The following is a 909273-nucleotide window of genomic DNA, read 5'->3' on the forward strand; positions in this document are numbered from 1 at the left end:
CCTCACCGCCGGACACGATCTGCTCGGCCTGCTCGGGCTCGACGATCAGGCCCACGGCACCGGTCGGCACCCCGGCGTCGCGGCGGATCCGGGCGGCCAGCGGCACCTGGTAGCCGGGTCCGACCGGGATGGACGCCCGGACCGCCGCGCCGCCGGAGGACGTGTCGACCAGGTCCACCCCGGCGGCGGCCAGCTCACCGGCGAGCACCACGCTGTCCTCGACGGTCCAGCCGCCGTCGGCCCAGTCGGTGGCGGAGATCCGGGTCAGCACCGGCACCGACTCGCCGACGGCGGCGCGTACCGCGCGGGCCACGTCGAGGGTGAGCCGCATCCGGGCGGCCCGGTCACCGCCCCAGCCGTCGGTGCGCCGGTTGGTCAGCGGGGACAGGAACTCGTGCAGCAGGTAGCCGTGCGCGGCGTGGATCTCCACGGCGGCGAACCCGGCGTCCAGCGCCCGCCCGGCGGCGGTCGCGAAGGCGTCCACCACCGCCGCGATGCCCGACTCGTCCAGCGCGGTCGGCGTGCGGTACTCCGGAACGAACGGCTGGTCACCGGGGCCGACCGGGGTCCAGCCGCCCTCGGCGTCCGGCACGCCGCCGCGCGCCGGCGCCCACGGCCGGTACGTGGACGCCTTGAACCCGGCGTGCGCGAGCTGCACGGCCGGCACCGCACCCTGACCGGCGACGAACGCGGTGATCGGCCGCCACGCGTCGACGTGCGCGCCGGACCACAGGCCGGTGTCCTGCGGGCTGATCCGGCCCTCGGGCACCACTGCCGTCGCCTCGGTGATGACGAGCCCGGCCCCGCCGACGGCGCGGGAACCGAGGTGGACGCGGTGCCAGTCGGTGGGCAGGCCGTCCGGTCCGGCGCTGTACTGGCACATGGGTGCCAGCGCGATCCGGTTGGGCACTGTGACGCCGCGCAGGGCGAGCGGGGTGAACAGGGCGCTCATTGGCGAGGATCCTCCGGTCATGACTTCGGGTGCGCCCCGTTGCGCGGGACGCACCCGAAGAGGTGTGGATCAGGCGGGTACGGGGTCGAGCCGCTCGGTCTCGACCGGCTCGATCAGGTCGCGCTTGCCGGCCGAGTCGTACGCGGCCCGGTCGAGCGTGCCCTCCCGGGCGGCCACGATGGTCGGCACCACGGCCTGCCCGGCCACGTTCGTGGCGGTACGGATCATGTCCAGGATCGGGTCGATGGCCAGCAGCAGACCGGCCCCGGCCAGCGGCAGGCCCAGCGTGCTCAGGGTCAGCGTGAGCATGACGATCGCACCGGTCAGGCCGGCGGTCGCGGCCGAACCGACCACCGAGACGAACGCGATGAGCAGGTAGTCGGTGACGCCCAGGTTCACGCCGAACACCTGCGCCACGAAGATCGCGGCGAGCGCCGGGTAGATGGCGGCGCAGCCGTCCATCTTCGTGGTGGCGCCGAACGGCACCGCGAAGGAGGCGTACTCGCGGGGGACGCCGAGGCGCTCCACCGAGCGCTGGGTCACCGGCATGGTGCCCACCGAGGAGCGGGAGACGAAGGCCAGCTCGATGGCAGGCCAGGCGCCGGCGAAGAAGCGCAGCGGATTGAGCCTGCCGGCCACGGCGAGCAGCACCGGGTAGACCACGAACAGCACCAGCGCGCAGCCGACGTAGACGGCCGTGGTGAACTTCGCGAGCGGGGCGAGCAGGTCCCAGCCGTACGAGGCGACGGCGTTGCCGATCAGGCCGAGCGTGCCGATCGGGGCGAGCCGGATGACCCACCAGAGCGCCTTCTGCACGATCGACAGCAGCGAGCGGTTGAGCGACACGAACGGCTCGGCGGCGTCGCCGACGAGCAGCGCGGCGGCGCCCACCACCAGGGCGAGGAAGACGATCTGCAGGACGTTGCCCTCGACGAACGCGCCGACCGGGTTGGTCGGGACGATGCCGGTGAGGAAGTCGATCCAGGAGCCGGTGGTCTTCGGTGCGGTGGCGCCGGCCGGGTCCAGGTCGACGCCCCGCCCGGGGTCGGTGAGCAGGCCGATGCCGATGCCGATGCTCACCGCGATGAGGGCGGTGACGGCGAACCAGAGCAGTGTCTTGACGGCGAGCCGGGCGGCGTTGGCGACGCCGCGCAGGCTCACCACGCTGACCACGATGGCGGTGAAGACAAGCGGCGGCACGGCGAGCTTGAGCAGCTGGACGAAGAGGCCGCCGACGGTGTCGAGCGTGCTGGTCAGCCAGGCGAGGTCGGCGGCGCGGGCGAGGAAACCGAGCGCCACGCCGAGCACGAGGCCGAGCAGGATCTGGACGGAGAAGGGAATTCTGCGCAGGGCGGAAGTCATGGGGACGGATCCAAGGTCTGGAGAGGGAAGGCGGGCGTCGGGGGCGTGGAGCTACGCCGGACAGACGCCGCTGGCCTGCCGTCGGAGATCGACGTACAGGCGCTCGGTGAGGCACCAGACATTGGTCATCGTCGCGACACGTTACTCCCGTCCCGGGTCGGAACGGAAGGACCGTCGCCGGTGAGGCTCCTTACAGCCAGGTAGCCGGAGGTGATCAGTCCCCAGGCGGCCACCACGACCAGCAGCACCCGTTCCGACACCCCGAGCAGCGCGCTGCGGCCGACCAGCAGCAGCGCCGCCGCGACCACGACGGCCACCGGCAGCGCCAGTGCCGCGCCGACCGCCGCGATCCGCCGCAGCCCCCGGTCCGCGGCCGGGGAGAACAGCACCACGAGCATGGCGAGCACCACAGCGGCCGTCGCCGCGATGCTGGCCCCGCCGTGCACCAGGTCGGCCACCGTGGGCGCCTCGAACGGCGGCAGCGGGCAGCCCTCGCTGCACGTGACAGCGCCGGAGAGCACAGTGGCGACCGCGCCGACGCCGAGCAGCCCGGCCGCCCCGCGCAACCCCGGCGGCAGCGCCCCGGCGAGCAGCAGCAGCGACGCGGCCACCGAGAAGATCCCGATCCGGTACGCCCCGGCATACCCGCTGTCGGTGATGCCCGCCTCACTCACGTACCCGGCGGGGCCCGGACCGGGACCGGCGACCACCGCAACGGTCACCGCGGCGACGCCTGCGGCCAGGCAGACGCCGGCGAACGCGGCGGCGATCCGGCGGGCCGTGTCCTCAGCCACGTCCGTGCGGGGTGGTCCAGCCGGACAGATCGGGGCCGAGCGGCACGATCCGGGTCGGGTTGATCATGTCGTGGGTGGCGTAGTAGTGCCGCTTGATGTGGTCGAAGTCCACCGTCTCGCCGAAGCCCGGCGTCTGGAACAGGTCCCGCGCGTACGCCCACAGCACCGGCATCTCGGTGAGCTTGCGCTCGTTGCACTTGAAGTGGCCGTGGTACGCCACGTCGAAGCGCACCAGCGTGGTGAACAGGCGCACGTCCGCCTCGGTGATCGCGTCGCCCATCAGGTAGCGCCGACCGGACAGCCGCTCGCTCAGCGCGTCCAGGCGGGCGAACAGCGCGGTGAACGCCTCGTCGTACGCCTCCTGGGAGGTGGCGAAGCCGCACCGGTAGACGCCGTTGTTGACGTCCCGGTGGATCTCCGCCATCAGCGCGTCCATCTCCGGGCGCAGCTCGACCGGGTAGAGATCGGGCGCGTCCGGCGCGTGGAACCGCCGCCACTCGGTCGAGAAGTCCAGCGTGAGCTGCGGATAGTCGTTCGTCACCACCCGCCCGGTGAGCGTGTCCACGAGCGCCGGCACGGTGACCCGGCCGGTGTAGTCCCTGTCGGTGGACAGGTACGCCTCGGACAGGAAACCGATGCCGAGCACCGGGTCGAAGCCGTCCGGGTCGAGCGCGAACCGCCAGCCCCGCTCGTCCCGGATCGGGTCGACGGTGCCCAGCGAGATCACCTCGTCCAGGCCGAGCAGGCCGCGCACGATCCGGGCCCGGTGCGCCCACGGGCAGGCCCGGCACCAGATCAGCCGGTAGCGGCCCGCCTCCAGCGGCCAGCGCCCCGCCTCGTCCGGCCCGCCGCCCTCGGGTGACGTGGAGTGCGGGGTGACCCGGCCGGTGAACCGGTTGGGCTGGCGGACGAACGCGCCGCCGCCGCTTGTCTCTGCGCTGAACTGGGCCCCGGACATGCGGCAAACCTATCCGCTCCGGTCACGGATATCCTGGCGCCGGGTACCCCCACCGACCCCTTCCCACCCCCGAAGGACGTACGCGCGATGACAGTGGCCTATCTCGTTGCCGGAGTCCGTACCCCGATCGGCCGGTACGCCGGCGCCCTGGCCGGGGTCCGCCCGGACGACCTGGCCGCGCACGTCGTCCGCGAGCTGGTGGCCCGCCACCCGTCTGTCGACTGGGCCCGCACCGACGACGTGATCCTGGGCTGCGCCAACCAGGCCGGTGAGGACAACCGCAACGTGGCCCGGATGGCGGCGCTGCTCGGCGGCCTGCCGGAGGAGGTGCCGGGCAGCACCGTCAACCGGCTCTGCGGCTCCGGCCTCGACGCGCTCGCCTCCGCCGCCCGCGCGATCGTCGCCGGGGAGGCCGACCTGGTGGTGGCCGGTGGCGTGGAGAGCATGAGCCGGGCGCCGTTCGTCATGCCGAAGGCGGCCACGCCGTTCGCCCGCACCGCCGAGGTGTACGACACCACGATCGGCTGGCGGCTGGTCAACCCGCTGATGCGCAAGGGCTGGGGCGTCGACTCGATGCCGGAGACGGCGGAGAACGTGGCGGCCGAGTTCGGCGTGGACCGGGCCGCGCAGGACGCCTTCGCGTACCGGTCGCAGCAGCGGGCCGCCAAGGCGCAGGCCGACGGCCGGCTGGCCGAGGAGATCGTCCCGGTGACGGTGCCCGCCGGCAAGCGGGAGTCGAAGCTGGTCGAGGCCGACGAGCACCCGCGCGAGACGACGCTTGCGAAGCTCGCCACGCTGCCCACCCCGTTCCGCGAGGGCGGCACCGTCACCGCAGGCAACTCCTCCGGCGTCAACGACGGCGCCGTCGCGCTGCTCGTCGCCTCCGCGGCCGCCGTCGAACGCTATGGCCTCACCCCGCTGGCCCGGGTACGCGGCGCCGCGTCCGCCGGCGTACCGCCGCGGATCATGGGCATCGGCCCGGTCCCGGCGACCCGCAAGCTGCTCGACCGGACGGGCCTGTCGCTCGTCGACGTGGACGTGATCGAGCTGAACGAGGCGTTCGCCGCGCAGTCCGTGGCGGTGCTGCGTGAGCTGGGCCTGCCGGAGGACGCCGAGCACGTCAACCCCGGCGGCGGTGCCATCGCGTTGGGTCACCCGCTCGGTGCCAGCGGCGCCCGGCTGGCGTTGACCGCCGCGCTGGAACTACGCCGGCGGGGCGGCCGGCGGGCGCTCGCCACCATGTGCATCGGCGTCGGCCAGGGCATCTCGCTGCTGCTGGAATCGGCCGGCTGAACCGGGCCGCCGGCATCGCCCGCTGTGGATCTCCCGAACCCCGCCGTACCGGCCTAGAGTGGTCTGGACCACATGATCCGCCATCGACGGCGGACGACGACCTGGGGGACCGAGCGATGCAGACGCCGGAGAGCCTGCCCACCGAGATCGACCTGAGCCGGCCGAGCGCCGCTCGGGTCTACGACTACTTCCTCGGTGGGGCGCACAACTTCGAGATCGACCGGCAGCTCGCCGAACAGATCGCGGCCATGACGCCGAACCTGGCCGCCACCATGCGCGCCGGGCGGGAGTTCCTGCGCCGGGCCGTACGGGTGCTGCTCGACGCCGGCATCGACCAGTTCCTCGACATCGGCTCCGGCATCCCCACCGTCGGCAACGTGCACGAGGTCGCCCAGGCCGCCAACGCGGACGCCCGGATCGTGTACGTCGACATCGACCCGGTCGCCGTGGCGCACAGCCACGAACTGCTCGCCGGCAACGACCGGGCCACCGCGGTCCTGGCCGACCTGCGCGAGCCGAAGCTGATCCTGGACCACGCCGCCGCCAGCGGCCTGATCGACTTCGACCGGCCGCTGGGCATCCTGCTCGCCGGCGTGGTGCACTTCGTACCCGACGCCGACCGCCCGGCCGACATCCTGGCCACCCTGCGCGCCGCCGCCGCGCCCGGCAGCTACCTGGTCATCTCCCACTCCACGTTCGAGGACCAGCCGCAGGAGATGCTGGACGCGCAGCGGCTGTCGGCGCGTACCGCCACCGAGATCACGCTGCGCTCGCGGGCCGAGATCACCGGCTTCTTCGGCGACTGGACGATCCTCGAACCGGGCGTGGTGCACATGCCGCTGTGGCGGCCCGACTCCCCGTCGGACGTGGACGAGCACCCGGAGCGGTTCGGGGCCTTCGGCGGCGTCGCCCGGCACGACCGCGCCGCCGGCTGAACCCCATGCGCGCCCCGGACAGCGACGGGGGAGACGTCAGCCGGCCCGGCGCCGCCGCGTACGCCGCCGAGTGGGCTCGCGCGGTGCGTCGCATCGGGTTCGTGCCGCTGAGCGCGGCCGAGACCGAGCGCCTGCTGGTGCCGCTCACCGAGCGGCTCGGCGAGGCCCTGCTCGCCCCCACCTTCTCCGCCGGCCCGGCGGAGGAGGTGGGGCGTGCCCTGGTCCAGGCGCACCTCACCGAGCCCGGCGTACTCGACTGGTCGGTGCAGGCGCTCGGTGACCGGTTCCTGCCCTGGGTGCTGCCGTCACGCACCGAGTCGCCGGAGCTGCGCGAGCGGGTGGCGCTGCTGCAGGGCGCGTTCGCTGCCGGGTTCGCCCGCGCGCTGCGCGACCGGGTCTTCAGCCAGCAGGAGCGGATCGCCCGGTCGGCGTGGCAGGCCCGGGACACCGTCGAGCAGGCGCTGCGCGACAGCGAGGCCCGCTTCCGGGCGGTCTTCACCGGCGCCGTCATCGGCATCGGCATCGCCGGGGTGGACGGGCAGATCATCGAGGTCAACCAGGCGTTCGCGGACATGCTCGGCTACACCGTCGCGGAGATGCGGCGGATGAACGTGTCGGCGCTGGCCTATGCCGACGACGCGGCCGGGATGTGGGAGCTGTACAAGGAGCTGATCGAGGGCAAGCGGGACAGCGCCCGGGTGGAGAAGCGCTACTACCGCAAGGACGGCAGCGTGGTCTGGACCGACCTCGCGGTCTCGCTGATCCGGCACGACGACGGCCGGCCCCGGTTCACCGTCGCGATGGTGGAGGACATCACCCAGCGGTACGAGCTGCAGCAGCGGCTGCGCTTCCAGGCGCTGCACGACCCGCTGACCGGCCTGCCCAACCGGACGCTGTTCTTCGAACAACTCGGCGAGGTCTTCGACGGCGCCGGCCCGGACCAGCGCGTCGGCCTCTGCTTCATCGACCTGGACGGCTTCAAGGCGGTGAACGACAGCCTCGGCCACGACCTGGGCGACCGGCTGCTCAAGGTGATCGCCCGCCGGCTCAGCGACTGCGTGGCCGGGCGCGGTCACCTGGTGGCCCGGATGGGCGGCGACGAGTTCGTCATCCTGGTCGACTCCGACGGCGGCATCGACGACGCGGTGGAGGTCGCCGAACTGGCCCTGGCCGCGGTGTCCGCGCCGGTGCACGTCGGCGACCAGCAGCTGGCCGTATCGGCGAGCATCGGCATCGTGGAGTGCCCGGCGGCGGAGACGAGCGTCGGTGACCTGATGAAGGCCGCCGACACCACGCTCTACTGGGCCAAGGCGGAGGGCCGGGGCCGCTGGGCGGTGTACGACCCGGAGCGCAGCGCCGCCGACATCGCCCGTTCCGCGCTGGCCGCGAACCTGCCCGCCGCGCTGGACCGGGGCGAGTTCGTGCTGCACTACCAGCCGATCGTGTCGCTGCTGGACGGCACGATGGTGGCGGTCGAGGCGCTGGTGCGCTGGCAGCACCCGGAGCTGGGACTGATCGGGCCGGACCGCTTCATCGGGCTGGCCGAGGAGACCGGCCTGATCGTCCGGCTCGGCGCCTGGGTGCTGCGTCAGGCGTGCCGCGACGCCGAGTCGTGGCGGCGTGCGTACCCGGACACCACGCCGGTGGTCAGCGTCAACCTGGCCGCCCGGCAGGCCGACGACCCGGCCATCGTGGAGACGGTGGCCGAGGCGTTGCAGCACACCGGCCTGCCGGCCGAGCTGTTGCAGCTGGAGCTGACCGAGAGCGCCGTCATGGGCAGCGCCGGTGAGCCGCTGCGGACGCTGCACCAGCTCGCCGGCCTCGGGCTGCGGCTGGCTATCGACGACTTCGGCACCGGCTACTCGAACCTGGCGTACCTGCGGCGGCTGCCGATCCACTGCGTGAAGCTGGCCGGCCCGTTCGTCGAGGGGATAAAGGGTGACGGCGGGGACGTGGCCGCCGACCACCGGGACGAGCGGATCGTGGACGCGCTGGTCCGGCTGGCGCACGCGCTGGAGCTGTCGGTGACGGCCGAGGCGGTGGAGACCGAGGTACAGGCCGAACGGCTGCGCGCGCTGCGCTGCGACACCGGGCAGGGCCGGCTGTTCGGCGCACCCGTGCCCGCCGACGGCATCCGCGCCCGCCTGGGCGGGTAGGAGAGAACTGTGAGCCTTACCGATTCGCAGGCCGTGGTGTCGGTGGTCGCCGCGCTGGCGATCGTCGCCGGCCTGGCCGGAGTGATCGTGCCGGGGCTGCCGGCTCTGCCGCTGTGCTGGGGCGGGGTGCTGGTGTGGACGCTGTTCGGCGACGCCGGGCCGGGCCGCTGGGCGGTGCTCGCCGCCGCCACCGCGATCGCCGCCGGCGGCACCGTGCTCAAGTACCTCTGGCCGGGGCGCAACCTGAAGCGGACCGGCGTGCCCACCACGTCGCTGCTGGCCGGCGGACTGCTCGGCGTGGTCGGGTTCTTCGTGATCCCGGTGATCGGGCTGCCGATCGGCTTCGTCGGCGGGATCTTCGGCGCGGAACGGCTGCGGCTGGGCGATACCCGCCTCGCCTGGCCGGCCACGGTGCAGGCACTCAAGGCGGCCGGGCTGTCGATGGTCCTGGAGTTCACCGCCGGCCTGATGATCGCCGCGCTGTGGGTCGCGGGGCTGCTGTTCGTCTAGAGGTGCGGCGGCGCGGGGCGTCCGGAGGGTACGGCAGTTCGCCGTACATCAGTGAGAGAGAGGTGGACGCCGCGCGCCGCCGCGGACCGGGCGTTGCCGAGCGCCCGGTGCCGGCCCGTCGGGTCGGGCCTGGTCACGCCCACAATGATGCCCCGGGTGGGATCGGGCGACAACGCAATTACCGGGGTACGTATTGACCACCTTGATCGGCCGGGAGCACACTGCGAGCACTCGCACGAGCATCGCCTCGAGGAGGTGTGCAGTGGCCACGACGCCCGCGCCGACCGCCGAGCAGCCGATGGACGACGACGCCCGACGACTCGCCGAACTCGGCTACAAACAGGAGCTGCGCCGCAAGTGGAGCGGCTTCTCCAACTTCGCGATCTCGTTCTCCATCATCTCGATCCTGGCCGGCTGCTTCACCACGTTCGGTCAGGCGTGGAACAACGGCGGCCCGGTGGCGATCTCCTGGGGCTGGCCGCTGATCTCGCTGTTCATCCTGATCATCGGCTTCTGCCTGGCCGAACTGGTGTCCGCGTACCCGACAGCGGGCGGGATCTACTGGTGGGCGGCGACGATGGGCCGGCCGGTGCACGGCTGGTTCACCGGCTGGCTCAACCTGATCGGGCTGGTCGCGGTGACCGCGTCGGTCGACTACGGCTGCGCCACGTTCCTCAACTTGACGCTGTCGGCGTTGTTCGACGGCTGGGCCGGCACCGGGCACCAGACGTTCGGGCTGTTCGTGGTGATCCTCGCGCTGCACGGGCTGATCAACATCTACGGGCACCGGATCATCGACGTACTCCAGAACGTCTCGGTCTGGTGGCACGTGGCCGGCGCGGCCGCCGTGGTGCTGATCCTGGTCCTGGTCCCGGACAACCACCAGAGCTTCCAGTTCGTGTTCACCGAGCGGTTCAACAACTCCGGCTTCGGGGACGGCGACACCGGCGGGCTGGCGTTCTGGTTCTACGTGCTGCCACTGGGTTTCCTGCTCACGCAGTACACGATCACCGGCTTCGACGCCTGCGCGCACGTCTCCGAGGAGACCCGGGGCGCGTCCAAGGCCGCCGCGCAGGGGCTGTGGCGGTCGATCTTCTACTCGGCGGTGGGTGGCTGGATCCTGCTGCTGGCGTTCCTGTTCGCGGCCACCGACGTGGACGCCATAAACGAGGCGGGCGGCTTCTCCGGGGCGATCTTCGAGAGCGCGCTGACGCCGTTCTTCTTCAAGGCCGTCATCATCATCTCCACCATCGGGCAGTTCTTCTGCGGCATGAGCTGCGTGACGTCGATGTCGCGGATGGCGTACGCGTTCAGCCGGGACCGCGCGGTGCCCGGCTGGAGACTCTGGTCGAAGGTGAACCGCAACGGCACGCCCGTCAACGCCATCATCGGCGCGACGCTGGCCGGGCTGGTGCTCACGCTGCCCGCGCTCTACCAGCGTGGCGGCATCCCGGTCGCGTTCTACGCGGTGGTGTCTGTCGCGGTGATCGGGCTGTACCTGTCCTTCATCATCCCGATCTTCCTGCGGCTGCGGATGGGCGACCGGTTCACCCCGGGCCCGTGGACGCTCGGCCGCCGCTACAAGCTGCTCGGCTGGATCGCGGTGGTCGAGATCGCGGTCATCTCGGTCTACTTCGTGCTGCCGATCGTCCCGGCGGGTGTACCAGGCAACCCCGACTTCAGCTGGACGGCGGTGAACTACGCGCCCATCGCCATCGGTGGCGTACTGCTCGGCGTCGCCATCTGGTGGTACGCCTCGGCCCGCAAGTGGTTCACCGGCCCGCGCCGCACCGTCGACCAGGCCGAACCCGAACCCGAGCCCGCCGAGCCGTCGTAGCTGTCGGTGGGTCCTGCCATCATCCGGTAATGGACTCGGAAGCGGTGGTACGCGCGTTGTGGGAGCGCATGCAGGCCCGGGACTGGGCCGGCGTCGGCGAGCTGCTGGCCGACGACGTGGTGGTGGAGTGGCCGGCCAGCGCCGAGCGGATCGTGGGCCGCGACAACTACGTGAAGATCAACGCCGAGTACCCGGAGGGCTGGTCGATCCGGGTACTGCGGGTGGTGGCGGCGGGCGAGACGGTCGTGTCCGAAGTGGAGGTGCCGCACGAGGGGATGGGCGTGCACCGGGTCGCGTCGTTCTGGACCGTGCGCGACGGGCGGATCGTCGACGGTCGGGAGTACTGGACGAGCCTCGGTGCGGACCCGTCCCCGCAGTGGCGGTCCGCCTGGGTCCGGCCGATGTGACGCGTCAGCGTCGGCACCTCGGATCGCGGCGAGTCAGTCGCGATCCGTGGAGGCGTTCGCGCGGGCTTCCAACCGCCGGAACTCCGGCGAGCTGACCGTACGCAACGTCACCGCGATCACCAGGGCACACAGCGCTGCCCCGCCCCAGAAGACCGCTCTGACGCCGATCAGTTCCGCGGTGAAGCCGGCGAGCAGAGCCCCGAGCGGCATCGATCCCCAGCTGGTCAGGCGACTCACCCCGCTGTAGCGCCCCATCATCGCATCGGGGACGACGAGCGCGCGCAGTGAGCTGTAGGTGACGTTCCAGGCGCCGCTGCCGGCGCCGCCCAGGAGGGTGGTCACGGCGATCAGCGGGGGTGACGAGGAGATCGCCGGTGCCGCCAGCAGCACGGCGAAACAGGCCATCGACGCGGTGAGGACGACCGGCCTTCCCAGCCGGCGGGTGAGCGCCGGCGCGACACCGGCGCCCAGCACGCCGCCCACTCCCAGGGCGCCGATCAGCAGTCCGTACTCCGAGCGGCTGAGGTCCAGCGGTCCGGGCGCGACCGCATAGACGACGATGACCGACATCCACGCCGCCCAGCAGCCACTCGCCGCGCCGGCTACCAGCAGCAGCGTCCGCAACACCCGCTCCCGCCACACGTACCGGACGCCCTCCCGGATGTCGGCACGAAGGCCGGACGCGCTCGGCGTCGAGCCGGGGTGGCGGTTGCTGCGATAGGGACCGGTCATGAGCGCCAAGGCGAGCAGCGCGCCGGCGTAGCCGACGCCTCCGGCGCCGAGCGCGACGGCCAGCCCGGCGGCAGCCAGCAGCCCGCCCAGAGGAGGCCCGATGAACTCGTTGGCGACGGTCTCGGTCGCGGTCAACTTGGCATACGCGGACTCCATGCGGTTCCGGGGGACGACCATCGGCACCACCGACATCCGGGTGGTGTCGGTGAACACCTCGGCGATGCCGAGTGCCAGTGCTCCCGCGTACAGGCCGGCCAGCGGCAGCGCGTCCGCGAGGAAGCCGGCGACGAGCACGGCCAGGATCAGGGCGCGCACGACGGTCGAGGCCATGATCAGGCGTCGGCGGTCGACCCGGTCGGCGAGGACGCCGGCGGGCAGCGAGAACAACAGCCAGGGCAGGGTGTTGGCCAGAGTGGTGCCGGCGACCAGTGCGGGGGAGTCCGTCATCGACACGGCCACCAGGGGCAGGGTCAGCTTGACGACGCCGTCGGCCAGGTTGGTGATCCCGACACCGGCCCACAACGCCCTGAAGTTCCGCCCGCCCACGGTCCGCGGTTCGGTCGACTGAATGACGCTCTGCATGGCCGGCAGCTTGAGGTATCGCGCGGTGCGACCCTAGAGTTTCGACTGGAGGCGAAACGTGGCGGTGTTCCTGGTCGACGCAGAAGTGATGGCGCAGGCACGTTTCGGCACGTCACAACTCACCGAGACGTTGGGGGCGCTCAACATCCTGCGCCGAGGTCAGCCGCTTCCGTGGCACCGGGCCTGGCGGGACCAGCACGCCGACGCATTCCGAGGTTTCCTCGACGGCGACCCCGTGACCGCGGCCATCGTGGCGCACGCCATGTCGCCCTCCTGGATGGCCGACTTCATGACGGTGCCTCCCGCCCGTCCGAACATGACGCTCGACGACGAGATCGTGGCGCTGGAATCGCTGCCGGACGAGCGGATCCGAGCGGATCTGGCCCGCGTACGCTCCCCGCTGCCCCCCGAGTTGCGCGGTCCAGGGTTGGCGGGCCGGGCTGCTGCTCTGCTGCGCTGGGTCTGGCACCACACGATCGAGGCGGACTGGCCGCGCCGGCAATCGGTACTGCGCGCCGACGTGGTGTCCCGGATCTCCCGCCTGGGCAGGGACGGATGGGCCGGGGTCATCGACGACATGCGGCCGGGCATGTGCTGGCTCGGCGACGGCCGGTTGCAGGTCGAGGAACGGCCCTACCCGCCGTTCGACGTACGGGGCGGGGAGCTGACCTTCTTCGCGGCCCACTGCCGGGGAGGCTGGGTCTCCTGGAGGTTGCCCGACCGGTTCGGGATCGTCTATCCGGTGACGGGGATCTTCGCCGGGGCGCCTCTCGGCACGCCGGATCCTCTGCGGCGTCTGCTCGGTGACGCACGGAGCCGGATCCTGGTGCAGGCGGCCGAACCGATCAGCACCACCGCATTGGTCGCCGCGACCGAACTGCCACTGGGCACTGTCGGGGGTCACCTGCGCGTGCTGACGGAGGCCGGCCTGCTTCAGAAGCGCCGGTCGGGCCGCGAGGTCTTCTACTGGTGGACCGACGCGGCCCGGGCGCTCGTGGCCGGTGCCTCATCGTTCTGACGTGACTGATCCCGGGCCGCGCTGTCCGCGTACCCCCGGGTCAGCTCGTGGGGCGACGGTGGGTGAGCGGTAAACGGAGGACGCGGTCGTCGGCCGCCGTCGTGCCGCGACCGTCGAGGTTGCTCGTCGCCACCCACAGCGGGCCGCCCTGCGGCGGCTGAGCTGGGCCCCGCCTACCGCAGAAATGGGCCCGACCCGCGTGCTCGCCGGTCGGGCTCTCGTTCACGGCACGCGGCTTGGTCCGGTCACAACCGGCCGCACAGCGCGTTCTGGATCAGCGTGTCGGCGCCGCGTTGCTGCCCGAGCATGTGGTCCAGCGAGTCGCCGAGCGAGGCGGACATGGACACGACGGCGCTGCGCCGGCCGTCGTCGCTGACGCCGGTGACGGTGATGTAGCCGCCGTCGCCGCCGTCGTGGCCCCAGTAGACGCCCCCGCAGGGCAGCGGGCGGCTGACCAGGCCGAGCCCGTAGCGGCCGCCCGGCCAGATCGCGCCGATGTCCTCGTTGATCTCGACCGTGCGTCTCATCTCGGCCAGTTGTGCGGGGCGCAACAGCCGGCCGCCCAGCAGGGCCCGGAAGAACCGGTCGAGGTCTCGGGTGCTGGAGACGATGGAGTCCGGGTCGACCAGAACCTGCTCGGTGACGTCCACCAGCTCACCGGTCTCGAACAGTTGGTATGCCCGGGCGTGCGGGCGGGGCAGGGACGGCGAGGTGCCGGGCCAGGTGGTGTCGTGCAGGCCGAGCGGACTGACGATCCGGTCGGTGGCCTCCTGTCGCAGCGACCGGCCGGTGACCCGCTCGATGATCATGCCAGCCAGGACGAAGCCGGTGTTGGAGTAGTTCCAGCTCGCTCCGGGTTCGAAGTCCGGCCGGTGGTTCATCGCCCGCGCCACGAGTTGCTCGCGTGTGTAGACGTCGTACCGCTGCTGGAGGTATTCCTCGGGTGTGGTGTAGCCGGGCAGGTCGTCGTGGATGCCGCTGGTGTTCTGCAGGAGGTGACGCACGGTGATCCGGTGGCCGTCGTTGCCGTTGCCGCGGACCACGCCCGGTAGCCACCGCTCGACTGTGTCGTCGAGGGACAGCCGGTGCTCCTCGACCAGTTGTAGGAGGACGGCGGCTTCGAACGCCTTGCGGGTACTCGCGATCCGGAAGCGCCCGGTCGGTGGCACCGGGCGTCCGGTGGCCCGGTCGGCGACGCCGCTGGTGGCGACGAGGTGCCGGCCGTCGGCGGTGGTCACCCGGGCTTGGACGCCGGTCACCCCGAGGGCGTGGATCGCGTCGGTGTCCCGTTGCAGCCGCCTGTCCGGGTGACCCGGACGGGTCGCCGATCCTTCCGCGGGGCCGAGCCCGGTGACCGCGACTCCGAGGGCGACAAGTCCGGCCGCCGCACCCGACGCGACTCGTCGTAGCGAGGGAATTCTGCTGTTCGATCTCATGCCGTCGACGCTAGGAGCGGCTTCGGCGCGGGCCGATACCTCGTACCACCGCATTTCAGGTACAGCTGCCTGTAGTGCCCCGGGCGGCAGTCGCCGGGCAGACTTGGCGCCGGGCCGGGACACCGCCCCGCCGGTACGCGGAAAGGCATGCTGTGACGTCAGGACGACGATGGGTGCAGGTGTGGCGTGCTGGCGTGTTCCTGCTGGCGGCACTGGCCACCGGAATCGCGACGTTGTGTGCGCTGCCGCTGCTGTGCCATCCGAGGCTCGCCCGGCGGTGGGCGAACTGGCACCGGAGCCGAGCCGGCCGCCTGCTCGGGACGCCCTTGGCGGCACGTCCCGCCCTGCCCGTGCCGGGCCGCCGGGCCTGGGCCGATCCGGCCACGCTCCGCGACCTGCTCTGGCTGCCGGTGAACGCCCTCACCGGGACGGTGTTCGGTCTGCTCACGCTGTTGTGCGTAGGCAACCTCGTGCCCGCCGCGGTCGCCACACCGCTGTGGTGGGCGTTCGCGCCGGAAGAACGGCCCCGGCTGTTCATCGACATCCCGGTTACCGGCTGGACGTCGGCTCTCACCCTCGGCCCCCTGCAGATGCTCCTGCTCGCGGCGCTGGCGTACCTGGCCCTGCCGCCGATCGCCCGCGCGCACGCCCGGATCTGTCTGGCGGTGCTGTCGCACTCCACGACCGAACAGCTCGCCGACCGGGTCGCCGTGCTGACCCGTACCCGGGCGGACGTGCTCGACGCGCACGGCGCGGAGCTGCGCCGGATCGAGCGCGACCTGCACGACGGCACCCAGGCCCGGCTGGTGGCCATCGCCATGCGGTTGGCCGTGGCCCGACGGGCGCTGTACGACAACCCCCGGAACGAGCAGCTCCTGGAGGATCTTCTCCGGGACGCCCACGAAGGAACCGAGGAGGCGATGACCGAACTCCGTGAGGTGATCCGCACCGTCTACCCGCCGATCCTCGCCGACCGCGGCCTGACCGGGGCGTTGACCGCGGTGACGGCCCGCTGCGGCGTGCCGACCCGGCTGGACGTCGGCGACCTCGACACCGTGCCGGCGGCGGTGGAGGCCGTCGTCTACTTCGCCGTCGCCGAGGCGCTCACCAACGTCACCAAGCACAGCCGGGCGACAGCGGCCGGCATCACGGTGACCCGCAGGGCCGACCGGTTGTCGGTGGCGATCACCGACAACGGCGTCGGCGGCGCCGACGATCGGGTCGGCACCGGCCTGGCTGGAATCCGTCGCCGCGTGCTCGCGCTCGACGGGGCCGTCGACGTCGACAGCCCGGCCGGCGGGCCGACGACGATCACCTTGGAGCTGCCGTGCAGGTTGTGATCGCCGAAGACAACGTGCTGCTGGCCACCGGGCTGAAACTGCTGCTCAACAGCGTCGGATTCGACACCGTCGCCATCGCGGGCGACGCGGCGGGCTTCCTCACCGCCGTGCGGGACCACCGGCCGGACATTGTCATTGTCGATGTCCGGTTGCCGCCGTCGTTCCGCGACGAGGGCATCCGGGCCGCACTGAAGGCCCGTCGACAGCATCCCGACCTGCCGGTCCTGGTGCTGTCGCAGTACGTCGAGCAGCAGTACGCCGCAGAACTCCTCGCCACCACCGGCGGCGGTGTCGGCTACCTCCTCAAGGATCGGGTCAGCCGGGTGGACGAGTTCGTCGACGCGCTGCGCCGGGTGGCCGCCGGTGGCACCGCCATGGACACCGAGGTCGTCGCCCAACTCCTGGCCCGCCGCCGGGACCCCATCTCCGTCCTCACGCCCCGCGAACGCGAGGTGCTCGCGCTGATGGCCCAGGGACACGACAACACCGCCATCGCCGACCGGCTCGTCATCACCGACAACGGCGTACACAAGCACATCGGCAACATCTTCACCAAGCTGGGCCTCGCCGTGACCGACAGCGGCCACCGCCGCGTCCTGGCCGTTCTCACCTACCTCAACGGGGCGGGCGGGCCTCCGCCCTCGACCGATCGCGTTTGCGACGGTGGCCGCAGGGGGCATTGACGGTGATCCGGTTCTGCCAGTAGACCTTGGTGATGGAGGCGCGTCGATGAGGAAAACTCCGTTCTCGCTGGAGCAGCTGCGGGTCGCCGTCGCCGAGGGTGAGATCGACACGGTGGTGCTCGCGCTCACCGACATGCAGGGGCGCTTGCAGGGCAAGCGGTTCCACGCGCCCTACTTCCTCGAACAGGTGGTCTCGCACGGCAGCGAGGGCTGCAACTACCTGCTCGCCGTGGACGTCGACATGAACACCGTCGACGGGTACGCGATGTCGAGCTGGGAACGCGGCTACGGCGACTTCGCCATGCGCCCCGACCTGGATACGCTGCGCCGGATGCCCTGGCAGCCCGGCTCCGCGCTGCTGCTGGCCGACCTGGAGTGGCTGGACGGCTCCGGCCCGGTGGTCGCCTCGCCCCGGCAGATCCTGCGCCGCCAGCTCGACCGGCTGGCCGCGCACGGGCTGACCGCGTACGCCGGCACCGAGCTGGAGTTCGTGCTCTACCGCGACTCGTACGAGGAGGCGTGGCGGCGCGGCTACCGCGACCTGACCCCGGCCAACCAGTACAACGTGGACTACTCGCTGCTCGGCACCGCCCGGGTCGAGCCGCTGCTGCGCCGCATCCGCACCGAGATGGCCGGCGCCGGGCTCACCCCGGAGAGCGCGAAGGGCGAGTGCAACCTCGGCCAGCACGAGATCGCCTTCCGGTACGACGAGGCGGTGCGCTGCGCCGACCACCACGTCATCTACAAGAACGGCGCGAAGGAGATCGCCGCCCAGGAGGGCATGGCGATCACGTTCATGGCCAAGCCGAACGAGCGGGAGGGCAACTCCTGCCACATCCACTTCTCGCTGCGCGACGCCTCCGGCTCGTCGGCGATGCTGGGGGACGGGCCGGCGCACCTGAGCGTCACCGGGCAGCGGGTGCTGGCCGGGTTGCTCGCCACCATGCGCGAGTTCAGCCTGTTCTTCGCGCCGAACATCAACTCCTACAAGCGCTACCAGCCCGGCTCGTTCGCGCCGACCGCGTTGCGCTGGGGCACCGACAACCGCACCTGTGCGTTGCGGCTGGTCGGGCACGGGCAGGGGATGCGGGTGGAGAACCGGGTGCCGGGGGCCGACGTCAACCCGTACCTGGCGATCGCCGCGCTGGTGGCCGGCGCGGTGCACGGGATCGAGAACGAGCTGGAACTGGGCGACGAGTGCACCGGGAACGCGTACGACGACCCGGACGCCGAGCGGGTGCCCACCACGTTGCGTGACGCGCTGGACCTGTGGCAGCGCTCCGAGGTGGCCCGGGAGGCGTTCGGCGACGAGGTGGCCGCCCACTACGCCAACCAGGCGAAGGTCGAGCTGACCGCCTTCGACGCTGCGGTGACGGACTGGGAGCTGACTCGTGGCTTCGAACGCCTCTGACCCGCCGTCGCGCCCCGCTGTCCACGTCGATCTTGCACTTGCGGCCCCCGGCCGGGGTGTTGTGCGGCTTTTGCCGGGGCAGCAACTGCAAGATCGGCGGGGAGAAGGGGAGGGGCGCGCGTGGGTGAGGTGATTTCGCCTGTCGACGGGGCGGGGATCGGGGTCGTTCCGGGGTGCTCCGTCGAGGACGTGGATGCGGCGGTCGCGCGGGCTTCCGCGGCGTTCGAGACGTGGCGTCGGGTGGCGCCGGGGGATCGGGGGCGGCTGCTGCGGCGGTTCGCCGCCCGGGTCGACGCGCATCTGGATGAGCTGGCGCTCCTGGAGGTGCGCAACGCCGGGCACACCATCGGCAACGCGCGCTGGGAGGCGGGCAACGTCCGCGACGTGCTCGACTACTACGCGGGCGCGCCGGAACGGCTGACCGGGCACCAGATCCCGGTGCCCGGCGGGCTCGACGTGACCTTCCACGAGCCGCTGGGCGTGGTCGGCGTGATCGTGCCGTGGAACTTCCCCATGCCGATCGCCGGCTGGGGGTTCGCCCCGGCACTGGCCGCCGGCAACACGGTGGTGCTGAAACCGGCCGAGCTGACCCCGCTCACCGCGCTGCGCCTGGCCGAACTGGCCCGCGACGCCGGCCTGCCCGACGGCGTGTTCACCGTGCTGCCCGGTCGGGGCAGTGTGGTCGGCGAGCGGTTCGTCACCCACCCGGCGGTCCGCAAGATCTGCTTCACCGGCTCGACCGAGGTCGGCACCCGGATCATGGCCGGCTGCGCGGCCCAGGTGAAGCGGGTGACGCTGGAGCTGGGTGGCAAGTCGGCGAACATCGTCTTCGCCGACGCGGACCTGGAGAAGGCGGCGGCGACAGCGCCGTACGCCGTCTTCGACAACGCGGGCCAGGACTGCTGCGCCCGCTCCCGGATCCTGGTCCAGCGCCGGGTGTACGACAGGTTCCTGGAACTGCTCGAACCGGCCGTACGGGCGGTGCGGGTGGAGGACCCGGCCCGGGACACGGCCGAGATGGGCCCGCTGATCTCCGCCGCGCACCGGGACCGGGTCGCCGGGTACGTCGACGGGGCGGACGTCGCATTCACCGGCTCGTGCCCCGACGGTCCCGGCTTCTGGTACGCCCCGACGGTGCTGCTCGCCGGCTCCCCGGCCGATCGGCACTGGCGGGAGGAGGTGTTCGGCCCGGTCGTCTCGGTGCTGCCGTTCGACGACGAGGCGGACGCGATCCGGCTCGCCAACGACACCGAGTACGGGCTCTCCGGCTCGATCTGGACCCGGGACGTCGGGCGGGCGGTGCGGGTGGCCCGCGCCGTCGAATCGGGCAACCTCAGCGTCAACTCGCACTCCTCGGTGCGCTACTGGACCCCGTTCGGCGGGATGAAGCGTTCCGGCCTGGGCCGGGAGCTGGGTCCGGACGCGCTGCACGCCTTCACCGACGTCAAGAACGTGTTCATCGGCACCGAGGAGTGATCACAGTGCAGGGACGGCTTTCCGACCGGGTGGCGGTCGTGACCGGCGCGGGCAGCGGCATCGGGCTGGCCACCGTACGGCGTTTCGCCGCCGAGGGCGCCCGGGTGGTGTGCGTGGACATCGACGCCGACGCCGGTACCCGGGCCGCCCAGGAGGTGGGCGGCGAGTTCGTCGCCGCCGACGTGGCCGACGAGACGGCCGTGCATGACCTGTTCGACGGGGTGGTGCAGCGGCACGGCCGGGTGGACGTGTCGTTCCACAACGCGGGCATCTCGCCGCCGGACGACGACTCGATCCTGGAGACCGGCCTGGACGCCTGGGAGCGGGTGCTGCGGGTCAACACCACGAGCGTCTACCTGTGCTGCAAGTACGTCATCCCGCACATGCGGCGGCAGGGCAAGGGCTCGATCATCAACACCGCGTCGTTCGTGGCGCTGATGGGCGCGGCCACCTCGCAGATCGCGTACACGGCGAGCAAGGGCGGGGTGCTGGCGATGACCCGGGAGCTGGGCGTGCAGTTCGCCCGCGAGGGCATCCGGGTCAACGCGCTGTGTCCCGGGCCGGTGGCGACGCCGCTGCTGCTGGAGTTGTTCGCCAAGGACCCGGAGCGGGCTGCCCGGCGGCTGGTGCACGTGCCGATGGGCCGGTTCGGCGACCCGACCGAGATCGCCGCCGCGGTGGCGTTCCTCGCCAGCGACGACGCCTCGTTCATGACCGCCGCGCAGTTCGTCGTCGACGGCGGCATCACCGGCGCGTACGTCACTCCGCTATGACGCGACCTGTCATCGGCATCACCGCATACGTCGAGCCGGCCGGCTGGGCGGTGTGGCGGGACGTGCCGGCGACGCTCGTGCCGCACGCGTACGTCCGGGCGGTCACCGCGGCGGGCGGCCGGGCCGTGGTGCTGCCCCCGGACGACGCCGACGCGGACGTGCTGGGGCTGCTGGACGGGCTGCTGCTGGCCGGCGGCGCGGACGTCGGCCCGGAGCGGTACGGCGAGCCGCCGGACCCGCGCACCGAGAGCCGGCCGGAGCGCGACGCGGGGGAGACGACGCTGTTGACCGCCGCGCTCGCCGCCGACCTGCCGGTGCTGGGCGTGTGCCGGGGGATGCAGCTGCTCGCGGTGGCGTACGGCGGTCTGCTGCACCAGCACCTGCCGGACGTGGTCGGGCACGACGGGCACCGGCCCGCGCCGGGCGTGTACGGGTCGCATCCGGTGCGCTTCGCCACCGGCAGCCGGGCCGCCGAGGTGATGACCGGGGTGGACCGGGTCAACTCGTACCACCATCAGGCGGTGGCCGACCCCGGCGGCCTGGCGGTGACCGGCTGGGCCGACGACGGGGTGGTCGAGGCGGTGGAGGATCCGGCGCGGCGCTTCGTGCTCGGGGTGCAGTGGCATCCGGAGAACGAGGCCGATCCGCGGCCGGTGGCCGCGCTGGTCCGGGCCGCGATGTCGGCCAGATCACACACCCGCGTTTCGTAGGTGGCGGACAGCCGAATCGGCGGTCCCGCCGACCCTGCGAGGTCGCCCGAGTCGCCCCGGAGCGTCGGTTACGCCAGGATGACACGGAGGTAAGCAGCGTCGAACGGTGCGGGTGCGTTACGTTGCTCGACCGTCGGGGTAGTAGGCGGGGACGGTCGGCGTGACAGCGCCGACCGTCGTGATCATGGCCGGAGCGGGAGGCTGCATGAGCTCGGCCCAGGGGGGCGGGGGCGACAGTCGTTCGTCCCCGGCGGCCGGCGAGGCGTCACTGTCGCCGCTGCTCGCCGCGGCGTTCGCGGCCGGCGGCGAGATGGGCGAGCGGCTGCGCGCCTTCGACTGGCGCGCCACCCCGCTCGGCAGCCCGGACCGCTGGCCCGCCGCGCTCAGCCACGCGATGAGCACCATGCTGTCGTCCCGCGCCCAGATGGTGGTGTTCTGGGGCGAGGAGCATCTCGCCTTCTACAACGACGCCTACCGGCCCACCATCGGCGACAAGCACCCCGCCGTGATCGGGCAGGCCGCGCACCGGCACTGGGCCGAGACCTGGGACGTGCTCGGCCCGCTGCTGGACGGGGTGCGCCGCACGGGCGTGCCCTACCGGGGTGAGAACCACCCCTTCGTGCTGAACCGGCACGGCTTCCTGGAGGACGTCTACTTCGACGTCTCGTACGACCCGATCCGCGACGTCGACGGCAGCGTCAGCGGGATCTTCTGCTTCGTCAACGAGACCACCGGGCGGGTGCTCGGCGAGCGCCGGCTGCGCGCCCTGGCCGAGCTGGGCAACGAGCTGGGCGACGTGCCGAGCATGCTCGAACTGGGCCGGGCCGTCACCCGTGTGCTCGACGCCCACCGCGCCGACGTGCCGTTCAGTGCGCTGTGGTTCCCCGACGAGCGCGGCACGCTCGTGCCGGGCGGCTGCTCCGGCGTGGATCCGGCCACCGTCGCCGATCCGCCGCCCGGCCTGCCCGAGGGCGAGCCGTTCACCGAGCCGCGCTGGATCGCCACCGCCGACCTGCCGGGCGCGATGCCGCCGGACGCCGCCGGCCAGGCGCTCCTGCTGCCGCTGACCGCGACGAACGAACCGGCCGGTGTGCTGCTGCTCGGGGTGTCCCGGCGGCTGCCGTTCACCGACGACTACCGGGACTTCGTCGACCTGGTCGCCGCGCAGGTGTCCCGGGCCGTGGGCAAGCAGCGGGCGTACGAGCAGGAACGCGCCCGCGCCGCCGAGCTGGCCGCGCTGGACCGCGCCAAGACCAGCTTCTTCGCCAACGTCAGCCACGAGTTCCGGACTCCGCTGACGCTGGTCCTCGGGCCGATGGAGGAGATGCTCGCCGACCGGGAGCTGCCCGAGCGGTACCTCGACCTGCTCACCGTCATGCACCGCAACGGGCTGCGTCTGCTCAAGCTGGTCAACACGGTGCTCGACTTCTCCCGGCTGGAGTCCGGCCGGTTGGCCGCCCGCTACCAGCCCACCGACCTGTCCGACTACACCTCCAGGCTGGCCAGCACGTTCCGCTCGGCCACCGAGCGGGCCGGGCTACGCCTGGTGGTGGACTGCCCGCCGCTGCCCGCGCCGGTCTACGTCGACCGGGACATGTGGGAGAAGATCGTCCTCAACCTGGTGTCGAACGCGGTCAAGTTCACCTTCGACGGCGAGATCCGGGTCCGGGTCCGTGCCACCGACGGCGCCGCCGTCCTGGAGGTGACAGACACCGGCGTCGGCATCGCCCCGGAGGAACTGCCGCAGGTCTTCGAGCGGTTCCACCGGGTGGCCGGTGCCCGCTCCCGTACCCACGAGGGCACCGGGATCGGGCTCGCCCTGGTCCGCGAGCTGGTCGAGATGCACGGCGGCACTGTCACCGCGCACAGCGTCGTCGACCGGGGCACCACCTTCACCGTGACCATGCCCTTCGGGTACGCGCACCTGCCCGCCGACCGGGTGGCCGCCCTGTCGCCGGTGCCGCTGAGCGAACCGGAGCAGGCCCGCCTGTACGTCGCCGAGACGGCGCTGTGGACCGACGAGGTGGCCCGCCCCACCGGGCTGCCGGAGCCGTCCGGCTCACCCGGCGGGTCCGGCCGAATCCTGTTCGCCGACGACAACCCCGACCTGCGCGAGCACGTCGTCCGGCTGCTCTCCCCGGCGTACGAGGTGGTGGCCGTGCCGGACGGCGTGGAGGCGCTGCGGCTGGCCGTGGAGACCCCGTTCGACCTGGTGCTGACCGACGTGATGATGCCCCGGCTGGACGGCTTCGGGCTGGTCGCCGCGCTGCGCGCCGAACCGGCGACCCGGCACGTGCCGATCGTGCTGCTCTCCGCGCGGGCCGGCGCCGCCGAGGAGGTCGCCGGCCTGTCCACCGGCGCGGACGACTACCTGACCAAGCCGTTCTCCAGCCAGGAGCTGGTGGCCCGGGTGCGGGCCAACGTCGAGCTGGGCCAGTTGCGCGGGCAGATCATCCGCCGCCTGCGGGCCCTCGCCGACGCCGCCGTGGAGATCAACACTGCCCGGTCCACCGCCGAGGTGGTGCGGGTGGCCGCCCGGCACGCGCTGCGCCTGGCCGAGGCCGGACGCGTCCGGGTCACCGCCACCGGGGCGCGCCACGAGGAGGACGCCGGCGGCGACCTGCCCGTCGAGCCGACAGTGGTGCTGCCGCTCACCGGCACCGCCGGCGAGCAACTCGGCGAGCTGCGGGTGTGGCGCCGCGAGGGCGGCGGCACCGAGGAGGCGGCGCTGGCCCAACTGGCCCGGCTGATCGGCGTACGGCTGGAGAACGCCCAGCTCTACGAGGCCGAGCACCACATCGCCACCACGCTCCAGCACAGCCTGCTGCCGCGTACGCTGCCGCAGTTGCCCGGCGCGGTGGTGGCCAGCCGCTACCTGCCCGGCAGCGCGGACGTGGAGGTCGGCGGCGACTGGTACGACGTGATGGCCACCGCCGACGACGACCTGGTGCTGGTCATCGGTGACGTGGTCGGCAAGGGCGTGCGGGCCGCCGCGGCGATGGGCCAGCTCCGCAACGCGCTGCGGGCGTACGTCCTGGAGGGCTACGACCCGGGTGAGGCGCTGACCCGGCTCAACCGGCTGGTCCACTCCGCCGGCAGCGGCTCCTTCGCCACTGTGGTCTGCCTCGGCTTCTCGCCGCGCACGGGCCGGATCCGGTACGCCAGCGCGGGTCATCCGTCACCCCTGCTGATCCGAGGAGACGACGTGGCGTTCCTGCACGATCGGGCCCTCGGACCGCCGATCGGGGCGATCCCCGGCGCCGTCTACCCGGCCGCCGAGGGCGAACTCGCACCGGGCAACCGGCTCCTGCTCTACACCGACGGCCTGATCGAGGACCGGTCCGCGGGCATCGACGCCGGGCTGGGCCAGTTGCGGGCCGACGCGACGGCGCGCGCCGGGCACGTGGCGGACCTGGTCGACGCCGTCATGGCCCGGGTGGCCGAGCGGTCCCGGCACGACGACGTGGCGGTGCTCGCGCTGGAGGCGGCCGAGCTGAACCGGTTCGCGCTGCGCCTGCCCGCCGACCCGACCCGGCTCAGCGTGCTCCGCAAGCGGCTGGAGGACTTCCTCGTCGCCCACCACGTCGGCGAGACCGACCTGTTCGACCTGACCGTGGCGGTCTCCGAGGCGGCGGCGAACGCGATCGAGCACCCGGTCGACCCGGTGGACCCGACGATCGAGGTCGAGGTGACTATCGCCGACCGCACGGTCACCGCGACCATCCGGGACAGCGGACGCTGGCGGGAGTCGAGCGGGTCGAGCTTCCGGGGACGCGGGCTGGCGCTGATCCAGGCGCTGGGGGAGATGGACGTGACGCGTACGGAGGCGGGCACCGAGTTGACGCTGCGCCGCCGGCTGACCGACCGGAACTGAGGGCTGTTGTCGCGTAAAGCGGATCAAATACGGCGAAGTCCCTAGGATCGCCTCATGGGGCGTGAGTCGTTCCGTCCTTCCCGCGGCAGCGGGGACGACCCGGTAGGTGCGGCGTGGACGGCGATTCGCCGCACCGGCCGGGCCACTGCGCGGGATCGGCTGCGGCGGGTGCGGTTGAGCCTGCTCGTGGCGGTGCAGTGCGGAGTGGCCGCCGCAGTCGCGTGGTGGGTCGCGAAGGATCTGATCCACAACCCGCAACCGCTGTTCGCGCCCGCCGTCGCGGTCGGCACCATCGCCAGCTCGGTGAGCCAGCGCTTCCGCCGTACGCTGCTGCTCATCGCCGGCGTGGCGGTGGGCATCGCGCTGGGCGACCTGCTGGTCTCCTGGATCGGGCAGGGATACGTCCAGATCGGCGTCATCGTCGCCGCCGCGATCCTCGTCGCCGTCCTGCTCAGCGACGAGGGGGCGTTCGTCACCCAGGTCGGCGGCAGCGCGATGGTGATCGCCGTGCTGTTCCCGGCCCGGACCGACATCGCGCTGCCCCGCTTCGTCGACGGCGTCGTCGGTGGGGCGGTCGGCATCCTGGTCGCGGTCGTGGTGCTGCCCCTGCACCCGATCCACCGGATCCGGCGGGCCGGCCGGCCCCTGCTCGACCAGATGGCCGCCGAGCTGGACCGTCTCGCCGACGCGGCCCTGGCCCGGGACGCCGAGCTGGCCCGTCAGGGTCTCGACAGGCTGCGCCGGCTCGACACCTCGGAGGTGGAGGCCGCAATGTCGGGCGCCGACGAGGTCGTCCGCATCTCGCCGTTACGGTGGCACAACCAGAGCGCGCTGCAGGGATGGCGGCACGGCGCCATCCTCATGATCCGCTCCCTGCTGCACAGCCGCGACGTCGCGCTCAACCTCGAACGCGCGATCCGTGACGACGAGCCCGTCCCGCCGTCGCTCGCCGAGGCCGCGCGGTGCCTGGCCGAGGCCGCGCGCACCGTCGGTGCGGGCTGGTCCCCGTCCGCCGGCCGGCCCTCCCGTTCCCAGCGGGCCGCGATGTCGGCCCTCCGCCTGGTTCAGGAGGCATTGCGCAGCGGCCTGCGCGTCAGCGGCATCAACGTGGCGAACGAACTCACCATCATCGCGGTGAACACGATCCGGGCGAGCGGGGTGCGCAAGCGCGACGCCGAGTCGCTGCGTCGTGATCTCGCCCCGGACACCGCGGGGGAGACGGGAGAGCGGCACCCCGCGTCGGATCGCGGGCGGCCGGAACCGGGGCCGGGCCTGTCGCCCGGGATGGGAGAGGCCTCCTAGCCGGAGGGCGCCCGAGTCGGTCAGGGCCGGGCGAGCCAGTCCTGGTCGCCGAGGCCGGAGATGTCCAGCACGCGCCGGACCTGCGGGGACGGCAGCACGGTGAGCGCGGCCGGGAACCGCTGGGCGAGCCGGACCACGGCGTGGATGGCGGCCGAATCGAAGAAGGTGACCGCCCGCAGGTCGAGCGTGAGCTGCTTGGCGGGCTCGCGGAGCGCGGTCTGGAACATGGTGTCGGCGGTCGCCATGTCGACCTCGCCGGTCACCTGGACGCGCAGTCGGTCGCCGTCGACCTGCGCCGTCACGGAGAACACGGGCGCCGCGCCCCCTTGATCCACGGAGCAACAATGGCACAGCGTTTGCGGCACGGCAACAACCTGCCCGGCGGGCCTGTGGCGGGGGGCACACCACCCCCGGCGATAGGCTTGGGCCATGACCGTCCGTGCGCCGCTGACCCCCGGCACGCTCTCCCCGTGGCGAGCGGTCCCCGCCCACATCCCGCGCCCGGAGTACGTGGGTAAGAAGCGTCCCCAGGAGTGGCGCGGATCGCACGTGCAGACGCCGGAGACCATCGAGAAGATGCGCGTGGCGGGGCGTCTCGCCGCCCAGGCCACCCAGCTCGCCGGTGAGCACTGCAAGCCCGGGGTGACCACCGACGAGATCGACAGGGTGGTGCACGAGTTCCTCTGCGACCACGGCGCCTACCCGTCGACGCTCGGCTACCGGGGCTTCCCCAAGTCGTGCTGCACGAGCCTCAACGAGGTCATCTGCCACGGCATCCCGGACACCACGGTGCTCCAGGACGGCGACATCATCAACGTCGACGTCACCGCCTTCCTGAACGGCGTGCACGGCGACACCGACGCCACGTTCTGCGTGGGCGAGGTGAGCGAGGAGGCCCGCCTGCTGGTCGAGCGGACCCACACGGCGATGATGCGCGGCATCAAGGCCATCGCGCCGGGCCGGCAGATCAACGTCATCGGCCGGGTGATCGAGTCGTACGCGAAGCGCTTCGGCTACGGCGTGGTCCGCGACTTCACCGGACACGGCATCGGCGAGGCGTTCCACAGTGGCCTCTACGTGCCGCACTACGACAGCCCGCGCCCCACCGACGTGATGGAGCCCGGCATGACGTTCACCGTCGAGCCGATGATCACGCTCGGCACCTACCAGTACGACATGTGGGACGACGGCTGGACCGTGGTCACCAAGGACCGCCGGTGGACGGCCCAGTTCGAGCACACCATCGTCGTCACCGACGACGGCTACGAGATCCTGACGCTGCCGTGACCGACACCCCTGCGGCACTGCGCGAGGCGCACCACGCGGACGTCTCCGGCGGCTGGCTGCGCCCGGCCGTCTTCGGCGCGATGGACGGACTGGTCACCAACATCGCGCTGATCGCCGGTGTGGGCGGCGGCGGGGTGTCGCCGCGCAGCGTGGTGCTCACCGGCACGGCCGGCCTGGTGGCCGGCGCCATCTCGATGGGTCTCGGCGAGTACACGAGCGTCCGGTCCGCGAACGAGCAGGTCGCCGCCGAGGTGGCCAAGGAGCGGCGCGAGCTGGAACGCCACCCGGAGGCCGAGGCCCGGGAACTCGCAGACGCCTGGGTCGCCCGTGGACTGCCCCGCGAGCTGGCGACGCAGGTCGCCGAGGCGGTACGCGCCAACCCGGAGGAGGCGCTGCGGGTACACGTACGGGAGGAGCTGGGCGTCGACCCCGACGACCAGCCGAGCCCGTGGGCCGCCGCGATCTCGTCGTTCATCTGTTTCTCGATCGGCGCGCTGGTGCCGCTGCTGCCGTACCTGCTCGGCTTCACCAGCCTCTGGCTGGCGCTCGCCGTCGGCGGCGTCGGCCTCTTCGTCGCCGGCGCGGTCGTGGCCCGGTTCACCAACCGCGCCTGGTGGCGCAGCGGTCTGCGGCAGTTGCTGCTCGGCGCGCTGGCGGCCGGCGCGACCTACCTGATCGGCGCGCTGATCGGCGTCGGCGGCGGCATCGGCTGACGGTCGGCCGTCCAGCCGGCCGTCAGCCGGACAGCAGGTCGTCGATGGTGCCGTCGACCGGCCGGCCCCGGGCGGCCAGTTCCTCGGCCTGGCGGGTCAGCGCCGCGCCCACCTCGGTCATGTCCGCACCGGCCAGCCCGGTACGCCGCACCGCGTCCCCCGGGTCGCGGAAGTAGGTGCGGCTGAACAGCCCCTGCACGGTTGCGGCAGCCAGCCGTGCCTCGCCGAGCATGAGCAGCGCCTGGTCCGTCTCGTACCACTCGGCCAGCCGCAACGCGCGGGCGTGCGCCGCGCTGCCCCGGTACCACGCCTGCCGCGCCGCGCTCGTGAACTCCGCCGGCCGGGCGCGTGCCAGGCGCGCCAGGTGCTCGTCGCGCAGCTTCCGCAGCCAGCCGGTCGGATCGTGCAGGGCGCGGGTGGTGACGTACCGGTCCGCGGCCAGCGGCCAGCGGGACGTGATCGTCGTCGCCCGGCGCAGGTAGTCGTCCGCCCCGGCCACCGTGAGGTCGACGAGTACGCCGTCCACCCGCCGGGTGGCGGGCGGCGGTCCGGCGCCGGGCCGGTAGGTGACGACCAGCAGGCCGACCTCGCGGTCCCCGCCGCCGTCGTCTTCGCCGTGCGCGAGCGGACCGTGTACGGCGACCGCCAGCACGTCGGCCGGGAACCGCCGCAGGACGGCGTCACCGACCCGCTCGGCCACCTGCCACCGTGGATCGTCCAGACGCCGCTCGGCGTCCACGTCGAGCGCCACGGTCCACCTCCGACAGATCGCCTGCGGCAACCCTAGCCAGATCGGGACCGGCAGCCCCGGTGGCACGGATGTCGGATTGTGCGCGTCTGCGGCGGGGCGCTCAGGCGTTCGGGGCCAGGCGGAACACGCGGATCTCGCGGCCACCGGCCCGCTCGACGTACGTGCGGTACGCGGGCCACTCCTGCACCAGCCGCTGGAACAGCCGTTCCCGTTCCTCGCCGGTGACCTGCTGGGCGGTGACCGGGATCCGGCGTCCCTTGACGTCCACCTCGGCGGCCGGGTTCGCCATCAGGTTGAACGTCCAGGACGGCTGGTGCTGCTGCCCCCAGTTCGAGCCGATCACCACGTAGGCGTCGCCGTCGGGGACGTACACCAGGGGGTTGCTGCGGGGCTTGCCGGAGCGGCGGCCGGTGGAGGTGAGCACCAGCGTGGGCACGAGCCCGAAGGCGACCACGCGGCCCTTCGTCATCCGGCCGACCAGCCGGTCGGCCGGGACGAGCAGGCGCATGGTGGCGCCGAACCAACGCTGGTGACCGAGACGGCGGGTGAGGGTTCCCAGGGCTGACATCCGACAAGTGTGCCGCCCACACCGCGCCCCGTCACCCCCTCGGACGGTCAGTCCGCCCCAAGGTCGACTCCATCTCCCCGAAGTGGTGGCATCCACCCCGCCGCGATGCCGCCACTCCGGCGGAATGGTGTGGATCATGCATGGGCGGCCGGCTCAGTCGAGCCGGCGTTCGATCGGCAGGCGGGACCGGGTGAGCAGCGCCGCGCCGCCCATCGCCACCAACGGCACCACGACCAGCACGGCGAGCGTCACGCCGGGCACCGTCACCGGGTACGGCGGCTGCACCGGCCATGATTCGGCGTACCGCTGGTTGAGCGAGGCCAGGACGACCACGGCGGAGCCGAGCCCGGCGACGATGCCCAGCGCCGAACCGAGCACCGCGATCACCCCGGCCTGGCAGAGCGACAGCAGGCGGCGTACCCGGGGATCGGCGCCGACCGCCGCGAGCGTGGACAGGTCCCGGCGGCCCTCGGCCGCGGCGAGGCCGGTGGCGACCGCGGCGGCGCCGAGCGTGATCACACCGGAGGCCACCGCGAGCAGGAGCAGCATCGGGCGCTGGTCCGACGGCGGGTCTGCGGTCGCCAGCTGCGCCGACATGGGCCCGATGTCGAACAGCTCGTCGGCCAGCATCTCCATCTGCCGGTCGGTGGGGGAGCCGGCGGTGTCCAGCAGGTAGCCCATCGGCACGGCGGTCAGGCCGAGCGCGTCCGCGGCGGCGGAAGAGAGCACCAGCCGGTCGACTGTGAGACCGCCGCGCAGCGCGTACGCGGGCAGGAGACGCCCGGTGGGCGGACCGCCGGAGTTGTCGTTCACCTCCACCCGGACCTGCCCGTCCACCACCCGCCGGGCATCGGTGACCACCACGCCACCGGAGGTGAGCGTCCGCCGCGCGGCGGCCAGTTCGTCGTCCGGCGCGCCGGTGAGCGCGGCCAGCGCGCCGCCGTCGTCCACGAGCGCCGGCAGGTAGACGTCGACCGGTTCCTGGAAGGGGCTCACGCAGCGCGGATCCCGCCGGGCCGCGTCGGGGACCGGGCCGGCGGCGTCGTACGGGCAGCGCTGCTCGGGCGGAACGAGCGCGTACGCGGTGCAGTCGTTCTTGTCCCGGACGTCGCCGACGCATCCGGGGGTCGCGACGGACACCACTGTGGCGTCGGGCAGGACCACGCGGGCCCGGCCGGCGACGACCTCGGCCGACGGCGGGTCCGCCGGGGTCTCACCGGAGTGGGTGAGCAGCACGTTCCCCGGCGGCAGGCCGGGTTGCCAGAGCTCTCGCGACCGCGTCTCGTCGCTGGCCACGTAGACGCCGAGCGCGACGCTTCCGGCCACCGCCGCCATCACCGCCGAGATGGCGGGCGCGGCCGAGGACCGGTTGCGGCTGGCGTCACGCAACGCGAGCCGGGGGGTCAGCGGCAGCAGCCGGCCGGCCCGGCCCAGCACGCCGACCAGCGACGGGGTGCAGAACACCAGCCCCAGCTCGCCCAGCGCGACACCGGCCAGCACTCCGGTCTGCGAGGTGCGGCCGGCGGCGAACGCGGCGATCGCGGTCCCGGCGACGGTGAGCGCCACCCCGACCAGCAGCCAGCGGCGGCGTGGCCGGGTCGCGTCGCGCCGGCCGGCCAGGCCGGTCGCCACGTCCTGCCGGGCCGCCGCCCAGGCCGGCGCCATCGCCGCGAGCACCCCGGCCAGCACCGCCGTCGCGGCGATCGCCACCAGCGCGGCCGGGAAGATCCGGTACGCCCCGAGGCGTTCCCCGAGCAGGTACTGCTCGACGATCGGCCGGCCCGCGAACGCCGCCCCGATGCCGAGCAGCATGCCCAGGGCGGCCCCGCCGGCACCGAGCACCACCCCGTCGGCGAGCACGATCCGGCGCAGGTGGGAGGCGTCGCCACCGGCCACCGCGACGAGTGCGAGGTCCCGCCGCCGGCGCCGGACGCTCACCGCGAAGGCCGGGCCGACAAGCAGCACCACCTCCAGCAGGCCCAGCCCGCCGACCACTCCGACGACGCCCGCCTCGTCGGCGTCCGGTACGGACATGCCGCGGCTGAACTCCTGCCGTCCCGGCAGCGGGCTGCGGACGACGACCTGGACGCCCTGCGCGTTCAGCCGGTCGGCGAGCCCCGGTTCCAGCGGGCCGGGCAGGTCCACCAACCAGGTGTCGCTGCCGGCCGTGCCGTCCGGAGTCACCCCGGGCAGCGTGATGACGTCCCGGAGGTTGTCCGGATACTCCACCACCCCGACCACCCGGTATGTGGTGCCGTCGATGGTGCGTACCGGGTCGCCGATGCGGGTCTCCAGCCGGCGCAGCGCCGTCGGGCTGACCGCGATCTCGTCGGGGCGTACCGGCGGCCGGCCGTCGCGTACCCGGGCCAGCGGCCGGGTGAGCGGGTCGGTCAGGTCGACGGCGCGCGCCTCGATCGACTCGACGTGCCGGTCCACCCGTGTCGAGAACGTCATCCACCAGCGGGTGCGAGCCAGCCGGCTGCCCTCGGGCAGCAGCGCGCGCACCTCCTCGGCGGTCGCCGGACGGGTCCGGCCGACCCACTCGCCCTCGACCGGCCAGGCCGACTCGCCCCAGGCGTCCTGCGTCACCGGCGTCAGGCTGTCCCAGCGCAGGGCGACGTCGGCGCCGCCGAGCTGGCGCTCGATGCGCTCGGCGCGGGTCAGATCACCCATGTCGTAGCTGACCGCGGCGAAGCTGAGGCCGAGAACCGGCAGCGCGATCATCACCAGCACCAGCAGCGTGCGCCGCCGGGACCGCCGGGCCTCCCGGCGGGCGATCCGCAACGCGGTCCGCCACGATCCGCGTACGGCGGCGAGGCGGCCGCCGGTCACCGGCTGCTGCCGCTGAGCAGGTGGTCGACGCCGATCAGCGGGGCGGTCGAGTCGACCATCACCCCGTCGCGCAGGAAGACCACCCGGTCCGCCCAGCCGGCGTGCCGGGCCTCGTGGGTGACGAGCACCCCGGCCGCGCCGGCGTCCACCCGGCGGCGCAGCAGGTGCAGCACCGCCTCGCCGGTCTGCGAGTCCAGCGCGCCGGTCGGCTCGTCGGCGAGGACCAGGCGGCGTTCGCCGACGAGGGCCCGGGCGATCGCCACCCGCTGCTGCTGGCCGCCGGACATCTGGTCCGGGAAGCGGTCGGCCAGGTCCTCCAGGTCGACCTCGCGCAGCGCGGCCAGCGCCGACTGGCGGGCCGCCCGTACGCCGGTGCCGTCCAGTTCCAGCGGGAGCGCCACGTTCTCCACGGCGGTCAGGCTGCCGAGCAGGTTCAGGTCCTGGAAGACGTAACCGATCCGGCGGCGCCGCAGCCGGGCCAGCTCGCGGGCGGACAGCCCGACCAGCGCCTCACCCTCGACCACCACCTCGCCGCCGGTGGGCCGGTCCAGGCCACCGGCGAGCGCCAGCAGCGTGGACTTGCCGGACCCGGAGGGGCCCATCACGGCCACGAGTTCGCCGGCCCGCACGGTCAGGCTCACGCCGCGCAGCGCGTGCACGGCGGCCTCACCGGCGCCGTGGGTCCGGCGGACGTCCCGCAGTTCCAGCACCCCGTCGATCGGGTCCATCAGCGCCTCCCGTGCCGGGTCACCGGCGGGCTTCGTCGCCGGCCCGGTCCACCGCCTCGGGGTGGTCGACCGCCCGGATCGGCGCCGGGCGGTGCCGGACCAGGCTCGTCTCGCAGTGGTCGAGCCACCGCACCTCGGCCTCGGTCTGGAAGATCATCGCGTCCAGCACCAGCCGCCAGGGTAGATCCTCCGGCTTGTCGCTCGTGTACTTCAACCGGGTGAACTCCTGGAGCGCGCGCATGGTGGCGGTGCGCTGGGTCTGCACCACCGACCGCACGTCGACGCCGGGGGTGGTCAGCGCCAGCGCCAGTTTGATGGACAGCTCGTCCCGGGGCCGGTCGGCGCGGCTGATCGGCGTGGCGAACCACAGCGCCAGGTCCGCCCGTCCGGCGTCGGTGATCTCGTACGGCCGCTGCCCGCTCTCGTTCTCCGGCAGCGGGCGGACCAGTCCGTCACGTTCCAGCCGGGCCAGCGTCGTGTAGACCTGTCCGATGTTCAGCGGCCACGTCGACCCGGTCGACTCCTCGAACGCGGCGCGCAGCTGGTAGCCGTACATCTGGCCGCGTTCGAGCAGGGCGAGCAGGCCGTGACGGATGGACATGACCGCGAGTATGCATACCTGGTATGCGCAACGCAACCGGAGGGTTCCGCCGGGTGACCGGCGCCGCGCTCAGGCCGGGCGGCCCGGGAACGGAACGGTGACCGGCGTCACTCCAGCCGTACGCCGCCAGCGGGTGGCGCGCAGCGCGCAGTCGGTGAGCGCGGCGAGCGCGGTGTTCCGGTCCGCGCCGGTGGTGTGCGGCAGCGCGGCCCGCCAGTGCCCGGCCGTCCGCTCCTCGATCTCCACCGCCAGGCGCAGCGCGCTCGCCCGGTCCGTCACCGGGTAGGGCAGCGCGTATCCGGCCCGGTCGGCGGGCACCTGCCCGGAGCCCTCGGCGAGCTGGAGCAGCAGCGCGTCGCGGCGGGACCGGTGGGCCGCCTCGGCGGCACGGGCCGCGGTGCGCGCCGCCTCGGTCAGGTGCACGCCGATCACCCCGTACGCCCAGATCGCCGCGTACTCGGCGGCGAGCGCGTCGGCGAGGGCCTGGGCGGGGCTGGGGCTCTTGGTCGGGTTCACTTGAGCGCCTCCACGTGTGTGGCCCGCGCGGCCGCGATCGACCCGAGCAGCGCGGCCCGCTCGGCCGGCGCTGCCGCGCAGGCCTTGGCCGCGTTCGTCCGGCCCTCCTGCTCGGCCCGGCGCAGCTCGGTGAGCACGGCGTCGGGCGCGCTCGCCGAGCCGGCGGCCGCCGGTGTGCCGGAGGGTGCGGGCCGCCCGATCACGCGGCGTAGCTCCTCGGCGTGCGCCCGGTGCGCGTCGGCGATCGGGGTGAGCCGGTCGGCCAGCGCCGGGTCGGCGGTGGCGGCGGCCCGGTGGCGGGCCTCCAGCGCGAGCGCCTCGGCCACCAGCGGCTCCAGCGCGTCCGGCTCCGGTGGTTCCTCGTCGCGGTCGAAAAGATCACAGCCGGTCAGCGGCGCGGTCGCGCCGCCGAGCACCACGAGCCCGCCGGCGCGCAGCAGCCAGCGCCGGGAATGCCCCGCTCTGACCTGGTCGGATGGTGTTCTGCCGATCCCCACCTGACAGAGTCAACACCATTCGCGCCGTCTCGTGGGTCAGGGTCTCGGTGCGCCGCCGGGTCCGTCGGCGGTCGTTAGCGTTACGCTCTGCGCAACCACCGGGCGCGGACGCCCCGGTGGCGCGCCGGTATGGCGGGCCGATCGCCCGCACCGGCCAGGGACAACACGGCCCGCGGGTCGTGGCAACAGCAGGAGAGGTGCGCGCAATGACGCAGCGTGGCCGTGCCACCCGGTCGACGGGGCCCGCCGGGCGGCCCCGCCGCTCCGACGGCCCCCGCGGCACGGACCGGAGCGGCGCACCCCGCGGCGATCTCGCCGCCCGCCGCAACCGGCTGCGCGAGGTGATCGAACCGGTCGTCACGGCGGCCGGTTACGACCTGGAGGATCTCTCCGTCTCCCGCGCCGGCCGCCGGCACGTGGTCCGGGTGATCGTGGACGCCGACGGCGGGATCAACCTGGACGCCGTGGCGGACGTCTCCCGCGCGGTCTCGGCGGCGCTGGACGCGGCCGAGGAGGCCGGCGGCGACATCGTGGCCGGCGAGTACCAGCTGGAGGTCAGCTCGCCCGGCGTGGACCGCCCGCTCACCCTGCCCCGGCACTGGCGGCGCAACGCCGGGCGGCTGGTCAAGGTCACCGTCCGCGGCGACGCGGGGGACCGCCAGCTCACCGGCCGGATCACTGCTGCCGACGACGAACGCGTGGTGCTGGAGACCGACGCCGGCCCCGCCGAACACCCGTACGCCGAACTCGGGCCCGGCCGGGTTCAGGTGGAGTTCAACCGCCTGGACGACCTGGCCGACGAGGACTTCGGTGACGACACCGACGACGACGAAGATCTGGAGGACGAGGAGAGGTGAACATCGACCTCGCGGCGCTGCGCGCCCTGGAGCGCGAGCGGGAGATCCCGTTCGACACGATCCTCGCGGCGATCGAGACCGCGCTGCTGACCGCCTACCGGCACACCGACGGCGCCGAGCCGCACGCCCGGGTGGAGATCGACCGTAAGAGCGGGGCCGCCTCGGTCTACGCGCAGGAACTGGACGCCGATGGCTCGGTGACCCGGGAGTGGGACGACACCCCGCACGACTTCGGGCGGATCGCCGCCATGACCGCCAAGCAGGTGATCCTCCAGCGGCTGCGGGAGGCCACCGACGAGGTGCACTTCGGCGAGTACGTCGGCCGCGACGGTGACCTGGTCACCGGTGTGGTGCAGGCGCACGAGACCCGCCGGGAGAAGGGCATCGTCAGCGTCGACCTGGGCAAGCTGGAGGGCGTCCTGCCGCAGTCCGAGCAGGTCCCCGGCGAGCGGTACGAGCACGGCGAGCGGATCCGCTGCGTGGTCGTGCACGTCGCCAAGGGAATGCGCGGCCCGCAGATCACGCTGTCCCGGTCGCACCCCGCGCTGGTGAAGAAGCTGTTCGCGCTGGAGGTGCCGGAGATCGCCGACGGCACCGTGGAGATCGGCGCGATCGCGCGTGAGGCAGGTCACCGTACGAAGATCGCCGTGCGCTCGACCACCTCCGGCGTCAACGCCAAGGGCGCCTGCATCGGCCCGATGGGCCAGCGGGTCCGGGCCGTGATGAGCGAGCTGCACGGCGAGAAGATCGACATCATCGACTGGTCGGACGACCCGGCCACCTTCGTCGGAAACGCGTTGTCGCCGGCCAAGGCGCTGCGGGTCGAGGTGGTCGACCTGGCCTCCCGTACCGCCCGGGTGACAGTGCCGGACTTCCAGCTCTCGCTCGCGATCGGCCGGGAGGGGCAGAACGCCCGCCTCGCGGCCCGCCTGACCGGTTGGCGCATCGACATCCGGTCCGACGCGGAGACCGCCGCCCCGCAGAGCCGGGGCGGAGCTGATCACGTACCGGAGCCGGGCGGCGCGATCTCGGGAAGCTAGGGGTAGACTTTCTCAGTGGTACGACGCGCGCTGCCGGAGCGCACCTGTGTGGGCTGCCGGAAGCGAGCGCCGGCCAGCGAGTTGTTGCGGGTCGTCGCGATCGGTGACGAGGCTGGTCACACCAGTCTCCGGCCCGATCCGGCCCGCAGACTGCCGGGTCGGGGAGCGAACATGCACCCTGATCCGGCCTGCTTCGCGCAGGCGTTGCGGCGTCGCGCCTTCGGGCGAGCACTGCGCCTCACCGGGGTCCCCGACCACGGTGCGCTTGCGGAGCACGTCGACGCGCAACCCCCGACGACCGGTCAAGCCCGACCGGTCGAGGGTCGCTAGCAAGGTAGGACGACCGACATGAGCACACGATGAAGTCCCTGAAATGACCAGGCTTCAAGTGCACGAGTGAGGTCGCTGCGGGTGCTGCCCGCACGACCTCGGAGTGAGGAGTGCAGTGGCAGGAAAGGCCCGCGTACACGAGCTCGCCAAGGAGCTCGGGGTCGAAAGCAAGACCGTTCTCGCCAAGCTCAAGGAAATGGGCGAGTTCGTGAAGTCCGCGTCCAGCACCGTCGAGGCGCCCGTCGCCCGGCGGCTGCGTAGCGCGTTCGTCGCCGGTTCGTCGGCGCCAGCCGGCCCGCCGGCTGCCGCGCCCAGTGGCCCGGCACCGACCCCGACGCCCACCCCGACCCCGGGTGCCCCCCGGGTCTCGGCCAAGCCGATGCCGCCCCGGCGTCCGGCCGCGCCGACCCCTGGACCGAAGCCCAAGGGCCCGGTCCCCGGCCCGCCGCAGCCGGCGACTCCGGTCGCCAAGCCGGCGAGCGCGCACGACATCGAAGTGGCGGCCGCCGAGGCGCGTGCCGCCGCGCTCAAGGCTGAGCAGGAGGCCGCGGTCAAGGCCGCCCAGGCCGCCCGCCAGCAGCAGCGCGAGACCGTACGCCGGGAGCCCCCGGCCGAGGGCGGTCCCCGCCCGGGTCCGCGTCCCGGCCCGAACGCCATGCCGCCGCGTCCGGGTTCCCCGGCCGCCGGTCGTCCCGGCGGTCCGGGTCAGGGTCAGGGCCCCGGTGCCCGGCCCGGCGGTCGTCCGCCGGCGCGCGGCGCCGGTAACAACCCGTTCGGCATCCAGGGCGGCCAGCAGCAGCGGCCCCCGGCCGCCGGTGCGGGCGGTCCCCGTCCCAGCCCGGCCGGCATGCCGCCGCGGCCCAGCCCGGCGTCGATGCCGCCGCGGCCGAGCCCGGCCTCGATGCCGAGCCAGCGTCCGACCACCGGCCGTCCCGGCGGCCCCGGTGGCGGTCGTGGCGGACCCGGCGGTGGCGCCGGTCGTCCCGGTGGCGGTGGCGGTGGCTACCGCGGTGGACCCGGTGGTGGCGGCGGTGGCGGTGGCTACCGTGGCGGTCCCGGTGGTGGCGGCGGTGGCGGTGGCTACCGTGGCGGTCCCGGTGGTGGCGGCGGTGCTCCCGGCGGTGGTTTCCGTCCGGGTGGTCCCGTCGGCGGCGGTGGCCGTCCCGGCGGCGGCGGCCGTGGTCGTGGCGGTGGCGCGGCGGGTGCCTTCGGGCGTCCCGGCGGCCGGCCGACCCGCGGTCGCAAGTCCAAGAAGCAGCGCAGACAGGAGTTCGACAACCTGTCGGCCCCGACCATGTCCTCGGGCGCGCCCCGCGGTCAGGGTCAGGTCGTCCGGTTGTCCCGTGGCGCCTCGCTGTCGGACTTCGCCGACAAGATCAACGCCAACCCGGGTTCGCTGGTCCAGGAGATGTTCAACCTGGGCGAGATGGTGACGGCGACCCAGTCGTGCTCCGACGAGACCCTGCAGCTGCTGGGTGAGCACCTCGGCTTCGACGTGCAGATCGTCAGCCCGGAGGACGAGGACCGCGAGCTGCTCGCGCAGTTCAACATCGACCTCGACGCCGAGGTCGCGGCGGACCGCCTGGTCAGCCGTGCGCCGGTCGTGACCGTCATGGGTCACGTCGACCACGGTAAGACCAAGCTGCTCGACGCGATCCGTAAGGCGAACGTGGTGGCCGGCGAGGCGGGTGGCATCACCCAGCACATCGGCGCCTACCAGGTCCACGTCCCGCACGAGGGCGAGGACCGCGCGGTGACGTTCATCGACACCCCGGGTCACGAGGCGTTCACCGCCATGCGTGCCCGTGGTGCCCAGGTCACGGACATCGTGATCCTGGTGGTCGCGGCCGACGACGGCGTCATGCCGCAGACCATCGAGGCGCTCAACCACGCCAAGGCGGCGGACGTGCCGATCGTGGTCGCGGTCAACAAGGTCGACAAGCCCGAGGCGAACCCGGACAAGGTCCGCCAGCAGCTGACCGAGTACGGCCTGGTCGCCGAGGAGTACGGCGGCGACACCATGTTCGTCAACGTGGCGGCCAAGCCCGGTATCGGCATCGAGGAACTGCTCGAGGCCGTGCTGCTGACCGCCGACGCGTCGCTGGAGCTGACCGCTCCGATCGACGGGCCGGCGCAGGGTGTCGCGATCGAGGCGCACCTGGACAAGGGCCGTGGCGCGGTGGCGACCGTGCTGGTGCAGAAGGGCACCCTGCGTGCCGGTGACTCGATCGTCGCCGGTGGGGCGCACGGCCGGGTCCGGGCCATGCTGGACGAGAACGGCAAGCCGGTCGACGAGGCCGGTCCGGCCCGTCCGGTCATGGTGCTGGGTCTGACCACGGTGCCGGGTGCGGGTGACACCTTCCTGGCCGCCGAGGACGACCGCACCGTGCGGCAGATCGCCGAGCAGCGGCAGGCACGGCGGCGGGCGGCGTCGTTCGCCAACTCCCGTGGCCGGGCCACTCTCGAGACGCTCATGGAGCAGCTCAAGGAGGGCGAGAAGACCTCGCTCAACCTGGTGCTCAAGGGCGATGTCTCCGGTTCCGTGGAGGCGCTCGAGGACGCGCTGTTCAACCTCGACATCCCGGAGGAGGTCCAGCTTCGGATCATCCACCGGGGCGTGGGCGCGATCACCGAGAGCGACGTCATGCTCGCGAGCGCCTCGTCCGAGGCGGTCACGATCATCGGCTTCAACGTGCGGGCCTCGAACAAGGTCCGCGAGATGGCCGACCGCGAGGGCGTGGAGATCCGGTACTACACCGTCATCTACCAGGCCATCGAGGAGATCGACGCCGCGCTCAAGGGTCTGCTCAAGCCGGAGTACGAGGAGGTCGAGCTGGGCACCGCGGAGATCCGCGACGTCTTCCGCTCGTCCAAGATCGGCAACATCTCCGGCTGTATCGTCCGGTCCGGCCTCATCCGCCGCAACGCCAAGGCGCGGCTGCTGCGGGACGGCGCGGTCGTGGCGGACAACCTCACGATCAGCTCCTTGAAGCGGTTCAAGGACGACGCGACCGAGGTCCGCGAGGGCTTCGAGTGTGGTCTGACGCTGGGCGGTTACAACAACGTCCAGGTCGGCGACGTCATCGAGACGTTCGAGATGCGCGAGAAGCCGCGCGCCTGACGACCACGCGTACGACCGGCCGGCGGCCGGGGCCTTCGGGCCCCGGCCGTCGCCGTTTCCCCAGGCTGCGACAATTTCCGGCGTGATCCGGTACGCACTGCTCCTCGCCCCCTCCGCCAACCGCGTCTACGCCGACGCGGCGGCCCGGCTGGCCCGCGCCGAACTGGCCGTGTTCGCCGGATCGGGCGTGCTGGACGCCGTACCGGCCGACGCGGAGGTGACGCGGATCGGCGGGGTGGAGTACCTGACGTTCACCGCCCCCGAGCCCGGGCTCGGCGAGCGGGACCTGGCCCACCTGGCGAACCTGTCGGCCGCGTACGCGCTGTTCGAGCGCGTCGGCGACGACCTGCTGCGGCCGGTGCCGCTGCGCCCGCTGGCCCGGTACGACTCCGACCTGATCACCATCCCCAAGTACGCCGGCAAGACCAACGAGCAGTTCACCCGGCTGCTGCTCAACGTCACGGTGCTCGCCTCCGCCTCCGCGCCGCGGATGCTGGACGGGCCGGTGGTGGTGCTGGACCCGCTCTGCGGCCGGGGCACCACGCTCAACCAGGCGCTGATGTACGGCTACGACGGCATCGGCATCGAGCGTGACAGTCAGGACGTGGAGGCGTACGCGGCGTTCCTGCGTACCTGGCTGCGCCGCAAGCGGCTCAAGCACACCGCCGAGTCGACGTCGGTGCGCCGGGACCGCAAGCTGGTCGCCCGCCGCTTCGAGGCCGTCGTCGCACCGTCGCGGGACGAGCACCGGGCCGGGGCCACCCAGCGGGTCACCGTGCTGAACACCGACACCACCCGGGCCCGGGAGGCGTTGCGCGTCCGCTGCGCGGACGTGATCGTCACCGACGCGCCGTACGGGGTGGCGCACGGCAGCCGTACCGGCCAGGGGTTGTCCCGCAGCCCGCTGGAGCTGCTCACCGCGGCCGTGCCGGTGTGGCGGGAGCTGCTGCGCCCCGGCGGCGCGATCGGGCTGTCCTGGAACACCCACGTGGCGCCGCGGGCGCAGGCGGAGGCGGTGCTGGCCGCCGCCGGGCTGCGGGTGCTCGACGGCCCCGGCTTCGGTGACTTCGCCCACCGGGTCGACCAGGCGATCGAGCGGGACGTGCTGGTGGCCGTCGCGCCTTAATCGCGTGCCGGGCCGGGCCGCCCGGCGTACCGTTGCTCGCCGTGTATACCGGAACCGCACTGTTCGACCTGTTGCTCCCGGGTGACTCCCGGTCCCTGAAGGCCAAGCGGTCCTACGTCCGGCCGATCGTCGCCGCGCTGCGCAAGTTCGAGGTCTCCGCCGCCGAGGTGGGGGCGCTGGACCTGCACGGCCGGGCCGAGATCGGGGTGGCGGTGGTGGCCGCCGAGCCGGCCCACGTCCGCGAGGTGCTCGACTCCTGTGAGCGGCTGGTCGCCGCCCGCCCGGAGACCGAGCTGCTGTCGGTGCGCCGTCGCCTGTACGGCGCGGACGACTGACGGCGCGTCGCGCCGCACTCCGGCCGTGCCGCGCGACGGCCGGCGGCGCGCGGGTAATGTTCTTCAGCGTTGGGCGGTCGGACCCGGCGGCGCCCACGCGCCCGCCGTCTCCGGCCGACGGCCCGGGTCACATGATGATCCGGCGTCGTCATGGGTACAGGTGATCCCGGAGGTGGGGGACATGACGGATCAGGCAAAGGTTCGCCGGCACGCGGAGCGCATCCGGGAACTCGTCGCGTCGGTGGTGCGCAGCCAGATCAAGGACCCCCGGCTCGGCATGATCACGATCACCGACGCCCGGATCACCGCCGACCTGCGCGACGCCACCGTCTTCTACACGGTGCTCGGCGACGCGGCGGCCCAGGCGAGCACCGCCGCCGCGCTGGAGAGCGCCAAGGGCATGCTGCGCAGCACCGTCGGCAAGGCACTCGGGCTGCGGCACTCGCCGACGCTGACCTTCGTCCTGGACGACGTGCAGGACCAGGTCAAGCACATCGACGACCTGCTGGCCGCGGCGCGTACCGCCGACGCCGAGGTGCAGCGGCTGGCCGCCAAGTCCGCGTACGCGGGCGACGCCCAGCCGTACCGGGTCGAGGACGACGAGGACGCCGACGACGCCTCGGCGGAGGACGAGGACGACGACGAGCCGCGCGCCGGCGAGCGCCGGTGACCGAGGCGGCCGGGCCCACCGAGACCGCGTGGGCGGCCGCCGTCGCGGCGGTACGCGACCTCCCCGCCGACGCGCGGGTGCTGCTGATCTGCCACGTGAACCCGGACGGGGACGCGCTGGGCAGCATGCTCGGCTTCGGGCTGGGCCTGCGCCGGCTCGGTGTCCGCGATCTCCAGGCCACCTTCCCCGGCCCGCCGGAGGTGCCCGAGCCGTTCCGGTGGATGCCCGGCATGGACCTGCTGGTGCCGCAGGACGACGCGTACCCGGCTCCGGACCTGGTTATCTGCTTCGACGCGGCGAGCGAGTCCCGGCTGGGCGAGCTGGCCGACCGGCTGGACACGGCGGGCGTCTCGCTGGTGCTCGACCACCACGCCTCGAACAGCGGCTTCGGCCGGATCAGCCTGGTCGACCCGCACGCCGCCGCCACCTCGGTGGTCGCGCTGGAGCTGCTGGACCGGCTCGGCATCACGCTGGACGCGGAGATCGCGACCGGGCTGTACGTCGCGCTCACCACCGACACCGGCTCGTTCCGGTTCGAGGCGACCACCCCTGCGGTGCACGAGACGGCGGCGCGCCTGATCGCGACCGGCATCCGGCCCGGCGACATCTCCCGGCGGATCTTCGACACCCGCCCGTTCGGCGCCGTCCGCCTCTTCGGCGAGGTGCTGGGCCGGGCCGCGCTGGAACCGGCGGCCGCCGCCGGGCACGGGCTCGTCTGGACGTACGCCACCCGCGAGGACCTGGTCCGCCACGACCAGCCCGCGTACGTGCTGGAGGCGCTGATCGACTCCGTGCGCTGCACCGCCGAGGCGGACGTGAGCTGTGTGGTCAAGCAGGCCGGCGAGGCCGAGTGGGCGGTGTCGCTGCGCAGCAAGGGCGCGGTGGACGTGAGCCGGGTGGCGGTGGCGCTCGGCGGCGGCGGGCACCGGTTCGCGGCCGGCTTCACCGGGCGGGGATCGCTCGACGAGGTGGTCGGCCGGATCCGTGCCGAACTCGCTGCCGCCCCTTAAGGACGGATTGTCCCTTAATCTCCGTGGTGCCGAGGCGTGGCGGCACACCGAGATGTGAGCTGATCGGCGGCTTTTCCGGGGATTACGAGGCGTGCCAGCCTTTCCGCCGTGCGTGACGCTGGGGACAATCGGGTGATGGATCATCCCCGTGAGCTCACCGTCGAGGCGCCCCGGGCCTGGGACCGGCCAGTCGTATCCGTGCCGGTGCTGATCTGCCTGTCCCTGGTCGGCGGCCAGCTGCCGTCCTTCTCGACCGCGGCGAATCTCTACATCCTCACCACCGGCGGCGGGTTGATCTGGGTCGGGCTGAGCAACCGGGTGCCTCGGCGACCGGCGCCGCGCCGGCTGCCGTCGGTCGCGCTCTGGTGGCTGGTCCCGGTGACCGTCTTCGGGGTCTTCGAGGGGGCGACGTTCGTGATGGCGGCGGGCGACGACTTCCCCACCTTCTCCCGGCTGGCCGATCCGCTGCTGGAGGACAATCTGGCCCGGTCGGCGGCCTGGTTCGCGTGGCTGTCCGCGTTCTGGGGACTGGTGCGCCGATGATGCGGGCACTGGCGATCGGCGGGTTCGGAGTCTCGATCGTGCTGTTCGCCGTGGTCGAGTGGGCCGCGCGCCGGGAGGGGTCGCGGATCCCGTCGCTGGCCGACGTCTGCGCGTTCGTGATGCGGTACGAGGTGGGCCCGGTGCCGGTCGGCCGGATCGGGCTGTTCGGTTTCTGGTGGTGGCTGGGCTGGCACTTCCTGGCGCGCTGACAGCGGCCGGCCGAGCGGGACGATGACGTTGATCTTTCCGCATTTCGGGAACTGTGGGCAGTATCCGGAAAGTGAACGTTAATTTGGGTGCGGGATCGGCGCTTCGCGGCGCTGGTCACGGGCGGTGGTGCCGCACCCGGCGCCGCCTCCCTCCAGGGTCGGACCGACCCCGGGCTCCCGCTGCCAGGCGAGCCGCTCCGGTGATCCCGGACCGCTGCCAGGCGCTCAGCCGCCGACGACTTCCGGTCGCGGCGCGATTCGCCGTCGCGCCGATCCGGAGCGCCGGGCGCCCGTAGGGCCGCCACGTCCCGGTGGTCCGCACCCTGGAAGGACCTCAGATGCCCAGCAAGCGCAAGCCGCAGACCGAGACCACCACCGACGAGGCGCGCGAGCAGATGCGCCGCGCGCTGCAGACCTCGATGGACACCCGTCAGTGACGGACGCCGTCCGGCGGTGACGCCGGCCGGGCCTGCGGTCCACACCCCGGCCCGACGCCGACGTCACCGCCGCTCGGGGCGCATCGCCGCCCCGCGCGCCGTTACCGTCGCCCGGTGAGACGCATCCTCGTGGTCGGCAGCTCCGGCGCCGGCAAGAGCACGCTCGCCGGTGAACTGGCCCGGCGACTCGACCTTCCCCTGATCCACCTCGACCGGCACTACTGGCGCCCCGGCTGGACCGCCTCCGCCCAGGCCGACTTCCGCGCCGAGGTAGCAGCGCTCGCCGCCCGCCCGGCCTGGGTGATGGACGGCAACTACGCGAGCACGCTCGACCTGCGGCTGCCCCGCGCCGACCTGCTGGTGCTCTGCGACACCTCCCGGCCGCGCTGCCTCGTCCGGATCGTCCGCCGCCGGTGGGCGCATCGCGCCGCGTCCCGCCCCGACCGGCCCGAGGGCTGCCCGGAGCGGCTCGATCTCGACTTCCTGCCCGACGTCTGGCGTTACCCCCGCGACTCCCGGCCCCGGGTGCTGGCCGCGCTGTCCGAGCACGCCCCCGGGCTGCCGGTGCGCCGTCTGCGCGGGCGCCGTGACACGGCCCGGTTCCTGGCCGACGTGAGTAAGTAGTCCGCCGCCTTGCGGACCTTACCGGGCGCGTGCCAGGATCGGCGGCGATGAGCACCACCGCCACCCCCGTCACCGCCTCACCGCGGCGGATCGCCGCGCTCGCGCTCCCAGCCCTCGTGGTGCTGGCCGCCGAGCCGCTCTACGTCCTCGTCGACACCGCTGTGGTCGGTCACCTGGGCCGGGTGCCGCTGGCCGCGCTCGCCGTCGGCGGCACCGTCATGACGCTCACCGCCTGGGTCGGCACCGTCGTCGCGTACGGCACCACCGGCCGCTCGGCCCGTCGGTTCGGAGCGGGGGACCGGGCCGCCGCGGTGGCCGAGGGCGTCCAGGCGTCCTGGCTCGCGCTGGCCACCGGAGTGCTGGTGGCGATCGCCATCGGCATCGGCGGCGGCGCGCTGGCGCGTACCCTCGTCGGCGGCCCCGGCGAGGTGGCCGACGCCGCCGCCGGATGGCTGCGGATCGCGGCCCTCGGCGCGCCCGGCCTGCTGCTCGCCGCCGCCGGCAACGGCTGGCTGCGCGGCATCCAGGACACCCGCCGCCCGCTGCTGTTCGTGCTCGGCCCGAACCTGCTCTCCGCGGTGCTCTGCCCGCTGCTGGTCTATCCGGCCGGGCTCGGCCTGGTCGGCTCGGCGGTGGCGAACGCGATCGCGCAGACGCTCTCCGGTGTCCTGTTCGCGGCGGCGCTCGTGCGCGAGCGGGTCTCGCTGCGCCCCCGGCCCCGGGTGATCGGTCAGCAGCTCGTGCTCAGCCGGGACCTGCTCGTGCGTGGTGTCGCGTTCCAGGCCAGCTTCCTGTCCGCCACCGCCGTCGCGGCCCGCTTCGGGGCTGCCGCGGTCGGCGCGCACCAGATCGCCCTGCAACTGTGGTTCTTCACCGTGCTGGTGCTCGACGCGCTGGCCATCGCCGCGCAGTCGCTGGTCGGCGCCGCGCTCGGCGGCGGCGACGCGGCGGCCGCGCGGTTCCTGGCCCGCCGCGTCGCGTTGCTCGGCGGGCTGTGCGGCGTGGCGTTCGCGGTGCTGATCGCCGCCGGCGCCGGCGTGGTGCCGTCGTGGTTCAGCTCCGATCCGCAGGTACGCGAGCAGGCCATGACCGCCTGGCCCTGGTTCGTCGCGCTCCAGCCGATCGGCGGCGTGGTGTTCGCGCTCGACGGGGTGCTGATCGGCGCGGGCGACGTGCGCTACCTGCGGAACCTCACCATCGTGTGCGCGTTCGGCGGGTTCCTGCCGGCGATCTGGCTGGCGTACGGGCTGGAGCTCGGGCTGGGCGGGATCTGGGCCGGGCTGATGCTGTTCGTGGTGCTGCGGCTGGCCGGCCTGCTGCTGCGGATGCGCTCGGGCGCGTGGGCGGTGGTCGGCGCGGTGCGCTGACGCCGCTCAGCAGGGCTGGAACGAACCGGGACCGCCCATCCACGGCTCGACCACGAAGAAGCCCGCACCCAGCCGCGCGCAGTCGACGTTGCTCGTGCTCGCCTGAGCCGAGACGAGCCAGAGGCCGCGCTTCGCCGCCGGCAGCCCGTCGGGGTGGGGGACCTCCCAGACGACCCGGTCGCGAATGGTGGCGATTCCGGCCCGGCCCGGCGTCGTCCGCGGCACGTCGAACGCGTACATCCAGACGTACTCGGTGGTGATCCGCAGGAGCGGCCGGCCGTCGTCGCCGGTGACGGCCCGGTAGCGCATCTCACCCCGGACCCGGATCTCGTCGGCGCGGTCCTGCGAGCCGATCCGGGTGGCGTAGTTGAGGAACGACGAGTCCTCGAAGTCGGTACGCATCTGCGCGCGCGAGGCAGGCGCCAGCAGCGCCAGGAACGGCTCCGTGTCGCCGAGGATCATGGACAGGTCGAGCCGGGCCTGGATCAGCGCGGCCCGGACCCGGCCGAGCGCCGTGGCCACCTGGCCGGCGGTGAACGGCGGTCGCGCCGTGGCCTGCGGCAGGACGATCCCTGCCTCGCCGATCGCGAAGTCCGCGCCGAGTGTTCCGGCGAAGAGGTCGCGCGGCTCGCCCACCCGGCTGAGCGGAACCGGAGACGGGCTGGCCGAGGCCGAGGCCGCGGCGGCGGTGCCGGACCGCACGCGATCGACGGTGACCCGGCCGATCACGGCCGTGCCGCCGATCAGCACCAGGGCGAGCACCACCACGAAGGCGACGTGGCGCTTGCCGCGCTGCCGGGACCAGACCATGCGGAAGCGTTCGGCGCGGGTCAGCGGGACGTGCGTGTCCGCGCCGGTCATCCAGCTCGGCAGCCGGATCTCCTCGCCCCGCGAGGCGACGGCGTAGGGATCCGGCTCGGGTGGGGTGGTCCCGTCTTCGGTACTCATGCGGCGTTCCAGAGGGGGTGCAGGGGCAGGGGGCGCATGATCATTGCACCCGGCCGCCGATCCGGCTGTCCCGTTCCGTGCCGGTCAGATCCGCCCCTGCCGGATCGCCCACGCGAGGTAGAGCGTGCCGACGACCAGCAGCGTCGCGGTCACCAGGACGAACACGAACGCCCCGATCGCGGCCATCGTGGGATGCCGCTCGCCGAACCGGGTCCGGCCCTGCCAGGCCCAGATCCGGCGGCGCGCCGCCGCCAGCGCCGGTACGCCGTCGACCAGGTCGGACAGGCGGCGGCCGAGGGTACGGCGGGGCGGCTCCGGATTGCGCATCCAGTCCGGCAGGTCGACCCGGGCACGGTGCGGTGGCGGGGGCGGGGCGTCGCTCATCGAAAGGCTCCTACCGTGGGGCGGCGTGGTGAGGCGGGGCGGGTCAGCAGGTGTCCGGCAGGTCGACTGTCTTGTCCGGGTCGAAGACGGCGTCCGGGTCCGGGTCGGCCGGCCCGCCGAACGACGGCTTGCCGAGCTTGAGCAAGCCCTTGTCGAACGCCGCGCAATCGATGTTGGAGGCGTACGAGTCGGCCTTGTCGATCCACAGCCCGGCCGAGCTGCGGTCCACGTCGTCCGGATGCGCGACGCTCCACACCACCGTGTCGTGGACCACCACGACGCCGTCGCCCGGCTCGGTGCTCGCGGTGGGGAACGCGTACGCCCAGACGAAGTTCGTCGTCACCTCCAGCAGCCGGATGCCCTGGGAGTCCTTCGTCGCGCGGTAGCTGATCCGCCCCTTGACCCGGGGCTGGTCGGCGGTGAGCTGGGCGCCGGGTGCCAGCCGCGTCGCGTAGGTGCCCGCCTCGCCGGTGGGGAAGTCGTCGCGCAGGTCGGCCCGCGCGTCCGGGGCGAACTGGCGGACCAGCCGCTCCGGGTTCTTCGCGGTGAAGAACGTGCGGTCCAGCCGGGCGGTCACCAGCGCCGTGCGTACCTTGGCCAGCGTGTCGGCCACCTGCTTCTCGCTGAACGCGCCGGTCTGCTTGGCCCGGGGCAGCGCGATCCCCGCCGCGCCCTCCGGGAAGGCGGCCGCCGGGGTGCCGTCGAACGGGCCGGCGGCCGGCGGCGGGGACGCCGACGAGGACGCCTGCTCACCGACCGGCAGGCTGACCGTGGGGTGTTCGGCGGCCGGTTCCCGCCAGCGCTGGAAACCCTGGTAGCCGAGGCCCCCGACGAGCCCGAAGAACGCGAGCAGCACCAGCACGACCACGCCGCCGAGCAGCTTGCCGGAGTGCCCGCCGAGCGCGATCCGCAGGCGGTCGCCGCGGCCCGGCTCGACCTCCGGCGCGGGCCGGCGCAGCCACTCGGGCACCCGTCCCAGCTCGTCCTCCGTCGGACGATCGGTGGCGTACGGATCGGAGGCGGAGCGGTGATCGGTCATCGGACTTCCCGGGCAGACGGGTCGGGGGCGCACGATCTTGACACCCCGCCGAAGCTGGGCGGTATCCCCCGCAGGGCCGATCACCGGCGTCTGGCAGGCTTGGCGGTCGTGAGCACAGACGGTCTGATCGTGGTCGACAAGCCCGGCGGCATGACGTCGCACGACGTGGTGGCCCGCATCCGGCGGCTGGCCCGTACCCGCCGCGTCGGTCACGGCGGCACGCTCGACCCGATGGCCACCGGCGTCCTCGTGATCGGTGTGGGCCGGGCGACCCGGCTGCTCACGTACGTGATCGGCGCCGGCAAGAGCTACGCCGCGACGATCCGGCTGGGGCAGGTCACCGTCACCGACGACGCCGAGGGCGAGGTGGTCGCGACCACACCGGCCGGTGCGGTCACCGACGACGGGGTACGCGCCGCGCTGGCCGCCCTCACCGGCGAGATCGACCAGGTGCCGAGCGCGGTGAGCGCCATCAAGATCGACGGTCAGCGGGCGTACAAGCGGGTCCGTGACGGCGAGGCGGTCGAGCTGCCCGCCCGCCGGGTCACCGTGTCGCGGCTGGACGTGCTGGCGATCCGCCGGGACGTCCCGGACGTGGTGGACGTGGACGTGGACGTGACCTGCTCGTCCGGGACGTACATCAGGGCGCTGGCCCGCGACGCGGGCGCGGCGCTCGGCGTCGGCGGCCACCTCACCGCGCTGCGCCGGACCGCTGTGGGCGGCTTCACGCTCGACGAGGCGGCCACGCTCGACCAGCTCGAGGAGCGCGCACCGGACGTGGTGAACCTGCCGCTGGACGCCGCCGCCGCGCGGTTCTTCCCGCGCCGGGACGCGACCGCCGACGAGACCCGGGTGCTCTCCCACGGCGGGCCGCTGGCGCCGGCCGGGATCACCGGGCCGTACGCCGTCTTCGACCCGGCGGGCGGGCTGATCGCTATCGTCAGCGAGCGGGACGGTCGGGCCCGCGCGGAGATCGTGCTGGCCCCGGCCTGAACGGCGCGCGGGCGGACAGGGGGAGGAACGGCATGCAGCGGTGGCGGGGGTACGAGGCGGCGCCCGGCGGCTGGGGACGCTCGGTGGTCACCATCGGCGTCTTCGACGGCGTGCACCGGGGGCACCAGGCCACCATCGGGCACGCCGTGGCACGCGCCCGGGAGCTGGGCGTCAAGTCGGTGGTGGTGACGTTCGACCCGCACCCGGCCGAGGTGGTGCGCCCCGGCTCGCACCCGGCCGTGCTCACCGAGCCGGCGCGCAAGGCCGAGCTGATCGAGGCGCTCGGCGTGGACGTGCTCTGCGTGGTGCCGTTCACCGTCGAGTTCTCCCGGCTGCCACCCGAGGCGTTCGTGCACGACGTCCTGGTGGCGCACCTGCACGCCGCGCTGGTGGTGGTCGGCGACAACTTCCGGTTCGGGCACCGGGCCGCCGGTGACGTGCCGCTGCTGGAGCGGCTGGGCCGTACCTTCGGGTTCGCCGTCGAGGGGGCGCCGCTGGTCGCCGAGGCGGGAACGGTCTTCTCCTCCACGTACATCAGGTCCTGCGTCGACGCGGGCGACGTGGGCGCGGCGGCGGCGGCGCTCGGCCGCCCGCACCGGGTCGAGGGCGTGGTGGTCCGCGGCGACCAGCGCGGACGTGAGCTGGGTTACCCCACCGCCAACCTGCTGACCCACAGGTACGCGGCGGTGCCCGCCGACGGCGTGTACGCGGCCCGCCTGGTGCGCCGCGACGGTGAACCGCTGGCCGCGGCGGTGTCGATCGGCACCAACCCGACGTTCTCCGGCCGGGAACGGCGGGTGGAGGCGTACGCGCTGGACTTCAGCGGCGACCTGTACGGCGAGCGGCTGGCCCTGGACTTCGTGGCGCACCTGCGTGAGCAGCGGACATACGACGCGATCGAACCGCTGGTGGCCCAGATCGCCGAGGACGTGGAACGCACCCGCCGGGCGGTGCTCTGACCGGCGCGGGGGCACCTTGACCGGCCGTCCGTCCCGAGGGCTGGTAGGCTGACGGAGACGTCGGCTGACCGACGGGGGCCTCGCGTGCCTGCACGACGCCGCGGGTGCGAGGAACCGGTCCGTTGCGCCGGTCACCACGACCGCTCCGGACCTCATCGAATGACCCACGAAACAGGGAGAACATGGCGCTCGACCAGGAAGCCAAGGCCAAGATCCGCCAGGAGTACGCCACCGCCGAGGGCGACACCGGCTCGCCCGAGGTGCAGGTCGCGGTCCTGACCAAGCGGATCGCGGAGCTCACCGAGCACCTGAAGGTGCACAAGCACGACCACCACAGCCGCCGTGGGCTGCTGCTGCTGGTCGGCCGGCGCCGCCGGCTGCTGAACTACGTCCAGAAGAAGGACATCAACCGCTACCGGTCGCTCATCGAGCGGCTCGGCCTGCGCCGATGACCTGACGGGGGAGTGGCCGCCTGGCTGCTCCCCCGTTCCGGTACCACCGAAGAACCCGGCCGCGCGACACCCGAAGAGGGAGCCGGTCAGCACCGGTCTCCGGTAGTGGCCCCCGGGAATCCCGGCACGACGCCGGCCGTCCCGGGCGCTTCGATCGAAGACCGGCCGCCTGAGCAGTTCCCGTGTCGTCGGCCGACGACGCGAAGGAGCACCACAGCACATGACCGAGACCAACCTCGGCACCGAATCCCGCACCGCGGTGATCGACAACGGGGCCTTCGGCACCCGTGAGATCACCTTCTCCACCGGCCGTCTGGCCCGCCAGGCCGCCGGCTCCGTCGTCGCCCAGCTCGGCGAGACGGTCGTCCTCTCCGCGACCACTGCCGGCAAGCAGCCGCGCGAGTCGTTCGACTTCTTCCCGCTGACCGTGGACGTCGAGGAGCGGATGTACGCCGCGGGCCGCATCCCCGGCTCGTTCTTCCGCCGCGAGGGCCGGCCCAGCGAGGACGCCATCCTCACCTGCCGGCTGATCGACCGGCCGCTGCGCCCGTCGTTCGTCAAGGGCCTGCGCAACGAGGTCCAGGTCGTCGAGACCGTGCTGGCACTCGACCCGCAGCACCCGTACGACGTAGTGGCGATCAACGCCGCCTCGATGTCGACCAAGCTGTCCGGCCTGCCGTTCTCCGGCCCGATCGGCGCGACCCGGGTCGCGCACGTCGACGGCCAGTGGGTCGCCTTCCCGACCCTGGAGGAGCTCGAGCGGGCCACCTTCGACATGGTCGTGGCCGGCCGCACCCTGGCGGACGGCGAGGTCGCGATCATGATGGTCGAGGCCGAGGCCACCCCGAACGCCGTGACCCTGATCTCGGGCGGCGCGACCGCGCCGACCGAGGAGATCGTGGCCAGCGGCCTGGAGGCCGCCAAGCCGGCCATCCGCGAGCTGTGCCGGGCGCAGAGCGAGCTGGCCGAGGTGGCCGCCAAGCCGGTCGCCGAGTTCCCGATCTTCCTGGACTATCAGGACGACGCGTACGACGCGGTGGCCGAGGTGGCCCGCGCCGAGGTCGCCGAGGCGCTGAAGATCGCCGGCAAGGCCGACCGCGAGGAGGCCCTGGACCGGATCAAGGCCAAGGTCGCCGACGAGCTGACCGGCCGGTTCGAGGGCCGCGAGAAGGAGCTCTCCGCCGCGTTCCGGTCGCTGACCAAGTCCGAGGTCCGCAACCGGGTGCTGCGCGAGCAGGTCCGCATCGACGGCCGCGGCCCGCGTGACATCCGTCCGCTGACCGCCGAGGTCGGCGTGCTGCCGCGGGTGCACGGCTCGGCGCTGTTCGAGCGCGGCGAGACCCAGATCCTGGGCGTCACCACGCTGAACATGCTGCGCATGGAGCAGATGGTGGACACGCTGTCGCCGGAGAACCGCAAGCGCTACATGCACAACTACAACTTCCCGCCGTACTCGACCGGTGAGACCGGCCGGGTCGGCTCGCCGAAGCGGCGCGAGATCGGCCACGGTGCGCTCGCCGAGCGGGCGCTGATCCCGGTGCTGCCCTCGCGCGAGGAGTTCCCGTACGCCATCCGGCAGGTCTCCGAGGCGCTCGGCTCCAACGGCTCCACCTCGATGGGTTCGGTCTGCGCCTCGACGCTGGGCCTGCTCTCGGCCGGTGTGCCGCTGAAGGCGCCGGTCGCCGGCATCGCCATGGGCCTCATCTCCGACGAGGTCGACGGCAAGACCCAGTACGTGACGCTGACCGACATCCTCGGTGCCGAGGACGCGTTCGGCGACATGGACTTCAAGGTCGCCGGCACCCGTGACTTCGTCACCGCGCTCCAGCTCGACACCAAGCTGGACGGCATCCCGTCGGACGTGCTGGCCGCCGCGCTCCAGCAGGCGCACGAGGCCCGGCAGACCATCCTCGACGTGATGCAGCGGGCCATCGAGGCGCCGGCCGAGATGTCGGACTACGCCCCGCGGGTGACCACCGTCAAGATCCCGGTCGACAAGATCGGCATGGTGATCGGCCCGAAGGGCCAGACCATCAACGCGATCCAGGACGAGACCGGCGCCGAGATCTCCATCGAGGACGACGGCACGATCTACGTCGGCGCCACGAACGGCCCGTCCGCCCAGGCCGCAGTCGACCGGATCAACGGGATCGCCAACCCGACGCTGCCCAAGGCCGGCGAGCGGTTCCTCGGCACCGTGGTGAAGACCGCCGCGTTCGGCGCCTTCATCTCGCTGCTGCCGGGCCGCGACGGCCTGCTGCACATCTCCAAGGTGGGCGACGGCAAGCGGGTCGAGAAGGTCGAGGACTACCTCAACGTCGGCGACAAGGTCGAGGTGGAGATCGCGGACATCGACGCCCGCGGCAAGATCTACCTGGACAAGGTCCGCCCGGAGGGCGCCGAGGCGCCGGCCGCCGCCGAGGGTGGCGACCGTCCGTCCGGCCGGGACCGTGGCGGCGACCGCGGCCCGCGTGACCGGGGTGACCGGGGTGACCGGGAGCGTCGTTCCGAGGGTGGCGAGCGCCGCTCCGAGGGTGGCGAGGGCGGCGGCGAGTCCCGTCCGCGTCGCCGGACCCGGCACAGCTGATCCACCGACCGGCCCGGGTGACGTCCGCGTCACCCGGGCCGGCCCACGGCTCCAGGTCGCCCGCGCGAGCTGGAGCCGTCGTACGTCCCGCCGTTCCTCGTCATCCGGAGAGCAGGTTCTCGTGAGTTCGTCAGGCGCCTCGACGGGACGGGGGGTGGCGCCGATCGGCTCGGCGGCCCGCGCGGTCACCCGTACGCTCAGCGACGACCCGCTCGGCGGCACCGTCCGCCGTACCGTGCTGCCCAGCGGGCTGCGGGTGCTCACCGAGGCGATCCCGGCGATGCGCAGCGTGTCGTTCGGCATCTGGGTGGCGGTCGGCTCCCGCGACGAGACCGGCACGCAGGCCGGTGCCGCGCACTTCCTGGAGCACCTGCTGTTCAAGGGCACCAACAAGCGCAGCGCGCTGGAGATCTCGGCGCAGATCGAGGCCGTGGGCGGCGAGACGAACGCCTTCACCACGAAGGAATACACCTGCTACTACGCGCGGGTGCTGGACGAGGACCTGCCGCTGGCCATCGACGTCATGTGCGACCTGGTCGCCGACTCGGTGCTCGCCCCCGCCGACGTGGAGACCGAACGCGGCGTCATCCTCGAAGAGATCGCCATGCACGACGACGAGCCCGGCGACGAGGTGCACGACCTGTTCGCCCGCGCCGTCTACGGCGACCACCCGCTGGGCCGGCTCATCTCCGGCACGGAGGAGACGGTCACGCCGATGACCCGGCGGCAGATCCAGAGCTTCTACCGCCGCCGCTACACCGCGCCGCAGATCGTGATCGCCGCCGCCGGCAACCTCGACCACGCCGCGGTGGTCAAGCTGGTCCGGCAGGCGCTGCGCGGCACCCCGCTGGACACCGACCCGGCGTCGCCCGCGCCGCACCGGTCGGCCACCCCGGCGGTACGCACCAAGCCGGCCACCACGCTCGTCGAGCCGAAGGAGACCGAGCAGGCGCACGTCATCCTCGGCTGCCCGGGGATCGACCGCACCGACGACCGGCGGTTCGCCCTCGGCGTGCTGAACAACGTGCTCGGCGGCGGCATGTCCAGCCGGCTGTTCCAGGAGATCCGGGAGCAGCGGGGCCTGGCGTACTCGGTCTACTCGTACGCCAGCCAGTACGCCGACAGCGGCGTGTTCGCCGTCTACGCCGGCTGCGCGCCGGGCAAGGTGGACGAGGTGCTGGACCTGACCCGTGCGGGCCTGGCGCGGGTGGCCGCCGAGGGGATCACCGAGGCGGAGCTGGCCCGGGGCAAGGGGATGAGCAAGGGCTCGTTCGTGCTCGGGCTGGAGGACACCGGCTCGCGGATGAGCCGGCTCGCCAAGGGCGAGCTGCTCTACGGCAACCTGATGCCGGTGGACGACCTGCTGTCCCGGGTGGACGCGGTGACGCTCGACGACGTGAACGCGCTCGCCGCCGACCTGCTCGGCCGGCCGATGTCCCTGGCGGTGGTCGGCCCGTTCGACTCCGGGAGCTTCGCGGTCACGAGCTGAGCGGCCCGCCGGTCCGCCGGACCCCGTGCCGGGCGCTGGGATAGGTTGTGGGCCGTGACTGAGCAGCAGAAGACGGCGGCCCGGGTCGGTGTGCTTGGTGCCCGGGGCCGGATGGGCATGGAGGTCTGCAAGGCGGTCGACTCCGCCGCCGACCTGGATCTGGTCGCTGCAGTCGACCAGGGCGACGACCTGGACGCGGTGGCCCGGGCGGGCGCCGGGGTGGTCGTCGACTTCACCACCCCCGACGCGGTCATGGACAACCTGCGCTGGTGCGTCGAGAACGGCGTGCACGCGGTGGTCGGCACCACCGGCTTCACCGAGCAGCGGCTCGCCGAGGTGCGCGGCTGGCTCGCCGACCGGCCCGGCGTGGGCGTGGTGATCGCCCCCAACTTCGGCATCGGCGCGGTGCTGATGATGCAGTTCGCGGCGCGCGCCGCCCGCTACTTCGAGTCGGTCGAGATCGTCGAGCAGCACCACCCGCGCAAGCTGGACGCGCCGAGCGGCACCGCCACCCACACGGCCCGGCTGATCGCCGCGGCCCGCGCCGAGGCCGGTCTGGGGCCCGCGCCGGACGCCACCCGCGACGAGGTGGCCGGCGCCCGCGGCGCCGACATCGACGGGGTACGCGTGCACGCGGTACGCGCCACCGGCCTGGTCGCCCACCAGGAGGTGCTGTTCGGCACCCTGGGTGAGACGCTCACCATCCGGCACGACTCGTACGACCGGGTGTCGTTCATGCCCGGCGTGCTGCTCGCGGTCCGCGAGGTGGGTCGCCGGCCCGGTCTGACGGTCGGCCTGGACGCCCTGCTCGACTGACCGGCAAAACGGTTTCCCCCGGCCCGCTGGGGGAAACCGTTTTGCCTGGTCGGGGGCGTCGACCTAGGCTACTTTCCATGATCGATTCCGGACACTCCGACCGCACCGGCCGCCGGGTGACGCTGCGCCCGGTGGACGACGACAACTGGCGGGCCGTGGCGGACGTCGCGCCGCACGACGACCAGCGCGCCTTCGTGGCCGCGCTCGCCGCCCGCTACCTGCTCCTCACGGAACGCTCGGACGTCTGGAACTCGCTGGCCGTCTACGCCGACGAGACTGTCGTCGGCCACGTCATGTGGGGCGTGGACGACGACGGGTCGCGCTGGATCGGCGGCATGGTGATCGACGCCGCCGAGCAGGGCCGGGGCCTGGGACGCGCGACGGTGCGGACGCTCGCGGACTGGCTCGCCGAGGCGGGCCGGCCGATCCGCCTCAGCTACCACCCCGACAACAAGCCCGCCGCCGCCCTCTACACGTCCCTGGGCTTCCACCCCACTGGCGTGATGGAGGACGACGAACTGGTAGCCGAACTCCTTCCCGCCTGACCCTCACCCCCGGGCTTGCCCCCGGTCGATCATGAGGTTGGCGGCCTTCTCGATCTCCCCGACTGCCGCCAACTTCATGATCGACCGGGTGAGGACGGGGGTGCGGCGGGTGGGGTGGCGGTCCTGCCCCGTGCCGGGACCGCCGGCCCACCCACGCGAGGGTGGACCGGCGAGACGAGCGGAACTCATCGCTGCGGCGGAAGATTTTCCTCCGGGACCGCCACGTGGAAGCGGAGCTGGGGGACGAGCATGTCGTCCACGTCCAGCGCCCGGGCCGCGCCGTCCGGCTCCCAGCCGGTCGAGCCGAGGAACTTGCGGGTCGCCGCGTCGGCGTCGAACGTCCACGCCACCGCCCGGGTCAGCCCGTCGGACCGCCAGTGGTCGACAGCCGCGGCGAGCAGCCGGCTGCCGTGCCCGCGCCGCCCCCACCGGGGCTCGACAAGCAGGTCCGTCACCGCCGCGACGCCCGAGCCGAGCGCCTCGGCCGGCTCGTCCGGGGCGAGCGCGTCGGCGTCGGCCGGACCGGAGGCGACGAACCCCACCAGATAGGATTGCGCCGCCTGTTCGACGGCGACCAGCACCCGGTGCGCGCCCGAGGGCGGCTCCTGCACCGCCGCACTCCACCGCCGCGCGAGGTACGCCTCGTCGAGGTTGTCGAGCACGTGCCGGGGCAGGATCCGGCGGTACGCGACCCGCCAGGTCGCGAGCTGGATGCGTGCGATCTCGCCGGCGTCCTCGGGACGCGCGGGCCGGACGTAGCCTGCAGCCATGACACGTGAGCCTACGCAGGGCGAGGAGGGTGACGGTGGCGCAGGGTGCCGGGCGGACGATCACGCAGGTCGTCGCCGTGGTGGCGCTCGCCGCGGCGGTCACCGTGTTCCTCTCCGTGGCGGCGGTGCGGCACGGCTTCTTCGACCTGCAGGTCTACTACGGCGCGCTGACGTACTGGGCGCGTGACGGCGGAGAGATCTACGACTTCCTGCGCCCCGGCACGCAGTACGGCTTCACCTACCCGCCGTTCGCCGCCCTGGTGATGCTGCCGATGGCCTACCTGCCGTGGAGCGCGGCGATCGTGGTGAGCGTGACCGCGACGGTGCTGGCGAGCGCCGTGGTGATCTGGCGGCTGCTCGACCCGGTGGCCCGCCGGTCCGGCTGGACGCGCTGGTTCGCGCTCGCTGTCGCGCTCTGCCTGGTCGCCGCGTACGAGCCGATGCGCGAGACGGTCAACTTCGGCCAGGTCAACATGCTGCTGCTCTTCCTGGTGGCGGTGGACCTGCTGTGGCTGCTGCCGGCGCGCAGCCGCTGGGCGGGCGTGGGCATCGGCCTGGCCACCGCGATCAAGCTGACGCCCGGCATCTTCATCGTCTACCTGCTGGTCACCGGCCGATGGCGGGCCGCGCTGACCACTGTCGGCACGGCTGCCGTCGCCACACTCGTGGCCGCCGGTCTCTTCCCCGACGCCTCCCGGGAGTTCTGGACCGAGGCGCTGTGGAACACCGACCGGGTCGGCGAGCTGGCGTTCGTCTCCAACCAGTCGCTGCGCGGGGTGGTGGCCCGGCTCGACCCGCAGCACCCGAGCACGATCGCCTGGCTGGCGCTCGTACTCCTGACGCTCGTGGTGTGGGCGTGGCGGTCGCGGGCGGCGGTGGCCGCCGGCGACGAGGCCACCGGCCTGGCCCTCACCGGCGCCGTGATGTGCCTGGTCAGCCCGGTGACCTGGGTGCACCACCTGGTCTGGCTGCTGCCCGGGCTGATCCTGCTCGTGGACAACGGCATGGCGGCGCCCGCGCGCAGCCGCCGGCGCCGTCTGCTGCTGGCCGCCGCCTTGATCGGGTACGCGCTGCTGTGCAGCCGGATCGTCTGGTCCTGGGAGAAGGACTTCACCGGCGTGGACGGGTTCCTCGGCAGCAACACGTACGTGTGGATCAGCCTGGCGCTGCTGCTCGGGCTACCGATCCGGCGCCGGCTCACGCCGGCCGGCGGTGGGCGTCCCGGCGACGGTGTCCCGGCCGGGTCAGCCTCCGGTGGTGTACCGCAGCTCGCGGAGCAGGATCGGGGTGCGCCCGCCGGAGAGCGGCACCGGATAGGTGGACTCCTCACCGTCCGGTAGGTGCCCGGCCCGTTCGTAGAAGCGGCGAGCCCGGGCGTTGTCGGCGAGCACCCAGAGCCGGTACCCGGTCCAGCCCCGCTCGGCCAGCCCGTCGCGAGCCGCCGCGAGCAGCGTCCGCGCGGCGCCCGAGCCCCAGTGCGCCGGCTCCAGGTAGATCGCCAGCAGCTCGCCGTGCGCCGGGTCGAGGTCGCCCCGGTCCTGGTTGTTCCGGTACGGCCCGAACGTGGTGAACCCGACGATCGTGCCGCCGTCCTCGGCGACGAGCGTGGTGAACGGGTGTTCCGGGTCGGCGGTGCCGAGGTCGCGGCGGCGCTGCGCCCAGGCGCGCGGGTTCAGCCGGGTCAGCACCTCCTCGGGCATGATCCCGGCGTACCCGGCCTGCCAGCCGTGGACGTGCACCCGGGCGATCGCCTCGGCGTCGTCCGGTTCCTCCCGGCGAATGGTGAGCACCTGTCCGTTCTATGCCCCGGCGGGCGATCGGTCCAGCCGCCGCTCCCGGTGTCGTACCGCTGGATTAGGGTCGCCGGCGATGGCCGTACCGGAATCGCTCTCCCTCGCCCAGGCCCGCCGGATCGCCCTGGCCGCCCAGGGCTTCGCCGACCCGGCGCCTTCAGGCGTGCCCACCCGCCGCCATCTGCGCCGGGTGCTCGACCGGGTCGGGCTGATCCAGATGGACTCGGTGAACGTGCTCCAGCGGGCGCACTACCTGCCGCTCTACAGCCGGCTCGGGCCCTACCCGACCGCGCTGCTGGACACCGCCGCCTACCGCCGCCCGCGTGAGCTGTTCGAATACTGGGCGCACGAGGCGTCGCTGGTGCCGGTGGGGCTGCATCCGGCGTTGCGCTGGCGGATGGCCAAGGCCCGCGACGAGGCGTGGGGCGGGATGCGCCGGATCGCCGAGGAGCAGCCCGAGCTGGTCGCCTGGGTCCGTGACGAGGTGGCCGCCCGGGGGCCGCTGACGGCGGCCGAGATCGAGCACGACGCCCCACGGGAGACCGGAAACTGGGGCTGGAACTGGTCGGCCGTGAAGCGGGCGCTGGAGTTCCTGTTCTGGGCCGGCGAGGTCACCGCCGCCGACCGCACCAACTCGTTCGCCCGCCGCTACGACCTGCCCGAGCGGGTGCTCCCGGCCGCCGTGCTGGATGCGCCCACCCCGACCGACGCCGAGGCGCACCGGTCGCTGGTGTCGATCGCAGCCCGCGCCCTCGGTGTCGCCGCCGAGCCGGAGCTGCGCGACTACTTCCGGCTGCCGGTCGCCGGGGCGCGGCGGGCGGTGGCCGAACTGGTCGAGGCCGGCGAGCTGACCCCGGTCACCGTGCAGGGCTGGCGGCACCCCGCCTACCTGCACGCCGACGCGCGGCTGCCCCGCTGGGTCCGCGGCAACACGCTGGTCAGCCCGTTCGACCCGCTGGTCTGGGAGCGGGCGCGCACCGAGCGGCTGTTCGGCCTCACCTACCGGATCGAGATCTACGTGCCGGCGCCCCAGCGGGTCTACGGCTACTACGTGCTGCCGTTCCGCCAGGGCGAGCGCTTCACCGCCCGGGTCGACCTGAAGGCCGACCGGAAGGCCGGGGCGCTGCTGGTGCCCGCCGCCTGGGTCGAGCCGGGCGCCGACCCGGGGGAGACCGCGGTGGCGCTCGCCGCCGAGCTGTACCGGCTCGCCGGCTGGCTCGGCCTGGACGCGGTCGCCCCGCCCGCCGCGGGCGACCTCGCGGGGCCGCTGGCCGCCGCGTTGGTGGGCGTGGCCGGTGTACGGTGAGCGCGTGACGAGCGTTGACCGGCCTGCCACCGCGCCCGACCCGCACACCGAGCCGCACCCGCACGGGCCCGCGCAGCCGGAGTCCGGGCCGCAGGGCGAGGCGCACGCTTACGCGTACGCCGGGCAGCCTTCGCACGCCGAGACGCACGCGCACGCCGGTCCGCACGCTCCACCCGGAGCACCCGGAGCACCCGGAGCACCCGGAGCACCCGGAGCACCCGGAGCACCCGGAGCACCCGGAGCGCCGTGGCCGGGTTACCCGGCGGCGTACCAGCCGGTCGAGAGCGACCGGCTCACCCGGCTGGTGATGCGCCTGCACGCCCGCGCCCCGCGCTGGGCGGTGCCGCTCGCAGCGCTCGGCTGCGTCGGCCTCGGCATCGCGTACGCGCTGGTCAGTGACCCGACCCGGAGCGACCCGGACGCCGCGCCGACCTGCCTGCTCAAGCTGACCACGGGGCTGGACTGCCCGGGCTGCGGCGGCACCCGCGCGCTCTGGTACGTGCTGCACGGCGACCTGCCCGCCGCAGCCCGGCACCATTTCCTGTTCGTCTTCGCGCTGCCGTTCCTGACCTGGCTCTTCGTGGCCTGGGCCGGCAACCGGGCGTTCGGCTGGAAGCTGCCCGAGGCCCAGTTCAGCCCCAAGGTCATCGGCGTGTTCCTGGCCGCCTGGGGGGTCTTCTCGGTGGTCCGCAACCTGCCGTGGGCCCCCTTCACCTCGCTCTACGTCTAGCCCGGAGCCCAGCCCTGGCGAGATCTTGGTACGAAACGGCCCCCAGAGGGGCGCTTTCCTACCAAGATCTTCTTCGGGGCCGATCGCCGAGCCGGCGGTGCGGCCGCGTGGCCGATTTCCACGGTGGGGGGTGGGGCCACTACAGTCGCAGGAATGCCGGAGATGGTTCAGCCCCAGGTCAAGTTGATCGCGTGGACCCAGTTCCAGGCACCCGAAGAGGTGCCCTGGTCCACCGACGCGGACGGTGGGCAGGCGCTCGCCGAGTTCGCCGGCCGGGCCTGCTACCAGAGCTGGAAGAAGCCGAATCCGGCCACCGCCACCAACGCCGGCTACCTGGCGCACATCCTGGAGGTCGGCCACCTGAGCGTGCTGGAGCACGGCTCGGTGAGCTTCTACTTCAGCGGCGTCTCCCGCTCGTTCACCCACGAGCTGATCCGGCACCGGCACTTCTCCTACTCGCAGCTCTCCCAGCGCTACGTGCCCGAGCGGGACGCCGCGATGGTCGAGCCGTCGGTGATCGCCGACGACCCGGAGCTGCACAAGAAGTTCGTCGAGGCCACCGACGCGGCGGTGCGGGCGTACACCGAGTTGCTGGAGGGGCTGGAGAGCCGCTTCACCGACGAGCCCAACCCGACGCTGCGCCGCAAGCAGGCCCGCCAGGCGGCCCGGGCGGTGCTGCCGAACGCCACCGAGACGCGGATCGTGGTGACCGGCAACTACCGGGCCTGGCGCCACTTCGTGAAGATGCGCGCCACCGAGCACGCCGACGTGGAGATCCGCGAGCTGGCGGTGGAGTGCCTGCGCCAGCTCAAGGGCGTCGCGCCGAACGTCTTCGCCGACTTCGAGATCTCCACCCTGCCCGACGGCACCGAGGTGGCAGCGTCGCCGCACGCCGAGTGACTCGTCGCCCTTCGCCGCCGGGCCACCGGCGGCCGTCCGCTAGGTTGTGAGCATGACGCACGACCACTCCGCCGCCCCGAGCCGGGGCGCGTCGCGCCCGTTCGGGCGAGTGATGACGGCCATGGTGACCCCGTTCACGCCGGACGGCGGCCTGGATCTCGACGGCGCCGCCCGGCTGGCCGAATACCTCGTCGACGAGCAGGGCAACGACGCGTTGGTCCTCAACGGCACCACCGGTGAGTCCCCGACCACCACGGAGGCGGAGAAGGAGTCGCTGATCCGCACCGTGGTCGAGGCGGTCGGCGACCGGGCCCGCATCGTCGCCGGGGTGGGCACCAACGACACCCGGCACACCGTCGAGCTGGCCACGCAGGCCGAGAAGGCCGGTGCACACGGCCTGCTGGTGGTCACGCCGTACTACAACAAGCCGCCGCAGGCCGGTCTGCTGCGTCACTTCACCACGGTCGCCGACTCGACCGGCCTGCCGGTCATGCTCTACGACATCCCGCACCGGTCCGGGGTCGCGATCGCCACCGAGACGCTGGTCAAGCTCGCCGAGCACGGCCGGATCGTCGCGGTGAAGGACGCCAAGAGCGATCTGCTCGCCACCGCGGAGGTGCTCGCCCGCACCGACCTGGCCTACTACAGCGGCGAGGACGCGCTCACCCTGCCGATGCTGTCGATCGGCGCGGTCGGCGTGGTCGGCACCTCCACCCACTTCACCGGCGCGCTGACCAAGCAGATGATCGAGGCGTTCGAGGCGGGCGACAACGCCCGGGCGCTCGCCCTGCACCGGCGGTTGCTGCCGCTCTACACCGGCATCTTCCGCACCCAGGGCACGATCCTGGTCAAGGCCGGCCTGGGGACGCAGGGTCGCCCGGCCGGTCCGGTGCGGCCGCCGCTCGTCGACGCCACCGGTGACGAACTGGCCCAGCTGCGCGCCGACTGCGCCGCGGCGGGCCTGCCCCTGCCCGAATGAATCAACGACACGACGGACGCCGCGCGACGGCGTCGCAGAATGAGGTGACGCGTGACCGAGGCGCACATCGAGGGTGAACTGCCCCCGCCGCTGCCCGAGGGCGGCCTGCGGATCATCCCGCTCGGCGGACTCGGCGCCATCGGCCGGAACATGACCGTCTTCGAGTACGACGGCAAGCTGCTGATCGTCGACTGCGGGGTGCTGTTCCCCGACGTCGAGCAGCCGGGCGTGGACCTGATCCTGCCCGACTTCGGCCCGATCCTGGATCGGCTGGCCGACGTGCAGGCGATCGTGCTCACGCACGGCCACGAGGACCACATCGGCGCGGTGCCGTACCTGCTCGCGCACAAGCCGGACATCCCGCTCGTCGGCTCGCAGTTCACGCTCGCGCTCGTCGAGGCGAAGCTGGCCGAGCGGCGGATCCAGCCGTACACGCTGACCGTGCGGGAGGGCGGCCGGGAACGGCTGGGCCCGTTCGAGTGCGAGTTCTTCGCGGTGAACCACTCGATCCCGGACGCGCTCGCGGTGGCCATCCGTACGCCGGCCGGCCTGGTGCTGCACACCGGCGACTTCAAGATGGACCAGCTACCGCTCGACGGGCGGATCACCGACCTGGCCGGGTTCGCCCGGCTCGGCGCCGAGGGCGTCGACCTGCTGCTGTCCGACTCGACGAACGCGGAGATCCCCGGGTTCGTCACGCCGGAGAAGGAGATCGGCCCGGTCCTCGACTCGATCTTCGCGAAGGCCAAGGGGCGGATCATCGTCGCCTCGTTCGCCTCACACGTGCACCGGGTGCAGCAGGTCTTCGACTCGGCCGTCGAGCACGGCCGCAAGGTGGCGCTGATCGGCCGGTCGATGGTCCGCAACATGGGCATCGCCCGCGACCTGGGCCTGCTCAACATCCCGGCCGGGCTGGTGGTCGGGATCGAGGAGGCCACGAACCTGCCGCCCGAGCAGATCGTGCTGATGTCCACCGGTTCGCAGGGCGAGCCGATGAGCGCGCTGGGCCGGATGGCCAGCGGCGACCACCGGCACATCACCATCGCGCCGGGCGACACCGTGGTGCTGGCGTCCTCGCTGGTGCCGGGCAACGAGACCTCGGTCTACCGCGTGATCAACCGGCTGGCCCGGGCCGGTGCCGTGGTGGTGCACAAGGACGTCGCGAAGGTGCACGTCTCCGGCCACGCCCCGGCCGGTGAGCTGCTCTATCTGCTCAACGTGGTCCGCCCGAGCAACCTGATGCCGGTGCACGGCGAGTGGCGGCACCTGCGGGCGCACGCCCGGCTCGGCATCGAGTCCGGCGTCGCGCCGGACCGGGTCGTGCTCTGCGAGGACGGCGACGTGGTCGACCTGGTCGAGGGCCGTGCCAGCCTGGTCGGGCGGGTCAAGAGCCGGTACGTCTACGTCGACGGTCTCGCCGTCGGTGACGTCAGCGAGTCGCTGCTCACCGAGCGCCGCATCCTCGGCGACGGCGGGTTCATCGCCGCGACGGTGGTGGTGGACTCGGTCACCGGCAAGGTGGTCGCCGGGCCGACCGTTTCGGCGAAGGGCTTCTCCGAGGACCCGGAGGCGTTCAACCCGGTGGTCCCGCTGGTCACCGAGGCGCTGAACCGGGCCGCCGCGGACGGCATCACCGACCCGCACCAGCTCCAGCAGATCGTCCGCCGCACGGTGGGCCGCTGGGTCAACGACGCGTACCGCCGTCGGCCCATGATCGTCCCGACCGTCGTCGAGGTCTGACCCGACCGCGCCGCGCGCCGGTCCACCGTCCGCGGTGGGCCGGCGTCGTCGCTTTCCGGTTACGCCCCGACACGGCGCGTCGAAACATGCCGCCGGTACTCATCCGATCGGCGTCCGTCTCCGTACCTCCCGACGGCCGGCGTGCCCCTGCGCCGGTCGGGAGGAGCGTGGCGGATGGACCGCAGACGGATGACAGTCATCGGCGTACTGGTGGCGGCGGCCGGGTTGACGGCGGCGGTGACCGTACCGTCGTTCGCCGGTGAGGAACCCCGGCGGGCCGCGCCGGCGGCCGACGGCGTCGCGCCGGAGGTCCTCGACGCGATGGGCCGCGACCTCGCGCTGACCCGCGACCAGGCGGCGAAGCGGCTGCGGACCGAGCGGTGGGCGGCCGGCACCGTCACCCGGCTGCGCGGCGAACTCGGCGCCGGCTACGGGGGCAGCTGGCTCAGCGCGGACGGCGCCACGCTCACCGTGGCGGTGGCCGACCCGGCCGGCGAGGCGCGGGTACGGGCGGCCGGCGCGGTCCCGAAGCGGGTCGCGCGGGGCGTCGCCGAGCTGGACGCGGTCAAGAGCCGGCTGGACGCGGCGGGCGCCGACGCCAGCCCGGACGTGGCCGGCTGGTACGTCGACGTGGCAGACAACGCCGTGGTCGTGATCGCCCGGCCGGGCGCGGAGGCCGACGGCCGCCGGCTCGCCGCCGCCGCCGGGTCGAAGGCCGGGATGGTCCGGGTGCGGACCGCCGACGAGGCCCCGCGTCCGCTGTTCGACGTGCGGGGCGGCGACGCCTACCTGATCAACAACGCGGGCCGCTGCTCGGTCGGTTTCTCCGTGGTCGGCGGGTTCGTCACCGCCGGGCACTGCGGCCGGCCGGGGGACCGCACCACCGGATCCAACCGGGTCGCCCAGGGCACGTTCGCCGCGTCCTCGTTCCCCGGTGACGACTGGGCGTTCGTGCGGGTGAACGCCGACTGGACGCCGCAGGGCGTGGTGACCGACTTCGCCGACGGCGGCACGGTGGCGGTGAACGGCTCCACCGAGGCTCCGGTGGGCGCGTCGATCTGCCGGTCCGGCTCCACCACCGGCACCCGCTGCGGCCTGATCCAGGCGAAGAACGCCACAGTCAACTACCCGGAGGGGACCGTCACCGGGCTGACCCGGACGAACGTCTGCGCCGAGCCGGGTGACTCCGGCGGCGCGTGGCTCTCCGGTGACCAGGCGCAGGGCGTCACGTCCGGCGGATCCGGCGACTGCACCCGGGGCGGCATCACGTTCTTCCAGCCGGTCAACGAGATCCTCCAGCGCAACGACCTGACGCTCGTCACCGCCGGCGACCAGCCCGCGCCCACGCAGCCGCCGGCGGGCGGCGGCGAGACCACGCCGCCGGCGACCGCCGAGCCCACCCCGCCGACGGGCGACACCGAGTGCTCCGGGCAGGTGAGCCGGACCGGCCGGATCGCCGCCGGACGAACCCAGATCCAGCCGGACGGGCGCTTCTACCGGGTGCCCGACGGCACGCAGGAGGCGTGCCTGTCCGCGCCGGGCGGCGCCCGCATGGTGCTGGAGCTGCAACGCTTCACCGGCGGCGCGTTCCGCACCGTGGCCCGCGCGGCCACCGCCGACGGCACGGCCCGGCTGACCGCCGAGACGTCGGCCGGCGCCTACCGGTACCGCGTCGTCGGGTTGTCCGGCTCCGGCGAGTACACGCTGGCGTTCTCCGCCCGCTGACCGCCGCACCCAGATCGCGGCCCCCGACCACCACCGCCCGGTGGTCTGGGGCCGCGCCGCGTCGGCGGCACGGTTCCTCCGGGAGCCACCACCGCCCGGTGGTCGGGGGCCGCGCCGCGTCCGGGTACTGCCACCTCGGTGGGGCTCAGGGCAGCGCGGCGACCGCTTCGGCGTACGCGGTGCCGGTGCGGATCGCGGCGGCCACCAGCACGGCGAGCTGTGCCGGGGCCACCCCGCAGGACAGGTCGGTGGAGACGCCCGCGGCCAGTACCAGCGTCCCGTCGCCGGGCTCGTGCACGTACGCGGCGGGCAGCAGCCGGTCGTGGTTCCAGGCGTTGCAGAACGCGTACGCCTCGGCGCGCCGCCCGGCCGGCAGCCGCCGCTGCGCCACCACCCGGGCGTGCAGCACGTCGCCGTCCCGGCCGAGCAGACGGAACTGGATCGTGGCCTCGCCCCACCGCCCGGCGAGCGTGCCGTCCGGCTCCACCGCGTACGGCTCGCCCCGGGCGTCGAGCGCGGCGGCGAGCAGCGCCGCGTCCAGCGGTGCCGGTTCCTCCGGCCCGGGCGGCAGGGGTTCGGCCGGATCATCGGCGTCCGGCTCCTCGTCGAACTCGCTCTCGGCAGCCAGCGACACCGGCGCGGCGAGCGGCCGCTCGGCCAGCCAGGAGGCGATCCGGCCGGACTGGTGCCCGGTGCCGTTGCGGGCGTCGAAGCTGCCGGCGAGCGCCGTCGCCAGTGCCTGCAACTGCGTACCGAGCGTCGCCACGTCCACCTCGGCCGCCGGCCGGGAACCGTGCCCCGGGCGGTGGATGCGCCGCCCGCCCAGCCCGGCCTCGGCGGCCAGTCCGCACAGCAGCGCGCCCGCCGCCGCGAACTCCATCGCGGACAGGTCGTCGGCCGGGCGGTCCAGCTCGGGCAGCTGTTCGGTGAGGATCTCCAGCCCACGATGCAGGTAGCCGCCCAGCGCGCAGAAGCGCAGGTGCGCGGCGAGCAGCGGGAACGCCGTCTTCTCGCCGCGGTGCCGGCGGTACGCGTACACGTGCGCCCGGGCGGCCCGCGTCACCGCGCCGGTACGCAGCCACGGCAGCAGCCCAACGGTGAGCGCCCGGTCCGGCTGGTCGGTGCAGGCCGTCGCGCCGGCCGCTGCCGCCTGCCGCTCGCCCCGCCGGGTCGGTGGCGCCTGCGGCTCGACCCAGCCGATCAGCGCCGGTGCCAGCGCCGCCAGTGCCGCGTCCGGCTCGCCCCAGCCGGCCAGCAGGTCGGCCCGTCGCGCCGGGGCGCACCCCGCACAGCCACCCACCGGGTCGTTCGCGTCCGCCGCCGACCAGCGCTCGTACGCCCGCCGGGCCGCCGGCTCGTCGCCGAGGTGGTCGGCGAGCCGGCAGCGCAGCTCCGCCACCGGCGCCGCGTCCTCGCCCAGCTCCCCGGCGAGCGCGTCCAACAGGGACCGGGCCTGGTCCAGGCCCACCCGGGGAGTGCCGAACGACGCCTCCACCGCCTGCCGCTGATGCCGGCGCAACCGGGTCAGCTCGTCCGGGCGGGCGTCCAGCAGTCCGGGGTGCCCGTCCAGCGTGGCCCGCATCCGCCGGACCGGCTCCACCGCCCGCCACCGTTCACCCCGGTGCAGGTACGCCTCGACCAGCGCGAACCGCGCCGACACCGCGGTACGTGGATCGCCGGTGGCGTCCGCCCGCGACGCGATCCGCTCCAGCTCGGCGCAGCGCTCCGCGCCGTCGGGCCGGTCCCGGGCGTCGGCGAGCGCGGCGGCCAGCCCCCTGTCGCGTGCCGTGGTCACCGGAGCGTCCCGCCGGCCAACTCGTCGACGGCGGCGGCGAGCTGGCACCCGGTGGTCACGCCACAGTCGACGAGCCGGTCGAGCTGGTGCGGCGTCACCCCGCGCTCCAGGTCGGTGGTGACCTCGCCGCACACCTGGGCGGACCCGTCGTCGGCGACGTGCACGTACGCCTTCGGCCAGAGCCGGTCGTGGTTCCACGTGTTGCAGAACGCGTGCAGCTCGGGCACACGCTCGATGCCGAAGTGGTGCGCGACGACGGTGCGCACCTGGAGCAGCTCACCGGCCGCGCCCCGGCGGTGGAACCAGATCAGGTTCCGCTCCCAGCGGCCCACCAGCGCGCCGTCGGGTTCCTCGGCCACCGCGTACCCCCGGTGGCCGAGCACGGCGGCGATCAGCTCACCGGTCAGCGGACGCAGTTCCTGCGGGTGTCCGGCCAGCGGACCGTCCGGACCGTCCTCGATCTCCGGCGACGCCATCGGGCATCCCTTCTGAGGCGAATAACACAAACGACGGTCCGACCCGTGCTGCGACGCGCGGACACGACCCGGAAAAGCGGCGATCCACCGGGTGCCGCCGTTACCGTGACTCTATGGCGGGCCGTACCTCTCAGGCGAGCCGGCGGCGCGGCGCGTCGCCGCGTGGCACCACGAACAACCGCGCCCGGCAACCGGCGAAGAAGGCGGCGGCGCGGAAGCCGGCGCGGCGGCGACCGGCTCCCGGGCCGAGCCCGGCCGCGTTCGTCGGCCGGGCGGTCGGCGCCGTCTGGATGGGACTGGCCCACACGGTCGGCTGGACGTTCCGGGCCGCCGGGCGGCAGGCCGCGTCCACGAGGGAGCTGGATCCGGAGCACCGCCGCGACGGCGCCGGGCTGCTGCTGTTCGGCCTGGCCATCCTCAGCGCGGTGGGCATCTGGGGCGGCGGCGCCGGGCCGGTGGGCCGGCACCTGGCCGACACCGTACGGCTGTTCATCGGTGCCATCTCGATAATCCTTCCGGTGCTGTTCATGGTCGGCGCGTGGCGGCTGATGCGGACCCCGGCCGATCCTGAGCACCGCGGTCGCGGCCTGGTCGGCTGGGGTTCGATGATGCTGGCGACCGCCGCGATGCTGCACATCGGGCAGAACCCGGTCGACGAGGTCCAGCGCGACTTCGCGGGCGGCCTGATCGGCGCGGGCGTGGGCGACCTGCTGAAGTCGGCGGTGACCGCCTGGGTGGCTATGCCGCTGCTGCTCCTGCTGCTGGTGTTCGGCCTGCTCGTGGTCACCGCGACGCCGATCAACAAGATCCCGGAGCGGCTCGGCCTGCGCGCCGACCCGGCCGGAGCGGACGTCGACGAGGAGTTCGCCGAGGACGAGGCGCCGGCGAAGCCGGCCCGCAAGCGGCCCGCGAAGCGGATGCCGCCGCCGTTGGAGCCGCTCGATCCGGACGACGAGCTGGCGGGCGTCGACCTCCAGGAGACCCTGGTCCTGCCGCGCAAGCCGCCCAAGGTGCCGGCGAACCGCAAGCCGGTCGAGCCGCCGGAGCACTCGCCGCTGCCCACCCGCGCCGAGCAGCTCGCGCTGACCGGGCTCGCCGGCGACTACACGCTGCCGCCGGCGAACCTGCTCGGCAGCGGCGCCAAGCCGAAGAGCCGCAGCAAGGCCAACGACGAGGTGATCGCGGCGCTCACCGGCGTCTTCGAGCAGTTCGACGTGGACGCCGCCGTCACCGGCTTCACCCGCGGCCCGACGGTCACCCGCTACGAGGTGGAGCTGGGTCCGGGCGTCAAGGTCGAGCGGATCACCCAGCTGTCCCGCAACATCGCGTACGCGGTGAAGTCGCCGGACGTGCGCATCCTCAGCCCGATCCCGGGCAAGAGCGCGGTCGGCGTGGAGATCCCGAACACCGACCCGGAGAACGTGTCGCTCGGCGACGTGCTGCGCTCCCGCGAGGCGACGAGCGACCACCATCCGATGGTGGTGGCGCTCGGCAAGGACATCGAGGGCGGCTACGTGGTGGCAAATCTCGCGAAGATGCCGCACATCCTGATCGCGGGCGCCACCGGCGCGGGCAAGTCGTCCTGCCTCAACTCGCTGCTGGTCTCCATCCTGACCCGGGCCACCCCGGACGAGGTGCGGCTGCTGCTGATCGACCCGAAGCGGGTCGAGATGACCGGCTACGAGGGCATCCCGCACCTGGTCACGCCGATCGTGACCAACCCGAAGAAGGCGGCCGACTCGCTGGAGTGGGTCGTCCGCGAGATGGACATGCGCTACGACGACCTCGCCGCCAACGGGGTCCGGCACATCGACGACTTCAACCGCAAGGTGCGCAACGGCGAGATCAAGGCGCCGCCGGGCAGCGAGCGGGAGATGCGGCCGTACCCGTACCTGCTGGTGATCGTGGACGAGTTGGCCGACCTGATGATGGTCGCGCCGCGCGACGTGGAGGACTCCATCGTCCGGATCACCCAGCTCGCCCGGGCCGCCGGCATCCACCTGGTGCTGGCGACCCAGCGGCCCTCGGTGGACGTGGTCACCGGTCTGATCAAGGCGAACGTGCCGTCCCGGCTCGCGTTCGCCACCTCCTCGCTCGCCGACTCCCGGGTCATCCTGGACCAGCCGGGCGCGGAGAAGCTGCTCGGCCGCGGCGACGGCCTGTTCCTGCCGATGGGCGCGTCGAAGCCGCAGCGCATCCAGGGCGCCTGGGTGACCGAGCGCGAGATCGCCGACGTGGTGAAGTTCTGCAAGGACCAGCGCGAGCCGGAGTTCCGCCCGGACGTGCTCGCCCCGGCGCAGGACAGCAAGAAGAAGATCGACGAGGACATCGGCGACGACCTGGACCTGCTCGTGCAGGCGGTCGAGTTGGTGGTCACCTCGCAGTTCGGGTCGACCTCGATGCTCCAGCGCAAGCTGCGGGTCGGCTTCGCCAAGGCGGGCCGGCTGATGGACCTGATGGAGACCCGGGGCGTGGTCGGCCCGTCCGAGGGCTCCAAGGCCCGCGACGTGCTGGTCAAGCCGGACGAGCTGGAGGAGGTCCTGGCCGGCCTGCGCGGCGGCGAGGACTGACGGCCCCGCAACGGACGACGGCGGCCCCACCCGAGGGTGGGGCCGCCGTCGGCGGTTCGCGGGTCAGTTGTTGAGCAGCGCGGCGACGAGCACGGCGCCGATGATCGCGCCGACCACGCTCGCGGCGGCGGCGTACCAGCCCAGCGGCTTGTCACCGAGGACGGCGCCGACGATGCCGAGGATCAGGCCGAGGACACCGAAGATCAGCGGGGACAGGAAGATCGCGAGGGCCGCGAAGACGAACGCGATGATCGTGCAGATCCGGGCGGCGTTGCTGCGCGGACGGGCGCTGGCGTGGATGTCGGCCATGGGGTCCTCCGTGATGATCGCTCTGTCGGTCAACGGGAGACCGGGTACCCCGGGCGGTGCATCGTCCAAACCGGATGCGTGCGATCAGCTGAACAGCTTCAGCCCGATCACGCCGGCCACCACCAGCAGCAGGCAGGCCACGCGCGGCAGGTTGACCGGCTCGCCGAGCGCGAGCATCCCGACGAGCGCGGTACCCACCGCACCGATGCCGACCCACACCGCGTAGCCGGTGCCGACCGGGATGTCGCGCAGCGCGTACGCCAGGCCGGCCATGCTGCCGACCAGGGTGACGGCGAAGACGGCGGAGGGGAGCGGACGGGTGAAACCGGCGCTGCGATCAAGGGCGATCGCCCACGCGGTCTCCAGGAGTCCGGAGATCACCAGCACGATCCAGGCCACGGGACATCACCTCTGACGGGCGGGCCCGGCGCGGAGCGGGCCGGGCGACGGTTGGGTCACACGGGGCGTCTTGGCCTGACCGGGTACGCCCACCACTCGTCCGGGACGGCCCGCGGGCCGTCGTGGCCGACGGTAGCACCGGGCGGGCCGGACCGGCGGCGGGGTGAGAAAGCCCACCATGAGTGGAGTTGACGTCAACTTCAGGTTGCACGATGGAACACATGACCCTGCTCTTCTCCGACGACGACGTCGCGGCCGCCGTGGACGCCCCGCTCACCGTCGCGGCCATGCGGGACGCGCTGCTGGCCGCGCACGCCGGGCGGCTCATCGCCCCGCCCCGGGCGTCCGCGCCGCTGGGCGGGGGCCGGATGGTGCTCACCGCCGGGCACCTCACCGGGCAGTGGTATGGCTTCCGCTCGTACGACACGTTCGGCCACCCGGAGAGCGGTCAGCTCGTCGTGCTGCACGACGCGAGCACCGGCGCGGTACGCGCCATCGCCGTCGGCGAGGAACTCGGCTCCCGGCGTACCGGAGGACTCGGTGGCGTGGCGGTGGACGCGCTGGCCCGCGCGGACGCCGCCACAGTCGGCGTGGTGGGGTCCGGCCGGCAGGCGTGGACCCAGGTCTGGGCCGCCGCGGCGGTGCGGCCGCTGCGCGAGGTGACCGTGTACAGCCGCTCGGCGGCCCGGCGGGACGCGTTCGCCGCGCGGGTCCGCGCCGAGCTGGGCGTGCCGGCCCGCGCCGTCGGCTCGGCCGCCGCCGCGGTACGCGACCGGGACGTCGTGGTGCTCGCCACCACCAGCACCGTCCCGGTGCTCGACGCCGCCGACCTGGCCCCCGGCACCCATGTCAACACGGTCGGCTTCAAGCAGGTCGACCGGCACGAGTTCGGCCCCGACCTGCTCGACGCCGCCGACCTGCTGGTCACCGACTCACCCGGGCAGGCCGCCGCGTACGTCCCGCCGATGCTCGCCGCCGTCGAGCCGTACGCCGGGCGGTTGCGCGACCTGGGCGCGGTGCTGGCCGGCGCGGTTCCCGGCCGGACCACCGCGGACCAGATCTCGGTCTTCTGCTCCACCGGCCTGGCCGGCACGGAGGTGTTCCTCCTCGATCGGCTGGCCCGGGTGGCCGTGTCCGCGCGCTGACCCTGGCCGGACGGGTGCGCGGCGCACCGGAACCGGCCCGGTACCCTCGGATGGTGTCTGCCTCCTCCTCCACCCCGCGATCCGACGGGCGCCGCGTCGCCCTGCTGACCCTCGGCTGTGCCCGCAACGAGGTCGACTCGGAGGAGCTGGCCGCCCGGCTGCACGCCGACGGATGGCAGGTCACCACCGACGGCGAGGGCGCCGACGTGGTGGTGGTGAACACCTGCGGGTTCGTCGAGAAGGCCAAGCAGGATTCGATCCAGACGCTGCTGGCCGCCGCCGACACCGGCGCGAAGGTCGTCGCCGCCGGGTGTATGGCCGAGCGGTACGGCCGTGAGCTGGCCGACAGTCTCCCCGAGGCGCAGGCCGTGCTCAGCTTCGACGACTACCCGGACATCGCCGCCCGCCTCGACTCGGTGCTCGCCGGCGAGGCGATCGGCGCGCACACCCCCCGCGACCGGCGGGAACTGCTGCCGCTGACCCCGGTGAAGCGCCGCGACGCGGCGGTGTCGCTGCCCGGGCACGGCACCCCGGCCCGGGTCGCACCGGAGACCGACGCGCACACCCCGGCCCACCTGCGGCAGGTGCTGCGGCACCGGCTCGACACCGGCCCGGTGGCCTCGCTGAAGCTCGCCAGCGGCTGCGACCGGCGGTGCGCGTTCTGCGCCATCCCGGCGTTCCGCGGCGCGTTCGTCTCGCGTACCCCGGACGAGCTGCTCGCCGAGGCCGAGTGGCTGGCCAAGACCGGCGTCCGCGAGTTGGTGCTGGTCAGTGAGAACTCCACCTCGTACGGCAAGGACCTGGGCGACCCGCGCGCGCTGGAGAAGCTGCTGCCGCAGCTCGCCGCGATCGACGGGATCGTGCGGGTCCGCGCCAGCTACCTCCAGCCCGCCGAGACCCGGCCCGGCCTGGTCGAGGTGATCGCCACCACGCCGGGCGTGGCCGCCTACTTCGACCTGTCGTTCCAGCACTCCAGCGAGCCGGTGCTGCGCCGGATGCGGCGCTTCGGCTCCACCGACCGGTTCCTGGAACTGCTCGCCTCCGCTCGCGCGCTGGCGCCGGACGCGGGCGCGCGCAGCAACTTCATCGTCGGCTTCCCCGGCGAGACGAAGCAGGACGTGGCCGAGCTGGTCCGGTTCCTGACCGAGGCGCGGCTGGACGCGATCGGCATGTTCGACTACAGCGACGAGGACGGCACCGAGGCCGCCGGACTCACCGGCAAGGTCTCCGCCGCCACGATCAAGCGGCGGTACGACAGGCTCAGCGCGCTGGCCGACGAACTCTGCTCGCAGCGCGCCGAGGAACGCCTCGGCGCGACGGTGGAGGTGCTCGTGGACTCGATCGCCGACGGCGCGGTGGAGGGGCGGGCCGCCCACCAGGCGCCCGAGGTCGACGGCTCGACCACGCTCGTCGCGCCGGTCGGCGGCGGCGTCGATCTGGCCGCGCTGCGCCCCGGTGACCTGGTCCGGGCCACGGTGACGGCGACCGAGGGCGTGGACCTGGTAGCCGTACCGGATGAGATGATCTCGGCGGCGCCCGGCGCGGTACGGTGACGGCGGGCCCTGATGGAGCGGGGAAGCCACGTGGGGCGATGCGGGACATGACGGGAGCGGAGTCGACGGCCGCTGCCCCCGTACCGCTGCTCAACGCGGCGAACGTGCTCACCGGCGCGCGCCTGATGCTGGTGCCGGTCTTCGTGGCCACCGTGATCGCCTCCGGCATGAGCCACGCGGGCTGGCGGATGACGGCCTGCCTGATCTTCGTGGTGGCCTCCGCGACCGACCTGGTCGACGGCTGGATCGCCCGCCGGTACGAACTGGTCACCTCGCTGGGCAAGGTCGCCGACCCGATCGCCGACAAGGCGCTCACCGGCGCCGCCCTGCTGCTGCTCTCCGTCTACGACCTGCTGCCCTGGTGGGTGACGGTGGTGATCCTGGCCCGCGAACTGGGCATCACCGGGCTGCGCTTCTGGGTGATCCGGCACGGAGTGATCGCGGCCAGCCGGGGCGGCAAGGTCAAGACGGCGCTGCAGATCCTGGCCATCACCTGGTACCTCTGGCCGATGCCGGAGGCGCTCGCCGCGGTCGGCCCGTGGATCATGGGCGCGGCCGTGGTGGTCACCGTGGTCACCGGGTTCGACTACATCGCCCAGGCGTTGCGGCTGCGCCGCCCGGCCCGTTGAGCCGGTCGGCGGGCCCGTCGGTCCGGGCGGCGGACGAGTAAGCCGGCGTGGGGCGGGAAATGGGGGCGGGCATGGACACCGACGCGAGTAACCAGCGGCCCGCCGGCAGCCCGGCGGCCGCCGTGGTGCACCGCCTGCACGAGTGCGGCGAGACGCTGGCCACCGTCGAGTCGCTGACCGGCGGCCTGCTCGCCGCCGCGATCGTGGAGATCGCCGGGGTCAGCTCGATCTACCGGGGCGGCATGGTGGTCTACGCCACCGAACTCAAGGCGACGCTCGCCGGCGTACCGGAGGACCTGCTCGCCGACCGCGGCCCGGTCGACCCGGACGTGGCGGCGGCACTGGCCGAGGGCGGACGGCAGCGCTGCGGCGCTGACTGGGGCCTGGCCACCACCGGCGTGGCCGGTCCGGAACCGCAGGACGACAAGCCGGTCGGCCTGGTCTACGTGGCGGTCGCCGGACCGGACGGCACCGAGGTGCGCCGGCTCGACCTCGAGGGCGGCCGCGACCACATCCGCTCGGCCGCGGTGATCGAGGCGCTGCGGCTGCTCGCCGACCGCATCCAGCTCCCCGCCGACGCCGCCACCGAGGCGGCGGGGGCCGGCCGCCGGTGAGCCCGCGCGGCGCCGACACGCCCGGCGGCGGGATCGCCGGACCTGTCGATCCGCCCGGATTTTCAGAGGCGGGGTGGGATGTCGTCGTGGCGACCAACGGGTACGGTTGCGGGAAGGCTCCGGCGGTCACCGTCGGCGCCGGAGCGGTCCACCGCGTCCGGCGCGACGCGTTCCGGCCGGAGATGGTGGTCCCGTTCAGGGGGAGGTGCGATGGTCCTGCTACGCCGGGTGATCGGTGACGCGCTGCGAGCACGCAGGCAAGGGCAGCACCGCACCCTCCGCGAGGTCTCCTCCGCCGCCAACGTCAGCCTCGGCTACCTCTCCGAGATCGAACGCGGCCAGAAGGAACCCTCCAGCGAACTGCTGGCCGCGATCTGCGACGCGCTCGGCGCCCGCCTGTCCGAGCTGCTCCGCGAGGTGAGCGACACCGTCGCCCTCGCCGAGCAGATGCCCGGCGTGCTGGTTCCGGTGGCCGACGAGCCGGCCCCGGTGACGCCGGCCGCCGTCCGCAAGGCGACAAACAGGAGTGTCCGGCAGGTCACCTCCGACGGCGGCGTCGCCGTCCAGGTCCGGCAGGACTCGCCCCTCAAGGCCACGCTGCGCAGCACCCGCGTACGCCCCGCCGAGCGGGATGTGGTCTGCGCCGCCTGACCCCGGCTGTCACGTCGTGGGCAGTGCTGGCGTTCGCGTCGTACTGTTGATCAGGAGCGTACGGGTGCCGGAGTGGCGTCCGGCTGGGACGATGTAGGCGCGACGCTACTGAGGGGACGAGGCGGAGATGGCTAACCCGTTCGTCAAGGGTTGGAAGTACCTGATGGCGCTCTTCGGCGCGAAGATCGACGAGCACGCCGATCCCAAGGTGCAGATCCAGCAGGCCGTCGAGGAGGCACAGCGCCAGCACCAGGCGCTGGTGCAGCAGGCGGCCGCGGTGATCGGCAACCAGCGCCAGCTGGAGATGAAGCTGTCCCGGCAGATGACCGAGGTGGAACAGCTCCAGGGCAACGCTCGGCAGGCGCTCGCAGTGGCCGACCAGGCCCGGGGCCGGGGCGACGAGACCGAGGCCGGGCGCTACGAGCAGACCGCCCAGATGCTTGCCACCCAGCTGGTCTCCGCCGAACAGGCGCTGGAGGACCTCAAGACCCTGCACGACCAGGCGCTCGGCGCGGCGGCGCAGGCCCGCAAGGCGGTCGAGAACAACTCGATGATCCTCCAGCAGAAGCTGGCCGAGCGCACCAAGCTGCTCAGCCAGCTGGAGCAGGCCAAGATGCAGGAGAGTGTGGCCCGCTCGCTGGAGTCGATGTCGTCGCTCACCGCGCCCGCAAACACCCCTTCGCTGGACGAGGTACGCGACCGGATCGAACGCCGCTACGCCACCGCCATGGGCCGCGCCGAGCTGGCCGGCAACTCGGTCGAGGGCCGGATGCTGGAGATCCAGAAGGCCACGCTCGACTCGGCCGGATCGGCGAGACTGGAACAGATCCGGTCGAGCATGGCCGGCGAGCAGCTCGGCAGCCGGTCCGAGACCCCCGCCGTGGGGCAGCCGGCCGACCCGGCCGCCGCCGCCCGGCTCGACGAGATCCGAGCCAGCATGAGCCGGGAGCGTGGCACCGGGGAGACCACTACCGGCTGACGGAGGGGCGGACACGATGGCGGACGAACGGGCCCGGCACTTCCGCAGGCTGCGCCGGCTACGCAACTCGGCGCGGCGGTGGAGCGTACTGGCGGGAGGGCTCGGCGGCGCCGCCGCGGTGCTGACTCCGTACGCCGGACTGGGTCTGGCGGATGCGGCCTGGGCCGGCGCCGCGGGCAGCGCGATCGCGGTGGCCGCCTGGCGCTGGGTCGACCACCGGGCGCTGGCCGCCGTGCCGCCACCGCCCGCCCTGGATCCGGCCGAGGCCGCGGCCCGCTCCCGCGCCCGGCTGGTCGCCGCCGTCGAACGGCTCCCAGTCGGGCCGGGCGTCGTGGCGGAGGTACGCCGGGTCCGCTCCCGCCTCGCGCTGCGCGGCACCGCCGCGGCCGAGCCGTGGGCCCGGCTGGACCGGGCCGCGCTCACCCTGGCCGGGCTGGCCGGACGGCTGACCGGGCTGGCCGAGCCGGCGGTCCGGGAGGCGGCCGAGGCCGACCGGTCCCTGCGTGAGCTGGCGAACCGGGTGGCGGGCGTGGAACGCGCGGCGAAGCTGACCCCGCAGAGCACGCTGAACGAGGTGCACGCCACGCTGGTGGCCCAGTTGGAGGACGGGGTGGCCGCGTACGAGCGGCTGGTGGTGGCCGCCGCCGGTTACGTGGCCGAGGACGCGCGCCCGAACACCGAGCACCCGTCCGCCGCGCGCCTGACCGAGGCCACCGACCTGCTGCACGGCGTAGCCTCCGCCCTGGCCGAACTGCGCACCCCGCTCCGCGCCCCCTGACAGTCCCTCCCCGCCCGGCGCGCCCGACCAGCGCGGTCGATCATGAGGTTGACGGCATTTTCGATCTCCATTTCGGCCGCCAACTTCATGATCAACCCTGCGGTGGCGCGGGGGAGAGGGGGCGGGGTCAGGTGGGGGTTGTGGTGCGTGTGGAGGGGGTCCAGGGGGATGTGCCTACGACGTTCGTCGCGCGTACCCGGTAGTGGTAGGTCACTCCTCGCGCGAGGCCGGTGTTGGTGAAGCCTCGGCCGGTCACGTGGAACGTCGCCGGTTCGCGGGTGAAGGCGGCGTCGGTGGCGCGCTGCACGACGAACCCGGCGCCCGGTCCGGCCGGCGTCGGCGCCGACCAGGTCACCGTCACGCTGGCGGTGTCCGGCCCGGACACGCTCGCGGTGACGCTCACAGCGGTCGGGGCGACCGGCCGGGCCGGTGTGGTCACCGTCGCCACAGTCGACCAGGGTGAGGCGGCACCCAGGTACGTCGTGCGTACCCGGTAGTAGTACGTGGTGTCCGGCGCGACCGCTGGGTCCACGTGGGACTCGCCCACGGCGATGGCCGTGGTGCCCGGACCGCTGGTGAACGTCGGGTTCGTGGCCCGCTGCACGTCCACCCCTGTCGCGAAGGAGTGGTTGGCCCAGCGCAGCGCCACCCGCAGCGGCCCGGTCGGCGGCAGCACCGCTGTCACCCGGGTCGGCGCGGACAGGTGCACCGCCGCCGGTACCGCGTTGGACCAGGACGAGCAGCTCACCGCGTTCTCGGCGCGGATCCGGTAGTGGTAGGTGACGCCGGGGGTGACTGTGGCGTCCGTGTACCGGGTGGCGGTGGCCGCCACCGTGATCTCGGTCAGGCCGGTGGTGAAGGTGCTGTCGGTGGCGCGTTGCAGCCGGTGGCTGGTGGGTACGGGCCGGCTGCCGTTGCCGGTCCAGGTCAGCGCGATGGCGGGGAGCGCGGTGGCGCTGCCCGGTGCCGGGGTGGCGGTGAGCCCGGTCGGCGCCTTCGGTGCCACGCGCACCACCAGCGGGCGGCTCATGCCCTGGTCGCGCAGTCCGGCCGAGCGGGTCTGCCAGCGGTACTCCCAGCCGAGGTTGACCAGCTGGTTGACCACGACAGCGGGGCGGCCGTCGACCGGGCTGACCGGGCCGGCGTCCAGCCGTGCGCCGGCCGGGCGGGTGGGGTCGAGCAGCCGTACGCTGTCGCCGATCTTGAACGGCAGGGCTGGTGGGACGGGACGCAGCGCCACCACGACGTCCTCCCGTGGGTTGACCCGGACGGTGTCCTTCCAGCCCAGCTCGCCCGGGTCGGGCGGGCGGACCGTGCCGTCCCAGCCGACCCGGTTGACGAGCTGTACGTCGCAGCCCTCGATGTGGACGGGATGGGTACGCGGGGCGTCGCCGACGATCCGCCAGAGCTGCGTGCCGTCGCCGGGCGCGCCGACCGCCACCGCCGGGTCGGTGGCGTGCAGCACCTCGGTGGCCGGGTCGGCCGGGCCCAGCGGCAGGGTCGCCGGGGCGAGTGGTCCGGCGACCGGGTGGCCGACGCCGAGCCGTCCCACCGCGCGGCCGTGCCGGGCCTCGAACACCTGCCCGACCGACTTCACCGCCAGCGGCAACGTGACCGGGGCGGTCGCGCCCGCCGGGGTGAACGTGACCGAGGTGGCCCGCGCGGCGACGAGCGTCGGGCGCGGGGTGGTGGTGCCGATAGCGGTGTCGTACGCGGGTTGCGGCACGATCGGCGGCGGCTGGCTGCGGGCGTACGCCCCGGGCAACCGGTCGGCCAGCCGCCGGGTGTCGTACGGCTGCGCGGGGGTGCCGGTGACCCGGATCTGGAGCAGCGTGCGGGTGTTCGGGCCGTACCCGGGTCGGGTGGGCGGCAGACCCCCGGCGGCGGTCCGGTCGGGCGCGCCGGTGTGGTGGTCGTAGCGCGGGTCGAACCGGGGCAGCGGCGCGGGGCAGTCGTTGTAGAGGATGAGCGTGCTGCCGGGCGGCACTGTGGAGAAGTCCACCACCACGTCGGCCCGTTCGCCGGGGGCGAGCAGCAGCGCGTGCCCGTCCACGTTGAGCACCGTGGGGTCCTGCCTGTCGTACCGGTAGTCCACCGGCCGGTTGGTCAGCACCACAGGCGCGGGGAGCAGGCCGCCCTCGTTGCCGATCTGGATCATCTCGGGTCCGGCGGCGGCCGGGTCGGGCACGCCGCCGTCGCGCCCGTCCGCCGGCCAGTACGCGGGCCGTCCGGGGGCGCGTACCGCCTCGACCATCGGCACCTCACCGGCGCCCGGGTCGGCCTGGCTGCCGTCCTCGTCCCACATCGGCGCGTCCGAGGCGGCCCGGTAGAGCTGGAGGTTGAGCGCGCGGTCCGCGCAGGCGTTGAGAATCCGGAACCGGTACGCCCGCGGCGCGACCTCCAGGTACGGGTAGGCCACGCCGTTGACGAGCGGGGTGTCCCCGTACGCGTCGGGGACCGCCGACGGGTGCGGCACGCCCGGTACCAGCGGCGGCTCGTCCGGGTCGGTGTCGGGGTCGTGGTGCGGGTTCGGCACCGGGGCGACCCACGGGCTGGCGCCGCCGTCCGGGTCGTGGGTCCACGGCCCGTAGTCCCAGCGGCCGGTCGGGTTGGTGCCGGTGAGCCGGTACGGGTTCTGCCGCGGCTGGTAGACGTGCGGGTGCCAGAGGCTGCCCTTGGCGCCCCAGCGGTCCCGGTCCCAGGTGGGGTCCTGGGCGGCGAGCTGCGCGTCGTCGGGGACGAACGTCTTGTCCTCGATCACCAGCGGGAGCTGGTCGGCGGGGAGCACGCCGTCGTCGACGAGCCGTTCCTCGGCCGGGTCGGTGAGCAGGTAGAGCGCGATCTGCCCGGAGTAGACGGTGAGCCGGGACAGGCCGAGCGTGTTGTCGTGCAGCCACATGAGCCGGCCGCTCTGGTCGTTCGGGAAGTACAGCGTGGTGGCGCCCGCGCCGGGCGGCGGCATGTCCGGCACCGGCGTCACACAGGCACCCGTCGGGTACGGGGTGATCTCGCCGGCCGGGGTGACCCACTGCCACGGGTTGCCGGCGCTTATCCACCCGGTCTGCGCGCCGGACAGGTGCGGCACGGCGCGGTTCTGCGGGTACGGCGCGGGGCCGTCGAGCGGCCCGGCCCCGGCGCCGTCGACAGTCTCGTCGACAGGCAGGAACAGCTCGCCGGCCCGTCCGGTGGGGAGCTGGTTGATGAACTTGATCCGGACCGGGCGGCCCCGCCGGGCCACGATCATCGGGCCGAGGTGCCAGGGACGGTCGGGTGGGTTGACCGTGTTGTGGCCGGAGGCGTCGGTGCCCAGATTGAGCTGCCGGTAGCCGCGCAGCCGGGTGGCCGGCAGGTCGCGGTGCAGGCGCTGCGCGTACTCCTGGAGGCCGATCTCGTAGTAGTCGCAGCCCGGCCAGGTGATGGTGTCCGGGACGGCGACCGGCAGGCGGGCGCCGAGCCCGGCGGTGGCCGGCTGCCCTGGTAGCGGCAGCGGGTCGACGAACTTGCGGATGCCGGTGCCGGGTACCGGGCGGCCGTCCGGGTCGAGCGTGGGCAGCGGGCTGGCGGCGGTGTTCGGCACCGGGCCGAACAGGCGCGGGACGGCGGTCGGGTCCAGGCTCGCAGGCGCCCGACCTTGCTCGTCGTCGCCGTCCCGGGCGGCCGGAACGGCGGGCGCGACGGAACCGGCCGGCGTCGGGTCACCGGTGGGCGCGGTCTCGACGGCGACGACGGCGGCGCGGTCCGGGCGTCCGGGCCGGCTGCGGCGGAACAGCACCATGGCTCTCCCCGGGGTCGGGGCGCGCCGGCCGACACCCCGGCGTGGCGGGCGTACGCGCTGCTGACGATCCGTGAGCGGTCCACCGCAGCATGCGACGTCACAGGGGTGAGGCGGAAGTACCCAATCGTCCCTATCTCGGCCGATCTTGGGCGTTTCGTGGAAGTTCCACGTCTGGCTGGCAGGCGGGGCACCAGTAGGTGACCCGTTCGCCCAGTTCCTCCTTGCGGACGGCGGTCCCGCAGCGGCGGCACGGCTGGGCCCGGCGGCCGTACACGTAGCTGGTGCCACCCCGGTGCAGCACGCCGGTGGTGCTCTGCGTCCAGCGGCCACGGTTGGCCGCGAGCAGCCGCTGGGCCAGTGCGACGGTGCCTGGTAGGTCCGGCACCGCGCCGACCGGCGTCCACGGCGACACGCCGCGCAGGAACAGCACCTCGCACTTGTAGAGGTTGCCCACCCCGGCCAGGTTGCGCTGGTCGAGCAGCGCCTCACCGATGGTGCGGTCCGGGTCGGCCGCGAGCCGGCGGACCGCCTCGTCGGTGTCCCAGTCCGGCCCGAGCAGGTCCGGGCCGAGGTGGCCGACGAGCGACTCCTCCTCGGCCGTCGGCACCAGCGCCAGCTCGTGCAGGTGGTAGCCGACGGCGACAGCGGCGGGAGAGTGCAGCACCACCCGGATCAGGTGTGCCGGCCGACCGCTCCAGCGCTCACCCGGGGCGTACGCCCGCCAGGCACCGTCCATCCGCAGGTGCGAGTGCAGCGTCCACGGCTCGGCGTCGATGCCGGTCAGGCGCAGCAGCAGGTGCTTGCCCCGGCTCGCCGACTCGCGCACGGTCCAGCCGGTCAGGTCGGTGGTGGCGAGCTGGGGCACGCGGAAGTCGGACCCGGTGAGCCGGGCCCCGGCCAGCGCGCGTTGCAGGACGCGCGCGGTGTTCCAGACGGTGTCGCCTTCGGGCACCCGGCCATTGTCCCCCGGCCGAGCAGAATTCGCATGTGTCGCTATTTGTACTGAGGTTCCACTTGATCTGCGGAAACGCAACGATCAGGGGGTTCTGAGGAGAATGCTGATGGCACATCTACGACGTCGTACCGTCGTCGCCCTGACCGCCCTGCTCACCGTGGCCGCCGGACTGCCCGGCACGCCCGCGCCGGCCGCGCTCCCACCTGCCGCCGTACCGTCCCGCACCACCGCGCCCGGCCCCGAACGCTGGTCCGTCGACCTCGCCGTCGCCGGCGGCGACGACGTCAACGTCGCCTGGCGGTCCGGCCGCCTGCGGCTGGCCGACCCACGGCCCACCGCCCGCACCCGCCCGGCCGCCGTCGCCGGACCGGTCGCCGAGGGCATCCTGCTCTCCGCGCCGCGCGCCCTGGACCGGCCCGCGACCCGGGTACGCGCACAGCTCGCCGCCCGCACCGGCGACGGGGGTACGGCGATGGCCCAGGTACGCGGCTGGCGTGCCCGCGGTTGGACCGAGTGGCGCGACGCCACCGAGGCGGTGTTCGACCAGCCGGTCAGCCGGGTCCAGGCGCGCCTGGTGCTGACCACCAGCGACTCCGCGTCGGAGGCCACCGTCACCGGGCTGACGCTCGCCGCCGACTCGGTCGCCACCACGGCGGTCCAGCCGGCCGCCGCGCTCAAGTACCGGGTGTACGCGACCCGGATCGGCCTGGTCGGCGGCATCACCGCCAACGGGCACACGGTGCGTACCCGGGACCACTTCGCGGCGCTGCCCACCCGGCGCGGCCTGTCCCCGCGAAACACCGGCGACTACACGGTCAAGGTCTGCACGACGAGCGGCAGCCGCTGCGAGTACGCCCCGGTCTGGGACGTCGGCCCGTGGAACACCCGCGACGACTGGTGGAACCCGGCGTCGGTCCGGGAGAACTGGAAGGACCTGCCGCGCGGGTTGCCGGAGGCGCAGGCGGCGTACCAGAACGGCTACAACGGCGGGCGCGACCAGTTCGGCCGTACCGTCCGCAACCCGGCCGGGCTGGACCTGGCCGACGGGACGTTCTGGGACGGGCTGCGGCTCACCGACAACGCGTGGGTGGACGTGACGCTGTTGTGGACCGGCGGCGGGGCTCGGGCCGTGGTCGGTTCCGGGCCGCTGAACCTGCGCGCCGGGGCGAGCACCTCGTACGCGAGCCGAGGGCTGGCCGCCACGTACGCCCACGTGCCGGTGCAGTGCTACGTGACCGGGCAGCGGATCGTCGGCACGTACCGCACGACGACGAGGTGGTACCGCCTGGTGGGCGGCAACTACGTCAGCCACGCGTACCTGTCCTCGATCTACGGCGGCACAGTCCCCCGCTGCTGACCCTCCCTCCCTCGCCTCTCCTCCGCGATCTTGCAGTTTCGGCCCTGCGCTGGGGGCATTTGTTCCTTATGCCGGGGCACCAACTGCAAGATCGCGGGGGCGGAGGCGGTCGGGGAGGGAGGAGAGCGGTCAGGGGTGGGTGATGGCTACCAGGGCGCCTGGGGTGGCGGTGAGGGTGTCGGCGGCTCGGCCGGTGTTGACCGCTACGGCCACCAGGCCGGCCGAGTCGACGTGGACCACCAGGGTGCCGGGTTCGGCGTCGCCGAAGGTGCGGCCGTGGACCGCCTCGTGGCCGTTAACCAGGACCCGGGACGGCAGGCCGTCGAGCAGCGTGCCCGGCGCGGCGAGCTGGACGTTGCCGAAGTGGTCGACTGTCAGCACCTCGGCGGTGAGGCCGCCGGGCTCGGCGCGTACCACCGGCTCCGGCAGCCGGACCAGCGTGCCCGGGTCCACCGCCGGTCCCGCCTCGGCCAGTGGTGCGCCGAGTGCCAGCCGGGCGGCCACCGGCGCGAACACGTCCCGCCCGTGGAACGTGCGGGAGACGACCGGGCCGAGCCAGTCCGGGTTGGTCAGCTCCACCGCCTCGGTCACCCCGCCGAGCGCCTCCGCGGCCGGGATCAGCAAGCCGTTGTCGGGCCCGACGAGCAGCCCGCCGGGCGCGGCGAGCGCGATCCCGCGCCGCGTCGTGCCGACACCCGGGTCGACCACCGCCACGTGCACGCCCCACGGCAGGTACGGCACCGTCTGCGCGAGTACCGCCGCGCCCCGGCGTACGTCGGCCGGCGGGATCAGGTGCGTCACGTCGATCACCCGGACGGTCGGGGCGAGCCGGGCCAGCACTCCGTGGCACGCCGCCACGAACCCGTCGAAGAGCCCGTAGTCGGTGGTCAGCGAGACACAGAGCGGACTGCCGGCCGCCGGCCGCGTGCCGTCCGGTGCCGCGCGGTCCTGGCCGGCGGCGGCCGGGGCGCGTTCGTCCGGGCCGCTCATCGCTGGTCCGCCACGGTCAGGTGCCGGCTCAGGCGCAGCTCGTCGTGCAGCGGGATCCCGTCCACACCGATCTGCGGGATGGTCGGCTTGACGGCGCGGGCCCGGTCCACCGCGCCCGCGTCCACCGCGACGATGCGCAGCCCTCGGCGCTGGTAGAAGCGCAGCGCACCCAGGTTGTCGTTGGTGGTGACCAGCCAGATCCGGTCCGCCCCGGCCGCCCGGGCCGCCTCGTCGGCGGCGGCCAGCAGGGCGGTGCCCGCGCCGTTGCCCGGTGCCGACGCGGCCAGGCTCACCACCTCCAGCCCATCGGCGTCGACCCGGTACGCCAGCGCCCCGGCGAACCCGCCGCTGTCGTCGACCGCCACCAGCGTGGGCAGGTCACTCAGGTCGTAGCGGGTGTCGTGGACCACCACGATCGGCCCGCCCCACTCCCGCTCGTGCAACGTCGCCAGCGCCGCGCGGTCCTCGTCGCGCGCCTTTCGTACCCGGATCGAGGCCACCGGCACACCCTACGTGCCCGCTCCCCGGAACTCCGGGCGGTCAGCCGCGCAGACGCAGCCCGCGCGGGGTGGCGCGGAAACCGGCGGCGGTCAGCGCGTCGCGCAGCGGGGACGCGTTCACGGCCTCGCCGTCGGCGCGTTCCACCGAGATCGCGCCGAGCGCACCGGAGTGCACCGCGTCGGCGAGCGCCTTGCCGGCCGCGCCGAGCGTGTCGGTGTCGTCGGTGAAGGACAGGATCGTCCGGCCGCCCCGCTCCACGTAGAGCACCAGGTCACCGCCGACGAGCACGACAAGCGCGCCCGCCTTGCGCCCGGCCCGGTGGCCGGTGGCCGGTGCCGCGCCGTCGCCGGAGTCGACAACGCGTTCCGGCCAGGGCAGTGCCGCGCCGTACGGGTTCGCCGGGTCGGTCGCGGCGAGCACCACTGTCGGCCCGCCCCGGCCCTGGGAGTCGTCGGCGAGCGCCCGGATGCGGTCCACCGCGCCGGGCACCGCGAACTGCGCCGCGCCGAGCCCTTCGACGAAGTAGCCGCGCCGGGCCGCCCCGCGTTCCTCCATCGCGGACAGCACCGGGTAGACCCCGGCGAAGCCGCCGGTGACCTGCTCGGCGACGACCGCGCCCCGGGTCACCACGCCGTGCCGTTCCAGCAGCAGATCGGCGAGGGCGGCGGCCCGGCGGGTGGGGTCGATGTCGCGTTCGGGCAGCCGGGACCAGCGACCGGCCATCGTGGGCGGACCGCCACGGCTGGGCAGCGCAACCCGGCCCGGCCGCCGGTAGCGGGTGCGCGGTGCCGACGGCCGGGAGCGGTGCGCCCCGCCCGCGCCGAGCGCGGCCCGCAGCGGGGCGAGCGTGTCGTTGGTGAGGTGACCGGCCCAGACCAGATCCCACACCGCGCCGGACAGGGCGGCGTCGTCGGTGGCGCCGACCCGGTCGGAGAGCGAGCGGAAGAACAGCGCCTGCCCGTCCGCGAGCGCGTCGAGCACCGACTCGTGCAGCGGGGTCAGCGTCAGCGCCTCGTCCGGCGGCGGAAGCAGCAGCGGCGCCACGTCGGCGTACGCGAGCGTCACCCACCCGTCGCCGCCGGAGATCGCACCCGCGCCGGCCCACACCACCTCGCCGCTGGCGCACAGCTCGTCGAGCTGGGCGGGGGAGTAGTCGGCGACCCGGGCGGGCAGCACCAGGCGTTCCAGCGCGGACGCCGGCACGCTCACGCCCTGCAACTGCTCGACCGTGGCGGCGACCGCCTCGACGCCCCGGGCCGACGAGCCGACCTGCTGCCAGCGGGGCAGGAACGCGGCGAGCGCGCGCGGCGGCACCGGCTCGATCTCCCGGCGCAGGGCGGCCAGCGAGCGGCGGCGCAGCAGGCGCAGCACCTCCGCGTCGCACCACTGGGTGCCCACACTGTCCGGCGCGAACTCGCCGGAGACCACCCGGCCGTTCGCGGCCAGCCGGCGCAGCGCCTGCTCCACCACGAACACGCCGAGCCCGAACCGGGCCGCGCAGGTGGCGGCCGCGAACGGACCGTGCGTACGGGCGTACCGGGCGACCAGGTCGGTGAGCGGATCGGCCACCGGCGCGAGGTACGCCTCGGCGACCCCGACGGGCAGCGCCACCCCGAGCGCGTCGCGCAGCCGGGCGGCGTCCTCGACGACCACCCAGCGGTCCTCGCCGGCGATGCGGACGCGCAGCACCCGCCGGGCCGCGGCCAGCTCCTCCGGCCAGGACTCCGGCACACCCCGCTCGGCCAGCTCGGCGCTGCTCAGGTCACCGACCACGCGCAGCAGCTCGACCACGTCCTCCGGGTCGCGGGGGCGTCGCTGCTCGGTGAGCCAGCGCAGCTGACGGGCGGTTTCGGCGAGCACGTCCGGGTCGAGCAGCTCCCGCAGGTCGACCCGGCCCAGCAGCTCGCCGAGCAGCCCGGAGTCGAGCGCCAGTGCGGCGGCCCGCCGCTCGGCCAGCGGGGCGTCGCCCTCGTAGAGGAACGCGCCCACGTACCCGAACAGCAGCGACCTGGCGAACGGCGACGGGCGTTCGGACTCCACCTCGACCAGGCGTACCTTGCGGGCGGCCAGGTCGCGCATCAGCTCGCCGAGGGCGGGCTGGTCGAAGACGTCCTGGAGGCACTCGCGGGCCGCTTCCAGCGTGACCGGGAAGTCGGCGTACTCGCGGGCCACGTCGAGCAGTTGCGCGGCACGCTGGCGTTGCTGCCACAGCGGCTGCCGCCGCCGGGGGTCACGCCGGGGCAGCAGCAGCGACCGGGCCGCGCACTCCCGGAACCGGGACGCGAACAGCGCCGACGTGCCCACCGACTCCTCGACGAGCTGGGCGATCTCGTCCGGCTCGAAGACGACCACGTCGGCACCGGGCGGCGTCTCGGCGGTGTCCGGCAGGCGCACCACGATGCCGTCGTCGGAGGGCATGACCTGGGCGTCCACGCCGTACCGCTCGGCCAGCCGGCGGCCGATGGCCAGCGCCCACGGCCCGTTGACCCGGGCGCCGAGCACCGAGTGCACGGCGAGCCGCCAGTCACCCAGCTCGTCGCGGAACCGCTCGACCACCACCGTCCGGTCGTCCGGCAGCGACCGGGTGGCCGCCTTCTGCTCGCGCAGGTAGCTCATCAGGTTGCCGGCGGCCCAGTCGTCGAGCCCGCCGGCCCGCAGCGCCGCGACCGCGTCGGCGTCGGACTGCCGCAGCAGCGCCCGGACCCGGGCGCCGATCGCCCGCCCCAGCTCCACCGGGCGGCCGAGCTGGTCGCCCTTCCAGAACGGCATCCGGGCCGCCTGCCCGGGTGCGGGGGAGACCAGCACCCGGTCGGGGGTGATCTCCTCGATCCGCCAGGACGACGAGCCGAGCAGGAACACGTCACCGACCCGGGACTCGTAGACCATCTCCTCGTCCAGCTCACCGACCCGCGCGGCCCGCTCGGCACCGGCCAGGAACACGCCGAACAGGCCCCGGTCGGGGATGGTGCCGCCGCTGGTCACGGCGAGCCGCTGCGCCCCGGGCCGGCCGGTCAGCACGTCGGTGGCGCGGTCCCAGACCAGGCGCGGCCGAAGCTCGGCGAACGCGGTGGACGGGTAGCGCCCGGAGAGCATGTCGAGCACCGCGTGCAGCGCCGAGTCGGGCAGCTCCGCGAACGGCGCCGCGCGCCGGACCAGCACCGCGAGGTCGCCGAGCCGCCACGGCTCCAGCGCCACCATCGCGACGATCTGCTGGGCCAGCACGTCGAGCGGATTGCGCGGGTAGTGCAACTCCTCGATCGCCCCGGCGCCCATCCGCTCGGCCACCACCGTGCAGGAGAGCAGGTCGCCCCGGTGCTTGGGGAAGACGACGCCGCGCGAGACCGCGCCGACCTGGTGCCCGGCCCGCCCGACCCGCTGCAGCCCGGCCGCCACGCTCGGCGGCGCCTCGATCTGCACCACCAGGTCGACGGCGCCCATGTCGATGCCCAGCTCGAGGCTGGACGTGGCGACCACGGCGGGCAGCCGGCCGGACTTGAGCGCCTCCTCGATCTGCTTGCGCTCTTCCCGGGACACGCTGCCGTGGTGCGCCCGCGCGATCACCGCCGGCGCCCCGGCCGCCGCGCCGGCCTGCGCCATCACCTCCGCCGGCTGCCGCGGCGCACGCACCGGCCCCACCGGCCCGCCGAACGCCTCCGCCCCGCGCCGGGCCCGGCTCCCGTCGTCCCGCCCGCCGCCGGACACCGGGCCGAGCCCGTCGGCGTCGTCGAGCCCGGCCTCGTCGCCGGCCGGCGGGCCGTCGGCGCCGGGCAACAGATCGGATACGCGCACCGGCTCCCCGCCCCGGGCCACGCGGCTGCCGTCCGGTGCGGACGCCGCCTCGACCTCCTCGGCGGCGAGCTCGTTGAGGCGGGCGCAGAGGCGCTCGGCGCTGCGCCGGGAGTTGGTGAACACGATCGTGGACCGGTGCGCGCGGATCAGCGCGAACACGCGTTCCTCGACCGCCGGCCAGATGGAGGGGCGGCGGGGCGCGAGGCCGCCCAGGTCGTCCTCGGGCGGCTCCTGCTCGTCGAGGCGGGTCATGTCCTCCACCGGGACCTGGACGCTGACCTCGATGGTCTTGTTCGACGGCGGCTGCACCACGTCGACCGGGCGCGCGCCGCCGAGGAAGCGGGCGCACACGTCGATCGGCCGGACGGTGGCGGACAGCCCGATCCGCTGCGCGGGCCGCTCCAGCAGCGCGTCCAGCCGTTCCAGGGACAGCGCCAGGTGGGCCCCGCGCTTGGTGCCGGCGACGGCGTGCACCTCGTCCACGATCACCGTGTCGACGCCGCGCAGCGAGTCGCGGGCGGCGGAGGTGAGCAGCAGGAACAGCGACTCGGGCGTGGTGATGAGGATGTCCGGCGGGGTGCGGGCGAAGGCCCGGCGCTCGTCGGCGGGGGTGTCGCCGGTACGCATCCCGACGGTGACGTCCGGCGGGACCAGTCCGAGCCGGGAGGCGGCCTGGCGGATGCCGGTGAGCGGGGCGCGCAGGTTGCGTTCCACGTCGACGGCGAGCGCCTTGAGCGGACTGACGTAGAGCACCCGGCAGCGGCGCCGGGGATCGGCCGGCGGCGGCTCCTTGGCGAGCCGGTCGAGCGACCAGAGGAACGCCGCGAGCGTCTTTCCGGAGCCGGTCGGCGCGACGACGAGCGCGTTGCGGGCGGCGGCGACCGAGCGCCAGGCGCCCTCCTGGGCCGGGGTGGGCGCGGCGAACGCCGCGGTGAACCACTCCCGGGTCGCCGCGCCGAACTCCGCCAGCACCCCGCCCGACCTGCCTGACCCGTCTGGCCTGCCTGACCCGTCTGGCCTGGTCACCTCGTCCGCCACGCACCCATCCTGCCGCGCGGGTGTGACAACCGGCCCGCCGCCGGACCGTTCCGTCCCGCGCGCGGCAGCCGAAAAATGGAATGGGCGATTGTTCCGTTAAGTCTTACTTAACTGCTTGCTTGTGGGCTGCAACATAAAGTAACTTCACTCGCGATGCGGCGTGGGGTGGAGGCATGGATGACCGTCGAGGACCGAGGTCTGGGCTCCGGAACCGACGTGCTCATCCGCAAGGTCGACAGTCGACTGGCCGCGCTCCGCGCCGCGCTGCACGGCCCCGATCTCGAGCTGGCCGAGGAACTGGCCGCGCGGCTGCGCGAGATGATCCTGGCGACCGCCCGGTCCAGCGCCGCCGACCGCGCCCGGGTCCGGGCCGCCGTGCACTACTTCGTCCAGCGCCGGGAGACCCGCGACGCCCGGCTGCCGCTGCGCTCCCTGGCCGCCGCCCAGCGCGCCGTCGACCGCGCCGCCCGCCAGCTGGCCACCCCCAACCCCACCCCCTGACCCCTCGCCGCACCCCGCCCTTCCGCCCTCCCGCCGCCCCGGTGATCAAGGAGTTCGTGTCCGGGAGCGCGCCCGATCCCGCCGCAAACTCCTTGATCACCGCCCGAGAGGCCGGGAAGGCCGGGAAGGCCGGGAAGGCCGGGTGGAGGTAAGGGTGGGTTTTGGGGAAAACCGCCCGGTTCGGTGCCTCTGTGGCGTGTGATCGGTTGTGACACCAGCGTGTTCGCGCGCTGTCACCTCGACCGGGAGTACGCGTGCTCGTCCTGCTGATCGTGCACCTGGTGGCGGCGCTGCTCGCCCCGCTGCTGGTCCGCCGGTGGGGTCCGCGCGCCTGCCTGCTGCTCGCGCTCGCCCCTGCCGCCACAGCGGTCTGGGCGGCGGCGCACACCGGAGCGGTACGCGACGGCGGCGAAGTGGTCGAGACGTACCAGTGGATCTCCCAGCTCCAGCTCGACGTGGCGCTGCGCGTCACGACGCTGTCCTGGCTGATGCTGCTGCTCGTCGGCGGCGTCGGCGCGTTCGTGCTGGTCTACTCCGCCCGCTACTTCCCGCCCGGGTCCCTCGGGCTGGCCCGGTTCGCCGCCGTCATGGTCGCCTTCGCCGGGGCGATGCTCGGCCTCGTCGTCTCCGACGACCTGCTGCTGCTCTACGTCTTCTGGGAACTGACCACAGTCTTCTCGTACCTGCTCATCGGGCACAGCACCGAGCGTCGGTCCAGCCGGTGGGCCGCCGCGCAGGCGTTGACAGTGACCACGCTGGGCGGGCTCGCCATGCTCGTCGGGTTCCTGCTGCTCGGCCACCACGCCGGCGGCTACCGGTGGTCGGCGGTGGCCTCGGCGCCGCTACCCGGCGGCGGGTACCTGGTCGTCGCGGTGCTGCTGATCCTCGCCGGGGCGCTGGCGAAGTCCGCGGTGTTCCCGTTCAACGCCTGGCTGCCGGTGGCGATGGCCGCGCCGACGCCGGTGAGCGCGTACCTGCACGCGGCGGCGATGGTGAAGGCCGGCATCTTCCTCATCGGACTGCTCGGCCCGGTGCTCGCCCCGGTCGACTGGTGGCGGCCGGTCACCGTGGTCGCCGGGCTGGTCACGCTCGTGATCGGCGGGTGGGCGGCGCTGCGGCAGACCGACCTGAAGCTGCTGCTGGCATACGGGACGGTCAGCCAGCTCGGCCTGCTCACCGTCGTGTTCGGCGCGGGCACCCCGAAGGCGGCGCTGGCCGGTGTGGCGATGCTGGCGGCGCACGCCCTGTTCAAGGCGGCGCTGTTCCTGGTCGTCGGCATCGTCGACCACGAGGCCGGCACCCGTGACCTGCGGGAGCTGTCCGGGGTCAGGCGGACCGCGCCGGTGCTGGCCGTCGTCGCCACGCTGGCCGCCGCCTCGATGGCCGGGGTGCCGCCGCTGCTCGGGTTCGTCGGGAAGGAGGCGGCGCTCGCCGCGTTCACCGGTGAGCCGCTGGTGCTGACCGTGCTGGTGGTGGGCAGCGCGCTCACCGTCGCGTACAGCATCCGGTTCCTCTGGGGCGCGTTCGGCACCCGGCCCGGCACGCCGGACACCGAGCTGGCCCGCCCGCCCGCCGCGATGCTCGTACCCCCGGCGCTGCTCGCCGTGGCCGGGCTCGCCGCCGGTCCGGCGGCCGGGTGGCTGAGCGGCCTGTTCGAGCCGTACGCCGAGCTGTTCGGGCCGGTCGAGGAGCACCTGGCGCTCTGGCACGGACCCACGGCGGCGCTCGGCCTGTCCGCCCTCGTGCTGGCCGGCGGTGTGGTGCTGCACCTGGTCCGCGGCCCGCTGGCGCCCGCGCTGGCCCGGCTGCGCTCGCCGGTGGGCGGCAACCAGGGGTACGAGTGGGTGACGCACGCCTTCGACCGGCTCGCCATCGAGGTCACCGGCGCCACCCAGCGCGGGTCCCTGCCGCAGTACCTCGGCACCGTGCTGCTCGTGCTGGTGTTCGTGCCGGGCGGGGCGATGATCGCGACCGCGCCGTGGCGGGTCGACCTGGCGACCTGGGACAACCCGGCCCAGCTCGTGGTCTGTGTGGTGATCGCGGTGGCCGCGCTGCTCGCGGTCGGCGCGCGCCGCCGGCTCACCGCGATGCTGCTCGTCGGCGTGACCGGCTACGGCACCGCGATGATGTTCGTCCTCTACGGCGCGCCGGACGTGGCACTGACCCAGTTCCTGGTGGAGACCGCGACGATCGCCGTGTTCGTGCTGGTGCTGCGTCGGCTGCCGGAGCGGTTCTCGGCCCGTCCGCTGCGCCGCAGCCGCTGGGTCCGCCGCGGCATCGGGATCGCCACCGGTGTGGTGATGGCCGGTCTGGCGCTGGCCGCGGCCGGGGCGCGGCGGGCGCCGTCGATCTCCGCCGACTTCCCGGACCTGGCCCTGATCGAGGGGTACGGCCGCAACGTCGTCAACGTGACGCTCGTCGACATCCGCGCCTGGGACACGATGGGGGAGATCTCGGTGCTCGTGGTCACCGCGACCGGCGTGGCCAGCCTGATCTACGAGCGGTCCCGCACCGGGCCGCGTCCCCGCCGTCCCCCACCGGCCGCACTGCGCGCCGGCGACCGGCGCACGGTGTGGCTGCGCGGTGGGCAGACGCTGCCGGAACGGCGGCGGTCGATCGTGTTCGAGGTGGTCACCCGGCTGATCTTCCACACCGTCCTGATCTTCTCGCTGTTCCTGCTCTTCTCCGGGCACAACGCCCCCGGCGGCGGCTTCGCCGGCGGGCTCGTGGCCGGCCTCGCGCTGGCCCTGCGGTACCTGGCCGGCGGCCGGTACGAGCTGGCCGAGGCGGCGCCGGTCGGGGCCGGCACGGTGCTCGGCGCGGGTCTGGGCATCTCGGTCGGCAGCGGCGTGCTCGGCCTGGCGCTCACCGGCGAGGTGCTCCAGAGCATCAAGGTCAACCTGTGGCTGCCGGTGGTCGGTGACTTCTACCTGGTCACGTCGCTGTTCTTCGACATCGGCGTCTACCTGGTGGTGGTCGGGCTGGTGCTGGACATCCTGCGCAGCCTGGGCGCCGAGGTGGACCGGCACGTGGAGGCGGCGGGCGAGGCGGGGCACGGCCTGGTCGTCCAGCGGGACGGCCCACCATGACGAGGGGTGCGGCCGGGCCGACGCTGGTGCTGGTGCTGGCGGTCGGGGTGCTCGTCGCCGCCGGTGTCACGCTGCTGCTGGAACGCAGCCTGACCCGGATCCTGCTCGGCATCATCCTGCTCGGCAACGGCGTGAACCTGCTCATCCTGCTGGGCGGGCGGTCCGGCGCCGCTCCGCTGGTCGGTACCGCCTCGCAGCGGGAGATGAGCGACGCGCTGCCGCAGGCCATGGTGCTCACCGCCGTGGTGATCACGTTCGGGCTGACCGCGTTCCTGCTCGCCGTCGCGTACCGGAGCTGGTACACCAGCGGCGACGACGAGGTGCAGGACGACCTGGAGGACCGGCAGATCGTCCGGCTCGCCGAGAGCAACGAGGTGTCCACCGCGGACCTCGGCGGCGAGGGCCCGGACGAAGATCCGGAACAGGTCGACCCGGAGCCGGCGCGCCGCCGGTTGCACCGAGACGGGGAGAACCCATGAGCGCCCTCGTCCCGCTGCCGGTGGTGGTGCCGCTGCTCGGCGCGGCGCTCACCCTCGTGCTGTCCGGCCGGCCCCGCCTGCAACGGTCGATCAGCGTGCTCTGCCTGTCCAGCGTCCTGGTGGTGGCGGCGGTGCTGCTGGTGCAGGCGTACCGGTTCGGACCGGTGGTGGTGCAGGTGGGCGGCTGGCCGGCGCCGGTGGGCATCGTGCTGGTGGCGGACCAGCTGGCGGCGCTGATGGTGCTCGTCTCCTCGGCGGTGACGCTGTGCGTCCTGCTCTACTCGATCGGCCAGGGCCGGGGGGAGACCGGGGAGACCGCGCCGGTGAACATCTACCACCCCACGTACCTGGTGCTCACCGCGGGCGTGACGAACGCCTTCCTGGCCGGGGACCTGTTCAACCTGTTCGTCGGCTTCGAGATCCTGCTGGCCGCGAGCTTCGTGCTGATCACGCTGGGCGGCACCGAGGTGCGGTTGCGGACCGGGTCGACGTACGTGGTGGTCAGCATCCTGTCGTCGCTGCTGTTCCTGTCCGCCGTCGGGCTGGTGTACGCGGCCACCGGCACGCTGAACATGGCGCAGCTCGCCGGCCGGCTGGACGCGCTGCCGTCGGGCGTACGCCTGACCCTGCAACTGACGCTGCTGCTCGCGTTCGGGATCAAGGCGGCGGTGTTCCCGCTGTCGGCGTGGTTGCCGGACAGCTACCCGACCGCGCCCGCGCCGGTGACGGCGGTCTTCGCCGGCCTGCTCACCAAGGTCGGCGTGTACGCGATCATCCGCACCGAGACGCTGCTGTTCCCCGGCGGCCAGGTCGCCACGCTGCTGATGGTGGTGGCCGGGCTGACGATGGTGGTCGGCATCCTCGGCGCGGTGGCCCAGTCGGACCTGAAGCGGCTGCTGTCCTTCACGCTGGTCAGCCACATCGGCTACATGATCTTCGGGGTGGCGCTGAGCAGCGTCGCCGGCCTGTCCGGGGCGATCTTCTACGTGGTGCACCACATCACCATCCAGACCACGTTGTTCCTTGTCGCCGGCCTGGTCGAGGAACGCGCCGGCAGCACCGACCTGCGCCGGATCGGTGGCCTGGCGCGGATCGCGCCGATGCTCGGCGTGCTCTTCTTCGTCCCCGCGATGAACCTCGCCGGCATCCCGCCGTTCTCCGGCTTCCTCGGCAAGCTCGGCCTGCTCCAGGCGGGCGTCGCAGCGGGCGGGACGCTGCCCGCCGTGCTGGTCGCGGCGGGCACCCTGACCAGCCTGCTCACGCTCTATGCGGCCTCCCGGGTGTGGAACATCGCATTCTGGCGGGAGCCCCGGCTCGCCACCACCACCCCGCCGGCCCGGCTGCCCGGGCTGATGGTCGGGGCGACCACCGCCCTGGTGGCGCTGGGCGTGCTGTTCACGCTGGTGGCCGGGCCGCTGTTCCAGGTCACCGCCGACGCGGCCACCGACCTGCGCGAGCGCACCCCGTACGTGCGGGCGGTCCTGCCCCGGGACGTGCCGTGACCGACGACCTGCCCCCGGGCGGGGGCGCGACCGGTGAGCCCGCCGGCGTGTCCCGTGCGACGCCCGCCCCGGACGCGCCGACGCCGACCGTCGGCCGGGGCGGGCGGCGGCGGGACCAGGCGGTCGCGCTCGGCTGGCTGGTCGTCGCCTGGATGCTGCTGTGGGGCGACGTGTCCTGGGGCAACCTGGCCTCCGGGCTGGTGGTCGGCGTGGCGGTGCTGCTGTTCTTCCCGCTGCCGCCGGTCACGTTCGGCGGCCGGGTACGCCCCCGCGCGCTGCTGGTGTTCGCGGCGACGTTCGTCGCGGAGCTGGTCAGCGCCAGCGTGCACGTGGCAGCCGTGGCGCTGCGCTTCGGCTACCGCCCGCGCGGCGCGATCATCGCCGTGCCGCTGCGCGTGCGCACCGACCTCAACCTGGCGCTCACCGCCGAGGTGATCTCGCTGGTGCCGGGCACGCTGATCCTCGACGTCGACCGGGCGGCGGGCGTGCTCTACGTGCACGTGCTCGACGTGCGCGGACCCGAGGACATCACCGGCAGCCGCGAGCGCGTGCTCGCCGTCGAACGGCGCATCGTCCGCGCCATCGGATCTCCCGACGAGGTACGCCGGCTCGACCTCGAACCCGCCGAACGGAGGAACCACCCGTGACAGTCCTGCTCGCCGTCGCGTTGACCGTGCTGCTCTCGGCCACCGCGCTGCTCGCCCTGGCCCGGATCTACCGGGGCCCGTCCCTGCTCGACCGGATCGTCGGCGCCGACCTGCTGCTGTCGGCGATGCTCGCCGCGGTGGGGGCGGAGGCCGCCGTGAACCGGCACGCCACCACGCTGCCCGTGCTGGTGGTGCTCTCGCTGCTCGGCTTCATCGGGTCGGTGTCGCTGGTGCGCTTCGCGGTCCGGGCCGAATCATGAGTGCCGGCGCGGTCGCGGACTGGGTGGGTGGGGTGCTGCTGCTGGCCGGTGCGGTGCTGGCCCTGGTCGCCGGCATCGGGCTGGTGCGCTTCCCGGACGTGCTGGACCGGATGCACGCGGCCACCAAGCCGCAGGTGCTGGGCGTCCTGCTGCTGCTGGCCGGGCTGGCGCTGCGTCTGCGTACCCCCTCGGACCTGGGCATGCTGGTCCTGGTGGCGATCTTCCAGCTCTCGACCGCGCCGGTGGCCGCGCAGATGATCGGCCGGGCCGCGTACCGCTCCGGGCGGGTCGACCGGACGCTGCTGGACGCCGACGAGCTGGCCGGACGCTGAACCGGACGTGCGGGAGGCTTCCCGGCACCCTCAGCGAACGTCCAGCGGGTACCGATAAAATGGGCCGCATGATCGACTCTCCTGCCCCGGAGGGCAGCAGTAGCCGGCCGGGTAATACCCGGCGAATTCCCTCCCCGACGACCCCGGGAGCCCTGAACCTCCCGTGTTGATCCTCGTCGGTCTCCTTCTCATCACCGTCCTCACCGCCGCCACCGGTTACTTCGTGGCCCAGGAGTTCGGTTACGTCGCCGTGGATCGGGGCAAGCTCAAGCAGCTCGCCGACGGTGGCGACCGTGCCGCGGCCCGGGCCCTGGAGGTGACCGCGCGGCTCTCCTTCATGCTGTCCGGCGCCCAGCTCGGCATCACCGTGACCGCCCTGCTCGTCGGTTACGTCGCCGAGCCGTTCCTCGGCGCCGGGCTGGCCGACCTGCTCGGCCTGGCCGGGCTGTCCAGCTCGGTCACGCTGCCGTTGTCGGTGGCCCTCGCCCTGGTCATCGCCACCGTGGTGCAGATGGTCCTGGGTGAGCTGGCCCCGAAGAACCTGGCCATCGCGCGGGCCGAACCGCTCGCCCGGGCGCTGTCCCGGTCCACCCTGATCTACCTGAAGATCGCCGGTCCGCTGATCACGCTGTTCGACCGGGCCGCCGTACGGCTGCTCCGCCGCATCGGCATCGAGCCGATCGAGGAGCTGCCCAGCGGCGCCACCCCGCAGGACCTGGAACAGATCATCGCCGAGTCCCGGGAGGAGGGGCACCTCGACGCCGAGATGTCCGACCTGCTGGACCGGGGTCTGGACTTCCGGGAGCTGACCGCCGGGGAGGCGATGGTGCCGCGCGTCGACGTGCACACCATCCGGGCCGACGAGCCGGTCAGCCGGATCGTCGAGCTGCTGGACACCGGCCACTCCCGGTTCCCGGTCAGCGGCGCCGAGGGCGTCGACGACCTGGTGGGCGTGGTCGGCATCGCCGACGTGCTCGGGGTGCCGCCGGCGCAGCGCGCGACCACCCGGGTCGACGCGGTGGCCGTACCCCCGTTGCTGGTGCCCGAGACGCTGCCGCTGCCGACGGTGCTGGACCGCCTGCGGTCCGGGCACCGGCAGCTCGCCTGCGTGGTCGACGAGTACGGCGGCTTCGCCGGCGTGATCACGCTGGAGGACCTGGCCGAGGAACTGGTCGGGCCGATCCGCGACGAGGACGACCCGCCGGACCGGGCCGCGGCCCGGCAGGAGGACGGCTCCTGGGTGGTCCCGGCGCGCTGGCGCATCGACGAGGTCGCCGACAGCACCGGCATCGAGCTGCCCGAGGCGCCCGAGTACGACACGCTCTCCGGCCTGGTGATGCGGGAGCTGGGCCGGGTGCCCGAGGTCGGTGACCGGCTGGAGATCCCGGTCGCCACGGACGGCGACGAGCCGGCCGGCGGCCCGCGGGTGCTGGTCGAGGTGCTGGCGGTTGACCGGCACGTGGCCGACTCGGTGCGGCTTCGGCCCGCCGCCTCGGTGTCCGGGGAGGGTTCCGCATGAGCCCCGGATTCGCGTTGTTCTTCTCCGTGGTGCTGCTGGCGCTCAACGGGTTCTTCGTGGCCGCCGAGTTCGCGCTCGTCGCGTCCAAGCGGTACCGGCTCGAACAGGCGGCCGCCGGTGGCGGCCGGGCGGCCCGCGCGGCGCTGGACGGCGTCCGCGAGCTGAGCCTGATGCTGGCCGGCGCGCAGCTCGGCATCACGCTGTGCACGCTGGGTCTGGGCGCGCTGGCCGAACCGGCCATCGAGCACCTGCTCAGCCCGCTGCTGCACGCGGTCGGCCTGCCCGAGGCGGTCAGTCATGTGGTGGCGCTGGTGTTCGCGCTGTCGCTCGTGACCTTCCTGCACCTGGTGGTCGGTGAGATGGCCCCGAAGTCGTGGGCGATCACCGACGCGGAGCGGTCGGCGATGCTGCTGGCGCTGCCGTTCCGGGCGTTCGCCCGGATCGCCCGGCCGGTGCTGTCCCTGCTCAACGGGCTCGCGAACGCGATGCTGCGCCTGTTCGGGGTGCAGCAGCAGGACCAGCTCGCCCAGGTGCACGGCCCGGACGAGCTGCGCATCCTGCTGGAGCAGTCCCGGGAGCACGGGCTGCTCGGCGCCGAGCAGCACCAGCTGCTGACCAGCATGCTGGAACTCCAGGGCACCACGGTCGCCCAGGTGATGGAGCCGTTCGACCGGATCGTCACGGTGGGCCGGAGCGAGACCGCCGAGCGGATCGAGCACGTCTCCCGCGACAGCGGCCGGTCCCGGCTCGCCGTGGTCGACAGCGGTGGTGAGGTGTGCGGCCTGGTACACGTACGCGAGGCGGTGCGCGCCGTCACCACCGGCCGCCCGGCGACCGCGGAGGAGCTGATGACCAGTGCCTTCACGCTGCCGGCCGAGGCGTCGGTGACCGAGGCGGTGGCCGCCATGCGGGCGCGGCAGGCGCAGCTCGCGCTGGTGAGCAACGGTGGCGGGCCGACCCGGCCGATCGGGTTCGTCGCGCTGGAGGACCTCCTGGAGGAGGTCATCGGCGAGTTCGACGACGAGACCGATCCGGTGCCGCGAGGCCGCCGGATGCGCTGACCGTCGTGATCCGTACCGGCCCGGCGAGGTGGGAGACCACTTCGCCGGGCCGGCGTGGTTCCGGCGGGGCATGGCCGGGCGGGCAGCGGGAAAGCTGCGGCATGCGGTTGACCGGCGTGTCGCGGGACTCCGCCTGGACCGGGCTCTCGGTGAGCACCACGCTGCCCAACCCGAGCACCCGGCCGGGCCTGCGCCTGCCGGGCCGGGTGACGCTCAGCGCCGGCGGGTCGGACGTGCCGGTCCGGCACATCCGGCTCGGCCTGGTCACCCAGGTCGAACCGGAGGACCCGGAGGCGCCGCGCCGCCTGGTGCAGTTCCGGACGTGGACGATCGCGGGACGGTTCGTGGTGCCGGCCGGACGGCGGCGGGCCGTCGAGTTCGCCGTGCCGCTGCCGTGGGAGTCGCCGGTGACCACGTACGGCGGGGTGCCGCTGCTGAGCCTGCGTACCGGGCTGCGTACCGAGGTGTCGGTGGACCCGGAGGTGGACCAGGGCGCGATGGTGCCGGTGCTGATCCACCCGCTGCCCTCCCAGGAGCACGTGCTCGCCGCGCTGGACACGCTCGGCTTCGCGATCCGGCAGGCCGGGCTGCGCGAGGGACGGCTGCCGGGGGTGGAGCAGACGTTGCCGTTCCAGCAGTGGTACGGCTTCTGGGCCGCCCCGCTCTACGCCGGCCCGATGACCGAACTCGAAATGATCATGCTGACCGACTCGGCCGGCATGGAGGTGCTGCTCTGGCTGGACCGGCGGCTCTCCCTGGCCGGGATCACCCACCAGAGCATCAGCCGGTTCCGGGTCTGGCACGCCGGTGCCGACAAGCGTGACTGGGTGGCCACTGTGGACGGCTGGCTGCGGCACGCCATCGACAGGCACGCGGCCGCCGCCGCGCACGCCGACTGGTCGGCCACGATCCGCGAGTCGGCGCACGTCAGCCGCCCGCCCGACCGTCCGGTCGCGCCGGGTTACGGGCTCGGGGGTACGGCCGGCGGCGCGGGCATCGGCGGTGGCGGCGGAGGCGGCGACGGCACCTGACCGGCGCCGCCGGTCAGCCGGCGGCGAGCTTCAGGCTGAAGCCGAGGAACAGCACCGCGACGGCAGTCGTGCCGCTCGCGGCGAGCCGCCGGCGCTGCCGGAACTGCGCCGCCAGGTACGTGCCGGTGAAGATCAGCACGGTCAGGTAGAGCGCGCTGGCGACCTGCGCGATCAGCCCGAGCAGCAGGAACGACAGCGCCGGCCACGCGTACCGGGGGTCGACGAACTGGATGAAGAACGAGACGAAGAACAGGATCGCCTTCGGGTTGAGCAGGCTGATCACCAGCGCCCGCCGGAACGGCTCCCGCTGTTCCGCCGGCTCCACCTCGTCGATCAGGCGCGGCGTGGCCGGGTCGTTGCGGTCGCGCCAGCGCCGCCACGCGCCGCGCAGCATGGCCAGCCCCAGATACCCGAGGTACGCCGCGCCGGCGTACTTGATCACCAGGTAGAGCGGGGGATACGCCTGGAGCAGCGAGGCCACCCCGGCGGCGGAGAGCACCATCAGCACCGCGTCGCCGACGAACACCCCGGCGGCGGCCCGGTAACCGGTGGCCACGCCCCGGCGGGCGGCGGTGGCCAGCACGAAGAGCGAGTTCGGGCCGGGCAGCAGCACGATCGCCACGGTTCCCAGCACGTACGTCCAGATGTCGGTGATCCCCAGCACGCCGGACATCATGACGCCGCGCCCGCCGTCGGGCGAAGCCTTTCCCGCAGGCTGACCTGTGCGTTCGGCCACTCATGCGCGAGCATCGAGTACTGCACGGTGTCCCGCCAGGAGCCGTCGGCGCGTTGCTTGTGCTGTCGCAGCACGCCTTCGCGGCTCGCGCCGAGCCGTTCGATGGCCCGCTGCGAGCGGTCGTTGCGGATGTCGGTGTGCCAGACCACGCGGACCGCGTCGAGGTCGTCGAAGGCCCGGCCAAGCAGGAGCAGCTTCGCCTCGGTGTTCACGCCGGTACGCCACCAGGGGCGGCCCAGCCAGGTGTAGCCGATCGCCAGCGACCGGCGGACCGGGTCGATCTCGTAGTAGGAGGTCGTGCCGATCACCGCGCCGGTGACGGCGCAGCGCTGGGTCCAGCACACCTGCTCGCCGCGCTCCTGCGCGTCCAGGTAGCCGGCGACCACCCGGCGCATCTCGGCGGCGTCGGCCGGCTGCGTACCGCCCAGGTGCCGCCACACCTCCGGGTCGGCGGTGGCGGCGTACAGCTCGTCGGCGTGGGCGAGGTCGAGCGGCTCCAGCACGACGTGCTCACCGCGCAGCACCGCCGGCTCGTGCCACGGCGAGCGGGCCGAGCGCAGGTACGCCGGCACCGGCGCGCTCACCCCGGGCGCGGGTTCGGGGTGGCCCGGCGTGAGCCGCAGCGGCACCACACCGGCCCAGTACGGCAGCGCCTCGTCGGCCGGTTCGTCGTTGACGCCGCCGCTGCGCATCCGTACCGACACCTCGCGCAGCGGCAGCGCCAGCACGGCGGTCTCGGCCAGCTCGCGCCGGTTCGGCGGGCGGCTGTCGGCGGACCGGCCGGCGGCGACCTTCTCCACCAACGCGGTCAGCACCGCCGCCTTCTCGCCGGCGTCGTCGACCAGGTGGCCGGTGCCGTGCGCCACCACCGACCGGTAGTTGGCGCTGTGGTGGAACTGGGAGCGGGCGTAGATCAGCCCGTCGAGGTGGGTGACGGCGACGCAGACCCTCAGCCCGGCCTCGCCCCGGGCGGCGAGCAGCGGCCGGCTGCCGGTGGACCCGTGCAGGTAGAGCATGTCGCCGATGCGCACGTGCAGGGTCGGCAGGATGCGCGGCTCACCGTTCACGGTGAACGACAGCGCGCAGTGGTACGCCTCGTCGAGCAGCGCGTGGGCGGTGGCCCGGTCGTAGTTCATCCGGTCGCGGGTGCGGGTGGCGGTGGTGCGTTCGGTCGGGGCATACACGTGACATCCCACCTTTGTTCTAGTACAATCTTCGAACTGTGGCAGCACAATATCAGGTCACCGGCTCGACCTCCGCCGCGATTTCGGCAAGCGTCGAATCCGGCATCCGCACCGGCGATCTCGCCCCCGGCGACGCCCTGCCCGCCGTCCGCGCGCTCGCCGCCGAGCTGGACGTCAGCCCGGCCACCGTCGCGAAGGCGTACCAGGAACTGCGGCAACGCGGCCTGGTCGCGACCGCCGGCCGGCACGGCACCCGGGTCCGCCCCCGCCCGCCGGTCGCCGGTCGCCGTGCCGCGTTGCTGCCCCCGCCGCTGCCCGGCGGCCGTGACCTCTCCGCCGGCCAGCCCGACCCCCGGCTGCTGCCGCCGCTCGGCCCGCACCTGGCAGCGCTCGCCGCCGAGATCGGACCCCCCGGCGGGTACGCGACCGACGCCGTGCTGCCCGACCTGGCCGCCCTGGCCCGGGACCGGCTCGCCGCCGACGGCGTGCCGGCCGGCGCGCTCACAGTCACCGGCGGCGCGCTCGACGGCATCGAACGGCTGCTCGCCGCCCACCTGCGCCCCGGCGACGCGGTGGCGGTGGAGGACCCGGGCTGGGCCAACCTGCTCGACCTGATCGCCGCGCTCGGGCTGCGTACCGTCGGGGTGCCGGTGGACGACGAGGGCCCCACCGTGGGCGGAGTACGGGCGGCGCTCGCCGCCGGGGTCCGGGCGCTGGTGGTGACCAGCCGGGCGCAGAACCCGACCGGGGCGGCCGTCTCCGCCGACCGGGCCGACGCGCTGCGGACGCTGCTCGCCGGCCGGGCCGACCTGCTGCTGATCGAGGACGACCACGCCGCCGAGCTGGCCCGCGTACCCCTGCACCCGCTCGCCGGGGCGACAGCGGCGTGGGCCTTCGTCCGGTCGGTGAGCAAGCCCTACGGGCCCGACCTGCGGCTCGCGGTGCTGACCGGCGACGAGGCCACGGTGGCCCGGGTGGCCGGGCGGGCCCGGGTCGGCGCCGGCTGGGTCTCCACGGTGCTGCAACGCCTGGTCGTGTCGCTCTGGCGCGACCCGGCCACCGCCGAGCTGGTCCGGCGCGCGGCGGACAGCTACGACAGGCGGCGCGACGGGCTGGTGGCCGCGCTCGCCGCGCGCGGGGTGGCGGCGCACGGGCGTACCGGGATCAACGTCTGGGTGCCGGTGCCCGACGAGACGGTGGCGATCACGACGCTGCGCGACGCCGGGTGGTCGCTCGCCCCCGGCGGCCTGTACCGGATCGCCGCCGCCCCCGCCGTGCGCGTCTCGGTGAGCGCGCTGGACGAGGCCGACATCCCCGCGCTCGCCGACGCCCTCACCGCGGGAGGGAAGGGCCCCCTCTTAACGCATTCGGTATAGGAAGGGCCCCTTCTCGACACCTGCGGACAGCGCGGCGGGCCGCTCGCGTGCGCGCCGCCCGACGGGGTAGAACGATCGGCATGGCCGAGACCGAGAGCGCACCCGGCGCACAGGAGTTCATCCCGCCGTCGGCGGACACCATCGACGAGCTGCGCGCCGCGGCGGGCGACTGCCGGGGCTGTGAGCTGTACCGGGACGCCACCCAGACCGTCTTCGGCCGCGGCGACGAGCACGCGCGGGTGGTCTTCGTCGGCGAGCAGCCGGGCGACATCGAGGATCAGAAGGGGCTGCCGTTCGTCGGGCCGGCCGGGCGGCTGTTGCGCAAGGCCGTCGACGACGCGGCACTCGACCCTGCCCAGATCTACCTGACGAACGCCGTGAAGCACTTCCGCTTCGAGCTGCGCGGCAAGCGGCGCATCCACCAGACCCCGGACCGCGTGCACGTCACCGCCTGCCGGCCGTGGCTGGTCGCCGAGTTCGCCCGGCTGCGCCCGGAGATCGTGGTGGTGCTCGGCGCCACCGCCGCCAAGGCGCTGCTCGGCCCGAGCTTCCGGGTGACGAAGCAGCGCGGGGAGCTGCTGCCCTGGCCCGCCGCCGCCCAGCACCCGGAGGACTTCGAGCGGGTGCCGGTCGACCGGACGGGCGCGGTCGCCGACGCCCCGGCGGCCCGGCTGCTCGCCACCATCCACCCGTCGGCGGTGCTGCGCGCCGACAACCAGGACGTCGCGTACGAGGGCCTGGTCGCCGACCTGAAGGTGGCCGCCAAGGCGCTGCGCTGAGTCAGGAGCGCTGCTGCCAGGTGCAGAGGCAGACCTGGTTGCCGTCCGGGTCGGCGAGCACCCAGAAGCTCGGCGCCTCCGCGTCGCTGACCAGCGTCCCGCCGGCCGCCAGCGCGGCGGCGATGCGCGCGTCCACCTCGGCCGGGTCGACCCACACGTCCGGATGCCACCGCTGCCGGGGCTCGTCCCGGCCGGAGCGCTGGAACCAGACGGTGGGCAGCACGCCGTCCGGGTCGCGTACCTCGTCGCCGTCCGGGCCGGGCGGCGCGCCAGGCGCCAGGACCGCCCGCCAGAACGGCAGGACCGCCGCGTGCTCGGGGGTGTCCAGCGCGAGCTCCAGACGGGACAGCCCGGCCGCCGACAGGGTCAGCCCGGAGTCCGCGGCCAGCCCCGAGATGAGCCGGGCCAGCCGCAGGTCACGCTGCGTCACCACGCCCGCGTCGTGCGACCACAGCCGCACGTCCACGTGGGTGTAGCGCAGGTCCAGATCCGGATGATGATCGACCCGCTCGGCCTCCGCGCCCACCGCGGCCACAAACGCCAGTCCGGCCGCGAAATCGGGGGTACGGATGCGCGTCTGCAACGCGCCCAGCAGGTACGTCCACCCGTCCAGCCCGGCCTCGGCGACCTGTCTCCCCGTGAGTGTGCTCATCCGGCCATCCTGGTCTGTCCGCCGCCCGTCCGCCACCGTCCACAGAGGGCTCACGGATCGACACGCAGGGATACCATCCGGGCATGGCCGACTCCCGACCTCGTGTGTCACTGCTCCGGTTCGGCGCTCCCGGCCCGTACGTGGCCTCCATGCTGTTCGCCGGTCTCCTCTGGCTGCCCATCCGGCTCTGGGAGGAGTGGGACGGGTCCGCGCAGGTCGCGGTGGTCCGTGCCGGTCTGGGCGCGGTGATCTGGGGGTTCGCGCTCTTCTTCACGCTGAGCCGGTTCGGGAAGCCGCGTCCCGCCGAGGCGGAGCGGGCCGCCGCCTGGGCGGTCACCGAGACCGCGCTGCGCCGGGGCGAGCCGCCCGCCGACGAGGCGGGGCGCGCGGCGGTGGCGGACAACCTTGCCGCGGTACGCCGGGGAGCGCTGTTCGGAGCGTTCGGCGGCGTGGTGCTGCTCGGCCCGCTGATCGTGCTCGCGATCCGCGCCGGGTGGGAGTTCGCCGCCGCCGGGTTCGGGATCATCCTGGTCGCGATCCTGGCCGAGGTCGTCCGTACCGGCCGCCGGGAGCGCCGGCTGCGAGCGGCGCTCACCCCTGTCCAGGGCGGGTGAGCGGTGCCAGACTTGCCGGCATGGAGCAGCATCTCTACGAGCCCGTCCACGACGAGTTCCGTGACCTGTGCCGCCGGTTCCTGACCCGGGAGGCGGTGCCGCACCACGAGCGCTGGGAGGCCGACGGGATCGTCGACCGGGAGGTCTGGCGGGCGGCCGGCGCGGCCGGGCTGCTCGGCCCGGACGTGGACCCCGAGTACGGCGGCGGCGGGCAGCGCGACTTCCGGTTCAACGCGGTGCTGGACGAGGAGATCGTCGCGGCCGGGTGCACCGGTCTGGGGTTCGGGCTGCACAACGACGTGGTCGCGCCGTACCTGACCGAGCTGACCACCGGCGACCAGCGCAAGCGGTGGCTGCCGGGCTTCTGCTCCGGCGATCTGGTCACCGCCATCGCGATGAGCGAGCCGGGCGCGGGCAGCGACCTGGCCGGCATCCGCACCAGCGCGGTCCGCGACGGCGACAGCCTGGTCCTCAACGGGCAGAAGACGTTCATCACCAACGGTGAGATGGCCGACCTGGTGGTCGTGGTGGCCAAGACCGCACCGGACCAGGGCGCGCACGGGGTGAGCCTGATCGTGGTGGAGAGCGGCACGCCGGGCTTCAGCCGGGGCCGCCGCCTGGCGAAGGTCGGCCTGAAGGCCAACGACACCGCCGAGCTGTTCTTCGACGACTGCCGGGTGCCGGCGGAGAACCTGATCGGCACCGAGAACCACGGCTTCTACCACCTGATGGCCAACCTGCCCCGGGAGCGGCTGAGCATCGCCGTCGCAGCGGTGGCGGCCTGCGAGAAGCTGCTCGCGCTCACCATCGAGTACGCCCGCTCCCGCGAGGCGTTCGGGCGGCCGATCGGCCGGTTCCAGCACAACCGGTTCCTGCTGGCCGAGCTGGACACCGAGGTCACCATCGCGCGCACGTTCGTCAACCACTGCGTCGCCGAGTTCAACGCGGGCCGCCTCTCGGTGACCGACGCGGCGAAGGCCAAGTGGTGGACCACCGAGTTGCAGACCAAGGTCGCCGACCGGTGCGTGCAGCTGCACGGCGGCTACGGCTTCATGGCGGAGTACCCGGTGGCGAAGGCGTGGCTCGACAGCCGGGTGCAGACCATCTACGGCGGCACCACCGAGATCATGAAGGAGATCATCGGCCGGGGCCTCGGCCTGTAGCGAAACGGGTGCCGGCCGGACGGGCCGGTGCGGGAGGATGGGGCACCCGTCCCCACCAGGAGCGCCGCATGTCCACCGACCTGACCGCGCCGGCCCCGCCCCGGCCCGACGTCGCCGGCATCCAGCGGCGTACCGTCCGGCTGCTCTTCCTCACCCAGATCATCGGCGGCATCGGCGTCACCATCGGCATCTCGGTCGGCGCGCTGCTCGCCGCCCGGGTCGCCGGCACGGCCCTGGCCGGGCTGGCGCAGAGCGCCGGGGTGGTCGGGGCCGCGCTGCTCGCCATCCCGGTCACCCGGCTGATGACCGCGCGGGGCCGGCGGCCGGGGCTGGTCCTCGCGTACGCGGTCGGCGCGGTCGGCGGCGTGCTGGTGGTGGTCGCCACCGTGACGCGCCTGGTGCCGTTGCTCTTCGTCGGCATGCTGCTGTTCGGCGGCGGCACGGCGGCCAACCTTCAGGCCCGCTACACGGCGGTGGACCTGGCCGAGCCGCAGCGCCGGGGACGGCAGCTCTCGCTGGTGGTGTGGGCCACCACCATCGGCGCGGTGGCCGCGCCGAACTTCGCCGCGCTCGCCGACGAGACCACCCGGGGCTGGGGCCTGCCGGCGCTGGCCGGCCCGTTCGCCTTCAGCGCCGTCGCGTTCACGCTCACCGCCGTCGTACTCCTGGTCCTGCTGCGGCCGGACCCGCTGCTCACCGCGCGCCGGCTGACGGCGGCCGAGCCGGCGCCGGGCGCCGCACCGGCTGTCGCCCGCCGCGGTGGCATGGCCGCCGCGTGGCGCACGGTACGCGGGCGGCCGGCCGCCCGCCTCGGCATCGCCGCTGTCGCGGTGGGGCACCTGGTGATGGTCGCGGTGATGTCGATGACCCCGGTGCACCTCGGCGAGTGGCACTCCGACGCGGACGTGCTACCAGTGGTCGGCCTGGTGCTGAGCCTGCACATCGCCGGCATGTACGCGCTGTCGCCGGTGGTGGGGTGGCTCACCGACCGGTTCGGCCGGCGGCCGGTGATCCTCGGCGGGGTGGCGCTGCTGCTGGCCGCGTGCGCGGTCTCCGGCACCTCGGGGCACAGCACACCGCTGCTGTCGGTGGGGCTGGCGCTGCTCGGGCTGGGCTGGTCGGGCACGATGGTGGCGGGCTCGACGTTGCTGTCGGAGTCGGTGCCCACCGCCGACCGGCCCGGCGTGCAGGGCCTGTCCGACCTGCTCATGGGGCTGGCCGGGGCGGGCGCGGCGGCGGCGAGCGGGTTCGTCATGCGAGCCGTGGGGTACCCGACGCTCACCCTGCTGTCGGCGATCGCCGTGGTGCCGCTGGTGGCGCTGGCACTGCGCCGTACCGGCACGGCACCACTCGACGAGGAGGACTGAACACGTGCGGCTGACCGACTTCTGGACGCGGCTGGAGGAGGCGTTCGGCCCGGGGTACGCGGCCAGCATCGCCAGCGACCAGGTGCTGTCCCAGCTCGGCGGGCGGACCATCGAGCAGGCCCTCGCCGCCGGTGAGGAAACGCACGTGGTGTGGCGCGCCGTGGTCGCCGCCTACCCGGACCGGGTGCCCGCCCGGCTACGCTGAGCAGCCTTTTCGTCGATCCCGCGTGTCGCTTGCCCAGTCGTACACCTGTTCGGCTATTGTCCACAGCGGGGTGCTCGTCCACAGCTCACGGCCCGTCGGCTGGTTTTCTGTCGGACCCAGCGCCTAGCGTGTCCCGCGTGACGCGAAGCTCAGGAAAGACGCCGGCGAAGGCAGGGGTGGCAACGATGGCAGCAGGGCCTGACCGGGAGAAGGCGCTCGACCTTGCTCTCGCTCAGATCGACAAGCAGTTCGGCAAGGGTTCGGTGATGCGGCTGGGGGAGCGGCCCGTCGTGCAGACGGCTGTCATCCCGACCGGCTCCATCGCGCTCGACGTGGCGCTCGGCGTGGGCGGTCTGCCCCGCGGCCGGGTGGTCGAGATCTACGGTCCGGAGTCCAGCGGTAAGACCACAGTCGCGCTGCACGCGGTGGCGAACGCCCAGCGGGCCGGCGGCATCGCCGCGTTCATCGACGCGGAGCACGCGCTCGACCCGGAGTACGCGCGGGCCCTCGGCGTCGACACCGACGCCCTGCTGGTCTCCCAGCCGGACACCGGCGAGCAGGCGCTGGAGATCGCCGACATGCTGGTGCGCTCCGGCGCGATCGACATCATCGTGATCGACTCGGTGGCGGCCCTGGTGCCGCGCGCCGAGATCGAGGGCGAGATGGGCGACAGCCACGTCGGTCTCCAGGCCCGGCTGATGAGCCAGGCGCTGCGGAAGATCACCGGCGTGCTCAACAACACCGGCACCACCGCGATCTTCATCAACCAGCTCCGCGAGAAGATCGGCGTGATGTTCGGCAGCCCGGAGACCACCACCGGTGGCCGGGCGCTGAAGTTCTACGCCTCGGTCCGGCTCGACGTGCGCCGCATCGAGAGCCTCAAGGACGGCACCGACGTGGTCGGTAACCGCACCCGGGTCAAGGTCGTGAAGAACAAGGTCGCCGCGCCGTTCAAGCAGGCCGAGTTCGACATCATGTACGGCAAGGGCATCTCCCGCGAGGGCTCGCTGATCGACGTCGGCGTGGAGCAGGCGATCATCCGCAAGTCCGGCGCCTGGTACACCTACGACGGTGACCAGCTCGGCCAGGGCAAGGAGAAGGCCCGCGAGTTCCTCCGCGAGAACCCGGACGTGGCGGCCGAGATCGAGAAGAAGATCCTGGAGAAGCTGGGCGTCGGCACCGGTGGTGCCGGTGACGCCGCCGGTGGCCCGGAACTGCCGCCGGTCGACTTCTGATCCGCTGACCCGTGGCAGGACGACGCGCCCGTACGGGCCGGGGCTGGGATGCCGGTCCACCCCGTACGGGCGACGCCACAGGTACGCCCCGGCCTCGCCGGGGGCGCCGTGACCGCGCGGCGGAGCCCGATGCAGGGGAGGCTCCGGCTCCGCCGCGCGACGAGGCCGAGGTGGCCCGGGAGATCTGCCTGCGGCAGCTCGCGGTGCGCCCGCGTACCCGGGCCGAGCTGGCCGGCGCGCTGGCCCGGCGCGGCATCTCCGAGGAGGTCGCCGAACAGGTCCTCGACCGGTACGACGAGGTCGGCATCGTCGACGACGCCGCCTTCGCGCGTGCCTGGGTGAGCAGCCGGCACAACGGTCGTGGGCTGGCCCGCCGGGCGCTCGCCAACGAGCTGCGCCAGCGCGGCGTCGACGGCGAGGTGGCCGGCGCGGCACTGGACGGGCTGGACGAGGAGACCGAGGCGCAGACCGCCCGCGCCCTGGTGGACCGCAAGCTGCGCACCGCCAGGGGCGAGCCGGACGCGGTGTTCCGGCGCCTGGTCGGCATGCTGGCGCGCAAGGGCTACCCGGCCGGGGTGGCGATCCGGGCGGTGAAGGACGCGCTCGCCGCGCAGAGCGCCGAGGCGGCCGAGTTCGCCGAGCACATCGACGCGGACGCGCTGGCCGACGCCGAGCACGACCTCGACTCCCGCCGGCTCGACTGACCGACCGGCGGCCGGTGTCGCGGCCGCCGTCCCGAGGGGAGGCGCACACCGTGCTGAAGGCGTGTCTCAACGGCACCCGACGGCGGGACGAGCACCCCGCCGTGCCGCTCACAGCGGCCGAACTGGCCGCCGACGCGGTGCGTTGCGCGGTCGCCGGGGTGGCGGCGGTGCACGTGCACCCGCGCGACGACGCCGGAGCCGAGTCGCTCGACCCGGCGGTGATCGCCGCTGCGGTGACTGCCATCCGGGCCGCCCGTCCCGGCCTGCCGGTCGGCGTGAGCACCGGCGCCTGGATCGTCCCCGACCCGGCCGCGCGGGTCGCCGCCGTCCGTGCCTGGACGGTGCTGCCCGACTTCGCCTCGGTCAACGCCCACGAACCCGGGGCGGCCGAGGTCGCCGCCGCCCTGCACGAGCGCGGCGTGATGGTCGAGGCCGGCCTGTGGACGCCGGCGGCGGTCGATGCCTGGCGCCGCTGGTCCACGCCCACCGGGCGGATCCTCGTCGAGTGCATGGCCGAGCAGGTCGAGACGGCTCTCGCCGACGCGGCGTCGATCCTCGCCGCCCTGCCCGACGGGCACCCGCCGGTGCTGCTGCACGGGGAGGGCCCGGCCACCTGGCCGGTGTACGCGGAGGCGGTCCGGCGGGGTCTGCACACCCGGATCGGCCTGGAGGACACGCTGCTGCTGCCCGACGGCACCCAGACCCCCGACAACGCCACCCTGGTAACCACAGCCCGCGCCACCGCCACTCCCTGACCGACCCCACCCGGCCCACCCTGCCCGGGCCCGCCCCCGCCCGCCCCCGCCCGCCCCCGCTCGCTCCAGCCCGGTCGATCATGAAGTTGACGGCACTTCCCGTCCGTTTTGTCCAGGCCAACTTCATGATCACGCCCGTCAACCTCATGATCGTCCGCGGGAGGGGGTTTGTGTCACCGGGGGGCCGTGGAGTGACGCCAACTCCTTGATCGTGTGGGCGAGTGGCGGGCGGCGTCGATGAGGGAGGGGGCCTGAGCAGGTCGGGAGTGCCGGGAAGTGGCGCCGGAGGGCGGGGTTTGTCCCGGCCTGTCCGGCATCTGATCACCACTGAGTGACGCCGTAACTTCTCTCCGTCCGGGTGGTTTGATCATGACTCCTTGACCGAACGGCCCCTCGCGACCTAGCCTCGCCATACAGGCTCACTTTGCCCGACCAGCGCAGGCTAAGCGCACAACATAGATCTCGTAACAGAACAGCATCACTTTGGCCAGCTACACCGGCCCTTGACGGAAGCTTCGGAACCTTTCGGAGCCTCCGACAACTGCAACCGGCCGCCAGCGGTGCCCCATGAGGGGGCACCGCCGACGGAAAGCTGCCCACAGCCAGCCGCTCCGGTCGGGCGTCCAGAGCCGCAGGCGCGTGTCCTTCGCGCGTGTCCTGCGGCGCCGACGTTCAGGGGGAGGCGGCCATGCCAGGGCGGCACAGGTTCACCGGCGGTCTGCCACACGGCCCCGACCCCGCATCGGCGGGCGACAGCCCGGCCACCGGGTATCGACAAGTCGGCGACGCCGGCCGGGCCGGCGGAGCGACTCGATGAGCGCCTTCGACATCGTCCTCCTCCTGGTCGTGCTGCTGCTGGTCGTGGTGGTGGTCGGCGCCGTGCTGTTCGGCGTGCGTACCCTCAAGCGGCTCAGCCTGGCGCCCGCGCCGGAGGATCCGGCCTTCATCGCGGAGAAGGACCGGCAGGAACAGTCCCTCGCGGCGTTGCGGACGGCCGCCGACGAGGTGAACAGCACCATCGACGTGGCGAAGTCCGCGGCCGCGGCGGCGCGGGCCGAGGCGGCCGCCGCCAAGGCGGAGGCGAAGGCGGCCCGGGCCGAGGCGCGGCGGGTGCTCGACGACGCCCGCGCCGAGGCCGACACGGTGCTGGAGCGGGCGCACAAGCAGGCCGAGGCGGATGCCGAGCAGTTGCGCGCCACCGCACGGCGCAGCGGCGAGCGGGAGGTGGCGGTGCTGGCCGCGACCACCCGGGAGCAGGCGGCCGAGGTGGAACGCCGCGCCGCCCGGATGGACGAGCGGGAGCGGCTGCACACCGAGGAGGTGGAGCGGCTGGCCGAGCGGGAACGGCAGCTCACCGCCGCCACCGCGGCGCTCGCCGCCCGGGAGGCCGCCCTGACCGAACGCGAGCGGACGCTGACCGAGGTGGAGGAGCAGCGTCGCCGGGAGCTGGAGCGGGTGGCCGGCCTGACCGCCGACGCGGCCCGCACCGAGCTTGTCGAGTCGATCGAGGGGCAGGCGAAGCGGGAGGCCGCGCTGCTGGTCCGGGAGATCGAGGCGGACGCCCGGGGCAGCGCCGAGCAGCGTGCCCGCAACATCGTCGTGGACGCCATCCAGCGGGTCGCGAGCGAGCAGACCGCGGAGAGCGTGGTCAGCGTGCTGCACCTGCCCGGCGACGAGATGAAGGGGCGCATCATCGGCCGCGAGGGGCGCAACATCCGCGCCTTCGAATCGGTCACCGGCGTCAACCTGATCATCGACGACACGCCCGAGGCGGTGCTGCTGTCCTGCTTCGACCCGGTACGCCGGGAGGTCGGCCGGGTCACGCTGGAGAAGCTGGTCCTGGACGGCCGGATCCACCCGCACCGGATCGAGGAGGTCTACGACCTGGCCCGGCAGGAGGTCGAGGAGCTGTGCCTCCGGGCCGCCGAGGACGCGCTGGTCGAGGTCGGCATCACCGAGATCCACCCGGAGCTGGTCACGCTGCTGGGCCGGTTGCGTTACCGGACGTCGTACGGGCAGAACGTGCTCAAGCACCTGGTGGAGACCGCGCACATCGCCGGGGTGATGGCCGCCGAGCTGCGGCTGGACGTGCCGACGATCAAGCGGTGCGCGTTCCTGCACGACATCGGCAAGGCGCTCACCCACGAGGTGGAGGGCAGCCATGCGATCATCGGCGCGGACGTGGCCCGCAAGTACGGCGAGAGCGAGGACGTGGTGCACGCCATCGAGGCGCACCACAACGAGGTGCCGCCGCAGACCATCGAGGCGGTGCTGACCCAGGCGTCTGATGCCTGCTCGGGCGGGCGGCCGGGCGCGCGGCGGGAGAGCCTCGAGGCGTACGTCAAGCGGCTGGAGCGGATCGAGGAGATCGCGGCCGGCAAGCTGGGCGTGGAGAAGGTCTTCGCCATGCAGGCGGGCCGGGAGATCCGGGTGATGGTCAAGCCGGACGACGTGGACGACATCGGCGCGGCGGTGCTGGCCCGGGACGTGGCCAAGCAGATCGAGGAGGAGCTGACCTACCCGGGTCAGATCCGGGTGACAGTGGTGCGCGAGTCGCGGGTCACCGAGATCGCCCGCTGAGCGGCGGGCGGACAACGGGGAACGGGCGGGTGGGGAGATCCCCACCCGCCCGTTCCGTGTCCGTCGGAGGACGTCAGCTCACAGCGGCGTGGCGCCGGTGCCACCGTCGGTCTGCGTGGCCGCCACCGGCTTGGCCGCGGTGCGCGGCAGCCGGGTCAGCCGCTTCTGCAACCACCAGGCCAGCACCGACAGCAGGCCGCAGATGCTGATGTAGATGGCCGCGACGATCAAATACGTCGGCACGTACGGCAGACCGAACGCCAGCCGGCCACCGATCTGCTTGCCCACGAAGAGCAGCTCCGGGTACGTGATGATGAAGCCGAGCGCGGTGTCCTTGAGCAGGACGACGAGCTGGCTCACGATCGCCGGGAGCATCGACCGGAACGCCTGCGGCAGCAGGATCAGCCGGAGCACCTGGTTCTTGCGCATGCCGATCGCGTACGCGCCCTCGGACTGCCCGTACGGCACGGCGTTGATGCCGGCACGGAAGATCTCCGCCAGCACCGAGCCGTTGTAGAGCGTCAACCCGATGACCAGTGCCCAGAACTTGTCGATCGGCCAGCCGTACTGCAACGGCACGTAGTAGCCGAAGAAGATCAGGATCAGCAGCGGGATGGCCCGGAACAGCTCCACCACGAACGTGGCGGGAGCGCGGAACAGCACCTTGTCGCTGAGCCGGGCGCTGGCGAAGAACGCGCCGAACAGCAGCGCCAGCACGGTGGCGACGGCGGCGACCTTCAGCGTGGCCCAGAGGCCGTTCAGCAGCTCCCGCTGCACGGCCGCGTACTGGAACTGCTCCCACTTGCGGGCCTCGAACTGACCGGTCTGGTTGAACTTGTAGACCACGAACGCGATCAGCGCGACGATCGCCGCGATCGAGACGACGCCGAGGATCCGGTTGCGCATCCGGGCCTTCGGGCCGGGGATGTCGTAGAGGACGCTGCTGCTGCTCATCGGGCCACCGCCCACTTGCGCTCGAGGATCCGCTGGAGCACCACCAGCGGGATGATCAGGATGAGGAAGCCGATCACGATCCAGGTGAGCACGATGAACTGCGGCTCACCCCGTTCCGACATGTACGCCGGGATGGCGCCGGCTTCCAGCACGGAGAAGCCGGCGGCGATCGTGGTGTTCTTCAGCATGGCGATGAGCACGCTCATCATGGGCGGGACCATGGCCCGCAGCGCCTGCGGCAGCACGATCAGCGTCAGCACCTGGGCGAACGTCATGCCCAGCGCGCGGGCCGCCTCGGCCTGGCCGGTGGCGACGGTGTTCACGCCCGAGCGGACCACCTCGCAGATGAACGCCGAGGTGTACGCGATCAGCGCGATGCAGGCGCTGTTGAAGTAGTCGATGTTGACGTCCAGCTTCGGCACCGCGAAGACGAGGAACGCGAACACCAGCGTCAGGGGAGTGTTGCGCACCAGGTTGACGTAGGTGGCGCCGAACGCCCGCAGCGCGGGGACCGGGGACACCCGCATCGCGCCGAGCAGCATGCCGAGGACGAGACTGCCGACGCCGGCGATCAGGAACAGCTTGACGGTGTTGAAGAACCCCTCGCGGAACAGGCTCGCGTTGTCCGTCAGGACGCGGAAGAACTCGCCCATACCTCGCTCTCACTCTCTCCAGACGGGACCGGGCGGGGAGGAGGACCTCCCCGCCCGGTCCGACGTCGGTGCGGACCGTCAGTACCGCTCGAGCTGCGGCGGGGTGGCCGGCGAGCCGGACTTGCCGAGCGTGCCGTCGTAGATCTTCTTCCAGGTGCCGTCGGTGAACGCCGCCTCGATCTGGTCGTTCACGTAGTCACGCAGCGCCTTGTCGTCCTTGGGCAGGCCGATGCCGTACTTCTCGGTGCTGAACGGCTGGCCGACGACCTTGAGCTCGTCCGGGTTCTGCGCGGCGTAGCCCTTGAGGATGGCGTCGTCGGTGGTCACCGCGTCGACCTTCTTGTCGAGCAGCTGCGAGACGCACTCGGAGTAGGTCTTGAACTCGACGATGTTCTCGCCCTCGGTCAGGCCCTCGTCGCGGATCTTCTGGATCGGCGTGGAGCCGGTGGCCGAGCAGACCTTCTTGCCCTTGAGCGTGTCCTTGCCGGTGATCGACGACTCGTCCTTGCGGACCAGCAGGTCCTGGCCGGCGACGAAGTACGGGCCGGCGAAGGAGACGTCGTTCTTGCGCTTGTCCGTGATCGAGTACGTGCCGACGTAGTAGTCGATCTCGCCACCCTTGATCGCGGTCTCCCGGTTGGCGGACGCGATCTCCTTGTACTCGATCTTCGCCGGGTCGACGCCGAGCGTGCTGGCGACGTACTGGGCGATCTCGATGTCGAAGCCGCAGCGCTTGCCCTGGGCGTCCTTGTAACCGAGGTTCGGCTGGTCGAACTTGACGCCGATGACGACCTTGCCGGCCGACTTGATCTTCTCGAAGGCCGGGCTGCCGGCGACGTTGGCGTCCGTCTTCGGGGTGAAGGTCACGCCTGAGCTGCTGCAGTTGTCGCCCTGTGCTCCACCGCTGGCGTTGCCGCCGCCGCTGGGAGCCGGGTTCCCCTCCTTGCCACAGGCAGCCGCGGAAAGGGCGAGCGAGGCCATCATGGCCACCGCCGCCACGCGCTTGTAACGCATACACATCTCCTTCTTCGACGGAGCCGACGGGACGACTCCACTACGGGCGCTCAGTGGGTGAGGATCTTGGAGAGGAAGTCCTTGGCCCGCTCGCTGCGCGGGTTCGCGAAGAACTCAGCCGGCGGCGCGTCCTCGACCAGCTTGCCGTCGGCCATGAAGATGACCCGGTTCGCCGCGTGCCGGGCGAAGCCCATCTCGTGGGTCACCACGACCATGGTCATGCCCTCGCTCGCCAGCGACGTCATCACGTCCAGCACCTCGCCGACCATCTCCGGGTCCAGCGCGCTGGTCGGCTCGTCGAACAGCATCGCTTTGGGCTGCATGGCCAGCGCGCGGGCGATGGCCGCCCGCTGCTGCTGACCGCCGGAGAGCTGCGCCGGGTACTTGTCCGCCTGGTTGGCGATGCCGACGCGGTCCAGCAGGGCCAGGCCGCGCTCGCGGGCGGCGGCGGGCTTCTCCTTGCGGACCTTGACCGGCCCCAGCGTCACGTTCTCCAGGATGGTCTTGTGCGCGAAGAGGTTGAACGACTGGAACACCATGCCGACCTCGCTGCGCAGCTTGGCCAGGGGCTTGCCCTCGGCCGGCAGCGGCTGCCCGTCGAACGTGATGGTGCCCTTGTCGATGGGCTCCAGCCGGTTGATGGTGCGGCACAGCGTCGACTTGCCGGAGCCGGACGGGCCGATCACGACGACCACCTCGCCCCGGCCGACGGAGAGGGACACGTCGTCGAGCACGTGCAGCGGCCCGAACCACTTGTTGACCCCGTCGAGCACGATCAGCGGGTCGCCCGTCGTCACGTCGTCCACCGTCCCTGTCGTCCATGGCGGAATTCGGGGGTCGGTCGACCCCCGGTTGGGCAACTGTAGGCGGGGTGATGTGGCAGAACGCAACTCAGATGGTCACGGAGCGGTAACACCGGTCACCGGCGTACCGGCCCGTCCGAATTTCGTCACCCACCGGGTGGGCCGAGTGGCGCCGTCGCCGCAGGCAGGAGATCATGAGGTGATGACCGACGCGATCCGGCTGACCGACTACGCCCGCGGTGGCGGCTGCGCCTGCAAGATCCCACCGGGCGAGCTGGAGGCGATGGTCGCGGGGCTCGGCGCCACCGGCGGCTCGGCCGACCTGCTGGTCGGCCTGGAGAACGGCGACGACGCCGCGGTGGTCCGGCTGGACGAGCGTACGGGCCTGGTCAGCACCGCCGACTTCTTCACCCCGGTGGTCGACGACGCCTACGACTGGGGGCGCATCGCCGCCGCCAACGCGCTCTCCGACGTGTACGCGATGGGCGGCACCCCGCTCGTCGCGCTCAACCTGCTCTGCTGGCCGCGCGGCGTACTGCCGCCGGAGATGGCCCGCGAGGTGCTGCGCGGCGGTCTGGACGTGGCCCGGGAGGCGAACTGCCACCTGGCCGGTGGGCACAGCGTGGACGACGACGGCCCGAAGTACGGCCTGGCCGTCACCGGTGTGGTCCGGCCGGAGGAGCTGATCACGCTCGACGCCGGGCAGGCCGGGCTGCCGCTGTCGCTGACCAAGCCGCTCGGCGTGGGCGTGCTCAACACCCGGCACAAGCAGACCGGGCAGCGCTTCCCCGAGGCCGTCGAGTCGATGGCCCGGCTCAACCGGGACGCGGCCCGCGCGGCGGTCGCGGCGGGCATCCGCTGCGGCACCGACGTGACCGGCTTCGGCCTGCTCGGGCACGCCTCGAAGCTGGCCCGGGCGAGCCGCCTGACGGTGGCGATCGACGCGGCGGCGGTGCCGTACCTGCCCGGCGCGCGGGAGGCGCTGCGCGACGGGTACGTCAGCGGCGGCACCCGGCGCAACCTGGAGTGGGTCACCCCGTGGACCGATTTCGGCGGGGCGGACGAGGGGGAGCGCCTGCTGCTCGCCGACGCGCAGACCTCTGGCGGCCTGCTGGTCGCCGGTGAGGTGCCGGGCGGCACGGTGATCGGGGAACTGCTGCCCGCGTCGGAGCACCTGATCCGGGTGCGCTGAGCCGCCGGATCCACGGCGCGGCCTGGCCGTCGCCGCGGCACCGTACCCGATAAACTGTCATCTTCCAGCTACTCTGGGCAACGTCGCCCGAGGGAATTTTGCCCGGAATGGTCACAGACCGGTAACTTGCGCCCGGCTGAGGTCAAATGCACCCCACCATCGTCATTAAGGCCCGATCCGGAGGCCGGTGGAACGAGCGCAGCGAGGAGGCGGCATGACCGAGCTGTGGAACTGGAGAATCGACGGCGGCGAGCCGGTGGAGGTCTACCCGGCACTGGCCGAGGCGCTCGGCCGGGTGGTGATGCCCATGGCCGTCGCCGACCCGATGCGGCTCCCCGCGTACGCGGTGGTCTGCGACGTGTGGGAGGCGCCCGGGCTGTACGGCACCGTGGTCGACTGTTACGGCGTACCCGAGAGCCTGACCGAGCTGCCCGCGATCGCGGCGCTGGCCCGGCTGCTGGGCCGCAACTGCCTGATGCGTGACGACACGCTCGACGCCGGCCGGCACCTGCTGGTCGCGCCCGACGGCACGATCCGGCCGGTGCACTTCGACGTGGCCGACACCGACGACGGCGAGGTGCTCAGCCACCACCGGCTCTGCACCGTCGCCGACGCGCGCTGCCGGGGCTGGTCGCAGTGCCACCGCTCCCGCTGGGCGCCGGACACGGTCGCCCCGGCGCTCGCCGCCGCCTGAGCGCGGGCGTCGGCGCGCGCCCGTGAGCGGTGCTCGCCGCCGTGCCCCCACCGGCGGCGAGCGGTGGCGGTCCCGGGCTCAGCCCCGGGCCGCCTGCTGCTGCCCCCGCACCACGAGCTGGTCGAGCAGCGTCGCGGTGGCGGCGGCCACGGCGTCCACCGCGGCGTCGAACGCGGCCGCGTTGTGCGCCGCCGGGGTACGGAATCCGGAGATCTTCCGGACGTACTGCAACGCGGCGGCGCGGATGTCCTCCTCGGTCACCACCGGGACGTACGGCTCACGCAGGGTCTTGATGCTCCGGCACACGGCTCCTCCTCGTTCGATCCGATCGGCTCCACCCGGATACGCTGTCCGGGTCATGACTACCGCAGCCGCGGGCAGCCCGCGCACCTACCAGGTGCGTACGTACGGCTGCCAGATGAACGTGCACGACTCCGAGCGCATCTCCGGCCTCCTCGAGGACGCCGGATACGTGCGTGCCGCGGAGGCCGACGAGCAGCCCGACGTGGTGGTGTTCAACACCTGCGCGGTCCGGGAGAACGCCGACAACCGGCTCTACGGCAACCTGGGTCATCTGCGCCCCGTGAAGGCGAAGCACCCCGGGATGCAGATCGCCGTCGGCGGCTGCCTGGCCCAGAAGGACCGCGGCGACATCGTCCGCAAGGCGCCCTGGGTGGACGTCGTCTTCGGCACGCACAACATCGGCTCGCTGCCGGCGCTGCTGGACCGGGCGCGGCACAACGCCGCGGCCGAGGTCGAGATCCTGGAGTCGCTGGAGGTCTTCCCCTCCACGCTGCCGACCCGGCGCGAGTCGACGTACGCCGGGTGGGTCTCGATCTCCGTCGGCTGCAACAACACCTGCACGTTCTGCATCGTGCCCTCCCTGCGCGGCAAGGAGAAGGACCGCCGCCCCGGAGACATCCTCGCCGAGGTCCGCGCGCTGGCCGACTCCGGCGTGCTGGAGGTGACGCTGCTCGGGCAGAACGTCAACTCGTACGGCGTCGAGTTCGGCGACCGGTACGCGTTCGGCAAGCTGCTGCGCGCCTGCGGCGACATCGACGGGCTGGAGCGGGTGCGGTTCACCAGCCCGCACCCGAAGGACTTCACCGACGACGTGATCGCCGCGATGGCCGAGACGCCGAACGTCTGCCACTCGCTGCACATGCCGTTGCAGTCCGGCTCGGACGACGTACTGCGGGCGATGCGCCGCTCGTACCGGTCGGAGAAGTACCTGGGGATCATCGAAAAGGTGCGGTCGGCCATGCCGGACGCGGCGATCACCACCGACATCATCGTCGGCTTCCCCGGCGAGACCGAGGCCGACTTCGCCCGCACGCTGGACGTGGTCCGGGAGGCGCGGTTCTCCTCGGCGTTCACGTTCCAGTACTCCAAGCGCCCCGGCACCCCGGCCGCCACGATGGACGGGCAGCTACCCAAGCAGGTCGTGCAGGAGCGCTACGAGCGGCTGATCGCCTGCGTCGAGGAGATCACCTGGGCGGAGAACAAGAAGCTCGTCGGCGAGACCGTCGAGGTGCTGGTGGCGGTCGGCGAGGGCCGCAAGGACGAGCGCACCGGCCGGATGTCCGGACGGGCCCGCGACGGCCGGCTCGTGCACTTCGCCACCGGTGAGCTGGCCGGGCGGATCCGCCCCGGCGACATCGTGCACACAGTCGTCACGTACGCCGCCCCGCACCACCTCAACGCCGACGGCGCGCCGCTGGCGCACCGGCGCACCCGGGCCGGGGACGCGGCCGAGGCGGGACAGGTTCCGCGTACCCCAGGGGTGCTGCTCGGCCTGCCGACGGTCGGCGCGCCGGCCGCGGCGCCCGCCCCGGTCGGCGGCTGCGCCGCGCACTGAGCCCAGCGTGACGGCGGGGGCCGAGCCGGGCCCCCGCCGTCACGGTCTCAGCAGGCGGTGCCGTTGAGCTTCACGCTGCCGGGGTTCGCGGCGGTGCCGTTGGCGGTGAAGCCGACGGTGACCGACGCGCCCGGCGCCAGCGACGACGCCCAGGCCGGCGCGGCCGCCGTCACAGTGGTCCCGGACTGCGTGACGGTGGCGTTCCAGCCGCTGGCCAGCGTCACCCCGGACGGCCAGGTCCAGGTGGCCGACCACGGGTTCACCGCGGCGGTGCCGGTGTTCTTGACGGTCAGCTCACCCTGGAAGCCACCCGCCCAGGAATTGATCTGCTTGTAGGTGGCGGTGCAGCCACCGGTCACCGGAGGCGGCGGGGTGGTCGGTGCCGGCGAGGTGTTCGGCGTGCCGGTCGGGGACGGGCTGGTGGTGCCGCCACCGCCGGTCGGCGGGATCAGGTACGGCGTGAGGATGTCCTGCTTCGGCTGGTTGATCGTGGTCCAGTCGTCGTTGGCGATGCCGCCGGTGTCACCGGAGTTCGGGTTCCACGACCAGTACGTGAAGGACATGCCGTTCACGCCGGTGCCGGTGTACGCCATCAGGTTCTGCAGCCAGATCTTGTCCTTGGGGTCCTGGAGCGTGGTGCCGAACTCGCCCATCATGATCGGCGCGATGTTCTGCTTGTAGAGGTAGCCCCAGTACTTGTCCCAGATGGCCGGCATGTTTGCCGGGTACGACGGGTCGTCGAACCAGGCCTGGCGGTAGACCGAGGTGGCGTACTCGTGCGGCGAGTAGACCAGCCGGTTGGCCACGTTCAGCCGCACCGGGAACTGCCCGGCCTTGGACAGGTTGCCGCCCCACCAGCCGCAGTCCTCGTCGTTGCTGGGGTCGTTGTCCCAGACGTTCGACAGGCCGCCGCTCGGACAGCTCACCCCCTCCACGAAGATCAGCCAGTTCGGCTGCACGCCGAGGATCGCGTTGCCGGCCCGCTCGGCGGCCAGCCGCCAGTCCCGGGCGGTGTCGCCGCAGCCCCAGCAGGCGCCGGTGGCGGCCGGGTTGGTGCCCTCGGCGTGCGGCTCGTTGTGCAGGTCCGCGCCGATCACCGTGGTGTTGCCGGCGTACCGCTGGGCCAGCATCTTCCAGTCGTTGATCCAGGTCGCCTCGGAGACCGTCGAGGTGTACCAGAGCGGCGACTGACCGGCCGACGTCGGCCGGTGCCGGTCCAGGATGACCCGCATCCCCTTGCTGCCCGCGTAGTCGATGACCTTGTCGAGGATCTGCAGCGGGGAGAGCCCGATCAGGTCCGGGTTGACGAAGTCGTTGATGCCGGTCGCGGTCGCGCCGGACTTGAGCGCGTCGTTCGAGTACGGGATGCGCAGCGTGTTGTAGCCCAGCCGGGCCATGGTGTCGAGCTGCGAGCGCCACGGGTTGCTCGACCACAGGCCGTGGAACGTCTTGTTGTCGGTCTCCATCCCGAACCAGTTGATGCCGGTCAGCCGGACCGTCGCGCCCGTACTGTCGACGATCTTGCTGCCGCTGGTGTGCAGGTAGCCGGTGCCGGTGCCACCGGCCGCCGCGGCGGCCGGTGCGGTGGAGACGGCGGCGGCGACGAGAACGCCGGCTGCCGCGGTGGCGAGCGCCGTCAGGGCGCCGCCGAGGGCGGTGCGTCGGTGCATGGAAGCTCCACTTCGGATGCCCGCGCCGCGCAGGCGCCGCGGGCGGCAGGACCAGGAGGCACGTCCCGCTCGTCATCGAGTACGCGCGCAGTGCGCGCCGGGCCGTGTCGTGTGGACGGCCAACCGCGAGATGTCGCACCGGCGACCGTCGACGGCGAGATCAGCCGTCGGTGCCCTCGTGCCGGTGCCTGAACCTGGCTCCGCCGCTCATTCTGATCAGCCTGCCTCGATGCGTCAACCCTGGTCCGGACGCAGGTGAACCCCCGGCCGACAGGGCCGGGGGCTCACCCGATGTGTCCGTCCGCCGGCCTGCCCGGCCGGGGTGCTTCCGTCAGCCGGCCTGCTCGGCGAGCTGGAGGAACTGCCGCTTCGAGGCGAGCGCCTGCTCGGCCTCCTTGATCCGTCGGGTGTCGCCGGCGGCCTGGGCCCGGGCCAGCCGGTCCTCGGCCTCGGCGACCTGGGCACGCATCTGCGCCAGCAGCGGGTTGTCCTCCTTGGAGGTGCGCCGCCACGCCGAGTCCATCACCTCGCGGACCTTGTCGTCCACGGCCCGCAGCCGGCGCTCCAGCCCGGCGGCGGCCTCGCGCGGCACCCGGCCGGCCTCGTGCCACTGCGCCTGGATGTCCCGCAGCTTCGCCTGCGCGCCCTTCGGGTCGCCGTCGACGTCCAGCGCCTCGGCCTCGGCCAGCAGCGCCTGCTTGCGCTCCAGGTTGGCGCGCTGCTCGTTGTCGCGGGCGGAGAAGACCTCGCTGCGGCGGGTGAAGAACTCGTCCTGCGCGGCGCGGAACCGTTCCCAGAGCTTCTGCTCGGCCTCCTTGGCGGCGCGTGGCGCGGCCTTCCACTGGGCCATCAGGTCCTTGAGCTGACCGGCGGTGACGCCCCAGTCGCTGGAGTCCTTGAGCTTCTCCGCCTCGGCGACCAGTTCCTCCTTGACCGTCTGCGCCTGCTTGCGCTGCTGGTCGAGGGAGGCGAAGTGGGCGCCCCGGCGGCGGGTGAAGCCGTCCCGCGCGGCGGCGAACCGCTTCCACAGCTCACCGTCGGTCTTCTTGTCGACGCCGCGGATGGTCTTCCACTCGTCGAGGATCTCCTTGAGCCGGTCACCGGCGGTCTTCCAGCCGGTCGACTCGGCGGCCAGCTTCTCGGCCTCCTCGACCAGGGCGGTCTTGCGCGCCAGCGCCTCGCCCCGGGCGGCCTCGCGGGCCGCCTTGGCCTCGCCGGCCTTCTCCTCGGCGACGGTGGCCAGCTTGTCCAGGCGGGCGGCGAGGGCGTCGATGTCACCGACGACGTGCGCCTCGGCCAGCGACCCACGGATCCGGCGGATCGTGGTCAGGGAGTGGCCGGCGTCAGCCGCGCCCGAGTTGAGCCGGGCCTCGGTCAGATCGACCTCGGTCACCAGGTCGGCGTAGCGCCGGGCGAAGTGGGCGAGCCCTTCCTCCGGTGCCCCTGCCTGCCAGGATCCGACCACCCGCTCGCCCTCGGCGGTCTTGACGTAGACGGTGCCGTCCTCGTCGACCCGTCCGAAGGCAGTCCAGTCGCTCATGTGCCCATCCTCGTTCTCCCGGCGCCGAGGGGACAGCCCCCTCGTTCGCCGCCACGGCGCAGCAAACTTTCTCCCGGCATTGTCACAGGTCCGCCCCCGTCCGTGTCGAGCGCCTGTCGCCGACCGTGACCATACGGTGTTGTACGCCCTCGATGACCGGATCGGCGCGGGGACGCACCGGGGGATCCCGATAGGTTTGGGGGCGTGCCACTGGTCGCCGCCGCCGTCTGCCCCCACCCGCCGCTGATCGTGCCCGAGCTGGCCGGCGCCGCCGCGCCCGAGCTGGACGGCCTGCGCGCCGCCGCCGACGCCGCTGTCGCCCGGCTGCTCGCCGCCGAGCCCGAGGCGATCCTGCTCGTCGGCGGCGGACCGGAGACCGTCCGGTTCAATTCCGCCGAGCACGGCTCGCTTCGCCCGTACGGGCTGGACCGGCGCGTGCGGCTCTGGAAGGTCAACTGCGCGGGCGGGGACCGCCTGCCGCTGAGCCTGACCGTCGGCGCCTGGCTGCTGAACCGCTCCGGCACCGAACTGCCCCGGCTGGCCCGCTCGGTGGCGCACGACGCCGCACCGGCGGAGTGCGCGGCGTTCGGCACGAGCCTGATCCTCGACGACGACCCGCGGGTCGCGCTGCTCGTGCTCGGTGACGGGTCCGCCTGCCGGGGCGTCAAGGCGCCTGGCTACGACGACCCGCGTGCCGAGGCGTACGACGAGGGGGTCGCCCTGGCCCTGGCCGGCGCGGACGCAGACGCCCTGCTCGGCCTGGACCCGGTGCTGTCGGCGGAGCTGCGGGTCGCCGGGCGGGCGCCGTGGCAGGTGCTGGCCGGCGCGGTCCGGGCGGCGGGCGGCGACTGGCGCGGCGACGTCAGCTACCAGGACGCGCCCTACGGCGTTTCCTACTTCGTGGCGAACTGGGAGCGGGCATGACCGTCGTGGCGGTGGTCGGGCCGACCGCGGCCGGGAAGTCGGCGCTGAGCATCGCGCTGGCGCACGCGCTGGGCGGCGAGGTGGTCAACGCCGACTCGATGCAGCTCTACCGGGGCATGGACGTCGGCACCGCGAAGCTGACCCCGGCCGAGCGCGAGGGCGTGCCGCACCACCTGCTGGACATCTGGCCGGTGACCGAGCCCGCCAGCGTCGCCGAATACCAGACGCTGGCCCGCGCGGCGGTCGACGACATCCTGGCCCGGGGACGGGTGCCGCTGCTCGTCGGCGGCTCCGGGCTGTACGTGCGGGCGGTGCTGGAACGGTTCGAGTTCCCCGGCACCGACCCGGCCCTGCGGGAGCGGCTGGAGGCGGAACTCGCGGCGGTGGGCCCGCTGCCGCTGCACGCGCGGCTGGCCGAGGCCGACCCGGGCGCGGCGGCGAGCATCCTGCCCACCAACGGGCGGCGGATCGTGCGGGCGCTGGAGGTGATCGAGCTGACCGGCGCGCCGTTCACCGCGTCGCTGCCGTCGCCCACGCCGTACTACCCGTCGGTGCAGCTCGGCGTGGACCTGGACACCGGGCTGCTGGACGAGCGGATCGCGCTGCGGGTGGACCGGATGTGGGCCGACGGCCTGGTCGACGAGGTACGGGCGCTGGTCGGCGAGGGGCTGCCCGAGGGGCGGACGGCCAGCCGGGCGCTCGGCTACCAGCAGGTGCTGCGGTTCCTGGCCGGGGAGCTGACCGAGGCGCAGGCGCACGAGGAGACGATCCGCGCCACCCGCCGTTTCGTCCGGCGGCAGCGCTCCTGGTTCCGGCGTGACCCGCGCGTCCACTGGCTGGACGCGGCGTCGCCCGCGTTTCTCGACACTGCCCTGCGGGTGGTCGCCGAGCATCGGCCATGATGGGGGCGTGGAGTTCACAAAGGGTCACGGCACCGGCAACGACTTCGTCATCCTGCCCGACCCGGACGGCACCCTCGACCTGACACCCGGCCTGGTCGCCGCGCTCTGCGACAGGCGGCGCGGGCTGGGCGGCGACGGCGTGCTGCGCGTCGTACGGGCCGCCAAGCACCCGGAGGGCGTCGCGCTCGCGGGCGAGGCCGAGTGGTTCATGGACTACTGGAACTCCGACGGCTCGTTCGCCGAGATGTGCGGCAACGGGGCCCGCGTGTTCGTCCGCTACCTGCTGGACCGTTCGCTGGCCGCCGCCCCGTCGGGCGGGACGCTGCCGATCGCGACCCGCGCCGGCCTGGTGCGGGCCCGGGTCGAGGGCGCCGACGTGGCGGTCGAGATGCGCCGCCCCCGGCTGTACGACACGGCGACCGCCACGCTCGGCGGGCTGACGCTGCCCGGCGCCGCGGTGGATGTCGGCAACCCGCACCTGGTGTGCGCGCTGCCCGCTGCTCTGGAGCTGACGGCGCTCGACCTCACCCGCGCGCCCGAGGTGGACGCCTCGACCTTCCCTTCCGGGGTGAACGTCGAGTTCACGACGCCGGGCGAGCCGGTCGACGGCACCGACGGGCACGTGCTGATGCGGGTGTACGAGCGCGGCTCTGCCGAGACGCTGTCCTGCGGCACCGGCGCGTGCGCGGTGGCGGCGGTGGCGTTGCGCGACGCCGGCCGGGACACCGGCACGATGACAGTCGATGTGCCGGGCGGGCGTCTGACGGTCACCGTGACAGCCGACTCGTGCTGGCTCTCCGGCCCGGCCGTCCTGGTGGCCACAGGCACCCTGACCCCCACAGCCCTGCACCCGTAGCCTCCCTCGGTCGACACGGGGCTGAGTGGTGGCCGCGGCCCGGCTGCCCGGCTGCCCGGCATGATCAACACCAGTTCGGCGAAGTGGTGCTGTAGCGGGGCCTCTGATGCCACCACCTCGCCGAACTGGTGTTGATCAAGGGTGCTGATACCGCTACTTCGGGGAAGCGGAGTCGATCAAAGTGCGACGATGGGACGTTCTGTCTGACTTGTCCGCCTCGGCTGAGGCGCTGCTGGGGATCTTGGAAGATTTGGGCCCCTCTGAGGGCCGTTTTCTTCCAAGATCTCGTGTGGACGCGCCGGGGACGCCTGACTGCGCCGGTGCGCTGACCCCGGCGCGGGCGGGCCCCGTGTGAGGAGGCAGGAGGTGCCCCGCGAGAGGGTGCTGGCCTGTGCGAAGGCGCCGCGAGAGGCAGGGGCGTGCCTGGTCAGGGGGTGGCGCTGGCGTTGGCGGCGATCTCGGGGAGGTCGGCCGGGCCCGGGTCGGCCGCGGGCGCCGGCGTGGCGGCCGGGTTCTGGGCGGCGGCCCGTACCGCGGCGGCCACCGCCGGGGCGACCCGGGAGTCGAAGACGCTCGGCACGATCACCGTCGGGTTGATCTTGTCCTCGCCGACCACGTCCGCGATGGCCCGGGCGGCGGCGAGCGCCATCTCCTCGGTGAACTCCTCGGCGTGCGCGTCGAGCATGCCGCGGAACACGCCGGGGAAGGCGAGCACGTTGTTGATCTGGTTCGGCTGGTCCGAGCGGCCGGTGGCGACCACGGCGGCGTACTTGCGGGCCTCCCGCGGGTCCACCTCCGGGTCGGGGTTGGCGAGCGCGAAGACGATCGAGTCCTTCGCCATCGCGGCGACGTCCTCGCCGGTGAGCAGGTTCGGCGCGCTCACACCGATGAACACGTCCGCGCCGCGTACCGCCCCGGCCAGGTCACCGGAGTAGTTCTCCTTGTTGGTGTTCTCGGCCAGCCACTGCCAGGCCGGGTTGAGGTCCGGCAGTCCGCGGTGCAGGGCGCCCTGGCGGTCGTACGCGATGATGTCGCCCACGCCTTGGCGGAGCAGCAGTTTCATGATCGCGGTGCCGGCCGCGCCGGCGCCGGAGACCACGACCCGGACGTCCGCGAGCTGCTTGCCCACGACGCGCAGCGCGTTCGTCAGCGCGGCCAGCACGCAGATCGCGGTGCCGTGCTGGTCGTCGTGGAAGACCGGGATGTCCAGGGCCTCACGCAGCCGGGCCTCGATCTCGAAGCAGCGCGGCGCGGCGATGTCCTCCAGGTTGATGCCGCCGTACGCGGGCGCGATCGCCTTGACGATCGCCACGATCTCGTCGGTGTCCTGGGTGTCAAGCACGACCGGCCAGGCGTCCACCCCGCCGAAGCGCTTGAACAGCGCCGCCTTGCCCTCCATCACCGGCAGCGACGCGGCCGGCCCGAGGTTGCCCAGGCCGAGCACCGCGGTGCCGTCGCTGACCACGGCGACGGTGTTGCGCTTGATGGTGAGCCGCCGGGCGTCGGCCGGGTTCTCCGCGATCGCCATGCAGACCCGGGCCACACCCGGGGTGTACGCGCGGGACAGCTCGTCGCGGGTGCGCAGCGCGACCTTCGGGGTGACCTCGATCTTGCCGCCGAGGTGCAACAGGAACGTGCGGTCGGAGACCTTGCGCACGTCCACCCCGTCGAGCGCGGTGAGCGCGTCGACCACCTGGTCGGCGTGGCCGGCGTCGGCGGTGTCGCAGGTGAGGTCGACGATCACGTGCGCGGGGTCGGAGTCGACCACGTCCAGCGCGGTGACGATGGCCCCGGCCTCGCCGGCGGCGGTGGTGAGGCGGCCGATGGAGGAGGCGTCGGCGGGTACCGCGATCCGGATGGTGATGGAGAATCCGGCACTCGGCAGTCGGGTGTTGGCCACGAGAAACTCCTCCGTCGGCGCTGAGCGGCTCGACTGGCATTTCTACTCGCCCGCCCAGGTCGCCCGGCATCCGCCCCCGCTACCCGTCGGTAGCGTCACGGGCATAACACAGGTGCGTCCGGCGTTGTCACATGTCAGGATTGCTGTCACGCGCCGAAAATTCTCGGCGTTGCCCAAAACGGACAGGAGACGCATTTGCGCGAGCAGGAGACCTTCCATCCCTACACCGACGACGAGTTCGACGCCACCACCGGCGAGTACGAGCTGTCGGAGCGGCAGGCGCTGCGGCGGGTCCCCGGCCTCTCCACCGAACTCACAGACATCACCGAGGTCGAATACCGCCAGCTCCGGCTGGAGCGGGTCGTCCTGGTGGGGGTCTGGACCGAGGGCACGCAGACCGACGCCGACAACAGCCTCACCGAGCTGGCGGCGCTGGCCGAGACGGCCGGCTCGCAGGTGCTCGAAGGGCTGATCCAGCGTCGCCAGCGGCCCGACCCGGCCACGTACATCGGCCGCGGCAAGGTCGACGACCTGGGCGCGGTGGCGCTGTCCACCGGCGCCGACACGATCATCTGCGACGGTGAGCTGTCGCCGTCGCAGCTGCGCAACCTGGAGCAGCGCACCAAGGTCAAGGTGGTCGACCGGACCGCCCTGATCCTCGACATCTTCGCCCAGCACGCCAAGAGCAAGGAGGGCAAGGCGCAGGTCGAGCTGGCCCAGCTCGAATACCTGCTGCCGCGCCTGCGCGGCTGGGGCGAGACGCTGTCCCGGCAGACCGGTGGTAGCGGCCGCGGGGGTGGCGCCGGCGGCGGCGTGGGTCTGCGTGGTCCCGGTGAGACCAAGCTGGAGACCGACCGGCGGCGCATCCGCCACCGCATCGCGCGGCTGCGCCGCGAGATCAAGAGCATGGCGACGGTACGCCAGACCAAGCGCGCCCGGCGTACCCGTAACGCGGTACCCGCGGTGGCCATCGCCGGCTACACCAACGCCGGCAAGTCCAGCCTGCTCAACCGCCTGACCGGTGCGGGCGTGCTGGTGGAGAACGCGCTGTTCGCCACGCTGGACCCGACCACCCGCCGGGCCACCACGTCCGACGGCCGGCTCTACACGCTGTCCGACACGGTCGGGTTCGTCCGGCACCTGCCGCACCAGATCGTCGAGGCGTTCCGCTCGACGCTGGAGGAGGTCGCCGACGCCGACCTGGTCGTGCACGTGGTCGACGGCACCCACCCGGACCCGGAGGAGCAGGTCCGGGCGGTACGCGAGGTGCTCGCCGAGGTGGGCGCGGACCGGTTGCCGGAACTACTGGTGGTGAACAAGACCGACGCCACCGACGAGGAGACGATGCTGCGGCTCAAGCGGCTCTGGCCGGACGCGGTCTTCGTCTCCGCCCACAGCGGGCGCGGAGTCGACGAACTGCGCGAGGCGGTCGAGCGGCGGCTGCCCCGGCCTGCCGTCGAGGTGCGCGCGGTGCTCCCGTACGACCGGGGTGACCTGGTCTCCCGGGTGCACCGGCAGGGTGAGGTGCTCAGCACCGCGCACCTGCCCGAGGGCACGCTGGTGCACGTGCGGGTCAGCGAGGGTCTGGCTGCGGAGCTCGCGCCGTACCGGGCGGGTGACCGGCTGACCAGTGACGAGCGGGTGGGCGCCGGGCGGTGAGCCGTCCGGCGTCACCCGCCGGAAACCCGCGCCGTGCGACACTGAGCGTCATGCGGCACGTTGTCTCCTCGGTCACGCTCGCGCTCGGCCTGGTCGGCGCGGTCGTGGCGCCGGCCGGGCCGGCCCCGGCGGCTCCCGCCGCGGCCCCCGTGCTGGCCGCGGCCCCCAAGAAGAAGTGCACCGTGGAGGACAGCCGCCTCCGCGAGCTGTCCGGCCTGGTGGCCACCAGCAACGGGTACGTCGTGATCAACGACGGCTCGGACGACCCCAGCCGCAAGCGGGTCTTCTACCTGGACACCAAGTGCAAGGTGGACAAGGAGGTCCGTTACTCCGGTGACGGGCCGCTCGACACCGAGGACCTCGCGCTCAGCCCGGACCGCAAGACCCTCTGGATCGCCGACACAGGCGACAACGTGGAGAAGAAGACGCGCCGGGAGCGGGTCGCGGTCTGGACGATGCCGCTGAGCGGCTCGAAGCAGCCGGTGCTGCACCGGCTCAGCTACCCGGGTAAGGAGCCGCACGACGCGGAGGCCCTGCTCGTCGGCGACGACAACATGCCGCTGGTGATCACCAAGGAGCTCTCCGGCAAGTCGGAGATCTTCACCCCGACGGTGAAGCTGAAGGCGAGCGGCGACACCGAGCCGATCCCGATGAAGAAGGCCGGCGAGTTCACGCTCCCGAAGACGAACACCGAGAACAAGCTCGGCTCGCCCGGCCGGGCGTTGGTCACCGGTGCTGCCCGCTCGCCCGACGGCAGCAAGGTCGTGCTGCGCACGTACGCCGACGCGTTCGAGTTCGACGTGGCCGGCGGCGACATCGTCAAGGCGATCACCACCGGCAAGCCCCGGGTCACCCCGCTGGTCGACCCGTTCGGCGAGGCGATCTCCTACACGCCGGACGGCAAGTTGTTCGTCACCGTCTCCGACGGCGGCACGCTCGACGAGTCGGACCCGATCGACATCCTCAGCTACACCCCGTCGACCACCGGTGCCGAGGCGCTGCCGAACGGCGGCAAGGCCGAGACCAAGGCGGCGGCCGAGAAGTCCTGGCTCGAAGGGCTCTCGCTCGACGAGATCACGTACCTGATCGCGGCGGTCGGGGTGCTCGGCGCGCTCCTGGTCGGCGCGGGCGTGTTCGGCATCCTGCGGGCGCGGCGCAAGCCGGCGCCCCGGGCGCCGGCCGACGAGCCCGAGCGCAGCGGCGAGTTCCCGGTGAACAACGGCTTCCCGTCCGCGGAACGGCCGGAGGCGCCGCGCGGCGGGGTCTACGGCGGCGGTCAGGGCGGCGTCTACGGCGGCGCGCCGAACGGTGACCGCCCGGCGTCCGGCGGTGTCTACGGCGGCGGCCGGCCGGGCGGCGGCGTGTACGGCGGCGGCCCTCAGGACGGCGGTCGCGGCCAGGGGGGTGGCCGTCCTCCGGGCGCGGGCCGTCCGCAGGGCGGCGGCGTCTACGGCGGGGGCGGTGCCCCGGCCGGCGGCGGAGGGCGCGGTGGCGGCGTCTACGGCGGCGGAGGCCAGGGCGGACCGGGCGCGGGCCAGGGCGGTCCCGGTCGAGGCGGCCCGGGTGGCGGTGGCCAGGGCAGTCCGGGCCGTGGCGGTCCGGGTGGCGGCTACGGCGGCGGCCCGGGTGGGGCCGGATATCGCGGGCAGCCGAACGGCGGCGGGCCGCGCGCCGAGGGCGGCCGGGCCGAGCCGCCGCGCCGCGGCCAGGAACCGCGTGGCGGGCGCCGCGACGGTTATGACGATCAGGGCCGGTACGGCCCGGTGTCCGGCGGCGGCCGGGAGTACCGCGGCGACCGCTACTGAGACGACACGACGAAGGGGTGACCGGCGACCGGTCACCCCTTCTCGTTTGCCGTCGTCAGATGCGGCGCAGGACCGCCACCACGCGGCCCATGATGGTGGCGTCGTCGCCGGGGATCGGGTCGAAGGCCGGGTTCTGCGGCATCAGCCAGACGTGCCCGTCGCGCCGCCGGTAGGTCTTCACCGTCGCCTCACCGTCGAGCATGGCGGCCACGATGTCGCCGACCTCGGCGTTCGGCTGCTGCCGGACGACCACCCAGTCGCCGTCGCAGATCGCCGCGTCGAGCATCGAGTCGCCCTTGACCTGGAGCATGAAGACCTCGCCCTCACCGACCAGCTCGCGGGGGAGGGGGAAGATGTCCTCCACCGCCTGCTCGGCCAGGATCGGCCCACCGGCGGCGATGCGGCCCAGCATCGGCACGTACGCCGGGGCGGGCCGCTGCGCGCGGGCCGCCTCGTCGTCCGCCTCGCCCGGCGCGCGGACGTCGACGGCGCGCGGCCGGTTCGGGTCGCGGCGCAGGAAGCCCTTCTTCTCCAGCTCCTTGAGCTGGTAGGCGACGCTGGACGGGGACACCAGCCCGACCGCCTCGCCGATCTCGCGGACGCTCGGCGGGTAGCCGTGGCGCTCGACCCAGTTGCGAATGAACTCCAGGATCCGCCGCTGCCGGGCGGTCAGGTCGACGGTCGCCGGGTCGGGGAAGCTGCTCACCACCGGGGTGACCGGACGCACCGCCGCGGGGGCAGTGCGGCTGCGGGCGGTGCGGGGGCGACGGGTCGCCGGAGGACCCGCCCCGTCGTTCGGCTGCGGGTTCTTCTGCCGGCTGGCCCGGTCCTCGGTCACGTCCGTCCCTCCCTGGTCGGCGCTGGGGTGCCTCGTCGGCTCGTGGTGCGTGTGGTCTGACCGTATAGGTGAGATCGGCCATTTTCAAACATCTGTACGACCTGCTGTCGGCGTGTCGCGTCGAATTCCTGGATTTCCGAACTGGTGTTCTGATAGAAGGGTACGCCGCTCGAACGGATGTTCCATCCCGGCCGCCCGTGACTAGCACGGGAGGCCGTCCGTTGGGCTCCTCGGCGGCGTCGCGCCGGGCGTGATCCTGACGACTCGCCGGACACGCCCGTCAACTTGACCTCGCTTGGGGTTCGGCATACGGTCGACCCCTAGATGTAGTAGTCACACGGGCGTAAGTTGCCTACAGGTTGGGTTCAACTACCGAACGCACTCCCGCACCGCGCACTCGGCGACGGTCATCGGACGATGGCCCCGCCGTGCCGACGCGTGCCCGGGAGCCGATAGGTGTGCCCGCGATCGACGGAGGAGGTCGGGCGAATGCGGTGTCCGTACTGCCGGCACGCCGACTCCCGGGTGGTCGACTCGCGGGAGGCCGACGACGGCCAGCTCATCCGGCGGCGACGGTCGTGCCCGGAGTGCGGCAAGCGGTTCACCACCGTCGAGGAGGCGGTGCTCGCGGTGGTCAAGCGCAGCGGGGTGACCGAGCCGTTCAGCCGTACGAAGATCATCGGTGGGGTGCGCAAGGCGTGCCAGGGGCGCCCGGTCGACGACGACTCGATCGCGCTGCTGGCACAGAAGGTCGAGGAGACCGTGCGGGCCAAGGGGGCGGCCGAGATCCCCAGCCACGAGGTGGGCCTGGCCATCCTCGGCCCGTTGCGTGACCTCGACGAGGTGGCCTACATGCGGTTCGCCAGCGTCTATCGCTCCTTCGACTCGCTCGCCGACTTCGAGCGCGAGATCGAGACGCTGCGGGCCGCCGCGCGCGCCCGGGAGGGCGCCGGTGCCGGTGCGGCGGACGCCGCCGGCGCGATCAGCTGACATTTTCGGGTTTCTGACAGGTACACGAGGCGCGGTGGGTGACCGTTGCCGACGAGGGGGGCGAGGGCGTGACGACCAGCAAGTCACGGAACAAGGCCGGGGCGGGGCTGAAGATCGAGCGCGTCTGGACGACCGAGGGGGTGCATCCCTACGACGAGGTCGCCTGGGAGCGCCGTGACGTCGTGATGACGAACTGGCGGGACGGCTCGATCAACTTCGAGCAGCGCGGGGTGGAGTTCCCCGAGTCCTGGTCGGTGAACGCGGCGAACATCGTGACCACCAAGTACTTCCGGGGCGCGGTGGGGACCCCGGAGCGGGAGTGGTCGCTGCGGCAGCTGATCGACCGGGTGGTCGAGACCTACCGCACCGCAGGTGAGGAGTACGGCTACTTCGCCACCCCGGCCGACGCCGAGGTGTTCGCGCACGAGCTGACCTGGATGCTGCTGCACCAGGTGTTCAGCTTCAACTCGCCGGTGTGGTTCAACGTCGGCACGCCGTCGCCGCAGCAGGTCAGCGCCTGCTTCATCCTCTCCGTCGACGACTCGATGGACTCCATCCTCGACTGGTACAAGGAGGAGGGGCGGATCTTCCAGGGCGGCTCCGGCGCCGGGGTCAACCTGTCCCGCATCCGTTCCTCGAAGGAGCTGCTCTCCTCCGGCGGCACCGCCTCCGGCCCGGTCAGCTTCATGCGCGGCGCGGACGCCTCCGCCGGCACCATCAAGTCCGGTGGCGCCACCCGGCGCGCCGCGAAGATGGTCATCCTCGACGTGGACCACCCGGACATCGAGGAGTTCGTGGCGACCAAGGCGCGCGAGGAGGACAAGATCCGCGCGCTGCGGGACGCCGGGTTCGACATGGACCTGGGCGGCGCCGACATCGTCAGCGTGCAGTATCAGAACGCCAACAACTCGGTCCGCGTCTCCGACGAGTTCATGACCGCGGTGGAGAACGGCGGCGGCTTCGACCTGCGCGGCCGGCTCGACGGGCAGACCATCGAGACGATCGACGCCAAGAAGCTGTTCCACACCATCTCCCAGGCCGCCTGGGAGTGCGCCGACCCGGGCCTGCAGTACGACGACACCATCAACGACTGGCACACCTGCCCGGAGACCGGGCGGATCACCGCGTCGAACCCGTGCTCGGAGTACCTGCACCTGGACAACTCCTCGTGCAACCTGGCCTCGCTGAACCTGATGAAGTTCCTCCGCGCCGACGGCGGCTTCGAGGTGGAGAAGTTCGTCAAGTCGGTCGAGTTCGTCATCACCGCGATGGACATCTCGATCTGCTTCGCCGACTTCCCGACCGAGAAGATCGGTGAGACCACCCGCGCCTACCGGCAGCTCGGCATCGGGTACGCCAACCTGGGCGCGCTGCTGATGGCCTCCGGCCTGCCGTACGACTCGGAGCAGGGCCGGGAGGTGTCCGCCGCGATCACCTCGCTGATGACCGGCACCGCCTACCGCCGTTCCGCCGAGCTGGCCGGCATCGTCGGCCCGTACGACGGCTACGCCCGCAACGCCGAGCCGCACAAGCGGGTCATGCGCAAGCACGCCGCCGCAAACGACGCGATCAAGGCGACCGGCACCGTGGCCACCGCCGTGCAGCGCGAGGCCACCAAGCAGTGGACGCTCGGCAACAAGCTCGGTGACAAGTTCGGTTGGCGCAACTCGCAGGCCAGCGTGCTCGCCCCGACCGGCACCATCGGCCTGATGATGGACTGCGACACCACGGGTGTCGAGCCGGACCTGGCACTGGTGAAGTTCAAGAAGCTGGTCGGCGGCGGCTCGATGCAGATCGTCAACCAGACCGTGCCGCGCGCCCTGCGCAGCCTCGGCTACCCCGAGGAGCAGGTCGAGGCGATCGTCGAGCACATCGCCGACCACGGCCACGTGGTGGACGCCCCGGGCCTCAAGCCGGAGCACTACCCGGTCTTCGACTGCGCGATGGGCGAGCGCTCGATCGCGCCGATGGGTCACGTGCGGATGATGGCGGCCGTCCAGCCGTTCATCTCCGGCGCCATCTCCAAGACGGTCAACATGCCGGAGCAGGCCACCGTCGAGGACGTCGAGAAGATCTACTTCGAGGGCTGGAAGCTCGGCCTCAAGGCGCTGGCGATCTACCGCGACAACTGCAAGGTCGGCCAGCCGCTGTCGGCTGCCAAGCCGAGCAAGGGCGCCGTCGAGGCCCAGGCCCCGGCCGCCACGCCGGAGAAGGTCGTGGAGAAGGTCGTCGAGTACCGCCCGGTGCGCAAGCGGCTGCCGAAGAAGCGCCCGTCGGAGACCATCTCGTTCTCGGTCGGCGGCGCGGAGGGCTACCTCACCGCCTCGTCCTACCCGGACGACGGCCTCGGCGAGGTCTTCCTCAAGATGTCGAAGCAGGGCTCGACCCTGGCCGGCGTGATGGACGCCTTCTCGGTGGCCATCTCCATCGGTCTCCAGTACGGCGTCCCGCTGGAGACGTACGTCAGCAAGTTCACAAACATGCGCTTCGAGCCGGCCGGCATGACCGACGACCCGGACGTGCGCATGGCCGCCTCGGTGATGGACTACATCTTCCGTCGCCTGGCGCTGGACTTCCTGCCGTACGACCGCCGCGCCGAGCTGGGCATCTTCACCGCCAAGGAGCGGGCCGCCCAGCTCGCGGCCGAGGCGGAGGCGGAGGCGAGCGGTGCGGACCTCACCGCGATGGCCGCCTCCGCCCCGGTCGAGGCGCCGGAGCCGAAGACCGGCCCGATCGCGCAGCCGGCGCAGGAGATGGCCGACGCCGCGGCCGTCAAGCCCGCGCCGTCTGTGGGTTCCAGCACCGAACTGCTGGAGGCCGTGATCGGCAAGGCCGCGGACGCGCCGCTCTGCTTCACCTGCGGCACGAAGATGCGGCCCGCCGGTAGCTGCTACGTCTGCGAGGGCTGCGGCTCCACCAGCGGCTGCAGCTGACATCGAGCTGAGTCGCATCTGCTGCGACAGCGACCGCCCGGTCCTCCAGGGGCCGGGCGGTCGCTGCGGCAGGGACGAGATGTCGTCGATCGTCAGACGGACGGGTCCCAGGCGATGAGCTGGTCGAAGATGCGGCGGTCGCCGTCCAGCTCCAGCTTCGGGGAATCCGGCGTGATGCGGCCGTAGAAGAACAGGACCAGGTCACTGGCAGTGCCCCGGGCGGAGACGAAGGCCGTGTCCCGGTCCGGGTCCTCACCGGCGGCCGGCTCGCCGAGCCGGCTGGCCTGTGCGCCGTCGCCGGACAGGCGAAGGCGCCACGAGCGGCCCTCGGTGGCGTGGTATTCGACGACGGCGGGTTCGTGCGGCCAGGCGACATCCGTCGAGCAGAGGGTGAACTGGCAGTCGTCGAAAGCGTCGAGGGCGACCTCGTCCGGCAGCGGCTCCGGGTTCCCCACGGCGAGCTGAGCGTCGTGGGTGTGCACAGCGATCTCGGCGACCTGGCGCCGAGCCCACGCGCCGGAGGTTTCCGGTGACTGCGAATCACCCCACCACGTCCAACACCGGCGGTCCGGGCCGGCCTCGCGCAGCGCGCTCGTCAGCCGCTCGACGGACTCGGTCCACCAGGCCAGGAGACCCTCGCGTTCCCGAGGCGCACCCGTGCCGTCGTCCCACACGGACTTGTCCGGGGGGCCGTCGGCCGGCCCTGCGGCGACGATGGCGGCCGACCTGCGGCGGCCCATGCCCAGGTGCTGTACGAGATCGAACAGCGTCCACTCCGGACAGCTCGGCACCGGCGTGTCGAGGCTGGGCGCCGCAGCGACCGCGGCGTGGAAAGCAGCCGACCGGTCGTCGATCAGCCGCAGGTGATCGGAAAACGTGAGAATCGTGTGCACCCGGGCTGTCTATCAGTGTTCTTCGACAGATGGACAGCGATATTCGCCGCGCACTCGGCGGGCGGTGCCGGCGGTCATACCTCACCGCGTACGCGAGCTGGCATGCTCGGGAGATGAGCACGATCGACATCTATCGGGTCTTCGCCGACCGTGAGACGCGCGGCGTGTCCCCGGCGTACGAGCGGTTGTCGCGGGCGGTCGCCGGTGACCCGGAGCTGCTCGCCCTGCTCGACACGCTGCCGCCGGCCAAGCGTCAGCCGAACCTGCTGTTCGGGGTGGTGCGGCTGCTCGGCGGGCCGGTGGACGACCCGGCGGCGTTCCGCGCGTACGTGATGGGGCACTGGCCGGACGTGGCGGCGCAGATGCGGGTGCGGGCGACGCAGACGAACGAGGCGGGACGCTGCGCGGCTCTGCTGCCGGTGCTCGCCGCGTTGCCGCAGCCGCTGGCGATGCTGGAGGTGGGCGCGTCCGCCGGGCTGTGCCTCTACCCGGACCGGTACGCCTACCGCTACGGCGACCGGCGGGTCGGCGACGGCGAGCCGATACTCGACTGTGACCTGACCGGCGCCGAGCCGCCGGAGCGGTTGCCGGAGGTGGTGTGGCGGGCCGGGCTGGACGTGAATCCGCTCGACGTCACCGACCCGGCCGACGTGGCCTGGCTGGAGGCGCTGATCTGGCCGGAACACCGGCACCGCCGGGAACGGCTGCGCGCCGCGGCGGCTGTTGCGGCGGCCGATCCGCCCCTACTGGTACGCGGTGATCTGGTCGACGACCTGCCGGCGCTGGCGGCGCAGGCCCCGGCCGGGGCGACGCTCGTGGTGTTCCACAGTTCGGTGCTCTACCAGGTGCCACCGCCGCGCCGGAACGCCTTCACCGAGCTGGTGCGGACCCTGCCCGGCCACTGGATCGCCAACGAGGACCCGTCGGTGCTGCCCCACGCCGACCTGCCCGAGCCGCCCGCCCAAGGCTTCCACAACGTCCTGGCCCTCGACGGCCGTCCCGTGGCCTGGACGACCGGCCACGGCCAGTCCCTCACCTGGTTCGGCTGACCCACCCACGCCCGCCCGGCCCGCCGTCTTCGTCGATCATGAAGTTGACGGCGCGACACGCCGGAGCGACGGCCGCCAACTTCATGATCGACGGAGGCTGGGCGGGCCGGGTGAGGGCGGGCAGGTGTTGGACTAGGGTCGGCGGGCGTGACCGAACCTGCCTGGCTGGTCGAGACGCGCGCCGCCTACGACGCCGCTGCCGAGGACTACGCGCGGCTGCTGCCCGACGTGGTGGAGCCACCGCTGGACCGGGCCCTGCTGGCCGCGTTCGCCGAGACGGTCGGGCCGGGGCGGCCCGTGCTGGAGGTGGGCTGCGGCACCGGCCGCGTCACCGCCCACCTGCACCGGCTCGGCCTCGAGATCAGCGGCGTCGATCTGTCGCCCGGCATGGTGGCGGTGGCCCGCCGCGCGTACCCGGACCTGCGCTTCGAGGTCGGCTCGCTGACCGAGCTGGCCGTGCCGGACGGATCGCTGGCCGGGCTGGTCTCCTGGTACTCGGTCATCCACCTGCCACCGGAGCTGCTGCCCGAGGTGTTCGCCGGTTTCCACCGGGTGCTCGTCCCGGGTGGTCACCTGCTGCTCGCGGTGAAGGCAGGCGACCGGCTCGACCGACGGGAGCAGGCATACGGCCACTCCGTCGCCTTCGACGTCTACTGGCTGTCGCCGGATCGGCTGGCCGCGCAGCTCACGGCGGCCGGGTTCGCGGTGTCGGCGACGACGGTCCGCGCGCCGGTCGGCGGGGAGCGGCAGCCCCAGGCGTTCCTGCTCGCGCAGCGTCCGGCCGACTGAACATCCCCACGGCCGACACCCGATCCGTACCGCACGTGAGAACGGGACAGCGCAGAGTGGCCGCTCTGGCTAGGGTTGACGATCTCGGCGGAGGGAGACGTCATGCGCACCCGGATGCTCCTCGCGTCGACGCTGCCGTTGCTCTGGGGCGCTGTCGTCGGCTGGTGGACCCCACGCGGACCCGGCACGGTGGGCGCGGCACTCGCCTCCGTCGCGGTGAGCCTCGCCGTCGGGCTGGCCGCCGGGTGGCTGAGCCGGTCCCGCTGGTTCATGCTCGTCGCGCCGGTGGCCTTCGCGGTGGCTGTCGAGCTGGTCCGGCTGCGGCTGCGCGGGCCCACCGTCGACCGTCCGCACCTGTCCGGCTTCGGCGTCGTGGCGCTGCTCGCCGGCCGGGGCGTCCACGGACTCCTGGCCTTGTTGCCGCTGCTGGTCGGCGCCGCCTACGGCGCCGGCCTGGCCCGTCGCCTCGGCGCGGTGCCGCCGCGCCGGCCGGTGCCGCGCTGGGCGGGCCGGGTCGGCGTCGGCCTGCTGGCTGCGCTGCTCGCGCTCGTCACCGTCGGCGCGGCCGTGCCGGGCCGCACCGACCCGATCCCCGGCGGCATCGCCCGCTTCGACACCGTCGACTCCTCCGGGCGCGAGCTGGGCCTGCTGATCCGGGGTACGGACCGCAGCGCTCCGGTGCTGCTCGTGGTGCCCGGTCCGCCCGGCGGCTCGGAGATCGGCGCGGTCCGTCGCCACCTGCCCGAGTTGGAGCGCCGATTCGTGGTGGCCGTCTGGGACCGCGCCGGCGGGCCACGCTCCTGGTCGGGGTTCCGTGCCCCGTCGGGCTGGCACCTGGACGACGAGGTGGACGACCTGGTCGCCGTGACCCGGCACCTGCGGGAACGGCTGGGCCGGGAGCGGATCCACCTGGTCGCGCACTCCGGCGGCACCATCGCCGGCCTGCTCGCCGTGCGGCAGCACCCGGAACTGTTCGCCGCGTACGTCGGCGTCGGGCAGGTGGTGAGCCTGCGCGAGGCCGACCGCAGCCAGTACGCCGACACCGTGGCCTGGGCCCGCCGCACCGGCCGGACGGCGCTCGCGGACCGGATGACCGCGCAGGGCCCGCCGCCCTACCGCGACGTCTGGGAGTACGAGCCGTTGCTGACAAACGAGGCCGGGGCCTTCCCGGTCGACCGGGAAGGCGCGAGCGAGGACGAGACCGGGACGGTCGGCAACCTGGGCGTGTCCGAGTACAGCCTGCTGGAGAAGGTGCACCTGTTCGGTTTCCTCGACGGCTGGGACGTGCTGTACCCCCGGTTGCAGGACATCGACTTCCGGCGGGACGTGCGGCAGCTCGCGGTGCCGGCGTACTTCGTGGACGGCGCGCAGGAGGTGCCGGGCCGGCTGCGCCTGTTCGACGAGTGGTACGCGCAGCTCCAGGCACCGCGCAAGGACCATCTGGTGATCCCGCGCGCCGGGCACCGTTCGATGTTCGAGCGGCCCGAGGCGTTCGTGCCGTACCTGGAACGCCTCCGGAGCGACGGCGGTCCGGGCGGAAACTAGGGCGGCCGTGGCGTCCGTAGACTTCAGCGGTGCGTGACGAGCTGGCGGACCGGCCCCTTACCGAACCGCACCCGTCGCGGCTGTCGCCGGACCACCCGGGGCGGGAACGCATCCTCGCCGCGCACGCCGCCGCCCTGGCCGCCGGGGAGGCGGGCTACCTGGACCCGGAGACCGGGCTGTTCGTGCTCAGCGCGGGATTCCTCGCCCGGCGCGGCACGTGCTGCGGGCGAGGCTGCCGGCACTGTCCGTACGTGGCCGATTAGGGGGCTTCCGTCCCCGCTGGGGCACGCCGTACGGTGTCCGACGGAACTCCGGCGGGTCGGACCCGCCGCCGACCGCGGAGGTCTCCCGTGCGTGCCCGATTCTGGCTGGCCGTTCCGGCCGTCCTGCTCGCCGCCGGCTGCGCCGACGAGGCGCCCACAGCGGCCGGGCCGCCGCCCCCGCCTCCGCCGGTCCCGGTCGCGGCGGCGTCCTCGGGCGGGGCGTGCCGGCTGCTCGACTTCGCGGTGATCGCCGAGCACACCGGCGGCACGTTCGACGTGGCGGCGGCCACCGAGCGGGGCGACACCCACACCTGCGTGGTCCGCGCCGCCGGGGCGGTGCTGCCGGAGCTGACGCTGTCGGTGACCGAGACGTCGATCGACGCCGCCACGTTCGCCCTGGACGTGCAGCCCAGCGGCGCGGCGAAGATCAGCAAGCTGGGCAAGGCCGCCTACCGGCGCACGCTGCCCAAGACCGCGAAGTCCGGGCCGGCCGCCGAGGTCGGCTGGCTGGCCACCGAGGGGCGGCTCGCCACGCTGCGCTGGACCGCCCCGACCGGCACCGCGAAAGCGGAGGCGGACAAGACGGCCGGCAAGCTGGTCACGCTGGCCAAGGTGATCGACACCCGGCAGCTCTGACCGGGAGCCGCGTCAGCGGGCCGCGACGAACACCCGGGACGCCACCTCGCGGGGCAGCCGGACACGGTCACCGGAGCGGTCGATGGAGACGGCGTCGCGTTCCTGCGCCACCGTCACCGTCGCGCCCGGGTCGACGCCGGCGGCGTGCAACTGCCGGAGCACGTCCGAGTCGGTCTGCACGCTCTCGCAGATCCGCCGCACCACGACAGTGCCGGACAGGCCGGGGAACGCCAGGTTGCGCTCACCCTCGACCGCGTCGGCGGGCACCTGGCCCGGGTCGCCCAGCTCCTCCAGGCCCGGGATCGGGTTGCCGTACGGCGAGCGGGTCGGGCGGTTGAGCAGGTCGAAGACCCGCTTCTCCACCGCGTCGCTCATCACGTGCTCCCACCGGCAGGCCTCCTCGTGGGCCTCCTCGTAGGGCATCCCGATCACGTTCACCAGCAGCAGCTCGGCCAGCCGGTGCTTGCGCATCACGGACACGGCGGTGTTGCGGCCCTGCGGCGTGAGGGTCAGGTGCCGGTCGCCCTCGACGGTGAGCAGGCCGTCGCGCTCCATGCGGGCGACGGTCTGGCTGACGGTCGGGCCACTCTGCTTCAGCCGCTCGGCGATGCGGGCACGAAGCGGCGGCACCCCCTCCTCCTCGAGTTCGAGGATGGTGCGCAGGTACATCTCGGTGGTGTCAACAAGGTCGTGCTTCACGTCTGCGGCCTCCTGGGCTCCGATGGTACCCGTTACCACCGACCATCGACGGAGGCGAAGCCGGAGGTGGCGCGCCGAATGGTGTTGACTGGACCGTATGTCCGCCACCGCAGACCTGCTGGTCGAGCCCGACCGGCTCGCCGCCGAACTCGATCACGCCGACCCGCCGACCCTGCTCGACGTCCGCTGGCGGCTGACCGGCCCGCCCGGGCGTGACGACTACGCCGCGGGTCACCTGCCCGGCGCCGTCTTCGTCGACCTGGACACCGAGCTGTGCGGGCCGCCCGGCGCCGCCGGGCGGCACCCGCTTCCGGACCCGGCGGCGTTGCAGGCCGCGCTGCGGGCGGCGGGCGTCCGCGCCGGTCATCCGGTGGTCGTGTACGACGGCGGCGACGGCATGTCCGCCGCCCGCGCCTGGTGGACGCTGCGCTGGGCCGGGCACCGGCAGGTGCGGGTGCTGCACGGCGGCTTCCCGGCCTGGACGGCCGCCGGGCTGCCGGTCGGCACCAGCGTGCCCGCCCCGGCGCCGGGTGACGTGACAGTGGCGCCCGGCGCGCTGCCGGTGCTGGACGCCGCGCAGGCCGCCCTGCTCGCCGCCGCCGAGCCCGGCGTGCTGATCGACGTCCGGGCCGCGCCGCGCTACCGGGGCGAGCACGAGCCGGTCGACCCGGTCGCCGGGCACGTGCCGGGCGCGGTCAACCTGCCCGCCCCGGAGTACGTCACGCAGGGCCGGTTCCCCGACGCCGGGGCGCTGCGGGAGCGGTTCGCCGCCGCCGGGGTGGACGCGGACGCGCCGGTCGGTGCGTACTGCGGCTCCGGGGTGACCGCCGCGCAGGCCGTGCTCGCGTTGCACCTGGCCGGTCGCCCGGACGCCGCGTTGTACGTCGGCTCGTGGAGCGAGTGGGTGGCCGACAGGGACCGTCCGGTCGCGACAGGTGGCACGTCCGGCCGGTGAGCGTACGACTGGTGGGCGCGCCCCGGACCACGTGCGACGATGGCCGCATGGCCGACGACACGGTGGTGGTGTGGGACGAGGCTCTCCTCGCCTACGACATGGGCGACCATCCCCTCGACCCGGTCCGGGTCGAGCTGACGATGGCGCTCGCCCGTGAACTGGGTGTGCTGGACCGGCCCGGCGTACGGCTGGTCAAGCCCGAGCCGGCCGACGACGCGCTGCTCACCCGCGTACACGATCCGGCCTACCTGGACGCGGTCCGGTCCGCACCGCGTGACCCGCTGTTCGCCGGCTTCGGTCTGGGCACCTCGGACAATCCGGTCTTCGACGGGATGCACGAGGCGAGTGCGCTGATCGCCGGCGCCACGACGGCCGCGGCCGAGGCGGTGTGGCGTGGCGAGGCCCGGCGCGCGGTGAGCGTCGCCGGCGGGCTGCACCACGCCATGCCCGCCCGGGCCGCCGGGTTCTGCGTCTACAACGACCCGGCCGTGGCCGTCGCGCGGCTGCTCGACCTCGGCGCGGAGCGGATCGCGTACGTGGACGTGGACGTGCACCACGGCGACGGCGTGCAGGAGATCTTCTACCGCGACCCGCGGGTGCTCACGATCAGCCTGCACGAGACGCCGCTCGCGCTGTTCCCCGGCACCGGGTTCCCGGACGAGACCGGCGGACCGGGCGCGGAGGGCACCGCCGTCAACGTGCCGCTGCCGCCGGGTGTGGGTGACGCGGGCTGGCAGCGGGCGTTCCACGCGATCGTGCCGTCGGTGCTGCGCGCGTTCCGGCCGCAGGTGCTCGTCACCCAGTGCGGCGCCGACGGGCACCGCAAGGATCCGCTGGCCGACCTGCACCTGTCGGTGGACGGGCAGCGGGCCACGTACCGCTCGCTGCGGGCGCTCGCCGACGAGCTGTGCGACGGCCGCTGGGTCGCCACCGGCGGCGGCGGGTACGCGCTGGTCGAGGTGGTGCCCCGGGCGTGGACGCACCTGCTCGCGATCGCCACCGGTGAGCCGGTCGACCCGGCGACGCTGACCCCGCCCGGCTGGCGGGAGCTGGCCGCGCGGCGGCTACCCGGGCACGACGTGCCGTTGCGGATGACCGACGACGTGGACCCGGCGTACCTGCCGTGGCAGCCCAGCGGCGAGCCGAACGCGGTGGACCGGGCCGTCGCAGCCACCCGCAAGGCCGTCTTCCCGCTGCTCGGGCTCGATCCGCACGATCCGCGCGACTGAGCCGGCGGCAGGGGAGGACCGACCGGTGACCACAGTCGAACAACCGCTGGACGTGCTGCTCAGCGACGGCACGACCGTCCAGCTGCGACAGATCCGTCCGGAGGACGCGCCCGAGATCGTGGCCATGCACGGCCGTTTCTCGGAGCGCACCCGATACCTGCGGTACTTCTCGCCGTACCCGCGTATCCCGGAACGCGACCTGAAGCGTTTCGTCAACGTCGACCACCGCGACCGGGAGGCGTTCGTGGTGCTGGCCGGCGAGCGGATCGTCGCGGTCGGCCGCTACGAGCGGCTCGGCCCCGCCTCGCCGGAGGCCGAGGTGGCGTTCGTGGTCGAGGACGCCTACCAGGGCCGGGGCATCGGCTCGGTGCTGCTGGAGCACCTGGCCGACGCGGCCGGGCGCCACGGGATCGTGCACTTCGTCGCCGAGGTGCTCCCGGCCAACGGGACGATGCTGCGGGTCTTCGCCGACTTCGGCTACCAGGTCCAGCGCCAGTACGCCGACGGCGTGGTGCACCTGAGCTTCCCGATCGCGCCCACCGAGGCGACTCTCGAGGTGCAACGCGGCCGGGAGCACCGCACGGAGGCGCGGTCGATCGCCCGGCTACTCGCGCCGCGCGGCATCGCCGTGTACGGCGCCAGCACCACCGGCCAGGGCGTCGGCGCGGCGCTGCTCGGGCACCTGCGCGACGGCGGCTTCGCCGGGGCGATCGTGCCGGTGCACCCGAGCGCGGCGACGGTGGCGGGGCTGCCCGCGTACCCGTCGGCGGCCGACGCCGGCCAGGACGTCGACCTCGCCGTGGTGGCGGTCCCGCCGGACGCGGTGACCGACGTGGTGCACGACGCCGCACGCGCCGGCGCGCACGGGCTGGTGGTGATCTCGGCCGGGTTCGCCGAGTCCGGCCCGGCCGGCGCGGCGGCGCAGCGCGCGCTGGTCCGCGCCGCGCACCTGGCCGGCATGCGGGTGGTCGGCCCGAACTGCCTCGGCGTCGCCAACACCGACCCGGCGGTACGCCTCAACGCCACGCTCGCCCCGGTGCTGCCGGCGGCGGGCCGGGTCGGCGTGTTCAGCCAGTCCGGCGCGTTCGGGGTGGCGCTGCTGGCCGAGGCGTCCCGCCGTGGGCTCGGCCTGTCCAGCTTCGTCTCGGCCGGCAACCGGGCCGACGTGTCCGGCAACGACCTGCTGCAGTACTGGCAGGACGACCCGGCCACCGACGTCATCACGCTCTACCTGGAGACGTTCGGCAACCCGCGCAAGTTCGCCCGGCTGGCTCGGCGCATCGGCCGCAGCAAGCCGGTGGTGGCACTCGCCTCGCTGGCCCGGCCGCCGGGCGTGGGGGAGGCACCCGCGCTGGACGCGGCGGCGGTGAGCGCGCTGTTCGCCCAGTCCGGGGTGATCCGGGTGGACACCGTGTCCGAGCTGCTCGACGTGGGCGTGCTGCTGGCCCACCAGCCGCTGCCGGCCGGGCGGCGGGTCGCCGTGGTGGGCAACTCGTCGGCGCTGACCGGGCTGGCCGCGACCGCCTGCGCCGCCCAGGGACTGGCAGTCGCCGACGGCTACCCGCAGGACGTGGGGCCGAGCGCCGGGGCCGCCGCGTACGCCGCCGCGCTCGGTGACGCGGTCGCCGACGAGCGGGTGGACGCCGTGGTGGCGGTGTTCGCGCCGCCGCTGCCGGGCCAGCTCGCCGACCCGGTGGCCGACTTCGCCTCGGCGCTGCCCGACGCGCGGGTCACCGGCAAGCCGGTGGTGGCGACGTTCCTGGCCGGGCTGGTGCCGGCCGGGGTGCCGGCGTACCCGAGCGTGGAGGAGGCGGTACGCGCGCTGGGCCGGGTGACCGCGTACGCGGACTGGCTGCGCCGGCCACCGGGCGTGCTCCCGGAACTGGCCGACGTGGACCGCGCGGCGGGGCACGCCGCGCTGCGCCCGGACGGGGCCGACTCGGCGGCGTTGCTGCGCGCGTACGGGATCGACGTGGTGGACTCGGTGCCGGCCCGCTCGGCCGAGGAAGCGGCGGCGGTGGGGGAGCGGCTCGGCTGGCCGGTGGCGCTCAAGGCCGCCGCCCCCGGGCTGCGGCACCGCCTCGACCTCGGCGCGGTACGTCTCGACCTGGCCGACGCCGCCGCGCTGCGCCGCGCGTACGCCGAGATGGCCCCGGTGTTCGGCGCGGAGGTGCTGGTCCAGCCGATGGTCGCGCCCGGCGTGGCGTGCGTGGTGGAACTGGTGGAGGATCCGGCGTTCGGGCCGGTGGTCGGGTTCGGGCTCGGCGGCGTGGCGACCGAGCTGCTCGGCGACCGGGCCTGGCGAGCGGTCCCGCTCACCGACCGGGACGCCGCCGAGCTGGTCGACGAACCCCGCGCGGCGCCGCTGCTGCGCGGGCACCGGGGTGCCGCGCCGGTGGACCGGGCGGCCCTTGTCGACCTGCTGGTGCGGGTCGGCCGGCTCGCCGACGAGCAGCCCCGGGTGCGGTCGCTCACGCTGAACCCGGTGCTGGCCCGGCCGGACGGCATCTCGGTGCTGCACGCCACCGTGCGCACCGGCGCCGAGGCCGCCCGCCCCGACACCGGCCCGCGAAGGTTGTAGACCTCAGCCGCGGTCGGAGATCTGCTGCACCGACCACTCGTTGCCGTCCGGGTCGCGGAGGAACAGGAAGCCGACGTTGTCCAGCGGGTGCGGCACCGGGTACGGGTTCTGGCCCATCACCTGGATCTCGCTCACCTCGACGCCCCGCTCGACCAGTTCGGTGCGCGCCCGCTCCAGGTCCGGTACGACCAGTTGCACGCCCTTGAGCGAGCCCGGCGGCATCTCCGGTACGACGCCCCGGCCGAGGACGATCGAGCAGCCGGAGCCCGGGGGAGTGAGCTGGACGATCCGCCCCGCGCCGCCCAGGTCCGTGTCGTGGTCGACGACGAAGCCGAGCCGTTGCGCGTAGAACTCCTTGGCCCGGTCCACGTCGGAGACCGGTACGACCACCACTTCCAGCGTCCAGTTCATGTCGTCGCTCCTGTCGTCGAATCGGTGTGCAGCACTGCCGCGAGCCGGTCGAACGCCTCGCTCAGGCCGCGGGTCATCGGATAGCGCAGGACGGTGTCGCGCCCCTGCGCGGTGGCGTACCGCAGATGGGTGACGACCGTGGTCCGGTCCGACGGGCCGGTGAAGTCGTGGCGGACGAGCGTCTCGCCCGGATAGGACTGGTCGTCGAAGAGTTCGGTGCAGACCAGCCGTGAGGGCGGGTCGACCTCCCGGTACGTGCCGCCCTGACCCATCAGGTCGCCGTCCGGCCCCCGGGAGACGAACCGCCAGCGCCCGCCCACCCGCAGGTCCACCTCGCACTCGACGAGGTGCCAGCCCCGGGCGCCCCACCAGCGGACCAGCAGCTCGGGGCGGGTGAAGGCGGCGAACACGAGGTGGCGCGGAGCGGCGAAGTCGCGGCTGAGCCGGATCTCCCGGTCGCCGGGCAGGCTGACGGTCAGGCCGGTCACCGCTGCTCCTCGGCGGTCAGTTCGGCGAGCACCTCGTCCAGCCGCGCGTAGCTCTCGGCCCAGTAGTCCCGGTAGTCCGCCAGCCACGCGACCGCCTCCCGCAGCGGCCGGGCGTCGAGCCGGCAGGGACGGCGTTGCGCGTCCCGGCCCCGGGTGACCAGGCCGGCGCGTTCGAGCACCTTGAGGTGCTTGGAGACGGCCGGCTGGCTCATCGCGAACGGCTCGGCCAGCTCGGTGACAGTCGCCTCCCCGGCGGCCAGCCGGGTGAGGATGGCGCGCCGGGTGGGGTCGGCGAGCGCGGCGAAGGTGGCGTCGAGCAGATCCGGGGGCACTTTCATAACCTCCTGGTTGTGTAACCAGTCGGTTCTATATCGTGGGAGCGCCCGGGTCAAGCACGACAGGCCCCGGCGAACCGCCGGGGCCTGTCGGGGCAGGGGTGGATCAGCAGGCGTAGGCCTCCAGCCGGTTCGCCCGCTCCGGGTCGCGCAGCTTGAGCAGCGTGACCTTCTCGATCTGCCGGATCCGCTCCCGGGACAGACCGAACTCGCGGCCGACCTCGTCCAGCGTGCGCTGCCGGCCGTCGTCCAGGCCGAAGCGCAGCCGGATCACCGCCTGCTCCCGCTGGGACAGCGTGGCCAGCACGATGCGGACCTCGTTGCGCAGCTCGCCGTTGGTGGCGGCGTCGCCCGGCTCGGTACGCGGGTCGACGGCGGCGACGAAGTCGCCGAGCGCGCTCTCGCCGTCCTCGCCGACGGCCTGGTCCAGGCTGACCGGCTCCCGGTCGTAGGAGATCAGCTCGATCACCTGGAACTCCGGGATCTCCAGCGCCACCGCCACCTCGCTCACCGTGGGCTCGCGGCCCAGCGTCACCGACAGCTCGCGGCGTACCCGGACCATCCGGTTGACCTGCTCGACCATGTGCACCGGGATGCGGATGGTGCGGGCCTGGTCGGCCATGGCGCGGGTGATGGCCTGGCGGATCCACCAGGTGGCGTAGGTGGAGAACTTGTAGCCCTTGGTGTAGTCGAACTTCTCGACGGCGCGGATGAGGCCGAGGTTGCCTTCCTGGATGAGGTCGAGGAAGGCCATGCCGCGACCGGTGTAGCGCTTGGCGATGCTCACCACCAGCCGCAGGTTGGCCTCCAGCAGGTGGTCCTTGGCGGCGCGGCCCTCGGCCGCGATCAGCGCCAGGTCCGCGCGCAGCTCGGCGGAGACGGGGGTGCAGGTGGCCAGCTTCTCCTCGGCGAAGAGGCCGGCCTCGATCCGCTTGCTCAGCTCGACCTCCTGCGCCGCGGTGAGCAGCTTGGTGCGGCCGATGCCGTTCAGGTACGCCCGGACCAGGTCGGTGGAGACGCCGCGCTCGTCGGTGGCGTCGAGGTCCGTGAGGGTGACGTCCATGTCCTGGTGCTCGATCATCTGCTGGGTCATCTCTGTTCTCCCCGTGTCCGACGTGCCTACCGGTCCCGTGCCGCCCACGCGGTGGTGGCCGATGACAAACAGCTTGGCGGTCGGGGCGTGAGACGGGAGTGAGGCGATCGGGGACCCGACAGGAATCCACGTGGGAATCCGGCATTCCCTTGCCCGGCGCGGTTACCGTGCCACCGACCGGCCGTCGGGGCCGGCCCGGCACTGATGATCGGAGAACGTGGTGGTCTTCAAGCGGCTCATGCAGGCGATGGGTGTGGGCGGACCGTCGGTGGAGACGGTGCTGGCCAACCCGAACTGCCGCCCGGGCGGCGTTCTGGAGGGCCGGATCCAGGTGGTCGGCGGTGACCACCCGGTGGACGTGAGCTACGTCGCACTCGGCCTGGTCACGCGGGTCGAGGTGGAGAGCTCCGACAGCGAGTACGACGTCAACCAGGAGTTCGGCCGGGCCCAGATGACCGGCCCGTTCCGGCTGGAGCCGGGGCAGCGTCACGACGTGCCGTTCCGCTTCCAGGTGCCCTGGGAGACCCCGCTGACCGACCTGTACGGCCAGCACCTGCACGGCATGACGATGGGTCTGCGTACCGAGCTGGAGGTGGCCCGGGCGGTGGACAAGGGTGACATGGACGCCGTGTCGGTGCACCCGCTGCCGGCCCACGAGCGGCTGCTGGAGGCGCTGCTGCGGCTGGGCTTCCGCTTCGCCCGTGCCGACGTCGAGCGCGGACACATCTACGGCCTGCACCAGCAGTTGCCGTTCTACCAGGAGATCGAGTTCTACCCGGCGCCGCAGTACGCGGGCGCGATGAACCAGCTGGAGGTCACCTTCGTGACCGATCCGCGCCAGGTCCACGTGGTGCTGGAGCTGGACAAGCGGGGCGGCCTGTTCACCGAGGGCCGGGACGCGTTCGGCCGGTTCACCGTGGACCACGCGACCGCGGACCACACGGACTGGGCCGCCCAGCTCGACGGCTGGCTGCGGCAGTCGCTGTCCCGCCGGGGCCTGTTCTTCTAGAGGTCGAGTACGAGGGTCCGGGGACCGACGTTGACGCTCTCCACCAGCATGTGGGCGCGGAAACGGCCGGTCTCCACCTTCGCGCCCCGGGACCGCAGCTGCTCGACCACGGCGTCCACCAGGGGTTCGGCCACCTCGGCGGGGGCGGCGGCGGTCCAGCTCGGCCGCCGGCCCTTGCGCGCGTCGCCGTAGAGCGTGAACTGGCTGACCACGAGCAGCGGCGCCCCGACGTCGGCGGCGCTGCGCTCGTCGTCGAGGATGCGCAGCTCGTGCAGCTTGCGGGCCATCGTGGCGGCCACCTGCGGGGTGTCGGTGTGGGTGACGCCGAGCAGCACCAGCAGCCCGTCGGAGATCTCGCCGGTCACCTCGTCGCCGACAGTCACCCGGGCCCGGCCGACGGTCTGCACCACCGCCCGCATCAGTCGGTCACCGGCTCGACGATGCCGCGCTCGACCAGGTGCGCCACGATCGGTCCGGCCGCCTCGGCCAGCTCGTCCGGTGCCACGTCGTGCGCGGCGGCGAGCAGGGCGAGCTGGTCGCGCAGCGGCAGCCGGCCGTCGGCGCCGCCGACCAGGGCGAGCACCAGCGGGTCGATCTCCTCCGACCAGCGCAGGCCGCGAGGCATGGCCAGGACCTGCCGGTCCACCGCCCAGCCGTCGTCGCCCATGGTGGCCTCCTGCCGGAGCTGGAGCCCTTCGGCGGCACGGTAGCGGGCGGCGAGCAGGCCCTCGGTGTCCCGGGCGCGCAGCCAGTTCTGCCTGGTGAACCACTCGCCGATCCGGTCGCCCAGCGGCGGCTCGACCCGCTGGCGCAGGTCCTCCACCCGCACGACCGGCTGGTCGTGGCCGGAGCGGCGCAGCGAGACGATGCCGAAGCCGATCGCCTCGACCTTGTGCGCGTCGAACCAGTCCAGCCAGGCCGCCATCCGCTGCGGGTCGGCGCTCTCGCCCACGTCGGTCAGCCACAGGTTCACGTACGCCATCGGGTCGGCCACCTCGCGCTGGATGACCCAGGCGTCCAGGCCGGTGCCGGCGAACCAGCCGGTGACCCGCTCGGCCCAGTCCTCGCCGGTGACGTGCACCCAGTTCGCCAGGTACTGCATGGTGCCGCCCTCGGTGAGCAGGTCCGGCGCGGCAGCGGCCAGTTCCGCGCCGATCGCGTCGCCGACCCGCCCGGAGTCCCGGTAGACGTGCGTGGTGGTGCCCGGGCCGACCACGAACGGCGGGTTGCTGACCACCAGGTCGAAGCGGCGCCCGGCCACCGGGGCGACCATGTCGCCGCGCAGCAGCTCCCAGTCCTGGCCGTTGAGCGCGGCGGTGGTGGCGGCGAACCGCAGCGCCCGCTCGGAGACGTCGGTGGCGGTGACCCGGCGGGCGTGGGTGCCCAGGTGCAGCGCCTGCACGCCGGAACCGGTACCCAGGTCGAGCGCGGTGTCCACGACCGGCCGCACGGCGGCCGAGATCAGCGTCTGGGTGGCGCCGCCGATGCCCAGTACGTGCTCGGAGTGCAGCGGGCGCCCGGGCCGGGCACTTGCGGGCACGTCGGCGAGCACCCACCAGTCGTCGCCGTACGGCTCCAGGTCGACCCCGGCGCGCAGGCCGTCGCCGTGCCGCTCCACGATGCCCCCGGCCAGCGCCTCGTCCAGCGCCAGCGGAGCCAGCGCGTCGGCGAGCGCCGCCTCCGGCTCGGTCTGGTCGCAGATGAAGACGCGGATCAGCGTGGCCAGCCGGTCCCGGTCCTCGGTGGCGCGCAGCGCGGCCCGGTAGTCGTTGCGGGCCACCGCGCCGGTGGTCTGCGGGCCCAGGCGGTCGGCGATCCCGTTGGCGGTGAAGCGGGCGAGCGTCAGCGCGGTGCGCAGCGCGTCGACCCCGGCGGGGGAGAGCAGCATGTCGTGACGGTCCACGTGCTCATCCTGCCTCGGGCGTCGTCCGGCGTGGCGAGCACCCGCCGATCCATAACGTGGACCGTATCTATCGGCAACTATCTCTTTCATGTTTGTCGATCTCTGGTTAGCATTCCTGCCAACATCCGTCGATGGGGTGATCCGGCCACAAACCGGGCTGCCCCGGTAGGGAGCCAGACGATGCCCGACGTGTCCCTTCCCCGGCGCCGCGCGCTGCGTGCGCTCGCCGTCACGGCCGCCGCCGCGGCCTTCGCCGCCGCCGCCTCCACGCCCGCTCTCGCCGCGCCCACCGGGGAGATCCGGTACGCCGGTGCCGCCGACGCCGTCAGCGGCAGCTACGTGGTCGTGCTCAAGGGCGACGCGGTCGGCACCGCGAACACCCTCGCCGCCCGTACCGCCGTGCCGGACCGGGCCGCCGGCCTGGCCAAGCGCTACGGTGGCAACGTCGGCACGGTGTGGAGCTCCGCTCTCACCGGCTACAGCGCGAAGATGACCCCCGCCCAGGCGCGCCGGCTCGCCGCCGACCCGTCCGTCGCGTACGTCGAGCAGGACCGCGTCATGACCACCCAGGGCACCCAGACCGGCGCCACCTGGGGCCTGGACCGGATCGACCAGCGCAACCTGCCGCTGAACAGCACCTTCACCTACCCGAACACCGCCAGCAACGTGCGCGCCTACATCATCGACACGGGCATCCGCACCACGCACAGCGACTTCGGCGGCCGGGCCACCTGGGGCACCAACACGGTCGACACCAACAACACCGACTGCAACGGCCACGGCACCCACGTCGCCGGCACTGTCGGCGGCACCAAGTACGGCGTGGCCAAGGGCGTGCGCCTGGTGGCCGTCAAGGTGCTCAACTGCTCCGGCAGCGGCACCACCGCCGGCGTGATCAGCGGCGTCAACTGGGTCACCTCGAACGCGGTGAAGCCCGCCGTGGCGAACATGAGCCTCGGCGGCGGCGCCAGCACCACGCTGGACAACGCGGTGGCCAACTCGATCAACTCCGGCATCACGTACGCGCTCGCGGCCGGCAACTCCAGCGCCAACGCGTGCAACTCGTCGCCGGCCCGGGTCGCCTCGGCGATCACGGTGGGCGCCACCACCAGCACCGACGCCCGTGCCTCCTACTCCAACTACGGCTCCTGCGTGGACATCTTCGCCCCGGGTTCGTCGATCACCTCGGCGTGGCGTACCAGCGACACCGCCACCAACACGATCAGCGGCACCTCGATGGCGTCCCCGCACGTGGCCGGCGCGGCGGCGCTCGTCCTGTCCGCCAACACCTCCTACACCCCGGCTCAGGTGGCCAGCTACCTGACCAGCAACGCCACCACCGGCAAGGTGACCAGCCCGGGCTCGGGCTCGCCGAACCGGCTGCTCTTCGTCGTCAACTGACGGCACCGGTGACCTGACCACACCGTGGGCCGCGGCCCGGTGGACCTCCCAGGGGTCCGCCGGGCCGCGTCACGTCGCCGGGGAGTCGCCGCCCCCGACCGGCGTACGGCGCGGCACTATGGTCCCCATGACGCTGTCACTGCCCATCGACCCGCAGGCGAGCGAGCTGCTGGCACGCAGCCCGCTGGCCCTGCTCCTCGGCATGGTGCTGGACCAGCAGGTGCCGATGGAGAAGGCGTTCTCCTCCCCGTACGTGCTGGCACAGCGGCTCGGCCACGAGCCCGACGCCGCGGAGCTGGCCGGGTACGACCCCGAGGCCCTGGTGGAGATCTTCGCCCGGCCGCCCGCGCTGCACCGCTTCCCCAAGGCGATGGCGGCCCGGGTGCAGGAGGTGTGCCGGGCGCTCGTCGAGCGCTACGACGGTGACCCGGCCCGGCTCTGGTCCGACGTGACCGACGGCCGGGAGCTGCTGCGCCGGGTGGGTGAGCTACCCGGGTTCGGCCGGCAGAAGGCACAGATCTTCGTCGCGCTGCTCGGCAAGCGGTTCGGGATCACCCCGGACGGCTGGCGCGAGGCGGCCGGCGACTACGGCGACGCGGACGCCCACCGGTCCGTGGCCGACGTGACCGATCCGGACTCGCTGCGCCGCGTACGCGAGTTCAAGCAGCGGATGAAGGCGGAGGCGAAGGCCGCGAAGGGCTGATCCGCCGCCCGCCGCCGCAACCGGCCCGCCGTCCCTGTCGTTTGTCGCCAGGACGGGGGACGGGGGCGGACGATGACCGAGCAGCGGGGCGGGGCGCTGCTGCGTACCGGGTCCAGCCCGGGGCGGGCCACGTTCCTGGAACTCTTCTTCGACCTGGTCTTCGTGTTCGCGCTGACCCGGGTCTCGCAGCGCCTGATCAACGGCATCGAGGGCTCCGCCGGGGCGGTCGCCGCCGAGGTGGGCAAGACCCTGCTGCTGTTCCTGGTGCTCTGGCAGGTCTGGACCCTCACCACCTGGGTGACCAGCCGGTACGAGCCGGAGCGCATGGTCATCCAGTTCGTGGTGGTCGGCACCATGTTCGGCAGCCTGGTGCTGGGGGTGACCCTGCCCCGGGCGCTTGAGGAGCGGGCGCTGCCGTTCGCGCTCGCGTACGTGGCGGTGATGGTCGGCCGGCCGCTGCTGATCGCGGCGGCGCTGCGGAGGCATCCGCGCCGGATGGTTCCGCTGCGGCTGGCCGCCTGGGCCGGATTCAGCGCCCCGCTCTGGATCGCCGGCGCGCTGTTGCCCGGCCCGCGCCTCGCGCTGTGGGTCTTCGCGCTCGCCGTGGACCAGGCGGGCACGTTGCTGGGCTGGCCGCTGCCCCGGCTCGGGGCGTCGCGGGTCCGCCGGTGGCAGGTCACCGGGGAGCACCTCGCCGAGCGCTACCAGCAGATCTTCCTCATCGCGCTCGGTGAGTCGATCCTGGTGATCGGCGTGACCTACAGCGGGAAGGAGTTCTCCGGCGAAGCGGCGGTGGCGTTCGCGATCTCGTTCGTGATCACGGCGTTGCTCTGGCGGATCTACTTCTACCGGGCCGGTCACCTGCTGGCGGAGGCGCTGCGGATGGCCGGCACGCCGGGGCGGCTGGCCGAGTCGGCGGCGCAGACCCACCTGTTCATGGTGCTCGGCGTGCTCAGTGCCGCGGTCGGCTACGAACTGGTCATCACCCACCCGTACGACACGGCCCGGCCGAACTGGCTGGTCTTCGTGGTGGGCGGCCCGGCGCTGTTCCTGGCCGCCCGCTCCCGGTTCGAGTACGAGATCTTCGGCCGGGTGTCCCGACCCCGGCTGGCCGGGCTGCTGGTCCTGGTGCTGCTCCTGCCCGCGCTGGCGACCGTGCCGGCGATGTTCGCGCTCGGCGCGGTGGCCCTCGTGCTGGCGCTCGTCGCGTTCGCCGACGCCCGCCGGGCCTGGCACCGGCCGCCGGAGCCCTCCGCCTCGCCGATCGGGCGGGAGGCGCTCGACGAGGCCGGCCCCGAGGCGTGAGCCGTCAGGCGGCGGTCGGGCGGGACAGCGACGCCAGCGCGCGGCGTACGTCGGCCAGCGAGACGGTGGCCGAGTCGTCCAGGTCGGCCAGGCCGGCCTCGATCCACTGCCGCATCAGCGTGGTCACGCCGATGCCGCGCGCGTCGGCGGCGGCACGGACCCGCTCGTACGTCTCCAGCGGGAGCCGGACCGACCGGCTGACCATCGGCACGTCGGTGTCCGGGGTGGGCAGCTGCGCCGGTGACGTGTCGTCGATCAGGTCGGCGAACGCGTCGCCTCCGGCGTGGAACCGCTTGGTCGCCTCGTCACGGTGCATCGTGACCGCCTCCTCGTCGGCGTGATCTCCGCACCACCTCGTCGTAGCGCTTGGCCTCGACGTCGCTCAGCTCGCGGGCGGAGAGGATGTCCCAGTCGTTGTCGGTGCTGTCGGCCTCGGCCAGCAGCACGGCGAGCCGCCGGCCCCGGTGGTCGGTGGCGTAGACCACCATCACGTCGTCACCGAGGTGCCGGATGACCCGGCGGTTGCTGTGCAGGGCCTCCCAGACTTCCCCGGGCGTGACGTCGTAGACCCGCAGGTTAGCCAGCGCCTCGTCGGTGAAGCTGAACCGGTTGGCCACGGGCGAAGCGTACCACGCACGTAACACGCGTCCGGCTGTCACGAATTTCGCCGATCATCCGTCCGGAGTGACAGGATGGGCCCTATCCCCTCGTAGGAGGTCCGTGGTGAAGCGTCAGGCGTACCAGCCGATACTGATCACCGACGCCCCGCGCAGCCAGGACGACCAGCTCAACAGCCGGCAGAAGCGATACGTGCTGATGATGGCCATCCGGGTCGCGTGTCTGGTGGCGGGCGCGATCCTGGTCGGCGCGAAGGCCCCGCTGCTCTGGCTCTGGCTGCCGCTGTGCGCGCTCGGCATGGTGCTCGTGCCCTGGCTCGCCGTGCTGCTCGCCAACGACCGGCCGCCCAAGGAGGAGCACCGGCTGGCGAACCGGTTCCAAAAGCGGCGCCGCGAGGAGCCCGCGCCCACTGCTCTGACCGCCGAGGAGAACCCGCACAAGATCATCGACGCCGAGCCCTGACCGGCCCGGGCGGAGCACCGCCCGGACCGGCCACCGCCGTCAGGGAGCCGGGCGGGCGCCCACCGTCGTCACGGCCAGCGCGCCCAGGTCACCGGCGCGGGCCAGCGCGGCCCGCGGGTCGGCCCCGGCCAGCCACGCGGTGAGCAGCCCGGCCGCGAACGCGTCCCCGGCCCCGGTCACGTCCACCACGTCCACGCCTGGCGCCGGCGCGAACTCCACCACGCCGCCGCGCTCCACCCACACCGCGCCCGCCGCGCCGCGCTTGACCACCACCCGGTGCGCCACAGCGGTCAGCGCCCGCGCCTGCGCCGCCGGGTCCAGCCCGCCGGCCAGCACCGTCGCCTCGTCCGTGTTGACCAGCAGCAGGTCGACGTCGCGTACCCAGGTCAGGAACGCCCCGCCGACGCGCCGCAGCGGCGCCGCGGACGCCGCGTCGACGCTGACGGTCAGCCCGCGCTCGCGGGCGGTGGCCAGCGCGCGCAGGCCGGCGCCGCGCGACCCGACGTCCAACAGGGCGTACGCGGACAGGTGCAGATGCCCGGCGTCGGGCGCGGCGGCCAGCGCCGCGTCCACGTGCGCGGCGGTCAGCCGCAGGTTCGCGCCCCGCTGGCTGATCATCGTGCGCTCCCCGTCGTGGGCGAGCACGATGACGGTGCCGGTCGGGTAGCCCTCGTGCCGCTCGACCGCGCAGTCGACACCGATGCGGGTCAGCTCGGCCACCCGCTCCCGGCCGGTCTCGTCGTCGCCGACGGCGGCGACAAGCGTCACCGCGGCGCCCTGCCCGGCGAGCCAGGCCGCGGTGTTCGCCGCCTGCCCGCCGCCGCTGAACCGGATCCCGGCCGGGGTGTCCGAGCCGGTGGCGAGCGGCCCGGACAGCACCGCGAGCACGTCGGTGATCACGTCGCCGACGACGACTATCCGCGGCGTGGCGCTCATGGGACGCGGCGGGTCGCCGCGGCGACCGCGATCCGGGCCGCGAGGTCGGCGTTGCGCAGGATGATCCGGACATTCACCGCCAGGCTGGCGCCCTCTGTCGCGGAGTGGAAGTGCGACAGCAGGAACGGGGTGACGGCCTTGCCGGTGATCCCCTCGCGGGCCAGCGCGGCCAGTCCCTCGGCGAGCGTGCGGTCGTGCAGCGCCGGGTCGAGCTGCTCGTCGGCGGGCAACGGGTTGGCCACCACCAGGCCGCCGTGGTGCACGCCGTGCGCCGCGCGGGCGGCCAGCACGTCCGCCACCTGCTCCGGCGACTCGACCGACCAGTCCAGGTCGAAGCCCGCGTCGGTGAGGTAGAAGCCGGGGAAGCGGCGGGTGCGGTAGCCGACCACGCCCACCCCGAGCGTCTCCAGCCGCTCCAGCGTGGCGCCCACGTCGAGGATCGACTTCACCCCGGCGCAGACCACGGCGATCGGCGTCCGGGCCAGCGTGACCAGGTCGGCCGACTCGTCGAAGGTCTGCGCCGCCTCCCGGTGCACGCCGCCGAGCCCACCGGTGGCGAACACGCCGATCCCGGCCGCCGCCGCGACAGCGCTCGTGGCCGCCACCGTGGTGGCGCCGTCGGCGCCGGTCGCCGCCGCCGGGGCCAGATCACGGACCGAGAGCTTGTTCACGCCGTCGACGGTGGCGAGCCGGGTGAGCTGGGCGTCGTCCAGCCCCACCCGCAGCTCGCCGGCGACCATGCCGATGGTGGCCGGCACCGCCCCCGCGTCCCGTACCGCCTGCTCGATCTCGCGCGCCACCCGCAGGTTGTCCGGGCGGGGCAGCCCGTGCGAGACGATCGTGCTCTCCAACGCCACGACCGGGCGGCCGTCCCGCAGGGCGTCGGCCACCTCACTACCGAGACTGATGTGAAAGTTGGTCACGTCGGTTACCGTACGGGCCGCTTCCGGCCGGGGCCCAGGTGGACCGGGGCGGACCGACCTGCAAAACTGGAACGCCGGAGGTGGAGTCGTGAGCACAGAGGTTCTCGAGCGTCCCGAGCTGAAGGACGCGGACACTGGTCCGGAGATGTTCCACTACGTCCGCAAGGAGAAGATCGCCGAGAGTGCCGTCATGGGCACCTACGTGGTCGCGCTCTGCGGCGAGACGTTCCCGGTCACCAAGGCGGCCAAGCCGGGCTCGCCCGTGTGCCCGAAGTGCAAGGAGATCTACGACTCGTACGCCGAGTGATCCCGGGCGGCTCCGCCGCCCCTGGACGTAACCTGCGGCGGTGACCACCTCCACCGCCCTGCTCCTCGCCGACCTGACCGGCGTGGCGGTCTTCGCCGCCTCCGGCGCCTCCGCGGCGGTGGCGAAACGGCTCGACCTGTTCGGGGTGGTATTCGTCGGCGTGGTCGCCGCGCTCGGCGGCGGCATCTTCCGCGACCTGGCCATCGACGAGGTGCCCCCACTGGCGTTCGCCGACTGGCGCTACGCCGCCACCGCGGCGGTCACCGCCACCGCCGTGTTCTGGCTGCACCCCCAGCTCGCCCGGCTGCGCACCACGGTGCTGGTGCTGGACGCGGCGGGCCTCGGCCTGTTCACCGTCACCGGCACGCTCAAGGCCCTCGACGCCGCCGTGCCGGCCGTGGGCGCCTGCATGATCGGCATGCTCACCGCGATCGGCGGCGGGCTCGGCCGGGACCTGCTCACCGGCGAGATCCCGGTGGTGCTGCGCCGCGAGATCTACGCCCTGGCCGCGCTCGCCGGTTCGATCGCGGTGGCGCTGCTGTCGGCGTGCGGACAGGCCACCGCCGTGCCGCTCACCGGCGCCGCGCTGTTCGTGTTCGGGCTGCGCCTGATCGCGCTGCGCCGGCGCTGGTCCGCCCCGGTGGCGACGATGCGGCCGCCACGCACCGGCACCCGGGGACCACTGACCTGACCCGCCTCCCGCCGGGGTGGGCGGATGTGACAGGCGTGGCGTCGAGTGGGGCGTACGGCCCGCGCTGGTTATGCTGAACCGGCCTTCGCGGCACCGGATGCGCGAGGGCGTTTTCATGGGCGGCGGCTCCCGTGGCCCCGGTCGGGCCCGCCGCCGTCCGCGGCGGAGAGGAGCTACGCGTGCCACCGCGGATGCCGGCGCTCGACACGTTCCCGCCCCTGCGCGCGTGGCAACGCAAGGCGCTCGTGGAATACCTGCGCCGCCGGACCGAGGACTTCACCGCGGTCGCCACGCCCGGCGCCGGTAAGACCACGTTCGCGCTGCGCATCGCCGCCGAGCTGCTCGCCGACGGCACCGTCGAGGCGGTCACCGTGGTCGCGCCGACCGAGCACCTGAAGACCCAGTGGGCGCAGGCCGCCGCCCGGGTCGGCATCCAGCTCGACGCCGCGTTCCGCAACGCCGACCTGCACTCCGCCGCCGACTTCCACGGCGCGGTGGTCACCTACGCCCAGGTGGGCATGGCGCCGCAGGTGCACCGCCGGCGCACCATGACCCGCCGCACGCTCGTCATCCTGGACGAGATCCACCACGCCGGCGACTCGCGTACCTGGGGCGACGGTGTGAAGGCGGCGTTCGAGCCCGCGGTACGCCGGCTGATGCTCACCGGTACGCCGTTCCGCTCCGACGACAACCCGATCCCGTTCGTCAGCTACGAGCGCGGCGGCGACGGGCTGCTGCGCTCCCGTGCCGACTCGGTCTACGGCTACTCCGACGCGCTGCGCGAGGGTGTGGTCCGGCCGGTGCTGTTCCTGGCGTACTCGGGGGAGACCCGCTGGCGCACGAACGCCGGTGAGGAACTGGCCGCCCGCCTCGGCGAGCCGATGACGCAGGACCTGATCGCCCAGGCGTGGCGTACCGCGCTGGACCCGGCCGGCGACTGGATGCCGCAGGTGCTGCGCGCCGCCGACGCCCGGCTGAGCGTGCTGCGCGCCAACGGCATGCCTGATGCGGGCGGCCTGGTCATCGCCAGCGACCAGCAGGTGGCCCGCTCGTACGCGAAGCTGCTGGAGCAGGTGACCGGTGAGAAGGCCGCCGTGGTGCTCTCGGACGACCAGGGCGCGTCCGCGCGGATCGCGACGTTCGCCGCCTCCCGGCAGCGGTGGCTGGTCGCGGTGCGGATGGTCTCCGAGGGCGTCGACATCCCCCGGCTCGCCGTCGGCGTGTACGCGACGAGTGCCAGCACCCCGCTGTACTTCGCGCAGGCGATCGGCCGGTTCGTCCGGGCCCGCCGTTCCGGCGAGACCGCGTCGGTCTTCCTGCCCAGCGTGCCGCACCTGCTCGGGCTCGCCAGCGAGATGGAGGCCGAGCGGGACCACGTGCTCGGCAAGCCGAAGGACCGCGAGGGTTTCGACGACGACCTGCTGGAGCGCGCCCAGCGCGACGACGGCGCCAGCGGGGAGCTGGAGAAGCGTTTCGCGGCGCTCTCCGCGACCGCCGAGCTGGACCAGGTGATCTTCGACGGCGCCTCGTTCGGCACCGCCGCCCAGGCCGGCACGCCCGAGGAGGAGGAATACCTCGGTCTGCCCGGTCTGCTCACCGCCGACCAGGTCTCGCTGCTGCTGACCAAGCGGCAGGCCGAGCAACTCGCCGCGCAGAAGCGCCGGGCCGCCCAGCGGACCGCTGAGCCGGCCGCTGCGGTCCCGGCGGCGGCGCCCCCACCGATGAGTGCCGCCCAGCGCCGGGTGGCGTTACGGCGGCAACTGAACGCCCTGGTGGCCGCGCGGCACCACCACACCGGCCAGCCGCACGGCAAGATCCACGCCGAGCTGCGCCGGATCTGCGGCGGCCCGCCCAGCGCGCAGGCCACGATCGAGCAGCTCGAGGAGCGCATCGCCACCGTGCAGACCCTCTGACGGGTCGGCCGGGACGACCGGGCACGAAAAACCGGCCGGAGGCTCCCCTTGCGGGTGCCTCCGGCCGGTCATGTCGGGTTGTGGACTTGTTGTCGGACCTCAGTTCGCCATCAGATCGGCGCCTCGCCAGCTGAACTCCGGGTCCGACGCGTAGCGCACGGTGATCTTGACGAGATCCTCCGCGTACTTGTTCGCGTGGTGCCCACAGAACACCAGCTCGCTCCCACCCGCCAGAGTGATGCGGAGCTTGCCGGCAGCATTGCAGCGGTCGCACCGTTCATCGGCGGCCGGGGGGCTCACCGTCTCGGGCGGCGGCGTGAGGGTCGGGGTCATCGCCTTCCTCCTCTGGTCGTCACCGATGAACACTCTCTTCGGTTGCTCACCTATCGTGCAACACCCATCTCGGGCCCTGCCTTCCCTGTGTGCCCGCGGGGGACCGAGGTCACACCTGGCGTGGAGGACAGTGTGCCGTGCACCAAGGGTGCCACGTCAACGATCACAAACAGGCAACCGAACGATCACCAAAGAGTGTTCTACGGCTGGTGATCAAACCGGCACGATTTGTTGACGTGCGCGGTCAGTCCAGGTAGTCGCGGAGCACCTGGGAACGCGAGGGGTGCCGCAACTTGGACATGGTCTTGGATTCGATCTGCCGGATGCGTTCCCGGGTCACGCCGTACACCTGGCCGATCTCGTCCAGAGTGCGCGGCTGGCCGTCGGTGAGGCCGAAACGCAGGCGCACCACGCCCGCCTCACGCTCGGACAGCGTCTGCAGGACCTGCTGGAGCTGGTCCTGCAGCAGCGAGAACGACACCGCGTCGACGGCGACGACCGCCTCGGAGTCCTCGATGAAGTCGCCGAGCTGGCTGTCACCCTCGTCGCCGATGGTCTGGTCGAGCGAGATGGGCTCCCGGGCGTACTGCTGGATCTCCAGCACCTTCTCCGGTGTGATGTCCATCTCCTTGGCCAGCTCCTCCGGGGTGGGCTCGCGGCCCAGGTCCTGGAGCAGCTCACGCTGGATGCGGCCGAGCTTGTTGATCACCTCGACCATGTGCACCGGGATGCGGATGGTGCGGGCCTGGTCGGCCATGGCGCGGGTGATGGCCTGGCGGATCCACCAGGTGGCGTAGGTGGAGAACTTGTAGCCCTTGGTGTAGTCGAACTTCTCGACGGCGCGGATGAGGCCGAGGTTGCCCTCCTGGATGAGGTCGAGGAAGGCCATGCCGCGACCGGTGTAGCGCTTGGCCAGGGAGACCACCAGGCGGAGGTTGGCCTCCAGCAGGTGGTTCTTGGCGCGCTCGCCGTCCCGGGAGATCCACATCAGGTCGCGCTGGAGATCGCGGACCAGCTTCTCCTCGCCCTCGTCGGCGGCGCGCAGCCGCTCGGCGGCGTAGAGGCCGGCCTCGATCCGCTTGGCCAGCTCGACCTCCTGCTCGGCGTTGAGCAGCGGCACCTTGCCGATCTGCTTCAGGTACGCCCGCACGGAGTCGGCGGAGGCGGTCAGCTCGGCGTCCCGGCGCGCCTGCTTGAGCGCCTCGGACTCCTCGTCGTCCCACTCGAAGTCGTTGTCGGTGGCGGAGCTGGCCGCGTCGGCCTCGGCGGCCTGGGTCAGCTCGGCCGGCTCCTCGACCACCACGTCCTCGATCGCGGCAGCCAGTTCCTCCGGGTCGATCTCACCGTCGGGGCCCTCGGCCTTGCCACCGGCCTTGGCCGGCTTGGCCGCGGCGGTCTTCGCCGCCACCGTGGCCTTGGTGGCGCGGGTCGCCTTGGTGGCCTTCGCCGGGGCCGCGGCCTTCGCCACGTCGGCGGTGGTGGCCTTGCGCGCGGTCGCCTTCCGGGGGGCCGGTGCGGGCGACTCCTCGGCGGCCGGAGCCTGCTTCGGGGCGGGCGCGGCGGCCTTCTTGGTGGTCTTGGCGGTGGTCGCGCGGGAGGCCGGGGTGGCGGACCGGGCGGCGGCGACGCGGCGGCGGGTGCTCGCCGAGCCGTCCACCACCACCGTCACGCCCGCCTCGGAGAGTGCGCGGAGGATCTTCTTGGCCTGGGCCGGGGTCACCTCAGCGGACTCGACGGTGCGCGCGAGCTGGGCCGACGTGAGCTGGCCGCCGGCGCTCTGCGCGTGGGCGATCAGGGTGTCGGTGAGCGAGCGAACGTCGGCGCCGGTCTGGCGGGGATCTGTCACGAAGACCTTCCGGAGGCGAAAGAGCGAGCACGGCCGGGTCGTCCGGCGCAGCATGGGACGGCCGCGCCGGGCGAGTCGTTGAGGACCCCCGTGTCCCGGCCCGTCCGGTCGCTGGCGGTCCGTGGCGCGTGGGCAGGGTGAATTGTAACGCCGTCTGCCGCGATCATCCCGCGCCGCACGGCGGACCCGCGGTCCGGGACCGCAGATTCGGCGCAGATGTGGACTTTGTAAGGATGATACCCGCGCGCGAGACGGCCGGTCCCGATCGTGCGGGAAGGGGAGAAACATGATCACCTCGACGCCCACGGCGCGGGAGTTGCTCACGATCGCTGTCGACGTGGCCCGGGAGGCCGCCGCCACCGCGTACCGGATGCGGGTCGAGGGTGTCTCGGTGGCCGCGACCAAGAGCACGGTGACCGACGTGGTCACCGCCGCCGACCGGGCGGTGGAGCGGCAGGTGGTCGCCGCGCTGCGGCAGCGGCGGCCCGGCGACGCGGTGCTGGGCGAGGAGTACGGCGCGGGGGAGACCGGCCCGGCCGGCGACGACGGCGTGCGCTGGATCCTCGACCCGATCGACGGAACCGTGAACTACCTGTACGGGCTGCCCTACTGCGCCGTCTCGCTGGCCGCCGAGGTGGCCGGTGAGGTGGTCGCCGGGGTGGTTCGCAACGTCGTCACCGGCGAGGAGTGGACCGCGACGCTCGGCGGCGGCGCGTGGCGCGACGGTCAGCGGCTGCAGGGTTCCACCGCGACCGATCTCGGGCAGGCGCTCGTCGCCACCGGGTTCGGCTACGACGCCGGCCGCCGGGCGCACCAGGCGCGGGTGGTGACCGAGCTGATCCCGCACATCCGGGACATCCGCCGGATGGGCGCCGCCGCGCTCGATCTCTGCCTGGCCGCCGAGGGGCGGGTGGACGCGTACTACGAGAAGGGGCTGGCCGACTGGGACCTGGCCGCCGGCGGGCTGGTCGCCCGGGAGGCCGGGCTGCTGGTGACCGGCCTGTCCGGCCGCCCGGCCGGACCGGACATGGTGCTCGCGGCACCGCCGGCGCTGCACGGGCCGCTGCACGACCGGCTGGCCGACCTGGACGCCTCCGGCGGGCCGTGACCGGCACCAGGCACGCGACGGGGCGGCCTCCCCCGCAGGGAGACCGCCCCGCGTCGCCGGGCCGCCGTCGGCTACTTCTCGATCGGCATCGGGCAGGTCTCGGGCGGCGCCTGCGGCGCGCCCAGGTCGCCGAGCGACTGGTTGACCTCGGTGGTGGTGGCGAGCTGCTGGAACTGGTTGCCCAGGACCACGTCGACCACGTCGTCCTTGCGGTTCGCGTCGAAGTCCTGGTTGGCCTCGTTCAGGAAGTACGCGCGCAGCAGGTGCGCCGAGCCGACGGCCTTGGGCCCGAACCGCAACTGGGCCACGCCGTCGAACGCCTTCTTCTCGTTGCCGACCTTCTTGACCTGGAACTTGCGGTTGCGGAAGTCGTCCGCGACGCTGCCGGCCCGGCCGGCCTCGTCGGTGGCGTTGTAGACGTTGATCTTGACGTCCTTCTGCTCCCGCAGCCGCAGGTCGACCAGCGGCCAGCCGTCCGGGCAGGCGGCCGCCGTACCGGCTGTGCCCTGGCTGTCCTTCAGCACGGCGACGACCACGACGACCAGGGCGACAGCCGCCAGCAGTCCGACGACAACGAGTGCTCGCACTCGCGCAAAACTCATCCTGGGCGCTCCCCGGACAGTGATTGGGTGGTGGCGGGCGACGCGGCCGGGCCGCGACCGGTCGGCCGTCAGTACGCCGCTGAGGTTAACGCTTGTCCGGCTCAGGCGTGGAAACAGTCCGACATACCGGCGCGCCGGGCGGTGAACCGGTAGGACTACCCCTATCTTCGTGTCGCCTGAGTCACATTGGGAACAACTTCGGGCGCAGAGGCGTACATCTCTCCCGCGAGGGCGGTATACATGCCTCGCCCACAGGGGGGGTAAGGTTCCGCGCTCACCGGGGGCATTTCGCACCGGCGGGCCCGGCCCACCGCTCGTCGGGTCGGGTGCCCGACAGAGATGGTGGCCGGTCAGGGGAACCGAAACGGCGTCGTCCGGCGTTACAACCGGCAGCGACAATATCGATATTGGAGAGTGAAACCGATGGCCACCGACTACGACGCCCCGCGTCGCGACGAGGTCGACCTCGGCGAGGACAGCCTGGAAGAGCTCAAGGCCCGGCGGGTCGACTCACAGTCGGGCGCCGTGGACGTCGACGAGGCCGAGGTGGCCGAGAGCTTCGAGCTGCCCGGCGCCGATCTGGCCGACGAGGAGCTCACGGTCAAGGTCCTCCCGATGCAGCAGGACGAGTTCCGGTGCGCCCGCTGCTTCCTGGTCCACCACCGCAGCCAGCTGGCGGTCGAGCGCAACGGCGACCTGATCTGCCGCGAGTGCGTCTGATCCCGACCGGGGACACCAGCGGCGGCCTCCTCGACGGGGCCGCCGCTGTTCGAGCCGCCGCCGTGCGCGCGTGGCCGGGAGCTGCTTGACTCGTACGGGCGGCTGCCACGCCGCGCGGAGCAGGAGGGCGGACGGGTGAGCGAGCGCAGCGAACAAGTCGGCCCGGACACGCCCGGCCCGGAGGTACCCGGCCCGGACAGCCCGGACACCGAGGAGCTGGGCGCCACCGTCGCCGCCCTGACCGCCGACGACATCGCGCCCGCCCGCCGGCGGCAGCTGCTCACCCGGCTGGTCGGACAGGCACGCGCCCGCGGGATCAGCGACCTGTTCAAGCCCCGTGCCGCGGTGCGCTGGATGACCGACACGGTCGCCGAGGTCGCACCGCACGTGCCGATCCGTGACCTCGCCACGCTGCGGCGGCACTTCCCCGGCCTGGACGACGAGGCGCTCGCCGACCGGCTGGTCCGCAACGCGTCCCGCGCCACCGCCGGGGTCGGCGCCGCGGGCGGCGGGGTCGCCGCCGTCGAGTGGGCGGTGACGCCCACCCTGCTCTCCGCACCCGTGCTGCTGGCCGCCGAGACGGTGGCAGTGGTGGCGATCGAGCTGAAGCTGATCGGCGAGCTGCACGAGGTCCACCGGGTGGCGCTGCCGGCCGGCGGCACCGGCCGTGCCGTGGCGCTCGTGCAGTCCTGGGCCACCCAGCGGGGGATCAACCCGATGATGCCCGGTGTCGGGGTCAGCGCGGTGCTCGGCACCGCCGCCCGCCGCGAACTACGCGACAGCCTGATGCGCCGTTTCGGGCGCAACCTCACCACGCTCGGGCCGTTCCTGACCGGCGCCGCCGTGGCCGGCTACCTCAACCGCCGGGCCACCCGCGCGCTCGGCGAGCAGCTGCGCAAGGACCTGCGGCGGACCGCGCGGGCCCTGCCGGACAAGCCGTCCTGACCGGCGGCGCCGAGCCTCGGCGGCAGCGCCGGGCCGGGCCGCGAAGGACCGTCAGGCCGCGTCGCGGGCGGCCAGCAGGGCGGTCGCCAGCTGGACCGGATGCCGGGTGCTGACCACCCAGAACGGAGTCGGGTCGGCCGGGTCGTCCAGCACCACCTGCACCGCACCGCCGATCCACGGCCGCTGCACCACGAAGGCCAGCGGGTCGGAGCCGACACCGAGCACCTCGCGCCGGCCGGCCGCGTCCAGCGGCACCACATCCGCGACGTACCGCACCGGCAGGTGGGCGTCGTCCACCCGCAGCTCGCCGTCACGCACCTCGACCCGGATCCGGCCCAGCCACCACAGGCCGGCCACGGCGGCGGGGATCAGCAGGACGAACGGCAGCCAGGCGCGTACCCCGGTCGCGCCCATCCACAGCTCGACCGCGAGCAGGACGGCCGCGGCCAGCCCGGCCGGCCAGGCCCACCAGGGCAGCCCGAGGCGCTCCGCGTACGGCGCGGCGGTGGCCGTCGGGGCGGCCGGAGATGACGACTGACGCACACAGACGAGGGTACGGCGCGCAGGCGGCCCGGCAACCGGCAGGATGGCAGGGGCACCCCGCAGGACCGGACGGAAGAGGATGACCGTGACAGATGTCGTACCCGTGCCCGTGCGGCTGCTCGACCCGGAGCTGCCACTGCCGGCGTACGCCCATCCCGGCGACGCCGGGGCGGACCTGGTGGCCGCCGCAGACGTCGAGCTGCCCCCCGGCGGCCGGGCCCTGGTCCCCACCGGCGTGGCGGTGGCGCTGCCGGACGGCTACGTCGGGCTGGTGCACCCCCGATCCGGACTCGCGGCCAGACTCGGCGTGACGGTGCTCAACGCGCCCGGTACGGTCGACGCCGGCTACCGGGGTGAGATCCTGGTCAACCTGATCAACCACGACCGGGACACACCGGCCAGGATCAGCCGGGGTGACCGCATCGCGCAGCTCGTGGTCCAGCGGGTCGCCCGGGCCGAGTTCCGGCCGGTGGCCGAGCTGCCCGGGTCCCGGCGTGGCACGGGCGGGCACGGATCCACCGGCGGGCACGCCGGGTTGGTCCCGGCGCCGTCCGGCGGGCAGAGCGAAGAGGTGGCAGGGTGAGTGTGAACAGCGGAGGGTGGGCGCAGTGATCTTCTCCCGGAAGCGGGCCGACGAGGCGCGTGACAATGGGGTCCTCGACGCCGAGGAGACCCCGTCGGCGCCGGACCGCGGCCCGTACGACGTCAGCGAGGCGCCGGACGCGCCTCGCCTCGACCTGGGCAGCCTGCAGATCCCGGCGGTGCCGGACGTCGAGGTGCGGGTCCAGGCCGACCCGCAGGGCGTGATCCAGCAGGTCGTGCTCGTGCACGGGCAGAACGCGCTCCAGCTCGGCGTCTTCGCCGCGCCCCGGTCCGAGGGCATCTGGGACGAGGTGCGCGAGGAGATCCGCCAGTCGCTCGTGAACGACGGCGCGACCGCCCGGGAGGTCGAGGGCGAGCACGGGCCCGAGCTGCGCGCCCGCGTGGGTACCCCGGACGGGCCGACCGACCTGCGGTTCGTCGGCATCGACGGCCCGCGCTGGATGGTGCGTGGCGTCTTCCAGGGCGCGGCCGCCACCGACCCGGCCGCGGCCGGCCCGCTCGCGGCCTGCCTGGACAGCCTGGTCGTCGACCGCGGGCAGGAGGCCAAGCCGGTGCGCGAGCCGCTGCCGCTGCGGCTGCCCCGCGAGGTCGCCGAGCAGCAGGCCGCCGACCAGCAGGAGGTCTGAGCCACACGTGCCCGGGCCCGGCGCCGATCGGCGCCGGGCCCGCGCCGTGTCCGGTTCGCCGGCGGCGGTACGCGCGACACGCCGCTCCCGCCGGCGGGCCACACCGGCGTACGCTGGCGGGACGGTTCCGCCGCCCGCGGGGCCCCGCTGTGGAGAGGGTGACGCGGAGGTCATGACGACCGACGAGAGCCGGGGGTCGCTGCGGCGGCTCCTGCACCGGCTCACCGCGAGCGAGGCCGAGATCGAGGCGCAGGAGCTGCGCCGGGAGAGCGCCGAGTCCGGCGGCACGCCCGCCCACCAGTGCAACAGGGGTCAGGTGGTGTCGGTGGCCGGAAGGCTGCGTACCGTCGTCTACACGCCCCGCACGAACCTGCCCACGCTGGAGGCCGACCTCTACGACGGCAACGACGTGGTGACGCTGGTCTGGCTGGGCCGCCGGCACATCGCCGGGATCGAGCCGGGCCGGCACCTGACCGCGCGCGGCCGGGTGGCGGTGCGTGACGACCGCAAGGTGATCTACAACCCGTACTACGAGCTGGAGTCGCCGAAGTGACGACCGGACAGCAGCACACCCCGTCGGGCCTCGGCCCGCAGGACGAGGAGCGGCTGCCCAGCCTCGCCGAGCAGATGGCCGACCAGCTCGGCGGATGGCGCGGGCTGGTCGAGTCGAGCATCCCGGTGGTGGTCTTCGTGATCGCCAACGTGATCGGCGAGCTGCGCCCCGCGGTGTACGCCTCGGTGGCGGTGGCGCTGCTGATCGCCGGGCTGCGGCTGGCCCAGCGCAAGCCGGTGCGGCACGCCGTCAACGGGCTGTTCGGCGTCGGCATCGGCGCGTTGCTGGCGCTGCGCACCGGCGACGAGCGCGACTTCTACCTGCCGGGCATCCTCTACGGCATCGGGTACGGCCTGGCGCTGCTGCTGTCGGCCGCGATCCGGCAGCCGTTGGTCGGCTGGATCTGGTCGGTGCTGGTGGCCAAGGGCCGCTCCGAGTGGCGCGACGACCCCAAGCTGGTCCGCACCTTCACCCAGCTCACCGTGCTCTGGGGCGTGGTGTGGCTGGCCAAGGTCGGCGTACAGGCCGGGCTCTACCTGGCCCACCAGGACACCGCGCTCGGCGTGGCCCGGCTCGCCCTGGGCTACCCGCCGTACGCGCTGCTGCTGCTGATCACGGTGTGGGTGGTGCGCCGGGTCACCCGGGAGACCGCGCCCACCCCGCTACCCGGCTCCTGAGGCCGCCTCAGGCGCGGTCGCGGTGCCGGTCCGCGCTGGCCGGGCCGAGGATGACCGTCCGCACGTCGTCCTCCACCGCGGTGGTGCAGACGAACACCAGCTCGTCGCCGGCCTCGATCGGGTCGTCCGGGGTGGGCACCAGCACCCGCTTGCCGCGCACGATCGCCACCAGCGCCGCGTCCCGGGGGATCGGCACCGCGTGGATCGGCTGCCCCACGTAGGGCGCTGTCGGCGGCAACGTGATCTCGACCAGGTTCGCCTCGCCCTGGCGGAACGTCATCAGCCGGACCAGGTCGCCGACGGTGACCGCCTCCTCGACCAGCGCCGCCATCACCCGCGGCTTGCTCACCGCGACGTCCACGCCCCACTGCTCGGTGAACAGCCACTCGTTCTCCGCCCGGTTGACCCGGGCGACCACGCGGGGCACCGCGAACTCGGTCTTGGCCAGCAGCGACACCACCAGGTTGACCTTGTCGTCGCCGGTGGCGGCCACCACCACGTCGCACCCGGCCACGTCGGCCTCCTCCAGGCTGGCCAGCTCGCACGCGTCGGCGAGCACCCAGTCGGCGGCCGGCACCCGGTCGGGCCGCAGCATCTTCGGCTGCCGCTCGATCAGCATCACCTGGTGGCCGTTGTCGATCAGCTCCTGGGCGATCGAGCGGCCCACGTTGCCGGCGCCGGCGATGGCGATCCGCATGGCTCAGTGCCCCCCTTCCGGCGGCGCCGCCGCCACCGACGTGACCGGGCCGTTGATGTCGTCGGTCACCAGCATGTAGACCTGGTCGCCCTCCTGGATCACCGTGGAGGTGGTGGGCAGGGTGCCGATCCCGAACCGGTTCAGGTAGGCCACCCGGGCGCCGACGGCCTGCTCCAGCTGCCGCAGCGGCCGGCCGATCCAGTCCTTGTGCACCGGAACCTCGATGATCGAGACGGTGCTCGTCGGGTCGCGGAAGATCTCCACGTTGCCCTCGGGGACCAGGTGGCGCAGCATCCGGTCGGCGGTCCACCGGACGGTCGCCACGGTCGGGATGCCGAGCCGCTCGTAGACCTGGGCGCGGCGCTGGTCGTAGATGCGGGCGGCGACCCGGGACACGCCGAACGTCTCCCGCGCCAGCCGGGCCGAGATGATGTTGGAGTTGTCGCCGCTGGACACCGCCGCGAACGCGTCGGCCCGCTCGATGCCGGCCTGGCGCAGCACCTCGCCGTCGAAGCCCGCACCGGTGACCGTGATGCCGGCGAAGTCCGGCCCGAGACGGCGGAACGCGTCCGCGTCCTGGTCGATCACCGCCACCGAGTGCCCACGCGACTCCAGGCTGTGGGCCAGGGTCGACCCGACCCGGCCGCAGCCCATGATCACCACATGCACGGTGTCCGCTCCTCCCACGGCGCCGCCCGCCGACCCGTCGCCTGCGAGCCTGCCACGTCCTCCCACGGGACGGGGGACCGAACCGTACCGCGCGGCCGCACGCGGGGGAGATCGACCACCCCCGCGCCCCGGACCCGGTGGTCGTACGCTTGGCGGTTGTGGCCCGACCCACCTCGCTGCTGAAGCGACTCCTCCTCGGTCGACCGTTCCGGTCCGACCGCCTCCAGCACACCCTGCTGCCGAAGCGCATCGCGCTGCCGGTCTTCGCCTCGGATGCGCTCTCCAGCGTGGCGTACGCCCCGGACGAGATCCTCCTGACGCTGTCCATCGCCGGTGCCTCGGCGTTCTTCTTCTCGCCGTGGGTGGCGCTCGCGGTCGTCGTGGTCATGCTGACCGTGGTGGCGAGCTACCGGCAGAACGTGCACGCCTACCCCTCCGGCGGCGGCGACTACGAGGTGGCGACGGTCAACCTCGGTCCCAAGGCCGGCCTGGCGGTGGCGAGCGCGCTGCTCGTCGACTACGTGCTCACCGTCGCCGTCTCGGTCTCCTCCGGCGTGGCGAACCTCGGCTCGGTGGTGCCGTTCGTGGCGACCCACAAGGTGCTCATCGCGGTCAGCGCGGTGGTGCTGCTCACCGCGATCAACCTGCGCGGCCTGCGCGAGTCCGGCACCGCCTTCGCCATCCCCACGTACGGCTTCGTGATCGTGATCGGCGGCATGCTGCTGACCGGGCTGGTCCGCATCTTCGTGCTCGGCGACGACCTGCGCGCGCCGAGCGCCGGCCTGGAGATCCAGGCCGAGCACAGCGTCACCGGGTTCGCGCTGGTGTTCCTGCTGCTGCGCACGTTCTCCTCCGGCTGCGCCGCGCTCACCGGCGTGGAGGCGATCTCCAACGGCGTACCGGCGTTCAAGAGCCCGAAGTCGAAGAACGCGGCGACCACGCTGCTGCTGCTCGGCGGCATCGCGGTGGCGATGCTGGTCGGCATCATCTGGCTGGCCCGCCTCACCGGCCTGCAGTTCGTCGAGGACCCGGGCAGGCAGATCGTCTCCGGCCCGGACGGGTACGTGCAGAAGACGGTCACCACCCAGCTCGGCGAGACCGTGTTCGGCGGCGGCTCGGTGCTGCTCTACGTGGTCGCCGGGATGACCGCGCTGATCCTGTTCCTGGCCGCCAACACCGCCTTCAACGGCTTCCCGGTGCTCGGCTCGATCCTCGCGCAGGACCGCTACCTGCCCCGCCAGCTGCACACCCGCGGCGACCGGCTGGCGTTCTCCAACGGCATCCTCTTCCTGGCCGTCTTCGCGATCGTGCTGATCGTCGGTTTCCAGGCCGAGGTGACGAAGCTCATCCAGCTCTACATCGTCGGGGTGTTCGTCTCGTTCACGCTCTCCCAGGCCGGCATGATCCGGCACTGGAACCGGCACCTGCGCCGCGAGCGCGACCCGGAGGCGCGCCGGCGGATGATCCGCTCCCGGGCGATCAACACGTTCGGCATGGTCATGACCGGCGTCGTGCTGATCATCGTGCTGGCCACGAAGTTCCTGCTCGGGGCGTGGATCGCGATCGTCGCGATGGCCGTGATGTACGTGGTGATGCTCGGCATCCGCCGGCACTACGACCGGATCGCCGAGGAACTGGAACCGACCGAGCAGCGCGGCGTCCTGCCGGCCCGCAACCACGCCATCGTGCTGGTCAGCAAGCTGCACAAGCCGACGCTGCGGGCCGTCGCGTACGCCCGGGCCACCCGGCCGGACACGCTCACCGCCGTCACCGTGAACGTGGACGAGCAGGACACCCGCGATCTCCAGGCCGACTGGGAGCGCCGCGAGCTGCCGGTGCCGCTCACCGTGATCGACTCCCCGTACCGGGAGATCACCCGCCCGATCCTCAACTTCGTCGCGTCGGTGCGCCGGGAGTCGCCGCGCGACGTGGTCACCGTCTTCATCCCCGAGTACGTGGTGGGCCGCTGGTGGGAGAACCTTCTGCACAACCAGAGCGCGCTGCGGCTCAAGGGGCGGCTGCTGTTCGAGCCGGGCGTGATGGTGACCAGCGTGCCGTGGCAGCTCGCGTCCACCGCCAGCAAGAACCTGGACCGGCTGGACGCCACGTTGAGCCGGGGACCGGCGCGCGGCCCCCGGGTGGCACCGCAGAGCACGCTGCCGCCGCCGGTGGCGTCCACGCCGTCCGCGCCCTCCGCCGAACGGGAGGAGCGATTGTGAGCGCCGACGAGCGTCCCGTTCCTGTGCCGACGGCGCAGCGGCCCGGGCTGGAGGAGGCCGAGCGGGTCGAGCTGACAGTCGACGCGGTCGCGCCGGGCGGGCACTGCGTGGCCCGCGTCGGCGGGCAGGTGGTCTTCGTCCGGCACGCGCTGCCCGGCGAGCGGGTGGTCGCCGAGGTGACCGAGCTGCACCGGGGCTTCGCCCGCGCCGACGCGGTGGAGATCCTGGACGCCGCACCGGACCGGGTCACCCCGCCGTGCCCGTACGCCCGGCCGGGCCGGTGCGGCGGCTGCGACCTCCAGCACGTCGCCCCGGCCGCCCAGCTCGACTGGAAGCTCGCAGTGGTGCGTGAGCAGCTCACCCGGCTGGGGGGACTCACCGCGGAGCAGATCGACGCGCTCGGCGTCCACGTCGAGGCGCTGCCCGGCGGGCCGCTGGGCTGGCGCTCCCGGGTCCGCTACGCGGTCGACGCGGCCGGCCGGGCCGGGCTGCTCAAGCACCGCTCGCACGAGGTGGTGCCGATCGACAGGTGCCTGATCGCGCACCCGGCGATCCAGGACCTGCCGGTGCTACCGCCCACCGGTGCCCGCTGGCCCGACGCCGACGCGGTGGAGACGGTCGCCAGCACCGGCGGGGACGTCGCCGTGGTCGCGTACACCGATGGGGTTCCGACGGCGGTGAGCGGGCCGGAGCGGGTCCGGGAGACGGCGGCCGGGCGGTCCTTCACGCTGCCCGCCTCCGGGTTCTGGCAGGTGCACCCGGCCGCGGCGGACGCGCTGACCGGCGCGGTCCTCGACCTGCTCGACCCGCGGCCCGGTGAGACGGCCTGGGACCTGTACGGCGGGGCCGGCCTGTTCGCCGCCGCGCTCGCCGAACGGGTCGACGGGGCCCGGGTGACGCTCGTCGAGTCGGCGCCGGACGGGGTGGCCGCGGCCCGGCAGAACCTGGCCGACCTGCGCGCCGTCGAGGTGGTCGCCGCGCGGGTGGAGGCGGCGCTGTCCCGGCGCCGGATCACCGGACCGGTCGACCTCGTGGTGCTCGACCCGCCGCGCTCCGGCGCGGGCGCGCCGGTGGTCCGTGCGGTGGCGGGCGCCGGGCCGCGCGCTGTCGCCTACGTGGCCTGCGACCCGGCCGCGTTCGCCCGGGACGTGCGCACGTTCGCCCAGGAGGGCTGGCGGCTGGCCGCGCTGCGCGGCTTCGACCTGTTCCCGATGACCCAGCACGTGGAGCTGGTGGGCCTGTTCCTGCCTGGCTAGCCTGACCCGATGAAGATCGTCGGGCTGATGTCGGGCACCTCCTACGACGGGGTGGACGTGGTGGCCGCCGAGTTCACCGCCGACGGCGACACGCTGCGGCTGCGCCCGCTCGGGCACCGCGAGCTGGCGTACCCGGACGACCTGCGGGCCGAGATCGCCGCGCTGCTGCCCCCGGCGGCCACCACGATCGAGGCGGTCTGCCGGCTGGACAACCGGCTCGGCGAGGTGTTCGCCGAGGCGGCCGCGGCCGGCGTCGAGCTGGCCGGGGGCACCGCCGACGCGGTCGTGTCGCCCGGGCAGACGGTCTTCCACTGGGTCGAGGACGGCCGGGTGCGCGGCACGCTCCAGCTCGGCGCGCCGGCCCGGGTGGCCGCCCGGGTGGGCGTACCGGTGCTGCACGACCTGCGCTCGGCGGACGTCGCCGCCGGCGGCCAGGGCGCGCCGCTGGTCCCGGCGTTCGACGCGCTGCTGCTCGACCCGGCCGCTGGTGCTGCACCCCGCGCCGCGTTGAACCTCGGCGGGATCGCGAACCTGACGGTGGTCGCGCCCGGCGCCCCCGTCCTCGGGTACGACGTGGGCCCGGCCAACGCGCTGCTGGACGCCGCCGCCCGGCGTTTCCTGGACCGGCCGTGCGACGCCGACGGCGCCCGCGCCGCTGCCGGGCGGGTGCACGAGGCGCTGCTGGCCCGGCTGCTCGCCGAGCCGTACTACGCCGCGCCGCCGCCCAAGTCGACCGGTAAGGAGCTGTTCCACGGTGGCTACCTGGACGCCGCGCTGACCGGGCTGGGCGAGCCGGTGGCCGCCGACGACGTGCTGGCCACGCTCACCGAGCTGACCGCCCGCACGGTGGCCGACGCCTGCGACCGGCACCGGGTCACCGAGGTGGTGGCCGCCGGCGGGGGAGTGCGCAATCCCACACTCCGGGCACGGCTGGCTGCCCTGGGTGCGGGACGCTGGCGGCTGCGCACCACCGACGAGCTGGGCGTACCGGCCCAGGCCAAGGAGGCGTACGCGTTCGCGCTGCTGGGCTGGCTGTCCTGGCACGGGCTGCCGGGCGCGGTGCCCTCGGTGACCGGGGCGTCCCGGGCCGCCGTGCTCGGCTCCTGGACCCCGGCGGGCCCGTCCGTCACAGCGCCCCGCCCACCCGCGCCCCGGCGGCTGGTGGTCGACGCCTGACCTGGGTCGATGCACGGCCGGGCTGCGGACTGTTCCGCGGCCGATAGACTCTCCGGTCATGAGTGTTGAAGAGGGCACGGCCAACCACGGTCGGCTGCTGGGCACCGTCCGCGGCCCGCAGGACGTGAAGCGGATGACCGCCGAGCAGCTGGACATCCTCGCCGCCGAGATCCGTGACTTCCTGATCGCCAAGGTCTCCCGCACCGGCGGCCACGTCGGCCCCAACCTCGGTGTGGTCGAGCTGACCCTGGCGATGCACCGGGTCTTCGACTCCCCGCGTGACCGGCTCCTCTTCGACACCGGCCACCAGGCGTACGTGCACAAGATCCTCACCGGCCGGCAGGAGGGCTTCGACAAGCTCCGCCAGCGTGGTGGCCTCTCCGGCTACCCCAGCCAGGCGGAGAGCGAGCACGACCTGATCGAGAACTCGCACGCCTCGACCGCCCTGTCGTACGCCGACGGCCTCGCGAAGGCGTACGCGCTGCGCGGCGAGAAGCGCTCGGTGGTCGCCGTGGTCGGCGACGGCGCGCTCACCGGCGGCATGTGCTGGGAGGCGTTGAACAACATCGCGACCGCCGGCAACCCGCTGGTGATCGTCGTCAACGACAACGGCCGGTCCTACTCGCCGACCATCGGCGGCCTCGCCGACCACCTGTCGTCGCTGCGGCTCAACCCCGGCTACGAGAAGGTGCTCGACACGGTCAAGGACGCGCTGGGCAACACGCCGTTCGTCGGCAAGCCGATGTACGAGGTGCTGCATGCGGTCAAGAAGGGCATCAAGGACGCGGTCGCCCCGCAGGCCATGTTCGAGGACCTCGGCATCAAGTACGTCGGCCCGGTCGACGGCCACGACGTGCCGGCGGTCGAGGCGGCACTGCGCGCCGCGAAGAACTTCGGCGGCCCGGTGATCGTGCACGCGGTCACCCGCAAGGGCTACGGCTACCGCCCCGCCGAGGACGACGAGGCCGACTGCCTGCACGGCCCCGGCGCGTTCGACGCCGAGACCGGCAAGCTGCTCGCCGTGCCGTCGGTGAAGTGGACGAACGTCTTCGCCGACGAGCTGGTCGCGATCGCCGACGAGCGCCCCGACGTGGTCGGCATCACCGCCGCCATGGCCGAGCCCACCGGCATCGCCACGCTCGCCCGCAAGTACCCGGAGCGGGTGTACGACGTGGGCATCGCCGAGCAGCACGCCGCCACCTCCGCCGCCGGCCTGGCGATGGGCGGGCTGCACCCGGTCGTGGCGGTCTACGCCACGTTCCTCAACCGCGCGTTCGACCAGGTCCTGCTGGACGTGGCCATGCACAAGCTGCCCGTCACGTTCGTGCTGGACCGGGCCGGCATCACCGGCCCGGACGGGCCCAGCCACTACGGCATCTGGGACATGTCGGTCTTCGGTGTGGTGCCCGGCCTGCGGATCGCCGCGCCCCGCGACTCGGCCACGCTGCGCGAGGAGCTGCGCGAGGCGGTCGCCGTGGACGACGGCCCGACCATCCTGCGCTTCCCGACCGGCACCGTCGCCGCCGACCTGCCGGCGGTACGCCGGGTCGGCCCGGTCGACGTGCTGGCCGAGTCGGCGCGTACCGACGTACTGCTGGTAGCGGTCGGCTCGTTCGCCGGCCTCGGCGTCGAGGTCGCCGCCCGGGTCGCCGAGCAGGGCTACGGCGTGACTGTGGTCGACCCGCGCTGGGTGCGCCCGGTGCCGGCCGAACTGGTCGAGCTGGCGTCCGCGCACCGGCTCGTGGTCACCGTGGAGGACGGCGTACGCATCGGTGGCGTCGGTTCCGCGCTCGCCCAGGCGATGCGCGACGCCGACGTCCGCGTACCGGTCAAGGACATGGGCGTACCGGCCGACTGGCACCCGCACGGCACCCGCGCGCAGATCCTGGCCGATCTGCGGCTGACCGCGCAGGACGTGGCGCGCGACGTCACCGGCTGGATCTCCGGCCTGGACGCCGCCCCGGTGGACCCGGCCACGAACGGAGCCCGAGCCCAGAGCTGAGCCACCGCCCCGCCTGACTCGTCGACGCTTCTATAGGTGGGCCGGTTCCGGGAGGTTGGTATCGGTAGGGTTCGACGTTGGTGATCTATGGGTGACTCATGCAAGATCTGGCCGCTGTCAGTTGGTGTGCCGTGGCGTCGACTTGTCCTCGTGGGTTGCCGGCGTCGGCCCGGCCCACCTTGTTGGCCTGATCAGAAGCCTGTCCGCGAAGGGGTGTGCAGCCCGTGTCGCGTGACTCATCACAGATGTGCCGCTGGGTGATCGCTCCCGGGCCGACGCCGTCCGAACGTCGTCCCGTGCAAGGGAGAACCGTCCGTGTTTCCCATCCTGGCAGAACGTCTGGCCGAGCGTGTCGACGCGGTCGTCGGTGTGGACACCCATACCGATACGCACACCGCCGCGGTGCTCACCGCGGTCGGCACCGTGCTGGCGGAGATCACCGTGCCGGCCACCGACGACGGCGCCGCTGTCCTGCTGGCCTGGGCCGGCCGGCAGACGGCCGTGCTGGGAACGGGCCGGCGGGCCTGGGCCCTGGACGGCGCTCGTTGTCACGGTGTCGGTCTGCTGCGCGTCCTGCGCGCCGCGGGTGAGTACGTCCTGGAAGCACCCAAACCCGCTGCCGGGCGCTGCCGTCGAGGCGGCAAGTCCGACGCGCTGGACGCCGCGCACGCCGCTCGTGGCGTCCTGGCCGCCGACCACGTCGCCTCACCCCGCACCGACGGCGACCGGGAAGCCCTGCGCCTGCTGCACGTCTGCCGCCGCCACTACAGCGACACCCGCACCGCCACCATCAACCTGTTCAAATCGGTGATCCTCACCGCCGACGACGACCTCCGCACACAGATGCGAGGACTGAGCACCCTGCGACAGGTCCAGCACGCCACCACCCTCACCACCACCACCAGCGGCAGCGGTCTCGACCGGCTGCGCCGCACTCACCTGGCAACCCTCGCCGAGCAGATCCAGACCCTCGACCGGCTCCTGAAAGCCAACCTCACCGAAATCCGCACCCTGGTCGACAAACTCTGCCCCACCCTGCTCGACCAACCCGGCATCGGCCCCGTCACCGCCGCGATCGCGCTGACCGCCTGGTCACACCCCGGCCGGTTCCGCAACGAAGCCGCCTTCGCCTCACTCGCCGGCGTCAGCCCCGTCCCCGCCAGCTCCGGGCGCATCACCCGCCACCGCCTCAACCGAGGCGGCGACCGCACCCTCAACGCCGCCCTGCACACCATCGCCAAAACCCGCCAACGATGCCACCAGCCCACCAAGGACTACATCAACCGCCGCACCACCGAAGGCCGCACCCCAGCCGAGATCACCCGCAGCCTCAAACGCTACATAGCCCGCCAAATCTGGCGCACCCTCGAAGCCACCACTTGACAGCAACCTTCACAGATCTTGCACTTGCGGCCCTCCTGATGTCGGTTTCGCCCGATAAAGGAGGGCCGCAACCGCAAGATCGCGGGGTGTCTGGGGTCGAGGGAGGGTGTTGTGGAGATTCGCGAGGCTGGGTTGGGGGATCTCTCGGGGATCGTCGGGCTGCACAGCCGGGCGCGGGTGGCCTACTACGGGGCCGGTGGGCTGCCGGTCGGGGAGATCCTCACTCCGGAGCTGGCCCGGGAGCAGCGGGAGGGCTGGGCGGCGGCGATCAGCTCGGCGCACAAGCGGGTGCGAGTCGCCATCGTGGACGGCGCCCTGGCCGGTGTGCTGGCCGTGGGGCCGCCGCACTCGTCCGACCTGGATCCGCGGACGACGGCGCAGCTCTACCAGATCCACGTCGACCCGCAGCGCTGGAGCCGAGGCGTGGGCAGTGCGCTGCACGCGCTGTTCGTGCGTCACCTGGCGGACGAGGGGCTGGTGCTGGGCGTGCTGGAGGTGTGGGAGCGCAACACCCGGGCTCGCGCGTTCTACACCCGCCACGGCTGGCGCCCCGACGGCACCTCCCGCCCCGGCCCAGCCGAGACCCCCTACCTGGGCATGCAGCTCAGCCCCCGTTGACCCGGTGGGGTGATCATGAGGTTGGCGGTGGTTCGTGTCCGGTTTGTCGCGGTCAACTTCATGATCGACGGGGTGGGCCGACCACGGGGGCCGGTCAGGGGGTGGGGAGGGAGCGGTACCAGGTCTTCTCGGTGCCGGCCAGGCTGAACGTCTGCCTCTGGTCGGTGTGCTCCACCACCACCAGGCCGGGACGGTCCACCAGACGCGTCGTGCCGGGCGGGGCGGAGAACGAGGCGTCCCGGGTACGCCAGGACAGCACCGCCAGCGGCCGGCCCGGCATCGGCAGGTGGTACGCCTGAAGCGTGGTGGACCGGTCGGCGGGGGAGACCACCGGGGTGCCGCCGTCGGCGGGCCGGTAGACCACCGCCGTCATGGTCGCGCCCGGCGTCTCCCAGCTGAGCTGCTCCAACTCGCCCGGCTCGCCCTCGCCGAGGGCCACCGAACCGAGCGACCGCGTCGCGATCTTCGCCATCGGCCAGGACTCCGGCGCGGAACGGGGCGCCTCGCGGTCGCCGATGCGGCGCGGCACGCTGCCGAACGGACCCCGTTCACCGGCCAGCACGCAGGTGTCCAGTCCGGTCAGCGCGCGCTTCCCGGCGCCCGTCTCGTCGCGTACCAGGGGGTAGCGGGGCGCTTCGGTGGCCGTACCCAGGTCGAGGACGCGGTCCGCGGCCCGGCCGCGCGGCAGCGACGGCGTGGCCCGCAGCGTCGCGGTCAGTTCGACGGCCCGGCAGGCCGGTACGGCGACCGGGTCGCTGACGCCGTCGGTGCCGCCGAGCACCTTGCCGTCGGGGCCGGTCAGGCGTTCGACGCGGGCCGAGGTGAGGTAGCGGCGGCCGGACGGCTCCCGCACCGGCAGCACGTCGGAGTAGACCAGGTAGCCGGGGTCGGTGTACTCGGTGGCGTGGACGACCCGCCAGCGCTGCCCGTCCCGGTCGAGTTGCAGCAGCCACGAGGCGGCGTCACCGGGCACGTCGGCGGCGACCAGCGCGAGCGCCGACCCGGCGACCTGACCGGAGAAGAGGATGCCGGACGTGGGCACGTGCACCCGGTCGTCCACCGGGGAGCGCCAGTCGCGTACCGCTGTGGTGATCGCGGCGGTGGCCGCGGCGTCGCGGGCCAGGCTGCCGCGCGGCGGCCACACCGCGAGGGTGCCGTCCAGACTGTCGTAGCCGACCCGCAGGTCCGCCGGCCGCCGCTCGGCGACCGGTCCGCAACCGGCCGTGACCAGCAGCAGAGCTGCCAGTGCGATGCCCGTCGTAGCGCCTCGGCGGGCTGAAAGCACCCTGATCCCCTCGCCGGTCGTCGGTCGGAAGCCCACATGGTACGAGACGGCCGGTCACCCGGCCGCGCCCGGCTCACCCTTTCGGCCGATCGGCCACTGCGGAACGTGACGGGCGATTCGGGTACCAATATCCGGCTCCGGTAGACTCCGCCGACTGTGACGCCTGCCGAGACCCGCGGCGCCTCGACGCCGGACGCCGCCGCACCGACGGGCCACCGCGCCGTCACCCTGGACCCACCATCGGTCACCATCACCGCCGAGCCGGAGCCGGCGACCACCACCCCGCCCGAAGCGCCGGCCGAGCCGGAGGCGCCGGGCGCACGGCGCGCGCGCCGGTGGCGGTGGACGCGCCGCCGGATCGACCTCACCGTGTACGGCGGATTCCTGCTCGCCGCGATCTGGGTCACCAGCGGCATCTGGGTCGACCCGGCCGGGCGGGTCGCCGCGCTCTACAGCAGCGACCCGGCGCAGGTGCAGTTCTTCCTGGCCCACTCGGTACGGGTGGTGCTGCACGGCGAGTTCCCGTTCTTCACCGAGCAGTTCAACTACCCCGACGGCGTGAACCTGATGGCGAACACCGCCATCCTGGCGCTCGGCATCCCGATGGTGCCGGTGACCCTCCTGTTCGGACCGGCGGTCTCCTTCGTCACGCTGGTCACGCTCGGCCTGGCCGGCACCGCCGCCGCCTGGTACCGGGTGCTGTCCCGGCACCTGATCCGGCACCGCCCGGCCGCCGCCGTGGCGGCCTGGTTCTGCGGCTTCTCACCGGCCATGCTGTCGCACGCCAACTGGCACCCGAACATCATCAGCCAGTTCCTGCTGCCGTTCATCGTGTGGCGGGTGCTGGTGCTGACCCGGTCAGCCCGGCCGGTCCGCGACGGCGTGCTGCTGGCGCTGCTGGTCACCGCGCAGGCGTTCATCAACGAGGAGATCCTGCTCTTCACCGCGCTCGCGCTGGGCGTGTTCCTGATCGCCGTGGTGGTGCAGCAGCGGGAGCGGTGGAGCACCGCGTGGCGACCGCTCGGCGCCGGGCTGGCGGTCTGCGCGGCGCTGGCCGGGGCGCTGCTGGCGTACCCGCTGTGGGTGCAGTTCGCCGGCCCGATGGCGTACCACGGGCTCAGCGACGCGGTGCGCGACTACGGCAACGACATCGCCGCGTTCTTCGCCCCCGGCTCGCCCACGTTCGGCGGCAACGAGCGCGCCAACGTCAACCTCGCGCCGAACTACTCGGAGGAGAACGCGTTCTTCGGCTGGAGCCTGTCGCTGCTCGTCGTGGGCATCGTGGTGTGGCTGCGGCGGGACGTGATCGTCCGCGCGCTCGCCGCCACCGGGCTGTTCTTCGCCGTGCTCTCCCTCGGCGAGCGGATCTCCTGGTGGGACCGGGAGATCGCCACCGGCCCGTGGGAGCTGCTGGTACGGCTGCCGCTGCTCGACGCCGTGGTGCCGACCCGATTCGGCCTGATCACCGGCGTGACGGTGGCGATCCTGCTCGCGTACGCGGTCCGGCGCGCCTGGGCGCTGCGCGGCGTGGACCGGCGGACCGCCCGCAAGCTCACCGCCGCGGGCCTGGTCCTCGCGCTGCTGCCGATCGCGCCGATGCCGTTGCAGGTCACCACGCGGGAGCCGGTGCCGGAGTTCATCACCGCCGACAGGTGGCGCAAGTACGTCGGTCCGGATCAGACGCTCGTCTCCGTGCCGGTGCCCGCGATGGGCAACACCGACCCGATGCGCTGGGCGGCCAGCACCAACCTCGACTTCAAGATCCCCGGCGGCTACTTCCTCGCGCCGCGCAACGGCGTCACCGGCGACCCCGGGCGCTTCGGCGGCCGCCCCAGCGGCATCGGCGAGATGCTGCGGGAGGTATCGTCCACCGGCCGCACGCCGAAGCTGGACGACCGCCAGCGGCGCCGCTACCTGGACGAGCTGCGGCACTGGAACGCGGCGGTGGTGGTGCTGCCGCGCGACGAGCAGAACGCCGAGCCGCTGCGCCGCACCGTGGAGCAGCTGGTCGGCCCCGGACGGCAGGAGCTGGACGTGTGGCTGTGGGACGTGCGGAAACTGACCAGCCGGTCCGCCTGACCGAACCGGCGGTCCCCGCCCCCGCGCCCCGCCGCCGCCGGCCCCGCCCGGTCGACGTGCTGGTGGTGGCCGGCTACCTCGGTCTCGCCGTCCTGCTCACCACCGGCCAGTGGCGCCGGCCGGAACGGCTGTTCCACCAGGCCGGCGACCAGATGCTGTTCGAGTGGATGCTGGCCCGGGCCGCCCGCGCGGTCACCGGCGGCGAGAACCCGCTGTACAGCGGCGCGCTGAACGCCCCGGACGGGGTGAACCTGATGGCGAACACGTCGGTGCTCGGACTGGGCGTGCCGCTCACCCCGGTCACCGTCGTCTTCGGCTCCCAGGCGGCCTTCCTCGTCGCCGTGACGCTCAGCCTCGCCGGCACCGCCACCGCCTGGTACGCGCTGCTCGCCCGCCGGCTGGTCCGCTCCCGGGCCGCCGCCGCGGTGGGCGGCCTGTTCTGCGGCTTCGCCCCGGGCATGGTGGCGCAGGCCGGGGCGCACCTGCACATGGCCGCGCAGTTCCTGGTGCCGGTGATCCTCGCGCTGGTGTTCCGCCCGGCCGGCGATCGGGTCCGGCGCGACGGCGTGCTGCTCGGGCTCGCCGTCGCGTACCAGGTGTTCCTCGGCGAGGAGGTGCTGGTCTTCCTGGCGCTCGCAGCCGGGGTGTTCGCCGGGGCGTACGCGCTCGCCGACCGGGCCGCCGCCCGCCGCCTGGCACCGGTGGTGGCCCGCCGGCTGGGCGTCGGCGCGCTGGTGGCGGGCGTGCTGCTGGCGTACCCCCTGTGGTTCCAGTTCGCCGGGCCGGGCCACTACCGGGGGATGCCGTTCCACACCGAGGGCTACCGGCTGGACGTGGTCTCGTTCGTCACCACCGCCCGGCAGAGCGTCGTCGGGGACGCCCGCCGGGCCGGGCTGCTGTCGCCGAACCCGACCGAGCAGAACTCGTTCTTCGGCCCGTTCCTGCCGCTGCTGGCCGTCCTCGTGGTGGTGCGGCTGTGGCGGCGGCCGCTGGTGCGCGCGCTCGCCGCGTGCGGCCTGCTGTTCGCGCTGCTGTCGCTCGGTTCCCCGATGGTGGTGAACCGGCACGACACCGGGCTGCCCGGCCCGTACCGTCTGCTCGCCGGGGTGCCGCTGCTGGACCTGGTGGTGCCGGCGCGGTTCGCGCTGGTCTGCGTACCGGTGCTCGGGGTGCTGCTGGCGCTCGCGCTGGACCGGGTCCGGCACGGCGGCGTCCGCACCTGGGCGCCGTGGGCCGGCGCGGTCGCCGCGGCGCTGCTGCCGCTGGCGCCGACGCCGATCCGCACGGTGCCGGTCGCGCCGGTCCCGGCCGTGGTGTCCGGCGGCGGCTGGCGGGAGTACGTGCCGGCGGGCCGGACGCTGGTGCCGGTGCCGCCGGTGACCGGGGCGGCGGTCAGCCCCGCCATGTTCTGGTCGGCGCGCACCGGGCTGGCGTTCGACGCGCCGGGCGGCTACTTCATCGGCCCGCGCTCGGCCGGCGACCCGGCGGCCCGCTGGGGCGCGCCGGACCGGCCCACGTCGCTGCTGCTGCGCCGGGCCGCCGAGACCGGCCGGGTGCCGCCGGTCGGCGAGACGGAACGCCGGCAGGCGGTCGACGACCTGCGGCACTGGCGCGCGGCGGCACTCGTGCAGGGCGACTCGTCACCCGGCGACCCGGTACGCGCCACAGTGGACCTGTTGGTCGGCCCCGGCCGGGACGTGCCCGGCGGACACCTGTGGGACGTCCGCCCGCTCGTCGGCTGACCGGCGCGGAGTCACACCCGGTCGCGGACGTCCCAGATCCACACGTCGTCGACCCGCTGCGGCGGGCCGAGCAGCTCGGCCATCAGGTCGCGCAGCACCGCCTCACGCGGGCCGGCCCCGAGCACCACCACCGAGGCCCGCCAGAAGCGCAGGTCGTCCACGGCTTGGCGGCGGTTCTCCTCGGTGATCTCCGGAACCTCGTTCGCGTCCATCGTGGAGTAGATGAGCGTGCTGGTGGGCCGGTTCGGAGCGCCGAACACGCCCTCGCCGCGCTCGTTCGGGCCGATGAAGTAGCCACCCGGGATCGGGAACTCGTGCCCGGTCAGCGCGCTCCAGCGCAGCGTGTGCAGCCCGTGGACGTTGCTCGGGATCGGCACCGGCACGAGCGTACGGCCCTCCGGCACGTACGGCCGCCAGCCGCCCGCGGTGATGAAGTGCGGCGGCGGGTCGATCCGCTCGGCCGGCAGCGGACGCGGGATCAGCGGCAGCACGGCGGCGGCGATGGCCACGAGCCCGGCCAGGCGCAGCACCCGGCGGCGCGTTTCGCGCGCGGCCGTCCCGCCGTCACCGTCGTCGTCTCCGCCGTCGTCGGCGCCGGAGCGGGGGGCGGGCACCGGCGGGCGGCCGGCACCGGCCAGCGCGTCCCACGCCAGGGCGAGCAGGACACCGACGGCGGCCACCACGACCAGGCTCAACCGCGTCGGCATCATCATCTCGACCAGCGGCAGGTCGTCCGGCACGTACGCCCACGGGCCGTCGATGTCGGTCTCCGCGCCGTTGAACCGGACGACCGGGCCGATCGAGGCGATCGTGAACAGCACCACCAGCACGGCCAGGATCCGCGCCGGCACCGACCGGCGGACCAGCAGCACCAGCGCGGCCAGCGCCACCAGCACCAGCGGCCAGCCGAACCAGGTGTTCTGCTCGGTCAGCCCGATGGTCTTCTCCACCGCCTCGTCACCGGCGATCGTGTCCCGGGCGAACGTGACGAAGGCGACCAGGTCCTCGCCCCAGTTGTGGAAGACGCCGCCCTGCAACCCGCGGTAGGACTGCGGGCCGTTGAACTGGAACCAGATCGGGTACGCGGTCAGCAGTAGCGCCAGGCCGCCGCCGAGACCGAGCGCGGCCACGAACGACCCGGCCCGCTCGCGGGCCGCGCGGGGCCGCTGCACCGCGTACGCCACCACGACGACCAGGCAGGCCAGCGCGGTCAGCAGCAGCATCTCCTCGTTGATGAAGATCTGGTACGCGACCAGCAACCCGAGCGCCGGCCCGTTGCGCCGCCAGCGGCCCGGCTCGCCCAGCCGCAGCACCCGGGCCACGATCAGCGGCAGCAGGAAGTTCGACACGAAGTTGGGCTGGCCGTTGGCGTGGTGCACGATGCCCGGCGCGAAACCGAGGAACGCGCCGCCGACGAACGCCCCGGCCCGGGACCGGACCAGGTGCCGGGACAGCACCCAGTACGACGTTGCCGCGGTCGCGGACAGCGCGGCGCCCAGGTAGAGCGCGTACATCACCTGCGGGCCGAGCAGCAGCGTCAGCGGCGCCAGCGGCAGCGTCACCCCGAGCAGCGAGGTGTTCGCCATCATGTTCACCCCGTCCGGCGCGTTCTGCCGGGTGGTGAAAAGCGGGTTCTCCAGGTGCTGCACCGAGTACGCGCCGTGCGCGAACAGCCACTCGAACCAGCTGTGGTCGGTGGGCAGGTGCGAGGAGACCCGGTTCTCGACGTCGCCCCAGTAGTTGAGGCAGACGAGAACGCCGAGCAACACATAGGCTCCGATGGCCAGCACGTCGGCGCGGGCCGGCCGGCGACGTGCTCGGCGTGGCGGGTCGGCCACGACGGCGTCCGCCTCGACGGGCGAGGGGTTCAACGAGGGGTCCACCACGGGCACGGCCACGACGCGCCATCGTACAGGCGGTTCGTCACACGGCCGGTCACGGTCGGGCGGCGGCTCGGCGCGCGGGAGAGGATGGTCGTGACCGTCATCGATCTGGGGGAGCTGCGCGACGACGCACCGCCCGGCCCGGTGCCCCGCCCCCCGCGTGCCGTCGGACGGCCGTTCCGCCTTCTCGTGGTGCTGTTGGTGGCGTTGCTCACGCTCACCGCCGCGACGCCGCCGCGAGGTCCGGCCGAGTGGACGCTGCCCGGCGGGCTGGGATCGGCCGTGTTCGTCTCCGGCGACGTGGTGTACGTGGTACGGCCGGACCGCGCAGGCGCCGGCGGCGGGCGGGAACTCCTCGCGTACCGGGGCGACCGGGAGCGGTGGCGCAGCCCGCTACCCGGCGTGGGCACCGCCGTGTCGGTGTGGGAGCAGGACGACCGGGTGATCGTGGCCGGCCGGGGCGTCGACGACACGGACTGGCAGACAATCACGTACGACGCGGCCACCGGCGCGGACGTCTGGCGCCGGCCCGGGATCGCGTTCGCGGTGGGCCGGGTGCTGCTGATCCAGTCGGCCGCATCCGACACCACGACGTCGATCGGAGGGCTGGACCCGGCCGACGGCCGTACGGTGTGGACGGCGCCCATGACGGGCGCGCTGGGGTTCGACGCCGAGCCGGCCGGGCCGGTACGCATGGTGTTGTCCCCGGCGACCGGGGAGACGGTGGTCGTGGACGTGCGCACCGGCGCGCGGCTCGTGGCCCGCGACCTGTACCCGGTACGACGGCCCGGCCCGCGCCGGTTGCAGATCGCCCGCGGGCTGCTGCTGGAGTTCCGCGACGGCGACGGGGCCATCGAGGCGTACGACCTGGGCACGCTCCGGTCGCGCTGGACCGTCGCGCGGAAGCTCGTCGGCCACGTCGAGGGTTGCGGCGCCCTGCTCTGCGCCGTCGGGCCGGCCGGCGGGATGACCGCGCTCGACCCGGCGACCGGCGCCGTGCGCTGGAACGTGGACCGGTGGGCGGGCGTGGCGGCGGAGCGTGGCGGGCGGCTGCTCGTCGGCGTCCCCGACACCGCCAGCGACGACGGCCTGGCGGTGCTCGACCAGGACGACGGGCGGCTGATCGCCGACCTGGGCGGCTGGAGACCGGTCCCGCAGCACGAGTCGGGCGGGCCGCTGCTGGCGACACGGCCGCTGGGCGGCGGCAGACGGCTCCTGGCCGAGGTGGGACTGTCCGGCGATGCGCCCTCGATCCGGGGCGCGCTCACCGGCACCGACTGCACCACCGGCGTGACGCTTCTGGTCTGCCGCCGGCCCGGTGGCGACTACATGGTGCGGCGGCTGACGTGAGCCCGGTGATCGAGCTGGGGGAGATGCGGCACGGCGAGTCCGCCGACGAGCCGGTCGCCGCACCGCCCCGCCGGCCGCCGGGCCCCACCGCGCGGGTGGCGCTGCTCGGCTGCCTGGTGCTGCTCGTGGTCACCGCTGCCGCCGGGCCGCCGCGACGGCCCGAGCCGATCCGGGTGCCCGCCCCGCAGGGCGCGGCGTTCGTGGTCCTGCCGGACCGCGTGGTGGTGGCCGACGGCCCGGGCGCGATCGGCCGGGGTGGGCGGGTGGTCGCCGCGTACCGGCTGCCCGGTGGGGACCCGGCGTGGCGGTTCGCGCTGACCGACGGCGACCACGTGCTCGGCCTCACCGCAGTGGCCGGGGGACTGCTGGTGACGAGCAGCCCGGCCGGGGACGGCGACTCCGTGTCGGCGATGCTCGACCCGGCCACCGGCACGCTGCGCTGGCGGCAACCCGGCTACCCGGTCCGGACCGCGTCAGGCGGGCTGCTGCTGGAGAACCCCCGCCCGCCCGGTGCGGGCACAGTGCGGGCCGTGGACCCGGCCTCCGGCGAGGTGCGGTGGACGCTGCCCGTACCCGGCCAGGAGGTGGGGTACCGCCGCGACGACCACGGGGTGACGCAACTCGTGCTGGTCACCCCGCAGGGCCGGGTGACCGTGTACGACGCGGACTCCGGCGCGGTCGCGCACACCGGCCGGGTGGCGCCCGCGGCCGATCGCGCCGCCTACCGGTACGCGCAGGTCGTGGCCGACCTCCTGCTGGTCGAGGACGCCCGGGGCACTGTCACCGGGTACGGCCTGGACCGGCTCGACGAGCGGTGGAGCCTGCCGGTCGGCTCCCGCGCCGGGCTCTGGTTCGCCGACTGCGCCGGGATGGTGTGCCTGCGCGACCAGGTGGGCGGCGCGCAGGCCCTCGACCCGGCCACCGGCCGTCCGGCCTGGACGGACGAGCGCTGGCTGGGGATGGGACCGGTCGGCGACCGGCTCATCGCGGCCGAACGCGGCGTCGGGGAGGAACTGGAACTGTCGGCGCTGGACCCGCCGACCGGCCGCGTGCTGGCCCGGCTGGGCCGCTGGCGCGTCTCCGGCAACGACCTCCCGTCCGGGCCGCTGCTCGGGCTGCGCACGCTCACCGAGGACCGCACGCTGGTCGGCGCGCTCGACGTGGCGGCCGGGCAGGTGCGGATCCGGGGGATCCTGCCCGGCGCCTGGTCCGAGTGCGCGGACACGGGTACGCAACTGGTGTGCCTGCGCCCGACCGGTGGCATGGCGATCTGGCCGGCCGGGCGCTGATCACCAGTTGGCCTGCGCCGGGGCCGGCGGCAGCGGCGTCGACTCGGGCCGCAGCACGTACGCGATCCCGCCGCTGCCCACCTGCCAGGCGCGCTCGAACGGCGCGCGCGGCACGGTGCGGCGGACCCGCTCGTCGTCCGGCGCGTACGGGTCGTTCAGTACCGGGTCGCCGTCGGCGGTGAAACCGGCCAGCACCATGAGGTGTCCCCGGGTGTCGTAGTCCAGTCCGGGTACCTGACCGGCGGTGAACGCGGCCGAGACGATCAGCGGGATGCCGGCGGCCACGAACAGTTCCGCCTCGGCCAGCGAGCGCAGCCGGGTGACGAAGGCGTCCACCCCGTGCGTCGCCGCGTACGCGGTGTTGAACGGCCAGTTGCCCGGCCCGCCGTAGGCGTGGTCGTAGCAGTGCCGGGCGGCGTGCACCACCTGCGGGCGGGGGCCGGGCGGCGCCACCCAGGCGTACCGGTCCGGGGCGGGGCCGGCGTCCCAGAAGTCGAGCACCATCGACACGCAGGTGGGGCTGCACCAGGAGTCGCCGCCGCCACCCCAGCGGGTCTCCCCGGCGGCGTGCAGCCGCTGCGCGTAACGCGGCACGTCCAGCACCCGCCCCCACGCGCGCGCATCCCCGGCGCCCGTGGCCTCCGTGCCGGTGGGCGGGTCGGCCGAGGCGACCACGCCCACCGTGCGCAGCACCGGGCCGTCGGGCGCGTCGAGGCGGCGCAGCAGGGTCACCCGGACCTGCCAGCCGGTCACCGTCGAGCCGGTCACCCGCAGCGTGTCCGCGGCGACCCGCGCCCGGTCGTCCTCCTGCCCGGGTACCGAGGCGCGGTGCACGGCGCTGTCGTCGGCCCCCCAGTGGCCCAGGTCGTACCAGCCGGTGGTGGCAGTGCCGCCGGCCCAGCCGCGCAGCTCGACCCGCAGCCAGCAGCCGGGCGGGGTGTCGGCGGTCCACGAGGGCACCAGCTCGGTGACGCCGAAGCCGGCGGACGTCACTGGGGAGGTCCAGGTGCCGGCCGCGTACTCGGCTGTGGTCCCGGAGTGCGGGTCGGTGTGCGCGACCGGGCCGGCCGCGCCGTCGGGCGTGAGCCCGTCCGGCCCGTCGCGCAGCCCGTCCACACGACCCAGGTCGCGGTCCGCCGGGAAGCGGAACCGGCGGTACGCGATGTCGCGGCCGGTCATCGGGAACCCGCCCGGCACGGACGTGGCAGCCGGCTGGAGTGCGTGTCGATCATCGCCGCCGAGCATCGCGTACCCGAAGGTTTTCTGCAACGGCCGCACGCGCCGTGGGCCGTAACCCACCGACCCGCCCCGCGGTCACGGACCGTGGTTGCAGCCCGACCCCGGCAGAGTCACCGCGCAGCGGTATCTCCGGCGCTGCGGAGCGGTCGGCTGTTTCCCCTGGTCAAGGCGATTCGAATCGACGGGGCGTTCGATGTGCCCTGTGGGCCTACATCACGGTGCGTGATACCACGCCGAATCGTCCTCGGTGTTACGGCGAGTGACAATCGTGATCCGCGTGCCGGTGGCCGTCGGCTCCTGCGGCTGCCGGTTTTGCCTGCCGCACTAGGTTGTCAGGGGTCACGAGGTGGGAGGCCGGGATGCGGGTACTGGTGGTCGAGGACGAGCGCAACCTCGCCGACGCGATCGCGCGCGGGCTGCGCAAGCGCGGCATGGCTGTGGACGTCGCCTACGACGGCGACGCCGGGCACGAGGCGGCGTTCGTCACCCGCTACGACGTGGTGATCCTGGACCGTGACCTGCCCGGCGTGCACGGCGACCGGATCTGCGCCGACCTGGCCACCTCCGGCGCGCTGACCCGGGTGCTGATGCTGACCGCCAGCGGCACCGTCGCCGACCGGGTGGAAGGGCTGCAGCTCGGCGCCGACGACTACCTGGCCAAGCCCTTCGCGTTCGACGAGCTGGTGGCCCGGGTGCAGGCGCTCGGCCGCCGCGCCACCCCGGCCGCGCCGCCGGTGCTGGAGGTGGCCGATCTGGTGCTCGACCCGGCCCGCCGGGTGGTGAGCCGGGGCGACGTGCCGCTCGACCTCACCAACAAGGAGTTCGGCGTGCTCGCCGAACTGCTCAAGGCGCGCGGCGCGGTGGTGTCCAGCGAGGAACTGCTGGAACGGGTGTGGGACGCCAACACCGACCCGTTCACCACTATCGTCCGGGTCACCGTGATGACACTGCGCAAGAAGCTCGGCGATCCGCCGCTCATCGACACGGTCGTGGGCGCGGGGTACCGCATCGGTGGGGTACGGCAGTGAGCGCGCCGGCCACGCGCCGGGTACGGCCGACGCTGCGGCTGCGGCTGACCCTGCTCAACGGCGTGCTGCTGGTCGGCGCCGGGGCGATCCTGGTGCTGCTGGCCTGGCTGCTGGTCCGCGACGCGCTGCGCCCCACCGACGAGCTGCTACCCGGCACCACAGTGGTGCTCAGCGACGGGCGCACCCTCGACGCCGGGGAGTGGCAGCGGCAGCTCGTCGACGCGGCGTCGCAGGAACTGCTGGTCAAGGGGCTGCTCGCGCTGGCGGCGATCAGCGTGGTCGGGGTGGCCGGGGCGTACCTGGTGGCCGGGCGGGCGCTGCGCCCGCTGCACCAGGTCACCGCCACCGCCCGCCGGCTCGGCGAGGCCACGCTCGACGAGCGGATCGGCTGGTCCGGCGCCGACGACGAGGTGGCCGAGCTGGCCGAGACGTTCGACGCGATGCTCGACCGGATCAGCGGCGCCTTCGAGGCGCAGAAACGGTTCGTCGCGAACGCCTCGCACGAGCTGCGGACGCCGCTGGCGGTGATGCGTACCGAAATCGACGTGACGCTCAGCGACGACGACGCCGACCTCGCCGAGTACCGCCGCATGGCCGGCGTGGTGCGCGACGCCTCGGAGCGCGCCAACGGCCTGGTCGACGCGCTGCTGGTCCTGGCGCGCAGCGAGGCACAGACCGGCCGGCGGCTGGGCCGGCGCGCCGAGTCGGACCTCGCCATCGGCACCGCCAACGCCCTCTCCGCGGTCTCCCGGGAGGTCGAGCGCATCGGCCTGAAGGTGCACACCTCGCTGCGCCCGGCGCCGGTGGTCGGCGACCCGGGCCTGCTGGACCGGCTCGCCGGCAACCTGGTGGAGAACGCGGTCCGCTACAACCACCTGCACGGCCGGATCTGGGTACGCACCGGCACCGACGGCGAGCGGTCCTGGCTGGTGGTGGGGAACACCGGCTTCGAGGTCGCCCCGGCCGACGTACCCGGGCTGTTCGAACCGTTCCGGCGCGGCGGCCAGGAACGCACCGGCGCGCGCGGCTCCGGTCTCGGCCTGTCGATCGTGCGGGCCGTCAGCGACGCGCACGGCGGCACGGTGAAGGCGGTCGCCCAGCCCGGCGGCGGCCTGGAGGTGACTGTCACGCTTCCGTCGGCCGACCCGGCGGCGGCCACCTGACCGCCGAGCCGGCCCGCCCGGCCGGTGAGACGGCCTCATCTTTTCGTGCGGGCGGCCTCGGCTGTCCTGGCCGGACCCGACGGTGGTCGGCCCCCGGCGCACGGTGGTCGGGCAGAATGCGCCGCCCGCGCTGGACGCGGAGCCGGGGATCAACGGAGAGTAAGCGCAGCGACGCCTCACCCTGCTCACCCACCGGAGCTGCCCGTGACCCACCACTCGGCCCCGCGCCGCCGCCGCATCCTCGCGGTCCTCACCGCCGGCGCCCTCACCGTCGCCGGCCTCTCCCCGGCCACGCCGGCGGCCGCCGCCGCGCCCGGCCACGACAAAGTGGTCCACACCGTCCCCTCGGCCGCCTCGCCCGACGTCCAGGACGGCTCGGTCGACGCGATCCACGACGCCGGTACGAAGATCATCGCGGGCGGCTCCTTCACCCGGGTGCAGAACCGCAACTCCGACGTCGACATCCCCCGGGACTACCTGCTCGCCTTCGACAAGGCCACCGGGCAGGTGGACACCGCGTTCGCGCCCACGCTCGACAACGAGGTGACGGCGGTCGTCGCCGGTCCCACGGCGGGCACGGTCTTCGTGGCCGGCAAGTTCAACACCGTCAACGGCGTGACCCGGCGCAAGGTGGCCCTGCTCGACGTCGCCACCGGGGCGGTCGTCACCAGCTTCGCGCCGCCGGCGTTCAACGGGCTGATCAAGGACATCGCGCTGGTCGGTGACCGGCTGCTGGTCGGCGGCATCTTCACCACGGCCGGCAACCCCAACCCGCGCGGCGGGCTCGCCTCGCTCAACGCCACCACCGGCGCGGTCGACAGCTACCTCACCACCACGCTGACCGAGAACCACAACTGGGACGGCGTCAGCGGCGCCAAGGCCGGCGTGGGCGCGGAGAAGCTCGCCGTCTCCCCGGACGGCACGCAGCTCGTCGTCATCGGCAACTTCAAGAAGGCCGACGGGGTCCTGCACGACCAGATCGTCAAGATCGACCTGGGTGCCACCGCCGCCACCGTCGCGGACTGGAACACGGCCCGCTACACGCCGCGCTGCAAGTGGCAGTCGTTCGACTCGTACGTCCGCGACGTCGCGTTCTCCCCGGACAACAGCTACTTCGTGGTGGTCACCACCGGTGCCCCGTACGGCGGGACGCTCTGCGACACCGCGGCCCGCTGGGAGGCCGCCGCAACCGGCGACAACCTCCAGCCGACCTGGGTCGACTACAGCGGCGGCGACACGTTCCTGTCCGTCGGCATCAGCGAGCAGGCGGTCTACGTCGGCGGTCACCTCCGCTGGCTCAACAACAGCACCGGCGCCGACAACGCCCGGGCCGGTGCGGTCGGCCGGGCCAGCATCGCCGCCCTCGACCCGGTCAACGGCCTGCCGCTGTCCTGGAACCCGGGCCGGCACCCGCGCGGCATCGGCGCCTCGGAGATGCTCGTCACCGAGTCCGGCCTCTGGGTCGGCGGCGACACGCTCTGGATCGGCAACTTCCAGTACCGCCGCGAGCGGATCGCGTTCTTCCCGCTCGCCGGCGGCAAGGCCCCGCACCCGACCAGCACCGCCACGCTGCCCGGCAACGTCTACCAGGCCGGCCTGCCGAAGCCGACGAACGTGCTGTACCGGGTGAACGCCGGCGGCCCGCTGGTCGCCGCCACCGACGGCGGACCGGACTGGGCGGCCGACACCAGCTCCAGCCCCAGCCCGTACCACAACACCGGCAGCTCGACCTCCAGCTTCAACACGGTCGGCAGCCTGGACGCGACGGTGCCGGCCGGCACCCCGGCCGCGCTCTACAGCGACGAGCGGTACGACCCGGCCGGTGGCGCGGAGATGCTCTGGCAGTTCCCCGTGCCCACCGGCACCGAGGTGCACGTGCGGCTCTACCTGGCCAACCGGTACGACGGCACCTCCGCCCCGAACACCCGCGTCTTCGACGTCGCGCTGGACGGCACCGTCGTCCTCGACGACCTGGACCTGTCCGCCGGCGTCGGGCACAACGTGGGCACCATGCGGGAGTTCACGGTGACCAGCGACGGCACCGTCGACATCGAGTTCCGCCACGTCAAGGAGAACCCGCTCGTCGACGCCGTCGAGATCGTCAAGACCGGGCCGCCGCCGACCGGTACCGGCGAGGAGGTGCAGGTCCGCTCGTACGACGGGCTGACCGGCGTCGGTACGCCCAGCCCGGTGGCGAACCCGGACGAGACGGTGTGGTCCGCCACGCGTAACGCGTTCTGGGTCGGCGGGACGCTGTTCTACGGCGCCGAGGGCGCGCTGTGGCGGCGTACGTTCGACGGCACCACGTTCGGCACTCCCGAGCTGGTGGACCCGTACCACGACCCGTACTGGGACACCGTGGTGACCAACTCCGGCCCGGCGGGGCAGACGTACGTCGGCGCGACCACCGGCTTCTACGCCGAGATCCCCAACGTGACCGGCATGTTCTACCGGGACGGGCGCCTCTACTACTCGCTGAGCGGGCAGAACGGCCTGTTCTGGCGCTGGTTCACGCCCGACAGCGGTGTGGTCGGCGCCGACCGGTTCACGGTGGCCGGGGCGAGCGGGTTCGCCGACGCGGGCGCGCTGTTCGCGGCCGGCACCACGCTCTACAAGGTGAACCGGAGCACCGGTGACCTGTCCGCCGCCGACTGGACGGGCGCCGCTCCGTCGACGACGTTCACGGTGCGCAGCGGCCCGGCGGTCGACGGTGTCGACTGGCGGGCGAAGGCGGTGTTCGTCGGCCCGTGACGCGGCAGTGCCCGCCGGCCCGGTCCCGCACCCGCGGGGCCGGGCCGGCGGCTTGTTCCGGCCGGCCGGCGATGGCATGATCGACCGGTCAGCCCGAGAGGTGGAAGGGGGTGTGGTCGATGTCCGTCGTGAACCGTCCCGCGCCCCGCGTTCCCCGCTGACGTTCCCACTCCGCCGGGGCGCGCTCCCCACAGGAGGAAGCACAATGAGTGCACAGATCCACTGCGTGACAGTCGAGACCGACGACCCGTACGCCCTGGCCGGCTGGTGGGCCCGCGTGCTGGACCGCCGGCTCGCCGACGACGACCACCCGGGCGACCCGGAGGCGGTCCTCGCCGCACCCGGCGGGCACGGCCCCGACCTGCTGTTCGTCCAGGTGGGCGAGCGGCACGGCAAGGGCGCGTTCCACCTCGACCTGCACCCGGCCGAGGGCACCCGGGACGAGGAGGTGGCGCGGCTGCGCGACCTCGGCGCCACAGTGGTGGCCGACCGGCGCCGACCGGACGGCACCGGTTGGGTGGTGCTGGCCGACCCGGAGGGCAACGAGTTCTGCGTGTGCCGTAGCGCCGCGGAACGGGCTGCGTCCGCCTGATCCGGAAACGACACCGGGCCCCCGCCGTGACGGCGGGGGCCCGGTGCGTGAACCGGTGTCAGTCCTGCTTCTCGATCTCGCCGCGCATCGCCACGAACTCCGACTGGAGCTCGGCCGCGGACTTGAAGTAGACCACCACCATGCCGAGGCTGCCCCGGTCGGCCCAGATGCAGACGGCCACCGGTACGTCCGACGCCTTGCCGTCGGAGCACTTGGCGTCGCCGCCCAGCGGGCCCGCGTCGACCGTCTTGAAGTCCTTGGTGGCCAGGTCCGGGGTGACCGCCGCGGTGGCGTCGGCCAGCTCCTTCTTCGGGTCCGCCATGACGCCGGACACGGCCACGATCATGACCAGGTCCTTCTTGGCCGGGTCGCCGTAGAACGCACCGACGGTGCTGGTCGCGTCCGGCACGTCCTTGCTGAGCTCGGACTTCATCTGCGCCGCGGCGGACTGCAGCTGCGGGTCGGTGACCTTGGCCCGGCCGCCGAGCGTCTGCGGCTCGACCACCCGGGTCTTGGTGGCGGTGACCACCTCGTCGACGGTGTCCTTCGTGGCGAAGTAGGCGGCGACACCGCCGCCGACGCACAGCACCAGGACCACGGCGAGGACGATCAGCAGGACCTTGCCGACGCCGGACTTCTTCTTCGGCGGGACCGGCGCACCGAGCTGGCCACCGTACTGCGGCTGCTGCGGAGTCTGCGGGTAGTCACCGCCGTACTGCGGCTGCTGCGGCGGCTGGAAGCCACCGGGCTGTTGCTGGGGGGAGGGGTAGTTGCCGGAGTAGGGACTGGACGGCGGCTGGGACATGTAGGCAGCTCCTGTGAGAAAACTGGACGCGTGATCGTAGCCAGCACCACCGACAACCCGCTGTCCCGCCCAAGGGCGACGACCGAAAACTGCGACCTGCCCGTGACCTGGGCCGCAGACGCCGATCGCGGTGGCCGGACCGTCCGGAACGGACAGCCCGACCACCGCGATCGATGCGTTGCGGTCGCCTCAGCGCAGGCTTGCCGCGCCGCGCGGCAGGAACCGCTTGCCGGTCACCCGCTCGGAGGTGCCGGTCCGGTCCAGGTACGGCGTGACGCCGCCCAGGTGGAACGGCCAGCCGGCGCCGAGGATCATGCACAGGTCGATGTCCTGCGCCTCGGCGACGACGCCCTCGTCAAGCATGAGCCGGATCTCCTGCGCCAGCGCGTCCAGCGCGTTCTGCCGGACCTGCTCGGCGGTGAGCGGCTCGTCGCCGACCACGAGCAGCTTCGCCACCTCGTCGTTGATCTGGTCGTCGACCACGATCGGCTGGCCCGAGTCGGCGATCCGCTTGAGGTTCTCGCTGACGCCGAACCGGTCCGGGAACGCCTCGTGCAGGGTGCCGCCGACGTGGTACGCCACGGCCGGCCCGACGAGCTGGAGCAGCGCCAGCGGACGCATCGGCAGGCCCAGCGGGTCCAGCGCGCTGTTCGCCACGTCCAGCGGGGTGCCCTGGTCGACGGCGGCGAACACGGTGCCGAGGAAGCGGGTCAGCAGCCGGTTCACCACGAACGCCGGAGCGTCCTTGACCAGCACCGACGACTTCTTGAGCTGCTTGCCGACAGCGAACGCGGTGGCCAGCGTGGCGTCGTCGGTCCGCTCACCGCGGACGATCTCCAGCAGCGGCAGCACCGCGACCGGGTTGAAGAAGTGGAAGCCGACCACCCGCTCCGGGTGCTCCAGCTCGGCGGCCATCTCGGTGATGGACAGCGAGCTGGTGTTGGTGGCGAGCACCGCCTCCGGCTTGACGATCTTCTCCAGCTCGGCCCAGACCTGCTTCTTGACGCCCAGGTCCTCGAACACGGCCTCGATGACGAAGTCGGCGTCGGCGAAGACGGACTTGTCGACCGAGCCGGACACCAGGCCGTACAGCTTGGCCGCGGTGCCCTTGTCCATCCGGCCCTTGCTGACGGCCTTCTCGATCTGGGTGTGCACGTAGCCGACGCCCTTGTCCACCCGGGACTGGTCCAGGTCGGTCATCACGACCGGCACCTGGAGCCGCCGGGCGAACAGCAGCGCGAGCTGGCTGGCCATCAGGCCGGCGCCGACGATGCCCACCTTGGTGACCGGACGGGCCAGGCCCTTGTCCGGCGCGCCGGCCGGGCGCTTGGCCCGCCGCTGCACCAGGTCGAAGGCGTACAGGCCGCTGCGCAGCTCCTCGGAGAAGATCAGGCCCGCGAGGGCCTCGTCCTCCGCCGCGGTGCCGGTGGCGAAGTCGGCGTCCTTCGCCGTCTCCAGCAGGTCCAGCGCCTTGTACGCGGACGGGACCGCGCCGTGCAGCCGCTGGTCCAGGGTCTGCCGGGCGAAGTAGAGCACGCCCGCCCACATGTCCTTGTCGACCTCGGGACGGGTCACGGTGACCTCGCCCCGGACCACGCCGGCGGCCCACTCCAGCGACCGCTCCAGGAAGTCGGCCGGCTCCAGCAGCACGTCCGCGATGCCCATCTCGGCCGCCTGCTTCGGCTTGAGCATCTTGTTCTGCATCAGCGGGTTCTGGATGATCACCTGCGTGGCGGCCGGGATGCCGATCAGGTTCGGCAGCAGCTGCGTACCGCCCCAGCCGGGGATCAGGCCGAGCGAGACCTCGGGCAGCGCCAGGGCCGCCGCGCCCGCCGACAGGGTCCGGTAGTGGCAGTGCAGCGCCAGCTCCAGGCCGCCGCCCATCGCCGCGCCGTTGACGAACGCGAAGGTGGGGACGCCGCTGTCCTTGAGCCGGGCGAAGACCCGGTGGCCCAGCCGCCCGATCTCCAGCGCCTGCTCGCGGTTCTCCAGCGCGGGCAGGCTGGTGATGTCCGCGCCCACGCAGAAGATGTACGGCTTGCCGGTGACCGCGATGAATGCCGGCTCGGCCGCCAGCGCGGCGGTGATCGCCTCGTCCAGGCTGGTCAGGCCGGCCGGGCCGAAGGTGTTCGGCTTGGTGTGGTCGAAGCCGTTGTCCAGGGTGATGAGGGCGGCGGGCCGGTCCAGCCCGGGTACGGCCACCTGGCGCAGCAGCGCCTTGGTGACGACCTCGTTCGGTGCGGCGAGGCTCACTTGTCTCCACCCTCCCAGTGCGGGTTCTCCCAGATCACGGTGCCGCCCATGCCGATGCCGATGCACATGGCGGTGAGGCCGTAGCGGACCTCGGGGTGCTCGGCGAACTGGCGGGCGAGCTGGGTCATCAGCCGGACGCCGGAGGACGCGAGCGGGTGACCGATGGCGATCGCGCCGCCCCACGGGTTGACCCGCGGGTCGTCGTCGGCGATGCCGAAGTGGTCCAGGAAGGCGAGCACCTGCACCGCGAACGCCTCGTTCAGCTCGAACAGGCCGATGTCGTCGATGCTCAGGCCGGCGATGCGCAGCGCCTTCTCGGTCGACGGGATCGGGCCGACGCCCATCACCTCGGGCTCGACGCCGACGAAACCGAACGACACCAGGCGCATGCCGACCGGCAGGCCCAGCTCGCGGGCGGTCTCCTCGGCCACCAGCAGCGCGGCGGTGGCGCCGTCGTTCAGGCCGGCCGCGTTGCCCGCGGTGACCTTGCCGTGCGGCCGGAACGGGGTCTTCAGGCTCGCCAGCTTCTCCATCGAGGTGTCGCGGGGCGCCTCGTCCACGGTGGCCAGACCCCAGCCCGCCTCCGGGTCGCGGGTCGCCACCGGCACCAGGTCGCCCTGGAGCTTGCCGTTGGCGTACGCCTTCGCGGTCTTCTGCTGCGACGCCAGCGCGAACGCGTCGGTGCGCTCCTTGGTGATGTGCGGGACGCGGTCGTGCAGGTTCTCCGCGGTGGAGCCCATCACCAGAGCGGACGGGTCGACCAGCTTCTCCGCGACGATGCGCGGGTTGGGGTCGACGCCCTCGCCCATCGGGTGGCGGCCCATGTGCTCGACGCCGCCGGCGATCGCCACGTCGTACGCGCCCACTGCGATGCCGCTGGCCACTGTGGTGACGGCGGTCATCGCGCCCGCGCACATCCGGTCGATGGCGAAGCCGGGTACGGTCTTGGGCAGGCCGGCCAGCAGGGCGGCGGTGCGGCCGATGGTCAGGCCCTGGTCACCGATCTGGGTGGTGGCGGCGATGGCCACCTCCTCCACCTTCTCCGGCGGCAGTTGCGGGTTGCGGCGCATCAGCTCGCGGATGCAGCGGATCACCAGATCGTCGGCGCGGGTGTTGGCGTACATCCCACCCGCCTTGCCGAACGGGGTACGGACGCCGTCGACGAAGACGACATCCCGGACTTCACGGGGCACTTGGAGCCTCCCTCGGCACGGGCATTTCCCCGGATGCTACTCGCCAGTAACCAAACGTGGCACCACCCCCCGCGTGGCCCACCTCACACCTGCCACCGACGTTACTGCTGGGGGGTGCGCAGCGCCTCGGTAAGAGCGGGCAGCAGCAGACCGATCTGCCACTCGCGGGCGCCGAACCCGCGCAGCGTCTCCGCGACCGTGTCGTCGGTGATCTCCGCGGGCGGCTGCCACGCGAGCCGGCGGATCGAGTCCGGCGCGATCAGGTTCTCCGCCGGCAGGCGGTGCGCCCCGGCGGTGCCGACCACCACCTCCCGGGCGCGGGCCAGCCGCCCGGCCGCCACCGGGTCGCGTTCGGCCCACCGGTGCGGCGGAGGCGGCCCCTCCACCGCCGGGCTCACCGGCAGCGCGTCGTCCGGCAGCTGGCGCGCGTCGTCCAGCGCCGCCAGCCAGGTGCGCGCCAGCCGGCGCACCGACCGCCCACCGAACCCGGGCAGCGTGAGCAGCGTCTTCTCGTCCTTCGGGTCCAGTTCGGCGGCGGCCACGATGGCCGAGTCGGGCAGCACCCGGCCCGGCGCGGCGTCCCGGCGGGAGGCGATCTGGTCCCGCGCGTACCAGAGGGAACGCACCCGGGCCTGGGCGCGCGCGCCGCGTACCCGGTGGATGCCGGACGTGCGTCGCCACGGCTCGGCGCGCACGCGCGGCGGACGGGCGCCGTTGCGCACCAGCGCGTCGAACTCCTCCGCCGCCCAGCCGGACTTGCCCTGCCGCTGCAACTCCTCGTCCAGCGCGTCGCGCAGGTCCACCAGCAGTTCCACGTCCAGCGCCGCGTACGTCAGCCAGGACTCCGGCAGCGGCCGGCTGGACCAGTCGGCGGCGGAGTGGTGCTTCTCCAGGCTGAACCCGAGCAGCTGTTCGGTCAGCGCGGCCAGGCCGACCCGCTCGAATCCGGCCAGCCGGGCGGCCAGTTCGGTGTCGAACAACCGGCGCGGGCGCAGCCCCACCTCGGCCAGGCAGGCGAGATCCTGGCTGGCCGCGTGCAGCACCCACTCGGTCTCGGCGATCGCCGCGTCCAGGGCGGACAGGTCGGGCAGCGGCAGCGGGTCGATGAGCGCGGTGCCGGCGCCGCCGCGGCGCAGCTGCACCAGGTAGGCGCGCTGGCTGTAGCGGTAGCCGGAGGCACGTTCGGCATCGAGGGCCACCGGGCCGGTGCCGGACGCGAAGCGGGCCACCACCTCGTCCAACTCGGCGGGTGTGGCCACCGGGGCGGGCGTGCCGTCGCGCGGCGCGGTGAGGGGGACGGCCGCGCCCGTGTCGGTCTCGGTCCCCGCGTCCGCCGGCTCCGGCAGGGCCGACGTCGGAGGGGCGGACGCCTCTCCGGTACGGCTTTCGGCGGCCCGACGGCGCAGGGGTGGTTCGTCGGTCACCTGACAACCCTAGTAGGCCGGACGATCCGGTGTGCGCAGCCGGTCCGGCGCGTGTCGGCGCGATGGCCGTCGGGTGACCGGAAAGGTGCGGGTTGCGGGGCCGTGAGAGGGTCGGACAAGGGGGAAGACAAAGCCCGTTCCCGCCGGTACGGTCCATCGAGCCGCGAACGGCGTACGGGTGCCGCAGCGGGTCGGGGGGCGTCGGCGAGGCCGACGGGGAGGACGGGCGAGCATGACAGGCGGGTACGGAACCGGCGACGACGTGCCGGGGCAGGGCGGCGAACCGGCAGCCGACCGGCCGGGACCGCTGCCGCCGCGTTTCGCCCCGCCCGCCGGTTCGGCAGCGGTGCCGGGGTCGTTCCCCGGTGGATCCGAGTGGTCCGGCAGCCCCGGCTACCCGGCGCGGGCCGCCGTCCAGCCGCCCGCCGTCCAGCCGCCCGCCGGCTACCCGAACCGCCCGGACCAGGCCGGGACGCCGCAGGCGACGCCCTACGCGGCCTCGTCCGGCGTCGCGACCCCGCCCGCCACGACCCCGCCCGCCACGACCCAGCCGTCCTACGGCTCCGCGCCGGCCCAGCCGTCGTCCTTCGGCTCCGTACCGGCGCAGACCTCCCGGCCCGCCGCCCCGGCGTACCCGGGACAGCCGGCCGCCTCGCCGTCGTATCCGGGCCGGCCGGTCTCCGCGTCACCGTCCTATCCGGGCGGGCCGGGCTCGTCGTCGTACCCGGACCGGACGCCCGCCGCACCGCCGTACCCGGGCCCGTCCGGCAGCGGCCCGTCGTATCCCGGCCAGCCCGTGTCCGCGCCCGCCTACCCGGGGCAGCCGGTGTCGGCGCCGTCCCAGCCCGGCTCCGCGTACCCCGGTCAGCCGGCCCCTGTCAGCGGCCCGGCCGGCTTCGGCGCTCAGCCGGCGCGGCGCAGCCGGGTGGCCGTGGTGGCGCTGGCCCTGGCCGCGGTGCTGGCGGTGGTCACCGGCGTGCAGGCGTACCAGATCTACCGGCTCGACGACCGGCTCGCCGCCGCCGACAAGCGGATGGCCGAGGGGCAGGGCGCGGACGCAGACCGGCTCGAGGGCCTGGAGCAGCGCGCCGGCAGCCTGGAGAAGCAGGCCGACGCGGCCTTCAACCCGGAGGCGGTGGCCAGCGCGGTCCTGCCGAGCGTGTTCCGGGTGCGGGCCGGGCAGTTCACCGGTACCGCGTTCGCCGTCGGCAAGGCCCCGTCGGGCGGCGGCACCACTCTGCTGACGAACTTCCACGTGGTCGAGTCGGTCTTCACCGCCGGTGAGCGCAAGGTGTTCCTGGAGCGCAAGGACCAGCGGTTCGAGGCGACGATCATCGCCACCGACAAGGACAAGGACCTGGCGCAGCTGCAGACCAGCGCCAAGTTCACCGGACTGGTCGCGGCCCGCGCCCCGGTGCGGTCCGGCCAGCAGATCATCGTGGTCGGCGCGCCGCTCGGATTGCAGGACAGCGTCACCACGGGCGTGGTCAGCGCGTTCCGCGAGGACGAGCGCGGCGGCGGTCCGGTGATCCAGTTCGACGCGCCGATCAACCCGGGCAACTCCGGCGGCCCGGTGATCAACGGCTCGAAGGAGGTCGTCGGCATCGCCACGGCCAAGGCCCGCAACGCCGAGGGCATCGGGCTGGCGGTGCCGATCAAGACCGCCTGCGACCGGTTCCGGCTCTGCTGACGGCGGCCACACCGGCCCCGCCGCACCGCATCGACCCCGGCCCATCGGGCCACCCCGCGGGGGACCAGCACATCTGGAGGAACGACATGTCCTACCCACCGGCCGGGGGCGACAACCCGCCCCCGGCGCCGGGGGGCACGGTCTACGGCAACGTGTACGGCAGCCGGCCCGCGCCCCAGCAGTACGACCCGAACCAGCCCGCGCCGACCCTGCACCAGCCCGCCGCGCCCGACGGCGCCCCCGGGTACGGCGGATACCAGCCCACCGCGCCGGGACAGCCGGGCTACTCGCCCGGCGCCGCCCCGGTGCCCCCGCCGGCGCAGCCGATGTCGGCGCCGCCGGTCTCGGTCCCGCCGGTCTCCGGGCCCGGCTACGCGCAGCCGATGTCGGTCCCGCCGGCGTCCGCTCCGCCGGTGTCCGGCCCCGGCTTCGCGCCGCCGCCGATGTCCGGGCCGCCCGGCCCGTACGGCCCGATGGGCGCCGCGCCGGCCGGCGGCGGCCGGAAGTGGGCGCCGCTGGTGCTCGGCCTGGTGGCCGCGTTGCTGTTCGTCTTCGGTGGCGTGATGACGTTCCTGTACGTCTCCACGAACGGCGAACTGGACGAGTCGCGGCAGACGGTCAGCCAGCGGGACGGCACGATCTCGGCGAACCAGCAGGAGATGGAGAAGCTCAAGGGTGAGCTGAAGGCGGTCCAGGAGCGGCTGTCGGACACCCAGCAGGACCTGACCGGCACCAAGAACGACAGGGACGAGCAGGCCCGGCAGAAGAAGGTCATCGCGAGCTGCCTGGACAAGCTGACCACTGCCATGTCGGCGGCGTCGCGCGGCGACCGGGCCGCCTTCGAGGCGGCCAGCAAGGGCCTGGACAAGATCTGCGACGAGGCCGAGAACTACCTCTGACCGGTGTCCACCGAAGGCCGTCCCGGTTCGTCCCGGGGCGGCCCTTCGCGTGTCCCGGGGCGGGGTGCGGTCAGGCGGCGCCAGCCGCGCGGCGGGTGGGCAGCGCGGTGACGCCGGGCGGCGGCAGGCCGGCCGTGGAGGCCAGCAGCGTGCACCAGCCGAGCAGGTGCGGGCCCAGGTCGGCGCGCAGCGGCGTCCACGAGGCGCGGATCTCGATGTCCCCGGCGGCGGGCGGCCCGGCCAGCTCACCGAACCGGGTGGAGAGCGTCTGGGTGACGGTGCCGCCGATCGCCCGGTGCCCGGCGCCCTGCGCGTCGAGCGCGTCGGTCAGCCAGGTCCAGCCGACGCCCGGCAGCAGCGGGTCGCTGGCCAGGTCGACCTCCAGTTCGGCGGTGACGTACGTGACCAGGCGCAGCGTGCCCTGCCACGCCTCGTGCCCGGCCGGGTCGTGCAGCAGGATCAGCCGGCCGGTGGCCACCTCGTCGTCGTCGCGCATCACGGCGGCGGAGAGCGCGAACGCGTACGGGGCCAGCCGCTGCGGCGCGCCGACCTCCTCCAGGACGATCTCCGGGCGGGGTGTCACCGATCGCAGCCCCGCGACCGCGCGAGCGAACGTTTCCGGGAGCGCGATCGGGGGGGCCATGCGGGCAGCCTATGCCGCGCTCACCGCACGGCGCGCGACGGCACGCCGGGTGATCGACGGTTGAGGGCCTTCCTTCTACGTCACAAATGCGGACGGTGAGCGCGGGCGCGCGCCGGGGGCGTGGCACGATGGCCGCGATGACCACCGACACCACGGGCACTGCCGCCCGAGACGGAGAACCCCGCCGCGGCGGGCCGGCCGACTCGCCCTTCGTCCGCGCCTGCCGGCGCGAGCCGGGCCCGCACACCCCGGTCTGGTTCATGCGCCAGGCCGGCCGGTCGCTGCCGGAGTACCGGGAGATCCGGGCCAACGTGCCGATGCTGGAGTCCTGCCGCCGGCCCGAGCTGGTCACCGAGATCACGCTGCAGCCGGTGCGCCGGCACGGCGTGGACGCGGCGATCCTGTTCAGCGACATCGTGGTGCCGGTCGCCGCGGCCGGCGTCGACCTGGACATCGTGCCCGGCACCGGCCCGGTGGTGGCCGAGCCGGTCCGGACCGCCGCCGACGTGGAGCGGATCAGCCCGATCGGCCGCGACGACGTGTCGTACGTGGACGAGGCGGTCCGCCGGCTCGTCGTCGAGCTGGGCGACACCCCGCTGATCGGCTTCGCCGGCGCCCCGTTCACGCTCGCCAGCTACCTGGTCGAGGGCGGGCCGTCGCGGACCCACGCCAAGACCAAGGCGCTGATGTACGGCGACCCGGACCTGTGGCACGCGCTGTGCGCGCGGCTGGCCGAGGTGACGCTGGCGTTCCTCCAGGTGCAGGTCGACGCCGGGGTCTCCGCGGTGCAGCTGTTCGACTCGTGGGCCGGCGCGCTCTCCGAGGCCGACTACCGCCGTTTCGTGCTGCCGCACTCGACGTACGTGCTGGGCGGGCTCGCCGACTCCGGCGTGCCGCGGATCCACTTCGGGGTGGGCACCGGCGAGCTGCTCGGCGCGATGGGCGAGGCCGGGGCCGACGTGGTGGGCGTGGACTGGCGTACGCCGCTGGACGTCGCCACCGGCCGGATCGGGCCGGACAAGGCGGTGCAGGGCAACCTCGACCCGACGGTGCTGCTCGCCCCCTGGCCGGCGGTGGAGACCGAGGTGCGGCGCATCGTCGAGCAGGGCCGGGCCGCTCCCGGCCACGTGTTCAACCTCGGTCACGGCGTCCTGCCGGAGACCGACCCCGAGGTGCTGACCCGGGTGGTCGCGCTGGTGCACGAGCTGACCGCGCGACCGGAGCGCTAGGAGGAGACAGTGGTGCGACCGTGGCGGGTGGCGATCGTCGGTGGCGGGATCACCGGGCTGGCCGCCGCCGTCCGGTTGCGCGACCGGGCCCCCGAGAGCACCGAGGTCACCGTGTACGAGCAGTCGGGCCGCCTCGGCGGCAAGCTGTTCACCGGTGAGCTGGCCGGCGGGCCGGTCGAGTTCGGCGCCGAGTCGTTCCTGATGCGCGACCCGGCCGGTGGCGAGTCGGCGGCGGTGACGCTGGCCCGGCGCCTCGGCCTGGACGCATCGATCGTGCACCCCACGGTCGGGCAGGCCGCCCTGCTCGTCGACGGCACGTTGCACCAGGTGCCGGGCGGCACGCTCGTCGGCGTACCCGGGGATCTGGACAAGGTGGCGGCGGTCGCGCCGCCGGCCGCGGACGCCGACCGCGACGGGGGCCGGCCGCTGCTGGCCGACGGCGAGGACACCTCGGTCGGTGAGCTGGTCCGCAAGCGTCTCGGTGACGCGGTGGTGGACCGGCTGGTCGACCCGATGCTCGGCGGCGTGTACGCCGGGCGGGCCGACGACCTGTCGCTGGTCACCACGATGCCGGCGCTGGCCCGCGCGGCTCGCGCCGAGCACACGCTCGTCGGTGCGGTACGCGCCGCCCAGGCCGCCGCGCCGCGCGCGCCGGGCGCCCCGGTCTTCGGCACCCTCGCCGGCGGGCTGAGCACGCTGGTCGAGGCGGCGGCGACGGCGAGCGGTGCGACGATCCGCCGGGGCGCCGCGGTACGCGAGCTGCGGCGCACCCCGGACGGCTGGCGGCTCACCGTCGGGCCGACCCGCGACGCCGAGCACGTCGAGGCCGACGCGGTGCTGCTCGCGGTGCCGGCCCGCCCGGCCGCCCGGCTGCTCGCCGCCGCCGCGCCCGAGGCGGCCGACACGGTCGGCGCGCTCGACTACGCCAGCGTCGCCCTGATCACGCTCGCCCTGCCCGGCCCGGCCCTGCCGGAGCTGTCCGGCTTCCTGGTGCCCGCCGTCGAAGGGCTGACGATCAAGGCGTCCACGTTCTTCACCACCAAGTGGGGGCACCTGCGGCGGCCGGACGGGCTGGCGCTGGTGCGCGCCTCGGTCGGCCGGTACGGCGACGAGACGTCGCTCCAGCTCACCGACGACGACCTGGCCGACGTGGTGCACCGGGAGCTGTCGGCGGTGCTCGGCGCGCCGCTGCCGGTCCCGGTGGCCCGGCACGTGCAGCGGTGGGGTGGCGCGTTGCCGCAGTACACGCCCGGGCACACCGCCCGGGTGGCGGCGGTCCGGACGGCGTTGCGCGCCGCCCATCCGACGCTTGCGGTGGCCGGGGCCGGCTACGACGGCGTCGGCATTCCGGTCTGCGTCCGCTCCGGCGAGACGGCGGCCGAAGAGATCATCACGGCACTGGGAGGATCGGCAGCATGACCGAGCAGACCAACGCGGCGCGGCTGCGGGAGCTCAACGAGACCATCCGCTACACCATGTGGTCGGTGTACCGGGCCACCAGCCCGCTGCCGTCGCTGCGGGAGAACGTCGTCGACGAGGTCGAGTCGCTCTTCACCGAGCTGGCCGGCAAGGACGTCACGATCCGGGGCACGTACGACGTGGCCGGGCTGCGCGCGGACGCCGACCTGATGATCTGGTGGCACTCGTCGTCCAGCGACGCGCTCCAGGACGCGTACCTGCGGTTCCGCCGCACCACGCTGGGCCGGGCGCTCACCCCGGTCTGGTCGCAGATGGCGCTGCACCGCCCGGCCGAGTTCAACAAGAGCCACATTCCGGCGTTCCTGGCCGACGAGCAGCCGCGCGCCTACCTGTGCGTCTACCCGTTCGTGCGCTCGTACGAGTGGTACCTGCTGCCCGACGCCGAGCGGCGTGAGCTGCTGTCCGAGCACGGCAAGATGGCCCGGGGCTACCCGGACGTGCGGGCCAACACGGTCGCCTCGTTCGCGCTCGGCGACTACGAGTGGATGCTGGCGTTCGAGGCCGACGAGCTGCACCGGATCGTCGACCTCATGCGCGACCTGCGGGCCTCCGGCGCCCGCCGGCACGTGCGGGAGGAGATCCCGTTCTACACCGGCCGCCGCCGCCCGGTCGCCGACATCGTCAACTGCCTGGTCTGAGCGTGCCCGGCCGGGACCGCGAGCGCGGTCCCGGCCGGATCCCGGTCAGGCGGTCGTCGTGCAGGACAGGATGCCGGGCACCGGGTTCGTCGCACCGGCCGAGCCGGTGAAGCCGAACGAGGTGCTGGCACCCGGTGCGAGTGAGCCGTTGTAGGCCACGTTGCGTGCCGTCACCAGCGTTCCGCTGGTGGTGACTGTGGCGTTCCACGCCGAGTTGACCTGCTGGCCGTTCTGGTAGTTCCAGCTCACCGACCAGCCGCGGATCGGTGAACCGCTGCCGTTTGTCACCTTCACCTCGGCCTGGAAGCCGCCGCCCCACGAACCGGTGATCGCGTACGTCGCGGTGCAGCCACCGGCCGGGTTCGGCGTGGTCGGGGGCGGGCTGGTCGGCGGCGTGCTGGTGGGCGGGGTGCTCGTCGGCGGGGTGCTGGTGGGCGGCGTACTCGTCGGCGGAGTGGTCGGGCCGGAGCCGCCGAAGTCCACGTCACTGCACAGGTAGTAGGACTGGTCCAGGTGGCTGGCCTGCCAGATGGTGTAGACGATGTGCCGGCCGGTGCGGCCCGGCGCGTTCGCCGGGATCTGGATGGACACGCCGTCCACCTCACGCGTCCACTGGCTGGCCGGGGTGTTGCCGATCTGGCCGACCAGTTCCAGGTCGCTCCAGCGCAACGGCGAGGTGAGCGCGTTGAAACCCTGCTTGGTCACGTACACCCGGATGTAGTCGGCGCCGTGGCTGGCCTGGTCGAAGAACTTGACCCGGAAGCTGTTGGTGACCGGCACGGTCTTCCAGGCGCCGACCGTGTCGAGCGCGTTGTACCGGCCGCTCTGGGTGCGACCGCCGCTGCACAGCTGCCCGTCCGGGATGGCGCCCTGGTGGTTGCCGGCCACGCCCTCGCGGAACAGGCCGTTCCAGTTCCACATGGCGTTCGGGTCGGCCTGCCACGCCTGCCAGCACATCGGGTCCTGGGTGGCCATGGCCGGGTTCTGGAAGTCACCGCCCCAGCGCTGCCAGCAGCTGTAGGCGCGCGAGGCCGGGTCGACGACCGACCCGTGCGCCGAGGCCGGGCCGGAGAACGCGGTGGTGAGCAGCGCCGCCACCACCGCGCAGACGGCGAGGATCGCCGCCGCGAGCGGTAAGGGGCGGCGGTACGGAGTGGACATGGGAAAGCCTCCGGGATGGGGTGTCGGTGCACGACGCCCGGACTGTCGGGAGTTGCCCTCTCCCGCGTGGCGGCTCCGCCCGCACGCTGCCACAAAAAGCGACAAACGTCAATGAGTCGGGTCGCGGCGCATCGGGGTGTGCGGGATGCCGTCCTCGACGTAACCGGGGCCGTCGACGGCGAAGCCGAACCCGGCGTAGAAGCCGACCAGGTGCGTCTGCGCGTCGAGCACGCAGGGCCGGTCACCCACGACGGCCAGGGCCTCGGTCATCAGCGCGCCGGCCAGGCCCGCGCCGCGGGCCGCCGGCGCCACCACGACCCGTCCGATCCGTGCGACGCCGCCGGGGTCGGCCAGGATCCGCAGGTACGCGACCACAGCGCCGTCGCTGCTCAGCCACAGGTGGCGGGTGCCGGGTTCGACGTCCCGGCCGTCCAGTTCCGGGTACGGGCAGGACTGCTCGACCACGAACACGTCGATGCGCAGCCGGAGCAGGTCGTGGAAGGTGCTGGTGTCCAGGTCGGCGAAGCTTGCCAGGTGGGACTCGACGGGCATCGGCCCAGGTTAGGCGGCGCGTCTGCGGCCGGTCGTGCGCACCCCGGGCGCGCGGCGGTTCGGCGCGCCGGGGCCGGCTCGGTCCGGCGTGCCGGTTCAGCGCGGTCCGGCGTGCTGATTCAGGGCGCCGGGCCGGCGCGCCTGCTCAGCCCTTCGACGCGCGCAGCCCGGTGGCGGTGGCGGTGACGGCGCGTTCGAACCAGGTGCCGGTGTCGGCCGCCGAGCGGGTCCACACCCAGACGCACTGGGTCACCCGGCCCTGCTGGAGGCAGCCGTAACGGTGCGGGAAACGGGTGCCGTCGGACACGGTCATGGTGGCCGACACCATCCGGCCCGGCACGCCCAGCCCGGCGGGCAGCTTCCCGGCGGTGTGGCCGGTGGTGACCTGGCCGTCCTCCTCGTCGCGCTCGCACGCCTCCAGCACGCCGAAGATCTGCCGTACCGCGTCCGCGGCGGTCGCCTCGTCCGGATAGACCACTGTCTCCTGGGCGACCTCGACGAACTCGCCGGCCGGGGTGCCCTCCGGCGTGCCGAAGACCCGGGTGGACACGACGAGCCGCCGGTCGAGCAGGGGCAGCGGGCGACCACAGGCGACGCCGTCGGAGTCGAGCTGCTCGCTGGCGTTCTCGGGCTTCTCGGCCAGGCCGGCCAGGTTACCGGTCGCCGCGTACCGGTCGCGCAGCGCCGCGGCGGCCCCGCCGTCGGTGGGTGAGGGCGCGACGAGCGCCGGATCGGGGGCGGTCGTGGCGCCGGGCTCGGTGGCGGGATCGCAGCCCGCGAGGACGGCGACGAGTGCCGCCGCGATGATCAACCGTCGGGTCACGGAGGGATGCTAGTCGGAGATCGACTCGGACGGTGTCCCCGGAGCGCGGCCGCCCGCGTGCGTGGCCGCCGCGCGTCAGGCGGGGCGGGCGCCGACCGCGTCGCGTACCTCGGCGCCCTGCTCGCCCTCGACGGCGCGGGCGCAGTGGGCGCAGCAGAAGAAGCGGCCGGAGACCTCGACGCCGTGCCCGACGATCTTGATCTGGCAGTGCTCGCAGATCGGCGCCATCTTGTGCACCGCGCACTCGAAGCAGTCGAACGTGTGCCGCGACCCGTCGACGGTGCGCACCTCGAACGCCATCCAGTAGTCGTTGCCGCAAACCTCGCAGGCAGCCATGCGAAACCCCCCGAAAACGGACCTGTCATCCGAGGGTTGCGCAGACGACACCATCGGGCAACCGGAACCGGCGAACCTGATCCGGCCCCACGGCGAGTCGCTCCCGGCGTGTCGCGCGTTGACCCCGGTGACCGCCGAAACTCCCCGGAGGATTCGTGATCAAGCGCAACAAGCTCTTCGGCAACCAGACCCGGGTGACGTTCTCGCTGCCCCGGGACACCCCGGCCGGCACGGTGAGCGTGGTCGGCTGCTTCAACGGGTGGGAGCCCGGCCGCCACGAACTGGTGCCGCGCCGCGACGGCACCCGTACCGTCACGGTCCGGCTCGCGCCGGGGGAGTACCGCTTCCGCTACCTCGCCACCGGCGGGGTGTGGCTGGACGACGAGGCCGCCGACCAGGTGGACGAGGCCGGCGGCCTGCTGCGGCTGTGACGCCGCCGTCGGTGTGACGCCGTCGTCAGCCGGCGCTGGGCTCCAGCCGCACCGAGATCGAGTTGACGCAGTGCCGGGTGTCCTTCGGGGTGAAGCCCTCACCCTCGAAGACGTGCCCGAGGTGGCTGTCGCAGCGCGCGCAGCGGATCTCCACGCGCCGCATCCCGAGCGTGTTGTCCGGGATCTCCTTGACCGCGCCCGGGATGGCGTCGTCGAAGCTCGGCCAGCCGCAGTGCGAGTCGAACTTGTCGTCGCTGCGGAACAGTTCCAGCCCGCAGGCCCGGCAGTGGTAGACGCCGGGGGTCTTGGTGTCGACGTACTCACCGGTCCAGGGCGCCTCGGTGCCGGCCTCGCGGAGCACCCGGAACTCCTCGGGGCTCAGCCGGACGCGCCATTCGTCCTCGGTACGGGGCAGTTCGTTGTCGGAAAGACTCACCCCTTCACGGTACGTCGGGTGTCGGTGGCATCGCATATGGTCGCGTGATGGCGGGCAGGGGTGGGGTCGAGGAGATCGAGGTAGCCGGGCGCGCGGTGCGGCTGAGCAGCCCCGATCGGGTGATCTTCCCGCAGCGCGGCTTCACCAAGGCCGACGTCTTCCGCTACTACGTCGCAGTCGGCGACGGGATCATGCGCGCCCTGCGCGACCGGCCCACCACGCTCCAGCGCTTCCCCGACGGCATCGAGGGGGAGATGTTCTTCCAGAAGCGGATACCCGCACGGGGCGTGCCGCCGTGGGTCCGCACCGCGCAGATCGCGTTCCCGAGCGGGCGTAAGGCCGACGAGCTGTGCCCGGCCGACCTGGCGCACGTGGCCTGGGCCGCGCAGATGGGCACCGTGGTGTTCCACCCGTGGCCGGTGCGCGCCGCCGACACCGACCGCCCCGACGAGCTGCGCGTCGACCTCGACCCGCAGCCCGGGACCGACTTCGCCGACGCGGTGACCGCCACCGGTGAGCTGCGCGGTCTGCTCGACGAGCTGGGCGTGCCCGGCTGGCCGAAGACCTCCGGCGGCCGGGGCGTGCACGTCTATCTGCGCATCCAGCCGCGCTGGACGTTCGTGGAGGTCCGCCGCGCCACCATCGCGCTGGCCCGGGAACTGGAACGCCGCCGCCCCGAGCTGGTCACCACCGCCTGGTGGAAGGAGGAGCGCGGCGAGCGCGTGTTCGTCGACTTCAACCAGACGGCGCGGGACCGCACCATCGCCTGCGCGTACTCGCTGCGCGCCAACGCCCGCGCCACCGTCTCCACCCCCGTCGACTGGGACGAGCTGCCCGAGGTCGACCCGGACGACTTCCACCTGGGCACGGTGCCGGCCCGGTTCGCCGAGCGCGGCGACCCGCACGCCGGCATCGACGACGCCCCGTGGGACATCACACCGCTGCTGGAGTGGGCCGAGCGGGACGCCACCGACGGGCTGGGCGACCTGCCCTACCCGCCGGAATACCCGAAGATGCCCGGCGAGCCGAAGCGGGTCCAGCCGTCCAAGGACCGCGACCGCCCCCGCCCCCGCCCCTGACGGCGTGCGCCGGGCACCGGGTCACGCGCTGCAAGGGCCGCCGTGGTCGTTGCGGTGGCCGCACCGGCCGGCGCCGTCGAGCCGGGCGTCGCACCAGACCCGGGTACGCACGAACTGGCTGTCCTCCTCGCTCAGCGTGGTCTCGCCGAAGTCGAGAACCGTGACGTGGCCGAGCGAGTCGCGCAGCGTCACCGCGAGGGCTGCTGCCTCGTCGGCGCTGGTCAGCGTGGTGGGCAGGTGGATGATCCAGCGCTGTGCGGTCATCGTGGCCACCCGCCCGGCGGGGCGTCCGGGTCACGGAGACGACAGGCGCGGTGCTGGGACTGCCACTGCCGCAGCGCCTGGCGGACGCGTTCGGCCTCGGTCCGCGTGGTGACCAGCTCACGGCTCAGCCGATCGAGTTCGTCGGCCACACGGTCGAGGTGGTCGCGTACCTGGGCCGGGTCGAGGCCCCGCCAGCGCCGGTCGAAGAAGGCGGCGCGGACGTGGTGCGGAAGCAGGCGTTCCCCGGTCACGTAGATCACCGCACGGGTGCCGTCTGCTCGGCGACGAGCGTGAGGATCTGCCGGTCGGTGAGCCCGCGCAGGTCGAGCACCCGCCGGCCCCAGCGGTGCAGCCGGCACGGGTGGGGCGCCCGGTCGTTGCGGCAGCGCGGTCCCTCGGGCCACTGCTCGGGGGCGTGCACGGTGATCGCCCGGACCGCGAAGGTGACATCCTCGGCGGTGACGTAGGGCGGAAGCGGAATGTCGCCCAGGATGCGATCGATCGAGTCCATGACTCTCCTTTGGAGATCGGCGCCAGGTGCGGGGACGGATGCCGGGATGAGGTTTCGGGGAAAGGCATCCGTCCCCGCGAACCCGCCGCGTCCCCGGCGGGCGCCACAATGGTCAATTCACCTCTGGCCCGGGACAATCTTTCGCGGCAGAATGCAGACCAAGGGATGAGGTGCCTTACGCGACAACACCAAAGGAGATGACGTGGACGACTCGGGAAGCACCGTCCCGCGTAGGCAGCTCGGCAGATATCTGAGAGAACTTCGCGAAGGCGCGCACGTCACGGTGACCGCGGCGGCCAAGGAACTGGAATGGTCGGCGCCCCGGATCTGGCGTTACGAAACGGGCCAGGTGCCGATGCACCCGAACGACGTGGAGGCCATGTGCCGCGTTTACGGCGCGTCGCGAGAAACCATCGAAACCATGCGCGCTCTGGCCCGGGAAACCAAGGCGCACGGCTGGTGGCACAGCTACGGGGAGGCAATCAAAGACTGGTTCAAGCTGTACGTGGGCCTGGAAGCCGCCGCGACGAAGATTCGCAAGTACGAGGCCAATTTGGTACCGGGCTTGCTGCAGACCGTCGAGTACATGACCGAGGTGATTGCTACCGACAACCCGCAGTTGAGTGACGCGGAGCGGCAAGCGAAGGTGGACGTCCGGCTGCGGCGGCAACGGCTGCTGGCCCGTGCAGTGCCGCGAGCTCCCTACCTAGACGTGATCCTGAATGAGGCGGTGCTACGTCGACCGCTGCGCGATCTGTCGGCGATGGGTAGGCAAATCGATGCCCTGGTGGTGGCGAGCCAACAGCACAACATCCGTATCCGGGTGCTCCCACTCAGCGCTGGTCTCTACCGCTGGGCGTCGGCCGGAACTTTCACGATGCTCGACTTCCCGACCGACGTGCGGGAACCGGAGCCGACCACCATCTACATGGACGGTCCATGCGGCGCGGCATACCTTGACAAGGCTCACGAGATCCAGACCTACGAGGACGGATGGCGCTCGCTCGGTGAACGGGCGCTCGATGCTGATGAGTCCCGCAAGCTGATGATGACGATAGCTGAGGAGATGACCGATGGGACGTGATGGAGTGTGGCGCAAGTCGTCCCGATCCGGCGGTGAAGGCGATTGCGTCGAGGTGGCTGGTTTCGCCGATGCGGTCGGAGTGCGGGACACCAAGGATCGGCAGGGGCCGGCGCTGAGCTTCGACTCGACGGCCTGGACCCGGTTCGTCGGCGCGATTCGCACGGGCCGCTTGAACGACCGGGCCTGAACTTGATGGGCGGCGGGTCTGGTGCCATCCAACTCGGCACCAGGCCCGCCGCCCATGCCGTTGGCCCGGCCCCGGCCGAAGCGATCGAAGCAGCGTTGGGCAGGGCGGGGCTGCATGGCCACGGAGTACCTCCACATGCGTGGGGAGGACGAGATCTGGGGTCTGGGGCTGGAGCACGTTGACGGAGCACCCCCACGCGCGTAGGGAGGACACCAGCCCGGACGTCCGCTGCCCGGCGGGCACCGGAGCACCCCCACGTACGGGGGGAGGACAAGGATCTTGACCTTACGCACGTGGGGGTGCTCCGTTCGGCCAGGGCGGCATCCCAGACCGCCGCCAGTCCTCCCCACGCACGTGGGGGTGCTCCGCCGGAGGACTTCCTACCGCCGACGAACGCCGGCCCCTCTCCACGCACGTCAGCGTTTGGTCAGAAAAGTTTGGGCGAGTCCGCTGAGAAGTAGACGCCCTGAAACAGGTCCTTGCGGGCGATTTCCAGGTTGCGTGCAGCGGTGTCCAGCATCCGGGCGAGATCGTCGCACCCGACCGTCATGGACACCGTGCGCTGCGCCCGTTGGGTTCTCCTGATCGCCTGCTCGATGTTGAGCAGCACCTCGGAGACCTCGCGGAGTCCCGCCTCCCGGGCGGCATCCTCGGGGGTCTGGTCAAGATCAGACATCGCGGTCCTTCCGGGGGCCGAGCGGACCCAGCGTACGGCTTCGTGCGGGGGTTTCCCGAGCAGCCAACGGTCACGGCGTGGTGCCTCCCGGTTCCGGGGATGCCGGGGGGCCGATAACGATCATGTAACGGGCGCGAACCTTTTGCCGGGCGTCACTGCTCTTTCTCGGCATCGGCCCGCCGGGGCCAGGAGAGGACGTCGGATGAAGCTGGTGTGGAGGCGGGCGATAGAGGCCCGTGGGCTGCTGCTCGCCGCCGCTGTCGCGGCACTCGTCGCGGTCGCGCTTGTCACCGGGCTCTCCGACTACAACCGCCGGGCGGTCGAGGCGGGCGCGCGGGCGGTGCTCGACGCCGCCCCGGCCGAGGAGCGCAGCCTGCTGATCAGCGGCTCCGGCGGTGCCGACGCCGCCGCGTTCGCCGAGCGGGACCGGGCGGTACGGGAGCAGTTCGCGAACGGGCTCGGTGGCGCTCCGGTCACCGTGGCCGCGACCCGCTCCGGGACCGGGCGGGAGCTGACCGGTGACGTGGGCGCCGCTCGGATCGACGACGACCCGATGTTCGCCAACCTGGCCACGCTCGACGACCTGCCGGCGCACGCCGAGCTGGCCGCCGGGGCGTGGCCGGTGCCCGGCAGCAACCCGTTGCAGGTGACGTTGCCGGAGAAGGTGGCCGCGCAACTGAGCCTGGAGGTCGGGGAGCGGGTGCCGCTGTACGACAGGGGCGCGGAGCGCGCCGGCACCGTGGTGGTCGTGGGCACGTGGCGGCCCCGGGACGCCGCCGAGGCGTACTGGCGTCTCGCCCCGGGGGTGGGGGAGAGCCAGGGCGACGCGGAGATCACCTCGTACGGGCCGTTCGCGCTGGACCCGGCTGACTTCGCGCGTACCTTCCGGGGCTCCACCTCGGCGGCCTGGGTGGTCGACCCCGACCTGGTGGCGGTCGAGCCGGCCCGGCTGCCCGCCGTGACCACGGCGCTGGACGAGATCACCGGGAAGCTGCCCGAAGCCACCGGCCTGGGCTCCTCGACACAGCAGGTCAGCCACCTGGACCGGCTCGTCGACCGGCTCAGCCGGGCCGACCTGGTGGGCCGGTCCGCGCTGCTCACCCCGCTGCTGCTGATCGTGGTGCTCGGCGGGTACGCGCTGGTGCTGGTGGCCGCGCTGCTGAACGAGGACCGGCGGGCGCAGACCGCGCTGCTGCGGGCCCGGGGCGCCGCCCGGGGGCAGATCGCCGGGCTGGCCGTACGCGAGGCGACGCTCGTGGTGGCGCCGGCGCTGCTGCTGGCTCCGGCGCTGACCGGGCAGGCGATCCACTACCTGGGCGCGGACCTGGGGCTGGCCGACGGCGACCTGGCCCGGGTGTGGGTGGTGGCGGTCGGCGCGGCGGTGGGCTGCCTGCTCGCCATGGTGCTGCCGGCGATGCGCCGGGCCGGCACGTACGTCGCCGACATGGCCGCCCGGTCCCGCCCCTCCCGGAGCGCGGCCGTGCAGCGGGCGAGCGTGGACGTGGCGCTGGTGGCGCTCGCAGTGCTCGCCTGGACGCAGCTGCGGCAGTACTCCTCGCCGCTCGCAGGCGCGAACGGCAGCCTCGGCATCGATCCGCTGCTGGCCGCCGCGCCCACCATCGGCGTGCTGGCCGGCGCGGTGATCGCGCTGCGGCTGCTGCCCCCGACCACCCGGCTCGCGGAACGTTTCGTCGACCGGCGGACGTGGAACGCCACCATGTTCGGCATGTGGCAGGCGGGCCGCCGCCCGCACGCCGGCCCGGTGCTGCTGCTCGCGCTCGCCGTCGGCGGCAGCACGCTCGCCTGGTCGCTGGTCGCCTCCTGGGAACGCTCGCAGCGCGACCAGGCGCAGCACACAGTCGGCGCGGACCTGCGGCTGACCGAACGGGACGGCACCGCCCCCGCGGACCGGGCCGCCCAGCTGGCCGCCGTGCCCGGAGTGGACCGGGTGCTGCCCGCCTGGCGCGACGACGTACGGGTGGGCCGTGAGGCCCGGCCGGCGACTGTGGTGGCGCTCGACGCCGCCGCCGCGAAGGGGATGATCCGGCTCGACGACACCGGCGGCGACGCGTCCACGGCGGCGCTGCTGGACCGGCTCGCCGACGGCCGGACCGCGCCGGCCGGCGGCGTCCTGCCCGAGAGGGCGAAGACGCTGTCCGGCACCGTCCGCACCCCGGTCGAGAGCATGTTCGACCGGCCGCAGGTGGCGGTGACCGCGTTGTTCACCACCGACGCCGGGGCCACCTGGCGGGTCAGGCTGGCCGAGGCCGGCGGCGACGGAAAGCCGGTGCGCTTCTCGGCGAAGCTGCCGGACAGCGGCGGTGCCCCGCTGCGCCTGGCCGGCTTCGAGGCGGACGGCGGCGACGCCAGCGGCAACTCGTACCGGCTGCTCCTGGACGAGCTGCGGCTCACCGACGCCGCCGGAGCGGCCCTGCCGGTGCCGGTGGAGGGGTCGTGGCGGGTGATCGACCCGGGCTCCGGGCCACGCGGCACCGCCAAGGCGAGCCCGACCCGGATCGACGGGACGCAGAGCTTCGACGTGCCAGCCGGGCTGTTGCAGTTCGCCCGGGTGCCCTCGTCCCGGTTCGCGCTGGTGCCGCAGGCGCCGGACCGCCCGGTGCCGGTGCTCGTCACCCCGGGTGTGGCCGCCGCGATGAGCGTCAAGACCGGCGACACCGTCAAGCTGTCGGTGGCCGAGGTGACGCTCGAGGTAACTGTGGTCGGCCAGGTCGCCGCGATCCCCGGCACCGGGGGCGACGGGGTGCTGGTGGACCTGCCCACCGCCACCACGCAGCTCCTCGAACGCAGCGGCGGCGTCCGGCCGGTGGCCGAGTGGTGGCTGGGCACCACGCCCGGCGGGCACACCGCCGCCGCTGACGCGCTCGCCCCGACCGGCGGCACGGTGCTGCTGGACCGGCGGGCGGTGGCCGCCGAGGCCGCGGAGGATCCGTACTGGCAGGGCGCGCGCACCGGGCTGCTGGCCGCCGCGCTCGGCTCGGTGCTGCTCGCCCTGGTCGGCCTGGCGGTCGACGTCTGGGCCACCACCCGGCGCCGGCTCACCGAGTTCGCCGTGTTCAACACGCTCGGCGCGAACACCCGCCTGCTGGCTCGCGCGTACCTCGCGGAACAGACGTTCCTGGCCGCGATCGGCGTCGGCGTCGGCATGCTCGTCGGCGCCCTCGTCGCGGCCACCATGGTGCCGCTGGTGATCCTCACCCCGGCCGCCGGCCGGCCGGTGCCCGAGGCGGCCTTCACAGTGCCGTGGGTGCCGATCGGGGCGACGGCCGCCGGGCTGCTGCTCGCCGCGCTCGCCTTCGCCGCCCTCATCACCACCGGCATCCGCCAGCGGGTCGCCGCCGCGCAGCTCCGGATCGGAGGAGAACGATGAGCCTTCCTGGTGCCGCGCGCCGGGTTCGCGCGTACGGGGGACAGTTCCTGCTGCTCGCCGTCCTGACCCTGGTGACCGCCCTGCTGATCACCGGCGTGCCCCGGGTCGCCGACCGGCTGACCGGGCAGGGGCTCACCGAGTACGTGGCCGGACAGCCGGTGGCCCGCCGGGATCTCACCTACAGCACCGGGCCGACCGCGTTCCCGCCGACGACCAGGACCGCCGTGACCGGTCACGCGGCCGAGCTGGCGCGGATCGAGAACACGATGCCCGGCGTGGTCCGGGACACCGTCGGCCAGCGCTGGTACGTCGCCCAGACCGTGCCCGGACGGCTGCGCGGCCCGGCGCTGGCCCCCGAGAAAGGGCTCATCGACCTGCACCTGCGCGCCGGAACCGGCATCAAGGAGGCCACCACCCTGGTCGACGGGCGGTGGCCGGAAAGCGGGATCACCCCGGCCGGCGCGGTCGAGGTGACGCTCGCCGAGACGATCGCCGGCACGCTCGGCGTGAAGACCGGCGACCGGTTCCTGCTCCTGATCCTCGACCAGGACGACAACGTGCTCAAGTCCCTCCCTGTCGCACTGGTCGGCGTGTGGCGGCCGAACGACCCGGCCGACGGCGTCTGGGACACGCTGCCGTCGATGCTGAAGCTCACCCCGCCCGAGGGCGACGGCGACCCGTTCGTGGGCGTCGCCTACACCGCCGACGGTGGCGTCGACGAGGCCGTCGCGACCGGCTGGCCGGTGAGCTTCGGCTGGCGGTACCGGATCGCCCCGGACCGGCTCGAACCGGGCCGCCTCGACGCGCTCATCGCCGGTGTCGACGGGCTGGAGCGCACCCGTCCCGCCGTGGCGACGCTCAGCCAGGGCGTGGACATCCCGCTGCGGCGCTTCGCCGACTCGCTGGCCGCCGCGCGTACCCTGCTCGCCGTCATCGCGGCCGGGCTGCTCGCCACGCTGGCCGGGCTGACGCTGCTGGCCGCCCGGCTGGCCGCGCGCCGCCGCCGCGCCGAGTTCCACCTGATCCGGGCCCGCGGCGGTTCGACCGGCGCGGTGCTGCGCCGCGGCCTGGCCGAGTCGCTGCTGGTGCTGCCGGCCGCGGCCGGGGTCGGCTGGCTGCTCGGCGGGCTGCTGCCCGGCACCGGGGCGTCGTGGCGCTGGGTGGTGCTCGCCGGGCTCCTGGCCACGCTGCTGCCGCCGCTCGCCGCGCTCGCCGTCGGCCGCCGGGCCGGTGGCCGCGCCGACCTGGGCGGCCGGTCGCCCGCCGTCCGGCTCACCGTCGAGGTGGTGGTGCTCGGGCTCGCCGTGCTCGGCGCGTTCCTGCTGCGCCGCCGCGGGCTCACCGCCGGCTCGGTGGACCCGCTGCTGGTCTCCGTGCCGGTGCTGCTGGCGATCGCGGCGGCGCTGCTGGCGCTGCGCGCGTACCCCTGGCCGTTGCGGCTGGTCAGCCGCGTCGCCGCCCGGGCGCGCGGCAGCGTCGCGTTCCTCGGCACCGCCCGCGCGGGCCGGGCCGCGAGCACCGGGCCGCTGGTCGTGGTGGTGCTCGCCGTCGCCACCGCCGCGTTCTGCGGCGTGGTGGCGACCGGCATCGAGACCGGCCGGGACACCGCCGCCGCCCAGGCCGTGCCCGGTGACCTGCTGGTACGCGGGGAGCGCTTCACGCCGGACACCGCGGAGAAGCTGGCCGGACTGCCCGGGGTACGCGCCGTCGCGCCGCTGCTCACCGTGCCGGCCGAACGCCCGTACTCCGACCGCGCCGGACGCCCCGCCCCGATCACCGAGCTGCGCGTGGTGCTCGTGGACGGGGAGCGGTTCGCCGACGTGGCACGGCAGGCCGGCGTACCGGTGGACGTGCCCGACCCGGTGCGGGCCCGCGCCGACGGGAGCACGCCGCTGCCGGCGCTCGTGTCCCCGGCGGTGGCCGAGGAACTGGCCGACGCCGGGCTCGCCGACGCCCGGGGCGAGCGGCCCGCCTGGCTGGACGTGCAGGGCAACCGGCTGCCGGTGCGGACCGCCGCCACGGTCGACGGGTTCGCGCTCGTCGGCGAGGGCGTACGCCGGTTCGTGGTGCTGCCGTGGCCGGCGTTGCCGGCCGACGCGCCGCACCAGCTCGCGCCCACCGGTTTCGTGCTCGCCGGGTCCGGCGTGGACGCGGCCGAGGTGGACCGGGTGGCGCGGGACGGGCAGCGGCGCTACCTGCGCATCGGCGGTGTCGACGCCGGGGACAAGGCCCGCGCGCCGGAGGTGACGACCCGGGCGGCCGTCCGCGCCGACCTGGGCGGCACCGGCGTGAACGGCCTGCTGGTGTTCGGCTTCGTGCTCGGTGCCGGAGGCGGCGCCGCGCTGGGGCTGCTCGGGCTCGCGCTCGCGGTGCTCGCCGGGGCCCGCTCGCGCGGGCAGGTGCTGTCCCGGCTGCGCACGATGGGCCTGTCCCGCCGGCAGTGGCGCGGACTGCTGATGGTGGAGCTGACGCCGCTGGTGCTGGTGTCGGTGCTCACCGGGGCGGTGGTCGGCGCGTTGCTGCCGCTGCTGCTCACACCGGTGCTCGGCCTGCCCGCCTTCACCGGGGGCGTGGAGGTGCGCCCGAGTTTCGAACCCGGCCTGGTGGCCGGGGTGTCGGTCCTGGCCATGCTGGCCCTCGGCTTCGCGATCACCGTGGAAGCCGTGAACAACCGCCGGTTGCGCCTCGGCGAGGTGCTGCGGCTCGGAGAGGAGAGCTGACATGACCGCGACCGCTTCCGGCCACCCGGGCCCGGCGCGTCTCACGCCGCGTGACGAACCGTCGTCTGCCGTACCGGACCTGGCGTCGCTGCAACAGCGGGCCGCCCAGCGGGCCGCCGAACGGGCCGGTGGGCGCGACCGGCTGCGCGGGCACATCGTCTGCGACGGCCTGGTGCGCATCTTCAAGACCGAGGGCGTCGAGGTCGTCGCGCTCCAGGGCCTCGACCTGGTCATCGACCGGGGTGAGCTGGTCGCGATCGTCGGCGCGTCCGGCTCCGGCAAGTCGACGCTGCTGAACATCCTGTCCGGGCTGGACACCCCGACCGCCGGCATCGCCCGGGTCGCCGACTACGACCTGCTGTCGCTGTCGAACAAGCGGCGGCTCGCGTACCGGCGGGACGTGGTCGGGTTCATCTGGCAGCAGACCGGCCGCAACCTGCTGCCGTATCTGACCGCGCTGGAGAACGTGGAACTGCCGATGAAGCTGGCCGGGCGGGCCGGCGGGGGACGCAACCGGCGGGAACGGGCCCGTGAGCTGCTGGACATGGTGGGCGTCGGCTACTGCGCGGACCGCCGGCCGGGCCAGATGAGCGGCGGCGAGCAGCAGCGCTGCGCGGTCGCCGTGGCGGTCGCCAACGACCCGGAGATCCTCTTCGCCGACGAGCCGACAGGTGAGCTGGACGAGGCCACCGGCGCCGAGGTCTTCGCCGCGCTGCGCACCATCAACGCCGAACTGGGGGTCACCATCGTGGTGGTCACCCACGACCACGCCGTGGCCGGCCAGGTCCGCCGTACCGTCGCGATCCGCGACGGCCGCACCGCCTCCGAGGTACGCCGGACCGCGCGCGTCACCGCCGACGGCGGCACCGAGATGGTCAGCGAGGAGTACGCGGTGCTCGACCGCACCGGCCGGATGCAACTGCCGGCGCAGTTCGTGGAGGCGCTGTCCCTGCGCGACCGGGTCCGGCTCAACCTGGAACCCGACCACGTCGAGGTGCGCCCCGGCGACCGGACGCACGCCGAGGAGAGTGAGTGATGACCGACCAGACAGTGGTGCTGCCGGCGGAGCCGGGGACGGCCGTCGACGACGTGGTCCGGGTCGAGGGGGTGAGCCGCACCTTCGGCAAGGGGGAGCACGCCGTGCACGCCGTACGGGACGTCTCGTTCACTGCCGGACGCGGCGAGCTGGTCGCCGTCCGGGGCCGCTCCGGCGCCGGCAAGACCACGCTGCTGAACCTGGTCGGCGGCCTGGACCGGCCGGACGCCGGGCGGATCCGGGTGGCCGGGCACGACGTCACCGCCGCGGGTGAGCGGGAGCTGCTGTCGCTGCGCCGGGGCACCATCGGGTTCGTGTTCCAGACGTTCGGCCTGGTGCCGATCCTGTCCGCGGCGGAGAACGTCGGGGTGCCGCTGCGGCTGGCGAAGGTGCCGGCGGCCGAGCGGGAGCAGCGGGTGGCGGTGCTGCTGGAACTCGTCGGGCTGGGTGGGCACGCGGCGCAGCGCCCGTACGAGCTGTCCGGCGGCCAGCAGCAGCGGGTGGCGGTGGCCCGGGCGCTGGCGAACGAGCCGGACCTGCTGATCGCCGACGAGCCGACCGGTCAGCTCGACTCCGAGACCGGGCGGTCGATCATGGACCTGCTGCGCGCTGTGGTGCACGCCCGGGGCATGACCGCACTGGTCGCCACGCACGACCCGGCGCTGATCGAGCTGGCCGACCGTACGCTCACACTGCGCGACGGCCGGCTGATGTCGGAGGACTGATCCGGGTGCCGGGCCGCGCGCCTTCGGGCGGCGGCCCGGTGCCGGGTTGCGGCGGGTCGCGCCCGGGTCAGAGCGCCAGCTTCATGCCCTCGTGGCTGGCCACGAAGCCCAGGTCACGGTAGAACCGGTGCGCGTCGGCGCGCTGCTTGTCGGTGGTGAGCTGCACCAGCGCGCAGCCGTGCTCCCGGGCCCGGTCGATCGCCCAGCGCATCATCGTCCCGCCGAGCCCTCGGCCGCGCCGGTCGGAGCGCACCCGCACCGACTCGATCAGGCAGCGTTCGGCGCCGTGCCGGCCCAGTCCGGGGATGTACGTGAGCTGGAAACAGCCCACCAGTTCCCCGCCGTCGTCGGCCACGATCAGATGGTTTCGCGGGTCCGCGTCGAGGTCGGCGAAGGCCCGCTCGTACGCCTCGTCCACCTCGGGCAGGTCGCGGGTGCGGCCCAGCACGTCGTCGGCGAGCAGCGCGAGCACGGCGGGCAGGTCGGCGCGAACCGCCTCCCGGAAGATCACCTCGGTCACCGGGCCAGCCTGGCACATCGCCGCGCGCCGGTGCGGCCCGGGCGGCGTCCCGACGCCTCGCCCGGTCGTGCCGTCCGGTTGCGCCGTCCGTGGTCAGCGGTCGTCCAGCCAGCTGCGCAGCGCCCACCACCAGTGCACGGTCTCCGGCACCGTGCACCGCGCCCCCTCCTCGACCGGCGGCCCGCCGGTCAGCTCCCGCAGCCGCCGCAGCCGGTAGCGCACCGTGTTCGGGTGGACGTGCAGCTCGGCGGCCGTCTGGTCCAGCCGCTGGCCGTGGTGCAGCCAGGCGAGCGCGGTGCCCGCCAGCTCCCGGTGGAACTCGTCGGCCGGGTCGAGCGCGCCGAGCAGCGTGCCGCGCAGCAGCTCGGCCAGCAGCGGCTGGGCGGCGAGCGCGGTCTCCCCGGCCAGGTCGGTGACCTGACGCAGCCCGCGCAGCCGCCGGTTCGCCGCCGTGGCGAGGGCCGCCACGCAGAGCGCGTACATGTCCGGGGCCCGCGCCAGTGGCTGCGCGGGCGCCACAAGCGTCAGCAGGTCGGCCGGTACGGCGTCGGGCGGTCGCGGCAGCAGCCCGGCCAGCCGGTCCCCGACCGTGCCGAGCAGGCCGCCCCGCGCGGTGAGCTGCCGGTGCAGCGCGTACGCCCGGACCGGGTCCGGTGGCGCGGCAACCAGGCAGTGATAGCGCCCGTCCGGCCGCAGCCCGAACCGGGTCAGCTCGGCCGGGGACAGGCCCGCGGGGCCGTCGCGCAGCAACCGCCGCAGCAGGTGCGCCCGAGCCGCCGCGCCGGTACCGGCCAGCTCCCGCTCAGCGCCGCGGTGCCCGTCGACCACCGCCCGCTCCACCGCCGCGGCATACCGGCCGATGGTGAGCAGCCCTTCCAGCAGCACCTCGTCCGGGATGCCGGCGGCCCGCCCGTGCCGGACCACCAGCTCCACCGCGCGGTCCCGCCCGGCCTGCACCCCGCGCAGCAGCCCGGCCACCGAGACGCCCTGCGCGGCCCGGTCCGCGCCCAGCCGGCGGGCCTCGGCGAAGTCGCGTCCGGCCGGGTCCTCACGGCGTTCCAGCGCGCCCAGGCCGCTCGTCAGCAGCAGCACGACCTGGCGGCGTACCTCGTCGGCCGGCAGCCGGGCCACCTCGGGGGAGTCCGCGCGGGCCGCCCGCGCCACCTCGTCGACGGCGGCCGGATCGGCGGACAGGTCGCGCAGCAGCGCGCCGAACGTCGGGGCCTGTCCGATCCGGGTCATCGGCGTCCGCCGCCCTCCGGTTGTCGACGCGGCACAACCGGGCCGCGCGGGCGTTGGCGTCGGGTCCCTAGCCCGGGCGGGCGGCCGGTTGCTCTCCTGGTTGTTACCGCAAGGTAACACCGCTCGCGCCACTGAGAAACGTCGATGTCGTACCGGCTGCCAGGAGGCATCCATGACACCCGTGCCACAGCACCCGTCCCGTACCCGCCGCCGTGCCGGCCTGGCCGTGCTGGCCGCGCTCGCCCTGGTCGCGCCGACGCCGCTCGTGACCGCGCCCGCGCCGGCCGCCGCCGCAGCGCTCCAGGAGGTGATGTTCGTCGGCAACAACTGGGACGGCACCGCCGACGTGATCCGGTCCCGCGGCGACTACGCCAGGCTCGGCCGGATCAACGTGATCCCGGACCGCGCCGCGCGGCTGCGCGAGATCTACCTCAACCCGATCAAGCTGGCGTTCTTCCTCGGCATCCGGCAGGGCCCGGGGGAGGGCCACGACCAGCTCATCGACGACATGTACACCACGCCGGACGGCACCGCGCTCGTGGTGTCCCGGCCCAGCTTCGCCGACGTCGTCTCGATCGACCTGGCCACCGGCGCGCTGCGCTGGCGGTTCCCGGTCTCCGGTTACCGCGCCGACCACATGGCCGTCTCGCCGGACGGCACCCGCGTCGCGGTCTCCGCCTCCACCTCCAACACGGTGCACGTGCTGGACATCCGCACCGGTGCGCAACTCGGCTCGTTCGGCGCCGGTGACAAGCCGCACGAGAACATCTACACCGACGGCGGCACCCGGCTGTGGAACATGTCCATCGGCGAGGTGAACACCGACCTGGACGCGCCGTGGCTCGACTGGACCAAGGGCGACCGGCGGATCACCGTCGCCGACACCAGCACGTACCAGGTGGTCAAGGTGATCGACATGCGGGACCGGCTGGACGCCGCCGGCCGCCGGGACCTCTCCGACGCGGTCCGTCCCGCCGTGTTCACCCCCGACGGCAGCCGGCTCTACTTCCAGGTGTCCTTCTTCAACGGCGTCGTCGAGTACGACGTGGCCACCGACCGGGTCACCCGCGTCGCCACGCTGCCGAAGAACCCGGCCACCAGCGAGGACCGCACCACCTGGGTCAACGACTCCCGCCACCACGGCCTGTCGATGAGCCCCGACGGCACCCGGATCTGCGTCGCCGGCACCGTGGACGACTACGCCACGGTGCTGGACCGGGCCACGCTGCGCGAGGGGCCGCTGGTGCCGGCGAGCAAGCCGTACTGGGCCACCGTCAGCGGGGACGGCCGGGACTGCGTGATCTCCGAATCCGGCGCGGACCAGGTCACCGCGATCAACTTCGCGACCGGCCAGAAGGTCGCGAGCGTCCCGGTCGGCGACCACCCCCAGCGGGTGCGCATCGGGCACATCCCGGAGGGCTGGACGCCCCCGGCCGCCGGCTGACCGGGCCGCCGGTCTGCGGCACCCCGGGCGCCGTCGATCGGCGGCGCCCGGCGGGCCTGGGCCGCAGCCGACATCCGGACCCCTTCGCCGGACGGACCGTCACCGGGCGGGGCAGCGCAGCCCCTCCCGGGGGACGGTGAGCGAGATCAGGTACGCGTCGACCGCCGAGGTCACGCACGACGTCTGCGGGTAGGCGGTGTGCCCCTCGCCCTCCCAGGTCAGCACCCGCCCCACACCGAGCATCGACGCGAGCGCCGGCGTCTGCTCGTACGGCGTGGCCGGGTCACCGGTGGTGCCGACGACCAGGATCGGCGGCGCGCCGTTCGCCCGGCCGGTCGGGTACGGATCCCGCTCGCCGGGCCACTCCACGCAGCCCAGCATGCCCACCGCCAGCGCGGGGCCGAACAGCGGGTACTTCTGCCGCCACTGCGACTGCAACGAGCGGACCTGCTCACGGGACGGCTTCTCGGTCTCGTCGGCGCAGTTGACAGCCAGGTTGGCGTCGAACAGGTTGGAGTAGTGCCCGTCCGGCTCGCGGCCCGCGTACGAGTCGGCCAGCTTGAACACGCCGTCCGGGTCACCGCCCTGCAGGTCGTCGATCGACCGGGCCAGCTCCTGCCAGCCCTGCTCGGTGTAGAGCGACGAGATCACCGCGTAGAAGACCCAGCCGGCGGTGGCCTTGCGGCCGTCCTGCGCGCGGACCGGGGAGACCTTCGCCTTGGCGATCGCGTCGGTGACCGCGCCCCGGGCGTCCGGGGCGATCGGGCAGCGGCCGGCGTTCGCCGCGCACCAGTCGGCGAAGTTGTCGAACGCCCGCTCGAAGCCCTTCGCCTGGCTCTCCGACCCGGCGATCAGCTTCTGCTGCGGGTCGACCGCGCCGTCGAGCACCAGGGCGCGCACCCGCTGCGGGTAGAGCTGCGCGTAGGTCGCGCCGAGCAGCGTGCCGTACGAGTAGCCGAGATAGGTCAGCTTGTCGTCACCGACCGCCGCGCGGACCGCGTCCATGTCCCGCGCGGCCTGCTCGGTGCCGTAGAGCGGGAGCTGGTCGCCGTACTTCGCGCCGCACCGCTCGCCGATGCGCCGGTTGAGCCCGACGAAGCCGTCGAACGACGACTGGCTCTCCGGGTCGGGGTCGTAGCCGAAGCTGGCGTCCAGGTCGGCGTCGGAGATGCACTTGACCGGGCTGGACCGGGCCACCCCGCGCGGGTCGAAGCCGACGATGTCGAACCGGTCGGTGATCGCCGTCGGCAGGCCGCCGAACGCCGGGCCGAAGGACAGGTAGACGGCGGTGTCGACGCCGGACGCGCCGGGACCGCCCGGGTTGATCACCAGTGAGCCGATCCGGTCGCGCTGCTTGGTCGAGCGGGCCCGGATCAGCGCGATCTCGAACGTCTCACCGGCGCCCGGCCCGGCGGTCGCGCCGGTGGTGGCCCCGGTGCCCCAGTTGCGTGGCACCGCGATCCGGGCGCAGTCGTAGCGCATGTCCGCCGCGCCCCGGCCGACCAGCTCGTCGGGCACCTCCGGGCAGGCCCGCCACTCCGGTGCGGTACCCGGCGGGGCGGCCTCGCCCTCGCTCTCGGCGCGCGGGGCGAACGCCGGCAGCGTGCAGCCGGCGGTGAGCACCACCGCCGCGACGAACGCGGCCAGGACGGGCCGGAACCGGCGGGTCCGGTCGGGTAAGCGGGTCACGTGGGCGCCCTCCATGATCGTGTCGACCGTCAGGCTACGCCCGGCCGCGGGTGTCACCGACCGTCGCCGCCGGATCGCCGCGCAGCACCTCGTCGACGTCGTAACGGATCGGGCGGTCGAGCTGGCCGTAGTCGCAGGAGCGGGGATCACGGTCGGGACGCCAGCGCAGGAACCGGGCGGTGTGCCGCAGCCGGTCGCCCTCCATCGCGTCGTACGCCACCTCGACCACCAGCGCCGGGCGTAGCGGCTCCCACTCCAGGTTCTTGCCGCCGGTCCACCGGCTCACCCCGCCCGGGATGCGCTGACCCCGCTCGTGGTCGCCGTGCACCCACGGGTGCTCGCCGCCGACGTCGCGGTAGGGCTCCAGCTCGTCGAGCAGCTCCTTGCGGCGGGCCATCGTGAACGAGGAGCTGACGCCGATGTGGTGCAGCACGCCGTCGTCGTCGTAGAGGCCGAGCAGCAGCGAGCCGACCACCGGCCCGGACTTGTGCCAGCGGAAACCGGCCACCACCGCGTCCATCGTGCGGGCGTGCTTGACCTTGGACATGAGCCGCTTGCCCGGCTCGTACGGCAGGTCGGCCGGCTTGACGATCAGCCCGTCGAGCCCGGCGCCCTCGAACACGTCGAACCAGCGGCGGGCCGTCTCCGGGTCGGTGGTCACCTGGGTCACGTGCACCGGCGGGCGCACCCCGGACAACGCCTGCTCCAGCCGCTCCCGCCGCTGCGGATAGGGCTGGTCGATGAGCAGCTCGTCGTCGATCGCCAGCAGGTCGAACGCGACGAAGTCGGCCGGGGTGGTCTCGGCCAGCAGCTTCACCCGGGAGGCGGCCGGATGGATGCGCTGGGCCAGCAGCTCGAAGTCGAGCCGCGGGTGCCCGCCCGGGCCGTCGCGCCGGATCACAATCAGCTCGCCGTCGACCGCGCAGCGGGCCGGGAGCTGCCGGCGGGCCTGCTCGACCACCTCGGGGAAGTAGCGCGTCATCGACTTTCCGCCCCGGCTGGCCAGCTCGACCTCGTCGCCGTCACGGAACACGATGCAGCGGAAGCCGTCCCACTTCGGCTCGTAGGTCAGGCCGGCATCGCTGGGCAACTCGGCCACGCTCTTGGCGAGCATCGGCTCGACCGGAGGGTTGATCGGCAGGTCCACGGCGACCAGTCAACCAGACCCCACCGACAGTGGTGGCGCAGATCACCGCCGGTGGCCGGGCGGCGTGTCCCGTACCGGTCGCGTTCGTCACCGCCGCCCGAATGGTGAAACCGCAGGCCAGAGCTACCGTCGCGGCGTGCCGGAGTGGAGTTGCGGATGCTGTGGGCGCTGGCGGGTCAGCGTCGAGTTGATCCGCGGCCGCTACCGCTACCGGCTGGCGCACCGCTATCCGCCCGAGCACGGCGGCGGCGTGAACGTCCTCGGCGAGGTCGGCTCGGTCACCGAGCTGGAGCGCCTGCTGAAGCGCTACGCCCCGGTCACCCTGGCCGACCTCCACGAAGCCGCCTGACCCTCCGGCCGGCCGGCGAACCGCCGATCTTGGAGTTGTGGCACCTCGCAAATCCCGCCGAACGGACATCCTGGGCGCCACAACTCCAAGATCGACGCGAGCGGGCGAGCGGGGCGAGGGGCGGCGGGTGGGGCGGCGCGGGAGCGGAGCGCGGGCATAGCCTGGGGGGACCGTCCACGGGGGAGGAACGCCGATGCGGTTCACCGAGTCCGTCGAGATCGCCGCCGACGTCGAGCGGGTCTGGGCGGTGCAGAGCGACGTCGAACGTTGGCCCGAGTGGACGCCGTCGGTCACCGCCGCCCGTCGGCTGGAGCCCGGTCCGCTGCTCCTCGGCTCGACGGCCCGGCTGGAGCAGCCCCGGCTGCGCCCGGCCGTGTGGCGGGTCGTGGAGATCTATCCGCCGTACTCGTTCGCCTGGGAGTCGGCGAGCCCCGGCGTGCGCACCCGGGGTGAGCACCGGCTGATCCCGCTGGAGGACGGGCGCACCCGGGCCGAGCTGATCCTGGCGCAGACCGGTCCGCTGGCCTGGCTGATCGGACTGCTCGGCGGCTCCACCATGCGCCGCTACCTGCGGCAGGAGGCGGACGGGCTCAGGCGCCGCTGTGAGCGGGACTGACCGTCTTCTCCAGCACGGCGAGGCGGTTGCCGTTCTCGTCCGGGCGGTGCGCCACCACCCGGTAGCCGCGGCCCGCGTACAGGGACAGGTTCGCCGCGCTGTCCGCGCCGGTGAACAGCGCGAACCGGGTCACTCGGCCGGCGCACGCCTGTTCGACGGCGTCCAGCAGCCGCCCGCCGACGCCCTGGCCCTGCTGGTCGGGGGCGACCGAGAGGCGGCCCACGTGGGCGGTCTCGCCGTCGAGGCGGGCGCGTACCGAGCCGACCAGGCGGGTGCCGCGCCGGGCGGCGAGCACCACGTCCGGCCCGGCAAGCGCCGCCCGTACCTCGTCCAGCGTCTCGGTCAGCGGCGGCAGGAACACGTCGCGGTAGCGCTGCGCCTCCACCAGGTACGCGGCACGCTGCACGGTGAGGATCTCCCCGGCGTCGGCGAGGCCGGCGGCGGCGATGGTCACGTCGGTCACCGGCTCAGCACACCACAGCGCTCCCGGGCAGCCGTACGCTGGCGGGGGTGTTCCCATGAGCGTGGAGGTGACAGGCGTGCCGGAGCTGACGTACCCGGAGGTGGGCGCGACCCGCGACGGCGCCCTGCCGGCCGGTTACCACCACCTGCGCCACCGCGTCCGGCTGCCGGACGGCGGTTTCCCGCTGGCGGCGGACGCGGTGCTGGGCTGGCGGCTGCACCGCGCCGCGGGCGTGGTGATGCGCGCGGACGCGCCGCGCGCCGCCCCCGGGGTACGTGTCACGCCGGGGGTCGGTGTCGGCCCGGTGCGGCTGTGGGGCCCGACCGAGGTGGTGTGGACGGTGGACGAGCCGGACCGGGCCGGGTTCGGCTACGGCACGCTGCCCGGGCACCCGGAGGTCGGTGAGGAGGCGTTCCTGGTGACCCGGGGCGCCGACGGAGTCTGGTTCGAGGTGACCGCGTTCAGCCGCCCGGCGCAGTGGTACGTGCGGGCCGGCGGGCCGGTCGTGACGGGTTTCCAGCGGGCGTACGCCTGGTGGCTGGGGCGGACGCTGCGGCGGCTGTGCCGGCGGCGCTGAGCGGTCAGTAGCGGGCGAAGGAGCGGATCGGGGCGCGCGGGCCGTACTTCGGCGCCTGCACGCCCGCCGCCTCCAGCAGCACGCACACCCGGCCGCGGTGCCCCCGGAACGGCTCCAGCAGCGCCAGCATCCGGGCGTCGTCGCCGCGCGGCTCCCCGGCCAGCGCCCAGGCGACGGTGTTCGGCACGTGGTAGTCGCCGACGCTCACCGCGTCCGGGTCCCCGTACGCGATGCGCACCACCTCGGCGGCGGTCCACGGCCCGATGCCGGGGAGCGCGGTGAGCCGCCGGGTGGCCTCGGCGGAGTCGGCGCAGCGTTCCAGCCGGTCCGCGACGGCCGCCGCGCGGCGCAGCGTGTCGGCGCGCCGCTGCTCGACTCCGAACGGGTGGAACACCCAGTACGGCGTGGCCGTCACGGCGGCGGGCTCCGGCGGCAGCAGCAGGGGTTGCAGCGGGCCGGGGGCGGGCTCGCGGAAGTGCCGCACGGTGGCGGCGTACGCCCGGTACGCCTCCTTGCCGGTGACCTTCTGCTCGAAGACGGCCCGCAGCAACCGGGGGAAGATCTGGCCGGTGGCCGGCATCCGCAGCCCGTGGTGCGTGTGCGCGAGGCGGGCCACCAGCGGATGCGTGGCGGCGAGCGCGGCGAACCCGGTCAGGTCGTCGCACAGTCCGGCGATCCGGTCGGCCCGCTCAACCACCCAGCCGGCGCCCGGGCCGTACCCCTCGGCGGTCAGCTCCCCCGCTTCCGGGCGCAGCGCCAGCGTGGCCGGGCCGTCCGGGGTGCGGGTGGCCCACCAGAATGTGCCGGCGGCGATCCGCGCGCACGGGTCGTACGGGCTGAACGTGAGCGCCCGCACCGACGGGGCCAGGCGGTAGCCGGCCGGCGGGCGCAGCGTACGGCGGGCGTCGGGCGAGGTCACCAGGCCACTCTGCCACGCGGCCGGGCCGTGACGCCGGGCACGCCCGGCCGGGAGGCGGGCCGATGCCGGTGCGGCCCGCCTCCCGGGGTTCACGACGGTGACCGGCCGTGCCCTCCCCGGCGGCGACCGGTCACCGTGTCCTGGTGCGTCAGTACGAGTAGTCCGAGCCGCCACCGGAGGAGCTGCCGGCCGCGGGCGGCGCGACCGCCTTGGGCGTGCCGGTCGGCAGGCAGGTCAGGTTCTTCTTGCCGTTCGGGTCGACCACGAACCAGGTGCCGCCGACGCCCTGGCCCTTCCACTGGCCGGGCTTCTTGTCGCCGATGTAGCGGTAGACCGGCCAGCCGCCGATGGTGAGCTGCCGCGTGCCGTCCTGGCGGGTGATGGTGCCGACCTTGTCGTCGGAGACGCCCTGCAGCTTCGGGTTGCCGTCGGTGAGCGACGGCGGCCAGACCTCGGCGCACTTGTCCACGCAGTTGGACTGCGGCGGGTCGTCGGAGTCCTTGTCGAACCGGTACAGCACCCAGCCGTCCTGGTCGGTGACGACGCGGCCCATCCGGGGCAGCTTCTTGCCGACCAGCTCGTCCGTGATCTTCACGTTGGCCGGGGGCGCCTTGTCCGCTACCGGCTCCTCCTCGGGAGCCGCCGACGCCTCCGGTTCGGCCGCCGCGGTGGGTTCGGCCGCGGCGACGGCGACCGGCTCGGCCGCGCCCGAGTTCGCCCCGTTGTAGCCTGCTGGGGCGCAGGCCGTAAGTGCGACCATCGCGCTCGCGACGATGACGGTCGTCCGCTTGTGGTGTGCCACGTGCCCTCCTCGTTCTTGGCAGTTCGCCGAGTAGTACGGGTGCGGCACTGTCAAGGTTGAACCGGCAACGGTGGCACATTTCACAGTGGACCGATTGAACCGATGGGCGTCCCGCTGCGTGCGTCAGCACGAGGGGGTCCGTCGGCCGGGCACGACACGACGGCGCCGGGTGGCTCAGCCACCCGGCGCCGCTTCGCGTTCGATCAGATGTCGTCCACCGTCACCAGCGTGCTGGCCACCCCGTTCGCGTCGACCGACTGCACCTGGAGCTTGTCGATGTCTCGCACCGAGGTCCACGTGGACGCGCTCAGCTGTAGCGGAAGCTGGTTCTGGTTCGTTCCGTAGCCGCCGACCGGCACCGACCAGCTGGAGATCACCTCGCTGGTGGCGTCCTTGCGGACCACCACCAGCCGGCACGTGCGCGGCCCCGGCAGGCGGCTGAGCTGCACCGCGATCTGCGTGCCGTACTCCTTGCGGGCCAGCCACATCGTGGTCTGCACGCCCGTCCCCGGGTCGGTCGCGTTGTGCTGGTCGCCCTCGATCGGCTCCCCGCCGACGCCCGGGTCGTTCGGGTTGCCCGGCTCGCCGCTCGGCGCGACGCTCGGCGCGGCCTGCGTCGGCACCGCCTGCGGCGGCGCGGGATCGTCGCCGAGCATCCCGGCGGCGACCCCGCTCAGGCCGCCGAACACCACCACTGCGGCCGCTGTCGCCAGCAACTGCCGCACCCGGGTACGACGCCGGTCCCGCCGTACCGCCACCAGCGTCCGGTCCAGCAGCGCCGGATCGGTATGCGTCTGCTCCAGCGCGGCCATCGCCTCGCCGTCGATGCCGGAGAGCAGCCCCACCACCGGGACCATCGTCTCCAGTTCCGCAGCGCAGGCCCAGCAGGTGGCCAGATGCTCCTCGAACCGCTCCGCGTCCTGCGCGTCCAGCACGCCGAGCGCGTACGCGGCGACGTCCATGTGATCGGCCCGGCTCATTCGGTCACCCCCCTCTCCTGCAGAGCCGTGCGCAGCGCGCGCAGCGCGTAGTAGACCCGCGACTTGGCGGTGCCCAGCGGAAGCCCCAGCTCCTCGGCCGCCTCCGGCACGGTGCGTCCCCGGAAGTACGTCGCCACCAGGATCTCCCGGTGCGACTGGCTCAGCGTACGCAGCGCGTCCGCGACGGTCATCGTGCGCAGCACCCGGTCGGTGCTGTCCGACTCGGCGAACATGGTGAGATCCCGGTCGTACGTCTCGGGCGGGCGGGCCTGCTCGCTGCGGTGCTCGTCGATGGCGATCCGCCGGGCCACGGTGACCAGCCACGGGCGCAGCGAGCCCTGGCCCTGCACGCCGAGCCGGTGCGCGTTACGCCACGCCCGCAGCAGCGTCTCCTGCACGATGTCCTCGGCGCGCTGCCGGTCCCCGCCGGTCAGCCGCATCACGAACATCAGCAACGGGCCGGCGTGCTCGGCGTACAGCAGGCGGATCAGCTGGTCGGAGTGGCTGGCCTCGGCGGAGGTCGCCTGGTGGCGTCCGGGAGCGGGTCGCGGCGGCACCGGGTCATTCTGGCGATCGGCGGACCGGGCGTCGACCCCCCGGCCCGAACGCGAGGCGCGCGAGTGTGGTTGTGCCCGGGCGAACATCCACTCGGGCCGCGCCACTTCGCCGTGCCAGCCGGCCGCCACCGCATGCATGCAGACCTCCGCTGTCCAATGACATCAGCCGGCCCCCCACGGGCATGGCCGCCCGGTGATACGCAGCGATCAGCCGATCGGATCAACGTTTGACGGAAAAGATTCCCGGCGGTGGGGGAGTGGAGTCGACGGCGTCCGCGTCGTGCACCACCGCCGCGCCGCCGGTGAACCGGTCCAGCTCGGCACCGGCGAGCACCCGGCCGGGGAACCAGTCGCCCGCCGCCCGCCGGGTCAGCTCCGGCACCGGCGGCTCCACCCGGGACGCCACCAGCACCAGGTTGCCGTAGCGCCGGCCGCGCAGCACCGCCGCGTCACCCACCAGGCAGGCCCGGGGCAGCACGGTCCGCACCGTCGCGACCTGGGCGCGGGCGTGCCGCAGCGGCGGGCCGTCGGCCACGTTCGCCAGGTAGCTGCCGCCGGGCGCGAGCACCCGGGCCACCTCGGCGGCGTACTCCACCGAGGTCAGGTGCGCGGGGGTACGGGCGCCGGCGAACACGTCGGCCACGATCACGTCGTACGCGCCGTCCCGGCTCGACGTCAGCGTGGCCCGCGCGTCGGCCACCCGGACCTTCAGGCGCGGATCCGACGGCCAGGGCAGCTCACGGCGGACCAGCTCCACCAGCGCGCCGTCCACCTCGGACACCCGCTGCGTCGAACCGGGCCGGGTGACCTGCACGTAGCGGGGCAGTGTGAGCGCGCCGCCACCCAGGTGCAGCACCCGCAGCGGCGTCCCGGCCGGCGCCACCAGGTCCAGCGCGGCGGCGAGCCGCCGGACGTACTCGAACTCCAGGTGCGACGGGTCGGTCAGGTCCACATGCGACTGCGGTGCGCCGTCGAGCAGCAGCGTCCAGGAGCCCGCACGGTCGGCGTCCGGCACCAGCTCGGCCCGGCCCGTGTCGACGTCGGCCACCACCCGGTCGGAGTCGCGTCGCCGGCCCATCAGCGCCGCATCCCGCGCGCCGCGGCGGTGAGCACCCGGTGCAGCAGCCGCGCATCGCCGAGCATCCCGCGCAGCCGCCGTTCCAGCCCGGCGATCGGCACCAGGTTCTGCGGGGCGCGCGGATCCTTGTACGGGGTGGAGGCGAACCGGGGCAGCGTCACCAGCGACAGGTCGGCAAGCGCGATCGCCTCCGGCACGGTCAGGTCGGCGGAGCACTCCACCCGCACGATGCCCGCCCACGGCGCGCCCGCGCGCACCGGCAGCCGCAGATACCACGACCAGCCGCCCCACGCCGTGCCCAGCCGGAACACCGGGCACCGCTCGCCCGGCGCGAGCCCGGTCACCACAGCCGTCAGCCGGGCGTCCAGGTACTGGCTGTGCTGCGTCTTGATGTACCCGAGCGTGCGCGGCAGGTTGCGCCGGCTGCGCAGCGGACCGTCCACCACCAGCAGGTCGCCGTCGGTGCGTACCGCGTCGGAGACGGCCACCTCCAGCGCGGTCAGCGGCGCCTGCACCGCCGCCGGCAGCTTGCTCAGCTCACCGGTGCCGCTCACCCGGTGCACCGGGTACCGGACCGAGCCGGCGACCACGTCCTGCGCCGACGGGCTCGCCGTGAACAGTCCCCGGCCCACCCGGGCACCGGCCATCTCGGCGGCGCCCCGGTCCAGGTCGCAGCGCACCACACCGGCCGCGTACGAGGCGGCGATGCCGGGGAACGAGCCGCCGTCCTCCTCGGCCGTCCAGACGCTGGCGTCGATCCGGCGTACCCCGTCGACGAGCAGCACCACGTCCGGTGACCGCACGTCCGCGCGGGGGCCGATCGCCCGCCAGTCGGTGGCCGGCAGCTCGACGTCGGCGTCGACCTGGGCGCTGCTCGGCGCGGCCGGCCCGGCGCCACCGGCCGCCTCGAACGACGCGCCGTACGCCGGATCCCAGGCGTCGACGAAGAACGCCGGCGACGGCCCGGTCACGCGGCGCTCCGCCGGGACGCGCCGGTCACAGGCCGGTCCGTTCCACGCGGGCCGTCCGCGCGTCCTTGCGGACCTCGAACCGGACCGGGATGCGCTCGGCCAGCGCCGGCACGTGGGTGACCACGCCGACCATCCGGTCGCCCCGGGCGGCCAGGTTCTCCAGCGTCGCCGCGACCGTGTCCAGCGTCGCCGCGTCGAGCGTGCCGAAACCCTCGTCCAAAACGATCGACTCCAGGCTGGCGGCGGTGGTGGACATGCCGGCGAGCTGCTCGGACAGCGCCAGCGCGAGCGCCAGCGACGCCTGGAACGTCTCCCCGCCGGACAGCGTCCGCACCCCGCGCCGCAGCCCCGCGTCGTGGTGGTCGACCACGAAGAACTCACCCTTGTCGTGCACCAGGTCGTACTGCCCGCCGGACAGCTCCCGCAGAATCCCCGACGCGCCGTCGACGAGCAGGTCCAGCGCCTCGGTGAGCAGCCAGCGCTCGAAGTTGTTCGCCCGCAGGTGCGAGGCGAGCGCCCGCGCCACCCGCGCCTCGTGCTCGTGCCCGGCCCGCTGTTCCCGCAGCTCGGCGGCCTGCTCGCGGCGCTCGTCGAGCCGGCGCAACTCCGCCTCGGCCCGCTCCACCGCCACCGCCACGTCGCGCGGCGCGTCCTGCGGCGCGTCCAGCCCGGCGGCGGTGAACAACGCGGCGATCCCGCCGGCGACCTCGGCCGCGGCCCGCTGCGCCGCCTCCACCGAGTCGGCCAGCCCGTCGCGGTCCGCGCGCCGCGCCCGCGCCTGCTCGCTCGCCCAGCCGGCCAGCGCCGTCCACGCCGCCGCCACGTCGTCCCGGTCGGCGGCCGGTGGCCCGAAGCGGGCCAGCCCGTCGCGTACCGCGTCGAAGTCACGCCAGGCCCGGCGCAGCCGCTCCTGCGCGGCGTCGAGCGAGCCCCGCGCCCGCCGGGCCGCCTCCCGGCCGGCCCGCACCGCGCCGGCCGCCTCCTCCAGCGCGGTCCGCAGCCGCGCGTGCTCGGCCAGCGACTCGCGCAGCCGCTCCGGCGCCGGCGCGTCCGCGAGCTGCTCGTCCAGCTCGGCCAGGCGCGCGCCGAGCTGGTCGTGCTGGGTACGCGCGCGCAGCAGTACCCGGTCGGAGTCACGCGCGGCGGTGTCGCGTTCCTGCACGACCCGCTTGGCCGCCTCGCTCGCCGCCCGCGCCGCCTTGCCCGCCTCGATCGCCCGGCTCACCGCCGAACCCTTCGGCACCGCCGGCACCGTGGTGACCGTCTGCTCGCACACCGGGCACGGCGCGCCGCCGACCAGGTGCGCCCGTAGCGCGACCGCCTGGTCGGCGGCCTTCGCGTCCTCGTGCGCGCGGAACGCCGACTCCAGCTCCGTCTCGGCCCGCTGCGCGTCCGCCCGCGCCGCCGCCAGCGCCGCGACCGCCGCGTCGTGCTCGGTCCGCGCCGCGTCCACCGCCGCGCGCACAGTCGCCGCCTCCGCGGTCAGCCGGTCCCGGTCCGCGTACGCCTTCAGGTGCAACCGCAGCGCGCTCTCGTCACCGGCGGCGGCCAGCTCCCCGCGCAGCTTCTCCTCACGCTCCTCGGCCAGCCCGACCGCGGCCGCCGCCTCGTCCGCGGCCACCCGGGCCGCCGCCACCGCCCGCGCCAGCTCGGCCGTGCCGTCCGGCGCCCGCACCCCGGCCAGCACACCCAGCTCGGCGTCGAGGGCGGCCAGCGCCGCGGCCCGCTCACCCGCCGTCGCACGGGCCCGCTCCCATTCGGGTACGGCGGCAGCGACCGCCGCGGCCAGTTCCCGCATCGCGTCCACCCGCTCCCGGGCGGCGGTCAGACTCTCGTCGTCGACGTCGGCGAGCCCGCCGAGCATCTTGTCGACCGTCTCCAGCTTCGCCTCGGCCTGCCCGGCCCGCTCGACCGCCTTCTTCTGCACCGACTCGTAGACGCCCAGCCCGAGCAGGTTCACCAGGATCTGCTGGCGGGTGGCCGGCTTGGCGTGCAGGAAGTCGGCGAACTGGCCCTGCGGCAGCACCACGCACGAGGTGAACTGCTCGTACGGCAGCCCCACCGCGTCCAGCACCGCCTGCTCCATCTCGGCCGGGGTGCCCGCCACCACCTCGCCCAGATCCTCCGGGCTGAGCCCGGTGTCGAGCTTGGTGACGTCGAACCCCGGCGGCATGAGCTGCAGACCGGCGTTGGCCGTCTTCACCGTGCCCCGCCCGTCGCGGCGGACCACCCGGGTCGCCACGTAGCGGTCCCCGGCGGATTCGAAGACCAGCCGGACCCGCGCCTCGGTGGCCGACGGCGCCAGCGCGTTCGCCAGCCCCCGGGCGCCGCCCCAGCGCGGCACCGTGCCGTAGAGCGCGAAGCAGATCGCGTCGAGCACCGTCGACTTGCCCGAACCGGTCGGCCCGACCAGCGCGAAGAAGTCCGCGTCGGTGAAGTCGACAGTCGTCTCGTCGCGGAACACCGTGAACCCGGCCATGTCCAGTCGCATCGGCCGCATCAGTGCTCCACCTCCTCGAGCAGCTCGTCGAAGAGCTCCCGGACACCCTCGTCGGCGTGCCCGCGGCTGTCCAGGTAGTCGCCGAACAACTCGCCCGGCGACCGGCCGGCCCGCTGAGCCGTCCGTGTCCCGCTGCCCGGCGCGGGCACCAGCTCCGGGTCGATCCGGATCTCCAGCGCCCGGGGCAGCAGCTCCTGCACCTCCTCGCGCAACCCGGCCCGGGGCTGCTCCCGGACGTAGACGCGCAGCCAGCCCTCCGGCGCCTCGATCTCGGCGAGCTGCGCGAGCGTGCCGCGTACCGTACGCAGCGGCACCGCGCCCGGCACCGGCACCTCGCGGATCCGGGCGGCGGTGGTGGCGGTCACCTCCACGATCGTCACCGAGCTGACGTTCTCCTGCTCGCCGAAGTCGACGGCGAGCGGGCTGCCGCTGTAGCGGATCGGGCACGGGCCGATGACCCGCTGCGAACGGTGCAGGTGACCCAGCGCCACGTAGTGCGCGTTGCCGGGGAAGACCGTGGCCGGAACCGCGTATCCGAGCACCGTGTGCGCGTCCCGCTCGCCGCCGCCGGTGCTCGCGCCGACCACTGTGAGATGCGCGGTGACCAGGTGCACGCGGTCCGGCTCGGTGAAGCCCTCGGCGAGGCGGTCCAGCACCCGGCCCAGGTGATCGGCGTACGTCTGGTTGGCCTCGGCCGGGGTGAGCGTGTACATCTCCACCGCGCGCACCGCGTACCGCTGGGACAGGAACGGCAGCGCGGCGACCCGCCAGCGCTCCCCGCCGGCGGTGACCCCGTCGACGACGTGCTCGTCCGGGTTCTCCCGGACGCTGCCGCGCAGCGTGATCCCGGCCGCCTCGGCCCACGGGCGCAGCGCGTCCAGCGCCGCGCCGTTGTCGTGGTTGCCGCCGATCGCCACCACGTCGGCGCCGGTACGCCGCAGCGCGGTGAGCGCCCGGGTGACCAGGCGGGTCGCCTCCGGGGTCGGCGCGGCGGTGTCGTACAGGTCACCGGCGACGATCACCAGGTCGGGCCGTTCGCGCTGGGCGATGTCGATGACCTGGGCGAGGACCTGCTTGTGCTCCTCCGCCCGGGACTGCCCCTTGAGGACCTTGCCGACGTGCCAGTCGGAGGTGTGCAGGATCTTCATCTGGGTGCCGCCTAGAACGGGATGTCGTCGTCGGAGGAGCCGGAGCCGACCACCGCGAACGGATCGGCGGCCTGCGTGATCGACCGTAGCGTCTCCGAGGGCGCACGGCCCGCCTCCGAGACCCGGGTGGCCCACGCCGGGAACGGGAACTCCAGGCAGAGCGGCACCGGGATGTCCGGCTGGTTGACGAACATCGTGCCCGGCTTGGCCAGCAGCGCCCGCTGCCGCTGGGCGGGCGGCAGGAAGCCGTACTCCGGGCGGGACGCCTCGGCCGGGTCGAGCCGGCCCACCACCCGGATCGCCGAGTTGGTGACGATCCGCCGTTCCACCTCGCTCGCGGTCTGCTGCGCGCCGACCAGGATCACGCCCAGCGAGCGGCCCCGCTCGGCGATGTCGAGCAGCACCTCCTTGATCGGCGACGAGCCCTCCCGCGGCGCGTACTTGTTCAGCTCGTCGAGCACGACGAACAGCAGCGGCTTGGCGGTGCCGGCCTTCTCCTTGCGCTCGAACTCGCTCTTGAGCGTCACACCGACCACGAACCGCTGTGCGCGATCCGGCAGGTTGTGCAGGTCGACCACGGTGACCTGGGCGCTCTCCGCGGTGTTGATCGAGTGCGGCCGGCGGGTCGCCAGGTCACCCCGGATCAGCCGGCCCAGGTCCTTCTTGCTGCCGATCAGCCGCCGGGCGAACGCGTTCACAGTGCCCAGCCCGACCGCGCTGCCGGCCCACTCGCCGCGCGTCTCGTCGTCGTTGAGCTGCTCGACCACGTGGTCGACCAGATCCGCGTACGAGCCGAGCCGCACCCCGTCGATGCTCACCCCGCCGTCGGCCGGCTGGGCGTAGCGGGCCAGGTGCGCGGCCACCGAGTGGACCACCATCGTGTACTGCTGGCGCTCGTCGTCCGCGTCGGCGAACACGTACGGCAGCAGGCGGTCGGCGCAGAACTCGGACAGCGTCCAGTAGAAGCTGTCCACCCCGGTGAGCCGGCTGCTCACATCCGGCGTGCCGGAGGAGTCGCCGACCCGCGGCGGGGCGTACACCCGCACGTCCGGGAACGCGCCGGCATCAAGGCCCAGTTTCGCGTACGCCGCCCGGGTCGGGTCGTCGAGCCGGCTGTTCGGGTGGTCGAGGAAGAGCAGGTCCTCGCCCTTCACGTTGAAGATCAGCGCCTTGGCGTTCACGGCGTCGCCGCCCAGCACACCGGAGCGGAACACCGAGTAGAGCAGGAACGTGGCGAAGCTCGTCTTGGTGGCGACACCGGAGATGCCGGAGATCGACACGTGCGCGCCCCGGGTGCCGTCGAGGAAGTCGGCGTTGAGGTAGACCGGCACGCCGTCGCGGCCCATCCCCATCGGGATCCGCCGCTCCATCCGGTCGAAGTGCAGCGCCCGCGCCCGCGCGTCACCCTCCGCCCGGTGCACCACCGCGCCCGGCGTCGGCGGCACGTAGAACTCCGGGTCGACCCGCGTGGTGGTCACCTCGGCCGCCTCCTGCACCTGCGCCGGCAGCGTGCCGTCGGCGATGGCGAAGACGTCGGAGTCGAACTGCGCCCCCTCGTGCCGGGCGCGCACCTGGGTCACCACCCCGGCGATCGTCACCGGCTCACGGTCGGGCAGGTCGCGGCGGGTCACCACCACGTCGTCGAGTTGCAGGTAGCTGCCCGGCGCGACGGCGGTCCAGAAGGTGAGCGGGGTGGCGTCGGCGGTGCCGAGCACCCGGCCGACACCCTCGCCGGGCCCGTCGAGCTGATCGTCGGTCATCGGCGGTCTCCGGTCGGCTGGTCGTACCGTTGGCGGTGCACGTCGTGCATCCTGCCCGAGGGATGCGACAGGTTGCCACGCGACGCGGCGGACGCCACGCCACCCGTGCGCCGAACGGTAGCCCCCCGAATCCGCCCGACCACGATGCGTGCGTTTCCTCCACGTTCGCCCGCCGCCCGCCGGACGTGTCGTTCCACTCGTCGCCTGCCCGTCCACGATCCGGCGACGCCGGTACGTGCCGTCCCGAGCAGCAGGAGTGGCGTCCCGCGTGTCAGGACGACGCGAAGATCTTGGTACGAAAGGGCCCTTATAGGGGCCGTTTGCTACCAAGATCTCGCGTGGCGCGTGCCGCGTGCGGGTCAGGCGGCGGGGGCGGAACCGGCGGGCGGGGTCTCGGCGGCGTCGCGGGCGTAGCGCAGCATCAGCACGCCGTCGCCGGCGGCCAGCACGTGCCGCAGCGGCAAGTGACGCGGGATGCTGGTGTCCCCGGCGGTGATCCGGCCCGGACCGGCGCCGGCGAGCAGCGGCGCCACGGTCAGGCACAGTTCGTCGACCAGGTCGGCCGCCGTGAGCGCGCCGAACAGGTGCGGGCCGCCCTCGCAGAGCAGTTGGTCCAGCCCGCGCCGCCGCAGCTCGGCCAGCCCGGCGGCGAGATCGACCCGCCCGGGCGCGTCGGCGTGGCCGGTGCCGCAGCGGACCACGTCTGCCACGTCGGTCAGCCCGGGCGGCGGTTCGGCGCCGGGTTGGGTGAGCACGATCGGCCGGACCGGGGCGTCGGCGAAGGCGGCCTGCGCCGGGTCGAGGTCGAGCGAGCCGGAGACGACCACCAGCGTCGGGAACTCGGCCAGCCCGTGCTGGCGCCGCCAGGCCCGGCGTTCCGGGCTCAGCCGGACCGCCCGGTAGCCCTCGTGCCGCAGCGTGCCGGCGGCCACCACGAGGCCGTCGCAGAGCATCCGCAGCAGGCCGAAGACCCGCTTGTCCGGCTCGCCGGACAGCCCGGCCGAGTATCCGTCCAGAGTGACCGCGCCGTCGGCGCTGGCGACGAAGTTGACCCGCAGGTGCGGGCGGGCCGCGCGGCCGTAGAGCGCGGTGAGCTGCGGATCGGTGAGCGCACCGGTGACGGGTGCGGGCCAGATCCGTTCGATCGGGGTTCCGACGGTCATTCGCCGGCCGGACCGGTGACCGGCGGGGTGGGTTCGGGGGTACGGTGCTGGCAGTCGCACCACTTCCGGCCAGGACAGTCGTCGTGCCGCCGTTCCCGGCAGGCTCGGCAGATCATGCAGGCAGCCTATGCCCAGGAAGGACGGGACGTCGTGTCGCGTCAGATCTTCCAGCTCATGGTGTCGCTGGCCGGCGTCCGGCCGCCGGTGTGGCGGCGGGTGCTGGTGCCCGGCGGCTACACGCTGGACCGGCTGCACCGGGTGATCCAGCACGCGATGGGCTGGCGCGACTGCCACCTGCACTCGTTCGACGTCGACGGCCGGCAGTACGGCGAGCCCGACCCGGACGGCGAACTGTCGCTGCGCGACGAGCTGGACGTCCGGCTGGACGCGCTGGTGGGCAAGGGCGATCGCTTCCGCTACACGTACGACTTCGGTGACTGGTGGGAGCACGACCTGGTGGTGGAGGACTGCTGCGCCGCCGACCCGGACGAGCGCTACCCGCTCTGCCTGGACGGGGAGCGGGCCTGCCCGCCGGAGGACGTGGGCGGCCCGGGCGGATACGCGGTCCTGCTGGCCGCGCTCGCCGACCCGGCGCACCCGGAACACGTGACCATGCGCGAGTGGGCCGGCCCGGCTTTCGAACCGGCCGCGTTCGACCCCGACCGCGCCACCGTCCTGCTGCGCCGCTGCTGCTGACCTGAACCCCGAGCCACCTCCGCACCGCCGACGCGGTAACGAAATGGGAACGCTCCCAACGGTCTATTGACACCCCTGTCACCTCCCGGCAACCTCATGGGAGCGCTCCCGAGAGTGGTGCGGATCTCCCTCCTGCCCGCTCCGGCCCGCGCGACACGCACCCCCCACCACACAGCAGATATCGCCTCACCACCGAAAGAGGGGTCTCGGATGAGCGTCCCAATCCGTCGTCGGCGCTTCGCGGCCATCGCGCTCGCGTCCGTCGTCGTGCTCGGCACCACCGCCGCCTGCGGCGACGACTCGGACAGCGGCGACAGCGGCAGCGGCGGCGGCCCGGTCACGCTGGTCGTCGATGTCTTCGGCGACCAGGGCTTCGGCTACGAAGAGCTGTACAAGCAGTACGAGGCGGAGCACCCGAACGTCAAGATCCAGGAGCGGGGCAAGGGCCTCGGCCTCGGTGACTACAACACCCGCCTCACGCAGCAGATCACCGCGGGCTCGGGCGCCGGCGACGTGGTGGCCCTGGAAGAGGGCACGATCGTTCAGTTCTACGCCCAGGCCGACAAGTTCGTGAACCTCGCCGACCACGGCGCGAACGACCTCAAGGGCAACTTCCTGCCGTGGAAGTGGGAGCAGGGCACCACCCCCGACGGCAAGGTGTTGGGCCTCGGCACCGACGTCGGCTCGATGGCGCTGTGCTACCGCAGCGACCTGTTCAAGGCCGCCGGGCTGCCCACCGACCGCGAGCAGGTCGGCGCGCTCTGGCCGACCTGGGACGAGTTCATCGCCACCGGCCAGAAGTTCGCCGCCGCCGACAAGAAGCACAAGTTCGTCGACTCGGCGACCAACTTCTACAACGTGGTGCTGATGCAGGTCGCGGGCCAGGGCACCGGCTACACGTACTACGACAAGAGCAACAAGATGGTCATCGACCAGAACCCGGACGTGAAGACGGCGTACGACCTCACCACCAAGATGATCGCCGCCGGGCTGTCCAACAACCTCCAGTCGTTCTCCAACGAGTGGAACGCCGGCTTCAAGAACGGCACCTTCGCCACCATCGCCTGCCCCGCCTGGATGACCGGTGTCATCAAGGGCCAGGCCGGTGACGCGGCGGCCGGCAAGTGGGACATCGCCAAGGCGCCGGGCGCCGGTGGCAACTGGGGCGGCTCCTTCCTCGGCGTGCCGAAGTCGAGCAAGCACCAGAAGGAGGCCGCGGAGCTGGCCAAGTTCCTGACCAGCGCCAAGGGTCAGATCGGCGCGTACAAGGCGGTCGGCAACCTGCCCTCGAACCCGCAGGCGCTCACCGACCCGGCCGTGGCCGACTCGACCAACGACTACTTCAGCAAGGCCCCGGTCGGCAAGATCTTCGCCGCCGGTGCCACCGACCTGAAGCCGGTCTACCTCGGCCCGAAGAACAACGCGGTCCGCACCGCGGTGGAGAACAGCCTGCGCGCCGTGGAGCAGGGCAAGTCGGCCGGCGAGCAGTGGCAGACGGCCCTCAAGAACGGTGCGGCCGCCGGTAAGTAACCGGTTGAGCCGCCCGCGGGTGGCGTCGGCAGCCCGGCTGCCGGCGCCACCCGCGGTGCCCGCAGAGTCCGGCGTCGCCCGTGTGGCGGGTGACGCCGGCCGAGGAGAAGGACTCCCCATGAGCCTCGACCTGCACGCCGCGGCGCCGCCCGAACCCGGCCCGCCGCGCGCCGCCCGTCACTCGCGCCGCCGTGCCGCCTCACTGACGCGCCTGGACCTGAAGTACTCGCCGTACCTGTACGTCCTGCCGTTCTTCGTGATCTTCGCCGTGTTCGGCGTGTACCCGATCGCGTACACGGTCTGGATCGCGCTGACCGACCGGTCGCCGCTGAACTCGACGATCTCGTTCGTCGGGATGGACAACTTCGTCGAACTGATCACCGAGGACCCGCAGTTCTGGAACGCGGTGGTCAACACGTTCGGCATGTTCCTGCTCTCCACGGTGCCCCAGCTGCTGCTGGCGCTGATGCTCGCCAATGCGCTGAACCGGAAGCTGCGCGCGCAGACGTTCTTCCGGATGGCCATCGCGATGCCGATCATCACCTCGACCGCTGTGGTCGCGCTGATCTTCTCGATGATCTACGCGAAGGACTTCGGCCTGGTCAACTGGCTGCTCGACAGCGTCGGCCTGGACCCGATCGACTGGCGGGCGAATCGCTTCGCGTCCTGGTTCGCCATCTCCACCATGGTCGACTGGCGCTGGGTCGGCTACAACGCGCTGATCTACCTGGCCGCCATGCAGTCGATCAGCAAGGACATGTACGAGGCCGCGGCGCTGGACGGCGCCTCCCGGCGGCGCCAGTTCTGGTCCATCACGGTCCCGCAGCTGCGCCCCACGATCATCTTCACGCTGATCATCTCCACCATCGGCGGCCTCCAGCTGTTCACCGAGCCCCTGCTGTTCACCAGCGGCTCGGGCGGTCTCTCCGGTGGTTCGGAGGGCCAGTTCCAGACCATCACGATGTACCTGCTCGACGTGATGAACCAGCGCTTCCGGTGGGGCTACGCCGGGGCGGTCGCGCTCGTGCTCTTCGTGCTCATCGCGTTGATGTCGGCGATCAACTACCTGCTCGCCCGCCGCATCAGCTCCGACAAGTGAGGTGACGAGATGACGACCACCGCCGTCCGCCCGCCCACCCGGCAGAGTCCGCCGGTCAAGACCGCCCACCGCGCCGAGCGGCTCTGGAAGGCCAGCCCGCTCACCATGATCGGCCTGATCTTCGGCGTGCTGCTGTCCCTGTTCCCGTTCTACTGGATGATCGTGATCGCCAGCCGGACGAACGACGCGGCCAACTCCTGGCCGCCGCCGTTCCTGCCCGGCGGCAAGCTCGGCGAGAACATCGAGCGGGTGCTCGCCAACAGCGACGCCAACATCGTCAAGGGCCTGATGAACTCGTTCCTGGTCTCCGGGACGATCACCGTCGCGACGGTGTTCTTCGGCTCGCTGGCCGGCTTCGCGTTCGCCAAGCTCCGCTTCCGGGGCAAGAACGCGCTGCTGCTGATCATCCTCACCTCGATGATGGTGCCGATCCAGCTCGGCGTGCTGCCGCTGTACATCCTGATGGCGAAGCTCGACTGGCTGAACACCATGCCGTCGGTGACCGTTCCGTTCCTGATCGGCGGCTTCGGCATCTTCATGATGCGCCAGTACGCAGAGCAGGCGGTACCGAACGAGTTGATCGAGGCCGCCCGGGTGGACGGCTGCTCCACCTGGCGGGTGTACTGGCACGTGGTGGCGCCCGCGCTGCGTCCGGCCGCCGCGGTGCTGGGCCTGCTGACCTTCATGGAGCAGTGGAACCAGTTCTTCTGGCCGTTCGTGGTGCTGGCGGACCCGTCCAACCCGACCGTCCAGATCTCGCTGCGCAGCCTCAACACCGCCTACTTCGCCGACAACTCGCAGATCTTCGCCGGTACGTTGATCGCGACCCTGCCCCTGTTCGTCGTGTTCGTTCTGTTCGGCCGCCAGATCATCGGCGGCATCATGGAAGGCGCCGTCAAGTCGTGAGCAACCCAGCAAGCCCGCCCGCCGTCGGTCTCCTCGACGCCGGTCCGGCCCTGACCTTCCCGCCGGACTTCCTCTGGGGTGCGGCCACCGCCGCGTACCAGATCGAGGGCGGGGCGACGGAGGGCGGCCGTACCCCGTCGATCTGGGACACCTTCAGCCACACCGAGGGCCGGACGGTGGCCGGGCACACCGGCGACGTGGCGTGCGACCACTACCACCGGATGCCTGATGACGTGCGGCTGATGGCCGACCTGGGCCTGCGGTCGTACCGCTTCTCGGTGAGCTGGCCGCGGGTGCAGCCGGGCGGCACCGGCGGGGTCAACCAGGAGGGCATGGACTTCTACCGCCGGCTGGTCGACGAGCTGCTCGGCCACGGCATCGAGCCGTGGCTGACGCTCTACCACTGGGACATGCCGCAGCCGCTGGAGGACGCGGGCGGCTGGCCGGCCCGGGACACCGCAGCCCGCTTCGCCGAGTACGCCCACCTGGTCGCCGAGGCGCTCGGTGACCGGGTGAAGTACTTCACCACGCTGAACGAGCCGTGGTGCTCGGCGTTCCTCGGTTACGGCTCCGGCGTGCACGCGCCGGGCCGCTCCGACGGTGCGGACGCGGTCCGGGCCGGGCACCACCTGATGCTCGGTCACGGCCTGGCCGTGCAGGCGGTACGCGCGATCCGCCCGGACGCGCAGCTCGGCATCACCGTCAACCTGTACCCGGTGACTCCGGCGAGCGGGTCGGCGGCGGACGCCGACGCGGCCCGGCGGATCGACGCGCTGGCGAACCGGTTCTTCCTGGACCCGGTGCTGCGCGGGTCGTACCCGGCCGACCTCGTCGCGGACCTGCGTCAGGTCACCGACATGGGGCACGTGCGCGACGGTGACCTGGCGACCATCTCCACGCCGCTGGACATGGTCGGGATCAACTACTACAGCCGGCACGTGGTGGCCGCGCCGGTCGAGGGCGCGGAGCCGGAGCCCTACTGGCGGGCGCCGTCCTGCTGGCCGGGCAGCGAGGACGTCCGGTTCGTCACCCGGGGTGTCCCGGTGACCGACATGGACTGGGAGATCGACGCGCCGGGCCTGGTGGAGACGCTGGAGCGGGTCCACCGGGAGTACACCGACCTGCCGCTCTACGTCACCGAGAACGGCTCGGCGTTCGTCGACGAGCTGGTCGACGGCCGGGTGGACGACCCGGATCGGCTGGCCTACTTCTCCGCCCACCTGCGCGCGGCGCACGCCGCGATCGAGGCCGGTGTGCCGCTCAAGGGCTACTTCGCCTGGTCGCTCCTGGACAACTTCGAGTGGGCCTGGGGCTACACGAAGCGGTTCGGCATGGTCTATGTCGACTACGACAGCCAGGCCCGGATCGCGAAGTCCAGCGCCAGGTGGTACGCCGACGTGATCCGACGCAACGGACTGCCCGCACAATAAGCTGGGCCAGCCAGTAACGGGCGGCCCGGCGCCGACGCCTCAATCGGTGCCGGGTCCGCCCGACCGTCGGAGGAGCACAACGATGACAACGCAGCGCACCCGCTCGCTCGGGCGCCCGACCCTCGACGCGGTCGCGGCCCGCGCCGGCGTCGGGCGCGGCACGGTCTCCCGCGTGGTCAACGGCTCGCCGCAGGTCAGCCCGGAGGCCCGGGCCGCCGTCCAGCAGGCCATCGCCGAGCTGGGGTACGTGCCGAACCGTGCCGCCCGTGCGCTGGTCACCCAGCGGACCGACTCGGTCGCACTGGTCGTGTCCGAGTCGGGGGAGCGGGTCTTCACCGAGCCGTTCTTCGCGGCCATCGTCCGGGGCGTCAGCTCCGGGCTGGTGGAGACGCCGATGCAGCTCTGGCTGGCCATGGTGCAGTCGCCGATCGAGCGGGAACGGGTCGAGCACCACCTGACCAACCAGCACGTGGACGGCGTACTCCTGCTGTCGCTGCACGACGCCGATCCGCTGCCCACGCTGCTGGAGGAGCGCGGCCTGCCGACAGTGCTCGGCGGCCGTCCGGCGCGGATGCTGCACCCGAACGCGCAGCCGGCGTGGTTCGTCGACATGGACAACGTCGGCGGCGCGCGGCAGGCGGTCGAGCACCTGTTCCGTCAGGGCCGACGGCGGGTCGCGACCATCGCCGGCCCGCAGGACATGGGCGCCGGCCTGGCCCGGCTCTCCGGCTACCAGGAGGCCGTGCGTGCGTCCGGCAGCCGGGTCGATCCGGGCCTGATCGCGTACGGGGACTTCAGCGAGGGCAGCGGCACCGCGGCCATGCGCCGGCTGCTCGACGTCTGCCCGGAACTGGACGCGGTGTTCGTCGCCTCCGACCTGATGGCGTTCGGCGCGTTGCGCGCGTTGCGCGAGGCCGGCCGCCGGGTGCCCGAGGACGTGGCGGTGATCGGCTTCGACGACGCCCCGATCGCGCGTCAGGCCGAGCCGCCGCTGACCACCGTGTTCCAGCCGGTGGAGGAGATGGGCCGGCAGATGGCCCGGCTGCTGGTCTCCCGCATCCGGGGCGAGGAGGTCCCCTCCCCGCACGTGCTGCTGGACACCGAGCTGATCCACCGGGCCTCCGCCTGACCCACCCCGGCGGGGGAGCCGGTCAGGACCAGCGGCGCAGCTCGCGGCGGGCCAGCGAGGCGCGGTGGACCTCGTCGGGGCCGTCGGCCAGGCGGAGCGTGCGGGCCGCCGCCCACAGCTCGGCCAGCGGGGTGTCCTGGCTGACCCCGGCTCCGCCGTACGCCTGGATGGCCTTGTCGATCACCCATTCAGCCATCAGCGGGGTAGCGATCTTGATGGCCTGGATCTCGGTGTGCGCGCCCTTGTTGCCGACGGTGTCCATCAGCCACGCGGTCTTGAGCACGAGCAGGCGGGCCTGCTCGATCCGGACGCGCGATTCGGCGATCCACTCACGGACCACGCCCTGCTCGGCGAGCGGGCGGCCGAACGCGACCCGGTCGAGCACGCGCCGGCAGAGCAGCTCCAGGGCCCGCTCGGCCATGCCGACCAGGCGCATGCAGTGGTGGATCCGGCCGGGGCCGAGCCGGGCCTGGGCGATGGCGAACCCGGTGCCCTCCTCGCCGACGAGGTTGTCCACCGGCACCCGGACGTCGGAAAAGTCGATCTCGGCGTGCCCACCGTGCGGGGCGTCGCTGTAGCCGAAGACCCGCATGCCGCGGCGTACCGTCACGCCGGGGGTGTCCCGGGGGACCAGGATCATGCTCTGCTGGCGGTGCCGGTCGGCGTCCGGGTCGGTCTTGCCCATCACGATGAAGATCTCGCAGCGCGGGTCCATCGCCCCGGACGACCACCACTTGCGGCCGTTGATGACGTAGTGGTCGCCGTCGCGGACGATCCGGGTGGCGATGTTCGTCGCGTCCGAGGACGCCACCTCCGGCTCGGTCATGCAGAACGCGGACCGGATCTCACCGGCGAGCAGCGGCATGAGCCACTGCTTGCGCTGCTCCTCCGAGCCGAACTCGGCCAGCAGTTCCATGTTGCCGGTGTCCGGCGCGGCGCAGTTGAGCGCCTCCGGGGCCAGGTGCGGGCTGCGGCCGGTCAGTTCGGCCAGCGGCGCGTACTGGAGGTTCGTCAGCCCGGCGCCGTAGCGGGCGTCGGGCAGGAACAGGTTCCACAGCCCGCGCTCCCGCGCCTGCGCCTTCAGCTCCTCCATCACCGGCGGGCGGGCCCACGGGTCGCCGGCGGCGGCCACCTGCTCGTGGTGCACCGGCTCGGCCGGGTACACGCACTCGGTGAGGAACGCCTCCAGCCGCTGCCGCAGCTCGACCGTCCGGTCGTCGTACGCGAACTCCATCTAGCTCTCCCTCACCGCGTGCAGCCCGTGTGCCACGAGCGGCGCCACCATGTCGCCGATCCGGTCGAAGCCCTCGCCCAGCGTCTGCCCGAGCGTGTGCCGGTAGTGGATGCCCTCGCAGATCACCGCGAGCTTGAAACAGCCGAGCGCCACGTGCCAGTGCAGCGGGCCGACGTCGACGTCGCTGCGCCCGGCGTACCGCTCGATCAGTTCGGCGCCGGTGGGGAAGCCGGCCCGCGGCCCGATGCCGTCGGCGACCGGGTTGCCCTCGCCGTGGTCGCTGTCGCCGAGCACGTCCCAGTACGTCAGCAGCAGCCCGAGGTCGGCCAGCGGATCGCCGAGCGTGGCCATCTCCCAGTCGAGCACCGCCCGCACCGCCACCGGGTCGACGGTGGCGAGCAGGTTGTCGAGCCGGTAGTCGCCGTGCACGATCCGGCCCGCGTTCGCGCCCTCGGGCACGCTGGCGGCCAGCGCGTCGCGCAGCTCGTCGATGCCGGGCAGCGGCCGGCTGCGGGACCGGTCGAGCTGGCCGGCCCAACGGCGTACCTGCCGGGCCAGGTAGCCCTCCGGGCGGCCGAAGTCGGCCAGCCCCACCTCGGCCGGCTCGACCCGGTGCAGCGTGGCGAGCGTGTCCATCATCGCCACGGCGAGGTCGCGCCGCTGGGCGGCGGTGAGCGCGTCGGTCTGCTCCCGCCGTCGGTAGACCTCGCCGTCGACCTTCGCCATCAGGTAGAACGGCGCGCCGATGACGCTCTCGTCGGCGCAGAGCAGCAGCGCCTCCGGCACCGGTACGCCGGTCGGCGCGAGCGCCGAGATCACCCGGTGCTCGCGGGCCATGTCGTGCGCGGTGGCCAGCACGTGCCCGAGGGGCGGCCGGCGCAGCACCACCTCGCGGTCACCGGCGCGCAGCAGGTAGGTGAGGTTGGACTTGCCGCCGGCGATCAGCCGCGCCGACAGCGGCCCGCTCAGGTCCGGCCGGTGGACGGCCAGGTGGGCGGCGAGCCGGTCGAGGTCGAGCCCGCGGGGGGCCGGACCGGTCGAGGGCGCGGCGACATCGGCGGCCGGATCGGTCATCCGATTAGTTGATGGCAGCTCAGCTTTGTTGTCAAGGTCGGGTTTTCCCGGCGGGACATGCCCTTGCAACAGGGGCGAAATGGTCAACCGGCAGGCTGGGCCCCAGCCTGCCGGCCGCTCGGCCGGCCCGCCGAGCGGAGGGGATCAGACATGCTGCTGAGAGTTCGGGTGACCCTGCCGGACCGTCCGGGCACGCTCGGCCAGGTGGCCCGGACACTCGGCGTATCCGGCGCGGACATCGTGCAGGTGGTGGTGCTGGAACGGCTCGGCGGCCGGGCGGTGGACGACTTCACGGTGGTCTGGCCGGGTGCGGCGCGGGTGGAGCGGATGCTCGCCGGGCTCGCAGCGATCCCCGGCGTCCGGGTGGACGGGGTGTGGCGGGCGATCGGCGCGCCCACCACCACCGGGCAGGACGCCGAACTGCTCGCCCAGGTGGCGGCGAACCCGGTCGACGGGGTGGCGACGCTCGTCGACGCGGTGCCGGGGCTGCTCGCCGCGGACTGGGCGGTGGTCGCCGTCGTACCCCTGGACTGGGCCTCGCGCAGCGGCGAGGCCGGCGTCGCCGCCATCGGACATGCGAGCTGGCGGGCGCCGGTGCCGCCGCGGCTGCCGGAGGTGACCCCGCTGCGGGCGCGCGCCATGACCAGCCCGGACGGGCACCACTACGCGGTGGCGCCGTTCGGCCGGGCCGGGCTGGTGCTCGTGGTCGCCCGGGACCACAGCGAGCCGCTCGCCGCCGCTGGGTTCCACTCCACCGAGGTGGACCGGCTCGCCCAGCTCGTCCGCGCCAGCGCGGTGATCCTCGGCGACCGGCTGGACCTGGTCGGCACGCCGCCCGTGACCACCGTCACCTGACCGGACGGCCCGCGTCACCCCGGGGCAACGGGCCCGCAACAGGCGCACGGCATGGTCGGTGCCGAGGAAGGGAGACAACCATGGCGCTGTGGCGGATCCGAGCCACCGTGGACGACCGGCCGGGCTACCTGTCGGTGCTCACGGCGAGCCTCGCATTGCGCGGGGTCAACATCCTCAGCGTGCAGGTGCACACCACCGAGGCCGGCGCTGTCGACGACTTCCTGGTCGACGCGCCCGAGCAGGTGACCGAGGCGGAGCTGCGGGCCGCCGTGGAGCGGGGCCGGGGCCGGGACTGCTGGATCGCGCGCAGCGGGGCGCGCGGGCTGGCCGACGAGCCGACCCGGCTGCTCGGGCTCGCCGGGCGGCTGGTGCGTGACCCGGAGGCGACCGGCGAGGTGCTGCGGACCCTGCTCGGCGCCGACACGGTGACCTGGCGTCCGACGCCCGCCGCCGCGCCGGGCGGGGTGGGCGGCACCACGATGGTGCTCGCCGACCCGGCCGGCGGCGCGCACGAGCTGCACCGCCGGGAGCCGAGCTTCACCCCGGCCGAGTACGCCCGCGCGCAGGCCCTGGTCGAGTTGGCCGCGACGCTCGCCCGGCGGGACGCCGACCGGATCACGCTGGTGCTGCCGGACGGCGGTGAGGTGTCGGTGCGGGCCGCGACCGCCGAGGACGTCCCCGGCGTACGCGACCTGCACGCCGCCTGCTCGGCGCGCAGCCGGCAGCGGCGCTACCTGAGCGGTGCGGCGGACCCGTCGCCGGCCCGGCTGCGCCGGCTGCTGGAACCGGCGCGGGGCGTGACACTGCTCGCCACGGCGGGCTCCGGCGGGGCGGCGGAGCCGGTCGTGGCGATGGCGAACCTGCTCGGCGAGGGCGACGAGGCCGAGGCGGCGCTGCTGGTCCGCGACGACTGGCAGCGGCGGGGCCTCGGCTCGGCGTTGCTGCGCCGCCTGGTCGGCCACGCCGACCGGGCCGGCTACGCCGCCGTGCTGCTGCACGTGCAGTCCGAGAACACGCCGATGCTGCGGACGCTGCGCCGGCTGGACCGGCCGGTGGCGATGGAACGCGACGGCAGCGTGCTGACCGCGACGCTGCCGCTGGCCCCACGGCCGCGAGTCGAGCCCGCCGCGCGGGCCGAGGTGACGGTGCCGGCGCAGCGGTCGAGTTGAGCTGACGGCCGCCGGCCGGATCCCGGAGGTGCGCCGCAACGGCGCGGCACACCCGAGGGGTACGGCCCGGACGGCCGAAACCGGCGCGGTCACGCGCCACAGGGGCCGACCTCCGATACGGGGGACGGTGACACGGCGGGGCTCCCGATGCGGGGGCCCCGCCCGTCTGTGTGCGATCAGGTGGCCGGGTAGCTGCTGTAGTCGGGGAAGTTGCCGTAGAGCCGGCCGTCACCGCCCACAGTGACCGCCTGCACGAGCAGGTCGCCGCCGACGAACGCGCCCTTCCAGGACGCGCCCCGGCCGCCGAACGGCTCGTCCCGGTCGCCCCGGGAGCGCGGCTTGTTGATGCCCACCTTGAACGCCTGCAGGTCCACCGCCAGCTTGCCGGCGAGTTCCTCGTCGTCGCAGGCGAGCGACGCGACGAGCGCGCCGTTCGAGGCGTTCATCTGAGCCAGCAGCTCGTCGGTGGTGTCCACCACGACGATGGTGTCGACCGGGCCGAACGGCTCGGCGTGCATGAGGCGGGACCGGCCGGGCGGGGCCAGCAGCACGGCCGGTGCGACGTACGCGGACGTGTCCTGCCCGTCCAGGAACGGCGCGCCGTCCAGCTTGCCTCGATGCAGCGGCACGGCACCGCCGCGTACCGCCTCGTCGACCTTGCGCCGCAGCTCGTCGGCCTTGGCGGCGCTGATCAGCGGCCCGAAGTCCAGCTCGGGCAGCGGGTCGCCGGCCGACCAGTCGTCGCCGACGGCGAGCGGGTGCCCGAACCGGATCGAGCGGACAACCGGCAGGTACATGTCGAGGAACTCGTCGACCAGGTCGCGCTGGACCACGAACCGGGGGTACGCGGTGCAGCGCTGCTTGCCGTACTCGAAGCCCTTGCGCAGGTGGGCGGCGAGCGAGTCCCACTGGGAGAAGTTCCAGATGCCCCAGGCGTTCAGGCCCTCCTGCTCGATGAAGTGCCGCTTGTCGCAGTCGAGCAGCGCGGCGGCGACCTTGCCGCCGTTGGAGCGTCCGCCGACGAACGCCACCGCGCCGATCTCCGGCGCGCGGACGAGTACCTCGGACAGTTCCTCGCCGCTGCCGGACAGCAGCGTGGCGGGCAGCCCGGCGCGGCGCATCAGCGCGTGCGCGACGGTGAGGCAGACCGCGCCGCCCTGCGACGGCGTCTTGGCGATGACCGCGTTGCCGGCGAGCAACTGCACCAGCTCGGCGTGCACCAGCACGCTCATCGGGTAGTTCCAGGAGGCGATGTTGCTGACCGGGCCGGGCAGTGGCTCCCGCCCGTCGGCGAGCATCCGCTCGATCTCCTGCACGTACCAGCGCACGCCGTCCAGCGCGCGGTCCACGTCGGCGCAGGCCAGCCGCCACGGCTTGCCGATCTCCCAGACCAGCAGCAGGGCGAGCAGGTCGCGGTGTGCGGTGAGCGCGTCGAGGGCGTCGGTGACCCGGGCGACGCGCTCGGCCAGCGGGGTCCGCGCCCACTCCCGGTGCGCGTCGGCGGCGTGGGCGACGGCGGCGCGGGCCGTGTCGGCGTCGAGCCGGGCGAGGTTCACCAGAACGGTGTTGTCGACAGGGGTGCGTACGGCGGTGGGCGTGCCGAGCGCCCGCCAGTCGCCCTGGACGAGGTTGTGCAGCGTGGTGGTGCCGTCGGGGCCGGTGCCGAACGCCTCGGGCGTGGCGGCCACCGCCCGGGCGAGGGTGTCGGACCAGGAGGTGCCCTCGGCGAGTCGTAGAGCCATCGCGATCTCCTCAGTGTCGTCCGGGGAGCGGCGGCGTCGATGGCACCGCAGGTGAGGCGTACTGTCCCGCGGGCCGAAGCGGCCGGGCAACCGTACGCTCGTATGCCAGGACGGCCGCGCCGCCGGCGACGCTCTCGCGGGCGCATTCGCCACCGTGGCGATGCCGCTGAGCTGGGACCGAACGCGCTCGATATCGAGCTCGATCGATGGTGTGATCCAGCTCCCGATGGTTACCCGCGAGTACGCCCGGCGCCTCGGATCAGCGCGCTCTTCCCCTGTGATGAACGGCGCATTACATTGTCGATTGTCCATGTGGGAGCGCTCCCGAACCTCTCACGGACACCCCACCACCACCGCCACGCGGCAGCCGGAGCCCTGCGAGACCGTCCCCGCTCCGGCTGCCGCCCGGCGCCAGCCACAGGAGCTCGCCATGCCCCGTCCGATTCCGCCGCCCGGAGGCCGGTCCCGGCTGCGCCGGTTGCTCGCCGTCGGCGCCGCGCTGGCCGTCGGCGTGGCCACGGCCGTCGCCGCCCCGCCGCCCGCGTCCGCCGCCCCGCAGGCCGCGGCCACGTTCAACTACGCCGAGGCACTGCAGAAGTCACTGTTCTTCTACGAGGCGCAGCAGTCGGGCCGCAAACCCTCCTGGAACCGGGTCTCCTGGCGCGGCGACTCCGCGCTCACCGACGGCGCCGACGTCGGCATCGACCTCACCGGCGGCTGGTACGACGCCGGCGACCACGTGAAGTTCGGCTTCCCGATGGCGTTCAGCGCCACCATGCTGGCCTGGGGCGCGGTCGAGTACCGCGACGGGTACGTCGCCTCCGGCCAGCTCACCCACCTACTGAACAATCTGCGCTTCGTCAACGACTACTTCGTCAAGGCGCACCCCGCTCCGAACGTCCTCTACGGACAGGTCGGCAAGGGCGACGACGACCACAAGTGGTGGGGTCCGGCCGAGGTGATGCCGATGGCGCGGCCCGCGTACAAGATCGACGCGAGCTGCGGCGGCGCGGACCTGGCGGGGGAGACGGCGGCCGCGATGGCCGCCTCGTCGATGGTGTTCCGGCCCACCGACGCGGCCTACGCGGACAAGCTGCTCGGCCACGCCAAGCAGCTCTACACGTTCGCCGACACCGTGCGGAAGAGCTACCACGAGTGCATCACCGACGCGACGAGCTTCTACAAGTCGTGGAGCGGCTACCAGGACGAACTGGTCTGGGGCGCGATCTGGCTGTACCGGGCCACCGGCGACGCCACCTACCTGGCCAAGGCCGAGAGCGAGTACGACAAGCTCGGCACCGAGCCGCAGTCCACCACCCGCTCCTACAAGTGGACCATCGCCTGGGACAACAAGCAGTTCGGCGCGTACGTGCTGCTGGCGAACCTGACCGGCAAGCAGAAGTACGCCGACGACGCCAACCGATGGCTGGACTACTGGACCGTGGGCGTCAACGGGCAGCGGGTGCCGTACTCGCCGGGCGGGATGGCGGTGCTCGACTCGTGGGGCGCGCTGCGGTACGCCTCCAACACCGCGTTCGCCGCGCTCGTCTACAGCGACAAGACCACCGACACCACGCGCAAGGCGCGCTACCACGACTTCGCCGTCCGGCAGATCAACTACGCGCTCGGCGACAACCCGCGCAACTCCAGCTACCAGATCGGCTTCGGCGCCAACTCGCCGCGAAACCCGCACCACCGCACCGCGCACGGCTCCTGGTGGGACAGCCAGACCGTACCGACCGAGACCCGGCACGTGCTCTACGGCGCGCTGGTCGGCGGCCCGTCGGCGGCGAACGACGCGTACACCGACAGCCGGTCGGACTACGTGATGAACGAGGTCGCCACCGACTACAACGCCGGCTTCACCTCCGCGCTGGCCCGGCTCGCCAACGAGTACGGCGGCAGCCCGCGCGCCGGTTTCCCGTCCGCCGAGACGCCCGACCTGGACGAGCTGACTGTGGAGACCACAGTCATGCAGGCCGAGCCGCGCGCCACCGGGCTCAAGGCGATCATCTACAACAAGTCGGCGTTCCCGGCCCGGGCGCTGACCACCGGTAAGTTCCGGTACTTCTTCCGGCCCGACGGCACCGGACCGGTCACCGTCGCACCCGGCTACACCCAGGGCTGCCCGTCGCCCTCGACGGCGAAGCAGTTCTCCGGCGACATCTGGTACGTCGAGGTCGACTGCACCGGCTACACCATCGCGCCCGCCGGGCAGTCGCAGCACCGGATGGAGGTCCAGTTCAAGATCGGGGTGCCGGAGGGCGGCACCTGGGACCCGACGAACGACCCGTCCTACCAGGCCACCGCCGGGCCGAACCCCAAGGTGCCGCTCTACTCCGGCGGCGTCCGTGTCTGGGGCGAGGAGCCCGGACCGGCCACGCCGGACACCACCGCGCCGTCGGTGCCCGGCACGCCCGTCGCGTCCGCCGTCACGTCCAGCGGGCTCACGCTGACCTGGGCCGCGTCCACCGACACCGGCGGCAGCGGCCTGGCCGGGTACGAGGTGACCCGTACCTCGGCCGGCACCGACCCGGTCGTCACCGCCTCGACCGGGGCAACCCTGGCCGTGACCGGGCTGGCGCCGGAGCGGACGTACCAGTTCACCGTGCGGGCCCTCGACGGCGCCGGCAACCGGTCCGCGTCGTCGGCCGCGGTCAGCGTCACCACGCCGGCCGGCCCGGCACCGGACACCACCCCGCCGACCGCACCCGGTACGCCCACCGCCTCCGCGGTCGGCCCGACCGGCCTGACGCTGACCTGGGGCCCGTCCACCGACGCGGTCGGCGTCACCGGCTACCGCGTCTACCGCGGCGGGAGCGTCCTGGTCGGCTCCACCACCGGCACCACGCTGGCGGTGACCGGGCTGACCGCCTCCACCACGTACACGTTCACGGTGGTGGCGGTGGACGCGGCCGGCAACGTCTCGCCCGCGTCGCCCGGCGTCACGGTGACCACCACAGCCCCGCCCGCCGGCGGTGCCTGCGCGGTGACCTGGACGGCAAACACCTGGGACACCGGGTTCACCGCGAACGTCACGATCGCCAACACCGGCACCACGGCGATCAACGGCTGGACGCTGGCGTTCACGTTCGGCAACGCCGGGCAGAAGGTCGGGCAGGCCTGGTCGGCGAACGTGACCCAGACCGGTACGGCGGTGACCGCGTCGAACCTGTCCTACAACGGGACGCTGGCGCCGGGGGCGTCGACCAGCTTCGGCTTCAACGGCGCCCACACCGGCGCCAACCCGAAGCCCGCCGCGTTCACGCTGAACGGCTCCGCCTGCACCGTGTCCTGACCGTCGAGGCGGCGTGGCGTGGCCGGTGCCGCACCGGGCGACCGGCCACGCCACGCCTCGCGAGGCGAGAACCTTTCCGAAACGTTTCCGAAACACCATTGTCCTCGTCGATGCGCGATGGAAGCATCGACGGAGCTAGATACCCAACCGAGACGTCCAGTCGTCTTCGCCCCGACGGCCTGGGTGTTGGCCAGTAAGGAGGCCAAGATGGCAATGAGCCCATCCATTCATCGCGGCGGGAGCCGGCGGCGGCGATCACCGGCCGTCCGGGCGCTGCTCGCCGGCGCGGTCAGCGCCGTGACGGTGGCCGCCGTCGCGGTCATGATGCCGTCGGCGAACGCCGCCGCGTCCACGCTGGGCGCCGCCGCCGCGCAGTCGGGCCGCTACTTCGGCACCGCCATCGCTGCGGGCCGGCTCGGCGACTCGACGTACAGCACGATCGCGGCGCGTGAGTTCAACATGATCACGGCTGAGAACGAGATGAAGCCGGACGCGACGCAGCCCCAGCGGGGCCAGTTCAACTTCTCCTCCGGTGACCAGATCTACAACTGGGCGACCCAGCGTGGGCTGAAGGTCCGTGGCCACACGCTGGCGTGGCACGCGCAGCAGCCGGGTTGGATGCAGAGCCTGAACGGCAGCAACCTGCGGCAGGCGATGATCGACCACATCAACGGGGTGATGGCCCACTACCGGGGCAAGCTGGCGGCGTGGGACGTGGTGAACGAGGCGTTCAATGAGGACGGTAGCCGCCGTAGCTCGAACCTGCAGGGCACCGGTAACGACTGGATCGAGGTGGCGTTCCGTACCGCGCGGGCGGCCGACCCGTCGACGAAGCTCTGCTACAACGACTACAACATCGAGAACTGGTCGTACGGCAAGACGCAGGGTGTCTACAACATGATTCGGGACTTCAAGTCCCGTGGTGTGCCGATCGACTGCGTGGGTCTGCAGACCCACTTCACCGGCGGCAGTTCGCTGCCGAGCAACTTCCAGACCACGCTGCAGAACTTCGCCGCGCTGGGTGTGGACGTGGCGCTGACCGAGGTCGACGTGACCAACTCGTCCACCAGTCAGTACGCGGGTCTGACGCAGGCGTGCATCAACGTGCCGCGCTGCATCGGCATCACCGTCTGGGGCGTGCGTGACAGCGACTCGTGGCGCTCCAACGAGAGCCCGCTGCTGTTCGACGGCGGCGGCAACAAGAAGGCCGCGTACAACTCGGTCCTCAACGCGCTCAACGCGGCCGCCCCGACCTCCGGGCCGACCACGACCCCGACCACGGGACCGCCGCCCAGCGGTGGCGCCGGCCAGATCGTCGGCGTGCAGTCGGGCCGGTGCATCGACGTGCCGAACTCCTCGCAGAGCAACGGCACGCGGGTCCAGCTCTACGACTGCAACAACCAGTCGAACCAGCGGTGGACGTACACCTCCAGCAAGCAGCTGACGGTCTACGGCACCAAGTGCCTCGACGCGAACGGCGCGGCCACCGGCAACGGCACCGGAATCATCATCTGGGACTGCAACGGCCAGTCGAACCAGCAGTGGAACATCAACTCCAACGGCACCATCAGTGGCGTGCAGTCCGGTCGCTGCCTGGACGTCTGGGGTACCGGCAACGGCCAGCAGATCCAGCTGTACGACTGCCACGGGCAGACCAACCAGCAGTGGCGGACCGACTTCGGTGGCGGCACCACGCCCCCGACCACGCCGCCGCCGACCACGACGCCCCCGCCGGGCGGCTGCTCGCTCCCGTCGACCTACCGGTGGTCGTCGACCGGCGCGCTGGCCAACCCGCAGAACGGCTGGGTCTCGCTCAAGGACTTCACCAACGTGGTCTACAACGGCAAGCACCTGGTCTACGGGTCGTACGTCAACAGCAGCGGCCAGTACAGCTCGATGAACTTCACCCCGTTCACGAACTGGTCCGACATGGCCTCGGCCGGCCAGAACGGAATGAGCCAGGGCACCGTGGCCCCCACCTTGCTGTACTTCGCGCCGAAGAACATCTGGGTGCTGGCGTACCAGTGGGGACCGACCTCGTTCAGCTACAAGACGTCGAGCGACCCGACGAACGCCAACGGGTGGTCCTCGGCGCAGACGCTGTCCACCGCCACCCTGCCGGACGCCCCGTACGGCGTCATCGACCAGACCCTGATCGGTGACGACCAGAACATGTACCTGTTCTTCGCCGGGGACAACGGCAAGATCTACCGGTCGAGCATGCCGCTCGGGAACTTCCCGGGCAGCTTCGGCTCGAGCTACACGACGATCATGACCGACTCGACGAACAACCTGTTCGAGGGCGTCGAGGTCTACAAGGTGGCGGGCCAGAACCAGTACCTCATGATCGTCGAGGCGATCGGGAGCCAGGGACGCTACTTCCGGTCGTTCACGTCCAACAGCCTGAACGGCTCGTGGACCCCGCAGGCCGCCACGGAGAGCAACCCGTTCGCCGGCAAGGCCAACAGCGGCGCCACGTGGACCAACGACATCAGCCACGGTGACCTGGTCCGCACCAACCCCGACCAGACCAAGACCATCGACCCCTGCAACCTGCAGTTCCTGTACCAGGGCAAGAACCCCGGTGCGGGCGGCGACTACAACCTGCTGCCGTGGCGGCCGGGTGTGCTGACCCTCCAGCGCTGACCGTCACACAGTTACCGGAAGGCGTGCCCGGCACCCGCGTGGTGCCGGGCACGCCGTTCGTTCAGCCGGCCAGGTCCTCGGCGAGCAGGTCCATCAGCAGCGCGTCGTGCCAGCGCCCGTCCGCCCCGCGCTCGTAGCGCCGCATGATGCCCACCGGGCGGAACCCCACCTTCGCGTACGCCCGGATCGCCGCCGTGTTCGCCGCCGCCGGGTCGATGGTGAACCGGTGGTGGCCGTACTCGTCGATCAGGTGCCGGACCAGGGTGCGGATCGCGTCGCCGCCCAGCCCCGAGCCGCGTACCGCCGGGTCGAGGAAGACGTCCAGGCTGGCGTGGCGGTAGTCGGGGTCGGTCTCGGCGTACCACTGGATCGCGCCGACCAGCCTGCCGTCGTGCTCGACGGCGTAGGTCGTCAACGCGTCGTCGGCCAGGTCGGCCCGGACCGACTCGGCCAGGTCGTCACCGCCGCGCCACCAGCGGCGCACCTCGGGGGTGGCCCGGATCGCGGCCAGGGCGGGCACGTCGGCGTCGGTCACCGGCCGCAACGTCACCGCCCGCCCCCGCAGCACGCCTCAGCCCCGCCGCTCGCCGTGCTCGACGCAGACCGCCGACCAGCCGGCCGGTACGACCTGCACCTTCATCCGCCGACGGCAGGACGCGCACCAGCGCGGCGGCTCCCACGCCCGCGCCGCCTCGCACGCCGGGTGCGGCCCGGCCGTCACCGACTCGCCGCACCTGTCGCACCAGAGCGCGGCGGGGGCGGCCGTGGCGGGGGAGGATTCGGTCACCGCTGCCTCACAGGGTCGCCGAGAGCGCCTTCACCGGCATCTTCAGGTCTTCCAGCAGCTTCAGGTCGGCGTTGGCCGGGCGACCCAGCGTGGTCAGGTAGTTGCCGACGATCACCGCGTTGATGCCGCCCAGCAGGCCGTCCCGGGTGCCCAGGTCACCGAGGGTCAGCTCGCGGCCGCCCGCGTACCGCAGGATGGTGCGCGGCATGGCCAGCCGGAACGCGGCGATGGCGCGCAGCGCGTCCTTGCCCTCCACCACCGGGCGGTCACCCAGCGGCGTGCCGGGGCGCGGGTTGAGGAAGTTCAGCGGGACCTCGTGCGGGTCCAGCTCGGCGAGCTGCGCGGCGAACTCGGCGCGCTGCTCGACCGTCTCGCCGAGGCCGAGGATGCCGCCGCAGCAGACCTCCATGCCGGACTCGCGGACCATCCGCAGCGTCTCCCAGCGCTCCTCCCACGAGTGCGTGGTGACCACGTTCGGGAAGTAGGAGCGGCACGTCTCCAGGTTGTGGTTGTAGCGGTGCACGCCCATCTCGACCAGTTCGTCGACCTGCTCCTTGGTGAGCATGCCGAGCGAGGCGGCGACCTGGATGTCGACTTCGGCGCGGATGGCGGCGACGCCCTCGCGCATCTGCTTCATCAGCCGGGCGTCCGGGCCACGCACCGCGGCCACGATGCAGAACTCGGTCGCCCCGGTCGCGGCGGTCTGCTTCGCGGCCTCGACCAGCGCCGGGATGTCCAGCCAGACCGAGCGCACCGGCGAGGTGAACAGGCCGGACTGCGAACAGAAGTGGCAGTCCTCCGGGCAGCCGCCGGTCTTCAGCGAGACGATGCCCTCGACCTCGACCTCCGGACCGCACCAGCGCATCCGGACCTCGTGGGCGAGCTGAAGCGCGGCGGGCAGGTGCTCGTCGGGAAGGTTCAGCACCGCGAGGACACCGGCCTCGTCGAGGCCGACGCCGTTGCCCAGCACCCGCTCCCGGGCCTGGTCGAGGATCTCTGGCATGGCTCGTAACCTAACAGGCCACCGTGAGCGCGGGAAACCACCGCCGCCGGCCCCCCGGCGAGCCGGGACCGCGCCACGCCGGGGCCCTCGGCGCGGGTGGTAACTTCGCCCCGCGGAAGCGCCCGGCGGGGGGCGGGAGTCGGCGGGAGGGGACGGCACGGTGGCGGACTGGCTGGCGGCCCTGGACCGCCGCGCCGAGCTGCGGGCCCGGGCGGGACTGACCCGCACGCTGCGCCCCCGCGCCGCGGACGACGCCGTTGTCGACCTGGCCGGCAACGACTACCTCGGCCTGGCCACCCACCCCGAGGTCACCGCCGCCGCAGCGCAGGCCCTGTCCGCGTACGGGCTGGGTGCCACCGGGTCGCGCCTGGTGCGTGGGTCCACCGACGCCCACCACGCGCTCGAGGACGACCTGGCCGACTGGCTCGGCGTCGACCGGGCGCTCGTCTTCTCCTCCGGCTACCTGGCCAACCTCGCCGCCGTCCGGGGACTGGCCCAGCCGCGTACGCTGCTCGTCTCCGACGCCCACAACCACGCCTCGCTGATCGACGGCTGCCGGATCTCCGGCGCCGAAACGCTCGTGACGCCGCACGCCGACGTGGCGGCGGTGGCCGCGGCGCTCGCCGCCGCGCCCGGCCGCCCGGCGGTGGTGGTGACCGAGTCGGTCTTCTCCGTCGACGGTGACCTGGCCCCGCTCGCGGAGCTGCACGCGGTGGCCCGCCGCCACGGCGCGCTGCTGCTCGTCGACGACGCGCACGCGCTCGGCGTCACCGGGCCGGCCGGAGCCGGCGGGGTCGCCGCCGCCGGGCTCGCCGGCGCGCCCGACGTGGTGGTCACCGCGACGCTCTCCAAGGCGCTCGGCGGGGCCGGCGGCGTGGTCGCCGGGCCGGCCGAGTTCGTCCGCCACCTGGTGGAGACCGGCCGCACGTTCATCTTCGACACCGCGCCGCCGCCCGCCGTGGTGGCCGGGGTCCGCGCCGCGGTACGCCTGGCCCGCGACGGCGACGCGCTGCGCGCCGAGCTGGCCGACCGGGTCGCCGCGGCGGTGCGCCGGCTCGGTGCGGCCGGGCTGTCCGTGTCCGCCCCGGACGGCGCCGTGATCTCGGTGACCGCGCCCGGACCGCAGGAGGCGACCGCCTGGGCCGCCGCCTGCCGGGACCGGGGCGTGGCGGTCGGCTGCTTCCGTCCCCCGTCCACCCCGGACAGCCGCTCCCGGCTGCGGCTCACCGTCAGCGCCGGGGTGGACCGGGCCGGCTTCGACAGCGCCCTGGACGTGATCGTGGAGTGTGCGCCATGAGCTTCGGCGACGCCTGGACCGGGCCGGTGCTGGTGACCGGCACCGACACCGAGGTCGGCAAGACGGTGGTGACCGCCGCCGTCGCCGCCGCCGCGCAGGCGGCCGGCCTGCGGGTAGCTGTGGTCAAGCCCGGCCAGACCGGTACGGCGACCGGCGAGCCCGGCGACGTCGACTCGGTGACCCGGCTGGCCGCCCCGCTCACCGGCCGGACGCTCGCCAGCTACCCCGATCCGCTGGCCCCGCTGGCCGCGGCCCGGGTGGCGGAGCTGCCGCCGCTGGAGCTGTACAACGCGGTCGACGCGATCCGCGAGGAGGCGGACAAGCACGACCTGGTGCTCGTCGAGGGCGCGGGCGGGCTGCTCGTACCGATGGGTTTGCGGCCGTCCGGCGAGCCGTGGACGGTGGCCGACCTGGCGGTGTCGCTCGGCGCGCCGGCGGTGGTGGTGGCGCGGGCCGGGCTCGGCACGCTCAACCACACCGCGCTGACGCTGGAGGCGCTGGAGCGGCGGGCCGTCCCGGCCGGCGTGGTGATCGGCGCCTGGCCGACCGAGCCGGAGCTGGTGCACTGGCTCAACCTGTCCGAGCTGCTGCCGAATCTGCTCGGCGCGGTACCGGCCGGCGCGGGCGGCATGGACCCCGGTGTGTTCCGCCGGTCCGCGCCCGGCTGGCTCACCCCCGCCCTCTACGGCGTGCTCGACGACTGGCGGGCCTGGGCCGAGGAGACCTGACTTTCGTCGGTGCCCGGCCCGGCCGGGCGTGGGTAGCGTGACCGCCGTGGAACCCCGCGAACGACAGCGCCGGGCCGGTGACCTGCTGCTCTGGGCCGTGCTCGCGGCGCCCGTCGCGTACGGCCGGCTCACCCCGCCGCAGATCGGCGAGCTGCCGCCGCTGGCCGCCGCGCTGGCGCTGCTCGGCACGGCGTTGTGGATCGGGCGCCGGTGGCCGCTGGTCGCGGTGCTCGCGGTGGTGGCGGGCTCGCTCGTCGACGGCAACGTCGTGTTCGCCATCCCGGTCTTCGGCTACCTCGCCGGGCAGCGCAGCGACCGGGCCGCACCGGCCGCCGCCGTCTTCGCCGCCATCGCGGTCACCGGCTCGGTGCTCAACCTCGGGCTGCTCGGCACCGAGCCGTCCACCTGGTTCCTGCTCTCCTCGGTGCTGCTGTTCGCCGGGGTGTTCCCCTGGCTGCTGGGCCGGCTGCGGCGGCAGCACCGCGCGCTCGCCGACGCCGGGCTGCGCCACGCGCAGGCCGAGCGCCGGGCCGAGGTCGAGCGGGTACGCCTGCGCGAGCGGGCCCGCATCGCCCAGGACATGCACGACTCGCTCGGCCACGACCTGAGCCTCATCGCGCTGCGGGCGGGCGCGCTGGAACTGGCGCCGGACCTGTCCCCGGCGCACCGGGCGGCGGCCGGTGAGCTGCGGGCCAGCGTCGCCGCCGCCACCGAACGCCTGCACGACGTGATCGGCGTGCTGCGCGAGGAGCGCACGTTGCGGCCGCCGGGGGAGACGGTCGCCGACGTGGTCGACGGCGCGCGCGACGCCGGGATGACAGTCGACCTGCGCGGCGACGAGGCGGACCTGCCGCCGCTGCCCGCGCACGCGGTGCACCGGGTGGTCCGGGAGGCGCTCACCAACGCCGCCCGCTACGCCCCCGGTGCCCCGGTCACCGTCGATGTGGCCCGCGCCGAGGGCACTGTGACGGTCGCGGTGGTGAACGCGCCACCGCCGGCCGGTCCGCTGCCCGGGCCGCCGTCGCACGGCTCCGGGCTGCTGGCGCTGCGCGAGCGGGTACGCCTCGCCGGCGGCGCCCTGGACGCCGGTCCCCGCGACGGTGGCTGGGCGGTCACCGCACGCGTCCCGCTGGACCGGGCGGCCGGCCCCGGCACACCGGACGTGGGCGCCGACCCGCTCGCCGGTGCGGGCGTACCCCGGCGGGGTGAACCGGGGGATGCGGCCCGGCGGCTGCGGGAGGCCCGGCGGCGGGTGCGGCGAAGCCTGCTCGTCGCGATCGGCGCGCCCGCCGGACTCGCACTGGTGCTGGCGCTCGTCTACTACCCGCTCGCCACTGCGGGCGCGGTGCTGGACCGGTCCGGCTACGAACGGCTGCGGCTGGGTGAGCCGCGCGACGCGCTCGGGCTACCAGGGCGGCAGGCCGACCCGCCCGCGACCGGCGCCGCGCCGGGCTGCGAGTTCTACACCGACGGCAACTTCCCGTTCGCCCAGCCGACCTGGCGGCTCTGTTTCGCCGGCGGGCGGCTGGTCAGCAAGGAGCAGATCGCACGATGAGCGACGACCACGACCGCCCGCTGCGGGTGGTGCTCGCCGACGACGAGGCACTGGTCCGGGCCGGGGTCCGGGCGATCCTGGCCGCCGACCCGGGCATCGAGGTGGTCGGTGAGGCGGGCGACGGCCTCGCGGCGGTGGAACTGGTCCGCGCGCACCGGCCCCGGGTGGCACTGCTGGACATCCGGATGCCCCGCTGCGACGGGCTCAGCGCCGCCGCGCAGATCCGCCGGCTGGTGCCGGAGACGGCGGCGGTCATGCTCACCACGTTCGGCGACGACGACCTGATCGCCCGCGCGCTCGGCCACGGTGCCGCCGGGTTCCTGCTCAAGTCCGGCGACCCGCGCGAACTACTGGCCGGGGTGCGGGCGGTGGCCGACGGCGGGGCGTACCTGTCGCCGCGGGTCGCGCGCCGGGTGATCGAGCTGAGCGGGGGCCGGCTGGCCCGCGGCCCGTACGCGCGGGACCGGCTGGCCGGGCTCACCGACCGGGAACGCGACGTGCTGGCGCTGGTCGGCGCGGGACTGTCCAACGCCGAGATCGCCCGCCGGCTGCACCTCGTCGAGGGCACCGTGAAGAGCTACCTGACCAGCATCTTCACCCGGCTGGACGTGCGCAACCGGGTGCAGGCGGCGATCCTCGCGTACGAGGCGGGGCTGGTCCCGCCCACCGGCTGACCAGCCCCGCCCCCGTTCACGCGTCGCGCCGTGCCAGCGCCCATCGGCCCAGCGCCAGCGCGGCGGCGGCCCAGGCGGCGAGCACCAGCAGCCCCACCGCCGCCGGGTACGGCTCGGTGTCCCCGGCCAGGAAGTGGTTGCCCGCCACCCCGGGGAACGCGTCGGCGATCCGGGTGAGCACCGTGATGTCCGGTTCCTGCAACGACAGCGGCACGATCATCAGCAGCGCGAACAGGACGGTCAGGGCCAGTACCGCGCCCCGCAGCGCCGCCGCCAGGCCGAGCGCCAGCACGCCGATCAGCGCCAGGTACGCCGCGGCGGCCACCACGTCGGCCACCGTCGCGCCCAGCGGGGCGCGGCCCCACTCGCCCAGCACCGGCCGGGCCGTCGCCGCGCCGACGGTGCCGAGCAGCAGCCCGACGCCGAACGTCACCGTGCCCACCACCACTGCCTTGGCCGCGAGCACCCGCCCCCGCGACGGGGTGCACCGCAGCGTGGTGCGGATCGTGCCGGTGGTGAACTCGCTGGTGATCGCGAACAGGCCGAGCGCCAGCACCACGTACTGGGTCAGCTCCAGCGACCCGGCCACGATCTCGCCGACGCTCACCACGCCCGGATTGTCGGCCGGGTCGTCGTCGGTGTTGGCGTTCTGGGCGTAGATGGCGAGCTGGGCGCTGGTGGCCGACATGGTCAGCACCGCCGCGAGCAGCGTCCACCAGGTGGAGCGCACCGACCAGAGCTTCGTCCACTCGGCGGCCACCGCCCCGGCGAGCGGATGCCCGGCCGTGACGGGCCGGGCGGACTGCCGGGCCGGGTCGAGCGTGGACCGTTCGGTCATCGGGTGCCACCTCCGGTCGGGCCGGCGGCGTACTCCACGCTGTCGGCGGTCAGTTCCAGGAACGCCTCCTCCAGGGAGGCGGCGACGGGGGTCAGCTCGTGCAGGCGTACCCCCATCTCGTGCGCCAGGTCGCCGATCCGGCCGGCGGTGCTGCCCGCGACGGACATCCCGTCCCCCTCGGCGGTGACAGTCGCGCCCTCGGCGGCCAGCCGGTCGCCGAGGGCGGCGAGCGCGGCCGGCTCGGGACCGCGTACGCGGACCGACGCGGCGGGCCGGGCGGCGATCAGCTCGGCCAGCGGCGCGTCGGCCACCAGCCGGCCACGCCCCAGCACCACGACCCGGTCGGCGGTCTGCTGCATCTCGCTCATCAGGTGGCTGGACACGAGGACGGTGCGCCCCTCGTCGGCGAGACGGCGGGTGAAGCCCCGGATCCACCGCACCCCGTCCGGGTCGAGCCCGTTCACCGGCTCGTCGAGCAGCAGCACCGGCGGGTCACCGAGCAGCGCGCCGGCGATGCCGAGCCGCTGACCCATGCCCAGCGACAGCGCCCGGCCCGGCTTGCCGGCGGCGCGGGCGTCCAGGCCCACCAGGTCGAGCACCTCGCTCACCCGGCGGGCCGGTACGCCGTTGCTGCGTGCCATCGCCCGCAGGTGCGCCATACCGGAGCGGGCCGGGTGCACACCTGTCGCGTCGAGCAGCGCGCCGACCTCGTGCAGCGGGTGCCGCAGCGTGCGGTAGTCCCGGCCGTTGACCAGCGCCTGGCCGGCGGTGGGCCGGTCCAGGCCGAGCACCATCCGCATCGTGGTGGACTTGCCCGCGCCGTTCGGGCCGAGGAACCCGGTGACCTGCCCGGGGCGGATCTCGACGGTCAGGTCGTCGACGGCTGTCACGTCGCCGAACCGTTTCGTCAACGCACGAAGTGTGATCATGCGGCGACGCTATTCAGCCGGGATGCCCCCGCACCGCCGTCGAACGGCAGCCACCCACCCCGACTTTCGTCAGGTGCGGCGGACCACGAACGCGTCCGGCATCCGGAAGGTGAGGTTGTCCGGGCACCACGGCGGACGCACCACCGTCACCCCGTCGAGCAGCGCGGCCGCCTCCGCGACCACCACTGCGGCCTCCATCCGGGCGAGCTGCGCGCCGACGCAGCGGTGCGGCCCGGCGCCGAACGCCAGGTGCCGCCGCGAGCCGGGTTGCCCGGGGCGGAACTCGCCCGGCGCGTCGACCACGGCCGGGTCGCGGCCGGCGCGGGCCAGCCAGGCCACGATGCTGGTGCCCGCCGCCACCGGCACCTCGCCGAGCGCGGTGTCGACTGCTGCCACCCGCCGCCAGGTGACGATCGGCGGCTCCAGCCGCAGCCCCTCCTCGATTACGTCGTCCACGCCGATCTCACCGGCGCGCAGCCCGGCCCGTACCGCCGGTTCGCCGGACAGCCGGTGCAGCAGCAGGGTGAGGAACTGCGAGGTGGTCTCCTGGCCGGCGACCAGCAGGAAGAACAGCGCCCCGACGACCACGTCGGGGGAGTGCCCGGCGTCGCGCAGCCGCGCGGCGAGCCCGCCCCCGGTGGCGGCGAACTCCCGCAGCACGGTGTGGAACCGGCCCACCTCGGCGGCGAGCGCCAGTTGCCGGGACTCCTCCAGCGGCGCCCAGAACAGCTCCAGCGCGGCCCGGGCGAAGTCCTTCACCGCGCCGACCGGGGCGGCCGGCAGCTCGACCAGGCGGGCCAGCACCAGCAGCGGCAGGTCGGCGGCGAGGCCCGCGTACAGGTCGACCGGGCGGCCCGCGTCCAGCTCGGCGGCGAGTCCGGCCACCCGCTCCCGAACCAGCCCGGTCAGCCACCGGCGCTGGGCGTCCACCCGGTGCGGGTGCAGCGCGTCGGCGACGATGCCGCGGATCTCCGGGTGACTCGCGCCGCCGTTGTTCGCCAGCGTCGGCGGCAGCCGGAACCGGTGCCCGGCGAGGATCCGCAGCGCGGCCACCGGGACCGGGGTGACGGCGTCGAGCGCGTTGTCCGGCCGGAACGTCACCGGATCGGTGAGCAGCTTGCGGACGAGCGCGTGCCGGGTCACCACCAGGTGCGGCACGCCGACGTGGTCGACCACGGTGGCCGCGTCGGGCCACTGTTCGTCGACGGACTCCCCCCAGCCCCGGAACAGCACGCGGTAACGCTAGCGGCGGGCACCCGGCGGGTTCGGGTCCAGCTCCCACACGGTGGTGTGCTTCACCCGTACGCTCTCCAGCGCCTCGGACACCGGCACCTCGTACGCGGCCAGCTCGTGGAAGCGCTCGCGCGGAAGGAACGCCCGGCCCGGGTCGCCCACCAGGACGCGGGCACCGGAACGGGCGGCCTTGAGCAGGAAGCGCAGCATCCGGCGGGCCATCGCCTCGCTGTAGAAGACGTCCCCGGCCAGCACCACCTCCGCGTCGCCCGCGTCGGAGTCGAGGATGTCGCCGAGTTCGGCGTCGACGCGTACCCCGTTGGCCTCGGCGTTGAGCGCGACGGCGGCCACGGCCCGCTCGTCCACCTCGACCGCCCGGACGGCGGCGGCGCCGGCGCGGGCGGCGGCGATGGCGACCAGGCCGGAGCCGGAGGCCAGGTCGAGCACCCGGCGGCCGGCGACCGTGTCGGGGTGGTCGGTGACGTAGCGGGCCAGGCCCTGCCCGCCGGCCCAGGCGAACGCCCAGAACGGCGGCGGCTGGGAGCTGCGGAACTCGCCCTCGGTCAGCTCCCACAGACCGATCGGCTCGTCTGCCTGGTGCAGCCGCACCTCGGGTACGAACGCCACCGGGGCGAGGCGGGCGTGCAGCCGGACGAACGCGGCGGACAGCTCGGACATCGGAAGATTGTGTCCCACAGGGGTTCCGGAACCGATCCCGGGCGTGTCGCGGCGAGGTCGTGGCCGGTTCACCACGCTCGGTGAAATCGCCCCCGTGTTGTGGCGTTGGATGCGAACACGCCCGTCTACCGGCGTGCCCGGCGCGCTCCTAGCGTTGCCTGTGGACACGACCGAGGGTGAGGAGGCGTGGTGAGCGGCTGGCGGCACGCGCTGCGGATCGGACTGGTACTGACCTTCGTGGCCGGGACCGGGTACGGCGGTGCCCTGCCGGCGCGGGCGGCGGCGGCCTTCTCCACGGAGTTGAGCGGCCTGCCGGACGAGTTCACCGCCGGGAACCGGGTGGAGACGTTGTCCGCCGTGGTGTCCCGCTCCGACGGGGGCGGCTGTGTCAAGGTGCGCTGGTCGATGCTGGTGCGGGTGCAGGGCCTGCGGCTGGACCAGCTCAAGGTGGACCGGGTGGAGGACAGCGGCTCGTTCCCGCTGGAGATCCGCACCGAGGGAGACACCGCCCGGCTCACCGACCGGCAGCTCGACCCGGGTGTGCTCTGTCCCGGCCGTACCGTGACCGCCCGCTACCGGGTGGCGTTCGCCGAGGACGTCGGGCGCGGGCGGGTGAGCTTCGCCGCCGAGGCGTACGACCCGCAGTTGCGGCTGCTGGCCCGGCGGACCGCCTCCCGCGAGGTGGTGGGGGAGGAGGCGGCTTCGCCGACTCCCTCGCCGAGCAGCGCGGAGCCCACACCGAGCGACGAGCCGTCTTCCGAGGCGCCCGACGAGGAACCCACCGACGAGCCGACCGACGCCGCGGTGGTGGAGCCGCCCGCGCCCGGTGGCGTGGCCGGGCGGCCGGTGGCGGACAGCGGCGGATTCGGCCTGGTGCAGGCCGCGTTCCTGCTCGGCGGTCTGCTGCTGTTCCTGGGCGCCGGTCTGCTGCTGCGGATGCGCCGCCTGCTGCGCCCGTCCGCGCAGCCCGAGCCGGAGACGCTCCCGCCCCCCTTCGAACGCCCTCGCCCCCGCTGGCACTGACCCGCCGCGGGCAGGGGTCAGTCGAGCTGGCTGGGCTCCAGGCCCAGCTCCCGGGCTGCCACCAGGCGGATCCACTCGGCGATCTGCCGGCGGGTGATCACCCGCTCGTGCACCGCGAGCTGGACCGCCAGCCCGTCCATCACCGCGCTGATCCGCCAGGCCGCGCCGGCCGGGTCGGGGCAGTCGAACGTGCCCTCGGTGACCCCGGCGCTGATCACCGCGGCCAGATCCTGCCGCCACCGCAGGTCGAGGCGGCGGGAGAGCTTCTCCAGCTCCGGCGTACGCAGCGACTCCGCCCAGCCGTCGATCCACATCGACCAGGAGGTGGCACGGCCGGTCGGCGCGTAGAGGCGCAGCATCCGGCGCAGCTTCGCCAGCGGCGGGGCGGAGGAACGCAGCACCGCGTCGAGGCGGGCGAGGTCCTGCTCGACCGCGTACGCGAAGGCCTGCGCGAGCAGCCGGTCCTTCGTCGCGAAGTGGTAGAAGACGAGTGCCTGGCTGACCCCGGCGGCCTCGGCCACGTCAGCGGTGCGGGTGTTGGCGAGCCCTCGCTCCGCGATCACCTCGCAGGCCGTACGCAGCAGCGCGTCCAGGCGGATCTCGGCGGCTCGTCTCGTCACGGCGTTACGGTAACCCATCCGTATGACCACAGGGAGTTACCGAAGCGGCCGGTCGGCGGCGGGACAGTCGGATGCCGGACACTCGACTCGCCGAGCGGATTCCGCAGGTCGCGGCCCTGCCCACCGGCCTCCGACGGCAACCACCCAGGCTCCTAGGACGCCTGCGCCACGGGACGTCGGCCACATCCGGACGCGCCGGAAGGGGCCCCGATTTGGCAACCGTTCCCGGGCTCGGCTAAAGTTCTCATCCGTCACCGGATAACACCGGGGGCGTGCGGACGTAGCGCAGCTGGTAGCGCATCACCTTGCCAAGGTGAGGGTCGCGGGTTCGAATCCCGTCGTCCGCTCGGAGATGCCGCCACGCAGTTCGGGGGCAACCTCGGTGGAGTGGCCGAGAGGCGAGGCAACGGCCTGCAAAGCCGTGTACACGGGTTCAAATCCCGTCTCCACCTCGCAGTAGACGAGGGCGATTGGCGCAGTGGGAGCGCGCTTCCTTGACACGGAAGAGGTCACTGGTTCAAACCCAGTATCGCCCACCAGCGGAAAGGCCGTGCCGATGAGATCGGCACGGCCTTTCTCGTCGTCGATCAGTCCAGTACCGCGCCGCCGGCCATTGCCGCGCCCGGACCGCTCCACCCAGACTGGACCGGTGGACGATCAGCAGACCCGAGCCCAGCGGTTCCGCGCCCTGCACCAGCCCGGTGACCCACTGATCCTCGTCAACGCCTGGGACGCGCTGAGCGCCCGGATCGTCGCCGCGGCCGGCGCCCGCGCCGTGGCCACCACGAGCGCCGCCGTCGCGTGGAGCCGCGGCGCCCCGGACGGCGACGTGCTCGCCCGGGACACCGCCGTCGACGTGATCCGCCGGGTGGCGGACGCGGTTCGCGTACCGGTCACCGCCGACATCGAATCCGGGTACGGCGACAGTCCCGCCGAGGTCGCCGAGACGATCATCGCGGTGCTCGCCGCCGGGGCCGTCGGCGTCAACGTGGAGGACTCCCGGCACGACGGCGGCGGGCCGCTGCGCCCTGTCAACGAGCAGGTCGCCCGGCTCGCCGCCGTCCGGGCCGCCGCCGACCGCGCCGGCATCCCGCTGTACGTCAACGCGCGGGTGGACACCTGTCTGCGCCGGACCGGCGGCGTACCCGAGACTGTCGCGCGCGCCGAGGCGTACCTGGCGGCCGGCGCGGACGGGATCTTCGTTCCCGGAACCGTGGAACCGGAGACGGTGGCCGCGCTGGCGGCGGCGATCCCGGCGCCGCTGAACGTGCTGGCCGGGCCGGGCGCACCGCCGATCGCCGAACTGGCCGGGCTCGGCGTGGCCCGGGTCAGCATCGGACCGGCGGTGGCCGAGGCCGCGTACGCGGTGGCCCAGCGGGCGGCGGCGGAGGTGCTCGGCGCCGGGACGTACGACGCGCTCGCCGATGGGCTCGACTTCGACGCGCTGAACGAGCTGATGCGGGGCTGACCCGGCGGCGCGGCATCGACCGCGGGACGGGGTACCGGGTTGAATGTGGCGGTGGCCGCGCATCCGATCCGCAGAGCCGCCACCCGGCGGGGGCGCCGCCGGTGACCGCCTCCGTCCGCCCGGTGCCCGCGTTGCTGGGCCCGCCCGTGGTCACGGGGGCCGCGGCGGGGACGTGTGTGGCAGCGCTGGCCGCCCTCGGGGCGGCGGGTCACGGCGGCTTCGCTACCGATCCGGCCGGTGCCCTCGCCCTGGCCGGGGGCGCCGTGGCCGCGGCGGTCGCCGCATCCCGTCTCGCCCGCTCGGGCCACCGCGCCGCCGGCCGGCTGGCGACCGGGCTCGCCGCGTCGCTGCTGGCGTACCTCGGGCTCGCCGTGCTGGCCGTCGCCACCGTCGCGGCCGGCCACCGGTGGGCCGGGCCGGCCGTCGCGGCGTGGAACTCGGCGTGGATCCCGCCGCTCGCACTGATGCAACTGACCGCCTCGGCCGCCGTCCGCACCGGCGCGGCCACCCCGAGAACCCATCGGTACGTGGCTCTCGCCCTGGGTGCGGCCACGCTCGTCAACGCGCTGCTGACGACGGCGAGCGAACCGTTCGACGGGGTGCCGACGATCGCCGGGGAGTCGTGGCGTACCACGCTCGCGCCGGTCGGTGCCGCCGTCACCCTGCTCGGCGTCGCGGCGCTGCTCCTGCTGCCGGTGACGCTCTGGCGGGCCGCCCTCGGCTCGCACCACACCGTGCGGGCACGGCTCGGCGTGGCCGCCGCGGCCACCACCGCGGCGCCGCTGACTGTCGTCTTCTGCCTGCTCCTCGCGGTCGCCCGCGCGCCGGGTGACGTCGAACCGGCGCTGGGCTCGGTCGCGTTCCTGGTGACCCTGTCCGGCGCCGCCGTGTTCGCCGCCGCCTGCGCGGTCACCGCCGCCCGGGGCGCCACCGAGGCCCGGCGGGTCGGCATCGTGGTGCGCGCCACCGGCCTGGCCGCCGCGGCCCTGCTGGTGGTCGGCGCCGGCACGCTCGTGGCCGCTCCCGGCTCGTCCCTCGGCCCGACCTCGGTCGCCCTGGTCGTGTCGGCGCTGACAGTCGTCGGCGGCGGCGGGGCGTGGGCCGGCACCGGCCGGCTGGCGGCGCTGCTCACCGCCGCGCCCACAGCGCCGCCGGTGACGCCGCACGACGGAGCAGAGGGTACGGAGGCAGGCAGCGCCGCGGGCACGGCGGACGTCGCCGAGCCGGCGGACCCGGCCGGTGGGGCAGCCTCGCCGGAGGTGTCCGCCACAGGGGTGTCCGCCGGGGTGGGGCCGGCCTCGGTCGGCGGCCTGACGGCGCGCGAACGCGAGGTGCTCGCCGCACTCGCCGAAGGCGCCAGCAACGCGGGGATCGCGGCGCAGCTCGTGGTGTCGGAACGGACCGTGGACGCCCATCTGCGCGCCATCTTCGTCAAGCTCGGCCTGACCCCCGGCGGCGACACGAACCGGCGGGTAAGAGCGGCGCGGATCTGGCTGGAGCACGCGGGACAGCCGCGCTGAGCAGGGGTTTCCCGAAGATAGGTGCTGAGGCCGATGCCCGGGCCGGTGGTACCTCGGCACGGTGGGGCGACACCTGAATCGACGGAGGCTCCCACAGTGCCCGTACCGAAGTTGCGCCGCGCCGCGCTCGTCGCCCTTTTCGTCCTGCTCCTGGTGGCCTTGGCCGGCCGTACCCTGTTCATGTTGTGGGAGCCGCCGTTCGACGGCGCGATCCACTACGACGACGTCCGTGAGCTGGGGTCCGCGTATTGGCCGATGAACCTCTACCTGGGCGGGCCCGCGTACGCCGTCTCCTGGATCGCCGCGGCGGTCTTCATCGTCGGGCTGGCCCGGGGCCGCGCGGGCGTGCTGAACCTCGTGGGGGCGTTCCTGGCCGGCCTCGGCGGGGTGGTGTTCGCGCTGGCGATCACCGCTGAGGTGCTGCCGTTCGCCTACGCCGCCGACCCGGGCGTCCTGCCGGAGCAGCAGGGACGCGCGTTGTTCGACGCTTTCAACGATCAGTTGGACGGGCTGCTCCCGGCCATCCTCGGCAGTCAGGTGGCGATCGTCCTCGGCATGGTCCTGGCGCTCGTCGGCATCCTGATCGGCCGGACCATGCCGCGCCCGCTGATCGTCGCCGGGCTCGTCTACGTCGTGGCGTTCGTCCTGGTGCCGCAGGACGCCGGTCGGGCGGTGGTCGTCGCGAGCTACCTGGTGCAGGTGGCGCTGGTGGCAGCGATCGGCTGGTACGGGCTGCGCGCCGCCACCGACCTCGCCGCTGTCGACCTCGCCGTGACCGACGGCGAGCGGCCGTAGCAGAGCGGGCCGGCCGGATCGGGTGATCCGGCCGGCCCGATCCGGGACCGATCAGCTCCGTCGGCCCCGGTCACTGTCACATCGGCGGGGCGACGTCCCGGCGCTCCTCGACGCGGCGGTACTCCACCGGCTGCTCGGCGGTGGTCGTGACCACCTGGCGACGGCGGCCCCACACCAGCGTGGTCATGATGAGGCCGAGGACGCCGGCCGCCATCAGGATCCAGCCGACGACGTCGAGGTCGACCCCGCCGACGCTGGCGTTGAGCGCGAACGTGAGGATCGCGCCGACCGCGATCAGGAAAATGCTCGTACCGATACCCACGACAGCCTCCTTCGGGGGGATGGTTGTGCTGTCACCGGCCTCAGTACCCCGGCGGCGAGCAGCGCAACCACACGGCCACCCGGTGCGGCGGGGGTCTGCCGCAGGGCGATCTTGGCATCGGGTAGAGTTCACCCCGTCGCCGGCGCGAACCGGCGGCACGCGGACGTAGCGCAGCTGGTAGCGCATCACCTTGCCAAGGTGAGGGTCGCGGGTTCGAATCCCGTCGTCCGCTCGCGATCACCCCGGGCGATTGGCGCAGTGGGAGCGCGCTTCCTTGACACGGAAGAGGTCACTGGTTCAAACCCAGTATCGCCCACCGAGAGTCACCCTCCCCGCCCGCCGGCGCCGCCGGTCGATCGGCGGACGTATCCCACCGGACGGTTCGTACCGGCCACATCGGTCACCCGGCTCCACCGTGCGGGTTATTCAGCCGCTGCCACCACGCGTGTCACTGTGATGCCCGATACGCAGGGAGGCGGTCACATGGCAACGATCGAGCGGGGACGGTGGCGGCGGACAGCCGCCCGATTAGGGGTGGCGACTGTCGTCGCGGCGGCCGGGGTGACGGTCTCGGCCGCGCCCGCGCAGGCCACCGCGACGCGGACGGTGGCGTTCTACAGCATGGACGAACCGGCGTCGTCGTCGACGGTGCTGACCGACTACAGCGGCAACGGCCGCCACGGCACGATCGGCGGTGAGGTGGTCACCGGCGCGCTCTACGCCGGGGCGACCGGCCACCGCTTCGCCACCCACCTGCCCACCGACAAGGAGTACGTCCCGGGCCACGTCGACCTGGTGCCGCACACCACCGACTTCAACCCGGACGCCGGGGACTTCTCGCTGACCATCCGCTACCGGACCACGTACTCCTTCGGGAACATCCTCCAGAAGGGACAGGGCAACACGGCGGGCGGCTACTGGAAGTTCGAGGCGCCGAACGGCAAGCCGAAGTGCCTGTTCCGGGGCGCGGACGGCGCCTCCCGTACCGGCTACACGGACGTGCCGATCTCCGACGGCCAGTGGCACACGGTCACCTGCAACCGCACCTCCGCGTACGTGGAGATGTACGTCGACGGCGTGCGGACGAGCCGCCTCAACGGGCCGACCGGCGCCATCGCCAACACCTGGCCGCTGTCCGTCGGCGGCAAGAGCCAGTGCGACGGTACGAAGGTCACCTGCGACTACTTCGCCGGCGACATCGACTACGTGAAGATCCTGAAGGGATCGGGCGGCCCGGCCAACCAGGCGCCGCTGGCGGCGCTGACGCCCACCTGCTCCGGACTGGTGTGCACGTTCTCCGGCGCGGCCTCCACCGACGTCGACGGCGCGATCCAGGACCACAGCTGGTCGTTCGGTGACGGAGACACCACCGGCACCGCATCCGTACCGGCCACGTCGCACACGTACGCGGCCGCCGGCACCTACCCGGTCACGCTCACCGTCACCGACGACCGGGGCGCCACCGGCACCGCGACAGTCGACGTGACCGTCGCGCCTGTACCGGAGCGGATCTCGTTCGTCGGCCAGGCCACCGCGAACGCCAACTGGACCAGCCACACGGTCACCGTCCCGGCGGGCGTGCAGGCCGGTGACACGCTGCTGCTCGTGCTCAGCCAGAACACGCACACCGGTACCGGCGAGCCGACCGGGGTGACCGGCTGGACCCGGCTCGACCGCCTCGACGGCGGCTTCGCCACCACCACCGCCTGGTGGAAGACCGCGAGCGCCGGTGACGCCGGCAGTGCGGTCCGGGTGACGCTGGACAGTCAGGCGAAGGGCAACCTGGTGCTGGCCGCGTACCGGGGGGTCGCACCGGGCGCGCCCGTCTTCACCAGGGCCACCGACCCGGCGAGCACCGCCACCCGGATCACCCCGTACGCGCCGGTGAGCACGGCGCAGAGCTGGGCCGTGTCGTACTGGCTGCACGGCGACAGCACCTCCACCGAACTCACCCCGCCGTCCGGCGTGGCGGTGCGCAGCAACTCCTCGCAGACCGGCGGCGGCCGGGCGACCGGCCTGCTCGCCGACTCGGCGAGCAGCGTGCCGACCGGCAGCTACGGCGGCCTCACCGCCACCGGCGCCGCGGCCAGCACGACCACCACCACGTGGACGTTCGTGCTGCCCCCGGCCTGACCCATCGGGTAAGCGTGAAGGCCGGCACCCCCGTCTTGGGGTGCCGGCCTTCAGTTCTTGGTCTTAGCTGTTCCAGTGCTCGGCGACGAGGTCGGCGGCCTGCTGCTCCCACTGGGCGTAGTGGTCCGGGTAAGCACTGACCTGGACGGTCTGGGCGGCCTTGGTCAGCGGCATGTCCTGCCAGCCGTCGACCTGCTTCAGACCCTTCAGGAACGCCGTCGTCGAGTACTCAGGATCGGTGATCTGCTCCACCGTGCCCCAACCGGAGGACGGGCGCTGCTGGAACAGGCCCTGCGAGTCGTGGTCGTTACGGTCACCCAGGTGGCCCAGGTTCTCCAGCTTCGACTCCTGCAACGCCGTCGCGATCGACACCACCGCGGCACGCTCGTCCATACCGGCCTTCTTCGTCGCCGCGATGATCGCCTTCACGTTCTTGGTCTGCTCGTCGTTCAGGTCGATGCGCGACTGCTCACCCTGCACACCGTGCGGGATCAGCTTGTCACCCTGCACGCTCACACTCACCGGCTTCACGCTCGCGGTGGTGTCCGCCGCGTGGGCGGCCACCGGACCGGCGAACACGCCACCGGTGAAAGCCAGACCAGCAATACCCAGAACGCTCTTACGCAGAATCGTGTTCATCACAAGTGCTCCATTCGGGGGTCGACGCACCCGCCGGGGAACGGGATACGTGGGCACCGTCAGGCGCTCAAAAAGTCTTCGGGGGGATCTCCCGGCTGCTCGCGGGGGCGGGGGCCTCTACGCGGCGCCGGAAGCATGTCCAACGACCTGCGACCCGGCATCATTCCCGGGCCGGCTCACGCCGTCGGAACCGTGTTCAACGACCAGCCCGCCGGGATGATTCCCGGGCTCACGGACGCCGCCCGGCTCGCGGGGCACGGCTGGTCCTCGGTCGTTCACCCGTCTACAACGCCACCCACCCGCCGACGATTCCGCCGCCAGAGTGCCGCCCACCACCCCCGAACCGGACACCCCCACCCACACGCCCCCCGACCTACCGCGCCTCACCAGCACCTCGGATCCCTCTCGCCAGCGCGGTCTCCCATCACCTGGGACACATGGCCGTTTCCCGAGAGCATCCGCAGAGCTTGGTAGGAAAGTGCCCCCATAGGGGCCGTTTCGCACCAAGTCTCCGGACAGCTCGGGTCGCCAGGCGGGAGGGGGGGCAGGCGGCAGAGTGGCCGCCCCGCCGGCATCCTCTGCATCGCCTGCACGGCTCGCACCACACGCACCCGCCCCCACTTGGTCGATCATGAGGTTGGCGGCGACAAACCGGACACCGAACGTCATCAACTTCATGATCAACCAGGTCGGGGCGGGGTCGTGAACTCCGGGTGGACTCGTCGACCTTGGAGTTGTGGCACCTCGCGAACTGCGCTAACCGGGCATCCGAGGCGCCACAAGTCCAAGATCGAGGGTGACCGGACGGCGCGGGACAGGTTGGGGCGGGGTGTTGCTCAGTGACGGGAGGGCTGGGTTCTGCCGTTGGCAGATCCGCTGACCGTGAAACAGGGCAGCCGTACCCGACGCGCGGCGGCAGGCTGGGGCCTATGCGACTTCTCATGCTTGGTGGTACGGGCTTTGTCGGTGGTGCGGTCGTGGCCGAGGCGGTACGCCGCGACTGGCAGGTGACAGTGTTCAACCGGGGTGTGCACGGGCGGGTGCCGGACGGCGTACACCGGTTGCGGGGTGACCGGACCGCGCCGGACGGGCTGGCCACGCTCGTCGGCGGTGAGTGGGACCTGGTGGTGGACACGTGGGACGGCGCGCCCCGCGCGGTACGGGACGCGGCGGCGGCGCTGGAAGGCGCGGTGCCGCACTACGTCTACGTGTCCAGCGGATCGGTGTACGCGCCACCCGTCGCGCCCGGCAGCGGCGAGGAGGCGCCGACAGTGGCGGCCGACGCGAACGCCGACGACGGTGACTACCCGGCGAACAAGGCCGGCGGGGAACTCGCCGCGACGCGGGTGTTCGGCGACCGGGCGCTGCTGGCACGCGCCGGGCTGATCCTCGGGCCGGGGGAGGACATCGGGCGGCTGCCGTGGTGGCTGAACCGGGTCGCCCGGGGCGGGGACGTGCTGGCGCCGGGGCCGCGTGACCTGCCGATCCAGTACGTGGACGTCCGGGACCTGGCGACCTGGCTGCTGGACCGGGGTGCCGAGGGCGTCGGCGGGGCGTACAACGTGGTGGGTCGCACCGGGCACGCGACGATGGGTGACCTGCTCGACGCGGCGGTGACGGTGACCGGGTCGGACGCGAGGCTGCGGTGGACCGCGCCGGAGCCGCTCCTGGCCGCGGGGGTGGAGCCGTGGAACGACCTGCCGGTGTGGATTCCGCGCGGGCACGAGTACCGCTGGATGCAGGAGCGGGACGTGGAACGGGCGTACGCGGCGGGGCTGGTCTGCCGGCCGGTGACCGAGACGGTCGCCGACACCTGGCGGTGGCTGCGCGAGGTGGGGCGCGTGCCGGACCGGGCGGGGCGGCCGGCGCGCGCACCGGTCGGGCTGGCGCCGGAGCGGGAGACGGCCCTGCTGGCCGCGCTCCCGGCCTGACCGGGGAACAGCACCGTACGGCGGACCTGGGGCCCGCACAGGCGGCCTGAGCCCGGCCGGCGCGGGCGGGCGGGGCGAGCACTCCCGGCCTGGCCTGCGGAGGGATACGGGTCAGGCCGGCACGACCGGCAGGTCGAGCACCTCCTCGACCGAGCGGCGCGGGGTGGCACGACCCGGCTGGCCGTACCCGATCCGCATCACCATCTGCGGGGTGCCGAACCGGCCCAGCGACATCCGCAGCGCCTCACGCGCGGCGGGCACCTCGATCGGCTGGGACAGCATCGACACGCTCAGCCCGGCGTCGGTGGCGGTGAGCAGCACCCGCTGCAGCGCCTGTCCGGCCAGGATCTGGTCGGCCGAGGTGTTGCCGGCCGAGCCGAGCACCGCGACCAGCGGCTCCGGCTCGAAGTCGCGACCGGGGGCGCGGTTGCGTCCGCCGAAGCCGCGTTGCGGCAGCAGGTCCTGCGGTTCGCTCTGCGGCCCGCCGGCGCCGGTCGGCACGCCGTCCGGGGCCGGCTCGGAGCGGATCCACTCGGCCCGCTCGGCCACGTAAGCGGGGTCGCGTTCCAGCACGCGGTGGGCGCTGCGGGCGACCTCGGCGACCGCGTTGACGGCGCTGGTGCCGATCACCAGCTCCAGCCAGCACTGCTCGGCGCGGGCCGCCTCGCCGAGCCGCCAGCGGGCCTCGGCCGGCACCGGGTCGGGCCAGAACGGTGCGCGGTTGCTGAACCGGTGGCCGATCGCCCCGTACAGGCTCTGCTCGACCGGGGTGGGACGGCGCGGCACGTCCGGCACCAGCCGGGCCACGACGTCCGGGTCGGCGGGGTACGGGCGCAGCCGCACAGTGGCTGGGGTGCCCGCCACGGCGAGCGCCAGGCGCAGGTTGAACAGGGCCGCACCGGCGGCGATCCGCGCGCCCCAGCCGGTCGGGTCGGTGGCGGGCAGGCCGCGCAGCGGGTCGACGGAAACCTCGATGCCGCCGTCGACGAGCCGGAACCGCCACGGCTGGGTGTTGTGCAGTGACGGGGCCCGGACCGCGTCGGCGACCGCGGCCCGCAGTTGCTCGGCGGTGTATTCGGTCGTCATGGTGCTGCTCCCTCTCGTGCGGCGCCGGCTCCCCCGGCCGGGTACACCACTACGGTGCGTCAGGGGACGGCGCGGTGAGCAGGGCCGGAGGTCCCCACCTGGGCCCGGCCGTCGGTCCCGGCCGGCGCGCGCAGGACGGGACTTTCGACCCGTGCTACGGGGGCGGGAAAGCGGGTAGAAAGGACGGATGATCCGGGTGTTCCTGCTCGACGACCACGAGGTCGTCCGTCGTGGCCTTGCCGACCTGCTCCAGAGCAGCGGCGACATCGAGGTGGTCGGTGAGTCCGGCCTGGCCCAGGAGGCGGCGCGCCGCATTCCGGCGCTGCGCCCCGACGTGGCGATCCTCGACGCCCGGCTGCCCGACGGCAACGGCATCGACGTCTGCCGGGACGTCCGCGCCGTGGACTCCTCGATCAAGGGCCTGATCCTCACCTCGTACGAGGACGACGAGGCGCTGTTCGCCGCGATCATGGCGGGCGCCGCCGGGTACGTGCTCAAGCAGATCCGCGGCACCGACCTGGTGGACGCGGTCCGCCGGGTGGCGGCCGGGCAGTCGCTGCTCGACCCGGCGATCACCACCCGTGTGCTGGAGCGCATCCGCAGCGGTGTGGAGCAGCCGCGGGAGCTGAAGTCGCTCACCGAGCAGGAGCGGCGGATCCTGGAGTACGTGGCGGAGGGGCTCACCAACCGGGAGATCGCCGGGAAGATGTTCCTCGCCGAGAAGACGGTGAAGAACTACGTCTCCAGCGTGCTCGCGAAGCTCGGCCTGGAGCGGCGTACCCAGGCGGCGGTGCTGGCCACCCGCCTGCTCGGCAAGAACACCTGACGGCTGTCAGTCGAGCGGGGCGCTCCAGCGCACCTCGGTGCCGCGCGGCTCGGCCCGGCGCAGCGCGAACTCGCCGCCGAGCCGCTCGGCCCGTTCCCGCAGGTTGACCAGCCCGCTGCGGGCCGCCTCCGGGTCGCAGCCGATCCCGTCGTCGGTGACGGTGATCTCGACCCGGCCGGAGTCGACGCGGACGCGCACCGACACCCGGTCGGCCTGCGCGTGGCGTACCGCGTTGGAGAGCGCCTCGCGCAGCACGGCGGTGAGTTCTCCGCGCAGGTCGTCCGGGACGGCGCTGTCGATCGGGCCGATCAGTTCCAGCTCGGGCCGGTAGCCGAGCGACTCGGCGGCCACCTCGATCGCCTCGCGGATCTCGGTGCGCAGCGCCGCGCTCATCGGGGTGCGCAGCTCGAAGATGGTGCGGCGGATGTCGCGGATGGTGGCGTCCAGGTCGTCGACGGCCTGGTTGATCCGCTTGGCGGCCTCGGGGCGGGCGTTCATCGCGCCGCTCTGCAGTTGCAGGCCGGTGGCGAACAGCCGCTGGATCACCACGTCGTGCAGGTCGCGGGCGATGCGTTCGCGGTCCTCCAGGACCACCAGCAGTTCCCGCTCCTCCTGCCCGCGGGCGCGTTCCATTGCGAGCGCGGCCTGCCCGGCGAAGCTGGCGAGCAGCGCGAGGTCGTCGTCGGCGGCGGGCCCGTGGTCGGGCCGGTAGCCGATCACCAGGACACCGTGCAGCGTGTCCGCGGCGGCGAGCGGGGAGACGACTGCGGGCCCGGCGACCACCGGCCGGGGCCAGGGCGCCGCGGCGGCGAGGTCGTCGACCTGGTCGTGGCGGCCCTGCGTGACTGATGCGGCGAAGCTGGTCTCGGCGGCCGGCAGCACGGCGCCGACCAGTTCCCGGGTGACCGGGTCGGCGCCGTCGACGACCTCGACGGTGAACTGCGCCTCGTCCTCGTCGTAGAGCAGCACCAGCGCCAGTTCGGCCTCGGCGACCTCGCGGGCACGGCGGGCCACGAGCGTCAGCGCGTCGGTACGGCGTACCTCGCCGAGCAGCACCGAGGTGATCTCCGCGGCGGCGGCGAGCCAGCGTTCCCGCCGGTGCGCCAGCGCGTAGAGGCGGGCGTTCTCGATGGCCACGCCGGCCGCGGCGGCCAGCGCCACCACGATCTCCTCGTCGTCCTCGGTGAACTCGGCCGCGCCCTGCTTCTCGGCCAGGTAGAGGTTGCCCCAGACGTGGTCGCGGATGCGTACCGGCACGCCGAGGAAGCTGTGCATGGGCGGGTGGTTCGGCGGGAAGCCGTACGACTTCGGGTGCTTGGTGATGTCCGGCATGCGTACCGGTTTCGGCTCGTCGATGAGCAGACCCAGCACGCCGCGGCCGTGCGGCAGCTCGCCGATCTTGGCGTGCAGCTCGGGACTGATGCCGTGGACGATGAAGTCGTGCAGCATGCGGTCGGGGCCGATGACGCCGAGCGCGCCGTAGCGGGCGCCGGCCAGCTCGCACGCCGACTGCACGATCCGCTGCAGCGTGCTGCGCAGATCGAGGTCGGACCCGATGCCGACGACCGCGTCCAGCAGGGCCCGTAGCCGCTCGCGGCTGGTCACCACCTCGCCGACGCGGTCGAGCATCTCCTGGAGCAGTTCGTCCAGGCGGACACGGGACAGCGGGGTCAGCCCGAGCGACGGCGTGAGGTGCTCGTGCGGGGACTGAGGTGCGGCGGCCACCGGGCGATGGTATCGCCCGGTGGCCGCCGTGATCGAGACCGGTCAGGCGAGCCGGTCGCGGACCGCCGAGGTGTCGACCGTCTGCGTGACGTCCAGCCGGGGCGTGTGCGGCGGTCCGGCGTGCGTCGGGTCGGCCAGGCCGAGCCGCATGCTGATGTACGGGAACCCCAGGCCGGAGAGCATCTGCCGCAGCACCTCGCGGGTGCCCTCGACCTCCACCACGCCGGACAGCGGCACCAGCGACACCCCGTGCCGGGTGGCGGTGAGCCAGGCGGCGGAGAGCGCCTCACCGGCGCGCAGCCAGCTCATCAGCTCGTCGTCTGAGCCCCACAGGATCCCGTACACGGCGGCCTTGTCGTGGCCGGGCCCGATCGGCAGCGAGCCGGCGCGGCCGAAGTCGCGGGCCGGAACGGTCGTCTGCGGGGCCTGCTCGGGCAGCACCTCCGGCGGCAGCCCGGTGCCGGTGCCGGCCCGGCTGGTCCAGTACGCCAGTTCCTCGCGCAGCTCCGGGCTGTCCGCCTCGACGGCGGCGGCCTGCTGGGCGGCGGCGGCGAGCTGGATCTTCTGGGTGTCGTCGAGCAGTTGCAGGTTCACGCCTTCCAGCGTGGCGGCCCGGTCGATGTCGTTCAGCGCGTCGGTGGGGATCGGCTCGTCGCTGACCGGCCGCCGGTCGGTGTGCCGCACCTGCATGCACTGCACGACGCGCATGGCGTCGGGGTCGGCGCCGGTGTGCTTCAGGCTGGTGATCCGGGCCAGCAGGTCGGGTTCCTTCGGGTCGGGCAGCCGTTCCACCACCGGGGTCCAGCCCTCGGCGGCCAGCGCCACCCGGGCGTGGTGCAGCGCGGCGCCGCAGCTCACCACCAGCAGGTGCCCTTCCGGGTCCAAGGCGCTGAGGTGCCGTTCGCGGACCACCCGCAGCTCCAGCGCGTCGGGCAGGACCGTCCAGTGCCACGGCTGCGTGTTGTGCACCGAGGGGGCGTGGCCGGCCATTCCGGCGGCCTCCGCGAGCGCGGTGGTCAACGGGCGATCGCCGGCCGGCGTCTCGTGGCTCATCGTCACGACCTTTCCTGTTTTCCCCATCGTGCCCCACGGGCGGGTGGGGACGCCGTTCCATCCCCCGGATTACCCGCATCGCCCTGCCCGTCCCACGTCGGGGCTGAGACGATCCACACGTGGGAACCGAGCCACGCGAGTGCGTACCCGAGCAGCCGGCCCGCGCCCGGCGGTGGGCCCGGGCCGAGTGGGCGCCGCTGGTGCTGCTCACCGTGGCCGTGCTGGCCGGTGCGGCGCTGTGGTTGGCCGGCGCGCACGACGCCGCCCGGCTGGTCTGGGCGGCTGTCACGGTGGTCGCTCTGGTGCCGGCGGCCTGGACGACGCTGCGCCAGCTCTGGCTGCGGCAGTTCGGGGTGGACGTCATCGCGGTGCTGGCGCTGCTCGGCGCGCTGCTGGTGCGGGAGTTCCTGGCCGGCGCCGTGATCGCGGTGATGGTCGCGACCGGGCGGGCGCTGGAGGAGTACGCCCAGCGCCGCGCCACCCGTGACCTGCGGGCGCTGCTGGAACGCGCGCCCCGGCAGGCTCGGCGGCGTACCCCGGACGGCGGGATCGAGGTGGTGCCGCTGGACCGCGTCGAGGCGGGGGACCGCCTCGTGGTCGGGCCGGGCGACGTGGTGCCTGTGGACGGCGTGGTCGAGGAGGCGGCGACGCTCGACGAGTCGGTGGTCACAGGCGAGTCGCAGCTGGTCACCCGCGCGGCAGGGGAGCAGGTCGCCAGCGGCGTCGTCAACGCGGGCGCCGGCTTCGGGCTGCGGGCCAGCCGCAACGCGGCGGAGAGCACCTACGCCGGCATCGTCCGCCTGGCCGGCGAGGCCACCGCCCGCAAGGCCCCGATGGTACGGCTGGCCGACCGGTACGCCGCCGCGTTCGTGCCGTTCACGCTGGTGCTGGCCGGGCTGGCGTGGCTGCTGTCCGGCGAGTTCACCCGGGCGGTCGCGGTGCTCGTGGTAGCCACCCCGTGCCCGCTGCTGCTGGCGACCCCGATCGCCGTGGTCTCCGGGCTGTCCCGGGTGGCCCGGCGCGGCGTACTGGTCCGCGACGGCGGGTCGCTGGAACAGCTCGGCCGCGCCCGTACCCTGCTGCTGGACAAGACCGGGACCCTCACCGCCGGGCGGCCCCGGGCGGCCGAAGTGGTGGTGGCGCCGGGCGGCGACCGGGACGAGCTGCTGCGGCTGGCCGCCTCGGTCGAGCAGCTCTCCCCGCACGTGCTGGCCGCCGCGCTGGTCCGGCAGGCCCGCGAGCGCGGGCTGGCGCTGGCCGAGCCGACGCAGGTCACCGAGGAACCGGGGCACGGGGTGAGCGGCCGCGTCGACGGACGGATGGTGCACGTCGGGCAGCTCGCCGGGGAACCGCCCGAGTGGGCGGACCGGCTCGGTGAACGCGCCGAACGGGCCGGGCGTTCCGCGGTCTGGGTCAGCGACGACCAGGGGCCGCTCGGCGCGATCCTGCTGGAGGACCCGGTCCGCCCGGACGCCCGCCGGACTGTGCGGCGGCTGCGCGAGGCGGGCCTGGAGCGCCTGGTCATGGTGACCGGCGACCGCCCGGGCACGGCCCGGCAGGTGGCGCAGATCGTGGGCGTGGACGACGTGATCGCGCGGTGTTCGCCGCAGGAGAAGGCCGATCGGGTACGCGAGGAGTCGGCGCACGCGGTGACCGTGATGGTCGGCGACGGCGTGAACGACGCGCCCGCGCTGGCCGAGGCGCACGTCGGTGTGGCGATGGGCGCGACCGGGGCGACCGCCTCGGCGGACGTGGCCGACGCGGTGCTCACCGTGGACCGGCTGGACCGGCTCGCCGACGCCGTCGAGATCGCCCGGTACGCCCGCCGCATCGCGGTGCAGAGCGCGACCGTCGGCATGGGACTGGCGGTGCTGGCGATGCTGGTGGCCGCGGCGGGCCGGCTGCCCCCGGTGGCCGGCGCGTTCCTCCAGGAGGGCATCGACGTCCTGGTGATCCTCAACGCGTTGCGCGCGCTCGGCGGCGGCCTGCGGCGGCGGGACCTGCCGGCGCACACCCGCGAACTGCTCGACCGGTACGCGGGCGAGCACGGCGGCGTCCGCGACGTGCTCGCAGGGCTGCGGGACACCGCCGACATGGTGGCGACCCGCCCGGACGACCCGGCGTGCCTGCCGGCGCTGCGCGAGGTGCACCGGCGCCTGGTCGACGAGGTGCTGCCGCACGAGGCGGCCGAGGACCGGCAGCTCTACCCGGCGCTGGCCGGGCCGCTCGGCAGCGACGAGGCGACCTCAACGATGAGCCGGGCGCACGTGGAGATCGTGCGGCTGGTGGAGCGGATCGGCGGGCACCTCACGGCGCAGCCGGACGGCCGGCTGCGCCGTGACGAGGTGCCCGATCTGCTGGCTGCGCTCTACGGCCTGGACGCGGTGCTGCGCCTGCACCTGGCTCAGGAGGAGGAGGACTACTTCTCGCTCAACCCGGAGGACGGCTCGACCGCGTCCGGCCGCTGAGTCAGCGCTCGCGTACCACGGCGACCGGGCAGTGCGAGTGCTGGATGAGCTGCTGGCTGACCGAGCCGAGCAGCATGCCGCGCAAGCCGCCCCGGCCCCGGCTGCCGACCACCACGAGTTGCGCGGACCGGCTCGCCTCCACCAGCAGCGCGGACGCGCTGCCGGGTACCGCCTCGATCTCGACCGGCACGTCGGGGAAGCTCTCCCGCCACGGCGCCAGTTCCGCCTCGGCGGCGGCCCGCTCGCTCGCGGCGACCTGCTCCGGGTCGAAGTCCGGCGGCACCCACCTGTCACCAGGCGGCTCCCAGGCCCGCAGCACCCGTAGCGGCACGTCCCGCTGCGCGGCCCGCTCGACGGCGAAGCCGAGCGCCCGCAGCGCCGACTCCGAGCCGTCCGATCCGACCACCACCGGCCCGGACGTGGCGGCCTGGCCGTCGCGGACCACCACCACCGGGCAGTGGGCGTGCGCGGCGACCGAGACCGCCGTGGAGCCGGCCAGCAGCCCGCCGAAGCCGCCGTGGCCCCGGCTGCCGAGCACCAGCATCCCGGCGTCGGCGGACCGCTCCTGGAGCACCAGCGCGGGCGGCCCGTCGAACACCTCGCCGTGCACGGTCAGGCCGGGCCGGTCGGCGGCGGCGTCCGCCGCCGCCTTGCGGACCAGTTCGTCGACCTGCTGCCGGGCCGCCTCGTCCGGCCACACGCCGGGTGCCACGCCGGGGCCGATCCAGCCGGTCACTGTCAGCCACTCGAAGACGTACGCCAGGCGTACCGGCCGCCCCGACCGGCCCGCCTCGTCCAGCGCCCAGTTCAGGGCCACCGACGCGTCGGCGGACCCGTCGTAGCCGACCAGGATCTCCTCGCCGCTCATTCGCCACTCCTCAGGGCCGGGTCGTTCTCGCGGATCCAGCGCCACTCGGCGACCCGGGGGTCGTCCTCGCCGTAGCGCCGGGTGTAGTCGCGGCAGGACTGGCGGGCGTCCACCATGTCCTGGCGCAGGTGCGCGGCGCGCGACCGCAGCCCCGGCACCCGGTCGATCACGTCGATGACCAGGTGGAAGCGGTCCAGGTCGTTGAGCATCACCATGTCGAACGGCGTCGTGGTGGTGCCCTCCTCCTTGTAGCCGCGCACGTGGAGGTTCTCGTGGTTGGTCCGGCGGTAGGTGAGCCGGTGGATCAGCCACGGGTAGCCGTGGTAGGCGAAGATGACCGGCTTGTCGCGGGTGAAGATGGTGTCGAACTCGTTGTCCGGCAGGCCGTGCGGATGCTCCGACGGCGGTTGCAGGCGCATCAGGTCGACCACGTTGACGACCCGCACCCTCAGGTCCGGCAGGTGCCGGCGCAGCAGGTCGACGGCGGCGAGCGTCTCCAGCGTCGGCACGTCGCCGGCGCAGGCGAGCACCACGTCCGGCTCGGTGCCGTCGTCGCTGCTGGCCCAGTCCCAGATGCCCAGGCCGCGGCGGCAGTGCTGGATCGCCTCGTCCATGGTCAGCCAGTTCGGCGCGGGCTGCTTGCCGGCCACCACCACGTTGATGTACTGCCGGCTGCGCAGGCAGTGGTCCATCGTGGACAGCAGGGTGTTGCCGTCCGGCGGCAGGTAGACCCGGACCACCTCGGCCTTCTTGTTCATCACGTGGTCGATGAAGCCCGGGTCCTGGTGCGAGAAGCCGTTGTGGTCCTGGCGCCACACGTGGCTGGACAGCAGGTAGTTCAGCGACGCCACCGGCTCCCGCCACGGGATGTTCCGGGTCACCTTCAGCCACTTGGCGTGCTGGTTGACCATCGAGTCGACGATGTGGATGAACGCCTCGTAGCTGGTGAAGATGCCGTGCCGGCCGGTCAGCAGGTAGCCCTCCAGCCAGCCCTGGCACAGGTGCTCGGAGAGCACCTCCATCACCCGGCCGTCGGGGGAGAGGTGGTCGTCGCCGGGCACCTCGGCACCCACGAACGCGCGGTCGGTCACCTCGAACGCCGCGCCGAGCCGGTTCGAGGCCACCTCGTCCGGGCCGAACAGGCGGAACGTCTCCGGGTTGCGGGCGATCACGTCGCGGACCCAGGGGCCGAGCACACCGGTCGCGCCGGCCATCGGCTCACCCGGCGTCGGTACGTCGACCGCGTAGTCGCGGAAGTCCGGCAGTTCCAGGTTGCGCAGCAGCCGGCCGCCGTTGGCGACCGGGTTGGCGCTCATCCGGTGGTCACCTGTGGGCGGCAGGCCGGCCACCTCGGCGACCGGGCCGCCGGTGGCGTCGAACAGCTCCTCCGGCCGGTAGCTGCGCAGCCAGCGCTCCAGCTCGGCCAGGTGCTCCGGGTTGTCCCGGACCTCGGAGATCGGCACCTGGTGGGCGCGGAACGTGCCCTCGACCTGCTTGCCGTCGACCCGGTTGGGACCGGTCCAGCCCTTCGGCGTGCGCAGGATGATCATCGGCCAGCGGGGACGCTCGACGTGCTCGCCGGAGCGGGCCCGGCGCTGGATCGCGGCGATCTCGTCGAGCGCGCGGTCGAGCGTGCCGGCCAGCAACTGGTGCACCGTCGCCGGGTCGTCGCCCTCGACCACGTACGGCTCGTAGCCGAAGCCGCGCATCATGTCCCGCAGGTCCTCGGCGGGGATCCGGTCCAGCACCGTCGGGTTGGCGATCTTGTAGCCGTTGAGGTGCAGGATCGGCAGCACCGCGCCGTCGCGGGCCGGGTTGAGGAACACGTTCGACAGCCAGCTCCCGGCCAGCGGGCCGGTCTCCGCCTCGCCGTCACCGATCACGCAGGCCACGAGCAGGTCCGGGTTGTCGAACGCGGCGCCGTACGCGTGGCTCAGCGCGTACCCCAGCTCGCCGCCCTCGTGGATCGAACCCGGCACCTCCGGCGCCACGTGGCTCGGGATGCCCCCGGGGAAGGAGAACTGCCGGAACAGCCGCTGCATGCCGGTCTCGTCCCGGGGGATGTGGTGGTACAGCTCGCTGTAGGTGCCCTCCAGCCAGGTGTTCGCCACCAGTGCCGGGCCGCCGTGGCCGGGGCCGGTGACGAAGATGGCGGACAGGTCCCGGTTCACGATGACCCGGTTGAGGTGCGTGTAGAGCAGGTTGAGCCCGGGGCTGGTACCCCAGTGGCCCAGCAGGCGAGGCTTGACGTGCTCAGGCCTGAGCGGTTCGCGCAGCAGCGGATTGTCGAGCAGGTAGATCTGGCCGACGGTCAGGTAGTTCGCCGCGCGCCAGTAGGCGTCCAGCCGGCGCAACTCGGCTTCGGTCAGGGGGCTGTGCAGGTTCACCGCGGTGTCCATGCTGCCTTAGCCTCTCGTGGCTCGGGGTCGGCTGCCACTCGGGGACCACGTCTTCTCCCCGGCGCGTCCAGCGTCGTCCCCATCGGGGGTCGCCGGTCAGGGCCGTAGGTCCCGCCTCGCGCGGGCGTCATGACCCGTCCTCCGCACCTGCGGCGACTCCCCGCACCACGATCAGCGGAGCCGGCGAGTGGTAGAGCAGGGACTGGCTGACCGCGCCCAGAGTGGACCCTACCGGCCCGTCTCCCCAGGCGGCGACCACCGCGAGCTGCGCGGCGCGGGACCGGTCGAGCAGGACGGACTTCGGGTCACCGTGGACGGTCTCGCAGTCGGCGGCGACCCGGGGGTACCGCCGGGCCGTCCGGGTGACCGCCTCCTCCAGCCGCCCGTCGACGCGGTCGCCGGACTCCGGCTCGATCACCCGGACGGCGAGCAGGCGGGCACCACGGTGCTGCGCGCAGTCGAAGGCGTACCCGAGGGCGGCCTGCGAGCTGGGTGATCCGTCGAAGCCGACGAGCAGCGGCCCTGGTGGGGCCGGCTGGGTGCGCCCGACCAGCACCGGGCAACCGGCCCGGGCGGCCACGTCCACCGCAGGCGTGTCGGCCGGTACGCGGTCCGGGTGGGCGGACATGCCGCCGTCACCGAGCGCGATCAGGAACGCGGTGTCGGCGACCCGCAGCAGCGCCTCGACCGGCGAGCCCTCGACGATCCGGCCGCTGACCGGCACCCGCGGCGCGCACTCGGCAACGACCTGCCCGGCGTGCTCCAGCACGTTCTCCGCGTCCGTGCGGGTGCCACCGGCCGGGGCCGGGCCGGGCGTGGCGGCCCAGTTGAACGCGTGCAGCAGGTGCAGCGGCCGGTCGTGGGCGGCGGCCTCGGCGGCGGCCGTGCGGACCACCGTCAGGTCGGCCTCGGACCGGCTGACGCCGACCACCACCGCGCCGTGGCTGGGTGCGGCCACCCCGGCTCACCTCCCGACCCGTGCTTTTCACTCACCGTAGTCGCGGGACCGGGTGCGCCGGAGCGGGTCGGCGGAACTGGCGGTCAGCGCGGGGCGGGCAGCGCCGGGTGGACGCGCAGTACGACGGCTGTGGCGTTGTCCTCACCGCCCTCGTCCAGGCTGGCGGCGAGCAGGGCCTCGACGGTGCGCGCCGGGTCGCGCCGCGCGGCGAGCAGGTCGCGCAGCCGGTGGTAGCCGAGCTGGTCGCTGATGCCGTCGGTGCACAGCAGCCAGGTGTCGCCACGGCGCAGTGGCACGGCGAGCAGGTCCGGTTCGGGGCGGTCCGGGTGGCCGACGTAGCGCAGCAGCTGGTAGCGCGCCCGGGCCGCCTCCGGCGAGTCGGCCGGCCACCAGCCGTGCAGCAGGCCGAGCCAGGCCATCGTGTGGTCGACGGTGACCAGTTCGAGCAGCCCGTCGCGCAGCCGGTACGCCCGCGAGTCGCCGAGCTGCACCAGCCAGCCCTGCTCGCCGTCCGGCTCGACCACGAGCGCGGTGAGCGTGCACCCGGTCAGGCCCGGGTGCGCCGCGCCGGCCTGGCGTACCCGCCGTTGGGTATCGGCCACGGCGGCGCGCAGCGCGGCGGCGCCGACGGCGGGCCAGTCGGCGCGGACCCGCGCGGTGAACGTCCGGGCCGCCGTCGTGCCCGCCACGCGGCTGCCTTCGCCGTCGCCCATCCCGTCGCAGACCACCGCGAACGGCAGCTCGGGGTCGACGTGCAGCACGTCGTAGTTCTCCGGGTAGCGGTGCCCGACCACGCTGCCCCCGGCGATCTCCAGGGTGAGGCGGCCGGCGGTGAGCCGGCGCGCGGACTCGACCGGCCGGTCCAGCGGACGGCGGCGGAACACCAGCGGACCGTAACACCGGGACGGGCCGGGCAGCGGCAGGCCGGGTCGCCTGTCAACCAAGGTTGACAAGTGGGTGCTGTCAACCTACATTGACAGCATGAGTCAGGCGACGGAACTCGCGGCGGCGGCCGGCAGCACCGACCCCAAGGTCGGCCTGCGTGCCGTACTCGCCCTGCGCCGGCTGCTGGAGCGGCTCGAGGTGATCCAGGTCGACAACGCCCGCCGGCAGGGCTGGTCGTGGCAGGAGATCGCCGACGCCCTCGAGGTCAGCCGGCAGGCGGTCCACAAGAAGCACGCCGGACGACCGGCGGTGCGCGAGAGCTGGGAGGCGTGATGTTCGAACGATTCACCGACCGGGCCCGCAGCGTGGTGCACCACGCGCTCGACGAGGCCCGCACCGAGGGACGGCGGCCGGTCGGCACCGAGCACCTGCTGCTGGGCGTGCTCGCCGACCGCGACAACCTGGCGGTACGGCTGCTCGCGGCCGGCGGCGTCGAGGCCGACGCGCTGCGTGCCGCGGTGGCCCGCCACACCGCGCAGGGCGTGGACGGGCTCGGCGCGGCGGACGCCGCGGCGCTGCGCGAGATCGGCATCGACCTCGCCGCGATAGTGGCCCGGATCGAGGAGTCCTTCGGCCCCGACGCGCTGCGCGAGGCGACCCCGCGTCCGCGCCGGTGGTGGCGTCGCGGGCCGCACCACGGCACGTTCTCGCCCCGCGCCAAGAAGGTGCTTGAGCTGTCGCTGCGCGAGGCGCTGCGGCTGCGTCACCGGCACATCGGCACCGAACACATCCTGCTCGGCCTGCTGCGCGAGGGGAACGGCCCGGCCGCCGTGGTGCTCACCGAGGCCGGGGTGGACATCGACGACCTGCGGCGGCGCGTCGACGCGGCGCTGCGCGAGGCGGCCTGACCCGCACCCGGATTTCAAACCTGTTTGCGGTCCTCCCAACGTCCCGCTGCGCCGGGTCGCCGTCACGCCCCGTGTCCTGCACACTGACGCCGTGGACGGTGCAGACGACAAGCGCCCGGTGAACGCGGAGAACCGCACCCCGCGCTCGGCAGTGGTGGTCAACCCGGTGAAGGTGGCCGACCTGGACGAGTTCCGCCGCACCGTGGACGGCGCGCTCGCCGCCGCCGGGTGGCCGGCCCCGACCTGGTACGAGACGACGGTCGAGGACCCGGGCCGCGGGCAGGCGGAACAGGCCGTGAAGGCGGGCGCGGAGCTAGTCTTCGCCTGCGGCGGCGACGGCACGGTGATGGCCTGCGTGACCGCGCTGGCCGGCACCGACGTGGCGCTGGCCGTGCTGCCCCAGGGCACCGGCAACCTGCTGGCCGCCAACCTCGGCCTCTCGAACGACCTGGCCGCCGGGCTGGAGGTCGCCGTCGAGCGCGGGATGCGCCGCCTCGACGTCGGCGTGGTCGGCGACAAGTGCTTCGCGGTGATGGCCGGGATGGGCTTCGACGCCCAGATGCTCGACTCCACCTCCGAGACCACGAAGAAGCGGATCGGCTGGCCCGCGTACGTGGTGGGCGCCGCCCGCCACCTGCGCGACCGGCCGATGCGGGTCTCGGTGCGCATCGACGGCAAGCCGCCGCTGCGCCGCCGGGCCCGCTCGGTCCTGGTCGCCAACGTCGGGCGCCTGCAGGGCGGGGTACGCCTGCTCACCGAGGCCGAACCGGACGACGGCTGGCTCGACGTGGCGGTGCTGACGCCGCGTACGCTGCGCCACTGGCTCGCGATGGGCTGGGCGGTGCTGCGCCGCCGCGACAGGGTGCCGGGGATGGAGGTGTTCCGGGCCCGCTCGGTCGAGATCACCAGCACCCGGGCGCAGCCCCGGCAACTCGACGGCGACCTGATCGAGCCGGGCCGGTCGCTCAAGGCCACCATCCGGCCCGAGTCGCTCTGGCTCTGCGTACCGCGCCCGGAGGAGCACCCCGACCTGGCGGTGGACGCCGACGCGGTCGGTGAGCGCGGAGAGCACCTGGTCGAGGAGGCCCGCCGTGAGTAGCACCAAGCTGGTCCCCGAGACCCGGTTGATGACCGAGAACGAGCTGTCCGCCGACGACGCCTGGCACACACTGCGCCGGCACGGCGGCTGGTGCCTGCTGCGGGACGCGTTCATCCGGTTCCGCTACGGCGACGGGTTCAGCCACTCGCGGGCGCTGGCGTTGCAGCTCTGCCTGGCCGTGGTGCCGTTCCTGATCGCGCTCACCGGCCTGATCACCGACCTCGGCGTGGACGAGGGCGGCAAGGTCGTCGCCGACACGGTGCTGGCCATCACGCCCGGCCAGAGCGAAGCCATGGTGCAGGACCTGCTGACCGACAGCGAGCGCACCGAGGACGCCGGCGAGCTGGCGCTGACCCTCGGTCTGCTCACCGGGCTGGTCGCGCTGACCACCACGATGGCGCAGATCGAGCGAGGCGCCAACCGGATCTACGGCGTCGAGCGGGACCGCCCGGCGCTGGCGAAGTACCTGCGCGCCGCGATCCTCGCGGTGGTCGCCGGCGTGCCCGCGCTTGCGGGCTTCCTGATCCTGGTCGGCGGCCGGGCAATGGGCGAGTCGGTACGGCGGCACTACGAGTGGGGCGACCTCGCCATGGCCGGGTGGGACGTGATCCGCTGGCCGCTGAGCCTCGGCCTCACCGTGCTCGCCGTCGCGGTGCTGTTCCGGCACGCGCCCCGGCGTCGCCAGCCCGGCCTGTCCTGGCTCTTCTTCGGCGCGTCCATCGCCATCGCGATCTGGTGGCTGGCCAGCCTGCTGCTCGCCGCCTACGTGAAGTACAGCGGCGGATTCGGCCAGACCTACGGCGCGCTGACCGGCATGATGGCCCTGTTGCTCTGGGCCAACCTCACCGGGATCGCGCTGTTCGGCGGGCTGGCGTTCGCCGCGCAGCTCGAAGCGATGCGCATCGGCGTGGAGGAGCCCGCCAAGCCGGACCTGTGGGAGCCGGAGGCGCAACGCGAGGAACTTTTCGACACCGGTGAGATGACCTCGCTCTGACGCCGCGCCGGTACGGCGTGAGACGCCGCGCCGGTGCGGCGTGTACGGGACACGCCGATCGGGTACAGCGCGCCTCGCAGAAGAACGAGGGAGGTGCGGTGTGACCGCGGTCAAGGAAGCCGGGCGCCGGCCGCTGGGCCATTTCGCCGAACGGAGCCTCGCGGGCCTGCTCGCCGTGGCCGGCGCGGGAGTCGGGTTCGGCGTGCTGCTCATGCTGGTCCGGTTCCGGTGGAGCCCGCTGGGCGACGCCGACCACGCGGTGGCCGAGTGGTTCAACAACCTGGTGGCGCCGCACGGCCCGCTGGTCACAGTGCTCCAGGCGATCACCGACCTGGGCGGACGGCCGGTGCTGATCTGGCTGGTCACCATCGCGGTGGTGGGCCTGCTGATCCGCCGCCAGTCCCGGCTGGCGGTCTACCTGATCGTCACCGGCGCCGGCGGGCTGATCCTCGACCCGTCGCTCAAGGCGCTGGTCGGGCGGCTGCGCCCGGTGGTGGACGTGCCGATCGCCAGCGCGCCGGGGAACAGCTTCCCCAGTGGCCACGCGCTCGGCTCGTTCGTCGCGTACGGGGCGCTGCTGCTGGTGTTCCTGCCGGCCATGTCGCCGCGCTGGCGCAAGCCGGCCATCGCCGTCGCCGGCGTGCTGATCTTCCTGGTCGGGCTGACCCGGATCGCGCTGGGCGTGCACTTCGTGTCCGACGTGATCGGCGGCTGGCTGCTCGGCGCGGCCTGGCTCGGCGTCACCGCGTACGCCTTCCGGCTGTGGCGGCGCGAGCGCGGCCGGCCGGTGCCGCCGCTGCGTGAGGGCCTGGAGCCGGAGGCGGGCGAGGACCTGGCGCTCGCGCCGGACGAGGAGAAGGTGCTGGAGCACCCGCGCTCGGCGGTGGCCGAGCTGCTGGTCGGCTGGGTGCTCGTCTTCGGTGTGCTCTACGCGTTCGGCATGTTCGTCAGCTACCACGCCAAGGGCACGTTCTTCGACACGCTCGACACCGAGGTGCCGCGCTGGTTCGCCGAGCGGCACACCGACGCGCTCACGGAGCTGAGCTGGTGGTGGAGCAAGTTCGGCGACACCCACGCGATCCTGCTGGTGTCGCTGGTGTTCTGCCCGATCGTGCTGGCCGTGTGGCGGCGCTGGCGGCCGGTGCTGTACGTGGTGCTGGCGATGTTCGGCGAGCTGAGCCTGTTCCTGGCCAGCGCCCGCGTGGTGGACCGGCCCCGGCCGCCGGTGGAGAACCTGGACGGGCAGATGCCCACCTCGTCCTTCCCGTCCGGCCACATCGCGGCGACCATCTGCCTCTGGGTGGCCATTGCGGTCATCGTGTTCCCGCGTACCGACAGGTGGTGGCGGTGGCTGTTCGTGGGCACGGCCGTGCTGATGCCGGTCGGCGTGGCGACCTCCCGGATGTACCGGGGCATGCACCACCCGACCGACTTCATGGGCGCGATCCTGCTCGGCGCGCTCTGGCTGTCGCTGCTGTACTGGGTGATCAAGCCCAACGCCGACGTCCACGAGGGCAACCGGCCGGCGATCGAGTCCGAACAGGTCGACGAGCTGGACGACGAGCTGGCCAAGGCCGCGCGGCCGGACTGAGCCGATGCTGCGGGTGATGACCTGGAACATCCGGACCGGCGGGCGGGACGGCGGCGGCGCCGACCGCCGGGACCGGATCGTCTCGGTCGTCACCGCGCAGCGTCCCGACGTGCTGGCCCTGCAGGAGCTGCGCGGCATGGACGCCACGCTGGACGGCCTGGCCGACCGGCTCGGGATGGCGGCGTACCCGGCCCGGTCCTGCTTCGGTCAGCCGGTGGCGGTGCTGGTCCGCCCGCCGCTGCGGGTGCTGCGTGCCGGCCGGGTCCGCCGCCCGTTCCACCACGCCGCCGCCCGGGTGCAGGTCGCCACCGGCGCGGGACCGCTGACCGTGCTGAGCACGCACCTCTACCCCTACTCGGGTGGGCGGCGGCGGATGGAGGCGGACTGGCTGGCCGCCGCGCTGCGGCGTACCGGGGGAGACCTGGCCCTGCTCGCCGGGGACATGAACACGCTGGAGCCCGCCGTGGACCACACCGCCCGGCTGGCCGGGCTGGCGACGGCGTACCGGCGGCGGCACCTGCGCCGTGACGGCCGTACGGTGGACACCCGCGCGGTGGCCCGGCTGCTCGACGCCGGCCTGGTGGACCTTTGGCCGCGGTCCGGTGGCGACGAATCCGGCGGCCTGACCGTGCCGACCCGGCACGGCGGCGTCGAGTTCGCCGGGATGCGGCTGGACTACCTGCTCGCCACCCCGGCGCTGGCCGACCGGGTACGCGCGGTGCGGGTGGTCCGCGACGGTGACGCGGACACGGCGTCGGACCACTATCCGGTGCTGGCCGACGTGGACGTCACGGCCGGCTGAACGACCCGGACGCCAGGTCGGCCACCACGAAGGCCACGAAGATCAGAATGACCGCCTCGCTGACCAGCCAGGAGTGCCTGTCGGTCCAGGAGCGGAACACGGGCAGAAGCCGGTCCGCGCGCTCGCCGAACAGCAGCAGCGCCAGCAGCGGAAGCGCCAGCAGCAGCACGGTGAGCGCCGTGAACGGCAGCAGATGCCACCACGGGCGGCCGTGCCCGGCCATGCTGCCCGCGACCGACGCCATGACCAGCTCGTCGCTCGGCACCGCGACGGCGAGCACCAGCCCCAGACCGAAGGCGTAGGTGGGCCGCGGGTCCTGCAACCGGCGCAGCCACCCGGGCGGCCGGTCGCGCCGCCGCCTGCGGAACGTGACGACCATGAGGACGGCCAGCAGGCCCAGCACGATCCAGTCGATGAGCCGGCGGCTGCCGCCCACCCCGATGCCGTGCACGGCGGTGTGCCGTACCACCCGGAACGCCGCGTACCAGAGCGTCAGCGGCCCGAGGACGCCGATCGCCACGCCGCCCAGGAAGGCCGCCGAGCTGCGCCGCGGATGGTGGCCGCCGGCGAGGACGACGGCGCTGACGAGCTTCGACCCGGCGACCATCTCCAGCGCCAGCGGCAGCGTGGTCAGCAGGGGCATGCCCCATTCTGGTGCCGCCGTCGCGCGCGCCGGGCCGGGTTCTACAGGACCAGGTTGAGCAGCACGGTGAGCACCACCGAGGCGACGATCGAGAAGAGGATCATCAGCAGGCAGCCGAGCCCGCCTCCGGCGGGACGGATCTCGGTGTTCCCGATACGCATGGCGTCAACTCCTCAGCGGTCACAGCTCGCGCAGCCGGGGCAGCAGCTCCTCCTGGGCCCAGTCGAGGAACATCGGCTGGGTGTCACCGCCCACCTGGACCAGCGCGACGTGGGTGAAGCCCGCGTCGACGAACTTCTTGAACGCCTCGACGTGCCGGTCCGTGTCCGGGCCGCAGGAGATGCCCTCGGCCACGTCCTCCTCGCGGACGAACTGGGTGGCCGCCTCGAACGACTCCGGGCCGGGCAGGTCGGCGTTGACCTTCCAGCCCAGGCCGAACCAGCGGAACTGGTCGTGCACGATCTTGCGGCACTCGTCCTCGTCCGGGCCGTAGCAGATGGCCACCTGACCGTAGCGGGGCCGGCCCGCGCCGCCCGCCTCCTCGTACATGTCGATCAGGTGGGACAGCGGGTCGGTGGCGATCATGGCGTCGGCGTACTCGGCGGCCAGCGTGGCCGACTGCCGCCCGGACGCGGCCACCGCCATCGGCACCGGCCGTTCCGGGCGGTCCCAGACGTACGCGTCCGGCACGTCGAAGTGGTTGCCGGAGAACGTCAGCGTCTCGCCGTTGAGCAGCGGCCGGATGATCTGCAGCGCCTCCTCGAACATCTCGTGCCGCTGCTGCACGTGCGGCCATCCGCCCACCACGTGCTCGTTGAGGTTCTCCCCGGCGCCGAGACCGAGCGTGAACCGCCCGTCCGAGAGCACCCCGATGGTGCTGGCCTTCTGCGCCACGACCGCCGGATGGTACCGCCGGATCGGGCAGGTCACGAACGACATCAGCTCGGCCCGGCTGGTGGCGTGGGCGACCGCGCCGAGCACCGACCAGGCGTACGGGGAGTGGCCCTGGGACTCCAGCCAGGGGTAGTAGTGGTCGGACATGACCAGATGGTCGAAGCCGGCGGCCTCGGCGCGTACGGCGTGGTCGACCAGTTCCTTCGGGCCGGCCTGCTCGCACATGAGGGTGTAACCGACGTTGACCATGACACGTCTCCTTCCCGGGCGGATCGTCCCCGGATACCCCGCCCCGCGCGGGTCAACCCTGCTGTCCGCTTCGCCGCCCGCGTCCGGTCGATTGTCTTAACCGGTTCAGCACGTGTGGCCGGTCAAACCCCGTCGCCCACCGGCGCGTTCCGCTTAACCGGTTGCCTAAAGTCTTCCATCGCCCTACGCTGATGCCTGCGTCCGTTCGGGAACCGGGCGGCGGCTACCGGGCTCAGTCGCCACCACCCTCTCACCGTCACCGCACCCCCGCTCGGGCGCGGGGGAGACCTTCCCCTGAGGACAGCCATGAAGAAACTGCTCTCCGTCGCGGGCGCCGCCCTGCTGACGGCCCTCGCCGCCGTCTTCGCCCTCGGGCAGCCGGCCCAAGCCGCCACCGGGTTCACCGTCTCCAACGGGCGGCTCTACGACGCCGGTGGCGTCGAGTTCGTGATGCGCGGCGTCAACCACGCGCACACCTGGTACCCGCAGCAGACCAGCTCCTTCGCCAACATCAAGGCGCTCGGCGCGAACACCGTCCGGGTGGTGCTGTCCAGCGGCGACCGCTGGACGAAGAACAGCGCCGCCGACGTGGCGAACGTGATCTCACTGTGCAAGGCCAACCGGATGATCTGCGTGCTGGAGGTGCACGACACCACCGGGTACGGCGAGGACGGCGCCGCCACCACGCTGGCGAAGGCCACCGACTACTGGCTGAGCATCGCCGACGTGCTCAAGGGCCAGGAGAAGTACGTCATCGTCAACATCGGCAACGAGCCGTTCGGCAACCAGGGCTACAGCGCCTGGACCACCGACACCTCGAACGCGATCAAGCGGCTGCGCGCCGCCGGCCTGACCCACACGATCATGGTGGACGCGCCGAACTGGGGCCAGGACTGGTCGTTCACCATGCGCGACAACGCCGGCACCGTGTTCGCCGCCGACCCCCAGCGCAACACCGTCTTCTCCATCCACATGTACGGCGTGTTCGACACCGCCGCCGAGATCAGCGACTACCTCGGCCGGTTCCGCACCGCCGGGCTGCCCATCGTGGTCGGCGAGTTCGGCTTCAACCACTCCGACGGCAACCCCGACGAGGACGCCATCATGGCGTACGCGCAGGCCAACGGCATCGGCTACCTCGGCTGGTCGTGGAGCGGCAACGGCGGCGGCGTGGAGTACCTCGACATGACCACCGCGTTCAACCCGGCCCAGCTCACCAGCTGGGGTCAGCGGATCTTCAACGGAGCCAACGGCATCGCCGCCACCTCCCGCGAGGCGTCGGTGTACGCGAGCACCACCCCGACCGCCAGCCCGACGGTCAGCCCCACCGTGAGCCCGACGACCAGCCCGACCGTCAGCCCGACCCCGCCGCCGCCCACCACGCCCCCGCCGGCCGGTGGCTGCACCGCCACCTACACCGTCGCGAACTCGTGGCAGGGCGGCTTCCAGGGCGAGGTCAAGGTGACCGCCGGAGCCGCCGCGATCACCGGCTGGACGGTGCGCTGGACGTTCGCCAACGGCCAGTCCGTCACCCAGGCGTGGAACGCGAGCGTCAGCAACAGCGGGTCGGCGTACACCGCCCGCAACGTCGACTACAACGGCCGCCTCGGCGCCGGCGCGAGCACCACGTTCGGCTTCATCGGCAGCTGGACCGGCACCAACTCCACTCCCGCGACTACCTGCACCGCGAGCTGACCCGCACCCCTAGTGGTTGATCAAGGAGTTTGTGTCCAGATCGGACCTCGACGGAGACGCAAACTCCTTGATCACCGGGGTGAGGCGGGGTGAGCCCCAGGGAGCGGTCAGGCCGTGACCACCTCCAAGAGGAGGGCCTGTTCGGGGTGCAGGGCGGGGAGCTGAACGCCGACAGTGCCCAGCACCGAACCGCTCACCGTGATGCCGTCGCCCGGCCAGGCCAGCCAGCCCGGCGGGGACAGCTCCAGCAGAGCCGGTTCCGGCACCCCGGCGGGCGGGCGCACGAGGTAGCGCCGCTGCGGGTCCAGCCCCGGCAGCCGTACCGCGCCCGGCACCTGCGCCGCGGAGGTGGCGAGCCGGCTGACCGCGTACACCGCATGGGAGCTGTCATGGGCGACCACGCCGTGGGCCTGCACGGCCGGGTCCGGGTGGTCGACCCGGACCACCCGGCCGGTGTGCAGCAGCGGGCGCAGCCGCTTGTGCAGCGCCACCCAGGCGGCGAGTTCGGCCCGTTCGCCGGCGTCGATCGCGCTGATGTCCCACTCGATGCCGTGGTGGCCGAACAGCGCGGTGACCGCCCGGAAGCTCAGGTCGTGCACGCGGTGCGTGGTGTGCGAGCGTTCCGGGCCGATGTGTGTGCCGATCAGTTCCGGCGGCAGCAGCAGGCCGGTCCAGCGCTGGATGGACAGCCGTTCCAGCGCGTCGTTGCAGTCGCTGGCCCAGACCCGGTCGGTGCGGCGCAGGATCTCCAGGTCGACCCGGGCGCCGCCGGAGGAGCAGCTCTCGATCTCGACGTCCGGGTGCCGGGCGCGCAGCTCGTCCAGCAGCCGGTAGACCGCGAGGGTCTGCGCGTGCACCCCCGGCCGTCCGGCGTGCCCGGCCTCGGTGAGGTCGCGGTTGTGGTCCCACTTCAGGTACGCGAGCCCGTCGTGCCCGCTCAGCACCGCGTCGAGCCGTTCGAGCAGGTACGCGTACGCGTCCGGGTGGGCCAGGTCGAGCACCTGCTGGTGCCGCCACGGTGGCGGCAGTCGGCCCGGCGCCTGGAGCACCCAGTCCGGGTGGGCGCGGAACAGGTCGGAGTCGGGGTTGACCATCTCCGGTTCGACCCACAGCCCGAACTGCATGCCGTGCCCGCGAACGTGGTCGATCAGCGGCTGCAACCCGTCCGGCCAGACCTCGCCGTCGACCCACCAGTCGCCGAGCCCGGCCTGGTCGTGCCGCCGGCCGCGGAACCAGCCGTCGTCGAGCACGAAGCGTTCCACCCCGACCTCGGCGGCCCGGTCGGCCAGTGTCCGCAGCCGGTCCAGGTCGTGGTCGAAGTAGACCGCCTCCCACACGTTCAGCGTCACCGGCCGGGGCGTGCGCGGGTGCGACGCGCGTGCTCGCAGGTGCGTGTGCAGCGCGTCGCTGAGCCCGTCCAGCCCGTCGGCCGAGTGGGCCGCGTAGAGCAGGGGAGTGGTGTACTCCTCGCCCGGCCCGAGCACTACTTCGCCGGGTGCGAGCAGCTCACCGCCGCCGAGCGTGGACTCACCGGTCGGGCGACGCTCGGCGGCCGTGACGTGGTCGCCGCTCCACGCGGTGTGCACGGCCCACACCTCGCCGTGCCGAAAGCCGAACCCGGCGGTGCCGGCGACCAGCAGCAGAGTGGCGTCGTGGCCGGTACGGCCGTGCCGTCCCTCGCGTACCCAGGCGCCCATCGGCCACGGGTGCCGCTGCGGGGCGCGTTCCCGGCACCAGCGGCCGGTCAGGTCGAGCAGTTCGGTGGCGACCGCCGGCACCGGCAGCACCGGCGTCAGCTCCCGGACCTCGTACCGGCCGTCGCCGTCGTTGCGCAGCCGGTGCCGCAGCGTCAGCACCCCCGCCGCATCCAGCGTGATCTCGACGGTCAGGCTCAACCCCGCGCCCGGGTCCGCCGCCCGCACCGTGACCCGCGCGGCGCCGGCCCCGTCGCGGTTGCGCTCCTCATCGGATACGCGCACCGCGTCCCCGCCTTCGGCCACGCCGCCCGGAGCGGGCGTGCCCGCCGTGCCGCCAGGCGGGGACGGTGCATCGTGCACGTCGAGGCCGGTGAGGCGGAACGCCGTCGACCAGTCCCGGCCGTCGCGATGACCGGCGAGACCGGGCCGCCCGCTCCACCCGGCGCTCGCCTCGGGCAGCAGCGACAGCACAGTGGGCGCGTCGAAGCTGCTCGGCACCACCGGCGGCACCGTGGCGTCGACGACTGCGGGCAGGTCCTCGTCGGGCAGCGGGCCGAGGTCGGCGCCCCAGTGCACGACCCGGGGCAGCCCCGGGCCGCGGGCGTCGAGCACCAGGCTGGTCCGCGCGCGGCGCAGGTGGACGATCGTCATCCCTTGGAGGCTCCCAGCGTCAGACCCCGGACGAACTGCTTCTGGAGGAGGAAGAAGATCACCAGGGTGGGGATCGCGACCAGCACCGAGCCGGCCGAGACCAGGTTGTTGTCGGTGAAGAACTCGCCGCGCAGGTTGTTCAGCGAGCTGGTGACCGGGAACTTGTCGCCGGTCCGCATGAGGACAGTGGCCCAGAAGAACTCGTTGTAGATCCAGGTGACCTCGAGCGTGGCGAGGGCGGCGAGCGCCGGGCGGCACAGCGGCAGCGTCACCTGCCAGTACTGCCGCCACACGTTCGCCCCGTCGACCATCGCGGCCTCGTACAGCTCGTGCGGCAGCGCCTTCATGTAGTTGCTGAGCACGAACACGCAGAAGCCGCACTGGAACGCGACGTTTACCAGGATGAGTCCCCAGTAGCTGTCGTACAGCAGCTCCGAGTCGCTCATCCAGGCCGGCAGCGGGATCTCGGTGAACATCCGGAACAGCGGGATGAGCAGCGCCTGCTGCGGCAGCAGGTTCGCCGCGGTGAACAGGCCGAGCAGCGCGATGTTGAGCTTCCAGCTGAACCGGGCGATCACGAACGCCACGCACGAGGCGAGGAAGAGCGTGAGCAGCACCGCCGGGACGGTGATGTACGCGGAGTTGAGGAAGTGCTTGCCGAACTCGGCGGTACGCCAGGCGGTGACGTAGTTGTCGATCGTCCAGCCGCCGAGCGACACGTAGCCGTTGGCGGCGGTGTACTCGTAGGAGCGGAACGAGGTGAGCACCGCCCAGAGGATGGGGAACAGCCAGCCCACGGCGACCGCACCCAGGAACAGGTGCAGGACGACCCGGGCGGGTCGCACGGGGCGGCGGCGGCCGGCGGAGACGGCGGTCATCGCTTGTCCTCCCGCATCACGGTCCAGAGGTAGATGGTGATGAAGACCAGCGAGACGGCCAGCATGATGGTCGCCAGCGCGGAGCCGAAGCCGATCCGGCTCGCCTCGCCCACCACGTTCTGGGTGACCAGCGCGGAGATCAGTTCCAGCCCGTTGCGGCCCTTGTTGATGACCCAGACCAGGTCGAACGCGCGCAGCGACTCGATCACGGTCACCACCAGCACGATGATGTTGATCGGGCGCAGCACCGGGAAGACGACCCGGAAGAACGTGCTGGTCTCGGACGATCCGTCGACCGCGGCGGCCTCGCGCAGCGACGGGTCGACGCCCTTGAGGCCGGCCAGGTAGAGCAGCATGATGTAGCCGACGTGCCGCCAGCCGGCCGCCACCAGCACGGCCCAGATGTTGACGTTCGGGTCGCCGTACCAGTCGGTCTCGCCGCCGAACACGCCGTTGAGCAGCCCCTGGTCGCGGCTGTAGATGAGCTGCCAGACGAAGCCGATGAGCGCCAGCGACAGCACCACCGGCAGGTAGAGCGCGGTCTGGTAGAAGCGGCTGCCGCGGATCTCCTTGTCGAGCAGTACGGCGAGGAACATGCCGAACGGGGTGGCCACCACGAACAGCGCGGCCAGCCAGAGCAGGTTGTTCTGCACGGCGGGGACGAACGGCGGGTAGATGTTCACCACGTCGTCGTAGTTCTTGGCCCCGACCCACTCGATCTCGGAGATCGGGCCGATGCCGTCCCAGTTCGTGCCGGAGAGCAGCACCGTCGCCACCGCGGGCAGCCAGACCAGCCCGGCGACGAGCAGCAGGGGTACCAGCACCATGAGCGTGATGACCACGCGGTCGGTGCGGGACAGGAGCCGTAGCCGGCGACCGCGACCACCGTTCGTGGTGGTCGCGGCCGGCGGCGGCACGGCGCGATCCGCTTGGATCAGGGGCAGGTCGGACATGATGTCCTTCCCCCTTCCGCCGTCAGCTGGTGAAGATCGACTTCTTCTGGTTCTCGATGCTGGTGAGCAGCCCGCTGATGTCCTTCGGGTCCTTGATGAACTGCTGCAACGCCGGGATCATCACGGTGGAGGCGAAGTCCGGCCGGGTGTCGCGATCGAGGAACTGGGCGATCTCGGTGGCGGAGCCGACCAGCTCGGCCGCCTTCTTCTGCAGCGCGGTGTAGGCGCCGGTGTTCGCGCCGCTGTTGGCGACGAGCGTGCTCGGGTCGTTCTTCACAGTGATGTCCGCCGCCTCCTTGGAGCCCAGGTAGGTCAGCAGCTTCTCCGCCGCGTCCTTGGACTTCGGCTTGCGGGCCATCATGTAGCCGTCGATCGGGGCGTCCAGGGCCTTCGCGCCGATCGTGGAGTCGACCTCGGGGAAGGTGAAGAAGTCCAGGTCCTCCAGGTCCGCGCCGCTGAACTGCTGGCCGACGAACAGGCCGAGCAGGTACATGCCGCTCTTCTTCTGCTGCAGCGACTGGGCGGCCTCCTGCCAGGTGCGGCCGAGCGAGTCCGGCTGGTGCAGGGGGAGCAGCCCGGCCCAGGTGTCGAAGACCTTCTTCACCTTGTCGGAGGTCCACGCCTCCTTGCCGGCCATCAGGTCGATGTGGAACTGGTAGCCGTTGATCCGCAGGTTGAGGATGTCGAACGTGCCCATCGCGGGCCAGCCGTCCTTGTCCGCGAACGCGATCGGGTTCAGGCCGTCCTTCTTCATCTGCGCGCCGAGTGTGTTGAGGTCGTCCAGCGTCTTGGGCACCTCGTAGCCGCGCTGCTGCCACACCGACTTGCGGTAGAAGACGGCCCACGGGTAGTACGACGCCGGTACGAAGTACTGCTTGCCGTCGTCGCCTGTGGACGCCTTCTTGAACGCGTCGGAGTAGCCGTCGAGCTTGCCCCACACGTCGCTGAGGTCACCGGCCAGCCCCTTGGCGGCGAAGAACCGCATCCGGTAGCCGGCGAACCAGGTGAACACGTCGTCCGGCTTGCCCTGCAGGTAGTTGTTGATGTTCTCCTGGAACGTGTTGTGGTCGACCGTGTTGATGTCGACGGTCACGCCGGAGGACGTCTTGAAGCCGTCCATCACCTTGGCGACGACGTCCTTGGGCTTCGGGTCCGACTGGTTCGAGCCGAGCGAGACGCTCTTGGCGTCGCCGCCGGAACCGGAGTCGGAGTCGCCGCAGCCGGCGAGCAGCCCGGTGCCGAGCAGCGCCCCCGCGCCGGCCGCGCCGGCGAGCAGCGAGCGCCGGTTCAGGCCGGCGACGGACGGGGGTACGAGCCGGGCGAGGTATTCGGCTTGCGAGCGGGGACGGGACATGGTGCCTCCTGCGTGGAAGAGGTGCGCTGCGCTCATGGACCGTGATCGTTGGCGGTGAGCGGTGTTCGTGTCGGCAGTGGCAGATCCACCGAGAATCCACACGTCCGAACACAAACAGCCGGTGGCGCTTGAAGCTACCCCTTGGCGCGGCGCTGTCAAGAGGGCAAAAAGACGACGCTGTCAGCGGCAGGGCAGGGCAAAGAGCCGGTAAACGTTGGAACTTCAGTCGATGTTGGAAAGTGTTGACTTGGGTGCTGTTCGGGGGCAACCTCTGCTGTCATGCGGAACTGGCACGGCGAGGGCATCTGGTACGGCGCCGACTACAACCCGGAGCAGTGGCCCGAGCAGACGTGGGCCGAGGACGTCGACCTCATGCGACGCGCCGGGGTCAACCTGGTCTCGGTCGGCATCTTCTCCTGGGCCCTGCTCGAACCCACCCCGGGGCGGTACGTCTTCGACTGGCTGGACCGGGCGATCGACCTGCTGCACGACGGCGGCATCAGCGTCGACCTGGCCACCGCCACCGCCAGCCCACCACCGTGGCTGGCACACCGGCACCCGGAGACGCTGCCCCGCCGGGCCGACGGCACGGTGCTCTGGCCCGGCGGCCGGCAGGCGTACTGCCCCAGCTCGCCGGTGTTCCGGGACCACTCGCTCGCCCTGGTCGAGGCCGTCGCCCGGCGATACGCGCGGCACCCCGCGGTCGTGCTCTGGCACGTCTCCAACGAACTCGGCTGCCACAACGTGCACTGCTACTGCGACGTCAGCGCCGAGGCGTTCCGCGGCTGGCTGCGCGAGCGCTACGGCGACCTGGACTCGCTCAACGCCGCCTGGGGCACCGCGTTCTGGAGCCAGCGCTACCACGACTGGGCCGAGATCAATCCGCCGCGTACCGCGCCGACGTTCGCCAACCCGACCCAGCAGCTGGACTTCCTGCGGTTCTCCTCCGACGAGCAGCGCGCCCAGCTGCGCGCCGAGCGGGAGCTGCTGAACCGGCTCGTCCCGCAGCCGGTCACCACGAACTTCATGATCGGCACCGGCATCAAGTACCTGGACTACCACTCCTGGGCCTCCGACGTGGACGTGGTCGCCAACGACCACTACCTCACCGCCGCCGAGCCGCAGCCGCAGGTCGACCTGGCGCTGGCCGCCGACCACACCCGGGGCGTCGCCGGCGGTGCGCCGTGGCTGCTGATGGAGCACTCCACCAGCGCGGTCAACTGGCAGCCCCGCAACGTGGCGAAGACGCCCGGCCAGATGCGCCGCAACAGCCTCGCCCACGTCGCGCGCGGCGCCGACGGGGTGCTGTTCTTCCAGTGGCGGGCCTCCCGGGCCGGCGCGGAGAAGTTCCACTCCGCGCTGGTGCCGCACGCCGGGCCGGACACCAAGGTGTTCCGCGAGGTCTGCCGGCTCGGCGCCGACCTGCGCGCGCTCGCCGAGGTACGCGGCAGCCGCGTCGACGCCGACGTGGCGATCCTGTTCGACTACGAGGCCTGGTGGGGCGCCGAACTCGACTCCCACCCCAGCGTCGACGTCACCTACACCGACCGGCTGTCCGCGCTGCACGCCGCGCTCTGGCGGGCCGGGGTCACCGCCGACGTGGTGCACCCGTCGGCCGACCTGTCCCGCTACCGGCTCGTCCTGGCGCCCACGCTCTACCTCGTCCGCGACGCCGACGCCGACGCGCTGCGCCGGTTCGTGGAGGCGGGCGGCACGGCTGTGGTCACCTACTTCAGCGGCATCGTCGACGAGCACGACCACATCCGGCTCGGCGGCTATCCCGGCGCGTTCCGCGACCTGCTCGGCGTACGCGTCGAGGAGTTCTTCCCGCTGCGGGCCGGCGAGACGGTACGCCTCGACGACGGTGCCCGCGCCGACGTGTGGACCGAGTGGCTGCACGCCGAGGGCGCGGACGTGCTGGCCGCGTACACCGACGGGCCCCTGCCCGGCGTGCCGGCGCTGACCCGCAACGCCGTCGGCGCGGGCGCCGCCTGGTACGTCGGCACTCGCCTCGACGACGAGGCCACCGACCGGCTGGTGGCCCGGCTGCTCGACGAGACGGGTGTCCGTCCGCCGGTGGGCGCGCCGCCCGGGGTGGAGGTGGTCCGCCGTCGCTCGGCGGACCGGAGTTGGCTGTTCGTGGTCAACCACACCACCGAGCCGGCCCGGCTGGCGGTCACCGGCACCGAGCTGCTCGGCGGCGCCCGGTGCGACGGCGAGCTGGAGGTGCCGGCGGGTGAGGTGGCGGTGGTCCGCGAGGAGCCCGCGCCGGTGCCCGCGACCGCCTGACCGGTACGTGGCCGTTCGCGCCGAGGAGGTCCCCCATGCTCGCCCAGCAACGGCAGAGCGCCATCCTGGAGTTGATCCGCCAGAGCGGCGGCGTCCGGGTCAGTCACCTGGTCAGCCGCTTCGGTGTGTCCGACATGACGATCCGCCGCGACCTGGAGGTGCTGGCCGACCGCGGCCTGATCGACAAGGTGCACGGCGGCGCGACGCTGGCCGGACCGGGCTCCACCGAGGAGCCCGGCTTCGCCGCCAAGTCGGTACGCCAGCAGGCCGAGAAACGCGCCATCGTGGAGCGGGCCGCCGGCCTGGTCGAGCCCGGCATGGCGGTGGCGCTGTCCGCCGGCACCACCACCGCCGCGCTGGCCGCCCGGCTGGCCGAGGTACGCGGGCTGACTGTGGTCACCAACTCGATCCCGGTGGCCGACGCGCTCTACCAGAATCCCCGCGCCGACCAGACGGTGGTGCTGACCGGCGGCATCCGTACCCCGTCGGACGCGCTGACCGGCCCGGTCGCCGAGGCGGCCATCGCCGCCCTCAACGTCGACCTTCTCTTCCTCGGCGTGCACGGGATGAGCCCGCGTACCGGATTCACCACGCCCAACCTGCTGGAGGCGGCGGTGAACCGCCGGCTGATCGGGTCCGCACGGCGGCTGGTGGTGCTCGCCGACCACACCAAGTGGGAGACCATCGGCATCGCCACCATCGCGCCGCTGGAGGAGGCCGACGTACTGATCACCGACGGCGGCCTGCCGCCGGAGGCCCGCCGGCAGCTCGGCGAGCAGGTCGGCGAGCTGGTGGTGGTACGCGCCGACTGAGGCCACGGCGTGCCTCACAGCCACTTTTCAGCCGGGCCGTTTAGGGTGCCCTGACGAAGCGTCCGACGGTCCATGTCGGAGTGCCGTTCAGCGGGAGTGACCGATGGTCTTCAAGAAGATGTTGAGCGCGTTCGGCGTGGGTGGCCCGAGTGTCGACACGGTGCTCACCAACCCGAACACCCGGCCCGGGCTGACCCTGGACGGTCACGTCAACCTGGTCGGCGGCGACAGCCCGGCGCGGATCGAGCAGATCAACCTCGGCCTGGTCACCCGCGTCGAGATCGAGGGTGGCGACCACGAGTACGCGGGCGTGATGGAGTTCCACCGGATGCCGGTCAGCGGCGCCTTCGAGCTGGCCCCCAAGCAGCAGCTCTCCATCCCGTTCCAGATGCCGGTGCCGTGGGAGACCCCGATCACCGACGTGTACGGCCAGCGCCTGCACGGCATGACGATGGGCCTGCGCACCGAGCTGGCGGTGGCCCGCGCCGTCGACAAGTCGGACCTGGACCAGGTGTCGGTGCACCCGCTGCCGATCCACGAGCGGATCCTGGAGGCGTGCCAGGCGCTCGGCTTCCGGTTCAAGCACGCCGACCTGGAGCGCGGCCACATCTACGGCGTGCCGCAGACGCTGCCGTTCTACCAGGAGATCGAGTTCTTCGCCGCGCCGCAGTACGCGCAGACGGTCACCGAGGTCGAGCTGACGTTCGTGACCAGCCAGCAGGGCGTCGAGGTGATCCTGGAGTGCGACAAGCGCGGCGGCTTCCTCAGCCCCGGGCACGACGTCATCGGCCGCTACTCGGTCCCGCACACCGACGCCACCCGTACCGACTGGGTGCAGGTCGTCGACGGCTGGCTGCGGGAGACCACCGGCCGTTACGGCAGCATGCGGGCCCAGGGCTTCGGCATGCCGCACGGCGGCCACGGCTACCCGGGTCACCACGGCTATGCCGGCCACGGGCGGCGCGGCCCGGGCATGGGCGGCGTGGTCGCGGGCGCCGCGCTGGGTGTCGCCGGCGGCATGATCGCCGGGGAGATGCTCGACGACGCGTTCGACGGCGGCGGCGACGACTTCGGGGACTTCGGCGAGGAGTGAGCGGACGCGACGACGCCCCCGGGACGGATCCCGGGGGCGTCGCCGTTCGCGCGGCGTACGGTCAACGTCCGCGGCGCTCCTTGCCGGAACGGCGCGCGCTGCCCGCCTTCGACAGGCCACGGCTGACCAGGTACGCGCCGGTCAGCGCGGTCAGGTACCACCACGCCTGGTTCGGGTTGTTGATGTTCAGGCCGTTGGTGGCGGCGCCTCGCCAGAACGCGGCGATCACGACGACCGCGACCGCTGCGGCGTACACCCAGAACTCGGTGGTCAGGAACGCCTGCTTCGTCTCCGTACCCGGGGACGGCATGTTCTCCCGGTGACCGTCGTGCATCGACGGCATGTGCCGGGTCGACGTGTCCTGCATGCTCGACCGGTTCTGGACGTCGGACATCGGCCGGTTCATCGGCCTGGTGGATGCAGCCTGCGTGCTCATCTGGTCCTCCTCAGGATTTGATGAGTCGTACCTGCACACCCTCGCCCCGCTACCGCAGGTCGGCCACGGCGCGGTTCGCGCTCTGTGGCGGGGGCACCCTGGGTCTACCCGGGGCCGGAGACAAGGTAACCGCCGGTCACCGTCGAATGGCCGCCGCGCTCGGCTCGCGGCCGGAACCGGACACCGGGGCGCACACCGGTCCTCCCGCCGCCGCTTCCGGTTTCAGCCACCCGCCCTCGGGCACGCACCACCGATACCCCGAGAGAGCTGCGAGGTGGTTGACGTGCGTGAGGACGACATGCGGCAGGACGCCGCCCGGCGGGCCGAGCAGCGGGTCGCCGGAGGCGTGTACGGCGAGGGCGCGCTGGACGAGGTCACCGTGCCGCAGACCGACGTGGAGCGGGTGCGGCAGGAACTCGACCCGGACGACCCGGCGGACGTACCCGTCGACCCGACGGTGCTGCGCGACGGCGGACCGACCCGGGGTCAGGGCGCGGTGACCACGACCGGTGGCACCGCGGGCCCGGCGAGTGTGCGCCGGCTGGCCCGCCAGCCCGAGAAGCACCCGGGCAAGGTGGCGCCCACGACGACCGGTGACGCCGGTACGGGTGGCCTGAGCACCCCGGCCGGCGGTTCCACGAGCGACAACTCGGCCACCGGTGCCCAGGTTGGCAACTTCACCAACAACCGCTCCAACCCGGGCTGACCGAGGCAGGGACGGCGGGACGGCCTCCGGCCGCCCCCACCATGCGCACCCCTGACTGCGCCACTTCGCCGAAGTGGCGCAGTCAGGGCGGCCATGTTGTGGCAACTTCCCCGATGTGGCGCACGCGACCACCACTCCGGCGCTGGCGTGTTCGCCGCACCCGATCCCGCCCTCTCTGGCCATGTGCTTTCCCCGGCTGGCGCTGGCGACGTCCCGCCACTTCGGGGAAGTGGTGTGGTGAGGGTGGCCGTGATGTAGCAACTTCCCCGATCTGGCGAACGGGCCGCAACTCCATGATCGCGGAGCGGAGCGACGGCGGAGAGGGGGCGGAGAGGGGGCGCAGCGGGACTTGAGGCAGCACGTGCTCGACCCCGTTGACCATGAAGTTGACGGCCGATTTGGAGATCCACATCGCCGCCAACTTCATGATCAACGGGGTGGGAGGGTGGGAGGGGGTGGGGGTTACGGGGTGCGGAGGATGCCCAGGCGCTGGGTGGCTCTTGTGAGGGCCACGTAGAGGTCGCTGTGGCCCCTCGGGGACTCGGAGACGATGCGGGCCGGGTCGACCACCAGCACCGAGTCGAACTCCAGGCCCTTTGCCTGCTCGGTGGTCAGCACCACGATCCGGTTCGCCAGCTCCGGCTGCTCGCCCACTGTCGCCTCCGGCAGTGCCGTCACCACCGCGCCGCCCAGCTCGGCCACCCGGCCGGTCGGCACCAGCACGCCGAGCCGCCCGTCACCGAGCGACGCGGCCTCCCGGGCCGTGGCCTCGACCAGCTCCGCCACCAGCCGGTCCGCCGGTACGGTCCGGTCCCACGGCGGTACGCCGGTGGCGCGTACCGAGCGGGGCGGCCGCAGCGCCGGATCGATAGCGGCCAGCACGTCGGCGGCGACCGCCATGATCTCGGCCGGGGTGCGGTAGCTGACCGTCAGCTCCTCCAGCCGCCACCGGTCCGCCACGTACGGCGCCAGCGCCTCGCCCCACGACGGCGTGCCCGCGAGCGCGCCGGTCTGCGCCACGTCACCGACGATCGTCATCGACCGGCTCGGGCAGCGGCGCATCAGCAGCCGCCACGCCATCGGCGACAGCTCCTGCGCCTCGTCCACGATGACGTGCCCGAACGCCCAGGTACGGTCGGCGGCGGCGCGCTGGGCGGTGGTGAGCCGGTCGGACTCCTCCTGCCGCTCGGAGAGCCGGTCGGCGTCGATCAGGTCGGTGACGCCGAGGATCTCACCGCCGTCGGCCTCGTCCTCGACGTCGATGGAGCGGGAGCCGCGCCAGATCTCCAGCACACCCTCGGCGTACTCGCGTTCCAGCGCCCGGATCCGCTCCCGGCGCGCCACGGCGGCGCGCTCGTCCTCGCCGAGCAGCTCGGCGGCCTCGTCCAGCAGCGGCACGTCGGCTGGTGTCCAGCCGCCGGGCTCGCGGTGCAGCGCGGCCCGCTCGGTATCGGTGAGCATCGGCGCGGCGGTGGCGATCCGCTCCGGCGAGGCGTACAGGTCGGCGAGCAGGCGCTGCGGGGTCAGTACCGGCCACAGCTCGTCCAGCGCGGCCCGGATCTCCGGCTCCTCGCGCAGCTCGCGGCGGATCTCCGCGCGGTCGGCCTCGGAGAGCAGGTTCTCCCCGCCCAGCGGGTCGGCGCCGATCCGCTCGGCCACCTGGTCGGCGAGCGCGTGCACGATCTCCACGTCGAACAGGGCCCGGGCCAGGTTGTGCGGGCGGCCGGTGCGGCGTACCCGGTCGCGGGCCTGCCGCACGGTCTCCGGGTCGAGCGTCAGCACCTCCCGTTGCGGCAGCTCGATGGTGACCGGCTCGTCGGGCACCCACTGCCGGTCGCGGACGGCGGCGGCGAGCACGTCGGCCAGCACCGCGCGGCCCTTGAGCGCCGCGGTGGTGGCCGGCTCCGCGCGGCGGGCGTGTACGCCGGGGAACAGGTCGGCCTGGGTACGCAGCAGCACGCCGGTCTCGGCCAGCGTGGGCAGCACCTGGGAGATGTAGCGCAGGAACGTGGCGTTCGGGCCGACCAGCAGCACGCCGCGGGTGGAGAGCTGCTGGCGGTGCGTGTAGAGCAGGTACGCGGCCCGGTGCAGCGCCACCGCCGTCTTGCCGGTGCCGGGCCCGCCCTGCACCACCATCACGCCGGGCAGGTCGGCGCGGATGATCCGGTCCTGCTCGGCCTGGATGGTCTCGACGATGTCGCGCATCCGGCCGGTACGCCCGGCGTTCAGCGCGGCGAGCAGCGACGCCTCGCCGGTCAGCTCCTCGTGCGCGGTGGGGGAGGCGGCGGCGATGTCCAGCACCTCGTCGTTGAGCCCGGTCACCTTGCGGTCGCGGGTGCGCAGGTGGCGCCGGCGGCGTACGCCCTGCGGGTTGGCGGCGGTGGCCAGGTAGAACGGGCGGGCGGCGGGGGCGCGCCAGTCCATCAGCAGCGGGTCGTAGTCGCCGGACGAGTCGAAGATCCCGATCCGGCCGATGTAGCGGACCGCGCCGTCGTCGCCGTCGAGGCGGCCGAAGCACAGGCCGCTCTCCACCGCGGAGAACTGCTCGACCTGGTCGGCGTACATCGCGACTGTCGAGTCGCGCTGCGAGCGGGCCTGCTGCGTGCCACCGGTGTGGCGCAACTCCTCGTCGAGCCGCCGGGCGGCCTGTTCCCGCATGCCGTCCAGCCGGTCGTACAGCATCGAGACGTATTCCTGTTCCCGGCCGATCTCGTCGTCCTGGCGCAGGTCAGCCGACACGTCGGAGTGCGTTGACAATCCGGCTCCTCATTGACTAGAATTGCCGCAGGAATGGCATTCAGAAGCCATTCCTTTTTTGTGCCTGAACTGAGAAAGATAGCGCGTCGGCAGCCACCCGACCAAGCCCGGACACGACTCGGGGCCCGGCCGGCGTCAGCCGACCGAGCCCCGGGCACGGCGATTCTCAGCCCTTTGCCGCCTCGTAGAGCCGCTCCGGCGTGACCAGACCGGCGATCACCCGGCCGTCGTCGGTCAGCAGCACGCTGAACAGCTTGCCGCTGAGCAGTCGGCCGCTGCCCCAGTCGCCGCTGACCTTCGGCAGGTCACCGAGCACGCCGGCCAGCATCTGGGCATCCGGCGCGTCCGCGCCGGGCTTCGCGCCGCCGCCGGTCGCCGCGTCGCCGATCTTGGCGACCACCACCGTGGTCCAGCCGGTGCCGACGGTACGGACGTCCGGCTTCTCGGCGTCCTTCTTCTCGAACCGCTCGCCGGCCGGTCCGGGCCGCTCGCCCTCGGTCGCCTCGGTGACCTTCACGCCGGGCGGCGGGTTGAACCGGAACTGGTCGGCCTCCGGCGTGCGGAAGTCGACCTGGGTGAACGCCACCTGGAACGCCGGCTCGTCCTGCCCGTCGGCGAGCACCTGCAGGCGCAGCGGCACGTGCTCCTTCGCGTCCAGCGCGATCCGGACCTGGTGGACCAGGGACGCCTTGTCGCGCGGCGTGAGCACCAGCTCGTACGCGTCCCGCCCGGCGACTGTGGCGGTGCGGCCGACGGTGACCGCGGTGGTCGGGTCGATCGCCTCCAGCGCCCGGTCCGCGGCGTCGGCCGGGGTGGCCGGCACGGTGGCCCGCTCCGGCGCGTCGGCCGGCAACTTCCGGTGCGTGGCGGTGTTCTCCCGGCTGTTCCAGGTCCAGACGTCGCGGCCGTTGCGCAGGATGTCCTGCTCGCCGAGCGTGTCGACGAGCGCGAGCCGCTGCCGGTCCTCGCCGCCGTACCAGACGCGCAGCGTGTGCGTACCGGAGACCAGGCCGGCCAGGTCGTTGCCGGTGGCCTGGCCGGCGAGCGCGGCGATCGGCGGCAGGCCCAGGTCGGCGCGCTGCACCACGGTGCCGGAGAGCCCGTCCAGGCGGGACGTGCGCAGGTCTTCCAGGAGCTGGGCGGCGCTGCGCGGCGGCAGCGCCGGGTCGGCGCCGGCGGCGAACGTGCCGACGGCGGCGCCACCGCCGATCACGGCGACCCCCGCGGTCACCGGGACCAGCCAGCGCAGCACGGCGCGGTTCTTCATCACTGACATAGTGTGCACCTCCTGCGCTCCATGCTGCGCGACCGTCGCTGTGACCACGCTGAGGAGATCCCCTACGGGTGAGCCCGTGGTGGCACCCTGGACCGGTGCGGTTGCTGGTGGTGGAGGACGAGACGCGGCTCGCGGCGGCGCTGCGCCGGGGCCTGTCGGCGGAGGGTTTCGTGGTCGACGTGGCGGCTACCGGCCCGGACGGGCTGGACGCTGCCCGGCACGGCGAGTACGACGCGATGATCCTCGACGTGATGCTGCCCGGCCTGTCCGGCTACGAGGTGGTGCGTCGGCTGCGCGCCGAGCAGCGCTGGCTGCCGGTGCTGATGCTGTCGGCCAAGGACGGGGAGTACGACCAGGCCGACGGCCTGGACTGCGGCGCCGACGACTACCTGACCAAGCCCTTCTCGTACGTGGTGCTGCTGGCCCGCCTGCGGGCGCTGCTGCGCCGTGGCGCGCCCCGGCGGCCGGCCGTGCTCACCGTCGGCGACCTGCGCCTGGACCCGGCCCGCCGCCGGGTCACCCGGGCCGACGTCGAGGTGGTGCTGACCAGCCGGGAGTACGCGCTGCTGGACTACCTGATGCGCCGCCCCGGCGAGGTGGTCTCCAAGACCGAGCTGCTGGACCACGTCTGGGACGCCTCTGTCGAAACCGCGCCGAACGCGGTGGAGGTCTACGTCGGCTACCTGCGGCGCAAGATCGGCCGGGAGCGGCTGGAGACGGTACGCGGCGCCGGTTACCGGCTGGCCACATGAGCCGGTGGATACGCGGCCCGCTGCCGCGCCTGGGCCTGCGCGCCCGGCTGCTCGCGCTGGGCGTGCTGGGCCTCGTGGTCGGGTTCGCGTTCGGCGGGGCGCTGCTGCTCGGCGCGCTGGGCTGGACGCTGCAACGCTCGGTCGACGAGGAGGCGCTGCGCACCGCCGACGCGGTCGCGTTGCTGACCGCCGAGGACGCGCTGCCGGACCCGCTGCCTGTCGCGGGCGGGCAGTTGCGGGTGCAGGTGGTCGACGCGCAGGGCCGGATCCGGGCCGCTTCGATCGACGCGGACCGCCTGGTGCCGATGCTGGGCCCGGACGAGCTGCGTCCCGGGCAGCGGCAGCGGCTGGTGGTGGACGGGCGGCGCGCCGGGATGCCCGGCCCGGTCCGGGTGGTCACGGTGCCGGCCGGCACGCCGCAGGAGCCGCGGACGGTGCTCGTCGCCAAGTCGCTCACCGACGTGCGGCACAGCCTGCACGTGGTCCGCAACCTGCTGCTCGTCGGCTTCCCGCTGCTGGTGGCGGGGCTCGGCGTGGTGGCCTGGCGGGTGGTGGGCGCGACGCTCCGGCCGGTCGAGCAGTTGCGCAGCGGCGCCGCCGAGATCACCGGCCGGGCCGGGGCGGAGCGGCTTCCCGTACCGGCGGGGCAGGACGAGATCCACCGGCTCGCGGTCACGCTCAACGACATGCTGGACCGGCTGGCCGCGTCCCGGGACCGGCAGCGGGCGTTCGTCGCCGACGCCGCGCACGAGCTGCGCAGCCCGCTGACGAACATGCGTACCGAGCTGGAGGTGGCCCGGCGTCTCGGCGACGACACGGACTGGCCGGCGGTCGCCGACGACCTGCTCGCCGACACCGAGCGGCTGAGCCGCCTGGTGGACGACCTGTTGCTGCTTGCCCGCCTCGACGAGCAGGACGCCCGGCCGTCCCCGGTGGGCCCGGTGGAGCTGGGGGAGCTGTTGCGTACGGTGGCCGCCCGCTATCCGTCGCCGCCGCTGCGCCTGACGCCGCCCGACGCGCCCCGGTGGGTCGAGGGCGACGCGGGGGAGCTGCGCCGGGTGCTGGTGAACCTGGTGGACAACGCGCTGCGGCACGCGTACACCGGTGTCGATCTGGCGGTGAGCGGGCCGGACGGTGCGTACCACCTGATCACGGTGACCGACGACGGTCCGGGCATCCCGGCGGCGGACCGGGAGCGGGTGTTCGCCCGGTTCACCCGGCTCGACGACGCGCGGGCCCGCGACGCGGGCGGCGCCGGTCTGGGCCTGGCCATCGTGCGCGAGCTGGTGCGCCGGGCCGGCGGCACGGTGGAACTCGCCGACGCGACGCCCGGCGCCGCCGCGCCGGGGCTGCGCGCGACGGTACGGCTGCCCGTGCTGGCCGAGCCCGAGCCGGAGTGAGCGGTCATCGGCGTTTCGTGCAGACCGGCCCGGTGCGGGCGACGCTGTCGGTGGACCAGACCAGCGCCACTGTGAAGCAGTAGTCGGTGGTGCGGTCGAGCCCGTAGGCGATGTAGTCGGCCGACCCGGCGGGCAGCGTCGCGAACGTGCCCTGCGGCTGCCCGGCCCGGCCCCCGGCGACCACCACCGGTCCTTCCGCGCCGGCCGGGTACGTCCAGCTCAGCACGATGCTGTCGCGCCGGTCGGTGAGGGTGAGCCGTCCGGGCGGCGTGCCGGGCTCGGCGGCGGCGGGGGTGGACGGCGCGGGAGCGGCGGAGGTCGCCGGCGGCGCGCTGGAGGCCGGCGGCGGGGTGCCGCGGCCGTCGTCGACCCGGGACACGCCGGCGATCACCGCGATGGTGCCGAGCAGCAGCGCCACCGCCACGCCGAGCACCACGAGCGGCAGCCAGGGACGGGCGCGCCGCTCGGCCGCGGGTGGCCGGGGCACGTGCACCGGCAGGTAGCGCGACGGCGGCTCGGGCGGTGGCGGCGGCACGCGGCGTACCCCGACGGGCTGGTCGTCGGCGAGCCCGACCACAGTGGGCGGCAGCGGGTCCGCGCCCGGTCGCCACGGTTGCTCGGCCGGCTCGTCGGGCGGCCACGGGTAGTCGTCGAACGCGTCGCCGTCGGCCTCCGGCGCGGTACGCGGTGTCGGCACGTGCGCTGTCTCGGCGGCCCGGCCGGGCGGGTGGTAGAGCGGCGTCTCGACCGGCTCGTCGAGCGCGGGCGGGCTGTAGGGCGGCAGGTCGTGCGGGCCCTCGGTGGCCGGGGGAACCCGGGCGGCGGGCACCACGGGCGTGGTCCGGGCGGGCGGCGGCTCGGGCGGCGGAGCGGCGGGCGCGGGGCAGACGTGGTCCGGGTCGGCGGCGGCGCGGGCCAGCCCGGCCACCTGGGCGGCGAGTGGGTCGTCGAAGTCCAGGTGCAGGCGGCACAGCTCCTCGGCGAGCGTCAGGTGCTCGTGCGAGTCGGCGTACCGGCCGCAGTCGCGTTCCATCGCGCCGAGCTTCGCCAGCATCTTGATGCCGCTGGGGTGGCCGTCGCCGTACACCTCCCGGTGCAGCTCCCAGGCGTCCTGCAACCGGTCGCGGGCCACCTCGCACTGGCCGCGCGCGTACTCCACGGTGGCCAGATCGGCGTGCGCGGCGAGCACCTGCTGCGACTCCGGGCCGTTGCGGGCGGTCAGCTCGATGATGACGTCGGAGTAGAGCCGGGCGGCCCGGGCGTCGCTGCCGACCCGGTGCAGCACCGCGGCGAGCGTCGCGGCGGCGGTGACGGTGCGCTCGTCGGAGCGGCCGTACAGCCGGGTGGCGGCCGCGTACGCGAACGCGGCCCAGCCGCGGGCGGAGTGCGGCTCGCCGAGCGCGACGAGCACCTTGGCCTGGAGCCCGGCCGCCTCGGCCAGCTCGGGGGAGGCGTTGCCGGGTCGGGGATCGGCGTCGCTGAGCGCGTCGGCGAGCAGCCGGTGCGCGCCGTCGAGGTCGCCTTCGGACACCAGATGGTGCGCCTGGACGGTCAGGTCAGCGAAGCCGGAGGACACGCCCCATCGTGCTCGTCCGGCGACGGTATGTACAAGACCCGGAGTGGATCAGTTTGGTCCCGAATCCGTCAGGTGGTCGGCGAGCGTCTCGCTGATCCGGCGGAGCTGGTCGACCTGGGCCGGGCTGAGCGCGTCGAACAGGTGCCGGCGTACCCCCTCGACGTGGCCGGGCGCGGCGGCGGCCAGGGTGGCGAAGCCCTCGTCGGTGAGCACGGCGACCTGCCCGCGCCGGTCGGTGGGGCAGCCCTCCCGGCGGATCCACCCGGACGCCTCCAGCCGCGCGGCGGCGTGCGAGAGCCGGCTGCGCGACGAGCCGGTCAGCTCGGCCAGCTCGCTCATCCGCAGCCGCCGGTCGGGGGCCTCGGAGAGGCGGACCAGGATTTCGTAGTACGCGTGCGGCATGCCCGCGTCGCGTTGCAGCTCGCGGTCGAGCGTCTCCATGAGCCCTCGGGAGGCGGTCAGGAAGGCCCGCCAGGTCCGCTGCTCGTCGGGGTCCAGCCACCGGGTCATGGCGCCCATCATAGTGGGGATAGTTGAACGCTCAACAAAACCGGGGTACGGTCGGTGGCATGGGCATCCACCGACTCAACCACGCCGTCCTCTACGTCAGTGACCTGGAGCGCAGCGTCGCCTTCTACCGCGACGTGCTGGGCTTCCGGCGGGTCCCGATGACGCCCGAGGGCTTCCGCGGCGCCGCGTTCCTCCAGGCGCCCGACTCCACGAACGACCACGACCTCGGGCTGTTCGAGATCGGCGCGGCGGCCGGGGCGTCCCAGGCCGGCCGGGCCACCGTCGGCCTCTACCACCTGGCCTGGGAGCTGGACACGCTCGACGAGCTGGGCGCCACCGCCGAGCGGCTGGCCGCCGCCGGCGCGCTGGTCGGCGCGTCCGACCACGGCACCACCAAGAGCCTCTACGGCCGCGACCCGGACGGGCTGGAGTTCGAGATCGTCTGGATCGTCCCGGCCGAGCTGCTCGACGACGCCGCGCTGGCCGCGCGTACCCGCATCGGACGGCTCGACCTCGACCGCGAGCGGCAGCGCTACGGCGGGCAGACCCGCGGCGGCGTGGGCATCTCCGTCCCGGTCTGAGCGGGGTTCGCGGCCGGGCCCGCCGCGCCGTGCGGTAGAAACGGCACCATGCCGACCGACGCCGTCCTGCGCGAGCTGCTCGTCCGCCAGCTCGACCACTGGCTCCCCGCCGCGCTGCACCGGGCGCGGCGGGCCACGCTCGCGCTCGCGTACGCCGGGGGAGACGCCACCGGCGCGGAGGATGCGCTGCGGGTGGTGGCCGAGTTCGCCGACCGGCTGCGCGGACGGCGGCTGACCGTGCTGGTGGTCGCCGACGACGGCACCGACCTGCCGGTACGCCTCGGCGCCGCCGAGGCCACCCTGCCCGCCGACGTCGCCGTGCACCTGGTGCCCGGCGGCCCGGACCGGCTGCCGGTGGCGCTCAAGGCCGCCGGTGCGGCCGGCGCGCCGCTGCTCGTCGTGGCCGACGGCGCCGACCCGGACCCGGCCCTGCTCGCCGCCGCCGCGTCCGGGCGCCCGGCCGAGCTGCTGCTCGTCACCACGCCCGGACGGTCGCTGCGGCCGGCGCTCACCGGTGCCGGGTTCCCGCTCGTCACCGAGGTCGAGCTGGTGCCCGACGGGGACGGCCCGGCGCGGCTGCTCGGCTACGGCACCGGCTCCGACCGCGGGCTGGAGGCGGTCAAGGACGCGCTCTGGGCGGTCGACGAGTACGCCGGCGTGCGCTACCGCGACCCGGCCGATCCGCAGGGCCGCCTGCTCGACATCTCGCTCGATCCCGAGCCCGGCCCGCTGCGCCGGGAACTGCTGGCCGAGCTGGCCCGCTCCGGCCCGCAGACGGTCACCGATCTGCGCCGCTTCGCCACCACGGCGACTGTCTACCGGGCCGCCGACGCCAACCGGGCGCTCGCCTCGCTGCTCGCCTCGGGCGCGGTGACCCGCGACCCGGAGCACGGCCGGCTCGGCGGGGACGTGTCGATCAGCGTCGTCCCGAGCGCTGGGTCATCTGCTTGACCACTATCGACGCCCCGGTGGCGACCACGCCGATGCTGAACACCATCTGCGCGCACACCGCCACCCGGGCGATCTGACCCTGGGCGTGCACGTCGCCGTAGCCGACAGTGGTGAGCGTCGCGAGCGCGAAGTAGAGCGCGTCGACCCGGGTGCGCAGGCCGACGAACTCGCCGGGCCGGGTGTTCGCCACCACGTAGTCGCCGAGCGCGAAGACCAGCAGCCCGGCGATCAGCGCGACCGCGAGCCGGGTCAGCGCCCGGTCCTCGTCCCGGCCGGTCGGCTGGTCCTTGACGAGCTGGCGGCGGACCTGGCCGGTGACCAGGAACGCGATCACTGCCACCAGGACCAGCGTGCCGGCCGAGCGCAGGACCAGCCGCAGGCCGTTCGGGTCGGCCTCGACCGGCACCAGGAAGTAGCCGACGAGCATGAGCAGGCAGGCCGCCACGGCCCGCCGTCGTATCCGCCGCAGCAACAGGTCCGCCATGTGGCGATTCTCCGGCCACCGCAACGCCGTGACGGGCGGAACCGCGATCCCGGCCGCAGACGACGAGCGGGGTGCCGGCGAATCGCCGGCACCCCGCTCGTCGCCTGGAAGGTCAGGCCTTGTCCTGCTTCCACGACAGCGGCCCCGGAAGGTCCACGCGGTGGGCGCGGGTGTTCGAGTTCCAGGACCAGCGGCCGATCTTGATGCTCCACGACGAGAAGCCGTTCTGGGTGAAGTGGAGGATCAGCGGCCCGTACTTCTTACGCTTGCGGAACTGGACGCCCATCGGGGGTGCCTCCTTCGTCTCCCTGCCTCTGCAGTCGTCTGCATGCCTTCGCGGCATCGAACATGCCCGGATCGACGATTCGCGAAACCCTGCCCGATCCGCTCTGGACGGTGGGACCGGCGCCCGGCAGAATCTCTATCCAACGGGTAGGTGTTAAGGAGTAGTAAATGCTGGTGGATACGCGCTGTAACAAAGCCAGCGATGAAAGTCTCACTGACTGGAAGGGCGTTGACCGGCGCCGTGAGTGGTCGGCAGCATGAGTGCCGGGTCGCCCCGCATCGCCTCCCTCATCCGGGGGTACCGAGAGAGAACACAGCGCCGCCGCTGCTACCCCTGGACTGGAGGCTCTCGTGGACCACGTGCATGCACCGTCACGTCGTGAGCTGGTGGCGTCGTGACCACCGTGGACCGGCCCGGTGCCACCACCGTCGAGCTGCGCCCGGTCGACGTCGACTCGTTCCGCGGCCTGCTGCGCCGCCAGGCGTCCACCGTCACCGTGGTCACCACCCCCGGCCTGCGCGGCAACCGGATGCGGCCGGACCTGCCGCCGGCCGGTTTCACCGCCACCTCGTTCACGTCGGTGTCGCTCGACCCGCCGCTGGTCTCGGTCTGCCTGGGCCACGCGTCGTCGAGCTGGCCCACAGTCGAGCAGGCCGAGCACGTCGCCGTGCACCTGCTCGCCTCCGGCCAGCAGGAGATCGCCCAGATCTTCGCCATCAGCGGCATCGACAGGTTCAGCGCCCACCCGGGCTGGACCACCGGGCCGTTCGGCGTGCCACTGATCGGCGACGCGCTCGCCGTGCTGCTGTGCCGGGTGGTCCGCCGAATCGAGGCGGGCGACCACACCATCCTGCTCGGCGAACCGCTCGCGCTCGGCGCGGGCGAGGACGGCGATCCGCTGCTGCACCACCGGGGCACCTACACCACCACGCTCGGCGACTGGCCCGAGGCGTGGTGACCACCGCCGCCGAGGAGCTGATCGCGCTCGACCGGGCCGCCCAGGACCTGCTGTTCCGGGCGGCCCGCACCGCAAACGCGTTCACCGACGAGCCGGTCGCCGACGAGCACGTCCGCGCCGTCCACGACCTGATCCGGTACGGCCCGACCGCGATGAACGCCCAGCCGCTGCGGGTGCTGCTGCTGCGCTCCGCGGCGGCCCGGGCGCGGCTGCTGCCGTACGTCAGCGCCGGCAACCGGGACAAGACGGCCTCCGCGCCGCTGACCGCTGTGCTCGCCGCCGACGTGGACTGGCACGACCGGCTGCCCGAGCTGTTCCCGCACCGCCCCGGCGCCCGCGACTGGTTCACCGGCGACCCGGCCGGCCGGGAGGCGCAGGCCCGGTTCAACGCCGCGCTCCAGATCGGCTACCTGCTGGTCGGTGTCCGCGCCGCCGGGCTGGCCGCCGGACCGATGGCCGGGTTCGACGCCGCAGGCGTGGAACGGGAGTTCTTCCCCGGCGGGCGGCACCGGGTGCTGCTGCTGATGAACATCGGCCGCCCGGCGCCGGACGCCTGGCGGGAACGGCTGCCGCGCCTGCCCTACGAGGAGGTGGTCGACACGCTGTGAGTCAGCGCGGCTCCCACGCGTCCGGCTGGGCGGTCAGCTTGCGTACGTGGGCCGGCAGCCGGCCGCTGACCAGCTCGTCCAGGCTCACCTCGTCGACCACGCGGCGCACCGAGGCGCGGACCGCCACCCAAAGCCGGGGCAGGTTCTCCGCCGCCCCCTCGTACTGCGTCTCCTCGGGGCGCAGCCCGCGTACCCCGGCGAGCGGACCGTCGACGGCGCGCAACACGTGCCCGATGGTGATCTCGCGCGGCGGCCGGGCCAGCGTGTAGCCGCCCTCGGCGCCGCGCTGTGCCCGGACGACCCCGGCCCGGCGCAGGTCGGCCAGGACCGCCTCGAGGAACTTGCGCGGCATGTCCTGCTCCGCCGCGATGGCTTGGGTGGACAGCAGGGTCGGGTACGCGGTGGCCAGGCTCAGGGCTGCCCGGACCGCGTAGTCGCCGCGCGCGGAGATCTGCACAGTGCCATCATGCCTGGCCGCCGGGTACGGGGGAGTCGGCGGGCGGCCGGGGTCGCACCAGACGGACGGGCAACGGGCGTTCCCGCTCGGCCCGGAAGGTCCCCGGGCTCACCCCGACCTCCCGGGTGAAGAAGCGGCCGAAGTTCGTCGGCTCGGGAAAACCCAGCTCCCGGCCGATCGCGGCGATCGACTCGTCGGTGGCGGCGAGCAGCCGGCACGCCTGCAACGCCACCCGCTCGTCGATCACCTGTTTGGCGCTGCGGCCGGTCACCGCCAGGCAGGCCCGGGTCAGGGTACGCACCGAACAGCCGAGCTGGGCGGCGTAGTCCTCCACCCGGCGGGTGTGCCGGTAGCCGCGTTCCACCTCGCGGCACAGCCGCCGGAACGTCTCCGTCTCGGCCCGGGGCGTCGCGCCGTCGCGCGGGTGCGGCAGCAGGCTCAGCCGCAGCAGCAGGACGGCGAGCTGGTGGCGCAGCAGCGCCGCGGCGGCCGGCACCAGCGCGTGCCGGTCCGCGTCCACGGCGAGCTGGCTCACCTCGCTGATCACCGCGTCCTCGTCCTCGCCGGCGAGCTGGCGGTGGGCGGGCACCGCGTCCGGGTCGACGTCGAGGCCGCGCAGCGCGTCCGGCCGCCAGCTCACCACAGTCGCGTCGAGCTGGGCGCCGACGAACCGCAGCGCCTGGCCGGGACGGGCGCGCAGCAGCGTGCCCGGACGGCAGGGGACCGGCCGGAAGTCCAGCTCGGCGGTGCCGTGGCCGTGGGTGACCAGGATCAGCAGATCGCGGTCGAGCAGGACCGGGCGGGGCCAGCCGGGCTCGGCGGCGAGGTCGCCGAGCACACCGGTGACGATCTCGTCGGTGCCGGGGCGGAGCTCCGGCAGGCCGGTGCGGGTGGCCGGGGAGGGCTGACCGGTAGTGACCATCATCCCGACGGTAACCGGCAAGCCCGCACGTTGCATCTCGACGGTTTCACCCGCCCGGGCCGCTCTTGTCGGCAGCCGAGCCGGACGGTTAGGTTACCGATCGGTAAGACCCGGGCCGGCGTGCGTTGCGCACCCGGCCACGCGGCCCCGGCCGACCGGCCCGCGGCCGGGCGACGGCGATGGGATGGGCATGACGGATCTGTTCTCGGTCGACGGCAAGACGGTCCTGGTGACCGGCGGCTCACGCGGCATCGGGCTGATGATCGCGCGGGGCTTCGTCCGGGCCGGCGCGAAGGTGATCATCTCCTCGCGCAAGGCCGACGTGTGCGAGTCGGTCGCCAAGGAACTGTCCGCCGAGGGCCACTGCGAGGCGATCCCGGCCGACCTGGGCAGCGACGCGGGCGCGCTGGCGCTCGCCGAGGCCGTGCGGGAGCGCCATGACCGGCTGCACGTGCTGGTCAACAACGCGGGCGCCACCTGGGGCGCGCCGCTGGAGGAGTACCCGGAGGGCGCCTTCGACAAGCTCTGGGCGGTGAACGTCAAGGCCGTCTTCCGGCTGACCACCGCGCTGCTGCCGCAACTGCGCGCCGCGGCGGGCGCCGACGACCCGGCCCGCGTGATCAACATCGGGTCGATCGACGGCATCCGGGTGCCGTGGATGGAGGTGTACGCCTACTCGGCCACCAAGGCGGCCGTGCACATGCTCACCCGTGGCCTCGCCCACCAGCTCGCCGGCGAGCAGATCACCGTCAACGCGATCGCGCCCGGACCGTTCGAGAGCAAGATGATGGCGTTCGCGCTGGACGACCCCGAGTCGCGCGCCGCCATCGAGCAACAGGTGCCGCTGGGCCGCATCGGACGGCCCGAGGACATGGCGGGCACGGCGATCTACCTCGCGTCGCGCGCCGGCGCGTACCTGACCGGAGCGGTCATCCCGGTCGACGGCGGGATCACCACGCGCGGCTGAGGCGTACCCCCGGTTGCAGACGGCCCGGGGCCGCGCGGACTCGGCAGATCCGCGCGGCCCCGGGTGTCGCCGTGTCAGCGACCGGCGAGCAGCCGGTTCACCGCGGTGTCGACGTCCAGGTGCTCGGCCTCACGGCCACGGGGGACGACGACGTAGGTCCGGCGCAGGAAGCGCACCAGCACGCTGCGCGGAACCTCGAACAGGGCGTTGCCGTCCGGGGACGACAGCGCCAGCGCGACGAAGTCGCCGCGCGGGGTGGCCCACGGCCAGACCCGCACATCACCGATGCCGGCCGGTTCGTCGAGCCCGGTGACCAGCAGTTCGCGTGCGAACGACCAGCTCACCGCCTCGCCGCCGGCGGACTCGGCATGGAACAGGACATGGACCGCATACGGGTCAGCAGGGTCGTAACGCAGACTGGCACGCACCGGCAAGGCGGTGGCGTCAGGCGCGACGAGCCTTAGCGACGTCTCGACCTCTACGGTCGTCGGTCGGATGACACTCATGGACGTTCTCCCCCCGGCACCGCTGCGGAACGCGCGTGTCCCGCTTTTCCCATACTCAGGTGCTGCTCCTGGCTACGCTCCGCCATACGCTGACTTCACCCAGTGGTGGGAAGGGGTTCCGAAAGCCCCCGGGACCGCCTGGCCCCGCGTAGAATTTCCGGTTCCGCCCACTCCGTCGTTCCGCCCGGCAACGGGTGGTTCAGTCGTCGACTTACTCCGGTAACGTCCAGTCGTGAGCAGGGGTGACGGTCCCGCGCGACACTGGGGGTGGAAATGGTCACGAGGGGCTCCTCGGTGACGTCGCGGGCCACGGCCGAATCGCCGAAAGGTGCGGCCCGAGCAGCCAAAAGTCGGGGGTACGAGGTGCCGGTGGAAGGGCGGTCGCAAGGCGCTCTCATGGAGCAGCGCCGGCGGCGACGGGGCTGGCGCGGGCGCCTGCACACCACGCTCGACCTGATCCGCGCCAACCCCACCGGCCGCGTCGCCCTGAAGATCTTCATCGGCATCCTCGGCGCCATCGTCGTCACAGTCGGCATCGCGCTGATCCCGCTACCAGGGCCCGGCTGGCTGCTGGTCATCGCCGGCCTCGGCGTCTGGGCGGTCGAGTTCCACTGGGCGCGACGGCTGCTCGCGTTCACCCGCCGGCACGTCAACTCCTGGACGCGCTGGGTGAAGATGCGGTCGCTGGGTGTGCGGTTCGTGCTCGGCGCGGTCGGGCTCGCGTTCGTGTCCGTGGTGGTGTGGCTGTCGCTCAAGTACAGCTTCGGCATCGACGTGGTGGCGGAGGCGCTGCACTACCTCGCGACGCACTGAGGCCCGGTTTTTGGTCCGGGCGGGTGATCGGGTAGAGTCATGCGCGCTGAGGGCGATTAGCTCAGCGGGAGAGCGCTTCGTTCACACCGAAGAGGTCACTGGTTCGATCCCAGTATCGCCCACCATGAATATAGGCAGGTAGGAAGCCCGTCACCGGGATCACCGGTAACGGGCTTCTCCGCTGTTGCCCCTTAAGTTGGGAGCAGATTGGGAGCACGGCGCTCCCGCCCTTGGTTGGCCTGGCATTCCCAAGGCCCTGGGCGGACGTTCATCGGCGTGCTGCGGCTCGGACCGTCGGTTGGCAAAGTCCACTTGCGACCGGCCTGATCGCATCTCCCGCCGCCCGCAGCAACTTGAGTTCCACCAGCAGGCCTGCTCGACCTATGGGTTCGACGGCCGAGCCAGCATTCATGCCCAGGAACGCTCGCTCCGGCGGCCTTGCTAGGGGTTGTGCCGGGTATCTTGCCCCCTTGTGCCGCCCAGAATTGGGATGCTGTCTAGCTGATCTTGACGGAGGTCTTTGGCGATGATGCCTGCCGGTCGATCTCGGTCCGCCGTGCAGGTAAGCACCTCGGTGGGGGTGATCGCAAGATCGACGTTGAAGTCGTGGCTTGCGTGGGGGAGTTCCTCGTCGAGGAGTTGGATCTGGTGGATGGTGGTGGCGATGGCGGTGCCCTTGGACACGAGTCCAGCCTCGGTGAGGAGCGCGATCTCTAGGTCGGAGTAGCCGGCGCCCTTGCCGACTCGTACGCCGTTTCGCCGGCTGACGGCGACGCTGCCGCAGACGATCAGGTCCACCGGGCGCATGTCGTCGGGGCCGATTGTAGGGGCGACGTCCGGTGCGCCGGTGCTGGTGACGGCAGCCTCGAACGGAGCGGTCAGAACGGTCGGGTCGAGCAGGTAGAAGGGCTTCGGCGTGGCGAGTCGCGGGACCGCCACGTAGAGCAGCTTGCCCTCTTGAAGAGCGCGTACTCGTACGGGCAGTTGGGCCCGGTCGGGATTGCACTTGATGACCCGTGCCTGCTTCCAGACATCCAGCTCGGCGAGTCGGGCAGCGGCGTCTTCTTTGCCGGTGAAGTCAGGGATGTGACCGTGAACGCCGATGGGTGCGGCGCCTTCGCGTTCAAGGAGATCCCAGACCCGTCGCCGAACGGACTGCTTGGCATCGCCAATGCTGGTCACGCTGCTCCTCCTACCGGGTCATGAGGGTGAACAGTCGGTCGTTGACGTCCTCGACCGAGGGCAGGTCGCGCCAGGGACGCAGTTGACGGGCTGCGGCGAAGGCGAGGTTGAGACCACCGCCGGCGCGGGTCCGCTCGATGACCTCGATGGTCTGGCGCAGGTGGGACGTGGCTGCATCGACGTCACGATGAAGGATGCTGGCAAGGGCAAGATTGCCGAGGACAACGGCGGTCGACTTGCGGCGTGCGGCGATGAGTTGCCGAGCCTCCTCTAAGAGGGCATCTGATCTCGGTTGGCGAGGTTGGTCCGATTAGGTGGTTTCGTTTCGCCAGGTTGGGGTGGATTCCCCGGTGAGGTAACGGCTCATTGTGTTAGCCATCGCCCAGTGGATCATCGCTCGGGTCCGTTGAGGGAGGGTCTCGTAGTCGCGGACGAGTCGTCGATGCTGCATCAGCCAGCCGAAGGTCCGTTCGACGACCCACCGTCGTGGCTGGACGTGGAAGCCTTTCCCTTCCGGGCGGGGCACCACCTCAACGTCGACGCCCAGCCGGGCGCCGTGCGCCCGCACCGCGGTGTTGTAGCCGCCGTCAACCCACGCCTTGACCACGCTCGGATGGTCGGTCGAAACCGTGTCGAGCAGGCGCCGGCCGCCAGCGGAGTCCTGCACCGACGCGGCAGTGACCATCACCGCCAGAAGCAGACCAAGGGTGTCGGTGGCGATATGCCGCTTGCGTCCCTTGATCTTCTTCGCGGCGTCAATGCCCTGGCTGGACTCGCTGACATTGCAGGAGGTCTTCACGCTCTGCGAGTCCAGAACCACCGCCGACGGGCTCCCACGACGTCCTCGCGCGACCCGGACACGTTCCCGCAGCAGGTCGTGGATCCGCTGGGTGGTCCCGTCCGCCTCCCACTTGGCGTAATAGTCGTACACCGTCTTCGCCGGCGGGAAGTCATGCGGCAGGTACTCCCACGCGATCCCCGTCCTCGCCACATACAGGATCGCGTTGACGATCTCCCGCAGGTCATGCACCGGCCGGCTGATCCCCAAACCCACCCGCGCCGCCCGCCACGCGGTCAGGACCGGCTCGATCAACGCCCACCGCTCATCCGACAAGTCCGACCGATACCCACGCCGATTCGCACCCACTCCGCGATCAACGACCCGCAGCGGCCGATGCCACGGCCGAATGTGAATCAACCGCTACACGGATCAGATGCCCTCTAAGCCTGACCACAACCAGAGCCATCGGAATCGAGGAAACCTGACCCCAGCGGCATCGGCCGCATCAACGCGATTGGCCGGCCGGCGATCATCGCGGGTGGCGGCCCAGACTGGGATTTCGAATGGGCACACTTACCGGCAAAGGGCTTGCGCCGGTGCCCGCACGCCGGGACGTCACCGTGACTGGACACGGACGGCGACCACGACACCCAGGAGCGGGAGGACCGCGTCGGTGTAGGTCAGCGCTCTGGTACGTGGGCGTGGTTGTGATCAGCGGCCCGGTAGGCGGTGGTCGGATCGGGCGGTGCGGGCGCTGCCGTCACCATGCCTACGAACGACGGCGTCACCACTATGGTCCTGGGCCATTACCTCCGCGACGGGGCCGGTCCAGCCTGCGACCTGACCGGCGCCGAGCCGATCCGCCCGGCACAGCCTGTTCGTCCCGACCGACGTGATCACGATGAAGCTCTATGCCGCCGCCCAGCACGACGGCTGCGACTTCGACCCCGACGATTTCGCCACCAGATCCCGCTACGCGACGCCGACCGGTCCCAGGCCGGCCGGCGCTCCTCCGCCGCCGGTGGCTACCCCCTCCTTGGCTATCACCTGGCCCACCACGAGAAGGCTGCCGCTGCGGCACCGCTAGTTACCGATGCTCGCGGACTTTTTCGACCGACCAGCCGATGAACTGTGCGATTTCCTCGTCGGAGGTGCTCAGCTGCGCGACCCAGTCGTCGATTGCCTGCCCCAGCGTCGGCGGCATCCCCAAGGTGGTAACCGTCTGCAGCGGCTCTTCGTCGTCCAAGAAGTCTTCGTGGTACCACATGTCGTCGGGATCCAGCCGCTTCACCGTAGCGGCGTACCCGTCGTGCCCGTCGTCGCCCTCGGCGAGCAGCTCGTCGGTGAGCCAGTCCCTGATCTCCCAGCCGTCGCCAGAGGTTCGCCGCTCGAAGATGACACGGTGCCCCCGCCGGTTGAGATCCACGGCGAGGTCGTAGCGGGCCTCATCAACGCGCACCCGCTCCTGCAAGATGCGGACTATGTGCTCCTTGACCACGTCGGTGCTGCTGCGGTCACCGCGCCAGGTAGATGAGCCTCCCACCGCAGCGGCGACCCGGGTGTAGTTCTCCCCGGTCTTCGCCATCTCGGCGCGGATGGCCCGGGTACGTGCACGATTGCGCTTGCCCATGATGTTCCTCCGACGAAGGCCCACGCCCCTTCCAAGAAAGGGTCTGCCGGACATTCACGCTGCGTCGGCGACGGCTTGTCCTCGATCGCGGCCTGCGGCGTGGGCGCCGGCAGCTCGGAGACGGGCGGGCGTGACCGCCGCCCAGAGTCTACGGGTCTCGGCGCGACGCGGAGCACGACATACGGCGACCGCACGTCAGCCGGAACAGCGGCCGTCTCCTGTCTCAGTCGGCGTTGATGGACGCAGTCGAGCCGTACTGTCCAAAGAAGGGGTGTCAGGCCCAGGCGGCGATGCGGACGTCGGCGTGCCAACTCGCGTCTGTGCGCAGGTGCCGGAAGCCAACCCACTCCTGGGCCAAGCGCTCGCCGCGGGTGAGCAGGGCGGCGACCTGGCCCATATTCTCGCCGAGCCAGCCGGCCAGCCGGGCGGCGTCCGCCGGTGCCGCGGCCTTCTCCTTCGCCGCGATGGGCAGCCCGAGCTGCAGTAGGGCGCGGTAGAGGTGCATCGCGGGCCGCACCTGCGGTAGCCCGTTGTGCACGGCGGTCGCCGAGGCTGAGAGCGGGATCCGCAGCCCGCTCAGGTCCAGGTCGCCAAAGTACCGGATCTCGGCGACGGCGTGGCGGGCTCTAATCGTGTTCACCGACGCCGTGAACGTGTTGCCCAGGCCCCAAGCGACGTAGCCCAGGTCGTGCCGCTCCGGCAGGCTGTTCACCACCGACCACCACGTCGTCGCGTTCTCGATGACCAGCAGTATCCGCCGGCGCCGACCCGCTGGTAATATCCGTCGCCGATCGCCTCGGTGAAGCGCTCCGCCAGCAGCGGCGGGTGCACCATGAACGCCCCGATGAGCCGCAGCAGCTCGTCGCGGTCAGAGAAGAGCGGTCCCGAACGGAGGGTGTCGAGCACCTTTTCCGGCATCGGGAAGTCCGCCGCCGACCCGTGCCGGCCGAAGATCTCCAATGATCGTTCGCGGATGGGCACCGGCGAGCGGTCCGGATTGGTCATCAGCCACCGGTTGACCGCTGTGTAGGCCGCCCGCTGCTTCGGGGTTGCCACCGGCCAGTGGGTGGCTAGCCCGCGCACCTCCGGATGCCACGGCGGCATGGGTGCCGGCCGCGCCGTAGCGCTGCGGGTCGGCAGCAGCCAGATCGCCGCAGGCAATGCCACCTTCTCGCGGTCGTCGGCGCGTAGGAGCCGGATCCGGCCTGAGTCTTCCAGCTCTAGCAGCAACCGCCGCAGCACCGCACGCTCGTACTCGTCGTCGGCGTTAGCCGCGGGGATGCGGTGGTAGGCCTCCCAGACGCGGCCGATCGGGACCCGCCTCCGGGCGGTCCGCTTCCAACCGCCGCGCTCCGCCGCCGCGCAGAGCTCGTCTAGCAGGTCACTGGCAGGACGGGAGGCGGCCATCAGTGCTCGGCGCGTACGAAGGTCCGGATCGCGGTGAGCTCGCCGCCGGCGTCCTCGGGACCCAGCTCGTCCAGCCGCTTGCGAAAGACGTGATCGACCGCCAGGTATTTGCGCCCGGCCCTCAGGTCGGAGTCGTTACGCAGCCGGATGATTAGCGGGAAGGCGCTCAGCGCGTTGGCGTCGAAGAGTCCGGTCGTGTAGATCAGCTGCACGCCCAGCGTCGCGGCGACCGACCGCTGCAGCTCGAGCAGGTAACCGGCCGAGGCTCGCCCGATCGGGTTGTCGAGGAACAGCACTCCGGAGTGCCGGTTTCCGATCCGGCCACGGTTGTTGGCCCGCAGCGCCGCCATCGTGCAGTACAGGATGATGGCGGCGGTCAACTGCTGCCCGCCGGAGAAGACGTCTTTGATCTCCGAGACCCGCTGCCGCTCAGGCCGCAGCGCCGAGTCCGGCTTCAGGACGTCGACGCGGAAGCCGCGCGGCACCGCCCGCCGGACACAGCGCAGCAGCAGGGTCATCCCATCGACGCCGCCGCCGTCGACTACCTCGTCGACAACCTCACCGATCGCCTCGAGCAGGGCCGCCTCCTCGAGTGGTTGGTACGCGACGCGCAGGAACTCCTGGCCCGACCAGCCGTCCAGGCCCTCTGGCAGCCGGGAAAGCCGCTGCGCGTTGCGCAGGGTACGGAAGGCGGCGCCAACCATGCCGTGCAGCCGCACATTGATCATGTCCCGGTGCCGGTCGATGCTGGTGAGCTCGTCAGTCAGCGACCGAAGCCGCGGCCGGAGCGCGGTGATCCACTCATCGGCGTGCCCTGCCAGGCTCGCACTGTCGAGCGCGGACATCTGCTGGCGGATGGTCGACTGGAGGAGCCGGAACCGGGAGTCCACGGCGTGCCGCCGCAGCGCCTCCGTGGTGCGGGTCAGTCGGGCGCGCTCGGTCGCGGCGCTGTCGTTCGCCGCGTTCAGGGCGGTGCGGAGGCTCCGCTTGCGCGCCCGCGCCGTGTCGAGGTCGTCGGAGAAGGCTGATGCGCTCTCGCCGGCGCTGACGTCGAGATCCTCGGCGAGGTCGGCGAAGCCGCGGGCGATTCCCCTGGCAGCCTCTAGCTCGGCGCCCGCCTTCTCGGCGACCTCACCAAGCTCAGCGTGGCGTCGGTCGGCCCGCGCCGCCGCACGTTCGGCCGCGTTGAGCAGGGCGGCAGCGTTGTCCTCGTCGGCCGGGGCGATGAAATCGGCGGGGAGAGCCCGTTGCTCGGTGAGTTCGCTGAGTCGCGCGTTGATCGCCGCCGTCGCGGCAACGGCGGTCCTCAGGTTCTCGCTGGCCCGGACGACCCGGTCGGTGCTCCGCCGCCGGGCGGCGCTCCGGCTGCCGAAGTCGGCGCCCTCGGGCGTGTCCAGCAGTTCCAGGGCCCGCTGCCGCACGGCCGGGGTCAGCTCCTCGAACCGGGACCGTGCCCGGGCCTGCTCGCGTTCCGCCTGGTCGAGGCGGACCCGCAACTCGGCGCCGACCTCCCCCCGCGTGTACGCGTCCGACGCGGCAATGAAGCGCGCCCGGAGCACCTCGACGGGCTCGGCGGGCACGGGCGCGTCCGGCGAGACGTCCCCGCCGCCGGGCACTTGGGCGAGCTCCCGGCGGGCCCTGACGGCGACGTCGCTTAGGCCGTCGGCGTGGCGCTGATGACCCGTGGCCTCCTCGCGTCGAGTTTGAGCCAGCTCCCGCGCCGCCGTGGCCAGCCGGGCGTGCGTTGCCGCGTCGGCGAGCGCCTGCCGACGTGACTCGTCCAGCGTCCGGCGCTCGGCCTCGTGCCGGGCGAGCGCCTGCAGGTCGCGGTCGCGTTGCTCGGCGGCGAGCAGTTCGGCGCGCAGACCGGGAAGCGAATCGCGCACCGCGGTCCGCCGGTCGGTCACGTCCCGGGTCGCTTCGGCCGCGAGGATGTGCGCGCTCTCTGCCTGTTCCAGGCCGGCCGTGAGGTCGGCGCAGTGCTCCTCCATCTCGGTCAACCGCCCCGGCGGGAAGTCTCGTCGCCAGTCGCGCAGGTCGCGGATCAGCTCCTGGTCCACGACGAGCGACCGGGCGATCGTCGCGAGCTGCTCGCGGCGCTCCTCGTCGCGTCGCTCGACGGCGGCTCGGGCAGCCTCGGCGGCCTCCTGGTCGTACAGCGCCGGGTTCAGCGGCACGAATGCCTCTGCACCCGCCGGTTCCGCCTGGTGCAACGCCTCGGTCGTGCCGATCCCGACGAAGAACACCGGGTAGATTTCGCGCGACGCGAGGACGGCGCCGGCGTCGGCGAGTTGGGCTGGATCGTTGAGCACGACGCCTGACACCAGCTGCGGGGCACCGCGCAGCAGCTCGCGGCGCCGCTCGAGGTTGTCGATCTGGGTCAAGTGGTCCCAGCCGCTCCACGCCACAATCCCTGCGTCGTTCAGCGCCTCGCACGCGGCGGTCACTTCGGCCGGCGGCGGCAGTAGGCCGTCGGCCTCGAGCGCGGTCCGGATGCGCTCGTCGGCGGTGGCCTCGGCCTGGAGCCGGGCCCGGGCGCTCTCCGCTTGGGCGACGGCGGCGGCCAGCCGCTCGGCGAGCGGTTCGGCGTCCGTGGCGAGCCGCACCTCCTCGCTGTCGATCAGCTCGGCGAGCCGCGGGCGGCCGGCCAGCTCGGCGGCGCGGGCGGCCGCCGCCTCGTATGCCTCCATGGCGCGGAGGCGTGCCTCGTTGGCCTGAACCACCGCGGTCGCCGCGTCGTTCTCGACGCGCACCGCCGCGACCCGTTCCTCGTCGAACTCGGCGGCCTTCTCTTCGGCTGCGGTCAACCGGCGTCCCACTTCGGTGGCCGCCTCCGTGGCGAGCGCCGCCGCCGCGGACGGCCCGGCCGGCAGCAGCCCGCTCGCCGCGGCGTCGGAGAGCATCATGTCGATCTCGCCGATGCGCTTCGCAGCGACGGCCGCCCCGGCATCGAGCCTCGCCGCCTCTTGCGTCTCGCGCACCAGCGCGTCCTCGGCGGCGGCGGCCCCGGCGGTGCAGTCCGTTGCCAGCCTCCCGGCCTCTTTAGCGGCGTCCGCGGCCTTGTTGGCGACTTGGAGGAGCCCGCGGGCCAGTTGTGCGGCTGCGGCCTTTTTTGCGTCCAGGATCGGGCGGGCGGACTCCTCGGCGTCCTCGACCAGGGCCGCCGTCTCGGCGGCGGCCGCGTCCGCCGCCCGTAGCTCGGCGGCCTTCTCAGTCTCCCGCCAGGACTCCGCGAGCGCGTCGGCGTCCTCGTGGTCCTGCTTGGCGACCGCCTCGGTGGCCCGTGCCGTGCTCAGCTGCAGGACCAGCGCTAGGCGCTTCAGCTCTTTGACCGCGGCCTGCCGGTGCTCCGCGTCGGTGCGGGCCGCGGCCAATGCCTCGGCGGTCTCGCGCGCATACTGTTCCCGGACGGCGAGCAACTCCTGCTCCGCCCGGCTGCGGGCGGCCACGCTCTGGGCGAACCGGTCGATCGCTGCCTGCGCGCCGACTGCGGTCACCTCGGTGGCGCGCGCCGCCTTGTGCGCATCGGCAAGCGGCACCAGCCGGTCCAGCGCGCCCGCGACGAACTCGCACTCCAGCAGGAGGCCGTCGCGCTGCGCCAGGTCGCGGCTGTGCTGCGCTACGAGGTCGGCGATCTCGCCGGGGTCCTCCTCGGCGACCACGGCCCGCAGTAGAAACTCGACGAACGCCTCGTCTGTGGCGAAGGTGAACGTCCCGGCGGCCTCGCCTTCGTCCGCGTTCATCTCGCGCTGGTAGCGGAACAGCTCGGGGTCGAGGCCGAGCTGGTCGAGCTGCCGGGTCCATTCGCCGGGCTGGCGGCTGGCGAAGAACTCCAGGCGCGGATCCGAGGCGAACTTCTCGGCCAGCCGCTGCCGGAATGCGACGCGGCTGACCAGGCGCCGGTCGGCCGCGAACGGCAGCGTGTCTAGCCGCACCGCTTCGGTCGGCCTCAAGCAGTACCAGAAGGTGGCGAGGTTCTCGGGATCGCCCGACACGGTGTTGTTGCGCCACTCTGACACCTTGCCGGTCAGTAGCAGCCGGCCTGTCTCGGCGTGCATCCACTCGAGGACCACGTGCGCGACGTCGCCGGCGAGGACGAAGTTTTCCAGCACCCGGGTGCTGGTTGTGCCGACGATTTGGCGCCGCTTGGGCAGCATGACCGAGAAGATCAGCTTGAGCAGGACGGACTTGCCGCCGCCGTTCTCGAGGAACAGCACGCTCGCGGGCGACGGGCGGCGGTGCGGCTGGTGCGGCTCCAGCAGGGTGTCGGCCTGGAACCGCACCGGGCGGCCGATGTCGCTGAAGTCCAGGGTGACATCTTGGTAACGGGCCGGCTCCGGGCCGACCGAGTAGAGGCGTACCCGGGACAGCTCGTACATCGGTCAGCCCTCGCCTTCCGCGCCGCCGGACATCGCGCGCAGCGATCCGCCGGGTTTAAAGACCGGGACGACGCCGATTCTTAGCAGCTCGTCCATGGTGCGCTCCACGGCCAGTTCCCGGACCTGGATCAGGAAGCGGCGGGTGGTGCGGTACAGGCCGTCGATGTCACCCGGAACTGGCACGAGCAGCCCTTGGTCGGCGAGATAGCGCAGCGCTCGGGCGACCATGCCCCGGGTGCTGTCCGGGGCGACCCGGCCGTCCTTGGTGGACTGACTTTCTGGCCGACGGGCATACGCGCGCCATACCCGTTCGAGCCGGGGCGCGTCGGCCTCTGGGTCGGTCCCGTTCGCGCGTTCGCGCAGGACACGAGCGACCTCGCGGGCCATCGTGTCGACCTCGGCAACCGAGACACGGCCGGTGTACTGGTCGTTGGCAAGGTCGGCTGGGCGGGGGAAGGCCAAAGCCGCGGCGGCGAGGAAAATGACGCCGTGCAGCACCTTCTCGACGTCGCGGCGCTCGCCCGTCCGGGTCTGCCGGGCGTACTGGTCGAGCCGGAGTTCGAAGACCGAGCCGTGCAGCGCCGACAGCACGATGCCCGACTCGGCGTCGACGTCGAGCACCCGCAGGCCCAGCCCTTCGGCGACCGCGGTCACCAGGGCGGCGAACGCGTCGTCGTCCCGGTGCCGGGTTACCAGGCTCCGGTAGGCGGGCTCACGACCGGGCAGCGTTTTCGGGCGGAGGCCGAACGCGACCAGCGAGGCTGCGGCAGTGACGTCGTCAATCACCGTGATGCCTCATCGTCGAGCAGCGCGACCGTACTGAGTAGAAGGTCGTCGCCGTTGACACCGCCCACCCCGGCCGGCGGGAGCGGGCCGCCGGCCGGCAGAGCCAGCAGGACGTGCAGCTGTCCGCGCCGCATCGCCGAGCCGAGCTCGGGCGCGTAGGCGTGCGTTGCGAGCAGGCTGACCAGCGCGGGGAGGTCCTCGTCGAGCTCGGCGGCCTCTACGAGCAGCTCGGACAGCGGCCGCGTGTTTTCTTGCAGGTCGAGCAGGAGGCCCGCCATCTGCCAGTGCTCGTCGGAGAACCGGTCCGTGCTTGTCACCGGGACCAACTCCGGCTCGGGTAGTTCCCGGCCGAGGTCGCCCGGCTCGGGCGGCACCCGCAGCAGGAGGTCGACCAGCGAGCTCAGCGTCACGACGGGCGGCCGGGCGAGGCCCGCCGACGAGCGGAAGTACGACTCGAGGGGGTCGAGGGCGTCGGCGGCCGGGAGGTCCATGATCGGGCGCAGGAGCTGGCCGTGTAGGTCGGCGGCCTCCCGGCGCGGCGGATCGGCGAACAGCTGTCGGTCCTGCTCCGCGCGAAACAGCGCCCGGGCCCGTTGCAGCCGCATCAGCAGCTGGCTGTGCCGGCGCATGCAGTCCTCGACGATGGCGACCAGGTCGGCAGCCTGGCGCTTGTGCCGGGGGTCGGTCGCCTCGTCGCGGGCGTCGGCAATGTGTCGCAGGATCACGTTCTCGTTGGTGAACCGGTCTTGGACGTGGTCGAGCGCAGAGTCGAGCAGCGCGGGGGCGGCCTCGTCCCAGTCCACCGCCCGCACGTCGCGCCGGGTCGCCTCCAGCATGGTGCGCAGTGTCTCGCCGAGCTGGACGGTGCGGTAGCGGGCCTGCTCGGCGGCGAGCTTCGCGTCGGCCAGCCGGCCCCGCCTGATCAGGTTGTCGAGCTTCACCTCGGCGGCGACTTGGGCGGACTCAATGTCGGTGTCGAGCGCGCCGACGAGCACGTTGATCGCTTCGTCGGTGGCCCTCAGGTAGATCTCGCCGCCCGCGCCGGATAGCTCGACGAGGAGCTTGAAGTCGAACCGGCGACGGACGTAGACGCCCACGTCGTCCACCTCGCCATACACGCGCTGGAATCCCCTGTCGACGGTGCCGACGTTGATCAAGCTGTCAAGCACCCACCGGGCAACCCGGCCGTGTTCCTCGTTGGTACGGGCGGGACCCTTGCATCGCCACGAGCGGGACCGTGCGGGCGATGATCTGTTCGGCGTCAGCGCCCGCGTCGAAATCCATGGCGATGGTGACCTGGTCGATGACGTGCAATCCGATTTCGGCCATCTGGTAGATCGAGCCGTCGACCCACTCCAGGTGCGACTTGCGGGAATCGAGATCATTCAGCGGTGCCGTGCAGGCTAGCGCCTTCAGCCGGCGGATGAGCCCGTCGTCGGGGACGACGTCGCTGTCCCCGTATTCCCCCATGTGAACCCCCGCGCCCTCCCCGTGAAGATGAATGATAAGGCAACACTTGAGCGCGAGCTGTCCCCTTTCCTGCTCTTTTTCAGTGCGGCTTTCGTCTGTTCTCGACCGGTATTGATCAGAAACAACGGCATTCCGGCCAGCGCTCGCGACAGTGGTCCGGCCACCCGCAAAACCTTCGATGGGGGCTCGCCGCGAACGCTGATGCCTGCGCCGTACAGGGGCAGGGGTCGCCCCAACACTCGGGCGACCTCAGCGGCGAAGACGCTCCGGGCGGGTGGCAGCCCGATCTGGCCAAAGGTGCGCCTGGCGGAACCGTAACCGTGTCGACGAACGGCTGTTGGTCGTCTACCACCAGCGGCACGTTGCTGTCATCGCAGGCGGCTATATCCCCGTCCCCCGCCTCCCGGCCCGCTGACGGCCTCGTTGTCGGAACGAAGCGCTACGCTTCGACGGCCGTCCACGCCGGGTGGTCGAGATCTGAGTTGGCGGGTGTGGAGACATGGAAGAGAACGGGATCTTCACAACCACGGTCAAACGGTTGTGCCGCATCCGATCGGGCACGGTGGAGGACGAGCTGCCGTTCCCTCTCGACGGTGACGGCTTCCTCGATCCGCCCGCCGTTCAAAACGGGCCCGTAGTGGAGTTGGTGCCTGGGGCCCTGGTCGCAACGGAAACCGCGGCAAGAGCAGGGTCCCTCGTCTTGCTAGGTGAGCCCGGCGTGGGCAAAACGACTGAGTTTGCGGCTCTCGTGCGCAACTGGAATCAGCAGCCCACCGCTCTCTCGCCTTCTCCTATCGTCGAGGTGGATGCGGCTGACCTATCGGATGCAACGTTCGATGAGCTGCTAGGCCGTCATCTGCGCCGTCTTCCCGAGCGCCACCTGATGTCGGGTGGCGACACGCCCGTGGTCGGGCTGACCACCGGGGGCACCGCTGCCGACTTGATCGTCGTCATCGACCAGATCGACGAAAGTCCACTGGTTCGGCATCTTGCAGCCAGGCTACGGCTCGCGCTCAGAGGTCGTGACACGTCTCGTGCCCGCTTCATCTTCGGTTGCCGAACCGCCGACTACCCGCCAGACCTGACAAACGTTTTGACATCACACTTTGGCCCATGCGTCGTGGCCGACCTAGCGCCATTGACGAGGCAGGAAGCGGTTCGGCTGGCGGCTAGCGCTGATCAGATCGACGGTGAGTCGCTGGTGGCGTCGGCAGTCGCTGCCGGCGCGGGAGTCCTGGCAAACGTTCCGTTGACGCTCGGGCTCTTGATTCGCACTTACCGACGGACCGGTCATCTGAATGCCCGGCCGACGGAGCTGTTCGCGCTTGGAGTTACTCAACTGCTTAGCGAGCACGACGATGAGCGGCGCACCCAGGACGACGAGTCAACCCTGGATCAGCGGCTTGCTATCGCCGAACGGATCGCCGCGCGCTTGCTTCTGTCCAATCGGCGAACCATATGGCGCGGAGCGGTGCTGGAGTCCGGCGAACAGGACCTTAACGCTGAGTCCATCGCTGGGGGGCAGGAGAGCGTCGACAACGCAGCCTTTGTCGTCACGAAGAGGGCCGTTTCAGCAACGCTGGCGACTGCGCTCTTCACCGGCCGCGGCCGCAACAGGCTGGCCTTCCGTCACGGCTCCTTTGCCGGATTCCTCACCGCACGACATCTCATAGGCCGGGCCGTTCCGGTAATTCAATTGCAGCGGTTGTTCCTGGTTGCCGGCAGCGATGACAGCCGGAGCGTGCCGATTCAGCTACGCGAAGCGGCAGCCTGGCTAGTCACTCTCGACCCGAGCCATGCCCAGTGGCTGGCGGACGCGGATCCGGAAAGCCTGGTGGCGCACAGCTCGATTGTCGACTCACCGGAGGTCCGGTCGCTGGTCGTTGATGCGTTGCTACGCCGTGCCGGCGAGGTCGAGCTGGGGGATGTCCCATGGGCCCGCGCACCTCGCCGCCTTAAACATCCCGGACTCGGCGCTCAGCTACTTACAGTCCTGAACGAGGCAGGCGATCGCGAGCCCCAGGACTGGCCCTCACTTGCGCGGCTGCGGTTGGCGGTCCGTCTAGCCCGAGAGGCGGGGGTCCCGGAACTGGTCGGCCCGCTGCTCGACTTGGCGGCGAAGGACGGATGGAGTAGTCACCTACGTCTTCTGGCGGCTATGACAGCGTTTGAGACGAGTCCCACAGATGCCGCGCCGCAACTGGCGCAGGTTGCCAGCAGCCTCGTGGACGCCAGCTACGCCTCACGGGTCGATCCAGACGACGAGCTACGGGGGGCACTGCTAGACATGCTGTGGCCCGCTTACATCTCTGTTGAGGACGTGCTCCAACACCTTCGACCTCGGCGAAACCGCAACCTCGTCGGCTCCTACCTGGGCTTTGAGATGCGCTTCGCATCAGAGCTGTCGGAAGAGGACCTGCCTGCCGTACTCGAGTGGGCTATCGGGCAGCTCCACAACGGTCGCAGCCCCTCCGAACTGCGATCCTCGACGGCGGATGTACAAGGAAGCGACGAAGAGCCTCCTGACGAACGTCCGGTCGGCCGGTTGGACATTGAACTCATTGACGGGATCGTAGAGCGGGCATTATCCGGTGACGGTGCCTTAAGCCGAGCGCGCGAGGTTGCTCTGATCTTGCGACCGCGACTTGAGCGGTTCGACCATCCACCGTTACCCACAGCGGTAGATGCTGAGGACGAGGATGGCCGAGAGCCACCACGCTTCCGCGACCTCCGTCATGCCCTCGCGCACTCGTTGGTCGAGTTAGCGGCGACCACCGATACGTTCGATCGCGCCAAGATCTGGGCGATTGCTGACGGCTGGGGCACGAGAGACCGCTCCTGGCGCGTCCGAAAACCCGTTCTTCCTGACGGGCTGCGTCGAGCCAACCGTGGCTACCTTCTAACGGGTGCCGACTTTCCATGGGCATACGAGCGGGCGTCCGAGGCACTAGGTGTCGGCAACAGAATTCTTGCGGAAGCGCTTGCACAGGTGGCTGGCTACCTCTTCGACCTATCCGATGCCGCATCGGGCGAACTTGCCTACTCGAACCCCGGACCATCCAGTCTGGCCACACGTCAAATGGTGGTTTGAGCCCGTCCCGCTTGACTGCTTGCCGATGCCGCAGCCGGCAATGTCGACGCCTTTTGGCGCCTGGCCTGGCAGCTTCAGGCCGATCCCAACAGTGGCGAGGGGACACTCCGTCTCGATGACGACATCCTAGACTTCCCCGGTCTAGCCGCACTCGATGGGAGCGGGGTGGACGTGCTGATCGAAGCAGCGGTCCATTTCATCGCCAACGAGCACGACCACTCGGACGAATGGCTCGGCACCAACCGATACGACAAGCGTGGATGGGCCGGGTATCTGGCGCTGGCACTCCTCGAAAGGAAAGACCGCCTTTCGGAAGTGCCGAACGCAGCCTGGTCGTCCTGGGCAGGGGCGCTGATTTGGTTCCACACCGTGCCCAGCAACGCCGGTGATAGGGAAATCAAGTTGAGACTCCTGTCGCGAGCCGTCGAGAACTCGGCGTCACAGCTCGCAGCGGCGGTCGACGCTTATGTGCGTGGGGAACTGATGCAGGGACATCTGGCATCTGAGACGGAACTTGTAGACCCGGCATGGCACGTTGAACTGGCCGACACGTTTGCGGCACTACTCACCGAACTTGCTGACGCTATCACCCGAACGAGAGGAGACGACGGACCAAGCGACGCCGCGGGTCAGCAAGCCCCTCACCCGGCACCCGACGAGCCGCCCAACGGCCGGAAGGCGGACCAGGCCGCGCTTTCGCTTACGACGGACGAGAGTCGAACGCATGCCCTGCAACGGTGGGAGGAGATGCTCGTCGCTCTCTTACAAGCACAGGACCAGCGAGCAGTCGACACCGCACACCATGCGCTGGAGGCAGATGTCTCAAGCGGATGGCAACGGCAGCTCGCGGCGCGAGCAGCCAGAGCGCTGCTCACCGTGGATTCTCACCAGTACCTCGCCACCGTGCTATCGGCCGTAGGCAAAGATGCTGCCCTAGGTCGGGACGTAGCTCTGTGCCTCGGCGCCAGCTACAGCGACTTTCTCGCTGACCTAGAGGAAGAACAACTGGCGGAGCTTTATCGGTGGCTTTCGGGACTATTTCCGCCCGAAGATGACGTCCCCATCGAAGGAGTACACTTCGTTGGCCCCGAGGAACAAACTCGGGAGTGGCGGGATCGCGTCCTTCAGAGCATCAGCAGCCGCGGCAGCGAGCAAGCCTTGCGCGCGCTCACAAAGCTTCGCGACGAGTGCCCCAGCCGCGTCATCATAACCTCTCATATTCTTCGGGCTCGGACCAACCTATTCGCTTCGGCCTGGTCCCCACCGACCCCCGTCGAACTGGCAGCGTTGTTTGAGGACGCCAACCGGCGACTTGTTCGGTCCGAACGCGAATTGGCCGATCTGCTTGTGGAGGTCCTCGAAGCCATCGGCAACGATCTGCCGACGCACGGAGAATTGTTGTGGGACCGCTTACCCGCACGCGTTCTGCCCAAGTCATACCAACTGAAGGAAGCCTGGCTCCCGAAACCCGAACCTGCACTCTCGGCGTACATCTCACACGAACTCACCAAGAGGCTCGAGCGGCGCGGATTAGCTGTCAACCGCGAAGTCCTAGTCCGCCCAACTGACGCCTACGGTGCTGGAGACCGCACTGACATCCAGATCGAGGCGACAATGCGCGACGATCCGGTGAAAGGACCAACGCCGGACCGCATCGTTGTCGTCATCGAGGTGAAGGGACCTTGGAATAGAGAGTTGCTGAGCGCTCAGCAGCAGCAACTAGCCCAGCGCTACCTTCCGGAAGCCGGCACACGAACTGGCATCTATCTCGTGGGCTGGTATCCGCTCGAACAATGGACCTACAAGGGTGACTACCGCAGGAGGCGCGTCGCGCAACTCAGCGAGCATGCCCTTCTCGCGAGCCTCGAAACGCAGGCGGCCAGCATCACCCGATTGGACGCGCTCACCGTACCATTCCTGCTGACAATACCTAGACCTCACCGCAATAGTGACGGCACCTGACTCGATTTCCATTAGTTGATTCGTACCGCAGGGCGCCGCCGCCTGCCCGTCCTGCTGGTTGATCGGTGGGTTGCGGCGCCGGTGTGTATTGGCAAGTGGGATGAGGCCGGTCAGGCACTGCGCGCGTAGCCGGCGAAGCGGTCTTCGGCTTCGTCGAGGATCAGCGGCACGTCGTACACCGACAGATCCGGCCTGGGCCGCGCGTACCGCACCCGGTGGCGCCACCGGTGGTGCTCGTACGCCGTGTCCACCTGAATCTCAGCCACCACGGTCGCCTCGACCTGCGCGTAGTTCAGCCGCTCAGGCCGCTCGAACTGGCCCGACCAGGCAGCCGGGTAACGGATCGGGCCAGGGGTGGATGACAACACGGCGCTCGGTCGGACGTGGCGGGGAAAGCAGTCTCGCCAGCTGCTGGCGCTGCGGCGTGGCCAGCGGATGCGTGCGGCCGGTGTGCCGGCAGCCGGCCGCGCCGGTCGAATCGGCCGAGGAGAAGCTTCTCGGGGTTGCGGATGCTGCTAGGCGAGAGAACTGGTCGAGGTGACCCTGTCACTATGTTGATTACCACGATGCTGGTCGTTCCGTCAGCTGCTCGGCTGTGGGCTTCAGCTCTGTGGGGCGGCGACAACCGCGACTCTATGCTCATCCTTCGCGACGAACTGCTGCTGGCGCCAAGATTGGGGCCCGCCATGCTGATCCGGCAGAGCGACGATGATGGCGTCAGGAGTCACGGTTGCCGGCGCGCGGCGCGGGCGGCAGCTATACGCGCCTGGTAGATTGCCCAGCCTTTTCTGAACATCGCCGCCTCGATAGCATGCGGGCGCACGGCCGCTTGGTTAGTGGACTCAGTTCTGGCATGGTTGTGGGCGAATTCGAGCCACCGCTGGTATTGATCTGGGCCCCAAGGGCCGCGTTCCGTAATGTCCCAGTGTTCGACTTCCTTCAAAGCTATGGCAACGAACTGGTCGAGGATCAGCGCGCGACCAGGTTGTGCGTCGGGCCGGGCATCCGCGAAGTACAGCAGCTTGGTGTAGAACGAGGGCCCGAGGTAGGGAAGCTTCTGCTCGCCGCCCAGGGCCAGCATCTCGTACGCCTTCGCCGGTCCCTGATCACGAAGGACGGTCAAAGCCTTAACGAGCTTGGCCGTGGTGGACTCAGTCGTGTTCTTAGTGAAGACCTGAGCTCGACGACCGACGAGGAATGCTCGGTCGCCGGTGCCCCAGGCGTAGCTGCCGACCAGCAGTCGCCCGACGTCGTCTGGACCGCCATTCGCTGCGGTGAGGAGGTCGCTACGCGTGATATGTCAGTACTGCCGACCCCTGTTGGCCTCGGGCAGGTCGGATAGCCATGCCGTCCACCCTTCGGCGGGGACGCGTTGCTGCCACCAGCGTGGACGAAAGTCGAACCCGTGTGTGAGAACCTCACCAGGGGTCCAGAACGCGTCGACGCCAAGTCGGTCTCTGAGCCCCATCGTCGTCTCCTGCCCGGTGTGGGCAGACTGTACCGGCGGGCATCGACCGGAAACGACCCATGCTGCGTAAGCCCGGCCCAGGACGCCGAACTAGAAGGACTCTTATACCACGGTACTCGGACTTCTCCACTCGGGCCGTAAGGCGTTGGCCGCGAGGTATGGGGCCAGTCGTCCGTCCGCTCGCCGGGGCCGCGCCGCGCTCGGCGTGCTCCTGAGGACGGCCAACAGAGCACCGGTTTCCTAAGACCGTCATCTATGCATGTCGGTAGGCCGACTGCCTGCGATTCAGCCGTTCATTACCTCTGTTTGTTGGTCGCATTGGATAGCTGCTGCGCTCCGTTGCTGGCGGTTACAGTAGCAAACCGGCCGCCTCTGTTGCTTTTTGTGTCAACTTTCTCGATTCTAAATCCTCGTCACGGCATTTTGCGACTTGACGTAGCGAGGATGCTGTCCGGGGAAGCACGTGCGATCCTCGCCCAACCCGCTCCTTTACGCCGCACGCCGAGTTACGCCTGGGCACCGGAGTCGGAAGTGGGCGCAAACGCGTTGCCAGGCTGATGCGCCAGGCCGGGCTGCAGGGCTTCTGCCGGCGCTGCCGTCAGGGCTGCAAGGTGCGCGAGTTGGACGCGTGAGTGGATGCCGAGCTTCCGGTAGACGCGGGTGAGGTTTGCTTCGACTGTTTTGACACTGATGGTGAGGGCGGTGGCGATGTCGCGGTTGGTCGCTCCGCTGGCGGCGAGCTCGACGCAGCGCTGTTCGGCGGAGGTGAGGCAGGGGAGCGTACTGCTGTGCGCGGGGACGGGCTCCAGTTGGTGGAGGGTGCGGGTGGCGGCTTCGATCCAGGGGTGTGCCTGGTGCGTGCTGAAGAGGTCGGCGGCGCTCTGCGCCGCGGTGCGGGCGCTGGCGCGTCGGCGTCCGCGTCGTTCGGTGTGGCTGAGGGCCAGGAGGGTTCGACCGTGTTCGATGGGCAGGTGGCGGAGGTGGTCGGCTGCTGCGGTGAGGAGGTCGGCGGCCGCATCGTAGTTGCCCAGGGTGGCTTCCAGGAGTGCCTGGGAGCGGTCGAGCACGGGGAGGACGCAGCTTCTATCTAGATCAGTCGCGGTGCGACGGGTATCGGTCAGCAGTTTGCGGGCTTGGTCGAGGTAGCCGAGGGAGATGAGGGCTTGGGCGAGGTCGGCGTGCCAGCGCAGGACGGACGGGTCGCGGACCTGCTGGCGCTTCTCAAGCGTACGGACCTCTTCCAGCGCCTCCAGGGCTTCTTTCGGACGCCCGGTGACCAGGAGAAGATGTCCGAGGACGAAGAGGTTTCGGGAGAGGAAGACTTTGTTGTCCTCCCGGCGGGAGGTGTCCGCCCCGCGGCGTGCGTGAGCGAGGGCGGAGTCGGTGCACGAGGCGGTGCCCTCGACCAGGGCGGAGGTGTAGCACGTTGGTGCGGGGTCCAAGGCGGCTCTGTCGGTAAGCGACAGGGCGCGGCCGGCGTAGTCGAGGGCCAGTCCGCACCGTCCGGCGCGGATCTCGACTTCGGCGAGGCTGCGCAGGACATCCACGGTGGCTTCGGCGTCTCCGGTCCGCTCGGCTTCGACGAGCAGAGGCAGCAGTGCGCTGCGGGCTTCGTCCAGACGGTCGTCGAAGATGGCGTGCCGGGCGGAGAGCTGTTCGGGCCTGGCGTTGACGGGGATGTGAGTGCTGCGTGGCAGGGACAGGGCGTGGCCGAGCGTGGTCTCGGCTTGGGGGCGGCCGAGGATGCGTTGGATGCGGGCCTGCATCGTGAGGGCCATGGCGGTGGTGGCGGTGTCGCCAGCGCTCCGGGCGAGGCTGGCGGCCCGGGCAGCCTGGGCGCACGCCCGGTCGGGATCGCCGTTGACGTTGGCCCAGATCGCCTGGCGGACGAGGATCTGCGCGGTCAGGTCCGGATGTCCGGCCGCTTCGTGAAGTGCGTCGGCGAACAGCTTGTCGCCGTTGTACAGGTGCTGTCCGCCTGAGTCGATCAGGGCGATGAGGGCGTTGACGCGGTTGGCGGGGCTGCTGTCGTGGTTCAGGACGAGGCGGACGGCAGCCTGGCCGCGGGGCAGGTCGCCGTTGTGGGCGGCGTCGCGTACGGCGGTCAGCGCCCGTTCGGTGAGCAGGTCGGCGTCGGTCTCCGGGGTACGTTCGGCGGCGAGCAGGGAGAGCTCGGCCGCTAGTGCGGGTTCTCCGCGCAGCCGGGCGCGGGCGGCGGCGCGGTCGGCGCAGTCGGCCGACTGCGGGTCGTTGGTGTCGGCCGCCAGCGTGGTGTGACGGTCGCGGCGGATGCTGTCGCGGCTGGCTTCGGCCAGGCGGGCGTGCAGGAGCCTGCGTGTGGCGACCGGCGGTCGGGCCGCGAGTTCGGCACCGATCGCGGCGGCGGCGAACCGGATCTTCCCGTCGACCTGCCCGATGTTGATCAGTCCGGCTGCCTCGGCCTCTGCGAGAAGGTTTTCGGCGGGCGGGCCGGCGAGGCGGCTCAGCAGTTCGCGGTCGGGCCGGTCGTCGAGTGCGGCGACCGTCAACAGTTCCTGAACTTCGGCCGACACAGTGCCCAGCCATTCGTTCACCAGTCGGCGGGCGGCCGGCGGCAGGACCAGGTCGTCTACGAGACCCTGAGCGGCCGGCAGGTCGGTGGCGCGGCTGCGGGCCCCGGCGAATGCGAGGGCTAGGGCCGGGTTCCCTCCGCTGCGGATGTGGGTCTGCGTGACCTCGTAGGGGGTTAGCCGGTACGGCGACAGCAGGGTTGCGACCTGATCGGGTGTCAGCGCCGGGATGCGTACCGCACAGGGGTCCTCGCCGCACCAGTGGCCTTCGCTCCCCGGGCGCCAGATTCGCTCTGCGGCTATGACGGGAAGGTCGGGAGCCAGGCGCAGTGCCCAACGCAAGACGGCCGCGCTGGCCGTATCCAGCCACTGGGCGTTGTCCACCACCAGTGTCAGAGGCGGGGTGTCCAGCAGCAGGGTGGCGGTCAACCGGCGCAGCCGTAGAGCGGTCCCGGCGGGATCGGCAGAGCCCGGCACTCCGACGGCCTTGTCGATTCCGGTCGCGAGTTCCCGCGCGGCCGGCAGCGGTTGGAGGGCCAGTGCGAGTTCGAGCAGTCCGGTGTAGGGGACCTGGGCGTCCTGTGGGCTCGGAGCCAGCCTTAGGACAGGCATGCCCAGCTGCTGCCCGAGTACACCGGCCGCAGCGGTCTTGCCGATCCCGGGCGGACCGAACAGCACCACCCGACGGGCGCCGCGCACGACGCCCGGTACCACCGGCAGCATGGTGCCGGTGGCCCCCTGATGCGCATTCACTGCCGTCGCAGAATCTGGCACCGGATCATAGTGCGCCCGACGGTCCTTCGCGCACCAGAGCAAGGGGTTGCCCTGATTTCGGCCAGCCTCCGCCGTTCCTAGTGTCATCGCCAAAGCCGAGCTGTCACCGGTTGCCGGAGATCCCATCAACACGGGCCCTGCTGCCACACCCCTCAACCCATCTCGGCGGGAGGATTGCGATGTATCGAAGAACTGCCATGGCGGCCGCTGTCGCGGTTGCGCTTACCCTGGGCACCGTGACCGGGGTGGCCACCCAGTCGACCGCAGCCACCCCGCCCCCTACACCCACGGTTGCGCAGAGCCCGCTGTCGCTGGCGATCTCTGCAGCCGACCGCGCTGCCGACGGCGGTCACGACGCGCTGGCCAAAGGCCCCTTCGAGCAGTACGACCGGCGCATGGTGATCCCGTGGGTCGACGGGCTGTTCTCCATCGCCTACGAGCGCACCTACCGGGGCCTGCCGGTGGTCGGCGGCGACGCCGCCGTGCTCGCCGACGGCAAGGGTGCGATCCGGGCGATCTCCGCCGCCACCAAGACGAAGATCAACGTCTCCGTGGTGCCGACCGTCGCCGTCGACCGTGCCGAGCAGACCGCCAAGAGCCTGCTCGCGAAGGTCGACCGGGTCGAGTCGCGCACCCTGGTGGTGCACGTCAAGGACAGCACCGCCCGCCTCGCGTGGGAGGTCGTCGTCGCCGGACGCACCGCCTCGGCGCCCAGCCACCTGCACGTCTTCGTGGACGCGCGCACCGGCCAGGTGCTGGCCAAGCAGGAGGACGCCGCGGCGGGCTCCGGCACCGGCAAGTGGAACGGGCCCAGTCCGCTGTCGATCACCACGTCGCAGTCGGGCAGCACCTACTACCTGCGCGACACCACCCGCTCCGGCCTGAACTGCCAGGACTACAGCACCAACACCGTCTTCTCCGGCCCGGACGACAGCTGGGGCAACGGAGTGGGCACCAGCAAGGAGACCGGCTGCGTCGACGCCCTGTACTCGGCGCAGAAGGAATGGGACATGCTGTCGGGCTGGCTGGGCCGCAACGGCCACAACGGCAACGGCGGCAGCTGGCCGATCAAGGTGGGCCTGAACGAGCAGAACGCCTACTGGGACGGCTCGACGATCACCATCGGCAAGAACCAGGCGGGCAACTGGATCTCCTCGATGGACGTGGTAGGCCACGAGTTCGGCCACGGCCTCGACCAGAACACCCCCGGCGGCACCAGCTCCGAAGCCGGCCTCGGCGAAGCCACCGGCGACATCTTCGGCGCCCTGACCGAGGCATACGCCAACCAGTCCAGCGCCTACGACGAACCCGACTACCTGGTCGGTGAGGAGATCGACCTCGTCGGCGACGGCCCGATCCGCAACATGTACAACCCCTCGCTGGTCGGCGGCCACCCGAACTGCTACTCCTCGTCGATCCCGAACACGGAGGTACACGCGGCCGCAGGTCCGCTCAACCACTGGTTCTACCTGCTCGCCGAGGGCAGCGCGCCGGGCGGCGGCAAGCCGAACAGCCCCATCTGCTCGGGCGGCCCGTCGTCGGTCACCGGCGTGGGCATCCAGTCCGCCGGAAAGATCTTCTACGGCGGCATGCTGCTGAAGACCTCCGGCATGACCCACAAGAAGTACCGCACCGCGACCCTGACCGCCGCGAAGAACCTGGACTCCTCGTGCGTCCTGTTCAACCGGACCAAGGACGCGTGGAACGCGGTCGCGGTCCCGGCCCAGACCGGCGACCCGACCTGCACCGGTTCCAGCACCGACTTCTCCGTCTCGGTCAGCCCCACCTCGGGCAGCGTCAACGCGGGCTCCTCGGTCACCGCGACGGTCAACACCGCGACCGTCTCCGGCAGCGCGCAGACCGTGTCGCTGACCTCCTCGGGCGCCCCGTCGGGGGTCACCGTGTCGTTCAGCCCGTCGTCGGTGACCTCGGGCAGCAGCTCCACCATGACGGTGGCGACCACATCCGGCGCCGCCGCCGGCACGTACACGATCACCGTGACCGGCACCGGTTCGGTCACCCACACCGCGCAGTACACGCTGACGGTCAACGGCGGCACCCCCGGCGGCACCGCCCCGGACATCAGCGTGTCCAACGTGCAGGCGCACCTGACCCAGCTCAACACCATCGCCACCAACAACGGCGGCAACCGCCGCTCGACCGGCCAGGGCTATCTGCAGTCGGTGGCGTACGTCAAGGGCAAGCTGCAGACCGCCGGCTTCACCGTCACCGAGCAGCCCTGCACCTCGGGCTGCACCAGCGGCGCCGGCCCGAACCTGATCGCCGAGTGGCCCGGCGGCAACGCCAGCAACGTCTACATGTTCGGCGCCCACCTGGACAGCGTCTCGGCCGGTCCCGGCATCAACGACAACGGCTCCGGCTCGGCGGCGCTGCTCGAGGTCGCCCTCGCGCTCGCCGCGCAGAACCCGACCATGCTGAACAAGGTCCGCTTCGGCTGGTGGACCGACGAGGAGCAGGGCCTCAACGGCTCGAAGTTCTACGTCAACTCCCTCACCAGCACCCAGCGGACCGCGATCAAGGCCTACTACAACTTCGACATGATCGGGTCGAAGAACGGCGGCTACTTCATCAACAACATCAGCTCGACCGCGTCGCAGCCGATGAAGGCGTACTGGGACAGCCTCAGCCTGCAGCCGGAGGAGAACGTCGAGGGCCAGGGTCGCTCCGACGACTACTCGTTCCAGAACGCGGGCATCCCGACCTCCGGCTACGCCATGGGCGCCAGCGCCACCAAGACCTCGGCCCAGGCGTCGAAGTGGGGCGGCACCGCCGGTCAGGCGTACGACTCCTGCTACCACTCGTCGTGCGACACCACCAGCAACATCAACGCCACCGGCCTGGACCGGGCCGCCGACGGCATCGCCTACACGCTGTGGAACCGGGCCGTCGGCACGTCCACCCCGACCGACGACTTCTCGATCTCGGCCAGCCCCGCGTCGGGCACCGTGAACGCGGGGTCCAGCACCACGACCACCGTCGGCACCGCCACCACCTCGGGCAGCGCCCAGACGGTGAACCTGACCGCCAGCGGCGCCCCCACGGGCGTGACGGTCTCGTTCAGCCCGGCGTCGGTCACCTCCGGCAGCTCGTCGACCGCCACCATCGCGGTCGGCTCGTCGGTGGCCGGCGGCACCTACACCATCACCATCACCGGCTCGGGTTCGGCGACGCACAGCACCACGTACACGCTGACCGTGACCGGCGGGCCGGGCGGCTGCACCGCCGCCCAGCTGATCCTCAACGGCGGGTTCGAAAGCGGCACCTCGCCGTGGACCGGCTCCACCGGCGTGATCGGCACCTCTATCGGGCAGGTGCCGCGCAGCGGCACCCGGTACGCGTGGCTCGGCGGAAACGGCTACACCGCGACCGAGGCCATCAGCCAGACCGTCACCATCCCGTCGGGCTGCACCAGTGCGGTACTGACCTACTGGCTGCACATCGACACGAGCGAGTACGGGGCGCTCGCCTACGACGTGTTCACGATCAAGGCCAACGGCACCACCGTGGCGTCGCTGTCCAACATGAACGCTGCCACGGGCTACACGCAGCGCACCGTCAACCTCGGCGCGTACGCCGGCCAGACGGTCACGCTGACCTTCACCGGCACCGAGGACGCCTACCTGCAGACCAGCTTCGTGCTGGACGACGTGACCCTGCAGATCGGCTGAGTTCAACGGCAGGGTGGGGCGCTCGCCCCACCCTGCCGCAGGTCCTGCGCCCCTGTTCCGCTGCCGGACCGGACCTTAGCCTGAATCCGTGGATTGGATTCTGGGTGCGTTGTCGGGTTGATCTAGCCGATTGGGGGTGTGATGGATCCGCTGGCCCTGGTCTCCGTAGAACGCCAAGTAACCCGGCTCCGCCTTGACCTGGCGAGAGGCGAAGTCCATCGCCTCCGGGCGCAGATCTGCCCAACCTCGCGGGAAGCGGCCGTCCGCGTTACCCACATGAAATCCGGTTCATAACTCGGCCCGGCCCCGGCGAGCGCGGGTCGCCGGAAGACGGCAGACATTTCGCTGCCGTGGTGCCCACCCGGCCCGATGTCGCCGCTGCCGCCAGGGAGCATGGCCGGGTGCAGTTCTAGGAAGTCTTGGACGGTGGACTCCTCCGGGTCCGTCTTCAGGAGGTCGTACCACTGCGACATGACCTCATCGGCATAACTCTGCCAATCGATAGCCTTTGGGCGGGTTGGGTCCGTGTCAGGCTCCAGCCCTTGCCAGTCACTGGTCGAGGCCTGCTCGGTGGTCGACATGTGCAGAGCGTAGGCGCACGAGTTGCGCAGTGTCAGCCTTCATGGATTGCGTCGCTGGTCCAACCCGAGCAACCTCGGCTGCTGGTGCAAGCGGCACGCATGCGAGCTGTCAACGCCGGCTGAACTTTGACCCCTCTGTTCCGGCCGAATTTTGACCCCCTCGTTGGTTGTTGATGTTCAGTCGTTGGTCTTGGTGGCTGCGGGGACGCGGCCGAGGTCGCGGTCTTTGAGTCGGTAGCTGTCGCCCTTCATCGAGATCACCTCGGCGTGGTGAACGAGGCGGTCGATCATGGCTGCGGCGACGACATCGTCGCCGAACACTTCGCCCCAGCGGCCGAAGGGCTTGTTGCTGGTGACGATCAGGGTGGCTCGTTCGTAGCGGTTGGAGACGAGCTGGAAGAACAGGTTCGCGGCTTCGGCTTCGAAGGGGATGTAGCCGACCTCGTCGACGATCAGCAGCGGGATCCGGCCGAGTTTGACCAGTTCGTCTTGCAGGCGGCCGGCGTGGTGGGCATCAGCCAGGCGGGACACCCACTGGGCGGCGGTGGCGAACGCGACCCGGTGTCCTGCCTGGCAGGCCCGGATCCCGAGGCCGATGGACAGGTGGGTTTTGCCGGTGCCGGGCGGGCCCAGGAAGACGACGTTCTCTCGGCCGGTGATGAAGTCGAGGGTTCCCAGATGGGCGATGGTCTCCCGCTTCAACGACCGTTGGTGGTCGAAGTCGAACTCCTCCAGGCTCTTGCGGGCCGGAAACCTGGCTGCCCGGATGCGTCCTTCTCCGCCGTGGGCTTCGCGGGCGGCGACCTCGCGTTGCAGGCAGGCGGCGAGGAACTCCTCATGCGTCCACGACTCTGCCCGGGCCCGCTCCGCCAGGCGCTCCACCGACGCGGCCAGGGACGGCGCCTTCAGGGCACGGGTGAGGAACGCGATCTCGGATGCGACGTTGCGGCTGGTCTTGGCGGCCATCACGCAGCCACCTCGTCCAGGCCGAACATCCGGTCGTAGTCGCTCAACGGCCGGCGTTCGACTTGGGCGTCGACGGCGGCCGTCGGGGTGCGTTGGGCGGCGATGCGCAGATCGGCGGCGGCTTGGCGGTGGGCGGGGTCGGTGATGCTCTGATGCTTGGCCCAGCAACGGTCGTGCCGGGCCACCGGTCGGCCGTCGCAGAGCACCGTCACGTGGTCGCAGTCGGCGGTGACCTCGACCCGCCGGCCGACCACTGACGGGTGCACCGAGTAGTCGTTGCCGTCCAAGCGGACGTAGTGATCGCGGGGCAGCCGGGTGGCCTGCCGCCACCCGACCACCGGCGCGACCGGCGGCAGCGGCAGCATCACCTGCCGGTCGGCGTCCCACCGCTCCGCCGGGCGGCAGCCCAGCATCCGGTGCTGGCGGTTGTTCGCCCGCACCAACCACTCGGACAGCTGAGCGTTGAAGTCGCCGGGTGAACCGAACCGGCGTCCGGGCAGGAACGAGGTCTCCAGATAGCCGTTGGCCCGTTCGACCAGGCCCTTCGATTCCGGGTCCGCCGGCCGGCACTGGATCACCTTGATGCCGAGGGTGCCGCGGAAGGCGTTCATCGCCTCGGTCAGCTGCGGCCTGCCGGCCCGCCACTGCCCGACGGCGGACTCGTTGTCCCACACCAACGCCTTGGGCACCCGCCCCCAGCCGGAGATCAGCGTCCAGTGTCCGACCAGCAGGTCCGGCGACTGCCGCGACGGGATCATCACCGCAGACAGCCACCGCGAATACCCCGACACCATCACCAGCACCGGCGGCCGACCGACCTGCCCGAAGCCCAACGGCACGTCCGCCGGCGGGAACCACAGATCACACTGCGCCAGCTCACCCGGCAGATACTCCGTCCGCTGAGCCGGATCCGGCCGGCGGAACAACGGCCGCAGCTGCTGCACCCGATCAGAGAACACCGTCTTGCCGCGAGTCCACCCGACCCGCTCCATGATCACCGTCGTCGGCATGTCCGGGAACTCCGCCAACAACGCCCTGATCTGCGGCTCCACCGCGTCCACGATCGAACCCTTCGCCGCCCGCTGATAGCGAGGCGGCTCATGACTGGCCAAAGCCTTACGCACCGTGTTCCGCGAGACCCCCAGCCGACGGCAGATGGCCTTGATCGCCATCCGCTCCGCCCGGTACAACCGACGGATCTCCGCCCAGTCCTCCACGCTCAGCACCTCCCGATGCTTCCGGAAGGGGTCAAAATTCAGCCGGAACCACGGGGTCAGTTTTCAGGCGGAGCCGACACGAGCATGCACAGTCCCGCTGGCGTCTAGCTCAGCGTCAGCTCGGAGTCAGCAAGAAGGGCCACGTTGTCGATCATTGGATGATGTTGCGCGAGGGCAGCGGTGCACCGTACGGCATCAGTTGGCACGCTGGGAGCACGGCTGATACGTGAGATCGTCGTTCACGCCGAAGAGATCACTGTTTGATCCGCGGGTGCGGTGGGTCCCAAGGCCACTTCACTGAGAAGCGAGCAGCCTGGGGCGTCCACGTGGGAAGAGTCGGGGTACCGTCGATGGGGTGGCGGCCTGCTGATTCGCCAGGCCTCTTGAGCTGGGAGCGACGCTATGGCCTCGTCCGTCGATCCGCGCTTTGGGGTAGCTCTGCGGGAGTCTCGGGAGCGGCGTGGCCTGTCGCTTCGGTCTCTCGGGCAACTCGCTCACCGGAGTAAGAGCCATCTGCACGAGTTGGAGGCAGGGCTCAAAGCCCCGACGGTCGACACAGCCCGCCACCTGGACCGGGTTTTGGATGCCGGGGGAGTGCTTGCTCGGCTGGTTGATGCGCCGATCGACCATGCGGCCGAGGCAGGCGAGTTGCGGGCGAGAGTCGCCGCCAGTGATGTCAGCAACGACACGCTCGAACGGATCGAGCAGGGCGTTGACGACCTCGCCAGCTCCTATCCGACGATGGCCCCGGCGGATCTGTTGCCGTTGGTGCGGCGGCACCTCTCCTATGTGGTGCGGCTGCTCGACGGGCGGCTAACGCTTGCTCAACAGCGGCGGCTGCTGGTTGCCGGCGGTTGGCTCGCGGTGCTGAGGGCCACGGTTCACATCGACCTGCGGCAGCGGAATTCTGCGGCTGCTCACCTGCGAGCCGCTCGTGAGCTTGCTGAACATGCCGAGCATCCCGAGATCCAGGCGTGGTGTCTGGAGACGCGAGCTTGGGACGTGTTGACGCAAGGTGACCACCGTTCAGCGCTCGATCTTTCCCAGCAGGCGCAACGGGTCGCGCCTCCGGGCAGCTCTGCCAGGATCCAGGCGACTGCTCAGGAGGCCCGTGCATGGGCTCGCATCGGAGACGTTGCTGCTACCCGACGAACCCTGGATCGGGTAGAGCGGTTGGCGGCGAACTTGCCCGTTCCCGAGCGAGCCGAGCATCACTATCGCTACGACCCTGCCAAGGCCGCCGCCTACACGGCCACGACTTTGGCATGGGCTGGTGACCCGGGCGCCGAGCAGGTGGCTCGGGCCGTACTGGCCGATCTGGATCCGCACGGCGATGGGGGAGCGCGGCCACGCCGGTCGGCATCGGCGCGTCTCGACCTCGGACTTGCCCTTGTCGCCGCCGGTCAGCCGGACGAAGCGGTTGCGCTCGGGGCGCAGGCCGTGGCATCCGGGCGAGTGGTGCCGTCGAACTGGTGGCGAGCCGCGGAACTGCTGGCAAAGGTTGAGGATCTCGGAGTGCCCGAGGCCGCGATGTTCCGTGAACTGTGCGTCGAGTACGCGCCGGGCGGGCGATCAATAGCGGACAGCACACCTAGTTAGCGGACAGTCACCTTCTGGATCGTAGACGCGCGCGGCGTGACGCTGGACCTCACTGAACCGGGCGCGGATCGAGGCACATCAGCAGGTGCCCCTTCGTGCCCTCATCATGGAGGGCCAGAAGATGACGGTGCCTATCGGGCTCCTGCGGCGACTCGTGGGCCGGTACCTCCCGTCGATTCCGGCGGCGTACGGCGTCGGGCAGCGCATCCAGATGATGGAGCAGGACATCGCCCGGCGGCGGTTGCTGGACCAGGCGCGCGGCGGGCAACAGGCCCCGGCGGGTGTCGGGGACACATCGATGTCGCGAGAGCGGCGCGTCTCGTATGACGAATACCTTTTTGCCACAGCGCTGACTCTTGCCCGACGGCACCGGCCGGTGTGGTCGTGGCGGCTCTGGCGGCGCATCTGCCGCTGCGGGTCCGACCTGCCCTGCCACGCCCGGCACCGGATACCGATCAATCGTGGCCACTGGCCACAGGAGGGCGAGCAGTGACCGGCGGGCAGGAACAGGCGATCCTCGCGGTACACGTTCGAGGGCTCGACGGCATGTGTGTCGGCTGCCGACTGTGGTGGGCGCGACTGACTCCGTACCCCTGTTGGCAGGTGGAATGGGCGACCAGCCGGCAGGCGCGGGCGATCACCGCGCGGTTCCTGGAGGGTGTGCGGTGACCACCCACGGCCCGGTCATGCCGGTCTGGAGCTGCGGCGGCTGCGACCTGCCCTGGCCCTGCCCGACCCGGAAGCGGGAGCTGCGGGCGGAGTTCATGGATGCGCCGGTGTCGCTGGCCCTCTACCTCGGTGCCTACCTCGTTCAGGCCACCGAGGACATGCCCTGGACGCCGGCCGGCGTGCTGCACCGCCGCTTCCTCGGCTGGACCAGGGAAACCGGCCACCTCATGCCGGTAGTGCAGCAGCGAAGTACCGCAAGCGTGCGAGCCGAGCCCGGTCGGGACGAGTCGCACCAGGCCCTCTGACCTCGCATCGAGCCTGACCCGGCCATCTCGCCGACAGCTCACACCGAAGCGGTCGGCGTTGGTTCTCCGCGACCCGAGCCTGCGGGCGCCGATCAGGTGCCGACGCGGCGTGTCTCGTAGGCCCACATCACGATCTCGACGCGGTTGCGGGCGTTGAGCTTGCGCATCAGGGCGGCGATGTGGGTCTTGACGGTGCTGAGGCTGATGGACAGCTCATCGCCGATCTCGCTGTTGGTCCGGCCGCGAGCGGCAGCCAGCAGGACCTGTTCCTCGCGAGCGGTCAGCGGCTCGACAGGTTCAGGTGGCACCGAGCGCGGGCGGCTGTTCGCGAAGGAGGACAGGAGCCTCGCGGTGATGTTCGGTGCGATGAGGGCGTCACCTCGGGCGGCGGCATGGACGGCCTGGGCGAGCATCTCGGCGCCGGCGTCCTTGAGGAGGAAGCCTCGGGCGCCCGCCTTGAGCGCCCCGTAGACGTACTCGTCGAGGTCGAAGGTGGTGATGACGACGACGGCCAGAGGGTCGGCGACGTCGGCCCCGGCGAGCTGGCGGGTGGCTTCGATTCCGTCGACCTCGGGCATGCGGATGTCCAGCAGGCACACATGGGGACGCAGCGCACGGGCCATGGAGATCGCCCGGCGGCCGTCGGCGGCGTCGCCGACGACGGCGATGCCCGGTTGGGCGTTCAGGATCATGCAGAGCCCTGCTCTGACGATGTCCTGGTCGTCAGCGACAAGCACGCGGATGGTCATGACGTCAGCGCTGTCCGAGGCAGCGAGGCGTCGACGCTCCAGCCGCCGTCCGGGGCAGGTCCCGCCCGGAGGGTGCCGCCGAGCAGGCTCGCCCGCTCGGCCATGCCGCGCAGCCCGTAGCCGGCGTGCGGGGAGCTGGTCGTGGTCGCCTCGCCGTCATCGTGCACCCGCAGGTGCACCTGGTCGCGGGATGCGGTGACGTCGACGGTGACTCCGGTGGCGCCGCGGGCGTGGCGGGTCGCGTTGGTGACCGCCTCGGCGGCGATCAGGTAGAGGGCGGTGCCGACTGCCGGCTCAACGGCCTCGACGTCACCGGAGACCTGCACGCGGACGCCCAGCACCTCGCCGCCGGGACGAGCGAGTCGTTCGATGTCCGCCACCCCTCGCCGAGGGGCGAGATCGGCGTCCGTACCGTCGCGCAGCACGCCCACGAGGGCTCGCATCTCCCTGAGCGTCCGGGACGACTCCTCCTCGATGGTGACCAGGGTGGCCAGCGCGCGCTCCGGATCTGCGGCGGCCAGCGCGCGACCTGCCTGTGCCTGGACGGCGATGGCCGAGACGTGATGGCCGACCGTGTCGTGCAGCTCGCGGGCGAGTTCGTTGCGCTGATGGAGCCGGACCTGCTCGACGTCGCGGTCGTGGCTCCTGGTGCGGTAGCGCACTGCCGCTCCGAGCGCGGCCGAGCACAGGAAGAAGCCGTAACCGGCGACCCTCTCCGCGGGTGAGGTCTGCTCCGCGACGAGGGTGACGGGCAGCCAGACGAGGATGATGCCGAGTCCGAAGGCAGCCTCGCGCCCTGCCCCCCAGCGCAGCAGGGCGTAGGGCAACACGAGCAGCCCTGCGATGCCCAGCAGGCCGGTGGCGTCGATTACCGCGATCCTCGCGATGTCGAAGGCGAGAACGGTTCCGAAGGCAACGGCTACTGCGGCCAGCGGTCGCGTGCGTCGATACAGCAGGCACGCCGCGACCACGACGCTGACACCGACCAGCAGCAGCGCCCATGCCCTGTGGTCGCGCAGCAGCACCTCGACGACCGAGATCACGACAAGAGCCGAGGACAGCGCCCAGTCCCGCCACACCCGCACCGGCGCACCTGTGGGGCGAGGCTCAGCCCAGATCCCAGCAAGCATGCTTCCCCCTTTCCGCAGAACGTAAGGGGGCCGCCCCTCGGGCGGATCAGCCGAAAGTACGGCGAGTGTCCCGCGCCTGGGACCAGGACAGCCCGAGCCCGCAAGCGGATGTGGCGCCTGCCAACGCTGGTCAGTGTTGAGACATCGAGTGAGCCGACCCGGCTGACGCCAGCAAACAGGAGACGTGATGACCAGAACCGACAGATCAGCCGGTGCGCTCCGGGAGGCGCACATCCCGGTCCAGGCGAAGCTTGCCGCGGCCTGGGCCAGCTTCATGTTCCTCTACATCTACGTCGACTACCTCGCCCTGTACAAGCCCGGCTTCATCGACGACATCCTGGCCGGCACGGTGCACGAGTTCGACACCGGCCCAACCTTCGTCGCCCTCGCGCTCACACTCATGGCCGTCCCGATCCTCATGATCCTGCTCTCCGCGACACTCCCCGCCCGCGTCAACCGCGCCACCAACCTCGTCGTGGCAACGCTCTACATCCCCGTCACGGTGTACAACGCGGCCGGCGAGTCCTGGAGCTACCTCTACTTCTACGGCTTCTCCATCGGGCTCGAGCTGCTGCTCCTGGCCTTCATCCTGCGCACCGCATGGACCTGGCCCCGGGCCGTTCGAGCCCGCCGAGACCTCGCCCAGGCCCCGCTGTGACGCTCGATGCACGCCCCGTCTGCGGGGTCGGTTGCAGCTGCTCCGGCAGCAGTGACCGCGAGCAGCCGGTTGCGTCGAATGTCATTATATCTGCGTCTTCGCAGAACTTCATGGCATCCGCGAGACCGCATTGACCTTCTTCTTCTTTCCTCTGGCTCCTGGTAGAAGTGCGACATGCCCTCACGGCGTATCACGTCACTGGTGGATGAGCGCGGATCGCGACGTGCTGGCTCGCCGCCGTTGCGCGGGGTTTGCCTCGCCGGGGCGGGCGGTGCCTCGGGTTTCATGATCGGTCGACTGCTGCTCGCGGTGCTCAGTGCGGGCACGCAGCTGGTCACGGCAACTCGTCGTCCAGCACTGGAGGTGTGATGAGCGAACCTGCCGAGGTCGACCGCCTGCTCAGCGCCGCCGACGAGATCACCGCGCGGGCCGGTCTCGGCCCGGACACCCGGGCGGCCGTTGAGCAGGCGGTTGCCGCTGCCCGTGGTCTGGGCGATCCGGGGCGTCTGCTGCACGCTCTGGGCCGCGCCACTCTGAACCTCTCTCAGGAACGGCTCGCCGATGGCGGTGACGTCACTGAGCTGCGGGGACAGGCCGAGGAGGTCATCGCGCTCGCCGGCGATCTGCTCTCCGATCCGGACTGGCATGCCGATGCCGTGGTCCGCACCGTGCAGGCGGGCCAGATCCTGGCCGGCATCGGGCTCGTCGATCGCGGGCGCGATGTCGTCGAACGGGTGTGGCGGTTGGTCGCGCCCCGGCCCGCCGACGGCCTCGACGCCTGCCGCGCTCGGACCGCAGCACTGACTGGGCTGGTCACCCTGAGACTCGGGACGGACCCCTCCGTCCTGGGACCGTTGGCCGCAGAGATGGTCGACCTGCAGCGTGGGCTCGCCCGCGACACGGGCGAGGCGGCCGCCGTGATCGACCTGGCGGATGCCCTTGGAATCTTCGCGCGGGTCGCCAGCAGTCTGGGGCGGCCGGACCTGATGCGGGTGGCGCTGACCGAACAGTACTCAGTGGAACAGATGTTCCAGGGTTCCGGAGCGCAGAAGCGACTAGAGCGGATCGAGGCGTCGCTGGCGCAGCTGCGACAAGCCGCGCCGGCAAACCTCGTGGTGCCCGACTCGGGCGCATGGCGGATCCGCCGCTCCTACCTGGACCTGCTGGCCCAGCCCGCACCATCCGGCGTTACCGCCGGCGGGTTCGCGGCTCGGCTGGCGGCGGAGTCGCGGGTGACCGGCCGTGCACCCGGCAACCGCCCGCCCGCTGACCCGTCGGTGATCGCCGATTGTGCCTCCCGGCTCGATCAAGGGATCTCTCTGGCCGACGCAGATCAGATCATTGAGGCCGACCGCGTCCTCGCCGAGCTCGCCGACGAGTTGAGCCTGTACGACGGGGCGACGTCGGACCCGGCCCGGCGGGACGTCCGGCGCCTCTGGTCCGCGGCCCTCTACCAGCGGGCGATGCTCCGGCACCGGATCGGCCACTGCGACGACGCCTGGGACCTTGCCTGGCTGTCCGTGGTCGTTGCCGTCCGGCGGCACGAGGGCCTGCTACGCGGGACTGCCACCGAGCGGGAGGCGCTGGCCGACGCGGTCACTCACATGGTCGACGCCGCCGTGGTCGCGGAAGCCACCGGACGTGACGAAGACCAGATCATGCTGCTGTCCGAGGTCATCGACCGCTGCGCGGACGCGGACGCGGCCTACCCAAGGTTGCGTCGAATCCTCGGCACGGCCCTGCACAATCTCGCCGCCGCGATGCTCGAACGCCAGCAGACAGCGACCGCGGCGCCCTTGGCCGAACATGCCTACGCTATCCGTCATGAGCTGGCCGTGCTGGACCAGCGCGCAGCCTGGGAGTATGCGAACACACTGCTGCTCACCGCCGCCCTCGCCGTCGACCGTCAGGACTGGCGAATCGCCGTCGAACGTCTCAGCGCAGTTGGGCGACTGCTGGTTGCCTTGCGGACGTACCCGGAAGCGATGGCCGGGTATGCAGGACAGCTCGCCATCGAGGTCACCACCCGGGCGCCCGAGCTGGTGGACCGGGCTCGTGCCGCCGGCACCTGGCCGTATCAGACTTGGACCCCTCAGGCGTAGCGCCGCCCGTTCGGCGTGAGACCTCGCCCACGCGCGGGATGCCAAGCCAGGGGTGTCCGGTCGGCGGCTGCCAGCCGGTTACCGGATCTGGCAGGTCCCGGCCGGCCGATGGTCAGCTGCTCCGCCCCCAGTTTGACGCGAGCCTCGGTAGGGAAGTTTCGCGGACACCTCGATGAAGGAGGGGGCATGGAGACGTCCGCTAGCGTCGGGCGCAGTTATCAACAGCCGACAAGGCCATGCGTGGCGGCGCCTGCTGCAGCGCCAACGCCGAGGGGGCGAGCCTGATGGCTCGCGTCGGTCGCTACGGGATCCCGAGGTTCGTGTGGTCCCTGATCTGGCTCGTCGTCTGCATCTTGATCGTAATCCTGTTGGCCCTGGTCATTCACCACTTCGGAGGCGCCTCTCTGTCGCTCAAGCTCGGCCACTTCTACCTGAACATCGGCGTCACCTGACCTGCTGCCTCGTCGACACTCCGGCGGCGGTCCGCCGCAGTACCGGCCCGGACCGCTCGGAGGGTGCCCGCGCGACGTGGGCACCCTCCGAGGGCAGGCGGTGCCGGATCCCCGGCTCGCCCTCAGCTCGTGGGGCCCGACGTCGCCCCGCCGAGGGTCACCTTGAGGATCTTCTCGTTGCTGTTGTTCGGGGTGCTGTCCTTGTCCCCGCCGGTGCTCGTGGTCAGCCACAGGTTGCCGTCGAGGGTCGGTTCGACGGTACGCAGCCGGAAGTACGTCCCGACGAAGTACTGCTGGACGTTGGTGAGCGTGTTGCCGCTGATCTCCGCACGGTACATCCGGTTGCCACGCAGGCAGGCGATGTAGAGCACGTCCCGGACGATCGCGATGCCGCTGCACGAGGCCTCGGCCACCGGGTACGTCCGGATCGGGGCCCTGAAGTTCGGGTTGGCGCAGTCGCCGGAGGTGCCCTCGCAGGCGGGCCAGCCGTAGTTGCCGCCCTTGACGATGATGTTGGTCTCGTCCATGACGTTGTTGCCGAACTCCTGCTCGAAGAGCCGGCCCTGGGAGTCGAAGGCGAGTCCCTGCGGGTTGCGGTGGCCGTAGCTCCACACGTGGTTGCCGAAGGGGTTGTCCGCGGGCACGGTGCCGTCGGGGTTGAGCCGCAGCACCTTGCCGCCCAGGTTGCCGGTGTCCTGGGCCACGTCCGGATCCTGTCCGTCGCCGGTGGCGGCGTAGAGCTTGCCGTCGGGGCCGAAACGCAGCCGGCCGCCGTTGTGGTACTTGTTGCGCGGGATTCCCGTGACGAGCACCTGCCTGGTGTCGGTTTGCAGCGTGCCGTCGTAGCGGATGCGCACGATCCGGTTGTCGGTCGTGGTGGTGTGGTAGATGTACAGCCAACGGTCGGTGGTGAAGGTGGCCGAGACGGCCAGCCCGAGCACGCCGCCCTCGCCGCTGGTGCCGGCCACGTTCGGCACGGTGCCGATGCTGCGCTTGTCGGTGCCGTCCGGGTTCATGGCGACGATGTCGAACAGGTCGCGCCGGCCGTAGAGGACCGTGCCGTCGGGCAGTTGCACCAGGCCCCACGGCAGGTCCCTCTCGGTGGTGATCGCCGTGGCGCCGCAGATCGGGCTCGTGCAGCCCGAGCCGGTGTGCGCGGTGACCGCGGCGCTCGCCCCCGAGGCGTTGCCCTGGGCGTCCCGGGCGGTCACGGTGTACCGGTAGTCGGTGTCGGGCGTCAGCCCGGTGTCGGTGAACGTGGTCGCCGGCGGGTTGCCGGCGGTGCCGGTGGTGGAGCCGACCGCCGTACCGTTGCGCAGGATGGTGTAGCCGGTGACCGCGACGTTGTCGGTGGAGGCCGACCAGGTGAGGGTCACGTCCGTGCCGTTCACCGTCGCGGCCAGGTTGGTCGGCGTGCTGGGCGGAGACGTGTCCTGCTGGCAGAACGGCGGGGTGACCGAGAGCGTGGAGCTGGCCTGCGAGACGTTGCCGGCGGCGTCGCGGGCGTTGACGTACCAGCCCCAGGTGACACCCTGCACGACGCTGAGCGTTGCGGTCCGCGTCCGGCCCGGGACCGAGGTGACGAGCTGGCCGTCGTGGTAGATGTCGTAGAAGGCGACGCCGACGTTGTCCCAGGAGGCGTACCAGGCGAGCGTGACGGACTGGCAGGTCAGCCGGGTGCTGCGCAGGCCGGTCGGCCGGGTGGGCGGGCTGGTGTCCGCGGCGAGCCGGGCCGTCGGCCGGCTCCCGGTCGCCGGCGCGGCCGTCGCGGCGTTGGCGGGTACGCCGGTCAGGATGGTGCCGGCGCAGATCAGCAGGGCGAGCGGTACGCGGTGTCGGAACTGGCGAGGATTGATCCGCACGGATGCTTTCCTTCCCGGGTCTTCTTGGTCAGTACGGGTAGCCGGGGACGTTGAGCCGCACGCTGTACAGGCCCGAATCGTTCGTCCGGCCGGAGGTGATGTAGAGGGTCTGCCGGTCGGGTCCGCCGAACGCCACGTTGGTGGTGCCGGTGCCGCCGGAGCGGATCGTGCCGAGCTGCGCGCCGGCGGGCGAGTAGACGTGGATCAGCCCGTCCGAGCCGGAGGCCCAGTACACGTTGCCGGCGCAGTCGACGGTGACCCCGTCGGGACCGCCGAGGTAGTTCACGAAGACGCTGCGGGCGCCCGTGCTGCCGTCGGGCTGGACGACGTACTTGTAGATCTTGTTCTCGGAGTAGGCGCCCACGTAGAGCGTGCCGCCGTCCGGGGAGAGCGCGATGCCGTTGGGTTGCCGCAGCCGGTCGTCCACAAGCGACACCTGGCCGCCGGAGACGCGGAAGACACTGGTACGTCCGCTCATCTGGTCGGGTCGGTTGCCGCGCTGGAAGTTGGGGTCGGTGAAGTAGACGACGCCGTCGGACCGGACCGTGACGTCGTTTGGTGAGTTGAACGCCCGGCCCTGGTGGTCGGCGGCGACGGTGCTGCGGGTCCGGTCGCTCAGCCGGTATGCGGAGACGTTCCGCTGGTCGTGGGTGGCGGCGATGATCTGCTGGGCGTCGGGACTGAGTGCCAGGCCGTTGCTTCCGGCATCGGCGATGAAGGTGTCGAAGGTCGCGGGCGGGGTGAACCGGCGGATCGTGGAGGGCTGCACGTTGTACGGCCCGGTGGCCGCGGCCATGTCCGACATCAGCAGGTAGCCGCCGTCGGCGATCCAGACCGGTCCTTCGAGGAACGAGAACCCGCTCTGGATCTTCGTCGCGGACACGAGGCCGGCCGGCAGGGGCGGGCCGTACGCGGCGCCCTCCGGGCAGACTCCTGGTGGAGCGCCGGGTGGGCCGGTGAACGGGTAGGTGTGAACGTTCACATGAGGGGCGTCCCGAGATGCCGGGGGTGCGGCACCGGCGGGGCCTTGTGCGGTGGTGAGCGCCAGGCACAGGCCGGTGAGTGCGGCGATGGTTGGACGCCAGGTCATCGGGTACTCCAATCGGAGTCGGTGAATGCTTGGTGGGGTCGGCCTCGACCCCACCATCACCTATCATTGATCAGTGTCGATGCATATGGAACGCAGCTTAGGCGAGGAAGCGGCGCCCCGCATCAGTTGTCCACGATCACCTTCGGCGCATGCCCCGACAGGCACCCGATGACCTGGCCGGTTGAGCGCTGACACTCCGTACACCTTCGTGGTGACCGCCCGCGAGGCGGCGGGCGACGGGCCCGCGGCCCCACCCGGGTCCTTGACTTCCCGCATCCGCACCGCTTCCACGCCGATGGATTCCGCCGGCATCGGCGAAGGCCGCCTGGCTCCTACCCGAGCCTGCTGTCCGTGCGGGCGGCGGCGAGAGCGGCTGCCATCCGGGTCAGGCGTGCGCCCTGGAAGCAGGCCGTCTCGAGGACAGCTCTGGCGTACTCCGGATCCCGGCCGGCGCGGCTCTCCACCTGGCTGACGCCGTACGGGTTTCCGCCGGCGGCGTGAGCGGTGTCGTAGTTCAGGTAGCCCGTGGGGAGGATGATCGACCCCCAGTGGTGGAAGGTCTGGTAGAGGCTGAGCAGGGTCGCCTCCTGGCCGCCGTGTTCCTCATAGGTGGCGGTGAAGCCGGTCGCCGGCTTGTCGGCCAGTTCCTCCGCCTGCCACGGGACGGTCGTGGTGTCGAGAAACTGGCGCAGCTGGGAGCAGATGTTCCCGAAACGGGTCGGCGTGCCGAAGGCGTACCCGTTGGCCCACCGGAGGTCGTCCAGGGTGGCGACCGGGATGTCGGCAGTGGCGTCGAGGTGGGCTCGCCACTGCGGCTTGGCATCGATGACGTGCTCCGGCGCCAACTCCGCCACCCGGCGCAGGCGGACCTCCGCGCCGGCGTCCGCGGCTCCGTCGACAAATGCCTGCGCGAGCCGGTGCACGGTGCCGGTGGCGGAGTAGTAGATGACGGCGATCCTGGCATCGGTCTGCATGGTGCCTCCTGGGTCGGCTCGGTTCTCGGTCAACCGTGCCGAGCAGGCTTACCGTTCGCTGACGATCCCCTTACCGACGCCGCTGAACGGCTGTTCGTCGAGGTCGAGCTGTGCGCCGCGGCTCATCTCGGCTGTGAGTTCGTCGCTGCCGAGCGCCTCCCGGAGGCGGACGGTGATGCGCTGGACGTCGTGTTGCTCGCCGGGAGGCAGCGGCGCTCCGGCGGCCTCGCGCAGCGTCCGTGCCGCGGCGAGCAGCCGCGCGGCGGGGCGGCTGTCACCGCCGAGGCTGATGGCCCCGGCAAGGCCCTCGAGAGCCAGGGCGATCGCCCGTTGATCCCCGGTGGCGCGCGCCGCGTCGAGCGACTCACGGTGGTGGCGCTCGGCGAGGACGGCATCACCGCGGTGCTCCGCGATGAACCCCAACTCGGCCAGCGCGAGCGCGCAGCCCGGCAGGAAGCCGGCACGGCGGTTCCAGTCGAGCAGATCCCGCTGCTGGGTCTCGGCGGCGTCGAGGTCGCCCCGCCGTCGCGCGATCATTGCCAGGCCCGTGCCGGCGAAGGCGACGGCGGAGGGGCTCGACTGTTCCTGGGCCACCTGTAGCGCGCGGTTGTGACTGACGGCGGCCTCGTCGAGGTCGCCTCTCAACATGGCGAGCCGGCCGATGCATGCGAGCTGCCGGGACACCGACGTCCACAGCCGCAGGTGTTCGGCGATGCGCAGCGCCTCCCGATAGCGCGTGGCGGCGCGATCGTAGTCGCCGTGGATCTCGGCCAGGGTTCCCAACAGGCTCGTCGGATGCACCTGTCCCCAGCGGTCGCCCACCTGCTCGAACAGCGACCGGCTGGTCTCGCAGTCACGCTGCGCGGCGGGCAGGTCGCTGCGGAGTACGAGCGCGAGGTCCGCCCGGATGGCGCAGGCGGCGGCGATGCCCCACCGGTCCCCGCCGGCGCGGAACGCCGCCAGCGCCGCGTCGACCAGGGCGGCGGCCTCGCCCGGATCTCCGGAGCCGAGCATCATGGAGGCGAACAACCACTGCGCGAACGCCTTCTCCGGCCCCTCGGTGTCCTGGTAGCTCTCCAGGATCCGCTGCCGGGGAGCGGTCGGATCGCCGTCCCGGGTGGCGAGAGCGGTCAGCCACATCTGCGCATGTCGCCGCAGGCCGTCCGGTGCGACGTCGTCCTCACTCCTCGGGACGATGTCCAACGCCGTCCGCAGTGACCGGCTCACCTCTCCGAATCGACCCCGGAGCAGGCGGTACCAGGACAACGAGGTCGCGAGCGCCAAGCCCACGCGGGCCTGACCGTCGGTGGCGGCGACGTCGAGTGCCGCCCGGAGGTTGGCGCTCTCGGCGTCGAGCTCACGTAACGCACGACTCTGATCGTGCCCACGTAGCCGTCCGGCGGCCTGCTCGGCGAGACGGGCGAAACACGTGGCGTAACGGCGACGAGTCGCGGGCAGTTCGGCGGCGCTGTCGAGCTGTTCCAGACCGTAGGCAGCCACCGTCTCCGGCAGCCGAAAGCGTCGCGGAGTCTCGCCGCTCCGCACCATGACCAGCGATCGGTCGATCAGGCGTGCCAGCACGTCGAGGACCTCGTCCGATGCCACCTGCCCGCCCCCGCACACCTGCTCGGCGGCGGCCAGGGTGGCGCCGTCGGCGAAGACCGCGAGCCGGCGCAGCACCGCGCGTTCGGGAGGTGACAGCAACTCCCAACTCCAGTCGATCACGGCGCGAAGCCCTTGCTGACGCGGGGGCGCGGTGCGCCGGCCGGATGACAGCAGCCGGAAGCGATCGTCGAGCCGTGCCGCCAGCTCGCCCGGGTCGAGAACGGCCAGACGGGACGCGGCCAGTTCCAGCGCCAGCGGTACGCCGTCGAGACGCCGGCAGATGACGGCGACCGCGTCCGTGTTCCGCTGATCGACGGTGAACCCTGGCTCGGTGGCGCGGGCGCGGGCCACGAAGAGTCGAACCGCCGGAGCCTCGGCGATCTGCCGCGCGCCGGCTCCGGGCTCCGGCAGGGTCAGCGGCGGCACCGGAAAGACGGCTTCGCCGGGGATCCCGAGCGGCTCGCGGCTCGTCGCCAGGATGCGCAGGTCGGCCACGGCGCCGAGAAGCTTCTCGGTCAGTCGAGCGACCGGCGCCACCACGTGTTCGCAGTTGTCGAGCAGCAACAGCATCCGCCGACCTCGCAGCGCGGCGACCAACCGGTCCATCGGCTCGCGCGGTGGTCGATCACCGGGCAGGCCGGGCGGGCTGTCGTCCCGGATCTCGAGCGTCGCCGCCACCATGTCGACGATCTCGGCGCAGGTCGCGTGGTCGCCGCAGTACGGCTGGCCGGCCAGCTCGACGAGCCACAATCCAGCGGGGAACGTGTCACCCAGCGCACGAGCGGCCTCGATCGCCAACCTGCTCTTTCCCACCCCACCCAGACCGGTCAGGGTCACCAGCCGCTCGTTCGTCAGCCGCTCCCGCACCGCCTCGACGGCCCCGTCGCGCCCGATCAGCCCGCCGTACGGACCAGGCGACAGAGGCGCCGGCAGATTGGTCCGGGCCGGAGTCGACGCCGGTGCCGGCGGCTGGAGGGCGGGATCCTGGCGCAGGATCGCCCCGTGCAGCTCGACCAACTCCCTGCCGGGATCGATGCCGAGTTCGTCGCGCGCCTGCCGACGGAACTGCTCGTAGGCGAACAGCGCCTCATGCTGGCGTCCCGAGCCGTACAGGGCGCGCAGGTGCGCGGCCCGTAGTCGCTCACGCCACGGATGGCGTGCGACCAGGTCGGTCAGTTCCCCGGCGAGCAGGTGGTGCTCACCGAGATCGAGCCGGGCCTCGGCCAGCTCCTCCAGCGCGGTCAGGCGCTGGTCGTTGAGCCGCTCGACCGCCTGGCGGACGAACCGCTCGTCGCTGAACTCGGCGTACGGGGAACCGCGCCACAGCGACAGGGCCTCCGTCAGCGTCGCCGCCCGCACAGCCGGCTCCCGCTGCGCGCCCGAACGTACCAACAGAGCGGCGAAGCGACCGGCGTCGACCGATTCCGACGGCGTCCGCAGCCGGTAGCCGGCTTCACCGGACTCGACCAGCGCACGGCCGCCCGCCTCGCCCGCCCCCAGTGCGCGGCGCAGCTGCGACACCTTGGTCTGGAGCGCCCCGAGCGCGTTGCCGGGTGCCTCGTCACCCCAGAGATCCTCGATCAGCCGGTCGGCGGTCACCGGGCGCCCCTCGTGAACCAGCAGGTCAGCCAGCAGACCACGCACTTTGAGGCCGGGCACGGCGACAGGTGTGCCGTCCGACGTCCACACCGCGACGTCGCCCAGCACTCCGAACCTCATCGCTTCACACTAGCCAGCCGGCTGTCCCGCCCCGCGAACGTCCGCCGACCGACGGTCTGCTCACCGGGAAGCGGCGCGGGGTCACCGACGCGTACGTCAGCCGGCCGTCAGCCGGTGGTAAGGAGCCCCGGGCAGGCTGAACCGAGCCGACACCGGAGGAACGACATGGACCAGCTACAGCGGCGCCGAGCCGCTGCCCGCCACAGGCCGCTCGCACCAGGGCGGGTGGCCACACCCTGGCTCGCCCTGCTGGCCGGTCCGCTGTCGTTCGGGATTGCCGCACCGGCACTGCTGCTCGACGACCTGGCGCGCGCGACGGGTAGCGGGGAACAGGCCGCGACCGCCGGTGTGACCGCCTTCGGCTGGGGGATCGCGTTGGGGACGCCGCTGCTGGCGGCGCTGCTCGCCCGTCGCGGCGTACGAGCGGTCCTGACCGTCGCGTCCGCGCTGGTGGCCGCGGGGACGCTCATCCTCGTGCTGATCCCGAGCGTGCCTGCGATGGTGGCCGGTGCGGCGGTGCAGGGACTCGGGTCCGCCGGCCTCACCGTGACCGCGATGAAACTGGCCGACTCGGCCCGGCAGATGGGCGTGGTCGCCGCGTCGCTGGCGGTCGTCGGGGCCACCGGTCCGCTGACCGGCGCACTGATCGCCGACGTCTCCTCGTGGCAGGCGGCACTGGCGTTGCCGCTGCTGGCGGTGCTCGCCGTGCCCGCGGCTCGCCGCGGCACCACCTCACCGGACGCGGTGCCGGCGCCGTTCGACGTCTTCGGGATGACCATCCTGGCGATGCTGGTCACCGCAGCCGTCCTCATTCCGCACCGGCCGCTGGTGGCCGGCCCGGCCACCGTTGTACTGCTGCCTCTGCTGGTGTTCCGGACCAAGGTCCGTCCGGACGGCTTCCTGCCTGCTGCGGTGGCACGGAACGGCCGGTTCCTCGCGGCGTGCGCGCTGGCCTTCGCGCTGGGAGTGGGGAACTTCGCCCTGCTCTACGCCGCGCCGGACCTGCTGCGACAGCACGCGGGATGGGCAGGCACCCGGAGCGGGATCGTGCTGCTGGCGCCCTACCTGATCGGCGGCGTCTGCTCCGGGTTCCTGGTCGCGGCATCCGTGCGAGTGTCACGCCGCGTCGCGGCCGCCACGTTGCTCGTCACCGGCGCCGCCGCGCTGCTGCTGGCGGCGATCACCACCGCCGTACCGCTGCTGCTCGCGGCGATGACGCTCGGCTCCTTGGCCGCCGCGACCGGCCAAGGCGTACTCGCCCTGCACGCGGCCGGCGTCGTATCCGCCTCCCACCGGGCCGAAGCACTGGGTCTGTTCAACCTCGCCTACCTGCTCAGCGTTGCGATCGGACCAGTGGTTGCCGTGACGCTCTCGCACCCAACCACTTGAGGGCCCCGACGCGCAGTTCACCGTCGGCCGCCTCGGGCGTCGTGGCCTGCGTGGCGCGGCGTTCGGTTGGGCTTCTGGATCACCGCAGTGCGTTGAAGAAGGCGCGCAGATCGGCAGCGAGCAGATCGGGCTCTTCCTGGGCGAGGAAGTGGCCGCCGACGCTGGGCTCGCGCCAGTGGGTGAGGTTGGCGTAGGTGCGTTCGGCGAACGACCGGGGCAGGCCGGCGTCCTCCACGCTGACCGTGATGCCGGCGGGCACGTCGACCATTGGCAGATGCGGGGCCAGGTGGTCGTCACGGTAGGGCCGGAAGGACGTGCCGATGCAGTTGGTGACCCAGTACAGCATCACGGTGGTCAGCAGCTCGTCGAAGCCGAACCGGCGGGAGATGTCACCGCCACAGTCGCTCCAGCGCTGGTACTTCTCGACGATCCATGCGGCCAGTCCGGCCGGCGAGTCGCTCAGCGCGGCCGCAAGGGTGTCGGGCCGTGTCTCCTGGATGATTCCGTAGCCCCAGTCATCCTGGGCCTTCGCGTCGAGCATGGCGATGAACGCCTCCTCGGCCGGGCTGAGGTCGTCCCTGCGGTCCGCCGGCGGGAACTTGATGTGCTGCGAGAAGACCCCGATGACCCGATCTGCGTGGCGGGCGCCGAGCCACGTCGTCACGCCGGATCCGATGTCGCCACCGTAGGCGCCGAAGCGGTCGTAGCCCAGACGGGTCATCAGCTCGGCCCACACGTCCGCGACGGCCGCCTCGGTCGTGGGGCCCTCGGCGAGTGGTCCGGAGAAGGCGAAGCCGGGCAGGCTCGGTATGACGAGGTCGAAGTCTGCGAGCCGGGACACCAGGGGCAGCATCTCCGTGTACGTGCTGGGCCAGCCGTGGGTGAGGATCAGCGCCGTGGCGTCGGGCGATGCCGAGCGGACATGAACGAAGTGGACCGGCGTGCCTTGGATCGTGGTGACGAACTGAGGGTGCCGATTGAGGGCACGCTCGACCGCACGCCAGTCGAATCCGTCGAGCCAGTACCGCACCAGATCCGCCAGGTACCCGGGGTCGGTGCCGGCGGCCCACGGCTCACCTGGGGCGGCCGGCGCGAGCCTTGTCCGCGAGAGCCGAGCGCGCAGGTCGTCCAGGACGGTTTCGGGCACATCGATGCGGAAGGGCGTCACCCGCTCATGGTCCCATCGCCAGGAGTCACTCGGCAGCCGCCCGAATGGGCAGCCTGCCGGGGAGCGTGATTCAGGCCGGAACCGCTGGAGGCGGCACTATCGTGTTCACGTGCCTTCAGACGTACATCCGGCCCTGGATGTCTTGATGCCCGCGGCGTTCCTGGGCCACGGCAACCCGATGAACGCCCTCGAGGTGAACCGGTACACCTCCGCATGGAGAGCCTTCGGCGCCGCGGTGCCGCGTCCCCGCGCGATCCTGGTGGTCAGCGCACATTGGTACATCAACGCCACGGCCGTCACCGCGATGCCCCGGCCGAGGACCATCCACGACTTCTACGGGTTTCCGCAGGAGCTGTTCGAGGTGCAGTACCCGGCGCCGGGGCTGCCCGAGCTGGCCGAGGAGGTCAGTGACGTCGTCCATCCGACCTGGGTCGGGGCGGACGTCGACAGCTGGGGCATCGACCACGGCACCTGGTCGGTGCTGATGCACGCCTTTCCGGACGCGACGATTCCCGTCGTCCAGCTCAGCATCAACGCCGACAAGGCGATGGACTACCACCTTCAACTCGGCGCCCGGCTCGCTCCACTGCGCCGGCGCGGTGTGCTGATCGTGGCGAGTGGCAACGTCGTGCACAACCTGCGCGGCATGGACTGGGCGCTGACCGACGACGGCTTCGACTGGGCGCGACGCTTCGACGAGGACGCCAAGGCCCGGATGCTGACCGACCCGGGCGAGTACGCGACCCTCGACGCCCACCGGGACTTCCGCCTTGCGGTACCGACACCGGATCACTTCATCCCCGCGTTGTATCTCGCCGGTCTGGCCGCCGCCACGGACACCCCCGACACCGAGGTCCTCGTCGACGGCTACGCCTACGGCTCGCTGTCCATGACGGCCTACACCCTGGGCATGTCCTGTCCACCGGCCGCCGGCCGGGGCGGATCCCCCCAGCCACCGCCCGGCCTGCCGCCGGACGGCTCCAACATCTGAGGGGGCGCCGGCTGGTCGAATGCTCTTATGGATCAAGGTGCGGTCGCGGTCGGTCCGGTGCTCGCCGCCGTACTCGTCGCTCTCGTGCTCGTCGCCGTGGCGACGGTGCGGGCCGGAAACCCCCGCCGCAGGCGGGAGTGGTTCGGTCAATCCTTTGTGGCCCGCTCGGTCGCGGCACGGTCGCTCGCCACGATGAGGTCCAGCAGTTCCTTGCCCAGCCCGGCCGCGATCCGGACGCGACCGCCGCCGGTCGAGATCGCCTGCGGGCATGTCGCGTCACCCAGCATCACTGTGACTTCGCCGAGGTTGATTCCGACCGCGCCGGGCTTCTGCAGTGTGCATTCCTCTCCTGCGGGCACGGGGTCGCGCAGCGCGGCGAGGGATGTCCGGATCTGGTTCAGCGTCTTGGCGTCCGTCGCGACGACCATGCCGTTTGTGGGCGGCGCCTCGGTGGTGGCGTTGGTGATGCGGTCGGGCAGCACCAGGCCGCCGGAGGCCGGGGCCGCCGGGCCGGCGGGCCAGGTGACGTGCTTGAGCAGCTGCTCGCGGCCCTTCTCGTCCCCGGAGATGAAGGCCGTCGTCGCCTGAATCTCGTCGTTGAAGGCGCGGTAGGTCCACACGGACGGGATTGCGTACTGGTTGGGCTGATCGACTTGGATCAGCTGCCCGTCCTTGACGACCAGCCGGTTCGGGCTGACGGCCGCGGCGACGCCCTGCTGCACGACAGCCATCCACGCCTGGCCATCCGACTTGCACCTGAAGGGTGCGGCCCCGGGCGGGACAGACGTCGGTCGCGTGGCCCGGGGATCCCACTGTGCGGCGAGGTAGACGGTGTGCGGCTCGGCGGTGCAGGGATCGAGGGTGGTGACCTCGCTCGTCCGCCAGCCCTCCGGAACGGCGACGGACAGGCCACCCAGGCTCACCGTGGCCCCCGCGGTCTCGGACCCCTTCGGGGGCGCACTCACCTGGGGCAGGGCCACGACGGCCGCGACCGCGGCCGCGACGGCGACGGAGCCGGCAGTTCCGAAGGCACGACGGCGGCGCTGCACGCTGCGCCGCCCGAGGCGGACCAGCCGGGAGGCGGGATCGGTCTCGGCCGGCGTCACGGAGGCGGCTGCGCGGTCGAGCAGTTCGCTGACGTGGGTGGGATTCACGGCGTCTCCTTGGAGGATTCGGCGAACAGACCGCTGGCGCGAAGCGCCGCCAGGGCACGGGACGTGCGGCTCTTGACCGTTCCCACCGCGACGCCGAGGGTCTGCGCCACCTCGGCCTCGGAGGCGTCGGCCCAGAACCGCAACACGAGCACCACCCGCTGGTCGGCAGGCAATCGCCGCAGACTGGCGAGCACCTGCACGCTGAGATCCGACTGATCCGCGAACCCACCACGGGACGCGTCCGGCAGCTCCCCGGTCGGCACCTCGTCGCGCCAACGCCGGCGCCTGGCCCGCATCGCGGCACGGATCATCACCTGGCGGACGTACGCCTCCGGCCGCCCCTCCGGCACGCCCAACCGGTGCCACGACCGGTAGGCCGCGATCAGACCCTCCTGGGCGAGGTCTTCACCCAGCCGTCCGTCACCGGTCAGCAGCACGCCGAAGCGAACGATCTCGCGATACCGGCCGGCGACGAATTCCTCGTAGCCGACAGGTTCCGCTCTGCGAAGCAAGCCCATACCTCATTAAGGGACCTGGACCCGCCCGATGGTTCCCCCGTGTCGGTGCCCGGGTGACCCGGGTACGGTCGCCCGGGCACCGCGGGCTATGCCGTCGGCCTGGCTTCGTGCAGGATCCGGGCCAGCTCGTCCGGCCGGCTGAGCATCGGCCAGTGCCATGTCGGCAGTTCCTCGTACCGCCACGAATCGCCGGCCATGTGCCGGCACAGCGGCACGGTGGTGGCCATCTCGCGTGCCTGCTCGGCGGTGAAGCTCGACAGCACGCCGAGGCGGGGCAGCTTCTCCCACGCCCCGGTGAGCCGTACCGGGGTGGTGGCAGTCGCCCACGGTTGTGCCACCGACCGCTCATCGAGCAACGCGACGACCGAGTCATCCACGTCTGCTGCTCCCGCCGCCAGTTCGGCCCACGGCGGGGGCGGCAGCCGCCAGCCGTCGCCGTGTTCGGCGACCACCGCCGCGTTGCGTTCACGCTCCGGGGGCGGGCTGAAGTCTTCGTTCGCCGCCCCGTCGGGCAGCGGGCCGGTGTCGACGAACACCAGTTGGGCGATGCGGTCGGTCATGCGGTCGGCAACGGCTGTCGTCACGACCGCGCCGGCGTAGCTGTGCCCGACGAGGACCACGTCGTGCAGGTCCTCGTAGCGCAGCAGGTTGACCACGTCGGTGACGTGGACGTCGAGGTCGGTGTCCGGGCGGGCCAGGTGGGCGCGCTCGCCAAGGCCGGTCAGGCTCAGCGGGTACACCTCGTGGCCGTGCGCGCGCAGGGCGGCGGTGACGGGGCGCCAGGCCCATGCGCCGAGCCAGAACCCCGGAACCAGTACGAATGTCGTCATGCCTGACACGCTACGATCAATACCGGACAGGTTCCGCCCGGATTGGAAGTAGGGATTTGTGACCCGGCCGACCGCGCGCGTACTGGCGTTGCTGGAGATCCTCCAGGCCGGCGGCGACTTCACCGTCACGGACCTGGCCGGTCGGCTGGGCGTCGACGAGCGCACGGTCCGCCGATACGCCGCGCATCTCGCCGACCTGGGCATCCCGGTCGAGGCCCGGCGCGGTCGCTACGGCGGATACCGGCTCGCGCCCGGATACAAGCTGCCGCCACTCATGCTCACCGACGAGGAGGCGGTCGCCGTCATGCTCGGGCTCGTGGCCGCCGGCCGGGCCGGGCTGGTCACCGCCGAAGGCGCGGCCGCCGACAGCGCGACCGCGAAGATCCGCCGGGTGCTGCCGGCCGTTCTCGCCCGGCGGATCGATTCGCTGCTGGAGACCGTGGACTTCACCGCACGGGTCCGGAAGTCCGCTCCGGCCGGCATCGAGGTGCTGCTGGTGCTCGCGGACGCAGCCCGACATCAGCAACCGGTGGACATCACCTACACCACCTGGCGCGGCGAGTCCGCCGAGCGTCGGCTCGACCCGTACGGGCTGGTCTTCCACGCCGGCCGGTGGTACGTCACCGGCCACGACCACAACCGCCGGGCCGTACGGACGTTCCGGCTCGACCGCATCGGGACCGCCCGCCCCACCCCGGGCAGGTTCGAGATCCCGGCCGGCTTCGATCCCACCACGCAGGTACTCACCGGTCTGGCAGCAGTGCCGTACGCGCACGACATCTCCGTGGTGCTGCACACCAGCCTGGAACAGGCGCAGCGACGGATCCCGCAGTCGGTCGGCACGCTCACCGAGGTGCCCGGCGGAGTGCGCCTCACCGCCCGAGCCGAACGGCTCGACGGTGCGGCGCAGATGCTCGCCGGGCTCGGCTGGTCGTTCACGATCGACCGACCGGACGAACTCAAGGACGAGGTACGGGCCCTGGCCAACCGGCTGCTCGCCGACGCCTGAGGGGCGGCAGAGGTGGTCAGGCGCGGCCGGGTCAGGCCGGCGGATCGTCCCGGAAGAGAGCGTCCCGCACGCCTCGGCCGCCCCAGCGGGTGGCGACGAGTTCGGGACGAGGGCGGGTCGGCTCGGGCATCCAGCGGTGTCGTCTGGTGTCGGGCGCGGGGCGGTCCCAGTCGGCGATCAGCGCGAAAGGGTCGACGCCCCGGCCGCCTGGGCCGTCGTCACACAGCTCGCGGACAACCATCGCTGGATGGAAGCGTAGTTCCTGGGCCATCCTGCAGTCGTCGGCCCGCGAGGCGACCACGGCCCCGCAGCCCTGACAGGCGACGCAGGGGATCCATCCCACCAGCGACCAGCAGCCCGTGCGGACACGGTCATGGACGAAGCGCGTCCCGCGTACGTCGCCGGGTGAGAGGACGAAGGTGCCGGTGAGCTGATCACGGCCGTAGGCGGCCTCGTCGATCGCGTACGCGCCGGGATCCAGGAGTGGTGGATTCACGTGGTGGCAGTCCAGGACCGACCAGTGCGGCGCCGCCGGCAGTTCCACCAACCGGACCGGGACGCTCAGCGTGTTCCCGCAGCCCGCACACCGAAAGCGCTCCACTGCGGCAGTGTGACATCGCAGCCGAGCCACGGCATCCGAAATGTGCTTTCCTCGGCGGGCCTGACCCAGCTGGTCCTCGATACCCCGGCGCGTCGCCGATAGGCTCGCGGCATGTGGACCTTCCGCAGTCCCCAGCTGGTCCTCTTCAGCGACGATCTCACTCGGGCAGTCGCCTTCTATAACCGGCTGGGATTCAGGGAGACCTTCCGGGTACCGACTGACGGCCAACCGATTCACGTTGATCTCGTCCTCGACGGATACAAGATCGGGATCGCCTCGGTCGCGTCCACCCGCGAGGACCACGGCTTGGACCCGGTCGCCGAAGGCCAGCGCGTCGCGGTCATCCTCTGGACGGATGACACCACCGCGGCCTACGAGGGCCTGGTCGCAGACGGAGCACCCGCTCTCGCACCTCCACACGTATGGCTCGGCCGGTTACTGATCGCGTGGACCGCCGACCCCGACGGCAACCCGATCCAGATCGTTCAATCCCTGTGATGCTGCCAACCCGCGGCTCGGTCTGCGGCCGGCCGTGTGCGCTCGCGCCGGGAAGCGGAAGTCCGATCACGGCAGGAATCCGGACCTGGCCTGGCGCTCAGCCAGGCCCGCATCGCAGGTGAGCTACGCATGGTGAGTGCTGAGCAGGTTTCCACCACGCGAGGTTGGCGGTCACGTGGGCCACCGGCTCGATGATTTCCCACGCCTCGGCGATCAGCCCATCGTCGATCCGCCAGATGTCGACGACCGCGATCTCCGGTCCTGCGTCGGGAAGCCAGCGCCGCGAGTACATCACGACGTGATCGCCGTCGCCCAGCACCTGATTGATCTCGACCTGCATGCCGGCAAGCGGTACGAGCGCGGCGCGGACGGCGGCGAGCCACTCCGCTTTGGTCGATGTGGTCGTACCCGGCCTGTGGTGGACGAAGTCGTCACTCAGGAACGGGGCGATCGCATCGACGTCGCCCGTCTCGATCAGTCCTGCCAGCGCCCGTTGGACGATGCTCTTGTTCGCCGTGGTCATGGATGCAGTGTTCGCGTGACCGCTCCGGTTGTCGATGAACTCGGATTTCATGGCGTCCGGCGCGACGATGAGTACGCTCCATGATCGTGCGCACGGTCGGGGAACTCCTGCGGCAGTGGCGGCAGCGCCGGGGGCTCAGCCAACTGGATCTCGCGATCGCTGCGGACGTCTCGGCTCGTCACGTCAGCCTGGTCGAGACCGGTAAGTCCAAGCCGAGCCCCGACATGATCCTTCGACTCGCGGATCAGCTCCACGTGCCGCTGCGTGAACGCAACCGGCTGCTGCTCGCCGGGGGCTTCGCACCCCGGTACGCCGAGAGTCCGCTCGACCACAACGCACTGTCAGCCGTCCACGACGCTGTCCGGAGGGTGCTCCGCGCGCACGAGCCCTACCCGGCGGTGGTCTTCGATCGCCGGTGGAACATCGTGATGACCAACCGCGCCGTCGAGCCGTTCTTCGCACAGGTGGCTCCTGACCTGCTGCGACCGCCGGTCAACCTGGTACGGCTGGGACTGGATCCGCGCGGTCTCGCGCGCATGGTCGTCAACCTGGCCGACGTGCGCGCGGTGTTCCGCACCCGGATCTCACGCCAGCTCGCCACTGCTCCCGACGCTGAGCTCACCGCACTCTACGAAGAACTGTTGGCGCCCGAGCCGGAGAACACGTCGAGTCAACGGATCGAAGCGGACGTCGTGATACCGATGATCCTTCGCGTCGGCGGACGAGAGCTGCGGCTGTTCTCGACCATCACCACATTCGGCACCCCGATGGACATCACGATCGACGAGATCGCGATCGAGTCCTACTACCCGGCCGACGCGGAGAGCGCCGCCTACTTCACGACGTAGCGTCCTGTCAGCCGCTGGCAAGTCGGCTCCGACGGCCGACGGCACCCGGGTGTCACCCCCGGCTCAGGCCGAGCGCCTCGTCCACCCGATCCAGCACCGTCACGTCGTCGTGGCCGACGCCGCGCAGCAGGTCGATCGCTGTCGCCCGGATCTGCCCGACGATCATGGTGACCGGCAGCGGCGGGTCGGTCCGCAGCAGGCCCGCGGCGATCCGGACCGCCTCCAGCGCCGCCGCGTCGGCCCGCTGCGCGTGCCGGTCGGCGTCGGCGCCGGTGAGGTCGTGGGCCATGGCCTCACCAGCCGACCGTACGGCGGAGGTCAGCGCGCCGATCGCGGCGGCCAGCTCCGGCGGCGTGGCGGTGTGCCGGCGGGTCAGGGTCACGCCGGCCCGGGCCAGCACGCGGATGTTGCGGGCGGCGTAGTCGAGCTGCCGCAGTGTGGCCTCCACCTCGGCGAGCTTGCCCAGGTGCCGGCGGCGCAGTCCCAGCCGCAGCGTCTCGCCGGTGGCGAGCACCGCGGCCTGCATCTCGGCGACGCAGTCGTCCACCTGCCGCGCCCGGTCCAGCGCGGCGCGGGCGGCGTCCTCGTCGCAGCCCTTCAGTGCCGCGTTGACCTGGTCGAGCAGGTCGGCCAGGTCGGTGTAGCTGCGCCGGGCCTGGGCCACCAGTGGTGCCAGCGGGTCACGGGCGGCCATCAGCTGGCTGGCGGCGAGCGCCACCGCGCCGCCGATGAGCGCGTCGACGAAGCGGAACGGCATCAGCGTCCCGTTCGGCGCGGAGACCACGACCAGGTACATGGCCGAGACGCTGGCCTGCACGACCAGGGCACGTCGGGCCCCGATCACCACGAGCGTCGTGGTGGTCAGCAGCAGCACCAGCAGGACCGTCTCGGTGCCCGGGCCCAGCGCGTACACCAGCAGCTCCGCGACGAGGACGGCGGCTGCCACGGCGAGCAGGATCTCGACGGTCTGCCGCAGCCGTCGCCCGCGGGACTCGCCGAGTACGACGAGCGCGGCGGTCGGTGCGAAGAACGGGTCCGGGTGACGGATCACCAGCGCCGCCACGATCCAGGCGACCACAGCGGCGGCGGTCAGCTCGACCACTGTCATCCCGTCGCCGCGCAACCGCCCGACGGCGTCGCGCACCCAGCTCCGCACCGGTCGTACCCCTCTCGCCGGACAGGCCGGGACCCGGCCGCCGATTGATCTTCCGCGAGGAGGGCCACTACCCCGGCCGTGACCTGCTCAATCGCTGACGCCGGCAGCCGGCCTGGCCGACGACCCGCACCTGCCCGGGGTCAGCGGCGGATGAGGCCGAGTTCGGTGGCGGTGGCGACGGCGGCGGTACGCGACTCGACGCCGAGCTTGGCGTAGATGCGGGCCAGGTGGGACTTGACGGTGCCTTCGGTCAGGTGGAGGCGGGTGCCGATGCTGTGGTTCGACAGACCGTCGGCGACCAGGGCGATGACCTCGGTCTCGCGCCGGGTCAGGGTGGTGGCCGGCGTACGCAGGCGGTTCATCAGCCGGTTCGCGACGGTGGGCGCCAGCGTGGTGCGTCCGGCGGCGGCGGTGCGGACGGCGGCGGCCAGGTCCTCGGGTGGGGCGTCCTTGAGGAGATAGCCGGTGGCGCCGGCCTCGATGGCGGGCAGGGTGTCGGCGTCGGAGTCGTACGTGGTGACGATCAGCACACGCGGCGCATCCGGGCGGGCGGTGATCCGGGCGGTGGCTTCGGCGCCACCCATGCCCTTGCCGAACTGCAGGTCCATCAGGACGACGTCGATGTCGCCTGCGGCGGCGCGGGTGACTGCCTCCTCGGCGGTGGCGGCTTCGGCCACGACGACCAGGCCGGGTTCGGTTTCCAGCACGGCGCGCAGCCCGGCCCGTACGACCGGGTGGTCGTCGGCCAGAAGGAGGCGGATGGGGACGTCGTCGGTCACGGGCGGCCCTCGGGCTCGGTGCTGGTGGGCGGGGTGAGGGGAAGCTCGGCGGTCACGGCGGTGCCCCGGCCGGGCGCGGATGCGACGGCCAGGGTGCCGCCGAGGGCGGCCATGCGGGCGCGCATGGCCGCCAGGCCGAAGCCGCCGCCGTCTACGTCGGGGGCGGGCAGGTGGTCCGGGTCGAAGCCGCGCCCGTCGTCGACGACGTGAAGGGCGATGCGGTCGCCGAGATGACTGAGGGTGATCTCGGCGGTGGTGGCCTGGGCGTGGCGGACCGTGTTCGCGACTGTGGACTGGGCGATACGCAGGAGCGCCACCTCGTGGGCGGTCGGCAGCGATACGGGGTCGCCGACGAGGTGGAAGCGGGCGGTGAGGCGGTGGCGGGCGCTGGTGGTGGTGCACAGGCGTTCCAGGGCCCCGGCCAGGGTGGTGCCTTCCAGGGTGGGCGGGGTGAGCGCGGCGACGAAGCGGCGGGCCTCGGCGAGGTTGTCCACGGCGACCTGACGGGCCGCGTCGACGTGACCCGAGGCGGCACCGGGCCGGCCGGGCAGGGCGCGCTCGGCGGCGCGCAGCAGCAGCTGGATGCTCGACAGGCCCTGGGCGAGGGTGTCGTGGATCTCGCGGGCCAGACGCTCGCGCTCGGCGAGCACGCCGGCGGTGTGCTCGGCGCGGGCCAGGTCGGCCCGGGTGGCGGTGAGTTCCTCGATCAGCTGCCGGCGCTGCTCGCTCTCCCGATACAGGGCCTGGTACCCCCACACCACCCCGACGGCGACGGCGGCACCGAGCGCGGGACCGATCACCGTGGCCGGGGTGAAGGAGCCGGTGTGGGCGCCGAACCCGGCGACGGCCGCCACGGCGGTGACGATCACGGCGGCCAGGCCGGCGCGGCGCGGCAGCAGGTGGAGCTGGAGGAAGTACAGCGGGAACGCCACCCAGATCGCGTCGGGGGACAGGCCCAGCAACACCAGCCACACGGCCCCGACGGCGGCCAGCCACCAGGCGGCGGCCCGCCGCGAGCACCGGATGCGGGGGAGGAGCGGCCCGATGGCGTACGCCAGACCGCACGCCACCGCCACGGCAACGATCGAGCCGGCGTGCGGCCGGTCGTCGGCCACCGCCCGGCCGGCGGCCAGGACGAGCAGGCCGATGATCAGCAGGTGCAGGCACCAGGCCAGGGCTCGGGTGGTCGGGGTCAGGGCAGGGGCAGCGGTGCTCACAGTGCGTCCCACGTTACCGACGCCGGCGCCCCGAGGGCCTCTATCGAAAGTTAGAACCCGGGCGCCGTCCTTCGGCCCGCGAAGTGCCGCCCTAGGCCAGACGCGGACACGGGCGCCGGCCGCGATCGTGGAGTCGTACCGCTTCCACCGCCGAAAGGACAGGCCACTGCCGTGTTCGTCGCCTGGAGAGACCTGAAGTTCGCCAAGGGGCGCTTCGCCCTGATGGGTACCGTCATCGTGCTGATCACCCTGCTGGTCGGGCTGCTGTCCGGGTTGACGGCCGGACTGGGCCGGCAGAACATCTCCGCCATCACCGACCTGCCCGTCGACAGGATCGCCTTCCAGGCGCCCGGCGAGGGCCAGGACGTGTCGTACTCCAACTCCACTGTCACCGAGAAGCAGTGGCGGCAGTGGGCCGAGGCCCCCGGCGTGACCGGTGCCGAACCGCTGGGCATCACCACGACCAGGGCCACCGCCGGGAACAGGAGCGTCGGGGTCTCCGCCTTCGGCGTCCAGTCCGGCTCCCGCCTGGCCCCCGACAGCGGCCGGATCGACGACCGCTCGGCGGTGCTGTCCACCAAGGCCGCCGACGACCTCGGTGTGCAGGCCGGCGACTCCGTCACCCTGGCCGGGCAGCGACTCACGGTGGCGGCCGTACGCGGCGACGCCTCCTTCAGCCACACCCCCGTGGTGTGGATCAGCCTGGGCGTGTGGCAGAGGATCGCGCCTCCGGCCGGCACCGGCGACGGCAGCCAGACGGCCACCGTCGTCGCCCTGACCACCACCTCGGACGCCGAGCCGGGAGCCACCGACCGGCAGGCGGGCACCAGGACGGTCTCCGTGGCCGACTCACTGTCCGCGATCGGCTCCTACACCTCCGAGAACGGCTCGCTACAGCTGATGCGCGGCTTCCTGTTCGCCATCTCCGCCCTCGTCATCGGGGCCTTCTTCACCGTCTGGACCATCCAGCGCAGCGGCGACGTCGCAGTGCTCAAGGCACTCGGCGCCCCCACCGCCAACCTTCTCAAGGACGCCCTCGGACAGGCCGTCGTGCTGCTCGTCGGCGGCACCCTGCTCGGCACCGGCATCGCCGCCGCGCTCGGCGCCCTCGTCGCCGGGTCCACGGTGCCGTTCCTCCTCACCCCGGTGACCGTCCTCCTTCCCGCGGCCGTGATCGTCGTCCTCGGCGCCCTCGGCGCCGCTCTGGCCATCCGCCGGATCACCTCCGTCGACCCGCTGACCGCCCTGGGGAGCGCCCGATGAGCCTGAACCTGACCGACATCACCCTCACCTACCCCGACGGTGAGGGCCGCCTGACCGCCCTCGACCGCGTCACCCTTGACGTACCCAAGGGCAGCCTGACCGCCGTGATCGGCCCCTCCGGCTCCGGCAAGTCCAGCCTCCTCGCGGTCGCGGCGACCCTCATCACCCCCGACTCCGGCACCGTCACCATCGACGGCACCGCCACCACCGGAATGACGCGGGGCGAACTTGCCGACCTGCGCCGCCACAAGATCGGCATCGTCTTCCAGCAGCCCAACCTGCTGCCCTCCCTCACCGCCGCCGAGCAGCTCCAGGTGATGGCCCAGATCGACGGCCGCCGACCGGCCGGAGCCCGTACCCGCGCCGTGGAACTCCTCGACGCGGTCGGCCTCGCCGGCCAGGCCGACCGCCGGCCGCACCAGCTCTCCGGCGGCCAGCGCCAGCGCGTCAACATCGCCCGCGCCCTGATGAACGACCCCACCGTCCTGCTCGTCGACGAACCCACCAGCGCCCTCGACCACGAACGCGGCGCCGCCGTCATCGAGCTGATCACCCGTCTCACCCACCAGCAGAGCACCGCCACCGTCCTGGTCACCCACGACCGCACGAACCTCACCGCCGTCGACCAGGTCGCCGAAGTCCACGACGGCCGCCTTCACCTTCCGACGCCGGCCCGCTGAGGTACGGGTCGAAGGTGGTGCCTGCTGTACCCGGACTGGGCAGCCCGCTGGATGGTCGCTGTTCCCCCAGCTCAATAGCGTTTCTGGTGCGCGCAGATCCTGCCGAAGACACGGAGAGAGGCCACCAGAATGGGACAGACCGTCGAGCCGGCGGTACGCGTCGAAAGACTCACCCGCGTGTACGGCACCGGCCGCAACCAGGTGACCGCGCTCGCGGGCGTCGATGTCGACTTCGGCCGGGGCACCTTCACCGCGGTGATGGGGCCCTCGGGCTCCGGCAAGAGCACGCTGCTGCAGATCGCGGCCGGGCTCGACCGCCCCACGGACGGCCGGGTGGTCCTCGGCGGCACCGACCTGTCCGGGCTGTCCGAGACGCGCCTGACCGAGCTGCGGCGTACCCGGATCGGGTTCGTCTTCCAGGCGTTCAACCTGATCGGCGCGCTCACCGTCGAGGAGAACATCGTGCTACCCCTGCGCCTGGCCGGCGGCCGCCCGGACCGGGCCTGGCTGACCCACGTGGTCGAGCGGGTCGGCCTCGCCGATCGGCTGCACCACCGGCCGGCGGCGCTGTCCGGCGGTCAGCAGCAGCGGGTGGCTATCGCCCGGGCGCTTGCCACCCGCCCCGAGGTGATCTTCTCGGACGAGCCCACCGGCGCCCTCGACTCGAGGACCGCGGCGGAGGTGCTGGCGCTGTTGCGCGCGGTCGTGGACGAGCACGGGCAGACGGTGGTGATGGTGACCCACGATCCGATCGCCGCCTCGTACGCGGATCGGGTGCTGGTGCTGGCCGACGGTGCGATGGTCGCGGACCTCCCGCAGCTCGGCGCCGTCCGGATCGCCGAGCACCTGGCGTCGCTGGACGGGCGGGTCCTCCGATGACCGGCCTCGCCGCCCGCCTGCTGCGGCACCGCACCGGCCCCGCCGCCGCGACCCTGCTGGCCCTGATCGTCGGCGTGCTGATCCTGGTGGCGATGGGCTCGCTCGTCGAATCGGGGCTGCGGTTCCGCCCGGAGCCGCGGCTCTGGGCGAGCGCCGACGTGGTCGTCGCCAACCGCACGATCAGCCAGACGTTCCGGGAGTTCGACGGCGAGACCACCACGAGCACGGTGACGCTGCCCGAGGGTGGCACTGTGGACGCCGGCCTGGTGGACCGGATCCGCCGGGTGCCGGGCGTCACCGCAGTCACCGGCGACGACCGGGTGCTGATCGGCTCACCCGCCGCCGTGGGACACGGCTGGGACACGTACGTCTTCACCGGTCGTCCCCTCGCCGCCGGCGTCGCGCCCCGGAACGACGACGAGGTGGTGGCCGATACTCGGCTGGGCGTGGCGCCCGGCGGCCGCATCGACCTGGTCGTCGGTGGGGTCGGCCGGTCGTACCGGGTGAGCGGGACCACCGAGACCGGCTCGGCGGCGGTGTTCTTCACCGACGCGCAGGCCGCTCGCCTGTCCGCGCACCCGGGCCGGGTGGACGCGATCGGCGTACGGATGGCACCCGGCGCCGACGTCGGCGCGGTGCGCGAGATCGCGTCGGCGGCCGGCGCCACGGCGTACGCCGGGAAGGACCGCGGAAACGCCGAGCAGTCGGACCACCTGGCCGCCCAGAGCCTGCTGGTCGGGGCCGGGGCAGCCTTCGGCGGGTACGTCGTCCTGCTGATCGTGTTCGTGGTGGCCGGCACCATCGGGCTGTCCGTCCGGCACCGCCGCCGTGACCTGGCGTTGCTGCGCGCGGTCGCCGCCACGCCGGGGCAGGTGCGCCGCATGCTGGTCGCCGAGGCCACGCTGCTCGCCCTGGCCGGCTCCGCGATCGGCGGCCCGGCCGGCCTGCTGGCCGCCCGCTGGGTGCACGGCGAACTGGTCGGGCGCGGGTTCGTGCCGGCCGGCTTCCCGATGGCGGGCGGTCTGTTCGCGGTGCCGGCCGCCATCGGTACGGCCGTCCTGGTGGCGGTGGTCGCCGCGCTGATTGCCGCACGCCGGGTCACCGCCATCAAGCCGGTCGAGGCGCTCGGCGAGATCGCCGTCGAACCCCGGCGTGGCGGCCCGGTACGGCCGATCGCCGGCGTGCTGACGCTGACGGCGGCCGGCAGCGCCGGGGCGTTCACGCTCGGCGCCGGGTCGGCCGGGGCGCTGGCCGGCGCGGTCGGCATGCTCTACCTGTTCGTCATCGCGGTGGCGCTGCTCGCACCGCACATCAACGCGTACGCGGCACGACTGCTCACCCCGGTGCTGCCGCGCATCTGGCGGGCCGGCGGCTACCTGGCCGCGGCCAACCTGCGGGCGAACGCGCAGGGCATGGCTACCGTCCTGACCGCCCTCGTGCTGTCCGTGGGATTCGGCGGCTCGGTCTGGTTCCTGCAGGACAACCTGGAGCGGCAGACCGCCACGCAGAGCAGCGCCGGAACCCTCGCCGAGCGGGTGCTCGTCGCTCCGGGCGGACTTCCCGGGGACGCGGCGCGGGAGATCCGCGAGTTGGCCGGGGTGCAGGCGGCCACCGGGGTACGCCGCACCCAGGTCGTGGTGCGGGCGCTCGGCGGCATCGAGCCGGTAGCCGCGCTGTCCGTCGACCCGGCCGGCGTGACGTCGACGATGGACCTCGCCGTGCGCAGGGGCACCCTGGCCGACCTGGGTGCCGGTACCGTCGCCCTGTCCACCATGCAGGCGTCCTCGTCCGGCTGGGACGTCGGCGACAAGGCGGAACTCTGGCTGGGCGACGGCACCCCGGTCACCTTGGACGTGATCGCGATCTACGACCGTGGCCTCGGTTTCGGCGACGTCACAGTGGCCGCCGAGACGGTCGCCGGGCACACGGCGGCGAACACCGTCGACGAGGTGCTGGTCCGCGGCGGCCCGGACGCCGGCGCCGCGCTGGCCACGTGGGCCGCGGCGCGGCCCGGCACCGAGATTCTCGACGCCGCGACCCGTACGCGCCTGCTCGGCACCGATCTGGCGCTCGGGGCCTGGCTGAACCGGCTGCTGATCGGCGTGATGGTCGGGTACGCGGCGCTGGCGGCGGCCACCACGATGGTGATGGCGGCACTGGCCCGCCGCCGCGAGCTGGCGTTGCTGCAACTGGTCGGGGTCACCCGGCGTCAGATTCGCGGGATGGTCCGGGCCGAACAGGCGGGGCTGCTCGGCACCGCGGTGCTGATCGGCGCGACGATCGCGGTGCTGACGCTGAGCGCGATCGTCAACGGACTGACCGGCAGTCCGATCCCGTACGTGCCGCCGCTCGGGTGGGCGGCGGTGCTCGGCGGTACGGCGCTGCTGGCGCTGGTGAGCACGGTGTGGCCGGTCCGGCGGCTGCTCAGCGCTCCGCCGATCGACAACATCGGCCTGAAGGAGTAGGAGCGGTGTCACCGCCTGTCGGGTTCCTCGGCCAGGATGGCGGCGCTGACCTCGTGCACGAACGCCCGGACCTCGTCGAACCGGCCGGGATCGCTGTCCTGGCCGGAGTCGTACCACCAGTCGCGTGCCCAGAAGATCAGGTCCGCCCATCGCGGGAGGGCGGCGGCGGTCCGCTCGGCGGCCTGCCGCTTGGACAGTTGCCGCCCGTCGCACATGCGCTGGTAGGCCCGGCAGAGCGTGAGCACCGCGTACGACTGGGCTCCGGGTGGGGTCATCTCGAGTACCCAGGTCGGCCAGTCGCGGACGTGGTCCCGCAGAGCGGCGCGCACGAGGCCGGGGTCGGCGGCGGGCAGCAGCTCGCCGGCCGGCGGTCCCAGCAGCGTACGGCCGTAGTCGTGCACGGCGGCCCAGGTCACGACGCGGTGGGTGGTGGCGGGCAGCAGGTGCAACGACTCCCCGGGACTGATCCGGGCGATCAGGTGGTCCCGGCCGGAAACGGCGCGCACCGCGGCCAGTGACACGTACTCCACCTCGATCCGGCCCGCCCACAGCGGGTGCCGCCGCTCGAGGTCCGCGTGCAGGTCGGCGAGGACGTCGAGGAGCTTCTCGTCCGGGTCGTCGGTGAGGACCGCGAGCAGGTCGAGGTCGCTGCGGTTCACGTCGAAGTCGCCTGTCACGAGCGACCCGTGCAGGTACAGGCCCAGCAGCCTGCCCGCCAGCGTGCGGCGCCACGCCTCGCGGAGGTCGGAGAGAACGGTGTCGGGTGGGACCACCAGGTGATCGTGCGCGACGGGTCGACGCGGGGCCACCGATAAAACCGGCCCGCACCGCCGGTCGTGCCTAGGTGCTCGGCGGGTTGCGGTGCCGCTCGGCGAGGCCCGACGCGACCTGCCGCTGCGCGTCGTGCCGGTGCCGGTCGGCGCCGGCCTGGCGAACCGCAGCCGAATCCTCGTCCGACGGGCGCCTCGTCCGGTCGCGCCGGGCGACGAAGACGACGAGCGCGAGCACCACCACCACGATCACCGCGATCGACACCAGCATCGTTCTCATGCCGTCGACGCTACGGCCTACGCGCCAGCCTCGGCGTGGTGACGGTCAGGGGGCTGCTCCGTCCGCCGCCGGATGGCAAGCTCACGTCTCGTGACCGATGAGAATCCGGAGCTCGTGGAGGTACGCCGGTGAGGGCTGTCATCGTCGCGGCCGCTGTCGCGTTCGTCATCTCCCTGTTCGGCACGCCGGTGGCGGTTCGCGTCTTCACCGCGCTGAAGGCCGGTCAGCCGATCCGGTCGATCGGGCTCGCCAGCAACGAGCACAAGGTGGGTACGCCCACGATGGGCGGCGTCGTCTTCATCGTGGCGACGGTCCTCGCGTACGTCGCCGGGCACCTCGCCCTGACCACGCTGCCCGAACGGCAGATCGCGCAGGAGGGGCCGACCATGACGGCCCTGGTGCTGCTCGGGTTGTTCGTCTTCTGCGGCGCGGTCGGCTTCTTCGACGACTTCCTCAAGGTGCGCCGGCGCAACTCCGACGGACTGTCCGCCAAGGGCAAGCTGCTCGGCCAGGCGCTCGTCGGCGGCGGGTTCGGCGTGGCCGCGCTCTACGTGCCCAGCACCAACGGCCAGACCGTGGCCAGCGAGCACATCTCGCTCATCCGCGACATCAGCTGGCTGGACGTCGGCAAGGTCGGCGCGGTCATGGTCTTCATCTTCGTGATCACGGCGATGTCCAACGGCGTGAACCTCACCGACGGCCTCGACGGCCTCGCCACCGGCGCGTCGATCCTGGTGCTCGGCGCGTACTCGCTGATCGGCTTCTGGCAGTACCGGCACTGGTGCGCAGATGACGGGTACGCCCGCGTGAACGAGTACTGCTACCAGGTCCGCGACCCGCTGGAGATCGCCATGATCGCGGCTGCCGCGGCCGGCGCCTGTGTGGGCTTCCTGTGGTGGAACACCTCCCCGGCGCGGATCTTCATGGGTGACGTGGGCGCGCTCGGGCTGGGCGGCCTGATCGGCGGGCTCGCGGTGGTGACCCGTACGACGCTGCTCTCGATCCTGATCGCCGGGCTGTTCGTCATCATCACCACGACCTGGGTGATCCAGATCGTCTCGTACCGCACCACCGGCAGGCGCGTCTTCCGGATGGTGCCGCTGCACCACCACTTCGAACTGGCGGGCTGGAGCGAGTCCACCATCGTGGTCCGGTTCTGGATCGTGGCCGGTGTCTGCGTCGCGGCCGGCCTGGGCCTGTTCTACTCGGACTTCCTGGCGACCGTGGGATAGCGGCGCGAGACGCCGGCTCAGACGGGCCGTTGCGCGGTGTCGCCGTCGCGGAGGTGATCTAACTCGGCGAGGTACATCGCCTGCAGGCGGTCGTGGTGCCGGACCAGCAGCCGGACCTCCTCGGCGCTGTAGCCCTCGACGAGCCGTCCCGCCCGCTCGGCGAAACGCTCGTACGGCCGCTCCAGGTCGGCGATCCGCTCCGGCCGTATGGTGACGACGACGCGCCGCCGGTCGGCCGGGTCGCGTTCGGTCGTCACGTAGCCGGCCTGCTGGAGTCGGCGGAGCATGCTGGTGACCGCACCGGTGGTGAGGTTGGTCCGCTCGGCGATCTGCCCCGCGGTGGCGGAGCCGATGTCCGCCAGGTAGTCGAGGCACTCCAGGTCGCTCACGGCGAGGCCCAGCCGCTCCGCGATGGCGTACCGGAACACCATGGACAGCCGCGATGTCTCCCGCCCGGCGCGCATGAGGTCGGCTATCGCGGATGCGCGGGCCGAATCGTGGGACATGCGGGCAATCATGCCTCCGGCACGGTGACCCGGTGCAGCCGAGGTAGCACGCGGGTGAGCACCCAGTGCGGTGCGGCGGCGCCGCCGGTGAGGCGGTGCATCAGCTTGGCGGCACTGTCGACGGCGTGGAAGGCGTACGGCACCATCTCGTCCTGGTATCCGGCGATCGCCTCCTCGACCGGTGTGCCGTTCCGCCGGGCCTCGACCAGCTTGTGGCCGAGCAGGGCGGCGTCGCGCAGCGCGGTGTTGCCGCCGTGAGCGCCGAACGGCGGCATGACGTGCACGGCGTCGCCCATCATCGTCGCCCGGGGCACCGTCCACCGGTGCGGGCGCCGGCCGGTGGCGAACAGGTTGAGCACCGTGGCGTCCAGTTCGGCCGTGTCGACCAGCCGCCGCACGAGCGGGTGGAAGTCGATGCTCTTCCGGGCGGCCACGTGCCACAGCGCCCGCAGGTCCCCGCGGACGCCGGTGGGCAACTCGTCCCGCCGGAGCAGCAGTGCCCACATGACGTAGTCGTCGCCGGTGGGGGCGTAGCTGCCCGGAGCCAGGCGCGTGAACGCCTCCCGCGGGCTCTCGCCGAACCGCATCGAGGTGAAGAAGAAGGCGCTGCCCGGCAGGTCGGCGATGGCGAGGACCCCGCTGGTACGCAGCGCGTCGGGGATGACGCTCGCGCCGTCTCGCCGCAGCGGCGACCGGCCGTAGATGCCCGCCATCGGGGTGTCCGCCGGGTCGGCGTCCGGCATGAGCTGCGCGCGCAACGCCGAGCCGACGCCGTCCGCGCCCACCACGACTGTGGCCGCGGCGGCTCCGCCGTCGGAGAACCGCAACCGCAGCCCGGCCGGGCCGCCGCTGTCCACCGCGACGGCGTCCTTGCCGTAGTGGATGCGCCCGTTCAACCCGGACTGCAGGATCGACCGCAGGGTCAGCCGGTCGACCTGGCGGGTCGCGCCCGGCTCGTCCTTGAACGTGATGGTGAAGGCGTCCCGCAGCCGGCTGTTGGTGAAGCGCAGGTGACCGCCGGGCTCGTCGCCGGTGGCCAGCGCCAGGTGGTAGAGCGAGCGGGGCAGGCCCTCACGAAGCGCCTCCAGCCCGTACCGGTCGAGAATGATCCGGTAACCCTGCCGCCGGATGAAGGGGCCCGGGTCCCGCTCGTAGACGTGCACGTCGATGCCGGCGCGCGTCAGGTACTGGGCGAGGCAGAGGCCGGAGAGGCCGGCGCCGGCGATCGCCACCGAGAAGTCCGTCGATGTGCTCATGCAATTACCTTAATCATTAAGATAATTTGGGCAAGTGTCACTGTGAACAGTCACCTTGGACGGATACTCAAGTTGGTTGTATATTCGGCTCATGGGATCGGCTTCGCGTCCCGCGCTACGGGAACCCTCGTACTTCGTCCTCGCCGCTCTGCTCGGCGGGCCGCTCCACGGCTATGCCGTGATCAAGCGGGTCAAAGAGCTGTCCGACGGGCGGGTGACCCTCGCCGCCGGATCGCTGTACTCCGTGATCGACCGGCTGCTCGGCGAGGGCCTCGTCACCGCCGACGGTGAGGAGATCGTCAACGGGCGTGCCCGTCGCTACTACCGGCTCACCGACGAGGGCTGTCTCGTACTCACCGAAGAGGCCGACCGGCTCGCCCAGGCCGCCCGGGTGGTCATGGACCGCCTGCCGCGCCGGGTCCAATCGCAGGCAAGTGCCCGTCACCCTTCTACCGCGAGGATCAGACCAGCATGAGTTCCGATGTCCTGGAGAAGCGCTACCGGATGCTGCTGCGGGCCTACCCCGCCGACTACCGCCGCGAACGCGCCGACGAGCTGATCGACACGCTGATCGGCGACGAACCCACCACCCGCCGCTGGCCCAGCGCCCGGGAGGCTGCCTCGCTCGTCCGGGGCGGCCTGCGGGTGTACGGCGGCGGCACCGCGCCCCGGCCCACCGCCGTGCTGTTCTGGCAGGGCATCCACCTCGGCGCCATCGCGGTGCTGGCGCTGGGTGTCCTCATCGGCCTGGACGACATCGTCGAGGCGTTCCAGTTCGGCGGACTCTCGGACCCTCTGACCGTCCTGCGGAATCAGGGCATCCACGAGATCGTGCTGATCGCCGCGCTGGTGGCGCTCGTCGCGGGCCGCGCCCGTACCGCCGCCGTTCTGGCGGTGACCGCGGCGGTGGTGCCGACCGTGATCTCGCAGTACCTGTTCCTCAACGGCCTGCCGCAGTGGTGGGCGCCGGTCGTCGCCGCGCCGCTGATCGTGCTGGGGCTGCGGCGCCCGGCGGACGTGCCGCCGGCGCCCCGGGCCAACGCCGTCCTGGTCACCGCCGGCATCCTCGCCCTGCATCTCATCCCCGCGGGCGGCCTCCGCATGGCCGACGCCGGTCCGCGGATCGTCGTCGCCGTCATGGTCGTCGCCGGGATTGCCGCCTTCCTGTGGGTGGCCACGGCCGACCAGCGGCTGCTGATCGCCGTCGTCCCCACCCTCCTGCTGGGTACGCTCCACCAGTTGGACAACAGCGGGTTGACGGGGGAGTTGCTGCGCCGGCCGGACGCCCTGCCGTCCCTGGTCGTCGCGGTCCTGATGGCGGTCGTCGCGATCGTGTCGACCCAGTTGCGGCAGCGCACCCGAGCCTGACCGACAGGCGGGTGGTCCGGTGTGACCCGCGTCAGCTGATGCGTGCTCGGGCCAGTGGAGGATCTCTTGCCGAGCCGGCCTCTACAAGGTCAAGCGCGCTCCGCGCGGCGCGGGCCGGGGCCCGGCAAACGGTTCCTACAGAGCCGCCGCCCCGCCCGCCTACGGCGCCGAGGCGAAATCAACCGGCCCGAACCCCACGCCCCGCCCCGCGCGTCACACCTGGGTCAGTGAGGTGACCCGGTGACGAGTCCCGAAGGACGACCAAGGCCAGGCGGACACCTTCCACCCGATGCCGGCGATCCCGAAGCAGCACGAGATCCGGCAGGCCAACCGCGGCGGGGCGAAGTTGCCGAACGTTTCCGCACGGTCGCTCAGGGCCCCAGGTGGGGAAGGGGTGGAGGTGGGTGGGAATGGTGGGGTGAGGAAGGAGGCGGGGTTAGAGCTGTGCCTCCGGCGGGGGCCAGACGACTCCGAGATGGAGTTGCCGAACGGTTCCGGTCGGAGAGTGGTTGAGGTGGGATGCCATCCCGCCAGCCACCGACCCAGGCAAGCCGAGCAGACCAGGGCCAGGGTGACAAGGTCGTACGTCCAGTAGGGCGCTCCACCTTGTCACCCTGGCCCTGGTCTGCTCCACGGTGTGTGGGTCGGCGGCAGACAGTGAGGATGGTGGGGTGGGTCGCCGGGTTGGTCTGACTCACCGGCAGACCGACGGTTGCTGTCCTGATCCCGATTCGTCGGCTGGCTCGGTGGCCCCGTGAGCTGCATGTCACCGGTCAGGCGTCGTGACTTGATAGGAGCCTGTGCGAGAGGTCCCACCACTGTGTTGTCCGCATCGCCTGACCGGTGACGTGTCCCCGTGTTCTCGACTCGACCGAGAAGGGCGGACCTCACCAGCATGGCAGCGAAGAAACGATTGGTCATTGGTGGTGTCGACACCCATCGCGACACTCACCATGCGGCGATCATCGACAGCACCGGCGGTCTCCTGGCCGATGCCGAGTTCCCCGCGACCGGCGGCGGCTATTCGGACTTGCTGGCCTGGATGCGGTCCTTCGGCCGCCTCGTCGCAGTCGGGGTGGAGGGCACGGGTAGCTATGGTGCGGGCCTCGCCCGGCACCTGGCCCGGCACAAGGTCACTGTCGTCGAGGTCGACCGGCCTGACCGCAGGACTCGACGGGCCAAGGGCAAGTCCGACCCAATCGACGCCATCGCCGCCGCCAGGGCCACCCTCGCCGGCACCGCCATGGGCACGCCCAAGACCCGCACCGGACCCGTGGAAGCCATCCGCGCCCTGCGAGTGGCCCGGCAGGGGGCGGTCAAGGCCCGCACGGCAGCCATCAACCAGATGCGTGGGCTGGTCGCCGCCGCACCAGAGGCTCTACGGGCGCAGCTGACCAAGCTCAGTGCCGCCGTCCTGGTCAGCCGCTGCACCGCCCTCACCATCGACCCGACCAAGCTCAACGACCCAGAACAAGCCACCGCCGCCGCACTGGCCGGACTCGCCCGACGGGTCACTACCTTGACCGACGAGATCACGACCCTCGACCGGCAGCTGGCACCCCTGGTCCGCCAGGCCGCACCCCGCACCAGCGCCCTGTTCGGCGTCGGCACCGACGTCGCTGCCCAGCTACTCACCACCGCCGGCGACAACCCGAACCGGCTCCACTCCGAAGCAGCCCTCGCCCACCTCTGCGGTGCAGCCCCCGCGGAGCCCTCGTCGCATCAACGCCCTGCCAGTGCAGCCGCATCTTCCTGCTGCCGGATCGCCGCGGCATCTGCGGAGTCAGCAAGAAGTCAGCGCGAAGAGGCGCGTCACCCATGAGCGGATGGCCCACGAGGGCAATCGGAACGCAGTCGACGACATTCGTTGGCATCGGTTGAACCGCGACCGGCAGCGAGATTGACGTTCACACCGAAGAGGTCACTGGTTCGATCCGATATCGCAAACCCAGGTGAAGCTTGTGCTCGGGGCGCGACAACCTCATCGGAGCCGACGATGCTGACGGCCCCGTGCTGAGGCGGCTGCCCAAGGAATAGAAGCGGGAGCCGGGCTTCCACGTTGACGCGCAGTCGGCGCACGCGCGCGTTCGGGGTTATGTGGCCAGAGGCAGGCCGGTAGCGTTGGTCCGGCGGTGGCCCAATCGCCGCTGACGCATCCCGCGCTATGAGGAGGTTCGGGATGGAACCCTTGCCGGAGCTGACATTCGGGCAGCGGCTGAAGGTCTACCGGGAGCGCTCCGGGAAGACTCGCGCGGTGCTCGGTGGGCTCGTTGGTCGTAGCGCCGAGTGGGTCAAGGCGGTGGAGACCGATCGGATCCTGCCTCCGCGCATCCACATGCTGGACCGCATCGCACGTGCGTTGAAGGTCGACGTGTCCGCCCTGGCCGGCGAGCTGAGCGACCGGTCCGCTGTGGTGAACGGGCCTGAGCATCCGGCGCTGGCGTCGGTGCGGGACGCCGTGAACCGTGTCGTGCTCTCCGACGAGGCTGAGGTGGAGTCGTTGACCGGCTTGCGGGAGCGGCTTGCGGTGGCGTGGCGAGCGCGCCACCAGGCGTCTGACCACCGGACGGTGCTGGGTGGGTTGCTGCCGGGGCTGCTGTACGACGTGCAGCGGGCCGCGCTGATGTACGAGGGTGCTGAGCGTCGGCAGGCGCAGTCGCTGTTGGCGGAGACGTTCGGTTTGACGCAGATGTTCCTGGCATACCAGCCGGCTGCCGAGTTGTTGTGGCGGGTTGCGGACCGGGCGATGGTGGCGGCGCAGGATTCCGGCGATCCGGAGGCGGTGGCCTGTGCGGCGTGGTTCCTGTGCCAGGTGCACCGGGACGCCGGGGACTGGGACACCGCCATGGTGTTGACCCAGGATGTCCTGTCGGCTCTGGAGCCCAGGGCAGCCGACGGGAGCACGAATTTGCTGGCCCTGTGGGGCGCGCTCAACTTCGAGGCCGCCTACACCGCCGCTCGTGCCGGCGAGGAAGGCCGGGCCTGGCGGTACTGGGATCGGGCGGACCGCGTGGCGCAGCGTCTGCCGGAGGGCTTCTATCAGCCGCAGACGTCGTTCTCCCGCGTCGTCATGGGCGCCCACGCGGTGACCGTGGCGGTGGAGTTGCAGAAGTCCGGGGAAGCGGTACGCCAGGCACGCCGTCACGACTCGGCGGCCATCCCGTCGAGGCCACGCCGGGCACGCCATCTCATCGAGGTGGCGCGGGCGCACTACGGCAAGGACGACAAGGAAGCGGCCGTGACGACGCTGCGGCAGGCGTACGAGTCGGCCCCGGAGACGATCCGCTTCAACGGGTACGCCCGCCAGATCACGTTGGACCTGCTCGACGGTCCACGCGCCACCCGTGACGACGCCCGTGACCTCGCGGTCAAGGTCGGGCTGCTCTCCTGATCCAGGGGTAGGAACCTTACCCATTCCGCTCCGCGACCCACCGTAGCTTTCTGCTCACGGGATGCGGCGGGCGGTGCGGGTATCGCCTGGTCGCCGCGTCCCCCTCAGAACCGAGGGAGGGTCCGTGCGGCGCGTCTCGTATGACGAATACCTGTCTGCCACCGCGCTGACTCTTGCTCGTAGGCACCGGCCGGTGTGGTCGTGGCGGCTCTGGCGGCGCGTCTGCCGCTGTGGGTCCGACCTGCCCTGCCGCGCCCGGCACCGGATTCCGATCAATCGGGGCCACTGGCCGTCGGAGGGTGAGCAGTGACCAGTGAGCAGGAACAGGCGATCGTCGCGGTTCATGTCCGAGGGCTCGACGGCATGTGTGCCGGCTGCCGAGCGTGGTGGTCGCGGCTCACGCCGTACCCCTGCTGGCAGGTGGAATGGGCGACGAGCCGGCAGGCGCGGGCGATCACCGCGCGGTTCCTGGAGGGTGCGCGGTGACCACCCACGGGCCGGTCATGCCGGTGTGGAGCTGCGGCGGCTGCGACCTGCCCTGGCCGTGCCCGACGCGCAAGCGCGAGCTGCGCGCGGAGTTCATGGATGCGCCGGTGTCGCTGGCGCTGTACCTCGGCGCCTATCTCGTCCAGGCCACCGAGGACATGCCGTGGACGCCGGCGGGCGTGTTGCACCGCCGCTTCCTCGGCTGGACCAGGGAAACCGGCCCGCCCATGCCAGCCGAATCGGAGCCGGGTGTTCGATCGGGTACGGACGACCGGGCGCCACCCGCGTGGAGCTAGCGGCCTACCCGCTGGATCATCGCAGTGCGTTGAAGAAGGCGCGCAGGTCGGCAGCGAGCACGTCGGGCTCTTCCTGGGCGAGGAAGTGGCCGCCGACGCTGGGCTCGCGCCAGTGGGTGAGGTTGGCGTAGGTGCGTTCGGCGAACGACCGGGGCAGGCCGGCGTCCTCCACGCTGACCGTGATGCCGGCGGGCACGTCGACCATTGGCAGATGCGGGGCCAGGTGGTCGTCACGGTAGGGCCGGAAGGACGTGCCGATGCAGTTGGTGACCCAGTACAGCATCACGGTGGTCAGCAGCTCGTCGAAGCCGAACCGGCGGGAGATGTCACCGCCACAGTCGCTCCAGCGCTGGTACTTCTCGACGATCCATGCGGCCAGTCCGGCCGGCGAGTCGCTCAGCGCGGCCGCAAGGGTGTCGGGCCGTGTCTCCTGGATGATTCCGTAGCCCCAGTCATCCTGGGCCTTCGCGTCGAGCATGGCGATGAACGCCTCCTCGGCCGGGCTGAGGTCGTCCCTGCGGTCCGCCGGCGGGAACTTGATGTGCTGCGAGAAGACCCCGATGACCCGATCTGCGTGGCGGGCGCCGAGCCACGTCGTCACGCCGGATCCGATGTCGCCACCGTAGGCGCCGAAGCGGTCGTAGCCCAGACGGGTCATCAGCTCGGCCCACACGTCCGCGACGGCCGCCTCGGTCGTGGGGCCCTCGGCGAGTGGTCCGGAGAAGGCGAAGCCGGGCAGGCTCGGTATGACGAGGTCGAAGTCTGCGAGCCGGGACACCAGGGGCAGCATCTCCGTGTACGTGCTGGGCCAGCCGTGGGTGAGGATCAGCGCCGTGGCGTCGGGCGACGCCGAGCGGACATGAACGAAGTGGACCGGCGTGCCTTGGATCGTGGTGACGAACTGAGGGTGCCGATTGAGGGCACGCTCGACCGCACGCCAGTCGAATCCGTCGAGCCAGTACCGCACCAGATCCGCCAGGTACCCGGGGTCGGTACCGGCAGCCCACGGCTCACCTGGGGCGGCCGGCGCGAGCCTCGTCCGCGAAAGCCGAGCCCGCAGGTCGTCCAGGACAGCTTCGGGCACATCGATGCGGAAGGGCGTCACCCGCTCATGATTCCATCGCACGGAGTCACTCGGCAGCCGCCCGAATGGGCAGGCCGCAGACTCGATCTCCGATCCGGGCGAGACATCCCCGACACCGAGGTCCTCGTCGACGGCTACGCCTACGGCTCGTTGTCCATGACGGCCTACACCCTGGGCATGTCCTGTCCACCGGCTGCCGGCCGGGGCGGATCCCCGCAGCCACCGCCTGGCCTGCCGCCGGACGGCTCCAACATCTGAGGGAGCGCCGGCTGCTCGGTGGCACCATCGATGAAGCCGACCTGCATCAGCAGCGCGAACACGGTCAGCGCCGGGGCGGGCCGGTCCGCGAAGTCCGCTGCGTCAACTCGGTTGTGTGCCGCTGCCCCGGCCTGGCAGCCTGGCTGCCTCGATCTGACGAGAGGCGGCCATGACGCGGACCTTCCTGCAGCCGGACGATCTGCACGACCTCGTGTCGGACCAGTTCGGCTCCGACCGGCGGCTCGCTGCCCTGGACCGGCTGACGGGCGGCACCAAGAAGGGCGTCTACCGGCTCCGGCTGGACGACCGGACAACCGTGATGCTGTACGTGTGGGCCGCGGACGAGAACTACTGGCCCCCGTCACCGACCATCCCGGACGACCCGTTCACCGATGCGTCGGGCGCGGATCTCTTCGCCGCCAGCCACGCGGCGCTCACCGCGGCGGGTGTGCGTGTCCCGCATCTGATGATGATCGACCGGGACGGCCGTCACCTCGACGCCGACATCGCGCTCGTCGAGGACGCCGGCGCGCGACGGCTGGAGGCGGTGCTGGAACACGATCCGGCCACCGCCGCCAGGCCGCTGTCCGCGCTCGGCGACGCCCTGCGCCGCATGCACACCGCCTTCGGACCGCACTACGGCAAGGTCGCGGCCGTCGCGCGAGGTGAGGCGTCCCAGACGCGGCGCGCGGAGGACGTGATCGTCGACCGGGCGCTCGGCCACCTCGACGCGGCAGCGGCCCGCGACGCCCGGCTGGCCGACGCCCACCAACGGATCACCGCCCACGTACGCCGTCTCAGGAGCGCGGTCGCCCCACGCGAGGAGTACGGGCTGGTGCACGGTGAACTCGGCCCGGATCACGTGCTCGTCACGCCGGCCGACGAGGCCGTCATGATCGATTTCGAGGGGCTGACGTACTTCGATGTCGAATGGGATCATGCCTGGCTGCAGATGCGCTTCGGCGAAGCGTATCCGGCGCTGCGTCCGGTCGATCTCGATCCCCACCGGCTGGAGTTCTACCGGTACGCGCAGACGTTGTCCTTGATCGAGGGGCCACTGCGGATCGCGGACACCGACTTCCCGGACCGGAAGTGGATGCTCGACCTGGCCGAGTGGAACATCACCAAGGCGCTCGCCGCGACCTGACGGCAGCCTCAGTCGGCCGCCGGTCTACCAGGGGAGCGGGCCCTCGGCGTCGAAGTAGCCGCCGGTGGGGCCGTCGGGGCCGACCAGTGCCATCCGGACGATGATCTCGGCGCCCTGCTCGACGGTCTGGATCCCGGTGTTCCCGTTCAGGTCGGTCCTGGTGAAACCGGGCTCGACCGCGTTGATCCGCATGTTCGGGAACGCCTTCGCGTACTGCACGGTGATCATGTTGACCGCGGCCTTCGAGGCCGGGTAGGCGACACCGGGGTACGCGTACGCCGGGGTGACCGGGTCGGTGACCCGCGTCAGCGAGGCCAGCCCGCTGCTGAGATTGACGATGACCGGGGCCGCCGAGCGCTGCAGCAGCGGCAGGAACGCGCCTGTGACACGGACGGTGCCGAAGACGTTCGTCTCGAACGTCTCCCGCATCATGTCGGCGGTCACCTCCGCGGCGCCGATCACCCGGTTGCCGGTGCCCCGGCCCTCGACGCCCGCGTTGTTGATCAGGACGTCCAGCCCTCCGTCCGCCTCGACGGCTCGCGCCGCGGCCGCCACTGACGCGCCGTCGGTGACGTCGAGCTGGACGGCCCGGGCACCCAGCAGCTCGGCGGCGCGGCGCCCGCGTCCGGCGTCCCGGCTGCCGACGTAGACGGTGTGGCCGGCGGCGACGAGCCGACGGGCGGTCTCGAAGCCGAGTCCCTTGTTCGCTCCGGTGATCAATGTCGTGGTCATGGCTCCATGCTGCGGCGCGGCGGCGCGGTGACCCAGTCGTCCGGTTTTCCTGGGACTGCCGGTACCAGGCAACGCCCCAGCTCGGCGGCGCACACTGGGGGCATGGCGACGGAGTTCGGGCAGGCGGTGCGCCGCTGGCGCGACCGGGTCCAGCCCGCAGCCGCCGGGCTGCCGGCCGGCGGGCACCGGCGTACGGCCGGCCTGCGTCGGGAAGAGCTGGCGCTGCTGGCCGGGGTCTCCGTGGACTACGTCACCCGGCTCGAACAGGGCCGCGCGTCCCACCCGTCGGGGCAGGTGGTCGAAGCCCTGGCCCGGGCTCTGCGACTGTCGGCGACCGAGCGCGCCCACCTGTTCCGGCTGGCCGGGCTGGCGCCGCCGGGCGCGGAGACGGTGCCCGCGCACCTCACCCCGAGCGTCCAGCGGATGCTGGACCGGCTGGCCGGTACGCCCGTCGCCGTCTACGACGCGTCCTGGACGCTGCTCGTGGCCAACGTGCCATATGCGGCGTTGATGGGGGATCCGTCCGGGTGGCGTGGTCACCAGCGCAACGCGGTCTGGCGGCATTTCCTGGGCCCGGGCACCCGGGCCCGGCACACGCCGCAGTCACTGCGAGCGTTCGAGATGGCGCTGGTCGCCGACCTGCGCGCGGCGGCGGATTGCTACCCGGCCGACCAGCGGCTCCGGCGGCTCATCGCGGAGCTGCGGGCCGGCAGCGACCGGTTTGCGAAACTGTGGAAGTCCGGCGCGGTCGGCCGCCACGAGGCCGCCCGCAAGACCATCGACCACCCGAACGTCGGCCCGCTGACGCTGGACTGCGACGTGCTCACCGTGGCGGGCAGCGACCTGCGCATCATGATCTACACGGCCGAGCCCGGCACCGAGGACGCCGACCGCCTCGCCCTGCTCACCGTGCTCGGCACCCAGGCCCTGGTCGGCTAGCCGCCACTCGCCCGGGACGCCGTGGCATCGTCAGCGCTTGGCGACGGTGAGCAGCACCGCGGCGTCCTCCAGTGCCTCCAGCGTGTGCCGGCGGTCCGGCACGATCAGCAGATCGCCGGGTGCGCCGTCCCAGGACGTCTCGCCGGCGCCGAGCCGGACCCGGCCGTGCAGCACGTGGACGGTGGCCTCGCCGGGGTTCTCGTGCTCGCCGAGCGCCTGGCCGGCGGTCAGCGCGATCACCGTCTGGCGGAGCCTGTGCTCGTGGCCGCCGTAGACGGTGGAGCTGCTGCGGCCGCTGGAGGAGGCGTGCGCGAGCTTGAGCTGTTCGCGGGCCAGTGCGGTCAGGGATGACTTCTGCACGAGGGTCACCTGCTCACGGCATGGTGGCTTTCGGGGCGCCCTTGCCCGGGTCGATCCGGGTCGGACCGGCGGCCGAGGGTCGGATGTCGAAGTCGAAGATCTCGGTGGGCAGGTAGACGGTCGCGCAGGAGTTGGGGATGTCCACCACGCCGGAGAGCCGGCCCTCGATCGGTGCGGCGCCGAGCAGCAGGTACGCCTGTTCCGGCTGGTAGCCGAAGCGGGTCAGGTAGTCGATGGCGTGCAGGCACGCGCGCTGGTAGGCGAGCTGCGAGTCGAGGTACCGCTGTTCGCCGTCGAGGGTGACCGAGAGCCCGGAGAAGGCCAGCCACTGGGAGTACTGCGGCGGCGTGTCACCCGGCATGAAGATCGTGTTCTCGGCGACGCCGTACGTCTGCATGCCGTTCTTGATCAGGTCGACGTGCAGGTCGACGAAGCCGCCCATCTCGATGGCGCCGCAGAAGGTGATCTCTCCGTCGCCCTGGGAGAAGTGCAGGTCGCCGAGGGACAGGTTGGCACCCGGCACGTACACGGGGTAGAAGACCCGGCTGCCGACGGTGAAGTTCTTGATGTCCTGGTTCCCGCCGTTCTCCCGAGGCGGCGCGGTTCGCGCCGCCTCCGCGGCCACCCGGTCGAAGTCGGCGCCGGTGAGGCTGCCGAGGATCGCGTCCTGCGGCTCGGGAGGCAGGGCCAGGGGCGGCACCCGGTCGGGCGCGGTGGCGATCAGCGCACCCTCCCGCTGGTTCCAGGTGGCCAGCAGCGACGCGGACGGGGCGGTACCCATCAGCCCCGGGTGGGCGATCCCGGTGAACGAGACGCCGGGGATGTGCCGGGAGGTGGCCTTGCGGCCGGAGAAGTCCCAGACCGCCTTGTACGCGTCCGGGAACTGCTCGGTCAGGAAGCCGCCGCCGTTGTTCTTGGGGAAGATGCCCGTGTAACCCCAGCCCTGGCCGGCCAGCGGGCCTGACTCCTGCGGGATCGGGCCCATGTCGAGGATGTCGACCATGAGCAGGTCGCCCGGCTCGGCGCCCTCGACGGCGAACGGGCCGCTGAGCGCGTGGACCCGGGTCAGCGGCGCGTCCCGGATGTCCTCGGCGGAGTCGTCGTTGTGGATCGCGCCGTCGAACCACTCGCGGCAGTGGACACGGAACGACTGTCCGGGACGTACCGTCGCCACGGGCGGGATGTCGGGATGCCAGCGGTTGTGCCCGACCTTCTCCTGGTCGGTGAACCTCTTCGTGGAGTCGAGGGGGAACAGCAGTTCAGGCACGGTCTCGGGCCCTTCTCGTGGTCACCATCGGGGCAGGCGGGCGTGGGCCGGGTTCGTCGAGCGGCGCGCCGGGCGACCGCCGGGTACCCGCCCGACCACCTCCGGCTGTTCCGCGCTGCGCTCGGTCCGGTCCACGGCCTCGCGTAGCGCCGCCGGCATGCGGGTGAGCCGGGGCGCGGAGAACACCCGTGTCGCCGGGCGTCCGCACCGGGGGCAGCTCGTCGACGGGCCCGCGGTGCCGATCGGCATCACGACGTCGAAGTTGCCGTCCTGCGGGCAGCGGTACTCGAAGGTGGCCATCGCGGCTTCCCGTCCAGCCTTCGTGCGTGCGGTGGCCTCCTGCATCGGCTCACCCTGTCGTTCCGATTGTGGCTGATCAGTCGGATAGGCGGCGGAAAACGACGAATCAGGCAGGAGTCGTACCTCGCAAGAGGTTGCCGCGCCGACCGAGGTGTGGGACATGTTGGCGATCATCGATGTATTGGCGGCATCGTCGACGTATGGCTGCCGTCTCGTCGTCCTCGCTGTTCCGCCGCCTGCGGCCGGGTCTGCCGGCCGCAGGCGTGCTGTCGGCCGCGGTACTGGTCACCGCCCTGATCGCCGCGCCGTCGGCCGGCGCCGGCACCGCGTACCCCGCTGCCGCGACGGCGCCCGGCGGCGCCGCGGTGCCCCTCGCGGACCCGACCGGGACTGTGACGCCCACGTCGACGCCCAGGACGCCCGACCCGCCCAGCACCACGCCGTTCCCGCCGAGCGCGCCCACGCACCTGGCCGCCACCCAGGTGCGGACCACGTCGGTCACCCTGACCTGGACGGCAGCCGCGCGCGGCTGCTGCCCCGTCGTCGGGTACGACATCACCTACTACCAGGCGTTCAGCGACGTGATCTACAGCCTCAGCCTCGGCGACGTCACCACCGTGACGATCACCAACTACATTCAGCCGGGCCAGCAGTACTCGTTCCGGGTGTCGGCCCGCGACGGCGACGGCCGCCGTTCGCCCGCCACGGACGAGCTGAAGGTGGTCACTCCGGTGACCGACACCGGCCCGGACACCACGCCGCCGAGCGCCCCGCAGAACCTCACCGTCGGCGAGGTCACCGGCTCCGCCGCCACGCTGTCCTGGGCGCCGTCGACCGACGACGTCGGCGTGCTCGGATACAACGTCTACCGGTTCGACGGCTGGTTCACCTCGACGCTCGTCGCGACCGTGCCGGGGACCACGTACACCGGGCCGCTGCCCCCGTCGACGCCGCTGCGCACCCTGTACTACGTGCGGGCCCGGGACGCCGCCGGCAACGTGTCGATCGCCTCCAACACGGTCACCGTGCCCACGACGTCGACTCCGCCGCCACCGCCGCCCTCGACCTGCCGGGTGACCTACCGGAACCAGTCCGAGTGGCAGGGCGGTTTCGTCGCCACTGTGACGGTGCAGAACACCGGGACGGCGCCGGTCGACGGCTGGATCGTCACGTTCGGTTTCCCCGGCGACCAGCAGGTCACCAACGCCTGGAACGCCACTGTAGGGCAGACCGGCACCACGGTGACCGCCCGCAACGTCGACTGGAACCGGGTCATCGCGTCGAACGGATCCGCGACCTTCGGCTTCCAGGGGCGGTGGAGCACGAGCGACGCGCCGCCGACCGGCTTCTCGCTCAACGGCGTCCCCTGCACTGTCGGCTGAGAGGAAGTCCTGTGACCACACGCCACCGCCGCCGCGCCCTGGTCGGTGCCGTCACGGCCGTCGTCCTCGCCGTCACCACCACAGTCGGGGGTACGCCCGCGCCGGTCGCCGCCGCTAACACGCTCAGCATGCGCGGCGCCGACGTCTCCTCGTTGCAGCGCAGCCTGGACCTTGGTGCCAAGTACTACGACGCGGGCGGGGTGGCCCGTGACCCGCTGGACATCCTGCGGTCCGTCGGTCTCAACTACGTCCGGCTGCGCGTCTGGAACAACCCGGCCAGTGGCTACAACAACAAGACCAAGGTGCTGGCCCAGGCACGCGTCGCGAAGGCCAAGGGCCTCAAGGTGCTGATCGACTTCCACTACTCCGACACCTGGGCCGACCCCGGCAAGCAGTACAAGCCCGCCGCCTGGGCCGGGCACAGCCTCAGCCAGCTGCGCAACGACGTGTACGCCTTCACCTACGACGTCTGCGCCGCCCTGCGTGGGCAGGGCACCCTGCCGGACAGCGTGCAGATCGGCAACGAGATCAACGTCGGGATGCTGTGGAACGAGGGCAAGGTCGTGAACAACGATTTCGCCCCGCTGGCCGGGCTGCTCAAGCAGGGCTACAACGCGGTGAAGGCGTGCGGCGGCGGCATCCCCGTCATGATCCACACCGCGAACGCCGACAGCAACGCCAACGCCCGCTGGTTCTACGACGGCATCCGCGCCCAGGGTGTGCAGTGGGACATGACGGCCCTGTCGTACTACTGCATGTGGCACGGCAGCCTGGCGAACCTCTACAACAACATCGTCGACCTGCGGAGCCGCTACGGGAAGCCGGTGGTGATCGTGGAGACCGCGTACCCGTTCACCCGGGACGACGCGGACAGCCAGCCGAACGTCATCGGCGGCGACGCCACCTGCGACGGCATCAGCGCGACCTGGGCCGGGCAGGCCCAGCAGTTCGACTGGGTCCAGAACACCGCCCGCAACGCCGGCGCCATCGGGGTCTTCTACTGGGAACCCACCTGGTACGCCGTCCCCGGCAACGGCTGGGACCCGGCGAACATCAACGGAACCGGGAACGGGTGGGACAACATGGCCCTCTTCGACTGGTACGGGCGGGTGAACCCGGGGGTGCGCTGGACGCCCTGACGGGTCGGCCGGCGCACCCCGGTTCAGCGTCCGAGGAGCCGGGTGATCGAGTGGCGGCGGCCCCACGCGATGAACACGAACAGCACGAACAGCACCACCGGTGTGAGGACCAGCGCGCCGCCGTCCAGGATGAACGCCTGGGTGACGGCGGCGCCGATCATGAGCAGCGCGAGCCCGACAGCGGCCAGGCCGGCCAGCCTCGGCACGAGCAGCCCGATGCCGCCGGCCAGTTCCAGCAGGCCGACGAGGTAGCGGAACCAGGGCGCGGAGCCCATGTCCTCGAAGGTCTGGACCGCGTTCGTCTCGCCGAACAGCTTGGGGCCGGCCGAGGCGACGATGAAGAAGACGCCGAGGAAAACCTGGAGCACCCACAGCGTCCGGTGCAATCCGCGGGCGACGGGCTGGGGAGTGGTGTCGGCAACGGTCATGGTTCTCGTCCCTCCTGGCGGTCTGCCGGTTTCCGGCATTCGATCGGATACACCGGTCAGACCGGCCAGGGCGGGCGAACTCATCGCGCCCGGAGCGGGACGAAGTCCAGGATCAGATGCGGGGGGCCTCGGACTGGTTGTCCTCGGGGGATGCGAGGCGTTGCTGCAGGCGGTCGGACTGGGCGACTGATCCGCCTCTCACGCCCAGGCCGCGTCGAGCCGCGTCATAGAAGCGATCACGGCTCGCGTTGGCCTGCTGGTAGAGGCCGCTCAGCGGCTCGGTGGTCTCCCCGACCTCGCGGGCTCGGTGCTCCAGCCGCCAGACCGCCTCGCGCCAGTCCTGCGCGGCGGCGACCGTGGCGGCGTCCCCGAGCAGCAACAGGCGTTCCCACGCGAGGGTGTGCCTGATGTCGGCGTCGGCGAGCCGGGGCAGCGCCGCGGCCTTGTCCAACCCTGAGCGGTACTTGTCGCCGTCCGCCGCGGCCAGGACCCGCAGCGAGATCGCCTGGATCTCCTTGAGCACCTGTGCGAACTCGCCGTACGCCTCCAGTCGTCGTTCGTCCCACCGTACGGACTGGCCGCGCTTCCACTGACTTCTGGTGGACAGGAAGGTCACCAGACCCGTACCGAGGGCACCGACGACGACGCCGAGCAGCGCCGGCAACTGTGAGACGAACGCATCCATCGGCGCAAGCGTGTCATCCGGCGTCAACGCATGCCGGATGACACAGCTTCGGAGCGAGAATGGAGCTTCAGACGGTCTCGGCCGTGAAGGCGCCGGCCTCGGCACGCAGCTCCGGCCGCATCAGGCCGTACCGCAGGGTCGTGGTGATGCCGGGCGCGGGTGTGGGTGTCCCCCAGCAGCCGCCTGTCCGGCCGTACCCTCTCCTGGTGAAGCTCCGCCGCCGGCTGGTCGCCGTGTCACTCCTCCTGGCGGTGGAGGCGGCGGCGTTCGCGCTGCTCGTCACCGAGTCCGTGACGGGTGCGATCGCTGCCGCCGGCCTCACCTGCGCGTCGCTGTGGCTGCACCTCGCCCTGCACGAGTGCGGGCACCTCGTCGTGGCGAAGCTGCTGCGCCTGCCGGTCGTCGCGGTCCGTATCGCGCCGTTCAACGGTTGGCGCAACGAGGTGGCGGTCCGGCCTTCGCCGTCGATGCCGGCGTTGCCGCTGCGGATGGTGCTGTTCAATCTGGGTGGCCCGCTGACCAACCTGTGCGTCGCGACGGCACTCGCCGTCGCGTCGACGTCCACCGGTACGGCGTCGACGCGGTTGACGTTGCTCTGCGCCGCGTTCGTCGGGGCGCTGCTCGGCCTGACCAACCTCCTCCTTCCGGGGCGTTCGACCTGCAGCGACGGCCAGAACGTGCTCCGCTGGCTCCGGGCTCCGGCAGCCGCCCGTGACGGGCTGCGGGCGGGTTACTACCAGGAGGAGGTGATCAGGGCTCTGCGGGCGGTCACCCGAGCGGGTGGTGACGTCCACCGGGTCGGGATTCAGGCCCGCGCCGACGATGCTCCGCTCCTGGCCCTCGCTGCCTACCAGCAGAGACTGATGGCGGAAGCCACCCCGTCGGCCGAACTGATCACGGAGGCCGAGCGGCTCGCGGCACTGGCTCGCGCGGGCAGCACCGATCCCGCAGCCGCCGCCGCGATCGGCCAGACGCTGAGCGTCCAGTTCGGGCTGTGGTACCTGTACGCCGCGGTGGTGGCCGGCGCGCCGTTGGAACGCCGGGAGGTGCGGGAGATCTCGGAACTCGCCCGGATCGCCGCCCGGACGCAGCCGCGAGTGTTGTCCGCCCGGATCGCGATGAGCCTGGCACATCTGCTCAACCAGCGGCCCGAGGATGCGCGATCGCTGCTCCTCGACGTCCGCCCGGGTGCCGAGCCGGTCGACCTCTGTGCCGTCGCGCTCCTTCTGCGGGCGGCCGCCGAGTCGTATCTCGGCAACCACACCGACGCGGACCACCTTCTCCACGCGGCCCGCGCCGACTACCCGCAGCTGGCGCAGCTCGTGGCCGCGATCCGGGCAGCCGATCCGGCTCCGCCCCTGTTCGCGCCGGTGGCCGGCGTGGTCATTCCTCGAAGCCGGACGGGTGGGCGTCGCCGACCGCGTTCAGCAGCACCCCCTGCTCCAGCAGCGCCTTTGCGGCGCAGAGGACCATGATGAACCCGCCCATCGAGTCGATCGCCTTGCTCACGGCCTGGTCGGCGTTGCCGGCGAAGCCGGTCTCGGTGACCCGGACCAGCGTGGTGTCGTCCCCACCCGGCAGGAACCGCCACTCGACCCGAGTGGGGGACTCCGGATCCCACTCGACCAGGATGCGGCGGTTCTCCTCCACCTCCTTGACCGTCACGACAGTGGAGACGCCGTACATCTCCCAGTCCCAGGTGACGACGGCGCCGGGTTCCAGCCGGCCGCTGCTCCTGGTGAACCAGAACCTCGTGGTCACCGCCGGGTCGGCGAACGCCTGGAAGACCTCGGCGGCGGGCCGGCGGATGAGCATCTGCGCGGTGATGACAGGGGGTCGGGTCAAGCGGTCACTGTCCACGGGCAACGGTGTTCCCTTCTCTCCTGGCCGGGCACTGCGGATGCGGTCACGGTACGGAATTCGCTTGAGCGGTGCCGAGACATGGGTCAGAGTCGTTCCATGATCTCCTACCGGAAGGGCGGCGACGCCCCGGCGCGATGAGCGCCTCCCCGCGGCGCGACGACGCCGCGAAGATCCCGCACGAACTGTGGCAGCAGGCGGTCCGGATCCGCCAGGAATGGCTCGACCACGCCCTGTCCACACAGCCGGCCGACCGGCAGACCGCCGAGCGCTGCCTGACCGCCGTCTACGCGAGGGCGTCGCGGCCGCGACCTCGCTTCGAATGGGTCGACTCGCCGGCCAAGGCGCTGCCTATGGTCAGCGGCTGGCCCACCCTCGAAGGGCTCCACGAGCGCATCCGGGCGGTACGGCCGCCCCGGACGCCGCTGCTGGCGAGCGACATCGCCATGGTCGTCTCCCAGCTCCGGGGCGCGCTCAGCGCGGGCGTCGTGCACACCGATCCCGAGCTGTCGCCCGCGCGCCGGGGCAAGGCCAAGGAGCCGTGGCCCGAGCTGGCACCGCAGCGGGCGTTCGACGGGGGCGTACCGCTCGCCGTCGTGCTGCACCAGGGGGTACGCGCGGCGCTGCACCGCAGCCTCGCGCACGGGTTCTACCTGCCGGTGCGTGCGGCGCTCGCAAGTGACGGCCCGGTGCCCGTGTGCTGGTACGGGCAGCAGGACGCGTCGTGGATCGCCTACTACGACGTGCTGCGCCGGCTCGGTCTCGCCCGGTACGGGCCGGACGAGGCCGGACACCTGGACACCTGGGCCGACCTGGCCCGCTCCTGCGGCTGGTGGTGGCCGGGGGAGGACGTCTGCGTCGTGGTGGACCGGCCACAGGTGATCCGGACCGAGCCGGTCCCCGGTACGCCGCACGACCGGGTCCGGCTGCGACCCGGCGGCGTGCGCTACCGCGACGGCTGGCAACCCCTGCGCAGCGGCGTGGGCGCCGATCCGGGATGACGGGCATCCGCGCGGGCGGAGGCCTTGATTGGATAGGCGACGGTAAATAGATTGGGCTGGGCGCCGCCGAGGTCCGCGAGAACCGGACCCCGGCGGCTGACCGGGCCACCTTCGAGCCGGGCACATCGGTCGTACGCATCGACCACTCACCGTGGCGCATCGCCGCGCCGCACCCTCGCGCACCGCCGCGTCCGACGAGGACGCGCGCTGCTGCGCCCTGTCCGACGCCGAAGGACTTCCCATGACGATTCTCCGTGCCCGTCCCGCCCCGCTCGTGGCGGCCGTCGCCGCGCTGGCCGCCGTCACCGCGGCCGGTACGGCCCTGCTCACCGGCCCGGCCGCAGCCGCACAGGGCTGCCGGGTCGACTACACACCCAACCAGTGGCCCGGCGGGTTCACCGCGAACATCACTGTGTCACCGGGTGACACCGCCGTGTCCGGCTGGACCGTCACCTGGACGTATGCCGGGGACGAGCGCGTCACGAACGGCTGGAACGCCACAGTGAGCCAGTCCGGGTCGACGGTGACCGCCCGCAGCATGTCGTACAACGGCAGCATTCCGGCCGGCGGCTCGACCGAGTTCGGCGTGCAGGGCACGTACGGCACCGCCGGCGGCGCGCCGACCGGGTTCAGCCTCAACGGCGTACCGTGCAACGGCGCCGGGCCGACCACACCGCCGCCCACCACGACGGTGCCGACCACCGCCCCGCCGACCACGCCACCGCCCACCACCGCGCCGCCCACGACTGCTCCACCGACCACCCCGCCGCCCACGACGCCACCTCCCACGACGCCGCCGCCGACCACCCCACCGCCGAGCGGGTGCGCGGGGGCGGTGCTCTGCGACGGCTTCGAGAACCAGACCGGCTCGACGCCGTCGGGTGACTGGAGCGTGGTGAGCCCGGACTGTTCCGGCGCCGGCACGGCCACCATCGACACGTCCACCACGCACAGCGGCAGCCGGGCGGTACGGATCAACGGCGCGGCCGGGTACTGCAACCACGTCTTCGTCCGGACCACGAAGAACCTCAGCAGCCTGGGCAGCGTCAGGTACGCCCGGATCTGGGTCCGGCACACCACCGCCCAGCCCACCGACCACACCACGATGATCACCATGTCCGACGCCGCCGACGGCAACCGGGACCTGCGGCTGGGCGGCCAGAACGGCGCGCTGCAGTGGAACCGCGCCTCCGACGACGCCACGCTGCCCGAGCAGAGCCCGGCCGGGGTGGCGCAGAGCGTGCCGCTGCCCACCAACCGCTGGGCCTGCCTGGAGTTCATGGTGGACGGCTCCGCCGGCCAGTTGCGTACCTGGTTGGACGGTGTCGCCGTGACCGGGCTGACCGCCGACGGCGTACCGACGCACGACATCGACGGCCAGTGGTACAACCGCACCTGGCGACCGCAGCTCACCGACCTGAAGCTGGGCTGGGAGAGCTACGGCGGCGGCGCCGACACCCTCTGGTACGACGACGTGGCGATGGGCTCCACCCGTATCGGCTGCTGACCCACAGCGAGTGGAACGCCACGGGTGCCGGACGACCGCCCGGACACCCGTGGCGTTCCACGAAGGGCGGGCGGTTCAGTGCTCGACAGTCATCCGCTGGGTGCCGATCACGGAGAGCAGCCGTAGCGCCTCCTCCGACGGCGAGCCGGGCGTGGCGGTGTAGATGACCACTTGCTGGTCGCGGTCGGTGATGTCGAGGACGTCGCAGTTGACAGTCACCGGCCCGACCACGGGGTGCCGGAACGTCTTGCACAGCGTCCGCGCACCGCCGACGTCGTGGGAGGCCCACAGGCGGGCGAACTCCTTGCTCCCGGCGAGCAGCTCGGCGATCAGCGCGGCCATCTCCGGGTCGTCCGGATAGCGGGCCGCGGCGGCGCGCAGCCGTCCGACCGAGTGGCGGGCGAACTCGCTCGCGTCCGACACGCCGTACATCAGGTGCGGGCCGAGGAACGCCCGGCGGACCAGGTTGCGGTCCCGCCGGGAGACCGCGGAGAAGTCCTCCATGAGCGCTGCCGCGAGGTCGTTCCAGGCGATCACCTCGAACGTCGCCGAGGTCACGAACGCCGCCGCCTGCGGCAGCCGGTGCAGCAGGTCCAGCACGCTCTGGCGTACCTCCCGGGGTGGCCCGGGCGGCGGCGCGGGCGGCTCCCCGGCCAGGTGGTGGAGGTGGTCACGTTCGGCGTCGGACAGCCGCAGCGCGCGGGCCAGCCCGGCCAGCACCTCCCGCGACGGACGCGGACCCCGCCCCTGCTCCAGCCGGGTGTAGTACTCGGTCGAGATGAACGCCAGCCGCGCCGCCTCCTCCCGGCGCAGTCCCGGGGTGCGGCGGCGCCGTCCGGCGGGCAGGCCCACGTCGGCCGGGGCGATCCGCTCCCGCCTGCTGCGCAGGAACACTGCCAGCTCACGTCGGTCCACGACCCCAGTGTGCCCGCGTGCCGCGGAGCGTAACCAGGTACCGCCGGTGCCTGGATGGGCTCCGCGACCGGCCCCAGGCTTGCCGGCATGGACACCACACGAACCGACACGACAGTCCACCCGACCGCCGGCCTGCTCCCCGGCAAGGTCGCCTTCATCACCGGCGCCGGGCGCGGCATCGGCGCCGCGGCGGCCCGGCTGTTCGCCGCCGAGGGCGCCCGGGTGCTGCTCGCCGCCCGGACCGAGGAGCAGTTGAAGGCGGTCACCGAGCAGGTCCGGGCCGCGGGCGGCACCGCCGAGTACGTCGTCTGCGACCTGGCCGACGCGGCGAGCGTGCGCGCCGCGGTCGACCGCACGGTCGAGGTGTACGGCCGCCTCGACGTCGCCTTCAACAACGGCGCGACGATCGTGCCGCCCGGACCGATGGACCGGGTGCGCGAAGAGGACTTCGACCACGTCTACACCGTCAACCTGAAGGGGCCGTGGCTCGCCCTGGTCGCCGAGGTCGCGGCGATCCGGGCCACCGCCGGCACCGGCGCGATCGTGAACAACTCCAGCGTCGGCAGCCTGATGGGCAACCCCGCGCTGCCCGCGTACGGGGCGATGAAGCGCGCGGTCAACAGCCTCACCGAGTCCGCGGCGGTCACCTACGGACCGGAGGGCATCCGCGTCAACGCGATCGCCCCGGGCAGCACGCTCACCGAGATGATGCGGTCCTGGGACGCCGAGTCGCCCGGGATCATCGACCGTCTCGCGGCGGCCACGCCGCTGCGCCGGGCCGCCGAGCCCGACGAGATCGCCCAGGCCGCCGCCTGGCTGCTCAGCGACCGCGCCTCCTTCGTCACCGGTACGGTGCTGCGGGTCGACGGCGGCGCGCGGGCCTGACAGGGCTCAGACGGTGGCGTCCCGGACCGGCCGGGGCTCCACCGCGCCGGCCGTGACGGGGGAGGGCCGGAAGCCCTTGACGACCAGGTGGACGCCGAGCGAGAACTCCCACACCGCGATGGGAAGCGCGGCGACCGCCGCCACCGGAGACAGCCGGTCCCAGGCGCCGAACAGCGTGCCGAGGTCGGAGGCGACGAGCAGCGGTGCCCCGGCGAGCCCGAGCAGCGGCAGCACGCGCGGCACGAGACGCGACTGGTAGAGCAGCGTGCCCAGCAGCAGCGCGTTCACGGCGGGCAGGAAGCCCTGGCTGAGCAGGAACACCGAGTCGTAGAAGGCGACGAGCGTCCGGCCGGTGACGAGCGCGTCCGGCCCGGCGGCGGAGTCCCGCAGCGCGACGAGCGTCAGGATGCTCGCGACGCCGACGAGGATGCCGGCGGCTTCGAGCACCCGGGCGCCGACGAAGCCCAGCGCGCGGGCCGGGCCCTGCTGCCGGAGCACCGGGTACAGCGCGACGGCGGTGCCGATGCAGGCGAGCGCGACGACCATCTCCAGGACGCCGCCGAGGACGACCGGGGCCTGCGACGTGGTGCCGAGGACGTAGTCCGGCTCGCGGACCGGGGCGTACAGGGCGACGGTGGGGATCGAGACGAAGGTGAGCAGATAGGCGCCGCCCGCGACCAGCGAGGTCTTCCGCAGTGAGTCCATCGGGGCTTCCCTCCGTCGCCGCCCGGCCGATGGTGGTGGTGCCCTCACTCTGCTGTGGACCCGCGCGGCGGCACATCGGCCGCTCGGACATCTCCCCTCGCGCGATGCGTACGGGCCACCGGTGCGGCACACCGGTGGCCCGTACGCGTCAGCGGTTCATCGCGTACGCCACCACGAGCGCGACGAGCGCCAGCGCGGCCAGCACCGCCGCCACGATCTTCGCCGTGCTGTAGGGACGCTCGCCGATGACCTCACCGGTGCGGGCGTTCACCAGCACCTGGTACGACCGGCCCGCGTGCAGGTACGCGGCGATCCACACCGGCAGCAGGACCAGCTTGTACGACACGTCGGAGTACGTGGTGTCCACGGCGGACACCCGCTGCTCGTCACCGCCGATGTCCGACCGGCAGTCCCCCTCGATGACCGGAGCCATCCGCGCCTTCGCCTCGGTCAGGCCCGCCTCGGGCTCGGTGTCGTACCGCAGCGCCTGGTATCCGGCCAGGTAGTCACCGTGGAACGCGGCCGCCTCGGCCAGCGGCCACGGCGCCAGCTTGTCCAACTGCTCGGTGGGCAGGTGGGTGGTGGCGGGCACCAGCACGTCGTCGAAGTCCCGGCGTACGGTCCCGGCGGCCGGATGCCACCGGGTGTGCCGCACCTGCCGGGTCCGCGTCTCCTGCTTGCCGTCGACCGTCACCGTGTACGTCTCGGTGACGTAGTAGTGCTCGCCCCGCTGACCCTGGTAGTCCGACACGGTCCGCGCGTCGAACGTCCAGTGCGGAAGGTACGTGCCCTTCAGCGTCTCCGCCTCGCTGATCTTCTTCAGGCTCCCGGGCGCGAACCAGCGGCTGCGGCACCACTGGCCCAGGGCCGTCCGCACACCGTTGCGGTCGACGGCGAACGGCAGCACCGCCTCCGGCGCGATCAGCTCACCCGCCCCGGCGTCGGCCACCAGGGGAGCCGCGCAGAACTGGCAGCGCTGCGCCAGCGCGTCGCTCTCCGTCCGTGCGCCGCAGCCCGGGCAGACGAACGTGTGCGCGCCGACGCTCGCCACCGGCTTGCGGGGCAGCGACGCCAGTTCCGCGTACGCATGCTCGCGCACCTCCCGGCCGGCACCGGCGATCTCCTGCCGGTGCCCGCAGTACGGGCAGCTCAGCGCGGTCGTGCCGGGTGCGAACTCGACCCGGGCGCCGCACCCCCCGCACTGGTAGGAGGGCGGCGAGACAGCCGTGTCGCTCATTGCGGCGGAAGCGGCGGCGGGACGCTGGCGAGCACCGACGCCAGCTCGGGCACCTGCCCGGCGGGCTGCCACTGCGCCATCCCGGTACGCCAGACGAGCGTGTCCGCGCCGAGCGCGCCCGCGTTCGCCTGCTCGGCCAGCGCGCCGAGGTCGTACGGACCCTGGCGCTGGCCGCCGACGCCGACGTACCACTGGGCCTGGCCCGGCAGCGGCGGCGGCTCGGCGGCGGCCAGCTGCGCCGGCTGCGTGGCCGCGCCACCGCCCATCGACCGGGCCATCTGCTGGCCCATCGCCATGCCCATGCCCAGGCCGATGCCCGCGCCCGCCTCGCCACCCGGGTTGTTCGCCGCGGCCTCCATCGCGTTCGCGGCCTGGAAACGGGTGTACCGGTCCAGGTCACCGACCGCGCCCATGCTGGTCCGCTTGTCCAGCGCCTGCTCGACCTCCGGCGGCACAGACACGTTCTCGATGACGAACTTGGGGATCGCGATGCCGACTTCGGCCAGTTCCTCGGTCAGCACGGCGGCCAGCCGCCGGCCGATCGCGTCCTGGTGCGCGGCGAGGTCCAGCAGCGGCACGCCGGCCGTGGCGAGCGCGCCGCCGAGGCGTCCCACCATGAGCTGCCGCAGGTACTCCTGCACCTCCTCGGTGCGGAACTGCGGGTCGGTGCCGACCAGTTCCCGCAGCAGGCGCGACGCGTCCACCACGCGGGCCGCGAAGGCGCCGAACGCCCGTACCCGGACCACGCCGAACTCGGCGTCGCGCAGGATGACCGGGTTCTGGGTGCCCCACTTCATGTCGGTGAACTGCCGGGTGTTGACGAAGTACACCTCGGCCTTGAACGGCGAGTTGAAGCCGTACTTCCAGCCCTTCAGGGTGGACAGGATCGGCAGGTTGCGGGTCTCCAGCGTGTACGTCCCCGGAGTGAAGACGTCGGCGATCTTCCCCTCGTTGACGAACACCGCCGTCTGGGACTCCCGGACGACCAGTTGGGCGCCCATCTTGATCTCGTTCTGATACCGGGGGAACCGCCAGACGATCGTGTCGCGGCTGTCGTCCAGCCACTCGATGATGTCGATGAGTTCGCCCCGGAGCTTGTCCATCAGCCCCATCGCAACCCTTTCCTCGGCGCCGGTCTCCGGCGTCGCGGGCGACCATAGCAACCGCCCGCCACCTGCGAAAAGAGAACGATTCTGCGCCTATCGGCACCCACCGATCGGGGTTGCTCAGCCGGTTTCGCCGGCCATCGATTCGCCGGTGGCCGTACGCTGCTCCGGAATCCGGGAGGTCCGGCCGGGGGCATCGACGACGCGCTCGGTCTCCTGCACGAGATAGTGCGGACGGCGTTTGGTCTCGTAGTAGATCCGGCCGATGTACTCGCCGATCACCCCGAGGATCATCATCTGGATGCCGCCGAGCCCGATCACGCTGACGATGATCGTGGTGTAGCCGGGCACGTCGATGCCCTTCTCCACGGCGTCCGCGACCACCCAGGCCATGTAGCCCACGGCGATGAGCGTGAGGAACAGGCCGCCGTAGATCGCCAGGCGCAGCGGCCGGTTGTTGAACGACAGCAGGCCGTCGAACGCGTAGTTGAACAGCTTGCCGAACGTCCAGCGGCTCCGCCCGGCCTGCCGGGTCTCGTTGCGGTGCGCCACCACGGCGGTGCGGAAACCGATCCACGAGAACAGGCCCTTGGAGAAGCGGTTGTACTCCGGCATCGCCAGGATCGCGTTCACCGCGAGCCGGGAAAGCAGCCGGAAGTCGCCGGCGCCGTCGAGCAGGCGTACGTCTATCCACCAGTTGACCAGGCGGTAGAAGGAGCGCGAGGCGACCATCCGGATGAACCGGTCACCACGGCGGTCCCGGCGGGCGATCACCTGGTCGAAGCCCTGGCGGTAGAGCATCACCATCTCGGGCAGCAACCGCGGCGGGTGCTGCAGGTCGGCGTCCATGATGACCACCGCGTCGCCGGTGGCCCGGCGCAGGCCGGCGAGCATGGCCGCCTCCTTGCCGAAGTTGCGGCTCAGCGACGTGTAGCAGACGGCTGGGTCGGCGGCGGCGAGCCGGCGCAGTGCCACCAGCGTGCCGTCCTCGCTTCCGTCGTCGACGTACACCACCTCGACGTCCACATCGGTGAGCTCGGCGAACGCGACGCTGAGCATCTCGTGCAGCCGCTCCACCGACGCTTCCTCGTTGAAGCAGGGCACCACCACCGACAACCGCACGGCGCTCACCCCGCCCGGCCCGGGCATGCGGGGCCGGTGCCCACGGCGTCAGAGGCGGTAGACAAGCGTGCCATCGACTTCCTCCCGGGTGATGCCCAGCCCGTCGACCGGCCGGGTCTCGATGCCCTCCCACGGCGTACCCGCCGCGCGGCTCGGCACCGCGACGACCGACCGCACGCCGATTCCGCGCAGGTACGCCACGCTGCCCGCGTCGGGGAACGTCGCCACGGCGACCCGTGTCTGGGCCTGGGTGACCGGCTCGAAACCGCCGAGCCCGTTGGTGATCCGGGGGAATCCGTCGGTCGACCACAGCATGTAGTTCAGGTCGCCCACCCCGCCGGCGGGCAGCACCAGCATCGGTTCCGGCGCGGTCCGCATCGCCGCCGGTGGCGTCGGCACCACCGGGTGCGGCGTGCGGTTCACGCCCTCCAGCGTGACCAGGGCGAGCGGCACCAGCAGGACCAGCGCCGCCACCGCCCGGGACGCGCGCGCGGCGGCGGGCCGGCGCCACGACTCGGCCAGCGCTGTCAGCAGCCCGGCCGCCAGCACGGCGAGCAGCAGGCTGGTCCAGTGCATCATCCGGCCCGGGGTGCGCAACGCGTCCCAGCCCGGCAGGAGGTTTGACAACGTCAGGTAGCCGGGGTCGCCGTCGCCGCCGAGCGTGGCGCCCAGGCCCAGCAGCACGGTGCCGGTCACGCCGAGCCCCAGCGCGACCCGGTGCCGCACCGGGAACGCCGAGACGAACAACCCCGCCGCGGCCAGCCCGATCAGCGTCATGCCGGGCAGCAGTGCCATCTCCGGCGGCCAGGTCAGCTGTTCGCGGGCGGCGGCGTGCCGTTCCCCCCACAACCACGAGTCGCCGGGCGCGGTGATGAACCCGATCAGCGGCGGGGAGAACATCTTCGTCCAGTCCAGCGAGCGGACGGCCTGCGGGTTGAGGTCGACCACGCGCAGGTAGACCAGCCCGAGCAGCAGCGTCACGGTGCCGAACACGGCGCCGCCGGCCAGGTCGGCGATCAGCAGCCGCCGGCCGAACGGTGGCCGCTCCCGCTTGCGCCACCAGGACCAGCCGTAGCAGCCGGCCGCCACCAGCACGGCAGCCAGCAGGAAGTAGACGAGCGGCAGCCCGATGCCGAAGCCGAGCGTGACCTGCCAGGCCGCGACGAGCCACCCGGCCACCGCCCAGCCGGGCTTGCGTCGTTCCGGCCGGTAGCCGTGGCGTAGCGACCAGCCGTGACCGCGGGCCAGCATCGCCAGCGCCAGCGCGATCCCGCCACTGGACAGGATGTTCAGGTGACCGGAGTGCGCCAGCCGCCAGGGCGCGTACGCCCACGCGATCCCGGCGACCGCACCGCCCCAGCGGTTGGCGCCGAGCTGCCGGGCCAGCGCGTACGCCCCGAGGAACGCCAGCGCGTGCAGCAGCACGTAGAGCACGTTGTAGCGGATCACCGCGGCCTCGAAGCCGGAGCCGAGCATCCCGAACGGGGCGTACCCGAGCAGGGTGTCGCTGTAGGCGTAGGTGTAGCGCTCCGGATAGAACGTGTTCGAGTTCCAGAGGTTCGCCGGATCGCTTAGCAGGGCGTGCCCGGACCAGGCGACCTGCCACGCCTGCAACGTCGGGTCGCCGAGGTCGCCCGGGATCGTGGTCGCCGGGTGCCGCATCGTCGGCCAGGTCAGCACCACCGCCAGCAGCAGGCTACCCAGGATCGCCAGCGTCCACTCCGGGTTCGGCCGCCACCGGCGCCTGCCGTCCGACGGGCGCTCGTCCGTGGGGCGGTCGTCCGAGGGCCGGTCGGCGGGGGGCTGCGCGGGACCGGTGTCCTCAGCGGTCGGCGGGGCGACGGCGGGCCGGATCTTCATGGGATAGATGCTTCACGATGCTGCTGGTCCTGTCGATCCGCTGTCCGAAATATGGTTGAAACTTCCGGCCCGCCATACCGGAAGGCCGCCTACGCGAACCGGTCGGCGAGCGCCGACAGCTTACTGACGTACGCCGGCCAGTCGTAGCCCTCGGGAACGTTCCGGTTGTCCCGCCCCAGCCCGATCGCCGCGTCGTGCTGCTCACGCATGACATCGGCGTGCCCGGCATGCCGGGCCAGGTCGACGCAGACGTGCACGATGACCTGGTGCAGCGTCACGTCCTGCCGGCCCGGCTGCCACCACGGCACCCGCCCCGGCGCGTCCAGCGGCAGCGTCTCGATCGTCTCGTCCGCGAACGCGCCGACCCGGCGGTACAGGTCGATCAGCCCGTCCTTGGTCTCGTCCTCGCGGGCGTACCAGTCGGCCTGCGGGTCCGCGTCGAACGTCTCGGCGGCGACCAGCTCCGCCGGTGTGGGGAACTCGCGGCCGAACGTGGGCCCGAAGTAGCCGGCCTCGACGTTCAGGCAGTGCTTGAGCACCCCCAGCAGGTTGTTCCCGGTCGCGGTGCGGGGGAGCCGGGCCTCACGTTCGCTCAGCCCGTCGAGCTTCCAGATCAGGTTCTCCCGGATCGCGCGCAGGTAGTGGTGCAGCGCTGCCTTCGGGTCGTACGGCTCACTCATGCCCGACACTCTTCCGCATGGGTCGGACATCGTGGGGGCGCCGTCAGCCGGTCTGGCTGTTGTCCTTGTGCGCGCCCCACCCGTGCCAGCGCTCGATCTCGATCCAGGCGCTGACCCGGGCGCGGTCCCGCCGGGGGTACGGCTTCCCGGTGTAGTGCTGCGAGATCCGGTCGATGTCCGCCAGGCCCTCGTCGTCGCGCAGCTCGACCACCCGCCCGATCAGGCTGACGTGGGTGTACCAGTTCCCCTCGTCCAGCACGGTCAGGGAGACCCGGGGATCGCTGCGCAGGTGTGCCAGCCGGCGGCGGCCCTCGTCCATGTTCACCAGGACGCGGCCGTCCTCCCACAGGTACCAGGTGGCCGCGGACACCGGCTGGCCGTCGCGCAGCGTGGCGATGACGGCGGGATTCGGCTTGCCCAGCATGGCGACGGCGGGCTCGGGCAGCGGCGGCTTCGACATGGCTCTCACTCTACGTACCCGCCGGGCCCGCCGCTGGTCATGCGGCGGGCGCCGCCCGGACGGGCTCCCCGGCGGTGTCGCCCGCCGGGGAGCCCGTCGCACGCCGGTCAGGCGCGTGCGCTCCACTGCTGGTTGGTGCCGCCGTGGCAGTCCCAGAGGTTGATCCTGGTCCCGTTGGCGGTGCCGTAGCCGGCCGCGTCCAGGCAGCGCCCGGACTGGACGCCGCTGATCGTGCCGTTGGCGTTGAGGTTCCACTGCTGGTTGGGCTGGCCGTTGCAGTCCCAGATGATCACGCTGGTGCCGTTCGCGGTGCCCCGCCCGCTCGCGTCGAGGCACTTGTTGCCGAGCACCTGCAACTGCTTGGCCGAGGTGTAGGTCCAGCGCTGCATGGTGCCGCCCCAGCAGTCGTACAGCTGCACGGCGGTGCCGTTCGTGGTGCTGCCGTTCGGCACGTCCAGGCACCGGCCCGAGCCGGCGCCGACGAGCTGCACGTTCTGGTACGTGCCGCCGCTGCTGCCTGGGGTGCCGATGCTGCCGGACACCGACTGCAACGCGCGGTACCAGACCGCGGCCATCTTGTCGTAGCCGGTGGCGGTCGGGTGGATGCCGTCGATCAGGTCGGCGGTGGTCAGCGCCGAGTACTGGTCGACCAGGTGGACCCGCTTGCCGGCGTTCACCTTCGACTGCACGATGCCGGGCAGCGCGGCGTTGAACGTGCGCACCGCCGCCGCCTGGCCGGAGTTGGCGAGCGGGATGATCTGCGCGACGAACACGTCCGCGTTCGGCGCCGTGGTGGTGATGCGGTCGATGAGCGAGGAGAGCCGGTTGGGCGCCGTCGAGACGTTGTAGTTCTGCAGGATGTCGTTGGTGCCGATGTGCAGCAGCACGGTGCGCGGCTGGTAGGCGTTCAGCCAGCCGGTGATGTTGGCGTCGATCTGGTCGATGCGCCAGCCGGGGTGGCCCTCGTGGTCGTGGTCGCCGAGGTTGCCCGGCCCGTTGAACTGGGAGCCGACCAGGTCGACCCGGTAGCCGCCGCCGGCCAGCCGCTGCCACAGGCCGATCCGGTAGCCGCCCGGCACCTGGGTGCCCTCGGTGATGGAGTCACCGAGCGGCATCACCCGGGTGCCGCCGTTGGACTCGGCGACCGCCGGGCCGGCGGGCGTGAGCACACCGGCGGCCAGCAGGGCCAGCGCGGCGCCCGCGGTGAGCCATCTCCTCACTGTCGTACGCATGAACGCTCCTCTCACGGGCTGGTGCAGGTCAGGGACGGGGTGGACGGGGAGCCGTCGGCGATGAAACCGAACGTGGTCGAGCCGGACGCGGGCACCGAGCCGTTGTACGCCGCGTTACGGACGGTCGCCGTGGATCCGCTGGTGCTCAGCGTGCCGCTCCAGACCTGGCTGATGCTCTGGCCACCGGCGAGGTTCCACCGCACCGACCAGCCGTTGAGTGCCGCGGCGCCGGCGGTGACCGTCACCTCGGCCTGGAAACCGCCGGACCAGGAGTTGGTGGTGCGGTAGGTGGCGGTGCAGGCGCCGCCGGTCGGCGGCGGCGTGCTGGGCGGCGGGGGAGAGGAGGGCGGCGGGGTCGACGGCGGGACCGGCGGCGGGGTGCCGCTGAGGCTGGAGGTGAACCACCAGTGGTCGATGTTGAACAGCGAGCCGCTGCCGCCGGTGAACCGCAGGTAGAGGTCGTGGGTGCCGGTGGCACCGCTGACCGGGCAGCTCGGGTTGGTCCACGTCTGCCAGTCGCCGGTGGGGGTCACCTGACAGGTGCCCACCAGCGGGCCGGTCACGCTGTCCAGGCGCAGCTCGATTGACCCCCCGCTACCGGCCGAGGCCACCATCGCGGTGAACTTGGTCGCGCCGGCGCCGAAGGCCACGCCCTTGACCTTGATGTAGTCCCCGTTGTCGATGTAGCCGACGTTCCGCCCGCCCAGGGAGGACGCCTCGGTCTCCACTCCCTGCCCCCAGGCCATCGTCTCGGCCTCCTGCCGGGCGTACGGGTCCAGGGTGCCGACCTGCGGGGCGCCGGTGGTGGTCATGTTGATCGTGGGGATCGAGCCGTCCGCGCCGTAGGAGAACTTCTCCACCGCCACCGACCTGGTGAAACCGCCGCCGCCGGGCAACGCGCCGTTGTGGTAGAAGAAGTACGAGTTGCCCTTGAAGTCGATGATCCCGGGGTGATTGGTGAAGCTGCTGCCCTGGGTCGGCATGATCGTCCCGCGGTACGTCCACGGGCCCAGCGGCCCGGGCGCGGTCGAGTAGGCGACGAACTCGGAGCAGCACTTGGCCGCGAACGCCATGTAGTAGAGGCCGTTGCGCTTGTACACCCACGGCCCCTCCTCGTAGAGGGTGGGCCGGTTCGCGTCACCGGTCCGTGCCCCGAAGCCCGCTGTGGTCAGCGGGATCTGCGTCGGGCTGCCCGAGTACGAGATCATGTCCGCGTTCAGCTTCACGTACCACAGGCGCGGGTTGCCCCAGTACAGGTACGCCTGACCGTCGTCGTCGATGAACACGGTCGGGTCGATCTCGCCGTTGCTCACCAGCGGACGCCCGATGGCGTCGCGGAACGGGCCGGTGGGGCTGTCCGCCACCGCCACCCCGATGCCCATCTGGCCGGTGGCCCGCACGACCATCGGCACGTACCAGTAGAACTTGCCGTTGCGGTGGACCGCCTGGCCGGCCCACGCGTCCTGCTTGGCCCAGCTGAACGTGGCGAGGCTGAGCGGCGATCCGTGGTCGGTCCAGTTGACCATGTCGTCGGACGAGAAGACCCGCCACTCCTTCATGGTGAACCAGGTCGAGTTGTCCTCGTCGTGGCCGGTGTACAGGTAGACCCGATTGTTGTACACGAGCGGGGCCGGGTCGGCCGTGTAGATGGTCTGCACGATCGGGTTGTCCGCCCGGGCGACGGTCGGGCTCAGCCCGCCGGCGACGACCGGGGCCAGCCCGAGCAGGGCGAGCATGGTCACGGCCAGCGCGAGCCATCGTCTGGTCCGGCGGTCGGGTCTCCATAGCGTTGAGTTCACAGGTCATCTCCCCGGTAGGCCGCGCCGCGGCGGATGGGTACGGTCGGCGAAGGTCGGGCCGTCACGCCCGGCTCCACTTCTGGCTGCTGCCGCCGGTGCAGGCGGACAGGACGATCGGGGTGGCGTTGCCGGTCCCGCCGCCGTTCGGGCTCAGGCACAGTCCGGACTGGACGCCGGTGATCGTGCCGTCGGTGTTGACGTTCCACTGCTGGTTGGCACCGCCGTTGCAGTCCCAGATGATGACCCGGGTGCCGGACGAGGTGCTTTGTCCCTCGGCGTCGAGGCACTTGGTGCCGTACACCTGGAGCTGTCGGCCGGAGGTCGTCGTCCACTGCTGGTTGGTGCCGCCGTTGCACTCCCACAACGTCGTCTGGGTGCCGTTTGTCTGGGACTGGTTCGGCACGTCCAGGCAGCGGCTCGAGTTGGGGTTGAGCCACGCGCCGCTCGTACCCCCGGGGTTGCCGCCCGGGCCGGCGACGACCGACAGGTTGTCGAACTGGGCGGTCTCGCCCTGGCTGGTGCCGAAGCCGACCTGGCCGGTGCCGAACGTGGAGTCGGTGACCGTGCCGACGGTCGTGCCGTCGATGGTGGCGGTGATGGTGGTGCCGGAGAAGCCCAGCGCGAGGCTGTGCCAGCGGCCGGTGCCCAGCGCCGCGACGTTTCCGCTGCGCAGCGTGGCGAGCTGCCCGGCGGTGTTGTTGCGCAGGATCGACCACGAGCCGGAGTCGGTGACCCGCAGGAAGTAGCCGTTGTACCGGCCGATCGGGTCGAGGTTCGTGGTGCCGACGCGGCCCTGGATCTGGGCGTAGCCGGACTGTTCGAGCAGGACGTCGGCGGAGACGGTGTAGTTGCCCCAGCTCAGGTTGCCGCCGTAGGTGGCCGGGTCGGCGAGGGTCTTCCAGGTGATCGGCGCCTGCGCGGACATCTGCCGCAGGCACATGCCGGCCCGGCCGCCACCGCAGCCGACGGTCTCGAACGCGCCCTGCATGTCCTGGAGGTACTTCGGTATCCGACCGGCGGCGTACCCGTCGAAGTCGTCGCGGTACGGCAGGCCGAGCGAGCCCTGGGCCGGGCTGGTGGCGGTGCCCTTGCCCTGCCCGGTGGTCGTGGTGACGGTGTAGAGGTGTCCGGGCTGGACGGTGAGCGAGAACGAACCGCCCGACGGGGTGATGTCCGCGCCGCGGACGAAGAAGTCGTTCGGGTTCGTCGAGTTCAGGTTCGTGGACCAGACGTGCACCTGGCCGGTGGAGAGCCCGCCGGTGACGTTCATTGTGAGCTGCTGCGCCGATGTGGCGTCCACGGTCTCGATGACGGTGCTGTAGTCGCCGCCGGTGGGGGAGCGCAGCGACACGTAGCTGCCGTTGTTGCGGTTGCCGCCCAGGTAGCCCGAGGACGAGTCGAGGTAGCGCCAGCCGGGCGCGGTGAACTGGGTGGTGTGCGCGAGCGCCCAGGTGTTCTTGCCGACCGAGTACCAGCCGGACCAGGGCTGGTTGGCCAGGATCAGCCCGACCGTGGACCAGGGCAGGTTCGGTGTGATCGCGGCGATCAGGTCCCAGTTGAGGTAGGCGACCATCCGGCCGTCGATGTAGCCGCGGTTGATGCCGCGTGCGAGCGGCTTGGCGCCGTCGTTGTAGTCCTGCGAGCCGCCCTCGCTGTTCCACAGCGTCTTGCCGGTGCTGGTGGCGGTGGACGAGACGGTGCACGTGGTCTGCGCGCTCAGGTAGCCGCACGGGTAGTGGCCGCTGAGCACGTCGATGCTGTTGCGCAGCGTGGTGTTGCTGGCGACGGCGTTCGCCGGGCCCCAGCTGCCCGGGTAGTCGTCCCCGTAGATGATCTTCACACCGCTGTAACCGTTGGCGTTCAGCGCCTGACGCAGGCTGATGGTCCAGTTCGCGTCGGTCCGCTTCTCGTTCTGGGCGGCGGTGATGTAGTCCATGGTGAGGTTGTGCTGCCGCGCGCAGCCCAGCCAGTCCACGAAGTAGTTGATCATGTCCTGGGACATGAAGTTTCCGTTGCCGATCCACCCGGGAGCACCCCAGGGCAGCGCCGCCAGCTTGATGGCGGGGTTGCGTGCCTTGGCCTGCTCCATGATCCACCACTGGTAGCCACGGTTGCAGTTCAGGTCGCCCCGGACGTGCTCGTGGCTCGGCTCCGAGCCGCTGGTGGAGTTGGTGTCGCCGCCCATCTCCACCTTGAGGATCTGCAGCGCGGCGCCGTAGCCGGGCTTGAACAGGTAGTCCAGGATCTGCCCGCGTTGCGGCTCCGGATAGTCGATCAGCAGCCGGCTGTTGCCGCCGCCGCCGCTGACCACGCCGACCCCGTCGAACGTCTGGCCGCCGGAGGCGCCGTTGACGGTGATCGTGGTGGCCGCCTGCGCGGGGGTCGCGGCGAGGGTCAGGCCGCCGCCGGTGGCGGCCAGGGCGAGAACCAGGGCGGGTATGACGAGACGTGGTGGCCCGGATCGGGCGGGCCGGGGACGGGGGATCACCATGACGGCTCCTCGGGTACGCGCGACCGTCCGGCCGGCGGGGCCGGGTGTCGCGAGTTGTGGATGGCCGTCGGTGTAAACGCTAACAAGAGTCGCGCTGCGGTCCCGAGGTGGTGGTGGCGATGGCCTGCGGGATTGCAAATGTTAGCGCAAACATCGACCAGGGTTAATTAGAGCACATCCCGGCGTCCGACGGGACCTCACGTTGTCCCGACTGGTGCCGGGCCGGGGGCGGCGCGGTGCCACCCCACGGCCCGGCTCCCCGTGCGGGGATCGGCGCCCGGCCCGGTCAGGGGCTGGTGCAGCTGACGCCGCTGGGTGCGGTGGCGCCGTTTCCGGTGGCGGTGAACCCGAACGTCGTCGAGCCGTTCGCGCCGACAGTGCCGTTGTAGTCGGCGTTGCGGACCGACACCGAGCCGGTGGTGCCGGTGTTGACGCCGTTCCAGAGGCTGCTGATCGCCTGGCCGGAGGCCAGGGTCAGGCGTACGGTCCAGCCGTTGAGCGTGGTGGCGCCGTTGTTCGCCACCGTGACCTCGGCCTGGTAGCCGCCCGGCCAGGTGTTCACGGTCCGGTAGGTCGCGGTGCACGCGCCCGGCTCACCCGGCGGCGGCGTCGTGACCGGCGGGGTCGTGGGCGGTGCGGTGGTGACCGGCGGCGTGGTCGGCGGCACGGTGGTCGGCGGCGCCGTGGTCGGCGGCGTGGTGGACGCGAACTGGCTGAAGAACCGCCAGATCTCCCCCGACGTCCAGGTCCGGGAGTCGTTCGGGCTGGACGACCCGTCGACCGGGCTGGGGGTGTGGTCGCCGTCGAACGCGGCCCACTGCACGGGGTAGCCCTCGCGGCAGCCGGAGTACGTGGTGGTGATGTGGGTGAGGCTGCCCCGGCTCGGCTCGCGCGGGCTCTGCGCGGTGCAGCCGTTGTTGCGGACGAACGTGTCGCGCAGCGACCGGCCCATGGAGATGTTCAGGACGCTGTCGTAGATGCCGTGGATGCCGAAGTAGGCGACCGGCTGGGTGCCGCCGTTGCAGCCGCTGAGGTTGGCGCCGGAGATCACGGTGACCGCGCGGACGACGTTGGGCCGGGCGCAGGCCACCGCGTAGCTCATCGCGCCGCCGTAGCTCCAGCCGAGCGCGAACCGCTGGCTGGTGTCGACGCAGAGGTCGTTCTCGATCTGCCGGGAGATGTCGTCGAACAGCGTCAGGTCCCGGCCGTTGGTGTTGGCCCAGCCGTTGTCGATGCCCTGCGGCGCGACGAAGATCGTGCTGTTGTTCGACAGTGGCAGCAGGCCGTAGTAGCCGGCCGAGGCGACGTTGTTCGCCGAGCCGTTCAGCCAGTGGAACCCGAAGATCAGCCGGTACGGGCGGTTGCGGTCGTACCCGTCCGGGATGCGCAGGATGTAGCTGCGGTTCTGGCCGCCGCTGGAGATGGTGCGCGTACCGCTGGACAGCGTCGGGGCCTTGCCGCAGCCGGCGGTCGCGGCGAGCGTGCCGTTTGTCGACGCCTGCGCCGTCTCGCCGAAGCCGGCGCTGAGCGCGCCGCCGGCCGCCGCCGCGAGGAGCACTGCCGCGGCGGCGATGGAGGAGAGGAGGGATGTTCGTTTCGCCATTGCTGGACTCCTTGCCCTGGGTGGTGGTGCAGGCCGAACCGTCCGTCGATGCCGACGTCGCCTGCGAAGAGGGCGCGGAGCCGCGCGTGCGGCCGGGGCCGAAGTCGTCCGTTGGCCGCCTGCGTCGGCGTGCATCGGCGGAGCGGCCCGGACTGGTCACCGACCGGCGCGGCGGCGAGGACGGTGCCTCGGGTCGCTTTGCCGGTTGCGGGGGTGACGGGGAGCGTGCCCTTCGCTCCCGTGCCGGAACATAGCAGGTTATCGATAACATGTTCAACTGGCCGGGTCCGGGGGAATGTCGGGCGGACCGCCGGGTGAGCGCTCACAGGAGCGCGCGGGCGAGGTCGGCCTCGGCGAGCCCGAGCCGCCGGTACGCGGTGGAGCGACCCGGGTGTCCCTCCCGGGTCATCGGGCTTCTTCCAGCCCGGTTCGATCTCCCGTGCGTAACGGTTCGGTGAACTTGCGTGAACGCTTTCAGCGGGGTCGTCCCGCACTTCGGGAGCACTCTGATGTCACGGCGCGGCCGTGTTCGGTGAACACCGTTCACCCTATTGTTCACTCGTGCCTAATCCGGTAGAACACCAGGTAGGTCCGCAGCTCGGGCCATTCGCCTCGTGCTTCTAGGAGGGCTTCTCATGGCTCGTTCACCCCGTCCGGGCGCCTCCTCGCCCGCGCTCTCCCGCCGCGGCGTCCTGCAGTTGGGTGGCAGCGTCGCGCTCCTGTTCGCCACCGGTGCCTGCGCCGCGGACAGCGGCAACAAGTCGACCGACGGCAAGTCCGGCGGCGCCTCCGCCAAGACGCTGCGCATCGCCGTCTCCAGCTACCTGTCGAGCTGGGACCAGGACTTCGTCGGCTTCGACCTGACCGCGTTGATGCTCTACAAGAACGTCTTCCCGTACCTGATCGACTACGGGGTCACAAACGCCGGTGGCAGCCAGATCCTCGACACCCAGAACATCACCCCGACGTTCGCCGAGTCGTTCGAGCCGGACTCCGAGCAGAAGGTGTGGACGCTCAAGCTGCGCCGCGGCGTGAAGTTCGCCAGCGGCAACGAGATGAAGGCCGCCGACGTGAAGTGGTCGAAGGACCGCGCGTTCGCCGCCCAGGCCAACGTCGCCGGCGTCTACCGCACCATCGGCCTCACCAGCGCCGACCAGGTCAAGGTCGTCGACGACTACACGGTCGAGTTCCACCAGGCGTTCCCGAGCGCTCTGACCCGGCAGATCCAGGCGATCTCGCTGTACGTCTTCGACTCCGTCGAGGCCAAGAAGCGCGCCAGCGCCAGCGACCCCTGGGCCAAGGAGTGGTTCGCGAAGAACCCGCCGACCGGCGGCTACTTCAACGTCGCCAAGGCCACCCAGGGCCAGGAGATCGAACTCAGCGCGAACACCGGCTACCCGGGCCCGGACCCGGCCAGGACGCCGACCATCCGGATCTCCGTGGTGCCGGCCGCGTCCAACCAGCGCCTCCAGCTCCAGGCCGGTGACATCGACATCGCCCTGGGCATCAGCCAGCGCGACATCCAGGACCTGAAGAAGGCCCCGGGCATCAAGGTCATCTCGGCGGCCAGCAACCGCCAGGTCGCCATCCAGATGTCGGTCACCGCGGCGCCGTTCAACGACGTGAACGTCCGGAAGGCGCTCGCGTACGCGGTGCCCTACGAGCAGATCATCAACAACGTGTACGGCGGCGACGCCCGCGCGGCCAAGAGCCCGGTCCCGCTGGACATGCCCGGCTACGACGAGAGCGGCTACCCGTTCACCTACGACCTGGACAAGGCCAAGGCCGCCATGGCCGCCGCCGGCCGGGCATCGCTCGACTCCGAGCTGGTCTTCGAGGCCGACAACGAGGAGCAGCAGAAGATCGCCGTCCAGGTGCAGAGCGAGGCGGCCAAGGCCGGCATCCGGCTCAAGCTGACCCCGCTGGACCCGGCCACGCTCGGCGAGCGGCGGACCAAGAAGAACATCCCGCTCCAGATCACCTCCGGGCAGCTCTGGGTGGACGACGTCGAGTACATGCTGGCGACCAGCTTCGTCAAGGGCGCCAACCTCAACTACTCGAACTACAGCAACCCGGAGATCGAGCAGATCTACGAGAAGTCGCACACCACTGTCGACACGGCCGCCCGCAACGCGCTGTGGAAGCGGGTCCAGGAGATCCTCGCCGCCGACGTGCCGTGGGTGGTCATCTGCCAGCCCAACTTCAATCTGCCCGTCCGGGAGTCCGTCGCCGGCTGGGTGCAGCCGATGGACGGCCTCGCCCGCCTGCGCTACCTGAGCGCATCGGCCTAGGGACACCACCCACCCATGCGTATCTTCCGCTTCGTCGTCAGGCGACTGCTCCAGCTGATCCCCGTTCTGCTCGGAGTGGTCGTCCTGGCCTTCCTCCTGGTCCGGGTACTGCCGGGCGATCCGGTCCGCAGCATCCTCGGGCAGAACGCCACCGAGGAGGACGCCGCCGCCGCACGGGCCCGCTTCGGGCTGGACCAGTCCCTGTGGCAGCAGTTCCTCGACTACCTCGGCGGGCTGCTCACCGGTGACTTCGGGACGTCGATCCAGAGCGGCAGCTCCGTGGGCTCGGAGATGGCGCTGCGGGTGGGTCCGACCCTGGAACTCGTCGTCATCTCGGTGAGCATCGCGCTCGTGGTGGCGACCGTGCTGGGCATCTGGTCGGCCAAGCGGGCCAACCGGGCCGGCGACCACAGCGTCCGGATCTTCGCGCTGGTCGGCAACTCCGTACCGGAGTTCTGGCTCGGCCTGGTGCTGGTGCTCGTCGGCTACAGCATCCTCGGTTGGTTCCCGGCGCCGAACGGCCGCGTCGACCCGGACACCGGCCTGACCCCGCTCACCGGCGCCGACCTCGTCGACGCCGTCCTCACCGCCAACGGGCCGGCGATCGCCTCGGCCGCGGCGTACCTGGTGCTGCCGGTGCTGACCCTCGTGGTCGGCGTGGTCGCCCCGCTGCTGCGCAGCGTCCGGGCCTCCGCGCTCGAGGTGCTGCACTCGGAGTCGTACGCCGCGGCGAAGGCGCACGGGCTGCGCGACCGCACGCTGCACTACGGCTACCTGCTGCGGGCGACGCTGGTCCGGCTGCCGTCGCTGGCCGCGCTGGTCTTCGGCACGGCGATCGGCTCCACCGTGCTCGTTGAGTACGTGTACTCGTGGCAGGGCTTCGGCCAGTGGGCCCTGCGCGGCCTGCTCTACCGGGACTACCCGGTCGTGCAGGCGTCGGTGCTGGTCATCGCGCTGTGCTACGTGCTGGTCTTCCTCATCGCCGACGTGGTCCACGCGATCCTCGACCCGAGAGTGAGGCTCTGATGGCCGAGCTGCGAACCGTCCCCGACGGTCCCGCCGCCGCGCCGGTGGTCGTGCCCGGCGGCGACCGGGACAGCCGTTTCGCCCGCCGCATGATCATCGCCGGGGCGAGCATCCTGTCGGTGGTCGCGCTGCTGGCGGTGTTCGCGCCGCTGCTGAGCCAGTGGGGCGAGACCGAGATCGACGCGGCGAACACGCTCGTCGCGCCGGGCGGCAGCCACCTGCTCGGCACCGACGGCAACGGCATGGACATCTGGAGCCGGGTGCTCCACGCCGCCCGGCTCGACCTGGGCATCGCGCTGGCCGCCGTGGCGCTCGCGGTGGTCGTCGGCACGCTGCTGGGCCTGGTCGCCGGCTACTTCGGCGGCTGGCTCGACGACGTGCTGATGCGGGTGGTCGACATCTTCCAGTCGTTCCCCACGTTCATCCTGGCGCTCGCGGTGGCCGCGCTGCTCGGCAACGGCACCATCAACCTGATCATCACGATCGCGGCGGTGAACGCGCCGGCGTACGCCCGGCTGGTCCGCGCCGAGGTGCGGTCGCTGCGGGAACTGCCGTTCGTGGACGCCGCGATCACCTCCGGGGCGTCGCCGGTCGGCGTGCTCTGGCGGCACCTGCTGCCCAACAGCCTCACGCCGGTCCGGGTGATCGCGCCGCTGAACTGCGGCTGGGCCATGCTCACCCTGGCCGGGCTCTCCTTCCTCGGCCTGGGCGTGAGCATCCCCGAGGCGGAGTGGGGCGCCATGATCAGCCTGGGTGCCGCGGACGTGGTCGGCGGCCGGTGGTGGACCTCGGTCCCGCCCGGCCTGGCCCTGTTCGTCTGCGTCCTGGGGTTCAGCCTGCTCGGCGAAGGCCTGCAGGACCGCGCCAACGCGAAGCGGCGGTGACCATGCTGTCGATCGAGAACCTCTCCGTGACGATCCGCCGGCCCGGCCGGCAGGTCGCAGCGCTCAGCGGCGTCAGCTTCGCCGTCCGGCCCGGCGAGGTCGTCGGCCTGGTCGGCGAGAGCGGCGGCGGCAAGAGCATGGTGGCCCGCGCCATCGTCGGGCTGCTGCCCGGCGGCTCGCACGCCACCGGGCGGGTGCGCTTCGGCGACTCGGACGTGCTGCGCATGGACGACACCGCGCTCGCCGCCCACCGCGGCCGGGGGGTGGCGATCTGCTTCCAGAACCCGCGCGGCGCGCTCAGTCCCACCCGCACCATCGGCAAGCAGCTCGTCGACCGGCTCGCCACCCACCAGGAGATGTCCGGCGAGCGGGCCCGCGAGGCGGCGCGCGAGCTGTTCGAGGCGGTCGGCATCCGCAGCCCGCAGCGGCGGCTCGACGCGTACGCCCACGAGCTGTCCGGCGGCATGGCCCAGCGCGTGATGATCTCGCTGGCCACCGGCTGCGCGCCGGAGCTGCTGATCGCCGACGAGCCGACCACCGGCCTCGACGTGACGCTGACCCGGGAGATCCTGCGCCAGTTCCGGCACGCCGCCGACACCGACGGCCGGGGCGTCCTGCTGATCTCGCACGACCTGGCGTCCATCGCGGAGGTCTGCGACCGGGTGGTGGTGCTCTACGCCGGCACCGTGGTGGAGAGCGGACCGGCCGCGCAGGTGCTGCGGGAGCCCGCCCACCCGTACACCCGGGCGCTGCTGCGTTCGGTGCCGGACGTCGGCGGCCGGCCGGTCGTCGCCACCCCCGGCGCCATGCCGCTGCTGACGCAGGCGCCGCACAACTGCCCGTTCGTCGCCCGGTGCGCGCACGCCGACGGCACCTGCTCGTCCCGGCGCCCGGCCACCGTGCCGGTGCCCGGCGGCGGCGAGTGGTCACTCGCCTGCTTCCACCCGCAGACCCGGCCGCTGGACGCCGACGTGCCGCGGGCGGCGCACACGCCGGCCGCGTCCGGCGTGGTCGCGGCCGGCACCGACCCGAAGCCGGCGGTGCTGGAGATCGAGGATGCGCACGTCGTCTATCGCAGCCGGTTCGGATCCGGCGGGCACCACGCGCTGCGCGGCGTCACGCTCCGGCTCGGGCCGGGCGAGACGCTCGGCGTGGTGGGCGAGAGCGGCTGCGGCAAGAGCACCCTCGCGAAGCTCGTGATGGGCCTGGTCGCGCCCACGTCCGGCACCGTCACGGTCGCCGGGCAGACGCTGGTCAAGCAGCCGGGCCGCCCCCGCCCGCGCGGCCGGGCGCTGCGCCGGGCCCGGACCCGGGCGCAGCTCGTGTTCCAGGACCCGATCGGCTCGCTCAGCCCACGCCGTCCCGTCGGCGACTCCATCGCCGAGCCGCTGCGCGCCGCGGGCCTGTCCCCGGCGCAGCGGGAGGCGCGCGTCACCGCCGTGCTGGACCGGATGGAGCTGGACCGGTCGATCCTCCAGCGCTACCCGCACGAGCTGTCCGGCGGCCAGGCGCAACGCATCGGCATCGCCCGCGCGCTGGTCGGCGAGCCGGACCTGATCGTCTTCGACGAGCCGACGTCGGCGCTGGACGTCACCGTCCAGGCGCAGATCCTCGACGTGATCGCCGACGTGGCCGCCGACGCGGACCGCGCCTCGGTGTTCATCTCCCACGACCTGGCCACGGTGCGCGGGTTCGCCGACCGCGTCGTGGTGCTCTACCTCGGCCGGGTCGTCGAGGAAGGACCGGTGGACGTCGTCTTCGACACGCCCCGGCATCCCTACACCCGCGCGCTGCTGGGCAGCGCCCCCCGCCTCGGCGGGACGACCGGGTCCGACGGCGAGGCCGTCGAGCTGGTCAAGGACCTGGAGGAAGCCGACGCCGCGACCGGGTGCCCGCTGGCCGCCCGGTGCCCGTTCGTCACCGACCGGTGCCGATCGGAGCAGCAGGAGCTTCAGTCGTACGGCGAGAGCCGGGCCGCCTGCTGGCGCGTTCCCGAGCTTCCCGCCCTCATCGGAAGGCAGGCTGTCACGCCATGACCCGTCGCCCCATCCGGCTCGCCGTCGACATCGGCGGGACCTTCGTGGACGCCATGGAACTGGACACGCGCACCAACCGGGTCCGCTTCCGCAAGGCGGCGACGACCCCGGCCCGGCCCGCGGACGGTGTCCTCAACGCGATCACCGCGCTCGGCACCGACCTGTCCGAGGTGGAGCTGTTCATCCACGGCACCACCCTCGGCCTCAACGCGGTGCTGGAGCGTCGTGGTGGCCGTACCGGCATCATCACCAACGAGGGCTTCCGGGACATCTTCCTGATCGGCCGCGGCAACGTGCCGTCCGACCACATGTACGACTTCCAGTACCAGCGGCCGGAGAGCCTGGTGCAGCGCCGCTTCACCGCCGGTGTGCGGGGCCGCCTCGACTACCGGGGACGCGTGGTGGAGCCGCTGGACCCGGACAGCGTCCGGGAGGCCGCCCGCACGCTCGTGGTGGACCAGCAGGTCACCTCGATCGCCATCTGCTTCCTGCACTCGTTCCTCGACCCGAGCCACGAGCGGGAGGCCGCGCGCCTCATCCACGAGGAGTTCCCCGAGGTCAGCCTGTCGCTGTCGACAGACATCGTGCGCGAGTACCGGGAGTACGAGCGCACCAGCACCACGGTGCTGGAGGCGTACATCCGGCCGATCTTCGAGCGGTACGTGGACGAGCTGGAGTCCGGCCTGGCCGAGCGCGGCTTCGCCGGGCGCTTCCTGATCATGCGCTCCGGTGGCGGCTCGATGACCAGCGCGGTCGCCAAGACCGCCCCCACGCACACCGTGCTGTCCGGCCCGGCCGGCGGCATCGTCGGCGCCGCCTACGTCGCCTCCGAGCTGGGCCGGGACAACGTGCTCACGTTCGACATCGGCGGCACCTCGCTGGACGCCTGCGTGATCGAGCGCGGCAACCCGGTCGCCGCGTACGAGGCCCAGCTGGAGCACTTCCCGCTGCTCATCCCGACGTACGACATCCGTACCATCGGCGCCGGCGGCGGCTCGATCGCCTGGCTGGACCACGGCCTGCTCAAGGTCGGTCCGCAGAGCGCCGGCGCCGACCCCGGCCCGGTCTGCTACGGCCGGGGCGGCGCCAGGCCGACTGTGACCGACGCGGCGGTGGTGCTCGGCTACATGGACCCGGACCGGTTCCTCGCCGGCACCATGGGCCTGCGCGACGCCGAGGCGCGCGCCGCGATCCAGGAGCAGCTGGCCGATCCGCTCGGCCTGAGCGTGGAGAACGCGGCGGCGGGCGTGTTCGACGTGCTGCTGGCCCGCACCGTCGGCGCGGTCCGGCAGATCACCGTCGAGCGGGGGCACGACCCCCGGCAGTTCGCGCTGCTCGCGTTCGGCGGGGCCGGCCCGCTGCTGGCGCCGCTGCTGGCCCGGGAGATGGGCATCGGCGAGGTGGTCGTGCCGTTCGCGCCGTCCGGCTTCTCCGCCTGGGGCATGCTCTCGGCCGACATCGTCAACGACTTCAGCCGTACCGTGATGGCCACGCTCGACGACGCCGACCTGTCGGAGCTGGAGCAGCTGTTCAAGGCCGTCGAGGCCGAAGCGGTCGCGTCGCTGGTGGCGCAGGGCGTGCCGGCCGGTGAGGCGGTGCTGGAGCGGCAGTTCGAGCTGCGCTACCTGGGCCAGGAGCACAGCCTGATGGTCACCGTCGGGCGTGAGCTGGACCGCGACGCCGTCCGCGCCGCGTTCGACGAGACGCACCGCACCCGGTACGGCCACACCATGGGCAACCCGCTCCAGATCCTCAACCTGCGGGTGCGCGGCATCGGGCGCACCGACCGGCCGGCGCTGGAGACCCTGCCGCGCGGCGACGGCGACCCGTCGCAGGCGCTGCTGGCGCACCGCGACGCGTACGACTTCGGGCAGCACGCGGTGGTGCCGTTCGCGGTCTACGACCGGGCCCGCCTGGAGCCGGGCGACACCTTCGACGGACCGGCGCTGGTCGACGAGGGCACCTCGACCACAGTGGTGCCCAGCGGTCAGCGGGTCACCGTCGACGACCACGGATACCTGCTCGTCACCCTGGAGGAAGCCGCATGAGCACGCTGGACGGAGCCCAGGTCGAGGTCGTCCGCAGCTATCTGCTGTCCGCCGCGGAGGAGATGCGGGCCACCCTCATCCGTACCTCGTTCAACCCGGTCATCTACGAGGTGCACGACTTCGGCCTGTCGATGTACGACGCCGACCTGCGGCTGGTCGCCGAGGCCACCGGGCTGACGTTCTTCCTCGGCGCGAACGACTTCTCGCTGCGCAAGGGCGTGGAGTACGTGGGCCGGGAGAACCTGCACCGCGGCGACGTGGTGCTGCTCAACTACCCGTACTGGAACGCGGCGCACGCGTACGACGCGACGCTGTTCGCGCCGGTGTTCCGGCCGGACGAGGCGGACCCGGACGCGGACGGCGAGCTGGTCGGCTTCCTCTGCGTCCGCGCGCACTGGATGGACCTGGGCGCCAAGGACCCGGGCTACGTGCTCGACTCGACCGACATGCACCAGGAGGGGCTCATCTTCCCGGGCACCAAGGTCGTGTCCCGGGGCGTGCCGGTGCGCGAGATCCACGAGCTGATCCGCTTCAACTCGCGGATGCCCGACGCGGTGCTCGGTGACCTGCACGCGCAGATCGCCGCGCTGCGTACCGGCGAGCGCCGGATGCTGGAGATCATCGAGAAGTTCGGCCGGGCCACCGTCGACCAGGCGATCGACCGGATCATCGCCGACGGTGAGGCCCGCGCCCGGGCGGCGCTGGCCACGCTGCCGCAGGGCACCTGGACCGCCGAGGACTGGGTGGACGACGACGGCATCACCGACGACCCGGTGAAGATGCGCGTCACGGTGACGATCGACGACGGGCGCTTCATCGTCGACTTCGCCGGCTCGGCCCCGGCCACCCGTGGCCCGATCAACATGCCGTTCGGGGCGACCGAGGCGATCTGCAAGGTCGTGCTGAAGTCGCTGACGTCGCGGGACGAGCCGTCGAACGCCGGCACCGTGGCGCCGCTGGAGGTGCGGGCCGAGCCGGGCAGCCTGTTCCATGCCGTCTACCCGCAGCCCACGTTCACGCTCTGGACCGGCATCGTCGCGGTGGAGCTGATCCTCAAGGCGCTGGCGCAGGGCATGCCGGACCGGCTGCCCGCGTCCTCCGGCGGCGACGTGCCCGGGTTCATGATGGTCGGCCTGCACCCGGACACCGGCAAGATGTTCGCGGTCAGCAACAACGACCTGGTGGGCTGGGGTGGCACCGCGCAGCACGACGGCATGGACGCGGCCACGCACGTCTCCGGCAGCACCGGCCGGGGCACCCCGATCGAGGTCATGGAGGCCAAGACCGGGATGTTCTTCGAGCGCTGGGAGATCCGCGCGGACTCCGGCGGCGCGGGCCGGTTCCGGGGCGGCTGTGGCCTGCGGCGCGACATCCGCTTCCTGACCCCGGGCGAGTTCCTCACCGTCATCAAGAAGACAAAGAGCGCACCGTGGGCGCTCGACGGCGGCGAGCAGCCGGAGCCGAACCAGATCGTCGTGTTCCCGGGCACCGACCGCGAGCACCGGGTGAGCACCAAGCGCACCGTGGTGGCGGCGGGCGACCGGGTCACCCTGCTGACCGCCGGTGGCGGCGGGCACGGCGACCCGCGCGGCCGCGACCCCGAGGCGGTGCGGCGGGACGTGGCCGAGGGGTACGTCTCCCGGGAGGCGGCCCGGGACGTCTACGGAGTGGACGTCGATGGGTGAGCCGACGGTCGACGGGGCAACCGTCGAGGTCGTCCGTAGCCATCTCGTCTCGGCCGCCGAGGAGATGCGGGCCGCGCTGGTGCGCACCGCGTTCAACCCGGTGATCTACGAGGTGTACGACTTCGGCATCTCCGTCTACGACCGGCGGTTGCGGCTGGTCGCGGAGTCCACGGGGTTGTCCCGCTTCCTCGGCGCCAACGACTACTCGCTGCGCAAGGGCGTCGAGTACGTCGGCGTGGAGAATCTGCACCGCGGCGACGTGGTGCTGCTCAACTACCCGTACTGGAACGCGGCGCACACGTACGACGCGACGATGTTCGCGCCGGTCGTGCTGCCGGACAGCGAGGAGCTGATCGGTTTCCTGTGCATCCGGGCGCACTGGATGGACCTGGGCGCCAAGGATCCCGGCTACGTGCTCGACTCCACGGACATGCACCAGGAGGGGATCATCTTCCCCGGCACGAAGGTGTACGCCAGGGGCGAGCCGGTGCCGGAGATCCACGAGCTGATCCGGTTCAACTCGCGGATGCCGGAACTCGTGCTCGGCGACCTCAACGCGCAGATCGCCGCGCTGCGGACCGGCGAGCGGCGGGTGACCGAGCTGTACCGCCACTACGGCCCCGCAGTGGTCGACGCGGTGGTCGACCGGGTGATCGACGCCGCCGCGCAGCGCGCCGGGGAGGCGGTCGCCGCGTTGCCGCAGGGCACCTGGACCGCCGAGGACTGGCTCGACGACGACGGCGTCACCGACGACCCGATCCGGATGCGGGTCACCGTCACCGTCGCCGACGGCGCGTTCACAGTGGACTTCGCCGGGTCGTCCCCGGCGGTGCCCGGGCCGGTGAACCTGCCGCTGGGCGCCACGATCGCCACCTGCCGGGTCGCGTTCAAGGGCGTCACCACGCCGCATGAGCAGACCAACGCCGGGCACTTCGCGCCGCTGCGGGTACGCGCCGAGCCCGGCACGCTGTTCCACGCGCAGTACCCGGCCGCCACGTTCACCCAGTGGACCGGCACCGTCGCGCTGGAGTTGATCCTCAAGGCGCTGGCGCAGGGCATGCCGGACCGGCTGGCCGCGTCGTCCGGCGGCGACGTGCCCGGGTTCATGATGGTCGGCCGGCACCCGGACACCGGCGACATGTTCGCGGTCAGCAACAACGACCCGGTCGGCTGGGGCGGCACACCCCGGCACGACGGCATCGGACCGGCGAACCACCTGTGCCAGACCCAGGCGCGCAACACGCCCGTGGAGGTGCTGGAGTCGAGGACCGGGATGTTCTTCGAGCGCCTGGAGATCCGCACCGACTCCGGTGGCGCCGGCCGGTTCCGGGGCGGCTGCGGCCTGCGGCGGGACATCCGGTTCGTGACGCCGGGCGAGTTCCTGACGGTGATCAAGAAGACGAAGAGCGCGCCGTGGGCGCTGGCCGGCGGCGAGCAGCCGGAGCCGAACCAGGTGGTCGTCTTCCCGGGCACGGACCGGGAGCACCGGGTGAGCACACGGCGTACCGCGGTGGCGGTGGGGGATCGGGTGACGTTGCTGACCGCCGGTGGCGGCGGGCACGGTGACCCGAGGAGTCGGGATCCGGAGGCGGTGCGACGGGACGTGGCCGAGGGCTACGTCTCCGCGCGGGCCGCCCGAGACGTTTATGGAGTGATCGCGTGAGTGCCGCCTATTCGCCCGAGCAGCCGAGCGTGCTGCTCGGCAACTGCACAGTGCTCGACGCCCGCGTGGTGGACGGTATGACGCCCGTGACCGGCGCCGGGGTGTGGGTCCGGGGTGACCGGATCGCCGCCGTCGGGCCGTACGCCGAGGTGGCCGAGCAGGCGCGGGCCGCCGGCCGGCTGACCGAGGTGGACCTCGACGGCGCGTACCTGACGCCCGGTCTGGTAAACATGCACACCCACTTCTCGCTGTCGCTGCCCGGCTCCGCCGGCGAGGGCGTCAAGGGGATGGGCTCGTACGACCTCGCCCACTACATGGCCGACGGGGCGCGGCGCACGCTGCACTCCGGCGTGACCACAGTGCGCTGCGTGGCGGAGAAGGACCACGCCGACTTCGCGTTGCGGCGGGCGATCAACGCCGGGCGCGTGCCGGGTCCGCGCATCTACACCGCCGGCCGGGCGCTGGTGTGCACCGGCGGGCACGGCCACGAGAGCAACGACACGCTCGAGTGCGACGGCCCGGTGGGCTTCCGCCACGGCGTCCGCAGCCAGATCAAGGCGGGCGCGGACCTGATCAAGGTGATGATCTCGGGCGGCATCGCCGGTGAGCACGAGAGCATCCACACGCCCCAGTTGTTCGCCGACGAGATGAGCGCGGTGATCGAGACCGCGCACGCGTGGGGCCGCAAGGTGACAGCGCACGCCGGACCGGCCGACGTGATCGGCGCGGCCGTGGAGCTGGGACTGGACTGCGTGGAGCACGGCTACCAGCTCACTCCGCAGGTCGCGGCGCGGATGGCCGAGCGCGGCACCGCGCTCGTGCCGACGCTGCTGGTGACCCGGTGCAAGGAGTTCTTCGACGAGCTGGGCGTGCCGGAGTGGATGCAGTGCCGGTCGCTCGGCGCCGGCCCCCGGCACCTGGAGAGCTTCGACATGGCGATCGCCGCCGGGGTGGAGGTGCTGCTCGGCAGCGACATGCCCCCGTTCTGGGAGTTCGAGGGCACCACCGCCTCGATCCGGGAGCTGGAGTACATGTCCGAGCGGATCGGCACCGCGCGGGCCATCCACGCCGGCACGCTCGGCCCGATCCGGTGGCTCGGCGCGGAGTCCGACCTCGGCACCGTCGAGGCCGGCAAGCTCGCCGACCTGATCGCGACCGACGCCGACCCGCTGGCCGACACCTCGGCGTTCCGGGACGTGCGGTGGGTGATGAAGGGCGGGCAGATCGCCCGCGACGACCGGAACCAGGAGGAGACGCGATGACGTTCGCGGACTCAGGCGCCGCGGCGATCGCCGCCGGCATCGACGACATGTACGACGCGTTCCTCGCCGGGGATCAGCAGCGGTTCGACACGCACCTGGACCCGGACGTGACCACCTGGGAGACGCACCTGCCCGGGCCGCTGCGGACCCGGGCCGAGCTGGACGAGTACCGCGCCCGGCGGGACGCCGCGGGGCGGCGGCCCCGGCTGGCGGTGCTCGCCGCGCGGGACAAGCGCATCGACGTGTGGGACGACTTCGGCGTGGCCCGGTACGAGCTGGTCGCGCAGCTCGGCCCGGACGACGAGCCGGAGATCACCCGGGTCACCGACGTGGTGCGCCGGGTCGACGGCCGCTGGGTGATCGTGCACCACCACGCCGAGCTGGTCCGGGAACCGGTGGGCGCGGCGTGATCCGGCGGCTGGTCGCCGGGCGGACCGGCGAGCCGGCGGACGTGCTGTCGGTCGCCGAGCTGCCCGACGACCCGCCGCCCGGCCCCGGTGAGGTACGGCTGGCCGTCCGTACGGTGGGGCTGAACTTCCTGGACGTCATGCTCTGCCGGGGCGAGTACCCGGTGCGGCCGGACCCGCCGATGACACCCGGGGTGGAGGCGGCCGGCCGGGTCGTCGCCGCCGGGGCCGGGGCCGAGCACCTGCTGGGTCAGGAGGTGCTCGCCTGCCCGGCGCTGCCGCGCGGCGCGCTCGGCAGCACCGTGACGGTGGATGCCGCGGTGGTGGTGCCGCGACCGCCCACTGTCGATGCGGTCACCGCGGCGGCGCTGCCCGTCACCTACCAGACCGCCTGGTTCGCGCTGGAACGAGCCGGTCTCACCGCCGGGCAGACGGTGCTTGTGCACGCGGGCGCCGGTGGGGTGGGCATCGCCGCGATCCAGCTCGCCGTCGCCCGCGGCGCGCGGGTCCTGGCCACCGCGGGCGGCCCCGCCAAGACCGCGATCTGCCGCGACCACGGCGCCCAGGTGGCGATCGACTACACGGCGGACGACTTCGTGCCCGCCGTGCGCGCGGCCACCGGCGGACGTGGCGTGGACGTCGTGGTGGACCCGGTGGGCGGCGACGTGTTCGCCCGCTCCTGGGAGTGCCTGGCGTTCGAGGGCCGCCTGGTGGCGGTGGGCGCGGCCGGTGGCGCGCCGCCGCCTGTCGACCCGCTGCGACTGATGGCGGCGAACGCGACGCTCGTCGGTCTGTCCTGGGGCTCGCAGTACCCGTGGCAGCGCGCGTCGGCCGTCGAGGCGGCCTACCAGGAGCTGTTCGACATGTGCGCCTCCGGCGCGGTTCGGCCGCCGGTCAGCCGCGTCGTGTCGCTGGACGAGACGCCCGCGGCGCTCACCGAACTGGCCGAACGCCGGACCACCGGCAAGATCATCGTACGGATCGACGAGGGGGAGGGACCGTGAGCGACAGCGACGGCGACATGGAGATCTACGACCTGAAGGTCACAGTCGACCGGATCGAGGGCCGGTCGGTGTGCGGCATGGCCGTGGGCGACCACTTCGAACTGACCAACAGCGCGCACCTGCGGCTGCCCGAGGGAAAGCACTTCTGCGTGTACGCGCTCGCCTCGGTGCTGCCCTTCCTCGCCGCCAAGCAGCGTGACCTGGCTCCGGGGGACTGGCTGGCCCAGGACTCCCACTTCATCTGCCCCGATCCGGAGGAGCGGCTCGTCATGAAGGTGGAACGGACCTGCCGGCGCACGATGAACTCGGCGGACCTGACATGACCGTCGAGATCGGGCTCGGCCTGCAGAGCGACAAGCCGGCCGGCGCCTACGCCCGGCTGGCCCGCGCCGCCGAGGCGCACGGCTTCGACGTGCTCACCGTCTTCGGTGACCTGATGTACCAGCCGCCGATCTTCCCGCTGCTGGAGATGGCACAGGCGACCGAACGGGTACGCCTCGGCGCGGCCTGCCTGAACCCGTACTCGATGGCGCCGTACGAGATCGCCGGTCAGATCGCCGCCCTGGACCTGGCCTCGCACGGGCGTGCCTACCTGGGTCTGGCCCGCGGGACCTGGCTGGGCGCTGTCGGCCTGCCGCAGCCGCGGCCGCTGACCACCATCGAGGAGGCCGTCCAGGTCGTCTACCGCCTGCTGCGCGGCGACCGCAGCGGCTTCACCGGGAAGGTCTTCACGCTCGCCCCCGGCACCGCGCTGCGCTACGACGTGCAGCGGCCCGACCCGCCGCTGCTGCTCGGCGCGTGGGGCCCGCAGGGCGCGGCGCTGGCCGGGCGGATCGCCGACGAGATCAAGGTGGGCGGCAGCGCCAACCCGGACATGGTCCCGGTGATCCGCGAGCGGCTGCGGACCGGCGCGGAGAAGGCCGGCCGCGACGTCGCGGACGTCGGCATCGTGCTCGGTGCGGTGACTGTCGTCGACACCGACGGCGAGGCGGCCCGCGCCAAGGCCCGCACCGAGGTCGCCATGTACCTGGCGGTGGTGGCCGAGCTGGACCCGACCGTCGTGATGCCCGACGACCTGGTCAAGCGCGTCGGCGAGCTGGTCGACGCGGGCGAGGACGAGGCGGCGGGCCGGCTGATCCCGGACGACGTGCTCGACCGGTTCGCCTTCTCCGGCACGCCGAAGCAGGTCGCCGCGCAGGCTCAGGCGCTCATCGACGCGGGCGTGCGCCGGGTCGAGTTCGGTACGCCGCACGGCCTCACCGACGAGCGCGGCGTGGACCTGCTCGGCTCGGCCGTCCTGCCGCTGCTGCGGAGGTGAGTCAGGTGCGGCTCACCGTGGTGGCCAGCCCCGGCCTGGTGGCCGACGCGGCTCTGCTGGCGTCGCTGGCCGACGCCACCTGCGCCGAACTGGATGTCGCCGGTCAGGTGGTCACCGCCGGATCGGCCGACGAGCTGCGCTCGCTGCTCGCCACGACTGATCAGCCGGTGGTGGCGCTGCCCGGCCCCACACCGGCGGCCCGTGCCCTCATCGGCGCGCAGCCGGCCGGCGTGGTCTGGTACGACCTGACCGTCGAGCCGCCGGTGCCCGGCGCGATCCACCTGGCCGGGCGGGGACTGTGGGGCCTGGCCTGGGCGATCCGGCACGCCGTGCACCGCCTCCGCGCGCCGGCCACCCGGATCGCCTACGGCCCGGACCCGGACCAGTGGGGCGACCTGCGACTGCCGTCGGCCCTCGACACCGGCCCGGCGCCGGTCGCGGTGCTGCTGCACGGCGGGTTCTGGCGGTCCAACTGGGGCGCGGACCTGATGGACGCGCTCGCCGCCGACCTGGCCCGGCGCGGGTACGCGTCCTGGAATCTGGAGTACCGGCGCCCGGACCGGCACGGCTGGGACGCGACCACGCAGGACGTGGAGGCGGGCCTGCGCGCACTGCGGGAACCGGCCCGCGACCGGCTGGTCGACCTGGACCGGATCGTCCTGCTGGGACACTCGGCCGGCGGGCAGCTCGCGCTGCGCGCCGCGGCGGACCTAGCCGCGCGTAAGGGCGGGCCACGTGTCGCGCTCGCGGTGTCGCTAGCCGGGGTGCTCGACCTCACCGAGGGCGAGCGGCGCTACCTCGGCGACGGTGCGATCGCCGCCGCGCTGGGCGGCTCACCGGCCACGGCCCCACGCCGGTACGCCGAGAGCGACCCGATGCTCCGCCTGCCGGCCGGGGTGCCGACGCTGCTCGTGCAGGGGACCGAGGACAGCCTCGACCTCGTCGACGCCAACCGGCGCTACGCCGCCGCCGCGGCAGCCGCCGGGGACGAGATCCGCCACCTCGAACAGGCGGGGGACCACTTCGCCGTGATCGACCCGGCCTCGGTCATCTGGCAGGACACGATGACCGCCGTGGACGCGCGCCTCGGTCGCTGACGCCGGACGTGGAATCGCCCTCCGAGTTCACCTACGTGAACACGGAGGGCGATTCGTGGTGCCCGGCGCGCGGGTCAGAACAGGCGGGGCGTGACCACCGAGACCACAGTCGTCACCGCGTCGGTGTCGTTGAAGAGCTGATGCGGCACCGACGAGCGCAGGTGCACGCTGTCGCCCGGGAACAGCCGGTGCTCGACGCCCTCGACTTCGTAGAGCAACTCGCCGGAGATGACATAGGCGAACTCCTCGCCCCGGTGGCCGTACGCGTTCTCCCGGCGCCCGCCCGGCGCGATGTGCACCAGCATCGGTTCGAGCACCAGGTCCGGCCCCCGGTCGGAGAGCATGCGGTAGGTCTGCTGCCCGGACACGTACTGCGTAGCGGCCGTCTCCGCCCTGGTCAGCGTGAAGTGCCGGGGGAGCGAGGAGACGGTGCTGTCCGGCGAGGGCGTGCCGGCGTCGAAGAAGTCGGCCACCGACCGGTCGAGCGCCTTCGCGACGCTGCCGAGCGCGGTCAGGCCGATGGAGGAGATGCCGCGCTCGACCTGGGACAGGAAGCCGATGGACAGCCCGGAACGGGAGGCGAGGCCGCGCAGGGTCAGCCCGCGTTCCTTGCGGTAGCGCCGGATCCGCCCGCCGACGACGCCCGCGGGCGTGTTCTCGTCCGCGGCGCCACCGGAGCCGGCCTGCTCCGACGGCGGCTGACTGTTCATGGGCCGCACGGGGACCTCCTGTCGAGGTGGCGGGACCTCCGCCGGGATGTTCGATGGTATCGAACATCCCGGCCGGTGCGCGAGGGGCCGTGCGGCCGGTTTCCCCGCGTCGTCCCGGGTGGACCCCGGCCGGCGTCGCCCGCCTACCGCTTGACGAGATTGCGCAGCGCCGAGAGCAGCGATCGGTGGCTGACCTCGGCGTAGATCTTCTTGTCCGGTCCGTACAGGACCACGAAGGGGCACTGCTGGTCGTCCCCGCCCAGGGTCTTGTCCAGCAGTCTGCGGCCGGTCGCCACCTCGTACACCCGCAGGCGGTAGGTGGCCTTCAGCAGCGTCAGCGTGTCCGGCTTTGGGTCGTCGTAGCGGCACTTGCGGATCGTCGCGCCGGTGCCGGTGCGATCCAGACAGGCGACGATCTGCACGGCCTTCGGGTCCTCCGACGCCCAGGTCCGTTCCACCCGTTTCGACAGGCCCTCGTCGTAGTAGTAGACCCGGTCGTGGCGGCGGCCCGTGCCCATGTCGGTGCCGACGAGCAGCGCCACCGGGTGCGGCGCCGCTCCGGTGCGCTTCGGCGACTGCGGGTAGTAGAGGACCCCGTCGCACACGTCGTTCAGGTCGGAGATCTGCGCCGCCGGGAAGTCGCTGGGCTGCGGCCCGCGCGTCGAGGGCTCCACGCTCGCCGTCGCACCCGGCGTGGGCGTCGTGCCGGACGACCGCCAGGGCGCCACCGGCGGCGCGGCCGGCTCCGGCTCGGCTGCCTCGCGCGGCGAGGAGCCCAGCAGGAACGCGCCGCCGATCAGGCCCGAGCACGCCACCAGCAGCAGCACGCTCAGCGCCGCGACGGCGACGACCAGACCGCGGTTGCGGCCCGACGACGGCGGGCCGGGCGGCGGGTACGGCCCGTACGGCGGGGCCGACCCGAACGGCGTGGCCGTCGTGGCCGGTCCGTACGGCGGGCCCGCGGTGGGTGGTCCGTAACCCGTGCCGGGCGGCTGGTGAACCGGCCCGGTGGCCGGCTGCGGTGGCGGGCCGGGTACGGCCGACGGCATCCAGGCGGTGTCGGCCCGCTGTTCCTCGTTCCCGGTCGCTCCCTGATCGGATCCGGCCCCCGTGTCGGACATGCGCATTCCCCCGTCGAACCCGTGCGGAGCGCGCAATTTATCAGGATCGGTGTCGCGGAGTTGCCCCGTACGAGACCAGGTAGCGCCGGCATCTCGCCTGGCCACCTGACCGGCGGGGGCGGCGGACCGGGCCGGGTCGCCGGGCGTGGCAGGATCGGCGGGTGCAGATCGGGATGCTCGGGCCGTTCCAGGTCACCACGGACGCCGGTGTCCCGGCCGACGTGCCGGGCGCGCGGCTGCGCGGGCTGCTGGCCGCCCTCGCGCTCCAGCCCGGCCGGGTGGTCCCGAAGGCGACGCTCGTCGACTGGATCTGGGGCGAGCAGCCGCCCGCCGACGCCGCCAACGCGCTGCAACGCCTCGTCTCCCGGCTGCGCAAGGCGCTGCCGGCGGGCGCCGTCGACGGGCTGCCCGACGGCTACCGGCTCGCCGTCGAGCCCGACGCCGTCGACGCCGTACGGTTCGAGCGTCTCGTCCGCCGGGCCCGCGACGGCGACGGGCCGCAGCGGGTACGGCTGCTGCGCGAGGCGCTGGGCCTGTGGCGCGGCGACGCGCTGCGCGACATCGGCCTGTCCGACAGCCCGGCGCTGGACGCGGCGGCCACCCGGCTGGAACGGCTGCGCCTGACCGCCACCGAGGACCGGTACGACGCGGAGATCGGGCTCGGCCGGGAGGCCGACCTGATCCCCGAGCTGACCGACCTGGCGGCCGCCCATCCGGTGCGCGAACGGCTCGCCATGTCGCTGATGCGCGCGCTCGTCGCGGCCGGCCGGGACACCGAGGCGCTGATGGTCTACCAGCGCACCGCCGACGCGCTCGCCGACGCCCTCGGCGCCGATCCGTCGCCGGAGCTGTCGGCGCTGCACGTCGCGCTGCTGCGCGGCGAGACGGTACGCCGCGACGACACCCGCCGGACCAACCTGCGCGCCGAGCTGACCAGCTTCGTCGGCCGGGACGCCGACCTCGCCGCCGTCGGCGCGCTGGTGGCCGAACACCGGCTCACCACGCTCACCGGTCCGGGTGGCTCCGGCAAGACCAGGCTGGCCACCGAGACCGGGCGCAGGCTGACCGGCGACCTGCCGGACGGGGTGTGGCTGGTCGAGTTCGCCGCGATCAGCGCCGACGGGGACGTCGTGCAGGCGACGATCTCCGGGCTCGGCCTGCGCGACGCGCTGCTCGGCGACGCGGGCAGCGCGGAACCGGCCGATCGGCTCGTCGCGGCGATCCGGGACCGGGCGATGCTGCTGATCCTGGACAACTGCGAACACGTCGTCGAGGCGGCGGCGGCGCTGGCGCACCGGCTGCTCGGCGAGTGCCGGCGGCTGCGCATCCTGGCCACCAGCCGGGAACCGCTCGGCATCACCGGGGAGGCGTTGTGGCCGGTCGCGCCGCTGGGCCTGCCGGGCGGGGACGCCGCTGCCGCCGAGGTCGAGTCGTCGCCCGCCGTGCGCCTGCTGCGGGACCGGGCCGCCGCGGTACGCCGGGACCTCGTGTTCGACGCCCGTACCGCGACGACGATGGCGCGGATATGCCGCGCGCTCGACGGCATGCCGCTGGCGATCGAGCTGGCCGCGGCACGGCTGCGCACCATGTCCGTCGACCAGCTCGCCACCCGGCTCGACGACCGGTTCCGGCTGCTCACCGGCGGCAGCCGGACCGCCCTGCCCCGGCACCGGACGCTGCGCGCGATGGTCGACTGGAGCTGGGAACTGCTCACCGACGCCGAACGCGCGGTGCTGCGCCGGCTGTCGGTGTTCTCCGGCGGGGCGGGCCTGGACGCGGCCGAGCGGGTCTGCGGCGGCGGCGCCGTCGAGCCGGGCGACGTGCTCGACCTGCTCACCGCGCTGACCGAGAAGTCGCTGCTGGTCGCGGCGGGCGACGTCGCGCCGCGCTACCGCATGCTCGGCACGATCAAGGAGTACGCCGCGCAGCGGCTCGCCGAGGCGGAGGAGGAGGACACCACGCGCCGCGCGCACCTGGCGTACTTCACCGCGCTGGCCGAGGCGGCGCAGCCGCGGCTGCGGCGCGCCGACCAGCTCACCTGGCTCGCCCGGCTCGAAGCCGAGCACGACAACATCACCGCCGCGATGCGCGGGGCGCTCGCCGCCGGTGAGGGGGCCGAGGCGATGCGGCTCGCGGCCGGCGGCGGCTGGTACTGGTGGCTCGGCGGCCACCGCAGCGAGGGCATGGAGCTGATCATCGCGGCCACCGAGGCGCCGGGCGACGTGCCCGACGACATCCGCGCCGTGGTGTACGGACTCGTGGTGCTTTTCCTCACTTCCGGGCCGGGCGACGCGCAGCATGCGTCGGAGTGGATCCACAAGGCGTACCGGCTGGGCGCGGAGGGCCGCGGCACCTACCCGGAGATGGCCCTGGTCGTGCCGCTGGAGCGGATGCTGCGGGAGCCGGACGCGCTGCTGCCCGCCTGGGAGTCGCTGCTCGACCACGAGGACCCGTGGGTATGCGCGCTGGCCCGGCTGCATCTGGGCAAGCTGCGGGTCATCCTCGGCGTCGAGGCGCCGCAGGCGGAGGCGTGCCTGCGGCAGGCGCTCGCCGAGTTCCGGGCGATCGGGGAACGCTTCGGGATCTCGTTCGCGCTCAGCGAGCTGGCCGAGCTGACCGCCGTACGCGGTGACGTCGCCGCCGCCTGCGACTACTACGAGCAGGCCGTCGCGGCGGTGACCGAGGTCGGCGCCGTCGAGGACGTGATCCGGATACGGGCGCGGCTGGCGTGGCTGTACCGGCTGGACGGCGACGAGGCGGCGAGCGCCGCCGCAGTGGCCGAGGCGCAGCGGCTCGCCGCAGGGGTCGCCTGGCCGGGCGCGCTGGCCGAGCTGGCGCTGACGAAGGCGTACCTGGCCCGCCACGACGGCGACGCGGACGAGGCGTACGCGCAACTGCGGTCGGTGTCGGCGCTGCTCGGCGACGAGGCGAACCTGGCGGGCGTCCGGGCCGGCATCGAGGATCTGCTGGGCTACCTGACCGACGACGTCGAGCAGTCCCGTACCCATCGGGCGGCGGCGTGCCGGGCGGCGCGCGAGGGTGGCTACGCGCCCCTGACCGCCCAGGTGCTCGTCGGCGTCGCGGACCTGGCGGTGCGGCTCGACCGGCCGGACCAGGCGGCGCGGCTGCTCGGCGCCGCCACCGCGGTACGCGGGCTGCCCGACCGCGCCCACCCCGACGTGCCCCGGATCGAGGCGGCAGCGCGCGACCGCCTCGGCGACGCGGGGTTCGCCGAGGCGGTCGCACAGGGCCGGGAGACCGGCTGGGAGCGGCTGGTCGAGGTCACGCTCGCTTCGTGAACGTGGACCGCGCCCACAGGTAGCCGACCACCGCGATGCCGGCGCACCAGGCGAGCGCGGGGATCAGGTCGCCGGCCGACGGCGCGCCCTCGAGGAGGCCGCGCAGGGTCTCGATGATCGGCGTGAACGGCTGGTACTCGGCGAACTGCCGCAGTCCCGGCCCCATCTTGTCGGCGGGCACGATCGCGCTGCTGAAGAACGGCAGCAGGACCAGCGGCACGGAGGCCATGCCCGCCGACTCCGGCGACTTGGCGAACAGGCCCAGCGCGACGGTGAACCAGCTGACCGCGACGCTGAGCAGCACCACCACGCCGGCCACGCCGAGCCAGTGCAGGGGCTCGGCGGCCGGGCGGAAGCCGAGCAGGAACGCCACGCCGACCAGGGCCGCTACCGCGAGGACGTTCGTCAGCACGGTGGCGACGACGTGGCCGGTCAGCACCGCGCCCCGGGAGACGTGCATGACCTTGAACCGGTTGATGATGCCCCTGGTCATGTCCGAGTTCACCGACGTCGCGGTGCCGCCGAGGCCGTAGCAGACCGCCAGCAGCATCAGGCCCGGCGTCGCGTAGTCGACGTAGTCGACGCCGACGGAGAACGCGTCGCCGAGCATGTACACGAACATCAGCATCACGATGATCGGCATCAGCACGGCGTTGAACACCGAGGTCGGGTTGCGGCGCAGGTGCGTCAGGTTGCGGCGCAGCATGACGACCGAGTGGTTGCGGCTCATTTGGCGGCCACCTCCGGGGTACGGCCCGTCAGGGCCAGGAAGACGTCGTCGAGGTCGGGGGTCTGCACGGACAGGTCGTCGGCGCTGATCGCGTGCGCGTCGAGCCGGTCGAGCAGGGCGCGCAACGAGGCGGTTCCGCCGTCGGTGGGCACGCGCAGCGCCAGCGCCTCCTCGTCGCGTTCCGCCTCGGGCAGCACCAGCGCCGCCGCGTCGAGTTCGGCGCCGGTGCCGAACCGCAACCGCACGTGCGTGCCGGGGATCCGGCGCTTCAGCTCCTCCGGCGTGCCCTGGGCGACCAGCCGGCCCTGGTCGAGCACCGCGATCCGGTCGGCCAGGCGGTCGGCCTCGTCGAGGTACTGGGTGGTGAGGAAGACCGTCACGCCGCCTGCGACCAGCTCCCTGATGATCGACCACATGGTGCGCCGGCTGCGCGGGTCCAGCCCGGTCGTCGGCTCGTCCAGGAAGATGATCCGCGGCTCGCCGACCAGCGTCATCGCCAGGTCCAGCTTGCGGCGCATGCCCCCGGAGTACGTCGACACGAGCTTGTCGGCGGCCTCGACCAGGTCGAACCGTTCCAGCAGCTCGGCGACGACCCGCTTGCCGGGCACCCGGTCGCGCGGGCCGAGGTCGACCATCAGTTGCAGGTTCTCCCGCCCGGTGAGCAGTTCGTCCACCGCCGCGAACTGCCCGGTCACGCCGATCGCCGCGCGGACCGCCTTGGCCTCGGTGGCCACGTCGTGCCCGGCGACCCGCACCGACCCGCCGTCGGCGCGGATCAGGGTGGTCAGGATGTTCACGGTCGTGGTCTTGCCGGCCCCGTTCGGGCCGAGCAGGGAGAAGATCGTCCCGGCGGGGACGTCCAGGTCGATGCCGTCGAGCACCACCCGGTCCTTGTACGCCTTGCGCAGCCCGGAGACCGCTATCGCTGAACTCGTCATGCGACCACCATCCGCGGCCGTACCGCCACCGCCCTGACACGGCGCTGACACGGGCGCTGACAGCTTGTCGGTGGGGCGGCGTACGGTCCCGCCGTGGATCGGGAGACGTTCTGGGACATCGTGGAGCGGGCGCGTCGCGCCGCGGGACGCGAGACGGTCACCGCCGAGGGGGCCGACGTCGTGGCCCGGCACCTGGTGGCGGAGCTGTCGGCGCTGAGTCCGGCGGCGATCGTGGGCTTCGAGCAGGCGTACGACGACGTGACGTCGGAGGGATGGCGCTGGGATCTGTGGGCGGCCGCCTACCTGATGCGCGGCGGCTGCTCGGACGACGGGTTCGACTACTTCCGGGGCTGGCTGGTGGCACAGGGGCGGACGGTCTGGGAGCGGGCCGTCGCCGACCCCGACTCCCTCGCCGGGGCCGGTGTCGACCCGGACGACGACGCGGTCGAGTGCGAGGCGGTGCTGAGCGCGGCGGGCGACGCGTACGCCGAGGCGACCGGCGCCGGCACCGACGCGTTCTGGGAGGCGCTCGACGCCGCCGACCGCGCTGCTCCCCCCGGCCCGGCGCCGGCCGACCCGGCCGGTGAGGACTTCGACTTCGACGACGACGAGCAGATGCGCGCCCGGCTGCCGCGCCTGACCGCGATCTACCGGCCGGTGGAATGACGCGTCACGGCCCGCCGCCGGCCCGATCCGGGTTAACCGCTGGTCCACCGCGGGCCGGGTGGGCGAGCATGGTCGGCATGGCCGGGTCGACGGGTGCGAGGCTGCCGCTCCAGGGCGGGCTGCCACCCGGCGCGGCGCTGACCGGCGCGGTGCGGGAGATCGCCTGCGACGAGTCCGGCTTCTCCGGCACCAACCTGCTCGATCCGGCCACCCCGGTGATCGTCCACGCCGGCGTCGACCTGAGCCGCGACGAGGCCGCCGATCTGATCCGTACGCTGCGGTCCGGGTTCCGGTTCTCGCCCGACGAGGTCAAGTCCCGGCAGTTCCTGCGCCGCCGGGAAGCCGCCGAGGCGGTGGGCTGGTTCCTGTCGGCGCTGCGCGGCCGGGCGCACGTGCACCTGGTCGACAAGGAGTTCTTCCTCGCGACCCGGGTCGTCGACCTGCTGCTGGCCGAGCCGTCGTACGCGGCGGGCACCCGCCTCGCCGGTGACCGGCGTCCGGCCGCGGCGGCGCTGCACCGGGCCGGGCGGGCGGCCGGACCCGGCTGGGCGGTCTTCCTCGCCGCCGTGGTCGAGATGCTGCGGACCAAGCGGCGGGACCGGGCCGACGACCGGAGCGTGGCACGGTTCTTCGCCGCGCGGGACGCGCTGCGGCGCCACGTCGACGACACGCGGGCCGGTGCGGTCCTCGACGCGCTCGACCCGGCCCGGGTGGCAGCCGTGCAGGCCCGGTTGTACGGGGGCGACCGGACGATCCCGCCGCCGCTGGAGCCGCTGCTGCCGGCGCTGGCCGAGACCGTCCTGCACTGGAGCGGCGGCGGCCGGTGGCGGGTGCTGGTGATCCACGACGAGCAGAGCGCGCTCACCGAGGACCGGCTGCGCCGCCTCCAGGCGGCACTGGCCGCGGGCGATCCGGCCGGCCCGTCGCCGCTGGCCGGGCTGGTGATGGCCGACTCGCGCGACGACCCGCGCGTCCAGGCCGCCGACCTGCTCGCCGGGGTGGCCCGCCGGATGCCCGGCGTCCCCGGCGACGGGCCGCTGCGCCCGCTGCTGTCCCCGGCCCCCGGCCACGACCCGGGCGCCGTCGTCGCGACGCACGAAGCGGGCGCCGCAGCCGTGGCGCACGACCCGAACGCCGTGACGGCGGAACAGGAGCCGTCGTGATCCTCGACGACGTGACGCCGACCGGCGGGGTGCACTGCGAGACCACCACGCTCGGCGTGCTGACGCGGCACGCCGGCCTGGGCCTGTCCGAGCCCATGCTGTTCGGCCTCGGCGAAGGGCTCGGCTTCGTCTACTGGGACGCCAAGAGCATGGACGTGCCGTTCCTCGGCGGGCGCACCAAGCCGCTGTGCGTGACCCGGGCCGCCGCCGGCCGCCTCGGTCTGGACCTGCGCGTCCGCGAGACGACGTCGGCGGCCAAGGCGTGGCGGAACGTCACCGACGCACTGGACGCCGGTCAGCCGGTCGGCCTGCAACTCGACTCGTACCACCTGGACTACTTCACCACCAGGGTCCACTTCGGCGGGCACACGGTCGCGATGTACGGCTACGACGACACCCACGCCCACCTGGTCGACACCGCCCAGCAGGGCGGCGCGGTGAGCACCACGCTGGACAGCCTGGCCCGGGCCCGCGCCGCGCGTGGGCCGATGACCGCGCGCCACCTGTCGTACACGCTCACCGCTCCCGGCGGCCCGCCGGACCTGGACGCCGCCGTCCGCGCGGCGGTACGCGCCAACGCCGAGGCGTTCCTCGACCCGCCGATCGCCAACCTCGGCCACCGGGGGATCGCCACCGCCGCCGCCCGGGTGACCCGCTGGCTGGAGCGCGCCGCCGACCCGGCCCGCGACCTGCCGCTCGCCGCGACGCTGATGGAACGCGGGGGCACCGGCGGCGCGCTGTTCCGCGCCCTGTACCGGGACTTCCTCGCCGAGGCCGCCGCCGTCACCGGCGACGCGCGGGTGCGCCGGGCACAGCTCATGTACGCCGACATCGCGCCGCTCTGGACCGCCGTCGCCGACCACATCGCCGCCGCCGGGCGGACCGGCGACGCCGTCCACCTGACCCGCGCGTCGGCGGTCCTGGCCGACCTGGCCGTCCGCGAACGCGAGGCGATGACGGTGCTGGCGGCGGTCGACGCGCGGTAGGCGTCAGCTCAGCTGCTCGGCCAGCGCAACGATGACGCCCGCCGGGCCGCGCAGGTAGCACAGCCGGTAGACGTCGCCGTAGTCCGCCACCTCGCCGATCAGCTCGCCGCCGTGGGCCCGCAGGCGGGCCACCGTGTCGTCGACGTCGTCCACGGCGAACATGACCGACCGCAGGCCGAGCGTGTTCGGCGGCGCGTCCGCCGGGTCGGCGGCGACGAGCGCCGGCGCCCGGAACCGCGTCAGTTCGAGCTTGCCGTGGCCGTCCGGGGTGCGCATCATCGCGATGTCGACCCGCACGCCGTCGATGCCGTTGACCCGGTCCACCCAGGCCCCCTCGACCGGCATCTCGCCCTCCACCTCCATCCCGAGTTCGGTGAAGAAGGCGATCGCGGCCGGCAGGTCGTCCACCACGACGCTGACGTGGTCCATCCGCTGAAGCGTCACGTTCCGAGCATAGGGCGACGCCCGGCCCGGTCAGCTCATGTCGAGCGTGTACGCGCCCTCCCGCACGTCGGCGTCCGGGTGACGGCGCAACCCGGTCAGCAGGTCCCGCCACGGGGTCTTCCAGCCGAACTCCGACCCGTGCGCCACGAGCGTCACCGCGAACAGCCCGCCGGCCAGGTCGCCGCGCCCGGCGAGGTGGGCCACGGTGCCGGCCAGCGCGGCCGGATCGGGCCGCCGCCGCATGGTGAGCAGGCGCGCGCCGACGCGTTGCGCGGTGCGTACCGCTACCACGGGCCGGCCGGCGCAGAGCGCGGCGACCTCGTCCAGGTCGTCGAGGCGGCCGAGGTCGACGAGCAGCCCGGTGGCCGTACCCAGGAAGGTGTCCCGGCCGGCGAGCCACCGCGCCGCCTCGACCAGCCCGGCCCGGTCGGCGCTCGCGGGGCGTTCCTCGGACCACAGGGCCGCGCCTTCCGCGAGCGACTCGACGCGCCGCCGGGCCGGCCGGTCGGTCACCGGGCCGCCCGGGTCGCCGTCGGCCGCGTCCCGCTCCACCAGCCGGGTCAGGGCGGCCCGGAACGCCGCGTCGCCACCGGCCCGCAGCAGGTTCGCCACCCCGATGCCCGGCGTCGTCTCGTCCGGGTCGGTGAGCCGGTCCACGACCAGGTCGGTGACGCCGGTCAGCCACGGCGACCACTCGCCGAGCGCGTCGAACGCGGCGCGGCGGACCTCCCGGTCGTCGGCCCGGCACGCCGTCGCGATCAGGCCCGCGTAGGCGCGGCGGTGGCGCTCCGAGATCCCCGACGGGTACGCGCCGAGCACCGCCCGGCGCTCCTCGCGGCCGGCGTGCACCGCCGCGCGCAGCACGGCCCAGGTCGCCTCGGTGCCCAGCCGCTGCCGGGCGGCGGAGACGATCGCCGCGCGGACGTCGCGGTGCGTGCCCGGATCGGCGTACGCCTCGCCGAGCGCCGCCATCACGTCCACCTGCGCGTAGCGGGCCAGGAGCCGGGCGGCCTCCTTGCGGCTGGTGACCTTCGCGGCACCGGTCAGCACCCCGCCCAGCAACTCGGCCAGCCGGGCCGGCGGGACGTACCGGGCGGCCCGTCCGGCGGCGTACAGCGCGACGCGTGCCCGGTCGCCGTCGGCGTACCGTAGCAGCAGCGGGAACGCCTCGTCCGGCCGGTCGGTCCAGACCAGCGCGCCGAGCGCCGCCTCGGCCACCGGCACCTCGGACGCGTCGACGTGGCGCAGCACCAGCTCGCGTCCGGCCGAACCGGCCCCGGCGGCGGCCCGGATCGCCGCCGCCCGCTGCCACACCCGGTGACCGGAGTCGGCGATGACGCGGGCCTGCAGCGCGACGAAATGGTCCTGGTGGCGGGGGAGCCACCACTGCGCCCGCGGCGCCGGGCCGGGCACCCACCGCTTCCCGTTCTCCACGAACCGGCCGTGCGGCGGCCGGTTCAGCACCCGGTCGAGCAGGTCGGTGCGCGACGTGCAGACGATCGCCCACACCTCGTGGATCGCGATCGCCGACGCGTCGACGTCGAGCACCTCGGCGACGCGCCGCGAGCGGGTACGCGGATCGTCGAGCCAGAGGCCGACCGCGGTACGGGCCACTGTGGGCAGGGAGTCCGGCCCGATCGCCCGGCGCAGCAGGTCCTGCAGCTCCGGCAGCCGCCACGCCCGCCGGCCGAGCGCGTGGGTGAACGCGAACAGCAGCCCGTACCGGCCGCGCGCCATGCCCGCCTCGATCCGGCCGCGCAGCCGGTCGAACACGACCCGCTCCTGGCCGTGCCGCAGCACCGTGTCGAGCCGGCGCAGCACCGGCACGTTCGCGTCACTGCTCGCCGCGTCGATCGTGCGCAGTGCCCACTCGACCAGCTCCGGCACGTCCACGTGAAGCGTGAGGACGTCGACGGCGAGCCGGCTCAACGCCGTGGTGGTGGTCGCCGAGGTGTCCCGCGCGTCGACCGCGTCGGTGGTGAGCCCGGTCAGCCCGCCCGCGCTCGTGGCGGTGAGCAGTGGCGCCACGGTGGCCAGCGCGGTGAGCGCGGCCGCGCGTACCGGGTCCTGCTCGTTACGCAGCCGGCCGAGCCGGACCACCACCTGGGCCACCGTCCGCGGGTCGCGGGAGCGGCGCGCGGCCGCCACCAGCAGCCGCCAGCCGTCCGCGCGTTCCTCCGCGTCGCCCGAGCGCAGCGCCGCGCTCGCCGACGCGGACGCCTCCGGCCACGGCAGGTACGCGCTCCAGAACCGCACCTGCTCCTCGCGCTCGCGCACGGCCGGGAGGGTCAGCACGCGGGTCGCCTCGCGCGCCCGCACCGGGGCCGGCAACACCTCCATCACCGCGGTGCCCGGCAGCAGCGCGGTGGTGTCGGTGTCGGCAAGCGCCCCGTCGTACAGCTCGGCGCGGCGGCTCGGCGCCACGGCGCGCAGCAACGCGGCGAGCGCCCGGTCGTGGTCCCGCAGCCGGGCGGCGAGCGGGATCAGCTCACCCGTGGGCAGCGCGGCGAGGCGGCCCAGCAGCGCCCGGGGCGGCACGATCCGGGCCAGCCAGGCCGCGCGGCCGGGCGACGTCAGCAGGCGTACGACCCGGCGCGCGTCGTGTGCGGCGAGCCGCCCGTACGCGACGAGCGGGCCGGGCAGCGACTCCTCGGGCGCGTATGCGTCGAGCAGGTCCAGCGCCCGCGCCGGATCGCCGCCCAGCACCGCGCCGGCGGCCTCCGCCCAGATCCGCCCGCGTGACTCCGGTGGGGCCACGGCCATCCGTTCACCGGTGCGCGCCAGCACGATGTCGGAGTGCGATCGCATCAGCCGTTCCGGGTGCAGCGCGTGCTCCAGGTCGGGCAGCCACGCCCGTACCGTCTCGGGGCCGCACGCCGGCAGCAACGCGGCGGCCTCGTGGTCACCGAACCGCTCGCGTACCCCGATGATCAGCGCGTCGGCGACGGCCGGCACCGGGTTGCGGCGCAGCGCCGGGTAGACGCGCCGCCGCGCGCCGGCCGGCCGGTCGGTCAGGTCGGCGGGCGTCACGCCGGCCCGCACGGCGGCGGTCAGCGCGGTGGCGGCGATCGAGGGTTCCGGGTCGCCAGCGCGGCGAGCAGCGCGAGACGCCGCTCGTAGGGCCCGTGCCGGCGCAGGTCGGCGCAGACCTGCGCCCGGTCGGGCGCGGTGCGTGCCCACGCCACGAGGCGTCGCGTCCGGTCGCGGTGGGGCAGCGGGTCGAGGGCGGCGAGCAGGTCGCGGGTGGCGGTGGGCACGGGGCTCATTGTGCCGGTGCGCGGGTCGCCGCGGGTGCCCGTCGCGCCTATTCCGCAATTCCTATGGAAATTGTAGATTTTCAGCGTTCTCCCAGCCGCCCGGGATTGACATCAATCGGACCGTCGGGGATATTCCTAGCGGCGCGTCGGGGCGCGGGGCGGAGCAGGCGAGGTCTGCGGACTTCACCTGCGTGACGTGCGGAAAGGTGTTCGTGCTGCCCCTGCTCCGCGGGGTCCGGATGAGGTTGGGAAATGATTAATCGGGCCGTCGAATTCGCCAAGCACAATTCGCCGAATTCTCTGCGGGTCAAGGCCCGGCGGGCGCAGATGGAAGCGCGCAACGCCCGTATGCGACTCACCGTTCCGGTGGTGGCCCACAGCGAGTTCGACAACATCTTCCACTGCACCGTCCGCAAGACCGGCAGCCAGTGGATCAAGGCGTTGTTCAGCGACCCGGCCGTCTACCGCCACAGCGGGCTGCTGCCCTACGACCCGCGCTTCTACTCCGGCGGCGCGACCGCGCCGGTGCCGGCCGGCCGCATCGGCCTGGCGATCTTCCTCTCCCACAAGCGGTTCGAGGCGGTGCCCAAGGCCGGCGGCTACCGCGCGTTCTTCGTGATCCGCGACCCGCGCGACGTGGTCGTGTCCAGCTACTTCTCGCTGCGCAACTCGCACGCCCCGATGGGCGACATCCCGCAGGCACGCAAGGCCCTCCAGGAACTGCCGAAGAAGGAGGGCATGCTCTACGTCATCGACCGCCTGCGCGACAAGAAGCAGTTCGGGCAGATGCGGTCCTGGGCGGTCGCGCCGAGCGACGAGACGTTCCGGCTGTTCCGCTACGAGGACCTGACCGGCGAGCGGCAGGCCGACGAGGTCGACCAGCTCCTGCGGCACTGCGGCATCACGCTGCCCCCGGCCGAGCTGGAGGCCCTGCTGGCCCGCTACAGCTTCACCAGGATGAAGAAGTCGAAGGAGACGCCCGGTCGGATCTCCCACTACCGCAAGGGCGCGTCCGGCGACTGGCGCAACCACTTCGACGACGACATCTACGCCGCGTACACGAAGGCGGCCGGTGACCTCGCGGAAATCCTCGGCTACCCCGCCCGGGACGACGAGCGAAACGGGCAGGAATCCGCCGCACGGTAGAGCGGTGACGGCGGTACGGTGTTCGTCCCGCTCGGAAGGGGACGCATCACGAGCCTGCCTGCCCGAACCACAGATCGTGGACAGACTGCAAGCCGTCGTGCGTCGAGTCGGTCACTCGGAAGAACTTCCACGCATAGCCGAAGGGGTCCTCGAACTCGACGTACCTCTCTCCCCACGGTGCGTTCGCCGGACCGGCACTGATGACGCAGCCGGCAGCTTCACACCGCAGGGCGGCTTCGTCGATGTCGTCTACCTCGAGCCCGATGACAACGCCGAGCCCGCGCGGGCCGGTCTTCGTCTGACGTTCCCGGGCGCTGTCCGGGAACGGGATGCCAACCAGCGCGTCGACCAGCAACTGCAACGGACCCCGCCGGAGGATTGCCATGGCGAGACCACCATCAGCGCCAGGCACCGTGCCCACCGGGACGAAACCAAAACTCTGATACAACGTCGAGGCCGCCGTTACGTCATTGACCCGCAGCGCGACCCGTACCGGTGGCTCGTCGGTCATCCCGCGACGGTAGCGATTCGGCACACTGCGCGCAACGCTCACCCAACCGGTCCATTCCACCTCCGTATCTCGACGGTCCTTTCCGGAACGCGAAGGATCGTGCGAGGCGGTGAGCGAATGATCCCCACCTGGGCCGCCGTATGCTCCTGCCGTGGAGCTGCGGTTCACCACACGGGCGTCCGACTCGGCCTGGATCGACACCGTGTGGACCTGCGTCAGCGATCGGGTCGACGAGATGACCTCGGTGGCGACCCCGTGCTGGGGACTGGTGTTCTGGCAGCGCGACGGGCGCTCCTACGCGGCCGTCTCCGGCCCCGAGACCGCCACCGGCACCGCGCCGGTGCCCGAGGGCGCCACGTTCGTCGGCATCGAGTTCGCGGTGGGCACCTCGCTGCGGCTCGTACCCACGCCCGCGCTGGTGGACGGCGGCGCCGAGCTGCCCGACGTGGGCCGCCGGACGTTCCGCCTCGACGGCGGCCGGTGGCCCACGCCCGGCCCGGACGACGCCGAGGCCCTGGTGGAACGGCTGATCCGTGCCGGCGTGGTGGTCCGCGACCCGCTCGTCACCGAGACGCTGCGTGGCGGCCGTCCACCGGCGTCACCGCGAACCCTCGAACGCCGGTTCCGGGCGGCGACCGGGCTGACCCGGGGCGCGGTACGGCAGATCGACCGCGCGCGCCGCGCCGCCGTGCTGCTGGCCGCGGGCGGCCCGCCCGCCGACGCGGTCACCACCTTCGGGTACGTGGACGAACCGCACCTGGCCCGCGCGCTGCGCCGGTACGTCGGACGGACGGCCGGTGAGCTGCGCGCGGGCGCCGGTGGGGCGATAGCGCTGGACCCGGCTCAGCGGGTCACGTCGTAGATCAGCTTGACGACGCCGTTGGGGTAGGCGGCCGAGTCGCGCAGACGCAGCGTCTGCCGGTCCCGGTCCGCCTGGGTGAACAGGCCCTTGCCGGCGCCGAGCAGCACCGGGAAGACGAGCAGGTGGTACCGCTCGATCAGGTCCGCCTCGGCGAGACGGCGGGCGAGCTCCGCGCTGCCGTGGATGAAGACGTCGCCGCCGTCGCCCTGCTTGAGCGCGGCCACGTCGGCGGTGGAGCGCAGGATCGTCAGCGGTCCCCAGCCGTCGATCAGCGCGTCGTCGGGCAGGGTGGAGGACACCACGTACTTGGGCAGGTCCCGGTAGGCGGCGTGGTCGTCGGAGTCGCGCCAGGTCGGCGCGAACGCCTCGTAGCTGCGCCGGCCGAACATCAGCGCCGTGGTCTGTGCCAGCTCCTCGCCCTTGAGCGAGAACGCCTCGGGCAGGAACTCGATGTCCTTGACGACCCAGCCGCCGCTGCGGTGGTCCTCACCCGGGCCGCCGCCGGGGGAGTCCACGACGCCGTCGAGCGACATGAATCCGGTGTAGACGAGATCACGCATGCGGCAATGCTAGGAACGGCAGCCACCTGCCGTCTTGTACGGAACCGACACGACTCAGCAGCCGCACGACGCGCCGGCCGGGGCGGTGAGGTCGTCGGCGGGGCGCCGGACCAGCCCCGCCTCGGTGCGTACCGGGAAGCCTTCCCGCACCCAGTACTCGTACCCGCCGATCATCTCCTTGACCGGGCGGCCGAGCCGGGCGAACTCCCGCGCCGCGCGGGTGGCGCCGTTGCAGCCCGGCCCCCAGCAGTACGTGACCACAGTGGCGCCCGCCGGGACCAGCTCGCCCGCCCGGCCGGCGATCTCCGCGGTGGGCAGGTGCACGGCGCCGGGGATGTGCCCCTGCCGCCACGCCGCGAGGGAGCGCGAGTCGACCACGACCAGGCCGGTCACGCCCGCCTCCAGGTCGGCGTGCACGTCGCTCACGTCGGCCTCGAAGGCGAGCCGGGCCGAGAAGTGGGCGAGGGCGTCGGCGGGGCGGGCGGGAGGAGTGCGCAGGACGTTCGACATGACACCCATCGTGGTGGCCGCCGTCCGGCCGCTCCAGTGGCGTGAGCGACACCGGTCGCTAAGATCCCGCCATGAATCGCGCCACCGTGGCGGTGCTCGCGTACGAGGGCATGTCGGTGTTCGAGACCGGCATCGTCACCGAGGTCTTCGGCCTGCCCCGCCCGGAGTTCGACGTCGGCTGGTACGAGCTGACCGTCTGCGCGGAGACCCCCGGCGCGGTACGGCTGGTCGGCGGCGCCACCCTGCACACCGACCACGGCCTCGACGCGTTTGCCGCCGCCGGCACGCTGATCGTGCCGGGCGTCGCCGACGTGCACGCCGACCCGTCACCCGCGCTCACCGACGCGCTCCGCGCGGCCCACCGGCGCGGCGCCCGGATCGTGTCGATCTGCTCGGGCGCGTTCGTCCTGGCCGGCGCGGGACTGCTCGACGGCCGCCGCGCCACCACCCACTGGCGGTACGCCGACCTGCTCGCCCGGCGCCACCCGGCGGTCCGCGTCGACCCGGACGTGCTCTACGTCGACGACGGGGACATTCTCACCAGCGCGGGCAGCGCGGCCGGCCTCGACCTCTGCGTCCACCTGGTACGCCGCGACCACGGCCCGACGATCGCCAACGCGGTCGCCCGCCGGCTGGTCGTACCGCCGCACCGCGAGGGCGGCCAGGCGCAGTTCATCGAGGCGCCGGTGCCGAGCGACCCGGAGGACGACCGGCTCGCGGCGAGCATGGCCTGGGCGCTGGCGAACCTGAACACCCCGATCACCGTCGACCGGCTGGCGCGGCGGGCGCACATGTCGGCGCGTACCTACCTGCGGCACTTCGCGCGGGCCACCGGCACCACCCCGATCCGCTGGCTGATCGACCGGCGCGTCCAGGCCAGCCTGCCGCTGCTGGAGACGACCACCGCGCCGATCGAGGAGGTCGCCGCGGCGGTGGGGTTCGAGACGGCGGTGACGTTCCGGCACCACTTCGCCGCCGCGATGCGGACCTCGCCGTCGGCGTACCGCCGGGCCTTCACCGGGGCGTCAGGCGGTGCTCACGCGCCAGGCAGCGGGACGACGTAGGAGTCGACGCGGGCGATCAGCCCGTCCCGGAACGTGAACAGGTCGTTGAAGGCGAACCGGAACGGCCCGTGCTCGACGCTGACGCCCCGGCCCTCGCCGGTCACCACGACGACCGGCCCGTCCTCGTGCACGCGTTCGACGTCGAGCCGCGGGCTGCCGGTGAACGCCGGGTTCTCGATCTCGCCGTCGAACTCCGCCCGGCCCCGGGTGGTGCGGTGGCCGTGGATGACCCACTCGACGTCGTCGGTGAGCGTGGCGAGGATGCGTTCGTGGTCGCTCGCCCGGAAGCCGTCGAAGTATTCGGCGACCAGGTCACGCTGGGTTGCTCGGGTCACTGGTGTCTCCATCGTCGTGGTGTCGGAGGTGGGCGGCGAGGGCGTCGAGGATCGAGGCGAGCCCGTCGGCCGCCTGGTCGCTGCGCAACTCGGGCGGAAGTCTGCGCTGATGCACGGTGAGGTCGGTGCCGTACCCGGCGGGCCGCAGCGTGACGGTGGTGCGCAGGCCGGTGACCGGCTCGTCGAACACCAGCTCACGCGGCTCGTCGACGCTCACGTAGACGAACCGCAGGCGCCCGGTCCGGCCGTCCGGGGCGCGGGTGTCCAGCGCGAACCCGCCGCCCGGTCGCAGGTCGACAGTCACCGAGCCAGGCGGCACCGTGGCGTGCGAGCCGCCCCAGAACGCGGCGATGCCGGACGGTGAGGTGAACGCCTCCCACACCCGGTCCGGCGCGGCGGGCAGGTGGCGCCGCGCGATCAGTTCGTCGCCGTGCCGTTCGGTACGGGCCGTCACCGGGTCGCCTCCGGATCGGAGAGGTGCGTCTCCAGCGCGTCGAGACGGTCGTCCCAGGCGCGCCGCTGCTCGTCGATCCATGTACTCAGCCGGGCGAGCCGGTCGACGCGCAGCCGGCACGGCCGACGCGTACCCTCCCGGCGCTGCTCGACCAGGCCGCACCGGCGCAGCACACCGACGTGGTGGGAGATGGCCTGCGGCGTCAGGTCGAACGGCTCACCCAGCTCGCCCACTGTGGCCTCACCCCGGGCGAGGCGGGTCACCAGGGCGCGGCGGACCGGGTCGCCGAGGGCGGCGAAGGCGAGATCGAGGTCCGGATCGGAGCGCATGCCCTCACGCTACCGCAAACACAAGTTTGCGCAAACGATCCTTTGTTGATGCTGGCGCCGGGTCAGAGCGCGGCGCTGCGGACAGCCTCGTAGATGGTGCTGATCGTCGGTGTGAAGCCGAGGCTGCGGGCGAGGCTGATGTCCATCTGCCCCCGCCACGGCTGACTGAGCGGTTCGGCGGAGGAGCCGTAGGAGTAGCCGACGAGCTGGGACATCTCGTAGATGCTCAGGGGTGACTCGTCGGCGATGTTGACGGTGCGGTTGTCGAAGGCGCCCGTGAGGGCCAGTGCGAACGCCGTGGCGATGTCGGCGTGGTGGCAGACGCTCAGTCTCTGTGCCGGGTGCCACCCCATGCCGGCCGCGAGTTCGGGCAACGATTCGAGGTGCCCGTCCCGGTCTCCGTAGATGAAGGGAAGCCGCAGGATGCCCCAGGTGAGCCCGCTGGCACGAAGCAGTTGCTCGGCTTCGATCTTGCTGGCGGGGTAGGCGAGCGTCGGCGCGACGGGGTCGTCCTCACGCCCGGGGTGCGTGCTCCCGGAACCGTAGACGTTGGAGGTGCTGGCCAGCAGGAACCGGGCCTTCGGCGCGTGCTTCTCAACGGCGTCGATGAGATTGCGGGTGCCGTCCCGGTTGACGGCCCAGATCTGATCGTCGTCGCGGGTGCGGAAGACAGCGGCCAGGTGGATGACCGCAGTGACGGCTTCCACGGCTGCCGGCAGGGATTCGGGGCTGAGGACGTCACCCTCGACGCGCCGTACGCCTTCGGGCACTGCTTTTCCGGGACGGGCGAGGGCGCGGCACTCGACACCCGCCGCGGTGAGTCGCCCGAGCAGGCGGGAGCCGACGAGGCCCGTTCCGCCGGTCACGAGAACGGTCATGATCCGTGCTCCTTCCGGTAGTCGATGAGTCGTCTGGTCGCGCCGCTGAGGACCCGGTTCATGGTCTCGATGTCCGCGGGGTCGACTCCGCCGAAGGCGACTTCCGCGATCAACGCCATCGGATCGGGGAGCGAGTGCCACAGGTTCACGCCAGCCGGCGTGATGTGCAGCTGCTTCTGACGCTGGTCGTCCGGGTCGGGCACCTGTTCGATCAGGCCTTTGCGGACGAGCGCTGCGATGACCGCGCTGAGGGTCGCCCGTTCGACCTCGAGTTCGCGGGTGAGGGTGCGCTGGCCGACCGGCCGGCCCTCACTCAGCCGGTACAACACGTACCACTGGGTGTTCCCGAGATCGTAGGGGCGCAGCACGGACTCCATGAGGGCCCGGCTGGCGAGGAAGTACTTCTTCGCCCAGACACCCGGAGCGTCCAGCTCGTAGGCGTTCATATCGTTAGGCACCTGACAACATTGTCAGGCGCCTAACGATATGTCAAGAGGTGGCCGCGCGCCGGAACGCGGCGGGGTGTCCGGCAGTTGGGTGAGCAGGGGACGGGCGCGCCGTTTCGGGCGGCGTGACATCGGGAACGTCGTCGGGACGGGCACGGGACGGAGGCCGACATGAGGACACCGAGTCGCCGTAGGCGGATGCTTGGCGTACCCCTGCTCGTCACCGCGCTGCTGGCCGGCGCGTGCGGCGACGGCGGTGGGAACGACGGCGGTGGGAACGACGGCGGTGCCGCTGGCACGAGCGCGACCTCGGCGACCACCCCCGCGACGCCGGAGACGTCGCAGTCGTCCGGCGGGCCCGTGACGATCCCGACGTCCGCCTTCGTCGACCTGCCGCCGGAACTGCGCAAGGCCGCCGCCCAGCCGACCGACGCCGCCGACGCGCTGCCCGAGCTGTGCGACAAGGAGTTCCGCAGCGGCGGGCGGTCGGTCACCGCGAGCGCCGCGATGATGAGCACCTACAAACTGCCGAAGGACCCGCCGGAGAACGTCCCCTACGGCACGCTGCACCAGACCGTCTTCGCGTTCGAGGGCACCGGCGCCGCCGACTACCTGCGCCGGGTGCGCGGGGCGGTGGCGGACTGCCGGTCGTTCCAGGCCTCGGGCGGCACCGTCACCGTCGTGTCCCGGCCGATGGCCGGGACCGGGGACGAGGCCCTGCTGGTCACGGTGAGCCGGCCCGCTACCGGCCTGGACGGCAGCCCGGCCCAGGGCCGGAGCACCAGCCAGATCCTCGTGATCCGGGTCGCCGACGCGGTGACTGTCGTGCACGACCAGGGCTGGGAGGGCACCAGCACCGACCCCGGCCTGGCCGACGACATCGCCCGGGCCGCGGTCCGCAGCCTCGACTCCTGGCAGCGCTGACGTCGCCGGCCGCGCCCGCCTGGCCGCGCCGCCGGCACGGTCAGGACACGGCGGCACGCACCAGCTCGGCGAGCTTCTTCTCCACCTCCGGGCTCCACCGCACCAGCGCGAACGACGCCGGCCACATGTCGCCGTCGTCGAGGTTCGCCGCCTCCTGGAAGCCCACTGTCGAGTAGCGGTACTTGAACTTCCCCGCGTCCTGGAAGAACACGACGATCTTGCCGGCGGCGTTCGCGTACGCGGGCATGCCGTACCAGGTCTTCGCCGACAGGTCCGGGGCGGCGGCGGTGATCGTGGCGTGTACGCGCTCGGCCAGCTTCCGGTCCTCCGGCGCCATCTGCGCGATCCGGTCGAGCACCGCCTGGAGGTCGTCGGCCTTCTTCGCGCCCTTCCTGCCCTCGGCGCGCAGCTCGGCCGCGCGCTCCTTCATCGCGGCGCGTTCCTCGGCGCTGAACCCGTCGGACATCTCGATCCCCCCTCGTGACTCGCGGTCCGCGTGGTGCCGACCGCCTGATGACAACGCTATGGCGCGGCGGTGACGGCGCGCTTCTCGATTCCTGATCACCTGCCGGGACCACGGCGACCCGGCGCGGCACCTACCATCGCCGCCATGGCAACCCGGTTCGTACAGATCAACATGAAGGCCCACGACGAGGTGGCGCTCGGCGATTTCTGGGCGAAGGTGCTCGGCTGGGGGATCTCCAGCGAGGCCCCCGGTGTAACGAACCTCGAACCCGAGGACCTCACCTACCCGGACCCCCGCGCCCTCTACATCGATCTCGTCGTCTCCTCCGAACCGAAGACGGCGAAGAACCGCGTCCACGTCGACCTCGCGACCACCTCGGCTGCGCACCACGCGGAGCTGGTCGCGCGCCTGACCGCGCTCGGCGCCACCCCTGCGGACATCGGCCAGGGCGACGTGCCGTGGACGGTCCTGGCGGACCCGGAGGGCAACGAGTTCTGCGTACGGGAGCCGAACCCGCGGCACGCGGACACCGGGCCGATCGCCGAGGTGGTGGTCGACTGCGCCGACCCGCCGGGCATGGCCGGCTTCTGGAGCCGGGCCACCGACTGGACCGTGCACGAGGTGACCGACCGGCAGGCGATGCTGCGCTCCGCGAAGGGCGTCGGGCCGTACCTGCGGTTCGCCCGCACCGCCGACGCGAAGACCGGGTGGAACCGCGTGCACCTCGACGTCCGCCCGTACCCGTCGGACGACCTGGACGCCGAAACCGCCCGCCTGCGGTCCCTCGGCGCCACCGCCGCCGACGTGGGCGGGGCCGACATCCACTGGCGGGTGCTCGTCGACCCGGAGGGCAACGAGTTCTGCGTCCTCACCCCGGGATGACCGGCCTCGGCGCCGGGCGCGCGGACGCGCCCGCCCGGCGCCGGTCAGGCCGGCCGATTCTCCGCCCGGAACTCGTGGACCACCTCGATCGGCCCGACGATGTGCCGGTTGAACTCGTCCAGTTCCTCGGCCGGCACCCACAGCTCCAGGATGTCCCGGCCACCCACCTGCCGGACCGGGTAGCGGGCGGCGAACGCCCGCTCGACGTGGAAGCGCGTCACGTAGCCGGCGCCCGACGCCGGCACGTTCCAGTCCCGGGCGATCATGACGGCGTACTGCTCGTTGAGCACCGGATAGAAGATCGGCTGGTCCGGCAGCCGCGGCGGCCAGGCCCGCCAGCCGGAGGCGCGGACGAGGTCGAGCTCCCGTGGACCGGTCGGGCGCCACAGCGTCGTCGTCTCCGTCATCGCGTACCCCTCTCGCGTCTCGTCCCGGCACGGTACCGGCGGACCGCCGCCGCCCCCACGGATTTCGCCCGCTGCCTATGCTTCGGCGATGGGTGACGCGACCACCGAGACCGAGGCCGAGGCGCTGCTGGCCGTCCTGGAGCGCAACCGGCGGACCTTCGCCTGGAAGACCGACGGGCTCGACGAGACGGGCCTGCGCGCGGTCACCGCCGCCAGCACCATGACGCTCGGCGGTCTGATCGCGCACATGGCCCTGGTCGAGGCGGACTGGCTGGCGGTGAAGCTGGCCGGTCAGGGCTACGGATCGCCGTGGGACGGCGTCGACTTCGACGCCGAGCCCGACTGGGACTGGCGTTTCGGCGCCCAGGCGGCGCCGGACGACGTGTACGCGCTGTGGCGGGCGGCGGTGCGGCGGTCTCGCGGGCTGGTCGACGCCGTCGTCGCCGAGCGCGGACTGGCCGGGCCGTCGTCGTTCACCTGGCCGGACGGCCGCACCCCCACCGTCCGCGCGATGCTCCTCGACATGATCGAGGAGTACGCCCGGCACACCGGCCACGCGGACCTGCTCCGGGAGGCGGTCGACGGGCGCGTGGGCGAGGGCGCGCCACCGGATTTCTCGTTCTGATCCCGGGTGACGTCGTCGCGGGCCGATGAGTTTGACACGGTGCGGCGGTCAACCCGTCGAACCCACTGCGAAGGAGCACCGCGATGGCCACTGTCATCTCCACGCTGTTCATCTCGGCCGACGGTGTCGCCGAGATCGACCCCGACTGGCACTTCCCGTACTTCGACGAGAACATGGGCCGGGCCGTCACCGAGGACTACGACACCTCCGACGTGCTGCTGATCGGCCGGGAGACGTACGACAGCTTCGCCGGCGCCTGGCCGGACCGGGAGGCAGCCGGCGGTGAGGACGCGCCGTTCGCCAAGCAGCTCGGCGACATGCGCAAGGTCGTCGTGTCCCGCCAGCCGCTGGAGTTCTCCTGGCGCAACTCCGAGCTGATCCAGGGTGACCTGGTGGACGCCGTGCGCGCGCTCAAGGCCGACGCCGGCATCAAGGGCATCCTCATCCCCGGGTCGATCTCGGTGGTGCAGCAACTGCTCGCCGCGGGCCTGGTGGACGAACTGCGCCTGCTGGTGCACCCGGTCGCCGCCCGCAAGGGCCGCCGGCTGTTCGACGAGGGCGACGCGCCGTACCACCTGCGGGTGGCCGCGACCGAGGTGTACCCGACCGGCGTGATCCGGGTGATCTACACCCCGGCGCCGGCGCCGGGCGCGGTCGGCTACGACGACGTCAAGGAGCAGGTGCCGGCCGGCAGCTGACGATCACGGGCCGCGGCGGCCTGGTATGTCGTGAAAGGATCTGCCGCGTGCGTCGCGCCCCGCTGCTGCTGATCCTCGCGGCCGTGTCCGCCGTCGCCCACGTCGTCGGCGTCCTGGTGGCCGCCCCGCTCTGGCGCGGCGCCGAGGTGCTGAGCCTGGCGCTGCTGCTCGGCTACGCCGTCGCCGCCGGACTGCCGGCCCCGCGCTGGGCGGTGCCGGTGGCGCTCGTACCGCTGGTCGTGGACGCGGTCCGCACCATGCCGGCCGAGCCGGGCGCCGGGGACGCCGCCTGGTTGGTGTACGGCGGCCCCGGCAGCGGCTTCGACGTCACGGCCGGCTTCGACGCGGCGCTCGCCGGCAGCTGGCCGGCGCTAGTCGCGGTGGCGGTGCTGCTGCTCGCGTACCGGGGCCGCAGCCGGCGCTGGCATCTGATCGCCGCGGCGGTCGCCGCCGCGCCCGTCGTCGGGTACGCGGCCGTCCGGGTCACCGACGTCGGCGCCGCAGTGGCCGCGAGCACCCGGGTCGTGGAGGTCCGCACCGGGACCGCGCTGACCCGGGTGACCGGATCGGGGCAGGACCAGGCCGATGTCGTGCCCGCGCTCGTCCTCGCGGTGCTGCCGCCGCTGGCGCTCGCACTCGCCGCGCTGGCGCTCGCCGCGCTGCTGGCCGGGCGGGGCCGGCGGCTCGCCGCGACCGGGGCGGCACTGCTGGCGGTGCTCGCGCTGCCGCTGCTCGACGCGGCGCTGGCCGCGGTGCCGCATCCGTTGGACGCCGACGGCACCGCGCTGTTCGCCTGGTCCGCCATCACACCCACCGCGGCGATGCCGCAGCCGGTGGCGGCGCTGACGGCGGCGGTGGAGCTGGCCGCGTACCTGCTGCTCGTCGCCGGGCTGGCCCGCTCGCACCGTGCGGCGGTGCCCGCACCGGCGGCGGCCGGGTGACGTCAGGCGGTCGACTCCAGCTCGTCGAAGGCCATGTTCCACCACGACTCCGGATCCGCGAACGCGACCGGGTCGACCGGGCGCAGGTCGTCGCGGATCGCCGCCGCGCGTGCGGCCCGCTCCCGCCCGCCCGGGTCGGTGGCGATGAGCTGTCCGAGCCGGTAGAGGAACTCCACGAACGCGGCGAACGTGCTGTTCACCGTCTCCAGGTTCGGTGTCTCCAGGTCCAGCAGGATCACCGCGCCGGTGCCCGCGTCCAGGCAGAACAGCAGCGCCGGGTCCTCCGGGGAGGCGCCCAGCACGACGTACGGGCGGGGGCCCTGGTCGCCCAGCTCGATCGACAGCGTGGAGAACAGCTCCACGTCGGGGACCGAGACGTCGACGGTGAACAGGATCGGCACCTCGACCGGCAGCGCCCCGTCGGGCGGGAACACCTCCGGCCCGAGCGGCCCGAGGACCGCGTCGAAGCGCTGATCGGGGAAGTAGATGACGCCCCGCTCACCCCAGAGGGCGGTGAGCTGCTCCCGGGTGACGGTCACGGCTGCGCCTCGTCCTCGTCGACCTCGTCCGCCTCGTCGAGCAGGCCCTGCCGGTCGAGGAACGCGTACCACCCGTCGTCGTCGGTGACCAGCTCGGCGTAGCCGGGGCCGAGCACGTAGTAGTGCACGAACGAGTCGAGGTCGGGCGCCAGCTCCTCGAACGCGTCGCCCATGAACCACTCGGTGCCGGTCGGCGGGAAGTACCACACCGCGCCGGTCGCCCGCTCCAGGAAGATCGGCTCGTCGCTGCGCGTGCCGACGACCAGCCAGCCGGTCTTGTCCTGCGGGACGGGGGAGAAGCCGGGCGCGTAGTCGAGGAAGTACTGCACCCCGGCGAGCCGGCCGGTCGAGGCCAGCTCGAACGCCCCGGCCCGCAGGCCGTCGGCGGCGAGCAGCAGATCACGCAGTCCGGCCGGCAGCTCCGCCGGCACGTCACCGTCGTCGGCGGGCGCGCCGATCTGCCCGTACGCGAGACTCGCCGGCTCGTCCGCGGCCAGGTCGGCGCGGAGTTCGTCGAGAAGCTGCGCGAGATCGGAAGTCAATCCACTACCTCTATTCGGATCGGGGTTCCGTCCGGCAGATTCTGGATCTGCCCCCATATCTGGGAGCCGATGTCCGTGTTGGTTCTACCATGCAGCAGCTTGAGGTTGTCGACGGTGTCCGGCCCGCCGAGCTGCAGTTCCCACACGTGGTCGGGATGGTAGTCGCTGAGCCGTTGACTGAGCCGGTTGGCGAGGTCCTTGTCGTGCGGCCAGTACTTGTCCCAGATCTTCTGCCGGATCCGGTCCTTGTATCCGTCGGTGATGCTCTTGTCGCGCTGCACCGGGTTGGTGGCCTTGTAGAGCTTGCCGTCGTCGCTGAGCTTCTTCAGCGCGGCCATCTTGCGCCGGAACTGGGCGGTGGCATGGAAGTCGCGGCGCTCCACCCGGACCACCTTGGTGGGCAGGCTCCGGTTCGGCCCGGTGACCCGGACGATCGGCTTCTCCAGCTTCTCGACCGCCTTGCGGACGATCTTGCCGGCCGCCGGTTTCGCGGCGGCGCCCCGGCCGCGCCTCGGGCTAGGCATCGAGCAGTCTCCCGATGACCTGGTCGATGAGCGCGCCGACGATCTCCCGGGTGATGATCTGGAAGATCGGGATCTCGGCCAGCGAGGCGCCGAACGTGACCACGGCGGTGGCGATCGCCTGGGCTACCTCGAACGCGAGGATGGCGAGCTGCACGATCACGGCGATCTTCAGCGCCAGCACGATCGCCGCGCAGATGATCAGCCCGGCGCCGAGCAGCATCGCCGCGGGCATGCTGTCGTGCAGCACGAGCGGCCCGTTCTGCTCGCCGCCCCACCACTTTTGGAACGCCGCGATCGCCGGGCCGACGTTCTGCGTCCACACCTGCGCGGCGGCCGCGTCCGCCTCGCCGGCTGCCGCCCCGATCCGGCCGCCGAACTCGAGCCACGCCTGGCCCATCTCGAAGAGCTTCTCCTCGTCGGCGGCCGGCCAGGTGTAGCCGATCCAGCCGAGCGCGGTGACCAGCTCACCGGGTAGTTGCAGTCCCACGGCTCACCCCAGCCCGCCGGCCAGCGAGCGCATGGTGCCCGCGCCGTCCTCGTCGACCCGCTCGTACGAGTCGGCCATCCCGGTGATGTCGGCGCCCGCGGAGGTGAACTCGTCGGCGGCCATGCCGAGGCAGTCGAAGATGTAGTTCGCCACCTCGGTGTACGCGACGCCGATCAGCGACCCGATGTCGTCGGCGCCCCACGGCTCGCCGTAGCCCTGCATCCGCGCCTCGAACGCCTCCAGCTCGCCGTTGAACCGCTTGGCCACGTCGGTGACGCCACGCCCGGCGGCCCGGATCAGCGGCGGGTGCACCTCGAAGCCGCCGCCGCTCATCGCTGCCCGCCGCGCGCCAGCCGCTCCTGCGCCTCGGTCAGCGCGTCGAGGAACGACCCGAGCCGGGGTACGGCCGTGTCCCGTACCTCCTGCAACTGTTCCCGCAGCTGCGACATGTCCGCGACCTGCGGGGCCGGGCCGGCGCGCAGCCCGTCGATCGCCGCGTTCACGGCGGTGACGACGTGCGCGGTCAGCTCCTCGGAACCGAGCCGCATCAGCCGCGGCTCGACGTGCAGCGACTGGAGCCTGCCGTCGCGCCCCATCTCGGCGCGTACCTGCCCGTCGGCGGCCTCGCCCACCGCCGGCGTCTCCGCCTCGTCCGCCGGCGGCGGACCGACCGTCCGAAGTGCCGCCATCGTCGCGTCGAGCATGCGGGTGAAGTCGCCGCTCATCGAAGGATCCGCACTCATGAGCCCTCCCCAAGGCCAAACGCCACGAGCGTAACCGAGAGGGACAAAGCGATTCCGTCCCGTACGACCGCACGGTCCACGACGGACCGGCCGACCGGCCTACCGTCACGGGCGTGAACCGTCCGGACGCGAGCAGCGGACAACAGGTGACACGTCCCCACTCGCCGAAAGGCCGCGCATGAGAAGACTGAGACGGGCGAAGGATGTCGACGTCGGCGCGCTCACCGACGCCGAGGTCGTCGCCCGGTCCGTGCGGGAGCCGGAGACCTTCGCCGCGATCTTCGACCGGCACGCGCCGCACATCCACCGCTACCTGGCGCGGCGCCTCGGCTCCGCGGCCGCTGACGACCTGGTGGCGGAGACGTTCCTCGCCGCGTTCCGGCGCCGGGAGCGGTTCGACACCGGCTGTCCGAACGCCCGCCCCTGGCTGTACGGGATCGCCACCAACCTGGTCGCCCAGCAGCGGCGGATCGAGGAACGGGAGTACCGGCTGCGGCAGGCGTACCACCCGGCGACGTCCGAGGCGTCCCCCGCCGACCGGGTCGCCGCCGAGGTGACTGCGCGGTCGCTGCGCCGGCACCTGCTCGACGCGCTGGCCGGGCTCGCCGACGGCGACCGCGACGTGCTGCTGCTCGTCGCCTGGGAGGACCTGACGTACGAGGAGGTCGCCGCCGCGCTGGCCATCCCGGTCGGCACCGTGCGGTCCCGGCTGAACCGGGCGCGCCGGCTGCTGCGGGAACGGCTCGGCGGCGAACCGGCCGACACCATCGAGGAGGTACTGAGCAATGGATGAGATGAGACTGCTCCAGCGGCTCGGCGACGAGACCGAGTTGCCGGCCGGCGAACGACTCGGCGCCGCGCGTACCCGGTTGGTCGGCGCGCTGACCGCGACGGAGGCCGCGCCGGTTCGGCGGGCGCGACGGCCGGCCTGGCGGCTGGTCCTCGCCGGCGTCGCGACGGCGTCGGTGGCGGCGTCGCTCGCGGCGGTGCTGGTGCTGGCGCCGGACCGGATCGGCGGCAGCGCGCCGGCCGCCCGGGCCGACGCCCGGCAGGTGCTGCGCGACGCGGCGGCGGCGGCGTTGCGGCTGCCGGACGTCGAGCCCCGGCCCGACCAGTTCGTCTACACGCGCTCGCAGGGCGGCGCGGAGCTGCGGGAGAGCTGGGCGTCGGTGGACGGGACCAGGGACGGCCTGGTCGTCGAGTACCCGCCGGGCGGCCGACAGGAATACGTGCTCCCCGGCTGCCGGGACGGCCGCGCGAAGGGGTACAAGGGTCAGCAGCTCATGCCGGGCACCGAGCCGTGCGTGCCGGAGCCCGCCTACGATCCCGCCGTGCCCACCGACGCCACCGCGATGCGCGCCTACCTGGACAAGCACCGCAGCGGCGAGCCCGGTGACGTCAACGCCGCCGCCAAGGACGTGATGTTCCTGCTCAACGACTCGTACCTGAGGCCACGGTCGCGGGCCGCGCTGTTCGAGGCCGCCGCCGCGACGCCGGGCCTGAAGGTGGTGGAGAAGGCCACCGACGGTGCGGGCCGCTCCGGTGTGGGCGTCAGCTGGTCCTCCCCGGGGAACCCGGCCCTGATGGTGATGGTGTTCGACCCGCGGACGTACGCGTTCCTCGGCGTGGGCGGGGAGGCGGGCACGTCCGCGGTGCTGTCCGTCGCGATCGTGGACCGGGTCGGCCAGAAGGGCTGACGCCCGCCGGGCGGGCCGCCTCCCCGGCGGCCCGTCCGACGCGTACCCGCTCCGATCGGGTCTGCGCCATCATGAGCGTCATGACGAAGGCGGACGTGGTGGTGGTCGGCGGCGGGGTGATCGGGATGACGACAGCGCTCACGCTCCAGCGGCGCGGCGCCCGGGTCACCGTGCTGACCGCCCACGACCCGGCCGACACGGTGTCGACGGTGGCCGCCGCGGTCTGGTACCCGAGCCACACCGAGGAGGATCCCCGGGTGCTGCGCTGGGCCCGGGACACCCACGCCGAGCTGCGCCGCCAGGCGGCCGACGGCGTGCCGGGGGTGGTCGACCGGCCCACCCGGATGTGGCTGCGCCACCGCTACACCGAGCCGCCCTGGTGGGCCGACGCCTGCGGCGACCTGACGGCCGAGCCGGCGGAGCCGCCGTACACCGCGCTGCTGCGGTTCACCGCCCCGTCGGTGGAGATGACCAGCTACCTCGCCTGGCTGCGGCAGCGCCTGGAGGCCGGCGGGGGCCGGGTCGTCAGCCGCGCGCTGGGCACGCTCGCCGAGGCGTACAAGGTCGCGCCGGTCGTGGTGAACGCGACCGGCCTGGCCGCCGGCCGCCTCGCCGCCGACCCGGCCGTGTACCCGGCGCGCGGGCACGTCCTGCTGGTGGCGAATCCCGGCCTGACCGTCTCGGTGCGCGACGAGGACGACCCGGCGGGCATCACGTACGTGCATCCGCGCCGGCACGACGTGGTGCTCGGCGGCACCTACGAGGCCGGGGTGGGACACACCCGCCCCGACCCGGAGGAGGCGGCGGCGATCCGGCGCCGGTGCGTGGCGCTGGTGCCGCAGCTCGCGGACGCGCCGGTGCTGGGGGAGCGGATCGGGCTGCGCCCGGCCCGGCACGGCGGTCCCCGGGTCGAGGTGGACCCGGCGGACGGGCGGCTGGTGCACGCGTACGGGCACGGCGGCGCGGGGGTGACGCTGTCCTGGGGCTGCGCCGCCGAGGTGGCCGATCTCGCGCTGAGTGTCTGACCCTTCCGGCGCGGGCGAGCTGGCGGCCCACCGCCGGAGCGCGCGGGCGGTAACCTCGGCCCGGTGTCCGCCCGCCGCGCCGCACTGTCCGCCCTCGTCGCCCTGATCGCCGTCCACATCGGCTGCACGCTTGTCGCGCTCGCCGCCTACAGCCACCGGATCGGCCTGGTGACCCACGACGGCTCCGGCTTCCTGGTGGAGCTGCTCGACGCCGTGGTGCCCCTGCGTGACCTGCTGCCCGCCGTGCTCTGGCTGCTGCCTGTCATGCTGCTCGTCACGTTCGCGGCCCTCGGCCGGTGGGCCGCCCGGCGGACCGTCCGCCCCGACGACGAGCGGCTACCGGCGACGGCGTGGACCGCCGGCATCGCCGCGGTGCTGCTCAACCCGCTCGCGGCCGTGCGCTACGCGTCGGCCACCGCGAACGGCGGCGAGTACATGCGTACGGTTCAGGTGGAGACCAACCTTCTGGTGCTCGCCGCCGCCGTGGCCACCACGATGAGCGCGCTCGCCGTCGCCGGGTTCGTCCGGCGCTCCGACGCCGCCTGAGCGCTCTGGTCACCGCTCCAGGACGGTGAGCCATTCGGCGGCGCGGGGACGGTATCCGTGCAGCTCGAAGAGCCCGCGCACGATCGCCGGCACATGCCCGGCGCCGTACACGACCGCCACGTCGATGCGTTCCGCCGACCGGGTACGGATCAGCTCGGACAACGCGGCGAGCAGCCGCTCGTCGCGTTCGCCGCCGAGCGCGCGCTCGGTGTGCTCGGTGAACTCGTGGTCGGCGTACCGCTCGTCGGTGGCCGACGGCAGGTCGTTCATCTCGATCTCCGGTGAGAGCAGACACCGGGTGCCGCCGAAGAACTGCATCACCGTCACGAACGGGATCACCAGCCACATCTGGAGGCGGTACCGCAGCGGCATCACCCGCCAGCCCCCGGTGAACTCCTCCGCCGACACGTCCGGGTTGAGCACCTCGACGCCGAGAGACGCGTACGGGATGGGGTCCGTCACCAGGCCGGAGCGCCGGTTTGCCGGCATGGCCCGGTAGGTGAGTGTCAACGCCGAGCCGACCGCCGATCGGCCGCTGACGCCCTCGACGACGAGCAGGTCGCATTCCCGGAGCCGCTTCGTGACCGCCGCGTAGAACGCCGGGCTCGCCACGTGGAGCATCGGGAACACCAGGAACTCCAACCGGCTGCCGGGACGGCGTAGCCGGAGCACGGCGGAGCGGGTGCCGATGACGCTGTGTTCGATGATCTGCATGCCTGCCCCCGTGGCATCGGCTGCTCTTGTCGGCAGGGTAGGGCGGCCGGGCAAGGCGTCCCACGGACCGGTCAGGAATCGAGAAGCCCCGAGCGGGCACCCCGACCTAGCGTTTCCGGCACGGGCCACCCCGCCGGGGAGGCCACCGCCCGGAGGTAGGCATCAATGGATACGCGCATCCGTCAGCTCCACCGCTGGTTCTCCGTCGCCTTCACCGTGACCGTCGTGATCACCTTCGTGGCGCTGGCGCAGAAGGACCCGATCGTGTGGGTCTCCTACGTGCCGCTGCTGCCGCTCGCCCTGCTCCTGATCAGCGGTCTCTACCTGTTCGCGCTGCCGTACCTGCGGCGCCGCCGTGCCGCCGCGCGCCCGCGCTGACCTGGGGGGATTACCGGGGCCGGTCAGCGGGCAACACTGGCGGATGGAGCAGAAGGTGATGGTGTTCGCCCCGGCCCCGCTGCTGACGGTGACGATCGAGCAGCAGGGCGACGTACCCGAGCTGCACCTGCACCCCGGCGGGCAGGGGGTGTGGCAGACCCGGATGATCGCGGCACTCGGCGTACCGGTGACGATGTGCGTGGGTCTCGGCGGCGAGGTGGGCGACGCGGTCCGCAAGTTGCTCGACGACGAGGACGTCACGGTCCGGATGGTGCGGCGGGAGTCCGGCACCGGCTGGTACGTGCACGACCGGCGCGACGGCGAGCGGACCGAGATCGCCGAGCACCCGGGCGCGCCGATGGTGCGGCACGACATCGACGAGCTGTACACGGTGACGCTCACCGAGGGGCTGCGCGCGCCGGTGAGCGTGCTCAGCGGCCCGGCCGACCCGCAGGTGGTGGACCCGGACATCTACCGCCGCCTCGCCGCCGATCTGAGCGCCAACGGCGGCACAGTGGTGGCCGACCTGTCCGGGCCGTACCTGGAGGCGGTGCTCGACGGCGGCGTGAGCGTGCTGAAGGTCAGCCACGAGGAACTGCTCGACGACGGCCTGGCCAAGGACGACAGCGTCGAGGCGCTGCGCGACGCCGGCCGCCGGTGCCAGGAGCGGGGCGCGCGGACGGTGCTGATCAGCCGCGCGGGGGAGCCCGCGCTGGCGCTGCCGGAGGACGGCGAGCCGCTGCTGGTGCACGCCCCGCCGCTGGAGCCGGCCGACCACCGGGGCGCCGGTGACTCGATGACCGCCGGGGTGGCGGCGGTGCTGGCCCGGGGCGGGGACCTGCGGGAGGCGCTGCACGTCGGCGCCGCCGCCGGAGCGCTCAACGTGACCCGGCACGGGCTGGGCACCGGCCGGGCCGAGGCGGTACGCGAGCTGGCCGGCCGGGTGCGGCTGACCCCGCTGGACGGCGGCGACGATGACGACTGACCGGCCGCCACGGGTGCTCGTGACGAACGACGACGGTGTGCACGCCCCCGGCATCCGCGCGCTGGCCCGGGCCGCGTACGAACGGGGGATGGACGTGGTGGTCGCGGCGCCGGAGGCCGAGGCGAGCGGGATGAGCGCGGCGCTGTCGGCGGTGACCGACGACGGGCGTCTGGTGTTCCGCGAGACCGAGCTGGACGGCCTGCCGGGTGTGCCCGCGTACGCGGTGGCGGCCTCCCCGGCGTACATCGCGGTGCTGGCCGGCCTGGGTGTGTTCGGGCCGGTGCCGGACCTGCTGCTGTCCGGCATCAACAGGGGCGCCAACGCGGGCCACGCGGTCCTGCACTCCGGCACCGTCGGCGCGGCGCTGACCGCCGGCAACAACGGCATCCGGGCGCTCGCCGTGTCGCTCGACGTGCTCACCGCGGCGGCGGCGAGCGCCGGCAGCGGTGGCGCGGCGATCGCGGTGCTGGACAGCGTGGACGACGAGTCCCGCCACTGGTCGAGCGCCGCCGAGCTGGCCGCGACGCTGCTGCCGTGGCTGGCCGGCGCGGATCCGGGCACGGTGCTGAACCTCAACGTGCCGGACCGGCCGGCCGACCAGGTGGCCGGGCTGCGCCAGGCGACACTGGCCCCGTTCGGTCAGGTGCAGGTGTCCGTCGCCGAGCGCGGTGAGGGATTCGTGCGGACGGCGGTGGAGGCGAGCGCGGTCCGCGCGGTCCCCGGCACCGACATCGCCTGGCTGGCCGACGGGTACGCCGCGGTCACCGCGATCCGGGCGCTCGGGCACCTGCCCGACGTGGAACTGCCGGTCGACGGCTGAGGACGGCTCCGCCCCGCCACCGTCGTACGGATGGCGGGGCGGAGATCGTCACTCGCCGGCCGCGCGCCTGCGGTCGGCCTCGGCGTCGGCGGCGCCCACCGGGGTGCCGTCGCTGTCCCGGTCGGCCCGCGACAGGTCCACGTCGGCGCCGGCCCGGGCGGCGTCGGCAGCCGCGTCGTCGGCGCCGACGACCTCACCACCGTCGGTCTGTCCGTCGTCGGGGACCAGCCGCCCGGCGGCGGCCAGCCCGATCGGTGCGTACCTGGGGTCGGTCATCTCGTCCTCCTCACCGGTGCTCCTGCGCAAGCGGTACCCCGGTACGGGACGCGGCACACGCGCGCGGGTCAGCGGCCGCGGTCGAGGAAGTCCAGGGTGACCGCGGCGAACAGCGGCGACTGGTCGATGTCGTAGTGGGTCAGGCCGGGCAGGATCGCCAGCGCGTGTCCGCCCGCCGGGCGGCCCTCACCCGTCCAGCCGCCGTCGCGCCGGCCGCCGTCGAGCAGCCCGAACACCTCGACGAAGTGGCTCGGCGGGGCCATGTCGGCGTCGGCGGCCACCACGAGCGTCGGCACCCGCAGGGCACGGACCTGCTCGGTGAAGTCGAAGTCCGTCCGCATCGCCTCGCCGATCTTGTCGAGCAGCCGGGGGAAGTCCTCCGGACGCGGCGCGACCCGCTGGTACAGCTCGTACATCGGCGTGTCCTTCATGTACTCGGCCGCCGCGGCGCCGACCTGACCCTGCTGCGCCAGCAGTTCCGGGTAGACGGCGTCGCGGCGGATGTGCGCGGACGCGGCGACCAGCCGGCCGATCCTGTCGGGGTGCCGGAAACCGGTGTGCAGGGCGACGCCGCCGCCGAGAGAGAAGCCGACCACGTCCGGGCGGTCCAGCCCGAGGTGGTCGATCAGCGCGGCCACGTCGTCGGCCATCAGCGCCATGTCGAGCGGCCGGTCCACGTCGGCGGTGCGGCCGTGCCCCTGGAGGTCCACCACGATCACCTGGTGCCGGGCGGCCAGCGTGGGCAGGAGCGGCGCGAACATCTCACCCGAGGTGAGGCCGCCGTGCAGCAGGATCATCGGCCGGCCCTCGCCGTGCGTCTCGTAGTAGAGGTGGACGCCGTTGACGTCGGCGTACCGCCCCGGGGCCTGTGTCTCGTCGCGCTGCGCTGTGGTCATCGGTGCTCCTCGGACGTGGTGACCTGACGGCTGGTGGACCGGCCGGGCGGCACGGACTCATCGGTGCGGGCCCGAACGTGCTCGCATTGACGCAGCATGTGGGCTAGTTTCGGCGGGGTGAGCGAGGTGGCGAGCGTCCCCGTCGAGGCGCAACTCGAGGAGTACCGGTCGGAGCTGACCGGCTACTGCTACCGGATGCTGGGTTCGGCCTTCGAGGCCGAGGACGCGGTACAGGACACATTCGTCCGTGCCTGGCGTAATTTCGACAAGTTCGAGGGGCGGTCCGCGCTGCGGACCTGGCTCTACCGGATCGCGACGAACGTCTGCCTGTCCATGTCCACCAGCGCGCAGCGCCGGGTCCGGCCGATGGACCTCGGTCCGGCCGGCGTCGGCACCGCCACCCACCCCGGCGAGCCCCGCCCGGAGCAGATCTGGCTCGGCCCGGCGCCCGACGACCGGGTGCTGCCGGAGGTCGCCGACCCGGCCGAGGTGGTGGCCGGCCGGGAGTCGGTCCGGCTGGCGTTCGTCGCGGCGTTGCAGCACCTGCCGCCGAAACAGCGGGCCGTGCTGATCCTGCGCGAGGTGCTGGCGTGGTCGGCCCAGGAGGTCGCCGACCTGCTCGACACGTCGGTGGCGAGCGTCAACAGCGCGCTGCAACGGGCGCGCGCCACGCTCGCCTCGGCCGACACCGAGGCCGACGTGCGCCGGCCGCTCGACAGCGAGCAGCAGGCGCTGCTCGCCCGCTACGTGCGGGCCTTCGAGGCGTACGACCTGACGGCGCTCACCGCGCTGCTGCACGAGGACGCGACGCTGTCGATGCCGCCGCTGCCGCTGTGGCTGCGCGGCCCCGAGCACATCGCGGCGTGGATGGCCGGCACCGGCAGCGGCTGCCGCGGCTCCCGCCTGGTGCCGACCGCCGCCAACGGGATGCCGGCGTTCGGGCACTACCGGCGCGACCCCGACGGCTCAGGCCACGTGCCCTGGGCGCTGATCGTGATCGGTGTCTCCGGCGGCCGGATCACGTCGCTCAACAACTTCCTCGACGTCGAGCGCCTGTTCCCGTTGTTCGGACTGCCGGACCGGCTCGAGGAGGGTGCCGGCCAGCCCGAGCAGGCCGGCGAGCTCGCGTAGCTCGTCGCAGGCCCCGCGTACCTCCAGCCGCCAGCCGAACCGCCGCGCGGTCAGCCGCATCCGTGCCAGCACCTCGACCGTGACCAGGTCGGGCGCGCTCACCGCGGACACGTCGCACACCACCACGCCCCGGTCGCGGCCGCGCAGCGCCTCGGCCAGGTCGGCGCAGCGGGCCGCGATGTCCGCGCGGGTCGGCGTCCCGTCGGGCAGGCAGAGCAGGTGGGTGATCACACGCATTGGACCGCCGTACGCCCCGTCTCTCATCGGTACGCGCGTGCCGAACACGGCCCGGCGCACGTTGCCTCGAACACCTTGTTGCACGCAGTTACATCGACGTTAACTGCTATACCAATCATCGGTGCTCAGCTATATGATCCCGGTAGTTCACCCCGAAGCCTCACGAAACCGCAGCTCCCACACCCCTCGGGTCGAACTCCGCAAGCCAGGTGCCTCCGCAACGTCGTGCCTGGCGACCGCCCGGCGTTGTGGTTCGGCCTGCCGGAAAGGTGGGAACGGATGACAGGGCTCCCGTCCTTGGTCATCGGCATCGCGTCCTCGTCGGCCGAGCGCCGGCAGCTCGCCCAACTGCTCGGCGGCACCGAGTCCTTCCTGATCGTGTCCAGCGCCCATCAGGCCCGCCGTTTCCTCGACCTGGTGCGCAGGCCCGCGCTGGCCCCGGCGCCGCAGCCGCCCGCGGCTGACGAGGCGCCGGCCGAGCCACCCCGGCGGGATCTGGCCGTCGACTCCGACCGGCGGGTGCTGCGCTGGCGGGAGCGGGAGATCGGGCTGACGCCCCTGGAGCACGACCTGATCGTCTGCCTGGCCGGCACGCCCGGTCAGGTGTGGACGTACGCCCGGCTGCACCGCGCCGTCTGGGGCAACGACCACTTGGGACGGGGCTCCGACATGCACTCGGTGGTCCGCCGCCTCCGCCGCAAGTTGGGCCGCCTCGACGCTTCCGCCACGATCCACGCCGTCCGAGGCGTAGGTTTCCGCCTCACCCCCTGACAGTCCTGACCCACCCACCCACCCCACCCCTGGCTCGGCGATCTTGCACTTTTGGCCCCCGGCGTGTCCCTTTGGCGCACTTTGCCAGGGCTGCAAGTGCAAGATCGCCGGGGCTTGTGGGGTGGCGTGGGCGGATGCTCGTTCGGGCAGCTGCCGGCCGGGAGCCGGGAGCCGTGGTGGTCTCCACTCACGGACCAACAGGAGTGGGACGACCCGCCCGGTGTGTGCCGGGCGGGCCGTCCTCGTCGGTGCTGAGGTCAGCAGCGGGTGGGGGAGAGGGTGAAGTCCTCCACCGTGGGCGTGCTGCTGTTGATCTTCGTCTGGCGCGTCTGGGGCTTCCAGCCGTCCTTTGCGACGATCAGCGTCAGCGGGTTGTTGCGCCGGTCCATCCAGTAGGCGTACCGGCCCTGGGCGTCGGTGGTGAAGGTGTACGAGTTCGCCCAGGAGTCGACCTGCACTGTCACGCCTGCCAGCGGCGCGGTGGCGCCCTGGCAGCTCTTGCCGGAGACCGTGCCGGACAGCTTGCCCCAGGTGGTCGGCGGCTGCGCGATCATCGTCACCGTCACCGGCTCCACCGTGTACGGGGTGTTCTCCTTGATCACCACTGATGCCGAGTACGTGCCGGGCTGGTCGACGTTCGCGGTCATGCCGACCGTGACGGTCACCTTCTCACCCGGCGCCAGCGTGACCTTCGACTTGTCGACGGTCAGCCAGCTCACGTCGGCAGTGCCCTCGGCGCACTCGCCGAAGCCGGGCAGGACCTCGCTGTCCTTGGTGGCCGTGAAGCCGCCCGACGAACCACCGATCTTGTAGAACCCGCAGGCCGCGCCACCCCGGTAGCGGGGGGCGTTGGCGTTGGGCAGGTTGGCCCACGAGTTGGTCGCCGGGTCGAACGCGAAGCCGGCGTTGGTGATGGCGCCGCCCTGCGACCCGCCGACGACCAGCAGCTTGCCGCCTGCGACGGCGTACGAGGAGGCCCAGCTGTCGGCCGGCGCGTCCGGGATGGCGGTCCAGGCTCCTGCGGCCGGGTCGAAGGCGTAACCGACCTTCTGCGACGTGGTGCCGTCGTTGCCGCCGGTGCAGTAGACGGTGCCGTCGATCCCGCCGCAGGACAGGAACGCCACCGACTTCGGGTACGCCGGCAGCGTCTCCCAGGCGTCGGCGCCCGGGTCGTACCGGACCACCGAGTTGGCCATCGGCGTGCAGCTCGCGGTGGTGCAGCCGCCGATCGCGTACAGCTTGCCGTCCGCGACCGCCTGGCCGGCCGCCGCGCGCGGCGCCGGGTTGTCGGCCTTGCGGGTCCACGTGTTCGCCGCCGGGTCGTACGAGAAGGTGGCGGCGTCCGGACCGGCGGCACCCCAGCCGCCGGTGGCGATGATCTTGCCGTCGATCACGCCGACCGTCATGGCGTTGCGCGCGCCGGGCAGGTCGGCGATCCCCGTCCACGTCTGGGTGATCGGGTCGTACTTGTAGTTCTTGGCGCTCGACGCGGTGCCGTCGCCACCGGCGATGGAGTAGACGGTGCCGTCGACGTTGACGACCCGGTTGTCCATCACGTTCGCCGGGTAGCCCGGGATGGTGGTCCAGGGGTCCGCCTGCGGTGCGGCGGCGGCGATCGCGTTCGACGACTTGCCCGACGAGCGGGCCGCGAACGACGTGGCGGCAGTCAGCCGTTGCGCCGGCGCGCCGGTGGAGCCGAGCAGGGCCTGCTCGGACAGCTGGGAGCCGTCGGCCCGTTGCAGTACGAACCCGCCGTCGCGCTCACTGAACTCGGCGGTGACCGGGGCCCCGCCGGTGTTCGTGACGGTGAACGTCTTGCTGACCTTCCCGCTCGGCATCCGGACCGTGCCGGTGATCGAGGTCGGCTTCACCGACAGCCGGCCGGCGGCGAGCTGGAAGTTGGCCGCGGTGGCCCAGTCCTCCTCGACCGTGACCTGCTTGGTCTGGCTCACGTAGTTGCCCGCGCCGGCGGTGAACGGGTGCGTCCCGGTCAGCGAGGAGAACATCCAGTAGAAGCCGTCGGGCAGCTCGGTGTCGTCGGGCGTGGCGACCGTGGTGGCCTTCTCCGCCGGACGGTCCTTGCTGGTCACCGTGGCGCCGTTGAGGTAGCCGTTGTCGTTCTTGTCGCGGACGTGGCCGAGCACCAGGCCGCCCGTGACCGGCTTGCAGACGAGCTTGCTGCCGATGAGGACGTTGTCGACCTGCCACCACCATTCCCAGCTCGCCTCGTAGTAGTGGAAGCGCACCCGCACCTGCGACTGGCCGGCCGCCTGCGGGATCGGCACCTCGGTCACCCGCGGGCCGCGCACGTCGGCGGCCTGCCGGAGCACGTTGCTCCACGTGGTGCCGCCGTCCAGGCTCAGGTCGACGTCCGCGCGGTCGCTGTTGAGCCAGTTGTAGTCCTGGTTGAAGCGGATCACCGGCGTGGTCACGCCGGTCAGGTCGACCACCGGGCTGACCAGCGACGTGTCCTGCCGCCCGCCGCTGCCGTAGTTGTCGCTGTCGATGATGGCGAAGTTGCCGCTGCCGCCGGTCAGGTTGCCGCGCTCACCGGCGTCGGTGAACTCCCAGACCTGGCCGGTGCCGGCGTTGTCCACCACGCTCCAGCCGTCCGGGACACCGGTGCCGTCGAACGTCTCGTACTCGCCGTCGGAGCTGACGGTGTAGCCGGGGGCGGTGGTGCACGCCTCCGGGTTCGCCTGCACCGCGATGTTGGCGGTCACGTTGCCCGTGCCGACGGTGACCTCCTTGGTGGTGGTCAGGTAGCCGGCGTACTGCGGCTCGACGGTGAGGCGGTACGTCGCACCGGACGGCAGCGACAGGCTGTAGCGGCCGGTCGCCGGCGTCGTGTAGTCGGAGATCGGCGTGCCCTCGACGCTCACCTTCGCGTACAGCGGCCAGCCGTGCCCGGACCCGTCGGTGACCTGCCCGCTGACCGTGACGCTGGGTACCGCGGTGAGCGCGACGTCGAGCGTGGTGGTCGTGTTCGCGGTGATCGTCGCGGACAGCGTGCGGGTCGCGTACCCGAAGGCCGAGACGACCACCTGGTAGTCGCCGGCCGGCAGGAGCGAGGAGTACGTCCCGTCCGCGCCGGTGGTCAGCGTGCGGTCCGCCGGGCCGGTCAGGGTGACGGTCGCGCCGGCGATTTCGGCACCGGTGGCGGCGTCGGTGACCTTGCCGGCCAGCGTGCCGTTGTCGCCGATCGGGGCGGCGGCGAGCAGCGCGAGCGCGTCCAGGCGGCCCTCACCGTAGACGTTGTTGTCGTCGGTGGTGCCGCCGCACTGGGTGTCACCCTTGTCGATGGCCGCGTCGTCGAGCAGCGCGCGGGTCGCCGTGACGTCCCCGACCAGGGTGGGCGCCGCCGACCAGAGCAGCGCGATCGCGCCGGCCAGGTGCGGCGCCGCCATCGAGGTGCCGCTGATGCTGGCGTACGAGTCGGTCGGCACACTGGAGCGCACGTTCACACCCGGCGCCGAGATGTTCGGCTTGATCTCGCCGTTCTGCCCGGTGCCCCGGGACGAGAAGCTGGCGATGTTGTTGTTGATGTCGTACGCGCCGGCCGAGTAGTTGCTCGCCAGGCTGCCCGGCGAGCCGCTGGTCTGGCAGGACGGGCCGTTGTTGCCGTTGGACCAGACGCCGAAGATGCCGGAGGCGTTCCACGCGTCGGTGACGTCCTCCATGAACGGCTCGTTCGACGGCGTCCTGGTGCCCCACGAGTTGTTGATGATGTTGGGGCGCTTGCTGGCGTCCGGGTTCTGCCCGGCGAGGTCGGTGGGCTCCAGCATCCACTGCCCGGAGGAGATCAGCGCGGCGTCGGACGGGCAGCAGCCGTTCGCGGCGATCCACTTGACCTCGGGGGCGACACCGATCTGGTTGGCCCCGTCGGCGCCGGCCATGGTGCCCATGGTGTGCGTGCCGTGGCCGTCGGAGTCGCATGGTGCGGTGGCGCACTCGCCGGCAGCGTCGAACCAGTTGTAGTCGTGGTCGAAGGTGCCGTCACCGTTGTTGCCGCGGTAGGCGTTCACCAGCGCCGGGTGGTCGAACTGGACGCCACTGTCGATGCTCGCCACGGTGATCCCGGCGCCCTTGACGCCGTACTGGGACCAGACGTCGTCGGCGTTGATGTTGGCGATGCCCCACTCCAGGGCGTTCGCCGACTTCTCGTCGGTGCCCTTCGTGGTCTCCGGCAGCTTGTACTCCACCGGTGCGTACAGACCGTCCACCTCGGAGTGGGCGGCGAAGTTCTGCGCCATGGTCAGCGACCCGTCGGTGACCTTGATGGCGTTCGTCGCCCAGAAGGTCTGGTACTTCGTGCCCGAGCGGTCCAGCTCGGCCCGGATCTTCGACTGGCTGTCGGCGGCGGTCTTCTTCAACGCCGCCGCGACGGCGGCGCCGCGCTCGTTCCAGTCCTTGATCGCGGCGGCCTTGCTCAGGTCCGCCTTGGCGCCGAAGTGGATCCAGAAGTCGCCCTCGCTCTTGCCCTGGAGCTGCCGGGTGAGTTCGGGGCGGATCTTGTCGCCGGCCGACGCGCCCGCGCCCGTCTCCGCCTGTGCCGCGGTGCCGGTAGCGGCCAGCGCGGTGGCGGCGAGCACCAGGGCGGCGCCCGCGCTCACCAGCCGCCGGGCCGGGCCCCATCTGTGTGGACGTCTCAGCATCGGTGCTGCCTCCTGTTCCGATGACCCGCTGATGATCGAGCCATGGCAGAAGGGCCAGGAGACGTGCTCTCCCGACTACGACACCGGTGTGAAAAGAACCCCCCAGGCCCCCTAGGCGCCGTGCGGGTCTGCGCCGGACGCCTGAGTGGACACTATGATCGACAGTGAGGAACGATCAATGACCGTACGTGAGCAACATGTCACCAACAGGTCCCCGGTTAGAGCGGCCTGTTGACAGTTTTTGTCACGGTGGGGCGCGGTGACGACTGACGGCACGAACGCGGCGAACTCCGGCACCGACCCGTCGGAGCGCCCATTCTCGCTCGTCATCGGGGTGACGTCGTCCCCGGCCGAACGGCTGCGGCTGACCGAGTTGCTGGACGGCGTCGCGCCCCTTCTGATGGTCACCGATCTGGACGAGCTGCGCGAGTTGATCACCGATGCGCCGGCCTCGGCGCACGCGCCCGCACCGGCCGTCGCGCCGGCTGCGCCAGTACCCCGGGACAAGCCCGCGCCGGACGGCGCGCTGGTCATCGACGCGGCCCGGTCGACCGCCCGGTGGGGCAACCGGGAGACCGCCCTGACCCGGCTGGAGCGTGACCTGCTGACCTGCCTGACCGTCGAGCCGGTACGGGTGTGGAGCTACGCCGAACTGCATCACGCGGTCTGGCACGACGCGCCGACGCACGGCCGGGCCGACGTGCAGTCCCTGGTGAAGCGGCTGCGCCGTAAGCTCGACGAGCTGGGCACCGGCGTCACCATCGCGGCGGTACGCGGCGTCGGCCTGCGGCTGACCGACCACCGCCACCCCCGGGTACGGGGCGACTGACCACACGCCCACTGTGAAGGGATGGCATTGGCACCCTGGCGCTGGCTCCTGGCGGATCAGGCCGGACCGCACTTCCTCGACGACGACTCGCAGCGGGTCCTGCTGGTGGAGGCGCGGTCGCTGTTCGCCGCCCGGCCGATGCACAGGCAGAAGGCACACCTGATCCTGTCCACGCTGCGGCACCGCGCCGCCGGACTCGGCGACCGGGCACGGCTGGTACGGGCCGACACGTTCCGCGAGGCGCTCACCGGGCTGGGCGAGCCGGTCGAGCTGGTGCACCCGGCGTCCCGGGCGGCGTTGGCGTTCGCCAGTACCGTGGACGGGCTGACAGTGCTGCCGCCGCGCGGATTCGTCACCGATCGCGCCGACTTCGCCGCCTGGGCCGACCGGCGGCGCGGCCGGCTGCGCGTCGACGACTTCTACCGGTACGCCCGCGAGCGCCACGACGTGCTGCGCGACCTGCCCGCCCCGGCCCGCCGCCGCCGTGCCCGGCCACCGGTCGACGTGCCGCCGCCCCCGCCGGTCGTCGAGGACGACATCGACGCGCAGGTCCGCCGCGACCTGGACCGCTGGGCGGAGGAGGGGATCCGGTTCACCGGCCGGGACGCGCCGCGCCGTCACCCCGCCACGCACGCCGAGGCGCAGGACCGGCTCACACACTTCCTGACCCATCGGCTGCCCGCGTACGCCGACACCCACGACCTGCTCCGCGACGGTGACGGACTGCTCGCGTACAGCGCGCTGTCGTCCTCGTTCAACAGCGGCCTGCTCGACCCGGAACCGGCGATCCGGGCCGCCGAACGGGCCGGCCGGGACGGCGCCGCGCCGCCCGCCGCGGTGCACCGGTTCGTGCGCGGCCTGCTCGGCTGGCGCGAGTTCTTGTGGCAGCTCTACTGGTACTTCGGGCCGCGGTTCCGGGGCGCCGGCTGGCTCGGCGCCGCGCAGCCGCTGCCGGAGTGGTTCGACCGGCTCGACGCCGACGCGGTGGAGGCCCGCTGCCTCGCCGGCGTGCTCGCGGGCGTCCGGGACACCGCCTGGGCGCACCACACCGCGCGGCTGACGGTGCTCGCCAACTACGGCCTGCAACGCGGCTGGCGTCCCGCCGAACTGGCCGACTGGTTCCGCCGCAGCTTCGTCGACGGCGCGGACTGGGTCATGAACGCCACTGTCATCGGCATGAGCCAGTACGCCGACCTGTCCCGCATCGACACCCGGCCGTGGGCGTTCGACGGTACGCACCTGTTCCGGATCGGTGCCCCGTGCGCCGGCTGCCGGTACGAGCCCGACGTGGCGCTCGGCGACACGGCGTGCCCGTACACCGGGGGTTTCGAGGCGTTCTGGCACCGCAACCGGGAGCGGCTCGCGGCCGATCCCGGGCTGGCGACGGCGCTTGCCGGACGCGACGAACCGCGTCGCCGCGACGCGGTGCTGGCGCAGGAGGACAAGCGCGGCGACGAGGCGCCCTGAGCCCGCCGCGACGGTGATGTCGCGGACCCGACGGCGCACGGCCGGACGGTGACAGCCGGTGACCCGATCGGTGGAGGCGCCCTGCCGGTGTGGCCGGAATTGATGGCGACCGGTCGATTACCGGTGCGGCACGTATCGCGAGAAGTCTTTGCCTCCTACGGTGGCGTCCGGCACGCGGACGGAGGGGACTCGGGAATCACCCGAGAGGGCCGTCCCGGCGGACAGGGAGAGTTGTCTCGATGCGAGTCTGGCTTCGCGCAGTGGCGGTCGTCGCCGCCGGCGCGGTCGTGGTGGCGGGAGTGCCGGCGCTCGCCGCCACCGTCACCGTGCGGGACGCCGGCGTGGCCGGCCACACCGGCGCACAGGCGACGGGAAGCAGCGCCGCGCTCGGCGCCGCGCGTACCACAGCGACCCGTGCGCTGGTCACCCCCGGGGACACCCGGCTGATGCCGACCACGCCCCGCACCGACACGCCGCGGATCACCAACGGCGAGATCACCGACATCGAGGTGATCGGCAACCGCGTCTTCGTCGCCGGCACGTTCACCTCGATCGCGAACGTCGGCGGGTCCGCGATCGCGCAGAAGTCCCTGGCGTCGTACAACCTGGACACCGGCAAGGTGGACACCGGGTTCAAGCCGGTCATCGACGGCGCGGTCGCCGCGGTGGAGGCGTCGCCGGACGGCTCGTCGCTCTACATCGCCGGCGCGTTCAACACGATCAACGGCGTCACCAAGCGCAAGATCGCCCGGCTGAACCCGACCACCGGCGCGCCGATCGCCGCGTTCACCGCCACCGCCAACGCGCGGGCCACCGCGCTCGCGGTCAGCGGCAACGCGGTCTACGTCGGCGGCCAGTTCGCCACCGTCAACGGGGTCAGCCGGAGCGGCCTCGCAGCGCTCAACCCCACCACGGGCGCCGTCGACACCGGCTTCAACCTGCCGCTCACCGGCGGCATCGGCGTCGGCGGCATGCTCACCGTGCAGCAGCTCAAGCTCACCCACGACCGCAGCAAGCTGCTGGTCGTGCACACCGGCCGCCAGATCGCCGGCCAGGACCGTTACGGCGTGGCGCTCATCGGTACGGCGAGCAAGGCGCTGCTGCCCTGGCGTACCCGGCTGTGGGAGGACAACCTCTCCTTCGTCGGCGGCATCCAGCGCGTCTTCGCCGGGGACATCGCGCCGGACGACTCGTACTTCGTGGTCACCAGCGGATCCGGCGGCGACCGCCCGCCGATCAACGACACCGCCATCGCGTACTCGCTGACCGGAAACGACAACGTCGAGCCGCTCTGGATCTCCCGGCACTTCGACAGCATCTACTCGGTCGCGATCACCGACACCGCCGTCTACGTCGGCGGCCACTTCAGCTGGCAGGAGTCGCCCACGTCGAACGTGCCGTGGCCCGGCCTGGACAACGTCGGCTACGGCACCGGCCAGGGGCTCAGCGGCTACGGCCTCGGCGACCAGGTGGTCCGCCGCGACCACCTCGGCGCCCTCGACCCGCTCACCGGCACCGCGCTGGAGTGGAACCCCGGCTCCAACTCGTACGAGGGCGAGAAGGCGATGCTCGCCACCTCGCGCGGCCTGCTCGTCGGCGGTGACGGCAACGTCAAGGGCGGCAAGACCACCGGCCGGGTGGCCTTCTTCGACCTCTCCAAGGAGCCCGCGCCCGCGGCGCTGGACACCACCATCACGACGCCGATCGAGGGTGCGGTGAAGCCGGCGGGCGAGTCGTTCACGATCAGCGGTCAGGCGCTCGCCCCGGCCGGCGTGGCCCGGGTCCAGCTGGAGATCCAGGACCGCAACAGCGGCAAGTACCTCCAGGCCGACCTGACCACCTGGGGCGCGTTCAAGGCGATCAACACGACGGTCGCCGCGCCGAACGCCACCTCCACCACGTGGAGCCTGCCGGTGACGCTGCCGGCCGGGGTCTACCAGTTGCAGGCCAAGACGTTCGACCGCAACGGCGCCGGCGACACCACCAAGGCGGTCAAGAAGATCGAGGCGTTCCGCTTCGACGACCTGCCGCCGACGACCCGGATCAGCTCGCCGGCGGCCGGCCTGGTCGCCACGCAGACGTTCGTGGCCTCCGGCACCGCCACCGACGACAAGGGCGTCAATTCGCTGATCTACTCGTTCCGCACCCCGGACAACAGGTACCTGCAGGACGACGGCACCGTCGCCGCCGTCTACAACACCTTCCGTGGCGAGCCGGACGTGATCGGCGCGACGTCCACGACCTGGCAGTACGAGGTCACGCTGCCCGCCGAGGGACAGTGGAAGATGACCGCCACCGCCGTCGACACGACCGGGCAGAGCGACCTGCGCGGCGACACCCGCGACTGGACCGTCTCCGCGAACGGCGTACCGCCGACGGTGGCGATCACCTCGCCGGTGGCGATGACGCCGCCGGGCAACGCCGTGCCGTTCACCGTCGCGCCCGGCGGGACCGTCACGTTCGCCGGTTCGGCGAGTGACGACGACGCGCTCAAGTCGGTCGAGATCTACCTGCGCAACAACACCACCCGCGAGGCGCTCGCCAGCGACGGCACGTGGGGCGCCGACTCGGTCGCCGGTTACCACCGGATCTCCCCGACCAACCTCGACGCCGCGACGTTCGACTGGTCGTTCACCACGGTGCCGCTCACCCCCGGCGTCTACGACTTCCGGGTACGGGCGACCGACAGGCTCGGCCTGACCACGTCCAGCACCAACATGGGCCGGCTCACCGTCACCGCCCAGGTGCCGGGCGACGCGTTCCCGAACGGGCTGCTCGGCTTCACCGGCACCAACCAGGACATCGACCAGCTGCACCTGGACCTGGCCGGCACGGCGACCGACGACAAGGGTGTGCGGGCGGTCCGGATCGCGCTGCGCGACCTCGACACCGGCCGGTACGTGCAACCGAACGGCACGATGGCCGCCGCGTTCGCCACGGTCGACGCGACGCTCGCCGCGCCGGGCGCGACCAGCACCGCGTTCACGCTCTCGATCGACCTGCCCACCCGGGGCACGTACAGCGTCGAGGCGTGGGCCGTGGACACCGCCGGTCAGCAGGACAACTCGACGAGCGGCGCGACCGCCCGCTACCTGGTCTACCCGGGTGACACCGACCCGACGCTGGAGCCGAGCATCACGCCGGTCGAGGGTCAGGCGTACACCGGTGGCCGGATCGTGGTCACCGGCCGGGCCGTGGACGACGGCGGGATGCAGAAGGTCGAGCTGCAGATCGGCAACAGCGCCGGGCAGGGCATGAACTCGGCCGGCACGTTCGGCCGGGCGGGCGCGCCGACCAGCTGGCCGTGGATCGCCACGTTCCTCACCAGCCCGGGCTCGCCGGGGTCGAACTTCGCGTACACGTCACCGGTGATCCCGGCCGGCACGTACACGGTGACGATCCGCGGCATGGACAACCGGGGGCAGTACCAGCAGCCGCCCCGTACCGTCACGGTGACCGTCACCGACTGACCGGACGGCCTCGCGGGCCGGTCCGCGCCGGGTCTCCCGGCGCCGGGCCGGCCCGTGCCCGTCTCAGGGCCGGATCAGGCACATCCCGGCGGTGGCCGGCCGGTCCATCGTGGCCAGCGCGTCAGGGGCGGCGTCCAGGTCGATGGTGCGGGTGACCAGCTCGGCCGGGCGCAGCACCCCGGCGGTGACCAGCCGCAGCATCTCCGGGTACGCGTGTGCCGGCATGCCGTGGCTGCCGCGCAGCTCCAGCTCGTACGCGATCACCAGGTCCATCGGCAGCGCGGGCCGGCCCTGCGCGGCGGGCAGCAGCCCGACCTGCACGTGCCGGCCGCGCCGGCGCAGGCCCTCGATCGACGCCACGCAGGTGGCGTGACTGCCGAGCGCGTCCAGCGACAGGTGGGCGCCCCCGCCGGTGGTCTCCCGGATCGCGGCGGCCACCTCGCCCGGACCGCCGAGCGCGCTCGCGTCCACGCAGACCGCGGCGCCGCTGCGGCGGGCCAGTTCCAGCGCGCCGGACGACACGTCCACCGCCACCACCCGCGCCCCGCTCGCCGCCGCGACCATCACCGCGGACAGGCCGACGCCGCCGCAGCCGTGCACCGCCACCCACTCGCCCGCCGCGACCCGGCCCTGCGCGACGACGGCCCGGAACGCGGTGGCGAACCGGCAGCCGAGCGCGGCGGCGGCCGCCTCGTCCAGCTCGTCCGGCAGCCGGACCAGGTTGACGTCGGCGTGCCGTACCGCGACCAGTTCGGCGAACGAGCCCCACCCGGTGAAGCCCGGCTGGGTCTGCCGCTCGCACACCTGCTGGTCGCCCGCGAGACACGAGGGGCACCGCCCGCACGCGCAGACGAACGGCGCGGTCACCCGGTCGCCGGGCCGCCACCCGCGCACGTCCGCGCCGGCCGCCACGACGACACCGGCGAACTCGTGCCCCGGTACGTGCGGCACGCGGATGTCCGGGTCGTGGCCCTGCCAGCCGTGCCAGTCGCTGCGGCACAGGCCGGTAGCGCCGACCCGGACGACCACCCCGTCCGGCGCCGGCGCCGGATCATCCACCCGGCAAACCTCCGGCCGCACCCCGAACCGCTCGAACACCACAGCACGCATGCCCCGATCCTCACACCCGCCCACCCCACCCTCGCCCCGCACCCTCACCCGCTCCCCGCGATCTTGCACTTGCGGCCCGGTTGATGTCGCGAATGTCCAATCTGACCGGGCACGAAGTGCAAGATCGCCGACGAGGGGCCGAGGGTCCAGCCGCCTTTCTCACCTGAAGGAGCGGCGGTCTGCATTCTGAGGGCAGTCGTGGATCTTGGTACGAGAGCGCCCTCATAGGGGCTGCGACTGCCCTCCTCCCGCCGGTGATCAAGGAGTTTGTGTCCTCAGCAGGGCGATGTCCGCCCGCAAACTCCTTGATCACCGGGCACAGGAGGGAGGGACAGGGAGGGAGAGGCTACAGGCGGCGGCCCTGGGAGGTGCGGGCGGTGATGCCGTCCAGGGGGGTTCCCGGGGTGAGGGTCTTCGGGTCGAACCAGAAGATCACCACCTGGGGGTCTTCGCTCCAGCGGACCAGCTTCGCCTCGACCTGCCGGCCGTCGACAGTCCCGACGATGCGGGCCGCCGGGCCGACGAAGTAGCCGAACGTGGGGATCGACGCGTCGGTGGGCACCCGCTGCTGGTCGTACCCGATCTCGTGGAAGCCCGGCCGGCGGTCGCTGCCGGTCACGTCGTTCACCAGGAAGTCGGAGGTCAGGCGGCCGTCCGGCGCGCGCCGTCCGGCGACCAGGCCGATCGTCACGCGCGGCAGCTCCGGCACGTCGACCGGGACCATGAAGAACACGCGCGCGTCGGCGCCGTACCGGATGCCGCTGTCCACGACCGTTCCGAGCGGTTGCGGCGGCGCCTTGGTCGGGGCCGGCGCGGCGGTCGGCGTGGGCGGCGGCGGGCCGGGCGACACGGTGGCGACCGGCTCCCCGGGCGGGAGGTCCGGCGGGCCGGACCGCGTCGCCACGGCGTCGACACCGACCGCCACCGCGACCGTCGCCACCGCCGCCGCGACCCCGGCGCCGATCCGCCGGCGGCGGCGCAGCCGGCGTCCCCGGCGCATGATGTCCGCGATGTCCAGGCCGTCGGCCCGTTCGGTCGCCCGCATCGCGCGGCGCAGCTCGTCCATCTCGGTCACCGGCACGTCTCCTGCGGTCGGGGCGCGGACAGACCGGCGGTACGCAGCTTCTCCAGCGCCCGGGACGAGGTGCTCTTGACGGTGCCGACGGACACGTCGAGTTCGCGGGCCACCTGGGCCTCCGGCAGGTCGAAGTAGTGACGCAGGACGACGACGGCGCGTTCGCGCGCGGTGAGCGTGCCGAGCGCGGTGACCAGCCACCGCCGCGTCGCCACCTCCTCGGCCAGGTCGCCTCCGCGTCGCTCCGGGAGGTCCTCGCTCGGGTACTCGCGGATCGGCCGCCGCCAGGTGTCGACGAGGTGGTTCACCAGCACCGACCGGGCGTAGCCGTACGGATCGCCGTTGCGGATCCGGGACCATGACGCGTACGTGCGCACGAGCGCGGTCTGGGCGGCGTCCTCGGCGTGGTGGTGGTTGCCGGTCATGAGGAAGGCGGCGTGCGTCAGCCGCGCGGAGGACGCCCGCGCGAACTCGACGAACTCCGCGTCACCCCGGGCCATGCCGGTCCTCTGCACCTCTCACCCCGGTAGGGACGTGCGGGACGCGGAAAAGGTTGAGTCCCCGCCGGACCAACTTTCGCGACTGGCCACCCGTCCTCATCCCCGCGCCCCCGACCGGGCGCCGAGGGGAGACGAGATGACCAGGACCGTGGACCGGACGCGCGGCGGCGCGGCGGTGATCGCGCTGACGGTGGCGCTGGCCGGGTGCACACCGGCCGTGGCGGACCAGCCCGCAGTCGCGCCGTCCGGGCCGGCCGGACCGTCGGCCGCCGGGCCGGCCGTGTCGGCGGCAGCGCCCGTCCGGCCCCGGCCGGCGCGGATCGGCTATCCCGCCGAGGGCGGCAACCGGTGGCGGTTCGCCGCCGCCGAGCCGGCCACCACAGGGGGTACGGGTCGGCTGCTGCGCTACCGGGTGGCGGTGGAGCGCGACATCACCGGCCTGCCAGCGGCCGAGTTCGGGGCGCAGGTCACCGGCATCCTCGTCGGACCGGGTGGCTGGACGACCGACGGACGGATCGCCCTGCGCCGCGTCGGCGCCCGTGAGCCCGCCGACTTCACCGTCTACCTCGCCACCCCCGGTACGCGCGACGACCTGTGCGGGGACGGTCTGGACCGGTACACGTCCTGCCGTAACGGGGACCGGGTGGTGGTGAACGTGGCCCGCTGGGTGCTCGGCGCGCCCGCGTACGGGAGCGATCTCGCCGCGTACCGCCGGTACGTGGTCAACCACGAGGTGGGCCACCGTCTCGGTCAGGGGCACGAGCGCTGCCCGGGGCGGGGCCGCCCGGCGCCGGTGATGCAGCAGCAGACGCTCGGCCTGCACGGCTGCACCCCGAACCCGCTGCCGTTCCTGCGTGGCGAGCGGTACGCGGGCCCGTCCGGCGCGTACGACGACCGCCTGCCCCCACCGGAGGGCGGCCGGCCGGGCTGAGTGGGACCGCCGGCGGGTCATGCGCCTCGCGCGGCGGCCGGGCCGGCGCCGGCGGCGATCCCATCCGGCGCTCAGAACAGCGTGGCCGGGCCGACCGGCTCCGGCTCGGGCAGCGGCGCGAGCCCGGGAACGCGCTCGCGGACCTGGTCGTGGAAGCGGCGGGCCAGCTCGGGCGCGTCCGCGTTGTCCGGCGTGTGCACGAACACGGTCGGCGAGCGGCCCTCCCGCAGCCAGCCGGTGACCACGTCCAGCCACGGCTGCCAGCCCTCGACGGTGCTTGCCGGGTCGTCGCGGCCCAGGTAGCGCACGATCGGCCGGTCGGTCAGTGCCCGGGTACGCAGCGGGAGGCGTGGCTTGCGCGTCCACGCCTCCCGCTCGGCGTCGCTGGTCGGCGGCGTGCGGAAGAACGCCGTGGTGTCGAACGGGATCCACTCGGCGCCGGCCCGGTGCAGCGTCGCCTCCAGCGCGCGTACCGCACCGGCCTCGGTGAAGAAGGCGGGGTGGCGGACCTCGACGGCGTACCGGTGACCGCTGGGCAGTGTGCGCAGGAACCGGTCGAGGTCGGGCACGTCACCGGGGCCGAACGAGCCGGGCAGCTGGATCCAGAGCGCGTCGGCCCGGGGCCCGAGCGGCTCCATCGCGTGCAGGAACGCCCGCAGTTCCGCCTCGCCGCCGGTGAGCCGGCGCTCGTGCGTGACCACCTTCGGCAGCTTCGGCAGGAAGCGGAAGCCCGGATCGGTCTGCTCGGCCCAGGACGCCACCGTCTGGCGGGCCGGGGTGGCGTAGAACGTGGTGTTGCCCTCCACGGCGTCGCACCACCCGGCGTACGCGCGCAGCCGCTCGTGCGCGGGCAGCGGATGCGGCAGGAAGCGGCCGGACCAGGACTTGTGCGTCCACATGGCACAGCCCACGTGCAGGCGCATCCCGGTCACCGGTAGGGCCAGCTCGTCGAGCCGCCGCGCAGCGCCGCCTCCCGGTTCCACTTCCGGGTGAGGTACAGCGCGAGGCAGCCGAGCCCGGCGAACACCGGCGCGAGCAGCATGAGCAGCAGGCCGGCGCCGAGCCGGAACCGGTCACTCTGGAGGCCCTTCGCCGACGCCAGCGTGAACGCCTCCACGCCGTCAGCGGTGCAGCTCACGAAGTCGGTGTCCATCCAGGTGATGCCCTCGGTGGCCACCACCGGCGTGAACAGCCGTGGGTCACCGCGGTCGGTCATCACAGACGCTGTCCCCTCGGGCCGGGCCCCGGTCAGCTCCCTGCTGCGCTGCTCGCCGGTGGAGTAGACGCGGCTCTTCGCGGTGCACCGGACGGTGGCGGGATCGACGTCGGCCGGCGTCGCGAGGATGAGGATGTTGCCGGGGCGTACGCCGGTGTCCCGCACCTTGATCTCGGCGCCGGGTGCGAACTCGGCGGCGGCGGAGAAGGTCGACGCGGCCGCGAACGGACCCGTCTGGGTCAGCAGCGCGAGGCCGAGGAACCCGGCCAGCAGGAACCCACCCCCGCCGACGAAGATCCACATCGCGACCACGGCGCGGAAGCGTTGCACGAGCGCGCTCACCGGACGCGGTCCATGTCGAAGGCGCCGTCGGTGACCTGTCCGCGCATGGCGTCGCGGAGGTAGGTCTCGGGATCAGTCCCGGCGTCCCCGCCGCAGGAGGCGAGTGAGAGCGCCGCCACCGGACCGGTCCTTCTCCGTCGCATCCGTCCTCCTCGCGCTCGCGTCGCGGCGGGCCGGGGCCGCCCGGTCGCCGCGACCACGGTAGCCGGGGGCGGCAGGCGCGGCGGATCGGGCCGGGTCAGGGCCGCTCCACCCGTACCGGGTCGCCGCGCACGAGCTCGTCGTGGATCCGCCAGCGGGCGTCGACGCCCGCGCGCCGGGCCGCCTCGTCGTCGGCGGCGATCCGCTGCCGCAGCAGCTCGACCGCGATCCGGCGGTTGAGGTGCAGGTGCCGTTCGGTGTCCACCACCACGGTCCGGCCGGACGGGCGGTGCGTGGCCCGGACGGCGGTGCTCGCCTTGTTGCGGTGCTGGCCGCCGGGCCCGCCGGTGCGGCACGGCACGAACTCCACGTCCGCCTCGTGGAACGGCGTGACCACCACGTCGGTCCGGCAGGTCCGCGCGGTGACGTACCAGTTCTTCCGGCCGTGGCCCGTCCGGTATGGGCTGGGCGCCTGCCAGCAGAGCGTGCCGGTCCACCCGGCCGCGAACGCCTCCGCCCCGGCGCCGCTGATCCGGACCAGCACCGACCGGTACGTGCCGGCCCGGTCGCCGGGTACCGTCTCGACCCGCTCGGTACGCAGGCCCCGCCGGGCCGCCTCGCCCTCCATTCGGGACAGCAGCCGGGTCAGTGCCCAGGCGCACTCGGCGGGTCCGCGCCCGGCGGACAGCAGCAGCTCGGTCACCGGCGGCCCTTCCGGCGCTCGTCGCGGCGGCCTGCGTCCGGCGTCTTGTAGGTGACGAGCGGAACCGTGGTGGTGACCGGCGTGGCGAGGTCGTGCGCCACCAGGTCGCCGATCACCTGCTCGATGCGCTTGTACGCGGTGGGCGCCTCCTCGAACAGCAGCTGCCGGTCGCCGCACACCACTATCGAGCCGACCGGCGTACGCCGCAGCTCCTCGACGGTGTGCTTGGCCCGGCCCCGGCGCAGCGCGTCGGCGCGGGACATCTTGCGCCCGGCGCCGTGCGCCACCGAGTAGCCGGCGTCCGGCCCGGCGTGCGCGGCCACCAGGTAGGAGGGTGTGCCACGGGTGCCGGCGATCAGCACGTCCCGCCCGTCGCCCGGCGCCGCGCCCTTGCGGTGCAGGTAGCGGCCGTCGCGGATCTCGACCAGGTTGTGGCACTGGTCGACGACCGGTTCGGTGGGTTCGGCGCCGAGCGCGTACGCGACCCGCGCGGCCAGCAGCCGCCGGTTGAGCGAGCCCCAGCGCACGGCCGCGTCGTGCCGGGCCAGGTAGGCGTCCGGGTCGGGCGCGGGACCGGCGCCGTGCGTCTCGGTGTGCTCGCGCAGGATCCGCTCGCCCAGCCCGCGCGACCCGGAGTGCACCACGAGCACCAGGTCACCGGCGTCCAGTCCGAGCCGCTCGGCGTGCTCCGCCGCGAGGATCGGCCCGACGCGGGCCAGTTCGACGAAGTGGTTGCCGCGTCCGACGGTGCCGAGGCCGTCGAGGTGCCCGGCCGGCACGTCGCCGTCGAGCACCGACCAGGCCGGGTCGTCGGCGTCCCGGTCCGGGTCGAGCGCCCGGTCCAGGTCGGGGAACCGGGCCGCGAGCCGTTCCGGTACGACCCGGCGCAGCGCGATCGGGAAGACCGCGATGCCGCACCCGATGTCGGAGCCGACGAGGAACGGGTAGAGCACGGTCGAGGACATCGCGGCGCCGATCGGCGCGCCCTTGCCGGGGTGCAGATCGGGCATCGCGGCGACGTGCGCCATGCCGTCCAGGGCGGCGACCTGGCGGCACTGGTCGAGCGCGGCGGACTCGATCCAGCTGCCGGGGGAGGAGAAGACGGAGACGGTGGCGGGCACGACGGCCCGCCCGGAGGGGTACGCGGACACAGACGCTCGATTCTGCGGAAAGAGAAGCGGGAACGGCAGGCGGCGAGGAGGGGCCTGCGGGCTGGGTGCGATCCGTCAGAACGTCATGCCGATCACCTTCTCGGACGCGGCGCTGGCCGGCAACCGACTTTCGACCCGCCGAGCGCCCGCGTCGACATCACCCCACCCGATCCATAGACTCCGGTCGTTCTGGTACCACGAGTCCAGGGAGGACCACCGTGTCGAGCGAAACCCGAACGCACGCCGCCTTACCCCTGCTGGCCCGCCTCGCCGGGGTGAGCGTGGCCGCCGCGACGATCGTCGCCGCCGCAGGTGTCGCCGCGACCGCGGCGCCTCCTGCCGACCCCGCGCCCACGAAGGGGCCGTGCGCGTACACGCCGACGCCGGACGAGCCGGCCGCCCGGCCGGTGCCGCTGCCGCCGGACCCGCGCCGCACGCCGGACCGGGGCACCGTGCGGGTCACGCTGCGCACCAACCAGGGGCCGATCGGGTTGACGCTGGACCGTGAGCAGGCGCCGTGCACGGTGCAGAGCTTCCTGCACCTGGTCCGCAAGCGCTTCTACGACCGGACGCCCTGCCACCGACTCACCGCGTACCCGACGCTCACGGTCCTCCAGTGCGGCGACCCGTCCGGCACCGGCGAGGGCGGCCCGGGCTACCGCTACCGCGACGAGCTGCCCACCGACCTGCCGCCCGCGCCGACCGACCCGACCGGTGTACGCCGCCTGTACGCGCGCGGCACCCTGGCCATGGCCAACGCCGGCCCGGACACCAACGGCAGCCAGTTCTTCCTGGTCCAGGCCGACTCGGCGCTGCGCCCCAACTACACGGTGTTCGGTCAGGTCGACGCGGCCGGGCTGGCCACGCTGGACCGGATCTCGGCCGGCGGCATCGCGCCCACCCCGGAGGATCCGGCGCCGGTCGACGGCGCCCCGGCGGTGCCGGTGGAGATCTGCCGCGCCAAGCAGGGCCGCTGACGTAACGGCCCGGCGGGACGGCTGCCGAGGCCGCCCGCCGGGCCCGCGACGGCGTCGGTAGCCTGCGGCGATGACGCATGAGCGGGAGATCACCGAGCCGGTCGACCTGTGCCGGCCGGACGGGCGGCTGAACCCGGACGCGGTCGGCTGGAGCCGCCGGCCGCTGCACCGGGCGAACCTGCGCGGCTGGGGCCGGGCCAAGCGGTGGGAGCACTGGGGTGTGGTCACGCCGACGCACATCCTCGGCCTTGTCGCGTCGTCGCTCGACTACGCCGGGGTGCAGAGCCTCTACCTGCTCGACCGGCGCACCGGCCGGGAGACCACGGCGGAGGCGGTGGTGCCGTTCGCCCGGGGCACTGTGCTGCCGCCGGTCAGCGGCGCCGGCCCGGTCCGGGCCCGGGGCGGGAACCTGACCATCGCAGTCGAGCAGGGCCCGGACGGCAGTACGCTGCGCGCCAGCGCGCCCGGCGTCGAGGTGGACCTGACCGTGCCGCTGCCGCCGGGGCACGAGTCGCTCGGCGTGGTGGTGCCGTGGAGCACGCGACGGTTCCAGTACACGGTCAAGGACATCGGCCGGCCGGTGCACGGCACGATCACCGTGGACGGCACGGCGTACCCGGTGGGGGAGGGGTCGTACGCGGCGCTCGACCACGGCCGGGGCAAGTGGCGGTACGCGGTGCGGTGGAACTGGGCGGCCGGCAGCGGGCCGGGCCGGTCGATCCAGCTCGGCGGCAAGTGGACCGACGGCACCGGCTCGACCGAGAACGCGGTCTTCGTCGACGGGCGGCTGCACAAGATCGGTGCGGATCTGATCTGGGAGTACGACCGCGCCGACTGGCTGCGGCCGTGGCGGATCACCGGTGACCGGGTGGACGTCACGTTCCACCCGTTCCACGAGCGGGTGGCGCGGACCAACCTGCTCGTGCTGGCCGGGGAGACGCACCAGTGCTTCGGGACCTTCACCGGCTGGGCGGCCACAGACGACGGCGGGCGCGTGGACCTGGACGGCCTGGTCGGCTGGGCCGAGGAGGCCCGCAACCGCTGGTGAGGCCGGTCCCCGCCGGGCCGGGCCGTACGCACGGCGTGGGGCGGCCCCGTCCGGGACCGCCCCACGCGCGACTTCGGGATCAGGCGACCGAGGCCGGGAACCTCTCCCAGACCCGGTGCGCCGCCATCAGCCGCTGCACCTCGGCGAGCACCTCGGCGCCGGAACCACCGGTGACCACGCCGGGCGTGCCGGTGACGCCGGCCTGGTTCAGCACCTCGGCACCGGCGCCCCAGGCGCCGATCACCTTGGCGTGCCGCCACGCCTCCTCGACCAGCAGGAGCACCCGCGGGTCGACGGTCGCCCCGCCCGGTGCGCCGGCCTTGGCGTCGCGGGCCGGCAGCGCGTCCGGCGCCGGAGCCGGAGCGCCGGCCAGCAGCACCGCGTCGAACTCGACCGAACGGCCGGTGGCGAACGTGCGCTGCACCGGCAGCCCGTCGACGGTGCCGCCGTGCGCGGCGATCAGCAACGGCACCATGCCGGCGGCGGCCACCGCCCGGCGTACCTCGTGCACGTCGTCCAGGCCGGCCTGGGCGTCGACCACGATGCCGACCATCCGGCCGTCGGCCGGCCACTGGCGGCCCACCTGGGACAGCGCCGGGCTGGGCTGCACCTCCGCCAGCGGCACTGTGGGCTGCGGCACGGGCAGGCCCAGACCGATCGCCACCTGCTCGCACAGCACCGGGTCCACGTTCGCCAGGCACTGGAGCTGCCGCTCCTTGATCGCCTGGTGGTAGCACTTGCCCAGCTCGAACGTGTACGCCCGGATGATGTGCTCCTTCTCCACCGGCGACATGCTCTGCCAGAACAGGCGTACCTGGCTGTAGTGGTCGTCGAAGGAGGCCGGCGCGGCCCGCACCTTCGGCGCCTCGGCCACCGTCACCGGGGTGTCCACGAACGCGTGCTCCCGGTCGCCGGCCGGGAACGGGTTGCCGCCGTCGAGCGAGTTCGGCCGGTACGGCGCCACCCCGGCGTGCACCGCGTGCTGGTGGAAGCCGTCACGCAGCATGTCGTTGACGTCGGCGTGCGGCCGGTTGATCGGGATCTGGGTGAAGTTCGGCCCGCCCAGGCGGGTGAGCTGCGTGTCCACGTACGAGAAGAGACGGCCCTGCAGCAGCGGGTCGTTCGTCACGTCGATGCCCGGCGGCAGGTGCCCGACGTGGAACGCCACCTGCTCGGTCTCGGCGAAGAAGTTCCGCGGCGTCTTGTTCAGCGTGAGCTTGCCGATCGGCTGCACCGGCGCCAGCTCCTCCGGCACGATCTTCGTCGGGTCGAGCAGGTCGATCCCGGCGAACGTCTCCTCCGGCGTGTCCGGGAAGACCTGGATGCCCAGCTCCCACTCCGGGTACGCGCCGGCCTCGATCGCGTCGTACAGGTCGCGGCGGTGGTAGTCGGGGTCGATCCCGCCGATCAGCTGTGCCTCCTCCCAGGTCAGGGAGTGCACGCCCAGCTTCGGCTTCCAGTGGAACTTGACCAGCACCGTCGCCCCGGCCTCGTCGACCATCCGGAACGTGTGCACGCCGAAGCCCTCCATGGTCCGGTAGGACCGCGGGATGCCCCGGTCGGACATGTTCCAGATGGTGTGGTGCTGCGCCTCGGTGTGCAGCGAGACGAAGTCCCAGAACGTGTCGTGCGCGCTCTGCGCCTGCGGGATCTCCCGGTCCGGGTGCGGCTTGCCCGCGTGGATGACGTCCGGGAACTTGATCGCGTCCTGGATGAAGAACACCGGGATGTTGTTGGCGACCAGGTCGAACGTGCCCTCGTCGGTGTAGAACTTGGTGGCGAAGCCGCGGGTGTCGCGGACCGTGTCGGCCGAGCCGCGCGAGCCCAGCACGGTGGAGAAGCGGACGAAGACCGGCGTCTCGCGCCCCTTCTTCAGGAAGCCGGCCCGGGTCACCTCCTCGGCGGTGCCGTACGCGACGAACGTGCCGTGCGCACCAGCGCCGCGGGCGTGCACCACCCGCTCCGGGATCCGCTCGTGGTCGAAGTGGGTGATCTTCTCCCGCAGGTGGTGGTCCTGGAGCAGGACCGGGCCGCGCGGACCGGCCTTGAGCGAGTGGTCGGTGTCGCGCAGCCGGGCGCCGTTGGCGGTGGTGAGGTACGCACCCTGCTGCCCCTTGGCGATCTTCGGCACGCCGGTCTCGGCGCCGGTCGGGGTCCGGGTGTCCGGCGCGCCCTGCTCGGCCTTGGGCGGCAGCGGGCCGTGCGGCGTGGTCGGCTCCTCCAGCGGTGGCGGCGCGCTTCCGGGAGCGCCCGGCACGTCCGGAGTCAGCGCGTCGCCGACCTTCTCGACGGCGGCTTCGACGACACCCTTGACGATCTGGGCGGGCTTGCTGGATTCCATCAGGACCTGTCCTCCTACAGCTAAATGTCCAGGCCCTTTCGGCCCTACCCCAGCTCAGGGCGGGCAAACCGGAACAATCGCGGTATCGCCGGTCAGGACCGGCGCGGCACGGACACGGCGGTGAGCAGCAGCCCGCCGGCGACCAGCCAGCGGCCGTCCAGGACGTCGAGCGGCGGGCCGCCGTCGGCGCGGGCGCCGTCGACCAGGATCCGGGCGGTGAACCGGCCGTCCCGGTCGAAGGTCAGCTCCGCCTCCTCGAACCCGAGCCAGCGCCCGGTCAGCGGGTACCACGCCTTGTAGACCGACTCCTTGGCGCTGAACAGCAGCCGGTCCCAGTGCGTCCCCGGGTCGGCGTCGCGCAGCGCGGCCAGCCGCTCCGGCTCGCCCGCCACGGTGACCACCCCGGCCACCCCGTCGGGCAGCGGCTCGTGCGGCTCGGCGTCGATGCCCAGCCCGGCCAGCGCCCCGGCCGGGGCCACCGCCGCCGCCCGGTAGCCGGTGCAGTGCGTGATGCTGCCCACCACGCCGGCCGGCCAGACCGGTTCCCGCCGGGGACCGGGACGGATCGGCGCCGGGGCGTAGCCGAGGCGGGCCAGTGCCTCCCGCGCGCAGCGGCGGGCCGTCACGAACTCCTGGCGGCGCGCGGCCACCGCGCGGGCCACCAGGTCCTCCTCGCCCGGGTACGGCGCCTCGTCCGGCACGTCGGCGAACGCCTCGACGGCCAGCGCCCCGGCCGGCAGCAGTGCCGCGATCATCCGAGGATCCGCTTCATCGGCGCCGGCTCGCCGCCCCGGCGCCGCCACTCGCGCGGGTAGCCCAGCGACACCTCCTCGAACCGCACCCCGTCGTAGTGCGTGGTGCGCGGGATGTGCAGGTGGCCGTAGACCGCGACGGCGGCGCGGTGGCGCACGTGCCAGTCGGCCGTCCGGTCGGTGCCGCACCACTGGGCGAACTCCGGGAACCAGAGCACGTCGGTGGGCTGCCGCACCAGCGGCCAGTGGGTGACCAGCACTGTCGGCAGCGCCGGGTCGGTGGCCTCCAGCCGCCGCCGGGTCACCTCCAGCCGCGCCGCGCACCAGGACTCCCGGTCCGGGTACGGGTCGGGGTGCAACATCATCTCGTCGGTGCACACCACGCCGGCGTCGTACGCCGCGCGCAGCGACTCCTCCTTCGTGGTGGTGCCGGGGGCGCGGAACGAGTAGTCGTAGAGCAGGAACAGCGGCGCCACCGTGACCGGCCCGCCCGCGCCGCGCCACACCGGGTAGTCGTCCTCCGGGGTCAGCACGTCCAGCTCGCGGCACATCGCGACGAGGGCGTCGTAGCGGGCCACCCCACGCAGCGTCACCGGGTCGTTCGGGCTGGTCCACAGCTCGTGGTTGCCCGGCGCCCACACCACCCGCGCGAACCGGTCGCGCAGCAGTCGCAGCGTCCGCTCGATGTCGGCGAAGACCTCGCCGACGTCACCGGCCACGATCAGCCAGTCGTCCGCCGTCTCCGGCCGCAGGCCGTCCACCACCGCGCGGTTCTCCGCGTACGACACGTGGAGGTCACTGACCGCGTACAGCGCACCCGTCACCCGGCCGATCCTGCCAGCGGCGGTCGCGGATGGCCAGGCGCGAACCGGCGGGTCCGGTCAGCCGGCCCTCGCGGTCACCTCGTCGAGCGCACGCAGCACCTCCCGGGTGACGGCCGGCTCGGCGGCGGAGTGCCCGGCCTCCGGCACGATTCGCAGCGTCGCCTCCGGCCACCGGCGGGCCAGGTCGTACGCGGACACCGGCGGGCAGCACAGGTCGTACCGGCCGTTGACGATCACGGCGGGCAGGTGCCGGATCCGGTCCACGCCGTCGAGCAACTGACCCTCGGCCAGGAAACCGCCGTGCACCGCGTAGTGCGACAGGATCCGGGCCACCGGCAGCGCGTGGTCGTCGGTGGTGAAGTGGGCGAGCAGCTCCGGGTCGGGCCGCAGCGACGAGTTGACCGCCTCCCACCGCCCCCAGGCCCGCGCGTACTCCCGGGCCCGCGCCTGGTCCGGGCCGTGCAACCGCCTGTGGTACGCGGCCAGCACGTCGTCGCGCTCGTCCGGCGGGATCGGCGCCACGAACCGCTCCCACTCCTCGGGCTGGAGGTGGCGCAGCCCGCCCTGGTAGAACCAGTCCCGCTCGCTGCGCCGCAGCAGCAGCACACCGCGCAGGACCAGCCCGGTCACCCGCTCCGGGTGCGCCTGCGCGTACGCCAGGCCGAGCGTGGTGCCCCACGAGCCGCCGAACACCAGCCACGAGTCGATGCCCAGCCGCTGCCGGATCGTCTCCAGGTCGGCCACCAGATGCCAGGTGGTGTTGGCGCGCACCTCGCCGTGCGGGGTGCTGCGGCCGGCGCCGCGCTGGTCGAACAGCACGGCCCGGTGGCGCGCGGGGTCGAAGAACCGCCGTGCCGCCGGCACCAGGCCGCCGCCGGGCCCGCCGTGCAGGAACACCACTGGTACGCCGTCCGGCCGGCCGACCTCCTCCACGTACAGGACGTGGCCGTCACCGACCGGGAGCAGATGGGTGGCGTACGGCTCGACGGGCGGGTGCAGACCGGTCATGCCCGGTCATTGTGCCCGCCGCGGGCCCGCCGGGTGGCCCGGTCAGCAGGCGACGTTGCCGCCGAGGTTGTCCAGCAGCGCGTCGGCGACCCAGCCGGAGACACCGGTGGTGACGTCCCGCAGGTAGGTCCACGTGTAGGTGGTGTGGCCGTTCGCGCTGACCCGGTCGCCGCTGGCGAAGCAGTGGAAGTCGACAGTGTGGCTGAGCTGCCCGTAACCGAGGGAGGCGCACGTGGTGTGCGGGCCGGTGCGGATGTTGACGTTCGTGGCGTTGAACAGCTGGCCGAACTTGCTGTCCACGTTGGAGTGCGAGTGGCTGCACCCGGCGCTCGCCGGTGCGGCCGTGCCGGCCACCACGGCGCCCGCCGAAGCGACGGTCAGGACGACGGCGGCACCGATGGAGGAGATCTTCCGCATACCCGTCAACCCCCGAATAAAGATCGAGATGCACCAGCAGATCGATCCAAATATTTGCATAGAGCAAGGTCGATGAGCAAGATGCGGTGCCGCCGGCCCGGCCCGGACCGGCGGCGCCGACGTCTCAGGCGGTGGCCGGTACGCCGTTGTCCGTACCCGTCGTCTCCGCCTCGGGCACACCGCGCGGGGCCGGCGTGCGGACCGCGAACGCGTCGAAGCTCGGCCCGTCCAGCCGCTCGACGAACGGCTCCACGACCGGCGGCTCCGACCGGTCCGGCTCGATCGCGTCCGGCTCGGTCCGCCCGTCCACCGCCCGGGGCGTCACCTCGGCCGGCACGGTGATCGGCGGGCGCGCCGCCACCTGCGGGTACTCGGCGGTCTCCCCGCCGCCCGCGGCGGCCGCCATGACCGCCGCCGCGGCCAGGTCGGCGACCCGCTTGGCCTCCCGCTGCACCCGGGCCCGGGTCTCCTTGGCGTGCTGCTCGGCCAGGTCCGCCGAACGCCGCGCCTCGTCCAGCCGCTTCGTCTCCGCGGCCAGCTCCCGGCGTACGCCGACCAGCCGCTCCTCCACCTCCGCGCCGGTCCGCTCGATGGTGGCGATCTCCTGGCGGGTGTCCTCCAGCTGCCGGGAGACGCTCTCCAGCTCCGCCTTCAGCCCGGTCAGCGTCTCCTGCCGCTGCTGGATCTCCCGCTGCACGCCGGCGAGCTGCTCCTGGTGCGCCGCCGTCTCCTCGTCGGCCCGCTCCCGGACCTCGGTGGCGTACTGCTGCGCCTCGGCGACCAGCGCGGCGATGTCCTTCTCGGCGGCGGCGGCCCGGTCGGCCAGCTCCTGCTCGGCGGCGGCCCGCCGCTCGTCCAGCTCCTTGGCCATCGTGGCCTGCCACTGGGCCAGCTCCTGCTGGGCCTTGCTGCGGTTGGCCTGGACCTCCTGCTGGATCTGCGTCCGCGCGGCCTTCACCAGCGCCTCGGACGCCGAGCGCGCCTGCTCGACCTGCTGCGCGCTCTGCTCGGTGATCCGCTTCGCCTCCTGCTGGGCCCGGTCGTGCACGGCCTGGCCCTCGACGCGCAGCTTCTCCGCCAGCTCCCGCACGGCGGTCAGCTCCGCCTGCGCGGCGGCCCGCCGCTCCTCGTCCACCCGATCCTGCTCGGCCCGGCGGGCGGACAGCTCCTCGTCCAGCTCCCGCCGCTCCCGCGCGGCCTGCTCCTGCGCGGCGGCGAGCAGCTTCTCCGCCTGCCCCTGGACGTCCTCCGCGCGCCGGGTGGCCACGTCGGTGATCTGGCCGGCCTGCTTCTCGGCCAGGTCCAGGATCTGGTCCACCATCGGGCCGAGGTCGCGGAAGGACGCCCGGTCCACCGCCGACGGGCGGTCCCGCAGCTCCACCGCCTCGGCCTGCGCCCGCTGCACCTGCGCGGTCAGATCGCGCACCTGCGCGTACGCCCGGTCCCGCGCGGCGGTCAGCGCGCTCACCTCGGCGTCGACCTGCTCGACGTACCGGTCCACCTGACGTTTGTCGTAGCCGCGCAACGCGGGATCGAACCGGGGCCGCCCGGACAGGTCGTCGTGGGGTGCGAACGGCTCGGCACCGTTGGACATTCGCCATCCTCCGTCGGTTCGCCAGCGCCAGGCCGGCGGATGACCGCCCCGCAGGGCACGATGAGGCGCTACGGTACCGCGTCCGCGCGCGAGGCTCGCCCCGCCCCGCCCCCTGCCCGCCGACCGGCGGCACGGTCAGACCGGGAAGTGCGGGTTCCCCGCCGTCAGGCGGATGGTGAAGCCGGTCGCGTCCCTGTGGTACGTCACGTGGTCGCAACTCTGGTGGCTGATCCACAGGCCCAGACCGCCGTCGGAACCGTCGCCCGCCGGCAGCAGCCCGGCGAACGGGTCCTTCGGGCCGGTCCCTCGATCGTGGACGGTCACCACGATCCGGTCGGCCGCGCGCCACAACCGCAGGCACACCGGCGGCTCGCCGTGGCGCAGCGCGTTGCTCACCACCTCACTGACCGCGATGACCAGGCCGTCCAGGCCGTCGGGCGGCAGCAGGCCACGGTCGGCGGCGCGCACCTCCGCGCGGGCGCGGGCCGGCGTCGGGTCGACCAGCTCGACCAGCGGCGCGGTCCGCTGCACCGGGTCGGCCGGCGCCGGACGGAACTCGGTCAGGTAGCTCGTCGGCTCGGTGTAGAGACCGGCCGTCTCATGCCCGCCGTCCGGCCGCGCCACCAGCGGATGGGTACGCGCCACATCGGCGAGCACATGCGCGGGCGTGCCCCGTCGGTCGTAGGCGCAGATGCCCCAGAGCGGGAAGTCGTCGTAGGCGTGGTTGATCGCCGACTCGTAGCGCGCCCACCAGTCCCAGGTCGCGCCGAGCAGCACCGGCGGCAGCTCGCCGACCATCCGGATCTGCGCCGCCCCCGCCGCCACGTACGAGGCGAGCAGCTCCCGGTAGGAGCGCAGCGCGACGCTGGGCCGGGCGTAGACGTCGCCGACCGGCAGGAACGTGACCTCGGCGCCGGTGGGCAGCGCCCGGCGCACCAGCTCGGCGTTGCGCTCGTCCAGGTTCACCGCCGTCGGCTCGCCGGCCGCGATCCCGTCCAGCAGGAACGGCAGCGCCACCGCCAGCAGCTCCTCGTCGGAGTCGTAGACGAACGCCTCGTGGAAGTAGCCCACGTGGCCGGAGGCCGCGCCGCTCCTCATCGGACGACCTCCACCCGTACCTCGGACAGACCGAGCAGGTCGACCAGCCGGGCCGGGGCGCGGCTCGGCGTACGCAGCACCGCGACGGCGTCGTGCCGGCGGGCGTGGTCGCGCAGGTGCAGCAGGCTGCGGTGGTCGACGAAACGCAGCTCGGCGGCGTCGAACACGACCCGGCCCGCCACCGGCCGCGGGTCGGCCCGCTCCAGCGCGGCGGCGAAGTCCCGGTGGTTGGACGGGTCCAGCTCGCCGGCCAGCGCCACCACCGAGTCGCCGTCGCCGGCGTGCAGCCGGAACAGCACGTCCGCGTTCGTCACCGAGTGCAGGCAGGCCAGCTCGGCGATCGCCGCGTCGTCCAGCTGCCGGCGGTCGTAGGCACAGACCGCCGACATCGGCCGGTGCCGCATCCAGTGGTCGATCCGGTGCTCGTAGCGGGCGAACGCGTCCCGCTGGGCGGGGCTGCGGACCAGGCTCGTCGCCTCCGCCAGCACCCGCAGGCCGGTGTGCCCTGCGGTCAGCGCCTCGGTGGTGGCCCGCACGTACGCCTGGACCTGCCGGTCGGGGTCGACGATCTCGTCGTGCCGGTACGCCTCGCCGACGGGAACCAGCCGGAGCGCGTCCCGCCGGCGCGCGGCGTCGAGCCCGGGAACCGAGGCCAGCCAGCCGGTGACAGTGGCGCGATCCTCCGGACAGACCACCCAGACCTGCTCACCGGCGGCGAGACCGGCGGTGACCTGCTCGACCGCGAGTGCGCGCAGCACGGCCGGGTCGTCGTAGGCGAGGCAGCCGTGGGTGTAACCCGGGTGCGTCACGCTCCCGCTGGTCACCGACTACGCCTCATGGGTCCAGTCTATGCCGGGCCCACCTGGAGATCGCGCCAGGCCGTGGCCTCGAGCGGCGGGTCACCCAGCTCGAACTCGGCCCAGTTGTTCCAGTACGCGATCGCGTCCACGTCGTTCTGCTGCCGCAGCCAGGTGACGTGCTCGCGGATCGTCCGCGCCCGGCCCGCGCCGGTGGTGTCCGTGGCGATGCGGCTCAGCCCGTACTCGGGCACCAGCAGCCGGATCCCCGGGTACGCGGCGCGCACCTTGCCGAAGGCCACGCCGAACATCCGGGAGGCGGGCCAGTACGCGGCGGTGTCCCGGGAGTAGCAGTCCACGCCGTAGTGGGTCATGCCCGGGTAGCCCCAGTCGGCCGGGATGCCGCGCCCCTCGTCGAGCCAGTAGCGGGTCACGATCGGGCCGTGCCCGAGCACCCACCGCCGGTTGCGGTGCGCCGCCAGGATCTGGGTCACCCGGCTCGCCGTCGCCCGGTACGTGGCGGGGGTCACGTCGCCCATCGGCTCGTGGTACCAGGTCAGGTAGATCGGGCGGTTCACGCCGTCGAGCCAGCCGGCCAGCTGCTCGACGTCGTCCTTCCAGCTGACGTGCATGACGGCGGAGGGCGCGTCGGCGAACTTGCCCGTGTTCAGCGCGGGCAGTTCCGGCAGCGCGTCCGCGTCCGGGCCGTCCGTGCCGAAGTCGCGCATGTAGCGGATGCCCGGATAGTCGGCCACCGCCCGCTGGGTCCGGGCGCCCTTCTCGGCGCTCATCCCGACCAGCAGCGGCACGGTCAGCGTGGTGGTGCCCGTGCCGGTGCGGCCGGCGCCGTCACGCGCCGTCGCGGTCAGCGTCACCGTGCCCCGGCCGGCCAGCACGGAGACTGTGAAGCGGCCCGGTTCGGCGCCGCTCGGTGTGACTGTCACCCCCGGCGAGGCACCGGCGAGCTGGATGGTCAGCGGGACGCTCAGGTCCACCCGGACCGGGCTGTCCCAGGTGACGCCGGTGGGGTCGCTGACCCGGCCGGCGAGCGTCAGCAGGCGCGAGTCGGGGTGGTAGGCGTCGACCCGGACGGTGGTCGACTGCCCGGGCAGCAGGACGGTCTGGTCGGCGGTGACGGAACGGACGACGGGTGCGGCCATGAGGCTCTCCTTCGACGTGCTTCGCTGCCGCTCCGGCCGCACGTCTTCGGGTGGCCAGAAGGGCTCTGACCTGCGCTTTTGCCAGCTTGCGTCGGTTCGGCCCCGATCGTCAGGGCGGCCGCAGATGGCGCGAAACCCGGTCGCCGCCGAGCTGTCCCGCCCGCATCCTGGTCCGATGCCGATCATCGTGCGGGACCTGCGCGTGCCGGACTGGCCGCAGCTGTGGCCGATGCTGCGGGACATGGGCGTGGGCGACGAGCCGCCGGAGGTCCACCGGCTGCGGTTCGCCGCGCTGCTGGCCGACCCCCGCTGGGCGCTGCTCGGCGCCGTCGACGCTGGCGGGCCGGTCGGGTACGCCGCCGCCCAGGACCACGGCCCGCACCTGCGTTCCGGTGACGCGCACCGGACCGTACGCCTGCACGACCTGTACGTCCGGGCGGACCGCCGCCGCGACGGGGTGGGCAGGTCGTTGTTCGACGCGGTCCGCCGGTGGGCCGCCGGGCGGGCGCGGCACCTGGAGTGGCAGGCCCACCACGAGCGGGCGGCGCCGTTCTACGAGCGGCTCGGCCATCGGGGCGACAGGTGCCCGCAGCCGGACTACCCGACGTTCCTCCTCGATCTGACCGGAACCGACCCCACCTTCCCCTGACGCAACCGCCTCACCTGCGCTGCCCCCGCCCAAGATCAACACCAGTTCGGGGAGGTGGCTCCATCAATGGTGGTCTGATGCCGCCATTTCCCCGAGCTGGTGTCGATCTTGGATCGGGATGCCACCATTTCCCCGAGCTGGCGTTGATCATGGAGCGGGATGGCACCACGTCGGGGAACTGGTGTGGATCACGGGTGTAGAAGGGGAATCAGGGCAGGGGGTGGGAGATGTCGCGGGCGTGGTCGGCCACCGCCGCGCCGACCACCGTCGCGGTCAGCGGCAGCACCTCCAGGCAGCGGCGCACCGCTGCGCCCATCAGCGGGTTCGGCACCCGCATCGACAGCGTGCAGTGCGGCACCCAGCGGCCCGGGCGGTAGTGCTCCACCACCTCGACGCCGGCCCGCGCCAGCCGCTCGTGCACCGCCGCGTGGTGCGCCAGCAGCTCGGGCGTCGGCGCCGGCCCGAGCCAGAGCACCCGCCCGACGAACTGCCCGGCGTGCTGGAACTCCAGCCGCAGCGGCGCGGCCACCACCGTTCCGGCGAGCGCCTCGGCGACGCGGTGCGGGTCCAGGCGGGGCGCGACCGCCAGCGAGACGTGCGGGCGGTGCCGCTGCGCCAGCAGGGACCGCATGCTCGGCACCCCGTCGGACTCCAGCAGGTCCCACAGCACCCGGATCCGCCGGGTGGCGTCGGTGTCCAGATACAGCTCCAGCGCCGCGACCACGCGATCACCCTAGAGGCGGGGCCCGCGCCGAGGTTTGCCGGGCACGCTGGGCGGTACTGCCCGAAGGGACGGCAGGAGTCGGCAGGGAGTGAGGGACACGTGGACGCGACGGACGTGCTGACCGAGGCGTACGGGCGGTTGCCCGATCTGGTCGCCGGGGCGCTCGACGGGCTCGACGCGGCCCAGCTGCGGCGGGCGCCGGCCGACGGGGCGAACCCGGTCGGCTGGCTGGTCTGGCACCTGACCCGGATCCAGGACGACCACGTGGCCGACGTGATGGGGGAGCCGCAGCTGTGGGCCACCGGCGACTGGGCGGCGCGCTGCGGCCTGCCGCCGGACCCAGCCGACACCGGCTTCGGGCACGGCCCGGAGCAGATCGCCGCGGTACGCCCCGAGAACGGCGGCGTGCTGCTCGACTACCACCGGGCGGTGGTGGACCGGAGCCTCGCGTACCTGCGCGGCCTGCGCCCGGCCGACCTCGACCGGGTGGTGGACGAGAACTGGGATCCGCCGGTGACGCTCGGGGTGCGGCTGGTGAGCGTGCTCGACGACGACCTCCAGCATGTCGGTCAGGCCGCGTACGTGCGGGGACTCATCCTGCGCTGAGCGTCGCGCCAGCCCGGCGCAGCGCGGCGAGCCCGAGCAGGTGGCACGCCTGCGCCTCGGGCGAGGTGCCGGGGCCCTCGAAGTCCGGAGCCCCGCTGACCCCTGTCACCCGGCCGTACGCGTCGACCCGCCGGGCGGCGGCCGCGAGCAGGCCCGCCCCCACCTCGAACCACGACCGGGACAGCCACCCGTCGGCCACCCCGGTGAGGGCCGCGTACCCGAGCAACTGGGCGGTGTTGGCCTCCCGGAACGCGCCCGGCTCGTCCAGCACGTCCGGGAACAGCCCGTCCGCGCCCCGGTACGCGAGGCAGGCGGTCAGCACCTCCTCGGCGTGCCCGGCCAGCTCGGCCCGGAGGCCGTCCGGCCGGTCCGGCGCGAGCCGCAGCGCGCGGGCGATCCCGGCGACCACCCAGCCGTTGCCGGTGCCCCACGGCCCGGGCCGGTCCAGCTCGCAGCGGTCCTCGTCCCAGCGGGCGGCGTACAGGCCGGTGCGTGTGTCGTACAGCCGTCGCCGGTGCCCCGCGACCTGCGCCGCGGCCGCCCCGGTCCGGCCGGTCAGCGCCAGCAGCGGCACCACCATGTAGATCGTGTCCGCCCACACCTGGCGGCCGTCGAGCAGGTGGAACAGCGTGCCGTCGGCGGCCCTCGGCGCCCGGCGGGCCAGCCAGTCGAGCTGGGCGTCCAGCGCCTCGGCGTACCGCCGGTCGCCGGTGCGGCGGGCGGCGTGCCGGACCACCTCGCCGCACGCGGCGCCGTTCACCGCGCCCACCGAACCGGCCGGTTCACCGAGCCGGCCGTCCGGCCGCTGCCGGGTCACCACGGCGTCGGCGACCAGTACCGCTGCCTCGTCCAGGCCCAGGTCGAGCAGCGCCTGGCCGAGGATGCCCTGTTCCCAGGACTCGCGCTGCATGGTCAGCAGCGCGAGCAGCACCCGGTCGGCGGTGGCGTCCCCGGTCGTCGGCATGGCCGCAGGGATACCCGCCGCGCCGCCGTGCCTCACCCGGTCCGGGTGAGTTCGCCTCACCCGCGATGCGGGGACGCTGCGGGACGAGCGGCGCCGGCCGCGACCACCGACGAGGAGGGCCCGATGAGCGTCTCGGCCGTGGAACACCTGACCCGGGGAACCGCCGGCCGGCACCCGGAGCTGCCCGAGACCACCTCCGGCACCATCCGCCTGGACCTGCGCGACGACGGCCGCACCGAGCACTGGTACCTGACCATCGACCGGCAGGACGTCCGGGTGGACCGCCTGGCCGAGGAGGCGGACCTGGTGGTCGGCGCGGACCGCGAGGTGTTCGACCGGATCGCGGCGGGACGCCTGCACCCGGCCGCCGCGCTGCTGCGCAACGACCTCGCCGCGCGGGGCGAACTCAAGCTGCTGATGACGCTGCGCCGGCTCTTCCCCGGCCCGCCGGACGCCCGAGACCCCCGGGACGTGGCCGGCGCCCGGGTGGCGGCCCGATGAGGCAGGAGCTGGTCCATGTCCTCGCCGGTAACGCGTTCGCCGTGAGCGACGCGCAGGGGGACATGGAACGCGACCCGTCCGCGCCGATCGGCCTGTTCTCGTTCGACACCCGGTTCCTGTCCCACTGGGTGCTCACGATCGACGGCGAGCGGTTGCACGCGCTGTCCCGCGACGACCTGACCTACTTCGAGACCCGATTCGTGCTGGTGCCGGGCGCGGCCAGCCACTACGTGGACGCCGACGTCTCGGTGATCCGGCACCGCTCGATCGACGAGGCGTACCACGAGAGCCTCACGGTGCTGAACCACTCGGCCGAGCCCGCCGAGTACACGGTGCGGATGGAGATGGCCGGCGACTTCGCCGACACCTCCGAGATCCTGCGTCCCGGCCCGCGCCGGCCGACCGTCATCCCCGAACCGGAGCAGCGGCGGCTGCGGATCCGGTACGAGCGTGGGCGGTTCACCCGGGAGACGTGCGTCTCCAGCACCGTCCCGGGGGAGGTGGACACGCGCGGGATGACCTTCCGGATTCGCGTCGAGCCGCAGGGCAAGTGGCAGGTCGACCTGCACGTCGGCATGGTCATCCAGGGCGCCGGCGGGCGGGACCTGCGGGCCGGCATCGAGTCGCACCGGCAGCACGTCCGTCAGGACATGCGCGACGACCTCGAACGGTGGTACGACCGGGCGCCGCACCTGGTCGCCGAACGGCCCGGGCTGGCCGCCGTGTACCGGCAGGCCCTGACCGACCTGGCCGCGCTGCGGTACATGCCGCTGGCCTACAGCGAGCGGGTGCCGGTCGGCGGGATGCCCTGGGCGATGGCGCTGTACGGGCGGGACGCGCTGATCACCTGCCTCCAGACGCTGCCGTTCACGCCCGAGCTGACCCCGGGAACGCTGCACATGCTGGCGATGGTGCAGGGCGGCCGGCTAGACGACCGGCACGAGGAGGAACCCGGCAAGATCGTCGCCGAGCTGCGGTACGGCGAGGCGGCCGCGTTCGACGAGCAGCCCACCGCGCTCTACTACGGCGCCGCCGACACCACCCCGCTGTTCGTGATCCTGCTCGACGAGTACGAGCGCTGGACCGGTGACGCCGACCTGGTCCACGAGCTGCGGCACCCGGCGCGGATGGCGCTGGACTGGCTGACCCGCTACGGCGACCAGTGCGGCGACGGCTACCTGCGCTACCAGCCGCGCAACACCGACACCGGGGTCGCCAACCAGACCTGGCGCAATTCGCCGGCGGCGATCGTCGACCGGCACGGCGTGGAGCCGCCGTACCCGCGCGCGACGTGCGAGCTTCAGGGGTACGCGTACGACGCGCGGATCCGGGGCGCCCGCCTGGCCCGGGAGTTCTGGGGCGACCCGGCCTACGCCGAACGCCTGGAGGCCGACGCGGCGCGGTTGCGGGAGCGGTTCGATCGCGACTTCTGGCTGCCGCAGCGCGGCTACTACGCGCTGGCGCTCACCCCGGACGGTGAGCCGGTCGACGCGCTCACCTCGCACCTGGGGCACCTGCTGTGGAGCGGCATCGTGGCGCCGGAACGGGCCGACGCGCTGGCCGGGCACCTGTGCGGACCGGACCTGTTCTCCGGCTGGGGCGTGCGCACCTACGCGCAGGGGCAGCGGCCGTACAACCCGGTCGGCGCGCACCTCGGCGCGGTGTGGCCGTGGGACAACGCGATCGTCGCGGCGGGGCTGCGGCGGTACGGCTACGACGAGGCGGCGGCCGACATCGTCGCCGGAGTGTTCGCGATGGCGGAGACGCTCGGCGGATCGGTCCCGGAGACGATCGCCGGCTACCCCCGTGCGGTGACCAAGTACCCGGTCCAGTTGCCGGAGGCCGGACGACCGCAGTCGTGGGCGTCGGGCGGGTTGCTGATGCTGTTGTCGACCATGCTGGGGCTGCGTCCGTGCGGAGAGAACCTGCTGGTGAACCCGGCCGTCCCGACCGGGTACGGGCGGATCGAGCTGCTCGACGTGCCGGGCCGGTGGGGGCGGGCCGACTCGTACGGCCGGGAACGCGGCGCGGGCCGCCGGGTCCGCGCAGGCGAGCCGGCCCGGCGCGCCGCCTGATCCGCCGGGCCGCTCAGGCCGAGCTGGTGGTCTCCCGCTGGACCACCGGCGGCTCGTCCGGCCCGGCCGTGGCCGGCGGCCCCACCGCGCCGGGCGTGGCCGGTGGGGTCGCCGGTTCGGCGCGCCCGGCCCGGGCGAGCAGCCGGTCCACGCCCACGAACAGCAGGCCCAGCAGCCAGAACACCGTGGCGAACCCGACCGCGCTGACCGCCAACCCGTCGTAGCCGAGCTCGCCCGCGTCGATGAACGGGTACGGGTACCTGTCCACGATCAGGCCGCGTACCAGCGCGAACCCGAGGTATCCGAGCGGGAACACCAGCCACCAGGCGGCGTACCGGGGGCGCAGCCGGCCGCGCCTGTCGAACAGCGCCCAGTCGGCGACCGCCAGCAGCGGCACCACGGTGTGCAGGAACTGGTTGCCCCACCACTCACCCGGTTGCCGGTCCGGCTGGGCCATCGCGAACGGGCTGGCCGGGTTGGCCAGCACCAGGTGGTAGACGGTGCCGGTGATGGTGATGTAGAGGGTCACCGCTCCCTTGAGGGCACTCGGCGGCTCGGGCCGGTCGCGCAGCGCGCACCAGGCGGCGTACCCGGCGAGGACGCCGACCGCCACGTTGCTCTGGATGGTGAAGTACGGCAGCAGGCCGGTCACCGTGGCCGGGCCGAGCGCGGTGAGGACGATGCCGGCCAGCACGGCGAGCACCACCGCCACACGGAGGAGGATCGCCGATCGGCGACGCCGGGGGGTCACGCGGGCAAGTTACCAGCCGGTCGTCAACCGGCCCGCCGCCCGGGCGGGGTGCCCGACGGCGGCCCGGCGTGCTCCGGCGCCGGGACGTCCACGCCCGGCGGTCCGCCGGACGGGTGGACCGGGTGCGCGGTCCGGCCGCCGCCTGGTCCGCCGTCGGCCCGGCCCGGCGGATCGTCGTCGCCCAGCAGCCCGGCGCAGTAGTCGGGCACCCGGTCGTGGCCCCCGGCGGCGGTGACGAGGTCGCTGAAGGCGGGTGTGGCGAGGGCGCGTCCCCGGTCCGGTTCGGCGAGCGCCCGGTACGCGACGCACAGTCCCGGCGGTGCGGACGGCTGCGGTGTCCCGGGTGCCGGCGAGCCCGCCGGCGGGCTCGGGCGGGCCGAGGGCGTGAGCGGCGCGGTGCCGATCGGCGGCGGCGCCGGTCGTGCGGCGCGCGGCAGGTTCCCGGTCGCGGCGAGCGCGACACCACCGGTGAGGGACGCGGCCAGCCCGGCCACCGCCATCCGGACACCGAAGCGGACACGGCGGCCACGGCGCATCCGCCGGGCCGACCGGTACCCGGCGACCGCTGCCGCCTCGCCGTCGAGTTCGCCCGCGCCCGGTGCGGCCCGGACCGCGGCCAGCACGGCGAGCAGTGCCGGCGGAGCGGGCGGCGCGTCGCCGGAGCGGCCGGCGAGCAGCCGCTCGACGGTTTCCTGGTCCAGGCCGGATGCGTCCATCTCGTGACCCTCAGCGCCGCGAACCGGCCGGGCGTCACACTCGGGCGGCGCGAAACCACGGTGAGGCCGGTCACCCGGTGCCGGTCCGGACCCGGAGGGCATCTCCGGTTGCCGATGTCCGGCGGTCGCGGTGAACTGAATTACATGGGTGTCATCAAGGTGGGCACGTCGTCCTGGGCCGACCAGATGCTGGTCCGCTCCGGCTGGTATCCGCGCGGGGTCAACACGCCCGCCGGCCGGCTCGGCTGGTACGCGGAGCGGTTCGGACTGGTCGAGGTGGACACGTCGTACTACGCCGTGCCGGCGCCGGAGACCACGGCGGGCTGGGCGGCCGCGACGCCGGACGGATTCACCTTCGACGTCAAGGCGTTCCGCCTGTTCACCGGCCACCACACACCGATCGACGCGTTGCCGAAGGACCTGCGTCCGGCCGGCGGCCCGAGCCGGATCCGCTGGCGCGACCTGCCCGCCGGGGCGTACGACGAGGTGTGGGACCGGTTCCACGCGGCGCTGGCGCCGCTCGCGGCGGCCGACCGGCTCGGCGCCGTGCTGTTGCAGTTCCCGCCGTGGCTGGCGCGTGGCGAGGCGGCTCGGCGGCGGATCCTCGACGCGGCCCGGCGCTGCCGTCCCTGGCCGGTCACCGTCGAGCTGCGGCACTCGTCCTGGTTCGACGGGGACGCGATGGCCGAGACCGTGACGTTCCTGCGCGAGCACGACCTCGGGTACGCCTGCGTGGACATGCCGCAGGGGCACGCCTCCTCGGTGCCGCCGGTCCTGGTCGCCACCACCGACCTGGCCGTGATCCGGTTCCACGGGCACAGCACGGCCTGGGAGAGCGGCGACAAGCAGGAACGGTTCCGCTACGCCTACGGCGAGCACGAGCTGCGGCACTGGTCGGTGCTGCTGCGCGAACTGGCCGACCAGTGCGCCGAACTGCACGTGCTGATGAACAACTGCTGTGGCGACCAGGCCCAGCGCGACGCCGCCCGCCTCGCCGACCTGCTCGACGTCGCCCCCGCTGCCGCGCGCGCCTGACGTTTCCGCCGCCACCGTCCGGGTACCGCCGGGGTCATGGACGACAGCGAAGGGGGATCGGTGGAGCAGCGGCGCAACGACGAGCGGGACCCGCGGGCGACCCGGGAGGCCGAGGAGGCACACGGCGGCAGCATGGCGCCGGGCCTGGTCGACGACACCGGGCACCCGGTGACCGAGTCGCCGGTGCCGGACAACGAGCCGTCCGCGCTCGGCGACCCGGGTGAGGACGGCACCGGCTCCTGACGGCTCAGGGACGCGTCTCCGGACGCATCCCGGTCGCCTCCTCCAGCGCGTTGTCGCCGAGGTCGCCGTCCGCCCTGTCGTCCGGGAACGTCCGCCCGGACGGGGCGGGATCCGGCGGTGCGCCCGGCCCGGCCTCGGCCGTCCGGGTCGGCTCGACGGATCCGAACCCGTGCCGGCCCGCCTTCGGCCCGCCCGGCCCGGCGCCGGCCGCCCGGCGCTCACCGCGCCGCCCCTGCGGTACGGCGGTCTCCTCGCTGCCCTCGTCCATCGGGTCGCTGTCACCGGCGCCCCACGGCGGGTCGGCGTCGAAGCCGTCGGTGGTCCCCCACGGCGCCGCCGACTCCGGCCCGCGCCCGTCACCGGTACCCGGCCGGTCCCTGCTGGTCATGGTCACCTCACCTCGCCTGCTGTGCCCGCGCCGCCCGACGGCGGCCGGTCCGGTCCCGGTGCACCGCGCGGCCGGCGACCCACCCCGATGTGGGTCGTCGGCCGCGCGGTGGTCAGCGGCTCGCCCCGACCAGGTGACGGCCGGCCGCGCCCACGGCGGCCACCTTGCCGATGTTCTTCGGCGCGGCCATCAGCCCGCCCGCGCGGTCGAGCATGCCCCGGAACACCTGGCCCGGCTTCTGCTGCTCGCCCATGTACGCCGACACCACGACGAGCGCGCCGGTCAGCGCCGGAACAGCCCACTGGAGCAGCTTCATCTGCCGTTGACTGGCGGCGACGTTCGCCGGGGTGTGGTGGTTCGGTTCGGTGGTCCCCTCGACCGGCGGCCCGCCGGCCTTCTCCAGCCGCATGCCGACCAGCCGGCTGTAGCCGGTCACGGCCAGCGCCCCGACCGTCAGCGCGGTCTTCACCGCGCTCATCTTCCCCACGCCCGCCTGGCGGGCCATCCGCGGGCTCTCGGTGACCAGTTCACCGACCGCGCCGGCCAGGTGCGCGCCGATCGCCGCCGCGTTCACCGGTGTCCACCGCGCCCACCCGGCCGAGGCCACCGGCAGCCGCTCGGTCGTGTCGTTGATCCGCGCCGCCGCGCCGTTCACGCCCAGCGCCCCCATCAGGGAACCGCCGAACCAGGCCGCCAGGCCCAGGTCGTGCATCGAGCGCAGCGTGGTGTGCCGTTCTGACATCAGATCCCCCTCCGCCGTGTTCGGGCGGTGCGGCATACCCACGATCGGGCGACTCACGCCCGGGCGTGGCTCACCGGCGGGGGAGCGTGCGCTCAGTGGCTCAGTGCCGGCGTGGGCTCAGCGCCGGGGGAGCGTGTCCGCGAACGCGGCGATCCGGGCGGCCAGCGGCGCCGACGCGCGTACCCAGGTGAAGTGGTCCAGCCGTGCGCCCGCCTCGGCGGCCGTGTAGCGGTGCCGCGTCACCGGCGCCGCGGTCAGCTTCCCGCAGAGGTGGTCGAGCGTCTCGTGCGGCGTGTACTGGTCGTCGTCGACGCTGACCGCGAGCACCGGCGTCCGGATCCGCCGCACGGCGGCCTCCGCGTCCACGCCGTCGAGTGCCGGGAACCGGCCGGTGCGGGCGGTGTGGGCCCAGTCGCGGATCACGCCGCGTGCCTGCCGGCCGCCGAAACCCCAGCCCGGCCAGACGCCGAGCAGCCGCGCCGTCGCCGCGATGGCCTGGGTGTACGGCAGCACGCCCCACCCGCGCAGGCCCGGGTACGTCCGCCACCACGGCAGCCCCACCGCCACCAGGGCCAGCCCGTCCACCCGGTCGTCGTCGTCCAGCGCCTGGTGCAGCACCGCGACCTGGCCACCGAGGGAGTGCCCGAGCAGCAGCCGGGTGCGGCCGTCCAGCCGGGGCTTGAGCGCGTCGAGCACGGCGCCGACGTCGGCGGCCATCTCCTGGTAGCCGTACCGGCAGGCGCGCGACGGCACCGGGGTGCTCTCGCCGGTGCCGCGCAGGTCGGCCACGATCACCGCGAGCCCGGCGTCGCGCAGCGCGGCGGCGAACGGCCGGTAGTAGCGGGCGCGTACGCCCATCGCGGGCCAGATCAGCACCACCGGCGCGCCGGGCGGACCGGCCGGCTCCGGGTAGACCTGCACGCCGATGCGCGCGCCGTCGACGTCCACGTACTCCTGGGTGTAGTCCCCGCTCACCCGGATCAGGGTACGGCCCGAACCTTACCGGTGGGTAGCAAGGGGTCGCCTCACGCCACCGCCGGTGCGGGCCGGGCCGCGTTCGTCAGCGCACCGTAGACCGCGACGAGCTGCTCCGCGCAGCGCCTCCAGGAGTACCGGCTGCGGACACGGTCGAGCGCGGCGGTGGCGTACGCGAACCGGCGCACGTTGTCGCCGAGCAGCCGGCGCAGCGCGGTGCCGAGCGCGCGGGGGTCACGCGGCGGCACCAGGTCGCCGGTGAGCCCGTCCACCACGCTGTCGGCGATGCCGCCCACGTTCGTGCCGATCACCGGCACGCCGCAGGCCATGCCCTCCAGCGGGGTGAGCCCGAACGGCTCGTACCAGGGGGCGGCCACGACCACGTCCGCCGACCGGTACCAGGCGGCCATCTCCTCGCGCGGCACGCCGCCGAGCAGCCGTACCCGATCGGCCACGCCGCACGAGTCGGCGAGCGCGGACAGCCGGCGGGCGAACGTGTCGGCGGGCAGCAGGTGGCCCGGCGGGCCGCCGACCACCACGCACTCCGCGTCCGGCACCGCCGGCAGCGCCCGGACCACGTCCAGGAAGCCCTTGCGTTCGACCATCCGCCCGACGGTGAGGATGCGCGGGCGGGCCGGGTCGCGGGGCGCGACCGGGCCGTCCGGGCGGAACACCGCCTCGTTGACGCCGGCCGGCACGAGCGCCATCCGGGACCGGGGTACGCCCATCCGGACCAGCTCGGCGACCTCGTCGGAGCACTGCACGACGACCCGGTCCACGGCCCGGCCGAGCGCCCGCTCGTAACCGGCGCGCCCCGGTGCACTGGTGTCCCGTACGCCCTGGTGGCGACGCTTGACAGTGCCGAGCGAGTGGTACGTCAACACGGTCGGCACGCCGGTGCGACGGCTCGCGTGCACGGTGGCCAGCCCGCTCATCCAGAAGTGCGCGTGCGCCACGTCCGGGGTCCAGCCGCCGCGCCGCCAGGTGTCGGCCAGCCGGCTTCCGAACTCGCCCGTGTACGGCAGCAGGTCGTCCTTCGGCACCCGCCGCGCGGGACCGGCCGGCACGTGGCACACCTGGTAGCCGTCCGGCGCGTCGACCGCCTCGGGCAGCGCGGGGGAGTCACGGCGGGTGTAGACGCGGACGTCGTGGCCGGCAACGGTGAGCGCGGACGCGAGTTCCGCCACGTGCGTGTTCTGGCCGCCCGCGTCCTCCTCGCCGGGGGCGGCGAGCGGGCTGGCGTGCTGGGAAATCATCGCGATGCGCATGTTCTCGTCCTCCAGGATCCGGTCCCAGTCGGCGAGGAAGCGGTCCGGACCGCTTCCTCGCCACTCGCGTGCCCGTGCGCCGAGCCGGTACGCGGCGTCGGCGTCCCCGGTCAGCCGGCGCGCGACCGCCACGAGCGTGTCGACGCGGGTGGCCGGCGCCCCGGCGTCCGGTGGGGCGGCGTCCACCGCTTCCGTGGTGGCCGGAAGGTCGCGTTGATGCCGGGGATGCGCATGGAGGACCCCTACCCTCGGCTTGCGCCCCTAACCAGGAGATCGTCGACTTCACCGCGGGGCGTCAGCCCGGCAGCATCCCGGGGCCGAACACCTCGTAGGCGATCCGCTCGGCCGGCACACCCCGGCGCAGCAGGTTGCCCCGGACCAGGTTCATGAACGGGACCGGGCCGCACAGGTGCACGTCCACCCCGGCGGGCAGCGGGAGCCGGTCCGGGTCGATCAGCCCGGCGGACACCTCCGCCTTCAGGCCGGGCAGGTCGGCCCCGGCGGCGTCGAGGTACCAGAGGTGGACGGCCAGGTTCGGCAGCCGCTGCTGGAGCGCGGGGAGTTCCGCGCGCAGCGCGTGCGCCTCGGCGTCCCGGTCGGCGTGCGCCAGCGTCACCCGCCGTCCGGGGTTCCGGTCGGCCAGGTGGGCCAGCGCCGCCATCGCCGGGGTGAGCCCGATGCCGGCGCTGACCAGCAGCAGCGGCCCGTCGCCGCCGGTGGCGTCGACCTCGCCGAACGCCGGGCTGAGCCGCAGCGTGTCGCCGGCGGCCACCCGGTCGTGCAGGTGACCGGAGACCATGCCGTCGGGGGCGCCGCCCTCGCCGCGTACCCGCTTCACGGTGATCCGCCACTGGTCGGCGCCGGGGCGGCCGGAGAGGCTGTACTGGCGGATCTGCTGCCCTCGGCCGCCGTCCAGGTCGACGGCGACCGAGACGTACCGGCCGGGGGTGGAGCCGGGTGCGGCGCCGCCGCCGGCCGGCGCGAGGGTGAGCGAGACGACGTCGGCGCTCTCCCGGGTCCGGCCGGTCACCCGCCAGTCCTGCCACACCGGACCGCCCTCGGGTACGCCGGCGCCGGCGTAGAGCCGCGCCTCGCGGGCGATCAGCTCGCAGGCCAGCAGCCAGTAGACCTCGTCCCAGGCGGCGGCCACCGCCGGGGTGACCGCCCCGCCGAGCACCTCGCCGACCGCGGCGAGCAGGTGGCGGCCGACGATCGGGTACTGGGTGGCGGTGATGCCGAGGGAGGCGTGCTTGTGCGCGATCCGGTCCAGGATCGGCCCCCACGGCATGCCGGTCTCGCCGGTCAGGTGCGCCGCGTACGCGACCACCGCCGAGGCGAGTGCGGCCTTCTGCGCCCCGGTGGCCTGGTTGCCCCGGTTGAACAGGTCCAGCAGGTCCGGGTGGGCGTCGAACATGCGCTGGTAGAAGCGGCCGGTGATGGCCTCGCCGTGCGCCCGCACGACGGGCAGGGTGGCGGTCACGACCGCCGCTGAGGATTCCGAGAGCACTACCGAATCTCCTTTCGGGGCTCGAACAGGTCGATCCCCACAAAACAGGATTCAGAGATTCCTCTTTTAGGGCCGAAGGTCCCGGTGCCGGGGTGGCATGGGTCACCGTGAATCTGCTGGTGTCCTGGGCGGCGCCGAGTGGCTAGGGTCGGTGCGTGAGGCTCAACCGGTCGACCGACATGGCGTTGCGGATCGCCATGCTGACCGCCGCGTCCCCGGTCCGGGCCACCGTCGACGAACTCGCCACCCGGCTCGAACTGCCCCGCAGCCACGTCGCCAAGGTGGTGCAGCGGCTGCAACGCATCGGGGTCCTGGTGACCATTCGGGGCCGCTCCGGCGGCGTGGCCTTCGCCGAGCACGCCGCGGACCTCACCGTCGGCCAGGTGGTCCGCGCCTTCGAGGGCGACGGCGAGGTGGTCGACTGCGCGCAGCCGGTCTGCCCGCTGGTCGCGGAGTGCCGGCTGCGCGGTGAGCTGCGCCGCGCGCAGGCCGCGTTCCTCGCCGTGCTCGACGGGGTACGCCTCGGCGACCTGGTGGACGGATCCGCCGGCCCGCTCCTGCTCAGCCTCGGCGCACCACCGGCAGGTCGCTGATGGCCGTCTCCCATCCGATCTACGCCCGGCTGTTCGCCCGCGCCAGCGTCGGGATGGACCAGGCGGGCGTGGCCCGGCACCGCGTCCGCCTCGTCGCCGGGCTGCGCGGCCTGGTGGTCGAGGTCGGCGCCGGCAACGGGCGCAACCTCGCGCACTATCCGCCGCAGGTCAGCCGGGTGCTCGCGGTCGAGCCGGAACCCCACCTGCGCGCGCTGGCCCGCGCCGCCGCGCCGGGCGCCCCGGTCCCGGTCACCGTCGCCGCCGGGCTGGCCGAGGAGCTGCCGGTCGCCGACGGCGCCGCCGACGCGGTGGTGCTGTCGCTCGTCCTCTGCTCGGTGCCGGACCAGGCGGTCGCGCTGCGCGAGGCGCGGCGGGTGCTGCGGCCCGGCGGCGAACTGCGCTTCTACGAACACGTGGTGGCGCAGACCTCCGGCCTGCGCCGGGCCCAGCGCCTGGCCGACGCCACGCTCTGGCCGCTGTTCTGCGCCGGATGCCACACCGCCCGGGACACGGTGGCCGCGATCCGGGCCGCCGGGTTCACGGTGACCGAACTGGACCGGTTCCGCTTCCCGCCGAGCGGGCTGCCGGCGCCGGCCTCGCCGCACGTGCTCGGCACCGCGATCCGGGCCTGACGCCGGACCGGGCCGGACGCGCGTTCCGGCCGGCCCCGGCCCGGCGCCCCCGGGGTGCGGGGGCGCCGGCCGTCGCTGTCAGCTCACGCTCACCGTGCCGTCCGGGGCGCGGACGCAGGAGACGGTACGGGCGCCGGTCGCCGCCGCCCCGGCCAGGCACCGGCCGAGCACCTTGTGCCCGGCGGCGTTCGGGTGCCACGACTCCTGGCAGGTCTGGAAGTACGTGCCGCAGGCGTTGGCGATGCGCTGGATGTCGAGCTTGTCGTATCCGGAGAGGCTGGTGACGAACGTGCCGCTCGGGCCGTCCATCAGCCGGATCGGGGTGGCCAGGGCGTTGCCCGGGCTGCCCGTCGACTCGCAGAGCCGGGCGCCGTCGAACGCGCGCTGCACGTTCAGGTAGACCAGGTCGTCCTGCGGGAACTCACCGGCGAGCGTGCCGCGCACCGAGCTGACGAGCGTGCCGAGGCCCTGCGAGAAGCGGTGCCCGGGCGCCAGGCTGGCCCGGTGGATCGGGCAGCCGGCCGCGTACCGCTCGGCGCCGAGCGCGCGGAACTTGTCCCGGGTGTCGTCGCGGCTGTCCTCGGTCCAGTAGGTCTGGTCCAGCTCGAACGGCAGCGGGTTCGTGTAGTCCTGGAACACCACCCGGTGCTGGCCGTCGGCGTCGATCTGGTCCAGCGTGGTGAGCAGCTGCCGCAGCGCCGTGGTGGTCTCCGCGGTGGCGGCGGCGAACTGCGCGGCCGTGCCCAGGTCGGCGTCCGTGCACGGCTTCTGCTCGACCGGCCCGCCCAGGTACGCCCAGAACTCCCACCAGCCGGTCCACGCGTCGGCGATGAACCGGTTGGCGCACTTCTCCGCCACGCTGCCGAAGGTGAACGAGCTGTTGTTCGAGCCGAGGCCGACGAGCACCAGGTCGATGTCGTGGGTCCGCGCCACCGACCGGAGCTGGTCGAGCTGGGCGGCCACCTGCCGTCCCTTGGCCCGGGTGGCGGACGCGTTGGCGATGTCGTACGGCTGGCCGCCCGAGCAGGCCAGGTTGAACCGCGCGGAGATGCCGGGCAGGTCGGCCTGGAACAGCGAGGCGTTCGGTGAGCGGTGGCAGAAGTAGGCGTTGGCGTTGGCGGCGGACCAGCCGGGGAAGCCCTGGGCCACCCCGTTGACGTCCGCCACCGGCGCGTACGCCCCGGCGCCCTCACCGCTGATGAAGCTGTCTCCCAGCGCCACCGCGGCGGTGGGCAGTGCGGCGGCTGCGGGCCGGGCGGGCGCCGCGGCGGCGGGCAACGCCACCGTGGCGAGCGCCAGCGCCGCCGCGAGCACGGAACGACGGAACACGGACATGCCCGACCTCCCAAGACATCGAAATGTGAAAGATTCTTCAGGAGGGCGATCAGATCACGCGCGTGTGACGGACGTCAATGGCCCGACATCGGTGGCCGTTCACCGGGGAAGACATCCGGCGCCCGGGTCGTTGTGTCGGCTGGACACCCCGCCCGTCCCGCCGGGCCGCCGTGCTCGACCGCCGGACGGAACCGGACGGCAGGCCGATCGCGCAACGCACCGCCCCGGTGCCGCCGACCTGTCGGGGCACCCGGCTAGGCTCGCTCCGGCGCGCCGCGCCCGGCGATCATCGTGGGGGATCACACGGTGAACGGCACCACACCGCCGAGACCTGGGAGTACGACCAGTTGACCGCACAGCCTGAGACCCTCTACGGGGCCGACGACCTGACGCATCTGGAGGGCCTCGACGCCGTCCGCAAGCGCCCGGGCATGTACATCGGCTCGACCGACAGCCGTGGCGTGGGTCACCTCGTCAACGAGATCCTCGACAACTCGACCGACGAGGGTGTCGCCGGTCACGCCACCACTGTCGACGTGATCCTGCACGCCGACGGCTCGGTCCAGGTCGACGACGACGGCCGGGGCATCCCCACCGACGTGCACGCCAAGTCCGGCATCTCCGGCGTCGAGCTGGTGCTGACCCGCCTGCACGCGGGCGGCAAGTTCGGCGGCTCCGGCTACAAGACCTCCGGCGGCCTGCACGGCGTCGGCGCCTCGGCCGTCAACGCGTTGTCCCGCCGCTTCGACGTCACCGTCCGGCGCGGCGGCAAGGTCCACGCCATGTCGTTCCGCCACGGCGTACCGGGCGTCTTCGACGGCGACGGGCCGGACGCGCCCTTCACCCCCGGCCCCGGCCTGCAGATCGTCGGCGCGATGAAGCGCGGCCAGCGCACCGGCACCTCGATCCGCTGGTGGCACGACCCCCGCTACTTCGAGACCGGCGCCGCGCTCGACACCCAGACGGTCCGGCTCAAGCTGCGCAACACCGCGTTCCTCGTGCCCGGCGTCGCCTACCGGCTGCGCGACGAGACCGGCGAGCAGAGCGTCGAGGAGAGCTTCCACTTCCCCAACGGCCTCACCGACATGGTGGAGTTCCTCGCCCCGGCCGGCGACCGGCCGGTCTCCGGCACGCTGCTGGTCACCGGCGAGGGCACCTACCGGGAGAACGCCGCCGACGCCAACGGCGTCATGCAGTCCAACGTGCAGCGGCGCGCCGAGGTCGAGGTGGCCTTCCGCTGGGGCACCGGCTACGAGCGCACCGTCGAGTGCTTCACCAACACCATCCGCAACGCCCACGGCGGCACCCACCGCAAGGGCTTCGAGCGCGCGCTGGCCCGTACCCTCGCCGAGGCCGCCCGCAACGCCCGCGGCCTGCTCAAGCCCAAGGAGGACGCGCCCACCCTGGACGATGTCCTGGAGGGCATGACCGCAGTGGTGCACGTGCGCATCCCGGAGCCGCAGTTCACCTCGCAGACAAAGGACGAGCTGTCCACCGCCGGCATCACCAAGGTGCTCCAGGGCCTGGTCGAGGCGCACCTCAAGAGCTGGCTGGACGACCGCCGCACCAAGGCCGAGGCCCGCACGGTGCTCCAGAAGATCGTCGACGCGGCCCGGGTCCGGCTCACCCAGAAGCAGCAGAAGGACGCCGCCCGCCGCAAGACCGCGCTGGAGGGCGCGGCCATGCCGGCCAAGCTCGTCGACTGCCGGGCCGCGGGCATCGAGCGAAGTGAACTGTTCATCGTGGAGGGGGACAGCGCCCTCGGGACGGGGCGGCTCGCGCGGTCCTCCGAATACCAGGCGCTGCTGCCGATCCGCGGCAAGATCCTCAACGTGCAGAAGGCGAACCTCCAGCAGGTGCTGGACAACGCCGAGTGCGCCGCGATCGTCCAGGTGCTCGGCGCCGGCTCCGGCCGGACGTTCGACCTGTCGGCCCTGCGCTACGGCCGGGTCCTCATCATGGCCGACGCGGACGTCGACGGCGCGCACATCCGTACCCTGCTGATCACGCTGTTCGCCCGCTACATGCGGCCGCTGATCGAGGCCGGGCGGCTCTACGCGGCGATGCCGCCCCTGCACAAGATCACGACCAAGGGGCGCAACCCGCAGACCGTCTACACCTACACGCAGGCGGAGATGGAGGCGACGGTGCGCAAGCTGGAGAAGGCCGGCAAGCAGATCGTCACGCCGATCCCGCGCTTCAAGGGCCTCGGTGAGATGGACGCCGACGAGCTGTGGGAGACGACCATGAACCCGGCCACCCGGGCGGTCCGCCGGATCACGCTCGACGACGTCGACGCCGCCGAACGGATCCTCGAACTGCTCATGGGGGAGAAGGTCGAACCCCGCCGCAACTGGCTGATCGACTCCGCCGACCGCGTCGACCGCGACGCCATCGACGCCTGACCAACGGGTTCTTCTCGGAAGGGAACCGCACCATGGCACGCCGCAAGGACGACCGCGCGAAGGCGGACCTCGCCGCCTTCGACCAGGCCGGCGCCCGCGTCTTCGACAACCCGCTGGTCACCGAGGTCTCGGACTCCTACCTGGAGTACGCGTTCTCGGTCATCCACTCCCGCGCCCTGCCCGACGCGCGCGACGGGCTCAAGCCGGTGCACCGGCGCATCCTGTGGTCGATGTACGAGCAGGGCTACCGGCCGGACCGCGGCCACGTCAAGAGCGCCCGCATCGTCGGCGACGCAATGGGCAAGTACCACCCGCACGGCGACACCGCGATCTACGACGCGATGGTTCGGTTGGCCCAGGACTTCTCGCTCAACGTCCCGCTCATCGACGGGCACGGCAACTTCGGCAGCCCGGACGACGGCCCGGCCGCGGCGCGATACACCGAGGCCCGGATGTCCCGGGAGGCGATGCTGCTCACCGGCGAGCTGGGCGAGGACACAGTCGATTTCGAGCCGAACTACGACGGCTCGCTGACCCAGCCCACGGTGCTGCCGGCGGCGTTCCCGAACCTGCTCGTCAACGGCGCGTCCGGCATCGCGGTCGGCATGGCGACGAACATGATCCCGCACAACCTCGGCGAGGTGGTCCAGGCCGCCCGCTGGCTGATCAACCACCCGGACGCCACACTCGACAAGCTCATGGAGTTCGTGCCCGGCCCCGACCTGCCCACCGGCGGGCTGCTGCTCGGCCTGGACGAGGTGCGCCGCGCGTACGAGACCGGGCGCGGCGTGGTGCGCATGCGCGGGCGGGTGGAGATCGGCCCGCTGGAGGGCAGCCGCGGCCGGCAGGCCATCACCGTCACGGAGCTGCCGTACGGCGTCGGCGCCGAGAAGGTCATCGCGGCCATCACCAACGAGGTCAACAAGACCAAGCGGCTGACCGGCATCGCCGACGTCAAGGACCTCACCGACCGCGAGAACGGCACCCGCCTGGTGGTGGAGTGCAAGGTCGGCGTGAACCCGCAGGCGCTGCTGGCCGACCTCTACCGGCTCACCCCGCTGGAGCAGTCCTTCGGCGTGAACAACCTGGTGCTCGTCGACGGCCAGCCCCGCACGCTCGGGCTCAAGGAACTGCTCGACGTGTTCCTGGCCCACCGCTACGAGGTGGTGACCCGGCGCAGCGCGTACCGCAAGCGCAAGCGGGAGGAGCGCCTGCACCTGGTCGACGGTCTGCTGATCGCTCTGCTCGACATCGATCGGGTGGTCAAGCTGATCCGCGCCAGCGAGGACGCGCAGGCCGCCAAGGACGGCCTGATGCAGAAGTTCAAGCTCTCCGAGATCCAGGCGAGCTACATCCTGGACACTCCGCTGCGCCGGCTGACCAAGTACGACCGGCTGGAGCTGGAGGCCGAGCAGGAGAAGCTGCGTGGCGAGATCGCCGAGCTGTCGAAGATCCTGGACGACCCGAAGGTGCTGCGGAAGGTCGTCTCCGACGAGCTGGCCGCCGTGGTCAAGCAGTTCGGCGCGCCGCGGCGCACCACGCTCGTCGACGGTGACCTCAAGGAGGTGCTCGCCGCCTCAGTGCCCGCCGGTCCGCTGGAGGTCGCCGACGACCCGTGCCAGGTGATCCTCTCCGCCACCGGGTTGGTGGCACGGACCGCGGCCGAGTCGGAGGAGGCCGCCGAGGCGCGCCGGCGCAGCGGCCGGGTCAAGCACGACGCGGTACGCGCGATCGTGCACTCCACCGCCCGCGGCCGCGTGCTGCTGGTGACCAGCACCGGGCGCGCGTTCAAGATCGACGTGCTGCCGTTGCCGGTGCTGCCGGAGCAGTCCGGCACGGTGTCGCTGCGCGGCGGCATGTCGGCGGCGGAACTGGTGCCGCTGGAGCCGGGTGAGACGGTGGTCGGGCTGGCCCCGCTGGGTCCGTCCGCGCAGGGCTCGCCCGGTCTGGCGCTCGGCACCCGGGCGGGCGTGGTGAAGGTGTGCGCCCCGGACTGGCCGGTCCGCTCCGACGAGTTCGAGGTGATCTCGCTGCGTGACGGCGACGAGGTGGTCGGCGCGACCTGGCTGACCGACGGCGCCGAGACGCTGGCGTTCGTGTCCTCGGAGGCGTCGCTGCTGCGCTTCGCCGCATCGGTGGTACGCCCGCAGGGGCTCAAGGGCGGCGGCATGGCCGGCATCAACCTGCCGGGCGACGCCCGGGTGGTCTTCTTCGGCGCGATCCGCACCGACGACGCGAAGCACGGCGAGCCGATGGTGGTCACCTCGACCGGAGCCACGGTGAAGGTGACGCCGTTCAAGGCGTACCCGGCGAAGGGAAGGGCGACCGGCGGCGTACGCGCGCAGCGGTTCCTCAAGGGTGAGCTGGAGCTGTCGGTGGCCTGGATCGGCCCGCGGCCGGTGGGCGCGACGGCCACCGGAGACCCGGTGGAGCTGCCCCCAGCGGACCCGCGCCGAGACGGTTCCGGTTTCGCCGTGATGCTGGGCCCGACGGTCGTAGGCCACCACATCGACCGCGACTGACGAGGTAGGGCGGGCGCCTGGCGCACCCGCCCTACCGCTCAGCCGCGCCCGCCCGCGCACCCGGCGACCCTGCCCATCTCGGCCCTGTCCGACCCGGGTGATCAAGGAGTTTGCGGCCCTTTCACGCTCCCGCCGACCACAAACTCCTTGATCACCGCAGGGGGCGCCGTCGGCGCCTGGCGAGTTGCGGGTGTGTGGGCACTCGCCCCCACCCTGCCCGGTCGATCATGAGGTTGGCGGGGACAAAACGGACACCGATCGCCGTCAACTTCATGATCGACGCGGTCCGGCCCTCCGGGTGCCCCGATCGCACCCCCACCGTCTGTTGACCATGAAGTTGGCGGGCGTGAATCGGGCAATTTGTGCCGCTAACTTCATGATCAACGGGGCGACGGCGGGGCGACGGCGGGGCAGCGGGACGGGTGGGGGAGAGGACCCGGGTCAGAGTTCGGGTTCGGGGGACTGGCGGGACTCGGGGGTGGTGCCCCGCAGGCGGGCGATCAGGCGCATGCCGTGGTAGATGACCAGGGCGGCGGCAGTACCCAGCGCGATGCCGTTGAACGACAGGTCGCCCGCGGTCAGGGTGTAGTTGGCGGCGCCGATGATCACCGCCACCGCGGCGGTGAACAGGTTGATCGGATCGTGGAAGTCGACCCGGTTCTCGATCCAGATCCGGGCGCCCAGGATGGCGATCAGGCCGTACAGCGCGGTGGTGGCGCCACCGAGCACCCCGGCCGGGACCGTCAGGATCAGCGCGCCGAACTTCGGGCACAGCCCGAGCAGGATCGCCGTGCCGCCGGCCACCCAGTACGCGGCGGTGGAGTAGACGCGGGTCGCCGCCATCACGCCGATGTTCTCCGCGTACGTGGTGGTGCCGGAACCACCGCCGGAACCGGCCAGCACCGTGGCGACGCCGTCGCCGAGCAGCGCCCGGCCCATGTCGCGGTCCAGGTTGCGGCCGGTCATCGCGGCCACCGCCTTGACGTGCCCGGCGTTCTCCGCGATCAGCACCAGGATCACCGGGATGACCAGCACGACGGCGCGCGCGTCGAAGCTCGGCGTGTGGAACTCGGGGAAACCGATCCAGGCCGCCTGGCGCAGGCCCCGGACCGCCTGCTGGTCGAGGTTGCCGGTCAGCGCGGCGAGCACCCAGCCGACCACCACGCCGACGAGGATCGACAGCCGCGCCACGAAGCCGCGGAACAGCACAGTGGTGAGCAGGATCGCGACGAGCGTGACCACGGCGATCAGCGGCTGCGCCTTCACGCCGGTGCCGGAGCCGCCACCGTCCCACGCGACCGGCGCGAGGTTGAGGCCGATCAGCATGACGATCGCGCCGGTGACCACCGGCGGCATCAGCGCGTCGATCCAGCGGGAGCCGGCCACCTGCACCACCACGCCGACGATCGCCAGCGCGACGCCCGCGACGACGATGCCGCCGAGGGCCGCGCCGATGCCGCCGTCGGTCTTCGCCGCCAGGACCGGCGCGATGAACGCGAACGACGAGCCGAGGTACGAGGGCAGCCGGTTACCGGTGATCAGCAGGAACAGCAGCGTGCCGAGCCCGGAGAAGAGCAGCGTGGTGGCAGGCGGGAAGCCGGTGATCAGCGGGACGGTGAAGGTGGCGCCGAACATGGCGACCACGTGCTGCACGCCCACGCCGATGGTGCGCGGCCAGGAGAGCCGTTCGTCGGGCGCGACCACGTCGCCGGGGCGTACCTGGCGGCCGTCGCCGTGCAGGGTCCACGGGGACCAGCGGGAGGTGGGGGACTGGGTCATCGGTCGCCCTTCGCGTCAGCGGGTGACGGGGGCGTGATCGACCCTGGGAGTTGTTTCTAGCACGTGCCCTGGCCGGATGTGGGCCCGGCCCGGGCTCAGGCGACGCCGGTGGGACGGAACTGGACGCTGACGCGGGGGCCGACCGGCCGGGTGGTCTTCGGCACCGCGTGCTCCCAGGTGCGCTGGCAGGAGCCGCCCATGACCACGAGGTCGCCGTGGCCGAGCGGGAACCGCAGGCTGCCGCCGCCACCGCCGCGGGGGCGCAGCAGCAGCGCGCGCGGGGAACCGAACGACACGATCGCCACCAGGGTGTCGGTGTGCGCGGAGCGGCCGAGGGTGTCGCCGTGCCAGGCGACGCTGTCGCGGCCGTCGCGGTAGAGGCACATGCCGGCGGTGACGAACGGCTCGCCCAGTTCGGGCGCGTAGTGCCGGGTGAGCGCGTCCCGGGCCGCGGTGAGCACCGGGTGCGGCAGGGGCCGGCCGGCCGCGTACCAGCAGAGCAGCCGGGGCACGTCGACAGCGGTGTCGTACATGGTGCGGCGTTCGGCCCGCCACGGCACGTCGTGCCGCAGCGTGTCGAGCACCTCGTCGGAGCCGCGCACCCAGCCGGGCAGGTGGTCGACCCAGGCGCCCCGGCTCAGCTCGTGCCGGCGCAGCGCCCCGGCGAGCGGGCCCAGGGTCGGGCCCTGCTCGGCCAGGTCGAGCATCGAGGGCTGGTACGCGTCGGACACGCAGCCGATCGTACCGTGCTCTCGAACAGGCGTACGACGGTCAGCGCCGCAGCATCCGGCGGACGGTGCCCGGGACGGCCTGCTTGATCCGCTCCCGGAGCTGCTGCGAGCGCAGCGCGTCGATGGTGGCGGTGAGCTTGGCGTTCTCGTCGCGCAGCCGCTCGATGCGGGTCAGCAGTTCGGCCGGCGGGGTGGCGGCGGCGGGCCGGACGGCCGGCGGGAACACCGTCTCGGCGACCTGTCTGTCGAAGCGCGCGGCGCTGTCGCCGTCGGCGAACGAGGTGCCGAGGTCGTGCTTGCGCAGGAACCCGGTGATGGTCTCGAAGCGGGCCTTGTGGCCGTCGTTGAGCGACGTGTAGTCGGCCTCCGCGTAGAGGTCGGCGGCGTCGACGTCGGCCGGCACGTCCCGCATGATCCGGTGCGGGATGCCGAAGTAGCGGGCCAGTTCCAGGGTGCGTGAGTCGTGCGCGAACAGGTAGCCGGGCGTGCCGGCGACGAGCGCGGTGATGGTGCCGTGGATGCGGGTGCCGAACGCGAAGTCGTACCCGGAGAGGTGGTCCATCCACGTCCACGGGTCGACGAACATGCGCACCTTGTCCTCGGCGAACAGCGGGTGCGAGGTGTGCAGCGGGATGTCGCTGCTCTGGCCCCGGTACTCGGGCGCGTCGCCGTAGAGCAGGGTGCCGAGTGTGCGCAGGTCCTGCGGCACGTAGCAGAGGTTCGGGTAGCGCTCCTGGTGGTGGCGGACCACAGCGGCCATCGAGCGGACGTACGGGGAGATGGTGAGCGCGACCTTCGAGTCGGCGGTCAGCTCCGGGCGGTTCTTCTCCAGGTGGAACGTGTCGCCGTGCAGGAACATCGACGGGCAGCCGATCTGCTCCACGTCGGAGAAGCCCAGCGCGTTGAGGTAGCTCTCGGTCACCTCGCCGCGGACGCCGATGCTGTGCGACCGGTCCAGCACGGCCTTGCAGAAGGCGCGCACCGGCTCGTCGATCTGGCGCAGGTACTCGCGGTCGCCGTCGACGTTCGTCTGCACGCCGACGCCGAGCACCACCACCGGGATCTTCAGCCGTTCGATCAGCCGGGTCAGCGGCGTCAGGCGGTGCACGAAGCTGCGGCGGAACGCGTTGGCGAGGGGTACGACGAACACGTCGTGCCGCTCGTTGATCTCGTCGGCGAGACGCGGGTCGGCCGGGGTGCGGGTCGGTGTGATCTCGGCTGTGGAGGTGGCGAGCAGCTTGTACGCGGCGTGGCTGAAGACCAGGTTGCCGCTGTTGTCCCCGATCCAGTTGCCGGCGAACGTCTCCTCGGGTGTGAGGACGTCGAACGGGCCCTTGCGGGCGCGGAGCAGGATCCGCTGGTGCATCCGGTTTCGCTCACCTTCCGTACGGCACGGCGTGCGGGCGGGAGCCGGGTGGGTGCCCGCGCGTGCAGAACGGAAATCCTATCCGCCGCCGCTGTGGAGCCGAGCGGACGTCGGCTCGCCGGGAACGTCCTGGTTGCCCGGGGTAGGGTGCCCGGAATGACCAGCGCGCCGACCGTCACCCGTGCCCCGCGACTGCCGTCGCTGACCGGATTGCGGTGGGTGGCCGCGCTGCTGGTCTTCGGCTTCCACGCCGGGACGATGGGGATCGTCGCCGAGCCGCACCTGAAGCCCCTGGTCGACAAGGCGTTCAGTCTGGGCCTGTCCGGCGTCGAGTTCTTCTTCATCCTCAGCGGGTTCGTGCTGGTCTGGTCGTACCGGGACGGGGAGCGCGCGTGGACGTTCCTGCGCCGCCGGTTCGCCAAGATCTACCCGAACCACGTGGTGACGTTCGTCGCCGCGCTGGCGGTAGCGGCCTGGTTCGCCGACCCGGTCGTGCCGTGGGCCGCGATCGCCAACTTCTTCCTGGTCCAGGCGTGGATCCCGCTGGGCGGCTACTTCTACAGCATCAACAACGTGAGCTGGTCGCTCTCCTGCGAGCTGGCCTTCTACCTGTGCCTGCCGCTGGTGGTGCCGTGGCTGCGCCGGGCCCGTACCGGGGTGCTGCGGACCGTACTGGTCGCGGCGCCGCTGCTCATCCTGGCGCTGTGGCCCGGCCAGCAGCTCGTCCCGGAGGAGCAGCGGTGGTGGTTCACCCAGATCTTCCCGGTGACCCGGTCGCTGGAGTTCTGGATGGGCGTGGCCGCCGCCGAGCTGATGCGCCGGCACCGCTGGCGTGGCCCGAACCTCGCCGTCGCCACCGGCATCTTCGTCACCACCTGGGTGGTCGCCGCGCTGTGGATCCCGGCCGAGTTCTGGGCGGCGCTGCTCGCTGTCGCGTACCTCCTGGTCATCGCCGCCGCGGCGGACGCCGACGTGCGCGGCCGGCCCACCCCCTGGCGGTCCCGGGCGATGGTCTGGCTCGGCGAGGTGTCGTTCGCCTTCTACCTGGTGCACGTGCTGGTCATGGTCACCGTGCTGCGGCTGACCGGGCACTGGGGGACCGGCCTGCCCGGCTGGCGCGGCCCGCTCGCGGTGCTGGGCTTCCTGGTGATCACGCTCGCGCTGGCCGCCGCGCTGCACCGCTGGGTGGAGACACCGATGATGCGCCTGCTCGGCCCGTCCCGCCGGGCCCGCGCGGCGTCGCCCGCACCGGCCGTGCCGGCTCCGCGCACGCCCGCCGAGGCCGCCACCGGGCCCGCCTCCGACGGGGGCGCGGCGTCCGTCACCGGTCCGGCCGAGGACATCGAGTACGCCGGGCGGCGTCGCCCGCACTGACACGCGCACACGTCGGCCGGTCGATCCGCGACACGCCGTACGGCGGTGCGTTCGTGGGGGTTCGGCGGTAATTTGTACCCGTGCTTCCGATCGCGCTCACCTGCCCCGTGTGGTGGGTGGCGCGCTGGACCGCCCGGATGCTCGCCAGTCTCGCCGTGGTCGTCGCCTGTTCGTTCGGCGCCGCCACGCTGCCGGCCGGTGTCGCCGCTGCCGCCCCGGCCCCGGCGGTCGCCGTCTCGGCGTACCCGGTCACGGGCACCTCGACCGCCGTGCGGCCGGAGGTCGACCGCGTGGCCGAGCGGCAGGCCCTCCCCGCCGGGGTGCCGGCGCCCGCGCCCCGGGCAGCCGCCCCGGCCGCACCGCAGCCGGTCCCGGCCGGACGGGCCGCCGCACCGGCCGGCCCGCGGGCCCCGCCCGCCCGCTGACCCGCTCACGGGCCGCGCCCGTCCTCCGCACCCACTCGCACGTCATCCCCGCACCCGCCCCGGCGGCCACCGGCCCGCCCCGGCGAGGTCGTGCGGGTCCTCCCGCCAGGTCCTTCCCGTGAGGTGCCGACCATGTCCCAGACCGCTCTGTACCACTTCCTCACCTCCGTGCCCGAGGCCGCCGCCATCTGGTCCTTCCTGCTGCTGCTCGCCCTCGGCCTGCTCGCCGCGCTCGTCGCCCGGCCCGAACGCGACCCCGCGCCGGAGGCCGCCCCCGAACCGGCCGACGCCGACGCCGCCCGCCGTGACGACCTGGTCCGGTACGCCGAGGAGGTGGCGGTGGCCGCCGCCGGAGCCGCCCAGACGGCCCGTCGCCGCCGGGAGCGGTGGCTGGCCGCGCAGGACGAGGCGGACCGGGCCTGGACCGCGTACGACGAGGCGGACGCCGCCGCCCGCCGCCTCGCCGGTGCCGCCGCGCTGCCCGCCCCGCGCACGCCGCGCACCCCGGCCGAGTACGCGGCCCGGGAGCGCTGGCTGCACCACGCCGCCATGACGGCGCACTGGCGGGGCGACCTGACCGCCCGTCAGCTCGCCGACGTGCTGGCCCGCCGCAACGGATGGGATCCCCGCCGGCACCCGGCCGAGCAGGAGATCCTGCTGGCCCGCACCGTCCGGGACGGGCGCCGGGCCGGATGGGAGAGCGCCGCCGCGCGGGAGCGGACGGCCTGGCGGGACGCGGAACTGGCCGCCGAGGCCGCCCGGACGCTCGCCGCCGAGGCGTACGCGGCCACCGCCGCGCTGCGGCCCGCCCCGGCGTACCGGAGCGCGACGGCGAGCGCCGTGCCGGTGGCCGCGACGGTCCGCAACGCCCGCTGGCGCCCGGCCCGGGTCGGCTGAGACGACCGTCTCGACCGAATCGTTACCCGGAATATGGTGAGCCCGGTCACCCGGGCCGCCGAAACGGGCGCCGGGCGCAGAACGGGTCATCGAGTCCCGCGATTGCCGGTCGGGTGCTCGCCGTCTGTCCGCTTTCCGCCGCCGGGCGCCGTCGAAACTGCTTGTCCCATTGAGCGAAGTCAGTAACCGGGTGTTCCGAAATCCGTTACCGCGGATCACGTTTACGCAGGTGGGAGCGCTTGGCATGGGACATACCCACCGGTAGTGTCGGCGCGTCCGATGCGGTAATCGATCGCCGACGGCGACGCCGCACCGACCCGCCTAATCGTGTTCCACGAACCGGGGACCCATGAGCACCATCGGGGTGAATCCGCGGGCCCACGGCCCGCGGTAGGGCGTACTTCCCGCCCGAATCCGTCAGCTAACCCGGTCGGCGGCCACGGAAGGAGCAACCCCTCTTGCCCACCCCTCGATCGTCCCCCCGCCTCCACGGCGAAGCGGTGCCCGCGCGCGCCTGACGCGCGACCGGCAACCGCCCCCTGGGCGCCCGGCATCACGGGCGTTCCCGATCCCCCGGCCATCCGGCCCCGCCAGCACGTGTGAGTTCCTCCGCGTGCCGGGCCGGCGTGCGCCGCTCACGCCCCGTGGAGGATTTCGTGAAGCACCACCTGAAGCGTCAGCTGCGACGGATCGTCACCGAACGCCCGTACCAGATCATCGCCGGATCGGCCGCCGCGCTCGTGCTGGCCGCCGGTGCCGGAACCGTCGCCACCGCCGGTGACGACGCCCCGGTCCAGGAGAACACCGCCGCGGTCGCCGACCTCGGCTCCGCCCGTCTCGGCGAGCAGCCCGCCAGCCGCGGCGAGGCCCGCATCGCCGTACCGCCCAGCGCCTCCGCCGCGCCCAGCGCGTCGCCGAGCGCCTCCCCGTCCGCGAAGGCCACGGCGGACCCGGACACCACGCCCAAGGCCAAGCCGAAGCCGCCGTCGAGCAAGTCGCTCGACTACGACTACCAGGCGCAGATCAACTACTTCTACTGCGGCCCGGCCGCCGTGCGCAACGCGCTCAGCGCCGCCGGCATCGAGCGCAGCCAGGACGCGCTCGCCGGTCCTCTCGGCACCACCGAGATGGGCACCAACTCCGCCGAGGACACCACCCGGGTGCTCAACCAGCAGGTCAAGGGCAACCCGTACCGGACCCGCATGATTCCCGGCTCGGCCACCCCGGCCCAGATGGACCGCCTCCAGGCCGACGTGGTCGAGGCGATCAGCAACGGCCGCGGGGTCGTCGCGAACGTCGCCGGTACGGCCACCGACACCAACGGCGGCTGGCACTCGTTCCCGGGCGGCCACTACGTCGCCGTGGTCGGCTACAAGGACGACGGCCGGACCGTGCGGATCGCCGACTCGGCCGACCCGTCGCTGCCGTCGTACTGGGTCACCACGATCGACCTGGCGCACTGGATCGCCAGCCGCGGCTACTCCGCCTGACCGTCCCGCACACCCGAAGGCCGGCACCCCACCCGGGGCGCCGGCCTTCCTCGTCCCGCCCCCGCCCTCACGCCGTCTTGGCGCGCCGATCTTGGACTTGTGGCACCCAGTATGCCCGGCTCGCCCGCTATGGAAGGTGCCACAACTCCAAGATCGAGGGTGAGGGCGGCGTGTGGGCGGCCGGAGCCGCAGCGAGGGGGTCGGCGGGGTTCGGTCTCGCGTGTCCGGGGCGGGCGGTGGCAGACTGCGCCAATGGGCGATGCGACGGGGAAGCGGCACCTGATTCTCCTGCACGGCATGGGTGCCACCGGCGAGGTGTGGCTGCCCTGGGCGCCGCTGCTGGAACGCCGCTGGCCCGGCCGCTGGCTCGCCCCCGACCTGGCCGGTCACGGCTGGTCACCGCCGCTGCCCGGCTACTCGTTCGAGGCGCTGGCCCAGCGCGTGGTGGACGGGCTCGGGCCGGTGCGGCTCGGCCCCGACGACCGGCTGGTGCTGCTCGGGCACTCGCTCGGCGGGGTGGTGGCGCTGGCGCTCGCGGCCCGGCAGCGCGGGCTCCCGGTCGACGCGGTGGTCGGGCTCGGCATCAAGGCGGTCTGGTCGCCGGCCGAGCTGGCGAAGTCGGCGGAACTGGCCGCCCGGCCGGTCACCTGGTTCGCCACCCGGGACGAGGCGGCCCGGCGCTACCTGCGGGTATCAGGGCTCGCCGGGCTGTTCGCCCCGGACCACCCGGTGGTGGACGCGGGATTGCGGCGGGAGGACGGCCGCTGGCGGCTCGCGATGGACCCGGCCGCGTTCGCGGTCGGGGAGCCCCGGCTGCCGGTGCTGCTGGCGGCCACCGGTGTACCGGTGCTGCTGGCCCGCGGCGAGGCGGATCCGATGGTGACCGACGCGCAGCTCAAGGAGCTGGGCGTGCCGGTGGCGACGCTGCCGGGACTGGGCCACAACGCGCACGTCGAGGACCCGGAGGCGGTGCTCGCCCTGCTCGACCCGTACCTCTGAACGGGCGAGCCGGCCCGCGACGGGCCGGCTCGCGCTTCTAGCGGGCCGCGCGCGGCCCCGGGACCGCCCAGTCGGGTTCCAGTTGCCGGCGGGCGGCGGAGAGGAACGCCTCGGCGTAGGCGTCGGCGGGGAAGTCGCCCAGGTAGCGGGTACGCGCCGCCCAGCGCTGTGCCGCCTTCGGGTCGGCGTCCAGCAGGTCGGTGAGCACCTCGTCCACGTTTGACATGTCGCGCCGCAGCACGTAGCCGGACGCCGCGAGCGGGAACCGCTCGACGAAGTGCTCGCCGTCGGCGCCGGTGTCGGTGACCGCGTACGGCTTGCCGGAGTAGAGCCAGTCGGAGATGACCCCGGAGACGTCGGAGACCAGCGCGTCGGCGCGGTTGACGCACTCGGTGAGCGTCAGCTCGCGGCTCGCGGCGGCGCCGAACAGGTGCGGCCGGCCGGTCTTCGCACGGTCGGCGGCGAGCAGTTCGGTGAGCCGGGCGAGCTGGCGGGCCGAGGCCGGGTTCTTGCCGGTGTACGGGTGGGCGCGCAGGATCACCACGGCACCCCTGTCGATCAGCCGGCGGATCAGCGTCTCGGCCACCGGCAGCGAGCAGTAGTTGGCGTCGGCGTGGTGCCCGGTCCAGGTGGGCGTGTAGAGGAGCGTCGGGTGCGTCGGCGGGGTGACCGGCTCGCGGCGTACCTCGATGGCCTCGACCTGGGGACGGCCGACTACGACGAACTTGTCGGCGGGGATCTCCACGCCGGCGCGGGCGTACCTGTCGATCGCGGCCTGACCGGCCACGAAGATCTTGTCGAAGATGGCCGAGACCGGGTTGGCGCTGGGGGCCTTGTCGCTGTCGCCGTGGTGCAGCTGCACGTGGGTGAGCCGGCTGAACCGGATCAGGTGGGCGTTCTTCGCGCCGTGGTTGACGTAGAAGGCGACCCGCAGGCTGGGCACCAGCGCCTCGTCCAGCGCCTTCAGCGTGGGGCAGAGGACGACCGGGGCGCGGGTGGCGGCGGCCACCGCGGGCAGGTGCTCCGGTTCGCGCAGCACCACCATGAACGGGCGGCCGATCCGTTCCAGGTACGGCAGCCACATGGTGACCTGGTACTCCGAGCCGGGCGGAGCGGAGAAGTGCAGCACGAACTCGGGCTGGTGGCGGCGCAGCGCCCGGCCGACCGGTCCACCTCCGGCGGGCGGCCGGAACCGGCGCCGGGCGAGGTCCAGCGCGACCGCCCCGCATCCGGCGCCGACCAGCAGTGCGGCGACCAGCGCGGTCCACGCGGGCAGCGTCAGGGCGGCGGCGAGCGACACCACGGCGAGCAGCACCAGCAGCGCGTCGCCCAGCCGGGCGGCGACCACCGGTGTCCACGTGCGGACCGGGAGGTTCGCCGCGCGGATCTCCAGCGCGCCGGCCTGCCGCAGCGGCCCGACCAGCAGCACCAGCCCGAGCAGCACCAGCGCGGTGGCCGTGAGCGCCGGGTCGAAGCCGTCGTCGAGGCGACGGGCGTAGCCGACCAGGATGCCGGCGGCCACGAGCACCGTCTCGGCGAGCCCGTCGGCGGACGGCCGGACCCGGCGCTCCCAGGCGGTGGCGGCCAGCGCCGCGACCGCCAGGGCCAGGCCCCAGCCGGTGGCGCCGGTGAGCGCCACGACGAGGAAGGCCAGCACCGCCAGCCCGGTGGTCAGCACCCGGGCGAGCAGCTTGCGGACCAGGTCACCACGCATCTGGTACGTCCCGTCGGGTTCAGGCGTCGGCGGACAGCTCGGACCGGTGCGGGCCCGGCTGGGCCGGTACGGCGGCCACCTGCTCGCCGGGGGACCGGCGCACGTCGACCACCTGGCCGGTCAGGTCGGAGATCAGCACGTCCAGGGACGCCTGCGCGACCGCCTCGGAGGAGAGCAGCGTGTGCTCCGGCTCCTCGCCGAACGCCCGCGTCCGCATCGGCGTGGCGGTGCGTTCCGGGTTGACGCAGTTGACGCGTACCCCGAACTCGGCCCACTCGTCGGCGAGCGCCTGGGTCAGGTTGACCAGCGCGGCCTTGGTGGCCGAGTAGAGCGCGTAGCGGGCCCGGCCCCTGGTGTACGAGCTGGACGTGTAGAGCAGCAGCTGGCCCTTGGTCTGCTGGAGGTACGGCAGGGACTGGCGCGCGATGGTGACCGGGCCGACGAAGTTGACGTGCAGGAGACGGTCCATCGTCTCGGAGTCCATCTCGGCCAGCGCGCCCTTCTCGAGGATGCCGGCGGTGACCACCACGTGGTCGATCCGGCCGGTGGCCTCGAAGGCGGTCTTCAGCGCGGCGGCCACGTCCTCGGCGCGCTCGACGTGCGTGCCGGTGGTGGAGCGGCTGAACGGGAAGACCTGTGCACCGTAGGAGCGGGCCAGTTCGGCCAGGTCGTGGCCGATGCCGTAGCTGCCGCCGAAGACCACGATGGTCCGGCCGGTCAGCTCCTCGGCGTAGCTGCGGTGGTCGGTCAGCCGGGGCGCCTGCGCGGCGGCGAGCTGGAACAGCTTGTCGGCCAGGTGCACGTCGACCGGGTGGGTGACCTTGATGTTCTCGTCCGAGCCGTCGATCACCTTGATCGGCGTGCCGGGCAGGTAGCGCAGCACCACGCCGCAGTCGTCGGTGGCGGCGAAGTCGGGGTCGCCCTCGGCGTGCCGGTACGCCTCACGGATGGTGCCGGAGCGGAACGCCTGCGGGGTCTGGCCGCGGCGCAGCCGGGAGCGCACCGGGATGTCGGTGATGCAGTCGTCCGCGTCGACCTGGATGATCGTGTCGGCGGACGGGATGGCCACGTCGACAGCCGAGTAGGTCCAGAGCGCGTTCACGCACTCGCGCACGATCCGGGCGCTGACCAGCGGGCGGACCGCGTCGTGGAAGAGGATGTTGACGTCGCCCTCGCCGACCGCGTCGAGCGCGATCCGGGTGGTGTCGTTGCGGGTCTCACCGCCCTCGATCACCTTGGTGACCTTGCGGAAGCCGGCGTCGGCGACGATGCGCCGCGCGTCGTCGACGTGACCGGTGGCCATCAGCACGATGATCTCGTCGATCTCCGGCGCGGCCTCGAAGACGGCCAGCGTGTGCTCGATGATCGGCTTACCGGCGATCTTGAGCAGCTGCTTGGGGATGCCCAGCCCGAGGCGCGTACCGGTCCCCCCGGCGAGGATCACGGCCACCGTACGCGCGGGGCGCCAGGGTGCCGGGCTCGCCGGCGCGGCGTCCGGTGCGGTGGTGTGGTCCTGCGTCATTGCCGTACCTCACTCTGGGTGAAAGGGGATGGGTCCGAAAACCTTAACGCGTACGCGGGAGCGCACCGCTCCGGGCGGAACCCGGTGCGGTGCGCTCCGAGGCGCTACTTCTGGTTCTCGTACGCGTCGCAGACCTCCTTGGTGGGGCCGTCCATCTTCAGGACGCCGCTCTCCAGCCAGATGGTCCGCTCACAGGTGTCCCGGATCGAGCCGATCGAGTGGCTGACCAGGAAGACGGTGCCGGCGCTGTCGCGCAGTTCGCGGACCCGCTGCTCGCTGCGGACCCGGAACTTGCGGTCGCCGGTGGCCAGCGCCTCGTCGATGAGCAGCACGTCGTGCTTCTTCGCCGAGGAGATCGCGAAGCGCAGCCGCGCGCCCATGCCGGAGGAGTAGGTGCGCATCGGCAGCGAGGCGAAGTCGCCGCGCTCGTTGATCCCGGAGAACTCGATGATCTCCGGGGCGATCTTCTTGACCTCGTCCGGGTGCATGCCCATGGCGAGGCAGCCGAGCACCACGTTGCGCTCACCGGACAGGTCGTTGAGCAGCGCGGCGTTGACGCCGAGCAGCGACGGCTGGCCCTGGGTGTAGACGGCGCCGCGGGCCGGCGGGAGCAGCCCGGCGATGGCCCGCAGCAGCGTGGACTTGCCGGAGCCGTTGCTGCCGATCAGGCCGATCGCCTCACCCTCGTACGCGGTGAAGCTCACGCCCTTGACCGCGTGCACCTCGCGGATGTTCGGCGCCTTGGTACGGGAGACGATCCGCTTGAGCGCGGAGACCGGTGTGGTGCCGCCGGTCGCGCCCTTGTGGATCCGGTAGATGACGTGCACGTCGTCCACCACCACTGTGGGGACGCGGCCCGAGTCGGTCACCGGGCCGGCGTTCAACGGCAGGGTCTGCTCAGCCACGGCCGTACTCCTTCTCTCCGCGCCAGAAGTAGACGAACCCGCCGACGCCCATCACGATCGCCCAGAACACCCCGAGCGCCCAGAGCTTCGCCGGGGAGCTCACCAGGTGCGCCTGGTGCGAGTCGAGCAGCGCGTAGCGGGCCAGCTCGATGAAGACCAGCGGCGGGTTCCACTCCAGGATGTTCGCCGCCCACGGCGGCAGGTGCTCGCGGATGAGCGTCACCGGGTAGAGCACGCCGGAGGCGTACAGCCAGGTGCGCATCACGAACGGCATGACCTGCTTGAGGTCGGTGGCCTTGGAACCGAGGCGGGCCATGACCATGCTCAGCCCGACGTTGAAGATCGTCTGGAGCAGCAGCATCGGGACGATCAGGATCCAGCGGAAGGTGAGCGGCTCGCCGGTGACGAGCACGATGCCGGCCAGCACCACCATCGACATGAGCAGCTGCTGGAGCTGCACCAGCGTGACCGTGATCGGCAGCGCCGCCCGGGGGAACTGGAGCGCCCGGATCAGGCCCAGGTTGCCGGTGATCGCGCTGACGCCGTTCGAGGCCGCGGTCTGCGTGAAGATGAAGATGAAGACGCCGGTGCACAGGTACGCGATGAAGTTCGGCACGTTCCGGTGCTGGCCCAGGATGACGCCGAAGATCAGGAAGTAGACGGCCGCGTTGGTGAGCGGTGTCAGCACCTGCCAGAGCTGGCCGAGCTGGGTGTTGCTCAGCGAGGAGGCGACCTTCGCCCGGGAGTACGCGGTCATGAAGTGCCGGTACGCCCACAACCGGCGGGCGTACTCACCCAGGGCGGGTCGTTCCCCGGCCACCCGTAGCCCGTACCGCTGGGCCAGTTGGGCCCGGGTCAGTCCGGATTCGGGGTCGGCCACCGCGGTGTTGGCCATGTTCAGGCGCTCCGATCTTTCGTGCTGATGGGGAGCAGTGCGGTGAATGAGATCCAGCGTGGCCGGGCGGGGAGGAGCCGCCTCGCTGCTGCATGGAAGGTAGTCCACCGAACGTCGGGACGCAACCGTACCGTCGTTGCGCTACATTGTTCCACGTGACGACCGAGAAGAGGCGTGCTCCGGCCGGCGCGGCGGTGCTGCGCGGGGAGATCACCAGTGCCATCCGCGCCGCCGTGATGCAGGAGTTGGCCGAGGTCGGCTACGGTCGCCTCTCCATCGAGGCGGTGGCCCGCCGGGCCGGTGTGAGCAAGACCGCCATCTACCGCCGCTGGCGTTCCAAGCTCGATCTGGTGCTGGACATGGTCTCGGCGGTGGCGGGCCGGAACATCCCGCTGCTGGACACCGGCAGCCTCCTCGGTGACCTGGAGATCCTGCTGCACGTGATGGCGCGTGCACTACGTCACCGGCTGGCCGCGCAGATCATCCCGGACCTGCTGGCCGAGGCGGCCCGCAACCCGCAGATCGCGGAGAAGTTGCAGGCCGCCCTGGACGACTACCAGCAGGCGGTGGGCCGGATCCTGATCGGCCGCGCGGTCGAGCGCGGCGAGCTGTCCCCGGCCACCGACAGGCGGGCCGCCGTCGATCTGATCGTCGGTCCGGTCTACTGGCGGATGGCGATCTCCCGGGCCCCGCTGGAGCCCGCCGAGGTGCCCCGGATGGCGGCCGCGATCGTCGCCGCCCTGCGGGTAGCATGCGTGGAGCCTGTGCGCGACGAGGTGGAAGTGTGAGCCCCGGGCCGCCCCCGGAGGTCCGTCGCCGATCATGAACAGAAGGTCACAACCGGTCGGACAATCAGTGCGAACGGCTGGTTTTCCCGACAGAGCGGTACCATCCCCCGAAATGTCTCCCATGAACCACGCGTCGACAGGAGGAAGCCCCATGGCCGGGCCGCATCCAGAGTTCATTCCCCCCGCACGGCCGATCATCGGCGAAGCCGAGATCGAGGCGGCCGTCCGGGTGCTGCGGAGCGGCCGGGTCGTGCAGGGCCCCGAGGTCGCGGCATTCGAGGAGGAGTTCGGCGACCTGGTGGCCGGCCGGCACTGCGTCGCCGTCAACTCCGGCACCTCCGCGCTCCAGCTGACGCTGATGGCGCTCGGCTTCGGCCCGGGCGACGAGATCGTCGTCCCCTCGTTCTCCTTCGCCGCCAGCGGCAACGCGGTCCGGCTGGTCGGCGCCGAGCCGGTCTTCGTGGACATCGAGCCGGGCAGCTTCTGCGTCGACCCGGAGGCGGTCGCCGCGGCGATCACGCCGAAGACCGTCGCGATCATGCCGGTGCACCTCTACGGCCACCCGGCCGCGATGGACCGGATCATGGAGATCGCGCAGCAGCACGGCCTCGCCGTGGTCGAGGACGCCGCGCAGGCGCACGGCGCCGAGCTGAACGGCACCCCGGTCGGCGCCTTCGGCACCGCCGGCTGCTTCAGCTTCTACCCGACGAAGAACATGCACTCCCTCGAGGGCGGCATGATCACCACCGCCGACGCGGACCTCGCCCGCACCCTGCGGCTGCTGCGCAACCAGGGCATGGAGCAGCGGTACGCCAACGAGATCGTCGGCGCCAACATGCGGATGACCGACGTGGCCGCCGCCATCGGCCGGGTGCAGCTCACCCAGCTCGCCGAGTGGACCGAGCAGCGCCGCGCCAACGCCAAGTTCCTCGACTCGGCGATCACCGGCATGGTCACCCCGCCGGTCGCCGACGGCGCCAAGCACGTCTACCACCAGTACACGGTGCGGGTGCGGGGCGACCGGGACGCCGCCCAGGCCCGCCTCACCGAGCTGGGCATCGGCAACGCGGTCTACTACCCGACCCCGATCCACCGGCTCAAGCCGTACCTCGTGGACGGCAAGCCGGGCGCGTGGGACCTGCCGGAGACCGAGCGGGCCGCCGCCGAGGTGGTCTCGCTGCCGGTGCACCCGTCGCTGAGCCAGGCCGAGCTGGAGCGGATCGCCGAGGGCGCGAACCTGGCCGGCGGTGCCCGATGAGCGACGGCGGACGGAAGCTGCGGGCCGGCCTGATCGGCCTCGGCGCGATGGGGCGCAACCACGCCCGCGTGCTGTCCAACCTGGACGGCGTCGAGCTGGTCGGCGTGGTCGACCCGGCCGGCGACGTGACCGGCACGCTGCGCGCCCCGGTCGTACCCGAGCTGAGCGACCTGCTCGCCCTCGGCGTCGACTACGCGGTGGTGGCCTGCCCGACGGCGCTGCACGAGCCGATCGGCATGGAGCTGGCCGCCAACGGCGTCTGCGCGCTCATCGAGAAGCCGCTGGCCCAGTCCGTCGACGCGGCCACCCGGCTGGTCGAGGCGTTCGAGAACGCCGGCCTGGTCGCGGGCGTCGGCCACATCGAGCGCTACAACCCGGCGCTGCAGAGCCTGCGGACCCGTCTGGAGGCGGGCGAGCTGGGCGAGGTGTTCCAGGTCGTGACCCGGCGCCAGGGCCCGTTCCCGCACCGGATCGCCGACGTCGGCGTGGTGATGGACCTGGCCACCCACGACATCGACCTGACCGCCTGGGTGACCGGCCGGCAGTACGCCTCGGTCGCGGCCCGCACCGTCTCGCGCAGCGGCCGGCTGCACGAGGACATGGTCGCCGTGGTCGGCCAGCTCTCCGACGGCACGATGGTCAACCACCTGGTGAACTGGCTCAGCCCGCTCAAGGAGCGGTCCACAGTGGTCACCGGTGACAAGGGCTGCTTCGTGGCCGACACGCTCACCGCCGACCTGACGTTCTACGCCAACGCCGCCATCGACACCGAGTGGGAGGCGCTGCGCGCGTTCCGCGGCGTGGCCGAGGGCGACATGGTCCGCTACGCGATCCCGAAGCGCGAGCCGCTGCTGGTCGAGCACGAGCGCTTCCGGGACGCGGTGGAGGGCAAGCAGAGCGACATCGTCACGCTGCGGCAGGGTCTGCGTACCGTACAGGTCGCGGCCGCCCTGCTGGAGTCGTCCGCCGACGGCAAGGTCGTGTCCGTGGCGGCCAGCGGCAGCGACGCGGAGCCGGCACTGCGATGAGCCCGGCGCCGGTGCGGCGGACGGTCTCCGCGGTGCGGCGGCGGATTCCCCGGCGGTGGCGCATCGCGCTCCGCCGGGCCGCCGCCGGCACGCGCCCCTGGGAGACTCCTTCGGTACGCGAACTGTGTGAACTTCCCGCCGGCACGCCGCTGCTGGTGCATGCCGGCGGGATCACCGGCGACCGGGCACTGGACGGCGTGCTGCGCGCCCTGGCCCGGTTGCCCGAGTTCCACCTGGCGCTGGTCTGCGACCCGGCGGAGCAGGCGGCCGTCCAGGATTTGGTCCGCCGGGCCGGCAAGGCCCGACGCCGGGTCCACCCGGTGCCGCGCCCGCGCACGATGACGGCCGCGTTCCTCGCCTCGGGGGACGTGGCCGTGTTCGGGTTCGCGCCGGACGCCGGTCTCGGGCTGCTCGACACCTGCCTCGCCGCCGGCCTGCGGATCGTCGCCGCCGACAACCGGGTGGTCCGTGAGCACCTGGCCCGCCACCGGACCGGCGACTTCTACGCGCCCGGCTCGGTGCCCTCCTTCGCCAAGGCGGTGGAACGGGCCTGGCAGCGGGGCGACGACGACACGCCGGAGCCGCAGGAGCCGGCGGTCGCGCCGGTCGAGGCCGGCACTCCGGGCCGGTGGCGGGCGCTCGGCGCCGGGCCGGTCCGGCTGGGTCTGGGCACGGCGAACTACGCCGGGCAGCTCTCCGCCCTCGCGGTGGCGATCAGCGCCGCGCGGGCGGACGTCGGCATCGAGCTGGTCGTCGCCAAGCCACCGGCCACCTACCGCTACCCGGCCGACCGGTATCTGCACTTCCCCGGCGAGCACCGGCTCGACGTGCAGGTGCAGCAGGCCGCGCGGGTGCTCGGCTTCTACACGCACCTGATCGTGGACGCGTTCCGTCCGGTGCTCGGCCGGCTCAACGGCGACGACATCGCCGCGGACCTGCCCGCGCTGCGCCGGGCCCGGCTCAAGGTCGCGCTGCTGGCGCACGGCAGTGAGATCCGCCACCCCGGCGCGCACCTGGAACGGCACGCCGAGTCCGCGTTCCGGGACGCGCCGGAGGAGCTGCGCGAGCGGCTCACCGTGGTGGCCGAGCAGAACCGGCGTACGGCCGAGGAGAGCGGCCTGCCGTTCTTCGTGACCACGCCGGACCTGCTGGACGACGTGCCGTTCGCCACCTGGGCGCCGCTGATCGTGGACGTGGACGCCTGGGCCTGCGACCGTCCGGTGCTGGAACGCACCCGGCCGGTGGTGCTGCACGCCCCGTCCAACCGCTGGACCAAGGGCACCGACCGGCTGCTGCCCCGGTTGCAGGAGCTGCACGATCGACGGATCATCGAACTGCGCCTGGTGGAGGGTCTGCCGCACAGCGAGATGCGCCGCCTGGTGCAGGACTGCGACATCGTGGTCGACCAGTTGGTGATGGGCAGCTACGGCACCTTCTCCTGTGAGGGGATGGCAGCCGGCAAGGTCGTGGTGGCGTACGTGAGTGAAGGACCGCACCGGGCCGCCGGGGTCCAGCCGCCGATCGCCAACGCCACACCCGGCACGCTCGTCAAGACGATCGAGTCGCTGCTCGACGACAGGCCCGCCGCGGTCGCCCTGGCCGCGGAGGGCGCGCGTTACGTCCGTGACCACCACGACGGCCGGCGGACCGCCGAGGCATTCGACGCCTTCCTCCGGTGACCCGCCGACCGCCCGTGCACCGCCCCGCCAACGAGGAGAAGCACCCGATGCAAGCTGTCCCGAGTAGCGATGCCCGACCGACCCGGGGACGGGTGGTGATGCTGGTCGACAACGGAGTCCACGGCGACTCCCGGGTGCAGAAGGCCGCCCGCTCCGCCGCCGAGGCCGGCTGGGAGGTGATCCTGGTCGGCATCCTCAAGGGCGCGGCGACCGAGGACACCTGGCGCATCGGCGACGCCGAGGTCCGCCTGATCCGGATGCCCCGGCGGCTGACCCACCCGGTCGCGTACCGCCGCGCGCTGCTGCGCCGCCCGCTGGCGTACAAGCCGGGGCCGGACGCCAAGCGGCGGCTGAACACGCTGCGGGCCCGCCGGGACGACCTGACGTTCCGTCTCTCCGAGATCAAGGTGAACCGGGCGGCGGGCGGGCCCCGCCTCGCCGAGCTGGCCGGCAAGGCCCGGCTGGCCGCGCCGTACTTCCTCAACAAGACGATGTTCCGTTGGGTCAAGTTCCGCTCGGCGCAGCTGCGGCGGCTCCAGGAGAGCCAGCAGAACCCGGACTCGCGGCTCGACCGCGCCGCGCTGCGGTTCTGGCAGCGGGTGCACGGTGACCGGGCCTGGCGCCGGCTGGACCCGGAACTGTGGGACTTCGAGCTGGCCTTCGCCTCGGTCGTGGACGAGCTGCGGCCGGATCTGATCCACGCGCACGACTTCCGGATGCTCGGCGTCGGCGCGCGGGCGGTCATGCGGGCCCGGGCCGGCGGACGCGACGTCAAGCTGCTCTGGGACGCGCACGAGTTCGTCCCCGGCATCATCGGCCGGCCGGCCAACCTGCGCTGGCTGCCCGCCCAGATCGCCTACGTGCGGGAGCACGCGCCGTACGCCGACGCGGTCATCACCGTCTCGTCCACCCTGGCCGACCTGCTGCGGGAGAGCCACGACCTGCCCGAGCAGCCGGCCGTGGTGCTGAACGCGCCGCCGCGGTCGCTCACGCCGGAACAGCGGGCCACGCCGGTACCGGACATCCGGGCGATGTGCGGCATCGACGCCGGCACGCCGCTGCTCGTCTACTGCGGCGGCATCAACCCCTCGCGCGGCGTGGACATCATGATCCGTGGGCTCACCGAGATGCCCGAGGCGCACGTCGCGCTGGTCTCGGTGCACCCCAACGGCAAGGCCCCGATCATGTACGAGCTGGAGGAGCTGGCCGCCGAACTGGGCGTGGCCGACCGGGTGCACCTGCTGCCGTACGTGCCGCACTGGCAGGTGTCCGCGTTCGTCGCCCCGGCCGACCTGGGCGTCATCCCGATCCACCACAAGCCGAACCACGAGATCGCGCTGATCACCAAGTTCTTCGAGTACGCCCACGGCGGCCTGCCGATGGTGGTCAGCGACGTGCGGACGATGGCCGAGGCGACCCGGGCCACCGGGCACGGCGAGGTCTTCCGGGCCGAGGACCTGGACGACTACGTCCGGGCGGTGCGTACCGTGCTGGCCGATCCGCAGCGCTACCGGGCCGCGTACGACCGGCCGGGTGTGCTGGAGCAGTGGACCTGGGAGGCGCAGGCCCGGGTGATGGACGAGGTCTACACCCGGCTGCTGCCGAACCACCCCGGCCCGATGCGGCCGGCGGCGGCGGACACCGCCGTCACGGCGGTGCCGAACCAGCGGACGGCGGTGCCGGTGCGCTGACCGGCGGAGAACGACAGCGGGGCCCGGCCGACCGGCCGGGCCCCGCACTCGTTGCGCCTGCTCAGTCGCCCAGCAGCAGCCGGTCGTAGTCGGCCTGGGTGACGGCCCAGTCCCAGGTCTTCAGCACGTGCTCCGAGGCGGCCCGGCCGGCGTCCGCCCACGCCTGCTCGGTCGCGGTGACGGCCAGGATCCGCTCCGCCGCCTCCGCCGGGGTGTCCGCCATCCAGTCGGCGGGGAAGAGGGTACGGGCACCGTGCGGCTTGCCGGCGAAGAACGGCCAGTCCCGCACCACCGGCACAGCGCCGCTCGCCACGCCCTCCACCAGACCGCAGTGGAAGCTCTCCCGCACCGAGGTGCTGAGGATGACGCCGACCTCCTGGAGCGCACCCGGCACGTCGTCGGTCTGCCCGTAGCGCCGGACCGCGCCCAGCGGCTCCAGCTCGGCCAGGTCCTTGGCGAGCAGCCGGCCGTAGTCCTTCGCCGGCTTGCTGGTCCGGTTGTTGAAGTTGCTGCCGATGAGCGTCAGGTTGTACCGCTCGTCGTGCTCCCGCAGCTTCCGCAGCACGTCGATCGCCCACCGCGGGTCCTTCGCCACCGAGCTGAACCCGACCAGCCCCAGCGTGAACCGGGCGTCGGCCGGCTTGGCCCGGGGGTAGCGCTGCAGGTCCATCGCGTTGTCGACCACCCACAGCCGGGGGGCGTGTTCGCCGGTGAGCTGCGGCAGCACCGCGGTGGACAGGTCCCGCAGGTGCTCGGAGACGAAGACGACGTCGTCGACCCGGGAGAAGTCCACCAGGTGCGGCCAGAAGTTGAACGCCTCGAAGCTGTGCAGCCGGACGATGATCCTGGCCGTCCCCGGGTCGTGCAGCGTGAAGAGCGCGGCGGTGGCCTGGCACCAGTCGACGAACACGGTGTCGGCCCAGTCCAGGTGCGGCCGAAGCCACTCCTCGATCTTGGCCCCGTACGTCGACTCGGCGCCGAGCAGGTGCTCCATCACGGTGCTGCCGCTGAGCGCCAGCGGACGGGTCACCGGGTCCTCGTACAGGTCCAGGAAACGGACCTCCACGTTCGGCATGCCCCGGTAGCGCTCCAGGATCTCCTGGAGGAAGTTGTCGTTGATCAGCGTGGTGACCAGCAGCCGCAGCGGCCGGTCGGTGGGCGCCGGGGCGGCCGGGGCGAGCCGGCCCCGCGGCTCGGACAGCTTCCGCGCCGCCGCGCTCTCCCGGAACGGCGCCAGGAAGGCGCCCGGGTCGTCGCTCATCGGCGAGGAGAGCCGGTCGAAGTGCAGCACCCGGTTGGACGCCAGGCTCCACGCCCGCGACACCGCAGCGGCGGCCTTCTTCGGGTCCTTCGCCAGCCGGGCGTCGGCAAGCGCGAGCTGGGCGCGGATCGCGTCGTGCAGCCCGGACGGGACGTGCCCGAGGGCCAGCTCGCCCTGCGCGGCCTTGGTGAGCACGTCCGCCCGGGTGGCGGCGCTGTTGATCCGGCTGACCGCGGCCGCGGCGGTCCGGGCCGCGACCGCCGGGCGGCCCGCCTTGACCGCGCTGTCGTGCAGCCGTACCGCGAGCTTGCTGCGCAGCCGGTCCGGTACGCGGGGCGCGGCCACCGCGCGGGACCAGAACCAGGCGCCGGCCGGGTTGCTCATGATCCGCTGGCCGGTCGCCTTCTGGACGGTGGTGCGCACGGTCTCCACCGCCGCCCGCTTGGCGCCCCGGGTGCCGATGCCGGCGGCCGCCGCGACCTGCCGCTCCAGCCGCTTGCCGACCGGCTCGGTACGCGGCGCGTCGAGCGCCCGCTGCGCCGGCACGAGCCCGAAGTGTGCGCCGGCCCGGGTGTTGCGCTGGGCCATCTCCCACACCGTGTAGACCGACCGGGGGTCCAGCGCCACCAGCAGGTCGGCGGACCGGAAACGCTGCCGCAGCCAGGCATGGCGCTGCGCGTGCAGCCAGATCTTGCGGTTGGCCTGCGCCCGGCCGAGCGCCCGCCGCAGCCGGGCGTCGCGCTTCTCGGCGGGTACGACGAACGACCGCACCTCGGCCAGCGCCGGGTCGACCGGGAGTTCCGCGCTGTCGAAGAAGCACGCCACCGTGACGCGGGCGCCACGGCTGCGGAAACGTTCCAGCGCCTCGATCAGCACGGCCGGCTGCTTCGGTGCGGCGGCGGCCACGATGAGCACTGTGGTCACAGTCGGGCATCTCCCGTCGAGGAGGTAGTGGCCGGGGTGGCCGCGCCGGCGCCGGTGGGCCGGACGAGTTCGGTGAGGCGGCGGACCGCCGGGGCGAGCACAGCGGGCCGCGCGAAACGGCGGGCCAGGTCCCGGGCGGCGGCCCGGTCCGCGTCGGTCGCCTTCAGGGCCAGCCGGCCGGCCTCCACGAAGGAGCCGGCGAGGCGGTGCGGGTCGAGCCCGACCGCCCCGGTCCACAGCGGATGGCCGGCGAGCACGTTGCTGGCGTCGTGGTCGACGTCGTGGGCGGAGAGCACGGGCAGGCCGCTGGCCATGAACTCGTACACCTTGCCGGAGGTGACGAACCGTCCACCGACGAGCATCAGCACCAGCGCGTCCCAGGAGCCGTACGTGGCCGCCAGCTCCGCCTTCGGCACCGGGCCGCCGAAGCTGACCCCGTCGACGGCGGCCTCCTTGAGCAGGTCCATGTGCCGGTTGGCCTCACGCGACGCGCCCGCGCCGATGTGCCCGCGCACCTCGAACCGGGAGCGGGCCAGCAGCGGGTCGTCGCGCCGGGCGATGCGCCAGGCGTCCAGTACCGACTCCAGGAACGCCGGGCTGAAGTTGACCGAGCCCAGGTAGCCGAAGGTCAGCCCGGCTGCCGGGTCCGGCGAGCGGCCGGAGATGTCCGGCAGGCTGTCCTCGTCGTAGCCGTTGCGCACCACGTGCACCCGGTCGGCCAGGTGCGGGTAGCGCTCCCGGTAGAAGCCGGCGATCGGGTCGTTGACGCACCACACCGCGAGCGCGTTCTCCAGCACCGTGGACTCCCACCGGCCGGAGACCGAGTCGCGGGTGAACGCCTCGCCGCCGCCGATCACGTCGAGCGACCAGCCGTCGCGGAAGTCGACCGCGTACGGGACCTTGTGCTCCTCCCACAGCTTCCGGGTGGCCGCCAGGTTCACGTACGGGGCGCAGGAGGCGAGCAGCAGGTCGGCCGGGTGCTCGCGGTGCAGCCGCAGCACCGCCTTCTCCAGCTCGTACCGCCAGCCGCCGAACACCGGCTCCGGGAACGCCTGCTGCTCGCGCTTGCGAAGCCGCTTGATCCAGCCCGCCGGGTCCAGCGACCGCTCCTCGGAGAACGCCCTGATGTCGGTCTCCAGGTCCTCCCGGATCAGCGGCAGCTCGACCACCCGCACCCGCGGGTCGACCTTCTCCGACAGCGTGTGGTCCAGGCCGTACTCCCGCTCCCACGCCTGCTGGCAGATCGTGATGACGGTGATGTCCCAGCCCTGGGCGACGAACTGGTTCGCCGTCTCGCGCAGCCGGTACGCGCTGCTCTTCGCCGCGGGCGGGAAGCCGATCGCGAGGTAGATGGCGTGCGGCCGCTTCCCGCCCCGCGAGCGGGGGAGCGGGACGGTGTGGTTGGTCATCGCTGATAACCGATCGTGAGGAGGGAGCGCGTCGTCATGCCAGGTGCCGCCGCAGCGTCTCGGCGACCCGCCGGGCCGCCCGGCCGTCACCGTACGGGGTGCCGCGCGGCGCCTCCGGGGCGGGACGCGTCGCGGTGGCCGCCCAGCCGGCGCCCAGCTCGCGCGGATCCGGTACCAGCACGTTCCAGCCGTCGGCGAGCGTCTCGACCCACTCCGTCTCGGTGCGCAGCGTGGTGCACGGCCGGTCCAGCAGGTACGCCTCCTTCTGGAGGCCGCCCGAGTCGGTGACCACGCCGGCGGAGCCGACCACGGCGGCCACCATCGCGGCGTACGGCAGCGGCCGGCCGGCGTGCAGCGCGCCCCGGGTCAGCTTCAGCCCGTGCTCGTCGGCGCGGGCGACCAGCCGCGGGTGGGCCAGCAGCGCGACCGGCACGGGCAGGTCGGCGAGCGCGTCGAGCAGCGCGGCGAGCCGCTTCGGGTCGTCGGTGTTCTCCGCGCGGTGCAGGGTGGCGAGCAGGTACGGCGCGTCCGGGTCGATGCCGTCGGGCAGCGCCGGGCGGGGCTGCCCGCCCCGCGCCACGTCGTCGCGGACCCGCAGGCAGACGTCCACCATCACGTCGCCGACCAGTTCGGTACGGGCGGCCAGGCCCTCCGTGGCGAGGTGCCGGACGGCCTCCTCGGTGGGGGCGAGCAGCAGATCGGCGGCGTGGTCGGTGAGCACCCGGTTGTGCTCCTCCGGCATCCGCCGGTTGAACGACCGCAGCCCGGCCTCCAGGTGCGCCACCCGCAGGTGCTGCTTGACCGCCGACAGCGTGCCGGCCAGCGTCGAGTTGGTGTCGCCGTACACCAGCACCCAGTCCGGCGCCTCGGCGGCGAGCACCGGATCCAGGGCGGCCAGGGTGTTGCCGGTCTGCACGCCGTGGCTGCCGGAGCCGATCCCCAGGTGCACGTCCGGGTCGGGGATGCCGAGGCCGGAGAAGAAGACGTCGGACAGGTCGGCGTCGTAGTGCTGGCCGGTGTGCACGATCACGTGCTCGCACCCGTCCTCGGCGAACGCCGCCGCGATGGGCGCCAGCTTCACCAACTGCGGTCGGGCGCCGACGATGCTGACGACCTTCACACGTGACTCCTCGTGATCTGCGACGGATTCTCGGGGCGGACCGGCCGCCGCCCGAGACGGGAGGCCGTGGACCCCGGCCGGGTGGCCGGGCCGGTGCCCGCAGGCCCTAGAAATAGTAGTGCCCCACCCGCCGCCGGACGACGTACGCGGACGTGGCCGGTACGCGATGGTGGGCCGGGCCACCCGCCGTCACCGGACGCCGTCGCCCCGACGGGGAGCACGGTGACCGGTGGCGTGGAACGGGACACGAGGGACCAGCCTAACCGAACCGGCCGGATCACCCCGGTCCGGCGGGCGCCCGCCCGGCTGCTCGCCGCCGCCGCGGCACGGTCCGGTCACCGCCGGTACGTCCCGCCGCCGGGGGATCGTCGCCGAGTCTTCACCGGGCCGGGCGAGCCTGGCCCGGCGGCGCGGCCCGGCTTGCGTACACTACGGCGCCATGACCGCCCCCGGGCCCGAGACCCGTACCCGCACCGCAGACGCCGGTGGATCGGTGGCCGACGCCACCGGCGAGACCGCGAAGCCGCCGACCGCCGACGGCGCGGACCGGCCCGCCGACGCCGCGCAGCAGCAGGCGCAGCCGGAGACCGCCGCGGCGGAGCGTGCCGACCGCCCCGGGCGGTGGCACCGGATGCGGCCGGATCTGCTGGTCGCGGCGATCTACCTGGCCGGCGCGTTCTGGGTGACCGCGCGGGGCTGGGTGAACCCCGACGGGCGGTTGCTCGGCAGTCGCCCCAACGACCAGGGCTTCAACGAGTGGATGCTGGCGTACGCCGCGCACGCGGTCAGCAACCTGGAGAACCCGTTCTTCACCTCGTTGCAGAACGCCCCGGACGGCGTGAACCTGATGACGAACGTCGGCATGCAGCTACCAGGGCTGGTGCTGTCTCCGGTCACCCTGCTGTTCGGCGCGCCGTTCGCGTACCTGCTGTTCATCACGCTCAACCTGGCCGGCACCGCGTACGCCTGGTACCACGTGCTGTCCCGCAACCTGGTCTCGTCCCGGGTGGCGGCCTTCGCCGGCGGCCTGTTCTGCGCGTTCGCGCCGGCGCTGGTGTCGCACAGCAACGGCCACCCGCACATCACCGCCCAGTGGCTGGTGCCGTTCATCCTCTGGCAGGTGATCCGGCTGGCCCGGGACGGCCGCCCGGTGCGCAACGGCCTGGTGCTGGGCGCGCTCGTGGTGGCGCAGTTCTTCGTGAGCCTGGAGATCCTGTTCCTGACCGCGCTCGGCTGCCTGATGATGGTCGTCGGCTACGTGATCTTCCGGCCGCGGGAGGCGCTGCGCCGGGCCGGGCCGATGCTCGGCGGGCTCGCCATCACCGGCGTGCTCGTCGGTGCGGCCTCCGCGTACCCGCTGTGGATGCAGTTCGCCGGCCCGCAGCACCGGGTCGGTCACCCGGGCGACCCGGACGTCTACGCGCTGACCCTCGGCTCGTTCGTGCGGTACGCCACCGAGTCCGTGGCCGGCAGCCCCACCAGCGCCCTGCGCTGGGGCCCGAACACCACCGAGCAGGCCAGCTTCTACGGCTGGTCGGTGGTGATCCTGGCGATCGGCGCCGCCCTGTGGCTGCGCCGCGAGATCGTGGTCCGGGTGCTCGCCGTGGTCGCGCTGATCTCGGCGGTCTTCTCGATCGGCACCACCTGGACCGTGGGCACCCGCCGCACCGACGTGCCGGCGCCGTTCGCGCTGGTGTCCGAGCTGCCGGTGTTCGACTCGGTGGTGGTGTCCCGGTTCGCGCTGATCACCACGGTGGCGCTCGGCGTGCTGTTCGCGGTGGCCGGGGACCGGGTGGCCCGGGTACGGGCGGACGAGCCCGGCCAGTCCCGGCTGGTGCCCCGTCTGGCCGCTGTGGCGCTGTTCGCCGCGCTGCTGCCGATCCTGCCCACCCCGCTGGAGGCGCGCGGGCGCAACCCGGTGCCGGACTTCGTCACCGCCGGCGTCTGGAAGGAGCACGTCGCCCCCGGCCGCACCCTGGTGCCGGTCCCGGTCGACGGCATGACGTCGCTGTACTGGAGTTCCGCCGCGCTGGCCGGCTTCGCCGTACCGGAGGGGTACTTCCTCGGGCCGGTCTCCAAGACCGACAACACCGGCCGGTGGGGCGTCGAGCCGCAGCCGACCGCGAAGCTGCTCACCGCCGTGTCGCGGGGCCAGCGGGACACCGCTGTCGGCCCGGCCGACGTCGAGCAGGCCCGCGCCGACGTGCGGCACTGGAAGGCCGACGCGGTGGCGCTGCCGGACCGGGCCCGCCGCCACGACGACCTCAAGGTGGTGCTCGACGCGCTCTACGGGCCGGGGCAGCGGGTGGCGGACGTCTGGCTGTGGGACGTCCGCCCGCTCACCCGGTGAGGGTCACGGCGACCGGGTCCAGATGAGCAGCAGGTAGCCACCGAAGTAGGTCGAGAACGCGGTGAGCGCGACCAGCACGGTGACGGCCCGGGCCCGCCCGGCCCGGGCCAGGCCGACGGCGGCCGGCAGCAGCAGCGCGAACGCCGGCACCAGGAACCGCGCCTTGGAGTGGTAGTAGCCCGCCGCGCCGAGCGTGGTGACCAGCATCAGCCCGCTGAACAGCAGCAACTCCCAGGGCTGGCGGTCGATCACGCTGAGCACGAAGAACATCAGCGCCAGCAGCAGCACCAGGCTCACCACGAGCATCTGCGGTGTCGCGGACACCGCCAGCACCTCGCGTCCCCGCCGGAACGTGTCCACGCCGAAGTCGAAGTGGCTGCGCCAGCCGGCGGACTGGATGTGGAACCAGCCGTCCGGCCGCCCGGTCTGGACGCCCACCCAGGCCAGGTAGGCGAGCCAGCCGGCCGGGGCGAGCATCATGGCCACCCACGGGCGCCAGCCGTCCCGGCGCCGGACCACGGCGAGCAGCGCGGCCAGGCCGACCACCGGGATCAGCGACGAGGCGGTGGGCCGGGTCAGACCGGCGAACAGGCAGAGCACGCCCGCGGTCAGCCAGTGCCGACGCAGCAGCGCGTACAGCGTCCACGCGGCCAGCGCGGTGAACAGCGTCTCGCTGTAGGCCATCGACTGCACGACGGCGTGCTGCTCGCCGCCCAGAGCGCGGCGAGCAGCACGCCGGTGCGACGGTCGTGCAGGTACGAGCCGATCGCGTACAGCGCCCAGGCCGCCGCCAGGCCGGCCAGCGCGGCCACCGCGAGCCCCGCGGTACGCGGCCCGAGCGGGGTGACCCGTTCGACCACGCCGATCAGGGCCGGGTAGAGCGGGAAGAACGCCATGTCGCTCTGCACCCGTTCGTACCCGTCGTAGCCCCGCTGGGCGATGGCGAGGTAGTACGTCGCGTCGGACAGCGTCAGCTCGCGCACCGGGGAGAGGTTGAGCGAGCGGGCCCAGACGTAGACGGCCAGGACGCCGACGAGCCGGATCACCGCGTAGACCGCCAGCGCGGGCGCCGCGTCCCGGGCGGCGTCGCGCAGCCGCCGGACGGGACCGGGCCGGGCGCGATCGGCTGTGGCCGGCTCGGTCGCCGGGGCTGGTGCGGGCCGGCGGGGTTCCTCGGTGGTCACCACGTCCATTGTGCGGTCCCGTTCGCGCTGAGCTGGGGTTGGCCGAGGGCCCGCGTGGCGCGGCCGGCGACCCGGCGAACGACCCGGAGCGGGCGCCGGTCGTTGGACAGGGTGGAGGGTAGCAACAGTCACAGCAGGTCGGGGGGCACCGGCGGCGGCGGACGTCCGGGCCCGATCCGCTGTCGTAGACTCGCTCGGGTCCGCGGGCGCGGTGCTGGCGACGACGAAACGGGCAGGAATGGGATCTGACGGCACGACCGCAGCGGCGGGCACCCGGGGACGGGTCGTGATGCTGGTGGACAACGGGGTCATCGGTGACTCCCGGGTGCAGAAGGCGGCCCGCTCCGCCGCCGACGCCGGCTGGGACGTGGTGCTGCTCGGGCGGGCGCCGGTCGGCAGCCCGCAGAGCTGGCGCCTCGGCGCCGCCGAGGTACGCCTCGTGCCGATGCCCGAGCCGCTGGCCCGCCGCCGGCACGAGTTCCGCCGGGCCTGGCTGCGGCACCCGCTCGCCTATCCGCCCAGCGGCATCGCGGCGCACCGTACCCAGGCGGTCAAGGCCTGGCGCGCGGACCTGGCGGTCCGCCGGGCGGCGCTCACCGTCGCGGCCCGCGAGTCCGGCGCGGGCCGGCCGGGCGGGCTGCCCTGGGCCGCGCTGCGTGCCGAGGAGAAGCTGTCCGGCCTGACCCGCAAGTGGGTCGGGTTCCGCAACCGTCAGCTCACCCGGGCCCGCAAGGGCCGCAAGCTGGACGGCCCCTGGGACCGCGCGTACACCATGTTCTGGCGCGGGCTGCGCGGCGACGGCGCGTGGCGGCGCCTGGAACCGGGCCTGTGGGACTACGAACTGGCCTACGGCCCGGTGGTCGACGAGCTGGCGCCGGACCTGATCCACGCCAACGACTTCCGGATGCTCGGCGTCGGCGCCCGCGCGAAGGTCCGGGCCGCCGCGAAGGGCCGCCGGATCGCCCTGCTCTGGGACGCCCACGAATATCTTCCCGGTGTGCAGCCGTGGCGCGACAACGCCCGCTGGCTACCAGGCAACGTGGCGCACGAGCGGGAGTACGTGCCGTACGCCGACGCCACCATGACCGTCTCCGGTGGCCTGGCCGACCTGCTGCGCACCGAGCACGGGCTGGCCGAACGGCCGGCGGTCGTGCTGAACGCCCCGGCGGTGGCGGAGCTGCCGGCCGACCCGGCCGAGCCGGTGCCGGACATCCGCGCCCGCTGCGGGCTCGGACCGGACGAGCCGCTGCTCGTCTACAGCGGGGTGGCCGCCGCCAAGCGCGGCCTCGGCGTGATGGTCGAGGCACTGCCGCGGCTGCCCGGCGCGCACGTCGCGTTCGTGGTCAACAAGCCCGACTCGGCGTACGTCAGGGGCCTCGTCACCCGGGCCGGTGAGCTGGGCGTGGCGGACCGGCTGCACGTGCTGCCGTACGTGCCGCACCACCAGGTCGTCCGGTTCCTCAGCGGCGCACAGGTCGGCGTCATCCCGATCCAGCACTGGCCGAACCACGAGATCGCGCTGATCACCAAGTTCTTCGAGTATTCACACGCCGGTCTGCCGCTGGTCGTGTCCGACGTGCGCACCATGGCCGAGACTGTCCGGGAGACCGGTCAGGGCGAGGTGTTCCGCGCCGAGGACGTGGCCGACTTCGTCCGCGCGGTCACCGCGGTGCTCGCGGACCCGCAGCGGTACCGCGCCGCGTACGACCGGCCGGGCCTGCTGGCCGGCTGGACCTGGGAGGCGCAGGCGCGGGTGCTCGACGAGGTCTACTCCCGGCTGCTGCCGGACGCACCGCCCCGGCCGGCGCCGGCGGCGCACGCACCGGTGCAGCCGGCGCAGGTGGAGGTGGGGGCGTGAGCGGGCCGGACGTGACAGTGGTGGTCGCCGTCTACAACACCATGCCGTACCTGACCGCCTGCCTGGACTCGCTGGTCGGGCAGACCATCGGCCTGGACCGGCTGGAGGTCGTCGCCGTGGACGACGGCTCCACCGACGGCAGCGGCGCCGAACTGGACCGCTACGCCAAGCGGTACCCGGGCACGGTCCGGGTGCTGCACCAGGCCAACTCCGGCGGTCCGGCGGCGCCGAGCAACGTGGCGCTCGACCACGCCCGCGGCCGGTACGTCTTCTTCATCGGCTCGGACGACCACCTCGGTCCGGAGGCGCTGGAGCGCCTGGTCGACGCCGCCGACCGGTGGGACTCCGACGTGGTGCTCGGCCGGATGGTCGGCACCAACAAGCGCTACGTGCACCAGGCCGTGTACGCCACCACCCAGGAGCGGCTCGACCTGTTCGGCAGCGACCTGCCCTGGTCGTTGTCGAACACCAAGCTGTTCCGCCGGGACCTGATCGAGCGGCACGGCCTGCGGTACCGCACCGACATGCCGATGGGCAGCGACCAGCCGTTCACGCTGGAGGCGTGCTTCCGGGCGAAGAAGGTGTCGGTCCTCGGCGACTACGAGTACTACTACGCGGTCAAGCGGGACAACGCCCAGAACATCACGTACGCCAGCCGGTTCGAGGAGCGGCTGCGCTGCGCCGAGGAACTCGTCGGTTTCGTCGCCGGGCTGATCGAGCCCGGCCCGCGGCGGGACGCGGTGCTGGTGCGTCACTTCACCTGGGAGGTGGCGAAGCTGCTCCGCGCGGAGTTCCTCGCCCTCTCCCCGGACGTGCAGCGGCAGGTCCACGACCGGATCCGCAAGCTCGCCGAGGCGTACCTGACCGACGGGGTGACCGCCCGGATGGCACCCGAGGAGCGGCTGCGGGTCGCGGTGGCGCGGGACGGCGACCTCGACGCGCTGCGCACGATCGTCGGCCAGCACGCCGACCGGTCGCTGCCCGAGGTGATCATCGAGGGTGACCGCTGGTACGCCGCCCAGGTCGGCTTCCGCGACCCGGCGTTCGGCTACCCGGACGACTGGTACGACGTCACCGACCGGGCCGCCGCGATACTGGCCAAGCTGACCGCGACCGGGCTGGCCTGGGGACGCGACGCCGCCGGGGCCCGGGCCCTGGTGGTCACCGCGCGCAGCCGCTGGGCCGAGCTGGCCGAGCTGAACGCGGAGGCGCTGCGGGTCAGCGTGGGCGATCTGACGGGTGTCACGTCGGTCGAGGCGTCCGGCCCCGGTACCGTCGTACGGACGGACTTCGCGGTGGACCGGTTGCTGGCGGTCGTCGCGGGGACAGGTGAGCGTCGTATCGTACGCGCCGAGGTCTCCGCCCTGGGCGGGACGGGCTCGGCGCCGTTGCGCACCGAACGCCCTGTCGCCGCACCCCGGCTGGTGGCCCGGCGCGGTGTCCGCTGGCACCTCGTCACGCCCACCACGAACCACAAGGGCCAGGTGATCGTCGCGATCACGCCGGTGACCCCCGGTCGGTTCCTTGCCCGCCTGCGCCGAATCTGGCCCTCTGGAGGAAAGTAGTTCATGAACATCTGCGTCGTCGCGCTCGGCAAGATCGGTCTGCCGCTGGCCGTGCAGTTCGCGTCCAAGGGGCACCGGGTGATCGGCGCCGACGTCTCCGAGCGGGTCGTCCAGCTGGTCAACGACGGTGCCGTGCCCTTCCCGGGTGAGGCCGACCTGGACGTCAAGCTCAAGGAGGCGGTGGCCGCCGGCCTGCTGTCGGCCACCACCGACACCGCCACCGCGGTCGCCGAGTCGGAGGCGGTCGTCGTGGTCGTGCCGCTGTTCGTGGACGCCGAGGGCGTGCCGGACTTCGGCTGGATGGACGACGCCACCCGGGCCATCGCCCGTGGGCTGAAGCCGGGCACGCTGGTCAGCTACGAGACCACGCTGCCGGTCGGCACCACCCGTAACCGGTGGGCGTCGATGCTCGCCGAGGGTTCCGGCCTGACCGCCGGCACCGACTTCCACCTGGTGTTCAGCCCGGAGCGGGTGCTCACCGGCCGGGTCTTCGCCGACCTGCGCCGCTACCCGAAGCTGGTCGGCGGCATCGACGAGGCGTCGGCCGCGCACGGCGTGCGGTTCTACGAGGCGGTGCTCGACTTCGACGAGCGCCCCGATCTGGACCGGCCCAACGGCGTGTGGGACCTCGGCTCGGCCGAGGCGTCCGAGCTGGCCAAGCTCGCCGAGACGACCTACCGGGACGTGAACATCGGCCTGGCGAACCAGTTCGCCCGCTTCGCCGACACCGTCGGCGTGGACGTCACCAAGGTCATCGAGGCGTGCAACACGCAGCCGTACAGCCACATCCACTCGCCGGGTATCGCGGTCGGCGGCCACTGCATCCCGATCTACCCGCGGATGTACCTGTGGAACGACCCGGCCGCCACAGTGGTCCGCTCGGCGCGTGAGGCCAACGCGGCCATGCCGGAGTACGCGGTCGACCTGCTCGCCGCCGCGTACGGCGACCTGACCGGGGTGGGCGTGCTGGTGCTGGGCGCCGCCTACCGGGGTGGCGTGAAGGAGACCGCGTTCTCCGGCGTCTTCCCGACCGTGGAGGCGCTGCGCCGCCGGGGCGCGGTGCCGTACGTCTCGGACCCGATGTACACGAACGAGGAACTGGTCGCGCACGGCCTGCCCGGGTACGACGGCGAGCCGGTCGGCGCCGCGGTGATCCAGGCCGACCACGCGGAGTACCGCACCCTCGCCCCGGCCGACCTGCCGGGCGTGACGGTGCTTGTCGACGGCCGCCGGGTCACCGACCCGGCGCGCTGGACCGGCGTGCGCCGGGTGGTCATCGGGGGCTGACCCCAGCGCTTTCGTCGGGCCCCGGCCGTTCTCGGACGGCCGGGGCCCGTCGCATGCCGTCATCGTCATGACGCCGTCCGCAGTTCACCTGCCGGACACCCCGGCAATACTTGTGTCATGTGATCCGTTTAGGGTCGCAGCCGTCGGAGATCGACTCGGACCGACATCGGCGGGGCAGACAGGGAGCGTTCGTTGTTGAGCAGAGTACGCAGCCAGCAGGGTCTCGCCGCGGTCGGCGCGACGCTTCTCGGCTACGCGGTCATGGTCCTCGCCGGAGTCCTCGGCCTGGTGGTCCCGTACGCGGTGGCCGCCGTGGTCGCCGTCGCCGGTGAGCTGGCCCTGGCCGGGCGGCACACCGGGACCGCCACGCTGCTGGACAAGGCCGGTCTCGGCACGACCTTCCGGCGGCTGGTGCGGGACCTGTCGGTAGCCCTGCTGGTGGTCGCCGCGGTGCGTCCCGGCGTGGCGGGCACCGTCGCCGTCCTACTGCTGCCCGCCGCGCTGTGGACGGTAGCCGTCGCCACCGGCGCGGTGACCAAGGTGATCGACGGCAGGGTCGACCCGCCGGCGTACACCCGCAACATCGACCTCGGCGCGCTGCGGCGGGTGCCGGTGCCGCCGGCCTGGGCGCGGCGGCTGGCCGGGCTGCAGATGCCGCTGCTGAACGTGCTGCTGGTGCCTGCCGCGGTGGTGGCCGCCGCGCTCGACCGGGTCGCCCCGGTGGTGGTCACCGGCCTGGTCACGCTCGCCGCCGGCCTGGTCACCGCCGCGGTGCTGGCGCTCACCGCGCTGCGCGGCCGGGGCAGGGCCCCGGGTGTGCTGCCCGCCGTGCACGACTGGATGGCCCGGGAGCGGCCCGAGGTGGCGCTCTACTTCGCCGGCCCGGCCAAGGACGTCTACCAGGCCAACATGTGGCTCGCGCCGGTGGAGGCGACCGGCCGCCGCGCCGTCGTGCTGCTGCGCGCCGCGGACGCGTTCGGGCAGCTCGCCGACACCCGGCTGCCGGTGATCTGCGTGCCGGCCGGCGTGGACTTCATGAACCTGGACCTGAGTTCGCTGCGCGTGGCGCTGTACGCCGCCAACGTCGGCGCCAACATCCACCTGCTGCGGGAGCCGGGCGTCAAGCACGTCTTCGTGGGTCACGGCGACAGCGACAAGCAGGCGAGCGTGAACCCGTACAGCAAGGTGTACGACGAGGTCTGGGTGGCCGGGCCGGCCGGGCGGGAACGGTACGCCCGCGCCGACGTCGGCGTGCTGGACCGCGACATCGTGGAGATCGGCCGGCCGCAGCTCGCCGGGGTGCACACGTTCGGTTCCGGGGCCGCCGACCACCGGTTCACCGTGCTGTACGCGCCGACCTGGGAGGGCTGGCTCGACGACGACCCGTACCACACCTCGCTCGTGCTGATGGGGGAGCGGATCGTGTCCGGCCTGCTCGCCGCCGGGGACGTCCGGGTGATCTACAAGCCGCACCCGCTGACCGGCACGCGCTCGCCCAAGGCCCGTGCTGTGCACGAGCGGATCGTGGCCCGGATCAAGGCGGCCGGCGGCGAGACCGACGCGTCCTCGCTGGACAGCGCCGCGCACCTCGTGGTCACCGGCCGCACCCCGGGGCTGTTCGACTGCTTCAACGTCACCGACCTGCTGGTCAGCGACGTGTCCAGCGTGGTCTCCGACTTCGTGCAGAGCGAGCGCCCGTACGTGGTGGCCAATCCGGCCGGCCTGCCCGAGGACGAGTTCCGGCGGCAGTTCCCGACCGCGCGGGCGGCGTACCTGCTCTCGGCGGACTGCGGCGAGCTGGCGAAGATCCTCGACGTGACCCGGACCGGCGACGACCCGATGACCGGGGCGCGGCGGGAGCTGAAGGAGTACCTGCTCGGACCGGCCGGGTCGAACCCGATGGACCGGTTCCGGGACGAGATCGGCCGGCTCTGCGGCTGAGGCGTACCGGTGACAGGGGCGACGACCGCGCCGGTCGTCGCCCCTGTCCGTCCGGTCAGCCCTGCTGCGGCGGGTTGTCGACGTCGCGGGAGATGACCTCGCCCTTGGCGTCCACCCAGCCCTTCGGGCGGGCCGGGTTGCCGGCCACCAGCTGGTACGGCTTGACGTCGCGGGTCACCACCGAACCGGCGGCGATCATCGCGTACTCGCCGACCTCGATGCCGCACACGAGCGTGGCGTTCGCGCCGATCGACGCGCCCCGGCGGACCAGCGTCGGGGTGATCGTCCAGTCCGGATTCTGGGCGCGCGGGCGGAAGTCGTTCGTGAACACCGCGCACGGGCCCACGAACACCTCGTCCTCGATGGTCACGCCCTGGTAGACCGAGACATTGTTCTGGATCTTCACCAGGTCGCCGACGGTGACGCCCGCGTCGACGTAGACGTTGCGGCCGATCACGCAGCCGGCGCCGACCTGGGCGCTGGACCGGATGTGCGCCAGGTGCCAGACCTTGGTGCCGTCGCCGACCTGGGCGCCGGACTCCACGTCGGCCGTCGGGTGGACGAAGACGGAGGCGGACCGGTCGTTGCTGTCAGTCATCTCAACTCGCATCACATGCCAGGGCGCGTCGCGCCGTCGGGCGGGCTCGACGCAGCATAACGAGCGCTCACCCGAGCAGTTCGGCCACCGCGTCGGCGGCCGGACGGTCGGCCGGCAGCGGGTGCGTGGCCACCACGGCGTCCACCGGCAACGCCGCGTACAGGTGCGGGAACAGCGCGCCGCCACGGGACTCCTCCCAGCGCAGCGCGTCACCGAGCCGGGCCTCGTCGACCGCGAGCAGGGTCAGGCCGGTGACCCCGGCGAAGAACCTGCGCGCGGTCTCCACCACCTGGTCGGCGGCGGAGAGGTGGACGTAGCCGTCCTGGCGGTCCATCGCGGTGCCGGCGAACCGCCCGTCCGCCCGCGCCTGCGCCCACTCGTCGTCGGAGAGAATCTTGTAGATCACGGCAGCAGCCTAGAGCGGCCTCGCGTCCCGGCGGCGCGTCTGCCACCATTCCCAGGGCAACACGTCGACTCGAGGGAGGAACGGGTGCGGATCCTCCTGGTCGAGGACGACCGCCGGGTCGCCGCCGCGCTGTCGTCCGCGCTGACCCGGCGCGGCTACCAGGTGGAACACGCCGCGACGGTGGCGGCCGCGCTCTCCGCCGCCCCCTGCGACCTGGTGCTGCTCGACCTGGGGCTGCCCGACGGCGACGGCACCGACCTGTGCCGCGAGCTGCGGCGGCGCAGCAGCCGGCTCGGCATCATCGCGGTGACCGCGCGCGGCGAGGAACGCGACCGGGTGCTGGGGCTGCGGCTGGGCGCCGACGACTACGTGGTGAAGCCGTTCTCGATGGTGGAGTTGCAGGCGCGGATCGAGGCGGTGCTGCGCCGGGCCGCGCACACCGCGCCGCAGCGCAACCTGATCGAGGCCGGTACGGTCCGCATCGACGTGGGCGGCCGGACCGTGACGGTGGCCGGCCGGGACGTCTCGCTCACCCGCAAGGAGTTCGACATCCTGCTGTCCCTGGCCCGCCAGCCCGGGGTGGCGGTGCCGCGCGAGCGGATCCTGCTCGACGTGTGGGGCACCACCTGGGCCGACCGGCACACCGTGGAGGTGCACGTCGGGTCGCTGCGCGGCAAGCTCGGCGACCCGACGCTGGTGGAGACCGTACGCGGGGTCGGCTACCGGCTCCGCGAGGCGTGAGGGCCGGGTCGTGCGCCGCCGGCTGGTGATCAGCTACCTGCTGCTGATGGTGCTGGTCCTGATCGCCCTGGAGACACCGCTGGCGGCCACGCTCGCGACCCGGGAGACCGACCGGGTCCGCGCCGACCGTCTCGCCGACGCCACCCGCTTCGCCTCGCTGGCCGGGCCCGCGTTGCGGGGCGGCAGCCCCGGCCCGCTGGACGGGGAACTGGCCGCCTACGACGCGCTCTACGGCATCGGCGCGGCAGTGGTGGACCGGGACCGCCGTACCGTGGTGGCCTCGTCCGGGTGGGAGCCGGGCGCGGGCACCGGCCCGGCGCTCGACACCGCGCTGTCCGGGCAGCAGTTCAGCGGCCCGGAGTCGGTCTGGCCCTGGGTCGGCGGCCCGGTGGTGACGGCGGTGCCGATCAACGACGGCGGCGAGGTGCTCGGCGCCGTGGTCACGACCAGCCCGGCGGACGGTGTGCGCCGCACGGTCACCGTGTGGTGGCTGCTGCTGGCGGGCATCGGGCTGCTGGCGGTGCTGGCCTGCGTCTCGACCGCGTTCGGGCTGGCCGGCTGGGTGCTGCGCCCGGTCACCGAGCTGGACGCGGTGACCCACGAGATCGCCGAGGGCCGCCGCGCCGCGCGGGTCCGCGCCGGACTCGGGCCGCCCGAGCTGCGCCGGCTGGCGACCAGCTTCAACGACATGGCCGACGCGGTGTCCGACGTGATGGACCGGCAACGCGCCTTCGTCGCGCACGCCAGCCACCAGCTGCGCAACCCGCTCACCGCGCTGCGGCTGCGGGTGGAGGAACTGGGCCCCAGCCTCACCGACCCGGACGGGCGCGCCGAGCACCGGCTCGCGCTGGAGGAGACCGACCGGCTCGCCACGGTGCTCGACGCGCTGCTCACGCTGGCCCGCGCCGAGCGGGAGGAGAACCAGCGGGTCACTGTGGACGCCACCGCCACCGCCGCCTCCCGGGTGACGGCCTGGCTGCCGCTGGCCCGGCACCGGGAGGTCACGCTCCGCCTCGACGCCGAGGACGCGCCGGCGTACGCCCGGACCGTGCCGACCGCCATCGACCAGGCGCTGGACGCCCTGATCGACAACGCGGTGAAGTTCAGCGGCACCGGGGGAGAGGTGACGGTGACCGTACGCGCCGTCGGCGGCGGGACGGTGCTGACCGTCAGCGACACCGGTCCGGGCATGACCGCCAGTCAGCTCGACCAGGCCACCGAGCGGTTCTGGCGGGCGCCGGACGCGCAGAACGTGGACGGCGTGGGCCTCGGGCTGACCATCGCGGCGGTGCTCGTCGACGCCTCCGACGGCCGGCTCACCATGCGCCAGGGCGAGCCCCGGGGCCTGGTCGCCGAGCTGTGGTTCCCGGCGCCCGCCGACGCGCCGGTCCGGTGCTGACCCACGTCAGGGCTTCGCGGCGCGATACCACTGCGCCGCGCCCGGATGCAGCGGCAGCGGAGTGGTGACGATCGCCGACCGGGGACTCATCCGTCCCGCCGCCGGGTGCGCTGCGGCCAGTTCCTGCCGGCGGTCCATCAGCAGGCGGGTCACCTCCCGCACCAGCGCGGCGGGCAGGTCGGCGCGGACGATCAGGTAGTTCGGGTTCGCCACGGTGCTGACCGGGTCGGCCCGGTACACCGAGCGCGGCACGTCCCGGGTCACGTAGACCTGCCCGTACGCCCGGCGCAGCGGCTCGGTCCAGTCGCCGAGGTCCACGATCCGCAGCGAGGTTCGCTGGGCCAGCTCGGCGACGCCGCGTACGGGTAGCCCGCCGGAGAAGAAGAACGCGTCGATCCGCCCGTCCCGCAGGGCCGCCACCGAGTCGTCCAGCCCCAGGTGCTCCTGGCGGACCCGGTTGCCGCCGAGCTGGGCCACCTCCAGCAGGCGGCTGGCGGTGATCTCGGTGCCGGAGCCGTCGGCGCCCACCGACACCCGCCGGCCGCGCAGGTCGCCGAGGGTGCGGATCGGCCCGCCGGCGCGGGTGACCAGGTGCAGCAGGTCGTCGTAGACCCGGGCCACGGCGAGCACCGACGGATGTTCGGGCTCGCGCGGCGGCAACACGTCGGCCTGGGTGAAGCCCAGCTCCGCCTCCCCGGCGCCGACCAGCCGGACGTTCTGCGCCGACGCGGCGGTGACCACCACCTCGGCCCGTACGCCGGGTACCTCCCGGTTGAGCAGGGACGCCAGCGACTGGCCGAAGGCGTGGTAGACGGCGGTCGGGCTGCCGGTGGCGATGCGGATCCGGGTCGGCTCGGACGGCTCGTCCCGGCATCCGGCCAGCCCGGCGACGAGCAGCAGCACCAGCACGAGCGGGGCGGCGGCGCGCACAGGCCAGTGTCGGCTCACGGGCTGCACTCTGCGCCGTGCACCCGTCACGGCGCAAGCCCGCACGGTGGGGGCACCGCCGCGCGAGCCCGCACGGGGCCGGTCAGCTCGCCGGGGCCAGCTCCGCGCTCTCGGTGATCCGCTGCCGGTGCTCGCCGTTCGGTACCACCACCAGGAAGCAGCCCGAGCCCGGCCGCAGTGCCGCCGGCACGTCCAGCAGCGCCGCGCCGCGTACCAGCACCGCCGCCAGGTCCCGGTCGGCGAGCCGGATGCCGAGGCAGTGCCGGCGGACGTGCCGGCCACCGGCGAGCAGCGCGGCCCGCCAGGCCGCCGCGGCCAGCCGGGGCCGCCACAGCCGCCGCGGCGCCGATGCGCCGGGGAACGGCCCGCCGAGCAGCTCCCGGCGTCCCTGCCGCCAGCCCGCGGCCAGCAGATTCGCGTACGCCGCCCGGTGCGGCGGCGGCACCGACAACCGGTGCAGCTCGTAGCGGCGGCGCAGGCCACCGGTGGTCAGCTCGTGCTCCACCGGCACGTCCAGGCGTCCCAGCAGCTGCCGCATCCGCTGCGCCGCGTCCTCGCGGTTGAACTCGGCGATCCCGCCCCGGTGCGGTCCGGAGTCGAGACGGCGGACGTCGGCGGCCGGCGGCGGAGTGCAGCGCACCATGCAGGCGACCTCGAAGGCGTCGGTCAGGGTCAGCCAGTCCAGTGGCGGCGGCGACGGGCGCGGGCGGTCGAGCAGCGTGGTGAGCATCGGCGCGGCTCCTCGGTCAGAGTCGGGGTACCTCTACCGTCGCTGCCGAGCGCCGGACCGGGAACCGATGCGCCCCAGCCTTGAGCAAAATTTGCGGGAAGCCCGCGGCTCAGAGTTCGGTGACCACCAGGTCGACCTGCCGGGGCCGCCCGGCCGCCCGGGGCGCCTCCTCGACCGTGTACTTCAGCTCCCGCAGCGCCCCCACCAGGGCGTCGGCGGTACGCGGCCGGGCGTCGGCGAGCAGCAGATCCCGCACCAGCCGGCCCTTCGTGGCCTTGTTGAAGTGGCTCACCACCGACCGGGTCGGCGTGCCGTCCACGATCCGTTCGTGCAGCACCCGCACCGTCACCGTGCGTTCGGCGAGCGCGCCGCGCGGCGTCCAGGTGGCCGCGTACGCGCCGGACCGCAGGTCCAGCACCGGGCCGCGTCCGGCGGCCGGCTCCAGCACCGGGCCGAGCGCCTCCCGCCAGTACGCCGACAGCGCGCCGAGCCCCGGCAGCCGCGCTCCGATCGGGCAGCGGTACGGCGGGATCCGGTCGGCGAGGCGTACCGCGCCCCACAGGCCGGAGCTGATCAGCACCTGGCGGCGGGCCGCCCGCTGCGCGTCGGGCGGCAGCGTGTCCAGACCGAGCGCCTCGTAGAGCACGCCGGTGTAGAGCCGCCCGGCCGGCGCGGTGGCCGCCTCCCGCAGCCGGGCGTTGCGCCGCAGTTCGCCGCGCTGCCCCTCGGTGAGGCCCAGCGCGGTCCGGGCCGCCGTCTCGCCCGGCCCGGCGCACAGGTTGACGAGCGCGGTCAGGACCGCCTCCCGGGCCGGGTTCAGCTCGGTCAGGGACAGCCGGGACAGGTCCAGCCGGCGGCCGGTGCCGGCCTCGGCCTTCCCCTCCGACGGGGGCAGCAGGATGAGCACCGGCACAGCGTACGGGCCGGGGTCAGCGCCACGGCCGGACGGCACGCTCGGGGTGGTACACGCGACTACCGCCCACCTCGGCTACCACCGCCGCGTCGGCGCGGTCTCCCAGCAGCCGCCGCAGCGTGCGCTCGGCCGGGGAGCCGGCCGCCACCACGTACCCGGGCCGGTCCGCGCGCGCCACCCGCTGCCAGTACGCCGGATAGCGGTTCTGCCCGGGAGTGAGGGCGCCGTCGAGCACACCGCAGGCGACGGTCTCCCCGGTGTTGAAGATCAGCCGGTTGCAGGTCCAGTAGTCCCCGTACACCTCGTGCAGACCGGCCTGCCGCACCGTGTCGGCCAGGCGGCGGGCGGTACGCTCCTCGTCCCGTACGCCCGGCACACCGGTCAGGAATGCCACGGTCCCGGCGACGGTGGCGGCGGTCAGCCCGGCCAGCACCGCCGCCGCCGTGGCGCCGCCCAGCCGGGCCGCCCGTCCGGCGGTGCCCCGCACCGCGTGCGCGGCGGCCAGCCAGAGCGGCCACAGTACGGCCGGCAGCGAGATCTGGAGCACCGACAGGTAGCGGGCGTTGCCGAGCGGGTCGGTCGCGGCGAGCGGACTGCGCACGTACGCCAGAAGTGTCAGCGCCGCGCCCACGACCAGGGCGAGGATCGCCACGGCCCGGACCCGCGCGGCGTGGTCGGCGGCCCGGCGGTACGCGAGCAGCCCGAGCCCGGCGGCGGCCACCAGCAGCACCGGGTAGAGCACGCCGAACCACTGCGCCCAGCGCGCGCAGCCGTCCATCGGGCACATGCCCGACGCCAGCGGCACCCCCTCCAGCAGCCCGCCGCGCAGCCGCTCGGCGAGCGACGGCGCGACCCCCTCCTTGGTGCTGATCTCGCGGAACACCGACAGCGAGTCCTGCCCGGGCGGCGCGACGAGGTTGTCCTTGACCACCGGGGCGATCCCGGCCAGGAAGCCCACCACCAGCAGCACACCCGGCCAGCCGATCAGATCCCGGGGCACCGCCACGGCGAGCACCACCGCCGCCACCAGCAGGTACGGCGCGATCAGCCAGTCCGACCACAGCGCCAGCCCGGCGAGCAGCCCGAACGCGCCGGTGGCCAGCCAGTGGTGCCGGATCCGCCGGTCGCCGAGGGCCACCGCGATCAGCAGCATCGCCAGCACCGCCGGCTTGACCTCCGGACGGCCGCCGACCACCGTGAGCTGGTCGCGGACCACCCGCTCCGAGCCGAGCGCGAGCAGGCCCACCACGACCACTGCGAGCCAGGGGGAGAACAGGCGGCGGGTCAGCCGGTACGCCAGCCACAGGAAGACCGCGAAGAGCGCCAGCAGGGGCAGCCGCAGCAGCGGCCAGCTCGGCCCGGCCCAGCCGACAAGCGGCGCGGCCAGGTACGACTCCAGCACGCCCATGTAGCGCTGGCCGTAGAGGAAGACCGGCCGCTCACCGCGCTCGGCGATGTGCAGCGCGGCCAGGCCGAACGTGGCCTCGTCGCTGTTCGACGCGGGCACCGTGAGCAGCGTCAGCACCAGCCGGTAGCCGACGGCCGCGACGCCGAGCAGCAGCGCCACCAGCGCCGGCGCGTCCGGACGCGGCAGTACCCGGTCCCGCTTCGTCGTCGACACGACAAACGCCCCCGTCGTCGTCCCGACCGCAGTCTGTCACGGCGGCGCCCGCCGCCGGGTCGGATCGGCGTGGATCACTCGCGTGGCCCGGCCGGTCCGGTTGTGGCACTGTTGCCGTGTGCCGCCCACACCACCGGACCAGCTTGCCGTTCCGCAACTGCACCGCGCCGCGCGCTTCGAGGACGCCGTGCACGGCCTGGTGGAGCGCCGGTTGCGGCGCACCGGGTGGCAGCCCAACATCATCGCGTACGCGGGCTACGGCGCCCCCGGCTGGGCGCGCGTGCTCTGCCGCGTGCTGCTCGGGCGTCCGGACACCCGGCGGCGGGGCCGGCTGGACAAGGTGCGGGGCTGGCGCAGCTTCGCCACGCTGCCCGCCAAGCACGTGAAGGTGACCATCGAGGCCGACGGCGTGCGCCAGGAGGTGACCGCCGACCGCAGCGGCTTCGTCGACACCGTGATCGAGGCCGACTTCGCCCCCGGCTGGGGCTGCGTACGCCTCAGCGTCGCCGACGCCGAGCCGGTGGAGGCGCTGGTCCGCGTGCTCGACCCGGCCGTCCGGTTCGGCATCCTCTCCGACATCGACGACACGGTCATGGTGACCGCGCTGCCCCGGCCGCTGCTCGCCGCGTGGAACACGTTCGTGCTGGACGAGCACGCCCGCACGGCGGTGCCCGGCATGGCGGTGCTGTACGAGCGGCTGGCCACCGCCCACCCGGGCGCGCCGGTCTTCTACCTGTCCACCGGCGCCTGGAACGTCGCGCCGACGCTCACCCGGTTCCTGTCCCGGCACCTCTACCCGGCCGGGCCGCTGCTGCTCACCGACTGGGGGCCGACCGCGGACAGGTGGTTCCGCAGCGGCCGGGAGCACAAGCGGGCCACGCTGGCCCGGCTGTCCCGGGAGTTCCCCGAGGTGCGATGGCTGCTGATCGGCGACGACGGACAGCACGACCCGGAGATCTACCGGGAGTTCGCCGCAGCGCACCCGGACCACGTGGCCGGGGTGGCGATCCGGCAACTGTCCCCGACCCAGTCGGTGCTCGCAGGCAGCCTCCCGGCACCGGCGGGCCGTTCGTCGTCGGGCCCGATCGGCCAGAAGTGGCTGAGCGCCCCCGACGGCGCCGGCCTCTGGAAGCTGCTGCGCGAAGCCGACCTGGTCTGACCGTCTTTTGCTTCTCCGCGTCGATCATGAAGTTGACGGCGTTGTGGATCTCTTAGAGTGCCGCCAACTTCATGATCAGCGGGGGTCGCGGGGCCGGCACGGGGTCAGCGGGGGGAGAGCCAGAGGACGCCCAGCGGGGGGACGCGCAGCGCCACCGACGCGGGCAGGCCGTGCCACGGCACGTTCTCGGCGTGCACCTCGCCCAGGTTGCCCACGCCCGACCCGCCGTAGTGGTGGGCGTCGGTGTTCAGCGCCTCCGCCCACGTACCTGCGGCCGGGAGGCCGATCCGGTAGTCCTCCAGCGGAGTCGCGGAGAAGTTCGCCACGCACACCAGCGTCTGCCCGTCCGGGGCGATCCGGATGAACGACACCGCGTTGTTGGCGACGTCGTCCCCGGCGATCCAGCGGAAGCCGGCCGGGTCGGTGTCCTGCGCCCAGAGCGCCGGGCTGGCCCGGTAGACGCGGTTCAGGTCGGCCACCAGCCGCTGCACGCCGGCGCGCGCCGGGTCGTGGGTCAGGTACCAGTCGAGGCCCCGCTCCTCGCTCCACTCCCTGTCGTCGGCCAGCTCGCAGCCCATGAACAGCAGTTGCTTGCCCGGGTGCGCCCACATGTACGCCAGCAGCCCTCGCACGGTGGCCAGCCGCTGCCAGGTGTCGCCGGGCATCTTGCCCGCCAGTGACCCCTTGCCGTGCACCACCTCGTCGTGGCTGATCGGCAGCACGTAGTTCTCGCTCCACGCGTACGCCAGCGAGAACGTGAGCTGATGGTGGTGGTGCTGCCGGTAGATCGGGTCCTTCGAGGTGTAGAGCAGGGTGTCGTGCATCCAGCCCATGTTCCACTTGAAGCCGAACCCGAGCCCGCCCTCCGAGGTCGGCTTCGTGACGCCGGGCCAGGCGGTGGACTCCTCGGCGATCATCAGGACGCCCGGGTGGTGCCGGTAGACGGTGGCGTTGACCTCCTGGAGGAACGCGATCGCCTCCAGGTTCTCCCGGCCGCCGTGCACGTTCGGCGCCCACTGCCCGTCCTGCCGCGAGTAGTCCAGGTAGAGCATCGACGCGACCGCGTCCACGCGCAGCCCGTCGATGTGGAACTCGTCAAGCCAGTACAGCGCGTTGGCGACGAGGAAGTTGCGCACCTCGTTGCGGCCGAAGTCGAAGACGTACGTGCCCCAGTCGGGGTGCTCGCCGCGACGCGGGTCGGGGTGCTCGTACAGCGGGGTGCCGTCGAAACGCGCGAGCGCCCACTCGTCCTTCGGGAAGTGCGCCGGCACCCAGTCCAGGAGCACGCCGATGCCGGCGGCGTGCAGCCGGTCCACCAGGTACCGGAAGTCGTCCGGGTCGCCGAACCGGGCGGTCGGCGCGTAGTAGCCGGTGACCTGGTAACCCCACGAGCCGCCGAACGGGTGCTCCATCACCGGCAGGAACTCCACGTGGGTGAAGCCCATCTCCAGCACGTACGCGGTGAGCTGCTCGGCCAGCTCCCGGTAGCCGAGGCCGGGTCGCCACGAGCCCAGGTGCACCTCGTACACGCTCATCGGCTCCTGGTGCGGCGCCTGCCGGGACCGGCGCGCGAGCCAGTCCGCGTCACCCCACTCGTACCGTGACTCGTGCACCACCGACGCGGTGGCCGGCGGCACCTCGGTGCGCGCGGCCATCGGGTCGGCCTTGTCCCGCCACCGGCCGTCGGCGCCGAGGATGCGGTACTTGTAGCGGCTGCCCACCGGCATGCCGGGCACGAAGATCTCCCACACGCCGCTGGAGCCGAGCGAGCGCATCGGCCACCCGTCGTCCGGCGCCCAGCCGGTGACGTCGCCGATCAGCCGCACCGCGCGCGCGTTGGGAGCCCAGACGGTGAACGCGACGCCCTCGTCGAAGACGCGGGCGCCGAGCGCCGCCCAGAGCCGCTCGTGCCGGCCCTCGCCGATCAGGTGCAGGTCGAGGTCGCCGAGCGTGGGCGGATAACGGTACGGGTCGTCGTGCGGCGTGCCGTCCACCTCGACCCGGTAGTCGAGCACCTCGCCGGGGAGCACCGCCTCGAAGACACCGGCGTCGTGCACCCGCTTCATCGGGTGCCGTTCGCCGTCGGCGAGCACCGTCACCTCACCCGCGCCCCGGCGCAGCGTCCGGATCGTGGTGCTCCCGTCGGCCGGATGCGCGCCGAGCACGGCGTGCGGGTCGTGTACCTCGCCGGCGATCAGCTGGTCCATCGGGCGTCGTCCTTGTCGGCCGGTGCGGTCGGGGCGGTGCCGCCGGAGAGGTCGGCGGGTACGTCTTCCACTGTCAGGTCGGGCGCGGCCGGGTGCTCCGGCTCGGCGGGGGCCGGTGCGGCCGGGCGGCGCACGGTGAGCACGTGCGCCGGTTGCAGGTACGGGTCCAGGCGTACCGCGTTGCGCTGTCCCCAGTCGTACTCGGCGCCGGTCAGCTCGTCGCGCACGGTGAACCGCTCGTGCCAGTCCAGGCCGAGCGCCGGCATGTCGAGCGTGGTGTTGCCCCACTGCACCTCGCGGGAGTCGAACGAGCAGACCACGATCACCGTGTTGCCGGTCTCCGGGTCGTGCTTCGACCAGCACAGCAATGCCGGGTTGTCGATGTCGTGGAACCGCAGGTTGCGCAGCCGGTGCAGGGCGGGGTTGTCCCGGCGTACCCGGTTCAGCGTGGTGATGAACGGCGCCAGCGACCGGCCCTGCGTCAGCGCGGCGTCCCAGTCCCGGGGCCGCAGCTCGTACTTCTCGTTGTCCAGGTACTCCTCGGCGCCCGGCCGCGCCACGTGCTCGAACAGCTCGAACCCGGCGTACATGCCCCACGAGGGGGACAGCAGCGCCGCCAGCACCGCCCGGATCTTGAACATCGGCGGCCCGCCGTGCTGCAACGACGAGTGCAGGATGTCCGGCGTGTTCGGCCAGAAGTTCGGCCGCATCCAGTCGACCGAGGCGACCAGCTCCTCGCAGTACTCCCGCATCTCGGCCGCCGTCGTGCGCCAGGTGAAATAGGTGTACGACTGGGTGAAGCCGATCTTGCCGAGGCCGTGCATGATCGCCGGCCGGGTGAACGCCTCGGCCAGGAACAGCACATCCGGGTCGACCTTCTTGACCTCGGCGATCAGCCAGTGCCAGAAGTCGAACGGCTTGGTGTGCGGGTTGTCCACCCGGAAGATCCGGATGCCCTCGCCGACCCAGTGCAGCACCACCCGCAGCACCTCGGCCCGGATGCCCTCGGGGTCGTTGTCGAAGTTCAGCGGGTAGATGTCCTGGTATTTCTTGGGCGGGTTCTCCGCGTACGCGATGCTGCCGTCGGCCCGGGTGGTGAACCACTCCGGGTGCTCGGTGACCCACGGATGATCCGGCGCGCACTGCAACGCCAGGTCCATCGCCACCTCCAGCCCCTGCTCGGCGGCGGCCGCGACGAAGTCGCGGAAGTCCTCCGGCGTACCCAGGTCGGGGTGGATGGCGTCGTGGCCGCCCTCGGCCGCGCCGATCGCCCACGGCGAGCCCACGTCGTCCGGCCCGGCGGTGAGCGCGTTGTTGCGGCCCTTGCGGTTGACCCGGCCGATCGGGTGGATCGGCGGCAGGTAGAGCACGTCGAAACCCATCGCCGCGACACCCGGCAGCCGCTCGACCGCGGTGGCGAACGTGCCGGAACGGGCGGGCGCGTCGACGGTGGCCGGGACCGCGCCCTCGGAGCGGGGGAAGAACTCGTACCAGGCGGAGAAGAGCGCCCGCGGCCGGTCCACCCAGAGCGTGCGCTCCTCGCCGGTGGTGACCAGCTCGCGGACCGGGTGCTCCCAGAGCAGGCCGGCCAGATCCAGCGCCGCGCTCACCCGCCGCGGCAGGTCCAGGCCGTCGTCGGCCAGGGCCCGCACGGCTTCGCGTACGCGATCACGGTCGACCTTCGGCACCAGGTCGAGCGCGGCGGTGAGCACGCGTACGCCCTCGGCCAGGTCGTTCGCCAGCTCGGCCGCGCCCTGGCCGACGGCGAGCTTCTTGGTGACCGCGTTCTGCCAGGTGAGGTACGGGTCTTGAAACGCCTCCACGGCGAAGCGCCACAGGCCCACCGCGTCCGGGCGGATGGTGGCGTGCCAGCGGTCCTGGCCGGGCTCGCCGGGGCGCATCCGGGTGAACGGGCGGGCCGCGCCGTCCGGGCCGAGCCAGACCACGTTGCACCCGAGCGCGTCGTGGCCCTCGCGATAGGCCCGTGCCGACACCGGCACGACCTCGCCGACCACCGCCTTGGCCGGGTAGCGACCGCAGGAGACGACGGGGGAGACGTCTTCGATCGGGAACCGTCCAGTCACCCGCTCAACCTACTGCGCGAGATCCTCTCGCGCTCGGTTGCGCGCTGCTTCCACGGCGCCACGCCTTGGCGCGCCGCATGTAACGCAGCACCCCGGCCGGCCCGGTGGAGACGGGCCAGTCGTCGGTGCGGAAGTAGGCGTCCGAGCCGCCGTCCAGGAAGATCACCGAACCGCAGAGGAAGTCGGCGGCCGGCGACAGCATGAACGCCACCCACTCGCCGACGTCCGCCGGCCTGCCGCGCCCGCCGATCGGCACCGGCAGCCCCTCGACCGCCTCCTTCTCGCCCCGGGCGATCTGCTCCTCCAGCAGCGGGGTGGCGATGATGCCGGGGGCCAGGACGTTCACCCGGATGCCGGCGCCGGCCCACTCCGGCGAGATCGCGGCGTGGCGTGCCCACCGCGTCACCGCCAGCTTCGAACTCGCGTACGCGAACGGCGCCGAGCGCTTGCCGAAGCGCCCCACCACGCGCAGCGCCCTGTCGGCGTCGCGGTCGAGCAGGGCCCGTACGGCGCGCTCCGGCACCATCGGGGTGAGCGTGACGGAGTTCGAGCCGAACACCACCACCTTGCTGTTGCCGGCGGCGGCCAGCGCCGGTCGCCACGCCTCGAGCAGCTCCACCACGCCGAAGAAGTTGACCTGCTGCACGAGCCGGTCCCGGCCGGGGATGCCGCCGAGCCCGGCGGCGCAGACCGCCCCGTCGAGCCGCCCTCCGGCGCGCTCCAGCACCTCGGTCGCCGCCGCCGCGCGCCCGGCCGGCGTGGAGAGGTCGGCGACGACCTCCACGTCCCGCAGGTCCACGCCGACGACTGTGTGCCCGTCGCGCCGCAGCCGCTCGGCGGACGCCCGGCCCATGCCGGAGGCCGCGCCGGTCACCGCGTACGTACCCATGTCGGTTCCTCTCCGCTTCGCCGGCGGTCGGTCCGGGCCGGCCCCGTGCGTCTGCCGGATGCTGGCACGCGGGGCGGGCCCGGGTGCGACAAAACCGTGCCTATTCCGCCGTCCGGCGGCCCTCGGCCCGGTCGGCGGCGGGGAGCTTGCCCGCCGCGTGCCGCCCGACGATGTAGCCGTAGACCAAGCCCTGGCCGATGGTCGCCCCGGCCCCCGGGTAGGTGCGGCCGAAGGCGTTGGCGGCGGCGTTGCCGATCGCGTACAGCCCGGGGATCGGTGTCCCCGCGTCGGACAGCGCCCGGCCGAGGCCGTCGGCCCGGACCCCGCCGCAGGTCCCGAGGTCGGACAGGACGACCCGGACGGCGTACAGGTTGCCGGCCAGGGGCCGCAGGTTCGGGTTGGGCGTCACCGTCGGGTCGCCGTAGTAGCGGTCGTACGCGCTGGCGCCACGCGCGAAGTCGTAGTCGACGCCCGCGGCGGCGAGCTGGTTGAACCGCGCCAGCGTGGCGCTCAGCGCGTCGGCGTCCACGCCCATCGACCGGGCGAGGTCACCCGGGGTGCCCGCGCGGTGCGCGATGCCCGCCGCGTACCAGGACTTCGGCAGCGGGGCGCGGGGGAAGTGCGTGCCGGCGAAGACGTAGCTGTTGCGGTACCGCTGGTCGAAGACCAGCCACATGGCCGGCAGTGCTCCGACCTCGTGGGCGAGGCCGAGCACCCGCTGCCCGAACGTCATGTAGTCGCAGGACTCGTTGACGAACCGGCGGCCCGTGCCGTCCACCATGAGCGACCCGGGCAGGGAACGCTCGGCGAGGAGCACCGACGGCGCGGCGTCGCCGACCGGCGCGACGGCGGGGAACCACCACGCCTGCTCCATCAGGTCGGTGCCGGCGCCCGCCGCCTGGGCGGCGCGGATCCCGTCGCCGGTGTTGCTGTCCGCGCCGAGGCTCCAGTCGCCCAGGTCGCGGTGGTGGTGGACGTGCCGCAGCGGCAGGTCGTGGTCGAAGCCGCCGGTGGCGAGCACGACACCTCGCTCGGCCCGTACGGTGAACGTCGTCTCCCCGTGGCGCAGCTCGGCCCCGACGACCCGGTCCCCGTCGACCAGGAGCCGCTCCAGCGCCGTCCCGGTCCACACCGGGATGCCGGCGCGGCGGACGCCGGCGAACAGGCCGGCGGCGATGGCCTGGCCGCCGGCGGCGTACTCGCGCCCGAGCGCGAGGCCGCCGAGACCCTGGGCGAGGCGGGTCACGATGCGGGGCAGCGCGCGGACCGGGGTCCTCGCCATCAGGTTGAGCCACTTGTAGTCCGCGCCGGTGACCGGCATGGGCACTGGCGCGGAGAGGACGGCGGGACGCAGCCGCGCGCGGTCGGCGCCGAGGACCTTCAGGTCGAGCGGGCGGCACTCGCAGCTCCGGCCCTCAGCGGTGCCGCCGGGCAGCTCCGGGTGGTAGTCGGAGTAGCCGCGAGCCCAGAGGAACCGCATCGGGGTGGTCCGCGTGAGCATCTCGATCGTGGCGGTGCCGTGCTCGAGGAAGCTGCGCCAGCGCTGGTCGGGCGCGGAGCCGTCCACGACTGCCTCCAGGTACGCCGCGCCGCGCTCGGGCGTGTCCCCGGAGCCCTCGGCGGCCAGGACGGGGTTGGCGGGGATCCAGAAGGCGCCGCCGGAGCGGGCTGTGGAGCCGCCGACCCAGCGCGACTTCTCCACGACCACGACGGAGAGGCCTGCCTCGTGGGCGCTGAGCGCGGCGGCGAGGCCGGTGCCGGAGCCGATCACGACGAGGTCGACCGAGGCCGGCTGGGGCTGCCGGGGTACGGACATCGGGGGACTCCTTGCTACGGGGCGACGACGGGCCGGGTGCCGGCGGCGACGAGCGCCGCCGTCCCCTCGGCGTCCAGGGGACAGTGGGTGCCGGTGAAGATGCTGGCGGCGCAGAGGTTGCAGTGGGTGCAGCGCGACCGGGTGGTGGCGTCGCGGCTGATCTTGCTGATCAGATCCGGCTCCCGGAGCAGGGCGCGGGCCATCGCGACGTACTCGAAGCCGTCGCTCATGGCCGTGCGCATCCCGTCGAGGTCGGTGATGCCGCCGAGCAGGATCAGCGGCATGGACAGCTCACGGCGGAACTGGAGCGCGAGGTCGCGGAAGTAGAGCGGCTGGTAGGGGTAGTCGTGGAACAGGAACCGGCCGAACATCTTCATGCCGAGCCGCAGCAGCGGCGGCTGGGGCGCGGCCATCGCCGCGAGCGGGATGTCGCCCCGGAACAGGAACATCGGGTTGAGCAGCGAGGACCCGCCGGTGAGTTCCAGGGCGTCCAGGTGCCCGTCGGCCTCCAGCGTCCGGGCGAACGGGATCGACTCGTCGAGGTCGAAACCGCCGCGTACGCCGTCGCTCATGTTCATCTTGGCGATGACGGCCACGTCGTCGCCGACTGCTTCCTTGACGGCGGCCAGGATCCGGCGCGGGAACTCGGCGCGGTTGGCCAGCGCACCGCCGAACTCGTCCCGGCGCCGGTTGAGCTTCGGCGACAGGAACGATCCGGCGAGGTAGGTGTGGCCCAGGTGCACCTCGACGGCGTCGAAGCCCACCTCGCGGGCCGCCGCGGCGGCGCTGCCGTGCGCGGCCACGACGCGGCGGATGTCGTCGTGCGTCGCGGCGCGGTCGAAGCCCATCGCCAGGGGGTTGAACCGCGCCGACGCGGCGAGCGAGGGCAGCCCGTTCGAGCGGGAGTTCGCCACCGGCCCGGCGTGCCCGATCTGGGCGCTGACCTTGGCGCCGGTGGCGTGCACCGCCTCGGTCAGTCGCCGCAGCCCGGGCAGCGCCTCGGGCCGCCAGTAGACCTGGCCCCGTTCGGTGCGTCCCTCGGGCGCGACGGCGAGGTAGGCGACAGTCGTCATGCCGACGCCGCCGCGGCCCACAGCGGTGTGGTAGTCGATCAGGCGGTCGGTGACCAGGGCGTCCGGGGTCGCCCCCTCGAAGGTGGCGGACTTGATGACCCGGTTGCGCAGGCGAACCGGACCGAGGGTGGCGGGGGCGAGCGGGTCGGGGATCGGGCGCGTGGTGGTCACGGGGCTTCCTCGGGTGTGGTGATGCGGATGTCCAGCAGACGCAGCAGGGCGTCGACGGCGTGGGAGGGCGAGCCGTCGGGGCCGCCGCGGGCCCAGTCGTACAGCGCGGCCTGGGCCGCCTCGCGGTACGCGGCGGCGACGGCGTGGCAGATCGCCCTTGGCGCTCCCGGTCGACGCCGGGCGATCTCCCGGGCGAGGGCCTCGGTCCAGGGCGCGTAGGCGCGGGCGGAGGCTTCCGCCAGTTCGGGTTCCTCGGCGACGACCCGCATCCAGTACCCGCCCGCGCTGAGCACGAGCGCGTCGTCGGAGACGGAGGCGACCACTGCGGCGCGCAGCGCGTCGGACAGCGGGACGTCGAGGGGCAGCGCGCGGAACGTCTCGGTCAGCCGCCGCGTGGCGGCGGGCACCCCCACCCAGGCGAGGGCGGCCTTGGACGGGAAGTGCCGCATCAGGGTGCGGGCGCTGATCCCGGTGGCCGCGGAGAGGTCGTCCCAGCCGGTGGCGCCGTAGCCGCGCTCCGACCAGAGCCGCAGGGCCGCGGTGCCGACCGCTTCGGGATCGAGCACCGTGGGCCGGCCGCGTCGGCGCCGCGCGGGCGGGTTGTCCGAGGCCATGCGGCAAGTGAAGCATTTTTGGCGGGAAGCGTCAATAATCGGTGACCGCCCTGCGACGTGACCCGCGCTCCGCCTCTAGCTCGTCCGCTGCGCGACGAACACGAACTCCCGATCGGGGCGATCAGGCGCCTGCCGCACGTCGAGCACCCGGTATCCGGCGGCGGTCAGGCTCGACTCGACCTCGTCGCGGTCGCGGAACCGCAGCGTCGAGTCCGACGTGACCACCGCCCCGTCGGACAGGAAGCGGTAGGTGAAGCGGAAGGACACGAACGGCAGGTCGATCGCGGTTACCCGAAAACGCCGTTCCACCCGCCCGACGCCCGGGGCGGATCGGATGACCGGGCCGGTGTCCGTCGCCCACTCCTCCCAGGCGCGATGGTCGGGACGCCGGGTCTCGAAGACGAGATGCCCCTCCGGCCGGAGCGCGGCATGGATGCTCCGGAGCGTCCGTCCCCAGTCGGCGTCGGTCAGGAAGACCTGCGCCACGTTCCCGGTCATCGTGGCCAGGTCGGCGTCGAGCGCGGGCAGCGCCGCGGCGTCGCCGTGGATCCAGTGGACCGCGCCGGCCCCGTCCTTGGCCCGCGCGACGTCGAGGGACGCCTCGGCCGGGTCGACGCCGACGACCGCGTGTCCGTGCCGGGCCAGCAGGACCGCCAGCGACCCCGTCCCGCAGCCCACGTCGAGCACCGTGCGCGCGCCCAGCTCCCCGGCGAGCGCGAGGTAGGCGGCCAGGTCGTCCCGGTCGGGGTCGAAGGCGTCGTAGACCGGCGCGAGACGCGGATGGGCGAAGATCGCATCGGGCATCGGGCGACCCTAACCCGGCTTGTGGCGCCCGCACGTCGTAGCGCCCGGCGAGGTGGGCCGCGCCCGTTGATAAGGGGCCCTTCCTCTACCGGAGGCGTTAACAGGGTGCCCCTCCTTACACCCCCACCGAGCGGTAGACGTCGAGCGTCTGGCGGGCGATCGCGTCCCAGGAGAAGTGCTCCACCGCCCGCCGCCGCCCCGCCGCCCCGAACGCGGCGATCCGCTCCGGGTCGGCCAGCAGCTCGTTCATGCGCGCGGCCAGGTCGGCCACGAACCGCTCCGGGTCCAGCGGGGTGCCGGAGCCGTCGCCGGCCTGCTCGATCGGCACCAGCAGCCCGGTCTTGCCGTCGGCGACCACCTCGGGGATGCCGCCGGTGGCGGTCGCCACCACGGCGGTCTCGCAGGCCATCGCCTCCAGGTTGACGATGCCCATCGGCTCGTAGACGGACGGGCAGGCGAAGACCGTGGCGTGGGTGAGGACCTGGATCACCTCGTGCTTGGGCAGCATCGCCGCCACCCAGATCACCCCGGACCGGGTGGCCCGCAGCTCCGCCACGAGGCCCTCCACCTCGGCCGCGATCTCCGGGGTGTCCGGCGCGCCGGCGAGCAGCACCAGCTGGGTGTCGGCGGGCAGTTCCCGGGCCGCCCGCAGCAGGTACGGCAGGCCCTTCTGCCGGGTGATCCGCCCGACGTAGACGACGCTCGGCCTCCCCGGGTCGATGCCGAGCCGGTCGAGCACGTCGGTGCCCGGGTCCGGGGCGTACTGCGCGGTGTCGATGCCGTTGTAGACCACGCGTACCCGGTCGGGGTTCACCGCCGGGTACGCGGTGAGCACGTCGCGCCGCATGCCCGCGCTCACCGCGATGATCGCGTCGGCCGCCTCGAACGCGGTCCGCTCGCACCAGGAGGAGAGCGCGTACCCGCCGCCGAGCTGCTCGGCCTTCCACGGCCGCAGCGGTTCCAGGCTGTGCGCGGTCACCACGTGCGGCACCCCGTGCAGCAGCTTTGCGGTGTGCCCGGCCAGGTTGGCGTACCAGGTGTGGCTGTGCACCACGTCGGTGCCGGCCGTCCCGGCGGCCATCTCCAGGTCGACGCCCATGACGCGCAGCGCGGCGTTGGCGCCGGCGAGCGCGGCCGGCTCGGCGTACGCGGTGACGCCCTTCTCGTCGCGCGGCGCGCCGAAGCAGTGCACCCGCACGTCGGCGAGCCGGCGCAGCTCACGGGCGAGGTATTCCACGTGCACCCCGGCACCGCCGTACACCTCCGGCGGGTACTCGCGGGTGAGCAGGTCGACGCGCATCGGTGCCATGCCCGCACCCTAGTGCAGAGCGCCACGTCGCACGCGGTGGCAAGTGTGGGCGTCCGAGTGGTGAAGTCGGTTCCGGGTCGTTAGCGTCTGAGCATGGCTGCCAAGGTGCTCGCGATCGTCCTGGCCGGCGGGGAGGGCAAGCGCCTGATGCCCCTGACGACCGACCGGGCGAAGCCCGCCGTCCCCTTCGGCGGGATGTACCGCATGGTCGACTTCGTCCTGTCCAACCTGGCGAACGCCGGCTTCCTCAAGATCGTCGTCCTGACCCAGTACAAGTCGCACTCCCTGGACCGCCACATCACCAAGACGTGGCGGATGTCGACGCTGCTCGGCAACTACGTCACGCCGGTGCCCGCGCAGCAGCGCCGCGGCCCGTGGTGGTTCGCCGGCTCGGCCGACGCGATCTACCAGAGCTTCAACCTGATCAACGACGAGCAACCCGACTACGTGATCGTCTTCGGCGCGGACCACATCTACCGGATGGATCCCCGGCAGATGGTCGAGGACCACATCGCCTCCGGCGCCGGGGTGACGGTGGCGGGCATCCGGCAGCCGCTGTCGACGGCCGACCAGTTCGGCGTGATCGAGGTCGGCGAGGACGGCAAGCGCATCCGCGCGTTCCGGGAGAAGCCCACCGACGCGGTCGGGCTGCCCGACGCGCCGGACGAGATCTACGCCTCGATGGGCAACTACGTGTTCACCACCCGGGCGCTGTGCGAGGCGGTCGAGCGCGACGCGGCGGACAAGACGAGCAAGCACGACATGGGCGGCAGCATCATCCCGATGCTCGTCGAGCGCGGCGAGGCGAACGTCTACGACTTCAAGGACAACGAGGTGCCCGGCAGCACCGACCGCGACCGCGGCTACTGGCGGGACGTGGGAACGCTCGACTCGTTCTACGACGCGCACATGGACCTGATCAACGTGCACCCGGTGTTCAACCTCTACAACTTCGAGTGGCCCATCTACACCGAGCAGCCGCCGTACCCGCCGGCCAAGTTCGTGCACGCCTGGGGCGAGCGCGTCGGCCGCGCGGTCAGCTCGATGGTCTCGCCCGGCTCGGTGATTTCCGGCTCGCTGGTGGAGAACTCGATCGTGGCGCCGAAGGTGAAGGTCCACTCGTGGGCGCACGTCGACGGGGCAGTGCTGATGGAGGGTGTCCAGATCGGCCGCCACGCGGTCGTCCGGCGCGCGATCCTGGACAAGAACGTCCACGTCCCGGAGGGCGCCGAGATCGGCGTCGACCTGGAGAAGGACCGCCAGCGCTACACCGTCTCCGACAACGGCATCGTCGTCATCGGCAAGGGCCAGCGCGTCGAGCCCTGAGCAGTCCCCACCGCATCAACGAGGAGGATCCCGCAGTGGCCCACCCCCGTGCCGGCCAGCCCGCACAGCCCGCCGACCTGGTCGACGTGCCCCGGCTGGTCACCGCCTACTACGCCGAGCACCCGGACCCGGACGACCCGGCGCAGCAGGTCTCCTTCGGCACCTCCGGGCACCGCGGATCCAGCCTCCGCCACGCGTTCAACTCCGACCACATCCTCGCCGTCACCCAGGCGCTCTGCGACTACCGCCGCGAACAGGGCCTTTCCGGGCCGCTGTTCCTCGGCCGGGACACCCACGCGCTCTCCGCGCCCGCCGAGGCCGACGCGCTGGAGGTGCTCGCCGCCAACGACGTCACAGTGCTGCGCGACAGCCGCGACGGCTACACCCCGACGCCCGCCGTCTCGCACGCCATCCTCACCCACAACCGGGGGCGCACCAGCGGCCTCGCCGACGGCATCGTCATCACCCCGTCGCACAACCCGCCGTCCGACGGCGGGTTCAAGTACAACCCCACCCACGGCGGGCCCGCCGACACCGACGCCACCAAGTGGATCCAGGACCGCGCGAACGCCATCCTCGCCGCCGGGCTCAAGGAGGTGAAACGTATCCCGTACGCGCGGGCGCGCGCCGCCGCCACCACCGGGGAGTACGACTTCCTCGCCCGGTACGTCGACGACCTGCCCGCCGCGCTGGACATCGACGCGATCCGCGACGCCGGGGTGCGCATCGGCGCGGACCCGATGGGCGGGGCGAGCGTGGCGTACTGGGGCGAGATCGCCGAACGGCACCGCCTCGACCTCACCGTGATCAACCCGCTCGTGGACCCGACCTGGCGGTTCATGACGCTCGACGGCGACGGCAAGATCCGGATGGACTGCTCCTCGCCGAACGCGATGGCCTCGCTGATCGCCGCCCGGGACGACTACGCGGTCTCCACCGGCAACGACGCCGACGCCGACCGGCACGGCATCGTCACGCCCGACGGCGGCCTGATGAACCCCAACCACTACCTGGCCGTGGCGATCGGCCACCTGTTCCGTACCCGGGAGCAGTGGGGCCCGGCCGCGGCGGTGGGCAAGACGCTCGTCTCCTCCTCGATGATCGACCGGGTCGCGGCCGACCTGGGCCGGCCGCTGCTGGAGGTGCCGGTCGGGTTCAAGTGGTTCGTGCCCGGCCTGCTCGACGGCACCGTCGGCTTCGGCGGCGAGGAGAGCGCCGGCGCGTCCTTCCTGCGCCGCGACGGCGGCACCTGGACCACCGACAAGGACGGCATCCTGCTCTGCCTGCTCGCCGCCGAGATCATCGCCACCACCGGCCGTACGCCCAGCGAGCACTGGGCCGAGCTGGCCGACCGCTTCGGCGCGCCCGCGTACGCCCGGATCGATGCCCCGGCCGACCGGGCCCAGAAGGCCGTCCTGGGCAAGCTGTCGCCGGAGCAGGTCACCGCGACCGAGCTGGCCGGTGAGCCGATCACCGCGATCCTCACCACCGCGCCCGGCAACGGCGCCGCGATCGGCGGGCTCAAGGTGACCACCGAATCGGGCTGGTTCGCCGCCCGCCCGTCCGGCACCGAGGACGTCTACAAGATCTACGCCGAGTCGTTCCAGGGCCCGGAGCACCTGGCCCGGATCCAGGAGGAGGCCAAGTCGCTGGTCGACGGGGTGCTCGCCACCGCCTGACCGCTCGGGCGGCCGGCGTTCACCGGGCGGGTTTCTGCCTGAAATCCACCCTTGCGAGTGGTCTGCGTCCTATGGTGTGGGCCATGTCGGTCGTCCCGCGTCCTGCGCCTCTGTCGGATTCGATGTCGCCCGTATCCGGCACACATGCCACGGCTGCTCCACCCGACGTGCACGTCCGTCCGGCGGTGGTCGCCGACGCCGCCTGGCTGGCCTCGGTCAGCCAGGCGTCGTTCGTCCGTCACCTCCATGACTATCTGACTTCGGCCCAGCCCGGCGTCGGACGGTTCTGGGAGGTCGTGCTGGCGCATCCGGCATCTTTCCCCGGCCGTTGTTTCCTGGTGGCCGAGACCGACGGCGGCGAGCGGCTGGGCTTCGCGGACCTGACGCTCGTCGAGCCGGGACTCGCGCACCTCTCCTACATCTGCGTGGTCCGAGCCGCGCGTGGCCGGGGCGTCGCTCGCGCGCTGCTGCGGGCGTACCTCGTTCGCCATCCCGGCGTCCGGAGAATGCAGCTCGACGTCTTCGCGGACAATCCCCCCGCCCGGGCATTGTATGACCGGCTCGGCTTCACCACCGAGTCCACGAGCACATGGTGGGTCACGGACGTCGCACCCGACCGATCCGCTCCGTTCGCCGGCGTACGGCTCGACGGTCTGCACGCCGCCCGTGCCTGGTTCGACACCTACGGATTCGGCGAACTCACGGCCGTCGTCGGTGACTCCGACGTACGGTTCGGTCGCCCGAGCGCCCGCGTGCTGCGCTGCTTCGACGTCGCGACCCTACGGCAGCCGGCGGTCGTCGCCGCCGTGCTGCGCGAGTTCCCCGAGATCGATCGTGTGCTGGTCATCGCGCCGGGTGACATCCCGCCACCCAGCGCCACCGGTGCCCTGCGCGCCGCCAACCGCTCGCTGAGGATGTCCACAACCGAGATCCGCACCCGACTGGAGCTGCCGTGACGAGGACGATCGCCAAGACCGCCGTCGACCCCGACGGCTTCCGCACTCCGAGCCTGTACTACGGCGCGGCCCGGGAGGGGATGCGGGACCTTCTCGCGCAGCCCGAGGTGTGGCGAGGCGAGCAACGCGACATCCTGTTGCCGTCATTCATCGGCTGGTCGGCGCACGAGGGCAGTGGCGTCTTCGACCCGGTGACCGATCTGGGTCTCGACCCCGGCTTCTACGATCTGACCCCGGACCTCGCGGTGGACCTGTCGTCGCTGGAGGCCCGGCTCGCCGAGCGCCGGTACGACGTGGTCGTGGTCATCCACTACTTCGGCCGTACCGAGCGTGCGGTCGGGCGAATCCGTACCCTGACCGATCGGCACGGGGCACTGCTGCTGGAGGACCTCGCGCACGCCTGGTTCACCCACGCGCTCGGTGGTCCGGCCGGGCGCACCGGGGAGGTGTCGCTCTACTCCCTGCACAAGATGCTGCCGATGCCGGGCGCGCGCGGCGGGATGGTGACCTACCGAAACCCCGATCGACTCACCGGCCAGCGCGAAACCGCGCCCGAGCTGGCGCGACACCTGCTCAACTACGACACGCTGGGCGTCGCCCGGCGACGTCGGCAGAATTTCCGCGCCCTCACCGGCTTGCTCGGCGCGTTGCCGGAACTCGGTGATGCCTTCGAGCTGATCTGGCCCGAGCTGGACGAGGACGACGTGCCGCAGACGTTGCCGGTGCGGATCCTCGGGGACGGACGCGAGAACCGTGACCACGTCTACGCCGAGATGAACCGCGAGGGCTACGGCATGGTCAGTCTCTACCACACGCTCATCGAGCACCTCCGCGACCACCCGACGACGGCGCGCCTCGCGCGGCACATCATCAACTTCCCGGTGCACCAGGACGTCGAGCCGGACGACTACCCCGAGCTGGTCGAGTGCTTCCGCCGGGCGTTGAACTCGGCTCCTGGCCAGGACCGCGCCGCTGCCGTGCCGTGGGCGGAGAGCGACGCCGGGGGACGCGGCGCCACCGTCACCGCGGCGGGGGCAGCTTCCGGCGGTCGAGTTGCTCCCGTAAGCCCTCCGGCAACAGCTCGCGCAACTGGTCGGGCAGCAACGGCAGGTCGAGCAGGCTCAGCTTGAGCTGGTTGCGCTCCTGGTAGCGGCGCGGATCGAGGCGGACGACGCGGCCGGCGTCGCGGACGTATCGGACGTGCACCGAGCCCTCCGTCGCCGCCTGACGGATCAGCAACCCGTCCATCTCCACCGCCACCGGCGCGGAATCCGGGCGTAGCTCCAGGTGCACGCTCTCGTGCGCGGAGAGCAGCACCGATCGGGAGATCCCGGCCATCGGTGCGGAGGGCGTCACCACCATCGCCTCGGTCGCGGGCGAGATCAACGGCCCACCGGCTGCGTAGCTGTACGCGGTGGAGCCGGTGGGCGTGCTCACCACCAGTGCGTCGCACCGGTAGTAGCCGTAGCGCTGACCGTCGACCGCTAAGGTCGCGGTGACGAAGCCCGCCCCGGGCTGCCGGACCAGGGCGATGTCGTTGAACGCCACCACGTCGTCGCCGCAGACGTCGCAGGCCAGGCAGGCGTGCGACTCGACGGTGAAATCGCGTGCCACCAGCCGCTCCAGTGCTCGCGGCAGGTCGGGCGGTTCCACCTCCACCAGGAAGCCCAGCCGTCCCAGGTGCACCCCGAGCACCGGCTTCGGATCGCGGACAGCCATCCGCAGCGCGCCCAGCATGGTGCCGTCGCCGCCGATGCTGATGAGCGCGTCGCAGTGAGCGGCGAGGTCACCGACGGGGACCGCTTCCACCGAGGCCGGCACCCGGTGCCGGTCCTCGCATCTCACGGCAAGGGTCTTGCTGTGCCGGGCCGCCCACCGCGCGATCGTCTCCACCACCTCGGAGACGTTCCGGGTCGGGTGCAGCACCAGCCCGAACACATAGCCCGCCACCCGTACAGCTCATCACACCGGAATGCGGACCGTCGGGGGTACGCGATGCGGAAGCAGATGATTCGGGTGTATGGGATTTTCCCGTACCCTGTCGGCCCTTTCGTCGTTGGACGCAGGTGGAGTGGGGACGAACGGAGGGTCGATGCATGCCGTGATCATGGCGGGTGGCGCTGGAGTGCGACTCCGTCCCTACACGTCGACCCTACCGAAGCCGCTCGTGCCGATCGGGGACAGCTACGCGATCCTTGAGATCGTGTTGCGTCAGCTCGCGGCCCGCGGGTTCACCCACGTGACGCTGGCGATCAACCACCTCGGGGCGCTGATACGGGCGTTCGTCGGCGACGGCTCGCGATTCGGGCTGACGGTCGACTACGTCGAGGAAGACCGGCCGCTGTCCACGATCGGCCCGCTCTTCGGCATCCGGGACCGGCTGCCCGAACACTTCCTCGTGATGAACGGCGACGTGCTCACCGATCTCGACTACGTCGACCTGCTGACCACGCATCAGCGGTCGGGGGCGCCACTGACGATTGCCACCTACCGGCGGACGGTCAAGATCGACTTTGGCGTCCTCGAGTTGGCCGGCGACAAGATCACCTCGTTCGCCGAGAAGCCGGTCCTCCACTACCGGGTGAGCATGGGCGTCTACGGCCTCTCCCGGAGCACCATCGCCCGCTATCAGGTCGGCCGGCCCTTCGGGTTCGACCAACTGGTCCTTGACCTCCTGGACCGGGGCGAGCCGCCGGCGAGCTACGAGTGCGACGGCTACTGGCTCGACATCGGTCGCCCGGAGGATTACGACGAAGCAAACCGTTGCTTCGCTGACGTTCGGGACATGCTGCTGCCCGCCGGTGCGCCGGTGACGGCCGGCACGAGTTGAGCCGACCGGGTGGCCGGCCGGCAACGAGGAGGAATGCCATGACCACGCACTCGTACGGCGACCCGGTGGTGGTGACCGGAGCCGGTGGCTTCATCGGATCCCACCTGGTTGAAGCACTCGTCGGCGCGGGTCACCGGGTGCGTGCCTTCGTGCACTACAACGGTGCCGGCACTCACGGCTGGCTGGACGCCCTTGGGGAGGACCAGAGAGCGGGCGTCGACGTGGTCGCCGGCGACATCCGCGACCGGGGGATGGTGCAGCGGCTCGTCGACGGCGCCTCCGTCGTCTACCACCTGGCCGCCCTGGGCGGTATCCCGTACTCCTACCTGGCACCGCAGTCTTATGTCGAGACGAACATCACCGGCACACTCAACGTGCTGGAGAGCGCCCGGACGGCCTCGGTCGGCCGTGTGGTGGTGACCTCCACGAGCGAGGTGTACGGGACGGCCACCACCGTGCCGATGACCGAGGAGCATCGGTTGCGCGGGCAGTCGCCGTACTCGGCGTCGAAGATCGGCGCTGACAAGCTCGCGGAGAGCTACCACCTCAGCTTCGGCCTCCCGGTCGTGACGCTTCGACCGTTCAACACGTACGGTCCACGGCAGTCGACCCGAGCCGTCATTCCCACCATCATCAGCCAGTTGGCGAAGGACGAGGGAAAGGTCCGGCTGGGCGCGCTCGGTACCACCCGCGACCTGCTCTACGTGACCGACACCGTCGCAGCCTTTCAAGCGGTCGGTACCGCTGCCGATGACGCCGTGGTGGGTGGGGTGTTCCAGGCAGCGACTGGTCGGGAGACGTCGATTGGTGATCTTGTCAGGAAAATTTCCGCCATCTTCGGCGTCCAGCCGGAGCTGATCGTCAGCGACTCCCGGTTGCGTCCGCCGGAATCCGAGGTGGAACGCCTGGTCGGCGATCCTGGTCTCCTGCGGGCGCGGACTGGTTGGCAACCGACCAAGGACATCGACGACGGGCTGAAGGCGACGGTCGAGTGGTTCCTCGATCCCGCCAATCTCGCCCGCTACCGCTCGGACCGGGCGGTGTGACCGGTCAGCAGGCGCTGCCCGAGAGGATCCGGTGTGATGGTGGCGTATGACCACGCCCGTTTGCCTGGTGCGTTCGGCCGATCTACCCGTGGATCGTTCGGCGCACCAGTGCGGAGCAAGGCACGGGAGGGCGGGCGGCTCTCGGCAGTGTTGCGGGCCGCAGCGGTGGTGATGCTGCTCAACTTCGACGTGTTCCCGCGCCTGATGGGCCGAAGCTTTCTGGTCGTAGCGGTGCTCCTGGCGGTGCCGCTGGCTCTGCACGAGATCCTTCGGGTGTCCTCTCGCGCCAGGGTGGTGGTCTTCTGGAGCTTATTGATCTTCGGCATCCTGGCGTCGCCGGGAATCCTCTCACCCCCGCAGACGGAGTACGGCCAACAGAAGCTCCTGCTTCTCGTGACCTTGACGATGGCAGCGGCGCTGGCAGTCGCGTTGCTGCGCGGCAGGCGCGACGTCGAGATGTTCGCCGCCCTGTTCGCGCTGTGCGGTCTGGTGCTCGCTGTCGCCGCAATGACCGGCGAATCGGAGGCCGGTCGGGCGAGCGGCTTCGGATCCAATCCGATCTGGCTGGGGCGGGCGATCGGTGGCGGAATTCTTGCCCTGACCTGGCTGTGCCTGCGCAAGCGCATCACGGCCACCTGGGCCGCCGGCCCGATGGTGCTGCTCTTCCTCGGCCTGTTCGCTACCGGCTCCCGAGGGCCCTTGCTGGCGACCGTCCTCGCTCTGTTCGTCCTCGTCCTCGCCGGGCTCCGGATGCGCAAGAGCCGTCGTGCGTGGGGCGCCCTCGCGCTGATGGGAACCCTGGCGATGGCCGTGGCCGCCATGCCCTCCTTGATTCCGACCCGGATGTATGAACTGGTGGTGGATCCGAGCGACGAACTGTTCGACAGCACCCGGGCGACGATGCGGGAGGTCACGCTGCCGATCATCGCCGAGCACCCCGGCGGAGTCGGGTACGGCAACTGGGGAATCCATGCCGGGATGGAAATCCACAAGTACCCGCACAACCTGTGGTTGGAGTTGCCGGCCGAGGCCGGCTGGCTGGTGGCCGGTGCGTTCGGCCTGGCAGTCCTGACCGTGGTCACCGGACTGTGGCGCGCTGCCCGGCGTGATCCCGCCGCCGGGTTCGTTCTCGCCCTGGTGGCGTTCTACGCGGTGGCGGTGTCGACATCCGGCGACATAAACGGGGACCGTCCACTCTTCGCCGCACTGGCTCTCGGCGTGCTCGTCCTGTCCGGGGCCACGATGCCCAGGGTGTGGCGCCGGCCGCGGACAGGCCGGGCGGGAGTTGGCGGGCGTGGTATGCCACCACCTCCGTCGGTCCATCCGTGGCGCGGTGCCGGGCTCCCCGTACCGATCGGTCCGGCCAGGGGCGTCGAGTGAGATGGCGACCTTTACTGCGTCCTACGTTGTCGGACGGCCGACGGGGAGTGTTGAGCATCGCGGCCGGCTCTGCGGGAGGCCAACTACTCGCCTTGGCGGCCGTTCCGCTGCTGGCCCGGATCTACCGCCCGGCTGACTTCGGTCATCTCGCTGTCGTCACCGCGTTGGCGGTCACCCTCGGCACGGTGGCGGCGCTGCGGTTCGAGATGGCGATTCCGCTGCCGAAGCGGGAGAGTGACGCACAGGCGCTGGTGACCCTCGGCCTCGTCGCTGCCTGTGGGACCGGCTTTGTCGGGGCTGTTGCGGTCCTCGTGGCGGGTGGCGAGGTGGCATGGTGGTTCGGTCAGCCCGAGCTGGCGCCCTGGCTATGGGTGGTGCCGCCCTCCGCAGCGGCGTTGGGTGCGGTTCTCGTGCTCAACCAACTCGCCGTTCGGCACTTTCGGTACGCGACGATCGGCCGGCGCAACCTGTTCCAGTCCCTTGGCGTGGTGTTCACACAGATCACTGCCGGTGTCGCGGGCCTTCGGTCCGGCGGTCTGATACTCGGCTTCGGATTCGGCCAGGTGGTGGCCGCCGCAGTTCTGCTGCGGGACGCGCGTCGACGCGGCCAGGACGGGAAGGCCGACCACGAACCCCGGCGACTGCTGGCGGTGGCCCGGCGGTATCGCCGTTTCCCGCTGCTGATGGCACCGTCAGGCCTGCTCAACGTGCTCGGCACGCAGCTACCGGTCCTACTCGTCGCCTACTGGTACGGCAGCACGGTGGCGGGCTGGTTGGGTCTCACCCAGCGAGTGGTCGCGATGCCTGTCGCTCTGGTGGCATCCGCGGTCGCGCAGGTCTACCTGGCCGAGATCGCCCGGATCGCGCGGGAGCAGCCGGCGGCCGGCCGGCGCGTGTTCGTGAGGGCGAGCCGGAAGCTGGCCCTGGTGGCGGGCCCGAGTGCCCTTGCCGTCGTGGTCGCCGCGCCGATGCTGTTCTCGCTGGTCTTCGGTCCGCAATGGCGCAGCAGCGGCGGCTATGCCCAGGCCATGGCCGTCTTCATGGCAGCGCAACTCGTGGCGTCGCCGCTGTCGCAGACACTCATCGTGTTCGAACGCCAAGGGCTGCAACTTGCCTGGGACGCCGGGCGTCTCCTTCTCGTGGCGGGCACCGTCGCCGTCGTGGCGTCGGTTGGCGGATCACCGCTGACCGCCGTCTGGTCTTTCGGTATCGCCGGCGCGCTTTCGTACGGCGTCGGCTGGCTGATGTCGTTGCGAGTGGTCACCGCGGCAAGCCGGGTCGGTGGCGGGGCAGGCGCGGAGCGGCATCTGGTATCCCCGGGCTGAACACCAGTCTGCCTCTTCTTGAAGGTTCCGCGTTTCTTCGACCATTTCTACACGTTGATCCCTGTATCAACCGGGGAAGGAGTGTGCCCAGATGCAGGGTTCGTGCCGCCGATGGTGGGGGTGCCGGCAATGACGGACCACCAGCGGGATCCCGCGTCCACACCACGACTGCTTGTCGTCTCGTACCACCTTCCGTCGGCCGAGACGGTTGCCGCCAGTCGACCGGCTGCCCTTGCGGCCTTCGCTGACGAGCACGGATGGGACGTCCGGATCCTGACCGCCACAGGCGCGGACCGGGTCGGCGAATCGGCGCGGTTTCCGCGGGTTCGGGTGATCCACGCGCCACCATCGCCGCGGCTTCCGCGACTCGGCAGCGACCCGGACATGTCCTCCTCCGCCGGCGGGCCGGCGCGGCGAGTGTCGCGACTGACTTGGCTGAAAGCGGGCGTCAAAGGCTCAGTCCGGAGGGCCGGCCTGGAACTCCTCGTGCCCGATCCGCAGGTCAACTGGATTCGCCCGGCACTGCGGGCCTTCGGCCGAGCGGCTGGCGACTGGCGTCCCGATGTCGTCCTGGCGTCGGCGCCGCCATTCTCCGGGTTCTTGGTGGCGGCGGCGATCGCCCGCCGGCTGGGCGTACCGTGGGTGGCCGACTACCGGGATCTCTGGTCCGTCGGCAACGACTACTGGGTGCGTTCCTCGCTGCGCCGCGCGATCGATGAAAAGCTGGAACGCCGGGTGCTCCGATCGGTGACGAGGTGCGTCACCGTCTCGCAACCACTTGCGGAGACGCTCCGGAGTACGTTCGGTGTGGATGCCCGCGTCGTCATGAACGGGATCGACCGTCGGCCCGTGCTCTCCCGTTCCGTGGACGTTCGTCCGGTCTCCGGAGTGCGGGGTGAGGCGACACTGACCCTTGCGTACACCGGGCATCTATATGGGGGTAGGCGGGATCCGGGGCCTCTACTCGCCGCGATCGCCCTGCTCGGTGATGACGCCGCTCGGGTGCATGTCGTCTTCGCCGGTGAGGACGACGGCATCGTTCGTGCTGCGGCCGAGCGTGCAGGCGTTGCTGACTGCGTCACCGTCCTCGGCTATGTCACCCCGGAGAAGTCATGGCAGATCCAGGCAGACGCGGACGTTCTGGTTCAGCTCATGTGGAATGACCCCCGGGATGCCGGAACGGTCACCGGCAAGATGTTCGACTATTTCCAGGCGCGGCGTCCGATCCTCCTGCTGGGCTATGAGCACGGGGTGGCGGCGAATCTTGTGCGGGAGCGAGGCGTGGGAGTCGTCCACAACGAGCCAGCTGCGATCGCCGCTCAGCTGCGGGAGTGGCTCGGGGTGAAGCAGCAGGCCGGTGCGGTACCACCCGTTCCGCCCCGTGCGCTGGACGGCCTCTTTCGCGAGGATCAGTTCGGGCCATACCTTCAGCTCCTCCGCGAGGCTGCTGACGGACCAGCCCGCACCGGCCGCGGATAGATCTCATGGCACGCTCCCCGCGCCGTCGTGTGCGGGGAGCGTCCGATCATCGAACGCAGGTGAGGCGCCGCTCCTCGTCGAGATCGAGCATCTCCGACGAAGGATCGACGGACACCCCGGAAGCCCGCAGAACCTTGCCGACCGTTCGGGCGAGGATCCGTAGGTCGAGCCAGAGCGACCAACCGAGGACGTATCGGACGTCGAGTTCCAGGCGATCGGTCCAGCCAAGACCGTTGCGCCCGTTGACCTGGGCGAGACCGGTGATACCCGGTTGGACGGCGAACCGCAGCCGCTCCCGCTCCGTGTACCAGGGGTCGTAGCGCAGGAGGAGGGGGCGTGGCCCGACCAGGCTGAGGTCACCGCGGAGCACGTTGACCAGTTGGGGCAGCTCGTCGATGCTCAACCGACGCAGCGTACGACCAACGCCCCGGCAGCGGACCCCGTCCGGCAGCAGCCGACCGTGCGCGTCGCGTTCGTCAGACATCGTCCGCAGCTTGAGGACACGAATCCGGCGTTCGTGGCGGCCGGTACGCTCCTGCCGAAAGAACACCGGAGCTCCGAACTGGGCCAGCACCAACAGCGCGGCGACCGCCAGGACCGGTGCGGTCAGCACGAGGACGACCAGGGCCACGGTGACGTCGATGACCCGCTTGATCCGCCGCTCGACCGTGCGACGAGGACCGGTCACCGGGCCAGCACCTTTCCGGTTGCCGGCGGTGCGTACTCCTGTGGTGACCCGCCGATCCCCGCGGCATACTCGACGATCTCGGCCATCCGCACCGCTGAGATCCGGTTGTCGAAGTGCTGCCACGACCGTTCGCGAGCCCGCACCCCGCGCTCGGCGAGCCCACCCGACCGGAACTCCGTGTGCGCGTGCGCGAGGGCCCGGGCCAGCATCATCACGTCGTCCCGGGGCACCACCCACCCGCACGTCTCGTCCACCGTCTCCGGCAGCCCGCCGGCGTCGCTGACGATGCTCGGCACGTCCAGCAGCGCCGCCTCGGGTGGTGCGCCGTGTCCCTCGCTGAGCGACGGGCTGACGCTGAGATCCGCCGCCCGGTAGTAGGACCGCACGTCGTCGGCGGTGTCAATCCAGCGCACGGACGGGTCGTCGGCAAGGCCGAAGCGGCGGATGAGATCCTGCCGATGCTCCTCGCCGGCCTCGTCCGAGCCGCCGCCGACCAGCATCAGCACCGCGTCGGGATGCCCGGACCGAAACTTCTGCCAAGCCGCGAGCAGCACGTCGTGTCCCTTGAACGCGCGGTTGCGGTGGGCAGCGAGCTTCCGGGGCGGGTACACGTACGCCACCATGATCACCACGAACTGGTCGGGCGTGAGCCCGAGGTCCGCTCGGGCCTTCGCTCGGGCCTCCGCGCGTGTCGCCGCCGTGTCGTCGGGCAGGTCGGCGGTCGCCCAAGCCAGATTGAGCCCGCTTGTCACGGCTGGTCGACGCGACGCCGGCACGCCCAACTCGCCGTAGCGGTGGGAGGTGTACCGGGTGCCACAGATGATCACGCGGTCCAGCCGCCAGAGCACGCGTTCGACGACGCGGACCGCCCGCGACTCCAGGAAGGCGGGGCCGGCGACGAACTGCACCCGCGCCAGCGGCAGGCCGACAGTGGCCAATCGCGCGGCCAGGGTCGCCGCGTACAGGTGGTGGTAGAGCACCTGCACACGGAGACGGCGGACCAGGCGGCGGAGCTGCCAGAGCTGCACCACTGTGGCCGGTGTGGGCCGGAAGCGGAACGAGAAGGGCGACGCGACCGTGCGGATGCCCGCCTCGGCCAAGCGGGCGTTCAGACGACCACCTGGCGGACAGATCACCACGACGACGTGACCGCGGTCGCGTAGAGCGCACGCCTGCGGGATGGTCCACAGTCCGCCGTAGTTGGTCTTGACGATCAAGGCGACACGCAGCGTCCGGCCCCCCGGTGCGTCGTCCTCGGGAGAGTGCGGAGGGACCGGCTTCACCGAGCCGCCTCCGGCCGCTCGGAACCAGAACGAACCTGTTCTATCAGCATCTGGGGTCTTCTCTTACATGGTTCGGTTTGCATGGTTTGCACCCGATCAGTGGGTTGCTGGGGAGCTATGACAGATAAAACGAGAAACGAAGGCTTTAGTAACTAATGCCGGAGCCTTCCGTTGGCCCTGCCGAGGGTGGACGTGACCGGTGTGCGTCGTCTCCGGGCAGCGCAGGTCCCATCAGCTCCGACCCGGTCAGAAGCGGGCCGGCTGGCGAACGGGGAGATTCTGTGAGAACCGTGCTGCTCTTCGGCGCGACCGGCTTCGTGGGTCGCCACGTGAGTGCGACACTCGCCCCGGCGTACGCCGTTGTCCGTCCGAGCCGCGCCGGGTGCGACCTGGTCCGTGCCACGACGGATGAGCTGGTGGAACTGATCCGGATTCATCAGCCTGTCGCTGTGGTGAACTGCGCGGGCCGGCTGACCGGGACCGACGCCGACATGGTCGCAGCTCATACACTCGTGACCGCCAGGCTCATCGAGGCCGTGGCGACCGCCGCACCCCGGGCCAGGCTGGTGCGACTCGGATCGGCCGGGGAGTACGGTGCTGTTCCTGCCGGTACCGCCGTACCGGAGACCTGGCCCGCCGAACCCGTGAGCGGATACGGACTGAGCCATCTGGCCGCCACCCGGCTGATGGATCTCGCTGTCGCAGCGGGTCGGCTGGACGGCGTCGTGCTCCGAGTGTTCAACCCCATCGGCCCAGGGCTGTCGGTGGAGAGCGTGCTGGGCCGGGCGGTACGCCTGCTCCGGCGGTCCGGACTGGTACACGGCGATTCGGAGATCACGCTAGGGCCGCTAGACGCGTACCGGGACTTCGTGGACGTGCGGGATGTCGCGCACGCGGTGGCCGCCGTCGTTGCGGCGCCGACCGTGCCGCACCGCTTGCTCAATGTCGGCACCGGCCGGGCGGTGCAGGTGCGCGCAGTGGTCAGAGCCCTGGCCGGTGTCGCCGGATTCACCGGCGCGGTCCGGGAGGCTGCGCCGACCGGAGGCGGTCGTCGATCGGTCGGGGTGCCGTGGATGTGTGCCGACATCTCCGCCATCCGTCAGCTCGGCTGGAATCCACACCACGAGCTGAACGACACGGTGAAGGCTGTCTGGGCAGCCGTTTCCGACTCGACCGTTGACGACTGACGCCGCCTCGGATCGTCTGGGTACAGGCCCTCAGGCCGTCCGGTCCGAGGGCCGGACGGCATCCGGGACGGCGGCGGGCCGAGGCAGTGATCGGCGGTCGGTCATCAGGTTACGGGCCGCCCGGTAGAACTCCGTGCGGCGTACCGCCAGTCGGTCCGCGGCGAACGCGCGGGCGACGTCGAGGTTGCGCCGTGAGGCGGCGGCCAAGCCCTCCGGGTCCGCCAGGACCCGGCCCAGCACTGCAGCCAAATCGTCCGGATCGCCGGGGCGGAACAGCATCTGCGGGGGCAGAAGCTCCGGGATACCGCCGACGTCGGAGGCCACGGCCGGTAGTCCACGGGCCATCGCCTCGATCAGTGCGCGGGGAAGACCTTCCGTCCGGGACGGCATGACCAGCAGGTCAGCGGCGTCGAGTTGATTCCGGAGCCCTTCGACCGTGGGGATCCAGCCGGCGAAGGTGATCCGGTCGCGCACTCCCAACCGGTCGGCGAGCTCCTCCAGCGTGGGCTGGTAACGGCCGGGGCCGATGTGTACGTGGCGGACCGACGGATCCAACTGCGGGATGGCCTTGATCAGAATGTCGATCCCCTTGTAGAGCTGCTCCAGCGAGCCCACTGACACGAGCGTCATCGGCCCGTCCGCTGATCGCCGGCCACGGGGCTGTGGCACGTACGCCTCCGGCGGGAGGTTCACCGAGCTGATGCCGGTGCAGAGCGTGCCGGGCCGGGTCGGGTAACGGGCCTGGAGGGAACGGCTCGTCTCGTAGGACACCGCTACCGCCGAGCGGCACTGCCGCTCAAGGTTGCGTGTGCTCCACACACGTAGAAAGGGCCGCAGCGGATGCTCGATCACCCCCGGGGCGAAGACGGCGTGGGGGTCGCCGATGACCTCCATGGCGTAGCGGAGCCCACGTCGAGTGATGTGCCGATGCATCAGCGTGGCGATGGTCGACGGCGCTCTCAGCAGCACCGCCTCCGCGTCGGCTGCGATCGCCCGTACTGTCCTGTCGATCCGTGGCAGCTGCCGCAAGTACTGCTGAGGGCCCTCGTAGTAGGGGAGCGGGGCCACGGTTACTCTCTCGCCGTCCACGCGCAGGGCGTTCGGCGGAATCTCCCCGACGTCCCGCGCGCGGGCCACGACCTGTACTTCGTCGAAGGCGACCAGGTAGCGCGACCAGAGTGCGTAGTCGGTGCCGAATGTGACCCAGAACTGGTTGTCGGGAGTGCGGACGAATCGGCACTCCTCCGTGATGGTTAGCCGCACAGCAGTCCTTCCGATGGAGAGTCGCAAGCTCTGCCGATCACACGTTGAGCAGGAAATCACTGATCGTGTCGTCGATCAGTCGGGCCTCGCCTGCAGTGAGGTTGGAGCCGCTGGGCAACGCGAGCCCGCGGTCGAAAAGCCGCTCCGCGGCTCCGGTGGTGATGCTCCGGGCGTGCCGGAAAACCGGTTGCAGGTGCATCGGCTTCCATACTGGACGGGTCTCGATTCCGCGCTGTGCCAGATGCGCGGCAAGATCGGACGCCTGCCAACCGGCCTGATCGGGATCGACCACGATGACCGTCAGCCAGCAATTGGCCGCCGGATCGGCATCGTTGAGCAGGCGCACTCCCGGGCTGGCGGCGAAGAGTTTGGCATACCGCTCCCGGGTCTCACGGCGTCGCGTGATCATCTGGTCCAGCCGACGCAGTTGGGCGCGGCCCAGAGCGGCCAGGAGATTGCTGAGCCGGTAGTTGTAACCGACCTCGGTGTGCTCATAGTGCACCGTCTCCTGCCGTGCCTGGGTCGCGAGGTACCGGCAGCGCGCGATGAGTGCCTGGTCGTCGGAGACGAGCATTCCTCCGCCGGATGTGGTGAGGATCTTGTTTCCGTTGAACGAGAAGGCGGCGATTCGGCCGAACGACCCAGCTGGCCGGCCCTCGTGGGTGGCGCCCAGCGATTCGGCGGCGTCGGCCACCACCGGCACACCCGCCGCCGCGCACGCCGGAAGCAGCGACGAGTAGTCCGCGCAGGCGCCGAAGAGGTCGACCGGCACCACTGCTGCGACCTGGGCGTCCTCGGCGCGCAGCCGGTCCAGGGCATCGCGGAGCAGGGGCACGTCGATGTTGCCGGTGGTTGGATCGCAATCCACAAAAACCGGTTCCGCGCCGGTGTAGACCACGGCGTTCGCCGTTGCGGCGAAGGTCAGGGTCGGGACCACGACCACCGTGCCCGGCCGGGCGCCGACGCCGAGCAGCGCGAGATGCAGGGCCGCCGTACCGGAACTGACCGCGACTGCGTGTCTGCGTCCCGCCCGCTGCGCAATCTCCTGCTCGAAGGCGTCGAGGTCGGGCCCGACCGGCGCGACCCAGCCGGAGCGCAGAGCCGACGACAGGTACGACTCCTCGAGCGGGCCGACATCCGGTGGAGATAGGAATACGTGAACGCCCATGACGCTCCAATGCGATTTTGGGACCGCCACCATTGTTCACCACAATCGGCCCCGCCGGTTGCTGTTCGGGTTGTTGAGATAATCGTTTCAACGCCGTCACCCAATAAGCTGTCCGTTCGTTGAGCGAATGCTTGGCGGCGCCATTCGGAAAACTTCTCGTACGGCGTCAGTTCGCGTCGGGCAACGCGCTCCGGTACTCGGGAAAGAAGTCTGGCGACGCCGGCCAAGCCGGATCCCGCCGGACGGCCTCCTCCCGGTGAGCGGCACACAGGCGCCGGTAGACGGGTTCGTCGAGCACCCGGGTGCCGAGGTGGAACGGGACGAGCCCGTGGGGAGCGAAGGAGCGCTTGTAGCGAAAGATCCCGTCGTCCGGTGCGTATCCGCCGCCCAGGACGAACCGGGTCCGGCGCTGGGACCGACCCCAACGGCAGATCTCGAACTTGAGCAGGTCGTTCGGTCGCAGGTCGAACGCGTCCTGGTCGGTGCCGCCGAGGTAGGAGTAAAGGCTCCGTGCGGACAACAGCACCAACTCGGTGGAGACGACCCGTCCTTCGTGCAGCGCGTGGAAGAACGCAAACTGTCCCGGCAGTTCGCGGACGATCGTGGTGAAGAAGCCACGCGGGAAGTAATAGCCGCTTGTCGCCGCCCGCCGATCCATGGTGCTCTGGTAGATCCGTAGGAAGTCGTCGAGCCGCGCGCCGGCGAGGTCGACCTCGACGGTCACTCCGTTCCGGCGGGCCTTGTTGACGTTCTTCCGCACCTTGTGGTCGAACTCCCGCCACATGTCCTCGTCGCTGGTCCGCAGGTCACGCACCACGTTCAACTGCTTCTCCTGGACCGGGCCCGGCGGGGAGAGCCGCTCGTCCTCGAATAGCGACAGTCGGGTGACCTCGGACACCACGTGGCGGCGGGCGCAGAAGGCGTCGAACGACTCCCAGAACTCCTTGGCCTCCCGCTCGTCCGTGTCCTCCTGGAAGGCGCCGCCATAGCCGTACGGACTGGTGATGTCGTGATACCGGCCAGGTGGCAGGTCCAGGTGTGGCGCGTCAACGGGACGGAGCAGGAACGGATACAGCACGAAACCGTGCTCGGTCCGGGCGTACGCGGCCAGCGGCTCGTCCTGCGGCCCGGCGAAGAGCCGGAGGTAGGCCGGGTGGGCGAAGACCTCACGCCGGTCCCAGTCGCGGTGCAGAGCGCGCCAGCGCTCGTCGTCCGCCGGCTTGCGGGCGTCCAGGATCTCCAGTCGCATCTGCGCTCCCCGTCGCCTGGCCACGGCCGCCCCGCTGGCGGCCGGCCACGTGTCGTCCGTTCTGGGTAACGAGGATCGGCCGGGACGGTGTCGACAGGTGACCGGGCCGGGTCAGGGCCAGTCGTCGCCCGCTTCGAGGCGCGCGCCGAGCAACGCCGTCAGCGGAAGGGACTCCCCGTCGCGCCCGCCGCGGCCGATGACTAGTGACGGCGTGGACGGCTCCGGCCGGGCGCCGAGCAGCCGGGCGCGCAGCCCGGCCGGCACGGTCAGCAGGTAGTAGCGGCCCTCGGTGTCCACCGCCCGGCTCCGGGCCCGGTCCACGTACCAGCCGACCAGCGGGGTGCGGTAACGGCCGCGTCCGCTGTAGGGCGTGGCCACGAGCCGCTCGGTGCGCAGGCCGCGCCGGGCGGCCTCGGCCGCGAACCGGGCGACCAACTCCGCGGCTTCGGCCTGCTCCGCGGCGCGCTGCCGGGCGTCGGCCTCGGCGTGCGCCCGCACCGCGTGGCGTCGCCGCTCCCGCCACCGCTCGTCGTCGGCACCCACGACCGCGAGGGTACGCCCACAGCCGCGCCCGCCCCGCGGCCGCTCCGGGCGGGGGAGGCGTGCCGGGCCGTCGCGCGACCTCCTGCCGCCCTCGCGCGGATCGTCTAGAGTGCTGACGTCCGTCGCGCCCATCGAGGAGCCTGGTCCGTGCTGCACATCCGGGTGATCGCACCAGCGGACCGCTCGTCCGACATCGCCGACATGCTTACCGCGGAGCCCGGCGTGACCCACCTGGTGGTGTTGCCGGGCGCGGCCCGTCAGCCGGCCGGCGACTACATCACCTGCGACGTGGTCCGGGAGAGCGCCGACGGTGTCCTGCGCCGGCTGCGGGAGATGGGGGTCGAGGCGCGCGGGGCGATCGCCGCCGACGACGTGGAGCTGACCCTCTCGGCCGCAGCGGACCGGGCCGCCGAGGCGGCCCCGGGCCACGGTGACGACGCCCTGATCTGGGACGAGGTCGCCGCGAAGACGGGTGAGCAGACGGTGCTCACCGGTATCTTCCTGGCGCTGATCGTCGTCGCCACCATGATCGCCGGCATCGGCGTGCTGCTCGACCAGCCCATCCTCATCGTCGGCGCGATGGTCGTCGGCCCGGAGTTCGGCCCGCTCGCGGCGCTATGCGTGGCGCTGCTGCGCGGCAAGGGGGGCGTCGTCGTCCGGTCGGTGCAGGCGCTCGTTGTCGGCTTCGTGGCGGCGATGCTCGCCACCGTGGTCAGCACCTGGGCGCTGGACGCGGCCGGTCTGGTGAGCCGGGAGATGCTGCTGGCCGAGCGGCCGTTGACGGACTTCATCTGGCGCCCGGACGCCCTGTCGTGGGTGGTCGGCCTGCTCGCCGGCATCGCCGGGATGCTGTCGCTGACCTCGAAGAAGTCCGGCTCCCTGGTCGGCGTCCTGATCTCGGTGACCACCGTGCCGGCGGCCGCGAACGTGGCGGTCGCCGCCGCGTACGGCGTCTGGCACGAGGCGGCCGGTTCCGCGCTCCAGTTGGTCGTCAACCTGGCCGCCATCGTGCTGGCGGGTCTGCTCACGCTGCTGGTCCAGCGCTCCTGGTGGCGGCGTGTGGCGCGGCGGTCCCGGCAGCCGGTGCCCCGGCAGCGGGCCGACCGTGACCCGGCGTCCGCCCGGACCGATCCGTCGTCGGGCGGGCACCGGTCGAGCTGACTCGTTCGTGACGTCAGCCCGACCGGCGGCCGCGGACCGTCAGGCCAGGCCGGCGCGGCGCAGCGCCTCGGCCATGGCGTCGTTCACCGGTGCCGCCGATCCGCCGCCTCGTCCCTGCCGCTGCGACGGACCACCGCGTGAGCCGCCCCGTTCGCCCTGGCCGCCACGCCGGGCGCCGGCGTCGCCGCGCTGTCCGCCGCGGTCACCCCGCTGCCCACCGCCGTCGCCGCGCTGCCCGCCACCGCGCCGGCCGCCGCGCTCCTCGCCGCCCGGACCCTTGGCGGCGGGACGGCCACCGGCCGGCGCCTCGTCGTCCAGCCGCAGCGTCAGCGAGATCCGCTTGCGCGGCACGTCCACGTCGAGTACCCGGACCTTCACCACGTCGCCGGACTTCACCACGTCGCGCGGGTCCTTCACGAAGGTGTGCGACATGGCCGAGACGTGCACCAGTCCGTCCTGGTGCACGCCCACGTCGACGAACGCGCCGAACGCGGCCACGTTCGTCACCACGCCCTCCAGCACCATGCCGGGCGTCAGGTCGCTGATCTTCTCCACGCCCTCGACGAACGTCGCGGTACGGAACTCCGGACGCGGGTCGCGGCCCGGCTTCTCCAGCTCGGCCAGGATGTCGGTGACGGTGGGCAGGCCGAACGTCTCGTCGACGAAGTCGGTCGCGCGCAGGCCGCGCAGGATGGCCGACCTGCCGATCAGCGCGCGCAGGTCCTGCCCGGTGGAGGAGAGGATGCGGCGCACCACCGGGTACGACTCCGGGTGCACGCTGGAGGAGTCCAGCGGGTCGTCGCCGCCGGGGATGCGCAGGAAGCCGGCGCACTGCTCGAACGCCTTCGGCCCGAGCCGCGGCACCTTCTTCAGCTCCGCCCGGGTGCGGAACGGCCCGTTGGCGTCGCGGTGCAGCACGATGTTCTCGGCCAGCCCGGCGCCGATGCCGGACACCCGGGTGAGCAGCGGCGCGGAGGCGGTGTTGACATCCACGCCGACCGCGTTGACGCAGTCCTCGACCACCGCGTCGAGCGAGCGGGACAGCTTCACCTCGGACAGGTCGTGCTGGTACTGCCCGACACCGATCGACCGCGGGTCGATCTTCACCAGCTCGGCCAGCGGGTCCTGGAGGCGACGGGCGATCGACACCGCACCGCGCAGCGAGACGTCCAGGCCGGGCAGCTCCTGCGAGGCGTACGCGGAGGCGGAGTAGACCGACGCACCGGCCTCGGAGACCACCACCTTCGTCAGCTTCAGTTCCGGGTGCCGCTTGATCAGGTCACCGGCGAGCTTGTCGGTCTCCCGGCTGGCGGTGCCGTTGCCGATCGCGACCAGCTCGACGCCGTGCGCGGCGGCGAGCGTGGCGAGCGTGTGCAGCGAGGCGTCCCACTGCCGGCGCGGCTCGTGCGGATAGATCGTGTCGGTGGCGACCACCTTGCCGGTGGCGTCGACCACCGCCACCTTCACACCGGTCCGCAGGCCCGGGTCGAGGCCCATCGTCGCCCGCGCCCCGGCCGGCGCGGCCAGCAGCAGGTCGCGCAGGTTGGTGGCGAAGACCCGGACGGCCTCCTCCTCGGCCGCCTGCCACAGCCGCATCCGCAGGTCGGCGCCGAGGTGGATGAGGATCCGGGTACGCCAGGCCCAGCGCACCGTGTCGGCCAGCCACTTGTCGGCGGGCCGCCCCTGGTCGCTGATGCCGAAGCGTCCGGCCACGGCGGCCTCGTAGCGGCTCGGTCCGGTGGCGTCGGCGTCGCCGTCGGCCTCCGGGTCCATGGTCAGCTCCAGCACGCCCTCCTTCTCGCCCCGGAACACGGCGAGGATGCGGTGCGAGGGCAGCTTCGGGTACGGCTCGGCGAAGTCGAAGTAGTCGGCGAACTTCGCGCCCGCGGTCTCCTGGCCGTCGCGTACCCGGGAGACCAGCCGGCCCCGCGACCACATCTGCTCGCGCAGCGTGCCGATCAGGTCGGCGTCCTCGGCGAAGCGCTCGATCAGGATGGCCCGCGCCCCGTCCAGGGCGGCAGCGGCGTCCGCGACGCCCTTGTCCGGGTCGGCGAACCCGGCGGCGACCGTCTTCGGGTCCTGCGCCGGGTCGGCCAGAAGCGTGTCCGCGAGCGGCTCCAGCCCGGCCTCGCGGGCGATCTGCGCGCGGGTGCGCCGTTTCGGCTTGTAGGGCAGGTAGATGTCCTCCAGGCGGGACTTGGAGTCGGCGGCGAGGATCTGCGCCTCCAGCGCCTCGTCGAGCTTGCCCTGACTGCGGATCGACTCCAGCACCGCCGCGCGACGCTCGTCCAGCTCGCGCAGGTAGCGCAGCCGCTCCTCCAGCGTGCGCAGCTGCGCGTCGTCGAGCAGGCCGGTGGCCTCCTTGCGGTAGCGGGCGATGAACGGCACTGTGGCGCCGCCGTCGAGCAGCTCGACTGCCGCCCGTACCTGCCGTTCGGCGACGCCGAGTTCCTCGGCGATCCGCTGGTGCACAGACTGGGTCACGATTGTCATCCGCCTTCTCGGGTGGTTTCCGCCCTGCATTGTGCCGTTCGCCTCCGACCGGCTGTGCCCGGCCCGCCGCCGGCTGCGCTAGCGTGGCGATCATGGAGGCACCTGCGGATCCGCGGGCCCGGCGGCTGTTCGGCGGCAGCGCCCGGGCGCTCGGCGACCTGGCCGCCGGCCCGTTCCGGGCCGACCGGGACCGGATCGTCGGCTCGCCGTTCTTCACCCGGCTGGGCGGGGTGACCCAGGTGATCAGCCCGGGCGGGTCCGGGCTGCTCGTGCACAACCGGCTCACCCACAGCCTGAAGGTGGCCCAGGTGGCCCGGGCGATCGCCGAGCGGCTCATCGCCGACCCGGCCGATCGGGACCTGCTGGACAAGCTCGGCGGCTGCGACCCGGAGGTGGTGGAGGCCGCCGCGCTCGCGCACGACCTCGGGCACCCGCCGTTCGGGCACCTGGGGGAGCGGGTGCTCGACCGGCTGGCCCGCCAGCGGCTCGGGCTGGCCGACGGCTTCGAGGGCAACGCCCAGTCGTACCGGATCGTCACCAGCACCGAGATCCGCGGCGCGGCGACCACCGGCTTGGACCTGACCGCGGCGGTCCGGGCGGCCATGCTGAAGTATCCGTGGACCCGGCTGGACCACCCCGATCCGCATCCGCGTCACCTCGACCCCGCGCCCCGGGGCGCGGCGGCTCCGCCGGAGGATCCGGAGAGCGGTTCGGTGAAGTTCGGCGCGTACCGCACCGAGCTGGACGACCTGCGTCAGGCGCGGGAGCCGTTCGCCGGGCGCATCCCGGACTGGCAGCAGACGCCCGAGGCGTCGGTGATGGACACGGCCGACGACATCGCCTACGCGATCCACGACGTCGAGGACTTCTACCGCGTCGGAGTGCTCCAGCAGGGCGCTGTGGCGGCCGAGCTGATGGCCTGGCAGCGCGAGTGCGGGCACCTGCGGTCGATCACCGCGCCCGCGTTGGAGGCGGCGGGCCGGCGGCCGGGAGCGGCGATCGAGCGGCTGCGCCGGCAACTGCACCGCAAGGACGCCTGGATCGCCGACGACGAGGCGTTCGCCGCCGCTGTCGAGCACGTACGCGAGGAACTGGTGGAAGGGCTGCTCGCGCTGCCGTTCGACGGCTCGATCGAGGCGGAGCAGTACGTGGCCCGGTTCTCCGCCCGCTGGACCACCCGCTTCGTGGACGCCATCACCGTCACCCCGGAGCCGCACGTCCGCTCCGGATACGTGCTGCTGGCCAAGGCGCAGTGGCACGAGGTGCAGGTGCTCAAGTTCGTGCACCACCGGTTCGTGCTGGCCCGCCCGGACCTGGCCCTGCACCAGCGCGGCCAGGCCCGGCTGCTGGGCACGCTGGTGGAGGCGCTCTGGGAGTGGCTGCTGGACCCGGACGAGGAGTCCCGGCTGCCGCGCCGCCTGCACGACCTGGTGGAGCTGGCCGAGGCGGAGCTGCACCCGCGTACCCCGGACCGGATCGGCCGGGCCCGTGGCCGGGCGATCATCGACTTCGTCGCGCAGCTCACCGACGGTCAGGCGGTGGCGATGCTCGACGCGTTGTCGGGCCGCTCCGGCGCGCTGTGGACGGACGCCTTCGTGCTCTGAGCCGGCTCAGAGCACGAAGGCGGCAGCGCCACCCAGGGACAGCTCCGGGTCAGGCGACCGACTGCCACCACCCGTCCACCGCCGGCGGCTCGTCGACCACCACCCGCTCACCGGGACGCGGCACCGCGAGCCGCACGTCGCGCGCCTTCGCCTCGGCCCAGAGCCGGTCCACCGGCTCGGACCAGTCGTGCAGGGCCAGGTTGAACGTGCCCCAGTGCACCGGCACCAGCAGCCCGCCGCGTACGTCGAGGTGGGCGGCGACCGCCTCCTCCGGGAACATGTGGATGTGCGGCCACGCCCTGTCGTACGCGCCGATCTGCATGAGCGTCAGGTCGAACGGGCCGTGCTCGGCGCCGATCGCGGCGTACCCGTCGAAGTAGCCGGAGTCGCCGGTGTAGAAGACCTTCCGGTGCGTGCCGGTGATCGTCCAGGAGCTCCAGAGCGTGCCGTCGCGGCGCAGCCCGCGCCCGGAGAAGTGCTGCGCGGCGGTCGCGGTGAGCGTCAGGCTGCCGGCCCGGTGGCTCTCCGACCAGTCCAGCTCGACGATGCGGTGCTCGGGTACGCCCCAGCGGGCCAGGTGGGCGCCGACGCCCAGCGGCACCACGAACGGCGCGGACTGGAGGTCGGCCAGCGTGCGGACGGTCTCCATGTCGAGGTGGTCGTAGTGGTCGTGCGAGATCAGCACCGCGTCGAGCGGGGGCAGGTCGGTCAGGCGGACCGGCGGCTCGTGGATGCGCCGGGGGCCGACCAGCCCGGACGGGGAGCACCTGTCGCTCCACACCGGGTCGAGCAGCACCCGGTGTCCCTCGATCTCGACGAGCGTGGAGGCGTGGCCGTACCAGACGACGTTCAGCTCGCGCGCCGGGTCGGCGGCCGGTGCGGCGCCGGGGCGCAGCAGCGGCACCGGGCTGCCCGGCCGCCGCTTCTGCTTGCCGAAGATCAGCTCCCGGAGCAGGTTGCGGCCCGGGTCGGCGACCATCGTGGCGCTGGCGCCGGCCGGGTTGTGGAAGGTGCCGTCGCGGAAGCGCGGTGACCGGGCCGCCCGTTCCGCCCGATTGCCGGTGAGCCGGCCGCCGAGCTGCGCCGGTACGTCCCGCGCCGCCCAGGCCAGCCCGGCGACGGCGGCCAGCCCGGCGAGCTTCCACACCCGCCCGCCGCGCGTCCGGTCCGGTTCCTGCCCCGTTGCCTGCCCCATGCTTATCCCTCCGCCGTGTCCCGCCGTACACGGTAACCACAGTCGTCCCGGCCCGCCCACGCGACGGCCCGCCCGCGCGACAGCCACCCCCCGCGACGGTCAGGGCACCCGGCGGTGCACCGCGGACGCCACTGTCGCCGCGCGTCCGCCCACGGCCCGGACCACCTGGGACACGTCGGGCAGCCAACCGCCCCGGACCGCCTCGCCGGCCGGGTTGGGCGTGAACACGATGCCCTGGTGCGCGGCGACGGGCGTCCGGGTCAGCCCGGCCCGGCGCATCAGCGGCCCGACCAGCACGTCGTACACGCCGGGCAGGACGGTGAACCCGAAGCGCATGACCACGTTGAGCCGGCCCACCGACACCTCCCGACGCGGCCGGTCGAGGCATCCGACGATGGCCCGCGCCACCCGTTCGGGCGAGGCGATCGGGGGCGGCGGCCGGCCGATCCGGCCCAGGTAGTTGGCCGCCTGCCGGTAGACGGGCGTGTCGACGCTGCCCGGGTTGACCAGGCAGATCGCGACGCCCGGCGTCTCCCGCGCCTCCTGCTGGAGCGTGCGGGCCAGTCCCTGCAGGCCCCACTTGGCGGCCACGTAGCCGCTCATGTAGGGCGCGGTGATGTGCCCGAGCACCGAGCCGGTGAGCACGAGCGTGCCGCCGCCGGCGTCCCGGAACCGGCGCAGCGCCTCCCGGGCCACCGCCGCGGCGGCCAGCAGGTCGGTGCGGACCACCTGCTCGAACACGTCGGCCGGCGTCTCGTCGAAGCGGCCGTAGGACATCACCGCGGCGGTGTGCACCCAGGCGTCGACGCGGCCGAACTCGGCCTGCGCCGCGTCGGCGAGCGCGGCCACCGCGCCGGGCTCGGTCACGTCCATCGGTACGGCGATCGCCCGCGCGCCCGCCGCCCGGCACTCGTCGCGCACCTCGTCGAGCGTGGCGGGGGAGCGGGCCGCGAGGACCAGCCGGTCCCCGCGGCCCGCCAGCTCCCTGGCGGTCGCCCGGCCGATCCCGCTGGTCGCGCCGGTGACGACCACCGTCCGGGTCACGGCGCGAGCACGACCTTGACGCAGCCGTCCTCCTTCTTCTGGAACATCTCGTACGCCTGCGGCGCGTCGGTCAGCGGCAGCCGGTGGGTCCGCAGGTCCTCCACGCCCAGCGGGTCGTCGTCGCGCTCCAGCAGCGGGATGATCTCGTCGACCCAGCGCCGCACGTGGCACTGGCCCATGCGTAGCTGGATGCCCCTGTCGAACATCTCCATCAGCGGCATCGGGTCCTGCTCGCCGCCGTACACGCCGGAGATCGACACGGTGCCGCCGCGCCGTACCGCCTTGAGCGCGGCGTGCAGCACCACGAGCCGGTCCACGCCGGCCTTGTCGGTCATGGCCTGGGCCAGCTTGTCCGGCAGCAGCCCGGCGGCGGTCTGGGCCATCTTGCCCAGCGGCGCGCCGTGCGCCTCCATGCCGACCGCGTCGATCACCGCGTCCGGGCCGCGCCCGTCGACCAGGTCGATGAGCGTTCCGGGTACGTCGTCGAGCTGGCTGACGTCGAGCACCTCGATGCCGTGGCGGCGGGCCATCTCCAGCCGCTCCGGCACCAGGTCGAGCCCGATCACCCGGCCGGCGCCGAGGTGGCGGCCGATCCGGGCGCTGAACTGCCCGACCGGGCCGAGCCCGAACACGGCGAGCGTGCCGCCGGGCGGAACGTCGGCGTACTTCACCGCCTGCCAGGCGGTGGGCAGGATGTCGGAGAGGTATAGCCAGCGCTCGTCCGGGCCGCTGTCCGGGATCTTGATCGGGCCGAACTGGGCCTGCGGGACGCGCAGGTACTCGGCCTGGCCGCCGGGGACCGAGCCGTACAGCGAGGTGTAGCCGAACAGGGACGCGCCCTTGCCCTGGCTGGTCACCTGCGTGGTCTCGCACTGCGCGTAGAGCTGCCGTTCGCACATCCAGCACGAGCCGCAGGAGATGTTGAACGGGACGACCACCCGGTCGCCCTTCTTGAGCCGGGTCACGCCGGGCCCGACCTCCTCGACGACGCCCATCGGCTCGTGCCCGAGGATGTCGCCGGGCTTCAGGTACGGCCCGAGCACCTCGTACAGGTGCAGGTCGGAACCGCAGATGGCGGTCGAGGTGATCCGGACGATCGCGTCGGTCGGCTCCTCGATCCGGGGGTCCGGGACGTCCTCGACGCGGACGTCCCGCTTGCCGTGCCAGGTCAGTGCCTTCATGCCTGTCTGTCCCCTCTCCGGTGCCGTCCATCGGACTGCTACCCGGCACGGGGCCGTTGAATCGGCGGCGCGGTCACCGTGACGTGAGGTCGACAGTCACGGCGATGGTGCTGGTGCTGGCCGCGGTGGCGGCGAGGGCGCCGATGTCGAGGCGGCGGCCGGCGCGGTCGGTGACGGCGCCGGCCGTGAGCCGCAGGCCGGCGACGGGCGTACCGAGCGCCGCCGACGCGGCCTCCAGCAGCCGCCGCCGGGCCACCGCCACGGCGACCCGGACCGGGGTACGGGTTCCGACGGCCGGATGGGGTGCGCCACGCGCCCGGCCCGCTGCCGGCCGTGGCGGTGGCACACGAACGCGGCGGCGCGGCACCGACAGCCCGTCGGCGATCAGTTCGGCGGCCGAGGTGTCGCCGTCGTACCGGTCCGGCGGCAGCGTGAACGACACGGTCCCGTCCGGGCCGACCTCGACGGAGATCAGTGCCGCCCCGGGCAGGGCCGCCGCCGTCATGATCTCGCCGAGGCCGAGCAGTCCGGCCACGTCCGGCGACGGCGTCCGGGCGGCCGGGTACGCGGCGCTGAGTTCGGCCGCGGCCACGAGGACCGGCGCGGCCAGCACGTACCCCAGGAACGGGGGGAGGGGCGCGGTCATGGTGCCCACCGCGACGCGGTGGTCAGAACTCGCGGTTGCCGAGCGGGATCTCGATGTTTATGGACTGCCCCTCGGAGAGGAACAGCAGGGCGAGCTTGCGCAGGAACTCGTCGAACAACCAGTAGCACTCCGGTGCGAGCGGGAACGGCAGCAGCGCCTCGCGGACGGCGATGAACGGACCCCAGCTCGTCCGCAGCAGCGTGTCCCAGAGCAGGTCGCGCGGGATCTCCAGCCAGTTGGCGATCTGGTTGCCGAGCATGAACCGGGTGAACGAGCCGAGGATGGGCTTGCTGAGCAGCCCGGCGTCGATCTCCTTGCCGAGGCCGAGCAGGATGTCGGCGAGCGCGTTGCCCTCGCGGGTGGGCGCGAGGATCGGGTCGAGGACCTCGCCGGCCTGGGAGTTCGCCTCGCTCCACGTGGCGGGGATGTACTCGTCCCTGATGCCGAGCATGTGCGCGGCCACCTGCCACAGGTGCAGGAAGGCGGTCGACTCGGCGGCGGGGATCGGCACCCGCCAGTCGGTCAGCTTCCGCATCACAGTGGTCGGCAGGCTGTGCCAGGTGACCATCATGTCGCGCTGGCTGATCGGGATGTCCTCGGGCGCGACGTCGGCCCACTCGGGCGACTGCGGCAGGAGGTGACGCACACCGGCGTGCGCGAGCCGGGTCTTCACGGCGGTCACGATCATCGAGCCGTCGGGCTGGTAGGCGTTTGCGTTGCCGATGTCGTACCCGAGCTTGGCGGTCTTGGAGATGCGGTCCTTCATGTCCGCGCCGCCCTTGGAGTAGTAGACGGCGCGCGCCTCCTTCGGGATGACGGTGCTCATCATGCCGCTGGCCAGGCCGTAGAGCACGCCGAGGTAGAGGCCGCGCTTCTCGTTGAAGCGCACGGCGGTGGCCAGCTTGCCCTGGTCCACCCAGGACGGCAGCACGCGTGCGCGTTCGATGAACGCGCGGACGTCCGCCGGGAGGCCGGAGGGCAGCGGCTGGCCGTTCTTCGTCCACGTCCGCAGCAGCTGGTTGACCAGTGGTGCCTCGCCCCGGTCCAGGAGGGAGGCGACGAGTGGGTCGGCCTCCTCGTCCCACACCCAGCGGGGGTCCACGCCCGCGCCGGCGCCGGCCACTGATCCCGTCGGAGACCAGGTCCACGCCGACCGGGCCTGTGCCGGAGCGGCGACGCTGAACGCGCCGAGCGCTCCCAGTGCCCCGCCGGCCTTCAACATCTTGCGCCTGCTTACCGGTTCCACGCTCACTCCTCGGGGTCGAGGCCACTGATACGGTGAAACAAATGTTGCGCCCGTGTATCACATGAGAGCACGTGGTAACGGTGTCCACAAGGCTCATGGCGACATCTGTCGATGGTTTGCGATGAGGGGAGTCCACGGTGGCGGTGGTCGAGGGGATGCTGTCGGGCAGGGTCGCGTGGGTGACCGGAGCCAGCCAGGGCGTCGGCGCGGCGATCGCCGAAGGGCTGGCGCGGGCCGGCGCGTCGGTGATCCTCCAGTCCCGGCGGCCGGACGCGCTGGACGAGGTGCGGGACCGGATCGCGGCCGGCGGCGGCACGGCGGCTGTGGTCGCCGGGGACGTCGCGGACGAGTCCGCCGCCGACGCCGTCGTCGGCCTCGCGCGGCAGCGCTGGGGCCGGTTGGACGTCCTCGTCAACAACGCCGGCATCAGCCCGGCGCTGCACCGCAGCGAGCGGCTGAGTCTCGGTGACTGGCGGCAGGTGATCGACACCAACCTGTCCGGCGTGTTCGTCTGCGCCCGCGCGGCCGGTGCGCTCATGGTCGAACAGGGCGCGGGCAGCATCGTCAACATGTCCTCCGTGCACGGTCAGGTCGGCTTCCCGCGCCTGGCCGCGTACAGCGCCAGCAAGGGCGGCGTCGAGCAGCTCACCCGCACGCTGGCGCTGGAGTGGGCGGCGGCCGGCGTGCGCGTCAACGCGGTCGCGCCCGGCTACCTGGAGACCCCGATGACGGAGGGGCTACGCGGCCACGAGCAGTGGTCGAAGCGGTTGCGCGACCGCATCCCGATGGGCCGCTTCGGCCGTCCCGAGGAGGTGGTCGGCGCGGTGCTGTTCCTGGCCTCGGACGCCGCGAGCTACGTCACCGGCAGCGTGCTGCACGTGGACGGTGGCTGGACCGCGCAGTGACCGGCGACCCGCTTGGTTAGTCCCGGTTCGTCGCCGGATCATTGATGCGGCTCGTTTCAGGCGCGATTCACCGGCACTTCTTCCCAGAAAGTTAACCCTCGTTTACAGTGCTGCCATCGGCTGCGGAACCCGAGCGGGCACCACGGCGAGGGGTGCGGCCAGCCCTGCCACCACCAGGCCCGGTTGCGTGTGAAGGAGTAGCCCATGGACCCCGCCGACGTCCTCGCCGAGGACTGCGCCAAGAAAGCCGCCGACCTGACCGTCCCGGCGCTGCTGCACCGCAACGCCACCGAGTACGCCGACCTGCCTGCCCTGACCACGCTCGGCCGGGACGACACCCGCACCTGGGCGCAGCTGCGCGACGAGGTCGCCGAGCTGTCCGCCGGCCTGGCCGAGATCGGCCTGGAGGCCGGGCGGCACATGCTGATCATGATGTCCGGCCGCACCGAGCACTGGCTGGTCGACCTCGCCGCGGTCCACCTGGGCGCGGTGCCGTCCACGATCTACCCGACGCTCAGCGCCGAGCAGATGCGCTACCTGGCCCGGCACAGCGCCGCCCAGGTGCTCGTGCTGGAAGGTCCGGCGGAGCTGGAGCGCTGGCGGCCGATCCTGGCCGAGCTGCCGGACCTGCTCCGGGTGGTGCTGGTGGACGAGCCCGCCGAAGCGGCCACCGACACGGTGCCGCTGTCGCGCGTGCGTACCCTCGGCCGGGCCGCCCGCGAGGCGGACCCGGACGCCTTCGAACGGTGCTGGCGCACGATCCGGCCCGAGCAGCCGGTGACGCTGCTCTACACGTCCGGGACGACTGGTGACCCGAAGGGCGTCGTGCTCAGCCACCACAACGTGATCTACCAGGCGGTGGCGCTGGACGCGATGGTGTCCGTCCCCGACCACGCGCCGACTGTGGCCTACCTGCCGCTCGCGCACATCGCCGAACGGTTCCTCGGCATCTACAACCCGATCTACCGCGCCGGGCACGTGACCATCTGCCCCGACGCCACACAGCTCGTCGCGGCGCTGCGCACCGTCGGTCCCGCCTCGTTCTTCGGGGTGCCGCGGGTCTGGGAGAAGATGGCCGCCGGCGTCCAGGCCCACCTGGCCGCCGCCGAGCCCGCGGTTCGCGCCGCCGTCGCCGCCGCGACCGCGGTGACCCTGGAGGCGTACGAGCTGCGCGCGGCCGGGAAGCCGGTGCCGGACGAGCTGGCCGCCCGGGTGGCGCAGGCCCGGGACACCGTGCTGCGACCGCTGCAGGCGAGCCTCGGTCTGCAGAACATGACCTGGCCCGGCAGCGGCGCCGCCCCGATCCCGGTGGACGTGCTGCGGTTCCTCGCCGGGCTCGGCATCGACGTGCTGGAGGTGTGGGGTCTGACCGAGACCACCGGCACCGCCACCCTCAACACCCCCTACTGCTTCCGCACCGGGACGGTCGGCCGCCCGAACGTGGGCATGGAGGTACGCCTCGCCGACGACGGCGAGATCCTCGTCCGGGGTCCGCTGGTCTGCTCCGGCTACCTGCGCGAGGACGGCGGCGTCGAGCCGGTGGTCGACGCGGACGGCTGGCTGGCGACAGGTGACGTCGGGACGCTCGACGAGGACGGGTTCCTCACCATCACCGACCGCAAGAAGGAACTCATCATCACGTCCAGCGGGAAGAACATTTCACCGGCGCAGATCGAGAACCTGCTGCGGGCGCACCCGCTCATCGGCCAGGCGGTCGCGATCGGCGACCGGCGGCCGTACGTCACGGCGCTGATAGTGCTGGACGAGGAGGTGGCGCCCCAGTGGGCGCGTACGCACGGCGTCAGCGACCCGCGGCTGCCCGCGCTGGCCTCGGATCCGGTGCTGCGGGCCGAGATCCAGGCCGCTGTGGACGCGGCGAACGCGCGGCTGGCCCGGCCCGAGCAGGTAAAGACGTTCCAGGTGCTGCCGTCGGCGTGGACGCCGGAGTCGGGCGAGCTGACCCCGACGCTGAAGCTACGGCGCCGGGTCATCGTCGACAGGTACGGCGACCGGATCGACGCCCTCTACCGGCCGGGCGACGCGGTGGCGGAGCCCGTTACCCAGTAGCGCCGGGTCGATGCCGGGCGGGGGTGGCGGCGCGCCGAGGTCGGCGGGCCGGTACCCCCGCGGGTAGCCGGGATAGGTGCGGTTGCGCGGCGCGCGGGTCAGCCGGCTCACCGTTCGCGCGGGCAGCAGCCGCACCACGGCGGCCCGGGCGCGCAGCGCGCCGCCGACCAGCGCGGTCAGCGGTCGCGGCGCGGCCGGCAGCCCGAAGGCGGCCCGCATCTCGGGCGGCAGCAGCGCGCGCACGCCGAGGCGCGCGGCCGGGCGCAGCGGCGCCGGGTACCAGGACGCGAACAGGTCCAGCGTGTACGCCGCGACCCGCTCGTTGCTCGGCGTGCGGCGGAACGTCTCCCGCTCGTACGCGTCCTTGACGGCGCGGAACGCGTCGAAGTCCGCCGGGACGTCCCGGATGCCCATGCGCGCGCCGAGCGCGCGGTAGTAGTGGAACGCGGCCAGCCGCTCGTGCTCGTGCAGCGGGCGCCAGCCGTACCGGTCCAGCCAGTCGATCGGCTCGTAGACGAACGTGGACAGCACGTAGCGCATGTCGTCGTTCGAGATCGCGTACCGGCCGTGCGCCCGGTTGACCACCCGCAGCGCCTCCCGGCCGCGCGGCGAGTCGTAGCCGTGCTCCAGCAGCTCGGCCATCAGCAGCGCGGTGTCGTCGTAGCGCTGCTGCGCCCGCAACCGGAACTCGCCTGTCGCGTCGAGCAGCGCGGAGATGCTCGGCACGCAATACGTGCGCAGCAGCGCCAGCTCCAGCGCCCGCTGGTAGTCGAAGGGGAACTCGTACCCGGCGGAGAGCCGGTAGATCTCGTGGTGGTCGTGGACCGGATCGAGCGTCTCGATCCGGCGCAACCAGCGGTACCGCCCCTCACGAGCCATCGCCACCACCCCCACCGTCCACCCTTGCCGATGCAGTCAAGCTCCTCTATGTTAATAGAAAATCACATCCCCGGATAACTCGAAACCTGCTTGTGCGCACCTCACGGGCCGGTGTTCAGGGCGATGTCCGGTCGAAACCGGGAAGTGGTGCTAATGGAGAATCTCAGTAGACGAAGCGTCCTGACGCTCGGTGCCGCGCTGGGACTGGTAGCCGTGGCGGACGCCCCGAAGGCGTGGGCGTGGTCGTCGTCCGGCTCGATCGCCGGAACCGACACGGTCACCGACCCGTGGGACGTCTGGGACGACGACACCGACCCGCTCGTCGCCTCGCTGCTGGACGCCGGTCAGATCCCGGCGGTGAACACCGCGTTCGCGTCCTGGACCCGCAACGGCGACGCGCTGCCCGCCGGCCTGCCCCCGGCGCTCACCACCTATCTGCGGCGCGTCAACACGCTGCCGTCCTGGGCCGATCAGGCCAAGCTGGACCGCGCCGCCCAGTTCAACAAGCGCATGAGCATGTACCTGTTCCTGCTCTACGGCCTGGGCAGCGGGATCATGAGCACGGTGATCCCGCGCGAGGCCCGCAACGTCTACTGGTCCGAGGGCGGCGCGGACATGAAGTCGCGCGCCGCGAAGACCTTCACCTACGGCTACGACCTGAGCGCCCCCGACGCGTTCAAGGCCACCGGCAGCTTCGTGGTCACCTCGCACAAGACGCGGCTCACCCACGCGGCCGTACGGCACCTGCTGCCGCAGTCCGCGCCGTGGCGCGGCGTCACCGACCACCCGATCCCGATCAGCAACGGCGACATCCTCATCACCTTCCACAGCCTCGGCACGTACGTGCACCGCAAGCTGCTCGACTGGCGTCGCTGGGGACTGCGGATGTCGGCCGCGGAGGAGGAGGCCTACCTGCACATGTGGCAGGTCGCGCTGCACCTGCTCGGGGTCCGCGACGAGTTCATCCCGAACAGCTGGGCCGCCGCCGAGGAGCAGTCCCGGTACGCGCTGTCCCCGCTCCTCGCGCCGACACCCGAGGGCATCGACCTGGCCGACATCCTGCTGAACCTGACGTCCTCGGTGGACCTGGGCGTCACCCGGGGATTCCAGCGGGAGTTCGCCCGCTACGTGCTCACCGACCGCATCGGCGACTGGCTGCGGCTGCCGCGCGACTACATCTCCCGGGGCGTGATCGAGGCCGGATGGCCCACGTACGTGATGTTCCGCGAAGGGCTCTCGCCGCTCATGCCGGAGACGTTCGGCCTGTTCGACAGGTTCATCCGCGGGCTGGCGATGCTGTTCCTCAACAACGGCTCGTCCGCGTCGCACACCCCGATCACGATCCCGGTCATGAACCGGCCGGGCACCTGAGTCCGTGCCGGTTCAGAGCGTCAGGGCACCGGTGACCAGCGCGGTGACCGCGTCCCGGTGGCCGGGCGAGTCCTGCCAGCGCAGGGCGCGCCCGGCCTCCACCGCCACGCCGAACCCGGCGTGCACGAGCAGCCGGGCCTGCCGCCGGTCCAGGTCCGGCCGGACCGCCCGCAACTGCTGCTCCCAGACCGCGATGTGCTCCCGCTGGGCGAGGATGAGCGGGCGCCGTACATCGTCCGGCAGGCCGGCCACCTCCGCCTCGGCGACGCTGTTGAGGGTGTTGTGCTCGAAGCAGTAGGCCACGTACGCCGCCGCCAGCGCGACCACCGCCTGCCGGGGGTCGGCCGCCCGCTGGAGGCTGCGGTCCACCGCCTGCGCGAGCAGTTCCGCCGCCTGGAGGCAGGCGGCCACGAGGATGTCCACCTTGCCGGGGTAGTGGCGGTAGATCGCGGACGGTGCGAGCCCCACCGCCTGGGCGATCTGCGCGTTGGTGACGGTGGCGAAGCCGTCCCGGGCGAACAGCGGTACGGCCGCGGCCAGGATCTCCGCGCGCCGGGTCCGGGGCACCGGCTGGGCGGGCAGCTCGACCAGCCGCGCCGTCCCGGCGGCGGTGGTCGGATCGGTGGCGACGACCCGCATCGCGGACCGCAGCACCAGATCCTCGATCCGGCGCTGGGCGATCGAGGTGCGGTGCATGGTCACCGAGCCGATCACCCCGAGCGCGGCCACCGCCCGCAGCCGCTCGTCGGGCAGCGGGTACTCCCGCCGTACCATCTCGGTCACCCGGCCCACGACGTGGCCGAACTTCGCGCGGAGCAGGTGGCGGTCCGGACGGCCGAGGTAGCGGGCCTCCCACCGGTAGAGGCCGCCGGAGGCGCGGTGCGCGACGGTGACCCGGGTGAGGGCCAGCAGCACGTCGGCCAGCGCCGCGTCCGGCGGCCACGCGTCGACGGCCCCGACCAGGTTGTCCACCATCACGTTGGCGCACTCGGCGAACAACGCGTACTTGTTCGGGAAGTGCCGGTACAGCGCCGGCGCGCTGATCCCGACCGCCGCGGCGATCTCCTCCATCGACGCGCCGTGGTAGCCGCGCTCGCTGAACACCTGCCCGGCCGACTCGACGATGACCTGCCTGCGGTTGCGGGGCCGGGTGGCCGCGGCCGGCCCGGTGGTCACCGGATCGCCCGGGCGGACGCGGACGGGCACGGGACCATGAGTGTCAGTCAACCACAGCGCCTCACGCCGCCCGCGCGCTCGCGGTGACGCCGGTCAGGCGTGCAGGACGGCGAGCGCGAGCCGGGCGGTCTGGTCGTCGTAGCCCTCGCTGCGGTCGAAGCGGCCGAGCCGCCCGACGTCGGTGACCACGTTCAGCGCGGCGTGCACGAGCACACGGGCGTCGGCGGCCGGCAGGTCCGGTCGTACCGCCCGGACCAGGCCCACCCACTCCTCGACGTGCAGCCGCTGCGCGCCGCGCAACTGGTGGCGGTCCCGGTCCGGCAGGTTGTTGTTCTCCGCCAGGTACACCGCGATCAGATCGCTCTGACCGAAGGCGAAGTCGACGTACGCGCGCACCACCCGGTGCAGCGCGTCGGCCGGGTCGCTCGCCTCGGCGATCGCCGCGGTGGTGGCCCCGGTCAGCCGGTCGGTGGCCCGGTAGTAGGCGGCCGCGAGCAGGTCGGCCTTGCCCGGGAAGTAGCGGTACACACTGGAGGCCTGCATGCCCGCGGCGCGGCCGATGTCCTCCACCGCGACGGCGTGGTAGCCGTGCCTGTGGAACAGCCGCATCGCCTCGACGAGCAGCAGTTCGCGCCGCGAGACCGGGCGCACCGGCCCGGTGGCGGGCGTGTCCCGCGGCGCGGGATCGCGCCGGGGCGGCACCGTGGGCGCGTCGGTCCGCAGCAGCGTCCAGGCGACACGGGTGAGCAGATGCTCGGTGTCGGCGCCGGCGGTCCGGTACGTGGTCACGCTGCCGAACGCGCTCAGCGCCGCGTTCACCAGCAGGTCGGCCTGCGCTGCGGTCAGCTCGGGACGCAGCTCGCGCAGCGGCGCGGCGACGCGGCCGACCAGCGTGGCCATCGAGACGGCGAACTCCTGCCGGTGCTCGGGCGTCAGGTAGCGGCCCTCCCACTGGTACAGCCCGGCCACCCGCCGCCTGCTCACCGCGACCTCGGCGAGCGCGCGCAGCAGTTCGTCGAGCAGCCCGTCCGCGCTGCTCGCCGCCGGCTGCTCGGTCGCGGCGAGCAGGGCGCCGACGACCTCCCGGGTGGCGTGCACGAGGATCGCGTACTTGTTCGGGAAGTGCCGGTAGACGGCCGGCCCGCTGATGCCGACGGCGGCGGCGATCTCGTCCACCGAGACGCCGTGGTAGCCCCGCTCGCAGAACAACTCGGCGCCGGCGAGCGCGATCCGGGCCTTGCGGTCCTTCGGTCGTCTGACCGGGGCCGGGGCGGTGTCGCCTGCTGCTCGTCGCACCCGTACACGTTAGCGCTCCCTCGCGTGCCCCAGGTGAGACCCCTCGGCGGTTCTCGTCGCCCAGGTTCGGAGCCGGACAGCGCCTGACGCTTCTTGACAAGCGGCGGCAGGCTCAAGAAAAGTTAGGCGAAATTCGCATGCGGGTGAGCGATGAGGAGCTTGGCATGACGACCGATGCGTTCATCTACGACGCGTTGCGCACGCCGCGCGGGCGGGGCAAGCCGACCGGATCGCTGTACGGGGTGAAGCCGGTTTCGCTGATCACCGGCCTGATCGAGGAGACCCTGCGGCGGATGCCCGGCCTCGATCCGGCGCTGATCGACGACATCGTGCTCGGGGTGGTGTCCCCGCTCGGCGACCAGGGCGCCGACATCGCCCGGACCGCCGCCGTCGCCGCCGGCCTGCCCGACACGGTGGCCGGCGTCCAGCTCAACCGCTTCTGCGCCTCCGGCCTGGAGGCGGTGAACATCGCCGCGCAGAAGGTGCGCTCCGGCTGGGAGGATCTCGTCCTCGCCGGTGGTGTCGAGTCGATGTCCCGGGTGCCGATGGGCTCCGACGGCGGGGCGTGGGCGCTGGACCCGGAGACCAACTACACCACCGGCTTCGTGCCGCAGGGCATCAGCGCCGACCTCATCGCCACCATCGCCGGCTTCGACCGGGAGACGGTCGACGCGTATGCGCTCCAGTCGCAGGCGCGGGCCGCGAAGGCATGGGCCAACGGCTACTTCACCCGGTCCGTGGTCCCGGTCCGCGACCGCAACGGGCTGACCGTGCTGGACCGGGACGAGCACATCCGGGCCGACTCGACGGCGGAGAGCCTCGGCGCGCTGCGCCCCTCGTTCGCCGAGATCGGCGAGAAGGCCGGCTTCGACGCGGTCGCGTTGCAGAAGTACCACTGGGTCGAGCGCATCGAGCACGTCCACACGGCGGGCAACTCCTCCGGCATCGTCGACGGCGCCGCACTCGTCGCGATCGGCAGCGAGGCCGCCGGCGCGGCCGCCGGTCTGACCCCGCGCGCCCGCGTCGTGGCCACCGCGCTCAGCGGCGCCGACCCCACCATCATGCTCACCGGCCCGGCGCCGGCCGCCCGCAAGGCGCTGGCGAAGGCCGGTCTCGGCGTCGACGACCTCGACCTGGTCGAGATCAACGAGGCGTTCGCCGCGGTGGTCCTGCGGTTCGTCGCCGACCTCGGCCTGAACCCGGACATCGTCAACGCCAACGGCGGGGCGATCGCGATGGGCCACCCACTCGGCGCGACCGGCGCCATGATCCTCGGCACGCTCGTCGATGAACTGGAACGACGCGGCGGCCGCTACGGCCTGGCCACGCTCTGCGCGGGTGGCGGCATGGGCATCGCGACCGTGATCGAACGAATCTGAGGAGCACGAATGGCAAACACCATCCGGTGGGAGCACGGCGACGACGGCATCGTGCTGCTCACCCTGGACCACCCCGGCCGCTCGGCGAACGTGATGAACGCGGAGTTCGGCGAGAGCCTGACCGCCACGGTGGACCGGCTCGAGGCCGAGCGCGACCGGATCACCGGCGTGATCGTCACCTCGGCCAAGAAGACGTTCTTCGCCGGCGGTGACCTGGAGACCCTGGTGCGGCTCACGCCCGCCGACGCCGAGGCGTCGGCGGCCGACGCGGCCGCGCTCAAGCAGGCCGTACGCCGGCTGGAGACGCTCGGCCGCCCGGTCGTCGCCGCCGTCAACGGATCCGCGCTCGGCGGGGGACTGGAGCTCGCCCTGGGCTGCCACCACCGCATCGTGCTCGACGACCCGGCCATCGAGATCGGCTTTCCCGAGGTCACGCTCGGCCTGCTGCCCGGCTGCGGCGGCGTGGTGCGTACCGTCCGGCTGCTCGGCGTCACCGCCGCGCTGACCGACTGGCTGCTGCGCGGCCAGCGCCGCCGGCCGCAGGACGCGCTCGCGCACGGGCTGGTCGACGAACTCGCCGCCGACCGGGACGCCCTGATGGCCGCCGCCCGGGAGTGGATCGCCGCGAACCCGGCCGCGACCCAGCCGTACGACCGCAAGGGCTACCGGATGCCCGGCGGCACCCCGTCCGGCCCGGGACTCGCGATGCAGTTGCCGGCCATGCCCGCGCTGCTGCGCAAGCAGCTCAAGGGCGCGCCGTACCCGGCGCCGCGCAACATCCTCGCCGCCGCCGTCGAGGGCGCCCAGGTGGACCTGGACACCGCGTTCACCATCGAGGGGCGGTACTTCACCGAACTGGCCACCGGCCAGGTCGCCAAGAACATGATCAAGGCGCTCTTCTTCGACCTCCAGACCGCCCGGTCCCGTACCGCCGGCGGCGACCACGAGCCGGTGCGCAGCGTCGCCGTCGTCGGCGCGGGCATGATGGGCGCCGCCATCGCGTACGTCTGCGCCCGCGCCGGCATGCGGGTGGTGCTCAAGGACGTCACCGCCGAGGGTGCGGCGCGCGGCAAGGCGTACTCGGCGGGCCTGCTCGACAAGGCGGTCGCCCGAGGCCGGTCCACGCCGGAGAAGCGGGACGAGATCCTGGGCCGCATCCACGCCACCGGCGACCTCGCCGACCTGGCCGGCGTCGACCTCGCCATCGAGGCGGTCTTCGAGGACCCGGCGCTCAAGCACAAGGTGTACGCCGAGATCGAGCAGGTCGCGCCGGACGCGCTCATCGCCTCCAACACCTCCACACTGCCCATCACCCTGCTCGCCGAGGGCGTCAGCCGGCCGGAGGAGTTCGTCGGGCTGCACTTCTTCTCCCCGGTGGACAAGATGCCGCTGGTCGAGGTGATCCGCGGGGAGCGGACCGACGAGGCCACGCTGGGCCGGGCGCTGGGCGTCGTCCGTCAGCTGCGCAAGACGCCGATCGTCGTCAACGACAGCCGGGGCTTCTTCACCAGCCGGGTCATCGGCACGTTCACCAACGAGGGCGTGGCGATGCTGGCCGAGGGCATCCCGGCGGCGACCATCGAGCAGGCCAGCAGCCAGGCCGGGTATCCCGCGCCGGTCCTCGCGCTGATGGACGAGCTGACCCTGACCCTGCCCCGGAAGATCCGCCTGGAGACAGCCGCGGCGACTGTGGCCGCCGGGGGCACCTGGCAGCCGCACGCCGCCGACGCGGTGATCGACCGGATGATCGACGAGTGCGGCCGTACCGGACGCTCCGGCGGCGCCGGCTTCTACGACTACCGCGACGGGAAGCGGGCCGGGCTCTGGCCAGGGCTGCGGGAGCAGTTCGGCGGCACGAACCTGGACACGCCGTTCGAGGACCTCAAGGAGCGGATGCTCTTCATCGAGGCGATCGAGTCGGTGCGGTGCCTGGACGAGGGCGTGCTGACCTCGGTGGCCGACGCCAACGTCGGCTCGATCCTGGGCATCGGATACCCGAGCTGGACCGGCGGCGTCCTGCAGTACGTCAACCAGTACGACGGCGGGTTGCCGGGCTTCGTGGCCCGCGCCCGGGTGCTGGCCGAGCGCTACGGCGAGCGGTTCGACCCGCCCCCACTGCTGGTGGCCGTGGCCGAGCGGGGCGAACGGTTCGAGTAGACGACGACGCGGCCCGGCCGGTGGGCATGCCCCTCACCGGCCGGGCCACGTCGTGTCAGGACATCTGCTCGGACAGCCCGTACGTCTTGGCGATGATCTCGCGCTGGATCTCGCTGGCGCCGCCGTACACGGTGGACACGATCGCCGAGCGGACCAGGCGCTCCATGTCGAACTCGGTGGTGTAGCCGTAGCCGCCCATCATCTGCATCGCATCCAGCGCGACGCGCCGGGCCGTCTCGGTGGCCTTGAGTTTCGCCATCGAACTCTCCCGGGGCAGCACCGTGTCCGGCGCCTTGTCCACTTGCGCGGCGGTGTCGTAGACGAGCAGCCGGGCGCACTCGATCTCGGTGGCCAGGTCGGCCAGGCGGTGCCGGATCACCTGGAACGACCCGATCGGCCGGCGGAACTGGCGGCGGTCCTTCACGTACGCCACCACGTCGTCGAACGCGCGCCGGGCGATGCCGAGCACCACGCTGGCGAGGATCAGCCGCTCCATGTTGAGCCCGGCCATCAGCTGCCGCCAGCCGTGGTCGACCCGGCCGACCACCGCGTCGGCGGGCAGCACGCAGTCGGTGAAGTAGAGGTCGTTCACCTCGCGGCCGCTCATGGTGTCGATGCCGGAGACGGTCAGGCCGGGCGCGCCGGTCGGGACCAGGAACATGGTCAGGCCCTGGTGGTCGCCGGCCCGGCCCGAGGTGCGCGCGACGAGCAGGATGTGCTCGGCCAGGTGGGCGTTGGAGCACCAGGTCTTCTGCCCGTTGACCACCCACCCGTCGCCGCGCCGCTCGGCCCGGCAGCTCAGGTTCGCCACGTCGGAGCCGGCCTCCGGCTCGGACATCGCGACCGCCTCGACCACGCCGCGGGCCACGCCGCTGAGGATCAGCTTCTTCTGCTCCGGCGTGCCGAACCGCTGGTAGGTGGCGGCGACGATGATCGAGGTGGTGAAACCGCCGATGGGCGCCATCGCCCGGCTGGTCTCCTCCAGGAACAGGCACAGCTCGGTCATGCCGGCGCCGCCGCCGTCGAACTCCTCCGGCAGCGACAGGCCCAGCCAGCCGAGGTCGGCCATCTTCCGGTACAGCTCCGGGCTGTGCGGTTCCCGCCCGCCGTCGGTGAGACGGTGCCGTTGCTCGCGGGTGCCGACCTCGCGGCGGCAGAAGTCCCGCACCGCCTCGACAAGTGACAGTTGCTCGTCGCTCCACTCCACCGCGGTACCTCCAGCGCATCGTGAGGGATTGACAGCAAGGCTAGACTATCGAATATCAAATGTCAGGAGGCTGCCGATGACGTCCCTCGTGGAGCACCCCCGCCGGCTGCGCGTCGTCGACCCGGTGACAGGTGAGCACCGCGCCGACTACGACATCGCCGACGACACCGCCGTACGCGCCGCCGTGACGCGGGCCCGCGAGGCGGCCGGCTGGTGGGCCGGTCTGGACGCCAGGCAGCGTCGCCGGCACCTGCTGGCGTACAAGGCGGCGGTCGCGGGCGGCATCGAGGAGCTGGCCGGGATCGTCCGGAGCGAGACCGGCAAGAGTCTCGCCGGGGCCCAGCTCGAGGTGATGCTCGCCGTCGAGCACCTGGACTGGGCGGCCCGGCACGCCGCACGTGTGCTCAGGCGGCGGTCGGTCTCCTCCGGCATGCTCGCGTTCAACCAGGCCGCCTCCGTCGAGTACGTGCCGTACGGCGTGGTCGGCGTGATCGGGCCGTGGAACTACCCCGTCTACACGCCGATGGGTGCGGTGTCGCACGCGCTCGCCGCCGGCAACGCGGTGGTGTTCAAGCCCAGCGAGTTCACCCCGGGCGTCGGGGTGTGGCTGGCCGAGCGCTGGCACGAGATGCTTCCCGCCCACCCGGTCCTCCAGGTGGTCACCGGTGACGGCACGACCGGCGCCGCGCTGTGCCGCGCCTCGGTCGACAAGATCGCGTTCACCGGCTCGGCAGCGACCGGGCGCGCCGTCATGGCCGCCTGCGCCGAGAGCCTGACACCGGTGGTGATCGAGGGCGGCGGCAAGGACGCACTGATCGTCACCGCCGACGCCGACCTCGACGCGGCCGCGCACGCGGCGGTCTTCGGCGGCCTGGGCAACGCCGGGCAGACCTGTGCCGGCGTCGAGCGCGTCTACGTCGAACGGTCCGTCTACGAGCCGTTCCTGGCCACACTCACCGAGCTGGCGCGGCAGGTGCGGCCGGGTGCCGAGCCGGACGCGCCGTACGGGCCGATGACCACGCCCACCCAGCCCGAGGTCGTGCGGCGCCACGTCACCGACGCGCTCGACCGGGGCGGCCGGGCGGTGGTCGGTGACGCGGCTTCGGTGCGGCCCCCGTTCGTGGAGCCGGTCGTGCTGACCGACGTGCCCGAGGACAGCACCGCCGTCACCGAGGAGACGTTCGGCCCGGTGCTCGTGGTCAACCCGGTGGCCGACGCGGACGAGGCGGTCCGCCGCACGAACGCGACCAGCTACGGGCTCTCCGGCTCGATCTTCACCCGTGACCGCCGTCGTGGCCTGGCGCTCGCCGGGCGGCTGCGGGCCGGCGCGGTGTCGGTCAACTCGGTGCTGGGGTACGCGGGCGTGCCGTCACTGCCCTTCGGTGGCGTGGGCGACTCGGGGTTCGGGCGGGTCCACGGCGCTGACGGCCTGCGCGAGTTCGCCCGGGCGCGATCGGTGACGTGGCAGCGGTTCCGGCCGCTGATCGAGGTGATGACGCTTCAGCCGTCCGCCGCCGCGATGAAGCGCTCGCTGGCGATGTTCGCGTGGCGTCATGGCCGCCGGTGACTCACTCGTTCCACACGCCCAGGCCGTCCAGGTGCTTGACCAGCCGCTCCGCGCCGTCGGTGAAGTGCCGGGCCATGACCGGCCGGACCGCCTCCGGGTCGCCCGCCGCGAGCGCGTCGAGCAGCGCCTCGTGATCGGCGACCATGCCGGCCCGCCACTCCGCGTCGGCGGCGTAGAACCGCGACGGCGTGTAGCGGGTGACGGTGCGCAGCAGCCAGGACAGCTTGCGCGCGTCGGCGAGCCGGTTGATCCGCCGGTGGAACTCGTATTCGAGCTGCTCGACCCGGCTGATCTGCCGGGCCTGGGCGGCGCGGCGCAGCCGCTCGTGCTGCTGCCGCAGGTCGTCGAGCTGCTCCGGGGTGATACTGACGGCGACCCGGGCGGCCAGCTCACCGGCGATGTGGCCCTGGAGGCTGAACACGTCGATGATGTCCTGCCTCGACAGCGGCGCCACCACGTGCCCGCGACGCGGTTGCAGCTCGACCATGTCCTCCGCGCGCAGCATCAGCAGCGCCTCGCGTACCGGCGTGATGCTCAGCCCGGTCTCCTGGGCGACCTCTTCGAGCCGGATGCGTTCGCCGGGGCGCAGCTGGCCGGACATGATCCGGTCGCGCAGCAGGCTCGCCACGGTCTCGGAGAGCTGGGGCTGAGAGACGTTCTGGATCCTGCCGCGGTCCGCCACCAGTTCAGGGTATCAAATGTCAAATGTCAGAACAGGAGCGCCGATGAGCTCGACCGTGCCGGAGTCCGAACCGGCCGGCGCCGGACTGCGGGCCGCCACCAGCGACGGCGTGCGGACCATCTGGTTCGACCGGCCCGACCGGCGCAACGCGATGTCGCTGGAGATGTTCCGCGACTACTACGCGGCCCTGGTGGCGGCGGACGCCGACCCGGAGGTCCGGGCGGTGGTGGTCACCGGCTCCGGTGACTGGTTCTGCGCCGGCGCGGACCCGGAGGCGCTCGCGGCGCTGCTCGACGAACGCAACCGCGACCTGCTCGCCGGCGAGTTCGGCTTCCCGCCGCACCTGCCGCTGACGCTCGGCACACCGATCGTCGCCGCGATGAACGGCGGCACGGCCGGCCTCGGCCTGGTCCACGCGCTCTACGCCGACGTGCGCTTCATGGCGGCGGAGGCGCGCCTGTCCACCTCGTTCAGCCGGCTCGGCCTCGTCGCCGAGTACGGCAGCGCCTGGCTGCTGCCCCGACTGATCGGCGTCGGCGCCGCGCTGGACCTGCTGCTGTCCGGCCGCAAGGTCGACGCGGTCGAGGCGTTCCGGATCGGACTTGTGCAACGCGTGCTCCCGCGCGACGAGGTGCTGGCCGAGGCACAAGCCTATGCCGCGGCCCTGGCGCAGCACTGCTCACCGGCGTCCATGTCGGTGATCCGGCGGCAGGTGTGGTCGGGCTCGGAGACCGGCGTCGCCGAGGCCGCCGCCGACGCGATCCGGCTCATGGTCGAGTCCCTGGCCGGCCCCGACTTCGGCGAGGCCCTGCTCAGCCGGGCCCAGGGCCGCGCACCCCGCTTCGCCCCCCGGGCCGGCGCGTGAGCGGGCCCCTGGACGGCGTCCGGGTCGTGGAACTGGCCGGGATCGGACCCGGCCCGTTCGCCGCCATGCTGCTGGCCGACCTCGGCGCCGACGTGGTCCGGGTCGACCGGCCGGAACCCGGCGCGCTCCCGGCCGGTGACCCCGCGCGGAACCTGCTCAACCGGGGCAAGCGCTCGATCGTGGTGGACCTGAAGCACCCCGACGGCGCCGAGGTGGTCCTCGCGCTGGCCGGCCGGGCCGCGATCCTGATCGAGGGCTGGCGCCCCGGCGTGGCCGAACGGCTCGGCGTCGGACCGCAGGCCGCGCTGGCCCGCAACCCCGGCCTGGTGTACGGGCGGATGACCGGCTGGGGACAGGACGGGCCCCTGGCCCGCGCCGCCGGCCACGACATCGGCTACATCGCCGTAGCGGGGGCGCTGCACCCGATCGGCCGCGCCGGCGGGCCGCCGCAGATCCCGCTCAACCTGGTCGGCGACTTCGGCGGCGGCTCGCTCTACCTGGTCGTCGGCATCCTGGCCGCGCTGCACGTCGCCGCCGCCACCGGCCGGGGCCAGGTCGTCGACGCCGCCATCGTGGACGGCGCGGCGCACCTCACCACCCCGTTCGCCGGGATGCTCGCGCAGGGCACCTGGCTACCCGAGCGGGGCCGCAACCTGCTCGACGGCGGCGCGCCGTTCTACGACGTGTACGCCACCGCCGACGGCGGGCACATGGCGGTGGGCGCGCTGGAACCGCAGTTCTACGCCGAACTGCTGCGGCTGCTCGGGCTGGGCGACGCGGACCTGCCGGCACAGCACGACGTGGCCGGATGGCCGGTGCTGCGCGCCCGCTTCGCCGAGGTGTTCGCCGGCCGCACCCGCGCCGAGTGGACGGCGGTGTTCGACGGCACCGACGCCTGCGTCGCGCCGGTGCTGTCGCTCGCCGAGGCGCCGGGCCACCCGCACCTGGCCGCGCGCGGCACGTACGAGGAGCACTTCGGCGTCCGGCAACCGGCCGTGGCGCCCCGCCTGTCCGCGACACCCGGCCGGGTCGGCGGCCCGCCGCCCGCGCCCGGCGCGGACACCGAGCCCGTCCTCACCGACTGGGGACTGGGCGCACACCTACCGCGGTGGCTGGACGACGGCGTCGTCGGCCGGAAGCAGGGAGCAGCGCACTGATGCGTATCGGGACGACACTGGCGTACGCCGCCGACCCCCGCGGCGGCGCCGACGACGTGGCCGCCTGGGAACAGGACGGCCTGGACGTGGTCTGGGTGTCCGAGGCGTACGGCTTCGACGCGCCCACCGTGATGGGTTACCTCGCCGCCCGGACGAGCCGCGTGCACATCGGCTCCGCGATCCTGCCGATCTTCTCGCGTACCCCGGCTCTGCTGGCGCAGACCGCGGCGGGCCTGGACGCGATGTCCGGTGGCCGGGCCATCCTCGGCCTCGGCGCGTCCGGACCGCAGGTGATCGAGGGCTGGCACGGCGTCGCGTACGACAGGCCGCTGGCCCGCACCCGCGAGGTGATCGACATCTGCCGCCGGGTGTGGCGACGCGAGACGCTGACGAACGACGGCCTCTACCGGCTGCCGCTGCCGCCCGGCGAGGGCACCGGGCTGGGCAAGCCGCTGAAGATCCTCACCCACCCGGTCCGCGACCGCATCCCGATCCACGTGGCGAGCCTCGGTGACCGGAACGTCCGGATGACCGCCGAGATCGCCGACGGGTGGCTGCCGTTCCTCTACGACCCGCAGCGCGCCGGCGACGTCTGGGGTGCCGCGCTGGCAGCCGGCCGGGCGAAGCGGTCCCCTGACCTCGGGCCGCTGGAGGTGGTGGCCGGCGGGCCGCTGGCGATCGGCCCGGACGTGACCGGGCTGCGCGACCTCGCCCGGCCGCTGATCGCCCTGTACGTGGGCGGGATGGGCGCCAAGGGCCGCAACTTCTACCACGACCTGCTGTGCCGCTACGGCTACGAAGCCGAGGCCGACCGCATCCAGGACCTCTACCTGGCCGGGCGCAAGGCCGAGGCCGCCGCCGCAGTGCCGGCGGAACTGCTGGAACGCACCAGCCTGATCGGACCGGAGAGCTACGTGCGCGACCGGGTCCAGGAGTACCGCGACGCCGGCGTGACGATCCTCAACGTCGCGCCGCTGGGCGAGGACCCCCGGCGCCTCGTCGCCGCCGTCGCGGACATGGCCCGGTAGCGCAGGGGAGGAGCCGACACACATGGACCGCGCGATCTTCACCGCCGACCACCTGGCGTTCGCCGAGCTGGTGCGCGCCTTCATCGACAAGGAGATCACCCCGCACCACGAGCGCTGGGAGGCCGACGGCATCGTCGATCGCGGCGTGTGGCGGGCCGCCGGCGCCGCCGGGCTGCTCGGCTTCTTCGTCGACGAACGGTACGGCGGCGCCGGGGTCACCGACCGGCGCTTCCACGCCGTCCTGACCGAGGAACTCGCCCGGGCCGGTGCGAGCGGACCCGCGTTCGGCCTGCACAACGACATCATCGGCCCGTACCTGACCGACCTGACCACCGAGGAGCAGAAGCAGCGCTGGCTGCCGGGCTTCTGCTCCGGTGAGATCGTCACAGCCATCGCCATGTCCGAGCCCGGCGCGGGCAGCGACCTTCAGGGCATCACCACCACAGCGGTACGCGACGGCGACGACTGGGTCCTCAACGGGCAGAAGACGTTCATCAGCAACGGCATCCTGGCCGACCTGGTCGTCGTGGTCGCCCGTACCGATCCCGGCGCCGGGCGGCGGGGGATCAGCCTGCTCGTGGTCGAGCGCGGCATGCCGGGGTTCGAGCGCGGCCGCAACCTCGACAAGCTCGGGCAGAAGGCGCAGGACACCGCCGAGCTGTTCTTCTCCGACGTCCGTGTACCGGCGGCCAACCTGCTCGGCACGGAGGGCGAGGGCTTCGCCTACCTGATGCGCAACCTGCCGCTGGAGCGGCTGTCGATAGCCGTCGCGGCGCTCGCCGGCGCCGAGACGGTGTTCGCGCAGACGCTCGACTACTGCAAGCAGCGCCAGGCGTTCGGCCGTCCCATCGGCAGTTTCCAGCACAACCGGTTCGTGCTCGCCGAACTCGCCACCGAGCTGCGCCTGGGCCGGGTCTTCGTGGACCAGTGCCTGGTCGCGCCGGACCTCACCGCGGAGACGGCGGCGATGGCGAAGTGGTGGTGCACCGAGTTGCAGCAGCGCGTCGTGGACCGGTGCCTCCAGCTGCACGGCGGCTACGGCTACATGCGCGAGTACCCGGTGGCCCGCGCCTACCTGGACGCCCGCGTCCAGACCATCTACGGCGGCACCACCGAGATCATGAAGGAGGTGATCGGCCGGTCACTCGGTCTGTGAGCCGGGCTCCAGCATGGGTACGAGGAACTGCCGGGCCATCTCCCGCAGCGCGTCGGCGTCGTCGAGGTCGACGACGTGGCTCGGGGTGAGCAGGAAGGAACAGGACAGGCGGGTCATCAGCTCGGCGGCCACCTCCACGTCCACTGTGGCGGCGATGGTGCCGGCGCGCTGCTCGCGGCGCAACTGCCCGGCGACGAACCGCTGCACGGTCGCCAGCGTCCGCCCGCCGTCGCTGATCATCGAGGGGATGAGCACGTCCGGTTCGACGCTCATGAGCCCGCCGATCAGCGGGTTGCGGCGGATCGCGTCCAGCGCGCTGACGAAGCCCAGCACCACCCGGTCGCCGACCGTGGCCGCCTGCTGGATGTCGACCAGGAACCGGTCGAAGTAGCGCCGGAACTCGCGGCGGACCACCTGCTCGACCAGCCGGTCCTTGGTGGCGAACCGGCGGTACGCGGTGATCCGGGAGACTCCCGCCCGCTTGGCCACGTCCTCCATCGTGGAGCGGCGGATGCCCATCCGGCAGAACTGGTCGTAGGCGGCGTCGAGGATCCGGGTGGCCACCTCGTCGCTGTCGTCGGCACTGTGCAACGCCTCGGTGAAGGCGCGTTCCAGCAGCGACTCGGGCCGGTCGGCCGGTTCGTCGTGAACCGCCTCGGGGGAGGACGCCTGCACGGGAGCGGTCCGGGCCATGAATGCCCTCCCGGGAGAGACGGTGACGCGGTTGGCGCTTCACCGTACCAATCGCCGGGGCGTACCCCTGGACAAGCGCGACCGCCGCGTCCCGGATGCAGGACGCGGCGGTCGCGTCTGTGGTGCGGTGTCCGGTCAGGAACCGGAGCGCTTGGCGGTCGCCTTGAGGTAGTCCCGGTTGAGGCGGCCGATGGTGTTCAGCGGGATGCCCTTCGGGCAGGCCGCCGCGCACTCGCCGATGTTGGTGCAGCCGCCGAAGCCGGCCTCGTCGTGCGCGTCCACCATGCCGATCACCCGGGTGTAGCGCTCCGGCTGGCCCTGCGGCAGCAGCGAGAGCTGGGTGATCTTCGCGGCGGTGAACAGCATGCCGGAGCCGTTCGGGCAGGCCGCCACGCAGGCGCCGCAGCCGATGCAGGCGGCCGACTCGAACGCGGCGTCCGCGTCGGCCTTCGGTACCGGCACCGAGTGCGCCTCCGGGGCGCTGCCGGTCGGCGCGGTGACGTAGCCGCCGGCGGCGATGATCTGGTCGAACGCGTTGCGGTTGACCACCAGGTCCTTGACGACCGGGAAGGCCCGGGCCCGCCACGGCTCGATGTCGATCGTGTCGCCGTCGGAGAACTGCCGCATGTGCAGCTGGCATGCGGTGGTGCCGCGCTGCGGGCCGTGCGCCTCACCGTTGATCATGAGGCTGCACATGCCGCAGATGCCCTCGCGGCAGTCGTGGTCGAACGCCACCGGCTCCTCGCCGTCGAGGATGAGCCGCTCGTTGAGTACGTCGAGCATCTCCAGGAAGGACATGTCCGGGGACACGTCCTGCACCGGGTAGGTCACCATCCGACCCTTGTCCTCGGGGCCGGTCTGGCGCCAGATGCGCAGGGTCAGGTTCACTTGTAGCTCCGCTGCGTGGGGTGGACGTATTCGAAGGTCAGGTCTTCCTTGTGCAGCACGGGTTCACCGGTGCCGGTGAACTCCCAGGCCGCCACGTAGGCGAACCGGTCGTCGTCGCGCTGCGCCTCGCCGTCGGGCGTCTGGTGCTCGGCCCGGAAGTGGCCGCCGCAGGACTCCTCGCGGTGCAGGGCGTCGATGCACATCAGCTCGGCCAGCTCGAAGAAGTCGGCCACCCGGCCGGCCTTCTCCAGCGACTGGTTGAGGCCCTCGCCGTCACCCGGCACGCGCACCCGCTGCCAGAACTGCTCGCGCAGCGCGCGGATCTCGTCGATCGCCTTGCGCAGCCCGGCCTCGGAGCGCTCCATGCCGCAGTGCTCCCACATGATCTGGCCCAGCTCGCGGTGGAACGAGTCCACCGTGCGGTCGCCGTTGATCGCCAGCAGCCGCTTGATCCGGTCCTCGACCTCGGTCCGCGCCGCGACCGCCTCGGGGTGACTGGCGTCGACCTTGTCCAGCGAGCTGGAGGCCAGGTAGTTGGCGAGCGTGTTCGGCAGCACGAAGTAGCCGTCGGCCAGGCCCTGCATCAGCGCCGAGGCGCCGAGCCGGTTCGCGCCGTGGTCGGAGAAGTTGGCCTCACCGATCACGAACAGACCGGGGATGCTCGACTGGAGGTCGTAGTCGACCCAGAGGCCGCCCATCGTGTAGTGCACGGCGGGGTAGATCCGCATCGGCACCTCGTACGGGTCCTCGCCGGTGATCCGCTCGTACATCTCGAAGAGGTTGCCGTACTTGGCCTCGATGGCCTTGCGGCCCAGCCGGTTGATCGCGTCGGCGAAGTCCAGGTAGACGCCGAGGCCGGTCGGGCCGACGCCGCGTCCCTCGTCGCACACGTTCTTCGCGGCGCGGGACGCGATGTCGCGGGGGACCAGGTTGCCGAAGGACGGGTAGATCCGCTCCAGGTAGTAGTCCCGCTCGTCCTCGGGGATGTCCCGCGGGCTGCGCTGGTCGCCCTTGGCCTTCGGCACCCACACCCGGCCGTCGTTACGCAGCGACTCGCTCATCAGGGTCAGCTTCGACTGGTGGTCGCCGGAGACCGGGATGCAGGTCGGGTGGATCTGCGTGTAGCAGGGGTTCGCGAAGTACGCGCCCTTGCGGTGCGCCCGCCACGAGGCGGTGACGTTGCAGCCCTTGGCGTTCGTGGAGAGGTAGAAGACGTTGCCGTAGCCGCCGGAGGCGAGCACGACCGCGTCGGCCATCTCGGTGCTGATCTCACCGGTGACCATGTCGCGGACCACGATGCCGCGCGCCCGGCCGTCGACGATCACCAGTTCGAGCATCTCGTGGCGGGCGTTCATCTCCACGTTGCCCAGGCCGATCTGCCGCTCCAGCGCCTGGTACGCGCCGAGCAGCAGTTGCTGGCCCGTCTGGCCCCGGGCGTAGAAGGTGCGCTGCACCTGGGCGCCGCCGAAGGAGCGGGTGTCGAGCAGGCCGCCGTACTCGCGGGCGAACGGCACGCCCTGCGCCACGCACTGGTCGATGATGTTCACCGACACTTCGGCCAGCCGGTGCACGTTCGACTCGCGGGAGCGGAAGTCGCCGCCCTTGACCGTGTCGTAGAAGAGGCGGTGCACCGAGTCGCCGTCGTTGCGGTAGTTCTTGGCGGCGTTGATGCCGCCCTGCGCGGCGATCGAGTGGGCCCGACGCGGGCTGTCCTGGTAGCAGTAGGACCGCACCTGGTAGCCCTGCTCGGCGAGCGTGGCGGCGGCGGAGCCGCCGGCCAGGCCGGTGCCGACCACGATCACCGTCATCTTGCGGCGGTTGGCCGGGTTGACCAGCTTCATCTCGAAGCGGTGGCGCTCCCACCGCGTCTCGATCGGGCCGTCCGGGGCCCGGGTGTCGGCGATCGGGTCGCCCTCGGTGTAGAGATCCATGTCAGGACACCAATCCGGTGATCACGGCGAACGGAACCAGCAGGTAGCCGCCGACGAGCGCGACGGCGAAGACGAGCGCGGCGATCCGGGCCCGCCGCTCGCCCTTCGGCGTTTGCTGGCCGAGACTGCGGAACGCGCTGAAGGCGCCGTGGCGCAGGTGGAAGCCGAGGGTCACCAGCGCGAGGGTGTAGAAGAGCGTGACGTACCAGCGCTCCGGCGCGAAGTCCGCGACGACGTTGCCGTACGGGTTCGACGGGTCGCCCTGCGGGTTCAGGTGACCCGTGGTCAGGTCGAGGATGTGGTAGATCACGAAGAGCAGGATGATCACACCACCCCAGCGCATCGTGCGGGCCGCGTAGTTCACGTGGATCTTGCGACGGTGCGCGTACCGGACCGGGCGGGCGGCCCGGGAGCGCATCGCGAGCACGGTGGCCGCGCCGATGTGCCCGAGGACGGCGACGGTGAGCACGGTGCGCTGGATCCACAGGAACCACGTCGTCGGCAGCAGCGGCGTGCCGATGTCCCGCAGCCAGTGCGCGTAGTGGTCGAACGACGTCTCGCCCGTGAAGATCTTCAGGTTGCCGAGCATGTGCGCGATCAGGAACAGCACGAGGATGATGCCCGTCACCGCCATGACGGCCTTGAGGCCGACGTTCGAGCGGATGGGCGACCGAGTTTTCGTGATTACCACGCGGTCGACGCTAGGAGCACTTCGATCAGGCGTCCAATGCATCGAAATCGCAGCGTTGATAGCCGTAGGCTATGTAGATGCAGCTCCATCAGCTTCGGTACTTCGTGGCGGTCGCCGAAGTACGACATTTCACCCAGGCGGCTGATCTTGTCGGCATAACCCAGCCCTCGTTGAGTAAGCAAATTCACGCGCTGGAGACCGACCTGGGGGCCCCGCTGTTCGAACGGGTAAGGGGCAACATCACACTGACCGCGGCAGGTGAGGTGCTGCTGCCGCTGGCCAAGCGGATCCTCGCCGACGTGGAGACCGCCACCCGCGAGGTGCAGGAGCTGGTGGGACTGCGCCGGGGCCGGGTCCGGCTCGGCGCCACACCCAGCCTCGCCACCTCGCTCGCCCCGCCGGTGCTGCGCCGGTTCCGCGACGCGCACCCCACGATCGACCTGCGCGTGGAGGAGGGCGGCTCGCAGGACCTCGTCCGCGACCTGCTCCGCGGCGACCTCGACCTCGCCCTGATCATCATGCCGTCGGCCGGCACCGACCCGGGCCTGCGCGCCGACCCGATCCTGCGGGAGAGCCTGGTGGTCGCCTCGGTGGACCCGCTACCCGGTGCCTCGGAAGCCGGGGAGCTGCGCATCACCGACCTGCGCGACCAGCCGCTCGTCATGTTCCGCGAGGGCTACGACCTGCGCGACGCCACGCTCCAGGCGTGCCGGACGGCCGGGTTCGAGCCGACCCTGTCCGTCGACGGCGGGGAGATGGACGCCGTGCTCAGCTTCGTCGAGGCCGGGCTCGGCGTCGCGCTGGTGCCCGGCATCGTGGTAGCCCGCCGACCCGGCATCCGGGTCACCCGGCTCGTGCCGCCCGGCGTCCGCCGGACCATCGCGGTGGCCCGCCGCCGCGACGTGGTGCCCACCCACGCCGGGCGCGAGCTGCGCCGCATCCTCCTGGAGTACGTCCACGACGCCACCGCCACCGCCGAACTCCCCCCAGGCGTAGAGCCCTTGTAGCCCCTGTGCCCCCGCCCCGTTGATCTGTGAGTGGGGTTGTCAAGTGGTGCGGTGGTGGTTGGTGATGGTGCGGTAGATCTGTCGGGCGATGTAGCGCTTGAGGCAGCGGGTGATTTCTTTGGTGGTGCGGCCTTCGGTGCGGCGGCGGGTGATGTAGTCGCGGGTTTCGGGGTGGATGCGGCGGCGGGTGAGGGCGATGGTGTGTAGGGCGCTGTTGAGGGTTCTGTCGCCGCCGCGGTTGAGGCGGTGTCGGTTGGTGCGGCCGCTGGCCACGGGGATGGGGGCGGTGCCGGCGAGGGTGGCGTAGGCGGCTTCTGATCGGACGCGGCCGGGGTGGGACCAGGCGGTGAGGGCGATCGCGGCGGTGACGGGTCCGATGCCGGGTTGGTCGAGCAGGGGTGGGCACAGTTCGGTGACGAGGGTGCGTAGGCGTTGGTGGTTGTCGGCGAGGGTGGCGTCGAGGGTCTGGATGTGCCGGGCGAGGGTGGTCAGTTCGCGGCGGCGGGTGTGTTCCTCGCAGGGCAGGTCGGTGTGCTCGGGTAGGTCGAGGGCGGCCAGGCGGGCGATCTGGGTGGTGGTGGATAGTCCGCGTAGCGCCTCGCGCAGGGTGTCGTCGGCGGTCAGGATCAACGCTTTGACCAGGTTGACTGCTGCGGTGCGGGCATCGGTGTGGTGTCGGCGGCAGATCAGCAGCAGACGCAGTGCCTCGCGTGGTCCGTCGCTTCGGGGCACGGCGATGCGCTCAGCGGGCAGGGCAAGCACCGTATGGGCGGCGGCGACCGCATCCAGGTGGTCGGACTTGCCGCCCCGACGACGGGACGCGGCGGGGGGTTTGGGTGCCTCGCAGACCGCTTCACCGGCAGCGTCCAGCACCCGGCACAGCCCTTGCCCGTGCGATCGGGTGCCTTCCACCGCCCACAACCGGCGCCCCTGCGGTGGGGTGTGCGCGACGGCGAAGGTCAGCAACCGGGCCAACCCGTCCGGGTCGGTGGGCACGGTGACCTGCGCCAACACGGCGCCGAGACGGTCGACCACGGCGGCGGTGTGCGTGTCGGTGTGGGTGTCGACCCCTACCACCACGTCGTAGCGATCCGCGACTCGCTCTACGATCCTTGTCATCTCGGATTGTTGCTCCTTTGCCAGCGACGACCGGGACAGTCGGCGTCGGCTCGGGAAGCAGTCACCTCGGCGGCAGATCTGTGATGGGCCACGTGTGCTCGCACGGGCAGGCTTCTGATCAGGCCAGCAGGGTGGGCCGGGCCGGCGCCGACGATCACCCGGGGACAGGTCTTGCACAAGGCACACCCACACCACGGGCAGCCGGATCAACGGAGAGTCACCCGAGTGATCACCAACGCCGAACCCTAACGGCAACCAGCCGAACCGATCACCACACACATAGAAGCGTCTTGCACTTTCCGCCCCGGCGAAAGGTGCGAAAGCCCCGGCGCGGGGGCACGAAGTGCAAGATCAACGAGCAGTGGGCCAGGGTCAGCGGGACTCGGCGTCGTCCATGGCTCGGTAGATGCGTTGCTCCGAGACGGGGTAGGGGGTGCCGAGGGCCTGGGCGAAGACGTTCACCCGCAGCTCCTCGATCATCCAGCGGATCTGGCGGGCCGCCGGGGTCGCGCGCCTCGGCGGGGGCAGCGCGGCCAGCATGTCCTGGTACTCCTTCTGCACCACGGCGACGCGGTCCTGCTGCTGTTTGTCGCGCTGCGGGTTGCCCGGCAACCGGTCCAGCCGCCGCTCGATCGCGGTCAGGTAGCGCAGCACGTCGGGCAGCCGCGCGTACCCCGTCTCGGTGACGAAGCCCCTGTGCACCAGGCCGGTGAGCTGGTTGCGGATGTCGGCCAGCGCGGCCACCACGGCCAGGTTGCGGGTGGCGCCGAGCCGCTGCTCCACCGCGTACGCGGACGCGAGCACCCGGCGTACCCGCTCCATCACCTCGACGACCGTGTCCACCAGGTCGGCGCGGACCCGGTCGCGCAGCGCGGCGAAGCCCTCGGCGTCCCAGGCGGGGCCGCCCGCGTCGCCGATCAGCTTGTCGATCGCCGCCCCGGCCGCGTCCTCGATCAGCTCCGGCACGCTGCCGTGCGGATTGCGGGACAGCGCCAGCTTCGCCTCGTTGCTCAGCCGCCCCTGGAGGAATTTCGCCGGGGACGGCATCGTCAGCCGCAGCAGCCGCCGGCTGCCCGCCCAGTGCGCCGCCTCCTGCTCGGCGGCGGAGTCGAACACCTTCACCCCGACCGTCGCGCCCTCGTCCACCAGTGCCGGGTACGCGGTCACCGCGAAGCCGGCGCGTACCTGCTCGATGGTGCGCGGCAGGGTGCCGATCGACCACTCCGTCAGCCCGGTACGGGCCACGTCGGGCGCGGCGGCGGCCACGACCTGGCGTACCTCCTGGCGCAGCTCGCGTTGCAGCGCCGGCAGGTCCTTGCCCTCGGCGACCGGTTTGTCGTCGTCGCCGAGCACCCGGAACGTGACCCGCAGGTGCGGCGGCAGCCGGCCCAGGTCCCACGCGTCCGCCGGGACGGTCACCCCGGTCATCCGGCGCAACTGCCGGGTCAGCGCGGCGAGCAGCGGCTCCTCGCCCGGCGTGATCGCGGCGAGCGCGGCGCGGGCGTAGTCGGGCACCGGCACGAAGTTCCGCCGTACCGGCTTGGGCAGCGACCGGATCAGCGCGATCACCAGCTCCTCGCGCAGCCCCGGCACCTGCCAGTCGAAGCTCTCCGCCGGCACCTGGTTTAGCAGCGGCAGCGGGATGTCCACAGTCACGCCGTCGGTGGGCGCGGTCGGGTCGAACGTGTACGTCAGCGGCAGCGTCACGCCGTCGGCCCGCCACTCGTCCGGGTAGTCCTCCTCGTCCACCCCGCCCCGGCCGTTGTTGACGAGCAGTTCGCGGGTGAACGTGAGCAGGTCGGGCCGCTCCCGGCGGGTCTTCTTCCACCACGAGTCGAAGTGCCGGCCGGAGACCACGTCGGCGGGGATCCGCTGGTCGTAGAAGGCGAAGATGGTCTCGTCGTCGACCAGGATGTCGCGGCGCCGGGCCCGGTTCTCCAGCTCCTCGATCTCGGTCAGCAGCTTCTGGTTGTCCCGCCAGAACTGGTGGTGGGTCTGCCAGTCGCCCTCCACCAGGGCGTGCCTGATGAACAGCTCCCGGCTCAGCACTGGGTCGATCCGCCCGAAGTTCACCTTCCGCGAGGTGACGAGCGGGATGCCGTACAGCGTGACCTTCTCGTAGGCCATCACCGCGGCCTGCTTCTTCTCCCAGTGCGGCTCGCTGTAGCTGCGCTTGACCAGGTGCTGGGCCAGCGGCTCGACCCACTCCGGCTCGACCCGCCCGGCCACCCGGCCCCACAGCCGGGACGTCTCCACCAACTCGGCGGCCATCACCCAGCGCGGCGGCTTCTTGAACAGCGCCGACCCGGGGAAGATCCCGAACTTCGCGCCCCGCGCGCCCAGATATTCGTGCTTCTGCGCGTCCTTGAGGCCGAGGTGCGACAGCAGGCCGGGCAGCAGCGACTGGTGCACCTTCGGGGTGTCGATCTCCTCGGGCAGGTCGGCGCCGGCGCCGCGCCGGCCCTCACCCTTGTCCGAGGTACGCAGGACCTGCCGCAACTGGCTGACGATGTCCTGCCATTCGCGTACCCGAAGGTAGTTGAGGTATTCGGCCTTGCACATCCGGCGGAACGCGCTGGAGGACAGTTCCCGCTGCTTCTCCCGCAGGTAGCGCCACAGGTTCAGGTACGCGACGAAGTCGGACTCCTTGTCGGCGAACCGGGCGTGCGCCTGGTCGGCCTGGGCCTGCTTGTCGGCCGGGCGTTCACGCGGATCCTGGATGGACAGCGCGGCGGCGATCACCACGACCTCGGTGGCGCAGCCGTTGCGCTCGCCCTCGAGGACCATCCGGGCCAGCCGGGGGTCGACCGGGAGCTGGGCCAGCCGCCGGCCCAGCGCGGTGAGCCGCTTCGCCGGGTCGGTCTCGGCCGGGTCGAGCGCGCCCAGCTCGTGCAGCAGGTTCACGCCGTCGGTGACGTTGCGCCGGTCCGGCGGATCGATGAACGGGAACGCCGCGACGTCGCCGAGCCCGATCGCTGTCATCTGGAGGATGACCGAGGCCAGGTTGGTCCGCAGGATCTCCGGGTCGGTGAACTCGGGCCGGGAGTCGAAGTCCTGCTCGTCGTAGAGGCGGATGCAGATGCCGTCGGAGGTACGCCCGCAGCGGCCCTTGCGCTGGTTGGCGCTGGCCTGCGAGACCGGCTCGATCGGCAGCCGCTGCACCTTCAGCCGGCTGGAGTAGCGGGAGATCCGGGCCGTGCCCGGGTCCACCACGTACTTGATGCCGGGCACCGTCAGCGAGGTCTCCGCGACGTTCGTGGCCAGCACCACCCGGCGGTTGGAGTGCGCGGCGAAGACCCGGTGCTGCTCGGCGGTGGAGAGCCGGGCGTACAGCGGCAGGATCTCGGTGCCGAGCAGCGATCGCTTGGACTGCACCAGCTTGCCCAGCGCGTCGGCGGTGTCCCGGATCTCCCGTTCCCCGCTGAGGAACACCAGGATGTCGCCGGGCCCCTCGGCGGCCAGTTCCTCGACCGCGTCGCCGATGGCCTGGATCTGGTCCCGGACGTTCTCCTCGTCGGCCTCGTCCTCCTCCTCGGCCTCGGCGACCTCGACCAGCGGCCGGTAGCGGACCTCCACCGGGTACGTGCGCCCGGACACCTCGACCACCGGCGCCGGGTTGCCGTCGGCGTCGGCGAAGTGCTTCGCGAACCGGTCGGTCTCGATGGTCGCCGAGGTGATGACGACCTTGAGGTCGGGCCGGCGGGGCAGGAGCTGCCTGAGGTACCCGAGGATGAAGTCGATGTTGAGGCTGCGCTCGTGCGCCTCGTCGATGATCAGCGTGTCGTACTGCCGCAGCATCCGGTCGGTCTGCAACTCGGCCAGCAGGATGCCGTCGGTCATCAGCTTGACCAGGCTGTTGTCGCCCACCTGGTCGGTGAAGCGCACCTTGTAGCCGACCACGTCACCCAGCTCGGTGCCGAGTTCGTCGGCGATCCGGTCGGCGACGGTGCGGGCCGCCAGCCGGCGGGGCTGGGTGTGCCCGATCAGGCCGGTGACGCCGCGCCCCAGCTCCAGGCAGATCTTCGGGAGCTGGGTGGTCTTCCCGGAGCCGGTCTCGCCGGCCACGATCACCACCTGGTGGTCGCGGATCGCGGCGGCGATGTCGTCCTTGCGCTCACTGACCGGCAACTGCGGCGGATAGGTGATCGCCGGGACGGCCGCGCGGCGCGACTCCAGGCGCGCCTCGGCCCGGGTCACCTCGGCCGCGATCTCGGCCAGCGCCGTCTCCCGCCGCTGCGGGTCGCGCAGCTTGCGCACGCCGTCGAGCCGCCGCTGAAGCCGGCGCTGGTCGCGGAACATCAGGGGGGCGAGGCGGCGGTGCAGGTCGCGGGCGGTCTCAGGGGCGGCGGGTACGGCTGGATTCTGCATGACGTCGCCAAGGATAGGCAGCCGCGCGGCGGACCGCCCCCGGGTTACCGGGCGCCGCCGGCATCGGCCGCCACGGGCGCGGGTGGGGCGCCGGGGACCGGACGCGCATCCTCGGGGCGGCGCAGCGTACGGATCCGGCGGGTGAGCATCGGCACCGTGGACAGCGCGAGGCCGGCGGCGCCGGCTGCTACCGCCGCCCGGCTGCCGAGCGCTTGCCCCAGGAAGCCGCCTCCCGCTGCGCCCAGCGGGAGGACGCCGTAGATCAGGAAGCGGTAGCCACCGTTGCTGCGGGCCAGTTCGTCGCGCGGGATGACGGTCTGCCGAAGCGTCACCGAGAGGACGTTGGCCACGCCGAGGCCGACGCCGCTGACGAACTGCACCGCCGCGAGACCGAACGCCAGGGTCGCGGTGGACCCGGAGAGCGTGGCGATCAGCAGTGGGGTGCCGGTGGACAGCGCCAGGGCGCTGACGAACGTCCGGCCGTAGCCGAGGCGGCGGGCCGCCGCCAGCGAGCCGAGGGTCCCCAGGAACGCGCCGACGCCGGCCGCGCTCAGGGCGAGCCCGAACCACCCGGCGCTCAGACCTCGATCGGTGACCACCCAGATCACCAGGTTCACGGTGAGGATCTGCGCCGCGCCGTTGTAGAGGGTGGCGTGTGCGGTCAGGGCCCGGAGCCAGGGGTTGACGGCGACCACTCGCAGGCCGTCGAGGATTCCGGCGCGTCGCGTACCGCGGGGCGGAACCGGTTCCGGTCGGCGGGCCCGGCCCACACCCACCGCGCTGGCCAGATAGCTCGCCGCGTCGAGTGCGAGGGCCGGCGCCGGGCCGGCGATCTGGGCCAGCCCTCCGGCCAGGCCGGGACCGGCGACCTGCGCCGCCGTGCTGGAGCCCTGGACGGCCCGATTGGCTGAGGGCAGGTCCGTCTCGTCGACCAGGGTCGGCAGGTAGGCGAACCCGCCGATGTCGAACACCACCCCGGCCGCCCCGACGACCAACGCCACCGTCACGAGCATCGGCAGCGAGAGTGCCCCGGCGATGAACGCGGCAGGCACGACGGCCAGCGCCGACGCCCGGACCAGGTCGGCCGCGACCATGAGCCGCCGTCGGCGGCGCCGGTCCAGCCAATGCCCGACCAGCAGGGGAAGCAGCAGGTTGGGCAGGTGGCCGGCGGTGGCCACGGCGGCGACGCCGGCCGCTCCGGCGTCCAGCGTCACCGAGGCGACGAGCGGCAGGGCGACGACGGTGACCTGGGCGCCCAGCACGGAGATGGTGTGGCCGGACCAGTACCAGCGGAAGTCGCGGTTGCGGGCGAGAAGAGAGGACCTGGTTACCATCACTAGCCTCCATCCAGTAACGGTTACCGGATGAGGATGCCATGCCGGTAAGCTCGCCGCATGCGACAGCCCGGTGACCGCGCTCCGGCCCCCGCGCCGCTCACCCTGATCCAGGACCTGGCCAACACCTGGGACATCGAGGCCGGGCGGGACACCCTGCGCACCGCCGAGGACCTGGCCGCGTTCTGCGCCGCCCGGGGCATCGCGATCACCTGTGCGGACGACGACGCGGTGACCGCACGCGCCCTGCGTGAAGGGCTGCGCGACGCCTGCCAGGCGCACACCGGCGCCGACCTGTCGCCGCCGACCCGGCAGACGCTGGCCCGGTTGTTCGACCGGGCCCCGCTGACCGTGGCGTTCGACGAGGCAGGGGGCGCGCGGCCGGCGCCCGCCCCGGGACTGGCCGGCGCGGACGCGCTCGTGGCCGAGATCGGGCGGGCCGTACTCGACGCGGTCGCCGCCGGCACCTGGCAGCGCCTGAAGGCGTGCGCGGCGCACGGCTGCCGGTGGGTCTACTACGACCACAGCCCCGGCGGGCGGAGCCGCTGGTGCACGATGGACATCTGCGGCGCCCGGGCCAAGATGCGCGCCTACCGGGAACGCAAACGGCCTGGCTGACAGGGATCGCCGGCCGCCGCGACTAGAGTTGCCGCCGACGGGGTCCGACGAGAGGCGGGGATGATCATGCGGGACACCGACCGGGCGCTCGTGCAGGCCGCCACCGCCGTCGCGAAGCTGCGCTGCCGCAGCGACAACCACACCGTCGCCGCCGCCGTACGCAGCACCGACGGCCGGGTGTTCAGCGGGGTGAACGTCTACCACTTCACCGGCGGCCCGTGCGCCGAGGTGGTGGCCCTCGGCGCCGCCGCGACCCAGGGCGCCGGTGAGCTGGAGGCCATCGTGGCGGTGGGGGACCGGGGCCGGGGCGTCCTGCCGCCGTGCGGGCGCTGCCGTCAGGTGCTGCTCGACTACTTCCCGTCGATCAAGGTGATCGTCGGCCCGCCCGACGGGCTGCGCGCGGTCCCGATCGCCGACCTGCTGCCCGAGACGTACGTCTGGTCGGACCAGCAGGTCGAGGTGCCGGCCGGACCGCGGGCCCCGCTGTGGCCGACCCCGGTGGTGCCGGGAGTCCGGCAGGCCGCCGAGGACTGACCCGCGCCCCGGCCGAGCCCCGACACTCAGTCGCCGGCCGCGGCCTCCAGCATCGAGCGGGGGACCGGCACCTGCTCGAAGCGGACCTGCCCCTCCGGCACCATCCAGCTGCTGATCTGCGCGACGAGCCGGCCCGCGCGGACGGCCGGGTCGTTGGCGTACAGCTCACGGGCCATCTGCGGGTCCACCGACAGCACCACGAAACCGCGGACGCGCCCGTCGTCGCCGTCCAGGAACGGTCCCGCCGCGAGCACCGCGCCCTGCTCCACCAACCCGGCCTGGTGCGCCAGGTGGGCGTCCTGGATCCGGTCGAGGGCGTCCTGCGGCAGGTCCGGCGCGTCGTCCGGCCGGACCAGGAGCACCACCGTGTGCCTGTCGAATCGCATGACCTCAGGCTAGGTGCTGCCGGGCCTGTAGTGCCCGGATCGACCAGTCCAGCACCGGCGCCAGGCTCTCGGCCGGTGGCCAGCCGTTGACCAGCGAGAGCAGCTCCAGGTACCGCTCGCGGCGAGGGTCGCGCGCGGTCCGCAACCGGTCCAGCATCCGCCGGCGCAGGCCGGCGTCGTCCGGCCGGCCGCAGAGCCGCGCGTACCGGGCCGCCGCCCGGGCCAGGATCGGATCCGCGTCGGGCGAGGCGGGCTCGACGCCGTCGGCGAGCGCCGGAGCCACCTCCTCCCGGACCACGGCGACCACGTCCCGGCGCACGCCTTCGACGCCGGCCCGGTCCGCCGCGTGCTGCTCGGCCAGCCGGCGCAGCCCGGCCCGGAATCCCGGGTCCAGAGCCAGCTCGGCCAGCTCCACCCACGCCTCGATCTGGGCGTCGTCCGGATCGTCCGGCAGCTCCGGCGTCAGCGACCGGCGGATGCCCGCGAACCCCGGATCGGTCAGGCCGCCGAACGCCGCGTCGAGGAACTCGTCGGCCAGCCGCCGTCGCTCCCGCGCGACCAGGCCGGCCAGCCGGTGCAGCAGGTCGGCCTCGGACGGGGTGGCCCCGCGCCGGGCGATCACCGTGAGCACCGCGCGGCGCGTCCGCAGCAGCCGGATCTGCGCGGTCAGCGCGTCCGCGTGCGCCGAGGCGACCTCGGCCAGGGTGACCTCCCGGGTCACCACCCGGCGCACAGTGGGCAGGTCCACACCCAACTCGCGCAATGTCCGTACCAGGTCGAGCCGGGCCACCGCGGCCGCGTTGTAGCGGCGCTGACCGGCCGGTCCCCGGTCGGTGGGCGGCACGATGCCGCGGTCGGACCAGAACCGGATGGTCTTCACCGGCAGCCCGGTCCGCCGGGCAAGGTCACCGATCGAGTAGCGCTCCGCACCGTCCATGGCATCCACCTTTGCGCCTCCCCCTGGTGGAGGCGCAACCCGTTCAGGTACGCCTTAGCAGGTCAGCTAAGGTAAGGCGTACCTAACCGGAAGGCAAGATCCCTCGTGACCACCGTCGCCGTCCGGCCCGCGCGGGCCGGGGCTCCCGTCCGCCGCGGCACCGTCCGCCGCGTCGCGGTCACCGTGGCGGCGGCGCTCCTGCTCCTGCTCGCGCTGCTGGCCAGCCTGGCGCTCGGCAGCCGGCACCTCCCCGTCGACCAGGTGTGGCACGCGCTGGTGTCGCCGGACGGCGGCGACGCCACCACTGTGGTCCGGGAACTGCGGATGCCGCGTACCGCCCTCGGGCTCGTCGTCGGCCTGGCGCTGGCGCTGGCCGGGGTGCTGTTCCAGGCGGTCACCCGCAACCCGCTGGCCGAGCCGCGCATCCTCGGCATCAGCGCCGGGGCGTCGTTCGGCGTGGTGCTGGCCATCGCGGTGTTCGGGGTGGGCACGCTCGCCGGGTACGTCTGGTTCGGCATCGCCGGCGCGCTGCTCGCCGGACTGCTCGTGTTCGCCATCGCCAACCGCACCCGCGAGGGCGCCAGCCCGGTCACCCTCGCGCTCGTCGGCGCGGCCCTCGACGCGGGTCTCGGCGCCATCGTGTACGCGCTGCTCAGCATCGACGCCCGCACGTTCGAGGAGTACCGCTTCTGGGTGGTCGGCGGACTGACCGGCCGGGGCGTCGGCGTGGCCGGGCAGGTGCTGCCGTTCGTGGTGGCCGGGGTGGTGCTGGCCGCGCTCGCCGCCCGCGGACTGGACGCGCTCGCCCTCGGCGACGACGTGGCCCGGGGACTCGGGCACCGGGTCGCGCTGGTGCGGCTCGCCGCCGGGGCGGGTGGCGTGCTGCTCACCGGTGCGGCGGTGGCCGCCGCCGGGCCGATCGCCTTCGTCGGGCTGGCGGTGCCGCACCTGGCCCGGGCGCTCGTCGGCGCGGACCAGCGGTGGACGCTGCTGGTCGCCGCGCTGCTCGGCCCCGCCCTGCTGCTCACCGCCGACGTGGCCGGCCGCCTCGTCGCCCCACCCGGCGAGATCCCCGCCGGTATCATCACGGCCCTGCTCGGCGCGCCCCTCCTGGCCTTCCTGGTCCACCGAGCCAAGACGGTGACGACATGACCACCCCCACCCCCACCCCCGGCTCCCGCGATCTTGCACTTGCTGCCCGGGCGGAAGGGGCATTCCGGGCACCCGAGGGGCCCGAAGTGCAAGATCAACGGCGAGGGGTGCGACGGCCGCGGGGGCGTGGAGTGCTGCGAGTCGGAGCCGTCGTGGTGCCGTTCCGGTGGCGGCCGGTCGTCGTGGCGGTGGTGCTGTTCGTGCTGCTGTGCGTCGCGGTGGTGGTCAGCCTGTCGCTGGGTACGCCGTACGTCGCCCCCGTCGACGTGGTGCGGTCGCTCTCCGGCGCGGGCACCCCGTACGACCTCGTGGTGCGCGACCTGCGACTGCCTCGCGCGGTCCTCGCGGCGGTGGCCGGGGCGGCCTTCGGCGTGGCCGGCACGCTGATCCAGAGCGTGGCCCGCAACCCGCTGGCCAGCCCCGACGTCATCGGCGTCACCCAGGGCGCCGGGCTGGCCGCGACGATCGCGCTGACCAGCGGCGCGGCGGCGGTGCTGGTGGCGCCGGCGGCGCTGCTCGGCGGCCTGGCCGCGGCGGTGGCGGTGTTCGCGCTCGGCGCCCGGCACGGCCTGGCCGCCCAGCGGTTCGTGCTCGCCGGTGTGGCGGTGGCGTTCGCGTTCCGGGCGCTGATCGAGGTGGTGATGCTCACCGCCGACCCGATCGACGGGCTGCGCGCGCAGATCTGGCTGATCGGCACGCTCGCCGGCAAGGGATGGAGCGAGGCGGCGTGGATCGCCGGCACGCTCGCCGTGCTGCTGCCGGTGCTGCTCTGGGCCGGGTGGGCGCTGCGCAGCAGCGCGCTCGACGACGACACCGCGCGGGGGATCGGCCTGCGGCCGGTGGCCCGGCGCATGGGGCTGGCCGGCACCGGTGTGCTGGCCGCCGCGATGGTCACCGCCCAGGTCGGCGCCGTCGACTTCGTGGCGCTGGTGGCCCCGCAGGTGGCCCGGCGGCTGGTCCGCGCCGAGCGTCCGCCGCTGCTGTGCGCCGCGCTGCTGGGCGCGTTGCTGCTGGTCCTCGCCGACCTCGGCGCCCGCCGGCTGCTGGCGCCGACCCAACTGCCGGCCGGCGTGCTCACCGCGGCGATCGGCGGGCCGTACCTGATCTTCGTGCTGCTGCGCACCCGAGGGAGGCGGTCGTGACCGCGCTGCTGTCCACCCGCGACCTGGTCGTCGGCTACGAGGGCCGGACCGTGCTGGACGGACTCGACCTCGACCTGCCGGCCGACACGTTCACCGTGATCGTCGGCCCGAACGCCTGTGGCAAGTCGACGCTGCTGCGCACGATGGCCCGGTTGCTCACGCCCCGGCGCGGCGCGGTGCTGCTGGACGGCGCGGCGATCCGGGACCTGCCGACCCGGGACGTGGCCCGGCGGCTCGGCGTCCTGCCGCAGAGCCCGCTGGTGCCCGAGGGGATCACCGTGGCCGACCTGGTCGGGCGCGGCCGGCAGCCCTACCAGCGCTGGTGGCGGCAGTGGTCGGCCGAGGACGGACGGGCGGTCGAGGAGGCCATGCGGCTTGCCGACGTCAGCGCGCTCGCCGACCGCCCGGTGGACACGCTCTCCGGCGGGCAGCGCCAGCGGGTGTGGATCGCCATGACGCTGGCCCAGGACACCGACGCGCTGCTGCTGGACGAACCGACCACGTTCCTCGACCTGGCCCACCAGGTGGAGGTGCTGGACCTGCTGCACCGGCTGCGCGCCGAGCGGGGCCGCACAGTGGTGGCCGTGCTGCACGACCTCAACCAGGCCGCCCGGTACGCCGGCCACCTGATCGCCATGCGCGACGGCGCGGTGGTGGCCGCCGGCGAGCCGCGCGAGATCCTCACCGCGGACCTGGTCCGCGACGTGTTCGGGCTGGACTGCGTGGTCGTGCCCTGCCCGGTCAGCGGCGCCCCGCTCGTGGTGCCGGCCCTCAGCCAGGGCGCCCCCACCCGGGCCCTCCACACCCAGACCTCGGCCGTTCCGGCCGTCACGCCGGCTCCGTCCGGCGCCCCCGTCGGCGACGCCTGAGCGCGCCGACCCGCACCACCGAAAGGAACCTGATGCGTCGTCTCGCCGTCGCACTCACCGCCGCCCTCGCTCTCGGCGTCGGTCTCACCGCATGCGGGGAGAGCGACCCCGTCGCCGGCACCGGCACCGGGGAGACCCGGGAGATCACCCACGCCATGGGCACCACGAAGGTGCCCGCCGAGCCCAAGCGCGTGGTCGTGCTCGACACCGACAAGATCGACACCGCGCTGTCGCTGGGCGTCACCCCGGTCGGCGCGGCGACCGCCGGTGAGGCGAAGAGCTGGCCCACCTACTTCGGCGCGGACAAGCTCGCCGGCATCACCGAGGTCGGCGTGCTCACCGAGCCGGACCTGGAGGCGATCAACGCGCTCAACCCGGACCTGATCCTGGGCAGCAAGTTCCGCCAGGAGAAGTTCTACGACGAGCTGTCCAAGATCGCCCCGACCGTGTTCACCGAGAAGGTGGGCATCACCTGGAAGGAGAACTTCCTCCTCGACGGCGCGGCGCTGGGCAAGGAGCAGCAGGCGAAGGACCTGCTGGCCGAGTACGAGAAGCGGGCGAAGGACTTCGGCGCGAAGCTCGGCGACGCCTCGTCCCGCAAGGTCTCCATCGTGCGCTTCATGCCGACCGAGATCCGCCTGTACGGGCCGGACTCGTTCTCCGGCATCGTCGTCGGCGACACCGGCCTGGGCCGCCCCGAGCGGCAGATGCTCGCCGGCAAGGAGGACAAGCGGATGGACCGGGTCAGCCCGGAGCGCATCGCCGAGGCCGACGGCGACGTGGTGTTCGTGACCGCGTACGGCGAGAAGGCCGCCGCCGAGCAGGCGAAGGTCACCGGCGGCACGTTGTGGAAGGGCCTGTCCGCGGTCAAGGCCGGCAAGGCGCACGTGGTCTCCGACGAGATCTGGATGACCGGCATCGGCGTGGGCGCCGCCAACAAGATCCTGGACGACCTGGAGAAGTACCTGGCCGCCTGAGCCCCGATCACCCGCGCCCGTCCAGCCGCACCAGGCCGGACGGGCGCGGGTGTGTCTCAGGCCGTCAACTGCCAGAGCAGGAACGCGTTGAGCGCCACCACGAACGCGGTGATCGCCACCGCCGCGGCGGTGGTGGCCCGGCGGTTGACCAGGCTGCCCATCAGGTCCCGGCGGCGCGTGAACATCACCACCGGGATCAGCGCGAACGGGATGCCGAAGCTCAGCACCACCTGGGACAGCACCAGCGCGCGGGTCGGGTCGACGCCGATCGCGAGCACCGCCAGCGCGGGCAGCAGCGTGATCATCCGGCGTACCAGCAGCGGGATCCGGCGGCGCAGGAAGCCCTGCATGATGATCTCGCCGGCGTACGTGCCGACGCTCGTGGAGGCGAGGCCGGACAGGAGCAGGGCGACCGCGAACCCGACCGCGGCGGCCGTGCCGAGCGTGGTGGCGAGCCCGGCGTGCACGCCTTCCAGGGTGTCGGTGCCGGGGATCGAGGTGCCGTGGAAGCTGCTCGCGGCCACGAGCAGCATGGCCAGGTTGACCGCGCCGGCGATGCCCAGCGCGATCAGCACGTCGATCCGCAGGCCCTTGGCGATCACCCGCCGCTGCGTCTCGCCCTCGGCGGGCAGGCGGTTCGGGGTCAGCGCCGAGTGCACGTAGATGACGTGCGGCATCACCGTCGCGCCCAGGATGCCGGCGGCGAGCAGCATGCTGTCGGTGCCCTGCATCCGGGGCAGCAGCCCGGCCGCGGCGTCGGACACGTCCGGTTGTGCACTGACCAGGTTGACCGCGAACGCCAGCACGATCACGCCGAGCAGCACCGCGATGGCGATCTCGAACGACCGGAAACCCCTGGCGCGCAGCGCCAGGATGGCGAACGAGGCGGCACCGATGATCAGGCCGCCGGGCAGCAGCGGGACGCCGAACAGCAGGTACAGCGCGACCGCCCCGCCGATCACCTCGGCCAGGTCGGTGGCCATGGCGACCAGCTCGGCCTGCGCCCACATGACCCGGTTGAGCGGCCGGGGCAGGTGCTCCCGGCACAGTTCGGGCAGGCTGCGCCCGGTGGCCAGGCCGAGCTTCGCGGTCAGCGTCTGCACCAGCATGGCTGCGAGGTTCGCCGCCACCACCACCCAGACCAGCAGGTACCCGTACCGGGCGCCGGCGGTGGAGTTGGTGGCGAAGTTGCCGGGGTCGACGTAGGCGACCGCCGCCACGAACGCGGGCCCGAGCAGGATGAGCCGGCCGCGTACCGGGCGCGGGGCGCGGGCGGTCCGTAGCGGGGGTACGACAGGCGAGTCGTTCGTTACCACTGGTGCTCCTCGACGACGACTGACGACGAACGGCGGGGGTGCCGGGAGGGCGGCCACGCGGGGGTGTTCCCGACGGATGCCCGCATATGCCACCAACCTGAACCCGTAGGGAGAAAGCAGGCACGGACGATGCCGCCCGCTGTTCGTCCACCGGGCGGAGTCCCCCTGCGGCGCACCGCCCGGGACGACGAACGGCCGCCCCCGGGTAGCGGGGCGGCCGTTCGGTAGGTGGGCGGTGCGGCGGTCGCCGCCGGATACGTTGGTCGGGCGGTGCTCCGGTTCGCCGGACGGGGATCGCGGCGGTCGGTCAGGCGGCGGTGGACCAGATGGCCCGGAACGCGGCTGCCTCACCGGCCAGCCACTGCTCGATCTGCTCGGGCTTGACGTCGGCGGGCATCCGGTGCGCCTCGCCGCGCCGCACGTCGACCAGGACCGGCTCGGCGTGCGGCAGCACCGCGTCCATGTGCCGGGCCATCAGGTGCAGCGTCGCGAGCGTGGCCTCCTCGCTCGGCGGCGCCTCGTCGAAGTGCAGCCGGATCGCCTCGGCCCGGCCGTCGGCGTACCGGACGCCGAACTGTGGGTTGATCTTCACGGGCAGGTCACCCAGCATGGCCAGGGCGTCGCGGGTCTGGGCCAGGTCGACGCCGGCCGGCTCGCCCAGCGAGTGCAGCCAGCGGGTCGCGCCCGGCACGAGCGCCTCGTAGAGCGGGCGCCAGCGCGGCTTGACCAGGTCGGCGACCTGCGCCAGGTGCGTGCCGCCGGTGTGGAAGGCGACGTCGGCCTTGAGCGCCTTGACGAACTGGCCGTGCGGGTTGAAGCCGTGCCGGCTGGCCCGCTGCCGGCGCAGACCGCCGACGAAGGTGGCCTTCGTGGGGCCGGTGCGGTCGACGTACCGGGTGAATCCGAGGAGGGTGGCGTAGGGGGTGACAGGGGTCGCGGAGGTGGGCGCAGTCACGAGCATCCTCCCAGGTCAGCAGCTCGATTAGTACATACATTCTAATCGACGGGTCTGACATCGCCCAGGGCACGAAAAGGGCCGCCCGGACATCCCGGGCGGCCCTTTTTCGCGTAGTCCTACAGCTGGCCGACGTCGGTGATCCGGACCGCAGCCGCGCCGATCTCGTCCGAGGCGGCCAGGTCGATCTCGGCGCTGATGCCCCAGTCGTGGTCGCCGTCCGGGTCGTCCAGGATCTGCCGGACGGTCCACCTGTCGCGGCCCTGCTCGATCATCAGCAGCGCCGGCCCGCGCGCATCAGGCCCCACCCCGATGGAGTCGTACGTCTCGAAGTACGGCTCCAGCGCGTCGGCCCAGGCGTCGGCGTTCCAGCCGTCGCCCGCGTCCAGCTCGCCGAGCAGGTCCCAGCGGCGCAGCGCGGCCAGCTCGACGCGGCGGAACATCGCGTTGCGCACCAGCACCCGGAACGCCCGCGCGTTGCGGGTCACCGCGGGCGGCCGGTCGTCCAGCGAGGTGGCCACCTCGGCCACGTCCGACGGGTTGCGCAGCCGCTCCCACTCGTCGATCAGGCTGGAGTCGACCTGGCGGACCAGCTCGCCCAGCCACTCGATGAGGTCGACCAGCTCCTCGGTCTTGGCGTCCTCGGGGACGGTCTGCCGCAGCGTCTTGTACGCGTCGGCGAGGTAGCGCAGCACCAGCCCCTCGGACCGGGACAGCCCGTAGAACTGGACGTACTCGGGGAACGTCATGGCCCGCTCGTACATGTCCCGCACCACGGACTTGGGGGAGAGCTGGTGGTCGGCGACCCACGGGTGGCCCTGCCGGTACATCTCGTACGCGGACTCCAGCAGCTCGGCGAGCGGCTTGGGCCAGGTCACCTCGTCGAGCAGTTCGAGGCGTGCCTCGTACTCGATGCCCTCGGCCTTCATCGCGGCGACCGCCTCGCCGCGGGCCTTGAACTGCTGCGCGGACAGCACCTGGCGCGGGTCGTCGAGGATCGACTCGATCACGCTGAGCACGTCGAGCGCGTACGACGGGGACTCCCGGTCGAGCAGCTCGACGGTGGCCAGCGCGAGCGGCGACAGCGGCTGGTTGAGCGCGAAGTCGAGCTGGAGGTCGACGGTGAGGCGTACCCGGCGGCCGGTCTCGTCCGGCTCGGGCAGCTCCTCGACCACGCCGCCGGCGCGCAGCGCCCGGTAGATGGCGATGGCCCGGCGGATGTGCCGTCGCTGCGCGGCCGGGTCCTCGTGGTTGTCGGTGAGCAGGTGCCGCATCGAGGCGAACGCGTCGCCGGGGCGGCCGATCACGTTGAGCAGCATCGAGTGGCTGACCTGGAAGCTGGAGGTGAGCGGCTCCGGCTCGGCCTCGACCAGGCGCTGGAACGTCGGCTCACCCCAGCCGATCGAGCCCTCCGGCGGCTTCTTCTTCACCACCTTGCGGCGCTTGCGCGGGTCGTCGCCGGCCTTCGCGAGCGCCTTCTCGTTCTCGATCACGTGCTCGGGGGCCTGCACCACGACCCGGCCCAGCGTGTCGAACCCGGCCCGCCCGGCCCGGCCGGCGATCTGGTGGAACTCGCGGGCCTTCAGCAGGCGCGTCCGCACCCCGTCGTACTTCGAGAGGCCGGTGAACAGCACGGTACGGATCGGCACGTTGATGCCGACACCGAGCGTGTCGGTACCGCAGATGACCTTGAGCAGGCCGGCCTGGGCGAGCGTCTCGACCAGGCGGCGGTACTTCGGGAGCATGCCGGCGTGGTGCACGCCGATGCCGTGCCGGACCAGCCGGGACAGCGTCGTGCCGAAGCCGGAGGTGAACCGGAAGTTGCCGATCGCACTCGCGATCATGTCCTTCTCGGCGCGGGTGCAGACGTTCACGCTCATCAGCGCCTGGGCGCGTTCCAGCGCGGCGGCCTGGGTGAAGTGCACGACGTACACCGGGGCCTGCTTGGTCTCCAGCAGTTCCTCGAGCGTCTCGTGCAGCGGCGTGGTCGCGTACGAGAAGAGGAGCGGGACCGGCCGCTCGGCCGAGCGGACGACGGCGGTCGGCCGCCCGGTGCGCCGGGTCAGGTCGTCGACGAAGCGGGTGGTGTCGCCGAGCGTGGCCGACATCAGCACGAACTGGGCCTGCGGCAGCTCGATCAGCGGCACCTGCCACGCCCAGCCGCGGTCCGGCTCGGCGTAGAAGTGAAACTCGTCCATGATCACCTGGCCGACGTCGGCGCGGCGGCCCTCGCGCAGCGCCAGGTTGGCCAGGATCTCCGCGGTGCAGCAGATGATCGGCGCGTCCGCGTTGACGCTGGCGTCGCCGGTGAGCATGCCGACGTTCTCCGCGCCGAAGACCTCGCACAGCGCGAAGAACTTCTCCGAGACCAGCGCCTTGATCGGCGCGGTGTAGAAGGTCGTCCGGTCGTCGGCCAGCGCGGCGAAGTGCGCCGCGATCGCGACCAGGCTCTTGCCCGAGCCGGTCGGCGTATTCATGATCACGTTCGCGCCGGAGACGATCTCGATGACCGCCTCCTCCTGATGGGGATAGAGGTCCAGGCCGCGCTCGGACGCCCAGGAGGCGAACGCGTCGTAGAGGGTGTCGGGGTCGGCGGTCTTCGGCAGCGCGGCGGTGAGAGTCATGGCGGCTCCCATCGTGCCTGGATCACACCCGGCCGCGCCAACCGGGTTCAGCGCAACGGGTTCAGCGCCGCCGGTGGATCAGGTCGAAGACCTCCCGGCCGGCGGTCAGCGCGCGGCGTTCGAACTTCGTCACCGGCCGGTGCGCCGGGCGGGGCGCGAAGCCGCCGTACACGTCGACCAGCTCCGGGTCGGCGGTGAGCGTCTCGCGCATCGACTCGGCGTACTCGGCCCAGTCCGTCGCGCAGTGCAGCGTGCCGCCCGGCGCCAGCCGGGAGCGCAGCAGCGCCACGTGCGCCGGCGCGATGATCCGCCGCTTGTGGTGGCGCGTCTTCGGCCACGGGTCGGGGAAGAAGACGTGCACCGCGTCCAGGCAGCCCTCCGGCATGGCCCGGACCAGGTCCAGCGCGTCCCCCTCGGCCACCCGGACGTTGTCCAGACCGTGGCGTTCCACCAGGTCGAGCAGGTTGGCGATTCCCGGCGTATGGACCTCGACCGCCAGATAGTGTCGGTCCCGGTCGGCCGCCGCCATCACGGCGGTGGCGTCGCCCATGCCGGAGCCGATCTCCAGCACCAGCGGCGCCCGTCGTCCGAACAGAGCCGTCGGATCGCACGGCCCGTCGAGGGCGGCGATCTCCAGGCCGTACGCGGGCCAGAGCCGGGTGAGCGCGTCGCGCTGCCGCTCGCTCATCCGTCCGCGACGCGGATGGAAGGTGCGGATGCGGCCGGCGGCGATGTCGGGGAGGGTCACAGCGACCCGAGCCTAGCCCGGATCGGATGTGATGTGCGCCCAGGGGTGAGAGGATTCATCCCGTACGCCGGGAGGGGTCATGGGGTCGTTCAGGGTACGTGAGGCGCTGCTGGTCGCGGCCGCCGCGTGCGCCGCCCCGCTGGCCGGCGCGCTGCCCGCCCAGGCCGAGCCGGTGCCGGAACAGCCCCCGGCCGACGTGATCTTCGTGGAGGTCACCCCGGGCACCGTCTCGCCCGGCTACCTCGTCGGCATCCGGGCGAGCTGCCGGAACAACACAGTGCCGGCGATCGTCACCTCGGACGCGTTCGGCAGGATCCAGGTCCAGCCGCAGCGCGGCCTGCTCACCGCCTCGCCGATGGTCCACGAGCGCACCCGGCCCGGCAACTACCGGGTCAAGCTGGAGTGCCCGGGCGGGGAGACCGCCTCCACGATGCTCCAGGTGGTCAAGCAGGGGCAGCCCACCCGGCAGCCGACCCACCCGCCCAGTCACCTGCCCAGCCGCGGCCCGGCGACCGGGTTCGGCGGCACCGCCGGGCCCGGGCTCGGTGGCCTGCTGGTGCCGGTCGGGCTGGCGGTGACAGTGGTCGGCGCCGGGATCGGCGTGGCCGCGTCCCGCCGGCAGGCCCGCGGCGCCGCCGGACGCTGAGGCCGGTCATGGCCGAGCACTTCGTTCCGCCGCCCGCCGGATCCCGGCGCTTCGGCCGGCCGTTCCTCGCCCTGCCTCCGCCCGCCGCGCCACCGACCGGCACCGCCCGGTTCTCCGGGGCTGATCCGGCCGCCGCGCCCCGGACCGGACCGCGCTCGGGGAGTGGGTCTGCCGCCGGGACGGGTCCGACCGCCGGGACCGGACCGTCTGCCGTGCCGGTCTCCGGGTCGCGGCCGTGGATGCCGCCGCCCGCCGCGTCGCGACCGTGGTATCCGCCCTCGGCCGACCCGCCGGCCCTGCGCCCGGGGCCCGCCGGGCCGCCGCCGGTCGAGCCGCCACCGGCGCCGCCGGGCAGGGGGGACCGGGGCCGGGGTTCCTGGTCGAAGCCGCTGGCGGTGGTGCTGGTGCTGGTCGGCGTGTTCGCCACCGGGGCCGGCCTCGGGCGCACGGCCGGGCCGTTCGACTTCGCCGATGCGTCCACCGGGTCGAGCCGGTCGAACGGGCCGGGTGCGGCGGCCCCGGCGAGTGCTGCCGCACCGGTCCGGAAGCCGGCGAGCCGGCCGGTACGCCTGGCCGTTCCGGCCATCAAGGTCAACGCGCCGGTGACCCCGGTCGGGCAGGCGAAGGACGGCTCGGTGGACGTACCGCCGCTGACCGAGCACGACCAGACCGGCTGGTACGACAGGGCAGCGGTGCCCGGCGACCCGGGCCGGGCGATCATCGTGGGCCACGTCGACACCAAGAGCGGGCCGGCCGTCTTCTACCGGCTGCGCTCGCTCAAGCCGGGCGCCCGGATCCAGGTGACCCGCGCCGACCGCAGCGTGGTGACCTTCAAGGTGGACAGCGTCGAGTACTTCGACAAGTCGAACCTGCCCGCCGCCCGGGTCTACGGCGACTCGGGCCCGGCCGAGCTGCGCCTGATCACCTGCGGCGGCGAGTGGGTCGGCGGCCGTACCGGCTACCAGGACAACGTGATCGTCTTCGCGTCCCTCGCTCGCTGACCGCTCCCGCCCGGCCCGCCCGGCCCACCCGACCCGCCCTGACCACGTCGATCATGAGGTTAGCGGCGCAGGTTGCCCGCTTCGTCCCCGCCAACTTCATGATCGCCGAGCGGAGACGCGGAGCGCCGGGACCGTGGAAGATCTTGGTAGGAAACGGCCCCTATGGGGGCGCAAATCTTCCAAGATCTGCGCGCGCCCCGGCCCTGACCACGTCGATCATGAGGTTGGCGGTGACGAAACGGGCAACCTGTACCGCCAACTTCATGATCGACCGAGAAGACAAGGGAAGGCGGGGGAAGGCGGGGGTCAGGGGGTGGCGGGGACCTGCTGGACCACCTCGAACTCCAGCAGGGTGGCGCCGGTGGCGACGGGCTTGCGGGGTTCGCCGCCCTCGGCGTGCGCGGCCCGGGACGGGCCCTGCGCCCACGCCTGATAGGCCTCCTCGCTCTCCCAGCGCGTGTACACGAAGTAGCGGGTGTCCCCGGCGACCGGGCGCAGCAGCTCGAAACCGAGGAAGCCGGGGGAGTTCTCCACCGCGCCGGCCCGGGCCGCGAACCGCTTCTCCAGCTCCTCGCCGGCGCCGGACGGGACGTCGATCGCGTTGATCTTCACGACAGCCATGTGTCCACCCTAACCAGCGTCGCGCTCAGAACGTCTCGACGGCCGGTGCCAGGCCCGCGTCGACCACGATCGGGGCGTGGTCGGACGGGCCCTTGCCCTTGCGGGCCTCCCGGTCCACGTACGCGGAGCGGACCGTGCGGGCGAACGACGCGCTCGCGTACACCAGGTCGATCCGCATGCCCTTGTTCTGGTGGAACATCCCGGCCCGGTAGTCCCAGTACGTGAACGGGTGCGGCCCCTTCATCGGCGTCGGCACCACGTCCTCCAGTCCCAGGTCACGCAGCGCGGCGAGGGCGGCCCGCTCGGCTGGGGTGACGTGGGTGGAGGTGACGAACAGCGCCGGGTCCCAGACGTCGGCGTCGGTGGGCGCCACGTTGAAGTCGCCGCAGACGGCCACCGGCAGGGGGCCGGCGACCTCGGCTTCCAGCGCGTCGCGCAGCGCCGCGAACCAGGCCAGCTTGTACGCGTAGTGCGGGTCGTCCGGCGCACGGCCGTTCGGCACGTACACCGACCAGACCCGCAGCCCGTCGCAGGTGGCCGAGATGGCGCGGGCCTCGGGCTCGGGGAACCCGGGCTCGCCCGGGAAGCCGACCGCCACGTCGGCCAGCCCGACCCGGGACAGCACGGCGACGCCGTTCCACCGCCCGTCGCTGTGGCTGGCCACCTCGTAGCCCAGCTCGCCCACCTCGGCGACCGGGAACGCCCCGTCGGGGCACTTGGTCTCCTGCAGGCACACGACGTCGGGTTTCGTGGTGGCCAGCCAGTCGAGCAGCCGGGGCAGGCGGGCCTTCACCGAGTTGACGTTCCAGGTCGCCAGGCGCATGTCCCCAGCCTGCCGCATCGCCGCCCGCCCCGCCGCCTCAGCGCTCCGGGGTGTCGCCGGGGCGGGTCTGCTCGGCGAGGAAGCGTTCCAGCTCGGCCCCGAGTTCGTCGGCGGTGGGCAGCGGCCCGGTCTCGCCGGCGAGCAGGTTCTTCTCGCCCCGGCCGCGGGCGAACGCGTCGTACTGCTCCTCCAGCGCCTGGACCAGCGTCGCCGCCTCCTCGGTCTGGGTGACCTGGCGGTCGATCTCCACCCGGACCGCCTCGGCGGCGGTCCGCAGCGCCTCGACGGGCAGCAGCAGGCCGGTGCTGCGGGACACGGCGGACAGCAGCGCCTCGGCGGCGGCCGGGTACTCGGCCTGGGCCACGTAGTGCGGCACGTGCGCGGCGAAGCCGAGGGCGTCGCGCCCCTGCTCGCCGAGGCGGTACTCCAGCAGGTGACCGACGCCGGCCGGCACCTGCACCTTCTGCAGCCACGGCTCGTGCCCGGCGATCAGGTCCTTGCGGGTGGCGTGCGCGGTGACGCCGCTGGGCCGGGTGTGCGGCACGGCCATCGGGATCGAGTTGAGCCCGACGGTGAGGCGGACGTCGAGGCGGGCGCTGAGCCCGGCGACGGCGGCCACGAAACGCTCCCACTGCAGGTCCGGCTCCGGGCCGGTGAGCAGCAGGAACGGGGTCTCGTCGTCGTCGCGCAGCAGGTGCAGCTCCAGCGCCGGGGCGTCGTATGACTCCCAGTGGTCCTCGACGAACGTCATCACCGGGCGGCGGGAGCGGTAGTCGAAGACCTGGTCCACGTCGAAGCGGGCGATGACCTGGGCGTCGAGCGAGGTGAGCAGCTGTTCCCGGGCCAGCCGGGTGGCGTTGCCGGCGTCGACGAAGCCGGTGAGCGCCTGGATCAGCACCGGCTGGCCGAGCTCGGGCAGCTCGTCGGTGAGTTCGTAGAGCTCGTGTGGATCGAGCACCGGTGGGGTCCTCCCTGTCGACGCGTGCGGGGGAGCGCCGAGTGTGCGGACTCCCCGGTTCGGCAAACGTACCGGGGTGGGTGGTCCATTCCGTTACGGCCACGTCCGATGCCCGGATGATGATCACGATTCGGCTACGCCCCGGTCCGGCGACCCATATCCGGATCGTCCGAACGGACGAGTTAGTCGATCATCGGGCGGGACCTGGAGGTCTGCGGCGTTTCTGCCCGCGCCGCCGCGCGCGCCGTCGCCCGGGTGATTGGTCCGGTTCCCGAGGTCCGTGGTTCGCCGGCCCGCACCGGGGTGGACCGTCCGCTTCGGAGCGGCCAAAGTGTGGCGAGGGCCACCCTTTCGGCCTGGGTGATCCCGGTTTGCCCTGCCTAGCCTCGTCGGATGCGTAACGACGGCAACCTCGACGACCCGTTCGGCTCCGGCCGCCCGGCTGACCGTTCGGACGATACCCCCTCCACCAACCGTTCGGCGAAGCTCCAGGGACTCTTCCGGCGTACCCGCTTCTGGGCACCCATGAACCCCCGGCCCGGCCGGACGAAGCTGGCGGTCGCCACCGGCGCGGCCTGCTGCCTCGGCCTGGTCGGTGTCAGCCAGGCCGGCTTCGGCGCCCCGGACCGCGCCGCCACCCCGGCGCCCTCGGCGGAGGTCGCCGAGCGCGCGGAGGTCGACCCGGCCTCCCGGGCCATGACCCGGCCGAGCACCGCCCCCGCCACCCCCAGCGCCACCCCGTCCGCGACGGCGAGCCCCAAGGCGACCACCAAGCCCAAGCCGAAGAAGACCGTCCGGCAGATCGTTCCGGTCGCCGGCCTGGACCGCACCCAGATGAACAACGCCAAGAAGATCGTGCAGGCCGGCAGGGAGATGGGCATGCCGCGCCGCGCCCTGGTCATCGCGGTGGCCACCGCCATGCAGGAGAGCACCCTGCTCAACTACGCCAGCGGCGTGCTGCCCGAGTCGCAGAACTACCCGCACCAGGCCATCGGCTGGGACCACGACTCGGTCGGGCTGTTCCAGCAGCGCCCCAGCAGCGGCTGGGGCACCGTCGAGCAGCTCATGGACCCCGAGTACGCGACGAAGGCGTTCCTGTCCGCGCTGGCCGAGATCCCCGGCTGGCAGAGCCTGCCGCTCTCGGTGGCCGCCCAGGCCGTGCAGATCTCCGCGTTCCCGGACGCGTACGCCCAGCACGAGTGGCGCGCCGGCGAGGTGGTGGCCGAGATCCTGGGCTGACCCGGACGGGTGGTTGCGGAAGGGCCGATTCGGGTATCAGGGGGCTTGCCGGTCCCAGGTACACATGAAGGGGACCGCGGGACGGGAGGACTCTCATGTCGCTGATGCAACGGATCACCGCCTTCCTGCGGTCGCCGCGGGGCCAGCAACTGGTCGATCGCGGCCGGCGTGAGATGTCGAAGCCGGAGAACCAGGCCCGGCTGCGGCAGATCGCGACCCGGCTGCAGTCGCGCCGGCGCTGACCCGCGTCACCCCGCCGCACGAGCCTCCGGAGCCCTTCGTGACCGACCCCGCCCCCGTCGACGGGGAGCCCAACGCCGTCCCCGCCGCCCCCGTCCCGCCGGTGGAGGTGCCCGAGGCGCCACCGGCCAAGCTGTGGGACCGGATGCGGGAGGATCCGCAGTACGCGCCGGAGCACCTGGCCCTGGAGGCGGTGCGCCGGCTCGGCCCGGAGGCCGCCCAGTGGGCCGCCCGGGAGCGGGCGCTGCGGCCGGACGCCCCGCCGGAGCACCTGGCCGACCAGGCGGTCCGCAAGTTCGTCAACCACGCCCGGCTCTCCGGTGCGGTGTCCGGCGCGGCCGGGCTGCCCGGCGCGGTGATCGACGTGGGCGTGCTGGCCTGGACCCAGGCCCGGCTGGTGCTGCACGTCGCGGCCGCCTACGGCGTCGACCCGGCGCACCCGGACCGGGCCACCGACCTGCTGGTGCTCCAGCGGGTGCACAAGGTCGCCGAGACGGCCCGCCTCGCGCTGGGCGTGGCCGCCGGCCGGGAGCGCGCCGGAGCCCTGTTCGGCTCCGCCGGTGACCGGGCGCTGGGCCGGGTGATGCTCCAGCTCGGGGTCCGGCTGGCCCGGATGGCCGGGGTGCGGGCCGCCAAGCGGATGTTCGCCAAGGTCGTGCCGGGCGCCGCGATCGTGCTCGGCACCTGGGCCAACTCGTCGGCCACCAAGGAACTGGCCGACCGTACGCGTGCCCTCTACCGCGCCGCCGGTCCCCCGCAGCTACCCGGCCCGCGCCAGCCCTGACCAGCCGGAGGCGTCCCAGGCCACCTCGGCCAGCCGGCCCTGCCCGGTCGCGTTCGGGTGGAACCAGTCGAGCGCGTTGACCTGGTCCAGGTCGAAGCGGTGGCGGTGCACCGCGCCGCCGTCCCACCGGCAGCGTGACCCGTACGCCCGGCAGGCGGCGCGCAGTTGCCCGTCGTACGCCTCGATCCGGTCCTTGACGCGGGCCCGGCGGGCCACCGCGGCGGGTGCGGTCGACGTGGCGCCTGCGAGCAGCGACGGGCAGACGCCCCGCGACCAGGCCCGCACGGCGCGGGGCTCGGTGTGCCCGATCTGCCAGAGCCGGTACAGGTCCGGGATGCTGACCACCAGCACCCGGGCCTTCGGCCGGCCCTCGCGCAGCACGCCCAGCCCCGCGTCGACCTGGTCGCGGAAGGTGGCGACCGGCGTCATGTCGTCGACGTCGCCCCGGCAGGCGTCGTTCGCCCCGATCAGCACGGTGACCAGGTCGGCCTTGTCGCGTACCGCCGACCGGGCCTGGCCGGCCAGCGCGGCCGCGCGCGCCCCGGGCACCGCCCGGTTGTACGCCCGCAGCCCCGGCGCGTCGGCGCGCAGCCGCCGGTAGAGGCTATCCACCCGCAGGCCGTCCCCGGTCGACCAGGAGTTGCGTTCGCAGCTCACCAGCACCAGGCAGGAGCCGTAGCCGGTGCTGACCGAGTCGCCGAGCGCGACCAGCACCCGGGGCTCGCCGGGGGCGGGTGTGCCGGACGGCCGGGGTGACGCCTCGCCGGAGCCGTCACAGGCCAGCGCGACGAGCGCCGCCAGGCAGGCCAGCGCGGCGATCCAGCGTCTCATCGGTCCCCCGTCCGGCGGCGGCAACGGGCGCGTCGACCCTATGCCCCGGCGAGGCCCCGGTGGCGGTTCTGTCGGCTATCGGGCATCGATCACCGTCGTTCACATCTGTCGTGTCGGCGCAGGCCGGCCGTGCAGCCACCGGTGCAGCGCCCGGGTGATCCGGGGCAGCACCAGGTAGGTCATCAGCGGGGTGAGCACGAGCGTCATCAGCAGCGTCCGGCCGGCCAGCGGTACGCCGGCGAGGAACCGGGTGGTCAGCAGCGTGGCGGCCAGGCTGAGCGGGAAGAACGCCAGCCAGATCGTGACCGCCTGCTTCCAGCGCGGCGGCGCGGCCGGTTCCGGCTCGCCGAACGTCTCGACCACGTGGTCCACCGGCGGGCCGAACCAGCCCTCGATGCCGGTGCGGCGCTCCACCCGGGTGTGCTCGACGATGCCCTGCGCCGAGCTGAGCCACCAACGCCGTTGCGGCGAGTCCTCCCAGTCGCGCAGCGTGTCCGCGTCGGCGAAGCGGTACATCACGTGCCACTCGCCCGAGCCGGGGGCGCTGCGGACGAAACCGGCGCCGAGGAAGCCCGGGAAGCTCTCCGCGAGCGCCGTCCCGGCCCGCATCCACGCCACCACCTCGTCGGTACGCGCCGGATCGGCGCGCCGGGACACGGCGACGGTAACGGGTACGGCCTGCGTCGTGGTCATGCCATCCTCTCCACCGTCCGCGGGATCTCCGCCGGTACCGGCGCACCGATGTAACGCACCCGCTGTCCGGGCGCATCCGGCGCCTGCCCGCCGGGTGTCCCGGATCACCGGCGTTCCCGCCCTGGCCGGTTATCCCCGCCCGTGCCGGGGTAGGCCCCAGGAATGACCCGATCACAGCCCCGCCGTGCCCGCGGCACGGTCGGCCACGCGAACAGCGCCCTGAACCTGCGGCTCGCGCTCGCCACGTTCGGTCTGGTCGTGATGACCGTCTTCGCGGTGCTCGCGTTCGCCGCAGACATCGCCTGGCTGGGTGTCGTCTGCGCGCTGCTCGCCGTGGTGGCGGTGGTCGACCTGGTCGTGATCCAGCGCCGCCGCGCCGCGCGCCGCCGGGAGGAGCCGGGCGTGCGGCACTCGCTGTTCGAGTGACAGGAGTACGAGATGCCCATCGCCACCACCAATCCCGCCACCGGACAGGTGCTCAAGACGTACGAGGCGATGTCGGACGAGCAGATCGACGCCGCGATCGAGCGGGCCGACCTCGCCTTCCGGCAGTTGCGCGACACCACGATCGCGCAGCGGGCCCGGTGGCTCGTCGCCGCCGCCGACCTGCTCGACGCCGAGCGCGACGAGACGGCCCGGCTGATGACCACCGAGATGGGCAAGACGTACGCCGCCGCGAAGGCGGAGGTCACCAAGTGCGCCACCGCCTGCCGCTTTTACGCGCAGAACGCGCCGCGGATGCTCGCGGACGAGCCGGCCGACGCCGCCGCGGTCAAGGCGAAGCGGGCGTACGTGCGCTACCAGCCGATCGGCCCGGTGCTCGCGGTGATGCCGTGGAACTTCCCGCTGTGGCAGGTGATGCGGTTCACCGCCCCGGCCCTGATGGCGGGCAACACCGGCCTGCTCAAGCACGCCTCGAACGTGCCGCAGACCGCGCTCTACCTGGAGGACCTGTTCCGCCGGGCCGGATTCCCCGAGGGCGCGTTCACCACCCTGCTGGTCGGCTCCGACGCGGTCGACCGGATCCTCAGCGACCCCCGCGTCCGCGCCGCCACGCTCACCGGCAGCGAGCCGGCCGGCCGGTCCATCGCCCAGATCGCCGGCCGGGAGATCAAGAAGACGGTGCTGGAGCTGGGCGGCAGCGACCCGTTCGTGGTGATGCCCTCGGCCGACCTGGACACCGCCGCCGAGGTCGCGACCACGGCCCGCTGCCAGAACAACGGGCAGTCCTGCATCGCCGCGAAGCGGTTCATCGTGCACACCGACGTCTTCGACGCGTTCGCCGAGAAGTTCGCCGCCCGGATGGCGGCGCTGCGGGTCGGCGACCCGATGGACGACGGCACCGACGTCGGTCCGCTCGCCAGCGAGCGCGGCCGCGACGAGGTGCACGCGCAGGTCACCGACGCGGTGAACCAGGGCGCGACGGTGCTCTGCGGCGGCGAGAAGCCGGCCGGGGACGGCTGGTACTACCCGCCGACTGTGGTCACCGACCTGCGCCCGGAGATGCGGATGTGGAGCGAGGAGGTGTTCGGGCCGGTCGCCGGGCTCTACCGGGTCGGCTCGTACGACGAGGCGATCGCGGTCGCCAACGGCACCAGCTTCGGCCTCGGCTCCAACGCCTGGACCAACGACCCCGCCGAGCAGGAGCGCTTCGCCGTCGACCTGGACGCCGGCAACGTGTTCATCAACGGCATGACCACGTCCTATCCGGAGCTGCCGTTCGGCGGCGTGAAGAACTCCGGGTACGGCCGCGAACTGTCCGCCGCCGGGATGCGCGAGTTCTGCAACACCAAGACCGTGTGGATCGGCGAGGGCGAGGCCGGCGCGGGCGCCGGCGCGCACTCCGAGTAAAGGCGATTGGCCGGACGCCGTCACGGGTAGGAAAGCCCACCATGACGGCGTTCGGCTTCCACGCATCCCACGAGCAGATCCACCCGGCCCGGCTGCTGGAGGCGGTGATCCACGCCGAGCGCGCCGGCTTCGACGCGGCCATGTGCTCCGACCACTTCTCACCGTGGAGCGAGCGGCAGGGCCAGTCCGGGTTCGCCTGGTCCTGGCTCGGCGCCGCGCTCCAGGCCACGAACCTGTCCTTCGGCGTGGTGAACGCGCCCGGCCAGCGCTACCACCCGGCGATCATCGCGCAGGCCATCGGGACGCTCGGCGCCATGTACCCGGGCCGGTTCTGGGCCGCGCTGGGCACCGGCGAGGCGTCGAACGAGCACATCACCGGCGAGGTCTGGCCGCGCAAGGACATCCGTACGGCCCGGCTGCGTGAGTGCGTCGACGTGATCCGGGCGCTCCTCGCAGGCGAGGAGGTCAGTCACGACGGCCTCGTCACCGTCGACCGGGCGAAGCTGTGGACCCGGCCGGAGGAGCCGCCCGCGCTGGTCGGCGCCGCCGTCAGCATCGCCACCGCGCGCTGGTGTGCCGAGTGGGCCGACGGGCTGATCACCGTCAACGCGCCGGTCGAGCACCTGCGGCGGATGATCGACGCCTACCGGGACGCGGGCGGACGCGGTCCGCTGCACCTCCAGGTGCACGTGAGCTGGGCGCCCGAGCAGGAGCAGGCCGAGGCGATCGCGTACGAGCAGTGGCGCAGCAACGTGTTCGCGCCGCCGGTCTGCTGGGACCTGGAGACACCCGAGCACTTCGACGTGGCGAGCGCCGACGTGCCGATGTCCAAGGTCGCCGAGACCGTGAACGTCTCCGCCGACCTGGGCCGGCACATCGGCTGGCTGGAGGAGTACGTGGCGCTGGGCTTCGACCGGATCGCGCTGCACCACGTCGGGCAGGAGCAGCGCGCGTTCATCGACACGTTCGGCGCCGAGGTGCTGCCGAAGTTGCGCTCCGCCGCCTGATCACACATCTGCCCGTCGCCGCCTAGGCTCGTCGTTCGTGGATGCTCTGTTCGAGGTCGTGGTCTTCCTGGCCATCGCGACCTTCGGTGCGGCGCTGGCCCGCCGGCTCGGCCTGCTCGCGCCGATCCTGCTGGTGGTGCTCGGCCTCGCGTTGTCCTACCTGCCGTTCTTCCCGCACGTGCGGCTGGACCCGGACCTGGTGCTGGTGGGCATCCTGCCGCCGCTGCTCTACGTGGCGGCGCTGGAGACGTCGGTGCCGGCGTTCCGGCTCAACCTGCGGCCGATCCTGCTGCTCGCCGTCGGGCTGGTCGTCTTCACCGCGTTCGCGGTGGGCACCGTCGTGCACTGGTTCCTGCCCGAACTGCCGTACGCGATCTGCCTGGCGCTCGGCGCGGTGGTGGCGCCGCCGGACGCGGTCGCCGCCACCGCGGTGGCCCGGCGGGTCGGCCTGCCCCGGCGGGTCGTCACCATCCTGGAGGGCGAGAGCCTGGTCAACGACGCCACCGCACTGGTGCTGCTGCGGGTGGCGATCGTCGCCGCGACCGCCACCACCGGCGGCGTCGGCGTCGGCGACGTGGCCCGCGAGGTGGTCGTCGCGGCCGGCGGCGGCATCCTGGTCGGCCTGCTCGGCGTGGTGGTCTTCGGCTACCTGCACAAGCGCATCACCGACCCGGTGCTGGACAACGCGCTGTCGCTGATCGTGCCGTTCGCCGTGGTCTTCGCCGCCGAGGAGATCCACGCCTCCGGCGTGGTCGCGGTGGTGGTGACCGGCCTCGGCATCGGGCACAAGCTGCCCACGCTGCTGTCGGCCGCCTCCCGGCTCCAGGTGACCGCGTTCTGGCGGCTGATCCGGTTCCTCCTCGAAGGACTGGTGTTCCTGCTGGTCGGCCTGCAACTGCCGGAGGTGGTCCGCGACCTCGACGAGCCGTTCGGCTCGCTGGCCGCGATCACCGCCGCGGTGCTGGCCGCCGTATTCCTGTCCCGGTTCGTCTGGGTGTTCCCGGCCACCTACCTGGCCCGCCTCGTGCCCCGGATCCGGCAGCGCGACCCGGCGCCGCCGGTGCAGTTCCCCGTCGTCATCGGCTGGGCCGGCATGCGCGGCGTGGTGACGCTCGCCGCCGCGCTGGGCCTGCCGCTCACGCTCGCAGACGACGCGCCGTACCCGCGTGCGCTGCTCATCTGGCTCGCCTTCGCGGTGATCGTCGCGACGCTCGTCGGGCAGGGCGCCACGCTGCCCTGGGTGGCCCGGCGGCTGCGGCTGCCCCCGGACGACCCGGTGCAGGACGCGCTGTCCGCCGCCGGGGTGCAGCAGCGGGCCAGCCGGGCCGCCCGGGAACGCCTCGACGAACTGGCCGAGGGCGCGCCGGAGGCGGTGGTGGAACGCCTGCGCGGGCTCACCACCTCCCGGGCCAACCTGGCCTGGGAGCGGCTCGGCGGCACCGGACGGGAAACCCCCTCCCAGGCGTACGCGCGCCTGCGGCAGGAGATGATCGACGCGGAGCGGGAGGTGTTCCGGGCCGCCCGCGACTCCGGCCAGATCCCGGAGGAGGTGCTCACCCGCGCCTATCGTGATCTGGATCTGGAGGAGTCCATGCTGCGACAGGAGGTCGTCGAGTGAGCTGCCAGCACCTGGCCGAGGCGGGCACGGCCGAACCCGCCACCACGACCGAGTGCCCGGACTGCGTGGCCGTCGGCAACCCCGACTGGGTGCACCTGCGCGCCTGCCTGACCTGCGGGCACGTGGGCTGCTGCGACTCCTCGCCGTACCAGCACGCCACGAAGCACTTCGAGTCCACCGGGCACCCGGTGATGCGGTCGGTCCAGCCGGGGGAGTCGTGGCGCTGGTGCTTCGTGGACGAGGAGATCGGCTGACTCAGCCGACCCGGCGCTCCAGCACCTGCCCGGTCCACGTCGGGCGGCCCGGCCGCTCCACCGTGAACGGCTCGGTGGCGGTGAAGCCGCAGCTCTCGTAGAACCGCACGAGCGCCCGGTCGGGGCTGCGGAAGCAGTCCACCCGCAGCAGGCCGACGCCGCGTTCGCGGGCCAGCTCCGCCGCGTACGCGAGCAACCGCGCCCCCACGCCACGCCCCGCGTACGCGCGGTCGGTGACCAGCAGGTTCACGTACAGCTCCGGCTCGGTGGCGGGCGGCACGTAGTCGGTCGCCGCGCCCACCACCAGCGCGCCGGCCACCGTCGCGTCGATCTCGGCGAGGTACAGGCCGTCCCCGGCCGCCCACGCGTCGGCCTGGGCGATGCGGCGCGGATCGATCGACGCCGGCTCGGTGCCCCACTGGTCGGTACGCCCCAGTTCGGCCAGCCAGGCGGTAGCGCTGTCGAGCAGCCGCAGCAGCGTGGGCGCGTCGCCGGGCCCACCCGGACGGATCGTGATGCTCTGCCGGTCGGTCATCCCGCCATGCTGCTACACGCGGCTCACCCCGGCACACCGGCGGGCCGTGGTTCCGGCGCCCGCCGGTTCGCGATCGCCCGGCCGGCCAGCGCCGGGGCGGCCAGCCCGGCGGTGGCGAAGATCCCGCCGAGCACCAGCCAGCCGACCGGACCGCCACCGAGCACCAGCAGCGTGAGCAGGCCCCGGCCGAGCGCCTGGGCCAGCCCGGTGAGCAGGCCGTCCGCGCCCTGGTAGGCCCCGATCGCGCCGGGCGGGGCCAGGTCGTAGGCGAGGCCCGCCCCGGCCGCGCCGTGCCACAGGTCGCCCACCGTCCACACCGCGGTCGCGACGAGCAGCAGGACGACCGCCGGGAGCACCGGCAGGCCGGCCGTCGCCGCGTACAGCGGTGTCGCCGCCGCGAGCACCAGCCCGGCCCGGCGCAGCTTCCGCGCGGCCGGCGCGGCACGCTCCGCGCCCCGGCTCAGCCGGACCGCGAGCAGCACGGTGAGGACCGTGTTGGCGAGCAGCACCGCCGACACCACGGGTGGCGGCGCGCCGGCTCGGTCCACCGTCCACAGCGGCACGACGAGCACGAGCACCGTCACGTGCGTGCTCAGCACCGCCGAGACGCCGCTCACCGCGAGGAACCGTCCGTCGCGCAGCGGTCCGCCGCGCCTTCGTCCTCCGCCGCGCCGCGTGCCCGGCGTGCGTCGCGTGCCGGCGCCGGCCGGCTGCGGCGGCAGGCGCATCAGCAGCGCCGCCGAGAGCAGGTAGGTGGCCGCGTTGCCGACCACGAGCACCTGGTACGCCCGGTGCGTGTCCACCGCGAGCGCGATCCCGGCCAGCGCGGTACCGACGGTGATGCCCAGGTTCGCCACCGCGCGCAGCGTGGCGAAGGCGTGCACCCGGCCGTCCGGGCCGCCCACCGCGGCCACGAGCGCCGCCCGTACCGCCAGGTTGCCGGCCGCGAGCAGCGCCTCCGGCACCGCCACCGCCAGGAACGCCGGGAACGAGCCGACCAGCAGGTACGCGAGCGCGGCGACCGCCTGGCCCACCTGGAGGACGGCCCGGAGCGTACGCGGATCCCATCTGTCGGCCAGCGCGCCCAGCGGCACGCTCGCGCTGAGCCCGACCAGCCCGGCGACGGTGAGCCCGGCGCCCACCGAGGTGGCGGAGAGGCCCACGTCCCGGGTCAGGTAGAGCGCCCCGCCCGCCAGCCACAGCCCCGCGCCGACCGTGTTGACCAGCGTGGCGTACGCGAGGGTGCGCAGCGGCCCAGGCGGCGGGAGCGGCGAGACGCGTCCCATCAGCGGGGTAGGGCGAGGGGCATGGGGTCGACGCTAGGACTGTTCCGGCTGGCCCGGAGCCCCGCTCGGGGCGACGCCCGTCACACCGCGAGCCCGCCGGGCGTCGCCGCCGCTGGTCACCGCCGAAACATCCGGAGCGAGCGCGGTGCGGGAAATCCGCTCGCCTGCCGGTCCCCGCTCTGCCAGGGTCGGCGCCGTGGAGCGCAGCAGGATCGCCAGGGCCGAGGAACTGACCGAGGTGCAGCGGATCGAGGTGGCTTCCGGCACCCCGTTCCGGGAGATCGGCATGACCCTGGTGGCCGACATGCCGCCGTTGCCGCTGGAGGCGCTGGGCGCCGGGCAGCGCGCCGGCCGGCTGTGGGTGGCGACCGACCCGGCCGACCGGCCGATCGCGTTCGCGCTCGCCGATCTGGTCGACGGCGCGGCGCACGTGCAGCAGCTCAGCGTCGATCCGGCGTACGCCCGCCGTGGCATCGGGCGGCGTCTGCTCGACCGGGTGGCGGGGTGGGCGTCGTCGCAGGGGTTGCCGGCGCTGACGCTGACCACGTTCCGCTCGGTGCCGTGGAACGGCCCCTACTACATGCGATGCGGATTCCGCGAGCTGAGCGGGACGGAGCTGACGGCGGGCCTGATCGAGCTGCTGGCCGCCGAGGCGGCGCTGGGCCTCGACCCGGCCGAGCGGATCGCTATGCGCCGCCCCGTCCCCGCACGCCTACCCGACTGAGCGGTTGACCCGTCGACCGGGCATCGCGGCCGTGCCACGTTCCGGTTGATCGCCGCCCACACCCGATGTTCCGCGTCGCCGCCCACGTGGCCCACGGTCGCGCACCTGCCTGTCCGAGTCCACCGGATTCTTGGCGGAACGGTGACGCGGCGCCGCAACGGCGCTCGGCGGGGCGGGCCGCGCTCAAGCGCGGGCGGCGGCTCCCGCGGAAGGATGAGCTTTTCGAGCCTTATGCCTCTCGGTCATATTTATGACGGAGAGGCATGACGCCGGCGGGGCAACTCTTCTCTTCCGGGGCGACACGCCGAGCCCGGGCGGCGCGTTAACCGGTCGACCGCGGGCGTGGGCCGTGCCACGATCGCGCGATGCCTGCCTCCGTGACCGGCCTGCTGCGCCGCCAGTTCGACCTGACCTGGGCGCTCGCCGAGTACCACCTCGACCGGCTGGAGCCGGCGGACTTCCTCTGGGAAGTGGGCGGCGTCTGCTGGACCATGCGCCCCGAGCCGGACGGCGGGTGGCGTCCCGACTGGGCCGACAGCGAGCCGGACCCGGTGCCGGTGCCCACGATCGCGTGGCTGACCTGGCACGTCGGCTGGTGGTGGTCGGTCGCGACCGACCACGTGCGGCAGCGTCCGGTGCGGGAACGCGACGACATCCGCTGGCCCGGGCCGGGCCCGGAGACCATCGCCTGGCTGCGGGAGCTGCGGACGGAGTGGACGGACGCGCTGGACGGGCTGACCGGGGCCGACCTGGAGCGGCCGTCGGCGTACCCCTGGCCGGCCGACGCGGGGTTCACCGTCGCGGACCTGGCCGCCTGGGTGAACGCCGAGCTGATGAAGAACGTGGCCGAGATCGGCCAGCTCCGGCTGCTGCGAGCGGCCGGGCTCAGTGGGCGCCGCCGAGGTTGAGCACCACCACCCCGGCGATGACGAGCCCCGCGCCGATCACCTTGGTCACGCTCAGCGGCTCACCGAGGAACGCCGCGCCGATCGCCATGATGGCGGCGGTGCCGAGGCCGGACCAGACCGCGTACGCGACACCGACCGGGATGTCCTTCACGGCCAGGGAGAGCAGCCCGAACGCGGACAGGTACGCCACCGCCAGGCCCAGTGTGGGCCAGAGCCGGGTGAAACCGTCGGTGGCCTTGAGCAGACTGGTGCCGATCACCTCGGCGGTGATCGCGCCGAGCAGGAACAGGTACGCCATCGCAGGACCGTACCCGGTCCTGCGATGGCGTCCGGTCAGCTCGGTCAGGAGACCGTGCAGGCCTTTCCGTTCAGGGTGACCAGCCCCGGATCCGGGTTCGGGAACCGGGAGGCGGTCCCGTTGAAGCCGAACGTGGTGGACGCGCCCGGCGCCAGCTTCGCGTTCCAGGACAGGTTCTTCGCGGTGACCGTGGCGCCGCTCTGGCCGAGCTGTGCCGACCACGCGTGGTCGACCTTCTGGTCGCCGAGGAACGCCCAGCGCAGGCTCCACCCGTTCACCGCCGTCGTGCCGGTGTTGCGCACCGTCACCTGGGTGGTGAAGCCGGACGGCCAGCTCCCGTGCGTGGTGTAGGTGACCGCGCAGGACGGCGCCGGCACCGCGCCGGCGTCACCCTGGTCGGCCAGGAACGACGCGAGCCAGGCCAGCGCCGAGTTCCAGTTGATCGCCACCTCGTTCGTCGCGTACGAGTTGATGTCGTCGACGTAGCAGAACATCGGCGCGCACCCGGCAAGCAGGTTCGCCGCGAACGGGTCCTGGAGCGCGGCGTTCGGACCACCGGCGAGCGAACCGGCCGGCGGGCGCGGCAGGTCCGGGTTGAGCTGGTGGCCGAAGATCCGGCTGTGCTGGTTGCGGGCGTGCTGCTCGCCCCACCCGGTCACGTACGACATGTTCAGCGCGTTGCGGCCGAACAGGTAGTCGGCGGCCTGCACCGCGCCGTCCCGGTACTTCGCGTCCCGGCTCAGGTCGAACGCGGTGGCGAGCACGATCGCGTTGTTCACCAGGTTGCTGTTGCTGCCCCAGACGTACGCGTCGGCGCTGCCCGGGAACGGCAGCCCGTACGCCTGTCCGGCGATCGTGGCCAGGTATCCGTCGGCGGCGGCGGTGATCGACTCGCGGATCCGGGTCTTCTCCGCCGCGGGCAGCGTGTTCGGCACGGTGGCCAGGTCCAGGCGGCCCAGCGCGGCGACACTCTGCCAGCCGAACGCGCCGGTCGGGGCGAACACGTCGGCGGTGTGCAGCGGCGAGCCGGTGATGTCGGCCAGGTACGCCTTGTCGCCGGTGGTCAGCCACAGCTCGACAGCGGCCCAGTAGAACTCGTCGGTGACGTTCGTGTCGTCGTACGCGCCGCCGCCGGTGCCGTCGCTGGCCGAGGCGTAGATCGCCGGGTGCGCCTTGGCCGCCGCGTACGCGGTCTTCGCGGCGGTGCCGCAGCGCGCGGCGAACGCGGCGTCGTACGGGGCGTACAGCCGCTGGCACTGCGCGGCGACGGCGGCCAGGTTCAGCGTGGCGGCGGTGGACGGCGCGTGCAGCTCACGCGGCTGCGGGTCGTCCTGGGGCTGCAGCGGCAGGCCGGTCCAGTTCCGGTCGTGGATCTTGTGGTGGACCATCCCGGCCAGCGGCTTGCCCGCCGGCACCTGCATGCGCAGCAGGAACTCCACCTCCCAGCGGGCCTCGTCGAGCACGTCCGGCACGTCGTTGCCGCGCTCGGGCAGTCGCAGCGTCGAGTCGCCCAGGGCGGCCCCGCCGGCGGCGGTCTCGGCCGTCTTGGTCCGCTCGAACGTGCTCAGCAGCTGGTAGGCGGCGATGCCGCCGTTGACGACGTACTTGCCGTGGTCGCCCGCGTCGTACCAGCCGCCGCGCACGTCCAGCGAGTAGTCGCAGACGCCGGCCTGGCACGGCACGTCGGTGTCACCCTGGTTCGGCTCGACGCCGAGGTGGCCGGCCGGGCGGGCGTACTCCTCGCCGATCAGGTCGCCGTCGATCTCGATGCCGCTGCGCTGGGCGTAGAAGAACTGCAGCGAGTCGGCGCGCAGCCGGTCGTAGAGCGCGCCGGAGATGTCGAACGGGTGGCTGGTCTCGCCGTCCACTGCCAGCGTGTAGCCGGTGCCCGGCGTGCGGTACGCGGAGAAGTCGACAGTCTGCACGTTCTGCGCCGAGGCGACGTCGGTGCCGCGCGGCGTGGTCTGCCCGCTGGCGACCACCGCGCCGCCGGCCGACTTGAGCTGCCAGGGCAGGGCGTCGGTGGCCTCGGTGACCACTGTGGCGTGCTTCGGCCCGCCGGGCAGGTAGCCGACCTGGTTGACCCGGACCCGGGGCCCGGTGTCCGGCTCGTACGGCGGCGCCGGCTCTCCGCCGCGCAGCGACACGTTGTCCAGGCAGAACGTCTGCGCCTGGGCGCTGCCACCGACCTGGAAGATCAGCTGGGCGGTGGGGTTGTCGGCCGGGGAGGTGAAGGTGGTGGTGACGTGCTTCGCGGTGCCGGTGGCTGTGGCGTCGACGCTGGCGTAGGTGGTGTAGGGGGCGCTGCCGAGCTGGAGCACCGCCTTGACGGCCGCGCCGGGGGTCGCGGAGACGTCGAAGGACAGCTCGTACTCGGCGCCCTGGGTCAGCGGCACCGCGTCCTGGCCGATCCCGGCGTCCCACGGGTTGGCTGTGCCCGCCGCGACGGAGGTGCAGAGCCGGCCGTCGACGACCGCGAGGTCGCCGGTGCCGTACGAGAACCAGGGGGAGACGCCGGCGCTGAAGTCGCCGTTGCGCAGTTGTTCGGGGGCATCCGGCGGCACCTCGGCGCTCGCCGGGCCGGCGGTGAGGCCGGTGAGCGCCAGCGTGGTGGCCGCGAGTGCGGCGAGCCGACGACGGGATCGGGTCACGGAGGTTCCTTCCGTGCTCGGGGGTGGTGGGGGAGACCGGGAGCTGGGAGCGCTCCCAATATCAGCCCGATGTTTCCACCGCGTTCCGTCGCTGTCAATCGATCCGGCCCGATGAGGCATCCCGCCCGCGCGCGGCCCGATTCGGCGCGCCACGTACGATGTCAGTGATCTCCTAGAGACATCCGAGCCCTCGACCTGGCAGGCTGCGACCCATGACCCTGAAGCTTCGTTCCGTCGGAGCGAGCGACCGTGGGCTGATCCGCAGCGGTAACCAGGACGCGCAGCACGCCGGTGCCTGGCTGGTCGCGGTCGCCGACGGCATGGGCGGCATGGCGGCCGGCGACCTGGCCAGCCGCATCGCCATCGACGCGGTCGCCCCGCTGGACGTGGAGACGCCGGAGGACGCTCTCGTCGCCGCACTCCAGGGCGGGATCGAGCTGGCCACCGCGCGGATCCGCCAGGCCGTCGAGGAGGATCCGGAGCGTCAGGGCATGGGCACCACGCTCACCGCGCTGCTGTTCGCCCGTACCGGCAGCTGTCTCGCGCTGGCGCACGTCGGCGACTCCCGGGCCTACCTGTACCGCGAGGGCGTGCTCAAGCAGGTCACCCGCGACGACACGTTCGTGCAGATGCTCGTCGACCAGGGCGTCATCACCGCCGAGCAGGCCAGCAGCCATCCCCGGCGGGCGGTGGTGACCCAGGCGTTGCAGGGCGACGAGGTCTCCCCGTCGTACGCCACGATGGTGCCCCGGGCCGGTGACCGCTGGCTGCTGTGCAGCGACGGCCTCTCCAACGTGGTCCGCGCGGACACGCTCACCGAGGTGCTCAGCGAGCAGCCGGAACGCGACGCCTGCGCGGCCCGGCTGATCGACCTGGCGTTGCGGGCCGGCGGCCCGGACAACATCACCGTCGTGATCGCCGACGTCGTCGAGGAATAGCCCTCACCGCCGTCGCGGGGCGGCCCTTCGGGTCGGCTCGGCGGTGGTCGGGTCCTCCGGCCACGGATGGCGCGGGTAGCGTCCGCGCAGCTCCGCCCGTACCTGCTGATAGCCGGTGCGCCAGAACGAGGCCAGGTCGGCGGTGACCGCCACCGGCCGCCCGGCGGGGGAGAGCAGGTGCAGCAGCACCGGCACCCGCCCGTCGCCGATGCGCGGCACGTCCCGCCAGCCGAACGTCTCCTGGAGCTTGACCGCCAGCACCGGCGCGGCCGGGTCGGCGTAGTCGACCCGGATCCGCGAGCCGCTGGGCACCTCCAGGCGCTCCGGGGCCAGCTCGTCCAGCCGCGCCGCCTGCCGCCAGTCCAGCAGCCGCCGCAGCGCCGCCGCCACGTCCACCCGGTGCAGGTCGGCCCGGCGCCGGGCGTGGGCCAGCTCCGGGCCGAGCCAGACGCGCGCCTCGGCGAGCAGCGCCGCGTCGGAGACGTCCGGCCAGTCGTCGCCGAGCGCCTGGCGGCAGAACGCCAGCCGGCGGCGCAGCCCGGTCGCCTCCGGCGTCCAGCGCAGCAGGCCCGGTCCCTCCTGCCGCAGCCCGTCCAGCAGCGCCGCCGCGACCAGCTCCGGGTCCGGCGCGGTGAGCGGCCGGTCGACCAGCTCGACGGCGCCGAGCCGGACCACCTCGCGGGCCACCACGTCCCCGCCGGACCAGGCCACCTCCCGCCCGGTGTCCAGCAGCGCCGCCCCGGCCTCCCGGGCGGTCGCCTCGTCGATCGGCGCGGCGAGCCGCACCCGGGCGGCGGGCGCGCCGGGGGAGCGGTCGGCCACCGCGACGGCCAGCCACGCCGCTCCGGGCAGCCCCGAGCCGGGCGCCAGCTCCGCAGCGGTCCCGCCGGCCATCAGGTACGCGGACCCGCCCGGCCGCCGTGCCCGGGCCAGCCGTTCCGGGTACGCCAGTCCGGCGAGCAGCCCCGCGGCCAGATCGTCCGGCAGGCGCCCCCGCTCGGCCGCGCCGTCGGCGGGCAGGGCGGCGCGCAGGCGGCGTACCTCGGTGCGCCAGCGCGCGGTTGCGGCCGGGTCGGTGCCGTCGCGCAGTCGCCGCCAGCGGGCGGGCAGGTCGTCCCCGGTCCCGCCCAGCGTGTCCTCGCCGAGGATCGCCACCACCTGGGCGGCCCGTTCGGCACCGACCCGGGGTGCGCCGTCCAGCAGCGCCCGCGCCAGCCGGGGATGCGTGCCCGCCGCCGCTACCGCCCGTCCCCGCGCGGTGATCCGGCCGTCGTGGTCCACCGCGCCGAGCGTGGTGAGCGTCTCCCGCGCCACAGTCAGCGCGGCCGGTGGCGGTGGGTCGGGCAGCGCCAGCCCGGTGCCGTCCGGTGTGCCCCAGGCGGCCAGCTCCAGCGCGAATCCGGTCAGGTCGGCGGTGGCGATCTCCGGTTCGGGCTGCGGGGCGAGCCGTTCGTGTGCCGCCTCCGACCAGCAGCGGTAGACCGCGCCGGGCGCCTCCCGTCCGGCCCGGCCGGCGCGCTGGGTGGCCCCGGCCCGGGACACCGGCACCGTGACCAGCGCGCCCAGCCCTCGGGCCAGGTCGGTGCGCGGCACCCGGCTCAGTCCGGCGTCCACCACCACCCGGACGCCGGGCACGGTCAGGCTGCTCTCCGCCACCGCCGTCGCGAGCACCACGCGCCGTCCGGCGGCCGGGGTGAGCGCCGCGTCCTGGGCGGGCCCGGGCAGCCGGCCGTGCAGGGGCAGTACCGCGATGTCGCGCAGGTCGGCCAGGCGGCCCGCGACGGCGGCGATCTCACCCGCGCCGGGCAGGAAGACCAGCACGTCGCCGTCGCGTTCGCGCAGCGCCCGGCGCACGGTGGCGGCCACGTGGTCGAGCAGCGCGGGATCGACCCGGCCCGCGCCGGGCGGCGTCACCGGGCGCGGCGGTGGCGCCCACACCCGCTCGACCGGGTGCAGCGCGGCCTCGGCGCGTACCACCGGGGCGGGGTCGCCGGCGCCGAGCAGCGCCGCGAACCGGTCCGTCTGCGGGGTGGCCGACATCGCCAGCAGCCACAGGTCCGGGCGCAGCGTCGCGCGGGCCTCGACGCTGAACGCCAGCGCCAGGTCGGCGTCGAGGTGCCGTTCGTGACACTCGTCGAGCACTACCGCGTCCACGCCGGGCAGCTCCGGGTCGTGGTGCAGGCGGCGGACCAGCAGGCCGGTGGTGACCACCTCGACCCGGGTACGCGGGCCGGTCCGGCGCTCGCCGCGCACCGCGTATCCGATCCGGTCGCCGACCCGCTCGCCGAGCAGGGCGGCCATCCGGTGCGCGGCGGCGCGGGCGGCGACCCGCCGGGGCTGGGCGATCACCACGCGGCCGGGCACCGCGTCGGCGACCGCGAGCGGCGCGGTGGTGGTCTTGCCGGTGCCCGGCGGCGCCACCAGGACGGCGGCGCCGCGCTCGCGCAGCGCGCCGACGAGCGCCGGCAGGACCGGGCGGACCGGCAGGTCGAGCGGGATGTCGGCGAGCACGGCCCCACTCTCGCACCGCGCCGCCGGACGGTCCGCGCTGCCCCCGGAACGCGGAACGGCCCGGCCGGCGCACCGCCGACCGGGCCGGGTGGCCGCCGCGCCGGGTCCGCCGACCCGGCCGCAGCCCCCTTGCTAGTACGTTCCGTCGAGCTGACCGCGCAGCTTGGTCAGGGCCCGGGCCAGCAGCCGGGACACGTGCATCTGCGAGACGCCGATCTGCTCGGCGATCTGCGACTGGGTCAGGTTGCCGTAGAAGCGCAGCGTAAGGATCTTCTGCTCGCGCCGGTCGAGCGTGGCGAGCGCCGGGCCGAGGGCGACGCGCATCTCGGCCAGCTCGAACTCGCCGTCCTCGCCGCCGAGCAGGTCGCCCAGCTCGGTGGCCCGCTCGCCGTCGCCGGTCGGGGTGGACAGCGACACCGCGTTGTAGGCGCGGGCGCCCTCCAGGCCCTCCAGCACCTCTTCTTCGGTGAGCTTGAGGTGGGCGGCGATGTCGGCGACCGTCGGGGAGCGGCCGAGCGTCTGGAGCAGCGTGCTGTTGGCGTCGGAGATCGCCAGGCGCAGCTCCTGGAGCCGGCGGGGCACTCGGATGTCCCAGGTGCGGTCGCGGAAGTGGCGCTTCAGCTCGCCGATGATGGTGGGGATGGCGTAGCCGGCGAAGTCGACGCCGCGCGACGGGTCGAACTTGTCGATCGCCTTGATCAGGCCGATCGCCGCGGTCTGCGCCAGGTCGTCGTTCGGTTCGCCGCGGCCGCTGTAGCGGTGGGCCAGGTGGTTCGCCAGCGGCAGCCACGCCTCGATGGCGCGGTCGCGCAGCGCGGGCCGGGACGGGTGGCCGGCCGGCAGCGCGGCCATCGCGGCGAGCAGGTCGGCGGCGCTGTCGGTGAGCGAGCGGGGGTCGAGCTTCGCGGAGCCGGCCGGCGTGGTCGCCGGGGCGCTGGTCGTGGGAGCGGTCATGGGTGGTCCTCCCTGCACCTCGTCCACGGAAGAAAAAAGACGTGACGCTCAGGTTTAGGTGTCGGTAGTACGTTCGGAAGCCACCATAGCCCGATCGTGCTGCGGAAATCTAGCCGAAAGTACGATGTACTTAAGGTGTGGCGGGGTATGGACCTCGTTTTTCCGGGCATAGCGCGCCCCGATCGGTCAACGAGGAATCCGACAGGTGGTCGATGTGTCGGCTTTCTGTCGTTGTCCCGCCGACGGGACCGCCCGTAGCGTCCGTAGCGACACGTCAACGGAGGCACCGTGCTGGATCCCGCCGCGCCGCAACTCGTCATCAACGCCCGGACGCTGCTGTTCAGCTGGCTCCCGGCGGATCCCCGCGCGGTCGACACGCTGCTGCCCGCGGGGCTGCGCCCGCACCCGCAGCGTCAGGTGTTCGTCAACCAGTACGTGGTCGACGACGAGACGCAGACCTCCGGCTTCGGCGCGTACTCGCTCACCTACCTGGGTGTCTCACTGGCGGATATGGATCCGCCCGACGGCGAGACGCCGGGTGGCTGGTGGACGCACTACCTCACCTCCAGCGAGCGGGTCCGGCAGTACGCCGCCGCGCGGGGCGCACCCGCCGCCGCCGGGCAGACCCGCCTGGACCTGCGGGGCGACCGGCTCACCGCCGAGACCCGGGCCGCCGACGGCACGCTGCTGATCCGGGTCACCGCCCGGGTCGGGCACACCGGCACCGAGGCGCACATGGGCCACCATCGCTACCTCACAGGCAACGACGGCGAGCTGATCGTCACCGACTATCCGTACGTGGCCGAGCCGGTGTCCCCGTTCGAGGTCGAGTCGGTGGAGTTCCCGGCCCCGGAGCACCCGGTCCACGCGTTGCGGCCGGCCAACCCGCTGCACGTGTGCTGGGGCTTCTACTCGCCGCGCGTGTCGTTCGCGTACCCGGCCCGCCCGAACGTGCCGGACGAGCCGGCCGACCTTCACCAGGTGCCGGCCCGGCGGGCCCGCAGCGGCCTGCCGTCCGGGTCGTAGACCAGCCGGTACGCGGGCAGCGCCCAGAGCCGCGTATGCCAGGGCAACCGCTCCGGGCGGTGCGGCCGCAACCGGCCCGGCGGACGGGGACCGGCCCGGCCCCCGGCGTGCCAGCGCTCCAGCTCGTCCGCCGCCGCGGTGATCGCCGCGACCGCGTCCACCGGGTCCAGCAGGTCGTCGTCCTGCGCGCCGCCCGGATCGCGGTCCAGGTGTTCGCGCCACAGCCGCAGCCGCAGGTCGCGGGCGAACACCCGGGCGCCGTCGCCCAGCCCCGCCGGGTCGGCCGGCGCCCGCTCGTCGCGGGTGTCGTCGAGCACCGCGCAGGACAGCTCGCTGTCGTGCGTCCAGGACCGGCGGTTGAAGTTGTCGCTGCCCACGCTGGCCCACACGTCGTCCACCACGCAGACCTTCGCGTGCACGTAGACCGGCGTGCCGTCGTGGTTCTCCACGTCGAACACGTGCACCCGCTCCGGCGCGGCCCGGTGGCACAGCGACAGCGCCTGCTCCCGGCCGACCATGTTCGGCGGCAGCGCGAGCCGGCCGTCCACGTCCGGATGCCGGGGCACGACCGCCACCAGGTGCAGGTCCGGGTGCTCCTGCAGCGCCTGCGCGAACAGTTCCGCCACCTCGGTCGACCAGAGGTACTGGTCCTCCAGGTAGATCAGCCGCCGGGCCCGGCGTACCGCCTTGGTGTAGCCGCGGGCCACTGTGCGCTCGCCGTCCGGGGCGAACGAGTAGCGGGGGCGCACCGCCGGGTAGGTGCGCAGCACCTGCACGTGGTGCGGTCCGCAGGGCGGCGGGTCGGCAGGCTGCTCGGGCAGCGGGTCCGGGCGCAGGTCGGAGCCGCGCAGCCGGTCCCGCAGGTACGCCATCGGGTTCTCCGAGTCCAGCGGCATCGGGTCGGTCCACCGCTCCCGGAACGTGGTGTCGAGCGCGCCGACCACCGGTCCGCGTAGCGCGAGCTGCACGTCGTGCCAGGGTGGCGTGGGGCCGTACCGCGGGGACATGCCGACCGGCTGCGGGTCGCCGGCGTGGCCGGCGTCGTCGCGGCGGCTGTGGCACAGGTCGATGCCGCCGGCGAAGGCGATGTCGCGGCTCGGGTCGCCGGGCCGGCGCAGCACCACGAGCTTCTGGTGGTGCGAGCCGCCGCGCCGGACCCGCTGGTCGAGCAGCACCTCGCCGCCGGCCGCGCGGACCGCCTCGCTGAGGTCGCGGTTCTCCGCCTCGCTGTAGGAGAGCGTGTCGAGGTGGGAGCGCCAGAGCAGGCCCTTGACGATGACGCCGCGCTGGGCGGCCTGCGCGAACAACTGCGCCACGGTGGGGCCGTCCGGGCGCATCCGCTCGTCCGGGTCACCGCGCCAGTCGGTGAAGAACAGGTGGTCGCCCGCGGACAGCGCCTCCACCTCGCTGACCAGGCGGTCGAAGTACGCGGCACCGTGAATCAGCGGCTCGGCGAGGTTTCCATCGGCCCAGACGGGTAACTCAGACCCCGGGTTGGCGCGTTCCTGTGCGGTGAGGAACCAGTCCCGCAGAGTCACGTTCCACCCCCCGAGGTCGACGACGTCCTCACACGGTAGGACCCCCGGCAGGGCCCCGCACGTCGAGCAGCAGGTCGGCGTCGGTGCCGCGCGTCAGGGGTGCGCCGGACCCCTGGATCGCGATACCGAGGAGGCACCGACATGCCCGCCGAGACGACGAACACCGTGACCGACCGCGACCAGGTGGTGGAGGGGGAGCGGGGTGCGCTGGTGGCGGTCCTGTTGATGGTGATCCTCGGGGTGGCCGGGATCTTCGCCGTCTCCTGAGACCGCGGCCGGGCGCCCCGGCGAACCGGGGCGCCCGTAGCAGGTCAGGGCCGGTCGCCCTGGCCGTCGGTGTGCGGCACCCGCCCGGTCGGGATCACCCCGAGCCGGCCGGCCTGGAAGTCCTCGACCGCCTGGATCAGCTCGGCGCGGGTGTTCATGACGAACGGGCCGTAGTGCGCCACCGGCTCGCGGATCGGCTGGCCGCCCATCAGGTAGAGCTCCAGCGCCGGGGCGTTGGAGTCCTGCGTCCGGTCGGCGGTGATCCGCAACGCCTCACCGGGCCCGTGCACGGCGAGCTGGCCGAGGTGGATCGGCCGCCGGTCGGTTCCGACGGTGCCGCGGCCGGCCAGCACGTACACCAGCGCGTTGAAGTCGGACCGCCACGGCAGGCTCAGCTCGGCGCCGGGTTGCAACGTGGCGTGCGCGATGGTGATCGGCGTGTGCGTCGAGCCCGGACCCTGGTGCCCGGCGACCTCACCGGCGATGACCCGGATCAGGCCGCCGCCGTCGGGCGTGGTCAGCAGCGCCGACTCCCGGCCGCGGATGTCCTGGTAGCGGGGCGCGCTCATCTTGGCGACGCTGGGCAGGTTGACCCAGAGCTGCAGGCCGTGGAACAGCCCGCCGCTCATCACCAGGTGCTCCGGCGGCGCCTCGATGTGGAGCAGGCCACTGCCGGCAGTCATCCACTGGGTGTCGCCGTCGGTGATGGTGCCGCCGCCACCCGTCGAGTCCTGGTGGTCCATGATCCCGTCGATCATGTAGGTCACCGTCTCGAAGCCGCGGTGCGGGTGCCAGGAGGTGCCCTTCGGCTCGCCCGGCGCGTAGTCGACCTCGCCCATCTGGTCGAGGTGGATGAAGGGGTCCAGCTCGGTCATCGGCACGCCGGCGAAGGCCCGGCGGACCGGGAAGCCCTCGCCCTCGTACCCGCTGGGGGCGGTGGTGACCCGGCGGACCGAGCGGTATTCGGTGGCCTCGCCGAGCTGCGGCAGGCGGGGCAGGACGAGGACGTCGTCGACGGTGATCGCGGGCATCGCGGGGCTCCTTACTTGTCGGCCGGGGTGGACGACGCGGTGCGGTCGGCGCGCAGGCGCCGGCCGAGCCGCTCGAAGACCCGGGTGAGGCAGGCGACCTCGGCGTCGTCGAGGTCGTCGATCAGGTGGGCGCGCACGGAGCGCAGGTGGTGCGGCGCGGCCTCGCGCAGGGCGAGCAGGCCGGCGGCGGTGAGCACGGCCTCGCTGCCGCGCCGGTCAGCCGGACACGCCTCCTTCGCCACCAGGCCGCGCTTGCGCATCGTGGTGATCTGGTAGGTCAGCCGGCTCGGTGAGAACACCAGCCGGTCGGCCAGCTCACCCATGCGCAGCCGGTGGCCGGGCGCCTCGGAGAGCAGCACCAGCACGTGGTAGTCGGCGAAGCTCAGGTCGCTGTCGGCGCGCAGGTCGTCCTCGAGCCGGGTGAACAGCCGCTGGCTCGACTCGATGTACGCGCGCCAGCAGGCCGTCCGCTCCGCGTCCAGGCTCTCCGTCATGGCTCCGAGAGTAGCACTATTTAAAATTTAAACAAGCTCTGCTGCCGTGGGGACCTGCGCTCCTCCGTAGGCCTCCTTCAAACCTGAAGAGATGACCCGGCTAGGGTCGGGGGATGGACGATCTCGACCTGCTCGACTGGCGGGAGCGGGTGGCCCGGCTCTACCTGTCCGGCCTCGACCTGGCCGGGTTCCGGGCCGCGCGCGACGAGCTGTTCCGCACCCACCCGAGCAGCCCGGTGCCGCCCGCCGACCGGCCCGCCTTCACCGGGCTGCGCTGGTACCCGCCCGACCCGGCGGCTGTGGTCGAGGCGCCGCTGCGCCAGGCCTCCGGCGAGCTGCGCATCGACACCGGCGGCCCGGACGGCGTGGTCGCGTACCGGCGGGCCGCGATCGCCGAGACGCCGTGGGGACCGCTGACGCTCTGGTGGATCGAGGCGTACGGGGGCGGGCTGTTCCTGCCGCTGCGCGACGGCACCTGCGGCGACGGCTCGTACGGCGGGGGCCGGTACCTCACCGACACGGTCAAGGGCACCTTCGGCCGGGGACTGACAGTGCTCCCCGGCGACCGGGTCCGGCTCGACGCCAACTACCTCTACAACCCCAGCTGCGCCTACGACGACAGGTGGGCCTGCCCGCTGGCGCCGCCGGAGAACCGGGTGGACGTGCCGCTGCGCGCCGGGGAGCGGGCGTACCACGAATGAGGGGAGGGCCGCCCGGCCCTCCCCTCATTGCCCTACCGGTCAGCGGGCGGTGGCGCCGGTTGGTGTCAGGTGCATCCGGCTGAGCAGTTGCTGGGCCTGACCGGCCATCTCCGCGTCCACAGTCACCGCGTACTGCGCGGCCCGCAGTGAACTGGCCGACGTGAAGTCACGCTGCCCACCGCTCATGGCGTGTGCCACAGCACCGAACACCGCACCCCAGATCGCACCGATCACCAGCCCGACCAGGATCACCGCCAGCCAGTTCCCGGCGGTGAAGATGCCGAACAGCAACCCGATGAACAAACCGAACCAGGCGCCGGTGCCGGCCCCGAGCAGGGCCGCCCGGCCCGTGGTGAGCCGTCCCATCACGGTCTCCACGAGCGTGAGGTCCGTACCGACGATCGAGGTACGTTCCACCGGGAAGCGGTTGTCGGCCAGATAGTCCACCACGCGCTGGGCGGACGGATAGTCCGGGTACGAGCCGATCGTGACGGTCGGCGCCCCGGCGTGCGGTCCGTGCCCGTCCCCGCTCGGCGGCGTCGGGCGACCGCCCGGGCCGGACGGGAGGTTGTCGCTGCCCGGCATTCCGGGTTGCCAGGCCGCGGTCGGAGTCGAGGGTCTGGTCATGAGCATCCTCCTTCGTCAACCCACCGCGTTCCCGGCGCCGGGCAGCGGTAACGCGCCGGGCCGGACCGATGTGGCGAGGCATGCCGATGCCCCGGGCCGGGTAGCCACATCCGTGCCGACCCGACACATCAGCGAGCACGGCTTCCTCGCCGACGGGCGCAGCGCGGCCCTGGTCGACCGCGACGGCTCGGTCAACTGGTGGTGCCCGCCCCGGTTCGACGCGCCGTCGGTGTTCGGGCGGTTGCTCGACGAGCACGCCGGGCACTGGAGCATCCGACCCGAGGGCGCGGCCACCAGCACTCGGTCCTACCTGGACGACACGCTGGTGCTGCGTACCGTCTTCACCACGGCGACCGGCACGGTCGCCGTCACCGACGCACTGGCGCTGGAGCACGGCGCGCGGGGCCACGACATCGGGATGCGCTCGCCCCGGGTGCTCGCCCGGCTGGTCGAGGGGCTCACCGGCGAGGTGGCGATGCGTGTCGAGTACGCGCCGCGCTTCGAGTACGGCCGGGTCGGCGCCTACCTCACCGAGCACGACGGGGTGGTGGCCGCCACCGCCGGCGCCTGCCGGCTGGAACTGCGCGCCGACGTCCCGCTGGCAGTCGCCGAGGGGGCCGCCGCCGGCCGGTTCACCGCCCGCGCCGGCAGCGTCCACCGCTTCACCCTCGGGTACGCCCCGGCGTACGCCGGCGCCGCACCGGCGCTGCCCGACGCCGCCGAGGCGGTGGCCGAGACCGTCGCCGCCTGGCGGTCCTGGTCGGCGCTGCACGACTACCAGGGTGAGTACCGCGACGAGGTGCGGCGCAGCGCCCTCGCGGTGCAGGGCATGACGTACGCGCCGAGCGGCGCCGTCGTCGCGGCGGCCACCACCTCGGTGCCGGAGAAGCTCGGCGGCGACCGCAACTACGACTACCGCTACGTGTGGCTGCGCGACTTCAGCCTCACGCTCCAGGCGCTGTGGCGGGCGGCCTGCCCGGACGAGGCGGACCGGCAGTTCACCTGGGTGGCGCGGGCGATGGGCCGGATCGGCGACGAGCCGGTGCCGATCATGTACGGCGTCGAGGGGGAACGGGACCTCACCGAGCACGACCTCGACCACCTGGCCGGGTACGAGCACAGCCGGCCGGTGCTGGTCGGCAACGACGCCTGGCGGCAGCGGCAGAACGACGTGCTGGGCGAGGTGCTCGACGCCGCCTGGCTGATGCGGTACTACCTCGACCCGATGTCACCGGAGGTCCGCGACCTGCTGCGTACGCTCGCCGACCAGGCCGAACGCGGCTGGCACCGGCCCGACGCGGGGATGTGGGAGGGGCGCGGCCCGCAGCGGCACTACGTGTCGTCGAAGGTGGAGTGCTGGACCGCGCTGGACCGGGCGGTCCGGTTCGGCTCCCGCATCGGCGAGCCCGCCGACGTGGCGCGCTGGGCAGCCGCCCGCGACGAGATCCGGGCGGCTGTGCTCACCCACGGCTGGAACGAGCGGGTCGGCGCGTACACCGGGGCGTTCGGCGCCGACGACCTGGACGCCTCGGTGCTGGTCATGCCGCTTGTCGGTTTCCTGCCCGCGAACGATCCCCGGATGCGCGCGACGATGGACGTGCTGGAGCGGCGGCTGTCCCGCGACGGGCTGCTGCGCCGCTGGGACGGCGACCCGGCCGGGTTCGTGATCTGCTCGTTCTGGCTGGCCGCCTGCCTGGCCGAGGCGGGGGAGCTGGACCGGGCCCGGCGGCTGTTCGAGCGGCTGGCCGCCCGCACCAACGACCTCGGCCTGTACGCCGAGCAGATCGACCAGGACACCGGCGAGCAGACGGGCAACTTCCCGCAGGCGTACTCGCACATCGGCCTGATCATCGCCGCCGGCCGCATAACGGACGCCGCCGCCTCTTCCCGCCACCCCGCGCCTGCTTCGCGTCGATCATGAGGTTGACGGCGAAGTCGATCTCCCTGAGTGCCGCCAACTTCATGATCGACCCGGGGAAGCGGGGGTGGGGGAGGATGAGGGGGTGGAACTGGTCGTGATGGCTGACACGCATGTGCCCAAGCGGGCGCGGGATCTTCCGGGGGCGCTGTGGGGGGCCGTCGAGGCCGCGGATGTCGTCGTGCACGCCGGGGACTGGGTGGACGTGGCGCTGCTGGACGCGCTGGAGAAGCGGTCGCGCCGGCTGGTCGGCGTGTACGGCAACAACGACGGGCCGGAGTTGCGCGCCCGGCTGCCCGAGGTGGCCCGCGTCGAGCTGGACGGCCTGCGCGTCGCCGTGGTGCACGAGACCGGCCCGAAGACCCGCCGCGAGGAGCGCTGCGCCGCCGCGTACGGCGACTGCGACCTGCTCGTCTTCGGACACTCGCACATCCCCTGGGACAGCGTCGCCCCGGGCGGCCTGCGCCTGCTCAACCCCGGCTCACCCACCGACCGGCGGGCGCAGCCGTACGCCACCTACCTGACCGCGCGGGTGGCGGCGGGGCGGCTCGACCGGGTCGAACTGCACCGCCTGCCCCCGCGCTGACCTCAGCGGCCCCGGCCGGTCTCCGCCTGGAGCTCGTCGATCCGCCGGGACGCCTCGGCCTTGGTCAGGCCCTCCGGCACCGGCTCGCCCGCCTCCTGGGCCAGGGTGTGCAGGTACGACTCCTGGGCGGCGGTGGGCGGCTCGTCGCCGGTGACCCAGTCGTCCGGGTCCTTGACGGCGGCGTCCGGATTCACGTTCCTGCCGCTGGTGTTGGCGCGCTCGGCCATGCTCATCACCTCTCCTCGAACAGGTGTACCACTACCCCCGGCCCGGCGGGTTCATGCCGCCCGCCGCCTACGATCACCTGGTGACGGCGGAGCGGGCGGGCGTGGTGGTGGTCGGCGCGGGCATCGCCGGGGTGGCGTGCGCGACCGAGCTGGCGCGGGCCGGCATCCCGGTGCGGGTACGCGAACGGGCCCGGGTCACCGGCGGTCGGATGGCCAGCAAGCGCTTCGACGGCCGCCCTGCCGATCTGGGCGCCGCGTACTTCACGGTGGACGACCCGGACTTCGTCGCCGTGGTGGACCGGTGGCGGGACGCCGGGCTGGCGCGGGAGTGGACCGACACGCTCGTCGCGTACGGGCCGCGCGGACGCGAGCAGGTCGCAGGCCCGATGCGCTGGGCCGCCCCGCGCGGGCTGCGCTCGCTCGTCGAACACCTCGCCGCCGACCTGCCGGTGACGCACGACCGGCTGGTGATGACGGTCGAGCCCGGCCCCCGGGTGGACGGCACCGCTGCCGAGGCGGTCGTGCTCGCCATGCCCGGCCCGCAGGCGGCGCTGCTGCTGGACCCGGCGCTGGCCGAGGCGACCCGGGCGGTCGCCGCACAGCGCTGGTCGTCGGCGCTGACCGGGGTGCTGCACTTCCCGGCCCGTCGCTGGGCGGACTTCCGTGGCGCGTTCGTCAACGACCACCCCGTGCTCAGCCTGGTCTGCGACGACGGCGACCGGCGTGGCGACGCCGCGCCGGTGCTGGTCGCGCACACCACCGCCGGGTTCGCCGCCGGGCACCTGCTCCAGCCCACCGCCGCCCGCCCGGCTGTCGAGCAGGCGGTCCGCGACCTGCTCGGACTCCCCGAGCCGGCGGTGTCGGTCCACGTGCACCGCTGGACGTACGCGTCCCCGGCCGCGCACGCCGGGAGCGCCACGTACCACCTGGACGACGACGGCATCGGCCTGGCCGGTGACGCGTTCGGCCGCCCGCGCGTACAGACCGCCTGGCGCTCCGGCCGGGACCTGGGCCGCGCGCTCGCCGCCCGGCTGGGCGGATAGCCCGGGCCGGTCAGCCGGTGGCGCCCACCGGTTGGGCCGCCGACCCGGCCCGCGTGTCCTCGCCGGTGCGATCGCCCTCCCGGTCCAGCAACTGCATGACCGGTGTCGCGGCGATCCCGTGCGCCACCACCGACACCACCACCACGAGACCGACGGTGGCCCAGACCAGATCCGCCTGCGGGAAGTCGGTCTTGCTGGTGGCGTACGCCAGGTAGTAGAACGAGCCGACGCCGCGGATGCCGAACAGCGAGATCACCCAGTGCTCGGCCGGTTTGCCGGGCGCACCGCGCAGCGACAGCCACCCGGCCAGCGGCCGGATCACCAGCACCAGGGCCAGCCCGGCCAGCGCCGCCGGCCAGGTCAGCGGCGCGAGCAGCCCGCCGATCACGGCCCCGCCGAACAGCAGCAGCAACAGCACCGTGAGCAGCCGCTCCACCTGCTCGGCGAAGTCGTGCAGCACGGAGTGGAACTCGTGCGTTCGCTCGGCGGCCCGGATCGCGCGAGCGGCCACGAACACGGCCAGGAAGCCGTACCCGCCGATCACCTCGACCAGCCCGTACGCGAGGAACGTCGCGGCCAGCGCGAGGAAACCCTCGGAGTGCTTGGCCAGCCGCAGCTTGCTCGGGGCGCGGAAGAACAACTTGCCGAGCAGCCAGCCGACGAGCAGCCCGCCGCCCACCCCGGCGGCGAGCTTGTAGAGCACGTCCACGGCGAACCACTCGGCGAGCCAGCCGGACGGCGCGAGCCCGGTGGTGGCGATCGCGATGGCCGCGTACACGAACGGGAAGGCGAGCCCGTCGTTCAGGCCCGCCTCGGAGGTGAGCGCGAAGCGCACCTCGTCCTCCGAGTCCTCCACATCTGTCGGTTCACCCACCTGCACGTCCGAGGCGAGCACCGGGTCGGTGGGCGCGAGCGCCGCGCCGAGCAGCAGCGCCGCGGCCGGCACCAGACCGGCCCACCACCAGCCGAGCAGCGCCACCGCGGCGATGCACAACGGCATGGCGATCGCCAGCAGCCGCCACGTCGACGACCAACGGGCCCAGCTCAACGGGCGGTCGATCTTCAGACCGGCGCCCATCAGCGCGACGATCACCCCGACCTCGGTGAGGTGGGTGGTCAGCTCCGGCCAGCGCAGCGGGTCAGGTGTGGGCAGACCGGTGGGCAGTACGAACACGAGCATGCCGAGCCCGAGGAACGCGATCGGCATCGACAGCGGCCGTCGCTCCAGGACCCGGGGCAGTACCCCGGCCAGCAGCGCACCGACGCCCAGCAGAGCGAACGCGACATCGACCGGTTCCACGACACCACCCTTCGGCCGCCCGTGGACCGGGCGGCGGAGTCCAGCAGTGCCCCGAAGCGGGCCCGGTTAAGCGTGTGCGTGCCCGTCGATCGGACGGGCCGTCAGCCGAGCGTGGCGATGGCGCTGTCCGGCAGGGCGTCCAGCAGCGCCGCCGGGTCGTCGTAGACCGCCACCGCGCCCGCGCCGGCCAGCTCCGCCCGGCCGGTGCCGCCGCAGGTCAGCCCGATACAGGGGATGTCCAGCTTGCCGGCGGCGGCCACGTCCCACACCGAGTCCCCGACGAACACCACCCGCTCGGCGGCCAGCCCCGACTGGTCCAGCGCGGCGACCAGAATGTCCGGCGCCGGCTTGCTCTCCTGCGCGTCGGCCGACGAGGTGACCGAGTCGATCACGTCGTCCGCGTCCAGCGCGGCGCGCAGCGCTGTCACCTCGTGCTCGGCGGCCGAGGTCGCCAGCACCACCCGCAGCCCGCGTTCCGCGCAGGCGCGCAGCAGTTCCCGCGCCCCGGGCAGCGGCGCCAGCCGCTCCCAGTACTCCGCGTACAGCGTGTCGTGCGCGTCGCGCAGCCGGCCGTCGGCGTCCCGGTCCCGCTCCGCGCCGAGCAGGTGGTCGAGGATCTTGTCCGAGCCCATGCCGATGGACCTGTGGATCCGCGCCATCGGCACCCGGTGGTCGGCCTGGCGCAGCGCCTCCCACCAGCTCACCGTGTGCAGGTACGTCGTGTCGACCAGGGTGCCGTCAACGTCGAACAGGACACCGCGTCGCTTGTCGTCGGCCATGTCCGGCTCCTACCCGGCCGGGGCGTCGCCGACGCGCGACTCACCCGCCGGAATGAGGATCTCGAACCACACGGTCGATCCGCGTACGGCCGGGTCGGTGCCCCACGCGTCGCTCAGCTCCTCGATCAGGCCGAGCCCGCGGCCCCGGCTGCTGAGCGTGTCGGTCTGCGCCCGGGTGACCTGACCCCGGGTGCCCGAGTCGGCCACCGACACCAGCAGCCGCTCCGCGGACAGGTCGACCTCGACCCGGGCGGCGGTGCCGGCGTGCAGCAGCGCGTTCGTGGTCAGCTCGCTGGTGCACAGCACCGCCGCGCCGATCACCGCCTCCGGCACCCGCCACTCGCCGAGCTGCGCGGTCATCCAGTGCCGGACCCGGCTCGGCGCAGTCGGCTCGGCCGGCACCTCCATGCTCGCCGACCGGCTGGGGCGCACCGCGTACTCGACGGCGAGCACCGCCACGTCGTCCTCGGTGGCGCCCGGCACCGACGCGGTCGCCACCGCGCACAGCGCACGCGGATCGCCGCCGGCCGCCCCGGTCACCGCCGCGCCCAGCCCGGCCATCCCGGCGGCCAGGTCCTGCCAGCGCCGCTCCACCACGCCGTCGCTGTAGAGCAGCAGCGTGTCGCCGGGCCGGAACGGCACGGTGGTGGTACGCGCCCGTCCACCCAGGCCCAGCGGAGGTGCGGGCGGCACGTCGACGAACTCGGCCACCGGCGCGCCGGGGCCGGCGCGCCGGATCAGCGGCGCGGGATGACCGGCGCTGGCCAGCGTGACCAACTCCCGGTCCGCCTCGACCACGCCGAAGACCACTGTCACGAACAGCTCCTGGGTGCCGCCCTCGACGCCGAGGCTGGCGACCAGCCGGTCCAGCCCGTCGAGCACCGCGTCCGGCCGGGAGTCGACCAGGGCGAGCGCGCGCAGCGCGGCGCGTACCTGGCCCATCCGGGCGGCAGCCTGCACGTCGTGCCCGGCCACGTCGCCCAGCACCACACCGAGAGCGCCGGTGGGCAGCAGGAACGCGTCGTAGAAGTCGCCGCCCGCGGCGTTGCCGTCCACGCCCGGGTCGTAACGCGCGGCGATGCGCAGCCGGGGCAGGTCCGGCAGCCGCTCCGGCAGCATGCTGCGCTGCAGCATCTGGGCGGTGCCATGCTGGGTCTCGAAACGGCGGGCCCGCTCGGCGGCCTGGCCGACCAGCTCGGCGGACGCGGCCAGCAGCGCCCGTTCCGCCGGTGACCAGGGCCGCGGCGTCCGGTAGCCCACTGTCAGCGAGCCCCGCACCACAGTCGTCCGCAGCGGCAGCGCCGCCAGCGCCCGGATCTTCTCGTCGTGCCGGTCCGCCGCGACGCCGCGCAGCGGCTGCCCGTCGGCGGTGAACGAGGCGACCCCGCTTCGCGCGGTCACCACCGCGGGCAGCGCCGACTCGGCGGACATCCGCCGCCACAGCGGGGGCAGCCGTTCGTCGGCCTCGTCGAGCAGCTCACCGCGGATGCGGCGGACCAGCCGCCACGCGCTGCCCTCGTCCACCGCGAACGACACCCGGTCGGCGTCGAAGGAGTGCAGGCAGTAGCGCAGCGCCACCCGCGCCACGTCGTCGAGCGTGAGCGTGCCGGCCAGCGCCGCCGCGAAGTCGCTCAGGCTCTGCAACTGCTGGGTCAGCTGGGTGGTCTGCGCCGAGACGGTGAGCACGCCGGCGATGCGGCCGGCCGAGTCGCGGACCGGGCAGTGGCCCCTGGTGAACACGGCCGGTTCGGCCGGGCCCTGCCGGTCGGCCGGCAGCACCGCCTCCCGTTGCAGGAACGGCTCGCCGTGCCGGTAGACCCGCTCCAGCGCCTCGCCTGCGCCCGGGTCGCGCCACACCTCGGCGAACGCCTCGGCCGCGGGCCGGCCCAGCGCCTCCGGGTGCCGGTCGCCGATCAGCTCGGCGTACCCGTCGTTGTAGAAGACCACCAGGTCGTCGCCGAGGAGCAGGGCCATCGGGACCGGGGAGGCGAGCACCACGTCCGCGACGGCACGGACCGCGGGGTCCCAGGTGTGCGGGGCGCCCAGCGGCGTACCGGCCCACGGGTGGGCGGTCCCGGCCGCCTGCCCGCCGACGACGGGATCGGTGGGCGCTCCCGGTGCGGTAGCGGACGGCGTGGGAATCCGACCGACGGTGCCTGGCATGACCGCAGCCTAACCGGAGCGTGGCCGGGCGGTTCCGATCATGCGTCCGTGGCGGATACGGGTGCCGCCCGGCGCGGATGTTCGGGCAGGTCAGGGCCGGTTCGGCGGGCCATGTCGGGAAATTCCCCCGGTCCGGCCCGGCGTGCTGCCCAGGTCACCGGGTATGCGGGCGGCGCAGTTCACGCGACAGGAGGGACATCATGCCGAAAACCCTCGCGGTCGGGCAGGTCGACATCAGTGCGGCCTGGACCGACTTCTGGAGGTCGGTGCTGCTCTTCGTACCGCGGGCGATCGCGTTCATCGCGATCCTCGTCGTGGGTTGGCTCATCGCCCGAGCCGTCCTCAAAATCGTGGACGCGGCACTGGAACGGGTCGGCTTCGACCGCGCCGTCGAACGCGGCGGCGTCAAACGGGCCCTGGAACGCACCAAGTACGACGCCAGCGACATCCTGGCCAAACTGGCCTACTACGCGGTCCTGCTGTTCACCCTGCAGTTCGCCTTCGGGGTGTGGGGACCGAACGCGATCAGCGACCTGATCCGTGGGGTGGTGTCCTGGCTGCCGCGGGCCTTCGTGGCGATCGTGATCGTGGTGATCGCCGCCGCCATCGCCAACGCCGTCCGGGACCTGGTCTCGGGTGCGCTCGGCGGGCTCTCGTACGGCCGGGTGCTGGCCGACGTGACGGCGATCTTCATCCTGGCGCTCGGCATCATCGCCGCGCTGAACCAGGTGGGCATCGCCACCACGGTGACCACGCCGGTGCTCGTGGCGTTCCTCGCCACCGTGGCCGGCATCCTGATCGTCGGTGTCGGTGGTGGTCTGGTCAAGCCGATGCAGGACCGCTGGGACGGCTGGCTGCACCGGGCCGCCGAGGAGTCCCGGGCGATCCGGCAGCAGCGGCAGGCGCAGCAGGCCGGCCGCGGCGACTACGAGCGGCGGATGGCCGACCGGGGCGGGCAACCGGCACCGGCGGCGCCGCAGTCGTCCATGTCGGGCGCGGGCACGTACCGCTCCGGCGAGATGGGCGACGAGACGCAGCAGTTCCGCCGGCCGAACGGCTGACGGCAACGGGTGACGGGGTGTCCGCGGGGTGATCGCGGGCACCCCGTAGCCGTGTCCGGGTCAGGCGAGGTGGCGCGGGTCCAGTCCACGGGCCAGCAGGCACACCGCGAGCAGGCGGGTGAGCGTCCAGTCGGGCGCGGACCAGTCCGGCTCGGCCGGCGGCGTCCAGCCGTACTCGGCCGCCGCGTCGCGCAGACCCTCGGCGTACCCGGCGAGCGCCGCCACGGTGAGCGGGCGGCGGTCGCCGTCGAGGGTGTCGCGTACCCCGGCGGCGTGCTGGTCGACCTCGGCGAGCAGCCCGGGGTTCGCGTGGGCCGCGGCGAGGCCGGCGGTGCCGACGGCGGCGATCAGGGAGGTGAGGGTCGTCCGCGCGGCCACGGCCGCGGAGCGGCGGGTCGCGACCCGGTTGTTCGGCACGCGCATGGTGTCCGAGGCTAACGCCGCCCGCCGGGGGCCGGCCTCGGCCGAGCGGGGGATGCCCGGGTCGTCCGGGGGAGCCGTCGCGCCGTCCGGCGGGATTGAGTCGCCCGTGCGGGGGCAGAAGTCCGGTACGCAGAGCACGCGATCGGGGTCACGGAGGGACACGATGGGACAGCGGGCCGACGGACCGGACCGGGCGCACCGGCGCCCGGAGGGAGTGAGTGACGCCACGGTCGAGGCGCTGGGCAAGCTCAGCGAGGCCCTGGAGTGCGTCGAGCGGGCCCGTGGGCACCTCTACGAGCTGCACCAGCTCATCGGCCACGCCGACCTGATGCTCGACGACGCGGTGGAGATGTTCCGCACCGCCGGTCACCCGGCGCTCGCCGAGCGGATCGACAGGGAACTGCTCGGCCGCAACGTCATCGCCGGGCGGTGGACGTTCCAGATCGTCGAGGACTTCGACGACGGCTACTACGCGCTCTTCCGGGAGCTGGACCGGCAGGCCCGCGACGAGCTCGTCGCGAGCCGGCGGCACCTCTACGAGGCGGAGATGAAGGAGCGCCGCCGCAGCCGGGGGATGGCGGGGCACGAGGCGCGCCCCGGCACTCGCTGACTCAGTCGGAGGAGCGTGCTTCGGCCGGGCGACGGCGGGCGCCGTCGTCGGCGATGATCACGGTCGCGACCATCAGCGCCACCACCAGGCTGAACAGCCAGGAGCTGTCCTCGGTGAACCGGGCGGAGACCGGAGCCTGGATCGCGGCGAGCAGGAAGCCCAGCCACGCGAGCTTGCGCTGACGGTTGGAGAGGAAACCGGAGCCCTGTTGCATCCCGAAAGTCTTGCGCGCATCAGGGGGAGTGCCGTCAGCCGTTCGGCCGATTCTGGATGGGCTGTCCGTTTTCCTGGCTGTCCGTACCGCACTTTTTGTCGTGTCGGCCGAGCATGAATCCGGCGGCTGCGGGAATCGGCACCGATGCCCGCAGCCACCCCGCGATCACCCGCCGTCCGGGCCGGTCCGCCCGATCGTCGACGGCCGGTAGGCCCGGTCCGCATCGGTCATCTCACGCCGCTCGGCCTCGGGGCCGGCGCCCCGGTCCACCGCCTCCGGGCCGTGGCCGAACGCGGCCTCCTCGCCGGCGTCGTTGGCGGTGACGTCGTCGCCCTGGCCGTCCGTGGCCGACCGGGCGATGGCCTGGTCCAGCTCGTGCAGGGGAGTGCGGTCCTCGTCGCGCCACTGGCGGTCGTTGTCGGTCATTCCCCTGCGGTACCCGGACCGGATGATCGCAAACGGCCGGACACGGCGATGGCCGCCGGCACCGCCGGCGGCCATCCAGACTCGGGTACGGGGGAGGTGGCTCAGGGGGTGGGGCGGTCGACAGCGCCGCGCCAGGCGCCGGTCTCCTGACCGCGCCGCTCGATGAACTGCTTGAACCGCTCCAGATCGCCCTTGGCGCGCCGGTCGACCACGCCCAGCTTGTCGCCGGCCTGCTCGACCACGCCGTGCGGCTCGAACTCCATCTGCAGCGTGACCCGGGTGTGCCCCTCGTCGAGCCGGTGGAAGGTCACCACGCCCGCCTGCTGGGTGCCCCCGGTGGAGCGCCAGGCCACCCGCTCGTCCGGCAGCTGCTCGGTGATCTCGGCGTCGAACTCGCGCTTCACGCCCGCGATCTCGACGGTCCAGTGGGTCATCGTGTCGGAGAGCTGCCGCACCTCCTGCACGCCGTCCATGAAGTGCGGGAACTCCTCGAACTGGGTCCACTGGTCGTACGCGGTCCGGATCGGGACGTCCACGTCCACGTGCTCGGTAACGCCACTCATGTCGGGGTTCCTCCTGTTCCGCCGGTGTGTGTCTCGTACGGGCCGTGGGCCGGCCCGCTCACCAGCGCGTCGTCTCGTTCCTGTGCCCGAGTGCGGCCCACACCTCGGAGATCGTCTGGTAGTGGGCGCCCGCGGGCAGGGTCTCCAGGGCGGCGACGATGTCCGTCGGCGCCTCGTTCTCCCGTGCGTTCGCCAGCAGCGCCTCCCGGTCACCGGGCAGGGCGGTCATCGTGATGAACCGCCCCAGACGGCTGCGCGCCTCGACGTCCTCGGAGCTCATGCCCTGCGGCGTGCCGCTGCGCAGCTCCCCGGCCGGCGCGGTGGTGGCCTCCGGCTGGTCCTCGCCGGCCGGCTCCGGGATCCGGAACTCCTCGGCCCGCGAACCGCCGGTGCCGGCGCTCTGGACGAGACCGCTGACCTCGCTGCTCATCTGATCGTCGACCCTGGGCGAGTGCTTGCTGCTGCCACGTTCCATGCCTTGGGAGATGCCCCGGGGGACCGCCGGTAAACCGGCGCCGCCCGGGAGAGCCGGTCATCCGGGCGGCAACCGGTCGGCCGTCTTCTCCGCATCTGCCGTCTCGTCGCCGGCCTTCTGCCCGTCCGTCTTCTCGTCGTCGGCCGGGGCACGGGGCGGCAGCACCGGGTCGTCCGGCTCCTCGACCCCGGCCTGCATCGCCCGCCCGCGTTGCAGTTCGGCGTTCACCTGCACGCCGAGCATCAACGCGCAGTTGGACAGGTAGAGCCACACCAGGAACGCGATGACCGCGCCGAGACTGCCGTACGTGACGTCGTACGAGCCGAAGTTCGCCACGTACAGGCCGAAGCCGAAGGACGCGAGCACCCAGGCCACGAGTGCGAGCGCGCCACCCGGGGTGAGCCAGCGGAACCGCGGCTGCCGCACGTTCGGCGCGATCCAGAACAGCAGCGACAGCAGCGTCATCGCGACCACGGCGAGCAGCGGCCACTTCGCCACCGACCACGTCGTGCGGGCCACCGCTCCGGCGTGCAGCAGGTCGCCGACCGCGTCGGTGACCGGGCCGCTGACGATCAGCCCGGTGGCCACCACGGCGAGCAGCACGATCGTCACCGCGGCCATGCCGATCTGCAACGGGCGCAGCCGGTAGAACGGCCGGCCCTCCCGCACCCCGTAGATCGCGTTGGAGGCGCGGGTGAACGCGCCGATGAACCCGGACGCGGACCAGAGCGCGCCGAGCAGACCGAAGCTGAGCAGCACCTTCGCCGAGCCCTGCTGCTCGACCACGTTGCGCACCACGCCCACGAACGCGTCGTTGCCGACCACCGAGCCGGCGCCGATCTCCCGGGCCAGGTCGATCACGGTGTCGACGGTGCGCGGGCCGTCGGAGACCAGGCCGACCAGCGCGACCACCACGATCGTGGACGGGAACAGGGCCAGCACGCCGTAGTAGGTGAGCGCCGCGGCCCAGTCCGCGCAGTTGTCGGTGACGAAACCCTTGCCGCTGCGCACCAGCACACCGCGCCAGGTGCGCCAGTTGAGCTGACGGATCCGGCGGGGGAAACGGGACCGCGTCCGGGTGCCGGCCGTCTGTGGTGTCGTCGCGGTCATGTCCGCCTCCTCCAGGGCCCGCCACGGGCGTGGGCGGGCGGTACCCCCGGGGGGAAATCGACAAACCGGGTGCCGGTTTGCCCGCCGGGCGGGAGGGAACCACACCAGACAGCCGATCCCGACTCCAGGAGGACGAGATGCCCGGGCGCGAGGTACTGCCCAGCACGCTGCGGCGCTCCCCGGCGAAGGCGCAGCGGACCTGGGAGAAGACGCACGACTCGGCGGTCGAGACGTACGGCGAGGGGGAGCGGGCGCACCGCACCGCCTTCGCCGCGGTCAAGCACGAGTTCGAGAAGGTGGGCGACCACTGGGAGCCCAAGGGCCGCAAGGGGCCCAGCGACAAGCAGGCCGCAGGCGGCGGCCCGGCCCGGCGCGCGCCGACCGCCGGTGGGGTGGACGCCAACGCCACCAAGGACCACCTCATGGAGGTGGCGAAGAAGCTGGACGTGCGCGGCCGGTCCCGGATGACCAAGCCGGAGCTGGTCAAGGCCATCGAGAAGGCGAACAACAACGCGACCCGCAAGGCCCGCGGGGGTCGCTGACACCTGGGGGTACGCGTCGAGCCCGGGACCGCCTCGGTCCCGGGCTCGTGTCGTGCCGCCTCACCAGTGGCCGCCGCCCGGCGCCTCCAGGTGCACCGCCTTCATGGTGCTGAACTCGTCCAGCAGTTCCGGGCCGTACCCGAAGCCCTGGCCGCTGCCCCGGCGCGGCTGGGCCGCACCGCCGGGTGCCCCGCCGAACACCGAATTGATCTTCACGGTCCCGACCGGCAGCTCCCGCCAGGCGCGCTGGGCGTGGCTCATCGAGCCGGTCAGCACGGTGGCGGCCAGGCCGTACGGGGAGTCGGCGGCGCAGCGCAGCCCCTCGCTGAACGAGTCGACCACCACCACCGGCGCGACCGGCCCGAACGTCTCCTCGCGGACCAACGTCATGTCGTGGCGGCAGCCCTCGATCACCGTCGCCGGGTAGAACGCGCCCGGCCCGTCCGGCAGTACGCCGCCGGCGCGTACCCGGGCGCCGTCGGCGAGCGCGGCGGTCACCTGACCGTGGACGTGGTCCCGGTGCCGCCGGTCGACCAGCGGCGCGAGCTGCGTGCCCGGGTCACGGCCAGGGCCCACTGTGAGCGCCTCGGCGCGCGCCACCAGCGCGTCCAGGAAGCCCTCGGCGACGTCGCGGTGCACGTAGATCCGCTCGACCGCCACACAGATCTGACCGGCGTTGGCGAAGCACCCGAGCGCCGCCTGTCCGGCCGCCCAGACCGGGTCGACGTCCGCGTCCACCACGAGCGGGTCGCTGCCGCCGTTCTCCAGCAGCACCTTCGCCCCGGTACGCGCGCCCGCGGCGGCGATCGCCCGGCCGGTGGCGGTGGAACCGACGTGCGCGATCACGTCCAGTTCCTGCCCGGCCAGCGCGGCGCCCACCTCGCTACCGCCGGTGAGCAGCGACAGCACCCCGGCCGGCAGCGCCGAGTCCAGCGCGCGGGCCAGCAGCCAGCCGGTGGCGGGGGTCCGCTCGCTCGGCTTGTGGACCACCACGTTGCCGGTGACCAGCGCGGCGCCGAGCAGGCCGCAGGACACCGCAACCGGGTCGTTCCACGGGGTGATCACGGCGACGACGCCGCGCGGCTCGGGGGCCATGAAGTCCAGCGCGTCGTGCGCGCCGTGCAGCGTCCGGCCGCCCCGGACGGGGGCCAGTTCGGCGTACTGTCGCAGTGTGCCGACGCCCGCCGCCACCCCGCCCCGCGCGTCTTCGAGCGGCTTGCCCATCTCCGCCGTGGTCGCCTCGGCCAGCTCGCCTGCCGCCGCCTCGACCGCGTCCGCCGCCCGGTGCAGCGCCGCGGCCCGTTCCGCCGGTGCGGTCGCGGCCCACTCCGCCGCCACCCCCCGGGCCGCCTCCACCGCCTTGGCCACCTCGTCGGCCGTCGCGACGGGCGTCCGCGTCACCGGCGACCCGTCCGCCGGATCGTGGACGACCAGCTCGCCGCCCTCGCCGCCGGCGCCCCACACCCCACCAATGAGCTGCGCAACCGTGTACATGCGGCCGTGCTTGCCCCGGCCTGGGCGGGACAAACGCGTTTCGCCCGGTGACCGGCCGGGTAGCCGGATCCGATGACCTCCACCGCAGACGCCGTCGTCATCGGAGCCGGGCACAACGGGCTGGTGGCCGCGAACCTGCTGGTGGACGCCGGCTGGGACGTCGAGGTCCTGGAGGCCACCGAGGCGCCCGGCGGAGCCGTGCGCTCCGCGTACGTCACGGCGCCCGGTTACCTCAGCGACCTCTACAGCTCCTTCTACCCGCTCGGCTACGCCTCCCCGGTACTCGACGGGCTGGACCTGGAACGGCACGGCCTGTCCTGGACGCACGCGCCGGACGTGCTGGCGCACCTGCTCCCGGACGGGCGCGCCGCAGTGGTAAACCGCGACCTGGACGTCACCGCCGCCTCGCTGGAGGCGTTCGCCCCCGGCGACGGGGAGCGCTGGCGGCACGCGTACGCCGACTGGTGCCAGGTGGCCGAGCCGATGTTGCAGACCATCACCACCCCGTTCCCGCCGGTACGCGGCGGGCTGGGCCTGCTGCGGCAACTCCGGGTCGGCGGCGCGCTGCGCCTGGGCCGCCGCCTCGTGCTGCCGGTCCGCAAGCTCGGCGCGGAACTGTTCGAGGGCGAGGGCGGCACGGTGCTGCTGGCCGGCTGCGCCCTGCACACCGACCTGTCCCCGGAGGACGCCGGTTCCGGGGTGTACGGCTGGCTGCTCGCCATGCTCGGCCAGCAGGTGGGCTGGCCGGTGCCGGTCGGCGGCGCCCAGAAGATCACCGACGCGCTCGTCGCGCGGCTGGTCGAGCGGGGCGGGCGGATCACGTACGGCGCCCGGGTCGAGCGGGTGCTCACCGCCCGGGGCCGGGCGATGGGCGTCCGCACCGCCGGCGGCACCGACTGGCGGGCCCGGCGCGCGGTGCTCGCCGACGTGCCCGCCCCGGCGCTCTTCCTCGACCTGGTCGGCGCGGCGGCGCTGCCATCCCGGATGGTGGAGGACCTGGCGCACTTCAAGTGGGACGGCTCCACACTCAAGGTCGACTGGGCGCTGTCCGCGCCGGTGCCGTGGAAGAACCGCGACCTGGCCGGCGCCGGCACCGTGCACCTGGGCGCCGACCTCGACGGGCTCACCACGTACGCGGCCGAGCTGGCCCGCGGCGAGCTGCCACGGGATCCGTTCCTGCTGGTGGGGCAGATGTCGGTGGCCGACCCGAGCCATTCACCGCCCGGCACCGAGTCGCTCTGGTCCTACACGCACCTGCCGTTCCGCCGGGACTGGCGGGCCGAGGAGGTGGCGGGGCACGTGGCGCGGATGGAGGAGGTGCTGGAGGCGGCGGCACCCGGGTTCCGGGCGTCGATCGTCGGGCGGCACGTGGCCGGCCCGGCCGATCTGGAGGCCGCCGAGCCGAGCCTGGTCGGGGGAGCGCTCGGCGGGGGCACCGCCGCGGCGTACCAGCAGTTGTTCCTGCGGCCGATCCCCGGCCTGGGCCGCGCCGACACCCCGGTCGACCGGCTTTACCTGGCCAGCGCCTCCGCCCACCCGGGCGGTGGCGTGCACGGTGCGCCGGGGGCGAACGCGGCACGCGCCGCGCTCGCACGCGACCGGGCGGTCACCGGCGAGGTGTACGCCCGCACGATCGCCGCCGCGCACCGCACCGTCTACCGCTGACCCGCCCGCGCCCCCACCGGCTGCCCCGACGACGGGCGGAGCGATCCCGGAAAACGAGATCGGCAGCCCGCATCCTGGGAGTCGCCGTAGATCTTGGTACGAAAGTGCCCCTATGGGGGCCGTTTCCTACCAAGATCTGCTGGCTGCCCGGGACGAGGCGCGACCGCACCGCCGCCTTTGCTCTGCACCCGCATACGCATCGGTCACGCACCGTGTCCGCGGCGGGCGGCCGGCGAGACGGTGTCCCGGACAGCGCCCCTGCTCAGAGCGCTGCTGCGCCGATGGCTGCAGAGCAAAGGGCCGACGAGGGAATGTGGCGGGACGACCGCGCCCTCACGCGCGGTGACGATGACGCGGCGTGAGGGCGCGGGGAGGCGCGGGAGAGCGGGTCAGGAGTCCAGGTTGCGGTGCCGGCTGCGCAGCTTGAACGGCATCAGCGCACTCTCGATCTTCGTGGCCGTGGTCATCTTCGAGTCGCCGTCGCGGCGTTCCTCGAAACGGATCGGCACCTCGAGGATCGTGTGACCGAGCTTGGTGGCGAGGTAGTGCATCTCCACCTGGAAGCTGTAGCCGTTCGACTGGACCCGGTCCAGCCCGATCGCGCGCAGCGCGTCCGCCCGCCAGATCTTGAAGCCGGCGGTCAGGTCGCGGATGCGGACCCGCAGCAGCGTGTGCACGTACAGGTTCGCCCAGCCGCTGAGCGCGCGCCGGTACAGCGGCCAGTTCTCGTCCAGCTCACCGCCGGGCACGTAACGCGAGCCGATGACCACCGAAGCCTGGGTGGACAGCAGCGCGCCGAGCATGCCGGGCAGCGCCTCCGGCGGGTGCGACAGGTCGGCGTCCATCTGCGCGACGAAGTCCGCACCGTCGTCGAGCGCCCGGCCGATGCCGTCCACGTACGCCCGGCCGAGGCCCTCCTTGCCCGGGCGGTGCACCACCATCACCCGGTCCGGGTGCTCGATGGCCAGCTTGTCGGCGACCTCGCCGGTTCCGTCCGGGGAGTTGTCGTCGGCGACCAGCACCTTCAGCCCCGGCAGCGGCAGCGCGAGCAGGCGCTCGACCAGCACCGGGAGGTTGCCCGCCTCGTTGTAGGTCGGAACGACGACGGTCAGGCGCGCATCCCCCCACGGGGAGGGTAACTGCACGGGTTCGATCATCACGGACATCCTCGGTCAGCCGACAGGTTCACCTGAGAGGGTAGCCAGTCCCTCGCGCGGCGGCCGCACAGACGCCCCGCCGGCGATCGATCACCGCTCCGGCTTCTGCCGCGTCGCGATGTCGGACAGCCGGGCCAGCGTCTCCCGGTTACGAAGATGCAGCACCAGGTCGTTGAGCTTGGTCCGGATCCACCGCAACGGCCCGGCGGCGAAGTCCTCGCCGAGCGTCACCCGGGTCCTGCCGTCGTCGAGCGGCTCGAGCACGAACGCCACGACCGCCTCCCCGGCCGGCCACAGCCCGGCGCGCAGCACCAGCCGGTGCGGCGCCTGGCACTCCAGCACCGTCGACTTGTCCTGGAGCGAGAACGGCCACGGCCCGGCCCGGTGGTGCAGGCGGCTGCCGACGCGCGGCCACGTGTCGTCCACGTCCCGCACGTGCGCGGTGCCCACCACCCAGTCGCTGTACGTCCACCCGTCCGCGAGCACCTCGAAGACCTGCTCCGGGGGCGCGTCGATCACCTTCTCCACAACCGCCATCACCGAGCGGTACCCCCGCGCGGGCGGTCGCTAACGGCGATCCGGGTTAGCTTCTCCGGGGCGGCGGGTATCGCCGGACCGGGCCGGTCGTGGCAGGTGCGCACCCGGCAGTGCGGCACCGGCGGGGCGGCCTGGCGCCGACGCCGACGTTTACTCCTCGGGGCCTCGGGAACCCGCCGCCCGTGCGACGGGACCAGGAGCGGGATCAGTGCAGGTCAGCCCGGTTTGACCCGGGTACTGACCGCTTCCCGTCCGGCCTGTACGACGCGGTCCTGCTGGACCGGGACGGCACGCTGGTGGAGGACGTGCCGTACAACGGCGACCCGGAGAAGGTACGGCCGGTGCCCGGCGCCCGGGAGGCGCTGGACCGGTTGCGGGCGGCCGGGCTGCGGCTGGCGGTGGTCACCAACCAGTCCGGCCTGGCCCGGGGGTACTTCACCGCGCACGACCTGCGCCTGGTCAACGCCAGGGTGGAGGAGCTGCTCGGGCCCTTCGACCACTGGGTGATCTGCCCGCACGCGGAGGCCGACGGGTGCGCCTGCCGCAAGCCCGCGCCCGGCCTCGTCCACGAGGCGGCCCGAGCGCTCGGCACCACCCCTACCCGGTGCGTGCTGATCGGGGACATCGGCGCGGACACGGCAGCCGCCGCGGCTGCGGGCGCCGCCGCGATCATGGTGCCCACGCCGGCGACCCGGGCCGCCGAGGTCGCCGCCGCGCCCACAGTCGCCGCGGACCTGCCGGACGCGGTGGGCATCGTGCTGGCCCGGATGCGCCTGACGGCCGCGCCGCACCCCGCGCGCCGGTCGCGTCGCGGGACGGTGCTGGTGGTCCGCAGCGACGCGGCGGGCGATGTGCTGGTGACCGGGCCGGGCATCCGGGCGGTAGCGGCCGGAGCGGAGCGGGTGGTGCTGCTGTGCGGGCCACGTGGCCGGGCCGCCGCCGACCTGCTTCCCGGCGTGGACGAGATCATCGAGGCGCCGCTGCCGTGGATCGACGCGCCCGCCCCGCCCGTCGACCCCGGCGCCGTGCGCGCGCTCACCGACCGGTTGTCGGAGGTACGCGCCGACGAGGCCGTCGTGTTCACCTCCTTCCACCAGTCCGCCCTGCCCCTCGCGCTGCTGCTGCGCCTGGCCGGGATACCGCGGATCAGCGCGATCAGCGACGACTACCCGGGCAGCCTGCTCGACGTCCGCCACCGCGTTCCGGCAGGCGTACCCGAACCGGAACGTGCCCTGTCACTCGCGGCCGCCGCCGGCTTCGCGCTGCCCGGCCACGACGAACCGGCGCTGCGCATCCGCACCGACCGGCTTCCGCCGCCCGCGGCGGACGCCGGCGAACCCGGCTACGTGGTCCTGCACCCCGGCTCGTCGGTGGAGACCCGCGCCTGCCCGGAGGAGCTGGCCACCCGCGTGGTCCGCGTGCTAGGCGCGGCCGGCTACCGGGTCGTGGTCACCGGCGGACCCGACGAGCGGGAGCTGACCGCGCGCGTGGCCGCCGCGGGCGGCGTGGACCTGGGCGGGCGGACCGGGCTGGACGACCTGGCGGCGGTGATCGCCGGCGCCGGGGCGCTGGTGGTGGGCAACACCGGTCCGGCGCACCTGGCCGCCGCGCTCGGCGTGCCGGTGGTGAGCCTGTTCGCCCCGACGGTGCCGTTCGGGCAGTGGGGGCCGTACCGGGTGCCGACGGTGCGCCTCGGCGACGCGGGGGCGGCGTGCCGGGACACCCGCGCGACCGTCTGCCCGGTGCCCGGGCACCCGTGCCTGTCGGCCGTCGAGCCGGGACGGGTGCTGGAGGCATTGCGGCTGCTGCGCGTGCCGGCGCCGGTGGCGGGCGGGGTGGCCGGATGAACATCCTGCTGTGGCACGTCCACGGGTCGTGGACGACCTCCTTCGTGCACGGCAAGCACCGCTACCTGGTGCCGGTCACCCCTGATCGGGGGCCGTACGGGCTGGGCCGGGCGCGCACCTACCCGTGGCCGGACAGCGCCGTCGAGGTCACCCCCGACGAGCTGCGCGACACCGACGTCGACCTGGTGATCCTGCAACGCCCCGAGGAACTCGACCTGGCCGCCGAGTGGCTCGGCCGCCGGCCGGGCCGGGACGTGCCGGCCATCTACGTCGAGCACAACACGCCGAAAGGCGACGTGCCGAACACGCGGCACCCGATGGCCGACCGCGACGACCTGCTGCTCACCCACGTCACCGCGTTCAACGAGCTGTTCTGGGACAACGGCGGCACCCGCACCACTGTCGTCGACCACGGCGTCGTACCACCGAACGTCGAGTGGACCGGGGAACTCGACCGCCTCGCCGTGGTCATCAACGAGCCGGTACGCCGCTGGCGGGTCACCGGCACCGACCTGCTCGCCCGGTTCGCCGCGCTGGCGCCGCTGGACGTCTACGGAATGAAGGTGGACGGTCTGGCCGCCCACCTCGGCCTGCCCGAGGACCGGCTGACCAGCCACGACGACGTACCCCAGCACGCCATGCACGCCGAACTCGCCAAACGGCGCGCGTACCTGCACCTGTGCCGCTGGACCTCACTCGGCCTCAGCCTCATCGAGGCCATGACCCTGGGCATGCCCGTGGTGGCACTCGCCACCACCGAGGCGGTGGAGGCGGTGCCACCGGCCGCGGGCGCGCTGTCCACCCGCGTCGACACGCTCGTCGACGCCGCCCGTGGCCTGCTGGACGACCGGGAGTCCGCCCGCCGGGCGGGCGCCGTGGCCCGGGCCGCCGCCCGGGACCGCTACGGCCTGGAGCGATTCCTCGCCGACTGGGACCGGCTGCTGGAGGAGGAAGTATGCGCATCGCGATGATCTCGGAGCATGCCAGCCCGCTCGCCGTCCTCGGCGGGGAGGACGCCGGTGGCCAGAACACGCATGTCGCGGAGCTCTCCGCCGCGCTCGCGGCCGCCGGTCACGACGTGCGCGTCTACACCAGGCTCGACGCGGTGGACCTGCCGGTGAGCGTCCGCACCCCGGACGGGTACGAGGTGGTGCACGTACCGGCCGGGCCGGCCGAACCGGTGGCCAAGGACGACCTGCTGCCGTACATGCCGTCGTTCGGGCAGTGGCTGGCCGACCGGTGGCGCACCGGCGACTGGCAGCCCGAGGTGGTGCACGCGCACTTCTGGATGAGCGGGCTCGCGGGTCTCGCCGCGGCCCGCCGCGCCGGGGTGCCGGTGGTGCAGACGTACCACGCGCTCGGCACCGTCAAGCGCCGCCACCAGGGCGTGCAGGACACCAGCCCGCCGGGGCGGGTCGAGCACGAGCGGAAGCTGGGCCGCTCGGTGGACCGGGTGGTCGCCCAGTGCCAGGACGAGGTCGCCGAACTGGTCCGGATGGGCGTGCCCCGGTCCCGGATGACAGTGGTGCCGTCGGGGGTGAACCTCACGACGTTCTCCCCGCTCGGCCCGGTCGCCGACCGCGACGGCGGCCGGGCCCGCATCCTCACCGTCGGCCGGCTGGTCGAACGCAAGGGTTTCCAGGACGTCATCCGGGCCGTGGCCGAGGTGCCGGACGCCGAGTGCGTCGTCGTGGGCGGGCCGCCGGCCGGACTGCTGGAGACCGACCCGTACGCGTTGCGGCTGCGCGCGCTGGCCCACTCGCTCGGCGTCGCCGACCGGGTACGGCTGGTCGGCGCCGTCCCCCGGGAGGAGATGGGTCGCTGGTACCGGTCGGCCGACGTGCTCGTGGCCGCACCCTGGTACGAGCCGTTCGGACTCACCCCGCTGGAGGCGATGGCCTGCGGCGTACCGGTGGTCGCGACCGCCGTCGGCGGGCTGATCGACACGGTGGTGGCCGGACGTACCGGCGACCTGGTGCCGCCCCGGGAGCCGGCCGCCCTCGGCGCGGCGCTCCGGGGCCTGCTCGGCGACCGGATCCGCCGCTTCGCCTACGCCACCGCCGCGTTGGATCGGGCCCGCACCCGCTACTCCTGGGCCACCACCGCGGACCGGCTCACCGAGCTGTACGGCGAGGTGGCCACCGTGCGCCGCCCGACCCGGGTGGTCGCCTGATGAGGGCCGGGACGCCGGCCGCCGGCGCGACCGTGCTGGAGGATCACCTGAGCCTGCTGGCCGCCGCGCTGCTGCCGCTGCGGGAGGCGGAACAGATGCTGGCCCGCTGGGGTGAGGAACTGGCGCAGCGGCTCGCCGCCGGTGGCCGCCTGCTGGTGGCCGGTAACGGCGGCAGCGCCGCCGAAGCCCAGCACCTCACCGCCGAACTCGTCGGCAAACTCCGCCACGACCGCCAACCCCTGTCCGCGATCGCCCTGCACGCCGAGACCAGCGCCGTCACCGCGATCGCCAACGACTACGGATACGACGAGACCTTCGCCCGGCAGGTCCGTGCCCACGGCCGACCTCACGACATCCTCCTGCTCCTCACCACCAGCGGCACCAGCACCAACCTCCTCACCGCCGCCCACGCCGCCCACCACACCGGCATGCGCTGCTGGGCCTTCACCGGACCCGCACCCAACCCCCTCGCCGACCTCTGCCACGAGCACCTGGCGATCGACTCGCCGGACGGGCAGGTCGTGCAGGAACTGCACCTGGTGGCCTCGCACGTGCTCTGCGAGTACGTCGAACTGGCGCTGCCCGCCGCGCTCGCCGCCCAGCCCGCGGCCGGGCCGGTACGCGCCGGCGTCGAGGTCGTCGTCGGCGAGCCGGACCCGGCGGCGCCGGCCGGGCGGGGAGGACCGGCATGAGGGGCCCGGTGGTGGTGCTCGGTGACACGCTGCTGGACCGCGACGTCGAAGGTCTGGTGAACCGGCTCTGCCCGGACTCCCCGGTGCCGGTGCTCGACGAGACCGTCTCCGCCGACCGGCCCGGCGGCGCCGGGCTGGCCGCCGTCTTCGCCGCCGCGCAGGGCGCCGAGGTCGCGCTGGTCACCGCCGTCGCCGACGACGCGGGCGGGGCCCGGCTGGGCACGCTGCTCGCCGCCGCCGGGGTCCGGCTGTACGCGCTTCCGCTGGCCGGCGCCACCCCGGAGAAGATCCGGCTGCGGGCGCGCGGCCGGGTGCTGCTGCGCCACGACCGGGGCGGGAGCGCCGGTACCCCGGGTCAGCCCAGCGATGCCGTGCTGCGGCTGATCGCCGACGCGTCCGCCGTGCTGGTCAGCGACTACGGCCGGGGCGTGGCCGCTCATCCGGCGCTGCGCGCCGCGCTCACCGCCACCCGGGCACCGGTGGTCTGGGATCCGCATCCGCGCGGACCGGCCGCCGTACCCGGTGTGCACCTGGCGACCCCGAACGAGCCGGAGGCCCGCGAGCTGGCGAAGACGCCGCCGGGCGGCTCCCGCCTGGCCGTCGCGTCCCGCAGCGCGCACGCGTTGCGCCGCCGCTGGCAGGCGCGCGCGGTCGCGGTGACGCTCGGCGGGGACGGCGCGCTGCTCAGCCACGCCGGGTCCACGCCCCTTGTGGTGCCGGCGCCGCCCGCCGAGGGGGACACCTGCGGGGCGGGCGACCGGTTCGCGTCCACCGCGACCCTCGCCCTGGCCCGTGGGGCGCTGGTGTCCGAGGCGGTGCAGGAGGCGGTCACCGAGGCGTCCGCGTACGTGGCCGGCGGCGGTGTCGCGGCCGCGCTGCCCGCGCCGGTGCGCGCGGTGGCCCCGGAAGTGGTCACCGGAGGCGGGGACCGGATCGGCGCCGGGGCGGCCGGCGAGGTGGTGGCCCGGGTCCGCGCGGCCGGCGGCACCGTGGTCGCCACCGGCGGCTGCTTCGACCTGCTGCACGCCGGGCACGTGGCGACGCTCCAGGCGGCCCGGCAACTCGGCGACTGCCTGGTGGTCTGCCTCAACTCCGACGCCAGCGTCGCCGGGCTCAAGGGCCCGGAACGCCCGGTCGTGCCGCAGGGCGACCGGGGACGGCTGCTCGCCGCGCTCGGCTGCGTCGACGCGGTGCTGATCTTCGACGAGCCGACCCCGGAGGCGGCGCTGTCCTGGCTGCGCCCGGACATCTGGGTCAAGGGTGGCGACTACGCCAGCGGTGGCGGCCCGGAGACGCTGCCCGAGACGGAGATCCTGGCCCGCTGGGGCGGCCACACGGTGGTCGTGCCGTACCTCGACGGGCGCTCGACCACCGACATGATCGCGGCGGCGCGGGCCGGGCGGGGCAGCGGCGGCTGGCCGGCCCCGTCGGTCGACCCGGCCGAGGCCGTCGCGCAGGTCCGGTCCACGGCGAAGGGAGCACGATGAACGAGCGACGCATCCGACCCGGCGCGGTCGCGCCCGCCGGTCCGACGGTGGCGGCGTGAGCGCCGGCGCGCCCGGAGCCGGGCCGACCGTCCTGGTCACCGGCGGCTCCAGCGGGCTCGGCGCGGCGGTGGTCGCCGCGGTGGCCCGCGCCGGTGGACGCCCGCTGGTGCTGGACCGGCAGCGCCCCGCCGACGGGGTGCCGTGGGTCGAGTGCGACCTGGCCGACACCCGCGCCGCCGAGGCCGGCACCCGCGATCTCGCGGAACGCTCCGGCGGGCTGGACGCCGTGGTCACCGCCGCCGGGATGGACGTGCCCGGGAAGCTCGCCGACATCCCGGCGGAGACCTGGGAGCGGATCGTCACCGTCGACCTGCTCGCCACGGCCGCGGTGATCCGGGCCGCGCTGCCGTGGCTGGAGGCGTCCCGGGGCAGCATCGTCACAGTCGCCTCCACGCTCGGCGTGAAGGCGGTCAGTGACGCGACGGCGTACTGCGCGGCGAAGTTCGGGGTGGTCGGGTTCACCCGGGCGCTCGCCGCCGAACTCGCCGGAGCGGTCGGCGTGACGCTGCTGATCCCGGGCGGGATGCGGACCGCGTTCTTCGACGAGCGGGACGCGCAGTACCGCCCCGGCACGGACGCGGTGCTCAACGAGCCCGCCGACACCGCCGCCGCGGTCATGTTCGCGCTGTCCCAGCCGGCCGGCTGCGCGGTACGCGAGATGGTGGTCTGTGCCGCGCAGGAGTCCTCGTACCCGTGATCCTGGTGCTGCGCGCGCTCGGGGTCGGTGACCTGGCGACCGCCGTGCCGGCGTTGCGTGGCCTGCGCGCCGGCCTGCCGGGCCGGGAGCTGGTGCTCGCCGCGCCGGCCTGGCTGGCGCCGCTGGCGGAGCTGACCGGGGCGGTCGACCGGGTGCTGCCCACCACCGGGCCGGACCGGATCGGGTGGACCGGGCCGCCGCCGGAGGTGGCGGTCAACCTGCACGGCCGGGGACCGCAGTCGCACCGGGCGCTGGCCGCCGTCCGCCCCGGCCGCGTGCTGGCCTACCGCAATCCTGGCGCCGGGCACCCGGACGGCCCGGCCTGGGACGACGACGAGCACGAGGTCCGCCGCTGGTGCCGGCTGCTGCACGCGTACGGGCTGCCGGCCGACCCGGCGGACCTGGCGCTGCGGCGTCCGGCGGCGGCCGGCGTGCCGGCCGGGGTGACGCTGCTGCACCCGGGCGGCAAGATCCCGGCGAAGCGCTGGCCGGCGCAGCGGTTCGCCGGCCTGGCCCGGGAGCTGGCCGCGCGCGGGCACCGGGTGGCGGTGACCGGCTCGCCGGACGAGCGGGCGCTGGCCGAGCGGGTCGCCCGCGACGGCGGGCTGCCGCCGGAGGCGGTGCTGGCCGGCCGGACCGGACTGGCCGAGATGGCCGCGCTCGTCGCGGACGCGCGGCTGGTGGTCAGCGGGGACACCGGCGTGGCGCACCTCGCCACCGGCTACGGCACCGCCTCGGTGGTGCTGTTCGGCCCGGTGCCGGCGGCACACTGGGGCCCACCGCCGGACCGGCCCCGGCACCGGGCGCTGGGTGCGATCGGACCCAGCGCCGTCAACCCGGATTCGACCGGGTCGGGCGGGGTAGGAACCCACCCGACATTGGATGCCATCGGGATCGACGAGGTGGTGGCTGCGGTGGCCGACGTGGAACGGGTCTCCGGTGCGGTTGCGGCGTAGCGATCCGGGCCGGCCGGGGTACGCGCGCCGGCGCCGCGGCAAGGGCTGGCTGTTCCTCGACCCGGCCGGCGAGCCGGTACGCGACGCCGGGGAGCTGACCCGGCTGCGTGAGCTGGTCATCCCGCCCGCGTGGCAGGACGTGTGGATCTCGCCGTACCCGAACGGCCACATCCAGGCCACCGGCATCGACGCGGCGGGCCGCAAGCAGTACCTCTACCACCCGGGCTGGCGGCGCAAGCGCGACGAGGCCAAGTTCGACCACGTGCTGGAGGTGGCGCACCGGCTGCCCGCACTGCGCGACCGGGTCACGCACGACCTGGCGCTGCGCGGCCTGCGCCGGGAACGGGTGCTCGCCACCGTCGCCCGGCTGCTCGACATGGGCGCGTTCCGGGTCGGCAGCGACCAGTACGCCACCGGCGACGACCCGACGTTCGGGGTGGCCACGCTGCGCCCCGAGCACGCCCGTTCCCGGGGCGGGTGCGTGGTGTTCGAGTTCCCGGCCAAGGGCGGCATCGACCAGGTCCGCCGGATCGAGGACGCCGAACTGTGCCGGGTGCTGCTCGACCTGCGCCGTCGCCGGCGTGCCCAGGAGCGGCTGTTCGGCTACTGGGACGGCCGCTCCTGGCGTGACGTGCGCAGCGACGAGGTCAACGACTACCTGCGCGACGCCAGCGGCGGTGAGATGACCGCGAAGGACTTCCGTACCTGGCACGCGACGGTGCTGGCCGCCGCCGAACTGGCCACAGTGGGCCCGCAGCGGTCCGCCACCGCCCGCAAGCGTGCCGTGGCCGGGGTGATGCGCTCGGTGGCCGAACTGCTCGGCAACACCCCGACGGTGGCCCGCACCTCGTATGTGGACCCGCGCGTGGTCGACCTCTACCACGACGGGGTGCTGGCGCCGGTGCAGCCGGAGATGCCGCGCGAGGCGGTGGAGAAGTCGGTGCTGGCGCTGCTGGAGGAGGAAGCCGGCTGACCGCCGACCGGCCCCGTCGGTCCTGGGGGGAAGCGCGACGGGGCCGGGAATCTCGGCGCCGGTGCGGTCCCGGGGAGCCATCACCGGGCGGGGCCGCCCGCGGCCGGGACCGCCGCGGGCGCCACGCCCGGCCCCCCGATATCCGTGGGCTCACCGCGAGCGGTAGCCCGAGTTTCAGTATGTACGGGACAGGTTGACGGCGGATGCCTCGCTGTTGACGATCCGTGCCGGTTCCAGGTGACGAGCCCGGTACGCCTGGGGTGTCTCACCCTGCGCGGCCCGGAAGACCCGGCTGAAGTGCGCCTTGTCGCGGAAGCCCCAGCGGGCGGCGATGACCTGGATCGAGCGGTCGCTCAGCGCCGGGTCGGCGAGGTCGCGGCGGCACCGGGCCAGTCGCTCGTCCCTGATGTACGCGGCCACAGTGGTCTCCTCGTCCTCGAAGAGCCGGTGCAGCGAACGCACCGAGATGTGGTGCGCGTCGGCGATCGCGCCCGGGTCCAGCGTGGCGTCGCCGAGGCGCTGGCGCACGTACGACCGCACCTGGGCCCGGAGGGCGCGACGCCGGACCTCGGTGGGCACCTCGTCCTCGGAGACCAGGTTGCGGCCGAGCAGCGTGGCGATCAGGTCGAGCCCGACGGCGCCGAGCCGCTCCGCGTCGGCCGCGTGGTACTGCTCGGGCTGGGCGGTGATCCGGATGAGGAAGTCGGCGACCAGCCCGCCGACGCCCTCGGAGCCGGACATCCGGCCGGCGAACAGGGGAGCGAGCCGGCGTGGCGGCAACGGCAGCGCGTCGTACGGCATCAGGGCCACGATCGAGCGCGCGTAGTCGAGCCCGGCGGGGTCGGCGTGGTGACTGAGTTCGTGCGGCCGGGAGCAGTCGTAGAAGGTGAGGTCGCCGGGGCGGCACCGGGCGCGCCGCCCCTCCTGGTCGGCCTGGCTGGCGCCGCTGACGGTCAGCGCGAGCATGTAGTAGTCGGGGTCGGAGCGCTGGATCAGTTTCGCGGTGCGCACGCAGTCCACCGACGGGTAGCGGTGGCGGATGAGCTGCATCGGGCCCAGGTCGATGAACTCCGCGCGCGCGACGAAGTCGTCGGCGTGCGCGCTGCGCACGCGCAGCGGCGTCGGGGTCCTCGCCATCGTGTCCAGCCACATGCCGAAGCGCTCCGGCGGCGGCAGCGCCGCCGTGTCGAGGACCTGACGTTGCAGCTTCCCGTCCATCAACGACCCCCCGTGGCTCGTCACTCCTCCTCTAAGCAGGACGCCCCACGGGGTCGAAAAGCGACACCCGTGGGGCGTGACGTCCGTCATTGACGGATTTGGAAACCTTCTGTTAGGAGTCCGTTCAGTCGTTCAGCACCTGGGACAGCCGGTCCCGGAAACGACGCTCGGAATCGGTCACCGCGTCGCCGCCCAGACCCAGGATGCCGCCGGTGGAGGCCGCGCCCACCACCTGCTCGGCGATCTCCACCAGCCAGTGCCGGTACGCCCCGGCCTGCCCCTCGTCCACCCGCGCGGTGAGCAGCGCGGACGCCTGCCCGGCCCGGGCCAGCACGTCCTCGATCATCGCCTTCGGGTCCTGCGGCGTGATCACCGGCAGTTCCGCGCCGGTCTCCGGGTCGCCCACCCGGTCGACGACCTCACCGGCCACCGCGGCGACCAGCGGACTGGCCGACTCGCGGCCGGCCGCGATGGTCTCCAGCCCGGCGGCGTTCTCCGCCATGGTGCGGCGGGTGCCGTCGGACTCGGCGGCGGCCGCCGCGGTGAGGACCGACTGCGGCAGCCCCACCAGCAGCCCCCACTCCTCGTCGGAGACGCCGAACCGGGTGTACGCCGGCTGCTCGATCACGATCAGGCCCCTTTCGCCGTGGTCGTCGTTGTCGACGGGCGCCCCCGTGGCGCCCGGGTCAGGCTAGTCCAGCTCCAGCAGGCCCTGTTCGGACACCACGCGCACGGACAGCGTCTTGTAGCCCACCTCGTCGAAGAGCACAGTCATCCGGTCCTCCTCGTAGCTGAGCACCAGGCCGGCGCCCCACTCCGGGTGGCGTACCTGGCTGTGTACCGGGAACGGCCCGACCGCGCCGTCACCGGCGACGCTGGTGCCCGCGTGGCAGTTGTCGCAGTGCCCGCAGACCTCGGTCATCTGCTCACCGAAGTACGCCAGCAGGGCCTGGCCCCGGCAGCCGGTGGTCTCGGCGAACGCGCGCATCATGTCGGTGCGCGACCGGGTCACCGTCTGCTGCCGTTCCGCCTCGGCCAGCGCGGCCCGGCCGGACTCGGCGGCCGCCGGGGCGTACCGGGGTGCGCCGATGCGCTGCCCGGCGCGTGGCTCGGCGGCGCCGACCTGCTCCAGCAGGGAGAGGTACTGCCCCATCTTGCGCGGACCGAGGCCGGTCAGCTCGCGCAGCTCCTTGCGGTTACGGGCCTTGCCGCGCAGCAGCGCGGCGAGTTCGGTCAGTTCCTTTTCGTCCGGCAGGCCGCCGCTGAAGTAGCGCTGGAGGCCGACGTCCTCGGAGCGCCACAGCAGCAGTACCCGGGCCGGCGAGCCGTCGCGACCGGCCCGGCCGATCTCCTGGAAGTAGCTGTCCGGCGAGTCGGGCAGCGCCATGTGCACCACCCAGGCGATGTTCGGCTTGTCGATGCCCATGCCGAACGCCGACGTGGCCACCATGATCGGCACCCGGTCGGCGAGGAACGCCTCGTGCAGCTCGTGCCGGGCCGCGGTGGGCATGCCACCGTGGTAGAACTCGGCCGGGAAACCGGCGCCGGTGAGCCGCTCGGCCAGCTCCTCGGCCGCCCGCCGGGTCGGCACGTAGATGATGCCGGGCCGCTCGTCGTCGCGCAGCAGCGCGACCAGTCGCCGCCACCGGTAGTCGTCGGTCGGGCAGTGGGCCACCTCCAGGAAGAGGTTGGGCCGGTCCAGCCCGGAGACCACCACCTCCGGCTCGCGCAGTAGCAGCCGGGCGATGATGTCGTCGCGTACCGGCGGGGAGGCGGTAGCGGTGAGCGCCACCACCGGCGGTCGGCCCAGGCCGTCGATCAGGTGACCGAGCGCCAGGTAGTCCGGCCGGAAGTCGTGGCCCCACGCGGAGATGCAGTGCGCCTCGTCGATCGCCACCAGCGCCGGCTTCAGCTCGCGGACCTCGGCGAGCCGGTCCGGGTTGCTCAGCGCCTCCGGCGTGATGAACAGGAACTCCGCGCGCCCGGCCCGGATGTCCTCGATCGCCTCGGCCTGCTGGGCGGCGCTCTCGTCCGAGCTTATCCGTACCGCGCGCAGCTCCGGGCGCTGCCGTTCGTTGAGCGCGGCGATCTGGTCCTGCTGCAACGCCAGCAGCGGGGAGATCACCACCGTCGGGCCGGGGATCAGGCTCGCCGGGATCTGGTAGATCGCCGACTTGCCGGCGCCGGTGGGCAGCACCACGAGGGCGTCGCGGCGCTTCATCACGGCGCGCATGGCGGCGAGCTGGTTGGGCCGCAGCGCGGTCCAGCCGAACAGGTTCCGCGCCGCCCGGCGCAGGCTGGAGGAGTGCGTGGTCAGTTTCATCAAGCGCCTCAGCTACCCCCGGCGATCCCGCGCGAAACCGGCACCGCCGCTCACCGCCGGGGCGCGGATCAGCGGCGGAACATGGCCCGGATCGCGATCAGCAGGAAGAGGCCGCCGACCACCAGGCCGAGCAGGCGTACGCCGGGGATGTCGGCGGCGCTGGTGGCGTCGGCGAGCGGCTGAACGGACATGTGGGAACTCTCCCACGCGAGGTCCGGGGGCGCCAGCGGCTAACAGTAAGGATTGTTGACTATTTAGCGGTGCGGTGTGACCATGTCAGCACCCGCCGGCCCCGGCGGGTCCGTGGGGGAGACGGGGGTACGACAGCACATGAGCGAGCGGACCGAGGGATCGACCGGAGACCTGGCGGCGCTCGCCGCCGCCGTCCTGCAACCGGGGTTCGTCGGCACCACACCGCCGTCGTGGGTGTGCCGCTGGCTCGGCGAGGGCCTCGGCTCGGTGGTCCTGTTCGCCCGCAACGTCGTCGACCACGAGCAGGTCGCCACGCTCACCGCGAACCTGCGCGCCGAGCGGCCGGACGTCATCGTGGCGATCGACGAGGAGGCCGGCGACGTCACCCGGATCGAGTCCGCCCGGGGCAGTTCCCGTCCCGGCAACTACGCGCTCGGCGCTGTCGACGACCCGGCGCTGACCGAGGAGGTCGCCCGCGACCTCGGCGCCGAACTCGCGGCCGTCGGCGTCACGCTGGACTACGCCCCGGACGCCGACGTCAACTCCAACCCGGCCAACCCGGTCATCGGGGTGCGCTCCTTCGGCGCCGACCCGGACCTGGTCGCCCGGCACACCGCCGCCTGGGCACGCGGCCTCCAGGCCGGCGGCGTCGCCGCCTGCGCCAAGCACTTCCCCGGGCACGGCGACACCCGGGTCGACTCGCACCACGACCTGCCACGCATCGGCGGCGACCGGGCCCGGCTCGACGCGGTCGAGCTGGCCCCGTTCCGCGCCGCCGTGGCCGCCGGGGTGCAGGCGGTGATGACCGGCCACCTGCTGGTGCCGGCGCTGGACCCGGAACTGCCCGCCACGCTCAGCCCGCGCGTGCTCGGCGGCCTGCTGCGCGAGGAGATGGGCTTCGGCGGCGTGGTGGTCACCGACGCGGTCGAGATGCGCGCGGTGGCCGACCGGTACGGCTTCACCGGCGCCGCGGTGCGCGCGCTCGTGGCCGGCGCGGACGCGATCTGTGTGGGCGGGGAACGGGCCACCGAGGCCGACGCCCGCGAGCTGCGCGACGCGATCGTGGCGGCGGTGATCAGCGGGGAACTGCCCGAGGAGCGGCTCGCCGAGGCGGCCAAGCGCGTCGGTCAGCTCGCCGCCTGGAGCGTCGCCGCCCGCGGCCGCCGGGTCGCCGGCCCGCCGTCCGCCGACGGCTCACCGATCGGGCTCGCCGCCGCCCGCCGTGCGGTACGGGTCACCGGCGACGCCGCGCTGCTGCCGCTGACCGGTCCGGCGCACGTGGTGGAGTTCGCGCCGCCGCGCAACATCGCCATCGGCGAGGAGACGCCGTGGGGCATCGCCGCGCCGCTGGCCCACCTGGCGCCCGGCACCACCACCGTCCGCTACGCCGCCGACGCCGTACCGGCCGACGCGGGCGCGACACCCGCCGGCCGGCCGCTGGTGCTCGTGGTACGCGACCTGCACCGCCACGACTGGATGCGGGACGCGGTACGCCGGGCGCTCGCCGCCCGCCCCGACGCGGTGGTGGTCGAGCTGGGCGTGCCCGAGCTGGTCACCGGCGCGGTGCATCTGGCCACCCACGGCGCCACCGCCGCGGCGGCCCGGGCCGCCGCCGAGGTGCTGACCGGGGCGCGCTGACTCCCGGTCCGGCCGGGTGGGGAGGTCCCCCGGCCGGGCCGGGCCTCACGGCTTGTCGGCCACCAGGTCGGCGTACTCCGGGTGGCGCTCGATGAACGAGGCCACGAACGGGCACTGCGGCACGATCCGGCCGCCCCGGGTGCGGACCTGGTCCAGCGCGCCCCGGACCAGCGCGGCCCCGACGCCCTGACCCTGGAACCGGTCGTCGACCTCGGTGTGCGTGAACACCAGCGTCTCTCCGCGCGGCGTGTACGCGGTGAACCCGGCCAGCGCGTCGTCCACCAGGATCTCGAAACGGCGCTCGGCGGTGTTCTCCTCGACCAGAAAGCTCACCGGATCATTCTCCCTCCGGGCCCGGCCAGCCGGTCCAGTTCGACCAGCAGCCGGTCCACCTCGTCGACGGTGTTGTAGTGGTAGACGCTCGCCCGCACGGCCCCGCCGCTGCTCCGCAGGCCCATGCCCTCGAAGTACTCGTAGGCGTAGTAGTCGCCGTGCGACAGGCACAGGCCTGCCTCACCCAGCGCCGCCGCGGTCTGCGCCGGGGTCAGGCCGGCGACCCGGAACGACACCGTCGGGCAGCGCCGGGCCGGTGCGCCGTACACGGTCACGAACGGGCGGTCGGCGAGCCCGGCGAGCAGCCGGTCGAAGACCGCCTCCTCGTGCGCCTGCGCGGCGGCCAGCCCGGCGCGTACCCGCTCCCGCCGGTCGCCGGTCGCGGCCGGATCCAGGCCGGCCAGGTGGTCCACCGCGGCGGTCACCCCGGCCAGCAGCGGGAAGCTCGGCGTGCCGTACTCGAACCGGTCCGGCACCGCGTCGGCGGAGGGCACGAGCTTCGCCGGGCGTAGCGCCTGCCACCGCGCCGGGTCGGCGACCATCGCCGCCAGGTGCGGCCCGGACCACTTGTACGCGCTGGTCACCAGGAAGTCCGCGCCGAGCGAGGCCGCATCGGTCGGGCCGTGCGGCACCGAGTGCACGCCGTCCACGCACACCAGTGCGCCGGCGGCGTGCGCGGTCTTGGCGATCGCCGCCACGTCCGGCACGGTGCCGATCGCGTTGCTGCCCGCGGTCACCGCGACCAGCCGGGTCCGCTCGGTGACCAGGTCGGCGTACTGGCCGGCGGGCAGCTCACCGGTCGTCGGGTCGAACTCTGCCCAGCGCACCGTGGCGCCGGACGCCTGCGCGGCCTGCACCCACGGGCGGACGTTCGCGTCGTGGTCCAGCCGGGAGACGACCACCTCGTCGCCCGGACGCCAGCCGGCGCCGAGCGTCCGGGCCAGCGTGTACGTCAGCGCTGTCGCGCTCGGCCCGAGCACCACGCCCGACGGCTGCGCGCCGAGCAGGTCGGCGACCGCCGCCCGCGCCCCGGCGACCAGGTCCAGCGCCCGGCGGCCGGGCAGGAAGGCGGTGCTGCGGTTGCCCGTCGCGGCGCGCATCGCCCCGGCCACCGCCTCGACGACGGCGGCGGCGGTCTGGGTGCCCCCGGCGCCGTCGAAGTGGGCGAATCCCTCGCTCAGGGCAGGGTAGGCGGCCCGGACCCGGGCGACGTCGAAAGCCATTCCGGCACCCTAGCGCGCACCCCGGACGCCCCGCCCGGCGTGGCCGTCCCGCGCCCGCCCGCGAGGGCGCCGTGGCGTTCGCCGCCTATCCTTGGACGGGTGACGATCCGACGCGCCACCTCCGCCCCCGCCCGTCGCGCCGCCGGTCTGCTCGCCGGTCTCGCCCTCGGCGCCGCACTGCTCGCCGGATGCAGCTCCGAGGGCGCCGAGACCGACTGCGGCCTCGACGCCTGCACGATCACCTTCGACCGTGGCGTGGAGGCCAGCGCCCGGATCCTCGGCGTCGAGGCGAAGCTGATCGGCGCCCAGGACGACCAGGTGACCGTCGAGGTCGCCGGGGAACAGCTCTCGCTCACCGTGGGTCAGCAGGCCACCGAGGTGGCCGGCTTCCAGGTCAGCCTGGACAGCGTCACCGACCAGCAGGTGGTGCTGCGGGTCGCCCGCGACCTCGCCGGCTGATCCGTTTCGGCCGTCCCGGCGGGCGGCGACGTTTGGAAAATCGCCCGCCGGGAGATTGAGGGCTCATGTCTCTCACCCGGAATGCCGGAGCCACCGCCGCACAGGCTCGAAACAGCCGGTGGCTCGAACTGTTGACCCGTGCCGGATTCATCGGATACGGGGTGGTGCACCTCCTCTTCGCCTGGCTGGCGCTGCAGATCGCCTTCGGGAACTCGGGCGAGGAGGGAAACCAGAACGGCGCGCTGCGCACCCTCGGTGAACAGCCGCTCGGGAAGTTCCTCCTGATCGCGGTCGCGGTCGGCCTGTTCGCCATGGCGATCTGGCAGGCGTTCGAGGCGATCTCCGGCCACGTCTCCAGGACCGGCAAGGAACGACTGTTCGAACGGATCGCCTCGGCGGTCCGGGTCGTCGTCTTCGTCTGGCTGGGCTGGACCGCGATCAAGGTCTTCCAGGACGCCAGCTCCAACGCCTCGGACCAGCAGCAGCAGCTCTCCGAGAAGCTGATGGCCTCCGACGGCGGCCGGTGGCTGGTCGGGCTGGCCGGGCTCGCGCTCGCCGCGCTCGGCGTCGGCATGGTGATCTACGGCCTGAAGAAGAAGTTCGAGCGCAACCTCAAGACCGGCGAGATGAGCCCGAAGACCCGCCAGCTCACCCGTCGTCTCGGCATGGCCGGCTACGCCTCCCGGGGCGCCGTCTTCGCCATCGCCGGCGTGCTTGTCGTCGTCGCCGCGGTGAACTACGACCCGGAGAAGGCGCGTGGCCTGGACGCCGCCCTGCGGACGCTGCGCGACCAGTCGTACGGGCCGTGGCTGCTGGCGCTCATGGCGCTCGGCATCGCCGCGTTCGGTGTCTACTGCTTCTTCCAGTCCCGGTACCGCAAGGTCTGATCCTGGTCGATACCCGGGCCGCCGGGCACCATTGGGCCTTTGCCCGATTCCCGCCCGGTCGGAGGGAGAGAGAGTTCGTGCAGAGTTACGTCGTGACAGTCGCCGCCGCGCTCGCCGCGGCGGCGATCGCGTTGGTGCTGGCCCAGGTGGTGCACCGCGTCATCCGCCGCCTCGGCCGCCGCTCGCTGCTGATGACCGAGCTGACCGAGCACGCGCACCGCGCGTTCCAGCTCGCCCTCACCGTGGCCGCGGTGCAGTTCGCGGTCCGGTTCACCACCGCGTACGCGGTCGGCAGCCCGTGGCGGCAGTTCGTCCTGCACACGCTGGTGCTCGCGACGATCGCCGCCACCGCCTGGCTGGTGGCCTCGCTGCTGGTCGTGGCGGAGGACACCGCGCTGGCCCGGTTCCGGGTCGACGTGCCGAACAACAGGCACGCCCGCCGGGTGCGCACGCAGGTGGTGCTGCTGCGCCGGCTCACCATCGCGGTGATCGTGATCCTCACGGTCGGCGTGATGCTGATGACGTTCCCGGCCGTACGCGGCGTCGGCGCCGGTGTGCTGACCTCCGCCGGTGTGATCGCCGCGGTCGCCGCGCTGGCCGCGCAGAGCCTGCTCGCCAACGTCTTCGCCGGTCTCCAGCTCGCGTTCAGCGACGCGGTACGCCTGGACGACGTGGTGGTGGTCGAGGGGGAGTGGGGCCGGATCGAGGAGCTGACGCTCAGCTACGTGGTGGTGCAGATCTGGGACGACCGCCGGCTGATCCTGCCCACCTCGTACTTCACCAGCCGGCCGTTCCAGAACTGGACCCGGACCGAGGCGGCGGTGCTCGGCACGGCCGAGTTCGAGCTGGACTGGGCCGTCCCGGTGCAGGCGATGCGGGAGGAACTGCGCCGCCTGTGTGAGGGCACCGAGCTGTGGGACGGCCGGGTCTGCGTGCTCCAGGTGACCGACGCGACCGGCGGCATGGTCAAGGTCCGCGCGCTGGTCAGCGCCGCCGACGCGGGCAGCCTGTGGGACCTGCGGTGCCTGGTCCGCGAGCACCTGGTGACCTGGGTACGCGACCAGCGCCCGACCGCCCTGCCCCGGCTGCGCGCCGAGGTCGGCGAGGTCAACGGCCTGCTGCCCTGGCAGGCGGTGCAGCCGCGCCGCCCGGTACGCCGCCCGACCGGCACCGAGGCGCCCGACGACGCGCGTGTCTTCGGCGGCAGCGACGACGGCGAGGCGCGCAGCGAGGTGTTCGTGGGCCGGGAGGAGCACGCCGAGGCGCGTCGCTGACCCGTACCCCGATCGGAGCCCCCGGCCGCCCACGGCGCCGGGGGTTCGGCGCGTACGGGCGGCTTTCCGGCCGGACGGGTTTGGCCGGGCGGTTGCGGGGGACGTGGTGCGCACGCCCCGGATCCGGTGCCCGGCACCGGATTCCGGCGGCGCGCGGCCGGGCGGACCGGCTGCTCCGCGCAGGATTGACGGGCGGCGACTCCGGGCATACAGCGCGGTGATGACGAAAGGAGGACAGCATGGCTGACGTCGCGAGTCGCAGCACGTCGCGGACCGGGAGCGAGCCGTCCACCGCCGAACTGGTACAGCGCGCCACCGAGCAGGTCACCCGCCTGGTGCGGGACGAGCTGGCCCTGGCCCGCGCGGAGCTGACCCAGAAGGGCAAGCACGCCGGAATCGGGATCGGTCTGTTCGGCGGCGGCGGGGTGATGGCGCTCTACGGAGCCGGCGCCCTGGTCGCCACCGTGATCCTGCTGCTGGCGCTTGTCATGCCGGCGTGGCTGGCCGCCCTGATCGTGGCGGTGGCGCTGTTCCTGCTCGCCGGGATCCTGGCTCTGGTGGGCAAGAAGCAGGTCAGCCGTGCCGTCCCGCCGGTGCCTGAGGCGGCGGTCCGCAGCGTGCGGGCGGACGTCGACACGGTCACCGCCGCGGTGAAGGACGGGAGGCGGGCATGACCGGTAACGGGACCGGGGACGTGGCGGCGCTCCGGGAGGAGATCCGCCGGACCCGGGTGGAGCTCGGTGAGACGATGGAGCTGCTCGCGGCCAGGGCCGATCCGAAGGCGCTGGTGCGGCACTCGGCTGAGCAGGCGAAGGCGCGGATGCGCGAGCAGGCGTCGCTGACCGCGGCCCGGGTGCGCGGGCGGGCGGCCCAGCGCGCCCGGCTGGTCCGGGCGCAGGCGTACGAGAAGGGTGAGGCGGTCGGGCGCAACCCGTTGCCGTGGGCGGCCATCGCGGCCGGCGCGCTGGTGACCGCGGTGGTGCTGGTGATCGTCCGAGGGAGGCGCAGGTGAGCGGCAGGATCGGCAAGGCGGCGTACAAGCCGGTGGGGGTGCTGCTCGGCCTGGCCGCCGGTGCCGTCGCCGGGGCGATCTTCCGCCAGGTCTGGAAGGTGACGGCGGGCGACGGCGAGGCGCCGAGCGCCACCGACGAGGACCGCCGCTGGGGCGAGGTGCTCGCCGCCGCGGCCCTGCAGGGGGCCATCTTCTCGGTGGTGCGGGCCGCCGTCGACAGGGGCGGAGCGGTGGGCGTACGCCGGCTGACAGGTCGCTGGCCGGACTGACGAAAAGGCCGGAAAGGCCCCTTTCCCGAGCGCGGGGAGGGGGCCTTTCGCATGGCTCCGGCGGGGCCGCGCAGCGCCGTCCGCGCGACCTTCAGGTCACATGTCGGAGAATTTCGTCCGCTAGGCTGTGCGAAGTTTTTGCGTACGTGGTTTGCTTTCTCACGCTGTTGAGAGACGCGTGGGTTGAGAGAAGTCTCCTGCATTGGGGGCCGCCTCAGGCACCGCTGCTCGAAAACGGCCAATCGGCCGCACGGCGTGCTCGGCCGCCAGTTTTAGAAGGAGATACACATGGCGCAGGGAACCGTGAAGTGGTTCAACGCTGACAAGGGCTTCGGCTTCATCACCGTCGACGGCGGGGGTGCTGACGTGTTCGTCCACTTCTCGGCCATCCAGACCAGCGGCTACCGCACGCTGGAGGAGAACCAGCGGGTGGAGTTCGAGATCGCCCAGGGTCAGAAGGGTCCGCAGGCCGAGCAGGTCCGCCCCATCTGAGCTGACCGCACCGGCCGCGCCGGCCGGTGCCGGAAGCCCCGCATCCCGTACGGGAGGCGGGGCTTCGCCTTGCCGCGCCTCAGCGGCGCCGCGCCCGCATGCCCCACCAGAGCCCGGCCAGTCCGAACAGGACCAGCACCGGGCCGACCATCGCCCAGATCCGCTTGTCGCTCATGACGCTGCCCTCGACGTAGCCGAGGCCGAGCACCGTCCACAACGCGCCGATCACCACGGCGAGCAGCCCCACTGTGAGCCGGAACCAACCCCTCATCGTTCCCCCTCCGACGACAGTCCCGCTCCAGCATGCCCGCCGCCGGCGCCCGGCGACGCCGCGCCGCGCGGCCGGTTCACCACCGGTCGTGCACCTGCGGGCGGATCAGCTCGTCGTAGGTGGCCCGCACCGCGGCCAGCTCCACCTCGGTCAATGCCGGCTGCCCGGCCGCCTCGGCGTTGCGCCGTGCCTGCTCGGGGGAGCGGGCGCCGGGGATCACCACAGTCACGCCGGGCTGGTCGAGGATCCAGCGCAGCGCGAACTGCGCCATCGTGCGGTCGTCGCCGACCAGCGGCGCGAGCCGGCGTACCGCCTCCAGGCCGCTGTCGTAGTCCACACCGGAGAACGTCTCGCCGACGTCGAACGACTCGCCGTGCCGGTTGAACGTGCGGTGGTCGTTCGCCGGGAAGGTGGTGTTCTCGTCGTACCGCCCGGAGAGCAGGCCGCTGGCCAGCGGCACCCGGGCGATGATCCCGACCCCGGCGGCAGCGGCGGCGGGCAGCACCCGCTCCAGCGGCTTGTGCCGGACCGCGTTGAGGATGATCTGCACGCTCGCCACACCGGGCCGGGCGATGGCGGTGAGCGCCTGGTCGCAGGTCTCCACGCTGACGCCGTACCCGGCCACGCGGCCCTCGGCGACGAGCGTGTCGAGGGCGTCGAAGACCCGGTCGTCGGCGAAGACGGCGGTGGGCGGGCAGTGCAGCTGCACCAGGTCGAGCGTGTCGACGCCGAGGTTGGCCCGGGACCTGTCGGTCCAGGCCCGGAAGTTGTCCAGGGTGTACGCCTCCGGCGTCTGCTCCACCCGGCGGCCCATCTTGGTGGCGACGGTGAGCCCGTGCCCGGGGCGGGAGCGCAGGAACCGGCCGATCAGGGCCTCGCTGCGGCCGTCGCCGTACACGTCGGCGGTGTCCAGGAAGGTGACGCCGGCGTCGACGGCGGCGGCCAGGACGGCGAGCGCCGCGTCCTCGCTGACCTCGCCCCAGTCCGCGCCGAGCTGCCACGCGCCGAGTCCGATGATGCCGACGTGCCGGCCGAGCCGGTCGAAGCTGCGCTGTTCCATCCGGTCGAGCCTAGTGAGCGGCTTGCCGTGGCGCGCGCCGGGCCGTACCGTCTAACAAGACGTACGTACGGTTTGGAGGCTGCCATGTGGGACCCGCGCACCTACCTGCGCTACGGCGACGAGCGCTCCCGGCCGTTCCACGACCTGCTGGCCCGCGTCGGCGCCGAGCACCCGCGCGCCGTGGTCGACCTCGGCTGCGGCCCCGGCACCCTCACCGCCACGCTCGCCGCCCGCTGGCCCGGCAGCCGGATCACCGGCCTGGACTCCTCCCCGGAGATGATCGCCCGGGCGGCCGCCGAGGGCGGACCGGTCGGCTACGCGGTCGCCGACGTCCGCGACTGGCGGCCGGAGCCCGAGGTGGACGTGCTGGTCGGCAACGCCGTGCTCCAGTGGGTGCCGGAACACCGCGACCTGCTCCGCCGCTGGGCGGCGGCGCTGCCCACCGGCGCCTGGATGGCGTTCCAGGTACCCGGCAACTTCGACGCGCCGTCACACCGGCTGCTGCGCTCCGTCGCCGCGCAGGACCGGTGGCGCGACGCGCTCGCCGGCAAGCTGCGCGAGGCCCCCGTCGACGAGCCGGTCGGGTACGCCACGCTGCTGACCGACGCGGGTTGCGCGGTCGACGCCTGGGAGACTACGTACGTGCATCTGCTGCCCGCCACCGGCGCCGACCACCCGGTGCTGGCCTGGATGGAGGGCACCGCGCTGCGCCCGGTCCGCGCCGCGCTGGACGCCGCCGGCTGGGCCGCCTTCCGCGCCGAGCTGGGGGTACGGCTCGCGCAGGCGTACCCGGTGCGGCAGGGTCAGGTGTACTTCCCGTTCCGCCGGATCTTCATGGTGGCCCGCACCGGCACCCGCGCAGAGGAGAACTCGTGACCGACCTGCCCACCTTCATCGCCGGACTGCCAAAGGTGGAGCTGCACGTGCACCACGTCGGCTCGGCCTCGCCCCGGATCGTCGCCGAGCTGGCCGCCCGGCACGAGGGGCGCAGCCCCGTCCCGGCCGACCCGGAGGCGCTCGCCGACTACTTCGCGTTCCGCGACTTCGCCCACTTCATCGAGGTCTACCTCAGCGTGGTGGACCTCATCCGCGACGCCGACGACGTCTGGCTGCTCACCCACGAGGTCGCCCGGGAACTGGCCCGCCAGCAGGTCCGCTACGCCGAGCTGACCGTCACGCCGTACTCGCACGTCAACCGCGGCATCCCGGCGCCGGCGTTCTGCGAGGCGATCGAGGACGCCCGCAAGCGCGCCGAGGCCGACTTCGGCATCGCGTTGCGCTGGTGCTTCGACATCCCCGGCGAGGCCGGCCTGCCCGCCGCCGAGCAGACGCTGCGGATCGCGCTCGACGAACGACCCGACGGGCTGGTCAGCTTCGGCCTCGGTGGCCCCGAGATCGGGGTGCCCCGGCCGCAGTTCAAGCCCTGGTTCGACCAGGCGCGGGCCGCCGGGCTGCGCTCGGTGCCGCACGCCGGCGAGACCACCGGCCCGGAGACGATCTGGGACGCGCTGCGCGAGCTGGGCGCCGAGCGGATCGGCCACGGCATCTCCGCCGCGCAGGACCCGGCGCTGCTGACCTACCTCGCCGAGCGGCGGATCCCGCTGGAGATCTCCCCGACGTCGAACGTGCGCACCCGGGCCGTGCCCAGCCTGGACGCGCACCCGCTGCCCCGGATCGTCGAGGCCGGCGTGCCGGTCAGCATCAACTCCGACGACCCGCCGATGTTCGGCACCACGCTCAACGACGAGTACGCGGTGGCCGCCCGGCTGCTGCGGCTCGGCCCCGACGGGGTCGCCGCGCTGGCCCGCGACGCCGTGGCCGCCGCGTTCCTGACGCCGGCCGAGCAGGCCCGGATCACCGCCGAGATCGACGCGTACCTGGGGAGCGCGGCACGCTGAGCGGCCGTACCGGTGCCGGCCGCCGGGATCCCCGGGGCGGCCGGCGCCGCGCGGTCAGCAGCATCGCGGACAGCGCGAGCACGGTGAGCGCGACGGTGGGACCGGGAGCGGCGGGCGCGGGCCGGACGGGCCCGTGCGCGAGCACCGGGTCCTGCCAGACCGCGAGTGTGAGCGCGATGCCCAGGCCGATGACGGCGGCCCAGCGGAGCAGACGACTGACGGCCGGTGGCATGACGGTCACCTCGCGCCCGGGATCGACGGGAGAGCGCGCGCGACGGGAGCGAGGTGTGGGGGGACCGGACTCCCGCCGCGCGCATGATCCGTCGGCCGGAAGGTCTTACGGGGCGTCCCGGCCGACGGAACTGATGGGTTCTGTCAGCGATCCTGGCAGTTCACGCCGGTTTTCCGGCCGTCGTTAAACCACCTTTAAGGAGAACTTGCGCCCGTACACAGCCACGGGTCAGCGCGGGCGCGGCCAGCGCCGCCCGGCACGCGGCTCACGGGCCTCCCGGGCCATCCGCCCGACCAGCCCGAACCGGTTCACCTGCCGGGGTGCCGCGTCCGGGTCGGCCAGCAGCATCACCACGCTCGCCCCGCCGAGCCGGGCCCGGTCGATGCTCACCGAACCGTTCGCCTGCAACGCGACCCGCTTGGCGATGTCCAGCCCGAGCCCGGTCGAGCCCTTGTCGCTCTCACCCCGGCGCAGCGCCCGGTCCGGGTCGGCGATGCCCGGCCCGGCGTCGTCGATGCGGATCGCCACCCAGCCGTCCCGGCGGCTCACCGCCACCTCGAACGCGGTGCCCTGCGGCGTGTACCGGAACACGTTGCCGATCACCGCGTCCAGCGCGGCGGCCAGTTCGGCGCGGGGCACCGGCGCCGGGATGCGGAACTGCGCCCCGACCACCCGGTGCGGCCGGTTCTGGTCCCCGGCCAGCGCCGACCAGAAGACCATCCGGTCCCGGACCACCTCGCTCACGTCGCACGACGCCGGCGCCGACTCCTGGGCGACCGCCTTGCGGGTCGTCTTGATGAGCTGGTCGACCTCGCCCTCCAGCGTGACGATCGCCTGCCGGATCCGCCGGATGCCGCGTCGCCGGTCCAGCTCCGCCTCGCTGAACGTGCCGATGCTCGTGTCGTCGGACTCCAGCGCCTCGGCGTCCAGCCGCAGCGCGGTCAGCGGCGTACGCAGCCGGTGCGACAGGTCGGCGACCAGCTCGTGCTCGTCGGCACGCAGCGCCACCAGCCGTTCCGTCATCCGGTTGAACGCGTGCCCGGCCTCGGCCAGCTCACGCGGGCCGGTCGGCTCGACCCGTACCCCCAGCTCGCCGTCGCCCACCGCGAGCGCCGCCTTGACCAGATCGCCGGTGGCGTCCACGGCCCGTGCCGCCACCCGGTCGACCACGGCGACCGCCGCGCCGACAAGCGCCAGGCCGATCGCGAACAGCAGCAGCCACCGCCCGCCGCCCCCGGAGTCGAGCACTTCGTCGGGGACGAACACCTCCACCACGGCGACCCGGTCACCGAGCACCACCGGGTCCAGCCGCAGCACCCCGCCGTCCACCTCGGTCACCACCGACTGCCGCCGCGCGGCCGCCTCGGCGAGCACCCGCGGGTCGGCGCGACCGGCGGACTCGTCCGCGCCGATGCCGTGCACGACCGGGCGCATGGCCGGATCGTCACCGGCCGCGGCGGCCACCGCCCGTTCGATCGTCGCGGTGTCGGTGCTGACCGCGAGCGCGCCGGTCACCAGCGCGGCCCGGCGGGCGGCGTCGGCCAGCTCCGCCTCCCGGGTCCGGTCGGCGAGGGTCAGCCCGAGCGGGATGAGGAAGGCGAGCGCGATCAGGCCGCACAGCCCCGCGGTGAGCCCGGCGAGGCTGAACCTCAGTCCGGCGCCACCAGCCGGAAGCCGACCCCCCGCACGGTGCGCAGGTAACGCGGCTTCGCCGCGGACTCGCCCATTTTGCGGCGGAGCCAGTACAGGTGAACGTCGATGGTCTGGTCCTCGCCGACCGATGGCTGCCGCCATACCTCCTCCAAGAGTTCCCGCCGGGACACTACCCGGCCGGGACGCGCGGCGAGATACGCCAGCAGGTCGAATTCCTTACGGGTCAGCGCCAGCGCCTCCCCGTCCAGCACCGCGCTGCGCTCGCCCACGTCGACGCGCAGGCCGCCGACCGTGTGCACGGCCGGCGCGACGGTACGGCTGGCCCGGCCGGCCCGGCGCAGCACAGTGGTGATCCGGGCGTCCAGGTGCGCCCCGGTGAACGGCTTGACCATGTAGTCGTCCGCGCCGGCGCGCAGCAGCCGCACCACCGACTGCTCGTCGTCCCGGGCGGTGGCGATGATGATCGGCACGTCGGTGATGCCGCGCAGCATGCGCAGCGCGTCCGAGCCGTCCAGGTCGGGCAGACCGAGGTCGAGCACCACCAGGTCCGGCGTCTCCGCGGCGACCCGGCGCAGCGCGTCCAGCGCGGTGCCGACGGCGTGTACCGCGTGCCCCCGATCGGTCAGCGACCGCAGCATGGCGCCGCGCACGACGTGGTCGTCTTCGACCAGCAGGACGGTTGCCACGTCAGCACCGTACTCGGCGTGGCAAGCCGGTCGCGTTGCGGCGGTCCGGCCAACCGGGCAAGCTGGGACGGCGATGACGTTCACGCTCTTCCCCGACACCCGCCTCACGCTCGCCCGCGACGCGCTCGCCGGCCTGTCGGTGGGCGACGCCCTCGGCTCCCAGTTCTTCGTCCCCGGCCGGCACCCGGACGACCTCGCCGCAGGGCGGCTGCCCGAACCGCCCTGGGAGTGGACCGACGACACCGAGATGGCGTGCTCGGTGGTGGCCGAGCTGGCCGCCGGCGGCCGCATCGACCGGGACCGGCTGGCGCTGGCGTTCGCGCAGCGCTGCGAGCCGTACCGGGGGTACGGGCCGGGCGCGGTGACGGTGCTGCGGCTGATCCGCACCGGCACGCCCTGGCCGGTGGCCGCCGCGTCCGCGTTCGACGGGCAGGGCTCCTGCGGCAACGGTGCCGCGATGCGCGTCGCGCCGCTCGGCGCCTGGCACGCCGACTCCACCCGCCGCGCCGCCGAGCAGGCCCGCGCCTCCGCCGAGGTGACACACGCCCACCCGGAGGGCGTCGCGGGTGCGGTAGCAGTCGCGGTGGCCGCCTCGCTCGCCGCCCGCGCCCGCCTCGACGGCGGCCGGCCCGACCCGGCCCGGCTGCTCACCGCCGTCGCCGGGACGCTCGACCCGGTCGGCGAGGTGCACCGCGGGGTACGCCGGGCCGCCGCGCTGCTCGGTCACTCCGCCGCCGCGGCGGCCGACGCGCTCGGCAACGGCTCCCGGGTCACCGCGCAGGACACCGTGCCGTTCACGCTCTGGGTCGCCGCCACACTGCTGCACGACTACCCCGCCGCGATCCGCGTCTGCGTCGAGGCGGGCGGCGACGTGGACACCACAGCCGCGATCGTGGGCGGGATCGTGGCCGCGTACACCGGGGTGGGCGCGCCGGGCGGCGTGCCGGAGAGCTGGCTGACCGCCCGCGAGCCGCTCCCCGGCTGGCTGACCGCCCCCGCCTGACCGCCCGTACTTCCGTTCGTTTCGACCGGCACGCGCCAGCTCGGGGAGGTGGCGGGGTCGGCGGGGGTGGGATGCAGCCACCTCGGCGAAGTGGAGTCGATCATGCGCTCCGGCGTGCACCACCAGCGGGGACGGGCTCGCCGAGGGGGTCCGCGGCGCTCCTCGAATCCGGGGAATCCGGTGCCGGGTCTCCGCTGGACGAATGCGGTTCCGAGCCGCCGTGGGGCGAATCGGGTGCGGGCCTGCTGCGGGACGAGTCGGGTGCCGGGGTGTCGGCGGCGGGAGCGGGGGCACGCTCGGGGGAGTCGGAGCGGTTGTCCGCGTCCGGACGCTCGGTGGCGGCGGGCGCGTCGGGGGAAAGGCTGTCGTCCGGGGTAGGGCTGCCGTCGGGCGGCAGGGTCATGGTGTCGCGCCGGCGGCGACTGAGCAGCCAGCCGATCGCCGCGCCACCGGCCAGCCCGGCGAGCAGGCCGCCGCCGAGCAGCAGGTCCGCGCTCGGCCCGTCGTCGGCAGCCCCGGCCGCCGGTGCCGTGCCGCCCTGCGCGCCGCCCTGCGCCTCGCCGGGTGCGCCCGGCGCGCCGTGCCCGCCGTGCCCGGCGCCGCCCGCTCCGGAAGCGCCGTCGTGCGTCACGGTGCCCGGCAGCGGCGGCAGCAGGTCGACCGTCGGCGCGGGGTGCGGGCCACCCGCCGGGTCCGCCCACCGGACCACAGTGCCGTCGTCGTACGTCTGCGTCACGGTGAACGTGAGCCGGTCGGTGGCGGGCATCGGTCCCATGCCCAGCGGCAGCCGGGCCGCCCCGGTGCCGGTGCCGGGCATCCGCAGCCAGCTCACCGCGTGGGTCACCTGGTTCAGTTCGGCCGCGTGCATGCCGGGGACCGGCTGGTCGAGCGTGCGGGTGGTGATGGTGGGCGCCCAGTCCGGCACCGACAGCGGGTACACCTCGCCGATCGGGGCGTCCGCGGGCATGGTCAGCTCGATCCGGGTGGTCCGGGTGCCGGGCCTGTCCGCCGGCACCAGCACGGACAGTTCGATCGCGTCGCCCTGGCGTACCTGGGCGGGCGAGGTCGTGACGGTCACCCCGGCCGCGTTCGCCGCGGCGGGCCAGCCCACCGCCCCGGCGAGTACCGCCGCCAGCAGCGCCGCCGCCCACCGGCCCTGACGGGTCATCCTCATGGTCGTCCCCATCCTTCTCGGCTGGGGCCGGTACCGGCTCCGGCCCCACCTGGTAGTTCGGGCGGCGGGGCGAAAAGGTTCAACCCGGCAGGGAACTCGCCGGAGGCGGGCACCGGCGTCGGCGGCGGTCCGGGTCCGGGCGACCGATAGCATCGCAGGGGCCGGTCACCGGCCCTTCCGTACCGTCGACGACAGGAGTCACCGTGTCCGCACCCCGTACCCCCGTCGTGGCCGACCCCGTCGTCGTCGCCGCCGGGACCACGGCGGCCGACGCGGTGGCCGCGGCCGGCCTGCCGATGAGCGGGCCGAAGGCGATCGTGGTGGTCCGCGATCCGCAGGGCCAGCTGCGCGACCTGGACTGGCGCCCGGCCGAGGAGGTCGCGGTCGAGCCGGTCACGCTGGACAGCCCGGACGGGCTGAACGTGCTGCGCCACTCCACCGCCCACGTGCTGGCCCAGGCCGTGCAGGACGTCTTCCCGGACGCCAAGCTCGGCATCGGCCCGCCGATCGAGAACGGCTTCTACTACGACTTCGGCGTGGACAAGCCGTTCCAGCCGGACGACCTGACCAAGCTCGAGAAGCGCATGCAGGAGATCGTCAAGTCCGGCCAGCGGTTCCGCCGCCGCCGGTTCGCCGACCTGGACGAGGCGCGGTCCGAACTGGCCGCCGAGCCGTACAAGCTGGAGCTGATCGAGGTCAAGGGGGAAGGGCTGGACTCCTCCGAGGTGATGGAGGTGGGCGGCGGCGAGCTGACCATCTACGACAACCTCGCCGCGAACGAGGACAAGGTCTGCTGGTCGGACCTGTGCCGGGGCCCGCACCTGCCGAACACCCGGCTGATCGGCGCGTTCAAGCTGATGCGCTCGGCCGCCGCGTACTGGCGCGGGTCGGAGAAGAACCCGCAGCTGCAGCGCGTGTACGGCACCGCGTGGCCGACCCGGGACGAGCTCAAGGCGTACCTGAAGCTGTTGGAGGAGGCCGCCCGCCGCGACCACCGCAAACTCGGCGCGGACCTCGACCTGTTCAGCTTCCCCGACGAGATCGGGTCCGGCCTGCCGGTCTTCCACCCCAAGGGCGGCGTGCTCAAGCGGGTGATGGAGGACTACGTCCGGGCGCGCCACATCGAGGAGGGCTTCGACTACGTCGGCACGCCGCACATCTCCAAGGAAGGTCTCTTCCACACCTCGGGACACCTGCCCTACTACAAGGACACGATGTTCCCGCCGATGGAGATGGAGGGCAGCGACTACTACCTCAAGGCCATGAACTGCCCGATGCACAACCTGATCTACCGGTCGCGCGGGCGGTCCTACCGGCAGTTGCCGCTGCGGCTGTTCGAGTTCGGGTCGGTCTACCGGTACGAGAAGTCGGGCGTGATCCACGGCCTGACCCGGGTGCGCGGCTTCACCCAGGACGACTCGCACTCCTACTGCACGAAGGAGCAGGCGCCGGCCGAGATCAAGCACCTGCTCGGCTTCGTGCTCAGCCTGCTGCGCGACTTCGGCATCGACGACTTCTACCTGGAGCTGTCGACCCGCGACGAGTCGAAGCCGGACAAGTTCGTCGGCTCCGACTCCGACTGGGCGACCGCCACCGCCGTGCTGGAGCAGTGCGCGCTGGAGACCGGCCTTGAGCTGGTGCCGGACCCGGGCGGCGCGGCGTTCTACGGCCCGAAGATCTCCGTGCAGGCCAAGGACGCGATCGGCCGCACCTGGCAGATGTCGACCATCCAGTACGACTTCAACCAGCCGAAGGGCTTCGGGCTGGAGTACCAGGCCGCCGACGGCACCCGGCAGCAGCCGGTGATGATCCACTGCGCCAAGTTCGGGTCGATCGAGCGGTTCATCGGCGTGCTCACCGAGCACTACGCGGGCGCGTTCCCGGCCTGGCTGGCGCCGGTGCAGGTGGTCGGCATCCCGATCCGCGAGGAGCACGGCGACTACCTGGTCGACTTCGCCGCGACGCTGCGCCGGCACGGCGTCCGGGCCGAGGTGGACCTGGGCGACGACCGGATGCAGAAGAAGATCCGCAACGCGCAGCAGCAGAAGATCCCGTTCATGGTGATCGCCGGGGACGACGACGTGGCCGCCGGCACCGTCTCGTTCCGCTACCGGGACGGCTCGCAGCGCAACGGCGTGCCGATCGACGAGGCGGTCGCGCACGTCCGCGAGGTGGTGGAGTCGCGTACCAACGCCGGTCCTGCCGCCGAGCGGGCCGGATCGTAGGATCGCCTGTGTGACAGGGGCGGAGCGGGACACCGGGTACGGCGGCGACAACGGTCTGGCGGACGGGCTGGACCGGCTCTGGACGCCGCACCGGATGACCTACATCTCCGGCGAGGACCGGCCCGAGGGCGGATACGAGAAGCCGGCCGGCTGCCCGTTCTGCCTCGCGCCCGGCCTGCCGCCGGAGGAGTCCCTGGTGGTGGCCCGGGGCGAGCACGTGTTCGCGGTGCTCAACCTCTACCCGTACAACCCCGGGCACCTGCTCGTCTGCCCCTACCGGCACGTGGCCGACTACACCGAGCTGGACGAGCCGGAGACGGTCGAGCTGGCCGCGTTCACCAAGGCCGCCATGCGGGTGGTCCGGCACGTCTCCAGCGCGCACGGCTTCAACCTGGGCATGAACCAGGGCGGCGTGGCCGGCGCGGGCATCGCCGCGCACCTGCACCAGCACGTGGTGCCGCGCTGGGGCGGCGACGCCAACTTCATGCCGGTGATCGGCCGGACCAAGGTGCTGCCACAACTGCTCGCCGACACCCGGGAACTGCTCGCCAAGGCGTGGGCGGCGGCCTGACGGGGGCCCGCCCCGACAGTACGATCTTGCGCATGGCTCTCCTGCACCGCGCGGAACTGCGCCCCTCGAAACTGGAGTTGCTCGTACCCTGGCTGCCCGGCCGGTCCTGGTTCGCCGGCGAGGCGGGCGCGGAGGTCAGCCGGGTCGCGGCGTACCGGTTCGACGACCCGGCCGGCGAGGTGGGCGTCGAGACGCTGCTCGTGCGCGCCGGTGACGGCCCGGTGCTCCAGGTGCCGCTGACCTACCGGGGCGCGCCGCTGGCCGGGGCGGACGACTTCTTCGTGGGCCTCGTCGAGCACTCGGTGCTCGGCCGCCGCTGGGTGTACGACGCCTGCGGCGACCCGGTGTACCCACCGCTGCTGGCCGCCGCCGTGCTCGCCGACGCCGGGCAGGCCGAGGAGTACTTCGAGGTCGACGGGAAGCGCGAGGTGCGCCCGGCGAGCATGAGGCTGACCGGCAGCCGTACCGGCCGCCCGGTGCCGACCGGTCCGGTTTCGACCGGCTCGGGTGACGGCGGCGTGACGGTGGTCCGGGTCGGGGACGTCGAGCTGGCGGTGGTCCGGCGGCCCGTGCCGGCCGAGGTGCCGGGCTCCGGCGGGCTCACCGGCACCTGGTCGGGCCAGGACGAGCCGGTGCTGCTGGCCTACGCCCGCTGACGGCTCGCCGGGCGGCCTTCTGCGTCGGAGGCCGGATCGAAGGGACGCCTCGCACCGATATGCCTCAGAGGCATATTCGTGACTCTCAGGCATATCGCGTTCACCGCGACTGTTCGCCGCCTGGCGTCACGCGGCGTGATCGCGGCCGGACTCTTCGGCCACGAACCGGCCCGCGGTCGCCGGGGAGATGACAGGATGCGGCGGTGGCAGTCGACAAGCGACAGTTGGGGCGCAGCGGCATCGAGGTGAGCGCCCTCGGCATGGGGTGCTGGGCGATCGGCGGCCCGTGGGCCGAGGGCGCCCGCCCGCTGGGCTGGGGCCGGGTCGACGACCACGAGTCGGTACGCGCGATCCGCCGCGCGCTCGACCTGGGCGTCACGTTGTTCGACACCGCCGACACGTACGGCGCCGGGCACGGCGAGCGGGTGCTGGGGCGGGCGCTGGCCGGCCGGCGCGACGAGGCGGTGATCGCGACGAAGTTCGGCTACACGTTCGACGAACGCACCCGGCAGGCCACCGGCGAGAACGCCTCACCGCACTACCTACGCCGGGCGGTGACCGACTCGCTGCGCCGGCTGGGCACCGACCGCATCGACCTCTATCAGCTGCACCTGGGCGACCTGCCGCTGCCCCGGGCCGAGGCACTCATCGGCACGCTCGACGACCTGGTCGGCGCCGGCCTGATCCGGTCGTACGGGTGGAGCACCGACCGGGCCGACCGGGCCGCCGCGTTCGCGCAGGTCGCCCGCGGTGCCGCCGCCGTGCAGCACGCGCTGTCGGTGCTGCGGGACGCCCCGGCCATGCTCGACGCCTGCGACAAGCACGACCTCGCCGGCCTGGCCCGAGGGCCGCTCGGGATGGGACTGCTCACCGGCAAGTACACGCCGGAGTCCACGCTGCCCCGCGACGACGTACGCGGACTCGGGCCGACCTGGCTGGAGTGGTTCCGCAGCGGCCGGCCCGCCCCGGAGTGGCTGCGCCGGGTCGCCGCCGTCCGCGACGCGCTGACCGCCGACGGGCGCACCCTCGCGCAGGGGGCGATCGGGTGGATCTGGGCGCGCAGCGACCGGGCCGTGCCGATCCCCGGTGCCCGTACCGTCGCCCAGGTCGAGGAGAACGCGGCCGCGCTGGCTCGGGGCCCGCTCGCGCCGGACCAGTTCGCCGAGGTGGAGCGGCAGTTGGCGGCGGTACGCTCGGCCGCCCTCCGCGACGCCGACCGCCCCCACTGGCCGATGCCCCCCGTCCCCGCCGTCCGCCCCTGACCGAAGGCCGCCCCCCGGACCCACCCCCGCCCTCTCGGCGTCGATCTTGCGGTTGCGGCCCTTGGGATGACCGGAATGCGCACCTTGTTAGGGCCGCAAGTGCAAGATCGCGGGGGGCGAGAGGGCCAGGGGAGGGAGGGCGGGTCAGCGGGTTGTGGACTCCTTGCGGGCCTGGTCGGCCAGGTGGGCCGGCATGGGCTCGTGGCGGGCGAACTCGCGCCGGAACGTGCCGGTGCCCGCCGTCATCGAGCGCAGCTCCACCGCGTACCGCAGCAGCTCCGTGGCGGGCACCTCGGCGCGGACCAGCGTCCGACCCTCGGCGTCCGGGTCCGGCTCGGTGCCGAGCACCCGGCCGCGCCGCCCGGACAGGTCGCCCATCACCGCGCCGACCGACGAGTCGGGCACCCGTACGGTGATCTCGTCGACCGGCTCCAGCAGTGCCGGCTGGCCCTTCTCGGCGGCGTCGCGCAGCGCCAGCGCGCCGGCGGTCTGGAACGCCGCGTCGGAGGAGTCGACGCTGTGCGCCTTGCCGTCGACCAGCGTGACCCGCAGGTCCACCACCGGGTAGCCGGCGACCAGACCGCGCTCCATCTGCGCCCGGACGCCCTTCTCCACCGACGGGATGTAGTTGTGCGGGACGGCGCCGCCGACCACCCGGTCGACGAACTCGAAGCCGGCGCCCCGGGGCAGCGGTTCCACCTCGATGTCGCAGACCGCGTACTGGCCGTGGCCGCCGGACTGCTTGACGTGCCGGCCGTGCCCGCGCGCGGCGGCGGTGAACGTCTCGCGCAGCGGCACCCGGACCGGCTCGGTGTCCAGCTCGACGCCGCCGCCGCGCAGCCGGTCGAGCACCACGTCGGCGTGTGCCTCGCCCATGCACCAGAGCACGAGCTGGTGGGTCTCCGGGTTGCGTTCGAGCCGTAGCGTCGGGTCGCCGGCGACCAGCCGGGACAGGTTGCGGGCCAGCGCGTCCTCGTCGGCCCGGCTGCGCGCCGTGATCGCCACCGGCAGCAGCGGCTCGGGCATCTCCCAGGGCGCGATCAGCAGCGGGTCGTCCTTGGCCGAGATGGTGTCGCCGGTCTCCGCGCTGCCCGACTTGGTGATCGCGCACAGGTCACCGGCGACGCAGGCGGCCACCTCGCGCAGCGTCGCGCCCAGCGGGCTGTAGACGTGGCCGACCCGCTCGTCGGCGTCGTGGTCCGGGTGGCCGCGCTCGGCCATGCCGTGACCCGACACGTGGATCACCTGGTCGGGGCGGAGCGTGCCGGAGAAGACGCGCACCAGCGAGACCCGCCCCACGTGCCTGTCGACTGTCGTCTTGACCACCTCGGCGACGAGCGGGCCGTCCGGGTCGCAGGTCAGCGGCGGGCGGGGCGAGCCGTCCACGCCGGTCACCGCGGGCAGGTCGTGCTCCAGCGGCGACGGGAACGCCGCGACCAGGCCGTCGAGCAGCGCGTCCAGGCCGACGCCGGTCTCCGCGCAGACCGGCACCACGGGGTAGAAGTGGCCGCGGGCTACGGCCGTCTCCAGGTCGGTGATCAGCACCTCGGGGTCGATCTCCTCGCCGCCGAGGTAGCGGTCCATCAGGGTCTCGTCCTCGCTCTCCGCGATGATCCCCTCGATCAGCTCGTCGCGGGACTCCTGGATGGCCGGCAGGTGCTCCGGGTCCGGCTCGCGCACCGCCGCCGGCAGCCCGTCGGAGTAGTCGTACACCCGGCGGGTGATCAGCCCCATCAGGCCGACCACCGACTCGCCGTCGTCGCCGAGCATGGGCAGGTAGAGCGGGAGCACGTTGTCGCCGAAGACGCGCTGGCACAGCGCCACCGCCTCGTCGAAGTCGGCGCGCGGGTGGTCCAGCCGGGAGACGGCGACCGCCCGGGGCATGTCGACGGCGGCGCACTCCTCCCAGAGGGCGGCGGTGGCGGCGTCCATCCCGTCGACGGCGGAGACCACGAACAGCGCCGCGTCGGCGGCCCGCAGACCGGCGCGCAGCTCGCCGACGAAGTCGCCGTACCCCGGGGTGTCCAGCAGGTTGACCTTGACGTCGCGGTGCATCAGCGGGGCGCAGGCCAGGCTCACCGAGCGCTGCTGGCGTACGGCGGCGGGGTCGTGGTCGCAGACGGTGGTGCCCTCGGTGACGGCGCCGGCCCGGCCGATCGTGCCACCGGCGGCCAGCAGCGCCTCGACGAGTGTCGTCTTGCCGGCGCCGGAGTGCCCGACGAGCACCACGTTGCGAACCCTGCCGGGCTCGGTCACCACCGGCGCGCCGCCGGTGACACCCTTCTCGTTCTTCTGCGCCATCGCGGCGCACCTCCCTCAACCGGTGGTGGTGGCGACCGCCGCGGGCGACGGGGGAGCGGACCCGGGACGGGCGCCGCGGCGATATCTTCCGGTGATCTCCTGCTGGACGGGAACGCGGACCGGTGATCCGGTGAACTGGCTCACCTCCTGGCTCGATCTCACACCCGCACGGGTGCCCGCACAAGGGCCGCCGGGCGGGTCGTACGCCCGGCTGTGTCCCCGGCGGTTGCGGGCCGTTATCGTGGGACCGCCATGGCGAAGATCTTCCAAGTGACGGCCCGCGCGGGCATGACCCGCGTCGTGGAGCCGATCGCCCGCGCGCTGCTGCGAGCGGGCGTGTCCCCCAATGCGGTCACCGTGACCGGAACCGTCGGCGTGCTCGTCGGCGCGCTCGGCTTCGGCGCGCGCGGCCATCTGGTCGCCGGCGCGCTGATCGTCACGGTCTTCGCTCTCACCGACCTGCTCGACGGCACGATGGCGCGGATGAGCGGCGGGTCCACCCGGTTCGGGGCGTTCCTCGACTCGAGCATGGACCGGGTCGCCGACAGCGCGGTGTTCGGCGCGGTCGCGTACTGGCTGGCCACCGAGCACGACTACTCGGGCGTGGCGGCGGCGCTGATCTGCCTGGCCGCGGGCGGGCTGGTCTCCTACGTCAAGGCCCGCGCCGAGGGCCTCGGGATGACCTGCAACGTGGGCATCGCCGAGCGCACCGAGCGGCTGCTCATCGTCGGCGTCGGCGGTCTGCTCACCGGCGTCGGCGTCCGTCCCGCCCTGGAGATCGCGCTCTGGCTGCTCGCCGCCGTCTCGATCTTCACGGTGGGCCAGCGGATGGCCCACGTGTACCGCCAGGCCCAGCGGGTCGGCGCCGAGTGAACCTGACCGAGGCGGGCTTCGTCGCGGGCTGGCGCCTGGTCCGGGCGCTGCCCCGGCCCGTCGCGGCCGCGGCCTTCCGGGCGGGCGCCGACCGCGCCCACCGCAAGGACGGCGGGGGTACGCGTCGACTGCGCGCCAACCTGCGCCGGGTGGTCGGCCCGGAGCTGCCCGACGCGGAGCTGGACGTGCTGGTGCGCGAGGGCTTGCGCTCGTACGCCCGGTACTGGATGGAGGCGTTCCGGCTGCCTGGCCTGAGCCGGGCCGAGATCCTCGCCGGATTCCGCCTGGACGGGCAGGAACTGCTCGCCGCCGACGTGGCGGCCGGCCGGGGCGCCGTGGTGGCGCTGCCGCATGCCGGCAACTGGGACGCCGCGGGCGCCTGGGTGGCTGCTACCGGCTGGCCGATGACCACGGTGGCGGAGCGGCTCCCGGACGGCGTCTACGAGCGGTTCGTCGGGTTCCGGGAGGGGCTGGGGATGGAGATCCTGCCCAACCGCGGTGGCCCGCGTCCCGCGTTCGACGTGCTGGTGGACCGGCTGCGTGCCGGTTACGTGGTGCCCCTGCTCGCCGACCGGGACCTGTCCGCCCGGGGCGTGGAGGTGGACTTCTTCGGCGGCCGGACCCGGATGCCGGCCGGCCCGGCGCTGCTGGCCATCCGCACCGGCGCCCCGCTCTACGTGGCCTCGATGTGGTACGAACCGGACGCGGCGTGCGCGTCCATCGACGGCCCGCTGCCGCTGCCGGACCCGGACGGCGCCCCGCTCGACGAGCGGGTACGCGCGGTGACGCAGCGGATTGCCGACGGTCTGGCGGCGGGCATCGCCCGGCATCCGCAAGACTGGCACATGTTGCAGCGGATGTGGCTGGACCAGGACCGGGACGGTACGCCCACGTCGCCGCGGCCACCGGCCACCACCGGGACGGTCTAGGGGGGCGCAGTGCGTATCGGCATCGTGTGCCCGTACTCGTTCGACGTGCCGGGCGGCGTGCAGAACCACGTCATGGACCTGGCCGAGGCGCTGCTCGGGCTCGGCCACGAGGTGAGCGTCCTGGCGCCCGCCGACGAGGACTCGGCGCTGCCGCCGTACGTGGTGTCGGCCGGCCGGGCGGTGCCGCTGCCGTACAACGGGTCGGTGGCCCGGATCGCGTTCGGCCCGGTCTCCACCGCCCGGGTGCGGCGCTGGATCACCCGCGGCGACTTCGACGTGCTGCACGTGCACGAGCCGCTCACGCCGAGCCTGTCGATGCTGGCGGTGCTCTGCGCCCGCGGCCCGGTGGTGGCCACGTTCCACACCGCGATGACCCGTTCCCGGGTGCTGTCGGCCGCGCAGGGCGTGCTCCAGATCGTGCTGGAGCGGATCACCGCCCGGATCGCGGTCAGCGCCCTGGCCCGCAAGGTGCAGGTCGAGCACATGGACGGCGGCGCGGTGGAGATCCCGAACGGGGTGGCGGTGGCGAAGTTCGCCGGGGTGCCGCCGCTGCCGGGCTGGCCGGGGGAGTGCGCCCCGGGCACCGGCGGCACGCTGGGGTTCCTGGGCCGGTTCACCGAGCCGCGCAAGGGCTTCCCGATCCTGCGGGACGCGTTCGTCGCGCTGGCGCCGCACCGCCCCGGGCTGCGTCTGCTGGTCGCCGGGCCGGGTGACGCCGACGAGCTGTACGGGCGGTTCCCGGCCGGCCTGCGCGACCGGGTCACGTTCCTCGGCCTGGTCTCCGAGGCGGACAAGGCACGCATGCTGCGCAGCGTGCACCTCTACGTCGCACCGAACACCGGAGGGGAGTCCTTCGGGATGATCCTCACCGAGGCGCTGGCCGCCGGAACCACCGTGGTCGCCAGCGACCTGGACGCGTTCCGCCGGGTGCTCGACGGCGGACGGGCCGGGCGGCTGTTCCCGACCGGCGACGCGACCGCACTGGGCGCCGCGCTGTCCGAGCTGCTCGACGACGACGGACGCCGCGCCGGGCTGACCGCCTGCGGCGACCAGGTGGTGGCGAATTTCGACTGGCCCGTGGTTGCCCGCCGCGTTCTGGAGGTATACGCAGCCGCGATCGAGGCCACCGACGGCCGGGTCATGGACCAGGAGTGGGCGGGTCTGGGCTGACCGCTGTGGCCGCTGCGGCCGCTGTGACGAGCGCGTCTGCCGGTGCGAGCGCCGGCCGGCCGGGATGAGGAGCAGCACTACGATGCCGGGCATGTGGTGGGTGGTGGGCGCGGTCGCGGTGCTCGGGCTGCTCTCGGCGTACCTGATCTGGACCTCCGGCCGCGTGCAGCGGCTGCAGGTCCGCGCGGACTCGGCGGCCCGCGCGCTGGACGCGCACCTGCTGCGCCGCGCGGCCGCCGCCGCGGTCCTGGCCGAGCAGCGGTACGGCGTGGAGCTGTACGCCGCCGCCCGGATCGCGCTGGACGCCGCTCCGGAGGAGCGCGAGGCGGCCGAGAACGACCTGACCCGGCAGTTGCGCGGGGTGCGGCTGGACCCGGACGACCCGGCGTGCGCGGCGGTGATCGCGGCGAGCCGGCGGCTGGCGCTGGCCCGGCAGGTGCACACCGACCTGGTTCGGGACGCCCGCTCGGCGCGGGGGCGTCCGGTGGTACGGCTGTTCCGGATGGGGCGCGGCCGGGAGTGGCCGCGCTACTTCGACATCGACGACCCGACGCTGGCGTCGCACGCGGACGTGACCACCGGCTGATGCACCGGCCGTGACGGGGGCCACACGGCAGGCCACCGGGGGTTCGATTGGCGCTCGGACCGGCGTCGCGCCGGTCGTAGCATTCCTGCGCAGTCACCTCCCGAGCACGCCGAGGAGCGATGTCCCGTGTCTGAATCCGCAGCCCCGACCCCCGCCACCGCCGTCGGCACCGCCCGCGTCAAGCGCGGCATGGCCGAGATGCTCAAGGGCGGTGTGATCATGGACGTGGTCACCCCCGAGCAGGCGAAGATCGCCGAGGACGCCGGCGCTGTGGCCGTGATGGCCCTGGAGCGCGTACCGGCCGACATCCGCGCGCAGGGCGGCGTGTCCCGGATGAGCGACCCGGACATGATCGACGGCATCATCTCCGCCGTCTCGATCCCGGTGATGGCCAAGGCCCGTATCGGCCACTTCGTCGAGGCGCGGATCCTCCAGGCGCTCGGCGTCGACTACGTCGACGAGTCCGAGGTGCTGACCCCGGCCGACTACGCCAACCACATCGACAAGTGGGCGTTCACCGTGCCGTTCGTGTGCGGCGCGACGAACCTGGGCGAGGCGCTGCGCCGGATCACCGAGGGCGCCGCGATGATCCGCTCGAAGGGCGAGGCGGGCACCGGGGACGTCTCCAACGCCACCACCCACATGCGCAAGATCCGGCAGGAGATCCGCCGGCTCCAGTCGCTGCCCGACGACGAGCTGTACGTCGCGGCCAAGGAGCTGCAGGCCCCGTACGAGCTGGTCAAGGAGGTCGCCGAGCAGGGCAAGCTGCCGGTCGTGCTGTTCACCGCGGGCGGCATCGCGACCCCTGCGGACGCGGCCATGATGATGCAGCTCGGCGCCGAGGGCGTCTTCGTCGGCTCCGGCATCTTCAAGTCCGGCAACCCGGCCCAGCGGGCCGCCGCGATCGTCAAGGCGACCACGTTCCACGACGACCCGGACGTGCTCGCCAAGGTCTCCCGTGGGCTGGGCGAGGCGATGGTCGGCATCAACGTCGACGAGATCCCCCAGCCGCACCGCCTGGCCGAGCGCGGCTGGTGAGCGCGGCGTGACCGTACCGGTGATCGGCGTGCTCGCGCTTCAGGGCGACGTACGCGAGCACGTCGCGGCGCTGACCGGCGCGGGCGCCGACGCCCGGCCGGTGCGGCGGCCGGGCGAGCTGGACGCGGTCGACGGCCTGGTGGTGCCCGGCGGCGAGTCGACCACGATCAGCAAGCTGGTGGACATCTTTGAGATGCGCGAGCCGATCGACAAGCGGATCGCCGCCGGCATGCCGGTCTACGGCTCCTGCGCCGGCCTGATCATGCTGGCTGCCGAGGTGCTGGACGGCCGCCCCGACCAGCGCGGCTTCGCCGGCGTCGACATGACGGTGCGGCGCAACGCGTTCGGCCGTCAGGTCGACTCGTTCGAGGCGCCGGTGGCGCTCACCGGCGTCGACGGGGGCCCGTTCCACGCCGTCTTCATCAGGGCGCCCTGGGTCGAGCGCGTCGGCCCGGACGTCGAGGTGCTCGGCCGGGTGACCGACGGCCCGGCCGCGGACCGGATCGTCGCGGTACGCCAGGGCAACCTGCTTGCCACCTCGTTCCACCCGGAGCTGACCGGCGACCTGCGGCTGCACCGGCACTTCGTGGAGCTGGTCCGGGCCGCCTCCTGAGCGGCCGGTCCGTCCCTGGTTGTACCGGTTCGGGTGGGCTGGGACGGGCCGGTGCCGTGCGGCGCGTGACAGTGACCCGCCCGCCGCCGGTAGGATTGCCGAGATTCGGCAGGGCCATCAGCCCGCCGCGGCTCCCAGCGAAGATCACAGCACCTCGACGTGCGCCGGTGGGGGAGCGGGGCGTGTGCGGTGCGGTCGATGCAGACGGCGGGTAGCAACGGAGGTAACAGATGTCCGGCCACTCAAAGTGGGCGACGACCAAGCACAAGAAGGCGGTCATCGACGCCAAGCGCGGCAAGATGTTCGCCAAGCTGATCAAGAACGTCGAGGTGGCCGCCCGTACCGGCGGCGGTGACCCGGCCGGTAACCCGACTCTCTACGACGCCATCCAGAAGGCGAAGAAGAACTCGGTCCCGAACGACAACATCGACCGCGCGGTCAAGCGCGGCTCCGGCCTGGAGGCCGGCGGCGCCGACTGGCAGACGATCATGTACGAGGGTTACGGCCCGAACGGCGTGGCGATGCTGATCGAGTGTCTCACCGACAACCGCAACCGTGCCGCCACCGAGGTGCGTACCGCGCTGACCCGCAACGGCGGCTCGCTGGCCGACGCGGGCTCGGTGTCGTACATGTTCTCCCGCAAGGGCGTGGTGATCGTCCCCAAGGCCGGCACCAGCGAGGACGACGTGATGATGGCCGTGCTCGACGCGGGCGCGGAGGAGGTCAACGACCTCGGCGAGGCGTACGAGGTGGTCTCCGAGCCGGGCGACCTGGTCGCGGTCCGCACCGCGCTGCAGGACGCCGGTATCGAGTACGAGTCGGCCGAGTCCTCCCTCATCCCCAGCGTGAACGTGCCGCTGGACGAGGAGGGTGCGCGCAAGATCTTCAAGCTGATCGACGTGCTGGAGGACTGCGACGACGTGCAGAACGTCTACGCCAACTTCGACGTCTCCGATGAGGTCATGGCCGCGGTCGGCTGAACCGCCCCGACGCGCGGAGCGCCGGCCACCCTCATCGGGTGGCCGGCGCTCACCGTCTCGCGGTCAGCCGATCGGCTCGCGTTGCCGCCACGCCGTCCGAACCGAGGTCCGGCCGTTGGTGCGCAGCAGCGAACCCTCGTAGATCCGCGCCCCGGCGAGCAGGAACCCGGCCGCCGCGAGCAGCAGCAGCGCCAGCGACACGAACGGCTCCCAGGGCGCCGCGTCGCCGGTGAACAGCCGTACCGGCATCGCGGTGGGCGAGGAGATCGGCAGGTACGACAGGATCCGCATCGCGGCGGCGTTGTCGTTGAGGAACACCACGGCGAAGAACGGCGCCATCACCGCGAGCTGCACCGGCGTGGACGCCCCGGCGATGTCCTCCTGCCGGTTCACCAGCGCCCCGGCGGCCGCCCACATGGCCGCCAGCAGCAGGAAGCCACACAGGAAGAACGGTACGAACCAGCCGATCGCGGGCGCGATCAGGCCCAGCAGGTCACCGCCGTCGGTGAGGCGCATGCCGATCAGCGCGACTGCCGCGATCAGGGTGATCTGCCCGAGCGCCAGCGCGCCCGCGGCGAGGATCTTGCCGGCCAGCAGCGCCCGGGCCGGCACGGCGGCGACCAGGATCTCCACGATCCGGGTCTGCTTCTCCTCGGTGACGCTCTGCGCGATCTGCAACCCGAACGTCTGGGACATGAAGAAGAAGACGAACGCGAACGCGAACGGCACCAGGTAGGCGACGAGCGGGTCCACCGCGTCCGGGTCCAGCAGCTTCACCTGCGGAGCCGCGCTGAGCGCGGAGACCACGTCGTCCGGGGCCCGCTCGTCGGCGACCACGACCGGGCCGGTCACCACCGCGGCGTCCGCGTCGCCGTCGCGTACCGCCTGTTCGGCGGCGCCGTCGTCGGCGACGAGCATGACGTCCAGCCCGGCCGCGCGCAGCGGTTCGGCGCCGGCCGCGGTCACCGCCACAGTGGATGGACCGCTGCTCATCAGCGCCGGCACGACTGTGGCGACGACGGCGAGCAGCAGGAAGATCAGCGTGCTGTAGAGGAACGTCTTGTCGCGGACCTTGACCTTGATCTCGCGGGCCGCGACCAGCCGGGTGGCCTGGAACGTGTTCACTGGTTGACCTCTCGGAAGATCTCGGCGAGGGACGGGGTGACCGGGCCGAACGCGCGCACCGGGCCGCGCTCCAGCGCCGCGCGCAGCACCGACTGGTCGTCGGCGGGCGGGTCCACCTCGAACACGGCGCGCGCGCCGTCGAGGTCGACCAGCCGCACGCCGGGCTGGTCCCGCAGCCAGCCGGCGTCGCCGTCGACCACGAGCGAGAACCGGGGCAGCGTGTACGCGGCGCGCAGCTCCTCGCGGGCACCGGCGGCCCGGATCGTGCCGCCCGCGATGAGCACCAGGTCGTCGCAGAGCCGCTCCACCACGTCGAGCTGGTGGCTGGAGAACAGCACCGGCGCGCCGGCGGCGGCCCGTTCCCGCAGCACGGCGACCACCATGTCGACGGCGAGCGGGTCGAGCCCGGAGAACGGCTCGTCCAGGATCAGCACCTCCGGGTCGTGCACCAGCGCGGCGGCGATCTGCGCGCGCTGCTGGTTGCCGAGCGACAGCGTCTCCAGCAGGTCGTCGGCCCGCTCGCCGAGACCGACGCGCTCCAGCAGCGCGTCGGTACGCCGGCGCGCCCCGGCGGCGTCCAGCCCGTACAGCCGGCCGAGGTGGACCACCTGTTCGCGGGGTGTCATCTTCGGGTAGAGGCCGCGTTCCTCGGGCATGTAGCCGAACCGGGCCCGGGCCTCGCGGGTGAGCGGCTGTCCCCGCCACGTCACCTGCCCCGCGTCCGGGGCGAGGACGCCGAGGACGATCCGCATGGTGGTGGTCTTGCCGGCGCCGTTGCCGCCGACGAATCCGGTCATGCGCCCGGCGGTCACGTCGAAGGAGACGTCTTTGAGCACCTGACGGCCGCCGAAGCTGCGGTCGACGCCGTCGAGGCGGAGCACGCTGGTCATGATCCCGACGCTACGGCCGGCCGTCGCTCCCGTCGTCCCACCACGGAGCGATCATCGGGTCCGTCGCGCGGCGGACGGGCCTCATCCGCCGGGCCGGACCACCCCGTGCTCGTACGCGAACACCACCGCCTGCACCCGGTCGCGCAGCCCGAGCTTGGCCAGTACGCGGCTGACGTGGGTCTTCACCGTCGCCTCGCCGACGTGCAGCACGTCCGCGATCTCGGCGTTGCTGGCCCCGCGCGCGACCAGTTCCAGCACCTCCCGCTCGCGCGGCGTCAGGTCCGCGGTGGCCGCGTCGTGCCGCGGGTCCGGCGGGACCGCGCCGGGCCGGGCGAACGTGGAGATCACCCGCCGGGTGAGCGCCGGCGCGATGAGTCCCTCGCCGCGCGCCACCACCCGGACCGCCTCGATCAGGTCCTCCGGGGTGCCGTTCTTCAGCAGGAAGCCGCTCGCCCCGGCGCGCAGCGCGGCGAACAGGTAGTCGTCGTGGTCGAACGTGGTGAGGATCAGCACCGCCGGGCCGCCCGGTGTCGCGTCGGCGGTGATCCGGCGGGTGGCCTCCAGCCCGTCGAGCACCGGCATCTCCACGTCCATCAGCACCACGTCGGGACGCAGCGCGGCCGCCATCGACACGGCACGCTGCCCGTCGGCGGCCTCGCCGACCACCTCGATGTCGTCCTCGACCTCCAGGATGACCCGGAAACCGGTCCGGACCAGGTGCTGGTCGTCGACGAGCAGCACCCGCACCGGGGCGGTCACGCCGCCCGCCCGGTGGCCTCGACCGGCAGCGGCATGCGGGCCCGGACCCGGAACCCGCCGCCGGGGCGTGGTCCGGCCTCCACCTCACCGCCGTGCGCGGCGACCCGCTCCCGCATGCCGATCAGGCCGAGCCCGGCCCCGGCGGCCGGTACGGCGCCGTGTCCGTCGTCGCTCACGTCGATCTCCAGGTCCCTCGCCAGATAGCGGATCCGCACGTCCAGCGTGGTGGCGTGGGCGTGCTTGACCACATTCGTCACGGCCTCCTGCACGATCCGGTACGCCGCCTGCGACACCGAGCGCGGCAGCGGCACCGGTTCCCCGTACACGCCGACGTCGGCTCGGAGCCCGGTCTCCCGGGCCCGGTCGACGAGCGCGGCGACCTGGTCGATGCCGGCGGTGTCCTCCGGCGCGGTGGCCGTGCCGGCAGCGGCGTCCGGGTCGCGCAGCACGCCGAGCATCCGGCGCAGCTCGTCGACGGAGGTGCGGGCCGTCTCCTCGATCGCGGCCAGGGCGGTACGCGCTTTGTCCCGGTCCCTGTCGAACACGCGCCGGCACGCGGCGGCCTGCACGCCCATCACCGACACGTGGTGGGCGACCACGTCGTGCAGTTCGCGGGCGATGCGGACCCGCTCGCCCATCACCGCGCGCTCGCGCGCCTCGACCTGCGAGCGGCGCAGCTGCTCGGCCTGCTCGTGCAGTTCGTGCCGGCGGCGCGCGGCCACCCAGGCGGTCTGCCCGGAGTAGTAGGCGAACCCGAAGAACAGCACGTTGTAGAGCACGCCGTTCACGACGGCGGCGAGCACCGGCGGCACCGGGCCGGCGGCGTCGGCGAAGGAGGCGGCGGTGATCTGGTCGGCCCGCAGCGCGAGGGACAGCGCGAGCCAGCCGAACATCGCCACGATGATGCCGGCCCGCAGCCGCCCGGCCAGCCGCCGGTCGGTGCCCCACGCGCCGAGCGTGAAGAGGGCGGCGAACAGCGCGCCCGACGGGAGCTGGGCGAGCGGGACCGCCCGCGCCTGCCCCGCGACGAAGGCGATCGAGACGAGCACGGCGACGGTGGCGGGCCACCGCCGCCGTACGGCCAGCGGGGCGGTCACCGCCACGGTCCACCAGATCTGCTCGGCGACGCTCGGCGGTGGCCCGAGCAGGAAGGCCCCGGTGCTGTGCGCCAGCGTCAGCTCGAACAGGGCCAGCACGGTGACCGCGAGCCCGACCCAGAGGTCGGCGCGCAGCTGCGCGGCTGTGGGAGCCGGCCGGCGCCAGGCGGTGGTGGGTGCGGTGCTCACCGTACGACCATGCCACCGCTGCCGCCGATGCGGTGCCCGGGGCGTAAACGGGTGGGCCGGATGACAGTGCCGACGTAGCCTGCCGGGGTGTTCGTGCCCGATCTGCCGTTACGTACCGAGCGCCTGCTGCTGCGCGCCTTCACCGCCGAGGACCTCGCCGTGGTCCGGGACTACCGGGGCCGCCCGGAGGTGACCCGCTACCTCTACCACGAGCCGTACGACGACGCCGCCGCCCGCGCCGCGATCGACCGGCTGGTCCGGCGGACCGCGCTGCGCGCCCCCGGCGACGTGCTCAACCTGGCGGTGACGCTGGCGGACACCGGGCAGTTCCTCGGCGACGTGCTGCTGAGCTGGACCAGCGGGGAGCACCGGCAGGGCGAGATCGGGTACGTGGCGCATCCCGCGCACACCGGCCGCGGGTACGTCACCGAGGCGGCCCGGGAGCTGCTGCGGATCGGCTTCGACGGGCTCGGGCTGCACCGGATCGTCGGGCGGCTCGACGCGCGCAACACCGCCTCGGCCCGGGTGCTGGAACGGCTGGGCATGCGCCGGGAGGCGCACCTGCGGGAGAACGAGTTCGTCAAGGGGGAGTGGACCGACGAGGTGGTCTACGCGCTGCTGGCCCGGGAGTGGCGGCCGGCGGCCTGACTGTCCGCGTACCCGGAAGGCCCGGCACGCCCACGACGGGGCGTGCCGGGCCGTTCGGGGCTCAGGCGGCGCGGCGGGCCTTGACCGCGCTGTCGACCACGTCCCAGATCGCGACCAGCACGACCACCGCGCCCGCCACCCGGGCGAACTCGACGGTCCCGCCGTCCCGCAGCCAGGCGAACCGCTCGACCAGCTCCGGGTTGAGCAGCCGGTCGGTGGCCAGCAGCCAGAGCACCGGGGCGGCGAACGCCACGTTGAGCACCGCGTTGACCGCCACCAGCGGCCAGGTCCACCGCCCCGACCGGTACTTGGCGATCTCCAGGCCGACGGTGGCCAGCAGAACCACGATCAGGGCCGGCAGCCAGAAGCTCCAGAGCGCCGGGTCGAGCGCCGGCAGCCGGGTGCCGTCGTCGGTGGTCCAGCGCTGGAAGTGCTGGCCGATCAGGAGGCCGATGGTGGCGAGCAGGAACACCACGGAGGCGATGCTGTCGGAGTGGCTGATCTGCCGTTCCCGGGTCTCCTCGGGGAGCTGGTCGACGGTCCACTCGGGCAGGCCGAGCGGGGTCCGGGTGCGCTCCAGTACGGCGAACACCAGCGTGACCCAGAACGCGATCTGCACCGCGGTCTGCATCGCGGCCACGACCGCCGTGCCGATCGCCGCGCCCGGCTCGCCGTCGACGAGCGCCTTCGTGACGCCGGAGAGCACGCCGACGATCGCCGGGATCCAGGTGAGCAGCAGACGCAGCAGCCGCCACCAGGTCAGGAAGTACCGCGGGCCGATGAGCTGCAGCGTGCGGTCGCTGTAGCCGGCCGCGAGCTTCTCCGGGTTGCCCAGCTCGGTGAGCACCTCGCGCTCGGCGGAGGCGTGGTCCTGCCCGCCCGAGGTCCGGTCGTCGATCATGTCGGCGATGGAGCCGCGCAGTTCCTCGGCGAGTTCCAGGCGGCGTTGCGCGGGCACGGCCCGCATGGTGGCGGCGACGTAACGGTCGGTCAGGGAACTCATCGTTCCGCTCCTTCGATCAGTTCGGTGACGGACGTCCGCACCGCGGTCATGTCATCGAGCAGGCGGTTCAGGACGGACTCGCCGTCATCGCTGGTCCGGTAGAACTTGCGCGGCCGGCTCTCCTCGGTGTTCCACTCGCTGGTCAGCAGGCCCTGGTCCTCCAGCCGGCGCAGCAGCGGGTAGAGCGTGTTGGCGTCGACGGCGAAGCCGTGCGCGGCCAGCCGTTGCAGCAGGGCGTATCCGTAGTCGGGGCGGCGCAGGGCGACCAGGCTGGCCACCACGACAGTGCCGCGTCGTAGCTCCTGGAGGTGGGTCCGGAGGACCTCTTCGCTGACCATGTGCAACACGATACTGTGTGCCACACACCATTGCAATGGAGAAGAACATCGCGTGCCGCACACCGGTCGGTCGGAGAGACCCGGACCACCCTCGGTGTGGACGGTGGAGCCCGCGAGATCACCTCGGTAGGGTGGGTCGGTCGACTCCGACGCAGCTTGATCCACAACCCGGGGGGGCGCCACGCATGGGCGATTCGTTCGCGCATCTGCACGTACACACCGAGTACTCGATGCTCGACGGGGCGGCCCGGCTCAAGGACCTCTTCGCCGAGGCGGCGCGGCTCGGCATGCCGGCGGTGGCGATCACCGACCACGGCAACATGCACGGCGCGAACGACTTCTACAAGCAGGCCATGGACGCCGGGGTCAAGCCCATCCTCGGCGTCGAGGCGTACGTCGCGCCGGAGTCGCGCTTCCACAAGGCCCGGGTCAAGTGGGGGCGCCCTGAGCAGAAGAGCGACGACGTCTCCGGTAACGGGGCGATCACCCACATGACCATGTGGGCGGCCAACCGCGACGGCCTGCACAACCTGTTCAAGCTCAACTCCCGCGCCTCGATGGAGGGCCACTACGTGAAGTGGCCCCGGATGGACATGGAGCTGATCGCCGAGCACGCCGAGGGCATCATGGCCACCACCGGCTGCCCGTCCGGCGCGGTGCAGACCCGGCTGCGGCTGGGCCAGTTCGACGAGGCGCTCAAGGTCGCCGCCGCGTACCAGGACATCTTCGGCAAGGACAACTACTTCCTGGAGATCATGGACCACGGCCTCGACATCGAGCGCCGGGTCCGCGACGGGCTCACCGAGATCGCCCGCAAGCTCGACATCCCGCCGGTGGTCACGAACGACTCGCACTACACGCACGAGGCGCAGGCCGAGGCGCACGACGTGCTGCTCTGCGTCCAGACCGGCAGCAACGTGGCCGACCCGAACCGGTTCCGGTTCGAGGGCGGCGGCTACTTCGTCAAGTCCGCCGACCAGATGCGCGCCGTCGACTCCTCCGAACTGTGGCAGCAGGGCTGCCGCAACACGCTGCTGGTGGCCGAGAAGGTCGACCCGGCCGGCATGTTCACCTTCCACAACCTGATGCCGCGGTTCCCGATCCCCGAGGGCGAGACCGAGGAGTCCTGGTTCCGCAAGGAGACCTTCGCGGGGCTCAAGCGCCGTTTCCCGAACGGCATCCCCGAGGGCCACGTCGTCCAGGCCGAGTACGAGCTGGGCGTCATCATCCAGATGGGCTTCCCGTCGTACTTCCTCGTGGTCGCCGACTTCATCCAGTGGGCCAAGAGCCAGGGCATCGCGGTCGGCCCGGGGCGTGGCTCGGCGGCCGGCTCGCTGGTGGCGTACGCGCTGGGCATCACCGACCTCGACCCGATCCCGCACGGCCTGATCTTCGAGCGGTTCCTCAACCCCGAGCGCGTCTCCATGCCGGATGTCGACATCGACTTCGACGAGCGCCGGCGCGGTGAGGTCATCAAGTACGTGACCGACAAGTGGGGCGAGGACAAGGTCGCGCAGATCGCCACGTTCGGCACGATCAAGGCGAAGGCCGCGATCAAGGACTCGGCCCGCGTGCTCGGCTTCCCGTACGCGGTCGGCGACCGGATCACCAAGGCCATGCCCCCGGCAGTGATGGGCAAGGACATCCCGCTGTCCGGCATCTTCGACCCGAAGCACCCCCGCTACGCCGAGGCGGGCGAGATCCGCGGCCTCTACGAGTCCGACCCGGACGTCAAGAAGGTCATCGAGACCGCCAAGGGCATCGAGGGCCTGATCCGGCAGACCGGTGTGCACGCCGCCGGCGTCATCATGTCCGCCGAGCCGATCATCGAGCACATCCCGCTGATGCGGCGCGACTCCGACGGCGTCATCATCACGCAGTTCGACTACCCGACCTGCGAGTCGCTCGGGCTGCTGAAGATGGACTTCCTCGGCCTGCGCAACCTGACGATCATCGACGACGCGGTGAAGAACATCCAGCTCAACCACGGCCGGGAGCTGGACCTGCTCGGCCTGCCGCTTGATGACAAGCCGGCGTACGAGCTGCTGGCCCGCGGTGACACGCTCGGCGTGTTTCAGCTCGACGGCGGGCCGATGCGCTCGCTGCTGCGGCTGATGAAGCCGGACAACTTCGAGGACATCTCCGCCGTTCTGGCGCTCTACCGGCCCGGCCCGATGGGCGTGGACTCGCACACCAACTACGCGCTGCGCAAGAACGGGCTCCAGGAGATCACGCCGATCCACCCGGAGCTGGAGGAGCCGCTACGCGAGATCCTCGCGCCCACGTACGGCCTGATCGTCTACCAGGAGCAGGTGCAGCGCGCCGCGCAGATCCTCGCCGGCTACACGCTCGGCCAGGCCGACCTGCTGCGCCGGGCGATGGGCAAGAAGAAGAAGGAGATCCTCGACAAGGAGTTCATCCCGTTCCGGGACGGCTGCCGCGAGCGCGGCTACTCCGACGAGGCCATCCAGGCCGTGTGGGACGTGCTGGTGCCGTTCGCCGGCTACGCGTTCAACAAGGCCCACTCCGCCGCGTACGGCCTGGTCTCCTACTGGACCGCGTACCTCAAGGCGCACTACCCGGCCGAGTACATGGCCGCCTTGCTCACCTCCGTCGGTGACGACAAGGACAAGATGGCCATGTACCTGTCCGAGTGCCGCCGGATGCGCATCCAGGTGCTCCCGCCGGACGTCAACACCTCGGCCGGGCCGTTCACGCCGGTCGGCAAGGAGATCCGCTTCGGTCTCGGCGCGGTACGCAACGTCGGCGCGAACGTGGTCGCCTCGATCATGCGGTGCCGCGAGGAGAAGGGCGACTACGCCGACTTCTACGACTTCCTGTCCAAGGTCGACGCCGTGGTCTGCAACAAGAAGACGATCGAATCGCTGATCAAGGCGGGGGCGTTCGACGTGCTCGGCCACCCGCGCAAGGGCCTGCTCGCCGTGCACGCCGACGCCATCGACGCGTACGCCGACGTCAAGCGCAAGGAGGCGGTCGGCCAGTACGACCTGTTCGGCGCCGGCTTCGGCGAGGCGGAGACCGGCGGCACCACCACTGTCATGCCGGTCATCGGCGAGGGGGAGTGGGACAAGCGCGACAAGCTCGCGTTCGAGCGCGAGATGCTCGGCCTGTACGTCTCCGACCACCCGCTGTTCGGCCTGGAACACGTGCTCGGTGCCGCCGCCGACACCACCATCGCCGCGCTGTCCGAGGAGGGCACGGTGCCCGACGGTGCGGTGGTGACCCTGGCCGGCATCCTCTCCGGCGTGCAGCGCCGGGTCACCAAGCAGGGCCGGGCCTGGGCGTCGGCCACCCTCGAAGACCTCGCCGGCGGCGTGGAGACGCTGTTCTTCCCGAACACGTACGAGGTGATCGGGCAGTACATCGCCGAGGACGCCATCGTGGTGGTCAAGGGCCGGGTGGACCGGCGTGACGACACCCCGCGCATCATGGCGATGGACATGTCCATGCCGGACGTCACCAGCAACCCGGCGAACAAGCCGGTCACGCTGACCATCCCGGTGCACCGCTGCACGCCGCCGCTCGTGGAACGGCTCAAGGAGACGCTCGTGCTGCACCCCGGCGACACCGAGGTGCACGTCAAGCTGCTCAACGGCGGCAAGGTCACCACGCTGCGCCTCGGCCCGTTCCGGGTCGCGCCCACCACCGCGCTGATGGGTGACCTGAAGAGCGTGCTCGGCCCGGCCAACGTGAGCTGACCGGGCCGGGCGCGCCGGCGCGGAGAGCTAGACGCGGGTCACGCGGATGGCGTCGGCGATCACGTACCCGGTACTGCCGGACCACCTGCTGACGCCCACCTTGTTGGTGTCCCCGGCGGCCAGGGTGAAGGTGCCCAGCGAGCGCCACGTACCGCCGTTGGCGCTCTGGTTCACCGCTACCGTCTGGTTGCCGCTGGTGGTCGCGACGATGTACGGCGTGCTCGTGTTGTATCCGGCGACGGCGGGATACCAGACCTCCACCCGGTAGGTGGCGGTCGCCGGGATGTTCACCTTGTACCAGGCCGTGTCGCTGGCCGCGACGGGGTTGGCGTACCGGTAGTCGGCGCCGTAGCGCTGCGCCGAGTACGTCGAGGTGCCCCAGTTGGCGCTCGCGGTGAACCGGCCGGCGGTGGTGTTGTCCACGATCGTCGACCAGGCTGTCGGCGGCGGCGTGGTGCCGCCGGTCACGAGCTGCATGTAGTAGGTCCAGTTCCAGTTCGAACCCGGGTCGGTGTGCGTGGCGCCCGGCACCTGGTTGTGCCCGATGATGTTGGTGCGGGTCTTCGGGATGCCGTACTTGTCGCACAGGTACCGGGTCAGCGCCGCCGACGACCGGTACATCGCGTCGGTGTACCAGGAGGCGTTGTCGACGTAGCCCTCGTGCTCGATGCCGATCGACTGGGTGTTGTAGGTCCAGTTGCCGGCGTGCCAGGCGATGTCCTTGTCCCGCACCATCTGGGTCACCGCGCCGTCTGAGGAGCGGAGCAGGTAGTGCGCGCTGGTGCCGGCGGCGGCGTTCTGGAACCAGCTGATCGAGCCGGCGTAGCTGCCCTGCATGGTGTGGATGACGATGTAGTTGATCGGGTACGCCGACTCGCGGCTGGAGACCGTGTAGTTGGACGAGTTGGCCGGCACCCAGGCCGCCGGGCCGTAGTCGGTGCTCAGGGTGCCGAAGTCGCCGGTGCCCAGCGGCGCCACCGCGGCGTACCGGCCCCGCTGCGGCGCGACCGGACGGCCGTCCACGCTGACCTCGCCGCCGGCGGTGGTCGCGATGAAGCCCCGGGCGAGCAGCTCGTACACGGAGTCCGCGTACAGCCGGGCGGTGGCCGCGTCCGTCGAGCCGCCGTAGCGGGCGATCGGGCCGTACCACTGATTGACGTCGTCGCGCTGTGCCGCGGTGAGCCCGGCCTCGTCGGCGTAGGAGCGCAGCACCGCCGCCGCGCCGGCCACGTTCGCCGCGTCCCGGGTACGCAGGTCGGCGCGGTCCAGCCGGGTCCGGCGCGCGGCCTCGTCGAGGGTCCGCACCTTCGGGTTGCTGGTCAGGTGCATCACGCCGTATCCGCCGGAGGCGCTGGGCTCGCCGCCGTGGCCGTCCAGGCGGGTTTCTGCGTAGCCGAGCGCGGCGAGTACGTCACGCGGCACGTCGGAGCCGGCGGCGGCCCGGTCGAAGGCCGCGGCGAGCGGCTGCGCGTCATGCTGGGGCGCGGCCTGGGCCGGCTGGCCGGTCAGGCCGATCACGATGATCAGGGCGCCGCCGAGCAGGTGGCTCACCCGACGCGAGGGTCTCCGAATCGTCACAGGCACTCCTCGTCCACTACACGGGGCGACGGGCTCACGTCGCCGGTTCGCCGCACCCTATAGCGTGACGTTCGTCTATGTCGATACCTTGCATCGACATACTCTCTGCTGAAGACTTCCTTCAGATGTGGAGCTGCCCCCGTACCGTCGCGGTGTTGCCCGGCGGGCCACGGCCGGGCAACATCGGGCGGATGCCGCCCACCGACCTGCTGCGCGTCCGTGACCTGGTGCCCGACTTCCTGGCCTGCGCCGAGCGGTTCACGCCGCCGGAACCGTGGCCCTCCCGGTATCTGGCCGGTCATCCGGACGTGGTCCGGGCGCTGCGCCGCGACGGCGACTGGTCCGACGCCGCGGGCGTGGCCGCCACCCTGGACGGGCTCCGCGACCGCGCCGCGGAGCTGGCGGCACGAGCCGAGACGGTACGCGCGCTGCTGCCCGGCGGCGTCGCGGCGGTGGCGGACGCGCTCGGCTGGTCCGGCGACGGCGGGCCGGTCGAGTGCGTGGTGCTGGTCGGGCTGAACCAGGCCAACGGCTGGGCCGGCGAGCTGAACGGCAGGTACGCGCTCTTCCTCGCCGTGGAACAGCTCGGGCCGCCGGAGGACGTCGAGCTGCTGGTGCGGCACGAGGCCGCGCACGTGGTGCACGACCGCGGCGCCGCGATCCGCGACTGGCCCGAGTACGGGGTGGCGAACGCGCTGTTCACCGAAGGGCTCGCCACCCAGGTCACGACGGAACTGGACCCCGGCCGGCCGGACGAGGAGTACCTCTGGTTCGGCCGCCCCGGGCACCGGCAGTGGCTCGACGAGTGCCGCCGCCGCTGGCCGGAGATCCTGCGCCGGGTCCGCGCCGACCTCGACGCCACCGACGTCGACCATCACGCCCCGTACTTCCTGATGCGGGACTCGCCCCTGGCCGGCGGCCTGCCCAAGCGCTGCGGCTATCTGGTCGGCCTGTCCGCGGTACGACACCTGCGCCGCCACCACTCCCTCCAGGGGCTAACCACCTGGCCCCTGCCCCGCGTCCGCGCAGAGATCGCCGCCGCCCTGCCCGGCCTCCCCCCACCACCCTGACCCCCACCCCTCCGCCCCTCCGCCCCACCTCACCTCCCCCCACCCGCCCCGGCGATCATGAAGTTAGCGGCGGACAAATCGGACCGCAGGCACCGCCAACTTCATGATCGGCGGGGCGGTGCGGTGGCGCGGACACCCGCGCCCCGGGCCGCGCCGCGCCCCCCCCCTGCTCCCCGCTGCGCGATCTTGCAGTTTCGGCCCTGCGATTCGGGGTTTTGCACCATTTGCCGGGGCAGAAAGTGCAAGATCGCCGGGGCCGGGGTGGGCCACGGGGGTGGGATTGGCGGTGTCGGGGTGGGGGCGGGGGTGGCTAGCGTCGGTGGCATGGAGCTGGAGCAGGCGCAGAAGTTGTGGCAGCCGGAACCGGGCTGGTTGAACACCGCCACCTACGGGCTGCCGCCCGAGCCGGTGTGGGACGCCGTGCAGCAGGTGCTCGCCGACTGGCGGACCGGGCGGGTGTCGTTCGAGGTGTGGGACGAGTCGGTGGACCGGTCCCGGGCCGCGTTCGCCCGGCTGACCGGTGTGGACGTCGCCGACGTGAGCATCGGTTCCGCCGTGTCGCAGCTGGTCGCGCCGATCGCGGCGAGCCTGCCGGAGGGCGCGACGGTGGTGGTGCCCGAGAGCGAGTTCACCTCGATCCTGTTCCCCTGGCTGGTGCAGCGGGAGCGGGGCGTGCGGGTCCGCACCGTGCCGCTGGCCGGCCTGGTCGACGCGATCGACGCCGACACCGACCTGGTGGCGTTCAGCGTGGTGCAGTCCGCCGACGGCACCGTCACCCCGTACGACGAGATCGTCGCGGCGGCCCGGGCGCACGACGCCGTCGTGGTGGTCGACGCCACGCAGGCGTGCGGGTGGCTGCCGTTCGCCGCGGACCGCGCGGACGCGGTGGTGGTGGGGGCGTACAAGTGGTTGATGGCACCGCGCGGCTCGGCGTTCGCCTACCTGGCGCCGGAGCTGCGCGAGCGGATCCGCCCGGACGCGGCCGGGTGGTACGCCGGCCAGGACCCGCACGCCTCCTACTACGGGACGCCGCTGCGCCTGGCCGAGGACGCCCGGCGGTTCGACATCTCCCCGTCCTGGCTGTGTTACGTCGGGGCGGCGCCGGCGCTGGAGCTGCTCGCCGACCTCGACCCGGAGGCGGTGCGCGCGTACGACGTGGGGCTGGCCAACAGGTTCCTCGCCGGGCTGGGCCGGCCGCCTGGCGACAGCGCGATCGTCAGCGTGGACGTGCCGGACGCGCAGGAGCGGCTGGCCCGCGCCGGGGTGCGCGCGGCGGTACGGGCGGGCCGGGTCCGCGCCTCGTTCCACCTCTACACGACCGAGGAGGACGTGGACCGGGCGGTCGAGGCGCTGACCGGCTGACCGCTCCGCTCAGGCCAGGTGGCCGCCGATCTTCGTGTAGCCGCGCAGCAGGTCCCGGGAGATGATCAGCCGCTGCATCTCGTCGGTGCCCTCGAAGATCCGGTACAGCCGGACCTGCCGGTACCAGCGTTCGATCGGCAGTTCCCGGGTGTAGCCCATGCCGCCGTGGATCTGCAGCACCCGGTCCACCACCCGGTTGACCATGCCCGCGCCGTAGAGCTTGCCCATCGAGGAGGCGTGCCGGGGGTCGAGGCCCGCATCGACGGTCCAGGCCGAGCGCAGGATCAGCCAGCGGGCCGCCTCCAGTTCGGTCTCCGAGTCGGCGATCATCCACTGGATGGCCTGGTTGGTGGCGATCGGCGCGCCGAACGTCTCGCGCGTGTTGGCGTGGTCGATCGCCATCTGCAGGGCACGCTCGGCGATGCCGACGGCGTGCGACGGGATGGTGTAGCGGCCCTTGCCGATCCACTCCATGCCGAGCGTGAAGCCCTGCCCGATCTCGCCGAGGATGTTGCGGTGCGGCACCCGTACGCCGTCGAAGATCAGCGAGGCCGGTCCGCCCTCGCCCATGGTCTGGATGAACTCCGAGCGCCAGCCCATCGCGCGGTCCACCAGGAACGCGGTCGCGCCGCCGCGGCGGGCGCCCTTCTCCGGGTCGGTCACCGCGACCACGATGGCGAAGTCGGCGTCGTTGCCGTTGGTGATGAACGTCTTCTCGCCGTCGAGGACCCAGTCGTCGCCGTCGCGGCGGGCGCGCAGCTTGATGTTCGCCGCGTCCGAGCCCGCGCCGGGCTCGGTGATGGCGAAGCAGGAGATCCGTTCCCCCTCGATGGTGGGGATCAGGAACTCGCGCTTCTGCTCCTCGGTGGCGTGGAACAGGATGTTGTCGGCCTCGCCGCCGAAGCGGAACGGCACGAAGCTGCGGCCCAGTTCGGTCCAGATCAGCGACTGCATGACCGCCGGCAGGGCCATGCCGCCGTACTCCTCCGGCGTGGCCAGCCCCCAGAAGCCGAACTTCTTCGCCTTGAGCTGGAGTTCGCGCAGCTCGGAGCGGTCCAGGCCGGGCTGGTGGGCGCGCTCGCGGCGCAGCACCTCCGCCTCCAGCGGCATCACCTCGCGGGTGACGAACGTGCGAACGGTGTCCCGGATCGCGCGTTCCTCGTCGGACAGTGCGAAGTCCACGGTGCCCCCTCAGGTCGACTGGCTCTAAACTAGCGCTGGAAGTTTTCCCGCGTCCAGACCCCGGGCCGAAAGGAGGATGATGACCAGGTGCCCCGACCCCGACAGGCCCTGCTCACCCGCGACCGGATCGTCGAGACCGCGCTGGCGCTGATCGACGCCGACGGGCTGGACGCGCTCTCGACCCGGCGGCTCGCCGCCGCGCTCGGCGTCCGCGGCCCTTCGCTCTACAACCACTTCGCCACCAAGGAGGAGATCCTCGACGCGGTGGCCGACGGCGTCGCGGCAACGGTCGACATCACCGTCTTCGACGAGTGCGAGTGGCTCGACGCGCTCGGCCGCTGGGCGCGCTCGTACCGGGCCGCGCTGGCGGCGCACCCGAACATCGTGCCGTACCTGGCGCAGGGGCCGGGCCGCCGTCCGGCGGCGCTCGCCATGGCCGACGCGGTCTACGGCGCGCTGGTCCGGGCCGGCTGGCCGCCCGCGCGGGCCACCCACATCGGCGCCGCGATGCGCTACTTCGTGGCCGGGTCCGCGCTCGGCTCGTTCGCCCGCGGTTTCGTCGAGGACCCCTCGCTGTACGCCGCGCACCCGCACCTCAGCCAGGCGCACCGGCTCGCCGGCCACCAGCGCAGCGTGGACGAGGGCGCCTTCGCGCTCGGCCTGGACGCGCTGCTGCACGGACTCGCCGCCGAGTACGCCGCCACCGTCGCCCCGCTGGAACGGGTCGGCGGTCCGGAGTAGCGTCGAAACTCCCACCGCTAGTTTCCACCACCCCCGAAGGACGACATGGATCTCGCCGACGCCCCTCCCGCCCTGCTGACGCGCCGCCACCTGCACATCGCCGGTGACTGGGTCGACCCCTCCTCGGGCGACAACGTCCCGGTGGAGAACCCGGCCACCGGCGGCATCGTCGGCGAGGTGCCCGCCGGCACACCGGCCGACGTGGACCGCGCGGTCGCCGCCGCCCGCGCCGCGTTCCCCGGCTGGGCCGACACCGCACCCGCCGAGCGCGCCGCGCACCTGGACCGGCTGCACACCGCGCTCGCCGCCCGCGCCGACGAGATCGCCCGCACCGTGGCGACCGAACTGGGCACCCCGCTCAAGCTCGCCACCCGCGTCCAGACCGGCCTGCCGCTGACAGTGCTGCGGAGCATGGTCGACCTGGCCGCCCGCCCGGCCACCGAGCACACGGTCGGCAACTCCCTCGTCGTCCGGGAGCCGGTCGGCGTGGTCGGGGCGATCACCCCGTGGAACTACCCGTTGCACCAGGTGGTCGCCAAGGTCGCGCCCGCGCTCGCCGCCGGGTGCACGGTGGTGCTCAAGCCCAGCGAGCTGACGCCGCTCACCGCGTACCTGCTGTTCGACGCGATCACCGACGCCGGCCTGCCGCCCGGCGTGGTGAACCTCGTGCCCGGCACCGGCCCGGTGGTCGGCGAGGCGCTCGCCGCGCACCCCGACGTCGACCTGGTCTCGTTCACCGGCTCCACCGCCACCGGCCGGCGCATCGCGCACCTGGCTGCCGAGCGGATCGCCCGGGTGTCGCTGGAACTCGGCGGCAAGTCGGCGAACGTCGTCCTGGCCGACGCCGACCTGCCCACCGCGGTCAAGGTCGGCGTCGGCAACGCGCTGCTCAACTCCGGGCAGACCTGCACCGCCTGGACCCGGATGCTCGTGCACCGCGACCGCTACGCCGAGGCGCTGGACCTGGTCGCGGCGGCGGTGGCCGGCTACCGGCTCGGCGACCCCTTCGACCCGGCCACCCGGCTCGGCCCGCTGGCCTCCGCCGCGCAGGCCCAGCGGGTACGCGACCACGTGGACCGCGCGCTCGCCGACGGCGCCCGGCTCGTCGCCGGCGGCCCGGACGCGCCACTACCGCCCCGGGGTCACTTCGTGGCGCCCACCGTCTTCGCCGACGTGCACCCGGACAGCGCGCTCGCCCAGGAGGAGGTGTTCGGTCCGGTGCTCGCGGTCATCCCGTTCGCCGACACCGACGAGGCGGTCGCCATCGCCAACAACTCCCGGTACGGGCTGGCCGGCGCGGTCTGGTCCGCCGACTCCGACGCGGCGCTGGCGGTGGCCCGGCGGATGCGTACCGGCCAGGTGGACGTCAACGGCGGCGCGTTCAACCCGCTCGCCCCGTTCGGCGGCTACAAGCAGTCCGGCCTCGGCCGGGAGCTGGGCGCGTACGGCGTGGAGGAGTTCACCGAGCTGAAGGCGATCCAGCGATGAGGGCGCTCGTGGTACGCGGCCGGGGCGAGACACCGGCGGTCGAGGACGTACGCCTGCCCGCGCCCGGTCCGGGTGAGCTGCGGGTCCGCATCCGCGCCGCCGGCATCTGCCACTCCGACCTGGCGATGGTGGACGGCACGCTGGCGCCCGCGTATCCGCTGGTGCTCGGGCACGAGGCGACCGGCGTGGTGGCCGAGGCCGGGCCCGGCACCACGATCGCGGTCGGCACACCCGTGGTGCTGAACTGGGCGCCCGCCTGCCGGGAGTGCTGGCACTGCCGGCACGGCGAGCCGTGGCTCTGCGCCGCGAACCCCAACCCGTCCACGCCGCGGGGCGAGACGGCCGCCGGTGAGCCGCTGGAGGTCACACTCGGGCTCGGCGCGCTCGCCGAGGAGGTGGTGGTGCCGCAGCGCGCCGCCGTACCGGTGCCCGCCGGACTGCCACCGGAGCAGGCCGCGGTGCTGGGCTGCGCGGTGCTCACCGGCGTCGGTGCGGTCCGCAACACCGCGCGGGTCGCGCCCGGCGAGTCGGTCGCGGTGATCGGGCTCGGCGGGGTGGGCCTGGCCGTGCTGACCGCCGCGCGGCGGGCCGGCGCGTCGCCGATCCTCGCCGTGGACGTGGTGGAGGCCAAGCGGGATCTGGCACTCGCCGCCGGGGCCACCGACTTCCTGCGCTCCGACGACCGGCTGGGCAAGGAGATCCGGGCCCGCACCGACGGGCGCGGCGTGGACCACGCGTTCGAGTGCGTCGGCCGGTCCGCCACCATCCGCGCCGCCTGGCGGGCGACGCGGCGCGGGGGAGCGGTCACCGTGGTCGGCATGGGCGCCCGCGACGACATGCTCAGCCTCTCCGCGCTGGACATCTTCCACTCCGCGCGGACGCTGCGCTCCTCGGTGTACGGCTCGACCGACCCGGACCGGGAGGTGCCGGAACTGGCCGCCGCGCTCGCCGCCGGTGACCTGGACCTGGGCCCGCTGGTGAGCGGCACGGTGCCGCTGACCGAGGCACCAGCGGCGCTGGAACGGCTGGCCCGCGGCGAGGGCGCCCGCTGGGTGGTCACGTTCCCCGAATGACCCCTCCGGTACGGCGGTGGCCGTGGTGCGGGCGGGCGGCGGCGCCCCCCACGTGACGCGGAGCGACGCTACGCTTCCCGATTCATGGCCGTCTCGCGTCTGCGTGCGCTCGCCACCACGGTCCCCGCCGACCGGCCGGCGCCACCGCCGGTCACCCTGCCGTCCTGGTTGCTCCTGCCCGGTCTGGTGGCGTTGGCCGGGTCCCTCGCCGCGTACGCGGTCTTCCTGGACCACGACCCGCTGCGCGGGACGGACCTGTCGATGTACGTCGGTGGTGCGCGGTCCTTCCTGGACGGCGAGCCGGTCTACCGGCTCGGGTACACGACGCTGAACCTGCCCTACACCTATCCGCCGATCACGCTGCCGTTCCTGACGCCACTGACGCTGCTCGACGACCGGGCCGCCCTGTACGTGTGGACCGTGGCGGGCCTGCTGGCGATGCTCGCGGCGCTGTGGTTCACCACCCGGATGCTCGGGTACCGGGGCGCGCGGGGCGGGCTCGGCCTCGCCGCCGCGGTCCTCGCCGTGCTCGTGTGGACCGAGCCCTTGCACCGCACCTTCTATCTCGGCCAGATCAACATCTTCGTCCTGCTGCTCGTGGTGGCGGACCTGGCGCGTCCGGACCGGAGCCGGTTCAAGGGTGTCGGCATCGGCGTCGCCACCTCGGTCAAGCTGCTCCCCGGCCTGTTCGTGGTCTACCTGCTGCTGACCCGCCGGATCCGGGCCGCCCTGGTGGCCGGGGCGACGTTCGCCGGTCTCACCGTGCTGGGCGTGATCATCCAGCCGGGCGGCTCGTACGACTACTGGATCGCCGGCCGCGCGTTCGACTCGTCCCGGCCGCTCGCGACCTCCGGCCCGCGGTACGCCGCCAACCAGTCCCTTCAAGGTCTCGTGGCACGGGTGCTCGGCAGCGACGAACTCAACAGCGTGCCGTGGATGCTGGCCGTGGTGCTCGCCGGGGTGGCCGGCCTGGCGCTCGCCGTCGCGCTGCACCGGCAGGGTGAGGAGGCGGCCGCGATGGTGGTGGTCGGGTTCACCACGCTCGCCGTCTCGCCGGTGAGCTGGTCGCACTACTGGCTCTGGAACGGCCCGACGGCGCTGGTCCTGATCGATCTGGCCCGGCGTGCCCGCGGCCCGGCCCGGGTGCCCGCGGCCGCCCTCGCGGTGGCCGCCGTGCTGCCGTTCCTGCTGTGGCCCGGCCGCGACCGCACCGGTGCGACCGTCCCGCGCGGCCTGATCTGGAAGGCGGCCCACCTGGAGGGGGCGGCGAAGACGCTGGCGGTCGACGCGTACCTGCTGACGGTGCTCGCCCTGGGCCTGATCGCCGTGGCGTGGCTGTCGCTGCGCCGTCGTCGCCGCTCCGTCGCCGCGGCGGAGCCCGTCCTGCCGGAGCGCGAACCGGTGTGATCCGGCCCACCGGCCCGGTGCCGGGACCGCATCTCGTCCGGACCGGTCCGGCCCGGGCGCATCCAAACCGTGCCGTCGCGTCGAACCCCGGGTAGTGACCGTCTACCCGGGAGGTGCTTCTGGTGGTGACCGAGGCGATGCCCGGCGACGCCGTCGAGGACGTCCGCAAGCACCTCACCCTCGCCGCGGAGGACCTGGACGGCAACCGGGTCGCCGCGCTCGTCGTCGAGGCCGCGGGTCGGTGGGGCGTGACGGCGGTGTGGGAGCGGGTCTGCGCGCCGATGCTGGCCGCGCTACCGGGGCACAGCGCCGTCGAGGTGGCGGTGGAGCACGCCTTCTCCGAGGGGATCCGGTCCGGCCTGGACGCACTGGTGCGCGAGCCGGGGCGGGCGTCGCCGGGCGGCGGCATCCTGCTCGCCGCGGCGGAACAGGAACTGCACTGTCTCGGCCTGCACGCGCTCGCCGCCGCGCTGCGGGAGGCGAACCTGGGCAGCCTGCTGCTGGGCGCCGCCCTGCCCTGGCCGGCGCTGGCCAGCGCCGTGCGCCGCAGTCGGCCGCACACGGTGGTGGTGTGGTCGCAGACCCCGGTGACCGGCCGGGCGTACCGGATGGCCCGGTTCGCGCGGGAGTTCCCGTCGGTGTGGGTGCACAGCGCCGGGCCGGGCTGGATCATGCCACCGGACGGGCATCTGACGACCCTGTCCGACGCGCTGCGCACCTGCCGTGCCGCGGCCGGGCGCCCCGCGGCCCAGCCCTAGGCGCGGAAGCCGCGCAGCAGCGTGGCGACGGCGGCCTCCGGGTCGACGTCGTCGCCGGGGGCGGCGAGCCGGTTGCTCAGCAGCCCGTCGACGAGTGCCAGCAGCATCCGGAAGTGGGCCGGCGGGTCGGTCGAGCCGAGCGTGGCGAGCAGCGGCTCCCCCCAGCCGGCCAGCCGTGCCCGGGCGGCCTCGATCGCCGGGCGCAGGTCGGGCCGCACGGCCGCCTCGACGAACAACGCGTACCGGGCGAGCGTGACCACCCGCTGCCGGTCGGTGAACTCCCGGATCAGCCGGCCGACCACTGCGGCGAACGCGGTGACGTCGCCCGGCGGCAGGTCCGCGGCGAGCCGTTGCCAGGCCGCCGTCTCCACCTCGACGAGCCGGTCGAAGACGCCGGTGACCAGTGCCTCCCGGGTGCGGAACCGGTTGGACGCGGAGCCCTCGGGCAGGCCCGCCTCGGCGTCAACGGCCCGGTGGGTGAGCTGTCGCGGCCCGCCGGTGCCGAGCACCCGGATGGCGGCGTCGAGCAGGAGTCGCCGGCGATCGGTCACCCGGTCAGACTACAGGCGTAGTGCAGCCGACTACATCTGTAGTACGGTGACGGGCATGGGCGGACGCACGGTCGTGGTCGGGGGCGGGATCGGCGGGCTCGCGGCGGGCGTCGGCCTTCGGGCGGCGGGCTGGGACGTGACCGTACTGGAACGGTCGTCCGCACTGCCGGAGACCGGCACCGGGCTCGGCATCTGGCCCGCCGCGATGCGCGCCCTGGACGCCCTCGGCGTCGGCGACGAGGTGCGCCGCCGGGGCAGCCGTCAGGCCGGCGGGTCGATCCGGCGCCCGGACGGCAGCCGGATCGCCACCATCGACGTCGACCGGCTGGAGCGCCGCCACGGCGAGCCGGTGTACCTGGTCACCCGGCCGGTGCTGCTCGCCGTCCTGGCCGGCGCGCTGCCCGGACCGGTGTTGCGCCTGGACGCTCCGGTGGTCGATCCGGGGCCGCTGCGCGAGGCGTACGACCTGGTGGTGGGCGCGGACGGGATCAACAGCGTGGTGCGCGAGGCGATGTACGGCCGGCGGCACCCGCTGCGCTACGCGGGCGCGGTGGCCTGGCGCGGTGTGGTCGACCTGGACCTGGCCGAGGGTGGCGAGACCTGGGGGCGGGGGCGCAAGTTCGGGCTGACCCCGGCCGGGCCGGGCCGCACCAACTGGTACGCCGCGGTGCGGCTGCCCGAGGGGCACCCGGCGCCGCCCGACGACCGCGCCGAGCTGCGCCGACTCTTCGGCGACTGGCATCAGCCGGTGCCGCGCGTGCTCGACGCGCTCACCCCGGACGGCATCCTGCGGCACGAGATCCACGACCTGACGCCGCTGCCGTCGTACGTGTCCGGCCGGACGGCACTGCTCGGCGACGCCGCGCACGCGATGACCCCGGATCTCGGGCAGGGCGCCTGCCAGGCGCTCATCGACGCGGTCGCGCTCGCCGACTGCGTCCGCGAAGCAGGCGACCTGCCCGCCGCGCTGCGGGCGTACGACAGGCGCCGCCGGCGGCCCACGCAGCGGATCGCGGCGGGCGCGCGGTGGGCGGGGCGGTTGTCCGGCGCGCGGCGGCTGCTGCCGGTGCGGGACGTGCTGCTGCGGCTGGCGCTGGCGGCCGGGCCGCCAGCGTGACCTGAGACACATTCGATACGAACCGGTTCCGTATCGAAACCCGCTCACCTACGCTCGGCTCCGTTACGAGTCTGACCCGTATCGTATTCCGACGCGGGGAAACCGGGGGGAGCACGGACGTGGAACCACGCGAGAACACCGGACACCCGAGGAGGTGGGCGATCCTCGGGGTGCTGGTGATCAGCCTCCTCGTGGTCGTCCTCGACAACACCATCCTCAACGTCGCGCTGCGCACGCTGGCCGACCCGGTGCACGGCCTCGGCGCCACCCAGGGCGAGCTGGAGTGGGCGATCAACTCCTACACGCTCGTCTTCGCCGGGCTGCTGTTCACCTTCGGCGTGCTCGGTGACCGGCTCGGCCGCCGCCGCTTCCTGATCCTCGGGCTGGCGCTGTTCGGCCTGTCCTCGCTGCTGTCCGCGTACGCGCAGGACCCGGGCCAGCTGATCGCGGCCCGCGCGCTGATGGGCGTCGGCGGCGCGGCCATCATGCCGGTGACGCTCTCGATCATCTCCAACGTCTTCGACCCGCGCGAGCGCGCCAAGGCGATCGGCGTCTGGGCCGGCGCGGTCGGCCTCGCGGTGGCGATCGGCCCGGTGCTCGGCGGCGCCCTGCTGGAGCACTTCTGGTGGGGCTCGGTCTTCCTGATCAACGTGCCCGTGGTGGTGCTCGGCGTGGTGCTCGTCGCGGCCCTGGTGCCCGAGTCCCGCGACCCCAAGCCCGGCCGGGTGGACCTGCTCGGCGTGCTGCTCTCGGTGGTCGGCCTGGTCGCGCTCACCTACGGCATCATCGACGGCGGCGAGCACGGCTTCGGCCGCCCGCAGGTGTGGGTCGCGGTGCTCGGCGGCCTCGCGGTGCTCGGCTGGTTCGTCGCCCACGAGCTGCGCAGCGACCACCCGTCGCTCGACGTACGGCTGTTCCGGGTGCCCCGGTTCGCCGCGCCGGTGGCCCTGGTCGGGCTGGTCTTCTTCGCCGCCATGGGCGTGATGTTCTTCGGCGCGTTCTATCTCCAGCTCGTCCGCGGCTACAGCCCGCTGGAGAGCGGCCTGCTGTTCCTGCCGTTCGCCGCGGCCCAGCTGATCTTCGCGCCGCGCAGCGCCGCGATGGTCCGCCGCTACGGCGGCCGTGCGGTCGCGGCCGCCGGGCTGCTGCTCACCACTGTGGCGCTCGCCGCGTTCGTCTTCATCGACGCGGACACCCCGATCTGGATCTTCTCGGCGCTGGGCTTCCTCCAGGGCGCCGGGATGGCGAACATCATGCCGCCGGCCACCGAGTCGATCATGTCGTCGCTGCCCCGGGAGAAGGCCGGCGTCGGTTCCGCGGTGAGCAACACCGTGCGGCAGGTGGCCGGCGCGCTCGGCGTGGCGGTCCTCGGCTCGGTGCTCTCCGCCGTCTACCGCGACCAGGTCGGCCCGGCGGTGGCCGCCCTGCCCGCCCCGGTGCGCGACGCGGCCCGGGAGTCGGTGTCCGGGGCGTACGCGGTCGCCGGCCGGCTCGGCCCCGACGGGCCGCGACTGATCGACGCGGCGAACGACTCGTTCGTCTCGGCCATGCACTGGGCGGCGGGCGCCTCCGCGGTGGTGGCCGCGCTCGGCATCGTGATCGTGCTGCGGTGGATGCCGGGCCGGCCGGTCGTCGCCCCCGACGCGGCGCCGGTCACCGACCGGGAGTTGGCCGGTACCGCATAGGTTCGTGGACAATGTCTGACATGACTTCCACGGCGGATGCTCCGCGGTCGCCCGGGCGACCGCGGAGCACCCGCGCGGACGAGGCGATCGTCGACGCCACCCTCGACCTGCTGGCCGAGGGCAGCACCATAGAGTCGCTGTCGATCGAGGCGATCGCGAACCGCGCCGGAGTCGGCAAGGCCACCATCTACCGCCGCTGGGCGGGCAAGGACGCGTTGCTGCTGGACGCGCTGCGCACGCTCAAGGGGCCCGCGCCGCGCACGGACGGGCGCTCCGTCCGCGACGACCTGGTGGTACTCGTCGGCGCGGTGGGCCAGCACGCCGATGTCCGCGTCCGGAAGATCATGCCCTGTCTGGTGCCGGAGGTGAACCGCAGCTCGGCGCACCGGCAGGCGTACGAGGCGATCATCGAGCCCCGGCGGGCGGCGATGCGCGAGGTGCTGCGCCGCGCGGTCGACCGGGGCGAGCTGCGCGCGGACCTCGACATCGAGGTGGCGATGGCGCTGCTCACCGCGCCGATGCTCACCCAGCGGATGCTGCGCTGGCACCCCGAGCGCGACGAGCGGCTGCTGCCCGAGCGGATCGTGGACGCGGTCCTGGACGGCCTGCGCGTGCGCTGATCCCGGGCCGGGCCGCCTGCCCGGCCGGTCCGTCGCCCGCCGCTCAGCGGGCGGGTGTGCGCAGCCGGTGCAGGCGCAGCGCGAGCTGCACCTCCAGCGCCCGCTCCGGCCGCTGCCAGTCCGCGCCGAGCAGGTGACCGACCCGCTCCAGCCGCTGGGTGACCGTGTTGACGTGCACGTGCAGCTGTTCGGCGGCCCGGGCCAGGCTGCCGCCCACCCCGAAGTACGCCTCCAGCGTCTTCACCAGCGCGGTGCCCCGCCGGGCGTCGTAGTCCAGTACCGGTCCCACGGTGGTGGCGAGGAACCGCGCCACGTCCCGGTCCCCGGCGTCACCGACCGCGCCCAGCAGCAGCCCGACGAAACCCAGCTCGGTGGTGCTCGCCCCCTGCCCGGCCCGGCCCAGCGCACCCAGCGCGGACAGGCAGCGCTCCGCCTCGGCGAACGTGACAGCGAGCGACGCCGGGCCGGTGGAGGGCCCGCTCGCCCCGGCGGTCACCGGACGGCCGGTCACCCGGGACAGGTCCCGGGCCACCGCGCGGGCCGCGGCGCCCGCGTCCCGGCCGGGCAGCATCAGCACCACCCGCCCGTCGCGCGCCGCGGCCAGGCCACCCCGGGTCGAGGCGTACGTGGTGGCCCAGGAGAGCACCCGCTGCCGGGCCGAGCCGGTCTCGGCGAACGCGTCGTCGCCGACCGCCACCAGCACGTGCGGGGCGTCCAGGTCCACAGCGATCCGGCGGGCCCGCGCGCGCAGCGCGTCCGCGTCGCGCAGCGGCCGGGCGATCAGGTCGTCCAGCAGCTCACCGCGGACCCGCCCCTCCGCCTCGGCCACGGTCCGGCGGAACAGCAGCAGCAACGCGGTCACCAGCGCGGCCCGCTCCAGGATGCGCTGGTCGGCGTCGACCAGCTCGTCGTCCGGGCGCAGCACCAGCGCGCCCAGGTTCTCCGCGCCGGCCACCACCGCGGCGTACCAGAGCGGACCCCGGCGCACGCTGCGCCCCTCGGTACGGGACGCGGCCACCGCCTCCACGATGTCCGCCCGGTCCGGCTCCTCGATCTCACCGACCCGGGCCAGCCGCCGGCCCTCGGCGTCCAGCGCCAGCAGCGCGCCGCCGAGCACCTCGGTGACCGCCGCCGCCACGTCCTCCATCCCACCGCCGCGTAGCACCAGCGCGGTCATCCGGTCGTGCGCCGCGGCGGCGCGCTCCACCGAGCTGCTGTGCGCCCGGATGGTGCTGTTCGCCGCGGACAGCTCGGCCAGCGCCGCCCGGGTCTCGGCGAGCAGCCGCGCGGTGTCGATCGCCACCGCCGCGTGCGCCGCCAGCGACACCAGCAGCGACACCTCCTCGCGGGCGAACGGCCGGGCCGAGCGGTTCGCCGCGTACAGCACGCCGATCACGCTGGACCCGAGCCGCAGCGGCACGCCGAGGATGGCCACCAGGCCCTCCTCGCCCACCCCGCCGTCGATCTCCCCGGTGTGCCGGAACCGCTCGTCCTCCTGGTAGTTCGAGGTGACGTACGGGGTGCCGGTCTGCGCGACCAGCCCGCCCAGCCCGTCGCCCAGCTCCAGCCGCAGCCGCTGGAACCGGGCCGAGATCGAGCCGTCGGTGACCCGCATGTACGTGTCGCCGCGCTCGTCGTCGTTGAGCGTCATGTACGCCACGTCGGTGCCGAGCAGGATCCGCGCCCGGTGCACGATCGCGCGCAGCACGTCGTCCAGGTCACGCAGCCCGGCCAGGTCGCTCGCGGTGTCGTACAGGCCGGACAGCTCGGTCTCCCGGCGGCGCCGGCGCGCCAGCAGCGCCCTCACCCGCAGCGCCACCACCTTCGCCTGCTCCAGCTCGGCGAGCCGTTCGGCGGGCAGGCCGGCGGCGCGCGCGGCCACCAGCGGGCCCTCGAACTCGACCGCGGCGGCCTCGCGCGCCAGCAGCTCCAGGAACTCCACCGGCGACGACATGACCGACATTGTGCGCGGGCCCACTAGTTCGCCGTCCAGCCCCCGTCGAGGGCGATCGAGGTGCCGGTGAGGAACGCGGCGGGCGGGGAGCAGAGGTACGCCACCAGTTCGGCCACCTCCTCCGGCTCGATCAGCCGCTTGATCGCCGCCCGGGCCAGCATGATCTTCTCGACCACCTCGTCCTCGCCGATGCCGTGGGTGGCCGCCTGGTCGGCGATCTGGCTCTCCACCAGCGCGGTGCGCACGTACGCCGGGTTGATGCAGTTGGCGGTGACGCCGTGCGCGGCGCCCTCCAGCGCGACCACCTTGGACAGGCCCTCCAGCGCGTGCTTGGCCGAGACGTACGCGGCCTTGAAGGGTGAGGCGCGCAGCCCGTGCACCGAGGAGATGTTCACGATCCGGCCCCAGCCGTTCGCGTACATCCGGGGCAGCGCGCGGCGGATCAGCAGGAACGGCGCCTCCACCATGACCCGCTGGATGTACTCGAAGCGCTCGACCGGGAAGTCCTGCACCGGCGCGACGTGCTGCAGCCCGGCGTTGTTGACCACGATGTCGGCGTCGACGCCGAGCCGGTCCACCGCCGCCGGGTCGGCCAGGTCGATCCCGACCGCCCGGCCGCCGGCCTCGGCGGCCACCGCCTCGGCCGCCGTCACGTCGCGGTCCAGCACCACGACCGTCGCGCCGGCCGCCGCCAGGCGCAGGGCACAGGCCCGTCCGATGCCGCCGCCACCACCTGTGACCAGCGCGGTGCGACCGGTCAGGTCGACGTGTACGACGTGGGGGACCGCCACGGGTTCTGCCGTCATGGCGCATGAACGTACGAGCCGGTTGCCCCCTGGCACATGGGGCGGCGACACATACTCCACCGCCCGCCTGTGTGGTGCGCCGGGTCACCGTCCGCACCCGGCGTGTCCGGCGGTCCCGGCGTCGGCGGGCACCAGTAGGGTGTGTCGAACACACGTACTGCTGGCGGCTCGGGGAGGAGGCGGCGTGCGCGTGCTGGGCGTCGACCCGGGGCTGACCCGGTGCGGGGTCGGCGTGGTCGAGGGCGTGCCGGGCCGTCCCTGCACGCTCGTGGCCTACTACGTGGTCTACACCGACCCGGAGGACGACCTCGCGCTGCGCCTGCTGCACCTGGACCGCTCGCTGACCGACCTGGTCACCGAGCACCGGCCGGACGCGGTCGCGGTGGAGCGCGTGTTCAGCCAGCACAACGTCCGCACCGTGATGGGCACCGCGCAGGCCAGCGGCGTCGCGGTGCTCGCCGGAGCCCGGGCCGGGCTGCCGGTGACGACGTACACGCCGAGCGAGGTCAAGGCCGCGGTGACCGGGTCGGGGCAGGCGGACAAGAAGCAGATGACCACCATGGTCACCCGGCTGCTGCGGCTGCCCGAGCCGCCGAAGCCGGCCGACGCCGCCGACGCGCTGGCGCTGGCCATCTGTCACGTGTGGCGCGGCGGCACCCGGTCCAAGCTGGCCGAGGCCGCGCAACGGGCCCGACGAGGAGGGACGCGATGATCGCGAGCGTACGCGGCACGGTGACCGCCACCGGCCCGGATCACGCGGTGGTGGAGGTGGGTGGCATCGGCCTGGCCGTGCAGTGCGCTCCCGGCACGATCGCCGACCTGCGCGTGGGCCAGCCCGCCCGGCTCGCCACCAGCCTTGTCGTCCGGGAGGACTCGCTCACCCTCTACGGCTTCGCCGACGACGACGCCAAGCAGCTGTTCGAGCTGCTCCAGACCGCCAGCGGGGTCGGTCCCCGGCTGGCCCAGGCGGTACTCGCCGTGCACACGCCGGACGCGGTCCGCAAGGCCATCGCCAACGCCGACACCGCGGCGCTGACCCGGGTGCCCGGCATCGGCAAGAAGGGCGCCGAGCGGCTGGTGCTGGAACTGCGCGACCGGGTCGGCCCGGTGCCGGTGGGCGCCGACGGCGCGGCCGGGGTGACCGCGGGCGCCTGGCCGGAGCAGGTCCGCCAGGCCCTCGTCGGCCTCGGCTGGACGACCGGCCAGGCCGAGCAGGCGGTGGCCGCGGTGGCGGAGACCGTCGACGGCGAGACCCCGCCGGTGCCGGTGCTGCTCAAGCAGGCGATCCGCCTCCTGGGCCGGACCCGATGACCGGAGAGAACCTGGTCTCGGCGTACGTGAACGACGCCGAGCGGGACGCCGAGGCCAGCGTCCGGCCGAAGCGGCTGGCCGAGTTCATCGCCCAGGACCGCGTCCGCGACCAGCTCGACCTGCTGTTGCAGGGCGCGATGCGGCGCGGCTCGCCGCCGGACCACATCCTGCTCTCCGGTCCGCCCGGCCTCGGCAAGACCAGCCTGGCCAACATCGTCGCCGCCGAGCTGGGCACCGGGATCCGGGTGACCAGCGGCCCGGCCATCGAGCGTTCCGGCGACCTGGCGGCGATCCTGACCGGCCTCGCCGAGGGCGACGTGCTGTTCATCGACGAGATCCACCGGATCGCCAAGCCGGCCGAGGAACTGCTCTACAGCGCCATGGAGGACTTCCGCGTCGACGTGGTCGTCGGCAAGGGCCCGGGTGCCACCGCCATTCCGCTCGACGTGGAGCCGTTCACGCTCGTCGGCGCCACCACCCGCTCCGGCCTGCTGACCGGCCCGATGCGCGACCGGTTCGGCTTCGTCGCGCACCTCGACTTCTACGCGCCGGCCGACCTGGAGACGCTGCTGCACCGGTCGGCCCGGATCCTCGGCGTGCCGATCACCGCCGACGGGGCGGCGGAGGTCGCCGGCCGGTCCCGGGGCACCCCGCGCATCGCCAACCGGCTGCTGCGCCGGGTCCGCGACTACGCGGAGGTCCGCGCCGACGGCGTGGTCACGCTGGAGACCGCACGGGCCGCGCTGACCGTCTACGACGTGGACGCGCTCGGCCTGGACCGGCTCGACCGGGCGGTGCTGACCGCGCTCGTCGACTCGTTCCGGGGCGGACCGGTAGGCCTGTCCACGCTCGCCGTGGCGGTGGGCGAACAGCCGGACACGGTCGAGGAGGTCTGCGAGCCGTTCCTGGTCCGGGCCGGGCTGCTGGCCCGGACGCCCCGCGGCCGGGTGGCGACCGAGGCCGCTTGGCGCCATCTGGGCCGTACGCCCCCGAATGGTACATTTGGTGCGGATGCCCCTCCGGGGCCCGATCTGTTCTCGGTGCAGACCGATCAGCCGTGATCCGTTCGTGATCTGTGCCGCATTCGGTCTTCTCAGGAGCAGGGACTAGACTTCGCCGCGGTTTGTACAGGACGTGAGAATCCGCTTCCGCTGCGGCGCCCTCCGGCGCCGGGGCGGACGCCAACCGGAAGGTCTACACCGTGCTTTACGCAGCAGCGAGTGGCGGGGGAGCCGGCAGTCTGACGCCGATCCTCATGATCGCTCTGCTCTTCGTCGTCATGTACTTCATGATGATCCGTCCGCAGCAGAAGCGCCGCCGCGAGGCCGAGCAGATGCAGGCCGCCCTCTCCCCGGGCGACGAGGTGGTCACCATCGGCGGCCTGCACGGCACGGTCACCGCGGTCGAGGACGAGACGGTCCTGCTCGAGGTCGCCCCGGGCGTGCAGACCCGGTACGCCCGCCCCGCCGTCGCGCGGGTGATCAAGCGCGCCGAGGCGCCGGCGGCCGAGACGATCACCGAGGAAGCCGAGCCGGTCAAGGAGTGACCACCCGTCCCGGACGGGGCAGCGGATTCATCCGTACAAGTGGATAGTTGGGGTCGGCGCGCGGCGTCGGCATCCGGCCGGGCCGTGCGGCGCCCCCGCGCCGCGCTCCAGTCGGCGTGCCGTCCTCCGGTGCCGACCCGCCGGAGCAGTCGGGCGGACACCCCCGGCCCGACAGTTGTCGCCGCCGTGGAAACGGCGCGACCGTACAGGGAGACAGGACAGCCGTGGCACCACCTCAGGGACAGATGCGGCCCGGACGGCAGCTCGCCGTGCTCGGGCTCATCTTCGTCGTCCTCTATCTATTGGTGTTCTTCTCGGGCGGCGCCAGCGGTGGCTGGAAGGACCGGCTGGAGCCACGGCTCGGCCTGGACCTCGTCGGCGGCACCCGGCTGACGCTCGAGGCCACCAACACGGTGGACGGCAAGCCCCCGACCGCCGACAACCTCGAGGAGGCCCGCCAGATCATCGAGAGCCGGGTCAACGCCTACGGCGTGGCCGAGGCCGAGGTGGTCACCGAGGGCAACCGCAACATCGTCATCTCCCTGCCCGGCCAGAACCGCGACCTGACCGACGTCGGTGAGGCCGCCGAGCTGCGCTTCCGCAAGGTGCTCAAGGCCACCGACGGCAGCGGTGCCGCCGCCGCGCCCGCGCCGGTCCCGAGCGCGACCCCGTCCGGTGCCGCCAGCCCGACGCCGTCGGGCAGCGCGTCGCCGAAGGCGAGCACGAGCCCCAAGGTGAGCGGATCGCCGAGCGCCGGTGGGCAGGGCGGCATGGCCCCGGCCTCTCCGTCGGCGACGCCGAGCGCCGCCGCGCCGAGCGCGAGCCCGAGCGCCGCCGCGCCGAGCCCGAGCGCCAGCGCCGAGCCGGTGCCGCAGAGCATCGAGCAGCAGCGCAAGGCCGTCGAGCAGAAGGTCGGCGCGGCCGCCTGGGCCGCCGCCTCGGGCCTGCAGGCCCCGGCGGACCTGACCACCGACCCGTCGCTGGCCGACAAGCTCAAGCCGTTCGGCACGCTCTCCCCGCAGGAGATCGCGGTCCTGCCGGTGGAGATGCAGTTCAACGTCCCGACCATCACCTGCGCCCAGCTCGACGCGCGGCCCGCCGCCTCGATCAAGGACGAGAAGCAGAAGGCGGTCGCCTGCGAGTCCGGCGCGAAATACCTGCTCGACGTGGCGAAGGTGCTCGGCACCGACGTCAAGAACGCCTCCGCCCAGCTCGACCAGACCAGCTCCTGGGTGGTCAGCCTGAACTTCACCGGCAGCGGCCAGGAGAAGTGGACCGCGCTGACCCGCGAGGCGTTCAACAACGAGGGCCAGGCCTGCGACCAGACCGCACTCGGCCAGGACGGCAAGTGCCGGGTCGCCGTGGTGCTGGACAACGAGATCGTCTCGTCCCCGGAGATCCAGGGCGTGCTGACCGGTGACTCGCAGATCACGGGAAGCTTCGACAACAAGGCCGCGAACGCGCTCGCCAGCCAGCTGCGCTACGGCGCGCTGCCGGTGACGTTCGAGCCGCAGGAGCAGCAGAACGTCACCGCGACGCTCGGTGACAGCCACCTCAAGGCTGGTCTGCTGGCCGCCGGCATCGGCATGCTGCTGGTCATCATCTACTCGTTCTTCTACTACCGGCTGCTCGGCTCGGTCATCTTCCTGAGCCTGGTGCTCTCCGCGCTGCTGGTGTTCGGCGCGCTGGTGGTGCTCGGCCGGTCGATCGGCTTCACGCTCACGCTCGCCGGCATCGCCGGCATGATCGTCTCGCTGGGCGTCGCGGCGGACTCGTTCGTCATCTACTTCGAACGATTGAAGGACGAGATCCGGGAGGGCCGCAGTCCACGCAGCGCGGTGCCGCGCGCCTGGATCCGCGCCCGCCGGACGATCATCTCGGCGAACGCCATCACGCTGATGTCGGCGGTGGTGCTCTACATCGTTTCCGTCGGCGCGGTGAAGGGCTTCGCCTTCGCGCTCGGCCTGGCGACAGTGCTCGACCTGGTCGTCGTGTTCCTGTTCCGCCACCCGATCATGACGATGTTCGCCCGGACCCGGGCGTTCCTGTCGCCGCGGGTCAGCGGTCTGGGCCGGGCGCTGCCGGCCCGGTCGGCCGAGCCGGGCACCGCCCGCAACCCGCGTGTGAAGGAGGCCTGAGATGGCTAAGAGCGGTCTGGCCGCCCGGCTCTACCGGGGCGAGGCGGATCTCAACATCGTCGGGCGGCGCAAGCTGTGGTTCGGCGTAGCCGGCGTGCTCGTGCTGATCGCCGTGCTGAGCTTCGCGATCAACGGCTTCAAACTGGGCATCGAGTTCGCGGGCGGCAACTCGTTCCAGGTGCCGGCGAGCGTCGGCACGCTGGACCGCGCCGAGCAGGTCGTCGACGAGGTGCTGGCCGACGAGGCGCCAGGCGTCGAGGTGGTCAGCGCGCAGAAGGTCGGCGGCACCAGCGGCGAGTTCTACGAGATGCGGACCGGCCAGCTCTCCGCGGAGCAGGCCAACGCGGCCAAGACCGCGATGGCGCAGGAGTTCGGCATCCAGGCCGACCAGATCAGCGGCAGCCAGGTCTCCGAGGCGTGGGGCAGCCAGGTCACCTCCCGCGCCTTCCTCGGCCTGCTGATCTTCATCGCGGTGGTGTCGATCTACCTGGTGCTGCGCTTCGAGTGGCGGATGGCGGTCGCGGCGATCGTCTCGCTGCTGACCAACCTGGCCCTGACCGCCGGCATCTACTCGCTCGTCGGCTTCGAGGTCACCCCGTCGACGATCATCGGCTTCCTCACGATCCTGGGCTTCGCGCTCTACGACGTGGTGGTGGTCTTCGACAAGGTGCAGGAGAACACACGCGGCATCACCGCGAACAACAACGTCACCTACGGCGAGGCGTCCAACCTGGCGCTCAACCAGAGCCTCATGCGGTCGCTGAACACCTCGGTGGTGGCGCTGCTGCCGGTCGGCGGTCTGCTCTTCATCGGCGCCGGCCTGCTCGGCGCGGGCACGCTGAAGGACCTCGGCCTGGTGCTGTTCGTCGGTATGGCGGTGGCGTTCCTGACCTCGATCCTGCTGGCCACGCCGCTGCTGGTGCTGCTGAAGAACATGGACCCGCGGATCAGCGCGCACAACAAGCGTGTGCTGTCCCGCCGGGCCGCGATCGCCAAGGGCGAGATCACGCCGAAGGGTCGGCCGGCGACCGCGCCGGCCGCCGACGCGCCGATCGACCCGGAGGCGGCCGCGCTGGCCGGCGCCGCACCCAAGGTGGGCGCCCGGCCCGCGGGCAAGCGCCCCAGCGGCGCCCGTGGCGGCCGTCCCGCCGGGGGCGGCGGCAACCGGCCCGGCGGCAAGCGCCGCTGACCGCGGGGCCGGACGGAATCGGTCCGACGGCGTCCGTCATGCTGTTGTCACGGCATGACGGACGCCGTCGTCGTTTCGAGAGGACATGGGACGAACCGTGACGGAGACCCACACCACAGGGGTACGGGGAGACAGCGGCCCGGAGGTCGCCCAGCTCGTCGCCAGCCGGCTGCTGGACGTGCCGGACTTCCCCAAGCCGGGTGTCGTGTTCAAGGACCTGATGCCCCTGTTCGCCGACGGTGAGGCGTTCCGGGCGGTGATCGACGGCATCATCGCGTACCACGGGCCGGACTCGTTCGACACCGTCGCCGGCATCGAGGCGCGCGGGTTCGTGCTGGCGGCAGCAGTCGCGTACGCCACCGGCGTGGGCGTGGTGCCGGTGCGCAAGGCCGGCAAGCTGCCCCGCGCCACGCACTCGGCGTCCTACGCCCTCGAATACGGCGAGGCGACGCTGGAGGTGCACCAGGACGCCTTCACCGCCGGCCACCGGGTGCTGGTGCTCGACGACGTGCTCGCCACCGGCGGCACCGCCGAGGCCACGCTCGACCTGGTGGAACGCGCCGGCGGGACGGTGGCCGGGTTCACCGTGCTGCTGGAACTGGGCTTCCTGGAGGGCCGTAAGCGGCTGGCCCAGCGTCCGGTCCATGCCCTGCTGACCGTTTGACCAGGCCGCGCCGGTCGGGCCGGTCGGCGCCGACCGTCCGGGGGAGCGGTGGCGTACCCTGCGTACGGGTAGCATTGCCCTTTGCCCGCCCCGGCCGAGCTGTCCGGAGCGGCGAAGGCGCCGGGGCCCGGCCCCGGTGACCGCGTGGAACAAGGCCGGCCTCCGGGCCGGTTGAACCAGACGTCGGCCGGACGGCCGGCGCATCCCGGCGAGCGGTGAGGAGGCCGGTGTCCCACGATGTCGTCCCTCCGGTGGAGGGCACGGTGCACCCGACAGGCGACGCGGACGGCTCGGTGACCGAGCGCAGCGGCAACCCGCCGGCCCGGGCGACCGGCGCCACCGGCGGCGCGTCCGACGCGACGGCCGACGGCGGGGCGGTCGTGGTGCCGTTCCCCACCGAGGGTTCCACCGAATCCACGCCCGGCAGCGGCTTCGCCCTCTCCAACGCGCCCACCGGCCGGCGGGTACGCGCCCGGCTGGCCCGGTTCAACGCGCCCTGGCAGACCTCGCAGGTCAGCGAGGTGCTGGAGCCGCTGATCGCGACGCACCGGGAGAACCACCCAAAGGCCGACGCGCGGCTGCTGCAGCGCGCGTTCGACACGGCCGCGCGGTGGCACTCGGGGCAGTACCGCAAGTCCGGCGACCCCTACATCACGCACCCGCTCGCCGTGGCGACCATCCTGGCGAACCTGGGCATGGACACCACCACGCTGGTCGCGGCGCTGCTGCACGACACCATCGAGGACACCGAATACACGCTCGATGCGATGCGCGCCGACTTCGGCGGTGAGGTCGCGCTGCTCGTCGACGGCGTCACCAAGCTCGACAAGGTCAAGCTCGGCGACGCGGCCAAGGCCGAGACCATCCGCAAGATGGTCGTGGCGATGGCGAAGGACCCCCGGGTCCTGGTGATCAAGCTGGCCGACCGGCTGCACAACATGCGGACCCTGACCTTCCTGCCCCGCCCGAAGCAGGAGCAGAAGGCCAAGGAGACGCTGGAGATCCTGGCCCCGCTGGCGCACCGCCTCGGTATGAACACGATCAAGTGGGAGCTGGAGGATCTGGCCTTCGGCACGCTGTTCCCGAAGCGGTTCGAGGAGATCAACCGGCTGATCGGGGAGCACCAGCCGCAGCGCGAGGCGCTGCTGCGTCAGGTGACGCAGAAGGTGTCCACCGACCTGAAGGCCGCCAAGATCAAGGCGGAGACGACCGGCCGGCCGAAGCACCTCTACTCGATCTACCAGAAGATGATCGTGCGGGGGCGCGACTTCAACGACATCTACGACCTGGTGGGTGTGCGGATCCTGGTCGACACGGTTCGGGACTGCTACGCGGCGCTGGGGGTCATCCACGCCAACTGGCAGCCGGTGCCGGGCCGGTTCAAGGACTACATCGCCATGCCCAAGTTCAACATGTACCAGTCGTTGCACACGACTGTCATCGGGCCCACCGGCAAGCCGGTGGAGATGCAGATCCGCACGTACGCGATGCACCGCACCGCCGAGTTCGGCATCGCCGCGCACTGGAAGTACAAGGAGCACAAGGGCACCCCGGTGGTGGGCCCGCCGGCGCACATCGACGAGATGACGTGGCTGCGGCAGCTGCTGGACTGGCAGCGCGAGGCGGCCGACCCGAGCGAGTTCCTGGACGCGCTGCGGTTCGACCTGTCCAGCCAGGAGGTGTACGTCTTCACCCCCAAGGGCGACGTCATCCCGCTGCCGACCGGGTCGACGCCTGTCGACTTCGCGTACGCGGTGCACACCGAGGTCGGGCACAAGTGCATCGGCGCACGGGTGAACGGCAAGCTGGTGCCGCTGGAATCGACGCTGTCGAACGGCGACGTGATCGAGATCTTCACGTCGAAGTCCGACACGGCCGGGCCGACGCAGGACTGGCTCGGCTTCGTCAAGAGCCCGCGGGCGCGTACGAAGATCCGCCAGTACTTCAACAAGGAGCGGCGCGAGGAGGCGATCGAGGCCGGCAAGGACGCGATCGTCAAGGCGATGCGCAAGCAGGGCATGCCGTTGCAGCGGATGCTCACCTCGGACGCGCTGATGGCGATCGCCCGGGACCTGCACCTCGCCGACGTGGCCTCGCTGTACGCGGCGGTCGGCGACAGCCAGGTCTCCGCGCAGTCGGTCGTACAGAAGCTGATGGCCTCCTACGGCGGCGAGGAGGGCGCGGCGGAGGACATCGCCGAGACCGCCGTCGCCACCCGGCCGCCGCGCAGCCGGCAGAGCAGCGCCGACCCGGGTGTGGTGGTCCGCGGCGTCAGCGACGTCTGGATCAAGCTGGCCCGCTGCTGCACGCCCGTACCGCCGGACTCGGTGTTCGGGTTCGTCACCCGCTCCGGCGGGGTGAGCGTGCACCGGGACGACTGCGCCAACGCCGAGGACCTGCGCGCCCAGCCCGAGCGGGTGGTCGAGGTGAGCTGGAAGCTCACCTCCGCCTCCACGTTCCTGGTCGCCATCCAGGTCGAGGCGCTGGACCGGCACAAGCTGCTCGCCGACGTGACGAGGGTGCTGTCCGAGGAGCGGGTGAACATCCTCTCCGCGACCGTCACCACCACCCGCGACCGGGTGGCGGTCAGCCGGTTCAGCTTCGAGATGGCCGACCCGAAGCACCTCGGGCACCTGCTGGCCGCGGTCCGCAAGGTCGACGGCGTGTTCGACGCGTACCGGGTCACCTCGGGGGCCTGAGCCACCACGCACGCGAAAGCGCCCGCCGGCTGCGATCAGCCGGCGGGCGCTTCGTCGTCGTACGGGTGCGGTCAGCCGCCCTCGACCGGGCTCATCGTCACCTTGGTCATGGTGATCTCCTTCTTCGGGTGACCACCGCCGGCCTGCTTGGCGAACGCGCCGTCGTCACCGGCCGCGGCGACCTGCTTCACCACGTCCATGCCGCCGGTGATGGTGCCCAGCACGGTGTAGTTCGGGTCGAGCGGCGAGTCGCCGTACACGATGAAGAACTGGCTGCCGGTGCTGCCCGGCTGGCCGGAGTTGGCCATCGCGATGACACCCTCTGGGTACGGCGGGCGCTTGTCGGTGGGGAGGTTCTCCTCGGCCAGGTTGTACGACGGGCCGCCGGTGCCGTCGGTGTCCCGCCAGCCCTTGCCGGTGGCGCTCGGGTCGCCGCACTGGAGCACCTTGATGCCCTCGGTGACGAGCCGGTGGCACTTGGTGTTGTCGAAGAAGCCCTTGCTCGCCAGGTGCGTGAAGCTGCCGGCGGTGCAGGGCACCTTGGTGCGGTCGATCTTGGCGGTGATCGGGCCCAGGTTGGTGTCGATGGTCATCGTCTGGGTGCCCTTGCCCGGCTGCTGGGCCGGCGGCAGGCCGACGTCCTTGATCTGCGCCGGACGGCCCTCCTTTGGCACCTCCGTGTACGCGCACTGGACGGCCCCGGCGGCGGCGGTGGTGCCCTGCTCGTCGTCGTCGTCGCCGAGCGCGGCGACGAGCCAGACCGTGCCTGCTACGACGAGCACCAGCACCGCCGCGGCCCCGACGATCGCCTGGGTCTGCCGGCGCTTACGGGCCCGGCCGGCCCGTTCCGCCATCTCCCGCTCGAGCTTGGCCCGCGCCGCCGCGCGCTGGCGGTCTCTGGTGGACGTCACGGTCACTCCTCACCTGCTGCGTATGGGTTCGGCACGCGCGCCGCCGGGTCAGCCGACGGCCCGCCGCCTGCTCGCCTGTGTTCTCAGCCCGCGCTGGCGCTGGGCGACGGCGCGGGACTGCCGGCCGGCGCCGCACCGGGCTCGCCGACGGTGACGCTCTGGACCAGCACCTGCGTCTTCGGCTTGACCTTGGCGCCGTTGCCATTGTCCACCGTCGGCATGGCGCCGATCTTCTCCACCACGTCGAGCCCGCCGGTGACCTTGCCGACCACCGAGTAGGCCGGCTTGGCCGGGCTGGCGTCCTTGAAGAAGATCAGGAACTGGCTGCCGTTGCTGCCGGGCGGGTTGCCGATCATGGCGACCGTGCCCTTCGGGTACGTCGCCGGCTGCCCGGGCGCCGGCGAGGCCGACGGGCTGGGCTCCGCCGCGGCCGGAACGTTCTCGTCGTAGAACGAGTAGGTCGGGCCGCCGAGGCCGGTGCCGGTCGGGTCACCGCAGCGCAGCGCGCCCTCGGCGGTGATCTCGTGGCAGGTGGTGTTGTCGAAGAACGACCGGCCGGCCAGGTAGCTCAGGCTCGCCGCGCCGCACGGCGCGTCGGTCTGGTCCAGTTCGACGGTGATCGGCCCACCCTGGTTGGTGGTGATCGTCATCGGGCGGGTGCCGGAGGTGGGCAGGCCGGTGGTGGGCGGCTCGCCGACGTCCTTGAGGTTGGTGTTGACGGCGCCGTCCTGCGCGGTCCAGAGGCAGACGTCGTCGGCGGTCTTCTTCTCCGGCTCGGAGTCGAACGCGCCGAGCGCCCAGGCGGAGCCGGCCACGATCAGTACGAGCACCACCGCGGCGCCCACGCCGGCCCGGATCTGCCGGCGCCGCTTCGCGGCCGCCGCCCGCCGGGCGAGCTGCCGGTCGAGCTTGGCGCGCGCCAGTTTGCGCTGCCGGTCCCTGCTGGAAGCCACGCGCGCTCCCCTTCCTCTGCCTGATCGCCGCCGGCGCCGGGCGCCGTCCGCCGTTCCGATCGGGGTGCGCCACGCCACACGCCCGCCAGAGTGTACGGGTAGCGACTGTGAATGTGGTGTACGAGGTCCCGCCGTCTCAGACCGGCCGGGGCGGACGGGCCGGTGGCGGACGGAACCCGCTGGCCCCTGCGACTAGGCTGCAGGGGGACGACGACCGGACGGAAAGGGGAGCGACGTGCTCGTGGCCGGCTTTCCCGCGGACGCCTTCGGCACCAACTGCTACGTGGTGGCGACCGCTCCGGGGGAGCAGTGCGTGGTGGTCGACCCCGGCATCGGGGTGCTCGACCGGCTCGACGCCGTGCTCGCCGAGCACCGCCTGCACCCGGCCGCCGTGCTGCTCACCCACGGCCACCTCGACCACACGTTCTCCGTCGCCCCGGTCTGCGGCGCGCGGGGCATCCCCGCGTACGTCCACCCGGACGACCGGGAGCTGCTGGCCGACCCGAGCAAGGCGCTGTCGATGGACCTGACCCAGCTGTTCGGCGGCCGGCTGCCGTACGCCGAGCCGGACGACGTGGCCGAGCTGACCGACGGCGCGACGCTGTCGCTGGCCGGGTTGGAGATCACCGTCGACCACGCACCAGGCCATACCGGCGGGTCGGTGCTGTTCCGGTTGCCCGGCGCCGGCTCGCCCTGGGAGGCGGAGCAGATCTGCCTCTCCGGTGATGTGCTGTTCGCCGGCTCGATCGGCCGTACCGACCTGCCGGGCGGCAGCATGCCCCGGATGCTGTCCAGCCTGCGGGAGAAGGTGCTCCCGCTGGCCGACGACACGGTCGTCCTGCCCGGCCACGGCCCCGCGACCACGATCGGCCGCGAGCGCGCGACCAACCCGTACCTCGTCGAGGTGGCGGGCACCGGCGGCGCGCGCCCGGCCGCGCCCACCCGAGGCCTCTAGACCCTCACCCGCGCCCGCGCGGGTTCTCAAGGAGTTCGTGATGAGCAAGCCCACGCCCATTTCCGGCTTCCCCGAGTGGACGCCGGCGCAGCGGATGATCGAGCAGTTCGTGCTCGACCGGATCCGCGCCACGTTCGAGCTGTACGGCTTCGCCCCACTGGAGACCCGTTCGGTCGAGCCGTTGGACCAGCTCCTGCGCAAGGGGGAGACCTCCAAGGAGGTCTACCTGCTGCGCCGGTTGCAGGCCGACACCGACGGTCCGGCCGGTGACGACGCGCTCGGCCTGCACTTCGACCTGACCGTGCCGTTCGCCCGCTACGTGCTGGAGAACGCCGGCAAGCTCCAGTTCCCGTTCCGCCGCTACCAGATCCAGAAGGTGTGGCGGGGTGAGCGCCCCCAGGAGGGCCGCTACCGGGAGTTCCTCCAGGCCGACATCGACATCGTCGACCGGGACACCCTGCCGGCCCACTACGAGGCCGAGATGCCGCTGGTCATCGGTGACGCCCTGCGGTCGCTGCCGATCCCGCCGGTGCGGATCCAGGTCAACAACCGCAAGATCTGCGAGGGCTTCTACCGGGGCATCGGGCTGACCGACGCCGAGGCGGCGCTGCGCGCCGTCGACAAGCTCGACAAGATCGGCCCGGCCGGGGTGACGGAGCTGCTGGCGAGCACCGCCGGGGCGAGCGAGGCGCAGGCCAAGGCCGTGCTGTCGCTGGCCGAGATCTCCGCGCCGGACGCCTCCTTCGCCGACGCGGTGCGCGGCCTCGGGGTGAGCGACCCGCTGCTGGACGAGGGCGTCGCGGAGCTGACCGCCGTGGTGGAGACCGCCGCCGCGCACGCGCCCGGCCTCTGCGTGGCCGACCTGCGCATCGCGCGGGGCCTGGACTACTACACGGGTACGGTCTACGAGACGCAGATGATCGGCTACGAGCGGTTCGGCTCGATCTGCTCCGGCGGCCGGTACGACAACCTGGCCAGCTCCGGCAACGTCCGGTTCCCCGGCGTGGGTATCTCGATCGGGGTGACCCGGCTGCTCGGTCTGCTGTTCGGCGCCGAGGCGCTGTCGGTGTCCCGTTCGGTGCCGACCTGCGTGCTCGTGGCGGTCACCGCCGAGGAGGACCGGGCAGCCAGCGACGCGGTAGCGGCGGCGCTGCGCTCGCGCGGTGTGCCGACCGAGGTGTCCCCGTCGGCGGCCAAGTTCGGCAAGCAGATCCGGTACGCCGAGCGGCGTGGCATCCCGTACGTCTGGTTCCCGGGCGCGGACGGCGACGAGGTCAAGGACATCCGTTCCGGCGAGCAGGTGCCGGCCGCGGCGGGCGAGTGGACGCCGCCCCGGGCGGACCTGAAGCCGCTGGTCGGCCCGGCCGGCACTGGCGTCTGAAGGCGTTTCGACCTACGGTGGCGTAAGTTACGCCACCGTAGGGAGAACGTCGTGACCGTGCTCAGCCAGACCGCTCTGCTCACCGAACTCGAGCCGGTGGTCGAGAAGAACCTCGACCGCCACCTGTCGCTGGCCAAGGAGTGGTTCCCGCACGAGTACGTGCCGTGGAGCGAGGGCCGCACCTTCGACGGCCCGCTGGGCGGCGAGGCCTGGTCGCCGGAGGACTCGACGCTGCCCGAGGTGGCGCGTACCGCGCTGATCGTCAACCTGCTCACCGAGGACAACCTGCCCTCGTACCACCACGAGATCGCCACCCTGTTCGGGCGTGACGGCGCGTGGGGCACCTGGGTGCACCGGTGGACCGCCGAGGAGGGGCGGCACGGCACGGCGATCCGCGACTACCTGACCGTGACCCGGGCGGTGGACCCGGTGGCGCTGGAGCGGGCCCGCATGGTGCACATGTCGGCCGGCTACCAGAACGTCCACGACCAGGAGATGCTGCACTCGCTGGCGTACGTGTCGTTCCAGGAACTGGCGACCCGCATCTCGCACCGCAACACCGGCCGGGCCACCGGCGATCCGACGTGCGAGGCGCTGCTGGCCCGGGTCGCGGCGGACGAGAATCTGCACATGGTCTTCTACCGCAACCTGCTCGGCGCGGCGTTCGAGCTGGCGCCGTCGCAGGCGATGCGTGCCGTCGCCGACGTGCTCGCCAACTTCCAGATGCCGGGTGTCGGCATCGACGGCTTCGCCCGCAAGTCGGTGGCGATCGCGCTGGCCGGGATCTACGACCTGCGCCAGCACCGTGACGAGGTGGTGATGCCGGTGCTGCGCCAGTGGAACCTGTTCGACGTGACCGGCCTGAACGCCGACGGCGAGGCCGCCCGCGACCAGATCGCCGCCCACCTGGACACCCTGGAGACCCAGGCGTCCCGCTTCGAGGAGCGCCGCGCCGCCCGAGCCGCCCGCACCGCCGCCAAGGCCTGACGCCCGCCCCTCACTCCCGCGCGATCTTGCACTTACGGCCCCCGCGAATGCCGCGAAACCGGCACTGCGGGGGCCGAAACTGCAAGATCGCCGAGAACAGGGGCGGCGGCGGTCAGGGGAGGGGGAAGATGAGGCAGGTCGAGGTGGCGTGGGCCACCAGGCGGTCGGCCGGGTCCGTCAGGCGGGCCTCGGCCAGGGCGGTACGGCGGCCCCGTTGGAGCACGGTGCCCTCGCAGCGCAGCGTGCCGGTGTCGACTGTCACCGGGCGCAGGAACTTCACGTTGAGGTCCAGCGACGTGTAGCCGACCCCGGCCGGCAGCGTGGTGTGCACGGCGCACGCCGCGGCGGTGTCGAGCAGCGTGGAGAGGACGCCGCCGTGGACGGTGCCGAGCGGGTTGTAGTGGAACTCCTGCGGCAGCAGCTCGACCGCCACGCGCCCCTCCTCGGCCTCCATCCGGGACATGTCGACGAGGTGCATGATCGGCGGCGCGGCCAGCTCGCCGACGATCATCGCCTGCATCAGTTCCAGGCCGCTGCGCCGGCCCAGGTGTGCGGCGCCGGCCGCCGGGTCGGACCAGGTGAACGTACGGGTGCGCTCCTGCGTCTGCGTCATGGACTCAGCCTCGCAGCGCGTTGCTGAGTCTGTCAATCAGACCTAGCCTGGCGGCATGAGACCCGCGGCACTGGACTGGTCGGTGGAGAACTGCACCATCGCGCGCGCGATGGAGATCCTCGGCGAGCGGTGGACCCTGGTCGTGCTGCGCGAGGTCTTCAACGGCGTACGCCGGTTCGACGACATGCGGGTGCGCACCGGCATCCCGCGCCAGGTGCTCACCAACCGGCTCGCCATGCTCGTCGAGCGCGGCGTGCTGCGCCGGGTGCCGTACCGCGAGCCGGGCAGTCGGCCGCGCCAGGAGTACCGGCTCACCGAGATGGGCCTGGACCTGTGGCCCGTGCTCGTCGCGGTGCTCGGCTGGGGTGACCGCTACCTGGCCGACCCGGAGGGCTCGCCGCTGAGTGTCGCGCACCGCGACTGCGGCGCCGAGGTCCGGGTCGCGTTGCGCTGCGCCGAGGGGCACGAGATCACCGAGGCGCGGGACGTGCTGCCCCGCCCGGGCCCGGGGGCCCGCAGCCGCAACCTCTGAATCGGCTCTGACAGATGATGTCGATGTTGTTGCTCCGGCGTTACATCGGGCGCTGGTGCGAATCCGGGCAAAGCCATGTCTTGCTTACGATCTTAAATGTGTGAATACTTTGGGCACCCGGGCGGTTTCCCCAGGTCGCCCGGGTTGTCCTCGGGCGCGCCCCCATGACAGCGCCCGTTCACCCCCATTCGGAGGTTGTTACATGCGACCCACGAGGTCCACGCTCCGCCGCGCCGCCGCAGTAGCCGTCGCCGGCACCCTGGTCACCGGCTCGCTGCTCGGCGCACCCGCGCAGGCCGCCCCCACGGCCCTCTCGCCGGACGCCGCCGCCACCCTCGTCGAGAAGCTCGGCGCCCGCGCGGCCGGGACGTACGCCGACGCCAGCGGCAAGATGGTCGTCGCGGTGACCGACACCGCGACCGCCCGCCAGGTGCGGAACGCCGGCGCCATCCCGAAGATCGTGGCGCGCGGCGCGGACAAGCTCAACGCCGCCACCAGCGAGCTGGAGCGCTCCGCGAAGATCCCCGGCACCGCCTGGTGGACCGACCCGGCCACGAACCAGGTCGTCGTCTCCGTCGACAGCACCGTCACCGGCGCCAAGCTGGAGCGGGTCAAGGCCGCCGCCGCCCGGCACAACGGCGCGATCCGCATCGAGGCCGAGGCCGGCACGCTGAGCACCCGGATCTCCGGCGGCCAGGCGATCTACGCCAGCGGCGGCCGGTGCTCGCTCGGCTTCAACGTGCGTAGCGGTTCGACGTACTACTTCCTCACCGCCGGGCACTGCACCAACATCGGCTCGACCTGGTACTCCAACTCCAGCCGCACCACCGTGCTCGGCACCCGGACCGGCACCAGCTTCCCGGGCAACGACTACGGCATCGTCCGGCACAGCAACTCGGCCAACGCGGCCGGCAACGTCTCGCTCTACAACGGCAGCTTCCAGGACATCACCTCGGCCGGCAACGCGTACGTCGGCCAGTCCGTCCGCCGTTCCGGCAGCACCACCGGCCTGCGCAGCGGCAGCGTCACCGCGCTCAACGCGACCGTGAACTACGCCGAGGGCAGCGTCTCCGGCCTCATCCGCACCAACGTCTGCGCCGAGCCCGGCGACAGCGGCGGCTCGCTGTTCAGCGGCACCACCGCGCTGGGCCTCACCTCCGGCGGCAGCGGCAACTGCTCCTCCGGCGGCACGACCTACTTCCAGCCGGTCACCGAGGCGCTCAGCCGCTACGGCGTGAGCGTCTTCTGATCCGCGCACCGCAGTGGACGGGCCGCCGGTCACCCGGCGGCCCGTTCCGCGTACCCGGTCAGGCGCCCGCTCCGAGGCGGCCCGGACCGACCGGCGGCCCGTCCGGGCGCGGCGGCTCCGCCGGCTGGGCCGTCCAGTGCCGGTGGGCCCGTCGCGCGGACAGCACCGCCGCCAGCGGCCAGAGCGTCACCGCGAGCGCGGCCACCCGCTCGGCCAGTCCGGTCCGGGAGCCGCCCGTCACCTCGGCCACCGACCAGCCGAACAACGCCAGCAGGACGGCCGTCACGGCCAGCGCCACCGGCCGGCGGAACGCCCACGGCGGCCGGCCCGCCGGGGAGGCGGCCACCTCGCGCGGCACTCTGCGGGGCAGGCGCAGCGCCGTCCCGGCCGGCCACAGCGACAGCGCGAGCACCGCCACGGTGGCCACCACGCCGTGCGCCGGGGAGCCACCCACCTGCGGCCGGGGGAACGCGATGAGCGCGACGGTGGACACCCCACCCACCGCGAGCAGGAAGCGACTGGGCAGCCCGGCGGCGTGCAGCGCGGCGGCGGTGGCGCAGTAGCAGCAGCCGAGCAGTACCAGCGCGCCGCCCATCAGCCACGGATCGGTGGCGCCCTCGCCGGCCAGCTCGCTGATCGTGTCCCGCACCGGGTCGTACCCCCGGCCCCTGGCGGGCGCCCGCCACCGTCCAGCCCGCCACCAGCAGCGCGGGCGCGGCGGCCGCGGTGGCCACGGCCCAGCTCGGTACGGCACGCACCCGGTCACGGTAGACCGCCGGACCCGGCCCGCAGGGCGCTTTCGCCACCGCCGAGGCGGACCGGCTCGACGGGTGCCCGGGAGCGGGCCCGCCCGCCCTGACAGAATGCGGGGGAGCAGTGAGTGGACCAGATTGAGGAGACGCCAGCCGTGATCCGTACCCACAATGCCGGAAGCCTGCGCGCCGCGGACGCCGGCTCGACGGTGACGCTCGCCGGGTGGGTGGCCCGCCGGCGCGACCACGGCGGTGTCATCTTCGTCGACCTGCGTGACGCCTCCGGCGTCGTGCAGGTGGTCTTCCGCGAGGAGGACGCGCACGCGCTGCGCAACGAGTTCTGCGTCAAGGTCACCGGCGAGGTGACCCGCCGCCCGGAGGGCAACGAGAACCCGGACCTGCCCACCGGCGAGGTCGAGGTGACCGCGACCGCGCTGGAGGTGCTCTCCGAGGCCGCGCCGCTGCCGCTGCCGGTGGACGACCAGATCGAGGCCGGCGACGACATCCGGCTCAAGTACCGCTACCTGGACCTGCGCCGGGGCGGCCCGGCCAAGGCCATGCGGCTGCGCTCGCGGGCCAACCAGATCGCCCGCGGCGTGCTGCACGAGCGGGACTTCCTGGAGATCGAGACGCCGACGCTGACCCGCTCCACCCCGGAGGGTGCCCGCGACTTCCTGGTGCCGGTGCGCCTGCAGCCCGGCAGCTGGTACGCGTTGCCGCAGTCGCCGCAGCTGTTCAAGCAGCTGCTCATGGTCGGCGGCATGGAGCGGTACTACCAGATCGCCCGCTGCTACCGCGACGAGGACTTCCGCGCCGACCGGCAGCCGGAGTTCACCCAGCTCGACATCGAGATGTCGTTCGTCACCGAGGACGACGTGATCGACCTGGGCGAGGCGATCGTCTCGGCGCTGTGGAAGGACCTCGCCGGCTACGAGATCTCCCGGCCGATCCCGCGCATCACCTGGCACGACGCCATGTCCCGGTACGGCTCGGACAAGCCGGACCTGCGCTACGGCGTCGAGCTGACCGAGCTGACCGAGTACCTGCGCGGCACCGAGTTCCGGGTGTTCGCGGGCGCGATCGACGCGGGCGGCTACGTCGGCGCGGTGGTCATGCCCGGCGGCGCGTCGCAGACCCGCAAGGAGCTGGACGGCTGGCAGGACTGGGCCAAGGCGCGCGGCGCGCGCGGCCTGGCGTACGTGGTGCTGGACGCCGAGACCGGCGAGCCGCGCGGCCCGGTGGCGAAGAACCTGTCCGAGGCGCACCTGTCCGGCCTGGCCGACGCGGTCGGCGCGAAGCCGGGCGACGCGGTCTTCTTCGCCGCCAGCACGAACACCCGCGAGGCGCAGGAGCTGCTCGGCGCGGCCCGCATCGAGATCGCCAAGCGGTCGAACCTGGTCGACGAGAGCGCCTGGGCGTTCTGCTGGGTCGTGGACGCGCCGATGTTCGAACGCACGGACGAGGGCGGCTGGACCGCCGTGCACCACCCGTTCACCTCGCCGAACGCCGAGTGGGTGGACCGGTTCGAGGACGCGCCGGACCGGGCGCTGGCCTACGCGTACGACATCGTCTGCAACGGCAACGAGATCGGCGGCGGCTCGATCCGTATCCACCGCGGCGACGTGCAGCAGCGGGTGTTCGACCTGCTCGGCATTACCGCCGACGAGGCGCAGGACAAGTTCGGCTTCCTGCTGGAGGCGTTCAAGTACGGCGCCCCGCCGCACGGCGGCATCGCGTTCGGCTGGGACCGGGTCTGCATGCTGCTGGCCGGCGCGGACTCGATCCGCGAGGTGATCGCGTTCCCGAAGACCCGGGGCGGCTTCGACCCGCTGACCGGCGCGCCCACCCCGATCACCGGGCAGCAGCGCGCCGAGGCCGGCATCGACGCCAAGCCGAAGGCCCCGACCGGCCCGCACGCCGGCACCGCCGGCCCGGCCGCCCCGGTGGCCGACCCCGTCTGATCCTCGCTCTCCGGAACTGGCCCGCGTCATGATGACGCGGGCCTTTTTCGATCTTCGGGGGAGACGACATGAACCTGCTCGTGGTGGGAGCCAGCGGTTTCCTCGGCACCGAGGTGTGCCGGCAGGCGGTCGCCGCCGGGCACCGGGTCGCCGGCACGTACCACCGCGCCGCCGTCGCGGTGCCCGGCGTCGCGCCGCACCGGCTCGACGTGACCGACCGCGCCGCCGTGCGTGAGCTGCTGACCCGGGTACGCCCCGACGCTGTCGTCGCCACCCCCTACCGGTACGACGACTGGGCGGTCACGGCGGACGGGGCGGCCCACATCGCGGTCGCCGCCGCCGAGGTGGGTGCCCGGCTGGTGCACCTGTCCAGCGACGCGCTGCACGCCGGGCGTCCGAAGCCGTATGCGGACGAGGACGTGCCCACGCCGCTGCACCCGTACGGGGCGGCGAAGGCGGCGGCGGAGACGGCGGTGCGGGCGGTGGACCCGGGCGCGGCGCTGGTGCGGACGTCGCTGATCGTGGGGGAGGGCAGTAAGCAGATCCAGCTCTGCCGGGACGCGCTGGCCGGCCGGGCCACGCTGTTCACCGACGAGCTGCGCTGCCCGGTGCACGTGGCCGACCTCGCCGCCGCGGTGCTGGAGCTGGTGCCGGGCGAGTACGCCGGGCTGCTCAACGTGGCCGGGCCGGACGCGGTGAGCCGCGCCGAGCTGGGGCTGCTGGTGGCCCGGCACGACGGGGCGGACGCGGGCGGGCTGCGGACGACCACCATCGCCGCCGCCGGGCTGCACCGGCCGGGCGAGGTGGTGCTGGACTCCACCCGGGCGGCGGGGCTGCTGCGGACCCGGCTGCGGGGCGTCGCCGAGCTGTACGGCTAGTTGCACAGAATCTTTGCAAGCATCTTGTGCATGGAAAGTGTGCACAGATATTGTGCATCGCATGGAGGAGAAGAAGGAGCGCACCGTACGCATCGACCACCGCCAGGTCCGCGCGCTGGCCCAGCCGCTGCGCATGCGGCTGATCGGGGCGCTGCGCGTGGTGGGCCCGTCCACCGCCACCGCCCTGGCCGAGATGCTCGGTACCAACAGCGGCGCGACCAGCTACCACCTGCGCCAGCTCGCCGAGGTCGGCCTCGTGGTCGAGGACCCCGACCTCGGCACCGGCCGGCAGCGCTACTGGCGGGCCGCGCACGACGTCACCAACTGGGAGTCGAGCGACTTCGACGACGACCCGGACGCGCGCGCCGCGATCGAGTGGATCGAGGCGGACTACGTCCGCTTCTTCGCCGGGCACGCCGAACGCTGGTTCGCCCAGCGGCACCAGTGGTCGCCCGCCTGGCGCGACGGGTTCGGCATGGGCGACTTCTTCATGCGGATCCCGGTGGACCGCCTGGAGGCCATCAAGGAGGAGGTCTTCGCGCTCTTCGAGCGGCACCGCGACGAGACCGACCCGGACGACCCCGACGCCGAGACGGTGCAGCTCTACCTCGCCGCCTTCCCGATGGACGCGGCGTTGCCGCGGACCACCCCGCCGTCCACTGAGGAGAAGTCGTGACCGCGCTGTCCGTACGCCAGATCCGGATCCGCTACCTCACGCTGTACGGCCTGCGCTGGCTACCGAGCGGCCTGCTCATGCCGGTGATGATCCTGCTGATGCAGGAGCGCGGCCTCACGCTCTCCCAGATCGGCCTGGTCGCCACCGCCCAGGGCCTCGTGGTGCTGGCGCTGGAACTGCCCACCGGCGGCTTCGCCGACGCGCTCGGCCGCAAACCGGTGCTGGTCGCGGCCTGGGCCGTCGGCCTCGGCTCGCTGGCGCTGATGGCGGTGGCCGACTCGTTCTGGATGTTCTTCCTGGTCTGGGCGCTGCAGGGCATCTACCGGGCGCTCGACAGCGGCCCGATGGAGTCCTGGTACGTCGACGCCACGCTCGCCGTCGACCCGAAGGCCGAGTACGAGCGCGGCCTCGGCTGGGCCGGCACCGTCGTCGGTGTCGCCATCGGCGCGGGCGCCCTGCTCAGCGGCGGCCTGGTCGCGCTCGGTCCGATCGGCCCGGTCAGCGCCCTCGCGCTGCCGGTGATCGTCGCCGCCGTGCTCCAGGCCGTCTCCATCGTGGCGCTGCTCGCGCTGATGGCCGAGCGGCGGCCCGCGTCCGGCCCGGCCGCGCTGCGCGCCTCGGTGGTCGATGCGCCCCGCATGGTCGGGCAGGCCGTCGGGCTGCTGCGCCGCAACCGGGTACTGCTGGCCCTCGTCGCCGTCGAACTGTTCTGGGGCTTCGGCATGGTCACCTTCGAGTCGCTGCTCCCGGTACGCCTCGCCGAGGTGCTCGACGACCCGGCCCGCGCGGCGGCGCTGCTCGGCCCCGCCGGTACGGCGGCCTGGCTCGCCAACGCCGCCGGCGCCGCGCTCACCCCGTTCCTGCTGCGCCGCCTCGGCGCCGCCCCCGCTGCCGCGCTGATGCGCATCCTGCAGGGCGTGACTGTGGTCGGCATGGGCCTGCTGGCCGGCCCGGTCGGCATCCTCATCGCGTACCTCGCCTGCTACGCCGTGCACGGCGCGTCGAACCCGCTGCACATGGGACTGCTGCACCGGCAGGTCGACGGCCCGTACCGGACCAGCGTGCTCTCGCTGAACTCGATGGCCGCCCAGCCGGCCGGCGCGCTCGGCGCGGTCACGCTGACCGCGCTGGCCGACGCCACGAGCGTCAGCGTCGCGATGTTCGTCGGCGCGGTGGTGCTCGCCGTGGCCGCGCCGCTCTACCTGCCGGCCTGGCGCGCCGCCCGCCGTGCCCGCTCTTCGGTCGAGGTGGCGCCGGAGGTGACGGGCGGCGGCCCCGGCCACGCCGGCCCGCCCCTCGACCCCGCCCCCGCGGTGGCCGCGCCCGCTCCCGCCGGCCGCGACTGAGCCGACCGGCCGGGTGGAACGTCATGGGTGTCTCGGACGCCGTTTGACACCCATGACGTTCCACCCACGCGGTCGGGGCGTCGCGTGTCAGGCGAGTTTGACGGAGGTGCGGCGTTCGGCGGCGGTGAAGCCGAGCCGGCCGTAGAGCCGGATCGCGCCCACGTTGTCCGGGTAGACACCCAGCGCCACGGTGTCGTACCGGCCGAACAGGGCATCCGTCATCCCGGCGGTCAGCGCCGCGCCCAGCCCTCGGCCGCGAAGCCCGGGCGCGACAGTCAACCCGGCCAGGAAGCCGATGTCGCCGCGGCTGCGATCGGCGCCGCAGGCGAGCAGGCGGTCACCGTCGCGGATGCCGTACCAGTCGACGATGCCCGGCTCGCCCGGCCGCGAGGTGGTGGCCGGGAACGCCTCCTCGATCAACGCGGCCAGGGCGGAGTGGTCGGCGGCGGTGAGGCGTACCACCCGCTCCTGCTCCGGCCGGCGCGGCGGCGGGCCGCTCGTCCAGAGGAAGTCCCACTCGGTCAGCCGGGCCACCGGCAGCCGCGCGGCCACCTCGTCCGGATCGGCGTGCGACAGGTTGATCGACTGACCGGCCCGCAGCGTCCCGTCCGCCCGGTGGGCGGCGAAGACGTCGAGCGCCGGGCCGGGTGCGCCGACCGCGCCGCCGGCCGACCACTCGCCCGGCGGGAGCAGCCATCCGACCGCGCCGGCGTGCCGCCATCCGCGCGCGGCCTGGTCGCGCCGCAGCGCGTGCCGGGCGTACGGGTGGCGGCCGGCCGCGTCGAGCAGCGCGTCCCGCCCGGTCAGCGATTCGTCGACCGTGATCATTCCGCCAGCGTACGAGCATCCCCGCTGGTACCGAGGGTTGAGGCACCGCCTGTTCCACGGTGGAGATTGACGAACAGACCGATTGGGTACATCCGTCGCCGACCTGCTGGGAACCCCCACCGGAGGAACGACATGCTCGCCATTCTCGCGGCCATCGTGTTCGGTTTCGCGCTGCTGCTCGACTTCATGAACACCGACCTCGGCGCCCCCGATCTGTTCAGCACCTCGACCCTCATGCTCATCGGCTTCCTGCTGCTCTCGCTCTACCTGGCCGGCGTCGGCTCCGGCCCGCGCGGCGGCGGTGGCGGCCGGTGGTACCGGGGCCGGCGGCCGGGTCGCGGCTGACCGGAAAAGACCACCCCGGGCCGGGGCGGCGGCGCGATTCCGGCGTCGTCGGCCCGGCCCGGTACTGTCTTCGTGATGGAATCGGACGCCCTCTTCAGCCTCGGCGAGCCGGCCGGCGCACCCGCGGGCGCGGGCGGCGCCGACGGCTTCACCGACGCCCGGGCGGACTCGCCCCTGCCGGTCCGGATGCGGCCGGCGGGCATCGACGAGCTGGTCGGGCAGGAACACCTGCTCGCGCCGGGAGCGCCGCTGCGTCAGCTGGTCGAGGGCGCGACGCCGATGTCGGTGATCCTCTGGGGTCCGCCGGGCAGCGGCAAGACCACCATCGCCCACCTCGTGGCCCGGGCCACCGACCGGCGGTTCGTGGCGATGTCCGCGCTGACCGCCGGCGTGAAGGACGTCCGCGCCGTGATCGACACCGCCCGCCGGCAGCGGCGGTCCGGCGGCCCGCCGACGGTGCTGTTCATCGACGAGGTGCACCGGTTCAGCAAGACCCAGCAGGACTCGCTTCTCGCCGCGGTCGAGGACCGGACCGTCACGCTGCTGGCGGCGACCACGGAGAACCCGTACTTCTCGGTCATCTCGCCCTTGCTGTCGCGCTGCGTGCTGCTCACCCTCCAGGCCCTCGACGACGACGACGTCCGCGGCCTGCTGCGCCGCGCGGTCGCCGACGAGCGCGGACTCGGCGGCGCGCTGGTCCTGGCCGAGGAGGCGGAGGACCACCTGGTCCGCCTCGCCGGAGGCGACGTGCGCAAGGCGCTCACCGCGCTGGAGGCGGCCGCGGCCACCGCTACCGCGCTCGGCACCGGCCGGATCGACCTGGCGGTGGCCGAACAGGCGGTCGACGTGGCGGCGGTGCGATACGACCGCGACGGCGACGCCCACTACGACGTGACGAGCGCGTTCATCAAGAGCATGCGCGGCTCGGACGTGGACGCGTCACTGCACTGGCTGGCCCGGATGCTGGTGGCCGGTGAGGACGCCCGGTTCATCGCCCGCCGGTTGGTGATCTTCGCCAGTGAGGACGTCGGCATGGCCGATCCCACCGCGCTGACAGTGGCCACCGCGGCCGCCCACGCGGTCGAGTACGTGGGCCTGCCCGAGGCGCAGCTCAACCTGGCCCAGGCGGTCATCCATCTGGCCACGGCGCCGAAGTCGAACTCGGCCACCACAGCGATCGGCGCCGCCGTCGCCGACGTTCGCGCGGGTCGGGGCGGTCCGGTGCCGCGCGGGCTGCGCGACGCCCACTACTCCGGCGCGCGGGGCCTCGGTCACGGCCGCGGCTACCGCTACCCGCACGACGACCACCGGGGGGTGGTCACCCAGCAGTACGCTCCGGACGACCTCGTCGGCACCGACTACTACCAGCCCAGCGGGCACGGCGCGGAGCGGGCGGTGGCCACCCGGCTGCCGCTGCTGCGCCGGATCGTACGCGGGCTGCCGGCTCCGGCGACCCGGGCGGAGGCCGGCGCCCCGGCCACCGCGAACGGGGCCCGGGTGGGGGGCGGCGAGCAGGCCAGCGGGGCGAGTGAGGGCGGCAGCGACGCCGCCGAGGGGGGTCAGTAGTGATGGCGCGTGGTCCGGAGCGGCCGGCGGACGGCCCCGACGAGCGGCGCGACCCGCGGGGCAAGGGCCGCCGATGGGGACGCGGCCGGGCCGAGCCCGAGCTGGACCCGACTGTCGTCGGCGAGGAACTCGGCTGGATCGACGACCTGCGCACCGCCAAGCACCAGGGCGGTGAACTCGGGCCGGACGGTGACGTCCCGGCGCCGCACCCCGGCCCCGACCCGTCCTGGCCGGCCGCCGAGCCGCGTCGCCCGGCCCTCGCGCCGGGCCCCGCCCCCGGCATGCCGCCCGCCGGCCGACCGGCTGCGCCGCCCTCGGCACCGGGCCCGCAGCCGCCCTCGGCCGGTCAACCGGTTGCGCCGCCGCCCGCAGGCCGGTCCGGTCCGTCGCCGACAGGCCCGCAGGCGCCCGGCCGTCCCGTGCCGCCCCAGGCAGGCGCGCCCCAGGCTCCCGGCCGTCCCGTTCCGCCATCGGCCGGCGCACCGCAGGCCCCAGGCCGTCCCGTGCCGCCACCGGCCGCCGCGCCCCAGGCTCCCGGCCGGCCTCACCCGAGCGGGCCCGCTCCGGGCGGCCGCACCGACCCGACGATGCCGCCCGTGACCGGCCGTGCCGGACCGGCGGCGCCCCCGGCCGCGGGCCGCACCGGCGGACCCGGTAACGACCTCCCTCCGGCCCCCGGCCGTCCGGGCATCGACCCGCCTCCTCCGCAGCGACGGTCCGGTGCGGACATCGCCGCACCGGCCGGCCGGCCCGGCATGGACACGCCCCCGGCCGCCGGGCGTCCGGCGGGGGCGATGCCGCCGGGAGCCCGCCCGCCGGTCGAGGACGCGCCTGCCGGTCGCCCCGGCCCGGAGACGCCGCCCGGCGGCCGTCACGGTCCGCGTCCCCCGGTCATGCGCCGCCCCGACGCGCCCGCTCCCGCCGCCCCGCCGGTACGCCCCGGCGGTCCCGAGCCGGGTGCCCCGCGCCGGGCCGCCGACGGTCCCTGGCCCGGCGGCCCCGAAGCCGCCGCCCCGCGCCGCCCGGTCGACGGTCCGTGGCCGGGTGTGCCCGAGGCGCCGCGTCCGCCGGATGCGCCGTACCGCCGCCGCCCGGACGGACCCACCGGTCAGCAGCCACCGGTCACCGGCACCCGCACGCCGTCGGGGGCGCCGTCGCCCGGCCGCGTGCCCGCCGACGCGGGCCGGCCTTCCGCGGACGGCGACACCCGCGTACCGCCGGCGCCCCGCGGCGGGCACGGCGCCGGGCCCGAGGGCCCGCACCCGGCCGACCCGACGATCCCGCCGCCCGCCGGACGACGGGCCCGCCCCGACGACACCGCCGGCATCCAGCCGGTCTCCGGTGCGGGCCGCCGAGCGCGTGCCGACGGCGTTCCGCCCGGCACCCGGCCCGTCTCCGGTGCCGGCCGCCGCGCCGCGCCGGAAGGCGTCGCACCCGGCGCGCCGGCCGGGCGAGCAGTTCCGGACGCCGCCCCGGTCTCCGGTGGCGGGCGCCGTGCCCGGCACGACGAGCCCACCGGCGGTCACCACCTGCCCGCACCCGGCGCCGAACCCGCAGCCACGCCCGGCCGGCGGGCCGCCCCGGATCGCTCCCCGGTCGTGCCGCGCAGCGGCAACGCACCGGACGTGCCGGGCGCGCCCGTGTCCGGCAGCCCGGCGACCGGCCCGACCTCGCCCACCCGCCGTCGCGGCGCGCCAGCCGGCCGCGGCTCCGCGCCCGACACGGCCGGCGGCCGGAGCGGCGCACCCGATGCGGCCGGCGGTCGACGGGCCGCACCAGAGGTACCCGGCGCCCGGCGGGCCGCGCCCGACGAGCCGGGTGGCCCCGGTGTGGCCGAGACGCCAGGCCGACGGGCCGCCCGTGACGATGCCGGTGAGCAGCGGCCGCAACGGCCCGAACGGCCCGCCGACTGGCTGCGGCAGGCCGGTCGTTCGCCGCACACCGACCCCGCCATGCCGGTCACCCGCCGTCCGGCCGGCCCACCCGCCGAGGAGCCGCCCGCCCGTTCCGGTGATCCCGCCGGCCGGGCCGGTGTCGCAGTGCCGCCGGTGCGTCCCGATCCGGGTACGCCGTCCCCGCGACAGGGGCAGCCCGGCCCCGATGTGCCGGCGCGCGCCGAACCGGCGGCCCGCCCCGACCAGTCCGGCCCGGGCATGCCCCCGGCCCGGCCTCAGCCGTCCGACCCGCCGTCCACCCGGCCCGGCCCGGCCCGCGGCGCTGCCCGTCCCGGTGTCGCCGCCGTCCCCGGTGGCGCCCCGGCCGGCCCCGGCTCGCGCGGCGACCTCGACCGCACGGGCGGAACTCCGGTCGGTGGGCGTCCCGGTGGCGGACCGGCCGGCCCGGTCGAGCCTGGCCCGCGCGGCGACCTCGATCGCACGGGCGGGATTCCGGCCGGCGGTGGCCGTCCCGGTGGTGCTCCGGCCGGCCCGGCCGGACCCGGTGGCGACGGCCGTGGGGTGGCCCGCCCCGACGACATCTCCCGGCCCGGCGCCGGGCCCCGACCGCCGGTGCCCCCCGGCGCCCGAGGACCGGCGGGCGACGCCCCGATGCCGCCCGGCGCGCCGGTGGCCGCCCGCGCGGCCGCGGGTGTGGCCCGTCCGGTCGCGCCGGACGACCGGCCCGCCGGGCGGGCGACACCACCCGGACCGGAGACGGGCCGGCCCGGACCGGGCGGCCCGGCGACACCGGCGGCGGCCCGGGCGGCTGTGGTCGTACCCCCGGGGGAGCCGGCGGGGCCACGGCCCGGCGGTCCCGGACCGGCCGACAGCGGCGCGGAGGCCGGTGGCCTGCGTGGCGCGCGGTCCGAGCTGCGCCGGCAGATGCGCGAGCGCAGCCGGCTGCGGCTGGGCATCCTCGCCCTGGTCAGCCTCGTGCTGCTGGGTGCGGTGCCGCTCTACTTCGGGATGCGGACGCTCAGCCGCGACCCGGTCTTCGACACCCTCGACGAGCTCTCGGTGCCCGCCTGGGCGCAGAGCAACACGGTGGACAACGTCAGCGGCAGCCGCTGGTGCCTGCAGGACTGCCGCCTGCGCGAACGGTCCGTCGAGTCGGAGCAGGGGTGGAAGGAGACCGTCGCGGTCTACGAGAAGGCGCTGGCCGGGGACGGGTGGCGGCGCTGGAAGGTCGACCGTTGCCCGGACGAGAAGGTCCCTGGCAGCTACACCTGCTGGCGCCGGGACGAACTCACGCTCGACCTGTGGGTACGCGACCGCACCTGCACGCCCCCGCCGATCGACGGAGCGCCCGCGCCGTCCACGCCCGCCGAGCCCGCAGCGGCGGCGTGCACCGGCTCGTTGGTGTCGGTGAAGGTGCGCAACGCGATCGATGACGAGCGCACCGGACCGACACCGACCACCGATCCGTCACTCACCGGTGAGGATCCCTACCCGACGCTGACCGACGACCCGCTGGGCGAGGTGACCCCCTCACCGTCGTGAGCCGACTTCCATCACGGACGGTAGGGTCTGGGGCTGGCACGCCCGTCCGTGCCCGGTGACCGGGTCGGCGTGGCGCGAAGTGGGTAGGTACGGTCGCGCGTTCCGGGGCGTCGGGTTCCGGGACACTGCTTGAGGAGGACTTTCGCGTGAGTGGTGGAGAGATCGCTGCGCTGATCGCGGCCGGCGCGTTCCTGATGCTGGTGCTCGTGCTGGCGGTGCCGATCCTGCGGCTGCGGCACACCGTGGACGCGACGACCCGCATGATCACCGACGTGAACGAGCGCACCGCGCCGCTGCTCGGTGACGTGAACACCACGGTGAAGAACGTCAACGTGGCGCTGGAGCAGGTGCAGACCTCGCTGGACGGGGTGAACCTCCAGCTCGCCAAGGTGGACACCATGACCAGCCACGCGCAGAACGTCACCGCGAACGTGGCGAACCTGGCCACCGTGGTCTCCGCCGCCGCCGCGAACCCGCTGGTCAAGGTGGCCGCGTTCGGCTACGGCGTGCGCCGGGCCGCCTCCGCCCGCCGGCACGCCGAGACCGAGCGCGAGGTGCGCGACACCATCAAGCAGCAGCGTCGCGCCGCCAAGCGCGGCAACCGCTGACCCCGACCGGCGTACGCGGGAAGGATGAGAACATGAGGCGGTTGTTCTGGCTGGGCATCGGGCTGGCCGTGGGCGTCCTGGTGGTGCGCAAGGCCACCCGGACCGCGCAGGCGTACACCCCGGCCGGCATCGCCAGCGGGCTGTCCGAGTCCGCCGGCGGTCTGGTCGAGTCGCTCCGGGCGTTCGTGGACGACGTCCGGGTCGGCATGGCCGAGCGTGAGCAGGAGATCCACGAGGCCTTCGCCCGCGGCGAGGTGTACGACGACCAGTTCGCCGAGCTGCGGGAGGACCCGCGGATCGGCGACCGAGAGATTTTCCCGGAGGACCACCAGCGATGAAGACGGCGGAGATCAAGCGGCGGTTCCTCGCCCACTTCGAGGCGAACGGGCACACCGTGGTTCCGTCCGCTCCGCTGCCCGCCATCAGCGACCCGAACCTGCTGTTCATCAACGCGGGCATGGTGCAGTTCGTGCCCTACTTCCTGGGCCAGCAGACCCCGCCGTACGCGCGGGCGACGAGCGTGCAGAAGTGCATCCGGACGCCTGACATCGACGAGGTCGGCAAGACCAGCCGGCACGGCACGTTCTTCCAGATGAACGGCAACTTCTCCTTCGGTGACTACTTCAAGTCCGGTGCGATCCCGCTCGCCTGGGACCTGGCCACCAAGTCGGTCGAGGCGGGCGGTTTCGGACTGGACCCGGAGCGGATCTGGGCCACCGTCTACCTGGACGACGACGAGGCGTACGACATCTGGCGTGCCACCGGCGTGCCGGCCGATCGGATCGTGCGCCGCGGCAAGGCTGACAACTTCTGGTCGATGGGCATCCCCGGCCCGTGCGGCCCCTGCTCCGAGCTGTACTACGACCGCGGCCCGGCCTACGGCCGCGAGGGCGGTCCGGAGGTCGACGAGGACCGTTACCTGGAGTTCTGGAACCTCGTCTTCATGCAGTTCGAGCGCGGCCCGGGCACCGGCAAGGAGGACTTCCCGATCCTCGGTGACCTGCCGGCGAAGAACATCGACACCGGCATGGGCCTGGAGCGGATGGCCTCGCTGCTGCAGGGCGTGGACAACCTCTACGAGATCGACGAGGTCAAGCCGATCCTCGACCGGGCGGCCGAGCTGACCGGCAAGCGCTACGGCGTGCACTCGGGTCACGCGGCCAACGAGTCGCACCCGGACGACGTGCGCCTCCGGGTCATCGCCGACCACGTGCGCACCTCGCTGATGCTCATCGGCGACGGGGTGACCCCGTCGAACGAGGGCCGGGGCTACGTGCTGCGGCGGATCATGCGCCGGGCGATCCGGGCGGTGCGGCTGCTGGGCTACCAGGACCGGGCGCTGCCGGAGCTGCTGCCGGTGGCCCGCGACTGCATGGCGCCGTCGTACCCGGAGCTGGCCGAGGACTTCGGCCGGATCTCCCAGTACGCGTACGCCGAGGAGGACGCGTTCCTGGCCACGCTGCGCGCCGGCACCACGATCCTGGACACCGCCATCGCCGAGACCAAGTCGGCCGGCAAGGCGGCGCTCTCCGGTGACAAGGCGTTCCAGCTGCACGACACGTACGGCTTCCCGATCGACCTGACCCTGGAGATCGCGGCCGAGCAGGGGCTGCAGGTCGACGCGGAGGGCTTCCGCCGGCTGATGGCCGACCAGCGCAGCCGGGCCAAGGCCGACGCGCAGGCGCGCAAGACCGGGCACACCGACGTGTCGGCCTACCGGTCGGTGCTCGACGGCGGCGGGCCGGTGGAGTTCACCGGCTACACCGAGCTGAGCCGGGAGTCACGGGTCCGCGCGCTGCTGTCCGGCGGCGCCGCGATCTCCGCGGCGGTCGAGGGCGACACGATCGAGCTGGTGCTCGACACCACCCCGTTCTACGCCGAGGGCGGCGGCCAGCAGCCCGACCAGGGGCTCATCACCGTCGGCGGCGGCCAGGTCGAGGTCTTCGACGTGCAGCAGCCGGTGCCCGGCCTGATCGTGCACCGGGCCAAGGTGGTGCGCGGCGAGGTCCGCTCCGGGGAGACCGGGTACGCCGAGATCGACGTGTCCCGCCGCCGGGCGATCTCCCGCTCGCACACCGCCACGCACCTGGTGCACCAGACGATGCGCAACTTCCTCGGCGAGTCGGCGACCCAGGCGGGTTCGCTCAACGCGCCGGGCCGGCTGCGGTTCGACTTCAACACCCCGACGGGTGTGGCGCCGAGCGTGCTGCACGACGTCGAGCAGCAGGTCAACGAGGTGCTGCTGGCCGACCTGGAGGTGCACGCGTTCGTCACCAGCCAGGAGGAGGCCCGCCGGATCGGGGCGATGGCCCTGTTCGGCGAGAAGTACGGCGAGCGGGTCCGGGTCGTCGAGGTCGGCGACTACGCCCGCGAGCTGTGTGGTGGCACGCACGTGGCCCGCTCCGCCCAGCTCGGCCTGGTGAAGATCCTCTCCGAGGCGTCTGTGGGTTCCGGCGTCCGCCGCATCGAGGCGCTCGTCGGCATGGACGCGTTCGGCTTCCTGGCCCGTGAGCACCTGCTGGTGTCCCGGCTGGCCGAGCTGTTCCGGGTGCCCGGCGAGCAGGTGGCCGACCGGGTGGAGCAGACCGTCACCCAGCTGCGCGACGCGGAGAAGGAGCTGGAGAAGCTGCGCGCCCAGCTCGTGCTCGGCGGGGCCGGTGCCCTGGCGGCGCAGGCGAAGGACGTGCGCGGCGTCGCGTACGTCGGCACCGAGGCGCCGGAGGGCGCGGCCGCGAACGACGTGCGGACCCTCGCCCAGGAGATCCGGGGCCGGATCGACGCGGCCCGCCCGGCGGTGGTCGCGGTGGCCGCCCGGGCCAACGGCAAGGCGTCGCTCGTGGTGGCCGTCAACCAGGCCGCCCGGGGACGGAACCTGAGCGCGAAGGACCTGGTCAAGGCCGCGTTCTCCGGCCGGGGCGGCGGCAGCGACGACCTGGCCCAGGGCGGCGGACTGCCCGCGACGGAGGCGCCGAACCTGCTGGTCACCGTCGAGCGGGCGGTCGCCGGCACGGCATGAGTGAACGCACCGAGCGGCGCGAGGGCCGTGAGCGCATGCCCGGCGGGCACGGCATGAGCGCACGGATGTACGCCAGGGCGGACCACCCGGTCCGCCCTGGCCCGTACCGGCGGGGAGGTGTCCGCTCGTGACCGAGCTGTCCCGTGGCGTCCGGCTGGGCGTCGACGTCGGCCAGGTCCGGGTGGGGGTGGCCCGCTGTGATCCGCACGGCATCCTGGCCACGCCTTTGGTGACGCTGGCCCGTGACCTGACCGCCGAACCGGACGCGGTGCCCGGCGACATGGCCGAGCTGGTCCGGCTCGCCGCCGAGCACGAGGCGGTGGGGATCGTGGTCGGGCTGCCGGTCAACCTGGCCGGAAAGCACGGCCCCGCGGCGGCGAACGTATCAGCATATGCCAGCCGATTGGCTGATGTAATGAGGCCGATTCCGGTGACGCTGACGGACGAGAGGATGTCTACCGTCGTCGCGAGTCGTAGGCTGGCCGAACGGGGCGTCCGGGGAAAGCGCCAACGAGCGGTGGTCGACCAGGCCGCCGCGGTGGAGATTCTGCAGAGCTGGCTGGACGCACAGCGGAGGCGGACGCAATGATCGACGATCTTGATCTGGGGTTCGACGAGCCGGACAGGGGGGAGAAGGGCCGGCACCGGCGCGGCGCGGTGCGCCGACGCCAGGGCAAGTCCGGCGGCGGCCGGGGCAAGACCCTGCTCGCCCTCGCCCTCGCGCTGGTCCTGCTCGGCGGCATCGGCGGCGGTGCGTTCTACGGCTTCGACCGGGTCCAGAACTACTTCGTCACACCCGACTACGACGGCTCCGGCACCGGCGAGGTGACCGTCGAGATCAAGCAGGGCGCGTTGATCGCCGACATGGCCGACGCGCTCGTCGCCGCCGACGTGGTGAAGAGCACCAAGGCGTTCATCGAGGCCGCCGAGGAGAACTCGCGCAGCAAGAACATCCAGCCCGGCACGTACAAGCTGCGCAAGCAGATGAGCGGTGACGCGGCGGTCGCGGCGATGCTGGACCTCAAGAACAAGATCGTCAACGGGATCACCATCCCCGAGGGCCTCACCGCGAAGACGGTCTACAAGCGGCTCTCCGAGAAGACCGACATCCCGGTCAAGGACTTCGAGGCCGCGGCGAAGGACCCGGAGGCGCTCGGCGTACCGGACTGGTGGTTCAAGCGTTCCGACGGCAAGAAGGTCAACCCGTCGATCGAGGGCTTCCTCTTCCCGGACACCTACGAGATCCCGCCGAAGGCCACCGCCGAGACGATCCTCAAGCTGATGGTGGACAACTTCCTTACCGTCACCTCCGGCATGCAGTACGCCGAGAAGGTGCAGAAGGAACGCGGCGGCATCACCCCGTACGAGGCGCTGATCGTCGCCTCGCTCGCGCAGGCCGAGGCCGGCAACAAGGTCGACCTGGGCAAGGTCGCCCGGGTCGCGTACAACCGGGTCTACGGCGAGTTCCCCTGCAACTGCCTGGAGATGGACGTCACCGTCAACTACTACCTGGAGCTGACCGGGCAGAAGACCAAGGCATCCAAGGACATGACCGCCGCCGAGCTGGACAACCCGAAGAACCCGTACAACCGCAAGCTGCGCGGGCTGGTCCCCTCGCCGATCAACAACCCCGGCAAGGAGGCGCTGGAGGGCGCGCTGAGCCCGCCGGACGGCAAGTGGCTCTACTTCGTGGCGATCAGCAAGGACGGCCGCTCCGCGTTCGCCGAGACCTACGCCGAGCAGAAGCGCAACGAGCAGAAGGCCAAGGAGGCCGGGATCATCTGATGGCCGATCCCCGCCGCGCCGCGGTGGTCGGCAAGCCGATCGCCCACTCGCTCTCCCCGGTGATCCACACCGCCGGGTACGCGGCGGCCGGGCTGACCGGCTGGTCGTACACCCGGATCGAAGCCGGCGCCGACGAGCTGCCCGGCCTGGTCGCGGGCCTCGGCCCGGAATGGGCCGGGCTGTCGGTGACCATGCCGGGCAAGGAGGCGGCGCTCGCGCTGGCCGACGAGGTCTCGCCGGTCGCCGCCGCCGTCGGCGCCGCCAACACGCTGGTACGCCGGCCCGACGGCACCTGGTACGCGGACAACACCGACGTCACCGGCATGGTCGAGGTGCTCACCGGCGCCGGCTGCGTGGCCGGGGCGGTGGTCACCGTGCTCGGCGCGGGTGGCACCGCCCGGGCGGCCATCGCGGCGGCGACCCGGATCGGGGCGGCCGAGGTGACTGTGGTGGCCCGCCGCCCGGAGGCGGTCGACGAGCTGCGTCCGGTCGCGGCGGCCGCCGGCGTTCCGCTGGCCGGGGCCGAGTGGGACGGCGCGCCCGCGCACGCCCGCGCCGACCTGGTGATCTCCACGGTGCCGAAGGGCGTGGCCGACCCGCTCGCCGACAACTTCGACTGGCGGCCCGAGTCGGTCTTCTTCGACGTGGTCTACGACCCGTGGCCGACGCCGCTCGCGGCGGCGGCGCTGGCCGCCGGGTGCCGGGTGGTCTCCGGGCTGGATCTGCTGCTGGCCCAGGCGTACGGCCAGTTCGAGCAGTTCACCGGTGTCCCCGCGCCGCGCGCCGCGATGGCCGACGCCCTGGCACGGGAACGGGTCGGCGCCGGACCGGCGTGACCGGTGCGCGGACGGGCCCGTCCGCAGGGCGGGATGCGGCGGGCGGCGTACGCCGGCGACCACCGGGCGTGACACACTGACCGTCGTGTTGCGCTGGCTGACTGCAGGTGAATCGCACGGACCCGCCCTCGTCGCGATGCTGGAGGGCGTACCCGCCGGCATCGAGGTGACCACCGGGGAGATCTCCGGCGAGCTGGCCCGGCGCCGGCTCGGCTACGGCCGGGGCGCCCGGATGTCGTTCGAGCAGGACGAGATCGAGATCATCGGCGGGCTCCGGCACGGGGTGACGCTCGGCAGCCCGGTGGCGATCCGGGTCGGCAACTCCGAGTGGCCCAAGTGGCGCACCGTGATGGCCGCCGACCCGGTCGACCCGGAGGAACTGGCGAACCAGGCCCGCAACGCGCCGCTGACCCGGCCCCGGCCGGGCCATGCCGACCTGGCTGGCATGCAGAAGTACGGGCACACCGACGCCCGGCCGATCCTGGAGCGCGCCAGCGCCCGGGAGACCGCCGCCCGGGTCGCGGTGGGCACCGTCGCCAAGGCGCTCGTGCGTCAGGCGCTCGGCGTCGAGATCGTCTCGCACGTGGTCGAGCTGGGTCCGGTGGCGGTCAAGCCGGGCCTGCGCCCCACGCCGGAGGACGCCGCGCGCATCGACGCCGACCCGCTGCGCTGCCTTGACGCCGAGGCCAGCGCCCGGATGGTCGCCGAGGTCGACGCCGCGAAGAAGGCCGCCGACACGCTCGGTGGCGTGGTCGAGGTGCTCGCGTACGGGGTGCCGCCGGGCCTGGGCAGCCACGTCCAGTGGGACCGGAAGCTCGACGCCCGCCTCGCCACCGCGCTCATGTCGATCCAGGCGATCAAGGGCGTGGAGATCGGCGACGGCTGGCAGCAGGCCCGCTCGCGCGGTTCGGAGGCGCACGACGAGATCGTGCCCACCGCCACCGGCGTGCGGCGGATCACCGACCGGGCCGGTGGCCTGGAGGGCGGCATCACCACGGGTGAGCCGCTGCGGGTGAAGGCGGCCATGAAGCCGATCTCGTCGCTGAACCGGGCGCTCGCCACCATCGACGTGACCACCGGCGAGCCGGCCACCGCGATCAACCAGCGTTCCGACGTGTGCGCGGTGCCGGCGGCGGCCGTGGTGGCCGAGGCGATGGTCGCGCTGGTGCTGGCCGAGGCGGCGGTGGAGAAGTTCGGCGGCGACTCGGTCGCCGAGATGCGCCGCAACCTGACCGGTTACCTCGACAGCCTGGTGATCAAATGAGCACCCGGCCGGTCTGCGTGCTGGTCGGGGCACCCGGCTCCGGCAAGACCACAGTCGGCACGGCGCTCGCCGAGGCGCTCGGCGTCGGCTTCCGGGACACCGACGCCGACATCGAGGACCTCGCCGGCAAGCCGATCCCGGAGATCTTCGTGGACGAGGGGGAGGAGCACTTCCGTACCCTCGAACGGGCCGCCGTGGCGGCGGCGCTCGCGTCGCACGCGGGCGTGCTTGCGCTCGGCGGCGGCGCGGTCCTGGCCGAGGAGAACCGGGCCGCGCTGATCGGCCACACGGTGGTGCACCTGTCGGTGGAGCTGCCGGACGCGCTCAAGCGGGTCGGTCTGGGTGCCGGCCGGCCGCTGCTCGCGCTGAACCCGCGCGCCACGCTCAAGCACCTGCTGGACCAGCGCCGCCCGCTCTACGCCGAGGTGGCGACCGCGACCGTGGTCACCGACGGGCGTACGCCGCAGGAGCTGGCCGCGGAGATCGCCGCGCTGCTCAAGCCCTGACACCCGCCCCGCCGCGCCTGGCTCCCGCCCTCGGTGGAACGCCGTGGGTGTCTCCGGGGCGTTATGACACCCGTGGTGTTCCACTCGTCGGCTGATGCCGTGGTGGGTGGAACGTGGTGGGTGTCTCCTCGGCCTCTTGGCACCCGTGGCGTTCCAGCCGGCGCGCATGACGTCGGTGGGTGGAACTTCGTGGGCGGGTGAGAAGGCGCGTCGGCCAGGTCCGGCCGGTCAGGCGTTTGCGGCGACGGTCCCGGCCGCGCGGCGGCGGCGCTTGGCCGGTTCGGGCCGCCAGGTGGCGAGCAACGCCAGCGCCAGCGCGATCTCGGCCAGGTCGCCCAGGTAGTACATGAGCGTGGCCCCGGCCCGCAGCTCGGCGGCGGTGGCCGGCACGTCGACGAACAGCCCGGCGTAGAGCAGCTGAGCGATGGTGGCGTGCGCGGCCACCCCGAACCCGATCACCACGAGCCGGACCGGTACGCGTGGGCGGTGCGGTCCGGGATCGGGACCGGCGATCGACCAGGCGAACAGGCAGCCGCTGAGCAGGAAGTGCGCGTTCACCAGCGTGTGCAGGGCCGGGTTGTCGAGGGTGGCCCGGTACAGCGGGGTGAGGTAGAGCAGCCACAGCCCGCCCGCGGTGAGCACCAGGCCGGTCACCGGGTGGCCGAGGACCCGCGCGACCGGGTGCCGCAGCAGGTGGACCAGGGCCCGGCCGGTACGCCGGTCCAGCGTGCGCAGCAGCAGCGTGACCGGGGCGCCGAGCACCAGCGCCAGCGGCGCGAGCATGCCGATCAGCAGGTGCTGCCACATGTGCCCGACGAAGTCGCCGGCCGGCCAGAGCAGCCCGGTCACCAGCAGCAGCGCGCCCAGCCCGAAGCTCGCCATGCGGGCGTGCGGCCAGCCCGGCCCGCCCGGGTCGCGCAGCCGCAGCGCGGCGGCCAGGTACGCCCAGAACAGCGCCGCCGGGACCAGCGCGGTCGCCGGGAAGCCGCCGTCGGCGTGCCCGGCGTGGGCCAGGCTCACCGGCGCTCCGGCGCGCAGAGGTCCACTGCGCGGGCCCGGCGCTGGATCGCCCAGCCGACTGCGATCAGCACCACGCCGAGGGCCAGGAACCCGAGGTCCCACCAGAGCTGGTTCGGGCCGCCGCGTACGTGGTGGATGCCGAGCAGGTGGTGGTCGATGACGCCTTCGACCAGGTTGAACAGGCCCCAGCCGATCAGCGCCCAGCCCCACAGCATCGGCGAGCGCCACAGCCGGCCCCGGGAGCTGGTCACCCGGGAGTAGAGCAGGGCCAGGCCGGTCAGCACCGCCACCCAGGTGACCACGTGGAACAGGCCGTCCCAGAGCGTGTTCATCTGCAACCCGGGCACGGTGTCCACCGGGTACTCGCGTACGCCGACCCGGTCGCTGCCGGTGCTGCTGAGCATGTGGTGCCACTGGAGGACCTGGTGCAGGACGATGCCGTCGACGAAGCCACCGAGCCCGACGCCGAGGATCGTGGCGGGCAGCCGGATGCTCGTCGCGGATTCCGGTCGGGTTGCGTGTGCCGTCGTCTCGCTCATTCCGGCCGCCCTACCCGCGGTGCGGCCGGGCAAACACCCAGCCGGTGGACAACGGCCGCGCGAGGGCGGCGCGCTGGACTAGGCTGCCCGCGATGGACGAGGTGACCCGGATTCCGGTCGGCGGCGAGCGGCCGTACGACGTGCTCGTGGGACGTGACCTGCTGGACCCGCCGCCCCGGCTGCTGCCGGGCGCCGAGCGGGTGGCCTTCCTGCACGCGCCGCCGCTCAAGGCGCTCGCCGACCGGCTCGCCGACGCGGTTCGCGAGGGCGGCGTGACGCCGCTGCTGATCGAGGTGCCCGACGCCGAGGCGGGCAAGCACGTCGACGTGGCGGCGGCCTGCTGGGACCGGCTCGGTGACGCCGGGTTCACCCGTACCGACGCGGTGGTCGGGGTGGGCGGCGGCGCGGTCACCGACCTGGCCGGCTTCGTCGCGGCGACCTGGCTGCGCGGCGTGCGCTGGGTGCCGGTCGCCACGTCGCTGCTCGGCATGGTCGACGCCGCCGTGGGCGGCAAGACCGGCATCAACACCGCCGCCGGCAAGAACCTGGTCGGCGCGTTCCACCCGCCGGCCGGCGTGCTGGCCGACCTGGCGACGCTGGACAGCCTGCCCCCGGCGGACCTGGCCGCCGGGATGGCCGAGGTGGTCAAGTGCGGGTTCATCGCCGACCCGGTCATCCTCGACCTGGTCGAGCGGGATCCGGCCGCCGCGCTGGACCCGGCCGGGCCGGTGCTGCGGGAACTGGTCGAGCGCGCGGTCCGCGTGAAGGCCGACGTGGTCGCCGGAGACCTGCGCGAGTCCGGGGTACGCGAGGTGCTCAACTACGGGCACACCCTGGCGCACGCGATCGAGAAGGTGGAGGGCTACCGCTGGCGGCACGGCCACGCGGTCGCGGTCGGCCTGGTCTACGCCGCCACGCTGGCCCGGCTCGCCGGTCGCCTCGACGCGGCCGACGCCGAGCGGCACCGCCGGGTGCTGACCGCGCTCGACCTGCCCACCGGCTACCGGGCCGACGCCTGGCCGGAGCTGCTCGCCGCGATGCGGGTGGACAAGAAGGCCCGGGGCAGCCGGTTGCGGTTCGTGGTGCTCGACGGGCTCGCCCGCCCGGCGATCCTGGAGGCGCCGCCGGACGACCTGCTCGCCGCCGCGTACGCGGAGATCAGCTCGTGAGGGTGTACGTGCTCAACGGACCGAACCTGGGCCGCCTCGGCACCCGCCAGGTCGACGTGTACGGGGTGACCAGCTACGCCCAGCTCGTGGCCGACTGCGAACGGCACGGCCGGGAGCTGGGCCTGGACGTGGAGGTCCGGCAGACCGACGCCGAGCACGAGATGCTGGCCTGGCTGCACGAGGCGGCCGACGAGGCGGCGGCGGTGGTGCTGAACCCGGCCGCCTGGTCGCACTACTCGGTCGCGGTGCGGGACGCCTGCGCCATGCTGCGCGGCCCGCTGGTCGAGGTGCACATCTCCAACATCCACGCCCGGGAGGAGTTCCGGCACCACTCGGTGGTCTCCGCGGTGGCCACCGGCGTGATCTGCGGCCTGGGTGTGGACGGCTACCGGCTGGCGCTGCACCACCTGGCCGCCCGGCTCGCCGCAGGAGCCTGAGCCGGTCCGTTCCGTGGCGCGAGTCCGATTCGACAGAGCGAGTAGACTTGGACGGTCTGTCCGCCAATTGATGATCAAGGCAGGAAATGGCCACCACCAACGACCTGAAGAACGGCCTGGTACTCAACCTGGACGGCGAGCTGTGGGCCGTCGTCGAGTTCCAGCACGTCAAGCCCGGTAAGGGTGGTGCCTTCGTGCGCACCACGCTGAAGAACGTGCTGTCCGGCAAGGTGGTCGACAAGACCTTCAACGCGGGCACCAAGGTCGAGACCGCGACCGTGGACAAGCGCACCATGCAGTACCTGTACGCCGACGGCGAGGACTACGTCTTCATGGATCTGGAGACGTTCGACCAGATCACCGTCCCCGGCGGCACCGTCGGCGAGGCCGCCAACTACCTCCTCCCCGAGGCCGAGGCGACCGTCGCCACCCACGAGAGCGTGCCGCTGTACATCGAGCTGCCGACCTCGGTCGTGCTCGAGGTCACCTACACCGAGCCGGGCCTGCAGGGCGACCGGTCGACCGGCGGCAACAAGCCGGCCACCGTCGAGACCGGCGCCACAGTGCAGGTGCCGCTGTTCATCACCACCGGTGAGAAGATCAAGGTCGACACCCGCGACGGCCGTTACCTCGGCCGAGCCTGATGGCCGAGGGCCCCAAGCAGCAGATGCCGGCGCGCCGCAAGGCGCGCAAGCGGGCGCTGGATGTGCTCTTCGAGGCCGACCTGCGGGACCGCCCGCCGGTCGAGGTGCTCGCCGGTTACCTGGAACGGATCGAGCAGCCGCGCCCCGACCACCTCGGCTACGCGGTCGGGCTGGTCGAGGGCGTGGCGGCGCACCTCGACCGGATCGACGAGACGATCGCCAGCTACGCCGAGGGGTGGACGCTGGAGCGCATGCCGGTGGTCGACCGCAACCTGGCCCGGATCGCCGTGTACGAGCTGCTCTACGTCGACGAGATCGACGACGCGGTGGCGATCAGCGAGGCCGTGGAGCTGGCCCGGCAGATGTCGACAGACGACTCGCCCCGCTTCCTCAACGGCATCCTCGGCCGGATCGCCGAGTACGCCACGCGCTGACGCGCCGCGACGAGGAAGGGCCCGTGCCGGTAGGCACGGGCCCTTCCTGTCGTACGGGGTGTCAGGACGCGAAGAACGCCCGCGGGTCGGCGACCAGCACGCCGTGCTCGGTCAGCCGCTCGATCAGGCCCGACGGCGAGGCGTCGTAGACGATCGCGAGGGCGCGCAGGTCGTCGGCGCGGATCGAGAGCACCCGGCCGTTGTAGTCGCCGCGCTGCTGCTGGATGGCGCGCGCGTAGCGGGCCACGTACGCGAGGTCCTCGGAGGCCTCGTCGTAGAGCCGCTCCAGGTCCAGCACGATCTTGCTGGTGGGCTCGTGACGCACCCCGCTGCCGTCGGGCAGCAGCTCCGAGACGGGAACGCGGTAGAAGTCGGCCAGCTCCGCCAGGCGGGACACGGTGACGGCGCGGTCGCCGCGCTCGTACGAGCCGACCACCACGGCCTTCCACCGCCCGTTCGACTTCTCCTCCACCCCCTGCAGGGACAGGCCCTGCTGCTGGCGGATGGAGCGCAGGCGGGCGCCCAGCGACTTGGCGTATTCAGAGGGCATTCGGACACTCCCAGTGCTGTTCGGGTTCTCCGAGCTATCGCTACGGAGCGTGACGGTACGGGGATTGCGACAAGTGGTCAAGTGTTGCCGTGCACGAGGTCCGGCACCCACGTGTGGCTTGTCCCCATTTCGCCGGGCTGACCAGCAGGTCAGGACCGGCGGCGGGTGGCCCGGTGACCGCTGGTAACGTGGCGTGAAGCCCCGGTCCGGGCCCCGCGCGGGCCTGCCGGAGCAGAACAGACGTCCTTTAACGACCCGTCCCGTGAGGCGGGGAAGGAGGTCCGCCGTGGCCTACCCACCGGCTGCCCACTCGTCGCCGCCGCGACAACCCTCGGTGAAGGTGATCCTCGCCGCAGCGGACGTGTCGCGGGTGGTCGACCGCATCGCCCACCAGATCCTGGAGAAGACCCAGGGCGCCGCCGGCACCGTGCTGCTGGGCATCCCCACCCGGGGCGTGCCGCTGGCCCACCGCCTCGCCGCCCGGATCAGCACCTTCGAGGACGTCACCGTCCCGGTCGGCGTGCTCGACATCACGCTCTACCGCGACGACCTGCGCCGGCACGCCACCCGCGCGGTCGGCCCGACCGACCTGCCACCCGGCGGGATCGACGGCAAGCGGGTGATCCTCGTCGACGACGTGCTGTTCTCCGGCCGCACCGTGCGGGCCGCGCTGGACGCGCTCAGCGACGTCGGCCGCCCGGCGTCCGTGCAGCTCGCGGTCCTGGTCGACCGCGGCCACCGCCAGCTGCCGATCCGCGCCGACTACGTCGGCAAGAACATCCCCACCGCGCTGGCCGAGAACGTCAAGGTCACCCTCGCCGAGACCGACGGCACGGACGAGGTCAAGTTGTACGGGGGTACACCCGCATGATCCGGCACCTGCTCTCCGGCGCCGACCTGGACGCCGACACCGCCACCCTGGTCCTGGACACCGCCGCGGAGATGGCGACGGTGGCCGGGCGCGAGGTCAAGAAGCTCCCCGCGCTGCGCGGGCGCACCGTGGTCAACCTCTTCTACGAGGACTCCACCCGGACCCGGATCTCGTTCGAGGCGGCCGCCAAGCGGCTCAGCGCCGACGTGATCAACTTCTCCGCCAAGGGCTCCAGCGTGGCCAAGGGGGAGAGCCTGAAGGACACCGCGCTCACGCTCCAGGCGATGGGCGCGGACGCGGTGGTCGTCCGGCACCCCGCCTCCGGCGCCCCGCACCGGCTCGCCGAGTGGGTGGACGGGTCGGTCGTGAACGCCGGTGACGGCACCCACGAGCACCCCACCCAGGCGCTGCTCGACGCGTACACGATGCGGTCCCGGCTGGGCCGGCTCGACGGCCTGCACGTGGCGATCGTCGGCGACGTGCTGCACTCCCGGGTGGCCCGCTCGAACGTGCTGCTGCTGTCCACGCTCGGCGCGAAGGTCACCCTGGTCGGCCCGCCCACGCTCATCCCGGTCGACATCGCCGCCGCCCTGGCCCCCGGCACCGACGTCTGTTACGACCTCGACACCGTTCTCCCAGGTGTGGACGTGGTGATGATGCTGCGGGTGCAGCGCGAGCGGATGGGTGACTCCTACTTCCCGTCGGCCCGCGAGTACGCCCGTCGCTACGGGCTCGATGGGCCGCGCATGCGCCGGCTGCCCGAACACGCGATCGTCATGCACCCCGGCCCGATGAACCGGGGCATGGAGATCACGCCCGAGGTGGCCGACTCGCCCCGCTCCACCATCGTCGAACAGGTCGCCAACGGGGTCTCCGTGCGGATGGCCGTGCTCTACCTGCTGCTCGGAGGGAACAACCGGTGACCGCGTACCTCATCAGAAGCGTCAGCATCGTCGGCGGCGAGCCGACCGACCTGCTCATCCGCGACGGCGTGGTGGCCGGTACGGGCCGCGGGCTCGCCGCGGGCGACGCCACGGTCGTCGACGCGACCGGCCTGGTCGCGCTGCCCGGCCTGGTCGACCTGCACACCCACCTGCGCGAGCCCGGCCGGGAGGACGCCGAGACCGTCGAGTCCGGCTCCCGGGCCGCGGCGCTCGGCGGCTACACGGCGGTGTGCGCGATGGCGAACACCTCGCCGGTCGCCGACACCGCGGGCGTGGTCGAGCAGGTCTGGCGGCTCGGCCGGGAGGCCGGCCTGGTCGACGTGCAGCCGATCGGCGCGGTCACCGTCGGGCTGGCCGGCGAGCGCCTGGCCGAACTGGGCGCGATGGCCGACTCGGCCGCCGAGGTGCGGATCTTCTCCGACGACGGGCACTGCGTGTCCGACCCGCGGCTGATGCGCCGGGCGCTGGAGTACGTCAAGGCGTTCGACGGCGTGATCGCCCAGCACGCCGAGGAGCCCCGGCTCACCGAGGGCGCGCAGATGCACGAGGGCGAGGTGTCCACCCGCCTCGGCCTGACCGGCTGGCCGGCCGTCGCCGAGGAGGCGATCATCGCCCGCGACGTGCTGCTCGCCGAGCACGTCGGCAGCCGCCTGCACGTCTGCCACGTCTCCACCGCCGGCAGCGTCGAGGTGCTGCGCCAGGCCAAGGCGCGCGGGGTACGGGTCACCGCCGAGGTGACGCCGCACCACCTGCTGCTCACCGATGCCAAGGCGGAGAGCTACGACCCGGTCTTCAAGGTCAACCCGCCGCTGCGCACCGCCGCCGACATCGCTGCGCTGCGGGAGGCGCTGGCCGAGGGCGTGATCGACATCATCGCCACCGACCACGCGCCGCACGCCGTGGAGGACAAGGAGTGCGAGTGGGCGTACGCCCGGCCGGGCATGCTCGGCCTGGAGACGGCGCTGTCGATCGCGCTCGACGTGTTCGGCCCCCGCTGGGACCTGATCGCCGAGCGGATGTCCCGCACGCCGGCCCGGATCGCCGGGCTGGCCGGGCACGGCCTCGACCCGGCGCCCGGCGTACCGGCCAACCTGACCCTTGTCGACCCGGCCGCCCGGCGCGTCATCGAACCGGCGGAGCTGGCCAGTCGCAGTCGCAACACCCCGTACGCACGCATGACGCTGCCGGGTCGCATCGTGGCGACCTTCCTGCGCGGCGAGCCGACGGTCCTGGACGGAAAGGCTGTCAAGTGATCCGAGCGAGGAACGTAGCGGAGCGGAGTCCCGCAGTCCGGATCGAAGGGGGCGCAGCATGGTGAAGCGTAGATCGGCGATTCTCGTCCTCGAGGACGGGCGCACGTTCCACGGCGAGGCGTACGGCAGCGTCGGGGAGACCTTCGGCGAGGCGGTCTTCAACACCGGCATGACCGGCTACCAGGAGACGCTCACCGACCCGTCGTACCACAGGCAGGTGGTGGTGCAGACCGCGCCGCACATCGGCAACACCGGCGTCAACGGCGAGGACGACGAGTCCGACCGGATCTGGGTGGCCGGGTACGTGGTGCGCGACCCGGCCCGGATCAGCTCCAACTGGCGGGCCGGCGGCGGCCTGGAGGACCGGCTCGCCGCGGAGGGCGTCGTCGGCATCAGCGGCGTGGACACCCGGGCGCTGACCCGGCACCTGCGCGAGCGCGGCGCGATGCGCGTCGGCATCTCCAGCGTCGAGGACGACCCGGCCGCGCTGCTGGAGCGGGTGCGCCGCTCGCCGCAGATGGTCGGCGCGAACCTGTCCGATGAGGTGACCACCGCCAAGCCGTACGTCGTGCAGGCGCAGGGCGAGCACCGGTTCACGGTGGCCGCGGTGGACCTGGGCATCAAGCGCAACGTGCCGCGCCGGCTCGCCGCCCGCGGCGTCACCACCCACGTGCTGCCCGCCGGGTCGACCATCGAGGACCTGCTCGCCACCGGCGCGGACGCTGTCTTCTTCTCGCCCGGCCCGGGCGACCCGGCGACCGCCGACGGCCCGGTGGCGCTGGCCCGGGAGGTGCTGACCCGGCGGATCCCGCTGTTCGGCATCTGCTTCGGCAGCCAGATCCTCGGCCGGGCGCTCGGCTTCGGCACCTACAAGCTGGGGTACGGCCACCGCGGCATCAACCAGCCGGTGCTCGACCGGGCCACCGGCAAGGTCGAGGTGACAAGCCACAACCACGGCTTCGCGGTGCAGGTGCCGGGTGCCGGGGACGGCGCGGTGGTGCCGGATCAGGTGATCCAGACCGAGTTCGGCGGTGTCCAGGTGTCACACGTCTGCCTCAATGACAACGTGGTCGAGGGGCTGCGGGCCGTGGACGTGCCCGCCTTCACCGTCCAGTACCACCCCGAGGCGGCGGCCGGCCCGCACGACGCGGACTACCTCTTCGACCGTTTCGCAGAGCTGATCGAGGGGCGCAAGAATGCCTAAGCGGACCGACCTCAAGCACGTCCTGGTGATCGGCTCCGGGCCGATCGTGATCGGACAGGCCTGCGAGTTCGACTACTCCGGCACCCAGGCCTGCCGGGTGCTGCGCAGCGAGGGGATCCGGGTCAGCCTGGTCAACTCGAACCCGGCGACGATCATGACGGACCCGGAGTTCGCCGACGCCACGTACGTCGAGCCGATCACGCGTGAGTTCGTCGAGCTGGTCATCGCCAAGGAGCGCCCCGACGCGCTGCTGCCGACGCTCGGCGGGCAGACCGCGCTGAACACCGCTGTCGCCCTGCACGAGGCGGGCGTGCTGGAGAAGTACGGCGTCGAGCTGATCGGCGCGAACATCGAGGCGATCAACCGGGGCGAGGACCGCCAGCTGTTCAAGGAGATCGTCGCGAAGGCCGGCGTACGGCTGGGCCTGGACGATCCGTCGGCGCTGGTGCCGCGGTCGCGGGTCTGCCACTCGATGGACGAGGTCCGCGAGACGGTCGCCGACCTGGGCCTGCCGGTGGTCATCCGGCCGTCGTTCACGATGGGCGGCCTCGGGTCCGGCATGGCGCACACCGACGAGGATTTGGAGCGCATCGCCGGGTCCGGCCTGGCGGCCAGCCCGGTGCACGAGGTGCTCATCGAGGAGAGCGTGCTCGGCTGGAAGGAGTACGAGCTCGAACTGATGCGCGACCGCCACGACAACGTGGTGGTGGTCTGCTCGATCGAGAACGTCGACCCGATGGGCGTGCACACCGGCGACAGCGTCACCGTCGCCCCGTCGATGACGCTCACCGACCGGGAGTACCAGCGGCTTCGTGACCTCGGCATCGCGGTGCTGCGCGAGGTCGGTGTGGACACCGGCGGCTGCAACATCCAGTTCGCGGTGAACCCGGCCGACGGCCGGATCGTCGTGATCGAGATGAACCCGCGGGTGTCGCGTTCCTCGGCGCTGGCGTCGAAGGCCACCGGCTTCCCGATCGCGAAGATCGCCGCGAAGCTCGCCATCGGCTACACGCTCGACGAGATCCCCAACGACATCACGCTGAAGACGCCCGCGGCGTTCGAGCCGACGCTCGACTACGTGGTGGTGAAGATCCCCCGGTTCGCGTTCGAGAAGTTCCCCGGCGCCGACCCGGAGCTGACCACCACGATGAAGTCGGTGGGCGAGGCGATGAGCCTGGGCCGCAACTTCACCGAGGCGCTGAACAAGGCGATGCGCTCGATGGAGACCAAAGCATCGGGTTTCTGGACCACTCCGGACCCGGACGGCGCCACGAAGGAGAACACCCTCGCCGCGCTGCGCACGCCGCACGACGGCCGGCTCTACACGGTCGAGCGGGCGCTGCGCCTCGGCGCGTCGATCGCCGAGGTGTCCGAGGCGTCCGGCGGCATGGACCCGTGGTTCCTGGACCAGATCGCCTCGCTGGTCGAGCTGCGCGCCGAGATCGTGGACGCGCCGGTGCTCGACGCCGCACTGCTGCGCCGCGCCAAGCGGGCCGGCCTGTCCGACCGGCAGCTCGCCGCGCTGCGTCCCGAGCTGGCCGCCGAGGACGGCGTCCGGACGCTGCGGCACCGGCTCGGCGTCCGGCCGGTCTACAAGACGGTGGACACCTGCGCGGCCGAGTTCGAGGCGACCACGCCGTACCACTACTCGACGTACGACTCGGAGACCGAGGTGGCGCCCTCGGCGCGGCCGAAGGTGCTCATCCTGGGCTCCGGGCCGAACCGGATCGGTCAGGGCATCGAGTTCGACTACTCGTGTGTGCACGCCGTCCAGGCCCTCCGGGCCGTGGACTACGAGACCGTCATGGTCAACTGCAACCCGGAGACCGTCTCCACCGACTACGACACCGCCGACCGGCTCTACTTCGAGCCGCTGACGTTCGAGGACGTGCTGGAGGTCTGGCACGCCGAGGACTCCTCCGGCAAGGAGGCGGGCGGCCCCGGCGTCATCGGGGTGATCGTGCAGCTCGGCGGGCAGACTCCGCTGGGCCTGGCGCAGCGGCTCAAGAACGCCGGCGTGCCGATCGTCGGCACCTCCCCGGAGTCGATCCATCTGGCCGAGGAGCGCGGCGCGTTCGGCGCGGTGCTGGCCCGGGCCGGGCTGCGCGCGCCCGCGCACGGCATGGCCACCTCGTACGACGAGGCGAAGGCGATCGCCGACGAGATCGGGTACCCGGTGCTGGTCCGCCCCTCGTACGTGCTCGGCGGGCGCGGCATGGAGATCGTGTACGACGACGCCACGCTGCGCGACTACATCGGCCGCGCCACCGCCATCTCGCCGGACCGCCCGGTGCTGGTGGACCGGTTCCTGGACGACGCCATCGAGATCGACGTGGACGCGCTCGTGGACGCCGACGGCGACGTCTACCTGGGCGGCGTGATGGAGCACATCGAGGAGGCCGGCATCCACTCCGGCGACTCGTCCTGCGCGCTGCCGCCGATCACCCTGGCCGGCTCGCACCTGGCCCAGGTGCGGCACTACACCGAGCAGATCGCCCGCGGCATCGGTGTGCGCGGCCTGCTCAACGTCCAGTACGCGCTGCAGGGCGACATGCTCTACGTGCTGGAGGCCAACCCGCGCGCCTCCCGGACCGTACCGTTCGTCTCGAAGGCCACCGCGGTGCCGCTGGCGAAGGCGGCGGCCCGGATCGCGCTCGGCGCCACCGTCGCGCAGCTGCGCGCCGAGGGGATGCTGCCGCCCACCGGCGACGGCGGCACCATGCCGGCCGACGCGCCGATCGCGGTCAAGGAGGCGGTGCTGCCGTTCAAGCGGTTCCGCACCCCTTCGGGCAAGGGCATCGACGTGCTGCTCGGCCCGGAGATGAAGTCCACCGGCGAGGTGATGGGCATCGACACCGGCTTCGGGCAGGCGTTCGCCAAGTCGCAGGCCGCCGCGTACGGGTCGCTGCCCACCGCCGGGAAGATCTTCGTCTCGGTCGCCAACCGGGACAAGCGCGGCATGATCTTCCCGATCAAGCGCCTGGCCGACCTGGGCTTCGAGATCGTGGCCACCACCGGCACGGCCGAGGTGCTGCGCCGGCACGGCATCGCCTGCGAGCAGATCCGTAAGCACTACGAGTCGGGTGAGGGCGCGGACGCGGTGTCGCTGATCCTCGGCGGGGACGTGGCGCTGGTGGTGAACACGCCGCAGGGCTCCGGGGCGAGCGCCCGTTCCGACGGGTACGAGATCCGCAGCGCGGCGGTGAGCGTGGACATCCCGTGCGTCACCACGGTTCCCGGCGCCGCCGCCGCGGTAATGGGCATCGAGGCCCGCATCCGAGGCGACCTGAAGGTCCGCCCCCTGCAGGACCTGCACGCAGCCCTGCGGGCCGGCGAGTGACACCGCGCCTTCACGCGCCGATCATGAGGTTGGCGGCGATGTGGATCTCCAAATCCGCCGCCAACCTCATGATCAACGGGGAGACGGGGGAGACCGGGGAGACCGGGCGAGGGGGCGCGGCGTGATCTTCGAGAAGGTGGTGCGGCCCCGGTTGTTCTCGCTCGCGGGCGGGGACGCCGAGGGGGCGCACGAGTGGACCCTGGAACGGCTGGCCGCGGTGTCGCGGCAGCCGGCCGTTCTCGCGGCGCTGCGACGGGCGTACTTCCGGTCGGCGCCGCGCACCGTGTTCGGGGTGCGCTTCCCCAACCCGGTCGGACTGGCGGCCGGGATGGACAAGAACGGACTCGCGTTGCCGGCCTGGCCGGCGCTGGGCTTCGGCTTCGTCGAGGTCGGCACCGTGACCGCGCACGCCCAGCCGGGCAACCCCCGGCCCCGGCTGTTCCGGCTGCGCGACAGCGAAGCCGTGATCAACCGGATGGGCTTCAACAACGCCGGTGCCGAGGCGCTGGCGGACCGGCTGGCCGCGTTGCCGCGCCCGCTCGGTGTGCCGCTGGGCATCTCGCTCGGCAAGTCCAAGGTGACCCCGCTGGACGAGGCGGTCGAGGACTACCTCGCCTCGTACCGGGCGCTCAAGGACCACGGCGACTACTTCGCGGTCAACGTGTCCTCACCGAACACTCCCGGGCTGCGGTCGCTTCAGGACCGGTCCCATCTGGACGCCCTGCTCGCCGCGCTGGTGGGGGAGAAGCCGGTGCTGGTGAAGATCGCCCCGGACCTGACCGAGCCGGCCGTGGCCGAGCTGCTGGAGGTGTGCCTCGACCGGGGCGCGGCCGGGGTCATCGCCACGAACACCACGCTCGCCCGCGACGGGCTCGCCCCGGCCGACCGGGAGCGCGCCGCCGAGGCCGGCGGGCTGTCCGGCCGGCCGCTCACCGCCCGGGCCCGGGAGATGGTCGCGTTCGTGCACCGCGAGACCGGGGGCCGGCTGCCGGTGATCGGTGTGGGCGGCATCCTGCACCGGGACGACGCGACACGCATGTTCGACGCCGGCGCCTCCCTGCTCCAGCTCTACACCGGCTTCATCTACCGCGGCCCCGCCCTGACCCGGGCCATAACAACCCGAACCACCCGACCCTGACCCACCCCACCCCACCCCCGCACCGCCCCCACCCCCGCGCGATCTTGCGCTTTCGGCCCCGGCATACCGCCCATTCCGGGCCCGGTCGGGGCACCAACTGCAAGATCGCGGGGGAGAGCGGGGGAGAGCGGGGGAGGGAGGGGGAAGGGCGGGGGCGAAGGAGGAGGAGACGTGACGCCTGAGGAGATTCTGGAAGCCGACCGGCGGCACGTGTGGCACCCGTACGCCGCGATGCCTCCCGCCGGCGCGCCGTACGTGGTCGACAGCGCCGCGGGGGTGCGGCTGCGGCTCGCCGACGGGCGGGAACTCGTCGACGGCATGTCGTCGTGGTGGGCGGCGATCCACGGCTACCGGCACCCGGTGCTCGACGCCGCGGTGACCGACCAGCTCGGACGGATGAGCCACGTGATGTTCGGCGGGCTCACCCACGAGCCCGCGGTACGCCTGGCGCGCACGCTCGTCGAGCTGACCCCGGACGGCCTGGAACACGTCTTCCTGGCCGACTCCGGCTCGGTCAGCGTCGAGGTGGCGGTGAAGATGTGCCTGCAGTACCAGTGGGCGCTGGGACGCCCGCAGCGCCGCCGGCTGGGCACCTGGCGGGGCGGCTACCACGGCGACACGTTCCACCCGATGAGCGTGTGCGACCCGGAGGGCGGCATGCACCACCTCTGGGGCGACGTGCTGCCCCGGCAGGTGTTCGCGCCGGTGCCGCCGCCCGGCTTCGACGCGGCGCCGGACCCGGCGTACGAGGCGGCGCTGGTGGACGCGGTGGAGCGGCACGCCGACGAGCTGGCCGCGGTGATCGTGGAGCCGGTGGTCCAGGGCGCCGGCGGGATGCGGTTCCACCACCCGCACTACCTGCGCGTGCTGCGCGAGGTGACCAGCCGGCACGGCATCCTGCTGGTGTTCGACGAGATCGCCACCGGCTTCGGCCGGACCGGCCGGATGTTCGCCGCCGAGCACGCCGGCGTCGCCCCGGACGTGCTCTGCGTCGGCAAGGCGCTCACCGGCGGGTACCTGACGCTCGCCGCGGCGCTGTGCACGCCCGAGGTGGCGCGGGCGATCTCCGCCGACGGGGTGCTGGCGCACGGGCCGACGTTCATGGGCAACCCGCTCGCCTGCGCCGTCGCCAACGCCTCCCTGGACCTGCTGCGGGCCGGGGACTGGGCGGGACGCGTGGCGGGCATCGCCGACGGCCTGCGGACCGGTCTGGAGCCGTTGCGGGACGCGCCCGGCGTGGCCGACGTCCGCGTGCTCGGCGCGATCGGGGTGGTGCAGCTCGACCACGAGGTGGACCTGCCCCGGGCGACCGCCGCGGCGGTGGCCGAGGGGGTGTGGCTGCGCCCGTTCCGGGATCTCGTCTACACGATGCCGCCGTACGTCTGCGACGCCGCGGACGTGGCGCGGATCGCGGCCGGAGTGGCCGCGGCGGTCAAGGCCGGCTGAGCCCGGCCGGATACGACAGGGCGCGACGGAAGGCCCGTCGCCGGACACGCCAGGCGGCCCGGAGCCGCCGGGAGAGGGAGAGACGTGATGGAGACGTTCGGCGCCCGTCTGCACCGGGCCGTGGCGGAACGAGGGCCGCTCTGCGTGGGCATCGACCCGCACCCCGGGTTGCTGGCCGCCTGGGGCCTGACCGACGACGTGGCGGGCCTGGAGCGGTTCTGCCGCACGGTGGTGGAGGCGATCGGTGACCGGGTCGCCGTGGTCAAGCCGCAGTCGGCGTTCTTCGAGCGCTTCGGCGCCCGCGGTGTCGGTGTGCTTGAGTCAACTATCCGACAGTTGCGAGATTTGGGAGCGCTCACTCTGCTTGACGTGAAGCGCGGCGACATCGGCTCGACAGTCGCCGCGTACGCGTCGGCGTACCTCGACCCATCCAGCCCTCTGTATGTCGACGCGGTCACCGCGAGCCCCTACCTGGGAGTAGGTTCGCTCGCCCCGATGTTCTCCACCGCCGCCGAGCACGGCGGCGGGGTCTTCGTCCTGGCGCTCACCTCCAACCCGGAGGGTGCCTCCGTGCAGCGCGCCGTGGGCGCCGACGGGCGCACCGTCGCGCAAACCGTGATCGACGAGATTTCCCAGCTCAACAGGGGTGCGGAACCACTCGGCAGTTTTGGTCTGGTGGTCGGGGCGACGATCGGTGAGACGGGTCACGATCTGGACTCGGTGAACGGTCCGCTGCTCGCGCCAGGGCTGGGCGCACAGGGTGGAACGCCCGCCGGGTTGCGTACCGTGTTCGGCGCCGCGCTGCCGTCGGTGCTTCCCTCGTACTCCCGGGAGGTGCTCGGCGCGGGCCCCGACCCGGCCGACCTGCGGGCCGCCACCGAGCGGGTGCTGGCCGACTGCCGGGCCGCCCTGGGCGCGGCGGACTGACTGACGGCTCGGTCACTTTGGGTTGATCATCGCGCGTCCACGTTGCCGAAATCTCCGTTGACCGCTAGTTTTCCCCGCGCTGGGAACCACGGACCCCTTTGGTTGCCAGCGACACCACGTTTCACAGATGCGGTGGGGCGCTCAGCCCGCCGTACTAGGGACCTGAGGAGAACTGGTGCCGCTCCCGTCACTGACCCCCGAGCAGCGCGCTGCCGCGCTGGAGAAGGCCGCGGAGATCCGCAAGGCCCGCGCTGAGCTGAAGGAGCAGCTCAAGCAGGGCAAGACCACCCTCGCCACCGTCCTCGAGCGGGCCGAGTCCGACGACGTCGTGGGCAAGCTGAAGGTTTCGGCCGTGCTCCAGGCGATGCCGGGCATCGGCAAGATCCGGGCCACCCAGATCATGGAGAAGCTCAAGATCGCCGACAGCCGTCGCCTGCGCGGCCTCGGCGAGCAGCAGCGCAAGGCTCTGCTCGGAGAGTTCGCCGCCAACTGAACGGCCCGCCGTGTAGAAACAAGCGGTGAGCACGGATGACGAGGCGCGCTCGGCGGCTCGGCTCACTGTCCTGTCCGGTCCCTCCGGGGCCGGCCGGAGCAGTGTCGTCGAGGCGGTCCGGGCGCGCCTTGCGTCTGTCTGGGTGCCGGTGGTCGCCACCACCCGCCCACCCCGTCCGGACGAGCGCGACGGCGTCGACCGCGTCTTCCTCGACGCGCCCGGCTTCGACCGGCTGATCGCCGCCGGGGAGCTGCTGGAGTGGTGCCGGATCGGGCCGTACCGCCGGGGGGTGCCCCGGGCCGGGGTGCGGACGCGGCTCGCCGAGGGCCGGCCGGTGCTGCTGCCGCTGGACCTGGGCGGCGCCCTGGCGGTACGGGCGGCGGCGCCCGGCACCCGGCTGGTGCTGCTCGCGCCGCCGGCGTACCGGGCGGACCCGGACGTCGCGGCCGTCTTCGCCCACGCCGTGGCACACGACCACACCGAGCGCGCCGCGGCGGAGCTGGTAGGATTGCTCGGTTCGTCCTTCCTGGCTCCGGCCCGACCGCCCGCGGGCGGCGCACGAGACGCAGAGGTTTAATTCGTGGGATCCATCGCCACCAACCCCGAGGGCATCACCAACCCGCCGATCGACGAGCTGCTCGAGAAGACCACCTCGAAGTACGCGCTGGTCATCTTCGCCGCCAAGCGCGCCCGGCAGGTGAACGCCTACTACAGCCAGCTCGGTGAGGGTCTCCTGGAGTACGTCGGCCCGCTGGTGGAGACCACCCCGCAGGAGAAGCCGCTCTCCATCGCCATGCGCGAGATCAACGCGGGCCTGCTCACCGCCGAGCCGACCGACCAGCCGTAACCGCGCCCGCGCCGATGCCCGCCGAGATCGTCCTCGGGGTCGGCGGCGGCATCGCCGCCTACAAGGCGTGTGAGCTGCTCCGGCTCTTCACCGAGTCGGGTCACCGGGTCCGGGTGGTGCCGACCGCCTCGGCGCTCCGCTTCGTCGGGGCGCCGACCTGGGCGGCCCTGTCCGGCCGGCCGGTCGCCGACGACGTCTGGTCCGACGTGCACGAGGTGCCGCACGTGCGGCTCGGGCAGCACGCCGACCTGGTCGTGGTCGCACCGGCCACCGCCGACCTGCTCGCCAAGGCCGCCCACGGCCTCGCCGACGACCTGCTCACAAACACGCTGCTGACCGCGCGCTGCCCGGTGCTGCTGGCCCCGGCCATGCACACCGAGATGTGGGAGCACCCGGCGACCGTGGCGAACGTGGCCACGCTGCGCTCGCGCGGCGTCCGCGTGATCGAGCCCGCAGTGGGCCGGCTCACCGGGCGGGACACCGGCAAGGGCCGGCTGCCCGACCCGGCGGAGATCTTCGCGGTGGCCCGCCGGGCCCTGGCCCGCGGCGCCGAGGCCGAGGCCGACCTGGCCGGCCGGCACGTGGTGGTCACCGCCGGGGGCACCCGCGAGCCGCTGGACCCGGTCCGGTTCCTGGGCAACCGGTCGTCCGGCAAGCAGGGGTACGCGTTCGCCCGCGCCGCCGTCGCCCGGGGCGCCCGGGTCACGCTCGTCGCGGCGAACGTGGCGCTGCCCGACCCGGCCGGGGTGGACCTGGTCCGGGTGGGCACGACCGAGGAACTGCGCACCGCCACGCTCGCGGCGGCAGCCGACGCGGACGCCGTGGTGATGGCCGCCGCGCCCGCCGACTTCCGGCCCGCCAGCTACGCCAGCGGGAAGATCAAGAAGTCCGACGACGGCGTCGCGCCGACCATCGAGCTGGTCACCAACCCGGACATCGCCGCCGAGCTGGGGCGCGTCCGCCGTCCCGGGCAGGTGCTCGTGATCTTCGCGGCCGAGACCGACGACGCGGAGGCCAACGGCCGGGCCAAGCTGGCCCGCAAGGGGGCCGACATGATCGTGGTCAACGAGGTCGGCGTGGACAAGGTCTTCGGCGCCGACACCAACGCGGCCACCGTGATCGGTGCCGACGGTGCCGTGCACCGGCTGCCCGAGCAGCCCAAGGAGGCCCTGGCCGACGCCGTCTGGGACCTCGTCTGTCCGCGGCTGCCGTCACGTTCCTGACGGTTGGTCGACCCGCGTTCATCGGGTCACGGCGGAACGACGGTGACTAAACTGCCGCCGAGCGACCTTTAAAAGTCTTCACATGCTTAGGAGTGCCGTGACACGTCTCTTCACGTCCGAATCGGTCACGGAGGGCCACCCGGACAAGATCGCCGACCAGATCAGTGACGGCATTCTCGACGCCCTGCTCGCCCAGGACCCGCACAGCCGGGTCGCGGTGGAGACGTTGATCACCACCGGTCAGGTGCACGTGGCCGGCGAGGTGACCACCAAGGCGTACGCCGACATCCCGACCATCGTCCGCGAGACCATCCTCGGCATCGGCTACGACTCGTCGAAGAAGGGCTTCGACGGCGCGTCCTGCGGCGTCAGCGTGTCCATCGGCGCGCAGTCGCCGGACATCGCCCAGGGCGTCGACAACGCCTTCGAGCTGCGTACCGGCGGGTCGGAGAGCGCGCTGGACGCGCAGGGCGCCGGCGACCAGGGCATGATGTTCGGCTTCGCCTGCTCCGAGACCCCCGAGCTGATGCCGCTGCCGATCGCGCTGGCGCACCGGCTGGCCCGCCGGCTCGCCGCGGTCCGCAAGGACGGCACGATCCCGTACCTGCGGCCGGACGGCAAGACGCAGGTGACCATCGAGTACGACGGGCTGCGCCCGGTCCGGCTCGACACCGTCGTCGTGTCCAGCCAGCACGCCGCGGACATCTCGCTGGAGTCGCTGCTCACCCCGGACATCCGCGACCATGTCATCGCCCCGGAGCTGGAGGGGCTCGGCCTGGGCACCGAGGGCTACCGGCTGCTGGTCAACCCGACCGGGCGGTTCGAGATCGGCGGCCCGATGGGTGACGCCGGCCTGACCGGCCGGAAGATCATCGTGGACACGTACGGCGGGTACGCCCGGCACGGCGGCGGCGCGTTCTCCGGCAAGGACCCGTCGAAGGTCGACCGGTCGGCCGCGTACGCGATGCGCTGGGTCGCCAAGAACGTCGTGGCGGCCGGGCTGGCCGAGCGGTGCGAGGCGCAGGTCGCGTACGCGATCGGCAAGGCGCACCCGGTGAGCCTCTTCATCGAGACGTTCGGCACCGAGACCGTGCCGGTCGCCTCGATCGAGAAGGCCGTGGCCGAGGTGTTCGACCTGCGTCCGGCCGCCATCATCCGGGACCTGCACCTGCTGCGCCCGATCTACCAGCAGACCGCCGCGTACGGCCACTTCGGCCGGGAGCTGCCGGAGCTGACCTGGGAGGGCACCGACCGGGCCGCCGACCTCAAGTCGGCCGCGGGAGCCTGACCACCACCACGCGCCGCGACCGGCGACCCGCACCGGGGTCGCCGGTCGCGCGCGTCTGCGTGGACGTGCCGCTGCCGCACCTGGACCGCCCGTTCGACTACCTGGTGCCGGAGGCGCTCGACGCCGACGCCCGGCCCGGGGTGCGGGTGAAGGTGCGCTTCGCCGGGCAGCTCGTCGACGGCTGGCTGCTGGAGCGCGCCGAGTCGTCCGCGCACCCGAAGCTCGCGTACCTGGAGAAGGTCGTCTCCCCGGTGCCGGTGCTCTCCCCGGAGGTGGCGCGGCTGGCCCGCGCGGTCGCCGACAGGTACGCCGGCAGCCTCGCCGACGTGCTGCGGCTGGCGGTGCCGCCCCGGCACGCCCGCGCCGAGAAGGCCGTCACCGCCGCGGCCGCGCCCGACGTCGGCCCCGCCGACGGCACCGAACCCACCGGCAGCCCCGCCGACGGCACCGCGCCCGACGGCGTACCGGCCGAGGCCGCCGACGCCCGGCCGGGTGCCCGGGCGGAGGTGGACCCGCGCGGCTGGCGGGACTACCCGGCCGGTCCGGCGCTGCTGCGCGCGCTCACCGACGGCAAGCCCGCCCGCGCGGTCTGGTCGGCGCTGCCGGGGGAGGACTGGGCCGACAGGTACGCCGACGCGGTCGCCGCCACGGTGGCCGGCGGCCGGGGCGCGGTGGTCGTGGTGGCCGACGCCCGCGACCTGGACCGCCTCGACGCCGCCCTGACCGCCGTGCTCGGCGCGGGGCGGCACGTCCGGCTCACCGCCGCCGACGGTCCGGCCCGCCGCTACCGGGCCTTTCTCGCCGCCCGCACGGGCGAGGTGGACGTGGTGATCGGCACCCGGGCGGCGATGTTCGCCCCGGTGCGGCGGCTCGGCCTGGTGGCGATCTGGGACGACGGCGACGACCTGCACGCCGAACCGCGCGCGCCCTACCCGCACGCCCGCGACGTGCTGCTCACCCGGGCGCAGCTCGGCGACATCGCCGCGCTGGTCGGCGGGTACGCCCGTACCGCCGAGGCGCAGTTGCTGGTGGAGACCGGCTGGGCGCGCGAGGTGGTGGCCGACCGGGCGGTGGTGCGCGCGCGTACCCCGGCCCTGGCCCCCACCGGCGACGACCCGCAACTGGCCCGCGACCCCGGCGCGGCCTCGGCGCGGCTGCCGAGCCTGGCCTGGACCACCGCCCGGGACGCGCTGCGCGCGGACCTGCCGGTGCTGGTGCAGGTGCCGCGCCGCGGTTACGTGCCGTCGGTGGCCTGCGCCGACTGCCGCGCCCCGGCCCGCTGCCCGCACTGCGCCGGGCCGCTCGCGCTGCCGTCGGCGCAGGGCACGCCCGCCTGCCGCTGGTGCGGGCGGGTCGCAGCCGCGTACGCCTGCCCGGAGTGCGGCGGGCGGCGGCTGCGCGCCTCGGTGACCGGCGCCCGGCGGACCGCCGAGGAACTGGGCCGGGCGTTCCCCGGCGTGCCGGTGCGGACCTCGGGGCGGGAGGAGGTGCTGGCGAGCGTGCCGGGTGGAGCCGGGCTGGTGATCGCCACCCCGGGCGCCGAGCCGGTCGCCGAGGGCGGCTACGGCGCGGTGCTGCTGCTCGACTCGTGGGCACTGCTGACCCGGGCCGACCTGCGGGCCGGAGAGGAGGCGCTGCGGCGGTGGATGGCCGCCGCCGCGCTGGCCCGGCCCGGTACGGCAGGTGGCCGGGTGGTGGTGGTCGCCGACGGCGCGCTGGCCCCGGTGCAGGCGCTGCTGCGCTGGGACTCCGCCTGGTTCGCGGCCCGGGAACTGGCCGAGCGGCGCGAACTGGGCTTCCCCCCGGCGGTCCGGATGGCGAGCGTCACCGGTGCGGCCGAGGCGGTGGCCGACCTGCTCGCCGGCGCCCGGCTGCCGGGTGACGCCGAGGTGCTCGGCCCGGTGCCGGCCGACGAGGGCCGGGAGCGGATGCTGGTCCGCGTGCCCCGGTCACGGGCCGCCGCGATGGCCGAGGCACTGCACGCCGCCGCCGGGCAGCGCAGCGCCCGCAAGGCGGCCGACCCGGTGCGGCTCCAGGTCGACCCGCTCACGCTGTTCTGATCGGCGCGCCCGCGTGACAGTGCGCACGCGGACCCTCGCGCACGGTCGTGACCTGGGGTTTGCCGCACACCTGGTCCGGCAATCGAGTAGCGGGCGGTGATAGCATCGCCCGTCATGCCCAGCCGCGCGGTTTTCCCGTGCGGGACGCGGCGCGGCGGGTGCCAGAGCACGTCGGGCCGACACGGATTCGATGTCGTCAGTCAGCCGGTGAGCAGGGGTGGACCAGTCGTGACCGTTCGTCAGTCGATCGTCTTCAACGGTGACCTCGGCAGTGGCAAGAGCACCGTCTCGGTCGAGATCGCCAAGCGGCTCGGGCTGCGCCGGGTCAGCGTCGGCGACCTCTACCGCCAGATGGCCCAGGAGCGGCAGATGACCGCCCTCCAGCTCAACCTGCACGCCGAGCTGGACCAGGCCGTCGACGGGTACGTCGACCAGCTCCAGCGCGACATCGCCGCCTCCGGTGAGTCCCTGGTCATGGACTCCCGCCTGGCCTGGCACTTCTTCACCGACGCGCTCAAGGTGCACATGATCACCGAGCCGACCGAGGCGGCCCGGCGCGTGCTCGCCCGGCCGTCCGGCCCGGCCGAGAGCTACACCTCGCTGGAGGAGGCGCGGGCCAAGCTGCGCGAGCGCAGCGAGAGCGAGCGCGGCCGGTTCATCGTCCGGTACGGCGTCGACAAGGCCCGCCTGCGCAACTACGACCTGGTCTGCGACACCACCCGGGCCGACCCGGAGCAGGTCATCCAGCACGTCATCGACGTCTACGAGGGCCGCCTCGGCGCGGACGTGCTGCGGGCCGGCCGGCCGCTGCTGCTGCTCGACCCGAACCGGGTGTACCCCACCGAGGACGTGTCGACGCTGCGCGGCCTCTGGGACGCCGACGCCGCTGCCGAGACGGCCGGCAACGGCGCGGAGCCGGAGCCGGAGCCGCTGAGCATCGGCTACACCGGCGAGTACTTCTTCGTCGTCGACGGGCACCGGCGGCTGAGCGCGGCGGTGCGCGCCGGCCTGCCGATGGTCGCGGCCCGGCTGGTCGCCGAGGTGGACGAGCCGGTGGTCGGCGGGATCAGCGCGCTCGACTTCTTCACCGCGCAGGCCCGCCCGGGGCTGATCCACGACTGGGAGGACGCGCACGGCATCACGCTGCCGCTGCCGGAGCACGCGCTGCTCAGCGGCGGCCCGGTGCTCGCCGGCGAGCCGGGCGCCGGCGTCTGACCGCCGGGGACACCGCCACCTCGCCGGCACGGGTTCACCCGATCCGGCGGGCCGGAGCATGATGAAGGCCTCCGATGCCTGGGGAGGCGGAATCGTGGATCCGACCGACGCGCTCGCGTTGCTGATGTCCCCCGAGGGTCGTCTCGACCCCTATCCGACGTACGAGCGGCTGCGCGCGCACGGTCCGGTGGTCCAGGCCGGGCCGGTCTTCTACGTGGTCACCGGCTACGCCGAGGCCGACGCGATCCTGCGCGACCCGCGCTTCGGTGTGATGGACGACGCGCTGCGCGACCAGTTCATGCCGGGCTGGCGGGAGAGCCCGGCGGTGCTGTCGATCTCCCGGTCGATGCTGCGCACCAACCCGCCGGACCACAGCCGGATGCGGCGGCTGGCCGCCGGCGCGTTCACCCCGCGCCGGATCGCCGCGATGCGCGACGTGGTGCGGGCGCAGGCCGACGAGCTGGTCGACGCGATGCTCGCCGCCGACGGGCCGGTCGACTTCATGGCCGCGTTCGCGTACCCCCTGCCGGTCGGCGTGATCTGCGCGCTGCTCGGCGTGCCGGCGGCGGACCGGCCGCTGTTCCGGCGCTGGGCCACCGACCTGACCGGCGTGCTCGAACCGGAGATCACCGCCGACGAGCTGGCGGTGGCCGACCGCGGCGCGACCGAGCTGCGGGACTACTTCACCGAGCTGGTGGCGGCCCGCCGCCGGGCCCCGGCCGACGACCTCACCACCGCGCTGGTCCAGGCCCACGACGGCGGCGACCGGCTCTCCGGCGACGAACTGCTGGCCAACCTCATCGTGCTGCTGGTGGCGGGCTTCGAGACCACCACCAACCTGCTCGGCAACGGCCTGGTGGCGCTGCTGGAGCATCCGCGCGCCGCGGCGGCGCTGCGCGAGCGGCCCGACCTCGCCCCCGCCTACGTCGACGAGCTGCTGCGCTACGACTCGCCGGTGCAGCTCACCTCGCGGATGAGCACCGCGCCGTCCCGCTACGGCGACGTCGACCTGCCGCCGGAGAGCTGGGTCATCGTGCTGCTCGGCGCGGCCAACCGTGATCCCCGCCGCTATCCGGATCCGGCCCGCTTCGACCCGTGGCGGGCGCAGATCGCGCCGTTGTCCTTCGGCGCCGGGCCACACTACTGCCTCGGTGCGGCGCTGGCCCGGCTGGAGGCGCAGGTGGCGTTCCCGCTGCTGCTGCGCCGGCTGCCCGGGCTGGCGGTGGCGGGCCGGCCCGAGCGGCGGGTCCGGCTCACCCTGCGTGGTCACGCCACGTTGCCGGTGACAGCGGGGCGGGAGGCGGCCCCGGTCACCGTTCCCGGTACGCGACCCGGGGCGGCCGGGCCGACTCCGTAGACTGGACGCGCATCGTTCGACCCAGACAAGGAGCCACGCCGAGTGACCGTCCAGCCCATCCGTCTGTTCGGCGATCCGGTGCTGCGCACGCCGGCCGACCCGGTCGTCGACTTCGACGCCGAGCTGCGCAAGCTGATCGCCGACCTGACCGACACGATGCGCGAGCAGAGCGGCGCCGGCCTGGCCGCGCCGCAGCTCGGGGTGGGCCTGCGGGTGTTCACCTTCGACGTCGACGACGTCCTCGGCCACCTGGTCAACCCGGTGCTGGAGTTCCCCGACGAGGAGGAACAGGACGGCCCGGAGGGCTGCCTGTCCATCCCCGGGCTCTACTTCGACACCAAGCGCCGGCAGAACGTGATCGCCAAGGGCTTCAACGGCTACGGCGACCCGCTGCAGATCGTCGGCACCGGCCTGATGGCCCGCTGCGTGCAGCACGAGACCGACCACCTCGACGGCGTGCTCTTCGTCGACCGGCTCGACGCGGCCGGCCGCAAGGAGGCCATGAAGGCGATCCGCCAGGCCGAGTGGTACGACCGGGCCGCGCCGCCGACGGTCAAGCTCAGCCCGCACGCCGCCGGCAACCCGTTCGGTCTGGGGCGGTGACCCGGATGCGCCTGGTCTTCGCCGGCACGCCGGCCGTCGCCGTACCGGCCCTGGACGCGATCGCCGCCTCCGGGCACGAGCTGCTCGCCGTGGTCACCCGCCCCGACGCCCCGGCCGGGCGGGGCCGGGGACTGGTCCGCTCGCCGGTCGGCGCGTGGGCCGACGCGCACGGCGTCGAGGTGCTCACCCCCGCCCGTCCGCGCGAGCCGGAGTTCCTCGACCGGCTGCGCGAGCTGGCGCCGGACTGCGTTCCGGTGGTCGCCTACGGCGCGCTGGTGCCGCCGGTCGCGCTGGAGATCCCCCGGCACGGCTGGATCAACCTGCACTTCTCGCTGCTGCCCGCATGGCGCGGCGCCGCGCCGGTGCAGCACGCCGTGCTGCACGGCGACGAACTGACCGGGGCCAGCGTCTTCGAGCTGGAGGCGGGGCTGGACACCGGTCCGGTCTACGGCACCGTCACCGACGAGATCCGGCCCGCCGACACCTCCGGTGACCTGCTGGAGCGGCTCGCGCACTCCGGCGCCGGGCTGCTTGTCGCCGTGCTCGACGCGATCGGCGCCGGCACCGCCCGGGCCGTGCCGCAGCCGGCCGACGGCGTCTCGCTCGCCCCGAAGCTGACGGTGGAGGACGCCCGGGTCCGCTGGGGTGACCCCGCGTTCGCGGTGGACCGGCGCATCCGCGCCTGTACGCCCGCGCCCGGCCCGTGGACGACGTTCCGCGACGACCGGGTCAAGCTCGGCCCGGTCACGCCGCTGCCCGACGGCCCGGAGCTGAAGCCGGGGGAGCTGCACGTGGAGAAGTCGGGCGTGCTCGTCGGTACCGCCACCACGCCGGTGCGCCTCGGCGAGGTGCGCGCCGCCGGCAAGAAGGCAATGCCCGCCGGCGACTGGGCGCGTGGCGCCCGGGTCACCGCCGGCGAGGTGTTCGCGTGACGGGGCCGCAGCGCCCGGACCGGCCCGTCGAGGGCGAGCGTCCCCGGGGGTACGCGCGTGAGCACGGCGACCGGCGCGGCGGGGACCGGTTCGGTGGCGACCGGCGGGGCGGGGACCGGTTCGGTGGGGACCGGCGGGGCGGGCGTCCGGTCCGTCCGGCGGTCGACCTGCCCCGGCAGATCGCGTACGAGGCGATCGCGGCGGTGCACCGCGACGACGCGTACGCCAACCTGGTGCTCCCGGCGATGCTGCGCGAGGCCGGGCTGACCGGCCGGGACGCCGCGTTCGCCACCGAGCTGACCTACGGCACGCTGCGGCACACCGGCACGCTGGACGCGATCGTCACCGACGCGGCCGGGCGGGACGTGCAGCGCATCGACCCGCCGGTGCGCGACGCGCTGCGGCTCGGGGCGTACCAGATCCTGCACACCCGGGTGCCCGCGCACGCCGCGGTGTCCTCCACTGTGGACCTGGTCCGATCGGTGGGGCCGGGCGCCACCGGGTTCGCCAACGCGGTACTGCGGGAGATCACCACCCGGGACGCCGACGCCTGGGTGGCGAAGCTCGCCCCGGCGCAGGAGACCGACCCGATCGGGCACCTCGCGCTGGCGTACAGCCATCCGCAGTGGATCGTGCGGTCGTTCGCCGAGGCGCTCGGCGGGGACATGGGCGAGACGACCCGGCTGCTCATCGAGGACAACGAGCGCCCGCCGGTGCACCTGTGCGCCCGGCCGGGCCTGGCCGATCCGGTGGCGCTGGCCGACGAGGTGGGCGGCGCGCCCGGCGCGTTCTCGCCGTACGCGGTCTACCTGCCCGGCGGCGCGCCGGGTGACCTGCCGGCGGTGGCCGACGGCCGCGCGCACGTGCAGGACGAGGGTTCCCAGCTGGTGGCGGACGCGCTGACCGCGGCGCCGCTGGACGGCCCGGACGGCCGCTGGCTGGACCTGTGCGCCGGTCCAGGTGGCAAGTCCGGCCTGCTGGGCGCGCTCGCCGCGATCCGTGGCGCGCGGCTCACGGCGGTCGAGGTGGCCGAGCACCGGGCACGGCTGGTGGAGCAGGCGACCCGAGGGCTGCCGGTGACGGTGCTGCACACCGACGGGCGCAGCGTGGGCAGCGATCCGAAGCTGCCGGAGGAGCACTTCGACCGGGTGCTCGTGGACGCGCCGTGCACCGGGCTGGGCGCGCTGCGCCGCCGCCCGGAGTCGCGGTGGCGCCGCCAGCCGTCAGACCTACCGCCGCTGACCCGGTTGCAGCGGGAACTGCTCACCGCCGGGCTGCGGGCGGCCCGGCCGGGTGGCCTGGTCGCATACGTGACCTGCTCGCCGCATGTGGTGGAGACGCACGTGACGGTGACCGAGGCGGCTCGGCGGTGCGGTTTCGGTGTCGACTTCGTCGACGCGCGGCCGCTGCTGCCGGCCGGCATGCCGGGTCTGGGCGACGGCCCCACGGTGCAGCTGTGGCCGCATCGCCACGGCACCGACGCCATGTTCCTGGCGGTCCTCCGCCGGGTCTGACCCACCCCTCTTCGCAGTCGATCGAGGAGTTCGTGTCCCCGGCGCCGCCGTGCCCGGACACGAACTCCTTGATCGTCATGCGGCGAAATGGGGAGGGATGGAGCGTGTGCGGCATCCCGGTGGGGGGAGGGGGCCGGTGGGATGTGACAGCCCGTTGACTGTGCGATCGATACATGTAACTGTTCCGATCACCGGTCCCGGCACCCCCGCCCGCCGAACCCCCACGAGGAGTCTCCATGAGACGCAGAACGCCGACCACGAGCCTCGCGCTCGCCCTCGTCGCCACCCTGACGACGGCGAGCCTGGCCGGCACCGCCTCCGCCGCGCCCGCTCCGGCCCCCGCCCCCGCCCCGGCCGCCGCCGCGCTCGCCGCGCCGGACGTCTCCCTGAGCAACATCCAGGCCCACCTCACCCAGTTCAACTCCATCGCCACCAGCAACGGCGGCAACCGGCGCTCCGGCTCGGCCGGCTACACGGCGTCGGTCAACTACGTCAAGGGCAAGCTCCAGGCCGCCGGCTACACGGTCACCGAGCAGAACTGCTCCACCTGCACCTACCCGGGCAACAACCTGATCGCCGAGTGGCCGCAGGGCCCCTCCGACCAGGTCGTCATGTTCGGTGCCCACCTGGACGGCGTCGCCGCCGGCCCCGGCATCAACGACAACGCCTCCGGCTCGTCGGTGCTGCTGGAGAACGCGCTGGTGCTGGCCGCGCAGAACCCGACCATGACCAAGCGGGTCCGGTTCGCCTGGTGGAACGGCGAGGAGCAGGGCCTGCAGGGCTCCAAGCACTACGTCAACCAGCTCAGCTCCACCCAGCGCGGCTACATCAAGGGCTACTACAACTTCGACATGGTGGGCTCGCCCAACGGCGGCTACTTCATCAACCGGATCACCTCGGCCACCGCCGCGCCGCTGAAGGCGTACTGGGACTCGTTCGGCATCTCGCCGGAGGAGAACACCGAGGGCCAGGGCCGCTCGGACGACTACTCGTTCGCCAACGCCGGCATCCAGACCTCCGGCTACGCGGCGGGCGCCAGCTACACCAAGACCTCGGCGCAGGCCAGCAAGTGGGGTGGCACCGCGGGCGCGGCGTACGACGGGTGCTACCACCGCTCCTGCGACAACACCGGCAACATCAACACGACCATCCTGAACCGGGCCGCGGACGGCGTCGCGTACGCGATCTGGCAGCTCGCGGTCGGCGGCGGCACGCCGACAAACGACTTCTCCGTCTCGGTGAGCCCCACCTCCGGCAGCGTCGCCCGGGGCGGCTCCACCACCGCCACGGTCAGCACCGCCACCACCGCCGGCAGCGCGCAGACCGTTGCGTTGTCCGCCAGTGGCACCCCGAGCGGCGTCTCGGTGAGCTTCAGCCCGTCCTCGGTCACCTCGGGCGGCTCGGCCACCATGACCGTCACCGCCTCGTCGACGGCCACCACCGGCACGTTCACGCTCACCGTGACCGGCACCGGCTCGGCCACCCGCACCGCGAGCTACACGATCACGGTGACCGGCGGCAGCGGCGGCTGCACCGGTGGCCAGCTGATCGGCAACAGCAGCTTCGAGTCCGGCACCACGCCGTGGACGGCCAGCTCGGGCGTGATCACCAACAGCTCGAGCCAGGCGGCCCGCACCGGGTCGTACAAGGCGTGGATGAACGGATACGGCTCCTCGCGTACCGACACGCTCTCCCAGTCGGTCACGCTGCCGTCCGGGTGCAGCAGCTACACGTTCTCGTTCTGGCTGCACATCGACTCGGCCGAGACGACCACCTCGACCGCTTACGACAAGCTCACCGTGCAGGTCGGTTCGACCACGCTGGCCACGTACTCGAACCTGAACAAGGCGACCGGCTACACCCAGCGCACCTTCAACCTGGCCGCGTACGCGGGTCAGACGGTCACGCTGAAGTGGACCGGGGTCGAGGACTCCTCGCTGCAGACCAGCTTCGTCGTGGACGACGTGACGCTGCAGGTCGGCTGAGCGGTACCGGGCGGGGTGGGCGCCGGCCCGTCCCGCCCGGTTCTCAGTTGATCGGCAGCGCCTTGGCGCCCGCGCCCTTGACCGAGCGGGTCAGCGACCGTCCGGAGACCCACAGGAAGCACTGCACGCCCCGGTCGCCGTCGCGCCACTGCTCCTCGTACGGGTGGTAGATGATGGTGCCGGCCCGGTACTGCATGTTGCCGTCGTTCGGCAGCCCGGCGTACTTGGCGATCAGGCCGCGGCAGGCCTTGTGCGCGCGCAGCGGCGTGCGGTCGAACTCCGCGTAGCTGATGTCCGGCGCCTGGTAGACGCCGACGAACTCGGCGTGGTGCTTGCTGGTGCAGGCCACCGGCCGCATCGACTGCACCTTGTCCTTGCTCAGCTTCGGGTTGAAGCAGCCGAGCGCGAGCTTCGAGCCGGGCTTCAACGCCCCCCGCAGGCTGCCGGTGCGCTGGGACACGGCGCCCTCGTCCAGATCGCTGATCTCGGCGACGTCGCAGCGGTACCAGCGGGCCCCGCCGGACCACGCGAGCGCCGACGGGAAGACCATCGCCAGGCGCAGCCGCCCGGAGCGCCAGTCCGCGCCGACGGCGCGGGTGACCTGGCGGGCGCACTCGGCGTGCGCGGCACGCATCCCCGCCGAGCCGGTACGCGGCGGCGCGGAACGCTCCGCCTCCGCGCCGGTCATCGTGCCGACGTGCAGCGTCTCGGTGCGGTGCGGGGTGGCGCAGTCGACCGGCTGGTAGCCGCTGAGGTAGCCGACGTCGGCGACAGTGGGATGACAGGCGCCGGACTTCGGCACGAACCCGACCGGCGCGGCGAACGCGGGCCAGTCGTCGACCAGGTCCCGGTCCACTCCGGCCGGCGCGGCACAGCCGCCGAGCGCCAGCGCCAGCGCCGCGCCCACGGTGACCGCCACCCGCCATCGCCGCATCCCGACCGACCTCCCCCGCGCATCCGGCGCCGTCCGGTCACCCGGTACGCCTCGGCGGTGGAGCATACGGCAGCCGATCAGGTGACCGGGAGTCCCTCGGGGCCGGCGCCGCGCACCGATCGGTTCAGCTTGCGGTCGTCACTCCACAGGAAACAGCGCACGCCCCGGTCGCCCTCCTCCCACTCCCGCTGCGACGGCGGGTAGAAGATGGACCCGGCCCGGTACGGCAGTTCGGCGTTGTCCGGCACCTCGGCGAACGCGGCGATGAGCGTCATGCAGCGCCGGTGCGTGGCGGGCGCGCCCTTGGTGAACTCCGCCCAGCTCATGTCGCGTTCCTCGTACACGCCGACGAACTCCGCCCGGTGCGGTTCGGTGCACAGCACCGGGGCCATGTAGTTGAGGTTCTGGCCGATCAGCTTCGGGTCGAAGCACCTGTGCACCAGCGGGTTGTCGCCGACGAGCGCGCCGCGCAGGCTGCCGACCCGGTTGACCGGGCGGGTGTTGTCGATGCTGTCGGTCTCGGCCAGGTCGCAGCGGAACCAGCGGGCGCCGGACGTCCAGGCGGTGACGGTGGGCAGCGCGATGTTCAGCGTCAGCCGGGCGGCCCGCCAGTCCCCGCCGATCATCTCCCGGGCCCGCTGGTCGCACTCTGCGCGCGCGGTCCGCAGCGCCGGCGAGCCGGGCTCCGGGCGCACGCCCTGCGCCGCCGGTCCGCTGAACCGGCCGACGTGCACGGTCTCGGCCAGGTGGCTGCCCGCGCAGTTGACCGTCTCGTAGGTGGCGGCGGCCACCACGGTGCTCAGCCGGGGCAGGCAGGCCTCGGTCGCCGGGACGAACAGCTGCGGCACCGGCAGCGCCGCCCAGTCGTCGATCAGGTCGCCGTCGGCCCGATGCACCTGAGCGCAACCCGCGAGCACCGCAGTCGCCGCGCCGGCCAGCGCGAGCACGTGGAGCCACCGTCGCATCGTCCGCCCCTTCCGGGAGAGATGACAGCCGGTCGTCATAGGCCCGACCGGCGTCCCCCGCGCCCGGGCGTGCAGCATACGTGACCGTCCCTGTAGGAGTTTCGTCATCTTTCAATCGATCGGCCAGTCACCGGCGACTATTCGTGCCGACTTTCTCCCCGGACGGCCGGACGGTGCACCGCGGGTGACGGAAGGATCACCGCTGGTCGCTCCGGGAGCCGTGCCGCTACCTCCGGATCACCGCGTTCGTACACTGGCCCCGTGACCGTACCGCCGCCGATCGTCGCGCCCAGCATCCTGGCCGCCGATTTCGCCCGCCTCGCCGACGAGGTCCGTGCCGTGGAGCCCGCCGCCGACTGGCTGCACGTCGACGTAATGGACAACCACTTCGTACCCAACCTGACCATCGGGCTGCCGGTGGTGCAGAGCCTGCGCGCCGTCACCGGGATCCCGTTCGACGTGCACCTGATGATCGAGGATCCGCGCCGCTGGGCGCCCGGGTACGCCGACGCCGGGGCGTACAACGTCACGTTCCACGCCGAGGCGTGCGACGACCCGGTGGCGCTGGCGAAGGACCTGCGCTCGGCCGGGGCGAAGGCCGGGCTGGCGATCGACCGGGACACCCCGATCGAGCCGTACCTGGAGCTGCTGCCGAGCTTCGACACGCTGCTGATCATGACGATCAAGGCCGGCTTCGGCGGCCAGCGTTTCCTGCCGCAACTGCTGGACAAGGTGCGCGCGGCCCGCCGGCACGTCGACAGCGGGCACCTGGAGCTGCGCATCGAGGTCGACGGCGGCATCGCCGCGGACACCATCGAGCAGGCCGCCGCGGCCGGCGCCGACGCGTTCGTCGCGGGCACCGCCGTCTACGGCGCCGACGATCCCGCGGAGGCGGTGCGCCGCCTGCGGGGCCTGGCGGAACGCGCGATGACCGGGGCCTGAGATGGACCCGGCCGGCGAGCGACCCGACGTGATCCTCGTCGTCGACGACGACGAGGACATCGCCCGCTTCGTCGAGTTCAACCTGCGCCTGCACGGCTTCGAGGTGCTGCACGCCGCCGACGGCCAGGAGGCGCTGGAGGTCATCGAGCGGCAGCGGCCCGACCTCGCAGTGGTCGACCTGATGATGCCGCGCATCGACGGGCTGGAACTGACCCGGCGGCTGCGCGCCGACCCGATGACCTCGGCCCTGCCGGTGATCATGCTGACCGCCAAGGGGATGACCCAGGACAAGGTCAACGGGCTCAGCGTCGGCGCGGACGACTACCTGGTCAAGCCGTTCGACACGCTGGAACTGGTGGCCCGGGTCAACTCCACGCTGCGCCGCAACAAGGAGTTCCGGGAGGTCTCGCCGCTGACCGGACTGCCCGGCAACAGCCGGATCCGGCGGGAGATCAGCGACCGGGTCCGCAACGGCGTCGACTACGCCGTCGGCTACATCGACATCGACCGGTTCAAGAGCGTCAACGACCGGTACGGCTTCGTGCGCGGCGACGAGTTCATCTCGGCGCTGGCCCGCAGCCTGCACCGCGCGGTGGTGTCGATCGGGATGCCGCCGGCGTTCCTCGGCCACGTCGGCGGCGACGACTTCGTCATCGTCTGCGCCCCCAGCCAGGTCCGGCCGCTGACCAGCCGGGCCGTCGTCGACTTCGAGAAGGCCGCGGACGCGCTGTACGACGCCACCGACCGGGAACGCGGCTTCGTCGAGCTGAAGGACCGGCGCGGCAACATCCGCCGCGCCGCGCTGGTGACGCTCTCCATCGGCGTGTCGCTGTCCGATTCCGGCAAGCGGTTCACCGACCCGCTGGAGGCGATCGCGGTGGCCTCGGAGATGAAGACGGTGGCCAAGAGCCAGCCAGGCTCGTACGTGGCGGTGGACCGCCGGCGCGGCGTCACCTGAGGCGGTCCTGTGAGGTAGCTCGCCTCTGTGGCGCACGCCCGGGCGGAACGTGTAAGACTTCCCGTATACCCACCACGCGCTGGCGGGGCTCGGTGAAATTCCGAACCGGCGGTGATCCACGGTCCGACCGTGGTAAGCCCGCGACCCGGACGGCTTCGGCCGGACGGTGGACCTGGTGAGAATCCGGGGCCGACGGTTGGGGTGCGGCTCGTCCGCCCCCAGAAAGTCCGGATGGGAGACAGCGCGCGGAACGGGGGAGGCCCCTGCCGGCCGCTGAGCACCCTCAGCCGCCGCGTGGGCTCCCCGGGGTCGGCGTCGCCGTCCCCGGGTTCCCGCCGCCGCGTGTCCGCGGCTTTCCTGCCGCTGTTCCCGAACCGCCCGCGCGCGACCGGCGAGCGGGAGGACAGGCGGCCATGGCGAGCGTCTCCGTCGACGAGGCGATGCGTCGTGCCATCGAACTGGCCGCGCGCGGCCTCGGCACCACCAGCCCCAACCCGGTGGTCGGCTGCGTGCTGCTCGACACCGAGGGCGAGGTCGTCGGCGAGGGCTTCCACGCGTACGCCGGTGGTCCGCACGCGGAGATCGTCGCGCTGGCCCAGGCCGGCACGCGCGCCCGCGGCGGCACCGCTGTGGTCACCCTGGAACCCTGCGACCACACCGGCCGCACCGGCCCCTGCAGCCACGCGCTCATCGCCGCCGGGGTGTCCCGCGTGGTGATCGCCGTGCCCGACCCCAACCCGGTCGCCTCCGGCGGCGCCGCCACGCTGCGCGCCGCCGGGGTCCAGGTCGCTCTCGGGGTACGCGCCCAGGAGGCCGAGGCCGGCAACGTGGCCTGGCTCACCTCGATGCGCCGCGGCTGGCCGTACGTGATCTGGAAGTACGCGGCCACGCTCGACGGGCGTTCCGCCGCCGCCGACGGCACCAGCATGTGGATCACCTCGGAGGCGGCCCGGGTCGACGTGCACGCGCTGCGCGGCACCGTCGACGCGGTGCTCGCCGGCGTGGGCACCGTGCTCACCGACGACCCCCGGCTGACCGCCCGCAACCTGCGCGACGGCACGCTCGCCATCCGGCAGCCGCTGCGGGTGGTGGTGGACAGCTCGGGGCGTACCCCGGCCGACGCCCGGGTCCGCGACGGCGCCGCCCGCACCTGGGTGGCCACCGCCGCGGAGGTCGGCGCCGGCCCGGACGGCCGGGTCGACCTGGCGGCGCTGCTGGCGGAGCTGCACCACCGCGGCGTGCGGGCCGCGCTGCTGGAGGGCGGGCCGACGCTGGCCGGCGCGTTCCTCGCCGCCGGCCTGATCGACAGGATCGTCGGGTACGTGGCGCCGAAGCTGCTCGGCGCCGGTCCGACCGCGCTGCTCGACGCCGGCGTGAGCACCATCGCCGACGCCATCGATCTGGAGATCACCGACGTTACGCGGGTCGGTCCCGACCTGCGGATCACCGCGCTGCCCCGGAAGAGGGAGGGCTGACATGTTCACCGGCATCGTCGAGGAACTGGGCGAGATCGTCCGGAGCACCGAGACCGGCGACGACTCCGCGCTGGTCGCCATCCGTGGCCCGCTCGTCACCTCGGACGCCCGGCACGGCGACTCCATCGCCGTCAACGGCGTCTGCCTCACCGTTGTCGACGTCGACGGCGGCGTGTTCACCGCCGACGTGATGGGCGAGACGCTGCGCCGTACCGCGCTCGGCGCGCTGCGCCCCGGCGACCCGGTCAACCTGGAACGGGCCGCCGTGCTGAACAGCCGCCTCGGCGGCCACCTGGTGCAGGGCCACGTCGACGGCGTCGGCGAGATCGTCGCCCGGGAGCCCGCAGCGCAGTGGGAGACGGTCCGGTTCCGGCTGCCCGACGGGCTGGCCCGGTACGTGGTGGAGAAGGGCTCGATCACCGTCGACGGCGTGTCCCTGACCGTCGCCGAGGCGGGCGACGACTGGTTCTCGGTCGGTCTGATCCCCACCACGCTGAAGCTCACGGTGCTCGGCACGAAGCAGGTCGGCGACCCGGTCAACCTGGAGGTCGACGTGCTGGCCAAGTACGTCGAGCGGCTGCTCGGCGACCGGAGCGTGGGGGGTGCCCGGTGATGGGCCCGCTCGGCTGGCTGCTCGACGCCCAGGTGCACGTGGCCGGCTCGCCGGTGCTGGTCCGGGAGATCGTCGGCAACGTCTTCGGGCTCGGCTCGGCGCTGCTCGGGCTGCGCCGCGTGGTCTGGGCCTGGCCGGTCGGCATGATCGGTAACGCGCTGCTGCTCACCGTGTTCCTCGGCGGCGTCTTCGTCACCCCGCAGGCGCACGACCTCTACGGCCAGGCCGGCCGGCAGGTCTTCTTCTTCGCCGTCAGCGTGTACGGCTGGTGGCGCTGGTCGCGCAACCGGCGCGCCGGTGGCGGGGACGAGCCGGCCGTGGTGCCGCGCTGGGCCACCTGGCCGGAGCGGCTCGGCCTGCTCGTCGCGGCCGTCGCCGGCACCGCCGCCGCGTACCCGGTGCTCGCCGCGCTCGGTTCGTGGGGGCCGCTGCCCGATGCCTGGATCCTGGTCGGCAGCCTGCTCGCCACGTACGGCATGGCCCGCGGCTGGGTCGAGTTCTGGCTGATCTGGATCGCCGTCGACGCGGTCGGCGTACCGCTGCTGCTGCGCGGCGGCTTCTACCCGTCGGCCGCCATGTACCTGGTCTACGGCGCGTTCTGCGCGGCCGGCCTGTACAGCTGGTGGCGCACCTCCCGGGCCGTCGCGACCGCGCCCGCCCCGATCCCGGCGACGTACTCGGAGGCCGTGGCATGAGCACGTTCGGTTCGATCGAGCAGGCGGTCGCGGACATCGCCGCCGGGCGTCCGGTGGTGGTGGTCGACGACGAGGACCGCGAGAACGAGGGCGATCTGATCTTCGCGGCCGAGCTGGCCACCCCGGAGCTGGTCGCGTTCATGGTCCGCTACACCTCCGGCTACATCTGCGTGCCGCTGACCGAGGACGAGTGCGACCGGCTCGACCTGCCGCCGATGCACCACACGAACCAGGACCGGCGCGGCACCGCGTACACGGTGACTGTGGACGCCCGCGAGGGCGTCAGCACCGGCATCTCGGCCGCCGACCGGTCGCACACCATCCGGCTGCTCGCCGACGCCGCCACCGGCCCGACCGACCTGGCCCGGCCCGGCCACGTGGTGCCGCTGCGCGCCCGCGCCGGCGGGGTGCTGCGCCGCCCCGGGCACACCGAGGCGGCGGTGGACCTGACCCGGATGGCCGGGCTGCGCCCGGCCGGGGTGCTCTGCGAGCTGGTGAACGACGACGGCACCATGATGCGCCTGCCGGACCTGGAGAAGTTCTGCGCCGAGCACGGGCTGACGCTCGTCACCATCGCGGACCTGATCGCACATCGGCGGCGTACCGAGAAGCAGGTCGAGCTGGCCGCCGAGGCCCGGATGCCCACCCCGTACGGCGTGTTCAAGGCGCTCGGCTACCGCGCCGAGCACGACCCGGCCGAGCACGTCGCGCTGGTCATGGGCGACCTGGGCGACGGGCGGGACGTGCTGGTGCGGGTGCACTCCGAGTGCCTCACCGGCGACGTGTTCGGCTCGCTGCGCTGCGACTGCGGGCCGCAGTTGCAGGCGTCGCTGGCCCGGGTCGCCCAGGAGGGCCGAGGCGTGGTCCTCTACGTGCGCGGGCACGAGGGCCGGGGCATCGGCCTGCTGCACAAGCTGCAGGCGTACCAGCTCCAGGACCAGGGCCGCGACACCGTGGACGCGAACCTCGACCTCGGGCTGCCGGCCGACGCCCGCGACTACGGCACCGGCGCGCAGATCCTCTACGACCTGGGCGTCCGGTCGATGCGGCTGCTGACGAACAACCCGGCCAAGCGGGCCGGGCTGGAGGGGTACGGCCTCACCGTGACCGGCCGGGAGGGGCTGCCCGTGCGGTCCAACCCGGAGAACGTGCGCTACCTGCGCACCAAGCGGGACCGGATGGGGCACCTGCTGGACGGACTGGACGAGGTGACCGAGGCGCCGATGGGCCGCCCGGTCGCCGGTGACGAGATCGGAGCGTAGGGCGATGGCGGGTTTCGGTGAGCCGGGCGTGACCGCGGTGGACGCCGCCGGGATGACCGTCGGCGTGGTGGCCGCCCGGTGGCACGGCGACCTGACCGACCACATGACCGAGCGGGCCGTGGCCGCCGCGCAGGCCTGCGGGGCGCGGGCCGTGGTGGCCCGGGTGGCCGGTTCGGTGGAGCTGCCGGTGGTGGCCCAGGCGATGGCCCGCCGCTTCGACGTGGTGGTCGCGCTCGGCGTGGTGGTACGCGGCGCAACGGCGCACTTCGACTACGTCTGCCAGTCGGTCACCGAAGGGCTGACCCGGGTGGCGCTGGACGAGGGCAAGCCGGTGGCGCACGGTGTGCTCACGGTCGACACCATCGAGCAGGCCCGGGATCGGGCCGGGCTGCCCGGCTCGGCCGAGGACAAGGGCTGGTCGGCGACGGTCGCCGCGCTGGACGCCGCGCTTGCCGTCCGCGCGCTGGACGCCCAGTCCGCCCACCGGGTCGGCTTCGCCTGACCCACCGGCGTCCCGGAGCGCGCGCCCAGCCCGGCGATCATGAAGTTGACGGAGACAAAAAGGACAGCGATTGCCGCCAACTTCATGATCGGCGCGTGGCGGGGAGGACGGGGAGGCAGCGCGGTGACGGAGATCGGGTACGCGGACCTGCCGGGGCTGCGGATGGCGTACCGGATCTGGGGCCCCGCCGACGGCTGCCCGCTCGTGGCACTGCACGGCGGCACGGGATCGGGGGAGAGCTGGGCCGCCCTCGCGGCCGCGCTCCGCGCCACCACCCGCACGTACGCCCCCGACCTGCGCGGCTACGGGGCCACCGGGCCTGCCGACGCGTACTCGCTGGAACTGGTCCGCGACGACGTACGAGGACTGCTCGACGCGCTGGCGCTGACCCGGGTCACGGTGCTGGGCCACTCCTCCGGCGCGGTGGCCGCCCACCTGCTCGCCCGGGCGTCTCCGGACCGGGTGGCGGCGCTGGTGCTCGTCGAACCGCCGCCACCGGTGCCGCTCGGCCTGCGGCTGCCACCTCGGCCGGCCGGCCCGCTGCCCTATGACTGGGCCGCCCGCGAAGCGGTCGTCGCGGAACTCAACGCCCCGCCTCCCACGTGGTGGGAGGAGTTGACCGAGATCACTGCGCCCACCCTGGTGGTGGCCGGTGGTCCCGCCAGCCACCTGCCGCAGCACGAGCTGGCGCGGATGGCGGCCCGGATCCCCGCCGCCCGCCTGGTGACAGTCGAGGCCGGTCACGCGGTGCCGGCCGCGCGCCCCGCCGAGCTCGCCACCGTGGTGCGGGACTTCCTCGCCGCGCTGCCCGGGTGAGCCGGACGACGCGGGTGGACCCGGTGGGCGTGCTCACCCGGGGCGGCTGGAAGAATCGCCTTCCGTGAAGACGTTCGAGGAGTTGTTCGCCGAGCTGCAGGCCAAGGCCGCCGCCGGCACCCCGGGCTCGGGCACTGTCGAGGCGCTCGCCAAGGGCGTGCACTTCATCGGCAAGAAGGTCGTCGAGGAGGCGGCCGAGTCGTGGATGGCCGCCGAGCACGAGGGCCCGGAGCGGGCCGCCGAGGAGATCTCCCAGCTGCTCTACCAGGCGCAGGTGCTGATGCTCGCCACCGGCCTGGAGCTGAAGGACGTCTACCGACATCTCTGAGTGCCCGTCCGCTGATCATCCGATCGAACGAAGGAGCACTCCCATGCTGCGTGTCGCAGTACCCAACAAGGGCGCCCTGGCCGAGTCGGCCGCCGGGATGCTGCGCGAGGCGGGCTACCGCCAGCGCACCGACCCGAAGGACCTGGTCTGCCGGGACGAGGCCAACGACATCGAGTTCTTCTACCTGCGTCCCAAGGACATCGCCACCTACGTCGGCTCCGGCGACCTGGACGTCGGCATCACCGGCCGTGACCTGCTGATCGACTCCGGCGCGCCGGCCGAGGAGATCGTCGACCTCGACTTCGGGCGGGCCACCTTCCGGTTCGCCGCCCGGCCCGACGACGTGGCGTCGGTCCAGCAGCTCGGCGGGCACCGCATCGCCACCGCGTACCCGGGTCTGGTCGAGCGGCACCTGGCCGAGCTGGGCGTCAAGGCCGACGTGATCCGCCTGGACGGCGCGGTGGAGAACGCCATCCGCCTCGGCGTGGCCGACGTGGTCGCCGACGTGGTGGAGACCGGCGCGACGCTGCGTCAGGCCGGCCTGGTGGTGTTCGGCGAGCCGCTGCTGCGCTCCTCGGCGGTGCTGGTCCGCCGCGCGGGTGCGCCCGGTGGCCCTCAGCAGGAGCAGTTGCAGCGTCGGCTGCACGGCGTCCTGGTCGCCCGCCGGTACGTGATGCTCGCCTACGACGTGCCGGCCGGCCTGCTGGACCGGGCCAGCTCGCTGACCCCCGGCATCGAGTCGCCCACGGTCTCGCCGCTGCACCGGGAGGGCTGGGTCGCGGTGCAGGCGATGGTGCTCCGCGACGACGTGCACCGGATCATGGACGAGCTGTACGAGCTGGGCGCCCGCGCGATCCTCGTCACCAACATCCACGCCTGCCGGCTGTGAGGCCGCTGCCGCTCCCGGCCGCGCTCGCGGTGGTCGTCCTGGGTGGCGTGGCTTCGGCCGCGCAGGGCGCGGTCAACGCCGAGATGGGGGAGCGGACCGGTGCCCCGGTCCTCGGCGCGGTCGTCAACAACCTCGGCGGCTGCCTGCTGGTGCTGGCCGGGATCGTGACCCTGCCGTCGATGCGCGCCGGGCTGGCCGGGCTGCGCCGCTCCGGGCTGCCGTGGTGGGCGTACCTGGGCGGGGTCGGCGGCGCGGTGATCGTGCTGGTCGCCCCGGTGGTGGTGCCGGTGCTCGGGGTGGCGGTGTTCACGATCGCCCAGGTGGCCGGTGGCAGCCTCGGCGGCCTCGCGGTGGACCGGGCCGGGCTGGCCGCGACCGGGCGGATGCCGCTCACAGTGCCCCGGGTCGGCGGCGCGGTGCTCGGCGTCGGCGCTGTCGCGCTCGCGCAGCTCGGCCGCCCGGTCGGTGACCTGGCGGTCGGGCTGGTGCTGCTCTGCGTCCTGGGCGGGCTGGCGGTGGCCGGGCAGTCCGCGCTCAACGGGCGGGTCGCCGCCTCGGTCGGCCCGGCGGCCGGGCTCGCCGTGAACTTCGCGGTCAGCACCGTGGTGATCGGTGCGGTCGCGGCGCTGACCGGCGCGCTCGCGAGTCAGCCCCGCTGGCCCGGCCAGTGGTGGCTCTACCTCGGCGGCGTCCTCGGCGTCGGCATCGTGCTCTCGCTGCTGGTCGGGGTACGCGCCGCCGGCGTGCTGCGGACCGGCCTGGCGCTGGTGGCCGGGCAGCTCGGCGGCGCGCTGCTGCTCGACCTGGTCCTGCCCGGCGGCCCCGGTGTCCGGCTGCCGGTGCTGGCCGGCGCCCTGCTCACGCTGCTCGCCGTGGTGGTCACCGGGCTGCGCCGGCGCGGCCCGGACCGTGTGGCGGCCGAAGGCGCGCGTGAACCGGATGGCAGACTGGTCGGGTGAGCGATTCCGTGGTGACCGTGCGACCCCGCCGCGTCCGGGTCGTCTGCTGGGTGTCGGCCGTCACGCTGATCGTGGTGTTCAGCCTCGTCGCGACGTCGCTGACCGGCGCCACCGGCAACGGCTACGGCACGTTCCAGCGTGGCGACCAGTTCGCCATGATCGGCCTGGGTGTCTTCGGCGCGCTCGGCTTCCTGCTGTTCACCCGCCCCCGCGTGATCGCCGACGCCAAGGGCGTCCGGGTGCGCAACGTGTTCAGCTCGTACGAGCTGCCGTGGGAGGTCGTCCGCGGTGTCCGGTTCGACCGGGGCGCACCGTGGGCCAGCCTGGAGCTGCACGACGACGACCTGCTGCCGATGGTCGCGTTGCAGGCCGCCGACAAGGAGAGCGCGGTCGAGGCGGTCCGCGCGCTGCGCCGCCTGCACCAGGCGCACCTGGCGGCGCTGTCCGCCGGGCAGTCGGCACCCCGCTGACCAGCGAGCCCGGTTTGGGCGGGCCTGGGCCGAGGGTGTAGTGTTGCGGAGTCGACCAGACTGCCCCCGTCCCTGACGCGCGGGCGGTCGAGAAGCGGAGCGCCCGCTCCCACCCGAGTCGCCGCCACGGTGGCCGGGTCCGGTCCCCGGTTTCGGGCACGTCCCGACGCCGGATGCGCGATCCTGTGATCGTGCCGACCGGTCGAGTGGGCCCTGGCATACGCCGGGGCCTTCTGCTTTCCGGGTCGGCTCCCACCCGGGAGCCCACGGAGTCGGCACCGTAGGAGACTCGACTCGAGGAGGCCCCATCAGCGTCGAACCACGCGTGAACGAGCAGATCCGGGCACGTGAGGTCCGACTGGTCGGCCCTGAGGGTGAGCAGGTGGGCATCGTCCCGCTTGAGCGCGCCCTGCAGCTGGCCGCGGACGTCGACCTGGACCTGGTCGAGGTTGCGCCGATGGCGCGCCCGCCGGTGTGCAAGCTCATGGACTTCGGCAAGTTCAAGTACGAGAGCGCACTGAAGGCGCGCGAAGCGCGGCGTAACCAGCAGCAGACCGTCATCAAGGAGATGAAGCTCCGGCCGAAGATCGACCCGCACGACTACGAGACCAAGAAGGGTCACGTGGTGCGGTTCCTCAAGGCCGGCGACAAGGTCAAGGTGACGATCATGTTCCGCGGTCGCGAGCAGAGCCGCCCGGAGCTGGGTTACCGGCTCCTGCGCCGGCTCGAGTCCGAGATCACGGACCTGGGATACGTCGAGGCCGCGCCGAAGCAGGACGGCCGAAACATGATCATGGTTCTCGCTCCGCACCGGGCCGTCAAGGCCTCCGCGGTCGCCGCCACGGCGTCCCGCGGTGGACCGCGCGACCGGGCGGCGGAGGAACCGGCCGCTCCGGCCGGCGAGACCCCGGCGGCCGGCGACACCGCAGCAGCCGGCGAGACCGGCACGACCGCTGAGACCAGCGGCCAGTAACAGGGGAGAAGACGTTCCAATGCCGAAGATGAAGAGCCACACGGGTATGGGCAAGCGGGTCAAGGTGACCGGCAAGGGCAAGATCGTTGCCCAGCAGGCCGGCCTTCGCCACAACCTGGAGAAGAAGCCCAGCACCCAGACCCGTCGGCTGACCGGCACCGTCGAGCTGGCCAAGGCCGACACCAAGCGCATCAAGAAGCTGCTCGGCCGCTGACGCGAGCCACCTGAACCGAAGAAGGAGTTGAGATGGCACGCGTCAAGCGGGCTGTGAACGCCCAGAAGAAGCGTCGTACCCTGCTGGAGACCGCGAGCGGTTACCGCGGTCAGCGCTCCCGGCTGTACCGCAAGGCCAAGGAGCAGGTGCTGCACTCGATGCAGTACTCCTACCGGGACCGTCGCGACCGCAAGGGCGACTTCCGGCAGCTCTGGATCCAGCGGATCAACGCCGGCGCCCGGGCCAACGGCCTGACCTACAACCGCCTGATCCAGGGCCTGCGCCTGGCCGGCATCGAGGTCGACCGGAAGATCCTGGCCGACATGGCCGTCAACGACGCCGCCTCGTTCGCGGCGATCGTCGAGCTGGCTCGCGCCGCCGTGGCGGCCGAGGGCACCGGTGGCGCCGCGGCTCAGGCCGCCTGACCCACCCCGTACGGCACAGATCGAGGCGTCTCCCATGCAGTCACGTTCGCAGGGGAGGCGCCTCGACGCCGTTCCCGGACCGTTCACCCCGCGTACCCCCAGGGTCGTGGCGGCCCGCCGGCTGCAGCGCCGGCGCGACCGCGACCAGGCCGGCCGGTTCCTGGCCGAGGGACCGCAGGCGGTCCGGGAGGCGCTCGCCCGCACCGGCACCGTGGTCGAGCTGTTCGGCACCCCGGCGGCGCTCGACAGGTACGCCGACCTCGCGGCCGCGGCCGCCCGGGCCGACGTGCCCGTCTCCGAGGTGACCGACGACGCCTTGGCCGCGCTGGCCGAGACCGTCGCGCCGCAGGGCCTGGTGGCGGTGTGCCGGCACCTCGACGTACCCCTGGAACAGGCAGTGGCGCGCGCGCCGCGACTGGTAGCGGTGCTCGCCGGCATCCGCGACCCGGGCAACGCCGGCACCGTGCTGCGCACCGCCGACGCGGCGGGCGCGGGTGCTGTGGTCTTCGCGGGCGAGGCGGTCGACCCCTACAACGGCAAGTGCGTGCGGGCCTCCGCCGGCAGCCTCTTCCACGTCGACGTGGTGCGCGCCGCCGACCCGCTCGCCGCCGTCGAGGCGCTGCGTGCCGGCGGCCTCACGATCTTCGCCACCACCGGGTACGGCGACAGCGACCTCGACGACCTCGCCGACTCGGGACGGCTGGCCGCCCCCACCGCGTGGCTGTTCGGCTCGGAGGCGCACGGCCTGCCCGAGGAGCTGACCGGCGCCGCCGACGCCCGGGTCCGGGTGCCGCTGCACGGGCGCGCGGAGAGCCTGAACCTGGCTGCGGCCGCCGCAGTCTGCCTGTATTCTTCCGCCAGAGCACTGCGTGTCCCCCGGGGCACGCGAGAGACAGCAGGGGAGTCCGCCTCGTCATGAACGCGCCACGGCGTTCGTTTAGCCAGCCCGCCGGTGTCGGCGGGCGGCGGGCCTGACCTTCCCCCTGCACGACTCCCCACCGGCGGGCTGCGGCGAAGCCGCGCGTCCGTAGACTCGCCTAGCCACCCGCGAGGGTCGGCGCCGCCGTGAGGGAGTGCCCGTTCACCATGAGCTACCGCAACGATCCGTACGACCCGAAGCAGGTCGCCCTGCTCGACCCGGACGCCCTGGCCGGAGCAGTGGCCGACGCCGAGAAGGCGTTCGCCGAGGCCGCCGACCCGGACGCGCTCACCGCGCTGCGCCCCGCGCACCTCGGTGACCGGTCCCCGGTGTCGCTGGCGCGCCGGGAGATCGGCGCGCTGCCGCCGGCCGCGAAGGCCGACGCCGGCAAGCGGGTCAACGAGGCCCGCCGGGCGATCGAGTCCGCGTACGCCGCCCGGCAGGAGATCCTGGACCGGGAACGGGCCGCGCGGGTGCTGGTCGAGGAGCGGGTCGACGTGACCCTGCCGTACGACCGCCGGCCGCGCGGCGCCCGCCACCCGCTGAGCGTGCTGATGGAGCAGATCAGCGACCTGTTCATCGGCATGGGCTACGAGGTGGCCGAGGGCCCCGAGGTCGAGCTGGAGTGGACCAACTTCGACGCGCTGAACATCCCGGCCGACCACCCGGCGCGCGGCCTGATGGACACGTTCCACATCGCACCCGAAGGCTCGGGCCTCGTTCTGCGCACGCACACGTCGCCGGTGCAGGCGCGCACCATGCTCAGCCGCAAGCCGCCGATCTACGTGGTGGTGCCCGGCCGGGTCTACCGCACCGACGAGCTGGACGCCACCCACGCGCCGGTGTTCCACCAGGTCGAGGGCCTGGTAGTGGACAAGGGCATCACCATGGCGCACCTGCGCGGCACGCTCGACCACTTCGCCCGGGCCATGTTCGGCGAGGGTGCGAAGACGCGCTGGCGGCCGCACTACTTCCCGTTCACCGAGCCGTCGGCGGAGTTCGACGTGTGGTTCCCGGAGCACCGGGACGGTCCGCAGTGGGTCGAGTGGGGCGGCTGCGGCATGGTCAACCCGCGGGTGTTGCGCGCCTGCGGCATCGACCCGGAGGTCTACTCCGGATTCGCGTTCGGCATGGGCATCGACCGGACCGTGATGGTCCGGCACGGCGTCAGTGACATGCGGGACATGGCCGAGGGCGACGTGCGGTTCACCCGCGCGTTCGGCGCCTGAGCTACGGGAACGGTGGTTTAACAGTCATGCGAGTCTCTGTCAGTTGGCTGCGGGAGTACGTGGACCTGCCGGCCGACCTGCCCACCGGCGACCTGGAGCAGGCGCTGGTCGACCTCGGCATCGAGGTCGAGTCCGTGGTGGACCTGCGCGAGTCGGTCACCGGCCCGCTCGTCGTCGGCGAGGTCCTGGAGATCGAGGAGCTGACCGGCTTCAAGAAGCCGATCCGCTTCTGCCGGGTCGACGTCGGCGCCGCGAACGGCACCGGTGAGCCGCAGGAGATCGTCTGCGGGGCGCGCAACTTCGCCGTGGGCGACAAGGTCGTGGTGATCCTCCCCGGCGGTGTGCTGCCCGGCGGGTTCGCGATCGGCGCGCGCAAGACGTACGGGCGCAACTCCCACGGCATGATCTGCTCGGCGCAGGAGCTGGGGCTCGGCGACGACCACGCGGGCATCGTCGTGTTGCCCGAGGACGTCAAGGCCCAGCCCGGCGACGACGCCCGGCCCGTCGTCGGCCTGGACGACGTCGTGGTCGAGATGGAGATCACCCCGGACCGCGGGTACGCGCTGAGCGTGCGCGGCATCGCCCGAGAGCTGTCGCACGCGCTCGGCGTGCCGTTCCGCGACCCGGCCGACGCGCCCGCGCCCGGCGCGACCGCCGAGCCCGCGTATCCGGTGGAGGTCCGCGACACTGTCGGCTGCGACCGGTTCGCGGCGCGGATGGTGCGCGGCGTCGACCCGACAGTCGAGACGCCCGGCTGGATGCGGCAGCGGCTCACGGTGGCCGGGGTGCGCAGCATCTCGCTCGCCGTCGACATCACCAACTACCTGATGCTCGAACTCGGCCAGCCGATGCACGCCTTCGACGCGGACCGGATCGCCGGCACGCTCGTGGTGCGCCGTGCCGAGGCGGGGGAGAAGCTGACCACGCTGGACGGGGTCAACCGCACGCTGTCCGCCGAGGACCTGGTCATCTGCGACGACTCGGGTCCGATCTCGCTGGCGGCGGTGATGGGCGGCGAGACCAGCGAGGTGCTCGCCTCCACCACGAACGTGCTGTTCGAGGCGGCGCACTGGGATCCGGCCACCGTCGGCCGTACCGCACGGCGGCACAAGCTGTTCAGCGAGGCGGCGAAGCGGTGGGAGCGGGGCGTCGACCCGGCGCTGCCGCTGGTCGCGCTGGAGAAGGCGGTCCGGCTGCTCACCGACCTCGCCGGCGGCACCGCGGGCGAAGAGGTGCTCGACATCGACCACGTCGCGCCGCGTACGCCCGTGACGCTGCCGGTGGACCTGCCGTCGCGCCGCGTCGGCGTGACGTACTCGCCGGACCGGGTGGTGGAGCTGCTGGAGCAGGTCGGTTGCACCGTCACCCGCGGCACCGACCGGCTCGCCGAGGACCCGGGCACGGTGGGCACGGCCGCCGGTGCCGGCTCGGGTGCCGGTGAGGTGCTGACCGTGACGCCGCCGAGCTGGCGACCCGACCTGACCGACCCGGCCGACCTGGTGGAGGAGGTGGTACGCCTCGACGGCTACGACCGTGTGCCGTCGGTGCTGCCCACCGCGCCGCCCGGCCGGGGCCTGACCTGGCAGCAGCAGCGCCGCCGGGCCGTCGCCCGCTCGCTCGCCGAACGCGGCTACGTCGAGGTGCTGGCGCAGCCGTTCGTCGCGCCGGAGCTGGTCGACCAGCTCGGCCTGCCCGCCGACGACCCACGCCGCCCCGCGGTACGGCTGGCGAACCCGCTGTCGGAGGAGGAGCCGCTGCTGCGCACCACGCTGCTCGGCCCGCTGCTCGGCATCGTCAAGCGTAACGTCGGCCGGGGCCAGCGGGACGTGGCGATCTACGAGATCGGCACGGTCTTCCACCCGCGCCCCGGCGCCGGTGCTCCGCCCGCGATGGGCGTGGACCGACGGCCCACCGACGAGGAGTTCGCCGCCGCCGACGCGGTGGTGCCCGCCCAGCCGCGGCACGTCGCGGTGGCGCTCACCGGCGAGATCGAACCGGCCGGCTGGTGGGGTGCGGGCCGCACGGCCGGCTGGGCGGACGCGGTCGAGGCGGGCCGGGCGGTGCTCGACGCCGCCGGCATCCCCGCCGACCGGGTGACGGTACGGGCCGGCGAGCGGGCGCCCTGGCACCCGGGCCGCTGCGCCGAACTGGTGGTGGACGACGTGGTCGTCGGCCACGCCGGTGAGCTGCACCCGGCCGTGCTGGCCGCGCTGGAGCTGCCCCGGCGTACCAGCGCAATGGAACTGGACCTGGACGCGCTGCCCGCCGCGCCGCTGGCGGCCGGCCCGACCATCTCCACGTTCCCGCCGGCCCTGATCGACGTGGCGTTGGTGGTGGACGAGTCGGTGCCGGCCGCCGAGGTGCGGGCGGCACTGGTCGAGGGCGCGGGCCCGCTGCTGGAGGACGTGCGCCTGTTCGACGTCTACACCTCCGAGCAACTCGGCGAGGGACGCAAGTCGCTGGCGTACAAACTGACGTTCCGCGCCCCGGACCGGACCCTCGCGGGCGAGGAGGCGGTGGCGGCGCGCGACGCGGCCGTCGCGGTCGCCGCCGAGCGCTTCGGCGCCACCCTGCGCGGCGCCTGAAAGGAGGGGCCCCCTCTTGACGCCTCCGGTAGAGGAGGGGGCCCCGTTTAACAGCCGTCGACCGTACGGCTTACTCGTCGTCGGAAGGCAACTCGCCGAGACCTCGCAGGCCTGGCAGATCCCGGACCGTTATCCGCCGGTAGTCCGTGTCCACGAGCCGCTCAGCGCGTAGCTCGCGCAGGGCCTTCTGAATCGATGTCTCCGCCGCACCACAGATCGTGGCGAGTTCCGGCTGGGTCAGACGGACGTCGATGACCACACCTTCCGGACTCCGCCTACCGTGCGTCCGGCACAGCTCCGCGATCACCCGGGCCACGCGGATCTTTACGTGGTACGAGGTGAAGTCGATGCGGCGCCGGTTGGACCAGCGCAGCCGATCCGCCACCATCGCCGCGAGTTCGAGCGCGGATTCGGGGTGCTCCTTGAGGAATCGGGTGAACCGGTCTCTGGGAATGACGCTGTACCGCGTGGGGCCGCAGGTGGTGATTGTGGCCGAGCGGGGTTGATCGTTCAGGGCGGACATCTCACCGACCAGGTCACCACCGACGCGCAGCGAGAGCAACGCCGACCTACCGTCGGGGAGACTCGCTGTCACCTTGGTCAACCCCTCCTCCAGGAGCACCAGGTGCGATTCCCGGACGCCCTCGTGGATCAGGATCTGACCGGCGGGTACCTGACGTCGGACACCGAGACCCAGGACGATCTCCCGATCTGCCGGGCGCAGCCGCCGGAGGAAGGTCCCGTACGGCCACTCGGCCTGGGGCGGTGCCCCTCGACGCATCGACAACCCCATTCTCGCCAGCCAGCGAAGACCGTCGAAGCGTAGCCGAAGCTGAGCGGAGCGCGACGCGCGGCGCAACAGTGCGGCGGCCCCGACGTAGATCGCCACCACGGACAGCACTGCCGCCGGGTGCCAGCCCGCGTCGAGAAGCAACTCGCTGAGGACGTCGATCATGCGTCCAGTCCATCGCGGCTCCGCCTGCCGAATCCCGGACGAAGACGGGAAGACCGGTTCCGGACAGGCACGGCGGATGCCGTACTTCTACGGGGTGCGGCTCGGGCGAGCCGGATTCGATGTCCCTTGTGATCCCGCCGGTTCCGGCGGGTGAGTGACGAAGGGGCGACACCGGATGCACCATCCCGAGCGACGAATGTTGATCAGCGTGGACATGGAGCGGTACAGCCGCCGCAGCAATGTCCAGCAGTACGAGGCGCAGCAGGAGTTCCGGCGCCTCCTGCATGAGGCCGCCGCGCTGGTCGGACTGGACCGGACGCAGTGGCATACCCAGCAGGCCGGTGACGGGGAATTGGCGATTCTCCCGCGGGACGCCCACGAGGCGCTCATCATCGGCCGATTCGTCCCCGAGCTCAACCGACGGCTGCGTGCGTACAACGTCAGCCGGGTGCCGGCGGCGCGGATCCGCTTGCGGGTGGCCGTCCATCAGGGCCTCGTACACCTGGACGGCGCGAACGGCTTCCCGGGTTCGGCAGTCGTCCTCGTCTGCCGGCTCTGCGACTCCGATCCGCTGAAGCGGGCTCTTGCCGCCTTCCCGGACGCTGGAGTCGCGCTCGTCGTCTCCGACGACATCTACCGGAACGTCGTCCAGGAGTACCCCGAGGAGATGCGGCCCGAGCGGTTTCGCAAGGTTCAGGTGAGCCACCCGGACAAGGGCTTCGAGGAGACCGCCTGGCTCTACGTGGTCGACGAGGACATGTCGTCGTTGCCGGTCGGTGAACCGCGAACGGTAGACCCGGCAGGCGGCGTCGAGTCCGACTCCATCGGCCGTTCGGTCGAACCGCCGCATTCCGGCGACGCCGGCATCCGGATCGGCAGCCTCCAGGTCCACGGGCAGAGCGCTGTCGGCCCGAACGCGACGGCGATCGGATCGGTCGGCCGCGACGCGATCATCGACCGGGACGGGACCGAACGATGATCGCCCACGTGCCCCCGCCGGAGACCGACGGCGTCCCGGTGCCGGTCCCGCCGGTCCACCCGGATGACGGCGGAGAGGCTGCACGCGCCACGGTCGACGGGGCCGCCCCCGGCGCCGATCCGTCGGATGCGGATGAGCAAGGCCTCGCGGAGGAGACGGAGGACGATCCGTCTCTCGACCCGCGCGAGATCATCGGCCGGCTCTCCGCGCTGCTCGGCGCACCGGCGGGGATCGAGGTCGGGGATGTACACGTTCAGGGCCAGAACGCGACCGGGACCGGAGCCACCGCCATCGGCGCGATGCACGTCACCATGGCCGGCGTCGGGGACGGCCGGAGCTGGTCGGAGACGTTGAGTGGAGCCACAGTCCGACAGTCCGCGGACGGGTACGCGCCGGCGTCGAGCGATCAGTACCTCGACCGGCGGCTCAAGCGCCGAGGGCTGCTGTGTCTCTCCGGACCGGAAGGTACGGGCCGCTACACGGCCGCATGTCTGGCCTCCGCCAGACGGCACGGCTACGACCGGGTGGGCCTGATCAACGTGGAGAGCCTCGGAGATCTGATCCGGACCGCCGGCATCCTCCGAGCCGGGCACGGTTACGTCCTGCCCTTGGGCGACGCGGCGATCCGGGACCTGGACGGTATGACCCTGGTCGGCGCGGCAGCTCGGGCCGAGGCGGTGGGCTGCACGGTGGTGCTCGTCGGTGATTTCCAGTCGCGGGGCCGGGAGTTCACCGACCAGATCGTCGAGCATCGGCCTCCCGGCGCTGCGGATGTCTTCCGGGCCCAACTACGGCGGCATCTGCGCGGCCGGTGCGTCGGGCGATGTGGCAACGAGTGCGTCGGAGCGTGCGTCGATCGCTATGTCGAGGACGAAGCCGTCGGGCACCCGCTGATGATCGCCTACCTGCGCGGCGATCCGCGCCCGGGCGAGGTGGTCCGCTTGGTGGAGTCCATCGCCCGGAACCCCGTGAACGGTGTGGATCTGACGCAGCGGTTGGAACGCCTGCTGCCAGGGCAGGTGCGGGAGCGGGCGGCGCGCATTCTCGACTGCTCCGACGGGCAGCACCCGTCGGAGTTCTGGGCTGCCGGCGACCGTCGTGCGTTCCGCCTGTCCTGTGCGGTACTCGCCGGCCAGCCGGTATCGGAGGTCCACCACGCCGCACGACTGTTGACCGGGCCTTCGGCGGATGACCTGCCGCCAGCGGTCATGCCTGGCCGCGGGTCCGCGCTTGACGAGTTGATGGGGCCCGAACTTCGTCAGGCGGTGCGGGTGGTCGACGACGATCGAGTGCCGGGCGGGCGACGAGTGGAGTTCATCCCGGCCAACGACGCGCTTCGTTCCAGCCTCCTGGAGGTCGCCTGGCAGGACTGGTGGCACCCGGAGCGGCTTCTGCGGTGGTGGGTTGATCTCGCCCGCAGCGATGTGCCCGGCGTCCGGCAGGCCGCAGCGGGCGCCATCGGCTGGTCGGCAAGTCTCGCGGTGCGCTCCGCGTTGCAGGCCGTGGACGAGTTGGCACGGGAACGACGCGCCGGTGTGCGTCAGACGGCGGCCATCGCTCTGGTCGCGATGGCCATGCAGCCCTCGCTGCGTCATCGGCTTCGCGCCGAGTTGGACCGCTGGGCCGACAGTGGCACGGCGCATCGCCGGGACACCGTGGCCCGGGCCTACGCTCTCGGCCTCGCTCGTCTCTGGCCCGAGAGCGCGCTGCTCCACCTGCGTCAGGTGGCGGAGGCACGGATGCAGCGCTGGCACAACTCCGTGGTCCGGGGCCTCGTGGAGGTGTACGACGCAGGGCACACGGCGGAGGTGACGGCCACGCTGGCGGAGTGGGCCGTCTCGGCCCACCCGGAGGTGCGCCTGCACGCCGGCCGGGCGCTGCGGATCCTGGCCGACCGGTGGTCACCCGTGCCGCGGGAACACTGGCCCGAACTGCTCGACCTGACACGGCGCGGCACCGTCCAACTACAGGATCTGGCCACCTGCTGGGCCGCCGCGCTCGCCATCCCAGGAACCGCGTTTCGCGCCTGGCGAACGCTCGGTTTCTGGCTCAGCCGCGCGGACGGACAGCCTGAGGTGGCGATGTACTGCGGACAGCTGCTCACGGCGGTGGTGGCCGGCCGAGAGCCCCTCCGGCGTCGCTTGGATCACCAGATTCAGCACGTCTGGCAGCCCCTGATGCCCGGCAACTCCCTACTCGACGACGTACGACGACTCACGAACGAGGAACAGAGATGACCACCCCTCCCGCAGCGCCTTCGAGCACCCCTTCCTCCGCTCCGGATCAGCCGGCACGCCGCTGGTGGCACACCGTCTTCCCGCCCGCCCCGTCGACCATCGCTTCCCCCACCCCGGCTGCTCCCGTCGCCGTGTCGTTTCGCCAGGAGGCCCCGCAGCCCCTCCTGGTGCCGGCGAAAGGTGACGCCTTTGACTTCCGCCTGTACGCCGTCTACGTCTGGACGGCGCACCGGATGACGTTCGAGGAACTGCGGTTCCGGGCCGAGGGCTACCTGACGTGGGCGTGCGGCATTCTCCGGGAACAAGCGGTCGAGTTGGCCCGGCGGCATGAGCCGCACCGCTCCCACGAGCTGGAGCAGGCTCTGAACGCGCATCTGTCCGGCCAGCGCTGGCCCCGGCAGGGGACAGCCCCCTCCTTCACCGCCCAGGTCCGTGTCAGCCCCGACGAGCGGGTCCGCGAGCGGCTGCGGCCGTACTGGGAGGACCGGATCAAGTTGGAGTGCGACCACGAGCTGCATAAGGTCAGGGCCCGCCAGGCCGATGACCTGACCCGACGGTGGTGCGCGGTGCTCCAGAATCTCGAAGGCGACCCGGTGACGATGCATGCCGCCCGGCTGACCGGGGAGCAGTTCGCCGAGGTGTTCCGTCGGTACGTGGCAGAGCGCCGGGAAACCGTGCCGGAGTTGGTGGAACTGCTCCGGGAGGCGGTCCGGGGTCACAACGACTTGAACATGGGCCCGTCGGAGTACACCCAGGCCTGGGATGCGGCCCTCCGCACCTATGAACGTCAGCACGGGCTCGTCGAGCGAGGTTGATCCTGGCCGGGCGGCCCTTCCGACCCCCTCCCAGGAAGGGCCGCCCGCCGCAGCTTCATGCAGTATGCTGCATGAACTTGCACTGCTCGCCTTGTCGCTGGTAACCTTCTCTGCATAGTCATGCGGAGGTGGGTATGGGCATTCGGGTTGCTGTTGCCGGGGCGAGTGGATACGCCGGGGGCGAACTGCTGCGCCTGCTCGCCGGTCACCCCGAGTTCGAGCTGATCACCGCCACCGCGCACAGCCAGGCCGGTCAGCCCGTCAGCGCCGTACACCCGCACCTCGCCGGCCTGGACCTCGTGTTCGCCGCGACCGAACCGGCGACCCTGGCCGACGCGGACCTGGTCTTCCTGGCCCTGCCGCACGGGCAGTCCGCGGCGCTCGCCGCGGCGCTGCCCGATTCGGTCAAGGTGGTCGACCTCGGCGCTGACCACCGGCTGCGCGACGCCGGCGCCTGGTCCCGCTACTACGGCGGCGAGCACGCCGGCGCCTGGACCTACGGGCTGCCCGAGCTTCCCGGCGGGCGGGCCGAGATCGCCGCCGCGACGCGGGTCGCCAGCACCGGCTGCTACGCGGTGGCGACCACGCTGGCGCTGGCGCCGCTGGTCGCCGCCGGCGCGGTACGCCCCGACGACGTGGTGGTGGTCGCCGCCTCCGGCACCTCCGGCGCGGGCCGCGCCGCAAAGGCCCACCTGCTCGGCAGCGAGGTGATGGGCGACCTGACCCCCTACAAGGTCGGCGCGCACCAGCACGTGCCGGAGATCAAGCAGGCCACCGGCGCGACCGGCCTGTCCTTCACCCCGGTGCTCGCGCCGATGCCCCGGGGGATCCTGGCCACCGTCACCGCGGTGCCCACCGGCGACGCCGACCCGCGCGCGGTGCTGGCCGCCGCCTACGCCGACGCGCCGTTCGTGCACGTGCTGCCCGAGGGATCGTGGCCGCACACCGCGGCCACCGCCGGGTCGAACTCCTGCCACCTCCAGGCGACTGTCGACGTCGACTCGGGCCGGGTGATCGTGGTCAGCGCGATCGACAACCTGGGCAAGGGCGCGGCCGGCCAGGCCGTGCAGAACGCCAACCTGATGGTGGGTCTCCCGGAGACCACCGGTCTGTCCGTGTTTGGAGTGGCCCCGTGAGCGTCACCGTCCCCCGTGGGTTCCGCGCCGCAGGTGTCGCGGCCGGACTGAAGTCCTCCGGCGCCGCCGACGTCGCCCTCGTCATAAACGACGGCCCGGACGCCGGTGTGGCGGGCGTCTTCACCGCCAACCGGGTCAAGGCCGCGCCGGTGCTCTGGAGCCAGCAGGTCGTGCACGGCGGTGTCGTGCGCGCCGTGGTGCTCAACTCCGGCGGCGCGAACGCCTGCACCGGACCGGCCGGATTCCAGGACACCCACGCCACCGCCGAGCACACCGCCGCCGCGATCACCGCGGCGAACGCCCGGCTGATCGTCGGCGCCGGCGAGGTGGCGGTCTGCTCGACCGGCCTGATCGGCGAGCGGCTGCCGATGGACAAGCTTCTCCCCGGCGTACGCGAGGCGGTGCGCGGCCTGTCCCGCGACGGCGGCCCGGCGGCCGCCGAGGCGATCATGACCACCGACACCCGGCCCAAGACGACAGTGGCGCAGGGTACGGGCTGGACCGTCGGCGGCATGGCCAAGGGCGCGGGCATGCTCGCCCCGGCCATGGCCACCATGCTCTGCGTGCTCACCACCGACGCGGTGGCCGGGCCGGACGCCCTGGACGCCGCGCTGCGCGCCGCCACCCGGATCACGTTCGACCGGATCGACTCCGACGGCTGCATGTCCACCAACGACACCGTGCTGCTGCTCGCAAGCGGCGCCTCCGGCATCGAGCCGACCGCCGAGGAGCTGACCGCCGCGGTCACCGCCGCCTGCCACGACCTGGCCCAGCAGCTCCTGGCCGACGCCGAGGGCGCGACCAAGGAGGTCGCGATCGAGGTGGTCGGCGCGGCGAGCGAGGACGACGCGGTCGAGGTGGGCCGCACGGTGGCCCGCAACAACCTGGTGAAGACCGCGCTGTTCGGCAACGACCCGAACTGGGGCCGGATCCTCGCCGCGGTCGGCACCACCGCCGCCGTGTTCGAACCGGACGGCGTCGACGTCGCGGTGAACGGCATCTGGGTGTGCCGGGGCGGCGCCGCCGCCGAGGACCGCGCCAAGGTGGACCTCACCGGCCGCGGCGTCACGGTCCGGATCGACCTGCACGCCGGCACCGACGCGGCCACCATCTGGACCAACGACCTGTCCCACGCGTACGTCCACGAGAACTCGGCCTATTCCACATGAATCTGAGTGCTGACCTCACCAGGGCCCAGGCCAAGGCCGCCACGCTGATCGAGGCGCTGCCCTGGCTGGCCCGTTTCTCCGGCGCCACCGTCGTGGTCAAGTACGGCGGCAACGCCATGGTCGAACCGGAACTCCAGCGCGCCTTCGCCGCCGACATGGTGTTCCTGCGCTACGCCGGCCTGAAGCCGGTAGTGGTGCACGGCGGCGGCCCGCAGATCTCCGCCATGCTCGGCCGGCTGGGCATCGCCAGCGAGTTCCGCGGTGGCCTGCGGGTCACCACCCCGGAGGCGATGGACGTGGTCCGGATGGTCCTGGTCGGTCAGGTCGGCCGGGAACTGGTCGGGCTGATCAACGCGCACGGCCCGTACGCGGTCGGCCTCTCCGGTGAGGACGCCGGACTGTTCACGGCGGTGCGCCGCCCCGCGTACGTGGACGGGGAAGCGGTCGACGTGGGCCAGGTCGGCGACGTGGAGTCGGTGAACGTCTCGGCGGTCACCGACCTGATCGAGGCCGGCCGGATCCCGGTCATCTCGACAGTCGCGCCGGATGCCGACGGGGTGCTGCACAACCTCAACGCGGACACCGCCGCCGCCGCGCTCGCGGTCGCGCTGGACGCCCGCAAGCTGGTCGTGCTGACCGACGTGTCAGGCCTGTACGCCGACTGGCCCGACACGTCCAGCCTGGTCAGCGAGATCACCGCGGACGACCTGGCGAAGCTGCTGCCGTCCCTGGAGTCGGGCATGGTCCCGAAGATGGAGGCCTGCCTGCGGGCGGTGCGCGGGGGAGTGCCGGCCGCGCACGTCGTCGACGGCCGGGTCGCCCACTCCACGCTGCTGGAAGTGTTCACGTCGGAGGGCTTCGGAACGATGGTGATCGACTCATGAGCACGCTCGTGCAGCGGTGGAACGCCACCATGATGGACAACTACGGCACGCCGCCGCTGGCGCTCGTCTCCGGCTCCGGCGCCGTCGTGACCGACGACACCGGCCGGGAGTACGTCGACCTGCTCGGCGGCATCGCCGTCAACGCGCTCGGCCACGCCCACCCGGCGGTGGTGGCCGCCGTCAGCAAGCAGGTCGCGACGCTCGGGCACGTGTCGAACCTGTTCGTCGCCGAGCCGCCGGTGGCGCTGGCCGAACTGCTGCTCGCGCTGGCAGGCCGCCCGGGCCGGGTGTTCTTCGCCAACTCGGGCGCGGAGGCCAACGAGGCCGCGTTCAAGCTGTCCCGGCTCACCGGCCGCCGGCACGTGGTCGCCACCCACGGCGGCTTCCACGGCCGGACAATGGGCGCGCTGGCGCTGACCGGGCAGCCGGCGAAGGCCGACCCGTTCCGCCCGCTACCAGGCGACGTCACACACGTGCCGTTCGGCGACGCCGACGCGCTGGCCGAGGCGGTCACCGACGACACCGCCATGCTGATCATCGAGCCGATCCAGGGCGAGAACGGCGTGGTCGTCCCGCCGCCCGGCTACCTGGCCGCGGCCCGGCGGATCACCGCCGCGCACGGCGCGCTGCTGGTGCTCGACGAAGTGCAGACCGGCATCGGCCGCACCGGCCACTGGTTCGCCCACCAGGCCGACGGCGTCGAGCCGGACGTCGTCACGCTCGCCAAGGGTCTCGGCGGCGGGCTGCCGCTGGGCGCCTGCCTGGCCTTCGGCCGGGCCGCCGACCTGCTCACGCCCGGCTCGCACGGCACCACGTTCGGCGGCAACCCGATCAGCTGCGCCGCCGCGCTCGCGGTCGTCTCCACGATCGCGCACGAGGGCCTGCTCGACCACGTCAAGCGGGTCGGCGAGCGGCTGCGGCGCGGCGTCGAGGCGCTCGGGCATCCGCTGGTCCGCGAGGTGCGCGGCGCCGGGCTGCTGCTCGGCATCGTGCTCGACCAGCCGGTCTCCGCCGCCGCCGCGGCGGCGCTGCGCGAGGCGGGTTTCCTGGTCAACCCGGTGCAGCCGGACGTGGTCCGGCTCGCCCCGCCGCTGATCCTCACCGCCCCCCAGGCCGACGCGTTCGTCGCCGCGCTGCCGGCCGCGCTGTCCGCCGCCGCGCCGCCCACTTCCACAGACGCCGCCACGCCGGCCGGCATCGCCGCGACCGCCGAGGCCACCGCGCCCGACGCCACGACCCCGACGGAGGCTCCCGCATGATCCGCCACTTCCTGCGCGACGACGACCTCACGCCCGCCGAGCAGGCCGCCGTGCTCGACCTCGCCGCCCGGATGAAGGCCGACCGGTACGCGCACCAGCCCCTGACCGGGCCGAAGTCGGTGGCGGTGCTGTTCGACAAGCAGAGCCTGCGTACCCGGATCTCGTTCGACGTGGGCATCGCCGAGCTGGGCGGGCACCCGCTCGTGGTGGACACCCAGGTCACCCACTTCGGCCGGGGCGAGACGCTCGGCGACGCCGGCCGGGTGCTGTCCCGCTACGTCGCCGCGATCGTGCTGCGCACCCACGGCGACGACCGGATCGCCGAGGTCGCCGAGCACGCCACGGTGCCCGTCGTGAACGCGCTCACCGACACGTACCACCCCTGCCAGCTGCTGGCCGACCTGCTCACCGTGCGGGAGCGCTTCGGCGGCACCGCCGGGCGGATCGTGACGTACGTGGGCGACGCGGCGAACAACATGGCCCACTCGTACCTGCTGGCCGGGGCGACAGCCGGGATGCACGTGCGGATCGCCGGTCCGGAGGGGTTCCAGCCGGACCCGGAGATCGTGGCCCGCGCCGAGAAGATCGCCGCCACCACCGGCGGGTCGGTGCAGCTGTTCACCGACCCGATCGAGGCGGTACGCGGCGCGCACGTCGTCGCCACCGACACCTGGACGTCGATGGGGCAGGAGGACGACGGGCTGGACCGGATCACCCCGTTCCTGCCGTACCAGGTCAACGCCGCGCTGCTCGGCCACGCCGACGCCGACGTGATCGTGCTGCACTGCCTGCCCGCCCACCGGGGCGAGGAGATCACCGACGAGGCGCTCGACGGCCCGCACAGCGCGGTGTTCGACCAGGCGGAGAATCGGCTGCACGCCCAGAAGGCGCTGCTGACGTTTCTCCTGGAGGAATCCGCATGACCGCTCCGCTGACCCGCGCCGCGCGGCACGCCCGCATCGTCGAGCTGATCCGCGACACCCCCATCCACTCGCAGACCGAGCTGGCCGACCTGCTCGCCGGGGACGGCATCCAGGTCACCCAGGCCACGCTGTCGCGCGACCTGAAGGAACTGGGAGCGGTGACCGCGCGGGGCGGCGACGGGCGGGGCGTCTACCTGATCCCGGAGGACGGCCACCGGCCGCTGCGCGACGCCGAGGGCGCGCCGGCCCGGCTGATCCGGCTGCTGCGTGAGCTGCTGAACGGCGTCGACTCCAGCGGCAACATCGCGGTGCTGCGCACCCCTCCGGGCGCAGCGCAGTATCTCGCCAGCGCGCTGGACCGGGCCGGCCTGTCCGAGATCGTCGGCACCATCGCCGGCGACGACACCATCCTCGTCGTGGCCCGTGAGGCCGACGGCGGCGCCGCGCTGGGTGAGCGGCTCGCCGCCTGGGCCCGCCGCGACGACACAGTCGAAGGGGGCACCTCGTGACCGAGCGGGTCGTGCTCGCGTACTCCGGGGGCCTGGACACCTCGGTTGCGATCCCGTACCTGGCCGAGCGGACCGGCGCTGAGGTGATCGCGGTAGCCGTGGACGTCGGCCAGGGCGGCGAGGACATGGCCGTGATCCGGCAGCGCGCGCTCGACTGCGGCGCGGTCGAGTCCGAGGTGGTGGACGCGCGCGACGAGTTCGCCGCCGACTACTGCCTGCCGGCGATCCGGGCCAACGCCCTCTACATGGACCGCTACCCGCTGGTGTCCGCGCTGTCCCGGCCGCTGATCGTCAAGCACCTGGTCGCGGCGGCGCGTGCCCACGGCGGCACGATCGTGTCGCACGGCTGCACCGGCAAGGGCAACGACCAGGTCCGGTTCGAGGTCGGCCTGGCCGCCCTCGCACCGGACCTGACGGTCGTCGCGCCCGCCCGGGACTTCGCCTGGACCCGGGACAAGGCGATCGCGTACGCGCAGGAGAAGGGGCTGCCGATCGACGTGTCGGCGAAGTCGCCGTACTCGATCGACCAGAACCTGTGGGGCCGGGCCGTCGAGACGGGGTTCCTGGAGGACATCTGGAACGCCCCGGTCGAGGACCTCTACGCCTACACCGAGGACCCGGCGTCGGAACGCGACCCGGACGACCTGGTGATCACCTTCGACGGCGGCGTACCGGTCGCCATCGACGGCGAGACGGTCACGCCTTACCAGGCGATCCGGGAGCTGAACCGGCGGGCCGGGGCGCACGGCGTGGGCCGGCTCGACATGGTCGAGGACCGACTGGTCGGCATCAAGAGCCGAGAGGTGTACGAGGCGCCCGGCGCGCTCGCCCTGATCACCGCCCACCAGGAGCTGGAGGCGGTGACAGTCGAGCGGGATCTCGCCCGGTTCAAGCGCGGCGTCGACCAGCGCTGGGGTGAGCTGGTCTACGACGGGCTCTGGTTCTCGCCGCTGAAGCGCGCGCTGGACGCGTTCATCGACGACGCCCAGCGGCACGTCACCGGCGAGGTGCGGCTGCGGCTGCACGGCGGCCGGGCGGTCGTCACCGGCCGGCGCTCCGAGGCGAGCCTCTACGACTTCGGTCTCGCCACCTACGACACCGGCGACACGTTCGACCAGTCGCTGGCGAAGGGATTCGTACGACTGTGGGGACTGCCCAGCACGATGGCCGCGCAACGGGACGCCCGGATGGGAGGGGCCTGATGGGGGGCACCACAATGGGTGGGGTGGACGACAAGAGCCTGACCGAGAACAGCGCCCCCGCCAACCGGACGAGCCTCTGGGGCGGCCGGTTCGCCGGCGGTCCCGCCGAGGCGCTCGCCCGGCTGTCGGTGAGCGTCCAGTTCGACTGGCGTCTCGCCCCGTACGACATCGCCGGTTCCCGCGCGCACGCCCGGGTCCTCGCCGGCGCCGGCCTGCTCGACCCGGACGAACTGGGCCGGATGCTCGCGGCGCTGGACGACCTGGAGGCGGCCTGCGCCTCCGGCGCGTTCCGCCCGACAGTGGACGACGAGGACGTGCACACCGCGCTGGAACGCGGCCTGCTGGAACGGCTCGGCAGCCTCGGCGGCAAGCTGCGCGCCGGCCGGTCCCGCAACGACCAGGTCGCCACCGACCTGCGGCTCTACCTGCGCGACCACGCCCGCGGCGTGGCGGCCCGGCTGGTCGAGCTGGCCGAGGCCCTCGTCGAGCAGGCGGAGCGGCACGTGGACACCGCCGCGCCGGGCATGACGCACCTTCAGCACGCCCAGCCGGTGACGTTCGGGCACTGGCTGCTGGCCCACGTGCAGCCGCTGCTGCGCGACCTGGAGCGGATGCGCGACTGGGACGAGCGGACCGCGATCAGCCCGCTCGGCGCTGGCGCGCTGGCCGGCTCGGGGCTGCCGCTGGACCCGGTGGCGGTCGCCAAGGAGCTGGGTTTCCGCACCTCGTTCGCCAACTCGATGGACGCGGTCGCGGACCGCGACTTCGTGGCCGAGTTCCTCTTCGTCACCGCGATGATCGGCGTGCACCTGTCCCGCCTCGGCGAGGAGGTGGTGCTCTGGACGTCGCAGGAGTTCGGCTGGGTCGAGCTGGACGACGCTTTCGCCACCGGCTCGTCGATCATGCCGCAGAAGAAGAACGCGGACATCGCCGAGCTGGCCCGGGGCAAGTCCGGCCGCCTGGTCGGCGGCCTGATGAGCGTGCTCACCATGCTCAAGGGCCTGCCCATGACGTACGACCGGGACATGCAGGAGGACAAGGAGCCGGCGTTCGACGCGGTCGACACGCTGGAGCTGCTGCTGCCCGCGCTGGCCGGGATGATCTCCACGATGACGGTCCGGGTGGACCGCCTGGTGGCCAGCGCGCCGTCGGGCTTCTCGCTCGCCACCGAGGTCGCCGACTGGCTGGTGCGGCGCAACGTGCCGTTCCGTGACGCGCACGAGATCACCGGCAAGCTGGTGGCGCTCTGCGCGGCCCGCGACTGCGCGCTGGACGAGGTGTCCGACGCCGATCTGGCCACGGTGAGCGAGCACCTGGATCCGTCGGTGCGCGACGTGCTGTCGGTGCGTTCGGCGCTGGCCGCCCGCATCACGCCCGGCTCCACCGGCCCCGGCCCGGTCGCGGACCAGCTCGCCGCCGCGGCGGACAAGCTGACCGGCTGGCGGGATTGGGCCGCCGAGCGGGTCGTCCCCCGCTGACCTGCGCCGCTGATCCGGGGTAGGCATCCGCCTGCCCCGGACCAGTTCCGCGCCCCGCGCCCCGCCCCGCGCCGAGATCTTGGTACGAAATGGCCCCCATAGGGGCGCAAAGCTTCCAAGATCTACAACGGTCCTGCTAAGTGGAACGCGGATCCTGTTCTGAGGGACGTTGTTTCTCCGGTCAGCCGGCGGGGCGCTCGCGTTTCGGGAGCTTGGCGACCACCGCGTCGTACGACCCGTCGACCGCCTCGATCAGCTCGTCGTCCGGGATGCCGCCGGAGAGCCGCAGCGTGTTCCAGCCCGACCGGCCGATGTAGGGGGAGGGGCGCGCGTCGGCCGGGAACCGGTGCAGCCACTCGTCGGCCACCTCCCGGGACGCCCCGCACTTCACCCCGACCCGGGCCTCACCGTCGGGGGAGCCGAGGAACGCGAAGATGCGGCTGCCCACCTTCACCACCTCGTCACCCTCCCACGGCCGGTCGAGCCAGGCTCCCGGCTTGGCCAGGCAGTAGGCCAGCATCTCCTCGCGCCTCATCGCGTCCTCCCGTGCCGTCGTCCGGCACAGTCTCGCCCGCCGCTGTGACAGTGCGCGCCGGCGTCAGTCGCCGGTGCCGGTGCGGACGGTGAGCCGCTCGTAGCGCTGCCGGGCCGCCTGGGCGCTGCCCAGCCCCAGCCCGAAGGCGATCGCCTGCCAGGTCATGCCCCGGCCGCGGGCCACCTGCAGCAGCCCGGCCTCCAGCGCGTCCACCTCGGCCCGTACGTGCGGGATCAGCGTCAGCGCGGCCATCAGGTCGGCCTGGTCGACCGGCTTCTCACCCTCGTCCAGCTCGGCGCCACCGGCGAGCGCCATCACCAGCGTGGCCGCCTCGTACGCGTCGGGCACGTCGGGGTGGGCGTAGCGCCGGCGGCGGGAGTTGGTGCCGGCGTGCCGCTCGGCGATCCGCAGCAGCGCCGCGTAGTTGCGGTGCGCCCGGGCCTGGGCAGCATCCGGAGCGGTGAACGGGTCGTTGTCCACGGTGACCATGTCGTCCATCCCACACCCACGAATGGTCTGTTGTCAACACCCCGTTGAAAGCCCTTCGTGTAAAACACCGTGACCTCAACGCATGGTGAAGGGTCGGCGCGTCATGCCACCACAGACGCGCCGCGGGGTGTCCCGGGTTGCCGGAACGGCCGATTCAGGCCGGAGAGTTCCGCACCGGGGCGGCCGGAGCGGGCCGACGCCGCGGGGCGTGCCGCCGGTAGACGCTCACGCTCGGCTCGTCCGCCAGCCAGAACCGCCACGGCAGGTCGTGCGCGGCGGCGACCCCGACGCGCGGCCCGGCCACGATCCGCGCCGGGTCGACCGGGCTCGCCGGTGGCGTCAGCAGCAGCGGGCCGCTGCCGTCGATCGCCGAGGTGCCGTTCGCGTCGCGCCCGAGCCCGAGCGCGGTGACCAGCCGGGCCGGCCCGCGGGCCAGTTCCCGGTCGGCGGCGCGCGGCCGGCGCTCGCGGGCGATCTCGACGCCGTCGACCACCTCGCCCGCGCGCAGCAGCACCGCCGCCGCCTCGCCGTCGCGACCGCAGACGATGTTCGCGCACCAGTGCATGCCGAACACGAAGTACACGTAGACGTGCCCGGCGGGCCCGAACATGACCTTGTTGCGCGGCGTCGGCCCGCGGTGGGCGTGCGACGCCGGGTCCTCGCCGGTGCCCGCGTACGCCTCGACCTCGGTGAGCCGGACGGTGACGCCGCCGGCCGACACGGTCCAGCCGAGCAGCGTCCGCGCGGTCTGCGCGACCTGCGCGGCGGGCGCGGAGAGCCAGGGGTACGTCATCGCGGCAAGGGTAGTCGGCGGGTGGCGCGTGATTCGGGCCACGCCGGGGCGGGCGGCCACCGGAATAGTTGACTCGTCAAATATGTTGTGAGGAGCGATCCCGGGCCGACCGGTCCGGACCCCACGCGAGGAGCTGGTCATGCAGTTCGGAGTCTTCACCGTCGGTGACGTCACCGTCGACCCCACGAACGGGCGACTGCCGTCCGAGCGTGAGCGGATCAAGGCCATGACCGCCATCGCGCTCAAGGCCGAAGAGGTCGGCCTCGACGTCTTCGCCACCGGCGAGCACCACAACCCGCCGTTCGTGCCGTCGTCGCCGACCACCATGCTCGGCTGGATCGCCGCGCGTACCGAACGGCTGCTGCTGTCGACATCGACCACGCTGATCACCACGAACGACCCGGTGAAGATCGCCGAGGACTACGCGATGCTCCAGCACCTGGCCGACGGCCGGGTGGACCTGATGATGGGCCGCGGCAACACCGGGCCGGTCTACCCGTGGTTCGGGCAGGACATCCGCAACGGCATCCCGCTGGCCATCGAGAACTACGACCTGCTGCACCGGCTGTGGCGCGAGGACGTGGTCGACTGGAAGGGCCGGTTCCGTACGCCGCTGCAGTCGTTCACCTCGACCCCGCGCCCGCTCGACGGCGTACCGCCGTTCGTCTGGCACGGCTCGATCCGCAGCCCGGAGATCGCCGAGCAGGCCGCGTACTACGGCGACGGCTTCTTCGCCAACCACATCTTCTGGCCCAAGGAGCACACCCAGCGGATGGTCGGCCTCTACCGGGAACGGTTCGCGCACTACGGCCACGGCTCGCCGGACCAGGCCATCGTCGGCCTCGGCGGGCAGGTCTTCATGCGCCGCAACTCCCAGGACGCGGTACGCGAGTTCCGCCCCTACTTCGACAACGCCCCGGTCTACGGGCACGGCCCGTCGCTCGAGGAGTTCACCCGGGAGACGCCGCTCACAGTCGGCAGCCCGCAGCAGGTCATCGACCGCACGCTGGGCTTCCGCGAGTACGTCGGCGACTACCAGCGGCAGCTGTTCCTGATCGACCACGCCGGACTGCCGCTGAAGACGGTGCTGGAGCAGCTCGACCTGCTGGGCGAGGAGGTGGTCCCGGTGCTGCGCAAGGAGTTCGACTCGCTGCGTCCGGCACACGTGCCGGAGGCGCCCACCCACGCGAGCCTGCTCGCCGCCCGCGACGCCGCCCCGGCCGGGGAGCAGCGATGACCGGCCGTACCCTCGCTGTCGTCTCGGCCGGTCTCGGCCAGCCGTCGTCGACCCGTCTGCTCGCCGACCAGCTCGCCGCGGCCGCCCGCGACGAGCTGGCCGGCCGCGGCGCCACTGTGGAACTGCGCGTGGTCGAGCTGCGCGAGCACGCCCACGACGTGGTGAACCACCTGCTCACCGGCTTCGCGCCGGCCGCACTGCGGCGGACGCTCGACGAGGTGGCCACCGCCGACGGGCTGATCGCGGTGACGCCGATCTTCAACGCGTCCTACAACGGGCTGTTCAAGTCGTTCTTCGACGTGGTCGACCGGGACGCGCTGGCCGGCAAGCCGGTGCTGCTCGGGGCGACCGGCGGCACCGCCCGGCACTCGCTGGCGCTGGAGCACGCGGTCCGGCCCATGTTCACGTACCTGCGGGCCGCAACACTGCCCACGGCGGTGTTCGCCGCGCCGGAGGACTGGGCCGGCGACGACGGCGACAGCGCGCTGCGGTCCCGGATCCGCCGGGCCGGAACCGAGCTGGCCGAGCAGGTGGACCGCCGCCCGCCCGCGACCGGCCCGGCCGACCCGTTCGCGCTCACCACCGACTTCGCCGACCTGCTCGCCGGCCGCGACCCGTCCTGACGCCGGGCGGATCGGCGGACCGGACCGGACCGGGCCGGACCCTGCCGGCCGCGTGGCGCGTCAGTCGTCGGCCGGCTCGGGCCGGTGGGCGACGAGCACCGGGCAGTGGGAGTGCTGCACCAGCGCCTGGCTGACCGAGCCGAGCAGCAGCCCGGCGAAGCCGCCCCGGCCCCGGGAGCCGACCACCACGAGCGACGCCTCGCCGCTGGCCTCCACGAGCGCGGTCTCCGGCGAGGCGGCGGTCACAGCCCGCTCCGTCACGCGCAGGCCCGGGTGCGCGGCCCGGACCCGGTCCGCGGCCTCCACCAGCAGCCCCGCCGCCTCGGCCCGCTCGGCGGTGGACGCCTCCGCCGCGACCTCCGGCGCCACCGCGCCGCGTTCCGGCGACCGCACGTGCATCAGCACCAGCTCCGCGTCGCGCCGGTCGGCCTCGTCCGCGGCCAGCTCGATCGCGTACGCGGCCGAGTCGGAACCGTCCACGCCGACCAGCACCGGACCGTCCACCGGGATCGGCTGCTCCTCCGGGCGGACGATCAGCACCGGGCAGTGCCCGTGCTGCGCGAGCTGCCCGCTGACCGAGCCGAGCAGCAGGCCGGCGAAACCGCCCACGCCCCGGCTGCCCACCACGACCAGCTCGGCGCGGCGGGACTCCTCGACCATCGTGGCGCCGGGGCCGCCGGCGACCTGGCGCACCTGCACCCGCAGGCCCGGGTGCCGCTCGGCCAGGTCGGCGGCGACCGACTCCAGCATCTTCTCCGACTCCGCGGTGGGAGCCGGCACCCCCAGGTCGTACGGGTTGAGCGGCACGCCGTAGCCCATCGGGTGCAGGTAGCCGTGCACGAGCAGCAGCGGCCGGGAACGGGCGACGGCGGTCGCGGCGGCCAGGTCGGCGGCGGCCAGGCTGGACGGCGATCCGTCCACTCCCGCCACGACGGGTCGGTTCATCTGGTGCTTTCCCTCCGGTCGGCTCAGGCCATTGTGGCGGTACCGGCCCCGCCCGGGCCGGGGAACCGGCTCAGTGGGTCCGGTCGCCCCGGTGCCGGACGACGGCGAGCGGGCTGTGGCAGTGGTGCAGCACGGCGTGGCTGACCGAGCCGAGCAGCAGCGCACCGAGGCTACCGCGCCCGTGTGCGCCGACCACCGTCAGCTGCGCGCCGACGGACTCCTCGACGAGCACCCGGGACGGGGTGGCGGCGGCGACCAGCTTCGGCCGTACCGTGACCTCCGGGTAGCGCTCGGCCCAGCCGGCGATCGCCTCGGCCAGCACCCGCTGCTCGTCGGCGCGCAGCTCCTGCGGGTCGTACGCCAGCGGCACGACGTCGCCGAACGCCTCCCGGTAGGTCACCGGCTGCGGGTACAGCCAGGTGTGCACCACGACCAGTTCGGCGCCGCGCGCCGCGGCCTCGGCGAACGCGAACCCGACCGCCGCGTCCGACAGCGCCGAGCCGTCCACGCCGACCACCACCGGGCCGTCGGCGCGGGCCTCACCCCGGGCCACGAGCACCGGGCAGTCCGCGCGGGCGGAGAGCTGCACCGCGGCGGAGCCGACGAGCAGTTCGGCGAAGCCGCCCAGTCCCCGGTGGCCCAGCACGAGCAGCGCGGCGTCGCGGCTCTCCCGCAGCAGGACCGCCACCGGCCCGCCGTCGACGACAGCGCCGGTCACCGCCAGCTCCGCGTCGACCTTGCGGGCCTCGTCCACCGCCTCCTCGACCAGCTTCTCGGCCTCCTGGCGCAGCTCGATGTCGGGCAGCACCGGGGCGACCATGCCCAGCGGCGTGCCGACCAGCGGCCACAGGAAGGCGTTCACCACCCGCAGCGGCCGGTGCCGCAGCACCGCCTCGCGTGCGGCCAGCCGTACCGCGTCCAGCGCGGACGGGGAGCCGTCCACGCCCACCACGACGGGGGCACCGGTTCTGTCGGTCATCACGTCCTCCTTCGGTTCCCCCTCAGCCTGCGCCGACGGCTCCCACCTGGGCAGAGTCGATCCGCCCGGCACGGCCGGGACCATCGGCCCCTACCGGCCGGGGCGGTGGCGGGGTGGAATGGAAGCCAGTGCTCCCCTCCTGTCGACCCTGGAGGCGCGATGACCCCGCTGGAGATGCTCCGCGTCCACCCCTTCCTGGCCGGGCTGCCCGACGAGTGGCTGCCCCGGCTCACCGGGTACGCCCGTCCGGTGGTCTGGCATCCCGGGCACCGGCTGTTCCGCGCCGGCCAGCCGGCCGACCGGTTCTGGCTGGTCCGCGGCGGCCAGGTGGCGCTGGACTTCCCGGTGCCGGGCCGCGGCGACGTGGGCATCGAGACGATCGGGCCGGGCGGGGTGCTCGGCTGGTCCTGGCTGTTCCCGCCGTACCGCTGGCAGTTCGGCGCGGTCGCCACCCAGCGCAGCACCGCTGTGGAACTCGACGCCGACGGGGTACGCCGGCTGATGGAGTCCGACGACACGCTCGGCCGTCAGCTCACCACCCGGTTCATGAGCGTGGTGGTGGACCGGCTCCAGGCGTCCCGGGTCCGGCTGCTCGACCTGTACGGCTACCCGACGGCCGCGGCCAGCTAGGGCTCAGCGGTCGCGGACGACCAGCTCGTCCACCTCGAGCCGGCCGATGCGCAGCTCGCGGATCACCGCGCGGCGCACGGCGAGCCGGCCGACCACGAGCGAACCCACCGCCACGGCGCCGAGCGCGAACGCGCCGAAGGCCAGCGCGCCGATCGCGCTCGCGCCGAGCGCCCGCGCGCCCGTCGCACCGGCGCCGGTGGCCTGCGCCCCGACGGCCCGCGCCCCGGTGGCCTGCGCGCCGGTCGCGGCCAGCGGGCGGACACGGGCGATCGGGCGCAGACGAGACATGCCCCGATCCTAGTGGTGTCATGGCGGGCCGGTCAGGTGACGGTGAGGCCCCGGGCGGCGAACTGGCCGCGTACCCGGGCCAGCAGGTCGGCATCCGGCGGCTCGGTGTCCGCCAGCGGGAAGGTCAGGCCCAGTTCGGCGTACTTGTGCGCGCCGAGCCGGTGGAACGGCAGCACCTCGACGCGCTGCACCGTGGCCAGCCCGGCGGCCACGTCGGCCACCCGCTCCACCTCGTCGGCCGCGTCGGTCAGGCCGGGCACCAGCACGTACCGGATCCAGATCGGCGTACCCCGGTCGGCCAGCCGTTGCGCGAAGCGCAGCGTCGGCGCGAGCCGGCCGGTGCCGGTGACCCGGCGGTACGTCTGCGGGTTACCCGCCTTGACGTCGAGCAGCACCAGGTCGGTGGCGTCCAGCAACGCGTCGTCGGCGCGGACGCCGAGGAAGCCGGACGTGTCCAGCGCGGTGTGCAGGCCGAGGTCGTCGTGGCAGCGGCGCAGCAGTTCCCGGGTGAACGCCGGTTGCAGCAGCGGCTCCCCGCCGCTCACCGTGACGCCGCCGCCCGCCACCTGGATGAACCGGCGGTACCGGCCGGCGAGCGCGATCATCTCCTCCACGCTGCGGCGGCGGCCGCTGCGGCCGTACCAGGTGTCCGGGCTGTGGCAGTAGCGGCAGCGCAGCGGGCAGCCGGCCAGGAAGACCACGAACCGGGTGCCCGGCCCGTCCACCCCGACCGAGGTGTCCCACGAGTGCACGGCGCCGGTGACGGCACCCGGCGCCGCCGCAGTGACCTGCGGTGGCGCCGGCGGGCGGCCGTTCACAGCGACCCGTGGAAGGTCCGCGACACCACGTCGCGCTGCTGCTCCGGCGTGAGCCGGACGAAGTTCACCGCGTACCCGGAGACCCGGACGGTGAGCTGCGGGTACCGCTCCGGGTGCGCCATCGCGTCCAGCAGCGTGGCCCGGTCCAGCACGTTGACGTTGAGGTGGAACCCGCCGGCGTCGGCGTAGCCGTCGAGCACCCCGGCCAGGTTCGCGATCCGCTCGTCGCGGGTGTGGCCCAGGCCGTCCGGCGTCACGGTGCCGGTCAGCGAGATGCCGTCGCGGGCCGCGTCGTACGGCAGCTTCGCCACCGACAGCGCCGAGGCGACCAGGCCGTGCGTGTCGCGCCCGTTCATCGGGTTCGCCCCGGGCGCGAACGGCTCACCGGCGCGCCGGCCGTCCGGCGTGTTGCCGGTGTGCTTGCCGTACACCACGTTCGAGGTGATGGTGAGCACCGACATGGTCAGCTCCGCGTCGCGGTAGGTGCGCTGCCGGCGCAGCTTCTCCGCGAACGTCTCGACCAGCCACACCGCGATCTCGTCGGCTCGGTCGTCGTCGTTGCCGTACGTCGGGAACTCGCCCTCGACCGCGTAGTCGACGGCCAGGCCGGTGTCGTCGCGCAGCACCTTCACCCGGCCGTACCGGATGGCCGACAGGCTGTCCACGGCGACCGACAGGCCGGCGATGCCGGTGGCCATGAACCGGCGCACCGGGTGGTCGTGCAGCGCCATCTCCAGCCGCTCGTAGGCGTACCTGTCGTGCTGGTGGTGGATCACGTTCAGCGCGTCCACGTACGTCTCCGCGAGCCAGTCCAGCGTCCGGTCGTACGCGGCCAGCACCTCGTCGTAGTCGAGCGTCTCGCCGCCCACAGGCGCGGCCGGCGGGGCCACCTGCGTGCCGGTCAGCTCGTCCCGGCCGCCGTTGATCGCGTACAGCAGCGCCTTCGCCAGGTTCGCCCGGGCGCCGAAGAACTGCATGTCCCGGCCGACCCGCATGGCCGACACGCAGCAGGCGATAGCGGTGTCGTCGTCGTACGCCGGGCGGATCAGCTCGTCGTTCTCGTACTGGATGGCGCTGGTGTCCAGCGACACCTGGGCGCAGAACCGCTTGAACCCCTCCGGCAGCCGTGGCGACCAGAGCACCGTCAGGTTCGGCTCCGGCGCCGGGCCGAGGTTGTAGAGCGTCTGGAGGTAGCGGAACGCGGTGCGGGTGACCAGCGGCCGGCCGTCCGCCCCCATCCCGCCGAGCGACTCGGTGACCCAGGTCGGGTCGCCGGAGAACAGCTGGTCGTACTCGGGGGTGCGCAGGAAGCGGATGATCCGCAGCTTGATCACGAAGTCGTCGATCAGCTCCTGCGCGCCGCTCTCGTCCAGCCGCCCCTCGGCGATGTCCCGCCGCAGGTACGCGTCGACGAACCCGGCGGTGCGCCCGAGCGACATCGCGGCGCCGTTCTGCTCCTTCGTGGCCGCCAGGTAGGCGAAGTAGAGCCACTGGATCGCCTGCGCGCCGGTGGCGGCCGGGCGGGAGATGTCGAAGCCGTACGAGGCGGCCATTTCCCGCAGCTCACCGAGCGCGCGGATCTGCTCGGCCAGTTCCTCCCGGTCGCGGATCACGTCGTCGGTGCTGCGCCGCTCGTCCAGCGCCGCCTTGAGCGCGCGGCGCTCCTCGACCAGCCGGTCCACGCCGTACAGCGCCACCCGGCGGTAGTCGCCGATGATCCGCCCGCGCCCGTACGCGTCGGGCAGTCCGGTGATGACGTGCGACCGCCGCGCCGCCAGCACGCTCTCCGGGTACGCGTCGAAGACCGCGTCGTTGTGGGTGCGGCGGTACCGGGTGAAGATCTCGTGCACGCGCGGGTCCGGTTCGCGGCCGTACGCGCGCAGCGCCGTCTCCACCATCCGCAGCCCGCCGGCCGGCATGATCGCCCGCCGCAGCGGCGCGTCGGTCTGCAACCCGACGATCAGCTCCCGCTCCCGGTCGATGTACCCGGGTGCGTGCGAGGTGATCGTCGACGGGGTGGCCGCGTCGACGTCGTACACGCCGCGCCGCCGCTCCTCGCCGAACATCTCCCGCAGCCGGTCCCACACGGCGAGCGTGCGCGGCGTCGGCCCGGCGAGGAACGACGCGTCCCCGGTGTACGGCTCGTGGTTGTGGCGGACGAAGTCGGCCACGTCGATCGTCTCCTGCCACGCTCCGGCGTGGAATCCGCGCCAGGGGGCCAGGGGTTCGGTGGCGGTCATGTCGGTCCCTCTCCGGGCGTCGGCGGTGCCCCGGTCCCCGCGGGTGCGGGGACCGGGGCGGGGGTCAGGGTTGGAGCACGAGCCGGGCGGCGACCCGGCCGGCGAGGACGTCGTCCACCGCGTCGTTGATGTCGTCCAGCTTGCGGGTCTCGTAGACGACCCGGGTGCGGCCTGCGGCGTGCAGCGCGAACACCTCGGCCAGGTCGGCGCGGGTGCCGACGATCGAGCCGAGCACCGTGATGCCCTTGAGTACCGTCTCGAAGACGGGCAGGGTGATCGCGTTGTCGGCCGGCAGCGACACCAGCACCAGCCGGCCGCCGCGCCGCAGCGAACGGTGGGCCTGCTCGATCACCCGAGGGCTCGCGGCCAGCACGATCGCCACGTCCACGCCGCCCAGCGCGGTGATCCGCTCGACCGGGTCGGTGGTGGCGGCGTCGACGGTGTGCGCGGCGCCCAGCGAGGTGGCCAGTTCCAGCTTCTCGGCGGTCACGTCGACCGCCACCGTCTCGGCGCCGAAGATCTGCGCGTACTGCTGGGCGAGGTGACCCAGGCCGCCGATGCCGAAGATCGCCACCCGCTCGCCCGGCCGCACCCCGGCGACCTTGACGGCCTTGTACGTGGTGACGCCCGCGCAGGTCAGCGGCGCGGCCTCGAACGGGTCCACGCCGTCCGGCACGCGTACCGCGTAGCGGGCCGAGGCGACCGCGTACTCGGCGTGCGCGCCGTCGATGCTGTAGCCGGTGTTGCGCTGCGACTCGCACAGCGTCTCCCAGCCGGTCACGCAGTACGCGCAGGTGCCGCAGGCCCAGCCCAGCCAGGGCAGCGCGACCCGGTCGCCGACGGCGTGCTCGGTGACGCCGGGGCCGACCCGCTCGACCAGGCCGACGCCCTCGTGACCGGGGACGAACGGTGGGGCAGGCTTCACCGGCCACTCGCCGCGGGCGGCGTGGATGTCGGTGTGGCAGAGTCCGCTGGCTTCGACGCGGACCAGGATCTCGCCCGGGCCGACCTCCGGCACGGGACGCTCGGTGATCTCCATCGGACGGTCGAACGCGGTGACGACACTGGCGCGCATCGGGGGCCTCCCTCGGTCTCGTTCTCACCCTCAGCGTCGTCCGTCCGGGCGCTGCCGGGCAGGGGCGCAGGACCGCGATGACCCGGGACCAACGGCCCGTCCGAGGCCGGAACGGCGGTACGGCCGCCGGTGACGTACCGGCGGCCGTACCCCTGGGGTGCTCAGCGGTCGACGACCAGGCGGCGGGCCCGCAGCAGGCGCGCCCACCAGGGCCTGTGGTCCGGGCGCAGCCGGGGCGCCGGCACGCCGCGCAGGCTGACCCATCCGCCCGGCCCCATCGTGACGGTGCCGACCGACGGCGGGCGGCGCCGCGACCACACCGCCACGGCGGCGGTGAGCGCCGCGACCGCGAACGCGCCGGTGGCGGCCGCGACGAGCTGGTCGGGTTCGACCACGCGGCGGTAGCGGACCCGGCCGCCGGCCGCGACGAACACGCCGACCGGGCGGCCGTCGTGGTTCACCGGAACCAGCGCGGTGTCCCCGGGCAGTTCCAGCACCGGGCCGACCGGCCCGGCCGGCGTCGCGGCCGGGGTGGGGGCGGGCGTCGCGGCCGGCGGCGGCGCGGGCCGGGGGAGCGGCGTGACAGCCGGTCCGGTCGGGTTGAAGATGGCGGTCATGGTGCTGCCCTCCTAGCGGGAGTCGGACTTCTCGGTGCGGGCCTCGACGGCGGCCCGGCCGGCGGCCAGCCGCGCCACCGGCACCCGGTACGGCGAGCAGGAGACGTAGTCGAGCCCGGCGTCGGCGAAGAACCCGATCGACTCCGGGTCGCCGCCGTGCTCACCGCAGACGCCGACGGTCAGGTCCGGCCGGGCCGCCCGCCCCTCGGCGACGGCGAGGCGGACCAGCCGGCCCACGCCCGTGGCGTCGATGCTCTCGAACGGCGACACCGGGAAGATCCCCCGTTCCAGGTACGTGGAGAAGAACGCCCCCTCCACGTCGTCCCGGGAGAACGCCCAGGTCATCTGCGTCAGGTCGTTGGTGCCGAAGGAGAAGAAGTGCGCCTCGGCGGCGATGTCCCCGGCGGTCAGCGCCGCCCGGGGCGTCTCGATCATGGTGCCGACCGGGATGTCCGGTGCATCAGGCACCTCGGCCAGCACTCGCCGAGCCTCGTCCGCCACCGCGGCGAGTTCCCGCACGTCGCCGACGAGCGGCACCATGATCTCCGGGCGCGGGTCAGCGCCGGCCCGGACCCGCTGCGAGGCCGCCTCGGCCAGCGCCCGCACCTGCATCGCGAACAGGCCCGGCACCACCAGTCCGAGCCGTACGCCGCGCAGCCCCAGCATCGGGTTCGTCTCGTGCATCCGGCGCACCGCCGCCAGCAGCACGCCGTCGTGGCCCGGTTCCTCGCCGCGCGCCTGTGCGCCCGCCACCCGGGCGGTCAGCTCGGCGAGCGGAGGCAGGAACTCGTGCAGCGGCGGGTCGAGCAGCCGGACGGTGACCGGCAGCCCGTCCATCGCGGTGAGCAGCCCGAGGAAGTCGGCCCGCTGCAACGGCAGCAGCTCGTCCAGCGCCGCGCCGACCTCGGCCGGGCCGTCGGCCAGGATCAGCCGCTCGACCAGTTCCCGGCGCTCGCCGAGGAACATGTGCTCGGTGCGGCACAGCCCGATCCCGGCGGCGCCGAGCTCACGGGCCCGGCGGGCGTCGTCCGGCGTGTCGGCGTTGGCGCGGACGCCGAGCGTGCGCACCGCGTCGGCGTGCCCGAGCAGCCGGTGCACGGCGGTGACCAGCGGGTCCGCCTCCGGCCGCAGCTCACCGGTCAGGTACCGGGCCACCGGGGACGGCTGCACCGGCACCTCGCCGAGCCAGATCCGCCCGCTGGTGCCGTCGATCGAGATCACGTCGCCGGCCCGCACCACCCGGTCGCCCACCGTGAACTCGCCGCGCTCGACGTCGATGCCCAGCGCCTCGGCGCCGCACACGCAGGTCCGGCCCATGCCCCGGGCCACCACCGCGGCGTGCGAGGTCTTCCCGCCGCGCGAGGTGAGCACCCCGGTCGCGGCGATCATGCCGGGCAGGTCGTCCGGGTTGGTCTCCGGGCGGACCAGGATCACCGGCCCGTCGGCCGCCGCCGCGGCGGCCGAGTCGAACACGACCCGCCCGACCGCGGCGCCGGGCGAGGCGCCGACGCCGACCGCGAGCGGCTCGGGCGCGCCGGCCGTGTCGAAGGCCGGGAACATCAGCTGGGCGAGCTGCGCCCCGGTGACCCGGGTGAGCGCCTCGTCCGCAGTGATCAGGCCTTCCTCGGCCAGCTGCGCGGCGATCACGAACGCCGCCGCCGCGGTGCGCTTGCCGACCCGCGTCTGGAGCATCCACAGCCGGCCGCGTTCGATGGTGAACTCGACGTCGCACAGGTCGCGGTAGTGCCGCTCCAGCGTCGCCATGATCTCCCGCAGCCGGTGGAAGCTGACCGGGTCCAGCCGCTCCAGCTCGGTCAGCGGCACCGTGTTGCGGATGCCCGCCACCACGTCCTCGCCCTGCGCGTCGGTCAGGTAGTCGCCGTACACGCCGGGAGCGCCGGTGGCCGGGTCGCGGGTGAACGCCACACCGGTGCCGGAGTCCGGGCCGAGGTTGCCGAACACCATCGCCATCACGTTGACGGCGGTGCCCAGGTCGTCCGGGATGCGCTCCTGCCGCCGGTAGATCCGGGCCCGCTCCGAGTGCCAGGACTCGAACACCGCGCGCACGGCCAGGAACAGCTGCTCGTGCGGGGCCTGCGGGAAGTCGTGCCCGACGTGCCGGACGAAGATCTTCTTGTACGTCTCGACCAGGTCGCGCAGCTGCCCGGCGCCCGGCCCGTCCGGCCCGGCGGTGGCGCGCAGGGCGGCCAGCTCGTGCTCGAACTCGTCGGCCGGGATGCCGTGCACGGTCCGGCCGAACATCTGGATCAGCCGCCGGTACGAGTCCCAGGCGAACCGCTCGTCACCGGTGCGGGCGGCCAGCCCGGCGACGGTGGTGTCGTTGAGCCCGATGTCGAGGATCGTCTCCATCATCCCCGGCATCGAGTACCGCCCGCCGGAACGCACCGCCAGCAGCAGCGGGTCACCCGGGTCGCCCAGCCACCGGTCCAGCCGCGCCTCCACCTCCCGCAGGTGCGCGTTGATCTCCTCGTACAGGCCGTCCGGCGGCGCGCCGGTGGCCAGGTACGCCCGGCACGCGTCGGTGGTGACGGTGAACCCGGGCGGCACCGGCAACCCGAGCCGGGTCATCTCGGCGAGGTTCGCGCCCTTGCCGCCGAGCAGGTCGGCCCGGCTGCGGTCACCCTCGATGAAGTCGTAGACGTACTTCGACATGGTCCGGCCTCCTCGACTGCGTCGTTCCACCTCCTTGGTAACCGGGCCGCCCGGCGGCGCGGCAGGGCCGGACGGGACACACACCGGGCCGGAGGTCCCGAGAGTGTCGGTGGGTGCCCGTATCGTTCCGGCCGTGACCAACGAGGTGCTGCTCCGCCCGGTGCGCGACGACGACCTGCCCGCCTTCTTCGCCCACGAGCAGGACCCGCAGGCGAACTGGATGGCCGCGTTCGGCCCGAAGGACCCGTCCGACCGGGTCGCGTTCGATGCACACTGGGCGCGCATCCGCGCCGACGAGCGGATCGTCAACCGCGCCGTCACCGTCGACGGCCGGCTGGTCGGGCGGGTCGCCGCTTTCCCGGTCGGCGAGCAGACCGAGGTCAGCTACTGGATCGACGCGGCCCACTGGGGGCGGGGCCACGCCACCGCCGCGCTGCGCGCGCTGCTGCGCGAGGTGCCGCACCGGCCGCTGCACGCCCGCGCCGCGAAGGACAACGCCGCCTCGCTCGCGGTGCTGCGCAAGTGCGGCTTCGTCGTGGTCGGCGAGGACTCCGGGTACGCCCCGTCGCGCGGCACCGAGGTCGAGGAGTACGTGCTGGAGCTGCCCGCCGAGGGGCCTGACCAGGCAGACCGCTAGTCTCCCCGGGTGAACTGGCTGGAACTCGTCGGCTGGGCCGGCTCCGCGCTGCTGGTCTGGTCCCTGCTGCAGACCCGGATCCTGCGGCTGCGCGCGCTCAACCTGGTCGGCTGCCTCATCCTGATCGGCTACAACACCGCGGTGCAGGTCTGGCCGATGGTCGGGCTGAACGTGGTGCTCGCCGTGATCAACGTCTGGTACCTGCGCAAGTTGCTGGCCACCCGGCACGACGAGCAGACCTACCAGGTGGTCGAGGTCGGCACCGGCGACGCCTTCCTGGCGCACACGCTGCGGGTGCACGCCGCCGACATCGCCCGGTTCAACCCCGGCTTCCACTGGGACCCGGCCGCCGCCGACCGCTCGGCGTTCCTTGTGGTACGCGCCGACGAGGTGGTGGGCGTGATGCTCTCGCACGCCGAACCGGGCGGGGTGGCCCAGGTCGACCTGGACTACGTGACCCCGCCGTTCCGCGACTTCACGCCGGGGGAGTTCGTCTACCGGCGCAGCCGGCTGTTCACCGACCGGGGCTTCCGCCGGGTGGTCAGCCCGCCCGGCATGATCGCCCCCTACTACCACCGGCTCGGGTTCCGCCCGGAGGGCGGCGCGTACGTGCTCGACCTGCCGGTCCCCGCCACGCACGGGTGAACCGGACACCCGCCGTCCGGCGCTCAGTGATCGCACAGGATTCAGGCGCGGGCCCGCGGGGCAACAGAGGGCCACGCCGACCGGATCTACCGGCCGGCGAGTCGGCCATCGGCCGACCCGGATCGGGCCGAGGGAGATAACCGGTCGTGCAGAGCTACTGGAGCCAGCTTGCCCTGGTCGGTGTGCTGGTGATCCTCAACGCGGTGTTCGCCGGCAGCGAGATGGCCCTGGTGTCCCTGCGCGACAGCCAGGTGCAGCGGCTGGAGCGCAGCAGCCGCGGCGGACGGACCCTCGCCCGTCTCGCGAAGGACCCGAACCGGTTCCTGGCCACGATCCAGATCGGTATCACGCTCGCCGGGTTCCTGGCCTCCGCCGCCGCCGCGGTGTCCCTGGCCCGGCCGCTCGTCCCGCTGCTGGGCGTCTTCGGCAACGCCGCCGAGACCGTCGCCATCGTCGCTGTCACGCTGGTACTCACGTTCGTCACGCTCGTCTTCGGTGAGCTGGCACCGAAGCGGATCGCCATGCAGTCGGCCGAGCGGTGGGCGCTGCTGGTGGCCCGCCCGCTGGACGTGCTGTCCAGCATCACCCGGCCCGCCGTCTGGCTGCTGGGCGCCACCACCGACCTGGTGGTACGCCTGTTCGGTCTGGACCCGAAGGCCGAGCCGGACGAGATCGGCCCGGACGAACTGCGCGACATCGTGGCCGGCAACCACGGCTTCACCAAGGAACAGCGCACGATCATCGCCGGCGCGGTGGAGATCGCCGACCGGCAGTTGCGGGCGGTGCTCGTACCCCGGTTGCAGGTCTTCACGCTCGACAGCGGCACCACGGCGGAGGCCGCCCGGCTCGTCCTCGCGGCGACCGGCCACTCCCGGGCGCCGGTGGTGCGCCACGGCGGCCTGGACGAGGCGGTGGGCGTGATCCACCTGCGGGACCTGGTCGGCGTCTCGGACGACCGGCCGGTCGACGAGATCGCCCGACCGCCGATGCTGCTGCCCGACTCCCTGCCGGTGGTCGACGCGCTGCGCCAGTTCAAGGCCGAACGCCAGCACATCGCGCTCGTGGTCGACGAGCGCGGCGCGGTCGACGGGATCGTGACGCTGGAGGACATCCTGGAGGAGATCGTCGGCGAGATCTACGACGAGACCGACCGGGACCTGCGCGCCGTACGCACCGAGGCCGACGGCACGCTGGTGCTGCCCGGCACGTTCCCGGTGCACGACCTGACCGACCTCGGCGTGGAGCTGCCGAACCGGCCCGCCGGCGACTACACCACAGTCGCCGGGCTGGTGCTGATCTGCCTCGGGCACATCCCGACGGTGGCGGGGGAGCAGGTGACCGTGGACGGCTGGGAGCTGGCGGTGGCCGACGTCGACCAGCGGGCCATCACCGAGGTGCACGTGCGCCGTCACCGCCGCGGCGAGCAGTCGGCGGACGACGACGCGGCGACCGGCAGTCCGGACGACGACGCGGCCGACCCGGCCGACGCCCCCGAACTCGACGACGCCCGCCGCTGACCGGCGCCGGGCGGTCGCCTCACCGGTGTCCGGAACGCCTGGCGCGCCGCCGCCCGGCTTCCGGGGCCCGGCGTCCGCGACCCGGTTCAGCGGTCTCCGGCCGGCGGGCCGAACGGGAAACCGGGCACCGGCGGGAGCAGCTGTACCGCGTCGGCGGGCAGCTGACGGGTGCTCCGCCCGACCAGCCGGGCGATCACCCGCAGCAGCCACGGCCCGGACGGGTGCAGCTCCGGCCCGATCAGCCGGCTGATCACCCGGGTCCACCAGTGCCCGGCGACGATCACGTCGGTGATCCGCAGCCGGTCCGGCGGCCACCCGCCGCGCACCACCACGTCCACCACCCGGCCCAGCCGCCGCCCGTGCAGGTCGTACGCGGTGCGGCCGAGCAGCTCACCCGCTCGCACGGCCGGACCCCGGAATGCGTTCGATCAGGTGCCGGCGCAGCCACGCCTCCACCGGTGACGGCGGCAGGTCCGCCGCCGGGCAGCGCAGCCGCACCGCGCTGTCCACCCGGGCGACCTGCGACAGCGGTACGCGCAACGGCGGCACCGGCGGGTCGTCGGTGAACCGGTCCGCCACCGCCACCAGCAGCCGCCCGACCCGCCCGCCGATCCGCTCCCCGAGCGCGCCCTGCCCGGTGAGCAGGCAGTCCACGTACGGGTAGCCCTCGTCGTCGACGGCGAACGCGATGTCGTCGACGCGCCCGACCAGCCGCCCGTCAACGTCGACGATCTGCCGGTCGAGCAGCCGCTTGGCGAGCTGAACCCTCATGGCCCCATCCCCGTCATGATCGCCAGCGGGATCGCCGCCACCGAAGCGGCGACGATGAGCAGCAGGAACACCGCGCCGAGCAGGTTCATCCACCGCCCGTTGACCCGGTCGCCGAGGTACCCGCGGTCGTTGGCGACCACCAGGATCGGCAGGTACGTCAGCGGCAGCACCACAGCGCTCAGCACCAGCATGTACTCGGTCAGCCGCACCGGGTCCACAGTCGTCATCAGCATCACCACACCGAGCAGCAGACCGACGAGCAGCACGCTGTGGAACCGGGCCGCCTCCCGCGGGCGGACCCGCTTGCCCCACTGCCATCCGAAGTACTGCGCCGCCGCGTACGCCGCCGACAGTCCCGTCTCCAGCGCCGCCCCGAACGTCACCGCGAAGAACGCCAGCACCGTGGCGGCCAGGCCGGCGCCGCCGAGCGCCGTCGCCACCGGCCGCGCCACCTCGTCGAGCGTGCTCAACGACGCCTCCGACGGGTGGTAGGCCACCGTTGCCACGGCGACCAGCGACAACGCCAGGAACCCGCCCACCGGGAAGCCGATCAGCACGTTCGAGCGGGCCCGCGCCAGGTCCGCCGCGCCCCACCGCTCCTCCACGCCGCCGGAGGAGAAGAAGAACACCTCGTACGGGCTCACAGTCGAGGCGAACAGCGCCACCGCCACGAACCAGTACAGCGGCCAGCCGTGCCCGGCCGCGCTGACCTGCCACACGCCCTGCCCGAGTGCCGGCCAGTCGGTCGGCAGCGCCACCAGCGCGACAGCGAACACCAGCAGAGCCAGCCCGGCCAGGCCGAAGATTCGCTCCATCAGCTCGAAGCGCAGCCGCCACAGCACCAGCCAGACCGCCAGCGCTGCGAGCGGCACCCAGAACAGGTGGCTCAGCCGGGTCGCCAGTTGCAGCGCCAGCGCCACCCCGCCCAGCTCCGCGGCGAGCGTGACGACAGTGACCAGCCACGACGCGACCAGGTTGAGCAGCGCCACCCGCGGCCCGAGCCGCTCCCGGACCAGGTCGAAAACCGCCCGTCCGCTCACCGCCGCGATCCGGCCGGCCATTTCCGCGTACGCGCAGATGCCGACCACCCCGACCAGCAGCACCCAGGTGTGGGCCATGCCGAACAGCGCGCCGGCCTGACTGGCCGCCACCAGGTCACCGATGTCGACGAAGCCGCCGACGGCCGACAGCACGCCGAGCGTGGCGGCGAACAGCTTCCTCACGTCGGGCCGGGAGCGGACGTCCTCACCGAGGCGACGATATCGCCGTCAGCGCCCGGTTTCGGGCGAATGCGTCAGGAGGCGGTGAGGTTCTGCAGCCGCACCTGACCGCGGGCCACCAGCCGGCCGTCGGCGTCGGTGATCTCCACGAGCCAGAGCTGCTGACTGCGGCCCCGGTGCACCGGCGTGCCGACGGCGGTCAGCTCGCCGTCGCGCACCGCGCGCAGGAAGTCGGTCTGGTTCGACACCCCGACGACGTTGCCCTTGTCGCCCAGCCAGAGCGCGCCGCCGATGCTGGCCGCCGTCTCCACCACCGAGCAGTAGACGCCGCCGTGCTGGATCCCGTACGGCTGGTGCAGCTCCGGGCGCACCTTCCAGCGGATCACCACCCGTTCCCCGCTGACCTCGTCGAACGTCAGGCCCAGCAGGGCCACGAAGCCACCGGTCAGGTTCGGCATGTCCACCGCGGTTCCTCCTCGCGTTCGACGGCGCCGCCAGCCTAGTCGGCCGTACCTCGGCAAACCCGGTACGGGCCGGGCCCGGTGATGGGGGAGAATCGGTGACCGTGACCGACAGCAACCTCCCGCAGGGGCGGGACTCCCTGACCGACGACCTGCTGTGGCGGGGCCTGATCCAGGACTCGACCGGCCTCGACGAACTGCGCGAGCTGCTCGACGGCGGGAGCACCACCTTCTACGTGGGCTTCGACCCCACCGCGCCGAGCCTGCACATCGGCAACCTGATGCAGGTCGTGATGGCCCGCCGGCTCCAGCAGGCGGGGCACCGGCCGCTGCTGCTCGTCGGTGGCGCCACCGGGCAGATCGGCGACCCGAAGGAGAGCGCGGAACGGACGCTGAACCCGCCCGAGGTGATCGCCGGCTGGGTGGAGCGCATCCGCGAGCAGCTCTCGCCGTTCGTCACGTACACCGGGGAGAACGCGGCGCAACTCGTGAACAACCTGGACTGGACCGGCGAGATGTCGGTGGTCGAGTTCCTCCGGGACGTCGGCAAGCACTTCCCGGTGAACAAGATGCTCGCCCGCGAGGTGGTCAAGGCGCGGCTGGAGACGGGCATCAGCTACACCGAGTTCAGCTACCAGCTCCTCCAGGCGAACGACTACTTCGAGCTGCACCGCCGGCAAGGCTGCCGGCTCCAGTACGGCGGCTCCGACCAGTGGGGCAACATCACCGCCGGGGTGGACTACATCCGGCGGCGCGGCGCCGGGCCGGTGGAGGCGTTCACCACGCCGCTGGTGACCAAGGCCGACGGCACCAAGTTCGGCAAGAGCGAGACCGGCACGGTCTGGCTCGACCCGCAGATGACCAGCCCGTACGCGTTCTACCAGTTCTGGGTCAACGCAGACGACCGCGACGTCAGCCGCTACCTGCGGTACTTCAGCTTCCGCTCCCGTGAGGAGCTGGAGGAGCTGGAGAAGGCGACAGCGGAGCGCCCGCAGGCGCGCCTGGCCCAGCGGGCGCTCGCCGAGGAGCTGACCACGCTGGTGCACGGCGAGCGGGAGATGGCGCAGGCGGTCGCCGCGAGCCAGGCGCTGTTCGGGCGCGGCTCGCTCGACGAGCTGGCCCCGGAGACGCTGCGTGCCGCGCTGACCGAGGCCGGCCTGGTGCACCTCGACGAGCTGCCGGACGTGGCCGGCCTGCTCAAGGAGTCGGGCCTGGTGCCGAGCATGAAGGAGGCACGGCGGGTCATCGCCGAAGGCGGCGCGTACGTCAACAACACGCGTATCTCCGAGGTGGACGCCACCGTGTCGGCGGGCGACCTGCTGCACGGCCGTTACCTCGTACTGCGCCGGGGCAAGCGCTCGTTCGCGGGCGTCGAGCTGCGCGGATAGCCGCCTGTCGACTGTGTGACGCGGGACGCGCCCAGCGGATTTGACGATCACTCCGCTGGGCGCGTAACTTTCTCTCTGCCAGCGCGGAACGGACGAAACAGGGCGAAAGACCTGGAAGGCCGGAGCGCAGGACCTGAGAACCGGGTGGTGCCCCGGATTCGCCGGGAGGCGGATTTGGCGAGGCGGAACCGACCGGGTAAGGTTGTCGGCCGGTAGGGAAACGGACGAGCCAGCGGGAAACCGCGGGCGGCCGGCCTACCGAATTCCTCGGAAGGACCGACGGAAGTCGGTTGAATCGGGGTGCCCGGTAAAAGGGTGATGCACGACAAACCGGTTGACACCGGTTTGACACGGCAGAAACCACCGGGTAACGTAGTAAAAGTGCCCGGCGCGAGAGCGGCGGGTGAACGAACGAAATGCCCCGGTCGGGGTGCCGCTGGTTAGCGGTGCTTCTGGTTGGTGTGTGGTTGTTCTTTGAGAACTCAACAGGGTGCTTGTAAAGCCAGTGCCAATTGTTTTATACCCCGGACTGGTCAGGCCGTTTGGTTTGGCTGGTTGGGATTCCTTTGGCAACACTTTTGTTGCCAGGTTGATTGCTGTTCGACAAAGTTTTTGTTGGAGAGTTTGATCCTGGCTCAGGACGAACGCTGGCGGCGTGCTTAACACATGCAAGTCGAGCGGAAAGGCCCTTCGGGGTACTCGAGCGGCGAACGGGTGAGTAACACGTGAGCAACCTGCCCCAGGCTTTGGGATAACCCCGGGAAACCGGGGCTAATACCGAATATGACCTCCGATCGCATGGTTGGTGGTGGAAAGTTTTTCGGCTTGGGATGGGCTCGCGGCCTATCAGCTTGTTGGTGGGGTGATGGCCTACCAAGGCGACGACGGGTAGCCGGCCTGAGAGGGCGACCGGCCACACTGGGACTGAGACACGGCCCAGACTCCTACGGGAGGCAGCAGTGGGGAATATTGCACAATGGGCGGAAGCCTGATGCAGCGACGCCGCGTGAGGGATGACGGCCTTCGGGTTGTAAACCTCTTTCAGCAGGGACGAAGCGTAAGTGACGGTACCTGCAGAAGAAGCGCCGGCCAACTACGTGCCAGCAGCCGCGGTAAGACGTAGGGCGCGAGCGTTGTCCGGATTTATTGGGCGTAAAGAGCTCGTAGGCGGCTTGTCGCGTCGACTGTGAAAACCCGCAGCTCAACTGCGGGCCTGCAGTCGATACGGGCAGGCTAGAGTTCGGTAGGGGAGACTGGAATTCCTGGTGTAGCGGTGAAATGCGCAGATATCAGGAGGAACACCGGTGGCGAAGGCGGGTCTCTGGGCCGATACTGACGCTGAGGAGCGAAAGCGTGGGGAGCGAACAGGATTAGATACCCTGGTAGTCCACGCTGTAAACGTTGGGCGCTAGGTGTGGGGGGCCTCTCCGGTTCCCTGTGCCGCAGCTAACGCATTAAGCGCCCCGCCTGGGGAGTACGGCCGCAAGGCTAAAACTCAAAGGAATTGACGGGGGCCCGCACAAGCGGCGGAGCATGCGGATTAATTCGATGCAACGCGAAGAACCTTACCTGGGTTTGACATGGCCGCAAAACTGTCAGAGATGGCAGGTCCTTCGGGGGCGGTCACAGGTGGTGCATGGCTGTCGTCAGCTCGTGTCGTGAGATGTTGGGTTAAGTCCCGCAACGAGCGCAACCCTCGTTCGATGTTGCCAGCGCGTTATGGCGGGGACTCATCGAAGACTGCCGGGGTCAACTCGGAGGAAGGTGGGGATGACGTCAAGTCATCATGCCCCTTATGTCCAGGGCTTCACGCATGCTACAATGGCCGGTACAATGGGCTGCGATACCGTGAGGTGGAGCGAATCCCAAAAAGCCGGTCTCAGTTCGGATCGGGGTCTGCAACTCGACCCCGTGAAGTCGGAGTCGCTAGTAATCGCAGATCAGCAACGCTGCGGTGAATACGTTCCCGGGCCTTGTACACACCGCCCGTCACGTCACGAAAGTCGGCAACACCCGAAGCCGGTGGCCCAACCCTTGTGGAGGGAGCCGTCGAAGGTGGGGCTGGCGATTGGGACGAAGTCGTAACAAGGTAGCCGTACCGGAAGGTGCGGCTGGATCACCTCCTTTCTAAGGAGCACCATCCACCGAAAGGTGGCATGGAGCCCGCGGCCCGCGGATGTCGGGTCGGGGTGCTCAGATGGCGGAGACACTGGCAAGTCTGGTGCCGGCAACGGCTGCGGATCCTCTAGTACAGCCACTCTTGGGTGGTGGGAACGAGTCCGTGGTGCGGCTGGTGGCGGATGTAAGCACCCTGTTGGGTCCTGAAGGAACAACCGAGGTTGTTTTTTCAGAGCCTTGAGATGCCTCCTGTGGACTGTGTCCGAGGGGGCGGAAGGCGCCAGGCATGGCCTGGTCTCGCAAACCGTGACCATGTGGTGGTTGTAGGTGTGGGGCTGTGGGTTGTGGGTTGGTTGTTTGTTGAGAATTGCACAGTGGACGCGAGCATCTTTGTGGTCAAGTTGTCAAGGGCGAACGGTGGATGCCTTGGCACCAGGAGCCGATGAAGGACGTGGGAGGCCGCGATAGGCCTGGGGGAGCTGTCAACCAAGCTGTGATCCCAGGGTGTCCGAATGGGGAAACCCGGCATCAGTCATGTGATGTCACCCGCACCTGAACACATAGGGTGTGTGGGGGGAACGCGGGGAAGTGAAACATCTCAGTACCCGTAGGAAGAGAAAACAAATAGTGATTCCGTGAGTAGTGGCGAGCGAAAGCGGATTGAGGCTAAACCGGCGGCGTGTGATACCTGTCAGGGGTTGCGTGGTCGGGGTTGTGGGACCCTGCTCAACAGACTGACATCTGTTGGAGAAGTTACAAAGCTGGTGGCTAGTCGAACAGTCTGGAATGGCTGACCGTAGACGGTGATAGTCCGGTAGGTGAAAGTTGCTGGTCTTCTGTGGGTGTTCCCGAGTAGCGGCGGACTCCTGAAATCTGCCGTGAATCTGCCAGGACCACCTGGTAAGCCTAAATACTTCCTGGTGACCGATAGCGGACGAGTACCGTGAGGGAATGGTGAAAAGTACCCCGGGAGGGGAGTGAAATAGTACCTGAAACCGTTCGCCTACAATCCGTCGGAGCCTTGCGGGGTGACGGCGTGCCTTTTGAAGAATGAGCCTGCGAGTTAGTGGCATGTGGCGAGGTTAACCCGTGTGGGGGAGCCGTAGCGAAAGCGAGTCTGAATAGGGCGTTTTTAGTCGCATGCTCTAGACCCGAAGCGGAGTGATCTAGCCATGGGCAGGCTGAAGCGCGGGTAAGACCGCGTGGAGGGCCGAACCCACCAACGTTGAAAAGTTGGGGGATGACCTGTGGTTAGGGGTGAAAGGCCAATCAAACTCCGTGATAGCTGGTTCTCCCCGAAATGCATTTAGGTGCAGCGTCGCGTGTTTCTTGCCGGAGGTAGAGCACTGGATGGTCTAGGGGGCCCACAAGCTTACCGAAATCAGCCAAACTCCGAATGCCGGTAAGTGAGAGCGCGGCAGTGAGACTGCGGGGGATAAGCTTCGTAGTCGAGAGGGAAACAGCCCAGATCACCAGCTAAGGCCCCTAAGCGTGTGCTAAGTGGAAAAGGATGTGGGGTCGCATAGACAACCAGGAGGTTGGCTTAGAAGCAGCCACCCTTTAAAGAGTGCGTAATAGCTCACTGGTCAAGTGGTTCCGCGCCGACAATGTAGCGGGGCTCAAGCACACCGCCGAAGCTGTGGCATTCACATTTTAACTTCGTGCCTCCTTGATGGGGTATGCAGGTGTGTGGATGGGTAGGGGAGCGTCGTGCCGGGGGTGAAGCAGCGGGGTGACCCAGTTGTGGACGCGGCACGAGTGAGAATGCAGGCATGAGTAGCGAAAGAAGGGTGAGAAACCCTTCCGCCGGATGACCAAGGGTTCCAGGGCCAGGCTAATCCGCCCTGGGTGAGTCGGGACCTAAGGCGAGGCCGAGAGGCGTAGTCGATGGACAACGGGTTGATATTCCCGTACCCGCGAAAGAGCGACCCTGATGAACCTCGTTGTGCTAACCACCCGAACTGCCGGCGGTCTTCGGACCAATGGTGGGGAGCGTGGGAACCTGGCGGGTAGTAGTCAAGCGATGGGGTGACGCAGGAAGGTAGCTGAGCCCGGCCGGTGGTTGTGCCGGGGTAAGCGTGTAGGCCGGTGTGTAGGCAAATCCGCACACCACTAGGGCTGAGACGTGATGCCGAGCCGATTCAGGTGAAGTCAGTGATCCTATGCTGCCGAGAAAAGCCTCTAGCGAGTTCTTAGCGGCCCGTACCCCAAACCGACACAGGTGGTCAGGTAGAGAATACCGAGGCGATCGGGCGAACTGTGGTTAAGGAACTCGGCAAATTGCCCCCGTAACTTAGGGAGAAGGGGGGCCGGAGACGTGAAGCCCCGCGCGGGTGGAGCGTTGTATGGCCGCAGAGAGCAGGGGGAAGCGACTGTTTACTAAAAACACAGGTCCATGCGAAGAAGTAATTCGATGTATATGGACTGACGCCTGCCCGGTGCTGGAACGTTAAGGGGACCTGTTAGCTCTTCGGGGCGAAGCGGAGAACTTAAGCGCCAGTAAACGGCGGTGGTAACTATAACCATCCTAAGGTAGCGAAATTCCTTGTCGGGTAAGTTCCGACCTGCACGAATGGCGTAACGACTTCCCCACTGTCTCAACCACAGGCCCGGCGAAATTGCATTACGAGTAAAGATGCTCGTTACGCGCGGCAGGACGGAAAGACCCCGGGACCTTTACTATAGCTTGACATTGGTATCTGAATTAGCTTGTGTAGGATAGGTGGGAGCCGGTGAAGTCCATACGCCAGTATGGGTGGAGGCAATCTTGAAATACCACTCTGGTTGATTTGGGTATCTAACTTCGGACCGTTATCCGGTTCAGGGACAGTGTCTGGTGGGTAGTTTAACTGGGGCGGTTGCCTCCTAAAGGGTAACGGAGGCGCCCAAAGGTTCCCTCAGCCTGGTTGGCAATCAGGTGTTGAGTGCAAGTGCACAAGGGAGCTTGACTGTGAGACTGACAGGTCGAGCAGGGACGAAAGTCGGGACTAGTGATCCGGCACTGGCATGTGGAAGCGGTGTCGCTCAACGGATAAAAGGTACCCCGGGGATAACAGGCTGATCTTCCCCAAGAGTCCATATCGACGGGATGGTTTGGCACCTCGATGTCGGCTCGTCGCATCCTGGGGCTGTAGCAGGTCCCAAGGGTTGGGCTGTTCGCCCATTAAAGCGGTACGCGAGCTGGGTTTAGAACGTCGTGAGACAGTTCGGTCCCTATCCGCCGTGCGCGTAGGATACTTGAGAAGGGCTGTCCCTAGTACGAGAGGACCGGGACGGACGAACCTCTGGTGTGCCAGTTGTCCCGCCAGGGGCACGGCTGGTTAGCTACGTTCGGAAGGGATAACCGCTGAAAGCATCTAAGCGGGAAGCTCGCTTCAAGATGAGGTATCCCACCCACATTGTGGGGTAAGGCCCCCAGCTAGACGACTGGGTTGATAGGCCGGAAATGTAAGCCCGGTAACGGGTTCAGTTGACCGGTACTAATAGGCCGAGGACTTGACTACTAAGCTGCTACGCGTCCACTGTGCAACTCTGAACAAACGATCACCCACCAGGGTTGGGTTGGTTGACATGTTCATAGAGTTACGGCGGTCATGGCGGAGGGGAAACGCCCGGTCACATTCCGAACCCGGAAGCTAAGCCCTCCAGCGCCGATGGTACTGCACTCGGGAGGGTGTGGGAGAGTAGGACACCGCCGGACAATCTTCCAGTCGAGGGCCGCCCCAGCAGGGGCGGCCCTCGACTGCGTTAGCGTTCTCGGCGGAAACGCCATCAGGAAGGATGTACCTGTGAGCTCAGGACCCCAGGGCGGGGACCGCCCCCGTCGTTACGAGGATCGCGCCGACCGTGGCCAGGGGCGTGGTGACGCCGGCCGCGACGGCCGTCGCGATGACCGTCCCTCGTACCGGGGCGGCCGCGACGACCGCCCGGGCGGCTTCCGTGGTGGCGACCGTGACAGTGGTACCCGTGGCGGTGACCGTCGCGAGGGTGGTTTCCGCGGTGGTGAGCGTCGTGAGGGCGGCTTCCGCGGTGGCGATCGTCGTGAGGGCGGCTTCCGCGGAGGTGACCGTGACGGCGGCTTCCGTGGTGGTGAGCGTCGTGAGGGCGGTTTCCGCGGTGGTGAGCGTCGTGAGGGCGGCTTCGGCGGTGGCGATCGTCGCGAGGGTGGTTTCCGTGGCGGTGACCGCGAGGGTGGCTTCCGGGGTGGAAGCCGTCCGGGCGGCGACCGTCGTGAAGGCGGGTTCCGTGGCGGCGACCGTGACGGTGGTTTCCGTGGTGGTGAGCGTCGTGAGGGTGGCTACCAGGGCGGCGACCGCCGTGAGGGCGGTTTCCGTGGTGGGGATCGTCGTGAAGGCGGCGCCCGCGAGGGTGGTTTCCGCGGCGGTGACCGTCGTGAGGGTGGTTTCCGTGGCGGCGACCGTGAGGGCGGTTTCCGCGGTGGTGAGCGTCGCGAGGGCGGCTTCCGGGGCGGCGACCGTGAGGGCGGTTTCCGGGGCGGTGACCGTCGTGAAGGCGGCGCCCGTGACGGTGGTTTCCGGGGCGGTGACCGTCGCGAGGGCGGTTTCCGCGGTGGCGACCGTCGTGAGGGTGGTTTCCGTGGTGGCGACCGTGAGGGCGGTTTCCGCGGTGGGGATCGTCGTGAGGGCGGCGCCCGCGAGGGTGGCTTCCGTGGTGGCGATCGTCGCGAGGGCGGTTTCCGCGGTGGCGACCGCGACGGTGGCTTCCGGGGCGGTGACCGTCGCGAGGGCGGCTTCCGTGGTGGGGATCGTCGTGAGGGCGGCACCCGTGAGGGAGGCTTCCGGGGCGGTGAGCGTCGTGAGGGCGGTTTCCGTGGCGGCGACCGTGAGGGCGGTTTCCGCGGTGGGGATCGTCGTGAAGGCGGCGCCCGCGAGGGTGGCTTCCGTGGTGGCGATCGTCGCGAGGGTGGCTTCCGGGGCGGTGAGCGTCGTGAGGGCGGTTTCCGTGGCGGCGACCGTGAGGGTGGTTTCCGTGGTGGGGATCGTCGTGAAGGCGGCGCCCGTGAGGGTGGCTTCCGTGGTGGCGATCGTCGCGAGGGCGGCTACCAGGGCGGCGACCGCCGGGAGAGCTACGCCGGCGGCGAGCGCCGCGACGGCGGATTCCGCGGTGGCGACCGCGACCGTGGTTTCCGGCGCGACGACCGACGTGACGACCGAGGGCCGGGTGGCTTCCGGGGCGAGCGGGACGGTGAGCGCCGTGGCTACGGCGACCGGCCGGGCGGCGACGACCGCCGTGGCTCCTACGGTCCGCAGCGGGAGCGCCAGGACGAGCGCGGCGAGGGGCGTACCGGTGAGGCGCCGGAGCTGCCCGACGACGTGGTCGCGAGTGACCTCGACTCGGCCGTCCGGGCGGAGTTGCTCTCCCTCGCCAAGCCGGTCGCGGAGACGGTCGCCCGGCACCTGGTCGCTACCGGTCTGCTGATCGACGAGGACCCGGCGCAGGCGCTGGCGCACGCCATGTCGGCCCGCCGGCTCGCGTCGCGGATCGCCGCCGTGCGGGAGGCCGTCGGGCTGGCCGCGTACCACGCGGGTGAGTGGCAGACCGCCATCGCCGAGCTGCGGACGTACCACCGGATGACCGGCCTGCAGAGCCACCTGGCCGTGCTGGCCGACTGCGAGCGGGCGCTGGGCCGGCCGGAGCGGGCCATCGACCTGTTCCGCGGCGCGGACCGGGACAAGCTCGACCAGGCCGTCGCGATCGAGCTGCTGATCGTGGCCGCCGGGGCGCGCGGTGACCTCGGGCAGAAGGACGCCGCGGTGGCGATGCTTCAGGTCCGCGAGCTGACCGGCGACTCGACCGAGCCGTGGGCGGCGCGGCTGCGCTACGCGTACGCGGACGCCCTGCTGGCGGTCGACCGGCGCGAGGAGGCACGGGAGTGGTTCTCCCGGGCCGCCGACGTCGACTCCGAGGGGGAGACGGACGCCGCGGAGCGGCTGCTGGAGCTGGACGGCGTGGTCATCGAGGGCGACGACGAGCCGGAGGACGACGCGGACACGTCCGAGGCGTCGGCCGACGATGACGACGATGACGACGACGACGACGATGACGATGACGACGATGACGACGACGATGACGATGACGACGACCGGGACGACGACGCTCGGCTGAGCGACGACGGCGGTGACGCGGCTCGGGCCGGCTACCGGGACCGGGACGCCGGCGACCTGGCCGACGACGAGCTGACCGACACCGAGGCCGGCTCGCTCGCCGCCGACACCCCGGCCGCCGCCGACACGACCGAGGAGCCGGCCGTCGGCACCCCGGCCGACGAGGTCACCCAGTCGCGGGCGGCCGGCGAGGGCGAGGCGGCGGACCGCCGATGACCGGCTACGCCGGTGACACCGCCTCCGGCGCGGATCGGGGAGAACCCGACCGCGCCGGGGCGGGGCGGCTCGTCGACGCGTACTCGCTCGTCGTCTTCGACCTGGACGGCGTCATCTACCTGATCGACCGGCCCATCCCCGGCGCGGTCGAGGCGGTCGGCCGGCTGCACGCCGAGGGGCGCGCGGTCGCGTACGCGACGAACAACGCCTCCCGCCGCTCCAGCGAGGTGGCCGACCTGCTCACCGGCATGGGCGTCGCGGCTGAGCCGGCGGAGGTGCTCACCTCCGCGGCGGCCACCGCCGAACTGCTCCGCGACCGGCTGCCCGAGGGCGCGCCGGTGCTCGTGGTCGGCGCGGAGGCACTGCGCGCCGAGCTGCGCG

At 73.0% G+C, this 909273-nt stretch carries 830 protein-coding genes, 6 tRNA genes, 3 rRNA genes, 3 pseudogenes and 3 riboswitches (2 of these 845 running past the window's edge); of the genes and pseudogenes, 472 read left to right on the forward strand and 370 right to left on the reverse strand.

Features of this window, described 5'->3' with window-relative positions; translation table 11 throughout:
* From O7546_RS05680 to O7546_RS05695, 4 genes are all read right to left on the reverse strand, one after another.
* Positions 1–952 carry the 5' portion of an NADH:flavin oxidoreductase/NADH oxidase gene (locus O7546_RS05680; protein ID WP_281600575.1) on the reverse strand. The gene continues 116 nt to the left of window position 1, outside the view, so only the first 952 of its 1068 coding nucleotides appear in the window; the start codon lies at positions 950–952; its stop codon lies off the left edge, out of view.
* A 69-nt stretch (positions 953–1021) separates the two neighbouring features.
* The gene (locus O7546_RS05685) at positions 1022–2302 is read right to left on the reverse strand and encodes a dicarboxylate/amino acid:cation symporter (protein ID WP_194799839.1); all 1281 of its coding nucleotides are present in this window, start codon (positions 2300–2302) and stop codon (positions 1022–1024) included.
* Positions 2303–2439: 137 nt separating this feature from the next.
* The gene (locus tag O7546_RS05690; RefSeq protein WP_194799760.1) at positions 2440–3108 is read right to left on the reverse strand and encodes a DUF998 domain-containing protein; all 669 of its coding nucleotides are present in this window, start codon (positions 3106–3108) and stop codon (positions 2440–2442) included.
* Positions 3101–4066, reverse strand: coding sequence for a glutathione S-transferase C-terminal domain-containing protein (locus O7546_RS05695; RefSeq protein WP_269696300.1), 966 nt, complete (start codon positions 4064–4066; stop codon positions 3101–3103). Before O7546_RS05695 ends, O7546_RS05690 begins: the two co-directional genes overlap by 8 nt.
* Positions 4067–4153: 87 nt before the next feature.
* Here O7546_RS05695 and pcaF point away from each other — a divergent pair, with 87 nt between their 5' ends.
* The 6 genes from pcaF (at position 4154) to O7546_RS05725 (ending at position 11204) form a co-directional block, all read left to right on the forward strand.
* A complete protein-coding gene (gene pcaF / locus O7546_RS05700; RefSeq protein WP_194799762.1) occupies positions 4154–5359 on the forward strand; it encodes a 3-oxoadipyl-CoA thiolase in 1206 nt (401 codons plus the stop codon).
* A 116-nt stretch (positions 5360–5475) separates the two neighbouring features.
* Positions 5476–6294 carry an SAM-dependent methyltransferase gene (locus O7546_RS05705; protein ID WP_194799763.1) on the forward strand — a complete coding sequence of 273 codons (819 nt, stop codon included), beginning with the start codon at positions 5476–5478 and terminating at the stop codon, positions 6292–6294.
* Between the two features lie 5 nt (positions 6295–6299).
* Positions 6300–8450, forward strand: a complete 2151-nt coding sequence (locus O7546_RS05710; protein WP_194799764.1) for an EAL domain-containing protein — start codon at positions 6300–6302, stop codon at positions 8448–8450.
* 9 nt (positions 8451–8459) lie between these two features.
* Positions 8460–8960: a DUF456 domain-containing protein gene (locus O7546_RS05715; RefSeq protein WP_194799765.1), complete on the forward strand. Its 501-nt coding sequence runs from the start codon at positions 8460–8462 to the stop codon at positions 8958–8960.
* A gap of 262 nt (positions 8961–9222) precedes the next feature.
* Positions 9223–10797 (forward strand): amino acid permease, encoded by a 1575-nt coding sequence (locus tag O7546_RS05720; RefSeq protein WP_194799766.1) that lies wholly within the window; start codon positions 9223–9225, stop codon positions 10795–10797.
* A gap of 29 nt (positions 10798–10826) precedes the next feature.
* Entirely contained in the window at positions 10827–11204 is a 378-nt protein-coding gene (locus O7546_RS05725) for a nuclear transport factor 2 family protein (RefSeq protein ID WP_194799767.1), read from the forward strand.
* A gap of 33 nt (positions 11205–11237) precedes the next feature.
* Here O7546_RS05725 and O7546_RS05730 read toward each other — a convergent pair whose 3' ends face one another.
* Complete coding sequence (locus O7546_RS05730; RefSeq protein WP_194799768.1) at positions 11238–12518, reverse strand: MFS transporter; 1281 nt, start codon at positions 12516–12518, stop codon at positions 11238–11240.
* A gap of 58 nt (positions 12519–12576) precedes the next feature.
* Between O7546_RS05730 and O7546_RS05735 the strand changes: the two genes are divergently transcribed.
* Positions 12577–13536, forward strand: coding sequence for a winged helix-turn-helix domain-containing protein (locus O7546_RS05735; RefSeq protein ID WP_269696301.1), 960 nt, complete (start codon positions 12577–12579; stop codon positions 13534–13536).
* A 245-nt stretch (positions 13537–13781) separates the two neighbouring features.
* Here the strand turns inward: O7546_RS05735 and O7546_RS05740 are convergent, their stop codons facing one another.
* Positions 13782–14972, reverse strand: a complete 1191-nt coding sequence (locus O7546_RS05740; RefSeq protein WP_194799770.1) for a serine hydrolase domain-containing protein — start codon at positions 14970–14972, stop codon at positions 13782–13784.
* A gap of 179 nt (positions 14973–15151) precedes the next feature.
* On the opposite strand from O7546_RS05740, the gene O7546_RS05745 reads away from it, so the two are divergent.
* From O7546_RS05745 to O7546_RS05780, 8 genes are all read left to right on the forward strand, one after another.
* Positions 15152–16312, forward strand: a complete 1161-nt coding sequence (locus tag O7546_RS05745; protein ID WP_269696302.1) for a histidine kinase — start codon at positions 15152–15154, stop codon at positions 16310–16312.
* Positions 16300–16995, forward strand: coding sequence for a response regulator transcription factor (locus tag O7546_RS05750; protein ID WP_194799772.1), 696 nt, complete (start codon positions 16300–16302; stop codon positions 16993–16995). Before O7546_RS05745 ends, O7546_RS05750 begins: the two co-directional genes overlap by 13 nt.
* A 46-nt stretch (positions 16996–17041) precedes the next feature.
* Positions 17042–18406 carry a glutamine synthetase family protein gene (locus O7546_RS05755; RefSeq protein ID WP_281600576.1) on the forward strand — a complete coding sequence of 455 codons (1365 nt, stop codon included), beginning with the start codon at positions 17042–17044 and terminating at the stop codon, positions 18404–18406.
* A 120-nt stretch (positions 18407–18526) separates the two neighbouring features.
* Positions 18527–19882: an aldehyde dehydrogenase family protein gene (locus tag O7546_RS05760; RefSeq protein ID WP_194799774.1), complete on the forward strand. Its 1356-nt coding sequence runs from the start codon at positions 18527–18529 to the stop codon at positions 19880–19882.
* 5 nt (positions 19883–19887) lie between these two features.
* Complete coding sequence (locus O7546_RS05765; protein ID WP_269696304.1) at positions 19888–20655, forward strand: 3-oxoacyl-ACP reductase; 768 nt, start codon at positions 19888–19890, stop codon at positions 20653–20655.
* Positions 20652–21365, forward strand: a complete 714-nt coding sequence (locus O7546_RS05770) for a gamma-glutamyl-gamma-aminobutyrate hydrolase family protein (RefSeq protein WP_194799775.1) — start codon at positions 20652–20654, stop codon at positions 21363–21365. The genes O7546_RS05765 and O7546_RS05770 overlap by 4 nt, the downstream gene beginning before the upstream one ends.
* A gap of 205 nt (positions 21366–21570) precedes the next feature.
* Positions 21571–25239 carry a SpoIIE family protein phosphatase gene (locus O7546_RS05775; protein WP_194799776.1) on the forward strand — a complete coding sequence of 1223 codons (3669 nt, stop codon included), beginning with the start codon at positions 21571–21573 and terminating at the stop codon, positions 25237–25239.
* A gap of 168 nt (positions 25240–25407) precedes the next feature.
* Positions 25408–26541 (forward strand): FUSC family protein, encoded by a 1134-nt coding sequence (locus tag O7546_RS05780; protein ID WP_269696305.1) that lies wholly within the window; start codon positions 25408–25410, stop codon positions 26539–26541.
* A 20-nt stretch (positions 26542–26561) separates the two neighbouring features.
* Here the strand turns inward: O7546_RS05780 and O7546_RS05785 are convergent, their stop codons facing one another.
* Positions 26562–26906 (reverse strand): STAS domain-containing protein, encoded by a 345-nt coding sequence (locus O7546_RS05785; RefSeq protein ID WP_194799778.1) that lies wholly within the window; start codon positions 26904–26906, stop codon positions 26562–26564.
* A gap of 64 nt (positions 26907–26970) precedes the next feature.
* Here O7546_RS05785 and map point away from each other — a divergent pair, with 64 nt between their 5' ends.
* Positions 26971–27828: a type I methionyl aminopeptidase gene (gene map, locus O7546_RS05790; RefSeq protein ID WP_073830294.1), complete on the forward strand. Its 858-nt coding sequence runs from the start codon at positions 26971–26973 to the stop codon at positions 27826–27828.
* Positions 27825–28541, forward strand: a complete 717-nt coding sequence (locus tag O7546_RS05795) for a VIT1/CCC1 transporter family protein (RefSeq protein ID WP_269696306.1) — start codon at positions 27825–27827, stop codon at positions 28539–28541. The genes map and O7546_RS05795 overlap by 4 nt, the downstream gene beginning before the upstream one ends.
* 22 nt (positions 28542–28563) lie before the next feature.
* Here O7546_RS05795 and O7546_RS05800 read toward each other — a convergent pair whose 3' ends face one another.
* The 7 genes from O7546_RS05800 to O7546_RS05830 form a co-directional block, all read right to left on the reverse strand.
* Entirely contained in the window at positions 28564–29292 is a 729-nt protein-coding gene (locus O7546_RS05800; RefSeq protein ID WP_194799780.1) for a nucleotidyltransferase domain-containing protein, read from the reverse strand.
* Between the two features lie 100 nt (positions 29293–29392).
* Complete coding sequence (locus tag O7546_RS05805; protein WP_269696307.1) at positions 29393–29860, reverse strand: nitroreductase family deazaflavin-dependent oxidoreductase; 468 nt, start codon at positions 29858–29860, stop codon at positions 29393–29395.
* Positions 29861–30013: 153 nt separating this feature from the next.
* Positions 30014–32692: an FtsX-like permease family protein gene (locus O7546_RS05810; protein WP_281600577.1), complete on the reverse strand. Its 2679-nt coding sequence runs from the start codon at positions 32690–32692 to the stop codon at positions 30014–30016.
* The gene (locus O7546_RS05815; RefSeq protein ID WP_194799783.1) at positions 32689–33420 is read right to left on the reverse strand and encodes an ABC transporter ATP-binding protein; all 732 of its coding nucleotides are present in this window, start codon (positions 33418–33420) and stop codon (positions 32689–32691) included. Before O7546_RS05815 ends, O7546_RS05810 begins: the two co-directional genes overlap by 4 nt.
* Before the next feature lie 19 nt (positions 33421–33439).
* The gene (locus tag O7546_RS05820) at positions 33440–34021 is read right to left on the reverse strand and encodes a PadR family transcriptional regulator (RefSeq protein WP_013284661.1); all 582 of its coding nucleotides are present in this window, start codon (positions 34019–34021) and stop codon (positions 33440–33442) included.
* 69 nt (positions 34022–34090) lie between these two features.
* Positions 34091–34537 (reverse strand): ferritin-like domain-containing protein, encoded by a 447-nt coding sequence (locus O7546_RS05825; RefSeq protein WP_194799784.1) that lies wholly within the window; start codon positions 34535–34537, stop codon positions 34091–34093.
* Entirely contained in the window at positions 34534–34977 is a 444-nt protein-coding gene (locus O7546_RS05830; protein WP_194799840.1) for a hypothetical protein, read from the reverse strand. The genes O7546_RS05825 and O7546_RS05830 overlap by 4 nt, the downstream gene beginning before the upstream one ends.
* Positions 34978–35240: 263 nt before the next feature.
* Here O7546_RS05830 and rimP point away from each other — a divergent pair, with 263 nt between their 5' ends.
* From rimP to O7546_RS05890, 12 genes and pseudogenes are all read left to right on the forward strand, one after another.
* Positions 35241–35891, forward strand: a complete 651-nt coding sequence (gene rimP / locus O7546_RS05835) for a ribosome maturation factor RimP (RefSeq protein ID WP_018785889.1) — start codon at positions 35241–35243, stop codon at positions 35889–35891.
* Positions 35888–36931, forward strand: a complete 1044-nt coding sequence (nusA, locus tag O7546_RS05840) for a transcription termination factor NusA (protein ID WP_194799785.1) — start codon at positions 35888–35890, stop codon at positions 36929–36931. The genes rimP and nusA overlap by 4 nt, the downstream gene beginning before the upstream one ends.
* Positions 36932–36946: 15 nt before the next feature.
* Positions 36947–37283: pseudogene (locus tag O7546_RS05845) on the forward strand (YlxR family protein).
* A 93-nt stretch (positions 37284–37376) separates the two neighbouring features.
* Entirely contained in the window at positions 37377–40382 is a 3006-nt protein-coding gene (gene infB / locus O7546_RS05850; protein WP_069089329.1) for a translation initiation factor IF-2, read from the forward strand.
* 82 nt (positions 40383–40464) lie between these two features.
* A complete protein-coding gene (locus O7546_RS05855; protein WP_281600578.1) occupies positions 40465–41508 on the forward strand; it encodes an SAM-dependent methyltransferase in 1044 nt (347 codons plus the stop codon).
* Between the two features lie 41 nt (positions 41509–41549).
* The gene (locus O7546_RS05860) at positions 41550–41843 is read left to right on the forward strand and encodes a DUF503 domain-containing protein (protein WP_194799788.1); all 294 of its coding nucleotides are present in this window, start codon (positions 41550–41552) and stop codon (positions 41841–41843) included.
* Positions 41844–42024: 181 nt separating this feature from the next.
* A complete protein-coding gene (gene rbfA, locus O7546_RS05865; protein ID WP_194799789.1) occupies positions 42025–42513 on the forward strand; it encodes a 30S ribosome-binding factor RbfA in 489 nt (162 codons plus the stop codon).
* Positions 42510–43523: a bifunctional oligoribonuclease/PAP phosphatase NrnA gene (locus tag O7546_RS05870; protein ID WP_269696309.1), complete on the forward strand. Its 1014-nt coding sequence runs from the start codon at positions 42510–42512 to the stop codon at positions 43521–43523. Before rbfA ends, O7546_RS05870 begins: the two co-directional genes overlap by 4 nt.
* A gap of 135 nt (positions 43524–43658) precedes the next feature.
* Positions 43659–44066: a hypothetical protein gene (locus O7546_RS05875; protein WP_194799791.1), complete on the forward strand. Its 408-nt coding sequence runs from the start codon at positions 43659–43661 to the stop codon at positions 44064–44066.
* A complete protein-coding gene (locus O7546_RS05880; RefSeq protein WP_175438725.1) occupies positions 44066–44275 on the forward strand; it encodes a DUF6186 family protein in 210 nt (69 codons plus the stop codon). The genes O7546_RS05875 and O7546_RS05880 overlap by 1 nt, the downstream gene beginning before the upstream one ends.
* A gap of 551 nt (positions 44276–44826) precedes the next feature.
* The gene (locus O7546_RS05885) at positions 44827–45336 is read left to right on the forward strand and encodes an adenylate kinase (RefSeq protein ID WP_269696310.1); all 510 of its coding nucleotides are present in this window, start codon (positions 44827–44829) and stop codon (positions 45334–45336) included.
* Between the two features lie 47 nt (positions 45337–45383).
* Positions 45384–46703 carry an MATE family efflux transporter gene (locus tag O7546_RS05890; protein ID WP_194799792.1) on the forward strand — a complete coding sequence of 440 codons (1320 nt, stop codon included), beginning with the start codon at positions 45384–45386 and terminating at the stop codon, positions 46701–46703.
* A gap of 6 nt (positions 46704–46709) precedes the next feature.
* Here the strand turns inward: O7546_RS05890 and O7546_RS05895 are convergent, their stop codons facing one another.
* From O7546_RS05895 to O7546_RS05905, 3 genes are all read right to left on the reverse strand, one after another.
* Positions 46710–47651 (reverse strand): hypothetical protein, encoded by a 942-nt coding sequence (locus O7546_RS05895; RefSeq protein WP_194799793.1) that lies wholly within the window; start codon positions 47649–47651, stop codon positions 46710–46712.
* A gap of 84 nt (positions 47652–47735) precedes the next feature.
* Positions 47736–48035, reverse strand: coding sequence for a hypothetical protein (locus tag O7546_RS05900; protein WP_194799794.1), 300 nt, complete (start codon positions 48033–48035; stop codon positions 47736–47738).
* 43 nt (positions 48036–48078) lie between these two features.
* Positions 48079–49074, reverse strand: a complete 996-nt coding sequence (locus O7546_RS05905) for a hypothetical protein (RefSeq protein WP_281600579.1) — start codon at positions 49072–49074, stop codon at positions 48079–48081.
* Positions 49075–49182: 108 nt separating this feature from the next.
* On the opposite strand from O7546_RS05905, the gene truB reads away from it, so the two are divergent.
* The 7 genes from truB (at position 49183) to O7546_RS05940 (ending at position 56915) form a co-directional block, all read left to right on the forward strand.
* The gene (gene truB, locus O7546_RS05910) at positions 49183–50067 is read left to right on the forward strand and encodes a tRNA pseudouridine(55) synthase TruB (RefSeq protein WP_194799796.1); all 885 of its coding nucleotides are present in this window, start codon (positions 49183–49185) and stop codon (positions 50065–50067) included.
* Positions 50068–50099: 32 nt separating this feature from the next.
* Positions 50100–51026: a bifunctional riboflavin kinase/FAD synthetase gene (locus O7546_RS05915; RefSeq protein ID WP_013284677.1), complete on the forward strand. Its 927-nt coding sequence runs from the start codon at positions 50100–50102 to the stop codon at positions 51024–51026.
* A 182-nt stretch (positions 51027–51208) separates the two neighbouring features.
* Complete coding sequence (gene rpsO, locus O7546_RS05920) at positions 51209–51478, forward strand: 30S ribosomal protein S15 (protein WP_013284678.1); 270 nt, start codon at positions 51209–51211, stop codon at positions 51476–51478.
* A 220-nt stretch (positions 51479–51698) separates the two neighbouring features.
* Positions 51699–54065, forward strand: a complete 2367-nt coding sequence (locus O7546_RS05925) for a polyribonucleotide nucleotidyltransferase (protein WP_269696314.1) — start codon at positions 51699–51701, stop codon at positions 54063–54065.
* A 121-nt stretch (positions 54066–54186) separates the two neighbouring features.
* Complete coding sequence (locus O7546_RS05930; RefSeq protein ID WP_194799798.1) at positions 54187–55554, forward strand: pitrilysin family protein; 1368 nt, start codon at positions 54187–54189, stop codon at positions 55552–55554.
* Between the two features lie 111 nt (positions 55555–55665).
* A complete protein-coding gene (gene dapB / locus O7546_RS05935; RefSeq protein WP_281601143.1) occupies positions 55666–56370 on the forward strand; it encodes a 4-hydroxy-tetrahydrodipicolinate reductase in 705 nt (234 codons plus the stop codon).
* A gap of 77 nt (positions 56371–56447) precedes the next feature.
* Positions 56448–56915: a GNAT family N-acetyltransferase gene (locus tag O7546_RS05940; RefSeq protein WP_194799800.1), complete on the forward strand. Its 468-nt coding sequence runs from the start codon at positions 56448–56450 to the stop codon at positions 56913–56915.
* Between the two features lie 185 nt (positions 56916–57100).
* On the opposite strand, the gene O7546_RS05945 is transcribed toward O7546_RS05940, so the two are convergent.
* Positions 57101–57685, reverse strand: a complete 585-nt coding sequence (locus tag O7546_RS05945) for a GNAT family N-acetyltransferase (protein ID WP_269696316.1) — start codon at positions 57683–57685, stop codon at positions 57101–57103.
* A gap of 35 nt (positions 57686–57720) precedes the next feature.
* On the opposite strand from O7546_RS05945, the gene O7546_RS05950 reads away from it, so the two are divergent.
* The gene (locus O7546_RS05950; protein ID WP_281600580.1) at positions 57721–59025 is read left to right on the forward strand and encodes a glycosyltransferase family 87 protein; all 1305 of its coding nucleotides are present in this window, start codon (positions 57721–57723) and stop codon (positions 59023–59025) included.
* Here the strand turns inward: O7546_RS05950 and O7546_RS05955 are convergent.
* Entirely contained in the window at positions 58930–59475 is a 546-nt protein-coding gene (locus O7546_RS05955; RefSeq protein ID WP_281600581.1) for a GNAT family N-acetyltransferase, read from the reverse strand. The genes O7546_RS05950 and O7546_RS05955 overlap by 96 nt on opposite strands.
* Before the next feature lie 79 nt (positions 59476–59554).
* Here O7546_RS05955 and O7546_RS05960 point away from each other — a divergent pair, with 79 nt between their 5' ends.
* From O7546_RS05960 to O7546_RS05985, 6 genes are all read left to right on the forward strand, one after another.
* Positions 59555–60784, forward strand: coding sequence for a crosslink repair DNA glycosylase YcaQ family protein (locus tag O7546_RS05960; RefSeq protein ID WP_281600582.1), 1230 nt, complete (start codon positions 59555–59557; stop codon positions 60782–60784).
* Positions 60774–61514 carry a DUF2752 domain-containing protein gene (locus O7546_RS05965; protein WP_281600583.1) on the forward strand — a complete coding sequence of 247 codons (741 nt, stop codon included), beginning with the start codon at positions 60774–60776 and terminating at the stop codon, positions 61512–61514. The genes O7546_RS05960 and O7546_RS05965 overlap by 11 nt, the downstream gene beginning before the upstream one ends.
* Positions 61515–61676: 162 nt before the next feature.
* Positions 61677–62414 carry an FAD-dependent thymidylate synthase gene (gene thyX, locus O7546_RS05970; protein WP_194799842.1) on the forward strand — a complete coding sequence of 246 codons (738 nt, stop codon included), beginning with the start codon at positions 61677–61679 and terminating at the stop codon, positions 62412–62414.
* A 52-nt stretch (positions 62415–62466) separates the two neighbouring features.
* Positions 62467–63393, forward strand: coding sequence for a 4-hydroxy-tetrahydrodipicolinate synthase (gene dapA, locus O7546_RS05975; protein WP_194799806.1), 927 nt, complete (start codon positions 62467–62469; stop codon positions 63391–63393).
* 51 nt (positions 63394–63444) lie between these two features.
* The gene (locus O7546_RS05980) at positions 63445–65133 is read left to right on the forward strand and encodes a ribonuclease J (RefSeq protein ID WP_135243833.1); all 1689 of its coding nucleotides are present in this window, start codon (positions 63445–63447) and stop codon (positions 65131–65133) included.
* A gap of 174 nt (positions 65134–65307) precedes the next feature.
* Positions 65308–66858 carry a S1 family peptidase gene (locus tag O7546_RS05985; protein WP_194799807.1) on the forward strand — a complete coding sequence of 517 codons (1551 nt, stop codon included), beginning with the start codon at positions 65308–65310 and terminating at the stop codon, positions 66856–66858.
* A gap of 145 nt (positions 66859–67003) precedes the next feature.
* On the opposite strand, the gene O7546_RS05990 is transcribed toward O7546_RS05985, so the two are convergent.
* Entirely contained in the window at positions 67004–68653 is a 1650-nt protein-coding gene (locus O7546_RS05990; protein ID WP_281600584.1) for a YbjN domain-containing protein, read from the reverse strand.
* Entirely contained in the window at positions 68650–69129 is a 480-nt protein-coding gene (locus O7546_RS05995; RefSeq protein WP_194799809.1) for a YbjN domain-containing protein, read from the reverse strand. The genes O7546_RS05990 and O7546_RS05995 overlap by 4 nt, the downstream gene beginning before the upstream one ends.
* Before the next feature lie 113 nt (positions 69130–69242).
* Here O7546_RS05995 and O7546_RS06000 point away from each other — a divergent pair, with 113 nt between their 5' ends.
* Positions 69243–71699, forward strand: a complete 2457-nt coding sequence (locus O7546_RS06000) for a DNA translocase FtsK (RefSeq protein WP_269696319.1) — start codon at positions 69243–69245, stop codon at positions 71697–71699.
* Between the two features lie 63 nt (positions 71700–71762).
* On the opposite strand, the gene O7546_RS06005 is transcribed toward O7546_RS06000, so the two are convergent.
* Positions 71763–72008, reverse strand: coding sequence for a hypothetical protein (locus tag O7546_RS06005; RefSeq protein ID WP_194799811.1), 246 nt, complete (start codon positions 72006–72008; stop codon positions 71763–71765).
* A gap of 84 nt (positions 72009–72092) precedes the next feature.
* On the reverse strand, positions 72093–72407 hold the full coding sequence (locus tag O7546_RS06010; protein WP_194799812.1) for a multidrug efflux SMR transporter: 315 nt from the start codon (positions 72405–72407) through the stop codon (positions 72093–72095).
* A gap of 59 nt (positions 72408–72466) precedes the next feature.
* A riboswitch (guanidine-III (ykkC-III) riboswitch) is annotated at positions 72467–72532 on the reverse strand.
* Positions 72533–72628: 96 nt separating this feature from the next.
* Here O7546_RS06010 and O7546_RS06015 point away from each other — a divergent pair.
* From O7546_RS06015 to O7546_RS06045, 7 genes are all read left to right on the forward strand, one after another.
* The gene (locus O7546_RS06015; protein ID WP_194799843.1) at positions 72629–73552 is read left to right on the forward strand and encodes an ornithine cyclodeaminase family protein; all 924 of its coding nucleotides are present in this window, start codon (positions 72629–72631) and stop codon (positions 73550–73552) included.
* Positions 73553–73602: 50 nt separating this feature from the next.
* Positions 73603–75105, forward strand: a complete 1503-nt coding sequence (rimO, locus tag O7546_RS06020) for a 30S ribosomal protein S12 methylthiotransferase RimO (protein WP_194799813.1) — start codon at positions 73603–73605, stop codon at positions 75103–75105.
* Between the two features lie 47 nt (positions 75106–75152).
* Complete coding sequence (gene pgsA, locus O7546_RS06025) at positions 75153–75734, forward strand: CDP-diacylglycerol--glycerol-3-phosphate 3-phosphatidyltransferase (protein ID WP_194799814.1); 582 nt, start codon at positions 75153–75155, stop codon at positions 75732–75734.
* 71 nt (positions 75735–75805) lie between these two features.
* Complete coding sequence (locus tag O7546_RS06030) at positions 75806–76348, forward strand: CinA family protein (protein WP_194799815.1); 543 nt, start codon at positions 75806–75808, stop codon at positions 76346–76348.
* A gap of 210 nt (positions 76349–76558) precedes the next feature.
* Positions 76559–76999, forward strand: coding sequence for a helix-turn-helix transcriptional regulator (locus tag O7546_RS06035; RefSeq protein ID WP_194799816.1), 441 nt, complete (start codon positions 76559–76561; stop codon positions 76997–76999).
* Between the two features lie 127 nt (positions 77000–77126).
* On the forward strand, positions 77127–77978 hold the full coding sequence (locus O7546_RS06040) for a PspA/IM30 family protein (protein ID WP_091419792.1): 852 nt from the start codon (positions 77127–77129) through the stop codon (positions 77976–77978).
* A gap of 16 nt (positions 77979–77994) precedes the next feature.
* Positions 77995–78756 (forward strand): hypothetical protein, encoded by a 762-nt coding sequence (locus O7546_RS06045; RefSeq protein WP_194799817.1) that lies wholly within the window; start codon positions 77995–77997, stop codon positions 78754–78756.
* 127 nt (positions 78757–78883) lie between these two features.
* Here the strand turns inward: O7546_RS06045 and O7546_RS06050 are convergent, their stop codons facing one another.
* Complete coding sequence (locus O7546_RS06050; protein WP_194802943.1) at positions 78884–82531, reverse strand: fibronectin type III domain-containing protein; 3648 nt, start codon at positions 82529–82531, stop codon at positions 78884–78886.
* Between the two features lie 130 nt (positions 82532–82661).
* Positions 82662–83483, reverse strand: a complete 822-nt coding sequence (locus O7546_RS06055; protein WP_281600585.1) for a DNA-formamidopyrimidine glycosylase family protein — start codon at positions 83481–83483, stop codon at positions 82662–82664.
* A 109-nt stretch (positions 83484–83592) separates the two neighbouring features.
* Between O7546_RS06055 and O7546_RS06060 the strand changes: the two genes are divergently transcribed.
* Positions 83593–84843 carry a hypothetical protein gene (locus O7546_RS06060; RefSeq protein WP_269696322.1) on the forward strand — a complete coding sequence of 417 codons (1251 nt, stop codon included), beginning with the start codon at positions 83593–83595 and terminating at the stop codon, positions 84841–84843.
* Between the two features lie 129 nt (positions 84844–84972).
* Here O7546_RS06060 and O7546_RS06065 read toward each other — a convergent pair whose 3' ends face one another.
* Genes O7546_RS06065 through O7546_RS06075 form a run of 3 tightly spaced genes read right to left on the reverse strand, consistent with a single transcriptional unit; the run spans position 84973 to position 91095 of the window.
* Positions 84973–85833 carry an SAM-dependent chlorinase/fluorinase gene (locus O7546_RS06065; protein ID WP_281600586.1) on the reverse strand — a complete coding sequence of 287 codons (861 nt, stop codon included), beginning with the start codon at positions 85831–85833 and terminating at the stop codon, positions 84973–84975.
* On the reverse strand, positions 85830–86333 hold the full coding sequence (locus O7546_RS06070; RefSeq protein WP_194802946.1) for a GNAT family N-acetyltransferase: 504 nt from the start codon (positions 86331–86333) through the stop codon (positions 85830–85832). The genes O7546_RS06065 and O7546_RS06070 overlap by 4 nt, the downstream gene beginning before the upstream one ends.
* 40 nt (positions 86334–86373) lie before the next feature.
* Positions 86374–91095 (reverse strand): DEAD/DEAH box helicase, encoded by a 4722-nt coding sequence (locus O7546_RS06075; RefSeq protein WP_269696324.1) that lies wholly within the window; start codon positions 91093–91095, stop codon positions 86374–86376.
* A gap of 243 nt (positions 91096–91338) precedes the next feature.
* Between O7546_RS06075 and O7546_RS06080 the strand changes: the two genes are divergently transcribed.
* The 10 genes from O7546_RS06080 (at position 91339) to O7546_RS06125 (ending at position 101582) form a co-directional block, all read left to right on the forward strand.
* Positions 91339–91662, forward strand: a complete 324-nt coding sequence (locus tag O7546_RS06080; RefSeq protein ID WP_194802948.1) for a hypothetical protein — start codon at positions 91339–91341, stop codon at positions 91660–91662.
* Between the two features lie 254 nt (positions 91663–91916).
* Complete coding sequence (locus tag O7546_RS06085; protein WP_281600587.1) at positions 91917–94751, forward strand: Na+/H+ antiporter subunit A; 2835 nt, start codon at positions 91917–91919, stop codon at positions 94749–94751.
* A complete protein-coding gene (locus tag O7546_RS06090) occupies positions 94748–95230 on the forward strand; it encodes a Na(+)/H(+) antiporter subunit C (protein WP_194802950.1) in 483 nt (160 codons plus the stop codon). The genes O7546_RS06085 and O7546_RS06090 overlap by 4 nt, the downstream gene beginning before the upstream one ends.
* Entirely contained in the window at positions 95227–96732 is a 1506-nt protein-coding gene (locus O7546_RS06095; RefSeq protein ID WP_194802951.1) for a Na+/H+ antiporter subunit D, read from the forward strand. The genes O7546_RS06090 and O7546_RS06095 overlap by 4 nt, the downstream gene beginning before the upstream one ends.
* Positions 96729–97379 carry a Na+/H+ antiporter subunit E gene (locus tag O7546_RS06100; RefSeq protein ID WP_194802952.1) on the forward strand — a complete coding sequence of 217 codons (651 nt, stop codon included), beginning with the start codon at positions 96729–96731 and terminating at the stop codon, positions 97377–97379. Before O7546_RS06095 ends, O7546_RS06100 begins: the two co-directional genes overlap by 4 nt.
* Complete coding sequence (locus O7546_RS06105; RefSeq protein WP_194802953.1) at positions 97376–97639, forward strand: monovalent cation/H+ antiporter complex subunit F; 264 nt, start codon at positions 97376–97378, stop codon at positions 97637–97639. Before O7546_RS06100 ends, O7546_RS06105 begins: the two co-directional genes overlap by 4 nt.
* Positions 97636–97971 (forward strand): monovalent cation/H(+) antiporter subunit G, encoded by a 336-nt coding sequence (mnhG, locus tag O7546_RS06110; RefSeq protein WP_194802954.1) that lies wholly within the window; start codon positions 97636–97638, stop codon positions 97969–97971. The genes O7546_RS06105 and mnhG overlap by 4 nt, the downstream gene beginning before the upstream one ends.
* Positions 97972–98134: 163 nt before the next feature.
* Complete coding sequence (locus O7546_RS06115; protein WP_194802955.1) at positions 98135–99490, forward strand: hemolysin family protein; 1356 nt, start codon at positions 98135–98137, stop codon at positions 99488–99490.
* Positions 99487–100551 carry a hemolysin family protein gene (locus O7546_RS06120; protein ID WP_194802956.1) on the forward strand — a complete coding sequence of 355 codons (1065 nt, stop codon included), beginning with the start codon at positions 99487–99489 and terminating at the stop codon, positions 100549–100551. The genes O7546_RS06115 and O7546_RS06120 overlap by 4 nt, the downstream gene beginning before the upstream one ends.
* Before the next feature lie 101 nt (positions 100552–100652).
* A complete protein-coding gene (locus O7546_RS06125) occupies positions 100653–101582 on the forward strand; it encodes a sporulation protein (RefSeq protein ID WP_194802957.1) in 930 nt (309 codons plus the stop codon).
* A gap of 13 nt (positions 101583–101595) precedes the next feature.
* On the opposite strand, the gene leuE is transcribed toward O7546_RS06125, so the two are convergent.
* Positions 101596–102258 (reverse strand): leucine efflux protein LeuE, encoded by a 663-nt coding sequence (gene leuE / locus O7546_RS06130; protein WP_026268027.1) that lies wholly within the window; start codon positions 102256–102258, stop codon positions 101596–101598.
* Positions 102255–103502 (reverse strand): bifunctional pyridoxamine 5'-phosphate oxidase family protein/GNAT family N-acetyltransferase, encoded by a 1248-nt coding sequence (locus O7546_RS06135; RefSeq protein ID WP_281600588.1) that lies wholly within the window; start codon positions 103500–103502, stop codon positions 102255–102257. Before O7546_RS06135 ends, leuE begins: the two co-directional genes overlap by 4 nt.
* A gap of 38 nt (positions 103503–103540) precedes the next feature.
* Between O7546_RS06135 and O7546_RS06140 the strand changes: the two genes are divergently transcribed.
* Together O7546_RS06140 and O7546_RS06145 are read left to right on the forward strand one after the other, a co-directional pair.
* Positions 103541–104878: an aminotransferase class I/II-fold pyridoxal phosphate-dependent enzyme gene (locus O7546_RS06140; protein WP_281600589.1), complete on the forward strand. Its 1338-nt coding sequence runs from the start codon at positions 103541–103543 to the stop codon at positions 104876–104878.
* Positions 104879–104958: 80 nt separating this feature from the next.
* Positions 104959–105657, forward strand: coding sequence for a UdgX family uracil-DNA binding protein (locus O7546_RS06145; protein ID WP_043325745.1), 699 nt, complete (start codon positions 104959–104961; stop codon positions 105655–105657).
* 1 nt (position 105658) lies between these two features.
* Here the strand turns inward: O7546_RS06145 and O7546_RS06150 are convergent, their stop codons facing one another.
* On the reverse strand, positions 105659–106309 hold the full coding sequence (locus O7546_RS06150; RefSeq protein WP_269696331.1) for a 4a-hydroxytetrahydrobiopterin dehydratase: 651 nt from the start codon (positions 106307–106309) through the stop codon (positions 105659–105661).
* 83 nt (positions 106310–106392) lie between these two features.
* Between O7546_RS06150 and O7546_RS06155 the strand changes: the two genes are divergently transcribed.
* The 8 genes from O7546_RS06155 to rny all read left to right on the forward strand — a co-directional run bounded on the left by O7546_RS06155 (position 106393) and on the right by rny (position 114932).
* Positions 106393–106923, forward strand: coding sequence for a hypothetical protein (locus O7546_RS06155; protein WP_269696332.1), 531 nt, complete (start codon positions 106393–106395; stop codon positions 106921–106923).
* 20 nt (positions 106924–106943) lie between these two features.
* Positions 106944–108086, forward strand: a complete 1143-nt coding sequence (locus tag O7546_RS06160; protein WP_281600590.1) for an acyl-CoA dehydrogenase family protein — start codon at positions 106944–106946, stop codon at positions 108084–108086.
* Between the two features lie 68 nt (positions 108087–108154).
* Entirely contained in the window at positions 108155–109453 is a 1299-nt protein-coding gene (locus O7546_RS06165) for an MFS transporter (protein ID WP_135238905.1), read from the forward strand.
* Positions 109454–109457: 4 nt separating this feature from the next.
* Positions 109458–109658 (forward strand): DUF3046 domain-containing protein, encoded by a 201-nt coding sequence (locus O7546_RS06170; protein WP_091190932.1) that lies wholly within the window; start codon positions 109458–109460, stop codon positions 109656–109658.
* Between the two features lie 185 nt (positions 109659–109843).
* Complete coding sequence (recA, locus tag O7546_RS06175; RefSeq protein WP_013284729.1) at positions 109844–110893, forward strand: recombinase RecA; 1050 nt, start codon at positions 109844–109846, stop codon at positions 110891–110893.
* A gap of 11 nt (positions 110894–110904) precedes the next feature.
* A complete protein-coding gene (locus tag O7546_RS06180) occupies positions 110905–111597 on the forward strand; it encodes a regulatory protein RecX (protein ID WP_047894669.1) in 693 nt (230 codons plus the stop codon).
* Positions 111598–111647: 50 nt separating this feature from the next.
* A complete protein-coding gene (locus O7546_RS06185) occupies positions 111648–112352 on the forward strand; it encodes a 3-keto-5-aminohexanoate cleavage protein (protein WP_281600591.1) in 705 nt (234 codons plus the stop codon).
* A gap of 813 nt (positions 112353–113165) precedes the next feature.
* Positions 113166–114932, forward strand: a complete 1767-nt coding sequence (rny, locus tag O7546_RS06190) for a ribonuclease Y (RefSeq protein WP_194802965.1) — start codon at positions 113166–113168, stop codon at positions 114930–114932.
* Between the two features lie 78 nt (positions 114933–115010).
* Here the strand turns inward: rny and O7546_RS06195 are convergent, their stop codons facing one another.
* The 4 genes from O7546_RS06195 to O7546_RS06210 all read right to left on the reverse strand — a co-directional run bounded on the left by O7546_RS06195 (position 115011) and on the right by O7546_RS06210 (position 118359).
* Entirely contained in the window at positions 115011–115886 is an 876-nt protein-coding gene (locus tag O7546_RS06195; protein WP_194802966.1) for an amino acid ABC transporter permease, read from the reverse strand.
* Positions 115883–116539 (reverse strand): amino acid ABC transporter permease, encoded by a 657-nt coding sequence (locus tag O7546_RS06200; protein ID WP_194802967.1) that lies wholly within the window; start codon positions 116537–116539, stop codon positions 115883–115885. The genes O7546_RS06195 and O7546_RS06200 overlap by 4 nt, the downstream gene beginning before the upstream one ends.
* 78 nt (positions 116540–116617) lie before the next feature.
* A complete protein-coding gene (locus O7546_RS06205) occupies positions 116618–117553 on the reverse strand; it encodes a glutamate ABC transporter substrate-binding protein (RefSeq protein WP_013284736.1) in 936 nt (311 codons plus the stop codon).
* A gap of 50 nt (positions 117554–117603) precedes the next feature.
* On the reverse strand, positions 117604–118359 hold the full coding sequence (locus O7546_RS06210; protein WP_269696335.1) for an amino acid ABC transporter ATP-binding protein: 756 nt from the start codon (positions 118357–118359) through the stop codon (positions 117604–117606).
* A 199-nt stretch (positions 118360–118558) separates the two neighbouring features.
* Here O7546_RS06210 and selD point away from each other — a divergent pair, with 199 nt between their 5' ends.
* Together selD and O7546_RS06220 are read left to right on the forward strand one after the other, a co-directional pair.
* On the forward strand, positions 118559–119548 hold the full coding sequence (selD, locus tag O7546_RS06215) for a selenide, water dikinase SelD (RefSeq protein WP_194802968.1): 990 nt from the start codon (positions 118559–118561) through the stop codon (positions 119546–119548).
* A gap of 214 nt (positions 119549–119762) precedes the next feature.
* Entirely contained in the window at positions 119763–120242 is a 480-nt protein-coding gene (locus tag O7546_RS06220; protein ID WP_135238912.1) for a hypothetical protein, read from the forward strand.
* Positions 120243–120320: 78 nt separating this feature from the next.
* Here the strand turns inward: O7546_RS06220 and O7546_RS06225 are convergent, their stop codons facing one another.
* A complete protein-coding gene (locus O7546_RS06225; protein WP_018785974.1) occupies positions 120321–120548 on the reverse strand; it encodes a DUF2277 family protein in 228 nt (75 codons plus the stop codon).
* A 52-nt stretch (positions 120549–120600) separates the two neighbouring features.
* On the opposite strand from O7546_RS06225, the gene miaB reads away from it, so the two are divergent.
* On the forward strand, positions 120601–122100 hold the full coding sequence (gene miaB / locus O7546_RS06230) for a tRNA (N6-isopentenyl adenosine(37)-C2)-methylthiotransferase MiaB (RefSeq protein ID WP_194802969.1): 1500 nt from the start codon (positions 120601–120603) through the stop codon (positions 122098–122100).
* Positions 122101–122147: 47 nt separating this feature from the next.
* Here miaB and O7546_RS06235 read toward each other — a convergent pair whose 3' ends face one another.
* Both O7546_RS06235 and O7546_RS06240 read right to left on the reverse strand, forming a co-directional pair.
* Positions 122148–123770 (reverse strand): cellulase family glycosylhydrolase, encoded by a 1623-nt coding sequence (locus tag O7546_RS06235; RefSeq protein WP_194802970.1) that lies wholly within the window; start codon positions 123768–123770, stop codon positions 122148–122150.
* A 331-nt stretch (positions 123771–124101) separates the two neighbouring features.
* Positions 124102–125310 (reverse strand): DUF349 domain-containing protein, encoded by a 1209-nt coding sequence (locus tag O7546_RS06240; RefSeq protein WP_194802971.1) that lies wholly within the window; start codon positions 125308–125310, stop codon positions 124102–124104.
* 204 nt (positions 125311–125514) lie between these two features.
* Between O7546_RS06240 and O7546_RS06245 the strand changes: the two genes are divergently transcribed.
* From O7546_RS06245 to dapF, 3 genes are read left to right on the forward strand one after another with little or no spacing between them, the layout of a single operon-like run.
* A complete protein-coding gene (locus O7546_RS06245) occupies positions 125515–126234 on the forward strand; it encodes a hypothetical protein (RefSeq protein WP_269696337.1) in 720 nt (239 codons plus the stop codon).
* Positions 126231–127136 (forward strand): tRNA (adenosine(37)-N6)-dimethylallyltransferase MiaA, encoded by a 906-nt coding sequence (gene miaA / locus O7546_RS06250; protein ID WP_269696338.1) that lies wholly within the window; start codon positions 126231–126233, stop codon positions 127134–127136. The genes O7546_RS06245 and miaA overlap by 4 nt, the downstream gene beginning before the upstream one ends.
* A 7-nt stretch (positions 127137–127143) precedes the next feature.
* Entirely contained in the window at positions 127144–127992 is an 849-nt protein-coding gene (dapF, locus tag O7546_RS06255) for a diaminopimelate epimerase (RefSeq protein WP_269696339.1), read from the forward strand.
* 427 nt (positions 127993–128419) lie between these two features.
* Here dapF and O7546_RS06260 read toward each other — a convergent pair whose 3' ends face one another.
* On the reverse strand, positions 128420–129892 hold the full coding sequence (locus O7546_RS06260) for an NAD-dependent malic enzyme (protein WP_013284747.1): 1473 nt from the start codon (positions 129890–129892) through the stop codon (positions 128420–128422).
* 195 nt (positions 129893–130087) lie between these two features.
* On the opposite strand from O7546_RS06260, the gene hflX reads away from it, so the two are divergent.
* Positions 130088–131551 carry a GTPase HflX gene (gene hflX, locus O7546_RS06265; protein ID WP_194802975.1) on the forward strand — a complete coding sequence of 488 codons (1464 nt, stop codon included), beginning with the start codon at positions 130088–130090 and terminating at the stop codon, positions 131549–131551.
* Between the two features lie 50 nt (positions 131552–131601).
* Positions 131602–133356: a hypothetical protein gene (locus O7546_RS06270; protein WP_194802976.1), complete on the forward strand. Its 1755-nt coding sequence runs from the start codon at positions 131602–131604 to the stop codon at positions 133354–133356.
* A 55-nt stretch (positions 133357–133411) separates the two neighbouring features.
* Here the strand turns inward: O7546_RS06270 and lexA are convergent, their stop codons facing one another.
* Positions 133412–134194 carry a transcriptional repressor LexA gene (lexA, locus tag O7546_RS06275; protein WP_013284750.1) on the reverse strand — a complete coding sequence of 261 codons (783 nt, stop codon included), beginning with the start codon at positions 134192–134194 and terminating at the stop codon, positions 133412–133414.
* Positions 134195–134683: 489 nt separating this feature from the next.
* On the opposite strand from lexA, the gene nrdR reads away from it, so the two are divergent.
* Both nrdR and O7546_RS06285 read left to right on the forward strand, forming a co-directional pair.
* Complete coding sequence (nrdR, locus tag O7546_RS06280) at positions 134684–135184, forward strand: transcriptional regulator NrdR (protein ID WP_013284751.1); 501 nt, start codon at positions 134684–134686, stop codon at positions 135182–135184.
* A gap of 38 nt (positions 135185–135222) precedes the next feature.
* Positions 135223–138117, forward strand: coding sequence for a vitamin B12-dependent ribonucleotide reductase (locus tag O7546_RS06285; RefSeq protein ID WP_194802977.1), 2895 nt, complete (start codon positions 135223–135225; stop codon positions 138115–138117).
* Positions 138118–138209: 92 nt separating this feature from the next.
* Here O7546_RS06285 and O7546_RS06290 read toward each other — a convergent pair whose 3' ends face one another.
* Entirely contained in the window at positions 138210–139010 is an 801-nt protein-coding gene (locus O7546_RS06290; protein WP_194802978.1) for a maleylpyruvate isomerase N-terminal domain-containing protein, read from the reverse strand.
* Between the two features lie 113 nt (positions 139011–139123).
* Here O7546_RS06290 and O7546_RS06295 point away from each other — a divergent pair, with 113 nt between their 5' ends.
* The 5 genes from O7546_RS06295 to O7546_RS06315 all read left to right on the forward strand — a co-directional run bounded on the left by O7546_RS06295 (position 139124) and on the right by O7546_RS06315 (position 143292).
* Positions 139124–140059 carry a DUF2332 domain-containing protein gene (locus tag O7546_RS06295; protein WP_194802979.1) on the forward strand — a complete coding sequence of 312 codons (936 nt, stop codon included), beginning with the start codon at positions 139124–139126 and terminating at the stop codon, positions 140057–140059.
* Positions 140060–140206: 147 nt separating this feature from the next.
* Positions 140207–140848 (forward strand): class I SAM-dependent methyltransferase, encoded by a 642-nt coding sequence (locus O7546_RS06300; protein WP_281600592.1) that lies wholly within the window; start codon positions 140207–140209, stop codon positions 140846–140848.
* A gap of 102 nt (positions 140849–140950) precedes the next feature.
* On the forward strand, positions 140951–142393 hold the full coding sequence (locus O7546_RS06305; RefSeq protein ID WP_281600593.1) for an alpha/beta hydrolase: 1443 nt from the start codon (positions 140951–140953) through the stop codon (positions 142391–142393).
* 29 nt (positions 142394–142422) lie between these two features.
* Positions 142423–142656: a DUF5522 domain-containing protein gene (locus O7546_RS06310; protein ID WP_269696345.1), complete on the forward strand. Its 234-nt coding sequence runs from the start codon at positions 142423–142425 to the stop codon at positions 142654–142656.
* 87 nt (positions 142657–142743) lie between these two features.
* Positions 142744–143292, forward strand: a complete 549-nt coding sequence (locus O7546_RS06315; RefSeq protein WP_135238924.1) for a hypothetical protein — start codon at positions 142744–142746, stop codon at positions 143290–143292.
* Between the two features lie 12 nt (positions 143293–143304).
* Here O7546_RS06315 and O7546_RS06320 read toward each other — a convergent pair whose 3' ends face one another.
* Positions 143305–143961: a metal-dependent transcriptional regulator gene (locus tag O7546_RS06320; RefSeq protein WP_228532894.1), complete on the reverse strand. Its 657-nt coding sequence runs from the start codon at positions 143959–143961 to the stop codon at positions 143305–143307.
* 127 nt (positions 143962–144088) lie between these two features.
* Here O7546_RS06320 and O7546_RS06325 point away from each other — a divergent pair, with 127 nt between their 5' ends.
* Genes O7546_RS06325 through O7546_RS06335 form a run of 3 tightly spaced genes read left to right on the forward strand, consistent with a single transcriptional unit; the run spans position 144089 to position 148756 of the window.
* Positions 144089–144946 (forward strand): sulfurtransferase, encoded by an 858-nt coding sequence (locus tag O7546_RS06325; protein WP_281600594.1) that lies wholly within the window; start codon positions 144089–144091, stop codon positions 144944–144946.
* Positions 144947–144993: 47 nt separating this feature from the next.
* On the forward strand, positions 144994–146175 hold the full coding sequence (locus tag O7546_RS06330) for an acetoin utilization protein AcuC (RefSeq protein WP_194802983.1): 1182 nt from the start codon (positions 144994–144996) through the stop codon (positions 146173–146175).
* Positions 146176–146200: 25 nt separating this feature from the next.
* On the forward strand, positions 146201–148756 hold the full coding sequence (locus tag O7546_RS06335) for a bifunctional GNAT family N-acetyltransferase/acetate--CoA ligase family protein (RefSeq protein ID WP_281600595.1): 2556 nt from the start codon (positions 146201–146203) through the stop codon (positions 148754–148756).
* 3 nt (positions 148757–148759) lie between these two features.
* On the opposite strand, the gene O7546_RS06340 is transcribed toward O7546_RS06335, so the two are convergent.
* The 4 genes from O7546_RS06340 to sigB form a co-directional block, all read right to left on the reverse strand.
* A complete protein-coding gene (locus O7546_RS06340; RefSeq protein ID WP_194802985.1) occupies positions 148760–149167 on the reverse strand; it encodes a VOC family protein in 408 nt (135 codons plus the stop codon).
* Complete coding sequence (locus tag O7546_RS06345) at positions 149164–149655, reverse strand: SRPBCC family protein (RefSeq protein ID WP_194802986.1); 492 nt, start codon at positions 149653–149655, stop codon at positions 149164–149166. Before O7546_RS06345 ends, O7546_RS06340 begins: the two co-directional genes overlap by 4 nt.
* On the reverse strand, positions 149652–149987 hold the full coding sequence (locus tag O7546_RS06350; RefSeq protein WP_194802987.1) for a metalloregulator ArsR/SmtB family transcription factor: 336 nt from the start codon (positions 149985–149987) through the stop codon (positions 149652–149654). The genes O7546_RS06345 and O7546_RS06350 overlap by 4 nt, the downstream gene beginning before the upstream one ends.
* Positions 149988–150096: 109 nt before the next feature.
* Complete coding sequence (gene sigB / locus O7546_RS06355; RefSeq protein ID WP_194802988.1) at positions 150097–151083, reverse strand: RNA polymerase sigma factor SigB; 987 nt, start codon at positions 151081–151083, stop codon at positions 150097–150099.
* A gap of 220 nt (positions 151084–151303) precedes the next feature.
* On the opposite strand from sigB, the gene O7546_RS06360 reads away from it, so the two are divergent.
* Positions 151304–152092 carry a sporulation protein gene (locus O7546_RS06360; RefSeq protein WP_194803035.1) on the forward strand — a complete coding sequence of 263 codons (789 nt, stop codon included), beginning with the start codon at positions 151304–151306 and terminating at the stop codon, positions 152090–152092.
* Here the strand turns inward: O7546_RS06360 and dtd are convergent.
* Together dtd and O7546_RS06370 are read right to left on the reverse strand one after the other, a co-directional pair.
* The gene (gene dtd, locus O7546_RS06365) at positions 152089–152511 is read right to left on the reverse strand and encodes a D-aminoacyl-tRNA deacylase (protein ID WP_262013555.1); all 423 of its coding nucleotides are present in this window, start codon (positions 152509–152511) and stop codon (positions 152089–152091) included. The two genes, O7546_RS06360 and dtd, sit on opposite strands and share 4 nt — an antisense overlap.
* Positions 152511–153995, reverse strand: a complete 1485-nt coding sequence (locus O7546_RS06370) for a methyltransferase (RefSeq protein WP_281600596.1) — start codon at positions 153993–153995, stop codon at positions 152511–152513. The genes dtd and O7546_RS06370 overlap by 1 nt, the downstream gene beginning before the upstream one ends.
* 180 nt (positions 153996–154175) lie before the next feature.
* On the opposite strand from O7546_RS06370, the gene O7546_RS06375 reads away from it, so the two are divergent.
* The 3 genes from O7546_RS06375 to O7546_RS06385 all read left to right on the forward strand — a co-directional run bounded on the left by O7546_RS06375 (position 154176) and on the right by O7546_RS06385 (position 157404).
* The gene (locus tag O7546_RS06375; RefSeq protein ID WP_194802991.1) at positions 154176–155396 is read left to right on the forward strand and encodes a S8 family peptidase; all 1221 of its coding nucleotides are present in this window, start codon (positions 154176–154178) and stop codon (positions 155394–155396) included.
* A gap of 118 nt (positions 155397–155514) precedes the next feature.
* The gene (locus O7546_RS06380; RefSeq protein WP_194802992.1) at positions 155515–156099 is read left to right on the forward strand and encodes an HhH-GPD-type base excision DNA repair protein; all 585 of its coding nucleotides are present in this window, start codon (positions 155515–155517) and stop codon (positions 156097–156099) included.
* Between the two features lie 72 nt (positions 156100–156171).
* Complete coding sequence (locus tag O7546_RS06385; RefSeq protein ID WP_194802993.1) at positions 156172–157404, forward strand: low temperature requirement protein A; 1233 nt, start codon at positions 156172–156174, stop codon at positions 157402–157404.
* A 4-nt stretch (positions 157405–157408) separates the two neighbouring features.
* Here the strand turns inward: O7546_RS06385 and O7546_RS06390 are convergent, their stop codons facing one another.
* Complete coding sequence (locus tag O7546_RS06390) at positions 157409–157720, reverse strand: hypothetical protein (RefSeq protein WP_013284778.1); 312 nt, start codon at positions 157718–157720, stop codon at positions 157409–157411.
* On the reverse strand, positions 157710–158021 hold the full coding sequence (locus O7546_RS06395; protein WP_269696350.1) for a hypothetical protein: 312 nt from the start codon (positions 158019–158021) through the stop codon (positions 157710–157712). Before O7546_RS06395 ends, O7546_RS06390 begins: the two co-directional genes overlap by 11 nt.
* 106 nt (positions 158022–158127) lie before the next feature.
* Between O7546_RS06395 and O7546_RS06400 the strand changes: the two genes are divergently transcribed.
* Entirely contained in the window at positions 158128–158484 is a 357-nt protein-coding gene (locus O7546_RS06400) for a DUF3099 domain-containing protein (protein WP_194803036.1), read from the forward strand.
* 39 nt (positions 158485–158523) lie between these two features.
* Here O7546_RS06400 and O7546_RS06405 read toward each other — a convergent pair whose 3' ends face one another.
* On the reverse strand, positions 158524–159420 hold the full coding sequence (locus tag O7546_RS06405; RefSeq protein WP_194802995.1) for a sugar kinase: 897 nt from the start codon (positions 159418–159420) through the stop codon (positions 158524–158526).
* Positions 159417–160343: a pseudouridine-5'-phosphate glycosidase gene (locus tag O7546_RS06410; protein WP_194802996.1), complete on the reverse strand. Its 927-nt coding sequence runs from the start codon at positions 160341–160343 to the stop codon at positions 159417–159419. Before O7546_RS06410 ends, O7546_RS06405 begins: the two co-directional genes overlap by 4 nt.
* A gap of 88 nt (positions 160344–160431) precedes the next feature.
* On the opposite strand from O7546_RS06410, the gene O7546_RS06415 reads away from it, so the two are divergent.
* From O7546_RS06415 to O7546_RS06425, 3 genes are all read left to right on the forward strand, one after another.
* On the forward strand, positions 160432–160650 hold the full coding sequence (locus O7546_RS06415; protein ID WP_013284783.1) for a DUF3039 domain-containing protein: 219 nt from the start codon (positions 160432–160434) through the stop codon (positions 160648–160650).
* 40 nt (positions 160651–160690) lie between these two features.
* The gene (locus O7546_RS06420; protein WP_194802997.1) at positions 160691–161341 is read left to right on the forward strand and encodes a TRIC cation channel family protein; all 651 of its coding nucleotides are present in this window, start codon (positions 160691–160693) and stop codon (positions 161339–161341) included.
* Positions 161342–161532: 191 nt separating this feature from the next.
* Positions 161533–163254, forward strand: coding sequence for a DEAD/DEAH box helicase (locus O7546_RS06425; RefSeq protein WP_194803037.1), 1722 nt, complete (start codon positions 161533–161535; stop codon positions 163252–163254).
* Positions 163255–163353: 99 nt separating this feature from the next.
* Here O7546_RS06425 and O7546_RS06430 read toward each other — a convergent pair whose 3' ends face one another.
* Both O7546_RS06430 and O7546_RS06435 read right to left on the reverse strand, forming a co-directional pair.
* On the reverse strand, positions 163354–163587 hold the full coding sequence (locus tag O7546_RS06430) for a hypothetical protein (protein ID WP_013284786.1): 234 nt from the start codon (positions 163585–163587) through the stop codon (positions 163354–163356).
* Between the two features lie 244 nt (positions 163588–163831).
* A complete protein-coding gene (locus tag O7546_RS06435) occupies positions 163832–165433 on the reverse strand; it encodes an RNA polymerase sigma factor (protein WP_194802998.1) in 1602 nt (533 codons plus the stop codon).
* A gap of 286 nt (positions 165434–165719) precedes the next feature.
* On the opposite strand from O7546_RS06435, the gene O7546_RS06440 reads away from it, so the two are divergent.
* Positions 165720–166541: an inositol monophosphatase family protein gene (locus O7546_RS06440; RefSeq protein WP_194802999.1), complete on the forward strand. Its 822-nt coding sequence runs from the start codon at positions 165720–165722 to the stop codon at positions 166539–166541.
* Between the two features lie 71 nt (positions 166542–166612).
* Here the strand turns inward: O7546_RS06440 and O7546_RS06445 are convergent, their stop codons facing one another.
* The gene (locus O7546_RS06445; RefSeq protein ID WP_194803038.1) at positions 166613–167128 is read right to left on the reverse strand and encodes a LytR C-terminal domain-containing protein; all 516 of its coding nucleotides are present in this window, start codon (positions 167126–167128) and stop codon (positions 166613–166615) included.
* A 438-nt stretch (positions 167129–167566) separates the two neighbouring features.
* On the opposite strand from O7546_RS06445, the gene O7546_RS06450 reads away from it, so the two are divergent.
* Complete coding sequence (locus O7546_RS06450; RefSeq protein WP_013284790.1) at positions 167567–167863, forward strand: DUF4193 domain-containing protein; 297 nt, start codon at positions 167567–167569, stop codon at positions 167861–167863.
* Between the two features lie 216 nt (positions 167864–168079).
* Positions 168080–168808, forward strand: a complete 729-nt coding sequence (locus O7546_RS06455) for a hypothetical protein (RefSeq protein ID WP_194803039.1) — start codon at positions 168080–168082, stop codon at positions 168806–168808.
* Between the two features lie 51 nt (positions 168809–168859).
* Here O7546_RS06455 and O7546_RS06460 read toward each other — a convergent pair whose 3' ends face one another.
* Positions 168860–169351, reverse strand: a complete 492-nt coding sequence (locus O7546_RS06460) for a DUF3093 domain-containing protein (protein ID WP_194803000.1) — start codon at positions 169349–169351, stop codon at positions 168860–168862.
* A gap of 85 nt (positions 169352–169436) precedes the next feature.
* Here O7546_RS06460 and dut point away from each other — a divergent pair, with 85 nt between their 5' ends.
* From dut to O7546_RS06480, 4 genes are all read left to right on the forward strand, one after another.
* The gene (gene dut / locus O7546_RS06465) at positions 169437–169934 is read left to right on the forward strand and encodes a dUTP diphosphatase (protein ID WP_181726802.1); all 498 of its coding nucleotides are present in this window, start codon (positions 169437–169439) and stop codon (positions 169932–169934) included.
* Between the two features lie 25 nt (positions 169935–169959).
* The gene (locus O7546_RS06470; RefSeq protein ID WP_281600597.1) at positions 169960–170580 is read left to right on the forward strand and encodes a DUF3710 domain-containing protein; all 621 of its coding nucleotides are present in this window, start codon (positions 169960–169962) and stop codon (positions 170578–170580) included.
* Positions 170581–170752: 172 nt separating this feature from the next.
* Positions 170753–171133 (forward strand): OB-fold nucleic acid binding domain-containing protein, encoded by a 381-nt coding sequence (locus tag O7546_RS06475; protein ID WP_013284795.1) that lies wholly within the window; start codon positions 170753–170755, stop codon positions 171131–171133.
* The gene (locus O7546_RS06480; RefSeq protein ID WP_194803002.1) at positions 171130–171810 is read left to right on the forward strand and encodes a DUF3159 domain-containing protein; all 681 of its coding nucleotides are present in this window, start codon (positions 171130–171132) and stop codon (positions 171808–171810) included. The genes O7546_RS06475 and O7546_RS06480 overlap by 4 nt, the downstream gene beginning before the upstream one ends.
* A gap of 7 nt (positions 171811–171817) precedes the next feature.
* Here the strand turns inward: O7546_RS06480 and O7546_RS06485 are convergent, their stop codons facing one another.
* Both O7546_RS06485 and O7546_RS06490 read right to left on the reverse strand, forming a co-directional pair.
* Complete coding sequence (locus tag O7546_RS06485) at positions 171818–172507, reverse strand: TrkA family potassium uptake protein (RefSeq protein ID WP_194803003.1); 690 nt, start codon at positions 172505–172507, stop codon at positions 171818–171820.
* 3 nt (positions 172508–172510) lie between these two features.
* Positions 172511–173176: a TrkA family potassium uptake protein gene (locus O7546_RS06490; RefSeq protein ID WP_194803004.1), complete on the reverse strand. Its 666-nt coding sequence runs from the start codon at positions 173174–173176 to the stop codon at positions 172511–172513.
* A 158-nt stretch (positions 173177–173334) separates the two neighbouring features.
* Between O7546_RS06490 and O7546_RS06495 the strand changes: the two genes are divergently transcribed.
* From O7546_RS06495 to O7546_RS06520, 6 genes are all read left to right on the forward strand, one after another.
* Positions 173335–175395, forward strand: a complete 2061-nt coding sequence (locus O7546_RS06495) for an APC family permease (RefSeq protein WP_269696352.1) — start codon at positions 173335–173337, stop codon at positions 175393–175395.
* The gene (locus tag O7546_RS06500; RefSeq protein WP_269696353.1) at positions 175392–176651 is read left to right on the forward strand and encodes a TRAM domain-containing protein; all 1260 of its coding nucleotides are present in this window, start codon (positions 175392–175394) and stop codon (positions 176649–176651) included. Before O7546_RS06495 ends, O7546_RS06500 begins: the two co-directional genes overlap by 4 nt.
* Before the next feature lie 9 nt (positions 176652–176660).
* A complete protein-coding gene (locus O7546_RS06505; RefSeq protein ID WP_194803006.1) occupies positions 176661–177827 on the forward strand; it encodes an anhydro-N-acetylmuramic acid kinase in 1167 nt (388 codons plus the stop codon).
* Positions 177828–177885: 58 nt separating this feature from the next.
* Positions 177886–179829 (forward strand): 1-deoxy-D-xylulose-5-phosphate synthase, encoded by a 1944-nt coding sequence (gene dxs / locus O7546_RS06510; RefSeq protein WP_194803007.1) that lies wholly within the window; start codon positions 177886–177888, stop codon positions 179827–179829.
* Positions 179830–180144: 315 nt separating this feature from the next.
* Complete coding sequence (locus tag O7546_RS06515; protein WP_281600598.1) at positions 180145–181212, forward strand: IS110 family transposase; 1068 nt, start codon at positions 180145–180147, stop codon at positions 181210–181212.
* A 111-nt stretch (positions 181213–181323) separates the two neighbouring features.
* Positions 181324–181830 (forward strand): GNAT family N-acetyltransferase, encoded by a 507-nt coding sequence (locus O7546_RS06520; RefSeq protein WP_269696354.1) that lies wholly within the window; start codon positions 181324–181326, stop codon positions 181828–181830.
* Positions 181831–181924: 94 nt separating this feature from the next.
* Here the strand turns inward: O7546_RS06520 and O7546_RS06525 are convergent, their stop codons facing one another.
* On the reverse strand, positions 181925–183115 hold the full coding sequence (locus O7546_RS06525; protein WP_281600599.1) for a hypothetical protein: 1191 nt from the start codon (positions 183113–183115) through the stop codon (positions 181925–181927).
* Between the two features lie 156 nt (positions 183116–183271).
* On the opposite strand from O7546_RS06525, the gene O7546_RS06530 reads away from it, so the two are divergent.
* Positions 183272–185194, forward strand: a complete 1923-nt coding sequence (locus tag O7546_RS06530) for a hypothetical protein (protein WP_194803009.1) — start codon at positions 183272–183274, stop codon at positions 185192–185194.
* Entirely contained in the window at positions 185152–186936 is a 1785-nt protein-coding gene (locus O7546_RS06535; RefSeq protein ID WP_194803010.1) for a hypothetical protein, read from the forward strand. Before O7546_RS06530 ends, O7546_RS06535 begins: the two co-directional genes overlap by 43 nt.
* Before the next feature lie 11 nt (positions 186937–186947).
* On the opposite strand, the gene O7546_RS06540 is transcribed toward O7546_RS06535, so the two are convergent.
* The gene (locus tag O7546_RS06540) at positions 186948–188807 is read right to left on the reverse strand and encodes a hypothetical protein (protein WP_228532913.1); all 1860 of its coding nucleotides are present in this window, start codon (positions 188805–188807) and stop codon (positions 186948–186950) included.
* A gap of 99 nt (positions 188808–188906) precedes the next feature.
* Here O7546_RS06540 and O7546_RS06545 point away from each other — a divergent pair, with 99 nt between their 5' ends.
* Positions 188907–190169: a PQQ-binding-like beta-propeller repeat protein gene (locus O7546_RS06545; protein WP_269696356.1), complete on the forward strand. Its 1263-nt coding sequence runs from the start codon at positions 188907–188909 to the stop codon at positions 190167–190169.
* Entirely contained in the window at positions 190166–191458 is a 1293-nt protein-coding gene (locus tag O7546_RS06550) for a PQQ-binding-like beta-propeller repeat protein (protein ID WP_194803012.1), read from the forward strand. Before O7546_RS06545 ends, O7546_RS06550 begins: the two co-directional genes overlap by 4 nt.
* Here O7546_RS06550 and O7546_RS06555 read toward each other — a convergent pair whose 3' ends face one another.
* Positions 191459–192637, reverse strand: a complete 1179-nt coding sequence (locus O7546_RS06555; protein ID WP_281600600.1) for a peptidase C39 family protein — start codon at positions 192635–192637, stop codon at positions 191459–191461.
* Positions 192638–193056: 419 nt separating this feature from the next.
* On the opposite strand from O7546_RS06555, the gene O7546_RS06560 reads away from it, so the two are divergent.
* The 4 genes from O7546_RS06560 (at position 193057) to O7546_RS06575 (ending at position 198231) form a co-directional block, all read left to right on the forward strand.
* A complete protein-coding gene (locus tag O7546_RS06560) occupies positions 193057–193725 on the forward strand; it encodes a response regulator transcription factor (RefSeq protein ID WP_194803013.1) in 669 nt (222 codons plus the stop codon).
* A complete protein-coding gene (locus O7546_RS06565; RefSeq protein WP_194803014.1) occupies positions 193722–194888 on the forward strand; it encodes a HAMP domain-containing sensor histidine kinase in 1167 nt (388 codons plus the stop codon). Before O7546_RS06560 ends, O7546_RS06565 begins: the two co-directional genes overlap by 4 nt.
* Before the next feature lie 204 nt (positions 194889–195092).
* Entirely contained in the window at positions 195093–197639 is a 2547-nt protein-coding gene (locus O7546_RS06570; RefSeq protein WP_269696358.1) for a malectin domain-containing carbohydrate-binding protein, read from the forward strand.
* A 205-nt stretch (positions 197640–197844) separates the two neighbouring features.
* Positions 197845–198231, forward strand: coding sequence for a VOC family protein (locus O7546_RS06575; protein ID WP_194803016.1), 387 nt, complete (start codon positions 197845–197847; stop codon positions 198229–198231).
* Between the two features lie 58 nt (positions 198232–198289).
* Here O7546_RS06575 and O7546_RS06580 read toward each other — a convergent pair whose 3' ends face one another.
* From O7546_RS06580 to O7546_RS06595, 4 genes are all read right to left on the reverse strand, one after another.
* Positions 198290–199036, reverse strand: coding sequence for a hypothetical protein (locus tag O7546_RS06580; RefSeq protein ID WP_135238961.1), 747 nt, complete (start codon positions 199034–199036; stop codon positions 198290–198292).
* 189 nt (positions 199037–199225) lie between these two features.
* The gene (locus tag O7546_RS06585; protein WP_281600601.1) at positions 199226–201289 is read right to left on the reverse strand and encodes a 3-hydroxyacyl-CoA dehydrogenase NAD-binding domain-containing protein; all 2064 of its coding nucleotides are present in this window, start codon (positions 201287–201289) and stop codon (positions 199226–199228) included.
* Positions 201286–202482 carry a thiolase family protein gene (locus O7546_RS06590; protein WP_281600602.1) on the reverse strand — a complete coding sequence of 399 codons (1197 nt, stop codon included), beginning with the start codon at positions 202480–202482 and terminating at the stop codon, positions 201286–201288. The genes O7546_RS06585 and O7546_RS06590 overlap by 4 nt, the downstream gene beginning before the upstream one ends.
* A 101-nt stretch (positions 202483–202583) precedes the next feature.
* Entirely contained in the window at positions 202584–203906 is a 1323-nt protein-coding gene (locus O7546_RS06595; protein ID WP_269696362.1) for a ribonuclease D, read from the reverse strand.
* A 232-nt stretch (positions 203907–204138) separates the two neighbouring features.
* Between O7546_RS06595 and O7546_RS06600 the strand changes: the two genes are divergently transcribed.
* A complete protein-coding gene (locus tag O7546_RS06600; protein WP_281600603.1) occupies positions 204139–205596 on the forward strand; it encodes a trypsin-like peptidase domain-containing protein in 1458 nt (485 codons plus the stop codon).
* A gap of 86 nt (positions 205597–205682) precedes the next feature.
* Entirely contained in the window at positions 205683–206495 is an 813-nt protein-coding gene (locus O7546_RS06605; protein WP_194803021.1) for a hypothetical protein, read from the forward strand.
* A 70-nt stretch (positions 206496–206565) separates the two neighbouring features.
* Here O7546_RS06605 and O7546_RS06610 read toward each other — a convergent pair whose 3' ends face one another.
* Entirely contained in the window at positions 206566–207138 is a 573-nt protein-coding gene (locus tag O7546_RS06610) for a DUF3000 domain-containing protein (RefSeq protein ID WP_135238966.1), read from the reverse strand.
* A 128-nt stretch (positions 207139–207266) separates the two neighbouring features.
* Here O7546_RS06610 and hemE point away from each other — a divergent pair, with 128 nt between their 5' ends.
* Genes hemE through hemQ form a run of 3 tightly spaced genes read left to right on the forward strand, consistent with a single transcriptional unit; the run spans position 207267 to position 210484 of the window.
* On the forward strand, positions 207267–208367 hold the full coding sequence (gene hemE, locus O7546_RS06615; RefSeq protein ID WP_194803022.1) for a uroporphyrinogen decarboxylase: 1101 nt from the start codon (positions 207267–207269) through the stop codon (positions 208365–208367).
* Positions 208368–208376: 9 nt separating this feature from the next.
* Positions 208377–209786 (forward strand): protoporphyrinogen oxidase, encoded by a 1410-nt coding sequence (gene hemG / locus O7546_RS06620; protein ID WP_269696366.1) that lies wholly within the window; start codon positions 208377–208379, stop codon positions 209784–209786.
* Positions 209783–210484, forward strand: a complete 702-nt coding sequence (gene hemQ / locus O7546_RS06625; RefSeq protein ID WP_120570998.1) for a hydrogen peroxide-dependent heme synthase — start codon at positions 209783–209785, stop codon at positions 210482–210484. The genes hemG and hemQ overlap by 4 nt, the downstream gene beginning before the upstream one ends.
* Positions 210485–210529: 45 nt before the next feature.
* Here hemQ and O7546_RS06630 read toward each other — a convergent pair whose 3' ends face one another.
* The 4 genes from O7546_RS06630 to O7546_RS06645 form a co-directional block, all read right to left on the reverse strand.
* Positions 210530–211645, reverse strand: a complete 1116-nt coding sequence (locus O7546_RS06630; RefSeq protein ID WP_194803024.1) for a lytic polysaccharide monooxygenase — start codon at positions 211643–211645, stop codon at positions 210530–210532.
* Positions 211646–211753: 108 nt separating this feature from the next.
* Positions 211754–212197, reverse strand: a complete 444-nt coding sequence (locus O7546_RS06635; protein WP_281600604.1) for a GNAT family N-acetyltransferase — start codon at positions 212195–212197, stop codon at positions 211754–211756.
* A gap of 145 nt (positions 212198–212342) precedes the next feature.
* Positions 212343–213020: a hypothetical protein gene (locus tag O7546_RS06640; RefSeq protein WP_281600605.1), complete on the reverse strand. Its 678-nt coding sequence runs from the start codon at positions 213018–213020 to the stop codon at positions 212343–212345.
* A 75-nt stretch (positions 213021–213095) separates the two neighbouring features.
* Complete coding sequence (locus O7546_RS06645; RefSeq protein ID WP_013284826.1) at positions 213096–213356, reverse strand: hypothetical protein; 261 nt, start codon at positions 213354–213356, stop codon at positions 213096–213098.
* A 155-nt stretch (positions 213357–213511) separates the two neighbouring features.
* Here O7546_RS06645 and O7546_RS06650 point away from each other — a divergent pair, with 155 nt between their 5' ends.
* Entirely contained in the window at positions 213512–213787 is a 276-nt protein-coding gene (locus tag O7546_RS06650; protein ID WP_151500414.1) for an isoamylase early set domain-containing protein, read from the forward strand.
* Between the two features lie 25 nt (positions 213788–213812).
* On the opposite strand, the gene msrB is transcribed toward O7546_RS06650, so the two are convergent.
* Positions 213813–214223, reverse strand: a complete 411-nt coding sequence (gene msrB, locus O7546_RS06655; protein ID WP_210898388.1) for a peptide-methionine (R)-S-oxide reductase MsrB — start codon at positions 214221–214223, stop codon at positions 213813–213815.
* A 47-nt stretch (positions 214224–214270) separates the two neighbouring features.
* On the opposite strand from msrB, the gene ligD reads away from it, so the two are divergent.
* On the forward strand, positions 214271–215302 hold the full coding sequence (gene ligD, locus O7546_RS06660) for a non-homologous end-joining DNA ligase (protein WP_281600606.1): 1032 nt from the start codon (positions 214271–214273) through the stop codon (positions 215300–215302).
* A 21-nt stretch (positions 215303–215323) separates the two neighbouring features.
* Here ligD and O7546_RS06665 read toward each other — a convergent pair whose 3' ends face one another.
* Genes O7546_RS06665 through O7546_RS06675 form a run of 3 tightly spaced genes read right to left on the reverse strand, consistent with a single transcriptional unit; the run spans position 215324 to position 216077 of the window.
* A complete protein-coding gene (locus tag O7546_RS06665; RefSeq protein WP_269696372.1) occupies positions 215324–215566 on the reverse strand; it encodes a hypothetical protein in 243 nt (80 codons plus the stop codon).
* The gene (locus tag O7546_RS06670) at positions 215563–215826 is read right to left on the reverse strand and encodes a DivIVA domain-containing protein (RefSeq protein WP_194803030.1); all 264 of its coding nucleotides are present in this window, start codon (positions 215824–215826) and stop codon (positions 215563–215565) included. Before O7546_RS06670 ends, O7546_RS06665 begins: the two co-directional genes overlap by 4 nt.
* A complete protein-coding gene (locus O7546_RS06675; RefSeq protein WP_281600607.1) occupies positions 215823–216077 on the reverse strand; it encodes a hypothetical protein in 255 nt (84 codons plus the stop codon). The genes O7546_RS06670 and O7546_RS06675 overlap by 4 nt, the downstream gene beginning before the upstream one ends.
* 202 nt (positions 216078–216279) lie before the next feature.
* Between O7546_RS06675 and O7546_RS06680 the strand changes: the two genes are divergently transcribed.
* Together O7546_RS06680 and O7546_RS06685 are read left to right on the forward strand one after the other, a co-directional pair.
* Positions 216280–217161, forward strand: a complete 882-nt coding sequence (locus O7546_RS06680; protein WP_269696373.1) for a helix-turn-helix transcriptional regulator — start codon at positions 216280–216282, stop codon at positions 217159–217161.
* A gap of 4 nt (positions 217162–217165) precedes the next feature.
* On the forward strand, positions 217166–217348 hold the full coding sequence (locus tag O7546_RS06685; RefSeq protein WP_194803286.1) for a DUF397 domain-containing protein: 183 nt from the start codon (positions 217166–217168) through the stop codon (positions 217346–217348).
* A gap of 427 nt (positions 217349–217775) precedes the next feature.
* On the opposite strand, the gene O7546_RS06690 is transcribed toward O7546_RS06685, so the two are convergent.
* Entirely contained in the window at positions 217776–218024 is a 249-nt protein-coding gene (locus O7546_RS06690) for a hypothetical protein (protein ID WP_194803284.1), read from the reverse strand.
* A 202-nt stretch (positions 218025–218226) separates the two neighbouring features.
* Between O7546_RS06690 and O7546_RS06695 the strand changes: the two genes are divergently transcribed.
* From O7546_RS06695 to O7546_RS06710, 4 genes are read left to right on the forward strand one after another with little or no spacing between them, the layout of a single operon-like run.
* Positions 218227–221412 carry an FtsX-like permease family protein gene (locus O7546_RS06695; RefSeq protein WP_194803283.1) on the forward strand — a complete coding sequence of 1062 codons (3186 nt, stop codon included), beginning with the start codon at positions 218227–218229 and terminating at the stop codon, positions 221410–221412.
* Positions 221409–224132, forward strand: coding sequence for an FtsX-like permease family protein (locus O7546_RS06700; protein ID WP_194803282.1), 2724 nt, complete (start codon positions 221409–221411; stop codon positions 224130–224132). Before O7546_RS06695 ends, O7546_RS06700 begins: the two co-directional genes overlap by 4 nt.
* Position 224133: 1 nt before the next feature.
* Positions 224134–225168, forward strand: a complete 1035-nt coding sequence (locus tag O7546_RS06705) for an ABC transporter ATP-binding protein (RefSeq protein ID WP_194803281.1) — start codon at positions 224134–224136, stop codon at positions 225166–225168.
* Positions 225168–225893: an ABC transporter ATP-binding protein gene (locus O7546_RS06710; protein ID WP_194803280.1), complete on the forward strand. Its 726-nt coding sequence runs from the start codon at positions 225168–225170 to the stop codon at positions 225891–225893. Before O7546_RS06705 ends, O7546_RS06710 begins: the two co-directional genes overlap by 1 nt.
* 67 nt (positions 225894–225960) lie before the next feature.
* Here the strand turns inward: O7546_RS06710 and O7546_RS06715 are convergent, their stop codons facing one another.
* Both O7546_RS06715 and O7546_RS06720 read right to left on the reverse strand, forming a co-directional pair.
* Positions 225961–226413, reverse strand: a complete 453-nt coding sequence (locus O7546_RS06715) for a GNAT family N-acetyltransferase (protein ID WP_194803279.1) — start codon at positions 226411–226413, stop codon at positions 225961–225963.
* A 93-nt stretch (positions 226414–226506) separates the two neighbouring features.
* Positions 226507–227655, reverse strand: a complete 1149-nt coding sequence (locus O7546_RS06720) for a helix-turn-helix domain-containing protein (RefSeq protein ID WP_194803278.1) — start codon at positions 227653–227655, stop codon at positions 226507–226509.
* A 172-nt stretch (positions 227656–227827) separates the two neighbouring features.
* On the opposite strand from O7546_RS06720, the gene O7546_RS06725 reads away from it, so the two are divergent.
* The gene (locus tag O7546_RS06725) at positions 227828–229099 is read left to right on the forward strand and encodes a YncE family protein (RefSeq protein WP_269696375.1); all 1272 of its coding nucleotides are present in this window, start codon (positions 227828–227830) and stop codon (positions 229097–229099) included.
* Between the two features lie 99 nt (positions 229100–229198).
* On the opposite strand, the gene O7546_RS06730 is transcribed toward O7546_RS06725, so the two are convergent.
* Together O7546_RS06730 and O7546_RS06735 are read right to left on the reverse strand one after the other, a co-directional pair.
* A complete protein-coding gene (locus O7546_RS06730) occupies positions 229199–230788 on the reverse strand; it encodes an alpha/beta hydrolase (RefSeq protein WP_269696376.1) in 1590 nt (529 codons plus the stop codon).
* A gap of 34 nt (positions 230789–230822) precedes the next feature.
* The gene (locus O7546_RS06735) at positions 230823–231935 is read right to left on the reverse strand and encodes an ATP-dependent DNA ligase (RefSeq protein WP_269696377.1); all 1113 of its coding nucleotides are present in this window, start codon (positions 231933–231935) and stop codon (positions 230823–230825) included.
* A 136-nt stretch (positions 231936–232071) separates the two neighbouring features.
* Here O7546_RS06735 and O7546_RS06740 point away from each other — a divergent pair, with 136 nt between their 5' ends.
* A complete protein-coding gene (locus tag O7546_RS06740) occupies positions 232072–232284 on the forward strand; it encodes a hypothetical protein (RefSeq protein ID WP_194803274.1) in 213 nt (70 codons plus the stop codon).
* Positions 232285–232477: 193 nt separating this feature from the next.
* Complete coding sequence (locus O7546_RS06745) at positions 232478–232900, forward strand: SRPBCC family protein (protein WP_194803273.1); 423 nt, start codon at positions 232478–232480, stop codon at positions 232898–232900.
* Here the strand turns inward: O7546_RS06745 and O7546_RS06750 are convergent.
* Entirely contained in the window at positions 232875–233363 is a 489-nt protein-coding gene (locus O7546_RS06750) for a GNAT family N-acetyltransferase (protein ID WP_194803272.1), read from the reverse strand. The two genes, O7546_RS06745 and O7546_RS06750, sit on opposite strands and share 26 nt — an antisense overlap.
* Before the next feature lie 55 nt (positions 233364–233418).
* On the opposite strand from O7546_RS06750, the gene O7546_RS06755 reads away from it, so the two are divergent.
* Positions 233419–233940, forward strand: coding sequence for a DUF1990 domain-containing protein (locus tag O7546_RS06755; protein WP_194803271.1), 522 nt, complete (start codon positions 233419–233421; stop codon positions 233938–233940).
* Positions 233941–233944: 4 nt separating this feature from the next.
* Here O7546_RS06755 and O7546_RS06760 read toward each other — a convergent pair whose 3' ends face one another.
* The 10 genes from O7546_RS06760 to O7546_RS06805 all read right to left on the reverse strand — a co-directional run bounded on the left by O7546_RS06760 (position 233945) and on the right by O7546_RS06805 (position 245818).
* Positions 233945–234859, reverse strand: coding sequence for a DNA-3-methyladenine glycosylase 2 family protein (locus O7546_RS06760; RefSeq protein ID WP_194803270.1), 915 nt, complete (start codon positions 234857–234859; stop codon positions 233945–233947).
* Between the two features lie 148 nt (positions 234860–235007).
* Entirely contained in the window at positions 235008–235661 is a 654-nt protein-coding gene (locus O7546_RS06765; protein ID WP_047893130.1) for a lipoprotein, read from the reverse strand.
* A 203-nt stretch (positions 235662–235864) separates the two neighbouring features.
* Positions 235865–236641, reverse strand: coding sequence for a zf-HC2 domain-containing protein (locus O7546_RS06770; protein WP_194803269.1), 777 nt, complete (start codon positions 236639–236641; stop codon positions 235865–235867).
* A complete protein-coding gene (locus tag O7546_RS06775) occupies positions 236638–237336 on the reverse strand; it encodes a sigma-70 family RNA polymerase sigma factor (protein ID WP_047893132.1) in 699 nt (232 codons plus the stop codon). Before O7546_RS06775 ends, O7546_RS06770 begins: the two co-directional genes overlap by 4 nt.
* Positions 237337–237418: 82 nt before the next feature.
* Positions 237419–238276, reverse strand: coding sequence for a fused MFS/spermidine synthase (locus tag O7546_RS06780; protein ID WP_194803268.1), 858 nt, complete (start codon positions 238274–238276; stop codon positions 237419–237421).
* Positions 238276–239247, reverse strand: coding sequence for a hypothetical protein (locus O7546_RS06785; protein ID WP_281600608.1), 972 nt, complete (start codon positions 239245–239247; stop codon positions 238276–238278). The genes O7546_RS06780 and O7546_RS06785 overlap by 1 nt, the downstream gene beginning before the upstream one ends.
* Before the next feature lie 25 nt (positions 239248–239272).
* Positions 239273–241747 (reverse strand): SMC family ATPase, encoded by a 2475-nt coding sequence (locus tag O7546_RS06790; RefSeq protein WP_281600609.1) that lies wholly within the window; start codon positions 241745–241747, stop codon positions 239273–239275.
* Positions 241747–242895: an exonuclease SbcCD subunit D gene (locus O7546_RS06795; protein WP_269696382.1), complete on the reverse strand. Its 1149-nt coding sequence runs from the start codon at positions 242893–242895 to the stop codon at positions 241747–241749. Before O7546_RS06795 ends, O7546_RS06790 begins: the two co-directional genes overlap by 1 nt.
* A gap of 11 nt (positions 242896–242906) precedes the next feature.
* Entirely contained in the window at positions 242907–244655 is a 1749-nt protein-coding gene (locus tag O7546_RS06800) for an ATP-binding protein (RefSeq protein WP_043325613.1), read from the reverse strand.
* A gap of 359 nt (positions 244656–245014) precedes the next feature.
* Positions 245015–245818, reverse strand: coding sequence for a pyrimidine reductase family protein (locus O7546_RS06805; RefSeq protein ID WP_194803264.1), 804 nt, complete (start codon positions 245816–245818; stop codon positions 245015–245017).
* 150 nt (positions 245819–245968) lie between these two features.
* Between O7546_RS06805 and O7546_RS06810 the strand changes: the two genes are divergently transcribed.
* From O7546_RS06810 to O7546_RS06835, 6 genes are all read left to right on the forward strand, one after another.
* Positions 245969–246514 carry a plasmid pRiA4b ORF-3 family protein gene (locus O7546_RS06810; RefSeq protein WP_194803263.1) on the forward strand — a complete coding sequence of 182 codons (546 nt, stop codon included), beginning with the start codon at positions 245969–245971 and terminating at the stop codon, positions 246512–246514.
* A 210-nt stretch (positions 246515–246724) separates the two neighbouring features.
* Entirely contained in the window at positions 246725–248044 is a 1320-nt protein-coding gene (locus tag O7546_RS06815; protein WP_194803262.1) for an extracellular solute-binding protein, read from the forward strand.
* A gap of 118 nt (positions 248045–248162) precedes the next feature.
* Positions 248163–249143, forward strand: a complete 981-nt coding sequence (locus O7546_RS06820) for a sugar ABC transporter permease (RefSeq protein WP_194803261.1) — start codon at positions 248163–248165, stop codon at positions 249141–249143.
* A gap of 105 nt (positions 249144–249248) precedes the next feature.
* Entirely contained in the window at positions 249249–250049 is an 801-nt protein-coding gene (locus O7546_RS06825; RefSeq protein ID WP_030274682.1) for a carbohydrate ABC transporter permease, read from the forward strand.
* Positions 250046–251479 (forward strand): GH1 family beta-glucosidase, encoded by a 1434-nt coding sequence (locus O7546_RS06830; protein ID WP_269696383.1) that lies wholly within the window; start codon positions 250046–250048, stop codon positions 251477–251479. Before O7546_RS06825 ends, O7546_RS06830 begins: the two co-directional genes overlap by 4 nt.
* Before the next feature lie 82 nt (positions 251480–251561).
* Positions 251562–252608 (forward strand): LacI family DNA-binding transcriptional regulator, encoded by a 1047-nt coding sequence (locus tag O7546_RS06835; protein ID WP_135238999.1) that lies wholly within the window; start codon positions 251562–251564, stop codon positions 252606–252608.
* Between the two features lie 22 nt (positions 252609–252630).
* Here the strand turns inward: O7546_RS06835 and O7546_RS06840 are convergent, their stop codons facing one another.
* Both O7546_RS06840 and O7546_RS06845 read right to left on the reverse strand, forming a co-directional pair.
* Complete coding sequence (locus O7546_RS06840; RefSeq protein WP_194803259.1) at positions 252631–253842, reverse strand: acyl-CoA dehydrogenase family protein; 1212 nt, start codon at positions 253840–253842, stop codon at positions 252631–252633.
* The gene (locus O7546_RS06845) at positions 253843–254916 is read right to left on the reverse strand and encodes a phosphotransferase family protein (RefSeq protein ID WP_281600610.1); all 1074 of its coding nucleotides are present in this window, start codon (positions 254914–254916) and stop codon (positions 253843–253845) included.
* Between the two features lie 150 nt (positions 254917–255066).
* On the opposite strand from O7546_RS06845, the gene O7546_RS06850 reads away from it, so the two are divergent.
* Together O7546_RS06850 and O7546_RS06855 are read left to right on the forward strand one after the other, a co-directional pair.
* Positions 255067–255771, forward strand: coding sequence for an amino acid-binding protein (locus tag O7546_RS06850; protein ID WP_194803257.1), 705 nt, complete (start codon positions 255067–255069; stop codon positions 255769–255771).
* Positions 255772–255851: 80 nt separating this feature from the next.
* Positions 255852–256940, forward strand: a complete 1089-nt coding sequence (locus O7546_RS06855; RefSeq protein WP_194803256.1) for a GNAT family N-acetyltransferase — start codon at positions 255852–255854, stop codon at positions 256938–256940.
* A 176-nt stretch (positions 256941–257116) separates the two neighbouring features.
* Here O7546_RS06855 and O7546_RS06860 read toward each other — a convergent pair whose 3' ends face one another.
* Positions 257117–258682, reverse strand: a complete 1566-nt coding sequence (locus O7546_RS06860) for an aldehyde dehydrogenase family protein (RefSeq protein ID WP_281600611.1) — start codon at positions 258680–258682, stop codon at positions 257117–257119.
* A gap of 430 nt (positions 258683–259112) precedes the next feature.
* Here O7546_RS06860 and O7546_RS06865 point away from each other — a divergent pair, with 430 nt between their 5' ends.
* Complete coding sequence (locus O7546_RS06865; protein WP_281600612.1) at positions 259113–261980, forward strand: glycoside hydrolase family 9 protein; 2868 nt, start codon at positions 259113–259115, stop codon at positions 261978–261980.
* A gap of 207 nt (positions 261981–262187) precedes the next feature.
* Positions 262188–264626, forward strand: a complete 2439-nt coding sequence (locus tag O7546_RS06870; protein WP_281600613.1) for a non-reducing end alpha-L-arabinofuranosidase family hydrolase — start codon at positions 262188–262190, stop codon at positions 264624–264626.
* A gap of 61 nt (positions 264627–264687) precedes the next feature.
* On the opposite strand, the gene O7546_RS06875 is transcribed toward O7546_RS06870, so the two are convergent.
* From O7546_RS06875 to bioB, 3 genes are read right to left on the reverse strand one after another with little or no spacing between them, the layout of a single operon-like run.
* Positions 264688–265194, reverse strand: a complete 507-nt coding sequence (locus O7546_RS06875; RefSeq protein ID WP_194803252.1) for a GNAT family protein — start codon at positions 265192–265194, stop codon at positions 264688–264690.
* 3 nt (positions 265195–265197) lie between these two features.
* Positions 265198–265413: a hypothetical protein gene (locus tag O7546_RS06880; RefSeq protein ID WP_194803251.1), complete on the reverse strand. Its 216-nt coding sequence runs from the start codon at positions 265411–265413 to the stop codon at positions 265198–265200.
* A 7-nt stretch (positions 265414–265420) separates the two neighbouring features.
* Complete coding sequence (bioB, locus tag O7546_RS06885; protein ID WP_194803250.1) at positions 265421–266416, reverse strand: biotin synthase BioB; 996 nt, start codon at positions 266414–266416, stop codon at positions 265421–265423.
* Positions 266417–266576: 160 nt separating this feature from the next.
* Between bioB and O7546_RS06890 the strand changes: the two genes are divergently transcribed.
* From O7546_RS06890 to O7546_RS06905, 4 genes are read left to right on the forward strand one after another with little or no spacing between them, the layout of a single operon-like run.
* Complete coding sequence (locus tag O7546_RS06890; RefSeq protein WP_194803249.1) at positions 266577–267713, forward strand: 8-amino-7-oxononanoate synthase; 1137 nt, start codon at positions 266577–266579, stop codon at positions 267711–267713.
* Positions 267710–268441 (forward strand): dethiobiotin synthase, encoded by a 732-nt coding sequence (gene bioD, locus O7546_RS06895; protein ID WP_135243865.1) that lies wholly within the window; start codon positions 267710–267712, stop codon positions 268439–268441. Before O7546_RS06890 ends, bioD begins: the two co-directional genes overlap by 4 nt.
* 46 nt (positions 268442–268487) lie before the next feature.
* Positions 268488–269996, forward strand: coding sequence for a histidine kinase (locus O7546_RS06900; protein ID WP_281600614.1), 1509 nt, complete (start codon positions 268488–268490; stop codon positions 269994–269996).
* A complete protein-coding gene (locus O7546_RS06905) occupies positions 269993–270670 on the forward strand; it encodes a response regulator transcription factor (RefSeq protein ID WP_194803247.1) in 678 nt (225 codons plus the stop codon). The genes O7546_RS06900 and O7546_RS06905 overlap by 4 nt, the downstream gene beginning before the upstream one ends.
* Positions 270671–270686: 16 nt before the next feature.
* Here O7546_RS06905 and O7546_RS06910 read toward each other — a convergent pair whose 3' ends face one another.
* The 4 genes from O7546_RS06910 to O7546_RS06925 all read right to left on the reverse strand — a co-directional run bounded on the left by O7546_RS06910 (position 270687) and on the right by O7546_RS06925 (position 274348).
* Entirely contained in the window at positions 270687–271508 is an 822-nt protein-coding gene (locus O7546_RS06910) for an ABC transporter permease (RefSeq protein ID WP_269696388.1), read from the reverse strand.
* Positions 271505–272437 (reverse strand): ATP-binding cassette domain-containing protein, encoded by a 933-nt coding sequence (locus tag O7546_RS06915; protein ID WP_194803245.1) that lies wholly within the window; start codon positions 272435–272437, stop codon positions 271505–271507. Before O7546_RS06915 ends, O7546_RS06910 begins: the two co-directional genes overlap by 4 nt.
* 69 nt (positions 272438–272506) lie before the next feature.
* Positions 272507–273670, reverse strand: a complete 1164-nt coding sequence (locus O7546_RS06920) for a cytochrome P450 (RefSeq protein ID WP_269696389.1) — start codon at positions 273668–273670, stop codon at positions 272507–272509.
* Between the two features lie 9 nt (positions 273671–273679).
* Complete coding sequence (locus tag O7546_RS06925) at positions 273680–274348, reverse strand: 50S ribosomal protein L11 methyltransferase (protein WP_269696390.1); 669 nt, start codon at positions 274346–274348, stop codon at positions 273680–273682.
* A 189-nt stretch (positions 274349–274537) separates the two neighbouring features.
* On the opposite strand from O7546_RS06925, the gene O7546_RS06930 reads away from it, so the two are divergent.
* Positions 274538–275371, forward strand: coding sequence for a hypothetical protein (locus O7546_RS06930; RefSeq protein WP_269696391.1), 834 nt, complete (start codon positions 274538–274540; stop codon positions 275369–275371).
* A 17-nt stretch (positions 275372–275388) separates the two neighbouring features.
* Here the strand turns inward: O7546_RS06930 and O7546_RS06935 are convergent, their stop codons facing one another.
* Positions 275389–275991: a TetR/AcrR family transcriptional regulator gene (locus tag O7546_RS06935; RefSeq protein ID WP_194803241.1), complete on the reverse strand. Its 603-nt coding sequence runs from the start codon at positions 275989–275991 to the stop codon at positions 275389–275391.
* 274 nt (positions 275992–276265) lie between these two features.
* Here O7546_RS06935 and O7546_RS06940 point away from each other — a divergent pair.
* From O7546_RS06940 to O7546_RS06965, 6 genes are all read left to right on the forward strand, one after another.
* A tRNA-Gly gene (locus O7546_RS06940) sits at positions 276266–276338 on the forward strand.
* Between the two features lie 34 nt (positions 276339–276372).
* Positions 276373–276443: transfer RNA gene (locus tag O7546_RS06945), tRNA-Cys, on the forward strand.
* Positions 276444–276455: 12 nt separating this feature from the next.
* A tRNA-Val gene (locus tag O7546_RS06950) sits at positions 276456–276530 on the forward strand.
* Between the two features lie 110 nt (positions 276531–276640).
* Positions 276641–277459 (forward strand): isocitrate lyase/phosphoenolpyruvate mutase family protein, encoded by an 819-nt coding sequence (locus O7546_RS06955; RefSeq protein WP_194803240.1) that lies wholly within the window; start codon positions 276641–276643, stop codon positions 277457–277459.
* Positions 277460–277635: 176 nt separating this feature from the next.
* Positions 277636–278979, forward strand: coding sequence for a helix-turn-helix transcriptional regulator (locus O7546_RS06960; RefSeq protein ID WP_281600615.1), 1344 nt, complete (start codon positions 277636–277638; stop codon positions 278977–278979).
* A gap of 96 nt (positions 278980–279075) precedes the next feature.
* The gene (locus O7546_RS06965) at positions 279076–279774 is read left to right on the forward strand and encodes a hypothetical protein (RefSeq protein WP_194803239.1); all 699 of its coding nucleotides are present in this window, start codon (positions 279076–279078) and stop codon (positions 279772–279774) included.
* 76 nt (positions 279775–279850) lie between these two features.
* Here the strand turns inward: O7546_RS06965 and O7546_RS06970 are convergent, their stop codons facing one another.
* Positions 279851–280096 carry a DUF6458 family protein gene (locus O7546_RS06970; protein ID WP_013284878.1) on the reverse strand — a complete coding sequence of 82 codons (246 nt, stop codon included), beginning with the start codon at positions 280094–280096 and terminating at the stop codon, positions 279851–279853.
* 159 nt (positions 280097–280255) lie between these two features.
* Here O7546_RS06970 and O7546_RS06975 point away from each other — a divergent pair.
* The 3 genes from O7546_RS06975 to O7546_RS06985 all read left to right on the forward strand — a co-directional run bounded on the left by O7546_RS06975 (position 280256) and on the right by O7546_RS06985 (position 282229).
* Positions 280256–280328 (forward strand) — tRNA-Gly (locus tag O7546_RS06975).
* Between the two features lie 12 nt (positions 280329–280340).
* Positions 280341–280412, forward strand: a tRNA-Val gene (locus tag O7546_RS06980).
* Positions 280413–280579: 167 nt separating this feature from the next.
* Entirely contained in the window at positions 280580–282229 is a 1650-nt protein-coding gene (locus tag O7546_RS06985) for a PKD domain-containing protein (protein WP_281600616.1), read from the forward strand.
* Positions 282230–282292: 63 nt separating this feature from the next.
* Here the strand turns inward: O7546_RS06985 and O7546_RS06990 are convergent, their stop codons facing one another.
* Complete coding sequence (locus tag O7546_RS06990; RefSeq protein ID WP_281600617.1) at positions 282293–282868, reverse strand: hypothetical protein; 576 nt, start codon at positions 282866–282868, stop codon at positions 282293–282295.
* 929 nt (positions 282869–283797) lie between these two features.
* On the opposite strand from O7546_RS06990, the gene O7546_RS06995 reads away from it, so the two are divergent.
* Positions 283798–284799 (forward strand): NAD-dependent epimerase/dehydratase family protein, encoded by a 1002-nt coding sequence (locus O7546_RS06995; RefSeq protein WP_281600618.1) that lies wholly within the window; start codon positions 283798–283800, stop codon positions 284797–284799.
* 111 nt (positions 284800–284910) lie between these two features.
* Here the strand turns inward: O7546_RS06995 and O7546_RS07000 are convergent, their stop codons facing one another.
* Positions 284911–285885 (reverse strand): nitroreductase, encoded by a 975-nt coding sequence (locus O7546_RS07000; protein WP_194802571.1) that lies wholly within the window; start codon positions 285883–285885, stop codon positions 284911–284913.
* A 187-nt stretch (positions 285886–286072) separates the two neighbouring features.
* On the opposite strand from O7546_RS07000, the gene O7546_RS07005 reads away from it, so the two are divergent.
* A complete protein-coding gene (locus tag O7546_RS07005; protein WP_013284884.1) occupies positions 286073–286711 on the forward strand; it encodes a response regulator transcription factor in 639 nt (212 codons plus the stop codon).
* 6 nt (positions 286712–286717) lie between these two features.
* On the opposite strand, the gene O7546_RS07010 is transcribed toward O7546_RS07005, so the two are convergent.
* Positions 286718–288385: a GAF domain-containing sensor histidine kinase gene (locus O7546_RS07010; protein ID WP_194802696.1), complete on the reverse strand. Its 1668-nt coding sequence runs from the start codon at positions 288383–288385 to the stop codon at positions 286718–286720.
* A gap of 93 nt (positions 288386–288478) precedes the next feature.
* Positions 288479–289489: a nitroreductase gene (locus O7546_RS07015; protein WP_281600619.1), complete on the reverse strand. Its 1011-nt coding sequence runs from the start codon at positions 289487–289489 to the stop codon at positions 288479–288481.
* A gap of 119 nt (positions 289490–289608) precedes the next feature.
* Between O7546_RS07015 and O7546_RS07020 the strand changes: the two genes are divergently transcribed.
* On the forward strand, positions 289609–291957 hold the full coding sequence (locus O7546_RS07020; protein WP_194802573.1) for a heavy metal translocating P-type ATPase: 2349 nt from the start codon (positions 289609–289611) through the stop codon (positions 291955–291957).
* Between the two features lies 1 nt (position 291958).
* On the opposite strand, the gene O7546_RS07030 is transcribed toward O7546_RS07020, so the two are convergent.
* The 4 genes from O7546_RS07030 to O7546_RS07045 all read right to left on the reverse strand — a co-directional run bounded on the left by O7546_RS07030 (position 291959) and on the right by O7546_RS07045 (position 297066).
* Positions 291959–292825 (reverse strand): universal stress protein, encoded by an 867-nt coding sequence (locus tag O7546_RS07030; protein WP_194802574.1) that lies wholly within the window; start codon positions 292823–292825, stop codon positions 291959–291961.
* Positions 292822–295224, reverse strand: a complete 2403-nt coding sequence (locus tag O7546_RS07035) for a phosphoketolase family protein (protein ID WP_194802575.1) — start codon at positions 295222–295224, stop codon at positions 292822–292824. The genes O7546_RS07030 and O7546_RS07035 overlap by 4 nt, the downstream gene beginning before the upstream one ends.
* Before the next feature lie 127 nt (positions 295225–295351).
* Positions 295352–296182, reverse strand: coding sequence for a universal stress protein (locus O7546_RS07040; protein ID WP_194802576.1), 831 nt, complete (start codon positions 296180–296182; stop codon positions 295352–295354).
* A gap of 83 nt (positions 296183–296265) precedes the next feature.
* The gene (locus O7546_RS07045; RefSeq protein WP_194802577.1) at positions 296266–297066 is read right to left on the reverse strand and encodes a PP2C family serine/threonine-protein phosphatase; all 801 of its coding nucleotides are present in this window, start codon (positions 297064–297066) and stop codon (positions 296266–296268) included.
* A gap of 97 nt (positions 297067–297163) precedes the next feature.
* Between O7546_RS07045 and O7546_RS07050 the strand changes: the two genes are divergently transcribed.
* The 6 genes from O7546_RS07050 to O7546_RS07075 all read left to right on the forward strand — a co-directional run bounded on the left by O7546_RS07050 (position 297164) and on the right by O7546_RS07075 (position 302461).
* Entirely contained in the window at positions 297164–297400 is a 237-nt protein-coding gene (locus tag O7546_RS07050; protein WP_030275209.1) for an HTH domain-containing protein, read from the forward strand.
* The gene (locus O7546_RS07055) at positions 297400–297975 is read left to right on the forward strand and encodes a Clp protease N-terminal domain-containing protein (RefSeq protein ID WP_194802578.1); all 576 of its coding nucleotides are present in this window, start codon (positions 297400–297402) and stop codon (positions 297973–297975) included. Before O7546_RS07050 ends, O7546_RS07055 begins: the two co-directional genes overlap by 1 nt.
* 91 nt (positions 297976–298066) lie before the next feature.
* Positions 298067–299074, forward strand: coding sequence for a diacylglycerol kinase family protein (locus O7546_RS07060; protein ID WP_281600620.1), 1008 nt, complete (start codon positions 298067–298069; stop codon positions 299072–299074).
* Positions 299067–300068, forward strand: coding sequence for a YihY/virulence factor BrkB family protein (locus O7546_RS07065; protein WP_194802580.1), 1002 nt, complete (start codon positions 299067–299069; stop codon positions 300066–300068). Before O7546_RS07060 ends, O7546_RS07065 begins: the two co-directional genes overlap by 8 nt.
* 100 nt (positions 300069–300168) lie before the next feature.
* A complete protein-coding gene (locus O7546_RS07070) occupies positions 300169–301659 on the forward strand; it encodes a phosphatase PAP2 family protein (protein WP_194802581.1) in 1491 nt (496 codons plus the stop codon).
* A 4-nt stretch (positions 301660–301663) separates the two neighbouring features.
* Positions 301664–302461, forward strand: a complete 798-nt coding sequence (locus tag O7546_RS07075; RefSeq protein WP_269696399.1) for an endonuclease/exonuclease/phosphatase family protein — start codon at positions 301664–301666, stop codon at positions 302459–302461.
* Here O7546_RS07075 and O7546_RS07080 read toward each other — a convergent pair.
* Together O7546_RS07080 and O7546_RS07085 are read right to left on the reverse strand one after the other, a co-directional pair.
* Positions 302448–303104, reverse strand: a complete 657-nt coding sequence (locus tag O7546_RS07080; protein WP_194802583.1) for a GAP family protein — start codon at positions 303102–303104, stop codon at positions 302448–302450. The genes O7546_RS07075 and O7546_RS07080 overlap by 14 nt on opposite strands.
* Positions 303105–303284: 180 nt before the next feature.
* Complete coding sequence (locus tag O7546_RS07085) at positions 303285–304247, reverse strand: TIGR03557 family F420-dependent LLM class oxidoreductase (RefSeq protein ID WP_121683197.1); 963 nt, start codon at positions 304245–304247, stop codon at positions 303285–303287.
* Between the two features lie 306 nt (positions 304248–304553).
* On the opposite strand from O7546_RS07085, the gene O7546_RS07090 reads away from it, so the two are divergent.
* Positions 304554–305942, forward strand: a complete 1389-nt coding sequence (locus O7546_RS07090) for a cellulase family glycosylhydrolase (RefSeq protein WP_281600621.1) — start codon at positions 304554–304556, stop codon at positions 305940–305942.
* A gap of 107 nt (positions 305943–306049) precedes the next feature.
* Here O7546_RS07090 and O7546_RS07095 read toward each other — a convergent pair whose 3' ends face one another.
* Genes O7546_RS07095 through O7546_RS07110 form a run of 4 tightly spaced genes read right to left on the reverse strand, consistent with a single transcriptional unit; the run spans position 306050 to position 311511 of the window.
* A complete protein-coding gene (locus O7546_RS07095; RefSeq protein WP_269696401.1) occupies positions 306050–308290 on the reverse strand; it encodes an alpha-galactosidase in 2241 nt (746 codons plus the stop codon).
* A complete protein-coding gene (locus O7546_RS07100) occupies positions 308287–309168 on the reverse strand; it encodes a carbohydrate ABC transporter permease (protein ID WP_194802586.1) in 882 nt (293 codons plus the stop codon). Before O7546_RS07100 ends, O7546_RS07095 begins: the two co-directional genes overlap by 4 nt.
* The gene (locus O7546_RS07105; protein ID WP_194802587.1) at positions 309165–310121 is read right to left on the reverse strand and encodes a sugar ABC transporter permease; all 957 of its coding nucleotides are present in this window, start codon (positions 310119–310121) and stop codon (positions 309165–309167) included. The genes O7546_RS07100 and O7546_RS07105 overlap by 4 nt, the downstream gene beginning before the upstream one ends.
* A 22-nt stretch (positions 310122–310143) precedes the next feature.
* A complete protein-coding gene (locus O7546_RS07110; protein ID WP_228532741.1) occupies positions 310144–311511 on the reverse strand; it encodes an ABC transporter substrate-binding protein in 1368 nt (455 codons plus the stop codon).
* A gap of 243 nt (positions 311512–311754) precedes the next feature.
* Here O7546_RS07110 and O7546_RS07115 point away from each other — a divergent pair, with 243 nt between their 5' ends.
* The 3 genes from O7546_RS07115 to O7546_RS07125 all read left to right on the forward strand — a co-directional run bounded on the left by O7546_RS07115 (position 311755) and on the right by O7546_RS07125 (position 315669).
* Entirely contained in the window at positions 311755–313764 is a 2010-nt protein-coding gene (locus O7546_RS07115) for a beta-galactosidase (protein WP_194802588.1), read from the forward strand.
* A 35-nt stretch (positions 313765–313799) separates the two neighbouring features.
* The gene (locus O7546_RS07120) at positions 313800–314576 is read left to right on the forward strand and encodes a DeoR/GlpR family DNA-binding transcription regulator (protein WP_194802589.1); all 777 of its coding nucleotides are present in this window, start codon (positions 313800–313802) and stop codon (positions 314574–314576) included.
* Between the two features lie 103 nt (positions 314577–314679).
* The gene (locus O7546_RS07125; protein ID WP_194802590.1) at positions 314680–315669 is read left to right on the forward strand and encodes a sporulation protein; all 990 of its coding nucleotides are present in this window, start codon (positions 314680–314682) and stop codon (positions 315667–315669) included.
* A 61-nt stretch (positions 315670–315730) separates the two neighbouring features.
* Here O7546_RS07125 and O7546_RS07130 read toward each other — a convergent pair whose 3' ends face one another.
* On the reverse strand, positions 315731–316063 hold the full coding sequence (locus O7546_RS07130) for a hypothetical protein (RefSeq protein WP_030501760.1): 333 nt from the start codon (positions 316061–316063) through the stop codon (positions 315731–315733).
* 325 nt (positions 316064–316388) lie between these two features.
* On the opposite strand from O7546_RS07130, the gene O7546_RS07135 reads away from it, so the two are divergent.
* Positions 316389–316811, forward strand: coding sequence for a hypothetical protein (locus O7546_RS07135; RefSeq protein WP_269696402.1), 423 nt, complete (start codon positions 316389–316391; stop codon positions 316809–316811).
* A gap of 462 nt (positions 316812–317273) precedes the next feature.
* Here the strand turns inward: O7546_RS07135 and O7546_RS07140 are convergent, their stop codons facing one another.
* Both O7546_RS07140 and O7546_RS07145 read right to left on the reverse strand, forming a co-directional pair.
* Entirely contained in the window at positions 317274–319493 is a 2220-nt protein-coding gene (locus tag O7546_RS07140) for an AAA family ATPase (RefSeq protein WP_269698057.1), read from the reverse strand.
* A 241-nt stretch (positions 319494–319734) separates the two neighbouring features.
* Positions 319735–320844, reverse strand: a complete 1110-nt coding sequence (locus O7546_RS07145) for a sigma-E factor regulatory protein RseB domain-containing protein (protein ID WP_269696403.1) — start codon at positions 320842–320844, stop codon at positions 319735–319737.
* A gap of 95 nt (positions 320845–320939) precedes the next feature.
* On the opposite strand from O7546_RS07145, the gene O7546_RS07150 reads away from it, so the two are divergent.
* Positions 320940–321596 (forward strand): response regulator transcription factor, encoded by a 657-nt coding sequence (locus O7546_RS07150; protein ID WP_194802594.1) that lies wholly within the window; start codon positions 320940–320942, stop codon positions 321594–321596.
* Positions 321593–322996 (forward strand): HAMP domain-containing sensor histidine kinase, encoded by a 1404-nt coding sequence (locus O7546_RS07155; protein WP_194802595.1) that lies wholly within the window; start codon positions 321593–321595, stop codon positions 322994–322996. Before O7546_RS07150 ends, O7546_RS07155 begins: the two co-directional genes overlap by 4 nt.
* Before the next feature lie 4 nt (positions 322997–323000).
* On the opposite strand, the gene O7546_RS07160 is transcribed toward O7546_RS07155, so the two are convergent.
* Both O7546_RS07160 and O7546_RS07165 read right to left on the reverse strand, forming a co-directional pair.
* The gene (locus O7546_RS07160) at positions 323001–324572 is read right to left on the reverse strand and encodes a tetratricopeptide repeat protein (protein WP_281600622.1); all 1572 of its coding nucleotides are present in this window, start codon (positions 324570–324572) and stop codon (positions 323001–323003) included.
* 48 nt (positions 324573–324620) lie between these two features.
* Complete coding sequence (locus tag O7546_RS07165) at positions 324621–325091, reverse strand: MarR family transcriptional regulator (RefSeq protein WP_194802597.1); 471 nt, start codon at positions 325089–325091, stop codon at positions 324621–324623.
* Positions 325092–325141: 50 nt separating this feature from the next.
* Here O7546_RS07165 and O7546_RS07170 point away from each other — a divergent pair, with 50 nt between their 5' ends.
* Together O7546_RS07170 and O7546_RS07175 are read left to right on the forward strand one after the other, a co-directional pair.
* Positions 325142–325663, forward strand: a complete 522-nt coding sequence (locus O7546_RS07170) for a VOC family protein (RefSeq protein ID WP_043325531.1) — start codon at positions 325142–325144, stop codon at positions 325661–325663.
* 48 nt (positions 325664–325711) lie between these two features.
* Entirely contained in the window at positions 325712–326614 is a 903-nt protein-coding gene (locus O7546_RS07175; RefSeq protein ID WP_281600623.1) for a hypothetical protein, read from the forward strand.
* Here O7546_RS07175 and O7546_RS07180 read toward each other — a convergent pair.
* Complete coding sequence (locus O7546_RS07180; RefSeq protein WP_194802600.1) at positions 326580–327098, reverse strand: potassium channel family protein; 519 nt, start codon at positions 327096–327098, stop codon at positions 326580–326582. The genes O7546_RS07175 and O7546_RS07180 overlap by 35 nt on opposite strands.
* 112 nt (positions 327099–327210) lie before the next feature.
* Entirely contained in the window at positions 327211–327384 is a 174-nt protein-coding gene (locus O7546_RS07185) for a DUF4236 domain-containing protein (RefSeq protein ID WP_064498970.1), read from the reverse strand.
* Positions 327385–327778: 394 nt separating this feature from the next.
* Here O7546_RS07185 and O7546_RS07190 point away from each other — a divergent pair, with 394 nt between their 5' ends.
* Together O7546_RS07190 and O7546_RS07195 are read left to right on the forward strand one after the other, a co-directional pair.
* Positions 327779–328342, forward strand: coding sequence for a flavin reductase family protein (locus tag O7546_RS07190; protein ID WP_281600624.1), 564 nt, complete (start codon positions 327779–327781; stop codon positions 328340–328342).
* Positions 328339–328950, forward strand: coding sequence for a malonic semialdehyde reductase (locus O7546_RS07195; protein ID WP_269696405.1), 612 nt, complete (start codon positions 328339–328341; stop codon positions 328948–328950). The genes O7546_RS07190 and O7546_RS07195 overlap by 4 nt, the downstream gene beginning before the upstream one ends.
* Before the next feature lies 1 nt (position 328951).
* Here O7546_RS07195 and O7546_RS07200 read toward each other — a convergent pair whose 3' ends face one another.
* Together O7546_RS07200 and O7546_RS07205 are read right to left on the reverse strand one after the other, a co-directional pair.
* Positions 328952–329407, reverse strand: coding sequence for an Rrf2 family transcriptional regulator (locus O7546_RS07200; RefSeq protein WP_104114498.1), 456 nt, complete (start codon positions 329405–329407; stop codon positions 328952–328954).
* A gap of 7 nt (positions 329408–329414) precedes the next feature.
* Entirely contained in the window at positions 329415–330332 is a 918-nt protein-coding gene (locus O7546_RS07205) for an AraC family transcriptional regulator (protein WP_281601145.1), read from the reverse strand.
* 187 nt (positions 330333–330519) lie between these two features.
* Between O7546_RS07205 and O7546_RS07210 the strand changes: the two genes are divergently transcribed.
* On the forward strand, positions 330520–331296 hold the full coding sequence (locus tag O7546_RS07210) for a glucose 1-dehydrogenase (protein WP_091427952.1): 777 nt from the start codon (positions 330520–330522) through the stop codon (positions 331294–331296).
* A gap of 74 nt (positions 331297–331370) precedes the next feature.
* On the opposite strand, the gene O7546_RS07215 is transcribed toward O7546_RS07210, so the two are convergent.
* Positions 331371–331802, reverse strand: a complete 432-nt coding sequence (locus tag O7546_RS07215; RefSeq protein WP_007457244.1) for an SsgA family sporulation/cell division regulator — start codon at positions 331800–331802, stop codon at positions 331371–331373.
* 273 nt (positions 331803–332075) lie between these two features.
* Here O7546_RS07215 and O7546_RS07220 point away from each other — a divergent pair, with 273 nt between their 5' ends.
* Positions 332076–332615 carry a TIGR02611 family protein gene (locus O7546_RS07220; RefSeq protein WP_194802604.1) on the forward strand — a complete coding sequence of 180 codons (540 nt, stop codon included), beginning with the start codon at positions 332076–332078 and terminating at the stop codon, positions 332613–332615.
* A 50-nt stretch (positions 332616–332665) separates the two neighbouring features.
* A tRNA-Val gene (locus tag O7546_RS07225) sits at positions 332666–332740 on the forward strand.
* 316 nt (positions 332741–333056) lie between these two features.
* Here O7546_RS07225 and O7546_RS07230 read toward each other — a convergent pair.
* A complete protein-coding gene (locus O7546_RS07230; RefSeq protein ID WP_051611175.1) occupies positions 333057–333797 on the reverse strand; it encodes a 5-formyltetrahydrofolate cyclo-ligase in 741 nt (246 codons plus the stop codon).
* Between O7546_RS07230 and O7546_RS07235 the strand changes: the two genes are divergently transcribed.
* Entirely contained in the window at positions 333787–334071 is a 285-nt protein-coding gene (locus O7546_RS07235; RefSeq protein ID WP_043325511.1) for a hypothetical protein, read from the forward strand. The two genes, O7546_RS07230 and O7546_RS07235, sit on opposite strands and share 11 nt — an antisense overlap.
* A gap of 36 nt (positions 334072–334107) precedes the next feature.
* On the opposite strand, the gene O7546_RS07240 is transcribed toward O7546_RS07235, so the two are convergent.
* From O7546_RS07240 to O7546_RS07275, 8 genes are all read right to left on the reverse strand, one after another.
* Positions 334108–334944, reverse strand: coding sequence for an IS5 family transposase (locus O7546_RS07240; protein WP_281600625.1), 837 nt, complete (start codon positions 334942–334944; stop codon positions 334108–334110).
* A 721-nt stretch (positions 334945–335665) separates the two neighbouring features.
* Positions 335666–336208 (reverse strand): hypothetical protein, encoded by a 543-nt coding sequence (locus O7546_RS07245; protein ID WP_140946607.1) that lies wholly within the window; start codon positions 336206–336208, stop codon positions 335666–335668.
* 274 nt (positions 336209–336482) lie between these two features.
* Positions 336483–336920: a DUF2220 family protein gene (locus O7546_RS07250; protein WP_281600626.1), complete on the reverse strand. Its 438-nt coding sequence runs from the start codon at positions 336918–336920 to the stop codon at positions 336483–336485.
* The gene (locus O7546_RS07255) at positions 336917–337615 is read right to left on the reverse strand and encodes a hypothetical protein (RefSeq protein ID WP_281600627.1); all 699 of its coding nucleotides are present in this window, start codon (positions 337613–337615) and stop codon (positions 336917–336919) included. Before O7546_RS07255 ends, O7546_RS07250 begins: the two co-directional genes overlap by 4 nt.
* Positions 337615–341994, reverse strand: a complete 4380-nt coding sequence (locus tag O7546_RS07260) for a hypothetical protein (RefSeq protein WP_281600628.1) — start codon at positions 341992–341994, stop codon at positions 337615–337617. The genes O7546_RS07255 and O7546_RS07260 overlap by 1 nt, the downstream gene beginning before the upstream one ends.
* Before the next feature lie 3 nt (positions 341995–341997).
* Positions 341998–342780 carry a hypothetical protein gene (locus O7546_RS07265; protein WP_219996754.1) on the reverse strand — a complete coding sequence of 261 codons (783 nt, stop codon included), beginning with the start codon at positions 342778–342780 and terminating at the stop codon, positions 341998–342000.
* Positions 342777–343949: a hypothetical protein gene (locus O7546_RS07270; RefSeq protein ID WP_281600629.1), complete on the reverse strand. Its 1173-nt coding sequence runs from the start codon at positions 343947–343949 to the stop codon at positions 342777–342779. Before O7546_RS07270 ends, O7546_RS07265 begins: the two co-directional genes overlap by 4 nt.
* On the reverse strand, positions 343942–344250 hold the full coding sequence (locus O7546_RS07275; protein WP_281600630.1) for a hypothetical protein: 309 nt from the start codon (positions 344248–344250) through the stop codon (positions 343942–343944). The genes O7546_RS07270 and O7546_RS07275 overlap by 8 nt, the downstream gene beginning before the upstream one ends.
* 499 nt (positions 344251–344749) lie before the next feature.
* Between O7546_RS07275 and O7546_RS07280 the strand changes: the two genes are divergently transcribed.
* Positions 344750–347341: a hypothetical protein gene (locus tag O7546_RS07280; protein ID WP_281600631.1), complete on the forward strand. Its 2592-nt coding sequence runs from the start codon at positions 344750–344752 to the stop codon at positions 347339–347341.
* 165 nt (positions 347342–347506) lie between these two features.
* A complete protein-coding gene (locus tag O7546_RS07285) occupies positions 347507–349303 on the forward strand; it encodes a hypothetical protein (protein ID WP_281600632.1) in 1797 nt (598 codons plus the stop codon).
* 110 nt (positions 349304–349413) lie between these two features.
* Here the strand turns inward: O7546_RS07285 and O7546_RS07290 are convergent, their stop codons facing one another.
* The 3 genes from O7546_RS07290 to O7546_RS07300 form a co-directional block, all read right to left on the reverse strand.
* Positions 349414–349671, reverse strand: a complete 258-nt coding sequence (locus O7546_RS07290; protein ID WP_269696410.1) for a hypothetical protein — start codon at positions 349669–349671, stop codon at positions 349414–349416.
* Positions 349672–350027: 356 nt separating this feature from the next.
* Positions 350028–350600: a hypothetical protein gene (locus tag O7546_RS30730; protein ID WP_348651253.1), complete on the reverse strand. Its 573-nt coding sequence runs from the start codon at positions 350598–350600 to the stop codon at positions 350028–350030.
* A gap of 677 nt (positions 350601–351277) precedes the next feature.
* Entirely contained in the window at positions 351278–354094 is a 2817-nt protein-coding gene (locus tag O7546_RS07300; protein WP_082159318.1) for a LuxR family transcriptional regulator, read from the reverse strand.
* A 245-nt stretch (positions 354095–354339) separates the two neighbouring features.
* Here O7546_RS07300 and O7546_RS07305 point away from each other — a divergent pair, with 245 nt between their 5' ends.
* Complete coding sequence (locus tag O7546_RS07305) at positions 354340–357783, forward strand: M28 family peptidase (protein WP_281601146.1); 3444 nt, start codon at positions 354340–354342, stop codon at positions 357781–357783.
* Positions 357784–358541: 758 nt separating this feature from the next.
* On the opposite strand, the gene istB is transcribed toward O7546_RS07305, so the two are convergent.
* Both istB and istA read right to left on the reverse strand, forming a co-directional pair.
* A complete protein-coding gene (gene istB / locus O7546_RS07310) occupies positions 358542–359330 on the reverse strand; it encodes an IS21-like element helper ATPase IstB (RefSeq protein WP_281600163.1) in 789 nt (262 codons plus the stop codon).
* The gene (gene istA / locus O7546_RS07315) at positions 359330–360556 is read right to left on the reverse strand and encodes an IS21 family transposase (protein WP_281600164.1); all 1227 of its coding nucleotides are present in this window, start codon (positions 360554–360556) and stop codon (positions 359330–359332) included. Before istA ends, istB begins: the two co-directional genes overlap by 1 nt.
* A 393-nt stretch (positions 360557–360949) precedes the next feature.
* On the opposite strand from istA, the gene O7546_RS07320 reads away from it, so the two are divergent.
* The 3 genes from O7546_RS07320 (at position 360950) to O7546_RS07330 (ending at position 363120) form a co-directional block, all read left to right on the forward strand.
* Entirely contained in the window at positions 360950–362146 is a 1197-nt protein-coding gene (locus tag O7546_RS07320) for a helix-turn-helix transcriptional regulator (protein WP_194803498.1), read from the forward strand.
* A 330-nt stretch (positions 362147–362476) separates the two neighbouring features.
* Entirely contained in the window at positions 362477–362815 is a 339-nt protein-coding gene (locus tag O7546_RS30735) for a hypothetical protein (protein ID WP_332367430.1), read from the forward strand.
* On the forward strand, positions 362812–363120 hold the full coding sequence (locus O7546_RS07330; protein WP_269696411.1) for a hypothetical protein: 309 nt from the start codon (positions 362812–362814) through the stop codon (positions 363118–363120). The genes O7546_RS30735 and O7546_RS07330 overlap by 4 nt, the downstream gene beginning before the upstream one ends.
* A gap of 92 nt (positions 363121–363212) precedes the next feature.
* Here the strand turns inward: O7546_RS07330 and O7546_RS07335 are convergent, their stop codons facing one another.
* Positions 363213–363869, reverse strand: a complete 657-nt coding sequence (locus O7546_RS07335) for a response regulator transcription factor (RefSeq protein ID WP_194803501.1) — start codon at positions 363867–363869, stop codon at positions 363213–363215.
* Positions 363866–364954 carry a histidine kinase gene (locus O7546_RS07340; protein WP_281600634.1) on the reverse strand — a complete coding sequence of 363 codons (1089 nt, stop codon included), beginning with the start codon at positions 364952–364954 and terminating at the stop codon, positions 363866–363868. Before O7546_RS07340 ends, O7546_RS07335 begins: the two co-directional genes overlap by 4 nt.
* 232 nt (positions 364955–365186) lie before the next feature.
* On the opposite strand from O7546_RS07340, the gene O7546_RS07345 reads away from it, so the two are divergent.
* From O7546_RS07345 to O7546_RS07355, 3 genes are all read left to right on the forward strand, one after another.
* Positions 365187–365657 carry a DUF6326 family protein gene (locus tag O7546_RS07345; protein WP_194803503.1) on the forward strand — a complete coding sequence of 157 codons (471 nt, stop codon included), beginning with the start codon at positions 365187–365189 and terminating at the stop codon, positions 365655–365657.
* Positions 365658–366025: 368 nt separating this feature from the next.
* A complete protein-coding gene (locus tag O7546_RS07350; protein ID WP_194800741.1) occupies positions 366026–367759 on the forward strand; it encodes a hypothetical protein in 1734 nt (577 codons plus the stop codon).
* Positions 367760–367995: 236 nt separating this feature from the next.
* Positions 367996–368211 (forward strand): hypothetical protein, encoded by a 216-nt coding sequence (locus tag O7546_RS07355; protein ID WP_194800743.1) that lies wholly within the window; start codon positions 367996–367998, stop codon positions 368209–368211.
* Between the two features lie 122 nt (positions 368212–368333).
* Here O7546_RS07355 and O7546_RS07360 read toward each other — a convergent pair whose 3' ends face one another.
* The 4 genes from O7546_RS07360 to O7546_RS07375 all read right to left on the reverse strand — a co-directional run bounded on the left by O7546_RS07360 (position 368334) and on the right by O7546_RS07375 (position 375461).
* Positions 368334–370073 carry a PQQ-dependent sugar dehydrogenase gene (locus O7546_RS07360; RefSeq protein WP_281600635.1) on the reverse strand — a complete coding sequence of 580 codons (1740 nt, stop codon included), beginning with the start codon at positions 370071–370073 and terminating at the stop codon, positions 368334–368336.
* 28 nt (positions 370074–370101) lie between these two features.
* Positions 370102–371055, reverse strand: coding sequence for an SMP-30/gluconolactonase/LRE family protein (locus O7546_RS07365; RefSeq protein ID WP_281600636.1), 954 nt, complete (start codon positions 371053–371055; stop codon positions 370102–370104).
* 440 nt (positions 371056–371495) lie between these two features.
* Positions 371496–372137, reverse strand: a complete 642-nt coding sequence (gene wrbA / locus O7546_RS07370) for an NAD(P)H:quinone oxidoreductase (protein WP_194800745.1) — start codon at positions 372135–372137, stop codon at positions 371496–371498.
* 48 nt (positions 372138–372185) lie between these two features.
* Entirely contained in the window at positions 372186–375461 is a 3276-nt protein-coding gene (locus tag O7546_RS07375; RefSeq protein WP_281600637.1) for a BTAD domain-containing putative transcriptional regulator, read from the reverse strand.
* Positions 375462–375686: 225 nt separating this feature from the next.
* Between O7546_RS07375 and O7546_RS07380 the strand changes: the two genes are divergently transcribed.
* Entirely contained in the window at positions 375687–376850 is a 1164-nt protein-coding gene (locus tag O7546_RS07380) for an MFS transporter (protein WP_281600638.1), read from the forward strand.
* Between the two features lie 79 nt (positions 376851–376929).
* On the opposite strand, the gene O7546_RS07385 is transcribed toward O7546_RS07380, so the two are convergent.
* Positions 376930–378018 (reverse strand): epoxide hydrolase family protein, encoded by a 1089-nt coding sequence (locus O7546_RS07385; protein WP_281600639.1) that lies wholly within the window; start codon positions 378016–378018, stop codon positions 376930–376932.
* Between the two features lie 145 nt (positions 378019–378163).
* On the opposite strand from O7546_RS07385, the gene ygiD reads away from it, so the two are divergent.
* Positions 378164–379009, forward strand: a complete 846-nt coding sequence (gene ygiD / locus O7546_RS07390; RefSeq protein WP_194800748.1) for a 4,5-DOPA dioxygenase extradiol — start codon at positions 378164–378166, stop codon at positions 379007–379009.
* 146 nt (positions 379010–379155) lie between these two features.
* Here ygiD and O7546_RS07395 read toward each other — a convergent pair whose 3' ends face one another.
* From O7546_RS07395 to O7546_RS07405, 3 genes are all read right to left on the reverse strand, one after another.
* Positions 379156–380163 (reverse strand): hypothetical protein, encoded by a 1008-nt coding sequence (locus O7546_RS07395; protein ID WP_281600640.1) that lies wholly within the window; start codon positions 380161–380163, stop codon positions 379156–379158.
* A complete protein-coding gene (locus O7546_RS07400; RefSeq protein WP_194800751.1) occupies positions 380160–380675 on the reverse strand; it encodes a SigE family RNA polymerase sigma factor in 516 nt (171 codons plus the stop codon). The genes O7546_RS07395 and O7546_RS07400 overlap by 4 nt, the downstream gene beginning before the upstream one ends.
* A gap of 92 nt (positions 380676–380767) precedes the next feature.
* The gene (locus tag O7546_RS07405; RefSeq protein WP_281600641.1) at positions 380768–381511 is read right to left on the reverse strand and encodes an alpha/beta fold hydrolase; all 744 of its coding nucleotides are present in this window, start codon (positions 381509–381511) and stop codon (positions 380768–380770) included.
* 58 nt (positions 381512–381569) lie between these two features.
* Here O7546_RS07405 and O7546_RS07410 point away from each other — a divergent pair, with 58 nt between their 5' ends.
* On the forward strand, positions 381570–382520 hold the full coding sequence (locus tag O7546_RS07410) for a YafY family protein (RefSeq protein WP_281600642.1): 951 nt from the start codon (positions 381570–381572) through the stop codon (positions 382518–382520).
* A 31-nt stretch (positions 382521–382551) separates the two neighbouring features.
* Here the strand turns inward: O7546_RS07410 and O7546_RS07415 are convergent, their stop codons facing one another.
* On the reverse strand, positions 382552–383121 hold the full coding sequence (locus O7546_RS07415; protein ID WP_194800754.1) for a hypothetical protein: 570 nt from the start codon (positions 383119–383121) through the stop codon (positions 382552–382554).
* Positions 383122–383232: 111 nt separating this feature from the next.
* On the opposite strand from O7546_RS07415, the gene O7546_RS07420 reads away from it, so the two are divergent.
* Positions 383233–383619 carry a VOC family protein gene (locus O7546_RS07420; RefSeq protein ID WP_269696425.1) on the forward strand — a complete coding sequence of 129 codons (387 nt, stop codon included), beginning with the start codon at positions 383233–383235 and terminating at the stop codon, positions 383617–383619.
* Between the two features lie 97 nt (positions 383620–383716).
* Here the strand turns inward: O7546_RS07420 and O7546_RS07425 are convergent, their stop codons facing one another.
* Positions 383717–384142 (reverse strand): nuclear transport factor 2 family protein, encoded by a 426-nt coding sequence (locus O7546_RS07425; RefSeq protein ID WP_281600643.1) that lies wholly within the window; start codon positions 384140–384142, stop codon positions 383717–383719.
* An 80-nt stretch (positions 384143–384222) separates the two neighbouring features.
* Here O7546_RS07425 and O7546_RS07430 point away from each other — a divergent pair, with 80 nt between their 5' ends.
* Positions 384223–384990, forward strand: coding sequence for a helix-turn-helix transcriptional regulator (locus O7546_RS07430; RefSeq protein WP_281600644.1), 768 nt, complete (start codon positions 384223–384225; stop codon positions 384988–384990).
* A gap of 52 nt (positions 384991–385042) precedes the next feature.
* On the opposite strand, the gene O7546_RS07435 is transcribed toward O7546_RS07430, so the two are convergent.
* The 3 genes from O7546_RS07435 to O7546_RS07445 all read right to left on the reverse strand — a co-directional run bounded on the left by O7546_RS07435 (position 385043) and on the right by O7546_RS07445 (position 388142).
* The gene (locus O7546_RS07435; RefSeq protein ID WP_281600645.1) at positions 385043–386146 is read right to left on the reverse strand and encodes an FUSC family protein; all 1104 of its coding nucleotides are present in this window, start codon (positions 386144–386146) and stop codon (positions 385043–385045) included.
* Between the two features lie 140 nt (positions 386147–386286).
* Positions 386287–386925 carry a response regulator transcription factor gene (locus O7546_RS07440; protein ID WP_194800757.1) on the reverse strand — a complete coding sequence of 213 codons (639 nt, stop codon included), beginning with the start codon at positions 386923–386925 and terminating at the stop codon, positions 386287–386289.
* Positions 386922–388142 carry a sensor histidine kinase gene (locus O7546_RS07445; protein ID WP_194800759.1) on the reverse strand — a complete coding sequence of 407 codons (1221 nt, stop codon included), beginning with the start codon at positions 388140–388142 and terminating at the stop codon, positions 386922–386924. The genes O7546_RS07440 and O7546_RS07445 overlap by 4 nt, the downstream gene beginning before the upstream one ends.
* A 171-nt stretch (positions 388143–388313) precedes the next feature.
* Between O7546_RS07445 and O7546_RS07450 the strand changes: the two genes are divergently transcribed.
* The 4 genes from O7546_RS07450 (at position 388314) to O7546_RS07465 (ending at position 393429) form a co-directional block, all read left to right on the forward strand.
* The gene (locus O7546_RS07450; protein WP_281600646.1) at positions 388314–389405 is read left to right on the forward strand and encodes an ABC transporter permease; all 1092 of its coding nucleotides are present in this window, start codon (positions 388314–388316) and stop codon (positions 389403–389405) included.
* Positions 389402–390085 (forward strand): ABC transporter ATP-binding protein, encoded by a 684-nt coding sequence (locus O7546_RS07455; protein ID WP_194800761.1) that lies wholly within the window; start codon positions 389402–389404, stop codon positions 390083–390085. Before O7546_RS07450 ends, O7546_RS07455 begins: the two co-directional genes overlap by 4 nt.
* Before the next feature lie 129 nt (positions 390086–390214).
* Positions 390215–390964 carry an ABC transporter ATP-binding protein gene (locus O7546_RS07460; protein ID WP_194800762.1) on the forward strand — a complete coding sequence of 250 codons (750 nt, stop codon included), beginning with the start codon at positions 390215–390217 and terminating at the stop codon, positions 390962–390964.
* Positions 390961–393429 (forward strand): FtsX-like permease family protein, encoded by a 2469-nt coding sequence (locus tag O7546_RS07465; protein WP_281600647.1) that lies wholly within the window; start codon positions 390961–390963, stop codon positions 393427–393429. The genes O7546_RS07460 and O7546_RS07465 overlap by 4 nt, the downstream gene beginning before the upstream one ends.
* 8 nt (positions 393430–393437) lie before the next feature.
* On the opposite strand, the gene O7546_RS07470 is transcribed toward O7546_RS07465, so the two are convergent.
* Both O7546_RS07470 and O7546_RS07475 read right to left on the reverse strand, forming a co-directional pair.
* Entirely contained in the window at positions 393438–394202 is a 765-nt protein-coding gene (locus O7546_RS07470; protein WP_281600648.1) for an aminoglycoside adenylyltransferase domain-containing protein, read from the reverse strand.
* A 67-nt stretch (positions 394203–394269) separates the two neighbouring features.
* The gene (locus O7546_RS07475; protein ID WP_194800765.1) at positions 394270–394479 is read right to left on the reverse strand and encodes a hypothetical protein; all 210 of its coding nucleotides are present in this window, start codon (positions 394477–394479) and stop codon (positions 394270–394272) included.
* A gap of 128 nt (positions 394480–394607) precedes the next feature.
* On the opposite strand from O7546_RS07475, the gene mraY reads away from it, so the two are divergent.
* Positions 394608–395711 (forward strand): phospho-N-acetylmuramoyl-pentapeptide-transferase, encoded by a 1104-nt coding sequence (mraY, locus tag O7546_RS07480; RefSeq protein WP_194800766.1) that lies wholly within the window; start codon positions 394608–394610, stop codon positions 395709–395711.
* 17 nt (positions 395712–395728) lie between these two features.
* Here mraY and O7546_RS07485 read toward each other — a convergent pair whose 3' ends face one another.
* Together O7546_RS07485 and O7546_RS07490 are read right to left on the reverse strand one after the other, a co-directional pair.
* A complete protein-coding gene (locus O7546_RS07485; protein ID WP_228532060.1) occupies positions 395729–396217 on the reverse strand; it encodes a MarR family transcriptional regulator in 489 nt (162 codons plus the stop codon).
* Between the two features lie 8 nt (positions 396218–396225).
* A complete protein-coding gene (locus O7546_RS07490; protein ID WP_281600649.1) occupies positions 396226–397473 on the reverse strand; it encodes an NAD(P)/FAD-dependent oxidoreductase in 1248 nt (415 codons plus the stop codon).
* A 91-nt stretch (positions 397474–397564) separates the two neighbouring features.
* On the opposite strand from O7546_RS07490, the gene O7546_RS07495 reads away from it, so the two are divergent.
* The 6 genes from O7546_RS07495 to O7546_RS07520 all read left to right on the forward strand — a co-directional run bounded on the left by O7546_RS07495 (position 397565) and on the right by O7546_RS07520 (position 403014).
* Entirely contained in the window at positions 397565–397948 is a 384-nt protein-coding gene (locus O7546_RS07495; protein WP_043325311.1) for a PadR family transcriptional regulator, read from the forward strand.
* A complete protein-coding gene (locus O7546_RS07500; protein ID WP_281600650.1) occupies positions 397945–398841 on the forward strand; it encodes a hypothetical protein in 897 nt (298 codons plus the stop codon). The genes O7546_RS07495 and O7546_RS07500 overlap by 4 nt, the downstream gene beginning before the upstream one ends.
* Before the next feature lie 895 nt (positions 398842–399736).
* A complete protein-coding gene (locus tag O7546_RS07505) occupies positions 399737–400663 on the forward strand; it encodes an IS110 family transposase (protein ID WP_281600651.1) in 927 nt (308 codons plus the stop codon).
* 357 nt (positions 400664–401020) lie between these two features.
* Positions 401021–402232 carry a helix-turn-helix transcriptional regulator gene (locus tag O7546_RS07510; RefSeq protein ID WP_281600652.1) on the forward strand — a complete coding sequence of 404 codons (1212 nt, stop codon included), beginning with the start codon at positions 401021–401023 and terminating at the stop codon, positions 402230–402232.
* A 306-nt stretch (positions 402233–402538) separates the two neighbouring features.
* Positions 402539–402718, forward strand: a complete 180-nt coding sequence (locus O7546_RS07515) for a hypothetical protein (RefSeq protein ID WP_281600653.1) — start codon at positions 402539–402541, stop codon at positions 402716–402718.
* Positions 402715–403014: a hypothetical protein gene (locus O7546_RS07520; protein ID WP_281600654.1), complete on the forward strand. Its 300-nt coding sequence runs from the start codon at positions 402715–402717 to the stop codon at positions 403012–403014. Before O7546_RS07515 ends, O7546_RS07520 begins: the two co-directional genes overlap by 4 nt.
* Positions 403015–403030: 16 nt before the next feature.
* Here the strand turns inward: O7546_RS07520 and O7546_RS07525 are convergent, their stop codons facing one another.
* Positions 403031–404119, reverse strand: coding sequence for an epoxide hydrolase family protein (locus O7546_RS07525; RefSeq protein ID WP_281600655.1), 1089 nt, complete (start codon positions 404117–404119; stop codon positions 403031–403033).
* Positions 404120–404525: 406 nt separating this feature from the next.
* On the opposite strand from O7546_RS07525, the gene O7546_RS07530 reads away from it, so the two are divergent.
* Entirely contained in the window at positions 404526–405503 is a 978-nt protein-coding gene (locus O7546_RS07530) for a phosphotransferase (RefSeq protein WP_281600656.1), read from the forward strand.
* A gap of 24 nt (positions 405504–405527) precedes the next feature.
* Here the strand turns inward: O7546_RS07530 and O7546_RS07535 are convergent, their stop codons facing one another.
* Positions 405528–406235: an SDR family NAD(P)-dependent oxidoreductase gene (locus O7546_RS07535; protein ID WP_104114708.1), complete on the reverse strand. Its 708-nt coding sequence runs from the start codon at positions 406233–406235 to the stop codon at positions 405528–405530.
* A gap of 102 nt (positions 406236–406337) precedes the next feature.
* On the opposite strand from O7546_RS07535, the gene O7546_RS07540 reads away from it, so the two are divergent.
* Positions 406338–407174, forward strand: coding sequence for a helix-turn-helix transcriptional regulator (locus O7546_RS07540; RefSeq protein ID WP_104114707.1), 837 nt, complete (start codon positions 406338–406340; stop codon positions 407172–407174).
* A 30-nt stretch (positions 407175–407204) separates the two neighbouring features.
* On the opposite strand, the gene O7546_RS07545 is transcribed toward O7546_RS07540, so the two are convergent.
* The 3 genes from O7546_RS07545 to O7546_RS07555 are packed head-to-tail and all read right to left on the reverse strand — an operon-like array spanning position 407205 to position 409101.
* Positions 407205–407534, reverse strand: a complete 330-nt coding sequence (locus tag O7546_RS07545) for a cupin domain-containing protein (RefSeq protein ID WP_064447525.1) — start codon at positions 407532–407534, stop codon at positions 407205–407207.
* A gap of 13 nt (positions 407535–407547) precedes the next feature.
* Positions 407548–408801, reverse strand: a complete 1254-nt coding sequence (gene fmdA, locus O7546_RS07550) for a formamidase (RefSeq protein WP_281600657.1) — start codon at positions 408799–408801, stop codon at positions 407548–407550.
* Between the two features lie 21 nt (positions 408802–408822).
* A complete protein-coding gene (locus tag O7546_RS07555; RefSeq protein WP_194800774.1) occupies positions 408823–409101 on the reverse strand; it encodes a zinc ribbon domain-containing protein in 279 nt (92 codons plus the stop codon).
* Positions 409102–409301: 200 nt separating this feature from the next.
* Here O7546_RS07555 and O7546_RS07560 point away from each other — a divergent pair, with 200 nt between their 5' ends.
* Together O7546_RS07560 and O7546_RS07565 are read left to right on the forward strand one after the other, a co-directional pair.
* Positions 409302–410483 carry a cellulose binding domain-containing protein gene (locus O7546_RS07560; RefSeq protein ID WP_281600658.1) on the forward strand — a complete coding sequence of 394 codons (1182 nt, stop codon included), beginning with the start codon at positions 409302–409304 and terminating at the stop codon, positions 410481–410483.
* Positions 410484–410494: 11 nt separating this feature from the next.
* The gene (locus O7546_RS07565; RefSeq protein WP_194800776.1) at positions 410495–411622 is read left to right on the forward strand and encodes a glycosyl hydrolase 53 family protein; all 1128 of its coding nucleotides are present in this window, start codon (positions 410495–410497) and stop codon (positions 411620–411622) included.
* A gap of 23 nt (positions 411623–411645) precedes the next feature.
* Here O7546_RS07565 and O7546_RS07570 read toward each other — a convergent pair whose 3' ends face one another.
* Complete coding sequence (locus O7546_RS07570) at positions 411646–412050, reverse strand: DoxX family protein (RefSeq protein ID WP_194800777.1); 405 nt, start codon at positions 412048–412050, stop codon at positions 411646–411648.
* 112 nt (positions 412051–412162) lie between these two features.
* Positions 412163–412735 (reverse strand): hypothetical protein, encoded by a 573-nt coding sequence (locus tag O7546_RS07575; RefSeq protein ID WP_194800778.1) that lies wholly within the window; start codon positions 412733–412735, stop codon positions 412163–412165.
* Between the two features lie 251 nt (positions 412736–412986).
* Here O7546_RS07575 and O7546_RS07580 point away from each other — a divergent pair, with 251 nt between their 5' ends.
* Positions 412987–414210 carry a hypothetical protein gene (locus O7546_RS07580; RefSeq protein WP_269696438.1) on the forward strand — a complete coding sequence of 408 codons (1224 nt, stop codon included), beginning with the start codon at positions 412987–412989 and terminating at the stop codon, positions 414208–414210.
* Here O7546_RS07580 and O7546_RS07585 read toward each other — a convergent pair.
* Positions 414119–414580 (reverse strand): SRPBCC family protein, encoded by a 462-nt coding sequence (locus tag O7546_RS07585; RefSeq protein WP_228532061.1) that lies wholly within the window; start codon positions 414578–414580, stop codon positions 414119–414121. The two genes, O7546_RS07580 and O7546_RS07585, sit on opposite strands and share 92 nt — an antisense overlap.
* Positions 414581–414732: 152 nt before the next feature.
* Between O7546_RS07585 and O7546_RS07590 the strand changes: the two genes are divergently transcribed.
* Positions 414733–415596 (forward strand): DUF6745 domain-containing protein, encoded by an 864-nt coding sequence (locus O7546_RS07590; RefSeq protein WP_281600659.1) that lies wholly within the window; start codon positions 414733–414735, stop codon positions 415594–415596.
* Between the two features lie 241 nt (positions 415597–415837).
* Entirely contained in the window at positions 415838–417103 is a 1266-nt protein-coding gene (locus O7546_RS07595; RefSeq protein WP_281600660.1) for a cellulose-binding domain-containing protein, read from the forward strand.
* 75 nt (positions 417104–417178) lie between these two features.
* Here O7546_RS07595 and O7546_RS07600 read toward each other — a convergent pair whose 3' ends face one another.
* Positions 417179–418018: a helix-turn-helix transcriptional regulator gene (locus tag O7546_RS07600; protein ID WP_281600661.1), complete on the reverse strand. Its 840-nt coding sequence runs from the start codon at positions 418016–418018 to the stop codon at positions 417179–417181.
* Between the two features lie 87 nt (positions 418019–418105).
* Here O7546_RS07600 and O7546_RS07605 point away from each other — a divergent pair, with 87 nt between their 5' ends.
* On the forward strand, positions 418106–418903 hold the full coding sequence (locus O7546_RS07605) for a glucose 1-dehydrogenase (protein ID WP_281600662.1): 798 nt from the start codon (positions 418106–418108) through the stop codon (positions 418901–418903).
* 6 nt (positions 418904–418909) lie between these two features.
* Here O7546_RS07605 and O7546_RS07610 read toward each other — a convergent pair whose 3' ends face one another.
* From O7546_RS07610 to O7546_RS07660, 11 genes are all read right to left on the reverse strand, one after another.
* Complete coding sequence (locus O7546_RS07610) at positions 418910–419608, reverse strand: DUF4386 domain-containing protein (RefSeq protein WP_269696441.1); 699 nt, start codon at positions 419606–419608, stop codon at positions 418910–418912.
* Between the two features lie 148 nt (positions 419609–419756).
* Positions 419757–420845: a hypothetical protein gene (locus O7546_RS07615; RefSeq protein WP_194800784.1), complete on the reverse strand. Its 1089-nt coding sequence runs from the start codon at positions 420843–420845 to the stop codon at positions 419757–419759.
* A complete protein-coding gene (locus O7546_RS07620) occupies positions 420842–421957 on the reverse strand; it encodes an SPFH domain-containing protein (RefSeq protein WP_194800785.1) in 1116 nt (371 codons plus the stop codon). The genes O7546_RS07615 and O7546_RS07620 overlap by 4 nt, the downstream gene beginning before the upstream one ends.
* Before the next feature lie 114 nt (positions 421958–422071).
* A complete protein-coding gene (locus O7546_RS07625) occupies positions 422072–423082 on the reverse strand; it encodes a glycosyltransferase family 2 protein (RefSeq protein ID WP_269698059.1) in 1011 nt (336 codons plus the stop codon).
* A 39-nt stretch (positions 423083–423121) separates the two neighbouring features.
* Entirely contained in the window at positions 423122–424933 is a 1812-nt protein-coding gene (locus O7546_RS07630) for a hypothetical protein (RefSeq protein ID WP_281600663.1), read from the reverse strand.
* A gap of 89 nt (positions 424934–425022) precedes the next feature.
* Positions 425023–425613: a DinB family protein gene (locus tag O7546_RS07635; protein ID WP_194800787.1), complete on the reverse strand. Its 591-nt coding sequence runs from the start codon at positions 425611–425613 to the stop codon at positions 425023–425025.
* A gap of 43 nt (positions 425614–425656) precedes the next feature.
* Positions 425657–426073 carry a PPOX class F420-dependent oxidoreductase gene (locus O7546_RS07640; protein WP_194800788.1) on the reverse strand — a complete coding sequence of 139 codons (417 nt, stop codon included), beginning with the start codon at positions 426071–426073 and terminating at the stop codon, positions 425657–425659.
* Positions 426074–426180: 107 nt separating this feature from the next.
* Entirely contained in the window at positions 426181–427305 is a 1125-nt protein-coding gene (locus tag O7546_RS07645; RefSeq protein ID WP_194800789.1) for a ricin-type beta-trefoil lectin domain protein, read from the reverse strand.
* A gap of 11 nt (positions 427306–427316) precedes the next feature.
* Entirely contained in the window at positions 427317–429041 is a 1725-nt protein-coding gene (locus O7546_RS07650) for a family 43 glycosylhydrolase (RefSeq protein WP_194801036.1), read from the reverse strand.
* A 124-nt stretch (positions 429042–429165) separates the two neighbouring features.
* Positions 429166–431595, reverse strand: coding sequence for a ricin-type beta-trefoil lectin domain protein (locus O7546_RS07655; protein ID WP_269696443.1), 2430 nt, complete (start codon positions 431593–431595; stop codon positions 429166–429168).
* Between the two features lie 286 nt (positions 431596–431881).
* On the reverse strand, positions 431882–433198 hold the full coding sequence (locus O7546_RS07660; RefSeq protein ID WP_194800791.1) for a cellulose binding domain-containing protein: 1317 nt from the start codon (positions 433196–433198) through the stop codon (positions 431882–431884).
* Between the two features lie 635 nt (positions 433199–433833).
* On the opposite strand from O7546_RS07660, the gene O7546_RS07665 reads away from it, so the two are divergent.
* Genes O7546_RS07665 through O7546_RS07725 form a run of 13 tightly spaced genes read left to right on the forward strand, consistent with a single transcriptional unit; the run spans position 433834 to position 449919 of the window.
* Positions 433834–435489, forward strand: a complete 1656-nt coding sequence (locus O7546_RS07665; RefSeq protein ID WP_194800792.1) for an ABC transporter substrate-binding protein — start codon at positions 433834–433836, stop codon at positions 435487–435489.
* A gap of 15 nt (positions 435490–435504) precedes the next feature.
* Positions 435505–436515 (forward strand): ABC transporter permease, encoded by a 1011-nt coding sequence (locus O7546_RS07670; protein WP_013285149.1) that lies wholly within the window; start codon positions 435505–435507, stop codon positions 436513–436515.
* A complete protein-coding gene (locus O7546_RS07675) occupies positions 436515–437399 on the forward strand; it encodes an ABC transporter permease (RefSeq protein ID WP_194800793.1) in 885 nt (294 codons plus the stop codon). The genes O7546_RS07670 and O7546_RS07675 overlap by 1 nt, the downstream gene beginning before the upstream one ends.
* Positions 437400–437401: 2 nt before the next feature.
* Positions 437402–439435 (forward strand): ABC transporter ATP-binding protein, encoded by a 2034-nt coding sequence (locus tag O7546_RS07680; RefSeq protein WP_194801037.1) that lies wholly within the window; start codon positions 437402–437404, stop codon positions 439433–439435.
* The gene (locus O7546_RS07685) at positions 439432–441483 is read left to right on the forward strand and encodes a hydantoinase/oxoprolinase family protein (RefSeq protein WP_194800794.1); all 2052 of its coding nucleotides are present in this window, start codon (positions 439432–439434) and stop codon (positions 441481–441483) included. The genes O7546_RS07680 and O7546_RS07685 overlap by 4 nt, the downstream gene beginning before the upstream one ends.
* Positions 441480–443168 (forward strand): hydantoinase B/oxoprolinase family protein, encoded by a 1689-nt coding sequence (locus O7546_RS07690; protein ID WP_194800795.1) that lies wholly within the window; start codon positions 441480–441482, stop codon positions 443166–443168. Before O7546_RS07685 ends, O7546_RS07690 begins: the two co-directional genes overlap by 4 nt.
* Entirely contained in the window at positions 443161–444831 is a 1671-nt protein-coding gene (locus tag O7546_RS07695; RefSeq protein WP_194800796.1) for a hydantoinase B/oxoprolinase family protein, read from the forward strand. The genes O7546_RS07690 and O7546_RS07695 overlap by 8 nt, the downstream gene beginning before the upstream one ends.
* Positions 444828–446093: an amidohydrolase family protein gene (locus O7546_RS07700; protein ID WP_281600664.1), complete on the forward strand. Its 1266-nt coding sequence runs from the start codon at positions 444828–444830 to the stop codon at positions 446091–446093. The genes O7546_RS07695 and O7546_RS07700 overlap by 4 nt, the downstream gene beginning before the upstream one ends.
* Complete coding sequence (locus tag O7546_RS07705; RefSeq protein ID WP_281600665.1) at positions 446090–446503, forward strand: nuclear transport factor 2 family protein; 414 nt, start codon at positions 446090–446092, stop codon at positions 446501–446503. Before O7546_RS07700 ends, O7546_RS07705 begins: the two co-directional genes overlap by 4 nt.
* Positions 446500–447504 carry a zinc-binding dehydrogenase gene (locus tag O7546_RS07710; protein ID WP_194800799.1) on the forward strand — a complete coding sequence of 335 codons (1005 nt, stop codon included), beginning with the start codon at positions 446500–446502 and terminating at the stop codon, positions 447502–447504. The genes O7546_RS07705 and O7546_RS07710 overlap by 4 nt, the downstream gene beginning before the upstream one ends.
* Positions 447501–447827: a TIGR04076 family protein gene (locus tag O7546_RS07715; protein WP_151500654.1), complete on the forward strand. Its 327-nt coding sequence runs from the start codon at positions 447501–447503 to the stop codon at positions 447825–447827. Before O7546_RS07710 ends, O7546_RS07715 begins: the two co-directional genes overlap by 4 nt.
* Positions 447824–448822, forward strand: coding sequence for an LLM class flavin-dependent oxidoreductase (locus O7546_RS07720; RefSeq protein WP_269696446.1), 999 nt, complete (start codon positions 447824–447826; stop codon positions 448820–448822). The genes O7546_RS07715 and O7546_RS07720 overlap by 4 nt, the downstream gene beginning before the upstream one ends.
* A 5-nt stretch (positions 448823–448827) precedes the next feature.
* The gene (locus tag O7546_RS07725) at positions 448828–449919 is read left to right on the forward strand and encodes an alpha/beta hydrolase (protein WP_281600666.1); all 1092 of its coding nucleotides are present in this window, start codon (positions 448828–448830) and stop codon (positions 449917–449919) included.
* A gap of 74 nt (positions 449920–449993) precedes the next feature.
* Here the strand turns inward: O7546_RS07725 and O7546_RS07730 are convergent, their stop codons facing one another.
* Together O7546_RS07730 and O7546_RS07735 are read right to left on the reverse strand one after the other, a co-directional pair.
* Positions 449994–450629, reverse strand: coding sequence for an XRE family transcriptional regulator (locus tag O7546_RS07730; RefSeq protein ID WP_228532064.1), 636 nt, complete (start codon positions 450627–450629; stop codon positions 449994–449996).
* A 143-nt stretch (positions 450630–450772) separates the two neighbouring features.
* Entirely contained in the window at positions 450773–451750 is a 978-nt protein-coding gene (locus O7546_RS07735; protein ID WP_281600667.1) for a hypothetical protein, read from the reverse strand.
* Between the two features lie 161 nt (positions 451751–451911).
* Between O7546_RS07735 and O7546_RS07740 the strand changes: the two genes are divergently transcribed.
* Positions 451912–455049, forward strand: coding sequence for a BTAD domain-containing putative transcriptional regulator (locus O7546_RS07740; protein WP_194800804.1), 3138 nt, complete (start codon positions 451912–451914; stop codon positions 455047–455049).
* Here the strand turns inward: O7546_RS07740 and O7546_RS07745 are convergent.
* Positions 455033–455779, reverse strand: coding sequence for an ABC transporter permease (locus O7546_RS07745; RefSeq protein WP_194800805.1), 747 nt, complete (start codon positions 455777–455779; stop codon positions 455033–455035). The two genes, O7546_RS07740 and O7546_RS07745, sit on opposite strands and share 17 nt — an antisense overlap.
* Positions 455776–456717 carry an ATP-binding cassette domain-containing protein gene (locus tag O7546_RS07750; protein ID WP_194800806.1) on the reverse strand — a complete coding sequence of 314 codons (942 nt, stop codon included), beginning with the start codon at positions 456715–456717 and terminating at the stop codon, positions 455776–455778. Before O7546_RS07750 ends, O7546_RS07745 begins: the two co-directional genes overlap by 4 nt.
* Positions 456718–456810: 93 nt before the next feature.
* Here O7546_RS07750 and O7546_RS07755 point away from each other — a divergent pair, with 93 nt between their 5' ends.
* The 3 genes from O7546_RS07755 (at position 456811) to O7546_RS07765 (ending at position 459532) form a co-directional block, all read left to right on the forward strand.
* Entirely contained in the window at positions 456811–457383 is a 573-nt protein-coding gene (locus O7546_RS07755) for a DUF4240 domain-containing protein (protein WP_269696448.1), read from the forward strand.
* Between the two features lie 77 nt (positions 457384–457460).
* A complete protein-coding gene (locus tag O7546_RS07760) occupies positions 457461–458546 on the forward strand; it encodes a DUF3800 domain-containing protein (RefSeq protein ID WP_269696449.1) in 1086 nt (361 codons plus the stop codon).
* Positions 458543–459532 (forward strand): BtrH N-terminal domain-containing protein, encoded by a 990-nt coding sequence (locus O7546_RS07765; RefSeq protein ID WP_281600668.1) that lies wholly within the window; start codon positions 458543–458545, stop codon positions 459530–459532. The genes O7546_RS07760 and O7546_RS07765 overlap by 4 nt, the downstream gene beginning before the upstream one ends.
* A gap of 3 nt (positions 459533–459535) precedes the next feature.
* Here the strand turns inward: O7546_RS07765 and O7546_RS07770 are convergent, their stop codons facing one another.
* Genes O7546_RS07770 through O7546_RS07780 form a run of 3 tightly spaced genes read right to left on the reverse strand, consistent with a single transcriptional unit; the run spans position 459536 to position 463233 of the window.
* Positions 459536–459961: a VOC family protein gene (locus O7546_RS07770; protein WP_194801038.1), complete on the reverse strand. Its 426-nt coding sequence runs from the start codon at positions 459959–459961 to the stop codon at positions 459536–459538.
* A 45-nt stretch (positions 459962–460006) separates the two neighbouring features.
* The gene (locus O7546_RS07775; RefSeq protein ID WP_281600669.1) at positions 460007–463006 is read right to left on the reverse strand and encodes a hypothetical protein; all 3000 of its coding nucleotides are present in this window, start codon (positions 463004–463006) and stop codon (positions 460007–460009) included.
* 20 nt (positions 463007–463026) lie between these two features.
* Complete coding sequence (locus O7546_RS07780; protein ID WP_281600670.1) at positions 463027–463233, reverse strand: hypothetical protein; 207 nt, start codon at positions 463231–463233, stop codon at positions 463027–463029.
* A gap of 252 nt (positions 463234–463485) precedes the next feature.
* Here O7546_RS07780 and O7546_RS07785 point away from each other — a divergent pair, with 252 nt between their 5' ends.
* Positions 463486–464379, forward strand: coding sequence for a sulfotransferase domain-containing protein (locus tag O7546_RS07785; RefSeq protein ID WP_121683114.1), 894 nt, complete (start codon positions 463486–463488; stop codon positions 464377–464379).
* A gap of 46 nt (positions 464380–464425) precedes the next feature.
* Here O7546_RS07785 and O7546_RS07790 read toward each other — a convergent pair whose 3' ends face one another.
* Positions 464426–464890, reverse strand: a complete 465-nt coding sequence (locus tag O7546_RS07790) for a VOC family protein (protein WP_121683115.1) — start codon at positions 464888–464890, stop codon at positions 464426–464428.
* 151 nt (positions 464891–465041) lie between these two features.
* On the opposite strand from O7546_RS07790, the gene O7546_RS07795 reads away from it, so the two are divergent.
* A complete protein-coding gene (locus tag O7546_RS07795) occupies positions 465042–465752 on the forward strand; it encodes a helix-turn-helix domain-containing protein (protein ID WP_281600671.1) in 711 nt (236 codons plus the stop codon).
* On the opposite strand, the gene O7546_RS07800 is transcribed toward O7546_RS07795, so the two are convergent.
* Both O7546_RS07800 and O7546_RS07805 read right to left on the reverse strand, forming a co-directional pair.
* The gene (locus tag O7546_RS07800; protein ID WP_194800813.1) at positions 465734–466312 is read right to left on the reverse strand and encodes a dihydrofolate reductase family protein; all 579 of its coding nucleotides are present in this window, start codon (positions 466310–466312) and stop codon (positions 465734–465736) included. The two genes, O7546_RS07795 and O7546_RS07800, sit on opposite strands and share 19 nt — an antisense overlap.
* 54 nt (positions 466313–466366) lie before the next feature.
* On the reverse strand, positions 466367–466831 hold the full coding sequence (locus O7546_RS07805) for a rhodanese-like domain-containing protein (protein ID WP_281600672.1): 465 nt from the start codon (positions 466829–466831) through the stop codon (positions 466367–466369).
* A gap of 62 nt (positions 466832–466893) precedes the next feature.
* Between O7546_RS07805 and ftrA the strand changes: the two genes are divergently transcribed.
* Complete coding sequence (ftrA, locus tag O7546_RS07810; protein WP_281600673.1) at positions 466894–467886, forward strand: transcriptional regulator FtrA; 993 nt, start codon at positions 466894–466896, stop codon at positions 467884–467886.
* On the opposite strand, the gene O7546_RS07815 is transcribed toward ftrA, so the two are convergent.
* The 5 genes from O7546_RS07815 to O7546_RS07835 all read right to left on the reverse strand — a co-directional run bounded on the left by O7546_RS07815 (position 467859) and on the right by O7546_RS07835 (position 470328).
* Positions 467859–468221, reverse strand: coding sequence for a nuclear transport factor 2 family protein (locus tag O7546_RS07815; RefSeq protein ID WP_135239141.1), 363 nt, complete (start codon positions 468219–468221; stop codon positions 467859–467861). The two genes, ftrA and O7546_RS07815, sit on opposite strands and share 28 nt — an antisense overlap.
* Complete coding sequence (locus O7546_RS07820; protein WP_194800816.1) at positions 468199–468675, reverse strand: SRPBCC domain-containing protein; 477 nt, start codon at positions 468673–468675, stop codon at positions 468199–468201. The genes O7546_RS07815 and O7546_RS07820 overlap by 23 nt, the downstream gene beginning before the upstream one ends.
* Positions 468672–469004, reverse strand: a complete 333-nt coding sequence (locus tag O7546_RS07825) for a metalloregulator ArsR/SmtB family transcription factor (RefSeq protein ID WP_194800817.1) — start codon at positions 469002–469004, stop codon at positions 468672–468674. Before O7546_RS07825 ends, O7546_RS07820 begins: the two co-directional genes overlap by 4 nt.
* A gap of 62 nt (positions 469005–469066) precedes the next feature.
* Positions 469067–469882, reverse strand: coding sequence for an NAD(P)-dependent oxidoreductase (locus O7546_RS07830; protein WP_281600674.1), 816 nt, complete (start codon positions 469880–469882; stop codon positions 469067–469069).
* Positions 469879–470328, reverse strand: coding sequence for a MarR family transcriptional regulator (locus O7546_RS07835; RefSeq protein ID WP_194800819.1), 450 nt, complete (start codon positions 470326–470328; stop codon positions 469879–469881). Before O7546_RS07835 ends, O7546_RS07830 begins: the two co-directional genes overlap by 4 nt.
* Before the next feature lie 171 nt (positions 470329–470499).
* Between O7546_RS07835 and O7546_RS07840 the strand changes: the two genes are divergently transcribed.
* Positions 470500–471252: a hypothetical protein gene (locus O7546_RS07840; protein WP_281600675.1), complete on the forward strand. Its 753-nt coding sequence runs from the start codon at positions 470500–470502 to the stop codon at positions 471250–471252.
* Between the two features lie 40 nt (positions 471253–471292).
* Here the strand turns inward: O7546_RS07840 and O7546_RS07845 are convergent, their stop codons facing one another.
* Positions 471293–471718: a hypothetical protein gene (locus tag O7546_RS07845; protein ID WP_281600676.1), complete on the reverse strand. Its 426-nt coding sequence runs from the start codon at positions 471716–471718 to the stop codon at positions 471293–471295.
* 144 nt (positions 471719–471862) lie between these two features.
* On the opposite strand from O7546_RS07845, the gene O7546_RS07850 reads away from it, so the two are divergent.
* The gene (locus tag O7546_RS07850; RefSeq protein ID WP_281600677.1) at positions 471863–472600 is read left to right on the forward strand and encodes a VOC family protein; all 738 of its coding nucleotides are present in this window, start codon (positions 471863–471865) and stop codon (positions 472598–472600) included.
* Between the two features lie 44 nt (positions 472601–472644).
* Here O7546_RS07850 and O7546_RS07855 read toward each other — a convergent pair whose 3' ends face one another.
* Positions 472645–473007: a hypothetical protein gene (locus O7546_RS07855; protein ID WP_043325166.1), complete on the reverse strand. Its 363-nt coding sequence runs from the start codon at positions 473005–473007 to the stop codon at positions 472645–472647.
* Positions 473008–473095: 88 nt separating this feature from the next.
* Between O7546_RS07855 and O7546_RS07860 the strand changes: the two genes are divergently transcribed.
* From O7546_RS07860 to O7546_RS07870, 3 genes are all read left to right on the forward strand, one after another.
* Positions 473096–473632: a DinB family protein gene (locus tag O7546_RS07860; RefSeq protein ID WP_194800823.1), complete on the forward strand. Its 537-nt coding sequence runs from the start codon at positions 473096–473098 to the stop codon at positions 473630–473632.
* Between the two features lie 83 nt (positions 473633–473715).
* The gene (locus O7546_RS07865) at positions 473716–474330 is read left to right on the forward strand and encodes a dihydrofolate reductase family protein (protein WP_269696459.1); all 615 of its coding nucleotides are present in this window, start codon (positions 473716–473718) and stop codon (positions 474328–474330) included.
* A gap of 47 nt (positions 474331–474377) precedes the next feature.
* Positions 474378–475271, forward strand: coding sequence for a hypothetical protein (locus O7546_RS07870; RefSeq protein ID WP_281600678.1), 894 nt, complete (start codon positions 474378–474380; stop codon positions 475269–475271).
* A gap of 2 nt (positions 475272–475273) precedes the next feature.
* On the opposite strand, the gene O7546_RS07875 is transcribed toward O7546_RS07870, so the two are convergent.
* Genes O7546_RS07875 through O7546_RS07900 form a run of 6 tightly spaced genes read right to left on the reverse strand, consistent with a single transcriptional unit; the run spans position 475274 to position 478106 of the window.
* Positions 475274–475810, reverse strand: a complete 537-nt coding sequence (locus O7546_RS07875; RefSeq protein WP_194800826.1) for an SUKH-4 family immunity protein — start codon at positions 475808–475810, stop codon at positions 475274–475276.
* Positions 475807–476352 (reverse strand): SUKH-4 family immunity protein, encoded by a 546-nt coding sequence (locus O7546_RS07880; RefSeq protein WP_281600679.1) that lies wholly within the window; start codon positions 476350–476352, stop codon positions 475807–475809. The genes O7546_RS07875 and O7546_RS07880 overlap by 4 nt, the downstream gene beginning before the upstream one ends.
* Positions 476349–476876, reverse strand: coding sequence for an endonuclease (locus O7546_RS07885; RefSeq protein ID WP_194800828.1), 528 nt, complete (start codon positions 476874–476876; stop codon positions 476349–476351). Before O7546_RS07885 ends, O7546_RS07880 begins: the two co-directional genes overlap by 4 nt.
* Complete coding sequence (locus O7546_RS07890; protein WP_262012143.1) at positions 476869–477363, reverse strand: hypothetical protein; 495 nt, start codon at positions 477361–477363, stop codon at positions 476869–476871. Before O7546_RS07890 ends, O7546_RS07885 begins: the two co-directional genes overlap by 8 nt.
* A 3-nt stretch (positions 477364–477366) precedes the next feature.
* Positions 477367–477696 carry a hypothetical protein gene (locus tag O7546_RS07895; RefSeq protein ID WP_269696463.1) on the reverse strand — a complete coding sequence of 110 codons (330 nt, stop codon included), beginning with the start codon at positions 477694–477696 and terminating at the stop codon, positions 477367–477369.
* Positions 477693–478106 (reverse strand): YbaB/EbfC family nucleoid-associated protein, encoded by a 414-nt coding sequence (locus O7546_RS07900; RefSeq protein WP_194800830.1) that lies wholly within the window; start codon positions 478104–478106, stop codon positions 477693–477695. Before O7546_RS07900 ends, O7546_RS07895 begins: the two co-directional genes overlap by 4 nt.
* 178 nt (positions 478107–478284) lie before the next feature.
* On the opposite strand from O7546_RS07900, the gene O7546_RS07905 reads away from it, so the two are divergent.
* From O7546_RS07905 to O7546_RS07920, 4 genes are all read left to right on the forward strand, one after another.
* On the forward strand, positions 478285–478899 hold the full coding sequence (locus O7546_RS07905; RefSeq protein ID WP_194800831.1) for an RNA polymerase sigma factor: 615 nt from the start codon (positions 478285–478287) through the stop codon (positions 478897–478899).
* Complete coding sequence (locus O7546_RS07910) at positions 478892–479803, forward strand: CU044_5270 family protein (RefSeq protein WP_281600680.1); 912 nt, start codon at positions 478892–478894, stop codon at positions 479801–479803. The genes O7546_RS07905 and O7546_RS07910 overlap by 8 nt, the downstream gene beginning before the upstream one ends.
* 71 nt (positions 479804–479874) lie before the next feature.
* The gene (locus O7546_RS07915; RefSeq protein WP_332367418.1) at positions 479875–480828 is read left to right on the forward strand and encodes an FAD-dependent oxidoreductase; all 954 of its coding nucleotides are present in this window, start codon (positions 479875–479877) and stop codon (positions 480826–480828) included.
* A gap of 63 nt (positions 480829–480891) precedes the next feature.
* Positions 480892–481374, forward strand: coding sequence for a hypothetical protein (locus O7546_RS07920; RefSeq protein WP_269696466.1), 483 nt, complete (start codon positions 480892–480894; stop codon positions 481372–481374).
* Positions 481375–481383: 9 nt separating this feature from the next.
* Here the strand turns inward: O7546_RS07920 and O7546_RS07925 are convergent, their stop codons facing one another.
* Positions 481384–482088, reverse strand: coding sequence for a hypothetical protein (locus O7546_RS07925; RefSeq protein WP_194800834.1), 705 nt, complete (start codon positions 482086–482088; stop codon positions 481384–481386).
* A gap of 165 nt (positions 482089–482253) precedes the next feature.
* Here O7546_RS07925 and O7546_RS07930 point away from each other — a divergent pair, with 165 nt between their 5' ends.
* From O7546_RS07930 to O7546_RS07940, 3 genes are read left to right on the forward strand one after another with little or no spacing between them, the layout of a single operon-like run.
* Complete coding sequence (locus tag O7546_RS07930) at positions 482254–482466, forward strand: hypothetical protein (RefSeq protein ID WP_194800835.1); 213 nt, start codon at positions 482254–482256, stop codon at positions 482464–482466.
* A gap of 58 nt (positions 482467–482524) precedes the next feature.
* Positions 482525–483451, forward strand: coding sequence for a PfkB family carbohydrate kinase (locus O7546_RS07935; protein ID WP_194801040.1), 927 nt, complete (start codon positions 482525–482527; stop codon positions 483449–483451).
* Positions 483441–484271 carry a 5'/3'-nucleotidase SurE gene (locus O7546_RS07940; RefSeq protein WP_194800836.1) on the forward strand — a complete coding sequence of 277 codons (831 nt, stop codon included), beginning with the start codon at positions 483441–483443 and terminating at the stop codon, positions 484269–484271. The genes O7546_RS07935 and O7546_RS07940 overlap by 11 nt, the downstream gene beginning before the upstream one ends.
* Positions 484272–484319: 48 nt before the next feature.
* Here the strand turns inward: O7546_RS07940 and O7546_RS07945 are convergent, their stop codons facing one another.
* Both O7546_RS07945 and O7546_RS07950 read right to left on the reverse strand, forming a co-directional pair.
* Entirely contained in the window at positions 484320–484547 is a 228-nt protein-coding gene (locus O7546_RS07945; protein WP_013474689.1) for a hypothetical protein, read from the reverse strand.
* A 68-nt stretch (positions 484548–484615) separates the two neighbouring features.
* Positions 484616–485443, reverse strand: coding sequence for an alpha/beta fold hydrolase (locus O7546_RS07950; RefSeq protein ID WP_194800837.1), 828 nt, complete (start codon positions 485441–485443; stop codon positions 484616–484618).
* Positions 485444–485539: 96 nt separating this feature from the next.
* Here O7546_RS07950 and O7546_RS07955 point away from each other — a divergent pair, with 96 nt between their 5' ends.
* Positions 485540–486574: a sigma-70 family RNA polymerase sigma factor gene (locus O7546_RS07955; RefSeq protein WP_194800838.1), complete on the forward strand. Its 1035-nt coding sequence runs from the start codon at positions 485540–485542 to the stop codon at positions 486572–486574.
* Positions 486575–486604: 30 nt separating this feature from the next.
* Here the strand turns inward: O7546_RS07955 and O7546_RS07960 are convergent.
* Positions 486605–486838: pseudogene (locus O7546_RS07960) on the reverse strand (hypothetical protein); the annotation flags it as partial.
* A gap of 252 nt (positions 486839–487090) precedes the next feature.
* Between O7546_RS07960 and O7546_RS07965 the strand changes: the two are divergent.
* A complete protein-coding gene (locus O7546_RS07965; RefSeq protein ID WP_194800839.1) occupies positions 487091–487582 on the forward strand; it encodes a winged helix-turn-helix domain-containing protein in 492 nt (163 codons plus the stop codon).
* Between the two features lie 257 nt (positions 487583–487839).
* Here O7546_RS07965 and O7546_RS07970 read toward each other — a convergent pair whose 3' ends face one another.
* Entirely contained in the window at positions 487840–492237 is a 4398-nt protein-coding gene (locus O7546_RS07970; protein WP_281600681.1) for a S8 family serine peptidase, read from the reverse strand.
* A gap of 259 nt (positions 492238–492496) precedes the next feature.
* Between O7546_RS07970 and O7546_RS07975 the strand changes: the two genes are divergently transcribed.
* The 3 genes from O7546_RS07975 (at position 492497) to O7546_RS07985 (ending at position 498003) form a co-directional block, all read left to right on the forward strand.
* Positions 492497–493066, forward strand: a complete 570-nt coding sequence (locus O7546_RS07975) for a winged helix-turn-helix domain-containing protein (protein WP_194800841.1) — start codon at positions 492497–492499, stop codon at positions 493064–493066.
* A gap of 21 nt (positions 493067–493087) precedes the next feature.
* Positions 493088–494533: a cryptochrome/photolyase family protein gene (locus tag O7546_RS07980; protein ID WP_228532070.1), complete on the forward strand. Its 1446-nt coding sequence runs from the start codon at positions 493088–493090 to the stop codon at positions 494531–494533.
* Between the two features lie 239 nt (positions 494534–494772).
* On the forward strand, positions 494773–498003 hold the full coding sequence (locus O7546_RS07985) for an Ig-like domain-containing protein (RefSeq protein WP_269696472.1): 3231 nt from the start codon (positions 494773–494775) through the stop codon (positions 498001–498003).
* A 63-nt stretch (positions 498004–498066) separates the two neighbouring features.
* Here the strand turns inward: O7546_RS07985 and O7546_RS07990 are convergent, their stop codons facing one another.
* The 3 genes from O7546_RS07990 to O7546_RS08000 form a co-directional block, all read right to left on the reverse strand.
* On the reverse strand, positions 498067–499113 hold the full coding sequence (locus O7546_RS07990) for a zinc-dependent alcohol dehydrogenase family protein (RefSeq protein WP_194800843.1): 1047 nt from the start codon (positions 499111–499113) through the stop codon (positions 498067–498069).
* Between the two features lie 346 nt (positions 499114–499459).
* The gene (locus O7546_RS07995) at positions 499460–500179 is read right to left on the reverse strand and encodes a hypothetical protein (RefSeq protein ID WP_281601147.1); all 720 of its coding nucleotides are present in this window, start codon (positions 500177–500179) and stop codon (positions 499460–499462) included.
* A gap of 5 nt (positions 500180–500184) precedes the next feature.
* A complete protein-coding gene (locus tag O7546_RS08000; RefSeq protein ID WP_194801042.1) occupies positions 500185–500688 on the reverse strand; it encodes a SigE family RNA polymerase sigma factor in 504 nt (167 codons plus the stop codon).
* A gap of 136 nt (positions 500689–500824) precedes the next feature.
* Between O7546_RS08000 and O7546_RS08005 the strand changes: the two genes are divergently transcribed.
* On the forward strand, positions 500825–501619 hold the full coding sequence (locus O7546_RS08005; RefSeq protein WP_194800845.1) for a DUF3152 domain-containing protein: 795 nt from the start codon (positions 500825–500827) through the stop codon (positions 501617–501619).
* 71 nt (positions 501620–501690) lie between these two features.
* Here the strand turns inward: O7546_RS08005 and O7546_RS08010 are convergent, their stop codons facing one another.
* The 5 genes from O7546_RS08010 to O7546_RS08030 form a co-directional block, all read right to left on the reverse strand.
* A complete protein-coding gene (locus O7546_RS08010; RefSeq protein ID WP_228532109.1) occupies positions 501691–502518 on the reverse strand; it encodes a DUF72 domain-containing protein in 828 nt (275 codons plus the stop codon).
* 29 nt (positions 502519–502547) lie between these two features.
* Positions 502548–503177: a hypothetical protein gene (locus O7546_RS08015; RefSeq protein WP_194801056.1), complete on the reverse strand. Its 630-nt coding sequence runs from the start codon at positions 503175–503177 to the stop codon at positions 502548–502550.
* On the reverse strand, positions 503174–503320 hold the full coding sequence (locus tag O7546_RS08020) for a hypothetical protein (RefSeq protein ID WP_194800846.1): 147 nt from the start codon (positions 503318–503320) through the stop codon (positions 503174–503176). The genes O7546_RS08015 and O7546_RS08020 overlap by 4 nt, the downstream gene beginning before the upstream one ends.
* A gap of 95 nt (positions 503321–503415) precedes the next feature.
* On the reverse strand, positions 503416–504021 hold the full coding sequence (prfH, locus tag O7546_RS08025) for a peptide chain release factor H (RefSeq protein ID WP_194800847.1): 606 nt from the start codon (positions 504019–504021) through the stop codon (positions 503416–503418).
* A complete protein-coding gene (locus tag O7546_RS08030; protein WP_194800848.1) occupies positions 504018–505172 on the reverse strand; it encodes an RNA ligase RtcB family protein in 1155 nt (384 codons plus the stop codon). The genes prfH and O7546_RS08030 overlap by 4 nt, the downstream gene beginning before the upstream one ends.
* Positions 505173–505390: 218 nt before the next feature.
* On the opposite strand from O7546_RS08030, the gene O7546_RS08035 reads away from it, so the two are divergent.
* Together O7546_RS08035 and O7546_RS08040 are read left to right on the forward strand one after the other, a co-directional pair.
* Positions 505391–506149: a peptidylprolyl isomerase gene (locus tag O7546_RS08035; RefSeq protein WP_194800849.1), complete on the forward strand. Its 759-nt coding sequence runs from the start codon at positions 505391–505393 to the stop codon at positions 506147–506149.
* A 70-nt stretch (positions 506150–506219) separates the two neighbouring features.
* Positions 506220–507197 carry a DUF2804 domain-containing protein gene (locus O7546_RS08040; RefSeq protein ID WP_194800850.1) on the forward strand — a complete coding sequence of 326 codons (978 nt, stop codon included), beginning with the start codon at positions 506220–506222 and terminating at the stop codon, positions 507195–507197.
* A gap of 79 nt (positions 507198–507276) precedes the next feature.
* Here O7546_RS08040 and O7546_RS08045 read toward each other — a convergent pair whose 3' ends face one another.
* The 9 genes from O7546_RS08045 to O7546_RS08085 form a co-directional block, all read right to left on the reverse strand.
* Complete coding sequence (locus O7546_RS08045; protein WP_194800851.1) at positions 507277–509538, reverse strand: catalase; 2262 nt, start codon at positions 509536–509538, stop codon at positions 507277–507279.
* Positions 509539–509630: 92 nt separating this feature from the next.
* A complete protein-coding gene (locus tag O7546_RS08050) occupies positions 509631–510293 on the reverse strand; it encodes a 4'-phosphopantetheinyl transferase superfamily protein (RefSeq protein ID WP_194800852.1) in 663 nt (220 codons plus the stop codon).
* Positions 510290–511114, reverse strand: coding sequence for a metallophosphoesterase (locus O7546_RS08055; protein ID WP_194800853.1), 825 nt, complete (start codon positions 511112–511114; stop codon positions 510290–510292). Before O7546_RS08055 ends, O7546_RS08050 begins: the two co-directional genes overlap by 4 nt.
* 57 nt (positions 511115–511171) lie before the next feature.
* Positions 511172–512122, reverse strand: a complete 951-nt coding sequence (gene pip / locus O7546_RS08060; RefSeq protein WP_269696475.1) for a prolyl aminopeptidase — start codon at positions 512120–512122, stop codon at positions 511172–511174.
* 42 nt (positions 512123–512164) lie between these two features.
* On the reverse strand, positions 512165–512539 hold the full coding sequence (locus tag O7546_RS08065; protein WP_194800855.1) for a hypothetical protein: 375 nt from the start codon (positions 512537–512539) through the stop codon (positions 512165–512167).
* A gap of 124 nt (positions 512540–512663) precedes the next feature.
* Positions 512664–514133, reverse strand: a complete 1470-nt coding sequence (locus O7546_RS08070) for a hypothetical protein (protein WP_194800856.1) — start codon at positions 514131–514133, stop codon at positions 512664–512666.
* Between the two features lie 135 nt (positions 514134–514268).
* Positions 514269–515231: an anti-sigma factor RsbA family regulatory protein gene (locus tag O7546_RS08075; RefSeq protein ID WP_281600682.1), complete on the reverse strand. Its 963-nt coding sequence runs from the start codon at positions 515229–515231 to the stop codon at positions 514269–514271.
* A complete protein-coding gene (locus tag O7546_RS08080) occupies positions 515228–516055 on the reverse strand; it encodes an MEDS domain-containing protein (RefSeq protein ID WP_281600683.1) in 828 nt (275 codons plus the stop codon). The genes O7546_RS08075 and O7546_RS08080 overlap by 4 nt, the downstream gene beginning before the upstream one ends.
* Before the next feature lie 23 nt (positions 516056–516078).
* Positions 516079–517188 (reverse strand): hypothetical protein, encoded by a 1110-nt coding sequence (locus tag O7546_RS08085; RefSeq protein WP_281600684.1) that lies wholly within the window; start codon positions 517186–517188, stop codon positions 516079–516081.
* A 175-nt stretch (positions 517189–517363) separates the two neighbouring features.
* Here O7546_RS08085 and O7546_RS08090 point away from each other — a divergent pair, with 175 nt between their 5' ends.
* Positions 517364–517837 carry a GNAT family N-acetyltransferase gene (locus O7546_RS08090; RefSeq protein WP_281600685.1) on the forward strand — a complete coding sequence of 158 codons (474 nt, stop codon included), beginning with the start codon at positions 517364–517366 and terminating at the stop codon, positions 517835–517837.
* Positions 517838–518045: 208 nt separating this feature from the next.
* On the opposite strand, the gene O7546_RS08095 is transcribed toward O7546_RS08090, so the two are convergent.
* Positions 518046–518561 (reverse strand): 2'-5' RNA ligase family protein, encoded by a 516-nt coding sequence (locus O7546_RS08095; RefSeq protein ID WP_145752617.1) that lies wholly within the window; start codon positions 518559–518561, stop codon positions 518046–518048.
* 99 nt (positions 518562–518660) lie between these two features.
* Here O7546_RS08095 and O7546_RS08100 point away from each other — a divergent pair, with 99 nt between their 5' ends.
* Positions 518661–519167 (forward strand): DinB family protein, encoded by a 507-nt coding sequence (locus O7546_RS08100; RefSeq protein ID WP_194800861.1) that lies wholly within the window; start codon positions 518661–518663, stop codon positions 519165–519167.
* Here the strand turns inward: O7546_RS08100 and O7546_RS08105 are convergent.
* Positions 519154–520131 carry a glycoside hydrolase family 88 protein gene (locus O7546_RS08105; RefSeq protein ID WP_269696480.1) on the reverse strand — a complete coding sequence of 326 codons (978 nt, stop codon included), beginning with the start codon at positions 520129–520131 and terminating at the stop codon, positions 519154–519156. The two genes, O7546_RS08100 and O7546_RS08105, sit on opposite strands and share 14 nt — an antisense overlap.
* A 123-nt stretch (positions 520132–520254) precedes the next feature.
* Here O7546_RS08105 and O7546_RS08110 point away from each other — a divergent pair, with 123 nt between their 5' ends.
* Together O7546_RS08110 and O7546_RS08115 are read left to right on the forward strand one after the other, a co-directional pair.
* Complete coding sequence (locus tag O7546_RS08110; protein ID WP_194800863.1) at positions 520255–520632, forward strand: SCP2 sterol-binding domain-containing protein; 378 nt, start codon at positions 520255–520257, stop codon at positions 520630–520632.
* The gene (locus tag O7546_RS08115) at positions 520629–522707 is read left to right on the forward strand and encodes a glycogen debranching N-terminal domain-containing protein (protein WP_194800864.1); all 2079 of its coding nucleotides are present in this window, start codon (positions 520629–520631) and stop codon (positions 522705–522707) included. Before O7546_RS08110 ends, O7546_RS08115 begins: the two co-directional genes overlap by 4 nt.
* A 13-nt stretch (positions 522708–522720) precedes the next feature.
* Here O7546_RS08115 and O7546_RS08120 read toward each other — a convergent pair whose 3' ends face one another.
* Positions 522721–523458: a Pr6Pr family membrane protein gene (locus tag O7546_RS08120; protein WP_269696481.1), complete on the reverse strand. Its 738-nt coding sequence runs from the start codon at positions 523456–523458 to the stop codon at positions 522721–522723.
* Between the two features lie 23 nt (positions 523459–523481).
* Complete coding sequence (locus O7546_RS08125) at positions 523482–524174, reverse strand: hypothetical protein (protein WP_281600686.1); 693 nt, start codon at positions 524172–524174, stop codon at positions 523482–523484.
* 144 nt (positions 524175–524318) lie between these two features.
* Here O7546_RS08125 and O7546_RS08130 point away from each other — a divergent pair, with 144 nt between their 5' ends.
* Together O7546_RS08130 and O7546_RS08135 are read left to right on the forward strand one after the other, a co-directional pair.
* Positions 524319–525209, forward strand: a complete 891-nt coding sequence (locus O7546_RS08130; protein ID WP_269696483.1) for a DUF72 domain-containing protein — start codon at positions 524319–524321, stop codon at positions 525207–525209.
* 36 nt (positions 525210–525245) lie between these two features.
* On the forward strand, positions 525246–525452 hold the full coding sequence (locus O7546_RS08135; protein WP_194800867.1) for a GTPase activator: 207 nt from the start codon (positions 525246–525248) through the stop codon (positions 525450–525452).
* Positions 525453–525456: 4 nt separating this feature from the next.
* Here the strand turns inward: O7546_RS08135 and O7546_RS08140 are convergent, their stop codons facing one another.
* The 5 genes from O7546_RS08140 to O7546_RS08160 form a co-directional block, all read right to left on the reverse strand.
* Positions 525457–525840 carry a hypothetical protein gene (locus tag O7546_RS08140; protein ID WP_194800868.1) on the reverse strand — a complete coding sequence of 128 codons (384 nt, stop codon included), beginning with the start codon at positions 525838–525840 and terminating at the stop codon, positions 525457–525459.
* 112 nt (positions 525841–525952) lie between these two features.
* On the reverse strand, positions 525953–526582 hold the full coding sequence (locus O7546_RS08145) for a hypothetical protein (RefSeq protein ID WP_194800869.1): 630 nt from the start codon (positions 526580–526582) through the stop codon (positions 525953–525955).
* Between the two features lie 117 nt (positions 526583–526699).
* Entirely contained in the window at positions 526700–527557 is an 858-nt protein-coding gene (locus O7546_RS08150) for an alpha/beta fold hydrolase (RefSeq protein WP_269696484.1), read from the reverse strand.
* A gap of 50 nt (positions 527558–527607) precedes the next feature.
* Positions 527608–528825 carry a glycosyltransferase gene (locus tag O7546_RS08155; protein WP_269698063.1) on the reverse strand — a complete coding sequence of 406 codons (1218 nt, stop codon included), beginning with the start codon at positions 528823–528825 and terminating at the stop codon, positions 527608–527610.
* Between the two features lie 295 nt (positions 528826–529120).
* Positions 529121–530332 carry a globin domain-containing protein gene (locus O7546_RS08160; RefSeq protein ID WP_281600687.1) on the reverse strand — a complete coding sequence of 404 codons (1212 nt, stop codon included), beginning with the start codon at positions 530330–530332 and terminating at the stop codon, positions 529121–529123.
* Between the two features lie 155 nt (positions 530333–530487).
* Between O7546_RS08160 and O7546_RS08165 the strand changes: the two genes are divergently transcribed.
* Both O7546_RS08165 and O7546_RS08170 read left to right on the forward strand, forming a co-directional pair.
* Entirely contained in the window at positions 530488–530925 is a 438-nt protein-coding gene (locus O7546_RS08165) for an Rrf2 family transcriptional regulator (protein WP_194800872.1), read from the forward strand.
* A complete protein-coding gene (locus O7546_RS08170; protein ID WP_194800873.1) occupies positions 530925–531557 on the forward strand; it encodes a class I SAM-dependent methyltransferase in 633 nt (210 codons plus the stop codon). The genes O7546_RS08165 and O7546_RS08170 overlap by 1 nt, the downstream gene beginning before the upstream one ends.
* 78 nt (positions 531558–531635) lie before the next feature.
* On the opposite strand, the gene O7546_RS08175 is transcribed toward O7546_RS08170, so the two are convergent.
* Positions 531636–532892, reverse strand: a complete 1257-nt coding sequence (locus O7546_RS08175) for a hypothetical protein (RefSeq protein WP_269696486.1) — start codon at positions 532890–532892, stop codon at positions 531636–531638.
* Positions 532893–533239: 347 nt separating this feature from the next.
* Here O7546_RS08175 and O7546_RS08180 point away from each other — a divergent pair, with 347 nt between their 5' ends.
* Complete coding sequence (locus O7546_RS08180) at positions 533240–535297, forward strand: DNA topoisomerase IV subunit B (RefSeq protein ID WP_194800875.1); 2058 nt, start codon at positions 533240–533242, stop codon at positions 535295–535297.
* A 32-nt stretch (positions 535298–535329) separates the two neighbouring features.
* The gene (locus tag O7546_RS08185) at positions 535330–537819 is read left to right on the forward strand and encodes a DNA topoisomerase IV subunit A (RefSeq protein ID WP_281600688.1); all 2490 of its coding nucleotides are present in this window, start codon (positions 535330–535332) and stop codon (positions 537817–537819) included.
* A 441-nt stretch (positions 537820–538260) separates the two neighbouring features.
* On the opposite strand, the gene O7546_RS08190 is transcribed toward O7546_RS08185, so the two are convergent.
* From O7546_RS08190 to O7546_RS08200, 3 genes are all read right to left on the reverse strand, one after another.
* Positions 538261–539598 (reverse strand): solute carrier family 23 protein, encoded by a 1338-nt coding sequence (locus O7546_RS08190; protein WP_194800877.1) that lies wholly within the window; start codon positions 539596–539598, stop codon positions 538261–538263.
* A 95-nt stretch (positions 539599–539693) separates the two neighbouring features.
* Positions 539694–540329 carry an alpha-ketoglutarate-dependent dioxygenase AlkB gene (locus tag O7546_RS08195; protein ID WP_194800878.1) on the reverse strand — a complete coding sequence of 212 codons (636 nt, stop codon included), beginning with the start codon at positions 540327–540329 and terminating at the stop codon, positions 539694–539696.
* A 40-nt stretch (positions 540330–540369) separates the two neighbouring features.
* Positions 540370–541695: a polysaccharide pyruvyl transferase family protein gene (locus tag O7546_RS08200; RefSeq protein ID WP_194800879.1), complete on the reverse strand. Its 1326-nt coding sequence runs from the start codon at positions 541693–541695 to the stop codon at positions 540370–540372.
* A 156-nt stretch (positions 541696–541851) separates the two neighbouring features.
* On the opposite strand from O7546_RS08200, the gene O7546_RS08205 reads away from it, so the two are divergent.
* The 5 genes from O7546_RS08205 to O7546_RS08225 all read left to right on the forward strand — a co-directional run bounded on the left by O7546_RS08205 (position 541852) and on the right by O7546_RS08225 (position 546880).
* Complete coding sequence (locus O7546_RS08205) at positions 541852–543069, forward strand: acyltransferase (RefSeq protein WP_281600689.1); 1218 nt, start codon at positions 541852–541854, stop codon at positions 543067–543069.
* A gap of 80 nt (positions 543070–543149) precedes the next feature.
* Entirely contained in the window at positions 543150–543494 is a 345-nt protein-coding gene (locus O7546_RS08210; RefSeq protein WP_194800881.1) for a hypothetical protein, read from the forward strand.
* A 132-nt stretch (positions 543495–543626) separates the two neighbouring features.
* Entirely contained in the window at positions 543627–544391 is a 765-nt protein-coding gene (locus O7546_RS08215; protein ID WP_281600690.1) for a hypothetical protein, read from the forward strand.
* A gap of 308 nt (positions 544392–544699) precedes the next feature.
* A riboswitch (cyclic di-AMP (ydaO/yuaA leader) is annotated at positions 544700–544842 on the forward strand.
* A gap of 205 nt (positions 544843–545047) precedes the next feature.
* Positions 545048–545881, forward strand: coding sequence for a C39 family peptidase (locus tag O7546_RS08220; protein ID WP_269696489.1), 834 nt, complete (start codon positions 545048–545050; stop codon positions 545879–545881).
* 252 nt (positions 545882–546133) lie between these two features.
* Complete coding sequence (locus O7546_RS08225; RefSeq protein WP_281600691.1) at positions 546134–546880, forward strand: alpha/beta hydrolase; 747 nt, start codon at positions 546134–546136, stop codon at positions 546878–546880.
* A gap of 37 nt (positions 546881–546917) precedes the next feature.
* Here the strand turns inward: O7546_RS08225 and O7546_RS08230 are convergent, their stop codons facing one another.
* From O7546_RS08230 to O7546_RS08245, 4 genes are all read right to left on the reverse strand, one after another.
* Positions 546918–548594 carry a CDP-glycerol glycerophosphotransferase family protein gene (locus tag O7546_RS08230; RefSeq protein WP_281600692.1) on the reverse strand — a complete coding sequence of 559 codons (1677 nt, stop codon included), beginning with the start codon at positions 548592–548594 and terminating at the stop codon, positions 546918–546920.
* A gap of 19 nt (positions 548595–548613) precedes the next feature.
* Positions 548614–550116, reverse strand: coding sequence for a bifunctional cytidylyltransferase/SDR family oxidoreductase (locus O7546_RS08235; RefSeq protein ID WP_281600693.1), 1503 nt, complete (start codon positions 550114–550116; stop codon positions 548614–548616).
* A 104-nt stretch (positions 550117–550220) separates the two neighbouring features.
* Complete coding sequence (locus O7546_RS08240) at positions 550221–551021, reverse strand: ABC transporter ATP-binding protein (RefSeq protein ID WP_135239213.1); 801 nt, start codon at positions 551019–551021, stop codon at positions 550221–550223.
* Positions 551014–551916: an ABC transporter permease gene (locus tag O7546_RS08245; protein WP_194800887.1), complete on the reverse strand. Its 903-nt coding sequence runs from the start codon at positions 551914–551916 to the stop codon at positions 551014–551016. Before O7546_RS08245 ends, O7546_RS08240 begins: the two co-directional genes overlap by 8 nt.
* Before the next feature lie 155 nt (positions 551917–552071).
* On the opposite strand from O7546_RS08245, the gene O7546_RS08250 reads away from it, so the two are divergent.
* The 5 genes from O7546_RS08250 (at position 552072) to O7546_RS08270 (ending at position 558360) form a co-directional block, all read left to right on the forward strand.
* On the forward strand, positions 552072–552704 hold the full coding sequence (locus O7546_RS08250; RefSeq protein ID WP_135239215.1) for a TetR/AcrR family transcriptional regulator: 633 nt from the start codon (positions 552072–552074) through the stop codon (positions 552702–552704).
* Positions 552705–552855: 151 nt separating this feature from the next.
* Positions 552856–553962 carry a DegT/DnrJ/EryC1/StrS family aminotransferase gene (locus O7546_RS08255; RefSeq protein WP_194800888.1) on the forward strand — a complete coding sequence of 369 codons (1107 nt, stop codon included), beginning with the start codon at positions 552856–552858 and terminating at the stop codon, positions 553960–553962.
* Positions 553959–554990 carry a Gfo/Idh/MocA family oxidoreductase gene (locus tag O7546_RS08260; protein WP_194800889.1) on the forward strand — a complete coding sequence of 344 codons (1032 nt, stop codon included), beginning with the start codon at positions 553959–553961 and terminating at the stop codon, positions 554988–554990. The genes O7546_RS08255 and O7546_RS08260 overlap by 4 nt, the downstream gene beginning before the upstream one ends.
* Complete coding sequence (locus tag O7546_RS08265) at positions 554987–556669, forward strand: glycosyl transferase family 1 (protein ID WP_281600694.1); 1683 nt, start codon at positions 554987–554989, stop codon at positions 556667–556669. Before O7546_RS08260 ends, O7546_RS08265 begins: the two co-directional genes overlap by 4 nt.
* A 98-nt stretch (positions 556670–556767) precedes the next feature.
* On the forward strand, positions 556768–558360 hold the full coding sequence (locus O7546_RS08270; RefSeq protein WP_269696492.1) for a glycosyltransferase: 1593 nt from the start codon (positions 556768–556770) through the stop codon (positions 558358–558360).
* A 61-nt stretch (positions 558361–558421) separates the two neighbouring features.
* On the opposite strand, the gene O7546_RS08275 is transcribed toward O7546_RS08270, so the two are convergent.
* The 3 genes from O7546_RS08275 to wecB are packed head-to-tail and all read right to left on the reverse strand — an operon-like array spanning position 558422 to position 563074.
* Complete coding sequence (locus tag O7546_RS08275) at positions 558422–560545, reverse strand: hypothetical protein (protein WP_194800892.1); 2124 nt, start codon at positions 560543–560545, stop codon at positions 558422–558424.
* On the reverse strand, positions 560542–561954 hold the full coding sequence (locus O7546_RS08280) for a glycosyl transferase (RefSeq protein ID WP_194800893.1): 1413 nt from the start codon (positions 561952–561954) through the stop codon (positions 560542–560544). The genes O7546_RS08275 and O7546_RS08280 overlap by 4 nt, the downstream gene beginning before the upstream one ends.
* Before the next feature lie 34 nt (positions 561955–561988).
* Positions 561989–563074 carry a UDP-N-acetylglucosamine 2-epimerase (non-hydrolyzing) gene (wecB, locus tag O7546_RS08285; RefSeq protein WP_194800894.1) on the reverse strand — a complete coding sequence of 362 codons (1086 nt, stop codon included), beginning with the start codon at positions 563072–563074 and terminating at the stop codon, positions 561989–561991.
* A 439-nt stretch (positions 563075–563513) separates the two neighbouring features.
* Between wecB and O7546_RS08290 the strand changes: the two genes are divergently transcribed.
* On the forward strand, positions 563514–565424 hold the full coding sequence (locus O7546_RS08290; protein ID WP_194800895.1) for a hypothetical protein: 1911 nt from the start codon (positions 563514–563516) through the stop codon (positions 565422–565424).
* 3 nt (positions 565425–565427) lie between these two features.
* Here O7546_RS08290 and O7546_RS08295 read toward each other — a convergent pair whose 3' ends face one another.
* Together O7546_RS08295 and O7546_RS08300 are read right to left on the reverse strand one after the other, a co-directional pair.
* The gene (locus tag O7546_RS08295; RefSeq protein WP_281600695.1) at positions 565428–566108 is read right to left on the reverse strand and encodes a hypothetical protein; all 681 of its coding nucleotides are present in this window, start codon (positions 566106–566108) and stop codon (positions 565428–565430) included.
* Positions 566033–566608, reverse strand: a complete 576-nt coding sequence (locus tag O7546_RS08300) for a hypothetical protein (RefSeq protein WP_281600696.1) — start codon at positions 566606–566608, stop codon at positions 566033–566035. The genes O7546_RS08295 and O7546_RS08300 overlap by 76 nt, the downstream gene beginning before the upstream one ends.
* Before the next feature lie 289 nt (positions 566609–566897).
* On the opposite strand from O7546_RS08300, the gene O7546_RS08305 reads away from it, so the two are divergent.
* The 4 genes from O7546_RS08305 (at position 566898) to O7546_RS08320 (ending at position 573259) form a co-directional block, all read left to right on the forward strand.
* Positions 566898–568466: a glycosyltransferase family 4 protein gene (locus O7546_RS08305; RefSeq protein WP_194801045.1), complete on the forward strand. Its 1569-nt coding sequence runs from the start codon at positions 566898–566900 to the stop codon at positions 568464–568466.
* Entirely contained in the window at positions 568463–570031 is a 1569-nt protein-coding gene (locus O7546_RS08310) for a glycosyltransferase (RefSeq protein ID WP_194800897.1), read from the forward strand. The genes O7546_RS08305 and O7546_RS08310 overlap by 4 nt, the downstream gene beginning before the upstream one ends.
* Positions 570032–570034: 3 nt before the next feature.
* A complete protein-coding gene (locus O7546_RS08315) occupies positions 570035–571318 on the forward strand; it encodes a nucleotide sugar dehydrogenase (RefSeq protein ID WP_135239225.1) in 1284 nt (427 codons plus the stop codon).
* Positions 571319–571510: 192 nt separating this feature from the next.
* Entirely contained in the window at positions 571511–573259 is a 1749-nt protein-coding gene (locus O7546_RS08320; protein ID WP_194800898.1) for a CDP-glycerol glycerophosphotransferase family protein, read from the forward strand.
* 55 nt (positions 573260–573314) lie between these two features.
* Here the strand turns inward: O7546_RS08320 and O7546_RS08325 are convergent, their stop codons facing one another.
* Together O7546_RS08325 and O7546_RS08330 are read right to left on the reverse strand one after the other, a co-directional pair.
* Positions 573315–573857 (reverse strand): acyltransferase, encoded by a 543-nt coding sequence (locus O7546_RS08325; RefSeq protein ID WP_135239227.1) that lies wholly within the window; start codon positions 573855–573857, stop codon positions 573315–573317.
* Between the two features lie 67 nt (positions 573858–573924).
* Positions 573925–574263, reverse strand: coding sequence for a DUF952 domain-containing protein (locus tag O7546_RS08330; protein ID WP_194800899.1), 339 nt, complete (start codon positions 574261–574263; stop codon positions 573925–573927).
* Between the two features lie 84 nt (positions 574264–574347).
* Between O7546_RS08330 and O7546_RS08335 the strand changes: the two genes are divergently transcribed.
* Complete coding sequence (locus O7546_RS08335) at positions 574348–575004, forward strand: response regulator transcription factor (RefSeq protein WP_013285276.1); 657 nt, start codon at positions 574348–574350, stop codon at positions 575002–575004.
* A gap of 10 nt (positions 575005–575014) precedes the next feature.
* Positions 575015–576403, forward strand: coding sequence for a HAMP domain-containing sensor histidine kinase (locus tag O7546_RS08340; RefSeq protein ID WP_194800900.1), 1389 nt, complete (start codon positions 575015–575017; stop codon positions 576401–576403).
* 6 nt (positions 576404–576409) lie between these two features.
* Here the strand turns inward: O7546_RS08340 and O7546_RS08345 are convergent, their stop codons facing one another.
* The 4 genes from O7546_RS08345 to O7546_RS08360 form a co-directional block, all read right to left on the reverse strand.
* On the reverse strand, positions 576410–577351 hold the full coding sequence (locus O7546_RS08345; RefSeq protein WP_194800901.1) for a TAXI family TRAP transporter solute-binding subunit: 942 nt from the start codon (positions 577349–577351) through the stop codon (positions 576410–576412).
* A gap of 82 nt (positions 577352–577433) precedes the next feature.
* On the reverse strand, positions 577434–578081 hold the full coding sequence (locus O7546_RS08350; protein ID WP_194800902.1) for a hypothetical protein: 648 nt from the start codon (positions 578079–578081) through the stop codon (positions 577434–577436).
* 109 nt (positions 578082–578190) lie between these two features.
* On the reverse strand, positions 578191–578994 hold the full coding sequence (yaaA, locus tag O7546_RS08355; protein ID WP_269698064.1) for a peroxide stress protein YaaA: 804 nt from the start codon (positions 578992–578994) through the stop codon (positions 578191–578193).
* Between the two features lie 16 nt (positions 578995–579010).
* Positions 579011–580615 (reverse strand): hypothetical protein, encoded by a 1605-nt coding sequence (locus O7546_RS08360; protein WP_194800904.1) that lies wholly within the window; start codon positions 580613–580615, stop codon positions 579011–579013.
* Positions 580616–580733: 118 nt separating this feature from the next.
* Here O7546_RS08360 and O7546_RS08365 point away from each other — a divergent pair, with 118 nt between their 5' ends.
* Positions 580734–581774 carry a phosphatase domain-containing protein gene (locus O7546_RS08365; RefSeq protein WP_269696495.1) on the forward strand — a complete coding sequence of 347 codons (1041 nt, stop codon included), beginning with the start codon at positions 580734–580736 and terminating at the stop codon, positions 581772–581774.
* Between the two features lie 104 nt (positions 581775–581878).
* On the opposite strand, the gene glgB is transcribed toward O7546_RS08365, so the two are convergent.
* From glgB to glgA, 8 genes are all read right to left on the reverse strand, one after another.
* A complete protein-coding gene (gene glgB / locus O7546_RS08370) occupies positions 581879–583981 on the reverse strand; it encodes a 1,4-alpha-glucan branching protein GlgB (protein WP_269696496.1) in 2103 nt (700 codons plus the stop codon).
* Positions 583969–586065, reverse strand: a complete 2097-nt coding sequence (locus tag O7546_RS08375; protein ID WP_281600697.1) for an alpha-1,4-glucan--maltose-1-phosphate maltosyltransferase — start codon at positions 586063–586065, stop codon at positions 583969–583971. The genes glgB and O7546_RS08375 overlap by 13 nt, the downstream gene beginning before the upstream one ends.
* Before the next feature lie 4 nt (positions 586066–586069).
* A complete protein-coding gene (locus O7546_RS08380; RefSeq protein WP_194800908.1) occupies positions 586070–586954 on the reverse strand; it encodes an SDR family oxidoreductase in 885 nt (294 codons plus the stop codon).
* 100 nt (positions 586955–587054) lie between these two features.
* The gene (locus tag O7546_RS08385; protein WP_281600698.1) at positions 587055–588770 is read right to left on the reverse strand and encodes a 3-ketosteroid-delta-1-dehydrogenase; all 1716 of its coding nucleotides are present in this window, start codon (positions 588768–588770) and stop codon (positions 587055–587057) included.
* Between the two features lie 14 nt (positions 588771–588784).
* The gene (locus O7546_RS08390) at positions 588785–590014 is read right to left on the reverse strand and encodes an NADH:flavin oxidoreductase (protein WP_194800910.1); all 1230 of its coding nucleotides are present in this window, start codon (positions 590012–590014) and stop codon (positions 588785–588787) included.
* Positions 590011–590628 (reverse strand): TetR/AcrR family transcriptional regulator, encoded by a 618-nt coding sequence (locus O7546_RS08395; RefSeq protein WP_194800911.1) that lies wholly within the window; start codon positions 590626–590628, stop codon positions 590011–590013. The genes O7546_RS08390 and O7546_RS08395 overlap by 4 nt, the downstream gene beginning before the upstream one ends.
* Positions 590629–590703: 75 nt before the next feature.
* The gene (locus O7546_RS08400) at positions 590704–591432 is read right to left on the reverse strand and encodes a class I SAM-dependent methyltransferase (RefSeq protein WP_194800912.1); all 729 of its coding nucleotides are present in this window, start codon (positions 591430–591432) and stop codon (positions 590704–590706) included.
* Between the two features lie 115 nt (positions 591433–591547).
* Positions 591548–592741, reverse strand: coding sequence for a glycogen synthase (gene glgA, locus O7546_RS08405; RefSeq protein ID WP_228532074.1), 1194 nt, complete (start codon positions 592739–592741; stop codon positions 591548–591550).
* A gap of 93 nt (positions 592742–592834) precedes the next feature.
* Here glgA and glgC point away from each other — a divergent pair, with 93 nt between their 5' ends.
* From glgC to O7546_RS08425, 4 genes are all read left to right on the forward strand, one after another.
* Positions 592835–594067, forward strand: coding sequence for a glucose-1-phosphate adenylyltransferase (gene glgC / locus O7546_RS08410; RefSeq protein WP_194800913.1), 1233 nt, complete (start codon positions 592835–592837; stop codon positions 594065–594067).
* A 35-nt stretch (positions 594068–594102) separates the two neighbouring features.
* Positions 594103–595746 carry a phosphoglucomutase (alpha-D-glucose-1,6-bisphosphate-dependent) gene (gene pgm, locus O7546_RS08415; protein ID WP_281600699.1) on the forward strand — a complete coding sequence of 548 codons (1644 nt, stop codon included), beginning with the start codon at positions 594103–594105 and terminating at the stop codon, positions 595744–595746.
* Between the two features lie 167 nt (positions 595747–595913).
* Positions 595914–596702, forward strand: coding sequence for a GNAT family N-acetyltransferase (locus O7546_RS08420; protein ID WP_194800915.1), 789 nt, complete (start codon positions 595914–595916; stop codon positions 596700–596702).
* Positions 596699–597832 (forward strand): DegT/DnrJ/EryC1/StrS family aminotransferase, encoded by a 1134-nt coding sequence (locus tag O7546_RS08425; RefSeq protein ID WP_194800916.1) that lies wholly within the window; start codon positions 596699–596701, stop codon positions 597830–597832. Before O7546_RS08420 ends, O7546_RS08425 begins: the two co-directional genes overlap by 4 nt.
* On the opposite strand, the gene O7546_RS08430 is transcribed toward O7546_RS08425, so the two are convergent.
* Positions 597723–598652, reverse strand: a complete 930-nt coding sequence (locus O7546_RS08430; protein WP_194800917.1) for an NAD(+)/NADH kinase — start codon at positions 598650–598652, stop codon at positions 597723–597725. The two genes, O7546_RS08425 and O7546_RS08430, sit on opposite strands and share 110 nt — an antisense overlap.
* Before the next feature lie 142 nt (positions 598653–598794).
* Between O7546_RS08430 and O7546_RS08435 the strand changes: the two genes are divergently transcribed.
* From O7546_RS08435 to O7546_RS08455, 5 genes are all read left to right on the forward strand, one after another.
* Positions 598795–599532, forward strand: coding sequence for a sugar phosphate nucleotidyltransferase (locus O7546_RS08435; RefSeq protein ID WP_194800918.1), 738 nt, complete (start codon positions 598795–598797; stop codon positions 599530–599532).
* A gap of 38 nt (positions 599533–599570) precedes the next feature.
* Positions 599571–600578, forward strand: a complete 1008-nt coding sequence (locus tag O7546_RS08440) for an SDR family NAD(P)-dependent oxidoreductase (protein WP_194800919.1) — start codon at positions 599571–599573, stop codon at positions 600576–600578.
* A gap of 36 nt (positions 600579–600614) precedes the next feature.
* A complete protein-coding gene (locus O7546_RS08445; RefSeq protein WP_194800920.1) occupies positions 600615–601958 on the forward strand; it encodes an O-antigen ligase family protein in 1344 nt (447 codons plus the stop codon).
* A 50-nt stretch (positions 601959–602008) separates the two neighbouring features.
* Positions 602009–603283 (forward strand): oligosaccharide flippase family protein, encoded by a 1275-nt coding sequence (locus tag O7546_RS08450; protein ID WP_194800921.1) that lies wholly within the window; start codon positions 602009–602011, stop codon positions 603281–603283.
* 129 nt (positions 603284–603412) lie between these two features.
* Positions 603413–604762: a glycosyltransferase gene (locus O7546_RS08455; RefSeq protein ID WP_281600700.1), complete on the forward strand. Its 1350-nt coding sequence runs from the start codon at positions 603413–603415 to the stop codon at positions 604760–604762.
* A gap of 46 nt (positions 604763–604808) precedes the next feature.
* Here the strand turns inward: O7546_RS08455 and O7546_RS08460 are convergent, their stop codons facing one another.
* Both O7546_RS08460 and O7546_RS08465 read right to left on the reverse strand, forming a co-directional pair.
* A complete protein-coding gene (locus tag O7546_RS08460; protein WP_194800923.1) occupies positions 604809–605450 on the reverse strand; it encodes a sugar transferase in 642 nt (213 codons plus the stop codon).
* Positions 605447–606667 carry a glycosyltransferase family 4 protein gene (locus O7546_RS08465; RefSeq protein ID WP_228532076.1) on the reverse strand — a complete coding sequence of 407 codons (1221 nt, stop codon included), beginning with the start codon at positions 606665–606667 and terminating at the stop codon, positions 605447–605449. Before O7546_RS08465 ends, O7546_RS08460 begins: the two co-directional genes overlap by 4 nt.
* A 356-nt stretch (positions 606668–607023) precedes the next feature.
* On the opposite strand from O7546_RS08465, the gene O7546_RS08470 reads away from it, so the two are divergent.
* Complete coding sequence (locus O7546_RS08470; protein WP_269696501.1) at positions 607024–607920, forward strand: NAD-dependent epimerase/dehydratase family protein; 897 nt, start codon at positions 607024–607026, stop codon at positions 607918–607920.
* 30 nt (positions 607921–607950) lie between these two features.
* On the opposite strand, the gene O7546_RS08475 is transcribed toward O7546_RS08470, so the two are convergent.
* The 4 genes from O7546_RS08475 to O7546_RS08490 all read right to left on the reverse strand — a co-directional run bounded on the left by O7546_RS08475 (position 607951) and on the right by O7546_RS08490 (position 612143).
* Positions 607951–609243, reverse strand: a complete 1293-nt coding sequence (locus O7546_RS08475; protein WP_281600701.1) for a glycosyltransferase family 4 protein — start codon at positions 609241–609243, stop codon at positions 607951–607953.
* A complete protein-coding gene (locus O7546_RS08480) occupies positions 609221–610351 on the reverse strand; it encodes an aminotransferase class I/II-fold pyridoxal phosphate-dependent enzyme (protein ID WP_194800925.1) in 1131 nt (376 codons plus the stop codon). The genes O7546_RS08475 and O7546_RS08480 overlap by 23 nt, the downstream gene beginning before the upstream one ends.
* A 166-nt stretch (positions 610352–610517) precedes the next feature.
* Positions 610518–611600: a GNAT family N-acetyltransferase gene (locus tag O7546_RS08485; RefSeq protein ID WP_194800926.1), complete on the reverse strand. Its 1083-nt coding sequence runs from the start codon at positions 611598–611600 to the stop codon at positions 610518–610520.
* Positions 611601–611711: 111 nt separating this feature from the next.
* The gene (locus O7546_RS08490; RefSeq protein ID WP_194800927.1) at positions 611712–612143 is read right to left on the reverse strand and encodes a hypothetical protein; all 432 of its coding nucleotides are present in this window, start codon (positions 612141–612143) and stop codon (positions 611712–611714) included.
* 147 nt (positions 612144–612290) lie between these two features.
* Here O7546_RS08490 and O7546_RS08495 point away from each other — a divergent pair, with 147 nt between their 5' ends.
* Complete coding sequence (locus tag O7546_RS08495) at positions 612291–613304, forward strand: DUF389 domain-containing protein (protein WP_194800928.1); 1014 nt, start codon at positions 612291–612293, stop codon at positions 613302–613304.
* A gap of 39 nt (positions 613305–613343) precedes the next feature.
* Here the strand turns inward: O7546_RS08495 and O7546_RS08500 are convergent, their stop codons facing one another.
* Positions 613344–615788: a Tex family protein gene (locus tag O7546_RS08500; RefSeq protein WP_269696503.1), complete on the reverse strand. Its 2445-nt coding sequence runs from the start codon at positions 615786–615788 to the stop codon at positions 613344–613346.
* A 101-nt stretch (positions 615789–615889) separates the two neighbouring features.
* Here O7546_RS08500 and dgt point away from each other — a divergent pair, with 101 nt between their 5' ends.
* Positions 615890–617401, forward strand: a complete 1512-nt coding sequence (gene dgt, locus O7546_RS08505) for a dGTP triphosphohydrolase (RefSeq protein ID WP_194800930.1) — start codon at positions 615890–615892, stop codon at positions 617399–617401.
* Positions 617402–617450: 49 nt separating this feature from the next.
* Here the strand turns inward: dgt and O7546_RS08510 are convergent, their stop codons facing one another.
* From O7546_RS08510 to O7546_RS08530, 5 genes are all read right to left on the reverse strand, one after another.
* Positions 617451–618596, reverse strand: coding sequence for an MBL fold metallo-hydrolase (locus O7546_RS08510; protein WP_269696504.1), 1146 nt, complete (start codon positions 618594–618596; stop codon positions 617451–617453).
* 99 nt (positions 618597–618695) lie between these two features.
* On the reverse strand, positions 618696–619640 hold the full coding sequence (locus O7546_RS08515; RefSeq protein WP_281600702.1) for an SDR family NAD(P)-dependent oxidoreductase: 945 nt from the start codon (positions 619638–619640) through the stop codon (positions 618696–618698).
* Positions 619637–620821: a zinc-dependent alcohol dehydrogenase gene (locus tag O7546_RS08520; protein WP_281600703.1), complete on the reverse strand. Its 1185-nt coding sequence runs from the start codon at positions 620819–620821 to the stop codon at positions 619637–619639. The genes O7546_RS08515 and O7546_RS08520 overlap by 4 nt, the downstream gene beginning before the upstream one ends.
* 73 nt (positions 620822–620894) lie before the next feature.
* Positions 620895–621467, reverse strand: a complete 573-nt coding sequence (locus O7546_RS08525) for an isoquinoline 1-oxidoreductase (protein WP_269696506.1) — start codon at positions 621465–621467, stop codon at positions 620895–620897.
* A gap of 22 nt (positions 621468–621489) precedes the next feature.
* The gene (locus O7546_RS08530; protein WP_281600704.1) at positions 621490–622713 is read right to left on the reverse strand and encodes an oxygenase MpaB family protein; all 1224 of its coding nucleotides are present in this window, start codon (positions 622711–622713) and stop codon (positions 621490–621492) included.
* A gap of 179 nt (positions 622714–622892) precedes the next feature.
* On the opposite strand from O7546_RS08530, the gene O7546_RS08535 reads away from it, so the two are divergent.
* On the forward strand, positions 622893–623618 hold the full coding sequence (locus O7546_RS08535; RefSeq protein ID WP_281600705.1) for a 3-oxoacyl-ACP reductase family protein: 726 nt from the start codon (positions 622893–622895) through the stop codon (positions 623616–623618).
* Positions 623619–623822: 204 nt separating this feature from the next.
* Positions 623823–625685, forward strand: a complete 1863-nt coding sequence (locus O7546_RS08540; protein ID WP_281600706.1) for an AMP-dependent synthetase/ligase — start codon at positions 623823–623825, stop codon at positions 625683–625685.
* On the opposite strand, the gene O7546_RS08545 is transcribed toward O7546_RS08540, so the two are convergent.
* On the reverse strand, positions 625593–626564 hold the full coding sequence (locus O7546_RS08545) for an oxygenase MpaB family protein (RefSeq protein WP_281600707.1): 972 nt from the start codon (positions 626562–626564) through the stop codon (positions 625593–625595). The two genes, O7546_RS08540 and O7546_RS08545, sit on opposite strands and share 93 nt — an antisense overlap.
* A 153-nt stretch (positions 626565–626717) precedes the next feature.
* Here O7546_RS08545 and O7546_RS08550 point away from each other — a divergent pair, with 153 nt between their 5' ends.
* Positions 626718–627935 (forward strand): oxygenase MpaB family protein, encoded by a 1218-nt coding sequence (locus O7546_RS08550; protein WP_281600708.1) that lies wholly within the window; start codon positions 626718–626720, stop codon positions 627933–627935.
* Positions 627936–627947: 12 nt separating this feature from the next.
* Here O7546_RS08550 and O7546_RS08555 read toward each other — a convergent pair whose 3' ends face one another.
* Together O7546_RS08555 and O7546_RS08560 are read right to left on the reverse strand one after the other, a co-directional pair.
* Positions 627948–629141: a TetR/AcrR family transcriptional regulator gene (locus O7546_RS08555; protein WP_269696508.1), complete on the reverse strand. Its 1194-nt coding sequence runs from the start codon at positions 629139–629141 to the stop codon at positions 627948–627950.
* Positions 629142–629204: 63 nt separating this feature from the next.
* Positions 629205–630407: a TetR/AcrR family transcriptional regulator gene (locus O7546_RS08560; RefSeq protein WP_194800940.1), complete on the reverse strand. Its 1203-nt coding sequence runs from the start codon at positions 630405–630407 to the stop codon at positions 629205–629207.
* A 164-nt stretch (positions 630408–630571) separates the two neighbouring features.
* Here O7546_RS08560 and O7546_RS08565 point away from each other — a divergent pair, with 164 nt between their 5' ends.
* The gene (locus O7546_RS08565) at positions 630572–631786 is read left to right on the forward strand and encodes an acetyl-CoA C-acetyltransferase (RefSeq protein ID WP_194800941.1); all 1215 of its coding nucleotides are present in this window, start codon (positions 630572–630574) and stop codon (positions 631784–631786) included.
* 9 nt (positions 631787–631795) lie between these two features.
* On the forward strand, positions 631796–633943 hold the full coding sequence (locus O7546_RS08570) for a 3-hydroxyacyl-CoA dehydrogenase NAD-binding domain-containing protein (protein ID WP_194800942.1): 2148 nt from the start codon (positions 631796–631798) through the stop codon (positions 633941–633943).
* Positions 633944–633998: 55 nt separating this feature from the next.
* Here O7546_RS08570 and O7546_RS08575 read toward each other — a convergent pair whose 3' ends face one another.
* On the reverse strand, positions 633999–635150 hold the full coding sequence (locus O7546_RS08575; RefSeq protein ID WP_194800943.1) for an acyl-CoA dehydrogenase family protein: 1152 nt from the start codon (positions 635148–635150) through the stop codon (positions 633999–634001).
* Between the two features lie 76 nt (positions 635151–635226).
* On the opposite strand from O7546_RS08575, the gene O7546_RS08580 reads away from it, so the two are divergent.
* Positions 635227–636717, forward strand: coding sequence for an aldehyde dehydrogenase family protein (locus O7546_RS08580; protein WP_194800944.1), 1491 nt, complete (start codon positions 635227–635229; stop codon positions 636715–636717).
* Between the two features lies 1 nt (position 636718).
* Here O7546_RS08580 and O7546_RS08585 read toward each other — a convergent pair whose 3' ends face one another.
* A complete protein-coding gene (locus O7546_RS08585) occupies positions 636719–637399 on the reverse strand; it encodes a GntR family transcriptional regulator (RefSeq protein WP_194800945.1) in 681 nt (226 codons plus the stop codon).
* A gap of 43 nt (positions 637400–637442) precedes the next feature.
* On the opposite strand from O7546_RS08585, the gene O7546_RS08590 reads away from it, so the two are divergent.
* Genes O7546_RS08590 through O7546_RS08605 form a run of 4 tightly spaced genes read left to right on the forward strand, consistent with a single transcriptional unit; the run spans position 637443 to position 641605 of the window.
* Positions 637443–638264, forward strand: a complete 822-nt coding sequence (locus O7546_RS08590; protein WP_281600709.1) for an enoyl-CoA hydratase-related protein — start codon at positions 637443–637445, stop codon at positions 638262–638264.
* A complete protein-coding gene (locus tag O7546_RS08595) occupies positions 638261–639421 on the forward strand; it encodes a CaiB/BaiF CoA-transferase family protein (protein ID WP_194800947.1) in 1161 nt (386 codons plus the stop codon). Before O7546_RS08590 ends, O7546_RS08595 begins: the two co-directional genes overlap by 4 nt.
* Positions 639421–640449: an LLM class F420-dependent oxidoreductase gene (locus tag O7546_RS08600; RefSeq protein WP_194800948.1), complete on the forward strand. Its 1029-nt coding sequence runs from the start codon at positions 639421–639423 to the stop codon at positions 640447–640449. Before O7546_RS08595 ends, O7546_RS08600 begins: the two co-directional genes overlap by 1 nt.
* 22 nt (positions 640450–640471) lie before the next feature.
* The gene (locus O7546_RS08605) at positions 640472–641605 is read left to right on the forward strand and encodes an acyl-CoA dehydrogenase family protein (RefSeq protein ID WP_281600710.1); all 1134 of its coding nucleotides are present in this window, start codon (positions 640472–640474) and stop codon (positions 641603–641605) included.
* On the opposite strand, the gene O7546_RS08610 is transcribed toward O7546_RS08605, so the two are convergent.
* The 4 genes from O7546_RS08610 to O7546_RS08625 form a co-directional block, all read right to left on the reverse strand.
* Positions 641591–642298, reverse strand: a complete 708-nt coding sequence (locus tag O7546_RS08610) for a TetR/AcrR family transcriptional regulator (RefSeq protein ID WP_281600711.1) — start codon at positions 642296–642298, stop codon at positions 641591–641593. The genes O7546_RS08605 and O7546_RS08610 overlap by 15 nt on opposite strands.
* Before the next feature lie 135 nt (positions 642299–642433).
* Positions 642434–643186 carry a succinate dehydrogenase/fumarate reductase iron-sulfur subunit gene (locus O7546_RS08615; protein WP_013285329.1) on the reverse strand — a complete coding sequence of 251 codons (753 nt, stop codon included), beginning with the start codon at positions 643184–643186 and terminating at the stop codon, positions 642434–642436.
* Positions 643183–645117: a fumarate reductase/succinate dehydrogenase flavoprotein subunit gene (locus tag O7546_RS08620; protein ID WP_194800951.1), complete on the reverse strand. Its 1935-nt coding sequence runs from the start codon at positions 645115–645117 to the stop codon at positions 643183–643185. The genes O7546_RS08615 and O7546_RS08620 overlap by 4 nt, the downstream gene beginning before the upstream one ends.
* Before the next feature lies 1 nt (position 645118).
* Positions 645119–645751, reverse strand: coding sequence for a succinate dehydrogenase cytochrome b subunit (locus O7546_RS08625; RefSeq protein WP_228532146.1), 633 nt, complete (start codon positions 645749–645751; stop codon positions 645119–645121).
* 134 nt (positions 645752–645885) lie between these two features.
* Here O7546_RS08625 and O7546_RS08630 point away from each other — a divergent pair, with 134 nt between their 5' ends.
* Positions 645886–646815 carry a LysR family transcriptional regulator gene (locus O7546_RS08630; protein ID WP_194800953.1) on the forward strand — a complete coding sequence of 310 codons (930 nt, stop codon included), beginning with the start codon at positions 645886–645888 and terminating at the stop codon, positions 646813–646815.
* A 39-nt stretch (positions 646816–646854) separates the two neighbouring features.
* Here the strand turns inward: O7546_RS08630 and O7546_RS08635 are convergent, their stop codons facing one another.
* The 3 genes from O7546_RS08635 to O7546_RS08645 form a co-directional block, all read right to left on the reverse strand.
* The gene (locus O7546_RS08635; protein ID WP_194802082.1) at positions 646855–647934 is read right to left on the reverse strand and encodes an IS110 family transposase; all 1080 of its coding nucleotides are present in this window, start codon (positions 647932–647934) and stop codon (positions 646855–646857) included.
* A gap of 372 nt (positions 647935–648306) precedes the next feature.
* Positions 648307–652302 (reverse strand): ATP-dependent RNA helicase HrpA, encoded by a 3996-nt coding sequence (gene hrpA / locus O7546_RS08640; protein WP_281600712.1) that lies wholly within the window; start codon positions 652300–652302, stop codon positions 648307–648309.
* Between the two features lie 44 nt (positions 652303–652346).
* Positions 652347–653636: an MFS transporter gene (locus tag O7546_RS08645; RefSeq protein ID WP_194800955.1), complete on the reverse strand. Its 1290-nt coding sequence runs from the start codon at positions 653634–653636 to the stop codon at positions 652347–652349.
* 60 nt (positions 653637–653696) lie between these two features.
* Between O7546_RS08645 and O7546_RS08650 the strand changes: the two genes are divergently transcribed.
* Together O7546_RS08650 and O7546_RS08655 are read left to right on the forward strand one after the other, a co-directional pair.
* Positions 653697–654254 carry a CGNR zinc finger domain-containing protein gene (locus tag O7546_RS08650; RefSeq protein WP_281600713.1) on the forward strand — a complete coding sequence of 186 codons (558 nt, stop codon included), beginning with the start codon at positions 653697–653699 and terminating at the stop codon, positions 654252–654254.
* 66 nt (positions 654255–654320) lie between these two features.
* Positions 654321–654788, forward strand: coding sequence for a cytidine deaminase (locus tag O7546_RS08655; protein ID WP_228532080.1), 468 nt, complete (start codon positions 654321–654323; stop codon positions 654786–654788).
* Between the two features lie 26 nt (positions 654789–654814).
* On the opposite strand, the gene O7546_RS08660 is transcribed toward O7546_RS08655, so the two are convergent.
* Together O7546_RS08660 and O7546_RS08665 are read right to left on the reverse strand one after the other, a co-directional pair.
* Positions 654815–655174 (reverse strand): YciI family protein, encoded by a 360-nt coding sequence (locus tag O7546_RS08660; RefSeq protein WP_194800958.1) that lies wholly within the window; start codon positions 655172–655174, stop codon positions 654815–654817.
* A 4-nt stretch (positions 655175–655178) separates the two neighbouring features.
* Positions 655179–656111, reverse strand: coding sequence for a MerR family transcriptional regulator (locus O7546_RS08665; protein ID WP_194800959.1), 933 nt, complete (start codon positions 656109–656111; stop codon positions 655179–655181).
* A 105-nt stretch (positions 656112–656216) separates the two neighbouring features.
* On the opposite strand from O7546_RS08665, the gene O7546_RS08670 reads away from it, so the two are divergent.
* The 4 genes from O7546_RS08670 to O7546_RS08685 all read left to right on the forward strand — a co-directional run bounded on the left by O7546_RS08670 (position 656217) and on the right by O7546_RS08685 (position 660251).
* Positions 656217–657263 (forward strand): iron ABC transporter permease, encoded by a 1047-nt coding sequence (locus O7546_RS08670; RefSeq protein WP_194800960.1) that lies wholly within the window; start codon positions 656217–656219, stop codon positions 657261–657263.
* 131 nt (positions 657264–657394) lie between these two features.
* Positions 657395–658405: an iron ABC transporter permease gene (locus tag O7546_RS08675; RefSeq protein ID WP_281600714.1), complete on the forward strand. Its 1011-nt coding sequence runs from the start codon at positions 657395–657397 to the stop codon at positions 658403–658405.
* Entirely contained in the window at positions 658402–659274 is an 873-nt protein-coding gene (locus O7546_RS08680; protein ID WP_194800961.1) for an ABC transporter ATP-binding protein, read from the forward strand. Before O7546_RS08675 ends, O7546_RS08680 begins: the two co-directional genes overlap by 4 nt.
* A 32-nt stretch (positions 659275–659306) precedes the next feature.
* Positions 659307–660251: an iron-siderophore ABC transporter substrate-binding protein gene (locus O7546_RS08685; protein WP_135239286.1), complete on the forward strand. Its 945-nt coding sequence runs from the start codon at positions 659307–659309 to the stop codon at positions 660249–660251.
* 56 nt (positions 660252–660307) lie between these two features.
* Here O7546_RS08685 and O7546_RS08690 read toward each other — a convergent pair whose 3' ends face one another.
* The 4 genes from O7546_RS08690 to trmB form a co-directional block, all read right to left on the reverse strand.
* The gene (locus O7546_RS08690) at positions 660308–661567 is read right to left on the reverse strand and encodes an Nramp family divalent metal transporter (protein ID WP_194800962.1); all 1260 of its coding nucleotides are present in this window, start codon (positions 661565–661567) and stop codon (positions 660308–660310) included.
* A 307-nt stretch (positions 661568–661874) separates the two neighbouring features.
* Positions 661875–662522, reverse strand: a complete 648-nt coding sequence (locus O7546_RS08695; protein ID WP_194800963.1) for a hypothetical protein — start codon at positions 662520–662522, stop codon at positions 661875–661877.
* Positions 662523–662641: 119 nt separating this feature from the next.
* Positions 662642–665146 carry a DEAD/DEAH box helicase gene (locus O7546_RS08700; RefSeq protein ID WP_269696517.1) on the reverse strand — a complete coding sequence of 835 codons (2505 nt, stop codon included), beginning with the start codon at positions 665144–665146 and terminating at the stop codon, positions 662642–662644.
* Positions 665147–665207: 61 nt separating this feature from the next.
* The gene (gene trmB / locus O7546_RS08705; RefSeq protein ID WP_228532151.1) at positions 665208–665834 is read right to left on the reverse strand and encodes a tRNA (guanosine(46)-N7)-methyltransferase TrmB; all 627 of its coding nucleotides are present in this window, start codon (positions 665832–665834) and stop codon (positions 665208–665210) included.
* Positions 665835–665973: 139 nt separating this feature from the next.
* Between trmB and O7546_RS08710 the strand changes: the two genes are divergently transcribed.
* Together O7546_RS08710 and O7546_RS08715 are read left to right on the forward strand one after the other, a co-directional pair.
* Positions 665974–666540 carry a hypothetical protein gene (locus tag O7546_RS08710; RefSeq protein WP_281600715.1) on the forward strand — a complete coding sequence of 189 codons (567 nt, stop codon included), beginning with the start codon at positions 665974–665976 and terminating at the stop codon, positions 666538–666540.
* A 212-nt stretch (positions 666541–666752) separates the two neighbouring features.
* Positions 666753–667541, forward strand: coding sequence for a class F sortase (locus tag O7546_RS08715; protein WP_269696518.1), 789 nt, complete (start codon positions 666753–666755; stop codon positions 667539–667541).
* A gap of 306 nt (positions 667542–667847) precedes the next feature.
* Here O7546_RS08715 and O7546_RS08720 read toward each other — a convergent pair whose 3' ends face one another.
* Genes O7546_RS08720 through O7546_RS08730 form a run of 3 tightly spaced genes read right to left on the reverse strand, consistent with a single transcriptional unit; the run spans position 667848 to position 669943 of the window.
* Positions 667848–668162, reverse strand: coding sequence for an antibiotic biosynthesis monooxygenase (locus O7546_RS08720; RefSeq protein WP_194800967.1), 315 nt, complete (start codon positions 668160–668162; stop codon positions 667848–667850).
* Between the two features lie 25 nt (positions 668163–668187).
* On the reverse strand, positions 668188–668985 hold the full coding sequence (locus tag O7546_RS08725; protein ID WP_281600716.1) for an exodeoxyribonuclease III: 798 nt from the start codon (positions 668983–668985) through the stop codon (positions 668188–668190).
* Positions 668986–669022: 37 nt separating this feature from the next.
* A complete protein-coding gene (locus O7546_RS08730) occupies positions 669023–669943 on the reverse strand; it encodes a PAC2 family protein (protein ID WP_194800969.1) in 921 nt (306 codons plus the stop codon).
* 393 nt (positions 669944–670336) lie between these two features.
* Here O7546_RS08730 and O7546_RS08735 point away from each other — a divergent pair, with 393 nt between their 5' ends.
* The 3 genes from O7546_RS08735 (at position 670337) to O7546_RS08745 (ending at position 672206) form a co-directional block, all read left to right on the forward strand.
* Positions 670337–671182 carry a peptidase M23 gene (locus O7546_RS08735; RefSeq protein ID WP_281600717.1) on the forward strand — a complete coding sequence of 282 codons (846 nt, stop codon included), beginning with the start codon at positions 670337–670339 and terminating at the stop codon, positions 671180–671182.
* Between the two features lie 95 nt (positions 671183–671277).
* Positions 671278–671424, forward strand: coding sequence for a hypothetical protein (locus tag O7546_RS08740; protein WP_166456378.1), 147 nt, complete (start codon positions 671278–671280; stop codon positions 671422–671424).
* Positions 671425–671462: 38 nt separating this feature from the next.
* Positions 671463–672206, forward strand: a complete 744-nt coding sequence (locus O7546_RS08745) for an EcsC family protein (protein WP_194800971.1) — start codon at positions 671463–671465, stop codon at positions 672204–672206.
* Here O7546_RS08745 and O7546_RS08750 read toward each other — a convergent pair.
* Complete coding sequence (locus O7546_RS08750; RefSeq protein WP_194800972.1) at positions 672183–673037, reverse strand: GDSL-type esterase/lipase family protein; 855 nt, start codon at positions 673035–673037, stop codon at positions 672183–672185. The genes O7546_RS08745 and O7546_RS08750 overlap by 24 nt on opposite strands.
* Positions 673038–673136: 99 nt before the next feature.
* Entirely contained in the window at positions 673137–673730 is a 594-nt protein-coding gene (locus tag O7546_RS08755) for an antibiotic biosynthesis monooxygenase (protein ID WP_269696519.1), read from the reverse strand.
* A gap of 162 nt (positions 673731–673892) precedes the next feature.
* Between O7546_RS08755 and O7546_RS08760 the strand changes: the two genes are divergently transcribed.
* From O7546_RS08760 to O7546_RS08780, 5 genes are read left to right on the forward strand one after another with little or no spacing between them, the layout of a single operon-like run.
* Positions 673893–674156: a DUF6343 family protein gene (locus O7546_RS08760; RefSeq protein ID WP_013285356.1), complete on the forward strand. Its 264-nt coding sequence runs from the start codon at positions 673893–673895 to the stop codon at positions 674154–674156.
* A gap of 12 nt (positions 674157–674168) precedes the next feature.
* On the forward strand, positions 674169–675581 hold the full coding sequence (locus O7546_RS08765; RefSeq protein ID WP_281600718.1) for an NADP-dependent succinic semialdehyde dehydrogenase: 1413 nt from the start codon (positions 674169–674171) through the stop codon (positions 675579–675581).
* A gap of 41 nt (positions 675582–675622) precedes the next feature.
* Positions 675623–676588, forward strand: coding sequence for a TIGR03885 family FMN-dependent LLM class oxidoreductase (locus O7546_RS08770; protein ID WP_194800975.1), 966 nt, complete (start codon positions 675623–675625; stop codon positions 676586–676588).
* A gap of 37 nt (positions 676589–676625) precedes the next feature.
* Positions 676626–678206: a Na+/H+ antiporter gene (locus O7546_RS08775; protein ID WP_269696521.1), complete on the forward strand. Its 1581-nt coding sequence runs from the start codon at positions 676626–676628 to the stop codon at positions 678204–678206.
* Positions 678203–678460, forward strand: a complete 258-nt coding sequence (locus O7546_RS08780) for a UBP-type zinc finger domain-containing protein (protein WP_281600719.1) — start codon at positions 678203–678205, stop codon at positions 678458–678460. Before O7546_RS08775 ends, O7546_RS08780 begins: the two co-directional genes overlap by 4 nt.
* A 1-nt stretch (position 678461) precedes the next feature.
* Here O7546_RS08780 and O7546_RS08785 read toward each other — a convergent pair whose 3' ends face one another.
* Complete coding sequence (locus O7546_RS08785) at positions 678462–678995, reverse strand: GNAT family N-acetyltransferase (protein ID WP_269696523.1); 534 nt, start codon at positions 678993–678995, stop codon at positions 678462–678464.
* Positions 678996–679018: 23 nt separating this feature from the next.
* A complete protein-coding gene (locus O7546_RS08790; protein ID WP_194800979.1) occupies positions 679019–680281 on the reverse strand; it encodes an MFS transporter in 1263 nt (420 codons plus the stop codon).
* Between the two features lie 196 nt (positions 680282–680477).
* On the opposite strand from O7546_RS08790, the gene O7546_RS08795 reads away from it, so the two are divergent.
* Both O7546_RS08795 and O7546_RS08800 read left to right on the forward strand, forming a co-directional pair.
* Positions 680478–681005, forward strand: coding sequence for a GNAT family N-acetyltransferase (locus tag O7546_RS08795; protein ID WP_281600720.1), 528 nt, complete (start codon positions 680478–680480; stop codon positions 681003–681005).
* Positions 681006–681370: 365 nt separating this feature from the next.
* Positions 681371–681913 (forward strand): DinB family protein, encoded by a 543-nt coding sequence (locus tag O7546_RS08800; RefSeq protein ID WP_194800980.1) that lies wholly within the window; start codon positions 681371–681373, stop codon positions 681911–681913.
* Here the strand turns inward: O7546_RS08800 and O7546_RS08805 are convergent.
* Positions 681891–682211 carry a multidrug efflux SMR transporter gene (locus tag O7546_RS08805; RefSeq protein ID WP_194800981.1) on the reverse strand — a complete coding sequence of 107 codons (321 nt, stop codon included), beginning with the start codon at positions 682209–682211 and terminating at the stop codon, positions 681891–681893. The genes O7546_RS08800 and O7546_RS08805 overlap by 23 nt on opposite strands.
* Before the next feature lie 44 nt (positions 682212–682255).
* A complete protein-coding gene (locus O7546_RS08810) occupies positions 682256–684862 on the reverse strand; it encodes a glycoside hydrolase family 9 protein (RefSeq protein ID WP_269696525.1) in 2607 nt (868 codons plus the stop codon).
* 212 nt (positions 684863–685074) lie between these two features.
* Here O7546_RS08810 and O7546_RS08815 point away from each other — a divergent pair, with 212 nt between their 5' ends.
* Positions 685075–685800 carry a protein phosphatase 2C domain-containing protein gene (locus tag O7546_RS08815; protein WP_194800983.1) on the forward strand — a complete coding sequence of 242 codons (726 nt, stop codon included), beginning with the start codon at positions 685075–685077 and terminating at the stop codon, positions 685798–685800.
* Positions 685801–685803: 3 nt separating this feature from the next.
* Here O7546_RS08815 and hrpB read toward each other — a convergent pair whose 3' ends face one another.
* Both hrpB and O7546_RS08825 read right to left on the reverse strand, forming a co-directional pair.
* Complete coding sequence (gene hrpB / locus O7546_RS08820) at positions 685804–688311, reverse strand: ATP-dependent helicase HrpB (protein ID WP_281600721.1); 2508 nt, start codon at positions 688309–688311, stop codon at positions 685804–685806.
* Positions 688312–688443: 132 nt separating this feature from the next.
* Complete coding sequence (locus O7546_RS08825) at positions 688444–689265, reverse strand: SigB/SigF/SigG family RNA polymerase sigma factor (RefSeq protein WP_194800985.1); 822 nt, start codon at positions 689263–689265, stop codon at positions 688444–688446.
* Positions 689266–689553: 288 nt separating this feature from the next.
* Here O7546_RS08825 and O7546_RS08830 point away from each other — a divergent pair, with 288 nt between their 5' ends.
* Entirely contained in the window at positions 689554–690291 is a 738-nt protein-coding gene (locus O7546_RS08830; RefSeq protein ID WP_269696527.1) for a hypothetical protein, read from the forward strand.
* Here O7546_RS08830 and O7546_RS08835 read toward each other — a convergent pair.
* On the reverse strand, positions 690240–691829 hold the full coding sequence (locus O7546_RS08835; protein WP_281600722.1) for a phospholipase D-like domain-containing protein: 1590 nt from the start codon (positions 691827–691829) through the stop codon (positions 690240–690242). The two genes, O7546_RS08830 and O7546_RS08835, sit on opposite strands and share 52 nt — an antisense overlap.
* 141 nt (positions 691830–691970) lie before the next feature.
* On the opposite strand from O7546_RS08835, the gene O7546_RS08840 reads away from it, so the two are divergent.
* The gene (locus O7546_RS08840) at positions 691971–692096 is read left to right on the forward strand and encodes a hypothetical protein (RefSeq protein WP_255533052.1); all 126 of its coding nucleotides are present in this window, start codon (positions 691971–691973) and stop codon (positions 692094–692096) included.
* Between the two features lie 44 nt (positions 692097–692140).
* On the opposite strand, the gene O7546_RS08845 is transcribed toward O7546_RS08840, so the two are convergent.
* Both O7546_RS08845 and O7546_RS08850 read right to left on the reverse strand, forming a co-directional pair.
* Positions 692141–693127, reverse strand: coding sequence for a pirin family protein (locus O7546_RS08845; protein ID WP_281600723.1), 987 nt, complete (start codon positions 693125–693127; stop codon positions 692141–692143).
* Between the two features lie 11 nt (positions 693128–693138).
* Positions 693139–693621: a MarR family transcriptional regulator gene (locus O7546_RS08850; RefSeq protein ID WP_194800989.1), complete on the reverse strand. Its 483-nt coding sequence runs from the start codon at positions 693619–693621 to the stop codon at positions 693139–693141.
* A 113-nt stretch (positions 693622–693734) separates the two neighbouring features.
* On the opposite strand from O7546_RS08850, the gene O7546_RS08855 reads away from it, so the two are divergent.
* Entirely contained in the window at positions 693735–694322 is a 588-nt protein-coding gene (locus O7546_RS08855) for a DUF1684 domain-containing protein (protein ID WP_281600724.1), read from the forward strand.
* 39 nt (positions 694323–694361) lie between these two features.
* Here the strand turns inward: O7546_RS08855 and O7546_RS08860 are convergent, their stop codons facing one another.
* Positions 694362–694949, reverse strand: a complete 588-nt coding sequence (locus O7546_RS08860; protein WP_013285375.1) for a general stress protein — start codon at positions 694947–694949, stop codon at positions 694362–694364.
* Between the two features lie 112 nt (positions 694950–695061).
* Here O7546_RS08860 and O7546_RS08865 point away from each other — a divergent pair, with 112 nt between their 5' ends.
* Together O7546_RS08865 and O7546_RS08870 are read left to right on the forward strand one after the other, a co-directional pair.
* Positions 695062–696870 (forward strand): glycoside hydrolase family 15 protein, encoded by a 1809-nt coding sequence (locus tag O7546_RS08865; RefSeq protein ID WP_269696529.1) that lies wholly within the window; start codon positions 695062–695064, stop codon positions 696868–696870.
* Positions 696871–696952: 82 nt separating this feature from the next.
* A complete protein-coding gene (locus O7546_RS08870; protein WP_269696530.1) occupies positions 696953–697453 on the forward strand; it encodes a metallophosphoesterase in 501 nt (166 codons plus the stop codon).
* A 2-nt stretch (positions 697454–697455) separates the two neighbouring features.
* Here O7546_RS08870 and O7546_RS08875 read toward each other — a convergent pair whose 3' ends face one another.
* Positions 697456–697680: a DUF3072 domain-containing protein gene (locus O7546_RS08875; RefSeq protein WP_135239321.1), complete on the reverse strand. Its 225-nt coding sequence runs from the start codon at positions 697678–697680 to the stop codon at positions 697456–697458.
* 101 nt (positions 697681–697781) lie between these two features.
* Here O7546_RS08875 and O7546_RS08880 point away from each other — a divergent pair, with 101 nt between their 5' ends.
* Positions 697782–698723, forward strand: coding sequence for an FAD-dependent oxidoreductase (locus O7546_RS08880; protein WP_269698067.1), 942 nt, complete (start codon positions 697782–697784; stop codon positions 698721–698723).
* 10 nt (positions 698724–698733) lie between these two features.
* On the opposite strand, the gene O7546_RS08885 is transcribed toward O7546_RS08880, so the two are convergent.
* The 3 genes from O7546_RS08885 to O7546_RS08895 form a co-directional block, all read right to left on the reverse strand.
* Entirely contained in the window at positions 698734–700023 is a 1290-nt protein-coding gene (locus O7546_RS08885; protein WP_194800992.1) for a cation:proton antiporter, read from the reverse strand.
* 101 nt (positions 700024–700124) lie between these two features.
* Complete coding sequence (locus tag O7546_RS08890) at positions 700125–700802, reverse strand: HAD family hydrolase (RefSeq protein WP_194800993.1); 678 nt, start codon at positions 700800–700802, stop codon at positions 700125–700127.
* 9 nt (positions 700803–700811) lie between these two features.
* Positions 700812–702965, reverse strand: coding sequence for a SpoIIE family protein phosphatase (locus tag O7546_RS08895; protein WP_194800994.1), 2154 nt, complete (start codon positions 702963–702965; stop codon positions 700812–700814).
* Between the two features lie 200 nt (positions 702966–703165).
* Here O7546_RS08895 and O7546_RS08900 point away from each other — a divergent pair, with 200 nt between their 5' ends.
* Positions 703166–704026 carry a hypothetical protein gene (locus O7546_RS08900; RefSeq protein WP_194800995.1) on the forward strand — a complete coding sequence of 287 codons (861 nt, stop codon included), beginning with the start codon at positions 703166–703168 and terminating at the stop codon, positions 704024–704026.
* Positions 704027–704086: 60 nt separating this feature from the next.
* On the opposite strand, the gene O7546_RS08905 is transcribed toward O7546_RS08900, so the two are convergent.
* On the reverse strand, positions 704087–704449 hold the full coding sequence (locus O7546_RS08905) for a DUF6401 family natural product biosynthesis protein (protein ID WP_281600725.1): 363 nt from the start codon (positions 704447–704449) through the stop codon (positions 704087–704089).
* A gap of 163 nt (positions 704450–704612) precedes the next feature.
* On the opposite strand from O7546_RS08905, the gene O7546_RS08910 reads away from it, so the two are divergent.
* Complete coding sequence (locus tag O7546_RS08910) at positions 704613–705059, forward strand: hypothetical protein (protein WP_281600726.1); 447 nt, start codon at positions 704613–704615, stop codon at positions 705057–705059.
* 1 nt (position 705060) lies between these two features.
* On the opposite strand, the gene O7546_RS08915 is transcribed toward O7546_RS08910, so the two are convergent.
* The 5 genes from O7546_RS08915 to O7546_RS08935 all read right to left on the reverse strand — a co-directional run bounded on the left by O7546_RS08915 (position 705061) and on the right by O7546_RS08935 (position 707847).
* A complete protein-coding gene (locus tag O7546_RS08915) occupies positions 705061–705273 on the reverse strand; it encodes a hypothetical protein (RefSeq protein ID WP_018784964.1) in 213 nt (70 codons plus the stop codon).
* A gap of 165 nt (positions 705274–705438) precedes the next feature.
* Positions 705439–705699, reverse strand: coding sequence for a hypothetical protein (locus O7546_RS08920; protein ID WP_194800998.1), 261 nt, complete (start codon positions 705697–705699; stop codon positions 705439–705441).
* 101 nt (positions 705700–705800) lie between these two features.
* Positions 705801–706262, reverse strand: a complete 462-nt coding sequence (locus O7546_RS08925) for an SRPBCC family protein (protein WP_013285389.1) — start codon at positions 706260–706262, stop codon at positions 705801–705803.
* Positions 706263–706320: 58 nt separating this feature from the next.
* Complete coding sequence (locus tag O7546_RS08930) at positions 706321–706737, reverse strand: DUF2795 domain-containing protein (RefSeq protein WP_194800999.1); 417 nt, start codon at positions 706735–706737, stop codon at positions 706321–706323.
* Between the two features lie 57 nt (positions 706738–706794).
* The gene (locus tag O7546_RS08935) at positions 706795–707847 is read right to left on the reverse strand and encodes a YihY/virulence factor BrkB family protein (protein WP_194801000.1); all 1053 of its coding nucleotides are present in this window, start codon (positions 707845–707847) and stop codon (positions 706795–706797) included.
* Between the two features lie 137 nt (positions 707848–707984).
* Between O7546_RS08935 and O7546_RS08940 the strand changes: the two genes are divergently transcribed.
* Complete coding sequence (locus tag O7546_RS08940; RefSeq protein ID WP_194801001.1) at positions 707985–708389, forward strand: ChaB family protein; 405 nt, start codon at positions 707985–707987, stop codon at positions 708387–708389.
* 60 nt (positions 708390–708449) lie between these two features.
* Here the strand turns inward: O7546_RS08940 and O7546_RS08945 are convergent, their stop codons facing one another.
* Positions 708450–709883, reverse strand: a complete 1434-nt coding sequence (locus O7546_RS08945) for an aldehyde dehydrogenase family protein (protein ID WP_194801002.1) — start codon at positions 709881–709883, stop codon at positions 708450–708452.
* 72 nt (positions 709884–709955) lie between these two features.
* Between O7546_RS08945 and O7546_RS08950 the strand changes: the two genes are divergently transcribed.
* A complete protein-coding gene (locus tag O7546_RS08950; RefSeq protein WP_194801003.1) occupies positions 709956–711548 on the forward strand; it encodes an NAD(P)/FAD-dependent oxidoreductase in 1593 nt (530 codons plus the stop codon).
* A gap of 389 nt (positions 711549–711937) precedes the next feature.
* Here the strand turns inward: O7546_RS08950 and O7546_RS08955 are convergent, their stop codons facing one another.
* Entirely contained in the window at positions 711938–712705 is a 768-nt protein-coding gene (locus tag O7546_RS08955) for a polyprenol monophosphomannose synthase (RefSeq protein WP_194801004.1), read from the reverse strand.
* 90 nt (positions 712706–712795) lie between these two features.
* Complete coding sequence (locus O7546_RS08960; RefSeq protein WP_194801005.1) at positions 712796–713242, reverse strand: SRPBCC family protein; 447 nt, start codon at positions 713240–713242, stop codon at positions 712796–712798.
* 257 nt (positions 713243–713499) lie between these two features.
* Between O7546_RS08960 and O7546_RS08965 the strand changes: the two genes are divergently transcribed.
* Genes O7546_RS08965 through O7546_RS09000 form a run of 8 tightly spaced genes read left to right on the forward strand, consistent with a single transcriptional unit; the run spans position 713500 to position 722127 of the window.
* Positions 713500–715089, forward strand: a complete 1590-nt coding sequence (locus O7546_RS08965; RefSeq protein WP_281601148.1) for an HAD-IIIA family hydrolase — start codon at positions 713500–713502, stop codon at positions 715087–715089.
* On the forward strand, positions 715086–716060 hold the full coding sequence (locus O7546_RS08970) for a glycosyltransferase (RefSeq protein WP_281600727.1): 975 nt from the start codon (positions 715086–715088) through the stop codon (positions 716058–716060). The genes O7546_RS08965 and O7546_RS08970 overlap by 4 nt, the downstream gene beginning before the upstream one ends.
* Positions 716045–717262, forward strand: coding sequence for a glycosyltransferase (locus tag O7546_RS08975; protein ID WP_269696534.1), 1218 nt, complete (start codon positions 716045–716047; stop codon positions 717260–717262). The genes O7546_RS08970 and O7546_RS08975 overlap by 16 nt, the downstream gene beginning before the upstream one ends.
* Positions 717262–717954: an SIS domain-containing protein gene (locus O7546_RS08980; RefSeq protein ID WP_194801009.1), complete on the forward strand. Its 693-nt coding sequence runs from the start codon at positions 717262–717264 to the stop codon at positions 717952–717954. Before O7546_RS08975 ends, O7546_RS08980 begins: the two co-directional genes overlap by 1 nt.
* Positions 717951–719441 carry a PfkB family carbohydrate kinase gene (locus O7546_RS08985; RefSeq protein WP_194801010.1) on the forward strand — a complete coding sequence of 497 codons (1491 nt, stop codon included), beginning with the start codon at positions 717951–717953 and terminating at the stop codon, positions 719439–719441. Before O7546_RS08980 ends, O7546_RS08985 begins: the two co-directional genes overlap by 4 nt.
* A gap of 55 nt (positions 719442–719496) precedes the next feature.
* A complete protein-coding gene (locus tag O7546_RS08990) occupies positions 719497–720198 on the forward strand; it encodes an SDR family oxidoreductase (protein WP_269696535.1) in 702 nt (233 codons plus the stop codon).
* Positions 720195–721154 carry a glycosyltransferase family 9 protein gene (locus O7546_RS08995; RefSeq protein ID WP_281600728.1) on the forward strand — a complete coding sequence of 320 codons (960 nt, stop codon included), beginning with the start codon at positions 720195–720197 and terminating at the stop codon, positions 721152–721154. Before O7546_RS08990 ends, O7546_RS08995 begins: the two co-directional genes overlap by 4 nt.
* Positions 721138–722127, forward strand: a complete 990-nt coding sequence (locus O7546_RS09000) for a DNA topoisomerase IB (RefSeq protein WP_281600729.1) — start codon at positions 721138–721140, stop codon at positions 722125–722127. The genes O7546_RS08995 and O7546_RS09000 overlap by 17 nt, the downstream gene beginning before the upstream one ends.
* A gap of 174 nt (positions 722128–722301) precedes the next feature.
* On the opposite strand, the gene O7546_RS09005 is transcribed toward O7546_RS09000, so the two are convergent.
* The 4 genes from O7546_RS09005 to O7546_RS09020 form a co-directional block, all read right to left on the reverse strand.
* Positions 722302–723345 (reverse strand): helix-turn-helix domain-containing protein, encoded by a 1044-nt coding sequence (locus O7546_RS09005; protein ID WP_281600730.1) that lies wholly within the window; start codon positions 723343–723345, stop codon positions 722302–722304.
* A 124-nt stretch (positions 723346–723469) separates the two neighbouring features.
* Positions 723470–723973, reverse strand: a complete 504-nt coding sequence (locus O7546_RS09010; protein ID WP_135239346.1) for a hypothetical protein — start codon at positions 723971–723973, stop codon at positions 723470–723472.
* A 63-nt stretch (positions 723974–724036) separates the two neighbouring features.
* Positions 724037–725668 (reverse strand): RecQ family ATP-dependent DNA helicase, encoded by a 1632-nt coding sequence (locus tag O7546_RS09015; protein ID WP_281600731.1) that lies wholly within the window; start codon positions 725666–725668, stop codon positions 724037–724039.
* A 68-nt stretch (positions 725669–725736) separates the two neighbouring features.
* The gene (locus O7546_RS09020) at positions 725737–725859 is read right to left on the reverse strand and encodes a hypothetical protein (protein ID WP_255533053.1); all 123 of its coding nucleotides are present in this window, start codon (positions 725857–725859) and stop codon (positions 725737–725739) included.
* A 139-nt stretch (positions 725860–725998) separates the two neighbouring features.
* Between O7546_RS09020 and O7546_RS09025 the strand changes: the two genes are divergently transcribed.
* Positions 725999–727498: a glycoside hydrolase family 3 protein gene (locus tag O7546_RS09025; protein WP_194801016.1), complete on the forward strand. Its 1500-nt coding sequence runs from the start codon at positions 725999–726001 to the stop codon at positions 727496–727498.
* 45 nt (positions 727499–727543) lie between these two features.
* On the opposite strand, the gene O7546_RS09030 is transcribed toward O7546_RS09025, so the two are convergent.
* On the reverse strand, positions 727544–727831 hold the full coding sequence (locus O7546_RS09030; protein ID WP_194801017.1) for a GNAT family N-acetyltransferase: 288 nt from the start codon (positions 727829–727831) through the stop codon (positions 727544–727546).
* Positions 727828–729054 carry a cysteine desulfurase-like protein gene (locus O7546_RS09035; protein ID WP_194801018.1) on the reverse strand — a complete coding sequence of 409 codons (1227 nt, stop codon included), beginning with the start codon at positions 729052–729054 and terminating at the stop codon, positions 727828–727830. Before O7546_RS09035 ends, O7546_RS09030 begins: the two co-directional genes overlap by 4 nt.
* 99 nt (positions 729055–729153) lie before the next feature.
* On the opposite strand from O7546_RS09035, the gene O7546_RS09040 reads away from it, so the two are divergent.
* The 7 genes from O7546_RS09040 (at position 729154) to O7546_RS09070 (ending at position 733447) form a co-directional block, all read left to right on the forward strand.
* The gene (locus O7546_RS09040) at positions 729154–729513 is read left to right on the forward strand and encodes a hypothetical protein (protein ID WP_194801019.1); all 360 of its coding nucleotides are present in this window, start codon (positions 729154–729156) and stop codon (positions 729511–729513) included.
* A gap of 65 nt (positions 729514–729578) precedes the next feature.
* Complete coding sequence (locus tag O7546_RS09045) at positions 729579–730400, forward strand: DUF1206 domain-containing protein (protein ID WP_194801020.1); 822 nt, start codon at positions 729579–729581, stop codon at positions 730398–730400.
* 77 nt (positions 730401–730477) lie between these two features.
* A complete protein-coding gene (locus O7546_RS09050) occupies positions 730478–731674 on the forward strand; it encodes a mechanosensitive ion channel family protein (protein WP_194801021.1) in 1197 nt (398 codons plus the stop codon).
* Positions 731675–731913: 239 nt separating this feature from the next.
* Positions 731914–732348 (forward strand): phage holin family protein, encoded by a 435-nt coding sequence (locus O7546_RS09055; protein ID WP_013474843.1) that lies wholly within the window; start codon positions 731914–731916, stop codon positions 732346–732348.
* On the forward strand, positions 732345–732686 hold the full coding sequence (locus tag O7546_RS09060) for a DUF3618 domain-containing protein (protein ID WP_194801022.1): 342 nt from the start codon (positions 732345–732347) through the stop codon (positions 732684–732686). The genes O7546_RS09055 and O7546_RS09060 overlap by 4 nt, the downstream gene beginning before the upstream one ends.
* Positions 732683–732955: a DUF4235 domain-containing protein gene (locus O7546_RS09065; protein ID WP_194801023.1), complete on the forward strand. Its 273-nt coding sequence runs from the start codon at positions 732683–732685 to the stop codon at positions 732953–732955. The genes O7546_RS09060 and O7546_RS09065 overlap by 4 nt, the downstream gene beginning before the upstream one ends.
* A gap of 288 nt (positions 732956–733243) precedes the next feature.
* Positions 733244–733447 carry a cold-shock protein gene (locus O7546_RS09070; protein ID WP_007075740.1) on the forward strand — a complete coding sequence of 68 codons (204 nt, stop codon included), beginning with the start codon at positions 733244–733246 and terminating at the stop codon, positions 733445–733447.
* Positions 733448–733526: 79 nt separating this feature from the next.
* On the opposite strand, the gene O7546_RS09075 is transcribed toward O7546_RS09070, so the two are convergent.
* Both O7546_RS09075 and O7546_RS09080 read right to left on the reverse strand, forming a co-directional pair.
* Entirely contained in the window at positions 733527–733718 is a 192-nt protein-coding gene (locus O7546_RS09075; RefSeq protein WP_194801024.1) for a hypothetical protein, read from the reverse strand.
* Positions 733719–733794: 76 nt separating this feature from the next.
* Positions 733795–734778: an aldo/keto reductase gene (locus tag O7546_RS09080; protein ID WP_194801025.1), complete on the reverse strand. Its 984-nt coding sequence runs from the start codon at positions 734776–734778 to the stop codon at positions 733795–733797.
* An 84-nt stretch (positions 734779–734862) separates the two neighbouring features.
* On the opposite strand from O7546_RS09080, the gene O7546_RS09085 reads away from it, so the two are divergent.
* Both O7546_RS09085 and O7546_RS09090 read left to right on the forward strand, forming a co-directional pair.
* On the forward strand, positions 734863–735654 hold the full coding sequence (locus O7546_RS09085; RefSeq protein ID WP_194801026.1) for a trans-aconitate 2-methyltransferase: 792 nt from the start codon (positions 734863–734865) through the stop codon (positions 735652–735654).
* Entirely contained in the window at positions 735651–736676 is a 1026-nt protein-coding gene (locus O7546_RS09090; RefSeq protein ID WP_194801027.1) for an adenosine deaminase, read from the forward strand. Before O7546_RS09085 ends, O7546_RS09090 begins: the two co-directional genes overlap by 4 nt.
* Here the strand turns inward: O7546_RS09090 and O7546_RS09095 are convergent.
* The 3 genes from O7546_RS09095 to O7546_RS09105 all read right to left on the reverse strand — a co-directional run bounded on the left by O7546_RS09095 (position 736633) and on the right by O7546_RS09105 (position 739247).
* The gene (locus O7546_RS09095) at positions 736633–736908 is read right to left on the reverse strand and encodes a hypothetical protein (RefSeq protein ID WP_135239358.1); all 276 of its coding nucleotides are present in this window, start codon (positions 736906–736908) and stop codon (positions 736633–736635) included. The two genes, O7546_RS09090 and O7546_RS09095, sit on opposite strands and share 44 nt — an antisense overlap.
* Before the next feature lie 228 nt (positions 736909–737136).
* Positions 737137–738528 (reverse strand): HAMP domain-containing sensor histidine kinase, encoded by a 1392-nt coding sequence (locus O7546_RS09100; protein WP_194801054.1) that lies wholly within the window; start codon positions 738526–738528, stop codon positions 737137–737139.
* Between the two features lie 29 nt (positions 738529–738557).
* Positions 738558–739247 (reverse strand): response regulator transcription factor, encoded by a 690-nt coding sequence (locus O7546_RS09105; protein ID WP_013285422.1) that lies wholly within the window; start codon positions 739245–739247, stop codon positions 738558–738560.
* A 73-nt stretch (positions 739248–739320) separates the two neighbouring features.
* Here O7546_RS09105 and O7546_RS09110 point away from each other — a divergent pair, with 73 nt between their 5' ends.
* The gene (locus O7546_RS09110) at positions 739321–740250 is read left to right on the forward strand and encodes an ADP-ribosylglycohydrolase family protein (RefSeq protein WP_269696538.1); all 930 of its coding nucleotides are present in this window, start codon (positions 739321–739323) and stop codon (positions 740248–740250) included.
* Positions 740251–740350: 100 nt separating this feature from the next.
* On the opposite strand, the gene O7546_RS09115 is transcribed toward O7546_RS09110, so the two are convergent.
* Entirely contained in the window at positions 740351–741424 is a 1074-nt protein-coding gene (locus O7546_RS09115) for a YcnI family protein (RefSeq protein WP_281600732.1), read from the reverse strand.
* A gap of 203 nt (positions 741425–741627) precedes the next feature.
* Between O7546_RS09115 and thrS the strand changes: the two genes are divergently transcribed.
* From thrS to O7546_RS09135, 4 genes are all read left to right on the forward strand, one after another.
* Positions 741628–743649: a threonine--tRNA ligase gene (thrS, locus tag O7546_RS09120; RefSeq protein WP_194801029.1), complete on the forward strand. Its 2022-nt coding sequence runs from the start codon at positions 741628–741630 to the stop codon at positions 743647–743649.
* 55 nt (positions 743650–743704) lie between these two features.
* Complete coding sequence (locus tag O7546_RS09125) at positions 743705–744220, forward strand: HIT domain-containing protein (RefSeq protein ID WP_262012419.1); 516 nt, start codon at positions 743705–743707, stop codon at positions 744218–744220.
* Positions 744221–744252: 32 nt separating this feature from the next.
* Positions 744253–744876, forward strand: coding sequence for a hypothetical protein (locus tag O7546_RS09130; RefSeq protein ID WP_194801030.1), 624 nt, complete (start codon positions 744253–744255; stop codon positions 744874–744876).
* Positions 744877–745079: 203 nt separating this feature from the next.
* Complete coding sequence (locus O7546_RS09135) at positions 745080–746138, forward strand: aldo/keto reductase (protein ID WP_194801031.1); 1059 nt, start codon at positions 745080–745082, stop codon at positions 746136–746138.
* A 144-nt stretch (positions 746139–746282) separates the two neighbouring features.
* On the opposite strand, the gene O7546_RS09140 is transcribed toward O7546_RS09135, so the two are convergent.
* On the reverse strand, positions 746283–748439 hold the full coding sequence (locus O7546_RS09140; RefSeq protein ID WP_281600733.1) for an elongation factor G-like protein EF-G2: 2157 nt from the start codon (positions 748437–748439) through the stop codon (positions 746283–746285).
* Between the two features lie 252 nt (positions 748440–748691).
* Between O7546_RS09140 and pgsA (O7546_RS09145) the strand changes: the two genes are divergently transcribed.
* The 7 genes from pgsA (O7546_RS09145) to O7546_RS09175 all read left to right on the forward strand — a co-directional run bounded on the left by pgsA (O7546_RS09145) (position 748692) and on the right by O7546_RS09175 (position 754628).
* Positions 748692–749312: a phosphatidylinositol phosphate synthase gene (pgsA, locus tag O7546_RS09145; protein WP_269700549.1), complete on the forward strand. Its 621-nt coding sequence runs from the start codon at positions 748692–748694 to the stop codon at positions 749310–749312.
* Positions 749309–750241, forward strand: coding sequence for a phosphatidylinositol mannoside acyltransferase (locus O7546_RS09150; RefSeq protein ID WP_281600734.1), 933 nt, complete (start codon positions 749309–749311; stop codon positions 750239–750241). Before pgsA (O7546_RS09145) ends, O7546_RS09150 begins: the two co-directional genes overlap by 4 nt.
* A gap of 9 nt (positions 750242–750250) precedes the next feature.
* The gene (locus tag O7546_RS09155) at positions 750251–751411 is read left to right on the forward strand and encodes a glycosyltransferase family 4 protein (RefSeq protein WP_194802928.1); all 1161 of its coding nucleotides are present in this window, start codon (positions 750251–750253) and stop codon (positions 751409–751411) included.
* Positions 751412–751493: 82 nt separating this feature from the next.
* Complete coding sequence (locus tag O7546_RS09160) at positions 751494–751997, forward strand: hypothetical protein (RefSeq protein WP_120570569.1); 504 nt, start codon at positions 751494–751496, stop codon at positions 751995–751997.
* A 189-nt stretch (positions 751998–752186) separates the two neighbouring features.
* Positions 752187–753035 carry a pyridoxal 5'-phosphate synthase lyase subunit PdxS gene (pdxS, locus tag O7546_RS09165; protein WP_228532869.1) on the forward strand — a complete coding sequence of 283 codons (849 nt, stop codon included), beginning with the start codon at positions 752187–752189 and terminating at the stop codon, positions 753033–753035.
* Between the two features lie 7 nt (positions 753036–753042).
* A complete protein-coding gene (gene pdxT, locus O7546_RS09170) occupies positions 753043–753648 on the forward strand; it encodes a pyridoxal 5'-phosphate synthase glutaminase subunit PdxT (protein ID WP_269696543.1) in 606 nt (201 codons plus the stop codon).
* 230 nt (positions 753649–753878) lie between these two features.
* The gene (locus O7546_RS09175) at positions 753879–754628 is read left to right on the forward strand and encodes a YebC/PmpR family DNA-binding transcriptional regulator (protein ID WP_013285436.1); all 750 of its coding nucleotides are present in this window, start codon (positions 753879–753881) and stop codon (positions 754626–754628) included.
* Between the two features lie 63 nt (positions 754629–754691).
* Here O7546_RS09175 and O7546_RS09180 read toward each other — a convergent pair whose 3' ends face one another.
* From O7546_RS09180 to O7546_RS09195, 4 genes are all read right to left on the reverse strand, one after another.
* On the reverse strand, positions 754692–755753 hold the full coding sequence (locus O7546_RS09180) for an ABC transporter permease (RefSeq protein WP_194802925.1): 1062 nt from the start codon (positions 755751–755753) through the stop codon (positions 754692–754694).
* Complete coding sequence (locus O7546_RS09185) at positions 755750–756643, reverse strand: ATP-binding cassette domain-containing protein (RefSeq protein WP_269696544.1); 894 nt, start codon at positions 756641–756643, stop codon at positions 755750–755752. The genes O7546_RS09180 and O7546_RS09185 overlap by 4 nt, the downstream gene beginning before the upstream one ends.
* Positions 756644–756724: 81 nt before the next feature.
* Positions 756725–757402, reverse strand: coding sequence for a response regulator transcription factor (locus O7546_RS09190; RefSeq protein ID WP_194802923.1), 678 nt, complete (start codon positions 757400–757402; stop codon positions 756725–756727).
* A complete protein-coding gene (locus O7546_RS09195) occupies positions 757399–758688 on the reverse strand; it encodes a sensor histidine kinase (RefSeq protein WP_269696545.1) in 1290 nt (429 codons plus the stop codon). Before O7546_RS09195 ends, O7546_RS09190 begins: the two co-directional genes overlap by 4 nt.
* A gap of 87 nt (positions 758689–758775) precedes the next feature.
* Here O7546_RS09195 and O7546_RS09200 point away from each other — a divergent pair, with 87 nt between their 5' ends.
* On the forward strand, positions 758776–759336 hold the full coding sequence (locus tag O7546_RS09200) for a GNAT family protein (RefSeq protein ID WP_269696546.1): 561 nt from the start codon (positions 758776–758778) through the stop codon (positions 759334–759336).
* Positions 759337–759397: 61 nt separating this feature from the next.
* Here the strand turns inward: O7546_RS09200 and O7546_RS09205 are convergent, their stop codons facing one another.
* Together O7546_RS09205 and O7546_RS09210 are read right to left on the reverse strand one after the other, a co-directional pair.
* Positions 759398–760339 (reverse strand): permease prefix domain 1-containing protein, encoded by a 942-nt coding sequence (locus O7546_RS09205; protein WP_194802920.1) that lies wholly within the window; start codon positions 760337–760339, stop codon positions 759398–759400.
* On the reverse strand, positions 760336–760677 hold the full coding sequence (locus O7546_RS09210; protein WP_194802919.1) for a PadR family transcriptional regulator: 342 nt from the start codon (positions 760675–760677) through the stop codon (positions 760336–760338). The genes O7546_RS09205 and O7546_RS09210 overlap by 4 nt, the downstream gene beginning before the upstream one ends.
* A 185-nt stretch (positions 760678–760862) precedes the next feature.
* Here O7546_RS09210 and dnaE point away from each other — a divergent pair, with 185 nt between their 5' ends.
* A complete protein-coding gene (gene dnaE, locus O7546_RS09215; RefSeq protein ID WP_194802918.1) occupies positions 760863–764396 on the forward strand; it encodes a DNA polymerase III subunit alpha in 3534 nt (1177 codons plus the stop codon).
* 27 nt (positions 764397–764423) lie between these two features.
* Here dnaE and O7546_RS09220 read toward each other — a convergent pair whose 3' ends face one another.
* On the reverse strand, positions 764424–765947 hold the full coding sequence (locus O7546_RS09220; protein WP_269696547.1) for an N-acetylmuramoyl-L-alanine amidase: 1524 nt from the start codon (positions 765945–765947) through the stop codon (positions 764424–764426).
* Positions 765948–766165: 218 nt separating this feature from the next.
* Between O7546_RS09220 and O7546_RS09225 the strand changes: the two genes are divergently transcribed.
* Positions 766166–767044 carry a DUF2268 domain-containing putative Zn-dependent protease gene (locus tag O7546_RS09225; RefSeq protein WP_281600735.1) on the forward strand — a complete coding sequence of 293 codons (879 nt, stop codon included), beginning with the start codon at positions 766166–766168 and terminating at the stop codon, positions 767042–767044.
* A gap of 324 nt (positions 767045–767368) precedes the next feature.
* The gene (locus tag O7546_RS09230; RefSeq protein ID WP_194802915.1) at positions 767369–768406 is read left to right on the forward strand and encodes an aminotransferase class V-fold PLP-dependent enzyme; all 1038 of its coding nucleotides are present in this window, start codon (positions 767369–767371) and stop codon (positions 768404–768406) included.
* 9 nt (positions 768407–768415) lie between these two features.
* Here the strand turns inward: O7546_RS09230 and O7546_RS09235 are convergent, their stop codons facing one another.
* A complete protein-coding gene (locus O7546_RS09235) occupies positions 768416–769588 on the reverse strand; it encodes an acyl-CoA dehydrogenase family protein (protein ID WP_194802914.1) in 1173 nt (390 codons plus the stop codon).
* A gap of 87 nt (positions 769589–769675) precedes the next feature.
* On the opposite strand from O7546_RS09235, the gene O7546_RS09240 reads away from it, so the two are divergent.
* From O7546_RS09240 to O7546_RS09260, 5 genes are all read left to right on the forward strand, one after another.
* Positions 769676–770329 carry a TetR/AcrR family transcriptional regulator C-terminal domain-containing protein gene (locus O7546_RS09240; protein ID WP_194802913.1) on the forward strand — a complete coding sequence of 218 codons (654 nt, stop codon included), beginning with the start codon at positions 769676–769678 and terminating at the stop codon, positions 770327–770329.
* Between the two features lie 45 nt (positions 770330–770374).
* Positions 770375–771817, forward strand: coding sequence for an aldehyde dehydrogenase family protein (locus O7546_RS09245; protein WP_269696549.1), 1443 nt, complete (start codon positions 770375–770377; stop codon positions 771815–771817).
* Complete coding sequence (locus O7546_RS09250; protein WP_194802911.1) at positions 771814–772890, forward strand: zinc-binding dehydrogenase; 1077 nt, start codon at positions 771814–771816, stop codon at positions 772888–772890. The genes O7546_RS09245 and O7546_RS09250 overlap by 4 nt, the downstream gene beginning before the upstream one ends.
* An 84-nt stretch (positions 772891–772974) precedes the next feature.
* On the forward strand, positions 772975–774297 hold the full coding sequence (locus O7546_RS09255; protein ID WP_281600736.1) for a glycosyltransferase 87 family protein: 1323 nt from the start codon (positions 772975–772977) through the stop codon (positions 774295–774297).
* Positions 774298–774419: 122 nt separating this feature from the next.
* Entirely contained in the window at positions 774420–775055 is a 636-nt protein-coding gene (locus O7546_RS09260) for a transcriptional regulator (RefSeq protein ID WP_281600737.1), read from the forward strand.
* Here O7546_RS09260 and O7546_RS09265 read toward each other — a convergent pair.
* Positions 775052–775606, reverse strand: coding sequence for a TetR/AcrR family transcriptional regulator (locus O7546_RS09265; RefSeq protein WP_194802909.1), 555 nt, complete (start codon positions 775604–775606; stop codon positions 775052–775054). The genes O7546_RS09260 and O7546_RS09265 overlap by 4 nt on opposite strands.
* Positions 775607–775661: 55 nt before the next feature.
* On the opposite strand from O7546_RS09265, the gene O7546_RS09270 reads away from it, so the two are divergent.
* The 3 genes from O7546_RS09270 to O7546_RS09280 all read left to right on the forward strand — a co-directional run bounded on the left by O7546_RS09270 (position 775662) and on the right by O7546_RS09280 (position 779028).
* Entirely contained in the window at positions 775662–776723 is a 1062-nt protein-coding gene (locus O7546_RS09270; RefSeq protein WP_281600738.1) for an FAD-dependent monooxygenase, read from the forward strand.
* Between the two features lie 119 nt (positions 776724–776842).
* On the forward strand, positions 776843–778408 hold the full coding sequence (locus O7546_RS09275) for an MFS transporter (RefSeq protein WP_269696553.1): 1566 nt from the start codon (positions 776843–776845) through the stop codon (positions 778406–778408).
* A gap of 11 nt (positions 778409–778419) precedes the next feature.
* Complete coding sequence (locus O7546_RS09280; protein ID WP_269696554.1) at positions 778420–779028, forward strand: TetR/AcrR family transcriptional regulator; 609 nt, start codon at positions 778420–778422, stop codon at positions 779026–779028.
* 43 nt (positions 779029–779071) lie between these two features.
* Here the strand turns inward: O7546_RS09280 and O7546_RS09285 are convergent, their stop codons facing one another.
* Together O7546_RS09285 and O7546_RS09290 are read right to left on the reverse strand one after the other, a co-directional pair.
* Entirely contained in the window at positions 779072–780991 is a 1920-nt protein-coding gene (locus O7546_RS09285; RefSeq protein WP_281600739.1) for a helix-turn-helix domain-containing protein, read from the reverse strand.
* A gap of 14 nt (positions 780992–781005) precedes the next feature.
* On the reverse strand, positions 781006–781788 hold the full coding sequence (locus O7546_RS09290) for a 3-hydroxybutyrate dehydrogenase (protein ID WP_194802905.1): 783 nt from the start codon (positions 781786–781788) through the stop codon (positions 781006–781008).
* 184 nt (positions 781789–781972) lie between these two features.
* Here O7546_RS09290 and ruvC point away from each other — a divergent pair, with 184 nt between their 5' ends.
* The 8 genes from ruvC to O7546_RS09330 all read left to right on the forward strand — a co-directional run bounded on the left by ruvC (position 781973) and on the right by O7546_RS09330 (position 791335).
* Positions 781973–782500, forward strand: a complete 528-nt coding sequence (ruvC, locus tag O7546_RS09295) for a crossover junction endodeoxyribonuclease RuvC (RefSeq protein WP_194802904.1) — start codon at positions 781973–781975, stop codon at positions 782498–782500.
* The gene (ruvA, locus tag O7546_RS09300) at positions 782497–783099 is read left to right on the forward strand and encodes a Holliday junction branch migration protein RuvA (protein ID WP_194802903.1); all 603 of its coding nucleotides are present in this window, start codon (positions 782497–782499) and stop codon (positions 783097–783099) included. The genes ruvC and ruvA overlap by 4 nt, the downstream gene beginning before the upstream one ends.
* Entirely contained in the window at positions 783096–784160 is a 1065-nt protein-coding gene (gene ruvB, locus O7546_RS09305; protein WP_194802902.1) for a Holliday junction branch migration DNA helicase RuvB, read from the forward strand. Before ruvA ends, ruvB begins: the two co-directional genes overlap by 4 nt.
* A 140-nt stretch (positions 784161–784300) precedes the next feature.
* The gene (yajC, locus tag O7546_RS09310) at positions 784301–784645 is read left to right on the forward strand and encodes a preprotein translocase subunit YajC (protein ID WP_135239395.1); all 345 of its coding nucleotides are present in this window, start codon (positions 784301–784303) and stop codon (positions 784643–784645) included.
* A gap of 224 nt (positions 784646–784869) precedes the next feature.
* Positions 784870–786783 (forward strand): protein translocase subunit SecD, encoded by a 1914-nt coding sequence (secD, locus tag O7546_RS09315; RefSeq protein ID WP_194802901.1) that lies wholly within the window; start codon positions 784870–784872, stop codon positions 786781–786783.
* A gap of 1 nt (position 786784) precedes the next feature.
* Positions 786785–787972, forward strand: coding sequence for a protein translocase subunit SecF (gene secF / locus O7546_RS09320; RefSeq protein WP_269696557.1), 1188 nt, complete (start codon positions 786785–786787; stop codon positions 787970–787972).
* 97 nt (positions 787973–788069) lie between these two features.
* Positions 788070–788636 (forward strand): adenine phosphoribosyltransferase, encoded by a 567-nt coding sequence (locus O7546_RS09325; RefSeq protein ID WP_135239397.1) that lies wholly within the window; start codon positions 788070–788072, stop codon positions 788634–788636.
* 251 nt (positions 788637–788887) lie between these two features.
* Complete coding sequence (locus O7546_RS09330) at positions 788888–791335, forward strand: bifunctional (p)ppGpp synthetase/guanosine-3',5'-bis(diphosphate) 3'-pyrophosphohydrolase (protein ID WP_194802940.1); 2448 nt, start codon at positions 788888–788890, stop codon at positions 791333–791335.
* A 71-nt stretch (positions 791336–791406) separates the two neighbouring features.
* Here the strand turns inward: O7546_RS09330 and O7546_RS09335 are convergent, their stop codons facing one another.
* Both O7546_RS09335 and O7546_RS09340 read right to left on the reverse strand, forming a co-directional pair.
* Positions 791407–792246 carry a peptidylprolyl isomerase gene (locus O7546_RS09335; protein WP_194802898.1) on the reverse strand — a complete coding sequence of 280 codons (840 nt, stop codon included), beginning with the start codon at positions 792244–792246 and terminating at the stop codon, positions 791407–791409.
* An 83-nt stretch (positions 792247–792329) separates the two neighbouring features.
* Positions 792330–793199 carry a peptidylprolyl isomerase gene (locus O7546_RS09340; RefSeq protein ID WP_194802897.1) on the reverse strand — a complete coding sequence of 290 codons (870 nt, stop codon included), beginning with the start codon at positions 793197–793199 and terminating at the stop codon, positions 792330–792332.
* A 235-nt stretch (positions 793200–793434) separates the two neighbouring features.
* Between O7546_RS09340 and O7546_RS09345 the strand changes: the two genes are divergently transcribed.
* The 3 genes from O7546_RS09345 to O7546_RS09355 are packed head-to-tail and all read left to right on the forward strand — an operon-like array spanning position 793435 to position 796522.
* Complete coding sequence (locus O7546_RS09345; RefSeq protein WP_194802896.1) at positions 793435–794154, forward strand: MBL fold metallo-hydrolase; 720 nt, start codon at positions 793435–793437, stop codon at positions 794152–794154.
* A 40-nt stretch (positions 794155–794194) separates the two neighbouring features.
* Entirely contained in the window at positions 794195–795535 is a 1341-nt protein-coding gene (gene hisS, locus O7546_RS09350; protein WP_194802895.1) for a histidine--tRNA ligase, read from the forward strand.
* A gap of 51 nt (positions 795536–795586) precedes the next feature.
* Positions 795587–796522, forward strand: coding sequence for an acyl-ACP desaturase (locus tag O7546_RS09355; protein ID WP_194802894.1), 936 nt, complete (start codon positions 795587–795589; stop codon positions 796520–796522).
* A gap of 112 nt (positions 796523–796634) precedes the next feature.
* On the opposite strand, the gene O7546_RS09360 is transcribed toward O7546_RS09355, so the two are convergent.
* The gene (locus O7546_RS09360) at positions 796635–797135 is read right to left on the reverse strand and encodes a PaaI family thioesterase (protein ID WP_194802893.1); all 501 of its coding nucleotides are present in this window, start codon (positions 797133–797135) and stop codon (positions 796635–796637) included.
* Between the two features lie 55 nt (positions 797136–797190).
* Between O7546_RS09360 and O7546_RS09365 the strand changes: the two genes are divergently transcribed.
* Entirely contained in the window at positions 797191–797667 is a 477-nt protein-coding gene (locus tag O7546_RS09365; protein WP_194802892.1) for a helix-turn-helix domain-containing protein, read from the forward strand.
* Between the two features lie 202 nt (positions 797668–797869).
* Complete coding sequence (locus O7546_RS09370; RefSeq protein ID WP_194802891.1) at positions 797870–798916, forward strand: S1 family peptidase; 1047 nt, start codon at positions 797870–797872, stop codon at positions 798914–798916.
* Between the two features lie 58 nt (positions 798917–798974).
* On the opposite strand, the gene O7546_RS09375 is transcribed toward O7546_RS09370, so the two are convergent.
* Complete coding sequence (locus O7546_RS09375; protein ID WP_281600740.1) at positions 798975–799565, reverse strand: DUF998 domain-containing protein; 591 nt, start codon at positions 799563–799565, stop codon at positions 798975–798977.
* A 258-nt stretch (positions 799566–799823) separates the two neighbouring features.
* Between O7546_RS09375 and aspS the strand changes: the two genes are divergently transcribed.
* The 4 genes from aspS to O7546_RS09395 all read left to right on the forward strand — a co-directional run bounded on the left by aspS (position 799824) and on the right by O7546_RS09395 (position 804529).
* Positions 799824–801629: an aspartate--tRNA ligase gene (aspS, locus tag O7546_RS09380; RefSeq protein WP_281601149.1), complete on the forward strand. Its 1806-nt coding sequence runs from the start codon at positions 799824–799826 to the stop codon at positions 801627–801629.
* Positions 801630–801697: 68 nt separating this feature from the next.
* The gene (locus O7546_RS09385; protein ID WP_269696561.1) at positions 801698–802507 is read left to right on the forward strand and encodes a sugar nucleotide-binding protein; all 810 of its coding nucleotides are present in this window, start codon (positions 801698–801700) and stop codon (positions 802505–802507) included.
* A gap of 61 nt (positions 802508–802568) precedes the next feature.
* Positions 802569–803183 carry a helix-turn-helix domain-containing protein gene (locus tag O7546_RS09390; RefSeq protein WP_194802888.1) on the forward strand — a complete coding sequence of 205 codons (615 nt, stop codon included), beginning with the start codon at positions 802569–802571 and terminating at the stop codon, positions 803181–803183.
* The gene (locus tag O7546_RS09395; RefSeq protein WP_194802887.1) at positions 803180–804529 is read left to right on the forward strand and encodes an MFS transporter; all 1350 of its coding nucleotides are present in this window, start codon (positions 803180–803182) and stop codon (positions 804527–804529) included. Before O7546_RS09390 ends, O7546_RS09395 begins: the two co-directional genes overlap by 4 nt.
* Before the next feature lie 87 nt (positions 804530–804616).
* Here O7546_RS09395 and O7546_RS09400 read toward each other — a convergent pair whose 3' ends face one another.
* Positions 804617–805357, reverse strand: a complete 741-nt coding sequence (locus O7546_RS09400) for a GNAT family N-acetyltransferase (RefSeq protein WP_269696562.1) — start codon at positions 805355–805357, stop codon at positions 804617–804619.
* Positions 805358–805489: 132 nt separating this feature from the next.
* Here O7546_RS09400 and O7546_RS09405 point away from each other — a divergent pair, with 132 nt between their 5' ends.
* The 11 genes from O7546_RS09405 (at position 805490) to O7546_RS09455 (ending at position 818720) form a co-directional block, all read left to right on the forward strand.
* Complete coding sequence (locus O7546_RS09405) at positions 805490–805702, forward strand: hypothetical protein (RefSeq protein ID WP_018785054.1); 213 nt, start codon at positions 805490–805492, stop codon at positions 805700–805702.
* Positions 805703–805777: 75 nt separating this feature from the next.
* A complete protein-coding gene (locus O7546_RS09410; RefSeq protein ID WP_194802885.1) occupies positions 805778–807268 on the forward strand; it encodes a replication-associated recombination protein A in 1491 nt (496 codons plus the stop codon).
* Positions 807269–810087: 2819 nt separating this feature from the next.
* Positions 810088–810705, forward strand: coding sequence for a hypothetical protein (locus tag O7546_RS09415; RefSeq protein ID WP_135243889.1), 618 nt, complete (start codon positions 810088–810090; stop codon positions 810703–810705).
* Between the two features lie 146 nt (positions 810706–810851).
* The gene (locus tag O7546_RS09420) at positions 810852–811313 is read left to right on the forward strand and encodes a DUF948 domain-containing protein (RefSeq protein ID WP_013285490.1); all 462 of its coding nucleotides are present in this window, start codon (positions 810852–810854) and stop codon (positions 811311–811313) included.
* Positions 811314–811345: 32 nt separating this feature from the next.
* Positions 811346–811651, forward strand: a complete 306-nt coding sequence (locus O7546_RS09425; RefSeq protein ID WP_013285491.1) for a hypothetical protein — start codon at positions 811346–811348, stop codon at positions 811649–811651.
* Positions 811648–814329, forward strand: a complete 2682-nt coding sequence (gene alaS / locus O7546_RS09430; RefSeq protein ID WP_194802883.1) for an alanine--tRNA ligase — start codon at positions 811648–811650, stop codon at positions 814327–814329. Before O7546_RS09425 ends, alaS begins: the two co-directional genes overlap by 4 nt.
* Positions 814330–814456: 127 nt before the next feature.
* A complete protein-coding gene (gene ruvX, locus O7546_RS09435) occupies positions 814457–814918 on the forward strand; it encodes a Holliday junction resolvase RuvX (protein ID WP_194802882.1) in 462 nt (153 codons plus the stop codon).
* Complete coding sequence (gene mltG / locus O7546_RS09440; protein ID WP_194802881.1) at positions 814915–816114, forward strand: endolytic transglycosylase MltG; 1200 nt, start codon at positions 814915–814917, stop codon at positions 816112–816114. The genes ruvX and mltG overlap by 4 nt, the downstream gene beginning before the upstream one ends.
* Positions 816114–816950: a shikimate dehydrogenase gene (locus O7546_RS09445; protein WP_281600741.1), complete on the forward strand. Its 837-nt coding sequence runs from the start codon at positions 816114–816116 to the stop codon at positions 816948–816950. The genes mltG and O7546_RS09445 overlap by 1 nt, the downstream gene beginning before the upstream one ends.
* Before the next feature lie 85 nt (positions 816951–817035).
* Positions 817036–818214: a chorismate synthase gene (aroC, locus tag O7546_RS09450; protein WP_194802879.1), complete on the forward strand. Its 1179-nt coding sequence runs from the start codon at positions 817036–817038 to the stop codon at positions 818212–818214.
* Positions 818211–818720: a shikimate kinase gene (locus O7546_RS09455; RefSeq protein ID WP_194802878.1), complete on the forward strand. Its 510-nt coding sequence runs from the start codon at positions 818211–818213 to the stop codon at positions 818718–818720. The genes aroC and O7546_RS09455 overlap by 4 nt, the downstream gene beginning before the upstream one ends.
* 228 nt (positions 818721–818948) lie before the next feature.
* Here O7546_RS09455 and O7546_RS09460 read toward each other — a convergent pair whose 3' ends face one another.
* Complete coding sequence (locus O7546_RS09460) at positions 818949–819740, reverse strand: cytochrome c oxidase assembly protein (protein WP_194802877.1); 792 nt, start codon at positions 819738–819740, stop codon at positions 818949–818951.
* The gene (locus O7546_RS09465) at positions 819737–820279 is read right to left on the reverse strand and encodes a DUF2243 domain-containing protein (protein ID WP_194802876.1); all 543 of its coding nucleotides are present in this window, start codon (positions 820277–820279) and stop codon (positions 819737–819739) included. The genes O7546_RS09460 and O7546_RS09465 overlap by 4 nt, the downstream gene beginning before the upstream one ends.
* A 92-nt stretch (positions 820280–820371) precedes the next feature.
* Between O7546_RS09465 and aroB the strand changes: the two genes are divergently transcribed.
* From aroB to nusB, 4 genes are all read left to right on the forward strand, one after another.
* Positions 820372–821448 (forward strand): 3-dehydroquinate synthase, encoded by a 1077-nt coding sequence (aroB, locus tag O7546_RS09470; RefSeq protein ID WP_194802875.1) that lies wholly within the window; start codon positions 820372–820374, stop codon positions 821446–821448.
* Positions 821445–821885, forward strand: a complete 441-nt coding sequence (gene aroQ / locus O7546_RS09475; protein WP_194802874.1) for a type II 3-dehydroquinate dehydratase — start codon at positions 821445–821447, stop codon at positions 821883–821885. Before aroB ends, aroQ begins: the two co-directional genes overlap by 4 nt.
* 86 nt (positions 821886–821971) lie before the next feature.
* Positions 821972–822529, forward strand: a complete 558-nt coding sequence (gene efp, locus O7546_RS09480; RefSeq protein ID WP_013285503.1) for an elongation factor P — start codon at positions 821972–821974, stop codon at positions 822527–822529.
* Between the two features lie 23 nt (positions 822530–822552).
* Positions 822553–822963: a transcription antitermination factor NusB gene (nusB, locus tag O7546_RS09485; protein ID WP_174361785.1), complete on the forward strand. Its 411-nt coding sequence runs from the start codon at positions 822553–822555 to the stop codon at positions 822961–822963.
* A 61-nt stretch (positions 822964–823024) separates the two neighbouring features.
* Here nusB and O7546_RS09490 read toward each other — a convergent pair whose 3' ends face one another.
* Entirely contained in the window at positions 823025–823513 is a 489-nt protein-coding gene (locus O7546_RS09490; protein ID WP_013285505.1) for a helix-turn-helix domain-containing protein, read from the reverse strand.
* A gap of 286 nt (positions 823514–823799) precedes the next feature.
* Between O7546_RS09490 and pyrR the strand changes: the two genes are divergently transcribed.
* From pyrR to O7546_RS09590, 20 genes and pseudogenes are all read left to right on the forward strand, one after another.
* The gene (gene pyrR / locus O7546_RS09495) at positions 823800–824384 is read left to right on the forward strand and encodes a bifunctional pyr operon transcriptional regulator/uracil phosphoribosyltransferase PyrR (RefSeq protein ID WP_194802873.1); all 585 of its coding nucleotides are present in this window, start codon (positions 823800–823802) and stop codon (positions 824382–824384) included.
* The gene (locus tag O7546_RS09500) at positions 824381–825307 is read left to right on the forward strand and encodes an aspartate carbamoyltransferase catalytic subunit (RefSeq protein WP_194802872.1); all 927 of its coding nucleotides are present in this window, start codon (positions 824381–824383) and stop codon (positions 825305–825307) included. Before pyrR ends, O7546_RS09500 begins: the two co-directional genes overlap by 4 nt.
* Positions 825304–826581 (forward strand): dihydroorotase, encoded by a 1278-nt coding sequence (locus tag O7546_RS09505; protein WP_194802871.1) that lies wholly within the window; start codon positions 825304–825306, stop codon positions 826579–826581. The genes O7546_RS09500 and O7546_RS09505 overlap by 4 nt, the downstream gene beginning before the upstream one ends.
* Before the next feature lie 61 nt (positions 826582–826642).
* Complete coding sequence (gene carA, locus O7546_RS09510) at positions 826643–827785, forward strand: glutamine-hydrolyzing carbamoyl-phosphate synthase small subunit (protein ID WP_194802938.1); 1143 nt, start codon at positions 826643–826645, stop codon at positions 827783–827785.
* Complete coding sequence (gene carB / locus O7546_RS09515) at positions 827778–831125, forward strand: carbamoyl-phosphate synthase large subunit (protein ID WP_281600742.1); 3348 nt, start codon at positions 827778–827780, stop codon at positions 831123–831125. The genes carA and carB overlap by 8 nt, the downstream gene beginning before the upstream one ends.
* A 121-nt stretch (positions 831126–831246) precedes the next feature.
* Positions 831247–832263, forward strand: a complete 1017-nt coding sequence (locus tag O7546_RS09520) for a quinone-dependent dihydroorotate dehydrogenase (protein ID WP_194802869.1) — start codon at positions 831247–831249, stop codon at positions 832261–832263.
* A 171-nt stretch (positions 832264–832434) separates the two neighbouring features.
* The gene (locus O7546_RS09525; RefSeq protein ID WP_281600743.1) at positions 832435–833709 is read left to right on the forward strand and encodes an adenosylmethionine--8-amino-7-oxononanoate transaminase; all 1275 of its coding nucleotides are present in this window, start codon (positions 832435–832437) and stop codon (positions 833707–833709) included.
* A gap of 87 nt (positions 833710–833796) precedes the next feature.
* Positions 833797–834636 (forward strand): orotidine-5'-phosphate decarboxylase, encoded by an 840-nt coding sequence (pyrF, locus tag O7546_RS09530; protein WP_194802867.1) that lies wholly within the window; start codon positions 833797–833799, stop codon positions 834634–834636.
* Between the two features lie 175 nt (positions 834637–834811).
* Positions 834812–835129 carry an integration host factor, actinobacterial type gene (gene mihF / locus O7546_RS09535; RefSeq protein ID WP_013285515.1) on the forward strand — a complete coding sequence of 106 codons (318 nt, stop codon included), beginning with the start codon at positions 834812–834814 and terminating at the stop codon, positions 835127–835129.
* A 25-nt stretch (positions 835130–835154) separates the two neighbouring features.
* Positions 835155–835706, forward strand: coding sequence for a guanylate kinase (locus O7546_RS09540; RefSeq protein ID WP_194802866.1), 552 nt, complete (start codon positions 835155–835157; stop codon positions 835704–835706).
* A 3-nt stretch (positions 835707–835709) separates the two neighbouring features.
* Complete coding sequence (gene rpoZ, locus O7546_RS09545) at positions 835710–835976, forward strand: DNA-directed RNA polymerase subunit omega (RefSeq protein ID WP_013285517.1); 267 nt, start codon at positions 835710–835712, stop codon at positions 835974–835976.
* 14 nt (positions 835977–835990) lie between these two features.
* On the forward strand, positions 835991–837199 hold the full coding sequence (gene coaBC / locus O7546_RS09550; RefSeq protein ID WP_194802865.1) for a bifunctional phosphopantothenoylcysteine decarboxylase/phosphopantothenate--cysteine ligase CoaBC: 1209 nt from the start codon (positions 835991–835993) through the stop codon (positions 837197–837199).
* Between the two features lie 82 nt (positions 837200–837281).
* Positions 837282–838487 carry a methionine adenosyltransferase gene (gene metK, locus O7546_RS09555; protein WP_281600744.1) on the forward strand — a complete coding sequence of 402 codons (1206 nt, stop codon included), beginning with the start codon at positions 837282–837284 and terminating at the stop codon, positions 838485–838487.
* A gap of 59 nt (positions 838488–838546) precedes the next feature.
* Positions 838547–840547 carry a primosomal protein N' gene (locus O7546_RS09560; RefSeq protein WP_269696564.1) on the forward strand — a complete coding sequence of 667 codons (2001 nt, stop codon included), beginning with the start codon at positions 838547–838549 and terminating at the stop codon, positions 840545–840547.
* 228 nt (positions 840548–840775) lie between these two features.
* Positions 840776–841762 (forward strand): AAA family ATPase, encoded by a 987-nt coding sequence (locus tag O7546_RS09565; RefSeq protein ID WP_281600745.1) that lies wholly within the window; start codon positions 840776–840778, stop codon positions 841760–841762.
* Positions 841763–841856: 94 nt separating this feature from the next.
* Positions 841857–843119 carry a cytochrome P450 gene (locus tag O7546_RS09570; RefSeq protein WP_194802861.1) on the forward strand — a complete coding sequence of 421 codons (1263 nt, stop codon included), beginning with the start codon at positions 841857–841859 and terminating at the stop codon, positions 843117–843119.
* A gap of 42 nt (positions 843120–843161) precedes the next feature.
* Complete coding sequence (gene def, locus O7546_RS09575; RefSeq protein WP_194802860.1) at positions 843162–843722, forward strand: peptide deformylase; 561 nt, start codon at positions 843162–843164, stop codon at positions 843720–843722.
* 5 nt (positions 843723–843727) lie between these two features.
* Positions 843728–844654, forward strand: coding sequence for a methionyl-tRNA formyltransferase (fmt, locus tag O7546_RS09580; RefSeq protein ID WP_194802937.1), 927 nt, complete (start codon positions 843728–843730; stop codon positions 844652–844654).
* Between the two features lie 158 nt (positions 844655–844812).
* A pseudogene (locus O7546_RS09585) lies at positions 844813–846168 on the forward strand (transcription antitermination factor NusB); the annotation flags it as partial.
* 236 nt (positions 846169–846404) lie between these two features.
* Entirely contained in the window at positions 846405–848153 is a 1749-nt protein-coding gene (locus O7546_RS09590) for a M28 family peptidase (RefSeq protein WP_269696565.1), read from the forward strand.
* Between the two features lie 43 nt (positions 848154–848196).
* Here the strand turns inward: O7546_RS09590 and O7546_RS09595 are convergent, their stop codons facing one another.
* Positions 848197–849087 carry a septum formation family protein gene (locus O7546_RS09595; RefSeq protein ID WP_281600746.1) on the reverse strand — a complete coding sequence of 297 codons (891 nt, stop codon included), beginning with the start codon at positions 849085–849087 and terminating at the stop codon, positions 848197–848199.
* 77 nt (positions 849088–849164) lie between these two features.
* Positions 849165–850052 (reverse strand): septum formation family protein, encoded by an 888-nt coding sequence (locus tag O7546_RS09600; protein WP_194802856.1) that lies wholly within the window; start codon positions 850050–850052, stop codon positions 849165–849167.
* A gap of 261 nt (positions 850053–850313) precedes the next feature.
* Between O7546_RS09600 and rpe the strand changes: the two genes are divergently transcribed.
* The 18 genes from rpe (at position 850314) to O7546_RS09690 (ending at position 866306) form a co-directional block, all read left to right on the forward strand.
* Positions 850314–850994, forward strand: coding sequence for a ribulose-phosphate 3-epimerase (gene rpe, locus O7546_RS09605; RefSeq protein WP_128137820.1), 681 nt, complete (start codon positions 850314–850316; stop codon positions 850992–850994).
* A gap of 1 nt (position 850995) precedes the next feature.
* Positions 850996–851952, forward strand: coding sequence for a response regulator (locus tag O7546_RS09610; RefSeq protein ID WP_194802855.1), 957 nt, complete (start codon positions 850996–850998; stop codon positions 851950–851952).
* A gap of 74 nt (positions 851953–852026) precedes the next feature.
* Positions 852027–852199: riboswitch (FMN riboswitch) on the forward strand.
* A 166-nt stretch (positions 852200–852365) separates the two neighbouring features.
* Positions 852366–853427 carry a bifunctional diaminohydroxyphosphoribosylaminopyrimidine deaminase/5-amino-6-(5-phosphoribosylamino)uracil reductase RibD gene (ribD, locus tag O7546_RS09615; protein WP_269696566.1) on the forward strand — a complete coding sequence of 354 codons (1062 nt, stop codon included), beginning with the start codon at positions 852366–852368 and terminating at the stop codon, positions 853425–853427.
* Between the two features lies 1 nt (position 853428).
* Entirely contained in the window at positions 853429–854040 is a 612-nt protein-coding gene (locus tag O7546_RS09620) for a riboflavin synthase (RefSeq protein ID WP_194802853.1), read from the forward strand.
* Positions 854040–854735: a nicotinamide riboside transporter PnuC gene (gene pnuC, locus O7546_RS09625; protein ID WP_194802852.1), complete on the forward strand. Its 696-nt coding sequence runs from the start codon at positions 854040–854042 to the stop codon at positions 854733–854735. Before O7546_RS09620 ends, pnuC begins: the two co-directional genes overlap by 1 nt.
* Positions 854732–855997: a bifunctional 3,4-dihydroxy-2-butanone-4-phosphate synthase/GTP cyclohydrolase II gene (locus tag O7546_RS09630; RefSeq protein WP_194802851.1), complete on the forward strand. Its 1266-nt coding sequence runs from the start codon at positions 854732–854734 to the stop codon at positions 855995–855997. Before pnuC ends, O7546_RS09630 begins: the two co-directional genes overlap by 4 nt.
* 4 nt (positions 855998–856001) lie before the next feature.
* Positions 856002–856499, forward strand: a complete 498-nt coding sequence (gene ribH, locus O7546_RS09635) for a 6,7-dimethyl-8-ribityllumazine synthase (protein WP_091424378.1) — start codon at positions 856002–856004, stop codon at positions 856497–856499.
* Between the two features lie 123 nt (positions 856500–856622).
* Positions 856623–857315, forward strand: a complete 693-nt coding sequence (locus O7546_RS09640) for an alpha/beta hydrolase (RefSeq protein ID WP_281600747.1) — start codon at positions 856623–856625, stop codon at positions 857313–857315.
* A 46-nt stretch (positions 857316–857361) separates the two neighbouring features.
* A complete protein-coding gene (locus O7546_RS09645; protein WP_198039659.1) occupies positions 857362–857643 on the forward strand; it encodes a phosphoribosyl-ATP diphosphatase in 282 nt (93 codons plus the stop codon).
* A 43-nt stretch (positions 857644–857686) separates the two neighbouring features.
* Entirely contained in the window at positions 857687–858532 is an 846-nt protein-coding gene (gene hisG / locus O7546_RS09650) for an ATP phosphoribosyltransferase (protein ID WP_194802850.1), read from the forward strand.
* Positions 858529–859491, forward strand: coding sequence for a DMT family transporter (locus O7546_RS09655; protein ID WP_194802849.1), 963 nt, complete (start codon positions 858529–858531; stop codon positions 859489–859491). The genes hisG and O7546_RS09655 overlap by 4 nt, the downstream gene beginning before the upstream one ends.
* Complete coding sequence (locus O7546_RS09660; protein ID WP_194802848.1) at positions 859488–859961, forward strand: PH domain-containing protein; 474 nt, start codon at positions 859488–859490, stop codon at positions 859959–859961. Before O7546_RS09655 ends, O7546_RS09660 begins: the two co-directional genes overlap by 4 nt.
* A 325-nt stretch (positions 859962–860286) precedes the next feature.
* The gene (gene infC, locus O7546_RS09665) at positions 860287–860934 is read left to right on the forward strand and encodes a translation initiation factor IF-3 (protein WP_043324929.1); all 648 of its coding nucleotides are present in this window, start codon (positions 860287–860289) and stop codon (positions 860932–860934) included.
* 19 nt (positions 860935–860953) lie between these two features.
* A complete protein-coding gene (gene rpmI, locus O7546_RS09670) occupies positions 860954–861148 on the forward strand; it encodes a 50S ribosomal protein L35 (RefSeq protein WP_007075851.1) in 195 nt (64 codons plus the stop codon).
* Positions 861149–861180: 32 nt separating this feature from the next.
* Complete coding sequence (gene rplT, locus O7546_RS09675) at positions 861181–861573, forward strand: 50S ribosomal protein L20 (protein WP_043324928.1); 393 nt, start codon at positions 861181–861183, stop codon at positions 861571–861573.
* A 34-nt stretch (positions 861574–861607) separates the two neighbouring features.
* Positions 861608–862492 (forward strand): RNA methyltransferase, encoded by an 885-nt coding sequence (locus tag O7546_RS09680; protein ID WP_194802847.1) that lies wholly within the window; start codon positions 861608–861610, stop codon positions 862490–862492.
* 167 nt (positions 862493–862659) lie between these two features.
* Complete coding sequence (gene pheS / locus O7546_RS09685; protein ID WP_013474913.1) at positions 862660–863721, forward strand: phenylalanine--tRNA ligase subunit alpha; 1062 nt, start codon at positions 862660–862662, stop codon at positions 863719–863721.
* A 26-nt stretch (positions 863722–863747) separates the two neighbouring features.
* Complete coding sequence (locus O7546_RS09690; protein ID WP_194802846.1) at positions 863748–866306, forward strand: phenylalanine--tRNA ligase subunit beta; 2559 nt, start codon at positions 863748–863750, stop codon at positions 866304–866306.
* 70 nt (positions 866307–866376) lie between these two features.
* Here O7546_RS09690 and O7546_RS09695 read toward each other — a convergent pair whose 3' ends face one another.
* Entirely contained in the window at positions 866377–867261 is an 885-nt protein-coding gene (locus tag O7546_RS09695; RefSeq protein ID WP_269696568.1) for a Crp/Fnr family transcriptional regulator, read from the reverse strand.
* Between the two features lie 214 nt (positions 867262–867475).
* Between O7546_RS09695 and O7546_RS09700 the strand changes: the two genes are divergently transcribed.
* From O7546_RS09700 to argH, 11 genes are all read left to right on the forward strand, one after another.
* Positions 867476–868240, forward strand: coding sequence for a hypothetical protein (locus O7546_RS09700; RefSeq protein WP_281601150.1), 765 nt, complete (start codon positions 867476–867478; stop codon positions 868238–868240).
* The gene (locus O7546_RS09705; RefSeq protein WP_269696570.1) at positions 868237–870477 is read left to right on the forward strand and encodes a hypothetical protein; all 2241 of its coding nucleotides are present in this window, start codon (positions 868237–868239) and stop codon (positions 870475–870477) included. Before O7546_RS09700 ends, O7546_RS09705 begins: the two co-directional genes overlap by 4 nt.
* Positions 870474–871292 (forward strand): hypothetical protein, encoded by an 819-nt coding sequence (locus O7546_RS09710; protein WP_281600748.1) that lies wholly within the window; start codon positions 870474–870476, stop codon positions 871290–871292. Before O7546_RS09705 ends, O7546_RS09710 begins: the two co-directional genes overlap by 4 nt.
* A 134-nt stretch (positions 871293–871426) precedes the next feature.
* Positions 871427–872428: an N-acetyl-gamma-glutamyl-phosphate reductase gene (gene argC / locus O7546_RS09715; protein ID WP_281600749.1), complete on the forward strand. Its 1002-nt coding sequence runs from the start codon at positions 871427–871429 to the stop codon at positions 872426–872428.
* Positions 872425–873597, forward strand: coding sequence for a bifunctional glutamate N-acetyltransferase/amino-acid acetyltransferase ArgJ (gene argJ / locus O7546_RS09720; RefSeq protein WP_281600750.1), 1173 nt, complete (start codon positions 872425–872427; stop codon positions 873595–873597). The genes argC and argJ overlap by 4 nt, the downstream gene beginning before the upstream one ends.
* On the forward strand, positions 873594–874481 hold the full coding sequence (argB, locus tag O7546_RS09725) for an acetylglutamate kinase (protein ID WP_281600751.1): 888 nt from the start codon (positions 873594–873596) through the stop codon (positions 874479–874481). Before argJ ends, argB begins: the two co-directional genes overlap by 4 nt.
* Entirely contained in the window at positions 874478–875740 is a 1263-nt protein-coding gene (locus tag O7546_RS09730) for an acetylornithine transaminase (protein ID WP_281600752.1), read from the forward strand. The genes argB and O7546_RS09730 overlap by 4 nt, the downstream gene beginning before the upstream one ends.
* On the forward strand, positions 875737–876663 hold the full coding sequence (gene argF, locus O7546_RS09735) for an ornithine carbamoyltransferase (RefSeq protein ID WP_269696575.1): 927 nt from the start codon (positions 875737–875739) through the stop codon (positions 876661–876663). Before O7546_RS09730 ends, argF begins: the two co-directional genes overlap by 4 nt.
* The gene (locus O7546_RS09740) at positions 876660–877172 is read left to right on the forward strand and encodes an arginine repressor (protein ID WP_071095704.1); all 513 of its coding nucleotides are present in this window, start codon (positions 876660–876662) and stop codon (positions 877170–877172) included. Before argF ends, O7546_RS09740 begins: the two co-directional genes overlap by 4 nt.
* On the forward strand, positions 877169–878374 hold the full coding sequence (locus O7546_RS09745) for an argininosuccinate synthase (protein ID WP_194802841.1): 1206 nt from the start codon (positions 877169–877171) through the stop codon (positions 878372–878374). Before O7546_RS09740 ends, O7546_RS09745 begins: the two co-directional genes overlap by 4 nt.
* 14 nt (positions 878375–878388) lie before the next feature.
* The gene (gene argH / locus O7546_RS09750) at positions 878389–879852 is read left to right on the forward strand and encodes an argininosuccinate lyase (RefSeq protein ID WP_269698072.1); all 1464 of its coding nucleotides are present in this window, start codon (positions 878389–878391) and stop codon (positions 879850–879852) included.
* A 181-nt stretch (positions 879853–880033) separates the two neighbouring features.
* On the opposite strand, the gene O7546_RS09755 is transcribed toward argH, so the two are convergent.
* The 3 genes from O7546_RS09755 to O7546_RS09765 form a co-directional block, all read right to left on the reverse strand.
* Positions 880034–880387 (reverse strand): MmcQ/YjbR family DNA-binding protein, encoded by a 354-nt coding sequence (locus O7546_RS09755; protein WP_194802840.1) that lies wholly within the window; start codon positions 880385–880387, stop codon positions 880034–880036.
* 63 nt (positions 880388–880450) lie between these two features.
* The gene (locus O7546_RS09760; RefSeq protein WP_194802934.1) at positions 880451–880876 is read right to left on the reverse strand and encodes a DNA-binding protein; all 426 of its coding nucleotides are present in this window, start codon (positions 880874–880876) and stop codon (positions 880451–880453) included.
* 154 nt (positions 880877–881030) lie between these two features.
* A complete protein-coding gene (locus tag O7546_RS09765; protein WP_194802839.1) occupies positions 881031–881669 on the reverse strand; it encodes a DNA-3-methyladenine glycosylase in 639 nt (212 codons plus the stop codon).
* Between the two features lie 139 nt (positions 881670–881808).
* On the opposite strand from O7546_RS09765, the gene O7546_RS09770 reads away from it, so the two are divergent.
* A complete protein-coding gene (locus O7546_RS09770; RefSeq protein WP_194802838.1) occupies positions 881809–882906 on the forward strand; it encodes an LLM class flavin-dependent oxidoreductase in 1098 nt (365 codons plus the stop codon).
* Positions 882903–883529: a CE1759 family FMN reductase gene (locus tag O7546_RS09775; protein ID WP_281600753.1), complete on the forward strand. Its 627-nt coding sequence runs from the start codon at positions 882903–882905 to the stop codon at positions 883527–883529. The genes O7546_RS09770 and O7546_RS09775 overlap by 4 nt, the downstream gene beginning before the upstream one ends.
* 60 nt (positions 883530–883589) lie before the next feature.
* On the opposite strand, the gene O7546_RS09780 is transcribed toward O7546_RS09775, so the two are convergent.
* Complete coding sequence (locus tag O7546_RS09780; RefSeq protein ID WP_281600754.1) at positions 883590–884474, reverse strand: universal stress protein; 885 nt, start codon at positions 884472–884474, stop codon at positions 883590–883592.
* A gap of 70 nt (positions 884475–884544) precedes the next feature.
* Positions 884545–885453 (reverse strand): universal stress protein, encoded by a 909-nt coding sequence (locus O7546_RS09785; protein WP_269696578.1) that lies wholly within the window; start codon positions 885451–885453, stop codon positions 884545–884547.
* Between the two features lie 159 nt (positions 885454–885612).
* Between O7546_RS09785 and O7546_RS09790 the strand changes: the two genes are divergently transcribed.
* Positions 885613–886083 (forward strand): cyclic nucleotide-binding domain-containing protein, encoded by a 471-nt coding sequence (locus O7546_RS09790; RefSeq protein ID WP_013285560.1) that lies wholly within the window; start codon positions 885613–885615, stop codon positions 886081–886083.
* A gap of 3 nt (positions 886084–886086) precedes the next feature.
* Here O7546_RS09790 and O7546_RS09795 read toward each other — a convergent pair whose 3' ends face one another.
* The 6 genes from O7546_RS09795 to ppdK all read right to left on the reverse strand — a co-directional run bounded on the left by O7546_RS09795 (position 886087) and on the right by ppdK (position 893794).
* On the reverse strand, positions 886087–886371 hold the full coding sequence (locus O7546_RS09795) for a hypothetical protein (RefSeq protein WP_194802834.1): 285 nt from the start codon (positions 886369–886371) through the stop codon (positions 886087–886089).
* Positions 886372–886403: 32 nt separating this feature from the next.
* Positions 886404–887189 (reverse strand): pyruvate formate-lyase-activating protein, encoded by a 786-nt coding sequence (gene pflA / locus O7546_RS09800; RefSeq protein WP_194802833.1) that lies wholly within the window; start codon positions 887187–887189, stop codon positions 886404–886406.
* The gene (gene pflB, locus O7546_RS09805; protein WP_269696579.1) at positions 887186–889429 is read right to left on the reverse strand and encodes a formate C-acetyltransferase; all 2244 of its coding nucleotides are present in this window, start codon (positions 889427–889429) and stop codon (positions 887186–887188) included. Before pflB ends, pflA begins: the two co-directional genes overlap by 4 nt.
* Positions 889430–889493: 64 nt before the next feature.
* Positions 889494–890504 (reverse strand): alcohol dehydrogenase AdhP, encoded by a 1011-nt coding sequence (gene adhP, locus O7546_RS09810; protein WP_194802831.1) that lies wholly within the window; start codon positions 890502–890504, stop codon positions 889494–889496.
* 161 nt (positions 890505–890665) lie between these two features.
* Positions 890666–891121: a hypothetical protein gene (locus O7546_RS09815; protein ID WP_194802830.1), complete on the reverse strand. Its 456-nt coding sequence runs from the start codon at positions 891119–891121 to the stop codon at positions 890666–890668.
* Between the two features lie 12 nt (positions 891122–891133).
* Positions 891134–893794: a pyruvate, phosphate dikinase gene (ppdK, locus tag O7546_RS09820; RefSeq protein WP_281600755.1), complete on the reverse strand. Its 2661-nt coding sequence runs from the start codon at positions 893792–893794 to the stop codon at positions 891134–891136.
* 133 nt (positions 893795–893927) lie between these two features.
* Between ppdK and O7546_RS09825 the strand changes: the two genes are divergently transcribed.
* The 3 genes from O7546_RS09825 to O7546_RS09835 all read left to right on the forward strand — a co-directional run bounded on the left by O7546_RS09825 (position 893928) and on the right by O7546_RS09835 (position 896593).
* Positions 893928–894431, forward strand: a complete 504-nt coding sequence (locus O7546_RS09825; protein WP_269696580.1) for a GNAT family N-acetyltransferase — start codon at positions 893928–893930, stop codon at positions 894429–894431.
* A 9-nt stretch (positions 894432–894440) separates the two neighbouring features.
* Entirely contained in the window at positions 894441–895076 is a 636-nt protein-coding gene (locus O7546_RS09830; RefSeq protein ID WP_194802827.1) for a hypothetical protein, read from the forward strand.
* Positions 895077–895222: 146 nt separating this feature from the next.
* Positions 895223–896593: a hemolysin family protein gene (locus O7546_RS09835; protein WP_194802826.1), complete on the forward strand. Its 1371-nt coding sequence runs from the start codon at positions 895223–895225 to the stop codon at positions 896591–896593.
* Between the two features lie 86 nt (positions 896594–896679).
* Here the strand turns inward: O7546_RS09835 and O7546_RS09840 are convergent, their stop codons facing one another.
* The 4 genes from O7546_RS09840 to O7546_RS09855 form a co-directional block, all read right to left on the reverse strand.
* Entirely contained in the window at positions 896680–896997 is a 318-nt protein-coding gene (locus O7546_RS09840; protein ID WP_194802825.1) for a PRC-barrel domain containing protein, read from the reverse strand.
* A complete protein-coding gene (locus O7546_RS09845) occupies positions 896984–897364 on the reverse strand; it encodes a hypothetical protein (protein WP_194802824.1) in 381 nt (126 codons plus the stop codon). Before O7546_RS09845 ends, O7546_RS09840 begins: the two co-directional genes overlap by 14 nt.
* Positions 897361–898587, reverse strand: a complete 1227-nt coding sequence (locus O7546_RS09850) for a divalent metal cation transporter (protein ID WP_281600756.1) — start codon at positions 898585–898587, stop codon at positions 897361–897363. Before O7546_RS09850 ends, O7546_RS09845 begins: the two co-directional genes overlap by 4 nt.
* 71 nt (positions 898588–898658) lie before the next feature.
* On the reverse strand, positions 898659–899042 hold the full coding sequence (locus O7546_RS09855; protein WP_194802933.1) for a PaaI family thioesterase: 384 nt from the start codon (positions 899040–899042) through the stop codon (positions 898659–898661).
* A gap of 107 nt (positions 899043–899149) precedes the next feature.
* Here O7546_RS09855 and tyrS point away from each other — a divergent pair, with 107 nt between their 5' ends.
* From tyrS to rrf, 4 genes are all read left to right on the forward strand, one after another.
* The gene (gene tyrS, locus O7546_RS09860) at positions 899150–900433 is read left to right on the forward strand and encodes a tyrosine--tRNA ligase (protein WP_194802932.1); all 1284 of its coding nucleotides are present in this window, start codon (positions 899150–899152) and stop codon (positions 900431–900433) included.
* Positions 900434–901045: 612 nt separating this feature from the next.
* Positions 901046–902560 (forward strand): 16S ribosomal RNA (locus tag O7546_RS09865).
* Between the two features lie 385 nt (positions 902561–902945).
* A 23S ribosomal RNA gene (locus O7546_RS09870) occupies positions 902946–906054 on the forward strand.
* A gap of 80 nt (positions 906055–906134) precedes the next feature.
* Positions 906135–906251, forward strand: a 5S ribosomal RNA gene (gene rrf, locus O7546_RS09875).
* The 16S, 23S and 5S rRNA genes sit together here, the layout of an rRNA operon.
* A gap of 94 nt (positions 906252–906345) precedes the next feature.
* Here the strand turns inward: rrf and O7546_RS09880 are convergent.
* Complete coding sequence (locus O7546_RS09880; protein ID WP_269696582.1) at positions 906346–907968, reverse strand: hypothetical protein; 1623 nt, start codon at positions 907966–907968, stop codon at positions 906346–906348.
* Between O7546_RS09880 and O7546_RS09885 the strand changes: the two genes are divergently transcribed.
* Both O7546_RS09885 and O7546_RS09890 read left to right on the forward strand, forming a co-directional pair.
* Positions 907924–908892, forward strand: coding sequence for a Replicase polyprotein 1ab (locus tag O7546_RS09885; protein ID WP_281600757.1), 969 nt, complete (start codon positions 907924–907926; stop codon positions 908890–908892). The genes O7546_RS09880 and O7546_RS09885 overlap by 45 nt on opposite strands.
* On the forward strand, positions 908889–909273 hold the 5' portion of the coding sequence (locus tag O7546_RS09890) for an HAD-IIA family hydrolase (RefSeq protein ID WP_194799845.1). The gene runs 683 nt beyond the window's last position; only the first 385 of its 1068 coding nucleotides appear in the window; the start codon lies at positions 908889–908891; the stop codon falls past the right edge of the window. The genes O7546_RS09885 and O7546_RS09890 overlap by 4 nt, the downstream gene beginning before the upstream one ends.

The organism is Micromonospora sp. WMMA1976 (assembly GCF_027497335.1).
In the GTDB taxonomy this organism is placed as follows: Bacteria; Actinomycetota; Actinomycetes; order Mycobacteriales; family Micromonosporaceae; genus Micromonospora; species Micromonospora aurantiaca.

Excerpts from the sequence above, each read along its gene's own strand:
- O7546_RS08235 (WP_281600693.1), bottom strand. The coding sequence starts at position 550,116 with ATGACGCAGGACCACACCACCGCACCGGACGCCGCGCCGGCGAGCCCG.
- pflB (WP_269696579.1), bottom strand. The coding sequence starts at position 889,429 with ATGACCGCCACCGAACCCCTGGCCCCCTGGCGCGGATTCCACGCCGGA.
- O7546_RS08625 (WP_228532146.1), bottom strand. The coding sequence starts at position 645,751 with ATGGCGGTGACGGGCATCATCCTCGTGCTGTTCCTGATCGCGCACATG.
- O7546_RS06390 (WP_013284778.1), bottom strand. The coding sequence starts at position 157,720 with ATGCACCGTGACGAGGCGACCAAGCGGTTCCACGCCGGAGGCGACGCG.
- O7546_RS08075 (WP_281600682.1), bottom strand. The coding sequence starts at position 515,231 with ATGAGGAGCGGCGCGGCCTCCGGCCACGTGGGCTACTTCCACGAGGCG.
- O7546_RS06720 (WP_194803278.1), bottom strand. The coding sequence starts at position 227,655 with ATGACCCGGATCGGACAGGCCCCGACGTTCGGCGCGCTGCTGCGCGAC.
- O7546_RS07035 (WP_194802575.1), bottom strand. The coding sequence starts at position 295,224 with ATGGACACCGCGGTGAACCTGCACAGCCCCCTGACCGAAGCCGAGTTG.
- O7546_RS05730 (WP_194799768.1), bottom strand. The coding sequence starts at position 12,518 with ATGCAGAGCGTCATTCAGTCGACCGAACCGCGGACCGTGGGCGGGCGG.
- O7546_RS08800 (WP_194800980.1), top strand. The coding sequence starts at position 681,371 with ATGCCTGCCTCCGTGACCGGCCTGCTGCGCCGCCAGTTCGACCTGACC.
- O7546_RS08485 (WP_194800926.1), bottom strand. The coding sequence starts at position 611,600 with ATGCGACTGGAGATCCTGGACGCCCGCAAGCCGGCGGACGACGAGCGC.
- O7546_RS05880 (WP_175438725.1), top strand. The coding sequence starts at position 44,066 with ATGCGGGCACTGGCGATCGGCGGGTTCGGAGTCTCGATCGTGCTGTTC.
- O7546_RS07655 (WP_269696443.1), bottom strand. The coding sequence starts at position 431,595 with ATGGTGATCCCCCGTCCCCGGCCCGCCCGATCCGGGCCACCACGTCTC.
- O7546_RS05945 (WP_269696316.1), bottom strand. The coding sequence starts at position 57,685 with ATGGCTGCAGGCTACGTCCGGCCCGCGCGTCCCGAGGACGCCGGCGAG.
- O7546_RS07255 (WP_281600627.1), bottom strand. The coding sequence starts at position 337,615 with ATGGCCGCCTCCCGTCCTGCCAGTGACCTGCTAGACGAGCTCTGCGCG.
- O7546_RS05890 (WP_194799792.1), top strand. The coding sequence starts at position 45,384 with ATGAGCACCACCGCCACCCCCGTCACCGCCTCACCGCGGCGGATCGCC.
- O7546_RS06990 (WP_281600617.1), bottom strand. The coding sequence starts at position 282,868 with ATGAACACGATTCTGCGTAAGAGCGTTCTGGGTATTGCTGGTCTGGCT.
- O7546_RS09415 (WP_135243889.1), top strand. The coding sequence starts at position 810,088 with ATGCGCGAGCGCAGCCGGCTGCGGCTGGGCATCCTCGCCCTGGTCAGC.
- O7546_RS05815 (WP_194799783.1), bottom strand. The coding sequence starts at position 33,420 with ATGGACCCGATCGACGGGGTGCTGGAACTGCGGGACGTCCGCCGGACC.
- O7546_RS09465 (WP_194802876.1), bottom strand. The coding sequence starts at position 820,279 with ATGAGCGAGACGACGGCACACGCAACCCGACCGGAATCCGCGACGAGC.
- O7546_RS07720 (WP_269696446.1), top strand. The coding sequence starts at position 447,824 with ATGACCGTCGAGATCGGGCTCGGCCTGCAGAGCGACAAGCCGGCCGGC.
- O7546_RS08040 (WP_194800850.1), top strand. The coding sequence starts at position 506,220 with ATGACGCATGAGCGGGAGATCACCGAGCCGGTCGACCTGTGCCGGCCG.
- O7546_RS08740 (WP_166456378.1), top strand. The coding sequence starts at position 671,278 with ATGTCGCTGATGCAACGGATCACCGCCTTCCTGCGGTCGCCGCGGGGC.
- O7546_RS08455 (WP_281600700.1), top strand. The coding sequence starts at position 603,413 with ATGACGGACCACCAGCGGGATCCCGCGTCCACACCACGACTGCTTGTC.
- O7546_RS06755 (WP_194803271.1), top strand. The coding sequence starts at position 233,419 with ATGAGCGTGGAGGTGACAGGCGTGCCGGAGCTGACGTACCCGGAGGTG.
- O7546_RS08520 (WP_281600703.1), bottom strand. The coding sequence starts at position 620,821 with ATGAAGGCACTGACCTGGCACGGCAAGCGGGACGTCCGCGTCGAGGAC.
- O7546_RS07455 (WP_194800761.1), top strand. The coding sequence starts at position 389,402 with ATGAGCCTGAACCTGACCGACATCACCCTCACCTACCCCGACGGTGAG.
- O7546_RS09370 (WP_194802891.1), top strand. The coding sequence starts at position 797,870 with ATGCGACCCACGAGGTCCACGCTCCGCCGCGCCGCCGCAGTAGCCGTC.
- O7546_RS06905 (WP_194803247.1), top strand. The coding sequence starts at position 269,993 with ATGAGCGACGACCACGACCGCCCGCTGCGGGTGGTGCTCGCCGACGAC.
- O7546_RS07280 (WP_281600631.1), top strand. The coding sequence starts at position 344,750 with ATGGAAGAGAACGGGATCTTCACAACCACGGTCAAACGGTTGTGCCGC.
- O7546_RS08765 (WP_281600718.1), top strand. The coding sequence starts at position 674,169 with ATGCCCATCGCCACCACCAATCCCGCCACCGGACAGGTGCTCAAGACG.
- O7546_RS05695 (WP_269696300.1), bottom strand. The coding sequence starts at position 4,066 with ATGTCCGGGGCCCAGTTCAGCGCAGAGACAAGCGGCGGCGGCGCGTTC.
- O7546_RS07540 (WP_104114707.1), top strand. The coding sequence starts at position 406,338 with ATGGCGACGGAGTTCGGGCAGGCGGTGCGCCGCTGGCGCGACCGGGTC.
- pyrF (WP_194802867.1), top strand. The coding sequence starts at position 833,797 with ATGGAGACGTTCGGCGCCCGTCTGCACCGGGCCGTGGCGGAACGAGGG.
- O7546_RS07730 (WP_228532064.1), bottom strand. The coding sequence starts at position 450,629 with ATGAACAGTCAGCCGCCGTCGGAGCAGGCCGGCTCCGGTGGCGCCGCG.
- O7546_RS08605 (WP_281600710.1), top strand. The coding sequence starts at position 640,472 with ATGGACCGCGCGATCTTCACCGCCGACCACCTGGCGTTCGCCGAGCTG.
- O7546_RS06205 (WP_013284736.1), bottom strand. The coding sequence starts at position 117,553 with ATGCGTTACAAGCGCGTGGCGGCGGTGGCCATGATGGCCTCGCTCGCC.
- O7546_RS05915 (WP_013284677.1), top strand. The coding sequence starts at position 50,100 with ATGCAGCGGTGGCGGGGGTACGAGGCGGCGCCCGGCGGCTGGGGACGC.
- O7546_RS08760 (WP_013285356.1), top strand. The coding sequence starts at position 673,893 with ATGACCCGATCACAGCCCCGCCGTGCCCGCGGCACGGTCGGCCACGCG.
- O7546_RS08540 (WP_281600706.1), top strand. The coding sequence starts at position 623,823 with ATGGACCCCGCCGACGTCCTCGCCGAGGACTGCGCCAAGAAAGCCGCC.
- O7546_RS07605 (WP_281600662.1), top strand. The coding sequence starts at position 418,106 with ATGGACACCACACGAACCGACACGACAGTCCACCCGACCGCCGGCCTG.
- O7546_RS07945 (WP_013474689.1), bottom strand. The coding sequence starts at position 484,547 with ATGACCGACCCCAGGTACGCACCGATCGGGCTGGCCGCCGCCGGGCGG.
- O7546_RS07100 (WP_194802586.1), bottom strand. The coding sequence starts at position 309,168 with ATGACCGCCGTCTCCGCCGGCCGCCGCCGCCCCGTGCGACCCGCCCGG.
- O7546_RS08905 (WP_281600725.1), bottom strand. The coding sequence starts at position 704,449 with ATGCGCGTGCCGAACAACCGGGTCGCGACCCGCCGCTCCGCGGCCGTG.
- O7546_RS06165 (WP_135238905.1), top strand. The coding sequence starts at position 108,155 with ATGTCCACCGACCTGACCGCGCCGGCCCCGCCCCGGCCCGACGTCGCC.
- O7546_RS09780 (WP_281600754.1), bottom strand. The coding sequence starts at position 884,474 with ATGAACCGACCCGTCGTGGCGGGAGTGGACGGATCGCCGTCCAGCCTG.
- O7546_RS08985 (WP_194801010.1), top strand. The coding sequence starts at position 717,951 with ATGAGGGGCCCGGTGGTGGTGCTCGGTGACACGCTGCTGGACCGCGAC.
- O7546_RS07425 (WP_281600643.1), bottom strand. The coding sequence starts at position 384,142 with ATGACCACGGCGAACAAGAGCATCGTCCAACGGGCGCTGGCAGGACTG.
- O7546_RS07420 (WP_269696425.1), top strand. The coding sequence starts at position 383,233 with ATGTGGACCTTCCGCAGTCCCCAGCTGGTCCTCTTCAGCGACGATCTC.
- O7546_RS08125 (WP_281600686.1), bottom strand. The coding sequence starts at position 524,174 with ATGGACGCATCCGGCCTGGACCAGGAAACCGTCGAGCGGCTGCTCGCC.
- alaS (WP_194802883.1), top strand. The coding sequence starts at position 811,648 with ATGAAGACGGCGGAGATCAAGCGGCGGTTCCTCGCCCACTTCGAGGCG.
- O7546_RS07115 (WP_194802588.1), top strand. The coding sequence starts at position 311,755 with ATGCGGAACTGGCACGGCGAGGGCATCTGGTACGGCGCCGACTACAAC.
- hisS (WP_194802895.1), top strand. The coding sequence starts at position 794,195 with ATGAGCAAGCCCACGCCCATTTCCGGCTTCCCCGAGTGGACGCCGGCG.
- glgC (WP_194800913.1), top strand. The coding sequence starts at position 592,835 with ATGGCTGCCAAGGTGCTCGCGATCGTCCTGGCCGGCGGGGAGGGCAAG.
- O7546_RS07075 (WP_269696399.1), top strand. The coding sequence starts at position 301,664 with ATGCTGCGGGTGATGACCTGGAACATCCGGACCGGCGGGCGGGACGGC.
- argC (WP_281600749.1), top strand. The coding sequence starts at position 871,427 with ATGGGCATTCGGGTTGCTGTTGCCGGGGCGAGTGGATACGCCGGGGGC.
- O7546_RS08380 (WP_194800908.1), bottom strand. The coding sequence starts at position 586,954 with ATGGGTACGTACGCGGTGACCGGCGCGGCCTCCGGCATGGGCCGGGCG.
- O7546_RS08545 (WP_281600707.1), bottom strand. The coding sequence starts at position 626,564 with ATGGCTCGTGAGGGGCGGTACCGCTGGTTGCGCCGGATCGAGACGCTC.
- O7546_RS06320 (WP_228532894.1), bottom strand. The coding sequence starts at position 143,961 with ATGTACCTGCGCACCATCCTCGAACTCGAGGAGGAGGGGGTGCCGCCG.
- O7546_RS09245 (WP_269696549.1), top strand. The coding sequence starts at position 770,375 with ATGGATCTCGCCGACGCCCCTCCCGCCCTGCTGACGCGCCGCCACCTG.
- O7546_RS08185 (WP_281600688.1), top strand. The coding sequence starts at position 535,330 with ATGGCACGCCGCAAGGACGACCGCGCGAAGGCGGACCTCGCCGCCTTC.
- O7546_RS06985 (WP_281600616.1), top strand. The coding sequence starts at position 280,580 with ATGGCAACGATCGAGCGGGGACGGTGGCGGCGGACAGCCGCCCGATTA.
- O7546_RS07120 (WP_194802589.1), top strand. The coding sequence starts at position 313,800 with ATGCTCGCCCAGCAACGGCAGAGCGCCATCCTGGAGTTGATCCGCCAG.
- O7546_RS08385 (WP_281600698.1), bottom strand. The coding sequence starts at position 588,770 with ATGTCCGTACCCCGGCAGCCCCAGCCGGCCTCGGTCGACCTCGTCGTG.
- O7546_RS08970 (WP_281600727.1), top strand. The coding sequence starts at position 715,086 with ATGAACATCCTGCTGTGGCACGTCCACGGGTCGTGGACGACCTCCTTC.
- O7546_RS07835 (WP_194800819.1), bottom strand. The coding sequence starts at position 470,328 with ATGAACGCCTACGAGCTGGACGCTCCGGGTGTCTGGGCGAAGAAGTAC.
- O7546_RS06665 (WP_269696372.1), bottom strand. The coding sequence starts at position 215,566 with ATGACCGCACAGCGCTGGATCATCCACCTGCCCACCACGCTGACCAGC.
- O7546_RS06795 (WP_269696382.1), bottom strand. The coding sequence starts at position 242,895 with ATGAAGATCCTGCACACCTCCGACTGGCACGTCGGCAAGGTCCTCAAG.
- O7546_RS07650 (WP_194801036.1), bottom strand. The coding sequence starts at position 429,041 with ATGCTCGCCCTGCTCGGGCTGGCCCCGGTCGTCGCCGGCGGGCTGAGC.
- ftrA (WP_281600673.1), top strand. The coding sequence starts at position 466,894 with ATGAATCGCGCCACCGTGGCGGTGCTCGCGTACGAGGGCATGTCGGTG.
- O7546_RS06340 (WP_194802985.1), bottom strand. The coding sequence starts at position 149,167 with ATGAACTGGACGCTGGAAGTGGTGGTCGTACCGGTCTCCGACGTGGAC.
- O7546_RS05985 (WP_194799807.1), top strand. The coding sequence starts at position 65,308 with ATGGACCGCAGACGGATGACAGTCATCGGCGTACTGGTGGCGGCGGCC.
- O7546_RS08645 (WP_194800955.1), bottom strand. The coding sequence starts at position 653,636 with ATGGTAACCAGGTCCTCTCTTCTCGCCCGCAACCGCGACTTCCGCTGG.
- O7546_RS08020 (WP_194800846.1), bottom strand. The coding sequence starts at position 503,320 with ATGCGACGGAGAAGGACCGGTCCGGTGGCGGCGCTCTCACTCGCCTCC.
- bioB (WP_194803250.1), bottom strand. The coding sequence starts at position 266,416 with ATGCCAGAGATCCTCGACCAGGCCCGGGAGCGGGTGCTGGGCAACGGC.
- O7546_RS08840 (WP_255533052.1), top strand. The coding sequence starts at position 691,971 with ATGCCCGCCGAGACGACGAACACCGTGACCGACCGCGACCAGGTGGTG.
- ligD (WP_281600606.1), top strand. The coding sequence starts at position 214,271 with ATGGCGGGCAGGGGTGGGGTCGAGGAGATCGAGGTAGCCGGGCGCGCG.
- O7546_RS07055 (WP_194802578.1), top strand. The coding sequence starts at position 297,400 with ATGTTCGAACGATTCACCGACCGGGCCCGCAGCGTGGTGCACCACGCG.
- O7546_RS07610 (WP_269696441.1), bottom strand. The coding sequence starts at position 419,608 with ATGGACTCACTGCGGAAGACCTCGCTGGTCGCGGGCGGCGCCTATCTG.
- recA (WP_013284729.1), top strand. The coding sequence starts at position 109,844 with ATGGCAGCAGGGCCTGACCGGGAGAAGGCGCTCGACCTTGCTCTCGCT.
- O7546_RS08295 (WP_281600695.1), bottom strand. The coding sequence starts at position 566,108 with ATGGCCTACAGCGAGACGCTGTTCACCGCGCTGGCCGCGTGGACGCTG.
- argH (WP_269698072.1), top strand. The coding sequence starts at position 878,389 with ATGGGTGGGGTGGACGACAAGAGCCTGACCGAGAACAGCGCCCCCGCC.
- O7546_RS06575 (WP_194803016.1), top strand. The coding sequence starts at position 197,845 with ATGAGTGCACAGATCCACTGCGTGACAGTCGAGACCGACGACCCGTAC.
- O7546_RS09130 (WP_194801030.1), top strand. The coding sequence starts at position 744,253 with ATGGCTCTCCTGCACCGCGCGGAACTGCGCCCCTCGAAACTGGAGTTG.
- O7546_RS06030 (WP_194799815.1), top strand. The coding sequence starts at position 75,806 with ATGGACACCGACGCGAGTAACCAGCGGCCCGCCGGCAGCCCGGCGGCC.
- O7546_RS08945 (WP_194801002.1), bottom strand. The coding sequence starts at position 709,883 with ATGTACACGGTTGCGCAGCTCATTGGTGGGGTGTGGGGCGCCGGCGGC.
- O7546_RS07530 (WP_281600656.1), top strand. The coding sequence starts at position 404,526 with ATGACGCGGACCTTCCTGCAGCCGGACGATCTGCACGACCTCGTGTCG.
- O7546_RS07015 (WP_281600619.1), bottom strand. The coding sequence starts at position 289,489 with ATGAGCCACGAGACGCCGGCCGGCGATCGCCCGTTGACCACCGCGCTC.
- O7546_RS06675 (WP_281600607.1), bottom strand. The coding sequence starts at position 216,077 with ATGGACTCGATCGATCGCATCCTGGGCGACATTCCGCTTCCGCCCTAC.
- O7546_RS07630 (WP_281600663.1), bottom strand. The coding sequence starts at position 424,933 with ATGAAGATCCGGCCCGCCGTCGCCCCGCCGACCGCTGAGGACACCGGT.
- ruvA (WP_194802903.1), top strand. The coding sequence starts at position 782,497 with ATGATCGCGAGCGTACGCGGCACGGTGACCGCCACCGGCCCGGATCAC.
- O7546_RS06805 (WP_194803264.1), bottom strand. The coding sequence starts at position 245,818 with ATGACCGTCGGAACCCCGATCGAACGGATCTGGCCCGCACCCGTCACC.
- pgsA (WP_194799814.1), top strand. The coding sequence starts at position 75,153 with ATGACGGGAGCGGAGTCGACGGCCGCTGCCCCCGTACCGCTGCTCAAC.
- O7546_RS06580 (WP_135238961.1), bottom strand. The coding sequence starts at position 199,036 with ATGTCCCAGCCGCCGTCCAGTCCCTACTCCGGCAACTACCCCTCCCCC.
- O7546_RS09225 (WP_281600735.1), top strand. The coding sequence starts at position 766,166 with ATGCCGCCCACCGACCTGCTGCGCGTCCGTGACCTGGTGCCCGACTTC.
- O7546_RS07165 (WP_194802597.1), bottom strand. The coding sequence starts at position 325,091 with ATGGGCGCCATGACCCGGTGGCTGGACCCCGACGAGCAGCGGACCTGG.
- ribH (WP_091424378.1), top strand. The coding sequence starts at position 856,002 with ATGGCGGGTTTCGGTGAGCCGGGCGTGACCGCGGTGGACGCCGCCGGG.
- O7546_RS09425 (WP_013285491.1), top strand. The coding sequence starts at position 811,346 with ATGAGGCGGTTGTTCTGGCTGGGCATCGGGCTGGCCGTGGGCGTCCTG.
- O7546_RS06160 (WP_281600590.1), top strand. The coding sequence starts at position 106,944 with ATGGAGCAGCATCTCTACGAGCCCGTCCACGACGAGTTCCGTGACCTG.
- O7546_RS07690 (WP_194800795.1), top strand. The coding sequence starts at position 441,480 with ATGAGCACGCTGGACGGAGCCCAGGTCGAGGTCGTCCGCAGCTATCTG.
- O7546_RS09045 (WP_194801020.1), top strand. The coding sequence starts at position 729,579 with ATGTCTCTCACCCGGAATGCCGGAGCCACCGCCGCACAGGCTCGAAAC.
- dtd (WP_262013555.1), bottom strand. The coding sequence starts at position 152,511 with ATGCGGGCGGTGGTGCAGACCGTCGGCCGGGCCCGGGTGACTGTCGGC.
- O7546_RS05725 (WP_194799767.1), top strand. The coding sequence starts at position 10,827 with ATGGACTCGGAAGCGGTGGTACGCGCGTTGTGGGAGCGCATGCAGGCC.
- O7546_RS09590 (WP_269696565.1), top strand. The coding sequence starts at position 846,405 with ATGAGACGCAGAACGCCGACCACGAGCCTCGCGCTCGCCCTCGTCGCC.
- O7546_RS07995 (WP_281601147.1), bottom strand. The coding sequence starts at position 500,179 with ATGGACGAGCTGCGCCGCGCGATGCGGGCGACCGAACGGGCCGACGGC.
- O7546_RS07940 (WP_194800836.1), top strand. The coding sequence starts at position 483,441 with ATGACGACTGACCGGCCGCCACGGGTGCTCGTGACGAACGACGACGGT.
- mnhG (WP_194802954.1), top strand. The coding sequence starts at position 97,636 with ATGAGTGCCGGCGCGGTCGCGGACTGGGTGGGTGGGGTGCTGCTGCTG.
- O7546_RS09175 (WP_013285436.1), top strand. The coding sequence starts at position 753,879 with ATGTCCGGCCACTCAAAGTGGGCGACGACCAAGCACAAGAAGGCGGTC.
- O7546_RS08400 (WP_194800912.1), bottom strand. The coding sequence starts at position 591,432 with ATGCCCGATGCGATCTTCGCCCATCCGCGTCTCGCGCCGGTCTACGAC.
- O7546_RS08325 (WP_135239227.1), bottom strand. The coding sequence starts at position 573,857 with ATGACTGACAGCAACGACCGGTCCGCCTCCGTCTTCGTCCACCCGACG.
- O7546_RS08115 (WP_194800864.1), top strand. The coding sequence starts at position 520,629 with ATGAGGCAGGAGCTGGTCCATGTCCTCGCCGGTAACGCGTTCGCCGTG.
- O7546_RS07430 (WP_281600644.1), top strand. The coding sequence starts at position 384,223 with ATGATCGTGCGCACGGTCGGGGAACTCCTGCGGCAGTGGCGGCAGCGC.
- O7546_RS06015 (WP_194799843.1), top strand. The coding sequence starts at position 72,629 with ATGACCCTGCTCTTCTCCGACGACGACGTCGCGGCCGCCGTGGACGCC.
- O7546_RS07695 (WP_194800796.1), top strand. The coding sequence starts at position 443,161 with ATGGGTGAGCCGACGGTCGACGGGGCAACCGTCGAGGTCGTCCGTAGC.
- O7546_RS08920 (WP_194800998.1), bottom strand. The coding sequence starts at position 705,699 with ATGACCGACAACGACCGCCAGTGGCGCGACGAGGACCGCACTCCCCTG.
- O7546_RS09815 (WP_194802830.1), bottom strand. The coding sequence starts at position 891,121 with ATGACCGCCATCTTCAACCCGACCGGACCGGCTGTCACGCCGCTCCCC.
- O7546_RS08630 (WP_194800953.1), top strand. The coding sequence starts at position 645,886 with ATGCAGCTCCATCAGCTTCGGTACTTCGTGGCGGTCGCCGAAGTACGA.
- O7546_RS08350 (WP_194800902.1), bottom strand. The coding sequence starts at position 578,081 with ATGCTCACCACGCTGCTCGACCGCCCGCGCCCGTCGCCGCCGCCACTG.
- O7546_RS07140 (WP_269698057.1), bottom strand. The coding sequence starts at position 319,493 with ATGCTGTACGACCGGCTGGACGGCATGCGGGAACAGGCCGCCCGGCGG.
- O7546_RS09760 (WP_194802934.1), bottom strand. The coding sequence starts at position 880,876 with ATGGTCACCGTGGACAACGACCCGTTCACCGCTCCGGATGCTGCCCAG.
- O7546_RS06925 (WP_269696390.1), bottom strand. The coding sequence starts at position 274,348 with ATGTCCGAGCTGTCCGCCGCGTTCGTCCGGCTGCACGCCCGCCTCGCC.
- O7546_RS06855 (WP_194803256.1), top strand. The coding sequence starts at position 255,852 with ATGGCGCTGTGGCGGATCCGAGCCACCGTGGACGACCGGCCGGGCTAC.
- O7546_RS07620 (WP_194800785.1), bottom strand. The coding sequence starts at position 421,957 with ATGGGGCTGATGGACAAGCTCCGGGGCGAACTCATCGACATCATCGAG.
- O7546_RS06770 (WP_194803269.1), bottom strand. The coding sequence starts at position 236,641 with ATGAGCCGGGCCGATCACATGGACGTCGCCGCGTACGCGCTCGGCGTG.
- secF (WP_269696557.1), top strand. The coding sequence starts at position 786,785 with ATGGCTAAGAGCGGTCTGGCCGCCCGGCTCTACCGGGGCGAGGCGGAT.
- O7546_RS07705 (WP_281600665.1), top strand. The coding sequence starts at position 446,090 with ATGACGTTCGCGGACTCAGGCGCCGCGGCGATCGCCGCCGGCATCGAC.
- O7546_RS08230 (WP_281600692.1), bottom strand. The coding sequence starts at position 548,594 with ATGCGTGGTGACCTGGTCCGCAAGCTGCTCGCCCGGGTGCTGACCACC.
- O7546_RS07660 (WP_194800791.1), bottom strand. The coding sequence starts at position 433,198 with ATGGCGAAACGAACATCCCTCCTCTCCTCCATCGCCGCCGCGGCAGTG.
- O7546_RS06630 (WP_194803024.1), bottom strand. The coding sequence starts at position 211,645 with ATGTCCACTCCGTACCGCCGCCCCTTACCGCTCGCGGCGGCGATCCTC.
- O7546_RS07590 (WP_281600659.1), top strand. The coding sequence starts at position 414,733 with ATGAGCGCCTCCCCGCGGCGCGACGACGCCGCGAAGATCCCGCACGAA.
- istB (WP_281600163.1), bottom strand. The coding sequence starts at position 359,330 with ATGGCCGCCAAGACCAGCCGCAACGTCGCATCCGAGATCGCGTTCCTC.
- O7546_RS08635 (WP_194802082.1), bottom strand. The coding sequence starts at position 647,934 with ATGACAAGGATCGTAGAGCGAGTCGCGGATCGCTACGACGTGGTGGTA.
- O7546_RS05940 (WP_194799800.1), top strand. The coding sequence starts at position 56,448 with ATGATCGATTCCGGACACTCCGACCGCACCGGCCGCCGGGTGACGCTG.
- O7546_RS07840 (WP_281600675.1), top strand. The coding sequence starts at position 470,500 with ATGAGGACACCGAGTCGCCGTAGGCGGATGCTTGGCGTACCCCTGCTC.
- O7546_RS06195 (WP_194802966.1), bottom strand. The coding sequence starts at position 115,886 with ATGAGCAGCAGCAGCGTCCTCTACGACATCCCCGGCCCGAAGGCCCGG.
- O7546_RS09855 (WP_194802933.1), bottom strand. The coding sequence starts at position 899,042 with ATGCCGAACCTGACCGGTGGCTTCGTGGCCCTGCTGGGCCTGACGTTC.
- rny (WP_194802965.1), top strand. The coding sequence starts at position 113,166 with ATGAGCGCCTTCGACATCGTCCTCCTCCTGGTCGTGCTGCTGCTGGTC.
- O7546_RS07635 (WP_194800787.1), bottom strand. The coding sequence starts at position 425,613 with ATGAGTGAGCCGTACGACCCGAAGGCAGCGCTGCACCACTACCTGCGC.
- O7546_RS06800 (WP_043325613.1), bottom strand. The coding sequence starts at position 244,655 with ATGACCGACGATCAGCTCGACGGGCCCGGCGAGGGTGTCGGCCGGGTG.
- O7546_RS07615 (WP_194800784.1), bottom strand. The coding sequence starts at position 420,845 with ATGAGCGACACGGCTGTCTCGCCGCCCTCCTACCAGTGCGGGGGGTGC.
- O7546_RS06745 (WP_194803273.1), top strand. The coding sequence starts at position 232,478 with ATGCGGTTCACCGAGTCCGTCGAGATCGCCGCCGACGTCGAGCGGGTC.
- O7546_RS07375 (WP_281600637.1), bottom strand. The coding sequence starts at position 375,461 with ATGAGGTTCGGAGTGCTGGGCGACGTCGCGGTGTGGACGTCGGACGGC.
- dgt (WP_194800930.1), top strand. The coding sequence starts at position 615,890 with ATGGAGGCACCTGCGGATCCGCGGGCCCGGCGGCTGTTCGGCGGCAGC.
- miaB (WP_194802969.1), top strand. The coding sequence starts at position 120,601 with ATGACTACCGCAGCCGCGGGCAGCCCGCGCACCTACCAGGTGCGTACG.
- O7546_RS07220 (WP_194802604.1), top strand. The coding sequence starts at position 332,076 with ATGGTCACGAGGGGCTCCTCGGTGACGTCGCGGGCCACGGCCGAATCG.
- rplT (WP_043324928.1), top strand. The coding sequence starts at position 861,181 with ATGGCACGCGTCAAGCGGGCTGTGAACGCCCAGAAGAAGCGTCGTACC.
- O7546_RS08815 (WP_194800983.1), top strand. The coding sequence starts at position 685,075 with ATGACCCTGAAGCTTCGTTCCGTCGGAGCGAGCGACCGTGGGCTGATC.
- ruvB (WP_194802902.1), top strand. The coding sequence starts at position 783,096 with ATGACCGGAGAGAACCTGGTCTCGGCGTACGTGAACGACGCCGAGCGG.
- O7546_RS09095 (WP_135239358.1), bottom strand. The coding sequence starts at position 736,908 with ATGCCACCGGCCGTCAGTCGTCTGCTCCGCTGGGCCGCCGTCATCGGC.
- O7546_RS06305 (WP_281600593.1), top strand. The coding sequence starts at position 140,951 with ATGCGCACCCGGATGCTCCTCGCGTCGACGCTGCCGTTGCTCTGGGGC.
- O7546_RS07095 (WP_269696401.1), bottom strand. The coding sequence starts at position 308,290 with ATGACGATCGTCCACCTGCGCCGCGCGCGGACCAGCCTGGTGCTCGAC.
- O7546_RS07205 (WP_281601145.1), bottom strand. The coding sequence starts at position 330,332 with ATGATGGTCACTACCGGTCAGCCCTCCCCGGCCACCCGCACCGGCCTG.
- O7546_RS07505 (WP_281600651.1), top strand. The coding sequence starts at position 399,737 with ATGGCAGCGAAGAAACGATTGGTCATTGGTGGTGTCGACACCCATCGC.
- O7546_RS07555 (WP_194800774.1), bottom strand. The coding sequence starts at position 409,101 with ATGGCCACCTTCGAGTACCGCTGCCCGCAGGACGGCAACTTCGACGTC.
- O7546_RS08655 (WP_228532080.1), top strand. The coding sequence starts at position 654,321 with ATGCGGGACACCGACCGGGCGCTCGTGCAGGCCGCCACCGCCGTCGCG.
- O7546_RS08960 (WP_194801005.1), bottom strand. The coding sequence starts at position 713,242 with ATGGCGGTTGTGGAGAAGGTGATCGACGCGCCCCCGGAGCAGGTCTTC.
- O7546_RS08620 (WP_194800951.1), bottom strand. The coding sequence starts at position 645,117 with ATGGATCTCTACACCGAGGGCGACCCGATCGCCGACACCCGGGCCCCG.
- O7546_RS08110 (WP_194800863.1), top strand. The coding sequence starts at position 520,255 with ATGAGCGTCTCGGCCGTGGAACACCTGACCCGGGGAACCGCCGGCCGG.
- O7546_RS08860 (WP_013285375.1), bottom strand. The coding sequence starts at position 694,949 with ATGACCAGACCCTCGACTCCGACCGCGGCCTGGCAACCCGGAATGCCG.
- O7546_RS05900 (WP_194799794.1), bottom strand. The coding sequence starts at position 48,035 with ATGAGCGACGCCCCGCCCCCGCCACCGCACCGTGCCCGGGTCGACCTG.
- O7546_RS07130 (WP_030501760.1), bottom strand. The coding sequence starts at position 316,063 with ATGTCCGACGTCCAGAACCGGTCGAGCATGCAGGACACGTCGACCCGG.
- O7546_RS08135 (WP_194800867.1), top strand. The coding sequence starts at position 525,246 with ATGGACGACAGCGAAGGGGGATCGGTGGAGCAGCGGCGCAACGACGAG.
- O7546_RS07355 (WP_194800743.1), top strand. The coding sequence starts at position 367,996 with ATGCGTGGCGGCGCCTGCTGCAGCGCCAACGCCGAGGGGGCGAGCCTG.
- O7546_RS05755 (WP_281600576.1), top strand. The coding sequence starts at position 17,042 with ATGAGGAAAACTCCGTTCTCGCTGGAGCAGCTGCGGGTCGCCGTCGCC.
- O7546_RS09445 (WP_281600741.1), top strand. The coding sequence starts at position 816,114 with ATGGCCGATCCCCGCCGCGCCGCGGTGGTCGGCAAGCCGATCGCCCAC.
- O7546_RS06605 (WP_194803021.1), top strand. The coding sequence starts at position 205,683 with ATGTCCTACCCACCGGCCGGGGGCGACAACCCGCCCCCGGCGCCGGGG.
- O7546_RS08980 (WP_194801009.1), top strand. The coding sequence starts at position 717,262 with ATGAGGGCCGGGACGCCGGCCGCCGGCGCGACCGTGCTGGAGGATCAC.
- O7546_RS08045 (WP_194800851.1), bottom strand. The coding sequence starts at position 509,538 with ATGGAATCCAGCAAGCCCGCCCAGATCGTCAAGGGTGTCGTCGAAGCC.
- O7546_RS09390 (WP_194802888.1), top strand. The coding sequence starts at position 802,569 with ATGGAGGAGAAGAAGGAGCGCACCGTACGCATCGACCACCGCCAGGTC.
- O7546_RS05805 (WP_269696307.1), bottom strand. The coding sequence starts at position 29,860 with ATGTCAGCCCTGGGAACCCTCACCCGCCGTCTCGGTCACCAGCGTTGG.
- O7546_RS08785 (WP_269696523.1), bottom strand. The coding sequence starts at position 678,995 with ATGACCGACCGGCAGAGCATCACGATCCGTCCGGGTGGGCCCGGCGAC.
- O7546_RS06050 (WP_194802943.1), bottom strand. The coding sequence starts at position 82,531 with ATGGTGCTGTTCCGCCGCAGCCGGCCCGGACGCCCGGACCGCGCCGCC.
- O7546_RS08510 (WP_269696504.1), bottom strand. The coding sequence starts at position 618,596 with ATGGGGCAGGCAACGGGGCAGGAACCGGACCGGACGCGCGGCGGGCGG.
- O7546_RS07950 (WP_194800837.1), bottom strand. The coding sequence starts at position 485,443 with ATGACCACAGCGCAGCGCGACGAGACACAGGCCCCGGGGCGGTACGCC.
- O7546_RS06325 (WP_281600594.1), top strand. The coding sequence starts at position 144,089 with ATGTCCGCCACCGCAGACCTGCTGGTCGAGCCCGACCGGCTCGCCGCC.
- O7546_RS07465 (WP_281600647.1), top strand. The coding sequence starts at position 390,961 with ATGACCGGCCTCGCCGCCCGCCTGCTGCGGCACCGCACCGGCCCCGCC.
- rpsO (WP_013284678.1), top strand. The coding sequence starts at position 51,209 with ATGGCGCTCGACCAGGAAGCCAAGGCCAAGATCCGCCAGGAGTACGCC.
- O7546_RS09005 (WP_281600730.1), bottom strand. The coding sequence starts at position 723,345 with ATGGACGGGAAGCTGCAACGTCAGGTCCTCGACACGGCGGCGCTGCCG.
- O7546_RS08565 (WP_194800941.1), top strand. The coding sequence starts at position 630,572 with ATGACGACCGATGCGTTCATCTACGACGCGTTGCGCACGCCGCGCGGG.
- O7546_RS08790 (WP_194800979.1), bottom strand. The coding sequence starts at position 680,281 with ATGGGACGCGTCTCGCCGCTCCCGCCGCCTGGGCCGCTGCGCACCCTC.
- O7546_RS06120 (WP_194802956.1), top strand. The coding sequence starts at position 99,487 with ATGAGCCCCGGATTCGCGTTGTTCTTCTCCGTGGTGCTGCTGGCGCTC.
- O7546_RS06835 (WP_135238999.1), top strand. The coding sequence starts at position 251,562 with ATGACAACGCAGCGCACCCGCTCGCTCGGGCGCCCGACCCTCGACGCG.
- O7546_RS07535 (WP_104114708.1), bottom strand. The coding sequence starts at position 406,235 with ATGACCACGACATTGATCACCGGAGCGAACAAGGGACTCGGCTTCGAG.
- O7546_RS06450 (WP_013284790.1), top strand. The coding sequence starts at position 167,567 with ATGGCCACCGACTACGACGCCCCGCGTCGCGACGAGGTCGACCTCGGC.
- O7546_RS09620 (WP_194802853.1), top strand. The coding sequence starts at position 853,429 with ATGTTCACCGGCATCGTCGAGGAACTGGGCGAGATCGTCCGGAGCACC.
- O7546_RS09075 (WP_194801024.1), bottom strand. The coding sequence starts at position 733,718 with ATGAGGGGTTGGTTCCGGCTCACAGTGGGGCTGCTCGCCGTGGTGATC.
- O7546_RS08255 (WP_194800888.1), top strand. The coding sequence starts at position 552,856 with ATGGCCGGGCCGCATCCAGAGTTCATTCCCCCCGCACGGCCGATCATC.
- O7546_RS07105 (WP_194802587.1), bottom strand. The coding sequence starts at position 310,121 with ATGTCCGACCTGCCCCTGATCCAAGCGGATCGCGCCGTGCCGCCGCCG.
- O7546_RS09020 (WP_255533053.1), bottom strand. The coding sequence starts at position 725,859 with ATGTCCGTTCAGCCGCTCGCCGACGCCACCAGCGCCGCCGACATCCCC.
- O7546_RS07170 (WP_043325531.1), top strand. The coding sequence starts at position 325,142 with ATGGGCATCCACCGACTCAACCACGCCGTCCTCTACGTCAGTGACCTG.
- O7546_RS06610 (WP_135238966.1), bottom strand. The coding sequence starts at position 207,138 with ATGGCCCCCCCGATCGCGCTCCCGGAAACGTTCGCTCGCGCGGTCGCG.
- O7546_RS08550 (WP_281600708.1), top strand. The coding sequence starts at position 626,718 with ATGGAGAATCTCAGTAGACGAAGCGTCCTGACGCTCGGTGCCGCGCTG.
- O7546_RS07790 (WP_121683115.1), bottom strand. The coding sequence starts at position 464,890 with ATGACCGACGAGCCACCGGTACGGGTCGCGCTGCGGGTCAATGACGTA.
- O7546_RS06870 (WP_281600613.1), top strand. The coding sequence starts at position 262,188 with ATGGCAATGAGCCCATCCATTCATCGCGGCGGGAGCCGGCGGCGGCGA.
- O7546_RS08725 (WP_281600716.1), bottom strand. The coding sequence starts at position 668,985 with ATGCGCCTGGCGACCTGGAACGTCAACTCGGTGAAGGCCCGCCTGCCC.
- O7546_RS08915 (WP_018784964.1), bottom strand. The coding sequence starts at position 705,273 with ATGCAACAGGGCTCCGGTTTCCTCTCCAACCGTCAGCGCAAGCTCGCG.
- O7546_RS09695 (WP_269696568.1), bottom strand. The coding sequence starts at position 867,261 with ATGATCGACGTCCTCAGCGAGTTGCTTCTCGACGCGGGCTGGCACCCG.
- O7546_RS07805 (WP_281600672.1), bottom strand. The coding sequence starts at position 466,831 with ATGGGTGTCATGTCGAACGTCCTGCGCACTCCTCCCGCCCGCCCCGCC.
- O7546_RS07735 (WP_281600667.1), bottom strand. The coding sequence starts at position 451,750 with ATGTCCGACACGGGGGCCGGATCCGATCAGGGAGCGACCGGGAACGAG.
- O7546_RS06430 (WP_013284786.1), bottom strand. The coding sequence starts at position 163,587 with ATGACCCCGACCCTCACGCCGCCGCCCGAGACGGTGAGCCCCCCGGCC.
- O7546_RS07825 (WP_194800817.1), bottom strand. The coding sequence starts at position 469,004 with ATGCGCTCCGATCCGGACCTCGATCTCGCCTTCGCCGCCCTCGGCGAC.
- O7546_RS09365 (WP_194802892.1), top strand. The coding sequence starts at position 797,191 with ATGAGACCCGCGGCACTGGACTGGTCGGTGGAGAACTGCACCATCGCG.
- O7546_RS07005 (WP_013284884.1), top strand. The coding sequence starts at position 286,073 with ATGATCCGGGTGTTCCTGCTCGACGACCACGAGGTCGTCCGTCGTGGC.
- O7546_RS08955 (WP_194801004.1), bottom strand. The coding sequence starts at position 712,705 with ATGATCGAACCCGTGCAGTTACCCTCCCCGTGGGGGGATGCGCGCCTG.
- O7546_RS06295 (WP_194802979.1), top strand. The coding sequence starts at position 139,124 with ATGAGCACGATCGACATCTATCGGGTCTTCGCCGACCGTGAGACGCGC.
- carB (WP_281600742.1), top strand. The coding sequence starts at position 827,778 with ATGCCTAAGCGGACCGACCTCAAGCACGTCCTGGTGATCGGCTCCGGG.
- O7546_RS07215 (WP_007457244.1), bottom strand. The coding sequence starts at position 331,802 with ATGAGTGTCATCCGACCGACGACCGTAGAGGTCGAGACGTCGCTAAGG.
- hemE (WP_194803022.1), top strand. The coding sequence starts at position 207,267 with ATGGCCGCGATGACCACCGACACCACGGGCACTGCCGCCCGAGACGGA.
- O7546_RS07125 (WP_194802590.1), top strand. The coding sequence starts at position 314,680 with ATGGTCTTCAAGAAGATGTTGAGCGCGTTCGGCGTGGGTGGCCCGAGT.
- O7546_RS07080 (WP_194802583.1), bottom strand. The coding sequence starts at position 303,104 with ATGCCCCTGCTGACCACGCTGCCGCTGGCGCTGGAGATGGTCGCCGGG.
- O7546_RS06995 (WP_281600618.1), top strand. The coding sequence starts at position 283,798 with ATGCGACTTCTCATGCTTGGTGGTACGGGCTTTGTCGGTGGTGCGGTC.
- ygiD (WP_194800748.1), top strand. The coding sequence starts at position 378,164 with ATGCCCGCGGCGTTCCTGGGCCACGGCAACCCGATGAACGCCCTCGAG.
- O7546_RS07495 (WP_043325311.1), top strand. The coding sequence starts at position 397,565 with ATGGGATCGGCTTCGCGTCCCGCGCTACGGGAACCCTCGTACTTCGTC.
- aroB (WP_194802875.1), top strand. The coding sequence starts at position 820,372 with ATGGACGAGGTGACCCGGATTCCGGTCGGCGGCGAGCGGCCGTACGAC.
- O7546_RS05995 (WP_194799809.1), bottom strand. The coding sequence starts at position 69,129 with ATGGCGTCGCCGGAGATCGAGGACGGTCCGGACGGTCCGCTGGCCGGA.
- O7546_RS07915 (WP_332367418.1), top strand. The coding sequence starts at position 479,875 with ATGAGCGTCATGACGAAGGCGGACGTGGTGGTGGTCGGCGGCGGGGTG.
- O7546_RS08610 (WP_281600711.1), bottom strand. The coding sequence starts at position 642,298 with ATGGCCCGGACCGCTCCCGTGCAGGCGTCCTCCCCCGAGGCGGTTCAC.
- O7546_RS06200 (WP_194802967.1), bottom strand. The coding sequence starts at position 116,539 with ATGGGCGAGTTCTTCCGCGTCCTGACGGACAACGCGAGCCTGTTCCGC.
- O7546_RS06440 (WP_194802999.1), top strand. The coding sequence starts at position 165,720 with ATGATCACCTCGACGCCCACGGCGCGGGAGTTGCTCACGATCGCTGTC.
- O7546_RS05925 (WP_269696314.1), top strand. The coding sequence starts at position 51,699 with ATGACCGAGACCAACCTCGGCACCGAATCCCGCACCGCGGTGATCGAC.
- O7546_RS09400 (WP_269696562.1), bottom strand. The coding sequence starts at position 805,357 with ATGATCACGGTCGACGAATCGCTGACCGGGCGGGACGCGCTGCTCGAC.
- O7546_RS07510 (WP_281600652.1), top strand. The coding sequence starts at position 401,021 with ATGGAACCCTTGCCGGAGCTGACATTCGGGCAGCGGCTGAAGGTCTAC.
- O7546_RS07210 (WP_091427952.1), top strand. The coding sequence starts at position 330,520 with ATGACGGATCTGTTCTCGGTCGACGGCAAGACGGTCCTGGTGACCGGC.
- O7546_RS08875 (WP_135239321.1), bottom strand. The coding sequence starts at position 697,680 with ATGGCCGAGCGCGCCAACACCAGCGGCAGGAACGTGAATCCGGACGCC.
- O7546_RS06060 (WP_269696322.1), top strand. The coding sequence starts at position 83,593 with ATGGCACATCTACGACGTCGTACCGTCGTCGCCCTGACCGCCCTGCTC.
- map (WP_073830294.1), top strand. The coding sequence starts at position 26,971 with ATGACCGTCCGTGCGCCGCTGACCCCCGGCACGCTCTCCCCGTGGCGA.
- O7546_RS09680 (WP_194802847.1), top strand. The coding sequence starts at position 861,608 with ATGCAGTCACGTTCGCAGGGGAGGCGCCTCGACGCCGTTCCCGGACCG.
- O7546_RS07885 (WP_194800828.1), bottom strand. The coding sequence starts at position 476,876 with ATGCCTAGCCCGAGGCGCGGCCGGGGCGCCGCCGCGAAACCGGCGGCC.
- nrdR (WP_013284751.1), top strand. The coding sequence starts at position 134,684 with ATGCGGTGTCCGTACTGCCGGCACGCCGACTCCCGGGTGGTCGACTCG.
- O7546_RS06845 (WP_281600610.1), bottom strand. The coding sequence starts at position 254,916 with ATGACCGATCCGGCCGCCGATGTCGCCGCGCCCTCGACCGGTCCGGCC.
- O7546_RS06710 (WP_194803280.1), top strand. The coding sequence starts at position 225,168 with ATGACCGACCAGACAGTGGTGCTGCCGGCGGAGCCGGGGACGGCCGTC.
- O7546_RS06545 (WP_269696356.1), top strand. The coding sequence starts at position 188,907 with ATGGTCGTGACCGTCATCGATCTGGGGGAGCTGCGCGACGACGCACCG.
- O7546_RS07905 (WP_194800831.1), top strand. The coding sequence starts at position 478,285 with ATGAGAAGACTGAGACGGGCGAAGGATGTCGACGTCGGCGCGCTCACC.
- dnaE (WP_194802918.1), top strand. The coding sequence starts at position 760,863 with ATGGGCGATTCGTTCGCGCATCTGCACGTACACACCGAGTACTCGATG.
- O7546_RS07500 (WP_281600650.1), top strand. The coding sequence starts at position 397,945 with ATGAGTTCCGATGTCCTGGAGAAGCGCTACCGGATGCTGCTGCGGGCC.
- O7546_RS06865 (WP_281600612.1), top strand. The coding sequence starts at position 259,113 with ATGCCCCGTCCGATTCCGCCGCCCGGAGGCCGGTCCCGGCTGCGCCGG.
- O7546_RS07665 (WP_194800792.1), top strand. The coding sequence starts at position 433,834 with ATGGCTCGTTCACCCCGTCCGGGCGCCTCCTCGCCCGCGCTCTCCCGC.
- O7546_RS07155 (WP_194802595.1), top strand. The coding sequence starts at position 321,593 with ATGAGCCGGTGGATACGCGGCCCGCTGCCGCGCCTGGGCCTGCGCGCC.
- O7546_RS05875 (WP_194799791.1), top strand. The coding sequence starts at position 43,659 with ATGGATCATCCCCGTGAGCTCACCGTCGAGGCGCCCCGGGCCTGGGAC.
- O7546_RS08440 (WP_194800919.1), top strand. The coding sequence starts at position 599,571 with ATGACCACGCACTCGTACGGCGACCCGGTGGTGGTGACCGGAGCCGGT.
- O7546_RS08205 (WP_281600689.1), top strand. The coding sequence starts at position 541,852 with ATGACCAGCGCGCCGACCGTCACCCGTGCCCCGCGACTGCCGTCGCTG.
- O7546_RS07845 (WP_281600676.1), bottom strand. The coding sequence starts at position 471,718 with ATGTCCGACGGGTTCAGCGCCGAGGAACGCGCCGCGATGAAGGAGCGC.
- O7546_RS07985 (WP_269696472.1), top strand. The coding sequence starts at position 494,773 with ATGCGAGTCTGGCTTCGCGCAGTGGCGGTCGTCGCCGCCGGCGCGGTC.
- O7546_RS09055 (WP_013474843.1), top strand. The coding sequence starts at position 731,914 with ATGGCTGACGTCGCGAGTCGCAGCACGTCGCGGACCGGGAGCGAGCCG.
- O7546_RS09185 (WP_269696544.1), bottom strand. The coding sequence starts at position 756,643 with ATGACCAGCGTGCTCCGCCTCGACGGCGTCGACCGCAGCTTCGGCGGC.
- O7546_RS09015 (WP_281600731.1), bottom strand. The coding sequence starts at position 725,668 with ATGAAACTGACCACGCACTCCTCCAGCCTGCGCCGGGCGGCGCGGAAC.
- O7546_RS07245 (WP_140946607.1), bottom strand. The coding sequence starts at position 336,208 with ATGGGCAAGCGCAATCGTGCACGTACCCGGGCCATCCGCGCCGAGATG.
- O7546_RS07405 (WP_281600641.1), bottom strand. The coding sequence starts at position 381,511 with ATGACGACATTCGTACTGGTTCCGGGGTTCTGGCTCGGCGCATGGGCC.
- dapA (WP_194799806.1), top strand. The coding sequence starts at position 62,467 with ATGACGCACGACCACTCCGCCGCCCCGAGCCGGGGCGCGTCGCGCCCG.
- O7546_RS06220 (WP_135238912.1), top strand. The coding sequence starts at position 119,763 with ATGACCGAGCTGTGGAACTGGAGAATCGACGGCGGCGAGCCGGTGGAG.
- O7546_RS09705 (WP_269696570.1), top strand. The coding sequence starts at position 868,237 with ATGATCGCCCACGTGCCCCCGCCGGAGACCGACGGCGTCCCGGTGCCG.
- O7546_RS06080 (WP_194802948.1), top strand. The coding sequence starts at position 91,339 with ATGACCGTCGAGGACCGAGGTCTGGGCTCCGGAACCGACGTGCTCATC.
- O7546_RS05820 (WP_013284661.1), bottom strand. The coding sequence starts at position 34,021 with ATGTCCATCCGTCACGGCCTGCTCGCCCTGCTCGAACGCGGCCAGATG.
- O7546_RS06375 (WP_194802991.1), top strand. The coding sequence starts at position 154,176 with ATGCCCGACGTGTCCCTTCCCCGGCGCCGCGCGCTGCGTGCGCTCGCC.
- O7546_RS07180 (WP_194802600.1), bottom strand. The coding sequence starts at position 327,098 with ATGGCGGACCTGTTGCTGCGGCGGATACGACGGCGGGCCGTGGCGGCC.
- O7546_RS06775 (WP_047893132.1), bottom strand. The coding sequence starts at position 237,336 with ATGCATGCGGTGGCGGCCGGCTGGCACGGCGAAGTGGCGCGGCCCGAG.
- O7546_RS05775 (WP_194799776.1), top strand. The coding sequence starts at position 21,571 with ATGAGCTCGGCCCAGGGGGGCGGGGGCGACAGTCGTTCGTCCCCGGCG.
- O7546_RS06690 (WP_194803284.1), bottom strand. The coding sequence starts at position 218,024 with ATGTCTGATCTTGACCAGACCCCCGAGGATGCCGCCCGGGAGGCGGGA.
- O7546_RS09690 (WP_194802846.1), top strand. The coding sequence starts at position 863,748 with ATGCGAGTCTCTGTCAGTTGGCTGCGGGAGTACGTGGACCTGCCGGCC.
- O7546_RS06270 (WP_194802976.1), top strand. The coding sequence starts at position 131,602 with ATGCGGCACGTTGTCTCCTCGGTCACGCTCGCGCTCGGCCTGGTCGGC.
- O7546_RS06695 (WP_194803283.1), top strand. The coding sequence starts at position 218,227 with ATGAAGCTGGTGTGGAGGCGGGCGATAGAGGCCCGTGGGCTGCTGCTC.
- O7546_RS06155 (WP_269696332.1), top strand. The coding sequence starts at position 106,393 with ATGGCCGACTCCCGACCTCGTGTGTCACTGCTCCGGTTCGGCGCTCCC.
- O7546_RS07830 (WP_281600674.1), bottom strand. The coding sequence starts at position 469,882 with ATGACCGTTCTCGTGACCGGCGGAACGGGCCTCGTCGGCTCCCGCCTG.
- O7546_RS09290 (WP_194802905.1), bottom strand. The coding sequence starts at position 781,788 with ATGACGGCAGAACCCGTGGCGGTCCCCCACGTCGTACACGTCGACCTG.
- wrbA (WP_194800745.1), bottom strand. The coding sequence starts at position 372,137 with ATGCAGACCGATGCCAGGATCGCCGTCATCTACTACTCCGCCACCGGC.
- O7546_RS05740 (WP_194799770.1), bottom strand. The coding sequence starts at position 14,972 with ATGAGATCGAACAGCAGAATTCCCTCGCTACGACGAGTCGCGTCGGGT.
- O7546_RS06000 (WP_269696319.1), top strand. The coding sequence starts at position 69,243 with ATGGCGGGCCGTACCTCTCAGGCGAGCCGGCGGCGCGGCGCGTCGCCG.
- O7546_RS09700 (WP_281601150.1), top strand. The coding sequence starts at position 867,476 with ATGGAGCGGTACAGCCGCCGCAGCAATGTCCAGCAGTACGAGGCGCAG.
- O7546_RS07965 (WP_194800839.1), top strand. The coding sequence starts at position 487,091 with ATGACAGGGCTCCCGTCCTTGGTCATCGGCATCGCGTCCTCGTCGGCC.
- O7546_RS07955 (WP_194800838.1), top strand. The coding sequence starts at position 485,540 with ATGTGGGCTAGTTTCGGCGGGGTGAGCGAGGTGGCGAGCGTCCCCGTC.
- O7546_RS07570 (WP_194800777.1), bottom strand. The coding sequence starts at position 412,050 with ATGACCGTTGCCGACACCACTCCCCAGCCCGTCGCCCGCGGATTGCAC.
- O7546_RS07475 (WP_194800765.1), bottom strand. The coding sequence starts at position 394,479 with ATGAGAACGATGCTGGTGTCGATCGCGGTGATCGTGGTGGTGGTGCTC.
- efp (WP_013285503.1), top strand. The coding sequence starts at position 821,972 with ATGGCCACCACCAACGACCTGAAGAACGGCCTGGTACTCAACCTGGAC.
- O7546_RS06330 (WP_194802983.1), top strand. The coding sequence starts at position 144,994 with ATGGCCGACGACACGGTGGTGGTGTGGGACGAGGCTCTCCTCGCCTAC.
- O7546_RS07560 (WP_281600658.1), top strand. The coding sequence starts at position 409,302 with ATGGCTGCCGTCTCGTCGTCCTCGCTGTTCCGCCGCCTGCGGCCGGGT.
- O7546_RS08245 (WP_194800887.1), bottom strand. The coding sequence starts at position 551,916 with ATGGCCAACACCGCGGTGGCCGACCCCGAATCCGGACTGACCCGGGCC.
- O7546_RS08700 (WP_269696517.1), bottom strand. The coding sequence starts at position 665,146 with ATGACTCTCACCGCCGCGCTGCCGAAGACCGCCGACCCCGACACCCTC.
- pgsA (WP_269700549.1), top strand. The coding sequence starts at position 748,692 with ATGGCGAAGATCTTCCAAGTGACGGCCCGCGCGGGCATGACCCGCGTC.
- O7546_RS07085 (WP_121683197.1), bottom strand. The coding sequence starts at position 304,247 with ATGGTCAACGTCGGTTACACCCTCATGTGCGAGCAGGCCGGCCCGAAG.
- O7546_RS06095 (WP_194802951.1), top strand. The coding sequence starts at position 95,227 with ATGAGCGCCCTCGTCCCGCTGCCGGTGGTGGTGCCGCTGCTCGGCGCG.
- O7546_RS09490 (WP_013285505.1), bottom strand. The coding sequence starts at position 823,513 with ATGCCCTCTGAATACGCCAAGTCGCTGGGCGCCCGCCTGCGCTCCATC.
- O7546_RS09070 (WP_007075740.1), top strand. The coding sequence starts at position 733,244 with ATGGCGCAGGGAACCGTGAAGTGGTTCAACGCTGACAAGGGCTTCGGC.
- O7546_RS07485 (WP_228532060.1), bottom strand. The coding sequence starts at position 396,217 with ATGTCCCACGATTCGGCCCGCGCATCCGCGATAGCCGACCTCATGCGC.
- O7546_RS07145 (WP_269696403.1), bottom strand. The coding sequence starts at position 320,844 with ATGTCAGTGATGAAGAACCGCGCCGTGCTGCGCTGGCTGGTCCCGGTG.
- O7546_RS07030 (WP_194802574.1), bottom strand. The coding sequence starts at position 292,825 with ATGAGCGGCGAGGAGATCCTGGTCGGCTACGACGGGTCCGCCGACGCG.
- O7546_RS07260 (WP_281600628.1), bottom strand. The coding sequence starts at position 341,994 with ATGTACGAGCTGTCCCGGGTACGCCTCTACTCGGTCGGCCCGGAGCCG.
- O7546_RS07175 (WP_281600623.1), top strand. The coding sequence starts at position 325,712 with ATGCCGACCGACGCCGTCCTGCGCGAGCTGCTCGTCCGCCAGCTCGAC.
- selD (WP_194802968.1), top strand. The coding sequence starts at position 118,559 with ATGACCGACGCGATCCGGCTGACCGACTACGCCCGCGGTGGCGGCTGC.
- O7546_RS08950 (WP_194801003.1), top strand. The coding sequence starts at position 709,956 with ATGACCTCCACCGCAGACGCCGTCGTCATCGGAGCCGGGCACAACGGG.
- ppdK (WP_281600755.1), bottom strand. The coding sequence starts at position 893,794 with ATGTCGAAGTACGTCTACGACTTCATCGAGGGTGACCGCAGCCGGGCC.
- O7546_RS07745 (WP_194800805.1), bottom strand. The coding sequence starts at position 455,779 with ATGAGCCGCAACCACTCGGTCGTCATGCTGCGCCGCAACCTGACGCAC.
- O7546_RS06150 (WP_269696331.1), bottom strand. The coding sequence starts at position 106,309 with ATGAGCACACTCACGGGGAGACAGGTCGCCGAGGCCGGGCTGGACGGG.
- O7546_RS07275 (WP_281600630.1), bottom strand. The coding sequence starts at position 344,250 with ATGGGGGAATACGGGGACAGCGACGTCGTCCCCGACGACGGGCTCATC.
- O7546_RS07800 (WP_194800813.1), bottom strand. The coding sequence starts at position 466,312 with ATGCGTGATCTCGTCTACACCGGATTCATGTCGCTCGACGGCGTCGTG.
- O7546_RS09600 (WP_194802856.1), bottom strand. The coding sequence starts at position 850,052 with ATGCGACGGTGGCTCCACGTGCTCGCGCTGGCCGGCGCGGCGACTGCG.
- O7546_RS06380 (WP_194802992.1), top strand. The coding sequence starts at position 155,515 with ATGGTCCCCATGACGCTGTCACTGCCCATCGACCCGCAGGCGAGCGAG.
- O7546_RS09765 (WP_194802839.1), bottom strand. The coding sequence starts at position 881,669 with ATGACGTACCCCTGGCTCTCCGCGCCCGCCGCGCAGGTCGCGCAGACC.
- O7546_RS09730 (WP_281600752.1), top strand. The coding sequence starts at position 874,478 with ATGAGCACGCTCGTGCAGCGGTGGAACGCCACCATGATGGACAACTAC.
- O7546_RS07050 (WP_030275209.1), top strand. The coding sequence starts at position 297,164 with ATGAGTCAGGCGACGGAACTCGCGGCGGCGGCCGGCAGCACCGACCCC.
- O7546_RS08665 (WP_194800959.1), bottom strand. The coding sequence starts at position 656,111 with ATGGACGGTGCGGAGCGCTACTCGATCGGTGACCTTGCCCGGCGGACC.
- O7546_RS07865 (WP_269696459.1), top strand. The coding sequence starts at position 473,716 with ATGGCCACTGTCATCTCCACGCTGTTCATCTCGGCCGACGGTGTCGCC.
- O7546_RS08175 (WP_269696486.1), bottom strand. The coding sequence starts at position 532,892 with ATGTCCGTGTTCCGTCGTTCCGTGCTCGCGGCGGCGCTGGCGCTCGCC.
- O7546_RS05770 (WP_194799775.1), top strand. The coding sequence starts at position 20,652 with ATGACGCGACCTGTCATCGGCATCACCGCATACGTCGAGCCGGCCGGC.
- O7546_RS06635 (WP_281600604.1), bottom strand. The coding sequence starts at position 212,197 with ATGCCCGTCGAGTCCCACCTGGCAAGCTTCGCCGACCTGGACACCAGC.
- O7546_RS08570 (WP_194800942.1), top strand. The coding sequence starts at position 631,796 with ATGGCAAACACCATCCGGTGGGAGCACGGCGACGACGGCATCGTGCTG.
- O7546_RS08280 (WP_194800893.1), bottom strand. The coding sequence starts at position 561,954 with ATGACCAACCACACCGTCCCGCTCCCCCGCTCGCGGGGCGGGAAGCGG.
- O7546_RS06725 (WP_269696375.1), top strand. The coding sequence starts at position 227,828 with ATGACACCCGTGCCACAGCACCCGTCCCGTACCCGCCGCCGTGCCGGC.
- O7546_RS07345 (WP_194803503.1), top strand. The coding sequence starts at position 365,187 with ATGACCAGAACCGACAGATCAGCCGGTGCGCTCCGGGAGGCGCACATC.
- O7546_RS08170 (WP_194800873.1), top strand. The coding sequence starts at position 530,925 with ATGGCCGTCTCCCATCCGATCTACGCCCGGCTGTTCGCCCGCGCCAGC.
- O7546_RS08660 (WP_194800958.1), bottom strand. The coding sequence starts at position 655,174 with ATGCGATTCGACAGGCACACGGTGGTGCTCCTGGTCCGGCCGGACGAC.
- O7546_RS07680 (WP_194801037.1), top strand. The coding sequence starts at position 437,402 with ATGCTGTCGATCGAGAACCTCTCCGTGACGATCCGCCGGCCCGGCCGG.
- pnuC (WP_194802852.1), top strand. The coding sequence starts at position 854,040 with ATGGGCCCGCTCGGCTGGCTGCTCGACGCCCAGGTGCACGTGGCCGGC.
- O7546_RS09285 (WP_281600739.1), bottom strand. The coding sequence starts at position 780,991 with ATGTCGGTCATGTCGTCGCCGGTGGAGTTCCTGGAGCTGCTGGCGCGC.
- O7546_RS08130 (WP_269696483.1), top strand. The coding sequence starts at position 524,319 with ATGGGTGTCATCAAGGTGGGCACGTCGTCCTGGGCCGACCAGATGCTG.
- O7546_RS06910 (WP_269696388.1), bottom strand. The coding sequence starts at position 271,508 with ATGACCGAACGGTCCACGCTCGACCCGGCCCGGCAGTCCGCCCGGCCC.
- O7546_RS09115 (WP_281600732.1), bottom strand. The coding sequence starts at position 741,424 with ATGAGGATGACCCGTCAGGGCCGGTGGGCGGCGGCGCTGCTGGCGGCG.
- O7546_RS08305 (WP_194801045.1), top strand. The coding sequence starts at position 566,898 with ATGCTGGTGGACAACGGGGTCATCGGTGACTCCCGGGTGCAGAAGGCG.
- O7546_RS08265 (WP_281600694.1), top strand. The coding sequence starts at position 554,987 with ATGAGCCCGGCGCCGGTGCGGCGGACGGTCTCCGCGGTGCGGCGGCGG.
- O7546_RS08720 (WP_194800967.1), bottom strand. The coding sequence starts at position 668,162 with ATGGCTGTCGTGAAGATCAACGCGATCGACGTCCCGTCCGGCGCCGGC.
- O7546_RS07770 (WP_194801038.1), bottom strand. The coding sequence starts at position 459,961 with ATGGACCACGTCAGCGTCGTGGTGGACGACCTGCCGGCCGCGATCGCC.
- O7546_RS09080 (WP_194801025.1), bottom strand. The coding sequence starts at position 734,778 with ATGGAACAGCGCAGCTTCGACCGGCTCGGCCGGCACGTCGGCATCATC.
- sigB (WP_194802988.1), bottom strand. The coding sequence starts at position 151,083 with ATGACCCAGCAGATGATCGAGCACCAGGACATGGACGTCACCCTCACG.
- mltG (WP_194802881.1), top strand. The coding sequence starts at position 814,915 with ATGATCGACGATCTTGATCTGGGGTTCGACGAGCCGGACAGGGGGGAG.
- O7546_RS08445 (WP_194800920.1), top strand. The coding sequence starts at position 600,615 with ATGGTGGCGTATGACCACGCCCGTTTGCCTGGTGCGTTCGGCCGATCT.
- O7546_RS09140 (WP_281600733.1), bottom strand. The coding sequence starts at position 748,439 with ATGGCGCAGAAGAACGAGAAGGGTGTCACCGGCGGCGCGCCGGTGGTG.
- O7546_RS09410 (WP_194802885.1), top strand. The coding sequence starts at position 805,778 with ATGGAATCGGACGCCCTCTTCAGCCTCGGCGAGCCGGCCGGCGCACCC.
- metK (WP_281600744.1), top strand. The coding sequence starts at position 837,282 with ATGCTTAGGAGTGCCGTGACACGTCTCTTCACGTCCGAATCGGTCACG.
- O7546_RS06090 (WP_194802950.1), top strand. The coding sequence starts at position 94,748 with ATGACGAGGGGTGCGGCCGGGCCGACGCTGGTGCTGGTGCTGGCGGTC.
- O7546_RS07235 (WP_043325511.1), top strand. The coding sequence starts at position 333,787 with ATGCTGGTCACGCTGCTCCTCCTACCGGGTCATGAGGGTGAACAGTCG.
- O7546_RS07860 (WP_194800823.1), top strand. The coding sequence starts at position 473,096 with ATGGGTGACGCGACCACCGAGACCGAGGCCGAGGCGCTGCTGGCCGTC.
- O7546_RS07970 (WP_281600681.1), bottom strand. The coding sequence starts at position 492,237 with ATGCTGAGACGTCCACACAGATGGGGCCCGGCCCGGCGGCTGGTGAGC.
- O7546_RS09110 (WP_269696538.1), top strand. The coding sequence starts at position 739,321 with ATGACGTTCACGCTCTTCCCCGACACCCGCCTCACGCTCGCCCGCGAC.
- O7546_RS08200 (WP_194800879.1), bottom strand. The coding sequence starts at position 541,695 with ATGCACCAGCGGATCCTGCTCCGCGCCCGCAAGGGCCCGTTCGACGTC.
- O7546_RS07785 (WP_121683114.1), top strand. The coding sequence starts at position 463,486 with ATGATTAATCGGGCCGTCGAATTCGCCAAGCACAATTCGCCGAATTCT.
- O7546_RS09795 (WP_194802834.1), bottom strand. The coding sequence starts at position 886,371 with ATGTCTCGTCTGCGCCCGATCGCCCGTGTCCGCCCGCTGGCCGCGACC.
- O7546_RS09255 (WP_281600736.1), top strand. The coding sequence starts at position 772,975 with ATGGCCGTCTCGCGTCTGCGTGCGCTCGCCACCACGGTCCCCGCCGAC.
- O7546_RS05710 (WP_194799764.1), top strand. The coding sequence starts at position 6,300 with ATGCGCGCCCCGGACAGCGACGGGGGAGACGTCAGCCGGCCCGGCGCC.
- pdxS (WP_228532869.1), top strand. The coding sequence starts at position 752,187 with ATGGCCGAGATGCTCAAGGGCGGTGTGATCATGGACGTGGTCACCCCC.
- pip (WP_269696475.1), bottom strand. The coding sequence starts at position 512,122 with ATGACCGGTCTGCACCCGCCCGTCGAGCCGTACGCCACCCATCTGCTC.
- coaBC (WP_194802865.1), top strand. The coding sequence starts at position 835,991 with ATGCCCGCCGAGATCGTCCTCGGGGTCGGCGGCGGCATCGCCGCCTAC.
- O7546_RS06705 (WP_194803281.1), top strand. The coding sequence starts at position 224,134 with ATGACCGCGACCGCTTCCGGCCACCCGGGCCCGGCGCGTCTCACGCCG.
- O7546_RS06405 (WP_194802995.1), bottom strand. The coding sequence starts at position 159,420 with ATGAGCGCCACGCCGCGGATAGTCGTCGTCGGCGACGTGATCACCGAC.
- O7546_RS09755 (WP_194802840.1), bottom strand. The coding sequence starts at position 880,387 with ATGAGGCGCGAGGAGATGCTGGCCTACTGCCTGGCCAAGCCGGGAGCC.
- O7546_RS08650 (WP_281600713.1), top strand. The coding sequence starts at position 653,697 with ATGCGACAGCCCGGTGACCGCGCTCCGGCCCCCGCGCCGCTCACCCTG.
- glgB (WP_269696496.1), bottom strand. The coding sequence starts at position 583,981 with ATGGACCAGCTGATCGCCGGCGAGGTACACGACCCGCACGCCGTGCTC.
- fmt (WP_194802937.1), top strand. The coding sequence starts at position 843,728 with ATGCGCCTGGTCTTCGCCGGCACGCCGGCCGTCGCCGTACCGGCCCTG.
- O7546_RS09775 (WP_281600753.1), top strand. The coding sequence starts at position 882,903 with ATGACCGGCCGTACCCTCGCTGTCGTCTCGGCCGGTCTCGGCCAGCCG.
- O7546_RS07935 (WP_194801040.1), top strand. The coding sequence starts at position 482,525 with ATGGTGTTCGCCCCGGCCCCGCTGCTGACGGTGACGATCGAGCAGCAG.
- O7546_RS08260 (WP_194800889.1), top strand. The coding sequence starts at position 553,959 with ATGAGCGACGGCGGACGGAAGCTGCGGGCCGGCCTGATCGGCCTCGGC.
- O7546_RS08900 (WP_194800995.1), top strand. The coding sequence starts at position 703,166 with ATGCCGAAAACCCTCGCGGTCGGGCAGGTCGACATCAGTGCGGCCTGG.
- pcaF (WP_194799762.1), top strand. The coding sequence starts at position 4,154 with ATGACAGTGGCCTATCTCGTTGCCGGAGTCCGTACCCCGATCGGCCGG.
- trmB (WP_228532151.1), bottom strand. The coding sequence starts at position 665,834 with ATGAGCGAGCGGCAGCGCGACGCGCTCACCCGGCTCTGGCCCGCGTAC.
- O7546_RS09160 (WP_120570569.1), top strand. The coding sequence starts at position 751,494 with ATGCCGGGCATGTGGTGGGTGGTGGGCGCGGTCGCGGTGCTCGGGCTG.
- O7546_RS08145 (WP_194800869.1), bottom strand. The coding sequence starts at position 526,582 with ATGTCAGAACGGCACACCACGCTGCGCTCGATGCACGACCTGGGCCTG.
- O7546_RS06485 (WP_194803003.1), bottom strand. The coding sequence starts at position 172,507 with ATGCGGATCGCCATCGCCGGCGCCGGCAACGTGGGCCGCTCGATCGCC.
- O7546_RS06125 (WP_194802957.1), top strand. The coding sequence starts at position 100,653 with ATGCGGTTGACCGGCGTGTCGCGGGACTCCGCCTGGACCGGGCTCTCG.
- argB (WP_281600751.1), top strand. The coding sequence starts at position 873,594 with ATGAATCTGAGTGCTGACCTCACCAGGGCCCAGGCCAAGGCCGCCACG.
- O7546_RS08850 (WP_194800989.1), bottom strand. The coding sequence starts at position 693,621 with ATGACGGAGAGCCTGGACGCGGAGCGGACGGCCTGCTGGCGCGCGTAC.
- O7546_RS06475 (WP_013284795.1), top strand. The coding sequence starts at position 170,753 with ATGACGACCGACGAGAGCCGGGGGTCGCTGCGGCGGCTCCTGCACCGG.
- O7546_RS06780 (WP_194803268.1), bottom strand. The coding sequence starts at position 238,276 with ATGGGCCGGCGACGCGACTCCGACCGGGTGGTGGCCGACGTCGACACG.
- rbfA (WP_194799789.1), top strand. The coding sequence starts at position 42,025 with ATGACGGATCAGGCAAAGGTTCGCCGGCACGCGGAGCGCATCCGGGAA.
- adhP (WP_194802831.1), bottom strand. The coding sequence starts at position 890,504 with ATGCGCGCCAGTGTCGTCACCGCGTTCGACCGTCCGATGGAGATCACC.
- O7546_RS06815 (WP_194803262.1), top strand. The coding sequence starts at position 246,725 with ATGAGCGTCCCAATCCGTCGTCGGCGCTTCGCGGCCATCGCGCTCGCG.
- ribD (WP_269696566.1), top strand. The coding sequence starts at position 852,366 with ATGGCGAGCGTCTCCGTCGACGAGGCGATGCGTCGTGCCATCGAACTG.
- O7546_RS06790 (WP_281600609.1), bottom strand. The coding sequence starts at position 241,747 with ATGCGGCCGATGCGACTGGACATGGCCGGGTTCACGGTGTTCCGCGAC.
- O7546_RS07685 (WP_194800794.1), top strand. The coding sequence starts at position 439,432 with ATGACCCGTCGCCCCATCCGGCTCGCCGTCGACATCGGCGGGACCTTC.
- O7546_RS06825 (WP_030274682.1), top strand. The coding sequence starts at position 249,249 with ATGATCGGCCTGATCTTCGGCGTGCTGCTGTCCCTGTTCCCGTTCTAC.
- O7546_RS07930 (WP_194800835.1), top strand. The coding sequence starts at position 482,254 with ATGGATACGCGCATCCGTCAGCTCCACCGCTGGTTCTCCGTCGCCTTC.
- O7546_RS08005 (WP_194800845.1), top strand. The coding sequence starts at position 500,825 with ATGACCAGGACCGTGGACCGGACGCGCGGCGGCGCGGCGGTGATCGCG.
- O7546_RS08590 (WP_281600709.1), top strand. The coding sequence starts at position 637,443 with ATGAGCTCGACCGTGCCGGAGTCCGAACCGGCCGGCGCCGGACTGCGG.
- rimP (WP_018785889.1), top strand. The coding sequence starts at position 35,241 with ATGACGCAGCGTGGCCGTGCCACCCGGTCGACGGGGCCCGCCGGGCGG.
- O7546_RS08000 (WP_194801042.1), bottom strand. The coding sequence starts at position 500,688 with ATGGCCCGGGGTGACGCGGAGTTCGTCGAGTTCGCGCGGGCGTCCTCC.
- thyX (WP_194799842.1), top strand. The coding sequence starts at position 61,677 with ATGGTTCAGCCCCAGGTCAAGTTGATCGCGTGGACCCAGTTCCAGGCA.
- O7546_RS09785 (WP_269696578.1), bottom strand. The coding sequence starts at position 885,453 with ATGACCGACAGAACCGGTGCCCCCGTCGTGGTGGGCGTGGACGGCTCC.
- O7546_RS08270 (WP_269696492.1), top strand. The coding sequence starts at position 556,768 with ATGCTGGTCGACAACGGAGTCCACGGCGACTCCCGGGTGCAGAAGGCC.
- O7546_RS09845 (WP_194802824.1), bottom strand. The coding sequence starts at position 897,364 with ATGAGGGTTCAGCTCGCCAAGCGGCTGCTCGACCGGCAGATCGTCGAC.
- hrpA (WP_281600712.1), bottom strand. The coding sequence starts at position 652,302 with ATGCAGAATCCAGCCGTACCCGCCGCCCCTGAGACCGCCCGCGACCTG.
- O7546_RS06645 (WP_013284826.1), bottom strand. The coding sequence starts at position 213,356 with ATGGCTGCCTGCGAGGTTTGCGGCAACGACTACTGGATGGCGTTCGAG.
- O7546_RS08215 (WP_281600690.1), top strand. The coding sequence starts at position 543,627 with ATGTCCCAGACCGCTCTGTACCACTTCCTCACCTCCGTGCCCGAGGCC.
- O7546_RS05705 (WP_194799763.1), top strand. The coding sequence starts at position 5,476 with ATGCAGACGCCGGAGAGCCTGCCCACCGAGATCGACCTGAGCCGGCCG.
- O7546_RS07640 (WP_194800788.1), bottom strand. The coding sequence starts at position 426,073 with ATGTCGAAGCCGCCGCTGCCCGAGCCCGCCGTCGCCATGCTGGGCAAG.
- O7546_RS08600 (WP_194800948.1), top strand. The coding sequence starts at position 639,421 with ATGCGTATCGGGACGACACTGGCGTACGCCGCCGACCCCCGCGGCGGC.
- O7546_RS09770 (WP_194802838.1), top strand. The coding sequence starts at position 881,809 with ATGCAGTTCGGAGTCTTCACCGTCGGTGACGTCACCGTCGACCCCACG.
- O7546_RS08395 (WP_194800911.1), bottom strand. The coding sequence starts at position 590,628 with ATGGCCTCGGACAACCCGCCCGCGCGGCGCCGACGCGGCCGGCCCACG.
- O7546_RS08855 (WP_281600724.1), top strand. The coding sequence starts at position 693,735 with ATGGACGATCTCGACCTGCTCGACTGGCGGGAGCGGGTGGCCCGGCTC.
- O7546_RS07595 (WP_281600660.1), top strand. The coding sequence starts at position 415,838 with ATGACGATTCTCCGTGCCCGTCCCGCCCCGCTCGTGGCGGCCGTCGCC.
- O7546_RS07575 (WP_194800778.1), bottom strand. The coding sequence starts at position 412,735 with ATGGATGCGTTCGTCTCACAGTTGCCGGCGCTGCTCGGCGTCGTCGTC.
- O7546_RS08290 (WP_194800895.1), top strand. The coding sequence starts at position 563,514 with ATGACCGCCCCCGGGCCCGAGACCCGTACCCGCACCGCAGACGCCGGT.
- dapB (WP_281601143.1), top strand. The coding sequence starts at position 55,666 with ATGGGCATGGAGGTCTGCAAGGCGGTCGACTCCGCCGCCGACCTGGAT.
- O7546_RS06555 (WP_281600600.1), bottom strand. The coding sequence starts at position 192,637 with ATGACCGGCCGCGACATCGCGTACCGCCGGTTCCGCTTCCCGGCGGAC.
- O7546_RS08140 (WP_194800868.1), bottom strand. The coding sequence starts at position 525,840 with ATGACCAGCAGGGACCGGCCGGGTACCGGTGACGGGCGCGGGCCGGAG.
- O7546_RS07750 (WP_194800806.1), bottom strand. The coding sequence starts at position 456,717 with ATGACGAGTTCAGCGATAGCGGTCTCCGGGCTGCGCAAGGCGTACAAG.
- O7546_RS08190 (WP_194800877.1), bottom strand. The coding sequence starts at position 539,598 with ATGACCCAGTCCCCCACCTCCCGCTGGTCCCCGTGGACCCTGCACGGC.
- O7546_RS06860 (WP_281600611.1), bottom strand. The coding sequence starts at position 258,682 with ATGGCTCTACGACTCGCCGAGGGCACCTCCTGGTCCGACACCCTCGCC.
- O7546_RS09205 (WP_194802920.1), bottom strand. The coding sequence starts at position 760,339 with ATGAGTTCCCTGACCGACCGTTACGTCGCCGCCACCATGCGGGCCGTG.
- O7546_RS07000 (WP_194802571.1), bottom strand. The coding sequence starts at position 285,885 with ATGACGACCGAATACACCGCCGAGCAACTGCGGGCCGCGGTCGCCGAC.
- leuE (WP_026268027.1), bottom strand. The coding sequence starts at position 102,258 with ATGATGTCCGGCGTGCTGGGGATCACCGACATCTGGACGTACGTGCTG.
- O7546_RS09610 (WP_194802855.1), top strand. The coding sequence starts at position 850,996 with ATGGACCCGGCCGGCGAGCGACCCGACGTGATCCTCGTCGTCGACGAC.
- O7546_RS07460 (WP_194800762.1), top strand. The coding sequence starts at position 390,215 with ATGGGACAGACCGTCGAGCCGGCGGTACGCGTCGAAAGACTCACCCGC.
- dxs (WP_194803007.1), top strand. The coding sequence starts at position 177,886 with ATGAGTGTTGAAGAGGGCACGGCCAACCACGGTCGGCTGCTGGGCACC.
- O7546_RS06425 (WP_194803037.1), top strand. The coding sequence starts at position 161,533 with ATGCCGGCGCTCGACACGTTCCCGCCCCTGCGCGCGTGGCAACGCAAG.
- O7546_RS06235 (WP_194802970.1), bottom strand. The coding sequence starts at position 123,770 with ATGCACCGACGCACCGCCCTCGGCGGCGCCCTGACGGCGCTCGCCACC.
- pheS (WP_013474913.1), top strand. The coding sequence starts at position 862,660 with ATGAGCTACCGCAACGATCCGTACGACCCGAAGCAGGTCGCCCTGCTC.
- O7546_RS08755 (WP_269696519.1), bottom strand. The coding sequence starts at position 673,730 with ATGACCACGACGCAGGCCGTACCCGTTACCGTCGCCGTGTCCCGGCGC.
- O7546_RS09455 (WP_194802878.1), top strand. The coding sequence starts at position 818,211 with ATGAGCACCCGGCCGGTCTGCGTGCTGGTCGGGGCACCCGGCTCCGGC.
- O7546_RS06240 (WP_194802971.1), bottom strand. The coding sequence starts at position 125,310 with ATGAGCGACTGGACTGCCTTCGGACGGGTCGACGAGGACGGCACCGTC.
- O7546_RS08895 (WP_194800994.1), bottom strand. The coding sequence starts at position 702,965 with ATGCCAGGCACCGTCGGTCGGATTCCCACGCCGTCCGCTACCGCACCG.
- O7546_RS06820 (WP_194803261.1), top strand. The coding sequence starts at position 248,163 with ATGAGCCTCGACCTGCACGCCGCGGCGCCGCCCGAACCCGGCCCGCCG.
- O7546_RS09025 (WP_194801016.1), top strand. The coding sequence starts at position 725,999 with ATGAGCGAGCGGACCGAGGGATCGACCGGAGACCTGGCGGCGCTCGCC.
- rpmI (WP_007075851.1), top strand. The coding sequence starts at position 860,954 with ATGCCGAAGATGAAGAGCCACACGGGTATGGGCAAGCGGGTCAAGGTG.
- O7546_RS08070 (WP_194800856.1), bottom strand. The coding sequence starts at position 514,133 with ATGTCCAACGGTGCCGAGCCGTTCGCACCCCACGACGACCTGTCCGGG.
- O7546_RS09360 (WP_194802893.1), bottom strand. The coding sequence starts at position 797,135 with ATGACGCAGACGCAGGAGCGCACCCGTACGTTCACCTGGTCCGACCCG.
- O7546_RS07925 (WP_194800834.1), bottom strand. The coding sequence starts at position 482,088 with ATGCAGATCATCGAACACAGCGTCATCGGCACCCGCTCCGCCGTGCTC.
- O7546_RS08710 (WP_281600715.1), top strand. The coding sequence starts at position 665,974 with ATGGGGTCGTTCAGGGTACGTGAGGCGCTGCTGGTCGCGGCCGCCGCG.
- O7546_RS08735 (WP_281600717.1), top strand. The coding sequence starts at position 670,337 with ATGCGTAACGACGGCAACCTCGACGACCCGTTCGGCTCCGGCCGCCCG.
- O7546_RS08750 (WP_194800972.1), bottom strand. The coding sequence starts at position 673,037 with ATGAGACGCTGGATCGCCGCGCTGGCCTGCCTGGCGGCGCTCGTCGCG.
- O7546_RS09500 (WP_194802872.1), top strand. The coding sequence starts at position 824,381 with ATGATCCGGCACCTGCTCTCCGGCGCCGACCTGGACGCCGACACCGCC.
- O7546_RS08010 (WP_228532109.1), bottom strand. The coding sequence starts at position 502,518 with ATGTGGACGCACAAGTCCTGGTCCGGCCGCTTCCTGCCGCATCCGCTG.
- O7546_RS06005 (WP_194799811.1), bottom strand. The coding sequence starts at position 72,008 with ATGGCCGACATCCACGCCAGCGCCCGTCCGCGCAGCAACGCCGCCCGG.
- O7546_RS09280 (WP_269696554.1), top strand. The coding sequence starts at position 778,420 with ATGTCTGACATGACTTCCACGGCGGATGCTCCGCGGTCGCCCGGGCGA.
- O7546_RS06560 (WP_194803013.1), top strand. The coding sequence starts at position 193,057 with ATGCGGGTACTGGTGGTCGAGGACGAGCGCAACCTCGCCGACGCGATC.
- O7546_RS09085 (WP_194801026.1), top strand. The coding sequence starts at position 734,863 with ATGTGGGACCCGCGCACCTACCTGCGCTACGGCGACGAGCGCTCCCGG.
- glgA (WP_228532074.1), bottom strand. The coding sequence starts at position 592,741 with ATGGCACCGATGCGCGTCGACCTGCTCACCCGCGAGTACCCGCCGGAG.
- O7546_RS07090 (WP_281600621.1), top strand. The coding sequence starts at position 304,554 with ATGAAGAAACTGCTCTCCGTCGCGGGCGCCGCCCTGCTGACGGCCCTC.
- O7546_RS08910 (WP_281600726.1), top strand. The coding sequence starts at position 704,613 with ATGGGACAGCGGGCCGACGGACCGGACCGGGCGCACCGGCGCCCGGAG.
- O7546_RS09405 (WP_018785054.1), top strand. The coding sequence starts at position 805,490 with ATGCTCGCCATTCTCGCGGCCATCGTGTTCGGTTTCGCGCTGCTGCTC.
- O7546_RS08925 (WP_013285389.1), bottom strand. The coding sequence starts at position 706,262 with ATGAGTGGCGTTACCGAGCACGTGGACGTGGACGTCCCGATCCGGACC.
- O7546_RS08525 (WP_269696506.1), bottom strand. The coding sequence starts at position 621,467 with ATGACCGCGCCCCTCCCCCCGTTCCTGGGGTACGTGCTGGCCGCGCCG.
- O7546_RS06385 (WP_194802993.1), top strand. The coding sequence starts at position 156,172 with ATGACCGAGCAGCGGGGCGGGGCGCTGCTGCGTACCGGGTCCAGCCCG.
- O7546_RS08435 (WP_194800918.1), top strand. The coding sequence starts at position 598,795 with ATGCATGCCGTGATCATGGCGGGTGGCGCTGGAGTGCGACTCCGTCCC.
- O7546_RS08805 (WP_194800981.1), bottom strand. The coding sequence starts at position 682,211 with ATGGCGTACCTGTTCCTGCTCGGCGCGATCACCGCCGAGGTGATCGGC.
- O7546_RS05960 (WP_281600582.1), top strand. The coding sequence starts at position 59,555 with ATGGCCGTACCGGAATCGCTCTCCCTCGCCCAGGCCCGCCGGATCGCC.
- O7546_RS09060 (WP_194801022.1), top strand. The coding sequence starts at position 732,345 with ATGACCGGTAACGGGACCGGGGACGTGGCGGCGCTCCGGGAGGAGATC.
- O7546_RS07350 (WP_194800741.1), top strand. The coding sequence starts at position 366,026 with ATGAGCGAACCTGCCGAGGTCGACCGCCTGCTCAGCGCCGCCGACGAG.
- O7546_RS05895 (WP_194799793.1), bottom strand. The coding sequence starts at position 47,651 with ATGAGTACCGAAGACGGGACCACCCCACCCGAGCCGGATCCCTACGCC.
- O7546_RS08930 (WP_194800999.1), bottom strand. The coding sequence starts at position 706,737 with ATGGAACGTGGCAGCAGCAAGCACTCGCCCAGGGTCGACGATCAGATG.
- O7546_RS09595 (WP_281600746.1), bottom strand. The coding sequence starts at position 849,087 with ATGCGGCGATGGCGGGTGGCGGTCACCGTGGGCGCGGCGCTGGCGCTG.
- O7546_RS08890 (WP_194800993.1), bottom strand. The coding sequence starts at position 700,802 with ATGGCCGACGACAAGCGACGCGGTGTCCTGTTCGACGTTGACGGCACC.
- O7546_RS07760 (WP_269696449.1), top strand. The coding sequence starts at position 457,461 with ATGGCCGGGTCGACGGGTGCGAGGCTGCCGCTCCAGGGCGGGCTGCCA.
- O7546_RS08085 (WP_281600684.1), bottom strand. The coding sequence starts at position 517,188 with ATGGCCGCACCCGTCGTCCGTTCCGTCACCGCCGACCAGACCGTCCTG.
- O7546_RS08685 (WP_135239286.1), top strand. The coding sequence starts at position 659,307 with ATGCGTCGTCTCGCCGTCGCACTCACCGCCGCCCTCGCTCTCGGCGTC.
- O7546_RS07855 (WP_043325166.1), bottom strand. The coding sequence starts at position 473,007 with ATGACGGAGACGACGACGCTGTGGCGCCCGACCGGTCCACGGGAGCTC.
- O7546_RS08155 (WP_269698063.1), bottom strand. The coding sequence starts at position 528,825 with ATGCGCATCGCGATGATTTCCCAGCACGCCAGCCCGCTCGCCGCCCCC.
- O7546_RS07900 (WP_194800830.1), bottom strand. The coding sequence starts at position 478,106 with ATGAGTGCGGATCCTTCGATGAGCGGCGACTTCACCCGCATGCTCGAC.
- O7546_RS07335 (WP_194803501.1), bottom strand. The coding sequence starts at position 363,869 with ATGACCATCCGCGTGCTTGTCGCTGACGACCAGGACATCGTCAGAGCA.
- O7546_RS08225 (WP_281600691.1), top strand. The coding sequence starts at position 546,134 with ATGGGCGATGCGACGGGGAAGCGGCACCTGATTCTCCTGCACGGCATG.
- O7546_RS07895 (WP_269696463.1), bottom strand. The coding sequence starts at position 477,696 with ATGAGCGGCGGCGGCTTCGAGGTGCACCCGCCGCTGATCCGGGCCGCC.
- O7546_RS06915 (WP_194803245.1), bottom strand. The coding sequence starts at position 272,437 with ATGATCACACTTCGTGCGTTGACGAAACGGTTCGGCGACGTGACAGCC.
- O7546_RS09270 (WP_281600738.1), top strand. The coding sequence starts at position 775,662 with ATGGGCGGACGCACGGTCGTGGTCGGGGGCGGGATCGGCGGGCTCGCG.
- O7546_RS07990 (WP_194800843.1), bottom strand. The coding sequence starts at position 499,113 with ATGCGTGCTGTGGTGTTCGAGCGGTTCGGGGTGCGGCCGGAGGTTTGC.
- O7546_RS07670 (WP_013285149.1), top strand. The coding sequence starts at position 435,505 with ATGCGTATCTTCCGCTTCGTCGTCAGGCGACTGCTCCAGCTGATCCCC.
- O7546_RS06035 (WP_194799816.1), top strand. The coding sequence starts at position 76,559 with ATGGTCCTGCTACGCCGGGTGATCGGTGACGCGCTGCGAGCACGCAGG.
- O7546_RS08935 (WP_194801000.1), bottom strand. The coding sequence starts at position 707,847 with ATGACCGCGACGACACCACAGACGGCCGGCACCCGGACGCGGTCCCGT.
- rimO (WP_194799813.1), top strand. The coding sequence starts at position 73,603 with ATGGTGTCTGCCTCCTCCTCCACCCCGCGATCCGACGGGCGCCGCGTC.
- O7546_RS08090 (WP_281600685.1), top strand. The coding sequence starts at position 517,364 with ATGCCGATCATCGTGCGGGACCTGCGCGTGCCGGACTGGCCGCAGCTG.
- O7546_RS06145 (WP_043325745.1), top strand. The coding sequence starts at position 104,959 with ATGGCCGAGACCGAGAGCGCACCCGGCGCACAGGAGTTCATCCCGCCG.
- O7546_RS09250 (WP_194802911.1), top strand. The coding sequence starts at position 771,814 with ATGAGGGCGCTCGTGGTACGCGGCCGGGGCGAGACACCGGCGGTCGAG.
- O7546_RS07490 (WP_281600649.1), bottom strand. The coding sequence starts at position 397,473 with ATGAGCACATCGACGGACTTCTCGGTGGCGATCGCCGGCGCCGGCCTC.
- O7546_RS06045 (WP_194799817.1), top strand. The coding sequence starts at position 77,995 with ATGGCGGACGAACGGGCCCGGCACTTCCGCAGGCTGCGCCGGCTACGC.
- O7546_RS07675 (WP_194800793.1), top strand. The coding sequence starts at position 436,515 with ATGGCCGAGCTGCGAACCGTCCCCGACGGTCCCGCCGCCGCGCCGGTG.
- hemQ (WP_120570998.1), top strand. The coding sequence starts at position 209,783 with ATGACCGAGCAGACCAACGCGGCGCGGCTGCGGGAGCTCAACGAGACC.
- O7546_RS06505 (WP_194803006.1), top strand. The coding sequence starts at position 176,661 with ATGAAGATCGTCGGGCTGATGTCGGGCACCTCCTACGACGGGGTGGAC.
- O7546_RS07645 (WP_194800789.1), bottom strand. The coding sequence starts at position 427,305 with ATGCGTACGACAGTGAGGAGATGGCTCACCGCGGGCGCCGCGCTGGCC.
- O7546_RS06700 (WP_194803282.1), top strand. The coding sequence starts at position 221,409 with ATGAGCCTTCCTGGTGCCGCGCGCCGGGTTCGCGCGTACGGGGGACAG.
- O7546_RS07185 (WP_064498970.1), bottom strand. The coding sequence starts at position 327,384 with ATGGGCGTCCAGTTCCGCAAGCGTAAGAAGTACGGGCCGCTGATCCTC.
- O7546_RS06040 (WP_091419792.1), top strand. The coding sequence starts at position 77,127 with ATGGCTAACCCGTTCGTCAAGGGTTGGAAGTACCTGATGGCGCTCTTC.
- O7546_RS06840 (WP_194803259.1), bottom strand. The coding sequence starts at position 253,842 with ATGGAGTTCGCGTACGACGACCGGACGGTCGAGCTGCGGCAGCGGCTG.
- argF (WP_269696575.1), top strand. The coding sequence starts at position 875,737 with ATGATCCGCCACTTCCTGCGCGACGACGACCTCACGCCCGCCGAGCAG.
- O7546_RS08480 (WP_194800925.1), bottom strand. The coding sequence starts at position 610,351 with ATGGGCGTTCACGTATTCCTATCTCCACCGGATGTCGGCCCGCTCGAG.
- O7546_RS08940 (WP_194801001.1), top strand. The coding sequence starts at position 707,985 with ATGCCCGGGCGCGAGGTACTGCCCAGCACGCTGCGGCGCTCCCCGGCG.
- O7546_RS07110 (WP_228532741.1), bottom strand. The coding sequence starts at position 311,511 with ATGAGCGCAGCGCACCTCTTCCACGCAGGAGGCACCATGTCCCGTCCC.
- O7546_RS09035 (WP_194801018.1), bottom strand. The coding sequence starts at position 729,054 with ATGGCTTTCGACGTCGCCCGGGTCCGGGCCGCCTACCCTGCCCTGAGC.
- O7546_RS08065 (WP_194800855.1), bottom strand. The coding sequence starts at position 512,539 with ATGCGGAAGATCTCCTCCATCGGTGCCGCCGTCGTCCTGACCGTCGCT.
- O7546_RS06065 (WP_281600586.1), bottom strand. The coding sequence starts at position 85,833 with ATGAGCGGCCCGGACGAACGCGCCCCGGCCGCCGCCGGCCAGGACCGC.
- O7546_RS05905 (WP_281600579.1), bottom strand. The coding sequence starts at position 49,074 with ATGACCGATCACCGCTCCGCCTCCGATCCGTACGCCACCGATCGTCCG.
- nusB (WP_174361785.1), top strand. The coding sequence starts at position 822,553 with ATGCCGGCGCGCCGCAAGGCGCGCAAGCGGGCGCTGGATGTGCTCTTC.
- O7546_RS06850 (WP_194803257.1), top strand. The coding sequence starts at position 255,067 with ATGCTGCTGAGAGTTCGGGTGACCCTGCCGGACCGTCCGGGCACGCTC.
- O7546_RS07850 (WP_281600677.1), top strand. The coding sequence starts at position 471,863 with ATGGCAACCCGGTTCGTACAGATCAACATGAAGGCCCACGACGAGGTG.
- O7546_RS07910 (WP_281600680.1), top strand. The coding sequence starts at position 478,892 with ATGGATGAGATGAGACTGCTCCAGCGGCTCGGCGACGAGACCGAGTTG.
- hisG (WP_194802850.1), top strand. The coding sequence starts at position 857,687 with ATGCTGCGTGTCGCAGTACCCAACAAGGGCGCCCTGGCCGAGTCGGCC.
- O7546_RS09740 (WP_071095704.1), top strand. The coding sequence starts at position 876,660 with ATGACCGCTCCGCTGACCCGCGCCGCGCGGCACGCCCGCATCGTCGAG.
- O7546_RS09230 (WP_194802915.1), top strand. The coding sequence starts at position 767,369 with ATGGAGCTGGAGCAGGCGCAGAAGTTGTGGCAGCCGGAACCGGGCTGG.
- O7546_RS08845 (WP_281600723.1), bottom strand. The coding sequence starts at position 693,127 with ATGCCCGCGATCACCGTCGACGACGTCCTCGTCCTGCCCCGCCTGCCG.
- O7546_RS08975 (WP_269696534.1), top strand. The coding sequence starts at position 716,045 with ATGCGCATCGCGATGATCTCGGAGCATGCCAGCCCGCTCGCCGTCCTC.
- O7546_RS09210 (WP_194802919.1), bottom strand. The coding sequence starts at position 760,677 with ATGGTCAGCGAAGAGGTCCTCCGGACCCACCTCCAGGAGCTACGACGC.
- O7546_RS09790 (WP_013285560.1), top strand. The coding sequence starts at position 885,613 with ATGACCCCGCTGGAGATGCTCCGCGTCCACCCCTTCCTGGCCGGGCTG.
- O7546_RS08770 (WP_194800975.1), top strand. The coding sequence starts at position 675,623 with ATGACGGCGTTCGGCTTCCACGCATCCCACGAGCAGATCCACCCGGCC.
- O7546_RS07980 (WP_228532070.1), top strand. The coding sequence starts at position 493,088 with ATGGCATTGGCACCCTGGCGCTGGCTCCTGGCGGATCAGGCCGGACCG.
- O7546_RS08105 (WP_269696480.1), bottom strand. The coding sequence starts at position 520,131 with ATGCCGACGACCGGGGACGCCACCGCCGACCGGGTGCTGCTCGCGCTG.
- O7546_RS08315 (WP_135239225.1), top strand. The coding sequence starts at position 570,035 with ATGAACATCTGCGTCGTCGCGCTCGGCAAGATCGGTCTGCCGCTGGCC.
- O7546_RS06600 (WP_281600603.1), top strand. The coding sequence starts at position 204,139 with ATGACAGGCGGGTACGGAACCGGCGACGACGTGCCGGGGCAGGGCGGC.
- O7546_RS09710 (WP_281600748.1), top strand. The coding sequence starts at position 870,474 with ATGACCACCCCTCCCGCAGCGCCTTCGAGCACCCCTTCCTCCGCTCCG.
- O7546_RS07320 (WP_194803498.1), top strand. The coding sequence starts at position 360,950 with ATGGCCTCGTCCGTCGATCCGCGCTTTGGGGTAGCTCTGCGGGAGTCT.
- O7546_RS08580 (WP_194800944.1), top strand. The coding sequence starts at position 635,227 with ATGACGTCCCTCGTGGAGCACCCCCGCCGGCTGCGCGTCGTCGACCCG.
- O7546_RS08825 (WP_194800985.1), bottom strand. The coding sequence starts at position 689,265 with ATGACCGCTCCCACGACCAGCGCCCCGGCGACCACGCCGGCCGGCTCC.
- bioD (WP_135243865.1), top strand. The coding sequence starts at position 267,710 with ATGAGCTTCGGCGACGCCTGGACCGGGCCGGTGCTGGTGACCGGCACC.
- miaA (WP_269696338.1), top strand. The coding sequence starts at position 126,231 with ATGACCGTCGTGGCGGTGGTCGGGCCGACCGCGGCCGGGAAGTCGGCG.
- O7546_RS09385 (WP_269696561.1), top strand. The coding sequence starts at position 801,698 with ATGAACCTGCTCGTGGTGGGAGCCAGCGGTTTCCTCGGCACCGAGGTG.
- O7546_RS09630 (WP_194802851.1), top strand. The coding sequence starts at position 854,732 with ATGAGCACGTTCGGTTCGATCGAGCAGGCGGTCGCGGACATCGCCGCC.
- O7546_RS08050 (WP_194800852.1), bottom strand. The coding sequence starts at position 510,293 with ATGATCGCGGCACTGCTGCCGGCCGGGGCGCTGGCCGTCGAGGCGTTC.